Here is a 922,746-nt window from a genome sequence, read left to right as displayed (position 1 = left end):
GCTGGTCGATCCGATGTGTGGTTCCGGAACCCTGCCGCTGGAAGCAGGCCTTATGGCGACCGACAGCGCACCGGGGTTGCTGCGTGATTATTTCGGTTTTCTCGGTTGGTTGCAGTTTGATGCCGAACTCTGGCAGCGATTGCGTGAGGAAGCATTAGAGCGACAAAACGCCGGAATGCAGCGCAAGCTGGCGCCGATCGTCGGCTATGATGGCGATGGCCGGGCGGTCAAGGCGGCCTGGCAGCACGCACAAAATGCCGGGCTGGATAAAATCATCCATTTTGAAAAACGTACCCTGCGCGAGTTTACCGCCCCGCTCGGTTTTGCCCCCGGCTTGTTGGTGGCTAATCCGCCCTACGGTGAGCGGCTCGGCGAAGAGAGTCAATTGTCAGCCCTTTACAATCAACTCGGCGAGAAGATGGCCGTCGAATGCTCCGGCTGGAAAGCGGCGGTGATTACCTCTAATCCGCAACTGGGTCGTTCCATCGGTCTGCGCGCCGGGAAGATCAATACCCTGTACAACGGTGCCATCAAGTGTCAGCTGTTGCAGTTCGAGTTGGACAAGCAGAATCGCTGGCAGTCGTTGGCCGAAGGTGCGGGCAAGCCAGTTAAAAAAGAACTCTCCCCCGGGGCTGAGATGTTCGCCAACCGACTCCGTAAAAATCTGAAGAAATTTAAAAAATGGGCCAAAAAGCAAGAGGTCGATTGCTATCGGCTTTACGATGCCGATCTGCCGGAGTACGCGGTGGCGGTTGATATCTATGACGATGAAGTGCACCTGCAGGAATACCGGGCACCGAAGGACGTCGATCCGAAAAAGGCCGCCCAGCGGTTGCTGGAGATTCAGGAAGCTCTGCCGCAGGTGCTTGATATCGCGCCAACAAAGATTCATCTGAAGGTGCGTGAGCAACAAAAAGGCAAGCAGCAGTACGAGAAGCAGTCGCGCCGCGGTATTCTCAAGGAGGTTCAGGAGGGCAACTGCCGGTTTTTGGTCAACCTGACCGATTATCTCGATACCGGTCTGTTTCTCGATCATCGTCCGATCCGCCGCTTGATTCAGGACATGTCTCATGACGTCCGGTTTCTCAACCTGTTTGCCTATACCGGCGCGGCGACCGTGCATGCGCTGATGGGTGGGGCGAGAAAAACCACCACTGTCGATATGTCGCGCACCTATCTGGAGTGGGCGCAGAAGAATATTGCCCTGAACGATTTTGACCGTAAAGATGAAGAGTTGATCCAGGCCGATTGTATGAAGTGGCTCGATGACGCTCAGAGCGTCCGCGCCGCTAGCTACGATCTGATTTTCCTCGATCCGCCGACCTTTTCCAATTCCAAGTCGATGGAGACGACTTTCGATATTCAGCGCGATCACGTTGATCTGCTCGGCAAGGTGGCTAACCTCCTTGCGCCTGGAGGGACGCTGGTCTTTTCCAATAACCTGCGCAATTTCAAGTTGGATGTCGAGGCGTTGCCGAATCTGCAGATAGAGAATCTGGGCAATAAAATGATTCCCCTCGATTACGAGCGCAACCCACGCATTCACAATTGCTGGTTGATCCGCAACAACGATTAATTGCCCTGGATAGAGGGCGAACAACGACTGGAGCGCAGATGTTTGAACTTGATCCACGCCTGCAGGCCGATACCATCATGCTTGGCGATTTCCCCCTCTGCCGCCTGCTATTGATGAATGAGCAGACGTACCCCTGGTTCATTTTGGTGCCGCGGCGAGTGGGGATTCGCGAGATCCACCACTTGAGTGAAGCCGATCAGCAGTTGTTGTGGCAGGAGTCCGCGCAACTTGCGGCCTGGTTGGAATCATCCTTCAGTTTTGATAAACTGAATGTGGCGGCATTGGGGAATGTCGTCAGTCAGTTGCATCTGCACCATGTCGGCCGTAGTGTCGGCGATCCGACCTGGCCGGGACCGGTCTGGGGGCAACGGTCGCCGGTTCCTTATGCTGCGGCAGAGATTACAAAGATCAGGCAGAAAGTCAAAATTGGCCTGTCCGGTCTTAACGTCGGTTGAAATTTAGGGAGATAATGATGAAAATATCCGCTCAATGGTTGTGGCTGCCGATCCTTTTGCTGATCGCCGGTTGTGGTGTGATGACCCGTGAAATTGCTCCGGATGAGAAAGTGATCTACGACGAGGGCTATCACTTCTCCGATAAAAAAGCGATCGTTGCCGAGATGGTAACCTCTTTGACCCGCAAGCATCCGCTGGTGATGGCGACCGATCGCCCGGTGTTGATCGTCTACGGAGTTGCTAACCGCACCAGTGAACATATCAGTACCAGCGCCATCACCGATGATATCCGTCAGGCGTTGTTGGAGAGCGGGCGGGTGCGGTTTGTCAACGAAACCCAGCGGCAGAACATCGCCACTGAAACCAGTTACCAGTATGGCGGCAGTGTTGCCGCCGATACCCGGATTCTGAAAGCCCGACAGGTTGGCGCCAAATACATGTTGACCGGGACCCTGCGTTCGATGGAAAAGAAAGAGCCGCGGCAGATGCGTCTGACCAAACGGACTCTGATGTACTACAGCCTGAACATGGAACTGACCGATATCGAAACCGGCCTGATCGAGTGGGCCGACAGCACCGAAGTGATTCGCGAATCGACCAAACCGTTTATCGGCTGGTAGGCTGAGCCGGTCTCTGACAGTTATGATGAATCCCCTAAAAGCCGGGTTGGTGCGAGTCTGCCGGCCCGGCTTGCATATTTTTATGCTGCTGTTGCTGGCTGTTTTGGTCAGTGGCTGTGCCGGTCGTCTGAATAAAGCCGGCGGGCTGTTTTACGCCGATCAGCCGCAACAGGCTTTGGCAGAACTGGAAAAGGGCGATTGGTTCGGCCAGCGCAATGAGCTGCTGTTTTTGATGGAGCGCGGTTCGGTTCTGCATCAATTGGGGCGCTATCGGGAGAGTGCCGATGTTCTGCTTAGGGCGGCACAGCGGATCAACGAATTAGAGCTTCTCAGCGTCAGCGAACAGCTCGGGAGTCTGGTTACCACCGAGTGGCTGCTGCGCTATAAGGGCGAATACAGCGAGCGGCTCTGGGTGCACAGCTACCTGATGATGAATTTTCTGCTGCTCGGTGAGTACGACAGCGCTGTGGTTGAGGCGAAACAATCTCTGCAGCTGCTCGGTCGCTACCCTGAGGCGCTGCAAGCTGCTTACTTCAGCCGGGCGCTGATCGCGCTCAGCTTCAGCACGGTTGCTGAAGACAATGATGCCTACCTGGTTTACCGACGTTTAGCCGACGATCTTCCAAATCCTACTCCGGTGGCGGCCGATCTGGTACGGATCAGCGCTCGCCTCGGCCAGCTCGATGAGGTTGCTAAATTTCAGCCTTATTTGCCGGATCCGCTTCCCGCTGGCGCTGGCGAGTTGGTGTTGTTTATCGCCAATGGCAGGATTCCCAAAAAACTTCCCGGCAATGTGGTGCTGCCGCCATCGATCCGTTTTTCCTTCCCTTATTACGATTCTCCCCCGACACCTCTACTTCGGAACGAGGTGTTCCCTGCGTGGCCAATGTTACCAGTTCTTTCAACTGACCTTGCCGCAGTCGCCGAGCATTCGCTCAGTGAGCGCAAAGTGGCACTGATTATCAAAGAAACCGCTCGGGTCGCGGCAAAAGAGGCAATATCTCAGGCTGTTGGCAAAGAGCACGGTCAGACCGCGGAAGCCGTGGTGCGGATTTCTCTGTTGCTGCTCGAAGAACCGGATACCCGCTCATGGCAAACCTTGCCAGGGCGACTGACCCTGATTCGCATACCACTGCTCGCCGGGCAACATAGCCTGCGTGTCAGGTTGAGTGGTGGGCGTTATGGCACGCCGGAGATCGCCCTGCCGGAATTTCAACTGCGGCCGGGGCAGAGAATTTTTCATTCCTTACGCTTTTAAATAGGCCAAGCCGATTCGACCCAAATGGGTTGGTTCTCTTTTAGACATCTTCGCTAAATCAGCCGTTTGCACGAAGTTAGAGAAGTGGATTTCATTAATCTCTTTTGTTGCTGTGGATAGAGTTGTGTCCGGCGTTGATGAATGCTCGCTCAATGGGTTGAATTCTTCTTGCCGGTTGGTTTGTTTTGGGTTAGTTTGCGTTAACACGAAAAGGCAAAACCAGAGAAATCTGGTGACGCAAAGCCACGGGTCCTCAATTTAGGATAGCCGGGTTACCGAATGGGAGAATAAGTGCCAAGGTGTAAGTGTGGCTCCTGTCTCGGTTTTTGAGATGGGAGTTTTTTTATTGATGGGCTCTTGCATTAAAAGCCGTTCAAGTGCTTGAAAAATAGGAACTTATCCGTCATCGCGTCACCATAAATGTTAAACTTGAAAGTGTGGAATCGGCGATTTTGTCAGTCGTTACATTTTGGTAAGGTGGGGCTCGAATTATGCGGATTACAAGTATTGGTGTCGCTCTCGTTGTTTTGTTTGTCTCGTTGGCTCAGGCCGTCCCCAGTCAGCAGTTTCAGTTAGGGAAAAGTAGTTTGCAACTTCATCGCTGGGATGTTGAGAGAATAATTGCTTACCGGCAGGCGTCCGAACAACGCCATCAGCAATATCTTGCCAAAATAGAAGGCTTGAAGGAAAGTCTCCGAAACCGAATACCCGCTTATCCCTTTGGGTCGTTTTATGGTGCCTGTCCTGAAGATACCCTTTGGGCGATGGTGACGGTTCAGAATCCGCAGTTAATGGCCGATATCCGGGCGGAGAATCATACGCCCAATCAGGCGGTTGCAGAGTCCTCTCCGGAAGACTTTATTCTTGAGTCCGGTCAACTCGTTTTCGCCGAGGGGAGTTCTCTGGATGGCTATAAAGCTGATCCACGCCAGCCCTCGATTGTGCTGCTGGCCGCGACCAATGCAGGCCCACGAATTGCCGCGTCGACTGTCTTGACCGCTGAAGGGATGCAGCGACAATCGGTTAATGGTTGTAGTGGTTGTCATGTCCGTTAGAAATATTGTCGTTGGATAAAGTTGGCTTGCTAAATGCGGGTTCTCATGCCGGGAAAAATGATCATCAGCCTCTGCGTTGATTCTTCTTTAAGTGAGTATTTCGCCGCGGCGGGCCATGCAAGTGATGTCGACGCCAAAGATAGCCTTGTCGCCTTTATGGCTTCTTTTTTGAATGACACACGTTATCCCCTTGCCGCATGCCGGACTGGTGAGCGTGAAATTCTGCTGTCCTACCGACTGAAAGCATTTGCCGATCCAATTTTTTGATTTCAGTTTTTATCTTAACTGCAGATTTTCCAAGTTGAATAAGGCGACCCGCGAGGGTGGCAGCAGTGTTTTGCGTCGTGAAATACCTGAATCTGTTATTGCTCCTTGACATAAAAAGAGCGGCTGACGAGAATAAGTATTCATTAATGTTTCCCCGGTGCGCAAGGAGCACAATAATGATCGGTCGTGAGTCGTTGTCAATGTCACGCTTAGAGCGTGATCCGAACCTTCTGCAGCGAATGCTGGGAACGGTAGCCTTGGTTTCCATTCTGCTGATTCTGGCTCTGACCTCCTATGGAATCTATACCTCTTCGGTTGCCGACGTCCTTCAGGTTGCCGAAGATGATGCCCTGCGCATCGGCACGGTGATGGTCGATCAACAATATCCCTACCTGTTCGCCGCCGGCGAAGAGAGTATTTCCATTACGGCAGAAAATATCGATCGGTTCGACAGCTACGTCCGGGATTTTCTCCATCCTTTTGCCATCGTTAAAATTAAGGTTTTTTCCCGTACCGGCATTGTTGTCTACAGCACCGATAAAAATATTATTGGCATGCAGGTGGCAGATAATAATCGACTGATCCGCGCTTTGAGCGGCGTGGTCGATTCCCATCAGGAAACCAAAGAAGAAGTCATTGATCTCGCCGAAGAGCAATTGTTGGATGTGGATGTGGTAGAAACCTATCTGCCGGTCCGCAATCAGCTTGGAAATATTGCCGGCAGCTTCGAACTTTATGTTGATGTCACCCGCTATCGCGATGAAATCAATCAACGCGTGATTGCCTCCGCCAGTATCCTCGCGGTTATTTTAGTCGGAGTGTTCGCCCTGTCTTTTGCGTTTGTCAACCTAGGCGCCAGGCAGCTGAAGAATCTTCTCGGTCGCTTGCAACAGCAGGCGGTCACCGACCCTCTGACCGGGATTTTCAACCGTGGCGCCGTGCTTAATCGTGCCGCCGAAGAACTTTCGCGCATGGAACGACATAGGGAGTTAGAACCCGTTGCCAGCCTGGGCTTGATTATGGTCGATCTCGATCATTTCAAAAAGGTCAATGATACCTACGGTCATCTGGCTGGCGATGAAGTATTGCGCGTCATGTCGAAACGTGTGCAAAGTTGCCTGCGGGAATACGATATTTTTGGCCGTTACGGCGGCGAGGAGTTTCTGGTCATCGTCCCTGATTGTGATTTTCCCGGTTCGGTGGAGGCGGCTGAGCGGATCCGTCATGAACTGATCAAAGCTCCGGTTGTTGTCGGCGAGCAGAGTTTACCCATCACCGCCAGCTTTGGCGTAACCTGCTGTCTCGATCCTGCTGAAGGGGTCAATGCAGCGTTGCAACGGGCTGATGAGGCCTTGTATCAGGCGAAAGATGAAGGCCGCAATCGGGTAGTTGGGCTTAAGTAGTCCCAATTCTCGTTATGTCTCTTGCCCAGTGGTTAAAATGCCCGGTCCGATTGCGTCGATCGGGCATTTTTATTGCTCAGCAACACCAGTCGGGGATTTAAATCAATACTGCAAAACCGTAAGGATTCTTGTCACAACGCGTATTTATGGGTACTCTTTTAAATTAAAGTGCCCTCTGGGGAACGTGGCTATTTAGTGGGGTGCCACTCCGGGTTTAGTTGCCGTTGGGATTGCTATGATATTTTTTCAGGGGGGATTGTGCAATGTTGCTGCAGGCCTATGCTGCCTGTTCGTCTTGCTGTTGCCGGTTTCGTCGGCCCAGGTCGCTGAAGCGAATTCTACCGTTCCGCAAATAGATCTCACCTCCGCAGAGAAAACATTTCTTCAACAACATCCAGTTCTGAAAATCGGTGTCGATGCAGACTATGCCCCTTATAGCTTTGCGACTGACGATGGACGTTATCGGGGCGTTGCAATCGACTTCATCGAGCGAATCTCTGCGTTGCTCGGAGTCAACATTGCTATTGTTCCGCAGCTAAGTTGGCCAGAAATTCTGGCTGGGGCGAAGCAGAAATCGATTGATCTGATCGCGACTGCGGTCCGCACGGAAGAGCGCAAGGCGTTTCTCGATTTTAGTCAGATCTATATTCCGACTCCGCTGGTGGTGATGACTCGTGAGGACGATTTTCGCATTCAGCAACCGCAGGATATGGACCGCAAACGGGTTGCTCTGGTCAAAGGTTATTCCTCCTCGCAACGGGTTAGGCGCGACCATCCTTTGATCAAGCCGCTGCTGGTCGAGACGCCGCTTGCTGGTTTGAGGGCTTTGTCCAGTGGTCAGGTCGATGCCTATGTAGGCGTCGTTGGTATAAATTTTTACCTGATGAAACAGCACGGGATTGGCCATCTGAAGATGTCCTCCGCCTACGATTTGATCACCAATGGCCAGCGTTTTGCCGTGCGCAATGACTGGCCGCTGTTGGCGGGGATTCTGGATAAGGCTCTAGACGCCATTCCAGAGCGGGAAAAGCGCGAGATCATGCAACGCTGGGTTCCGCATTCGGCGCCTCGAACATTGGGCGATCGTGTCATTCTAACGTCCGAAGAGCGACAATGGTTGGATGATCATTCACCGATTCGTCTTGGGTTTGATCCTGAGTTTGCGCCGATCGAATTTGTTGCTGAAAATGGTGAACGTCAGGGAATTTCCGTTGATTACATTAAACTGCTCAACCGTCGCCTTGGCGCCAGTATGGAAATTGTCCCAGGCTTAAGTTGGAGCGAAGCGGTAGAGGGCGCCCGCAGCGGTGCTGTCGATGTGCTTCCCTGTGTTGGTTTGACCGCCGAACGGCAGCAATTTTTACGTTACAGCGAGCCCTACCTCGAGTATTACCGGGTGGCGATTGTGCGTAATGACCAGTCCTTTGTCAGTGGCCTGAATGATCTGCGTAATCGTCGGGTGGCGGTACAGGCAGATACCTCACACGCCGGCTATCTGCGCGAGAAGACCGATCTTCAGCCGATTGAATATCCGAGCTTGCAGGCTGCGCTCAAAGCGGTTTCCGCTGGCGAAGTCGATGCTTTTGTCGGCAATGTCGCCGCCTCCAGTTATTGGATTGGCAAACTCGGATTGAATAATTTGAAGGTTGCCGCCCCGGTTTCGCATGAAGCGCAGAAACTCTATTACGCGGTGCGCAAAGACTGGCCGATTCTGGTGCAAATTATCGACAAGGGACTGGCTTCCATCAGTGCCGAGGAAGCGGCCAATATCCAGCAGCGTTGGGTTGGTATCGAATATGATCCGGGCATCTCGCCGCGGCAGGTTGCCATCTACATTGCACAAACGGTGGTCGTGGCACTGTTGATCCTGCTCGGTACCCTGTTCTGGAACTACCGCCTCAAAAAAGAGGTTACACGTCGTGTTCAGGTAGAAAGTTCGCTGAAACAGCATAATGCCTTTGAGCATTTCATTGCCGAAACCTCGGCACACTTTATTGCTATTGATGCTGAAGAGATGGATGTTGGCATTTTTCGCACCCTGGAGAGGTTGGGGCGTTTTGTCGGCGTCGAATCAGCCTACGTTTTTCTTTTTTCAGATACGGGCGACGAGTTTTCTTGCTCGCACATCTGGAGTTCCGGTCAGTTTGAGACCCGCTTGGAAAAATTGCAGTGGCTCAAGGTGGAGCGGGTCCCTTGGTGGATGCAGCAGATTCAGGCGGGAAAAAATGTCGTGCTGTCGACATTGATCGATTTACCGCCCGAAGCCAGTAGCGAACGTGGTTTGCTACTGGCACAGGGGGTTGCCTCATTGGTCAATGTGCCGATGCTTTTTCGTGGCCGCCTGATCGGGTTGCTGGGGGTTAGCTCAGTGCAGGATCGTCGCAGTTGGCAGCCGGAAGAAATTGAACATCTCGAATTGGTTGGGCAGATTTTCACCAATGCCCTTCAGCGCCGTCGCATCGAGATGGAGCTGCAATTTGCCAAGGGAGAGGCAGAGTCGGCAAATCGTCTCAAGAGTACTTTCCTGTCGAGCATGTCGCACGAATTGCGTACGCCGCTCAATTCGATCATCGGGTTTCTCGGTCTGGTTGTCGCTGAACTGCCTGGTCCGCTGAACTTCGAGCAGAAAAAACAGCTGCGGATGGCCAGCGGCAGTGCCCGACATCTGCTGGCCCTGATAAACGATGTCCTTGATATCTCCAAAATTGAGGCGGGGGAATTAAAGGTAGAGTGTAACGCCTTTAATATGGCAGAGTTGATTGAACAGGCATGTAACTCTTTACAGCCTCTGGCAGAGGAAAAGAATCTGGCACTGCTGGTCGCCATTGATTCGTCTGTTGGTGAGCTGGTCAGCGACCAGCGAAGGGTCAGTCAGGTTTTGATCAACCTGCTCAATAACGCCATCAAATTTACCGAGGCGGGCACGGTCAAGGTTGATTGCCGGGTACTCGGCGACAAAGTGGTTACCGCCGTGAGTGACAGTGGGATCGGCATTCGCGAAGCAGATCTGGCGACCCTGTTTAGACCTTTTCAGCAGATCGATATTGGCACTACCCGGCAATATGAGGGGACCGGACTGGGGTTGTCGATCTGTCAAAAAATTCTTCAATTGCTGGATGGCACGATCAGCGTGGAAAGTCGCTTCGGTGAGGGGAGTTGTTTTTCCTTTAGCTTGCCGATCAGCAGTCGGGAGGAAGCATGAGTCAGACGATTCTGGTCATAGAGGATAACGAGCAAAATATGTATCTGACCACCTTCCTGCTGGAAAAAAACGGTTTTAACGTTCTGCAGGCGCGCGATGGTCTGCTGGGCGTTGAGATGGCGAAAAAACATCACCCGGAGCTGATTCTGCTCGATATCCAATTGCCGGGAATGGATGGCTATCAGGTTGCTCGCCTTCTCAAGCAGGATGACAGCGTCAAGGAGATCTCCATCGTTGCCGTCACCTCCTATGCCATGGCTGGTGATCGTGAAACGATTCTTGCCGCCGGTTGCAACGGTTACATTGAAAAGCCGATAGATCCACAGACCTTTATTGCTGAAATCAGTGAGTTTTTGCCAAAGTAGGGGGGAAGCATGCCAAAAGTCCTGGTCGTTGATGATGATCGTCATAATCAGCTGATACTTCAACAACTGCTTAACTCGGAGGGCTATCAGGTTGAGTTGGCGGACAATGGTCAGCAGGGGTTGGAGGTCGCGCGCCGTTGCCTGCCCGATCTGGTTATTTCCGATATCATGATGCCGGAGATGAACGGTTTCCGGTTTTGTCGTGAGTTGAAGCAAGACCCGCAATTGCGCCAGCAACCGTTTATTTTTTATACCGCTACCTTTGTTGAAAAAGAGGACGAAGAGCTGGCAATGAGCCTCGGTGCCAGCCGGTTTGTCATCAAGCCACAGGACAATCTGCAGTTTTTGCAGATCTTGGGCGAAGTCCTGGAAAACTATCAGCAGGGGCGGCTGGTGGTTCCGAGAGAGCCGCAGGCGAGCGACGAAAAGTTACTGACTTTGTATGAAAGCAGTATGGGGCGTAAGCTCGAAGAAGCGATCGACCGCCTGCAAAAAGAGCAACGCGCCCTGAAGCTGTCCGAACAGCGGCTAAAAGAGGCCCAGGAAATTGCCCATCTGGGGCATTGGCAGATGAGCTTGAAGGATCGTCAACTGAGCTGGTCTGACGAGATTTATCGGATTCTTGGCTTAAAGTTGCAACAACCCGCAGCCTCCTTTTCCCTCCTCCAGGAGGTCGTTGCCGTCGAGGACCGTCCACTGGTGGAAGAAACCATCGCTGCCGCATTAGAGCGGATGACATCATTTGATCTCGATTTTCGGCTGCAGTTGCAAACGGGAGAGATCCGCTATGTTCAGCTGCGCGGACAGGTTCAGTGCGATGATTTCGGCAACCCGAGCTATGCCATCGGGACGCTGCAGGATATCAGCGATCGCAAGTTAGCCAGCTTGGAAAAGGAACGTTTGCGGGACGAACTGTTTCAGGCGCAAAAGATGGAATCTCTTGGTCGTCTCGCCGGTGGGGTGGCGCACGATTTTAATAATATGCTCGCTGCCATTAGCGGCAACGCCCAATTGATGGCATTGCGTTTGCCGAACGACGATCCGATGCGACGTTACCTTGACGTCATCCAAGATGCCAGCCAGAAGGCCGCGGGATTGGTTCGTCAGCTCCTTGGATTCAGTAGCCGGCAGGTTAGTCCTTCGAAACAGGTCAATCTGAATTTGCTGATTCTCGATTTGACGCGGATGTTTGAACGGGTCATCGGTGAAAGGATCGCTGTTGACACTGATCTCGATCCCGAGCTCTGTGCCTTGGTGGCTGACCAGAGTCAGATCGAGCAGGTGATTATGAACCTGGCCATCAATGCGCGGGATTCCATGCCTGAAGGGGGCCGCCTGCGACTGGCAACGGCAAACCGCCGCTTAGCGGAAGAGGATCTCGCTGCCTATCCCGGGCTCTGCGCCGGGGACTATGTGCTTTTGAGCGTTGCGGACAGCGGCTGCGGAATCAGCGCTGAGCATCAGAAACTGATCTTCGATCCCTTCTTTACCACCAAATCCGAGGAAGACGGCACCGGGCTGGGGCTGGCCACCGTTTACACGGTCATTAAACAGCACGAGGGACATGTCTGGGTGGAAAGCAGCCTGCAAAAAGGGACAGCGTTCCATATCTTACTCCCCTGCAGTGGCTCCTTCTGCCCGGTGATAGATGAGCAACAGGTTGCTGCCAGCTATGAGCGTGGCAGTGAAACAGTTCTTTTGGTTGAGGATCAGGCTTTGGTCCGTGAAGTGATGCGAGCAGCGCTGGAAGAGTTGGGCTATCAGGTTCTGGATGCGGCCGATGGTCTTGAGGCCGAGTCGGTGTTCGCGGCCAACCCGCAGGTCGATCTGCTGCTGACCGATGTGGTTTTGCCGCGCAAAGGTGGGTGTGAACTTGCCGTGGCATTACAGAAAGAGAAACCGGAGCTTAAACTGATTTACATGTCAGGCCATACGTTAAAATCGCTGATGGAGCGGGAAGGTTTGAGCAAAGAAGCACATTTCATCAACAAGCCGGTCTCCATCGATGAGTTGGCGCAGACGGTGCGCCAGGCGTTGGACGAATGAATTTAAAAGGCCGATCCTTTGCGGGATCGGCCTTTTAAGTCTCTCTACTGTCGGGTCAGATCCCGATATTTGATCCGGTGCGGCTGATCGGCGTCGCGCCCCAAGCGGCGCTTGCGATCTTCTTCATATTCGGAATAATTCCCTTCGAACCAAACCACCTGTGAATCCCCTTCAAAGGCGAGAATGTGCGTCGCGATACGGTCGAGGAACCAGCGGTCGTGACTGATGACCACGGCGCAGCCGCCGAAGTTTTCCAGGCCCTCTTCCAGGGCTCGAAGGGTGTTGACATCCAGGTCGTTGGTCGGCTCATCGAGCAGCAGCACGTTGGCTTCTTCGCGCAGCATTTTCGCCAAATGGACGCGGTTGCGCTCGCCACCGGAGAGCACGCCGACCTTTTTTTGCTGGTCGCTGCCGGAGAAGTTGAAGCGAGCCACATAGGCACGAGAATTGACCGTTTGTCCCCCGAGTTGGAACATCTCGTGGCCGCCGGTGACCTCTTCGAAAATCGTTTTATCTTTATCCAGGCTACGATTTTGATCGACGTAGCCGAGCTTAACCGTTTCGCCGACTTTAAAACTACCGGAGTCTGCCGCTTCGTTGCCGGTGATCATGTTGAACAGGGTCGACTTACCGGCACCGTTCGGGCCGATGACGCCGACGATACCGCCTGGGGGAAGATTGAAACTGAGGTTGTCGATCAACAATCGCTCGTCGAAGGCCTTGCTGACTTCCTTGGTTTCGACGACCACACCGCCGAGGCGTGGGCCGGGTGGAATGTACAGCTCGAGGGTCTGCTCTTTTTGCATTCCTTCGTTACCGAGCAACTTCTCGTAAGAGCTGATCCGCGCCTGGCTTTTGGCGTGACGTCCTTTGGGTGACATGCGGATCCATTCCAGCTCGCGCTGCAGGGTCTGCTGACGCTTGCTTTCGGACTTCTCCTGCTTGCGGAGTCGCTCCTGCTTCTGCTCCAGCCAACTGGAGTAGTTGCCTTTCCAGGGGATGCCCTGGCCGCGATCGAGTTCGAGAATCCAGCCGGCGACGTTATCGAGAAAATAGCGGTCGTGAGTGACGGCGATAACGGTGCCGGGATAGCGTTGCAGATGTTGCTCCAGCCAGGCGACGGTTTCGGCGTCGAGATGGTTGGTCGGCTCATCGAGCAGCAGGATGTCCGGTTTGTTCAGCAGCAGCCGACACAGCGCCACGCGACGTTTTTCTCCACCGGAGAGTTGCTTGATCGGGGTGTCGGGGGCCGGGCAGCGCAGCGCTTCTTCGGCTAGTTCCAGCCGAGATTCGAGGTCCCAGGCATCGGCAGCGTCGAGCGCATCCTGTACTTTGGCCTGCCGCGCCAGCAGTTTATCCATATCGCAGTCGGGATCGGCGAAAGCGTTGTTGATTTCTTCGAATTCGGCGAGCAGGTCAACGACTTCCTGTACCCCTTCTTTAACCACTTCGCGGACGGTTTTGTTGTCATCCAGCTGTGGTTCCTGCTCCAGGTAGCCGACACTGTAGCCTTCGGAGAGAGCCGCCTCGCCGTTAAACTCTTTGTCGACCCCGGCCATGATCCGCAGCAGGGTCGATTTACCCGAACCGTTGAGGCCGAGCACACCGATTTTGGCGCCATAAAAGTAGGAGAGGGAGATGTCCTTGATGATCGGTTGCTTGTTGTAGCTTTTGCTGACGCGCATCATCGAGTAGATGATTTTCTTTGTATCTTCACTCATGGTGGAGTCCTTTTGTGCTGATTTAAACGGGGGCAGAATTGAATTCTGTCCCCTAGTCGTATGCAGGTAAGTTGCGACTGTATAGCATCTTGCCGGGGTCGGCTGCAAGATTTAGCCACGGAAGATTGTTCTAGCGGTGGGTTTGGGACTCTTTCTCGCGCTTGTAGAGAACCTGTAAAAAACTGTAGGTCAGTTGCGGGTGCAGCTTGGTGCCGGCCAGCTCAAACATGGTGTTGATGATTTTGTCGAGCTCCAGCGACTCTTCGTAGCTGCGATTGGTGCGCATGGCGTCGTAGGTATCGGAAATGGCGGTCATGTGCGAACAGAGATTCATCTGCCAGGGCCGTTTGGTCTTGGGGTAGCCCTGGCCATCGTAACGCATGTGATGTTCAAAGGCGTTGACCACTGCCAGACGCGGCACCCCGGGGGTATTGAGCAAGTATTCGGCTCCGAGTCGGGGGTGCTGCTGCATGATCCGCCATTCTTCTTCATCAAGCGCTTCAGTTTTGCCGAGGATATCTGGCGAAATAAACATCTTGCCGACATCGTGCAGCATGGCCGCAATGCCGATGTCGCTGAGTAACTGCCCTTCGATGCCGAGTTGCCGCGCTTGGGCCAGGTTGAGCAGGCAGATATTGGTCGAATGGGTGTAGGTGTACTCATCCATTGAGCGCAGCGGAGCAATGGCCAGGAACGAGTCACTGTGTTCGCTGAAGGTGTTGACAAAGTTATTGACGATCTCGGTAATTCCCGCCAGGTTGATTTTCTTTTTTGTCTGCACCGCCTGGTAAACATCCATGAAGCGGTCGGCTTCTTTGTTTTCGATGTCAGCCAGCGCCTGCTCGGTGGTGAGAACGGAGCTGCCTCCTTTTCGATAGCGAACTTCGATCTGACCGAAATGGATGTGTTCGCTTTCAGTCAGGTCGACTTGCTTCTCTGGACGTTTGCTCAGTGTGTTGATCAGTCCCAGAAGCTCTTCGCTGTAGATTCCCGGCTCGATTTGCAGGTGGCTGATGTCATGCACTTGCAAAGAGGACATCAGTCGTTGAATGGCCAGGTTCGGTTCGACCTGTCGGTTGTCGAAAATCAGCTGGTTTTCGATGATTTTCAGGGTGATATTACTGTGATTGAGGAACAGGCTGTTCAGCTCGTCAAGGGCTTGGCGGCAGAGTCGGGCAACCTGTAAGTGCTCAAGGTGGTAGAGGGCCGCGTTCGCCGAGGCGGTCGTCAGCAGCCGGATAAAACGATGCAGATGTTCGTGGGATGTCTGGCTCATAGTGACTCTCCCTTGAGTTGTAACAGTTCACTGGCCAGCTTGGCTTGCTGGCGGCGGCGGCTGGAGGCAAGCTCCTGAAGCAACTTATCGGCGATGTCGCGCGGGTAGAGGTTGATACTGTGGATGATATCCCGCTGGAATTGCTTCTGCCGGCGCGATTGCAAGAGCCCCTTTTTTTGCAGCAAAACACGCAGCAGGGAGAGGCTGTCGCGACTGCCGATCAGGGACAGGGTGGCGAGGATCTGTTGTTTGACTTCGAGGTCGAAATCACTGTTGATCTCGCCTTGCAGTTGCTGGTGAAGAACGCTGAGGACTTCGGTATCGTTGCTCAGATCGGCAATCTGAATGGCTGACAGCTGAGCCTCTGGATCATCACTATGTAATTCTTTTAGCAGCATCCGGTTGGCGGTTGCCGGGTTGCAGTGAAAAAGGACGCGCATCACTTCCTGACGAACCTTCGGGTGGGGATGATCCGCGAGCCGGTGGACCGCTTTGAGTGTCGCCGGTTCCAGGTTCTTTCCCAGCACGATCAGCAGGTTGCGGATCAGGTACCAGCGTTCATCGGCAAGCGCCTGAACCAGCAGTTGGTTGGCGTCGGCACCGATTGCGGCGAGTACCTCCATCCAGTAGCGCCGTTGTTTGAACTCTCGGGCCAGACCAAGCTGCTCGATGATCAGGTCGGTATAGGCTTCGCCGACGGTGGCGATGTATTGGTGAATCGCAGCGGCCTGCTCTTCTCCCCAGAGTTCGACGCCATCGAGGACTTCCAGCATGAAGGCTTGTTGGGTGTGGTTGGCCATGACCCGCTCATCGAAGATGCTGGCGTTGGACGTGCCGCTATATACGAAGGAAGACCAGTTGCTGTAGATTTCTCGCAGGGCGGTGAAGTTGCCGGTATCGAGAAAAAAGCGGGATAAATCAAGCAGATTGTGCTGGACGGCTTCTTCGTCCTCAAGGCCGAGGGAGTCGGAGAGCAGCTCAAAAATAACGGCACAACATTGCAACTCGACAGATTGCTTTTCGAAGCTCTCTTTTAGCTGTTCCTTTTCTTCTTCGGGAAGACTGCTGGCGATGTCGTCGTTGAGGATGTTTTTTAACGCCGCCTGGTAGTTGCCCGGCATGTAGAGATCATGATCTTCTTCGCTGAAGAGCACGTCGAGGCGGGCGCGGACCATATCCTTTGCCATTGGTCCCGAATCGCTTTTGACACTGCGTGCTAAGTCAGGGGTTGGGTTTGTCGCCAGCTGACCGACCAGCTCTACCAGCCGGGGCGAGATTTTCAGGGTTTGCTGAGCCCGAGGATCAAGGGCTTTTCGCAGCATATCAGGAGATAGTCTGCTGAGGATATTTGCTGCCTCGGCAGTGTTTTTATCGAGGGCCTGAAAAGTCCCGGCCAGAAACCTTTCCTGCAGCTTTGGTGACAGGTGGTTGAGTAGCTTTCCCAGATCAGCTGCAGAAGCCCCTTCGCTGCGCGATTGACCGCTGTCGAGAATTTTCTCGACGAAGTTGTTCACGGCGCCTTCCGGCAGGTCGGCAGGCGAATCGTCACGGACCATCTTTTCGTTCAGAATTTCGGCGATGGTCTTTGGGGCCAAGCGCAGTCCGCCGTCACCGAGATCGAGTAAATCATCCAGCAGGCCGTGGAGGAAGTCCTCCCAAATATCTGTATTTGCCGCCGACTGTGAGTCGTTCTGCTCCGCACTGGATTGGAACACGCCGTAATCAATCGGGATAATATTGATGTTGCTGATCTGTTGCTGTTGCATCAGCGCAGAAAAACCGCCATGCGTTTCTATCGTCTGTCGATCGCTGCGTAGCAGTTGGCAAAAGCGGATCAGTTCAGCCGCGGTTAAGCCCTGCATGAAATGAATGGAGGCGATACCGAAGGCGGAGAGAAAACCGGCGAAGGTCTTGAAGGTGGGGTTCTCTTTGTCGAGCCACTGATGTTCAAAAAAAAGTGCATCCGGCGCAACACCGAAGGTGATCCTGTCCCGGCTGGCAAATAACTTGTTCAGTTGTTTGAGTACGTTGCCGCTGGTTGTGGCGAGTTGCGGATGTTCCGGGGGGTACAGGGTCAGGTTACGGCGAGCGATATTCAGCTCGTGCAGAAAGGCCGCCAAAACCCTGTTGTCGTTGTCTGAGCTACTGTGTTGCGTTGCCTGTGGGTCCAAATTGCCCCCCCCCCCCGAACCTGACTTAGTCATTTGTTTAGTCTTCTCATTATAGCTAAGTATATACGACATTTGGCGGGTACTTAAAAGTCTCTTCTGTTGATTGGCCGTGATCTGGCGGCCTTATTTTTACTAGGTTGGTAACCCTCTCTACCGTTGGGAGGTGGGTTGACCTCTCCTTTGTCGCCGCATCTTGCAATCCGGGCTTTTTGGTGATACGTTTCTTGACGTGAAAATCTATTCTTTTAAGGCAATAAGCGTATATGAGTCCCCGCGAACGTTTTGACGTTGGCGATGCGGTTCTGGCTGCACAGTTGTTCGGCCAGCAGAACAAGCATCTTAAGCTGATCGAAAAGAAGCTTGGTGTTCGCATCGGCAGTAAGGGGTCTGTTCTCACTCTCTCGGGTGAGCAAGCACAGGTTCAGGTTGGCTATCGCCTACTGGAAGAGCTCTGTGCTTTGTTGCGTGATGGTATGCCGATCTACCCAACCGACATTGATTACGCCATCCGGATTCTCTCGACTGATTCCACGACAAATTTAAAAGATATCTTTTGTGATACGGTCTTTGTCTCGGCGCGCAAAAAAATCATCGCCCCCAAAAGCCTGGCGCAGAAAACCTACATCGACAATATTCGGCACAATCACGTGGTCTTTGGTATCGGTCCGGCCGGTACCGGAAAAACCTATTTGGCGATGGCGATGGGGGTGGCGGCGCTGATGCGGAAAGAGGTCAGCCGGATTATGTTGGTCCGGCCGGCGGTGGAAGCGGGTGAAAAACTTGGTTTTTTGCCGGGTGACCTGGCGGAAAAGGTTAATCCGTACCTGCGACCGCTCTACGATGCCCTGTACGATATGGTTGATCTGGAAAAAGCCAAAGAAATGGTTGAGACCGGCGTGGTTGAAGTGGCGCCGTTGGCCTTTATGCGCGGCCGGACGTTGAACGATGCTTTCGTCATTCTCGATGAGGCGCAGAATACCACCTCTGCTCAAATGAAAATGTTCCTTACGCGGCTTGGGTTTGGTAGTCGTGCCGTTATTACCGGCGACATTACCCAGGTTGACTTGCCACGTGATACGTACTCGGGTTTATTGCACGCCGTCGATGTTCTTGATGGCGTGCCGGGCATTGCGTTTAATCATTTCACTGATGTCGATGTGGTCCGCCATCCGATCGTGCAAGCGATTGTGCAGGCATACCAGGTGGCCGATCGCCGCGTGTTGCCGTCGAGGCGGCGCGAAAACGGATGATCTTGCCGCTTTTCGGCTAGAGGGATTATGACCAAAGAAGAACTGGAAAAAGTGCGCCAAAGTCGTGCCGCCATTTTCGGCGATGGGATGCAGGGATTGCGCAATCGGCGTAAACCCCGCTTCGGTATCTGGCTGTTGCTTGCCGTGGCCTTGCTGCTGACGCTGATTATCGTCCCCAAGGGCGGTTTTATCCCCGATTATCATTCTCCTGGCGATATCGCTTCGCGCGATATCAAGTCACCGCGCGAGCTGCTGGTTGAAGATGTCCCCTTGACCAAGTCCAAGCAGGACGAGGCCTGGGCTGCTGTGCCACCTGTTTATGATTATCAGACCACCGCCGGTCGGCAGGCGGTCGAACGGATTCGCAGTGGCTTGCAACTGCTGCTCGAATTGCAGAATGTCGAAAATCCGCCCAACCAGGAGGAGTTCCTGCCGCAACTGGAGTCCGATTTCGGGGTGCCGTTGACCCTGATCGAGTATCAGGCCTTAATCGATTTGCCGCTCGATCCGCAAATTCCACATCAGGCAGCTGAGCTGTTAAGTCAGGTTTTTGATCGCCCGATTGTGGCCAACCTGCAGGTCTTCAACGTCGATCGGGAAAAAATGATTCTGGTTCGCGACGTTGTCAGCAGCGAAGAATTGCCGCGCGGGGTGCTGGAGCGAACCTTCGGCCTGAATGAGGCGTTGGAGCAGGCTAAATTTCTGTTGAGTGAAATGCCCGGGTTGTCGCCGGTGCAGCATCAAACCTTATTGAAATTGGTGCAGCAGCAGCTACGCCCCAGCCTGTCTTTTAATCAGGAGGAAACCCAAAGTCGTCGCCAGCAGGCGCGGGCTGAGGTCAAGCCAGTCCTCTTTCAGGTGAAGAAGGGCGAGATGATCGTCCGCGAGGGCGCGCGCGTAACGGCCGATCAGATTCTTAAATTGCGGGCCATCCGTGAGTCGGGTCGTGATAACCGCAGCCTGCCGACGGCATTGGGATTGCTGCTCTGCATTCTATTACTGGTGTACACCGGCTATCACTATGCGCATAATAATATTCGTAAGTTCTGCCCCGATTCACGGGACCTGTTGTTTTTAGCGCTGGTGTTTCTGGCTCTGTTTGTCCTGATCAAAGTATCAATATTTATCTCCACCGCCTTGGGCAATACTTTTGCCTATATCGATTCCTCCGCCTATTTCTACGCTATCCCCTTTGCCCTTGGCGCCATGTTGGTGCGGATCGTACTCAATGCTGAAACCGCATTGCTGTTTTCCCTGTGCTGCTCGATTCTGGTCGGGGTCCTGTTCGGCAATAGCTTATTTATGGCCCTGTTCGTGCTCACCAGCAGTCTGGTTGGTGCTCATGGAGTGCGTCATTGCCAGGAACGGGCAAGTATTTATCGCGCTGGTATGTGGGTGGGGCTGGCCAATGCCGCCCTGTTGATCGGTATCCACTTCCTGGCCGGACGTGGTTTTGAGCTGCAGTTAGCCTGGAAAATCGGCTTCGGCCTGTTTGGCGGCCTGCTCAGTACGGTGTTCGTTACCGGCACCATTCCGCTGGTTGAGGCGATGTTCAAGTACACGACCGATATCAAGCTGCTGGAACTGGCCAATATGAACTCGCCGATTTTACGCCAGTTGATGGTTGTGGCGCCCGGAACCTATCATCACTCAATCCTGGTCGGGAACCTGGTTGAGGCCGCTGCCGAGGCGATTCATGCCAATCCGTTGTTGGCCCGCGTTGCCGCCTACTATCACGATATCGGCAAGGTCAAAAAACCGCTGTATTTTATCGAGAATTCCGGCGGTCAGCGCAACAAGCACGATAAGCTGGTGCCGTCGATGAGTGCGCTAGTTTTGACCTCGCATATCAAGGATGGTGTCGAACTGGCGCGTGAACATAAGTTGGGCCCTGAGTTGGCCGATATTATTCAGCAACACCACGGGACCTCGTTGATCAAGTTTTTTTACGATCGCGCCAAGGGTCAGGTGGAACCGGGGATGCCACAGGTCGATGAGCGGGATTACCGTTATCTTGGCCCTAAGCCGCAAACCCGTGAAGCAGCGCTGATTATGCTTGCCGATGCTATCGAAGCGGCCAGCCGGACCCTCATCGATCCGACCCCGGCGCGGACTCAGGGGATGGTGCAGAAGCTGATCAATAATATTTTTATCGATGGCCAGTTGGACGAATGTGATTTGACGTTGAAAGATTTGCACCTGATCGCCAAGAGCTTCAATCGGGTGCTGGCAGGTTCGTTCCACCATCGTGTTGATTATCCGGAGCCGGTCCATATCGTTCGAGAGAAGAACGAGAAAGAGGAGTGTGTTCCCGGGGTAGATAAAGTGAAGGATAAAAATGAGAATCCAGATAGAGAATCGGCAGCGGAAACAAAAGATCCTGAAGCGCCCGCTGCGCAAGATAGCGCGGAAGATCTTAAGCGTCTCGGGATTTCCTAAAGGCGAACTGTCGATCTTGATTCTCGATAATGCGGGGATTCAAGAGATTAATCGCGATTACCTGCAACGTGACCGCCCGACCAATGTCATCTCTTTTGCCATGCAGGAAGGTGAAGGCGCTGGTTTGCAGCCGTTACTGCTCGGTGACGTGGTGATTTCCGCTGAGCGGGCTGCCGAGGATGCGGCGGAGGCGGGCAGCCCCTTTGAGCATGAGCTGATTTTTTTGTTGCTGCACGGAATTTTACACCTGCTCGGCTACGATCACGAGCGGGGCACAGAAGAACAGGCGCTGCAGATGGAGGCCCGTGAGCGGGAGCTGTTTGCGTTGTTAGGGCCGGAATTTTTGACCGCGAGCGGTTATTTGCTGAAATAGCACAGGTGAGGGTGGCATAAGTGGACAGTGATAATGGGCAGGATGCTCCCGGTTGGCCGAGGCGTTTGCTGCGGGCTTTTCGTGGTCGTCCGGAAGCGAGTACGGAAGAGGAATTGCAGGATCTGATCGATGCCTCGGAGCTCAAGGGGATTATCGACGAAGATGAAGGGGATATGCTCCAGTCAATTCTGGAGTTGGATGAAACCATCCTGCGTGAAGTGATGGTGCCACGCACCGACATGGTCTGTGTCGATGGCGATGAGCCGCTCAGTACCATTTTGGCCGCCATTATCAAATCGGGACACTCTCGTATCCCGGTCTACAAAGAGAATAACGACAATATTATTGGCCTGGTTTATGCCAAGGATCTGCTGCGTTTCTGGGGGCAGCCGCTCGATGAAATTAAGCTCGAGGATGTGCTGCGTCCCCCCTATCTGGTTCCCGAATCGAAACTGGTCAGTGACCTTTTGCAGGAATTTCGCGAAACCCGGGTGCATATTGCCATCATTATCGATGAGTATGGCGGCACTTCCGGGTTGGTGACGATTGAAGACCTGATCGAAGAGATTGTCGGCGAAATTCGCGATGAATACGATCTGGAAGACGAATGGTTGATTGAGGAGCCGAACGGTACCGTGTTGATCGATGGGCGTCTGAATATTGAAGATTTCGAAGAGCATTTCGATATTGAGGTCGAGCGCGAAAAGTTCGACACCGTTGGTGGTTACGTCGTTGAACACCTCGGCCGGGTTCCCGCCGCCGGTGAGCGGGTCGAGATCGACTCCCTGGAGATTCTGGTGGTTGCTGGTGATCAGCGCGCCATTCGGCAATTGCGTATTTTTCCGCTGCCGACAGATGTGGCGACAGAACCGGGTTGATGCTGATGCCACAGCTTGATCGTACCCTGCTGTTCTCGGCTGTCTCCGGCTTGCTGTTGGCGGCGGCCTTTCCTCTGCCCAATCTTTACCCACTGGCCTGGATTGCCCTGACCCCCCTGCTGCTGGTGATGAAGCAGCGTCCCTTTGCTTCCGGGTTTGTCTGCGGCTGTTCTTTTTTCGGCGCGGTTCTTTATTGGGTGAATATTGTCATGACCACCTATGGTGGTTTGAATCTGCTATTTTCCCTACTCGCTTATCTGTTTTTGATCGTCTATCTGGCGCTCTATTTCGCCGCCGCCAGTTGGTTGGCGTGCCGTTTTGAAAGCCAATTTAAACTCCCGTACTTATTGACTCTGCCAGTGCTCTGGGTTGCTCTGGAGTACCTGCGCAGCTTGTTGCTGACCGGGTTCCCCTGGGCGCTGCTTGGTTATTCGCAGCAGGATTTTTCCTTGGCCATTCAGAGCGCCGATGTGACCGGTGTTTACGGCGTCAGTCTGTTGCTGGTTGCGGTCAATTGTGCGCTGGCTGGGATTATTTCTCAGCCGCGTAACCGTTTCGCCTGGTTGGGGGTGGCTGGAACGCTGCTGATGTCGGTTACTCATTTCGGTTACGGTTTCTGGCGCGAAAGCCAGCCGCTTGATCTGCGTGATGACCAACTGCAGGTGGCGCTGATTCAGGGCAATGTCGATCAAGCGGTGAAGTGGAATCCCGAGCACCGGCAAGCGACCATCGACAAATATCTGCAACTCTCCTCGCAGGCTGCTGCTGACAAACCCGAGCTGTTGATCTGGCCGGAGGCGGCAACACCGTTTTTTCTGCAAGAACAAACGCCACTGGCTGATCGGGTTCGGCAGGTTCCGGTAGAGAAAAACAGTTACTTGCTGGTTGGCAGCCCGGCCTATCAGTCGCAGGGCGACGGAGATTATCGCTATTTTAATAGCGCCTATCTTTTTTCTCCCGCAGGGGAAGAACTGGGTCGCTCAGACAAAATCCACCTGGTGCCGTTTGGTGAATATGTTCCCTTGGGGACGTTGCTCTCCTTCATCAATAAGATTGTCGTCGGGGTTGGCGATTTTTCTCCGGGGACGGTCAAACCCTTGCCGCTCAATGGTCATAACCTCGGGGTGCTGATCTGCTATGAGGTGATTTTCCCTGGGTTGGCCAGAGATTATGTCCGGCAGGGCAGCAGCTTGCTGGTTAATCTGACCAACGATGCCTGGTTCGGGCATTCCTCAGCCCCCTATCAACATCTGGCAATGGCCCGCTTTCGAGCCATTGAAAACCGTATCTGGCTGGCTCGGGCTGCCAATACCGGTGTTTCCGCACTGATCGCTCCCTCCGGAAAGGTGACCGCTGCCAGTCCCTTGTTTGAACCGCTGCAGCTTTCCGGCCGCGTCGGTCTCGGCAGTGAGGCCACCTTTTACACCCGCTTCGGTGACCTGATGGCACAGGCCTGTCTGTTGTGCAGTACTGCTGGGCTGGCATTACTTGTCTGGCGACAGAAACGTCAGCAGCGCAACTGATTCATGCCATTCTTTGATGGTTCTGTCCTCCTTATTGGTATACTCTAAAAAACATTCTCAGGTCGATGACAAGACAAGTTTGTGCGCAGCTTAAGGAGTCGGTTTATGTGGCGAGTCGCTTCCGACAAAATAGCTAGAGTTTTGCCGTCAAGCGTCTGTTTGGTCGTGTTGTTAAGCCTGCCGTTTATCGGATGGGCAGCCGAAAGTCTTTTTCCGCAGATGGCTTGGGGGCAGATGACCATGGGAGTCTTCGGTGGACTGGCCCTGTTTCTGCTCGGCATGGAGCAGATGGCCGCCGCCCTCAAGGCTGCAGCTGGTGCGCGCATGCAGACGATTCTTGCCCGACTTACCTCAAACCGCTTCAGTGGGGCCTTCGTCGGGGCGATGGTGACCGCAGTTATTCAATCGTCTTCGGTGACGACCGTTTTGGTGGTCGGCTTTGTCAGTGCTGGGTTGATGACCTTGAGTCAGTCGATCGGCGTTATTATGGGGGCCAATATTGGCACCACCATTACCGCGCAGATTGTCGCTTTTAAGGTGACCAAACTGGCCCTGGGTTTTATTGCTGTCGGCTTCGCTCTGCTGTTTCTCAGTCGGCAGGATAAGTTCAAGCAGTACGGTGGTATTTTGCTCGGTCTCGGGCTGGTGTTCTTCGGTATGAACGTGATGAGTGAGGCCATGCACCCGTTGCGCAGTTATCAACCGTTTCTCGAGTTGATGGTGCGGATGGAGAACCCGCTGCTGGGGATTATGGCTGGCGGACTGTTTACCGCGTTGGTACAGTCTTCGTCGGCAACCACCGGCATTGTTATTGTCATGGCCAGCCAGGGTTTTATCACCCTGCCGGCTGGAATTGCCCTCGCCTTGGGGGCGAATATCGGGACTTGTGTTACCGCCTTTCTGGCCTCGCTCGGGAAGGCGCGTCCGGCCGTTCGGGCGGCAGCGGTGCATGTCATCTTTAATGTTATGGGGGTGTTGGTCTGGATTGGTTTTACCGAAAATCTGGCCGAGTGGTCGAGGTTGTTGTCACCGGTTAAGGCCAACCTCTCCGGACTGGCGAGGCTGGCGGCGGAAACCCCGCGCCAGATTGCCAATGCCAACACTCTGTTTAACGTCGCCAACACCCTGCTGTTTATCGGTTTTACCCCACTGTTGGCGCAATTGGTCACCAGGCTGTTGCCGGATAAGGAAAGGGGCGGGGGGAAGGTCATTGTCGAGCCGAAATTCCTCGATGAGGATCTGCTCGATACCCCGTCGATGGCTTTGAATGTGGTGCGGATGGAGATCGGCCACCTTGGCAGTCATATCCAATTGATGCTGGCCCAGGCCCGCGTTGCCCTGGAGAACCGGGACGAGCAGCTTTTCTGCGAGGTTGAAAAGGCGGATGATGCGGCAGATATTCTGCACGCTGAAATCGTCACCTACTTAAGTCGGGTCGGCAAGCGTGAATTATCCAGAGAGCAGACCGATGAATTTTTTCAACTCAGCCAGGTGGCCGATAACCTGGAAGGGGTCGGCGATGTTCTGGAAACCGACCTGAGCGTTCTCGGCCGCAAAATGATAGAGCAGGATATGCAGCCGAGCGAAACGATGTTGCTAACGCTAACCACCCTTTATGATTGGATCTATCGCGCGCTGGAGTCGGCCGTTAAGGCGGTTCAGGATAAAGATCAGTTGGCCGCCCAGGAAGTTATCGCCATGCGCAGTGAAATCAATCGGTTGGTTGATCAGGCATTGCAGCGCCAGGTCAGCAGTTTGGCGACCAGCGGACAGGAGCGGCTGAGGACTCTGCAGATGGAATTCGAACTGATCGATAAGTTAAAGCGCATCTATACCCTGACCAAGCGGATTTCACGGCTTATGCTGCCGACTGAAGTCTAATCTTAACCCGGCCGGATTGCTGTTGACATGGCCGATTTTTCGCGCCAATATTTACCCGTTTTGTCGCATGGTTTCGTTGCTCGCACGAAGGATTTGAAAGATGAAAACGCCCCCAAAGGCAACCGCAATAATTCCCGCACGTTACGCATCGACCCGTTTTCCTGGTAAGCCCCTGGCTCTGATTAAGGGGCTGCCGATGATCCAGCACGTCTGTCATCAGGTTTCCAAGGCAAAAACGGTTGAGCGGGTGATTGTCGCGACTGACGATGAGCGGATCGCCACGGTGGTGAAAGGCTTTGGCGGAGAGGTCATGTTGACCCGTGCTGATCACCCGACCGGCACCGACCGCCTCGCCGAAGTTGCAGCGCGACTTGACGCCGAGTTGATCGTTAATGTGCAGGGCGATGAGCCGTTGATCAATCCGCGCATGATTGATCAGGCGGTTGCGCCGCTGGTCGAAAATTCGCAGCTGCAAATGGGAACCCTGGCCGGTCGGATCGATCAGATTGAGGACTTTTACAATCCTAATGTCGTCAAGGTGGTTAAGGACAGTGCCGGCCTGGCGCTCTATTTTTCTCGTGCGCCGATTCCCTGGCCCCGTGATCTGTCGCGCGAAGAGTTGGCACAGTCCCTCGACAGGGTCGCTCTTTATCGTCACATCGGGTTGTATGTGTATCGCCGCGAGCTGTTGCTGGGCTATCCGGCCATGTCGATAACGCCGCTCGAAGCGTTGGAAAATCTTGAGCAGTTGCGAGCTCTGGAGAGCGGGATCAAGCTCTATGTTGCTGAGACTGAGTTTTCTTGCCACGGCGTTGATACCCCCGAAGATCTGGAGCGGGTTTCGCGTTTGATGTCGGCAGAAAAAATATAACGATAACGTTGAATTGACCGCTATTGTGGAGATGGAGAGTTTTTTGCAGGATCGGGGGTTTCCTTCGGTCCTGTTTGTGTGTAGAATCAGCCTTTCGTCCTGTGCCAGCAGTTAGTTTTTTTGCTGCTATGTGACAGGTCATCACGTATTTTCTTCAAGGAGCAGGATTGACGATGAAGACGAAGTTTCTCTTTGTCACCGGTGGGGTAGTTTCTTCCCTCGGTAAAGGACTGGCCGCAGCATCGATTGGGGCGTTGATGGAGTCCCGTGGTTTGAAGGTGTCGATGCAGAAGATGGACCCCTATATTAATGTCGATCCTGGGACCATGAGCCCCTTTCAACACGGTGAAGTGTTTGTTACCGACGATGGTGCAGAAACGGATCTCGACCTTGGTCACTACGAACGCTACACTCGTGCCAAGTTGTCGAAAAAATCGAACTTCACCACTGGCCAGGTTTACGACACGGTTATTCGCAAGGAACGCCGTGGTGATTACCTCGGTGGCACCGTGCAGGTCATTCCGCATATTACCAACGAGATCAAGCAGAAGATTCTTGATAATGCCAAGGATGTCGACATCGCCATCGTTGAGGTTGGCGGCACGGTCGGCGATATCGAGTCGTTGCCCTTTCTTGAAGCGATCCGTCAGTTTCGCGCCGATCGCGGCCGTGAGAATGTCCTCTATATCCACCTGACCCTTGTGCCTTATATCCCCACGGCCGGTGAATTGAAGACCAAACCGACCCAGCACAGTGTCAAGGATTTGCGCCAAATTGGTATCCAGCCGGATATCCTGCTGTGTCGTTGCGATCGCGAAATTCCCCGCGACATGAAAGCCAAAATCGCTCTGTTTTGTAATGTTCCGGAGGATGCGGTCATTACCGCCCGTGACGTGCCGACCATTTATGAGGTGCCAACAGAATTTCATGCTGAAGGGCTTGATGAGCGGATTGTCGACTACCTGAATATCTGGACCAAGGCTCCCGATCTGGCCGATTGGAACCGGATCGTTGCACGGGTCAAGGAACCGGCCGGTGAGACGAACATTGCCATCGTCGGTAAGTATGTCGGTTTGACCGAAAGCTATAAGTCTTTGGCCGAAGCCCTGACCCACGGCGGTATTGCCAGCAACTGCCGGGTCAATTTGACTTATGTCGACTCTGAAGCCCTTGAGCGGCATGGCATTAATGGTGCTTTTGAGGGTATCGACGGCATCCTCGTGCCGGGTGGCTTTGGCGAGCGCGGCAGCGAAGGGAAGATTGCTGCAATCCGCTATGCCCGCGAAAATAAGCTGCCCTTCTTCGGCATCTGTCTCGGTATGCAGATGGCGGTTGTTGAATTCGCCCGCTATGTCTGCCAGATCGAAGATGCTCATTCCTCGGAGTTTCAGGAACAGGCGAAAAATCCGATCATCCATATTATGGAGGAACAGAAAAAGGTCAAAGGCAAGGGCGGCACCATGCGTCTTGGCGCCTATCCCTGTGATCTTTCCGAGGGGACTCTGGCGCGGCGGATTTATGGTATGGAGCACCTGACCGAGCGGCATCGTCATCGCTTTGAATTTAACAATTCCTACCGCAAAAAACTGCAGGAGTGCGGACTGGTTTTGTCCGGCATCAACCCTGAATCGGATCTGGTGGAAATCATCGAATTGGATGATCATCCATGGTTCCTCGGCTGCCAGTTTCACCCCGAGTTCAAATCCCGGCCGATGGAGCCGCATCCATTGTTTGAATCGTTTGTCGGTGCTTGTCTGAAGAAGCGCCAGGAGTAGGCTGATGAAAGAAGTAACAGTCGGTTCGGCCAAATTTGGCGGTCAGCATCCGCTGGTGTTGATTGCCGGACCCTGCGCAATTGAAAATGAATCTTTGACGTTGCGGATCGCCGAGCGACTCAAGACGATTACCGCAGAACTCGGATGTCAGCTGATCTTCAAGGCTTCTTATGACAAGGCCAACCGGACCTCGGTGACCTCTTTCCGCGGACCGGGAATGGATGAGGGCTTACGGATTCTCGAGCGGGTTAAGGCCGATTTCGAGCTGCCGGTTATCTCTGATGTCCATGATGTCAGTCAGGTCGCTGCCGCTGCCGAGGTCCTCGATATCCTGCAGATCCCAGCTTTTTTAAGTCGTCAGACCGATCTGTTGGTTGCTGTTGGCAAAACCGGCAAAGCGGTCAACCTGAAAAAAGGCCAGTTCTTGGCGCCGTGGGACGTTGAGCACGGTATCAAGAAGATCGAGTCGACCGGTAATCAGCAAATTCTGCTGACCGAGCGCGGTGCGTCTTTTGGTTACAATAATCTGGTGGTCGATATGCGTTCGCTGGTGATCATGCGCGACATGGGCTATCCGGTCGTTTTTGATGCCACCCATTCGGTGCAATTGCCCGGCGGCGCCGGTGGTTCTTCCTCCGGTCAGCGGCAGTTTGTCGGCGCACTGTCGCGCGCGGCGGTTGCGACCGGTATTGATGGTCTGTTCTGGGAGGTGCATGAAAATCCTGACCAGGCGCTGTGTGATGGGCCGAATTCCTTGCCGCTGGAGCAAGTTAAACCGATGTTACAGCAGGTTATGACCTTCGACGCTATTTTTAAGCAGAACGGTACAGGAGAAACAAGTTGTTGATTGAAACCGCAAAGCGAGTCTTGCAGATCGAAGCCGATGCCGTATTGGCGTTGCAGTCACGGATAAATGGTGACTTTACCCAGGCAATTGCAATGATCCTCGCCTGCCAGGGGAAAGTGGTCGTTACTGGGATGGGCAAGTCAGGACTGATCTGCCAGAAGATCGCTGCAACCATGGCCTCAACCGGCACGCCGACCTTTTTTCTCCATCCGGCCGAAGGTATCCACGGCGATCTCGGCATGCTGGCCAAAGGGGATGTGGTTATTGCCATCTCCAACTCCGGTGAAACCGAGGAAGTCTGCCGCATCTTACCGGTTATCAAGCGCATGGGTTTGCCGCTGGTCTCGATGTCGGGAAACCCGAAAAGCACATTGGCCATTGCCGGTGATTGCCATCTCGATATCAGTGTTGCCGAAGAGGCCTGTCCCCTTGGCCTGGCTCCGACCGCCAGTACCACCGCAACCCTGGCGATGGGGGATGCCTTGGCCGTTGCCCTGTTGGAGGAGCGCGGTTTTAAGGCAGAGGATTTTGCTCTGTTTCATCCCGGCGGTGCGCTCGGCAAGCGTTTGTTGCTGCGGGTTGAGGATCTGATGAATACCGGCAAGGACGTGCCTTTGGTGCTGCCGGAAGTGCTGTTACGTGATGCTTTGTTTGAAATTACCAGCAAGAAGTTGGGCATTACCGGGATCGTCGATTGTCAAGGCCAGTTGCTTGGCGTCTTTACTGATGGGGATCTGCGCCGGATAATGGAACAGGGGCTGGACAGCTTGCAGCAGCCGATATCTGAAGTGATGACCACCTCACCGAAGCGGATTTTGCGTCGCAATCTAGCAGCCAAGGCCTTGCAGATTATGGAGAGCTGCTCGATTACCTCGCTGTTTGTTTTTGATGACGACGAGGGCACGGTTCCGGTTGGTATCGTGCATTTGCATGATCTGCTCAAGTCGGGTGTTGTCTGATGGAGGCTAGGTTAGCCAAAATAAAACTGCTGCTGCTCGATGTTGATGGCATCATGACCGACGGGCGGATTATCTACGATAATCAGGGCAATGAACTAAAGGCCTTCGACGTCAAAGACGGGCACGGGTTGAAAATGCTGCAGCGCGCCGGGATCAAAATCGGTATCATCACCGGCCGTAAGTCGGAGGTGGTTGTCAAACGGGCCGCAGAGCTCGGCATCGATATCCTCTATCAAAAGGCCCTGAACAAGCTTGATCCCTACCAGGAGATTTTGACAGAGCAGGGCCTGAGCGATGAGCAAGTCGCTTATATGGGGGACGATGTGGTTGATCTGCCGGTTTTGCGCCGGGTTGGTTTCAGCGCCACGGTGGCTGATGCCGTCCCCGAGGTGTTGCCCCTAGTCGACTATGTTACCAGCCGCCCCGGTGGGCGAGGTGCGGTGCGTGAAGTCTGCGACATGCTAATAAAAGCCAGTGGCCAGTGGGATACTCTGACTAAACGTTACTTCACTTCTTAGAGGTAGTTATTCGGGTTTGTACTGTTCCCTGTTTGGGCGGGGTGTAGATCTGAAAAGTGAAAGGCCGACAATGTTAAAGCTGCGCCGCCTGCTGGCGGTTCTGATTTTGCTGGCAGTTCTGGCGTTGGGGGTTGTTATCTGGCGTCACCTGAAACAGCAAAGCCCGCTACAGATTCTTGAAGCGTTGCCGGAACAGGTCGATCTGGCCTTGGAGCAGTTGCATTATACGCAGAATGAAGATGGTAAGCGCAGTTGGACTCTTGATGCTGATAAGGCTGAATATCAGCGGGACAACAATCAGGCAATTCTCGATGCTTTGCATCTGACAATGTATGACGCGGGCCAGTTCGACGAGGTGACGTTATCGGCTGAGCATGGCCTGCTGGAGCAGGAAAAGCGCCAAGTTGAGGCGTGGGGAAATGTGGTTGTTGCGACCTCGACTGACGAGCACCTCTACACTGAACGATTGCATTATGATGATCAACAACGCCAGTTGCACAGCGCTGCTCCGATCAGGGTGGTCACTCCCCGAATGGAGTTGACCGGAATCGGCTTGCAGGTTGATCTGGCACGCGGCTACCTTTTGGTGGAAAAAGATGTTTGGATGTTGTTGTTGCCAGAAGAAAGGAAAAATCGGAGCGATGAATAGATCCGTACAGCTTTTGTTGCTCGGCTTGTTGCTCTTTATTTCGCCAGCGAATGCCCAGCAGGGGCAGGTTCCGAAGCCAGCGGCTTTGCCGATCGAGGTGACTGCGCAGCAATTAGAGGCACATCAGGAGCAACGCAAAGCAATCTTTTCCGGTGACGTTGTTGCTAAGCAGGGTGATATTACGCTCTATTGTGACAAGCTGATTGTCTATTCCTTGCCGGTGGAGGATCAGGTCGATCGACTTGAGGCTTTGGGCAGTGTTCGTGTTGTTCAGCTTGACCGCACCGCAACCGCCGACCGGGCTATTTATCGGCAGCTTCAGGGGACCCTGGTTTTGTATGGCAATGCTCAAGTGCATCAGGGGCAGAATCTGGTGACAGGGGAAGAAATCACCGTTTACTTGCAAGAGAACCGCAGTGTTGTCAAAGGTGGAGATAGTGGTCGTGTCAAGGCGGTTTTGTTTCCCAATCAGAAGCCGGGGCAGGAGTGAGTCGTACACTGCAAGCCAAGGGGTTATATAAATCCTATGTCGGTCGTGAAGTTGTCTCCGGGGTAGATCTGCAGGTCAGTTCGGGGCAGGTGATTGGTCTGCTTGGTCCCAACGGGGCCGGCAAAACCACCAGTTTTTATATGGTGGTTGGTTTGGCGACTCCAGATCAAGGGGCGGTTTATCTCGACGATCAGGAGTTGACCGGATTGCCGATGTATCGTCGCGCCCGGTCTGGTATCTCCTATCTGCCACAAGAGGCGTCTGTTTTTCGTAAACTAACCGTGGCTGAAAACCTGTTGGCGATTCTCGAAACACTCGACCTGTCGACGGCTCAGCAGCAGGAGCGGCTTGAGGAGTTGTTGGAGGATCTGCATATCGGTCATATCCGCAACTCCAAGGGGTATGCTCTTTCCGGTGGTGAGCGGCGGCGTGTTGAGATTGCACGTTCTCTGGTTTTGGAACCGGCCTTTTTGTTACTCGATGAACCCTTTGCCGGAATCGATCCGATTGCTGTCATCGACATCCAGAATATCGTTTTTCAGCTCAAAGAGCGTGGCATCGGTATTTTGATTTCGGATCACAACGTGCGCGAAACTCTCGGTGTTTGTGATCAGGCCTACATTCTCAATCAAGGCAAAGTGCTTGAATATGGAACGCCTGAGCAAATTGCCGCAAGTAGTACCGCTCGTGAAATCTATTTGGGCGATAAATTTAAACTTTGAGAGTCGTGATCAAAGAGAGACTTTTAACAGCGACAATGTTAGTGTTGAATAACATTGTCTGGGATTTTTCGATAGAAGGTACTGATGGCGCTTGATCTTCGTTTACAGGTAAAACTGAGTCAACAACTGGTGATGACGCCCCAGTTACAACAAGCAATCAAGTTGTTGCAGCTCTCGCGTATGGAGTTGGTTGATGTAGTGACTGAGGAGCTGGCGGAAAACCCGTTGCTCGAAGAAGGCCTTGATTCAAAGGATGAGCGTGAGGACGGCTTGCCTGATGCTGAGAAAGAGCCGACTTCCGACAGTGATGTGCCACCTGAACAGGAGGTTAAAGCCGACGCGGAGGGGATGGATGACATCGATTGGCAGACCTACCTCGAAGGCTATAGCCTAAATAGCAGCAGCTCGCGTGATAGTTACGAAGAGCACGAAGATCGTCCTTCGTATGAAAGTTTATTGACGAAAAAAGGGAGCTTGACGGATCATCTGATGTGGCAGCTGGGTTTTTCCACGGCCAGCGATGTTGAGCGTTTGGCGATGGCGGAGATTATCGGCAATCTTGATGATGTCGGCTATTTGCATGCCACCGTTGAGGAGTTGGCCGAGGTGTCCGGGCAGTCAACGGAGATAATTGAGCGGGCACTGGAGCGGGTACGGCAATATGATCCGGCCGGGGTCGCTTGTCGTAATTTGCAAGACTGTTTATTGTTGCAACTGGATCGATTGGGATTGTCCGACACCCTGGCCGCGACGATTCTACGCGATTTTATTAGTGAGTTAGAAGGGCGTAAATATCCGATTATTGCCAAAGCGCTGAAGGTTTCGCTCGATGAGGTTCTGGCTGCCGCAAAACTGGTATCCGAGCTTGACCCGCGTCCTGGGCTGCTTTATAGCGAAGAGGATATTCACTACATCGTCCCTGATATTTATGTGAACAAGGTTGGCGACGATTATGTCGTAACGCAAAATGATGAGGGTCTGCCCAATCTGCGGATCAATTCCCTCTACCGCAATGCCTTGACCAATAGTGACTCAGTGGACAAAAAGGCTAATGAGTACATTCAGGACAAGATGCGCAGTGCGGTCTGGTTGATCAAGAGTATCCATCAGCGGCAGCGGACCATTTATAAGGTCACCAAAAGTATTGTTAAATATCAGCGAGCCTTTTTTGATCATGGCATCGAGCATCTTAAGCCGCTGGTTTTGCGCGATGTGGCTGAAGATATCGAGATGCACGAATCAACCGTCAGCCGAGTGACCACCAATAAGTACGTGCAGACCCCGCAGGGATTGTTTGAATTAAAGTACTTTTTTAACAGTGGTATCAATACGGTTGATGGTGATGCGGTTGCTTCGGAGAGTGTCAAGAGCCGGATCAAGGAAATCGTCGCTACGGAGAATCCTAAAAAACCGTTTTCCGATCAGAAAATTGTTGCCCTGCTCAAAGAGCAGGATATTAATATCGCTCGCCGAACTGTGACCAAATATCGAGAAATGCTTGGTCTTGGTTCGTCGACCGAGCGTAAGAGATTGTTTTAACTTCTGGATTGTTCTGCTGTGATGATCGGGAATAACTGTTTCTCGATCAATTCTGCGCTATACTGAGATGACCTACACCGGACTCTTAGGGTCTGTTTATCGAAGGAGGAATATTTATGCAAATTGCCGTTACCTTCCGTCACATGGAAAGCAGCGAAGCCGTACGTAGCTATGTGGAAGAGAAACTGGCCAAGGTTAAGAAGTACATCGAGGAGCCTATCGATGCGCAAGTGGTTCTGTCGGTACAGAAAAAGATCAATCACCGGGCAGAAGTCACCATGGTCGCTAAAGGGCTGACCATGAAGAGTGTTGAAGAGAAAGAGGATATGTATGCCGCTGTTGACCTGATGGTTGACAAAATTGAGCGGCAACTGAAGCGTTATAAAGAAAAACTCAAGCGACACAAAGGGAGTACCGGGGCTCAACGGCTGGTAGATAAGTCTGTCCTGGCTGCTTCCAGTGTCGATGAAGGGCACGAGACCCCGGAAATCATCAAAAGTCATTCCTTTTCTGTTAAGCCGATGTCGGTTGAAGAGGCTGTCATGCAGATGGATCTGCTCGACAAGGATTTCCTCGTTTTTACCGACGATCGCTCCGAAGAAATGAACGTTGTTTACCGTCGTAAAGATGGTAATTATGGACTGATTGTTCCCCAGGGAAGCTGAATGGCCGCCGACGGGTAATTTCGTGTGAATCACTGAAATTACCCGTCTTTTTTACTGCTGACTAATAAAGATTATAAGTATGAAAATATCTGAGTTGCTAAATTCTCAGGCAATCGTTGCTGACTTGCAGGCACGTGATAAAAATCGCGCTCTTGCTGAATTGACCGATGCCCTGATTGCATGTGAGCCGTCGCTTAACCGTGATGAAGTGATAGAGGTTCTGCAGGAACGTGAAAAGCTTGGCAGTACCGGGATCGGGGATGGTGTGGCGATTCCTCACGGTAAATTAGCTGGCATCCCGGAATTAATGCTTGCTTTTGGCAGAAGTCGAGGTGGTGTTGACTTTGAATCGATGGATGGCCAGCCAGCTCATTTGTTTTTTCTGTTGATCGCCCCGGAAGAATCGATCGGTGTCCACCTGAAAACCTTGGCTCGGATTTCAAAATTGTTGAAAGATTCGACCGTGCGGCAGAAATTATTAGACGCGGAAGATCAGGATGCCATTTATCAGGTCATTCTTGACGAAGAGGACCAGGCCTGATAGGAAAAGAGTCCCGTTTTGGTCTGCAGTTGGTTGGTTTTAGGCTGTAGGCTCCTTTATCTTCTGGGCTTTGCCCCGCTAGTCGATTTGAATCAGACCTATGGCTGAACTGACTATCCAGGAAATTCTCGATGAAGAAGAAGCCGGCCTTGACCTGGAGCTTTTGGCCGGCGCTGGTGGCTTGGCGAACAAGGTCACTATTCCGCGCATCCAGAAGCCCGGCTTGGCCTTGGCTGGCTATAGCAGCAGTCTACATCGGGATAGGATTCAGGTTCTTGGTTCGACCGAACTGAGCTATCTAACGACGATGTCGCGTGAGAAAGCGACAGAACAACTCCAGCTGATTTTAGACCGTAACCTTTCTTGTTTGATTATCACCAAAGATCAGGAAGTTCCTGACTATCTCGTCCAGCAGGCTGAGTCCTGCGACACCCCTGTGCTGCGGACCAGGCACCTCAGTTCAAGTTTTATCTCCTTGATTACCAAATTTCTTGAAGAACGATTGCTGCCGACGTCAACGTTACATGGAGTATTGATCGATATTCTTGGTGTTGGTGTTCTGTTACAGGGGAAAAGTGGGGTTGGGAAAAGCGAATGTGCCCTCGAACTGATTTTGCGTGGTTATCGGTTGGTTGCTGATGATGTTATCAAGGTGCGTCTGAAGTTGCCCTCGGTTATCTTTGGCGAGGGGATGGACCTGCTGCACTACCACATGGAAATTCGTGGCCTGGGTATTCTCAATATCAAGCACTTGTTCGGCGTTGCGGCGATTCGTGAACGGAAAAAAATTGATATGGTCGTTGAACTTGTCCAGTGGGAAGAGGGCAAGGAATATGATCGACTCGGGTTGGAGGAGAAAACTTTAGAGATCCATGGCGTTGAGCTTCCGTTCATGCGTATCCCTGTTGGTCCTGGGCGTAACGCCGGCACTATTGTTGAGGTCGCGGCACGCAATCAGTTGTTAAAAGAGATGGGTTATCATAGCGCGCGCGAGTTTCAGGGGTTGCTCGAAGAACGGATGGCCGAGGCCGCCCGTCTGCATGCCCACACCATCATTGGGGATAATCTGGAATGAGTCGTCGGCTGCTGATCATAACCGGCTTGTCTGGCTCTGGTAAAAGTACCGCCGTTCGCGTGTTGGAAGATCAAGGCTTTTTTGTCGTTGATAATCTGCCGTTTGCTATGTTGCCGGATTTTATTCAGCGAGCCCAGGAAGGTTTGAAGGAGTCGACCGACGTCGCGGTTGTGATCGACGTGCGTAATCGCGGTTTTCTGGCTGATTACCGCGTGACTCTCGATCAACTGGAAGCCAGTGGTTGCGAAGTCGAAATACTTTTCTTCGAAGCCTCGGACGAGGTTCTCTTAAGGCGTTATTCCGAAACACGCCGCTCTCATCCGCTGGCTGCCGACGAAACGGTTCAGGCCGGAATTTCCCGTGAACGGCAGCTATTGCGCTCCCTACGTACAGAAGCCTCGCGGATTATTGACAGTAGTAATCTCAACTCGCGACAGATGCGTGATTTGCTCCTGAATTATCTTGGCGAAAAGGGCGAGTCACTGCTGATAGTCAGTCTTGAATCCTTCGGTTATCGTTATGGGTTACCTCCCGCTGCCGATCTGGTTTTTGATGTGCGTTTCCTGCCGAACCCATACTATATAGACAATTTACGACCATTGACCGGTTTGGATAAGACGTTGCGCGATTATGTGCTTGGCCAGCAGGCTTGCCGCGATTTTCGTCAGCACCTTGATCAGTTGCTCGCCTTTCTGATGCCGCATTATCGGGACGAGGGGAAGAGTTATCTGACGATTGCCATTGGCTGTACCGGCGGCCGACATCGCAGCGTTTCCATTGTCGAAGATCTGTCCGTCAGCTTCCCTGACAGCTCGGTCAATCTGCGCGTTAATCACCGCGATGTGGCTAAAGGCTGACCGATGATCGGCATTGTCATTGTGACCCATTCGAATTTAGGTCGTGAGTTTATTTGTGCCGCGGAAATGATTGTTGGTCCGGCAGCACGCTTGCAAGCGATCAGTATTGATCGATCTGTTGCGGTTGCGTCAGTTCAGCAGCAGTTACAGTTGGCGGTGCAGAGTGTTGGCCAAGACGGAGATGGGACCATTATCCTGACGGATATGTTCGGTGGTACACCGACCAATATCAGTGCCGAGTTTTTGCAAGATTCTCAGATTGAAATTGTCACTGGCATCAATTTGCCGATGCTGCTGAAATGTATCAGCGCCCGGCGGGACAAGTCGGTCGCTATCCTGGCCGAGTTCCTTAAAGATTATGCGCGTAAAGCTATCATGCTGCCATCTGAGCTGTTGAAATAATCGTTGTTGGAGACCGTGAATGAGTCTTGTCCTGACCCGTATTGATAATCGTTTGATTCATGGCCAGGTGTTGGAATCCTGGGTGCCTTACGTGCACGCCAACTGTCTGGTGGTGGCAAATGACAACGTTGCTGCGACTCCCCTTAAGCGGATGATGATGGAATCCTCTGTGCCCAGTCGGATGCGGGTAGAGATTGGCTCGATTGAGGAAATAACGGCACTTTTTGCTTCTGGTGATTTGGATGGTTGCAGGACTCTGTTATTGTTTGGCACGACCGCTGATGCATTGCGGGCTTATCGTTGTGGGCTTGTCTACCAGCAGTTGAATCTGGGTAACCTCCACGCCGGGGTCGGGAAAACCAGGCTGAGTTGTACTCTTTTTTTGGATCAGGACGATCTGGATACCTTGCAGGAATTAGAACATGCCGGTGTCGTTATTTCAGCGCGTTGTATTCCGGCCGATAGCGAACGCTCATGGAAAAAACTGTTTCCTAACCGGAGGAAAAAACCTTGAGTGTTTCTGAGCTGCTTATCGGTGCATTGGTCGCCCTTGTTTGCGGGCTGGATCGTACGGCGATTTTGCAGGTCATGATTTCCCGGCCGATCGTTGCCGCCCCGCTGGTTTCCTGGCTACTCGGGGAACCAGCGGTTGGGCTGCAGATCGGCTTGATGGTGGAGTTGCTCTGGTTGGCGCGTTTGCCGGTCGGCGCCGCCATCCCACCCGATGATACCCAGGTGGCGATTGCCAGTAGTGTCCTGACGATTACTCTTGGACGCTTGCTGGGGGCCCCCGGGACAGAGTTGATGTTACTCTGTTTGCTGATTGCCATCCCCCTGGGCAAGGTCGGACAGTTTTTTGACCGCTTTTCCCGGCAGTACAATATTCGCTTGCTGACGCAGGCAGAAAGTTGTCTGGATAAAGGTCATTTGAAATTGGCTGAATTGCAGCACCTGCGCGGCTTACTCAGTTTTTCGCTGGCGGCCGTGGGGACCTATGTTGTGATCATCTTCGGTGGCTTTTTTCTAGTGCCGATCCTCTGGCCGATCGTGAAACAGTCTTTATTGCATTCCAGCGGTTGGTTGCAACTTGCTTTGCCACTAGTGGGGGTTGCTGTCATCCTCGGGACGATCAATGTCAGCCGGGCCTTGACCCTGTTTTGTGCTTCTTTTGGCATGGCCTTTCTGCTGATGTGGTTGGTGTAGCCGATGGCGTTGTCGAGAAAAACCCGTATTCATGTCTGGTTGCGTTTGCTGTTATTGCAGGGCAGTTGGAATTTTGAACGGTTACAGGGCCTCGGCTTCTTCTATGCGCTGATGCCAGCATTAAGAAAGTTGTATTCGCCGGAGAAACTGCCGAAGGTTGCTCGTGAGCACCTCGCTTATTTCAATACCCATCCTTACCTGGCGCCGCTGGTTGCCGGTGCGGTACTGAAGCTGGAAGAAGAGCGTGCTGCAAAGCTCGATCAGCAGGTCGCTATCAGCGATTTTAAAGAGATGGTCGCGGCACCCTATGCCGCTATCGGCGACGCCCTGTTCTGGGGCGGTTTGCGACCATTGTCCGCCGGGGTTGCGCTGTTTTTTGCTGCCAAGGGGATACTCTGGGCTCCTGTGGTATTTCTCCTGCTTTACAATGTCGTGCCGCTGGCTTTTCGCTTGCTTGGGTTTGCTCGCGGCTACCAATACGGGATTCATTCGGTTGATTTTTTCCAGCGACGACGATTGCCGGACTGGGCGATTCATACCAAGGAAACGGCCATTGTTATTCTTGGCGGTTTCAGTGCTTTTCTGGTGTTTCAGCACTTACAGCGTCTGGAGCTGGTCAGCTGGCTCGGTCTCTTGACTCTGGTACCAATGATCCTGCTCGGCTTGCTGGCTCGGCGGGGGATTTCAACCTTATTGCTTACTTTGCTGAGCGCCATCATCATTATTCTGTTCAGCCTGTTCTGGACAGATGTAGCGCGTTTAATTGTGCTATAGGGGAACCATAAAATGTTAAGTCGAAAATTTATGATCAAAAATCGCTTGGGGTTGCATGCTCGAGCTGCTGCACAATTGGTGCAGACGGCTAATCAGTTTGCCTCTGAAGTTACGTTGTTTAAAGAAGATATGGAGGTAAACGGCAAAAGTATTATGGGGATACTCTTGCTGGCTGCGCCCAAGGGGACAGAAATTTCCGTAGATATCGATGGCTCAGACGAAGATCAAGCGATGACCGTGATTGCTGATTTGATCGAGGATGGTTTTGGGGAAGATTGAGGTCGCAAAAGATACTTATCTCGTTGGGATCGGGGCATCGCCGGGGATCAGCATCGGCGAGATCAATCTGCTCAACCAGCGTACCACTGTCGCCGACTGGCCGATTGCCGCCGCTGATGTCGATGCCGAGTTGGAGCGTTTTCACTGGGCCTTGGCGCAGTCACGTGAAGAGTTACTAGAAATCAAAGCGACGGTTTCCAGCAAGCCTCATCTGCGTGAACACATGTATATCCTCGATACCCATCTGTTGATCCTCGAAGACGAAATGTTGATTCAGGGGACCGAAGAGGTTATTCGCGAGCAGGTTAACTGTGAGGGTGCGTTAAAAAGAACGATCCTTAAATTGCGCCAGCTGTTTGAAAATATCGAAGACGAATATCTGCGCGAGCGGCGTTCCGATGTGGAAGCTGTCGGTGGCCGGTTGATGCGGATTTTGACTGGCGAGAATCAGCGTTCTATCGATGATATCGGGCACAAGGCGCTGGTCGTCGCGCATGACCTGTCTCCAGCCGATACCATGCAGATGGACCGCGATCGGGTGCTCGGGTTCGTAACCGATAAAGGCGGCAAGACGTCACATACCGCTATCCTGGCCCGCTCGTTGGAGATACCGGCGATCGTTGGTCTGGAGACAATCACCTCGTTGGTTTACGACCGGCTGCCGGCAATTATTGACGGCAGTAGTGGGATCGTGATCCTCAACCCTTCCGAGGAGACCTTCAAAGAGTATCTCAAGCGCAAACAATCGTACGAATATCTGGAAAAAGAGCTGCAAAGTTACCGGGACCTTCCAGCGATTACGACTGACAATGATCGGGTTGCACTGCGCGGTAATTTCGAGCTGTCCAGCGAGATTCCCGTTGCACGAAATCACGGTGCCGAAGGGGTCGGTCTGTATCGTACTGAGTTTCTTTACCTTGGTCGCCCTGAGCCTCCGAGTGAAGATGAGCAGTTTGATGCTTACCGCGAAATTCTTGAAGAGATGCAACCGAACCCGGTCACCATCCGCACGCTGGATATTGGCGGTGATAAGGTTGTTTCGCAATTGAATGTGACCGATGAGGCCAACCCGGCCATGGGTTTGCGGGCGATCCGCTTCTCTTTACGCGAGGGGCGGCTGTTCAAAATCCAGTTGCGGGCAATTTTGCGGGCTTCGGTTTATGGCAAGGCGCGGATCATGTTCCCGATGATCAGTGGGGTTGCCGAGATCCTCACCTGTAAGCGGATTTTACAGGAGGTCAAAGGTGGGCTTGATGCCGAAGGGATTGCCTACGATAGCGAAATCGATATCGGCATGATGATTGAGACTCCCTCGGCGGTGTTGTTGGCCTCTCAGTTTGCCGAAGAGGTCGATTTTTTCTCCATCGGCACCAATGACCTGATTCAGTATTGCCTCGCGGTTGATCGGGGCAACGAATATGTTGCTTATCTGTATGAACCGTTGCATCCGGCCATTCTGCGCGCCTTGAAAACGGTTTGCCAGGCAGCCAACGATGCCGGTATCGATGTCAGTTTATGTGGCGAGATGGCAGGCGAACCGCTGTATGCGCTGGCGCTGGTCGGGCTGGGTTTGCATGAATTGTCGATGAACCCGGCCAGTATACCCCGTGTTAAGCGGGTTATCCGTCAGGTATCCAGACAGGCCGGAGAACACTTGGTGGAAAAGTTGCTTTGTTTGAAAACCGGTAAAGAGGTTTCAGCCTGTCTCGACCTCGAGATGCGGAGACTACTGCCTGAAATCTTTGACCAAGCAATTATCTAAAGAAAATAGCGTTGACTCGAACAACTAAGCTACATAGAATATCCCGTTCATTTATACAAACTTAACAGTGGAGGAATACTGTACATGCCAATGACCGATTTTCTCTTTACTTCGGAGTCCGTAGGCGAAGGTCATCCGGATAAGGTTGCCGATCAGATTTCCGATGCAATTCTCGATGCGATTCTCGCACAGGATAAAAATGCCCGGGTTGCCTGTGAAACCATGGTCACCACCGGGATGGCGATGATTGCCGGAGAAATCACCACCAGTGCCTATGCCGATTTTCCGACCATCGTGCGTGAGACCATCAAAGAGATCGGTTATAACGACTCGGCCATGGGCTTCGACTACGAGACCTGTGCGGTTCTGACCTCGATTGATCAGCAGTCCGCCGATATCTCGCAAGGGGTAACCGCGGGAGAAGGCCTGTTCAAGGATCAGGGTGCTGGAGATCAGGGCTTGATGTTCGGTTTTGCCTGTAACGAAACGGCGGAGTTGATGCCGATGCCGATTACTTTTGCCCACAAGTTGACCAAGAAAATGGCTGATGTGCGCAAAAGCGGCCAGCTGAATTTCCTGCGTCCCGATAGTAAGTCTCAGGTTTCCGTTCAGTACATTGATGACAAGCCAACGCGGATTGATACCGTGGTTCTTTCTTCGCAGCATACTCCCGAGGTTAAGTATGAAGCCCTCCAGGAAGCGCTGATTGAAGAAGTCATCAAGGCAACCCTGCCAGCCGAACTGCTGGATGAAAAGACCCGCTTTCTGGTCAACCCGACCGGCCGTTTTGTTGTTGGCGGGCCAATGGGTGATTGCGGTCTGACCGGTCGCAAGATTATCGTCGATACCTACGGCGGCCAAGGCTCTCATGGTGGTGGCGCATTCAGCGGTAAGGATCCGTCCAAGGTTGATCGTAGCGCTTCCTACATGGCGCGTTACGTGGCCAAAAATATTGTTGCGGCCGGTTTGGCACGCAAGTGTGAAGTCCAGCTTGCCTACGCCATTGGCGTTGCGGAACCGGTTTCGGTGATGATCAATACCTTCGGTACCGGCAAAATCCCGTCGAACCAGATTTCCGAGATTGTCCGCGCCGAATTCGATATGCGCCCAGCAGGGATTATTGAGCAACTTGATCTGCTGCGGCCGATTTATCGTCAGACCGCTGCTTACGGTCACTTTGGTCGTGAACTGCCCGGCTTTACCTGGGAGATGACCGACCGCGTCGATTCGCTCAAGTCGCGCGCCGGTTTGTAAAAGTCTTTAGCGCACCAACAACAAAGGGCGAGCCATTATAGGCTCGCCCTTTGTTGTTCAATCAAGATAACGCTTCATCAGCCCCTGATAGGCGTCGATGCGACGATCACGCAAGAAGGGCCAGACCCGACGGACCTTTTCAGCGTGCTTTCGGTCAAGCTCCACCAGCAGCACCGCTTCTTCTGTTTCGCTCCCCTGAACCAGGATTTCACCCTGGCAGCCGGCGACAAAGCTGCTGCCCCAGAATTGCGCCCCGGATGTGGTTCCACTCGGGTCCGGCTCAAAGCCGACACGGTTGACAGCTATCAGCGGGGTCCCATTGGCAATGGCGTGGCCGCGCTGCACCGTGATCCAGGCCTCGCGTTGACGCTGCTGTTCTTCAGTGCTGTCAGCCGGGTCGTAACCGATTGCGGTTGGATAGATCAGTAGCTCGGCACCAGCCAGGGTCATCAGTCGCGCCGCCTCAGGGTACCATTGATCCCAGCAGACCAGTACGCCGAGTTTGCCGAGCGAGGTTTCTATCGGCGTAAAGCCGAGATCCCCGGGGGTGAAATAGAACTTTTCATAATAGCCGGGATCATCCGGAATATGCATTTTACGATAAGTGCCAGCGATGGAACCGTCTTTTTCGAAGACCACTGCGCTGTTGTGATAAAGCCCGGCAGCGCGCCGTTCGAACAGCGAAGTCACCAACACCACGGCGAGTTCTTTGGCCAGTCGAGCGAATAATTCCGTTGTCGGCCCTGGGATCGCTTCGGCCTGGTCAAAGGCCTCGGTGTCCTCGGTCTGGCAAAAATAGCGTCCGCTGTGGAGTTCTTGCAGGACGATCAGTTCCGCGCCCTGTGCTGCAGCTTGGCGGATTGCCGCAACGCTTTTTTCGATATTGTCAGTCCGGCTATCGCTGCAACGTTGTTGAACTAAAGCGATTTTTAAAAGGCTCATGGCAGAACTCCTTTCGGGATTTGCATGGTGAGGCAATGCAGGGATCCATGTTGCCAGATGACAGCTCGGCAATCGATACCGATGATCTTCCGCTCTGGATAGGCTGCGGCGATTGCTGCCAGCGCGACGGCATCTGCCGGGTCAGCATAGGTCGGGACCAGTACGGCACCGTTAATGACCAGATAGTTGGCGTAGGTGGCCGGCAGGCGTTGTCCTTCGTCGTCGTAACTGGCCTGTGGCCAGGGGAGTGGGATCAGCTTGAAGGGGCTGCCTTTTGAGGTGCGGAACAATTGGAGCTGCTTTTCCATTTTTTGTAGCTCGGCATAATGCTCATCCTGCGGATCGTCGCAACGGACATAAGCGATCGTATCGTTGGGACAGAGCCTGGCCAGGGTATCGATATGCGAGTCCGTGTCATCTCCGGCGAGGAAGCCGTGATCCAGCCAGAGGATGTTTTTGGCGCCGAGCTGATCCGTCAGTGTTTGTTCAAGCTGTTCTTTTTTGCAATCTGGATTGCGGTTGGGATTGAGCAGGCATTCGCTGGTGGTGAGAATGGATCCGTCGCCGTCACTTTCGATGCTGCCGCCCTCGAGAATCAGGCCGATCTCTTCCCGTTGGGTTGTGCCGAACGCGCCGGCAAGAGAGAGTCGCTGCGTGACTTGGTTGTCGCGGTCAGCGGCGAATTTGGCACCCCAGCCGTTGAAACCAAAATCGAGCAGAATCGGCTGTCCATTTCGCAGGATCGTGATTGGTCCGAAATCACGCGTCCAGGTGTCGTTGGTCGGAACTTTTTCTGTCTGGACGGCGGCTAGGTCGACCCCTGCATGGGTTAAGCATGCTGCGACCGAATCAGGCTCCGGGGTGACAATCAGCACCGTTTCGTATCGCACAATGGTTCGCGTCAGTTCAATAAAAACGGCGGTAATTTCATCCAGGATCGGCAACCAGTCCGAATTGGCATGCGGCCAGGCGAGCAGCACGCCGTCTTGCGGTTCCCATTCGGCGGGCAAGCGGCAGTGAGATAGAGCCTCTTCTGTCATAGCGATACGACCTCGGAGCAGCTGTTACAACGTATGTTCAATCAGGATCTTCAGCCCGATAGCAATCAGGATCAATCCGCCAAGGATTTCGACCCTCGAACCCCAGCGTCGACCGACCCGTCGGCCAAGCAGCATGCCGCAGATGGTGAGGACCCCGGCGGTTATTCCGATTACCAGTGCCGGAGTCCAGATGGTGACACCGAGAACGGCTAAACTCAAACCGACGGCTAGGGCATCGATGCTGGTGGCGATAGAGAGCATGATCAAAGACAGACCACGGGTCGGATCGTCCTCACGCTCTTTGCCGTCGTCCCCCTGCCAGGCCTCCCAGAGCATTTTACCACCGACCAGCGTCAGGAGTCCGAAAGCCAACCAGTGGTCGAAGGCCTCAATCTGCTGGCGCACACTGACTCCCGCCAGCCAACCGAGGATTGGCATCAATGCTTGAAAGAGTCCGAAATGAAAGCCAAGGCGAAACAGATGGCGTCCGGTTAGTTTGGGTAGAATGAGTCCGGCACTTAACGCGACAGCAAAGGCATCCATTGCCAAGGCTATCGCAATGCCCAAGAGGGTGATAATATCCATAGTTCCTAACCGATCACGGGTGAGCAGAGGGCTGTTTATAGCACAAGATGGATCGGGCAGACAATCAGATCAACTGGCTAAGGAGTCCCCATGATCCGTTTTTTTTCGGTTGTTGCGGATCGGTTAGAAAAAGAGTAGTTTTCACCGGTTGAGAGTTTTTTGCCCGTGGTTTTTGTATTGTCGTCAGGAGATTATTGGTGCTGAAAAGATTGTTTTCTTCTCCCTCGAGCGATGGTCTGGATGCTGGAGAGAAGGCTGGTGAATATTTTGACCATGGTTATAATTGCGCCCAATCGGTACTGCAGGCGATCACCGCCCGTAATGACTCTGAGTTGATGGAAATCGCGAAATCATTCGGCGCTGGGATTGCTGGGGCCAAGTGTCTGTGTGGTGCTATCAGTGGTGGCGTGATGGCGTTGAGCTTGAAAGGGAAGGGCAAGCAGAGTGATCGCTTGGTTGCGGCATTTCGCCAGCGGCATCGGACCAGTTGCTGTGTCGGATTGAGCAAGCCCTATAAATGGAACAGTCGTGAACATGTGCAGAATTGTCGCAAACTGACGGTCTCTGCAGCCGAAATTGCCGAGTCGATCCTGCTCGGCAAAGATCCTCGCTAAAACTTGATCCCGCCTTTTAAGCCCGGGGGAGAGACTGCAGTAATTGCCTCTCCCCCGGGTTGAATTATTCTTCGATGCTAACGCTTTCGATAATCACTGCTTCTTTCGGCACATCCTGATGACCACCACTGTTTCCAGTGCTGACCTTGGCGATGGTATCAACGATCTCCATCCCCTCGGTGACCTTGGCGAATACCGCATAGCCGTAACCGCTCGGGGTTTTTGACTGGTGATTGAGAAAGTCATTGTCAACCAGGTTGATAAAAAACTGACTGGAGGCGCTATCGACCACTTGAGTCCGAGCCATCGCCAGGGTGCCGCGGTCGTTTTTTAAGCCGTTGTCGGCCTCGTTCTTGATTTCTGCATTGCTTTTCTTTTGTTTCATGTCGACGGTGAATCCACCACCCTGAACCATGAAGTTGGGAATGACGCGGTGAAATATCGTCTGATCGTAGAATCCGTCGCGGATATAAACTAAAAAGTTTTCACTGCTGATTGGGGCGTTTTCGGTGTCGAGTTCAATGGTAATCTGTCCCATGCTGGTTTGCATACGAACGACAGGTTGTGCACTCATGAGATGCTCCTTGGTTGTTAGTCATGACGGAAAATGGCGAATCAGAAACGGCCGTAAAAAGTAATGCGCTATTGTTTGAATAACTCTTCAATTTTGTCAATCAGGCTTGTTAGGTCGGTGAGCGGTTTTAGCATGATCTGGTCAGATGTTAAGCCGATGGCCAGTAATTCGCTGGACAAACGATAATCTAACGATCCGGTATGGATGAGGTAACGTAAATTCGGTTGTACCAGGTGCGCTTGCAGGATCATCTGGTCGCCGCTCATTCCAGGAAGGCGTAAATCAGCGAGGAGAAGATCGTATTTTGTGCCTGTTGCCAGTAATCCCAGCGCCTCCTCGGCGTTTTCAGATGTCACGACCTCCATATTGAAATCGCGCAGAAACTCCGCCAGACTTTCTCTGATGGATGCTTCGTCATCAACTATCAATATGCGTCGTACGTTCATTGAATCTCCCTGTAGAGCTAAGTGATCCTATGTTATCGAGATTTTGTCTATTCTTAAAGTAAAATATATTGACTTCATTATCTTCTGGTTTTTGTGCAGAAAAACTCGGCTGGCTCCTGCAATGGGGATTGCAGGAGGGGAGGATCAGCTGAAAACTGTTCCAGATTTAAGTAGCTTGGTAAATTGGCCATCGGGAACCGGTCGACTGAAATGATAACCCTGGAATAATTTGCAGCCTTTCTTCGTGAGAAAGTCTAATTCCAGGGCGGTTTCAACCCCTTCTGCAATAACCTTTAATTCCAGGTGGTTGGCCATGGAGATAATCGTGTCGACAATGACGGCATCGTTGGCATCACTGGCAATATCGCGCACAAATGACTGATCGATTTTGAGGATGTCGAGAGGCATCTGTTGTAGATAGGCCAGCGAGGAGTAGCCAGTGCCGAAGTCATCAATCGATAGCTCGATGCCGAATTGCTTGAGAGCCTGCATTTTTTCGATGGTGTCAATGACATTGTCGATCACCATTCCTTCCGTCAATTCGAGACCGAGCAGGTTCGGGTTCGCGCCGGTTTCTTCCAGGATGCCAATGACCTGTCCGACGAAATCGGGCTGACGGAACTGGCGTGGACTGACATTGACCGCCAGGTGCTGAATTTGTAAACCAGCGTCCTCCCAGACTTTCATGTGTTCACAGGCGGTCCGCAGAACCCACTCGCCGATCGGTAGAATCAGGCCGGTTGCTTCGGCGACTGGAATAAAGGTGGCCGGTGAAATGAAGCCTTTTGTCGGATGATTCCAGCGGATCAGGGTTTCGGCGCCGACAATATTGCCGTGGGTGTCGACCTGTGGCTGGAAAAAAAGAGCGAGTTCCTTTTTTTCCATGGCGTAGCGCAGTTCTTTTTCGATGGCCAACCGCGCATCGGCCGCCGATTGCATACTTGGCAGGAAGAAACGGATGGTATCTCTGCCATCTTCCTTGGCACGATACATGGCTGTATCCGCGTAGCGTAGAATATCGTTGCCCGTTTCGTTATTGTCCTCGCTAGAGGGGAACATGGCGACACCGATACTGGGCGTAATATGCAAAACGTGCTCGTCTATCTGGTATTTCTGCGCCAAACGGGTTTGGATCGCTTCTGCTTTTTGTTGGGCAACCGCAGCGGCATTGACCGGATCCTTGCCGAGGTCGGACAGGAGCATGACAAATTCGTCTCCACCCAGGCGAGATACGGTATCCTCCGCTCGCAAGTCGACGGTCAAACGTTTGGAAACTTCTTTCAATAAGGAATCGCCAACCGGGTGCCCGAGGGAGTCGTTGATGTTTTTAAAACGGTCGAGATCGAGGAACAGCATCGCACCGTAATGAGCGTGACGCCGCGCCCGGGAAATATTTTGTTCCAATCGATCCAAAAGCAGGCGGCGGTTCGGTAGTTCGGTGAGAGCATCGAAATAGGCGAGGTATTCAATCCGTGCCTCAGCCTGTTTGCGCTCGGTAATATCACGCAGGGTGCCACAGATCTTGTCCGGGCTTTTGCCGCTGGTTTCCTGGTAGCGAGCATTGAGTGAGCAGGGGATCAGGGTCCCATCTTTGTCCTGCAAGTAGATTTCGTAATCGGTGACCTGCTCCTCACTGCGAAGCAGAGACATCAGCCGTTCACGGTTTTTTGTACTAGGGAAGATGGTGCCGATGATTTCGCCGAGGATTTCTTCACGCTGGTAAAGAGAGAAGTGAGAAATCGACGGGCTGATCTCGTAGATAGTGCCATCCTGTAGAATTTCGAAATAAACGTCCTGCAGATTCTCAAAAATAAGTCGGTACTTTTCTTCGTTATCTTTGAGCTTATGGTGCGATTGGTTCAGATCGCTCATCGCTTTTTGCAATGCTTCCGTGCGCCGACCGACTTCCTCTTCCAAGTGCTCCTGATAAGCGCGGTTTTCGATAATCAGTCGTGATCGCTCTAAGGCCTGACTGATCGCATGCAACAGCACTGACATGTCCTGAATCGGTTTTAGCAGGTAATTCCAGGCACCGCGGCGGATCGCTTCAACGGCGTCACCGATAACTCCGGTTCCGGAAACGACAATGATCGGGGTGTCCGCCGAGTTTTCTTTGATGAATTGCAGAACTTGCAGTCCGTCGACGTCCGGCATTCGCAGGTCGCACAGCACCAGATCGGGATTTTCCTTCTGGATCAGCTCGATACCTTCGCGACCGTTGGCCGCTTCGATGACATCGTACTCGAAATCCTCCAGGAACAGCCTGAAACTGTCGCGGATGTTTTCTTCATCGTCAATGGTCAGAATGAGAGGATTTTGTCGTTGTTCCATTCTGGAGCCTGCTCCGCAGAGTTAGGGGATACGATGATTTGTTACTGCGCCGTTATTGGCAGTGGTCATATATATAAATTACAGTAGTCTCCACACTTAAGTGAGTCTAACACAGGATGAATCTACTGTTTTTCTGAGAGAACAAATTAACTGACCTTTTTGGCCGCCAGAAGTAAGGAATTATGCTGTAAGCAGGGTTGTTAGTCAATGTTAATTTCGCTAGAAAGAGGCGGGTGTTGGTATTTGTCTGCCGGGATCAAAGGTCCCCGGTCAACTCCTGCAGGAGAAATAACTTGGGATTGACGCCTTTAACAGATCCAATGATCGCTTGCAGACGGGGGAAATCGACCGCTTCCTCGGTGTCACAGCCCTGGAAAAAGGGGTAGCCTTTGGGCAGTTCACAGTATTTTGCCTGTCGCAACAGGGAGACATCGACCAGATCGTTGATCCGGCCGCTGGCTTCCCACGGGTCACGATAATTATACTGCCGGGCGGTGATCTGCAATGCCAGGCCGTTGTCGAAGACCGCTTTGACCTCAAAAGAAAAATCCCGCGGTGATCCGTAGTGCTGATTGCGCCCGGAGCGACTCATGGTTTTTGCTCCGGCCTCTTCCAGGAGCATTTTCAAGCTCTCGTCGGTCATCGGTTGGCTGTTGTCGGTCATCGCTTCTCCTCGCATTGCTCAAGTCTTAATTCAAGTCCCCAGTCGACAGGTTTTTTACCATCGGGGGAGATGACCCACAGGGTTGGAATGTCTGATTGCTCGGGGGCTGGTCCGTAGCCGTCGGTCAGATAGATGATTGCGGCCGGTCGTGGCTGCATTTGCCTTGCATGATCGAAAACCGGTCGCAGGTCAGTGAAGCCACCACCACGGTAAATTTCGGCAATATGCGGACTTCCAGTAAAATGTTCAACCTTCTGGATGCGGCTTCCGGCGTAAATGACCGAGATGCGACTCTGGCGACCAGCCGCGATTTGCAGCAGTTCATGGGCAAAAGATTCGCGCAGTGCTTGCGTGTCGGTTGAATCACTGACATCGATGCCGATGACTAAGTTCAGCAGTTGTTGCTTGCGCAGGCCGGGGGTGGCGTGGCCAAAGCGGCGGTGACTCCGTTTCCAGGTGCCGGTGCGGCCGACCCGGCCGGCGCTGCCGACAAATTGCCGGAGAATCTGTTGCCAGGGAATGGTTGGTGGTGCTAGGTAGCTGCTGAGCAGTGCCTGTAAATCCCCGGGGATTTCGTTGTGACATTTCTTTGCTGCATTGCGAACCATCTGCCGAACGACCTGTTCCGAGAGTGACAGCGGCGTCCGGTCTGCTTCATGCCAATATTGATGATCATCGATGGTGGCGGCTTGCTGCAGGTCCGCTTGTGAACTGTCCGTGGCGGAAGATTTTTGTTCCGCGGTTGTCGGCTGGTCCTGATCTCCCGCGCCATCATCCTGCTGGTTGCCCAGTTGCGGCATCTGTTGCAGCCGCTGGTAATATTCTTCAGCAGCCAGGCCTTCAGCGAGGCGCAGGCGCTGTGGTTGGACCGCTTCAGGGGGCAGGTTTTCAATCGATGGGTTGATCGCCAGGTCGCAGGCCAGATCCCAGTGACGTTGGTTTCTCTCCCGCCGTCGGCAGGGATGCCGATGCAGCACATGTTTGAGCAAGTGCTCCAGCAGCGCTTCCTGTTCCGGGGGAGAAAACAGGGCAAAGCGTCGCGGATCGAAAAACAGCGTCGGCGCCGCATCGATCATGGTGGTGGCGACCGCTCGGGGGCCGGATTGTTGCCGGCGACGGAACTGCAGCAGGAACTGGCCATAAAAGGGCCGGCGCTTCAGCAGCCTGACGATGGCGTCCTGTAGTGGCCTGTCAGGCAACATCCTGGCTGATCCGCTCAATGGTTTCCAGAATGCTGGCGTCGTACTTGTCCTGGCAGAGGATTGCCGCGATCAACGGGTTGCGCAGCAGGGATTTAACCAAGCCGAAACGCATGTCGCGCGGCAGGATATCGATATAAGCAACCAAGGCGTCTTGTTGCGCTGTGGTTAAATCGGCATTGTTTTGCAGGCGGCTGACCAGATCACTGCTGCTGGCCGCCTGCACATCATCGCGCTGCTTCTGCGCGCGCTGCGCAACCTCTGGCCAACGATCAAGAATCTCATCGGCAGATAAAGGCCGCAGGCGCTGTTCGGCACACCACTGCAGAAAGCAGACAGCCGCTTCACGGCCAATCATGCCGCTGTAAACCTCCATCTCCAGTTCTTTCGGGAAACGACAGTGGCGGCGTAGTCGGCTGACCATCTCCCAGGCTCGTTCCGAAGGTTCGACCTGCATGTCAAAGCTCAGATTATTCGCCGAGAGCATCTGCTGGTTACCGGTTATGAACTGGCGAACATCAATGTCGTAGTCTTCCTGATGCGCGTGTCGTGCCCAGCATTCGGCATCAGTTTCCACTTGCAGCACGATCATTCGGTCAAGGAGTGCGCGATCGAGGGGGGTGACCTGATAGCTGCCATCGGGTGGATTGATCGCGACGACCACCCGATGCTGTGGGGCCAAGGTGTGGGTGTGTAATGCGCGCAACTGCCCTTCGCTGGGGGGTTCAACAAATTGAAAAATCGCCTGCAGGGTGTCTTCTTGCTGCGCTCGGTTGAGTTCATCGCAATGGACGATGGTTGGCTGCGCCTCTGCTGCCGGCCACCAACTTGGGCGCGACCAGTGCATCACCTTGTCTTCCCGGTAGGGGATGCCGACCAGATCGCCGACCTCCATCTGCCCGAGCCGTAGCGGGATGTAGCTGCGGCCGAGATCACGACACACCTGAATGATGCCGGCGGTCTTTCCCACTCCGCGGTGACCGACCACGCAGGGGGTCAGATCGGTCTTGGTGATGATCTCCTTGAGGACGATTTTCATCTGTTCAATATTCATAATACACTCACAGGCTATAGGCGACCTAAGTTGTCAGCTATAGATAGCATAGAGCCGGAAATCAAGGCAAGCGCGCAATCCCGTCAAAACCTATTTTACCTGGTGGAATCATCCGCGTCTTTTTTTGCTATGCTGTAAGGCAACGACTCAAACTACTTCTCTGTTGCCGGTGGTGGAAGAAGGCATGACGAATAGACCGTTATCCCGAGTTCGCTGGAATATGTGTGTCGTCCTGTTAGCTCTGCTGACACTGTCGTGGGGGTATTTTGTTTATACTTTTGCCCGGGATTACCGCAGCATTGAAAAGCAGTGCAGTGATAATGTCAGCAGCCTCGCTATCGGGCTTGAAACTCACACTCGGCAAGTGCTTAGGGGGATAAGTCTCCTGCTGCTCGATATTGAGCGGCACTTTACCAATCACCCGCCGCTTGAACTGCAATCGATGTTCAGCGCCTGGATTAAGCGGACTCCGGAACTTGCTGCCTTGGCGGTGATTGATTCCCGCTCTGGCGAGGTTCTCTTTTCCCACAACGGCTTTCCCTTTGCATCGTCACCTTTTGAGTCGACATTTGTTGCCCCGGCTGGCAAAGAACATTCGCTGCAGATTGCAGACGATTTGTATCGCGGACCTGACGGTCAAAACCTGGTAGCGCTGTTTCGTCAGGATCAAAGGGGTGAGCGGCCTCTTTTGGCGGTTGCCTTGTTGCAGGTTGATCATCTGCTTGGGTTTCATCCAGAGACCACCCCGGGTCCGAACGGCTCGGCAGCAATTTTTCATCACAGTGGGTTGTTGTTGGCCCGCCGTCCTCACGGGGAACAGTTGGTCGGTCGTTTTTTTTCCGCTGGTCCGTTGTTCAGCGAGATCTTGCCTGAATCGTCCGAGGGGGTCAACTTGGCCTCCAAATCAACCGATGGGGTCAGTCGGATTGTTGCCTATCGCAAATTGGCCGATTTCCCGCTGGTGGTGACCGTCGGCATTCCTATCGATCGGGCTTTAGCCGATTGGCAAAGTCGTTTGCTAAATTCCTTGATGATCCAGATTGCCGTCAGTCTTACCGTTGTCTTGTCTTTGGTGATGCTGGTCCGCACACTTTCACGGGTCGAAAAGGCCAAACTCGAACTGGAAGAGCGGGAGGAGCATTTTCGCTCGGTGGCAAACTCGTCCGTTGATGCCGTTATTTCTGTTAATCATGCCGAACGCATTCGCTTCTGGAGTTTGGGGGCCGAGCATATATTCAACTGTCCGTCCACTGAGGCCTATGGCATGCCGATCTCTTGTTTTCTGCATTTTGTAACTGATGGAAATCCCTTGACCTTGAATCAATTGCTAGAGAATGTCCTGCCTGGCGCATCACAACGGACCTTCGAAATACAGGGGCAACGTAAAAATGGTGAGGAGTTTCCGACCGAGCTGAGTATTTCGCGCGGTATAGCCGCAGGGCAGTCGCTTTTTACGTTGATTGTCCGGGATGTCACCGAGCGCAAGCAGATGGAGGAGCGGATCCGGCGGCTGGCGAGCCATGATAATCTGACTGGTCTGCCGAACCGCGGCTTGTTGATGGACCGCTTGGATGTGGCGATGGCGCAGGTGCGTCGTCAGGGCGGGCAGTTCGCATTGTTGTTTATCGATCTCGATAAATTCAAACCGGTCAACGATAACTACGGACACGATGCCGGAGACCGGTTGTTGAAACAGGCAACGCAGCGGATGCTGGATACCGTGCGGGCGTCGGATACCGTTGCCCGGGTTGGCGGGGATGAGTTTGCGGTGTTGTTGAGCAATGTTGAGGACGAGGTTTCGGTCAGCAGGGCTTGCGAAACGCTGCTTGCCGCATTGCGCCGCAAGTTCAGTGTCAGCGGCCATCAGGTGATGATCAGCTGTAGTATCGGCGTGGCCTTTTATCACGGTCAGGAACAGACGGCGGTTGAGTTGCTTGGTCGGGCGGATATTGCCATGTATGCCGCCAAGCGGGCCGGCAAGAATCGTTATGCTTTTGCCGACAGCTAGCTGGCATTCATGCGCCAAGCATTCTGCTTTATCGTGAGACCTTTAACAACGCTGGATGGGAGAGTCATGCCTGTCAATTACCGGTTATCCTTTTTTGCTTCTTTGTCGCTGGTGCTTCTTTTCGTTTCTCCTGTGGTCGCATTCGATTTGCGTGAGTTGGTTCGTACTGTCGAGGAGCAATACAGCGGTAAGTCTTCGGCCATCGAACTGGAGATGACGGTCAAGACCGGTCATTGGGAACGGCACCTGAGTATGGAATCCTGGTCTTTGGGGCGCGAGCGCTTTCTGGTGCGGATTCTTTCGCCTGCTAAAGAAAAGGGCGTGGCGACGCTGAAGGTGGAGCGCGAGGTCTGGAACTACCTGCCCAAGGTCGACCGGGTGATCCGCATTCCGCCGTCGATGATGGGTGGTGCCTGGATGGGCAGCCACATTACCAATGACGACCTGGTCAAGGCCAACCATATCGACGAGGATTATGATTTTACCCTGTTGGAAGAAGATGCGCAGCGCTGGACTATCGAGGGAATGCCGAAGCCCGAGGCGGCTGTAATCTGGGGCAAAATTGTTTACTTGCTGCAGAAAGAGCCTCTTGTCCCGCTTGAGGTTGATTATTTTGATGAGGAGGGCGTTCTGGTGCGCAGGATCGTTTTCAACGATGTGCAGATCGTCAGTGGCCGGACTATTCCGTTGCGGATGACCGTGCTGCCGGTGGAGAAACCACAGGAGCAGACGGTCATGCACTACCGCAAGGTGCAGTTCGATGTCGATCTGGGCGCCGATTATTTCTCGCTGCGGCAGTTGAAAGGGCGCCGTTGATGCTTTGGCATCTGGCTCTGCGCAATATCTGGCGTAACCGCCGCCGCACCTTACTGACCCTGTCGGCGATGGTTATTTCTTCGGCGCTGCTGATTCTCTGTCTGGGGATATTCTCCGGCATGCTTAAGGATATGCTCGCCTCTGCCACCGAGCAATACTTTGGTCATCTGGTGATCAGTGCGCAAGGCTATCAGGACGACCGCGACATGTTTACCACCTTCGGCAATGAGAACGATTTAGACTTTTTGCAGCAATCCCAGGTGGTCGGTTTTTCGCCCCGCATGCGCAGTTTCGGACTGCTCTCCTTTCAAAATAACAGTTCGCCGGTCGAGATGCTTGGCATGCGTCCCGAACAAGAACAGACCGTGACCAATCTTCAGGAACACTTGATGGCCGGGACTTATCTGGCCTCTGCCGATAGCAATGGTGCCGTTCTCGGCGCAGGGTTGGCGCGCCGTCTCGGGGTTGTGCCGGGGGACTCTTTGGTCTATGTCACCCAAGCCGCTGATGGCTCCATCGGTAACGACCTGCTCGAGGTGCGTGGGGTTTTTTCCACCGGCGATCAGGGGCACGATAATGCCCTGGTATTGGTGCCGCTGCTCTGGCTGCAGCAGCTGTTGGTTTTGCCCGGGCAGTTGCACGAAATTTCGGTTCGCGTCGACCAGCCGATGCAAGCCGCTGCTTTTGCCGGGCAGCTGCGCAAGCAATTGCCCGAAACGTTAGCAGTTCTTGATTGGGGGGAGATGTTACCGGAAATGCGTGAGGTGGTCGCCAGCTACGATGTTTCGCGGTTGATCATCGTCACGATTCTTTATATTGCCACCGGTCTCGGTATCCTCAATACCTTCTTTATGTCGGTGCTGGAACGGACGCGCGAGTTCGGCGTATTGATGGCGATTGGCATGCGCCCTAGTCAGATCCGCCTGATGGTGTTGCTTGAAACCCTCGCCATGGGGGTTTTGGCCCTGGTTTGCGGAGTCATCCTCGGACTTTTGCTGACCCTTTATATGGCCCGGGTCGGTGTTGATCTCTCCGACTCGCTGACGCCGATCACCTATGCCGGTGGCACCATCTTGCCGCGCCTGCACGCCGTACTGGAGCCGGGGAATATCCTGCTGCCGGCCATCATCTTGTTGCTGGTCTGTTTGCTGGCCGGCTTTCTTCCCGCCAACCGCGCTGCCCGCATGCAGCCGGTTGTCGCGATTCGCGAGGAATAAGCATGGAGCTGTTTATTCTCGCCTGGAAGAACCTCTGGCGCAGCCGTCGCCGGACCCTGATTACCCTGGCAGCGCTCAGCTTCAGTCTGATGTTGGTGCAAGGCTTTCACAATCTTTCTTATGGCGTCTATTCGGCGATGATCGACAGCGGTGTGCGGGCCGGCAGCGGACACTTGGTGGTCTACCATCAGGACTATGTCGATAGCCGCGACGAAAAGTTTTCCTTCGATCCACAGCAACTGGCTGCGCAAATCGAACAACTCGAAGGTGTCGAGGCGGTGCTGCCGCGTCTTTACCTGCCCGGGTTGGCGCAGTCGAGTCGCGAAAGTCGCGGGGTTTTGCTGACCGGGGTGGTGCCGCAGCTAGAGCAACGGATCAACCCTTTTTTGCGTGACCTGCCGGCCACGCAGCAGTTGCCGTCGCTGAGTGGTCGGCAGGCGATTCTCGGCAGTCGCTTGCTCAAAGAGTTGCAGTTGCGGCCGGGCAACAAGTTTGTCGTTACTCTGCAGCGCCGCAGTGGAGAGCTGGCCAGCGAGATGTTTCGCGTTCATGGTGTGGTGACCACCGGAATCAAGGCGATTGATAAATCTCTGTTGCTGGTTGGCCAGGAGCGGGCAGCCGCTTTTGCCGGAATCCCCGGGGAAATTCACGAACTCGCCGTGGTGCTTAAAAATCAACAGGCCGATCGCTCCGTTTACCCGGTTATGCAGCAACGCTTGGCTGGGCGTCCGCAGCTCAGGGCGTTGTCGTGGGATGAAGCGATGCCGAACCTGTCGAATGCTATCAAACTGGATTACGCCAGCCAGAAGTTCATTTTTATTATCATGCTGCTGATCGTGACGATCGGTGTCATCAATACCTTGCTGATGTCGGTCATGGAGAGGTTTCGCGAGTTCGGTGTGCTCCTCGCTATCGGTGCCAGCACCACCCGTCTGCGGCTGCTGGTATTTATCGAGGCGCTGTTGCTCGGCCTGGTATCGATGCTGATCGGCAGTCTTTTCGGTTCATTGCTGACCTGGTACCTGCAGGCGGTCGGTATCGATCTGCGTGACTTTATAGAAGAAAACCTCGAATTTGGCGGCGTGGTCTTCGATCCAATCATGCGCGCGGCATGGGATCTGCCCTACATGTTGCAGATTGCTGGATTTATGCTGCTGCTCTCGCTGTCGGCTGCGGTCTATCCAGCGGTTAAGGCGGGGCGTATTTTACCAGCAGAGGCCTTGCGTCACCACTGACTCAAGCAGTGATTACGGAGAAATTGACAGATGTCCTTGATTGAACTCGAATCGGTCTGCAAGAACTATCCACTTGGCAACCAGCAGGTGGTGGCTGTGGCGGATTTGTCGCTACAGATTGAAGCGGGAGAATTTACCGTTTTAGCCGGACCTTCCGGCAGCGGGAAAACCACGCTGTTGAATATGATCGGCTGCCTTGATCGTCCGACCAGCGGGCAGGTTTGGCTCAACGGGCAGGAGGTCGGACAGGCCACGGCGAAAGATTTGTCGCAACTGCGGCTGAACAAAATCGGTTTTATCTTCCAGTCTTACAATTTGATCCCGGTGTTGACTGCCGCGGAGAACGCTGAATTTACCCTGATGCTGATGGGGATTGATAAACGACAACGCCGTCAGCGAATCGTCTCTCTGTTTGACGATCTTGGCTTGCAGGGGTTGGAAAACCGCAAGCCGTCCGATCTCTCTGGGGGGCAGCAGCAACGGGTTGCCATCGCCCGGGCGATGGCCTCTGAACCGGCGGTGATTCTGGCCGATGAGCCGACCGCAAGCCTCGACACGCAGGCCAGCGAAGATCTGTTGGCGTTGATGAAACAGTTTAACGAGAACAAGGGGACAACCTTCATCTTCAGCTCCCACGATCCACTGGTTATTTCCCACGCCCGGCGGGTGGTCAGCCTGCGTGACGGTCGTCTGGAGTCGGATCGTTGAAACGGGTTGTCATCGCTTTGCTGCTGTTACTGTTGTTTCCGCTGTTGGCTTGTGCCGAACTGCTCAGCGAATCGACCGTCAGTGGCTATCTGAAGTCCTCCAATCTCTATCTTGACCGACTGCCGGCTGATAGTGCCGAAGGTCTTGTCTCATCGGCACGTTTCCGCCTCGATTTAACCAGCCGGTTGTTGGGTCGCGTTGATTTGCAGCTTTCCGTCGAGCAACAACTGCTCTGGACCGATCCGCCGGGGTTTCTTGGGTTGCCGCAGGATTCGGTCAACCGGGTCTTCGATGCGGAAAAAAGCTGGAACCGGCAGGGGCGGGCGGCATCTCAGTTACAGCTTGATCGCTTTAACCTGCAGGGAGAATTGGGAGCGTGGCACTGGACCTTTGGTCGCCAGGCGATCGGTTTCGGTAATATCAGCCTGTTCTCGCCGCTTGATGTGATTGCTCCCTTTGCGCCCGATGCCATCGATGTTGATGTGCGGCCCGGTGTCGATGCCCTGCGTCTCGGTCGATATTTCGGTATGGCCGGGCAGTTTTCGGCGCTTGCGGTCTTCGGTGACCGACCGGTGCATAATAGCTATCTGTTGACTTTTGGCGAGAACATCGGCCAGCTCGATCTGCTGCTGTTGGCCGGTTCGTTGCGAGATCGGCCGATGGTCGCTTTCGGCCTCGCCGGGGAACTCGGAGAATTGGGACTAAAAGGGGAACTCAGCTGGTATCGCGGGACACGGGTTGGGTTGCCCGACGGTGATCGTAACGGGGATTTTGCCATCGCTGCATTAGAAAGCTGGTATCGCTTTGACGGTGGTTTGGTGCTGATAGCTGAATACCTTTATAACGGTATCGGCAGTAACGACCCTGCTTTGTATCCACTGGTGGCGCAATCTGCGCCGATCCGTGAGGGGGTGAGCTTCCTGCTCGGACGCCACTATCTGCTGGTTGGTCCCTCTTACGAACTGCACCCGCTGGTGACTGGTAGTGGCTTGTTGATCTTTAATTTGCAGGATGAATCCAGCCTGCTGCGCCCGCAACTGTCTGTCTCGTTGGCGGATAACCTGCAACTTGACCTGTACTGGTCATTTGCCCTCGGCGATAAGCCGCAGTTTGATCCCCTTAGCGCAGGGCTGAAGATAAACAGTGAATTCGGATCGGTGGGGGACAGCGGCGGCGCTTTGCTGCGCTGGTATTTCTGAACCTTTTTTGCAGTGACCCGGCTTGACAATGCCCTCATTAAAGGTAGATTCGAAGTGATAGGGGGGCTTCACGATTCTCGTATGTGATGCCCTTTGGCTATGCTCTTGACAAGGGAGGTTGTAAATGGAGAGTAAGGAGCTAAAAAGAGTCCTGGCTAGCCTGAGTATTGCGACCCTGGTGTCTGCAGGTGGAATGATGGTTCCGCCACCGGCACAGGCTGGCAGTGGTTGAGGCGGCAAAGGCGACGGCGCGGTTCGCGCTGAAAAACAAGGAACAAGTGGTTGAGGTGGTCAAACTAAAGGTGCCGTGAGCACCGATGAAAAGAAAAAAGCTGCGGGAAGTGGCTGCAGCGGGACCAAAGATGGTGCCATGAGCACCGATGAAGAGGTAAAACCTGCGGAAAGTGGCGGTAGCGGGATCAAAGATGATGCCGTGAGCACAGATATAGAGAAAAAACCTGCGGGGAGTGGTTGAGGGGGTAGCAAATAATCAGTACCGTGAGTACTGAAACAGAAGTTTTAATATCGATGCAGGACTGTTGAAGCCGCGGATTGGTTTGCCCCCGGGGGGCCGCCAATCCGCTTTTCCATGGTGATCTATGGCAGCGTGTTTAGAGAAGATATTTCCGATCAGTTGGGGGTATTTGTCGCGGAGGGCACAGGTGCAACTGGCATCAACTTCCCCAGAAGAGTTGCCGGCGCAACTGCGAGCTTTCGCTGCGGATGGGATCTGTGTCACTTATCTTCCTGATTTGGCGAGAGTCGAGTTGGCGCGTTACCGGCTACAGAGTCTGTTGCCGATCGTGGTTACTCCTGCTAAACAGCTTCAGGTAAACCCTCACTTGGAACTGGTTGCGGTTGACTGGCATCCTCTGCTTCCTCTTTTAGAGGGAGGGCAGGTCACACCGCTGGCATCAAGTCGATACCTGCTGTTCTGGGTGCCCCCCCGGACCGGCACGATCTGTCAGGCCTTAGCCAGTGAGGCTGAACTGCTGGCACTCAAGATTGTCGTTGAAAATCTTGATCCGCTGGAAATCGCCAGTGACAGTGGTCGGCCCGTGGGCGAAATCGACCAAGCCCTGGAAAGGGCGGTCAACCGCGGACTATTGGTGGCGCTGCCGTCAAAATTGCAGCGTGATCAGAGCGGTTTTTCTGTTCCTCCAGCCACCCCGGAAAAATTTCGGCAGGCCGAGTCCTTTACCTTGCAGTGGCATATTACTCATCGTTGTGATCTTCATTGCCGTCATTGTTATGATCGCAGTCGGCGGGAGGATGTTGGTCTGTCCCAGGGGATTGATGTTCTAAATCAGATGCGGCAGTTTTGTCTCGACCACCATGTCTACGGTCAGGTCTCATTTTCGGGTGGTAACCCTTTCATGCACTCCGACTTTTTCCAACTTTATCAGGCTGCCCATGAGCGCAATCTGAATCTTGCTATTCTAGGCAACCCGGTTCCGGAAGCACAGTTGGATGAACTGCTAATGATTGCTAAACCGGTCTTTTATCAGGTGAGTCTGGAAGGATTGCGTGAGCACAATGATCTGATCCGCGGAACGGGCAACTTCGAGGCGGTTCTTGAGTTTCTCGATTTGTTACAGCGTAAAAATATCTATTCGATGGTGATGCTGACTCTGACGCAGGCCAATCTAGATCAGGTCCTTCCGTTAGCGGAGGTTCTGCGAGACCGAGTCGATCTGTTTACTTTCAACCGGCTAGCGATGGTTGGAGAAGGTGCAAACCTTGAGTCTCCCCGCCCGGAAGACTACCGTCTGTTTATCCCGGACTATCTGCAGGCTCAAGTTGAAAATCCAGCCATGGCGCTGAAAGACAGTCTGATTAATATTGAGCGCGAGAAACAGCAGTCCGGTTTGTTCGGCGGGTGTACTGGCTTTGGTTGCGGGGCCGCGTTTAACTTTTTTTCTCTGCTGCCGGATGGGCAGGTCCACGCCTGTCGTAAATTTCCATCGCCGATTGGCGATATCAATCGACAGAGTTTCTCGGAGATTTACTATTCCAGTCCGGCCAAGGCCTATCGGCGGGGTTGTCAGGAGTGTGAGGGGTGCAGGTTGCGGGCAAATTGCGGTGGTTGTTTGGCCGTAGCCCATGGCTTTGGTTTGGATCCCCTGGTGAAGAAGGATCCGGGTTGTTTTATTGATGAGGACAGCGGCGGCGCTTTGCTGGGTTAATGTTTTTAATCTGTCTGCACGGCAACGCCGGCCGGCAAAGGACGTTTTTTCGTTAGCAGGAGAGTCCTTTCATGATTGTTTCTGTTTCGACCTGCAAAATTTCCAGCCCTTCCTCTGTCAGGTAAAACTTGTTCCAGAGGTTCTGATTGATTTTCTGCTCGATCTTTTCATCGTTACAGCCATAACCGATTCGATAGGTGATCAGGTTGGCGAGGTGGACAGCGTCAACGATTTCCGGTTCAATCGGAGAGGATGCCGGATCGTGGTGCAGCTGGATAGCGCTGACGATAAAATGGGGCAGGGCCCACCATTCAGCGAGGAAGCTCCCAAGTTCGGCATGGGTGGTTCTTAATGTCTCGGTTTCGATCTCGTAGAGGGGGCAACCGCGTTGTTTGGACTCTTGGAGGGCGGTAGAAAACGATTGGCTGAAATGACTGGCCGCAACCAGTTTGCCGATGTCGTGGAGCAGTCCGGCGATAAAAACCCGATCCTGCAAGTCGCTATTTGAACTGTGCAGTGATTTTATCAACAGACGGGCGATGATTGCCGTGGCAATCGAGTGAGACTTGAAACGTTTGAGGTCAAAACCATCAATCTGCGGTGTTGCGCTGGCCATGCTCTGGCTGACGGATTCGGAGAGAATCAGGTTGATCACAATATCGGTGCCAAGAACGACAATCGCTTTTTTTATCGTGTCGACCCGAAAACGCTGACCAAACAGAGCAGAGTTGGCCCAATGTAGCAGGGTGCTCGACATGGCAACATCAAGTCCGATGATATCAGCCATCTTTTCGATATTGACATCATCATCCAGAATGCAATTCTGGACTTGAGAGTAGCTTTCCGGCAGGGCTGGTAGCAGTGGAATCGAATTGATAATGGTCTGGAATTTCTGGCTGTGCTTTTTTTGCTGGGCGCTTTGACGTAAGGCGCTGCGGATAATTTCCTTCAGCTCCTGGTCGATCCAGGGCTTGGGGATAATCTGCTGGGCGTAGCCTTCGGTCAGGGCTTTGGAGACCTTCTCTTTTTTTGCAAAGCCGGTCAGAAACAATCTGATCACGCTGGGGTGATTTTTTTTAACCTCGGCTAGCAGCTCACAGCCGTCCATTTCCGGCATCATCACATCGGAGACCAAGAGGTCAAACTTTTCTTTTGCCAGTAGTTCCAGTGCCTCTTTGGCCGAGAGCACAAAATGACAGTCCCATTTTTCATCAATCAAGAGACGTTTCAAGGCGCTGAGAATGCTTGCCTCGTCGTCCACAAAGAGTATTTTTTCAGCTTGTTCAGTCATCTGCTATGCCTGGTCTGTAGGATGTGGTGGAAGGCCAGTATTTTGGCTAAAAATGGCTCGACCCATCTAATGTTAGCGGAATCTTTCAACTTGCCAAGAGCTTAGCTCTTTTTTTACGTTAGAGCAAGCACACATTGTTTGCTGTGTGAGGTGTCTGTTGAGTGATTTCTTGATCTTGTCCGGGGGCAATTTAGATCACCAGTTTTGGCCCATCGGTCCGGAGTTTTAATAATTCACAGTTTTCATAGCAAATCTGCCTGAATTCTGCGGAAATTCGTTTGTCAACGGCAGCACTTTTCCAGAAGAATATTGCCGCATCCAAAGCGCTGGGCAGGTCTGCCGCCGCTTCATTACGAACCGGCGGTGGAGTGAACAGACGCAGTGGAATTTCACCTGCAACCGGCTCGTAGAGAGTTGGTCGGGTTCCGTAGGCAGGGGCCAGAATGTAGTTGTCTTTTTGGTGAGGGATCAGCGAAATATTGCCGAAATGTTGGTTGGTGTTGGCAATCAGGTCACTAAATAGGGATAGCCAACGCAGTTTGCGTGCATCCTCACTACTGATGACGCCGATGTTTTCGAGGCGGATTGCCGCATCGATCCAGTTGTCACAGGGGGCCTGCAGACGTGAGTGTAATGCTCGCAGGGAGAGCATCGGCAGCCGGCCGAGGGTTCCGCGCCGATCAAATCTTTTCAGGGCGAGAAAAGCCTGGTGCCCGGCAATGACCAAGCGTGATCGCGCGGCGGTAAAGCCGGCTATGCGGATTGCTTCCAGGGCCAGGTGCTCACAAATCAGCAGGTCGGCATAGCGGCGTGCTTCTTTGCTTTCGACTGCTGGAGAAAATTTGATCACCATGTGGCACGGAGTTCCCTGGTCATCGACGCAAACGGCAAACTTTGGCTGTTCTCCACCGATCTGGGCACTGTCCATCTCTCCTGCCAGGGTTTTTTGCGCCAGTTGTGGGTATTTCCAGTTGCGTGAGTCAAGGTCGGGTATCGGGGCCATCTCCCGCGCCAAGGTAAAGTAGCGCGCCAGGGACTCTTCGCCGATCAACAGGTTGCCGATGCGGTCTTCGCCACACTGACTGGTGGCATAGAGCATGTCATCCTCGCTCCAATCGGCAAGTTTGCGTGGCAGGGTCAGGAGTTCGCTTTGCCGGTAGGCAAAGGAACGGGCACCAAAGCCACTCAATTGCAGGTCGAGCAAGAACCAGGGTGGGCCGCTGAACAGTTCTCCCTCGTTGGCTGTGTCCTCCCACCAGTATTGGCCTCCCCGAAGGGCTGTCAGGTGGCCATGTAATTTGGCATCGCCGCGCGGGTCGATGATGTAAATTGGAAATCGGCTGATTTTATCGTGGATTTTACGTGGCAGGCCGTAGCAGGTGGCGCGGCCTTTGCCCATGACGACAATCTCGTTGTTCATACTGTTGATCAGGCGTGACAGGGTCGGTTGACTGACATTGAGCCCTTGCATCAGTTCACGCGAACCGAGGGCCCTGTCACCCAAGAGAAGGCGTAGCTCCTGCTGCTGCTTTTCACGCATGAAGATCTCCAGATGAATAGATGGTTGAATATAAAAATAACCGATAATCCCCCTAAAACAAGCGATCTAATATTAATTTTGAATTGAAGTGTGTTGGTTTTTTTAAGGAAGGGGAGGGTAACTTGCGGGAATTATAGTTGTGTTACTGCTGGCGATATCGGCGGGTTTCTAGTTTGCTCAATCTTGAGCGGTTGCTGGTGTCGGGGAGGGGACGGCCCTGCAGGAGGCTTTATTTGTGCCGCCCTGCTTTTGGGCGGGCACAAATAAAGCTAATTTCAAAATGATGCGGCGGGATTGATCCGTACTGCATGCTAGAAACTATTGTAGGAGCGCTTCTTTCGCGAAATCTTGCCGACCAGCCAACCGACCAGGAAAACACCACCCCCAGCCAGAAACCACTGAATCATATTCGAGCGATGGAAGCCCTTGTTCTCTTCCTGCAGCACTGTCAGTTCGGTAAGGAACTGGCTGTTTTCTTCGAGGAGATGATCGCGTTCATTGGTCAGGTTGATGACATTCCCCGCCTGCTTTTGTAGCTGCTCATACTCAGCACTGACTTTTTTAAACTGCTGTCTGGACTGTGTCAGATTCTCGGTGAGTTCCTTGATTTGAGATTGGCTGGAGGTTGCCTGCCCGGAGGTTTGTTGAAACTCCAGTAATTGTTGTTGAAGACGTTTTTCCAGGGTTTCCTTCTGCTTTTTTAAGCGGGAAATCTGGGTTGCTTTCGGAAGCTCTTTGCTGACGTATTGTTTGCTGACATAGCCTTCAACCCCCTTGCTGGTGCGAACCTTGACGAAGGTCGCATCCTCGTCGAGGATTTCCACCGGGCTTGCGGTCGGCAAACTGGCCAAGGTTGTATAGTTCTTGGTTTTGTTGCTGCGGACAGTGACGACCAGATAGTCTGAAACATAGCGGGTCTCGGCGTATGCAGCAGTCGTAAGAGCTAGCAGGAGAACGCTGGTTAGAAATGAAACAAAAGAGATTTTCATAGGGGCCCCCAGAAACTTGACCATTTAGGATTGACAACCACGCGATATTACAGTTCTGGTTGGATAATTTCAATAATTTCTTCTCGGTCGGGGCTGCTATTATTGGATTTGTTGTCAGCTCTGCCCGCTTTCGTAACCGATTTGCATATAGCTGTAAAGATAATCATGGCTAATGACGATACAATTCTGATAATTTTACTTTACTTCAAAGATGACAGTTGTGTCTTCTCTGCTTGGAATATGCTGAGTATCACTTTCTCTATGGCCAATACCCCGACGAGTCAGAAACTATGAATCTGCGTAAAACCAATTGGATCGCCATGTTCGAGCAGGCGGACGAAGCCATTTTTCTGACCGATAGCAGCGGGCGCATTCTGGATGTTAACCGTTTTACCAGCGACAGTCTGGGCTATCCCCGAGATGAGTTGCTGGAACTGTCGATGGCCGATATCGAGGTTCGGCTTGCCACGCTCGAGACTGGGGTGTTGGCTTCGGTGGAGCCGGGTCTGCATTTATGTCGCTATCTTTGCAAGGATGGTCGCAGTTTGGACGTCGAGGTACGGGTCAGCACGATCGACGATTCGCAACTGGGGTGTTGCCTGCTGTTGATCGCCCGAGATATCTCTGAGCGTCTGGCGTTCGAGACACAGCTGCAGGAACAGAACCGTCTGCTGAACAATATCCTCGCCAATATTCCTCATTCGATCTATTGGAAAGAGCGCAACCTGGAATTTGCCGGTTGTAACGACACGTTTGCCCGCAATGTCGGTTTGCAGAGCCCTTCACAGGTGGTTGGTAAAAGTGCTGCCGATCTGTATGGGAGCACCGAAGAGGGGATCCACTTTCAGCAGTGCGATGAAGAGGTCATGGCCAAGGATTTTCCGTTGCTCGGTTTCGAAGAGCAACGTCAGCGGCCCGACGGCACAACGTCGACCCTGTTGACCAACCGGGTTCCCTTGAAGAATGCAGCCGGTCAAGTGAACGGACTGCTCGGTATTTACACTGATATTACCGATCGCAGGTTGGCGGAGGAGGCATTAGCAAAAAGTGAAAGTCGGCATAAAAAGCTTTCTCAGGAATTTCAGACCCTGTTAAACGGTATCCCCGATTCGTTGATGCTGCTTTCTCCCGATCTGCAGGTGGTATGGGCCAATCAGGGCACGGCCAAACATCTGCAACAGGATATCGACAGCCTTCCGGGGACCTATTGCTACAACATCATGGACCAATCTTCTGAACCCTGTGCTGACTGCGTGGCTCTGGCCAGCTTCCGCAGTGGCGAATCCTGCGAAAATGTTATAGAGACTGCTGACGGGAGAGTTTGGGGAATCAAGGCGTTTCCGATCAAAAATAGTCGCGGCAAGGTGGTTAACGTCATCCATCTGGCGAGTGATATCACCGAAAAAAAGAAATTGCGTGAAGAGTCGGAGCGCAGCGGACGACTGGCCTCGTTGGGGGAGCTTTCTGCAGGGATCGCCCACGAAATCAATAATCCCAACGGTCTGGTGCTGTTAAATCTTCCTTTATTGCAAGATTCCTTTAACGATGCATTGCCGATCCTTGAGAATCATTTCCTCGAGCACGGCAATTATCAACTGGCCGGATTGCCATATGAAAAGATGCGTCATGAAATTCCACGCCTCTTCGATGAAGTGCGGGAGGGCTCGCAACGGATCAGGCAAATTGTTGATGATCTAAAAAATTTCGTTCGCGCTGAACCGAGCGAAAATCAGGAACCCTTCGATCTCAATCTTTCGTTGCAGAAGGTGGTCAGACTTGCGGCGAATAAACTGAATGAATCAACCGGGAATTTTTCCAGTCAATATGCCGAAGGGTTGCCGCTGGCGATAGGCAACTCGCAGCGAATTGAACAGGTGGTCCTCAATCTGCTGCTCAATGCATGTCAAGCGTTATCGGGAAGGGAGCGGGGCATTGAGCTCTGCTCTGCGGTTGACGACGTGGGAAAAAATCTTCTTGTTGAAATCACAGATCAGGGCTGTGGCATTGATGCTGCTGACCTGCCCAATATCACCGATCCATTCTTTACCACCCGCCGCGAGATGGGCGGGACCGGTCTGGGGTTATCCATTTCGGCAAGGATTGTCAAAGAGCACAAGGGGGATCTAAGGTTCGAATCGACCCCTGATGTCGGCACCAAGGTCACATTGAGCCTCCCGATCGGTAAAGGATGATCGCTATATGCGAGTGAAACGGAATACGGCATTGAGTATTTTGCTGGTCGATGATGAACCGTCGTGGTTGCACGGTATCACCCTTACCCTTGCTCGGGCAGGGTTGAGTCAGGTGACACAATGTTCTGACAGCCGCAAAGTGTTAGAGATTTTAGAGTCGGAAACCATCGATCTTATCTTGCTTGACCTGACAATGCCCTATCTCAGCGGTGAAGAGTTGTTGCCTTTGATTGCGCAGGATTATCCCGAGATTCCGGTTATTATCCTGACCGGTATGAATCAGATCGAAACCGCAGTTAATTGCATGCGCCTGGGAGCGTTCGACTTTTTCGTCAAGAGTGTCGAACCCGAGCGCCTTATCCTTGGCATCCAGCGGGCGTTACGGATGCTGGAAACCGAGCGAGAAAATCAACGTATCAAGTCGTCGCTCTTTGAGGCGGAACTGCGGCATCCCACTGCTTTTGCTGAAATTGTTACCCAGAATGAACAGATGCGCACCCGCTTTCAGTATGTCGAGGCGATTTCACGCGGGACGCAACCGATTTTGATTTGTGGTGAGAGCGGCGTCGGTAAGGAATTGATTGCCCGGGCAATCTTTAATCTCAGTGGCCCGGAGTTGCCCTTTGTTGCCGTCAATGTTGCTGGTCTGGATGATAATATGTTTTCCGACACCCTGTTCGGTCATTTAAAAGGGGCTTTTAGCGGGGCGGAGAAAAGTCGACCGGGGATGATCGAGCAGGCCGGTACGGGGATTTTGTTTCTCGATGAGATTGGTGATTTAGGCTCGGCCTCGCAGGTCAAACTACTGCGCTTACTGCAAGAAGGGGAATACTTTCCGCTTGGCAGTGATAGCGCAAAACACTGCCGGGCCAGGATTGTTGTGGCAACCAACCGGGATCTGGCGCAAATGCAGGCCACAGGCAGCTTCCGCAAGGATCTTTATTATCGGCTCAAGACGCATCAGGTCACTTTGCCGCCATTGCGTGAACGGCGCGATGACCTGCCACTGTTGCTGGAGCACTTTCTGCAACAGAGCGCCGCTGAACTGGGGATAAAGAAACCGACGTCGCCGCCGGAACTGGCGGTGTTGCTCGCGACCTATCATTTTCCCGGAAATATTCGGGAACTGGCCGGGATGGTTTATGACGCGGTCAGCAGACACCAGGGGGGCAAGCTTTCGCTGGAATCATTCAAACAGGCAATCGGAACTGATACCGCACCGATAACGCCAACCGATCAAGCGACAAGCGTCTGTTCCACGTCGCCGCTACTCTCTTTTCACGAGCGCCTGCCAACGCTCACGGCCGCAGCCGACCTGCTGGTTACCGAGGCTTTGCAGCGCTCGCAGGGCAATCAGACGATTGCTGCACAACTGCTCGGTATTTCCCGTCCTGCCCTGAGTAAACGGCTGAAAAAAAGCCGCGAAAATGCCGAAAAAACCCCGTAACTTTTTTCACTCTCTGTTGAGTGGTTACGCTGAAAATACCCATCTATAATCAGTAGCTTACCTTTAATTCTTCGCGTGCCTAGTAACTCTGGTTTCCTCCCCTTGAATATTGCCCATCTCGTTTGATTTGCTCTGTTTAATGATATGGTTCGCATGGTTAGCGAATTGTAATTCACTTGGCATCCTCCTTGCTCATTTCTGAGTCACTGATCCATCTATTAGCTTAAGAGGTTTCGTCGTGAATGATTTTTCGATACTTATCCTCGACCCCCTTTCTGAGCGGGGCCGTAATGCTGGTTTTTTGCTGCAATTAGCAAAGTACCGGGTATCGGTGGTTGAAAATGACGATGAGGCTTTCAACTGGATTGTTAGTCGGCGCGATTCTGCTGATTCACCTGCATTGCTGTTGGTTAACGATTGTTATGCAGAAATGCCGATTTTTACGCTGCTCGCTGAATTACGGCGGCAAGGGGTCTCCTTGCCGGTGTTGTTCGTCGAGCGGGGAGCCGACTCTGCTTGTTTGACCGCTCTTGGCGCATTGGAAGCGGTCTATTTTTGTCGTCCGGATACGATGCTCACTCGGATCAGGGCTTTGACGCAATAAATCATAATCCGTTGACTGGATAATGTGGTGAATCCAAATAGGGAGATATCTCAATTGTTAATCAATGAAAATAACAGTTATCGCCAGTTACTCAGTAGTACCCCTTATCGATGCTTGCTCGGCGGAATTCTACTGAGCGTCGTTGTTGCGATCATTTTGCTTTTCAGCCAAACGGGCGGGCTTGCCGTTGGCCTGTTGATCGGCGTTTCTTGCGCCTGGGGAATCCTCCTTTTTATCGCCATCAAGACCGCCGCCGGCAAATCCGAAACACGCTTGCAGGTGCTGGATCAGTCTTTGGGCGGTTTTGCCGATGAAACCAGTGGCTTGCTCGATTCCCTGGCAAAGGAACTGAGTAGTCAGTTTCAGGGGATTAACGGCGAAAATGACCAGATTCAAGAGATCCTTTCTGATGCGATCAATAATCTGGTCAACAGTTTCACCGGGCTCAACGAACAGGCCCTGCGGCAGAAAGATCTTGCCGTGTTGCTTACCGGGGCCAAAGACCAATCGGTCAGCGCCGGACAGCAATCTGCCTCCAACTCGATGAGTTTTGAAACCTTCCTTTATGAAATCGATCAGGTGCTCAGAACGTTTGTCGCCGCGGCAGGGCAGAATGGGCAACTGGCAGAGCAGTTGGTTGTGCAGATGAAGCAGACCACCAGCCAGTTCAACGCTGTGTCGAAGTTGCTGCGAGAGATAAAGAAAATTGCCGATCAGACCAACCTGTTAGCGATTAATGCCGCCGTTGAAGCGGCCCGAGCCGGGAGTTCAGGCAAGGGCTTTGCCGTGGTTGCCGGAGAGGTGCGGAACCTTTCCGAGCGTTCCAACCGTTTCAGTGAGGAGATCGGTGATTCAGTTAACGGCATCTCCGAAGCGTTGTTGTCTGTCGAGTCGTCAATTGATGAGATGGCAAAAAAGGAAATCCGTCTGGTGGCAGATGCGACCAGCAAGGTTGATGGATTGATCAGGCAGTCTCAGGATTTTAATCGCGAGGTTGCCGAATCCGCGCAAGAAATATCGAGTATTTCGGAAAAAGTTGGGGCCGAAGTTGGGGCGGCAATCACCTCGTTGCAGTTTCAGGATATGGCCTCGCAGTTGATTAATCATGTCAACGGCAGGCTACAGAGTATGGATCCGATTCTGGAAAGTTTGTCGACCTTTGCCGCTCAACAAGAGGTGGGTGGGTTAGAAACGCTTGAAGCCCGTTTGGAGTCGATGTTGTTGCAACTGCGCGAGATTTCGACCCGGGTTGACAATGTTGAGCACAATCCAGTTTCGCAGCAAAGCATGGACGAAGGCGAGATTGAACTGTTTTAGAAAAAGTTACATGACCAAAACAAGCTTCATAAGAGGAGGAAGATAGATGGCTAAAACAATCCTGGCAGCAGATGATTCACGGTCAATTCTGCAGATGGTTTCGATGACGCTCAGGGGCGCCGGTTATCAGGTCGTCGAGGCGGCCGATGGACAGGCTGCCTACGAGTTAGCCGCACGGCAGAGTTTTGCGTTGGTGATCACCGACCTGAACATGCCGAGGATGGACGGGATCACCTTGATCCAAAAATTGCGGGCAACGCCGTCCTACAAGTTTACGCCGATGCTGATGCTGACCACCGAAGCTGGCGCGGCGTTTAAGGCGAAGGGAAAAGCGGCCGGGGCAACTGGCTGGTTGGTAAAGCCTTTTGATCCACAAAAGTTAATTGCCACCGTTAAGAAGGTCATCGGCTAGCAGCTCATGCCGAGGCTATTTCCCGCTTATAAGCAATACGCTGCCTGGCCGGGGGCAAAATGACGCAGAGGATAAGATGATCAATCTGGATCTGAAGCAATACTTTGAAGAGAGTGAGGACGGCGCAGTGCTGCTGATTGAGGGCGATGCCACTCTGGAACATGCCGCCGAAATGAAGCAGGCCCTGCAGGCGCTTTTTGCGACCGCGGGACAATTGAGTATCGATTGCGAAAAAATCACCAGTGTCGATCTGTCTGGTCTGCAGTTGCTCTACAGCGTCCGCCAGACCGCCAGCGCTCAAAGTCGGCGCTTAAGCTTTGATGTGAGTTTACTGCCGGTTTTTCAGCAAGCCCGCCTAGATAGCGGATTTCCCCATGGCTGGATGGCGTCGGCAGGCGAGTTGCCGAACACTGTACCAGGTCAGGAGGCGGCGGAATGTTAGATGAACAGCAAGCCGCCTTCCGCGAAGAGGCCGCAGAATTGTTGGCAGATCTGGAAACCGCCCTGCTTGAGCTGGAGGAAAACCCCGCCGATCAGGAGATTGTTGCGCAGGTTTTCCGGGCCATGCACACCATCAAGGGCTCGGGGGCGATGTTCGGTTTCGACGCCATCTCCTCCTTTACTCACGAAGTGGAAACGGTTTACGACCTGGTGCGCAATGATGTCATCCCGGTGACCAAAGAATTGGTCGATCTCTCTCTTGCTGCCCGTGATCAGATCACCGCGATGCTTGAAGCGGAGACGGAAAGCAGCAGCGTTGATCAGACCCGAGTCGAGGAGTTGGTGATCGCTTTTCGTCGCTTGATTCCCGCTGAAGAAGCGACAACGCCGCCGCCAACAGCAGAGGTGTCCTTCTCCGCAGAGCTTGAGGTAGACGCCGCCGATCTGACTTATCGGGTGCGTTTTCAGCCGCCCAAGGATCTTTTTCTCAATGGCACCAACCCGGTGGCGTTGCTCGATGAACTTCGCGAACTGGGGACCTGTCAGGTGGTGGCGCAAGTCGATGAGATTCCCCTGTTAGAAGATTTCGATGCCGAAGCCTGCTACACCTACTGGGATATCATCCTCACCACCGGCCGTGGGATTGATGCGATTCGCGATGTCTTTATCTTTGTTGAAGATGACAGCGATATCAAAATCGAATCGATCGCGGCCGACGGTGCGGATAAACGGGTTGGCGACATTCTGGTGGAGCGGGGTGCTGTCACCCAGGAGACCATCGACAGCCTGCTTAGTGAACGTAAGCTGCTCGGTGAAATGCTGGTTGACGGTGGCGCCGTGTCCGATGGTCAGGTCCAGTTGGCCTTGGCGGAACAGCGGCAACTGAAAGAAGTCAGCAAGGTGCGGGAGAAAACCGAAGCTGTTCCCAGTATCCGGGTGCCGGCCGATAAGCTCGATCGCCTGGTCGATCTGGTCGGTGAAATGGTCACCATCCATTCCCGCCTCAACCAGACGGCGATTCAGCGCGAGGACCCCGACCTGATCAATATCGCTGAAGAGGTTGAACGCCTCACTGGTGAGCTACGTGACAATACCCTCAATATCCGTATGTTGCCGATCGGCACGACCTTCAGCAAATTCAAGCGCCTGGTGCGTGATCTTTCCAATGAGCTGGGCAAGCAGATCGATCTGGAAACCTCCGGTGCCGAAACCGAACTGGACAAGACGGTGATCGAGAAGCTCAACGATCCGCTGGTGCACTTGATCCGTAACTGTATCGATCACGGTGTCGAATTACCCGCAGAGCGTGTCGCTGCCGGCAAGCCAAGCCAGGGGATCGTACATTTGGCGGCGATCCATTCCGGTGACAGCGTCATTATCGAAATTACCGATGACGGCAAAGGGCTCGACAAGGAAGCCATCCATCGCAAGGGGCTTGATCGTGGCGTGATTGCCGAAGGGGAGGAACTGAGCGATCAGGAACTCTATCAGCTGATCTTTGCCGCTGGCTTCTCCACCGCCGCCAATGTCACCAACGTCTCCGGTCGTGGTGTCGGCATGGACGTGGTCAAGCGGGCCATCGAAGCGTTGCGCGGCAGTATCGAAATCGACAGCACGCTGGGTAGCGGCACCTGTATCAGGATCAAAATTCCCTTGACGCTGGCGATCATCGAGTCGTTGCTGGTCGAAATCGGCGGTGAGCGCTTCGTTTTACCGCTGGCGCAAGTGGAAGAATGTATCGAACTGAGCCGCGAGGATGTGGCCAAAGCGCATGGCCGCAATCTGGCCAATGTGCGCGGTCAGCTGATCCCTTACATTCCGCTGCGCAAGACCTTTGCCATTGATGGGCAACCGCCGGACATGGAACAGGTGGTTATTTCCAGTGTTGCCGGACAGCGGATCGGATTTGTTGTCGATCACGTCATTGGTGAGCATCAGACCGTTATCAAGAGTTTGGGACGGATGTATCGGGATGTGCATGGTGTCTCCGGGGCAACCATCTTAGGTGATGGTACGCTGGCTTTAATCCTCGATATTGCTCAATTAACCCACGAAGCAGACCGGCAGGAGCGAAGTTTTGTCACTTAGCGGGCCTTCGCTGTAAAGAGTGTCATGGCCGATCAAAATATCAGCACAACAGAGGAGGTTTTTTAGATGAGTGTGGAAACGATTAACGAGACCGGTCAGTACTTGACCTACAAATTGGGGGACGAAGTCTTCGCTCTCGACATCGGCAAGGTGCGCGAGGTGCTCGACTTTACCACCGTGACCAAAGTTCCGCAGACTCCGGAGTTTATGTGTGGCGTGATCAATCTGCGCGGCAGCGTTGTCCCGGTGATCGACATGCGCCTGAAGTTCGGGATGTCGAAAACCGAACAGACGGTCAACACCTGCATCATTATCACCGAAGTGACCATGGATGATGAAACCACGGTTCTGGGTGCGCTGGCGGACTCGGTTCAGGAGGTGCTTGATTTGGGGCCGGAGCAGATTGAGCCGGCGCCACGGATCGGCACCCGGCTGAAGACCGAATTTATCAAGGGCATGGGCAAGCAGGATGAACAGTTCATTATTATCCTCGATGTTGACAAGGTTTTCTCCGCCGACGAACTGGCTCTGGCCCAGGGGCTGGAAAGTTCGGAGCCGCCCACGGGCATTGCCGCCGAATAAGGAAGCTACCCCGGCGGACTGCGGTTTTGTCGGGTCACGAAAATTCTTTATAAAGGAAAGATCACCATGAAAAACCTGAAACTGGCTTATAAGATTTTTGCCTTGAGCATTGTCATCATCGTTGCTTTCACGCTCACTATTGGCTTTGTCTACCAGCAGGCAAAAAAGAATCTTTTTGCTGCTAAAAACACCGAAGTTCAGCATGTTGTAGAGTCGGCCTGGGGGGTTATTGCTCATTATGCCAAGCAGGAAGCTGATGGCATAATGAGCACCGAGGGCGCACAGCATGCCGCTAAGGAAGCGATCCGAGCGACCCGTTACGATGGCGATAACTATTTCTGGATCCAAGACCTTAATGCCGTGATGCTCATGCATCCGATCAAACCCGCGATGGAAGGTAAGAGTTTTCTCGCTGCCAAAGATCCGGCCGGCAAGCCATTTTTTGCCGAAATGACCAATATTGTCAAGCAGAAGGGAGAGGGGTTTGTCAACTACGTCTGGGATAAGCAGGGCTTCAATGAGCCGGTGGGGAAAATCTCTTTTGTCAAATTAGTCCCGGCCTGGAACTGGGTGGTCGGCAGTGGTGCCTACGTGGATGATATCGAGGCGGAACTGAACAAGATTTTCTATCAGGTGCTGATAGCGCTGGTGGTGGTGGTGATCATTGCCCTGCTGCTGGTCTTCTTCATCGCTCGCGGGATCTCCCGTCCGCTCGCCCAGGCGGTCGAGATGATCCAGCGGCTGGAAACCGGCGATCTGACCACGCAACTTGATTTTGAGCGCAAGGACGAAATCGGCCAGATGGCTAAGGCCCTTAATTCGATGTGCAGCAAGGTCAGTGAGGTGGTGAACAACGTCAAGGTGGCTTCGGATAATGTCGCGGCCGGCAGTCAGGAACTTTCGAGCAGTTCCGAGCAGATGTCCCAAGGGGCGACAGAACAAGCTGCCGCCGCCGAAGAAGCTTCTTCGAGCATGGAGCAGATGAGCGCCAATATCCGCCAGAACGCCGACAACGCCATGCAGACCGAAAAGATTGCTATCAAGAGTGCCGTCGTGGCCAAAGAAGGTGGCGAGGCAGTGACCGAGACGGTGGTGGCGATGAAGGAGATTGCCGGTAAGATCTCGATCATCGAAGAGATCGCCCGTCAGACCAACCTGCTGGCCCTTAACGCCGCGATCGAAGCGGCCCGCGCCGGCGAGCATGGCAAAGGTTTCGCCGTGGTCGCTTCCGAGGTGCGTAAGTTGGCCGAACGTAGCCAGAACGCCGCCGCCGAGATCAGCGAACTCTCCAGCAGCAGTGTCGACGTCGCGGAAAAGGCCGGCACCATGCTTGGCGAGATGCTGCCTGATATCCAGAAGACAGCTGAGCTGGTACAGGAAATTGCCGCGGCCAGTAAGGAACAGGACACCGGTGCTGATCAGATCAATAAAGCGATCCAGCAGCTCGACCAGGTGATTCAGCAGAACGCCTCCGCCTCCGAAGAGATGGCCTCGACCTCCGAGGAACTCTCCTCGCAGGCCGAGCAGTTGCAAGATAGCATCTCCTTCTTCAAGGTTGCCGGCAGTAGCGCTGGCAGTGGCGCGCATTTTAGTCGACCTGCCGGGCGGTCGACGGTTGCAAGCAAGCCGCAGGTTCAGCGGGCGCTTCCTCAGGCTGCCGCTCAGGCAAGCAGTTCCGGCGGGCTTAATCTCGACCTGGGACTCGATGCGGATGCCAGCGATCAGGATTTTGAACGCTATTAATTATTTTTGATCAGCAAGGCTCGGGGTGGGGAAACCTTCCCCGAGCCAGCATTTAAATTTATTTTATTTGGTTTTTCCATGGTGGACTTATGGCCTTAAGCAGCAAAGATTTCGAACGTTTGAGCAGCTTTATCTATGCCGAATTTGGTATCAAGATGCCTTCGGCCAAGACCACGATGCTGGAAGGTCGCTTGGCTCGCCGGTTGCGCTTACTTAAATTAAACACCTACACAGAATACTGTGATTTTCTGTTCAGCGAGGCAGGCAAGAAGACTGAACTGGTCCATTTGATCAATGCCGTAACGACCAATAAAACCGATTTTTTTCGTGAGCCGGCCCATTTCGAATATCTGACTCAAGCGGTTCTTCCCGATCTTGCTCAAACGCGGGGGGCGGGAGTCCGCAATCAATTGAAAATCTGGAGTGCCGGTTGTTCGACCGGGGAAGAGCCCTATACCCTGACGATGGTGTTGAGTGAATACCAACGCTCCCACCCTGAGTTTTGTGCCGGTTACAACCTTTTGGCAACAGACATTTCAACCCGGGTTTTGCAGCTGGCAAAAAATGCCGTTTATCATCACGATCGGATCGAACCGGTTGCCCAACCACTGCGTAAAAAGTACCTTCTTCGGAGCAAGGACCGATCAAATCAGGTCGTGCGTATTACTTCTGATCTTCGGGCAAAGGTGACCTTTGGGCACCTCAATTTCATGAATGAGGACTTCGGCTTACGGGAAAAGCTGGATATCATTTTCTGCCGCAACGTAATTATATATTTCGACAAAGAAACTCAGGAACGGTTGATGAACAAGTTCTGCCGTTATCTGGCTCCTGGCGGCTATCTGTTTCTCGGTCATTCTGAGTCGCTGCATGGCTATAATGTGCCTCTCGTTCAGGTGGCTCCGACCGTTTATCAGAGGCAATGATGAATTTTGCCGTCGATAACCAGACATCACTTTTTCTCAAACCGGGAGAACTTGCGGTCACTGAAGTCCCGACCCGGGTTTCCACGGTGCTTGGCTCTTGCGTTGCCGTGACGTTCTTTAATCGGCGTCTGCAGTACGGTGCCATCTGTCACGCCATGCTTCCGCACGGTCGTGGCGATATCAGCTTCAAGTATGTCGATGGTGCATTTGATTACATGTTGGGGCGTTTTGCCCTGGCGGGAATCGAGCGGCATGAGATCGAGGTTAAGCTGTTCGGTGGGGCCGATGTGCTACCGAAATCCGAATCACAGTATGCTCCACTGTCTGTCGGACGACAAAATATCGTTGCCGCCAAGGCATTGATAGAGCAAGAAGGTTTACAGTTACAGGCGTCAAACGTCGGGGGGCCGCTCGGGCGCAAAATCCATTTTTTTACCCATACGGGTGAAGTTTTGCTGAAGCGGGTTGGCGGGGATTCTTGAGGATAAGAGCAGAGAGATGATGAAACCCCCTAAACGATATTATTTTGCCTCCATTTTCTTGCTGGTCATGGTGCTGATTGCCGGCTCGGTGTTGACGTCATTATTAGTCGATTCTGCCGAACGGGAATATCATCATGATCTGCTCGATCATGCGCAGATCTCAGCAAACAGCTTCGATGCCGAATTGATCGCTGCTTTGGCTGGTGACGCGACGCAACGGGCCGCCAGCTGCAGTGAGACCTGGCAGCGATTGCGGAAGGTCCGGCAGGTGGTTCCTGACCTGCGTTATGTTTACCTGATGAACAACGTCGACGGGCAGGTCCGTTTTCTGGCCGATTCCGATGATGCTCCCTGTAGCGATTATTCTCTTGAAAGCGGGCTTTACGACGAAGCGTCTGTTGAACTTAAGCAAGTTTTTAATGATGGCCAGGCCTTTTTTGAGGGCCCTCTGACGGATCGCTGGGGGGAATGGATTTCCGGAATCGCACCGATCCATGATTTCGAAACTGGACAGGTGGTTGCTGTTCTCGGGCTCGATGTTGATGCTAAAGCCTACAGTGAAAAAGTTGCAATCTTTCAGGCCTTTGGCATCGCAATCAGTTTGTCGATTGGACTGTCTCTGGTGCTGTTACACCATGTTGTCTGGCGAACCAAGCTCAGTAGAGATAAGCTGTTCCAGTTGAACCAGGCGTTGACCCAGGAAATTGAAGAGCGCAAGCGGGTTGAAACCCGGCAAGCGGAACATCTGCTGTTTGCTCAGGTCTTGTTGGACGCTATCCCTTCACCTGTTTTCTACAAAGACGCCAACGGCGTCTATCTTGGCAGCAATCGTTCTTTCGCCGCATTTCTGGGGCGCCAGCAAGAGGAGATTCCCGGCAAAACGGTTTATGATTTTTTTCCTGCAGAACAAGCGGATTTATACACCCGAAAAAATCGCGAAATCTATGAACTTGGACCCCGTGGACAACAGGTTTACGAGACGACGGTGCTCGCTGTCGATGGCAAGGAGCATTCGTTTATCAGTTATATGGCCAATTTCCCCAACGCTGATGGGGCGCTGGGTGGCGTGATCGGCATCTCTCTGAATATCACCGAACGCAAAGAGATGGAAAAGGCCCTGCTGGAGAGCGAGACCCGTTTCCGGTCAATTTTTTACAGTGCCGCTGCCGGGGTCCTTGTTGTTGATCGCAAGGGGCATCTCAGGCAGGCCAATCCGGCTTTTTGTCGCTTTCTTGGCTATAGCGAAGCGGAAATGTTACAGATGGACCATACCATGGTCACCCATCCGGACGACCTGCCTGCTTCTTTGCAACGGTACAAAGAGGCAGAACTCAGCAAGCCAGCACATTTTGAACATCAGAAGCGCTATCAGCGTGAAGATGGTAGCGTTGTCTGGGGGCAGATCACCGGGTCCTGGGTTTACGACAGTGAAGGAAAACCCGACCACGCGATCGTGTTGGTTCTCGATATCACCGCAAGTAAACTGGCGCACGATGAACTGCAGGCGCAGAAGGAACTGCTGAATAATATCATCGATCATGTCCCGGCCTCGATTTTCTGGAAAAACCGCGATTTAACTTATGCCGGTTGCAATCAGGCACTGGCGGAACAGGCCGGATTCTCCAGCCCTGCCGAGGTGGTTGGTAAAACTGATTTCGACCTGCCGTGGAGAAAAGAGGAGGCCGATTTCTTCCGCGAGTGTGACCGCAAGGTCGTGGAGTCGGGCCAGCCTTTGTTAAATATTGAGGAGCCCCAGAAACAAGCCGATGGCAAAGATGCCACTTTGCTGACCAGCAAGGTGCCATTGACTGATGCCGCTGGTGAAGTCATCGGCTTGCTCGGCATATTCACCGATATCAGTGAACGTAAGGAGCTGGAAAAAACGCTGGAAAACGAGCGTCAGCGGCTGTTTGCTCTGCTCGATAGCTTGCCGGCGGTTGTTTGTCTGGTGGCTGCCGATCATTCTCTGCCGTTTGCCAATCAGGAGTTTCGCACTATCTTTGGCGACCCGGAAGGGCAGCGTTGCAATGACCTGCTGGGCGATTGTGAATTTACCTGTCAGGCTCTTGAAGGTGGCCAAGGCACAACCTTCAAAGCAATTCAGTCTGGCAACTCCGAGGCAGAGACCCGTACCTTTCCCAATCAACGCGACTACCAGATCTATAAATACCCTTATCTGGAAGCTGACGGGACCTTGTTTATTCTGGTTTTGGCGATTGATATTACCGAGCGTCAGCAGGCCGCGGCGGAAATACTGCGCGCCAAGGAACAGGCAGAGAATAATAGTCGCAGCAAAAGCGAATTCTTAGCCAACATGAGCCATGAGATTCGTACGCCGATGAATGGCATTATCGGCATGACGGAATTATTGCTCGACAGTCCGCTGGATAGAGAGCAGCGGGAATGCTTGCAGATGGCCAACCAGTCGGCTACGTCACTGCTGTCTCTGTTGAATGACCTGCTTGACTATTCCAAGGCGGAAGCCGGGAAAATGGAACTCGAGAAGATCGATTTCGACCTTGGTCTGTTGCTGCAGAGTGTTCTCAATCCGGCAAAGTTGGAGGCGCAACTCAAAGGGCTTGAAATCGGTTCGGAGTTTGACTCGAAGTTGGCGAAAATCTACCAGGGAGATCCGGTGCGCTTAAAGCAGGTGCTGGTCAATCTGGTTGGCAACGCCCTCAAATTTACCCACCACGGGGCGATTAACTTCCGGGTGGGGAAAATCCGCAACGATGGCGAAATCAGTATCGTTCAGTTTTCAATCTGTGATACCGGGATCGGTATTCCTGCGGACAAGCTGGAGTATATTTTTGACAGCTTTGCTCAAGCCGACGGATCTTCATCACGGGAGTTTGGCGGGTCCGGCCTGGGGCTGGCAATCTCCAAGGAACTGGTTGCTTTGATGGGCGGCAAAATCTGGGTTGAGAGTGTTGTCGGACTGGGCAGCAGCTTCCATGTTTCTTTGCCGATGAAGATTGGTGAAGCCGCCAATATTAAAACCATCAGGCCGGTGTCTCCCCGACTGCTTCAGCAAAAGTCGCAGCTGAAGGTCTTGTTGGCTGAAGATAACCCCGTCAATCAGCAACTGGTGTTGCGCATGTTGGAAAAATCGGGTCATCGGGTCACGGTTGCCAACGACGGACAAGAGGCGCTTACTGCGCTTAAAGGAGAACCTTTTGACCTGGTGCTGATGGACATTCAGATGCCGAACCTCGACGGCATTGAAACGGCCCGGCTGATTCGTGCCGGGGGCGAGGGGATCGATAATCCGCTGCTGCCGATCATTGCCCTGACGGCCCATGCGATGACGGGGGATCGCGAACGTTTCCTCGCTGCCGGTATGGATGATTACGTCAGTAAGCCGATTCATGCTGCTGAACTGTTTGCGACGATGGCTCGACTCTGTCCCGTCGAGGTCACCGAAGGATCCTCTGTCGAAGCTAAACTTCCGGCCAACGATGTGCTCGATTTTGAATCTGCTTTGGAACGACTCGACAACGATACCGAACTGTTGGAAGAAGCAGTCGAGGCTTTCCTTATCAGTATCCCGAGTTTACTGGCTAGATTGCAGACCGCCATGCATGCGACCGATTGCCAGTTGATTCAGCGCGAAGCCCATTCGTTGAAGGGGGCCGCGGCCGCCATTGGCGCCAAGCAGTTGCGGGAAACGTCTCTGCATCTGGAAATTGCCGCTGGCGATAAACAGGTTGATAAGTGTTTGCACATGGCTCCAAAACTGGAACGGGAACTGGCCGCGGTGTTCGAGATTCTGAATGCGGACTTTGTTGAGGGTGTGAGCTGATGAAGATCCGCACCAAAATAACCTGTATGGGCTTGCTGCTGGTTTTGTTGACCGCTGTTCCCATCGTCGGTATCGCTGTTTATGAGAAAATTCGCCTCAAGGAAGATATCGGCCAGGAAATGCGTGATCTGGCTGAGAGTGAGGCGAAAAAAGTGGTCCAGACCGTTTACCAGATGGCCAAAGTAATGCAGCAGTCGATCCATGAATCGATGGAGAATAACCTGCGGGTCGCCGAGGAGATCATGACCATTGCCGGAGAGGTCTCTCTGGGCGAAGAAACGGTCGCTTGGCGGGCAATTAATCAATATAGCAAGGAAACTACGTCCGTGAAGTTGCCACGACTGCAGGTTGGCGGTCAGTGGCTGGGACAGAATCGCGATCTGCTGCAGTTGACCATGGTTGTTGACAAGGTGACCGAGCTGGTTGGTGGAACCTGCACAATTTTTCAACGCATGAACGAGCGTGGCGACATGTTACGCGTCGCTACCAACGTAGAAAAACTCGACGGCAGCCGCGCCATCGGCACCTATATCCCGCATTTTAATCCTGATGGTCAGCCGAACTCGGTGGTCGATACCGTTCTTAAGGGAGAGACCTTCTACGGTCGGGCCTACGTTGTTAATGCCTGGTATGTGGCCGGCTACATGCCACTCTGGGATGATGCGCATGAGCAGGTGATCGGTATTCTTTACGTCGGTGAAAAAGAGAAGGACATCTCCAGCCTGCGCAAAGAGATAAACAACATCGTCATCGGTAAAACCGGTTACGTTTGCGTGGTTGGTGCCAAAGGAGAGCAGCGGGGGACCTATCGTATCTCCAGGAAAGGGCAGCGCGACGGCGAAAACCTCTGGGATTCGCAGGATTCTGCGGGGCGTTATTTTGTCCGCGAGATTGTTCATAATGCCTTGGCATTGCCGACGCAGGATGCTGACGGGTCGATCCCAGTTTTTCTTGAGCACTATCCCTGGCAGAATTCAGATGAGAGCGTCATTCGGCAGAAAACCGCTGCCATCAGTTATTTTGCTCCCTGGGACTGGATCATCATGGCCAGCCTTTATGAGGACGATATTGTTGATTCGCAGACCCGAATGGTTAGTGCCCTCGAGAACATGATCCACTACGTTGGCTTGGTCGCCTACATCGTGGTTGTTTTGGCCCTTTTTATTGGCTACCTGGTGGCTTCGGGAATCAGCAAGCCACTGGTTCAGGCGGTCAAGGTCTTCGGTGCTGTTGGCCAGGGCGATCTGGATCTACGCCTGACTCTGAACAGACGCGACGAAATTGGCCAGCTTTCGCGTGCTTTTAACCTGATGGTGCAAAATCTGAAGCAGTTGACTGCATCACGCAATGAGTTGAATCGGGAAGTCGCCGAGCGCCTAGTTGCAGAAAATGAATTGCGCCAATCGGAAAGCCGTTTTCGCACGGTTATTGCTGCCAGTAGTGATGCCATGATTGCTGCCAGTGAACGGGGGAAGATCACTCTGTTTAACCCGGCGGCAGAAGCTATGTTCGGTTACCGTCAAGAAGAAATGATCGGCCGCAGCATCGAAAGTCTGATGCCTGAAGCTTTCAGGATTAATCATCAGCACCATATGGCCAGCTATTTTTCCTGCGGGATGCCGAACCGCGCCATCAACAAGACCGTCGAACTGCCAGCGCAGCGCAGCGACGGCAGTCAGTTTCCGATCGAATTAACCCTGTCCCCCGGGGAATCGGGTGGTCAGCGCTTTATTCTGGCCAGTATCCGCAATATCAGTGAACGTAAGGCGGCAGATGAAATTTTACGCAAAGAGACCGATATTAAACAGGTGCTCTACTCGGTGTTGGAAACGGCGATGGCGGACATCCCCTTGGAGGAGAAATTACAACGTTCGCTGGAGCGGATTCTGACTGCTAAGAGTTTCACCTTTTTGAATAGCGGCTGTATTTTTCTTGCCGACGCGCAAGGGGAAACCTTAAGTATGACGGTGCAGCAGGGCTTGACGGCTGAAATGCAGGGCGATTGCAGCGTTGTCCCATTTGGAACCTGCCTTTGCGGACAGGTTGCCAAAAAGCGCAAGGTGGTTTTTGACGACTGTATTAATTCTCGGCACAACACGGCAGCCGAAATCGCACCGCATGGGCACTTCTGCGCCCCGATTCTTGCCGGAGAGAAGCTGCTCGGAGTACTCAACCTTTATGTCGATGCCGGCCACCAGCCGTGTGAGGATGAGCGGACCTTTCTCGACGCGATCCCACACAGCTTGGCCAGTATGATTGAACGACATTGGGCGGAGGAGCAGATTCATTTCGCTAAAGAAGAGGCCGAGGCAGCCAGCCGGGCGAAAAGCGATTTTCTTGCCAATATGAGTCACGAGATCCGTACCCCGATGAATGGGGTTATCGGCATGACCGACCTGCTGGTCGATAGCGAACTGGACAACGATCAGCGAGAATGCCTCGACATGGTCCGGCAGTCGGCGCAGTCATTGCTTCGAGTGCTCAATGACATCCTGGATTTTTCCAAGATAGAAGCGGGGAAATTATCCCTCGAAAATATCGATTTTAATTTGCAGCGAGCCCTGCAAGGTCCGCTGGCAACCTTTGCTTTGCAGGCTAAGCGCAAGGGGGTCGACTTCTCCTGTCGCGTGGCTCCGGAAATCGCTGCCGATCTGCGGGGCGATCCAGGTCGCTTGGGGCAGGTGTTGGTCAATTTGCTTGGTAACGCCATCAAATTTACCGAAGCCGGGTCGGTAACACTTGACGTTGATTATGTGGCAGGTTGCGGCAGGGACGAACAGCACTGTTTGCAGTTTTCTGTGCAGGATAGTGGTGTTGGGATTCCATCTGACCTTCTGGAACAGATCTTTGACAGTTTTTCCCAGGTGGATGGTTCCGTCACGCGTAAATTTGGTGGGACCGGTTTGGGCCTGACGATTTCACGGAAACTTGTTGCTATGATGGGCGGGCGTATCTGGGCCGAGAGTGTCGAAGGACAGGGGAGTTGTTTCCACTTTACGGTCTGCTTTGAAGCAGCTCAAGGAGCGCCGGTGACAGCTGATTTGGCACCGTCACAAGCACCGGTCAACATTCAGGGGCTGAAGATTCTGGTCGCTGAGGATAACCTGGTAAATCAACGCTTGATTCAGAAACTGCTGGAAAAGAATGGGCATCAGGTCACGCTGGTCGAAAATGGTGATGATGCCGTTAAGGCGTTTGCGCAGGAAGATTTTGCTCTGATCCTGATGGACGTGCAGATGCCAGGAATTGATGGTCTGGAGGCGACCCGATTGATTCGGGAACAGAGTGGTCGCAAGGTTCCGATCATCGCTCTGACAGCGCATGCCATGTCGGGGGATCGAGAACGTTTCCTGGCCGCTGGGATGGATGATTATATCGCCAAACCGATCGAAGCCCGACAGTTGCTGGATATTATTAAAAAGCATTCGCTATAGCGCTCTATCTTTGTAGGCGTTTGGAGAAAACAGGAGAGTAATAATGAAAATTCTGATTGTGGAAGATGACTTCGTCAGCCGTCGGCTACTGCAAAAGATGCTCGCACCTTATGGTGAGTGTGACATTGCCGTAGATGGTGAGGAAGCGGTTAATGCCTTTAATCTGGCAGCCAAGGAGGGGCAACGCTACGACCTGATCTGCCTCGACATCATGATGCCGAAGATGAATGGCCAGGAGGTGCTCAAGACGATCCGTCGGATCGAAAGAGATTTGGAACTTTCTGCGCAAAATGAAGCCAAAATCATAATGACCACTGCGCTTGATTCTCCGCAAAATGTTATCGAAGCCTACTACCAGGGCGGCTGCACCAGCTACCTGGTGAAGCCGATCGAAAAACTCAAGCTGATAAAAACCCTTAAGGAATACAATTTGATCGATTGACAGGGAAATCAAGGTTTTCTGACTAAAGGGCAGCGCCGTCTTTATCCGGCAATACGCAGAAAGTTTTTCTTATGGCAAAAAAAATCAAGGTGATGATCGTTGATGACTCGGCAGTGGTTCGTCAGACCCTGGCGGAGATCCTCTCCAGCGACCCTGAGATCGAAATCATGGCCACCGCCACCGACCCGATTGTTGCTGCCGAGCGTCTCAAAGAGGGGATTCCCGATGTCATCACTCTTGATGTTGAAATGCCGCGGATGGATGGACTGACTTTTCTGCAGAAACTGATGCGTCAGCACCCGATTCCCGTGGTGATGTGCTCCACGCTGACCGATAAAGGTTCGGAGACGGCACTGCGGGCGTTGGAGTACGGGGCGGTCGAGATTATTCAAAAGCCGAAGCTCGGCACCAAGCAATTTCTTCAAGAGTCGCAGGTGCGGATCTGTGATGCGGTCAAGGCCGCCGCTCAGGCCAGGGTTCAGCCGCTTGGCTCGTCAAGCCGTAAGGTCGGTGCCAAACTGACAGCCGATGCCATGTTGGCAAAAGCCTCACCGCGGGCAATGGTGCAGACCACCGAACAGGTGGTGGTGGTCGGTGCCTCTACCGGCGGGACCGAAGCGTTGCGCATTTTTCTCGAGGCACTCCCCGCCGATACGCCGGGAATTGTCATCGTGCAGCATATGCCGGAAAATTTTACCGCCGCCTTTGCCAGACGATTAGACGGACTCTGCCGGGTTAGCGTCAAGGAAGCGGAAGACGGCGACACGGTTTTTCGTGGCCGTGCCCTGATCGCGCCGGGGAATCGGCACGCCCTGCTCAAACGCAGCGGTGCGCGCTACTATATCGAAGTCAAGGATGGGCCGTTGGTCTCCCGGCATCGTCCCTCGGTCGATGTTTTGTTCCGTAGCGCCGCTCGTTATGCCGGGAAAAACTGTGTCGGCATTATAATGACCGGCATGGGCGATGATGGTGCGCGCGGCATGCTGGAAATGAAAGAAGCCGGCGCTTTCAACATCGCCCAGGACGAAGCCACCTCCGTTGTTTATGGCATGCCGAATGAAGCGGTCAAGCGAGGCGGAGTTGATAAATCGCTGCCGCTGCAGAATATCGCTGCAGAAATTTTGCATTTATGCTGATTGGATAATATCGGACTGTAACTTTCTGATTGTTTTCGGACGTGGGCCGAAGACCCCCGATACCGTCCGCGGCCCCCCATGAATAGAGCATCATCTCTTCCGTTGATCTCTTCCCTAGTCAGTCGCTACTGATCTTTGTATCACCGTTTATCTATGGGCTGTTTCTTGCTTCTTAGACCTGCCCCAAATTGCTTTTGAGCCTCCGTCTACTATAGTTATCAACAAGGAGTGTCTATGAGACGGGGACTGATTGTTTTTGCCATCTTGCTTGTCATGGCCAGTACCGGCCATGCTGAAGTGAAACAACTCCACATTGCTCTTGGCAGCGGGTATCCACCTTTTTACTCCTTTGATGAAAATAAGCAACCCAGCGGGATCTGCATCGATATCGTTAATCTGGTGGCGCAAGCGATGAATATCACAGTTCAATATGACAGCTATCCGTGGAAACGTATGCTCAGCTACGGAAAAGAAGGCAAGGTTGATGCTGTTATGCCGTTATTCAAAACTGCTGAACGGGAGCAGTTTCTTAGCTTTCCTGAGGTCGGCTTGGTTGATGAAGACAACAGTTTTTTTATCTCTCCTTCCAATCCGCTTAATTATTCTGGAAAGCTTGTCGAGGTGGCCAATCTTAAGGTTGGCGTCATGGACAATTACAGCTATGGCAAAGAATTTGACAGTATGGATTTTCCTAACAAAACGGTTGCCAAAAGTGCCGAGCAACTCATCATGCTGGTGCAGAACAAACGCATCGATTTAGGCATTGGCAACTCGAAAGTCATTACTTATTTCGCGAAAAAAATGTCAGCGACCGATAAAATCAGGTTTCTGTCTCCTCCGGTTACCGTTAACCCGCTGTTTATCGGTTTCTCTAAAAAAAGGGTCGATCAGGATTTCGTTGCTCGATTCAACAAGCAACTGCAGAAGCTCAAAGCGACCCAGACTTACGCTGAGATCACTCGAGATTACGGTCTCTGATTGGGATTGCCATAAAAAATCGTTCGGAAAAGAGAAGGTCAATCAATTGAGCTCACGACTGTTTCCGTAGACTATAGCCATGCAAAGTATTGCAAAAAAAATCTCAACCGGAATTGCCTTGTTGATTGTTGGTGCCTTTGCTGTCGCATTGACCGTCAATTACTGGACGGTTCTGATTCAAGCCCAATTGGCCCACCAGAAACAATTAACCCATCAGTTAACGTTGCTAAGCAACAGCCTTGATGCTCCGCTATGGTCTTTCGATGAAAACACGATTGTGTTGATTGGTGACGCCTATATGGCAAGTGCCGATGTCGTGAGTTTGAAGGTTTTCTCTTTGGGGACCGAAGAAGCAATTTTTCAGCGTGAGAAAGCCATTGATGAAAAAACCATCTATGGGCAGAGGCAGATCGCACATGATGGTGAAATTATCGGCCATATCGAAATTGGTCTAAGTGGGTCCGGTTATTCTGCCATGCTTTCCCGTCTGCTGACTTACAGCGTTATTGTTGCCCTTTTGATTGTCGCGTCTTTGTTTATTGTCATGCAAAAGCTAATTCGAGAGTATCTCATAAAGCCATTGAGAATCCTGGAAGTCTGGACGGAGCAACTGGCTAAGGGGAATTATGACAGTCCGCCACTCGATATTCCCGCGCGAGAACTGACCGCTGTTGTGCAGAAATTCTATAATATGGCTGAAGTAATTCAGCGGCGTGAATTGTCACTGCAGAATAGCGAAAGTCGATTTCGAGAATTGGCGAATTTATTGCCGGGGATAGTTTATGAAACCGATCTTGATGGCCGCATAACATACACCAATCAAACCAGCTTCGACATCACACTGTACAGCCCCGCAGACATTCATTCTGGTCTGTTGCTGACGGAACTGATCTGTGAAAGCGATGTTGCTCGCGCTCGTGAGAACGTCAAATCAATACTCTCCGGCCGGCAAAATGAAGAAGGCAGTGAGTATCTTGCGGTAAGGAAAGATGGTTCCACTTTTCCCATGCTTTCATTTTCAAGTCCCATTACAAAAGACGGTCAGGTTATGGGGCTGCGTGGAATCGGTATTGATGTTAGCAATTTAAAAAGACTTGAAGAGCAACTCTTACAAGCTCACAAAATGGAAGCCATCGGTACCATGGCCGGTGGTATTGCCCACGATTTTAATAATTTGCTGGCAATTATTGAGGGCAATATAGAGATCCTCCAACGGAAGCATAAGGCCGGAAATTCTTTCGATAAAAATATTGGTAACGTCAAAAGCGCCACCGGCCGCGCAATAAATCTTGTAAAGCAAATCCTTGCTTTCAGCCGTCAACACGAACAGGCCTTTGAGCCTGTTGACCTTAAACTTGTTGTTGGTGAATCCTTAAGACTCTTGCGCTCAACAATTCCCACTTCGGTTGAAATTGCATGCTCGATTGAGAATGTTTCTGTTTACGTGAATGCCAATGCAACTCAATTACAACAGGTTGTCTTCAATCTCTGCACAAATGCTGTTCATGCTATGCATGAAAAAGGACTGTTGACGGTTGCGCTGGAAGGGCTGGAACTGGCAAGTCAGGATATCCCCACCATATCCGGGGCGCAGATCGGCAGCTATGCCAAGCTCTCAATTAGAGATACTGGTAGTGGTATGGACAAGAAGACCATGGACCGAATATTTGATCCTTTTTTCACCACCAAGGAGGTCAATAAGGGAACCGGTATGGGACTGTCGGTTGTGCATGGTACAATCAAAAAACATGGTGGATTTATTACTGTTGACAGCAGCCTTGATCATGGAACGACATTTAACGTTTATCTTCCCACCATCGAAGAGGCAGTAACAACAGCGGTTGCAATTACACCGGAATCGTTATCGTTAGGTAGCGAGAAGATCCTTGTTGTTGATGATGAGGAAGGTATTGCCGCGATGTATGTTGAGCTGTTGGGTTCCCAAGGCTACCAGGTCACCAGCATGACCAGCAGTACCGAAGCGCTGGATCTTTTCAAGAAAAGCCCGGCTGATTTTGATTTGGTTCTTACCGACCTGACGATGCCTGGGTTGTCTGGAATCGAGTTGGCCAGTGAACTAATGATGATCAGGCAGGATATCCCCATTATCCTTTGTAGTGGCTTCAGTGCTAAAATATCTGAGGAAGATGTCAGGCAGATGGGTGTTCGCGAATTCTTACAAAAGCCTGTGGACAGGGCAAGGTTGACCTCTACTATCAGGAAGATTTTAGCCGATGCCGGTCACCATTCTTCTCCTCAAAGTGGTGATTCAGGGAGGCCGTGACCGACATGAAAACTGTGTTGAACAAAACGGTTGCTTGTTCTTTTATTCTGCTGGTTTTCTGTTTGTTTCTCCCAGGGGTAGCTTTTACCTTTGATAAAAATCGAGCATTAGAGGCAGCCACCCTGAATTATCCCCCCTACGAATATCAAGAAGCTGGAATGCCAACCGGTCTGGCGGTACGAATCATCCAGGCGGCGGCTAGACGAGCTGGCGTGAAACAGGTTAATTTCAATTTTTATCCGTGGAAGCGGGCGGTCATGCGCACGGAAATTGGTCAGGCCGATCTCCTATTCAATGCCGGTAAAAACGAAGGTCGGCAGCGGTGGGGGATTTACGCTGATAGCGTTTTGATTTTGCAAAAGTATTATCTCTTTAAAAGAAAGAACTCTGCTTTTGCCCTGGACAAAAATTATGCAGGCATGGAGACACTCAGAATCGGTGTCCGCAGAGGCTATCTTTATGGATCCGGGGGCTTTCGCAAGGCCCTGGATAATCACCGCTTCAAAAAAGTGATCCTGACCGACTCCACCGAACAGAGCGTCCGCATGTTATTAGCCAACCGGATCGATCTTTTTGTTGGAGATAATCTACCGGTCACCCACTTGCTGTCCGAGCAAGAACTTATGGGGCAAATAGATCGGGTTCAAGAGTCAAAAACAGGGAACGATGCCGTTGTTCTGACGTGGCCAACCTATCTGCTTTTTTCCAAGAAAACAGTCAGCCATGAATTTGTTCAAGAGATGTCTGAGGCGTTGGATGAGATGAAGCGGGATGGGAGTTTTGATCAGATTATTGATGAATTTACCCCCAAAATACCTTGAAGAAAAATCACACCAGCGGATTCCAATCGGAAGGATTGAGAAAAAAGTTGCTAAAGATGTGCGAATGCAGAGGGTTTTTCGATTGACGAGGGCAAGCCTTCTACATTAAAAAGAAAAAGAGGATTTCAGGCCCGCTACCCGCTTTGGGTGCGTTTGTTTTTATATTTGGATGGTTTGTTTCTTTCACGGGAGGACACTATGACGCAAAGCAATTCCGAAGACTATATCCAGGAAAAAAAAGATTATAAGAAATTTGCGCTTGGATTTATTGCTTGTGCAATCTTCTTTTTGGCATCCTTCGTGATCCTTCTTTACTACCATTTTTCGTCATAAGCAAAAAAAATGAGGCGGAGGGGGGTACAGTGGATATCAAGCAAATCATAGAGAACAACACCACTGTGCCCGGCTTGGTCTTTGATCTCGTCATCCAGGGACTAATCGTCCTCTCTCTTGTCGCGTTCTCTATCGATACACTCCCAACGCTGAGTGCGGAAACAAGGGATCTTCTGCGTGCCATAGAGGTGTCCACCGTCGCTGTCTTTACGCTGGAGTATCTTCTGCGGCTGCTTGTGGCGGACCGGAAGGTTCATTTTGTCTTCAGCTTTTATGCGGTCATTGACCTGCTGGCAATTCTGCCATTCTATCTTTCTACCGGTTTGGACCTGCGGTCGCTCAGAGCTTTCAGGCTGCTTAGATTGTTCAGAGCGTTCAAACTTTTAAGGTACAGCAAGGCGATCAGACGCTTTCGCAAAGCGTTCATCATGGTCAAAGAGGAGCTTGTCCTTTTTGCCGTTACCGCATCCATCGTCTTTTATCTGGCAGGCGCTGGTATTTACTTGTTCGAGAATGAGGCCCAACCTGAAGTGTTCACCTCGATATTCACCAGCCTATGGTGGTCTGTCTGTACCCTGACAACGGTAGGTTATGGTGACATTTGTCCGCTGACTGCTGGTGGTCGTGTTTTTACGTTCTTCGTGCTGATGATTGGACTTGGAGTCGTTGCCGTACCTACCGGTCTTGTCGCATCAGCGCTGTCCAAGGCCAGGGAAGACGAGCGGCCGTGACGTATCAATTGGCTTGACGATCCGACTGCTAGGATTGCCCTCTGAGCTCGTAATTGAATTTATCGGGTAGGTTGGAGGTCTGCCCGAAGGGAGATGACCTGTCTGGCTGAGCAAAAGGGCCCGCGGTTTTATCCGCAGGCCCACTATTGTTGATTTATCGTAGTCTCGACGTGATCTGACCGATACTACGTTTAGTGTCACTAAGAGGCTTTTTTCATCAGCATCGATTCTAGGGCCTGAGCTAACTGATCTGGGCAGCTTGTGTTGCCCCGGCACGAGATTCCTTTTAGCTGAGAAATGACCACATCTATGGTCAACCCCTTCAGTAGCACAGAAAGCCCCTGTGTATTTCCAGCACAGCCACCAATAAAGTTGACTCGTTCGATCTTTTCACCATCGATTTCGATATCTATAAATTTGGCACATGTCCCTTGGGTCGTATAGGTCGTTTTCATTACTGCTCCGGTGTCGTTCAGTTTGTTTTTGCGAAAGATTGGCCTATCAGGCCATTGTTTTTCGTACCTAGTTGAAATGATGCACAGCCCTGACAACATTTGTCGAATGGGTCGGGTGCGCATGAACGGTCTTGCCGATCTGTCCCAGGGTCAGTCGATTTTCGACCGCCAACGCCATTTCGTGAATCATTTCTGTTGCTGCTTCGCCGATGATGATCGCGCCGACAATAACGGTGCTCTCCTCGTCGATGAACAGCTTCACAAAGGCAGGGGCAACCTTGTCGACCACTGAACGGCCGTTCGGTACCTGCGGCATGGTGAAGCTTCTGATGCCGGTTTTGCTCTCACTAACCCCCACAGCAGCCACTTCTGGATGACTGAAGGCAACGCGCGGCACAGCCGATTCCTCAAGAGGAATCTTGGTTTCTTGCGCCATGTTCATAGCGAGCAGCTGCCCTTCTTTTTCTGCCGCGTGTGCCAGCATCAGACCGCCGATGACATCACCCAAAGCGTAGATATGGGGGACACTGGTCTGCATGAATTCATTGACGCTGATTGCTCCCCGTTCAGTTTTCACCTCGGCAACCTCCAGATTGAGCCCGGCAATGTTCGGCTTGCGGCCGACACCGACCAGCACTTTGTCGACGGTCTCGGTTGCGTCGTGGCCCTGATATTTAACTTTTACCTGTCCGTCTTGGACGGTTAGCTGCTCAATTGTCGTTCTGGTTTTTACGACGACACCCTGATTTTCAAAGGCTGCTTGCAACGCATTTCCTGCTTCTTGATCTTCGCGGGGCAACAGCGTATCCAGTGCTTCCACCAGAACAACTTGGCTGCCGAAAGAATGATACATCGTGGCGAATTCACAACCGATGGCGCCGCCGCCGATAATCAACAGTCTTTTCGGCCGTTCGGTGTTTTTCAGTATCTGGTCACTCGAAAGGATGTACCGGCCGTCAAAGGGCGCAAAAGGAAGTTCGACTGATTCCGAACCGGTCGCGATAATGATCTGTTCGCCGCGCAACAGTTCAGTACTGTCGTCTGCCTGCGTGACCAGAATTTCGTGATCAGACTGGAAGGAGCCTTTGCCGCGGAAAGTGGCAATCGGGGCTCCGCCCATCATCCCCTCAACCATCGCCCGTAAATTATCCAGATCGTTATTGGTGACTGCCAGCAGCCGATCCAAATCGACCGGTGCAGCAAGCAGATCCAGCCCATATTTTTCTGCCTGATTGGCATCGCGGTAAATCTTAGCCGCCTTGAGTAAGGATTTGGTCGGCATACAGCCACGGTTCAGGCAGACGCCGCCGAAGCTGTCCTGACTCTCTTGAATCAGCGCAACCGATTTGCCCATCTGGGCAAGCATCATCCCTGCCTGCATACCGCCAGGGCCACCACCGATGATTACAACATCAAACGTTTTCATTCTTGCTCCTGTATTTGGTTGGATTCGTCTGCTTGCGAATGTTCCAGCGCCTGCATGGCCAGATCGAGCAGCCGGTGGAAGGTTTCCAGCTCTTCCGGCAACATGTGGCGCGTCATCCGGGAAAGAACTACGTCCCGTTTCTTCTGTAATGTGTCAACCGTGGGGCGGGTCTGCTCGGTTAAAAATATCCGCGATTGGCGTTTGTCTTGTTCGCAGGCAGTCCGATAGATCAGGCCGTCTCGCTCCATGCGCCGAAGAGTGTTGGCCATCGTTGGTTGTTCCACCTGGATTTGGGCACAAAGCTCGGCCTGGGTTTGGCCTTCATCTTCACTCAGGCAGCAAAGCACCGGGAGTTGCCCCTGTGACACTCCATGCGATTTAATTTCATCATTTAACTGCAGCATCAGTACCCGGGTCAGATAGTGCAGCTTGTAGCACAGGTTCTCATTGACTGAAGGTTCCATAGTCTCCTCACGTTGAATAGCGTGCTATGGATATTAGATAGCACGCTATGTAGTTGTCAAGGATTTTTTCCTAGCCTTTCTGGCAGCCCCCTCTGTCCCACTTAGCGCTCTGGAAAAACCGGTCAGTCCTTAGCTCCGCTGGTTGACCAGCCGATTCCAGCGGTCGCCTTCTTTTGTCTTATTCTCTTGCCTTCTGGGCGCGAAATCGAATAAAACCTTCAGTCCCGTGTTCTCGTTGGAATGCGATAGGGAAGATAAATCACCCAGGTTTTCTGGCCTATTAAGGAGTATGCAATTGCAGATCGTATTCGGCATCGACTTTGGGACCACCAATTCGGCGCTTTCCGTCTATCGGAATGGCACGGTTGAAGTGGTTGCCGTTGATGATAATAGGCAGCTCAGCAGCTTGATGCGCTCGGTACTCTATTTCAGTGAGGACCAGGAGATCTTTACCGGCAATGAGGCCATCTGCCAATATGTCGCAGATGGGGCTGCCGGCCGTTTTATGCAGTCGATAAAGACCTTTCTGCCGAGCGCCAGTTTTCAAGGTACCGAGGTGTTTGGCAAGCGCTACGCTATCGACGATCTGGTGGCCATCATTCTCAAAAAACTCAAGGCCTGTGGCGAGGCGCATGTCGGCTGTGCCGTTGAGAGTGTCGTCTTGGGGCGTCCGGTGGTCTTTTCCCCCGATGCCCGCAAGGATGCTGCGGCCGAACAGCACCTCGAAAGGGCGGCCCGCAAGGCAGGCTTTAAGAATGTCTGGTTTCAGTACGAACCGGTTGCCGCAGCGCTCGCCTATGAAGAGACCTTGTCGGCGGGACAGGAGCGGGTTGTGTTTATCGGTGATTTTGGTGGCGGCACCTCGGATTTTTCGGTGATTCGGGTTAAGGGCGGCGCTTTTGAGCGCTCCGACCGACGCAGTGATGTGCTCTCCTTGGGCGGGGTTTATGTGGCTGGAGACAAGTTTGATTCGCAGGTCATGTGGGATAAGGTGGCAAAATATTTCGGCCGCCATGCGCGCTATAAATCGATGGGTAGCGAGCAGTGGAGCAATATCCCCGCCAGCCTCATCCACACCCTCTGCCAGTGGCATCGGATCCCGTTGTTGCGCGCCCGTAAAACCAGGGAGCTGATCAGCACGATCAAATGCAGCACCGATGATCGTCCGGCCATTGAGCATCTGGAGAACATTATTGAGGAAAATTTCGGCTTTGCTCTGTTTCAGGCCATTGAAAAGGCCAAGTGCGAGCTGTCCAGTGCTGATAGGGCGACGATCCGCTTTACGGAATGTGATCTGTGCCTCAACGAGGCGATTGACAAGGATGAGTTTGAGGCCATCAACGCGGTAAATTTCGGCAAGATCGAAAACTGTATCGATGAGGTTATTGCCCAGTCCGGATTGAGCGCGGCGCAGATTGATACCGTCTCCCTGACCGGCGGGACCTCAAAGATTCCCCATATCCAGCAGCTGTTTGCCGCGCGCTTCGGGCAGGGAACGGCGCAAACTCGGGATGCCTTCACCAGCGTCGTGCATGGCCTCGGCGCCAGCGTTCCGCTGTTTGTCTGAGCTGTTGCTTGCCGACGGCACGCCGCTTTGCTGTTGGTCCGTCATCGTTGGTCAAAGATGACTCCCCCCGCTCTTTTTTGTCTTTACTCGCGGCGCGGGCAGGCCTGGAGAATTTCCCTGGCTAGGCTCGCTACCGTGCGGCTTTGTGCGGCGACCAGAGCGGCGTAACTGGGTTCGCTTACCGGTTCGATAAAGTCACTCTGTCGCCTGGCGAGGGCAACCTCCTGGTGTTCACCCCTGATCATCCATTGGACTGAGAGTGTTGCGCTTTCTCCGCGCCTACCGTCGAAACGGCGGACATCGAGACTGAGCTGGTAGGTGGCGGTAGAACCTCCGGGCCAGGACTCTGGGATGACCTGGAGGTGGCGACAGCGCTGCTGCAGATTTGCCGCCAGAATTTGCTGGAAATCACTTTCCAGTGGCGCGGCCCAACGGTGGAATTCTGCGTATTCTATGCGGTTCGGCTGGGGGCGGGTGGCAATCTGTGGTTGTGCCAGCAGCTCGGGGAAATGCAGCAGGTCGATTTTAAGCTGCCACGCCTGGTCCGCGCTACAGAGCTGCTCTTGGGACTGTCCCGCGGCGAGGGTGTAGAAGTTGGCCTTCGGGCTGCTTGCGCAGGCCGTCAGGAGCTGGCAGGTCAGGATTAGCAGCGGCAGCAGCCAGCCCATGCCCTTATCTGCATTCTGTCGCCTCATTGGACCTCACCCTTTCCGCGCAGCAGCGCTTCCGGGTGGCGTTGCAGATAGTCACTCAGGACCCGGATTGAACGTGCAGCTTTGCCCAGCTCTTGCAGCGTTTTGCGCATCTCCCGGCCAGCACCGGACTCGGCGTTAAAGCTCTTTTCGAGGCTCCTTACGCTGGTCTGGAATTGCTGCATAGCGCCAATGGCTGCGGGTAAAATATCCTGGTTGATGTCGCCGAGCAGGGTTTTGCTCTGTTGCAGGGTTCCATCCATGGTCGCCAGCAATGATCGCAGCTCCGCGGCAATTTCTTCGGCCGGCAGTTTTTCCAGTTTTGCCAGCACTCTTTCCGTGCTCGCCAGAAGCTCGTCCAGCGGTAGCGACATCGGCACTGTCGGCACCACCGGGTAGGGTCCGGTGCGACCGATTTTCTCCGCCGGGGCGGTGGGCACAATCGTCATGTCGACCAGTAGCTGACCGGTCAGCAGGTTTCCGCTTTTCAGTTGCCCGCGCAAGCCATGCTCGATCAAGTACTCGATCAGGGGCTGATCCTCGGCCCTGCCGGGCTTCACCTCGACGATCCGCTGCGGTTCAAGTTCAATCAGTACTGGGCTGCTGAACTCCATGGCGGCGCCATCGAAGTTGAGGTCGACAGCCAGCACTTGGCCGACTGCAACGCCCTGAAATTCAACCGGGGCACCAACACTCAGGCCGTGGACCGGGTCTTTGAAGACGAGCAGGTACCTTTCTTTGATGCCGTAGTGGTGCTGGCTGATGCTCTCCCGGTCAGGATAGATTATAAAGTCGGCGCTGCCGGTGGGGGACTGATCCGCCAACAGCTTGGTCGGGGTTTCAAAGGCGATGCCGCCGAGCAGCAGCGCGGCCAGCGACTCGGTGGAGACCTTCAGCCCGCTGGCGTCAATCCCGACCTTAATCCCTGAGGCATGATAAAATCGGCTTCCTGGGGTCACCTTGTGGTGGAAGGGCGCTTTGATAAAGACCTGGATGTTCAGTCGGTCGCTGACGGCGTCCAGCTCGTAGCTGACGACCTGCCCGACCTTTATCTTGCGGTAATAAACCGGATAGCCGATGTTGATCGAACCAAGATCCTCGGCGTGCAGGATGAAATACTGTCCCGGCAAGGTCCCCGGCAACACCGGAGCGATTCCCAGGCCCGAGAATTCTGTGCGCGAATGGCCGGTCTTGCCCGGTTCCATGCCGATATATGCCCCGGAAAAAAGGGTGCCCAGATCGGAAATCTCATCTGCCGTCACCCGTGCCCTGACGATCCAGAAAAGCGTATCCTCCGTCAGGTAACTTTCGGCGGCCTTATCCATCTCCACCGTGACCAGCACGCGTGACAGGTCATCGCTTAACTTGATGGCCGCCACCTTGCCGATGTCCACCTCCTTGTATTTGACCCTGGTTTGATTTTTCTGCAGGCCTTCCGCGCTGGCGAAGCTGATGGTAATCGTGGGCCCCTGCTCAGACCAGGCTTGGTAGCCCATCCAGGCGCCGATCAGCAGGGCGACCAGCGGCACCACCCAGACAATCGAAACGCCGCGTTTGCTGTGGATTTCCGCCAGCGGTACCTGCCTGCTTAAGGGGCGCTGCTCATCGTTCATCGTTATCCTCCAGGGCATCCCAGATTAGGCGGGGATCAAAACTTTCTGCCGCCAGCATGGTTATTACGACCAGAGTGGCAAAGTAGCCGCTGGCCGGTCCGGCGTTAATGTTGGCTACCGCGCCCAGCTTAACCAGGGCAATAAGGATGGTTACGACGTATATATCGACCATCGACCAGCGGCCGACGGCCTCGGTCAGGCGGTAGAGTTGGGTGCGTTCCCGCGGTCGCCAGTTGGAACGCAACTGGACCGAAAGCAGGAGGAAAAACAAAATCAGCAGCTTCATCAAGGGTACGACGATGCTGGCGACAAAAATCACCAAGGCGACCACCCAGGAACCGTCACGCAGAAAATAGAGGACGCCGCTCATGATGGTATCGGTCTGCTGCTGGCCAAAAGTCGTTGTGATGGTCATCGGCAGGAGATTGGCCGGCAGATAGAGCAACAGTGCCACCAGCAGCAGTGCCCAGGTGCGGCCGATACTGTTCGGCGTCCGTTGATGCAACACCGCACCGCAGCGCGGGCAGGCTGCGTGCTGCTGGCCGGCCAGTTGCGGGCGCCGAGCCAGAAAGTGGCAGTCGTGGCAGCTGATCAGGCCCAGTTGTTTGGCAGTCAGGGCGCCGTTCTGCATCGTATCTCCATCAGTTTTCTCCACACCAGTTGCGGCTCGAGCACACTGAACATTGCCGCCAGCACGAAAATCAGCACGGCGAAAGCGATCAGGGCAATGCCGGGAATGATGGTCGCCATGGCGCTTAGTTTTACCAGGGCGACGACAATGCCCAGCATGAAAATCTCCATCATCCCCCAGGGCTGCAGGATACGGTGCCAGCGGAACACGTTGCTGGCAAAAGGCGCCGCCTGGTTGAATTTGAGCGGAGCCAGCACGTACAGCAAGGTCAGCATCTGTAGCAGGGGGATCAGCACGCAGGTCAACAGGACCAGGGTCGCTAGGCCGGGCATGCCCTGCTGGTAAAGGTTATTCACCCCGGTTACCAAGGCGGTTTCCTGCGTGCTGGTGCCACTGCGGATCGCCAGAAAGGGGAAGCTGCAGGCCAGGCTGAAGAGGATCAGTCCGGCCAACAGCAGTGCCAGAGTGCGGTCGATACTATTTGCTTTGGTCCGTAGCAGCAGGGCGCCGCAGCGCGTGCAGCGGGCCGTGGTCCTCTCCGGCAGCGGCGGAATGTGATGGATAAGATCACACTGGTGGCAGGCAATCATGCTCATGCTCGGGTCTCTGTCTTCAGTTAAGTTATGAAAAAAGTATAACGTCTTTTCAGGGATTTATTGCAAGACGCGCCGGTGGGTGTACCTTGCTGTCGTATTGGATCTTTACGCACGTCGCGTTGTTGGCTGGAGCCTGTCTGAACGGCCCGATGCTGAATTGCTTATTGCGGCCCTGGACTATCAGTTACGCGGGAAGCCACGTGGTGTGATGTTCCATTCGGACCAAGGCAGTCAATATGCCAGCAAATTGTTCCGTCAACGTCTCTGGCGTTACCACGTGAAGAAAAGCATGAGTCGTCGAGGGAATTGCTGGGATATTGCACCAATGGAACGTGTATTCCGTAGTTATGAAAGTGAATGGATGCCGTCAGGGGGGTACAAAACATTCGCTGCGGCAAAGAAAGATGTTGGCCATTATTTGATGGATTATTACAACTGCTACCGACCGCACCAGATCAATGGTGGATTTGCACCAAGTCATGGCAGAAGAAAAACCTAACCCGCTGTCCTGGAATAGTTGACCACTACAAATACCGAGAGGTCAACGAATTGCGGCCAGCTTATTTCACCTGCATCTGTTGATCATGTGCCCGCAAAACATACATGAATCAACTTTACTTATCATGGATGTCCCTAGTTTATTCGAATCCCCGCAATTACTGCGGGAGAAACCGGGATCAAGGCATATTGCCATGATCTTAAAAGTCGATACCTGGCCAATCTCGTTTTTTGCTCGATAATCTGCGCACGGACTTACTGGCAAAATAATCTCCATAGGCCTTGTTATCCATGAAAATTGTGTTATTAAAAACAGAGACACCTCAAATGAAATTCCAAATGTAAATTCATTAAAAAAGCTCATATTTGATTCATTTATAGCCTTTGTCGGTGGCTAGCACTGGCACCGATTCCAACCCCTTGGAGGGATTAAAATGTAAAGAATTGACGACGATTCCAGTGAAATTGAGGGGTTAACTATGTCAAGACTTGACGCAAGAGTGCAGGTTGAACTTATGGGGAAGGCCTGCTTGACGAGCACGTCACAGAATTATAACAAGAAGGTAATTGTCAAAGAACTCAGCCTGAGTGGTGCCCTCGTTCAAGGGCTGCCTGATTGCAGCGAATACGTCAAAATCATGCCCGAACTACTCAACGGGAAAAGGATCGAGCTTGAGGGAGAGATTGTCCGGGTAGATAAAGATGTCGCAGGTTTGGAGTTCTGTTGTTCGGACATCGGTGTCCTGGAAACCCTGTGGGAGAATATCCGTGGGGTCGTTTCCTGTCAGGGAGCCTGTCCGTACTGTGGATCGAAGCTGGCGACCCAGGCCGTTCGTTGCGGTGCCTGTCGCATGCCCCTTAATTTTGATGATGAAAATTATTTCAAAGAGCATTTCCGGTCCACGTTTTTGGCTCGGGTTAAAAACCGTGTTGATAAGCTGGAGATTGATCACCTCGAGAAGATCATCAAGGTTATAGACAGGGTAATTTTACGGGATAAGGGGGAGCCTGCAGAGGAGGAGTTTGTCGGGACTTCACCGGCGATGTTGAAAGTGTTTTCCATGATCCGGAAGGTTGCTCCTACCGACGTCAACGTTCTCATCCTGGGTGAAAGCGGAACCGGCAAAGAACTGACCGCCAACGCTATCCATGAACGCAGTCCGCGCAAAGACAAACCTTTTGTCGCCATCAATTCTGCGGCTATCCCGGAAAATTTATTAGAGGCAGAGCTCTTTGGTTTTGAAAAGGGGGCTTTTACCGGTGCCCATGCTGCAAGAAAGGGGAAGTTCGAGCAGGCTAATGGCGGGACTGTTTTTCTTGACGAGATTGGGGATCTGCCTCCAGCTCTTCAGGCCAAGCTGCTTCGTTTTCTCGAAGATCGAATCGTAGAAAGAATTGGTGGCAAATGCGGAAGGAAGGTTGATGTGCGGATCATTACAGCCACCAATTGCCAACTCAAAGACATGGCCCTTAATGGCTTGTTTCGAAATGACCTCTATTACCGACTGGATGGCTTTACTATCAACCTGCCTCCCCTAAGGTGTCGGGGTGAGGATAAGGTCATCCTCGCTCAATACATATTAAGAAAAATATCTCTGAACGAAAAAACTCCAGACAAAAACTTCTCTCCTGAGGCTGTTGGCATAATTCGCACTTACGATTGGCCAGGGAATGTTAGGGAGTTAATCAATAAGGTCAGAAGGGGCCAGCTGATGGCGGCGGGGGGCATCATTCAACCTGTGGATATGGATTTGCCGGTTGCAATTGTTGAGGAGGGACTGGGGACGATGAAAAAAGAAGTTGCGACGACCCAGAAAAAAATCATTGAAAAGGTTCTTCACGACCATAATTATGTCATTACACGCTCGGCAAAAGCCCTCGGTATCAGTCGTCCGAGCCTCTATGCCTTGATGAAGAAACATAATATCTCAAAAGCCAACGGTGGCGTCGATAGCTTTACTTGACGCTCATAATTATGCTGGACCCCGAAGCGGTGACTCAATCTGAGTCACCGCTTTTTTTTGTCCCAAAAGCGTCTCTGAAAGGCTATCCAAACACGGACGATATGTAAAATGTGTCAACCAGGTGTAAGGCGGTGTGACCGGTTTTTTTACACTCATGATTGACTTGAAAAGCATAGGTCTTTGAAATTAATGAGAATACTTGGTTGGCACAGCTGTTGCTAAGTATAGGTTACGGAAGTTCCTGAAGCATAAGTGTTTTTATTTATAAATTCAATTTATTGCGAGGAGTAAATGAATACATTGATATTGAAATCAATCCTTCCTGTCGGACTTTTTATTACGGTCTTTGTCTGCCCAGGGATTGCTTTAGGAAATGCTTCTGCCGGAGTCTCTGACGGTCCCTTTACCGTTATACAGCAGAGCCTCAATTCTATCAGCAGCTATGTCGGAAAAATCAATTTTGAACCGGCCGCCTTTCCTGCCAATAGCCAGATGGGTGAAGGTCTGAGTAACGAATATCTGGCGACCATAAGAGGAGAGGGGGGAGAGTTTACTACCGTCCCTGGCGGAATATCAATGGATCAAACAGACGTTATCCTTTGGGATGATCTGGATGATGACTATACCCATTCGGGGACTGGCACGATAACCGAGCAGCACATTTCTGGGCATTTATCACAAAGGAGGTAACCGACAGAAGAATATCATGGACTGGTCGTTCAAGGAGAGGATAGAAAACTCAATTTTCACAAAAGGAGAGTACACAATGAGAAATAAATTATTGAGCATTCTGGCGATTTTCCTACTTGTTTTTGTCTTTGGCAATCCCGGCTTTGCTGAAATTATCGACAATGACAACAATCAGATAGCGTCAGATAACGATCAGAATGATATCGCCTCCTATAACGATCTCGACAATGATGTTGCTGATCTTGACAATAATCAGATCGCTTCTGCCAATGACCTGTCCGACAATAGCGACGACGATTTGGCCGATCTGGACAACAACCAGATCGCCTCTGCGAACGATCTGTCCGACAACAGTGATGATGATCTCGCCGATCTGGACGGCAACACAATCGCCTCCAGTAACGACCTGTCCGATAACAGCGATGATGACACGGCCGATCTGGACAACGTTGCCAATGACATGAACAACTCTGACAACAGTGATGATGACCTGGCGGATCTGGATAATGTCGCCAACGACAATTCAGCAAATGATAATGATGTTGCTGATCTGGACAACAACCAGATCGCTTCTGCCAATGACTTGTCTGACAACAGCGATGATGACGTGGCTGATCTGGATAACAATCAGATTGCTTCTGCCAATGACCTGTCCGACAACAGTGACGATGACTTTGCCGATATCGACAACGTTGCCAATAATAACTCGACAACTGATGACAACAGCGACGATGACCTGGCCGATATCGACAACGTTGCCAATAATAATTCGACAACTGATGACAACAGCGATGATGACTTGGCAGATCTGGATAACGTCGCTAACGACATGAACAATTCTGACAACAGCGATGATGACGTGGCTGATCTGGACAATAATCAGATTGCTTCTGCCAATGACCTGTCTGACAACAGCGACGATGACTTTGCCGATATCGACAACGTTGCCAATAATAACTCGACAACTGATGATAACAGCGATGATGACTCGGCAGATCTCGATAACGTTGCCAACGACATGAACAACTCTGACAACAGCGATGATGATTTTGCCGATATTGACAACGTCGCGAATAACAACTCGACAACTGATGACAACAGCGATGATGACTTGGCAGATCTTGACAATGTTGCCAATGATATGAACAACTCGGACAACAGCGATGATGACTTCGCAGATCTCGACAACGTTGCCAATGACAACAGTGATGACGATGTCGCCGATCTCGATAACGTTGCCAATGATATGAACAACTCTGACAACAGCGATGACGATGTCGCCGATCTCGATAACGTTGCCAATGATATGAACAACTCTGACAACAGCGATGACGATGTTGCCGATCTCGATAATGTTGCCAATGATATGAACAACTCGGACAACAGCGATGACGATTTTGCCGACCTCGACAACGTCGCCAACGACAACTCCACAAATGACGACAACAGTGATGATGACTTTGCCGATCTGGACAACGTTGCCAACGACAACTCTACAACTGACGATAACAGCGATGACGACATGGTTGACCTCGACAACGTCGCCAACAACAATACGCTGAACTCCAATAACGACAATGATGGTTTTGACCTGGATGTCAGCATTAACGATATCAATGTTGCCGTCGCAAACAGCATCCTCGAGGGGACCGTGTCCGGGAATACCAACACCATTGGCAAATATGGTGACATCTCTTCCGGCTCTAACTGTATCTCCGAAGGCGCTCTGACATCTGCTGCGGGAATCACAATAGTCTCCCAGCAAACCGGAACTCAGTCTCTTGTACAGCAATCGGTAAATGTACAAGCTAACGTAAACGGCTCTACTTCGGCTCCGTAAAAGTCTAAAACACAACCTTCAGTGACGGCACCTCGTGTGCCGTCACTGAAGCTGTTTGTCGCAGCTGAATCCTTAGCCGGAAGGCTAGCGAGGTAGCAATATGAAAGACCAAGTTACATTCGGTAGGGCCTGCTTGGCCCTTTTGGTCCTTGGCCTGGCGGCGCAGTTAGCGCTGGCAGGTCCGGTGATAAGTAACGAAAGTGCAGCCGGATCCCATGAACTGCTTGATGGCATTGATCTTGGTGAGAGTGCTATCTCCACAGAGGAATTAGGTGCGGTCAGCGGCCGGCAGATTGTAGAGATTGATGAAATTGATATTCAGTTGAACAATATGCAGTTGGATGCAGATCTGAGCGAAAACGTTCTTTACACCAACAGAACCGGTTTGAATGTTATCACCAATGACGCTTTCACCGGTGCGCATGGGATTGCAACGGTCATTCAGAATTCAGGCAATCAGGTGATAATTAATAACGCCTTGATCCTGAATATGACAGTGGAGTGACCGCCTATGATGAAGAGCTTATTCAGCATAGGGTTCCTCTCGCTGCTGCTCGCAACAACGCCGGCTCTCGGAGGACTGATTTTGACGCCTGGTGGGTCTGGCGGCCTGTTTAATGTCAAGGTGACCAGTATGAAAGAGGCCCGCTTTCATACGACGATCAGCCAGCAGTATGACTTCAGTTGTGGTTCGGCTGCTCTGGCCACTCTCTTGACCTACCACTATGAAGATCCCATCAGCGAGAGCGAAGTTTTTAAAGCGATGTTCGATAATGGCGATCAGGCCAAGATTCGACAACTGGGGTTTTCTCTTTTAGACATAAAAGAATACCTGCAGGATCGTGGTTATGCTGCTGACGGATTCAGGACATCGTTAGATAAGCTTGCCGCCGTGGGCGTGCCGGCAATTGTGTTGATCAACCATAAAGGCTACCGCCACTTTGTTGTCGTCAAAGGGGTTTATGCCGATACTGTTTTGATCGGCGACCCGTCTCTGGGGATAAGGAAAATGCCTCGTTCGGAATTCGAGTCGATGTGGAATGGCCTGCTGTTTTTGATTCGGAGCAATAAATCGATCGCCAGCCAGCATTTCAACAAAAGAGTCGAATGGAGTTTCTTGGCCAAGGCGCCGCTTGGGTCCGCACTGGGAAGTAAGGTGCTGGCAAATGCGACTTGGCTGATGCGGCCGGCTAGCGATTTCTGAGGCCCTAAGTGGAGGACCATAATGGTAAGAATCTATTCAGCACGGTTTATATTAGCGGCGCTAATGATACCGATGTTGATTTTCCCCACCTATACACCAGTTTATGCATCTGTTGATCCGTTTCGCCTGTTTACGGCAGTCAGTGCTGAGGAACTTGCTTCTTTACGCGGAGGTTTCGTTGGTCGGAGTGGGTTGGAGATTTCTTTCGGCATCCAGCAAGTAACCATCATAGATGGCAACTTGTATACCACTACTGTATTGAATTACACACAAATAGGCGGTGTGCCGCCGGTCGTGACAGCCGTGCAGCCCGTCGTGACAGCCGTGCAGCCCGTCGTGACAGCCGTGCAGCCCGTCGTGACAGCCGTGCAGCCCGTTGTGACAGCCGTGCAGCCCGTCGTGACAGCCGTGCAGCCCGTTGTGACAGCCGTGCAGCCCGTTGTGACAGCCGTGCAGCCCGTCATGACTGCCGTGCAGCCCGTTGTGACAGCCGTGCAGCCCGTTGTGACAGCCGTGCAGCCCGTTGTGACAGCCGTACAGCCCGTCGTGACAGCCGTGCAGCCGGTCGTGACTGCCGTGCAGCCGGTCGTGACTGCCGTATCGCCGGTCGTGACAGCCGTGCAGCCGGTCGTGACAGCCGTGCAGCCGGTCGTGACTGCCGTGCAGCCGGTCGTGACTGCCGTGCAGCCGGTCGTGACAGCCGTGCAGCCGGTCGTGACTGCCGTGCAGCCGGTCGTGACTGCCGTGCAGCCGGTCGTGACTGCCGTGCAGCCGGTCGTGACAGCCGTGCAGCCGGTCGTGACAGCCGTGCAGCCGGTCGTGACTGCCGTACAGCCGGTCGTGACAGCCGTGCAGCCCGTTGTGACAGCCGTGCAGCCCGTTGTGACAGCCGTGCAGCCCGTTGTGACAGCCGTGCAGCCCGTTGTGACAGCCGTGCAGCCCGTTGTGACAGCCGTACAGCCCGTCGTGACAGCCGTGCAGCCGGTCGTGACTGCCGTGCAGCCGGTCGTGACTGCCGTATCGCCGGTCGTGACAGCCGTGCAGCCGGTCGTGACAGCCGTGCAGCCCGTTGTGACAGCCGTGCAGCCCGTCGTGACAGCCGTGCAGCCCGTTGTGACAGCCGTGCAGCCCGTTGTGACAGCCGTACAGCCCGTTGTGACAGCCGTACAGCCCGTCGTGACAGCCGTGCAGCCCGTCGTGACTGCCGTACAGCCCGTCGTGACAGCCGTGCAGCCCGTTCAGACGGCACCGAGCAGTATGGTCTACAGTTCAGCGGCTTTGGGGGCAATCCAGTCGCAGCTTTTCAACCTGATTCAAAACAACCAGAATGGGCAAGTCATTGACCACATGACCATAGTCAGTGTTTCTGTGAAGGGTATGGATTTCTCCCGAGCGTTGAACCTGTCGTCAATGCTTCAACAACAGTTAGGGACGGGCCTTTTGCGCTGACGTCGTAGCATCATCCGGCCGCCGAGAAGAAATGGTGGCATAAAATGTTAACAGGGCCATGACTGTCAAGTCATGGCCCTGTATTGTTTCAGCCGTGTATATAAGGACGATGTCCCTTTCGTGTTCAGTGGTTTTCCCTGGGGGCTAGTAGCTGACCGCAATACTGGTGGTAACTTGAACGTCTGGAGCAAATTCAGTAGCTCCCATGCCGACCGAAAGATTGAATGACGTGCTTTCGGTAAGCTTATGCGAACCTCCAACGAAAAAGCTGCCGACGTGCGTGGTAGAAACCCCTGGCTGAATTTTGCCGTCTAGACGGGCCCTGCCAACAACACTGTGATCATAGCCGAAACTGATCGACGCCTTGTCGTTGAGCGCTAGCCCCATCCCGACATTAAAACCGTAGATATCGCCTGGATTATATTTGCTATAGGTTCCACCGACGCTTTCCTCAATGGTCCACATGTAATCAATGCTGCCGTAAAAGACGGCCGGGTCGGAGGGATACATAACGGTGAGGCTCGGCTGAATCCCCCAGGCTCCGGACCCGGTCGGCAGCTCAGTACGCTCTTGTACGGATGCGGATTGTGCAATATCAAATGGGCCCTGTCCGGTGTCGCTTTTCACTCGAAGGCCAGCGACATAGTATGGCCCAGAGACGGGTTGGTTGAGTTGATAACGCAGCCCAAACTCGATATCACCAAGCCCGTGGTCATTTAGAGAAAAGACTTTATCGTCTTCCGCAAGGATGGCAAGCGGTCTTTCGGTAGAGCTATCCTGTCGGTAAATATAGGGGACTCTGAGTTCCGCTTCTAACCGGTCAGTCACCCCGTAACGGGTGGTGATTGCGGCAACAAAGGTATCGGAAGTAACGCTTCTGACATCAATGTCTCCAATGGCGATAGCTGGAATGATCGTTGCCGCAGCCAGGGCGACACGGGTGTTTGAAGAGTTCGAATATTGGAACGATGGCTCAACGACCCAGCTCCCTTTGGGCGTCAGTACCCCAGGTTGCGCAAAGAGTGAGGTTATCTCAGGAATGTTTTTCGGTTCGGCCTCTTGGGGGGGTTGTCCGACCGGTTTTGCCGCAGTCTTTGCAGTGGTTGGAGCCGTCTTTGGGGGAAGTGGTTTAGCTGGTTGTTGTCTGCCCGAGGCATTTTGCGCCCGGAGTTCTTCGATGTTTTTCTGCTGTGCTTTGATCTGTTTGCCCTGCTCCTCGACCATCTTGATCAGCTGGTTGACTTGTTCCTGGAGATTCTCTGGCTCGGCTGCTGCTTTTCCGGCAGAGAGCGGTAAAAGAAGCCCCACAGCCAGCAGCAGACTTAGAATTCCGGTAAGACACTTGCCCTTCATACTAATCCCTCCTTGTTGTTTGATTTACATAGCTAAATAACGGACAACATAAACCTGAATTATATGAAATCTGATAATAATAATCTTAAGCTGCAGACCCTTCATTAAATACGCTAGGTTGCAGGGACTTGTAAAGTATAAATGTGTTTCTGGTTATCCACTTCTCTCCAGTTGAAACATTAGCTGTCCCGGAGTGGGCATGAACTGGTCTCATTTCAAGTGAGGAGACCAGATATTACTGAAAATTTGCCACGGAAATGTCTCGAATGCCGGACGACTTATGAAGTGTTCTGGTCAGTGGCTCGTGGTGCACTTGCAAATTGAATTCACCGATAAGCTGAAATAGTTATTTTATTTTTTGGGTTATGTTATCCAGATAATTTCTAATTGCTTTGGTATTGTCCGCAATGTCCTTGTTTAGTTTTAGTATAACGCCGATTGCTAGATAGGCAGTAATTTCAAAATACAAAAGACTGAAACTAATAAGATTATGTAATTAACATCCGACTTGTTCAGGATTTGAAATTCTGAGTGCAGTTCTAAGTGTAGGGCCCACAAATTTATCATCTAAAGAACGATGTAAAATCTTAGCGGCAGAGAGACTTGAAGTCTTGAGTGCCTTCCTGACCTTCAGGAAGTGTGAAATGATGCAATAGGTCTTTGGGAATACGTAGCCGGAGGTAGTAAGCTCGGCCAAGTTTTATGAGGTGAAAAAGCAAAACCCAACCCCCATTGTGTACCAGCATGTGGCACAGTTTGAAGGTTGGGCTTTAAGTCTCTGAACTAACAGAGTTTTTAGCTAGTGGTACCGAAGGCCGGAATCGAACCGGCACGGCCAGAAGCCATCGGTGTTTGAGACCCTTAGGGACAAAAGGTCACAAAAGAAGACAATAGATAATCACTAGTAATATCAGTATTTTGACGTGTTTTATTGTTTTTAGAGTATTGTGGTTTTTTGCCAATTTTTGTGGGCAAGTGTACCAAGAGTGTACCAATAATTGAATGAATATTCTTGCCTAGTGTGTGATGTGTATACCCAAACGTATCCCTAAAAAACTTTGCTGAATTTAGTAATAGGTACTTTATGATGGCGGGAATCGAATCCAGCCTAGTTCGATTCCCAATGCAACCATCGAATCCAGTTTCATTCGAAGTTTTAAGAACTTACAAACCACCCTCTATTTGGCTTATGTTCGCAAGGTTCAATGTAGTACATCTCAAATCAACCGACTAAACGAAAGTTCTATGAAAGTTATAGAAAGCAACATATACAAACTTTTTTTTGCAAAAGCACCAACGGTTCAGCTAGCTTTATAGATCAATCGTGTAAAGGCTCTACCAACGCTAGATTGAACCTATTATGATCAGCTCTATAGCAAGTGATTTTAGCCCCTACCCAATCGCCTTCCTCGGCCACATTGAGAATATCGGAATACTGATCCGGAAATGCAGACTTATGAATCAGACCAGTACAACCCAAATCAAATTCCACAAAAAATCCATAATCCTGAAGTGATACGATTTGAGCCAACACCTCAGTCCCTGGCGGATAATCGTCCTCATAATTATTAATTTTTTGATACTGAGGATCAGTTTCTGCCTTATTGTCAATATGTGTTTTTATTTCTTTTAATCCAACAATATTTGCTGCTAGTTCACCTGAAAAAACAAGCTTACTAGCAGTAAAGTACTCGTCTAAATATGAGCACATATAATCAATCAATGCTTTACTGTTACTAATATGTGATTGCTTGCTTTCAGCCTTATGAGCCCCCTTGCCAGTAATATTATCAGCTATTATTTTTGCAACTTGATTTTCTCTAAACAAACAACTTTCAGAAACAGCCGACAAATAATTTATATTTTTAAGCAAATCCAAGTGAACAAATCCGGCAGGAGCTATAGAAATCAAATCGTCTTCACTAATATGGTCTATTCGCGATTCATTGATAACACAGTTTGCATCTGCTAGTTCTTTCAACTCAAACGAAACTCTCTTTTTTGAGTGACCAAGCTGCTGTAAAGTCTTCAGAAGAAGTCCAACTTTATGAAAACCTTTCGTTCTATTTGGACCATACTCTCGATGCATCAACCTAAGCCATTGCAATATTGATATTCTAACAAAAGGGTCAGGAAGTGAATCATCGCCTAAAGAATGAAAAAGGTTTTTTACATTAGATTCTTCATCATCATAATATTTTCTGTTTCCTTTAAACATTATTCTGGAAATCAAATATGAAGGAAGTGTGTAATCGCCCTTAGATTGTCTTATTTTAAATATTTCATCATCAGATATATGGCCACTTTTGCAAAAGTCCAAAAATATCTCCAAACCTTTTCGAATATTCCTACCTGCCAAACCAGTTATTATTCTACTAAAAAGCTTATCCTGAAACAATGAGGCCACTATACACCTGATATATTCCCCAACATCTTCCCTATTACATTTGACCTTAGCATTGTTTGGTAAAAAGTAATGAAAGCTATCATCAGAACAGGAAATTTCTCTCAACGCATAGTTTAGTCTTTTATAAATTACTCGTTCCAACAATGGAGGATCAATTCTAAATACTAAATCTTTAATAACTGTATCAAGAGGAGGCTCATTACAAAACTGATCATACGTGGTATCTCTTAATGGTAAAAATATCATGCACGGAAAGGAATCTTTTAACCAAGTAGCAACCTCAAACATCAATAGCTGATCTTCACGGCTCCTCTTGTCACAATTATCCAAAACAATAACCAATAGCTTATTTGGTCCAGAATAGACATAATCAATGATAGAATTTAAAGTAACATTGCCATCTTCTTGAAGCCTTTCAATTTCTTTATACAAAATATCTACATACTTATCAGAACCATTTTCGTAAAGAGACATTCTACCCTTCCGTAAAATGCTCAATTCGCGAAAATATATTTTCATAATTGTATCGATATGATCAAAATCTGTTTTTTTGTTTTTTGATTTTATAGATTTGATTATTTCAGAAACAACCCACTTATATATTTGCTCTCTTGTAAGAGGTGCTTTATTTAAGTTAATATTTATCCACTCGGTACTCATTACTAGAGAAGAAGGAAGTGCTACCTCTCTCAAGTAGTCTGTAAATGTAGATTTTCCTGATCCAACGTTGCCGATCAATAAACACATTTCGTTTTTAACTTTATTGATATCTTTTATTTCATCAATTATTTCAATCGGCCTTGATGTATCTTTTACCTCTTTTGCATTAACTATACTATTTGGTACAGACGCTCTAATCATTTTGTCAATTGGGGCTACATGGGAAAGCTTCCTTTTGGATTCAACATAAGCATTTCTTGCAATTTCCTCCCTATCCTTGATCGTATCTGGATTAAAAAGGTACTTATATTCGAGAGACACATTTGAACCAAAAGAATTTTGCCCAACAGTTTGATTCACTACAGATTTTCCACCCAGCATTTGGACCGGCTTAACATACGTAGCTGCCTTCTTGATCAGCTTAAACATATCTTCAGCTTGTATATTTATAGATTTTTTTGAAAAGTTAGATATGAAATTATCAAAATCAACGTTTGCTGGATTTATTTCTTCTACAGATATAGAAACAAATGGGGTATCGTTATCCCAATCATAACCATTTATAATAATCCCATCAGAAACAATAATTTTACTACATGGGTTCACATTTTTCTTATAGTTTGAATTTATTTCTGTTGCATATAATCTAGCTTCTCTTGATGCTTCATCTAAATTAGTACCAGGAGCCTTTGCTTCGATTACTAAACATGGCAAACCCTCAACAATAACAACATAATCGGGATAATATAGTTTCTTATTGCGGCCTTTATCAATTTCAATTTTGCGAATATCTGGCTTAGTCAATATGTCTGAATCATCATATTCAAGACCTAATGGATTTGTAGCAGTCAATAGTTTATAAAGTATTTTTTGCTCAACATCACTCTCAGTATATATATTAGTTATATCGTACATCAATTCCCCCTAACCTTAAATATGCCAAACTACAATAGACAAAACACTTTAGACTTCATTAAGCAAAACTACTTTATTTCTTATTTCTTATTTCTTATTTGTATTTCATTATTTATGATTTAGAGATTTACAACAGTATAAATTCACATGCTTTTTTGCAAGAATTCATTTCCTCTAGCCATTGCGCACGAAGTAAACGCCCGGTAGCACCAACAGGTTCCTGCGCACGAAACATTGTAGAACATCTTATTAGCCAGAATGTGACAACTTACACCTATTGATGACTGGGCCGGCGGTGCGGGCCGGCGACTGGGGACCCACGAGCGCTTTTGCGCTATGTGGGGATTGGAGCGCACCGGCCCACGGTAGCGCGTTAGCGCACCGATGCTCAGGTTTTGCGTTAGAAAAACCGCAGCCGGATCAAGTTCGCAGATAACTCAGATATTTTTCAGTGCTTTCGTGTAAATTCTAAAAAACAACCGCATGGAGGAAAGATGACAGCAATTGAAAAATGGATGGAAGGAAAACCGCCCACAATTGCCATAACTGCGCTGGGGATAGCATTAACAGCACCAGAGGTCAGCGAAGCACTAACTGAAATACGAGAGGAAGCCGACACCTATATTCCTCAACCTTCACTCAGCGTGTGGTTGAATTTCTATAAATCTCACCGTGTGGTTCTTGATGTTCTGCAAGATCTGTTTATCTCTGAAGGCATGGAAAAACTTATCAATGAATCTGTCTCAGGTAAAAAGGCAGACTTCTCTCCACAACAACGTAACCAGCTAGTTCAAGTCTACAAGCAACCAGCAACCCTCTTCTTTTTGAAAGTCTGGGGTCCTTGCGCTATTTATTACAGAACAACCCCAACACAGCTTTTTCGTCAAGCTCGACAGGGCAAAGTCAGCGCGTTTGAGAAACTGTTGAGGCTTGACAGCTCGGTGATCTTCGACAAAAAGCTCTCCGAGATATTCCACCAGATTAAAGGCAAAACCAACAAACAGGCATACCGAAAACTGCTCTTGGCGTTTCATAAGCCGGTTACTGGAAGATCTGACCCCAAACATATTAAGAGTCTTGCTGCTGCCATCATTTCTCTTATGTCAGCAGAAATAGGGAAAAGACTGACTGAACCAGAGATCCGACAACTCTTCGACGCAATCGCCAAAGATCGCAACCTTGGCCTTCAGGATGAAGAAATCCCTCCTACACCTGACAGCTTCGCCCAGGCAATCCGGAGAGAAACCCAAAAAGTTAAAAAGAAACCTTACAAAACATAATTTTCAAATGTCAGGGTACTTTATCTGACGCCATAGCACCCTTGGGACAACTTTAACTAACCCCAGGAGGTTTTATGGAAACGCAAAAAAAACAACCAATCAACGGCAAGACACCTGCTCCCAATGTTCCACATGGGGGGCAAGTGTCTATCAGCCCCCCTTCAAAGGTGAAAACCCTTTCTCAAGATTCAATTCAATCCCTCGCTTCTGGAATAGATTCTCTTGTCGTCGCCCTCGATGTTAAATGGATGACAAGCGACTTTTTCCGTTTTTTAAAGAACCGAAAAGATGAGGCTATTGCAGCAGAAGCCCCCGCTGTTGGTTTTCTTCGGATAGTCAATTTTGATGATGGGTGGCCATTTACTATCAGACCTTTTGGCGTGAAGGGCTATGAGTGGCTGGTCAATAGCAATGAATTTGATTTGAAAATCGGCAACTGGATGAACCCGATTTCCCGACCAAGTGTCATTGCTGAAATCCGTTCGGAAACACTTTGGCACCTTGGGCCAGAACAGGCATTTGGCAAAGTGCTCTCCCTTTTGAAAACCATGGGCGGGAAAGTCATATCAACAAAGCTGAGTCGCGTGGATTTATGCGTTGATTTCCTCTGTTGCGAACAATTTTGGCAGTTGGGATTGTTGGATAATATCGTTACCCGCGCCCAGGACATTAGGAACTATCTAAAGTATGGAAAATTCACCGGGGTAGGGATCGGAAGTGGCAAGCTTTCTGCCCGCCTTTATGACAAAGGGCTTGAAATTGAAACCAAGTCGAAAAAATTCTGGATGTTCGATATATGGGGGTTGGAAAATATACCTGAAGAACAAAAAGTCATCAGGGTCGAGTTCCAATTGCGTCGAGAGGCTATTAAGGAATTAGGCTTAGATAAAGTAGATGATGCTTTTCGGTATGGCGGGAACACTTGGGCCTATTGCACCACCGAATGGCTTAAATTCCAAGATCGACCGGGTAAGCATCATACGCAACGAAAATATCTTCCTTGGTGGCAATCCGTTCAAAATGCTTACAGCGGCGCACAAGGCGCTGAGCCGCTTGTTAGAAATAAAGCTCTAACTTCGAATAAACAGCAAATTATCCGTCAGGCTTACGGACTTCTTTCGTCTCTTACGGCAATTCAAAAGGAAGTACTTAACGAGGCTTCAGATTCATCATCCGATATGAATGACTGTCTAAACGCTATTTTTGAAAGTACGGGTTTGCTCAGCGGGGACAGTAAAGATTTCAGTCAGCGTGTGATTTCTAAACGAGCAAAATACAATCGTATGCGACAGAAAACTGAAGAGGCGCAAGTTAAAAGACGGGCCTTATTTTTTCCTGACAATGTAAAAGGAGGTGATTGCAATGCTTAAGAATGGCAATCCGTCAGCAACCGTGACTCGTAAGCTCATTCCCGTTACTAAGTGGAAAGACTATCACCCCTGGCCACCAATCGGCGGCCTGAGGCATTTAATCTTTTATGAAAACACCAACGGTTTCAGTCATTGTGTGGTGCGTTTGGGGCGAAGGGTGCTGATTGATGAAGAACGATTTTTTGAGTGGGCAGATACGCAAGGGTAATCGCCTTACTTCACCTTCAGGGCAATATGCGATAAATAGTTTCTGGTGGCTCTTGTGTTGTCGGCAATGTCTTTGCCTAAGCGCAAGAGTCCACCTATCGCTAGGTAGATTGCTATTTGTAGAGTGCCTAAAAATCCGACTGATAGAACGATTATCCATATGTCTGATTTGCTGAATATTTTGAGTGATGTGTTTAGCTCAACAAGAAGGCTCCAAACATACTTAATTTCAAAAACCGTAAAAAGCCCAAGGATACTAGCAAAGCATAGGAAGAATAGTGATAAATTTTCTATCAGGGGATATGATCTTGAATCCCGATCTAACTCAAAATCGATATAGTTTGGTGGCTCTTCGTCGCTGCTGGCGACTGCTCTTCTGAGGCTGTCATTAAGGGCGCGTTCTGCGTTGATGTGATGGACTTCCTCTTGTTGAGCTTTTTGAAATTTGGCATAGATGAGACCACATTTTGGACAATCTGTTGCTTGAGGCTTTTCATTTTTTAATCCACACTTTGGACAAAAGATCATTGTTCCCCTCCTGCAATGGTTAGTTAAATATCTTCTTGTTCATTCTTTCAACAACAGAACTCGTGTGTGCTTCTGACAAGTGAGCGTAGCGCTTAACCATTTGTAGCGTTTTGTGGCCTAGCACTTCGGCAATCTCAGCCAGGGTCGCTCCGTTCATAGCCAGGTAGGATGCTGCTGTGTGGCGTAAATCGTGGAATTTGAAATCATCTATCTTTGCATCCGACAACGCTGTGTCCCATGCTTTCCGTATGCAGGTCGGTTTGTTGGGATCGCTGCTTGGAAAAACCAACTGGCTGTCTATCTGCCTGACCTTGCTTTTGTCCGCTAGTATTTTGTGGGCTAAGCCAACAATCGGAATAGCACGGCGTTCATTGTTCTTGGTTTCGTGGAGTACGAGTCGGGAACGACTTAGGTCAATATCCTTCCATTTAATGTTGAGAATTTCCCCTTTACGCATTCCTGTAGATATCGCCAAAACGACGATGGGATAGAGGCTTTTGTGGCTGCTTGCAAGGCAGATATCAATAAGTCTCGTGCGCTCATCGTCGTCAAGAAACCTCACTCTTCCTCGTGGTTCGGTCGGCTTTTTTACTCTGCTGAACGGGTTGTTTTCAATCCATTCCCATTCACACAGGGCAAGATTCATCACATATGACATTGTGGTCATATATCGAGAGACGGTGCCAGGACTGCGCTTTTTCCCCTCTGTGATTTCCTCGGAGAGTAATTTGTCGCGGCACTGAGTAACCATGGCGGAGGAAATATCTGCCAGCATGTAATAGCCGATCTGTTCTTTCCACCAATGAAGATGAGTTCTTTGATTTTTTTCGTTCTTGGGTTTGTTGGGTAGGACTTGGGAGGAATAGCGCTCAATGAGTTCTGCTACTGTGTGCTTTTTTGCTTCAGCGGATTTGAAGTGGCGATTGTTGCGAATTGCTGACTCTGTGTCCTGGGCCCATTTTTTTGCGTCAGTCTTACGGTCAAAGGTCGCAGATTGGGGAGGGTGGCCCTTGAGTCGTACTAGGGCGCGATACTTTACTTTTCCGTCAGCAGACTTTCTTTCTTGGATAACGGCCATGTCCCCTCCGTTGTGATAAGTCGCTATTTTTCGTAGTAATTTGTTACGGAGTGTACCATGAGTGTACCAAAGAGAGAAGCGGACAAAACAAAAGGCCTAGCCATTTCTGGCTAAGCCTTTGTTTTTGCTGATGGTACCGAAGGCCGGAATCGAACCGGCACGGCCAGAAGCCATCGGTGTTTGAGACCGACGTGTCTACCAATTCCACCACTTCGGCACGAGCTAGACGATTATATTTATCCGCGGACGTTTGTCAAGTCTCTATCCGCATCCGCAGTGTTTTAATCAATAATTTCCAGTTTTTTGCCTGATTAAGTGGTTGGCCGTTGAGCGAAGCGACCGGCAGGATGTCGATCAGCGAGTTGCAAAGGAAGGTTTCTGTTGCCGTCGCTAACTCATCTTGATGCAGATTCCGCTCGTCCACTCTGATGCCCAGCTCTGTCGCGGCGGCGATAACCTGTCGGCGGATGATTCCGGATAGGATTGTCCGGCCCAGCGGGGGGGTGACCAGGCGGTGGTCGATCAGGGCAAACAGGTTGCTGGTGCTGCCTTCGAGAAGGTTTCCAGCGGGATCGGCAAAAAGTGCCTCGCGAGCCCCTTTTTGCTGGGCGTAGTTGGCCGCATAGAGACAGTCGGCATAGTTGCCGCGTTTCATCTGCGGGAGATGGCTGAGTGGGTTGACGCGCTGGTTGGGGGCGATGACGCAAGCGGCACCGGTCTCCCGTTCACTGGCGGTGGGTTCGTTTGTGGCGGTTGCCGTTAACAGGTACCAGCCGTTCTCTGTTGCTGGGAAATCCAACCCCTGACAGCGGCCACGGCTTAGAGTCAAGCGGATGCGGCTGGTCGGAGCTGTCAAGGCTTTTGCCAGTTGTTGCAGCGAGATCTCTATGCGGCTTCGGCCAATGGGGAAATCGAGCAGTTTGGCGGAATGTTCCAGCCGGTCGAGATGCTCGCTCTGCAACAGAATTTTCTGTCCGCGCGCTTTCAACGTTTCGAACAGGGTGTCGCCAAACAGAAAGCCGCCATCGTTGATCGGCAGTCGCGCATCTTCATGCGGAATAAAAGTTCCATCGACACAGACCAGCATATTCAATCCATCGCCTCCTGTAGAACTTTACGCAGTGCTTCCCCTTTGGCCAGACACTCAAGCCATTCTTTTTCGGCGATCGAATCGGCAACAATGCCGGCGCCCGTCTGGTAGCTGAAATGGTCACCGACCCGCTGGTAGCTGCGGATCAGAATGTTCAGATCCGTGCTGCCGCAGACGCTGATGAATCCAGCGCTGCCAGTGTAGCAGCCACGCCCGACCGGTTCCAGCTCGTCGATGATTTCCATGCAGCGTTTTTTTGGCACCCCGGTAATGGTGCCGCCGGGGAAGGTGGCGCGCAGCAGGTCGAAGGGGCCGCATTCCGGGCGCAGGCTGCCGCGTACATTGGAGACAATGTGGGTCACGTGGGAGTAGCGCTCCAGCACCATCAGTTCGTCAACTTTGACCGAACCGCCGGTGCAAACCTTGCCAAGATCGTTGCGCTCCAGGTCGAGCAGCATGATGTGCTCGGCCCGTTCTTTGGGGTGGGCGAGCAGTTCATCGCCCAGTTGCTGATCTTCCGGCGGTGTGTAGCCGCGTGGGCGGGTGCCGGCAATCGGGCGGGTTTCGGCCAGCCCGTTATCGAGTGACACCAGTCGTTCCGGGGAACTGGAGATGATATCGAGATCGGGTAAGTGCAGCAGGCAGGCGAAAGGGGACGGGTTGACAGCCCGCAAACGGCGATAGAGTTCTGTGGATGATCCCTTGATGCTGCCGTCAAAACGACAGGAAAGGTTGACCTGGTAAACATCTCCAGCGGCGATGTATTCTTTGCCGCGTTCGACCATCGATTCAAATTGTTGCTGCTCGATAACCGGTTTCGGTAGGTAGCTGATCTCGAGGGGGTGTTTTGTCAGCGGCCGTTGTGATTGCCGCACCTGTTGTTCCAGTCCCGGCAGGTCAAGGGCCGTATCGAGCGAGGCCAGGGTTAACACGCCGCGACTGTGATCGTAAACGGCGGTCAGGTCAACCCAGTAAAGATCGAGATCGGGGATGGGCAGGTCGCGTTTGGCGCGTTGCGGCAAATCTTCAATCTGGCCGGCAAGGTCGTAGCCGAAGTAACCGAAAAATCCCCCCGGAAATGGCGTCGCGGAAGAAATGGGTTGCGAGCGCTGCTTGAGAATATCCGCCAGCAGTTTCAGCGGTTCCCCTGGCAGCTGTGCCTCGCCGGAGTCATCACAGCGATACAGTTCTCCGGCGCGTAGTTGGTAGTGCTCTTGCCAACGTAGCGGCACGATGGAGTAACGGCCGGTTTTCGGCAACGGGTTTAGCGATTCGAGCAGACCGGGCCCATCTGGGCAAAGATTGAGATAGAGGGCGAGGGGGTCGAACTGCGGAAGTGCAAAACTGTGAGAAATAATCGCCATGGCTGCCATCGTTGAAAAACAAAAAAAGGGTTAGCCGAATTTATCAGCTAACCCTTGATTTTTTGGTGGAGCTACGCGGGATCGAACCGCGGACCTTTTGACTGCCAGTCAAACGCTCTCCCAACTGAGCTACAGCCCCATTAAAAGGTTGGCGATTTATAGCAAACTCGGCTTCCGGGTGTCAACAGGAAAAATAAATTCTCTACTGGAAGGTAAGGTTGGGCTAATGTTTTGTGCTGGACCGGTCGATAAGACCTTTGTCGCTTTTCCGTCGGAGTGTTGCTATGAAGACTGTCAGGATAGGATCTTGTGTTAGTTTGAACTTGAAAAACTCTCTGCGCAGCGGGCTCTATCATCTGTTTGTCGATGTGGTCCCGACTCTTTTGCTGCTGGCCGCCCTGGCCTATTCCATGGCATTTGTTTCTCACCTGCTGACTGACCCCCGCGCTATCGACCTTGAGGTTGTCTCCAAGCTCCTTTTCTGAAGATTAAAGTCCCCGCCATCCGTTTGACTATATGGTCATTTTCGCATCATCATGGTACAGTTCTGCGCTGAATTCACAGATAGTTAATTCTTTGTCGAAGAGGGTGTCCTATGAGCGGTCAGCAAGAGTTATTGCGGTCACTTCCGGCGGTTGATCGGGTCTTGCGCGAAGAGGCTTTGCAGGATCTGTTGACCTGCTTGCCGCATGATGTTTTGGCCGCTGCGGCCCAGCAGGCTGTTGCCGATTTGCGTTGCCAGTTGTTAGCGGGAAAAGCCGCCCAGACGGTTGAAGCATTACAGCCGGCACAGGTTGCAATCGCTGCAGCCCGACTTTGCCAACCCTTGTTACAACCTTCCTTGCGCAAGGTGATCAATGCAACTGGAACGTTGCTGCATACCAACCTGGGCCGTGCGCCGTTAGCCGAGGAAGCCCTGCAGGCGATTCAATCTGTCGCCGAAGGTTACTCGACTCTGGAAATGGATATGGACTCCGGTCAACGCGGTGAGCGTTACAGCCACGTTGAGCGTCTCTTGACTCAGCTGACCGGTGCCGAGGCGGCACTGGTGGTTAATAATAATGCCGGCGCCGTGTTGCTGGCTTTGACCGCGTTGGGCAAGGGCAGCGAGGCGATCGTTTCTCGTGGCGAACTGGTCGAAATTGGCGGTGCTTTTCGTATTCCCGAAGTGATGGAAGCTGGTGGGCTGATGCTGCGCGAGGTTGGGGCCTCAAATCGCACCCATCTGCGCGATTATCAGCAGGCTATCAGCGAACAGACCAAAATCCTGCTTAAGGTGCATACTAGTAACTACCGGATCGTCGGCTTTACCAGTGATGTTCCGGCCAGCGAGCTGGTGCCGCTGGCGCGGGAGAACGATCTGATTCTGATGGAAGATCTGGGCAGCGGCATGCTCTGCGATCTGACCCGCTTCGGTTTGCCTTACGAACCGACTGTGGCCGAAACGGTTAAAGCTGGTGTCGATGTCGTGACCTTCAGCGGGGATAAATTGCTGGGTGGACCGCAAGCTGGATTGATTGTTGGCCGCAAGGATCTGATTGAGAAGATCGGTCGGCATCCGTTGGCCCGCGCTCTGCGCATCGACAAGCTGACCTTGGCTGCCCTGGAGAGCACCTTGCGGCTATATTTGCAGCCGGATGTGGCGCTTGAGAAGTTACCGATTTTGCGCATGTTTAACGCCAAAGCCGAAGAACAACAGCAACGCTGTCAGCGGTTGCTTGAGAGGTTGCAGGCCGAGGATTTGCCGGTTGTTTTGTCCTTGGTCGCCGACTTTTCCCGGGTCGGTGGTGGCTCCATGCCGCTGGTCGAACTGCCCGATTGGGCGGTGGAGATAAAATCAGAGACGCTCTCGGTCGATACCCTGGCGCGGCGTTTGCGCAGTTATCAGCCCGCAGTGGTGGTCCGGGTGCAGAATGACAGCCTGCTGGTCAACCTGCGTGCGGTGAACGAAGCAGAGGATCGGTTGCTTGCACAATTGTTGCTGGCCGCCATCGGTGGAGAGAGTTAAAGCGTGACGCAACATGCCCATTATATTATTGGTACCGCCGGTCACGTCGACCACGGCAAGACGGCCCTGATCAGGGCACTTACCGGGATTGAAACCGACCGACTGGCGGAGGAGAAAAAACGCGGAATTTCCATCGAACTCGGCTTTGCCCGGCTGGATCTGGGGCAGGGGCAGGTGGCCGGGGTGGTCGATGTGCCGGGGCATGAAAAGTTCATACCGCAGATGCTCAGCGGTATCGCTGGAATCGATCTGGTGCTGCTGGTGGTCGACGCCAACGAAGGAGTCATGCCGCAGACCCGTGAGCATCTGCAGATCATGGAACTGCTGCAGGTCAAGCGCGGCATTCTTATTCTGTCTAAATGCGACTTGGTGGAACCGGACTGGCTCGATATCGTTGAAGAGGAAATCCGTGAACAAGTTTCCGGGACCTTTCTTGATACCGCCCCCTGCTGTCGTGTTTCATCGATCACCGGCGACGGCCTCGAAGATTTGCTGGTAACGATTCGCGAACAACTGCAGCGCGTTCCGCTGCGCGAAGTTGGTGGCGCGGTCCGTCTGCCGGTCGACCGCTGTTTCAGTATCAGCGGTTTTGGTACGGTGGTTACCGGAACCCTCAATAGTGGTCGCATCGCGGCGGGCGACAGTCTCGAATTACTTCCGGCCGGTGTTCAGGCGCGGGTGCGAGAGATTCAGGTGCACGGTAAACAGTCCACGCAAGCGCTGGCTGGACAGCGGGTGGCGTTGAATCTCTCCGGTATTTCCCGTGAGCAGGTGCCACACGGCTCGGTGGTCGGAACCGCCGGCCTGTTTCGCGCCAGTCAGCGGATCGATGTGCGCTTGCAACTGCTCAAAGAAGCACCCCGACCGATCAAGTTCCGTGATCCGCTGCATTTTCATCTTGGCACGGCCCGCACCGTCGCCCGGGCGGTTCTGCTTGACCGCGACGAGCTGGCTCCCGGTGAAGAAGCCTTTGTGCAACTGACGTTCGATCAACCGCTGCTGTCGCATCGTGGCGACCGCTTCATCATCCGCTCCTATTCGCCGATGCTGACTATTGGTGGCGGGATGGTGATAGATGTCGAACCGCAGAAGCACAGGCGTTTTCGTCCTGATGTTATCAAGCGTCTTACCGATCTTTCCTCGGGGAACCTTGGTTTCTGGTTACAAAAATTGGATCAGCTGGAAATTACCCGTTTGCGCGACCTGGAAAAACATACCGGCACCGGTCGCGAAGAGTTGCGGCTCGGGTTGGAAAAGCTGGCCGAGATGGGGCAGGCGGAAGTTCTAGCCGATCAGTGGGTGGTGAGCGAACGGGTTCGTAGTTGGCGGCAGCGGATGCCGCAGTTGGTTGCCGATTACCTGCAGCGAAATCGTCTCAGCCATGGTATCCCGCGGGCGACTTTGCAGGTTAAACTGGCGGAGAAGCTAGCGCCAAAAGGATTCGAGGTTTTACTGCAGCGAGTCGTTGAAACGGGTGAGATCGCCCTGAATGGTGATCTGGTGATGACGCCGGGCTGGCAACCGCAACCGACCGAAGATGAGCTGCGGATACTCAATAAGCTCGAACAGCACTACCGCAAGGAAGGGATGCAGGTCAAAAACCAGAATGAGGTGGTCAGTCAACTCGGTCTGGAGGGGATCGACATCGAACCCTATTTTGCCTACTTGATGTTAGAAAAATCATTAATTCGTTTAAATCAGGAGAGCTATTTGCATAATCATAGCTACCGTCAGGCCCTCCAGGTTTTACAGGAGCTGGTTAAGCAGCAGGATTCTTTTACGCTGGCGCAATTTCGTGATCGGCTTGACAGTAATCGCAAGCTGATACAGGCGTTGCTGGAGTATTTCGATAGCTGTAAGTATACGCGACGTACTGGAGAACAGCGCGTTGCCTGGAATCTGCCGGATGACGTTGCGTAGTTATTTGACCGCTTATCTTGGTTTGTTGACTTGGAATAAAAATTCATTATCCAAAAGGACACGTTAGTGACGGAAAAAAACATGCGTCTCACCGCCCTGTCACGCAGCTCAGGTTGAGCTGCCAAAATAGGTCCTGAGACCCTGGCCCAGGTACTGGGTCAGCTCCCACAAGTAAATCATCCTGCTCTTTTGTCGCAGGATATCCCGTTTGCCGATGCCGCTATCTATCGCTTGAGCGACTCGCAGGCCTTGGTCCAGTCGGTCGATTTCTTTACCCCGGTGGTGGATGATCCCTATCTCTACGGCCAGATTGCGGCGGCGAATTCCCTTTCCGACCTGTTCGCTGTCGGAGCAACGCCACTGACCGCGCTGAATTTAGTCGCTTTTCCCCTTTGCCAGCTCGGCCCGGATGTGCTGGTCAAAATTCTGCAGGGGGGCGCGGAACGGGTGCAAGAGGCTGGTGCTTTGATTGTCGGTGGACATTCTATTGAAGATGATGAGCCCAAGTATGGTTTGAGCGTGACGGGCATTGTTGATCCGGCAAAGATGGTGACCACCTGTGGTTGTCGCCCCGGTGATCAGTTGATCCTGACCAAACCGCTCGGAACAGGTTTGCTGGCCACGGCCCTCAAAGGCGAAGTCCTTACCGAAGCCGACATCAATGCGGCAATCGCTGGCATGGTGATGCTCAATAAGCAGGCGGCAGCGGTGATGCTGGAAGTTGGCGTTTCCGCCTGTACCGATATTACCGGTTTCGGCCTGGTCGGGCATGGGGCTGAGTTGGCCGAAGCGAGCGAGGTCGGATTGCGGCTCGATATGAAAAAATTACCAGCTTATCCGCAGGCCGCTGAAATGGCAGAGATCGGTCTGGTGCCGGAAGGTTCTTACCGAAATCGCGATTTCTATTTTTCACGGGTCGATGGACAGCAGCACTGCCAGCAGTTTTCGCTTGATCTGCTCAGTGACCCACAGACATCGGGGGGCTTGTTGATCGCCGTGTCTGCGGAAAAGGTTGAGTTGCTGATGCAGCGTTTAACCGCCGAGTTTGTTCCGGCTTATCTGATTGGTGAGGTGATCGCCGAGCCACGCGGTCGTTTGCAACTGATAGGCTGATGCCGGTCGTTGCAGGTATCGATTTTGTTTTGATTTGATGTTTTGTTTTTTATGCTTTTGGGGAGAGTAATCTATGACTTGAGGTCTGCATGCTGCAAAAACTGAATTTACTGCAAAAGTTCTCCCTTATCTGTCTGGTGGTTCTGGTTCTACTCGGGATTATGCTCAATCTGGCCATTAACCACTTGTTGGAGGAAAATCTGATCCGGCATGCCGAAGAGATGACCACCGCCGTGGTGACCCAGGAAGTCCTTCGTGAGCTGCAGGCCGAGGAACTTCTCGAGCCCAAACTGGGCAAATCTTACCTTCCCTTTTCTGCCAGAATTAAGCAGCTCAGTCTGGGGCCGAACCTCGTCCGGCTCAAGATATGGAATCGTGACAGAGTGGTGATCTGGGCCGATCTGCCTGAGATGGTTGGTCGTCGCTATGCCGATAACCACGGTGTCGCGGATGTTTTAGCCACCGGCGAAAAGGTCGTCGAACTCACCTGGAAGGGGCATGAAAGAGAGGAAAGTGAGCATGAGTTGGAGGATGAGAATAGTAAAAAGAAACTTCTCGAACTTTATGTGCCGATCACATTTCCCGGAAGTAACCAGATAGACGTTGTTTTTGAGGTTTATCGTAACCTTGATCCTCTCTATGTCGAGTTTGATCGCCAGCAGCGGATTGTCTGGTGCATTGTCATTAGCAGCTTTACCTTCCTGTTTTTAGCTCTTTTTACCCTCGTATGGCGTGCCGCGCGGAAAATTGAAAAGCAACACGAAGCCATTCTTGGTTCCGATGCCAAATTCCGTAACCTGATCCAGTCTGCTCAGGACGGTATTCTGGCGGTTGACCGAGAGGGGCAGATTGTTCTTTGCAACCGCTCGGTTGAACGTATCTTCGGCTACCCTGTCAGTGCGCTGGCCGGAAAACAATTGGTGCAACTGATGGCCGCTGAGAGCCATCAGCAATGTCAGGCTGTTATCAATGGTGCGTTTCAGGAGTGCAAGGCCAATGATGAGCGGGTTTATGCCTGGCAGGGACGGCGGGCCAATGGCGATCTTTTCCCGCTGGAATTGACGGTTGCTGCTTCTGGGAAAAATGGCTCGCAGATGGTCACCGCCATTTTGCGGGACGAGTCGGAGCGGCAGTTGATGCGGCGTAAGGCTCTGGATGCGGAAAAGCAGGCCGGTGTTACCCTCATCGCGAGCAGCATCGGTCATGAAATCAATAATGCCATTACCGGTCTGTTCGGCTATGGGCAGCTGCTCAAAGGTCGTGCCGCAGATGCGGCCTTTGTTGCTAAATGTGCGACCACCATGATCAGTCAGGCTGACCAGCTAAAGTTGCATGCCAATAACCTGTTGACCTTGGGTAAACCACAGCAGCCGAACATCGGCCCGCTTGACCTTAATCAATTACTTGAAGCCGTTACTGAGTTACTTTCCACCAGTGGTTTGCTTAAGCACGTTTCGATCAGCAAAGAGCTGGATTCTAGCCTGCCGTTAATCGCTGGTGACAGCCATCAACTCGAGCAGCTGATCCGTAATCTTGAAATCAATGCCGCTCACGCTTTGCAGGGCCGCGGTGAGCTGACTCTTCGCAGCGGCTATCTGGAAACGGAGCAGGTCTTTTTCGAAATTGAGGATAACGGCCCGGGGATCCCTGCCGAGCAACTGGAACAGGTTTTTGAACCTTTCTTTACCACCAAGGCGGAAGGGCAGGGGACTGGTCTCGGCCTTTATATTGTGCGTCAGGTTGTCGAGCAGCATGGAGGTCGTTTGTTGATTGACAGTGTCGTTGGGACTGGGACCAAATTTCGGATCTGTCTGCCGATTCCATTTCGGCAAAGTGGGCAGCTGTTAGGCTGATTTCTTTTACATCAGGCTATCGACTGTTGCGACATTGTTGTCTGGATTGTGTCGCCTGAAGAGATAAGCTGCTTGTGGCTATAGGGAATTTGCATATGGACAATGTGAGCGGAAAGGTGACCGGCGCCAAAGTAAAAAAGCATCAGTTGTTTTGTTGGATCGTTGCGATTTGCTGGACTTTTTTATTGTTGGCTTCCTTTTTCTGGATCAAGCAGATTTCTACCGAGCAGGTGATGAATCTGGTCCGGGTGCAGGCCAGAACCGCGTACGAAAAGGATGTTCTCTACCGTTTTTGGAATTCCACTCATGGGACGGTTTACGTCCCGGTTTCGGAGGAGACTCCCCCCAACCCCTACCTTGATGTTGCGGAACGGGATATTGTGACACCCGATGGGGTTGCGTTGACCCTGATGAATCCTGCTTACATGACCCGCCAAGCCAATGAACTCAGTTTCGACCGACTCGGCATTTATGGGCATCTCACCAGCCTCAAACCGCTACGCCCAGAAAATGAGCCAGATACTTGGGAACGCCAGGCGTTGCTTGAGTTTGAGACTGGCGTCGCAGAGGTCAGTTCGGTTGAAGCACTTGACGACAAACTTGTGTTGCGCCTGATGCGGCCACTGCTGGTCGAAGAGGCCTGCCTTCCCTGTCACGCTAAACAGAAGTACGAAGTTGGTCAGATTCGCGGTGGAATCAGTGTTTCGATAAATATGGTTCACAGTCTGGCCCTGCTAGAAAGCAGTCATACCCGTATGGCCATCGGTCATCTCCTGCTCTGGGTCACTGGTTTGGCAGGCTTGTTGGTTCGTGCAAAGATGCTGACTAAGCGTGATCATGAGAGGCTTGAGGCGGCTGAACGTCTGCAGGAAATCAACAGTCAGCTGGAACTGCGGGTTGTTGATCGGACGGCAGAGTTGAAGAAGTCGAATCGCCTGCTGAAAGAGGATATCCGGCAACGGATTGCTGCTGAGCGGGAAAAGGATCTTCTTGCGGCACAGTTACGGCAAGCGCAGAAAATGGAAGTTATCGGTCATCTCTCTGGTGGGATTGCGCATGATTTTAATAACCTGTTGACCCCGATTCTCGGTTATGCCGAGTTGGCGCAGCAGCGGCCTGATATTTCTCCGCTATTGAAAAAAGATATCGGTCGGATCTTTGGTGCCGCTGAGCGCGCTAAAGGGCTGGTGCGGCAGATTCTTGATTTTAGTCGTCAGTCGGATCAGACCTACCAGGTTGTTAGCATGCAGCAGATAGTTAGCGAGGTTCTCGAATTGCTGCAGCCTACTGTTCCGCAAAATATTACTATCGACGTGCAAGTTCCCAATGAAGATCTGATGGTGGAGGCCGATCCGATACAGATGCATCAGGTGGTCATGAATCTATGTACCAATGCCTGGCAGGCGATGCATGATACCGAAGGGGTTCTACGTTTGACCCTTGAGCGGGTTAAGGTTGCGCCTTCCGCCGGCAAGCCGTTTGGTGGTGTCACTGGAGACTATGTCTGTTTTAAGGTCTACGACAGTGGTTGCGGTATCGATAAGGCGGCTCAAGAGAAGATCTTTGAACCTTTCTTTACGACTAAAAAGAGTGGCACCGGAACGGGGCTTGGTCTGTCGGTGGTTCATGGAATTATTCATAGTCATGGCGGTTCTATTGACGTGGAAAGCTGTGTTGGTAAGGGGAGCTGTTTTCAGGTTTATCTGCCCCTTATTGATGCCGCGGTTGTCTCCTCTGGTTTGACGCCGACACCCCAAGGAAAGGGAGAGCGGATTCTTCTGGTTGATGATGAAGCCGATATTGTCGAGATGTTAATTGACGGTTTGGGCGGTCTCGGTTTCAAGGTGACCGGCAGTAGCAGCAGCAACGCAGCGCTCGAATTGTTTCGTCAGCAACCGGACAATTTTGATCTGCTGCTCTGTGATCGGAACATGCCGGAATTAAACGGTCAGCAGCTTGCAACGGCAATCCGCGCGCTTAATCCCGAGATCCCGGTTCTCTTTATGACTGGCTATGATGAAGGTAGTGGCTTGGTTGACCTGTGCACCGCTGATGATACCTGTTTGCTCAAGCCGATGACCGCCAGTTCGGTGGCCGAGCAGATAATCCGGCAATTGACAGGATCCTGAGTTTGCTGTAGGAATTGTGGTCAATTGTCACTGTAAATGCTTGTTAGTTTTAATAGTCCTTGGTTTTTTGTGATTAGCCGTAATTGGGGAGGCGGATAGATGCCAGCACGGAATTTGCTTTGTTTGCTTGTCGTTGCAATGACATTTGGTCTTTCCAGTTTTGCGGCTGCTGGGCCTTACACCGATTCTGCGCACGGTAATTCGACAACCGGTGTTGATCGTTCCAGTATCGATCTGAAGTATGATGTTTTTGCTAAGGGCAATTGTTCTCATTGTCACGAACAGCATTCCAGCCTCGGTGGCAATGAACCTTTGCCTGCCGGGTCGGCACAAAATCCTTCCTTACGCTTTGCTGCTGAAGAAAATCTCTGTGGGACCTGTCACGATGGTAGCCCGGCAACAAAAAATATTGCCATTGAGTTTTTAAAGCAGTATCGACATCCGGTCACTGATTATGCTGACCGTCACACCCTGTCGATTGACGAAAAAGGCCAGGATGGCCTTCCCTTTCGCGGCTTGAATCGGCACGCGGAGTGTTCCGACTGCCATGAACCACATACCGTTCAGGGGGACACCCATGAGACCTCTGTCGGTATTCCCCGGACCGCGACCAGCAATGCTGTTTCCGGTGTCCTGCTCGGCGCCTGGGGGGTTGAGCCGAACACGGACCCCGATTGGTTGCCGCCTTTGGGGTTTAGTGAAGTGTCCCCGGCGACCAAGGAATATCAGATCTGTTTTAAATGTCACTCTTACTACGCTCTGCAGGCGGCCACTGGCATCGCTAATTTTACCGGGCCTTCCGGTGTCTTGATCACCGATCAAGCGATGGAGTTCAGTAAGGCGAATGGTGCGGTGCACCCGGTTCGGATGACACTGAACGACCAGACCGGTTCTTCTTTCCCGCGGGCTCTTGAAAGCTCCAGAATGAAGGCTCCGTGGAACCTGAACATGGGGACCCAGACCATGTACTGCTCCGATTGTCATGGTAATAACAGTTCCAGTCCGGCGGGCCCACATGCATCCACCAATCAGTTTATGTTGGAAGGGAGCTGGACCTGGCCCTTTAAACCGGCGGGAGGAAAGTTGTGGACTCTGGCTGATATAAATAACAATCTCAACAGCTGGAGTACCAAGCTGCTTTGCGCCAAGTGCCACACCCTTAATAACTATGGTATGGGACATTCCCACCCACATCAAAAAATTGGCCATTCTAGCGGTTATAAAGCAGTAGTGGGCACGTTGCTGCCGTATTCCGATTATGACACCAGTTTTGCCTGTGTCGCCTGCCATACTCCGGTGCCGCATGGCAGTTCTTTTGGTCGTCTGATTGGTTCCGACAGTCTGCTGGAACCGTACACAATAACCGTTGCCCCAGGGATTACTTTTCCGGTCATCCGCGACTTTACAAAAGGGATGAATCAGAAAACCTCCTGCTTTATCCCGAACACCGCCTCTTGTCATACGGCTCATCTAAGGTGAGTATTTTAGTTTGTTTCTAAGTTGCTGACGATGTAGCAAAAATACGTACTGCACAAACAAAGCCCCCTGCTCCAAATTGGAACAGGGGGCTTTGTTTATTTAATCTTAATGCCATACCGATAGATTTCCGTGATCTTAGTAGCTGACCTTGGCAAACGGTGATTTTGCTGCTGCGGCCAAAGCGTCGGCCAGGGTGTGGATGCCGTTTGCTTGCAACAGCGGTAGCATCTTCAGCAGGACTTCGGCGGTGACAATGGCATCGCCAAGGGCTGTGTGTCGGCCGACGATGGTCACGTTCAGTCGTTCCGCCAGTCCTTCAAGTGAATGGCTGTCCTGATTTGGGTGGATAATGGACGACAGCAACAAGGTGTCGAGAACCGGGTTGTTGAATTTGATCCCGGTCTTTTCCTCTTGCAGCTGTAAAAAACGCATGTCGAAGGCGGCGTTGTGAGCGACCAGGACCGAGTTTTCGGCAAACTGATGAAAGTGCGGCAGCACCTTGTCGATGGTCGGTTGCCCTGGCAGTAGTTCCGGCTGAATGCCGTGGATGTCGACCGATGACTGTGGTACCGGGCGTTTTGGGTCGACCAGTTGATCGATCGCCTCGTGAAAGAGTAACTGGCCGTTGACGATGCGGATCGCCCCGAGCTGGATGATCTCATCCCCTTCCGAAGGGTTCAGACCGGTAGTTTCGGTGTCGAAAACCACATAGATAAGTTTATTCAACGGCATCTGCCCCAATTCTTGCCAATCTGCGCGATTGAACAGATCAAACTCATAGGAAACCGGTCGGTGTTCAAGCTCGACCTGCATCGACATGCGCAGTTCGTCTTTTTGTTGCGGGAACACAAACAACACACCATTACAGGCATCCTTGGTGTGAGCCAGCGAATGAATGGTGCCGTACATCTGTTTGATGATGTCGCTGAAGGTTAATAGATTGCCCTGGGCGTCGGTCGTGAAGGGGGTCTGCTTCCAGTCAATCAACAGCTGTGGGTCAACGAATGTTTCCGGCCAGGCAACGGCCAGTTCAACTTCCTCTGTCTCGTTCAGGGTCAGGGTCATCAGCAGTTCCGGTATTTCTGAACAGGCCAGCAGCATGCTGACCAGTTGCGAAATCGCTTGCATGATTGAGTAGCTGTCGAGCTGAAGCCAGATTGAATCTGCCGCTTGGGTGGTGACGCGCAAGAAAAAGCGGTCGGAAATATTTTTGCTGATAACTTCAAGCAGGCTACTGGCCAAGACATTCTCGGTTTTCTGCAGTGAGTGCAGATGGCTGACATAGTTGGAGCGCGCCTGGGAAATTTTTGTCTGCAACAGCTGAGAGGCCTGATCAATGGCTTGTCGGTAGCCGTGCAACTGCTCCGCATCAAGGTCAGGCTGGTTGAGGATGACTGTGATGGCGGCACGAATCTCTTGCAGCGCCCCTTGCTGATCGTCAGTAAGTGACTGAATCAACATGTCGCGGCGGATATCTGATTCGATCTGGCTGGTCATGTCCTCCAGGGTAAGGACAAAGCCGGAAATGATCATTTTTTCATCTTGTTCCAGCAGAACCGGTGCCATGTTGACCCGCAAACAAAGTCCATCGTGCAGGGTCATCATAAAGTTATTGACCTGTTTGCTGCGTCCGGATTGGTGGATTTTGTACAGCATCTCTAGAGCGTGAACGATTGGATCGCGATCAAGAATACTGAACACTGATCTTCCCAGTCCAAGGATTCCTTGCATCTTATTGCTGTCATCATGCTGCTGGTTGTTTTGGAAGAGTTGCTGGGCTTGTTGATTGTATAGCAGAACCTGACCGTCGGTGTTACAGACGAGAACTCCATGCGGCATCTCTGACATCAGGGCTGCTAGGCGAGTCCGTTCTTCAGCGAGTTTACTCTGCGCTTCGCTAATCTGTTCATCAACATCACGCTGCAACTTTGCAAACGCCACCGCTGATTGATTGATGATGTTGGTTAAATAATGGATTTCTTTAGCACCCTGCTTAATTTCAATCCGATGTTCGGGATTGACAGCTGAGATCAATTGGGTGCTTTCTGCAAGTTTTAAGATGGGAATGATGTAGTTGTGGAAGAGGAAACTGACCAGTAAGCTGAGAATGACACAGAGTATCAGCGAACCGATAAAGGGGAAGGGCAGGAGTTTGTCTGATAACTTGGCAATCGTTGCCTGTTCCGCTTCGTTGAGGCTGTACCAGGAGCCAGTGAAGCTGACGAAGATGACGCTGAAGACAGTAAAGGTCAAAGCGCTGAGAAATATCCAGTATTTAACGCTCGGTTTCATCCGGAAATTATCCTTTTGTCGACAGGTACAACTTATTTACTCTGCCAGCGGGAGCTGTTTGAGTTCTTCCCATAATCGGGTGATTCGGGCAACCAAGCCGTGACCGCGGGCATTATTGATCGCAAAAAATAAGGCTTGAAAAGCTTTCGGGTCATTACCGACAGCGGCCCATGCGCGGGCTGCATGGTAGTGAGCCCAGCCGGTCATTTCCTGTTCCTGGTTGCTGCTGACTATCTGTTCGGTTAAACGGATTGCTGCATCGTAATGGTTCTGCTGAATAGCTAACAGCGCCTGCAGGTTGAGATAATGGGCCGATTTGTCCGGCAATTGTTTGGCTTGTGTTGCAGCTTTTTCGAATTGGTCAAATTCAAGCGCCTCGAGTGTTGCAAGTAAAAAGCTGAGAGATAGTTTTAGCTCAGCATCGACCGCATATTCAAGACCTTTTTGGTAGTACTTTAGCGCTTGGCGATATTTTTCAAGGGTTTCCTGCAAATTGCCGAGCAGTAGATAGTCGCTTCCTCGAGGCTCAAGCTTGATAGCCTTGATGAGTAATTTAGTGCCGTCGGCAAAGCGATTTTCATGGATCGCTAACGACGCTTGTTGTCGATACTCAGCTGCTCCGACAGCAGGTGACGAAAATGTTTTACTTGTGGTGCAGGCCGTGAGTTGGCTTAGAATCGCCAAGCTGACCAGAAAGCACAGCAGCGATAGTTTTATCATGACTTGGCTGCTCAAGGACGGCCTCCGGAAATGTTACTTCAGATGGAAATAGTATTAACAGTTTGCCATATTAAATGGAGGGAAGCAAAGGGTAGGGTTAAAAAACACTGAGCCGCACGGTTGAATAAAAACAGTGCGGCTCAGTGTTTTGGATTTAAGCAGTCAGGCGTTGTAACGCTTCGAGATATTTTTCACCGGTCTTCCGGACGATTTCTTCCGGTAGTTTGGGAGCTGGCGCCTGTTTGTTCCAGTCGAGTGTTTCTAGATAGTCACGCAGGAACTGCTTGTCAAAGCTTGGCTGGGCCGCACCCGGACGGTAGAGGTCCTTTGGCCAGAAACGAGAAGAATCGGGGGTCATGGCTTCATCGATCCAGATCAGCTGACCATCGAACATACCGAATTCGAATTTTGTGTCGGCAATGATGATCCCTTTGGTCGCTGCCAGCTTTCTGGCCCGTTCGTAGATAGCGATGCTGATGTCACTTACTTGTTGGGCGACATCGCCACCACAGAGCTCCGCGGCTTGTGCAAAGGTGATGTTTTCGTCGTGCTCACCCAGTTCTGCTTTGGTTGATGGGGTGAAGATGGTGTTCGGCAATTTATCGCTTTGGGTGAGACCGGCCGGCAGCTGGATGCCGCAAAGGGAACCCGTTTGCTGATACTCTTTCCAGCCGCTCCCCGAGAGGTAGCCGCGAACGATGCACTCGATTGGCAGCGGTTGGGCCTTTTTCGTCAGCATGCTGCGTCCTTCGAGTTGGTCGCGATACTGATGAGTGATGGCCGGGAAGTCATCGACTTCGGTGGCGATCAGGTGATGCGGAATCAGGTCCGTCATCTGATCGAACCAGAATTTTGAGATTTCGGTTAGAACGTAGCCCTTTTGTGGGATACCTTCATCCATGATCACATCAAAGGCTGAAATCCGGTCGCTGGTGACGATCAGAAGGTGCTCGCCAAGGTCATAGATATCACGGACTTTACCGCGGTTAACCAGGTTCAGTTCAGGGCAGTTGGTCTGGGTGATAATCGGTGTCATTAGTTGGTACTCCCGGTTACAAAGATGTTGATGAGTTCTGGAACCAGTACTTCAACCTGGGATTGGTCGAGTAGCTCCTGTTGTTTATCGGTGATTGCCGCATCTTTTTTGCTAGTCAGCAGCTGCTCTTCAAGTTTGCTTCGTGCGGCAATATCAAGGCTGTCGAAATCGGCCTGTTTTGCTTCTTTGAGACTGGCGACCAGGTATTTGTTGTCGATGGTGTAAACTTGGGATCCGATCGGTGCGTCTTCGGTCAGGGTGAAGGCTTCATCCGCAAGTTCTTGGCTTGATCCGATTTTGGGGATAAATGCACCGTAGCTGCGAGTAAATTCGCCTGATTCCTCGACGCTCAGTTTAAGCTCAGCGGCTGCTTTACGCAGGCTCTTGAGCTGATTGGCCTTGACCAGCAGTTGATCTGCAAGTTCTTTGGCAAAGGTCTGTGCCTGACTGGCACGGAAAGCCGTTTCCACCATCGGCTTGACTTCGTCCAGTTCCGGCAGACGACTGACCTGGTGTTCTTTTAGGGCGAAGAGGAAAACACCTTGCGTGGTCTGGACTGGACGGGCCAGTTCACCGTCTTTCAAGCTGAAGGCTGACTGGATGATGGCTGGTGCTTTGCCGATACCGTCAATGGCGCCGTCGCGGCTGAAAAGGCCAGTTTCTTTGACGCCGAGATCATTGTTTTTGGCTGCTGACTCGAGATTTCCGGTTTTGCGATTGATGTTGTAAGCGTCCATCGACTTTTCATAGGCCAATTGACGTGATTTGTCGATCAGCAGACCGGCTTTAACATCATCGATAACATCGACTAGCGGTTTGACGCCCGCTTCGATTGCTTCCTCCTGCTTGATGATATGAAAGCCGAAAGGCGTTTCAACAATATTGCTGAGTTGTCCAGGTTTCAGGCTGAATGCACTGCTTTCAAAACTGCTGACCATGACGCCCCGGCCAAAATAGCCAAGATCGCCACCCGCCTCGGCAGTTCCTTTGTCATCCGAATGGGTGCGGGCCAGTTGGGCAAAGTCTGCGCCTTCTTGCAGCTGTTTCAGCAGGTCGCTGGCAAGGTCGCGGCGTTTCTGTTTGGTGTCTGCATCAGCCCCTTCTGCCACACGTAGCAGGATGTGGGCTGCTTTGACCTGCTCTTTGGTTTCGTACAGATCCAAATGGCGGCGGTAGTAGCGTTCGAGTTCTTCGTCGCTGTAATTGGAAATCTCTTTTTCATAGCGAGCTGGATCGAATTGCAGGTAGCGCAGAGAGACTTTCTCCTGCAGGCGGAACTGTTCCTTGTTCTGTTCAAAATATTCGAGCAGGCCCTCGTCAGTGACCTTGACCTTGGTCTCCACCAGGGCTGGCGTCAGCCAGCTGTAGTTGAGATTGATCTTGTCGTTTTCTTTATGAAAGGATTCTTTGAGTTCATCGTCAGCAACGCTGATGCCTTGTTGCAGTTGGTCTCGCACCTTCTGGGTGAGCAGTTGTCGCATCTGGGCGGCTTCAAATTGCTCGGGGGTCATCCGTTGGTAATTGAGGACCTGCAGATAACGAGCACGGTTGAAAGCCCCATTTTCCTGAAAAGATTCGTACTGGGCGATCGCCTGAATGAGCTCATCATTGTTGACTTCAAGCCCAAGTCGATCTGCCTCTTGAACGAGTAGTAATTCGTAGACCAGTTGCTGCATTGCTTGTTTTGGCAGATTAAGTTGTTTTTCTACTTCAGCGTTGAAATTCCCTTGGTAGATGCTTTGGTAGAGGTTGTACAGGTTGCTATAACTGCTTTGAAATGCTGCATAGCTGATGTCGTCGCCATTGACTCTGGCAGCAACATTGCTGCCTTGACTGACACCCGAATCGGTCGGTGCGGTCAGCATGGTGTAACCGATGATGAAACTCAGGATAATCAACCCGAAGGCGATTTTAATCAGGATTGATTTTTGCTTGGTTCTGACAAAGTCAAGCATTGCAGGGAACTCCTCGATTTTATTGATGTGAAAGGTTGTCAAACAGCACCGCATGTTAGACCAGCAATCTGCCGAAAAGCAATCATTTTTTCCGCTATAAGCCCTTGCTTAATGGGAGTCTGTTTGCTAGAGTGAGCGAGTTTTTCGAATGCCTATGAATAGCACAGTATTGCGCCGTTAGCGGCCTTAAGCGGGATAAATTATGTTCAATATTTTCAATGCGATATGGGGGATGTTTTCCAACGATCTGGCGATTGATTTGGGGACAGCAAATACACTCGTCTACATGAAGGGTAAAGGGATCGTTGTCAGTGAACCATCCGTGGTTGCGGTGAAAACCGGTCCAGCCGGGCAGCGTAAGGTTTTGGCTGTTGGCAAGGATGCCAAGGAGATGCTCGGTCGAACCCCGGGCAGCATCGTCGCTATCCGGCCGATGAAAGACGGTGTTATCGCTGACTTTGACTACACCGAAGAGATGTTGCGTTATTTTATCCGCAAGGTGCACAACCGTAAGAACCTGGTGCGGCCGCGGATTGTTATCTGTGTTCCTTCCGGGATTACCCAGGTAGAAAAACGGGCTGTGCGTGAGTCGGCTGAGTCGGCTGGCGCCCGCGAAGTCTATCTGATCGAAGAGCCGATGGCAGCGGCCATTGGTGCCGGCCTGCCGATTACTGAGGCCTCCGGTAATATGATCGTTGATATCGGTGGTGGTACTACCGAGGTTGCAGTCATCTCTCTGGCGGGAATCGTTTATTCGCAGAGCGTCAGGATTGGCGGCGATAAATTGGACGAAGCAATCGTTCAGTATATGAAGCGCAAATATAATTTGTTAATCGGTGAGCGTACGGCGGAGGCAGTCAAAATCGAGATTGGTAACGTCTATGCTGCTGATGATGAGGTTACGTATATGGAGGTCAAGGGGCGGGACCTTGTTAGTGGTATCCCCAAAACGATGGAGATCAACTCCGACGAAATCCGTGAAGCCATGTCTGAGCCGATCAACACCATTATCGAGGCGGTGCGGATCACCCTGGAAAGAACACCTCCGGAACTGGCTGCGGATATTATCGACAAGGGTATCGTGCTGGCGGGTGGTGGTGCGTATCTGAAAAACCTCGATATCCTGCTGCGCGAGGAAACCGGACTGCCGGTTGTCGCCGCTGAAGATCCACTGTCCTGCGTCGTGCTTGGCTCTGGTGCTATTCTCGATCAGCTTGATCTGTTGCGGCAAGTTGCTGTGTCGTCTTGATCGTTGGTGACAAGAACCATTTGTTTTCGTGATTGAAAATGGGGAGGATCCTGCGATTCTCCCTTTTTATTTTGTATTACGTCAATTCCGGTGCCAGCAGCTTTGGTGTCGTTGAGGCTTGGCATGCGTGACCTGGTTAAACGCTACCGCAATTTTCTCCTGGCAGTTGCCCTGCTGCTTTCCATATTACTCTTCTATTCATACAACCTGCGTCACAAAACATCGACCACGTTTATGGAGCGGGCGGTTCTGACCCTGGCTGCTCCGTTTCAGGCCAGTATTGACGGTGTTGCCGATAGCCTCTCCGGTCTATGGCAGGGCTATGTCTGGTTGATCGACACTGAGCAGCGTAACCTCGTACTGGAACAGGAAAACCAGAAGCTGTTATCTGCTCTGCAGCAGGTCGAAGAATTTCGTTTGCAGAATGAACGCCTGCGCAAACTCTTGGCCTTTGTCGATGACATTGATCGTCCGGCGCTCCCGGCGCAGGTCATCGGTGAGGATGCCAGCAGTTGGGCGCGGACGATCACGATTGACAAGGGGACTCGAGCCGGCTTGCGGGTCGGTCTGCCGGTTGTCGCGGCGCAGGGCGTTGTCGGCCGAATTATCAAGTCGGCGCCCAACAGTTCGCGGGTCTTGCTGGTGACAGATGCCTCTTCAGCCATTGCTGCATTAATTCAGAGAACGCGGACTCGTGGCGTCGCACGAGGTCACGGGATGGAAATGACCCTTGATTATGCTTTACGCAATGCCGATATCGAGCAGGGTGACCTGCTGGTGACGTCGGGGATGGGCGGGGTTTTCCCGAAAGGGCTGCCGCTCGGTTATGTTTCTGCCGTTATGCGCGACAAGTTTGGCCTGTTTCAAACGGTTGATATTGTCACTGCCGTGGATTTCTCCCATTTGGAAGAAGTTCTGGTGGTCGTTGGAGAAGACCGATGAGAGGCTTTGTTCTTTATCTTTTTATCGGCATGTTCGCCGTTCTTCTGCAGACCAGTGTTTTCCCGCTATTTTTACCTCCTAGTCTTTGCCCGGATCTGCTGCTGGGACTGATTATCTATCTGGGGTTGAGTGAAAACATGCTGCGGGCGGTGTTGTTAACCCTGCTGTTGGGTGGTATCCACGATAGTTTCAGTGGTACCAGCCTCGGTTTATATGTCTTTGTTTACCAGGCGATATTGCACCTGGTTCGATTGCTCTCGGATCACCTGAATGTTGAAAGTCCACCCCTGTTAATGTTGTTGATCACCATGGGGACCCTGTTTCAGAACCTGTTGATTATTGTCTGCCTGATTATTTTTGCTGACGCCGGCCCGGTGTTGCAGATTTTATTGCCTGCCCTCCCGCAACAGCTGCTTGTCAACTTACTCGCTTCGGCGGCAATGCTGTCCCTGGTTTTGCGCCTGCAACCCCTGTTTGGTAACCGCGCCGGTTTGGCCGGGTTGCTTTACCAGAGTAAACGTCATGGGACTTGATGCTAAATGGACGGAACTGCCGGTAGTTCAGCGTCGCTTCCTGTTTTTTTCTGCAGCCGCAGCCCTCGTTTTTCTGCTGTTGGCTTTCCGGCTCTGGTATCTGCAGATTATCAGCCATGATGATTATCAGGAACGCTCGGTGCGCAATCGGACCCGGGTTTTGCCTTTGGAAGCACCACGAGGCCCGGTTTATGATCGTAATGGACTGTTGCTGGTCGATAACCGTCCCTCCTTTCGCATTTCGGTCATGCGCCAGGATGTTGAGGATAAACAGGCTTTGCTCGAACGGTTGGCGCTGTTGTTGGAAGTCGATCTCGCGGTTCTCGAGAAACGCTGGCAGGAAGGCCGACGTTTTCCGATTTACCGGCCGGTGCCGTTGGCGGATGATGTCCGTAGGGAGTTGATGGAACGCATTCAGGAGCACAGCGTTGATTTGCCGGGGGTTTTAACCGAGGTGCGGCCGGTGCGTGATTATCTGGAAAAAGGTTCGGCTGCCCACTTGGTCGGTTACTTGGGGGAAATTACCGAAGAAGAACTGTCCAGCGAAAAGTTCAGCGGTTACCGTGCTGGTGATTACGTTGGTAAAATTGCTCTGGAAAAATCTTTTGAGGCTTATCTAAAAGGGGAAAAAGGTCAGCGGCTGCTTGAAGTTGATGTCAAAGGCAAGCTCCTGCGGCAGCTTCAGATGGAGGCTGCTCAGCCGGGAAACCGGATGTATCTGACGCTCGATCTGAAGCTGCAACGCGCGGCGGATGAAGCCTTTGGCGATCAGTCCGGTGCGGCTATTGCTCTCGATGTCAACAATGGTGATATCCTCGCCATGGTCAGCCGGCCAACCTTCGATCCGGCTCTGTTCGCCCGTGGGATCGCTAGCGATGAATGGCTGACGTTATTGAAAGACAAGCGCCATCCATTACAGAATAAGGTGATTGCCGGACAGTATCCGCCCGGTTCGACATTTAAGATGGTCGTCGCCCTGTCGGCAATGCGCGAAGGGATCGCCAGCAGCAATCGGGTGGTTGATTGTCAGGGTGATTATTTGCTTGGGGGGTCGCGTTTCCGTTGCTGGAAAAAAGCTGGACACGGGCGCACCAATTTGAAAAAAGCACTGCGTGAAAGTTGTGACGTCTGGTTTTATCAGGTTGGCCTGGAGTTAGGGATCGATAAACTCTCTGCGGCGGCTAAAGAACTTGGTTTGGGGGCACCCGTTGGTTATCCGTTGCCAGGCGAAAAAAAGGGCGTCATCCCTACCCAGGAATGGAAGCGCGCCCGATATAATAAACCCTGGTATGCTGGCGAAACCGTCATTGCCTCCATCGGTCAGGGCTTCGTTCTCAGCACGCCCATCCAGTTGGCGGTGATGACGGCGGCGCTCGCCAATGGTGGTAAGGTTTTGAAGCCGCAACTGATTGAGCGGATCGAGGATTGGCAGGGAAATCTGTTATTGCAACCGGAAACCGAGGTTATCCGTCAGGCCACTTATTCTCCGGCGGCCTGGAAAGCGATCAATAGCGGTTTAGTGGCGGCGGTTAACGAACCGCGCGGAACCGGTCGGGTGGCTATGCTTGATCAGGTTGTTGTCGCTGGTAAAACCGGGACATCTCAGGTGGTGCGACGCAAATCGGACGAGGAAGAAGAATTGGACGAAGGGGGCGATGTGCCCTATCGTTTTCGCTCGCATGCTCTGTTCGTGGCCTATGCCCCGGCAGAAGATCCGCAGATTGCCGTTGCGGTGGTGGTTGAGCACGGTCAGCATGGTGGTAGCGCTGCGGGTCCTGTGGCCAAGAGTATCATCGAGCGCTATTTTTCCCTGCAGCAAGACCGGCAGAGGCAAGGAGATTAGGCAATGTTTGATCGACGCTTGGCGGTCAATTTTGATTGGATTCTCCTGTTGGCGGTCTGTACGCTGGCCGGTGTTGGTATCCTTAATCTGTTCAGTGCTACCGCCAACTGGCAACTTAGTTCAACCCCCCTCTACATGAAGCAGATGATCTGGTTGGGTGGAGGGTTGGTGTTGGTGTTGCTGATCTGCTGTTTCGATTACCGACATCTCGAACATTTTGCTATCCACGGTTATATCCTCACCATCGGTATGTTGCTGTTTGTGCTGGTTTCGGGGAAGACCTCGATGGGGGCAACCCGCTGGATAAATCTTGGTTTTTTCAATCTTCAGCCGAGTGAGGTGATCAAAATCGTCATGATCCTGCTGCTGGCGAGGATCTTTGGTCGAACCGCGCAACCCGAGGGCTACAGTCTGTCCGAGTTGTGGTGCCCAGCGTTACTGTTGCTGCTGCCGGTGGTTTTGATTCTTAAACAACCCGACCTGGGGACCTCGCTGATGGTGGTGTTTATATCCGTCTCAATGTTGCTGTTCGCTGGGTTGCAGCGCTCGACTCTGCTTGGTCTCAGTCTGTTGGGGGTGGTGGGTGCGGTGCTCGGTTGGTTCGGCTTGCATGGTTATCAGAAGGCGCGGATTATGACCTTTCTTAATCCCGAAGCCGACCCGCTCGGCAGCGGCTACCATATCATCCAGTCGAAAATCGCCGTTGGCAGTGGCGGTTTTTTCGGTAAGGGATATCTTCAGGGGACTCAGTCGCAGTTGTCTTTTTTGCCGGAGCGACACACCGATTTCGCTTTTTCGGTATTTGCCGAAGAATGGGGTTTTTTGGGCTGCAGCCTGTTGTTGCTCGGTTACCTGTTTTTGGTCATCTGGGGGATCTATATCGCCCGGCGCACGGCGGATCGTTTCGGCATGTTTCTCGCCATCGGTGTGACGGCGATGATCTTCTGGCATATCGTCGTCAACCTCGGCATGGTCATCGGCCTGTTGCCGGTGGTCGGCGTGCCGCTGCCGCTGTTCTCTTATGGTGGTACCAGTATGGTGACGACGATGATCGGGATTGGCTTGTTGATGAGTGTCAGTATGCGGCGCTTTATTTTTTGAACACAGTAGAGAATTTTGGCAAAATAACGGCCGGGCAATGATTTGTCCGGCCGTTTTTTTACTTAAGTTGAAAGATGATTATTGCTGCGGGCCGATTTCAATGCTGGCTCCGATCTGCTCAAAACCCTCCGGAATCAGACCGTCGTTCGACCTGCTGATCAGGGCGACATCCGCCTGAGCGTTGCTCTGTTTGAGCCCTTTTTTACTGATGATGTGCGTCTTTCGTTTGCTTTGCTTCAGCCAGAAGTCGTTGTTTTCGAGTGGATCGTAAAAACGCACGAACCCCCATTTATCGATCGGCTGCTGTTGCTCATGTCGATCGCCTTCGTGATAGAGGCGATCGACGGTCAGAAAGGTGCCGAGCAGCGGGCCATGTTTGCGAAGTGCCTGAAGTGCGTACGACGAGCAGGTCGGGTACATTGGGCAGCGCGGGCCATCGACCGGAGAAATGTATTTCTGGAACAGGCGCACCGCCAGTTGCAGCGGGTCTTTACTCGTGGTGGTTTGCTGCGCTTGTTGTGACGGAACCTCCCACGGACCCCAGTCATCAGCCAGTAGGGTGCTGCAGAGGCAAGCACTGAAAAATAGGAGTAGCAGCAGAAGTTTCATCTTTTTTTTCAGTCGTTTAACGGATCTTCGCCGGTTTTCCAGCTTGGCAGCACGCGGTCACTTAACTGGAAGTCTGGGCCATCATGTTCTGTGTAGATCACATAAACATGTTCCTGGGGGATATCCCAGCGGCGGTTTAATTCTTCCATAATATTTAGGCTCAGCTGGCGTTTCTTTTCCGCGCTTCGGCCGCCGCGTATATCGGCGTTGAGGAAAGCAATGTTACCTGTGGTCCCGGCTCGTCCGAACACTAGATCTTCCTCTGCATAGCAACGGAAGGTGATCCCGATGTGGTCGGTGCCGGTGCTCATGACCTCGGCGAAGTGTTGTTTGGTGGCTTCGGCAAAGGAACGTTTTTCCGAAATCGCCGGAGTGAAGTTCAGTTCGAACTGCAGATGTGGCATCATCGCCCCCTGTTGTCTAGAGATCAGCAAAGTATAGCTGATTCTTCCTTATGGTGCGTTTAATCCTTATTGGAATCTTCTTCTTGGGCTGGAATCGCCGCGTTTTTTAATTCCTGCAGATGCTGCAGTCGGTCATTGATTATTTTTTCATAGCCCCGATCGGTCGGTCGGTAATATTTGCTTCCGGCCAGTTTGTCCGGCAGGTGGGTTTGATCGGCAACGGCCCCGTTAAAATTATGGGCATACTTGTAGCCTTTACCGTAGCCCTGCTCTTTCATCAATTTGGTTGGTGCGTTGCGGATATGCTTGGGCACCGGTAGCGCGCCTGATTTGCGCACTTCTGCCAGGGCTTCGTTGATACCGAGGTAACTGGCGTTGCTTTTCGGTGCCGTGGCTAGGTAGGTGACCCCTTGCGCCAGGTTGATGCGCGCTTCCGGCAGGCCGATAAAATGGACCGCCTGCTGGACTGCCAGGGCCATTTGCAGAGCACGCGGATCGGCGTTGCCGATATCTTCGGAGGCGAAGATCACCATTCGGCGCACGATGAACAGCGGGGCTTCGCCTGCTTCAAGCATCCGTGCCAGCCAGTACAGGGCACCATCGGCATCGCTACCGCGCATACTTTTTATGAAGGCGGAGATGACGTTGTAGTGTTCATCTGCCCCTTTATCATAGAGGAGTGCCTTTTTCTGCAGTGCTTCTTGGGTAATCGGCAGGTCAATGTGCTCATTCTGTGCTGCCGAGGCCGCCACTTCCAGCGCTCCGAGAGCGATGCGGGCGTCACCATCCGCTTGTTCGGCAAGAAAGTCGCTGGCCTCGTCATCCATTATAAGTTTTTTGCTCGGCAGTCCGCGTGGATCGGTCAGTGCGCGCTGCAGCAGAATCTTCAGGTCGGCGGCCGAGAGGGATTCCAGCACAAAAACCCGGGAGCGCGAGAGCAGCGCCGAGTTGACTTCGAAGCTGGGATTTTCGGTGGTGGCGCCGATCAGGGTGATTTCGCCTTTTTCCACCGAGGGCAAAAAGGCATCCTGCTGAGCCTTGTTGAAGCGGTGGATTTCATCGACAAAAAGCAAGGTTTTGTGGCCATGGTAGGTGCGCTGTTGTTTGGCTTCGGCGAGGATCTCGCGCACATCCTTGATGCTGCCGAGCACCGCCGAAAAGAAAACAAACCGGCTTTGGGTGCTGCCGGCGATCACTTGGCCCAGGGTGGTTTTGCCGGTTCCGGGTGGCCCCCAGAAAATAACCGAGGAGAGTTGGTCGGTTTCGATCAGCCGCCGCAGTAACTTGCCTTCGCCAAGGAGATGTTGCTGGCCGACCACCTCGTCGAGATTGCGTGGCCGCATCCGTTCGGCCAGTGGTGTGTTGCTGCTGTTTTGCGCTGATTGTTCGAAGAGATCCATTGCCAATTCCATTGTCTAAAGAAGCGCTCACTGTAGCATGCTGCGGTCAATCTTAACAACTCTCTAAGTCTTTGAAACCGATAGACTTAAGCTCTTGCTTGTGGTATCTCTCTGGAGTTTCGTGAGGTGACTTTTCCCGGGTGTGGCTTTGCCGCTGCGCGCATGAATTTATTACTTTTCAAGGTGGCTGCTGTGCTGAAAAAAGTTGGCGTTTACGCAAAAAAGAATCATCCCGATGCTGATCAACTTGCGCTCGATATCTGTACTCGTTTTAAGCGCGATAATATCGAGGTGTTGCTGGAGGATAGCCTGGCTGAGCAGATCGGTCAGGTTAACGGCCACGCCGGCGAAGATATCCCCAGTCTGGTTGACTTGATTATTGTGCTTGGTGGCGATGGCACGTTGATCTCTGTTGCCCGGCAGGTCGGTGAGTTGAATGTGCCGATCCTCGGCATCAACCTCGGTCGACTCGGGTTCCTTACCGAGGTCACCCGCGATGAACTGCCTGAGATGCTGGAGCTGCTGATTCGCAATGAATATCAGGTCTCCGACCGGATGATGCTCGATGCCTTTATTCATCGTGACGGCAAGGTGGTTGGCAAATACACGGTGCTTAACGATGTGGTTATCAATAAGGGCGCACTGGCCCGGATTATCGACATGGAAACCTACGTCGATGGCCGCCACTTAAGTACCTACAAGGCCGATGGTCTGATTGTCGCCACCCCGACCGGGTCTACCGGTTATAGTCTGGCTGCCGGGGGGCCGATTATTTTCCCTGAAATCAATAGTTTGCTGATCTCGCCGATCTGCCCACACATGTTGACCAACCGGCCGATTGTAGTTTGGAGCAAGTCGATCATTGAGATCAAGGTCAATTTTGAGGATGACGTGGTGTTCTTCACTGCCGACGGCCAGGTCGGTCGCAAATTGCTGCCGGGAGACACGGTTGAAGTCCGCCGCTCCGAAGCGCGGACCCGTTTGGTGACCAGTCCGAGCAAGGATTATTTCAAGATCTTACGCACCAAGCTGAGTTGGGGGGAACGCTAGGGAGCGCTGACAAAAACTGGAGAGCTGGTTTGTCGTCAGCCGCTTTTATGTTTTTTGATTTTCGATCCTCGGGTCTTACGCTATGATCACCGACCTTATAATAAAAAATTTCGCTATCATCGAGAACCTGCACGTCTCTTTTGGGGCCGGTTTTAATGTGTTGACTGGAGAAACTGGCGCGGGCAAGTCGATTATTATCGATGCCGTCAACCTGCTGCTCGGTGGTCGTGCGCGCGGTGAGGTGATTCGTACTGGAGCGGACGAGGCTTCGGTTGAAGCGATTTTTGATCTGCAGGGTGAAAGTGCGGTCCGCCGCGAACTTGTCGAGCAGGGGTTGGACTGCGAGGATGAGCTGCTGGTTCGCCGGATCGTTGCGCGGTCGGGAAAAAATCGGGTCTTTATTAACGGTTCGCCGGTACCTCTGGGACAGTTGCGTGGTTTGACCAGCCGGTTGGTTAATATCTATGGTCAACACGAACATCAGAACCTACAGCGCACCGAAACCCACCTTGAATTGCTCGACAACTTTGCCGGATTACAGAAGCCTCTGGGAGAATATCGGGACGCCTTTGAACAGTGCCAGCGGTTACAGCAGAAGCTGGGCAGTTTGGATCTGGCCGAACGGGAGCGACAACAGCGCCTCGATATGCTGCTTTTTCAGCAACAGGAACTTGCTGCGGCCAAATTGATCGCCGGCGAAGATGTTGAACTGGAGCTGGAACGTTCGTTGCTCTTGAATGCAGAGAAGCTGACCGCCGCAACCTCAGGTGGCTATGCCCTCCTCTATGGTAGCCAGCAGGCCATCTGTGGCCAGCTTGGTCCGCTCGCTGATCAGTTAGGAAATCTGCAACAGGTCGATCCGCAGTTGGCCACCCTGGCAGAAACGCTGCGCAGCAGTCTTTACAATCTGGAGGATGTCGCCAGCGAACTCCGTGCTTATGCAGACAAACTTGATTTTGAACCGCATCGCCAGCAGCAGGTTGAGGAACGACTGGCCCTGTTGATGACACTGAAACGCAAGTATGCGCCGTCGGTCGAAGAGCTGCTTGCTTACCAGATGCGCATCGAAGCAGAGTTGGCCGAATTGGTCGATCTTGACGGGCACCGTGCGGAATTGCAGCAGCATCTCGATGCCGCCCGGATAGCCGTTGCAACAGCCGGAGGCTTGTTGAGCAGACAGCGCAACGAGGCGGCCGCTATTCTGGCCAGCGCAGTCGAAAAAGAGTTGGCCGATCTGGCAATGCCGAAGGCCAGCTTCGAGATGCGCTTGTTGCTTTTGCCGGAACCGGCGCTGGACGGACTGGAGCGCGGGGAGTTTTATCTGGCGGCAAACCCGGGGGAAGAGGCGCAGCCGTTGGCCAAGATTGCCTCCGGTGGTGAACTGTCACGCATTATGCTCGCTTTGAAGCGCAGCGCCCCGGAGGGGGATGGGGTGCGAACCCTGATCTTTGACGAGGTGGATGCCGGGATTGGTGGTGAGGCAGCGACGGCGGTCGGTGAGAAAATCAGTCGTTTGGGACAAGCATTACAGGTGCTGTGTGTGACCCATTTACCGCAGGTTGCCGCTTTTGCCGATCTGCATTATCGTGTGACCAAGGATGAAGTGGGTGGTCGGACCAGTACCAGTTTGCGCTGCTTGGATGTTGAGGAACAGGTTGCGGAAATGGCGCGGATGCTCGGTGGTGCTCATGTTGGTGAGCGGACATTAGAGCACGCTCGTGAATTGATCAGTAGCTCTAAAGGTCGTGTTAGTGCCTAAACCTTATTTACGGGAGTCATTATGATCCGTCGTGCTCGAATTCCAGATGCCCGAGCAATCCATCAATTGTTGCTTGATTACGCTAAAGATGGTCAGTTGCTGGGCCGATCTCTGGCTGATATTTATGAGAATATCCGTGATTTTTACGTTTATGATGAAGCGGGGAAGATTCTTGGTGTCGGTGCTTTGGCGATTAGTTGGGAAGACTTGGCGGAGGTTCGCTCTTTAGCCGTCGCCCCCGGACAGCAGGGTAAGGGGATTGGACGTAAGATTGTTGAAATCTGTCTTGAAGAGGCCGCTGAGCTGGGTTTGAAAAAGGTCTTTGCCTTGACCTATCAACCTGATTTTTTCAAAAAACTTGGTTTTTGTGATATCGAAAAATCAGAATTGCCGCAGAAGATATGGGGCGATTGTCTTAAATGTGTTAAATTCCCCGATTGTGATGAGTTTGCTTTGTCGATTGACCTGCTGAACTGATTATTTAAGCTGCGAGTGTTCCTCAGCGACTTGACGGTCTATGAGGTTATTTCGCGGTTTTATTTGTATTTAATTTTATGTTTTTAGCCGTCCATATCTTTTAAACGAATCATTTGTCCTGAATTTTCATTAGTTTTCAGGTCGTGCACTGTTCACGCTGTTGCTCGGCCCGTTTTTTGCTCACTATTTTATCACTTTGCTCGAGAGTGGCTAACTTGTTGAAAAAGTTAGATTTTTATAATGTTTGGGGGGCGACTGTTGCGCACCGGAGAAACTATTTTAAGGCACTTCAGTATTCTTTTTATTGCTGTGTGTCTTATGTTGAATATGCTGAGCCTTGCTGCCAGCGCTGAGCAGAATATTCAGGCGCTGCGCTCCGTTAAGGTTATCAGTACCGACGAGGTTGGCGCACCGTTGCGCTTTCCGTCCGGCATAACCTACGATCGCGACGCTGATGAAATTTATGTCACCAGTCCACAGAGAAATAAGCTCGTGGTTATGACGCCGGACTATTTTCCTTACCTTTCGCTCGGTGCCGGGCGCGGCCTTAACAGTATCAGCAAGTCATTTATTAAAGATGGTTTGCTGTATGTCTGTCTTGGTGCCAGTGAGGTGGAGATGCGCCCGCATATTGCCGTACTCGATATGGCTTTTATGCCGGTGAAGCAGATTTTTTTCCCTGACTTTGAGTTCTTCTCCCCCCTCGGTGTGGCGGTTGGGCTTAATGGCAATATTTATGTTGTTGGAATGAACGGAACCGGGGTCATGGTGCTGAACAGTGCTGGTGATTTTTTGCGCTGGATAGAGCCGAAGGATGAGGTTCTCGAGGTTATGGAAAAAGCACCCATCCTTGGTCTTGATGTCGGTAGCGATGGCCGGCTCTATTTTCTTAGCGAGGCGATGGGGCGCGTTTTTGTCTACAGTTCGGACGAGAAGTTTCTCTACAAATTCGGAGAAAAGGGCGGCGAGCCTGGAAAGCTGTCCCGACCACGCGGGATCGCTGTTGATGATGTCAGGCAACAGGTCTACTTGGTTGATTATCAGCGACACACCATGTCGGTTTACGCGATGACCGGGGAATACCTGTTCGAAGTCGGCGGCATGGGTGGTGGACGTGGCTGGTTTTATTATCCGAGTGACCTGATTGTTGATGGCCAGGGACGGATCATTGTCGCTGATACCTTTAATCATCGTTTGCAGGTCTTTGAGTTTATCAGTGAACGTGGCTACGGCAGCAAGCGTCGCGCTGCTGGTCAAAAAAATGCTGACGCAGCAGAAAGCGCTGCTGATTCAACAATGGTCGATGAATCGCAAACGGTTGGTGAGGCGCAAGCTGTTGCTGCTCCCGGTATTGCCGAGGTCATCCGCATTCGCAGTCTGAAACAGCCAATCCAGATTGATCTTCCTGGGGACTTTCTGGTTGTGACCGGCTTGGCCAGGCAGCAAGCCGATGCCGCTGAGCAGCAATTACAGCTTTCCCGCAAGGGCTACCCGGCGCGTATTGCATCGTTGGATAAGGGCAAGAGTGGTCTCTGGTATCAGGTGTTTGTCGGCCCCTATGTTGATCCTCTCAAGGCACATGAAGTTGCCAAGCGGATCCGTGCCGAAGAGAAGCTTCCGGCCATACTGAAAACGCGTGGCAAGCCGTTGGAGCTTGAGTTGACGAAAGTTGAAACTCCGTTGCCAGAGCGCGAAACAGCAAAGCTGGGAGAGTCGGAAGAGTCGGAAGGGTCGGAAGAGGTAAACTTTGTCGAAGCGATAACTCTCCCTGAGTACCAGATTCCAACCATCGAAACGTTGGAGCAGCCGGCCGAAAAGATCTTCCCCGCGGTTGAGTTGTTTGACAGGATTAAGGTTCTGCCTAAGGATGACATCCATGCTCCTCTGGAGCAGATGATAAAGCCGATGCTGAAACCTGCAACGCCCGCACCGCAGGAAGCACCACCGCAGAGTAAGCACGAACCTTCCCCGGCGGCGCAGAAAAGCAGGGTTGTGGCAGCGAAACCAAAATTGAAGAAGAAGTTGGTTCCCACTGTCGCCCCCCTAGCAGTGGCCCAGGTTGCGGTCGATAAAAAAGTCAATTCCTGCATGGTTTGTCATGACAAGCAGCTCGCCATGTTCTGTCAACAATGTCACTCTGGTGAGCGGGATACGCGCGTGGCGGTAGGGTTGTGATGCATATGAAACGGGAAATGACGAGTGTTTTGTTGGTTGTTCCAGTTTTGTTCCTGCTGCTGATTCTGCCCGGCCGTAGTTTGGCGGTTGATGCTCCTGCGCTGCAGGCAGACGACTGCCAAAAATGTCACACCACAGTGTTGCAGGAAATTGCTGAGACCGGCGGCAAACACCGGGATGCTGTGACTTGCGTCGACTGTCACAAGGAGCATCCGCCGCGTGGAGTTAACCCGATTCCCGCTTGCGCTCAGTGTCACGATGCGCGGCAACGCGACCATTTTGCCGTTGCCGATTGCCTTGGTTGTCACCGTCCGCACAGCCCGCTGAACATCAGTTATCAAACGGTTGCCAGGGTGACTCCGGCTTGTCAGACCTGTCACTCCGCTCAAGCCACTGAATTGATGGAGTACCAGAGCAACCACTCGGTCCTCGACTGCAAGGCTTGTCATGACCGGCACGGTGAATATTTCGATTGTCTTGTTTGCCACGATCCGCACCTTGAGTCTCAGGACTACGCTGATTGTCGACGTTGTCATCAGCCGCATTCGCCGCTGCGGGTTGCCTATCTGAATAACCTGGGTTCCGAACAATGTACCGGTTGTCATGTGCGGGAAGGGCAGTTGCTGCAAAAGACAACCACCAAGCATCGCCTGTTGCTCTGTGTGTACTGCCACAAGAGCCTTCACAAGCGGGTTCCGAAGTGTGAAACTTGTCATTTTGAGCCGCATAATTCCGGGATGCATGACAAATTCCCAGACTGTGTGACCTGTCATGGCGGGCCGCATAATCTTGTGAATTGATTTTTTGACTGGATTCTATATTTGATGTTGTCGTCAGATCGCTCACATTTTTTTATGTTTTGTCTGCTTGCCGTCGTGCTGTGTGGCGCGTGGTTCTCTTCGGATACGTACGCTGGTGATCCCTTGGGTTTTTCCAGTAGTTGGAACTACCGGGAAAGCGGTGGGGAGGATGAGGGCAGCCGTCAGTTTACGGATAATTATAATTTGACGTACAGTAAGGAGCTGAGCGCGGCAATGACGTTTGCTGGCTCGGTCCGCTACAATAAAAGTCGTCCCTCCTCTGGGAATGACAGTTATTCCCTCAATCCAAACTTATCGTTTGATTTACGTAACGATCTGTTTTCGCTGAACCTGAATGCTTCGCAGTCAGAGAGCGGTCAAAAGGGAGCTGCGACTCGGACCACCGATTCCTGGGGTTTGAACCTGAACAGTCAAATTGAGGACTGGCCAAGTCTGCGTCTCTATTTTAATCAGAGTACCTCAACCGATGACAGTAACCCGGCGCAGGTCGATAACGACTCAAATACCGTCGGTGTCAGTATTGAACATTCCTTTGAGCTTATCGATCTGCTCTATGATGTCCGCGCGGCGAAATCTTCCGACAATATCAACAGCAGCGATAGCGAAACCTTCGATCAGACCGCTCAGATCAGCTACGCTCAGAGCTTTTTTGCGGGGCGGGTTTCGGTTTCTGCGTCACAACAGTTTCAAATAACGGAAAATTCTTCAACCCAAGTGGTTGGAACCGGCAACCTATTTTATCCTGAACTGAATATTCTTGGCCGCTTTTACGAAGAAGGCGGGGTGCCGACCACCGCCCCCCTCGGGACGGTCTCATTTCAGGGGGTTGATATCTTCAGTACCTCCGATGATCAAAATATGAGTATTCGGGTTGATAGCCAGCCGGTCAAGCGGTTGCAGGTCTGGTTTGATCGCGAACTCACAAACGCTCAGCTACTCGACATGGCAGGAGGCTCTGCTTGGACGGTTTACCGCAGCAACAATAGTTTGGGCACAAGTTGGACGCAGATTGCTGGTGTTGTCCGGTCCGATGCGGTCGTTTTTGATCCACTGGATAACACAGACAAGACCGTGGTTACCTTGCTGTTGCCTGCCGTCGAAAGCGTTGATTACATCAGGGTTGTTGCCGATACGCTGACCGATGCCCCAGGCTTGATTGAAGATATTATCCCCCAGGAAGAGCGGATCGCCGCTTCGGATGTCGTCAGCCTGTCGCGTGAAACCAAGAACATGCAGACCCAATTCAGTACCTCGGTACGAGTTACTGATAAGTGGAGTGTGTCTTATAGTCTGCGCCGCGCGCAAGATCAGCAGGATTCTGGTGATTCGGTCCAATTCAACCACTCGTTAAGCAGCAGCTATACCCTGAATGAAAAGGTCAGTTTTTCTGCCAGCGTCAGTGAAAATACTGATGAAGCAGATAACTCGGCCGGGCGGCAAAGCCGATCCTTTTCTCTGGCGATGTCGGCCCAGCCGTTGTCGACGTTAAATGTCTCGCTTGGCTATACCCGTTCAGAGAGTGAGTCGGATGATGGTCAGAATACGGTGAGTAACTCGATCAGCTCGTCACTGAACGCGACTATTTATCCAGACTTGACCGCCAGCATGACGGGCAATCTCTCGAAGAGTGAAAATATCGCTGAGGGCACCGAGAGCAGCAGCTTTGGTTTGACCTTAAATACCACCGCCTATTTTACTCCCAAGGTCGATATGAATACCAATCTCAGTTACACCGAGTCTGACTCCAGTGGCGGCGAGACAACCCAGGCGACCAGTTACGGCATGACGCTTGGATATCGTCCGTCGGATATGCTGCTGCTTAACTTCAGTTACGACGGTGATGTCGAAGAGGGAAGTTCTTCCTTTAGCGGAAACTCCAGTTGGCTGTGGAGTAAAAAATTGCAGTCCCAGTTTGGGCTCTCTTATGATTTTGGCGAGGAGGCCAGCCAGCAGTACAATGCTTTATTGAGCTGGTTGATCAATCGCAGTTTGTCTTTTCAGACTTCGGGTAATTACCAGATGGCTGAAGACAGTAATAGCTGGAATAGCAACGCGTCATTGAACATGATTTTCTGATAGCGAATAGTTGGTTTCTGGTCTGCTCAGGGACCATCCCGGATGATCGGGAAACATGAAGGAGAAGGTGTTTATCGTGCGTAAATATGGATGGATGATTTTAGTCTTCTGTATCGGATTCCTCAGTAGCTGTACATCGGTGCCTCGCCATTACGCTGCGGAGAGCCTCGGTCTCGGATATGTCAAACGGGTCGTTGTTTTGCCATTTGAAAACCACACCGAAACCAAGCATGCAGAGTTACGCTTCAGTGATGTCGTAACAACGGAAATTCTCAGTCGTGGACTTTTTGAAGTCGTCGAAAAAGGCGAGGCACAGCGGTTCTTGCGCGAAGAGTTGGTGCAAAAAGAGCAAGACACGCTTGATCAGGCGACTGGCATGCGACTCGGTCAGGAATTAAATGTTGAAGCTTATCTGGCCGGCGCGGTAGAGGATTTCAGCGAAGTTCAGAACGGCAGCTATTCCTATCCGGTCATCGCCGCGACCCTGCGCCTGGTTGATGTCAAAACCGGTCAGATCATCTGGCAAGCCAGTGGCAGTGAGAGTGGTTATCGAACCGTCGACCGACTCTTCGGCTTTGCCAGTGAGGATGTTAATCAGGTCGGCTTTCGTCTGGCCCAGAGATTGTTGTCAACCTTGTCGGGGGAGTAACCTTTGTCTTTGTTTCAACCGCCACATAAGTCAGTAACGATCATCGTTGCCGCTTTTATTTACCTGCTTTTAAGTGGTTTGCCGGTGTGCGCGCAGAAAATTGTCTTGATGCCGATGGCCGACATCAGCAAGGGGGGCAATGGGGTCAACTTTGGGTATACCAAGGCGGTAGAAACTGCCCTAAAGCAACATGGGATTGAGCTGGTTTCAAGAAGTGAGGTCATGTTGTTTATGGCCAAGAACAAGGTGCGTACCTATCAGTATCTTGACAGCTATATGGTTAAAAAACTGGGTGCCGAATTCGACTGCTCTTTGGTCCTGATCGGAACAATTACCGAAGCGGAAGGTGCTGAACCCTCGATCGGGATCACGTTTACTGCTCTGGATACGGCTGACGGGAACCCGGTCTGGTCAGCATCCGACGCAACCAGTGTCCGGGAGCAAGTCCGTGTCCTCGGCCTCGGTCAACCGGAAAGCTCTACCGAACTGGCTCGGCCGCTATTGAAAGAGATCCTGACACCACTGGCGAAGTTTGCCCGCGAATCGGAATTATCGGAAAGTCGCGATTTCCAGTTGCTCGGTATGTACCTATTCCCTGCCTACGTCCAGGGTGGGCAGGTGGTGGAAGCGAATCTGAAAATTCGTTTTCTTGGCAAGCGCCCGACCTTGATTGCCGCTGAAAGCGCAGCCGGGATCAGTTATTTGCAATATGACCGTCGCACCGATAGTTACCAAGGCAAATGGTTCGCTCCAAGTGCTGAAGATAATTACAAAGTTGGCCTGCGTATTGAGTGGGGACGTGAGCAAACGGTACAGAAGGTGCAAAAGGTTGCCAGCTATGATGTGATCAACTCTCCGCCAGGATTGTTACTGGAAATTAAAAAGGGCATTCAGGTTGGGCAGCGCTTGGCACTGAAAGACCACATTCTGATTTTACCGCGGATCGGGGATGCCCGTCTGCTGGCCGGTTGGGGCTTGGAAATCAAGACCGGTCGCGGTGATACCGTCGTCTACGAAGAGTATGAGGGGGAGGTCCCGGAGCGGATGGTCTGGGAGGGGCGCAGTTCGGACGGGTTCATGATGTCCAACGGAACCTACGTTATTACACTGCATATATGGGATTTGGCAGGAAATAAATCGAGTGATACCCGGACAGTCGTATTGCAGGCTTCGGCTCCGAACGTTCGGGCCAGGATCACTCACCTTGAAGGCAAGGCCTTTTTGGCCTTGTCGGTCGAAGGAGCGTTCGAGTTCCCGATTACCTCCTGGGAGGCCGTGCTGCAATCGCTTGGTGGCGAGACCCTGATCAGTGAGCAGGGGACGGAGCTTCCGGTATCTCTCGAGTTCAAACCTGTCGAGGGAGAGCAGTACGTGATCTTGACGGTCAACGGAAATGACCAGTTGGGCAACAGACTGCGGATTAAACGGCAGAAAATGCCGATTGTTGAGTTGGAAAAAGAGATTAAGGAACAGAAAGCTGAATCCTGGGTGCCGGACTTCTGATGACAGGCCAGACTGTACTGAAATATATCCTGCTTTGTGCGCTGTTTTCGTTAACTGCCTGTACCGGGCGTTCGCCACTGCAGACACGGGTGACCGCCGGTGCTGAGACCAATGTCTGCAATGTGGCCGTGTTGCCTTTTGAAAGTTGGACTCGTACGCCAGAGACCGGATTGATTGCATATCGACTGTTCAGTTCTGAACTGATCGGTAGCGAGCAGTTCAATGTCGTTGCCGAAGGGGATGTCGGCCTGTTTCGATTGCGGCAGCGGCTGTTGCCTGGAGCGACGTTACACAAGTCCATCTATAACGCTATGGCCGAACAGATGTCTGCCGATGTTGCGGTCGTCGGTCGGGTCGTCGAGGCAGGGATGGACAGCCGGCATGGTGCTGACAGGGTGCCGTTTGTCGCTTTGCAGGTCGACCTCTACGACCTGCGTACGGACCAGATGCTGTTGAGTACTGTGCATCAGCGTTGGGGGGATGAGTATCGTAAAATTATGCATTTCGGCCTCGTGACCACTACGAGCGGACTGTTGAAGATAATGTCACAAGAGATCATCAATGATTGGTTGTCTAAGGGAGTAAGATGTCGATGAGAAGAATTGGTATTCGCTTTGTCCTATTGTTTGTTTTGCTGGCTGTCTGTCTGCCGGTTCCTGTTGTTGAGGCTTTCTGGGGGGGCAGTGATTATTTAGTAGAAATCAACGATGTCAAATTTACAGAAGAGGATTATCGGCATTGGTGGAATGAGTGGCAGGATCCAGGAATGGCTGTTCATGAGTCACTGGACGAATACATCGATTTCATGTTGCTCGCTCAAGAAGCTGAGGACATGCAGCTGACTGAAAATCCAAGTTACAAGAAAAAACTCCTGGTTTTTCTTAAGGTTCGCGCGTTGATGCAGCTTAAGGGGGAGGAGATCGACGCAAAAAAACAGATCCCAGCCAAAGAGGAGCTTTGGGATGCTTACGTAAAAGAATACACGCCGAAGATGGATCTGCAGATGATCGCTGTTCAGGAAGAGGAACAGGCCGACGTTATAAAAGGATTTATGGATGCCGGAGTACCCTTCTCTGAGCTCACGTCTGCCGCTGGACTAAAAGAGATCGCCGAACAGGTTGATGCGACCGGGCCGATGCGTTACACGCGGATTCCGGAGCAGTTGCGTGACGCTGTTTTGACCTTGCAACAAGATCAGCATGCCGGGCCGGTGCTATTTGGTCACGCCTGGTATTTTGTCAAGGTGCTTGAGCGCCAGGAGGGCACCGAAGAGGATTTTGAAACGGTCAAGCAATCGTTGATCCGCAAGAGCCTCAAGCAGCAGGAGTATCAACTCACCCAGCAGTTGATGGAGCGATTGCTGGAGCAGGGCGAAGTGGTGATCGATCGCGACCTGATTGCCACCATCGGTCCTGACGGCCCGGCAGCCGAGGATGCCGACAAGATTGCCATCACCATCGGCAGCCTCAAGGTGCCGGCTTCCTTCCTTTATGCCTCGGTCCTGAAGACGCAGAAGACGCGTGGCATGGCCAAGCGTAATGCTGAAGACTTCGATGAATCGAAGAAGCGGATCGTTGATGATATCCTGGTTCAGACCTTAACCGAAAGGGAGGCGATGGCTCGTCACTACGAGCAGATTCCGCCGCTGAAGTATGTCTTTGATTTCTACTCTCGGTACCGCTTGATCAAGGAATTCGAGGAGTCAGTGGTGCGTCCGGAGGTGAAGGTGACCGATGAGGATATTGAGGCCTACTATAAAGAAAATCCAGGCCGGTTTTCCCAGGAGGGGATGATTGAGTATGCCATGGTGACCACCAATGAGAGCGAACTGGCCAGTAAAATAAGTCAGCAGCTCAAACAGGGGGAGGATTTCTTCACCATCATGGAACCGATCTCGCCGTCCGGGGTCAAGATTGAAAAGAAACCGTTGGCCCAGTTGCAGCCAGTTATTCAGGAGGCGATCACACCGCTCGCTTCGGGACAGATTGCGACGGTCGTCGAGGGCAAGAATACGCACTTCGTTAAAGTGGTGCGCAGTGCTGAAAAACAGGTCGTTGCCCTTGATATGGTTCGTGACATGATTACCGAAACCGTCAAGAAGGAGCGTTTTAAAGAGGTTCGCGATAGCTATCTCAAACGGTTACGCGAACATTCAGTTATCAAGCAAGACCAGGGTGCGTGGAAAACGTTGCGCAAGCAATTGCAGGAGGAGAATGCCACAAATGAATCCTAAACGTTCTTTGACTCTGATGGCACTGCTGCTCGGTGCATTGCTGGTCTGTTGTCTGCAGTCCTGTGCGCCCGGATCTGCACCGTCCAAGGGGGGCAAGTCTTGTCTTGATTGCCACGAAGAGTACCGCACCCTGTTTGCTGAAGGAGTGGTCCATCAGCCGGTTAAGTCCGGTGATTGTGCCGGTTGTCACCGTAAGCATGGTATCATCGGTGGGGCCTATCTGAAGGTTGAAGGAGCGACGCTCTGTTACACTTGCCATCAGCCGCTTGCTCTTGAGCTGGCCGCAAAAACACAACTGCACGGTCCCATCAAAGAGGGCAATTGTGCGGCTTGCCATCAGCATCATAATGCCCCTGAAGCGCAATTGTTAAATAAACCTGCCGGGCAACTCTGTTTCGATTGCCATGCTCAAGCGGACTTTCAACGTAAGTTTGTTCATCCGCCGCTGGCTGAAGGCTGCCAGACCTGTCACGAAACCCATGGGTCAACTGTTGAGCGCTTGTTGATTAAAGAAGAAGGGCAGCTCTGCAAGGATTGCCATAAGGTTGGCAGTGGCCCCTTTGTTGCCGCTCACGGCAATTACCCGGTGACCGGCAACTGCTCCAGCTGTCACAGCGTTCATTCGGCGGATAATGCTAAGCTGCTGAAAGTTTTCACCCACCAACCGGTTGCCGCCGGTGAATGCCAGGGTTGCCACGCTGCACCTGATGCCGCGCAGCCGTTTGCCATCGCCGATAAATCTGCGCAGCTCTGCTTTAGTTGTCATTCTGAACATCAGCAGCGTTTCACCGGGGCAAAGGTTCATGCCCCGGTCGCTGATGGTGACTGTTTTGCCTGTCACGATCCTCATTCCAGTGATTTTGTCGGTATTTCCAAGCAGAACCCGCAAACCCTCTGCTTTGAGTGTCACAGCTTTAAATTTTTCGGTAACGAACCAGAGCTGCAGCATCCCGGCAGTGTCCATACCCCTGCGGGGGCTGGCGATTGTCTCTCCTGTCACGGACCACATCTGCCTGCTGCCGGCGAGTCGGTGTTGCTGCGTAAATCAGCCAATAAACTGTGCCTCGACTGTCACGATGAGCAGGCTGAGCGTAAACGGGTCAATCATGATCCGGCCCAGGAAGGGCAGTGCTTAACCTGTCACCTGCCGCACGAAAGCAGCTATGACGGGGTGTTGGTTAAACCGCAGCGGGCACTCTGCGCCGAGTGTCATACGGTTGTAGGCGAAGATCTTGGCCAACCGAACCTGCACCGCCCCTTTGTTGCCGGGAACTGCGCTGCTTGTCATGCACCACACGGTGGCCAAAACAAGACCTTGCTGCTTGCGACAGGCGCTGAGTCCTGTGGTCAATGCCACGGGGTTATCGAAATTGAACGGGAGCAGTCGAATCGACATGAGCCCTTTACCGAGGGACGTTGCGAGTTGTGTCATCAATCGCATGGCAGTCGCTTGCCGTTCTTGTTGTCCCAGGACGCCAGTGTGCTCTGTGTAAGTTGTCATGCTGATCGCCAGCCGCCAGAAGGAACCCCTGGCGGGCACCAGAACTGTTCGGTCTGTCACCACGCGCATGGTAACGACGAAAGCAGCTTCTTGCTCAAGTCGCAGCCCGACCTCTGTCTGGGTTGTCATAATGTCGATCAGTACTGGAATAATGGTGTTGGTCACTCTCCAGCCGTTGATGGCGATTGCGCTGCTTGTCACAATATCCATGCTCCCCAGCTCAGTGTTGCAAAACGTGCCGATGCTTCGGTCTGTGCCGATTGCCATGAAGTCGATGGCAAAACGCTTGCGGGGACTCACAATGGTATCAGTCCCGGCGAGAAGAGTTGTATGGGTTGTCATGACCCGCACGGCGGACCAGATGCTTCTTTGACCCTGCCGGTCAAGCACGCACCCTTTGCGGAAGGCGACTGCGCTTCCTGCCACAAGGGAGATAGATAATGAATGTGATGAAGTCATTAACGATAATGTCCAGCCTGTTGTTGTTGCTGGTAGTGGCGCCCTCAAGTTACGCAGTTGACTGCTTTGAGTGTCATGACGCCGCGGATTTTAAAGGCCGGGTGGTGCACTCGCCGGTAGCTGACAAGGATTGTTTGAGTTGCCACGGACCGCATGTGTCTCGGCAGAAAAAACTGTTACTCGACGTCGAGAAAGACCTGTGCTTTAGCTGTCATGAGCAAGTCGCCGAGACGATCGGCAACAGCCGGGTGCTGCACGCTCCCATCCGCGAAGGGCAGTGTACCGGTTGCCACTCGCCGCATGCCGCCGCGCACGACAAATTGCTTAATCAGGCTGGCAGCGCACTCTGTTTCGAGTGTCATGAGGATCTGCAAAAAGATTATAAGGTCAGCCATCGGCCTTTCAGCCAGGGGAAGTGCAGCGTCTGTCATGAACCGCACGGTGGCAGTGATAATCGCCTGTTAAAGAAGGCTGGTAGTGATCTTTGCCTCGGCTGTCACAGTGCCAATAAGGCACTTCAGGGCAAGCACCTCAATATGGATTTGCGTCGGATTGATTGTCTCTCCTGTCACCATCCGCACGGTGGAGATAGCCGCATCCTGTTGCGCGCCGTCAGTCATCAGCCGTTTGCTGATCGTGATTGTCAGGTCTGCCACGGCGCAGAAATGACCGTCGAAACTTGCTTGCAGTGCCACGACGAGGTCCTTAATTCCTTTAACAAGGTGCATAATCACCTGGGGATTGCTGGCAACGGCAATCCTTGCGTAGCTTGCCACGATCCGCACACCGGGGATCTGCCTAATCTGCTGCCGACCAATATCGGTAACGTTTGCCGGGATTGTCACGCTGACACCTTCAGTCGTCGCGAGAAAAATCTGCACATGCACGCGGGCTGGAACCTCTGTTCCGATTGTCACCAACTGCACGGGACCGATGGCGTCGCGATGTTGAAAAATGACAATAACGTCTGCGCCGAGTGTCACGACCAGCACAAGGGCTTTACCCATCCGATCGGTGAAGATTCCATCGACCCGCGAAATAACCAGCCGATGGACTGTCTGACCTGCCATAATGCCAACGATGGCTCCAATTATCGCTACTTTTTGCGTGGTAGTGGTGAGCGCGGTCTCTGTGTCCAGTGTCACCAGAGCTACTGATGGGAGAACGACTGATGAACTATAAGAGAATTAGCCTCGCTGTCGCTGTCCTGCTGATCTGCCTGGGGAGCATCAGTGTTCAATCCGCCGTTGCTGCAGGCCCCTGGAGCTACCTTTTGCAGCTGCCCGCTGCCGATTCGGGAGTTAAAATCGGCTTGCCCAGCGCGCTGTCGGTTGATGCCAAAAGTGGTCGCTATTATGTGGTGGATGCAGCCGGTGGCCAGCTGGTTTCTTTTGACAAGGATGGTAAGTTTATTTCCGCCTTTAATGCTGGGGGAGAACTTAAAAAACCGGTTTCTTTAGCACGGACATCATCCGGTGTGCTTTGGGTGGTGAACCGTTCCAGCAACGATCTGCTCTATATTAATCCGCGTCAGCAGAAAGTGCAGCCCTATCAGCCAACCTATGCCGATGGCGCAAGAATTATTCCTGCCAAAGTCGCGGTTGATGAAAAAAACCGTTTGTTTGTTCTCGATCAGCGCCGTGGAGCCATTTTACAGCTTGATGATAGCTTGCAAGTGGTTCAGAATTACAGCGGTGATAAGGATTTTCGTGGCTTTGTTGATTTTAAGCTTAAGGGACGTGACCTCTGGGCCTTGGACGGTTTAGCGCGGAAAATTTATCGTTTTTCAGCCAACGGCGAAATCGCCCAGGTTGTTTCTTTGCAGGGCATGCAATTTCCGGTGGCTTTGGAAGTTGATACTGGCGGCCAGTTTTATGTCCTTGATCGCCATGCTGGCACCATCGAGGTGTTTGGTCCGCAGGGAGAAAAGCGTTTCGACTTTCTCGGCAAGGGCAAGCGTCATGGCCAGCTCTGGTATGCCAAGGATCTGTTGTTTGATTGGAAACAACGGCTGTGTATTGTTGACGAAGGTAACGCCCGGATCGATATTCTGACCCGATAACTACAACACTGCGGCGGGGCAATATGATTAATTCACCGAAGACAAGCAGGTTCGTGATGGTTGATCAAAAATCAGCTTTTACCGGACAGTTTACGCTTTTGACAGTGCTGCTTTGTCTGCTGTGTGTTACACCGGTATTCGCCCTTAAGGCGGGGCTTAATTGTTCTGACTGTCATACCATGCACCACAGTCAAGGCGGGCAAGCTCTCAGCAGTTGGGGCGATGCCGGTCCTTATAACGCTTTGCTGGTAACTGACTGTGCTGGCTGTCACTCGGGGGATAATGCTCCCGGGAGCATGCCTTATATCACCTCTTTTTCCGCGCCGATTTATGGAGCCAGTACCCTGGCTGGCGGTAGCTTTTACTGGGTTAGTCAACCGATGGGCGATAGTGCCGGACATAATGTCTTTGGTTTAACGGCCGTCGATGCGACTCTTGGCACCCCGCCCGGATTTAACGGTGCTTTTTCTGCCGCCGATGGGAGTGTCCCGGGGGCGGGCAGTTGGTCGACTGGACAACAGGTGACCTGCGCTGGAGTTTACGGTTGCCATGGTAGTCACACTAGCTCGGTGATGGAGACGGCAATATTTGGTGGTCACCACGATAATCTCAGCGGAGCGATCAGTTCTCCGGGAAGCAAAGCTGGCAACAGTTACCGAATGTTGGTTGGTGTGGCTGGGTATGAAGATCCTGCCTGGGAATTAACACCGACTGCGACGGCGCACAACCAATATAAGGGCCTCGATGGTGCAACGGATGACACGACGATCAGTTCATTGTGCATGCGCTGTCATGGTGAGTTTCACCAGCAGTCCGGCTTTGATGTCTGGACTCAGCATCCGGTTGAGTATGATCTGTCCAATACCGCAATGGGCTCTGAGTATCGGGACTTTGGTGGCCTCGGCCATGATTACCAAATCGATGTGCCGCTTGGCAGTACCTCGGTCTTAACGCCGCTGGGGAGTGTTTCTCTGTCCGGCGGAGAAGCGGTGATTACCTGTATTACCTGTCACCGTGCCCACGGTTCGCCCTATTATAAGATGCTGCGCTGGAATTACGCTGCGACTGCCGGTGAAGGCTGCGTGGTTTGTCATACGTCGAAAAGCTGATCCGTTCGGGTCTGTTTGCAATCAACCATCCGGGGAAGACGATGCTCTTTAAGCGATTCATTCTCATATTGATCCTGTTGTTATTGGCTGCTTGTGGCGGTACTCCGCAGTCCGTGGCGAAAAAATCTGTTAAGGCGCGCGCCGGACAGGCGTTGCTGACGGTTTATCTCGGCAGCTCCGGGACCGTTGAGGTCGCTGGCAATATTCAGCTTGAAGCTATCGCTGTTGAGGTTAATGACGTCTGGATCGGTCTTGGCTTGCAGTCGGGAGAGATTGATTATCAGCAACAAAAAGGCCAGCAAATGCTGCTTGGTGCAGTGGTCGCTCCGCTCGGCGAACACCAGCGGCTGCGTTTACGGGTTCGTGGCCTGCCTGGTAAAGATGAGGTTCAGCAGTTTGTCGTCACTTTGCCGGAGCCGTTGGAATTACGTTCTGGTGACAGCAAATGTCTGTTTATCGATTGGCAACTGATTGCCGAACAGCTTGGTAGTCAGCAGTTGGTGGCTCGGTTTACCGCTTGGGGGCAGGGCCAGACCCTTAGTGGCGAACTGCTTTATGTCGCTTGTCGTGAGATCGATACCGTTTATGTTGTGCGGATGGATATCAACGATGTCGTCGCCTCGTTTGGGGTGCCGGGCCCGCTCGCCGAAATTCGACTGCATCAACGGAAGTTGTATATTCTCAGCAGCGGCAAAAGATCCATCTTTGTCTACGATTGCCTTAATGGCCGGCTGATTGATCAAATCGCTCTGCCGGGTTCCGTTTCGCCGCAACACATGGCGCTTTCAACCGATGGGACCTTTGCCTTTGTGACCGATGCCGGCGCCGGTGAAGTCTTGAAGGTTGATCTGTTGGCAGGTACTTTGGTCAACCGGGTCTTGATTGGTCATAAGCCGCAGCGCATTATTGCTTTTAGCGATGGGCAAGAGCGTTTAGCACTTGTCGCGCCAAATTCACAGCAGGTTTTCATTCTTGATGCTGGTAACCTACAGACAATTCGCCGTATTCCAGTTGGCAGTCGCCCCGTCAGTTTGCTGTTTTTTAATCGGTCGCTTTATGTTGTCGAACAAGGCTCACAATCTGTGGCCGTATTTGATCACCGGTCCGGCAAGCAGCAGGCAAAGATACCGGTCGGTTTTAAGCCTGAGTATATTCAAGCCATCGACCGCAGTAACGCCTATGTCAGCAATTCGGGTGAGTCCAGCTTGAGTGTTCTGCATGCCGGACAGAATGTTGCTTTGCGTAAAATCTCTGTCGGCCAGGCACCGGGTGAGTGGAGTTATTCGGAGCGCAAGCGGTTGCTGTACGTCGCTAACGGTCCTCTTCAGCGGTTGACTGTTCTCAAGCGGGCATCAGGGACTTTGCTCAAAGAAATACCTCTTGGCGGGGAACCTACTTCGTTGTCTATTTTAGAATAGTTGCAACCCCTGATGACCCTTCCCGAAGATCATTATAGTCAGCTTTTTTATTAGCGGAAATTTAGCTCTTCTTGTGCTGTTTAGCGAGATGACGTTATTTAACGGTTTTTTGCTGCAAAAGACCGGCTAATGAGTATTTGTGGGCCATAATTAAAGTTCGGTAATGCCCTTAAATGACTGAAAAAACGTCGTAATTTGCTTGTTCATTAGTTGCGTGTTATGTGGAGATAGTTGGCCGATTTTGGTATGGAAGATGCATTTTCATTTTGTTGTAATCGAGCTTAATTGTGATGTTTGGTATTTTTATCATTAAGTAGTATTCAGCTTGGCTGATTTGTTGTTTAATGTGGATTTTGTTTGTTCCTTGTTTTCAATACGTTGACTATCTTGAGTTTTTTTCGGACATTTTTTAATGATCAGTAATGGAGTTTTGATGCGTTTTGTCAAAAAGCTAGTTTTGTTGCAGGCCGTCGTTGCCGTCACTTTTGCTCTCTCCGCAAGCCTGTCTATGGCGGCGGTTACTGGTGACTGTGTTAATTGCCACACCATGCACAACAGTCAGGATGGGAGTGCGGTCGCGAAGATATACGATGGGGCTACAGATTCGATGGTCGAGTCGACGGCTCAGGTTAATTTGCTTACTTCTGACTGTCTTGGTTGTCACACCAATGCCAGCGGCAATGCGACCATCGTTGCTATCGGTACTGGCAATAAGTCGCGGGTTCCAATTGTTTTGACCGGCAGTGCGCCGAACGATACTCCCGGTGTTAATGCAGGAGTGAGCAATGTTCTGGCGGGTGGAAACTTTTTTTGGGTTGCCAACGGTGATGATAATAAGGGTCACAATGTTTTCGGCCTGCGCGGTACCACCTTTGCCGTCAACAAGGACACAACATTGACCGAGGCACCCGGTAACTTTCAGGTCGTCGGGGATAGTAGTATTTGTAACGATTGCCACGGTACCCTGGCGACAGAGAACTCTGGCTGTCAAGGATGTCATTTTGCCGCTCACCATGTTGATGATGGAATTGATAATCCATTGGTCGCTGAGGGGGACGGTTGGTATCGTTTTCTCTCGGTCGCTACGATGGTCAGTGTGAAGAACCCCAGTACCAATACCCGTAATATTTTGTTAGCGGTCCCCGGTGTGGCCGGCGTTGAGGATTCCAATTGGGAGCAGAACCCCGCTTCGCACAATGTTTACAAGGGCGCGGAGGCCTTTTCTGTCGGTGGTTCCGGCGGCGTCAGCGGCAACAGTATCGGTATGTTCTGTACCGGTTGTCATTCCCGTTTTCACCATTCCGGTGGTGCTGATACCGATGGCATGATGAATGCCTCGGGGGCCTGGATCCGTCACCCTTCGGATGTTAAACTGGTTTCCGACCCCGGTGCCGGAACGGAGTACGAAGAATATACCTATACCTCGTTGGCACCGGTGGCCTATCAGGACATTAGCGCTGCAGGTGTCGGTACGACCGAGCTTGTCACGTGCATTTCCTGTCACCGGCCACATGGGTCGAGTTTTCCAGATATGCTGCGCTGGGATTATGGGAATGATTGTAAAACGGGTACTGCGAATGCCGCTTGTGGCTGTTTTGCCTGTCACACGGCCAAAGACGATATCTAAGTAACAAGGTTTTTTTCCAGGAGGTTGATCGAGTCACCAATGGTGGTGTACAAGATCAAGATTTAACCAATTGTTAAGAGGGAGGCGACAAAAAATGAAAACTAGTAAAATTCTTGTAGCTCTGATGAGCGCGGCCATGCTGCTCATCGCCGGTAATGGCTTTGCAGCTATCACGGGTGGTTGTGTGGACTGCCACACTATGCACAACAGCCAGGATGGTGCATCCATGCGTTACGATTCTGACGGAATGGCACCTGCTGAGTTGCTGTTGCGTGCTGGTAGTTGTCAAGGTTGTCATGCCGACACAACCAATAACGGTGGCGCAACAGGTAACACCCTTGACACCGCCCTGATTCCGCAGGTTGATGCAGCGACCATGGCTGCTGCCGGTTCCGGTGGTTCTTTTAATTGGGTTGCCACGGCCGATACTGTCGCTTCTAGTGCGACTGGCCATAACATTGCAATCTTGGCTGGTATCGACCGGTCGCTCACAAGTGTCCCTGGCTACACTGATCTCGCTGACGCCGGTCGTGGTGTCGACTCCTGGAATCCACAGAATCTCCAAGTTACTTGTGCTGGAGTTAACGGCTGCCACGGTACTAATGCTGTTAGTGAGTTTGACGCCGTTAAGACTGCTCACCACAATAATGATGGTAACGATGGGTCCGCTGTTCTGGCAGGTACTGCAGGGGATATCGGTTCCGGCTTCCGGTTCCTGGACGGCATCACCGGTATTGAGTCGAGTGAATTTGTTCCGACCGTTACCGACCACAACGTTTATGCTGGATCGACTGATGGCACAGCTACTGACACCATCAGCGCTCTTTGTGCCCGTTGCCACAATAAATTCCACCGTCGTGATCAAGCCGTCCTGACCGAAGGTATCGGCGGATCAGCCAGTCCTTGGCTGCGTCACCCGACCGATATCGATATGGAAGATGTGGGCTATGATGGCACCGAATATGCTGACTATACATTTGATATCATCGCTCCGGTTGCTGCTGTAAATTTGACCGGTATGACCTCCGCTGCTAGTACTGCTGACTACGCGAATAAGGTCGTTAACTGTCTGTCCTGCCACTATGCTCACGGTTCTGATGAGCCTGATCTGTTGCGTTGGACTTACTCTGGTATGGTTGCCGGTACTGCAAATACAACAGGCTGTTTTAACTGCCACACAGCTAAAGACGGAACAGCCGGTAACTAATTACGCTGTGTCTTCTGTTTTTTTTAAAGGTCGGCCTTCGGGCCGGCCTTTTTTTTGCTCTGCTGATCGGTTTTTGCGGTTGCCGAGCTACGGCGACTCTGTTAAATTATAGAATCTTTATGTTTGTTGCTCCTGCGCGCCAATTCCGTTGCAGATCGACACCTCGCAAGATGATGATCTGCGCGGCAATCGAGGGAGATCTTCCTTGAAAAATCTACACCTGATAGTCCTGTTTTGTTGCCTGTCGCTATTACTGGCCACTGTTCCCGCTGTCGCAAAGTCCTGTAATTCCTGCCATAAAAAGGTTGCCGCCAAGGGCCGTAGTGGTCGCTTTGTGCATCAGCCGTTTATGAAGGAAAAGTGTGAGCAGTGCCATATCGCCGGAAAGAGCGTCGCGAAGACGGTGAAGAAATCTCCGTTGGCGATTGAAAAAGCGCAGGTGGCAAAAATTCGCTGGTTCCAGACCGTCTCCGGCCGTCAGCAGGAGCATTGGTTGCGGTTGCCAGCAAGCAAACTATCGGGCCCTTTGTATGTCAAGGCAACCGATGGCCGGATGCGCAGCCCGGTGCGGCAAGTGGTGCTGCCAAAGAGTGGCTTAGCGCAGAAGAGCGATGATCATCAGCCACCCAAGCAGTCCAATCTGCTGGTCTCCGATGTGCGCCGCGGCATCAGCACCACCGCGACGCTGCAGTGGCAGACCGATGAGTTCAGCGATTCCATTGTCTATTATGGGGTCGATAACCTGCGCTCGGTGAAAACCGATAAGCAATTGCTGCGTCAACATACGCAAGTTCTGCTCGGTCTCGATGCGGACAAAACCTACCAGTATCAGATCGTCTCGCGAGATCTGTTCGGTAATGAAACAAAGTCCCCGGTTTCGACCTTTACCACCGATAAGTCTTTCTGGGATCAGTCTGCCAATTATCGGGCAGACAGTTCTTTGGCCAGTGACATCGAGTTGAACTGGCAGCTGTATCGGGTCAAGGATGATTTTCTGGTTGAGGTCAAAGCGGATCGTCCGGTGTCGGTCTCATTCGGCATGGAAAACAGTGTCGTGGCCCGCAATACCAAAGAGCGCGAGGTAGACACTGCCGGACAATTTTCGCACCCGATCCTGAAGAGTTCTCTCGATACCAATGTCAAGGTTTGCAAAGATTGCCACACCGGTGTCCGCGAAGAGTATTCGCACCCGATCAAGGTGCGGGCGCGCAAGGGGATGGTCATCCCTCCCGAGTATACGCTCTTGCCGGATGGTACAATGAGTTGTATGTCCTGTCATGACAATCATGCGTCTAATCATGAATACCGGCTACGGAAATCGAACAAGGCGGATTTGTGCCGCGGTTGTCATAGCGAATATTGATTGTATTTTTATTAACAACTTTTGTGACTAAGGGTGGAATCTATGCCGTCTTTTAAGGATCGTAAGAAGCTCAACCTGGCTGTAAAGCAGGAATTTCAGCGGTGGATGCTCAAGCAAGTCCTGCTGGCTGTCGTGGTGAGCGCGGTGGTCGCGGCGATCATCCTCTATTTTTATGCCCGTCAGGAAGTGGTCGGTTCCTTCTTCGATGCTCACGTTAAGATTCGTCGGGTCAGTGATCTGCTGTTGCCGGTGGTCATTGCTGGATCTGTCGCCAGTTTGGTCGTTGGCGTGGTGCTGTCTTTGTTTTTACCGCAGAAAATTGCTGGGCCTATCTATCGCATTGAGCAGGGTTTGCAGGCTATCGGTGAGGGTGACCTGACAACGGTCATCAAGTTGCGCGATGAAGATACCTTGCTTGATCTTGCTGATAACGTCAATCAGGCAACGGAATCTTTGCGGGCTCGAGTTCATGCGGCGAAAACCGGCTGCCTTGAGCTGGAGAAAGCTGTTTTGGCGGGCGAGGCTGAGAGATATCCTGAGCTTATCCGTCAGCAAAAAGAATTTATTGATAAGCTGATTACTTGATTTTTACCTCGGGGTGCATTTAATGACAACTGAGCCGTTTAAGCGCTGTGAATCTTGCGGCAAGGTCTGGTTGACTCGGGATGAGTTTATGGCTGATGGGGAGATCGTCCCGATTGGCTATCAGGCAAACTTTGTTGCCCTTGACAGGGGGCTGTTCCTTTTTAACCATAGTTGTCACGGAACCCTCTCGTTAGAAGTCCATATTTTTGCTGATCTATATGATGGGCCCATGTTTGAAGAGCGTCTGATTGGTTCCGATAGCTGTGCCGGTTATTGTTTGCACCGCAATGTTTTGCGCCCCTGTCCAGAAAAGTGTGAATGTGCTTATGTTCGTGAAATTTTGAATCGCTTGAAAGGCATCTCCGGGCAAGGGGCTTGACTTTTTCATTTGAAAATTCTAAATTATCCTGTGTTTAACTAACAGGAGAGCCTGTGTCCAAAAGTTTCACTGTCGTCATAATCCCGAAAGATGAAAAAAAGATCCGTCGACTTAAGGTTCGCCGTGGTGTTGTCAGATTTGCTGTCGCCAGTGCTCTGCTGTTTTGCGGCCTTTTCTCTGCTTTGCTTGTTTCGCACCTGGAAAACCAATTCGAGCAGTCGGAGTTGTCGCGCCTGCGCGTTGTCAACGCTCAGCAGCGGCATGATCTGCAGCGCTTGGCGACTGCCGTTGATGGGATGCGCGAAGAGTTGGCCGGTCTCGCTGAGACCGAAGCCCGAGTTCGTCAGTTGGCCGATTTCGATCACTCCCCTCAGGCGGTTCCTGTCGCTATCGGCGGTATCCCTGAAAGTGACAACGCCAATGTTGTTGATGAGATCCAGCAGCGCATTAATCAGTTGCAGCTGGCGATTGATCTGCGCCGTCAAAGTCAGGAAGACGTTCGTAGCCTGTTGAACGATCAGGTTTCGCTCAGTCGTGCGACGCCAAAGGGTTGGCCGACCAAGGGCTGGATTACCTCTTATTTTGGCATGCGCCAGATCCCCAACGGCACCAAGCGACGAATCCACGAAGGTCTTGATATTGCCGCAAATACCGGCACCCCTGTGTATGCCACTGCGGATGGGGTTGTTGTGCGGGTCGATTATTCTGCCAGTTACGGCAATGCTGTTGTGGTTGATCATGGCTACGGATATCGCACTCTGTATGGACATAATTCAAAGAATCTGGTTAAGCGTGGTGCTCGGATCAAGCGCGGTGACAAGATTGCTGAAGTGGGCAACACCGGTCGTTCCACCGGCCCTCACGTCCATTACGAAGTGCAGTTGAGTGGTGTTCCCATCGATCCTCGCAAAAGCCTCTGATCGGCTGATTTTACCGATTTGAATGATTTTGACCCTGCTTCCCAATTGATCAATTCCGTATATTTCTAAAGTTCCTCCAGTCAAATATTTATCTTGCCTGCAAGGCCCATAATCTCAGCCTTTTAGCCCGTGTTATTGCTTGTTCCTCTCACTTTTCATGTGCTACTATGCCGGCTATTGTTAGCGTCATTTGACGTTATTTCTGATCGTTCAATAATCGCTGCAGCTTGTCTGTGGATAGTGGAGTTTTATAAACGATGATTCGTGGTTTAGTTAAAAAGTTTGTTGGTAGCAGGAATGACCGGGAACTAAAAAAACTGCAGCCGCTGGTCGGCCAAATTAATGCTCTTGAGCCTGAATGGGAAAAGCTTTCAGACGATCAACTGCAGGGAAAAACGGTTGAATTTCGCCAACGTTTAAGCGACGGCGAAACACTTGATCAGTTGCTGGTCGAGGCCTTTGCGACCGTGCGTGAAGCGAGCCGTCGGGTTCTCGGCATGCGCCATTTTGATGTTCAGTTGATTGGCGGCATGGTTCTCGATTCCGGCAAAATTGCTGAGATGAAAACCGGTGAGGGGAAGACCCTGGTTGCGACCTTGGCTGCGTATCTGAATGCCTTGCCCGGCAAGGGTGTTCATGTTGTCACCGTCAATGATTACCTGGCGAGTCGTGACGCCGAATGGATGGGGCAGATCTATGAGTTTCTCGGTTTGAGCGTCAGTTGCATCGTTCATGGTTTGGATGATCGACAGCGTAAAACGGCCTACAATGCGGACATAACCTACGGCACGAATAACGAGTTCGGCTTTGATTATCTGCGCGATAATATGAAGTTTGATCTCGAAGAGTACGCCCAACGACCGTTGCATTACGCAATTGTTGATGAGGTCGATTCAATTCTTATCGATGAGGCCCGGACTCCACTGATTATTTCCGGTCCGAGCGAGTCGTCGAGTGAACTCTATTACAAGGTTGATCAGATCATCCCCCGGCTCAAGATGGGGGAAACCATCGAGGAACGCGATGGTAAAATCGGCCAGTCAACCAAGCGTCATACCGGTGAATACACCGTTGATGAAAAGGCCAAGTCGGCCTCACTGACTGAGGACGGGGTGTCGACGGTTGAAAAACTGTTGAATATCGATAATCTGTACGAGCCGCAGAACATAGAACTGTTGCATCATGTTAATCAGGCACTGAAGGCTCATGCCCTGTTTAAGCGCGATGTCGATTATGTGGTCAAGGATGGTGAGGTTCATATTGTCGATGAATTCACCGGTCGTCTGATGCCGGGGCGGCGCTGGAGCGATGGCTTGCATCAAGCAGTTGAAGCCAAGGAAAAGGTCAAGATTGCCAATGAAAACCAGACGTTGGCGAGCATCACCTTCCAGAACTATTTCCGCATGTATGAAAAACTGGCGGGAATGACCGGTACCGCGGATACCGAAGCTGTAGAATTTAACGAGATCTACAAGCTCGAAGTGGCGGTTATTCCGACCAACCAGCCGCTGCAGCGTCAGGATCGCTCAGATGTTATTTACAAAACGGAGAAGGAAAAGTATCTCGCTGCGATCGATGATATCGTTGAATGTCATAAGAAGGGGCAGCCGGTATTGGTTGGTACCATTACCATCGATACTTCGGAGGTGCTTGCCGCTTTATTGAAAAAACGCGGCATTCCGCACCATGTTCTCAACGCCAAGCAACATGAGCGTGAGGCCTATATCGTCGCTCAGGCGGGCCGTAAAGGCGCGATTACCATTGCAACTAATATGGCTGGTCGCGGAACCGATATCGTCCTTGGTGGTAATCCCGAGATGATGGCTCGCGCTGAAGCCGCCTCCGCAGATGATCCGGAAGCACGTTACCAGGAGATATTCGCCGGCTTTGAGGAGCGTTGTAAGCTTGAGAAGCAGGAGGTACTGGAGGCTGGCGGTCTTTATATCCTCGGGACCGAGCGACACGAATCGCGGCGCATTGACAACCAGTTGCGCGGTCGTTCCGGACGTCAGGGTGATCCTGGCAAGAGTCACTTCTACTTGAGTCTGGAAGATGACCTGTTGCGGATTTTCGGTTCGCAGCGCGTTGCCTTTGTTATGGAAAAGCTGAAAATCCCCGAAGGGGAGCCGATCGAACACGGCATTATCAGCAAAGCCATCGAGAACGCCCAGAAAAAGGTTGAGGCCCATAACTTCGATATCCGTAAGCATCTGTTAGAATATGATGATGTCATGAATCGCCAGCGCGAGGTTATCTATGCCCAGCGCCGCGAGGTTCTGGCTGGAGAGCAGCTTAAGGAAACTATACAGGGTATCAACGATGAGACGGTCGAAGATATGATCGCTTCATTCTGCCCGGAAAAAACGATGGCCCAGGAATGGGACTGGGAACGCTTACTGGAGGATTTCGGCAATCAGTTTGCCTTTCACCCTGATCTCAGCTTGATCGATCAGGAGACGGCCAGCCGGGAAGAGCTTGAACAGTTGCTTAAGGAACAGGTTGCTGGTCGCTTGGATCATCGGGAAGAAGAGTTCGGTTCGCAGCTGATGAAGCACCTGATGCGGGTGCTGCTGTTGCAGGCGATCGATTCGCAGTGGAAAGATCACCTGCTATCAGTCGATCACCTCAAGGAGGGCATCGGTCTGCGCAGCTATGGGCAGAAAAACCCGAAGGAAGAGTACAAGCGCGAAGCCTACAGCCTGTTTATGGAGATGATGGGGCGGATTCGCCAGGAAGTGCCGCAGAAATTATTCCGTATCCAGTTGGCTCGTGAAGAGGACGTTGAGCAAATGGAGGCCCAGCAGCGGCAACAGAAAATTGAGATGAACCGTATTGGTGGGGAGAACCAGGCGCGTAAACCTTCGACCCGCGATGAAGATAAAATTGGTCGTAATGACTCCTGTCCCTGTGGTAGCGGCAAAAAGTATAAGAAATGCTGCGGCAAATAGGGCTGCTTGACAGGTATGTAATCTTATGACGGAACAACAGCATCAACTAGAACCGGCTATTTTGCTGATAGATGATGTCCCGCTGATCCTTGATCTTCTGCAGGATATTTTGGAAAGCAAGAATTACCGTGTGATCCGCTCGGAAACCGGGAATAAAGTGACGGAGATTCTGGACCGTGAGCACATCGCGCTGGTTTTTTGCGATGTCTCGCTGCCCGATATCAATGGCGTCGAAGTCCTGCGCATGATCAAACAGCACACCCCGGAAGTGCAGGTTGTGATGATTTCCGGCCAGCAGGATTTTGATATCGCTCGGCAGGTGTTGCGCGACCGAGCTCTAGATTTTCTCGTTAAACCCTTCTCGCAAGATGAGGTTCTGGAGGCTGTTAATCAGGGGTTGAGCGCCTACCGTCATGCCGTCAATCAGAGCAAGGCGCGGATTGAGGCGCAAAGGCGCATGGCTGATCTGGTTTTGCTGAAAAAGATCGGCGAAACAGCCAGCTCTGGAAGTAATCTGCAGGAATTGTTCGACCTTATTCTTGATTCGATTGTCGATTCAGCCGATGTTGAAGTCGCATCACTGATGCTGGTCGAAGATGACGGCTTACTGCATATCGCTGCAGCACGGGGTCTGACTGAAGAAATTATCAGTTCGGTGCGGGTCGCATCTGGAGAGGGGATATCGGGACACGTCCTTGCGACGCGCGAGCCGGTTCTGATCTCGAACCTGGCCCATGATAGCCGTTTTAAAGGCATGGATGGCGGCAAGCGTTATAAGGATCAGTCGTTACTGTCAGTGCCGATTTCGGTCCGTGATGGGATCGTCGGGGTTATCAACGTCAACAACAAGCGTTCCGGTGAATCTTTCGCTTTAGAGGATCAGAACTTACTGGTGGCCATCGCCAATCAAGTTGCCTTGGCGATGGAAAACTTTGAGCTGGTCAATAGCTTGCGTGCTCAAGCCGCAACTCTGGAACGAACCAACGATGATCTTGTGCGAATGAATCGTGCCCGGACCCGTCTGGTCTGCAATTTGTCGCACGAATTGAAAACACCATTGACCTCAATTCTTGGCTATGTCGACCTGTCGCTGCACTTCTATGAAAAACTGTCAGATGACGATTTTAAAGAGCACTTGCGACTGGTTCGTGAAGAAGGAGAGCGTCTCGAAAAACTGATCACCGGAATGTTGCGACTTTTTTCTATCGAATCAGAAAGGGAAATCTGGCGCTGGAAATCATTTGGTGTGCCTTGGTCCATTGCCGATTCCTTTCAGTATTACAATAAGAAAATGGCGGCGCGCCAGTTGACTTCGGAAATCGACATCAGCGACGACCTGCCTGAGATCTACGGCGATCAGGAAAAGTTTGGTATGGCGTTCAACTGCCTGGTTGATAATGCGGTCAAGTTTAATTGCGATGGTGGTTTGGTGAAGGTTAAGGCGGAATCTCGATTGCATGATGGGTTGGAATATGTCTACCTGCAGATTTCCAATCAGGGGCTGACGGTTCCCTTGGAAGCACACAATACAATTTTTAATTCCTACACTCAGCTTGGTAATATCGACACTGAGAAACCGCATGGTGTTGGGATTGGTTTGGCGTTGGTCAAGGTTGTCGTTGATCGGATGATGGGAGATATTTTCCTCGAAGAAGTTGACGGGGAAGGGACCAGCTTCGGGATGCTGTTGCCGACCGAGAATACTTATAATCAGATAAAGGTTAACGGATGAATAATTTTGATCTTCCGGCAGGGTTTCGTTTTTCAGCAATGGCGAGCGGCATCAAGAAATCTGGGAAACTTGATCTTGCCTTGATCTGCTCAGATCAGCCAGCCAGTGTCGCCGGGGTTTTTACCCGCAATAAGGTGATTGCCGCTCCCTTACAATTGACCCAGCCGCGGATTGCTGCAGGTCAGTGTCAGGCTGTGTTGATTAATAGTGGCAACGCCAATGCCTGTACCGGAGAGCAGGGGATGCAGGTTGCGCGACAGACTTCCCGTCTGTTGGCGCAACAGCTGTCGATTGCCGAAGAGCTTATTGCCGTTGCTTCAACGGGGGTCATTGGCGCGCAAATGCCGGTTGCACCTTTTGAACAGGGGATTCCCACGCTGGTTGAGTCTCTTGCTGTTGATCAGGCCTCGGTTGTTGCTGAAGCGATAATGACAACGGATGCTTTTTCGAAGATCGCCGCCGCTCGGGTTGAAGGCCCAGACTCTTCGTACCATATCCTCGGGCTGGCGAAAGGGGCCGGGATGATCCACCCCAACATGGCGACCATGCTTGGCTTTGTGTTGACTGATGCCGCCGTAGCTCCCGAATTGTTGAAAAGCGCGTTGCCCCAAGCGGTGAAAAACAGCTTTAATTCGATTACCGTTGATGGCGACACCTCGACCAACGATATGGTTCTGTTGCTGGCCAACGGCGCCTGTGGGGCGGAGATGATTCAACCTGGTACTGCGGCCGCTGAGCAATTCTGTCAGCACCTTAGTCGGGTGTTGCTTGATCTGGCAAAGATGATTGTGCGTGACGGCGAAGGTGCAACCAAGGTGGCTGAAATTCGGGTGTCTGGAGCTGCGAGTGAAGAGGTGGCCAGGACTGCAGCAAAATCAGTCGCGATGTCCTCGTTGGTAAAGACTGCCTTTTTTGGTGAGGATGCCAATTGGGGACGGATTATTGCCGCCGTCGGCTACTCGGGAATTGAGGTGGATCAGAATCGGATCGATATCAGTTTTAATCGGATTCCGGTCACAAAGAATGGTTTGACAACCGGGCCTGAGTTGGAACTGCAAGCGACAGAGGTTCTCAAGCTTGACGAGTTTGTTGTGCAGATTGAGTTGAATCAGGGGGAGGCCAGTGCCAGTTATTACACCTCTGATCTCGGTTATGAATATATCAAAATCAATGCCGATTACCGTACCTGATTGATGCCTGATGGATAACCCCGCCCCGTTAATCGACCATACCTTGCTTAAGCCGGACACAACAGAAGCGCAAATTCTCTCTCTTTGTGAAGAGGCGGTTGAATATGGCTTCGCTTCAGTTTGTGTGCCGCCAGTTTTTGTACCAATTGCTGCCGACCGGCTATACGGTTCTGTGGTCAAGGTATGTACTGTCGTCGGTTTTCCCTGTGGCTATAACAGTTTACGGCAGAAGGTTGCAGAAGCTGCTGAATTGGTCGCTCTGGGTGCCGCAGAGATCGATATGGTTATCTCGGTCGGCCGGTTGCTGGAGCGGCGTTTTGAACTGGTGGAAGAAGAGATTGCACAAGTGGTTATCGCGGCCGAACAGGCCCCTGTGAAGGTGATCATCGAGTGTTGCTATCTTGATCGAGAGCTTATGCAGCGGGCAACGCAGCTGGTAGTGAATGCTGGTGCTGCCTATGTTAAAACTTCGACCGGTTTCGGATCTTCTGGCGCCCTTGAAGGGGACGTTAAACTGCTTGCTGCAACAGCCGGCGGACGCATTGGTGTTAAGGCCGCTGGTGGAATACGTGATTATGCAACATGCCAGCAGATGATTGTTGCCGGTGCCACCCGGATTGGTTCCAGTGCCGGGGTAAAGATTGTTACCGAGTGGTCAGAGCGTCAGGGTGCCGTTGACTGATATGTTTCAACGCGTCGTTTTGATTGTTCTTGATGGTGTTGGTGTTGGCGCCTTGCCTGACGCTGCCGCTTATGGTGATGAGCATGCGGCAACTTTACAGCATGTCATTGCTGCAGTTGGTGGCTTGCGGCTACCCCAGATGGGTCGACTTGGACTCGATCGTATTATTTCAACTCCTGATATTTCGGCCACCCCTGTCGCCGGTGCTTATTGGGGGGAAATGGCTGAAAAAAGTCCCGGCAAGGATTCTGTCACCGGCCACTGGGAGCTGTCCGGTGTCACCCTTGATTCTCCGTTTGCTACCTTTCCTGGTGGATTCCCGGCCGAAATTATTAATGCCTTTATTGCCGAAACAGGATTGACGCCACTGGGCAATATCGCTGCCAGTGGAACGGATATCTTACGCGCGTTAGGTGCTGAGCATCTGCTCACTGGCAGACCGATTGTTTATACCAGTAGTGATTCGGTTTTTCAGATTGCTGCGCACGAAGAAATTATCCCGCCGCAAAGGCTTTATGCTATCTGTCGGCTGGCAGAAAAAATTATCTATCCGTATAATGTTTGTCGCGTTATCGCTCGTCCATTTATCGGCTCCTGTGCCGATGATTTTCAGCGCACCTCCGGGCGTCATGACTATCCACGTCAGCCAACGTTGCCAACGCTGCTGGATAAAATGCTAAAGGCCGGGCTGGAGACCTGTGGTGTCGGGAAGATCAATGATCTTTTTGCCGGTCAGGGGCTTTCGTCTGTCATGCCAACAAAAAATAATACCGAGGGCATGGATACGACTATAGCCGCCCTTGAAAAAATAAATCATGGCCTGGTCATGACCAATCTGGTTGATTTTGATATGCTTTACGGACATCGACGTGATGCCATAGGGTTTGCTGCAGCCTTGAAGCAGTTTGATGATTGGTTGCCACACCTGTTTAATTGTTTGAAATGCAACGACCTGTTGATCATTACTGCCGATCATGGTTGTGATCCCACGACTGCTGGGACCGACCACAGCCGCGAATATGTGCCGTTGATGGTCTGGTCCTCCGGGCTGAGTCGCTCGGGGAGTTTAGGTGTTCGCCAGTCGTTTGCTGATGTCGGCGCCACTGTGGCGGAGAATTTTTCCCTCGACTTTCATGCCGGGATGAGCTTTCTTGAAGAACTTCGCTGATAGAGGGTTGTCATTTGTTTCTTTTTCGATGGGGGCTGAAAATGGTTAGATATTTTCTCTCATTATTAATGGTTTCCGGTCTTTTCGTCTGGACGGCTGAGGCATCCGCTGTTCGCGTCACGGATGCTGTGATAACCACCGCCATTGAAAATCAGATGCCGGTAGATCGTATCGACGTTTACCCTGCCGATTATGGGAAGTTATTTTGCTTTACTCGAATTGTCGGGGCTGAGAAAGATACTCAGGTAACGCACGTTTGGTATTATCAGGATGATGAACTTGCCCGGGTGGATTTGTCGGTCGGTTCAGCCGACTGGCGGACTTATTCCTCAAAACGTTTTCTTCCGCAGTGGGCTGGTGAGTGGCGGGTTGTTGTGCTCGATGTCAATGGGGATCAATTAACAACCGTTCCTTTTGTCCTTAAGTGATTTGTTGTAATAAAAAAGGCGGCCCTGCTGGGTCGCCTTTTTTATTACGATGGAGTGCGAACTTATTTTTTCTTTTTGCCACGAGCCGCACGAGCCTTGGCCAGATTGTCGGCCAAACCACGATCAATGGCCATCTGTCGTCGGCTTTCAGAGTAGTTTTTAGCCGCGAGGGATTGACTGCGCGGGATGTCAAACTGCTTACGATATCCTGAGGCGGTCATATCGTGAGAAGTTTTTAGATGCCGGGATAAGGTTTTAAAGCCTTTTCCGCAGATCATGCAATAAATTTTATCTTTACCGAAGGCTTTCTTCCGTGTTACTGCCGGAGCATCTACTGACGTTTCGGCCTGTTCCAATGATTCGCCTTTTTCAAGGGAGGTAAGGGCGCTATGAACTTCAGAGAGTTCTGCTATTAGCTCTTCTTTGGACATTGGAGTTGTCGATGCGTGTGCTGCGATAATTTCAGCAGCCATTTCCATGATTGTTGCCATTAAAACTCTCCTTCTTTACGATGGACGGTTAAGTATCTGATGATTTGTATGGCCCCCCACCTCTCTTATAGAGGTTAGTTTAAAGCCTGATTTGATATGAAAAGCAAGGGTAAAATTATTTTGAACTTTTTTGAATACTTAATTTAAATAGCAGATATGTTTTATTTATCAACTTAACTCAAAAATTAGTCCTTCATTTTCTTTGCTTTTCCCTGCTACGGGTAATTGTTTATGGACATAAGAGAATCTATTGAACAGCGTGAAGCTGAAACCCTCTCGCAACATTCCTGCCTCAGTATGAACTCGAAAGGAAGGGAGCGACCTAGTCCTTCTTGTTCTATTCGAACCGTTTTTCAACATGACCGCGATCGTATTTTACATAGTAAGTCATTCCGGAGATTGAAGTATAAAACTCAGGTTTTTATGTCCCCCGAGGGGGACCATTATCGGACGCGGTTGACCCACACTTTGGAAGTTTCTCAGGTCGCGAGGACTGTTGCCAGGGCATTACGATTAAACGAAGATCTTACCGAGGCGATTGCCTTGGGGCATGATCTTGGACATACTCCTTTCGGCCATGCTGGCGAACGCGTTCTTAATGACCTCGTGCCTGGTGGGTTTCATCATGTCAAGCAAAGCTTGCGTGTTGTTGATATCCTGGAAAAGGATGGCCAGGGCCTGAACCTCACCTTTGAAGTTCGTGATGGGATTCGTAAACACTCCAAAGGGCAGGGGGGCTTGTTGACACCCGGACCTGACTCATCGGCTTTTACCCTTGAAGGGCAAATTGTTCGCTTGGCTGATATTATTGCTTATGTCAGTCATGATCTCGATGATGCTATTCGGGGGGGGGTGATTGTGCCCGACGATGTGCCTAAGGAGATATCTCGAGTTGTCGGGCTTAAGCACTCACGGCGTATCGATTGTATGGTCCGCGATTTGATAGAGCAATCACTTGCTGGTGATGTCTTTGCGATCAGATTGTCGGATGAGATGGATGGGGCGATTCGCGCATTGCGTAGTTGGCTGTATGAGCATGTCTATCGTATCGATTGTGTCCATGAAGATTTTATCAAGGCTTCGCACCTGTTGCGTGAATTGTTTCTCTATTTTATTGATAATGAGGCGGTTTTTTTACAACACGGCGGTCGCAGGCTAGGTGGTGACGGTTTGGAAATTTCGGTGGCTGATTTTATCGCCGGAATGACAGATCGCTTTGCTCTGTCGCTGTATAGTCGCCTCTTTTTGCCACAGCCTTGGAGGGTTGTCTGATGTGCGGTAACTCCTTGAATTCCCCCGGGGAAAGGCTTGACAGTGGTTATTCGCTATGCTAGCGTTAAAACCGCTTTATGTGTAAAAGTCAACGAGTCGTATTTGGTTTGAGGTTTCATGGTCCATGCTGCTTCCAGAAAGCTGATTTTTCGTCTTGGCAAGACCGGTTTTCTGTTAGATCTGGACTGGGTTGTTGAGATTTGTGAACAGTTTGCAGGGCAATTTGATGCCAGTCGAACAGACCTGGATCAGGGGATAGTTGGCTCGTTTTATTTTCGTCAGACCAACATTCCTGTTGTTGACCCGTGTTTGCATCTTAACTCACAATCGGAGCTCGCAATAACTGAGAAAACCGCTTTGATCTTACGAGGGGGTGAGGGCAATTGGACGTTGTTGGTTGACCGAGTAGAAGAGATTTTACCGGCCACAATGTTTCAGTCTTGCGAGATTCCCCCCTTATTAAAAAAGTCCATTACTGGTTATTATTCAGAGATCAGCCTTCTGATGAATGAGCCTATGATTAATTTTGAGCCAGAACAATATTACGGGGCGGCACCGGTCTTCCGATGATCAGGTATGGCCTCTTCCGTATCGGCTCGGTTGGTTATGCTGTTCCTTTGCTGCAGTTGCGCAAAATTGTTCATCAGGCCATGGGGTACTCGTTGCCGTGTCTCCCCGCTATGGTTGCTGAAGTTCTTGTTAGTGAAGGGCGGTTGGTCCCCCTGTTGATGTTGCCTTTTTTTTCTGAAGGCGGATTGCTGGTATCGCGTAGCGCAGAGTATAAAATATTAACTGAGTCGGAAAGCGGTATGGTTGCTTTGCCGGCAGGAGAAACCTGCGGCATTGTTGCAGGGGATAAAGGGACTTTGATGGTTTTTGAGGGTAAGCATTCTTCTGGCATCGTTGGAACCTTTGAGTGTCAGGGTAGGGAATTTAAAATTCTGGATATCGATTTTTTGGCAATCTCATTGACCCAAGGGTCTGAAAATAAGCCTGATATCGATGGTGCGAGGAGGCATCAATGACAAAAAAGCTGCTGCTTGCTGATGACAGTATTACTATTCAAAAGGTCATCGGTATTATCTTCGCGACAGAAGACTACCAGTTACTGGTAAGTGATGACGGAAACGATGCATTCGATAAGGCACTCGAGGAATATCCCGATCTGGTGATTGCCGACATTTCTATGCCCGGGAAGGATGGCTTTGAGCTTTGTCAGGCGATTAAGAACGAGCCTCGCTTGGCCCATACTTCTGTTCTTCTGTTGCCTGGAACTTTCGATCATTTTGATGAGAGTCGTGCCCAGGATGTTGGTGCCGACGGCTGGTTGACCAAGCCGTTTGAATCTCAGGCTCTGCTCGATAAGGTCTCTCAGTTGATTGAGGCTGCACCGGTTCAATTGGCTGCCTCCGAGGAGCAGCTGCCTGTAGAGGATTTGGGGTTTGTTGCCGAAGATAGCCCAGAGCTAGTGATTGCAGAGGAATCTGTTGTCGATGACGTGGTTCTTGGTTTGGATGAAGTCGAGGACTTGGCTACTGTTGCCCCGGTTGAAGAGGAATCCCCTGATGATATCTGGGATGCGGTCTCCTTCGAGGAAGAAGACCTGCAGCAATCTGCAGATCTGTCTCCGACGGTTGATCTTGTTTCTGATTTTTCCGAGAGCCCCGCAACCGCAGTTGACGATGTATTTGTCAGCGAGGAGCCCATTGCTACGGATGAAGAGCTGCCCACAGATCGTTTCCAGTCTGATGAGGTTTTGGGGGGAGTTGCTGCTGAGTCGGTCGACTTTTCATCGCCTGAAGAGCCACGTACGGATGAAATTAGTGATTTTATCGCAGATGATTCCGTGCCCTTGGAGCTGAGTGACGAAGTTGTTGCCGAGCCCGCAGAAGGGGAGCCTCTTGGATTTGCGGCTGAGTCTGATCAGCTTTTAGAGCTCGACAGCGAGGTTGATGAGCCTCTTGAGCTCGATACCGAGGTTGGTGAGGCGCTTGAGCTCGATACCATGGTTGCTGAGCCGCTTGAGCTCGATACCGAGGTTGATGAGCCTCTTGAGCTCGATACCGAGGTTGATGAGCCTCTTGAGCTCGATACCGAGGTTGATGAGCCTCTTGAGCTCGACAGCGAGGTTGATGAGCCACTTGAGCTCGATACCGAGGTTGATGAGCCACTTGAGCTCGATACCGTGGTTGCTGAGCCGCTTGAGCTTGCAGGGGAATCCGTTTTGGCTGCCGAGGAAAGTGTTGTTGAGGATGAAGATCTTCCCCTCGTTGAGCCTTTGAGTGATGACTTGTTGGATGGGGATGATGAGATCCTTGACTTGGCAGAGGAGGATATCCTTGAGGATGAGCCATTAGAGGAACCTGTCGCTTTTGCTCCGTTTGCTGCTGAATCGATTGAGTCCCCGCTTGCAGAACTGCCGGTCGATGAAATCGCACCGGAAGAGGCGGTTTTTGTAGCTGAGGAAATTGAAGAACCTGTCGTTGAGACCGAAGAGGAGCTCGTGCTCGAAGAGGACGCAGCCACCGTTGATGAATTTGAAAATGTCGCTGAGGCGGCTCCGGAATCTTTCCTTGCTGAGCCGATTGATGAGCAGGTTTCGGACGTTGAGGTCGAATCCGATATCTCCGAAAATGAGGGTTTCTATTCCGATGCCTCCGAGTCGGAGGAGCAGCCCATTGTTGTGCCTGCTGCCGAGCTAGCAGCGGGTGTGGCGGGTGCCGCAACTGTGGTTGCAGTTGCTGCTACGGAAGGTGTCTCCAATGTCGAGCATGTCGAGCAACAGTTACGCGAACTTTCTGAGGATGAGTTAAAGGAGGTCGTTGCCAAAGTGGCCGGTTCGACGATCGAAACGCTTGCCAGGGAAATGCTTGAGCAGGTTGTTTGGGAGGTGGTTCCCGATCTCGCAGAATCGATGATTCGTGAAGAGATTCGAAAGATCAGGCAGGGCGCCGAATAGGCTCGCAATACATAGCTTTTCCTTCTGGGGGGGGAGGCAGGGAGGTCTTGACTTCCTTGCCTCCCCCCTTTATTGTCCCCCGCATATATTCCTGATCTCATTGGCTTCATAAATAAGGACACGCACAAGATGAAAACTGAATTGCCTAAAGGTTACGAGCCCGCTCAGGTAGAGCAGAAATGGTTTGATGTCTGGGAACAACGTGGTGATTTTCATGCCGATGAAACCTCCACTAAACCACCTTACTCGATCGTTATTCCGCCACCTAACGTCACCGGCGTCTTGCACATGGGGCATGCTCTCAACAATACCCTGCAGGATATGCTTTGTCGTTGGAAGCGGATGACCGGCCATGAAGTCCTTTGGATGCCGGGGACCGACCACGCTGGAATTGCCACGCAAAATGTCGTCGAAAAGCAGTTGGCGGCAGAGGGCAAGGATCGCCACGATCTTGGCCGGGATGAGTTTGTCGAGCGGGTCTGGAAATGGCGTGAGGAGTCGGGCGGGCAGATCATCAATCAGCTTAAGCGGCTCGGGGCTTCGTGTGACTGGCAACGTGAGCGCTTCACCATGGATGAAGGGCTTTCTACGGCGGTCCGTGAAGTGTTCGTTCGACTCTATGACGATGGTCTGATCTACCGGGCTAACCGCTTGATCAACTGGTGTCCGCGTTGCCATACGGCCCTGTCTGATCTCGAAGTTGAGCATGATGATAAAAAGGGCAACCTTTGGCATTTGCGCTATCCGGTGCAGGGCAGTGATCAGTGTTTGGTGGTGGCGACTACCCGTCCTGAGACGATGCTTGGCGATACCGCTGTGGCGGTTAACCCAGAAGATGAGCGCTATCAAGATCTGATCGGCAAGACCGTGTTGCTGCCATTGCTCAATCGCGAGATTCCGATTATCGCCGATGATTACGTCGACATGGAGTTTGGTTCCGGCGCGGTGAAGATCACCCCGGCGCATGATTTTAATGACTTCGAAATCGGTAAGCGACATGCTTTGGAAGTTATCAACGTCCTCGATGAGTCTGGTGTGATCAACGAAAATGGCGGAATCTACCAGGGGCAGGAGCGTGGCCAAGCGCGCAAGAGTATTGTTGCTGATCTTGAGGCCCAGGGCCTGATTGAGAAGATAGACGATTACTCCAATTCCGTCGGCGAGTGTTATCGTTGTCGGACTGTTATTGAACCCTACATGAGCAAGCAGTGGTATGTCGGTGTTGAGCCGCTGGCCAAAGAGGCCATCAGGGCGGTCGAGACTGGAGTGACCAAGATTATCCCAGCGCAGTGGGAAAAAACCTACTACGAGTGGATGTACAATATTCAGGATTGGTGTATCAGTCGCCAGATCTGGTGGGGGCATCGCATCCCGGCTTGGTTCTGTGACGATTGTGATGAAATCACCGTTGCGAAGGAAGATGCTAGTGTCTGTTCGCATTGCGGCAGCACTAATATCCGCCAGGAAACCGATGTCCTGGATACCTGGTTCTCTTCCGCTCTCTGGCCCTTTTCAACCATGGGTTGGCCTGAAAATGCCCAAGCTCTGCAAAAATTCTACCCGACCAGTTGTCTGGTGACCGGCTTCGACATCCTCTTCTTCTGGGTTGCCCGGATGATGATGATGGGGATCAAGTTTATGGATGAGGTTCCTTTTAAGGAAGTTTACATCCATGCCTTGGTACGTGATTCCCAGGGGCAGAAGATGAGTAAGAGTAAGGGCAACGTTATCGACCCCTTGACCATCGTTGATGAGTATGGTGCTGACGCATTCCGTTACACGCTCTGTGCTTTTGCCGCTATGGGGCGTGATATTAAGCTCTCTCCCGAGCGGATCGGTGGTTATCGGAATTTTGTCAACAAGCTTTGGAATGCCAGCCGCTTTGCGTTGATGAATCTGGGGGACTTTGATCCATCGCAGGCACGCTTGTCTGATTTTGAACTTTCGCAGGCCGATCAGTGGATTCTCGATCGTTTTGCCAAGGCAGCCGAAGGGGCAAATCGATCTCTGGCTGAATACAAGTTTAACGATGTCGCCAGCAGTCTCTACTCCTTTACTTGGCATGAATTCTGTGATTGGTACGTTGAGTTGAGTAAGGATGACCTCTATGGGGATGATCCTCAGGCGAAAAAACGTGCGCAAACAGTTCTCTATACCGTTTTGGAAGGAGTCTTGCGTCTGTTACATCCGCTGATGCCTTTCGTCACCGAGGAGATTTGGCAAGTGCTGCCTGGGGAGCGCCCCTGTGTGTCGATTATGCAGGCAGAGTACCCGGTTGGCGCTTTTTGCCCGGTTGATCCGTCTGCGGTGGAGCGGATGGAGCTGTTGATGGAGGTCATCCGGGCGATCCGCAATATCCGTGGCGAGTTGGATGTGCCGCCGGGGCGGCGGATTGCTGTGGCGCTGGATTGCAAATCGGAACAATCGGTTGCTGCTATCACCGCCGGTCAGGCCTATATCAAGTCGCTGGCCCGGGTCGAAGAGTTGCAGGTCGCCGTTGGCCTTGAGCATCCAAAACAGGTATCAACCCAGGTTGCTGGTGATGTTGAGGTGCTGATTCCTTTGGCTGGACTGATCGATGTCGAAGAGGAGGCAGCGCGACTGCAGAAAGAGATCGCCAAGGTGCAGAAGGATGTCGATTTCTTCTCCAAGAAACTCTCTAACGAAAAATTTGTGGCCAATGCACCGCCAAAGGTGTTGGAAAAGGATCGAGGCAAGTTGGCCGGGTCTGAAGAAAAGATTGCGATTTTGCAACAGAGTTTGGAGAAAATCCTCACTCTGAGGTAGATCAAAATAATGACCGGAAGGGGATGACCTTTCCGGTCGTTTTTGTTTGTAACCCGAAGATATCTTTACGGTGAAGCTGTTGAAGGCTCCCAGGATTAGAATTCGCCTACATTGGGCTTTTTTTGTTTAATTTTATAACAATGTTTAGTATACAGTATACGATTTGATTATAACAACCGATCGTGCTTGGCTGCATCGAACCAAAAGGTTTCGACAAGCTGCCGAAAGGATTAAATCAATGCAAAGGAGGAAGGTACGCTGGCGTGGACCGCCAGGGAGAGAGAAGGCTCAGTTTCAAAAGGAGCGACGTGCCGGGCCTTGAGCCGCCTTGGAAAGGCACTGGTGATTGAGTCAGGGAGGCATTCTTTGATGGGCAATCAATTCACATTCTCGAGGGATATGAAACTATGCATTTGTTAACAAGCACAGTGGGACGAAAGATCTTGATGGCAGTGACCGGCATGATGCTGGTCGGATTTATTACTGTCCACCTGCTCGGAAATATGTCGGTGTTTGCCGGCTCCGAAGCAATTAACATTTATGCCGAAAAGCTGCACAGCTTGGGCCCGATCGTCTGGATTTTCCGTCTGGCGATGTTGGGACTGTTTGCCGTGCATATCACTTTCGGCATTCAACTGACGATGGAGAACAGCTCTGCATCTCCTGAAGCCTACGCGATCAAAAAGCGGCTGAAGACCACCTTCTCTGCTGAATCGATGATCTACACCGGACTGATCCTCCTGGCTTTCCTGCTTTACCACTTGCTGCACTTTACCGTGCAGGTCGTTCACACAGACGCTGTCTCTACGTTGCTGCCTCTGGTCAACGATCGCCCTAACGTCTTTGCCATGGTCGGAAACAGCTTCAACAGCGTTTTCGTTTCCGTTGTCTATGTCATTGCAATGGCAGCCTTGTTCCTGCACTTGAGCCACGGTCTGCAAAGTTTTGTTCAGACCTTCGGCCTCAACAATGGACCGAGTCAGGACAAAGTTGCTGCTATCGGTAAACTGGTTGCCATTTTTTACGGTTTGGCGTACACCGCGATTCCGCTGGCTTTCCTCTTCCATATCGTAAAGATTTAGGGGGTTTATTGTGATTCTCGACGGAAAAGCACCTACAGGACCAATTGAAACATCTTGGGATAGACATCGCTTCGATATGAAGCTGGTCAATCCATCCAATAAGCGTAAGTTTAAGATTCTCGTTGTTGGTACCGGCCTCGCCGGTGGCGCTGGCGCAGCATCTCTTGGTGAGCTTGGCTACAATGTCGAAGCTTTCTGCTACCAGGATAGTGCCCGCCGCGCTCACTCCATCGCTGCCCAGGGTGGAATCAACGCTGCGAAAAACTATCCGAACGACGGTGACTCCATTTACCGTTTGTTCTACGACACTATCAAGGGCGGCGATTTCCGTGCCCGTGAAGCAGACGTTTGGCGTTTGTCTCAGGTGTCGAACAACATTATTGATCAGTGTGTTGCACAGGGCGTTCCTTTTGCTCGTGACTACGCTGGTTACCTCGATAACCGTTCCTTCGGTGGTGCCCAGGTCTCGCGGACTTTTTATGCCCGTGGTCAGACCGGACAGCAGCTGTTGCTCGGTGCTTACTCGGCACTCTCCCGTCAGGTTAAAGCCGGTACCGTAAAGCTTCATCAGCGGACTGAAATGGTTGACCTGGTTGTGGTTGACGGTGTTGCCAAGGGGATCACCGTTCGTAACCTGATCACCGGTAAGATCGAGTCCCATTGGGGCGATGCTGTTATCCTGGCTACTGGTGGTTACGTCAATGTTTTCTACCTGTCAACCAACGCCATGGGTTGTAGTGTTACCGCAGCTTGGAAAGCAGCCCAAAAGGGCGCTTACTTCGCAAACCCATGTTACACCCAGATCCACCCGACCTGTATTCCTCAGCATGGTGACAAGCAGTCGAAACTGACGCTGATGTCCGAGTCGTTGCGGAATGATGGCCGCTGTTGGGTACCGAAGAAAAAGGAAGACTGCGAGAAGCCTGCTCATACGATCGCTGAAGATGATCGTGATTACTACTTGGAGCGGAAGTATCCTTCCTTTGGTAACTTGGCTCCTCGGGATATTGCTTCCCGTGCAGCTAAAGAGCAGTGTGACGACGAACGTGGTGTTGGACCAGGTAAGCGTGGTGTCTACCTCGACTACGCAACCGCTATCGATCGTGTTGGTCAGCCGACCATCGCTGAGCGTTACGGCAACCTGTTCGAAATGTACGAAAAGATTACTGACGAAAACGCTTACACCCAGCCGATGCGTATCTACCCGGCCCCGCACTATTCCATGGGCGGTCTGTGGGTTGATTACAACTGCATGAGCAATATCCCCGGCTTGTTTGTCCTCGGTGAAGCCAACTTCTCGGTCCATGGTGCTAACCGTCTCGGTGCTTCGGCACTGATGCAGGGTCTGGCTGATGGTTACTTCGTCATTCCTTACACCATCGCTGGTTACTTGGCTGGTATTACTCCAGGAACCGTCAAGGACGATCATCCGGCATTTAAGCAGTCGGCTGATGAAGTTGAAGCTCAGAATACCAAACTGCTGAACATCAACGGCAAGAAGACTGTCAGTGAGCTGCACCGTGAGCTTGGCTCGGTCATGTGGGAAGATGTCGGCATGGCACGGAGCGATGCCAGTCTCAAGAAGGCCATCAAGCGTATTCCGGAGATTCGTGACGAATTCTGGAACAACGTTAACGTCACTGGCGAAGCCGGTGAGCTCAATCAGCAACTCGAAAACGCCGGTCGTTTGGCCGACTTCCTCGAGTTTGCCGAAGTCTTTGCCAAGGATGCCTTGCATCGCGAGGAATCCTGTGGTGGTCACTTCCGGACTGAGCATCAGACTGACGATGGTGAGGCGATGCGTGATGATGAAAACTACACTTACGCTGCTGCCTGGGAATTCAAGGGCGTCGACAAAGAGCCTGAGTTACACAAAGAGCCCTTGAAATTCGAAAATGTCAAACTTGCCGTGAGGAGTTACAAATAATGAACCTGACATTGCATGTATGGCGCCAGAAGGGGCCAGAGGCTAAAGGCAAGCTTGAGACTTATCAAGCTAAGAATGTCAGTGAAGATCAGTCTTTCCTTGAAATGCTCGATGATGTCAACGAGGACCTGATCAAAGCTGGTAAAGACCCGATTGCATTCGATCACGATTGCCGCGAAGGTATCTGCGGTATGTGCTCGCAGGTGATCAATGGTAAGCCACACGGCGGCCAAGAGCGGACCACCGTGTGTCAGCTGCATATGCGTTCTTTTAGTGACGGCGATGAAATCTTTATCGAGCCGTGGCGTGCCAAGGCGTTCCCGATTCACAAAGACTTAATTGTTGACCGGGATGCTCTGGAGAAGATTATGCAAGCTGGCGGTTACACCTCCTGTCATACCGGTGGTGTCGCTGACGGTAACGCACTGTTGATTCCTAAGCCGGAAGCGGATTATGCCATGGATGCTGCTGAGTGTATCGGTTGCGGTGCCTGTGTTGCTTCCTGTCCGAACAGCTCGGCTATGCTCTTTACCAGCGCCAAGGTTGCTCAGCTTGCGGCTCTGCCGCAGGGTAAAGGCGAAGCCAAGGCGCGGGTCAAGGAAATGACCGAAGCGTTGCTCGATGAAGGTTTCGGTAACTGCACGAATCACTATGAGTGTCAGGAAGCCTGTCCGAAAGGTATCAACGTTAAATTTATTGCCCGGCTCAACCGCGAGTATGTAAAGTCACTCGTTTAATATGAGTAACAGATAAAAAGAAAAAGGGCGGATCTTCGGATTCGCCCTTTTTTCGTCTGCTCAAACAGGGGAATATGTTAGGATGGCTTACTTTTAGTTAGGTGGTAATTGTTGATGGTTAGGACAGGTTTTTTGGATGAAAAACTGGTTGTCTCGGTGGATAAAAAACGCACATCAGTCTGAAGTTCATGCATTGAAAGAGGATCATTATGCTGAACTTCCTTTTGTCTGTGAACATAGCGGCGGCGTGGCAGTCCCTAATCGACAAAAAATTATTCGCCAACTGCATTTAAGTTGTCAACGTCAGTTGCAGATGTTGCAGCAGGTATTGCAGCTTAACTCTGCGGTGATTTTATGGTCCGGTCCAGCAGCGGGCCAACTCTCCTTGTACGCTTTTTCCAGCACGTCTGGTCAATTGCAGTCCGGTCCCTACCCCTGTGGGGTTGGTATTACCGGAGTGTTAAAAGAGCATGATGAATTATTGTTGGCACCGGTAAACGAATTCTCTCCATCAATTCCCTATTATACGACAAATAATCAGGTCGGCAGTTTCATGGCGATTAGGATGACGGTGTTGGCCTCTTCTGACCTCAAGCTGGATGGTCTTGGGCTGCTTTGCGTCGATCGACAAAGCAAAGATGCGTGGAGTGCTTCGGAACATGCTTTGGTTGCAAAGACCGCTGAGCAGTTAAAGGCTAATGTTGCTATGGCCAGACAGCTGTTTAGCTACGATCGCGAACGTCATGCCTACCGTCGAGCATTTGATGGCTTGCGTAAGTTAAATGCAGCGCTTGGTTTGGAATCGACATGTGCCGCCACGGCTGAAGCGATTAAAACTATCGTCCCGGCTGATTTTTTTTCGATCTGCCTTGTCGAAGATGAGCAGTATCGTATCCGTTGTGTGTATGGTGATAATGCGAAGAAATTAGCCGAGCAATCCTTTCCCGTCGAGCAGGGCTTGGTCGGGCAGGCCATGAAATATCGTTGTACGCTGCCTGATAATGCCGATTACTCCGGGACTTCTCCAGTGTTCAGTTCTGCGCACCTGTTTGCAGCTTATCGTTCATTGATGGTTGTGCCATTGCTACAGGAGGATGGCCCGGTGGTCGGGGCGATGATCGTCGCGGCAAAACAAGCCGACAGTTTTACCCGCACTTGTAGGGAAATGTTGGAGTTGGTGGCGACTCAGGTAGTGATTAAAATCGAGCTGGCGAATTCGCACGATCAGATCAATCGGATGGCGACGGTCGATGCATTGACTGGAATAGCCAACCGTCGTGCCTATCAATGTGGTTTCGAGGCGATGCTCGATCGCGCCCGCCGTCGCTCCGGTTCCCTCTATTTAATTCTCTGCGATATCGATCATTTTAAGCAGATCAATGATCGTTATGGACATCCCTTCGGCGATACCGTCCTGCAACAGGTGGCGAAACTCTTTGATCGCGTCGTCAGGTCGGTCGATTTGGCGGCCAGAACTGGTGGGGAGGAATTTGCCATCCTTCTTGAAGATACTGATCAGCACGGAGCGTGGAAGGTTGCCGAACGCTTAAGGCTGTTGGTGCACAATTTGGCCCTGCAATCAGAGACCACTCCCGTTTCGGTGGGGATCTCCCTTGGCATCGCGGCTTTTCCGCATGATGCCAATAGTATGGAGAAATTGGTCAGTTGCGCGGATCAAGCACTCTATCGAGCCAAGGCGGAAGGTCGTAACCGGACCGTTGTCTGGCAATCTCAGGAAACAAGTCAATCAGCCTGATTTTCTATCAGGATTTAACTAACAAAACCGTACTGAACTCTTCTAATATCCGGTTTTTAATCACTTCACAGCCAAGGCGCTGATATTTCTGACGGATATCAAAATTATATTCCCAGAGAATTCCGGATAGCAGTAGTTGGGCGCCCGGCTTTGCTTTCGCAATCAGGTCCGTTGCGACATCCAGCAGGATATCTCCGTAAATATTAGCTAGGATCAGGTCAAAATCCTCTTCTTGGGTTGCATCCAAAGTACCGAAAATGTGAGTCACTTTATCGTTTACCCCGTTTAACTGGCAATTTTGTTCACAGCTTGCCACCGCCGCTTCTTCTATGTCGACGCACCAGGCACTGCCGGCCCCGAGCAGGAGCGCGGCGATTGAGAGGATTCCGGTGCCGCTGCCGAGATCAAGAATTTTTTCGTTGCCGGTAAAGTTGAAACTCTCCAGCGCCTCCAGGCAGGTTCGCGTTGTTTCATGCTCACCTGAGCCAAAGGCACCTCGTTCCATGGTCAGATTGATCTGGTTGCCTGGCGGCGGTGTCAAATCAGGAGGCAGAATACAGAAACGTGAACCGAGGACAAAGGGTTGATAATCTTCCTTCAATGTCTATCTCCAATTTTATAAAATGCTGCTGCTCTCGCTTGGTAGGGAGCGCAGGGGGGCTAGAAAACCTAACGACATCATAGTCCGGCTGTTTTAAGCAGCATCAGCACGATGGTGTAGGTGAAGGCCGAGGCCAGGGTTGAGAGCATGACGATTGAGCCTGCCAGTTCCGCATCGCCCTTCATCTGGTGGGCCATGATGTAGGTTGCTGTGGCAGCCGGTGTCCCGGCCATCAAAATGCCAATACCGAAGTCAATGCCCGTAACATTCAGAGCTATCAAAAGTGGTGCTGCCAGCAGTGGTAACAGGGCCAGTTTGATGCTGCTGGCGAGACCCGCGACGCGTAAATCCCCTTTGAGCCGTTCAATGGAGAAGGAACCGCCGATAGCCAGCAGTGCCAATGGCAGGGTCAGGCCGGTGGTGATATTGAGGGCACGGTCGATAATCAGTGGAATCGGCAGCTGCCAATAGCTCCAGGTAATGCCGAGAAAAGAGGCGATGATAAGCGGATTTAGAGCAACTTGCGTAAGCCAGTTGGGCTTTTTTTCGTCTGTTTTCTGCTGGGGGAGGAGTAACGCAAGGATAGCGAACAAGTTCAGTACTGGGACTAGAAACCCCATCAGAATGCCGGCTCTTGTTAAGCCGTCATCTCCGTAGGCATTGAGGCAGATAGCCAGGCCGACATAAGCAAGATTGCCGCGAAAGGCTCCTTGGCAGAAACTGCCTCGCACTGGGGCGGGGTAATTCCTGAATCCGCTGTAAGCATAGGTGATAATAAAGCCTAAAACGATGACCAATGATGAAGCGATGACCAAAGAACCATTGAATGAAGTTGCAAAATCAGCTTTGCCGATCTTGTAAAACAGCAGCAATGGAAGAAAAACGACGTAGACCAAGCGGTTGGTTTGCTGTACGAAAAGGTCGTCAAATAAAGCCAACCGGCGTAGCAGGTGACCGAGGCCAATAACCAAGAAGACCGGCAGAACAATTGTGATGGTATTAAGTAAAAGCGACATGATATCTCCGAGACGCTGCAGCATAACTCAGAAATAGCAGACTGTCCATCTTGTCAATAAGGCAAAAGGGGCCTCGTTTGAGGTCCCTTTTGCCTTATTGGTAGCAGCGATTCGTGCTTGATAATTTAATTGTCGCCAGAGCTTATATCAGCCGATCAAGTGCAGGTTGGAAAAGTCGTAGACGATGTCATCATTTTTATCAACCGATCCATGGTTCGCGGCATCAAAGTTGTAGCCACGCAGTTCTTCTGTGTCACCCAGGGAGGAAACGCGCTGCTCATCAACATTGTATCCACGCAGTTCTTCTGTGTCATCCAGGGAGGAAACGCGCTGCTCATCAACATTGTATCCACGCAGTTCTTCTGTGTCATCCAGGGAGGAAACGCGCTGCTCATCAACATTGTAGCCACGCAGTTCTTCTGTGTCATCCAGGGAGGAAACGCGCTGCTCATCAACATTGTAGCCACGCAGTTCTTCTGTGTCACCTAGGAAGGAAACGCGCTGCTCATCAACGTTGTAGCCACGCAGTTCTTCTGTGTCACCGAGCGAGGAAACGCGCTGTTCGTCTACAAAATACCCTGATGGCGGGGAATTATCGATCATGTTGGCAGAAAGTAAAGTAGCGGCTGCGAAGATACTGGCGATTGCGATAGTGGTATTTTTTTTCATGATGTGCTCCTAAAGGCAACGAGTTGTTTTGTTTTCTGCGTTCTTGTTTATACTGTTATTCAATACCCGTGCCAAATATTAACCTACGTAAAAACAGGTAGTTATATTTAGTCCTGGACAGCCAGTGATTGCTTTTGTAGAATATTCAACAATGTGCTGATGGATAGTCAACGTAAGAAGACGGTTTAGGTGATAAATTAAACAACATGAAGTCACTATTGGAAATGTTCACAGATCGTCGCCAAGTTACCCGGCTAACATTGTTACTGCTGCTCGTTGCGGCAGTAACCTCGCTGCATTACTTAACCGGGACAGAGCACGCGCAAAATCACGGTATTTATCGGCGATTATATTATTTGCCGATTGTACTAGGTGGAATTTGGTTTTGCCTGCGCGGCGGGGTTGGAATTGCGTTACTGGTTTCGCTGCTCTACGCCCCTCACGTGCTCTTTCAATGGGGGCACCTGCCAGCTATTCATCTTGAGCAGTATTTAGAAATTCTGCTTTACAATACCATCGGTTTTCTCACCGGTTTTCTTTCCGATAAAGAGCGTTCACAACGGCAGCGTGCTGAGGCTCACGCCGAAAATCTGGAGGTAAGTTATGCCAAACTGCGTGCCCAGGCAGACATGATTCTGGAAATCGAGGATCAACTGCGACAAGCTGACCGCTTGACCGCACTGGGGGAACTGTCGGCTGGCATGGCCCATGAAATCCGCAATCCTTTAGGCTCAATTCGAGGCACGGCTGAAATTCTCCAGGATGCGTTCCCCGCCGATAATAAATATGCCGAGTTCACTCGGATACTGATCGCTGAGGTTGATCGCTTGAATCAGGTCCTTGAGGATTTTTTGAGTTTCACTCGCTCAGGCTCCAGTGAACAGAATGATTTTAAGCCGGATCTGGTGCTGCATGAAGTGATGCAGTTAAGTCAGCAACAAGCAGGTAAGGATCGTATTTCTGTAAATTGGGATGAGGCTCCGCTGCCGGCGGCGATTGGTGACGCTGGACAATTCAAACAAGTTTTTCTCAATCTGGTGTTGAATGCCTTTCAGGCGATGGGCCAGGGAGGTCAGCTTTGGATTGAAAGTGAAGTTACTGATAAGCGGATCCTGCTGCGTTTTCGCGATAGCGGACCGGGGATTCCTGAAGAGGATCTCGACCGTATTTTTAATCCATTTTTCACCACCAAAGATGAAGGGACTGGCTTAGGGCTGGCGATCACCTATCGGATCGTGCAGAACCATTGTGGGCAGATCAGTGTGCGCAATGCTCCCGAGGGTGGTGCCGAATTTACTTTGATTTTACAGCCTGTTGATCATCCCTGTACTAGCGAGGAAGCCGATGGCTAAACAAATATTATTGATTGATGATGACGTTTCTTTGCGGCGGGTGACCGAATTTAACCTGCAGGAAGCAGGCTATCAGGTGATTACCGCGGCCAACGGGACAGAAGGGGTGGCCCTGTTTCGAAGGCATCGGCCGGCTTTGGTGATTACCGATGTGCAAATGCCGGAAATGGACGGTTATGCGGTTTTAGAGGCTATTTTACAATTGGAACCGCAGACTTTGGTTATTATTGTCACTGCCTTTAGTTCGGTCGAAAATGCAGTCGGTGCAATGAAGTCCGGCGCCTATGATTACCTGACCAAGCCGTTCAGTCGTGAACAACTGAGCCTGACCGTCGCCAAGGCGTTTGAGTTCGGTAGTCTGCGGCAGGAAAATACGCGCCTTAAAGACGCCCTCTCCGCCACGCTTGACCGGGAGCAGATCATTGGGGAATCGAGAGGTATGCAGCTGCTATTGCAGCGCGTCGAAAAGGTTGCGGCCAGCCAAGCCTCCGTAATGATCAGTGGCGAGAGCGGCACCGGTAAAGAAGTGATAGCCAAGGCTCTGCACCGCGGATCAGAGCGCTGTGACGGTCCTTTTATTGCCGTTAACTGTGCGGCGATCCCTAAGGATCTGATTGAGAGTGAATTGTTTGGACATCTTAAGGGATCCTTCACTGGTGCCATCAAGGATCGTAAGGGCAAGTTCTCTCTCGCTGATGGCGGGACCTTGTTTCTGGATGAAATCGGCGACCTGCCCATCGACCTGCAGCCGAAACTGCTGCGTGCCCTGCAGGAGCAGTCGTTCGAACCGGTTGGTGGAACCACCGAGCGAGTTGATGTCCGGGTGGTTGCGGCGACTAATCGTGATCTTGAAGAGTCGATGCTAAACGGTGAGTTCCGTGAGGACCTTTATTACCGTCTGGCAGTCGTGCCGATGGAGCTGCCCCCCCTGCGTGAGCGCAAAGAGGATATCCCGCTCCTGCTTGATTTCTTTCTCTGCAAGCAGCAAGCTGGTGTGGGTGTGCGTTTTTCTTCGGAGGTGGTCGAGCATCTGCGCAGCTACAGTTGGCCGGGCAATGTTCGTGAACTGGAGAATGTTGTCGAGCAGATGTTGATCCTGCGTCAGGGAGATGTCCTGGAACTCTCCGACTTACCACAGCGAATTGGGCGCTCCGCCGTGCGCAGTGGCGGTGTCCTCAACTTGCCGGATGGGGGTTATTCACTCGAGGCCCTCGAGCAAGAGGCGGTGGAAGAGGCGCTGCGCCGCTGTGATGGCAATAAGACCAAAGCTGCGGCTTTTTTACGTATCCCCCGCCACACATTGCTTTATCGTTTGGAAAAATACAGCATTAAGACTGTTTAGGAGTTGTTTGATTTATGTTGATCCGTTCCCTTGTTTGCTCATTATTATTTGTTCTTATTGCGGTGACCGGGACCGTCGCTGCCGAACGGCGTAGTGCTGTTGTGGCAGCCGTAGCCAAAGCTCGGGATGCTGTTGTTAATATTCGTACCGAACAGATCGTGCGCCGTCGCAATAGTCCATTTTTTGGTTTCGGTGATTCAATCTTCGATCAATTTTTTAACGACATGCTGCCGCCACGGAGTTATAAAACCCAATCCCTCGGTTCCGGAGTGATTATCGACGGTCAGGGCTACATTCTCACTAACGCTCATGTGGTCGATAAAGCCTCGAAGATCTTTGTTGCCTTGCCGGAAACCAACAAAGAACTGGAAGCGACTCTGGTTGGCAAAGACAGCAGCATCGATTTGGCGGTGCTAAAGATTGCCGCAGAAGGGAGCTATCCGTTTTTGTTGCCGGCCCGTTCCGATGATCTGTTCCTTGGCGAAACGGTTATTGCTATCGGCAATCCCCTGGGGCTGGGACATTCGATCACCACTGGAATCATCAGTTCAAGCAAGCGACGCATTCAGGTCGATAAAAACTTCTCTTCGGTCTTTATTCAGACCGATGCGCTGATCAACCCGGGAAACTCAGGTGGCCCGCTGATCAATATCAATGGCGAACTGGTTGGCATTAACACCGCCATTGCCCGTCAGGCCCAGGGAATCGGCTTTTCTATTCCCATCGATACCGCCAAGCGGGTGATGGGCGATCTGATGGAGTATGGCCGGGTGCGTCGTGCCTTTCTGGGTGTTGTTCCGGTCGACGTTAGTCGATCTTTCACCCGTTCACATGGCGATGGTGGCGTGCTGGTCGAGGAATTGTTATCTGGGTCGCCGGCAGAAACAGCCGGTTTACAGGTGGCAGACGTGATTCTGGAAATTGATGATGTCCCGGTTGCCTCGATCGAAGAATACTACTCGCTGCTGCAGACCTACACTCCGGGAGACAAACTGCGTATTTCCCTGCTGCGCGGCTTACGGGAATTGGAAGAGAGAGTTTTATTAACCTCCTTGCCGGAGGGATATGAAATATCATATACTTTGCAGACTTTCGGCTTTCGTCTGCACGAGGAAGCTGGTGGTTTATTGGTCTCCGAAGTTGCCGCCGGCTCTCCAGCTGATAAAGTTGGGATCAAGCCGGGTGACCAGATTGCCAAGATTGACGGAATGGTGGTTGCCGGCCTGGCCGATTTCAAACAGGTGATGGCTGAGCGGATTGGACGCGTACCACTCGCTTTTTTGGTCGTTCGCAGTACCCGCGGCTACCTGGTTGAGTTGCCTTGAAGATTGAAGGGATAGACTGGATGCGTTTAGCGCTGCTCAAGGGTCTACTGCTGCTGTTCATTGTTTTACCTCTTTTCGCTTGCAGTGAAGAGCAGGGTGCGCAATTACCAGTATCTGCGGGGGCAAGTACTGGTCAGCTGGCTCCTGATTTTAGCCTGTTGGATATGCAGGGGCAGAAGGTTTCCCTGTCCGATTTTAAAGGGCAAGTCGTTCTGCTTAACTTCTGGGCGACCTGGTGTCCTCCCTGCCGCGAAGAGATGCCGTCGATGGAACTCCTGCATCGTAAGTTCAAGGATCAGGGGTTGGTGGTTTTAGCTGTCAACGTTGAAGAAAACGGTGCCGAACAGGTAAAACGTTTTTTACAGCGCACCCCGTACACTTTTTCGATTCTGTTGGATGATGCCGCCGAAGCGCAGAATCTCTATCGTGTTTACCAATTTCCGGAAACCTTCATCATTGACCGTAATGGCAATGTCGTCGAGACGGTCACTGGTGCGATAGACTGGACGTCCGGCCCTGCTTTTAAATTGGTCAATTTTCTCCTCAACGGTTGAGGACTTAAGGTTATAAGTTATGGACGCTGGTGCCGATATCACAATCTGGCTGGCTTTTTCTGCTGGGCTGCTTTCCTATTTTTCGCCCTGCGTTCTGCCGCTGATTCCGTCGTACCTGACTTACATTTCCGGGCTGTCTTTCGGTGAACTCAAGGATGCCCAGGCCAGCGCCAAGGTGCGGCTGACGGTCATCTTTCATTCACTGGCCTTTATCGCCGGATTCTCTGCTGTTTTCATCGCCCTGGGTGCTCTGGCGGGATTGTTCTCGTCCTCTTTTCAGACCCACCTGCGGGAAGGGTTGGAGATAATTCAGAAGGTCGGTGGTGTGCTGATCTTTCTGTTCGGAATTCACTTAAGTGGGCTGTTCCATTTTGGTGTACTACTTGGTGAAAAACGGATCCAGCTGCGCGACAAACCGGCTGGGTTTATCGGTACTTTTTTGGTTGGAGTGGCTTTTGCTGCCGGCTGGACACCCTGTATCGGTCCGATTCTTGGCGCGATTTTGGCGATTGCCGCAAGTAGTTCTGGCGGCGTTGGCCAGGGAGTGTTGCTACTCTCCTTCTATTCGGCTGGGTTGGGTGTGCCCTTTTTGATTTCCGGAATCCTCTTTCATGCCTTTCTCGGTTTTTTCGACCGCTTCAAAAAACATATCCGCATTGTCGAGCTTGTGACCGGTATTTTGTTGATGCTGGCCGGTGTTCTGCTTTTCTTTGACATGTTCGGACGTATTGCCGGATTCCTTTACGAAATCTTCCCCCCTTCGTTTGGATAGCTGTTGGTAATCAAGTTCTCATGTATTAAAGGCGTCCCTGTGGGGCGCTTTTTTTATATTGATAGCGTGCACAGCTAAGAGCGCAGTCTTTTATTTAATAAAATATTGCTGTCGATATTTGAAGTGGTTTGTTCCATAGGTGAAATTATCTTGACCTTTTCTCTGTGATAGCCTAGTTTCTGAAAATCATTTTCAATATCTTGCATGGAGGGTATGCCAATGGATCAGGTTCAGGTTTTTAACGACTATCTCGGTCGTAAGGGGTTGAAGACGACCAGTCAACGTATGATCATTCTGGAAACCTTTATTGCCTCAGATTCCCATTTTTCTACCGAAGATTTATATTTAAAGCTGCGCGAAGAATATCCGAAAATCGGTTATGCGACGGTACACCGCACCCTGAAGATATTTGCCGAATGTGGTATCGCTGCAGAGCGCAATTTTGGTGACGGACAGACCCGTTTTGAGCCGATTCATGGTGAAGAACACCATGATCATCTGGTTTGTACCGAATGTGGTTTGATTATCGAATTTGAAGAGCCACAGATTGAAGCGTTGCAGAAATCGGTCGCTGCTGAGCATCAATTTACGATTGAAAATCATCGTCTCGAACTCTACGGTCGTTGCGCGTCCTGTGTCGCCTCCGGCAACTGATTATTCCTTAAAATTCCATTTACTTGAAAGTCAGCAGATTTATGGAAGAGCAGCAACAGCCACAACCGAAAGTTGTTTTGGTCGGCAATCCGAATGTCGGCAAAAGTCTCCTGTTTAATGTTTTGACCGGTGCCTATACCACTGTTTCGAACTATCCCGGCACTTCTGTTGAAGTGTCGCGTGGGCATTGTGACATTGGTGGAAACCGCTACGAAATTCTCGACACCCCCGGCATGTATTCGATTATGCCGATCACCGAAGAGGAACGCGTTGCTCGGCAGATTTTGCTCGATGAAACCCCGCATGCGGTCCTGCACGTGATTGATGCGCGAAATATTGAGCGGATGTTGCCGATGACCCTGCAGTTGATAGAGGCCGGGTTGCCCGTTGTTTTGGTGGTAAATATTCTCGATGAAGCCAAACGTCTCGGTATGGATATCGATCTTAAGCTGTTGCAAAAGAACCTTGGCGTGCCGGTTGTCGGGACCGTCATGCGGCGGCGGCAGGGTCTGGTCGAAGTGCAACAGGCGATTGCCAGTTACAAATCAGTCCCGCATAAGACTTTCAGCTACGGTCATGATCTGGAACGGGATGTTGAAAAAATTATTACCGAAATAAAAGGGGAGTATCGCCTCAGCAAGCGCGCCACCAGTCTGCTGTTGATGCAGAAAGATAGTGACATTGAAGCATTGACCGAGACAATGGAAAGCTCCGCTAGTCTGTCCGGCTTGAATTCGGTGGTCAATTATATCGCTTTTGAACGGCGGGCCGATCTGCATTTGCAGATCAGTCTGGAACGAAAAAAAGTCTGTAAACAGATGCTCGAAGGGGTTGTTACCCAGGAAGAGCAAGTGAGAGAACCATTAGCGGAAAAGATATCCCGCTGGACGATGAATCCCATCGCCGGAGCGCCGATTTTGCTGCTGGTGGTCTACTTCGGTCTTTACCAGTTTGTCGGTGGCTTTGGTGCCGGTACTTTGGTTGATTTTCTCGAGGGCTACCTGTTTGAAGGCTATATAAATCCGGTGGTGGTTGATTTTGTCACCGAACATGTCAAGGCTGAATGGCTATTCGAATTGATAGCCGGTGAATACGGCCTCTGGACGCTTGGTATCCGTTATGCCGTTGCACTGGTTTTGCCGATTGTCGGTACTTTTTTTCTGGTTTTTTCCCTGCTCGAAGATACCGGTTATTTTCCGCGTTTGGCCATGTTGGTCGACCGGGTTTTCAAAATGATCGGATTGTCGGGGCGTGCGGTGATTCCGATGGTGCTCGGTTTTGGCTGTGACACCATGGCGACCATGGTGACCCGGACTCTGGAAACAACCCGCGAGCGGATAATTGCCACGGTACTGTTGGCTCTGGCCATCCCTTGTAGTGCCCAGCTTGGCGTTATCCTAGGACTTCTGTCGCCAGTCGCGGGAGCATTGAGCGTCTGGCTGATCTTTATGCTGCTGATCTTCCTGCTGGTCGGTTTTCTTTCCGCCAAAATTATGCCGGGTGAGCCGCCAGTATTTTACATGGAACTGCCGCCGATGCGACTGCCGCAATTGCGTAATGTGATGGTTAAAACCCTCACTCGGATGCAGTCCTATTTCATGGAGATCCTGCCGCTGTTTTTACTGGCCTCTTTCATCCTCTGGGGATTGAAAATGTTGGGCGCGCTGGAAAAGGTGATTGATCTTCTTTCGCCGGTCGTGCTTGCGATCGGACTCCCTGCCGAAGCGACTTCGGCGTTTGTCTTCGGCTTTTTCCGCCGTGATTTCGGTGCCGCTGGACTCTATGCCCTGCAAAGTAAAGGCTTGTTGACCGCAACCCAGTTGACGGTTGCTGCCGTGACTCTGACCTTGTTTGTCCCTTGCGTTGCGCAATTTTTGATGATGAAAAAGGAACGTGGTTTCAAGGTTTCTTTGCTGATTTTTGTCTTCGTTTCGGTTTGTGCATTTGCCAGCGGTTGGGCTCTCAATAAGTTTTTACTGGCGACCGGATTATTACTGTGATTTGCGGATTCTGCGGTAAAGAGATTTCTGAAGAACTTGGCCCCGGTGAGGAAAAAAACAGCTGCGGGAGTTGCCGCGGTGGCTGTCGCAAGATACATTGTCCTCATTGCGGTTACGCTAACCCCGCACCTGGAAAGTTGCTGCGCAGGTTTCTGCATAAATCTGCTGACAAGGATTAAACGATGAATAAAATAACGCCAAGTGCGGAAGAAATACTCGAGTCTTTGTGGATTGTCACTGTTGAAGGGGATGACGTTGGTTGTCTGCTGAGTGATTGCGGGCTGCCCGCAGAAGAGCTGCAGCTCGGCATCGTTGAATTAGTCAAACGGGCATACATCGAAGTTAAAGGTGATCGTCTTTACTTGCGTAAAGAAGGGCGTGCCGAGGCGCAGATGACAGTGCGCCGGCATCGATTGGCGGAACGTTTGATGATGGACATTCTCGATATCCAAGGCGACGAAGGAAACGAGCAGGCCTGTGCTTTTGAGCACCTGCTGCATCAGGGCGTCGATACCAAAATCTGTACCCTGCTCAATCATCCGACCACCTGCCCGCACGGCAAGCCGATTCCCCCCGGAACCTGTTGTGAAGAAGCGCGGCAAAAAGGCTCGCCGGGGATTGTTCCGTTGACCGAGCTGAAATCGGGTGAAGCGGGGGAGATTGCCTATCTGGCGGCCAGTGACGGCAAAAAGATGCAGAAACTTATGAGCATGGGGGTGTTGCCGGGCAGTGAGCTGAACTTGGTGCAGACCTTTCCCAGCTATATCTTCAAGGTCGGACATTCTCAGTTTGCGGTCGATGATAATCTGGCCCGCGAGATACATATCCGCCGGTCGGTAAAATGATTTCCCAATAAGGGCGATCCACTGGATCGCCCTTATTGGTTTATTTGAGATTAGCAGGGGCGATCTACGGGGTCGCCCCAACTGTTTGCAGGGCTGTATTTCTTCTGCTGTTTGCGCTATACTCCCCGGCCATTCATTATGAAATTAGGAGAAAACATTATGTTCCGTGAGCCAAAAGAGAGCGTTAAAGAATTACAGGAAAAACTCCAGGAATTATGGAGGTATCTTTGACGTCCCTGGCAAGAAGGAGCGGGTTTTAGAATTAGAGGCGGAAATTGCTCGGCCGGAATTCTGGAATCGTGGCGAGCAAGCACAGGATCTGCTCAAAGAGCGGACCTCGTTGCAGAAAATTGTTGAAAATTGCGATTCGGCCAACCAGCAGATTGAAGATATTTTACTGCTGATCGAGTTGGGTGAAGAGGGCGAAGACCAGGAAACCCTCGAAGAGGTCAACGCCATGTTACCTGACTTGTCGGCACAGATCGACAAGATGGAGTTCGCGCGGATGCTTTCCGGTGAGCATGATGCCAATAACGCCACCGTGAGTATCAACGCCGGAGCCGGTGGTACCGAAGCTCAGGATTGGGCTGATATGGTGCTGCGTATGTACCTGCGCTACTGCGAGCGCAAGGGGTTTAAGACCGAGTTGACCGAATATCTGCCTGCCGATGAAGCGGGTATCAAGAGCGCGACCTTTACCGTCGAGGGTGAATATGCCTACGGCTATCTGCGTGCCGAAAACGGTATCCACCGTCTGGTCCGGATTTCTCCTTACGACGCCAGTGCCCGGCGGCATACCTCTTTCTGCTCGGTGTTTGTCTTTCCAGAGCTGGATGACTCGATCGAGGTCGAGATCGAGGACAAGGATCTTAGGGTCGATACCTTCCGCGCCAGTGGTGCCGGTGGTCAGCATATCAACAAGACCGACTCGGCGATTCGGATCACACATATCCCGTCCGGGGTGGTTGTTTCCTGTCAGAATGAGCGGTCGCAGCATAAAAACCGGGCGACGGCGATGAAGCAGCTCAAGGCTCGCCTTTATGAGTTGGAAGTCCGCCAGAAAGAGGAAGAAGCAGCGGCTTTTTCCGAAGATAAAAAAGAGATCGGTTGGGGGAGCCAGATCCGTTCTTACGTCCTGCATCCGTACCGAATGGTCAAAGATCATCGCACCAGCCACGAAGTTGGCAATACCGATGCCGTTCTCGATGGCGATCTAGAAGGTTTTATAGAGGCCTACCTGCTACAAGGAAAGTAGATTTGTCCGAGTGGATTGCTTTAGAACGATGTCCCATTTTTACGACGTTTTTTATATGCATAGAAGCGCCGTAAATGCTTGACTCGCGAGGGTAATTCAGCTAATTTCACCGGTTAAAAATCCCCCGCACAAAAGGAGCTGATCGATGCAAGATTCCGAGATTCCCGTTGGCCTGACATTTGATGATGTCTTGCTGGTTCCTGCCCATTCGCAGGTCCTTCCCAAAGAGGTCGATCTGACCACCAAGTTGACCGCATCGATCACGCTGAATATTCCGCTGCTTTCGGCGGCGATGGATACGGTGACCGAATCTCGTACGGCGATCTGTATGGCCCGCGAAGGTGGACTGGGGATTCTCCACAAGAATATGTCTCCGACTGAGCAGGCGACCGAGGTCGACCAGGTGAAAAAATCGGAGAGCGGCATGATTGTCGACCCGATCACCATGGGCCCGGATCAGAAGATTTATGAAGCGCTGGCGGTGATGAAAAAATATCGCATCTCCGGTGTGCCGGTGACCAAAAACGGCCTGCTGGTTGGTATCATGACCAACCGCGATCTGCGTTTTGAAACCAATCTCGATCAACCGATCTCCAACGTCATGACCAAAGACAAGCTGGTCACCGTTCCTCCCGGAACGACCCTTGAAGAAGCCAAGTTTCACCTGCATAAGCATCGTATTGAAAAATTGCTGGTGGTTGATGACGACTTTGCCCTTAAGGGACTGATCACCATCAAGGATATTGAGAAGGTTCGCAAATATCCAAGTGCCTGCAAGGATGAGTTGGGTCGTTTGCGGGTCGGTGCTGCTGTGGGGGTTGGTGCTGATCTGGACGAACGGACTGCAGCTCTGGTCGCTGCCGGGGTTGACCTGTTGGTGGTCGATACCGCTCATGGCCATTCGCAGGGGGTTATCGATGCCATTGCCAAACTTCGTCAGCAATATCCAGCCTTGCAATTGATGGCTGGAAATATCGCCACCGGTGCCGCAGCCAAGGCTTTGATCGACGCTGGCGTGGATGCTGTTAAGGTTGGTATCGGTCCAGGATCAATTTGTACCACTCGCGTGGTTGCCGGGGTCGGCGTGCCGCAGATCACCGCTATTCAGAGTGTTGCCAAGGTCACCCACGCAGCCGGTATCCCGCTGATTGCCGATGGGGGTATCAAGTTCTCCGGCGACCTGCCGAAGGCGATCGCAGCTGGTGCCGACATCATCATGATCGGTTCGCTGTTCGCCGGCACCGAAGAGTCACCTGGCGAGACCATCCTTTATCAGGGGCGGACCTATAAGTCTTACCGTGGTATGGGTAGCCTTGGAGCTATGAAGCAGGGCAGTAAGGATCGCTACTTCCAGGCAGATGAAGCTGACGTCAAGCTGGTTCCCGAAGGGATTGAGGGACGCGTTCCTTTCCGTGGCCCACTGTCTGATAATATCCATCAATTGATGGGTGGCCTGCGCTCCGGCATGGGTTATACCGGTTGCCGGACGATCAAGGAATTGCAACAGGACAGCCAGTTCGTACGGATTACCAACGCCGGTTTACGCGAATCCCACGTGCATGATGTCACCATCACTCAGGAAGCTCCCAACTACCGCATGGAAAGAGGAAACTAGCCTGATGAGTGATCTTCACAATGAAAAAATTTTGATTCTCGATTTTGGTTCCCAGTACACACAATTGATCGCTCGTCGGGTACGCGAGTCGCATGTTTATTGCGAACTGCACCCCCATGATATGGGACTGGCTGAAATCAAGGCCTTCAATCCCAACGGGATTATCCTCTCCGGTGGACCAAAGTCGGTTTATGAAGAGGGTGCCCCGCAGATCGAAGAGGAGCTGTTTGAACTCGGTATTCCAGTGCTCGGTATCTGTTACGGGATGCAGCTGATGAGCCGCCACTTCGGTGGTGAGGTGATTGCTGCCGGCAAGCGAGAATACGGTCATGCCGAGCTGCTCGCGGTTGGCAACCCAGGTCCGCTGTTTAACGGTTTTTTCGTTGAAGGTAAAAGTCCGGTCTGGATGAGCCACGGCGACCATGTTGAAACCATGCCACAAGGTTTTGAGATGATTGCCAAAACCGCCAACGCTCCAGTCTGTGGTATTCAGAATGTTGCGCGCAACCTTTATGGCGTGCAGTTTCATCCCGAAGTCAATCACACCCCGCGTGGTGATGTGTTGCTGAATACCTTCGTGCGTGAAATCTGCAATTGTAACGGCAACTGGACTCCGGGCAAGATCATCGAAGATGCCGTCGCTCGAATCAAGCAGCAGGTTGGCAGCGATCAGGTGATTCTCGGTCTTTCCGGCGGCGTCGATTCTTCGGTGGCCGCAGCGCTGATCCACCGCGCAATCGGTGACCAGCTACACTGTGTCTTTGTCGATAACGGTCTATTGCGACTCAATGAGGGCGATCAGGTGATGGCTACTTTTGCCAGCAACATGGGGGTCAAGATTACTCGTGTTAATGCCCAGCAGCGGTTTTACGACGGACTGGCCGGTGAAGCCGATCCGGAAAAGAAACGCAAGATCATAGGTGGCCTGTTTGTCGATATTTTTGAGGAAGAATCAAACAAAATCGAAAATGCCAAGTGGCTGGCGCAGGGAACCATCTACCCGGATGTTATCGAGTCGGCCGGAGCGAAAACCGGCAAGGCACATAACATCAAGAGTCACCACAATGTCGGCGGTCTGCCTGACTACATGAAGCTGGAACTGCTTGAGCCGCTGCGTGAACTGTTTAAAGATGAAGTGCGCACCGTCGGCGAAGAACTCGGCCTGCCTCATCAGATGGTTTGGCGGCATCCGTTTCCCGGCCCCGGTTTGGGAGTGCGGATTCTCGGTGAGGTCAAGGAAGAGTACTGCGAAATCCTCCGCCGCGCCGATGCTATTTATATTGAAGAACTCTACGAGAGCGGGCACTACCACAAAATCAGTCAGGCCTTCGCCGTCTTTTTGCCGGTCAAGTCAGTCGGCGTTATGGGCGATGGTCGGACCTACGAATATGTCGTCGCCTTGCGTGCGGTTGAAACCAAGGATTTTATGACTGCTGGCTGGTACCCGATGCCTTACGAAGATCTGGCGCGGATTAGCGGTCGGATTATCAACGAGGTCAAAGGCATCAATCGCGTCACCTACGATATTTCCAGCAAACCGCCAGCGACTATCGAGTGGGAATAGGAAATAGGCGTAACCTATTGAAATAACATACATACTCAGTTACAAAGAACTTACAAAGGCCCTTGATTTTCAAGGGCTTTTTGTTTTATGGTTACAAAGAAATCTACAAAGTTACTGATATTATTGAAAACAATGAGAATGGAGTAGTTTTGTGAGTAGTTTCATTGAAGTAAGTCATTCAGTAATGGGTGGTAAAGGAACAATAATCAGAACCACACAATCAGGTGACGTGTGGCAAGTTAGAATATGGATACCTACAGAAAGAAAATACGTTCGTAAGAGTCTAAAAACAAAAGATTTAGATACAGCATTCAAGCGAGCTGAAGAAAAAATATTTGAAATCTATTCAGATATGAAGTCAGGAAGAAAGATATTTGGCATAATTTTAAATGAGTTAGTAAACGAATATGTTTTATATAGAAGTGAAGATGTTATAGACGATACTATAACAGCAGGTAGATTGACTACTATCAAATCTCAACTGAAACACTTCTTGAGATATAAGGGCGAGAACACAAAAGTATCAGAGCTTGACAATGAAAGTTGTTATGAGTATGCAAGGTGGTGTAGGTCACATAGAGAAGGTGTAAAGGATGTTACGATAAGAAATGAACAGGCAACACTAAACCATATGATAAAGTGGGCTTATCGTAAAGGGTTCTCACATTTCAACTTCTTTGAGTTCAGAGTATTGAGAGTTAGAAGCAATGAAGATAGTAGACGAGGTGTATTTACTCTTGAACAATATGACGAATTAGTAAGAAAAATGCGTTTATGGATTAGTAAAAAGAGTTGTAGCAATGATGAGGTATTGAGAAATGAACGTTTTATGATACGTGATTGCATTCTGATAGCCTCTAACTCAATGCTCAGGGTGGGGGAGTTGTGGCAATTGCGTTGGAAAGACGTTATCAAGTTTGAAGATATAGTAGATGATATCGGTTATAAACACAAATTAGTGACCGTCAAGGTTAGAGCAGAAACCTCTAAGGTAAGAAAAGAAAGAACTATAACGGTTAGAGGGGGTGAGTATGTAGAAAGATTGAAGAAACATTCTATCCATACTGAGCCTAATGATTATATTTTTTGTGGAGTAAGTGGTAGTGAACGTTTCCCAAAGAAAAAGTTTTATGGTTACTGGCACGAACTAATGGAAATGGTTCATATTAACTATAAGGAAGATAAAATATCTTGGTATTCACTAAGGCATTTCGGAATTACTTGCCGACTTTTGGCGGGGGCAACAGCAACTCAAGTTGGAATGTTGGCTGGAACTGGAACAACATTCATAGATAATCATTATGGTCACTTGAATGAAGAAATAGCGAAGTCTGTAGCAATGAAAAACTTCCACTTTGATAAAGATGGTATTAGGGAGCATTGATGATGTGTCTGGCTTGGTCTGTGGCAAACGTTCTTGCTATTTGACAGGGTAACTCCTATATCAGAACGTGTTTGTGTGATACGTGGGTTATTTATCCATTGATTGAATCCAACGAATAAGTTTATCAAAATGGGGTTTGTGGAAGACCTTACATCCTATCTGACTAACTTTTTTACAATCATTAGGTTCAATATTCCCCGAATAAATTGTTTTGTGGTCTGGTGGGATTTTACATTTCATTTCATCCAAGCGATTGAGAAAATCTACACCAGTCATTTCGGGCATTTCATTGTCAACGATTAGAATATCACAACAAGGTTTGTCTTCGGGGCATTGGTTTGTGTTTCTTATGTTCAAGAAACAAACTGGATTCTCAAATGTGTCAACCTCATATCCGTAATCAGGGAGGATTTCTTTGAGTGTTTGACGAACTGAACTATCATCATCAATCACAAGGGCTTTTTTGATGATCTGGTTCTGGTTTGTTATTTTCATTTGATACTCCTATGATACTCCTATGATACTCTTATGATACTCCCTCCCATATATCTATCTAATTAACACTTCTGTGTCAAACGTTATCGGTTGGGAGGGAAACCCCTGTATCAGAACAAGAAAACCCCTTGTAGGATTGATACAGGGGTTTTCTATTGGTTGTCTGTCTGTTGTCTGTTCAGGGGGTGAGATTAGATAAGTCATCACCACCCTTACATTCAAGAGTGATATCTTCAAAATCACTTGAGTTTTCTATTGCCTCATTCAAGAACAATTTGAATAATTTATGGAAGTTATAGTTCCTTCTCTTCAATTCGTTCACTAAATCTCTTTCTTGCTCGGTTATTGATATGGTCAGCTTGTTATACTTTGCCATTATCCTTCTTTTTCCTTGTAATATTTCTCAATACAGCCCCTAATATATTTCTGAATGTTTACATAATGTTTATTCTTCAATGTTTCAATCATTTCAATCTGTAAATCAGTAAACCGAATAACATATCTGTTGTTTACTTTTTCTTTCATTTCATGAGTTCCATCACACAAGAGTAATCGTTCATTACTACCACTCTATAGCCTTGAGCAAATCCTTCATTTAGAACTATGGCAATCTTGTCTACACTTGTTGGTAGTGATATTACCTTGTAATGTTCTTGTTCTGTATCAATGTTGTTTTGTTCCATTGTGCTTAGCTCCTTGTGTTGAAATATGAAAAAAGAATCGTCTGTATTTGAGTGTATTGGTTCATAGTCTTTGTGTAGCAATTCAAGTAATATCTCTGAAATTGTATGATAGTTTCCCGGCATTGGAACTACTTGATATGGCACATAAGGTTTTTGAATTCGTTTCTTGAATATATTCATTCTTTCCCCTTGTTGTTCGTTCTTCATTGTATTTATAAAAGAATGGTGGTCTTTGGTTGTCTATAGTTGAACAAAAAGAAACCACCCTGAAATTAATCAAGGTGGTTTAGGATTTGAGGCGTTGAATGGATGTATCAACAGAAGAGACAAGAGAAGTGATATCAAAAACAAAGACTAACTTATCAGGAGTTGATTAGAAAGGGATTTTGACCTCCCTTGTCTCTTCATATGTATTTATGAAATTAACACTCTGCCCAACTGATAATATTACTATCTTCAATCACAAAATCAATCACATCATTACTATCTTGAAAACCTCTTTCAGTCAGCATAGAAATGTATAATTCACAATCGTTTATCTTGCCAGTCAATTCCTGTTGATGGAAATAGTCAATGATATATACAAGGTTATCATTGTGTAGATTACAAGAATTACTTTTATACAATTGATAGAAACCATAAATCAATTTATTGTATGTCAACTTTTGTATGTCTGGTTTCTTGAAACTAATTCTTTTTCGCATTATTCCAATCGGTAAGAATAAACTTACCTTCCCTTATCTCATATTCTCTATTCTCATTGATGATTAGTTCAAGGAGTGGGTGAAAGGTTGTTATTCCAGTAATGAATAATCGTTTTGATACTTCTTGAAAAGGTTTATCCTCAAGTTGGGCAATATCTTCAAGTATTCTTATTTGTTTATCATCAAGATAGAAACTAACCTTCTTCAATCTTCACCTGCCCTTCAATGGTAAGGAACTCTACAAGGAAATAGTTGTTGAATATTTCACGAACCAACCTTGATTTAGAGATGTTCCTTTCATTGGCAAAATTATTCAATAGTTGATTTTGTTTGGCATCAATACTAATGGTTATTCTTTCCATTTCACTTGTCATCATTCAACCGTTTATATTTCAAATAATGTGATCTCTCTATAGATGGAACAATCAGGTCTATATTGGTTCTATTGTCTATACGAAAGTATGTTAGCTCACCGTAGTTCTTTTCAAGATATTCTCTTACCTCTTGTGGAGAAGTTGCAACTATCTGTGCTGACCATTCTTCACCGGTTGAACTTTCAAACATTTTATATATCGTCTTGAATAACATCATCACAGCCACCTAAACATTGACTTATCAATCTTCTTTACACTTTCAGTTAGTTCTTTGTCTTTCTCAAACGTAGGTTCTTCTAATGATAATTCCTTGAATACACGTTCAAGACCAAGAACATCATAAATCATTTTTAGATATTCAAGACCTTCTGCCGTCTCAAGTTCGCCTTTTACTTCCTTCAATTGGTTCAATCCTTCTACATCAATCTTCCATTCAAGTAGGGTTGAAACTATATGTGCTTGTTGTTTATTCAATTTAATATTACTCCATTATTATAATTTTGTTGGTCTTCCTTCTATATGGTGCAATTTACTACTAACTTGCAGTTGAAAATGCACAAGTATGTCTAATTCCATTTGTGTAGTTTCTGTTTTAGGGTCTTCAATTGCATCTGTAATCTTTGCATAAAGTTCATCAAGAGACCTGTATTGTTGGTCTTCTGTCTGTTGAGATTGAATGTTGTTCAATTTGTCTACGATTATTTGGGCGAACTCTTCACCCTCAAAACGTTCTGGAACCACGATTTTCAATGCTTCGGAAAGTTGTAATTCTTCATTCTTCATTCCAATTGTCATAATCATAAGGGCTTTGTTGTGATACAATTTCTTCAAAGATTTGTCTTTACTGGTAATAGATGCAATCACTAACAACTCTGCTGCCGATAATGAAAGGGTTTTTGAAATTTCTTTTGATGATAATTTCCTTTTTATTATCTTTGATAGTAATTTGATTGCGGATCTATCATCACCCTTTTGATTTTTTTTGTCATTACGAAATAGAGACAAAAACTTTCGTTCTAACAAAATTGACAAATCCATTCCTTTCAATAATGGTTGAACACCTTCATAAAGATAAATGAACTCTTCAAGCTTGTTTTCTATTGGCAGGTCTTTCCATTGTTCCTTTCGTTTCAACTCTGTAAATTGTTCCTTCAAGCTTTTCATGTTGCTATTACTCCAAGTCGTTTTTATTACGTTCAAAGAGTATTTATAAAAGTTCATAGCTTTATATGAACAAATTGATAATTAATTTGTTGTAGAAATAAAAAAATCACCTACCAAGCAAATTGATAAGTGATTTGGAAGTAAAGATGGTATGGTTTTTGTGCTTATATACTTATAATTTACCCCCGGCGGTTTATAAACCTTAGTCTATAGGGAGAAGGTTCTTATGTCAGCTTACCTCAAATTGTTATTTCAACTCGTTTGATAATGTTGGTGGTGTATGGATGGGTAATGGGGGGGGGGTGGTGTATGGATTGGTATTGGTGAAATGGAGAAAGTAACCACCCCCAGGCATCGTTTTATTCAAGTGGGTAATGGTAGGGTAGGGTTCAAGTGATCTGGTTGATTGTAGGGGGTATTCTTGACGGGTTGTTATTGAGTGTTGTGGAACTAATGAAGTAGAAATGACTTGGCAGGGAGTAAGTATCTGTAATCATTCGTGTCAAGCGCAATATTAGCGAGCTTGAATGAAAGTAAAGATTAGAACCGTAGGCAAAAAGAAAGGTAAGCACATGAAATCACTTACCTTTCCGGTGTTTGTGTGTTGGTTGTGTTATTCGATACCGTATTTCTTCTTTTCTTTCTTCATCACACTACGTAAATGTGTTTGTGTGGTCTTATTGAATATATCTTCTTCTATAAAATCGTTCCATTCTTTTGTATAGACAGTGAAGGTTTCTTTACGGTCGGCTTCGTAAGCAACATCTTTAACACTGTTTAGGTTTGCGAGGAAATCAATGACAAGTTGTGGTTCTTGCTTGAACAGTGCTGGCATACCAACAATGTAGATCAATAGCTCCCTTGATGCCTTACTTACATCAACCTTCACCATAAACTCTATACTATCCTTTAGTGAAGTCAGTAAGTATTCACCTAATATGCCACCAAAATGGTTTTCACTATAGTCTCTACCTAATTTGTAGAACTCACTGGCAGTTTTATAACTCTTCTTCTTCATAATTACCCCTCTATCAATGGTTTATGGATTGTTGGAAATCGTTAAAAATGAATATTAGCATTGTCTCACACGAAGTCAAAGTGAAATCTGGGTAGGTAAGGTGTGGGTAGTGGGGTTAGTGTCTCTTGCAGAGGGAACCAGACAGACAGAACCCCCTCTTCTGTATCAGGGTAAAGAGGGGGGGGATACAGAAGAGGGGGTAACCCGAAGGTTTCAAGTAATTTACACTTACATTGATTTCATTTCAACAGTTTATATTTTCAACCTTTTCAATAACTCGTTTGACGGTGTTAGGTTTCCATTCACCTTTTCTTGAGGTTCTATAACCTTCATCATTCAAGAATTGACAGATACCACGAAGTGAAAGACCTTCATCCCGTTTTACTTTGATGATGCCATACATAGTCAATGCAAAATCAGTAGATGTTTTTGAACGACTAATAGATGAAGATTTAGAACCATTCAATCTATCTTCCTGTGTCAAGTTATCATTACCAAGCTTTACACCTTTAGATTTCAATACTTTCAATGCTGCTTTTGTTCTAATTGATATCTGTTCTCTTTCCCATTCGGCCAGTGCGGCAATGATATGTATGGTTAATCTATTTGCATCTGGCATATCACAACAAACAAAGTCAATCTTACTTTCCATCAAGGAAGAAACAAAAGCGACATTTCTACTCAATCTATCTAATTTGGAAATAATAAGGGTAGAAGAGGTATTGCGACAGAAGTTAATAGCTTTCTGTAATTCCTTACGGTCGTTCTTCTTGCCACTCTCTACTTCTACAAACTCCTTCAAGATGTTCCAATCACCACCATTCAAGTAAGTTTCAATAGATTGCCTTTGCCCTTCAATGCCAAGACCATTCACACCTTGTTTTGTGGTGCTAACACGCAAATAAGATACAAAGTTTTTCATGGTGGTTACCCCTCTCAAATGGTTTGTTACGTTTTCAATTTGAACCTTTATGTAAATGTAACGCTCAGTAAGTAGTTATGCCAAGAAGTATAATTATAAAAATCACTCTTAGAGGTATAGGGCTGGCATGAACTTGCCAGACAATAACTATGCCAAGTTTTAAATCATACCAAGTTGCAATTCTGGCAGTAATTCTAATAAAAAAGAATGACTGAGTAAGAGGTGGTTATACAGAAGGTAATAATTGAAGGAGTCAGAAAAGATACTAAATATAGATTATAAGGGCCGACCTAACCAGAGAGAGGAACGATAATGGCAAGATACATTTTAGATGAATATAGAGACTTACGGAAGAAGAAACAAATCAAGGTGAACATTGATGAAGAAATGCTGTATTGGCTTCAACGACTATCGCAGATGAATGAAAAACAGGATCGCGACGATAATACATTACAAAGGGTCATTCGTGGAGCCCTGTTCATACATCTGAAACAAAAATTACCAAATCATTTCAAGATGGATAAGGAAACATTCTTGAGATGTAATGAAAGAACTGGAAAGTATACTGGTGGAAACGAAAGATGGTAGTAATAAGTATTGTTGGTCTAACTTCACCATTCTTTAAATTTATGCTTAGTTTGTTAATAATATTAATTTTGCCAGCTTGTTACTTTTCCATCCTCTGTGTATATATAAACATTATTGTGGTATACCCACTGCTTATGTGTGCCATATTTATTTGTAGTGGAATTTACTTTTTTAGGTTTGCCAAAAATACACTGCAGTGCCAGTTCTGATGTTCCAATATTAACCTTTCCTGAATCTACCTGTTTCCATTCCTTTACAGTCAAGGCGTATAACAGCTTAAGTCTAGCCCTTACAGTATTATCATTATTGATTGAGTATGTGTGGCATAATTGTTCTTTGTTCATACTGACAATTTGAGACCTTTTAAGGTCTGCACATCCTGATATGAAAATTAGAATAGTAGCAAGACAGATGATTGATGTTTTCACGATTCGCCCATTTTATCTATATATAAGCCTAGAACCTTTAATAAATTATGATACTCATCACTGTTTCTTATATTCAGGGTTGAACCGTTAATGTCGGCGTTCTGTATGTTTTCCTTTACTAGGTTTATAAAGTATCCATCAGAACTGTCAAAATTGTAGTTCAATACGAATGGAATGGAACCCTTCTCACCAATATTAGTTGTTAATTCAAGTTTAATATGCTTTAAGCTGTTTACAGATTCAATCTTCTTCCTTAGGCCGTCTGGTGAAAAAATTTTACCTTCATGAATTAGTGTCATTATTGTTTTTCTGTCTGTTTCGTTGGGTGTCATTATTCCCCTCCGTTTATTAAGTCTGAAAATTTTAAACCTTACCACCGTAAAGCGTTATGTCAATAAATTCACAACTACAATGGTTAGCTCCTTTTCATTTACATGTTATTTTAAATCTAACATAAATTATAATATTCAGGTTCAAGTTCAGGGGGCTATTCAGGGGGAGGGTGATTATCGACCTTGAATAGAGAACGTTAGTTCTCACGCCCCTATGGGTTCTTTCATATAAGTTCCTTCAATCAAGTTCATTCAAAACAAGTTCATTTATCTACTTGAGATTTATTGTCTGTATCCCTTGATATGAAATGGAAATACGTCAACATTTATACCATTGAAAGTTTCTCACAGGAAACCAGAAGGTTCTCACAGGAAACCAAACGTTTCCCACAGGAAACTTTAGGGTTCTCACAGGAAACCAAATTGACCACTTTATAGCCATTGTTCATAATCAGAGTTGAATGAATAACACTGCCGCAACTCACTACTACTATCAATAATGATGTTTCTTTTCAGTAGGCTGTGAATGACTTTATGAACCTGTGATTTAGATAAACCAGTTCTGTCTTGGATTGTCTTTCTCTTCACGTTGATAAAACTTCTCTTTTTGTCGGCGGTTATATTCCAAAGGATATAGTTTATTACTTGATGTTCACTTGATGTGAAACCACCTTGACAGAGCCTAAAGAGTATTTCAGGGTTTATCATTCTATATACACCCTGTTCTGATTTCCTGATATGGCTCCTAGCTGGTTCTTTTGTCTTTGCCCTTGTCTTGGTATGGGTTCTTACTGGTTGAGCTGGTGGCGGTGTTGTTTTAGCCAGGTATGATGTTGGGCTTCTTTCTGGTTGGTTTTTGATTGTTTCGTGTAATTCATTAAGTATAGTATCTTTTTTGTCTAACAATTTCCTTTCTCCAATTTAGGTTATTGGAGGCATTACAATATAAATACAAGTAGACTTTGCCTTGCATTTATTTGTGAGACTCCTTGAGGGGGTATTAGTCTATTGCTAATACCCTTTTTTTATTCTTCAATCACTATTGCCTTCAATCATACATATCAAATAGTAACATCTTGCTTGGTGGTATGCTGTTTCTCTTGCTACTCGATTGATATCTTGCTTCACCATTCTGATTTCGTCTGGCAGTGATGTAATTTCCTTTTCCATCGTCTTTACTTCTTCAATATTCATAGGTTGTAGTTCTCCTTATCTTTGATGGCTGTTCTAATAGTATGTATCTCACTTCTAATATAATTGAATAATAATTGAGCTTTCACATCTGGTTTGTGCCAGCGTCAAACTAAAGTTCTTATAAATAATTCTATAGTCATTGGTTTCACCTTCCTTTGATTATACTCATTGTTCGTTTTGTAGAGTCTGTTCTTGTCGGGCAGGCCCTAATTTTATCTTCCGTAATTAGTTCGTCTATCTTCTTTTAGTTCTGAAACATCGATACTTGAATGCTTTTCAACATATTCAACTAATGCAGATAGTAATAGGTCGGCTGTTGATTTGTGGTTTAGTAGCTTGCCTATGCTGATAATTTTTTCTCTCTCATTTGGTGTTGCTTTGAACTTCACATACGCACTGCGGTTCACTCTCATATACTTACCTCTCATATTTTATTAGGCGGCGTCTCGTTGTCTCTAACTTGCTCCGTCTAATATTATTTATAAGAAGTTCACGACCCCTTGACTTACTACTTGTAAAACCTTGATGCCAAAGGATTTACGGGAACGGGTAGTGGTGTGTTAGGCGTAAGTGAGCGCAATTATAGATAATGATTAGGGAAAAATAATAAATGAAAGGATATACAAAGTTTGTTACAATGGCGTCGTGTGTAGGTAATCAATTGGGTTTTATTGAATGCACATAAGTCGGTGTGTTACAAAGTAGTTACAAAGGCGAAAAGCGACACGATATAATGCTAATAAAAACAAGAGTATATAGGCTTTGGATTAGTCGTAGATTATTGAGTGGGAATAGGGCTTGTGGCCCTGTTGATATCGGATTGAAAGTAAAAAGCCGTCAGAGATCTCTGACGGCTTTTTTTGTCGACAGAAGAGGACCATCCGCAAAATATGCACACTGATTTGGCCGCTGAAATTGCCCTTAACCCGAAGCTCTGCCGTGAGTGTGGAGGGCGTTGCTGCAATGGGAGTCCGGGACTTTGGGTCGATCCGCGACGTTTTTTCAATATTTTTTTTGCCGGTCGAGCGCTATCTCTTGACGAGCTGAGGGAGAGGTTGCCACACCTCGGGCTGGTGTTGTGGGAAAAGAGAGGTGTGCCGATTCCGGCCCCGGCATCGGTTTTTGATGGCTGTTCTTTCCGGCTTCGGGACGGTTGTCGGCTGTCTGTACAAGAGCGCCCTTGTCAGTGTCTGACTTTGATTCCAAACGAAGAAACTCTTGCGCATGAGGGGTGTGTCTGCCGCTTGCCGGAAGACTTCAGCTTCGCACGGGCGAAATTGGCGTGGGCTGCTTATTGGCAGGAGCAACGTGATTGAAAAAAAGCCGTCGGAATTCACCAACGGCTTTTAATGGTATTACAGTCGCTATAATTGACTATAAAATCTCAACCAGTTCAAACTCGTAGGTCAGATCTTCCCCGGCCAGTGGGTGATTGGTGTCGAGGCTGACAGCCTCTTCGGTCACTTCAACGACAGTGACCATGTACTCGATATCATCTTCTCCCGCAACTTCCAGCCCTTGTCCTACTTCGGGATTGATGTCGTCGGGAAACTCGCTGCGCGGTACGCTGAAAACATTCTCCGGATCGTAGTCGCCGAAGGCATCGTCCGGGCTGATGGTCAAAGTTTTCTTCTCGCCAGGTGCCATGCCGACCAATGCTTCTTCGATCGGAATGAAAAAGTCTTCTTCGCCGAGAACTAACTCCATCGGGCCGTGCTCATGCTCACACTCGTCTCCGCTGCACTCGTGCCCTTCGGCATCGGGGTAAGTAGTGTCGATGATCGAACCGTCTTCGAGTTTGCCGGTAAAGTTGATGGTGACTTTGTCACCCTTTTTCGCTTGTGCCATCTTATTGTTCCTTCCGTGTTCGTTATAGCGATAGTGCATCTGTCCCGGTTCTAGCACAGGTGCAGAAACAAAAAAAGGCTCAATTGTCTTATCTGTCGACTGTGGCTTTTTTTTCGCCGCCGCAACGCCTATACTGTGCGCAATTATTCTTTTACCTGATGGAGAAATGCATGGCCGACGAGCAGGTAACTCTGCATGATTTGAAAGAACGGATGGCGACTTTTGTGCGTGAGCGGGATTGGGAACAGTTCCATAGCCCGAAAAATCTGTCGATGTCGATTTCTATTGAGGCCGCAGAATTGATGGAACACTTTCAATGGTTGAGTACCGAACAATCATCCCAGCTTGATGCCGAACCCCTGCAGGAGGTTGGTGAAGAGCTCGCCGATATCGTTCTCTATTGTTTGTCGATGGCCAACACTCTGCAAATTGATCTGGCGGACACGGTGCTGGCAAAAATGGCTAAAAACGAACGCAAATACCCGCAGGATCAGGTGCGTGGCAAGGCGCATAAATATACCTACTATCAAGCCAAGGACGGTGCCAAGTGAGCGAGCAACGCAAGCCGGGGCGAGCAGCCAAAAAATACAGTCAGGCGGCACGGTTGCACGATATGATCCGCATCCTCGAAGCGCGTTACGGGGCGACCGTCGAGGAGTTGGTTGATGAGTGCCAGGTGACGCGGCGTACCGTCTATCGTGACCTGCAGGCGATCACCGAGGCGGGATATCCGCTGATCAGTGAGCGGCAGGATGATGGTCAGGTCCTCTATAGCTTTATCACCGGGTACAGTAAAATTCCGCCGGTTACTTTTTCCCTTGAAGAGCTGATGACCCTCTATCTTTGTCGCGGTCAATTGGAATTTCTCAAAGGGACGCCATTTCAGGATGACTTGGCGGCGATCTTCGCCCGGATCCGCTCTAGTATGCCGCCGCGCAGTGTTGCCCATCTCGAACGTTTGGCCGAGGCGTCATCGCCACGCTTTCTTGGTTTTAAGGATTATTCGGGGCAGCATCAGTTGCTTAAGGATTTACGTCAGGCCCTGCTTAAGCAGCAGAGCTGTAATCTTCAGTATCGACCGGCCAAACGTCAGCGTGCTAGTTATCGTATTGATCCCTACACCCTGCTGTTCTTTAAAAATGCTCTCTATTTGGGCGGTTATGCGCATAATCGACAAGCGTTGCGGCTGTTTGCTATCGAGCGGATAGAAAGTCTGGAACTGTTGCCGGAGCGTTTTGAAGTGCCTGAGGATTACTCTGCCGCTGCTTTAACCGGTGCCGCTTTCGGTTTGATCGATGATGGAGCAACACAGCAGGTTGAGCTGTTGTTCGATAAAGAGATTGCCCATCTGATTAAAGAACGGGTCTGGCACCCGCAGCAGCAGCTTGAGAAGGTATCTGACGGATCTCTGCTGTTACGCTTTGATGCCGCCGGAGACAAGGAAATCCTCTCCTGGATTTATTCTTTTGTTCCGCATGTGCGGGTGTTGGGACCGGAATCGCTGCGGGATCAGTTTGTTGACGGTCTGACGGGCGGCTTGGCTTTTCAGGAGGGCTCATAAGTAGTGTGACATAAACTGACACTGAGATGGCTATGATGGAGCTAACAGGAAACTTACACAGGAGGATTCAATGATCTGGTTAGCTCCCATGTCTGGTACCGAAGAAGGTAGTATCTATTTTGATATCCGTGATATTGCTCTGCAACAGATCGGCAACGGGACTCACGGGGTGGTGAGTGGACTGCTTGGTGACGGGCAGTTGGAGCTCTGGGGTGAGGTTCACCTCGGTCGTTCTTCGTATGTACAGATTTTGCCGTTATGGACCGATGATGGTCAAGTCGAAAGCTTTGCCGTTACCGTTGACGAGGGTTTACTCAAAGAGCAGCTACTGGATGCTGTGGAGAAGGTTTTTGTTTCCGTTGCCGCTTTATCTCCGGCTGGATCAACACAGGCAAGTGAACCCAGTTTTTTAAACTTTAAAAGTAACAGCCCCTGCCGGTGGACTGAACGATTCTGACGCTTGGCAGCGGTTACAAATGATACAGGTGGATATGCGCGAAATTATCTTGGCCTCGACTAGTCCCTATCGGCAAAAATTGTTGCAGCAGTTGCAACTCCCCTTTGTCGCCGTCGCACCCGATTATGAAGAGATTATTGATCCGCAGGTTGCCCCCTCTTTGCTGGTTCGTCAGCTGGCCTTGGGGAAAGCTCAAAGTCTGGCCGATGTCTATACCGATGCCTTGATTATCGGTTCGGATCAGGTTTTTGTCGATCAACAAGGTATGGCAATTGGCAAGCCGGGAGATATGCAGACGGCATTCGATCAATTGCGCAAGATGAACGGTAAAAGCCACACCTTTTTTACCGGACTGGCGTTGCTCGATAGTTGTACAGGAGAAGCTCTGATTGATTCCGTTCCTTTTTCTGTAACCTTTCGGCAGCTCTCTGATCAACAGATTTGGAACTATCTAGAGCGGGAAAAACCGATGGATTGTGCTGGTTCATTTAAGATCGAAGGGTTAGGAATTGCACTGATGGAAAAAATGGCTGGTGAGGACTATAATTCTCTGATTGGGCTGCCATTAATTAGGTTGGTGGGGATGTTAGAGCAAAGCGGAGTCGGGATTTTTGAAGGGGTATAGGATTAATCGGAACTAATAGGCCTTGACTTTTGTTTTCGTCAGCGCTACTGTGGATAAATATAGTAGCTATATAGCTATCAACCGAAAGGGCAAAACCAGAGAAATCTGGTGACGCAAAGCCACGGGTCCTCAATTTTAGGGCAGCCGGGTTGCCGAAGTGGATGCAGTGCATTTCTTCCGACCTGACTGATCTGGTAGAAAAAGGCGCTCACCTCGGCAACGGGGTGAGCGCCTTTGTTGTTACTGTGGTATAATTACGAACGTTTTAAGGCAGTTTCTAGAGGGAACTTGTTAGCTATAAAATAGTGATAAGAAAAGTTATCTCCGAAACGGCAAAATCAGAGAAATCTGGTGACGCAAAGCCACGGGTCCTCAATTTTAGGACAGCCGGGTTGCCGAAGAGAATGCAGCGTATTTTTCCGAACCTTTGGATACAGATGCGCTCATCTTCGGCAACGGAAGATGAGCGCATTTTTTTAGCCCGCACTATAAAACTGTAAAGAAGGCGTCGGGGGCAATAATGAAAAGTAGACCGTTAATAAAGACGATAGTGTTGTTTTGTTTCTTTATGTTACTCGCCGGACCAGCGCTGGCAAAGAACGTCACACTCTCTTGGGATGCCAGCCCCAGCACTGTTTCTGGCTACAAAATTTACTATAAAAGTAATTCCAGTCAGCTGCCATTGGATGGCACTGGGGCGACTCAAGGCGCTTCTCCGATCGATGTCGGCAGTGTTTTGACTTCCACCATCACCGGGCTTGCCGATGGCGACGAGCATTATTTTGCTGTTACCGCTTATGATGCTGCTGGCTATGAAAGCAGCTACTCAAATCTGGTCTTCAGCGAAGCCGTTGTTGATGATGGTGGCGGAGGGACGAATAACCCACCCGTTCTCGGTTCGATCGGCGCAAAGTCCGTGACCGAGGGGGCGCAGCTGAGTTTTGCCGTCTCTGCAACCGATGGCGATGGCGATCAATTGACGTATTCCGCCACCGGTCTGCCGACCGGAGCGACGTTCAATGCTTCAACCCGAACCTTTGCCTGGACTCCAACTCAAGCCGGTAGCTACGATGTCACATTCAGCGTAGCAGACGCCAGTCTCAGTGATTCAGAAGTCGTGACAATCACCGTCGTCGCAGGTAATGGCGCACCTGTGCTTGGTGCTATCGGTGCAAAGTCCGTGACCGAGGGGGCACAGCTGAGTTTCAGCGTCTCTGCAACCGATGGCGATGGCGATCAATTGACGTATTCCGCCACCGGTCTGCCGACCGGAGCGACGTTCAATGCTTCAACCCGAACCTTTGCCTGGACTCCGGCCTCGGGGCAGGCTGGGAGTTATTCAGTTACCTTTTCTGTCTCTGACGGAAGCCTTTCCGATTCGGAAACAATCAGCGTTACAGCAATAGAAGTAGTCGCGGTAAATCAGGCACCGGTGCTAGCCTCAATAGGATCTAAAGGGGTTGCCGAAGGAGATACTCAGTATATTCCGATTAGTGGCACTGATCCAGATGGTGATAGTCTGACCTTTGGTGTTAGTGCTTTGCCTGATGGAGCCGTATTCAATTCAGCTAGTAATTTGTTTAGTTGGGCTCCTGATTATGATCAGGCTGGCAGCTACGATATTACATTCACCGCCAGCGATGGTAGCCTCAACGATTCCGAAATTGTGACGATTACAGTTGCAAATACCAACCGCTCGCCGTCATTGACAACCATCGGTAGCCAAACGGTTGGTGAGTTAGATACGCTTATGTTTTCCGTCAATGGTAGTGATCTGGATGCAGACACCCTGACGTTTAGTGCCGCAAACTTGCCAACTGGGGCTACTTTTAACAGCTCAACACGGGTGTTTAGTTGGATTCCCACCACAAATCAAGGAGGCAGCTATTCCGTAACCGTCAGTGTCACTGATGGCGACTTGAGCGCTTCAGAAGTCGTCACAATCACCGTCGTCGCTGGCAACGGTGCGCCTGTGCTTGGTTCCATCGGCAGCAAACTAGGGGCTGAAAACAGCAGCGTGAGTTTCACCGTGACGGCAACCGACCCGGATGGCGACAGTTTGACTTACAGTGCGAGCAACCTCCCTAATGGTGCGAGTTTTAACCCGGCGACCAGAGTCTTTAGTTGGATTCCTGATTATGCGCAGTCGGGCGTTTATTCGGTTACTTTCAGTGTCGCGGATGCCAACTTGGACGACTCTGAGGTTGTTTCGATAACCATCAGCGATGTTAACCGTCCGCCGCTGTTAGCCGGAATTGGTACCCAGAGTGTCGGTGAGGGGACTGCTCTCAGCTTTACGATCAGTGGTTTTGATCCCGACAATGATGGCTTGACCTACAGTGCCACCGATTTGCCGAGTGGTGCGACGTTTAACCCGGCAACCCGCTTGTTCAGTTGGACTTCGCCTTTTGAAACGACGGAAAATACTCGGATTTATCCGGTCACTTTCACTGTCAGTGACGGATCCTTAACTGATTCGGAAACCGTTACCATCAATGTGACGAATGTAAATCGAGCTCCGGTACTGGACGCTATCGGAAGTCAGAGCTTGACAGAAGGCGGTAGCCTCAACCTGGTTGCCAATGCGACTGATCCCGATGCAAATTCACTCACCTACAGTGTCAGTAACCTGCCCACCGGCGCAGTTTTTACTGTTTCGACCCGCTCCTTAAGCTGGATCCCGGCAAACGACCAGGCTGGCTCCTACGCAGTGACCTTCACTGTGACTGATGGCACCCTGAGTGATTCCGAGGTTGTCACCATTAGTGTCGCCAACCTCAATGAAGCTCCGGTGCTGGATGTGATTGGCAGCCAGAGTGTCAATGAGGGAGGGGACCTTGCCTTGGTGATCACTGCCAGTGACCCTGAGAATGCCGCTCTTACCTACAGCGCCTCCGGGTTGCCTGCCGGCGCCAGCTTTGACGCTGACCAGCAGCGCTTTAGTTGGACCCCGGACTATACCCAGGCCGGAAACTTTACGGTAACCTTTAATGTCACCGACGGTTCTCTAAGCGATTCTGAAACTGTCGCAATCGCTGTTGTTGACAGTAACCAATCGCCAATTATCGGTGGCACGCCAGCAGTGACGGTGATGGCGTCAACGGCTTACAGTTTCACCCCATCAGCCAGTGATCCAGATGACGACAGCTTGACCTTCAGCATCAGTAACAAGCCAGCATGGGCCAGCTTTGACACCACCACCGGTCAACTCAGCGGTACACCGAGTGAGTCGCAGATCGGAACAACGGCCGCCATTGCAATTGGTGCCAGCGATGGTAATGCCATCGTCTTTCTGCCGCTATTCTCTCTTGAAGTGCAGGCCTATGTTTCTTTGGACAGCGATGGTGATGGCGTCTTTGATCATTTGGATGCCTTTCCTTCCGATGGTAATGAGTGGCTTGATAGTGATGGCGACCAGATCGGCAACAACGCTGACACTGATGATGACAACGATGGTGTTTCCGATGTGCGTGACGGTGCCCCGCTGGATAGCAGTAAGTCGGGCTGGTTGATCAGTGCAACGACCGGCAGTGGTGGGTTTATTACCCCAGAAGGGCAAACGTCGGTCCTCTACGGCGGATCACAAAGCTATAGCCTGTCACCGATGGCTGGTTTCTATGTTAATGACTTGCTGGTGGATAACGTTTCCGTTGGTACTGTTGCCAGCTATCAGTTTGACAATATTTCAGATCATCACAGTATCGAGGCCGTTTTTTCGGCCATTCCGACGGGGCTCAGTCTCGATCCCACGGCTGAAGGATTAGCCGGAGTAGAGAGAGTTGATGGTGGCGATGACAGCAATAACCTTGTTGCCAGTAGTCCGAAACTCGACCTTGATTATCAGTTCCATATAACTGTTCGCGAAGCCGTCGCTGCCGATCAACGTCACGTATTCTTGATGCTGGATGGATATCGTTACCGGATGGAATTGGAAGATGGTGCTCTGACTACAGGGGCTCAATATCGCTATGTTACCCGTTTAGGACCAGCGAACGCTCATCAGTTCTACTTCATTGTCGAGAATACAACTGGCGGTCAACTGTGGCGCTATCCTCATTCGGGACTGCTATCCGGACCGACTGTTGAATTGTTGCAAGGGAAAAATGTCATCGGCACCCCAGGAAATATCGACAGTGCAGCTCTCGATAGTGTGACCGCCTTCAATGTTGTCCAGGCTTATCGTTGGCTTCCTGCGGATAGGCTCAAAGGCAGTTATCAAAAAGTAGATAGCGGGGGGCCTGTTAAAGCCGGAGAGGGATATGTCCTTAAGCGGACGGAGGAGGGTACTTTACCCGATTTGGACGCTTATGGTGAAATTACTACTGCGACCCACGAAATTGTGGTGCAGGCAGGTTGGAACCTGATAGCCAATCCCTACAAAGGCAATGTCGTTCTTGCCGATGTCCAGATTCAGGTTGGGAACAATTCTCCACAGTTATGGTTGGCCGCTGCTGCGGAGAACCTAGTGGTCGATGGTGTTTATTATTATCTCGGCGTTGATTGGGGAAACACCAACGCGTTTGAGAGTGCTGGCGGCACCAGAAGTGCAATTTTGACGCCCTGGATCGGTTACTGGATTTATGTCAACCCGACTGATCAGCCCGTCAAGCTGTTAATTGCCAAGCCGCGACAGTAACAGGAGAAAAGCCATGAAAAGATATCCTACGATATTAAGTCAGTTTTGTTGTGCGGTGGCGCTTCTGATGCTTAGTGCCTGTGGTGGTGGTGGTGGCGGTGATGCTCCCAGTGGGACCAAAACGGCAGATAGCGGTGGCGCTGCGGTGACAACCTTAAGTGGCGCAGTTGCCGATGGCTACTTGCGCGGGGCCAGGGTGTTTCTCGATCGCAACGCCAATCGTCTTTATGACAACGGCGAGCCGACCACGACTTCAACGGCTGGTGGTGCCTATTCGTTAGAGGTCAATCCTGGAGAAGGAGCACTTTATTCTGTGGTTGCCCAGATTGTCGCAGGGCAGACCATCGATGAGGACAACGGATTAACCGTCAGCGAGGACTACCTGCTTGAGGCTCCCAAAGGCCGCTGGTCATTTATCTCCCCGCTGACCCGAATGGTCAAAGTCGTCCAAGAGAAAAATCCCTCTTTTACTGAGTTACAGGCGGTTTTGCAGGTGCGCACCGAACTCGGTATTGATGATAACGTTTCATTGTTTGAGGATTATCTTTCTCGCGGGACCGGCGGGACAGAGGCCGGGGAACCCCTGCTAGCCACGGAGTACAGTCGGGCCCACAAAGCGGCACAGGTCGTTGCCGCATTGATGGGTGGTTTGCAAGCTGATATTGAACAGAATTTAGGAGGTCAGATTGCCGACAATGAGCAGGCGGTCGTTGCTTATATGGTCAGTGACAAGATTCAGGAACAGGCTCCGCTGATCAAACAGGCGCTCGACAATGAACGCAATATTGATCAACAGATCGATATTGCCGCTCTGGTTGTTTCAACTACCGCCGCCATCGATGCGGCAGCACTCAACACCGACCTCATGATCCAGTATGAACAACGGATAACGCAGGAGCTTCCAACCTGGGACATGCAAGCGCCGGGATTGCTCAGCAAAACGCCTCCGGCAAACGATACCGCATCTGTCGATGTGACGCTCGGAATTATCTTTGATGAGCCGCTTGACGAAACCTTGCTTGTTGATGGTTTGATTCTACTGACCGGCCCTGCAGGTTTGCAAGCAGGGACGATCAGTTATGATGCTGGTGAGAAAAAACTGACCTTTGTCCCGGATCAGTTGCTGCTGCCTTTCAGTGATTATCAGGTCACATTAAAAAAAGAGCTGGCCGATTCGCTCGGTAACTCACTGGGGCAGGATGTTGTCTGGTCTTTTTCAACCATTTTCAACCAGACTCCTCCACCGCTTCCAGATTTCTAGCTTACGCTTTCCGCAATAAAAAAGGCCGCACTCCAAAATGGGGGCGGCCTTTTTATTTTCGATTTATAGCTCTATGGAGCGTCTCTATTCTTCTCCCGATGGGGTTTTTATCAACCGGTGCTTGATGCGATGGGTCACATAGCCGATGGTCAACAGAACCAGCGGGATTGAACAGGCAAGCAGAACCTTTTTGCTCAGTCCCCAGTCTTCCAGGGGGAGACCGCTCAACAGGTAGCCGATCAGGCCGATGAGATAATAACTGATGGCGACAATTGACAGCCCCTCGACGGTTTCTTGCAGTCTGAATTGAAGCTGACTGCGACGATTCATGGCCGAGAGCAGTGAACGGTTCTGTTCCTGCAAGTTTAAATTGACCCTGGTGCGCAGCAGGTCACTGGCCCGTTCGATCCGTTTCGAGAGGTCCTCCATCCAGGCTTGCAATGCCTCGCAGGTCCGTAGGGCTGGATCGAGGCGCCGATTCATAAATTCCTGCAACGAAAGGTGCCCGTTAACAGCGGCCTCCTTCATCCCCTCCAGACGCGTATGAACCAGTTCGTGATAGGCGCGAGTGGCAGAAAATCGACGATTAGTCTCTGCCCGGTAGGTTTCCAATTGTGCTTCCAGTTGCGTCATTTTTTCCAGCAGTTGGCGTTCGCCTCGGGCGGAATCGATTTCATTGACCTGGGTCAGGATCTTTGCCAGACACTGATCCATATCGACTAACTGGGGAGCGATCCGTTTGGCGATCGGCAAAGAGATAAGCGCCAGCAGTCGATAGGTTTCCATTTCCATCAGTCGCCGGGAAAGTTGTCCGAGCTGCTCATCGTTAAGTGCATTATTGCGCACAATGAAGCGACCGTAGCCGTCACCATGCAGTTTGAAGGCGGTGAACAGTTGCGCTTTACCCTTTTTGGCATCGCTGACCATCACCTGATGACCTTCAAAGTAGCGACATAGAGCCGAGCACTGGTCATCCAGCTGTTGGTCATCCACGATAATGTGGAAGGCTGAAACCATTTCACCCGGCAGGGCTTTGAGCCAGTCGGCCGGTAGCAGGTTGATGACCGGATGCTGGAAGGGTTCACCGATTAACGCTGCCGCTTGCATGATGGTCAGGGAGTAGAACTCGACATGTCGTTCCCAGTGAATGGTGAAATCACCGAAATTCTGATAGAAGGACACGGCGCCAGCCGGTGGCTGATTCACTTCATAACGACGGCAGAGATCGCAAATCAGTTGATGGGAAATGGCCAGCTCCTCGCCTTGTGCACATGCGGCCAAATGGGAAATCTGTTGCGGACTGCTCAGGGGATGAAACGGGCGAATATGTAATTCGTTATAGAGCGCCTCTCGCTGGGGGTGGAGCTGGTATTCGGCTTCTCTGGCACCTGACATCTTTTCCCTTTCAACTTAATATCTGGCAAATTGCAATCAGATTTCATGAGATTCTAACGGAGCCAGAGCGTTACTGACAAGTGCAGCAAGAAAATCAGGTGAATTTTCTATTTTCCTGTTCCTGAACACGAATGAAGGTTGTCCGCTTGGTCAGCTCTTTTAAGGCGCCGGCACCAACGTAAGTGCAGGTCGATCGGACACCACCGAGGATATCCCGCACTGTTTCCGCGACCGGGCCCCGGTAGGGGACTTCGACGGTTTTTCCTTCCGATGCGCGGTATTCTGCGACCCCCCCGGCATGCTTGTCCATCGCGGTGGAAGAGCTCATGCCGTAAAAAAGTTTGAACTGCTGACCGTCACGCTGCACCAACTGGCCGCCACTTTCATCGTGGCCAGCCAGCATGCCGCCGAGCATGACAAAGTCAGCCCCACCACCGAAGGCTTTGGCGACATCGCCGGCGCAGGCGCAGCCGCCGTCGGAAATAATTCGCCCACCAAGACCGTGAGCAGCGTCGGCGCATTCGATCACGGCGGACAGCTGCGGGTAGCCGACCCCAGTTTTTACCCGGGTGGTGCAGACCGAACCGGGGCCGATGCCGACCTTGACAATATCTGACCCGGAGAGGAGCAGCTCTTCAACCATTTCGCCGGTGACCACATTGCCGGCAACAATGGTTTTGTTGGGGAATTTATCCCGCACCTGTTTAACGAAATCGACAAAGGATTCGGCATAGCCGTTGGCGACGTCGATGCAGATAAATTGCAGCTTTGGGTGCTGCTCAATGGTTTTCTGCATGTTGCTGAAGTCGGCCTTGGCGGTGCCCGTGCTGATCATGATTCGCTGGTAGATATCATCATTGCGGGATTTGAGGAAATTATCCCACTGCTGAAGCGAGTAATGCTTGTGGATGGCGGTCAACAAGCCATATTCAGCGAGAACATCGGCAATCTCGAAGGTGCCGACAGTATCCATATTCGCGGCGATAACCGGAGTGCCATGCCACTGATATTGGCTGTGGAGAAATCGGTATTCGCGTTCCAGATTGACCTGGGCACGGCTTTTCAGTGTCGAGCGTTTCGGGCGGATCAGGACATCTTTGAAGCCGAGTTTCAGGTCTGTTTCAATACGCATAGTTTCTCCTGCATTTCAGGGTCGCTGTCAGTGCCTTACTTAAATATAACCTTTGGGGAGGAAGGATTGTCACGCGGAATCTTCCAGGTTGTAATTGATCCGGTCGAGAAACAACTTCATCATGATCGGCGGCATGCTGGTGGTGACAAAGGCGATCAAGACCAGTATGGAAAATATTTCATCATTTATCAGTCCCAGTTGCAAGCCGATTGATGCAACAATCAGTTCCACCGCACCACGACCGTTCATGGCCAGTCCTATCAGGGTCGCTTTCTTGCGGTTCATCCCGCTTGCTAAGGCACCACCTCCGGCACCGAGCAATTTACCGACGATCGCTGCCAACAACAGGGCAACGGTCAGCACCAGATGGGTTTTGAAAATCGAGAAGGTCACGTGGAAGGAGAGGCTGACAAAGAAAATTGGCCCAAGAAAGCCATAGGTGATGGATACAAAGCGGTCCGAGATTTTTGTCAGCAGCTCTTGACTGACGACCCCTTCACGGACAAAGAGTCCGGCCATGTAAGCGCCGATGATGAGATGCAGGCCAGCAATCTCCGCCAACAGGCCGAATAGCAGTGCCATGATTAGTGCAAAGGTAAATCCTTTGGAGCTGCGGGAGGAAAAATGGTGGCCGATTTTCGGATAGAGCCAGATGCCGATGCCAACCGCCAAGCCAAAAAAGGCGATGACTTTGCTCATGGTAAAGGCGAAGGTCAGCCAGTTGACCGAGCCTTGATTTGTGCCGATATCAACGATAGCGGTGAAGAAGGATAATGCCAGGACATCATCAATAATCGAGGCGCCAATTATCACCGGCGATACCTGGTGGTTGGTGAGTTTCAGGTCATGCAGCACCCTGGCACTGACGGCAATGGCGGTAATCGACAGTCCGAGAGAGATAAACAGACTCTGGACAGTCGGCAGGTCGAACAGCATGCAGGTCAGGTAGGAAACGCCAAAAGGGATGACGAAACCTGAGATGCCGACCAGACAGGAATGGAGCCGATACTTATTTAGATCGAAAGGGTTTGTTTCCAGCCCGGCATAGAACATCAGGAAGAAAACCCCAAGTTCTGACAGCACGCTGAGCATTTCGTTGGGGGCAATTATGCCGAGGATGGCCGGGCCAAAAATAATCCCTGCCGTCAATTCACCCAGAATCGGCGGCTGATTGATGTATCGGCACATCACCCCGGTTGTCCAGACGATCACCATCAGCATCAGCAGGTTGAGGGTCGGGTTATGTTGGGTCATCTGCGAAATGGAGACGAGAATATTTTCCATGCTGCCCCACCGCTGTTAGAGAAATGCGTGTCCTGCTTTCTTACCTTAACCCGAAATGCTGGCTTACATTTTACCATATGCTCGGGTGATTCCTGTTGTTTGGTCAATCTTCATAGCTGAATTAATGCGACGGGTAAGATGCCTCTGTTTTGCGTGCTTTGATCGTTTTAATCGTTGATTAACCGCGATATTTTCACGTTGCTCAACGTGTGCTGCTTTGTTGACTTAAAGAGTTTGAAATTGCTGACCAGTTTATCGACGCAAATCCCCCGACAGATTGACTCGTGAATAGAAAATACAGTTTATCACCACTGCTGGTTTCAGTTGACCATTGTTGAGTAACGGTGGTAAATTCCCCTGACAAATTCACCGCCGATCAGAGCCCTTGGGTTGGTCGGTTTTTTATTTTTACGTCCTTCAGTCTCTCCTGGTATTTATGGAACACGCCAACTTTGTCCACTTACATTTGCATAGTCAATATAGCCTCCTCGATGGTGCCATCAAGCTTGATGAGCTGATCGATCGGGCCAAAGAATATAAAATGCCCGCGGTGGCTGTTACTGATCATGGCAACATGTTCGGTGCGGTCGAGTTTTACTGCAAGGCGAAGAAAAACGGCATCAAGCCGATCGTTGGTTGTGAGGTTTATGTCGCCCCCGGCTCCCGTTTCACCAAGGGCAATGCCCGCGGCTCTTCGGAGGCTTCCTACCATCTGGTCCTGCTGGCGATGAACCTGGCCGGCTACCAGAACCTCTGCCGCTTGATTTCCGCAGCCTACCGTGAAGGTTTCTACTATAAGCCGCGGATCGACTGGGAGCTGCTGGCAACCCATAACGAAGGGTTGATTGCCCTGTCCGCCTGCCTTGGTGGCGAACTGCCGACCCTGATCAATCTCAATCAGTACGACGAAGCGCTGGAACGGGCGCGGCAGATGTCGCAAATGTTTGACGACAACCGTTTTTATCTGGAGCTGCAGGAGAACTACATTCCAGAGCAGGCCAAGGCCAATGCCGGTCTGGTTAAAATCGCCGAGGAACTGAACCTGCCGTTGGTGGCGACCAATGATTGCCATTATCTGACCCGCGACGAAGCCTTCGCCCATGAGGTGCTTCTCTGTATCCAGACCGGCAAGACCATGGATGATCCGAAGCGGATGCGGTTCGCCAACGATGAGTTTTATGTCAAGACTCCCGATGAGATGATTGAGCTGTTCAAGGATTATCCCGGGGCGACCGATAATACGGTGAAGATAGCCGAGCGTTGCGATCTGGAACTCGACTTTGATACTTACCATTTTCCTCAGTTCGAACAGCCGCCCGGAAAAACACTCGATGATATGTTGCAAGAGCAGAGTGAGGCGGGGCTGCTGGAACGGTTCGACGAAATTCGCAAGCTGCGCGAACTGAGCGACGAGCAGATTCAGGTGTACCATGATCGTTTGGCCGAAGAGCTGGCCTGTGTCAAGAGCATGGGCTTTCCTGGCTACTTTCTGATCGTCGCCGATTTTATCAACTGGGGCAAGGATAACGATATCCCGGTCGGCCCGGGACGGGGGTCGGCGGCCGGCTCACTGGTCGCTTTTTCCATCCGCATTACCGATATCGATCCGATCCCCTACAATCTCCTTTTCGAACGGTTCCTCAACCCGGAACGGATCTCGATGCCGGATATCGACGTCGATTTCTGTATCTATGGCCGGGAAAAGGTTATCGAGTATACGCGGCAGAAATATGGCGCGGAGAATGTCGCCCAGATCATCACCTTTGGGACCATGCTGGCTAAGGGAGTGTTACGCGATGTCGGTCGGGCGCTGAATGTTCCTTACGGCGAAGTCGATAAGATCGCCAAACTGGTTCCCGGTGTTATAGGTATCACCCTGAAAGAGGCGATTGCGCAGGAACCGAAAATTCAGGAATTGATCGATAAAGACAAAAAGATCGCCGAACTGATCAAGATTGCCTTGGCCTTGGAAGGCCTGACCCGTCACGCTTCGACCCACGCGGCTGGCGTTGTGGTCACGCCGAAACCTCTCTCGGAATATCTGCCACTCTACATCGACCCTAAATCTGGCGGACAGGTCACCCAGTACCCGATGAAGTATGTCGAGGAGATCGGCCTGGTTAAGTTTGACTTCCTCGGTTTGAAAACCCTGACGGTCATCGAGGGCGCGGTCCAATTAATTCGCAAGAGCAAAAATCCCGATTTCGACCTTAAGCTGGTGCGTGACGACGATAAGGCCACCTACGATCTGCTCTCGCATGGTGAAACGACCGGTGTCTTTCAGCTCGAGTCCTCGGGGATGAAGGAATATCTGGTCAAGCTCAAGCCGAGCTGCTTCGAGGATTTGATCGCTATGGTCGCCCTTTATCGGCCCGGTCCCTTGGGCTCGGGGATGGTCGATTCCTTCATCAAGCGGAAGCACGGTCAGGAACAGTTCAAATACGATTTTCCACAGTTGGAACCGATCCTGGATGATACCTACGGGGTTATCGTTTATCAGGAACAGGTCATGCTGATCGCCCAGGTCCTCGGTGGCTACAGTCTCGGTGGCGCCGACTTGCTGCGCCGCGCGATGGGTAAGAAAAAGCCGGAAGAGATGGCCAAAGAGAAAGTTAAGTTTCTCGCCGGCGCTAAGGAAAACAAGCTTGATCTGAAGAAGGCCGAGGGTGTTTTCGATCTGATGGAAATGTTTGCAGCCTACGGTTTCAATAAGTCTCACTCGGCGGCCTACGCTTTGGTTGCCTATCATACCGCTTATCTAAAGGCTCATTACCCGGTTGAATTTATGGCCGCCCTGTTGACCGAGGATATGGAAAACACCGACAAGGTCATCAAGAATGTCAGTGAAGTGCGATCCATGGGTATTGAGGTCCATCCACCCGATATCAATGCTTCGGATCGTTCCTTTACCGTCGCCGAAGAGTCGATGCGTTTCGGTCTCGGTGCGGTCAAGGGGGTTGGTTCTGCGGCGCTCGATTCTATTCTGGATGTCAAGCGCAACAAGCCGTTCAGTTCGTTTCAGGATTTTTGTGAGCGGGTCGATCTGCGTAAGGTCAATAAAAAGGTTGTCGAGGCGCTGGTTAAGTGTGGGGCCTACGATTCCCTCGGCGGCAAACGTGCCCAGTTTATGTCGGCGATCGAAGAGGCGATGGAGATCGGTCAACGTTTGCAGCGTGAACGTGAGTCGGGGCAGGATTCGCTGTTCGGCAGTAACGAGTTGGTTTCGGTGGCTGGTAACGGTTACGGTATCCTGCCCGAGGTCGAAGAGTGGGACGAAAAAACTCTGCTCAGTAATGAAAAAGAAGCGCTTGGCTTTTATGTGACCGGCCATCCGCTGGATCGCTTCCGTGAGTCGATCAAACGTTTTACCACGTGCGAGACCTCCGGCTTGGTTGATCGAACCGATAAGGAACAGGTGCGGATTTGCGGGATTGTTTCCGGCATCAAGGAACTGATGACAAAAAAGGGTGATCGGATGGCTTTTGTCACCCTCGAAGATCTTAGCGGTTCGGTTGAAATTGTCGTATTTCCAGAGACCTATGCCGCTTCCATGGAATTGTTAAAAGGGGAAGATCCCATCTTGGTCAGTGGCGAGCTTGATGTTGGTGAAGAATCCTGTAAAATGCTCGCCAATGAAGTATCCTTGTTGCGGGATATCAAAGAGACGATGACCGAGCTGATTCATATCCGCTTGACGACACCTGGTCTGGATGAGATGCAGATGCGGCAATTGAAGGGGATCATTCAGCGCTATCGGGGCAACTGTCAGGTTGAGTTACATATCGTCATCCCTAACCGGAGCGAAACGACCATCAGGCTACCGGAAAATTTGAAGATGGCGGCCTCCGACGAAGCGATGGCCGATGCTGAAAAGTTATTCGGCTATAACGTTATGAATTTTGAATAGTTTTTTCAATATATCTGTAAATTTATGTCCACATGGTTAGGACAGGGAGTTAATAATGAATCATTATCTCGATTTTGAAAAACCGATCGCTGAACTAGAAACAAAAATCGGCGAACTGCGTGAGTATTCGACGGATAGTGTCGATTTTTCAAGCGATATAGCTAAATTGGAAAAGAAGGCCGACAAGTTAAAGACAGAGATCTACACCAACCTGAGTCGCTGGCAGCGCACCCAATTGGCACGTCATCCAAACCGTCCGCACACCTTCGATTATCTTGAGCATGTCTTTACCGATTTCTTCGAAGTTCACGGTGATCGTAACTTTCGTGATGATCCGGCGTTGGTCTGCGGTTTTGCCAAGATTGATGGCAAGCCCTGCTGTGTTATCGGTCATCAAAAGGGGCGAAACACCAAGGAGAAGGTGCACCGCAACTTTGGTATGCCGAATCCTGAGGGCTATCGTAAGGCATTGCGGGTCATGCAGATGGCTGATCAGTTTGGTCTGCCGATTTTTACTTTTGTCGACACCCCCGGCGCTTTCCCCGGAATTGGTGCCGAAGAACGGGGCCAGGCTGAAGCGATTGCCCGCAATTTGCGCGATATGGCGATGCTGAAAGTACCGGTTATTGTGACCGTGACCGGCGAAGGTGGCTCAGGGGGCGCGTTGGCGATTGCCGTTGGCAACCGGGTGATGATGCTCGAATATTCGGTTTATGCGGTTATCTCCCCGGAGGGTTGCGCCGCGATTCTTTGGAATGACGGGAGCAAGGGGCCACAGGCTGCCGAAGCTCTCAAGTTAACTGCGCAGGATGTTAATAGCCTCGGGACTGTCATTGACGATGTTATTCCCGAACCGCTCGGTGGGGCCCATCAGGATCATCAGCAGGCAGCGGCAACCTTAAAAGGTTATCTTCTCAAGCATCTGGCCGAATTGGAAGAGCTGTCAGGTGATGAATTGATCGAGCAACGCTATCAGCGTTTTCGGGCTATGTCAGAGTTTGAAGAAGCGAAGTAAGCAGTTTTTGATGTCGATATCCCGTTGGCAGGTTAGCCTATGTGTGCTGCTGCTTTTGTTGTTGGGCGGCTGCGGCGGTGGGCATACGACACGGGTGATTGATACCCCGGAAACCCGTGAACTGAAGGGCTGGCAAAAACCGTATGAGGTTGATGGCCAGCGTTACCAACCGCTGCGCGATCATCAGGGATTTACGCAGCGGGGTATTGCCAGTTGGTACGGGAAAAAATTTCACGGCCGAAAAACCAGTAATGGCGAAGTTTATGATATGTACGCCATGACCGCTGCGCACAAAACCTTGCCGCTTGGCGTTTTTGTCCGTGTTACCCATCAGCAAAATGGTCGTTCGGTGGTCGTGCGGGTCAATGATCGTGGCCCCTTTGTCGCGGGGCGGATTATTGACCTGTCTTATACCGCTGCCAATAAGTTGGGTATTGTTGATGCCGGAACCGGTCAGGTTCAAGTCCAGGCGCTTGGTTACCGGCAGACGGACCGTGGTCAAGTCAGTTACCGTTCACCAACCAGCTACGATGTTGGCAGCTTCTCGGTTCAGGTCGGCGCTTTTTCGGTTTCCGTTAATGCCTATCGATTGGCAACCCAACTGCGGAGTCGTTACGGCACGTCTGACGTTCAGATAGCCGAAGTCAATGGACAGCAGATGTATCGGGTCCGGGTCGGTGATTATCGTTCTTTGGAGCGAGCGGAACAGGCCGCGACGAAGTTCTCCGCCGGTGGTTATCCCGGAAGTTTTGTCGTCGCTTTTGATTGATTATTACAGGTTCTTGGGATGGATCATCGGTAAAATGAGGTGTTTTCTGCTAAAAAAGTGTCATAACTCTCATTTTGCAGCTGTAAGTATATGTAGTTATAAATGTAATATTGTTCTCGGTAAGATCTCGTTTTTTTCTATAATGACTTGATTTTGAGAAAAGACCATGCTAGCGTTTATTTGTCTGAGATCAAGTATGTGTAGATATTGTACTGTTAAGTCGAAAGTGAGACCGCACAGACCTTATGGACTGCGCGGTTTTTTAAAAGGATTGCAGAACAATCTGCATCACGACAACTCCCGCAGGGGACCAAGTAAGGAGAAAAGAAAATGGCAGAAGGTACAGTCAAGTGGTTTAACGATTCCAAGGGTTTTGGCTTCATCGAGCAGGACAATGGTCCTGATGTATTCGCTCACTTCTCAGCAATCAGCGGTGACGGCTTCAAATCTCTTGCCGAAGGCGAGCGTGTGAGCTTTGATGTTACTGAAGGCCAAAAAGGTCCTCAGGCAAGCAACATCACTAAGATCTAAGATCGCTTGACAGTTTGTAGCGATATAGGCCCTGCGGGATTTCCCGCAGGGCCTTTTTTCGTTCAAGAGGTAGGCTAATCGCACCACACTCAACTATACTGTTCAATAATTGCCTTAAGAGGGGATGTTATGGAACTCTATCAGCGCAAACAAATTCTCGATGTCATCGAGACCCTTTCCACCGATTACTTACAAGGGAAGGTCAGGGCGATCCGCTTGGCGGTAGTCAGCATGCTGGCGGGCGGCCATCTGTTGCTGGAGGATATTCCCGGTTTGGGGAAAACCAGCCTTGCTCTGGCACTGTCTGGTATTCTCGACCTTGATTTCGGCCGAATTCAGTGTACCAGCGACCTGCTCCCTTCTGATATCACCGGTCTATCTATCTTTGATCGGCAAAAAAACCAGTTTCATTTCGTTAAGGGACCGATATTTAACAACCTGGTTCTGGTTGATGAAATTAATCGCGCCATGCCGAAAACCCAAAGTGCCCTGCTTGAGGCGATGGAGGAGCGCCGGGTAACGATCGAGGGGACGACCTATGCATTGCCGGATCCTTTTCTGGTTATCGCGACCCAGAACCCGGCCGAGCAGGTCGGTACTTTCCCTCTTCCCGAGTCGCAGTTGGATCGATTTCTGATTACCACCGGTATCGGTTATCCGCCCCCGGAACTGGAGAAGAAGATCATTCAACGCGGCAGCGTGCGGGAGGAATTGGAGACGATCAAGCCGCTTCTGGAGCGGGACAAGATTATTGAGACCAGTCGTTATATCCGGGAAAAAATTAAGCTCGGTGAAAAAGTGACCGATTATATCTACGCCTTGATCGAACGCAGCCGCTCACATCCGCAAATATACTCCGGTATTTCTACCCGCGGTGGACTGAGCTTAGCCGCTGCCGCGCGAGCTGAAGCTTATCTTGAAGGACGTGATTACGTGGTCCCGGATGATGTGCAGCGGATTGCCATTCCGGTGGTCGCGCATCGTTTAATATTGCGCCCGGAACATCAAACCATGCGTAAAGAAGAGGTGTTCAGATCGCTACTCGCAGAAATCCCCGTTCCTATGGCTTAAAGCTGACCCGAGCCGGGATACTTTATATTGTTCTCACCCTGTTGCTCGGCTTTGCTGCAGTTAATACCGGCAATAATCTGCTCTATTTGCTGGTCTCGGCATTGCTCGGATTTATGGCCGTTTCCGGACTGCTTGGTCAGCAGAATCTGCTCCGTCTTGAGGTCTCTATCTTTCCCGTTGCAGATCTCTTTGCTGGCAATCCAACACCTGTGGCGGTTGAGTTGCACAATCGCCGCCGCTGGTTGCCGGCTTTTTTAATTCGCGTCGAACTGGCAGAGGGCGCGACCCTGTTTCCTCTGCTTGCTGCCGGTCGCAGTCAGCGACAAAATCTCACTCTGACTCTGTCGGAACGCGGTTATTTTGCGTTGCCACCAGTTCATATCGTCTCCTGTTTTCCGATCAATTTTTTTGTTCGTTCCCGGATACAAGAACAGGAGCAACAGCTGCTGGTCTTTCCGCAGCCTCTAGTTGTCCGTTTGCCTGCGGGGGCAGGGGATGGATGCCATGCGCGGCGCGAGGATCTGCCGCAGCCAGGAATCGATGGAGAATTGCGCAACATCGACAGTTATCGCGATTCGGATCCAATTAAATCGATTCACTGGAAATTGTCCGCCCGGCATGACGAGTACAAGGTGAAGCGCCAGCATCGGCTTGGAGCCCCCTCTTTATTGCTTGATCTCGATGAGTTCAGAGGTCCACTCGAAGAGCGGTTGAGCCATTGTGCTTTTCTGGTAGATCAGTACGGGCGGCAGCAGCGTTCTGTCGGTCTGCGTCTCGGCAAGCAGTTATTTGCTCCAGGCCACGGGACGGCACACCGCTATAAGCTTTTAACGGAATTGGCACTGTATGGTCGGCGTTGAGCGTGTTCTGCAAATAATGGCTTATTTTTCAGCCGTTGTCGGTGTCCTGCCGGTGTTGACGTTTCTTGATAGCTGGGTCCTCCTGACCCTGCTGGGCGCACTGCTGCTGGGGATTGCCGGCGATCGACGGGGGCGTTATCTGCTCAGCAAGGGGTTGGCAACCCTGCTTTCGATCGCGTTCTTTGGTTTGTTTTCCTTCCAGGTTTCACTGAACAACCTTGTTGAACCGCTGATCCAGTTGCTTTGTTTATTGTTGGCGGTCCGCTTGGCGAGCGACAAATCGCCCCGGCATCTGTTGCAGTTGTTTCTCCTTTCGACCATGGTGCTGGCGGCCTCATCGATGTTGACCCTCGATATGGCCTATCTTGTTTATTTGGTTCTGATTGTCTTGTTGGTGACCAGTGGGCTGGTTTTGCTCAGCTTTTACGCGACCGACCCGAGGATCAGATTTACTCGGCAGCAGTGGTTATTGCTGCTGAAGGTCATCGCCTGGCTACCGGTTGGTTCATTGCTGTTGATGTTGGTTTTATTTGTCATCCTGCCACGTACACAGATGCCGATGTGGGATTTTCTCAATCCGCATCCGGCTGCCAGTATCGGTATGAGCGATCAGGTCCATCCCGGTTCCGTTGCGGAGTTGGCGCAGAGTGCGCAAACCGCATTTCGTGCCGAAGCGAAGCGGTTGCCGGTTAATAGCCTTTATTGGCGCGGCATTGTCTTAAACCAGCTAAATGGCCAAACCTGGACACGCTCGGCAGGGCACGCAAAAGAAAAGCTTATCAGTGATTCCGAGTCGGAAATTTTACTGACCATCTATTCGGAGCCGAAAGCTGAGCGTTATCTGGTGACCCTTGATCATCCGCGTCAGGTGGCGCAGGTCAGGCATGATTTGGCTCCTGACGGGGTCGTGACGGGGCGCTGGAGAGAAGATCGCAGAATCCGTTATCAGGTTCGGGCGCAATATTCCGCCCACAGCCAGCAAATCGGCAGTGTCGATAGCTATCTGCAATTACCTGATAACCTCTCGCAACAGTTGCGAGCCATCGGTGTGCAAATCTCCGCGGGGAAAAACTATCAGGGAAAGGTCGATCTACTCGAAAAGTTTTTTTTGCAGCAGCAACTCAGCTATTCGATTACTCAGTTGCCGGCCACGGACAATCCGATTGATACCTTTTTGTTCGACAGTCGGCGCGGCTACTGTGAATACTTCGCTTCGTCCTTTGCCGTGTTGTTGCGCCTTGCTGGTGTGCCGACGCGGTTGGTAGGCGGCTATCTGGGAGGAGAGTTCAATCAGTTTGGCGGTTATTATCTGGTGGGCGAGGATTCTGCACATGTCTGGGTTGAAGCGTTGGACGATTCCGCAGTCTGGCAGCGGATCGATCCCAGTCGTCTGGCAATTAATGCCGATCAAGCCTTTTCGACAACAGGCCTACATGGTTTGGCGACCCTGCAAGCATTAACTGATGCCTTGCTGCACAACTGGAGCAGCTTGGTTCTAAACTACGATTTGCGCCAGCAGTTTGGCTTGTTCCGTCAAGCTGCCGAACAGGTTCGAGGGCTTAAGGATTTCGACAGTCGTATCCTCTGGAGGTTGTTTTGGTTGCTGCCGTTTTTGCTGCCGTTTGTTTTGTTGTCTTTAAAAAAACACCGCAGTGGACGTTCTGAGCGATTGTTGAAGGCTTATCGTCAGCAGGTAGCGAAATGCACGGGTCTCGATTCCCTTCCTGCCATGCTGGGGCTTTTCGAACTGGCCCGACTGTCTGCGGAACCGCTCTGTCGCGAATTTGCTGAAATTTACGGCGCTGCCATTTATCGGGATCAATCGTTGTCTGCAACGGAGCTTCTTCGTTTGAAGCAGATTATTTCTCAGTTAAGCAAGCGGCGATTCGCTATTGTGGTTGCAATGCCTCTGTCGCTTGAGGATAATACCACTACAGCTACACTTCACTGATTCGATTGCGGGAGGATTGATCATGCCTTATGTTCAAGTGAGTATTACCAAGGGTGCAACGAATGAGCAGAAAGCCCAGTTAGTAGAGGGAATTACTGATCTGTTGGTGAAAGTTCTCGATAAAAATCCGGCTTCGACCCAGGTGATGATCGAAGAGGTTGAAACAAGCAATTGGGGGATTGCCGGGCGTTCGGTGAAGCGGTTGCGTGCCGAAGGCAAGACCGCCAATATTTCGCCCAAATAGAGAAAGGTTCTGGATAGATGTCAAACCCGGGAGAGTTTTTGCAGGCCTGTGCCGATGGCAAGATTTGGCTGTACTGTAAGGGCTGTGATAAAGAAAAAAACTTCAATGATGTCGAACATGTCAACTGTATCGGCAATGAAACTTACTGGGGCGCTGAGCCCTGGTGGCATGATACGAGGATATTCAACTGCAAGGATTGTGGCTCAGAACAGAGCTCGAAAATTGAGTATGTCCCGTAACTAAGATTTAGCATAGAATAAACGATAAATTTGGGGCTGTAGCTCAGTTGGGAGAGCGTCGCGTTCGCAATGCGAAGGTCGTGAGTTCGATCCTCATCAGCTCCACCAATAAAAACAATGGCTTAGGCTTTTACGGTCTAGGCCATTGCCTTTTGGAAAGTGCATTAAAAGTGCATTTTGCCTTGAATGCTCACTCATCTCTGTGCTGCTGGGGCGTGGGAAGGTAGATGAGACATGTACACTGATGTGGATTTTTGCTATGCTCTTATTGAATTTCACAATTAACGGGCGAGGAAGTAAGCATGCTCAGTAAGAGACCCAAAAGATTAAAAAAAGAGCCGATTATTGACGCCATTTTTGAGGTGCGCTTTAGCGCAAAGGCTCCTGCCTCAAATATCCTCCCTGGAGTGCTCTATGAGCGGTTGGCGGGACGTAAGGAAATTGAAAAACTCTCGACTGCTGAAATTCCAGAGCAAATAAGAGCTTCAGACCCAAATCTTCAATTTTCTCCAGTTATTAGGGTCAAGTGGGAAACTTTTATTATTCTTATTAGTGATAGAAGCATTGCTATTGGCTGTGAATTGCCTTATCCGGGGTGGTCTTCATTTAAGGGTGCCATAAATCAAGTCCTTGATATATTAAGACATGCTGACATTGTTGAGCGTGTTCACAGGTGTTCTGTTAAGTATGTTGATATGATTGAGAGAAGTTCTATAGATGAGCAAATATCTGCTGTAAACTTTGATCTTTCCATAGGTAAAAACAAGATTGTAAGAGACAACCTCCAGCTTAGAGTAGAAACAAAAAACGAAAAATTGATACATGTGTTTAAAATATTAACTTCAGCAGCTCTAGAGGTGAAAGATGGATTGAAAAAATCAGGGATAGTTGTTGATATTGACACAATAATGGAGCTTGACCCTGTTGATATGGATACTTATTTGAAATCCCATGGTTCAAATATTGATTTAATGCATGATGAGAACATTAATCATTTTTTTGATTGTCTGACTGAGGAAACACTTGAATCTTTGGAGCCTGAATATGAATAAATATACGGCTAATCACTTTTCAAATACTGTAGGGACGGTTACGTTAATTGCTGTCGTATTGGCTGCTCAGGTTGCCCCTGTAGGCATTGAGGTTGAGGTTAAAAGTAAAATCCAAGAACAATTTGTTTCCAGCACGTTTGGCCAGTACAGCAACCCAATAACCGGAAACTTTGTTAATATTCAAAACCCTGTAGATTTTAATTTGGCTAAGGCATACGAAAATCTTTTAACAAAATCCATAGCTCCAGATAGTGAGATCGAGGCTGTTATTAGTAAAAACCTATGGTCATTGTATGAGGAGTAGTGTTGGCTTATGGATATTTCATCGGAAACCTTAACTGACTTAATTCCGCACTATCTGCCTCGGGCAAATAAAGAAACCCTAATAGAGGAAATTAAAAATTTTCCAGATTTGGGCAATTATGCTCTGGAGAAAAAAGCGCCAGATGTCCTTCAGGGAGATATATGGAAAGGTTTGACAGTTATAGATTTTTCCTCTGGTGATAGGCGGGATATAAAAGGAATTATTCTTTCAAATACATGTGATATTTCTTTCGATAATGAAAGAAAACTTCCAGTAAAGGTAACTTTTGCTCCAGTGATTAAGGTTTCTAGCCTTGTTAATCTTTTGAGAAGTGAAAAGATACCTGAAGAAAAAATTGATGGTTTTGTTAGTTCAATAAAGAAGCAAATAGTTTCAAATTACTTCTATATTCCTAGTAACAGTAAGATTGAAGATGAATATGTTGCTAACCTTGCCGACCTCCACTCTGTACCAATGGATTATTTCCTGAATTCAACAGGGAAAGAAAATATTTTATCCTTGAGCCAGTCAGCCTTCTATTTCTTTATCTTTAAGCTGTCGATTCATTTTTGTAGGTTTAATGAATCTGTTAATCGGTATCTATATGCCTGAATCCTGCCCATTCGTATTTTAAAAACAAGGTTAGGTCGTTTTGACCAGAGCTTCCCGGTGGCCAGCAACATTTTGCTCGCGGAGCAGTTCAGGTCTCGAACAACTATCCGTTTTCTTATGATTCACCATGTCCATGCCCCCCCCCCAAAAAAAAGCCTGCCTGATTCCTCAAGCAACACCTATAGATTATCAAAATAGTTACCATCTTCGACCTTGGCCATAACGGATGACTGTACGGGGCAAGGATATGTGCAAAATGAAACGAAATGGTCTAGAAATTTGTTTCACTAAATACTCCCCGAGCCTATCCTGACCCGTAACTAAGACCGTCCAGAAGGACCCGCTCCGTTTTCTCGCTGTGGCTTGACGTGTCGGTCCGAAGAAAGCTTTGGCATGTCAGCGGTTCGGGAGATGAAACCCCATCCGCAATATTCGCAATATCCTCTAAATTACCTTCGGGGTGAATTCTGCGGATATTGCGAATATTGCTCCGCGCTCTTTGGGTGGCGAATCGGCCCCCATCAGCTTCAGCCAGTTCATTGCCAGACTGTCGTTGCCTTCGGATTGACAATATAGGTTTCTCCCGGCCTTCCCGGGCCGGTGCGCTCTTCTTCGGTGCGGACGATATAGCCCCGCTCTTTTAAAACTTCCAGTGCGGGGCGCAAATTCGCCATCCGTGGATAGGTCCCCTTGAGGCTGTCGAACATCTCTTTGCCGCTAAAACGCTCCCGCCTATTCCTCTCTATCCATTGCCAAGCTTTACGAGCGCCATTCAGAGCAGGGTCGGACCCCATCAGGTCAAAGGCTTCAAGGGCATGGTCCGCAAGAATTCCCCCTAGAGAGATAGCCTGAGTAATGGTGTCACTCTCAATCGGCTTTCCCCACGGGTGCCCGGTCGCGTATTTAGCACAGTGCATCAGACCCGCGAAGCGGATGGTCAGTCCGGAAAGTTTCGCTGCCCAATCGGTGATATTCTCGAAGCGCCTCCCATCGCAAAGGTCGCCCTCGACCATGTTGGAAAAATCCCACCACTCATCGTAAGCTGCCCTGCTAAGGCTCAGGACAAAGGGGCGAACATTGCCCTCTTCCTTTGGGGGCTCTACCTCCATGAGGGCTCTGACTCCTTGTCGATATGCAGTCGCCACCTTCGCCGGGACCGGGGGGCCATCTAGAGTCCGGTGCCCCAAGGTTGATACGGGGAGAAAGTAACCGAAGCGCGCCAACAACCCACGACCTCGAAACCCGGGCTTATCCGCGAGGCTTCGCAGCACCTCCGGTTGAGGACTGAGACCAATGGTCAAGGCGGGTGTTTGCATCAGGACCGGGGGGCGACTTCCGCGGTCGACCAACGATGGGCTTCCGGAATGGGCTTGCAGGTAGGTGTCGAGGTTAGGGATTCCACCGGAATATCGGCCGCCCAATGTGTCGAAAAGACCGCCTTCGTCGCTGAGAAGGGTCAGCTTCTCTCCTTGTTCGGACATGACCGAGCCCGTCCTTTCCGGGGTGATGTCCTGACTCCATAGCCGCAGCATCTTTGGGGGCTCGGGAAGTTGTGCTTCGAGTTCGGCAATTTCCCTTTTGAGCCGGTCAAAGTCGTCCTCCTTGGCTTTTGCTGCCCGACCCCGAAGGTTCTGTATCCGAGCTTCCTGCGTCTTGCGTTCTGATTCCATACGGGCAATCTCTTGTCGGGATTCCTCAGCTCGTTCCGCTTCCCATTCTCGCAGCGGGGCTATCATGGCCCCCATGACGCCAGTTTTTCGATTGCCTGGTCCAAGCGCAGCGATAAGCCAGACGTTTAACGGTTCGCGGTACCCCGACTTAGGTTCGACCACAAAACGCTTTTGACAGCAGGTCGCGAGTACCGCCAGACCAAAGGTTACGGCCAGCTCCCGCGGAGTTTCGGTGAATGCGGCAACGGCGACAATCATGTTTTCCAGCCAGTCGGGGAAAAGCCCTCTGGGAAGAGGTGGCAACTGGCTGTTCCCCAATGGGATGGGAGCTTCCCATATCGGAGTGCTTTCAGTAGTGCCTGCGCGCAGATGATGTCGGTCGAAGATGCTCTTGACTGTCTGTTTTACTTCTGCCTCGGGGAGTGGTGGTTCGCACTTGCGGTTCCACTTCAAGCAGAATTCAATGGCATCATCCAGGCAATGTCCCTTGCCAATAACACTCCCGGCCACTTGCGCCAACGCCTGATTGCGGCCCCCTTGCTCAACACCGAGAAGAAGTTCTTCAAGAGAAGGACGCTCTTCAGGATTTCGGGCCAGTATCCATTCGGGGATTTCAGGGAGTTCCACGTCGTCGAGGCCACGCCCGTTGGGCCAGCGATATTGGTGTCCGCTTGGATGGATAGAGGGCGGTGCCACGACGTAACCACCTTCCCCCCTCAGGTCGATACCAGGCAGGTCGGAACGTTTCTGGAAATTCCGAATGCCGTCCTCATAGCGACAATAAGCATGGTACCCCTTGCCGGTTTTAACCAATGGTGCAGGTGGAAAGTCTTGCTTCTTTGCTCGTGCGATAGCTTCTTCGGTGTCGAAATCGACCACAACCAGACCGGATATTTCGCCGGTCACTATACCTATATTGAAGCTACTATCTCTGAACCATTTGTCGACTTCATCCTCTGTCGCCTGTCGAGTTTGGAACTCTTGCCAAAGTATCGCGGGTTTCTTGTCGCGCGCCTTCAAGGGGATGACGGAAAACCCCCGTTTGAGATAATCCAAAGCAGCTTTGAGCGTTTCCGGATTGTTTGATACGATGCCTGACATACAAAAAGACCTCCGTAGATTGTGTCAAGGTCGAGCCCTGAAGTGCTGCCCTTGTCGTCTCTATCTGCACTATCTAATTGTCGCTTTCCGTCAGCTCAATACGGTTTGCCAATAACCAGTTATCAAGGTCGGAAATCAGATAGCGGACTGACCTGCCAATCTTTATGTAGGAAGGTGCGGGGGTACGGTTTTGACGGTTGCCGTCAGTACGTGACTGGCGCAAAAACGGTATCGACATACTGATATATCTGGCCGCTTCTTTTTCCGTCAGAGTTTTGGGGTGGGGAAATTGTTCGCTCATTGCTATCTCCATAGGTCAAGGGGTTGGTTGGTGTGCCCGTTGTTATGGAGTGTATGAAAGGGTGAGTTGTTCGTATAATGGATTAAAAAGATAAAAAAAGGGTAGGAGTAGAAAAAAGTATAAGGTGTTAATTTTGCAGATAAAAAAGCTATTTATTCACCTTTTGGTGCCCGATTCTTTTTTATCCATAAGTCCAAATCCTTCAAGATACCCGTGGGTAATGGCTTTTCCGGGGCGATTTCCGAAAATATGATTTCAATCAATTGGACGAGCGGACCGGTCTCTTTATCCCCGTGAGCGTCATAGCTTCTTTTAGGCCACTTCCCGTGGGCAGCATTCCATATCTCTGCCAGTTCATAACAGAGATATTTTGTGGAGTAGTCTTTTTTTCTGCCCTTAGGGACTTTGAAGTTTTCGGAGGCTTTGTGCAGGTAGTTGATAGGTTCTTGATAGCCTTCAATGTTCAAAAAGGAGGCAGGTGTGTCCTCTGTATATTGAACCTTAAGGGCATAGTTCATATGAGAGATTTCACTATTGTCAAGCTCATCCAAACATTCTGAAAGGCATGAAGTATGATAAGCAATCTTCGAAATGCGTTCTTTCGCTTCCTTCTGGCGAGGTCTGGATTTGTCGTTCTTACTTTCGGCCAGATAATAAGCAACGGCCCTTTCAACGTCAGAAATCGCCTCGTCGGGCAGGTAATTGGCAATTCTTTTTCGGTTGTCTTCGCTGAATTTCCATTCAGATATCCAAAAAGAAGGATTCCATTCAGACATATTCTTGCCTCCTAAAAAACAATCGATGGTTTAATGGCCCTTACGCGCCTTGGCAGTAAGGCTCGCCAGAAATTATTCATTTGCCACAAGGCCCCGCAGCCTCTTTAGCTTTTTGCTACACCTGTTGATGCATTGAGTTTCTTGGGGGAAGGGTTACAAAACCAGTTTTGCAACGGCATCGGCTTTATGTTCCGGGGCAAGGTGAGCATACCGCAGGGTCATTTTTATATCGCTATGGCCTAATAGTTCCCTGACCGTATTCAGGTCCACCCCCGCCATGACCAGACGGCTTGCAAAATGATGACGCAGGTCGTGCCAGCGGAAATCTGTTATTTTAGCCCTTTTCAAGACGTTACCCCACGAGCGGTCGATATTGTCCAAGCGCGTCCCTTCCTTGCCGGGGAAAACAAAACCGCTCCCTGCCGATTGACTTTGCCACTTTTTCAGAACGTCCACGACTTCGGCGTTCAGAGGAATGTGTCGGGTCGAACCGCTTTTGGCCGTTTCGCCCTCGACGGTCAACATGCAGGGTTCTCTTTCAAAATTAATATCCTGCCATGTCAGGCTGAAGGTTTCCCCGCGCCGCAAACCCGTATTGATAGACAGCAGCGTCATCGGTTCCAGATAGTCCACATAGGCAATTGAGCGCAAGCAGAGGTAAGTTTTTCGTCCTCTTTCGCTTCTCCAGTTATTCGCCCGGTCCCTTTCAAGGCGCTTTTCTTCGGCCCTATCCGCCAAGGCCGCCCTCAGTCGCTTCTCTTCGTCCGGAGACAGGTAGCGGACCCGTTTCTTTTGGTCTGTCTTGATTGGTTTGACCTTGGCCAGTGGATGAATATCAATTATTCCCCATGTTTCGGCTTTGGATAATGCCGCTTTAAGGTCAGCAATGTCTCTGTTGACGGTAGTAGGCTTCTTCCCTGCCTTCAAGCGGGCGGCTTGCCACTTCTCAACCTGATAGGGGGTGATTTCATCAAGTCTCTGCTTCAGCAGGTCCGGGAAGCGGGACTTGATGCGCGCAATAGCCTTTTTGCCCCCCTTGTTTTTGATTCCGACCCATGGCCCATATTTCTTGTCAAGGTAGTCTTCCAAGGTGGCAGCTTCTGACTTCTTCTTCTCAGCCATGGGGTCAGCACCGTCCGCCACCTGCCCGAGAATCTTCTTGGCCTTGTCCCGGGCTTTAGCAGGAGCTAAAACTTCTGTGCTGCCAATAGTCATCCGCTTGCCGCGTCCGTATTCAACCACAAAGGAAGATTTGCCAGATTTATAAACCCGGATAAGGAAGCCCTTTAAGCGAGAGTCCCTTATGTCGTAATCCTTTTCCTTTATTTCAAGGTTTTTCAGGGTGCGATTACCAATCAAGATATTCATGGCGCAGACCTCAAAAGTGCGTGAAAAGTGCAGTTTGGAAGTGAATTGATGAATCACTACGTACCACGATACACTAAGGATAGCTTTCAATGCACTGAAAATAATGATATTTTGAGTTATTGCTGTTTATGGTGAGATATAGTGGAATATTTAAAAAACGCATTCGCAATGCGAAGGTCGTGAGTTCGATCCTCATCAGCTCCACCATATGCAAAGGGGTTAGCTGTGTTTGGCTAGCCCTTTGTTGTGTCTAGTGTCGGCCTAATGCAACATTAATGCGGACGGGCAGGAAGTCTGCAATATCTATTTTTTAGCGTGGATACATGTCAATATGGATCTCTTGCGGTGCCAGGGGGGCATGCTCTCTGGGGTTGGTCGCTTGCTGCGCTTGTTGATGCCCCCCGCGGGGGGGGCACCTACACCCTCTATCGAGAGGGGTGGTCTTTATATAATGGGTCCCATCCGACAGATATAATTCCCCGATTTTTCAAAACCGGGTTTCTCTCTATAGCCAATACAATATAAAAAGACCCGATGCAGCTCCGGGGGGGGATTTCTGGATCGGGTCTCAAATAGGGACATATGTCTTGCCCCTCCTGCTGTTCATTAGGCTCGGCGTTGGGTCTTCAGTCAAGTTCAATTACGACCTAAAAGGTAGGATCTCCATGATGACTAAATTGACAACTGGTCCCTGGCGATATTTAAAATTGTTGCGGCTGGAAGTGGCCTGCAGGGCGGCGGTGGCAACAAACAATTGGAGACCCTGTGCCTACTATGGCTCCTTGTGTTGACGGCTGGAATGTGGCTGTAGGGGAGTTGGCACGATTGCGTTTTCTGGATGATAGTAATTGTGCACTACAACCGTGGCAGCGGTTCATGATAACCGGCGGCGATGCCGATTCATTTTTATCACTGGGTTTGGTGGTTTGGGGATTTGCGTGTAGGGAGTGATCTCCGGCTAAAATCGGTTTTAACGGGAAGTTAAGCTGATCAAATATTCGATGAGTTCGTGAATATTAGTGGCTGGATTGACTGATTCGGTCTCCCTGTTATGTTCCTGTAATCGTTTAGCATGCTTGATGGCATCAGAGAGCTTGTCCTTTGTCAGCGAGAAAACGTTCTGAGCCCCTTTGTTATAGCCGGGAATTAGATTCCTCCTATTCAGCTCGTCAATAACCAGTTCACAATTCGAATCCATGCCCGGTGCGCAGAATTGACGGGTCGTATAGCCGAAATGAAGCAGTAACCAGAACTCGAAACAGGGCACAGACGTTATGGCCGTAAATGTGACGCCTTTGCCCAGTTTGGTCCGGTGTAGCTTGTCCATGGCGGCATCGAATGTAGTGTGTTTATCTCGATCGACCACGCAAAAGACACGATCATAATCCGAATCTTTTTTAAACGTTTTGATAGCATATTTGATAACGCTGAGTGGATCGGAGTCGCATTCTTTCCCGCATATGTCAATATTCGCGGTGCTTAAGCGGTAGGTAGCCCGTATCTCCTTGAAATAATTTGGCTCTGTCTTCGACCCCTCACAAACCACTAGCACCCGATCATAGACCGCTCGCCGAGCACTCTTTCGTTTTAGTGAGGAGGCACGTCGTTGCTTGCGTTTGTGGTGAAGATCGTCCGACCCCATCAGGAGCTCAATTCGCCGACATAGGGTAGGGCACCGTAGCGTCCGTTTAGGTAGCCCTTACCAAGGGCCTCCCCTTTGCGGGGGGTAAAATCGGTCAGCGGATACAGCCTGGTGGCATTGGTGTCATCCTTTTCCGTGAACCAAATTTGATCACGGCGGAAAAGGTTATTGTCGAGCACCGATGTATCGTGGGTCGAGAACACCAGTTGCGCATTATTTTTATTTACCCGTGGGTTGTTAATTAGGCCGATGAGAAAGTGGACCATTAGGGGGTGCATGCTATTGTTCAGTTCGTCCACGAACAGGATATAGCCATTTTTTAATACATCCAACCATGGGCCCGCAAAAGTAAATAGTTTTCGTGTTCCGGCGGATTCATCGCGCGAGTCGATAGCAACTAATTCATTCGTTCCTGCCACCGTGTGCAGGAACTTAATATCGTGGACCTCTTTACCATCCAGGCCTTTCAAGATGACATCCTTCAGGGGGGCAGGCATGTCGTCAGGTAGAACAGCAGAGTTAAATTTCTTCAACTCAACCTTGATATCCGTAATGCTTAAATCTGCAGCATTCAAAAATTCAAGAACCTTCTTCCTGCCAGCCTCCGTCCCACACTCGTCAGCCGTGAATGCTGGCGTGATTCCGTTCACATCGATAATCCGTAGCTTCTGCCTAAACCAGTTGTAGGCTGGCTTCAACTGCTCATTGTTGAGCTGTACAGCGGTTGACAAAAACAGAGCATTGCTGCGGGTCGATTCCTGCAAAACAGATTTGCGGCCTTTAAGCTTGCTGCCGAAATACCAAATGTCCTTGCTCGCAGTTTTGTCGAATTCCCTTTCGAACCAGCGTTGGGGGCGCCCATCAGGATAGGCGATCAGCCACTCATGGATAACACGGGTTTGGTTGACGGCAAAACCATACTGATAGCGGACACCTTCTTGAAGGAACAGCACTTCGAATTCGCTCGGCTCACTTCTGCTGACTGTGCTGAACAGAAAAGGTTCAGCCTTGATTGAATCCCCTTCCTGACCTTTTTGGGATGATTCTCTGACAAAACTTTCTACAAATTCGATAGCTAACATAAAGTTGCTTTTTCCTGAAGCATTTGGCCCGTAAATGGCGGCAGAGCGGAGCATGTCTGGCACGCCTCGTTCAGGAACAGTGAAGCAGTTTGACTCCCGTAATTCAGTGGCATTGCTAGCCGCTAAGCTAAGGGTTTGTGTTTCCTTAATTGATCTAAAATTGGTGACGCTGAACTCGATAAGCATGTCAGAACTTCCTTCCAGATAAAATCTAATTCTAAATATTGCATGTTTTCAGCAAATAGCAAGCATTGATTTGATTTTACATCACATTTAACGAAACGTCCCCCAAATCGCATTCATGTAGATCCAGGGAGTTTTGTTGGGTGGTTGGCTTCGTCAGGGGGGGGGACTTACAAAGTTTTAGACCTAAAAGGCGGAGTAATGATGGCCCCGCCTTTTAGGTTTTTTGTCGAAAAAGTTTACGCTTGCTTACGTTTCCGTCCCAGGCGAGACCAGAAAGTCCACTGCCGGCAGGAGCAGAGTGGAAGGCTCGGGGACAGGTACCGGACCAGTTGTACTTCCTACGATAGATTCCTGCCATTCGGAGAAACCACTATAATAAGGATCAAAGTTTAGGTTCAATAAAAGTCCTCCTGAAAGCGCAGAGGCAGCTGTATCCAACTTCAGGCTGATATATTGGGTCCAACTAGAGGTAGTTCCTGAATTGCACGCACACTGCCCCATAAAACTCCTTAGTCCCGATAACGAGTTTTATCAGCTCCACCATATGCAAAGGGACAAGTCATCCGACTTGCCCCTTTGTTGTTTTGCGTGGCTTATTTTTTTCGTGGGCCGCGAGACTTCTCGCCTGAATTATACTCTGCCAGAAATTCCTTTTTAAAGGCTGGGTAATCTCCTGCTTCAATGGCGGTACGCGCACCGGCGACCATGTTCAGGTAGAAACGCACATTGTGAATCGCTGCCAGCGTTGCTGAGAGGATCTCGTTGGCGTTGTACAGGTGGTGCAGATAAGCGCGGCTGAAGTTGCGGCAGCAGTAGCAGTCGCAGGACGCATCGACGGGAAAGAAGTCGCGGCGGAAGTTTTTGTTAGTAAGACGGATCTTGCCACGTTTGGTAAACAGGGTGGCGCTTCGTGCATAACGGGTTGGGATAACGCAGTCGAACATATCCATGCCGCGTTCGATCGATTCGAGAATATCTTCCGGCAGTCCGACGCCCATCAGGTAGCGGGGTTTGTTTTTCGGCATGAACGGCTCGGTGTAGTCAACGACCTTTTTTAGCAGCTCCAAGCCCTCGCCGACACTGACGCCGCCAATGGCGTAGCCGGGGAAATCCATCGCCGTCATCTCTTCAGCGCATTCGCGCCGCAGATCGTCGTAGACGCTGCCCTGGATAATGCCGAACAGCGCTTGATCTTCACGACTGTGATGTTTCAGGCAGTTTTCCGCCCAACGCAGGGTTTTTTTGATCGACTTGGCCGAGTACTCATGGGTTGCCGGGTAGGGGATACACTCGTCGAAGGCCATAATGATGTCAGCGCCGAGATCGTTTTCGATCTGCATCGCTTCTTTGGGGCCGAGGAAGATCTCTTCGCCGGTCAGTTCATGGCGAAAGTGTACGCCATCTTCACCAATCCGTTTTTTCGGTAGGGAAAAAACCTGAAAGCCGCCGCTATCAGTTAGAATCGGCTTGTTCCAGTTCATGAATTTATGCAGCCCGCCGGCTTTTTTTACCAAACCTTCACCCGGCTTCAGGTGCAAGTGATAGGTATTGGAAAGGATGATCTGCGCTTCGGTCTCTTCGACCTGGGCTGGCGTCATCGCTTTGAGTGCGCCATGGGTTCCGACCGGCATGAAAATCGGTGTTTCGATGGTACCGTGCGGAGTTTCCAGGCGGCCACGACGGGCACGGCTATGCGGGTCTTCGTTGAGCAGTGTGAACTGAAACATTCAGTTGTTCTCCCTTAAACGTTACTTTAGGATGCGGTGAAGGCATCACGGCGCTAACCTATAACAGAAACTTGATCGCGGCGCAATAACATCGGAGCAACAATGAGTTATCTTCCCCCGCTTCCGCCAGAGTTGCAACAGGTGGAATACGTACAATTATACTTTCATCTGGAAATCAGTGCAGCATTCGATCTTCCGCGTCTTGGACTGTTACAATTGCGGCGCGAATTACATCAGGCGCTGCGCACCCTCGAAGGCTGGGGCGAGTCGCGAGATACGGAACATCTAAGAGTGCTGTTGCAACCCCCTTTGTCGGTCGATCCGCTGATTCGTCGGCAGGCGCAAAAGCCGGCTCCGGCTTTTGTGTTGACTCCCGATCCGCAACTAAACGGTCTGATTAAAGCTCGGCAACGGATTGTGCTGCCGGTTCTGTTTGTCGGCCAGGGCCTAAGTGGCATGAATGCTTTTATCTCCCTGTTGCAACAGTTGGGGCAGCAGGGACTTTATCACGGTAGCGGTCAGTTCTTCCTGGAAGGGGTTGAGTCGGAGGATGCCAGTGGTGTGCGTGCCATGCTTTGGTCTAAAGGTAACTCTGGGGCGATTTCACCACCGGTTAGCGACCTGAATTGGCTATTGGAGCGACAGGATATGGCTGTCGATAGGGTGACCCTGGAAGTGCTAAGTCCACTGCGCTTATTACGGCAGAGCAAACCTTTGTTCAAGGCTGATTTCTGTGACCTGTTTCCCTTTATTTTGCGGCGCGTGTCAGCCATGCTCACTTGCCACGGCGCTGTTGAGGTGATCACGGATGCAAAATACCTGCTGGATGCGGCCCGCCGGGTCGAGGTTTGCGGAAATGATTTGCATTGGCAGGACTGGCGCAGTTTGGCAAAAGATAATCGCGATCAAGGGCTTGGAGGGCTGCTCGGATCCTTGCAGCTTCAGGGGGGCGGTTTGACCGACATCCTTTGGCTGTTGCAGCTTGGTAGTTTGTTCAATATCGGCAAAGGGGCTCCTTATGGGGCTGGCCAGTATGATTTGCGAGCTGATCCTTAGTGGATAGCTTTTTGTTCTGCCCTAGTTGCTCGGCTGACAGTCTTGGTTATAATTTGCTTATAGCCAACCCCGAACCAAGGAGGCTGTTATGGCAAACGCCTGGGATGAACGGAAAAAAGTGATGGAAAACGAATATTTCCACAAAAAAGAACATGAAATTTTAGAAAAAATGAAGCATGATGCTGATGAGGAACGGGCAAAAAGCTGTTGCCAGGGGCGTTGTCCTAAATGTGGAGAGATGATTGAGCCGATGACTTTCCGTGATGTGCCGCTCGATCGTTGTCCAGGTTGCGGGGGGATTTGGCTTGGCCCGAATGATTTGAAACTACTGGCAGAAAAGGACCACCGAACTTGGTTTGATCGCTGGTTCCATGCCGATAACGAGGAAACAACTAATCAGGAGGTATGAATGTTTTGGTTTATTGTATTGTTGTTGCTTGCCGGGGCGGGGTTCTATTTTTATCAGAAAATGGTGACGATAGAACGGGAAATACGTGCAGAACAGGGGGGAGAACGGGCGCCTGTTGTTGAACCTAAGGCACCTGACGATAAGCAGGAGGACGCTTCCGACAGCCCGATTGTGACGCCTGAAGTTGAAAAAATGACCGCCAAAGTTGAGCCGGTTGCAGACGAATCGCTCAGCCTTGCCGATGAAATTTTGGCCGCAGTAGGAAATCTTCCGGGGGTCAAACAGACCGAGTTGTACAGCAGTTTTTCTGATGTCGATAAAAAAGATTTGCAAAAGCTACTGAAAGAACTGGCCGATTCAGGACAGCTTAAGCGGGAAAAGAAGGGCAGCAGTTTTATTCTTTACCCTGCATGATTGTACCCTGAACATAGATTATAAAAGAGCCTGCGACTGAAAAGTCGCAGGCTCTTTTATTTCAGAACCGGGACAGGCACCGGTGGCGCCTGTCCCGATATATCGTTCAGTGTTTAACGCAGGTTGTAAAAGACTTCTTTACCGGCGAAGATCGCCGTGTCATCCAGCTCGTCTTCAATCCGCAGCAGTTGGTTGTATTTGCAAACCCGGTCGGTCCGGCACAGGGAGCCGGTTTTGATCTGACCGCAGTTGGTGGCAACCGCCAGGTCGGCGATGGTCGTGTCTTCTGTCTCGCCGGAGCGGTGTGAAACGACAGCGGTGTAGCCAGCGCGCTTGGCCATTTCGATCGCTTCGAGGGTCTCTGTTAGGGTGCCGATCTGGTTGACCTTGATCAGGATCGAGTTGGCGATCCCCTTGTCGATTCCTTCTTTGAGAATCTTGGTGTTGGTGACGAACAGGTCGTCGCCGACAATCTGGATCTTGTCGCCGAGTTTTTCGGTCATCAGCTTCCAGCCGTCCCAATCGTTTTCCGCCAAACCGTCTTCGATGGAGATGATCGGGTAGCGAGCGACCAGGTCGGCGTAGAAATCAACCAGTTCGGCAGCTGTTTTTTCCGGCTGTGGCTCATTGGCGAGGGTATACTTGCCATCTTTGTAAAGTTCCGAAGCCGCCACGTCGAGGGCCAACAGAACATCATCGCCCGGCTTGTAGCCGGCGGCTTTGATCGCTGCCATGATCACTTCGAGAGCTTCTTCGTTGCTCTTCAGGTCGGGAGCGAAACCACCCTCATCACCAACGGCCGTATTGTAGCCTTTGTCTTTGAGGACTTTTTTCAGCGCGTGGAAAATCTCGGCACCCATGCGCAGCGCTTCTTTAAAGCTCTCGGCGCCGGCAGGCATGATCATGAACTCTTGAATGTCGACGTTGTTGTCGGCATGCTCGCCGCCATTGATGATGTTCATCATCGGCAACGGCAGCTCTTTGGCGTTTGCGCCACCAATGTACTGATAGAGAGGCAGGCCGGCGTCTTCAGCCGCAGCCTTGGCGCAAGCCAAGGAAACACCGAGCAGGGCGTTAGCGCCGAGCTTGCTTTTGAAATCGGTGCCATCCAGGGCCAGCAGTTTGCGGTCGATACCGATCTGGTCGCTCGCTTCCCAGCCGATCAGTTCGGCGGCGATCACTTCGTTAACGTGCTCGACTGCTTTGAGGACACCTTTGCCGAGATAGCGGCTCATGTCGCCGTCACGTAGCTCCAGCGCTTCGCGTTCGCCGGTGGATGCGCCGCTCGGGACAGCAGCCCGGCCGATGACGCCAGTTTCCAAGGCAACTTCTACTTCAACCGTCGGATTACCGCGCGAATCGAGAATCTCACGGGCATAGATGTCAATAATTTCGCTCATGGTCCACCCCTTGATCTGTCATGGTTAACAGGTTATCGTCCTGACAACGAATTGGGTCAGAACTGGATACGTTAAAAACAGGGACTATTTATAGCACAGGCCTATGCGAAGTGAAGCCGTTTTTTCCCCTTACGAGCGAATACTGTCGATATGAATCAACCTGATCTAAGTATCATTATTCCGATTCTCAACGAAGCGGAGCAATTACCGGAGTTGTTGGCCGATCTGCAGCGTCAGCAGCAGGTTGTTTTCGAGGTGCTGATCGTCGATGGCGGCTCCGATGATGGTGGCCCCAAATGGTTGCAGCAGCAGTATCAGCAACAGCGTCTGTCGGGGGCTATGCTGGAGACGACAGCTGGGCGTGGCTTGCAGATGAATGTGGGTGGCAAGCAGGCACGATCCGCTTGGTTGTTGTTTTTGCATGTCGACAGTCGTTTCGATGATCCGCTGGCTTTGCGTAAAGGATTGGATGCTCTGCAACAGACCGGCAGTCAAAAATTAGCTGGCCATTTTAGTCTTAAGTTCAGACGAACGGATGTTACGCCATCGGTTGGCTATTACTATTATGAATGGAAGGCCCGCTTGGGTCGCCCGGAAACCATCCACGGGGATCAGGGCTTTCTGTTGCGCCGCGATTTTTATCAGCAACTCGGTGGATTCCGTGAAGACCTGCCGGTGATGGAAGATACCGATTTTGCCGAGCGCTTGCGCGAGCAGGGGAACTGGCAACTGTTGCCGATAGAAATCAGTACCTCGGCGCGACGCTTCGAACAGGAAGGGCTGTGGCAGCGGCAGCTACTTGGAGCATTGATTATGTGTTTCCGGAGCATCGGTTGGTTGCAGTTTTTTTCGGATGCGCCAGCGGTTTACCGGCAACAATCAAAAACCGACCAGCTTCAGGTTCGACCCTTCTTCCTGCTACTCCACAGCTTGTTTCTCAGGATGGATCGAAAGGCTGCCTGGCGGATTTGGCGGCAGAGTGGTGCCTACGTGAGAGGGCACGCCTGGCAGCTGCCCTTTGCCCTGGATGCTCGCCGAGCCTTTCATCGTGGGGTCCCGGTCGGGCAGGGGCGGATGATGTTTACGTCAGTTTTTGAACCCATATATGAGCTGCTGACCGATAATCCCTTGGGACGGTTTGTAGCAATAATTTTATTGCGCATCTGGTTTGTCTTAACTTCTCTGTGGCTGAAATCTAAAGAGCAGCGACCTCGCTGTTCGTAACTTGTTTCGATTCGCCTATCTGTGTTAAACAGATCACTCTGTAAAAACAGACTGAAACTTAATTGAAGGAGATAGTTTAGTGAACGATTTCAAGGTTAAAGATCTTTCCCTGGCTGACTGGGGTCGTAAAGAAATAATTCTGGCTCAAGTTGAGATGCCTGGACTGATGGCCCTGCGTGAAGAATACGCTGGACAGTTCCCACTTAAGGGGGCGCTGATTACCGGGTCTTTACATATGACCATTCAAACTGCCGTACTGATTGAGACCCTGGTTGAGCTGGGCGCCAAGGTACGTTGGTGTTCCTGTAATATCTTTTCCACTCAGGACCATGCCGCTGCGGCGATTGCTGTCGGTCCGAATGGTAGCGCAGATAATCCGCAAGGGATTCCGATTTATGCTTGGAAGGGCGAGACCCTTGCCGAGTACTGGTGGTGTACCGAGCAGGCGTTAACCTGGCCGGACGGCGAATTGCCGAACATGATTCTTGATGACGGCGGTGATGCCACCATGTTCGTGCTTAAGGGCAACGAGTGGTCGAAGGACGCAGTGCCGAACGTGACCGAGGATGATCCGGAAGACTGGCGTGAATTTGTCAACCAACTGGAGCAATCGATTATTGCCGATGCCCAGCTTTGGATTAAGACCGCCGCCTCGATTAAAGGCGTGACCGAGGAAACCACAACCGGAGTGCATCGTCTTTACCAGATGGAAGAAGATGGCAGCTTGCTGTTCCCGGCGATGAACGTCAATGACGCGGTCACCAAGTCGAAATTCGACAACGTCTACGGCTGCCGGCATTCGTTGGTTGACGGTATCATGCGCGCCACTGACGTGATGATTTCCGGCAAGGTGGCTGTGATCTGTGGTTATGGCGATGTCGGCAAGGGCTGTTGCCAGTCGCTGCGCGGACAGGGCGCTCGGGTTATCGTTACTGAAATTGATCCGATCTGTGCTCTGCAGGCGTTAATGGAAGGTTACGAGGTCAAACGGGTCGAGGATGTTCTCGACTACGCCGATATCTATGTCACCACCACCGGCAACAAGGATATCATCACCCTGGAGCACATGCGTCAGATGAAAAATAATGCCATCGTCGGCAATATCGGTCATTTCGATAACGAGATCGAAATGGCAGCCGTAGAGAAGGCAGGCGATGTGGTCCGGCAGAATATTAAGCCGCAAGTTGATCGCTGGGAGTTCGCGGACGGCCACGGCGTCATCGTGCTGGCCGAAGGTCGCTTGCTAAATCTGGGCTGTGCTACCGGTCATCCAAGCTTCGTTATGTCCAACTCTTTCACCAACCAGGTGATGGCGCAGATTGAGCTGTTTCAGCATGCGGAAAACTATGAAAATAAGGTCTATGTTTTGCCGAAGCAACTTGATGAGAAGGTTGCCCGACTGCATCTCGGCAAGCTGGGCGCCAAGTTAACGGTTTTGAGTGAAGATCAGTCCAAATATCTTGGGATTCCGGTCGCTGGCCCTTATAAGCCGGATAGCTATCGGTATTAAATCGCAAATCACCATTTAAATAAAAACGCCCGGTCGGGGATTCCTGACCGGGCGTTTTTATTTAAATTCTAGTTTTCTATTCTAGCTCTCTATTCCTTCACACTCAACAACATCCAGACCCCCAACATCAAAAAGAGAATATTGGTCGTCCAGGCTGTCAGTAGCGGTGGCAGGGCTCCGGAGTAGCCGAAGGCGGTCACCAGTGATTGCAGTATGAAATAGGCGACGCCAATGCCCAGGCTCAGGCCGATTCCGATGGCGATATTGCTGTTGCGTCCTCGCTGCAGGGCGAAGGGAACACCGAGAAATGCCATGATCAGGCAGGTGAAGGGGGCTGCCAAACGGTTGTGCATGTCAACCCGATGGCGGGTCGAATCGATCCCTTCCTGGTCCAGTTTGTTGACCATTGTCAGTAGTTGACGGAAGCTGAGCGCGCTGTTGCGATTTTCCTGTAGGGTGAAGTCAGTCGGCAGTCGATTGAGATCGAGTGGTCGGTTCTTGTTTGTGTCGATCTGCAGCAGGTCGCCGTCGGTGGCATCGAAACTGCGCTCTGTCGAGCTTGGGGCTACCCAGGCTCCGTCGACAAAACTAATTTCTGCCGCTTCGACGCGCTGCATGATTTTGGGCGATTCGTCGAGGCTGAAAATAGTGACCCCATGGAGTTTCTGTTGTTGCGGATCAGCAACGCGGATGTTGATAATACGCTCCTGGTCGCGATACCAGATTTCATTCCGCTTGAAACTTGATTCCTGCTTACCTTTTAGTTTGACCTCAAGCAGTTCATTGAGAGCCTTCGCATTGAGGGGGACGACAAACTCGTTAAGGGCTAACAGCAGCAGGGAGAGAGCGAAGGCCAAAAGCATAAAAGGCTGAACAATGCGCCAGAGGCTGACACCGCAGGCGCGCATCGCAGTGACTTCATTGGTTCTGCCAAGGGTTCCGAGTGTCAGGACCACGGTCATCAGTATCGCCAGTGGAAGAATCTGGGCAAAGATGAAGGGGATACTGTTGATCAGGTAGCTGAAATAATCGCCAGCGCTGGCATTGTGATCGATGAAATCGCTGATTTTCTCAAAAAAATCGATCAGCAGGTAAATGCCGACAAAGGCACCAACGCTAAGCAACAGAATGCGCAAAAAGTGTTTCAGCAGGAAACGGTTGAGCATTTTCATCGCTGTTCTCCGTTTCGCTGAAAAAATTTATACGCCCGGCTGATTATTTGTGCCGGCCAACTGAGTATTTTTACAGGTCTTTCAATTGCAGTGCGGTGCAGGAAATAACCGCCACCGATAATGAAACAGAAATTTGGTAGCCACAGGGCGATAGCTGCTGGAACCAGATCTTTACCGGCAAGGGTGCTGCCAATGCTGAGCAACAGGTAGTAGATAAGAGCGATGCCTAAGGCCAGTGCGAAACCAGCCCCTTTCCCTGAACGACTTGACTGCAGACCGAGTGGTACGCCGACCAAAGCGAAAACCAGTGGCGCAAAGGCGATGGCGATGCGTTTGTTTTTTTCAACAGAAAAGCGGGCCTTGCTTTGCTGGTCGGTTGCGGTTTCGTATGCAATATCTAATTCCGGCCAAGACAGTTCGCCACGGGAACGATTGCGGCTTTTGTTTGGTGCCAGTTGTTTGCCTATATCGAGATTGATGTCATAGTTGGTGAAACCGATAATCTGATAGGTGGTCTTCTTTTCATTGGCTGGACGTCGATGAATACTACCGTTGTTCAGTCTTAGGGTCAGACTGAAATTTTCCGGGTTAGGAATAAACCGGCCCTGACGGGCGACGATGGTCGCCGGGGTTTCTCCTTCGCGTTCATCGGAAATGAAAACACCATGCATGATCCCCTGGCGCTCGTCCATGGTGCGCGTATAAAGGACAAGCCCCTCAAAGTCATCATTGAAAATACCGGGGCGGATACCGACGCTCGCTCTGCTTGAAGCGATCTGAAACAGTTTGCTGCGAAACGCGGTCTTGCCGGCAGGTTCGACCGTGGTCGTTAACCATGCGGTCAGCAGGGAAAAGGCAACGGCTAGAACCAAGACGGGCCTTAACAGGGAGTAAAGACTTATGCCCGAGGCCTTGAGTGCAACAAATTCGCTGTCGGCCGACAATCGGCCGAAGGCCAGCAGTATCCCGAGTAGGAACGACAGGGGTACGGTAATGCTGAAAAAAGTCGGCAACAGGTAGCTGAATAGTTGCACAATCTCGCTGGCTGGAACCCCTTTACTGACCACCAGTTCGGTGAGTCGGGGGATTCGTCCCATCAGCAGGACAAAGGTGAAAATCAGCAGGCTCAAAATGACCGGAATGCTGATTTCTTTTATGATGTAACGGTGAATTCGTAATATCGACATGGTGGCGCATATTAGTACAGCTGCAGGCGTCTGTAAATACTGTAAACCCTTTAGTCTTCGGGAAAATGATCGACTTAGCCGGCTAGGCACGGAAGCTTTTATTTAGAAAATTTCACTTGATTGGCGGGCGGTTGAATGTTATAGACGTGCAGTTGTTCACAATACACACGCATCAGGATCTGATCAGGGTGGTTCTCGTAATATTTGAGGCCTGACAGGCAAGACTGTTGCGGAGGAATTAAACCAATCTTAAGGAGTACAGAAAATGGCACAGATCACCATGAAGCAACTGCTCGAAGCTGGCGTTCACTTTGGTCACCAGACCAAGCGTTGGAACCCGAAAATGAAGCCGTATATCTTCGGCGCCCGTAACGGAATCTACATCGTTGACTTGCAGAAGACCGTTCGCTATTTCAAGACGGCCTGTCAGTTCATTCAGGACACCGTTGCCAGTGGCGAGAAGGTTTTGTTTGTCGGCACCAAAAAACAAGCTCAAGACGCTATCGTCGAAGAGTCTCTACGTGCCGGACAGTACTATGTTAACAACCGTTGGCTCGGCGGCATGCTGACTAACTTCTCCACTATCAAAGCCAGTATCGATCGTCTGAAAAAGATCGAGGCGATGTCTGCTGACGGCACCATCGAACAATACACAAAAAAAGAAGCCCTGCAGCTTGAGCGTGAGCGCGAGAAGTTGGAGCGGAACCTTGGTGGTATCAAGAACATGACCAAGCTTCCCGGTGCTGTTTTTATTATCGATCCGAAAAAAGAAGCGATCGCGGTTAAGGAAGCTAACAAGCTTGGCATCCCCGTGGTTGCCGTAGTCGATACCAACTGCGACCCTGACAACATCGAATACATCATCCCGGGTAATGATGATGCTATCCGTGCTATCCGCTTGTTCGCCAGTAAAATGGCTGAATCCTGTCTCGAAGGTGGTCAGCGTCGCAAGGACCAGAAGCAGGCTGCAGCTGAAGGTAAGGATGAGCCGGTTGTTGCGGCTGCAAAAGCCAAGGCACCAGCCAAGGCTAAAGAAGCTCCTGCCAAGGTTGAGGAAGCTCCTGCCAAGGTTGAAGAAGCTCCTGCCAAGGTTGAAGAAGCTCCAGCTAAAGCCGAAGAAGCTCCAGCTAAAGCCGAAGAAGCTCCAGCTAAAGCCGAAGAAGCTCCAGCTAAAGCCGAAGAAGCTCCAGATAAAGCCGAGGAAGCTCCAGCTAAAGCTAAAGCCGAAGAAACCCCAGCTGCTGAGTAGTTTTTCGCGCTACAATTCAGTAAACGCAAAGGCCGCGGCCGGGCTTAGGTCCGGCCGTTGGTTTAGTAACTAAAAAGTAACGGGTTTAGACCTGACAAAAACTATGGAGGAACTAACGTGAGTATTACAGCTGCGATGGTATCGGAACTGCGCAAAAAGACTGGTGCTGGCATGATGGATTGCAAAAAGGCCTTGACCGAGACTGCTGGCAATATGGACGGTGCGGTCGACTTTCTGCGGAAGAAGGGTCTTTCTGCCGCAGCCAAGAAGTCGGGACGGGTTGCTGCCGAGGGGATGGTGGCCGCCATTTCAGAGGGCACCATCGGCGCTTTGGTCGAAGTAAATGCCGAGACCGATTTTGTTGCTAAAAATGAGGCCTTTTCCTCTTTTACTGCTGCCATCTGCAGTGTTGTGTTGGCAAATGATGTCGCTGACGTTGAGGCTCTCAAGTCTCTGGCTTACCCGGAGACCGGTCGGACCGTTGCTGAGGAACTGACTCACCAGATTGCCACCATCGGCGAAAATATGGATATCCGCCGTTTGGCGCGTGTCGATGCCGGTCAGGGTGTGGTTGCTTCATATGTTCACGGAACCGGAAAAATTGGTGTCCTGGTTGAGTTGCAGACCGCTTCGACCGATGAGCGGGTTGTCGAGCTTGGCAAGCAGATTGCTATGCACATTGCAGCCGCTGCTCCTCAGTACCTTGATCGTGACGTTGTTCCTTCTGTCGTGGTTGATAAAGAAAAAGAAATCATGCGCGTTAAGGCACTCGATAGCGGTAAGCCGGAAAATATCGTTGAGAAGATCATTGTTGGACAGATCAACAAGTATTTCGGTGAAGTCTGTCTGCTCGAACAAGCCTTTGTTATCGATCCCGACCAGAAGGTTGGCAAGCTTGTCGAGGCGTTGGCCAAGGAACTCGGTAGCGAAATTAAGTTGAACAGCTATGCTCGTTACCAGCTCGGCGAAGGCATTGAAAAGAAAGAGGATGATTTCGCTGCAGAAGTCGCCGCCCTGAGCAAGTAATTCTATCAAACGCAGGAGCTAACGTGGCAACCAAGTATCAACGAATTCTTCTGAAATTGAGTGGTGAGGCCTTAGCGGGCGATCAGGGTTATGGGATCGACCCAGAGGTTATTATCGGTATTGCTTCCGAAATCAAAGAGGTTGTTGCTCTTGGTGTGCAGGTGGCTCTGGTTATCGGTGGCGGAAATATCTTCCGTGGCCTAGCGGCTTCATCCAAGGGGATGGACCGAGCCAGTGCCGACTATATGGGTATGTTGGCTACGGTTATGAATAGTCTGGCCATGCAGGATGCTCTGGAAAATCAGGGCGTGGTCACGCGCGTGCAGTCGGCAATCGAAATGCAGCAGGTTGCTGAACCCTATATTCGTCGTCGTGCGGTGCGCCACCTGGAAAAAGGGCGGGTTGTCATCTTCAGCGCTGGAACCGGAAATCCATATTTTACTACCGACACCGCCGCCAGTTTGCGGGCGATGGAGATCAATGCCGAGGTTATCCTTAAGGCTACCAAGGTCGATGGAGTTTATACTTCGGACCCGATGAAGAACAGTGATGCGGTTAAATTGTCAACCCTGACGTATCTGGATGTCTTACAAAAGGGGCTGCAGGTGATGGATGCAACGGCAACGTCGCTTTGTATGGATAATAATCTGCCGATGATTATTTTTAATATGACCCAGCGTGGCAATATCAAGAAGGTTGTCGAGGGCGAGCAGATCGGTACCATTGTCAGGGGAGGTGACACGGATGATTGATGAAGTGATGGGCGAAGCCCGTGCAGCAATGGATAAATCGGTTAAAGCGCTGAGAAAAGAGATGACCAAGGTCCGTACGGGCAGGGCATCAACCGCTTTGCTCAATGATGTTCGGGTTGACTATTACGGGGTGCCGACACCCTTGAGTCAGGTTGCTACGCTTTCTGCACCGGAACCACGGCTGATTACTGTGCAACCATGGGAAAAGAATCTGATTTCGGAAATTGAAAAAGCATTGTTTAAGGCCGATCTCGGTCTGACCCCTTCTTCTGACGGCATCTTGATCCGGCTGCCGGTCCCGGCTTTGACCGAAGATCGACGCAAAGAGATGGTGAAAATCATCAAGCGGATGGCGGAGGAAGCTAAGGTTTCGGTTCGTAGTGCACGGCGTGACGCCAATGAAACCTTAAAGATGTTGGAAAAGGAAAAGGAGATCACCGAAGACGATCTCAAGCGGAGCGAAAAAGACGTCCAGCAGGTAACCGATGAGTTTGTCGCAATGATCGATTCTGTTGTGCAGAACAAAGAAGCTGAGGTTATGGAAGTCTGAGTATCGTGCCGCGATAAATATTATCAAAGGAGTAAAGAATGGCTTTGAAAATCAATGAAGAATGCATCGCGTGTGGGACCTGTGTTGATACCTGTCCTTTAGGCGCCATCGTCGAATCGGGTGATATCTACACGATTACTGACGAATGTACCGAGTGCCGCGCCTGCGTTGATAGTTGCCCGGTCCAAGCAATTGTCGACTGAGCGATAGGTTGATCGAATATTAAGGGGGGACACCTTTTGGGTGTCCCCCCTTTTTGTTTGCCATAACGATTTTTCCATTCTTGCTGTTGTGCCATTAATTATGCTAATTTTACGCCTTGTGCTTTTGATTCAAGGGGTAGGGTTTAGTAAATGACGGAACAGGGTCTTCAAGAGAATAAGCCACCATTACAGCATTTGGCCATTATCATGGACGGTAATGGCCGATGGGCAAAGAAACAGGGGTTGCCGCGTATCGCCGGTCATCATCAAGGGGTGCAAGCCGTCATCAAGGTGGTTGATGAATGTGTCAAGGTCGGTATCCGTTATCTGAGTCTGTTCGCCTTCAGTTCAGAAAACTGGGGACGGCCCAGACAGGAAGTTGATGCTTTAATGGAACTGCTACTGCAGTTTCTTTCCTCGCAACGGCAAAAAATGCTCAGTGGTGGTATTCGGTTGCGGGTTATTGGCGATCGATCACGTTTGACCGATTCCGTTCGTCAGGCATTGGTTAAGGCTGAAGCTGAAACGGCTCAAGGTGAAACGCTGACGATGGTCCTGGCTCTCTCCTATGGGGGCCGTGATGAAATTTTGCGGGCAGCGAAAAAGCTCGCTGAGCAAGCCGTGGAGGGGTCCGTTGCCCTCGCGTCTTTCGACAGTCGTAAATTTTCCCTTCTTCTTGATACCCAGGAGATCCCAGAGCCTGATCTGCTCATCCGTACTAGCGGGGAAAAGCGGATCAGCAATTTCCTGCTCTGGCAAACCGCATACTCCGAACTCTATTTTACCGATGTGCTCTGGCCTGATTTTGACCCCCAAGAGTTCTACAAGGCACTTGAGGATTACAGGCAGCGAAAACGGCGCTTCGGCTTGACTGATGATCAACTTGATCCCACTACGGCACCACTGCCTGAAGGAGAGGACCCATTAAACAGCGCATCCTGACAGCCATCATTGCTTTACCTCTGCTGATATTAATGATCGCCTTTGCCAATCCCGTTGTTTTTTCCTTGTTTATGGGAGTGGTCCTGTTTTTGGCACTCCTTGAGTTTAATCGCATGGGGTTGGCGACAGAACATTCTGCTGAACAGTGGCTGGTTGCCGTCTCGGGTGCCGTTATCGCTCCACTGCTTCATTTTCAGCAGACGACCCTCCTTGCACTTCTGCTGGTTGTCACTTTTTTATCGCTGGCGCTGATGTTCCTGTTTCGCTTCTCGGATATCTCAGTCGTCCATCATCGGCTCGGCTGGTTTTGTTTTGGCCTGTTCTATTTGCCGCTGCTTTTGGGCCACCTGGTGTTACTGCGTTCGCTTACTGATGGGCAGGCCTGGATTTTTATGACCTTATTCGTCATAATGACCTGTGACACGTTCGCTTATTTTGTCGGCAGTAATTTCGGGAGGCGGAAACTCTATCTAGCGGTCAGCCCGAACAAGAGTGTTGAAGGGGCGGTTGGTGGCCTGGTCGGTTCCGTACTGGCGGTATTACTTGCCAGTATCTCCTTTTTGCCGATGATCGGCTTGTTTGATGGTATCTTGATCGGGGTGTTGCTCGGAGTTGTCGGTCAATTAGGTGACCTGTTCGAGTCGTTGCTGAAACGGGCTTGCGGTGTCAAGGATTCGGGCAACCTGATTCCCGGTCACGGCGGGATACTGGACCGGCTCGATAGCCTGTTGTTTGCCTTTCCGGTTGTATTTTACCTCGCCAGATTTGGTTATGGCGGGTGAGTGACATAATGAAAAAACTGACTATTTTAGGCTCGACCGGTTCGATTGGGGTTAGCACTCTGCAGATCGTCGCTGCTTTTCCTGAACTTTACCGGGTCGTCGCGTTATCCGCGGGTAATAATATCGACTTGTTGCAGCAGCAGGTCGAAACCTTGCGCCCCAAAATAGTTGCCGTTGCAACTGAGCAGGGTGCGGAAACTCTCGCCTCCCGCCTTAAGGGGGAGGATGTCCAGATTGTTTATGGCGTCGAGGGGATGATTGCCTGTGCCACTTTTGATGAGAGCGACATGGTGGTGGCGGCAATTGTTGGGGCGGCCGGACTGGTACCGACTATGGCTGCCATCAAGGCCGGTAAAGATATCGCCCTGGCCAACAAGGAGACCCTGGTAACGGCCGGATCGCTGGTTATGGATGAGGTCGCCCGGCAGGGCAGCACCATGATTCCGGTCGACAGTGAGCATTCGGCGATTTTTCAATCATTGGCCGGTCAACGCCGCGAGGATATCCGTCGACTGATTTTGACCGCTTCCGGTGGCCCTTTTCGTCAGCATTCCCTCAGGCAACTGGAATCGGTGACGCCGGCAGATGCTCTGGCCCATCCCAACTGGGACATGGGAAAGAAAATATCGATTGATTCGGCTACCATGATGAACAAGGGTCTCGAAGTGATTGAGGCCCACTGGCTGTTTAAGGTTCCCGCCGAGCAGATCGCGGTCCATATCCATCCTGAAAGCATTATTCATTCAATGGTTGAGTATCGGGATGGCGCAGTCATGGCGCAACTCGGTATCCCGGATATGAAAACGCCGATCGCCTATGCGCTCTCCTGGCCGCAACGATTGCCTCTGCAGCAGGAGCCGCTGAATTTGATCCAGGCCGGTTCGTTGACCTTTGACGAGCCTGATTTATCCCGCTTTCCCTGTTTGCGTCTTGCCTACGATGCGCTTGAGGTTGGCGGCAGTTTGCCGGCAGTTATGAATGCTGCCAATGAAATAGCCGTAGAGGCATTTCTGCACAAGAGGATCAGTTTTCTCGCTATCGCGCGTTTGATTGAGGCTGTTATGAAGCGTCATCATTCGGAGGAACTGACCACAATCGACAAGGTGCTGCAGGCTGACCTGTGGGGCCGTCAGGAGGCACGAACCTTGATACACGGAGGTCTTAAATGACAACCATTATTGCCGGAATCCTGATGCTCGGGGTGCTGGTTTTTGTTCATGAACTTGGCCATTTCCTGGTCGCAAAGCGCTGCGGGGTAAAGGTTCTTAAGTTCTCCCTCGGCTTCGGTCCGAAAGTTGTCTCACGCCAATGGGGAGAGACGGAATATCTCATTTGTGCCATCCCGCTGGGCGGTTATGTCCAGATGCTTGGCGAGGGCGGTGGCGAGCAGGGGGAGAGTGCAGAACTCAGTGCTGAGGAGAAGAAGCGCTCTTTTGCCGGCAAGCCGGTTTCAAACCGCTTGGCGATTGTTATTGCCGGCCCGTTGATGAACCTGATTCTGCCGTTATTGATTCTGCCGATCTCTTTTATGGTCGGGGTGCAGATGCCCACCTATGTGGAACAGGAATCCTGTATCGGTTATGTTGCACCCGAATCGAATGCCGCCCAAGGCGGTTTTGTCGCCGGGGATTGTATTGTTTCGGTCAACCAACATCCGGTTCAGATCTGGAATGATGCCAATAAATCGTTTGTCTCCGCCGCTGGCGACCCACTGGTCTTTCAGGTAGAGCGTGACGGTGATCTTTTACAGCTGGAAATTCCGGCAGAAAACGAAAGCCTGCAGGGGATGCAGGGCCTTGGTTTGATGCCGAGACAGGAAGCTCGGGTTGGCGGTTTGGCCGATAATATGCCAGCTATGGTTGCCGGGATTGTCGAAGGGGACTTGATCCTCCAAATTGCCGATCGACAGGTCACTTCCTGGTATGACTTGCGGGAGATTATTCAGACCGTCAATGGGCAAGCAGTTAACGTCCTGCTGCAACGTGGTGACCAACAATTGAGTGTTGAACTGGTTCCTGAACAGCGTGGCGGTGAGGGCGACTATCTTATCGGCATTGCCCCGCTGCAGGCCTCCAAGGTAAAACGCTTTGGCTTTGTTGATGCCATCGGCGAAGGGGCCAGTCGGACCTGGGAGCTGATTGAATTAACGGTGATCTTTGTTCAGAAACTGTTCAGTGGCAGCGTTTCAGCGAAAAACATCGGCGGGCCAATTACTGTGGTGCAGGTTGCCGGCCAAGCTGCGCAAACGGATTTGTCGGCGATTCTTTCGGTGCTGGCTTTTATCTCAATCCAACTGGGAATTCTCAATCTGCTGCCGATTCCGATTCTCGATGGTGGTCATATCCTCTTTAACCTTGTCGAATTGATCACCCGCCGTCCGGTGTCAATCCGGGTCCGTGAGATGTCCCAGCAAATTGGCATGGCGATGTTACTGATGCTGATGGTGCTGGCTTTTTATAACGATATTGTCAGGCTTTGGGGCTAGTAGTGTCGATCGATAAGCTAAAGATCCTGGCTGTTGACAGTTCGTCCATGACTGGCAGCGTTGCCCTTTGTCAGGGAGAAACCCTGATCGCGGAATCGCTGCTGAATGTTCGCAGTACGCACAGCGATAAGCTGCTTAAGCAGATCGACCTGCTGTTGAGCGAAGCCAATTGGCAATTGGCGGACCTTGATGTTCTCGCTGTTGTCACCGGTCCAGGCTCTTTTACCGGGTTGCGAATTGGTGTCGCCACGGTCAAAGGTCTTGCTCAGGTGCTGTCTAAGCCGGTGGTTGGCATCACCTCGTTGCAGATGCTGGCCATGAATCTGCCGTTGTCGCCGGTACCGATTTGTGTCTTTATGGATGCCCGTAAAAAAGAGGTTTACAGCCAACTTTTTAATTGGTGTGCCGCTGGCCCTGTGCCGGTCAGTGAAGCGCGGGTGTTGCCACCGGGACAGGTGTTGAAAGAACTCACTGGCGAGGTTGCTATGGTTGGTGATGGCGTCCTGCTTTATCGGGATATGATCGACGAATACCTTGCCGGTAAGGCATTGTTGCCGCTGGCCCCGGCCCATCAGCCGCGGGCGTCACAGGTTGGTTGGCTGGCGGGTCAGGCTTATGGTCATGGGCAGCTGCTGACCGCCGCCCAATTGCTGCCGACCTATATTCGCCCATCGGACGCGGAGCTGAATAAGAACAAATAAGGAAAGCTTTTTTGAGCGTTGTTCGACTGTTGACATTTGGGCCCCATTTTGATTAGCTATAAACAGTTTTCGGTCCTAGCCCTGACACGCGGAGGTACCAATGGATATTGATCAGAATGTGCTGCAAACGCTCCTCGACAGCAACTCCCATTTCCGCATGCTCTACGAAGAGCATATCCTTTTTGAAAAACGATTATCTGAGTTCGATAGAAAATCCTTTTTATCCCCCCACGACGAACTGGAAAAAAATAAAGTGAAGAAAATGAAACTTGCTGGTAAGGATGCGATGGAGCAAATCCTTCATACTGTAAGCGCCTAAGCCCGGACAGTCACAGCGGGAAGAGTTTATACAGCAAAGGGTTTAAGCAACTGCTTAAACCCTTTGCTGTATTTTAGTTTAAAAATACTGGTGTTTGGTGAGATCAACATTTCAGTGTGGGCACGGCCCCACCGATAGGGTTTACAATCATGAGCGATAAGCGTAGCGATGCAATTACTAAAGGTTTTGAGCGAACTCCCCACCGTGCTTTGCTGAAAAGTACCGGTGTCCCTAGCGAGCAGATGGATAAACCGTTTATCGGTATTGCCTCTTCATTTACCGATCTGATTCCCGGCCACACTGGGATGCGTGACCTTGAGCGGTTCATCGAAAAGGGTGTTCACACCGGTGGTGGGTATTCCTTTATCTTTGGCATCCCCGGGGTTTGTGATGGGATCGCCATGGGCCACAAAGGGATGCATTATTCTCTGCCGACCCGCGAACTGATCGCCGACATGGTTGAGTCGATTGCCGAAGCCCATCGGCTTGACGGGCTGGTGCTGCTGACCAACTGCGACAAGATCACCCCGGGTATGCTGATGGCTGCTGCGCGGCTCGATATCCCCTGTATCGTTGTTACCGCCGGTCCTTCACAGACCGGAGCGGGGCGTGATGGCAAGCGTTTCTCTTTTGTGACCGACACCTTTGAGGCGATGGCGCAGTACAAGGCTGGAGTCATCGACGAAAAGCAGTTGATGATGTGCGAGGATAATGCCTGCCCGACCGCGGGTTCCTGCCAGGGGTTGTTTACCGCGAACACCATGGCGATCCTCACCGAAACTATGGGCATGAGCCTGCCGCGCTGTGCTACGGCCTCGGCCGTATCATCGCTGAAGCGGCGGATTGCTTTTGCTTCCGGGGAAAAAATCGTCGAGCTGGTTAATAATAACGTCACCCCACGACAGATCCTTACCCGTGAAGCGTTTGAAAATGCCATCCGCGTTGACCTGGCTCTTGGTGGCTCGAGCAACACGGTGCTGCATCTGTTGTCGATTGCTCACGAGGCAGGTGTCGATTTGCCGCTCGACGCTTTCGATGAATTGGGTCGCACGACTCCGCAGCTGGCTTCGATGAACCCAGGTGGTATCCATTTTATGGAAGATCTGGATGCCGCCGGTGGCGTGCCTGCGGTACTCTACCAGTTGCGCGATCGGATCAATGATAATCCAACCCTGCTCGGCCCGACCATTAAGCAGATTGTCGATTCTGTAGCCTCGGTTGACGAAGAGGTGATCCATCCTGTCTCTGATCCTGTTCGTCAGGAAGGTGGTCTCGCCATTCTCAAGGGCAATCTGGCTCCTGCAGGGGCGGTGGTTAAGCAGTCCGGTGTGTCGGAGAAGATGATGAACTTTACCGGCCAGGCGCGTTGCTACAACTCAGAAGAAGCGGCTATGGAAGCGTTGATGGGTGGCGAGGTCGTCGCTGGTGATGTGGTGGTGATCCGCTATGAAGGACCAAAGGGCGGGCCGGGGATGCGCGAAATGCTCGCTCCGACGGCTACGCTGATGGGCTTGGGGCTGGGCGACAGCGTTGCCCTGATCACCGATGGTCGTTTCTCCGGCGGTACTCGTGGCCCCTGTATCGGTCACATCTCACCTGAAGCAGCTCAGGGTGGACCTATTGCTCTGGTTGAAGATGGTGATTCGATTACCCTCGATATCCCCAACCGCACCCTGACGCTCGATTTGGCGGAAGATGTTTTGGCCGAACGACGCAGTAAATGGCAGGCGCCGGAGCCTAAGATCAACAGTGGTTGGCTGGCGCGCTACGCCAAGGTTGTCACCCACGCCGGGACAGGTGCCATTTGTAAGGCTGATTAACACTGTTCTATAAAAGTGGTCAGAATACGGAAAGTATATTGATTTTTATATCTTCGGGGCGTTAAACTCCCTTTTCTTATCGCCGACAGCGGATCATCGGGCTTTTCCGCTGTCGGTATTTTAATTATCGCAAAAAATTGAGAGCCAGTAGCTGCTCACCGGCTACAGAGGAGGTTCAGGTGGAATTAACCGGATCGCAGATTTTACTTGAGAGCTTGCAAAAAGAAGGAGTCGATACGGTTTTCGGTTACCCCGGTGGTGCCGTTATCAATATCTATGATGACCTGTTCGATTCGCCCCTTGAGCACATTTTGACCCGGCATGAACAGGCGGCTGTCCATGCTGCTGATGGTTATGCACGTTGTACCGGTAAGGTCGGTGTCGTTATCGCCACCAGTGGTCCGGGCGCGACCAATACCGTCACCGGTATTGCCACCGCTTATATGGATTCAATCCCGATGGTGATTATCACCGGTCAGGTGCCGACTCCGCTGATTGGCAACGATGCTTTTCAGGAAGCAGATATGTGCGGGATTACCCGCCCCTGTACCAAGCATAACTTTCTGATTCAGGATATCCGTGATCTGGCAAAAACGATCAAGGAAGCCTTTTATATTGCTAGGACGGGTCGTCCTGGGCCGGTATTGATCGATTTCCCGAAAGATATTCAAGTCGCTAAGCACAAATACAAGTATCCGGAAAAGGTCAGCCTGCGCGGCTATAAACCTACCTATGAAGGCAATAGTCGGCAGATTGAAAAGGCCGCGAAGCTGTTCTTTCAGGCCAAGCGACCAGTTCTCTATGTTGGCGGAGGGACTGATCTTTCTGGAGCGAACAGCCAGTTGCTTAAGTTGGCTGAATTGACCCAGACTCCGGTGACCACGACATTGATGGCGATGTCCGGATTTCCGCAGAATCATCCCTTGGCGTTGGGGATGCTCGGCATGCACGGGACCTTTTACGCCAATATGTCGGTGACCGAGTGTGATCTGTTGATTGCGGTCGGTGCTCGTTTCGACGACCGGGTGACTGGTCGGATTGATAGCTTTGCCAAAAAGGCCAAAGTTATCCATATCGATATCGACCCGACGACAATAAAGAAGAATGTTGCCGTCGATTTACCGATTGTCGGTGACTTGAAAGATGTGCTCGGTAAGCTTGTTGATATAATGGGCGAAAAGCAAGTGTCTCTGCAGAAGTTGATTGAGGCGACCGGCGACTGGCGCAGCACCATCAGCGAATGGAAGACCGCCCACCCGATGTCTTACCAGGCGTCCGACACGATCATCAAGCCACAGTTTGTCATCGAACAAATCCGTGAATTAACCGCAGACGATGCGATTATCACTACTGAGGTTGGCCAGCATCAGATGTGGACGGCGCAGTTTTTTCAGTTTCTACAGCCGCGTACCTTTTTGACTTCCGGCGGCCTCGGCACTATGGGCTATGGTTTGCCGGCAGCTCTTGGTGCCCAGGTGGCTTTTCCCGAGCGGCAGGTGATCGATATCTCCGGTGACGGTTCCTTTCAGATGAACTCGCAGGAACTGGCGACTCTGGTGCAGTATCGTTTGCCGGTAAAAATCGCTATCCTCAACAATAATTTCCTCGGCATGGTCCGCCAGTGGCAGCAGATGTTTTTCGATAAGCGCTACAGTCAGACCTGTATGGAACTGCCGATCGACTTCGTTAAGCTGGCAGAAGCTTATGGAGCGACCGGTCTGCAGGCGACTAAGCCTGGTGAAGTGGCATCGGTTATCAAAAAGGCCTTGGAGACACCGGGTCCGGTATTGATGGAATTTAAAGTGGCGCGCGAAGAAAATGTGCTGCCGATGGTTCCGGCCGGTAAGGGGATTCACGAAATGGTTCTGGCCTCTTAATTTTGAGCGCCGTTAGATTTTGATTTGGCCAGCTGTTGGCCGGGAGGATTAGCAAAGATGAAACATACAATTTCTGTTCTAGTTGAAAATGAATTCGGCGTGCTCGCGCGAATTTCCGGGCTGTTTTCCGGCCGTGGTTTCAATATCGAGAGTCTTTCCGTGGCACCGACTCTGGAACCGAATATTTCACGCATGACCCTGGTCACGCGTGGTGATGATCGGATTCTCGAACAGATCAACAAGCAGCTCAACAAGTTGATCTCGACGATCAAGGTCGTCGATTTTACCGGTGAAGAATATGTTGAGCGCGAGCTGGCACTGATCAAGGTCACCGCAGAAGCCGAGTCGCGTGCCGAAGCGCTGCGAATTGTCGATATCTTTCGAGCCAAGGTCATCGACGTGACTCCCAAGTCATACACCATTGAAATTACCGGTGCTCCGACCAAGATTGATGCCCTGTTAGAGTTGCTGCGGCCGATGGGAATCAAGGAAATCGTCCGTTCCGGCCCGGTGGTTATCGGCCGAGGTCACAAAGGGGTCGCCTGTTAAGTCTGGCGGATGTGACTGTCGGCAGCAACGACTCGATTGCTAGCATCGCTGCTTGTTTGGGTGAGGTTAAGTCAGTTGTTTTTGCGGCATGCCGTGGTTTAAAAAAGAAGATCGAGCAAAAGAAAAACGAACTATGAGCATGGTCTTCGCAGTTTATGAGTGAAATCCTGCTAAACAATTATATTTTTCTATGGTAAAAGGGGCAGTCAAATGATACTGCCCTTTTTTCTATTTTGGAGTAGAACCCATTATGCGTAATCAGAATCAGCCGCTCGCTAGCGAGGGATATCCCTTTATCGCCCTCTTTGCCTTTGTTACTTTGGTTTTTGCACTGCTCGGTTGGGGCTTTTTGACCTTTGTTTTGTTGCTGTTGACCCTGTTTACTGTTTACTTTTTCCGTAATCCGGAACGGATCATCCCCGAGGGTGATGATCTGGTTATCGCACCGGCCGATGGAAAAGTGATCTTCGTTGGTGATGTCGAGGAACCGCGTTACTTCCAGGAGCGGGTGACCAAGGTCAGCATTTTTATGAACGTCTTCAATGTTCATGTAAACCGCGCCCCCTGTACCGGCAAAGTTGTCGAAATGTATTATCAGAAGGGGCAGTTTTTGAATGCTTCTCTCGATAAGGCGGCAACCTGCAATGAGCAGGGTGGCATTTTACTTGAGGCCGAAAATGGCAAACGGATTCTGTTTGTGCAGATTGCCGGCCTTGTGGCGCGTAGAATTGTCACCTACCCGGTGGTTGGCGACCTGTTGCAACGGGGCATGCGCTACGGCTTGATCCGTTTCGGTTCTCGGGTCGATATCTACTTTCCGCAGGGTAGCGATGTCACCGTGACCCTGGGAGAGAAAACCGTTGCCGGTGAAACCGTCTTGGGGACTTTGTCTTGAGCGAGCAAGTGACTAAAAGTGATAAGCGCGAAAACCTGCGCAAGGGCGTTTATCTGCTGCCGAACCTGATTACCTCTGGCAGTATGTTTGCCGGTTTTTATGTCATCATCGCTTCGACTGATGGCAATTTTGTCCGTGCCGCCTGGTTTATCATGCTCTCAGCGATCCTTGATGGTCTGGACGGCAAGGTTGCTCGGATGACTGGGACGACCAGTAAGTTCGGCATGGAACTCGATTCGCTGGCGGACGTGATCGCCTTCGGCGTGGCCCCCGGAGTGCTGATGTATACTTGGGCGCTTAAGCCCTTCGGCAAACTCGGTTGGTTGGCTGCTTTTCTTTATGTCGTTTGTGGCGCTTTGCGTCTGGCGCGATTTAACGTTCAGTCATCAACCGTTGAATCGAAAAGTTTTGTCGGTATGCCGATACCAGCTGCTGCTTGTATTGTTGCGACCTGCGTTCTCCTGTTTTATGAGTTGGGTGGCACCGGGACGATCAAAATGGTTTCGGTTGTGCTGCTGGTATTTCTGCTTGCCTATTTGATGGTCAGCAATGTGAAGTATTTTTCTTTGAAAGATCCTGATCTGTTTAAGCGGCAACCGTTCATGATGCTGGTTGGTGCCATCATGGTTTTGATCGTGATTGTCGCTAAGCCGGAAATCATGTTGTTTGTCATTGGTATGACTTATATGGTTTCTGGACCGATCGGCCACCTGTTTAATCGTCGTCAAGATAAGCAGACCGATTCTCTATCGCCGCCGGAATCATAACCTTTTGTTGAGAAAGAATTCTGTTTCGGCGTATCGAAAAAAGCAACAGGGGGAGAACTGGTCATAAAATCAGCTTGACTTGTCCAGTCTTTTCCGGTTGAATCTCACCTTACAAGAAAAGCGTTGAAGAGGAGTAGTAAGCTTTCTACCCGTTTTAGAGAGTCGGCGGTCGCTGCAAGCCGATACGGGAAGTTGCTGAACTCGCCTTGGAGCTGCAGAGATGAAGCTGATCGTTAGTTTCTGTCGTGAGCCTGCGTTAAGGGACAATGAAGGATTTCGTTGCAGTTTAGCGAAATCGAATCAGGGTGGTACCGCGAAGCTTTAAGCTCTCGCCCCTGTTACAGGGCGGGAGCTTTTTCTATTTTGGCTCCCCGACATTCAACTATGAATGCTGAAAGGGGGTGGTTCTGTGTGGAATCTGACCTAGGTGACCTGCAACTGAGATCTGAAGTAGACGAGATTGACACAAAAACTGCCCCGGTTGAGACCGATGGGCCTTAAAGCAGATGAGGTACGAACCATGAGCCAAAAAGAGCAGATTATTATTTTTGACACCACGTTGCGTGATGGTGAACAATCCCCGGGCGCAAGCATGAATATCGAGGAAAAGGTCCGCATCGCCCACCAGTTGGAACGGCTGAATGTCGATGTTATGGAGGCTGGCTTTCCTATTGCGTCTGATGGTGATTTTGAGGCGGTCAAGAAAATCGCCCAGATCATCAAGGGACCGCAGATTGCCGGTCTGTCTCGGGCCAATAATATGGATATCGACCGGGCCTGGGAAGCATTGAAATACGCTGGTGAACGAGGACGTATCCATACCTTTATTGCGACCAGTGATATCCATATGGAGCACAAGCTGAAGATGAGCGAGCAGCAGGTGCTTGACGCCGCCATCGCTGCGGTTAAACGTGCTGCCGGTTATACCCCGAATGTTGAATTTTCGGCGGAGGATGCGGCACGCACCCGTTTGCCTTTTCTCGCTCAAATTATCAAAGCGGTTATCGAGGCTGGTGCGACCACGGTTAATATTCCTGATACCGTCGGCTACACCATCCCTTCGGAATATTACGACATCATCAGCTACTTAAAAGCCAATGTCAGTAATATCGATAAGGCGATCATTTCGGTCCACTGTCATAATGACCTTGGTCTTTCGGTCGCAAACTCCTTGGCGGCGGTTCAGGCCGGTGCGCGTCAGGTTGAGTGTACCATCAACGGTATCGGTGAGCGTGCCGGTAACTGTTCACTTGAAGAGGTCGTCATGGCTTTGCGGACTCGGCATGACATTCTTCCTTTCACCAACAATGTGGCTACGGAGCAGATTGTTCCGTCGAGCAAGTTGCTTACGACCATTACCGGAATACAGGTACAGCAGAATAAGGCGATCGTCGGTGCCAATGCCTTTGCTCACGAAGCGGGCATCCATCAACATGGCATGTTGATGAATGCGGAAACCTACGAGATTATGACTCCCGAGTCGGTCGGCTTGAACCAGAGCAAACTGGTCCTCGGCAAGCATTCCGGCCGTCACGCCTTTATTGATCGCCTTAAAGAGCTTGGTTATGATCTGAACAAAGAGGAAATTCAAAAGGCTTTCGTTCGCTTTAAGTCGTTGGCGGATATGAAAAAAGAGATCTTTGACGAAGATCTCGATGCCATTGTTGCTGATGAGGTCTTGCGGGTCACCGAGACTTACAAATTGTTGCAGATGAATGTCAGTTCCGGTTCTTTTGCTTCTCCGACGGCGACGGTCGAAATGGAAGTGGAAGGTGAAGTGAAAAAGACTGCAGTGATGGGTGATGGTCCTGTTGATGCGACCTTCAAGGCGATCAAAGAATTGACCGGCACGTCTTATCCGTTGTTAAACTTCTCGGTTGGTGCGATTACCGGTGGTACCGACGCTCAAGGGGAGACGTCTGTGCGTCTCAAAACGGACGAGCGCGAAGTTCTTGGGCAGGGTGCCCATCCCGATATTATCGTCGCCAGTGCTAAAGCTTATATCAACGCACTGAATAAAATTGTCAGCTTCGCCAAGCGTGTGCGTGGCGATATTTAATAATAACTGTACCTCTGTAATTAGGATAAATAACAGGAGAATTTCATGGGTAAGACGTTAGCAGAAAAGATATTTGATGCGCATCTCAGAGATGAACCGTTTCCCGGTGCAAAAGTACTCAGTCTCGATCGGGTGCTCTGTCATGAAATCACCACACCGGTGGCGATTGCTGATCTGGAGTGGCGCGGTAAGGACCGGGTTTTTGATCGCGACAAGATCAAGGTCGTTATCGATCACGTAACGCCATCCAAGGATACCAAGACCGCGACTCAGGCGAAGATCCTGCGCGACTGGGCGCGACGGCATGAGATTCCCGATTTCTTCGATGTCGGTCGCAATGGTGTCTGCCATGCTATTTTCCCGGAGAAAGGCTTCATCCGCCCCGGATTCACCGTCATCATGGGTGATAGTCACACCTGTACCCATGGTGCTTTTGGCGCCTTTGCTGCCGGTGTTGGTACCACTGACCTGGAAGTTGGCATCCTCAAAGGGGTTTGTGCTTTTCGTGAGCCGACGAGCATCCGGGTCAACCTGAACGGTGAACTGCCCAAGGGCGTCTATTCCAAGGATGTGATCCTCTACGTTATCGGTCAACTTGGCGTTAACGGCGCGACCGATCGGGTCATCGAGTTCCGTGGTCCGATCGTCGATCAGATGAGCATGGATGCACGCATGACTCTCTGTAATATGGCGATCGAAGCTGGTGGTACCTCCGGCGTTTGTATGCCGGATATGGTCACCGTTGACTACCTCTGGCCGTTCATTCAGGATGAATTCGCCAGCAAGGAAGCGGCGCTGGCTGACTATAGCAAGTGGGTTTCCGATGAGGATGCCAGTTATGATAAGGTCCTGGATATTGATGTTTCGGAGCTTGAGCCGCAGGTGACTTACGACTACAAGCCGGACTGCGTCAAACCGGTCAGTCAACTTGCCGGTGCTCGGGTCGATCAGGTCTACATCGGAACCTGCACCAATGGGCGGATTGAAGATTTGCGTCAGGCTGCTGAAGTTCTTAAGGGCAAGGTTGTTGCCGATTCGGTACGTGGCATTGTTTCACCGGCCACACCGAAGATTTTCAACGATGCCCTCGAAGAAGGCCTCATCAAGATATTTATGGATGCCGGTTTCTGTGTCACCAACCCAACCTGTGGCGCCTGTCTCGGTATGAGTAATGGCGTTCTGGCTGAAGGTGAAATTTGCGCTTCGACCAGTAATCGTAATTTCAATGGTCGGATGGGTAAAGGCGGCATGGTTCACTTGATGAGCCCTGCGACCGCTGCGGCGACCGCCCTTACCGGTGTTATCACCGACGCCAGATCCCTTTAAACGGAGCGAGGAGCTAAAAGAATGCAGAAAATATTTGGTGGATCGGCAATCTTTCTCGACCGGTCCGATATTAATACCGACGAAATTATCCCAGCCAAATACCTCACCGAGGTGACTAAAGAGGCTTTGACTCCGTACATTCTTGAAGATCTTAAGCTGGATGGTTTTGATCCCAATGGTGCCGCACTGAAAAACGCGACGGTGGTTATCTCGCGGGAGAACTTCGGTTGTGGTTCTTCACGCGAACATGCGCCCTGGGTCTTTGAAGTCAACGATGTACACACCATCATTGCAGAAAGCTACGCCAGGATTTTCCGTCAGAATATGTTCAATTGTGGGATGCTGGCAATTGAGCTGCCCAAGTCAGATATTGACCAGTTGATTGCTCTACAGCAAAGCGGTTCGGTAGAAATTGCCGTGGATCTCGACGCTCAACAGTTGACCGCTAAGGCAGGCAGTGAAGCGAAGCAGTTTTCTTTTGAGGTCAGTCAATTTGATAAGGCACTGGTTGAAGCTGGTGGTTGGGTTGAATTTGCCGATGCCCGATACTAAAGACCATTTCGAATAAGTAAAAAAGAGCCGGAAGCGAAAGCTTCCGGCTCTTTTTTGTTTGGATATTTGCTCTTGGTGAGATCGTCCATAGCGTACTTACTCTTTTGCCGCTTAACGAAAAAAGGCCTCTGCGAAAATAGTCGCAGAGGCCTTTTTTACTGTTGGGCAGAAGGGCTTAGAATTTAACCAGCATCTTCATACCAAAGCGGAACTCATCGTCAAGGTTGGCAATATCTTCGGCATCATTGCTAAGCGGAGTCGAGAACAGAATGTTTGGAGTGATCGACAACTGCTTGGTTGCTGCCCAGGTCAGGGATGCAACCGCTTCGGCGTTGTGAAAACCGCTGTAAGACTTAGCGTCACTGATCTTAACGGTGCTTTCGTCATTGTAGGAAGCGAGAGCGGAAAGACCGAGTTTCAGGCTTTTAGCAATTTTGAAGCCTTTGCTGATCTTGGCGGTCATGAACAGGCCGTTTCGGTCGGTATCGTAGTCGTAGTAAGCGGTGAAGGTCGGATTCAGTATGGTGTTGAATTTTGCGGAGATAAAGGCCTCATTGATGGTTTCTGCTGTTTCAGCGCTGAAAAGATAGGAAACGTTGCCGAGGGTCAGAGACAATTTTTTATTGAGCAGCGGCAGGGTGTAGGCGAGGGTGACATCGTTGCGCTTATTCTTCAGCCCCTTATCATCTTTAAAGTTATTGCCATATTTTCCCAGGATGCCGAGGGTGAAAACACCAGGACCAGCACCCTTCATGTTGATTCCAGCGATGGTTACACCCTGGAAATCGGTGGTTGGCATAGTGTCCATACCGCGGAAGCTGGCCATGTTGTTAATGGCGACACCAACATTACCTTTGAATTCGATCTCAGCAAAGGCAGATGCAGCACAAAATACGCTGATCATCAGGGTCATTACAGTAAGAATGGTAAACTTTTGGCAACTTTTTTTCATTTCAACCTCACAGACGTTTTAGGGCTAATTGCCCTGGGATAAAATACTACACGTGCACCAAATAAGCGCAGGTAGTCACACTATTAGGGGTGTCTAATAGCGAATTACGGCGGGAATATACAGTAGTAAGTTGGTGATATCAATACTTTTTGTGTGCCTTTGTGGTGGTTTTTGTACTTTTTTACTATGTTAATTATGGTGTCCTTGTGATTTTCAATAGATAGGGGGTGCTAATGAACGAGAAAAACTTTTAGTGTCATCAATGATAGGAGGATTGTTGACTAAGTATTCGGAAATTCTAAAGATATAGATTTCTGTCTATTTGGAAGCTGCGAATGAGCTGATGTTTACTCGCCTTTGTAGCCTCCTCCCACTCTTGCCCAGCCTTGAAACTTAAACAAAATGTTATAGTTATCCTTATCTCCAATTCGACACTTGCGGGAGCACGTTATGCCGACAAAAAAAGTTCAGTTTACGAATGCAGCGAATGAAGTACTGGCGGCCTTTCTGGAATTGCCAGTCGGGCAGGATCCTCAAGCGTATGCGATCTTTGCCCATTGCTTTACCTGCAGCAAAAGCATCAATGCGGCGGTACGGATTAGCCGAACACTGGCGCAACAGGGGATAGCGGTCTTGCGTTTTGATTTCACCGGTCTTGGCGCGAGTGAAGGTGAGTTTGCCAATACCAATTTCTCCTCCAATGTTGATGATCTGCTGCAGGCGGCTGAATTTCTCAAAGCCGAGTATGAGGCGCCCGCCTTGCTGATAGGTCATTCGCTTGGTGGTGCCGCAACACTAAAAGCTGCCGGGCAAATCGATTCTGTTCGCGCAGTTATTTCAATCGCTGCCCCGGCGGATCCGTCCCATGTTTTACATCATCTTGCCGAACAAAAAGAGGTCATCGAGCGTACTGGCGAAGCAGAGGTCAGTCTTGCTGGTCGTGTCTTTAAAATAACCAAGCAGTTTCTTGATGATCTGCAGGAACAACGATTAGAGGAGGTTGTTTCCCGACTGAAAAAACCGCTACTGGTGATGCATTCTCCATTGGATCAGACGGTTTCTATCGATCACGCAGCGCGCATTTTCAAGGCGGCAAAACATCCCAAAAGCTATATCTCCCTCGATACCGCAGACCATCTTCTTTCGAATGAGCAGGACGCACTCTATGCTGGGATGATGGCAGCAACCTGGGCCTGCAAGTTTCTTGGTACTGAGCGCGAAGATCCGCAGATTGTTCAGCCTGAAAATAAGGTCGTTGCTCGAATTGAGAAGGGGTTTCGCACTGAGATCGTCGCTAATGGACATCCTTTGACGGCTGACGAGCCGCTTGCTGTCGGGGGCACTAATGCGGGACCCTCTCCCTATGATTTAGTGGTCGCCGGGGTCGGAGCTTGCACCGCAATGACTCTGCGCATGTATGCAGATCACAAGAGCTTACCGCTGCAATCGGTTACGGTGACACTGACGCATAAGAAAATCCACGCCACAGATTGTCTCGAGTGTGAATCGCAAAGCGGTAAAATTGATCGGATTGAACGCGATATTTCCATCGTTGGTGATTTGAGCGATGAAGAACGTCAACGATTGCTGCAGATTGCCGACCGCTGCCCGGTTCACAAGACTTTGCATTCGGAGGTCAATATTGTCAGTCGTCTGGTTGACTGACCTCTGTCTGTCGGTCTGCACAGCCCAAATGTTACCGAAAATTCCCTTGCAACGCATCCCTGTTACGACTATAGTCGGCGTCTTTTGTGCCAAATCTCAGCTAGTTATAAAGGAGTCAAATGTTCGAGTTTATCGCCCGTAAATCGGCTAATTTCAAAGATGATCTACTGTCTGGCTTAACCGTTGCCCTGGCCCTGGTGCCGGAAGCGGTTGCTTTTTCGTTTGTCGCCGGGGTTGACCCGCTGGTCGGGCTCTACGCCGCGTTTATGGTTGGTTTGATTACCGCGGTCATCGGCGGTCGTCCGGGGATGATTTCCGGTGCCACCGGGGCACTGGCCGTGGTGATGGTCTCCCTGGTTGCCGATCATGGTGTCGAGTACCTGTTTGCTACGGTGGTACTGATGGGGATCATTCAGATCAGCGCCGGTGTGCTGCGTTTGGGTAAATTCGTGCGTCTGATTCCGCATTCAGTGATGCTCGGGTTTGTTAACGGCCTGGCTATCGTCATCTTTCTCGCTCAACTTGGGCAGTTCAAAATGGCCGATGACGCCGGTATCATGCAGTGGTTGCAGGGAACGCAGCTCTATTTGATGCTTGGTCTGGTGCTGTTGACCATGGGGATCATCCACTTTTTGCCGAAATTGACCCGCGCCGTGCCATCGTCTTTGGCGGCGATTTTAATCGTCACTGGACTCGCCCATGGCCTGAATCTCGACACGCGGATGGTCGGTGATCTTGCTTCGGTCGCTGGTGGCTTGCCGCAGTTCCATATTCCGATGGTTGATTTGACCCTCGATACTATAATGATCATTTTGCCTTATGCCGTTATTCTAGCTGCCATTGGCCTGATTGAATCGTTGATGACCATGACTCTGGTCGACGAACTGACCGAGACCCGTGGTCGTGGTAACAAGGAATGTATTGGTCAGGGTGTTGCCAATGTGGTCACCGGTTTCTTTGGTGGTATGGGCGGTTGTGCGATGATCGGTCAGAGTATGATTAATATCAGCTCCGGCGGACGTGGACGGCTCTCTGGCATTACCGCTGCTTTGAGCTTGCTGGCTTTTATCGTCTTGGCTTCCAGTCTGATTGAGATGATTCCTTTGGCCGCGCTGGTCGGGGTTATGTTTATGGTCGTCATTGGCACCTTTGCCTGGTCAAGTTTACGTATTCTCAATAAGATTCCGCGCAGTGACGCCTTGGTCCTGATCCTGGTTTCCGGGGTGACAGTGATTTCCGATCTGGCGATTGCCGTGGCAGTTGGCGTGGTGGTGTCGGCGTTGGTGTTTGCCTGGGAAAGTGCCAAGCGGGTCGATTCGCACAGCAGTCTCGACGAGCAGGGAGCAAAGATCTACCGTTTGAGCGGGCAGCTGTTTTTCGGTTCAATTCAAAGTTTCTACGATCAATTTACTCCGCAGGATGATCCGCAGCAGGTGGTGATCGATTTTAGCGGTTCACGGGTTTGCGACCATTCCGGCCTTGAGGCGATTAGTAGCTTGACCGAGCGCTATCTGAATCAGGGCAAAAAGCTGCGCCTGAAGGGGCTTAGCGAGGAGTGCCGTACCCTGCTCGATAATGCTGGTAGTATGATCGAAGTTAATCTGGAGGATCCACGCTACCGGGTGGCGACAGACAAACTGGCATAAAATTATTCGCTTATCAAAAATTAAAAGGGATTGCTCAGCTGAGTAATCCCTTTTTTCGTTTTTAAATAAGTACTAATGGTTGCTTTGCATCAGGCGTTCCATCAGTTACAATGGCCAGTGAACATTATCTGTTTTGGAGTGAAATAACAGTAACCGGGAGTTGAGATGAGCGAAAACTATGTGACGGTCAAGCAGTTGATTACCCGGATGCAAAAGGAAAAAAGTTTTCCGACGATTTCGCAACATATCACCGAGCTTAATTCGAAGGCGGCACCGAACAGCGAATCGTCAGCGAATGAGCTGGCCGCTCTTATTCTGCGGGATTACTCCCTGACCAGTCGTTTGCTGAAAGTCTCCAACTCGGCCATGTACGGTCAGTTTTCCGGCACCATTTCGACAATATCGCGGGCCGTCGTGGTGCTAGGCTTCGAGCAGGTCCAACTGACCGCTGCCGGGCTGATCTTTTTTGAGCATCTGCAGGATAAATCTAAATCTCACTACGTCAAGGAAGCCGTTCTTTCTGCGTTTTTAAGCGGTATCTTGGCCCGGGACCTGGCCAAGAACATGAGCCTTGAAGGTTGGGAAACCTTTTATATCGGAGCGATGTTTCACAACTTCGGTCGTCTTTTGACGATGAATTACTTTTCTGCAGAGTTTGCTGCCTACCAACAGCTGCAGGCGACAGAAAAGCTTGACGAGGAAACTGCCGGTCGCAGGGCTTTGGGGGTCTCCTTTACCGAGTTGGGGATTGGGGTCGCCAAGTCGTGGTGCCTGCCTGACCAGATTATTATCAGTATGAAACTTCCTCAGGAAGGTGAACTGAAGGAGGACATCAAAAAGGTAAACCACCAGCAGGTGCTTCCCCGGTTTGCCAATGAACTTTGTGATATCACTATGAATGTGCCGCCGGCCGAGCGGCGAAGTCATCTGGTCAAAGTGTTGAACAAGTACCGTAAAATTTACCCTGTGCGTGAACATGAAATTGTCGTCATGATGGACGATGCCATCAAGGAAATGCAGAAATTCACCGACGTGCTGAATTTTGACCGTAGCGACCTCAAGCGGCTGGACCAGCGTAGTTTCAATGCTACAGATGAGGCACTCGATACTGAAAATACGCCGGTTATTTCGGATCAGCAAGCGGCCGTGACCCTGCACAAGTTTGAGATTTCTGACCAAGATCAACAGTCGCATCGCGTCACCACTGCCGAAGAGCGAAAGCAACATTTGCAGGGCGGTATCCAGGAAGTTATGAATGTCATGCTGGATGATTTTACTCTCGATGATATTCTCGGAATGATATTGGAGACTATTTTTCGGGGGATCGGTTTTGACCGGGTGGCGATTTTTTTTAAAGACCCACGTTCCGAACAAATGCAGGCCCGCTACGGCTTGGGGCCAAACAGCGCTAAAATTATCAAGAATTTAAGTTTTCCGGTAAACTCTGAATCCAAAGACCTGTTCAATATGGCCCTGCACGACAATAAGGATTTATACATCGGCAACATTGCCGAAGTTGAGGTCCGCGATTATAGGCCGAACTGGTTTGAAGGGCCGATATTTTCACCCAGCTTTGCCATCTACCCGATTGTCATCAATAAAAAGGGGATCGGCCTGATCTACGGCGGTCATAATGAGGCTGGCGAACATCTTGACCGTGAGCAGCTCAACGCCATGAAAACCCTACGAAATCAGGCTGCGCTGGCTATTAAGCAATGCTTCGCTGGATCGTAAGGCGATTTCAAAGGTCTTTCTGCGATAAGTGCAGCCGCTGTCGTTAGTCGCTTTGGACTACGACAGCGGTTAGGCTACCCACCTTTTTGTTGTCATCAGTTTGAACCAAAAACCTTTTGCAGGATATCGGTGGTTCGCTTGAGCGGATCTTGCCGAATGGCCGCTTCCTCTTTGGCCAGATAAAAGAAGATGCCACTGATGCCCTTGTCGACAACATGGGTGGTCAGGTCGGCTTTTACATTTGGGACAAATGGAATTGAACTGTACTGCCCCATCACGGCATCATAGGCCTGTACCGCACCGACCTGAGCCATGCTGTCCGAAACTAACGGCTTCATCGCCTCTGCCAGTGGTTGTGACATTTTTCCCTGAAAATACTTTGTCGCAGCGTCTTCCGGTCCGTTATAGATATTCTTTACGTCATCGACACTCATCTCCTTGATCGAATTGAAGAACAGCTGTTTGGCTTGTGGGGTCGCTTGTTCAGCAGCTCGGTTTAATTTTAGCTCCAGATCGTCCAGCATCGCCGTCTGACCGATTGTTCCGAGGGCCGTGCGGACCTTCTGAAAGGTTGCCGGCAGCGGGATGTGGATGTTCGAGTCGGCGTTAAAGCCGTCCGCCTGGCCTAGCTGACTGACAACCCGTTCGGTACCAACCTTTAGTGCGTCCTTCAGTCCGGCGCCAATTTCACTATCGGTTAAGCTGGTCAGGATCGAATCCTGCTCGACGGTGTTTTTCTGCAATAAATCCTTGCCCGTCTTAAACCAGTCGAGTGCTGATGTATCTTGTGGGGCCAAGAGGATTAGGCCGACAAATATGTATGCAGCTATCGATCCAAGCGTTTTGACTATATTTAGTATTCTGATTCTTCCCATGAGTTGACTCCTCTGCTTTAGCCATCCACGGCATTGATTCAAAAAATCACCTACCCAAGTAAGTATAAACGGATAAGGAATGTTGAGAGGCAGTGTATTGAAAAAAAGATTTTTTATAACGTAGTCGTGACGTCGCCGATTCAATGATTCCAATTGGCAATCGGTTGGCGTCATGCCGCTTGTGTGCGAAAAAATAACATATGAGTGTTGCGACAACACCAAGCTATCGTAGAAATAACGTAAGTTTGCTTGATTAGCCACCTTGCATGGTGTATAAGTATCTTCAAATTATTAAGAGCTAATCCGGCGGGTTGGCGGTTGGTGATGGTCTTAATCTGAACTTTGTCAGGTAGGTAACGCTATAGAAGTCTTTTTCTTTCAATAATCGCAATAATCCGGGGGGATGAAAGTATTGTGATAAAGGAGATTGCATGTTCAAAAACTTAAGTCTTGGGGCAAAGCTGCTCATCTTTTTCCTGCTGGTAGGAATCCTTCCTTTTGCCACCTTGGGAATCATTTCCCTGAACAAGTTTGAAACATCGCTAACGGATCAGGTCAGCGCGAGTCTGGCGGGTTTCGCCGAGTATAAAACGCAAAGTTTGGAGGGCTGGCTTGAAGATCGGAAAAACGATATCCACAGTAAGCCGTTGATGCCGTTTTATGTCGATGCTGTGCGTATTTTGCAAGACAACGATCGCCAGGCGGCTGCGAAGATGAAAGAAAAGGTCCTACATGAGTTTGGTGTTAACTACAAGCTGCATGGTGACTTTAACGATATGAAAATCATCGATCTTGATGGCAATATTCTGGTCAGCCGTCTTGGTAATTATAACAACGTAAAAAACAGCAGCTGGTTTCAGGCTGCTCTGGTTAATGCCCGAAAGACGGTCAAGGGGAGCAAATGTCAGGATTTATATATCAGCCCCATTGAATTCTGTAAGGAACAAGGCCTGCCGAGCGTCCATTTTTCTCACATGATCCGTGATCGAAAAACGTTCAAGCCTTTGGCGGTGCTTGTTGCTGGAGCTAACGTTGAACACGTTATGACGATTGTTAAGAACAATGTCGGCATGGGGAAAACTGGAGAATCGTTTCTGGTCGGGCCGGATATGATCATGCGCAGTAACATGGCGCATGAAGCCACGCCGACCATTTTCGAGAAGCGCATAGATACCGAAGGGGTCAGGGAGATTTTTGCCCAGCGTGAGACACAGCGTGGTAAGGGGTACTGTAAAAACTGGATTTATGAGAATCACGAAGGCGAGAAGGTTTTGGCCCATAATCACTATTTTGCTGGCCTGGGTGTTGCGGTTATCAGCGAAATCGAGCTGGATGAGGCATTGGCTGCCGTCAGTGCCAGTCAATGGCTGATGGTGATTATCGGTGGTTTTGGGCTAGCGGCAATTATCGCTGTGGCTTTGCTGATTACCCGTTCGGTAACTGTCCCAATTAGTAAGACGGTAGGGATGATTGAAGCGCTTCAGTCCGGCAATCTGGATAACCGCCTGCATCTCGAGCGCAACGATGAATTGGGGCATTTGGGCAAGGCGATGGACAATTTTGCCGACAGCTTACAGCATGAGATCGTTGCCGCCTTTGACAAGTTGGCCGCAGGAGATTTCACTTTTGAGGCCGAGGGGCTTATCAAGGATCCTCTGGCCAGGGCTAACAGTAAACTCAATGAACTGATGACCCAGATCCGCTTGACCGGAGAGCAAGTTTCTTCTGGCACCACCGAGGTTTCCTCGGCGAGCCAAGCCCTTTCCGAAGGGGCTGCGTCGCAAGCCAGTTCTTTGGAGGAGATTGCTGCGTCGATGCAACAACTGGCTGCGCAAACCGGACAAAATGCGGAACACGCCAATCAGGCCAATGGTCTTTCCAATGAAGCGAAAGAGATCGCTGAAAAGGGGAGCGGACATATGTCAGAGATGATGGCCGCGATGAGTGAAATCAACGAATCGGGGCAGAGCATTTCCAAAATCATCAAGGTTATCGACGAGATCGCCTTTCAAACCAACCTGCTGGCGCTTAATGCAGCAGTCGAGGCAGCAAGGGCTGGTCAGCACGGCAAGGGATTTGCGGTGGTTGCAGAGGAGGTGCGTAACCTTGCCGCTCGCAGCGCCAAGGCTGCCAGGGAGACCTCGGAGCTGATTGAAAGTTCAGTCACCAAGGCGGACAATGGGGTGCGCATCGCCGCGTTGACTTCCGAGGCGCTCGGTGAAATTGTCACCGGCGTCACCAAGGTTACGGAGCTGGTTGCCGATATTGCCAGCTCTTCTAACGAACAGGCGCAGGGAATCTCTGAAGTCAACCAGGGGTTGGGGCAAATCGATCAAGTCACCCAGCAGAATACTGCTCAGGCAGAGGAAACGGCAGCGGCGGCGCTGGAACTTTCCACCCAGGCGAACCAGCAGAAGCAGCTACTTTCGCGCCTCAGCCTTAAAGATGGCAGACAGTCTCCGTCAGCGTCCGACATTAGGTTTGTTGATCCGGAAGCGCGACCAAATGAAGCACAGTACAACCAACTAAGCCTTTGATTTATCGGCCCCGCTCCAAGTTTTGGAGCGGGGCATTTTTCTTGCCGCCTCAATTCGGATCGTTTCTGTAGAAATGGTTTGACAAAAAACCACCCCCTTTTTATAGTCGAAGCCGTTTTGCAACCCCTGATTTCAGCGGGTTTTTCAATTAAATTAGAGGAGAGATTAAAATGGCATCGACATTTAAAGTTGCAGTACTCCCCGGTGACGGTATCGGGCCTGAAGTTATGGCTGAAGCATTGAAAGTGCTGGATGCTGTCGAAAATAAATATGATGTAACTTTCGAGCGTACCCTGGCCAACGTCGGCGGTGCTGGTATCGACAAAGAAGGCAAGGCGCTGCCTGATACGACGGTGGAAATCTGCAAGTCGTCCGATGCCATTTTGTTCGGTAGCGTCGGTGGGCCTAAGTGGGAAAGCCTGCCGCCGGATGAGCAACCAGAGCGCGGTGCTCTGCTGCCGCTGCGGAAGATCTTCGGCCTGTTCTGTAATCTGCGCCCGGCAATCATCTTTCCGGCTTTAACCGGAGCTTCGAGCCTGAAAGAGGAAGTCATCGCGGGTGGTTTCGATCTGCTGGTGGTGCGTGAGCTGACCGGTGGTATTTACTTTGCTTCGCCGAAGGGGATTGAAGGCGAAGGTCCGGAGCGCACCGGTTTTGATACCATGAAGTATTCTGATGCTGAAGTTGAGCGGATCAGCCATGTCGCTTTTGAAGCTGCTCGCAAGCGGGGCAAAAAAGTATGTTCCATCGACAAGGCCAATGTGCTGTCGACTTCAATTGTCTGGCGCGAAACAGTTGAGCGGGTTGCTAAGCAGTATCCCGATATTGAACTGTCACACATGTACGTTGATAATGCCGCCATGCAGTTGGTGAAGTGGCCGAAGCAGTTTGACGTTATGCTTTGCGGTAACATGTTCGGTGATATCATTTCCGACGAAGCCGCGATGTTGACCGGGTCGCTTGGCATGCTGCCCTCCGCATCTTTGGCGGAAGGCTCCTTCGGTATGTACGAGCCGTCCGGTGGTAGTGCCCCTGATATTGCTGGGCAAGGTATTGCCAATCCGATTGCACAGATCCTTTCGGCCTCAATGATGCTGCGTTACTCCTTCGCCATGATCGAGGCAGCCGATGCACTGGATGCGGCAGTAGAAAAAACCCTCAACGACGGTTATCGTACCGGTGATATCTCCCAGGGCGGCGCGGGCGAGAAAAAGGTCAATACTGTAGAAATTGGCGATGCGATCATCGCTCGTCTGTAATTTAGTTTGAATCTGGGGTTTTCGCACCTCATGGCAAAGCTGGAACAGGGCAGGGGGCGGTCATCGCCCCCTGTTGTCATTTATGCAGAGCGTAGATAGATTCAATCCAGGGGCTTTTCGCGCCGGCGATAGCTATTTGCATCTGCTCGATTCACGGTTGAAGCTGTTGCTACTGCTCGGTCTGATCGCCTGCCTGTTTTCAGCGACTTCGCCCTTGCGGCTGTTGCTGTTGTTTGCGCTCTGGTCGGCAGGGGCCATTTTTTGCGCTAATGCCTTGCGTGACAGTTGGCGCGTCGTTCGTTTGTTGCGCTGGTTGCTGCTGTTTACCCTGCTGCTGCATCTTTTCTTCACTCCCGGGCGCACTCTGCTTGGCACCAGCTGGTTGTCTTTAGATGGCTTGCTGCGTGGCTTGTTGGTCGATGCGCAAATGGTGCTGGCGGTATTTTTCTCTCTGCTGTTGGCCTGGACAACCAAACCGGAGCGGTTGGTCTGGGGTATGACGGGATTGCTTGCCCCTTTGCAGCGTTTCAGGCTGCCGGTTCGTGAGGCGGGTGGGTTGCTGTTGTTGGTATTGCAATTCTTTCCTCTGATTCGCGAAGAGGTGGCCCAACTGCAAGCCGAAAATTCTCTTGCCGATGAGCATTGGCTGGGGCGGATCAGGCAGAGGGCGGCGCTTGTTCGTCCGCTTTTATTGCGTCTGGTCGATCGCGCCGACCGGCTGGCGGTTGAGCTTGCTGCCGGCAAACAGTCGGACCTGAATGAGGAGCCTGCCGAAGATCGGCGCCTGAGTCGCTTCGATTGGTTTTTTTTCTATTGTGGTTTATTGATGCTCCTGTTGCTTTGGATGGTATAAGATGGCAAGGATTAAGCTGACCATCGAGTATGATGGTACGAGTTATGTTGGTTGGCAGGTGCAGCCCAATGGGGTTTCGGTGCAGCAACGTGTTGAACTGGCATTGGCGCAGTTGCTCGGTGAGCATGTGCGGGTTTATTCTTCCGGTCGCACTGACGCCGGGGTCCACGCGCTGGGGATGGTGTGCCATCTGACCACCAGTCGCGAACTGCCGATTAGCGCCTGGCGGGACGGCGTGAACCGATATCTGCCGGATAGCATTGTTGTGCGGTGCGCGGAAAAGGTTGGCGAAGATTTTCATGCGCGCTTTAATGCGAAGGGGAAACGCTATCGCTATACGATCCTGCAGGATGAGATCCGCTCACCGCTGCATCGGTTTACCAGTTGGCAGGTTCGGCAAGTTCTCGATCTTCAGGCGATGCAGAGTGCCGCGCAGCAATTTGTCGGCGAGCATGATTTTGCCGCTTTCCGAACCAGTGGTTGCGCCGCTGAGACGACTCGGCGGGAAATTTTTTCCGTAAATCTGCTCGAAGAAGGGCAGTTGTTGCATATCGATGTGTCAGGCAGTGGCTTTTTGAAGAATATGGTCCGGATGATGGTTGGCATTTTAATCGAAGTTGGCCGTGGGAGACGCCCAGTAGAGGATGTCTCAACGCTGTTGTCTAGTGGGCTCGATGTCGGTCCCGCATTGACAGCTCCGGCGCAGGGGTTATGTTTGATGGAGGTTTGGTATGGAGACTCATTGCAACGAGAAAAGTAATACAATTTTTGCGGAAGAATTACCTTGACACCCTAGGGTGATTCGGATAGTTTTACCGCTTTGTAAGCCCCACAACCCTAAGAGTTTTTAAGTCTGGAGAGGACGCGATGAGTACTCAGATCGCTAAAGAGCAAGATATCAACAGAGATTGGTTTGTATTCGATCTTGAGGACGTTGTCCTCGGTCGTGCTGCAACTGAAATTGCCCGTGTTTTGCGCGGTAAGCATAAGCCGATTTTTACCCCGAGCGTTGATACTGGTGATTTCGTTGTCGTGCTGAATGCCGATAAGGTCAAACTGACCGGCAACAAGTTGGCCGACAAGAAATACTATCATCACTCTGGGTACCCTGGTGGTATTCGTGAAATTACTGCCGAGAAGCTGCTAGTGAAGAAGCCTGAAATGGTTCTTCAGGCCGCTGTCAAAGGGATGCTGCCCAAGAATAAACTGGGTCGCAAGATGTTTAAGAAACTCAAGGTCTACGCCGGTGGTGAACATCCTCATGCCGCCCAGCAGCCTAAAGAACTGAAGATTTAGGAGATAGCTAGATGGCTGAGCAGAAGTACTACGCAACTGGTAAAAGAAAAACCTCGATTGCCCGCATTTGGGTGAAGCCCGGTACTGGTGAGATTACCATTAACAAGCGTACCCTCGATGAGTTCTTCGGTCGTGAGACCTCGAAGATGGTCGTGCGTCAACCGCTTGAATTGACTGACAATATGGGCAAATTTGACATTTCTGTCAATGTCTGTGGCGGCGGTGCCTCCGGTCAAGCTGGTGCTATCAAGCATGGTATAACCCGTGTGTTGCTGGACATTAATCCTGAACTACGTGCAGTGCTGAAGAAGTCGGGTTTTATCACCCGCGACAGCCGCATCAAGGAACGGAAAAAGTACGGCAAGCGTGGCGCTCGTCGGAGCTTCCAGTTCTCCAAGCGTTAAGCGCAGCGACTGTTTACAGTCATCCTGTTCGATCAAAGAGGGAAGCCCGGTTGGGTTTCCCTCTTTTTTTATCAATGGTCGACATTGTCATGTTCGAACGCTATTATGCGTACCCACAAATCAGGGTATAGTGCCCTTGCGTAGGGCGTGAAAAGTCGAGGTGAATTATGCTCAAGGTAGCTGTTGTCGGCGCTAGTGGTTACACCGGGGTCGAATTGCTCCGCTTGCTGGTTGGTCATCCGGAAATTGACATCTGTTGCGTGACGTCGCGACAACATGAAGGTCAGCCGATCAGTCAGGCTTTTCCGTCATTGACAGGTTTTTGTGATTTGGTTTGTGAGTCACTTGATGTCGCCGCTATCGCCGAACGGGCTGATCTGGTCTTTACTGCTTTGCCGCATAAGTCAGCCATGGAAGTTATCCCGGACTTTTTGTCCGCTGGCTGTAAGGTGGTTGATCTGTCGGCTGATTATCGGTTAACGGATCAGGCAGTTTATGAACAATGGTATCAGGAGCATTCCAGCCCTGAATTGTTGCAAGAGGCCGTTTACGGGCTCCCGGAACTGTTCCGCAGCGAGATTGGAGATGCCCGTTTGGTGGCAAATCCGGGCTGTTACCCTACCAGTGTTGCTCTGGGTTTAGCTCCATTGTTGAAAAATGATCTGATTGATCCGACCACGCTGATCGTGGATAGCAAATCCGGTGCCAGTGGTGCCGGGCGTAGCGCTAAGCAGGGGAGTCTCTATTGTGAAGTGAATGAGGGGTTCAAGGCCTACGGGGTTGCCAGTCATCGCCACACGCCGGAAATTGAACAGACTCTGTCGCGTTTGGCTGGGGCGGCTGTGCAGGTTAACTTTACTCCGCATTTGCTGCCGATTAATCGCGGTATCCTGTCGACCATGTATGCTTCTTTACGGACTTCGCAATCAACAACTGAATTGATTGAGCTCTATCGCCAGACTTATGCTGATGAATCCTTTGTGCGGGTGATGCCAGGTGGTGGCCTGCCGGATGTTGCCTTTGTCCGGGGGACAAACTTTTGTGATATCGGCCTGGTAAGTGACGAGCGGACCGGGCGGGTTATTGTTGTTTCGGCGATCGATAACCTAGTCAAGGGGGCGGCCGGGCAGGCAGTGCAAAACATGAATCTTCTCTGCGGCTTCAACGAGACGCTTGGGTTGGGGGTTGTGCCACTTTTCCCCTAGTTTTCAGTAATGAATAATCGTATCATGCACTGTTAATTTATTCTTATTCGTTACCGGAAAAACGAAGGAGATCTGTATGCTGCAAAGCGGCCACTCCATAGCGGACTACCAGATCGTCAAGCCGCTCGCCGAAAACCAACTCTATGAAACCTATCAGGTGACAGGACCTTCGGGAGACTCAGCCAAGCTGCTGTTGATTGCTGCGGGCCAGTTGGACGATAAAAAGACGCGGCAGGCATTTATTGATCAGTCGAAAATTCTTCTTGGTCAGTCTTTTCCAGGGCTTTGCCCTTTAATTGTTGTCGTTGCCAGTGATGAGGACTGCTATTGTCTTTATCCAATTCTCCCAGGCGTGTCACTGGCAGAGCAATTGCCTGCAGGTTTTCCTGTGCGTCGTTCGTTGGAAATTCTCAGGGATCTCGCTCAGCGTCTTAGTTTGCCGCATACTGCAGGCCTTTGGCACGGGGCTATTTCTCCCTCAACTATTTTACTCGATGCTGATGCTGTTTCTTTGGACGAGTTTGCACTGGCCAGCTTGTTGCGGCTTGATTTTAACTCCGGCATCGATCCCTGTTACAGCAGCCCTGAACTGGTCCGCGGTGAGCCTCTCAGCACGGCCTCTGATCTATATAGTCTCGGCATTGTGCTCTATCGACTTTTGACCGGAGCTGTTCCATTTAATCAGGCTGATCCTTTCGCCACTGCGATGCAGCATGTTCAGGACGAAGCCGCTCCGTTGCAGGAATCGTTGTCCCTGCTACAGCCTTTGATTGACGGTTTGCTTTGCGCGACTGCCAGCGAACGTTGGAGTGCCGAACAACTGGCAGCAGAGATTGATCTCTATCTGCTGTTGCCTGAAATTGACAGCTTAAGCACCATTGAAGAGGACTTGTCAGAAGAATCCGCAGTGTTGTTGGTTGAGCCTGAGGAACCTTCTTCGATCGAAAAATTGATGGCCTCTTCAACGATGTCAGCACGCATCGAGGAACGGCTCAAGGATCGGGCTGAAATTCTTCAGGACAGTAGTGATTTGACTGCGGATGCAAAACGGGCCAGCACGGCTCGTATGTCCGCAATCGGGCAGAAAAGTTATCGGAAGACTCAAGCTATGAATCAAAGTAAATATCAACAGAAAAGTGGCCCCGGCAGGTTCTTGTTGTTGGTCGCATTAGGGGTTGCTATCGGGGCTGTGCTCTATCTGCTTCTGTTCGGTCCGCAGTCAACTCCGCAGCAGGGTGCAGCAGTATTTCCTGAGCCCTTGCTGGCGGGGCTTGAAGTCGGCAGTCAACAGTTGGAGGAGGGTGATCTCGCCGCCGCCGAAAAGACCTTTCAGGGGTTGGCGGACAGCTATGCACTCCATCCGCAGCCATATAATAATCTTGCCGCTATCTACGCCCGGCAGGGAGATCTGGAACGCTCACGAAAATTATTGGAGCGGGCCATGGCAACCGATGATTCGTATGTGACCGTTTACCGCAATTTGGGGACCGTCTATTCGGAAATGGCGCGTGACTCTTATGGCCGTGCCTTACAGTTGGAAAAAGGGCAACAGGCCGTGACGTTACAGGTTTTCAGCAGGGATGAGCTACTGTCTGTCTCCACCGTCGCGACTGCGGCACTCGACAAGGGTGTGGAGCAACCGCCGCTGGTGGCTGTGGTGGAAAATGTTGCTGTAGCGCCCGCGACAGCAATGAATGTTGAGCCGGTGATAAAGGGTCCGGTGGCCGAGGCTGTGACTGCAGCCAAGCCAGCAGTTGTTGAAACGCCGATAGTTGCAGCGGTCGAACCGGTCACCGAAGTTACCATGTCTCCAGAACCGGAGTCGGCGGAGGTCTTCCTGCTTCGCTGGGCGGCTGCCTGGTCTGCACAGGACGTCGATAGCTACTTGAGTTTTTATGCGGCCGAGTTTACATCGGCTGACGGTGAAAAATTATCGGATTGGGCGAAGCGTCGTAGGGGGCGTTTGACCCGGCCAAAATCAATCGAAGTGACTCTCAGCGACTTTTCCATGGTTCGCCAGGCTGGGGATAAGATACAGATTGAAGTGACTCAGGGCTACAAGAGCGATCGTTATGCTGATCAAACCCGTAAACTGTTTGATCTTACCCATGATGGTAGCGATTGGCAGATAGTACAGGAACGCTCTTTGGGGAGAGTGCGTTAATGGCCAGACGTCTCACAGTCGCTGTTCTGCTGGTTTTACTGCTTGGATTTATGGTGGTTAAGGTCGGTGCCCTCTGGACAGGCAAACCACCAGTTCCGGATTCGATAGCCCCTCTTTCTCTGGATGTCGTCGACGAGTCGCTGTGGTTGAGTTCGCTGGATGCACAGCAGAGCGCTTTGTTGGGGCGCTTCAATGCTCGGTTGGAACTTAATGAACGCGATTACGAAGCCAGCCTGTTAAAAGCCCTATTTCTTTTTCAGGCTGGACGCCTTAATACTGCCGTTGCTGAACTGCGGGAATTGACGGCAAAAGCACCAAAGTTTCAGCTGGCCCATTTGATCCTTGGTGATTTACTCCTGGCTAGATTTGATCAGGTTGGGTCGATCGGCTCGAATATTCTCCTCGAAAATATTGGCATCGATAAGGAAAATCGTATCGAGCAGCTTCGTCTCGAGGCGAGAGCCCGTTTGAGGGGCTACCTTCTGTTGGCTAATGGGGTCGAGGTGCCGATGGCTTTGTTGTCCCTGAGCAGTCAAACAGAGCATGCGCTGGTTGTCGATAAGGGCAAGAACCGCCTTTACGTGTATCGTAATGTCGGCTCCGCTTTGCCGCCGGAACTGGTTGATGATTTCTATATCGTACTGGGCAAAAAGACCGGCGATAAATATAAAGAGGGTGATCTGCGCACTCCGAATGGAGTTTATTTCGTCACCAGTTACCTGCCTGATGAAAAGCTTCCACCGCTCTACGGAAGCGGTGCTTTTCCGGTTAATTATCCCAATGAATTTGATCGTCGCTTGAGTAAAACCGGCGATGGGATTTGGTTGCACGGCACCGATAAGTCTCTTTATAGTCGTCCCCCTTTGGATAGTGAGGGGTGTGTCGTGTTAACCAACGAGGAATTTACCCGGATCGGGAAGTACGTAAAAATAGGTCGAACACCGGTCATTATTAGTGAAGATGTTCAATGGGTTAGCAGTCGTGAATGGCTTGATCTGAACATTGAGATCCAGGCGACTTTGGAGCGTTGGCGACAAAGCTGGGAAAAGGCCGATATTGACTCGTATCTGACGATGTACGCTGGAGACTTCTGGGCCAAAGGGCATGAGCTTAACAGCTGGCAGCGTTATAAAAAACGGATTTTTGCCGGGAAATCGTATCAGAAAATAGATCTGACCGATATATCGCTATTGGGCTATCCGCAGGTTGCTGATACGCAGCCGATGGTTGTCGCCAACTTCAAGCAGAATTATAAATCGAATAACTACAATGGTGATATGCGCAAGCGTTTGTACATGATTAAGGAACAGGGCGATTGGAAGGTTCTTTATGAAGGGCGCCAATAATGGTTTGCCAGGGAGGATGTTGCTGAAAATGATTCGTTGTCTGATATTGATTTGTGGTTTGTTGTTTGTTTTGCCGACAGCAAATGGTTTTGCTGGAACCCTTGAGGTTCGTGGAGAGACGGTTCTCGATCAGGAAACCGGTTTGATTTGGCAGCAAGGAGATTCGGGGCGGATGCCTTGGTTGGAAGCTGTGCGCTACTGTAATCAGTTGACCCTTGCCAATTCACGTGGTTGGCGACTACCGTTTAAGGATGAATTGAAGACCCTGGTCAGCACGACCGGTTCCGCTACCATGATCGATGGTAACGCTTTTCCCGAAGCGCAAGCCGAGGTTTATTGGTCGCTCAGCCGCGAGGAACAGCAGCCGGACCAGGTTTGGGGCGTCAGTTTTGCCGATGGCAAAGAGTACATGTTTGATCGCAATAATTTTAATTTTCAGGCGCGCTGCATGATCGAAACGACTGAGGCGGTTTATCTCCCTTTGCTCAACAAGTGGAAGACTGCGTGGTCGGGCCAGGATGTCGATGCCTATATCGCCACTTACTCTCAGGATTTTATGCCGGAAAGTGGCCTGTCGCACGAAAAATGGGTCAAGCAACGTCAGGTTCGACTCAAACGTCCAAAGTTAATTTCGGTTACGATTTCTGATATCAAGGTCGTTTCAGAGGAGGGCAGCCGCGCAGAGGTTATGTTCCGTCAAGGCTATCGTTCCGATAATTATTCTGATCAGGTGATGAAGGTATTGACCTTGGGATTGGAGCGAGGGGCGTTGGTTATTGTCGGGGAGAGAACCATCTCGAAGATTGAATAGCCATTTAAGGGCATAAATATAGTGCAGTGAAAAGCCGTAACCTTCTGGGGTACGGCTTTTCTTTTTTTGCGGCGTACTGATCGATTAGTGTCCTTCGGGAACTTGGGTCGGGTTCCAGCCGATGCACTTATTGCGCCCCTGGTTTTTGGCTTGGTAAAGGGCCGTGTCGGCCAGATTCATCAGATCGTAGATGTCGCTGCTGTCGCTGGGAAAATGGGAAACTCCGATTGAGATGGTTAGGCGTTGGCCGGGTTGGCTGTTTTCGGCGCCGGAGAAGTATTCCTTCTCAATGCACATGCGCAACTTTTCTGCGACTGCCAGGCTGTTCAGCTTATCACTTTTGGGCAGCAGTAAGACAAATTCTTCGCCACCGAAACGGGCGACCAGGTCAACACCACGGGTGTTTTGCAGCAGCAGCGATGCGACTCTCTTGAGGACAATATCGCCCTTTAAGTGACCATGTGAATCGTTATAAAGTTTGAAATGGTCGATATCGATCATCAGAATGCTGAAGTTGTTGTGGTGCCGACGTGATTGGGCGAGTTCGCGCAGCAGGTATTCCTGAAATTGCCGCCGATTGGACAGACCGGTTAGCTCGTCGGTTGCTGACAGGGTTTTGGTCTTTTCGTACAGCCGGGCATTTTCAATCGCGATGGCTGCCTGATTGGCGATCGCCTGAGCAATTTTCTGCGCGGTACTACTAAATGAGTTCTTGTTGCTTTGATGGAGGTTGATGACCCCGATCAGGCGATTCTGGACCGTCATTGGTACGCAGAGAAGTGATCCTTCATCTATGGTTTCATTGCTGTAGCGTGGTTTCTCGTCGTAAGCCGTCAAGTCGGGAGCGTAGGTCATTTTCTGGTTTAGGGCGGCTTCTCCAGCCAGTCCTTTGCCAAGTTCGATGGTGATGTTTTTGAGATCAACGCCATAGAGGCCTTGCACTTTGACAGCGTCAAGCGTGTCAGATCCAGGGCTGAAAATATAGAGAACACAGACGTTGCAGTGCAGTGAGTCCTTTAGTGCCTGAATGATGCGCTCATAGAGGAGTCGTTGATCAAGCGAGGAGACCATGGTTTGGGTGATCTGGAACAGTGCAGAAAACTCCTGATTCTGCTCCTTTAGACTGATGGCGCGGTTTTCCAGTTCCAGATTCGTTTTGCGCAGATGCTGGTTGTGGGTCTTCAGGTCTGCCATTTTCTGCAGTTGGTCTGACAGCAGTTCTAGATGGTTGTCTTTTTCGTCTAACAAGTCGAGCAGTTGGTTGTAGGAGGACCCCAGGTTAGTCAGTTGTGAAGGGTTATTGTTTTCAACATCGACCCGCGCTGTGCGATCTCCAGAGGTTATTTTACTGCAGGTTGATATTAAGGAATTCAGTGGGCTTAGCAGGCTGGAGAGCAGTGAGCGAAACAGGGTAACGCAGATGAGCAGGCTCAGACCGGCAATGCCCATCAGGTAGAGGCGATGATTAAAAATCAGCTTTTCGATCCCTGCTAAAGGTTGAGCTGTCCCGAGCAGAAAAAATCCTTCATGTCCGAGGGGCAAAGGAGAGTAGATAATAAGTTGCGCCTTCTCCCCGCTGATAATGTTGGAAAAATGAGCACCAGACTGCAGTGTTGCTAGCTCTGCTTCACTTAACTCTGGAACGTATCCCTTGGCCGCATGATTACTGGTAATCAACTCTCCATGGCGATTTAACAGGTAGAAATCACTCTTGTAGCGTTCGGCCATTTTATCGAGATAAGGGCGATCTATTGGATGCCGTAAAAACAGGTAGCGGTTTGTCTCTAAAAGCAGGCAGGCAACCAGAGAATCCCCTTCCTGCTCATGGGTAAAGGCAATGTAGGTTGTTTTGTTTGCCAGCGCTTTCAGGAGCAGAGATTTAAGTTGCTTGGGAAGCTGTGGATCGTCCGATGAGCTGATGCTGGCAGTGATATGCTGATCATAAGCCGATAGGAAAGTTTGTATTTCATTGAGGGTTTTAGGCCCCATGTTTTTTACTTCTGTGGCCCGTTTGCTGAGAACTGTTTCCAGTGCTTTGAATTCACCGTAGATCTGTTTATGGTTGTGCTCGAGGTGCTCCTCGCTGGTTTTTATCAGTCGTGTCTTGAGCAGGACGCTGGAGCCGATCGAGGTGGCGATGGCCAAAACGAGCAAAAGTATGACGTAGGGTAGAAGAACCTTGTTAGACAGGGATAGATTTGCTAAACGGAATTTGTCTGCCATCAGTGACTTTCTTGGTTAGATCTGTCCGGTGTTGACTAGGTCGACAAAGGCATTGACGACCACTGGGTCGAACTGGCTTCCCGAATGCGCTTCAATTTCGCCCAAGGCAACCTCCGTGGGCATCGCGATGCGGTAGGGTCGATCCGAGGTCATGGCATCGTAGCTGTCAGCAACGGACAGTATCCGTGATTCGAGCAGCAGTTTATCACCACTGATGCCGAGTGGGTAGCCTGAACCATCAAAGCGTTCGTGGTGCTGGCCGATAATTTCACGCACCCGGGCCATGAAATGGATCGGTTCGAGAATCCGCATGCCGATTAACGGATGCTGGCGGAGTCGATCGATATCATCAAGGGACAGCGCATCAACTTTGTGCAGCAGGGAATCGTCAATTCCGATTTTACCGATATCGTGTAGGATTGCGGCCTGTTCCAGGTCCTTAAAGGTGTTCTCCGTCAAGTTGAGCTTGTGGGCCAGCGCGATGGAATATCGGGTTACCCGCTCGGAATGACCACGCGTGTAGGGATCGCTGGCTTCGATTGCCGAAACCAAGGCATGAACAGTACTCAGATAGGTGCTTTGCTGCTCTTCATAGAGGCTGGCATTGTTAATGGCAACACTGGCCTGGGCGGCAATGGTTGACAGAATCTCCAGATCTTCTTCGTAAAAGCGCGAACCGTCCTGCCGATTGGCGATGGTGATGGTGCCGATAACCTCGTCGTGAATATAGAGCGGCGCACAGATCACCGAATCTCGTGCGAAACCGAGGCGACTCATACGGGTGAATTCTCGCGCTTCTTCAATTTTCTTGATCAGTAATGGCTCACGGTTATTGATAACCCAATTGGAAACGCCCCCCTCGCTAAGAGGGATGTCAATATCCGGATCGTAGTACGAACTGGTTATGCCGATAACATCACCGATCTTCAGGCTATTGTCACTTTTGTTGTAGAGCAAGATGTAGCCGACATCGGCATTCAAGGATTCGAGTGCTTTACGTAGCAGCAGGTTGAACAGGCTTTTCAGTTCCATGGTCGAGTTGATGACCAGGCCCATCTCGTAAAGAGTGGAAAGGCGATTGACGGCTTTAGCCAGTGTGGTATTACGGTCTTCCAGATCCGCCGCAAGGTCGGAAATCCGAAAGTTGGCATCTTCGACTTCGTTGACCCGTTTTTCGAGCGTGATGTTCAACTGCTCAATCTCTTTAAGTCGATCCTCGAGGGTCATGTTCATGCTGTCAATCTTGTCCTTGTGGCGCATCATTTCCCTGTTGGTTGCCAGTTCCCGCTCAAAATGCACCGTTGAGTCGAGCAAGTGCTTAAGGCGCTCGACCATGCGGTTGAATTTGTTCGAGAGCAGCGACATTTCACGTGAACTGGTGATTTGCGTGCTGGCAGCGGAAAAATTACCCTGCTCGAGTTGGGTCATGGCAAAAATCAATTTCCGGATTGGATTGTCGACATAATAGAGGACGAAGATGACCAAGCTGATGATCATTATAAGGATGATCGATACTGCGGAGGCGATATTGGCTTGTTTGCCTTGCTGTTGTAAGGTGAGCAGAGAATCGAGCGACAGGTGAACACTGAAAATACCGAGAAGTTTTTTTTCCGGGTCGTGGCAACCGTGACAGTTTGGCGTGTTTTTAATCGGCAGTGTCGAGGTGTAGAGGGTGCCGTCCTCGCTCATAAGCGCGAAGTTTTCCGGGTTGTTACGAAAGGTCATCAAGTCAGCCGCAGGTACCGTCTGGCCGATTTCTGCCAAGTCGGCCGAAAGGAGAATGCGCCCGCTTTCGTCAAAAATTCGTGGCGAGATAATGGTCGATTCCCCAGCAATTTTATGTAGAGTATTGAGGACTTCGTGATTGCGTCCGGTTTGCATTGCCGTTGTGATGCTATTGTGGATAGTGCGGGCGAGGATCCTGCTATTTTGCGTGACCATTTGTTTGACCATCAGATTTTGCGTTTGCATGTTGTGCCAAGTGGCAACTGCAACTGCGGCCATGGTAATCAGGATAGTGATGCTGAGGATTTTGATTTTGAGGGAATTCATATTTACATCAGCCCGTCTGTGTGTCTAATCGCGAAATCTGGTTGTCAAATGACGAGAATTGAACTCAGCAAAAAATAATATTTAAATACGGTTGTTAGTGGTGGAAATGGTTTTTGCCGTCGTGTATCCATATGTTTCGGGCGGTTATTCTTCTGCCATTAAAATTAAGTGGTGTTTGTTGAATTTCAAAGTTGCAAGGCGTGGGCCATAAGGTTTTAAAATGATACGTTTTTTAGTTAATAAAAGCACTATTTTTAATGTGGGATTCCACCTCAACACCATAGGGTAAAAGCAATTGACTTTGGTGTTTTAATGTGATTTTCTTGTTCGCTGGTTTTGACTAGTTTGGAATGGTTTTGATGCAGCTAAATGATTTTGATTATTCGCTCCCCGAGGAGCTGATTGCCCAGCAGCCGGCAGAGCGTCGTGATGCGTCGCGATTGCTGTGTCTGGATCGCAAGACGGGACAGGTCGACTCTCGCTACTTTAGCGATTTGCCTGGCTTTTTCCGCCAAGGTGATGTGCTGGTATTAAATGATACCCAGGTTATTCCTGCACGTTTGCTTGGCCAGAAAACGACTGGCGGCAAGGTCGAGATTTTTCTGGTACGTCGTGATATGCAGGTTGAGCAGGCAGAAGAGTGGCTTTGTCTGACCAAAAGTTCCAGACCAATACGCTCGGGAACAATGGTTCAGCTGAGTGAAGAGTTGACTGCCGAGGTGCTTGATGAAGCTGAGCCGCCTTATCGCCGGGTGCGTTTTCATTGCAGCGGTGATTTTATGCAGTGCGTCGAAGCTATTGGACATTTACCGCTGCCGCCCTATATAAAACGTGAAGATAGTCGTGAAGATCATTCGCGTTATCAGACGGTTTTTGCTCGTGAAAAAGGCGCAGTTGCGGCACCGACCGCCGGGCTGCATTTTACCGAAGAGATATTACAACGCTTGCGCGACTCTGGGGTTGAAGTACTTTCTCTCACCTTGCATGTGGGCTTGGGGACTTTCTTGCCGGTCCGTGTTGATGATGTCGCTCAGCATAAAATGCATGCGGAACTTTTCAGTGTGCCGCAGCTAACTGCGGAGCGGGTCAATCTGGCGCGTTCAGAAGGGCGCCGGGTGTTCGCTTTGGGGACGACCAGCGCGCGGGCCCTGGAAACTGCTGCAACCGAAGATGGGCGGTTACAGGCAGGTTGTGGTGAAAGTGAAATCTTTATTTACCCCGGTTATCGTTTTAAGTTGCTTGATGCGTTAATCACTAATTTTCATCTTCCAAAATCGACCCTGTTGATGCTGGTCTCGGCTTTTGCCGGACGAGACTTGATTCTATCGGCCTATCAGCAGGCGGTTGAAGAGCGCTACCGTTTCTTCAGCTATGGCGATTGCATGCTCATTTATTAAGAACTGGGGAAAAATTGTCCCGATTCAGATACGATCTTTTACAGCAGGACGGGGTGACCCAGGCACGGCGCGGTCGGATGACGACGGCGCGCGGTGCTATTGAAACACCTGTTTTTATGCCCGTTGGTACGCAAGGTACGGTTAAGGGACTGCTGCCGGAAGCGCTCAAGGAGATCGGTGCGCAGATCATTCTGGCCAATACCTATCACCTCTACTTGCGGCCAGGGCATAATGTGGTGAAGCAACTTGGCGGCCTGCATAAGTTTATGAACTGGGACCGGCCGATTTTAACCGACAGCGGTGGTTTTCAGGTTTTCAGTCTTGGTGATTTGCGTAAGATTACTGAAGAAGGGGCGACTTTTCAGTCGCATCTTGACGGCAGTAAGCATATGTTGACACCGGAACTGTCGATCGAAATTCAGCAGGCGCTCGGCTCGGATATCATCATGGTCTTTGATGAGTGCATCCCGCATCCAGCCGAACGGGCCTATATCGTCGATTCGACCAACCGCTCGGCGCGCTGGGCAAAGCGTTGTCGCGAAGCGCTGCCGGCTGATTCATCCGATTCCGCCCTGTTCGGTATTGTTCAAGGTGGCATGGACCTTGAGCTGCGCAAGCAGAGTGCCGAACAACTGCAGGAGATCGGTTTTGAAGGTTATGCCCTTGGCGGCTTGTCGGTCGGTGAAGAAACCTCGCTGATGTACGACCTGATGGAGTACAGTCTGCCGCTGTTGCCGCAGGATCGACCGCGCTATGTGATGGGTGTCGGAACGCCGGAAAATTTAGTCGAGGGTGTCGCCCGTGGTTGTGATATGTTTGACTGCGTTATGCCGACCCGCAACGCTCGCAACGGGGTGTTGTTTACCACCTTTGGCAAGGTAAGCATTAAACAGGCCCGCTATCGTGACGATGCCTTGCCGATCGATCCCGACTGTGACTGTTATGTCTGTCACAATTATAGTCGGGCTTATTTACGCCATCTTTACATGAGCAACGAAATACTGGCGTCGGTACTTAATACGCATCACAATCTTTACTATTATCAGCATTTAATGGCCGATATCAGAGCGAACCTCGAAGTTGGCAGCTTTGCCGAATTCCGGTCCGCTTTTTATCAGAAAAGAAGTCAATAGTCGTTTTATATTATGCTCAAGTGCTTTTTTGGCACTGAACACAACCGGAGGATTCAATTCATGGCAACAGAAGCATTTGCAATGGCAGGAAACGCAGCAGGTCAAGGTGGTCAGCAGGGATATGAAGGCATCATCATGCTGGTGGCGATGTTCGCAATTTTTTACTTTTTGCTGATCCGCCCACAACAGAAGCGGGCCAAGCAGCACAAAGCACTGGTTGGTGGCCTTAAGGGCGGTGACCAGATTGTTACTGCTGGTGGTCTTCACGGTAAAATTACTTCGGTAGAAGAAACAACTTGTACTGTCGAGGTTGCCACCGGAGTGAAAGTGAAAATGAACCGTTCGGCAATTACCGAGGTCAAGCAGTAGTCTTTTGCCCGATAGGACAAAAATGCAGTGGTCTTTAGACCAGCTACTTGTCAGTTGATATCTAAAGGGAGATTCGACTCAGATGTCAAATAGTCTAAAATTCAGGGGTGCACTGGTACTGTGCTGCCTACTCCTGTCAGTTTTCGCCGTAGCTCCGACCGTTATGAAGGACAGTCTACCGCAGTGGTGGCTTAATGCCTTTGATCCGATCCATCGCGGTCTCGATTTGCAGGGCGGTATGCATCTGGTTTTGGGGGTTGATGTTGATAAGGCCGTCGAGAGCCGGATCGATACCATCATCGACCAGACCGAAAACCAATTACGCGAAAAAGATATCATCTTTAAGCGGGTCGAGCGGCGTCAGGGAGACCGACTGGTTGTTCTTGTTTATGATGACGAGGAGGGCACCAAGGTCGATACCCTGATGACCGAGGATTACCCCTCGTTAGAAGCTGAAACCTTTACCGGTGCCGGTGGTTACATCGAAAAGCACTTCCGTTTAGGTGACAGCGAGATTGCCAACGTCAAGGATTACGCCGTTCGGCAGGCCCTTGAGACGATGCGTAATCGGGTCGACCAGTTTGGCGTCAGTGAGCCGACCTTGCAGCGGCAAAGTGGCAACCGTATCCTTATTCAGCTGCCCGGTATCGATGATCCCGATCGAGCCATCTCCCTGCTCGGTAAAACTGCGCGGCTTGAATTCAAGATGGTGGCCGAGGATGCTAACGTGCAGGATGCGATTGCCGGTAAGTTGCCCGCCGGTACGCAACTGTTGTACGAGCGCAATACCAATCGTTCTAGCGGGGTTGTGACCGAAACTCCATTGGTGGTTATCGATAAAACGGTCTTGACCGGTGATTTGCTGTCCGATGCCAACGTCCGGATCGATACCCGTTTTAACGAGCCTTACGTCTCCATCGATTTTAACGCCGTCGGGGCTAAACGTTTTGATCAGATCACCGCCTCCAACGTCGGTAAGCGGATGGCGATCGTGTTGGATGATACCATCTATTCCGCACCCGTTATCCGTGAGCGGATTGCTGGTGGCAGTGCACAAATTTCCGGCTCTTTCACCTCACAAGAGGCGACCGACTTGGCCATCGTCCTGCGCGCCGGTTCACTGCCGGCACCGGTACAGATCCTCGAAAACCGGACCGTTGGACCGTCCCTTGGTCAGGATTCTATCGACAAGGGGATCAATTCGATCCTGATCGGCGGAATCCTGGTGGTCATTGCCATGGCGATTTACTATCAGCTCTCCGGTATGGTTGCTATTATTGCCTTGTCGCTGAACCTGATGTTTATTTCGGCCATGTTGTCGATGTTCGGCGCGACTCTGACCCTGCCGGGGCTGGCCGGGATCGTGTTGACGGTCGGTATGGCGGTTGATGCCAATGTGCTGATCTTTGAGCGGATCCGAGAAGAATTGCGACTCGGAAAAGCGCCTAAGCTTGCCATCGATGCTGGTTACGCTAAAGCATTTTTGACCATTATCGATGCCAACCTGACGACCTTGCTGGCGGCTCTGGTGCTCTTCCAGTTCGGTACCGGTCCGGTTCGCGGTTTTGCCGTGACCTTATCTATCGGTATCATCGCTTCGCTGTTTACCGCGATTTTTGTCTCGCGGGTTATTTTTGACTATTTCCTGCGGGGCCGCGAAGTCAAGCGGCTAAGTATATAAGGAGGCTTAACGGCATGCAGCTGATCAAGCCGGATACTAATATCGATTTTGTTGGCAAGCGCAAGATTGCGCTCATTGTCTCCATTGTTCTCATCCTCATCGGATTCTCTTCTCTGGTTATTAAAGGCGGTCCTGATTACGGGATCGATTTTGCCGGGGGGACCCTGGTTCAGGTTCGCTTCAACGCTGATACTGACGCTGGAACGATAAAGAAAGCTCTGACTGGTCTGGAACTAGGCAGTCCTGTCGTGCAGTCGTTTGGCGACAATCAGAATGAATTTCTGATTCGTGTCGAAAAAACCTCTGCAGAGCTGCAAGGTTTTTCGTCGCAGATTCGGGCCGCATTAGAAGTTACTTATCAAGAAGGTAATGTTGATATCCGTCGGGTCGAAATGGTTGGCCCGCAGGTTGGTAAAGACTTGCGCAGCAAGGGGCTCCAGGCGATTTTGTATGCCATGCTTGGTATTCTGGCTTATATCTCCTGGCGGTTTGAGTTCCGTTTTGCGGTCGGTGCTATTGTCGCGCTGTTGCACGACGTCGTGATTACCTTGGGTGCCTTTAGCGTTTTTGGAAAAGAGATCGATTTGCCAATCATTGCCGCGTTTCTGGCGATTATCGGTTACTCGCTCAACGACACGATTATTGTTTATGATCGGATCAGAGAAAACCTTGGCAAGCACAACAAGGAATCTTTTTCCTTCATTGTCAATCGTAGTGTCAATGAAACCCTGTCGCGCACCTTGCTGACATCTGGAACCACTCTGTTGGTTGTTATGGCTCTATTTGTGCTCGGTGGCGGGGTCATTCACAATTTTGCTTTTGCCATGCTGGTCGGCGTATTGGTCGGAACCTACTCGTCGATTTTTGTTGCCAGCCCGGTTCTTATTTTCTGGGATGAGCGTAAAAAAGCGTCCGCAAAATAAATGCAGCCAACGGATCAAGGAGCAACAATGAAAAAAGAGACTATTTTATTAGTCGTTATCTCTTTGATTGTCGGTGGTTTGATCGCCGTCATTTTTACCAATATGCAGAACCGATCTACGACAACGGCTGGATCCGGCAGCGCTCCGGCGGCGGCGCCAGCTGTTAACTATCTGCAGCAGATCACTATGCTTGAAGGGATCGTTGCCAAGGAACCGGAAAACCGTAATGCCTGGGCTCAACTGGGGCATAATTATTTCGATTCCGACCAGCCGATGAAAGCGGTAGAGGCCTACGACAAGGTTCTCGCACTGGATGGCAATGACCCTAATATTTTGACCGATCAGGGAGTTATGTACCGGCGTCTGGGTTGGTTTGACCGGGCGATCAAGAACTTTGAACAGGCTTATGCGCTCAACCAGAATCATCAGCAGAGCTTGTATAATCTGGGAATCGTTTATCGTTATGATCTGCAGGATTTTCCCAAAGCGGTTGAAGTCTGGGAAAAGTTTATTGCCATTAATCCTGGCGGTCCCGGAGCGGCTCAGGTTCGTTCTGAACTTGAATTTCTCAAGTCTCAGCCATCTCCTCAGCAGCCGCAATAATTTCTGATCAGGCCGGAGTTCGCTCCGGCCTGATTTGTTTGCTTATGTCGACTATCAAATCTATATTCTGCCTCCGATTATTCCTGCTTATTCTCATTCCCTTGTCCACGTCCGCTTGCCTGCCGCGGCCAGTTCTGCTGCAAGGCGAATTGCACGGTCAGTTGCATTGGCAGGGCGAGGTCCATCTGCAGGGCAATGTTATTCTTGCCAAGGATGCTGTGCTGACCATTGCGCCGGGGACTCGCGTGTTGTTCCTGCCGATGGATCTGGCCACCGATGAGCTTGCGGATCACCCGAACTTTCCCGGGAGTGAGCTGATAATACGCGGTCAAATTGTTGCCAAGGGCACGGCTAAAATGCCGATCAGCTTTCAGTTTGTTGATCCGCTTGCCAGCGCCGGTAGTTGGGGTGGGCTGAATATTGAGGAGTCGCCGCGGGCGATTTTCGACTACTGTTACTTCACCCAGGCGGATAGTGCTATTCATGCGCGGCAATCCTGGGTGGTGATTGAAAACTCGTTTTTCAGCAATAATTTGGTCGGCATTCGCTTTAATGACGCCAATATGTTGATTGAGAAAAATCTGCTGCAGCAAAACGGTGCGGCAATCCGCTTCCATTTTGGATCGCCAGTAATCTGTAAAAATGAGATCCGCGATAATCGCAAAGGCCTGTTTATTACCTCCGAACCGCGTGACTACACCATCGAAAATAACAGTTTCTACAATAACCGCCCTTACCAGGTTTCTTTGGGCGAAGGGGTCAGGGACGCAGTGGCGTTGGGGAATAATTATTGGGGAAGTGAAACCGCCGAGTCATTACCGGCGACTTTTTTTGATGGACGTTTGGATGACTGGCTGGGGACGATCAACTTTCTGCCATTGCGCAGTCAACCTGATATTGATGCGGGGATTCGATGGAAGAGGTAACTGAGAGAAACTGGCAGTTGCGCAACGAACAACCGAGTCGCGCGCAGATAGAACACTTGGCGGAGACCCTGGGGGTCTTGCCACTGACCGCACGCACCCTGTTGTTACGCAAGTTAGAAACCGCAGAACAAGGACGCGAGTTTTTACAAGCGCGTCTGGGAGCTTTGCCCGATCCCGATCTGCTGCCCGATATGGTCATCGCCTGCAGCCGTCTTGAGCAGGCATTGGTGCGCGGCGAGAAGATCTCCGTGCATGGTGATTACGATGTCGATGGCATTACCGGCTGCACATTACTGGTGGAAACCTTGCGCAGTTTTGGCGGCCTGGTCGAGTACCATATTCCCCTACGGCTGAAGGACGGTTACGGTCTCTCCATCGATGCTATCCGTCAAGCCCGCGATAACGGTTGTGAACTGATCGTTTCGGTTGATTGCGGGGTCGCTGCGATTGCCGAAGCAGATTTAGCCTCTGAGCTCGGAATCGACCTGATAATTACCGATCACCACCAGCCCCCAGCAGAACTTCCGATCTGTCTGGCTTTGGTCAATCCGCATCTGTCCGGCAATCGCTTTCCTTGGCCTGATCTTGCGGGTGTCGGGGTGGCTTTTTTTCTGTTGGTTGGTTTGCGGCGTCGTTTACGTGAGAATGGCTATTTTAGCGAGCGGCCCGAGCCTGACTTGCGTCAGGGACTCGACTTGGTGGCTCTGGGTACGATTGCCGATATTGTCCCGCTCTGTGGAGTTAACCGGATTCTGGTTCGCGCTGGATTGCAGTTGTTGGAGTTGGGTGCCCGGCCTGGTGTTGCTGCACTGAAGAAGGTGGCCGATGTAAAAAAGGTGAGTTGCGGTACAGTTGGTTTCCGTCTGGCGCCGCGCTTAAATGCCGCTGGACGTTTGGAAGATGCCGCCCTTGGGGTTCAGTTGCTGCTTGGCGCTGATCCGCAGGAGGCCCAGGCTCTGGCCGAATTGCTCGATGGTTTTAACCAGGAACGCCAGCAGATTGAGCAACAAACCCTGGAACAAGCAGTGGCTGCGGTTGAGGAACAAGGCTGCGCCGACGGTTATAGTATCGTTTTAGCCGATGACCGCTGGCATTCCGGAGTGATCGGCATTGTCGCCAGTCGCTTGGTTGAGCGCTATCATCGGCCTACCGTACTGATTGCCTTAAACGAAGGGCTGGGCAAGGGCTCGGCTCGTTCGATTCGAAACTTTCATCTCTATAAGGCGTTACAGCACTGCGCCGAACCTTTGGCTGGTTTTGGCGGCCATGCCATGGCTGCCGGGCTGTCGATTGCCCATGACAAGCTAGATAGTTTTATCGCCTGTTTCGAAAAAACGGCGCGTGCGGCGTTGAACCCTGAGGATCTGTTGCCGGTTCTATCTCATGACGGGGAATGCGCCCTTGACGAGTTGAGCCTGCAGCAAGTCAGCGAGCTGGAAACCTTGGATCCTTTCGGTATGGGAAATCCGCAACCTGCCTTTGTTAGCAGAAACTGTCGTGTCCTCGCCCCGCGTGTTCTCGGTGAAAAGCACCTCAAATTCGACCTAGAACAGGGCGGCTGTCGTGTCGCTTGCATCGCCTTCGGTATGGCGCAGCGTTTTGATCAGTTACATGGCTCGCTGGATCTGCTTTATCGACCCGGAATCAATAGCTGGAAAGGCAATAACTCGGTGCAACTGCAGATCGTTGATTATCGTCCCTCTGGCGTGGAGCATGTGTCGCTCTGAAATTTGCGACCTGTGACTCTGCACCGGCCGCAAATTTATGAAGATCAGAGTGTCGATTCCGTCTCGATGTCTTCTGCCAGAATCGCAAAGAGAGCGAGATCCTCGTACTTCCCCCATTTGTAAATCGATTGCCGCATTAATCCTTCTTGTTGGAGACCGAGTTTATTTAATAGCTGTGCCGATTTTTTTTCATGGGATAACTGATAACTATAGATGCGGTGCAATTTAAGTTGCTTAAAGCCAAAATCCAGGACTTCACGGACGGCTTCTGTGGCGAACCCCTGTCGCTGCCATTGCACGCCAATCCAGCATTCCAGCTCTGCATGTGAGTTGTTCATCTCAATATTTTTCAGGGCGAAGCAGCCGATCAGTTGTTTGCTTTCATTCAAACAGGCGGCAAAATGGACAGCCGATCCCGAACGGTAAAGATGGGGGATACCGGCGATCCAGGTTTTCGCCGCGGTTAAAGAGTAGGGGTGGGGAATACTGGTTGTCGCCGCGGCAATCTCGCGCGTGCCGGCCATGTTTGACACCGTTGTCGCATCATCAGCAACAAAGGGGCGCAGTCTGAGTCGTTCGGTATTGAGTGAGGGTTGATAGCGCATTGCAAATTTTCCTTTTCATTTGGGCGGGAATGTTTCCGTTGCTGTACTACAAAGTGACAAGTACCTGCAAGTCATTAATGAGGGAGTGCCTTTGTGGTTCTTCTTGGACTTGTCTGGAAACAGTTACTTGCTCCATTCTTAGTAACCTAAGTTCTTGTTTTTGTATGAAAATGATGAGTTGAGACCCGCAGCTTTTTAATTGTTGTTTTAAATGTTATTGTTGCAACACTGCTTGTTCTTAAAATTCGCTGTAAGGTTAGAGATATCAACTAAATGACCATTTTATCTGAAAAACAGTATTCGCATTTAGCTCCTCAGCTTGCATGGTTGGACGTTGGACGGGTTCGTGCCGACCAGCTCCTTTGCCGGCATAATAGTTGGCAAATTGGCGGACCAGCTGATCTGCTGGTTGAACCGGCTACTGCTGAGCAGGCTGTAACCATTGTCAAATTTGTTCGTCAACATAAAATTCCATTGGTGGTGATCGGGCAAGGGACCAACTTGCTGTTTGATGATGCCGGAGTCCGCGGACTGGTGGTGAAAATCGGCGAGCAGATGTCGACTATTCGGATTAGTGGTCAGCGGATAGTTGCTGGCGGTGGTGCCTGGGTGCCGCAGTTGGCTCGTTTGTCGATGCGTGCGGGGTTGACCGGCTTGGAGCACACCATCGGTATTCCCGGTACGGTTGGCGGCTTGGTGATGATGAACGGTGGCAGCCAGCGTAAAGGGATCGGTGAGAATGTCGTGCAGGTGACCATTGTCGATGCGACCGGCGAGGTCCGGCAGTTAAGTCGCAGCGACTGTGAATTTTCCTATCGCCACAGTGCCTTGCAGGGCAGCGGCTGTGTGGTGGTTGCGGCAGAACTTGAATGCCCCCAAGGTGAGCCGCAAGATGTCCGGCGTGAGATGGTCAGCGACCTGCGCACCCGCCGGCAGAAGTTTCCGCGTAAACAGCCCAATTGCGGTTCGGTTTTTTTAAGCAGTGCCGAGATGCACGCCAGCGTCGGACCGCCGGGAAAAATTATCGAAGATGCCGGGTTAAAGGGATTTCGCCTCGGTCAAGCGGAAGTATCGCACCAGCACGCCAATTTTATTGTCAATCTGGGTGGTGCAACATCAGCTGATGTTTTGGCGCTAATCAGGCATATTCGACAAACGATTCGCCAGCGGATCGGCTTCGAATTGAATTGTGAAGTGCGTTATGTCGATCCGAGTGGCGAGCTGCAGCCGGCACATATTCGGGCGGATCGCTAGTGTGATTATTTTTTTCTAACAATATGTTGGTTTTCTGGCATAATACAGAAGCTGCTAGCGATGGCTCGGTTCTGATCCGGCGAGGCAAGGGCCGGGGGAAGTCTTTAGCCGGTTGCTGCTGCATAGCAGGTCATCAGTTTTTGCCTTTCAATATTAGCCATGTTGCGGATTGAGGTTATAGTGGATATTGCTGAGAAAATCATCGATTCAACCATTGAGATTTTTGAAACCATGATCTTTATGGAAATTTCAACCGAAGGGTGTATGGCCGAGGGGAAAGAGTCTATCTTCAGTTATTTCTCGGCAATGATCGGGCTTTCTGGTGATTTGATGGCGATGGTGACGATTCACTGTTCGGCATATATCGCGATGGACATCGCAGGAGCCATGTTGGATACGGAATTTGATGAAATCGACGCAGATGTCAAAGACGCCTTAAGCGAAGTCGCCAACATGGTCGCTGGTGGTCTTAAATCGCGTTTTCTCGATGAAGGTGTTGAGACGTTTCTGGCCATTCCGACAACGATTATGGGTAAATCCTACAGCATCTCTTCGCCGAAAAAAAGTAACCGGGTTATCGTTCCCTTCGACCTTGTGCAGGGACCGTTTTATGTCGAGATTAAGTACAGTTTTAATGCCTAGCGTTAAATTTAAGCTGACTTTCAGTTCGATTTTATAGTGTTAAACGAAAGAAGCCGCCCGAGATTCGGACGGCTTCTTTCGTTTGGAAATCAATCGATTTCTACAGGCCAGCTTCTTTGGCCAGTGCTTCCCATAGCGGTAGGCTGCGCTCGATCATGTCATCATCCACACAGTAGGCGATGCGGAAGTAGCCGGGTGCGCCGAAACCAGAACCGGGCACCAGCAGGATGCGGTATTTCTGTGCCATGCGGATGAACTCCATTTCGTCAGGCAGCGGAGACTTTGGGAACAGGTAGAACCCGCCGCCCGGTTTGACCATTTCGATACCGAGTTCGGTCAACTTGTCGTAGAGCAGGTCGCGCTTGCGGCGATAGAGTTCGCTATCGACACTACTGTGTTGCAGGTTGGTGACCAGCCGTTGCATCAGCGCCGGGGCGTTGACGAAACCGAGCACCCGGTTGCAGAAGATGGTGCCTTGCATGAACCGGTCGACATCAGCCATGGCCGGGTTAGCGGCCAAATAGCCGATCCGTTCCCCCGGTAGGGCCAGATCTTTGGAGTGTGAAGTGACAATCACCGAGTTGGCGACGTTGTTGAAGATGCAGGGAACCTCTTCGCCGAAACTGATTTTGGCATAGGGTTCGTCGGAGATAACCGTGATCGCCGTTCCCAGTTCCTGTTCTTTGTCCTGCAGCAGCTCGCCGAGAGCCTTCAGGGTAGCTTCCGGATAGATGACTCCGGTCGGGTTGTTCGGGGAATTAATAATAATGGCCCGAGTACGATTGTTGATGGAGCTGGCAATTGCCGTCAGGTCCGGTTGGAAGTCATCCTGGGTGATGACGGTGACCGGGATCCCCTGGTGGTTGTCGATGTAGAATTTGTATTCGACAAAGAACGGAGTGAGGATAATCACCTCGTCGCCTGGGTTGAGGAGGGTTTTCAGTACCACGTTCAGAGCTGCGCCGGCACCACAGGTCATAACTACTTGTTGTCCGGTGACCGGCTGATCGCAGCGTTCGGCGATCACTGCAGCGACCGCAGCGCGGGTTTCATCATAACCGGCGTTGTTCATGTAGCGGTGCATGCCCGGAACCGGGTTGTTGGCAATCTTGATCAGTTCGGCCTGAAGTTCGGCCGGAGGTTCGATGGTTGGGTTGCCGAGGGTGAAATCGAAAACCTGATCAGCACCGAATTCTTGCCGCATTGCAGCCCCCTCTTCAAACATTTTACGAATCCAGGAGGCGCTCTCTATACACTCATTGACTTTTGTGGCGATGGTCATTCACTCTGTCCTTTCTGTCTCTGTCCGGAATGGACACGGAATTTAATCTGTCGCAGTTTAACTGTGCGTTTGTAACGGGTCAAGGAGGTTCAAGTCGCGACCATGACGAATCAGCGAAAATCACGCTTTGTCGGTTGTCTGCTCGGCTGTGCTTTCGGGGATGTTTTAGGGTCGGCCGTGGAAATGCAGTCGCGCAGTGCCATTCTGGCGCAGCATCCGCAGTTGTTGCGTGATTTTCAGGTGGCGCAGTGTGGCCCTGGTTTTGGTTGCTATACCGATGATACCGAAATGACCCTGGCCTTGGCGTGCTCGATTTTGCAAACGGGTGGTGTCAGCGGTGCTGATTGTGCCGCTGCTTACGCACAGGCGTTTACTCCGCAGCGTGGCTATGGGCGCAGCGCTGTGCAGGTTATGACGGCTTTACGGCAGGGGGCTAATTGGCAGCAGACGGGGACTATGTTGTTTAAGGACGGTTCTTTCGGTAACGGCGCTGCCATGCGGATTGCACCCGTTGGCTTGCTGTACGGGCATTTGGATTATGCCCTGCTCGATAAAAAAGTGAAGGCCGCTGTTCTGATGACCCATACGCACGCAGAGGCGGTTGAGGCTGCGTTGTTACAAGCACGGGCCATTGGCATGTTGCTGCAAGAAGATGCTCTGCCGGATGGAGAAAAGTTCCTTGAACGCCTGCGGAGCTATGCTCCTGAATCGATTCTGAATGGTAAGCTGAGGCTGCTCCAACAGTTGCTAGGTCAGCAAGCAAGCGCTGCTGACATCGTCTCTGCTTTCGGTTGTGGCGTGCGCAGCGCCGACTCCTGGCCGCCCGCTCTTTGGGCTGCGCTGCGCTATGGTGACGATCCGCAGGAGGCGATTATTCAGGCGGTCAATCTTGGCGGCGATACCGACACCATTGGTGCGATGACTGGCGCGCTGGTCGGTGCGCTACAGGGTAATCATTGGTTTCCTTCTCGCTGGTTTGAACGGCTCGAAAATCAGCAGGGTGGCAGGGATGAACTGATCGCAGTTGCTGAGGGGTTGGCAGCAATTTCCATCTGCTGAACCAAAGGTTTGTTGTCATGAAAGAGGTCTGGTTTTATTGCTTTTTATAACGCTTTAGGCTACATTCCAGCTTCAAATTCATCCCCTTAATAAGAGAAAAAACTTATGCCAAAAAACGACTTGAAAAAATTACGTGAGCAGATCGATTCGATTGATAGCCAGATCCTCGGACTGCTCAATCAGCGAGCCGAGGTGGTCATCGGTGTCGGCAAGGCGAAAGAAGGCACCGGTGGAACCTTTTATGTGCCGAGCCGTGAAAAAGAAATTTATCAACGTTTGACGGCACAGAACGCCGGCCCTTTTCCCAATGATGGGGTGACCAAGGTTTTTCGAGAAATCATTTCGGCTTCGCTGAATATGGAAAAGCCGATGCAGGTGGCTTTTTTCGGTCCACAGGCGACGTTCACCCATATGGCGGCGATGCAGCAGTTCGGTTTGTCCGCACAACTGGTACCGTTGAAGAGTATCCCTTCGGTGTTCGAAGAGGTCGAGCGGGGCCGCGCGAACTACGGGGTGGTGCCGGTCGAAAATTCCACCGAAGGGGTAGTTAATCATACCCTCGACATGTTTATCGGTTCAGAGCTGCAGGTGGTCGCCGAGATTATGTTGGAAATTTCGCACAATCTCCTGTCTAAGAGCGGCAATGTTGAGCAGATCCGCAAGATTGTTTCTCACCCGCAACCGTTGGCGCAGTGCCGCCACTGGTTGGAAGAAAATATGTCCGACGTGCCGTTGGTCGATGTCGCCAGTACTGCTGCCGCAGCGCAATTGGCGGCCGAGGACGAAACCGCTGCAGCTGTTGCCAGTCAGGCCGCTGCCGTGCAATACGGGCTGCAGGTGGTGAAGGCGAAAATAGAGGATAATCCGAATAATTTCACCCGTTTTTTGGTCATCGGCAAGAAGACCCCGGAAAAGAGCGCTCAGGACAAAACCTCGATCATGTTCAGCGTTAAAGACCAGCCGGGGATTCTGTACCGGATGCTCGAACCCTTTAGTAAGCGGCAGATCAACCTGTCAAAAATCGAAAGTCGACCGATGAAGCAAAAGGTCTGGGAGTATATCTTTTTCCTCGATCTGATCGGTCATGTTGATGACGAGCCGATTCATTCGGCAATTGAAGAGTTGCGCGGACATTGCAATTTTCTGAAGATTCTCGGCTCGTACCCGATTTATCGTCAGGAAAATGCGGCTGGGGAGAAATAATCATGGCTGATATCCTTATTCCCCGTTTGACCATTATCGGCGTTGGTCTGATCGGTGGCTCTCTGTCCCTGGCTTTGAAAGAAGCTGGTGTGGTCGGCGAAGTGATCGGCTGCGGTCGCGGCAAGCCGAATCTTGAGAAAGCGCTCGAACTTGGCATTATCGACAGCTACACCCGTGATCCGCTTGAAGCGGTCAAAGACGCGGATGTCGTTTTTCTGGCGACGCCGGTCAGTACTCTGGCTGCAGTCACCAAAGAGATGCTTCCCGCCTTAAAGCCCGGTGCCATCATCACCGATGGGGGTAGCGTTAAAGGGGAGGTCGCCAGGGCGATCGAACCGCTATTGCCGAAGGAGATCCACTTTGTCCCCGGTCACCCGATTGCCGGAACGGAGAAGAGTGGTGCCGAAGCTGCTTTTCCGACTCTTTATCGCGGCAAACGCTGTATTCTGACCCCCACCGAGAATACCGATGCGCAGGCTCTGGAGTTGGTCGCTAAAATGTGGCGGTTGGCGGGCAGTAATGTTGTGCAGATGCCGCTGGAAAAACATGACCGGATTCTTGCCGCCATCAGCCACCTGCCGCACATGGTCGCCTATTCGTTGGTTAACGCCGTCGGTTCCTACGATCACTACGAGGAGAACATTCTCGAGTACTCGGCTGGCGGATTCCGTGATTTTACCCGCATCGCCTCATCCGATCCGACCATGTGGCGTGATATCGCCGAAACCAATCGCGACGCGCTACTGGAGATGATGGAGCAGTTCGAAACTTTCTTTGCCGAGCTGAAGGCCGACGTGGCTGAGGGCAGTGGCGAGAAACTATTTGAGTTTTTCCAGCGTTCGAAGCAACTGCGTGATGCCATCCTGTAAATAATTTTGAGGTTAAATCCTGATGCATAAATTAGAAACCAGAACCATTGCCCCGGCAAAATCGTTGCGTGGTGAAATTGTTGTGCCTGGTGATAAATCAATTTCCCACCGCGCTATCATGTTTGCCTCTTTAGCCAAAGGGGAGAGCCGGGTGCGTGGACTGTTGCGTGGCGAGGACTGCCTGTCGACGCTGAAAGCTTTTCAGACGATGGGGGTCGAAGTTGTCGAAAAGGGCGACGATGAGTTAGTCATTCAAGGGCGCGGTCTTGATGGTCTGCAGGAGCCGTCCGACGTTGTCGACTGTGGGAATTCCGGCACCACCATGCGGCTGATGAGCGGGATTCTGGCGGCGCAACCGTTTTTTTCTGTTTTAACCGGCGATCAGTATTTGCGTAAACGGCCGATGGGCCGGATCATCAATCCGCTCGCTCAGATGGGAGCGAAGATCCTCGGACGTGATCAGCACAGCAAGGCACCACTGGCAATCGACGGTGGTGGGCTGACGCCTACTGAATACCATTCGCCGGTGGCGAGTGCGCAGGTAAAGTCAGCACTGCTGTTGGCCGGCATGCAGATTGAAGGGACGACGACGGTTTACGAGCCGCACTTGTCGCGCGATCATAGCGAACGGATGCTGCGCTATTTTGGTGCTGAAATTGAATCTTTCGCCGGCGGAGCACGGGTGACCGGACGGGTCACTTTAGCGGGGCGTGAGGTCGAAGTGCCTGGAGATATTTCTTCGGCGGCTTTTTTTCTGGTTGCCGGTCTGATTGTTCCCGACACGGAATTATTGTTGAAAAATGTCGGCGTCAATCCGACCCGCAGTGGCATCATCGATATTCTGCAACAGATGGGTGGTTCTATTGAACTGCTTAATCAGCGTGAACTTTCCGGAGAGCCGGTTGCTGATCTATTGGTTAAGTCGAGCGATCTCCAGGGAATTGAAATCGGCGGTGAACTGATCCCGCGAGCGATTGATGAGTTTCCGGTCGTCAGTGTCGCAGCAGCCTTTGCCGCTGGCGTGACGACCATCAGTGATGCCAAGGAATTGCGCGTCAAGGAGACAGATCGAATCGTCGCCATGTGCGATACCTTGGGTAAACTGGGTGGGCAGATCGAGCCGTTGGAAGATGGTCTGCGCATTACTGGCGGACAGCCGATTGTTGGCGGGACGGTCAGTTCCTTCGGCGACCATCGCATCGCGATGAGTATGGCGGTCGCGGCGTTGCGGGCGGAGAGTGAAATTCTGATTGAGGATACCGCCTGTACGGCAACCTCATTTCCGAATTTCTGGGAGTTGCTAAACAGTATTCGGGCTTGATTCCCGGTGCTGGATAGCTGTTATATCGTTTATTGATTTATCTTGACCGGCATGTGCTTCTACCGCTTTTGCCGGTTTTAACTTACGTAGACAGGACGGTTAAGTTGACGAAGAAATTGATTGTCGCCATTGATGGCCCGTCGGGCGCTGGCAAAAGCACTCTCAGCAAGGCCTTGGCCAAGCAGCTCGGCTATATCAATATCGATACCGGTGCCATGTACCGTTCGGTTGCCTTGCTGGTTGAGCGAGGGAATATTGACCTGAATTCCGAGCAAGCATTGCTGGGTTTGTGTCGCGATCTGTCGATCGAATTTGTCCACGAAGCGCAGCAGGAGCGGGTGATTGTTAATGATGAAGATGTCTCGCAGGCGATTCGAACTCCCAAAGTCAGCCTGCTGACAGCGAAGGTAGCAGCTTATCCGACGGTACGTGAGGCGATGGTTCGATTGCAGCGGCAGATGGGGCAGGGTGGTGGTGTTGTTTTGGAGGGGCGGGATATCGGCACCGTTGTTTTTCCGCAGGCTGAAGTGAAGTTTTTTCTTTCGGCGACGGCTCAGGAGCGTGGTCAGCGTCGTTATGATGAATTACGTGCCAAAGGGATTGATGTTGATCTGCAACAAACAATTTCAGAAGTTGAGCAGCGGGATGCGGCTGACAGTGATCGTGAGCACGCTCCTTTAAGGTGTGCCGAGGATGCTATCGAAATTGATTCGACCCGCCTGTCGATCGAAGCGGTATTGACAGAAATGTTGCGGGTAATTACCGCACGTCAGCAGGCATAGGTGGAGTTGCGTTGATGGAAATAGTTTTAGCTAAAAGTGCGGGGTTTTGTTTTGGCGTCAAGCGCGCCACACAGATGGCTTTCGATGCTTCAGCGCAGCACGAACAGATCCATTCCTTGGGACCGCTAATTCATTCACCGCAAGTTGTTGAACAGTTAGAGCGGCAGGGAGTGAAGGTCTGCAAGCAGGTGGCTGAAATTCCTGGCGGCACGGTTGTCGTGCGATCGCATGGTATTACCGCCGAAGAGCTGCAGGAAATCGAAGAACAGCAGTTGGAGATAATCGACGCGACCTGTCCATTTGTCAAGAAAGCTCAGGATTATGCCGCCCAGTTAAGTTCGGAGGGTTATTTGTTGGTACTGGTTGGTGAGGCTGATCATCCGGAGGTTCAGGGGATCTACTCCTATGCCCAGGGGGAAGTCGTGGTGATCACTAACGCACAGGAAGCACAATCGCTGCCGAATAATAAGAAAATCGGCATAATCGCACAAACGACCCAGTCTCTGGAAAATCTGCAGGAGATCGTTTCGGTTTGCTTGGCTCGGGCAAAGGAATTGCGTGTCTACAATACCATCTGTGATGCCACTACTTTGCGGCAGCGAGAAGCGCGACAGATTGCCGCTGAGGTAGGTCTGATGTTGGTCATCGGTGGGTTTAATAGCGCCAATACTACACGGCTTGCCCGTCTCTGTCAGGAGCAGCAGCCCTGCACTCATCATATTGAAACGGCTGACCACCTACAGGCGGAATGGTTTATTGATAAGAATAAGGTTGGGATAACGGCAGGTGCTTCTACCCCCGGTTGGATTATTGATGAAGTTCTGCAGCGATTGAAGAATTTTTCCTTGGATTAGATCTTTTTAGCTTGGCTGTGGTAACGATAAATTTGCTGCGCGGGTCTTTTTGAGTGTGACTAAAAAAGCGGATTAAAAAGAATAACTGCTTGATAAATATTGGTTTGTTTTTTTTTAGAGGCTGTGCTAACTTCCGCAGTCTCGAAAAGAGTCCGCCGCCGAAAGTCGTCGGGAAATTCGCAAGGGGGTAACATCTCCAATGGTAGAAGAAAAAGAACTGCAAGAAGAAAAAGAACTGCAAGACGAAATGGAAGCGCTGAACGCAATGGACGCGCAGGACGAAAAGGACGCGCAGGACGAAATGGACGGCGAGTTCAAAATGGATGGCGATTTCGAAGAAAGCTTCGAGGAGCTGCTCAAGGATTACGAGCAGGGTGGTTTCGAACTGAAGCGAAATGATGTCGTTGAGGGAACGATTGTTCAGGTCAATCCTGACTCGGTTGTTGTCGATGTTGGCTACAAGTCCGAAGGGGTTATTGCCCTTCGTGAGTTTGCCGACGAAAAAGGCGAGATCAATGTAAATGTTGGTGACGTTTATGATGTTCTGTTCGGTGGCGGCGAAAGTGACAGCGGCCTGATCGTTCTCTCGAAAGAGAAAGCTGATCGTCAGAAGATCTGGAATTCACTCGAAGAAGGCGCCGTGGTTGAAGGTAAAATCATCAGCCGCATCAAAGGTGGTCTGTCGGTTGATATCGGCGTTAATGCTTTCCTGCCTGGTTCTCAGGTCGATCTGCGTCCGGTACGTAATCTGGACAAGGTGATTGGTGAAAGCTTCGAGTTTAAGATTATCAAGCTGAATAAGCGTCGTGGAAATATCGTATTGTCCCGCCGTGTTCTGCTCGAAACCGAGCGTGAGTCACAGCGTGGTGAAACCCTCAAGACTCTTGAAGAAAATCAAGTGACTGAGGGTATTGTTAAGAACCTTACCGATTATGGTGCATTTATCGATCTCGGTGGCATCGATGGCCTGTTGCATATCACTGATATGTCATGGGGCCGGGTTAAGCATCCGTCCGATATCCTTGCTGTCGGTGACAAGATTGACGTCAAAGTTCTCAAGTTCGACCGTGAGAAAGAGCGCGTATCCTTGGGTCTCAAGCAGACTTCTCCTGATCCATGGCTGGACGTACAGGCTAAGTACCCGGTTGAGAATAAGGTCACCGGTAAAGTCGTTAGCCTGACCGATTACGGTGCATTCATTGAGCTTGAGGAAGGTGTTGAAGGTTTGATCCACGTTTCAGAGATGAGCTGGACCAAGCGTGTTAAGCACCCGAATAAAGTTCTGTCGATTGGTGATGATGTGGAGTCGATCGTTTTGGCTCTCGATACCGAAAATCGGCGCATCTCTCTCGGTCTCAAGCAAGTTGAGCCGAATCCATGGGATGTGATTGGTGAGAAGTTCCCGATCGGTACCATTATCGAAGGTCAAGTAAAGAATATTACAGACTTCGGTATCTTTGTCGGTGTTGACGAAGGTATTGATGGTTTGGTTCATATTTCGGACCTCTCCTGGACGAAGCGCATCAAGCATCCTTCTGAAGCATACAAAAAGGGTGACTTGGTCAAAGCGGTTGTGTTGAATATTGATCGTGAGAATGAGCGTTTCTCGCTCGGACTCAAGCAGCTTGCTTCTGATCCTTGGGAGACTGTTCCAACCCGCTATGCCCCTGGTACTATCGTCAACGGTAAAGTCACTTCCGTGACCGATTTTGGCGTCTTCCTGGAACTGGAAGAGGGGATCGAGGGTTTGGTTCATGTTTCTGAATTGAGCAAAGATAAAATCGACGCACCGAAGGAATTCGCTGCTGTCGGTGATCGCCTTGAAGCTGCTGTTCTGCAAGTCGATACCGTTGATCGCAAGATTGCTCTGTCGATTAAAAATATTGCTGTGCAGAAAGAAAAAGCTGAAGTCAACGAGTTTATGGGTGCGCAAAAAAGTGCTACCTCTAATCTTGGTGATCTTCTTCAGGGTGCCTTTGGTCGTAAGTCTGACGACTAGTCTATTGGTTGATACTGGGGGCTTCGGTGAGAGTCGAAGCCCCTTTTTTTTGTGTGAAGTTTGATGAAAAAACGTCCCTTTTTGATGGCCTCTATAACCATTGGTGCTGTCTTCTTTTTTTTCCTCTTGGTTGTATTTGCTGCGGGATTGCTGAGTGATTGCTCGGTCTTTGTCCCGGGTGGCGACAAGATCGGAATCTTGGAAGTTCGCGGTACCATTGTCGACGCGCAACAGATAGTCGCGAAGATTGCTGATTTTCGTGATAGTCGAAATATCAAAGCAGTTGTATTGCGGGTTGATTCGCCCGGAGGCGGGGTCGCTCCATCGCAGGAAATTCATGCTGAATTAAAACGTTTGGCGCAAGAAAAACCCCTGATTATTTCTATGGGATCGGTTGCCGCGTCAGGAGGCTATTATCTGGCGATAGCCGGTGAGCATTTGTTTGCGAATCCTGGAACTATTACAGGTAGTATCGGCGTGATCATGTCGTTTCCCGACTATCGAGATTTAATGGGCAAGATTGGCGTAAAAACTGAAGTTGTCAAGAGTGGTCAGTTTAAGGATATTGGTTCCTCATCTCGAGAGTTTTCCGCTGCAGATCGTGAATTGTTGCAGGGAATGATCGATGATGTTCATGCGCAGTTTGTTCAGGCCATCAGTGATGACCGTAACATTCCCCTTGATCGCTTACGTCCTTATGTCGATGGTCGAATTATTACTGGCAGGCAAGCTTTGTCGTTAGGTTTAATTGATGAGATCGGGACAATGACTGATGCGGTTCGCTATGCTGCTAAAGTTTCCGGTTTGGGTGATAGCCCTGCCTTGGTTTATCCAGAACCGGAGCAGGTAGATTTTCTTGAGAGATTGCTTCAGGGGGCTGTTAGTCGTTACTTGGGGGTGAGCTTACCTCGTAAGACGACAATTGGACCTCAGTACTTATGGAATGGATCTTAATCACTTATTTTTGACGCTTGGAAGGTGACAATGACCAAAAGTGAATTGATTGAACGACTTTCAGATGAGCATGACATGCTCAATAAGAAAGATGCGGAGGCTGTTATCAACCTGATCTTCGGTGGCATTGGTAATGCCCTTGCTGACGGTGATCGGGTTGAAATACGTGGTTTTGGTTCTTTTTCGGTGCGTGAGCGCGATGCGCGTGAGGCACGAAATCCCAAAAGTGGAGAACTGGTAAAGATTCCATCACGTAAGACACCATTTTTTAAGACGGGTAAAGAGTTACGTGAGCGGGTAGACGAGTAGTTCCTCCCCCTCCTTATTGCTTAAATAGGAAAAGCCCCGGAATTAAAATTCCAGGGCTTTTTTTAGGTTCGACAATTGACTTCGACTTTCATGTCTTAGCTGGCCAGCGTCCTACTCAGTCGATCCGGAACAGCCCAAGAAGGATGCGGCGTGATCGATGTTTCGGTTGCCAGTTTTGACAGCTTAGCTACCTTGGGTCGATGTCAATTGTCAAAGTTGTTCCGGGATGCCGGTATGGTTCAGGACGGATGACCTGAATACAAATCATGTCGTCGGGAGAAACTTAAGGCTTCCTGCTCAAGAGCAGGCTTGCTCACCATCGCTCCACGTATTGACAGGTCAAACTGAACGTTGGCCAAGGCGCCTTCACCGGCCCGCACACCCCAGAATCTAAGGAACACTTTTAACTTGTTTTGATCATAGCAAGCTTGTCTTTTTTGTCAAGAAAAAACATTAGATACTATAAATGATATATTGTAAAAAACATACTTTTACGTTAATTATTACGTTATGAAATGGACCATTCATCGCATCGTCGTTCCTTCCTCTGCTGTCGGGCAGAGACTGGATCTTTTTTTGGCCGAAGTTTCTGCTGATTTGTCTCGAACCCTGGCTAAGAAGCTAATAGATCTTGGTGGTGTTCATGTCAATGGCAGGCGAGTAAGAAGCTGCTCCCTCGCGGTGAAAAATAATGATCAGATAGAAATTTATGTTGATCATTTTCCTACCGATCCATATAGAATCACAGAAAACGATATTGTTTTTCGTGATCAATACTTGATTGTGTTAAACAAACCCGCCCTGATTGATACGCAACCAACACATGCTCGGTTCAAAGGGACTCTTTATGAAGCTTTACAATGGCATTTAAAGGATCCTTACCGGCCGCAGCAAAAGCCAGAGTTGGGGATGGTTCAGCGTCTTGATCGTGGCACTAGTGGTCTGATCGTATTTTCAATTCACCCCCGTGCACACAAAAAGATGACTGAGATTTTCGTGGAACACCGGGTTGAGAAACGTTATCTTGCTTTAGTGTGTGGGGTTCCTGATTCATCAAAAGCTGAGATTCGGTCTTTATTGGCCCGTTCGCGCAAGGAAAACAAAGTAAAATCGGTGGCAAAAGGCGGCAAGGAGGCGATAACCCGATATGAGTTAGTCGCCGACCTTAATGATTTTTCTCTGCTTGATATTGATCTTTTAACCGGTCGCTCGCATCAGATTCGTGCACATATGTCAGAACATGGTCATCCATTGTTAGGGGATCACCGCTATGGTGGACCCCGCAGTGTTTCAGGCTTGGACGTCGCGCGTCCATTATTGCATGCTTGCAAGCTCTCTTTTGAACACCCAGTGAATGGGAATTTACTTGATTTCTCTGTGCCACTGCCTGCCGATATGGACAGGGTACTCAACTTACTGAAGACGTAATAAATGACTTTTCCGCAAATTGATCCGATCATATTCAGTCTTGGACCCCTCGCTATTCGTTGGTACGGTATGATGTATCTTTTGGGTTTTGTCGGTGGATATTTTGTTATGTGTCATGTGGCTCGTTTGCGTCATTACCCCATAACCAAAGAACAAATTTCCGACTTACTCTTTTATGCTGTTATTGGAGTCGTTGCTGGTGGCCGTCTTGGCTACACTTTGTTTTATAATTCTAAATATTACCTGTCCCACCTCCATGAGATCTTTTATGTCTGGGAGGGGGGGATGAGTTTTCATGGTGGTTTGATCGGTGTCTTCAGTGTCTTGCTGATTTATTGTCGGTTGCGGAAGTTCCCTCTGTTGATGATTGCTGATTTATCGGTTGCCGCCGTTCCGGTTGGTCTCGGGTTCGGTCGGCTAGGAAATTTCATCAATGCGGAACTCTGGGGACGTGTAACAACTTCACCTTGGGGAGTCGTATTTCCTGGTGCCGGTCCACAACCTCGTCACCCAAGCCAACTGTATGAGGCTGCCCTGGAAGGGGTTTTGCTGTTCATTGTCATCTACGTTTTGCACCGCATGAAGGTTCGGTCTGGTGTGGCGGGGTTCAGCTTTTTATCTCTCTACGGCTTATTTCGATTTGTGGTTGAGTTTGTTCGCCAGCCTGACGGTCATCTTGGATTTCTCTGGGGAGGCGCAACGATGGGACAACTGTTGTCGTTGCCGATGATTGTAGTCGGTTTGGTGGGTCTGTTTTTTCTCTTAAGAAGGACCAGCAATGCGGAATATTAAAGGGATAATTTTCGACTGCGATGGGGTGTTGTTTGAAAGTCGTAATGCGAATTTGGCTTACTACAATCGGATTCTGGATAAATTCTCTTACCCTCCGGTGAGCGCAGACCAGCAGGAGCGTGCTCATCTCTGTCATACCGCCAGTTCCCCAGATGTTCTTGCTGTATTGATGGAGGAAGGGGATCTTAAGCCCGCCCTCGACTATTCCGCAACTCTTGACTATCGGGAATTTATCCCACAGATGCAACCGGAACCACATCTGGCTTTTGTGTTGGAACAGTTGTCGCTGAACTATCCTTTGGCTGTTGCGACAAACAGAGGGACCAGTGTCGAACCGATCCTGGAGCATTTCGGCTTCGAGAATTTCTTCAGTGTCATCATCACCAGTCGCGATGTTAAGCGACCTAAACCCGCCCCAGATATGCTGCTACTTGCTTCAGCGCGGCTCAGCGCAGCTCCGGAAAATTGTCTTTTTATCGGTGATTCTGAACTGGATCAGCAGGCTGCTGTCGGTGCCAGGGTTCGTTTTGCTGGCTATGGTGGACTTGATACCGGTGAGTTGTCACTCACTAACCATCTGCAGTTACTCGATCATTTCCCTGCAGTTAAATGCTAAAAACAGGGCGCCACAAGATACCCAGTTTTTAGCGGATCGTTCTTCAGTGAAGTTTCTTTTTCATCTCAAGAATATTGACAGTTCCTTTTTTCAGGTACTTAACCTGATCCATCAATTTGAAGATGATCTGGACTCCACGTCCACCTTCATCGGTCTCCTTGACTTTGACATTTGCTAAATGCTGGATGTCAAAGCCGTGTCCCTGGTCGAAGACTCTGATCGTTAAGTCTTTGTCTGACGCAGAAATTGAGACCCTGACTTCTTTTGTTGGATCGCAGGCGTTTGCATGACAGATGGCGTTAGCCAGGGCTTCGGTTAAAACCAGATTGAGATGGTAGGCGAGTTCTTCACGGTCCCCTTGATAATAGCCAAGGGTGTGCGCAAGGCTCTCCCCAATCTTGCCGATCATACCAAGATATTTTGTCTGATTCGGGACGGTGATGTCTACTTCAATCAGTTCCAATATCCACTCTTTTCATTTGTAAATAAGTAGATCCCGGAGGATTAAGAGCTTGCCAGTGCCTCTTCTGCCGAGGCATAAATCTCAAAGACCCGATGCAGTCGGGTGAGTTCAAACATTGAGCGCACTTGTGGTTGAAGGCTACATAACTTAAGGCTCCCTTCTCGAGCACTGGCATTTTTAAATCCAGAAACCAGCGCGCCAAGTCCCGAAGAGTCAACGAAACGGACTTCAGTAAGATCGATAATCAGATTACATTTGCCTTCATCAAATAATTGCAACATCTGTTCTTTTAAGTCGCCACTGTTATGAGCATCCATGCGCTCTTCTTGGATCTCAATTTTGACGATTTCGCCTTGTTCTATAATGTTCAATTGCATGAACTCCTCCTTGTTTTATGGGCGTATTTAATATCCTTGTTGGCAGACATTATACCCCATTTTAGATGCGCAGGGCACCTTGATGTTGTACCTGGTTATTTAAGAACCTTCACCACCACTAAAGTTATGTCGTCATTAAAGTGCCGCAACCCAGTAAAAATGCGGACTTGGTTCATGATTCGATCGATAAGCTCCTGTGGCGACAAGTCTCCGCATTCCTGCAATAGTTTGCCTAGCCGCTCTACTCCGAAAAAATCTCCGGTCAGATCTTCCGCCTCAACGATGCCATCCGTATAAAGTAACAGGATGTCGCCTGCGCTAAGAGTCGTTGTTTTTTGCTCAAAATCGACATTTGGTCTGATGCCGAAAATGAGTCCTTCCGCATCGAGAAAATCGATGGTATCGGTCTGCTTGCGCCAGAGTAACGGGTTATTGTGACCTGCGTTGCCGTAACTCAGCTGGTAGTTGTCCGCATCGTATTGGAGGTAGAACATAGTGACAAACAAGTCTGAGCAGTCCATGTTGCCGAAGAAAAACTTATTGAGTGCTTGAAGCATGTCGGCTGGCTTTTTGAGACTGTCGACACGTGCATGTATAAATGTGCGGGTCTCGGCCATTATCAGTGCCGAGCCGATATTGTGCCCGGAAACATCAGCGATAACCAGATCGATAGCTGAATCCTCTCGGGGGATGAAATCGTAATAGTCGCCGCCGATTTGATGAGCGGTGACACAAAGCCCCGCGATAGCAAGTTTATCCATCTCTGGATTGCTGGTTGGAAGCAAGCTTCTTTGGATGTTTTTAGCGATCTGCATTTCGCGCTCTTGTTCGCGAACCTCGAGTAGGCCTTGCAACTGTTTGTCATTGCGCCAGGCAATGGCAATCTGGCCAGCAATGTTCTCGAACAACGCAATAAATTCCTTGGTGAAAATCCCTTTGACAGACCGTGAAAAAGCAGAGAAAACCCCTACCGACTCGCCGTCGAGCACGATCGGCGTATGGGCAAAACAGGTAATGCCCTCGCGAAGGATGATCTGCGCCGATGTCGGTTTGTCGAGAAAATCGGTATCGTTGACTACGGCTGTGACATTGGAGAGGAACGCTTGGCCAATGTAGGTCTCCATGTTCAGATTACGTTCTGATTGTCCAAAATGGATTGAAGACATCCCTTTTTGACTTTTGACGACTAGGGTCATGGAGTCTTTTTCTAGAAAGCGGATGACGCATAGATCGAACTTGAACTGATCGGCGAGAAGCTCAAGGATATTGTCGAGAATATCCTGCAGGCTGTCCCCGCTGGCAACGACTTGTGCGGCATCGTAAAGGACGCTGAGCTGCTCGCGGCTGGATGCGTGACTTATGGTGACAGAACCGAAGATGTCGAAAACATCCTCCATTTTGCTACCCCGCGTCGAAAGGTAGTTTTCGAGGATAATCCGTGCTGGTGCCGCTCCTACGTAGCCAGAAAGGGTCCGTTCCGTAAAAGCCTTAAGATTCGGGATCTCGTGATCATTTAAGCCGCCACGGGCGTTGATTTCGCGGGTTTTCAAATATTCGGTAATTGCAATATTGGCGGGTTTGTCGCCAATGAACTTTGACATCAGTTCGACAAATTCCATGATCGTCGGTGCTTTGCTGATTCTTGTTAGCTGGGTCGGTGTGGTTGTCTTTCTTGTCAAAGCATCGACAAATTTGTCCGCCTGGATAGATTCCGAATCGCTTTGCTTGGCGAAGAAAGAGATCGTCAGGTAGGCGGCTATATTAAATAGCAGGCTCCAGAACAGAGAGTGGCTGTAGATGTCAAATCCACGCAGGCCGAACAGCTCTATCGGCTTCAGTAGTCTGATCCCGTAGAGACCGTTCTGTAAAATATCTGAATCCAGCCAGCCGGAACGCACGAACGAGGGGATTAATAGTGTGTAGAACCAGAGCACAAAACCGAATATCAGGCCGATCGTGGCCGCCTTGCGGTTAGCACGTTTCCAGTAAAGGCCGCCAATCACCGCAGGTGCAAACTGGGTTGCAGCCATAAAGGAAATCAAACCCATGTTTACCAGGGCGTAGGAATCGCCGATAATTTTAAAATAGAAGTAGCCGAGAAAAACGACGCCGATGATGCCGAGGCGTTTTAGGTTGATGAGGATTCCGGAGAAATCTTGAACTTGTACCTTCATTCTCAGGATGACCGGCATGATCAGGTGGTTAAGGATCATCGTGGAGATGGTCACCGAGGAGACCATAACCATCCCTGCCGACGCGGAAAGACCACCGATAAAAACCAACAGTGCCAGCCATGGATGGCCGGCTGATAGCGGGAGGGTGAGAACAAAGAAGTCGGCTTGTGAGGTGTCTCCGCCGTTGAGAATTAGCCCGCCAAGCGCGATCGGAATGACAAACAGGTTGATCAGGAAAGTGTAGGCTGGAAAGCGCCACATGGCTTTTTTGATGTGCTCTTCATCGGGGTTTTCGGTGACCATGATGTGGAACTGACGAGGCAAAAACATGATGGCCATCATCGAGAGCAAAATCAGCGTGAACCATTTCGTGTACGGGGTTTGTTCGGTGCCAAGGCTGAAAAGGTTTTGACGTTCCGGGAATTTTTCAAAAAATTGTTGGAAGATGTCAATGAAACCGTCGAATAAACCGTAGGTGACAAAGATGCCGACGGCCATAAAGGCGACTAACTTGATCAATGATTCGAGAGCGACAGCAACAACCAGACCCTCATGGCGCTCTGAAGAGTCTAGGTGACGTGCTCCGAACAATATGCCGAACAGGCCCAATACCAGGGCCACGATAAGTGCCGTGTCGATGTAGGGGGGTAACTGTGAGACCAAAGTATTAAGTCCCGTAGATGGCGTGGACAGAGGGGTTGAGAGGATATCCAGCGTGCGTGCGATCGCCTTTAATTGGAGGGCGATGTAGGGCATGATGCCGAAAATGGAAAACAGGGTGACGATAGCACCGAGAAGTGCAGAACGATCGTACCTGCTGGAGATGAAGTCGGCAATGCTGACAATGTTCTGTTGTTTGCTGATCCGCACCATTTTGCGCAGGACGAACCACCAGGTAAATGCCATTAATGTTGGACCGATATAAATTGGCAGAAATTCAAGACCGCTGGTGGCGGCTCGGCCGACGCTGCCATAATAGGTCCAGCTGGTACAATAGACGGCAATGGAAAAAGAATAGATGTAGGAGTTGGATAGCAGGCTTTTGCCCAACTGTCGTCGTTTGTCGGCATAGGAGGCTACTAGGAAAAGTAGCGCAAAATAGAGTAAAGATATGATCAGGACATATTGGGCGGAAATCATGGACAGCTACTTCTCCATCGTTTCATCATCAGAATCAAAGTTTTCTCTATCCATGCGCCTGACAAAAAGCCAAGTGACGCAGATTGATGCTGGCCAGCCAATAAAAAAATAGAGGACCAACGATGGGATGTTGAAAATCATCCGCTCGTTGTTAAAAATATGGATGAAGGGGAAATTGATAAAAATTATGCCGAGGATCAAGCAAATAAACCAAGCCTCCTTGGTTGAATCACCATTGCGGTCTTTCATTATTGACCCTCGGTGCTAAGGTGAAGAGAAATTACTTTGTTATCAGGTTTCTGCCGTGTTCTGTCAATACGTTTTAACGCTCGGCCGTAAGAACTTCAAAGCTGTTTTGTGCTTGGCTGTGTTTTTGAAATTTATCAGAGATTTCATGGCTGTAAAGTATATTACACCAGAACGGGAAAGGATTTGACGCTTTTTATTGGACTATGCTAGTTATCAATAAACCGAGCATTAACGGTCCGCCCTGTTGGCCCGCTGTCCGGATGTATTATCTGAATGGACCTTGCCCTTTGAGAAAAATACAAAATTCATTGTTGTTTAGCTTTTTACCGGCGTTGTCGATTGTTCTGCTGTTGCTGACCGGTTGTACTATTTCGCCCGTGCAGATTCCTCTGCCGCTGGAATCCCGTGCTTATCATTCTGATCTTGCCGAGCCGCAAGCCAAGGCTCTCTATGCTTATGTTGAGTTTCGCATGTTAGCAGCGGAAAACCGCTGGGATGATGCAATTGAGGCGTTACGGCGGGCGGTTGCTTTTGATCCTGAAACTGAATATTTAGGTATGGCCCTTGCCAAGGCGCTTTTACACAAGAATCAGGCTGAAGCATCAATCGAAATTCTTCAGCAGATCCTGACTCAGTCCCCTGATAATATCGAAGGGCACGAATTGTTGGGTGACTTGCTCAGTTACCAGGAAAGAGATGAAGAGGCTATTGAGCATTATCGGCACGCTTTGACTGGGACTCCCGGCAATGAGATGTTGCAGATGCGCCTGGCGATGGCCCTTGGTCGTCTCGAGCGCACTGACGAGGCGATCTTGTTGCTGGAGGGGTTGGTCGCTGAACAGCCTGAAGCCAAGTTGGCGCGTCTTGCCCTGGCGCGGTTTTATCAGGAACGTGGTCAGCTGGAAAAAGCCGAAGCGACCTACCAGGACTTGTTGCAACAGCACCCCAATCAACAGCAGGCCTTTCTTGAATATGGCAGAATGCTAGAAGCTCAAGGGCTTTTTGCCGAGGCTTTTGCGCTTTATCGCCAAGGGATTAAGCAGAATCCGCAAGCGGCAGCAATCCGTCAGCAATTGGCCATGCTCTATCTAAAACAGAGTCGGAACCCGGAGGCGCTTGAGCAGCTCCTGGCCGTTCGCCAGCTGCTGCCGGAGAATCTTCAGGTGGTCGGACAGATCGGGCTTTTGCATTTGAAGATGGAAGCCTGGTTGCAGGCCGAAGAGGATTTTCGTTCGTTGCTGCAGCACGGAGAAAATGCCGGTCGTAATCGTTACTATCTCGGGTTGGCGTTACTTGGGCAGGAAAAATATCAAGCTGCGATCGCAACCATGGCTCCGATTGATGAGTCGTCACCTATTTTTGCCGAAGCTGTTATGCAGCTGGCATATCTTTATCGGCAGGCGGGTCAGTTCGAGCCTGCGATAGCTTCACTTAAGAGAGTTTTGGCAGAGGATATCCAGCAGCCCGAAATTTATTATTATCTGATTTCATTTCTTGGTGACAGCGGTGATCAGGATCAGGCGGCAGAGGTGGTCGCCACGGGCCTGTCCCATTTTCCTGACAACGTCGAACTGTTATTTCAGTCGGCGCTGATCGCAGAAAAACAGGGTGACCGGGAAAAGGCATTAGCGCAGATGGAGAAAATTTTGTCTATCGATGCTAATTTCCCCGACGCCTTGAATTTTATCGCCTATCATTATGCTGAAAAAGGGACCGATCTCGACTTGGCCCTGATCCGCGCGCAAAAGGCATTAATGGTCAAGCCCAGTGGGTATATTATCGATACGCTTGGCTGGATTTATTTTAAAATGGGGCGCTACCCAGAAAGTCGCGAGCAGCTTGAAGAGGCCTCCAGTTTGTTGCCGGATGATCCCGTCATTCTTGAACATCTGGGCGATCTTTACCGCGCGTTGACACTCAATGAAAAGGCGGCCGACGCCTATCGTAAAGCTCTCGAACTTGATCCCTTGGCTGACGGGGTTGAGGACAAGTTACAGCGCTTGCCGTTGGAGATGCCCTAGTGATCCGTTACTTCTTTTTTCTGCTTCTTCTGCTGCTTTCGGCCTGTGCCAGGTCACCACAACCGGTCTGGACCGAATTGCCGCAGGCTGAAAGTTTACTGCAGCGGGTTTCTGCTACCACCGGGCAAGTCCGTTCTCTCGATGGTGCGGCATCCGTTGGTTTAACGCTCAAGGGAAAGTATTTTTCCAGCCAGCAGTTTTTGTTGGCAGAAAAGCCAGATCATTTACGCACTGATGTGCTGACCGGTTTTGGACAATTGGTACTTCAATTGACTTCCGATGGTGAGGATCTGGCGGTTTTTATGCATACCACTACGCCCGGTCGTTTTTTTCGTGGGCCGGCATCGGCGGAGAATCTGTCTCGCTTTACCCGCATTCCACTGCCTGCCAAGGATATGGTACGGTTACTACTGTACGATCCGCCGCTGATCGGTGCTGAACAGCGCGAAGTCCTGGTTGAAAAAGGAACGTTGCTGTTGCGTCTGTCAAATCTCGACATGCAGCAGGATCTGTTGTTTGATGAACAACTCAAGCTAACGGGCTGTCGCTACTTTTTGAATGATCAGCTTTGGATGGAAGTTCTATATCAAAAATTTACTGAGCAAAGCCGTTTTCCGCAGACGATTCGTATCAATTTGCCGGCAGAGGAGACTCAGGCAGTGATTAAGTTTTCTGAGTTGCAGACCAATCTAGAGATTCCAACTGAACGCTTTCGCTTAAAAAAACCGATTAAGATCCCGGTTGAAGCCTTACCTTAATCTGTCCGAATTGTCTGGAGGTCTGCTCATGCGTTCAATGTTATTAGGATCTGTGCTCCTGCTATCGCTGATAGCCTGTGACACTGTTGAGCGCTCCAGCCATCCGGGAGTCGATGAGGTCCTTATCCCCGAATATGGTGATACCTTTATTCAGGCCTCGATTGGTGACGCCAGTACTTTGTTGCCAGTGCTTGCGTCCGATAATGCGTCCAGCGAGATCAATGGTTATGTCTACAATGGCCTCGTTCGCTACGATAAAAACTTTAAGATTGAAGGGGAATTGGCAGAATCCTGGAAGATTTCTGACGATAACCTGACAATTACTTTCAAGTTGCGAAAAGACGTCAACTGGCATGACGGTACCCCCTTCACCGCGGCGGATGTCCTTTTTACTTATCAACTCTATGTTGATCCGGACACGCCGACCGCTTATGCCGAGTCATTTAAACAGGTAAAGGGTGTCGAAACGCCCGATCCGTACACCGTCGTCGTCCATTATGATAAGCCCTTTGCTCCTGCGTTGATGAGTTGGGGACAGTCGGTTCATCCTAAGCACCTACTTGAAGGGCAGGACCTTTCCAACAGTCCTTTAGCTCGTAATCCAGTCGGCACTGGACCATTTAAATTGGTAGAATGGCAGTCTGGAGAGAAAATTGTCCTTGAATCGAACCCTGGTTATTTTGAGGGGCAGACCTATCTCAAACGGGTTGTTTACCGAATTATCCCTGACATGTCGACTCAGTTCCTTGAGCTACAGACTGGTGGTCTCGACTTTATGGGCTTGCTGCCGTTACAGTTTGATCGGCAGACCAGCACCCCGGCATTTCGCCGTCTGTTTAACAAGTACCGTTATCTAAATTTTGGCTATACCTATCTCGGTTACAATTTAAACCGGCCGTTGTTTAAGGATAAGCGGGTCCGGCAGGCCTTGGCCTATGCCATCAATAAACAGGAGCTTATCGATGGTGTGCTGCTCGGTTACGGTGCTGCGGCGACCGGTCCTTATAAGCCCGATACCTGGGTTTATAATTCCCAAGTGCCGAGATACGACTACAACCCGGAAAAAGCTCGGGCTCTGCTTGCCGAGGTCGGCTGGCGGGATTCCAATGGTGATGGTGTGCTCGATAAGGATGGCAAGGATTTTTCCTTTACCATCGTCACCAATCAAGGTAATGATTTGCGCGCCAAGACCGGCGAGATTATTCAGCGTCGTTTTAAACAAGTTGGTATCGATGTGAAACTACGGATCATCGAGTGGGCGACCTTTCTCAAGGAATTTATCAATCCGGGGAATTTTGACGCGACGATTCTTGGCTGGACGGGTGGTCCGGAACCGGATCAGTATAATATCTGGCACTCGAGTAAAACCGGCCCGCGGGAGCTGAACTTTATCGGGTTTAAAAATGCCGAGGTTGATCAACTCCTCGAAGAAGGTCGTCGGGTGTTCGATCAATCGCTGCGCAAAGCTTATTACGATCGTTTTCAGCAGATTCTGGCCGAGGAACAACCGTACACATTCCTCTATGTTTCGGAAGCCTTGCCGGCGGTATCAAAGCGATTTCGTCGCGTGGAACCCGCTCCCGCCGGAATCAGGTATAATTTCAATCAGTGGTTTGTACCGGTTGCCGAGCAGAAATACTCCAAATAGCACTGGATTGTCTAAATGCTGCACTATCTCGCCAAACGTCTGATCTTGCTTGTGCCTTTGTTGCTTGGGATAACGCTGATTTCTTTCGTCGTTATTCATCTGGCACCCGGTGAACCGACCGATTTGCAGACGCAGATGAATCCACAGGCCAGCTCTGAACTACAGGACCGCCTGCGGGTGCAGTATGGCTTGGATAAGCCACTTTATGAGCAGTACGGCATCTGGTTGTCACGCTTGGTGCAGCTTGATTTTGGCGAATCTTTTGCTACCGATCGGCGCCCGGTGCTCGATAAGGTGCTTGAACGTTTGCCGGTTACGATTTTGCTGAACGTCCTCTCGATCCTGTTGATTCTTGGTATCTCCGTGCCACTCGGGATTGTCTCGGCAGTGCGGAGAAACTCTGGCTTCGATCGCGCCGCTACGCTGTTGGTGTTTGCCGGATTTGCCATGCCGTCCTTCTGGTTGGCGCTGTTGTTGATGGACTGGTTCGGAGTGCGGCTCGGGATGCTGCCGGTTTCTGGTCTGAAATCCCTCGGTTACGAATATTTAAGCTGGGGAGGTCAAATTCTTGATCGTATCGCTCATTTGATTTTGCCGGTGTTTATCTCTGCCATTGGTGGGCTGGCCGGATTTTCACGTTACATGCGTTCGAATATGCTCGAAGTTGTACGTCAGGATTACATCCTTACGGCACGTGCTAAGGGATTGTCGGAACGCACGGTGATTTACAAGCACGCGCTGCGCAATGCCCTGCTACCGGTGATTACCATTTTGGGTTTGTCCGTTCCCGGGTTGATCGGCGGGAGCGTCATTTTTGAAACTATTTTTGCCATCCCCGGTATGGGGAAGTTGTTTTATGACGGCGTCATGATGCGTGATTATCCCTTGATTATGGGTATTTTGGTGATGGGGGCGGTGTTGACTCTGCTGGGCAATCTGCTGGCCGATATTTCCTACGCCTTGGCTGATCCGCGGATTCGACACGGACAACAAGGGGAAGGCTAGTCAAAATGGAAATTTCGAAACATGATAAAGAGGGGGGAAGATGAAGTTAACAACCAACCGTCTGGGTGAAATGTTGCTCGAAGCTGGGCTGGTCGATCAATTTCAACTCGATTCTGCATTGTCGATGCAGCGGAATCTGGGCGGCCGGATCGGCAGTGCGCTGGTAAAACTCGGCTATCTGCCAGAAGAAACCATTCTGGAATTTTTGGAGTCGCAAGCAAGATTTTCCCGAGTTTCTCTGCAGGACTTAGAGATCCCGCCGGCCTTGATGACCCTGTTGCCAGCCGACAAATTAAAGCATTTGCTGGTGCTGCCGATCGAGTTACGGCAATCCGGTGCGGAAAAAACCTTACGCGTGGTAATGACCGATCCGACCAATCAAAAGTTGATTTCCGATTTACAGTTTGCAACAGGCTGTCGGGTACTACCGGTACTGGCGGCAGAGGATGAGATTCGCGAGGCTTTAAAGAAGAATTTACCGGATGCGCCGGTTAAAGCTGCGGAACCGTTGCAACAAGCATTTGCCGACCCCGATATGGTCGACTTTAGCGAGCTGCCGGGAAACGATCCGCGGCTAGATCGGTTGCTCGAGATGCTCAAGGCCAAGGGTATTTTAAGTGATTTTGATGTCAAACAGCTGAAGTCCGACGAGTTATGTTGACCGCGCGAAGAGCATTTATCCGCGACGTTGTTTGGCAACGTTTGCGCCATAACCGGATGGCTATGGCCGGTGGCCTGATCGTCCTCTGCATGTTTTTGATGGCGATGGTGGCCTCCCTGGTCAGTAGTGACCCATCGGCGATCGATGTCGGTCAGCGGTTGCTGTCGCCGAGTTGGGCACATCCCTTGGGGACCGATGATTTGGGCCGCGATGTCTTGGTGAGGATGCTGTATGGTGCCCGTATCTCATTGCTGGTCGGGTTTGTTGCGGTCGGCATCTCGACCCTGATCGGGATCTTTTTGGGTGCGCTGGCCGGTTACTATGGTGGCTGGATCGATGCTCTGATCATGCGCTTTGTCGATATTATGCTCTGTTTTCCGACCTTCTTTTTGATTTTGGCGGTCATTGCTTTTCTCGACCCATCGATCTGGAACATCATGATTGTCATCGGTCTGACCAGTTGGATGGGGGTGGCGCGTTTAATCCGCGCGGAATTTTTGAGTTTGCGGCAGCGTGATTTTGTGCTTGCCGCGCAGGCGTTGGGCGCATCCGATCAGCGTTTGATCTTCCGCCATATTTTACCGAATGCTATGTCGCCGGTGTTGGTTTCCGCAACCCTGGGGGTGGCCGGGGCGATCCTGACCGAAAGTGCGCTGTCGTTTCTCGGTATCGGTGTGCAACCACCAACCCCGTCGTGGGGAAATATGCTGATTATCGGCAAGCAGACCCTCGGCAGCGCCTGGTGGTTGTCGGTTTTTCCCGGTCTGGCAATTTTGATTACGGTCCTTGGCTACAACCTGCTTGGTGAAGGGGTCCGGGACGCGCTCGATCCGAGGTTACAGGAATGACAGCTGAAGATTGTCTGTTAAAGCGGTTTACCGCTCTTGCCGGCGGAGACTACGCCACGGTTTATGCGACCTACCATCAAGATTCTCCCTTTCTGCAGCATTTTGCAGATTGCGCCGCTTATGTAGCGTTTGCTCAGGATCAATTGAGCTCTATCGAAGTGATGGATTGGCGTTCCTTGCGGCAGCGGCAAATCGATGCGGATCAGCAGGAGCATCTGTTGGTTATTGAATTGTCGGTGGATAATTCTCGGCAATACTTTTATGAGCTGGCCTTGTTGATTCATTCTCCGGATGGCTGGCGCTACCACTCCGCGCAGAAATTAGGTGCCGAGGATTATTCCGGTCCACCAGCCCAAATCCAGTTCGATCATTTCGATCGCGTCGCACAGAAAATTCGTTATTAAGGCGACCGTGCCCTATGCCTGAACTGCCTGAAGTTGAAACCACGCGTTGCGGAATCGCTCCGCTAATTACCGATTGCACCATATCTGAACTGGTCCTGCGGACTGACAAGCTGCGTTGGCCGCTCGATCAGCAGCTTTGCTATTCCTTGCCGGGGCAGATCGTGCAGTCGGTTACTCGGCGCGCCAAGTACCTGCTGTTGACTTGCACCAAGGGAACATTGATTCTGCATTTGGGCATGTCGGGTAACTTGCGGGTGATTGAAGCTGGCAGCAGTGAAACGAAACACGATCATGTCGATCTGATATTCACCAACGGCACCTGCCTGCGTTTTAATGACCCACGTAAATTCGGTGCATTGCTGTGGACTGACAGCGATCCCTCGATTCATCCACTGCTCGTCAAACTTGGTCCGGAGCCACTGTCCGATAAGCTGAGCGGGGGTTATCTCTGGGAAGCCTCGCGCAAACGTAAAATCGCGGTAAAACAATTTATCATGGATCAAAAACTGGTCGTTGGGGTTGGCAATATCTACGCCAGTGAAGCTTTGTTTCGCGTTGGCATCCGTCCCGATCTGCCCGCCGGTAGGGTCAGTCGTGAGCGTTATCGGCGGCTGGCCGCAGCGATCAAGGTGATTCTTGCCCAAGCCATCGCCGCCGGTGGGACGACGATCGCCGACTTTCGCCAGTCGGACGGGCGCCCCGGATATTTTAAACAGCAGCTGCAGGTTTATGGTCGTGAAGGGGAGGGTTGCCCCAATTGTGGGCGACCGATCAGCTCTCTTCGGCTGGGGCAGCGTTCAACTTTTTATTGCCGTGATTGTCAGAGGTAGCTATGGATGGTTTTCCTTATGCTTTTCCGTACCAGGTGCGGGTCAGTGATGTGAATTACGGCGGCCATGTTGCCAATTCTGCCGTGTTGAATATTTTCCAGGATGCGCGGATTGCTCTGTTTGCCAGCTTGGGAGAATATACCGAGTTGGATCTGGGTGGTTGCGGTATCATCATGCCGGAGGCGCACGTTTATTTTCGGGCAGAAATGTTTTTGCGCGACCAGCTCCTGGTTGGGCTGCGCTGCGCCGAGCTGAAGCGCTCCAGCTTTGTCTTAGAGTATCGCATTGAGCGGGATGGAATGTTGACCGCGGAGGGCAACACTCCGATCGTTTGTTTCAATTATCAATTGCGTAAAGCTTGCCGTATTCCATCCCCGTTTCGTCAACAACTCGCCAATTTTTTTAATCATTAAAGACCATCTTTAACGGTTTCAAGCATTCTTTGTCGATGCCGACTTGCATCTTGTAGAAAGCCGGCTTTATCCTTGACGGAATGAGTCTGCAAAGGGTATTGTTCGCAGCAAAAAAAATGACGCTCAAGGATGGCTAAATATGGAAGAACTTAACGAATTACTGCAACAACGCCGGGCAAAAGTGGACATTTTTCGGGATGCCGGTGTCAGTCCCTTTGCCAATGATTTTAAAGTGACTCATACCACGGCACAGTTGGTTGAGGCTCACGCGGCTGATGATAAAGAGCAATTGGAAGGTTGTGAGCTGGAATACCGTATTGGTGGCCGGATTATGGCTCGACGTGATTTCGGTAAGGCTGCGTTTCTGCAATTGCAGGATGTCGGTGGTTTTTTTCAGATTTATGTCGCTAAAAATCAGGTCGGCGACGAGGCTTTCGAGCTGTTTAAAAAGTTCGACATTGGCGATATCGTCGGTGTTTGCGGTGTGCCGTTCCGCACCAAAACCGATGAATTATCGTTGCGTGCCAGCGAGATTCGTCTGCTGACGAAATCACTGTTGCCGTTACCGGAAAAGTGGCACGGGTTGACCGATGTTGAAACACGCTATCGGCAGCGCTATCTTGACCTGATGGTTAACCCGGAGGTGCGTGATACCTTCCGCAAGCGCAGCCAGATTGTCAGTCTGATCCGTGAGTTCATGCTTGACAACGAGTACCTCGAAGTCGAAACGCCGATGATGCACCCGGTCGCCGGTGGTGCGACGGCCAAACCGTTTGTCACCCACCACAATACCTTGAAGATGGATCTGTTTCTGCGCATTGCTCCAGAACTGTATCTCAAGCGTCTGGTTGTCGGTGGTTTCGATCGTGTTTTCGAAATTAATCGCAATTTCCGCAACGAGGGTATCTCCATCCAGCACAACCCTGAATTTACCATGATGGAGTTCTATCGGGCCTATGCTACCTATCATGATTTAATGGACTTTACCGAAGAGTTGATCTGTCATGTCGCGGATAAAGTCTGTGGTGGTCTGGTTATCCCGTACGGTGAGAAAGATGTTGATCTGACCCCGCCTTGGGATCGGTTGACTCTTAAGGAATCGATTGTCAAATATGGCCAGATCGAAATGGCGGTGCTGGATGACCGCGAGCAATCTTTTAATTATGCCAAGTCACTTGGTTTAGAACTGGACAGCCGGATCGGGCACGGTTATCTGCTGGCAGAGATTTTTGATGAAGTGGTTGAGCCGAACCTCTGGCAGCCAACCTTTATCACTGAATATCCGACTGAGATCTCTCCACTGTCACGCAAAAACGATGACAATCCCGATGTGGTTGATCGCTTCGAGCTGTTCATGGTTGGTCGTGAACTGGCGAACGCATTTTCCGAGTTGAATGACCCGATTGATCAAAAAGAACGCTTTTTGGGTCAAATGGAACAAAAAGCCGCCGGGGATGAAGAAGCGCATGAGATGGACGAAGATTACCTCCGCGCGCTTGAATACGGTTTGCCACCGACGGCTGGTGAAGGGATCGGTATCGATCGTCTGGTCATGCTGCTAACCAACTCTGCGTCGATTCGTGACGTAATTCTGTTCCCGCAAATGCGACCCGAAGTCGGCTGATTGCCGAGCGAAATGGACAACAATGGCATATGAGTGGTTTGTCAGCCTCCGCTACCTGAGGGCCAAACGGAAGCAGACCTTTATCTCGGTTATCTCTTTTATCTCGATCGTTGGGGTCACATTGGGCGTTGCCGCACTGATTCTGGTTCTGGCGGTGATGACCGGCTTTACCGACGGCGTCCGGCAACAGATTCTTGGCAATGTTCCCCATGTCCTGATGCAGAAATTCGGCGAAGGACTAGATAACCCTGACGAATTGGTTGCTGCAGCAACGCAAATTGAACATGTCGTTTCTGCCACACCTTTTATCTCCAAGGAAGCGATGCTGCTTTCTCAGGGCAATGTCGCTGCTGTCAGTGTCAAGGGGATTGGCAGCCAGCATAAGATATTCAGCCAGCAGCTACTTACGCTCGATCAACGGCCAATCAAAGAAGCTTTTTTTGATCAGGCTGCTGAGCGCCCAGGAATCGTCATCGGTATTGATACTGCGACCACGATCGGTGTCGCTGTCGGTGACTCGATCAATGTCATCCCGCCGATGTTTACCATTACTCCCTTCGGTATGATCCCCAAAATGAAGCCGTTTCGGGTGGTCGGTATTTTTGAAAAACAGAGCAGCCTGGTAGATAGCTTTTATGCCTATATCCCTTTAACTGTGGCGCAAAAGTTTTTTGATTCAGAAGGGGCTGTCACCGGTGTTGAGTTGGTCGTCGATCGTTTTGATCAGGCTCCTCAAGTTGCCGGTGAACTCAGCGAGCAGTTCAGCTTTCCTTATGTGATCCGCCCGTGGCAGAGCATCTATGGCTCGTTTCTTTCAGCTTTAAAGCTGGAAAAACTGGGTCTGTTTATCGTTTTGGGGATCATCGTTCTGGTCGCCGCATTTAATATTGCGACCACCTTGATTATGGTTGTTATGGAGAAAAGTCGCGACATTGCGATCCTTCGTGCCATGGGAGCCAATGCTCGCAGTATTATGAAAATCTTTGTTCTGGAAGGTTTCATCATCGGCACCGTCGGTACCGCGCTCGGCACAGCTTTCGGTGTGCTGCTGGCCCACTATGCCGATACGGTGATTAAATTCCTTGAGCGTACCTTCGGCATTCGCATTTTTGATCAAGCTGTTTACGGCATGGAGCGTTTTCCGTCCGATATCATCGTCTCGGATGTCGTCGCGGTTATGGTTATGGCTATGACGATTTCACTTTTGGCGACCGTTTATCCGGCTTGGCGCGCCTCGAAAATGGACCCTGCTGAGGCGCTGCGCTATGAGTGATCAGGCGATGATTGAGATCCGCGATTTGCAGAAGAGTTTTTCCTCTCCCGGTGGTGATATCACCGTTTTGCAGAATATCAATCTCAAAATCGTTTCCGGAGAACGGGTGGCCGTGGTTGGCACTTCGGGCGCTGGCAAGACAACCTTGATGCATATCCTCGGTGGACTGGATAAGCCGAGTGCTGGCGAGGTTCTTTTTGAGGGGGAGAGCCTCTTTGCCCTGCGTGGTTCGGCGCTGGATAGCTTTCGCAATCGTGCTGTCGGTTTTGTTTTCCAGTTTCATCAACTGTTGCCTGAATTTACCGCCCTTGAGAATGTCATGATGCCGTTATTGATCGGTGGCATTTCCCGTAACGAGGCGACGCAAAGTGCCTCTGAACTTCTTGAGGAGGTGGGTCTGGCTCATCGTCTGACCCATAAGCCGGGCGCGCTTTCTGGCGGTGAACAGCAACGGGTGGCTATTGCCCGGGCTTTGGTGCGTAGGCCACGTCTGTTGTTAGCCGATGAACCGACCGGCAATCTAGACAGTGGTACTTCTGACGAGATCATGGCGCTACTCAACCAGATGCACCAGACGCGTGGATTGACGATGATCATTGTTACGCATAATCGGAATTTGGCGGCCAGTCTTGACCGAATTTTACAGATAGAGGACGGCCTGTTGGCGGATGATATTTTAAATTGAACTCCTTAGGCCGATTTCATATACTCTTTTTTTTGTTTTTTTAATTCCTAGCTGAGGGATGCTGATGTTGAAAAGATTGTTGCTGACACTTTGTTTGCTGTTGTTCGCGGTTGTTGCCGGTGCTCAGGGGTTCAAGGTGTCTGATATCCAGATAGAGGGGAATGACCGAATTGAAACCTCGACTATTTTGGCGGCGACGCCGATTAAGCCGGGAGACAAGGTGACCCTTGAGGATGTGGATGAAGCGATGCGCAACATTTTCTCCCTCGGCCGTTTTGAGGAGATTTCGGCAGAGCTGACTGAGGTTCAGGGGGCTAAGGTCATTACCTTTGTCGTTGCGGAGTTGCCGTTGGTGCGTGATGTCCTGTTTGAAGGCAATGACGAACTTGGCGAAGATAAACTTAGGCCGTTGGTGAGTGTTAAAATCCCTGAGATTTTCAATCATGCAAAGGTCAAGCAGAGCATTTTTGAGATAGAAAATGCTTATGCTGAAGATGGTTACCACGCTGCCAGCATCGAACCGGCTGTTGAAATTGACGAGAAAAACGAAGCGGTACTGACCTTTAAAATCACTGAAGGTGAAAAAGTTCTGATCGACAAAATCCGCTTTACTGGAAATACCGCGATTGATGAAGATGATCTCGCAGATGCCATGCAAACCCAGGAGAGCTGGTGGTTGTCTTGGATGACCGGGCGCGGTGCTTATCAATCAGAGGTCATGGAGCTGGATGTCGAGCGGATCAAAGCCGCCTACAAAGACAAAGGCTACATGGATGTCAAGGTCAAGCAACCAGAGGTGACTCTGGTCAAGGATAATAAAGCCCTCGACATTTTGATCGAGGTTGATGAGGGCGCGCAATATATGGTCGGCACGCTTGATTTTAAAGGGGATTTGCTAAAGCCGAGCGAAGAGTTGTTACCTCTGGTGAGTTTGAAGCCGGGCGAGGTGTTTAACCGTTCACAACTGCACGACAGTATTGAACGTTTGACCGATCTCTACGCTGATGAAGGTTACGCTCATGTCAATGTTGCACCGTTAAGCAGTAAGGACGAGGAAAAATTGGCGATTGACCTGATATTCGATATTGAACAGGGGGCTAAGGTCTATATCGAACGCGTGCAGGTTAGTGGTAATTCCAGGACCCGTGATAAAGTTATTCGGCGAGAAGTTCCGATCGTTGAAGGCGACCAGTATAGTGCCAGTAAGATCAAGGCCGCTAATCGTAGTGTGCGTAACCTCGGTTATTTCGAAGAGGTGAACGTGACAACACGCCCTGGCTCAGCGGATGATCAGGCTGTTCTGAATATTGATGTTAAGGAGCAGGCGACCGGTACTTTCTCTGTCGGTGTCGGTTATTCCTCTGTCGATAGCGTTCTCGCGCAGGGTTCGGTTACACAGGACAACTTCCTGGGCTATGGCCTAAAACTAAAGCTTTCTGCTTCGTTGAGTGGGTCGAGCAGCACTTATTCGCTCGGTGTCACCGATCCCTATTTTCTCGACACCGACTGGACCCTGGGATTCGAAGTTTATAAGTCCGAGCGGGAATATGATGATTACGACGAGTATCGGACCGGTGGTGCGATCAAGGCTGGCCATAGGATTGCGAAGTACACCAAGGGTTTCCTGACCTATCGTTATGAACAGAGCGAAATCCTGAATATAGATGAAACTCTCGACCCGGAAAATACGCTTTGGGAGGAAGAGGGCGAATCAACACTCTCTTCGCTGACTACAGAAATCGTTCGCAATAGCACTGACTACCACCAAGATCCATCGACTGGTGGAATGTCTAAAATTACCCTGGAATATGCCGGTCTGGGTGGCACGGAAAATTACGCCAAGACAATCATTGAGCATCGCCACTTTTTTCCGTTATTCTGGGGGACCGTTTTCTCCATCCACGGTGAAACCGGTTACGTGGTTGCGACAGGTAATGACGATGTGTCGAGAAGTGAAAGGTTTTACCTCGGTGGGATTCGAAATCTGCGTGGCTTCAAGACCCGTGAAGTCGGCCCTAAAGACGAAGAAGATGTTTACCTTGGTGGCGAAACTATGGGCTACTTTAACTTCGAGTACTTGTTTCCAGTTGCTAAAAGCCTAGGCCTGAAGGGTTTGCTCTTTTATGATACTGGTAATGTCTGGGCGGATAGCGCTGACTACTTTTCCAAATTGCGTCACAGTGCTGGGGCGGGTATCCGTTGGAATAGTCCGCTTGGTCCGTTACGTTTCGAGTGGGGCTATAATTTAGCCCCCGAAGATGATGAAAAACAATCGGTTTTCGAATTTTCAATCGGTTCGGCTTTTTAAAAGTCGTTTAACAGGAGGAAAAAAATGAACAAAATTATTATTGCACTGATCGCGCTGCTGATGCTGGCCGCACCTGCGCTGGCTGAAACTAAAATTGCTTATGTTGATTTGCAGAAAGCTCTGAATCTCTCCAAGGCTGGGGTTGTCGCTAAAAATGAAATTGGCGCCCAAGTAAAAAAATACGAGGCGGAGTTTAAGGAAAAACAGGACGCACTGCAGAAATTAAAGACCGAACTTGAAAAGCAGGCAGTCCTTTTGTCCGATAGTGCCAAGGCTCAAAAAGAGCGAGATTTCCAGCAAAATGTTAAAGAATTACAACGCTTCCAGAAGGATGTTAAGGAAGAGTTGCAGCTGAAGGATACTGAGGCTACCAAGCGCATTCTAAACGAATTGTTCGAAATTCTGCAGAAGCTGGGTAAAGATGGCGGATATCATATGGTTATCGAAAAGAATGAGGGAGCAGTTATCTATGCTGACGAGAGTGTTGATCTGACCGATGAATTGATCAAAGCTTTTGATGCTTCGAAATAAATAATGTCTGCAACTTTACAACAGATAGCCGAAGTGGTTGGAGCAGAGCTTCGCGGTGATCCGGAGCTTATGATCAATCGGGTGTTCCCGATTGATCAGGCTCAAGAAGGTGATATTACCTTTGTTGCCAATCCGAAGTATTTGTCGAAACTGAAAGACTGTAAGGCCTCAGCCATTATCGTTGCCCCTGGTATCGATGTGCCGGGTGCAAATGTTTTGATAACGGCCAATCCCTATCTGGCTTTTGCGAAAATCTTGACTTTCTTGCAGGGCCCCGCCGAGAGTGGCAAGGGTGTGATGGCCGGTGCGCATGTCGCAGAATCCGCCGAGATTGCTGATTCTGCAACGATATACCCAGGCGCGGTTGTTGGTGACAAGGTTACGATTGGTCCAAGAACGATTCTTCATCCCGGAGTTGTCATTTACGCGGATGTCGTGATCGGTTCAGATTGTCTTCTGCATGCTGGTGCGGTGGTTCGCGAAGGGAGTCGTTTAGGTGATCGGGTGATTCTGCAACCCTCTGCCGTCATCGGCGGGGATGGCTTTGGTTTTGCCCCGGATGGAAGCAGTTATTTTAAGATCCCCCAAGTCGGGATCGTTGTGCTGGAAGATGATGTCGAAATTGGTGCCTGCAGCTGTGTTGATCGTGCTGCCCTCGGAGAAACCCGAATCCGGCGCGGTGTTAAACTCGATAATCTCGTACAGATCGGCCACAATGTAGAGGTCGGTGAGGACAGTATTGTCGTTTCTCAGGCGGGAATTGCCGGCAGCAGTAAAATTGGTCGGCATTGTACCTTCGGTGGCCAGTCTGCCGTTGCTGGCCATGTCACGGTGGGGGATAATGTGACCGTTGGGGCAAGGGGCGGCGCGTCCAGCAGTGTTGAGCCTAACCAGGTGTTGTCCGGTGTACCTTTGATGCCGCACAAACAATGGCTGAGAATGACAATGTCTTTGCCGAAGGTTCCGCAGATGCGCAAAGATTTGCAACAATTAAAGACGCGCCTTGCTGAGCTTGAAGCGCTGATTAGGGAGAAATAAAGTATGCTCAAGATGAATACCGTTGAAATTATGGGTGTTCTGCCACACCGTTATCCATTTTTGTTAGTCGACAGCCTCGAGGAAGTCGAGGAGGGAAAGAGAGTTTTTGGTTATAAGAATGTGACCATTAACGAGCCTTTTTTTCAGGGGCACTTTCCTGACCATCCGATCATGCCAGGTGTGTTGATCATTGAGGCGATGGCTCAGGTTGGCGGCGCATATACTTCTGTGGTTGACAATGTCGGCGATAATAAAGTGACTTATTTTGTTGGCATTGATAAGTGCCGTTTCCGTAAGCCGGTTCTGCCGGGTGATGTTCTGCGAATGGAACTGGAAATTCTGTCCAAACGGCGCGGTATTTATCAGTTCGAAGCCAAGGCATATGTCGGCGAAACTCTGGTTGCCCAGGCTGAACTAAAAGCCACATTTGCGGACAAATAAGATTGGAGAAGCAAATGATTCATCCGACAGCAATAATTGAACCAGGCGCCAAGCTCGATCCAACCGTTAAGGTTGGTCCCTATGCGGTGATTGGGGAACATGTCACCATTGGTGCTGGAACCACTGTCGGGCCACATACCGTCATTGAAGGACAGACCGAAATCGGTATGGAAAATCAGATTTTTCAATTTGCTTCGATTGGCGCGATTCCTCAAGATCTCAAGTTTCACGGGGAAAAATCTAGTTTGAAAATTGGCGACCGCAACAAAATTCGCGAATTTGTCACTATCCATCTCGGTACCGAGGATGGCGGCGGTGTGACTACCGTTGGCAGCGATAACCTGTTTATGGCCTATTCGCATGTTGCTCATGATTGCATTGTCAAGGATCATGTCATTCTTGCCAATGGTGCCACCCTGGCAGGTCATGTTGAAGTCGACGAATATGCAATCCTCGGCGGTTTGTCAGCTGTTCATCAGTTTGCCCGCATCGGCTGTCATGTTATGGCCAGCGGCGGTTCGATGATCGCTCAAGACGTTGCCCCGTATTCGATCGTGCAGGGTGATCGGGCCTCAACCGTTGGTATTAACCTCACCGGTTTGAAACGACGCGGCTATAGTGCTGAAGCGCTATCCAACGTCAAACAGATGTACAAGCTGGTCTTTCGTGCCAATTTGAAGCTTGATGAAGCGATCGCCAAAATTGAGGCGGACTTTCCAGTAGAGGCCGTAGAGGTTGCAACGTACCTTGATTTCTTAAAGAAAAGTGAGCGCGGCCTGGCCCGCTAATTTTCATTGTCCGTTTTTTAACAGAGGCTGCGAGACTCGAAAGGGTCTCGCCTTTTGTTTTTTAGGTCAGATGATTGATACCCGTAAAAAACAATAACCAGGATCGCAGGGTCATGATTGTCGCCGGAGAATCTTCCGGAGATCTGCATGGTAGTAACTTGCTGCTGGCTGCGGCGGAAAAATATCCGCAACTTCGGTTTTTTGGCGTCGGTGGCGAGCGGATGCGAGCGGCCGGTTGTCAGATTGTTTTTTCATCAGAAGAATTGTCTGTCATGGGGCTGGTCGAAGTTGTCGCCCAGTTACCTCGACTGATTGGCCGTTTTCGGCAGCTGAAGAGAATCCTGCAAGGGACTGAACGGCCAGATTTGTTGGTATTGATCGATTTCCCCGATTTTAATCTGCGCCTTGCGAAGGTTGCCAAGCAGCTCGGCATTCCAGTTCTTTATTATATCAGTCCCAAGGTCTGGGCATGGCGGAGCGGGCGAGCGAAAACCATTGCCGAACGGGTTGATCGCCTGGCGTTGATTTTCCCCTTTGAGCCACAGATATATCAACAATATGGCGTTGCTGCAGATTACGTAGGCAATCCGCTGCTTGATGAGTTTGCTGCCTGTCAGCCGGATGGATCGTTACGCGAACGCTTGAATATTTCAACCGAAGAACAGGTTGTGGGGATTTTCCCCGGTAGTCGTAACAGTGAACTGAAATATATTTTTCCGACCTTGTTACAGACCGCGCAGCAGTTAGCACAACATAAGCCCGCTTTGAAATTCTTGTTGCCGGTGGCGCCATCGTTGTCGCGAAAGTTTTTTGAGACAGAAATAAGCAAGAGTGGCTTGCCGGTCGAAATTGTTGACGAGAATATTTATGAGGTGGCCGCGGCCTGTGATGCTGTCTTGACAGTTTCTGGAACCGTCACCTTGCAGATCGCCTTAACCGCGACGCCAATGGCAATCCTCTACAAAGTCGCTCCGCTGAGCTATGAGATTGGGCGGCGGCTGATTAAAATTGAACACGCTGGTTTGACCAATATCGTTGCTGGCAAAGGGATTGTTCGTGAGTTTATACAAGATGCGGCAAATCCTGAGGCACTTTGTCAGGAAATGCTCCGTTTGCTGGATGACACAAACTATGTCGCAACGATGAAATCTGAGCTGGAGCGCGTACAGCATCTCCTGGGGCAGCCGGGGTGCTCGGAGCGGGTTGCGCAGATGGTTTTTGCCATGAGTTGCACGGCTGATAAGGAATAACCTGTTGTTATTAGAAGAAAAACAGAAGAACGTTTATAAGCGTTTGGCCAGTTACGCCGCGCCCTATAAAAAGCTGCTTGCTCTGGCAATGGTCGCTTCATTGGGCGTTGGCGGTTCGGATGCTGTGATCGCTTATCTGGTAAAGCCTTTTGTTGATGATTTGCTCATTGCCGGGGATGTTGAGTTAGCCAAATTGGTTCCTTATTTGGTGATCGGCCTTGCCGCGTTTAAAGGGTGTTCCCGCTACATTCAGCAGTACAATGTCCGGACGGCTGGCCAAGCCGCTGTCCAGGATATCAGGAATCAGCTTTACGGCCATTGCGTCAAAATGTCGATGCGCTTTTTCGTCAATAACTCATCCGGCAGCTTGATGTCACGTATCCTGAATGATGTCAACGTCATGCAGGCCGCACTTTCGGATGTTTTGGTTACGATCTTACGTGAAACAACCACCATGGTTGCCTTAATCGGCTACGCGTTTTACGCCGACTGGCGGATGGCGTTGATGGCCTTTGTGGTTATCCCGGCGGCGGCTTGGCCAGCTTCGGCGATCGGAAAAAAGATCAAGAAATTTTCTCGCCGTGGGCAGAACGCTATGGGGGATGTGACTTCGGTTGTTGAACAAAGTTTTTCTGGAATTAAAGTGATCAAGGCTTTTGGCACTGAAGAGCAGGAATGTCGGAAGTTTGAACGCGAAAATTTTGATTTCTTTACCCTGATCCGCAAAACCTTCCGCTATGACGCGGCATCTTCACCGGTGATTGAACTGTTGACCTCCTTTGGTGTGGCGGTCACTCTTTGGTACGGGCTCAATCGGGTGATGGCCGAAGAGATTACTAAGGGTGAAATGTTCTCCATTCTGGCGGCAATCGTGATGATGTATACACCGCTGAAGCGTCTTACTCGGGTCAATAATATCATCCAGCAAGCACTCGGAGCCGGGGAGCGGGTATTTGAAGTCTTGGATGAAAAATCTGAAATTGTCGATTCCCCCAATGCCGTTGTCTTGCCGCGTAGTGGTGGCCATGTTTCGTTTGAGAATGTCAGCTTTGCTTATGATGACGAGCCGATTCTGCATGATTTTTCCGTTTCGGCTAAGCCGGGTGAGGTTGTCGCCCTGGTTGGTCCGAGCGGCGCAGGCAAAACGACCATCATCGGTCTGTTGAACCGTTTCTACGATCCGCAAAATGGGCAGATTCTGATTGATGGACACAATATTTGCGACGTCACGCAGAAGAGCTTGCACGACAATCTGGCTCTGGTTGATCAGGAAACCTTTCTGTTTAACGACAGCATTCGCAATAATATTCGTTACGGTTGTCAGGATGCTGACGACATTTTGGTTGAACGGGCTGCCCAGCAGGCCTACGCAGATGAGTTTATCCGATTGTTGCCAGAAGGTTACGATACGGAGATTGGTGATCGCGGCTTGCGCCTGTCCGGTGGGCAGCGGCAACGCATTTGTATCGCTCGGGCGATTTTGCGCGATGCGCCTATCCTGATGCTTGATGAGGCGACCAGTGCTCTCGATACTGAAAGCGAGGCGATGGTGCAACATGCCCTGAGTAACTTGATGAGCAACCGTACTACCTTTGTCATTGCACATCGCTTATCGACAGTGATGCATGCTGATCGCATTCTGGTGCTTGAGGACGGCCGGATTAAGGAAGTTGGTAGTCACCAGCAGCTGCTCGAAGGAGGCGGTTTGTATAAACGTCTCTACGATATGCAATTCCGGGAGCAAGGTTGATGCGACTTAGCGACCGCTTGTTGGTGATGATTGGGCCGTTTCTCGCTTCGTATGCCATCCGTTTGCTCTACATGATGAACCGGATCGATTTTGTTGGTGAAGAGCAACCAAAGGCTATCTGGCAACGCGGCGAACAGCTGATTCTTTCTTTCTGGCACGATCAGTTACTGTTGATGGTCAAGGGCTACCGTGGGCCGCAAGCGAAAATTCTCATCAGTCCATCCAAGGATGGGGAGTTGATTGCGCGAACGATGCAATATTTTGGTCAGGATGCCGTGCGCGGTTCTTCGTCGCGTGGTGGGCGGGCAGCTTTTAAGGCTATGATCAAACTTGCTGAGGAGAAAGTGGATCTGGTTTTTACGCCAGATGGACCTAAGGGACCACGCCACGAACTGAAGGATGGTATTGTGCAATTGGCGCGGATGACCGGTCGTCCAGTAGTTCCAATGGCGTTCGTTTGCAGTCGCGGGCATCGGTTTAGTTCTTGGGATAAGTTTCTCCTGCCTTACCCCTTCGGTCGGGGGGTCTATTCTTTTGGTGAACCGATCAGTTTTGACCGGAAAGAAGGTGTCGAAGTCTTTCGTCAACGTCTTATTGAGGCAATGCGGCTGAATCAGCAACAAGCGCTAGCCCGTCTGGAGGAATACGGTGTATCTGCTGTATGATCTATTGCTGCTGATTGTCGCAGTATTCCTTATCCCTTATTATTTGTTGCGCGGTTACCGACATGGTAAGAGCCGCCGTGGTATCCGTGAACGCTTGGGCCATCTTTCGGATGAGCACTTACAGCGCTTGCAGGGCCGCCAAATCATCTGGGTGCACGCTGTTTCCGTAGGCGAGACCCGTGCTGCCAGCCCATTACTAAAAGAACTGCGAAAAAAAAATCCAGATCATTTGATTCTGCTGACCAATGTTACCGAAACCGGCCATGCCGTCGCCTTGAAAAATAAGGATATCGACTGTTGCCTGTTTTTTCCTTTCGATTTTTCCTGGGCTGTGCGGCGGATCCTGCAGATCGTCCAGCCGGAACTGATTGTTATTGTCGAAACTGAAATTTGGCCCAATTTTGTCAGACAGGCCAAGTTACTCGAAATTCCACTAGTTCTGGTCAATGGTCGTATTTCAGACCGTTCGTATCCTCGCTATCGTTTTTTCCGCCCATTATTGCGTCCGGTGTTGCAGTGTTTTTCCGCTTTCTGCATGCAGTCGCAGTTGGATGCCGAACGGATTGGTCAGCTCGGGGCAATCAGCACGCAGGTTGAAAATACTGGTAATTTGAAGTTTGATCACGCATTGAAAGATTTGCCCGATGAAGAAGTCGAGCAGCTAAAACAGACTTTTTGTTTGCCGACAGACTTGCCGATCTTTGTTGCTGGCAGCACTCATGCCGGGGAAGAGGAACAGATCGTCGCGATTTATCGATCTTTGCTGGCAGCAGATAGGCAACTCGCACTGGTGCTTATCCCGCGCCATCCGGAACGCTGTCGCGAAGTGCAGGACATGTTGACGAAACTTGGCGTTTCAAGCCAGTTGCGCAGCATGTTGCAGCCGGGGCAGCCATCACTTACAACGGGACAGGTATTAATCGTCGATACGCTTGGCGAGGTGCTTAATCTGTACGCTGTCTCTGATCTGGTCTTTGTCGGGGGGAGCCTGGTTCCGGTTGGTGGGCACAATTTACTGGAAGCTTGTTTGCTTGGTAAACCGGTTTTGTTCGGTCCGCATGTGCAGAACTTTCGTGAAATTTCGGCCAAGCTCATTCGGGCCGGTGCCGGAGTGCGGGTTCTTAACCAGCGGGAACTGGAAGAGCAGGCGACCTTGATGTTGGACGATCCAATCCGTTGTCGGGCCATGGGGCAGGCCGGTCGTTCTCTTATTGCCGAAAATGCTGGTGCAACAGAGCGAACGATGCGCCGGATCTCGCGGCATATCAAAAATTAATGGAGACCTTGCGCCAATTCCACCGTCGTGTTGCACTCTACGGAGCCAAGGGGCCGCGCGAGCACTTGTTTCTGTTTTTATTGTTGCCGTTAGCGTTTGTCTACGGTGGCATCGTCTGGTTGCGTAATAAATGTTATGACCGGGGTTTGTTTCCCAGCTACCGTGCGGAGGTCCCCGTTATTTCGGTCGGAAATCTGGCCGTCGGCGGGACGGGGAAAACACCAGTGGTTGACTGGTTGGTAAAAGAGTTTCTCCAGCAGGGCAAAAGAACAGCCGTTGTCAGCCGAGGGTACGGTGGTTCTTTTGTCGGCACGGTGGGGATTGTTTCAAAAGGAACCGGCCTGTTGAAGCAGGCTGCGGAAGCAGGCGATGAACCCTATTTGTTGGCCCGCCGAAACCCAGAGGCTTTGGTTCTTATTGCGCGAAAGCGTGCTGACGGGATAAAGGTCGCGGTTGATTCTTTGGCTGCGGATATTGTCATCCTTGATGATGGTTTTCAGCATCGTGCCGTGCAACGTGATCTCGATCTGGTTCTGCTTGATGCGAACCGGCCGCACGCCAACAACTGGCCGTTGCCCGCCGGACTGTTGCGCGAGTTCCCTGGGGCACTGAATCGGGCAGATCTGTTGTTATTAACGCGTACGACTGACAAGTCAGCGTACAGTTTGCCAGGTAAAACGGTCTTTAAAAGCTGCCATCAATTGGCTGATAATGCCATATCGCTGGACGGACAGCCGCTGGCATTTGTGCAACTGTCTCAGCTAAAGCTGTTTGCTTTTGCCGGGATCGCCGACCCGGACAGCTTTTTTGCCGGATTGGCTGCTGCTGGTTTACCGATTGGTGGCCAACTGTCCCTTAGTGATCATTGTCATTATGATGATCAGTTGTTGGCAGAAATCAGAGCTGCTGCCAAAGGGTTTGATGCATTGATTACTACCGAAAAAGATGCGGTAAAACTTGCCTCAGGGATGTTTGCTGTCCCTTGTTATCAGGTGCCAATGAGTCTCGAAATCGAGAATAATGATGCCTTCAAAGCTGAATTAATACAGCATTTATGGAGTGAATAGATGACAGTACGCGCAGAATTGATGGAAATCCTCGCCTGCCCAAAATGTAAGCAAGCAGTCGAATTGGCAGAAGACAATCAGACGATCGTTTGTTCGGCGTGCCGTTTGCGTTATCCGGTGCGTGATGATATTCCGGTGATGCTGATTGACGAAGCTGAGTCATTTTAAGGGCCAATCATTTGTCGCAATATCGCCTATTGATCCTCAGTGATGGTAAGCCGGGTCACCTGAATCAGTCGATTGCCTTCGCTAAACATCTCGGTTGCGAATTCGATATTTGTCCCGTTGCGTTTAACAGTCGCCTGGGGAAAGCTATTTCCTATTTGGCTGATCATTTGAGGTTGCATCTAGGTCGGTTGTTTCGCGTCGGCCCGCATTCTGATAACTATCGGGCCGTAGTCTCGGCTGGCTCGGAGACCTACTATGCCAATCGTGTCCTCGCAAAGCGGCTGGGAATTAGGTCGATCGCCATCATGCTGCCGCAGGGCTACCGCTATGATTTTGATCTGATTGTCGCTCAGCAGCACGATGATCCACCACGGCGGGACAACATTACTAGCATCCCGATCAATCTGACCTACGTCGAGCCGCAAGGATTGATCACGCCCGCTGCTGGTAGCCGTTATGTGTCGATCATCATCGGTGGCAACAGCAAGCATGTCCGACTTGAACCGAAATTACTCCATGAACAATTGGAGAAGATTTTCGCTTTGTTTCCGGGGCACAAGTTCTGGCTGACAACCTCGCGTCGGACACCTGCTGAAATTGAGGTTGTACTGAAAAAATTCAAGTTTGAGCGGGCCATTTATTATTCCGCAGAGCAGATCAATCCGATCCCTGATTTTTTACGCCATAGCGAGTATGTGTTTTTAACTGCTGATTCAACGTCGATGGTTAGTGAGGCGGTAAGTTTTGGTGCCGGCAGTATTGAGGTTTTCATGCTTAACCCTGATGACCGGAAAAGTAAATTACGGAGCTTTCTGCATGAACTTCAGTCTCAACAGTATTTGCATTACTTTGACGGTACCCTTGGCAATTGTAATAGAAAAATCGACTTTAAGGCTTTGACGTCAAAGTTAGATCTCGCAGAATGATCGCGATAAGCCGCTTACTGATTTGTGCAGAAGCTTTCTTGTGATTAATGCAGAGCTACTGTTTCTTTATTAGGATAAATCCATGCTTTTTAACTCCCCGGTGTTTATATTTCTTTTTCTGCCATTAGTCTTAGTCGTTTACTTTTCTTTAAACCGATATCGTCTGATTGTTGCAGGAACAACCTGGCTGGTTTTTTCTTCGTTGTTTTTTTATTCGTATTGGAATCCACTCTACCTCCCGCTTATTCTTGGTTCGATGCTGGTGAATTACGCCATAGGTTCAGCTTTGGGTAAGCAAGCGGAAGAGGTTCGAAGATATTCACGTAAAACCGCGCTGTTCGTCGGGATTGCTGCGAACCTGTCTTTGCTCGGATATTATAAATACGCAGATTTTTTTCTCGAGAATATTAATGATGTGGCCGGCGCCGATCTATCTCTACTGAACCTTGCCTTGCCTTTGGCCATCAGCTTTTTTACTTTTCAGCAGATCGCCTATCTGGTCGACAGTTACCAGGGGCAGACGCGAGAATATGATTTTCTCAATTACTGCCTGTTTGTCACTTTCTTCCCTCAGTTGATTGCTGGGCCGATTGTTCATCATGGCGAAATGATGCCGCAGTTCGCCAGAACCAGAACCAAGGTTCTCGATTATCGCAATCTCTCGACAGGTCTTTTCATCTTCGTTCTCGGCCTTTTCAAAAAAGTTGTTATTGCCGATACTTTTGCGGTCTGGGCGACCATCGGTTTTGATAAATCTCCGGAGCTGAGTTGTGTCGGAGCCTGGATTGTTTCTTTGAGTTATGCCCTGCAACTCTATTTTGATTTCAGTGGTTATACCGATATGGCAATTGGCTCAGCGCGGATGTTTAATATTCGGTTGCCGCTGAATTTTAATTCTCCCTATAAGGCTCTGAATATCCAAGATTTTTGGCGCCGCTGGCACATGACCCTGAGTCGTTGGTTACGAGACTATCTGTATATCCCCTTAGGGGGAAGCAAGGATGGCCCAGGCCGAACGTATATTAACCTGTTTTTGACCTTTTTACTCGGTGGGTTGTGGCATGGTGCCGGTTGGACCTTCATCCTCTGGGGAGCTATGCACGGGGCTGGAACGGCTGTTCATAAGTACTGGCAGCGGTTCAATATCTCTATGCCACGCTGGTCGGCCTGGTTATTGACCTTTCTTTTCGTCAATATTGCCTGGATTTTTTTTCGAGCCACCAGCTTTGAGGAAGCCGACAAGCTTCTTTCTGCTATGTTCAGTTTTCAGGGGTATCGACTGCCTCTCGGAATTAAGGATAAAGCTTTTGGGTGGGTTGCTGTTGGAATGCTTCTGGTCGTGTTTGCCCCGAATTCGATTGAACTCGCGCGTAAATTTAGGCCCGGCTGGAAACTTGTTGTTTTTACCCTTGCTTTGGCATTGACAGCTATTTTCAACTTAGAGCGGGTCAGTGAATTTCTTTATTTTCAATTTTAAGGGAGGGCGATAATGAGTAACAGATTTTATTTATGGATAGTCCTCACAGTAATTATGGGGGTTGTTGCATTTAATTTTTCGACCTGGTTTTTTGCCACACAAACAATATTGTCGGGAAATCCGCTTGTTGGCGATTTGGCGCGTATGGGGTATTTGCCTGAGATTGTAAATCTGGAAAAATCTTCTGGCAATCCAGGCGGCAAACATCTTAATTACTGGGAATATCAAAGCCAGAAAATCGAGCTTGTTACTATGGGGGACTCTTTTTCCCAGGGGGGAGGAAGTGGACACTATCAGGATTGGATTGCTTCTTCACTAAATGGAGAAGTTCTCAATCTGAATGAAATTTTCTGGTATCCAGATTTGCGTAATCGGTTAGATCCGATTGTTAATTTGTTGAATGATGGGTTCTTTGACCAGATCAAACCACGTTACCTGCTGGTGCAAAATGTGGAGCGACTCAGTGAAACCTTGAGTGTGCCACCTGATTGGATGGAGCGTGATCGGGCATCCGAATATCGAAAATTTCTCGAGGAACGCGTTACTAAAACCAGAGCAGACAGTCTTGATAAAAAAGGATTTTTCAATACTGCAGGGTTCAAATTTCTTGCAAACAAATTTACTTATGCTCTAAAAGGTTACGATTATAGCAAGACTGTTTATGTGGCCGATTTAGAGTCAAACCTGTTCTCCGGATCTGCTGCAAATAAAGTAGCTTATTTTTATCAAGATTTGGAGTGGGCCGAAAGGCAAACGCACGATATTGCGGTCAAAGTAAATGCTAACATGAATCATTTGGCAGATTTGTTGCGGGAAAAGGGGATTGAACTTATTTTTCTGCCAGCAGTAGACAAGTATGACCTGTACCGAAAATTCATGGTTGATAGTAGTTACCCTGAAATCGACTTTTTTTCGTCCTTGCGGCAATTGCCCAAAAGGTATCATTTTGTAGATAGTAAGAAGATTTTGAGCCAGATGTTGGTGCATGGTGAAAAAGATATTTACTGGCAAGATGATACCCACTGGAGCTGGAAAGCCTCGAAGGCCATTGCTGATAATTTGTCCACTATCATCAGTGCCAAGAAATGAGCAATACTGTCTGGTTATTGATTATCTCCTCTTGTGTTAATAAGGTCCGTTTGTGAGAGTTGTACAGTTATTACCTGAACTGAATGAAGGTGGCGTCGAAAGAGGGGTTGTTGAACTCAATCGTGAACTGGTCAAACTAGGTGTTGAAAGTATCGTCATCAGTGCGGGTGGGAAACTGGCCCGTCAGATCGATATTGATGGCGGGCAGCATGTTTCTTTTGACGTTGTTAGTAAAAATCCCCTGACGGCGCCAGCGAGAGTATTGCGGTTACGGAATATTCTTAAGGAGCTAAATCCTGACATTCTGCATGCCCGCAGTCGAGTGCCCGCTTGGTTGGCTTATCTGGCAAATAAAAAACTTAATATGCCTTTTGTGACAACGGTTCATGGCTTTAACAGCGTTAACGCATACAGTCGTGTAATGACTTTTGGTGACCGGGTGATCTGTGTTAGTAGTGCCGTCAAGAAGTACATCCAGGAGCATTATCAGGTTCCTGATGGGAAGATCGATGTGATTCCACGTGGAATTGATCTGGAGTTTTTTCATCCAGATCACCTTGATCAAGAATTTATTGATACTTTTAGAAGTAGTTATCAGTTGGAGGATAAATTTGTCGTTTCTTCAGTTGGCCGCATAACCCAACTGAAAGACTACGAGACATTTATTCGTGCGGTTTCTTTTGCCAGGAGTTCAAGGCCAGATATTGTCGGTTTGGTTGTCGGTGGTGTTCATCCGGACAGGGCCAACTACTTTAAGGATTTACAGCTGCTGGTAGAGGGACTTGGAGCAACAGAGTTCATAAAGTTTGTAGGTAGCCAGAAAAATATTGCAGAAATTTATTTCCTGAGTGATTTGGTTGTGTCCTGTTCAAAAAAGCCGGAAAGCTTTGGGCGCAGTGCTGCCGAAGCGATTGCCATGGGAACACCCGTTCTTGCAACCAATCATGGTGGCATTGTCGATGTGGTTAAGGAGGATGTCTGTGGGAGTTTGTTTGCGGTCGGTGATTCGGAAGTCCTTGCCGCCCATATGGTGATGCAAAAAGCTATGGATAAAGAAAATATGCGGGATTTCATTGCCCGTGAATTTTCTTTAGCGCAGATGGTCGAAAAAACCGTTTTGGTTTATGATTCATTTTAGTTTGTATCCTTACAGGTAAAGCAGAGGCTTATTAAATGTCATTTTTTAGTCATCACACCGCTCTGGTAGAAACGGATCAAATCGGTGAGGGGACCCGGATCTGGGCTTTTACCCATCTTCTTTCGGGGGCCATGGTGGGTTCACAGTGCAATATTTGCGACCATGTCTTTATTGAAAATGACGTCATTATCGGGGACCGTGTTACCATCAAATGCGGTGTGCAACTATGGGATGGTTTGCGCGTAGAGGATGATGTTTTTATCGGACCGAATGCAACCTTTACCAACGATCTTTTCCCGCGAAGTAAAACCGAGTTCAAATTGAAACAGACAATTATCAAGCAGGGAGCTTCCATTGGCGCCAATGCGACAATCCTGGCTGGTGTTTGTATTGGGGGAAATGCAATGGTTGGTGCTGGAGCTGTCGTTACGCGAGACGTCGTTGCCGGTTCGATTGTAGTTGGAAATCCAGCGCGTGAAATTGGCAACACTGAGGATGCATAATGGGAATCCATGATTGTAGCATTATTGAGCTTCCTAAGATCAGCGATCCGCGCGGCAACTTGACGTTTGTCGAAGGTGGTCGGCATCTGCCGTTCGATCTAAAGCGGGTTTACTACTTGTATGATGTCCCGGGGGGGGGGCAGAACGAGGCGGGCATGCCCATAAAGATCTGCATCAACTGATTATCGCCATGTCTGGGAGTTTTGACGTTTTGCTTGATGACGGCAAACAGAAGCGCCGGTTTCATCTGAATCGCTCCTATTATGGTCTTTATGTCTGCCCGATGATCTGGCGGGAATTGGATAATTTTTCATCAGGTTCAGTCTGCATGGTTCTGGCTTCAAATTACTATTCAGAAGATGATTACTATCGTGACTATACTGAATTCAAAACTCAAATAGGTTGAAAAAATTGCAGGTTCCTTTTCTCGATTTAAAACCCGCTTATCTTGAACTGCAGGATCAGTTTGATCAAGCCTACCAGCGTGTTATGGCCTCGGGGTGGTACTTGCAGGGCGAGGAGTTGGCCCTGTTCGAGCGGGAATTTGCTCAGTTCTGTGCCACCGACTACTGTGTTGGTACGGCTAATGGCCTCGATGCTCTCTACCTTATTTTGCTGGCGATGGACATTGGAGATGGCGATGAAGTGATCGTACCGGCTAACACCTTTATTGCAACCTGGCTCTCTGTTTCACGAGTTGGCGCGATCCCTGTTCCTGTCGATGCTGATCCTGCTACGTTCAATATTGATCCCGACCTGATTGAGGCGGCAATAACCACAAAAACCAAGGCCATCATTGCGGTTCACCTCTATGGACAGCCAGCGAATCTGGAAAAGATAACGGCTATTGCCAGAAGCTATCGAATCAAGGTCATTGAAGATGCTGCACAAGCCCATGGCGCTTTGTGTTTTGATAAAAAAGTTGGTAGTTTGTCTGACGCCGCAGCATTTAGCTTTTATCCAGGGAAAAACCTGGGTGCTTTTGGGGATGGTGGGGCGATTACCACTAACGATTCGGAGCTGGCGTCAACTGTTCGGATGCTTGGGAATTATGGGGCGAAGCAGAAATACCAGCATCTTGCCCAGGGAGTCAACTCACGGCTCGATGAGTTGCAGGCTGCTTTTTTGCGGGTAAAGCTTGCCGTTTTGCAGGAATGGAGTGAGCGGCGGAGAAAGATTGCAAATTGTTATCTGCAGCAGATCTCGACCGAGCGTCTTATTTTGCCGACGGTTCCGAATTGGGCGACGCCGGTTTGGCATCTATTTGTCGTTCAATCCGATGATCGCGACGGTCTTCGTAACTGGCTGAGTGATCAAGGGATTGAGACGTCGATCCATTATCCGCTCTGTCCGGATCGACAGCAGGCTTATGCTGGTTGTTTGCATCGGACCTACGATTTGCCGGTATCCAGGGAGTTAGAGGCGAAGGTGTTCAGTTTGCCTATCGGTCCACATCTGAGCGATTCGATGGTAGATTATGTCATCCGTTGCCTCTCAGATAATAAATAAATGCGCGAGAGTTGTATGTCAGGATTTCCTCTTCAATCAGTTTTGATTCCAGTCTATAACCATTCGAGTTATGTGCTCGAGTGTCTCGATTCTGTGGCAACGCAAACCTACACTAACCTTGAATTGATCATTATCGATGATGGCTCAACAGATGATTCTGCTGAAGTTGTTAAAGCCTTTCTCCATAATAATCAGCAGCGTTTTGCCCGGGTTGAGTTCAGGTCGCGACCAAACAAGGGAGTAAGTCCCACCTTGAACGAGGGGCTACAACTCTGTCGCGGCGACTGGGTCCATATTTTGGCCTCTGATGACAGTTGGATGCCTGACAAGGTTATGCAGCAATGGCGGGCCTATCTTTCCTGTCAGGAAGAATCGGTGGCACTAATCGTTGCCGACGTTGACTGTGTCGACGATTCAGGGCAGGTGATTGTCGCCGGACGAGAAAGTTGCCTTGCTCCGGGAGTGAACACCGAGGCATATAGAATTCTATTGCAGGCAAACGCAATCAATGCACCCACGGCTGTGATCCGTAGAACTGCCCTGTGTTCTATCGGCGGATTTGACGAAAGTCTGGCAATGGAGGACTGGGATTGTTGGCTGCGGATTTCTGCAGGTCATTCAATCCTCAGGGTTCCCAAGGCGTTGGCACGTTATCGCTATCATGGTCAGAATTCTCATAAGAAAAATGCAGTGATGTTGGAAGCTTTGTTACGCACCTTTGCCAAGTTTATGCGTGAAAATGGCAATCTGCTGACCCTGGCGGAACATAAAAAGTGCTGGAGGAAAAACCGTCAAAGAATCTATCGCTGGGCAAAGGGAGCAGATAAAGCTCTTTTGCTAAAGATCTTTATTGACTACGTGTCCTCTCCACTAAAAAAAACTGGGTGTGAGGATTATGAATTCTATGCCGATAAAATCAAGGCTCAGCTCTGAAAAATGGGGATAGGTGTCGGATGAAAGTTTTGCTGGTTGCAAAACCTTGGCGGGGTGGACTGGCCAACTATGTTTATGCTGCACTGAACACCCTTTTCCCTGGAAGGGTTGAGTGGGTTTCAACGAGGCCGATCTCTATTGCTGAAAAGGTCAGTTATCGCGCGAACAGAAAAAAATGGGAGAAGAGGCTTCTCGATCGAGTTGCGACAAAAGAGCGTGACCTTGCATTTTTTATCAACCATCTCCCAGGCTTTTCTGGATTGGAGTATCATGCCGGAAATGTGCTCTGGCTGACTGACGGTCCGAATCCTGCCCCGGGTGATTATGCTCCCTATGCAAAAGTCTATCTCTCCGATGCGGGCTATCTGCTGAATGTTGCCAAGGTTCTGCCTGATGAGTGTCTCGGCGGGGAGTTGGGCTTTGCGTTTAGCCCTGATATCCATCATTGGCATAAATCGAGAAGCGAACGGAAACAGTTATGTTTTATCGGCAACAAGGATCACAAGCGGGATCCTTATATGGAAGCCTTATTAAACACCGGTATCAGTTTCTCGGTGGTCGGAAATTATTTCCTTCGGCATCCTCTGTTTTGGCGTCATCCTGGAAAGTTTTCCCCTTCGGTCCGCAATGAAAAAATGGGTCAGATATATGCCGATCATCAACTGTCATTAAATCTACATGCTAAGGTTGTACGCCAAGGCACCAATATGCGAACCTTCGAATGTGCTGGCTACGGTATCCCACAACTGGTTGAGTATCGCCCGGGGATAGAAAAATATTTTGAGCCTGAAAGAGAGATTCTAACCTTTACTGAAACTGAAGAGATGTTGGAAAAAACAAAGATGTTGCTCGCTGACTCAGAACTTAGAAAAAAATTGGCAGCAAATGCCATGTCGCGGGTGGAAGCTGAGCATACCTATGTCCATAGAGTCCAAACTGTTCTCGATCAGTTGTTATAAGTTATATGATGAAATTTTCTGAAATGTTCAATCGTCCATACGGGAAAGCATTGCTTGTTAGTTTGTTGACGGCCTGCATCTGTGGTTACTACCTTCCGTGGAAGGGGACATCCTTGCTTCTGCTGCCCCTCTATCTTTTTGCTTGGGTTGAGAGGGGAAACTATCAGGTTGAAAAAAATCTGAAGATTGCTTTTTTCGTTTTCATGGGCTATGCGTTGTTTTTTTCTCTGACTTCATATGTACCGAAACACTCATTTAAGGGCCTCTACGATGTGCTACGTGGCCTTCTGCTCTTCCCCGTTGGCTTCGCTTTTGCGCGGTGGGTACAGGACAAAAAATCTTGGGCATTAGTCAACCTGATCAGCTTGTTGCTTGTTGTGGGAACTTTGTTTTTTCCGCAGCGTGGAGGTCTTTTTTATTCTTATTTTGAAAATCCAAACAATGCAGCTGTCTTGTTAATCATTTTCATCTGTTTGTTATTCCCTGCAGTCGATTCGTGGCGACCTAAATGGTTAAACTCTATTTCACTTCTTGGCTTGCCTATTGCCTTATATCTTCTCTTTTTGACAAATGGGCGTGGGGCTTGGCTCGGTATTGCCGTGGCCACGGTCGCTTTGCTGCTTTTTAAGAATAGTCTTCGCCGGAGATATTGGTTGGGGGCTTGTGCGGTTATCGTATCTGGTCTTTCACTATTGTTCTTTAAGTACAATTGGAAGGGGTTTAGCCTTAGCGAACGCGAGGGGCTTTGGACGGGATTGGTTACGGAGACGGTTGATAAAAATCTATTTTTCGGTTATGGATTCAATGGGACAAAAGATCTGATCGATCAGCTTGGACTCATATCTCGAACCGCACATAATGTTTTTCTGGAAATTTTTGTTACCAGCGGTCTGTGCGGTTTGTTTTTTATGATGATTTTTATTTTCTTTCTTTGGCGCATATTCACTCGCTACTCTTACCCCAATAACCACCTTGTTATTGCCGGGTGGATTGCGATTATTTCTTTTTTGGTCATGGGGCAGTTTGATCTTAAGTTTTCCAGTTTTCGGTTCGCGGGGACCCTTGCCTTTTTCCTCGGTCTGATTTATTCACAGCGGATTGAGAAACGGGATACTGATCATGAGTTTTGTAGTGACTAGGCAAGTTCTCTGGTGGGGACATTTCGATGCTGATTATTCGCGTAATCGTGTCCTCAGGGAGATATTCGGTCAACTTGGCTGGCAAGTCTTCGATTTTCAACCCAGGTTAAGTCGTTTTGGGGCTTGGGAAGCTGCCCTCAGTCGATTACCTGCTACCGATCTGATTTGGGTCCCTTGTTTTCGTCAGCGTGATCTGTCTGCTGCGGTGCGTTGGGGGCGAAAAAAGCAAATCCCGGTCGTTTTTGATCCGCTAATCAGCGCTTACGATAAACAGGTTTTTGAGCGACAAAAATTCCCCCCTCAAAGTCGTCAAGCGCAGAAGCTGTTGCGGTGGGAGCGGAAAATCTTCAGCAAGGCTGATTTGCTTATTGCCGACACTTGGGAGCATGGCAGGTTTTTTTCTGAAACGCTCGGAGCCGAGACTGAACGCATCGCAGTCGTCCCGGTTGGCGCTGAAGAGGATGTTTTTAGGCCGCACAGGAATTCAGCAATAGCTGAGACCGTACCGACAGTTTTGTTTTACGGTAGCTTTCTGAATTTGCAGGGCCCTCAGGTTATTGTCGAAGCGGCTCGGTTGTATAACGGTCCACCGGTTGTTTGGAAGATGGTTGGCCAGGGGCCGCTACTCGAAGAATGCCGTAGTAAGGCAATCGGATTGGCAAACGTTGAATTTGTCTCCTGGTTGCCTTATGAAGAGCTTCCCGATGTGATCAATCAAGCCGATATCTTATTGGGAGTCTTCGGTTCTTCAGCTAAAGCCGGCCGGGTGATCCCGAACAAGGTTTATCAATCCCTCGCCTGTGGCAAACCGCTGGTGACACGGACGGCACCCGCTTATCCCGATTCCTTTGATGATAACGATAACCTCGGCATCGGTTGGGTGCCTGCTGATAATCCGCAGCAGTTGGCTGATAAAATTGCTGAATTACTTGGCAAGCGTGCGGCGCTTGCCGAGATGGGGCGTTTGGCACGTCAAACCTACGAAAGTCACTTTTCCATGGCATCGATTTCCGCCAGTTTGGTTGCTGCCTTAAAACCCTTGCTTCCTGCCGACTGATAGGAGTGTTATGGATGCAGTTGTAGATAACTCATTTGCTGAGCATATTGCCTTGGCCGAATTGGTTCGTACCGAACTGGCAGGACAAATTTCAGTCTGTGCGCAGACGCTGACGAATTGCTTGAATAATGGCGGGAAAATTCTCGTCTGTGGCAATGGCGGTTCCGCTGCTGATGCCCAGCATTTTGCTGCCGAACTGGTCGGGCGTTTTGAAGTCGAGCGCTGCGGCCTGCCGGCTATCGCGCTGACGACCGATAGCTCCTGTTTAACCGCCATCGGCAACGATTACGGTTTTGAGCGAGTCTTTTCGCGGCAGGTCGAGGCCTTGGCTGGCGAAAAAGATTTGTTGATCGGGATTTCCACCAGTGGTAATTCGCAGAATGTCCTTGTCGCTTTACAGGCAGCGAAACAGATTGGTTGTGCGACTGTCGGCTTGACCGGTCATGATGGCGGCAGCATTGCTGCTATGGTTGATTGCTCTCTCGTTGTGCCAACGCAAAGAACGGCAAGAGTCCAGGAGATGCATCTGCTGATTATTCATATTCTTTGTGAATTGATCGATGCTGAGAGCCTGATTAAATAAATGGAAATCTGATGAAAAAATATACTCCGATATGTCTAGATAAAATTACCACCTATTCAATTAAGACCCGCAATAATAAAGTGAATGTTGCCGAGCATTTTGCCGCTGAGCCAACCGCTGATAGTACCTTCAGTGATTTTTTTGCCAGCTTGCCCAATCTGCTTGGTGCCGAATCTCTGCGTGGTGTCGTTGCTGCGGTTATCAATGCGCATCGAAATGGCCGACCGGTGGTGTTGGCGATGGGCGGGCACGTTATCAAGTGTGGTTTGCAACCGGTGCTGAAAAAGCTGATCGATGCTGGGATTATCACTGCCGTGGCGATGAATGGTTCGGCGGCGATCCATGATTACGAAGTTTCCCTGGTCGGCGCAACCTCCGAGGATGTCGGTGCGGTGCTGCAATCGGGGGATTTCGGTTTTTCGGAAGAGACTGGCGGCGGGATGAATACCGCTTTAAGGGTTGGACTGGAGCAGGGCTTCGGTTTCGGCGAAGCGATCGGTCGGGCGATTGTCGACAATGCTCATCAATATATGGAATCCAGCCTGCTGGCAAGCTGCGTAATAAATGAGATCCCGGCGACTGTTCACGTGGCCCTCGGCACCGACATCATCCACCAGCATCCTCAGGCGGACGGCGCGGTGATCGGCGAGTTATCGATGCACGATTTCCGTTTGCTGACCTCGGTTGTGGCCGACCTTGGCGATGGTGGTGTTTGGTTGAACGTCGGGTCGGCGGTGTTGTTGCCGGAAGTTTTTCTCAAGGCTCTTTCCATTGCGCAGAATCTTGGTCATCAGGTCGATAATTTCACTACGGCAAACTTTGACATGATCCAGCATTACCGACCGCTGCAGAATGTTGTCAAACGGCCGACCTCAGGGCAGGGGCGCGGCTACACCATTACCGGCCACCACGAGATAAATATTCCGCTGTTGGCCCACGCCATTCTTGATGGCCTGCGCAGGGAGTCTTGAGATGAATCGGCAACAGATGGAACAACTGTTGAATTCAATTGCCAACGTCAAGGTTTTGGTGGTCGGTGATCTGATGCTCGATAAATATATCTGGGGGAAGACCAGCCGGATTTCACCCGAGGCACCGGTGCAGGTGGTTGAGGTGGAACGGGATGAGTTGCGTCTCGGTGGCGCGGGAAATGTGGTTAATAACCTGCTCTCGCTCGGTTGTCAGGTTTCCGTCGCATCGGTGGTTGGTGCTGATGAGGATGGTCAAAAACTACTGAGATTGCTGTCGCAACGCGGTGTCGATAGCACCGGTGTTCAGCAGTCCCCACAACGGACCACCAGTCGCAAAAGTCGGGTGCTGGCCAGTCATCAGCAGATGCTGCGGATTGATCGGGAAAGCACTGGTGAGATATCAGTTGAAGAGCAAGAGTCTCTGCTTGAATATGTTCAGCAGCAGTTACCGGAGGTTGGTGCGGTGTTGCTGTCGGATTATCTGAAGGGGGTGCTCACTGCTGATTTGTTGCATCAAATTACCAAGCAGTGTCATCAAGCCAAGCTGCCGGTGATTGTCGATCCCAAGGGTGTCGATTTTAGTCGTTATCGCGGCGCAACACTGCTGACTCCGAATCGGCGCGAAGCTGAGGTTGCCACTGGGATTGTGATCAATGATGACGCCTCTTTGCTGAAAGCTGGTGCTGTTTTGCTAGACGATCAGCAGCTCGATGCATTGGTGCTGACCCGTAGTGAAGAGGGGATGAGCCTGTTTTCCGCCGACGGCCAGGTCGAACATCTGCCGACCGAAGCTCGGGAGGTGTTTGATGTCTCTGGTGCTGGGGATACGGTGATTGCCGTTATTGGCGCTGCTTTGGCGGTCGGTGCAGGTCTGAGTGATGCCGCACGGTTAGCAAATCTTGCCGCTGGGATCGTCGTCGGCAAGTTGGGTACATCGACGGTGACTGCTGCTGAAATTTTAAACGATTACACTCGCCGTAACCGTCAGACCGATACGAAAATCCTGCCCCGCGATGAGTTGGCTGATTTGCTCGATTCGCTCCGCGCCGCTGGCAAGAAAATCGTCTTTACCAACGGCTGTTTCGATTTGCTGCATGCCGGGCACGTCAAATATTTGCAGCAGGCCCGTAACCTCGGGGATTTGCTGGTTTTAGGTCTTAACTCCGATGATTCGATTCGCAGACTAAAAGGCCCGAAACGGCCGCTTCTGGATGAGACCGAGCGGGCGCAGATCCTTGCTGCGCTCGATTGTATCGATTATCTCGCCATCTTTGATGAGGATACTCCGCTCGAATTGTTACAGCAGGTTCGTCCGCAGATTCTGGTCAAGGGCGGTGATTATCTGCCAAACGAGGTAGTCGGCAAAGAACTGGTGGAAAGCTATGGTGGTCGGGTTGAGCTGATTCAGTTTGTCGATGGCAAGTCGACGACCAACATCATCGACAAAGTTTTAAGCATGTACCGGGATGAATAAGTTGAATAATCTGCCTTCTGATAAATCAATCAGCAAAATTCTGATCATTAAATGGAGTGCTATGGGAGATATTATTATCTCCACGGCACTGTTTGAAGATATCCGTCAGGCATTTCCCGCTGCCAGTATCGATCTGAATATCCTCCCTCCCTGGGATCGCCTGTTTCAACACGACCCCCGTTTTAACGAGATCATTACCGTTGATCTGCGAAAAACGGAGAAGGGGCCGAAGGGTTTCTGGCGTTGGGTGCGTGAGGTACGCCATCGCAATTACGATCTGATTGTAGATCTGCAGTCAAACGATCGCAGTCGTTGGCTGATGACCGCACTGCATTTGACCGGTGGCAAAGTTCCGCACCGTCTTGGGAACCACAAGCGATATCCCTACAACTTGGCACCTGAACCACCCAAAGTGCTGCCGATTCACCCTTTCACTGTCCAGCAGCGTGCTCTTGAATCTGCCGGGATACCGGCGCTTACTCCACGGCCAGTGTTGCATATCGATGCTGCAGCGCGACAGAGAACTGAAGCGCTGCAGAAGGAGCATGGTCTGTTGCCGGATCGCTACGCGGTTTTTTTGCCTGGTTGTCAGGCGGCTGGTTATCTGAAACGTTGGGGTGCGGATAACTATAGCGGCCTTGCGCATTTGTTGCATGCTCAAGGGCTAAAGGTGGCAATCGTCGGCGGGCCGGATGAAATGGACGAGTGTGAGAATATCAGGACTGCCGTCGGGCAGGAATGGATTGTCAACCTTTGTGGCAAAACCCAGATTGTTGATATTGTGCCGCTCGCTGCAGGGGCGCGACTGATCGTTGGGAACGATACCGGGACTGCCCATGTCGCTTCGGCAGCAGACCGACCGATGCTGGTGGTCTGTGGCCCGACCGATCCGCGTCGGGTTACGCCGATCGGTGATAATGTCCAGGCTCTTCAGACCACGGGTCTTGATTGTCTCAACTGTTACTGTAAGAAGCCCTGCGACCATCACAGTTGCATGAAACTGGTGACCCCGGAGCTGGTTATTGAGAAGTTATGTGAAATGGGAGCTCTTTGATTATTTCGGCCGGTTTTTCTGCTCCGGTTGTGGAGCACACGCCGGCAGAAGTGTGGTGCCATATTTTTGCTGTTGCTCATATTCGTATAATTTCGCGTACTTCATAAAGGCGTAAAAGGCCATGGTTACTGAGGCGATAAAGCCGGCCCAACCGTTTCGATAGTTACGCTTGAAAAGGAAAATCCGTAGGAAAAAGAACGGCGGATAGAAAAGCAGAATCCAAGGTGAGGCTTTCTTGCCTTTGGCGATTTTATCAGCAACCAGTCCAGTTGAGTAGTGATTGACCTTGTCGACCTTGGTGTGGATGTCGACTTCACCGAAATGGTAGAACGCGCCATTTAATCGTCCGATTTTACCAGCGACTTTTGGCGCAGCGTGGATTGGCATGTCGGAAACATGCGCCTTGGTTTTATCAAACAGACGTAGAAAGCCATTTAGTCGCGACTTGGTACTGGCCATTTGCCAGAACATCTGTTCCTGACGTGGCAGCTCGTAGCCAGCGCAGCTTGGACCTTGTTGTAGTAATTCTTTAACTTCCTGCTGCAGCTCCGGGGAGAGAGCCTCGTCGGCATCCAGCAGCAGAACCCAGCGGTGACTGGTTTTCTCCAGTGCCGATTGTTTCTGTGGGCCGTAACCAAGAAATTTGTGCTGGAAGGTTTTTGCGCCAAATTCTGCCGCAATCTGCATGGTTTCATCGGTGCTGAAGGAATCGAGCACGACAATTTCATCCGCCCACTTGACGCTTTCTAAGCAAATACGCAAGGTGTGAGCATTATTGAAGGTGGTCACAAATGCGGATAGTTTTTCCATGGTGGCGCTCCTTCTGCAGCACAGTGGTCATTGAGTTGGGGGATATTAGCTTTCCTGCTCTGTTTCTGCAACTGCTGATCAGAGATAAGGTCAACAATGAACCATACGAAATTACGTCCGGCAGTTTTTCTCGATCGTGATGGGACGATTAATGTCGAGAAGGACTACCTGATCGATCCGACTGAGTTTGAATTTATCCCCGGTGTGCCTGCTGCGTTGAAGAAACTCCAGGATGCTGGTTTTTTATTGGTTGTTGTGACCAATCAATCTGGGGTTGCGCGCGGTTATTTTTCCGAAGCCCAGGTCGCTCGCCTTCACCAGCATATGACCGATTTGCTTGCGGAGGTTGGTGTCAGTCTGGCAGGTATTTATATCTGCCCGCATCATCCAACCGCCGGCAGCGGAGACTATCTACAGGATTGTGACTGTCGAAAAGGGAAGCCAGGGATGTTGCAGCAGGCGGCACTCGAATTGGACATCGATCTGCGGCAATCCTTTATGGTCGGGGACAAGGAGGCCGATATCCTGGCGGGGACAGCGGCGGACTGTCAAACCTTTCTGGTTCGAACCGGTTATGGTGAAAACCATATAGACAGTGCTCGTAAGTATGGTGTACAGGTCGTCGCAGATCTTGCCGCGGCCGCCGCAGAAATCATGACTAGAAGCAGCTAATCGCTTGATCTTTTTGGCTCTTCCCAAGTACTGGTTGAGATGTTACTATTCATTTCTTTTTTAATGGACTAAAGTTTTTTATTACGGCGAAAAGGTCTCGTTGAGATCTTAAACCGCCCTAGGGGCGCCTGATAGAAGGTGGGAGGGATTATGAAAACTGTAGTGAGAAAAGTTGTCTGTGCATTGGTGTTGGGGGTCGTGTTGTCAGTCGGTAGTCTGCCGGCACTGGCTTTGGACAAGATTGATGTCAACACGGCGACCATGGAACAATTACTCGAGGTAAAAGGGGTTGGCGAGGTGCTAGCCCAGCGGATTATTGAGTACCGGCAGGTGCACAAGAGCTTCAAAACCCTGGATGAGTTAAATAATGTCAAAGGGGTAGGTGGTAAAAAGTTGGAGAAGATGCTTCCATATCTGACCCTGTCCAAGAAGTAATTCTTCGGATTAAGTAACTGATCCAGAGCCTTTTCGCATCGGTTGGGAGAGGGGGATTTCCCCTCTCCCAACCTTTTTACATTTTTAAATGACCAATTAACGCAAGGTTGAATGAAGATGGCTTTGTTCGTCGTGCTTGCCTAATGTTTCTTGGTTCCTTTTGGGGCAGAAGTAAATACGCGTGTTAAATCCCTTGGAGCTGCGTCGTTTAGCTGCTTTAGCCCCAAAACTCGTTAATTTTTTTTCTCGTGAGGTTGCAGGTGAAAATACTGGTTACAGGCGGAGCAGGCTTTATCGGTTCTGCTGTTATTCGCCACATTATTGATAATACTGAGGATGCGATTGTCAATCTGGATAAGCTGACCTATGCAGGGAATCTGGATTCCCTTGTGGATGTTGCATCCAGCAGTCGATATGCGTTTGAACAGGTCGATATTTGTGATCGGGCGGAAGTTGCACGGGTTTTTAGCCAACATCAACCGACGGTTGTAATGCATCTGGCTGCCGAGTCCCATGTCGATCGTTCCATTGATGGCCCTGCTGCCTTTATCGAAACCAATATTACCGGGACCTTTACCCTGCTCGATGTCACCCGCGCCTATTGGAGCAAGCTGTCACCGGCGGCGCAGGCTGATTTCCGTTTTCACCATATCTCGACCGATGAAGTTTATGGCGATCTTGAGGGGCCTGAAGATCTGTTTACCGAAGAAACTCCCTACGCACCCAGTTCTCCCTATTCGGCGAGCAAGGCCAGTTCCGATCATCTGGTCCGTGCCTGGCTGCGGACCTACGGACTGCCGACCCTGATTACCAACTGTTCTAATAATTACGGTCCTTTTCATTTCCCGGAAAAATTAATCCCCTTGATGATCCTCAATGCCCTAGAAGGGAAACCGCTCCCTGTCTATGGCAAAGGCAACCAGGTGCGTGATTGGTTGTATGTCGAGGATCATGCCCGCGCTCTGTATAAGGTGGTCACCGAAGGGAAAGTAGGCGAGACCTATAATGTTGGCGGGCATAATGAAATGCAGAACATTCAGGTTGTACATACCCTCTGTGCCATTCTGGAGGAGTTAGCGCCAGAAAAACCGTCAGGCGTTTCTCGCTATGAAGATCTGATCACTTATGTGCAGGACCGCCCTGGCCACGATCTGCGTTATGCCATAGATGCCAGCAAGATTCAGCGTGAACTGGGCTGGGAGCCGCAGGAAACCTTCGAGACTGGCATCAGAAAGACGGTCGAGTGGTATCTGGCCAATCAGGTCTGGTGCCAGCGGGTCCAGGATGGCTCTTATCAACGGGAACGTCTCGGGGTTGATAAGTGACTGGTGACGAGTATTATGAAAAGTCATAAGGATTTGTTGGCTTGGCAGAAAAGTGTGGACATGGTGACCCGTGTTTACTCCGAAACCAATGGTTGGCCAAAAGAAGAAATTTATGGGTTAACCTCGCAGATTAGAAGAGCTGCAGTTTCAATCCCGTCCAATATCGCTGAAGGGGCAGGCAGAGCTGGCAAGAAAGAATTCTCCCGTTTTCTTTCATCGCTAGGAGGGTGTCCGACTATACGGGCAGTAGCGAAAATTTGGTGGTTTGAGACCAGGTTTTGGCTCATTTGAGAGCGCATAGCCGTAGCTATGGTCTGAAAAGGAGCTGAAATATGGGCCAAACAGCCGAATTTGCAGTCTGCTCATGGATAGTCCGACAGGCTCCTAGGGGATCTTTGGCGGAAGTAGAAACCCAAGTGGTGATCGCACAAAGGCTTGGCTATATGATTGATGGTTCCGATCTAGACAAGGGACTTCAAGAAATACGTCGCATGATTATTGGTTTGAAAAAAAGTCTGGAGCCTAGTTTTGACTAGTCACTCGTCACCCGTCACTCGTCACAAAATAATAGCGCTTATCGGCGCCAACGGCATGCTGGCGACTGCGATCAAGAAACTGGTGCCGGCCGACTATGTAATTCAGTCGTTTGATCTGCCCGAGTTCGATCTAACTGATCGGGAGCATGTTTTAGCACTGCAAGAACAGAGTCCAGAGATCATCATCAATTGTGCTGCCTATACCAACGTTGATGGCTGCGAAGAACAACGCGACCTTGCGATGCAGGTCAATGGGGATGGACCCGGTTTGCTGGCGGAATTGGCGCTAAAGATAGGTGCGGTACTGGTTCATATCTCGACCGATTTTGTTTTTGACGGGATGAAAACCTCGCCCTATCTGGAGGATGACCAGACGCAACCGCTTTCGGTTTATGGAGAGAGTAAGCTCTCTGGCGAGCAACAGATTCAGCAGTCCGGTTTGGCAAAATATTTCATTGTTCGGACCAGTTGGCTGTATGGTGCTGGGGGCAACAACTTTGTCGAAACCATGATTCGGCTTGCCAGAGAAAGAACCGAGTTAAAAGTTGTTGCCGATCAGCGCGGAACACCGACCTGGACGGAAGATTTGGCTCGTGCTATTTATGCGCTGTTGCATTTGACTCTTCACCCGTCACCGGTCACCCGTCACCCGCTTTACGGTATTTATCATTACAGTAACCAAGGCGAGTGCAGTTGGTTTGAGTTTGCCCGTGAGATTATCAATCAGGTTCGAAATTTAGAAGACTTACAGGTGGAAGAAATCCTGCCGATTCCAACCGATGGTTATCCGCTACCTGCCGAAAGGCCGAAATATTCGGTGCTTTCGAAGGGGAAAATCAAGCAGGCGACGGGAATTTTAATTCCAGGCTGGCAACAGAGTTTGCATGATTATTTGAAAAACCGGGTATTGGACACGGATAAAATCTGAAAATGCTGATTATGAACGAATCAAGCACAGAGAGTTCTGGTTGGATTCGAGCTTTCGAACAGAATTTTAAAAGTCAGGGCGGCAAATCAGATTTTATCCAGAGTAATCCCGAGGCTAAAAACCGAGGTTTGTCCATATTGCTTGAAGATCAAGAGCTGTTTCAGCCTCAGGATACAATCTGATAAGGTCGGATAGGTCAAAACCAAAAGACTTTGAACTGGTTTGAAATCAGATTTGATCCATAGTAATTCCGAGGCTAAAAAAAGAGGTTTTGTCCATGTCGCTTTCTCACAGTAATATAACAGAACAAGTTATCGGCTGTGCCTACGAAGTGTACAATAATCTCGGTAGTGGATTTCTTGAAAAAGTATATGAGAATGCTCTCTGCATCGAATTGAAAAAACAAGGCCTCAGTGTAGATCCTCAAAAAGAGATTTCTGTCTCTTATAAAGGTACCCAAGTAGGGCATTACTTTGCTGATCTTGTTGTTGAAGGGCTTGTTGTTGTAGAATTGAAAGCGGTTGATAAAATTTCTGCCATCCACGAACTGCAACTTAAAAACTACCTTAAGGGGATTGATCTTGAAGTTGGTTTGTTGATTAATTTCGGCTCGAAAGTTGAGATAAGACGAAAGTATGTTGGTTCTTCATCTATATGATATGTTCTAATTTTAACATAAATCCAAGAGCTGTTTCAGCTTCAGGATAAAATCTGGTAAGGGCGGATAAAGCAAATGCCAGGGCTTTTGTCTTTGTTTGGAGTCAGATTTGATCCAGAGTAATCCCGAGGCTAAAAAAGGTTTGTGGTCTAAGGGGCAAAAGCCATTTCAGCCTCAGGATGCAATCTGATAGCATCGGATAAAGAGAATGCCAGCGATTTTGACTTTGCTTACAACCAGACCTGATCCAGAGTAATCCCGAGGCTAAGAAAGGTTTGTGGTCTAAAGGTCAAAAGCCATTTCCGCCTCAGGATACAATCTGATCATGAAGCGCAGCTACTCAATTATCTCAAAGCGACCGATTTTGAAGTTGGTCTTTTGCTCAACTTTGGGGCAAAGCCAGAAATAAGACGTAAGGTTTTTGATAATCACCTAAAAAGCTAGTTTGATATAAATCTGATTCGATCTGTGAAATCCGTGTCCAATTGTTCTAAGGAGTATTAAGTTGTCTGGAATTAAAAAAGGAATTGTTTTGGCGGGTGGTTCCGGTACCCGTCTCTATCCGCTGACCCTGGTGGCAAGCAAGCAGCTACAGGCGATCTACGACAAGCCGATGATCTACTATCCGCTGTCGATTTTGATGCGCGCCGGAGTGCAGGATATTCTGATTATCTCGACACCGCAGGATACCCCTCGCTTTGAAGCTCTGCTAGGTGATGGCAGTCGCTGGGGAATTAAGCTCAGCTATGTGGTGCAGCCAGAGCCGAAGGGGATCGCCCAGGCGTTTCTGGTCGGTGAAGAATTTATCGACAATCAGCCGGTCTCGTTAATTCTCGGGGACAATATCTTCTACGGAAAGATGGATTTGGATCGGATCTTCTCAGAATTTAAGAGCGGAGCCCGGGTGTTTGGCTATCCGGTTAACGATCCTGAGCGCTATGGTGTCGTTGAGTTTGACCGTAGCGGTCAGGCGATCGGTATCGAGGAAAAACCGGCACAACCGAAATCGCGTTATGCGGTTCCAGGACTTTATCTCTATGACGAGAAGGTCGTTGAATTGACCAAGCAACTGACCCCCTCTCCTCGAGGTGAGTTAGAAATAACCGACCTCAACCTGGCTTATCTGCAGCGTCAGGAATTGATGGTTGAAAAGTTGGAGCGTGGTATCGCTTGGCTTGATACCGGTACTCACATGAGCTTGCTTGAAGCGAGTCACTTTATTGGTACCCTTGAAGCGCGTCAGGGGGTTAAAATTGCCTGTCTGGAAGAAGTTGCCTACCGTAAGGGCTTTATCGATCGGGATGGATTTCAGCAGGTTATTGAAGATACTCCAAAATCGAGTTACCGTGAATATTTGGAGTCAGTGTTAAGTGATGAGTTTTGAAGCAGTTTTAGGTGTTAGGTGTTAGGTGTTAGGTGTTAGGTGGTGAATCATAAAGCATAAATCCTAAGCCTTAAAACATAAATCCTAAAACTTAAAACTTAAAACCTATCACCTTAAATCTGAAATGGTTTTAACGTTATGAGCTATTCGTCTTTTGAGGATCTCGATGTTTGGAAACGAGCTTCCCGGCTTGCGGTACATACATATGAAGTGTTAAGAGATTGTAGCGATTTCGGATTGAAGGACCAGATGTGCAGGGCTGCGGTCTCTATCGCATCGAACATCGCTGAAGGTGCCGAGCGTGATTCCAAAAAGGAATTTGTTCGTTTTTTGCACATCGCCAAGGGTTCTGCTGCTGAATTAAGGACCCAAGTGTATATAGCAGCGAAAATTGGTGTTGTTAGTAATGATGATCAGAAAGAAATGGTGGCAGAACTTGTGGATTTGTCAAAAATGCTCCATCAATTAACAAAATCAGTTAAGAGCCAAATGGCTTAAAACTTAACCCTTAAAACGATATCCATAATGAAAATTATTGCAACAGATATTCCTGACGTACTGATTGTCGAACCTACCGTTTTTGGCGACGAGCGCGGTTTTTTTCTGGAAAGTTTCAATCAACAACGCTGGGAAGAGTTGACCGGTCTGAAGACGACCTTTGTACAGGACAATCACTCGCGGTCAGAAAAGGGTGTGCTGCGTGGTCTTCATTACCAAACTCAGCAGACACAAGGCAAATTGGTGCGTGTTGTCCAAGGTGAGGTCTATGATGTCGCGGTTGATTTACGCAAATCCTCGGCAACCTTCGGTACATGGGTGGGGTGCCACCTTTCAGCTGAAAATAAACGGCAACTCTGGGTGCCAGAGGGGTTCGCACATGGTTTTCTTGTGTTGAGCGAAAACGCTGAATTTCTCTACAAGACTACTGACTACTACGCCCCCCAATTTGAACAGTGTATCCGTTGGGATGATGCCGATCTTGCCATCGATTGGCCTGCCGATATCACCCCGGTTCTGTCGGCAAGGGATGCCGAGGGGATGAGTTTCAAAGAGGCTGAGAAATTCAGTGCTGAATTTTAGTGATAAGTTTTAGATTTTAGGTGGTATGGTTTCCTTGAAATCTAACACTTAACCACTTAAAACCATGAGGAATTTATGAAAATTCTCGTTACAGGTGCCGCCGGTTTTATCGGTTTCCATCTCTCGCAATATCTATTATCCCGAGGCGATCAGGTTGTCGGTCTCGACAATATGAATGATTATTATGCTGTCAGCCTCAAAGAAGCCCGCCTGAGCCAACTTGTAGGCCACAAAAACTTCCGCTTTGTGCGTATGGACCTTGCCGACCAGAAGGGGATCGCACAGCTGTTCAAAGATGAGCGGTTCGAAAAGGTCGTCAATCTGGCTGCCCAGGCGGGGGTGCGTTATTCCTTAGAGAATCCCCACGCCTATATCGACGCCAACGTGGTTGGTTTTACGAATATTCTCGAGGGGTGCCGGCATAATGAGGTGAAACACTTAGTCTATGCTTCCTCTTCCTCGGTTTACGGCGCAAACACCACTATGCCGTTTTCCATTCACGACAATATCGATCATCCACTCTCTCTCTATGCAGCTACTAAAAAAGCTAATGAATTGATGGCCCACACCTATAGCCATCTCTATCGTTTGCCGACAACTGGTTTGCGCTTTTTCACTGTTTACGGTCCTTGGGGACGTCCGGATATGGCGATGTTTCTGTTCACTAAAGCCATGCTGGCGGGGGAGCCGATTAAGGTTTTTAACTATGGGAAAATGCTACGCGATTTTACCTATGTTGATGACATCGTTGAAGGAGTGGTGCGGACACTTGACAGGACCGCTGAGCCAAATGAAGACTGGAGTGGTGCTAGCCCCGATCCGGGGACGAGTGCTGCTCCCTATCGGATTTATAATATAGGCAACAATCAGCCGGTTGAATTGATGTACTTGATAGAGACGTTGGAAAAAGAGTTGGGGGTTGTTGCAGAAAAAGAGCTGATGCCAATTCAGCCGGGGGATGTGCCGCAAACCTATGCTAATGTTGATGACCTAATTGCAGATGTCGGCTTTAAGCCGGAGACCTCGATTGAAGATGGTGTGCGGCAGTTTGTTAGTTGGTATAAAGGATATTTCGTCAAATAATCAGATATTTTTCAGAAGTCGATGTTGTGCATCTTTTCCGACTGTTTATCCTCCAACTTTTTGAAGCTATTGTGAGAAGAATTGATTTATGGACCAGAATATAAATGAGCAAGAACCAGGTGTTTCCCCCCGCCAAGCCGTCGATGATGAAATTAATCTGGGCGATCTTTGTCTTATCCTGATCAAGCGTAAGTTCCTGGTTCTTGGTTTCTTCATAGTCAGTCTTTGTCTGGGTTCTATGATTGCGTTTCTTCCCCCAGCCAAGTATAGCTATTTGACAACCGTTGAGATTGGGTCTTTTCCAGTGGACAACAATGAGACTGGGGGAATTACTAGAGAGCTGATTGAATCACCTGAGATGGTACTGGCAAAGATTAAGCAAAGTCATATTCCTTTAGCGCAATACCAGATTTCGAGAGAGAATAATGGTCGTATATTGGGGGTTGCTGCATCAATTCCGAAAAGCAGTGATTTGATATCTCTCGTTTCTAAGGGAGAGGAAGTTAATATTGAACTGTACAAAGAACTGCATGCAAGTGTGGTTGCTTCTTTACTGGCAGGACATCAGAGCGATGTTGAAGTGTTGAGAACTGAACACCGTATTAAACTCGATTCTGCTACGAAAATGTTGAATAATCTTGAAGATCCAAGAGTTTATGCTATTGCAGAGAAGGCACTGAAACTGAAACTGAATGCCGCAAGAATGTCATTAGTCGAATACGATGACCAGGAGAAGCTTTATCTCTCAAAAAAGCTACAGCTTGCAGAAACACAGTTTTTGCTGAAGAAGCAGATTAAAAAAATTGAGGAAAGTCTGGATCTGGCTTACGCCAGCCAACCCAAAGCTTTATCTGAGGCAGCAGATGAGACAAGGGCGATGACTTTGTTACTGATCAATAACCAGATTCAACAAAGTGACAACCGGCTGGCTTCGTTGCAGGAACGTTTAACTGTTGGGGTCGAAAGCCAGAAGCAACAGGCAGAAAAAGACATTGCAGATAACAAGCGGGCAAAAGAGTTGAAGGTGGCTATGATTGATGAATTGCAGAGTCAACTTGTCAACCTTCGGGTCCAGCGTGAAAGTCAGCAAGCCGAGCAAAAAAACGTAATTGCTCTTTTGGAAAATAGCTTTAGTAAGATTCGCGAAACCAAGGTATTGGGTTTGGCAGTGAAATCCCTTAAGCCTGTTGGACCAGGTAGGTCAGTTCTTATGGCGTTGTCTGGATTTTTTGGAGTTTTGGGTGGTGTAATACTGGCTTTTTTTGTTGAATTCATTAGTAATGCACGCCGCCGAATGCAGTCAGAAGTGGCACCGACAGAATAGTGCAGTACGAAACCAAAAAGCGTTTAAGTAACTCAAAAAAATTATCGACAAAGGGATCCTTCTTGAACTCGAAGCACAGGTGTTGATAAAGTCGTTTGAGCAAGCCTATGAGCTGGCTGGAACAACCTTGAAAGATTACAAAGTAGTGGCAATGCAATGAATGAAAATGGTTATGGACAATACCTGTTGTCTCTTGCGAAAGATTTTACAGATTTTTAGTAAATAGGATTCTATTGTGTCTGAATATTTCAAACATCCGTCAGCTATTGTTGAAACTAAAAAAATAGGTGAGAAGACTCGTATCTGGGCTTTTACCCATGTCCTTTCTGATGCTCAGATCGGTACTGATTGCAATATTTGCGATCATGTTTTTATCGAAAATGACGTGATAATTGGTGACCGCGTGACTATCAAGTGTGGCGTGCAAGTTTGGGACGGTTTACGGGTCGAGGATGACGTTTTTATTGGACCTAATGCGACCTTCACAAACGATATATCTCCGCGAAGTAAGAAGGATTTTGTGCTCTTGGGTACACAGGTAAAAAAAGGAGCCACTATTGGCGCAAATGCGACCATATTACCTGGTTTGATTATTGGTGAGAAAGCAATGGTTGGTGCTGGGGCCGTGGTGACCAAGGATGTCCGCCCAGGTACGCTTGTAGTCGGTAATCCTGCTAGAATTGTAAAGACTCTCGAGGATTAATTATGCCACTTAGTGATTGTAGAATAATCGAACTTCCCAAGATTTCTGACCCTCGTGGGAATTTAACCTTTGTTGAAAGTGGAAACCAGATTCCATTCGATATCAGTCGTGTTTATTATCTTTATGATGTCCCTGGTGGGGCCGAGCGTGGTGGTCACGCCCATAAGGAATTGAGTCAGTTGATTATTGCTATGTCTGGAAGTTTTGATGTCGTTCTTGATGATGGTCGAGAAAAGAAAAGGTTTCACCTGAACCGTTCCTATCAGGGGCTCTATGTCTGTCCCATGATCTGGCGGGAACTTGATAATTTTTCTTCTGGATCCGTTTGTATGGTACTGGCATCAAATCTTTATGATGAGGCTGATTATTACCGTGATTACGATGAATATCTTTCTACATCGGCAGTTTTGAAATGAAAATTCCTTTCCTTGATTTAAAAGCCCCCTATCTCGAAATTAAAGATGAGCTAGATTCAGCCTACCGGCGCGTTATGGAGTCTGGCTGGTATGTTTTGGGGCAGGAGGTTGAAGCCTTTGAAGAGGAGTTTGCATCCTACTGTGAGGCGAAGCATTGTGTTGGTGTTGGCAACGGTCTTGACGCCTTACACCTGATTTTGCGTGCCATGGATATCGGCTCTGGTGACGAGGTCATCGTGCCGGCCAATACTTACATTGCGACCTGGTTGGCTGTTTCCTATGCCGGTGCTACGCCAGTACCCGTTGAACCGGATGAGAAAACTTACAACATCAATCCTGCATTAATTGAAGCAGCAATTACCAAAAGGACAAAAGCAATTCTACCCGTCCATCTCTACGGGCAGCCTGCTGACATGGATCCGATCAATGCGGTCGCACAGAAACATGGCCTGAAGGTCATCGAAGACGGTGCCCAAGCTCATGGCGTACATTACAAAGGTCGTCGCGCCGGTAGCTTGGGTGATGCTGCGGGGTTCAGCTTTTACCCAGGGAAAAATTTGGGGGCGTTGGGAGATGGTGGCGCCATCGTTACTGATGACGATGATTTGGCGGATAAAATTCGCGTATTGGGGAACTATGGTTCACAAGTAAAGTATCGCAACGATGTCAAGGGTTTTAATAGCCGCCTTGATGAATTACAAGCAGCTTTACTACGCGTTAAACTTACAAAACTCGATGAGTGGAACGCACGTCGCCAGCAGGTTTCAGAATTTTTTCAGGTAAACTTGAGTAAATCTTCCGGGTTGGTTCTTCCCCACATTTCAGCATGGTGTGAGTCGGTCTGGCACCTGTTTGTCGTTCGACACCCTCAGCGTGATGCACTTCAGCATCATTTGACTGCTGCGGGTGTCCAAACCTTGATCCACTACCCGATACCGCCCCACAAGCAGCAGGCCTATTCTGCCTATAACAACCAGACATTTCCATTGACCGAGCGTATCCATAAAGAAGTACTAAGCTTGCCAATTGGGCCGAACATGGCGATGGAGAAAGTGCAGCAAGTTGTAAAGGCATGCAATACATTCTCGGCCAGCAGTGCTATTTGAATCCATTAGATATTAGTAAGTCCTATTCTGAACTTTTACAAGAATCGATAATATGCAAGTGAATGGTTATCCAAAAGCCGAAAAATCATCTGGTGTTCAATTTTATATGTTGGGTGCGGGCCGTCCGCACCAAGGCGAGGAACACACTGCATTGCGCAATGCGTTAGGTCAGTCCAGGGTTTTGGACTGGTTGCTGCAATCAGTTGATTTTCTGACACCAGATGTTCATTTTGTTGGCGGTTATCAAGTTGAGGCTATTGCTCAACGGTATCCAGATTTTCAGTACATCGTCAACGATGAGTGGCAGTGCACGGGGGCTGCTTATTCCTTGATGCATAGCCCTCTTAGTGAAGAAAATGAGTGCCTAGTCTCTTATGTGGATATCCTTTTTCGGGAGAGTATGGTTCGCTCTTTATTTGAGGTTGATGCTGATATTGTGGTGGCGGTGGATAGTCATTGGCGTAAACGTTTTAGTGGTCGTACTGCGGCGGATCTTGACCGATCTGAAAAGCTGTTTTTGCACCAGGATCAAGTTACTCGGTTGGGTACAGATCTCGACACCGATCTTGCAAATGCCGAGTTTGTAGGCTGTGTACGTTTTGGTGTTTCAGCTCTGGCCGCCATGGCCATCGACAAAGAAGGCCTGCGTCAACGTCTGCATAAAGGGAATCTGTCAGATTTGGTGGAAGTCTTGCGCATGCAGGGGTTGAGTGTTAAGGCCGTGGATGTGTGTGGCGACTGGGCAGAGCTCAACGCACCACAAGATCTAGCTCACTTTGTGTTAGGTACCAAGGCTCAGACCTTGCGTCGACTTCGTGGGATGGTGACCCATAGTTGCATTGAAGATCAGGTCAGCTTTACCACCGCCGAGTGGCAGTCATCACCACAAGATGTAATGTTGTGTATCCAGAAGCGGTTTTTACAAAAAAAACTTGTGATTCGTAGTAGTGCCTTGTCTGAAGATGGTTTTTCTAATTCCAATGCCGGTGCATATACCAGTCTGTTGAATGTTGACGGCGCATGTCGCGATACGTTGAGTGCCGCTATTATGCAGGTGGTGTCCTCCTATCCGGATACTCATCCAGAAAATCAAGTGTTAGTTCAACCCATGCTACATAACGTACAGGTTAGCGGGGTGGTGTTTACCCGCACTTTAGCCTGTGGCGCACCCTATTATGTGGTCAACTATGACGATATGACGGGTAGCACCGAATCCATTACGAACGGTAGTAGCCAAGGGCATAAGACGCTAATACTTCGTCGTGATGCGAGCGAACACAGTCATAACATTCCTGAACATCTTAAGCTATTGCTGCCCGCTCTGCGTGAAGTTGAATCTTTACTGGGTTATGACTCTCTGGATATTGAATTTGCATTAACTGCTCCAGATAACTTGCATATATTGCAGGTGCGTCCGATTGCCGTCGATCATTCTGAGTGGGCGGTTCCTGATAGTGCCTTTCATGCGCTGCTGTCAGAAGGGGAACGACGTTTTGAGAGTCTTCAGCCTGCTTCACCATTTGTGGTTGGGACACGTACCATTTTCGGGGTGATGCCGGATTGGAATCCCGCAGAAATTATTGGTACAAAGCCTGGTCGTTTAGCGATGAGCTTGTACCGGTTTCTTATCATGGATGAGGTCTGGGCTACTCAGCGGGCTGAATATGGTTATCGCGATGTGCGACCACAGCCACTGCTTGTGGCATTCGCTGGTCATCCTTATGTGGATGTGCGGGCCAGTTTCAATTCCTTTGTGCCTGCAGTCCTTGATGATGCACTGGCGAGTAGACTAGTGGAATTTTACCTTGACTGGCTGGAGCAACACCCGCATTTGCATGACAAGGTAGAATTTGATGTGGTTCCCACCTGCTTTTCGCTGGATTTTTCCAGTTGGGAGAAGCGCTTAATGGAGCAGGGCGGCTTTTCGCTAGACGAAGTACAACTACTTCGGAATGCGCTTCGTGATATTACTTCTCAGGCTTTGCAGCGCAACGCTAAAGATCTTAGTCTGGTCAGTCGAATGGAGCAGCGTTTTGAGCAGATCAACGCAACCGATCTGTTCCCTCTGGAAAAGGCATATTTGCTTTTGCAAGACTGCCGTTCGCTGGGTGCTTTACCTTTTGCCCACTTGGCCCGCAGTGCTTTTGTCGCGGTGACTCTGCTTAGTTCTGCCGTTAGTGCAGAGGTTATTACACCGGCCGAACGCGACGATTTTCTAAATACTATCCGCACTATTAGCCATGACTTGACTCGCGACGCTGGATTCACTGCACAAGGACAAATGTCTTGGGACGATTTTGTGTCCAAATACGGACATTTACGGCCAGGGACTTATGATGTCACTTCCCTGAGTTATGTTGCCGATCCAGAACGTTACCTGCGGCCACTGGTTGAACGTGCTTGTATGCCCCAAGCAAAGACTACCGAAGTTTCTGGCAAACTTTGGGCGCGTGCGCGTGAACGCTTTACAGCAGCTTTAGCTGATCAGGGCCTAGCATGTGATCCTGATGCCTTGGAACGCTTCATGCGCGAAGCGATAGAGGGCCGTGAATACGCTAAGTTTGCTTTTACACGAAATCTCTCCCTTGCCTTGGATGAATTGGTGAAATGGGGTGGGTCGCAGGGAGTTTCTCGTGAAGCGCTTTTTCATCTGGCTATTGAGGATATCCTGGCATTGTGTACAGGCTGTGTTTCGGTTTCAGATATTTCCGGTTGGCTAAGTAGTCGTGCAAAGGAAGGGGCCGAATTACATCAGCGAGTTGCTGCAGTAGAGTTGCCGCCACTGATTTGTAGTCATTCTGATTTTTCGGTGTTCACTTATCCTTCCTCACAAGCTAACTATGTTGGATCTGCGAATGTAAGGGCGGCCTGCGTAGAACTCTCCTGTTCCGATGAAAATGTAGATCTGTCGGGTAAGATTGTTTTGATTCCTCAGGCCGATCCTGGCTATGACTGGCTGTTTGGTCGGGGTATTGCTGGCTTAATTACCATGTACGGTGGAGCCAACTCTCATATGGCGATTCGTGCTGCCGAATTTGGGCTACCTGCTGCAATTGGTGTAGGTGAAAGCCGATATCAAACTTTGACGCGCGCCACGGTACTTGAGTTGAATGCAGCAAATCGATTGATCCAGGTGGTCCAGTGAAACGCCTTGCGGTAACACAGCGTGTAGAAGTGATAGCAGGGTATGATGAACGTCGTGATTGTTTGGATCAGCAATGGACGCAGTTGTTGGACTTGTTGGGTTTTGATCTGTTGCCAGTGCCCAATGCTTTGCTTGATCCAGAAGGCTGGATCAAACAACAAGAGGTTGTTGGCCTTATTTTGACAGGTGGTAACGACCTTTCCCATTTGACGAATGCCTCACGTCCGGCTCCTGAGCGTGATGTTACTGAAATGGTTCTGTTGGGCTGGGCTGAAGAACAGGTATTACCTGTATTGGGCGTGTGTCGGGGGATGCAGATGATTAATCATTATTTGCGTGGAAGTATGGCCCCCATCAGTAGGCATGTAGCCTGTCAACATATTATTTATCCATGTTGTGATGTGCCTTTTTGGGCAGAATATCAGAAAGTCAATAGCTTTCATGATTGGGGGATCCCTGGAAACCACTTAGGGACAGATCTACAAGCCTTGGCTCGGTGCGAAGGCGGTTATGTAGAAGCCTTTCAGCATCGACATCTGCCATGGATGGGAATCATGTGGCATCCCGAACGTAACCATCCTGCATCTGCTCTGGATAAGCGACTTATCGAACAACATTTTTCAAACAATTAATAATTAATGAATAGGTGTTACATGCGAGCAATAATTTTAGCTGCTGGTCAAGGTAGTCGTTTATACCCTTATACGAAAGATCGTCCCAAGTGCATGGTTGAGTTGCTGGGGAAGCCTTTGTTGCACCGTCAGCTTGCAGTGCTTAAAGGCGCAGGGATTGACGACATATTGTTAGTGGGGGGCTACAAGGCCGACCGCCTTGTAGCTGAGGGGGTCGGGGTTGTGCTGAATCCACGCTATGCTGAAACAAATATGGTGACGACTCTGTTTTGCGCTGAGAGCTGGATGCAACCGGGTGAAGATTTAATTGTAGCTTATGGCGATATTGTATATGAGCCCGGCGTGCTTAAAAGTTTACTGAAAACAGACGCTCCTTTAGGTATTTCTGTAGATCGTGAATGGCGCCGATTGTGGGAACTTCGCATGGAGAACCCTTTGGTGGATGTCGAAACACTCAAACTTGATGAACAAGGGTGTATTGTGGAGCTGGGGAAAAAGCCGCTAAGCTATGATGACGTCCAAGGTCAATATATGGGCTTGATTAAGGTGCGTGGTGATCAGGTGAAAGCCTTTGGTCAAGCATGGCATGCGCTTGATAAAAGTGCATGCTTTGATGGCAAAGATTTTGACAATATGTACATGACAAGTTTTTTACAGCATTTAATCGACAGTGGTTGGAAGGCACAGGCTGCGTTTACAAGCAATGGCTGGCTGGAGGTTGATACTGTGGATGATCTCAGGTGCTATGAGGAAATAATTAGAAACAAAAAACATCCAGAGATGTTTGGAAGTGAAGTTTTCTATGAATAATAATTTACTACAAGATGACAAAGATAAATTGCCAGAACCCAAGGGGGGGGATGGTTTTTCTACTGAGAGTTTTTTGTATGGTTTGGACATCGTAAATATAACTGAAAATGATTTAAAAATAATTGAGATGCTCTGTAAGAAAGTAGAAGTGCCAAAAAGAATATGCTTGCTTTATAGTGAAGACTTAAAGAGGGCAGTAGACAAAAAACCAGTCAGTAGTCAATATGTAGTTTTTTTTACAACACTGTTGTTGAATTTATCAACTCGGGATAAAGATTATAAGTTCTTCAATTGTGCCATGAAAATATTTGACAATATACTTGTTGCACCAATCATAGAGTTTGAAATAGAACACAAGATGTTTTGCGATAAGGTTGCTAGCGAATTGTTGGGTGGGGTTTCTGTGAAATGAAAGATGTAAACCTTTTGGTTATGGTTGACAGGTCATCACCGGCTTCTCGTGCATATTTAACATATTTAAAAAGTGCTGGATTTAAGCCAGAAGCAATTTTAGTTTTAGATATCTTGCGACCTTCCTCGAAGACCAATTTGCTAAAGTCAATTTTGGGAGAGAAGCTAGTAGCTTATGTCTTGAGGATATATCGTTTTTTAATTTTCAAATACAGGCTCAAAGAGCAGGCTAAGCTTATTAAGATCATGGGCAATCACTTTGATATAAAAGTTAATTTCTTCGGATTGTTTAATTATGGACAATTTTCAGATCGTGTTGATAGGTTAATAGTTGAAGGACTTGAAGACCCTAAACTTCTTGATTATTTTTCGAATTCCGAAATAAAAACTATTCTTTTTACAGGTGGCGGAATATTGAAACCAGAATTATTGAATGTTGATGGAGTGAAATTTATCCATATCCACCCAGGAATAGTGCCAGATGTAAAAGGGTCAGATGGACCTTTATGGTCCATGTTGTTGAAAAGAAAACTCGGTTATAGTGGTTTCTATATGTCTGATGGCATTGATACAGGCGAGGTTTTTATTAGAAAAGAATATCGAATGCCAAAATTCAAAGTTTATGATCTTATCCCCGATGTGGATTTAGATACAGTTTACATGGCATTTCTTTCTTGTTTTGATGTTCATTTAAGAGCAATTACGTTGGTTAACTTGATTGAATTTGTTGAAGATAGTGGTTTTAGTTTAAATAAAATACCAGGTGAAGTTCAGGATGAATCGGAAGGTAGGACTTATTTTTTCATGCATAAGAATTTGCGTGACTTTGTATTGAGTAGGATCATTAATTGACAGTATGGTGCGTAATTGAAAAAAATTAAGAGTGCTATTCGTGGAGAAATGTTTAAAAAGTCGTCTATTTTACTTGCTTCTTCCTTGGTTTCCAATGTTGTAGGGTTGTTGGGATATTTTTTGCTTGTTAAAGTTTACCCTATTGATGTGATTGGCGAATACTTTGCTCTTTTCGCAGCATCAACGATATTGGGAACAATTATTCACTTTGGTTTTTCGCAGGCAATACCATTGATGGATAATCGTGAATTAAGATATGCAGTTACAATCCTGTCGAGCATAAGTCTATCGTTTATATTTATAGGAGGGGTTTTTCTTGTTTTCGGTTTGAGAGAGGCTTTGTTTCCATTGTTTGCAGGAGTCTTAAGTGCCTCAAGCTTATCTGAAATAGTTTTTGTTCGATCAGGCAGGGTTCGATATATTGCGGTGTTTAGAGTTTTACTCCCTCTCTCGTCTTTTTCAGTTTGTATAATTGCGAGTTTATTTTTTGTGAAAAGCTATCACTCAATGGCATTTTCATATCTATTCGGTTATTCCTTAATAGCTTGCTACGCTCTACGTTTCTCAGTAATTCCGAACTTGTCAAAAGTGACTATGCTTGATTTTTATTCATTGGTACGAAAATATTCAAAATTTATGAAATATATTGGGCCAGGTATGATCGTCCATACAGTCGCATATAATATGCCCAGCACTGTTGGTTTGAATTATTTTGGTCCAACTTCAATTGCTGCTTATAATCTTGCCTATAAGTTTGTTTTAGCACCAATGTCAATTGTAGGGCAAGCCGTAGGCCAGTCTTATGTCAGTAGGCTCTCAAGAGAATATAGGACTAAGACCGGTCTCAGACAAGATTATATGCTTGATGTGGTTTTATTTATTTTTTCAATGACGGCTTGTTTAGTGATATATTTCCTTTTTCCGGTAGTTGCTAGGTGGTTATTTCCGGACAACTCTCAAGAGATAATCAGGTTTTCTGTAGCACTTATACCTCTCGCATTTTCCATGCTTTATGTTGCACCGCTGAGTAATCTATTTCAGTTTACTAATAATCAAAAAAAAATCTTCTTTGCGCATTTGTTAACACTCCTTTGCGCAGGTGTAGCATTTACAATTGCTATTTATTTGGGAGATTTTTTGTTTGGTGTCAGACTGTTTTCTATATTGGTTTTTATTAGGTATTTTTGGCTGTATTTTGAAATCCTTAAAGTGAGAAAGCGACAATGCTGAATTTGATTTGGGGGGGGAGGATAATTAAGAGGTTTTTGACACAACCCTTTGAATCTTTTAAGGCGGGACTGGTCGTTCGTAGAATTAACCGGTTAGTGAAAGAGGGTAAGTTCAGGGTTGTTTTTTATGATCGTTTAGCAATGCATGACACTTTTTCGAATCCAGTCATCAGCGAATTGAACCTATTGGGTGAAAAGGTGATCCATTTGGTAGGTGATCCAACGCATCCTATGTTGTCAGGGGAGGGGAGCAGTTTCATATTTTATGTAAATAGCCATATGGAAATCTTCTTTAGTTTTTTTGATGTTCCCTTAATGGTTACTGCCGCTTCGCATATTTCTGTAGACTCAAAATCAAAAATTACAAAGTTCGCTCATATTTTTCATTCTCCAGTAAGTATGCATTATGTCTATGGTGATGATGCTTTTGATGCTTATGATATTTTTTTTGCAGTGGGACCTCATCATGTAGCCGAAATTCACCAGTTGTCTCAATTGAGAAACTGGTGTGGTAAGAAAGTTTATCAAGCCGGTTATCCTAAGATCGATAAAATGAAGGCAACTTATGACCGATCAATTAATGGAGTGGCGATCGAGGAGTACACTAACGATAAGAAAGTAGTTATGTTTGCGCCCTCTTGGGGGGAGGCTAATATTCTTAAACATTATGGTTTTTCTATAGTGAAGGAACTAATTGAAGGTGGTTTTCATGTGATCCTTAGACCTCATAATCTTTCTTTTGAGTATGATCTGGATGTGATTGATGAACTATTGTTGTACTTCGCAGGTTGTGACTTTGAGGTCGATGGTGCTATAGGTTCTGACAAAATGCTAAGCTCAGATTTGCTAATATCAGATTGGTCTGGGGTTGCATACGAATATGCATTTACTACCGAACGACCTGTCCTTTTTATTGACTGTGAAGGCGCCCAAAAAATCAACTCCAGATTGAATAAAGAAATATTGATTAAGCCTATGGAAGATACGTGTAGGTTTGGGGTGGGGGTTGTTTGCACACCCAGTGAATTTACTCATAAAATTGTCGATCGTTTGATTCAGGGTAGGGGGGGGTGGGCGATGACAATTTGTGAGACTCGAAAACAATATTTGTATAATTATCAAGCCTCTTCTAGATATATTTCAGCAAAAATTCGTGAATTATTGTGATTAACGAATTGATTTATTCATTTTGACATTGGGTGCCATGCTTTTATATAGTTTTCTATGGCTATCCTTTTTGGTGGCTAGTTGTCATAAAAATAGTTCATGGAAGTAGAGAGTGTTTAGAGTTCTAGTGATGATTCATAGTATTTCCCGTTTTAATGCATAGATGGAAAAAGTAATGACTGAAACGAATGAAAATATTTCGACCGCCAGAGATAGACCTCTGGTTACGTTGATACTGTTTGCTTATAATCAAGAAAATTATATCCGTGAGGCAGTCGAGAGTGCATTGGCTCAAACGTATTCACCCCTTGAAATTATTTTGTCAGACGACTGCTCCAGTGATAATACCTATGAAATCATTGAAGGACTGGTGTGCGAATATGATTGTAGCCATAAAGTTGTACTTAATAGGAATGAAAAAAATTTAGGCATTGGTGCTCATGTTAGTCGATTGATAGAAATTGCAGCTGGAGACTTTATTGTTATGGCTGCAGGGGACGATATCGCAACTTTAGACCGTGTGAGTACACTTTGTGATTCTTGGCTTAACTCTAAAAATAAAATCTCTGCGATCTTTTCGAATTTAGAAAAAATTGACAAAAATGGTCACACGTTGGGGGCAATGTTTTCAGCCCCTCCACTTTACGCAAAAACGGTATCAGATTTTAAGAAAAATATTGATTGTTGGGTGATAGGTGCATCTTTTGCCTTCGAGAAGAAGGTATATAGTAATTATGGAAGAATCGATCCTTCTATTCTTCAAGAGGACGGTTGTCTTTCCTTTAGAGCGTTATTGGAGGGGCAGATTGAGTATCTTGATCAGATATTAGTTAAGTATAGACATCATGGTGAAAACGCATCGCAAAGTAACGACCCTTCAAGGCGATTAGTGCTGCAGAGGAATGAGTATTATATGAAAAAGGGATGGCTGGACGATGCAGAACAGTGTGGTCATCGGGATTTGGAATTAATTAGTTTTCTAAGGTGGAAATGTAAAAAAGCTTATGCTTGTAAGATACTTTTCACATTGCCCTTTGTTGGTTACGTTTATAACTTTGTGCGCATAAAAACAAAAATGTTCTTAAGTTTAGTGAAATAGATCATTCGGGCTTGTTAGGGATTTTATGAAGAAGATATTGTTTGTAGCTTCAAAATATTCATCAATTGATGATAGTCCATATTTGACTAACGATTTGGCGCAGCAACTAACGAAGCAGGGTTGTGATGTCACCGTCGTTGCGTATAGTGATGAGAATACCTCTAGGCGCAAATATGACATAAGTGAGAATTTAATAAAAATAAGCTTCAAGATTAAAATATTGAAATATCTCTTGGTTTGGCCAAGACTTTTTTGGGTCATATCTAGGATTTTTTGGAGGCACCATGGGTTTGACCAAATCATCATGTTCGCCCCTCTCTCTGTTATGTGGCCAGCTGCTTTTTTATTGAAATATTTTAAATCGGACAAGAAAACAGCAATAATCTTTGACATCTTTCCTATTCATCAGATTAAAATTGGCGCATTGCCGTCAGCTATCAATGGTTTGCTTAAGTTCCTTGAAAAACGCCTGTTGGCTAATTTTTCTGAAATCACGGCAATGGGAGAGAGGAATAAGGCATATATAGAAAATTATTATTCGACGGTTGATCTTGTTTGTGCTGTTAAAGTAGTCAACCTGTGGGGGCGAGGTGCATTTGACGCTAAAAGTAGTAGGGTGGAGAGCGTCAGTGATGTTGTTCGGGTTGTGTTTGGTGGTCAGATAATAAAGGGGAGGCAAGTTGAATCCCTAATTGATTTTTTTGACAAATTAAGAGCTAGGGGTCTTCTGCTGACACTGGATATTTACTCGAAAGGTGCTGGTTTCGATGATTTGAAGAGATCCTACTCTTCTTACAGCTGGATTGATTTTAAGGATCAATTGCCTCGAGATCAATATTTTGCTGAATTATCTAGATACCATGTTGGGGCGATTGTTACTGATCAAAATTCTGATTTACCCACTTTTCCTTCGAAGATAATTGATTATGTAGAGGCTGGTTTGAAAGTCTACTGCTTGGTGGAAATGGAATCAGAGTTGCATTCTGTTGTTGGTGGATACCCTTCAGTATATTTAAACCCTTTTTGTTTTTCTGATGCTGAAGTTGAGCAGTCATTAGATTTCTTTATGGGGGCGATCAATACAGGTTTAGATTCAGGGGGTTCTGATTTAAGAAATATTTTCTCTGTCAGAACTGCAGCTTCGAGACTGCTTGGATGAACAAAGTTTCTGTTTCAGTTTTTTATTGGTACGCCTTTTTGACAGTACTAGCTGCCATCTCCTCGATTACCATTAACGTAAGAGACCTCGCCAGTGGTCTTGTAATGCTTTGGATTGTGTTTCTTTTCTTTTTTGTTGGATGTAATGTGAAGTTATATCCGTATAGATCTAAACCCTTGGTTAGTGAAAAAATAAGTGCTAAAGCAATTCCGTTGGTTTTTATTTCACTTGGCGCGTTGTTGGCTAGTTTTTATGCTGCTAAATTCTACACTGGGAAGAGTTTTTTTGATGTTCTATCCGCGTTGAGTTCTGGAAAATCCCTTTATAATGAATATCAATTATTTTTTAAATTACAAGGGCTTGCGGTTTTATCTGTAGTGAAAGTTCCAGCAATTCTTGCAATGTTATATTTGAAATTATCTGTTATTTACTGTTTTATTTACATCATAGCCTTAGGGAAAAGTTCAAATTTTAGGGGTTTGGTATGTATTTCTCTTGTTAGCTTTGCTCAATTATTCTTCTCTGTAGCTCGCGGAACCTCATTCGAAATATTTGAACTTATATTGCTTTTCTGGTTCTGTGTTTCAATGAGGAGTGTTATTTTTAGGAGTAGTAGATCTGTTGTAAACACTTACAGCGTTATACTTTTACTTTTCATTATTTTTTCTGTTTTACTTTATAGCTACAATATTTCCTCGAGATATTCATTTAAAGAGATCGCTAGCTGCTCAACTCAGGAGCTTTGCTTCAATACTGAGACGTTCCTTTATCAGGTATCAAAACCACTAGCATCATTAACGTATAAACTAAGTGGTTATTTTACGTTTGGAATTTTCTATACTTCAAAATTTATTGAAGAATTTTGCATTATTAACTCCTTTAATTTTACTTCTGTTTTCTTGCCATTCGCTGACATTCATCGACCAGATTTGAATTCAGATCTTATGTGTGGTGTAGCTCTCGATTGTGGAGCATCTTGGGTTCCAGATATTGTTACATACGTTCTTCGTGTTGGTATAATTTTTTTATTATTGTTAGCTTTTATGTTTGGTCTGTTTACGAGATATTTATTGAGGGTTATAGTTTATAAAAAGAGATCCATGGAGCTATTTTTATTGTATTTCGTTTTTTTAGGTCTAGTTTCTTTACCCGTAGGAAATTTTATAGTTGCGTCTAGCGCAAATACTTTATCTTTAATTGTTGTTATTTTAGCTTTTTTTTGTGAAACAATATTTAAAAAACTTTTCAGTAAGCGCTTACGGATGTTGTAATGACCCCTCATTTAGGGGTTAACTACAAATGCAATGGATTCATTTTTGATTGGTAAAGACCCTTTGAGCGTAATACTCGCTGAGATTTAAAAATGAGAAAACTCAATTGATGATCAGAAAATATATTGGCTTTAGGATTCCTCAAAATGTATCTTGGGTTTTGTTTATCCGTTTCACTTTTGAGTTGAATCCGCTATTAAAAGGAAATACTAAATGTTTTCGAAGAAAACTTTGTTAATTACAGGTGGTACTGGTTCTTTTGGTAATGCAGTATTGAGGAGGTTTCTTGACACGGATATAGAGGAGATTAGAGTTTTTAGCCGTGATGAAAAGAAGCAGGAGGATATGCGTGTCAACTTGGCAAGTTCTAAAGTTAAGTTCTATATTGGCAATGTAAGGGATCATGAAAGTCTTTTGCCTGCGATGGAAGGCGTAGATTATGTGTTTCAGGCTGCGGCTTTGAAGCAAGTTCCCTCTTGCGAGTTCTATCCCCTTGAAGCGGTTAAAACCAATGTGCTCGGTACAGAGAACGTACTTAATGCTGCTTTGACCTGCGGCGTGAAGAATGTAATTGCCTTAAGCACCGACAAGGCCGTTTATCCCATTAACGCCATGGGCATATCCAAGGCTTTGATGGAGAAAATTGTTGTTGCTAAATCACGCTTTGCTGACCCGGCGAAGACAACACTCAACTGTACGCGTTATGGTAATGTTATGGCCTCTCGTGGTTCGGTCATTCCCCTGTTCATCAAACTGATCAAGGAGGGCAAGCCTCTGACGGTCACCGATCCCAATATGACCCGTTTCTTGATGTCGTTGGATGATGCCGTCGATCTCGTTCTCTACGCCTTCGAGCACGGCCAGCAGGGCGATACATTTGTACAGAAAGCTCCGGCGTCGACCATTTCTGACTTAGCCCAAGCGCTGCTTGAGTTATTTAACGTTGACAACGAAATCAAGGTTATCGGCACTCGTCATGGTGAGAAACTCTATGAGTCGCTGATGACGCGCGAGGAGATGGCGCATGCAGAAGATTTGGGCAGGTACTACCGCATCCCTGCGGACAATCGTGACCTTAACTACAATAAATATTTCGTCGAAGGTGAACAGGACCTGTCGCAAACTGAGGACTACCACTCCCATAATACTCAGCGATTAAATATCGAACAAATAAAAGTGAAATTGCTGACCCTGCAATTAGTTCGAGATGAACTGGCTGCTTTGCAGGGGTGATATCTCATGTTTTTTAAACTGTGAACCGCACTAATGCAAATGGATAAGTGACGGGCTTTCCTGCCTTGTCCGTGGGTTTTAATCGTATCATTTGGCAGGAACTAAAAGGTTGTGATCATGAAGAATGTTGTGGTAACCGGCTCGGCTGGTTTTGTGGGGAAAAATCTGGTCGAGGCGTTGCGTCTGCGCGATGATGTTACACTGACAACCTTCGATATCGATGATGATTTCTCGGTTCTGAAAGCGTCCTTACTTGAGGCTAATTTTGTCTTTCATCTGGCCGGCGTCAACCGTCCAAAGAAAGAAGAAGAGTTCCGCATTGGCAATACCGGCCTGACCGAGGAGATTGTTGGTGCCCTGCAGACGCAGGGCAGAGCGGTCCCCGTGTTGTTATGTTCCTCCACTCAAGCTGCCCAGGATAACCCGTATGGGTTGAGCAAGCGCCATGCCGAAGGTGCTGTGTCCGCTTATGGTCGGGAGGTCGGAGTGCCGGTGTACGTATATCGCCTCCCCAACCTTTTTGGTAAGTGGTGTCGCCCCAACTACAATAGCGCTGTCGCTACCTTTTGCCACAATATTGCTAACGATCTTCCAATCCAACTCAATGACCCGAACCACACCATGACCTTGGCCTATATTGATGACGTGGTGGAGGCCTTTGTCGCTGCTTTCGACGGTCAGGCGGTGATCAATGACGGGTATGCTATGGTCGAGCCGGCGCATACTATCAAGTTGGGTGCAATTGTTGACCTGTTGCATGGTTTCAAGGCCAGCCGTAAAGATCTTGGAGTCCCCGATATGTCCGACCCACTGATAAAAAAACTCTACAGCACCTACTTAAGCTATTTGCCGACAGATAAATTCAGTTATCCGCTGAAAATGAATGTAGACGATCGTGGTTCTTTTACCGAGTTCATCAAGACTATTGACAGGGGGCAAGTTTCAGTAAATATCTCCAAGCCGGGTATTACCAAGGGTAATCACTGGCATCACACTAAAAACGAAAAGTTTCTGGTGGTTAGCGGCAGTGGCGTGATCCGCTTCCGTAAGATCGGCACTGACGAGATCATCGAGTACACTGTATCGGGTGCTAAGCTCGTAGTTGTCGATATTCCTACGGGCTATACCCATAATATCTCCAACACCGGAGTCACTGACATGGTCACTGTCATGTGGGTCAATGAGATCTTTGATCATGCAACTCCGGACACGTTTTTTGAACCGGTATGACCCTTGGCCATTATTTTCAGCGTATCCTTCGTAGCAATAAATTCTTTGTATTGAGAGTGGTATGAAAAAAATAAAAGTTATGACTGTCGTCGGTACTCGTCCGGAAATAATCCGACTGTCCCGAGTGCTGTCCGCTCTGGACAAATATGTTGATCATGTACTTGTTCATACCGGCCAGAACTATGATTTTGAGTTGAATGAGGTTTTTTTTCAGGACCTGGGAATCCGCAAGCCGGATTACTTTCTCAATGCGGCGGGGAAGAATGCCGCTGAGACTATCGGTAATACCATCATAAAGCTCGACCCAATCCTCGAAGAGGTTCAGCCAGAGGCGCTACTGATCCTTGGTGACACCAACAGTTGCCTCTCAGCTATTCCAGCCAAGCGGCGCAAAATCCCGATCTTCCATATGGAGGCGGGAAACCGTTGTTTCGATCAGCGGGTACCGGAAGAGACCAACCGTAAGATCGTTGATCATACAGCCGATATCAATTTGACCTACAGCGATATAGCCCGTGAGTACCTGCTGCGCGAAGGCCTGCCTCCTGACCGGGTGATCAAGACTGGTAGCCCGATGTGCGAGGTGCTGAATCATTATGGCCCTAAAATTGATGCCTCTGATATCCTAGGTCGCCTGAGCCTTGAGTCGCGCGATTATTTTGTAGTCAGTGCTCATCGGGAAGAAAATATTGAGTCAGATCAGAACTTCAATAAGTTGGTCGCTATCCTTAACGGGGTAGCCGAGACCTACGGTAAGCGGGTGATAGTTTCTACCCACCCCCGGACCCGCAACCGGGTGGATAAGATGGGGGTGACCTTTCACAATAAGGTTGAACTGCTCAAACCCCTCGGTTTCAGCGACTATGTTCATTTGCAGAAACATGCTTACGCAGTCCTGTCCGACAGTGGCACCATTAATGAGGAGTCATCTATCCTCAACTTCCCATCGTTGAACCTGCGCGAGGCCCACGAACGGCCAGAAGGAATGGAGGAGGCAGCGGTGATGATGACTGGTCTGGAGCTTGATCGGGTGCTGCAGGGGTTGGCAGTGCTGGAGGAACAACCGAGAGGTGATGAGCGCCTGTTGCGTAAGGTGGCCGATTACAGCATGCCGAACGTGGCAGAGAAGGTGGTGCGGATCATTATAAGTTATACCGATTATGTAAATCGGGTGGTGTGGAAGAAGTACTGAGTTTTGCTGCCAATTGCAAGAGTGGGCCCGGATGATGGTAACGCAGAGATGGTAATTTAGCCGGGCTGTAAGGTCTTAGTGGTGTTTTAATTTGTGAACAACCATGCCATTTGCAGCAGGATAGGGGGATTGACGGAAGTACATGCGTATTTTGATGCTGACACAGTGGTTCACTCCGGAACCGATGTTTAAAGGGTTACCGTTTGCAAAAAAACTCGTTGAGCGCGGCCACGAGGTTGAGGTCTTAACCGGTTTTCCGAATTACCCCGGCGGTAAAGTTTACGATGGATATCGCATTAAACCGTGGCAACGGGAGATCATGGACGGTATACGCATAAACCGTGTCCCTCTCTATCCTAGCCACAATGAATCAGGTCTTCGTAGAATCCTTAATTACCTAAGCTTTGGTTTCTGTGCTTGGTTCTTGGGCCCTTGGCTGGTCCGCAAGCCTGATGTGGTCTATGTCTATAATCTCATTACTCTGGCTTGGGCTGCTTGTTTTTTGCGCTTTATCTATGGCTGTCGGGTTGTTTATGACGTTCAGGATCTGTGGCCGGAATCCGTTGCTTCCTCCGGGATGATGCAGAATCGCTTTGTCCTGAGTCTTTTGAATCGTTGGTCTCTTTGGGCTTATCGTAAAGCCGATCGTATTGTTGTGTTATCTCCTGGCTTTAAAAAGAACCTTGAATCACGCGGTATTCCAGAAAGTAAAATACAGGTAGTCTATAACTGGTGCGAAGAACAGTCCGCTTTGCAAGAAACTGTTGATAGCAATTTAGCTGAAGATTTTGGTCTTGGTAATACTTTTAACGTTGTATTTGCGGGCACAATGGGCGTAATGCAGGGGCTTGATGTTGTTTTGGACGCTGCGCTGATTTGTGCAGATAGTGACCCCGATATTCGTTTTGTTTTAGTCGGCGATGGTGTTGAAAAAGCCAGACTGGTAGCACGTTCAAATGACCTAAAGTTGAATAATGTAGTATTTGTGCTACGTCAGCCAATGGCTGAAATGGGTAAGGTCTTTGCTCTTGCGGACGCTTTGCTGGTACATCTTAAAAAGGATGATTTATTTAAAATAACCATACCTTCGAAAACCCAAGCATATTTAGCAGCGGGTCGGCCGATAATAATGGCGATGGAAGGTGATGCGGCAGATTTAGTGGAGCAAGCAGGCGCTGGGGTTAAATGTAATTCCGAAGATCCTGGTGCTCTCGCTGTAACTGTATCCAAACTTAATATGATGAAAAGGGAAAAGCTTGAAGAGTTTGGGGAGAATGGCAAAGGGTTCTATCAGAAAAAATTGTCAATTAATTGCGGTGTTGATTCCTTTGAATCAATTTTCAACGATTTAGATCGCAGTTGTGGGGCAACAACATTTTCTAAATTCTTCAAGATATTAATAGATTACACATTAGTGGTGCCCGGTTCTTTTTTGATTCTTCCTGTAATGGTCGCTTTGGCGGTTACCGTTCGAAGGAAATTGGGATCCCCGGTGTTTTTTCGCCAAGTTCGGCCAGGTCTGCACGGTAAACCGTTCACCATGTTCAAGTTCCGCACCATGACTGACGAGCGTGATGAGGGAGGCCAGTTATTGGCCGACGAGCAAAGACTAACGCGCTTCGGCAAGTTTCTCCGTAGTACCAGTCTTGATGAGTTTCCTGCGCTGATTAATGTCATCAAGGGTGAGATGAGCTTGGTCGGACCGCGTCCGTTATTGATGGAATACCTTGACCGTTACACTCCTGAACAAGCCCGACGTCATGAAGTACGTCCGGGTATTACCGGTTGGGCTCAAGTGAATGGTCGGAATGCTATCAGTTGGGAAGACAAGTTCAAGTTGGATGTCTGGTACGTAGACCATCAATCCTTGTTGCTTGACATCAAAATCCTCTGGATGACAATTGCTAAAGTCTTCAAGAGGGAGGGTGTCACTGAAGACGGACAGGCGACAATGACCAAATTTATGGGATCTTGCCAGAATGACAAAGAATAAAGGGAAAATAGTGGTTTTCGGCGCAAGTGGGCACGCTAAGGTCGTAATCGATGTGCTAGAGCGACAAGGTGTTTATGAGGTTGTTTGCCTAGTTGATGATGACTTAGGGCTTAAGGGGGAAACTTTTTTTGGTTACGATGTCATCGGTGGTAAAGATGAACTTCTTGCAATGGTTGAACGACCATCTGGCATTATAGTTGCCATTGGTAGTAACCTCGCTAGGGTTAAGGTTGCAAGTTGGCTAAGTGAGAATGGCTTCGAACTGATTTCGTCAGTGCACCCGTCCGTTCAATTGGGGCGGGATGTTAGCATTGGTTCGGGTTCAGTGCTCATGGCCAATGTTGTTGTTAATTCTGCTGCAAAGATTGGGAACAATGTTATTGTCAACACCGGGGCCAGTATCGATCATGATTGTGTAATCGAGGATGGTGTGCATATCGCCCCTGGTGCAACTCTTTGTGGAACTGTCCGTGTCGGCAGAAATACATTTATTTGCTCAGGGACTACAGTGATCCCAAATCTTACCATCGGTAAAAACGTGACTATTGCTGCTGGAGCGACAGTAGTTAGAAATGTGCCCGATAATGTAACGGTCGCGGGTGTCCCCGCTCGTGAAATCATAAAAGGTCGAGATTGATTTATTATGCTTAATACTCCCTTTTCATCTTGGCCCTGTTTTACCCAGGAAGAAGCTGACGTTGTTCAAAATGTACTTCTGTCCAACAAGGTCAATTATTGGACCGGACAGGAGGGACGTGAATTCGAAAATGAATTTGCGAGCTTTGTTGGAACTGAGTATGCCATCGCTGTGGCGAATGGTACGGTAGCTCTTGATTTGGCGTTAAGAGCTTTGAGTGTTGGACCGGGTGACGAGGTTGTGGTCACCAGTCGTACTTTTCTTGCCTCCGTTTCATCTATTGTCACTGTGGGCGCATTCCCTGTTTTTGCCGATATTGATTGTGACAGTCAAAATCTTTCCGCTGAGTCGATTCGAGCGGTTTTGACGCCAAAAACAAAAGCGATTATTTGTGTTCATCTGGCTGGTTGGCCTTGTAACATGGATGCAATTATGGATTTGGCACAGGAGCGTGGTCTTTATGTGGTTGAGGACTGCGCACAAGCCCACGGTGCTCGATATAAGGGGCGCAGTGTCGGTTCAATTGGCCACATTGCGGCATGGTCATTCTGCCAGGATAAAATAATGACCACCGGTGGTGAAGGTGGCATGGTTACTACTAACGACAAAGATCTCTGGTCGAAGATGTGGTCATATAAGGATCACGGAAAATCCTGGGAAACGATTTACGAAAAGGAGCATCCGCCAGGGTTCCGCTGGCTGCATGAGTCATTCGGTACGAATTTCCGTATGACCGAGATGCAGGCGGCGATCGGTCGAATTCAGTTGCGACGCATGTTTGAATGGCATCTGGCCAGAAAAAAAAATGCTCAAAAGATTTTGTCTGTTGCTGAAAGCCTAGTTGGTCTGCGGGTGCCAGAAATACCGAATTCCATTGAACACGCTTGGTATAAGTGCTACCTGTTTGTTGAGCCAAATGCACTGAGTTCAGGTTGGGATCGAGATAGAATCATGAACGAGATTGTTGATCGTGGCGTTCCCTGTTTTTCTGGATCTTGTTCTGAGGTGTATTTGGAAAAGGCTTTTGATGAAACAGGGTGGCGACCGGCTGAGCGATTGCCAGTAGCAGGGGAATTGGGTGAAACCAGCCTGATGTTTTTAGTTCACCCGACTCTGACCGATATTGAAATTCTTAAAACTTGTGATGCCATAACAGAAGTGATGACGCTAGCGGCAGGTTAAGTTTTAATTTTAGGGGGATGCCTTGCTTCATTCGAAAAAACGCTTTTGTTTTATACTTACTGTTCAAGTTTTGGTCATTCTGGCGGCTTTGACTCTAGCCTATGCTGTTCGGTTTGACTTCTCTGTCAATAAAATCCACTGGAATCGTCTTGTTGAACTGATACCAGCTGTTCTGGCTGTCAAGTTAGCTGTTTTCTGGGGCTTTGGTTTATTCCGCGGTTGGTGGCGTTATGTCTCCATGGCAGATTTGGTGCAGATTGTTAAGGCGAATCTAGCTTCTACCTTAGCCTTTGTTCTTTATGCAGTTCTTGTTTATCGAATGGTGAATATTCCTCGTTCAGTACTGATTCTGGATGGGATTTTCTGTTTTTTGATGATGGGAGGTGTCCGGTTTACCACTCGGGCTTTTCGTGAAAATTATTTCCCCATGTTTAACGATGATAGTCAGCCTTCGACGCGGATTTTGATTGTCGGCGCTGGTGATGCCGGACAGATGATTGCTCGAGAGGTTCATAGTAATCGTCGATTGGAATACGAGTTGGTTGGTTATGTTGATGATGACCCGCAAAAGCGGAAAGCTTTTTTTCAGGGTGTCAAGGTTCTCGGGGTGATTAAGGATTTGGCCAAGATTGTCGCTCGTGAGAATGTCGCTGAAATTGTTATAGCGATCCCATCAGCAACGGGAGGGCAGATTCGCTCTATCGTCGAGCAGTGTCGGCAGGTCGAGGTGCAATTTAAAATATTGCCCGGTGTCGGTGATTTGATCGGCGGCAATGTGTCGGTTCAGCATCTTCGCGATGTTAATCTGGAAGACCTGCTCGGTCGGCAGCCCATTTCTTTAGATCAAGCGCAAATCAGTAATTACTTACAGGATAAGCGTGTTTTGGTTACTGGTGCAGGTGGTAGCATTGGCAGCGAAATCTGCCGGCAAGTAGCACGCTTTCAGCCGCGAAAACTTATACTTTTTGAAAATGCAGAGACCCCTTTGTTTTTGATCGAGAAGGAGTTGTCTGAAACCTATCCCGAGATTCATGTTGTGGCGATCATCGGTGATGTGCGTAATCGTTCGCGGGTCAATGTCATTTTTGATGAGCAACTACCCGAAGTTGTCTTTCACGCTGCAGCCTATAAGCACGTGCCGATGATGGAAGCTAACCCGGCTGAAGCGGTCAATAATAATGTCCAGGGGACACGTTTGGTTGCTGATGCGGCCCATGAGTTCGGGGTGCAAAACTTTGTCATGATATCGACTGATAAAGCAGTCAGACCGACCAATATCATGGGTGCCTCCAAGCGGGCCGCGGAATTGTATGTGCAGTCATTGTCACAGCAAAGCAAAACCCGTTTTGTGACCACCCGTTTTGGCAACGTTTTGGGTAGCAATGGCAGCGTTATCCCGACCTTCAAGGAGCAGATTAAGAACGGTGGTCCGGTGACGGTAACCCATCCCGAGGTGACCCGCTTTTTCATGACTATTCCAGAGGCGACCCAGTTGGTCTTGCAGGCCGGCAGCATGGGGCAGGGGGGGGAGATCTACCTGTTCGATATGGGGGAGCCGGTCAAGATAGTTACCCTGGCTGAAGAGTTGATCCGCCTTTCCGGCTTGCAGCCGCATGAAGATATCGATATTGTTTACACCGGTCTGCGACCTGGGGAGAAACTCTATGAGGAGCTGTTGCTTGCAGGGGAGGGGACGCTGCCGACGCATCATGAGAAAATTTGCATTGCCAAGTCGGCTCCGCTGTCTCGTAGTCTCCTGCTTGAGCAGTTAGATGAATTGTTTGCTGCGGCAAAGGCCTTGGACCTGGCCGCGGTCCGGGCGCAATTGCAGGTTATTGTGCCTGAATATCAGCCGGCAGAGCATAAACAAACAGCGAAAATTATCCCGCACCCGGCGACTGCCGTACATCAATAATCGTAAAGGGTTTTTATGATCAAAAGTATGACTGGTTATGGCCGTGGGCAGGCCCAGGTAGATGGATTGTCTTTTTCTGTAGAAATTCGGTCGGTTAACCATCGTTATGGGGATGTTAACGTTAAGGCGCCGCGTTTGTTGTTGCCGCTGGAATCGCAGATCAAGAAGCAGGTTTCTGCGGTCTTGAAGCGCGGCAAGGTGGATGTTTTTATTACTCAGGAAACGTCCGCGCAGGTGACCGCACTGCCGATTGTTAATCAACCGCTTGCTGATGCCTACATGCAGGTTTTTAAGCAGTTAAGTGATAGCTATGATTTGTCCGGTGGGATAGGTCTTAATCTGCTGCTGGCGCAAAGGGATGTCTTGACCCTGCAGGAAGTTGATATTGAAGAGCAGGACTTGTCGGTCTGCCTGGATTCCGCTCTCAAAATCGCATTGGAGTCCTTGATTGTGATGCGCAGCAAGGAGGGCGAAGCAACGGCGGTGGATATGTTGCAGCGCCTTGATCTGCTGACCGATTTGCTCGCTATGATTGTTGAGCGCGCCCCACAGGTGCCGATTGAATGGCAGCAGAAACTGAAAGACCGTCTTGATCGGCTAGGTGATAACGCCGGCGACCCGCAGCGGGTAGCGCAGGAGATTGCCATTTTTGCTGATCGTTGTGATATCAGTGAAGAGGTGACCCGCTTTAATAGCCATCTTGAGCAGTTTCGTGATTTGATGGAACAGGAAGAACCGGTTGGTCGGCAGATGGATTTCCTGGTGCAGGAGCTGAATCGCGAAGCCAATACCATGGGCTCCAAGTCTAACGATGCGGCATTGACGCGGCAGGTTGTGACCCTTAAGTCTGAACTCGAAAAGATCCGTGAGCAGGTGCAGAATATCGAATAGCGTTTCTGGCCGTTTCTGTTTGATTAGTTGTCAACCTAAAGCCCCTGTATCAGGGGCCTTTTCATTTTTACCTGTTTACAGCCGTTTCTCTATGTTTTATAAAAGTGGTGACAGATTTGGTGACAAAAGCGTCATGTCACCAATCCACGTTCCTAGATCTGTCACCATTTTTAGCGATAGGGGGCAGCATGGCTGTGAAAATCAACGACAAACAAGTGAAGTCTCTGCTACGCAAAGGCGAGCCGGGACGCTACGCCGCAGGTAGCGGGCTGTATCTTCGCGTTACTGCCGAGGGTAGCGGCTTCTGGACGGTGCGTTACAGTACGAAGACCGGACGACGCCGGGAAATCACACTCGGGAGTTATCCAGACTTGACGCTTGCGAAGGCGACTATCGAAGCGGTTCATATCAAGTCGGACGTTAAGAAGGGTATGGACCCGCTTGTCGAACGGAAGCGGGCAGACAGTGTGAAAATCAAGACCGTTGATGCACTGGCCGCCGATTGGTTGAAAGATTGCGATAAACGCTTAAAGCATCCCGAGCGACCTCGCCGCGCATACGAAAAAGACTTGCAGCCGCTTTTCGGCGAATTGCTGCTCGATCAAATCACCCCCCTAGACATACGTGACGCACTTGACCGGATAGTCGATAGCGGACGACCGACGATAGCTAATGATGCTTTGATGTACTGCAAGCAGATATTCCGCCACGGCATTCGCTTGGGCTTGATGAACTCGAACCCGGCGGACGCTTTCACAGTTCAACATGCGGGCGGTATCGAGAAGAGCCGCAGCCGTGCGCTTACCGTTGCCGAGTTAAAGAAAGTCTTTGCTGAGTTCCGAGAGCATATCGGGCACTTCAAGCGGGAAAACTATTTAGCCGCTGCTTTGTTGGTTGTCCTGGGGGTGCGTAAGGGCGAGTTGATCGCGGCGAAGTGGAGCGAGTTCGACGTGGACGCCGCACTCTGGAGTGTTCCGGCTGAGCGGAGCAAGACGGGCGTTGCTATCCATGTTCCGCTTCCCTCTATTGCTATCGTGTGGCTGCAAGAACTTCACATGCGGGCCTGTGGTTCCGAGTATGTTTTCCCGACTCGCCGTTCAAGCAAGAATTACGGCCATATAAGCCCCGATACTTTGAACGCTGCTGTCGCGAAACTCTTCGACGATAAAAAGCTTACCGTCGAGTATTTCACGGTTCATGATTTGCGCCGGACGTGCCGCAGCTTGCTTGCTAGTACAGGTGTTCCGACTCACATAGCCGAGCGGTGCTTAAATCACAAGCTAAAGGGTGTGGAGGGCATTTATGACCGTTACGACTATTTGGACGAGCGGCGCGAAGCGTTGCAGAAGATCGCCGACCAGTTGGAGCCGGTTATCAACCCAATGGAGAATGTTGTCAGCTTTAGGCGGAGGGCTTAGGTATGGCTACCACATTCAATGAAAATCAGGTGCAGCAGCTTAAACGAATTTGGAGCGAACTAAGAGGCCTTGACCGGTTGGCGGGTGGTTTTGTAATCGAGTTGCAGTGGTACGTTGAGAATTCCCCTAAGCTGATAACTGATAGTAATCAGGCGATAGAGCAAGAAGAACGAGAGACTTTTGGGGCCGTTGCTGAACAGTGTGTTGAATTGATTAAGACCCTCAAGAGGGCTCCGTCGATTGACCGTTTAAATATCCTCTCCCTACGCGAAGAGCGACCCGAATACGACGGTCGCAGTCTCCCTATATGCGACCCGTTGTTGTTTGTGGAAGAGATTCAGGAGCGTGCTGCAAGTTATGCTGAGGCGTTGAGGCATTTCAAAAAGCATGATCGGCAGCTGTATGGCCTTAAGAAATTCTTGAACCGATTCCCGCCTGCTCGGAACATATCAAAGAGACAGTTTTTAGACTTGGCAGGGGTCATATATCAAGACGAAAACGATACGAATGAATCTGTATCGAGTAGAATCTATGATGCTGTGAAAAGGTTAGGTTGCGAAAATCTGTAGTTATATGGGTTTAGGAAAAGTCCCCCCAAATAACTTCTAGTTATCCCATTATGCGGCTGAATCAAGTCCGCTACAGTCACTCCAAGGAAAACATCGAGCTATAAGGAGTGGCTATCATGGACAATCAACTACAAACACCCGCCGAGCGCATTATCTCCCGCGCACAGTTCCGCGAACTCACAGGAATAAGCCGTACCTACGAATGGCGACTAGGCCAAGACGGTAAGCTACCCGCAGTTGTGAAAATTGGCGGGCATATCCTTGGCTATAAAGAATCGGATTACCTCGACTGGCTCGCCCAGTATTCAGCGTAAGGGCAAGTTATGATGCCCTATTACGAGGCCATAAGAAGAGCAGTTAAGAGGCTTCCGCTAGGTTCAAAAAGACTGCGTGCCGGGTTAGTGCAAGCGATTGCTGCGAAATATGGAAAGACTGCGGAAGTTGTTCGCTTCGACGTGGAGGAATTGGCAAAGCGTCGGAGCAGGGGGGAGGGGCTATGATGGAAAATTCTACCCCTTTCGAAGCTATGAAAACACGCGATCAATTTATCCTCTGTAAATTCGTTCCGCGTGACAATGGCAAAACCGATAAGCTCCCGGTCGATCATAGAACCCTTAAGGTATTCACCCCCGGTGCCGGGTGGCAGCAAGACCCGACAGCATGGACTACTTTTGACAACGCTTCGTTTCTTGCCGCGCAGCTCGGGCCGGAGAGGAGAGAGGAGGAGACACCATTTAACCATCAAACTAAAGCGAACTATCAATCGGTGGCCGCCAACAGTAGTGAGCAGATTTTTGACGGCGCAAGAAAAATTCTGGGGTTGTAAGCCATGACTCCTGAACAGTTGCTCCGGGAAGCGCCCGAGCTTTACGCGTATCTACTTGAAGAGGGTATCAGGCTAGAGCGCGAACGGGCGCTTTCTCACCTTGATACGGCTGTTTGGTATAACTCGTTGCGTGAAGCTACCGAGGCAATCCGTAGCGGAATGGTCGTTGCTCCCGGTGATGGATTGCATGATTACTACGCAGATATTGAAGACGATCGGGACCGGCTTGAAGCCGAAGCGGAACGCCAGCTCGATCTTAAACACGCCCGCAGGTTAAAGAATCAGGTTTAACTGCCTGAAAACAAATAGGTACTGCGGAGGCGTACCCCCCTACTTGCCGTTTGGATTCGGCCGCGCGGACCTCGCGCAAACTCTGATTTTTGAGCAATGTTTAACTTGAGGCCGCTATTGGTTAATGGTTGCTTGACGTTTGGAAACGTGTAACATAACCTGCCCCCATTTTCTATAGCGTCAGTTTGAACTGCTGGGTGTTCAATTGTTGCATTTTAAGTTGGTACAAGGCGAGATTTGAAAGGTAGAACAACTGAAGATATTTCATGAAACCTACATAGTTTAAATGCCTCTTCTGTAGAGCGATGACTAGCGAGAGATTCCGGTCACTATAATAACTGAGGGAGGGGGGTGGATTGAATTTCCTTGGGTTTGTCCTTTACTATGATTGTATTGATATTATTAATTTCCATTATTGATGGAAAAGTTTGGAGCGTTCTTTGTTATTCAATAGCCATGAATATATCTTTTTATTCTTACCTCTAACTTTTTTTGTTTATTTTTATTTAAACAAAAAAAGATTAACTAATGTTGGTAATGGGGTCTTGGTATTCAGCAGTTTGTTTTTTTACAGCTGGTGGAACATCTCATACTTGCCTCTGATATTGTCTTCAATGCTTTTTAACTTTATGGTTGGTAGTACCCTTGCAAAAAATAAACAACGTAGCTTTTCCAATAAAGCAATATTAACCTTCGGTATAATTTCAAATATTGCTCTTTTGGGATACTTTAAATATTCAGATTTTTTTATAGAAAATTACAACCTTGTTATCGGATCAAACGTTAAACTTCTGCATCTAGCATTGCCTTTGGCGATTTCCTTTTTTACATTTCAGCAAATAGCATACTTAATTGATAGTTATAAGCTAAAAACAGACGAATATGATTTTTTGAATTATGCAGTATTTGTGACGTTTTTCCCCCAACTTATAGCTGGCCCAATTGTTCATCACAGCGAGATGATGCCGCAAGTTGCTGCGGTCAGAAATAAAATCATTAACTACAAAAATGTTTCATTTGGAATTTTCGTATTTTCAATTGGGCTATTTAAAAAAGTGGTTTTGGCAGATAGTTTTGCTGTGTGGGCAACCGCAGGATACGATACTAGTTTGACGCTAAGTTTTATTGAAGCATGGATTACATCACTTTCTTATACATTTCAATTGTACTTTGATTTTAGTGGGTATACGGATATGGCAGTTGGGTCAGCACTTCTGTTTAATATAAGGTTGCCGATTAATTTTAATAGTCCCTATAAGGCGACAAGCATACAGGACTTTTGGAGACGGTGGCATATTACATTAAGTAGATTTCTTAGAGATTATGTTTATATTCCGTTGGGAGGAAATAGGGTTGTCGGATTCAGGACTTACAATAATTTGGTAGTTACATTTATTATTGGAGGTGTGTGGCACGGTGCTGGCTGGACTTTCATATTTTGGGGCATGCTTCACGGTGTAGCGCTCTCGGTTAATAGGTTGTGGTCTAGGTTAGGGTTAAAGCTTTGGGGCTGGCTTGCTTGGTTGGTTACGTTTAACTTTGTGAATTTGACTTGGGTGTTTTTTAGGGCAGAAAATTGGGATGATGCTACTAAGGTATTGTATGGCATGTTTCGTATAGACAATTTTGTAATATCATGGAAGTTCTATTCAGGATCTATGAATACCGTAGTTAAATATTGGAATCAATTAGGTCTATTTGAGATGAAGTGGTCCTCGTGGATGCCCTCGGTTGGTATGCACACGTGTATATTGATACTGTTTGGGTTTATCTTGGTCTTGTTGATGAAAAACACAAGTGAATTAATAGATAGGTACAGAAATTCGTATAAAAAAGTTTGGGTTTCAATGTTTGCTGGTTTTTTAATTTTCATTTCAATTAAAATTATGGCTGTATCTGTTAATAGCGAGTTTCTATATTTCAATTTTTAAGGGATGACATGAGATCAGTTTGTAATATTTTTATTTTTAGCATATTTTTTAGTTTATTATGGATGTTGCTTGTATGTGCCCAGGTGGGGACGCCTACCAAAAGTTCGGCCAATGCTTTTGGATTGTATTCTCTTAAGGAAGCCCACGGGTTAGGTATTGATGATAAAAAGATAGTCGTTGTGTCGGGATCAAATTCCTATATTGGCATTGATTCAAAAATGATCAAGGATCGACTGGGCATAGATGTTGTTAATGATGCTACGCATGCGGGGTTAGGTATGCGTTATCTTTTATATAAGAGTCAACAAGTATTAAAAGCGGGAGATATTGCTATTCTCCCGTTAGAATACAATTTTTATTATATGGGTGGTAAACCATATACACAATATATGGATTACATCCTATCGCGAGATGCCGTACATTTCTTTAATTTGCCGATTAAAGAAATGTTGCAAGTTTTTTATTATGTTAAGTACTCAAGAATTTATGATGGTTTCGTTTCCTATTTTAGGGAAGATTCAGTCTATGAAAATAAGGGGAATGTACATGGTGATGCAAAAAAATTCGAAGGTGAATTGGCTGATTATCAAGTGAATCTAATAGCTACGCTGGCGTCAAGGCCAGACTCGATAGCATCAACAGATCTTAGTGCCGAATTTATTAAATGTATGGATAACTACATAGATTGGGCTAAAAAGAATAAGATAACCCTTGTTTATATGCCTCCAAATCATATGTACAATAGTTATTATGATTCTCCTAAATATATTTTGTTTTTAAATAATATACGGAGATATTATGAGGAGCGAAATGTGTTATTTGTTGGGGAGCCAAGAAACTATATGTATGATAGTTCTTATTATATTGATAGTACTTATCACTTAAATGGTCTTGGCGTTGAAAAGAGAACAGACCAATTAATTAATGATCTTAATGACTCTCTAGAGCTGCGAAATATTTTATAACAATTTCCGTCGTAAGAACGAGCGAACGATTCTAAGGTTTGGTGACAGATTTGGTGACAGCTGGCTGCTTTACGTGCCATTATTGTGTGTTTAAGTTATCGGAAATAAAGGAATAATATGTTAGTGATCAATGTGCAGGTGCAGAATATTGAATAGTGTTAGGTGTTAGGTGTTAGGTGTTAAACCTAAGACTTAAAACTTAAATCCTAAAACCTAATTAACTTAAAACAACCAAGAACAGGTTCTTAAATTGTCTACATCGAACATCGAACATCGAACATTGAACGCCCCGACCCAGAGGTTGGGGGCCCTGTTTGTTGTCTCTGCTCCTTCAGGGGCAGGGAAAACTTCCCTTTGTCGAGAATTGATTGACAGGTTCGCTGATTTGCGCCAATCTATATCGTTCACCACTCGTCAACCTCGTGTTGGCGAGACTGACGGTGTCGACTACCATTTTGTTGAACAAGCTGTTTTTCAACAGATGGTGGCGGACAATCAGTTGGCAGAGTGGGCGGAAGTTCATGGTAACTGTTATGGAACTTCGCTTCAAACGCTGATGAATTCCGCAGAACTGGGTATTGACCTGTTGCTTGACATCGATTTCCAGGGTGCTGCGCAGTTAAAAAAGAATTACCAGCATGGAGTTTTTGTTTTCATTCTTCCACCTGATTTTGTCGAGCTCGAAAGACGTCTTCGTGGGCGCGATACAGATACTGATGATGTCATACAGACGCGTCTAAATAATGCTGAACGGGAAATTTCCCAGGCCGGCTGGTATGATTATCTAATTGTTAATGATGATTTCCAGACTGCATTGGCTGAATTAAGCGCGGTTGTTACGGCAGAGCGTTGTCGGGCACAGCGTAATAAAGCAATTTTGGCAGAGTTAACCTTAGAAGGAGATAAATAGATGGCACGTGTTACCGTTGAAGATTGTTTGGATGTGATTCCTAACCGTTTTTTGTTGGCGATGGTTGCATCCAAGCGCGCAAAGCAGCTTTATAAGGGTGCGGAGCCGATGATTGAAAATAAATCAGGCAATAAGAAAATAGTCGTTGCTTTGCGTGAGATTGCCGCTAACAGCGTTGAGTTCGATATACCTGTCCGAAAACCCTGATCTACCTTTAGCCCCTCTCGTTCATAGCGAGAGGGGCCTCGCACAGTTCATCGACTGTGTCCTCCTGTCTGTTTTGTTTAACCGGGATGAAGGTCCTGGCCTATACCGTTTATGATCACATTCGAAGACATTATCCAGCAATTGAGCGCCGATCAACTTCAAGTTGATGAAGAACTTCTGCGGCGTGCTTACGATTTGTGCGCTCGCGCTCACCTTGGGCAGAAAAATCGCGACGGCAATGACTATTTGCAGCACCCTCTCGAAGTAGTTTCCATTCTGACACGGCTTAAGGTTGATGAAACCACACTCGTGGTCGGTCTTTTGCACGATGTGTTGGAGGCTGATCTGGTTTCCCCGCAAGATTTGGCTGCCGAGTTTGGTGATGAGGTTCTTTCGCTTATTGAAATCGGCAATAAGATTAGCAGTATCCCTTATCGGAAGAGCAATCAGCAGCAGGTCGAGAGTTTCCGTAAGATGTTTATCTCCATGGCGCGTGATCTGCGGGTGCTGCTGGTTTATCTTGCCGATCGGCTCAGCGATATGCGGACGCTTGAGTTTTGCGAAGATGCACATCAGCTGACCTATGCGCGCGAAACTCTCGAAATCTATGCTCCGCTGGCCAATCGTCTCGGCATCAGCTGGCTTAAAAGTGAACTTGAGGATCTCTCTTTGCGTTTTCTTGAGCCGGAGAAATATGCAAGCCTCTCTAGCCGTATTACTGCGCAAAAAGAGGAACGGACTCGTTATGTGACACAGGTGCGTGATCGGATCTGTCACTTGTTGCAGGAAAATGATTTGTCCGGCGATGTTACAGGTCGTTTTAAGCATTTTTACTCCGTTTATAAAAAAATGGAGCGAACCGGTGTTGATCTTGATGAGATTTATGACCTGACTGCTTTTCGGGTACTGGTCGATTCTGTGCGGACCTGCTACGAGGTTCTCGGTTTGATCCACGCAACCTGGAAGCCGATCACCGGTCGTTTTAAAGATTATATCGCCATGCCCAAGGCGAACATGTATCAGTCGCTGCACACAACAGTCATCGGTCCCTTCGGCGAGCGGATGGAGGTGCAGATACGTACGCATGAGATGCACCGCATTGCTGAAGAGGGTGTTGCCGCGCATTGGAAGTACAAAGAGGGTGGGGCGGTTTCCGCCAGTGGCCGCGATGATAAGCGCTTTAGTTGGTTGCGGCAGCTGCTCGAATGGCAGCAGGATGTCAGCTCTTCTCACGGGCTCGCAGAGCCGTCGATCAATCTGTTTCCGGAAGAGGTCTATGTCTTTACTCCCAACGGTGATGTAAAAGAACTTCCAACCGGTTCCAGTCCGATCGACTTCGCTTATGCTATCCATACGGATGTCGGCAGTCAGTGTGTCGGTGCGCGTATTAACGGCAAGCTGTGTCCGTTAAAAACCCAATTGCAAAATGGTGACAGTGTCGAGGTTATAACCGCAGCCAACCATACCCCGAGTAAAGACTGGCTGTCTTTTGTCAAGACCTCGAAGGCCCGCAATAAAATCCGTCAGTGGATTAAGACGGAGCAGCGTGAAAAGAGCATTGTCATCGGTCGGGAATTGCTGGAAAAGGAATTACGTAAGCATCAATATAGTTTGAAACGCGCTCAGTCCCTCGAATCATTCGATTTGGCGGTCACCGATTTTGGCTTTAAGCAGATCGATGATCTGTATGCTTCCGTCGGTTATGGCAAGTTGTCGCCCGGGCAGGTTGTTTCCCACATCTTGCCGCGTGATGCGATTAAGGCTCCAGCAAAACCGGGTGCCTTGGGGAAAGTGCTTGGTAAGTTTAGTCGGCGTAAGCCGAGCAGTGTCATCCGTATTGATGGTATCGATGATGTCATGGTCCGTTTTGCCAATTGTTGCAATCCTTTGCCTGGTGAGCCGGTCACCGGTTTTATCACCCGGGGGCGCGGATTGGCGGTTCATGCGGTCGACTGTTCGCAGGTTCTGGTCAGCGATCCTGACCGGCGCATCGATGTTGAATGGGACATGCAGCGCAAGAGTTCGCGCCCGGTTAAAATTCAAGTGTCGTGTCATGATCAGAAGGGGATGCTGGTCGGTATCTCAGGAGCCATTACCGATGCGGATGCCAATATCGTCAGTGCCAGTGTTTTCTCTCGGGGCGAAAAAAAGGGCAATAACCTGTTCGAAATCGATGTGCAGAATCTGGAACACTTAAATCGAGTGATTCGTGAAGTTAAAAAGGTCAAGGGTGTCTATCGGGTTGATCGCATCCGCAACTAAAACCAGTTCGAGGTTTTAAGTTTTAAGTTTTAAGTTTTAAGTTTTAAGTTTTAAGTTTTAAGTTTTAAGTTTTGGGTGCCTCAACCTCGAACCTCGAACATTCTTAAAGGGAGAGAGCTTATGCTGAAAAAAATTGAAACGGATAAATCTCCGGCAGCCATCGGCCCTTATTCCCAGGCGGTCCGTGCCGGTGATTACCTGTTCTGTTCAGGGCAGATTCCACTAGTGCCCAAATCTGGCGAAATGGTGGCCGGCGGTATCGTCGAGCAGACCCGACAGGTGCTCGATAACCTGGCCCAGGTGTTGGCTGCTGCTGAAACCGACTTCAGTGCCGTGGTGAAAACTACTATCTATCTGATTGATCTGACCGATTTTGCCGTTGTCAATGAAATCTACGCTGAGTATTGTGCGACTATCGCTCCGGCGCGGGCAACAGTTCAGGTTGCTGCTTTACCAAAAGGAGCCTTGGTTGAGATTGATGCTATTGCCGCTTTAGGTTGTTAAGGTTTCGGTGTTAAGTATTCGACCCAACGTTTAAAACCTAAATCTTAAAACTTAAAACAAGCAAAAAAGGGATGACCTGTGTGGGTCATCCCTTTTTTTATAACTTGTGCGCCGTCGGAAAAAATCAGACAGCTTTTTGGATTTTACCGGAACGGATGCAGCGGGTGCAAACTTTCACTTTTTTGACCGCGCCATTCTGGACGGCACGAACTTTCTGCAAGTTCGGATTCCAGACGGTACGGGTTTTGTTGTGAGCGTGACTGACGTTATTTCCGGTAACGGGCTTTTTTCCGCAGATTTCACATTGCTTAGACATCTTTTCAATCCTCCTGAAAGTTTCGAACGCGCATTATTAACACGTTTCCAATAGGGATGCAAATATTTTTCGGCACTATTTAGGGTCTAAATCTTCTTCGCTCAGTACCCTTATGCCTGCCTTTTTGAGCTTGGCAGCAGCAACGCCCATACCGGTAATTAGCTGGCCGTTTTGGTGGACCTGTCGGCTGCCGCAGGATGGGCTGCGCTGTTTTAAAATCGCCAGTTTGCTGTTTGTCAGTTCGGCGACTTTGCAACTTTCTACGGCTGCGTTGATAAAAAACTTAGTCATGTTGTTGTTGGCTTCGTCGCAGATTACGCCAGAGCCATCGAGGACGGTGCAACCGTCACCGGAGCTAAACCAGCATTTCGGCCGCGGTGTCGGTAGGCCGGCCAGTTGCTCTGGACAGATCGGAATCGGAGTGAGGTCCTGGCGTTTCAGGTAATCGATAACGTCTTGATTGTAGCTACCGGTCCCATCGTAGCGGGTTGATAATCCGAGCAGGCAGCTACTGACCAAGGCTGTTTTTGGCATTGGACGTCCTAGAGCGGCGGGTTAACAAGTGGCGTTGTGCACTTATCGATGCCGGCGATGTGGACCTTACGTCCGTCAATTCTGACACGACCTTCGGCGATCAATTGGATCGCTCGAGGGTAGACCTGGTGTTCCTGCTGCAGGATTCGTGCGGAAAGGGACTCCTCGCTGTCATCCTCCAGGATTGGAACGACTGCCTGGGTGATAATTGGTCCAGTATCAACACCGCCGTCAACAAAATGCACCGTACAGCCGGAGAAGCGGGCGCCGTATTCCAGGGCTTTTTTTTGCACATGCAGTCCGGGAAAGGCTGGAAGCAATGCCGGGTGGATATTGATGACTCGTTGTGGGAAGGCGGTCAGGAATTCTTCAGAGATAATACGCATAAAGCCGGCCAGAACAACCAGTTCGACGCCTGCTTCCTGTAATGCGCTAACAACAGCCCGATCAAAAGTTTGTCGATCGGGAAAATCGCGATGATTAATACAGGTATGTGGCAAATCGGCTTTGCTGGCGCGAATCAAGGCCCCGGCGTCCGGATTGTTGCAGAGGATAAGTACGATCTCTGCATCGATCTGTTGCTGCTGACATTGATCGATGATCGATTGCAGGTTAGTGCCACCGCCGGACGCAAGAACTCCTAATTTTAGTTTGGTCTTTGTTGACATGTTGAGATGTCCTGTCAGGAAAGGATGACAGAGGGCTCCTTAGCCTGAGAAATTTCGCCGATCAGGTAGGCTTTTTCATCAAGTCCGATCAAGCGATCAAGAATATCTTCAACTTCATTTGCCGGGACGATGAGAGCCATGCCGATACCATAGTTGAAGGTTCGGTACATTTCTTCTTCCGGGATGTTTCCGCCTTCGCGGAGCATTTCGAAAATTGCCGGTTTGTCCCAACTGTTGCGCTTGATGATAGCTTGGCATTTCTGCGGCAAAACCCGTGGCAAGTTTTCCAGCAGACCGCCACCGGTGATATGCGCGATGCCTTTGATATCGAAATCGCGTATCAGGTTGAGGACGCTTTTAACATAAATGCGGGTCGGGGTTAGCAGCTCTTCGCCCAGAGATTTGTCGAGATCGTTCGGTGTGGCGTTGAGGTCTAGTTTCATTGTGTCGAGGAAAACCTTGCGAGCTAAGGAGAACCCATTTGAATGAAGGCCACTTGATGCAATGCCGATAATCTGGTCGCCATTGGTGATCGATGATCCGTCAATGATTTCATCGTTGTCGACGACGCCAACGGTAAAGCCGGCCAAGTCGTATTCTTCACCAGTGTACATGCCGGGCATTTCAGCTGTTTCACCGCCAAGCAGCGCACAGTTGGATTGCTTGCAGCCCTCGACAATCCCTTTAACAACCTCTACGGCTTTTTCCGGGTCAAGTTTGGCTGTGGCCAGGTAGTCGAGAAAAAAGAGTGGCTCGGCCCCTTGGACAATGATGTCGTTGACGCACATAGCAACCAGGTCGATGCCGACCGTGTCATGTTTATCCATCATGAAGGCGAGCTTCAGCTTTGTGCCGACACCGTCGGTCGAAGAGACCAGGGTGGGGCGCTTGTACTTGCTGCTGTTTAGTGAAAACAGGCCGCCAAAACCACCGATATCGGTCAGGACCTCGGGACGCATGGTCTGTTTGACCAAGGGTTTGATCAGGTCGACAAAGCGGTTACCAGCGTCAATGTCAACACCAGCATCTTTATAGGTAATCGGTTTTTTGCTACTCAATTTATCTCGCTCCTTGGTATTCAAATGGCCGGACATTAAAACACCCGACAGCCTCTTTGTCAATCGTTGAACGGCCGTTTCTTCAGGACCGGCACGTTCTATTGTCTGTATCCTGTTTGAAAATTATGTTAGAACTCCCAAGATCCTCGTTCGGGCCCCTTGGGCGCGGGGAGCAGGACTTTTTGTCAGTAGATTTTACCACGGAAACTATGAACTTCAGCTGTGAAATTGATGTCAATCGATAATTTTAAAATTCGGTCACTGTGTGTCGATGACCTTGACGCAGTCCAGGCTATTGAGCAACAAAGTTACCCGCATCCTTGGACTGCTGCGCAGTTTGTTCAGGAAATAGAAAATCCGGTTTCCACCGTCAACCTTCTTTGGGTTGGTGAGCGGCTGGCCGGTTATATTTGTTATTGGCTCATTGCTGGCGAGTTGCAAGTTTTAAATGTCGCGACAGCCGGTGATTTTCGGCGTCAGGGCGTCGCTGGTTTGCTACTTGAAAATACCATCGATAATTGTTTAGGGCATGGCCTTGAGAAGGCTTGGTTGGAGGTGAGGGCCAGCAACTCCGGCGCTATTAATCTCTATCGCCAACACGGTTTTGTTGCCGATGTCATTCGGAGCCGTTATTATCGTGATGGTGAGGATGCTTTGATGATGGTCTGTGATTTTACCGACACGTTGCCTGCCGGAAAGACGCTATAGCATCAGCTTTATATGTAGGAGATGAGTTGGATGAAAAACTGTAAAACTATTATCTTGTCTAATCAGGAGATTTCGCCTGGTTATTATCGGATGCAGATACTGGCTCCGGACTATAATCAGACGGCCATGCCGGGTCAGTTTGTTATGTTTCGAGTCCAGCGTTCATTGCCGCCGTTATTGCGCCGTCCCTTCGGTATTTTTCGGACCGGTTACGCCGCTGCTGATTGTGACGGAATGCCGCCGAAAGAATTTATCGAGATCATCTACAAGGTTGTCGGCAGTGGTACGGAGATCATGCAGGAGCTGCATCAGGGCGACCGGGTCGAGTTGCTCGGTCCGCTTGGTCGAGGTTTTGATCTGGGTGATCCCGATGAAGAGAAGATCCTTGTCGGTGGCGGTATCGGTTTGGTCCCTCTTTACATGTTGGCGGAAAAGCTGGTGCCTAACTCGAAGGTTCGTCTGCTGATGGGCGGCAGAACTCGGGATGATATCATTACCGTTACCGAATTTGAGCGTCTTGGTGTTGAAACCTACGTTTCCACCGAAGATGGTAGCCTTGGTGAAGAAGGGCTGGTCACTCAGGTCTTGCAGCGCAAGCTGGATAAATACCCGAAAGCGTCCGTTTATGCCTGTGGCCCGATGCCGATGATCGATGCCGTACAAAAGATCTGCAGCAGTCGCGGAACCTCGTTGCAGGTTTCTCTTGAAGCGCTGATGGCTTGCGGTGTTGGGGCCTGTCTTGGTTGTGTCGTTAAGGGGGCCGGGCACTCCGATGAGAATCCACAGTACCTCTGTACCTGTAAGCAGGGGCCGGTATTTCATGCTGAACAATTGGACTGGAGCCGGTTGGAGAAACAGGATACGGATTGTGGAGGGTGTAAGTAATGGCTGAGCGAAATGCACAAACAACAAAAATAAAGCGTCCACAGATGGCCGTAGAGATTGCTGGATTGACCTTCAAAAATCCGGTCATGCCTGCCTCGGGAACTTTTGGTTATGGCGAGGAGTATGCTCCATATCTTAATCTGAATCGCCTCGGCGCGATTGTGACCAAAGGGCTTTCGCTGAACCCCAAAGCTGGCAACGACACACCGCGGATCTGTGAAACTGTCAGCGGCATGCTCAATGCTATTGGCCTGCAGAATGTCGGTATCGAAGCCTTTATTGCTCACAAAATGCCCTTTTTGCAGCAGTTTGACGCCCCGGTTATCGTTAACTTTTTCGGCAACACCCAGGAAGAGTACGCCGAAGTCGCGGCACGCCTGGATGATGTGCCAGGAGTCGCCGGTTTGGAAATGAACATTTCCTGTCCTAATGTCAAACATGGCGGGATTGTTTTCGGCACCGAAGCAACCGCTGCTCACGAAGTCGTCTCGCTGGTGCGTAAGCGGACCAGTAAGCCGTTGATCGTCAAGTTGACGCCGAACGTTACCAATATTCAGGTGACCGCCAAGGCGGTTGAAGACGCCGGTGCTGATGCTATCAGCTTGATTAATACCCTGACCGGTATGGCGGTAGATGTCAAAACCCGCAAGCCGCGCTTGGCCAATACGATTGGTGGCCTTTCCGGTCCGGCGATCCGTCCGATTGCCGTGCGCTTGGTACATCAGGTGGTGCAGGCGGTCAAGGTGCCGGTCATCGGTGTCGGTGGCATTTCCCGGGCGATGGATGCGTTGGAATTTCTCATTGTTGGCGCCAGGGCCGTTCAGGTCGGAACCGCCAATTTTGTCGATCCGAATGCCATGGCGACGATTATCGACGACTTGGAGGAGTTCTGTCGGAATGAAGGTGTCGAGGATATTAATGATTTGATCGGGACTCTGGAGGTTTAACGGACCGACCCTATGGATGTTATTGCTACCCACGTGAATGCCGATTTTGACTGCCTCGGATCGATGATTGCTGCTAAGCGATTGTATCCTGATGCGGTGCTGGTTTTTCCCGGTGGGCAGGAACGTGGGTTGCGTGATTTCCTGTTGCAGAGCACCCTTTACGCTTACGATATCAAACGAATCCGGGATATCGATCTCCAGCAGGTCAAACGTCTGATTCTGGTTGATGTTCGCAGTTCGGCCCGGATTGGGCAGTTCGCCGAAATCATCACCAAGCCCGGTTTGGAACTGCATGTCTACGATCATCATCCGGCTGATGATAAAACCGTTTCCGGGCAACTAGAGCATATTGAACAGGTCGGTGCCACGACCACTATCCTGACCCACCTGTTTTTAGAGCGGGGTATCGTGCCGACGCCGGATGAGGCGACGATGATGATGCTTGGCCTCTATGAGGATACCGGACATCTCTTGTTTAGCGGAACAACGCCGCGCGATTATCTGGCGGCCGCTTTTTTGCTCGAACATGGCGCAAATCTCAACACGGTTGCCGATTTCCTGATTCGGGAGATGACTCCGGAGCAGATTGCCCTGCTCAACGAGCTGATCAAATCCTGCCAGAAAAAAATCATCAACGGCGTTGAGGTCGCCATTGCCTACGCCTCAATCGATTATTATGTCGCAGACATTTCTTCTCTGGCCCACAAACTAAAAGATATCGAAAATCTCAATGTTTTGATTGTCGCGGTGCGGATGGAAGATCGCGTTTTTCTGGTCGGTCGTTCACGCGTGCCCGAGGTGCATGTCGGGGAGCTGCTCCAGGAATTCGGCGGTGGTGGCCATGCGTTTGCTTCTTCGGCCACGGTGCGGGATATTCCGCTGGTGCAACTGCTCGACCAGCTCGAAGAGTCTTTGCTGAAGTCGATCCGTTTGCGCTGTGACGCCCGACAGCTGATGTCCTCTCCGGTAAAAACCTTGCCGGCCTCGGTGAGTATTGCCGAAGCTCGCGCGCTGATGGCCCGTTTCAGCTTTAATGCCGTGCCGGTTATGGATGGTCCGTTGCTAGTCGGTATCATTACCCGGCAGGTGGTTGAAAAGGCCGCCCATCACAAGCTGCAGAGGATGTCTGTTGTCGAGGTGATGACGACTGATTTCGAAACCGTCTCTCCGGAAGCCTCGTTGGAGCAGTTGCAGCGGAACATTATCGAGCATAACCAGCGTTGTATTCCGGTTGTTGAGCAGGAACAACTGGTCGGTATTGTGACCCGGACCGACTTGCTCCGTTACTTGATCGGTGGTCTCCAGGACAGCGATGAAACTCTTCCGGTAGAGTCGGGGCGGGGCGGTTTACGCCTAAAGAGGAAGAATCTGGCGCGTCTTATTGATACCCAGTTGCCGAAAAATATCCGTGTTTTGTTGCGCAAATTGGGTGAGGTCGCTGATCAGCAAGGGGTGAAGGTTTACCTGGTTGGTGGCTTTGTGCGTGATCTGCTGCTGCGTCAGGAAAATCTCGATATCGATATTGTCGTCGAGGGGGATGGGATCGCATTTGCTGCGGCCTTTGCGAAAACGACCGAGTGTCGTATCCGTTCGCATGAAAAATTTGCCACGGCTGTGATTATTTTACCGGATGATTTTAAAATTGACGTTGCTTCGGCCCGACTGGAATATTATGAAAGCCCGGCCGCTTTGCCACGGGTGGAACATGCCTCGATCCGCCATGACCTCTATCGGCGTGATTTTACCATCAACACCCTGACCATCTCCTTGAATTGCGATAATTTTGGTCAAATGCTCGATTTTTTCGGTGGACAACGGGATCTCAAGGACCGGTCGGTTAGGGTGCTGCATAACCTGAGCCTGATAGAGGATCCGACGCGCTTGTTCAGGGCGGTTCGTTTTGAGCAGCGATTGGGATTTAAGATCGGCCGTCAAACCGAGCGTTTGATGCGCAGTGCTGTTCGGATGAATCTGGTGAAAAAGGTCGGCGGTCCGCGGCTGCTCAGTGAGTTGCGGCAAATCCTTGATGAGCCGCAGGTGATATCTGCACTTCGGCGCCTTGAAGAGTTTTCTCTGCTGAAGTTTATCGATCCGCACTTGCGCTTTGATCGCAAATCGGCCCAATCGATTGTTGCCGCAGAGAAATCGAGCAGCTGGTTCGATCTTCTCTACACCGGGGAAAAATATCACCGTTGGTTGTTGTATCTCTGTTGTTTGTTCCAGCCCTTGTCGGAAAAGGGATTGGTTCGCGTCTGCCGCTGGCTTGACCTGCAACCTAAATATCGAGACCTGCTGATGGTGCAGTTGCCGCAGGGAAAGTGGGCGCTGAAAACAGCTAACTCTTGCGTTGAAATGAGACAAACTCCAATGAACAGCGAGATCTATCATTGGTTTAATGGTTTGTCTTTGGAGTTGCTGCTCTTTTTGATGTCCTGGACGGAAAGCGATCAGGTGCGCAAATGGATATCACAGTACGTAACCGATTTCCGCAAGGTGCGTGTCTTGCTTGACGGCAACGGGTTGATCGATCTTGGTTTGCAGCCGGGACCACACTTCCATCAGGTTTTTCTGGCTTTACTCGATGCGCGCCTCAATGGGCAGATTCACTCGCTGGAAGACGAAATGACCCTGGTCCGAAAGAATTATCCTGCCGGTAAAATACTCTCTTAATTTTTAAGTGTTGAAAGATCTTCGCTTCTGCTAGACCCGATGATTGATATCGTCTATATATTGTATCTTGAATTTTAAATTTAGTATTCCGATGCAGCTAGAGGGGCAATGGAAGCAATCATCTCTAAAATATCGATCATGTTGGTACCGGCTCTGTTAGCGCTGACCATGCATGAAGTAGCCCATGGATACGTTGCTGAGCGTTTCGGCGATCCGACGGCGCGTCTTCTGGGACGTTTGAATCTGAATCCAATGCGGCACCTCGATCCGATCGGGACGGTGGCGATTTTTGTTTTCGGTTTCGGCTGGGCGCGACCAGTGCCCGTTAATGCTGGCAACTTGCGTCGACCGAAACGCGATATGATCTGGGTCGCTCTGGCGGGACCGATCACTAATCTGTTGCTGGCCCTTTCGTCGGCGCTGTTGCTGCGCGGGTTGGGCTGGTTGGAGATCACCTCTCTTGGCGAAATGGAACTCTTTATTCAGGCGGCCAAACCGTTACATATGATGATCAGTTTCAGCCTTTACATTAATGTGTTGCTCGGAATTTTTAATATCGTTCCTTTGCCACCACTTGATGGTGGACGGATTTTGACCGGGATTCTGCCGGAAAGCAAAGCCCTGATGATCAGCCGATTGGAGCCTTTCGGTTTTATTTTGATTTTATTTCTGGTTTTTTTTACCGATATCTGGTCGGTGATGCTCGAGCCGTTGGTCGATAGTCTGGTTGCCTTTCTGGCCGGTTCAGAAAATGTGGTCGTAGCGGCCAAGAAGTTTCTTTTGGGGCACTAGCTGTCGATGTCGATTCAGATTCAGTTAGAAAACTTTTCCGGCCCTCTCGATCTTCTGTTGCACCTGATTAAAACCAACGAGATGGATATTTACGATATCTCGATGGTGAAGATCACCGAGCAGTATCTGGGGATCATCGAGCAGATGAAGCAGCTCGACTTGGATATCGCCGGGGAGTTTCTGCTTATGGCGGCAACCCTTATTCATATCAAGTCGCGACTGTTGTTACCGCTCAGCGACGAGGTTGACGAGGATGAGGGCGAGGACCCACGCGCGGAACTGGTCCGTCGGCTTTTGGAGTACCAGCGTTATAAAGACGTGGCCGAATCATTTTCGCAAATGCCTCTGCTCAATCGCGATATCTTTGCCAGTCATTTTGTCTCGACGGAATTTGTTGATGTTGATGCCGAGGAAGAACATGTCGTTGGTGTTTATCAGCTGGCAGAAGCTTTTCACCGTCTGTTAAATAACGCTCCCGTTGAAACCTTTCACGAAGTGGTTCGCGAACAGCTTTCTGTTGCTGATCATGTCCAGATTGTTCTCGAGCGCTTGTCCGTCGATCAGCGACTGGCGTTTAAGGATATTTTCCCGCAGCGTCCAACCCGACTGGAAATGGTCGTGACTTTTCTGGCGACCCTGGAGCTGGTCAAGATGCGGATGGTGAAAATCGAGCAGGCTAACGAATTTGGTGAAATCTGGCTGTCGTTAGCGGTGGCAGAAAACGATCAGATAGCATCTATTTCTCAAGAAGCGGATACTTTTGGTTATGGCTGAACTGGTAAAGATTATTGAAGCCTATATCTTCGCCGCAGACAATCCTCTGTCGCTTGATCGAATCTGTACTTTGCTGGAGAAGCCGCGTGCTGAAGTGCGTACAGTTATAGACATGTTGTTGCAGGAGTATGCCCAGGGAGAGCGTGGTTTTTATTTAGCGGAGGTTGCTGGTGGTTATCAGTTTCGAACCGATGCTGAGTTTGCTCCCTGGCTGCGAAAGCTGAGCAAGGATCGCCCCTTTCGTTTTTCGTCGGCGGCTCTTGAAACTCTCGCAATTATTGCTTATCGGCAACCGGTCACTCGCGCTGAAATAGAATACCTTCGCGGTGTCGACTCCGGCGGAGTGATGAAAACCCTGCTGGAAAAAAATCTGCTGCGCATTCTGGGAAAAAAAGACGTTCCGGGCCGGCCTTTGATGTATGGCACCAGTCGTCATTTTCTCGAGCTGTTCGGCTTGAAGGCGTTACAGGATTTACCGACCTTAAAAGAGTTCAGCTCTTTTGACCCCGAACTCGCAGAAGCGATACCCCTTGAACCTGAAGCTGTAAAGGACTCCGATGGCTGAACGATTGCAGAAACTGATTGCACAGGCTGGTCTGGCCTCGAGAAGACAGGCAGAGGTCTGGATTGCCGATGGGCAGGTTCTGTTGAACGGCGTCATTGCCAAATTAGGCGATCGTGCTGATTTGTTGGTGGATCTGGTGACGGTCAATGGTCGTAAGTTGTCGCTAGCCGAGGAAAAAGTCAGTGTTATGCTGAATAAGCCGCGTGGTTGCATTTCGACTTTGAAGGACCCGCAGGGGCGGCCGTTGGTGACTGATCTGGTTGCGGATCTCCCGCAGCGACTGTTCCCGGTCGGAAGGCTTGATTTTAATACCGAAGGTTTGTTGCTGTTGACCAATGATGGCGAGTTGTCGCAACGTCTCAGCCATCCGCGTCACCACGTTGAGAAAACCTATCTGGTGAAAGTGCGCGGCCTAATTACTGAAAAAAAGCTCAATCTGTTGCGCCGTGGAGTTACCTTGGATGATGGCAAAACTCAGCCTGCTCAAGTTGCAAATGTCAGAAATGCCGGGGCTAACAGTTGGTTCGAACTGACAATAAAGGAAGGCCGAAATCGTCAAGTCAGGCGGATGTGTGAAGTGGTTGATCTGAGTGTGGTGCGTTTGAAAAGAATTCGTATTGCTTTTCTTGAATTAGAGGGTTTAGCGACGGGAAAATACCGGCTGTTGACGCCGCGGGAAATCGACCGGTTAAAATCGATAGGTTAAATCGTCACTTCCATGAATTGTTGTTTTATTAGGTACGCATTGGTTGGATGCACATATGTCACTGGTTTTCTTATGCCGTTACCGGCACCTCACTTGACACCTTGAGGTTTTGTCGCGTATTCTTTCATGATGGAAAAATTGTGAAACTTCGCATTTTAGGGGATTTTTTTTGGCTGCAAATAAAGATAAATTTTTGGAATCCGCACAGAAAAACCTGAGAAAAAAACAGGTTGTTCGGGCGATAAAAGATTATATCAAGGTCGTTGAGCTTGATCCGGGCGATGTGCGTTCTCGGCAGAAGTTAGCTGAGCTTTTAGTCCGGACCAATCGAGGTGCTGAAGCGTACGAGCATTACGAATCGGTCGCTAAGTATTTCTCCAGCAATGGTTTCTATCTCAAGGCCATCGCTATCTACAAGCAAATGCAACGTCTCGATGCTACCCAGGTATCGTTGTTCAGCAGGCTGGCTGAACTGAACGAAAAACAGGGTTTGATCGGCAACGCCATGGCGGAATATCGTAGTTTGGTCAGCTACTACGAACGTAATGGCATGGTTGCTGATGCAATCAAAACCCTGGAGAAGATGCGTGATCTTGATGCTGCCAACCTGAACGTTCGGGTAAAGCTTGCCGAAGTCTATGCGGGCAATGATCGACAAGAGGAAGCCCTTGCCGAATTTGAGGGTGTTCTCACGACCTTAAGTGAGAAAAATGATTTCGATAAGATTCTCAAGCTATATAAAATGTTCATGCCGCTCTATCCTGATAATCAAAAGCTTAAGATGGGTCTGGCTCTAACGTTATATGAAAAAGGTGAGCTGCAAAAAGGGGTTACGATTCTCACAACTCTGCTCCAGGATAAACCGCAGGACCCTGATTTACTCCGTTTGATTGCACGTGGCTATAACGATCTTATGGACTGGGAGCGCGCGAGCAAGACCTACCAACAACTCCTTGTTCTCGATCCGACCGATCTTGATACCCGCGGTTTATATATCAAATGTCAAATTGATAGTGGACAGGATGATCCGGCTCTTACGGAACTGGAGGAGTGGAAAGACAGCTTTTTTAAAGCTGATCGTCTTACACTGCTAAAAGAGTACTACGAAATTCTGAAAGAGCGGTTACCTGACAGTTCTGTTGTCTTGCAAACCCTTGACTCTATTTACGAGTTGACTGGCGACGGGGATAAGATACTCGATATTATCTCGGAAAAAGAAGACGAGCCGGACGAAGAAATTGTCAATGAAACCTTATCCGATTCCTTGCTCGGTTCAGCTGACAATGATATCGAACTGCCAACTTTTGACCTGGAAATCCCGCTTGAAGAAACTGACGATTTGCTGTCCGATGCTCCTGTAGAAGAGTTTGATCTGCAGCTTGAAGTGATGGAAGAGGTCGAATCGTTAACTGTGGACGTTGATGAAGATACAGCGGACAGTGTTATTGAACTTGATCTCAATGAGGATGATGAACTTGGATTTTCCTTCGATTTGGAGGGTGATGAAGAAGAACCTGTTGCGCCTCCTGTCGCAGCGCGGGATGTCAATTCTGACTTGGAAGAAGCCGAGTTCTATATTCAACAGGGCCTGTTTGCCGAAGCGGAAAAACTCTGTATCGATATTCTCGCTTATGCGCCTGAATCTGAATTGTGTCAGCAAAAACTTGCAGATATCCGCAGTCAGTTGCATGCTGAACCAGACGAAACCCCATCTGTCTTGGACTCTTCAACTATTGAGGGGATAAGCGAAAGTTTTACCGAAGCAGGTCAAGACGAAAGTTCATTTTCTGCTGTGTCGGGCGACACTCCTGGGCAAAAAATATTTAGGACCGATGTCGATGAGCAGATTGCTGCTGATGATATGGAATCTCACTATAATTTAGGGATTGCTTATCGGGAAATGGGATTATTGGATGATGCGATCAGCGAGTTTAGTAAAGCCGAGCGCGACCCTTCCCGTTATGTTGATTGTCAAACCTTAAAAGGCCTCTGTAGCTCAGAAAAAGGCGATTTTGCCAGTGCGGAAATCATGTTCCAGCAGGCTCTCGATTCTCAGCACCTCGAAGAGGAACAGCGTTTAAATCTTAGTTTTGAATTGGCTTCCCTCTATGAGTCGTCGGAGCGTTTTGAAGAAGCTTTAAGCAGTTACCGGGTTGTTTTGTCGGTTGATGAATCCTATCGTGATGTGAAAACGAAAATCAGCACCCTGCAGTCGAAACTCGGGATTGTTGTTGAAGAAGAAATTGTTGAAAAAAAAGAGCGAATTTCCTTCCTTTAGCTTTGTTCATACGGGCAGTGCTCTGACAATCACGGATTATATTTATGGGTTATACCGATTATTTCAATTTTGAGCGTGAGCCATTTTCCAACGCACCGAATGAAAAATTTTATTACGATGGTGAGCAACACACGCAAGCCTTGTTAAGGTTGAAGTATTCCGTCGATTCCAATAAAGGTCTGGCTGTTTTGGTAGGCAGTGCCGGGACTGGCAAGACCACCCTTGCGCGGCGGATGCTTGATGATCTGCCGATCGAGCAATATGAATCCTCTTTGTTGGTGATGATTCATTCCGGGATTACCCCTGAGTGGATTCTTTCGCGTATCTGTATGCAACTGGGCATCAAAAACCCGGAAGTCAGCCCGTTAAAAATGCTCAAGCAACTCTATGAGCGGTTGTTGCAGATAGAAAGAGAAGGTCGTAAGGCCGTTGTGCTGATTGATGAAGCGCAGATGTTGCAAACCCGTGAATTGATGGAAGAATTTCGCGGTTTGCTGAATTTGGAAATTCCTGATAAAAAACTTTTGAACATAATTTTCTTCGGTTTGCCGGAGCTAGATAAAATTTTACGGCTTGATGAGCCCCTCGCTCAACGTGTTGCTTTCAAGTACACCCTGAAACCATTATCCGCCGAAGCGAGTGAGGCTTATATCAACCATCGTCTGCAGGTGGCTGGATGTAAAAAAACGCCCTTTGACGCAGACGCTATTACCTGGGTGCATAAATTGGCCGGTGGGGTGCCACGGTTGATTAATACTATTTGTGATAATGCGTTGTTTGAAACCTATTTGCGGCGTGGTACCGAAGTTTCTGCACAGATCATCAAAAATGTTGCCGAAGATCTCGGTTTGGTCAATATGAAGAAAAGTTCAGCAACAGCAGATCTTTCATCTGATGAATTAGATGAAATCGAAATGATTTTTGATGATCTAGAAGAAAAATAAATACACGAATGAACTATTTTTTATGGCGGTCGGTGTTATTCGACCGCTATTTCTTTTTACGGAAAACGCAATGATTGCTCCTCAAAGCACAATTCATGTTCTTCCCGAAGATCTTTGTAATAAGATTGCTGCGGGCGAAGTCGTTGAACGTCCCTCTTCGGTCGTTAAGGAATTGCTGGAAAATTCACTCGATGCCGGGGCGACGGAAATTCTTATCGAGCTTCAGTCTGGTGGTAAAAAACTGATTAAAATTGCTGATAATGGTTGTGGCATGAACCGTCAGGATGCTTTTTTGTCGCTGGAGCGGCACGCAACCAGCAAGATCAGTTGCGATGCTGATCTCTTTGCTTTACAAACCCTGGGCTTTCGTGGTGAAGCGCTGGCCTCTATTGCGTCGGTTTCACGTTTTCTGCTGCAAAGCTGTGCTGACGATCAAGGGCTGGGACAGCAGATCTATGCCGAAGGTGGTGCGGTCAAGCGAGCAGAAGAGGTTGGCTTGCCGCAAGGGACGGTTATAGAGGTTCGAAATCTTTTTTTTAACCTGCCTGCGCGACGAAAGTTTCTCCGCAAAGAACAGACCGAGCTGAGTCACGCTGCTGACGTAGTTACTAAACAAGCGTTGGCTCATCCTGATGTCTGTTTTCGTTTAAAGCACAATGACCGGATGCTCCTTGACCTGCGCCGCGAGAAGGGGTTACTGGAACGCTTTGCCGCGCTTCTGGGAAGATCTCTGCTCAAAGACATGCTGCAAATTGATCAAAGGTCGGAACCTGATCTGTGCGTGAGCGGCCTGATTTCGCAGCCGCAATTAACCCGTTCTGCGGGGAGTCATATCTATACCTTTATCAACGGGCGCTATATTCGGGATCGTGTCGTGCAGCATGCAGTCATGGCCGGTTATCGTCATCTGTTGATGAAGGGGCGTTATCCTGTTGTCGCGTTGTTTCTGCAGATCGATCCGGCCCAGGTTGATGTCAATGTCCATCCGACCAAGCATGAGGTCCGTTTTCGCGAGCAGGGCTTGGTGCATGATTTCATCGTTCATAGCTTGCAGCAGGCCCTACGACCGGCTGATTGGCTCGGCGAGTCGGTTCCGGCAGCAGAACCGCAAGCAGCACCTGTTCCTGTGCCGGTTGCTTATCGCCCGGGTGCAGCAGTCATTCCGCCGATCGCCAATGAAACTTCGGCGGTTTATCAATCGATCGCGTCTCCTGCAGAATTAGTCCCTCTTCCGGCGCTGGGAGCAAGGACTGAAACTGCCGAGGACGAAATTAGACCTGCCGAGCAAATGGTTCTGCCGGAGAGTGAGGGGAGCAGATTTTTTTCTGGCCTGCGAATTTTAGGTCAATATCATCAGAGCTATTTGCTTTGTCAGGATGGAGATGATCTGGTCCTGGTCGATCAACATGCTGCACACGAGCGGATCGGCTTTGAAAAATTACGTCATTCTTATGCAAACGGAGCGGTTTCCAGTCAGTCATTACTGTTTCCCGACATGTTGGAACTCGATTTTCGCAGCGCATCAGCACTGGAAGATAATCGTTCTGAATTGGGGCGTCTCGGGTTTGAGATTGAACCTTTTGGCGGAAAATCCTTCGCCCTCAAAGCGATTCCCCAGGTGCTGCTCAATCAGGATGTCGGTCAATTGGTGGTTGATGTCGCCTTGGAGCTGGAGAAAGTTGGCCGTGCTGGCCAATTGCAGGATTCGATTGATGACATTCTTATTTTGATGGCTTGTCATGGTGTTATTCGTGCCAACCAGGCGTTATCGACCGAAGAGATGAAAGCGTTACTGCGTGAGTTGGACAACATTGATTTCAAGGCCAACTGCCCGCACGGTCGTCCCGTTATGCAGCGTTTGACGTTAACCGAAGTTGAGCGCCTTTTCCGGCGTCAATAGTCGTTTTATGTGTGAGCCTAAAATACCCGTTCTGGTTGTCTGCGGACCGACAGCCTCTGGTAAAACCGGATTGTCATTGTCGTTGGCGGAGCGCTTGCCTATCGAAATCATCTCTGCTGATTCACGCCAAGTTTATCGGCAGATGGATATCGGTACAGCGAAGGCAACCGCTGCAGAGCGGGCACTGGTTCCCCATCATATGATCGATCTGATCGACCCTGATGAAGAGTTTTCTGTCGCACAATTTGTTGATCGGGCTCGGCCGCTGATTAATGAGATTGCTGGGCGGGGAAAAATCCCTTGCCTGGTTGGTGGAACCGGGCTCTATATTCGTGCGTTGCTTGGGGGGTTAGCGGATTTGCCAACGGCAGATCAGGCGTTGCGGGATCGCTTGCATCAACGCGAAATAGAAGTCGGTGCGGGAACCTTACATGCCGAGCTGGAACGCATCGATCCGCTTGCGGCAGAGCGGATTCATTCGAACAATACTATTCGCCTGGTTCGGGCACTTGAAGTTTATCACCTCAGTGGTCGAACCCTGACGGAACTGCAGGCCGAGCATCAGTTTGCCGATCAGCCGTATCGGGTCATGAAGTTGGCTCCGACGCAGGAAAGGGCTGAACTTTATCGCCGCATCGATTTACGCGCCGCGCAGATGCTTGTAGAAGGGTTGGTCGAAGAAACTCGCGGCATAATTGAGCGCTATTCTGTCGAGCTAAAGGCATTGCAGACCCTTGGCTACCGTGAAGTTGTGCGTTATCTCGATGAGCCGAATAGTGATCAACAGATGTTAGAGGATATTCGCACCAGTACGCGACAGTATGCGAAACGACAGTTGACATGGTTCAGGAAAGAGCCTGAAATTATTTGGGTTGATTCCTCAACTGAGTCTGGTAGAGTGTTACGGTCTATTGAGGATTTTGTCAGTCAATAAAGGAGTGGATATGCCAAAGTCACCTTTTAATATTCAGGATCAGTATCTGAATCAGGCCCGTAAAGAGCGGGTCAAGGTCACTATTGTAATGATGTCAGGAGACAACCTGGAAGGGTTTATTAAATCTTTTGACAGTTTTTGTGTACTTGCTGAAAGTGATGGCGACATCCTGATTTACAAGCACGCGATCAGCTCAATTACGTCCTCGGATGGTTCCTTCCGACTGCATGGCGGACGTGATTAATCACTGATTTGACACAATTTACACAAAACAGGGGCAGCGCCGAAGCGTTGCCCCTGTTTTGTTTGTTTTGCGGATATCGTGTTTATCTTCAGGGGCGCAATGATATACTTAGGCAAAATTATTTCTTTTGGAGTTTGTGATGCTGCGCATTGAGTCCGTTGAACTAGGAAGTTACGCTGCTGAGCTGGGGCTTGACAGCGGAGACCAACTGCTGGCAATCAATCAGCAAATAATTGAAGATCTGGTTGATTACCATCGGGCCATTGAGTCGGATTGTCTGTTACTCGAAATTTTGCGTCACGACGATGAAGTGTGGGAATTGGAAATCGAAAAAGATTCACACGAGGATCTCGGACTGATTCTTGAACACCCGCAAACCAGACAATGCGACAACAAGTGTATTTTTTGCTTTGTTCATCAGCTGCCGAAGGGAATGCGCCGCTCCCTGTACATCAAGGATGAAGATTACCGTTTTTCCTACCTGTATGGTTCCTACATTACCCTGAGCAATCTCACAGATGCAGATTTTCAACGGATTATCGAACAGCAACTTTCACCGCTGTATATTTCGGTGCATGCCACTGATGATCAGTTACGACAGCAGCTTCTGGGGTGTGCCGCTCCGCCGATTTTGCCTTTGCTCAAACGTCTGACTGATGCCGGAATCAATTTGCAGTGTCAGATTGTCCTTTGTCCCGGCCTCAACGATGATGCCGCTTTGGAGAAATCGATAACCGATCTCGCTGCTTTCTACCCACTGATTGCTTCTTTAGCAGTGGTTCCGGTCGGCCTAACAAAACATCGTCAGCATCTTCCGCAGCTGGAAAAAATGACCGCAGCACAAGCCCGCAATGCGTTGGCTATCATCGACTCTTATCAGCAGAAATATCTTGCTGAAAAAGGCAGTCGCTTTGTTTTCGCTGCCGATGAGATCTATCTCCAGGCAGAGGTTGCGATCCCGGATCTGCTCTGTTATGAAGAGCTCGAGCAGATTGAAAATGGTGTTGGTCTGATTGCGCAATTCCGTCAGCAGGCCACCGAGGTTCTTTTGGAGGCGGAATCGCTTGATATCGACCGGGTGGGGCTAGTCACGGGACAATCTTTTGTCTCTGAACTGCAGCGATTTTCTGAGCGGTTGACGGTAAGGACCGGTGTAGAGCTGGCGGTACTTCCCGTTGTAAACGAGTTTTTTGGTGACGCTGTCACCGTAACCGGGTTATTGACCGGGAAAGACCTTATTGAGCAATTATCCAAGCAAGACTTGGGACAGGGCCTCTTATTGCCTGACGTCATGCTCAAAGAAGGTGAGCAGCGGTTGCTGGATGATTTGACGGTTGATGATTTAGCCGAAAAATTGCAAGTTCCTGTTGTCGTTGTCGAGAGTTCCCCCTGGGGGATACTCGAAGGGCTTGAACAGTTAGCCGATGGCCCGGTTGACATTATCCATTGTTGAAGATGATGTCCGATACTCAAATCATAATTCCGGTTTTTGGCATGAAATGCCAAAAGTGTGTTGCCAGGGTGACCGGTATTATCAACGAGTTTTCGGTTGTTGATCAGGTGGTCGTTTCGCTTGAAGAGCAGCAAGCCGTTATTTCCTGTCGCAACCCAGCCGATCAATGTATTGCTGAAATTCAAACCGCTCTGCTTGCCGCCGGATTTAAAACTGCAGGCACGGGAGAAATTGTAACGACCCCAATCCCTGAACCGCAGCCCCCTTCCATTGACGAGTCCTCTATAGAGTCTCTTCGTTTTGCCATCCGCGGGATGAGTTGTGCTTCCTGTGCGGCGACGATTGAAAAACGTCTGCACCAAGTGCCGGGTATCGATAATGTTTCGGTGAATCTGGCAGGTAATTTCGCTCAGGTTGATTATGCTCCGGGTGTTGTTACCGCCCCGCAAATCTATGCTGCCGTTGCTTCGGCCGGATTTGAGGCTTTGCCGCCCGGACAACAATCGGATCAAAGTGACGATACGCGCACAGAATTACGCAATGTCTTGATTGCCGCCGCTGGTGCCGTGCCGATTATGCTGCTGATGTTTTTCCCTGTATTCGGTTCGACGACGCTCATCGTCAATGCGCTGTTGGCGTCCATCGTACAGTTCACCGCTGGGCTCGGCTTTTATCGCAGTGCCTGGAAATCCTTAAAAAACCGAGCAGCCAATATGGATGTCTTGGTTACGCTTGGGATCACCGCCGCATACGGATATTCATTGTTGGCGGTTTTGGGTCTGCTCGGCGCGGAGGCGACGGTTTTTTTTGAGACCAGCGCCATGCTGATTCTGTTTATCCGCTTTGGTAAATGGTTAGAAGTGCGCGCCAAGGGGCGCGCCGGTGCCGCGTTGAAACAGTTGCTACATCTGCAGGCGGATCGTGCCGTTCTCCTTGATGGTGACCGGGAGCGGGAGGTTGCGGCCAGCGTCGTCCGACCGGGCGATCTCCTTCTGATCCGGCCGGGTGAAAAGATCCCTGTCGATGGCGAGGTTGTCGAAGGGGTTGCTGCGGTCGATGAAGCGATGATCAGCGGTGAATCATTGCCGGTGAATAAAGAGCCCGGCTCAGAGGTCACCGGCGCAACAATTAATCGTTCTGGCCGTTTGGTTATCCGTGCCACCCGCGTTGGTGAAGCGACGGTGCTGGCCCAGATTGTCCGTATGGTTGAAACTGCGCAGGGTGATAAGGCGCCGATTCAGCGGATTGCCGATCGGGTGTCGAGTATCTTTGTCCCCGCCGTTGTCAGCCTTTCATTGCTGACCTTTTGTTGTTGGTATCTGCTGCTTGACAGGCCATTTTTGTTTGCCTTTCAAATGGCGATCGCGGTTGTGGTTATTGCTTGCCCCTGCGCTCTGGGATTGGCAACTCCGACGGCGATTATGGTTGGTAGCTCGGTCGGCTTGGAGCGGGGTATCCTGTTTAAAAAATCGTCTGTTTTAGAGCAGATTTCGAAGTTGCAGCTGCTGCTGCTCGACAAAACCGGCACGTTGACCAGCGGCCAATTTAAGGTTGATGATGTCTATTCTCCTGCCGGTTATGACGAATCCGAACTGCTGCAACTTGCCGCCGCGCTGGAGCAAGGCAGTACTCACCCGCTGGCGACAAGTATTGTCAGTGAATGCCGGCAGCGAAATTTGCGCTGGTCGCCGGCTATGGTGCTGGAAGAGATCGGTGGGCAGGGTTTGCGTGCCGAGATCGATGGTCAGGTTGTCCTTTGTGGTCAGCAGCAACTGTTACACAACGATGGTGTTGACTTAAGCGCAGCAGCCGCCACAATAGAAATATTTGTTGCTGCGGGGAAATCGCTGGTTTTCCTTGCACGTGGTCAACAGTTGTTGGGAATTATCGCCTTAAGTGACAGCCTTAAGCCGAATGCTCAGCGGGTGATCTCGCGTCTGCAATCACTGGGGATTGTTTGCGTCCTCTTAAGCGGAGATCGTCGCTCTGCCGCTGAAGCTGTCGCACGGCAGATCGGCATTGAGCAGGTTGAGGCCGAAGTGCTGCCGGAGCAGAAGCTGCAAGTGGTGCAGAAGTATCAGCAGCAGGGGCTGTTGGTCGGTATGGTCGGCGATGGCATCAACGATGCGCCAGCCTTGGCTCAGGCCGATGTCGGTATTGCTATCGGCAGTGGGACCGATGTTGCCAAGGAAACCGGTGATCTCATTTTGGTCGGTGGCGATCTCTTCGATATCGAGCGTGGCATTCGTCTGGGGCGTCAGACCTTGCGCAAGATCAAACAAAATCTGTTTTGGGCGTTTTTTTACAATCTTCTCGGCGTTCCACTGGCGGCCGGGGTGTTTTATCCGCATTTTGGCCTATATCTTAAACCTGAATTTGCTGGTTTGGCGATGGCCTTCTCGAGTGTGTCCGTGGTGGCAAACAGCCTGCTGCTGCGCCGGATGAACAAACGTTTAGGGGGGCTGGATTGATGAGACAAAAGCGGATGATCGGCGTTATCGGCGCCGGCAAGGCCAGCCCTGCTGGTGTAAAGCTGGCTTGTCAGGTTGGTCGCTTGATTGCCGAGAATGATATTGTTCTGGTCTGTGGTGGTCTAGGTGGCGTGATGGAGGCTGCTTCAAAAGGGTGCTTCGAGGCTGGCGGTGATGTCATCGGTGTGCTGCCTGGTTCTTCCGCTAAGACGGCCAATCCATATATTACGCTGCCGATCGTCACCAATATGGGGCATGCGCGCAATGTCATTATTGCCCACACGGCCGACGTTTTGATCGCCATCGAGGGTGAGTTTGGCACCCTGTCCGAAATGGCGATCAGCCTGAAGTTGGAAAAAACTGTTATCCATTTAAATAGTTGGAAGGATTTAGCTGGCGTTCTGGCCGCCAGTACACCTGAAGAGGCGGTTGCCATGGCGATCAAGTCGATTGCCGGGGGGAAGTAAAAGATGTCCGAAACTGATTCACCTGCTGAGGCGGCAAGCTGTCCACTTTTTAGCGCTGACGGCGATTCCGTCGCTGAACTGATCGAGTGGATGCGTGGCCGCGGTCGGGTGTTGATTGTTACGCACGATAACCCCGACCCCGATTCTATCGCCGCCGCAGTTGCCCTGCGCCATCTTCTGCTGGTTAAAACCGGGCAGGATGCCGTGATCACCTATGGCGGAATTGTCGGTCGCGGTGAAAATCGCAGCATGGTTGAGCTGCTGGAAATCCCCTTGGTGCCGATCGCTGAACTGGACATTGATCAGTTTGCTGTTGTCTGTATGGTCGATACGCAGCCGAATACCGGTAATAATTCTTTTCCTGCCGACCGTCCTGTTCATCTGGTTATTGATCATCATCCGCCTAAAACCGACCTTTCGCTGGTCTGCTGGGTCGATATCCGCACTCATTACGGGGCCTCTGCAACGATGTTGTATGAGTACCTTTGTAAGCAGCAGGTTTCGATCAACACCAAACTCGCAACCAGTTTGTTTTACGCGATTAAATCAGAGACACAGGATCTTGGCCGCGAATGGTCAAAGGCCGATCGCGATGCCTATCTGAAGTTGCTGCCGTTATCGAATAATCGTATCCTGTTTGATATTATTCATCCGCAGGTGCCACGCGATTATTTTTCCACCTTTCGAACCGCAATCGAAAATGCACTGCTCTATGGGCCGGTACTGGTCTTTAATCTACGACAAATTTCTAACCCTGACCTGGTCGCTGAATTGGCGGATTTTTTGTTGCGCCAGCAAGGTGTGAAATATGTCCTTGGGATGGGCTGGTACGATGGCACGCAGATTTTGTCGATGCGCGCACTTGAGCATGACGCCAAACTGGGGCAAATCATTCAGCAGATGGTTGAGGGCGTGGGGACGGCCGGTGGACATGGTATGGTCGCTGGCGGTCAAATCCGCAGTATGGCCGAAGATGATGGTTCTCAGCAAGAACTGGAACGACTTCTGACCCGCCGTCTGTTCAAGGCACTTGCGCTCCCCTCGGTTCCGGGTGAGCCGTTGCTCGTAGAAAACAGCTGATCAAGGGCGCTTGCGTTGACAGAATGTTTGCCGCTGGGGTATAACCGAGCGGCTTTGATCGTGGAGTAACAATGCGCCTGATATTATCCATCCTACTACTTATTCTTGTTGCCACTCCTTTGTTGGCTGCGGTTGATATTGCACCGCGCGGAAAGAATCCTGTTCGTCTGGAGGATGTCTATCAGCAGGGGGGGGTGCCTTATGTTGCCATCGAAGATGCCCTGGATGCCGTCGGCCTGACCGGTCACTGGAACTCGATCAAGCATACCTTCCGCATCCGGACACAACGCGGCTGGGCGGAAATCTCTCCGGCGAGCGCTTCTCTTAAATTCGATGGCAATTATTTTCCCTTACAGGAAAAACCCCGTTTCATCGACGGCCGCTTGCGTGTGACCGAGAACTTTATTCTTAACCAGCTTTCGTTTTTAATAGGAAAGCCGATCTACTTTCGCAATCTTGATCCTGATGTTGATGTCGCGGTCAGCGAGGAAACCAGTAGTCTCGAACAGCTGTTTGCTTTTTTGCTGAATAAAAAAATCGAGCGGAGTGGGCCGGTGATCCGTGCCATCGCCATCGATCCGGGTCATGGCGGTCTCGACACCGGGGTGATCGCCGCTTCCGGGGTTAAAGAGAAAGAGATCAATTTCAAGGTTGCCGAGAAACTGACCAAGCAACTGAAAATGAAGCTTGGCGTTCCGATCTATTTAAGCCGTGATGGTGACTACGAATTGTCCCTTGAGCAGCGCTTGCAACCGGCGCTGAAAGATGATGTCGACCTTTGGTTGCTGCTTCACGCCCAGTCCTCACTGTCCGCTGAGCCGCATGGTGTTAATCTGTTTGTCCGTCCAGATGCCGTTGTTCAGACCGGGGATGACGCACAGTTGGTCGAGCCGAGTGTCAATGTCAGCCGGATGTTGGCCGATGATCTTGCTCTGGCGTTGCGTACTGCTGGAATTGAGGTGAACGGAATCTATCCCTCGTCATTATTGTCGTTGGGGCGCGGCAGTCTGCCGACGGTACAGGTTGAACTCGGTTATTTGAGTCATCCGGATGAATTGCACAATCTGCAGGATGGAGCTTATCAGGAACGACTGGCACAGGCGCTTTATCAAGGGATACGCAGTTACGCCAAGTCGAAGAAGGAGACAATGGAATGAGTTTGACCGAAGGACAACGTATTAACGATCGCCAGGCAGATCAACTGCGGCCGATCAGTTTTCAACGCCAGTTTACCCGCTATGCCGAAGGTTCGGTGCTGGTCTGTTGTGGCGAGACCAAGGTGCTTTGCAACGCCTCGGTCGAACAACGGGTACCGCCATTTATGCGCGGTGAAGGCCGCGGTTGGGTAACCGCCGAATACAGCATGCTGCCACGCGCCACCCACACCCGCTCGATGCGCGAAGCAGCCAAGGGCAAGATCTCTGGTCGAACTCAGGAAATCCAGCGTTTGATCGGACGTTCTTTGCGTGCGGTCACTGATCTTAAGGCGCTGGGCGAAATTACCGTGCAGATCGACTGTGATGTCTTGCAGGCCGATGGTGGGACCCGCACCGCATCGATTACCGGTGCCTACGTTGCCTTGTATGACGCGCTGTCCGGGTTGGTCGAAAAAGGGATTCTGTCTTCGATGCCGTTAAAAGACAGTGTTGCTGCGATCAGCGTCGGTATTGTCGATGGTAAACCGCTGCTCGATTTGAATTATGAAGAAGATTCCAACGCCGATGTCGATATGAATTTTGTCATCACCGGTTCCGGGAAGTTTGTCGAGGTCCAGGGGACCGCAGAAGAGGAACCCTTTTCTATGGATGAACTTGATGCGTTGCGCGACCTGGCACTAAAGGGCTGTGCTCAGTTGACCGAACTGCAGCAGCAGGCTCTGGAGATTTAAGTATGCAGTTACTGGTCGCAACCGGCAATCCGGGTAAACTCAAAGAGATTCGTCGCCTGCTGGAAGATACCGCTGTTGAAGTTGTCGGTCTCGATCAGCTGGAAAATCCTCCCGAGGTTGTCGAGGATGGCGAAACCTTCGACGCCAACGCGCGAAAAAAAGCGCAGCAGTTGGCGGCATTCAGTGGTTATCTGACCTTGGCCGATGACAGTGGTCTGGTGGTGGATGCCTTAAATGGAGCTCCCGGAGTTCATTCGGCCCGTTATGCCGGAGTGCAGGGCGATGATGCCGGCAACAACGCCAAATTGCTTGTGGAGTTAGATGCTATCGCCGATGAACAGCGGCAGGCCGCATTCCACTGCGTGATGGCGCTGTCCTGGCCCGACGGCAGCTGTCAAACTTACGCGGGGCAGGTTTCCGGTCTGATTATGCGCGCGCAACGTGGTGACGGCGGTTTTGGCTATGATCCGCTGTTTATCGTTCCCGAATATGGCAAAACCATGGCCGAGTTGCCGCTCGATATTAAAAATCGGATCAGCCATCGCGGTACGGCGTTACGTAAAGTGTTACCGGTGTTGCAGCAGCTAGCGCAGAACAGCTGAGGTTGTGTCCTTGACAGCGTTTAGCGGGGATGCTACAAAGCGCATCGCGATTTGAATTATTACAACTCAAAATATTGGAGAAATTTGTCATGGAAAAAACATTCGCTATTATCAAGCCCGACGCCTTTGCTGCCGGTTATGCCGGTAAAATTCTTGCTCGTATCTACGCAGAAGGTTTCAAAGTTATTGGTCTGAAAAAACTCTATCTGAGCAAAGTTGAAGCCGAGGGTTTCTACGCTGTTCACAGCGAACGTCCCTTTTTCGGCGAGCTCACCGACTTTATGAGCAGTGGTCCTTGTGTCGTTCTGGCTCTCGAAGCCGAAGGTGCAATCCTTAAATGGCGTGATCTGATGGGGGCAACCAACCCGGCTGATGCTGCCGAAGGCACTATGCGCAAGGAATTCGGTGCTTCCATCGGCGAGAATGCAACCCACGGTTCCGATGCGCCAGAGACGGCTGCATTTGAGCTCGGTTACTTCTTTAACGGGCTGGAACTGCTGTAACTAGCGACATAAACAGCTTGTCAGTAAGAAAGCCCTTCGGTTACAATCCGGAGGGCTTTTTTCGTAATGTTTTCAAGAACAAAGAGGCACCATTGGAACAGAATAAAGTCGATCTTAAGAGTTTGACCCTGGAACAGCTTGAGCAGTTTCTGGTTGATCTGGGGAAGCAAAAATATCGCGCCAAGCAGATTTTGCATTGGATCTACCAGCGTCAGGTCACCGACTTTGCCTTGATGACCGATATGGCCAAAGTATTTCGCGCTGAACTGGCGGAGCGGGCGTTCATCTCTGTCTGGCAGCCTGAGGCTGTTGAAGAGAGCCGCGATGGAACCAAGAAATATCTGTTACGACTAGACGATGGTGAATCGGTCGAAGCGGTACGCATTCCGATGGATGAAGGACGTGCAACACTCTGTATCTCAACCCAGGTCGGTTGTGCCATGCAGTGCCAGTTTTGCCTGACCGGAACCTTTGGCTTAACGCGCAATTTGACGGTCGCGGAAATTGTTAATCAGGTTTGCGCCGCACAGGCCGATGCGCCGATATCGAATATCGTTCTGATGGGGATGGGCGAACCGCTGCATAATCTTGATAACGTGGTGAACGCTTTGCAGATTATCTATCAGGATGATGGGCTTGGTTTCGGTTCCCGTCGCGTGACCTTATCGACCTCGGGGCTGGTTCCGCAGATCGCAGAATTGGCGGAGCGGATCAAGGTTCAATTGGCAGTTTCCTTAAATGCCAGTACCGACGAAGTCCGTGACCAATTGATGCCGATTAATAAAAAATATCCGCTGGCCGAGTTACTCAAGGCCTGTCGCGAATACACCAATAAGACCAGGCAGAAAATAACCTTTGAATATATTTTGATCCGCGATGTGAACGATTCAATTCCCGACGCCAAGCGGCTGGTCAAGCTGCTGCATGGATTGAGTTGTAAAATCAACCTGATCGCCTTTAACGAGCACGAGGGCAGCGAGTTCCAATGCCCTGACGAGTCGACAATTAACGCCTTTCAGGAATACCTGATGGATCGGCAGATCATCACCATGCGGCGTGCCAGTAAGGGGCAGGATATCTCGGCCGCCTGTGGTCAGTTAAAAGGCAAACTGGATAAAGAAGCGAATCTTTAAATAGTTTTGAACCGCTAAGGAGAGAACGATGAATCAACCGACTATCGGGGTTATTGGTGGCAGTGGTCTCTATGAAATTGAAGGCTTGACGGATATCCAGGAAGTAACCCTGGAGACGCCTTTTGGCGTACCATCGGATGCTTTTATTACCGGCACTCTAGGCGGCGCAAAAATGGTTTTCCTGCCGCGTCATGGTCGCGGTCATCGACTGCTTCCGTCTGAGGTGAATTATCGCGCCAATATCTACGGGATGAAAAAGCTCGGTGTCGAACAGATTATCTCTGTCTCCGCCGTCGGCAGTATGAAAGAAGAGATCGTCCCCGGGCACATCGTGATCCCTGACCAGTTTTTTGATCGCACCCAGGGGAAAAGAGCCTCGACCTTTTTTGGCAACGGGATTGTCGGTCATGTCCAGTTTGCCGATCCGATCTGTGCAGGGCTGGCTGATATCCTCGCCGAATCCGCTACCGCAGCCGGAGCAACGGTACACAAAGGTGGCACCTATATCTGTATCGAAGGTCCGAACTTTTCCACGCGCGGCGAATCGAACATCTTCCGCAGCTGGGGGGTCGATATTATCGGTATGACCAACCTGCCGGAATCCCGCCTGGCGCGCGAAGCGGAAATTTGCTACGGCACGGTTGCCTTGGCGACCGATTACGACTGCTGGCACGAAGAGCATGATGATGTTTCTGTCGAGTCGGTGATTGCTATCATCAAGCAGAACGTCGCGACCGCGCGGGAAATTATCAAAAAGTCTGTCGAGTCGATTGTGACTAAAAGGAACACGCGGGACTGCAATTGTGCAAAGGCACTTGAATTTGCCATCATGACTGATCCAAGTATGATCCCGGCAGAAACCAAGCAAGCTCTTGAGCCGATTATCGGCAAATATATCAACTAAAAAGGATTCAAAATGAGTATTCTGGTCGTTGGCAGTGTTGCCTTTGATTCCATCAAAACCCCCTTTGGCGAGGCCGACGAGGTTCTTGGCGGCTCAGCTTGTTATTTTTCTACCGCCGCAAGCTTTTTTACCGACGTTAACCTGGTGGCAGTGGTGGGGGATGATTTTCCCCAGGAGCATATCGACTTCCTGAAAAGTCGTAATATTGATCTGGCTGGCCTGCAAACCAGTCAAGGGAAGACCTTTCGCTGGAAAGGGCGCTATGAGTATGATTTGAACGAGGCGCACACCCTTGAAACCCATCTCAATGTTTTTGAATCCTTTCAGCCGCAACTGCCGGAAAACTACCGCGATGCCGAGTATGTTTTTCTGGCCAATATTGATCCTGAACTGCAACTTGAAGTTCTGCAACAGGTCAAAGCCCCGAAGTTGGTTGCCTGCGATACGATGAATTTCTGGATTGACGGCAAGAAGCAGGAGTTGATCAAGACCCTCTCTCGGGTCGATATCCTGGTGATTAACGAAGCCGAAGTACGCCAGTTGGCCGATGAGCCGAACCTGATCAAGGCGGCGGCGATTGTGCGTGGTTTCGGCCCGAAAACCCTCGTTGTTAAGCGTGGCGAGTATGGTGTGCTGATGTTTGGTGAGGGTTCGGTCTTCTCTGCTCCGGCTTATCCTCTGGAAGAAGTTTTCGATCCGACTGGCGCCGGGGACACATTTGCCGGTGGTTTTGTCGGTTATCTGGCCGCGACCCGCAACCTGGACGAACACAACCTGCGTAAGGCGATCGTCTTTGGTACTGTCATGGCTTCTTTCACGGTGGAAAAGTTCAGCCTTGAGAGACTCAAGGAAATCGACTTTGCACAGATCGAAAGCAGATATAAGCGGATAAAATTACTGACAGATTTTGCCGATATCGAGTAATTCCAGCTATACTGTCAGATGAGGAGGAGAGCCGATGTTTGTGCAACATAAACAATTAAAGGTATTAAATGTGCCGGCCTCCAAGGTCGCACGCTTAAATACCTCTGGTTGCAATGTGCAGATGGCGTTTCCAGGCTATCCTCCGCAACTGTGCGGATCCTATCTGGTCTCACTAACCAGTGGCAATAAGGTCTTGGTGTTGGTTGCTTTTTATCTTTCTGAGAGCAAGAAGTCGATTTTCTTTGTTCCCAAGTGCGGCGAGGTTTCGGTTGAGGAGGCGGAGGAAACTTTCGACGAAGGTTTTGTTTTTGCTGAATCTATGGGCTTTGTGCTTAATGAGACCGATTTCCACCTGCTTTCAACTGCTGATCAAAAAAAACTCTGGTCGTCAATGGCGATCTGTCAGTTGTCTGAATCCGCTCTTGGTGAGGAAAAATCCAAACCGCAAGCGGAACAACGTGGCTCTGCTCGGCGGGATAGCCTTGATGAATATCGTGAACGTAGTTTGAAAAGCCTGGGTCGTTTTCTTTCTTCAATGTAATCAGTTTTTTGGAGGGTGCAGATGTTTTGCGTACGTGTATTAGTCGTTATTCTGCTTGCCGGTTTGTTCGCTTGTGCGCCGGTTGTTTCGCAAAAGCAGCAGGAAGCTAAACAGCAAGCTGACATGCACTACCAGATGGGTGTGTCCCACTTGCAATCCAATAGTCCGACCATGGCTCTGAAGGAGTTGTTGCAGGCCTCCCAGAATGGGCGCGACGATAGTGAACTCCATGCTGCATTGGCCCAAGCCTATCAATTGAAAAAGGCTTATACCAAAGCAGAAACGCACTATTTGCGAGCGATAGCCCTGTCGGATAACAATCCACGCTATCACAACAATCTGGCATCTCTCTATCTGGTTATGCAGAAGTGGGATAAAGCCATCAACCATTTCGAAATCGCCGGCAGTAATCTGTTGTTTTTCAATTCTCATGTCGCCTTGACCGGCATCGGGTTCGCTTATTTAAAAAAACAGGATTATCCTGCTGCCCTGCAACAGTTTGAAGAGGTTATCGCTGTTACCCCCAGATACGCGCAGGTTTATTACCTGCAGAGTGAAACCTATGAGGCTATGGGGCAGAGTGAGAATGCACGTCGTTCCATGGAGAAAGCGATTGAAGTGGCTCCCGGTTTTGCTCAGGCCATTTATCAGCTTGGGGTAATGTTGCTAAAAGAGCAGCAAATCGCGGCTGCAACGGAAAAATTTGAACGGGTTGTAGATCTCGCTCCCACGTCGGAATGGGGGATGCAATCAGCTGAGATGCTCCGCCGCCTGTCCCGTGACGCTGCAGGTAAAAATTGATATAGTTGGCCGGTTGTTAAAAAGGGATTTAGTCATGATCATTCAGTGCCCGGAGTGTAAAGCACGATATCGAACCAAGGTTTTGCCCGAAAACCATTCTCCACTTTCGGTCAAGTGTCCTAAATGTGCACACCGATTCGTTGTCAGTAGCTGCAACACTGTGCCACCAGATGCTCTTGTGGAAGTGCCGACTATTTTGTTGGTTGACGATGCGCGTTTTTTTCGTGAGTTATTGGTTGATCTGCTCAAGGAGCGCAAGGCCAATCTGCTGACAGCAGACAGTGCCGCCGATGCTTGGCAAAAATTGCACAGTCATGAGGTGCAACTGTTGATTGTTGATATCAACTTGCCGGATAAAAATGGTCTCGATCTGATCCGGGAGATCCGTGAAGATGCTGCCCTGAGCAAAGTTTCAATCCTCTGCATCAGCGGCGTTTATCGCAAGGATGATGACGCTATGAAGGCTATTCGTGCTGGCGCCGACGATTTTATCAGCAAGTCATTTAAGCCGCATGAGTTAAATGAACGAATCGACAAGTTGCTCAACAAATGACCCTTCTGGATAATCTTTCTGCCGCGATTGATATGGCACACGGTTGGTTAGATGGCCGCAAACCGCAACTGGCCATTGTCCTTGGTTCCGGACTCTCGACCATTCTTGAACAGCTTGAAGAGCCGATGAGTCTTCCCTATTCTCAACTTCCAGGGTTTGCTCCCGCGGGTGTTGTCGGTCATGCTGGCTGTTTGCACTTCGGCCAGCTCTTTGGTCGATCGATTTTGATTTTTCAGGGGCGCTATCATTGTTACGAAGGTTATAGCGCCTGGCAGGTGACAGCACCGGTCCGTTTAGCCGCCGCACTCGATTGTGAGAAAATTTTACTGACTAACGCTGCTGGTGGCATCGATGCTGCCATGCAACCGGGTGATTTTATGCTCGTTACCGACCATTTGAATATGGTTGGAGAAAACCCCTTGCGTGGCCGGCCGGAACTGGACTTTATCGATTTGTCCACTCTTTATCGTCAGGATTTCTATTCTCAATTACAGCAACAGCTGCAGGCAAAGAACGTCAATTTACATGCCGGGGTGCTGGCTTGGATGATGGGCCCCTGCTATGAGACCCCGGCGGAAATCAGATTACTCCAGCTTGTTGGCGCCACTGCTGTCTCTATGTCGACAATTCCTGAAGCCATCGTGGCGCATCGATTTGGTCTGGAGGTGGTTGCGGTTTCCTACATATCTAACCTTGCCGCCGGCAAATCGGCTGGCATTCTCGATCATCAGGATGTCCTCGCCAGTGGCGAGCGGGCCGCATCCTTCTTTTCCAGTCTGCTGGAAGCTCTCTTTATGCAGTGGCTTGATTGATAGTTAAGTGAAATCAGTTGGTTATGGGGTAGTTCACTGGCTTGACAGAGCCCTGTCAGCTGTTAAGATTTAGAATAATTATTCGTATTGATGGGATATCTATGGAACGTGTACTTATTGTTGATGATGAAGAGAATGCTCGCATCGGCCTGAAGAAATTACTTGCCCGTGATGGTTTTCAGGTTGCTGCTGTCGCAAACGGTTTCGAGGCTTTGGAGCATCTTGATCGTCACTCGGTCGACTTGGTTATCACCGATATCAACATGCCGGAAATGAATGGTCTGGTATTTCTTCGTGAGCTGAATCGCAGCTATCCCTCGATTAATGTCATCATGGTAACGGCTTATGGCGGTGTAGAGTCTTATTTGGAAGCGATGAATCTGGGAGCTTTTGAGTATCTGAATAAACCGGTTAAACTAGAAGAATTAAAAGCTGTCATGGAGCGAATTTTCAATCGTAACATGAAGAAGGTTAATTGAACTGGGAGTTTCACACCGCACAAACTGGAGGTTGGTATGAATACTTTTTCGACCATTCTGGTGGCAGTAGATTTTTCCGATAGTTCTGACAATGCCTTTCAGTTGGCTCTTTCAATGGCGCAAAAATATTCTGCGCACCTGATTATACTCCACGTTATAAATGAGCCCATCGACCTCCGTGGATTCTACGTTCCGCACATCTCCTTCGAAAAGCTTGAAGAAGAAATCGAAGAAGGTGCACAAAAGATGATGGAGAGTTTTTGTCGCCGGCATGTAGGTGATTTTACCGATTTTGAAACATTGATTGTTCCTGGTATGCCTTATGACCAGATACTTGTTCAGGCTGAAGGCAAGGGCGCTGATTTGATTGTCCTCGGTACACATGGCCGGGCTGGACTTGATCATGTCTTGTTCGGGAGTACGGCGGAAAAGGTCGTCAGAAAATCAAAATTGCCGGTACTGACAGCCCGCCTTGATGATGCCGATTGAAGTTCGTTGTTAAATTTCCAGTAGCAAACTAAAAAACAGCCGATCAGGCTGTTTTTTAGTTTGCACCACCCTTGTCAAAGCAAGCAAGCGAGGGTATTCTGCCCTATCGTGGTAGTTTTAGCCCTCACTTGGAATAAAGACCATGCCTACGAATAATAGCCGTTTTGCCGGAGAGAAAATTCTGCTAGCCGATGATGAGGACATTATCCTCGAATTGACTGCACTTCTTCTGAAAAAGCGGGGTTTTGAAGTGTTTCTGGCACGTAATGGCGAAGAGTGTGTCCGGTCCGTGGCTGAGCACAGGCCGGCACTGGTTCTGCTCGATTTTATGATGCCGGTTATGAACGGGCTTGATGCTCTCAAACAAATCAAAATCAATTATCCGGATACCTATGTCATCATGTTCACCGGCAAAGGCAGTGAAGAACTTGCCGTTGATCTGATGAAAGCCGGTGCCAGTGACTATCTGCAAAAGCCATTTTCCAATAAAAACCTTCAAGATCGGATCGACTCGATCCTTTCTATTCGTAGGGTTGAACTTGAGAACCACGAGCTCTTAAAAGAACGAGAATTTTTGCAGCGTGAGATTGAAGAATGGAATAGAGAACTGGAGCAACGGGTGGTCAATAAGAGTCGTGAACTTGAATTGGCCCACAGAGAAATCATTCAATCGGAAAAGCTCGCAACACTCGGACATATATCCGCCGGCATGGCGCACGAAATCCGTAATCCCCTTAATTCCATTAATCTCTTTGCGCAGTTGTTGCAGTCCGCGCCAGAGTTGGATGTGGAAAATCGAGAATATGTGGAAAAGATAACCCAGGAGGTCGAGAGGATTGATAATATCCTGCTACAAATGCTGGCGGCCAGTAAGGGGGAAGGGAAAAATCGGGATCGTGTCGATTTGGCAAAAATAATTAACCGGGTTCTCAAAACCACCAAGGTGCTAATTGATGCGCAGCAGGTTGAGGTGGTTTGTCAATTGGATGAGAATGTCCCGACAATTAAAGCTGATCCGCTAGAAATTGAACAGATTTTTACCAATTTGATCGGCAACGCCCTGTTTGAAATGCCAGAAGGTGGACGGCTAAGTATCAGTTTGAAAAATAATGCCGAAAACCTTCAGATTCGTGTGTCCGATACCGGACACGGGATTCCGCCTGAGAATTTACCGCGGCTCTTCGATCCATTTTTTACCACCAAGGAAAAAGGCACCGGGTTTGGGTTGTCCGTTGTTTTACGCATCGTCAAAGGTTGCGGCGGTAGAATTAGTGCCGAAAGTCGCCCTGGAGAGGGAGCTAGATTCCTGGTTGAGATCCCCTTGCTGCCTGCTTCAGTCCACTGATGATTCTGCGCCTGCGTGAAATTCCATTGCAGCTCGGTGACGACGAGTCACTTCTGCCCGCTGCGATTGCCTCCATCTTAGGGATTCCTGTTGCTGCTGTCGGGACTTGGAAAATCGTTCGCAAGGGGATTGATGCCCGCCGTAAGCCGAAGGTGTTGCGGGTTTATACGGTCGATTTTGAGGTTGCCGAGGCAGCGGAGGTTTTAAATGAAAATCGCGCTAATACCTGCCTTATTGTTGCGCCTGAGCCCGTAGTCGAACCGCTGATCCGTTTAGCGCAATCACCACAAGTGTTGGTCGTCGGGATGGGGCCCGCAGGTCTGTTTTCTGCGTTGCAGTTAGCACAAACCGGTGCCCAGGTGACGCTGGTTGAGCGCGGTAAACCGGTTGCTGAACGGCTGCTGGATGTCCAGAATTTCTGGCATCAAAAGATCTTTAATGCGAACAGCAATATCCAGTTCGGTGAAGGGGGGGCTGGAACCTTTTCGGACGGCAAGCTGACCAGCCGTTTGAATCACCCGCTGATGCGTCAGGTTCTGGAAACGTTGGTCCGTTTTGGCGCCCCGGAGGAAATCCTCTGGCAGGCCAAGCCGCATGTCGGTTCGGATCGCTTGCGCGCTGTGTTGATAAATTTTCGTAAACATTTGCAGCAACTTGGAGTCGACATCCGCTTTTCGACTTGTCTGACCGATATTCGTTTTAAGGCGGGGCAGGTTTGTGCTGCGGAATTAAATGGCTCAGAGGAACTGCCAACCGAGCATCTCGTGCTGGCGTTAGGGCACAGCGCTCGTGATACCTATCAGATGCTGTTCGACTCTGGGGTAAAGTTGGAGTCAAAAGCCTTTGCTATTGGTTTACGGGTTGAGCATCCCCTGGAACTGATAAACAGTATTCAGTACGGTATGAACAGCCACCCGCAACTCCCTGCTGCAGAATACAGCCTTGCCTGGAATAACCGTCAGAGCAAGCGTGGCGTTTACTCCTTCTGTATGTGTCCGGGCGGAATGGTCGTCAATGCTGCCTCTGAAGAAGGCGGGATCGTTGTCAATGGCATGAGTGACTTTCAGCGCAACGCCGAATTGTCCAACAGTGCTCTGGTGGTGGCGGTACGGCCAAGCGATTTTTCATCTGCTGATCCTTTGGCGGGGGTCCGTTTCCAGCAGCACTGGGAGCGACAGGCCTTTGCCGCGGGAGGAAAATCCTGGAGTGCACCGGCGCAACCGCTAATGGAATTTTTAAGCGGACAGGGGGGGCGATTGCACTCATCCTGTCAGCCGCAAGTCGTCCATGCTGATCTTAGTACCTGTCTACCGACTTTTGTCGTCGATGAGCTGCGCCAGGCTTTACCGCAGTTCAACCGGCGGATGCGCGGTTTTATCAGCGACGAAGCAACCTTGATCGGAGTGGAAACAAGAACCTCCGCTCCGTTGAGGATCTTGCGCACGGTCGATTGTCAATCGGTCAGCCATCCCCGGCTCTATCCAGCGGGTGAGGGTGCAGGTTATGCTGGAGGAATTATGAGTGCTGCCGTTGATGGACTGAAGGTCGCGAATAGTATTTTGCAGCAATATTCAACTTGAAAAGAGGTTAAATTGAAACAGATATATGTAGAGCAGATCCGTGAACGGGATAAAGTCGAAGAGATCTTTCTGGTGCGCGACAAGATCATCGCAATGGCGAAGAACGGCAAGCCATACATGACCCTGAAATTGATGGATCGCACCGGTGAACTGGAGGCTCGTATCTGGGATCGGATCGATCAGCTGTCCAGCTATTTTGAAAAGAACGATTTTATTCAGGTGCAGGCAAAAGCGAGTGTCTATCTGGGAAAGATGCAGTTGATCGTTCAGGACTTGCGGAAAATGGAAGAAGCGCACGTGGACCTTGCTGATTTTCTGCCGGTTTCTAGCCGAGACCAGCAAGAGATGCGCGGCGAGTTGGATGAATTGTTGTCATCCCTTACTGATCCGCACATCAAGGCGCTGCTGCGTTCTTTTTTTGATGATCAACAATTTTATGCTCGCTACAGCATGGCACCTGCAGCCAAGGGCATGCATCATGTCTATCTTGGCGGATTGCTTGAACATTCGCTGGCCGTTGCGGCCCTGGCTTCGGATATGGCCAAACGCTATGCGCAAATTAACCGTGATCTGCTGCTGGCCGGTGCGCTGTTGCATGATGTCGGTAAGGTTGAAGAACTTTCCTACCAGCGTTCTTTCGATTATACCGACCAAGGCAAACTTCTTGGCCATATTATCATCGGCGTGCAGATGATTGAGGATCGGGTGCGTGAAATTGATGGTTTTCCGCAGCAGTTGTCAGTGCTGTTGAAGCACCTGCTGCTTTCTCATCATGGCCAATATGAATATGGTTCCCCGAAGCGTCCCAAGTTTATCGAGGCGGTGGTCCTGAGCTTTGTCGATGACATCGACTCGAAAATCAACGGGATTCAGACCCATATTGATAAAGAACCCAACCGCGAAGGGAACTGGACCAATTATCATCGGCTCTACGACCGCTACTTTTTTAAGGGTTCGCAAACAAACGATGCTAGTCAATTAGAGCCCCCAGCGCCGCAAATGCCGCAACCGATCCAGCAAGAAAGATCAACGGCAGCTTTTGCAGATAAAACCGGCAAGTCGGATAAAAAACGTTACGATAAGCCACTCGGTGCAACGTTGGGAGAACAGTTAAAAGAGAAGAATCTCGACCTGTTTGCCACATTTTCAGACAAAGGGACAAAGTCATGATTTTGGAAAGTCTGCCGACCGGGCCATTACAGGTTAACTGTTATATTATTGGTTGTGAAACAACCCGTCATGCAGCGGTCGTCGATCCGGGTGGCGATGCCGAGCAAATTCTCGCCTTACTGCAACAGCTGAATTTGAAACCGCAGATGATTATCAATACCCACGGACACTTTGATCATATCGGTGGCAACAGTCAGTTGCTCGATGCGACTGGTGTTGATTTGTTGTTGCATAAAGATGATAGCGAATTGCTCGCCAAGGCAGTCGAGCACGCCGCTGCCTATGGTTTGTCAGCCGTATCTTCTCCTGCTCCGCAGCGCTTGTTAAACGGTGGTGAAGAGTTAACGGTGGGGGAGTTGACCCTCAAGGTGTTACATACTCCCGGACATTCAGCTGGTGGTATCTGTCTTTATGTTGAGGACCAGGTGATCGTCGGCGACACGCTTTTTGCGGGATCTATCGGTCGTACGGATCTGCCGGGCGGTGATCATCAGCAATTGATTAACAGTATTCGTGAAAAGTTGTTGCCGTTGCCAGAGGAAACCGTTGCGCACCCAGGACATGGTCCGGAGACAACCATCGGGTGGGAAAAAATTCACAATCCGTTTTTGAATTAAAGGGGATCGTCATGCTGCAGGGGAAAAATATCGTACTCGGTGTTAGTGGTGGTATCGCTGTCTATAAGGCGGTCGAACTGTTACGCTTGTTGACCAAGGCCGGTGCTGAAGTGCACGTCGTGATGACAAAAAATGCCCAGGAATTTGTTACTCCGCTGACCTTTCAGACGCTTTCCGGTAACCCTGTTCATACCGATCTGTTCAATCTTTTTCAGGAGCAAGAGATCGGCCATATTTCACTAGCTGATCGTGCCGACCTGTTTATCCTCGCCCCAGCGACGGCCAATCTGGTGGGCAAAATTGCTCAAGGCCTGGCGGACGATCTGTTGACCACCAGTGTTATGGCAACCAAGGCACCCGTGTTGGTGGTCCCGGCAATGAACACCAATATGTATGAGAACCCTTTTTACCAGCGCAACGAGCGGTTGCTGATCGAGCAGGGCTACCATCTTGTCGAACCCGCAACTGGCGAACTCGCTTGTGGCTGGCAGGGCAAAGGAAAACTTCCCGATCCTGAAACCATTCTCGCTTTAGCGACATCCATTATGGTTCCCAAGGATCTGCTCGGTTGTCATCTGTTGGTGACCGCTGGACCGACCCGCGAAGAAGTTGATCCGGTGCGTTATTTGACCAATTATTCTTCCGGTAAGATGGGTTTTGCCGTTGCTGCCGTTGCCAGTCAACGTGGTGCTACTGTGACTCTGATTTCGGGCCCGTCCAATTTGACGGTTCCGGTTGGCGTCAAGTGTATCCCGGTGATTTCCGCAGAGCAGATGCGCACCGCCGTGTTGGACCATTTTGATGGAGCCGATGTTGTTATCAAGGCCGCTGCTGTGGCCGATTATCGACCGGCTGTTCGGGCTGGCAATAAAATCAAGAAAAGTGAAGATCAACTGACCCTGAAATTGGAAAAGAATCCTGACATCCTCGCTGAATTAGGCGCGATGAAAGAGGGGCGGGTGTTGATCGGATTTGCGGCGGAAACTGAACGTTTGCTGGTTCATGCTGCAGAAAAACTGAAAAAGAAAAATCTCGATATGATTGTTGCCAATGACGTGACAGCAGAAGGTGCAGGATTTGATGTCGATACTAATATTGTCCGCTTCCTGTTCGGCGACGGCCGGGTGAAAGAGTTCGATTTGATGTCGAAGGAGCAGGTTGCGACCCAGCTGCTCAATCATGTTCAGCTTCTCTGGCAGGCTAAACAACCGTAAATAAAGGCAGGATTTCATCCGGATCGGTGATCCCGAGTTTGAAGCGGTTACGCAATTCTTTGAGGATCAGTTCGGTATCTTCGGCTTTGAGCTTTCCGTCCAGCCAGAGCAGTTTCATGTTTTTACGGATCAGCTTGGCTGCTGTCAAAGCCCGGTCTCCGGTCGGATCGGCATTCCAGTAGGGGCTGTTCTCATCGCCGAGAATACCGTTGATTGCATCGACGCCAAGCAGGAGATATTCGCTGTGCTCGGTGTCGTCGAGCGTCCATTTTGAGCGGTTGGCGACCGTTTGCATCATCTTATGCCAACGTTGCAATCGACTGACCAGTAGCATCGAGTTGAACAGCTGTTTGTTGGTGCGAAAAGAAAAGACCGTTTTAGAGATAATCCGGCTGAGCATCTGATCCAAGTCGCGATTATCGCGTTTTTCCAGTTGCTGCGCTATGGGCCAGACATCATCAGACATACCGATGTCGGCGCGAATCTCCCAATAGGCATGGTTGTGCAGGATGGTATTGAAGGTCATTGCTAGCTTTAACGGCACATAGTAATTATGGGCGATCGTGTCCGCGGCGAGATGAGCCAGGTATCCATAGGCACAGGCTTCGGCGGCCGGACCCTCCTGGCGCGCCTGGTGCAGAATTTTACGCCCAACACTCCAGTTGTGGCAGTGTTCAAGATAATGGGTGAATTTTTTCCCCAAGGTCACATCCGCGGCAACGCAGCCATAGAGAAAGGCCAGTGGTTGGGATGCCAGCAACGCCTGCAGGGCCGCTGGGAGTTGATCCGGGGCCGTCAGAATGCAGGAACCGAGACTCAGGTGAACGCCCATACCCCAGGCGAACGCGTCCGCAGGGATGAGAATTAAGAGGGTCAGAATAACAGGAAGGCGCATAGTTGCCCTTGATAGTACGGTCATATGACCGCAGAATAATTGGATAATTGAATCATGCCCGACAAATTATATCACGAAAGCCTTGAACTAATCTCGCAGGGGCGTGCTCTTCTGGAAGATTTACAGGAATGGGGATTTGAGTCGTTGCCACTGGCTACTGAGACCGAGTTGCCGATCTGTCCTCTGCCCAGTGCGAACTCTGCCGATCAGCAAACTGGCTGTCGCCCTGAAACTCTTGAAGAGTTGGAAAACCGTTTACAGGGGTGTGAGCTTTGTCCTCTCTGTGAAAATCGACAGAACATTGTCTTTGGGGTCGGCAATCCCCAGGCAGACTTGGTGCTGGTTGGTGAGGCTCCTGGACGGGAAGAGGATGAAAAAGGCTTTCCTTTTGTTGGCGAGGCGGGTCGCTTACTCGATCGAATCCTTTTTGCCATGCGCTTAAGTCGAGAGGATGTCTATATCTGCAACGTCACCAAGTGTCGACCGCCGAGCAATAGAGACCCTCAACCCGATGAAATAGCTGCTTGTGAGCAGTTTCTCAAGCTGCAACTGGCCGCTATTCGTCCGCGCATTATACTTACCCTTGGGCGCTTCGCAACTCAGGCTTTGTTACAGAGCACAGATCCGATTGGCCGCTTGCGGGGGCATTGGCATGAATATCAGGGCATCCCGCTGCTGCCGACCTTTCATCCGGCCTACCTGTTACGGAACCCTGCGGGGAAAAGAGATGTTTGGGAAGATATGAAACAGGTGATGCATAAGCTCAAATAGTTTTGTCGCCGATTTATGATTTGTTCTCGAGAGCTCTGCTGTTTGCAGGGCTCTTTTTTTTTAGGCAAAAATATCGATGTAACTGCCGGCAGGCGGGGCATCGTATGATTTGAGTTGATATTTTGATAATGCTGGTGCTGTGGCTGAGAAACTATTATCCGTAGGTGGATTTAATTCTGAATTTTCCGGGGCCAATGTGTCGTCCAGGACATGCCGCTCTTGCGAGAAAAGCGTTGCACTTGGACTGTAGAATTCAACAAATTCAGCGTCGATGATAGGCGGAGATGAGGTCTCTGTATTCTTATTGTAGCTGTCTGTGGCTCCAGTAGTCTTGGCGGCTGGCAGCGGGTTGATCGAGGTCGGATGCTTACCACCCTGAACCGATATGTTGGCGGCTGAAATTCGCACAACAAAACCCCTTTAATCCTCGTCCTGTTAATAAATAGCTGTTTTTCACACACTTAGACTATAAATCCGTAAGTCGTTTTTTACAAGGTGCAAAAGGATTGATTGGAAAGGGGCAAGTGCACAGCATTACCCAGGTCGTTCAATTTAAATAGCCTGTAAAGAAGAATAATCTTCAAAACCTTCCTCTGTGATAAGTGTCTCATCTGCTTTCCCCTGCGGCAATTCAACGATAAATTTTACTCCTTTGCCCGGTTCAGATTCCAACCATAAATTCCCCTTATGCTTATCAACCACGATTGCGTGTGAAACAAATAGACCCAAACCTGTGCCCTCGCCAGCATCTTTAGTGGTAAAAAACGGATCGAATATTTGCGACTTAATCGATCCGTCAATACCTGGGCCGTTATCTTCCACTTCTATACGTACCCTGTTTTTAATCAATGAAGAGCTGAGAATTATGGTCGGATCAGGCACTTTGTGAGCGGTTAATGATTGAGCAGAGTTTTTAATCAGGTTGAGGATGACTTGTTTGATCTCAGTTGCAACGCAGGGGACATTACTTGTTTTATCATTGTAATTTCTAGTAATCTTTATATTTATAAAATTACTATGTTTTTTAAGGTCGTAATCGGAAGCGGCCAAGTTTAAAGTTGTTTCCAGTAAGTCGGCAACATTTGTATCATTGATGATCTCTTTTTGGTGAGGTCGACTGAATTCAAGAAGTGACTTTACAATCTCGGCTGCATTAATGGCTGATTGATTGCTGTTTTTGAACATCCGCTGGACCTTGCTTTGCTCAAGATAATTCTGCAATTTGGCAAGATCAATATCGTATTCAGCAGCTTTTGTCACACTGCGCGGGTTGTTTGGATCGAGCTTCATTTTAATCACTTGCTGTGACTGCAGGATAACGCTTAAGGGGGTGTTTATTTCGTGCGCGACTCCGGCAGCAAGCCCAGCAATCGTTGTCATTTTTTCGTTGAGAAACAGCCTTCTTTCAATTTTTTTCTTTTCGGTAATATCTGTGGCAACATGAACTATGTTTTGTAACTCACCATAGCTGTTTAAAACCGCAGAAGCGCTCACGGTGAAAGTTCGGCCTAATTTTTCATGGGTTATTTCTTTCGTATAGGTTTTAAATGTTTTTGTCGTTCCAATTAATGGGCAGCCAGGGCAAGGTTCATCGGTTCCATGAAACAACTCGTGACAACGTTGACCGTAAGCTTCCTGTTCACTGATTCCTAAAATATCGCGGCCTGCTTGGTTTATATTTACAATATTCATGTGAGAATCTTGCAGCGTAATGACATTATGTATTGAATTAAAGGTTTTTTCCCACTGTTCTTTGCTTTGTCGGAGCGAACCTTCAACCTTTTTGAACGCGGTGATGTCATGAATCATGCCGAGAGAGGTGGCTGTTTTGCCATTGGCATCCAAGGTGTTCTCCGACTGTTGTTGGATTATCCTTTCTTCGCCGTTTGGTCTGATAATTCTGTACGTGACATTGTATGCAGAGTTGTTTTTTATCGCACTCAAATAGGCCTTATCGACAATATGGCGATCTTCCGGGTGGACGACTTTAAGAAATGTTCTGTAGTTGGGTAAATCGTTGTGTGGGCAAAGACCAAGTATCTGAAAAGCTTCATCGGTCCAGAGCATTTTTTTGTGTTTGTAATCATATTTCCAGCTAGCGATATTTCCCATTTTTTGCGCATTGAGCAAAACCTTTCCATTTTCTCTTAATTTGTCATGATATTCCAAGCTTTTTTTTGTCATCTTGTTCAGGCAGATATACAGGGTAAGTAGGGGCAATGAGGTCACAAGAGCGATGATGCTGCATAAATTTAAGATTTGATGGTTGTTTTGTTTGACTAAGGCCGAAATGTTTTGCAGAACGACAATGCCACCAATTATGTCTCCCTGGAAATCTTTGAAAACTGGCCAACTATAGAAAATATAATGGTTACCTTCTAAACCAACGCGTTTGTTTTGACCCACTAAATTGAAGTCTGTGGGCAGTGACAGGAATAATTCGTTGTCGTGGCTATTTAGTACAAATTCATCGAAAGAACGGATTACGTCGGTTTTTTTTTCCAGGTTCGTTGCTTTGGCCCATTCGTCGCGCAAAAAATATGCGGCACTTTGACCGCCTAAATCTGATTCCGCCATTTTCAATAATTGATGAGCTTTAATGCCAAATTCTAAAGCGCCGATGTAGATATTTCCGGAAAATACAGGCTGAACGATTCTGTAAAAAGGGCCATGTCGACCGATTTCAAAACCTGATTTTTGGATATGATGTCGATGAACGGCATCGACAATGGAGCGAACCCCACGCAGACTGTCGCCGAAATAGGTTGGATTATGCATCCGCAGAAGAGTTGTCCCATCTGCTAGGTGAAAATGCATTACCTTAAAATATGGACTTTCAACTTTGAGGGTTTCGTATATAGGTTTAAATTTTTCGTAAAGACTGTTTCTCTTATTTTTAGAAAATAATTGTGATAATTCTTTATCGCTTAGAACTAAATGTTTTAATTTGTTTTTATAATAACTATATGAGCTGCTCTCTAGTTTATTGAAGTCATTTTCAATGCTTATGAATTTTAATTTTATTAAATTTTCAATAAGGTTTTGCTGGCTAATCATAATGTTGTAAATGATTGTAATGGAAAGAAACACTATTGAGGCAGAAACTAAAAGCATCACCCTTCTCTTGTTCATAATCGTCGGTTCAGGGGTATCTCTCGAGAAAAAACTCATGTTGCCACCATCCATTTCAAAACATTTTACTCATCTAACCCGGTGATTATCCGCCTGCTATTTTGCCCGTCTTCAGAGACGCATAGTTTTGTGTCTCTGAAGACGGCGCAGTTTATCGATAATGGTGAAGCGGACTTAGAATTTACCGAACTCCAGGTCATCAAGGTTTAATTGTGGTTGTGTGGAGTTTGCCGGCCAACCTGCTTTTGCCGCTGACGCTGGTTTTTGAGCAGCAACTGGCGCAGCCCAAGAGACCGGCGGATTTTTCTGTTCATTCATCAGAGTGAAGCGTGACAGAATATGTTTCATCGACTCTGCTTGGCCGGCTAATTCTTCAGCTGCAGCGGCACTTTCTTCGGCACTGGCGGTATTTTGCTGCGTGACTTGATCGATCTGGCTGACTCCTTGATTAATCTCATTGACTCCCTGGGCTTGTTCGGTACTGGCTGTAGCAATTTCAGCAACAAGATCAGAGGTTTTACTAATACCGTTAAAAATATTCTCTAACGCTTCCGCTGTCTGGTTGGCGATCTGGCTGCCATTTTCTGTTTTCTCTACCGACCCTTCAATTAATTCGGCCGTTTCTTCTGCCGCCTTGGCACTGCGAGCGGCAAGATTTCGAACTTCTTCAGCAACCACGGCAAATCCTTTACCATGCTGTCCGGCACGGGCCGCTTCGACTGCCGCATTTAAGGCTAGCAGGTTGGTCTGAAAGGCGATTTCGTCAATGGTTTTGATTATTTTCGAAATGTTCTGACCCGCTTCGTTGATCTCACCCATCGCTGACACCATCGATTGCATTCGCTCCCCACCCTGTTTGGAGGCCACTTGTGCTTCCGTTGCTAATTGATTTGCCTGGCGGGCGTTTTCGGCATTAAGCGTTGTTTTTGATGACAATTCATTTAACGATGCGGATATTTCTTCCAGGCTACTGGCCGATTCGGTTGCGCCTTGGGACAGGGCTTGGCTCGCGTCGGAGACTTGATTGCTGCCTGCTGCAATTTGTTCCCCCGACATTTTCATTTGTCCGAGAACACCATTTAGATCGGTACAGAGTTTTTTCATTGCTCCGCGAATCTGGTCACGATCATCGTAGGGAGTGATGGTACAGCTCATGTCCCCTTGGGCGAAGCGTTGCAAAGAGGCGATAATTTCATTCTGTAGACTGTCGGCAAATCTATCCATGCTCAGCGCCATCTGCCCAATTTCATCCTTGCTATCGATATTGAGACGCATGTCCAAATGACCTGAGCCCATTTCCCCGATCATCTCGCAACTCTTTCGCAGTGGGCCGATAATTCCCCGGGCGATGCAGAAGGCAATGAGAATGCCAATTGGTAAAGCGATGGCGGCCAAAGTTATGATCCCGGTGCGGGTGCTGCTCGCTGCAGAGAGCATTTCTTCATCGGTCATGACATACTGAGCGGTTGTTGAGATGACCTGACCAAGTAAATCCGAAACCTCATTTAGGGAGGGAATCGTTTCCGTTGCATAAATACTGTTGGCGGCATTCATTCCAGCAACCAGTTCGCTCGCCCGTTCCTTGAGGTTTTTTAGATGGTCCTGGGTTTCGGCCAGCGCGGCCAAAGTCTCCCTGGCAAAGATTTTGTACGCCGCTTCTTTATTCGCAGCGTTGGTCTGGATTTTCTCGGCAGATTTATGTAAGCGTAGATGTGGCTCTTTAATGGCCTCCAACAAACGACCTAACTCGGGGTCGCTGGCAGCGACTTGCTGTCCTTTATCACTGTAAAGAAACCTGCCTAAGGCACATTGATGGCCATTAGTTTCAACTTTCAGTTCGTCTTTATTCTGCGCAAAAAAGCTGAGAACCTGATTGATCCAGGCTAAATGTTCAGCTTCTTTCTCACTGAGAAACTGGCCCAAAGATAAATCGGCCTGATGAAAGTTCTTCCCTATAGCGGTTGCGGATTCGTGAAGATTTTTATGCGGAGCTTCAATTTTTGCCAGCAACGATGATAGTTGTGGAAGAAACTTTTCTGCTTGTGTGCGACCTGTGCCGTAATACCATTGCCCGAAGCCGCATTTGTGCGGGTCCGTTTCGACGTTAAGATGTGTTACGTTGTTATCGGTCAGAAGCGCGTTGACCTGATTGGCCCATTTCAGGTGGTCTACTTCTCTTTGGACCATTTCGCCACGTAATTTGTTGCCGTCTATGACTTCGTTTGCATTGCCAACAATGCCACTGACTCCCCAGATACTCCAGCCACCAACCAGCAGCAGCAAGCACAGGACAAATCCAAAACCGAGTGAAAATTTCATCGCCAAGCGTAAGTTCTTCCAACTCATAAGCTCTTCTCCGTTGTCTTGATTTGAATTAAACAGCATTGGTTCCATTCGTCTGGTCTTCGATCACTTTGTCCAATTGGAGCAATCTCTTGAAGTGTTCGCTGCGTAAATAGGGAAGCAAACTTTGCTTGTGTAAAACACGCACATGTTTGTTTAAATAGGTGGGCAATTCTGCTTCTGTTTTTTGTCGATAAATAATAAGTGGTGTCCTGCCTTGAGTAAATTCATCCATCAGCAGCATGCCGTCGCTATGGTTGATTGTTGAGTCGATTATTATCAGGTCAATAGTTTCAGCAGTGACCTTGGCAATGCCGATACAATTCAAAATTTCATCAACTGAATGTGCCAAAGTGCATTTGTAACCAGCTAGTTTCAGCAAGAAATGCAGCTGATCGGTGGAATCGATTAATGGGTCCAGTACGAGGATGTTGTACATTACGGGCCTTTTCTTGCGAGTGAGGTTTTATGGATATGTGATTAAGCACAAATAATGCCAGCAATGTGATGCTGGTAAGTGTTCGAAATTACATGTGAATAGATATCGTTGTTTATGGCGGCGGGAAAATCTTTTGCAATGAAAGTTGCTTTTCTGAACTGAGATTGTCGTCAACTAGCTTATTTTAAAGAATAAAAAGGGGGGTTCAACTAAGGTTGCCTTTGCAACTTTAGTTGAACCCCCTTTGGGAGGGAATGGGAGTGATCAGCTTTTGTTCTGTAATCTTTTACTCAGCGCCTGATGCGAAACCCCTAAAAGCCGGGCAGCGATAGTCTGCTTTCCCTTTGCTCGCTGCATGGCTTCAGTAACCAACAGATGACTGATTTCTTTTAGGGTTGGTAGCTCTTCGGTAAAGATCACTTTACGGTGACTCGCAATGGGGATATCGCCTGGATCATGAATTGGACTCTGGTTTTCGGCCAGAGCGTCCTTGAAACGTTTCATGGACAGGACACCAGTTTGATGAACACTAACGGCATCATAGACGAGGGATCTGAGTTCTCTGATGTTGCCGGGAAAGCTATAGGTTGCCAGCAGGGTTAGCAGCTCAGGTGGAATGGTCGGAAGTTTTTTGCCAAGGGACTGCGCGGCTTCTTCAAGGAAAAAACCGATTAAAAGGGAGAGGTCTTCTTTTCTGTCGCGCAGGGCGGGGACCTCGACTTTGTGCGCCCAAAGCCGATAGAGCAAATCGCGCCGGAACGTTCCCTGGGTTTCTTTGGCTTTTAAATCCTGATTTGTTGCGACTAAAATACGCGCTCTAATTTTACGCGGTTTGTCGCTTCCCAGTGGATAGTATTCTCCTTCTTGTAAAAGACGTAATAACTTTATCTGCGATGTTAACGACAGGTCCCCGATTTCGTCAAGAAACAGGATGCCGCTATCCGCTTCCTCTATGATGCCGCGTCGCTCCTGCTCTGCTCCGGTAAAGGCCCCCTTGATGTGGCCGAACAGCGTGTCACTGAAGACAATATCATCAAGTCCGGCGACATTGACCGCGACCCATGGACTTTGGGGACAACTCACGGAATGCAACGCTTTGGCTATCAGTTCTTTACCGACACCGCTTTCCCCTGTAATCATAACCGGTTCGGGACTGTTGCTGATTGCGCTAAGGTAGGTGAAAATCCTTTGCATTTTGGGGCTTGCAGTAATGATGTCGGCAAAAGCGGGATCATTCTCTGCTCCCTGCCGCAACATGCTCTCCGCCAGAATAAGATTCTCCTGCCTCAGTTGTCTTTGCTTTAATGTCCGGCGAATGCCAGCGACGACTCGTTGTCGTTCATCGGTTTTAACGTAAAAATCTGCCGCGCCGGATTTGATGCAATCAATGGCTGTTTCAATTTGATTCACGCCACTGATAATGATGACCGGAATGTCCGGGTAGTTTTCACCGATAAACTCGAGCACCAGTTTGCCGCTCAAGTATGGCATTGTTAAGTCGAGGAGGATGAGACTGACCGGTTCCGAGTCTAAAATCGACTCTACTTTACGGCTGTCAGTACATTGAATAGTATTGGTAATCCCGGCCGAGATTTTAAGTGACATTGTTATGCTGCGCATCCAAGTCTGTTCGTCATCTACGATGAGAATTGGTTGCTCAGGATAGAGGCTTTCTGCTTCCATTCAGCGGATCTCCTATCGGCGGTAATTTAAGTGTCGCGGTTGTGCCAAGGCCTTGGGTTGAGGTGTAGCCTAAATCTCCCCGGTGCTCTTTGACAATCCGTGCAGAAACAGACAGTCCTAGCCCTGTCCCTCCCTGATCACGTTTGGTGGTAAAAAAAGGTTCCATAATGTATTTAAGTTTATCGGCTTGAATTCCCCTGCCTTCATCCGTGACCTGGAGCCACACTTGTGCTGAGTCTGGTTTATTGATAGTCGAAACAGATATTTTCTGCGTGGGATTTTGCAGCGCTTGGCAGGCATTCAATAAAAGGTTGACCACCACCTGTTCCAGACGCGCGCTGACTCCTTGAATAAGCGGCAGTTCCGGGGCTAAGGCGAGAGAAAAATAGTCGGTCGATTTTTTGATCGTATTTCCGGCCAGACGGCTGGCGACCTCGACCACCTGATTCAGATCAACCGCTTGCGTACCTCCCGAACCGTCATAGCGGGAAAAATCCCGCAAATCGGAGACGATCCGCTTTATTCGCAATGCTGCGTCGCGTGTATCGTTTAGGAGCTCAGGGATGTCCTGCATGATCTCTGTAGAGGTTAAACCACTAAAGCGCTGCTGGTCATTTTCCGGCAGGCTTTTTTCAAGATAAGGGATGAAGTCTTGGAAAACGGTTTGGATCATTTCACTGTTATAGAGAATTGAGCCGTTCGGGTTGTTGATTTCATGCGCGACTCCAGCCGCTAGCTCTCCTAGCGATGCCAGGCGATGGGAGCGGTCTGTTTCGCCACGTAGCCGCTCCTGTTCTGTAATATCTCTGGCAACATGGATAAGGAACTTTTTCTTTTCGTCGTGAAGCAAAAGCGGTGACGAAGAAACCTGGAAAGTTTTATCCAGGGTATCATGGACCATAATCTCCGAATGGCTATTGGTATCTGCGAGCGTATTCAGCAGCGGGCATCCGGAGCAAGGCAGGTCTATCCCGCGGAAAATATGAAAACATTTCTTGCCGTTTAACTCACCAAAATCGGCAGAAAAAAATTGATAGGCAGCTTTATTGGCGCGCACAATATTGAAATCACTATCCTGGATAGTGACAATGTCAGCCATGGCATCAAAGGTGTTTTCCCACTCCTGTTTGCCTTTGATGATTTCGTTTTCAAATTTTATCCGTTCGGAAACATCATCAAAAATAGTAACAATCTGTCCTGAAGGCAGTTTGCAGACATAATTATCCAGAAAGAGGTGTTGTTTACCATCAGTCGGTTGCTGAACGGGAAGCGTCTCCGACTTGCCGGTTTTCCAGACACGCTGCATGACAGCAAGCAGGCCCAGCGATTTCGATTCTGGAAATATCTGGGTAATTTTCCTCCCCAGAATCTCTTGAAGATTTATCTGTTTAGATTTTAATGCCGAAGAGTTAAGGCTATCGATAGCGAAATCGAGTCCATTGTCTACGGAACTGTAAATGGCAACGCCGCTGCTCATGTTATTGAACAGTTCGCGATATTTCTGTTCACTATTTTCGAGATTTCGCAATGTCCGTTTTCTGTCTGTTATATCCAACGCGTTAAAGATGATGCCGGCGGATAGATTGTCTGGATCAAGCGGAGTTGAGCTAAGTTCGATATTGATGATTGAACCGCTTTTTGCCTGCAGTTTGGTCTCAACACTACCGGTCCCATGTTCTCTGATCTGGGCATGTTTTTCGCGGCCGACATATTCATATTCTTTATCGCTTGGGTACAGCAGGCGGACGTTCTGGCCGATTAATTCTTCGCTACTATAACCGGTCATTTCGCTCATCCGCTTATTGACCCATTCGATTTTACGATTAGCAACCAAACCGATTCCTGCGGGGACAACGGAAAGAATGCTGCTGAGTTGTTGTTCCTTTTCCATCACTGTTTTGTGGTGTTCAATATTGGTCAATCCGGCAGAGATAGAAAATTGAATCGTTTCAGCTAAAAAGAGCAACATAGCGGAAAACTTCGCTTTGCTGACAATAGGGACACAGGAAAGACTTTCTAAATATGCCTGTTCATCAAAACCATACTTTTGTGCTTGTTGTTTAAAGCGCTTGATATCGGGTGGGGAAAAGAGGACTTGCCCAGTCAGCAGGTTGGCGACGTGCTGGCCTTGAAAGATGATCGGCATGCAACCATCGACCAGCCCGTGGTTACAGTCGGCTATGCGGGTTTTTTCATCCCGCCCCAGTTCTGCCTGTAGTGCACGACCGCTTGCCAGGCAGCTCTCATCAGACGCTGGGCAGCTGCGGTGAAAATTCAGACAGATGTCGCGCCAACCAACCCTGAGTAGCATCTGTTGCGTTTCGACATCGACTAAGCCAACGGAGAATTCAGTCGCCAGAGAAAACTGCTCGAAAAGGGATCTCAATTCATCTAGGTTTACCAAATCTTGAAATTCGATTGGTTTAAGGTTCATTTAAATCTCCGTGAATTGAATCATGGCGATGACAATGAACTATAGTACGGCAAAAGTGTGTGAAATCTCTAGGATTAGTTTTTAACTAGATAGGATTGTGTGGCGGCAAGTCATGATATTTTTAAAAAAAGAATGTTTGTATGTCTGATATCAAGACTGGCAGAATGCTGTTATTTGGTTTCTTCTGTCCTTGATAACCCGCAGACATACTCACCGATGCCACGGAGTGAGTTGTCGAGAAAATGCTGCTCCCGCGCTCGGATATCCTCGTCTAGCTGCGAAATGTTCTGGAAGTTAAGGTCATGCTTTAATAGCCAGTTATATGTTTCTCTCTGGGCTTCTTTTGCCTCTAAATCAGTGAATTGCGTAGCACCCTTAACCCAGAGCTGCAACTGTTTGAGTCCTATTTGCAAGTAATCAACCGCCGGTTCGACCAACCCATAGTGGGCAATGACCAGATAACGTGGCTGCAGATCGATCATTGTTTGCAGTGATTCAACGGCAACTTCGAGGATAAAGCGCGGTGGTGTTGCTGGTCGCATATAGATACCATCTGCCACCGGTGAGTGAACACCAGCAACCTCGCCACCAAAAAGCAAATCATCAAACAGGTAGCAGCAGTGGTGTTGAGCATGGCCGGGAGTAAAAAAACTGCGGATGCCGGTGGTGCCGATTTCTTCTGCATAACTGATATTTTTCTCCGGCACCGGAATGATTTCACCATAGGCTACCGCCAGATTGCCGAGCACTTTCTGTGAACCCTGCCAGAGCTTTTCCGGATCGATCAGATGTTTAATGCCCTGCGGATGGCAGATCACTTTTGCTTGCGGATATTTTTTCAGCAGTTCACCGGTGCCACCGGCGTGGTCGATATGGATGTGGGTCAGCAGAATGTAATCGAGCTGTTTGACTTGTAGGTGCCGCAGTTGTTCAAGCAGAACTGGAATGGTTGACAGCGGTCCCGGATCGACGACAAAAGTGAATTTATCGCTTTGGTATAGCCAGCAGCTGATGAACTTACGAAAGCCTTCCAGGTCTGGTTGATCCAGATCAATACAGCTGAGGTTGGTCAGGTTCATTCTTCCTCATCCTGTGCCTGATCGTTATCTTCCTTATTTTGATCATCCTCTTTAGCCTGGCGAACGACATCTTTAAGCCAGGCAATTTCTTCCGGCTCAAACTGTTTTTGCTGCTCGGAGCCATAATTCAGCGCCCAGTGCAGATTGGGCAGAGACATTTCGGTGATGGCATGACCGGGAATCGGTGCATATTTGGCATCTTCATCGGCCCAATCGGTGAGTCGCTTGACGGTATCGAACATCATCAAGTAGCTATTGCCATCCGCTTCAACCAGTAACGGTATCGCTCCGTCTTCAGGATCTTTTTTCTTGCCCTCTTGTTCTTTCTCTTCAATCACCGGAATAAAAAACAGGGAGTTTAGAAAGAGATCGTAAAAAAGTGGTTGCGCCTTGGGATCTTGACGACTAAGAATTAGTGCTTCATCAATTTTTGTCATGAGTTGGGAGCCTTTTAGTTGATTAAAGATCGAAGGATAATAAGGCAGATGATAGTTTTCAGCAAGAGGGGGGTGGGAATTTAGATTACTTTGTCTGCTTTGGTGGATGGTTGACCTTAATTTTTTTCCAGCCTTTAGCTTTCATGCAGATGCGGAAGTATCTTTTGTGGTCCTCAAATTCTCTGCGCGACAGGTAATGATAATAGGATGAAAAATACAAACGATTATCACGGTAGTCGTGGCGACCGAAGTAGGGGGGAGGGTAAGGGTAAAAATAGTCGTGGCGATTGATTTCTCCGGCGGCGATCAATTCGCAGGCGCTGACCGCTTGCTGCCGTTCGAGTTCACCGAACCCTTGTGGGTGTTGCCAGCTCCAGTTGTTTTGCATGGCACAGCCGGACAGCAACAGGGCAGATGCCAACACGGAGACCATCATTCTGTTCGATCGTGACTTAAACTGTCTCATCTTCTTATTATAACGCAGAAGCAAACAGAGAGCAGCGCACCGATCAGAGTAATTTTCTTTGCTCTCGTCGATCGCAGTTGTTAGTTTGGCTACAACCACACCTCCAGTGATTCGAGACAATAGATGCGCTTTATACATACTTCTGATATCCACCTCGGTAAGACATACCGAAACTCTCCTGCTGAAACCGTTCGTTATGAAGATTTCTTCCACACCTTGGAGGAAATCATCAGCGTAGCAGTGAGCGAGTCGGTCGATTTTTTTCTCCTCGGTGGTGACCTGTTTCATGTTGGGCAGATATTGCCGAAGACCTTCGCCCGTACCATTGAAACCCTGCAACCGCTAAAAGATGCCGGAATTCCCTGCATAGCCATCGAAGGCAATCACGACTGGATCCATCGGCGTGACAACATTTCCTGGATGGAAGCGCTATCGCAGATGGGTTATCTCCGTTTGTTGCGACCACAACGCAGCGCAGAAGGTGGCTATTATTTTGCCCCTTTTGATCAGGACGAGGGGATGGGTGGGCATCTACAGATCGGCGAGGTGAACATCTATGGGCTCGGTTATATCGGTGCCCAGGCTGGCAACCATGTCGAGCGGATTTGCGAAGCGGTGACGACGGAGAATAATATTCTGCTGTTTCATGTCGGCATCTGGAGTTATTCGCCGGTTGAGATCGGCAATATGAAAATTGAAGAGGCACATCCGTTGGCGGAATCCTTTGATTATGTCGCCCTCGGTCACGGTCATAAACCTTACGTCATTGAAACCCCGGAAGGCAAACCCTACGCTTATAATCCCGGTTCGCCCGATCGGGTCAATTTTGGTGAGCAGAAATATGACAAAGGCTACTACTTGGTTACTATCGATCAAGGGGAGTATCTGGTTGATTTCAGGGCGACCGATCCGCGGCCGATGCTGGTCGCGAACATCGATCTCGAAGGGGCCGAGCACGCAGAAGCTGCCTTGGCCAGTTTCTGCGTGCAGGTTAAGGAACTGCTGCCGGAAAATGTTGATCTGCGTTTGCCGCTGCTGGAGCTAAAGTTGGTCGGCCGGGTCAAGTTTCATCCTTTTGAACTGGGCCGCGAACGCCTCAAACTGGCATTGGATGAGATTGCCCCGCCGCTGCATCTGGAAGTTAAAAACCAGTTGTCGTTGTTGTCTCGTGCCAGTGACGCCGGCGATGAGCAAAAGAGTTTGACCGAGATTGAGCGCGACGTGTTGCACGAGTTGATCGGTACCAATAGCGATTACCAAGGACGCGAGGCCGAATTGACCCGTCTGGCTCTTGCTTTGCGTGCCGCTGTACAGCGGGGCGATGTCGATGGTGACGAGCTGCTCAGCCTGCTCGACGGGGAGGTGTAAGCGATGCAGATCCTTTCCATCCACCTGCAGAACATCAAATCGCATCGCGACACAACTCTGACCTTCTCCGCGGGGATCAACGTCCTCTCCGGTCCCAACGGCATCGGCAAAAGCACCATCTTCGAAGCGATCGGTTATGCCCTGTTCGGTGTCGACGCACAGAGCTTTGTCGGCAATGTTGAGCGCTTTATTTCCATCGGTGCCAAGCGTGGGCTGATCGAGATCGAGTTTGTACTCAACGAAAATGAGAACTATCGTGTCACCCGCACCGTTGGTACGCCATCGAAGTGGTTGCTGGCTAAACAGATGGCCGGCGAATTCGAGGTCGAAGAACATAAAGATATTAAGGAGACCGAAGGGCGGATCAAGCAACTGCTCGGTCTTGATAACGGACGGGCGCTGGCCGAACAGTTTGAGCTGGTGATTGGTCCGTTTCAACATGAATTCCTCGGCCCCTTTGTCATCAAACAGGCAACAAAACGGCGCGACAAGTTTGACGAAATCCTCGGCATTGCCAGCTGGCGTAAAACCTTCAATGAAACCAAGCTGCTGACCAGTGCCATCAAGGGCAAGATCGATGTATTGCAGGCTGAAATCGGCGCGCGGCAGGAACAGGTTGAGGTGTTGCCGGTTAAACAACAGCAACTCAAAGATGCTGGGCAGCAACTGACTCAGGCGCAGCTGGATTTTGCTCAGCGACAAAAAGAGTTGAAACAGATAGAAGCGCAGTTGGTGGCGCTGGATCAGCGGGAACAGGCACTGCATAAGCTGCAGGCCGACATCGCAACCCATAAAGAGCGGATCACCAACGGGCAAGAGAAGATCGCCGCACAGAAGCTGTTGATTGACGCCGCGCATAAAGCGCAACAGGTTATCAGCGAAAACCAGGCCGGTCAGCAGGCCTTTGAAAAAGCGGTCAGTGATCTGTCTGCGTTGCAGGATCAGCTTAAACAGCAGCGGCAACTGGAGCAGCAGGTCGCGGCACTCGATAAGCAGGTCGCCGCTTTGGCTGAACGGCATGCTGCTGAGTCGCGATCGGTTGAACAGTTGCGTGGGCAGTTGCTGATAGAAGCGCAGGTGCTGACTGATAGCAGGAGCGCGTTGGTTGTCGATGAATCGGTGCGGGCTACGGCTGCGCGTCTAGCGGAAATACGCAGTGCTATCGAATCACTGCGCAAGCAGCAGGGACAGTTGGAAGGGCGTCGCGCTGGGCTCGAAGAGGGGAGTGAAAAACTCGCCAGCGGGATCTGCCCGTTTTTTCAGGAAGGTTGCCTGAATATCGCCGATAAGCCGCCGCAGGATGTCTTTACCGATAAGTTCGCCGATTTGGCCCAGCAGCATGTGCAGCGCGGCCAAGAGATCGATCTGTTGCTAGAGGAAGAAACCACCGCTAATCGGGCAGATGAGCAGCTTAAGGAAATTCAGGTCAAACTCGCGGCGCTGGAGCAGCAGGGTGCCAGTTTGAACCAGCGGCGGAAGGCCAACGAAGACCAGGCTGCGGGACTGGACGGTTTGCAGCAAGAGCAAAAAAGGGCGCAGCAACAGCTTGCCGCACAGCAGCAGGCACTGCAACTGTATGCGCATTTGCAGGCCGACCTGGAACGGGTCGAAACGCAAAAACGCCAGCATCAAGCGGCTCGTGATCTTTATGTCGCCAATCAGCAGCAGGCTGCAGAACTTGAGCCGCGGCAGAATCAACTGCAAAAGTTCGAACAGTTTCTCACCCGGCTGCAGGGTGAATTGAGTGAATTGGAGGCTGCGTCGCGACAGGCGAACGAGGACTATGCTGCGGAGGCCCATCAACAGTTGCGCCTCCAGAAGGATCAATTACGCGAAACGGTCGGTGTGCTGCGGCAGAAAGTCGTCGGCCTGGATGACGATCAAAAGCGGCTCAGCGGCGAAATCGATAAGCTGAAGATGATCGTAGCGCAGATCGAAGCGAATAAATCGCAAGTTAAGGTTTACGCTGAAAAGGACGAGTTGGTTAAATTTCTGCGCAACAAGGTCTTCCGCAATGTCTCCGGTTATCTTTCGGAGCGTTTTCGCGAAGAGATCAGCCTGCGCGCTGACCGCATCTACCGCACCATCGCCGAGGTCGATGAAGAGCTTTACTGGGGGGAAAATTATCAGATTGTTCTGCGCGATCTGGATGACGGCGAAATTCGCCAGCGGGTCGATGATCAGCTTTCCGGTGGCCAGATTATGAGTGCTGTGGTGGCGCTACGCCTGGCGTTGCTGCAGACCATCGGTGCGCGGATTGCCTTTTTTGATGAGCCGACCTCCAATCTGGACGCCGCCCGGCGAGAAAATCTGGCCCACGCTTTCAGGGCGATCGATGTCGGCCGTGAAGAGGTGACCGAGCACTGGTATGATCAGCTGTTTCTGATCAGTCACGATGTCGCCTTTACCGAGGTGACCGATCAGATTGTTTCTTTGGAGCCTCGCGCAGACTGATTTTGACAGTGTTTTCACGTTGCCGGTGTGTTGAGCAGGAGCAGGCATGTCAGTCTGCCAGTTGTACCCTTTTGACCGTTCCATCCAGATTCTGTTCGTTGATGTAGCTGATCGCTCTTGGGTTAGCGGCGACCTCTGATTTTATCATTTGATCATCCTGATATTGTTGTGGTGGCAGTCCGGTTCCCGAATAGAGTGCGCGACGCCAGTACATTTTAAATTGACGAGGTGATTTTCGTATGACCGAAAAAATGAACTTTTTGTGCAGATCGTTTTCTGTTTGTAAATAGACCTCGATGCGGTGATCGTTCTCCCAAAAGTTTTTTTTGCCAAGGAAAATCTTTTCAATTTCAGCCTTCTTCATGGTTTTAACTGGATTATCATTATGGACCACCACAGCGAAATCATCAGCTGCTGTTGCGCACAATGTTGTAATAATCAGAAGAAGAAGGACTAAGTGATATTTAAGCATTTTTGATCCCCCTTCCTAAAAGTTAAATGAGGTCTTCAGGACATAATAATTCCAGAACCTTTCGACCCCCGTTGGATTAAAAATCGGTAGTTGCAGCGTGGCGCCGTCAATATTATGGTACTCCGCCCTGACCATCCATTGGTCGGTGATGTCCCAGCGAATCCCCACTCCCATATCTTTTCTCCAGCCGAGATAGTCGGGCTGTCCCTGAGCGACATAGTTGCTGCCATCGCGATCATCTTTGTTGGCATAAAACTGATCGTAAAGGGCAGAGAGGGCAATCTTTTCATGTAGGTGGTAGCAAAATTGGATATAGCCGCCCTGGGAACGGCCATCGGGGATATCCGTCCCCAGGATTTTGCGATCGCTAGTGTACTCTGTATATTCGGTACTCAGGGTCCAGTTGTTGCCTGAATATTCAGCGGACAATACGATTAGATCGTTGTTCTTCCCCTGCGCAGTGCCGGGAAAACCACCAACGGTCGCATCGAAGTCGCTCTTGCCTGTGAAGTAGGAGGCTCCGAGACGTAAACCAGCTATTGGGGGTGAATAAACCAGAGACCCACCGTAGACATACTTATTTTCGGCATCAAAATCGGTAACAGGGCCCAATGATTTTTTAGCGGCGGTTTTCTTTATCAGTAATTCCATCCCACGGGCTTGCCCAGAATCGGTTCGAAAATCGACCTTTCCGTAATATGCTTGATATTCGAGATCACCTAATAGAGCTAAATCGAAATTTCCGTAGATGCTACCACCCCAGGCGCCAACCAGCAGGTTTCGTTTGTTTTCGTCATAAACGCTCTGCGGCAGAAAAGCCATCGGACGGAGAAAGTCAGAGTCACGTTGTTGGTTGTAGAGTCCAATGGGGAGTTTGACTTTACCAAGTCTTATCCCGAGCCAATCGCGTAAGTGATAGTCAGCCATCGCCCAGTCGATGAGAACCTCGTTATCCCCTTCGGTGCCCAGGTCGCGCGAGAGGAGTTGCAGGCTTAAACGGAGATTCTCGGTCGGTGTTGCATTGAGAGTCAGGCCGAATTCGTTGAGTTGAAATGAGCCTTCTTTGGAGTCTCCGAGGTAGTTATTACTGTCGCTGTTTATATAGCCCTGGGATAGAAATCCATTGATGGTCAGATATCCACCCAGGTCGTAGGCATGGCAGGCCGGGGCAGTCAGGAATAGGAGGCTGAAAAGCAGGAGAAAGGGCAGGGTGGTTGGCCTCGACATGGCATCTCCAAATAGAAATAGCACGATTGGATTATTTTAACACTGCGTCTTATGCTAGTAAATGCTCGAAGTAAAAGTCAAGAACAACGGCTATTAATAGGAAAATAACATTCCCGTTGGTGTGACAGGTCACTTTTCGTCCATACCTTTGTATATAGACTTCCGTCAGCAAATAAGAGCCTCTTGCTTAATTGCTATGGCGGGAAACAGCGCGACAATGAAAGGCAAGAGTACCCCTGCCCGTTCGGTGGTATCCGACGGTTCGATAACTCGAAAAGAAGGGGGCGAAGATGAAAAGGATCAGTGTCCAAATCAGAGGCTATTCAGTCGGTGTTAAAAATTGTTTCCGTTGGGTTTTTGCCGTTGGTCTTACCGTTTTGCTCGCTTTGTTTATGCCGCTGTCATTTGATGGTGAAAGTAGTGCCTGGGCGGATGGACATGGCGGAAAAACTGATGTCCATGGCAAAGGATCCGCTGGGCACGGAAAAAGCGGAAATACAGATTCCATGGCGGTGCCAAGGTTGGGAATTATTTCCCGCGACGCCAGTCTCGAAATGTTTCATAAGGCGATCAGGGTCGTCGATAACGGTGAAATTTGGATAGATCAACAGCACCTGAAGCTTCTTTTGCATCGCAATGGAGCTTTGACTGACAGTGGTGAAATTAAATGTCTGAGCGCCCAGGATAAAAAAAATATCCAGCTGATTACCGAGGGGTATAAAAATAGAGAAATCGGAGAGGTCCTCTGTTTAAGTGAACACACCATCAAGGCCCATGTCAGCCGTATTTTTAAACTACTGAACGTGCGTAATCGATCTCAACTTGTTAATTTTGCCAAAGAATACAACTCCGACTTACAGCAAATTTGAGTACTCGTTACGCGTAGGATTCAACTGCCTCACCGGTTTTATACCCGCTCGCGTAGCGGTTGGCCCGAGCGAAATACAATTTCCACCAATATCAGCAACACATCTTGCTCTGTCCTCAAACTCATAAGTCATATCTCTGTGATAAAATGACATTTCTAAGTGATCGTTTTTGCGCAGTTAAGTTGCTTTGTGTGCGAAATGGTAAAAAGTTTTATTAAGGATTTCTGTATACATCGCGCCAATGTTAGGTTGTGCCATTGCGTCTTCATTTTCGTATTTTAGATCGGTGCAAAGAACTATGGTCGTCCCCTTAATCGGACAGCTTGATCTTCAGCGTGCTCAAGCATTGATAGAGCAGCAAGGTCTGCGCTACGAAACAAATTTTGATACCCAGGTCGGAATTTTTGCCGGCAATCAACTCGTGGCTACCGCTGCGCGTGAACGTAACATTTTCAAAATGTTTGCCATTGCCCCAGACAGTCAGGGCAGCAGTCTGTTGGGGGAGCTGATCTCTGCATTGGTGCAGAGTGGTTTTCAGTCCGGCTACAAATCCTTTTTTGTTTATACCCCGCCGTTTTCAGCTGATTCATTTAAAGCCTGCAATTTCAGACTGTTGGTTAATCACCACAAAGCTTGCCTGCTCGAGTTCGGCAATGGGCTCAGGCGCTATCTTGCGGCGCAGCAAAATCTGGTCACGCCGGGAAATAATGGTGCCGTGGTGGTCAATTGCAATCCCTTCACTTTGGGCCATCAATATCTGATCGAAAGCGCCGCCAGTCAGGTTGATCGGCTCTATGTCTTTGTTGTTCGAGAAGACCTGTCACTCTTCCCGTTTGATGTGCGTTTGCAGCTGGTCCAACAAGGGCTGGCTCACCTAAACAACGTCACGATTCTGGATACTGGTGACTATGCGGTCAGCAGCGTCACTTTTCCCAGTTATTTTTTGAAAGCGGACGATGATCAGCAGTCGTTACAGATGACACTCGATCTCTTACTGTTTGCCAAGCATCTGGCCCCTTTTTTTAATATCAAAACGCGCTTTATCGGTACCGAGCCTTATTGCCGGACGACCCGCAGCTATAGTGAGCTTATGCAGAAGACCCTGCCAGCGTTTCGGATCGAGGCGGTGGAACTGGATCGTTGTCAGGTGGAAGATGAGGTGATCAGCGCATTTCGGGTACGTCAGGCGCTGCGCAAAGAAGCTTACGAAACGGTCCGGCGTTTGGTGCCGGCAACAACCTTGGACTATCTGTTGTCAGCGCAGGGACGGCAATTACAAGAAAAACTTGTCACTTATCAGAGGAGGCATTGATGGAAATCATTAAATCAGCCCAGTCCGGAACCATGCAATCGAGTGATCTGATGATCTTCCTCGAACCGGCTGCAGAGTTGAGCATAGAGATCGAATCAACGGTGAAGCAGCAGTTCGAGCATCTGATTCGTGCCCAGGTGGAGAAGGTTCTTGAGCAGCATCAGGTGACTGCCGGACAAATCAGGATTAATGATCGCGGCGCACTCGATTATGCAATCGTCGCCCGGTTGGAAGCAGGCTTAAATCGTGCCTGTGCGCAGCATAGTTAGGAGACAACTCTATGGATGGGGCCTGGTACAAAGAATGGCAGCAGGGGCGGCGCTTTATTATCAAGATCAAGCCGGGTGAGCAGATCCGCGAGCGGTTAAATGCCTTTGCCAGCGAAACCGGGATAAAAAATGCGGTCATCATTTCCGCTGTCGGTTCGGTGGTCAACATTCACTATCGCGGCATCAAAACCGGTGCCAAGCGGCCGATCACACCGCCGCGCATGCATCAGCATCAGGTTCAGGGTCCGCTGGAACTGCTCGGCCTGGAAGGTAACCTGATTTCCAATGAAGCAGGTGAAATCGACTGTCACCTGCACATCATGCTGGCGAAAAGTTCCGGTGAGGTGATCGGTGGCCATATGTTCGAGGCCGAAGTGTTTGCCAGTTGCGAATTGATTTTGACGGAAATTCTGGTCGAAGGCGTCGCGCGGCAGGCATCAAAAAGCGGCGGGATCGCAACTATCTATATTGACGAGGAGTAAGACTTATGTCCGGATTTCATTTGCGGCGCTCAATGCTCTACGTGCCGGGAAATATGCCCTCGATGTTGCAGAATATCCCGATATTTGAAAGCGACGGGGTAATGATCGACTTGGAAGATGCGGTGCCGCTCAGTGAAAAGGACGCCGCACGGATTCTGGTGCGTAAGTTCCTGGATAACTATCGCGATCACAATAAAGAAATTCTGGTGCGGATTAATGCCCTCGATACCAAGTGGGGTGAAGATGACTTGCGTGCTGTCCTTCCGGCACTGCCGGACGGTATCCGCCTGCCGAAGGCCGATACTCCAGAAATCGTTGAAACCCTCGACACCATGCTAACCGAGTTTGAAGAAGAGTTGGGTCTGCCGATCGGGCGATTTAAGGTTCTGCCCTCGATCGAAAGTGCCGAAGGGGTGATTAACTGTATCCGCACGGCGAAAAGTTCTCCGCGACTGATTGGTCTGGCGTTCGGTGCTGAGGATTATACCGCCAGCCTGGAAATCGAACGCACCAAGCGCGGCGAGGAACTATTTGCTGCCCGTACTCGGGTGGTTTGGGCCTGCAAGGCGGCCGGAATTCAGGCGATCGACACCATCTTCTCCGATGCCGGCGATATGGACGGGCTGCGCCGCGAGACGGAACTGATCAAGACCCTCGGTTTTTCCGGCAAGTCGTTGGTCAATCCGCGCCAGATCGATGTGATTCACGAGGTTTTCGCGCCCAAGCAAGCGGAGGTTGATTACGCCCTGCAGGTCGTTGAAGCGATTCAAAAGGCCCGTGAAATGGGCACCGGTGTTATTTCGCTGGGCGGAAAAATGATTGATGCACCGGTCGTAAAGCGGGCTGTCAGTACCCTGAAAACCGCGCAGGCGCACGGCTTGATCGATATCGAACTGGATGAAGAGGTTATTTATGGTCAGGAATAGTCTTGGGCGCAGTATCCCGGAAAGTTTTAATGGACAACGGTTGACCCCTTATCAGGATCCGTTCAGCCGGATGCCCCAGGGAGCCCATGCTACAAGGGCACTGCGGCGCTTCAATCCGGGTCAAGATAAGGTACTTAAATCGTTGCGGGCGGCGATCGAGGCGGCCGAGCTAAAGGATGGTATGTGCATCGCTACCCATCACCATCTGCGCAACGGTGATGCCCTGCTTGGCGCCGTGGTCCGTGAACTCGATGCCCTCGGTCTGCGTGATATCAGGATCGCCTCCAGTTCTATCCACCCGGTGCACGCCGAGCTGATTCCGTTTATCGAAAAAGGTGTCATCAGCGGTTTTGAGTGCGGTGTAAACGGTCTGATCGGCGAAAGTATCTCCCGCGGTGAGTTGACCTGCCCGGTGGTGGTCAGAACCCATGGCGGCAGGGCACGCTCAATTATCTCTGGTCAGGTGCAGATCGATGCCGCCTTTATCGCCGCGCCGACCTGCGACTGTTACGGCAATATGAACGGCTACTTCGGGCCCTCGGCCTGCGGCAGCCTCGGCTATGCACATACCGATGCCCTCTATGCGAAAAAGGTCATCGCCGTTACCGACAACCTGGTGCCCTATCCGGCGACGCCGATTTCCATTCCGCAGACCCTTGTTGATTTTGTCGTGCCGATCGACTCTTTGGGTGATCCGAGCAAAATCGTTTCCACCACCACCCGCATCACCCGCGACCCGGTTGGATTGCAGATCGCCAAATATGCAGCGCAGGTGATCGAAGTTTCAGGCTTGCTGCAGGATGGATTTTCCTTTCAGACCGGCAGCGGAGGAATCTCGCTGGCGGTTGCCGATCAGGTGCGCAAGAAGATGCAGCAGCAGAGCATTAAGGGCAGTTTCGGCTGCGGTGGCATCACCGGCTATTTTGTCGATATGCTCGAAGAGGGGCTTTTTAAGACGCTGTTCGACGTCCAGTGTTTCGATTTGAACGCCGTCGAATCAATCGGAAAAAATGCTGGGCATCTGGAAATAAGCGCCGACATGTATGCCAACCCCTTTAATGCCGGGGCGGTGGTCAATCAGCTCGATTGCGTCATCCTTGGCGCCACCGAGGTGGATGTCAATTTCAACGTTAACGTCAACACCGAGTCGAACGGCCTGCTGCTGCATAATACCGGCGGTCATAGCGATACTGCGGCCGGGGCCAAGCTGTCGATCATTACCGCGCCGTCGATTCGTGGTCGCCTGCCGATTGTCAGGGATGAGCTGACCACCGTCACGACTCCGGGGGAGACGATAGATGTCATCATTACCGAGCGGGGGATTGCGGTTAATGACCAACACGGTGATCTGAAACGGGAACTGCGGAAACGGAAACTTCCAGTCAAGGATATCCACCAATTGCAGGAAGAAATCTATCAGCTCACCGGCCGACCGCGGCCCTTGGAGTTTAGTGACGACGTGGTTGCGCTGATTGAGTACCGGGATGGGACCATTATTGATGCCGTACGAAAAGTTAAGAGCTGAACTACTAGAAGTCCGTGAGCAACGTGAACAACGGCGTTTACAGACCAGCCAGCGCATGCAGCAAACCCTGGTGCAGTTAACGCTCAATATCCCCGGTCCGGATAAGGTTCCGCCGGGAGCCAAGGAATTGTTCGGCTGGGGCTTGCGGCAACTGCTGGAAATGCTGTCACTGGTCGAGAGTTGCACGCACGGTCAGGATCTGCTTGGTCCCTGGCTGCTGCTCGGCAGCAGCAGTGATGCCACCCAATTGAAGCGGCAGGCGGTAGTTTTGGAACATTCTCAGCCGGGCGGACGCTTGCTCGATATCGATATCTACGACAGACAAGGTCGACAACTGGATCGGAAATTTATCGACCTGCCAGCGCGGTCCTGCCTGGTCTGCGATCAAGTGGCGATTGAGTGCATCCGCCAGCAAACACATAACATGACTGAATTGAAAGTGCGCATTGATGAGCTGCTTACCCCTTTCCGATCTTGAAGCATTTGCTTCCGCCCTGGTTGATGGCATTAAGGCCGAGCTGTTCCTGACACCAAAACCGGGACTGGTTGATTTAGCTGATGTCGGTTCACACCCCGATCTATCATTGGTGGCGATGGTGCGCTCTGTTGCACTGCTACGCGATTATCTGCGCCGTTTAGCGCTCGCCATTCATCAACAACGTCCTTTTAGTGAGTTGCAAACGATCGGTCAAACAGCAGAGCAGCGTATGCTGACAGAACTGGGAAGTAACAGCCACCGCGGTGGTATCTTTCTCAGCGGATTGCTGCTCTATGCCTACGCTGACTGTGGCAGCGAACGACCGGATCGTCTCTCACACACCGTTGCCTTGCATGCCGTGCGTTATTTCCAGCAAACCAGAAATTCGACCAGTAATGGACAACTGGCGCGCCAGCGTTACCAGACCGGCGGAATTATCTCCGAATGCCTTAACGGTCTGCCCGGAGTTTTCAAGGTCGCGCTGCCGGTGTTGCGAGCCAATGGAGGCGATTTTCAACGTGGCTGCTATCTGGCGATGGCCAGGTTAATGCAGTACTGTGACGATACGACCTGTCTGCATCGGGGCGGACAGACCGGGTTGGAACGGATGCGAAGAGCAGGGGCGGAGTTGGAGCAGAGCCTGCTGTCAGGTAGTGATCCACAGCCGCTATTAAGGCAGTTTAACGAGGATTTTCGCAGCAAAAATTTGACCATGGGAGGGGTGGCTGATCTGTTGGGACTGACCTTCGGCTATCTGAACTTCACCATGGCGCGTGGTACCCAAGCGGCGTTAGTTACTGCCGCAGCAATTTAAAGAGTCCGCGAACAACTTTTGTCTCGTCCGTCTTAAATGGTTGTCGATTCCGGTGTGGATTTCAGTATACTGATGACGAAATTTACCTCTGCCGCTGGACAATTATGAACCGACGCAGTCTCCTCCATCAAATCAAGCAACTTAAAACCTGCGATCTGCTGGTTATCGGCGGTGGTGCCACCGGCTGTGGCATTGCTTTCGATGCTGCCAGTCGCGGACTGTCGGTGGTGCTGGTCGAGCAGAATGATTTTGCCGAAGGGACCAGCGGCCGCAGCAGCAAGCTGGTGCACGGGGGGGTGCGTTACCTGGAAATGGCGGTCAAGCAGTTGGATCGCGATCAATATCATCTGGTCAAGGAAGGGCTGCACGAGCGTTATTACTTTCTGCGCAATGCCCCGCATCTCTGTCATGCCTTGCCGTTGATTTCCCCGCTTTACTCCTGGTGGCAACTGCCACAAATCTGGATCGGCCTTAAGTTGTATGATCTGCTGGCCGGGCAGCACAGCCTTGGGCCAAGCGGCTATGCCTCGCTTGAAACAACCGTTGCCGAGTTTCCGTTGTTACAACGCGCAGGCTTAAAAGGCGGTGTCCGCTATTACGATGGTCAGTTCAACGACAGTCGGATGGCGCTTTCGCTGGTCCTTTCTGCGGCCAAACAGGGTGCGTTGGTCGCGAACCATCTGGCGGTTGTCGATCTGTTGAAGACTTCCGATCAGATCAGCGGGGTGGTGCTGGAGGATCGCCTGAGCACAGAACGTTTTGAACTGTGCGCGAAAGCGGTCGTCAATGCGACCGGTCCTTTTGGCGATCAACTGCGCACGCTGGATCAACCGGGCGCGACGCCGATGCTGACGGTCAGTTCCGGTTGTCATATTGTGCTCGATGCCAGTTATCCACCACCGCAGGCCGGATTGCTGATTACTGAAACCGAAGATGATCGTGTCCTTTTCGTCCTTCCCTGGCAGGGGCGTTGTCTGGTCGGTACCACCGATCAGGTTGCGCAACTGGATGAACATCCGCAGGTGACAACGGAGGATATCGATTATCTGCTGCGGCATTTGACAAACGTCCTCAATCCGCCCCCGCAAAAAGAAAATATCACCGCCAGCTGGTCCGGACTGCGGCCGTTAGTGCATGATCCCAAAGCACACGACAGCGCACGGATTTTACGTGATTTTGTCATTGAGGAATCGTCCTCTGGTTTGTTCACGATTGTTGGTGGCAAGTGGACCAGTTACCGGCGGATGGCCGAAAAACTTGTCGATAGGGTTGTCGCCAGTCGACAATTTAGTGCGAAAGTTTGCCAGACAGAAACCCTGCCGGTGCATGGTGCAGATAATTGGCAGCCGAACGGCTGGCAATCGTTGGTCGATGATTATTCCATTTCCCAGGATACAGCCCGTTACCTGCATGAAAACTATGGTTGTCACGCCGTCGAGGTCGCGCAAATTGCTGAGCAGGGTTTTGCCGCTCAACTCTGCGCCGAGCTGCCCTGTATCGAAGCGGAGGTTCTCTATGCTTGTCGTTTTGAACTGGCCGAGCGGGCCATCGATCTGCTCGCTCGAAGGCTGCCGTTGGCGCTACTTGATACGCGGCTGGCAAAACAGGTTGCGCCGCGCTTGCTGGAATTGATGGGCAAGGAACACTGCTGGGATCCGCAGCGCCTCACGGCAGAAGAACAGCTTCTGGAAAATCGACTCTCCACTGCTTTGTGACTTATCCTGACCTGCTGATGCCTTATTGCTCTAAAGTAAATTGATCACCACAGGGGGTACGCCTTGTCCAAATATCAACAAATAATCTCTGCCGCACAGGCTGGTGCGCTGATCTTGACCGCCAATGAACGGTTGTTCCGCTATCTGCGTGGCCTCTATGATCAGGCGATGCAGAATGCGGGAGAAAAGGTCTGGGCTACGCCGCAGATCATCAGTTATCAGGGCTGGATGAGCCGCTGTCTGGATGAGTTGGGTGAAGGTTGGCGTCTGCTGGAGAAAAATCAAGCTCTGCGCTTATGGGAACAACTGATCGAGGATGCTTCGCGCGGAAGTGAACTTGAACTGCTGCAAGTCAGCAAAACGGCAGAAAAGGCCTACCAGGCTTTTCAGTCGCTAAAAGAAAATGCTCTCACTTTGGATGACTGTTTTCTGACCGATGATCAACAGGTCTTCCAACGATGGTTTTCACTGTTCAATGTTGAATGTCAGAAGCAGGAGTGGCTTGATCGAAGTGAGTTGGCCGAACGGATCTGTCAGGGGTTGCACACAAAACAGTTGCCGCTGCCGCAACAGATATTGCTGGTCGGTTTTGATCAACTGCCCCCGGGTGCAGAGTTGCTGCGGAAAACCTGTCAAACCTTGGGAGGAGACTGCCGCGAGTTTCAGCTACAGGCAGAAGTGACACCGCAATTGCGCCATTTTGCCGCTCAGGATGCTGATCAGGAGATTGAACATGCTGCCCGCTGGGCGCGCCGCTTGCTAGATCAGGGCGCGGAATCGATCGGTGTGGTGGTGTTTGATCTGCAGGCCCGGCGACGTAAAATTGAAAGAATCTTTCGCGATCAGATCGATCCCGCCGCGTCGCCAGAATTGCACGACGAAGAGGCCAACTTCAGCCTCTCGCTCGGTGGCCCCCTGTCCGAGCAGGGGGTGATTCATGCCGCCTGCGAAATTTTGGCGATCGGTCATCAACTCAGTATCGAACAAGCCTCATTTTTGCTGCGCACCCCTTATCTTGCTGGCAGTCAACAGGAAGCTGAAGCGCGGTCGCGGCTCGACCGGCACCTGCGATCTTTCCGCCAGCAGCAGATTGCTTTGAATCGTATTGGACAATTGGCGAGCGACGTCAAGCCGCTGGCTAACTTGGCTGCTGTTTGCGAACAGTTGAAAAAATCACAAGGTCAGAAACAGAGCAGTTTGCCGGGTGCCTGGGCGGAGCAATTCGCCGCCGAATTACAACAGCTCGGTTGGCCGGGTGAGCGTTCTCCCGCTAGTAGTGAGTATCAGGCGATCAAAGCTTGGCGGGAAAAACTGTTGCCGGTTCTGGCGGCTCTCGATCAGGTTTCACAACCGATCGCGCGTGGCCAGGCACTTTCGCTGCTGCGCCGCCTAGCCAATGACATCGACTTTCAGCTCGAATCGCCAACCGGATCTTTGCAGGTAGTTGGTCAGCTTGAATCGGCAGGACTCTGTTTCGATCATCTCTGGGTGATGGGGGTGGGGGAGCAGGTTTTGCCTGCCGCACCTCGGCCGAATCCATTTATCCCTTATGATCTGCAGCAACAGTACGCGATGCCGCACGCCAATGCCGAGCGCGAATTGGCCTTTGCCGAACAGGTTGTCGCTCGCTTGCAAACGGCCAGTCCCGATGTGATTTTTAGCTATCCGGACAAGGAGGGGGATTGCGATCTGCGCCCCAGCCCACTCTTGCCGAAGCCGAACTGCGATGACCAAATCGAACGGGCACAGCGTCAGGATTTGCTCAGCTTGATGCAGCAGAATCGACCGGCGCTGCAACAGCTGACCGATGACAAAGGACCACCGCTGGCGGACGGCAAGGGCAGCGGCGGCACCAGTTTGCTCAAGGATCAGGCGCATTGCCCTTTTCGGGCATTTGTCCACCACCGGTTGCGCGGCCGGGAAATCGACAAGGCAACCGTTGGACTGGATGCCATGACCCGTGGGGATCTGGTGCACTTGGTACTGGAACGGCTCTGGACTCGGCTACAGGATCAGCAGACGCTGTTGGCCTTAAGTGAAGAAGAACAGCATGGCTTGCTTGCCGAATTGGTAGCGCTGGCGATCGATGAATATTTTACCGATAAGACCCATCCATCCGAACAACTCTTGCAGTTGGAAAAGGAACGTATTGAGCTTCTGCTGCAGGACTGGATTATGAGCGTCGAACGCAAGCGTGATCCGTTTCGGGTCGCCGAAATGGAGCAGGAACATATCGAGCAACTTGGCCCCTTGCAGATTAAAACCAAGGTTGACCGGATCGATCTGCTGGCCGACGGCAGTCGCATCGTCATCGATTACAAAACCGGGGCTAGCAGCAAAGCCGACGATCTGCTCAGCGCGCCGCTGTTGGAACCGCAACTGCCGATCTACGCCGCTGCGGAAAAAGGCACCGAAGCCGATGGTGTTACTTTCGCCCAGGTGCGCCGCGGAGATTGTCGCCTGATTGGAGTTGTCCGCGAAAAAGGCTTGCTCGGCAGGGTCAAGGCGCTGGATGCCTTCCCGCAAGCCGAAGAGCGCGGTCTCACCGATTGGGAGCAACTGCAGGCCGATTGGCGCAGTCAGTTGGAAGGTCTGGCCGATGATTTTGTTGCCGGACAGGCACCGGTTCGCCCGTTCAATCTGCAGCGTAGTTGTCAGTATTGTGATCTGCCCGGTCTGTGCCGGATCAATGAAGCCGTTGCGCCAGAAGGGGATGAATGATGATTGCCGATGCTCTGCAGCGCAAAGCTGCCATCGATGTAAGTCAATCCTGTATTGTCCAGGCTCCGGCCGGGTCAGGAAAGACCGAACTGTTGATCCAGCGCATGCTGGCGTTATTGGCTGAGGTTGAACGACCAAGCCAGATTCTGGCGATCACCTTTACCCGTAAGGCGGCGGGCGAGATGCGTCAGCGGTTGCTCGAAGCCTTGGCGGCCGCACAGAACAGCCCTTGTCCAGAGCCAGCCCACGAGGCGAAAACCTGGCAGCTAGCCAGTCGTGCTTTGCAAAAGCAGGGCGCCGACCTGTTACGCAATCCATCGCAGTTGGCGATACAAACCATCGACAGCTTTAATGCCTCGCTGGTGCGAAAGATGCCCTGGCTGTCGCGTTTCGGCGCGTTGCCGGAACTGGCGGATGACCCCGAACAGCTCTATCTGAAGGCGGCAGAACAGTTATTGAAACGGCTCGATAGCAAGGGGGCCGGGAGCGAACAACTGCGTCTGCTGCTTGGCCATCTCGACAATCAGGTTGGTTATCTGCAGAAGATGCTGGTCGATATGCTGCAACGGCGTGACCAGTGGTTGCGACATCTGCTTAATCCCGGTGATGATCCGCGCGCTACGCTGGAAGCTGGCTTGCAACGATTGGTCGCCGACCAACTGGGCGGTTTGCGGCAACTGTTTCCGTCGTTACTTGCAGCGGACTTGCTGGCGTGCGCTCGGTTTGCTGCCGCCAACCGCGATGATCAGATTCTGCAGCCACTCGCTGCACTGGAGGAACTGCCTGGCGATGGGGTTGAATATTTGTGCGCGTGGCAGGCAATTGCCGATCTGCTGCTGACGGCCGAGGGCAAACTGCGTAAAACGGTTAACGTTAAAAACGGTTTTCCCGCCGGTAAGGCGAACGCCCTTGCCAAGCAGCAGATGCTCGATTTGTTGAAGGAACTTTGTTTGGTACCGGCATTTATCGAACGGCTCGTGCAGGTTCGGCATCTGCCGGGCGACGGCTATCGGGAAAGTCAGTGGCAAGTTCTGCACTGTCTGGTCGACCTGCTGCCGCTGCTGGTCGCTGAGCTGTGGTTGGTGTTTCGTGGTCAGGGCAAGACCGATTACGCGGCGATTGCCTTGCAGGCCAAACAGGCCCTCGGTGCGGCGGATAATCCGACGGAATTGCTGCTGCGCACCGATAGTGATCTGCGGCACATTCTGGTCGATGAGTTTCAGGATACGTCGTGGCTGCAGTACGAGCTGCTGACGGTCTTGACTTGCGGTTGGAGCGAAGGCGATGGGCGCAGTCTGTTTCTGGTTGGCGACCCGATGCAATCGATTTATCGTTTTCGCGAGGCCGAAGTCGGGCTGTTTCTGCGCACCTTTGTCGGTCAATTGGGAACCGAAGGGCCAAAGCTGAAACCGTTGCAGCTCAGATGTAATTTTCGCTCGCAAGAAGGCATCGTTCGCTGGGTCAATCAGTGCTTTGCGCAGATTTTCCCTGCCCAGGTTGACATCGCCGCGGGGGCGGTGTCGCTGGCCGTGGCTACGGCCGTCAAGGCCGAATTAAGCGGTACCGCCTGTGTCCTTCATCCGTATAACGGACGGGATGATCAGGCAGAAGCGCAGTTGGTCGTCCAGTTGGTGCGACAAGCGCAGCAGGAAAATCCCGAGCAACGTGTCGCGATTTTAGTGCGCGGGCGCAATCATCTGCAGGAGATTTTGCCGTTATTGCGGCAGCAACAGATAAAATATCAGGCTCAGGATATCGACCAGCTCGGTGCTCGTCCAGCGGCCCTGGATCTGCTCAACTTGTGCAAGGCGGTTCTGTATCGTGCTGATCGTCTGGCCTGGCTGACGGTGTTGCGCGCCCCTTGGTGCGGTTTGAGCCTTGCTGATCTCCACGCGTTGGTGGCCGATGCTCCAAAGGCGACATTGCCCCGCCTGCTTGCCGACCAGCAACGGCTGCACTCTCTCTCCGCTACCGGTCAGGCTGCCATCGGTCGCGTCTGGCCGATCCTGCAACGGGCAATCTCCCGGCGCGGAAGATTAACCCTGCGCGCTTTGCTGGAGGGTACCTGGTTGGCGTTAGCGGGTCCCGCCTGTTATGACGCCGAAGGGGTCGCGGATGCGCAACTGGTTTTTGACCTCATCGAGTCGCTCGAGCAGGGTGGTGATTTGCCCGATATCGAACTATTAGAGCAGGGACTGAAGAAGTTGTTCGCGGCTGCCGATGGTGAGGCCGACGACAAACTGCAGGTGATGACTATCCACAAGGCGAAGGGATTGCAGTTTGATACGGTGATTCTGCCCGGACTTGGCAAGTCGACGCGGAGCGCGGATAGCCCATTATTGCGTTGGCAGGAACACCCTGAGTACGGTCTGTTGCTGGCCCCGGTTGCGGCGCGCGGCAGCAGCGAGAAAGATGCCGTTTATCAATTGATCGGTAATCTGGAGAAAGAAAAGCAGGACTTGGAAGTGTCCCGGCTACTGTATGTTGCCACCACCCGGGCGATTTCCCGTTTGCATCTGATCGGGCATGCCAATCTCGATAAAGCCGAAAAACTGGCCCCGGCGAGCGGCTCGTTGCTGGAAAAACTGTGGCCTTCGATTGAAGGTGATTTTTGCGCGCGGGCAGTGAATTGTGAAACATATGAAAGAGAATTTGTCCCGCCGCAGTTGCGGCGCTTGGCGCAGGATTGGCAAAGACCGCAGGTAACAGCAGTCGATTTGCCGCAATCGGAGCAAGTAAAAACAGCGTCGGAAAAAGAGGATACCGAGGAGCGTGAACTGATCTTCAGCGGCTGGGAAAGTGAATCAAAACGGCACATCGGGACGCTTGTCCATCAATATCTCGATCAGTTTGCTCGCTTGGGGAGCGATAATTGGCGGAAACAAGATGAGGCGCAAAGACAGCGCATTTTAGGACGGCAGTTAAGTCGTCTTGGCGTTCCCGGCGCGGAACTTTCCGCAGCGGTTAACTGTGTCATTGAGGCCGTCGATAAAACAGAGCGAAGCGCTAAAGGGCGATGGCTGCTTGCTTCGTACTCACAACAGGCCTGTGAGCTGCCGTTGACTGGTGTGCTGGAAAGCAAGGTTGTGCATGCCGTCATTGACCGCACTTTTATTGCTGATGGAGTCCGTTGGATTGTCGATTACAAAACCAGTTCTCCTGCTGCTGACGAGTCGGAAGACGCTTTTATGGGCAGGCAACAACGTCAATATCTCCAGCAAATGTCGACGTATTCGCGCTTAATGTCGCTGCAAAATGACGCTTATCCCATTCGTGCGGCACTTTATTTTCCGCTGATCGACGGCTGGTGTGAAATGGACATAGCCGATGCAACTGGATGAGGTGGTTCCGTGGGGCCGTTCCTTCACCGAATATCGGCAGATGTTCAGCCTGACCGATGCCGACTTGGAGAAAGAGATTCTTGGTTGTGGTGATGGCCCGGCGAGTTTTAATGCCGAGTTAACGCAACGCGGCGGACGGGTCACATCGGTTGATCCCCTCTATCAGTTCAGTGCCGCTCAAATAGAGGAACGTATTGAAGAAACCTCCGCCCTGGTGTTGGAGCAGGTACGGCTGAACCGAGAGCAGTTTGTCTGGCGGCAGATTTCTTCTTTACAGCAGTTGGCACAAATACGACATTCTTCAATGCGTACATTTATAGAAGATTTTTCTGCAGGAATCGGTCAGGGTCGTTACCTTGCTGCGCAGTTGCCGATACTACCATTTGTTGCCCGTCGTTTCGAGTTGGCCCTTTGTTCTCACTTGCTGTTTCTCTATTCTGAGCAGCTTTCTTATGTTCTTCATTTGCAGGCAATCTGTGAACTTTGTCGAATTGCCGCAGAGGTGCGCATTTTCCCATTGGTTGATCTGGCTGGTAACGAGTCGATTCACTTGTCGCCTTTATTGCGCGAGCTTGAGAGGCTTGACTATCAATTTAAGATTGAACCGGTTGACTATGAATTTCAGCAGGGTGGCGATCGCATGTTAATTCTTAGCGAATCGGATTAGAACTATTCCTTGAAGTTGACACTTTTGCTATAGTTAACCGGTCGCGTTATATTTAGGGTTAAGTTGCGTGCCAATCTTCGACCTTGGGTGGCAACATGGTTTTAGAAGGTATATGGCAAAGCCTGAACTATTTTTATCGATAGCCTTTTTCCTGCTGGCGATGCTGATTTATTTTAAACAACGCCAGGCTGTACGATGTAGCAAGCATCGTAATATGGTTGGGAGGTTTGCCAATGTGTTGGCCATCCTCTGCATTGTAAGTGGAGGAATATTGTTGTTCATTTCTTTAACCTAGGTGATTTGGGAGTCATGTATGCAAAAGTCTGTTTTTCTGCTGGTTCTTTCGGCTTTTGTCAGCAGTGTTTTTCTGTTTTCGTTTTTACCTGCGACCGCCGCTGCCGAAAGCAAGGTCTATCATAAAAAACCGCAGCATCAGGTTGAACTCTACGTCACTAGTTGGTGACCCTATTGTACCCAGGCCAAAAGTTTTTTGGCTAGCAGGGGAATTGAGTATCGGGTTTATGATATTGAGAAAGATGCTGAAGCGGCAAAAAGAAAACAAAAATTAAATCCCGGCCGGGCCGTGCCTTTTGCCGTGATCAATGGCGTGAAGATTGTTGGTTGGTCACAACGAGCCTATGAAACGGCCCTGGATAATTGAAATAAAAAAAGCCGGCCCCGATAAAGGGTCGGCTTTTTTGCTTTATCTGTCCCGATTCTTTAAGCCCTGTTGTAGCTCGCCTCTTGCTTGAAATTAGCGAGTATTTGTCCTGTCAGGTAACTTTTCTGCGGATTGACGTTGACCAGGTTTTTGATGGTTTTGGGAGCCAGATGCAATCGGAAAAGCGTATCTTCATTTTTGACCAGAGTTAATTCGATGTTTTTTTTCAGCGAACCAATGCGCATTTCCGTTTCGATGACGTAACACCATTCCCGATTTCCATCCAGTGTGTTGACTAAGCGTCTGGTCTTGATCGGCATGACAGAATACACTTCAACTTCATCTGAATTCTGGATTGGATGAACACCAAAGCTGATCATCAGGTCTTCACCTTCTTTAAAGGTTGAATAGTCGAAAATATTCAGTATCGATTGGCGTGCATCGGCGACAACTTCGGCTTCAATCGCTGGAATCTTTAATGATGGAAAGGAAACCCATTCACACCATCCAATGTCGATAAGTAATGAGTTTTTGTTTTTCTTCATAGGAATAAATCCCCCGAAAATGTGGAATGTTTAATAGCGGTGATTTTAATGGCTGCTCCCTTTAAAGTAAATTATTCTAATATTAGAATTTAATTTCAGCAAAAGGGTGTCCGCAACGGTTGCTGATAGCTGATAACGTATGGATAAAGCGGAAATTTTTGATCAAAAAACGGGATTGTCTCCGCATGGAAATATTTGCCCAATTTAGGGACAGATTCGCAGATCTGCTGACTTCCGAACCGTGCGCCCGCAAATAGATGACGTTTGTTATTGAGGGCAGTCACGCTGCCCCAGGCTAACCTCAGGTAAAGCCCGATCCGGGTTTACAATGAGAGGCAGAACTGGAAAAAGCAGTCGTTTCCCCGGTAAATAGTGAGACGATTCTTTGCGCTTTAGCTTCGCAGTTGGGACAGTCGATCTCGTTATGCATGACAGTGCTGATCTTTTCAGTCACCTGTGCGCAATTTGAACATCGATATTCATAGATTGGCATTAATCGCTCCTTAATAATTATTAGATAGATATATGAATAGTCGGATGTTTGCAAGGGGAAAAGCGGAGCTTGGCAAAGCAAATTTATTCCTTTTCGCATGTCTGGGGTTAAATCGATTGATTTCGAAGGGTTACAGGTTGAAACATTAAGTGACTCTTTTTGTGGACAAGAACATTGAAGCGAAGTTAAAGCTCACGCTCTACAAAAAAAGAAAGAGAAGTTTTATTACACAAACGTTGGTAGAAATCCTAAATATGCTAGTATTACAAAGTAAATAGCTGCTTTTTTCTGGAGGAACAATGTCAAAACTGGCAAAAGTTGGGATAGCTCTGGGTGGTACCTTGGTTTTTCTGTTGGTCTCTCTTTCGATTCTTGTCAAAGTTATGATCACCCCGGAAAAGGTGCGGGAACATCTGCTGCCGTTGGTTTCGGAAACTTTGAACAGAAATATCGAGGTCAGCGAGATCGATATCGGGATATTCAGCGGAGTTTCCCTGGTTGGTTTGCAGGTTAAAAATATTGATGGAAATGATGATTTCATTTCGGTTCAATCGATGGGGTTGCACTATAAATTACTGGCGCTGTTGACCGGTGACCTGGTTATTGATCAGATTCTACTTGATCAACCCAGAATTGTTGTCAGTCGGAATGCCGATGGACAGTTCAACTTTGATGATCTGCTTGCAGCGGAAACTGAGAGTGCCGCAACCCAAGATACAACTAAGAATTCAGAAGAATCCCAAACCACCCCGTCTTCTCCTTTTAATCTTTTGGTTAACGAGGTTTCGATTACCGGGGGCGAGATCCTCTTTATTGACCGCGCGCAAAATTCTAAATCGCCGTATCGTTATACCCTTGATCAATTTAATTTTCAGGCCAGCAAGATAACTTTGGACCGCTCCTTTCCCATCAAGTTGGTGGCGGAATTAAATGGCAGTAAAGTCGAAGTTTCCGGCCACTACGATATTGCCAATCAAAGTGGCGATCTGGATCTGCAGCTTTCGTCACTCGATCTGCAACCCTTTGCTCCCTATTATCGTCAATCGATTCCAGGAAAACTCGGTTCGGCTGCTTTGACGATAAATTTGGAAGTCCAATTGCAACCTGAGGAGATTGAGAGTAAAGGGAAGGTGTTGCTCGAGGGGTTGGATCTGGTGCTGAATGATCTGCCTGAGGCCGAATTGAAAAATGCGAAAGTTGGCGTTGATTATGCGCTGAACTTTGATTTGTCCAAGCAGAAGTTGGATCTTTCGACCTTCATTCTCAATTTTAACGATACGATTCTTGGTGTGGAAGGGGCAGTCGAGTTAGGCGGAGCAGAACCAACACTGGCTTTGGCATTACTGTTTGACAAGCTCGATTTACGCGCTCTTCTTCAGGGTTTGCCTGCAGGGTTGACGCAAAGCGTGCAGGCTTACAGTTTGGCCGGGCAGGTCGATGGCCGAGTTGACTTCGCGGGTAAACCGAGTTCTGGTGCTAAACTGGTTAAGTCTGCCAAAATTGACCTGATCAATGTCCAGGCGACGGTCGATTCGCTTCGTGCTGGAGTCAACGGCAACATCACCTATGCCGATCAGCAGGTCGCTGCGGACAAATTGTTACTGAATTTTGCTGATCAACAAGCTGAGTTGAAGTTTAAGGCAGAGAATCTCCTCGGCAAGATCATCAAGGGGGAATTCCACGTCTCTGCGGCGACGCTCGACTTGAACAGTCTTCTGCCGGTGGAGGCAGAGACAAAAACAAAAACATCCGCAAAAAAAACCTCAGGGAGTCAATTGCCGCCGGCCGAACGCCAACCGACAGTTGCTGACGAAATCGGTCCCTTTGATCTACCGCTCGATATGACCGGGACTTTGAAGGTTGGAAAACTGATTTATAAGCAACTGAATCTGGATCAGGTCAGTGCCGATCTGGTTTTGAAGGATAATCATCTGAAGATAAATCAGTTACGTAGTGGGATTGCTGGTGGTGAATTTTTGGCCTCGACCGATGTCAATTTGGGGGTAAAGGGGCTTGCTTATCAAGGGCAGATGAAGCTCGATCAATCGCAGCTGGTTTCTTTGATCTCCGGCGTGTTGCCGCAGGCAAAACAAAGCGTCACCGGCTTATTGCAATGGCAGAATAATTTTTCCGGTCGAGGGACTCTCCCTGATAACCTGCTCAAGGCGTTGCAAATTAAAGGTGCCATGCAGTTGAATAAAGGAAAGATCACAGGTTCACCGCTGCTGGAACAGTTGTCTGTTTTTCTGAGTATTCCTGAGTTGAAAATCCTCAGTTTTGAAACACTGGAAAGTAACTACGATTTACGCGACGGAATGGCAAATCTTTCTGGTCAGTTGAATAGCTCTAAAGCAAAGTTGAAGCCGGAAGGCACAATTGGTGTCGATGGTTCTTTAAACATGAAATTGGACGCTCGTCTTGCTCCCGATTTGATGCGCAGCTTAGGTGCCAAAACCGGATTGCAGCAAACACTGAGCGATAAGGATGGCTGGGGCATCCTGCCCTTGACGATTAAGGGGAGCATAACCAGTCCGAAGATCGGTTTTGATGCCAAGGCGTTGCAGGCGCAAGCTACGGATAAATTTAAGGATGAGGCCGCCAGTCGGCTGCTCGAAAAAATCGCCCCAGGGGGAGGGGACAACACCCCGGTTAAACAATTACTCGATAATACCTTGAATAAGCTCTTCGGTAATTGAGGTTGGTCAAACCAATTATTGGGATAATGGTCTGGACATGGTGGATGCTAACGGGTACTTTTGCTCGCAAGTTTCAGCCCATACCCAGAGGAGTAAAAGATGTTTGCAACTGAGTATTTCAGCGGTTTTGAAGTAATTCGAGCGGCGATGGAAGTGGAAAAGAACGGTCATCGATTCTATTCGTCGATGGTTGAGAAGGCATATACCGATTTGGCAAAAGAGCTGTTTTCATTGCTGGCTCAGGACGAGGTGAGCCATCTGCAGACCCTTGAAAAGTTGGCAGAGACATATCTGGACGGTGAATTCTGGGACAATGAAGAAGATTACCTGCCGTATCTACAGCAGTTCAATGATAAGGATATTTTCCCGACAGCAGAACAGGTCGCCGCAGCTTTAGTCAGCGAAGCGGGGGATATCAGGGCTCTCGATCTGGCGATTGAGGCGGAGGAGAAGTTTGCCGGTTATTTTCACAAGGCAGCCGCGCATGCTCGCAGTGACGATGGCAAAAAGGCCTTTAGCTGGTTGGCTGGGGAAGAGGATCGGCACGCCGCAATACTTAAAGCGCGCAAAGCGAAAATTCAGGGCAGCTAGCTTCTGGTCAGCTTATTGATACAAAAAAACGGAGTCCAAATGGGCTCCGTTTTTTATTGTAAAGGAACAAGGTCAGCTGTCAATTCGACCGTTTTACGGTGCGGGTTTTACTGCGCATGGTGACAAATTCCTCGGCACTGGTCGGGTGGATGCCGATGGTTGTGTCGAATGTTGTCTTGGTGGCTCCTGCCTTTAAAGCGACCGCAATCCCCTGAATAGTTTCCCCCGCGCCTTCGCCAGCCATATGCGCTCCAACCACCTTGTCGGTCGTTGGATCGACCAGTAATTTCATCATAATGCGATCGCCGCTGCCACTTAACGCATGTTTCAGGGAGCGGAAATTTGTCGAATAGACGTCGATCTGTGGGTACCGTTCTAAGGCTTCTTCTTCGCTCAGGCCAACTGTGCCGATGTTTGGCTGACTGAAAACGGCCGTTGGGATCAGGTTGTAATCGAGCTTATCCGCACCGCCCTGGTAGAGGTGCTGCACCAGGGTCATCCCCTCCGCCAGAGCGACCGGGGTCAACTGAAAACGATCGATCAAATCTCCCAGAGCGTAAATCGAGGCAACGCTGGTCTGGTAAAAGTCATCGACGACAACGGCACCTTGATTGTTCCGCTCGACAGCAACATTTTCCAAACCTAAATCTTCGGTATTTGCTGTTCGTCCGGTAGCCGCGAGGATCACGTTGGTAGTGAAGCTCGAACCGTCCTGCAGGGTCACTTTGAAATCGTTTGCCGCAATTTTTTCCACCTGCTGTAGATCGGTGTTGAAGCGCAAGTCCATCCCTTTTTTGCGCATCTGCTTGGCGACGAATTGACGAATTTCCACATCAAAACCGCGCAGGAAAAGCTCGCTACGGTAAATCTGCGTCACCTCAACGCCCAAGCCATGAAAGATTCCGGCAAACTCTGTTGCTATGTAGCCACCACCAACAATCAGCATTTTTTTAGGTAAATGTTCTAAATCAAAGATCTGATCCGATGAGAGCAGGTGCTCACGCCCGGGGATCTCCGGCAGGAACGGGCGACTGCCCGTGGCAAGCAGAATGCGTTCGGCAGTGTAGTGCTTGCCGTTGACCTCGACACGATGGGCATCAACCAGGCGGGCGTGGCCTTTAATCAACTCGGCCCCGGAATTCGCCAACATCTCAGTGTAGAGACCGTTTAGCTTGCTGATTGTTTCCGTCTTGTTATCGCGCAGGGTCGGCCAGTCGAATAGCGGCACCTGACTTTGCCAGCCGAAACCGGGCGCTTGCAGAAAACTGGCCCCATATTCGGCGGCATGGACGTAGAGTTTTTTCGGCACGCAGCCAAGATTGACGCAGGTACCGCCGGGGGCACTCTGCTCGGCGATCGCTACCTTTACACCTTCAGCCGCAGCCATGCGCGCAGTTCGCACTCCACCGGAACCGGCACCGATAACAAACAGATCAAAATCGTAGTGAGCCATGGTTGTCTCTCCTGTTAGCCGACCTCATTATATTCACGGGCGCGAAACTTGACGCCCAAATCTTTTGCTACTTGTTGGCAGGCGTTGATGTCGATGCCCGGATAAGTGACCGCCGTTGCGGTGACATCGGGGATATAGTTGCTCGCCTGCTGCAGAAAATCTTTCACTGCCTGATAACTCTCATCACCGTAGCTTGATTGACAGAGACGTTGGTAGTCGTTCAGGTTCGATGCATTTAATGAAATCGAAATGGAATCGATCAGTCCCTGCAACTCCGGCAGAATGTTGCGACCGTGAACCAGGTTGGCTTGACCGTCACTGTTGATCCGGACTTTGATGCCTTGCGGTTGCAACCAACCGGCTATTTCCTTGATCAGGTCGAGGCGCAACAACGGCTCCCCGTAGCCGCAGAAAACCACTTCCGTATAGCGGCTTGGATCGCCAATAGCCCGTTTGATTTCATCGACGCTCGGTTCGTGATCAAGTTGAAGCTCGTGCCCCTTGACGACAAAATCATCGAATTTGGCGCAAAAAATACAGCTGTTGGTGCAGCGATTGGTGATATTCAGGTACAGCGAATCGCGGATTTGATAGGCGATCTTGGTGCTTTGATCGACGCTGCCGATTCCGAACAGGTCAAAACAGTTGCGGCTGGTGACGCGGGCGACATCTTCAATTGACAGCCCTTTGATTTCGGCGACCTTCTCTGCCGTGTAGCGCACGTAGGCCGGTTCATTGCGTTTGCCACGGAACTTTTGCGGCGACAGATAGGGGCAATCGGTTTCTACCAACATTCGGTCGACCGGGATCGCTTTGACCACCTCACGGGCAGCATCGTTTTTGGGATAGGTGATGGTACCGGGAAACGACAAATAAAAACCAAGCTCCAGGACTTTGCGGGCCATTGCTAAGTCACCGCTGAAACAGTGCAACACGCCACCGACTTCGGACGCATTTTCTTCCTGTAGAATCTGCAGTACTTCATCATGGGCATCGCGGTCATGGACGATGATCGGTTTGCCGACTTCTCTGGCCAAGCGAATCTGCTGGCGAAAGGCGTTACGCTGGATGTCGCGTGGTGATCTATCGCGGAAGAAATCGAGACCGATCTCGCCGAGGGCGACGACTTTCGGCCTGGCGAGCAGCTCTTTTAGTTGGGATAGGCTCTCTGCGTTGATTTCGGTCGCATCGTGCGGGTGAACGCCGACTGCGGCATAAATCTGTTCATGTTTTAAGGCCAGGGCAACGCTCGCGGCCGAACTTCCCAGATCGCAGCCGACGGTCAGGATATGGCTGATACCGTTGTCCAGGGCGCGTTGAATGGTTGCATCTCGGTCGTTAGAAAATTGGCTGCCATCGAGATGGGCATGGCTGTCGACCAAGAGCGGGAGTTGTTGTGACATTTATCATTTGCTCCAAAAGAAGCGGGGCGCCACAGGCGCCCCGTTTAGTGACATCTATTCAGTTTCGATTCTACTCGGTTTCGATGCGGGGGAAAAGAGGGCTGGCTTTCTCCACCTGTGTGCCAGGCACAAGTCCGCCCCACTGATCCTGACCATCAAGCGACAAATTGTCGCCATCGCAGCCGAGGATTTGTAGAATCTGTTTGCCGGTGTCCGGCATGAACGGAGCGACCATCAGCGCAGTGATGCGGATCGATTCGAGCAGGTTGTACATCACTGTGGCCAAGCGTTCCTGCTGCTCGGGATCTTTCGCCAGTGCCCAGGGCGCGGCATCATCGATATACTTGTTACCGGCCGAGATCAGTTCCCATATCGCCATCAATGTTTTGTTGAACGCCATTTCTTCGAGGAGATCATCGACCTTTTGCAGGGTGGTCGGAATTCGGTCGATCAGCGCCTGATCCATTTCGTTGGCTGGGCCGGGCTTTGGCAGCTCTCCCTTAAAGTATTTACTCAGCATCGCCGTGGAGCGACTGACCAGGTTACCGAGATCATTGGCCAGATCCGAATTGATGCGGGAAACCAGCGCTGAATGAGAGAAATCACCATCCAGGCCGAAGGGCACTTCACGCAGCAGGAAGTAGCGGATCGCATCGACGCCGTATTTGTCGACCAGCATGTTCGGTTCAACAACGTTGCGCAGGCTCTTGCTCATCTTCTTGCCTTCGACGGTCCACCAACCGTGGGCAAAAACCTTCTTTGGCATCGGTAGTCCGGCGGCCATCAAAAAGGTCGGCCAGTAGACAGCATGGAAACGCAGGATATCTTTACCGATGACATGTACCGCAGGCCAGTATTTGGCATAATCACCGTTTACATCTTCCGGGTAGCCAAGGGCGGAGATATAGTTGGTCAGAGCATCGAACCAGACGTACAGGACGTGCTTGTCGTTGCCTGGAACCGGGATTCCCCAAGAAAAAGAGGTCCGCGAAATCGACAGATCACGCAGGCCTTCTTTGACGAAGCTGAGGATCTCGTTACGGCGCGTTTTCGGCTGAATAAAATCGGGATTTTCGTCAATGTATTTAAGCAGTTGGTCCTGATATTTACTCATGCGGAAGAAATAGGATTCTTCCTTCAACTTGGTGGTTTCCCGGCCGCAGTCGGGGCAGGTGCCATCGATCAGTTGGGTTTCGGTCCAGAAGGTTTCGCAAGGCGTGCAGTACCAGTCTTCGTAGTAGCCAAGGTAAATATCGCCTGAGGCGAGAATCTTCTTGAACTGCTCGGAAACGGTATGCTTGTGGCGTTCCTGGGTGGTACGGATGAAGTCGGTATTGGAGCAGTTGAGCTTCTCCCACAGTGCGGCAAAGCGCTTGACCACCCGGTCAGCTAATTCCAGCGGGGTTTCACCGTTGGCTTTGGCGGCGGTTTCAACCTTTTGCCCATGTTCGTCGGTGCCGGTCAAAAAGGCCACATCGAACCCGCGTGAACGTTTGTAACGGGCCATAACGTCACAGGCCAGGGTGGTGTAGGCATGGCCGATGTGTGGGACATCATTGACGTAATAAATCGGTGTGGTGATGTAAAATGTTTTGCTCATGCAAAGCTCTCTTTCAAGGTACGGATTGCATAAAAATCAAGATTTGTTATCTGGCTGATTCGGTTTGTTGGTCCGCCGCCGGGGGCGTCTTCTCCGCCTTCGGGTTTGACTTTTGTCCTGCTCCGATGTGCTGGTGCGGGCCGTTTCTTTGGGCTTTTCTCCCTGCTGCTCAGCCTGTTGCGGAGCGTTTTTCTGTGGACGGGGGCGATTTCCCGGACGTCGATTACTGCGTCGCTCATCCTTTTTGCTCGCGTCTTCAGCAGGTTTTTGCGGCCCTTTTTTTGCTGTGGTGTCGGGTTTTACCTCTGCCGACTTTGCTTTGTCGGTGACAGGTTTGTCAAAACCTTTTTTCAGCTCATCAACATGGATCTGACAACGGTCGCCGTTAGCACAGCAAACGGTCATTTTTTGCGCCAGAACATCAAGCGCAATCACTTCCGCCTGACCCGATTCCAACTGGATTTTTTTTCCGCACTTGGGCAGGGTTTTGCGCATTTCGTTATAGGTTTCGTACTCGTAGGCCAGGCAACAAAGCAGCCGACCGCACTGGCCGGAAATTTTAGCCGGATTGAGGGCCAAGCCTTGAGCCTTGGCCATTTTTACCGAAACCGGGGCGAAATTACGCAAATGGCTGCTGCAACAGAGCTCCCGACCGCAGACCCCCAGTCCGCCGACCAGTTTTGCTTCATCGCGCACCCCGATCTGGCGCATTTCAATGCGGGTGCGAAAGTGCTGCGCCAGGTCGCGAACCAATTCGCGAAAATCAACCCGACCGTCGGCGGTGAAGTAGAAGATGATTTTCGAGCCGTCGAAGAGATATTCGGCGCGAACCAGCTTCATCTCCATTTTTCGTTCTTGAACTCTTTTTTGACAGAATTTTAAAGCTTCATTTTCTCGCTGGGCATTCCCCTCCGACATTTCCATGTCGGCTTCATTGGCGATCCGCACGACCCCTTTGAGTTTGGGAGGTGCCTGCTCGGGAGGTGTGTTGCGCGGTTCACGGACAACAATGCCGAGAGCCCGCCCCCGTTCGGTTTCAACGATGACCATATCGCCACGTTTGAGCTCGAAGTCTCGTGCTTCGAAATCGAAGACCTTGCCCGCGGTATGAAATGAGATGCTGACTAAGCGTAAAGTTTCCATTAGAAATTATTTAGTCCTTTTATGTGACAGCGCACGTCAGGCAGCGTTCATCCGCATCAGCATGATTTCCATTGCCAGTTGCCGGTTGACGTTGCGTTGCAGATAATAACGGCCAGCTTCTAAAGCCTTAAGTTTTTGCAGTAAAGCGGTTGTGGTTTGTTTGTCTAGCTGCCGGTACAGAGTTTCTTTCATATCCAGATTGACCAGCTCAGATTCTGGCCGGCCATGTTTTAACAGCAGCAGATCGCGGAAAAATGCTTGGAATATTTCCAGGATTTCGGTCAGATGATCCTTGTTCCCGGCCAACTCGTCAGCGAGTTTAAACAGGGGAATAACACTGCCGGAAGAGAGTGCCAGTAACGCACGTAACAGTTCGCGACGCTTTTCCAGATACAGCTCTTTGTTTTGCCCCAGAGCTTTTTTGAAACTGCCATCCGACAACGCGGCAAGGACTGCAGCTTCGGTCTCTTGTAGGTCCAGGCGGTTCGCCAGGATCTCGGTCAGGCGTTGTTTCGGTAGCCGCTGAAATGGAAGTCGTTGACAACGGGATTTGATTGTTGTCAGCAGCGCATCCGGACGGCTGCAGAGCAAAATAATGACGGTGTTCGGCTGCGGTTCTTCCAAGGTTTTCAACAGGGCGTTGGCCGCTGCCGGGTTGAATTGTTCTGCGCCGTCAATCAGGCAGATCTTGTATTGACCCTCGAGCGGCTTTAAAGATAACTCTTTTTGCAGCGCTCGAACCTGATCGATCTTAATGGTCGCACCATCGGCATCAAGCAGGTGAATGTCCGGGTGGTTGTTGTGATCGACCTTGCGACAGGGATGACAATCACCGCAACCCTGACCCGATTCACAGAGCAGCGCCCGCGCCAAGGCTAAAGCAACCAGGCGTTTGCCGATACCATCCGGACCTTCAAACAGGTAGGCGTGGGCTACGCGTTGATTTTCCAGGGCCCGCCGGAGAATGCTTTTTTGCCGGTCATGGCCGATAATTGAATCGAAGGTCATAGCGTACCGGTTTTCAATTGGAGAAAGTCAGCAATAATTTGAGTGATCTGCTGGCTGAGCTGCTGTGCACTAAGAGTAGCATCGATAATTTTAAAACGTTGCGGTTCTGCAGCCGCCAAGCTCAGATATCCGTCTCTGATGCGTTGATGAAATTCGTGCTGCTCTCGTTCGAAGCGTCCTTCAGAGCTGTCTTGTAAGTCGGTTTCACGTTGTCTGGCGCGGCCGAGACCGATTTCTACCGGCAGGTCGAATAATAGCGTCAGGTCCGGACAGCAATCGCCCGCCGCCAGATGGTTCAGTTGGATGATCAAGTCGCGATCAAGACCGCGGCCATCGCCCTGATAAGCCAAGGTGGCATCGGTGAATCGGTCGCAAAGGACAACTTTTCCGGCTGTTAATGCCGGGCGCACAATCTCTTCAATATGTTGCGCACGGGCTGCAGCATAGAGCAGTAATTCCGTACGTGATACCATCGTTGCATTATCGGGATGTAATAAAATGCCGCGAATCTGATCGGCAATCGGACAGCCGCCCGGTTCACGAGTCTGTATAACCTCGGTATTATATTGCTGCAACCATTGTGTGAGTAAGCGGATCTGGGTGGTTTTTCCTGAGCCTTCGATCCCTTCGAAGGTAATGAATGGTGCCATTTAATATATAATATCCGAGTAAAAGGGCTCTAGGTTGCCACAACTGGGGATGATAAATTCATCCTGTTTAATCTGGCCGCCTCAAAATAGTCCATTATAGAGAAAGCGCTGTAGATGAATCAAGTTTAAACATTTTGTTTAGACACGCCACTCATTATACGATAACCCGGTAAACAGTTTGTACTGTCAGGGCCTTTTGGCTATACTCCGCGGCAAACATCTCGTTAGCTGGAGAAATATGTGTCGCCATATATCGAAAAACTAGAATTAAAACTTGGTTATCAGTTTGAAAACAAGCAGTTATTGCTCCAAGCACTCACCCATAAGTCCTTCAGTAATGAGCAGTCCGAAGCGGCAAAGCACAACGAGCGTTTGGAGTTTTTAGGTGATGCGGTTCTGGAATTGGCGATTAGCGAGTGGGTCTATCTTCACTATCCGGACATTCCCGAGGGTGGATTAACGCGCATCCGTTCTGAGGTGGTGTGTGAAGTCGGTTTGGACGCTATCGCCCGAAAGTTAAAACTTGGTGAGGGGTTACGCCTCGGTAAAGGGGAGGAAAAGAGCGGCGGCCGCGACAAGTCGAGTCTGTTGTCGGATGCGCTTGAAGCCTTACTGGGCGCTGTTCATTGTGACGGTGGCTTTGCGGCCGCAAGTCGCGTTGTTGAAAAGGTTTTTGTCGAAGCGATTGAAACCACAGCCCGCTCGCGTTACGGTACAGATTACAAAACCTGTCTGCAGGAACGTTTGCAGGCGGCCTATGGACGACTTCCCGAATACCTGTTGACGCAGGTGTCTGGCCCTGATCACGATCGGACTTTCTCAATGGAAGTTCGTTTTGATGGTAAACTCCTCGGTAGCGGTTGTGGCCCCAGTAAAAAACGGGCTGAGCAGCAGGCAGCAGCGGCGGCCTTGGACCATTCCTTAGTGCGAAAGTGTGAGAACAGTTAATGACGGAAAATTTTAAATCTGGATTTGTAGCAATTGTCGGACGGCCCAATGTCGGCAAATCGACTTTGCTAAACCGGATACTCGGGCAGAAGATCGCGATTACCTCGAACAAACCACAAACAACCCGCAATCGAATTCTTGGTATTCATAATTTCTCTGGGGGGCAGGCTCTGTTTGTCGATACCCCCGGTATTCACAAACCAAAAGGCAAGCTGAATCGCTATATGGTTGATCAGGCAATTAAGGCCTGCAGCGATGTTGATCTGGTTCTGTTTCTGGTTGAGGCAGATGATAAGCCCGGCGGTGGTGATGAATATATCCTCAAACTGCTGGAAAGAGCCAAGGCTCCGGTTTGCCTGGTCATCAATAAAATCGACAAGGTTGCCCCAACCAGCTTGTTGGCGTTGATTGATGCCTATGCACAACGTTTCGAGTTTAAAGAGGTGGTGCCGATTTCTGCGGAAAAGGGTGATGGCGTCCCGCAGTTGTTGCAGGCGATCGAACCCTACCTTCCAGAAGGGCCACAGTTTTATCCCGAGGATATGCTCACCGATCAGCCCGAACGCTTCATTGTCGCTGAAATGGTCCGTGAAAAGGTGATGCGCCGCACCAACGAAGAAATTCCCTACGGCGTTGCGGTCAAGGTGGAAACCTTTGAAGAAAAACCGGAAAAAAATCTGGTCGTGATTCAAGCGACAATTCATGTTGAACGGGATAGCCATAAAAAAATCATCGTCGGTAAGGGGGGGCAGATGATCCGTACTCTGGGGCAGGATGCCCGTCGGGAAATCGAGCGCTTTTTGGGAACCCGGGTTTTTTTGGAACTTTTTGTCCGGGTTGATAAAGACTGGAGCCAAAGTGAGCGGATGTTGCGTGAGCTCGGCTATGAATAATAAAGAAAGAATTAAAAACTGATGTTACCTGTTGTTGCAATCGTTGGCCGTCCGAATGTCGGCAAATCGACCCTGTTTAATCGTCTACTGGGAAAGCGCAAGGCGATTGTCGAAGATTTCCCCGGGGTCACGCGTGATCGTCATTATGCTGAAGTGACCCGTTTTGACCGACCATTTTTGCTGATTGATACCGGTGGCTTTGAGCCTGTCAGTGACGATCGTTTGCTGATTCAGATGCGTGAGCAGTCGCAGGTGGCGGTTGAAGAAGCGGATATCATTTTCTTTCTTATGGATGTCAAGGATGGCCTGACCGCTTCTGATATAGAGGTGGCGAATATGCTGCGCTGTGTTGATAAACCGGTTTTTTACCTGATCAACAAGGTTGATGGTGAAAAGCAGGAGATGGCGACTAACGAGTTTTATGCCCTCGGTATTGAAAAGTTGTACTCGCTTTCTGCAGAGCATGGTCGTGGAATTGGCGAACTGCTGGATGATCTGGAAGAACTCCTTCCGCCAGCAGAAGATAAGTCCGAGCAGGAGGATGAAGTCAGGCTGGCCGTCATCGGCCGGCCGAACGTCGGCAAGTCTTCGCTGGTCAATCGACTGCTCGGTTATGAGCGGGTGGTGGCAAACCCGACCTCCGGGACGACGCGCGACAGTATCGATACGCCGTTTATGCACGCTGATAAACGGTACGTACTGATCGATACGGCCGGAATCCGGCGCAAGGGGAAGATCAGCCAAACGCTTGAGAAGTACAGTGCGGTCAACGCGTTAAAGGCGATGGATCGTGCTCATGTGGTGCTGATGGTCATCGATGCGGAAGAAGGGGTGACCGATCAGGATTTGGCTGTCGCGGGCTATGCTTTTGAAAAGGGGCGGGCTCTGGTTCTGGTGGTCAACAAATGGGACCTGCCGGAAAAAGATGAAAAAACCATGGGTAATTTTCTTGCCGAGGTCCGTCGCCGTTACAAGTATCTGCCCTTTGCTCCGGTGGCCTTTGTGTCTGCTTTAACGAGTCAGCGGGTGGCTAAAATTATGCCGCTGGTGGCGGAAGTTTTTGCAGAATTCAATACCCGGATTACCACCGGCCAGTTAAACAAAGGGCTTGAAGCGATTGTCCAGAAAAACCCACCGTCGATGGTGCGTGGTCAACGGATTAAGTTTTATTACGCGGCCCAAAGCGCCGTTCGGCCGCCATCCTTTGTCCTGTTTACCAACCGTCCGGATGATGTTCATTTTTCCTATCAGCGTTATTTAACTAACTCTTTTCGGGAAACGTTTGGTTTTGACCGGGTCCCGATCCGGATCCAATTTAAAGGGCGTGGAAAGAGCGCCTGATTTAGAACAAAATCTTTACTCATGGAGATTTCTCCGTTATCTTAGGCTGTTCTTATAAATAAGTACTTTGTGGGAGATCGTTCAGAAAGCTAACCGGGATACTTACCGTTAACCGTTCGGGATTTTTCCATTATGGGCCTTGAAGGCTACCTTGAGGATCTGGGGATCAGCGATATCCTGCAGATTATCAGCCTGAGTAAAAAGTCCGGGACTCTCTCTCTATCACAGGAGAGAGAGTCTGGGACGATTACTTTCCTCGATGGTCAGGTCGTGCGTGCGACATCCTCGCTGTCCACTGAGACCCTCGGTCAGTTGCTCGTTCTACACAAAATTGTTACCACTCAACAGGTCAATGCTGCCTTGGCGCGGCAAAAAACACTCAAAGATCATCAGCCCCTCGGGGCGATATTAAGTTCTGTCTGCCAAATTCAACCAGACATTATCGAATCCATTGTTAAACAGCAGATTGAAAAAATTGTCTTCAGCTTTTTTACCTGGTCTAAAGGGAAATTTATCTTTCGCCTGGGTGAGCCACAAACCTTTGGTAGTACCACCGTTAACCCTTTTGATTTCATGTTGGGGAAAGGTGTCTCTTCACAGCGTCTGGTGGTGAAGGGGCAGCGCTTTGCTGGACAGCTGGATACTGATGACAGTGCTGATGATGACGTCGTTGAGAAAGAAATTGAGACTCTTGAAAGACGGCAGGATGACCATGACCTGACGTTGTTGCGCGGCATGTTGGCTGAGTTGCAAAATCCTTCCATGGGGGGAGGGATAATTCTGCTGATTCTGCGCTATGCCAGTGAGATTATGAACCGGGCGATTATCTTTGATGTGCGCGGCCGGCAGTTGGTCGGTTTGGGGCAGTTTGGTCTTACTAGTTTGTCCTCCGCGGCTGACGAAATTGTTCGCAAGTTACGGCTTAATATTGAACCGGGATCAATCTTTGCTCGCGTATTACAGGAACAAAATGCCGTCTGTTCGACCCTGAGTCAAACCTTTACCGAGAGAACCCTGATGGAACTTATGGGGGGCACCCCTGGTGAGGTTTTCCTTGGGCCGTTGGTGAGTGATGGTAAGGTTGTCGCTATACTTTATGGTGATAACTATCCAGACAACGGTCCGATTGAATCTGCCAAGGCCTTTGGCGTTTTTTTGTCACAGGCTGGCCTTGCAATGGAACAGGCACTGCAGAAGTGATCGTATTAATTTGTAATTTTATTTGCCGAGCAGGGCCATGGATGCTTTAGAGTAAGTTGAGGAGTTGTTTTGAAGAAAATTCTAATTGCTGACGATTCGCCGACGATGCGATCTTTGATCGTATCCACCCTCGACGCGATGGATGACTTTGAATTGATAGAGGCAGCAAACGGCTTTGAGGCATTACGCGTGTTGCCTCGAGAAAAGGTCGATCTGGTGCTGACCGACATTAATATGCCGGATATCAATGGCTTGGAACTCGTCAGTTTTGTGCGGAGTAATCCGCTTTATAAAGATACCCCGCTGATTATTATCAGCACTGAAGGGAGCCAGAGAGACAGAGATAAAGGACTGGCACTCGGCGCAAATGCTTATCTAGTTAAACCGTTTAACCCCGAAGAGTTACAGCAGTTAGTCGCAGAACTGCTGAAATAAAAGGACCGATTTAATGTCTAATCAGGCAATTGATGATTTTCTTGCTGAATCCGAGGAACTGCTGGAGAAACTGAATCAGGATCTCGCAGAACTCGGTGATAATTCGGCAAGCGGGCAGGGGAACCCAGACCTGCTCAACGGAATATTTCGCGATGCCCATTCCATCAAAGGGCTGGCCGGAATGTTCGGTTTTGACGATGTTGCCGAGCTGGCCCATCACCTGGAAAATCTGTTAGATAACCTGCGCATGGGGAAAGTTTCTTTGAGTGAAACTCTCCTCGACTGTCTCTTCGATACCTTGGAAGGGGTTTCTGGGCTGATCCGTGGAAAAGCCGAAAATCCTGATTTCACCCAGGATATTTCTTCCTATTTATCACGGATAGAACATCTCCTCACTGGTCCTGTCGAGGATGAGTCCGATCTTTTTGCCGGGTTGAATCTCGAACAGGCGTTACTCGATGTCTTAACCGAATACGAAGAGCATCGACTGCAGGAAAATCTCAAACAGGGCAAATCCCTCTTTCTGATAAAAGTTGCTTTCTCTTTAATGACCTTCGATACGGAGTTGGCGGCACTTACCGACAAAATAAAGGAAAACGGCGAGGTTATCAGTACGCTGCCTGGCTCTGAAAATGATAATCCAGAATTGCTGGCATTTCGAATTCTCTGTGGAACGGATGTCGCGCTAGCGGCACTAAAAGAACAGCTCGAATTTGCCGGTCTTGAGATCGAGATGGTGACCGGGTCAGTGGTGGAGAATTCCGCGCCCCCAGTTCCTCCAGAGGTGCACGCAGCTGAAGTTGTCACGCCGCCCAAAAGAGATGTTTCTCCCTCACCGTTGGGCGAGATTCCGCAGTCTTGCGCAGAAACGGTATCGGCCGGTACTGCTGATACTGCCGCGAAGAGTAATGACGCAGGCTCGGCGCGTTCTTTTACCAGTACCGTGCGGGTTGATATTGTCAAGCTTGACTATTTGATGACCATTGTTGGTGAACTGGCTCTGGCAAAGGGGGCAATCGCGCAACTTTGTGCTGATATGCAAACGGCCGGTCAACCGGTGCGAGATCTGGAAAAGGCAGTCCATGCGTTGGAGCGTCGCTTAAATGAGCTGCAAAATGGTGTCATGGACGTGCGCATGGTTCCGGTACGGCAATTGTTTGACAAAATGAATCGCATTATCCGGCGCATGGCTCAGGAGCTGGGGAAAAAGGTGCAGCTGGACATTCGTGGTGGGGACACGGAACTGGACAAGCTGATTGTCGAGGATTTGGCTGATCCGTTAATGCATATTATCCGTAATTCACTTGATCATGGCATTGAACCCGCGCAACGCCGGCTCGCCGTCGGCAAGCCCGAGTGTGGAACCATTTCACTGGTAGCGGCTCAAAAAGGGAATCATGTCGTGATTGAAGTGCATGATGACGGCCGTGGTATCGATCCGGTGATGTTGCGTGCTAAAGGGATTGAGAAGGGACTGCTCTCCGCAGATGCCAATCAAAGTAAGCAGGAGCTGTTTGGTTTGCTGTTTCATCCCGGATTTTCGACCCGTGAAGAGGTCAGTGAGTTTTCCGGTCGTGGGGTCGGGATGGATGTGGTGAAGAACAATATATCCTCTTTGTCCGGGATGATTGATTTAACCAGTGAAGTTGGCAAGGGGACAGTGATGAGTTTGACCCTGCCGATCACATTGGCGATTATTAAGGCCTTAGTCGTCCGCGTCAAAGGGATTGATTATGCGCTGCCGCTTAATTCGGTGCTGGAAACGCTGATGCTGGAAACGGGAATGGTCCAGACGATCGAGGGGCGTGAGGTGATGGAATTGCGGCAGCAGACCCTGTCGCTGTTGCGAATTGATGAACTGTTCAATCTTACTGGCGATGCCGGGACCGGCAATCAATTTGTCGTCGTGGTTGGTTTCGCTGATAAACGGATGGGATTTGTTGTTGACGAATTACGCGGTCAGCAGGATGTGGTTATCAAGTCGCTCGGCAAGGCCCTCGCTTTTGTCAAAGGGGTTGCTGGTGCGGCCGATCTGGGTAATCAGAAAACCATTCTGGTGCTTGATGTTAGCGGCTTGATTGGAGAAACTTTGCAGCGTGAGGTAGCCCTCGGTGTATAGGGATTTTTACGGGTTTAAATCCCGACCGTTCACTAAAACTCCTGACCCGCAATTTTTTTACCAGTCGCGCAATCACCGTGAAGCTTTTGCGCGTCTATTACATGCGGTGGAAGAGCGTGATATTATCCTCCTCACTGGCGGAATTGGATGCGGTAAGACAACCCTTTCCAGAGCCCTGATGGATGAGCTGAATGACGGTTATCGGATTGTATTGATCACCAATCCGCGGTTGTCGCCTTTGGAATTTCTTCATGCCTTGGCGATCCGCCTTGGTGTCGATGCGCCGGCTTTCAATAAATCTGAATTGCTCGAACAGGTCGGTGGCCAGCTCTATTCACTCTATCAACAGCAGGTTCATCCTGTGTTGATCGTCGATGAGGCGCAACTGATTCCGCATAAGGATGTGTTTGATGAAATCAGGTTATTAACCAATTATCAACTTGACGATGTTAACTTGATCAGTGTCGTTTTGATGGGGCAGCCCGAGTTGGTTAAACGTTTGTCTCATCCGGTGTATGAGCCGTTACGGCAACGTATCGGTATTCAATTCAATCTCAAACCACTCTTGGGGGAAGAGGTTGGTGCCTATATTGCTCACCGACTCAGTAGCGCAGGAGGACAAAAAAATCTTTTTACTTTGGATGCCGTTGAGCTGGTGGCCCGATACTCCAAGGGGATTCCGCGGCGGATCAATCAACTGGCCTCGTTGGCATTGCTGGAAGGTTTTGGTCGTGGTGTGCCGCAAATCGATGCGGATGTAATCAATGGCGTCGCTGACGAGCTTGATGGCCTTTAAATGGTAGTTTTGTTTCGTCATTATGAATTTTGGTTAGCTTTTTTGCTATAGTTTGATCCGATTCTTTGAATGGAATAGTCGATGGATTTGGCGGAAATCAGAAAGAAAGCACAACAACAGGCTGTTGCACCGCAAAGCAAAGAGCTGTGCGAACCTGTGATTGAGGCAGAACCTCTTGGGGACGAGCTGACGGAACCGGAGTTTTCGCTCTCCGCGGCAGAGGCTGTCGCTGCTGAAGAAACCACCGGTTTGCAGCAGTTTTTTCCGGAGCTGAATTTTGCTTCCGAAGAAGATTATATCCAAGGGATTTCCGGCAGAGACAAGACTCAGGATATCGAGACCGTTCAGTGGCTGACTTTCTTGCTCGGTGAAGAGGAGTATGCTTTAAATTTAGATGTTGTCATGGAGCTGCTCAAGCCCCGAACCTATACCGACCTCCCGGATGTTCCTGCCTATGTTCGTGGTATTTTGTCGCTCCGAGGTGTTGTCGTTCCGGTCATCGATCTACGCACCCGCTTGGGCCTTGGCCCGGGGCAGGATGGCAGCTATCAGCGGATTATAATTTGTGAGGGAGAACTCCAATCGATCGGTTTACTGGTAGATCGCATCACTCAGGTGGTTCGGTTGCCTAAGGAGTCGATTGAACAGGCGCCGCTGATTCTTAAGGACGGTGAGAAAAATTATGTTTCCGGGGTTGGGCGATACCAAAATCGGATGCTGATATTATTGAATCCCGATGAGGTTTTGAAGATCTGATGAGTAAACTATTGGCCCGAGGGGGCTGTTGATACTCAATTCGCCGCAAGGTGTCGGCATTTTAGGGAGTAGTATTATGCAGAAAAAGATTCTCATTGTTGAGGATGAAGAGAGCTTGCTCAAATTGGAAAGTATTCTATTAACCACCAAGGGATATTTGGTTCAGGGGGTCACCTCTGGACTAGCGGCTTTGGAGGCCGTTGATGATGAGATGCCTGATTTGGTTTTACTCGATGTAATGCTGCCGAAGATGGATGGTTTTGAGGTCTGTTCGCGGATTAAACAAAATCCGGCAACCAAGCACATTCCGGTTATTTTGCTTACCGCTAAAAAGACTCCGGAGGATATCAGCCGGGGGCATGAAGTTGGCGCGGATCAATATATTACCAAGCCGTTTAAATCTGCGATGGTTATGGATACTATCGCCATGTTGCTTAAAGGCGATAGCTGATACTAATGAATCAGGATCCTTTGACAGAATCAACACCATTGGCATCTCAACATCAACTTAAGGTCGCCTGTTTGCGGGTCGGTCTGCAGTTTTATGCTCTTGATATCATGTGTATTAAAGAGATTATTCGGGTGCTTCCGATTGTCGCAGTGCCGAAGGCCCCCGCGTACGTTGATGGCGTGATCAATTTGCGTAAGGCTGTTATTCCTGTTGTCGATCTTCGCCGTCGATTCGGTTTGGATTCAGCTATGGAAGAAGGAAAGGGACGTCGGATTGTCATTTGTGCGATCGACGGCCGGATCGTCGGCCTGTTGGCCGATGAAGTGACCGAGGTGATTTCGTGTTCCCCTGCTGACGTTCGTCCGACACCCTATTACTTATCTGGTGCGGAAGCCGATTTTTTCCCTGGAGTTTGCCGTAAAGGTGAACAGCTGATGATGTTGTTAGACCCGCGAAAACTACTGGCGAGTGAGGCGCGTGTTGATATGAGTCAGCTAGGGACTGCCGCTTTGTCTGGGGAAAGCTAAGCGGAGATGTTAATTGAATGCCCTCATTGCCATGTCCGTTTGCGTTTTAAGAAGACTGCATATGTCAGTCGCTCAATAGTTGTCCGTTGCCCCGGTTGCCAGTCAAAGTTCAAGGTAGCTATTAACGCCCCAGCGTTCTCCGCTCTCCTTGCCCACGAAGATAGTGCGATCTGCCGACAATTGCAGGAACGACTCGCATTTCTCGGCGGCATGGTGACGGTATGTCGTGATGAAGAGGACATATTCAGGCATTTGCAGCAGGATCTTTCCTCTGTTTTGCTGCTGGATGTCGCCTTTGCCGGCGGCTTTCCGTTTCAGCTGCTGGAGAAAATAAAAGCCGCTGGCAATGATCTGCATAAGATTGTTCTGTTGTCTTCGGTTTACAACCGTACGGCTTACAAGAAGCAGCCGGATTCACTGTATGGTGCAGATGCCTACCTGGAATTACATCATATCGGCGATCGACTGTTGCCATTATTAGGGGAGCTTTTCCCCGGGTTGTTTGAGCGGCTGGCGCGGATTTCTCCCGCTTGCCATGCTGGTAGCGAGAGAGCACTGCAGCAAGAGGATCTTGTCGCACAGGCTGGCAGGCTCGCTAAGTTGCTGGTTGCGGACATTGTTCTTTACCACCGCGAACGTTTGGAACAGGGGCTAGAGTCCGATCAATTGGTGGATATCTTCTCCGAACAGTTAGCGGAAGGCCGGCGTTTATTGTTTTCCCGATTGCCGGCTGCTGTTGATTTGCCGGTTGATTTTGTGCAGCAGGCCTTTGTTGCTGTATGTCAGTCTTATTCCCACAGCTAGCTGCTGTGGTGCGCAGATGGAGCCGTTTGTGGAGCAGGCCGAACTAAAAGCTTTAATGCTGGATGAACTGGTAGAGAAACGTTTGCTCGCCACGCGTAATCTGTCCCAATTGGACAGTGTTACCAAAGAGTTGTTCCTTTTGGCTCTCGGCGATGAAGACTGGCGGGTACGTAAGGAAGCCACCAGTTTTTTTATGCAACAGCCCGACACCGGTCAGTGGATAGGTTTTATTGTAGATCTGCTCGCTCACCCCGATAACGCGGGGTTGCGAAATGCGGCTATAGAAATTCTTATCGGGCTGGGGTCGCAGGTTGTCGGCTTCTTACTGAATCGCCTCTCTGTCAGTGATGCCGAAGTACGCAAGTTTATCGTCGATATTCTTGGCGAAATTGGTCATCAGGAGTGCGCTGCTGAACTTTTGCCTTATCTGCACGATGATGATGAAAATGTGCGTTATTCGGTGGTGGAAACTATCGGCAAGGTTCGCTCGGTCTCTGCTGTCGGTGCTCTGCTCGATCTCTTGGAAACATCCGATGCCGGACTGCAATTTACCGTATTCGAGGCCTTGTCATCTATATGTGAAGGTGTTCCCGTTGCCAGAATTCTTCCTTATGCGCAAAATGCGCTGTTGCGCAAATCTGTCTTTAATTGTCTTGGGCAACTCGGGAGTGCTGAAGCTATTCCTGAGTTGTTGAAGGGACTTTCCGATCCGCTGCGCAAAACCCGCGAAGTTGCGCTGCTCTCTTTTGGTCAATTAGTCAAGTCTTTGCCGGTAAAGGATTGTCCTGAGGTTGATCAGCAGTCCGGTCAGGTTGTCGAGGGGTTAATCAATTACCTGCATCACGATCGTCTGGATTATCGACGCGCTGCCTGCTATGTCTTGAGCCTGTTCCCCAATACCAGGGTTGTTGGCGAGATGTTGCCGCTATTGGCCGATGAGGACTTACGTAGCGATGTTGTTGCCGCTGCTAAACTGATTCCACAGGTGATTTTGTCAGCATTGGTTAAGACGGTTAGTCTGGATGATGAAAATGCACTTTACCTCATCTTCCTGATGGGTGAGTTGGGTTATGCCGAAATTGGCAAGCTTGCTATTGAGGCTGTTCAGTCGGATGATCCGCAATTTCGTTACGCTGCCGCGATGACTTTGGGGAATATCGCTGTCGTTGAAGCGACTGCTTTGCTTAGCGATGCGTTAGCGGATGACGTTCCGGAAATTCGAGAAGCCGCGTCTGAAGCGCTCTGTCAGATCGGCCGCCGCGAACCGACAATGATTATTAAAACAGTCGCCCCTTATCTGGAAGCATCAGATGTCTCATTGCGTTTACTCGCCGTTCGGACACTTGGCGCCCTTCCGACCGAATCGGTTGAAAATTTCCTGCTGTTGGCATTAAAAGATGTCACGCCAGAAATTCGTTGCGAAGCCTTACGTGGTCTGGCAGGGTTCCGGTCGCCGCGTTTGTTATCCGGTCTTTCTCTGGCTTTGACCGATGAGGTTGCAGATGTTCGTCGGCTGGCAGCCGTTGCCATCGGTGCTTTTCCGGCGCAACGCTCGACTTTGATATTGGATCACGCTTTAGATGATTCTGATCCTTGGGTTCGAATGGCAGCGATTAAATCTCTCACTGAGGGCGATGAGCAAGCCCTGCTACTGATTTTGGAACGAGGACTTTCTGATCCTGTGGGTTTAGTCGTCATTGCCGCACTGGAGACAACCCAACGATTGTTACCTAGTGAGGTCGGACGTTTTTTGCAGACAGCTCTAAATCATGAAGATGAAGAGGTTGTTTCTACCGCCGTGCGCTTGTTATTGGCCTCTGCGGTTGATACCCCGTTGCTTGTTCATGATCGCCCGATCGTTAGACTGCTTACCATCAATCAATTGAAACGGTCGACTGATCCACGGCGGTTTCAGCTTTTAGAGGAACGTTTAGAGTGTGAGCAAGATCCGCAGGTTCGTCTAGCGCTCGAAGAGGCTTCGAGAAATCGCAAGGTAGGGGGCTGAGCGGATATGTTTGTTTTTAAACCAGATGTGAAGATGTCGGAGGATGAGTTTCAACAGATTCGCGATTTTATTTATGATTATTGTGGTCTGTATTTTGATCTTGAATCGAAGTATATGCTCGAAAAGAGGCTGAATAGACGGCTGGCTCAGCTTCACTTCAGCAGTTTTAAAGACTATTATTACCAGCTTCGGTACAGTCGTGACCGAGATGAAGAGTTATCGACAGTCATTGATCTGTTGACGACCAACGAAACATATTTTTTTCGGGAAGATTTTCAACTGAAGACCTTTACCGAGGAAATATTGCCCGAGATCATGAAGAAAAAGCGTGGCACGGGTGATCGTAGCATAAGGATCTGGAGCGCCGGATGTTCGTCTGGAGAGGAACCTTATACGATCGCGATGTTGATGTTGCAGAACCCGGAATTGCGACGCTGGAATGTTGAAATTATCGGCACTGACATCAGTAAACAAGTGCTTGCCATAGCTCGAGAGGGTATTTACGGCAAGACTTCTTTCCGCAGTACCGATGATTTTTATATCCAGAGGTATTTTAACGAATCTGAAGATAAACTGCGGATTTCAGACCATGTCAAGCGCTTGGTAACGATAAGTCACCTCAACCTCCTGGACCAGAAAAGAGTCTCTTTTCTCGGTCAGATGGATGCAATTTTTTGCCGTAACGTCATTATATATTTTGATCTTGAAGCGAAGAAAAAAGTCATATCACGACTCCATGGACAGTTGCACGAAGAAGGCTTTCTCCTGCTTGGACACTCTGAATCACTGATGAATATCAGTACCGATTTTGATCTGCGCCATTTTACTCACGATATGGTGTATCAGCGCCCGAAAGTTTTGCCAGGGGAAGTGCGATGATTCGGGTCCTGGTGGTTGATGATTCGGCTTTTAGCCGGGTGTCGATCGGTAAAATGCTGCAAACGGATCCAAGAATAAGGGTTGTTGGCTATGCCGTTAATGGTGAAGAAGGGCTGAAAAAACTTCTTGATTTGAAACCGGATGTTGTCTCTTTGGATTTGGAAATGCCGCGTATGGGTGGTTTTGGTTTGCTGCGATTAATCATGCAGAACAGCCCTGTACCGGTTATCGTTGTGTCTTCCCAGAGTGAGCGACACGATGTTTTTAAGGCACTCGATCTGGGCGCCGTTGATTTTATTGCTAAGCCGGCTCGGGCCAGAAGCTCCGATCTTTACGCAATTCAGCAGGATCTCATCAATAAGATTGTTCAATCGGCGCAACTGAGTGGCGAAAAAATCAAACGCCGGATGATTGAGAGCGGCACCGCGAGTACGGACCTTAGTTCATCTCTCTATGCCGCTGGAAAAAAATCATCAATCTTGCTTCTTGGCAGTTCGACCGGTGGACCGCCAGCTCTGCATCATCTGTTTTCATCTCTAAAAGAGAAATTACCTATCCCCGTTGCTGTTGCTCAACATATGCCGGAGGGATTTACAAAATCCTTTGCCCAACGGTTGAATGATCATTCGGTGATGGATGTTAAGGAAGCTGAGGATGGCGATCATATGTTACCGGGGCGAGTTCTGATCTGTCCTGGGAGTAAAAATATGGTCATGCAACATTTTGCCGGTGTCGTTCGGGTTAAACTGGTTGTTCCCTCGCCAGAGCAGATTTATACACCCTCGGTAAATGTTCTGTTTCGAACCGGAGCAGTTGTCTATGGGTCAAAGGTGCTGGCGGTAGTTTTAACCGGCATGGGAAATGATGGTTCATCCGGTGTGCAGGAAGTCGTCAGGTTAGGGGGGCGGGTGCTGGCCGAAGCCGAGGAGTCCTGCGTTGTCTATGGTATGCCAAAGGAGGCTGTTCAGACCGGCATGGTGGAGAAAATTGTTCCATTAGATGGGATGTTGAAAGAAATCGAACAACGTTGTCGGCCGACTTCACAGGGGCGGTGATGTTCGTATCGCTGGTATTTAATCGTGTAAACTGTTAGTGTGACTTGTTTTTTGAAGTGTCAGTTAGGTTGGGAATGAGGGGTAGCAACAGTATGCAGACAGTTAGAGTCTTGGTGGTCGATGACTCACCAACCATGCGCCAACTGATTGTTTTTGCTTTACGAAGAATTGCTGGCTTGCAGATTGACGAAGCAGGGGATGGCGTTGCCGCATTGAAAAAGCTTTCCACTGAATGTTATGATCTTCTTTTGACTGATATCAATATGCCTATCATGGACGGTTTGAAGTTGATCAGTTTGCTGCGTAACGATGCGCAATATAATGCGCTGCCTATCGTTGTCATTACGACTGAGGGTGCATCTCTTGATCGTGAAAGAGCGACAGCACTTGGCGCGAATGAATATATTGCCAAGCCGATACAGACGGCACGTATGATCGAGGTCGTCCGGCAGTTGCTCGCTCTCGAAACGTGATATCGGCGCTCTGTTGTTCCGAGCTTGACAGTCGGCTGTGAACATGTAATAAGACGCCATTCTAGATAAAACAGGAAAGACAGATTCAATCAGGAGGATCTTTTGTCTAAAGAAGAAGCGATCGAAGTTGAAGGAACAGTTGTTGAACCATTGCCGAACGCAATGTTCAGGGTGAAACTTGACAACGATCATGTTGTCCTTGCTCATATTTCCGGGAAGATGCGCAAGTATTATATACGCATTCTGCCTGGAGACCGTGTGACGGTTGAGCTTTCCCCTTATGATTTGACGCGCGGTAGAATCACATATCGAGCCAAATGATATTTAGACCCCTCTGTTTTATGTTCCGCTGAGACAGAGAAGGTAAATTACGCAGATCGGTTATCATGCCGATCGTGAAGTATTCAACTCGATACCGGCCTTTGCCGGTTTTCGTGTATATATATCCAGTGTGATCTGTCATAAGTGACGACCAGCATAGTCGTTACGGAGGTAGTATGGAAAAGCAGTACGTTCCCCAAGATATCGAACTGAAATGGCAACAAGCCTGGCAGCAGAATCAGGCTTTTCGGGTTGATGAAAAATCAGATAAGCCCAAATATTATCTGCTGGAAATGTTTCCATATCCGTCCGGGCGAATCCATATGGGACATGTCCGTAACTATGCCATCGGTGATGTTGTTGCACGTTTCAAGCGGATGCAAGGATATAACGTACTGCACCCGATGGGCTGGGACGCGTTCGGCATGCCGGCGGAGAATGCTGCGATCGAACACGGAACCCATCCTGCTAAGTGGACTTATGAAAATATCGCTAGCATGCGCCAGCAGTTGCAGCGTATCGGTCTGTCTTACGACTGGCAACGCGAGTTCGCTACCTGTAACGCCGATTATTATCGCTGGGAGCAATTGATCTTCCTGAAAATGTATCAGCGTGGTCTGGCCTATAAAAAAGGTTCTTCGGTTAACTGGTGTCCGGATTGCCAGACTGTTCTTGCCAATGAGCAGGTTGAGGACGACTGTTGCTGGCGCTGTCACACTCTGGTCGAGCAGAAGGAGCTCGAGCAGTGGTTCTTCAAGATAACCGACTATGCTGATGAGCTGCTTGACTGGACGGATAAATTATCTGGTTGGCCGGAGCGAGTCCTGGCGATGCAGCGCAACTGGATCGGAAAAAGCTACGGTTGTGAAATCGAGTTTCCGGTGAACGACAGTGACCTGACGGTTAAGGTATTCACCACCCGGCCGGACACCCTCTTCGGGGCGACCTTTATGAGTCTGGCGCCAGAGCATCCGATGGTTAAAAATCTGGTAACGGCAGAGCAAAAAGCTGCTGTTGATCAGTTTGTCACCAAGGTTGAGCGACAGGATAAAGTTGCACGGACCAGTGGTGAGCTTGAAAAGCTCGGTGTTTTTACCGGATCGTACTGCACCAATCCGTTAACCGGAAATATGGTTCCTGTCTATCTCGCCAATTTTGTGTTGATGGATTATGGCACCGGCGCCGTTATGGCGGTCCCGGCACACGATCAGCGCGACTTCGAGTTTGCCCGTAAGTACGATCTGCCGATTCAGGTGGTGATTCAGCCGGAAGGTGAGAAGTTGTCACCTGAGCAGATGGAAGAGGCTTATGTCGGGCCAGGACTGCTGGTTAATTCTGGGCAGTTCGATACGGTCGATAATGAAAGTGCCAAAGAAAAAATTGCCGCTTATCTGGATGGACGACAGGAAGGGCGTAAGACGGTCAATTTCCGGCTGCGCGACTGGGGTGTCTCCAGGCAGCGTTACTGGGGAACTCCCATTCCGATCATCTACTGCGACTCCTGTGGTGCGGTTCCGGTCCCTGAGCAGGACCTGCCGGTGACCCTGCCGACCGATGTAGAGCTAACCGGGGAGGGTGGTTCGCCTTTGGCTCGTCATCAGGGATTTCTCAATGTCGACTGCCCGACCTGCGGCAAGCCGGCCCGGCGGGAAAGTGATACCTTTGATACTTTCGTTGAAAGTTCCTGGTATTTCGCTCGTTACGCCTGTCCTGATTATACCGATGGTCCGCTCGATAAGGATGCTGCTAACTACTGGCTGCCGGTTGATCAGTACATCGGTGGTATCGAGCATGCGGTCATGCATCTTCTTTATGCGCGCTTTTTCACTAAAGTATTGCGTGATCTCGGCATGGTTGATGTCGATGAACCTTTTGCCAACCTACTCACTCAGGGCATGGTCACCATGGAAACCCAACGCTGCTCTGAGCACGGCTGGCTTTATCCGGAGCAGATTGTCGACGGCAAATGCACTGTCTGTGGTCAGGTTGCTGAATTCGGCCGGACCGAAAAGATGAGCAAGTCGAAGAAGAACGTTGTCGATCCCAATAAACTGATTGAACAGTACGGTGCCGATACTGCTCGTCTGTTTTCGCTGTTTGCTGCACCGCCAGAAAAAGATTTGGAGTGGAATGAGCAAGGTGTTGATGGTTGTTCGCGCTTCCTTGGTCGTGTCTGGCGTGCAGTGACCGATAATCTGGAATTGATCGGTTCAGCGGAAATCCCTGCCGAGGTCTCCGGCTCGGCTGCTGATTTGCGCCGTAAAACGCATCAGACCATCAAAAAGGTGACTGAAGATGTTGATGGCCGTTTCCATTTCAATACGGCGATTGCTGCAGTGATGGAGCTGGTTAACAGCATTTACGCCTTTAAGGATGGAGAGCAGAATCCCGGCGTAATGCGTGAAGCTTTAGAGACAGTGGTTCTGCTGCTCAACCCATTTGTCCCCCACGTCTGCGAAGAGCTTTGGGAAATTCTTGGGCATAGTGAAAGTGTTGAAACCGTCGGTTGGCCAAAATGGGACGAGAAAGCACTGATTTCTGCCGAAATCACCCTGGTCGTACAGGTCAACGGTAAGGTACGCAGTAAGCTTTCTGTTGCTGTTGACGCGGATAAGGCAGCGATTGAAGCGGCTGCTTTGGCCGAGGAGAATGTGCAGCGTTTTGTTGAGGGCAAGCAGGTTCGTAAGGTCATCGTTGTTCCCGGTCGCTTGATTAACATAGTGGTATCATAATGAGAGCTCTCGCGGTAGTTGTTCTGTTTTTCTGTCTCGCTGGTTGTGGTTATAATTTTCCGGGCAAGGGGGGGGCTCTTCCTGGTGAAGTGCAGAAAATTTATCTGCCATTATTTGTCAACCGCACCGCCGAACCACAACTGGAGAGCCTGCTCAGTAACAATGTCAGCGAGGTGTTTGCTCGCAATGGCAATATCTCTCAGGTTGAAAGCCAACAACAGGCTGAGGCTGTTTTGGAGGGAACCATAACCTCCTATTCAACTCGCGCCCTGTCTTACGATAAAAATGATGACATCAGTGAGTATCGTGCCACGATGGTGGTCGACGCCAAGCTCCGTCAGTTAACCGATGGTCGGCTTCTTTGGCAGGGGACTGTCTCCTGGGATGATGAATACCAGGCCGCAAATGATAAAACCGTTCAGGAAGACTACGAGCGCGATGCCGTTGAAGAAATCAGCCTACGTATATCTGAAGAGCTATTATCCCGCTTGCTGGCTGATTTCTGAGCGGAGCAGTGATGACTGCTAACGAGCTTTTTCGTGACCTGAGAGCGGGAAAAGTCCCGTCTTTGCTATTTCTTTATGGCAAGGAGGGTTTTCTGGTCCAACGGGCTGGTCGGTTGGTTCGCCAGGCCGTCTTGGCAACCGACAATGATGATTTTAATGACAGCCGCTTTTACGGTAAGGATGCGTCCGCTTCGGCAATTATTGAAGCGGCGCTGACGCTGCCGGTCTTTGCCTCCAGGCGTCTGGTAACGGTGCGTGATGCGCACCTGTTGCCGGCTGCCGAATTAGATGATCTCCTTTCCTATCTTAAAAATCCTGTTCCTGAAACCTGTTTGTTGTTTATTGCGGATAAGATTGATAGTCGCCGTAAGTTTTTTCAGCAGTTTAAAAAAAGTGGTCAGATGGTTGAGTTTAAGCCGCTTGCTGAAAGAGAATTGCCAGGCTATGTGCGTTCATTCCTCAATGATTGCGATTATCGGATCTCCGCTGATGCGTTAGATCTTTTTTGTAGTATGGTTGGCGGTGGTCTGCATGAGGTGCACGGTGAATTGGAAAAGCTGCAGACCTACCTCGGAGATCGAAACCTGGTTGACGTCACAGATGTTCAGGCCGTTGTTTCGAGGGGGCGGGCAGAAAATATTTTTGAACTGGGCAATGCTGTAGGTCGGGGTGATGTCACCAAGGCTTTAAGCCTGACGAAGCAATTGACTGATGCTGGAGAGGCGCCCCTGAAGATCCTGTCGTTATTGGTCCGCCACTTTCGGCAGTTGTGGAAGGTGCGTGAACTGCAGGTGCAGGATTTCAGTCCTAGAGATATAGCCAGTGGCGCCGGGGTTCCATTTTTTGTTGTCGATCCTCTGATTTCACAAGCGAAGCGATTTTCGCGTAAAGATTTTCAGCGAGCCTATGAACTTTTCTTGCAAACCGATCTGGCAATGAAATCCAGCGGGGCCGATGCCGAAGCGTTACTTGATTGTCTGCTGTTGGATTTAATTCAGAAGAAATGAAAATAAAAAAAGGGGCTTCAAGAGCCCCTTTTTACTGATATGTTTAGCGTTGTTCAGCCGAGGCCATGAACCAGTTTGGTCAGGCGGGAGATCTTACGGCTGGCAGTTGCTTTGTGGATAACGCCTTTGGTTGATGTCTTGTCAATGTAGGGGATTGCTTTATTCAGTGCAGCAGCGGCTGCGTCTTTGTCTCCGGCAGCAGCGGCGTCCCGAACTTGTTTGACGAGGTTGCGCATGCTGGTTCGGATATGGGTATTGCGGGCGTTACGAACCGCATTTTGCTTATTACGTTTAATTGCCGATTTATGATTAGCCACGTATTTTCTCCTTAATATGTTTGTTGATCAGTCTTACAAAGTGACGGGATAATAGTCGTGCTGTCGTTGTCTGTCAAGTTAGAAATTGATAATAAAATAGAAATATTTACGTAGCTTCAGATGGTTACCGATTTTAATCCTGGGATTAATTTATTTAAATGTCTACTAAGAAGAAAATTGCCGCGGCAACTTTGGTCATGGCGATAGCCACGTCGCTTAGTCGGGTTGCCGGTTTGATTAGGGATATGGTCGTGGCCCGCTATTTTGGTGCCGGTTTTGCGACCGATGCTTTTTTTATGGCCTTTACTATTCCAAACCTGTTGCGGCGGTTTTTTGGCGAAGGTTCTTTGACCGCCGCTTTTGTGCCGACCTTTTCTGAAATATTTCACCAGCGTGGCGAAGAGGAAGCTCAGCAACTGGCGAATCGTTGCGTCACGCTTTTATTGTTAGCGATGCTGGTGATTGTAACGCTGGGGATTGTCTGTTCCCCATGGATCGTTCAGGGTATCGGTTACGGTTTTGGTCAAGTCGAAGGCAAGCTCTTGCTGACCGACCAATTGAATCGCCTGATGTTCCCATATATTGGGCTGGTTTCCATTCTGGCGCTGGTGACTGGAATTCTCAATGTTCGGGGACATTTTTTTCTGCCATCGCTGTCGCCGCTGTTTCTCAACTTGGCGATGATTGTAAGTGCTCTGACGATGGGTGCGCTTTTCCAGCAACCGATATTCGCTTTAGCTGTCGGTGTTGTCATTGGCGGCGTGCTGCAGTTGTTGCTGCAATTCCCGGCATTGCTTAAGTATCGTATCCGGCTCCGTTTAGATTTTCGCTTCCTGCACGACCTGCAACTGCGTCGCATAGTCTCCTTGATGCTGCCTGGTATCGCCGGTGTCGCCATTTATCAGATCAATGTTATCGTTATCCGTCTTCTGGCCTCTTTTCTTCCTGAGGGCAGTGTTTCTTATCTTTACTACGGACAGCGTCTGTTTGAGTTTCCGCAGGGCATATTTATAGTTTCTCTCGCTCAGGCTGCTTTGCCGCTGATGAGCAAACAGGTCGCGGAGAAGGATCATCAGGGGATGCGCGAGTCTTTGCACTTTGCGCTGTCGCTGATCACCTTATTTACCTTGCCGGCCATTGTCGGTCTCATCCTTTGCGCGACCCCTGTCTACTCGCTCTTTTTTCTCGGTGGGGAATTTGACCCGGAGGCGATGAGAAATACCGCGTCGACACTGATTTGCTATGCGCCGGGGCTGCTTTTTGTTGGCTACAGCCGGATTGCTGCGCAAACTTTCTACGCCATGAAGGATACCCGCACTCCGGTGATGGTTTCTTTTTGGACCTTGTTGATTAATCTGTTTTGTGGGTTGGTTCTTATGCAGTACTTCTTGCATTTGGGGCTGGCAATTGCGCTTACCGTTTCAACATTGTTTAACGCCGGATTGCTGCTGTGGTTATTGCGGAAAAAGGTTGGGCCAGTATTCCGGAGGTCGTTTATTGCCCCTCTTCTGAAGATGCTGATCGCCTGTTTGTTGATGGGGGGGGTTGTCAGTTTGATTTTGCCGCTGGCAGACTGGCAGCAGACCGGCAATGTCCTGTTTCGCGGCGGAGTGCTCGCTGCTGCCGTCGGCGCTGGACTTCTGACCTATCTGGGATGTTGCCTGTTGTTCCGGGTTGATGAGTTGCAACAGACATGGCAACTTGTTAAGCGGCGCAGATCTGCAGCGAAAAATTGACCCGATTATCATCATCGGCCGATGTGAATTTCTCCCCGTTGGACCTTTTTTTCCATCCATTGTTGCAGCCAGACCTTAAATATCGACCTGGTAGCAGGAGTCAATAAGCAGAAGCCGAACAGGTCGGTGCAGAAACCGGGGGTCAGTAGCAGTAGCCCGCCGGATAGGATCATGGCTCCATCAATCATCTCGCCTGCAGGGACGCGTCCTTCATTTAGGTCACGTTGCATTTTATTGATGAGGTTGAAGCCTTGGCTTCTGGCAAGGTAGGCACCAGCAATCCCAGTAAAAAATATCATTGCGATGGTTGGTATGGTTCCCAGTTGACGACCGGCTTCAATGAGGACATAAATTTCTACAATCGGGACTAAAGTGAAGAGAAATAGCAGTTTTATAAACATCGTTTGTGCCTTTCATAAGATTATTTAAATTAAATAGGTTCGTTATCTGGTAATATTGGGCACGGCCGACCATCCATGTCTAACTTGCTGAAAATACAGGCAAAATAAAATGACTAAAAAATAGGCAAGTCGCATCGGGGGGCAGGAATTCCTGCCCTGTCGTTTATTTCAACAGGCTTTTCCACAGCTTTTCCACAGAAATTGTTGACGACAGCTAAAATCTTATGTTTTTCGCTGACTTTAGAAATTATGACCCTAGTACACGTCAATTTGAGAGTCAATTTCCGTAACCAGCTGCGTGGTTTTTTTTCGCAGAATATCTTCCAGGTCGCAATCCGTTGTGGCCGAAAATTTGCAGAGATTGAACAGTAAGTTACCGAGTTGCTCTTCAAGGTCAGACCGCATGTAGTTGTGGTTGAAAAGGGTCTGCTTGATTTCTGCCAGTTCAAGCTCGATTTTTTGAATTGAATGGTGTGGCTCATCGACGGGACATTTCTTTGCCACCTTGGTGGCTCGCTTTAGAGCGGGGAGTGTTTTGGGGATGCGGTGTTCCAGGGTGTTTTTCTGGCCGCGATCAGAGCGCTCTTGGCGCTTTATTTCTTCCCAGCGCTGTTCGTGTCCTTCGTGGCTTGCGTCGGCGAAAATATGTGGGTGTCGGCGTTTAAGTTTGTTGCTGATTGATTGCGCGACTTCTGACAGTGTGAAATGTCCGAGCTCCGAGAAGATCTGGGCTTGGAAGACGACCTGTAATAGGAGGTCTCCCAGTTCGTCGCAGATTTCTTCTGTGCTGCCTTGGTCGATGGCCTCAAGTAGCTCATAGGCTTCTTCGAGGATGTGCTTTTTAAGGGTTTGCGCTGTCTGTTGTTTGTCCCATTGGCAACCGTTGGGGGACCGCAGTAGTGACATGATCTCAATCAGTTCCTGAAGGCTTTGTAGAGTTTTGTTTTCGGGCAAAATTTAGATCCATTTCATAAATTATGGGGAGATGTAGGCTTTCCGTAGTTCGCGACGTTTGGTACCGGCTGTTCGCCCCATAATTAGCATTTTCCGGATTAAAAAAAACCTTGCAAATTGCTTTCTGATGGGCTAAGAAACTCGCCATTCTCAATCGCTGCTGAGAGAGCATTTTCCCTTGACATGGTTGAGGCTCTCTTTATAATGTTCACCTTTGCTCTGGAGCTGTGTTTATGCACCTCGAGTTAAAAGACATAACGGATGGTTGCCTGGAAAGGGAACTGACCTGTGCTGCTTCAGATTTTCCAATTTTGCTGGAAATGGGGCAGCGTGATGAGGCCCACTTCAATAAGCCAATACGGTTTATCTTGCGCTTGCAGAAGACGGGTCAGTTGGTCGAGGTCGATGGTCAGTTGACGGCCGATGTCGTTTTGTGTTGTGGACATTGTTTGCAAACTTTTGAGAAACAGCTTGCCGCTGATTTTGCTTTTACCTTTACTCCTTACGTTGCTGATGATCAAGCCACGCCAGAGGATGATATTGAGATCGAGCTTGATACCGATGAATTGGGTCTGGTTTTCTATAAAGATGAGAGCTTGGATTTGCTTCAGCCGTTACAGGATCAACTAATGATGACTTTGCCGATTAGCCCGACGTGCAAAGATGATTGTCGGGGGCTGTGCAGGGAATGTGGTTGTAACCTGAATGAAGTTAGCTGTAATTGTACAAAAAAGTTGTTTATTAATAATTTTTCGTCTTTAGCGGGTCTAAAGCTTGGCTCGTCCGACGAATAAGACAGAACAGGCAATTGCCTGAACTATAAATATAGCCGAACCATAATGTTTGGCTGCAAGGAGATTTACGAGATGGCTGTACCTAAAAAGAAAACTTCCAAGTCGAAAAAAAATATGCGCCGTTCCCATCATTCTGTTTCTGCGCCTGGTATCTCGACCTGCCCACAATGCCAAGAAATAAAGCAACCGCACCGTGTTTGCGCAAGTTGCGGGACATATAAAGGTAAAGAAATTATCAGTAGCGACGAAATCTGAGTTAATTTTACTCGATCATGTCGTTTAAAATTGCCATTGATGTCATGGGGGGGGATTCTGCACCTGCCGCCGAAGTTGCTGGTGCTGTTGCTGCTGCTCGTCAGTGGGGTTGTGAAGCGATTCTTGTCGGTGATACCGATAAGATTCAACTCGAACTCTCAAAGCATCAAATCCAGGGACTATCCCTCGAGATCCATCATGCCAGTGAAGTTGTCGGTATGCAGGATTCCGCGTCAGATGCTGTGCGCAAGAAGAAGGACTCTTCTATTCGCGTTGCCTTTGAGCTCGTCAAGCAGGGCAAGGCTGTTGCCGTCGTCAGTACCGGTAACTCCGGCGCTACTATGGCTGCGGGCATGTCTGTTCTGCGCCGTGTCAAGGGGATTGATCGTCCCGCCATCGGCACCTTGGTGCCATCTTTAGATGGCCAGACGATGGTTCTTGATATGGGAGCCAATGTTGAGTGTAAACCGATCAACCTTTTCCAATTTGCCTTTATGGGCAGTATCTATGTTGAGCAAGTGCTCGGCAAGGTTCGCCCGCGAGTTGGTCTTCTCTCTAATGGGGCAGAGGAAAAAAAAGGCAATGATTTAACTCGCGAAACCCATCAACTCCTCAAAGATGCCGATTTGAACTATGTCGGTTATGTTGAGGGTGGTGACATCTATAATGGTTCGGTTGATGTCGTCGTTTGTGATGGCTTTGTCGGCAATGTTGTCTTGAAGGTGTCAGAAGGTCTGGCGGTTGCTATAGGGACAATGTTAAAGCGCGAGATTGAAGGCCGTTTCTGGGCTCGGGTCGGTTATCTGCTGAGCCGTTCGGCTTTTCAGGCCTTCAAGAAGAGAATTAATCCCGCTGAGTATGGTGGTGCGCCCCTGCTGGGTATTGCCGGGACCGGGATTATTTGTCACGGCAGTTCAGATCAGGTTGCAATCAGTATCGCGATTCGCCAGGCAACCGAGTTCGCCAAAATTCGTATAGAAGAACGTCTGGCTGATCTGTCTTGATTTACAGTTTATTGTGAATTGTGATTGAATGAAATATCAGACAAGGGAGAACCAGTTATGAAATCGCGTATCATTGGAACGGGTTCCTATGTTCCAGAAAAAGTTCTGACCAACTTCGATCTCGAAAAGATTGTTGATACGAATAATGACTGGATCATTGCCCGGACTGGAATCGAAGAACGTCATATTGCCGCTGAGGATGAAGTCACCTCTGATTTGGCAGCAAATGCTGCTCAGCGTGCTCTTGAATCTGCCGGCGTGTCGGCTGACGATATTGATCTGATTATTGTTGGAACCATTACCGGAGATTATCCATGGCCAGCAACCGCCTGTCTCGTGCAGGCCAAAATTGGCGCAAAGAAGGCTTTTGCCTACGATGTCTCAGCTGCCTGTAGTGGTTTTCTCTATGCACTCTCCTGTGCCGACGATTTTCTGACTGCAGGCCGCGGGAAAAGAGCTCTGGTTATTGGCGCGGAGACTTTCAGTCGTGCACTTGACTGGACCGATCGCAATACCTGTGTCCTTTTCGGTGATGGTGCCGGAGCGGTTGTCATTGAGGCTCAAGATGGTGACGCTGGGATCCTGTCATCGCACCTGCATTCGGATGGCAATCACGTTGAACTGCTCTATCAGCCCGGTTTCGGCGCGCAAAACCCCGCTTCTGTTGAAGGTATAGAGGCAAGACTCCCTTTTTTGAAAATGCAGGGTAACGAAGTCTATAAATTTGCCGTGCGCATGATGACAGCAGTTTCCAAGGAAGCCCTTGCGGCTAACGGTTACGGTAGTACCGATGTTGACTTGTTTATTCCGCATCAAGCGAACCTGCGTATCCTCGAAGCGACCGCCAAACGGTTGAAGCTTACCGACGAGCAATGTTTTATCAACGTCCATAAGTATGGCAACACCTCTGCTGCAACCATCCCAATCGCGATGGATGAGGCAAATCGAGCTGGTTTACTTAAAGAGGGAAGTTTGCTGTTGATGACTGCTTTTGGTGGCGGGTTTACCTGGGCCGGGTCGTTGGTTCGCTGGTAAGTGTTCAATTAATAATTCACCTTACGGAATAACCGATATGAATGCATTCTTGTTTCCAGGTCAGGGTTCCCAGTTTTCAGGTATGGGCAAGGATCTGGTTGATAATTTTGATGTTGCTAAGCTGACTTTTGAGGAAGCCTGTGACGCTTTGGGTTTTGACATCGCTGCCATGTGCTTTTCCGGCAGTGAAGATGAGCTGAAGTTGACGGCGAACACCCAGCCGGCAATTTTGACCACCAGTATCGCCGCATTGCGTGTGTTGGAACAGGAGACAGATCTCAAACCGTCTTATGCCGCAGGTCATTCGCTTGGTGAATATTCTGCGTTGGTCTGTGCCGGGGCTTTGACCCTTGCTGATGCTGTTCGCATTGTACGCCAGCGTGGCACCTTCATGCAGGATGCTGTGCCGGTTGGTGTTGGCTCTATGGCAGCCATTATGGGGCTGGATCGTCCCGAGCTGGAGCAACTGTGTCGCGATGCTGCCGAAGGTGAAGTTGTTGCACCGGCGAATTTTAATAGCCCGGGGCAGATTGTTATTGCCGGTCACGCGACCGCCGTTGCCAGGGCGATGGCTCTGGCGAAAGAGCGAGGAGCCAAGCGAGCTTTGCCTCTGCCTGTTAGTGCACCGTTCCACTCATCTTTGATGGAACCGGCTGCAAAGCGACTTGCCGAAACTCTAGAAGATATTGCCATTGGTAATTTTGCCTGCCCTGTGGTCGGCAATGTTGAGGCTGCGCCCTATCAGGAGCAGGAACAGGTTAAGCCGTTACTGGTAACGCAGGTTTGCGCCCCGGTTCGCTGGGATGAATCTGTTTGGAAGATGCAGGAACTTGGTGTTTCCTGTTATGTTGAAATTGGCCCGGGAAAGGTACTTTCCGGTCTGGCTAAGCGGATAGCTAAAGGTTCTACTGTGCAGAATGTGTGTGATGTAGCCAGCCTGAAGAAGCTCTAAGGCCACCAAGCAAAACTGTTTTATCTATTGTTTGACAGATATCGTTTTTAAATATAGAAGGAGAAAATCATGGTTCAGGGTAAAGTCGCTCTTGTAACTGGCGCATCGCGGGGGATCGGTCGGAGTATTTCTCTGGCTTTGGCGGCACAAGGTGCCAAAATTGTCGCTGTTGATATTGATCTGGCTGCAACGGATGCATTTGTTGCCGAGCTGAAAGAACAGGGCGCCGAAGCTGTTGCCGTACAGGGTAACGTGACTGTTACTGCCGATGTTGAAAACATGTTCAAGGTTGCTAAAGAGACCTTTGAGAGGGTCGATATTCTGGTCAATAATGCCGGTATTACTCGTGATGCGTTGTTGTTGCGGATGAAAGATGAAGATTGGGATGCCGTGCTTACGGTCAATCTCAAGGGGGCTTTCTTGTGCTCCCGTGCGGCAGCGAAAATTATGTCCAAGCAGCGCTACGGTCGTATCATCAATATTGCTTCGGTCGTTGGTCAGATGGGCAATGCCGGTCAAGCGAACTACTGTGCCAGCAAGGCTGGATTGATGGGCTTGACCCGTTCCAATGCCCGTGAACTGGCAAAGCGTAACATTACGGTTAATGCGGTTGCACCCGGCTTTATCGCTACCGACATGACTGAGGCATTGCCAGAAGCAAAGCGTCAGGAATTGGCGGCCCAGATACCTCTGGAGCGGCTTGGTTCGGCAGATGATATTGCTAATGCAGTACTCTTCTTGGCGGCGGATAACTCCGGTTACATTACTGGGCAGGTTCTCGGCGTCAATGGCGGAATGTACATGTAAACAAAATGGCTAGGTTTATAGCCGAAAACACACAGGAGGAAAGCAAATGGCTTCTATTGAAGAACGTGTAAAGCAAATTGTTGCAGAGCAACTTGGTGTTGATGAAGATCAAGTCACCAATGCTGCTGCATTTATGGATGACCTGGGTGCCGATTCTCTCGACACAGTAGAGCTGGTCATGGCTCTTGAAGAAGAATTCGACGTTGAAATTTCTGACGAAGATGCAGAGAAAATCCAGAAAGTTCAGGATGCCGTTGATTACATCACCAACGCTTCCTAAGTAATTACGGTGGTGATGGAACTTGTTCCGTCACCACCGTTCTGCGTTCTGCTGTAATGCTAAGTTGAGCATAGGTTTTTTCTCCCGGCTGGTCGGGGGATACTTACTGAAAGAGAAGAGATATGCGTAGAGTTGTGGTCACCGGTGTCGGTATCGTGTCTCCACTTGGGACCGGTGTTGAGAAAAACTGGACAGCCATTACTTCCGGGCAGTCGGGATTGGGCAAAATCACCCGTTTCGATGCTTCAGATCTGCCGACCCAGATTGCCGGTGAAGTCAAGGATTTTAATGCTGAGGATTTTATTGAGAAAAAAGAGATTAAGAAAATGGATCTCTTTATTCAGTATGGTCTGGCAGCAGCCGAAATGGCTCTGAATGATTCTGGTCTGGAAATTACTGATGAGAACGCTGAGCGAGTCGGTGTGCTGGTTGGTTCCGGACTAGGTGGTCTGCCTGCTATCGAGAAATATCACGAAGCGTTGCAGCAACGCGGATACAAGAAGATTTCCCCTTTCTTCATTCCGATGTTGATTATCAATCTTGCTCCTGGACATATCTCAATCAAATTTGGCGCCAAGGGCCCGAACCTGTCTTCAGTCTCCGCTTGTGCAACCGGCACCCATTCGATCGGTGATGCCTACCACATGATCGCCCGTGGTGATGCCGATGCGATGTTTGCTGGTGGTACTGAGTCGACAATTACGCCGTTGGCGATCGGTGGTTTTAACGTCATGAAGGCGTTATCGACCCGTAATGACGATCCGCAAGGAGCCAGCCGTCCTTTCGAGAAAAACCGTGATGGTTTTGTCATGGCAGAAGGTGCTGGCATCGTCATTTTGGAAGAGTACGAAGCAGCCAAAGCGCGCGGCGCTAAGATCTATTGTGAGGTCGCCGGTTACGGCATGAGCGGTGATGCCTATCACCTGACTCAACCAGCCGCCGGTGGTGAAGGTGCGGCCCGCTGCATGAAGATGGCGCTGAATAACGCTGGCATCAATCCCGAAGAAGTTGACTATATCAACGCCCACGGGACCTCAACCCACTTCAATGATCTCTATGAGACGATGGCGATCAAATCGGTCCTTGGTGATCACGCCAAAAAGGTGATGATCAGTTCAACCAAGAGTATGACCGGTCACGGACTCGGTGCTGCCGGTGGTATCGAAGCGGCCTATCTGGCGATGACTTTGGACCGGGGTGTGATTCCGCCGACCATCAACTACAATGAGCCTGATGACGACTGCGATCTCGACTACGTGCCGAATCAAGCGCGGCAGGTCGATTGCAAGGTCGCGATTTCGAACTCTTTCGGCTTCGGCGGCACTAACGCCACTTTGGCATTCCGCAAGATCTGAGGTGAATGATGATTGCTGTTGGCAGTGACCATGGTGGATTAGAGTTAAAACAGGCTGTTTGCGAGGTGCTACAACAGCGCGGATTGGGGTTCTCTGATTTCGGTACCAATGGTAGCGATTCGGTCGATTACCCCGACTTTGGTGCCAAGGTCGCTCGGGCAGTATCCAAAGGCGCGGTTGACACTGGAATTCTGATTTGTGGTACCGGCATCGGCATGTCAATTATTGCCAATAAATTTGCCGGTATTCGTGCCGCGCTGGTGCATGATGAATTTACCGCTCAGATGGCCAAAGAGCACAATAATGCCAATATTCTGGTGATGGGTGGTCGAATCCTGACCATTGAACAGGGTGTAAGGCTGGTTGAGGTCTGGCTCGATACCGAGTTTGAAGGTGGTCGACACCAGAATCGCCTGTTGAAGATTGCTGCTGCTGAGCAGTCTGAATAAAATAATACTCAAGCGGGGCAGCCGGACTGTCCCGCTTTTTTCTGTAGCACTGGAGAAGATAATGTCAGAAAAGAATTTAGCCGCATTTGACCCTGAAATTGCCAAGACCCTGCGCGAAGAGACCGAGCGTCAGGAATATAACCTGGAGTTCATCGCCTCGGAAAACTTCGTCAGCGAAGCTGTCCTTGAGGCACAGGGTTCTGTTCTGACCAATAAGTATGCCGAAGGTTATCCTGGTAAGCGCTATTATGGCGGTTGTGAAGTGGTTGATGTTGCTGAGCAGATCGCCATCGATCGGGCTAAAGAACTGTTCGGTGCCGAGCACGCCAATGTTCAGCCCCATTCTGGTTCACAGGCCAATATGGCGGTTTATATGGCCGTTTGTAAGCCTGGCGACACGGTTCTCGGCATGAACCTGGCCCACGGTGGCCACCTGACCCATGGTTCTTCGGTCAACTTTTCCGGTAAATTGTACAATATTGTTCCTTACGGTGTGAAACCGGAAACCGGCACCATTGATTATGAAGAAGTCGAACGGTTGGCCAAAGAGCACAAGCCGAAGCTGATTGTGGTTGGTGCCAGCGCCTATGCTCGTGAACTTGATTTCCCGGCGTTTCGTCGCATCGCCGATGAAGTCGGTGCCGTGGTGATGGTCGATATGGCTCACATTGCTGGACTGGTTGCAGCTGGTGTCCACCCCAACCCGGTTCCTTATGCCGAGTTTGTTACCACGACCACCCACAAAACTCTGCGTGGTCCACGTGGCGGTATGATTCTCTGCACCGAAGAATGGGCGAAGAAGATCAACAGCAATATCTTCCCCGGTATTCAAGGTGGCCCGCTGATGCATGTCATCGCGGCAAAAGCAGTCGCCTTTAAGGAAGCCCTTTCTCCCGAGTTTAAAGAGTACGCCCAGCAGGTGGTCAAAAATGCCCAGACCCTGGCTGCGGAGCTGGTCAGCAAAGGCTACAAGCTGGTTTCCGGTGGCACCGATAATCACTTGATGCTGGTCGATTTTTCCGGCACCGAACTGACCGGCAAGGTTGCCGAGGCGGCCCTGGAAAAAGCTGGCATCACCGTTAATAAGAATGCGGTCCCATTTGATACCCGTTCACCGTTTGTTACCAGTGGCGTGCGTATCGGCACTCCGGCAACCACCACTCGCGGCCTTAAAGAGCCAGAAATGGTCAAGGTCGCTGCTTGGATCGATCGGGCATTGAACAACATCGAAAATGATGCGGAACTGGCTAAGATTCGTGCCGAGATCAAAGAACTCTGCCTGAATTTCCCACTTTACGCCCATCGTTTGAAGTAAGGATTAGGCCATGCAGCGACCGAGTTGGGACGAATATTTCATGCAGATCACCGAGCTGGTTGCCAGTCGCTCGACCTGTATGCGTCGTCAGGTCGGGGCCCTGCTGGTGAAAGAGAAAAATATCCTGGCAACTGGTTATAATGGCGTGCCGAGTGGCATCACTCACTGTGATGTCACCGGCTGCCTGCGTGAACAGCTCAATGTTCCTTCCGGGGAACGGCACGAACTCTGTCGTGGTCTGCATGCCGAACAGAATGCGATTATTCAGGCAGCCCGCCATGGGATAAATATTGATGGTGCAATCCTTTATTGCACCGATTCACCCTGCATTATCTGCAGCAAGATGTTGATCAATGCCGGGGTCGAGGGGATTGTTTTTAAACGCGGTTACCCTGACCAGCTTTCCCTGCAAATGCTCGAAGAGGCGGGGATCGGATATCAGCAGTATCCGCAAAGTGAGGAAGCATGAATTGTCCCTTCTGCAGCCACGGTGATACCCGTGTCGTCGATTCCAGGCTTGGCAAAGATGGCAACAACGTTCGGCGACGGCGCGAGTGCCCGGCCTGTGAGCGGCGCTTTACCACCTACGAGCGGGTTGAAGAGATTCTCCCTTGGGTGATAAAAAAAGATGGCCGGCGTGAAGCCTTTGATCGCGCGAAGATCATCTCCGGAATGCAGCGTGCCTGTGAGAAACGCCCGGTCTCGGTTGAGCAGATTGAAGATATGGTCGATCAGTTAGAGCGGACCTTTCAGGAACGCGGTGGTAAAGAGATTGACGCCAGTTTGATCGGCGAGGCGATCATGGATACCCTGCAGGCGGTTGACGAAGTGGCATATGTGCGTTTCGCTTCTGTCTATCGACAGTTTAAGGATATTAACGAGTTTATGACCGAATTGACCGATTTGCTGAAAAACTCGAAATAAGCATTGTTGACACAAGTTTTTTTAGCAGCCGGGATATCGTCACTATTCCGGCTGTTGTTCTTTTAGGCGGTTACTTCGCGGGAGTTGCTGTGGCCGAAAGTATCCATCAACAGTTCATGCAAAAAGCGCTGCAACTCGCACGTCGCGGTGAAGGCCGAACGGCACCGAATCCGCCGGTCGGTGCGGTGATCGTTCACTCTGCTGCGATTGTTGGCGAGGGCTATCATCCCAAAGCCGGTGAACCACACGCGGAAGTGTTTGCCTTGCGTCAAGCCGCAGGACAGGCCCGCGGCGCGGATGCTTACGTCACCCTCGAACCCTGTTCCCATCAAGGTCGAACCGGTCCTTGTGCCGATGCCCTGATTGCTGCCGGGGTCAAAAGAGTGTTCGTCGGTGTCGAGGATCCCAATCCGCAAGTTGCTGGACGCGGTATTGAACGACTGCGAGACGCTGGCATTGAGGTGACAGTCGGAATTGAGGAACAGCAGTGTCGCCGTTTGATTGCACCCTTTGCCCGTTTTATCACTTCTGCAATGCCTTTTACCATTTATAAAACAGCCATGACCCTGGATGGGAAAACCGCAACTGCAAGCGGTGATTCGCAGTGGATTTCTGGCCCGGAAAGTCGCATGCGTGTGCATCGGCTCCGTGACCGGGTTGAAGCAATTATGGTCGGTATTGGCACGGTGTTGGCTGATGATCCACTGCTGAATACCCGTTTGCCGGAAGGTTCTGGCCGTGACCCACTGCGGGTCGTCGTGGACAGTACTCTGCGTATGCCTGCCACTGCGCGCATGTTGCAGCAGGTCTCAGCGGCCGCAACCCTGATAGCGACCACCTCCATCGATATGGGGAAAATCGAAATTTTGCAGCGCGCAGGTGCTGAAGTCCTGGTTTGTCCTGCAACCTCCGGGCAAGTGTGTCTTTCTTTTTTGTGGCAAGAGTTGGGGGCAAGGAACATCCAGCGCCTTTTGCTCGAAGGTGGGCCTGGCCTGGCCAACTCAGCCTTAGGGGCGGGGTTGATTGATCAATTGATGGTATTTATCGCCCCCAAATTGATTGGCGGCCATGCCGATTTCGGCATCTTTTCCGGTGAGGGTTGCCAGAAATTGGCAGACGCGGTACCTCTTACAGGTCTTTGCTATGAACAGGTCGGTGCAGATATCCTGCTGACAGGAGATGTTAAACGATGTTTACCGGATTGATTCAGGCGCTTGGTAAGGTTCGCTGCTTAAATCGGCAGGGCAACTCTGCCTCGCTGCAGATTTCAAGCGACTTAGTGAAAGACGACCTGCAGTTGGGTGAAAGTATTGCAGTAAATGGCGTTTGCCTGACGGTGACTGCTTGGGATAGCGACTGCTTTAGCGCCGATGTTTCTCCGGAAACCCTCGAGTGCTCGACCCTTGGTGCGCTGCGACCCAACGCACAAGTCAATCTGGAGCGGGCGTTGCGTCTTTGCGATCGCCTCGGTGGGCACTTGGTCAGCGGTCATATCGATTGTGTGGCAACGGTCAGCCGGCGCTATCAGGATCAGAATGCGATCCGTTTTGACTTCAGCGTCCCACCAGAAGCGCTACGTTATCTGGTGGCGAAGGGCTCTGTTGCCATCGATGGTATTAGTCTGACGGTCAACAGTGTTGCCGCTAATGGTTTCTCGGTTGCCGTTATCCCGCACTCGCTGGAGAAAACCACCCTGCAATCCTGTCGTCAGGGTTCCCAGGTTAATATTGAAACCGACCTGATCGGTCGCTATGTTGAACGCTTGTTGCCGACCGGCAAAGAGGCGACTCAGGGCAAGGGGCTCAGTCTTGAGTTTCTTGCCAAGAGCGGATTTATGTGAGATATTTCCCGGCTAACATATTTAAATATAAAGGACTGAAATAATGCCGATTGCAAAGATAGAGGCCGCTCTGGAAGATATTCGTCAGGGGAAAATGGTTATTCTGGTCGATGATGAAGATCGGGAAAATGAGGGTGATCTGGTTATTGCCGCCGAACTGGTAACGCCCAAGATCATCAACTTTATGGCCAAGGAGGGGCGGGGGTTGATCTGCCTGTCTTTGACCGAAGCACGTGCCGATGAACTCGACCTGCCGTTGATGGTCACTGATAACAGCTCCTCTTTTGGCACCGCGTTTACCGTTTCGATCGAGGCGCGCCGCGGTGTAACGACCGGAATCTCCGCCGCCGACCGGTCGCAAACGATTCAGGTTGCTGTCGCTGAAGAGACCGTTGCCCGTGATCTGGCACGTCCGGGGCATGTTTTTCCGCTGCGGGCGAAAAAAGGTGGCGTCATGGTCCGGGCCGGACAGACCGAAGGTTCGGTTGATCTGGCGCGTTTGGCTGGCTTGAAACCGGCCGGGGTCATCTGCGAAATCATGAACGAAGATGGCACCATGTCGCGCATGCCGCAGTTAAAGAAATTCGCCAAAAAACACGACATGAAAATTGTTACCATCGCCGATCTGGTGGCTTATCGGATGCGCAAGGAACTGCTTGTTCGGCGCGCGGCGGAAACCGTTTTGCCGACCCCCTTTGGCGGTGATTTCAAGGCGATTGTTTATGATAACGATGTTGATCATGCACATCACATGGCTTTAGTTAAAGGTGATTTGAAGCTGGATCAGCCGGTTCTGGTCCGGGTCCACTCCGAATGTTTGACTGGTGATGTCTTCGGCTCGCAGCGCTGTGATTGCGGAGAGCAACTCCATGCTGCCATGGCCCAGATTGAAGAAGAGGGTGCCGGAGTTATTCTCTACATGCGTCAGGAGGGCCGAGGTATCGGCTTGGTCAACAAGATCAAGGCCTACACCCTGCAGGATCAGGGTCACGACACTGTCGAAGCAAATGAAGTGCTCGGTTTTAATGCTGATTTGCGTGATTATGGCATCGGTGCGCAAATGTTGTCAGAGCTCGGAATCAGCAAACTTCGCCTGATGACCAATAATCCGAAAAAAATAATTGGCCTGGAAGGCTACGGTCTGGAAATCGTCGAGCGTGTGCCGATCGAGATTGAGGCTCAGGGTCGTAACATCAAATATCTGACCACTAAACGCGAGAAAATGGGCCATCTGCTAGAAAATCTCTAGCCACTGCCTATCTTTTACAGGAGGAAAGCATGCCTGAATTTATTGAAGGAAAACTGGACGCCAAAGGCTTCCGTTTCGGACTGATTGTCAGCCGTTTCAACAGCTTTATCTGTGATCGGCTGCTGGAGGGTGCGATCGATACCCTGGTAAGACATGGTGCTGAAGAGCAGCAACTGGTAGTAGTGCGGGTGCCGGGCGCTTTTGAAATCCCCCTGCTGGCGCAAAAAATGGCGGCATCAGGCAAGTATGACGCCATTGTTTGTCTTGGCGCGGTTATTCGCGGTGGTACCCCGCACTTTGATTACGTTTGTTCCGAAGTGACTAAGGGGGTAGCGTCAGTTTCTCTGGCTAGCGGTCTGCCGGTCGCCTTTGGTGTTTTAACCACCGATTCGGTAGAGCAGGCGATTGAACGTGCAGGCACCAAGGCTGGCAATAAGGGTTCTGAAGCTGCAATGAGTGCCATTGAGATGGTCAACCTGATGGGAGCAGTCTGAACTGATGTCGAGTAATAATCGCCGTGTTGGGCGTGAATGCGCGCTGAAAATTCTTTTTGCCTTGCGGTTGGATGATCAGGCCGACGCAACACGCCTGTTGAGTGATTTCTGGTACAACTTCAGCTTTGCCGATGATGCCCTCGGGGAGCCTCTTGAGACAACGGAATCACCGTTGCCTGTTGCCGCGCGGAGCTTTGCCGAAACGCTGGTAAAAGGGGTTGTCGAATATCGCGCGGTTATCGATCGTGAAATTCGCGAAGTTGCCACCAATTGGTCTCTGGAGAGGATGGCGACCGTCGATTTGTCAATCCTGCGGGTCTGTGCCTACGAGTTGCTTTATGAGCCGGGCATTCCGGTCCGGGTTGCTATCAATGAAGCCATTGAGATTGCCAAGCGCTACGGGACCAAGGACTCTCCCTCATTTGTCAATGGACTGCTTGATAAGATTGCCCAGAAGGCACGAAAATCTAACGATTAATTATTTCTGAACATCAATTTGTTTGTGAGGAATTATGGATTCGATCAAGGTAGGCCTGATCGGTTTCGGTACCATCGGTACCGGAGTTGTCAGGGTGATGCAAAAAAATGCCGACTTGTTGCAGAAACGTCTCGGTAAATCACTGGAACTGGCTAAAATTGCTGATCTGGATATAACGACCGACCGTGGCGTGCAGTTGGCTCCCGGTATCTTGAGCAGTGATGTCGAAGAGGTTGTCAGCAATCCGGAGATCGATGTTGTCATCGAGTTGATCGGCGGGTACGAGCCGGCAAAGACCTTCATCCTGAAAGCCATAGCTAACGGTAAACATATCGTTACGGCCAATAAGGCACTGATGGCTGTGCATGGTCAGGAAATCCTCGCGGCGGCCGACAAGCAGGGTGTGGATGTGCTGTTTGAGGCTTCCGTTGGGGGCGGTATTCCGGTCATATCTGCCATCAAGGAAAATCTCTGCGCCAATGATTTCAGCAATGTCCTCGGTATCCTTAACGGTACTTGTAATTATATTTTGACCAAGATGACCGACGAGGGGAGTGATTTTGCTCCGGTGCTCAAGGAAGCTCAGGATCTAGGTTATGCTGAAGCCGACCCGACCTTCGATATCGAAGGTGTTGATACGGCGCATAAAATTGCTCTGTTGGCAGCGATCTGCTTCGGCACAAAAGTTGATTTCGAGAAGGTCTACACCGAAGGTATTACCAATGTTGCTGCCATCGATATTCAGTTCGCCACGCAGATGGGCTATAAGATCAAGTTGCTTGCTATCGGCAAGAATTTAGGTGAGCAGATCGAGGTGCGGGTCCATCCGACCATGATTCCTAAGACCTATCAGCTTTCCGAGGTCGATGGCGTTTTTAATGCTGTCCGTTTGTCGGGTGACTTTCTCGGGCCAGCGTTGCTGTACGGCAGTGGTGCCGGGATGGATGCCACGGCAAGTGCTGTTATGGGCGATGTGATGGCTATTGCTCGGGATATTCAGTCTGGGGCCAAGCGGCGCACGCCGATCATGGGCTATCGCGCTGACCAGATTGCAGATCTGCCGGTTAAGGCGATGAGTGACATCGACAGCCATTATTATCTCCGCTTCACGACGGTTGATGCTCCGGGTGTGCTGGCGCAAATTTCCGGAATACTCGGCAAATACGATATCAGTATTCAGTCGATGATTCAGCCGGAACGTCACACTGCCGATGCGGTGCCGATTGTCATCATGACGCATGGTGCCAGAGAGTCGAATGTCAATAAAGCGTTGGCTGAGATTGATCTGCTGGAAATCGTCCAGCAACCGACCCGGTTGATCCGCGTCGAGAACAACCTCGGTTGAGGCTCATCTCAGAATAAACGATGACGGGATTGAATTTTGTCGCCGCTGTTAAGTAAGGGGGCATCCGCTGAGGATGGCCCCTTTTTCTGTTTAATCGGTTGATATCTCCGGCTCAACCACGTAACGCTTGATCTTTCTGGTGGTTGTCTTGGGGAATTCATCTTCGCGCAGGTTGAACTTTTTGACCCGTTTGTAATCAGCCAGATCTTTGCCGTAGCTGAGGACTTCGCTGCGGATCAGGGCTTCGATGGCGCTGTCCGCCAGTGGTCCGTTGTCCTGGTCCTTTTCGTAGCTGAACAGGTGTTCTTTGTCGGGGAAGATAACGGCGTAGACGTCTTCGGCTGTCGGGCTGATTTTGTGCCCGTAGATCATGATTTCGGCAATAAATGGACTCTTTAACAGTTGGTTTTCTACCTCTTCCGGGTAGACGTTCTTGCCATTTGGAGTGACGATCAGGTTTTTCACCCGCCCACAAATCTGCAACATGCCATCGGTATCGAAACGGCCCAGGTCGCCGGTATGATACCAGCCGTTCTTCAGCACTTCTGCTGTTGCCTCATCGTTACGGTAGTAACCGAGCATGACGTTGGGCCCCTTGGCGAGGATTTCCCCTTCGCCATCAGTGTTTGGTTGGTTGATCATTATCTCAACGCCATCGAGCGCTTCGCCAACGGTTCCCGGTTTGCTCTTGAAAGGGCTTTCTGCAGAAATGACCGGGGACGTTTCAGTTATGCCGTACCCTTGCAGCAGGGTCAACCCGAGGGATTTGAAGCCGGCTGCGATTGATGGATCCAGGGCTGCGCCGCCGCTGATAAAGGTCGTGTTTTTTCCCACCGTTTGTTGCACTTTGGCGGCAACGATCTTTCTTGTTACGGGGAATTTGTAGAGCAGGCGTGACGCCGTCTTGGAGTCGATATTCTTCATGATGCGGTCGTACAGTAATCGGTAAACTGCCGGAACTCCCAGCAAAAAGGTCGGCTTGATCTCGTTGAGATTGTCGCCGAGCTTTTTGATTGATTCGGCAAAGCTGACCTTGCCGCCGAGGGACAGGGGGAGCAGCACACCGCAAACCTGTTCAAAAACGTGATTGATCGGTAGGAAGGAGAGGGTTTCGATCGAGCTGTCCAGCTGAAAGCGCGTGCTAGCCGCCTGAATATTGCTGACGATGTTCTGGTGGCTGAGGATGGCACCCTTAGAGCGACCTGTCGTTCCTGAGGTGTAAAGAATGACTGCTCTGTCGCTGGGCTGATTTCTGGCTTCTTCAATAGGGGTGTCATGGAAAATACTTTTGTAGGCGTAGAGGCGATTTTCCTTCAGTAACTTATTGCGTGAAGTTGCTGAGCGTGACAGGAAATTGCTGTTTTTTTTATCTCCTTCTGGCTCTTCCGTGCTGGTCAGGAGGGAGTGGGCCTCCACGGCAACCGTTTCGATTGGCAGGCGTTTTTCAGCCGGGATGCTTAGGTCGCTCACCAGGTCCTGCCAAAGAGTCGAGAGTTTTTCCAGTACACCAGCAATGTCACCGCGATCTGTAACCTCGGAGAGGGGGATGTCGATCAGGATGATTCTCTTGAGTTTGGGCAGGTCATCGATAATATCCAGCAGGATCTCGAATTGCGGTTGGCCGACAAAAACGGCTTCGGCGTCGGAATCATCCAGAATCTGGCGCAGTTCGGTGGACTTAAGTTCTTTGTCGATCGGCACCGCAACACAACCGGCGCGTAAGATTGAGAGGTAGGCAGCAACCCAGCGAGGTGACGAGGGACCGAGAAGAGCGATGTGTGTCTGTTGCTTAATCCCGAGGTGGTGCAGGCCCGCAGCCAGTTTTTCCACTGTGTCCCAGAGTTTTGTATAGGAGAGGCTCTTCCACTGTCCTCGATTCTTGCTTTGCATGGCAACGCTGCTGGAGTGCGTTAGGCAGCTGCTTTGAATCAACTGGTCGATAGTCTGCACGTAGATACCTCATCAATAAATAAAAGTTACTGCAATAGCTATTGCTATTAGTGTAAGCGCTGGTTTAATCTAACCCTCTTAATTTTAACAGGCAAGGTTGAAAACGCCAAACAGCTCTCAGCGCGCACTGTTAAGAAAAAAACTGAATAAAACAAACAAAATGGCTTGACAGTGTTGATGGCGATTTGATACAAAACGCCTCGGTTGGTTGCAGGCACGTAGCTCAGTGGGAGAGCACTTCCCTGACACGGAAGGGGTCGGCGGTTCAATCCCGCCCGTGCCTACCATAAAAGCAACCCAAAATAACCGAACTGCATTACGAGGCATCTTATAGATGCCTCTTTTTGTTTCAGGAGACGATTTTATGGCAATGTTACAGATTGAACTACCTGATGGGTCAGTCAAAGAGGTTGAGTCGGGTGCGACTCCCTACGATGTTGCTTTGACTATCGGTGAAGGGCTTGCCCGTCAGGCCGTTGCCGCCCGGTTTGATGGTGAGCTGATAGATATTAATCTGCCGTTGCCGTCAGCAGGGAAAATTGAGCTGATCACGCAGAACTCTCCCGAAGCTCTGGGAATAATTCGTCACTCCTGTGCCCACCTGATGGCGCAGGCGGTTAAGGCTCTGCATGGTGATGAGGTTCAGGTCACTATCGGGCCTGCCATAAAAGACGGCTTCTATTACGATTTCTTCAGTGACACGAAGAAGTTTGTCCCGGAAGATTTTGAAATCATCGAAACAAAAATGGCGGAACTGGCCAAGGCCGATCTGCCGATTGTCCGTGAGGTGCTTTCGCGGGAAGATGCGATTGAGCTATTCCGTGGCATGGGTGAGGCATATAAGGTTGAGTTGATCGAAGACCTCGACGCTGAGACCGTCTCGCTTTATCGTCAGGGCGACTTTATTGATCTCTGTCGTGGTCCGCATATCCCCCGGACCGGCATGATCAAGGCGTATAAGCTGACCAGCTTGGCCGGTGCCTATTGGCGTGGTGATGAGAAGAACGCCATGCTGCAGCGGATCTATGCGACCGCCTTTCAAAACAAGAAAGATCTCAAGGCCCACCTTAATCGCCTCGAAGAGGCACGCAAGCGCGATCATCGCAAGCTCGGCCGTGAGCTGGATCTATTCTCTTTTAGTGAGGAGGCTGGCGCCGGTCTGGTGCTCTGGCATCCCAAGGGGGCGATGCTGCGGACGATTATTGAGGATTTCGAGCGCAAAGAGCACTTGAAGCGTGGTTATGATATCGTTATGGGCCCGCAGATTCTTAAGACCGAGCTCTGGCAGACCTCCGGGCACTACGAGAACTACCGCGAGAATATGTATTTCACAGAGATTGACGAGCAGGGCTATGGTATCAAGCCGATGAACTGCTTGGCGCATATGTTGATCTACAAATCCAAGCCACGATCTTACCGCAATCTGCCATTACGCTATTTTGAGCTCGGCACTGTTCACCGTCATGAGAAGTCCGGTGTGCTGCATGGCTTGCTGCGGGTACGAGGGTTTACTCAGGATGATGCGCACATCATTTGCCGTCCTGATCAGATTGATGCCGAGGTCAAAGGTGTCATGAAATTCGTTCAGGATGTTGCCGGTATTTTCGGGTTCGATTATACGATGGAGCTTTCAACCCGTCCGGAAAAATCAATCGGCAGCGATGCCGATTGGGGTCAGGCGACGGCGGCGCTGCAGAGTGCTTTGGAGGACAGTGGCCAGGAGTTTGAGGTCAACGAAGGGGATGGAGCATTCTACGGTCCGAAGATCGATGTTAAGCTGAAGGACGCGCTTGACAGGGAGTGGCAGTGTGCTACAATCCAGTGCGATTTTACCTTGCCTGAACGCTTTGACCTGAACTACATCGGAGCTGATGGAGAGAAGCATCGCCCGGTTATGTTGCATCGAGTTATTCTTGGCTCGATTGAACGGTTTATTGGTGTTCTGATAGAGCACTACGCAGGAAGCTTCCCGCTCTGGCTGTCGCCGGTTCAGGCGATAGTATTGAATGTGACCGACAATCAAGCTGAGTATGCTGAGGACGTATGTAAGCAGCTACGTGCCGCTGGTATCAGGGTTGAGCTTGATTTACGTAATGAAAAGCTCGGGTTTAAAATTCGTGAAGCGCAGATCGCCAAGACCCCCTATATGCTGGTGATAGGCGATCGGGAAATGGAAGAACAAACGGTAGCACCGCGCTTCCGCAACGGTAAGAATCTCGCTCCGATGAGCGTTGCTGACTTTGTTGGCTTTATAGATCAGGAATCAGCAGAACACCGCTAGTTCAGAAGGGACCCGTCGAGGGTCTTTTCGCCGTTGGAATGCGTGTTTTATTGCTGCAGAAATCTGCATAATAGAGAAGAGGAGATAGGCTCATAGCTAAGGAAGCGAATATCAACGATGCCATCAAAGCCCGCGAAGTTCGGGTTATTGATGATGAGGGTGGTCAGCTCGGTATTCTTGACACCAGGGAAGCATTGCGGGTGGCAGGAGAGCAGGGACTCGATCTGGTCGAGGTGTCGCCACAAGCTGAGCCGCCGGTCTGCCGTATCATGGATTACGGCAAGTATAAATACCAGCTGGCGAAGCGTGCTTCCGAGGCCAAGAAAAAGCAGGTCAAGGTCGAAATCAAAGAAGTCAAGATGCGACCTAAGACCGATGACCATGATTTTCAGTTTAAGATCAAGCATGCCCGTCGCTTTCTTGAGGAAGGCAACAAGGTCAAGATGACCATCATGTTCCGTGGTCGTGAAAACGCTCACCCGGATCAGGGTATGAAGCAGCTGGAAAAAGCGGTCATAGCGCTTAAGGATATCGGAGTTGTCGAGTCCAGGCCGAGCAAAATGGGTCGTTTTATGACCATGATGATGGGCCCAATAAAGAAGTGAACCGGGACACCGGAATAAATAAAGGTAACAGGAGAGTAAAATGCCAAAAATTAAGACTAATCGTGGTGCTGCCAAGCGATTTCGCAAGACCGGCACCGGAAAAATCCGTCGGAACAAGGCTTTCACCAGCCACATTCTGACCAAGAAGTCAACCAAGCGGAAGCGTGACCTGCGTCAATCTTGTCTCGTGCACAAATCTGATGAGCGCAACATTTCTCAGTTGATTCCGTACCTGTAACGATTTGCCTGCCCCTGACATGGGGTGCAGGTTGGCTGTGAACTGTGGGGACTATCTCCCCCTACCGATCCGGCCGCGGCATATGCCGAAACCAACTAAGTTGAAGGAGAAGTGAGATGCCAAGAGTAAAAAGAGGCTTTAAAGCCAGACGTCGTCGGAACAAAGTTCTTAAACTTGCTAAAGGTTATCGTGGCGCCCGTAGTAAGTTGTTCCGCTCAGCAACTGAAGCTGTCGATCGTGCCCTTTGTTATGCTTATCGTGACCGTCGTGTCAAGAAGCGTGACTTTCGGGCTCTGTGGATTGCTCGTATTAATGCCGCGTCCCGTGAAAACGGACTCTCCTATAGCCGCCTGATTCATGGTCTGAAGCAGGCAGAGGTGGCTCTTGATCGCAAGATTATGGCAGATCTGGCCGTCAACGACCCCGCAGGTTTCGCTGTTATTGCCGAAGCCGCTAAGGCTCGACTACAGTAAACCGTTCTCAGTCGTTCCAGGGAGATGGAGCGATGGCTCCATCTCCCTTTTTTGTCCCCGGTTCACTCCTTTTTTTTAAGCTGACCTTTACTTGTCCGTCAGTCCCTTTTGAGTGCTAGCGAGATAGACCAGTCCTGCCTTGGATTGGTTCAGACGTGGATTCGTAGATGAAAGAGAAAATATTACAGTTACAGCAAGAGGCCCAGGCGGCTCTGCAGCAGGCCAGCGATTTAAAGGCCTTGCAGGATGTTCGTGTGCAAGTTCTCGGTAAAAAGGGAGCGCTGACCGAAATCATGAAGGGGATGCGCGTTCTTTCTGCAGAAGAGCGTCCCGTGGTCGGCAGTCTGGTTAATACCCTTAAGGATCAGTTTGAGGCTGGTTTCAGCGAGCGACAGGGCGAGCTGCAACAGCAAGCCATTGCCGCAAAGCTGGGCAGTGAAAAGATTGATGTGACCTTGCCGGGTCGTCGTAGTGTGACCGGTAGCAAACATCCGGTCACCTTAGTCTGTGAGGAAATAGTTGATCTCTTTTCGAGGCTTGGCTTTGTCGTTGCCGAGGGACCGGAAATTGAGCAGGACTTCTATAATTTTGAAGCACTGAACATTCCCAAAGATCACCCTGCGCGAGATATGCAGGATACCTTTTATATTACTGACGATCAGGTCTTGCGCACCCATACTTCGCCGGTTCAAATCCGCACGATGCTTAAAACTAAGCCGCCGATACGAGTGATCGCGCCGGGGACGGTCTATCGTCGCGATTCTGATCTGACACACAGTCCGATGTTTCATCAGATTGAGGGCTTTCTCGTGGATGAAAAGGTGACCTTTGGGGATTTAAAGGGTATTTTGACCCATTTTCTCAATGAGTTCTTCGGCGAGAATTTAGACGTACGTTTCCGCCCCTCGTTTTTTCCTTTTACCGAGCCGAGTGCCGAGGTTGATATTGCCTGTGTCATTTGTGCCGGCAAGGGATGTCGTGTTTGCAGCGGTACGGGCTGGTTGGAAATCCTCGGTTGCGGCATGATCGATCCCGCTGTATTTGACTCGGTCAATTATGATAGCGAAAACTTTAGTGGTTTTGCTTTCGGTATGGGCTTAGAGCGGATTGCCATGCTTAAATATGGCGTCAATGATCTGCGCTTGTTCTTCGAAAATGACCTGCGTTTCCTCAAACAGTTTTGATGTTGGGGAAAGGATAGCGATAAATGATAGTTACTTATAATTGGTTAAAAGAATTCGTCGATTTTGACTATGCACCGCAAGAGCTTTGCGATCGCCTGACTATGGCTGGTCTTGAGGTCGATTCCCTTGAGGAGATCGGTGGTGGCTTCGACTCGGTCATCGTTGCCAGGCTTGAAGCTGTTGAGCGTCATCCTGATGCTGATCGACTGACCGTTTGTCAGGTCAATAACGGTACGGAAATCGTTCAAGTCGTTTGTGGGGCAACCAATCATAAGACCGGTGACCTGATCGCACTTGCTCAGCCAGGTTCCGTATTGCCCGGTGATTTTAAAATCAAGAAATCGAAAATCCGTGGTCAGGTGTCGATGGGGATGCTCTGTTCGGAAAAAGAGCTTGCTCTGGCTGATGAGGCGGAGGGGATTTTGATCCTCTCGCCAGATCTTCCGCTTGGTCAACCGGTTTTCGATGCACTCAAACTGAAAGATTTTCAAATCGAAATCGGTTTGACCCCGAATCGTCCTGATTGTTTGAGCGTGGTCGGTGTGGCGCGTGAAGTTGCTGCTGCCTGTGGCAATAAACTTAAGTTGCCTGCGCCGCAAATCAGCGAGTCTGCCGACTGTATCGACCAGCAGACCTCGGTCACCATTGAGGATGCCGAATATTGTCCGCGTTACGCAGCGCGGATGATTAAGGGGGTCAAGATCGGTCCATCTCCGGAGTGGATGGTCCGTCGTCTCGAAGCGGTCGGCATGCGCTCGATTAATAATGTTGTCGATGTCACCAACTACGTGATGATGGAACTTGGTCATCCGATGCACGCCTTTGATTTTAAACTGCTGGACGAAGGGCGCATCGTTGTAAAGCGCGCGCAAGAGGGGGAGAAATTTACCTCCCTTGATGATCAGGAGCATACCCTGATAGCGGATGATCTGATGATCTGTGACGGTCAGCGTGCTGTGGCCATGGCCGGGGTGATGGGTGGTCTGAATTCAGAAGTCCAGGACGATACAGAAACTATCTTGCTTGAAGCCGCTTATTTTAAGCCGACGGCAATTCGACGCACCAGTAAGCGGCACGGACTGCACACGGAGTCTTCGCACCGTTTCGAGCGTGGGGCCGATATCGACATGCTCCCCGTGGCTCTTGACCGAGCTGCCAGCCTGATTGCCGAGCTGGGGCAGGGGAGTGTGCTCTCCGGGGTTATTGATAATTATCCGCAACAACTGCAGACCCCGGTTCTTGCTCTTGATGTTGCAAAAGTAAAAGCGCTGCTCGATATTCCAATCGATTTTGAAACCACCCAAGTTCTGCTTGAATCGATCGGCTTGCAGGTAGAGCCTGGTGACAGTACGACGCAAATGCAGGTGACTGTGCCGAGCTTCCGTCCAGATCTGGAGCGCGAAATTGATCTGATCGAAGAAGTTGCGCGGCTGTACGGCTATGATCGTATTCCTGTCACCATGCCGGTTGGAACCGTTGAAGCTCCGTTGCCGCCGTTGCGACAGCGTGTGCAGAGTGCTTTGCGTAATAGTTTGGTTGCCAGTGGCTTCTCTGAAGCGATGAATTATTCGTTTTATGCTGCAGATGCCGTTGCTAAACTGCGCTTGGCCGATGAGGATCCGCGTCGTGAGCAGGTTGAGATTCTTAATCCCCTCTCTGCAGACCAGGCCGTTATGCGGACCAGTCTGGTCCCCAGTTTACTGGAGACCGTCGCACGGAATTTGGCTTATCGCAGTAACGACCTGCAGTTTTTTGAGTTACGCCCGGTGTTTTTGCCGCAACGCAACGAGTCCGTCTGTCAGGAGCGACTGACGCTAACGGCACTTATCTGCGGTCGTCGCCAACCCGAGGGCTGGGCTCAATCTGGTGAAGCTGTCGATTTCTACGATTTGAAAGGTGTTGCCGAAGCGCTGCTCGATGAAATCAATATTAAGCAAGTTGAATTTTCTGCTGAGCAACCTGAGCCGTACCTGCATCCTGGTAAGTCGTGTCGAGTGATTTGTGCTGGAAAACGTCTCGGCAGCTTGGGCGAAGTTCATCCGCAGGTGCTGACATCCTTTGACATTGACCAGCCTGTCTATCTGCTTGAGCTGGATGTCGAGAATCTCATTGCGGTGGCGGGTGAATATGGCAAGTTCAAGCCATTATCCCGTTTCCCGGACGTTATGCGCGACACTGCATTGCTGTTGGATGATTCTGTGTCCGCCGCTCAGGTGATGGACATTATCGGCAAAACCAAGGTCAAGTACATAGAGAATGCCGTTTTGTTTGACCTCTATACTGGCAAGGGGATTCCCGAGGGGAAAAAGAGCTTGGCGGTACGGGTTCGTTATCGTGATTTAGAAAAAACCCTAACTGAGGAAGAGGTTGCTAAGGCCCATAGCAAGCTGATTAAATCAATTTGCCATCAGTTGGGGGCAGAAATTCGTTGATAGCGGTTGCGCACAGGGTTTTCCTGTGTTATAAGTCCTTAAAAATCAAATAGATAGTAGATTTCTATATAAACCTGCTACGGATGTGCGGGAGGGATTATGACCAAAGCTGATCTGATTGAAAGTATTTACCTGACGACCGGTTTCTCCAAAAAAGAATCGGCCGCGATTGTTGAGATGGTTTTCGATTTGATGAAGACCACGCTCGAAGCTGGAGAGAAAATCAAGATTGCTGGATTCGGTAATTTTGTTGTTAAAGAGAAGGCTTCACGACGTGGACGTAATCCACAAACTGGAGACGAAATCGAGATTTCTTCGCGGAAGATTTTGACCTTTAAGCCGAGTCAGGTTCTGAAGGCTGCGATTAACGACGAAGATTCTTGATGTGTGTATTGAGCTAAATGGCGGTCGAGATACCTGAAAAGCTCTATTTTAAAATCGGCGAAGTTGCTGATCTGTTGAAGCTGAAAACGCATGTTCTCCGTTATTGGGAGACTGAGTTTTCTGCCCTGCAGCCAGTTAAAAGCCGCGCCAATCAGCGTCTCTATCGTCGAACCGATGTCGAAACAGCCCTGTTGATAAAGGATCTGCTTTATCGGCAGGGCTTTACTATTGCCGGTGCACGAAAGAAACTCAATAAAGACCTGCGCTCGCAGGACCTACCAAACAGTGCCGGAGAATCCCCGGCAGAGATACTAGCGCAGATCAAGAGTGATTTATTACGCATTCGCCACCGTTTAGGTGGTGACTCTCATGATGAATAAAGGGCTCCTGTGTTAATTTTGGTAACCAATGATGACGGGGTACGTTCACCTGGTATCCGAGCCTTAGCCGCAGCGTTAAAGGATCTTGGCCGGGTTGTTGTTGTCGCCCCGGACCGCAATCGCAGTGCTGTCGGCCATGCTTTGACTCTGGAGCGACCGTTACGGGCTGAAGAAATCAAACCGGACGTCTTTGCTGTCGATGGGACACCAACCGACTGTATCAACCTCGGTATCCATGGTTTGTTACAGCAGGCTCCCGATTTAGTCGTCTCAGGGATTAATAGTGGGAGTAATGTCGGTGACGATATTACTTATTCTGGGACCGTCTGCGCGGCCATGGAAGCCTCTTTGATGGGGCTGCCAGCATTTGCGGTGTCCCTTGACTGTCGCAAGTTTGTGCCGACAGATTTGACCCTAGCGGCGAATTTTTCTCGACAAATCGCTGATCATATTATCCGTGACGGTCTGCCTCCCGATACCTTTCTTAATGTCAATGTCCCCGCCGGAGGTTACCGCGGGGTTCAGTTGACACGCCAGGGGAAGCGTCGCTATGGTGACGCCGTGACTGTTAAGCAAGATCCTCGTGGGCGTCAATATTACTGGATTGGCGGCGGTGATGTCGGTTTTGAGAATATCCCGGGGAGTGATTGCAATGCTCTGCATGAAAAACTGATTTCAGTAACTCCGCTACACACCAACCTGACCAATGATGCTTCCTTTTCGGCATTAGAAAGTTGGTCGTTAGATTCTACTTTGGATTCCAATTGATAGACTTTTCTGTTGCCCGCCGCCGCATGGTTGAACAGCAAATCATCGCCCGTGGTGTTGATGATCCGCGGGTTATCGATGCCATGTTGCAGGTTCCCCGTCATTTGTTTGTTGAACCCGGTTTGCAGAGTCACGCCTATAGCGACGCCTCGTTGCCGATCGGCGAAAAGCAGACCATCTCTCAACCGTATATGGTTGCCGCCATGTCTGCTGCTCTCGATTTAAAGGGGCACGAACGGATTCTGGAAATAGGCACCGGTTCGGGGTATCAGAGTGCGGTTTTGTCGATGCTGGTTAAACGGGTTTATTCCATTGAGCGGATCTCGTTGCTGGCTGGCAGGGCGCGCAAAGTCCTGGATCAATTGTGTCTGAGCAATGTCAACATTAAGGTCGCTGACGGCACCATCGGTTGGCGTGATCAGGCACCGTTTGACGGAATCCTGGTGGCTGCCGGAGCTCCGGATATCCCGTCAGAATATCTTGACCAACTTGAGGTAGGCGGAAAACTGGTCCTGCCGGTTGGTGATCGTTTGCAGCAGATCCTGATGCGGATAACGCGGCAGGAAAATGGTTCCTTTAAACGGGAGCAATTGATGGGCTGCCGCTTTGTACCATTGATCGGCAAGCAGGGTTGGCAGACAGATTCGACCGATTGAATCTGCGGGATGATAGTCATTCTATGAAAATTGTACGTCGAATATATGATTGGGTCCTTTCCTGGGCCAATACTCCCTATGGGGTTCCAGCACTTGGATTGCTGGCATTTGCCGAGGCCAGTTTCTTCCCTGTGCCGCCTGATGTTTTGTTGATCGCACTCTGTCTGGCAATTCCAATAAAAGCTTATCGTTTCGCCCTGGTGGCAACCATTGGTTCAGTTCTGGGTGGACTTTTAGGCTATTTGATCGGCTGGGGTGTCTGGGATGGCATCAGTCCATTTTTCTTCCACTATGTCCCTGGATTTTCTCCAGAAGGCTTTGCCCAGGTCAAGTCACTTTTTGACCAGTATGATTTCTGGACTGTTTTTGCTGCTGGTTTCACTCCCATCCCGTATAAAGTTTTTACCATTGCGTCGGGTGCATTTGAGATAAATTTCGCCGTGTTCGCCGGGGCATCATTGGTGAGTCGTGGTTTGCGTTTTTTTCTCGTCGCGGCACTGTTCTATTATTTGGGCCGACCTGCCAGGGTGCTGATCGAAAAATATTTCAATTTATTGACCATCTTGTTTGTGGTTTTGCTGATAGGGATTTTGTTGCTGGTAAAATTCTTTCACTGATGATCGGTCTTACAGGTGTTGTTGGATGTTCAGTTGCTGGACGACATATGCGCGACGAGAAGGCTGTTTGTTCATGAACGGTCGCTGGTGTCTGCTTGTCCTCTTGCTCGTTAGCCTGACCGCCTGTGGCGGCGGTATTTACCATACCGTCAAACCGGGGCAAACCCTTTATCGCATCAGTCGTACCTATGGCGTTAGCGAAGCATCCCTCGCCAAGGCGAACCGTATTTCCGATCCTACCCGGCTGCGGTCCGGAACCCGTCTCTTTATTCCCGAAGCCGACCGCGTCCGTTCCGTTTCTGTGGTGAAGCAAAAAAAAGTAAGCAAAAAAGTCGTTACGAAGAAGTCGTCAGCGAATAAGAAGGCAACGCCATCGACTGTCAGTAAGTCAGGCGGCAAAAAGAGCACGCCTAAGATTACTCCGCAGCAGCGTTCCTCCAAGTCGACCGAAGTTAAAAAATTACAGTGGCCGCTCCGTGGGAAGATTGTCCGTTCTTTCAGCACGACAGCCAAGGCAGGCGGTGGTAAGGGGATTGAGATTGGCGTCAGCTCGGGGAGTTCTGTCCTGGCTGCGGAAGCGGGAAAGGTCATCTATAGCGGCGATGGCGTGCAGGGCTATGGTCATTTGATTATTCTGCAGCATGAAAATGATTTGTTTACCGTTTACGGCTTTAATCAACGGAACTATGCTCGGCAGGGTGATTTTGTCAGCAAGGGAGAAAAGATTGCCCTTTCTGGAGTGCCACCAGCCGGAGGTTCGGCGAGAATGCATTTTGAAGTGCGTAAAGGCAAGCGTGCGGTTAATCCGATTTTATACTTGCCTTAAGCTTTCAACGTCTCATAGACTGCGTTTTAACGTTCCGATGTTGTTTTGTTTTTTTGGGAGGGCTCGATGGATGATCTGATTTCTGAGTTTGGTCGTGGCGCAAATGATAATAAAGAGATGGACGGTTTTACTGAGGTTGATCCGTCAGATACCCCCAAGGTGCCTGCTGCCGAGGAATCTCCCGCTGAGGAGAAGGTTGTTCGCGAAGAGGAATACGTTGCAGCTGACGCCATCAAGCTGTACTTGAAGGAAATCCAGAAAAGCAACCTGCTGACAGCTGAAGATGAACGTGAGCTTGCTGGCCTGATCGCACAAGGGGATGAGGCTGCTCGCGCCCGGATGATCGAGTCGAACTTGCGCTTGGTGGTAAAGATTGCCAAACGTTATATGAATCGGGGTTTGCCCTTTCTTGACCTGATCGAAGAAGGGAACATGGGCCTGATCAAGGCGGTGGAAAAGTTCAAGGTCAGCAAGGGCTGCCGTTTTTCAACCTATGCCACCTGGTGGGTTCGACAATCGATAGAGCGTGCGCTGGTTAACCAGAGTCGTACCATCCGTTTACCCGTTCATGTTGCCGATGACATCAACCGCCTGGTTAAAGTCAGTCGTGAACTGGTACAGCGAAAGAAACGTGATCCGAGTCTCGAAGAAGTCGCCGAGGCGATGGGGGCCGATGTCGCCTATGTGCGGCGAATGATGATCCTGTTGAAAAAAACCTACTCCATCGAGCATCCGATGGGGGACAATAACGACTACAGCCTGATCGATACCATAGAAGATAAAAACCTTGTTGATCCCGGCAGCATGATTGAAGATCTGGATCGCTTCGCTCACGTTCTTGAATGGATGGATGATCTGACGGAGAACGAACGCGAGATCCTCGCGCTCCGTTTTGGGCTGGATGATCGTGAACCACAGACCCTGGATACGATTGGGCAGAAATTTGGCGTCACCAGGGAAAGAATCAGGCAGATCGAAGCAAAAAGCCTGGCAAAGTTAAGGAAAACCTTAGCAGAACGTGTTTTAGATGTGGATATGGACGAGTCATCGCTCTAGGAGTAGTCATGGATCAGTTGAAGGATATTATCCGGGATATTCCCGATTTCCCTAAAAAAGGGATTGTTTTTAAAGATATTACTACCTTACTCGCTGATGCTAAAAGTTTCCATCGGATGGTGGATTTGCTGGCGCATCGTTATATTGGCGAAAAAATCGATCAGATTGTCGGTATCGAAGCACGTGGTTTTATCCTCGGTTCGGCTCTTGCCTATAAACTTGGTACCGGCATTACTCTGGTGCGTAAACCGGGTAAATTGCCCTACAAGACCCGCAGTATCAGTTATGACCTGGAGTATGGCAGTGATACCCTGGAAGTCCATGAAGACGCTTTTAAGCCTGGTGACCGGGTGATTATCGCTGACGACCTTCTGGCAACCGGTGGAACGATGACGGCTGTCGTCGATTTAGTCAGTCAGTTCGGAGCTGAAATCCATGAATGTGCGTTTATGGCCGAGCTTGAGTTTCTCAATGGCCGCAGTAAATTGCCGGAAGGAAAAGTTTTCAGCTTGTTGAAATTTTAACTTTTGATGTTTAGCAGCATTGGCTTGAAAAATCATTTTTGCTGCGGTATAAGCTTGCGCACGGCCCCGTAGCTCAGCTGGATAGAGCGGCACCCTCCTAAGGTGATTGTCGGTGGTTCGAATCCACCCGGGGTCGCCAATAATTAAGCAATATGGGTTACGAATTAGTAACCCATTTTTGTTTCTAAAATTATCTCACGATTTGGAGAATTTGATGAACCTGACTATCGTTGGAACCGGGTATGTGGGTCTGGTCAGCGGGACTTGTTTTGCCGAAATGGGGAATCGTGTTTATTGCGTCGATGTTGATGAAAAGAAGATTGCAGGTTTAAAACAAGGACAGTTGCCGATCTATGAGCCCGGGCTTGAAGCAATGGTGCTGCGGAATTATGCCGAGGAGCGCTTGCTTTTCTCCACCAGTTTGTCTGAGGCGATGGAGAGCTCCCATGCTTATTTTATCGCTGTTGGTACTCCGCCAGGTGAAGATGGTTCCGCCGATCTGAAATATGTGCAGGCCGTCGCCCGGGAGATCGGTCGGTTGATGACCGAGTATTGTGTCATTGTCAATAAATCAACAGTTCCGGTCGGCACTGCTGATCTGGTTCGTAAGACTGTTGCCGATGAACTGGAAAAGCGTGGCCTGCAGATCCCCTTTGATGTTGTCAGTAATCCGGAATTCCTCAAGGAAGGTGCGGCGATTGATGATTTCATGAAACCTGATCGGATTATTATCGGCAGTGACAGCGACAAGGCCTGCGAGATAATGCGGCAACTCTATGCGCCCTTTAACCGCAACCATGAGCGAACGATGTTCATGGGAATTCGTGATGCCGAGATGACCAAGTACGCAGCCAACTCGATGCTGGCGACCAAAATTTCCTTTATCAACGAAATTGCCAACCTTTGTGAACTGTTAGGGGTGGATGTCGAGAATGTTCGTCGCGGGATCGGGTCTGATTCACGGATCGGGTTCTCCTTTATCTATCCTGGTTGTGGTTACGGCGGATCCTGTTTTCCGAAGGATGTTCAGGCGTTGATCCGCATGGCGCAGGACGTTGGTTTTGAGCCCGAGTTATTGCTCTCTGTTGAAGAGCGCAATCAGCAGCAGAAAAAATGGTTCAGTCGTCAGTTGAACAGCCGTTTCGGTGCCGATCTTAGCGGGATGGTTTTCGGCGTATGGGGCCTTTCTTTTAAGCCCGGTACCGATGATATGCGCGAGGCTCCAGCCAAAACTCTGATCGCCGATCTGATTGCTGCCGGGGCCAGGGTGTTGGCTTACGATCCGGTGGCAATGGAAATCGCAGAGCAGGAATTGCCGCAGCAGTGGTTTGACTCTGGTGCATTGCAATTGGTGTCCAATCAGTACGAAGCGCTGCAGGCGGTTGATGCCATGCTGTTGGTGACCGAGTGGAAACCGTTCCGTAATCCGGATCTTGCGGCCATGCGCCGCTCTATGAAACAGACGATCATCTTTGATGGCCGGAATCAGTACGATCCGGAATATATCCGCAGTGAAGGGTTTGAGTATGTCGGAGTCGGTCGTTTGTCATATGAATAAAAAGCCAGAGATGAAAGTCGCTGATGATTCCTCGTGCTTTGTTTGTGGTGCGGAAAATCCCATCGGATTAAAAGCTGAATTTAGCACCGATGTTGAAGGGTGCAGCAGTCACGCAACCTTACAGCTGCCGGCCGAATTTCAGGGCTGGCAGGATGTCATCCATGGCGGTATTCTTGCCTCGCTGCTCGATGAAGCATGCATTTATGCCTGTCGTGCAAAAGCCGATCAGTGTGTTACCGCCGAGCTTCAAATCCGTTTCCGTAAACCGGTTCCGGTTGGGGCTATGGTCGTGGTTTCCGGTCAGTTGACAGATAGTAGCCGAAAAATCTGGCAGGCAAGTGCACAGCTGAAGATCGACGATACCCTTTATGCTGAAGCCGCGGCGAAAGTATTTATTCTCGATCGCTAACAAGGAGGTTGGGATGTCGGATTTAGAAAAGCCCGCATTGGCTGATTTGACGACCCACGATCGACTTTTTCTTGAGCAGGTCCGTCAACTGATGGAGTCATATTTTGCGACCGATGTGCGTCGCATTGCGCATGCGCACGATGTGACCGAGCACGCGGTTAGTTTGCTCAGTTATGTTGACGCTGATCCGGTAGTGACTCTTTGCGCCGCTTACCTGCACGATATTGGTATCCCCGAGGCAGAGCGTAAGTACGATCGTTGCGACGCTAAACTTCAAGAACAGGAGGGTCCGCCAATTGCCAGAGTGTTATTGGCTGATATCGGTGCAGATGACGATCTCATCAACCAGGTGTGTGGATTAGTCGGCAATCACCATACTCCGCAGGGAGTTGATTCTCCCGAATTTAGAGTCTTGTGGGATGCTGATGCGCTGGTAAATTTAGCTGAGGTCGTTGACGGTAAAAATTCCCACGCGATCGAATCCATCCTCTTAAAGGCCCTGGTGACTGAGGCAGGTTACCGGGCAGCCAAAGCGCTCTATCTGCCTGACCATAGTGGGCCAGCGTACTGACTGATAGAAGCGTCGAACCGCTGATTCTCGTATTGACAGTTAGAATCGATATTGTTATAAAGTCAGACCGATCAGGGCGGTTAGCTCAGCGGGAGAGCGTTCGCCTCACACGCGAAGGGTCACTGGTTCAATCCCAGTACCGCCCACCAAATAATTACAGGGAGTTGCGCTGCGGTGCGACTCCCTGTTTTGTTTTCCAGGGGAGAATCCGTGATGCCGGTTACGCTGCCGTTGACACCTTTAAAGGTGGAAGATTGGGGTCTGCTTGGCTATGAAGAAGCTTTCGTACGCCAAGAACGGATGGTACAGGCGCTTTTGGCGGGGCAGGGTGTTGATAGCCTGGTGCTGGTAGAGCATCCGGCGGTTGTTACTCTGGGGCGGCGCGGGTCTGACGCCGATCTGTTATTGACCGAAGAAGAGTTTAGTTCGTCCGGCGTCGGCTTGCAGTACATCAACCGTGGCGGACTGGCAACGGCTCATGAACCGGGTCAGTTGGTTGCCTACCCGATCGTCGCCTTGAAGCACAAAGATTTACGTTGGTTTTCCGCTGCATTTCTTAAGACTGTCATTACGGTGCTTGCGGACTATGGTCTGCGAGGTGAGCTTAAGGCAGGAGAGCCCGGTGTCTGGGTCAATGGCCGCAAAATCTGCAGCTTCGGCATCGCTGTTAAGAAATGGATATCTTCCCATGGTATCGCCTTAAATGTTAATAATGATCTGAAAACCTTCACTATGATTGTTCCCTGTGGGCGTCCGCAAGAGAAAGTGACCTCGGTTGCCTTCGAGCTTGGCTACGAGCCTGATTTGGTCATTTTTAAGCAAAAATTTATTAAATATTTTCTCAACAGCTTCGCTTATGAACTGAAACCCTGATAGTATAAGTCATGTTTTTAGCGTGACTGTTTTCGATGGAGGATGAAGATGAAATGTCATCAGGTCGATTATAAAATCATCGGTGATGATATGCAGATGGTTGAAGTTGAATTGGACCCGAACGAAACAGTCGTTGCCGAAGCTGGTGCCATGACCTATATGGAAGAAGGGATCAGCTTTGAAGCGCGGATGGGGGATGGTTCTGAGCCGGAACAGGGCTTGTTCGGCAAGTTGCTGGGCGCTGGAAAACGGGCTCTCACCGGTGAATCGATCTTTATGACCCATTTCACCAACAGCGGGTCCGGTAAGCAACATGTTGCGTTTGCCGCCCCTTATCCCGGTAAAATCATCCCTCTCGATCTGGCAACCATTTCTGGCAATCAAATCCTTTGCCAGAAAGACGCCTTCCTTTGTGCTGCATCTGGAACTCAGGTCGGTATTGCCTTTCAGCGTCGGCTGGGAACCGGTTTTTTTGGTGGTGAGGGTTTTATTCTACAGCAGTTACGCGGTGACGGCATGGCGTTTATGCATGCCAGCGGCACCATTATCGAAAAAAATCTACATGGTGAAACTTTGCGGGTTGATACCGGTTGTATTGTCGCCTTTGAGTCGACTATCGATTACAGCATTGAACGTGCCGGCAGTTTGAAGAGTATGTTTTTTGGTGGTGAAGGACTGTTTCTGGCAACGCTCCGTGGTAGCGGACGGGTTTGGTTGCAGAGTTTGCCTTTCAGTCGCTTGGCCGACCGAATCCTTGCCCATGCTCCAGCGGCCGGTGGCAAGCAGCAGGGCGAAGGGTCGTTGTTGGGTGGACTTGGGCGAATGATGGATGGTGATTGAGTTTTTCTGCCCGTGTTGGAAACGAATTCTGTTATGATTAAGTCATTGCCATAATTAATCGTCAGGGAGAAATTGTAAATGTCATCCGCTTTCCAAAATGTCGTCCGTTCAATCAGCGATTTACCGCCAATGCCAGCTGTGGCGACGAAAGTTCTAGAGCTGCTCGGTGATCCGAATGTCAACTACAGTAAGCTAGGAGATGCTGTATCCAGTGACCCTGCTGTTTCTGCTCGCCTGCTTAAGGTGGCTAACTCAGCTTTTTATAGCATGTCGCGGCAAATCAAAACCCTTGACCATGCGATTGCTGTGGTTGGCGAACGAACCTTGCGCAGTCTGATTCTGGCGGCAAGCCTTGAAGGGATGAACAAATCTTACGGCTTGCTGGAAAAATTGCTTTGGGAAGATTCCATCGGTTGTGCAATCGGAGGCCGGATCTTGGCAAGAAAGTTTTCCAGTGCCGATCCGGAAGAGGCTTTTTTGGCCGGATTGTTTCGTCATCTCGGCAAAGTTGTCATGAATTACAGCGACGCAGAAGCCTATCAATCCTTGGCTGAAGCTGTTTATTCGGGCGAGGGGAGTGACTCGGCCTTAGAGGGTAATTACTTCCCTTATGCGCACGCGGTTGTCGGTGCTGCAGTCCTTGATAAATGGAACTTCAATCGCTCGCTGGTGATGACGACCCTGCATCACGACGATTTGAAAATCCCAGTCGAGGAGGAAGTCGCTGAAGAAAGCCGGGAGCTTTATCGTTTGACGGCGACAGTTAATTTGTCGGATACGGTTTGTAGGCGTTTGGGCATTGGTCAGCGCGAACCAGATGAAACGGTTGATGTTGCCAATTGCCTCGGAGCCAAAGCCCTCGAGCTAGAGGAAGCTGAAGTCGAGGAAGCTATCTGCGAAGTAGAACTGGTCTTTGCCGAAAATAGAGAGTTTTTTGTTGGTTAAATTTACACTATTGGGAAATGTTAAAGGGGGAGGCCGAGTGCCTCCCTTTTTTTATTTTTTGCTTTGCTGTGCCTGTTGCTTAACAGGATAACTTTATTTATGCTAACCAATTGAAAAGATTGATTTGAGTAAAGGGTGAGAATGAAAGAGCGGTTGGATAAATTGTTGGTCGACCTCGGGTTGGCTGCTTCGCGCGAACGGGCCAGGGCGTTGATTCTGGCGGGGAAGGTTGTTGTTGACGATCATCGCATGGACAAGGCCGGGGTACGGGTTGATGTCGATGTGCAGATACGGCTTAAGGGGGAGGACCTTGCTTATGTCTCGCGCGGTGGGTTGAAGCTGGAAAAAGCCCTCCAGAGTTTTCCGCTGCACCTGCCGGGACGGGTTGCTATCGATGTGGGCGCTTCGACCGGTGGCTTTACCGATTGTTTGTTGCAGAACGGTGTCGCTAAGGTCTACGCAATTGATGTCGGTTATGGTCAGTTGGCCTGGAAACTGCGCGATGATCGACGGGTGGTGAATATGGAGCGCTGTAATATCCGCTCCCTGACGGCAGATAAATTATCGGAGTTACCCTCTTTGGCGGTGATAGATGCTTCTTTTATCTCTTTGGCCAAAGTTCTCCCCAGTACGCTCGCTTTGCTAACGGAAGATGCCGAGATTATTGCCCTGATCAAACCACAGTTCGAGGTTGGCAAGGGGAAGGTCGGTAAAGGCGGAGTGGTTAAAGATCCCGCACAGCATCAGCAGGTGGTTGATAGTGTAAAACAACTTGCAGTCGATCTTGGCTGTGGTGTCCTCGGTGTTGAAGAGAGTCCGATCCTCGGCCCGAAAGGCAATCGTGAGTTTCTGATTTATCTGCGAAAAGGGGGCACAGCATGACCCAGGTGTATTTTATCGGCGCTGGCCCCGGGGATCCGCAACTGCTGACTTTGCAAGGTGCAGAGGCGTTGCAGGGTGCGGATATCGTTTATCTGCACTTGCCCTATGACGAAACCTTTGCTTCCCGCCTGCAGGGGAAGCAGATTTTGATTCCCTTTGACTATGACTATGCTGAGTTAATCACCCTCATCGAGCAGCAGTTAGAAACAACAACGGTCGCTTTTTTGATTCCAGGTGATCTGACTTTTTATTCCCCTTTTCAGGGCTTGATCGATCATTTTGCTGAACGAGCCGAGGTTATTGCCGGAGTTGGCGTTGCCAATGCGGCATCCGCGCGCTTAAAAAAGACCCTCGATCTCCCCTCGGTTTGCAATCGGACGGTGATTGTTTCGCCGAAAACTCTGGGGGACAAAGCAGGCAGCCCTACGCTGGAAGATCTGGCTGCACCGGGGGTGACCCTGTTGATTTACATGAATAATATGCCGTTGCAAGAATTGGTCGATAGGTTGCGGCAGGGCTATGGAAGCAACGTGCCTATCGCCTTGTTGCATCGGCTCGGGTTATCCGAGGAAAAGATCATTGAGGCGACCTTGGATACCATTGTTGATGCCTGTCAGGGGCATGATTATTTTTATCTCGATGACCCGACAAAAAGACCGGCTTTAACCCTGGTGGTGGTCGGCGATACCTTGCAGGCGAAGGTTGATGGGACGTGGTGGGATTACCGGCGTAGTACGATGTGGAAACAGCGTAAGGAGGCCGAAGGCCGATGAGGCTGATTTCGCCGATAGATCATGCTGGCGAGGCCGAGCCGCTACTCCAGGCAGGCGCCGATGAGCTGTACGGTGGCTACGTTCCGCAAAAATGGCAGCAGCGCTTCGGCTTGTTGGCCTCAATCAATCAGCGCACTTTTGCCGGCGCGCAGATTGATTCTTTGGCTGATTTAAAACAGATTGTCGACTGCTGTCAGCAACAGGGAGCCGAATTTGCCCTGACCTTGAATTCCCCCTTTTATTCCGAACAGCAAATACCGCTGCTTCTCGATTATGTTGGCGAGGCGGCTTCTGCCGGTGTCAGCAGTGTCATTTTAGCTGATCTGGCGCTGTTGCGGTTATTGAAACAAGAGTTCCCCGACCTGCTTTATCATGCCAGCACACTTGCCCATTTAGCAAATTCAGCGGCAATCCGTTTTTATCAGCAGCAGGGGATTGGACGCGTTATTCTGCCGCGCCATTTGACGGTCTCCGAGATGGGGAGTATTTGTGCAAACGTCCCCGAATTGGATTGCGATGCTTTTCTACTGGTCGGCAAGTGTCCAAATACCGAAGGACTCTGTACCTTTCATCATTCCAGTGCCGATAAAATCTGGCCATGTGAAATCTCTTACCAGCTGGAGCCTGTCGGCAAGGAGAGCATCTCAGTTCAGCAGGCGATGACTAAGCAGCAGAGCTGGGAGCAGACTGACCGGCGACACGGTTGTGGGCTTTGCGCGCTCCCTGGTTTGCTTAATGCTGGAATCAAAGGATTGAAACTTGTCGGGCGCGGCGCACCGATGTTGCGGAAAATTAAGAATATGCAGCTGGCAAAAAACTTTCTTGAATTGGCTCAGTTAAAATTGCCGTTATCCCGGTATCGACAAAAGGCCTTGCAGGCCCATCGTGAGCATTTTGGCATAGGCTGTAGCGAAAATGTTTGTTACTATCCCGAACTCTACTCAAAGGGATGAATTGATATCAGAAAGGAGAACAACCATGGTTTCCGACTGTCTTTTCTGTAAAATCTCAGCGGGAGAAATCCCAGCTACCATCCGTTACGAAGATGAGGATCTGATTGCTTTTGAGGATATTACTCCGCAGGCTCCTCATCATTTACTGATTGTGCCGCGCAAGCATATCCGGACCACCCTCGATTTAACCACGGCGGACAATAACTTGATCGGGCATATTTATCAGGTTGCTGGCAAGCTGGCCAACGATCTTGGTTTTGCCGAGGATGGCTTTAGAGTGGTGAATAATTGCAATGAGGCAGCTGGCCAATCTGTTTGGCATCTCCATTTTCACTTGCTCGGTGGCCGCGATTTGAGCTGGCCTCCCGGTTGATACCGTTGATTGAGTTTGAAATATTCTGATGAGTAAGTTTAACGCCAAAACAGAACAACGCATGATCAACGAAATCATGGAACTGCTGGTGACCCATTACGGTGCCAGCCTTTCTGAGGAAGAACTTGATCATGAGCTGCAGCGGGTCGAACAGGCATTGACCGATGCCCGGACTTCGCATCAGGGGCAGGTGCGCAAGTCGGGTGAACCCTATATTTTTCACCCCTTACGGGTTACGCATCTGGCTGCTCGACACTGGATGGATTTTTCCTCGGTGATTGCCGCACTGCTGCATGACGTTGTTGAAGATACCCCCGTAACCCTGGAGGATGTAGAAGCAAAGTATGGCAGTGAGGTCGCGCATTTGGTCGATGGCTTGACCAAGGTCACCTCGGAAGCGAAGACTCGCGATGAGCTAAAGAAGGAAACCTATCGTAAAACAGTTCTGGTTGCGATTGATGATATCCGCGTTCTCTGCCTTAAGTTCTGGGACCGGATGGACAACATGTTGACCATCGACGCCCTGCCACCGCAAAAACAGAGCTTGATCGCCGAGGAAACTCGCAGTGTCTATGTGCCTTTGGCGCAGCACCTGGGGATGGGCTATGTTGCGACCGAGTTGGAGTCCCTGTCGTTTAACCTGCTGTATCCCGCACGCGGTAAAAAATATAATCAGAAAATCGACTTGCTGAAAAAAGGCAACACCGACTACCTGCGTAAAACCCGGGCTAAAATCATGGGAGCCTGTGAACAACATAAATTTTCGGTCGTTTTGAAAGATCGTTGGCGTCCTTTCTCTATTGCCGCCACCCAAGCCATGCAACGCGGCTTTGCGACCCTCTATACGATGGAAGTGCAGGTTGATCGGATGATGGATGCCTACACCTTCCTCGGTCTGTTACATGGCTTGTTTCCGCCGATTCCCGGTAAACTTCGCGATCATCTCAACCTCACCTCCAAGCATGGCTATCAGGCATTAAAGACTACGGTACAGGTTGGGGAGCAGCGGATGCGGGTTGAGATTACTACCCGCAAACTGGCCCGTTTTAACCACTCCGGTGTGTTGGCGCCCGGTTTCAAGTTTCGTCACGATAATTTCCGCTCGCTGATGAAGTCATTGCTCGATGGTGAGTCCGCGTTTGATACCGAATCGCTCAAGCTTGCCTCTGCAACCATCCAGGTTTATACCCCACGTGGTGAAAGTCGCACCCTCCCTGAAGGGAGCAGCGTCCTCGATTTTGCTTTCGATATCCATGAATCACTCGGTTTGCACGCCCGCCGTGGTTTGATTAATGGTCGCACACGGCAATTGAAGACCCGTTTGCTGGATGGTGATCAGGTTGCCATCGAAACCTCGGAAAAACCAGAAGTGCTGCCGAAGTGGTTAGAGTGGGCAATCACCCCCAAAGGTCGTAACACCATCCGTCGTTACCTGCGTAACAAAGTTAGATCCTCCCGAAACTGATTGGTTTATTTATGTTCAAAACTGTCGTCGCATTGCTGTTGGCCGTGCTGTCCTTTGGACCGGTGGCTCAGGCGACTTCTGCCGGGCAGGTCAATGCTTTTATCTATCATCGCTTCGATGAAAGTCGTTATCCCTCGACGAATATTTCGGCGCAGATATTTTCTCAACAGTTAGCTTATCTCAAAGAGAATAACTATCAGGTTTTATCTTTGGGGGAGGTCGTCAGGCGCCTAATTGCTGGTGAACCGTTGCCGGAAAAAGGGGCGGCTCTTTGTATTGATGATGCCTTTACCTCTTTTGCCGAGGTGGGCATGCCGCTGCTGCGCGAATACGGCTATCCGGTTTCTCTGTTTATTAACACTGACGCTGTCGGCACGCATGGTTACCTGGATTGGGATGAAATCAAGGCTCTGGCTGACGAGGGTGTGGAGATCGGCAACCATACGGCAAGCCATGCCTATCTGGTTGAAAAGGAGGAGGGCGAATCTTTTTCTGCCTGGCGTGAGCGAATCCGCAGCGATATCAATAAGTCGCAGCAGCAATTTGAACAGCATCTTGGAATGGTTCCGCAGCTCTTTGTCTATCCCTACGGGGAATATTCCACAGCAGTGGTTAAGCTGATAAAAGAGCTCGGTTTCACTGCTGGCTACGCTCAGCAGTCGGGTGTCATCCATTCCGCTCATGACCTGTTTACTTTGCCGCGCTTCCCGATGGGCGGGCCTTATGCGACCTTGCAAGGGTTTAAAAATAAGCTGGCGATGAAGTCGCTGGTTGTCGCGCAGCAGGAACCGTTTAGCCCGGTGGTCATCAATACACCACCGGAGTTATTGCTGCAGATCGAAACGGATGAAGTTGATATGCGGCGGGTTAACTGCTTTGTCCAAGGGGAGAACAGTTGTCGCGTTGAAGCTGTGGACGGCCGGCAGGGTTGGTATCGCGTTGTCGCTGAGCAACCGTTGAGCAGTCGGCGCAACAAATACACCCTGACGGTCCCGGGTAAAAAAGGGGGATGGCACTGGTTCAGCCAGCTCTGGGTGAATGCTAAATTGCCAGCGTTGGAAATGCCGCAAGGGAGTGATTCAGCCGCGCACCCTGAGGTTGACAGCAGCGAACCGATTGAGGCGATTGATACGGATAAGTGATTGTAAATCTTTGACATAATCCTGACCGCGGATTGAATAGCGGAACAGGCCCTCTGCCAGCAGAGAACCATCCAGTGGCAGATTTTCGGCCCTGGCAGCGGCGCGCAATTGACGTAACTCTTGATAGGCAAAATGCGTATTCAGGTTGCGCAGGTAAGAGCGAACCGATTCATAGACGTTTTGAAAACGACGAACTTCGTAGGTCGCACCTTCGGGGCGGCCCTCTGGGACAATGCCTGTGCCTGGCTGGAACGTCCATTCGCCGAACAGGTTATTGGCCAGCTGTGAAAAGCGTGAGGTTCCCCAGGCGGATTCGTTCGCGGCCTGTGCCATCGCGAGTTCCGCCGGAATGGTGTCAACGCGGATCAGTAGTTCTGTGAATGCCTGTTTTGAGGTGATTGTGGCGCTTTTGATTTTGTACTGTTTTGCCAGTGAGGTGAGGCTGTGCAGCTGACTTTCAGTTAATGATAAACCTTGCTCAACCATACGCTGGAATTTTAAGATTTGCTCACGTTCTTGTCGAATTTCGTTGTTGGCCAACAAAATCATCGGTAACAGGGATTTGAAAAACAGCTGTTTTTTTCGGTGGTTCGATGTAATTTCGGATAAATCTTTGGGCATGGCTTGCAGGATCAGCGGGGGTACGCCCTGATCAAGATTATCGAGATTGTAGCTGTAACTCTGGAATATTTCTTCCAGATCCTTTGTCAGGTCGGTTTTTAGGACCTTGACATCTGATCCCTGGTAAGTTGGTGCAGCGCTGTCAGAGCAACTGGCCAACAGCAGAGTAAGCATACCGCAGAGGAGTAGAATAATTTTTATGGGAGAAGTTTTTATCATCATATGTATTGTGGCCCCGTTAAGTCATTGTTCTCTCTGCAGGGCAGCCTGACTTTATATAGAGATTCTACTTTCGAGTCAATGGTTTTCAGCGCTTGGGTCCTGGGTCGTAAATTGATTGATTTGCAACTATCTATAATTGAATAAGAATCGAGAATCTTAAAAAGGTCTATACTTCGATGAAAACATACCGCAAAGAACTTTGCTTCGATATCCCCACCCGACGTGAATTCCGCAATATCACACCGCAGGTAGATGCATGCCTTAAGGAAAGTGGTGTTCGGGAGGGGCTTCTCCTGTGTAATGCTATGCACATCACCGCCTCTGTGTTTATAAACGATGATGAGCATGGTTTGCATTGTGATTTTGAGCGCTGGCTGGAAGAACTTGCTCCGCACGCGCCAATCAGTCACTATCAGCACAATAATACCGGCGAAGATAACGGTGATGCACATTTAAAACGAACCGTTATGGGACGCGAAGTTGTTGTCGCGGTGACCGATGGGCGGCTCGATTTTGGCCCCTGGGAACAAATATTTTACGGTGAATTTGACGGTCAGCGGCGCAAGCGGGTTCTGGTTAAGATCATTGGGGAGTGACTTTGTATACATCTATATGGTATTATTTCACTTTATTTGATCGACCTGTGAGGTGACGGATGGAAACCATTAAAACCGCGAGTTACGAGTACTTGATTGGTTTGTCGGAAGAGAAGCCCGAAGGGGGCTATACCTTTGTGCTTGATGGGAGCAACTACGAGATTGATGACGTGTTGGAAATTTCGAAGATTGCTGAAAAGCATGGTTATATCGTAATTTATTGAACATTTTGATGAATGGGAGAAACGAGATGAGTTTAGAAGAAGGCGTCTGTTATACCTATGATGCAGCCCTGGAAAAAGCGATCGTAATGGAAGAAGAGGGTTTTCGTAATTACCTCTATGCCATCAAAATTGTGAAAGATCGTCAGGCAAAGGCTATTTTACGCGATGCTGCTGCCGATGAGCTCGAACATAAGCAGAAGTTGGAGTTGGCTTTGCTTGAAGGGCACAATGCCAATAGTGCTGATATGGCCAAACCGGTGCCTTCCATGAACCTGGATTATATGTTCGAGCAAAAAGAAATTACCCCTGATGCCGATGCACGTCAGTCCCTGGCTTACGCAATTCATTTGGAAAAGGGTGCTGTAGACTTTTATAAACGTTTGATGAGTGGCTGTGAAGGTGCTCCGATGGCTCCTTTGTTTCAGCGTTTGCTGGCTGATGAAACGCGCCATTTGAAGACTCTAGAAGATTTTTATGAAAGATATTTTTTGACTGAAAACTAGTAAGTTTGGTTTTTCAGTTGTTGCATTAAAAAAGGGATTCCATACATTGGGATCCCTTTTTTACTTAAAGGGTAAAATATAACAAATAGTCGAAAAAACACCAGGTTGCAAAGCAATATTTGATCTGCTAGAGTTGCTATAACAACGTTTTGCCGGAGGTTGCTATGGAACTGGATATTGTTAAAGCGCTCTTTGGATTTTATATTGTCGCGGTCTCCCTGTTACGCTTATTGGCGGAAAAGGAATACTTCCGTTTAACCTTGATGAAAAAAGTTTGGGGACGCAGTCAGGGACTATTGTTTCATTTCTTGACCAATGTCATTATGCCGATGTTGTTTGCCATTTATTTCTTCTGTCGGGGGATAGCGGCGATCCCCGGTTTGTAAGTTTTCGACATATGAACTCAAAGACCCATATCGAAAGATTTGATATGGGTCTTTTTTGTGCCCTTGACAAAACCTGCCATGGTACTTATCTTTCTGTGCGTTAATCAATAAACTGGAGGTATAGACATGTCAGATAAGCTACAGAATGAAGAAGGTTCAATCTCGATCCATACGGAAAATATCTTTCCGATTATCAAGAAGTGGTTGTACAGCGAAAAAGATATTTTTCTGCGCGAATTGATATCGAACGGCGTCGACGCGATTCATAAATTGCAGAATATTAACCTGATTGATGGTCTTAAATTGGCCGATGAATATAAGGTTGATATCCGTATCGATAAAGAAGCCGGAACCTTGACTGTCGTCGATAACGGTCTCGGCATGACAGCAGATGAAGTGCGTAAGTATATCAACCAGGTCGCTTTTTCTTCGGCAGAGGACTTTATTGAAAAATTCAAAAGTCTCGAAGATAAGAATGAGATCATCGGCCATTTTGGCCTCGGTTTTTATTCCAGCTTTATGGTTGCTGAAAATGTTGAGATCCGCACACTTTCTTATCAGCCGGATGCTGAGGCGGTTCACTGGGAGTGTTCTGGAACCACCAGCTATAAATTGTCCGCTGCCGATAAGTCTGAGCGTGGTACCGAGGTCATCCTGCATCTGAATGACGACGAAAAAGAGTTTCTCGATGCTGATCGTACCCGCGAAGTGTTGAAGAAGTTCTGTAACTTCCTGCCGGTGTCGATCTGCCTGGAGGGCGAAGAGGTCAACGATAAAAACCCACTCTGGACCCGCTCAGCCAATGAGATATCTGATGATGAGTACAAAGAGTTTTACCATAAGCTCTATCCCATGTCGGAAGACCCGCTGTTCTGGATTCATTTGAATTTCGATTTCCCCTTCAATTTGAAAGGGATCGTTTATTTCCCCCGCTTGACCAACGAATTCGATGTCACCAAAAGTCACATCAAACTGTTCTGCAACCAGGTGTTTGTCTCCGACAGTACGCCGGAGTTGATCCCGGAATTCCTCACCCCGCTGCAGGGCTGTCTCGATGCTCCTGATTTGCCGCTCAATGTTTCCCGTAGCTATCTGCAGAATGAGCCGCAGGTGCGCAAGATTCGCGAGGTCATCAGCGGACGGGTTGCCGCCAAGGTGGTCGAGCTGGCGAAGAAGGACCGCGAGATTTTCGAGCCGATCTGGGAAGACATCCACACCTTTGTCAAATACGGCATGATGCGTGAGGATAAGTTCTACGAGAAGGTCAAGGATCAGGTGATCTACCGCTCGACCGGCGAAGATAAATACAGCACTCTACCTGCCTATCTGGAACGGGCCAAAGAATCGCATGAAAATAAGGTTTATTACGCCAACGACGAGGGTATTCAGGCGACCTACCTGAAAATGTTCAAGGCACAAGGGATGGAGGCGTTGGTCCTTGATGCCATGATCGACAATCACTTCATCCAGTTCCTCGAATCAAAAAACAGCGATATTAAGTTTGAGCGGGTCGACTCGGATGTGACCGAAAATCTGATTGAACAGGATGTCAGTGAAAAGGTTGTTGACGCCGACAATAAAAGTCGTGATGAGCGGATTGAGGAGATCTTCAAGGCGGAGCTCGATATCAAGGGCTTGCACATCCGCATCGAGACGCTCAAGGATGATTCGGTTTCAGGGATCATCCTGCTCAACGAGCAGCAGCGGCGTTTCAAAGAGATGACCAGCATGATGGGGAAGGGCGAGATGCCGGACATGTTTGCCGATCACACCTTGATGGTCAATGCCGCCAGCCCGGCGATCGAAAAGGTTCTTGATTTGCAAGAGGCGGATAAAGAAACGGCAGGATTGCTGATCGAGCAGATTTATGACTTGGCGATGCTTTCGCATCAGGCAATTGATAAAGACCGCATGGCAGCGTTCCTTGAGCGCAGCAGTAAATTGCTCGGGATGATTTAAGCGTCGTCCGGAATGGCGCTAGTTTTAGCAGTTTTGTAGTAAACTTGGGACTGTCCCCAGCACCATCGGGGGCTGTCCCAAGAGTTTACGGGCCTTGAAACTGTGGCGGTTCGCACCGCAAAAGCCTGGGACAGCCCCCATGCGGGGACAGTCCCGGATTCGCTGCCATCTACCTTTAAATTAGCGCCATTCAGTGTCGTCCGCAAATTTAGTGCAGGGGGGGGGGGCAACCCACGGGTTGCCCGCAACAGCAGAATAACAAAAGGCCGAGTCTGATTGGCTCGGCCTTTTGTTTTAGAGTGATGGCTGTTTAATCCAGCAGGTCGTTCTGCCGTAGTGCCTCAAACAACAGGATCGCCGCCGAATTTGCGAGGTTGAGGCTACGGACTGCGGGAGAAAAGATCGGGATGCGCAGGGCGTGGTCGCTTTGCTCTTCAAGCAGATCCTCCGGCAGCCCCAATGTCTCTTTGCCAAAAACCAGAAAATCGCCCGGTTTGAAGGCCGCTTTGGTGTAGCTTTTGGTCGCCTTTTTTGAGGTGAACCAGTAGCTGCCCTGCGGGTATTCCAGCTGCAACTGTTCCAGCGAATCCCAGCGGTGCAATTTAACCTCCGGCCAGTAATCGAGTCCGGCACGGCGCAGATGTTTGTCATCAAGGGAGAAGCCCAGCTTGCCAACCAGATGCAGGTGGGTTCCGGTCGCAGCGCAGAGCCGGCCGATGTTTCCCGTGTTCGGTGGGATCTCCGGCTCGATCAGGACAATATTGAAGTGTTCGTTAGTTTGCATGGCGCGGGACGTTAGCATATCGGACGTCTGATGGCAAAAATAAACCTTCATGATTTAGGGCGACAGGCAGATCTTAGCCGCAGATGAACGCGGATGAACGCAGATGTGATCTTTTTTTAATCCCGTAGACTTTAAATGCAAATTCTATCTCACGCAGAGCTCGCGGTGTTCGCAGAGAAAAGCATAAGTCTTTGGCTTTATAATTTAAAAAAACATGGGGTTAGGGGTTAATCCTGCCCTTGTCTGCGAAAATCAGCGTACATCTGCGGCAAATTCCTTTGCTTAGAATTTGTCTCATAACTGCTCTGCGCCCTCTGCTTCTCTAGTGAGCGAGAGCGAACGGGCGAGAATGATTATGACTTTACGGCACAAAAACTCTTGATGTCCCATTTTTATATCCTGCCCTTATCTGCGAAAATCAGCGTACATCTGCGGTTAAAAGCCTTTGGTTTCCCTTCTATAAGCAAAAAAAACGGCGGACATATGAGTGCCCGCCGCCATTGAGTTGCATCATGGTTGGATATGTCAGACAGTCGCCTGCAGTGCCTGGTCGAGATCGGCAATAATGTCGGCAACATCCTCAATACCAACGGAAACGCGGATCATGCCCGGCGTTACCCCCGCGGCCTGCTGCTGCTCGGCGGTCAACTGCTGGTGGGTGGTCGAGGCTGGATGAATAACCAGGGTTTTGGCATCACCGATATTGGCCAGGTGGCTGGCGAGTTTAACGCTGTCGATAAACTTTTTCCCCGCCTCAAGTCCCGCCTTGATTTCAAAACCGAGAATCGCCCCTTGTCCCTTGGGCAGATACTGCTGCGCTCTATCGTAATCGCGGTGGCTTTCCAGTCCTGGATAATTGACCCAGTTGACTAGCTCGTGTTGCTCAAGATGTTGGGCAACCTTGAGGGCATTTTCACAGTGCCGTGGCATCCGCACGTGCAGGGTTTCCAGGCCTTGCAGGAATTGGAAGGCATTAAATGGCGACAGACAGGGGCCCATGTCGCGCAGCAGGGTAATGCGCATTTTCAGGATATAGGCGAGATTGCCGAGCGCCTCGTGGTAGACCAGTCCGTGGTAGCTCGGATCGGGGCGGGTGTATTCCGGAAAGCGACCACACGACCAGTCGAAATTGCCGCTGTCGACCACCGCACCACCGATGCTGGTGCCATGTCCGCCGATGAACTTGGTCAGCGAATAACAGACGATATCGGCGCCGTGCTCGATCGGTTTGAACAGCACCGGCGTAGTGACGGTATTGTCGACGATCAATGGCAAGCCGCGGTCGTGGGCAACCTTGGCGATCGCTTTGAAATCGTCGACATTGTTCTGTGGATTGCCGATCGATTCAACAAAGATGGCCTTGGTATTCTCGTCGATGGCAGCGGCAAAGTTGGCCGGGTCGCTGCTGTCGACAAATTTAGCCGTAATGCCCATCCGCTTGAAGGTGTGGTTGAAGAGGTTGTAGGTGCCACCGTACAGAGAACTGCTGGTAACAATATTGTCACCGCACTGGGCAATATTCAGGATCGCTAGGGTGATCGCGGCTGAACCTGAGGCGAGGGCCAGCGCTGCGACTCCGCCGTCTAGTTCCGCCAAACGTTTTTCCAGCACGTCGGTGGTCGGATTCATCAGCCGGGTGTAGATATTGCCCATCTCTTTTAAGGCAAACAGGTTTGCCGCATGGTCAGCCGAGTCAAAGGTGTAGGATGAGGTCTGATAGATAGGCACGGCACGGGAATTGGTGGTCGGATCGGGGATTTGTCCGGCGTGCAGGGCCAGGGTGCCATCTTGATACTTAATGTTATCGTCCATATGAAAACCTCAATCACTAGTGTGCAATAAATGTCATCGGCGAAAGTGAAATGGTAAAGAAAGCCATGCTATAGCAGGGAATAAAAAAGGGCAAGCCAAAATGGCTTGCCCTTCAATGATACCAGAGACCGCGTGCTTGTGCGGTTAGTCGTTACTGCTGGCCAGCGCCTGATCAACATCTGCGATGATATCGTCGATGTGCTCAATGCCGATGGAAATTCGAATCAGGTCGGGGGCAACCCCTGAGGCTTTCTGCTCTGCCGCGGAGAGTTGCCGGTGGGTGGTGCTGGCCGGATGCAGGACGCAGGAGCGGGCGTCGCCAACATGGACAACCATGGCGATCAGTTTGCACGCTTCCATGAATTTGATCCCGGCAGGCTGGCCACCTTTGATGCCGAAGGTTAAAACGCCACTGGCTCCCTTGGGCAGATACTTCTGCGTGCTGCTGAAGCTGGGGTGGCTTTCCAGGCCCGGATAGTTGACCCAGGAGACCTTGGCGTGTTTCTGCAGATGCTTGGCCAAGGCAAGCGCGTTATAACTGTGCCGTTCCATCCGCAGTGGCAGGGTCGTCAGACCATGATTGAAGAGAAAGCTGTTTTGCGGTGCCGGTGTCACTCCCAGGTCGCGCATGTATTGCGCTCTGGCTTTAACGATGTAGGCTAGCGTGCCGAATTTTTCGGTGTAGCGGAGCCCGTGGTAGGAACTGTCCGGCTCGCTGATTTCTGGGTATTTACCAGAAGTCCAGTCAAAGTTGCCGCTGTCGACGATCACGCCGCCGACGCTGGTGCCGTGCCCGTCAATGTATTTAGTCGCCGAATGGACAACGATATCGGCACCCAAGCTCAGCGGTTTACACAGAAACGGCGAGGCGAGGGTGTTGTCAACAATCAACGGGACACCCATCGCTTTGCTCAAAGCGCTGAACTTTTCGAAATCGAGGATATTGAGCCCGGGATTGCCAATGGTTTCAGCAAACAGGCAGCGGGTTTCCGGGCGGAAGGCCTTTTTCATTTCTTCGAGGGAGGCTTCTGGATCGACAAAGCTGGCCTCTATACCCATTTTCGGCAGCGTGTTGGAAAACAGCGAGTAGGTGCCGCCGTAAAGAGTGCTGGCTGATACCACATGTTGGCCGGTTTTACAGATGTTGAGGATCGAAACCGCACAAGCTGCCTGGCCGGATGAGGTCGCCAGTGCGGCAACGCCACCTTCCATTAAAGCTATTTTTTCTTCGAAAACGCTGGTCGTTGGGTTGCCCAACCGGGTATAAAAGGGGTCAGCACAATCAAGATCAAAAAGCTGGGCCATGTGTTCGGCACTGTCGTACTTAAAGGTTGTGCTCTGGCAGATCGGTGCCGTGCGCGGCTCAGCAGCTTTGGGAGCGTAATTCCCTTGAACTGCTTGTGTTTCAATTTTCCAGTTTTGATTCATGATCGACTCCTCCAGATAAACATTTGACAAAGAATAGCTGGGGATTTTAACAGATGTTTTTGCAATGGGGTAATAAAATGATGGCGATTACACTATACATGTTGGAATTGAGTCGATGCACATAGGTTTACTACGCAGCGTCGTTACTGAACTTGCCGAGAGGATAGCTGGTGCCAGGGTGGCGAAGATCCATCAGCCCGCTGCCGACTTGTTTATCTTGCGCCTTTGGACCGGACGGCAGAATCTGAGTTTATTGATCTCTGCCGCGCCGCGAGAAAGTCGTATTCATCTCACTGAAAAGTCGTTTCCCAATCCCTTTACGCCGCCGCGCTTCTGTCAGTTGCTCAGATCGCGGGTTTCCCGGATTGCCAAAGTCCAGTTGGCCAATGATGATCGCATTGTGGTGCTCGACTGTCTCGGTCCCAAAGGGGAGTGCCAACTGGTAGTCGAACTGACCGGAAAGAGCAGCAACCTGATTCTGGTCAATAGCGATGGCTTGATCATCGATTCCTTGAAGCGTCAGGCTGATGACTTAGAGCGTTGCCTGTCGGCCGGGCAGACCTATTCGTATCCCGTTAAGAGGTCACCAGCCACGCAGAATCGTCCAACCGTCGATGAAAATGTTCCTGGTCCTGAAGGTTTCAGTATGTTTGTCGAAAAACTTTACAGTGATGGTCGGAGCTCCGGAAGTACGACCGATTTAAGATCGCGGCTGGTAAAGATTCTCGACAAAGAACAGAAAAGGATGGCGCGCAGGCTTAAAAATATTGAGCAGGAAGCGAGCCGGCAGCAAGATTTTGAGCATTATCGGCAGTTGGGTGACCTGCTGCTGGCCAATATGCATCTCCTTAAAAGGGGGATGGCGGAAGTTTCGCTGGTTAATTATTATCTGCAGCCTCCGGATGAAGTGTCCGTTCCGCTCAATACCTTGCTTAGCCCGCAACAGAATGCCGAAAAGTATTTTCAGAAATATAAAAAGGCTCGGCGGGGAGTGGAGCATAGTGTCCGCCGTAAAGCAGAAACAGACCGGGAACTGGAGTGGCTGGCGCAACTTGACTATCAACTTAAATCAGCGCAGCAGCCGGCAGATATTGCCCTGGTGGCGGATGAGTTAAAGAGGGCCGGTGTGCTGAAAGAAGCAGTCAGTAAATTGCCACGAACGATGTCTGTTAAGAAAGCCGACTTTCACGAAACACACAGCCCAGGCGGCTTTCGGATCCTTTGGGGCACCAATAGCCGGCAGAATGATGCCCTCTCGACCAGGGAATTGAAAAAGGGTGATCTGTGGTTTCATGCCCATCGCTGTCCCGGTTCGCATGTTGTTTTAAAGAGTGATAGCGGGAAAGGTCCGTTCGAGGAGGCAGACATCGTTTGCGCGGCATCAATCGCTGCGGCACATTCCAAGGCCAAAGAAGAGCAAAAGGTCGAAGTGATGGTCGTGGCAGCCAAGGAGGTAAAAAAGCCCCCCGGCGCCAAGCCGGGAATGGTGACAGTACAACAATATAAAACCCTTATGGTTAAGCCCTATAGCGATAATCCAGACGTTTTTTGAAAAAGCAGCCGATTTTTTGTTGCAATCAAAAAATCCATTTGTTATAAACAGCCTCGCTTGAGCCGAAGTGGTGGAATTGGTAGACACGCATGTTTCAGGGACATGTGTTCGTATGAACGTGGGAGTTCGAGTCTCCCCTTCGGCACCAAATAAAAAAAATACCCGTTACCGAAAGGTGACGGGTTTTTTTGTTTATGGTTTTAGGGAGACTCGAAGCGCAGTGGGCGAGTCTCCCCATATCCCTCATTTACCCAACAAACAAATAAGCTCGCTTTAGTAAACTCGGGACTGTCCCCAGCACCATCGGGGGCTGTCCCAGGATGTTTACGAGCCATGCAACTGTGGCGGTTCGCACCGCAAAAGCCTGGGACAGCCCCATACGGGGACAGTCCCGGATTTGCTGCCATCTATCCCATTAAACTAGAGCCATTCAGGATACTCCCCACATTTTCCGTGGAAGGCCAGGTTTTCCAACAACCAAATAAGCTCGCTTTAGTAAACTCGGGACTGTCCCCAGCACCATCGGGGGCTGTCCCAGGATGTTTACGAGCCATGAAACTGTGGCGGTTCGCACCGCAAAAGCCTAGAACAGCCCCATAAATTAATAGTTATGCCCGGTCACGAGAGTGGTCGGGCATTTTTACGCTAGGGTTCTAGTTCGTTTTTAGTTTGGGGTGTTCCGTGGCCGCCCCGGTTTTTTCGGCCGCAGTGACTGATTCAGCTGCACCTCCAGATTGTCGATAAACACTTCCGATCCGAAGGGACGCCCGGTTCTGGTCGCTTTGCGGATCGCATTGTTCGATTCTTCGTCACATTCGCGCAGGAAAGCCCCATAGGCTTCACGCTCGAGCGGATCAAGCCACGTATCCCCTGATAACAGTTGGTCGGCTGCACCGGCAAGATGGGCCGCGGCGCTCGACCAGAGATACTCCTCCGCTTTGTTCGTCAGGCCGACCTTTATCGGGTTTAGTTCAATGTAGCGGGCCACCGCCCATAAATACTGATCGCTTTCGACGACGCAGGAAAAGAAGCGATTCTGCCAAATGCGCCCGGATTGGTTTCTTTTGCGATTGAGGTATTGGGTGTAGACCTGATTCGTAAGGCCGATACCGCGAGCCAGGGAGTCCTCGTTCTGCGGGACGACCAACAGGTGGATGTGGTTATCCATCAGGCAGTACGCCCATATCTGCAGTGAATATTTTAGTGCATAGCCTGAAAGTAGTTTCAGGTAGGTCTGCCGGTCTTCATCGTCGAAGAAGACTGGAGCACGGTTATTGCCCCTCTGTGTGACGTGGTGAGGGTAGTCGGTAGCGATTATGCGTGCGATTCTTGGCATGGGTGGATGATATGGGATGAAGTGGACCTTGCGCAAGGAAAGAATAGGGGGAGTGTCCCTAGTTTTTTCCTAATGGAATTAACGCTTCTAATTCTGCTGGGGGGGTGGGTAAGTCCCTTGACGGTAAACTTTACAGGAGCGTTATTGTTTTTTTTTATCCATTGTAACTATCTAGAAATAAACCTGTATTTATGTTGGCACGCAGTTTGTACTGACAATTAGTTGAGTTTGATTTTGATCTTAGTTTTTAACTTTTAACCTACTTTTGATGAGGGAGTCAAAAATGAAAAAAATGATTTTTTTAGTAATTCTTCTTTTTGTTGCTAATAGTGCATATGCCAACCCAATTGGTAATGGTCCCACTACGATAGATCTAGGTTCGTCTTATGATCTGCAAACTGTTGTGAATACCGTTTATGGTGCAGGTGAAATTGATGTACAGAATGATCAAACGGGTGTCGGTGGTTGGACTCAATCAGAAAATGATTCTTCAGCCTTTCGAGTTATAAGTCAGTTTCCGAACTATCCGGTTAGTGCTGTCGTTGGCGTTTATGATCTTTCTTCTGGGAAGGAAAAGGATCTGTTTGATCTTTCGACTTCAAACGGCCAAAGCTTCTCCTTCTTTAATGGTAGTCTTTACTTCGGACAGACTGAAGTGGATGCCGGTGGTTGGTCAGGTGCCTTTGGTTTTTATTCAGTATATGGTACCAATGATAAGCGTTACACCGAAGATAGTAAAAATAATAACGTGAACTTCGCTGCAACATATTCTTTGGCAGACGGCCTGGATTGGGATACCTCAGCATATGCGGCAAGTGGAATCACTTCAGGCACTATGGTGGGCGGCGATGATTGGTTGGTCGCGATGGAGTCTGATGGTAGTTTTCTCGATTTCCAAGATGTTGTTTTCATGGTTGAGGATATGTCTGCTGTTCCAGAGCCAGGCACCCTGCTGCTCCTCGGTTCCGGTCTGATCGGCCTCGCTTACCTGAAGCGTCGCAAGTCTTAATCTGGAATTCGTAAATAGCTAAACAGAAAGAGGGTGGTGCGAAAGCATCACCCTCTTTCTGTTTGTCAACGACTTTAACTCTGCTCTACCGCTTGCAATCTCACCGCTTATCGTCAATAATCACTTTTCTGATTACATTGATCAATATTGGAAACCTTTTGTCTTGGTTTCTGTCTTCTCGAAATTAGCTCTAAAAATAAATGGTGGGGACCTATGCAACGTTTTCTGATTCTATTCATCTGTCTGTTTTTGTTCGCTTGTAGTGGTCAGTCGAAAGAAGAAATGCTGCAGGAGGGGAACACCCTTCGAGATCAGGGAAACTTTCGGGGGGCGATCGTCCTCTATAGAAGTGCCTTGGAAAAGGATGCGAACTTTCTTGAGGTCCGGACTGCGCTGGCAGAGGCTTACTTATCTACCGGGAGTTTTGCTAAGGCCGAAAATGAATTTCGAAAAGTCCTGCATCAGAATCCTTCAGACAGCAATATTCTGCTGAAACTGGCCACCGTTTATCTCCAGCAGAATAAACCGGAAGCGGCGCTGCTCGAGCTCGATAATTTCCATTCATCCAACGCCGAAACCTCTGAGTCTTTGACCCTCTATGGTAAAGCACACGGTGCTTCTGGTGATCTTGGGTCTGCGGAAAATCTATTCAAAAAAGCCCTGCAGCTGGAGCCGACTGCAACGCAGCCGCGTTTCAATCTGGCCAAGGTTTATCTGCAGCGCAAGAATATTGAACGGGCCAGGGAGCTGCTCAAAGAAACCATCGAACTGGACAAGAAATTCACCCAGGCTTATTACCTGTTGGCGAACCTTGAAACCCGCTCCGGGGATCAGGAAGCGGCGCTTAAGGTTTATCAGTCTTTGATTGACGTTGAGCCAAAGGCACTGCAGGCGCTGTATATGATCGGCCTGCTGCAGATGGAAAAGGGGCAGCTGGACGAGTCGAAAAAAACCATCGATAAAATTCTGTCGACATTTAAGGACCGTCCTGAAGGGACACGCTTGAATGGTTTGCTGCTTTATCGCCAGGGTAAATATGAAGAAGCAATTGTCGCCTTCGACATCTCACTGAAAGCTCAACAACATCCGTTGGCTTATCTGTTTCTTGGCTTGAGCTATTACAGCCTGGATAAGTTGGAACTTGCGCTTAATCAATTCCAAAAGACCCTCGATATCAATCCAAACTTCGAGCGCGCCCGGATTCTGGTGTCGATGACACTTTTGAAGCAGAAGCGGATCGATGATGCGATCATCGAAATTCAAAAGGTTTTGCGCGCCAACCCGGAAAACGCCTATGCCAGAAACATCCTTGGTAGCGCCTACCTGGCTCAAGGTGATTATGATAAAGGGATGGCAGAACTTGAAAGGGCGACCGAACTTGATCCGACCTTGGCCGACGCCCACCTGAAGCGGGGCATATTCCATCTGGCCAAAGGTGATGGCGCGCAAGGCGAGGCCGATCTTGTCAAGGCTGTAGATGCCGCTCCTGAGGTTTTAAACAGTCGTTTGATGCTGGTGACCCATTACCTGCGACAGAAAAATTATTCTGCGGCGATTGATAAACTCAAAGAAGGTATGGACGGTTCTGCGACGGATGCCTTGTTGAATAACTATTTAGCTGCGGCTTATTTCTCGCAGAAAGATACAGTGCAGGCGGTTGCTGCCCTTAATCAGGCGAAAGAGGCTGATCCAGGCTATTTGACACCTTACTTCAATCTCGCCTCCTATTTTGCCTCGGAATCAGAGTACGAAAAGGCGATTGCCGAATATCAAGCGGTCATTGCTCGGGATGGTAAGAATATCAAGGCACTTTTGGGTATGGCCGCCGTCTATGGTGTGCAGGGCCAAGATGCCAAGGTCGCCGAGACCTATAAGCAACTGGAAGCAATTGGGACTGAGGATGGCTTTACCGCCTCGGCCGTTTATCGGCTTAAGCTCAAGCAACCTAAAGAGGCTCTAGCCATTGTCGAACGTGGCCTGGTGAACTTTCCCGTATCTGTTGGTTTGCTGGAAATTAAAGGCGGCTTGCAGCGCCAGGCAGGGCAGGTTGCCGAGGCCGAAACGACCTATATCCAGCTCTCCGGGATCGACGCCGAACGTGCCAGCCGTTTGCTGGTTCCGTTGTATCTGCAGACAAAACAAGTAGAAAAGGCCGAAAAGTTGATTGCCGAGGCACTAAAAGCTGAACCGCAGAAGGAATATCCCTATCTTCTTTCGGCCGGGTTGCTGATGGTCCAAAAACAAGGCGACGCTGCTTTACAGGTTTTACAAAAGGGGATCACAGCGGTTAAAAATCCTCTACGATTACAAATGCAGTTAGCAGCAGCCTATGAGGCATCAGGTAGCTCAATTCAGGCCGAGAGTCTCTACCAGCGGATTCTTGGAAAGGCGCCGCGCTTTGCACCGGCGTCGACCGCTTTGGGCTTTCTCAAAGAACGCGCCGGCGATAAAGGGCAGGCTCTTGATCTCTATCGCAATGCCATCAAGTATGATCCGAAAAATGTTGCCGCGCTCAATAATGCCGCCTACTTACTGGTCGATAACTTTGGTCAGGCCAAAGAAGCCCTCGAACATGCGATGGCTGCCTACCGTTTGAAGCCCGCAGACCCGCGCATCATGGATACCCTTGGTTACGTTCTGCTGAACAATAACCGCCCTGCAGATGCCGTTAATCTGCTCGCAAAGGCTGCAGAGCTGCTTCCGGAAACCGCAGCAATCAAGCTTCATCTGGCGATGGCCCAAAAAGAGCTCGGCAAAAAGAACGAAGCCAGGGAGCTGTTAAAGCAGGTGGTTGCTTCCGGGGACCAACAGGAAGTGGCACAGGCTGAAAAAATATTGAAGACGTTGTAGGTAGCTCAGTCGATGATTAGACCAAAATTTTATCTTATTCTTGCCGACCTGCTGTTTGCTTACAGCAGCTTGCTGCTGGCGTGTGTCATCCGTTTTCCGCAGTTTGATGTCACACAAATGCTGACCTCGGTTGGCCTTGCGCGCGCGTCCTGCTATTTACTGGTAACGATATTTTCATCCTACCTGTTAGAACTTTATGAATTCAGGAAATTCGTCAGCCGTAAATTCATTTTCCAAACGACGTTTTTTTCTGTCCATCTGTCCTTTTTTGTTTTATCGGCGCTCTTTTACCTGTTGCCGGTCACCCAATCCGGACGTGGGATATTACTGATTGCCCTGCTCCTCTTCGCTTCAATGCAGATCGGTTTGCGTTTACTGCAACGTAAATTTGCTCGGGCCTCAAGGTTTGCCAACCGGATCTTAATTGTCGGGGTCGGCGAGTTGGCCAACAAAATCAGCCAAATCATCCCCGACGATTTTAACCCGCATAGTTATGTTTGTTTTGTGTCGTGTAACCATGAAACTGTGGCTGTTGAGCCAGGTAGAATCGTCGGTGATATAAAAGATTTAAGAGACCTGCTGTTTGATTACCGCCCGCACAAAATCATTGTTGCCCTCACCGAACGACGCGGTGCACTGCCGCTCAAAGATATTATGCATAGTAAGTTGCGCGGGGTAGAGGTTTTTGACGCACCGACCTTTTACGAGCAACAAACAGGCTGCCTGTTGGTTGAGGATATTCAGCCCAGTGCGTTTATCTATACGCAAGGCTTTCGGATGACCGACTTTATGCGTAGCTACAAGCGCATCTTTGATCTGCTATTTTCCTCCTTTGGATTGTTGCTGGCTGGTCCTTTTTTGCCGATAATTGCTTTGGTAATAAAATTGGATTCGCCTGGGCCGATTATTTACAAACAGCTGCGGGTTGGTGAGCGAGAGATCGAGTATTTTGTCTTTAAGTTTCGCTCCATGCGGCAGGACGCAGAAGGTGCCACCGGGGCCGTGTGGGCGCAGAAGGAAGACCCACGGGTGACTAAGGTGGGACAGTTTTTACGTAAAACGCGGATTGATGAGATCCCGCAACTATTCAATGTGCTGAAAGGGGATATGAGTTTTATCGGTCCACGTCCGGAGCGGTTGGCTTTTGTCGATCGTTTGAAAGAGACCATCCCATATTACTCGACCCGGCATTTCATCAAGCCGGGTGTCACCGGGTGGGCTCAGGTCCGTTATCCTTATGGTGCATCGGATGAAGATGCGCTGGAGAAATTACGTTACGACCTGTTCTATATTAAGAATTACTCAATTTTCCTTGATTTTAAAATTATATTAGATACTGTTAAGGTCGTTACCTCTGGATTTGGTGGGAGATAGAAATGAAGTTTTTGTTGTTCTTCATGCTGTTTAATCTTTTTTTCACCCTCCCTGTCGCTGCTCAGGATTACCTGATCGGCAAGGGGGATGTTCTTGAAGTTGCTGTCTGGGGGGTTCCGGAGATGAGCCGCTCAGTGGTGGTTCGTCCCGATGGCAAGATAACCCTGCCAGCAGTGGGCGATGTCCTGGCTGACCGGGTCACCCCGGTAGACTTGAGTAAGCAGATTTCAGAAGCGATGCTGCTGTATGTAAAACAGCCGATTGTTACTGTCTCGGTGGAGCAGGTAAATAATAACCGGGTCTATATCTCTGGCGGCGGCATTTCGCGCGTCTTTGATATGAGCAAAGAAACCACGTTGCTGAAATTGATGAGTGAGTTGGGCGATCTGTCTGCCGTTGATCTGCGCCAGGCCTATTTGTCCCGCAAAGGAGAAAATCTCTCGACCGATTTTTTCGCTCTGTACTACAAGGGAGATCTTTCGCAGGATATTTTACTTCAGGCCGAAGACATCATTTTTATGCCGAGCAACGTACTTAATCTGGTCTATGTGCTCGGCGCCGTGACCGCCCCGCAGAAATTACAGTATTTCGAGGGGATGAAGGTTCTCGATGCAATCCTTGCGGCGGGAGGTTTTAACGAGTTTGCCAAAGATAGCTCGGTTTATCTTATCAACAAGGATCAACAGAAGAAGCGTCTTAATCTCGAAAAAGTCAGGCGTGGCAAGGACTTGAGCGATAATGTTCTGCTCAGACCTGGTGATTATGTTGTCGTAGAAGAGAGTATCTTTTAAGGATTCAGTAATAATGGCACAGAACTTTACCGAAGTATTTCGCTACCTTCAGGCAGTATATCGTCACAAATACTTGTTTGTAGTTATTTCTCTATTAGTCGCCACGGGTGTGACTGTTTATAGCTTCACCCTGCCCCAAAAATATCAAGTTGATACGACGGTATTCATTGAGAAGAACGTCATTGATAGCTTGGTTAAGGGCATCGCAATATCTCCTGATATTGAAGATCGAGTACGTGTCCTTAAGTATGCCTTACTCAGCCGAGATCTTCTGACGAAAACACTGGAAGAGATAGATTCTGATATTTTTACAAAACCGGAACAAGAGCAGCAGCTTTTTATCGCTGAACTGAAACAGAGAATCAATCTTAGGATCAAGGATAAAGAGGGATTGTTTATTGTGTCCTTGACTGATAGTAGTCCTGTTTTTGCGCAAAAATTCGTTAACACCTTGGTCGGTATTTATGTTGAGGATAATGTCTCTTCGAAACGCGAAGAAACCTACGGTGCAAACCGTTTTTTGCAGGAACAGATCGATATCTTCAAGATTAAACTGGAAGCGGCAGAAGATGGAATTATTGATTTTCGCAAAAAACAAGGCATCTTTTTTTCCGTTGACGAAAAGGAAAACCTGCAGTCCATCAAGGGCTTTTTGACTGAGATTGAAGGCCTCGATTTATCTATCGGCACCCTGCAGGCAAAAAAAGATCGTCTGAAGGAGCAGCTTGGCTCGCTTGATCGGACCGTTGATAGTATTGTCAGCGGTTCTGCAGAAGGGACGCAACTTGCGGCGATGGAGAAGCAGCTGGAGACATTGCGGTTGCGCTATACCGATAACTATCCCGGTATCGTCCGTTTAAAAGCTGAAATTAATGGTTTCCATGAGCGGCTTACTGAGACCAATGAACAGCCAACGGGGACGGAAACAGAAACAACGACCTCGTCCAATCCGCTCTATCAGGATGTGCAGGAGAAGTTATTTGAGGTTGATGCCGAAGTTAGCTCCCTGCAGGCGAAAAAGAACAGTCTGGAAAAACTGGTCGCCAAACGTCAGCAGGAACTGCGCGAAGTGCCGACCAATAAGAAAGAACTGGGAATCCTGATCCAGGAGCGTGATTCCTATCGGAAAATATATCAGGATCTTCTCGCGCGGATGGGGCAATCAGAGGTCTCTAAACAGATGGAGATTAGCGACAAGGCGGCGACCTTTCGTATCGTCGATCCGGCAATCTTGCCTCAAGTCCCGGTTTCTCCAAACATGTTGAAAATGTTGCTGCTGGCGATAGCCGGCGGCTTTGGTTGCGGGTTTGGGATGGTGTTCTTGCTCGAAAATCTGGATGGTCGGGTCCGCGATGCATCCTTTATCAAGGAACTCGGAGTTGACTTGCTGGCTGTTGTGCCGAATATTGCTGATCCCAAGGAAATTAAGCGCAGGCGGCGGCATGATTTTTTGTTGGTCAGTGTTTCCAGCCTCTATACGCTCTGCCTGGTTGGTGTGTTTGCGTATGATTTGCTGCTGAGTCGTTAAGTTGGGACGTTTATATGAGTCGAATTGAAGATGCGCTGAAGAAGATTGCTGCCCAGCGCAGTGAAGAAACAATAACGGCACCGCTTCGCGACGTCGATCGTGAGTTGTCTGCACAACGCGAAGAGTCCGTTTCGGTTAAGAAGAAATTGTCGGCGCTGCTCGATGTTGTGCCGATGAAGATAGACAACTTAATGCTGGCAACGGTCAGGGATGATAAGACCTCCGTTGTTGAGGAATTCAATAAGCTCCGTTCAGCCATTATTGCTTTAACCACAGGGGATACAATGAGGAACACCCTGCTGGTGACCAGCACCGTCAGTGAGGAAGGGAAATCGATGGCGGCCCTGAACCTGGCCATCTCGCTGGCAAAAGAACATGACCATACGGTGTTGCTGGTTGATACCGATTTACGTCGTCCTTCGGTGCATAAATATCTGGGAATTGAGCCGGAGTATGGTTTGGTTCATTGTCTGCGCGACAATCTACCGCTTGAGAAAGCTCTTATAAAAACCGGGCTGGGGAAACTTGTGGTCCTGCCGGCGGGAGAGGCGATTAAGGATCCGGTTGATCTGCTCTCCTCGCGGCGGATGAAAGAGATCATTAGCGAGCTCAAGAACCGTTATCCGGAGCGCTATGTTATTTTTGATACCCCGCCAGCTCTTCCTTTTGCCGATGCCGGAATTCTAGCCGGTGTGGTCGATTCGACCCTTTTTGTCGTCAGGGAAGGTCGGGCCAATCGGGAGGATGTCGAAAAAACACTTGCACAGTTTAAGGCACATCATCTGCTCGGCGTGGTTTACAATGATGCGCGTAGTTTTATGAATAAACAGAATTATTATTATTATTGATTATATGGTTACATCACCTTAGTTCAACGGTTCAGTTTCTCCTTATGCCATGCGGGCGAGGTATACCTCGCCCCTACGAGGAACTTTTTTTGTTTTTGTAGGGGCGACCCATGGGTCGCCCGGCAGCTGTTAGGTTGGAAATGCACTGACTGTTCCGAGAGGAACAGTCAGTGCTTTCAGTGAATAATATTTTTCAACCATGCTTTGACGTTAAATCATTCAAGGTTGAGTCAAGTGGATAACCAGTTTACTGATTTAATATGAATTGAATGCAGGGGAATAAAAAATGAAAAAAAATATCGCTCGTTTAATTCTCGCTTTTGGAGTCTGTTTGCTGTCTGTCAGCTCAGCGATCGCTCAGTTTGAAATACATCCGCGCCTATCCTTGACCGAAGAGTACACGGACAATCTGTTTCTTAACAACAGCAATGAGCAAGAAGATTGGATCACCACTATCGCGCCCGGAATAGCTCTGACCTATTCTGCACGTTCCGTAGAGTTAACAGTCGATTATTCTTTAAGTTATAAAAGCTATCAGGAGAACAGCAGCAGCAATTCGGATGAGTTTGACGATATTCAACGGGCGAATGCGACCGCACTTTTTTTTAATGGTCGTCCCTTTACCCTCTCGTTGAGCGAGACAATCTCTCGTGAAACCCTCGATGAGAGTGACAATAGTGCTGAATATAATGAGCTGGTTAACAAGTCAACGGTTTACAAATTTGTTGCAGCTCCAGAGTATCGATTAGAGCTGACACCTTCTTTTTCGCTGGTCTTCGGATATACCTATGGTCGTACCGACTATGTTGAAGCTGCCGGAAACGATTCAGAAGAGCATGGCGGAACCTTTTCGCTGGTTAAAGAACTGTCATCCAACACAACTGTTTCTATTGACTACTCCTACAAGGCTCATCAGTCTGATACCGATGCTGATTTTGATCAGCAGGATTATACCCTTAATCTTAAGCATCAGGTTGGTCCACGTTTGAACGTTACTGCAGGGGCAGGTTTTTCTACAGTTGAGTACGATGATGGTGGTGATTCTGAGGATACCAATTGGTTGCTGGGTGTTGATTATAAGCTCTCCGAGGCTTTGGCGCTGAATGCCAATATTAATCAGAGTTTTTCAACTTCGGCGACAGATGGTTTAACAAAATCTCGTTCAGCAGTTTTAGGCATAGCTTATGCGAAAAGTCAGCTGATGGCATCTGCTGAGCTTTATTACGACCAGTCCGATTATGTTTTGACCTCGCGTGAGGATCAATCGTTCGGTTCACGCTTTGATATCACTATCCCTTTGACCAAGGCGTTCAGTACCTCCTTTGATGCAGAATACGAGAAAGTTAGCTTTGATTCCGTTTCGGCGCCAGATGAAGATGCTGATCGCTACTCTTTAGGGTGTTCCCTCGGTTACAATTATCGTCGTTTTGATGCTTCGCTCGGCTATAAATATCGTCTCAATGAATCTGATATCTCTGACAATGACTATACGAACAATGTTGTTACTCTTAGCGCAGCGGTTCGGTTTTAATCTATGTATACAGAATTTTTCGGTTTAAGTGCCAAACCTTTTGAGTTGTTACCAAACCCCAAATTTCTCTATTTGAGTAAAGGGCATCGTAAAGCCCTTAGCTATCTTCAGTATGGGGTGCAAGAACACGCTGGTTTTACCCTGCTGACCGGTGAGGTTGGTTCCGGCAAGACGACCCTTGTCCGCGATATTATCAATAAAATAAGTTCTGACACTACGCTGTCCATGATCTTCAATACCCGCGTTGATGCCCATCAGTTGATCGGCATGATTAACGATGATTTCGGCCTGGACGTCGCAGGCAAAGAAAAAGTTATTCTGCTGCGCGAACTGAACGATTTCCTGCTTGAAGAGTGCAGCTGCGGTCGTCAGCCGATTATCATCATCGACGAAGCACAGAATCTTTCCGCCGATGCCCTTGAAGAAATCCGTATGCTTTCCAACCTTGAGTCCGATAGCTTTAAGCTGGTGCAGATCATTTTGGTCGGCCAACCGGAATTGAAACAGATTATCGCCAAGCCTTCCTTGCGCCAGTTGCGCCAGCGGATCAGCATCAGTTGCCACCTCAACCCTCTCAATCGTGAAGAAACCGAGGAGTACATCTTCCACCGATTGGCGACGGTCGGCAGTCGTGACTGTGTCTCTTTTAAAGAGGGTGTTTTCGACATGATATTCCGCTTCAGCGGCGGAATCCCACGTCTGATTAATCTCATTTGCGATTTCCTACTGCTTTCCGCATTTGTCGAAGAAACCCGTGATATTGATATCGAACTGGTCAAAGACGCGGTCAACGAACTGTCTTTTGAAGAGGTGCAGGTTCCGGTCAATACCGCTGACTCTGATCGTGTGTCTTCGCCCAGCGGGATGGTCTCCGCGTCCCTGGATGATCGTCTGGCGCTGATCGAAGAGAATTACGCCAAGCTAAATGCAAGTCGTTCCGAAAAAGAAGCGATTCTCGAACGGCTCTCCAGCCAGGGAAGTATTCTCGAGTATTTGATCAATCAACAGCAGGGCCAATTCAATCAATTTGAAGAGCAGCTGAAAAAAATCTCTTCGCAAATTGATCGCTTACGGCAGATGATTCTGGTTGATGGGAAACGATCGGAACATCAGGAAACCCTGCTGCTTGATTCTCCATCTAAAGATGGTCGCTTTTAGGTTTATATTTGCAAAAGCATAATTCTTAGCCGCAGATGAACGCAGATTGACGCTGATAAGGACTTAAGACCTACAATCTTTGACAGGATTAACAGGATAGAATCGGATTTAAAACATTAAGACAGGATCTTTGTTTTTGGGGTTAAACATCAGACCTTATTTACTTTTATTACGTTAGAAGGATAGGCTTTGACAGGATTTACAGGATTAAATTCGGATTAAAACAAAAAGCTAGGTTCTTTGTTTTGGGTTAAACATCAGATTTTATCCGCGTTGATCCTGTCAGAAGAATAGGCATTGACAGGATTTACAGGATTGACAGGATTTACAGGATTTACAGGATTTACAGGATTTACAGGATTTACAGGATTAAAACAAAAAGCTAGGTTCTTTGCTTTGGGTTAAACATCAGATCTTTATCCGTGTTGATCCTGTCAAAAGAAGAAGATTTTGACTGGAACTTGAATTGTCAGCGATTATCCGCGTAAATCTGCGGCAAAAAGACTATACGTATTTAGTATTTAAATTACACAACAGGAGATTAAATCTTGGTTACGATAGAACAAATCATCAATAAACAAGCACGCATCGCCGTTGTTGGCTTGGGTTACGTTGGACTACCTCTGGCCGCGGCCTTCGGCCGAAAGGTTGATGTTATCGGTTTTGAAATCCATGCCGAAAAGGTTAAGCAACTCAAAGCAGGCTACGATGCCACCGGCGAGCTGACCGCCGAAGATCTTGCCAACACCAATATAGCCTACACCACAGATCCTGCTGAGCTCAAATCAGCGGACTTTATCATCGTTACCGTGCCGACGCCGATTGACGAAAATAATAACCCCGATCTGACGCCAATGGAGAAAGCTTCACAAACCATCGGTCAGAACCTGAAAAAGGGTGCCATCGTCGTTTATGAATCGACCGTCTATCCCGGTGTTACCGAAGATATCTGCGTACCGATTTTGGAGCGGGAGTCCGGTCTGCAGTGCGGCCGTGATTTCAAGGTTGGTTATTCGCCGGAGCGGATCAACCCGGGTGATAAGGTGCATACCGTCGATAAGATCATCAAGGTGGTCTCCGGTCAGGATGATGAAACCCTGGAAACGGTGGCCAAGGTCTACGAGCTGGTGGTGACCGCCGGGGTGCACCGTGCTTCGAGCATCAAGGTTGCCGAAGCGGCCAAGGTTATCGAGAACACCCAGCGCGACCTGAATATTGCCCTGATCAACGAATTGGCGCTTATCTTCAATAAGCTGGATATTCCGACCATGGATGTCCTCGCTGCCGCCGGCACCAAGTGGAATTTCCTCAAGTTTACCCCTGGTTTGGTCGGTGGGCACTGCATCGGTGTCGATCCCTACTACCTGACCCACAAGGCCGAGCAGATCGGCTACCTGCCGCAGGTGATCCTCGCTGGACGACGCATCAACGACGGTATGGGTAAGTATGTTGCCGAAAATACCGTCAAGCAGATGATACGCGCCGGTAAGGTGGTCAAGGATTCCAGGGTATTGATTCTGGGTCTGACCTTTAAAGAGGACGTCCCCGATATTCGTAACACCAAGGTGGTCGATATCGTTTCGGAACTGAAAGATTACGGCATTGAGGTGCTGATTCACGACCCACTCGCCAACCCGGAAGAAACCGCCCACGAATATGGTTTGCAGCTCACCGATCTGGATGCTGTCGGCAAGGTGGATGCGGTTATCTATGCCGTTAGTCATGCTGCCTTTAAGGAGATCAATCCCGCACGCTTGGTCGAATTCTGTTCCAATGGTAACGGCAATGGGGTGGTGGTGGATGTTAAATGTCTGCTGAAACGTGTTGAGGTCGAAGAGGTTGGGTTGGCTTATTGGTCTTTGTAATAGTTGAACGCTGATTAGAGAGAAACAAAAAGCATCATCGCACAGAGTCACGAAGACACAGAGAAATACTTAAAAACAGATTATAGGTTTTCTCCGTGACTTTGTGGCTTGAGTGAGCGCAGCGAACGGGTGCGAGGCCGATTTTAAGTCATAGACAGTCTCGCACAGAGGCACGGAGGCACAGAGAAAGACTTAAAAACGGATTATTGGTTTTCTCCGTGACTTTGTGGCTTGAGTGAGCGCAGCGAACGGGTGCGAAGACGGTTTTAAGTCATAGACAGTCTCGCACAGAGGCACGAAGACACAGTGGGAAGGCTAAAAACAAAAGAACAGAGGTTAGACTCTGTGACTCTGTGGCTTGAGCGAGTGTAACGAACGAGTGCGAGGCTGGTTTTATGACTTGAGCATCTTCATAGTGATGTACGGAGAAAGACTAGAAACAGAATAAAAGTTATCGAGTAGGGGGGGGCGATGACGGAAAATGAAATCGGCACTGCTGTCGTCGACAGTGCAATTCAGCTGCATAAAGAGACTGGTCCAGGCCTTTTGGAAAGCGTATATGAAGTTCTACTTGCTTATGAACTAGAATCGAGAGGACTTAAGGTACGTCGACAGGTGCCGATTCCGTTAAACTACAAAGGTATCCGTTTTGATGAAGGGTTTCGAGCAGATATTGTCATAGAGGATAAGGTTGTTCTGGAGCTTAAATCTGTTGATTCACTTTCAAGAGCACACAAAAAACAGGTTTTGACATATTTGAAGCTGACGGGGTTGAAGCTTGGTTATCTATTGAATTTCGGTGAAGAAAGAATGGTTGATGGCATTTCTCGATTGTTGAATGGGTATATCGATTGAGTTCTGATTTGTGAGAGAACTGAATGGGGGCGAGACCGGTTATAAATCATAGACAGTCTCGCACAGAGGCACGAAGACACAGTGAGAAGGATAAAAGCAAAAGAATAGATTTTTTACTCTGTGACTCCGTGGCTTGAGTGAGCGCAGCGAACGTGTGCAAGACCGATTTTAAGTCATAGGCAGTCTCGCATAGAGGCACGAAGACACAGTGAGAAGGTTAAAGAGCAAAAGAATAGAGGTTTTACTCTGTGACTCCGTGGCTTGAGTGAGCGCAGCGAACGGGTGCGAGGCCGATTTTAAGTCATAGACAGTCGTTTGATTGTTAGGCAGTTTGGAGATTTGTTTTATCTGCGGTCATCAGCGTCTATCTGCGGCAAAAAGGTTTATATGACCATCTCTCTCCCCTAACAGCGGGAAGGAAGTAATACGACGTGCCCATCACCAATTACCTCACAATTGACGTAGAAGATTATTACCACGTCTCTGCGTTCGAGAAGCTCTCCCCGCCATCGACTTGGGCGGGTCGGGAAAGCCGGGTGGAACGTAATACCGATAAGGTGTTGTCGATTCTCGCTGAGCACGATGTCAAGGCGACCTTTTTCGTGCTCGGTTGGGTTGCGGAGCGCTTTCCACAACTGACCAGACGGATCGCCGCACAGGGGCACGAGGTTGCCAGTCATGGTTATCTGCATCAGCGGGTGGCGCTGCAGGATAGAGAAACGTACCGCGACGATATTCGTCGCAGTAAGGCGATCCTTGAGGAGCAAACTGGGGTCGAAGTCAAAGGTTACCGGGCACCGAGTTATTCCATCACCCGCCAGACCGACTGGGCGTTTGATGAACTGGTTGACGCGGGCTATCAATACGATTCCAGTATTTTCCCGATGCAGCATGATTTTTACGGGATTCCCGATTGGCCAAGGTTCAGCGGTTATGCCGTGAAACAGGGCGAGTGTTGGGTTGCTCAGCAGTCCCACAACTCGACTGAGAAGGCCATCCGGGAATTTCCGATTACCACCCTGCGATTGGTGCAAAAAAACCTGCCGATCGCGGGTGGCGGCTATTTTCGTCTTTTGCCCTATGCTTTAACCCGTTGGGGGTTAACCCGCATCAACCAGAACGAGCAGCAGCCCTTTGTGTTTTATCTGCATCCCTGGGAGTTTGATCCTGAGCAGCCCCGGATGGCGGGTGCTTGTGCAAAAAGCAAGTTTCGACATTATCTGAATCTGCGTAAAACGGAAAAGCGGTTTCGGCGATTATTGGATGATTTTTATTTTAAGCCGATTTCGCCGTCAGTTGATGTTAAATCCAACGCTCTTCTAGGGGCTGATTCAATTAGTCACGGAACTTTTCAGAAAGACACCGGCTATTGAAAATATATGGTTTTACAAAAAGTAAAACTGAGAGTTTAGGTTCTGGTAAAAAGGAAAAGCTGATTATATTATTTCTTCGCGTTCTTGGCTTCTTAATTGAGTGTAGCGTATGGAGGAAGTTGAAGATGTTTCCTGGTAACAGGATTGGTGGTAGGGGATGCCGTTGTCAGTATTCCTGATTCATTGTTGGGCAATATGCTTGCTGCCGCACTGGTTCCGATTGAGCTGAATCTGAAAAGGAGGATGTACTTGTCATATGTCGGCAGAAACAGCAGAATAAAAAAGGTTCCACAGGTTATTCGGCAGGTCAGTGTTCTGACCAAGAATTCCAGTAGTAAGGTGGATCGGAAACAGTGTGAAGAAAACTTTCAAGAGTCCAGCCAGCCTACTTAGGTCAAAGTCAGTTGATGCGTAAAGTATAAGTCTACTTTATTTTTTTTGTGAGGTTAGCATTGTGATTGAAGTCATGCAGACTATAGCTTCTTTTTTCGTTTTAGGTGGAGTTGCCGCCCTTACGCCTTTGATTCTGTATCTCTGGTTTTTTGCAGTTGCCTATTTTGTTAATAGCAACCGTTCAAACCAAGAAACAGCCCAACCACTGACTCGCTTCGCTTTCATTGTTCCAGCTCATAACGAAGAAGCTGGCATTACCACAACCGTTAATAATCTGCTGGCGGTCAATTACCCAAAAGAGCTGCTTGATGTAGTCGTTATTGCTGATAATTGCAGCGATAGCACCGCAGCTAAAGCTCTTTCTGCAGGGGCCAAGTGCCTGGAGCGGACAGATCCGGATCTGCGTGGTAAGGGGTACGCCCTTCGCCTGGCGTTTACAAAACTGTTGTCGGATAATTACGACGCATTTATTGTCATTGATGCTGATAGCGTTGTGTCCAATGATTTTCTTTCCCGCATGGATACCCGTCTGCAACGGGGGGAACAGGTGGTTCAGGCTTACTATGGACTTTCCAATCCCGATGCAAGTATTTTGACCTATCTGTTTCAGGTTGGCAGCCTCATCGAAAACAAGCTGTTCTGGGAGAGCAAGCAGATCTTCGGATTGCCCATCATGCTGCGGGGTAACGGCATGTGTTTCACCAGGCAGATTGTTGAACAATACCCCTGGGATGCTTTTTCTATTGTTGAGGATACAGAGTACGGCATAAAACTAGTGGATCAAGGTGTTCACATTTGTTTTGCCACGGAAACAGGTGTTTATGCTCGGCAGCCCGAAACGCTGGATCAGGCTTTTGCTCAGCGGGTGCGCTGGGCATCGGGTAATTCCAGTCTAACGAAAGGGCGTGCCATTGACCTTATTGCTAAGGGTGTCAGCGGGAAAAAAGCAAACCAGGCAGATCTGGGTATAAGTTTGCTGGTTGGTAGCAAGCCGCTACTTCTGGTAGTCACTTTAGTTTTACTTCTGTTGGCATGGTTTGCTCACATGCCGGTGTTGGCTTGGTGGGCCTCTCTTCTGATGCTGGCGCAGTTGCTCTATATCGGTATCGGGATTGTGCTGCAGGGGATCACCCTACAGAATATGTACCGATTACTCGTTTCTCCCTTTTATATGGCCTGGCTCTGTATGGTATCGATTTTGGGTCTGATGGGTTTCCGAAAAAATCAGTGGGTCAGGACAAGCCGTCAATGAAGTCACCAATCGTCGTTGCCCATTTGATTGCTACCAATTTCTATGGGGGTCCGGAAAGGCAGATTTTATCGCATGCGCTGCAGTTAGACGCAGAGCACTTCCGTTTTATTTTGATCTCATTTGTAGAACGAGGTGTCCGCAACGAACTGGTGGATATGGCCCGTGAGAAAGGCGTGACAGTTGCCGAAATACCAGTTGGCAACCCTTTTGATCCGCGTTTGATAAAAAATTTGTCAGACATTCTGTCCTTACACAAAGTTGAGTTGCTTTGTGCGCATGGCTACAAGGCTAATGTTGTCGGGCGGTTGGCCAGTTGGTTGCGTCTTATACCGCTGGTTGCAGTATCGCGAGGGTGGACAGCCGAAAACCGCAGAATTCGTTTTTACGAAAAGCTTGATCGAGTATTCCTACGGTTCAGTCAACAAATTGTAGCGGTATCAACCGGTCAGGAAAAAAAAATTGTCGCGCATGGTATTTCATCACGCAATCTGTGTGTTATCCGCAATGCTATTAACCTGACGCAAACGCCTTTGGTCAATGCTGTATCACTTCGGAAACAGCTCGGACTCTCTGAACAGAGTATTTTGGTTGCCTCTGCCGGTCGTCTTTCTCCGGAGAAAAACTATGCCACCATGATAACCGTTTCAAAGAAAATTATTCAGGCTAATGACAAGGTGGTTTTTATAATTTTCGGGGAAGGTTTTCTGCGCTCCAAATTGGAGCAGCAGATTGCCACAGAAGGGCTTGGTGGTAAGTTTCTGCTCCCTGGTTTTCGCCGTGATTTGCCAACCCTGATACCTCAGATTGATATCTTTATGCTTCCCTCCTTCACTGAAGGATTGCCCAACGTTGTGCTTGAAGCCTTTGCCAGCAAAAAACCGGTCGTCGCTACTGCCGTCGGCGGGACCCCTGAAGTTGTGCAGGATGGCATCTCTGGATTTCTCACCACCCCTGATAACATCCGCGCCATGGTACAGTCTGTAGAAAAACTTGTGGATAGCCCCGGGCTGCGCCAGCAGATGGGTCATGCCGGGTATTCTTACATTGCAGAGCATTTTGGTTTTGAGGCGCAGACACACAAATATACCGAATTGTATAAGGCAAGCGTCGGTGGAGGCAGGTGACCAGAAACAAGGCTGAGGTTCAATGCCTTAAATATACAGTCTATGGTTGATACCGGGAGGAGGGGATTGTGAGTCGAGACTACAGTGAGATTTATAATCTGAACTCTCTAAAATCAGGTGTGATAAACAACAGCTCTTCTGTAAGGACTGTTCTTGACAGTTAAATAAAAGGCCTAACTTATGGTTACAAATCAACAGGTTCATGACTCTGTGTCTGAGGTTCCATTTCTCACCATAGTTATGCCTGTTCGTAATGAGCAGCGTTTTATTGCGGATACTCTGGAGCAACTGCTCAGGCAGGATTATCCGGGTGACAAATTTGAAATTATTGTGGCTGATGGCATGTCGGACGATGCCACTCGGCAAATTGTCACCAATATACATAAAGATCATCCCCAGGTGCGTATGCACGATAATCCCGTTCGTCGATCCAGCGCCGGTCGTAATATTGGGTTTGAAAAGGGCCGGGGAGATATATTTCTGGTGATTGACGGTCATTGTTATATTCCCGGTGATCAACTGTTCCGCAATACGGCACAATTAATGGTTAGTAATAATGTCGATTGTTTGGGTCGACCTCAACCACTGGATCCGCCCGGGTTAAGTGATTTTCAACGAGCTGTTGCACTGGCCCGTTCTTCAAGGCTCGGGCATGGTGGCGATTCGCTGATTTTTGGTGAATACGAGGGTTATGCTAGTCCTGTCAGCAACGGTGCTGCTTATACTCGTCAGGTTTTTGAAAAAGTCGGTTATTTAGATGAACAATTTGATGCTGCAGAAGATGTTGAATTCAACTACCGGGTAGAACAGGCCGGTCTCAAATGTTACACAAGCCCGAAGCTGACCATCCGCTATTACCCGCGGGAAAATCTAACCGCCTTGTTCCGCCAGATGACCCGCTATGGCATGGGACGCCGCAATTTCACCAAAAAGCACCCCCAAGCACTCAGTTTCAATCAGCTAGTCCCGGCCGGGTTCGTTCTTGGCCTGATATCGTTTATCTTCTTAGGTATTTGGTCTTCGATCTCTGGTCTGGTCTATCCAGACTCTGGATTAGGGTCAAAGGTGCTTGGTTTCTTATCTGCGATCTATGGTCTTTATGTTGTTATTGTCCTGATTGAATCATTGCGAATTGCTGGAAAAAAAGGCTGGCAAGATTTCCGGTATTTGCCTTTGATTTTTTTATCGATACATATAGGTTTGGGATGGGGATTTTTAAAGCAGTCTATTCATCTAAACCCTTTGATAAGTGTCTTAGGGCTTAATACCTCCAATCTTAGGTAACGAAGAAATGATTAAAATAGCTTTTGTTATTGATACGATCGAATCACCCACGGCTGGCACTGAAAAACAGCTGTTAATGTTGATAAAACACCTTGATCGTACTCGCTTTCAACCTTTTCTTTGTGTATTAAGAGGCTCGGATTGGCTTGATCAGCAGTTTGATCTGTGTCCACTTTTTGTTGCAGAACTTTTTTCGTTTAAAGGCGTCAGCGGGATTAGGGGTATAAGAGATCTATCTAACTATTTTATTAAAGAAGCTATCAGTATTGTTCAGGTTCACTTCAGAGATTCTAGTGTTGCCGGGATCTTAGCCGCAAAAATGGCAAAAGTTAAGACTATAGTAGCAACTCGCAGAAATCAGGGGTACTGGTACACTCCACTTGAATTGAAATTACAGAAATTTTTAAACCGTTGGGTAACTATATTTATTGCTAATTCAGAAAGCACCAAGCAATGGACTATACAGACTGAAGGTCTCAATCCTGAAAAAGTCATAGTTATTTATAACGGTTTAGACTTAGATGAATTTTATTGCGGGACAAATGACCAGCGTAGTGCTTTTAGGGATTTGCTTGGTTTCCCGAAGGAGTCTATAATCATAGGCATTATTGCAAATTTGAGACCTGTCAAATCTGTCGATGTTTTTCTTACTGTTGTGCAAATTGTATTGCGAGAGATTTCTACGGCACGTTTTGTAGTTATAGGGGATGGGCCAGAAAGAGACAGTTTAGAAAAACTTGCCGATGATCTTGAGATAAAAGGTTCAGGACTCTTTTTGGGCTCCAGGGTGGATGTTCCTGATATACTTGCTTGTATTGATATCGGTGTTCTTTCTTCGAAATCTGAAAGTTTTTCCAATGCAATTATTGAATATATGGCTTCTGGAGTTCCTGTGTTTTCGATGGATGTCGGCGGCGCAAGGGAGGCTCTTGGTGATCAGGCAGGCGTTATATTTGAACAAGGGGACTTTATCGGAATGGGTAAGAGGATAGTTGAATATGTAAGCAGCGAACCTTTAACAACGTTCGGATGTGTTGGCTTTGATCGAAGTCGTGACCTGTTTTCAAGGGGTATGATGATTTGTAAGTATGAGAAGTTATGCATTGGCTTAAGTGAATAGGGCTTTAGAATATTATGCTTAATAGAATATCTCTTAAAAGTGTTGCCTTGAATTGGCAAATATTGGATTGTGATAAATTCCCTGAAATAAATAATATAAAACTAGTCTCACATGAAAAATTTTTAGATATTCCTGGCCTAGATATTGTGCACATTGAGCCTGGAAAGATTCTTAGTTTATTGATTTATTCTAAGCTATTGTTTAGCTTTATGTATTCTTTCAAGGTATTACTGAAAGCAAATGATAAAACAGTTGTTTTGGTAAATGGTGGTTCAAAATATTTGTGGTTATTTTTTGGAATAATAAATAGTTTTCCGATGATTGGAAAAAAAAAATTAATCTGTTGGGATTTATTCGTTGAATGTCAGGGAAATAAGTATGGAATAATATGTTTAATTAAAAATAGAATTACTCGTTTTATTATTCAACAATATTCTTTAAATGTTCTTTGGTCTCGGAAGCAAATAAAAACTCATTCTTTACAATTTAATTTACCTGAAGACCATTTCATTTTTATCCCTTATAAAGCTAATCATTCAAAATATGAAACTTATAGCATTCCGATAGATAATTTTATATTTTCAGGTGGTAACGGTAAGCGTGATTACAAAACCCTAATAGAGGCCGTTCGTGGTACAAACATACCATTGGTTATTAGCAGTACTGATCCTGATGTACGCAAGAAAATAGAATATTACCCAAATGTTATTGTTGTTAGTGCTCCTGAACCTGCCTTTGCTCAGCTCCAGGCGGCCTGCAGGTTTGTTGTGATACCGATGGTTTATTCGGGTCTTAAAGGTGGAGGAGAGGCCAATTTTTGTAATGCCATGTGGCACCGTAAACCCGTGATAGCAGTTGATTCTATGTCAGCAAGTGACTATATCATAGAAGGTAAAACTGGCTATATTGTTGACTCTGGTGATATTGAAGTGTTGAGAAAACGTATTGTTGAATTATGGGGTAACGTCAACCTTTGCCGACAAATGGGTCTCAAGGGCCGTGAGCATGTTGAAGAAAACTTTACCCATAATAAATTTATTCGTCGTTTACTTAGATTGGCACTATTGTGTGGTCATGAAAAATAATCATCATGGTATCAAACATTTCTCTCATTGAAAGCCCTGATAGGTCCTATCCTCTCCCCTTCGTTATGCTCTGTACTTACGTTTCGTTAGTGATTTGGCGCCCATGGGAATCTATAAGTTATCTGAGTGGGATTCCTGTAGAGCGTTCATTTGCGGTGTTAATGATTCTAGTTTGTTTAAGTTCTGGAAAGTTCGTTATCGTTTCCTCACCATTGAATAAATACGTTTATGGTTTATTGATCTTACATTTTTTATTAATTCCTTTTTCTTTTAATGGTGATGCTACTTGGTATGAGAGTATTGAATACCTGAAAGTTATTATCGTCTACCTCTTGATCCTTTCTGTAATTGAGGGGAAGGATAATTTAAGGGTATTTGTTCAGGTCTTAGTCCTCGCCACTCTATTGTATTCTATTCATTCTTTGTGGGAGTTTAATAATGGTAAGTATGTCTGGCGCATGGGTATAAAACGCATGGTTGGCGCCTCCGATACATATGGAGGTCCTAATGCTTTTGGCGGGACCCTTGTTCTTGGCATGCCGTTTGCCTATGCTCTTTTGCGTACAGAAATTAGTTCAAGCTTTAGAAAATTGTATTATTTATACTATGCCGTTGCGGTGGTCTGTATTGTGTTGACAGGTTCACGTTCTGCCATGATTGCATTTGTGTTTTTGATTGGGTTGTGGGTATTTTCTCAATCTGGTTGGAAGAAAATACTTTACTTTCTGTTTGCTATTTTAATGCTTGTAACAACTTGGCATTTAATGCCAGCTGAAAAGCAGGAGCGTATACAAACGTTATGGGACGAAGATGCTGGGCCTGCAAATGCTCACGCATCAACTGATGGTAGGAGACTTGGCTGGTTGGCTAGTTGGGAGATGTTTAAGAAGTCACCTTTAACAGGCGTAGGGCCGGGGGGGGGGAACTTCGCTGAATATAGAGAAACTTATTTAGATGGCATCTACGAACAAGCGCATAATTTATTAGGACAGGTTCTTGCTGGCCTAGGAATTGGTGGTTTCTTTTTATTTTTAGGGTTAATTGTGTCTTTATGGCGCACTACTTCAAAGGCAAAAAAGCTTATAGTTTTAATGGAAAGAGAAAAATTATCTTCGAACTTTCTCTTGTCTCTTTCGCAGTCAATATTTGCCTGTTTACTATTGTTGTTGCTATTAGGGTTGGCTGGTCATAACTTTTATCGACCGCATTGGTTATGGCTTGCAGGCTTGTCGGGCTTACTTCTTCAATATGTAACGTCATCGCAAAAACAATATGAAGGTTGAGTGTGTCAAGAAAATTAACTCTTAATTCCCTATCTGGGACTTTTCTGTATTTCGCAAATATCGTTGTCGCCTTTATCATGAGTCCGGTGTTGATTCGTGCATTAGGTAACCGTGACTATGGTCTCTGGGAGCTTGTGCTAAGCCTTATGGGCTATATGGGTTTACTTGATCTCGGGATTGGTGCTGCACTTGTTCGCTTTGTCTCTGTCGAAGATGGGAAGCAAGATGGGGATGGATTGCAGGAAACGATAAGTACATCATTTTTTTTCTTTATTGCTGTCGGGTTGGTAGCAGCTCTTATTTTATCACTACTTAGTTTGAAACCTGAAATTGTTGGAGGTGGTGAAATAGGTGATGTGGCGAATTTACAGATTGTTTTTCTGCTTCTTGCTTTTAACGCCCTTATGCTTTTTCCGCTTCAGGTGTTTACTGCTACCCTAATGGGGGTCCAACGCCATTATCTCATCAACAATGTTCGGGTTGTTCTTGTTATTGTGCAGGCCTGCTCAACATATCTGTTGTTGCAGAAATTTGATAGTCACGGGCTGATCATTCTTGCTTTTGTGACACCGGTGTTTTCAGCGCTTCAGTTGTTTTTTCTTTCTTATGCAGTTGTTTCTTCTCCACAACTTCCTAAAATCAGTTTTGCAGCAGTCTCATTTGTCAAGGTTAGGGAGATGGCAGTTTTTGCAGTGAAAAGTGCATTAATGTTGATTGCCTCTCGCCTGCAATCACAAAGTGTTCCAATAATTATCAGCCATGTAGTAGGTCTTAGCTCTGTTGTTTATTTTGTCTTGCCAAATCAACTCATGCGATATGCCAGGGGGTTGTCACTTGCTATTGCGTTTCCTCTGGCGCCATATTTTGGAGCAGCCGTCGGTAGGGGGGATCATCTGCAATTAGTGAAGTCTTGGTTAATGTCCACGCAAGCGCTTCAAATTGTATCTTTAGCAATGCCTATATTTCTCTTTTTTTTTGGTGAGCCCTTTTTAGAATTGTGGCTTGGGCTAGAGTATGCTCGAGCCGGCCATTATGTTCTTTATATCCTTATAGTTGGTCTAGTCGCAGATTCTTTAGCCATTAATGCGTACAACATTTTAACGGCTCATAACGCTCATGGTAGATGCGCTTTCGGTTGGTTGATATTGTCCGCTATTAGTATACCGTGTGGAATCGCTGGCGCTTATCTCTGGGGCGTTGAGGGGGTGACTGCAGCAGCTGTCATGGTGACAGTTTTTGGTAATTTAATGACTCTTGGAATCGCTTGCCGATTAATGTCTGTTTCTCCAGTTGTATATATACGATGTACCATTGGTAAGCTTTTAATTCCTCTTACAATTCTTATTGTATTGCTATATTTATTACATATAACTCAGCCAATTTCGAGTTATTTAATTATGGTATTACATATTATATTAGGGGGCTTTTCATATTTAATATCCGTGGTCCTACTTGTTGTCGACACACAGAATAGAAAAAAAATATGGGCTAAAGTTGGGGGAATTTTAGCCAGACAGGGTAAATGAAACTATGCACTTATTTAGTGTACATCTCATAGTTTTTTTCTGTAGCGATAGATGTTTAGAGTATTAAACTTGATACTTTGCAAACTGATATTTCCCGGATTTCCCCCTGCTTATTTTATCAACAATTTCAAAGGAAATGTTCATGTTGTTACCGAATAGTCTCTTGACTGTTTGGCGTTGGTAGTTTTTAATCTGATCGGTGGGGGAAGGCTCAGGGGTCATTCTGATTAATAAGTGGTCGGTTTTGTCTTGAATAATTTGTACTTGTCCTAAGGGCCCTGGTGCCTCATCAACCAAATACAAGACCAATGAACCGGCAGTGATTAGCTTTCCGTCAATTGTCCTTAGGTTGTCTGCTGATCTCCCACTTATTTGATCTAGTATTGGAAGTCCTCGTCCACAGGCACATTGACGACTAGAAAGTTTGCCCATGTCACCCATTTTATACCGAATGAATGGCATCCCAAAATTCAGTAAGTCAGTGACGACAATTTCACCAATCCCATCTTCATAATATCCCCCTTGTTCCGGCTCAACAACCTCGACTAAAAGGCATTCAGAATTTATATGAAGTCCATTCTGCATTTCACATTCTTGTGCTATAGGCCCGACCTCTCTACAGCGATATGAGTCAAATACTTTGCAACGAAAAGCCTTTTCGATTAGTTTTCGTTGGTGCCTATAAAGTGGCTCCCCGGTTGAGACAATTCCTTTTATTGAAGGGAACTGGAGGTTTTGTTTTAGTGCAACTTGAGCGACTTCAAACATTGGGCTGCTAAATGCCCTGATAATGGTAGGCTTCTTTTGCGTTAATAGACGTAAGTATTTATTTATTATGTCATCATCAAGAATAACGGCAGGAAGAACTACCTGCCTCTCATATAGCTCGTTTTTTATTCTAGCCTTAGTCGAGCTGTGTCCAACGTAATCCTGTTGCGCTGTCCATACCAATCCGGTTCTTTGACCAAAATCCCATCCTGCCCATTTCTCAAATCTATATCTAGCAGCTTCTTTTGGTGAAAGGCATGAGTTGTTTCTCCAGAATTTCATTTTCACACCTGTCGTTCCACCTGTTTCTGAACTATGGCATTGATCAGAAGGAAAGTCGGATGAGAGTAGGGGGTGGCAGTTCTCTCTGATGATGTTTTTTGTTAAGAAGGGAATTCTCTTGATTTCATCTAGCGTTGTTAGTTTTTCTGGTACAAATTCAATGTCATCAAATAATCTTTTATAGTATGTTGTCGTAGTATATGCATGACTCAATAGGGCTTTGAGTCTTTCCACTTGCAGTTCTTCAATTTTATGTTTGGGTAGGAATTGAGATTTTTCCAAGTCTTTAGTATGTCCATATAGTCCGGATAGTGAAGAACGACGAGCCAAAAGAGGAAAGGTTAATTCCTTAACTAATTTACTGATAATGTCTTTCACTCCGCACCTTTACTTGGGGTCATTTATGCATAATGCTACTATTTCTCAGAATAAGTGATTTATATTTATATAGCTTTTGAATGAAAGATTAAAGCTTTTATTGCTGTTGAGGGATATTGGAGTATCAATCTGATAGCCTGCATGGTTCATGGTGGTGTCAATTGGCGCGATTAGCGAGATTAGCGAGATTAGCGAGATTAGCGAGATTAGGTTGCACCATGGAATTTAAGGGGGACGCTGTTAGCCTAGTTATCGATGGTGAGTTAAATGTTGCCAATGTTATGCGGCACCCAAGTATCTCTTGTCAGGCGCTGTAAAATTGAATCACAAAAAACATCGCACTGCAGTTGGCAGAAAGTTAATGGCCAGCATTCGGTAACGGAACTAGACCTGACGTTTCAAACCTACGCTATCCTTCTTCGAAGACGATCGCCTTAGGCCGCAAATAGAGCCACGCATGAACGAAGTCAGGGCATTTACATGCCTGAGAATATCCAGGATAAAGTAGCCAGTCGGAAAGGCCTAGGTTGACATTGACGGTTAAGATATTGCGGCGAGAGATGGAAATCCGCTGCAAGCAAGTAGAAAATACAAGGGGTGGCAGATCCGAGCCTCAGGTTGCCGGTTGCTCTCAGCCTGCTGAATCATGACTTAGCAGTATCTGGTCCGAACCTGGTGTGGGTGGCCGATATAGCTTACGTCGCCACCGAAGAGGGTTGGCTCTACCTAGCGGCGATCTAGCCTGTGGAGACGGTGGATATTCATCGCGCCCGACAAGAATCCATGGCAGCGATAAGCGAGTACATCGAGGGATTCTTAAACCGACAGCGACTGCATGCTAGCTTGGACAACCTCTCCCCAGCGGCATACTGGAAGAAATTCGTCAGGTGACAGGGGGCAATATATTGTACTTTCTTGTGGACAGACCTTATTATTTTGCTCACGTATAATTGGGGCAGTATTGACGTAGAAAAATCTGCCTTTCGTTGCATTGTTGGTATCTGTAAATGGGAAATGTTTAAACTTTCGGTCCTATCCACCAGGCAATGGTGAATGTGACATAGTTTGACATTATTGTAATGGAACATAGCTCCACAAGGAGGTATGCCCATGACTCTAAATCAGTTTCGCAACATGTTTCCAGATGAAGATGCTTGTCGAAAATATCTGGAAAAGGTGATTTGGCCCTCGGGTCGGGTTTGTCCGCACTGTGGTTGCTTGAAATCCTGGCGGTCGATGTTGATTCGGCCCGACCTTGCATTTACGAGTGTAGTGGTTGCGCAGGGCAGTTCACTTTAACGACAAAAACGCCCTTGCACAGCACCAAACTGCCGCTTCAAACCTGGCTGCTGGCGATGTATTTCATCATCAACGGCGCTCGGGAATGAGTTTTCCGGTCATGAAAGCGTCAATCCTGGCACCAGGGAATATGCTCGCGGAGAAGCTCATGTCAACACGCCGGAATCCTTCAATGCGATTCTGGAAAGAGCTAAGCAAGGCGTCTTTCATTATGTCAGTCGCCAACACATACCGCGCTATCTCAGCGAAGTCTCCTTCCGCTGGAACAATCGGGTTCCCGTGGAAAAGAAGCGAAATGGATTGTCAAAGATCGTGATGCAAACAAAGCCGGTACTGGAACAGTTTGAAGCCCTTCTTGAGCATGCTGTAGGCACTCAGCTATGAAGAACCATTTGGGGCGGCGTTACTCAGCCGCAGCCTTTGTATTGTGGATAGAACCGTAAATTTTAACCCTGAAATAACTTTTATGGATTATATTTGCATGAAATAAACTTTCTTGAATAAAGCGTTGTTTCATTTCTTTTCACGGCACACGTTTTTAAGGACAGGTAATGATCAAGCATTTTAGAAGGAAAAATTCTCGTGAAGTGGGTAACTCTTTGGAGTTTTTGTTGACATCGCAGTATTGGGATCAAACTGATATAGAAAATTATCAGTTGTTACAGTTTAAAAAGTTAATCAAATTCTCATATGATAACGTCCCATATTACCGTAATTATATGATTACCGCGGGGCTCGTCCCCGAAGATTTTGAAAGTTTAGATAGTGTTACCTTGTTGCCAGTGTTGGAGAAACAGAATATTCAACAATCTTTTGACCTGATGATTGCTACTACAAGGGACATCCGTAGCGCTACTCTTAACTCCACGGGAGGGTCTACGGGGGTGCCCCTTAATTTTTATCACGATGCAAATTATAAAAAATGGTCAGATGCTGCCAGAATTCGAGCGTGGAAGTATATGCTTGATCTTTCTTCGGCAGATATTGAGGCAGTTTTTTGGGGGGCAATAAGGGATGTGGGTAAGGGGTTGAGTCTTTACAGGTTGCTTCGTGAGCTATTACGTGATGGTTGCTTATCATTGAATACTTTTGATATGGATGAGGATACCCTCACGAAATACCTTAGGTACTATAATTTTGTCAAACCACCGTTGATTAGAGGTTATGCTTCTTCTTTGTATTATATTGCTCGTTTTGTTGACTCTAATTCAATTAAAATCCACTACCCTAAGGCTATAATTTCAACTACAGAGGTTTTGCATTCTCGCATGCGGGAGACTATTGAGAATGTATTTAAGTGTAAGGTCTTTGATTCATACGGTTGTCGTGAGGTCAGTCAAATCGGTACGGAATGCGAATGTCACGATGGTTTGCATATCGTTTTTGAAAATCAATATGTTGAGCTTGAAGGCAATGATATACTGGTTACCAATTTTAATAATTATATTATGCCTTTTATCCGCTATCGTGTTGGTGACCTTGCCAGCTCAATCAATTGGGAGCCATGTTTATGCGGACGAAACTCGCCTAGAATAGTTAATTTGATAGGTAGGGACAATGACAATATTGAACTTCCAAGTGGCAAGGTTATCAATGGGGAGTTTTTTGAATTCCTTTTTTTTGGAATTAAAACGGTCATTCAGTATCAGGTAATACACCATAAAAAAATAGATTTAATTGAGGTTAAATTGCATATGTCCAATAATTCTGTTGATGTTGGCGAAATTGTTAAAAGAACAATGATTGAAAAATTTGATTATAATAAAATTAAAATTATCTACACTGATAACTTTGACAAGTCTCCCACTGGCAAGCTACGGTTTGTGTACGCAATTGATTAGTGTGCCTATTGATTTCTTGCTTTTAATGTGGGTGGGTGCTAATGTTGAGCCGTGTTAATGTTGATGGTAGGTAGAAGGCTAGGTAGGAATAATTAAATGTGAAGTGGTTGGAGTGAATCATGAGTAAAAAACTATGTATGGGTTTGACGCTTTTTTTGTCCGTTTTGTTTCCTGTTGGTGCTTTTTCCTCTGGTGGTAACGGATCAGCATGCAGCCCCACTGCCATAGACTGGGGGAGTTGCACTCTGGCGCCTGTGCCTTTTCAATCCTTTGTGACGAATACTATTAATATTCCTGCTGGTAATTATTCCAGTGCATATATTGCTGGTCAAAATAACACCGAATACATCTTGGAAGGTAATATATCGGCCAACGGAACAGCGATTAGCATTACTGGGAATTATGTCATTATTAATCTTAATGGCTATACAATTACTTACAATCAAGTAAATCCCGGTGAAGGGGTTTCGGTCGGAGGGTGGAATAAAAACCATATCTCTGTTCGCAATGGCTCAATTATCCAGGGGGCAGCATCTTCTAGTGGAGACGTGTCGGGTGGCGGGAATAACCCTGTTGGTACCTATAGTACTCTTGCTGGTGGTAGCAGGCCAGCAAACAATTTCCATGTTGCGAACCTCTATACTTACTCACATGGTCACGATGTAGGTGGAATATGGCTTACGAGTAATATCGCACTTGTTGAGCAAAGCATTATAGAAGATGATTATCCAATTGGGAGTACAACAAATAGACATCAAGGAATAGATGCAATTGCCCTCAATAAAGGATCAGTAGTTACGGGTGGTATCGTTAGGAATAATACAATTATTAATGCACGACACAGAGCTATACAGCCTGGATATGGCAGTGAGGTTTACGGGAATAAGATTTCTGTGAGAGGGGTTGATTCGAACTCCTATGGTGTCTTTGGGTGGCAAGCGGAGGATGTGTCAGTTCATGATAATTCTATATCAATGACAGGTGTTTCTCCTGTTGGTGTCGGCTTTACCGCGGACATTGGAACCCCCAAAAATGTAACTATCTACAGAAATAACATTTCTGCAAAAACCACAGCACTCAATGAGGAGTATAGCGGTTCCCCCGATTGTTTTACTGAAACGCATAGCTGCGGGTTAACAGCTATTGGTATCCGAGTGCATGGATATGGAGCTGCAAGAGTAGGAATGGAAAACCTTAATATTTATGATAATACGATTCTCATTGAGACAGATTCTAAATACGCAGGAACGTATGCACCGACAGGAGAGCCTGTTTGGGTTGATGGTAAAGGGAAGGGAATGTCAATCGGTGTCAAAGGAGATGAAGTCGCTCACGTTTATAGAAACAACATTACCGTTCTGGATAAAGATGGAACAGGAGAGGCTTATGGTGTTTCCTTTACGGTGAATGAATCTGATAGCATGTTTTTCTATGAAAATACAGTCAAGTCCAACGTCACCAATATCGTCTTTGGAGATTCCTACTCGTATTCGCGTGGTTATCCGTTGGTGTATAAAAATACATTGATAAAGCAGGATAATTTTTCGACCTACGCTACTTTTGCAAACAAAGCGTCAAACTGGCATGATAGTACGGGAAGAGTTGTTGAGAATACCTACAGTGGTGGGGCTTCTGTTGATTCTGCTTCCCTTGCTGCTTCAGGGCCGGGGATTGTAGATATTTATTTTGATTCTGTGGTTGATGGCGAATATTATTTTACCCGCCGACTTCATGACAACGGTGGTGTAGCCTCCACGTTGTTGGTTGAAGACTATGCTCCTGCGATATCTCTTAATTATTCTGTGCCCAGTGACGTTGTGCCAAGCGTACCGGTAATTTTGCCACCTTCCACGCTGGTTATTGTGGGCCAATAAATTGGTGGTGGAGTTAGTGAAAGAAAATGGGGTCAGATCTTCACAATTGACACTTAAGTCAGATGTGAAGATCTTAGAAAAACTAGGGACAGGTGAATTCAAATTGCAAAGAAACAATTTTGCGTGAAGCTTTTAAGATCTTGAATGGCGACGTACAGAAAGGGAGCGTGCCAGATAAATGGGACGGAACGTCCGCTGAGCGTATTGTTGAGATTTTGTTGAAGAATTTATGAAATATTGCGTGCGTATATGGTTAAAAAACGTAATAAAAGTAGCAGCCAAGTGCTAACCTACATGCAGAATATGGGGTCAGATCTTCACAATTGACACTTATGTCAGATGTGAAGGTCTGACCCCATATGAAAATCTAAGGACATCCCCCCTATTTTATTCGGTCCTATCCACCAAACAAAGGTGGATGTGACATAGGTTGACATTATTGTGATGGAACATAGCTCCACAAGGAGGTATGCCCATGACACTTAATCAGTTTCGCAACATGTTTCCAGATGAAGGTGCTTGTCGAAAATATCTGGAAAAGGTGATTTGGCCCGCGGGTCGGGTTTGTCCGCACTGTGGATGCTTGAAATCTTGGCTGCTCAAAAGTGACTCGGCCCGCCCAGGCCTTTACGAGTGCAGCGGGTGCGCAGGGCAGTTCACTGTAACGACAAAGACGCCCTTGCGCAGCACCAAACTACCGCTTCAAACCTGGCTGCTGGCGATGTATTTCATCATCAACTCCAGTAAAGGAATTTCATCGGTCTTTTTAGGCAAGTGGCTCGGCGTCAATCAGAAAACCGCATGGAAGGTCGGTCATGCGATTCGAACCATGATGGCTGTCCATGCTGACGCCATCGGGTTGTTGTCCGGCATCGTAGAGTTGGACGAAAAGTATCTTGGCGGCAAGCCGAGATTTCGACACGGCGTGAAACACCCCAGGGGCAAAGGAACCAAGAAAACCTGTGTTCATGTGGCGGTCAGCCGAAAAGGCCCGGTTCGAGTCGGGGTGATCCATGGCGATAGCTACGCGGCTCTGGCACCACACGTCAAGCAGGTCGTTTCACCTGCTGCGCGGGTCATGACGGACCAATTGCATGCCTACATGGTGCTCGGGAAGGAGTTTTCCGATCATGAAAGCGTCAATCATGGCATCAGGAAATACGCTCGCGGAGAAGCTCATGTCAACACGGCAGAATCCTTCAATGCGATTCTGGAAAGAGCGAAGCAAGGCGTCTTTCATTATGTCAGTCGCCAGCACATACCGCGCTATCTCAGCGAAGTCGCCTTCCGCTGGAACAATCGGGTTCCCGTGGAAAAGAAGCGAAACGGATTGTCAAAGATCGTGATGCAAACAAAACCGGTGCTGGAGCAGTTTGAAGCCCTTCTTGAGCATGCTGTCGGCACCCAGCTACGAAGAACCATTTGGGGCGGCGTTACTCAGCCACAGCCTTTGTATTGTGGATAGAACCGATTTTATTAAACCATCCGCCATTGAAACAGCAAAAGTCTTGGGACAGCCCCCGGTGAGGCTGGGGACAGTCCCGATTTTGCTTTCACCGGGTAGGAGTGGGGGCTCCCGACGGTTCGCTGGCCGCAAGCAAAGGTTTTGTGAAGATTTGAGAAGCAATTTCAACCTTGTCTATTAATCTGTGACTGACCCCGTTCAACATTTTAGATTCGCTGGCAATTATCGGTTATATTTACAACCTGTATTACGTTTCGGTAAGGCAGCCCTGTGATCATTGTCGATAAATTTAAAATGTACACTTCAAAAGCTCTCGCTCTCTCGGGAACTTTTGATTTACATCAATTATTTGGTGAGCAGGAATTTTTGATCTTGACCTATCATATGGTCATCGATAGTGTTGCTGCTAAGATTAGTAGAAGAAGGGGGCTGGTCATTGAAAAGAACAGCTTCGATGATCAAATGTCCTTCCTGAGCAAGCATGCAAATGTTATATCCTTACGCGAGGTTCTCCGCAAAATTGATGCAAATGAAAAATTTGATAAGAATACAGTCGTTATCACTTTCGATGACGGCTACAAAAATAACTATAAATCAGCATATCCCATTCTGAAGAAATATAATTTTCCTGCAACAATCTTTCTAGTAACGGGTCCCATAGATCACAGAGGTTATCTTTGGTGGGATCGGGTAGACAATATAATCACAAGCATCTGGGATTTAGATGATTTCAGTGAAGTTATTTTAAGATCCCCCCTAGCTGCGTTTTCTGTCAATAGAGGCAACAATTGTCTCAATAGCTATACGAACATTATTGTAGATTCAATAAAGAAAATGCCTCATAGCCAAAGAAATTCTATTCTTGAGGATTTGTTTGTATGGTCTTGTGCTCAAGGAATTGCTGAACTTGAATCACCGATGTTGACCTGGGCGATGATTAAGGAGATGTCGGAAAACAATTTTTCATTTGAATGCCACACTGTGAACCATGCATTTTTAGACGAGCTATCACTGGAAGAAATATTGCGAGAGACCGTGCCTGCAAGGGATCGTATCAGGGAAATGACGGGGCAACCTGGCAATATCCTTTCTTGCCCGAACGGTAATATACCGAACGATAAGCTTGATGCTCTTAAAGAAGAATTTATTGCGAATTGCTCAACCTGTATTGGTATTAACAAGGCTGGTGATGATGTATACAGACTCAAGAGGAAGGATGCCAACTATTTTTTACTGAACGATAAGCATTTTGATGATTATTTTGCGTTGGAAATGTTTGGAGTGTTGGATCGTCCACGACGTTTCAAGTGGAAAATAAAACAACAGCTTGACTGGTTCTTGTCAAAAAAGCATCTGTTATGAGTTGTCAGATTGCCGAGCTTAATTCTCCCGAAGACTTTAATGGCTTAAGGGATGAATGGAACGCATTACTAGCTCGGTCTGATAACGATATCCCTTTTTTGCGGCATGAATGGTTGACGTCCTGGTGGGCCCACTTCGGCGATGAACATACTCTTGCTATCATCCTGATTAAAAAAGGCGATCATCTGATTGTGGCAGCCCCACTAATGGAGAAAAGAAGTTATTTTTTTGGGTATCCTGTTGTCACCTTAAGTTCCTTAACGAATCACCACTCTAACCTCTTTACTCTCATCGTTGAGCGCGGCCAGGAACAAACTGTGGGTTTATTGTGGGATTATTTGAAAGACAGAACAAGAAAGTGGGATATCCTGCAACTAGAAGAAATCCCATCACAATTCAATTGTTGTGAAGCTCTATTGGGTGTGGCAAAGAAGGATAGCTGCTTAGCTGAAATTTGGCACAGGGGGCCCTCTGCTTATATTGCGATAGAGGATGGTTGGAGTAGTTACTGGCAATCTCTTAAGTCAAAGTTTCGTTCAAATATCAAGAATAGGTCAAAGCGGCTTGCTAAACTTGGCGATGTCCAGTATGAAGTTATTACGGAATCAGAGAAACTCGTTCCTGCCCTTAATTGTGGCTTTGAGATAGAGCAAAAAAGCTGGAAAGGTGCCAATAAAAGTGCCATAGCTTGCAGCCCTGTGTTGACGAGTTTTTATACCGAAATTGCCAAGGTTGCATTTGATAAAAACTGGTTACAACTCTCTTTTCTTAAAGTTGGCGAAGCTTACGCAGCATTTGATTACAGTCTTGTTTACAATAACAAGCTGTATTGCTTGAAGATAGGCTATGATCCTGAATTTAAGCCATACTCTGTTGGTCAACTTCTGTGCAAAGCGATCCTTGAGGATTGTTTTGAAAAAAAACGTGTGGAATATGATTTTCTTGGCGAGGTGACGACACAGAAGCGGGACTGGACCGAGAGTTCACATGGAATCGTATGGTTATTTATCTACAATAAGACTCTCCTTGGGAGACTCTCCTACCTGTATAAATTTATTTTAGTGAAGCAATTGAAACGGCTGAGGGCGAAAATCAATGCAAGAACTTAAGTACCGGATTCCTCAATTTCAGCCCCTGCCGCCGTCGGTGTTCTTTAGAAAAAGCAACAGTCACGGTTGCTTTCCATTTTCTGCAGTGAACAGTTGCTATTACTACCTCGCTCGTAATGCTATCTGGCACAGTATTGATGTCCTTGGTCTGATCCCTGGGGATGCTGTTCTCATGCCTTCCTACCATCATGGTATCGAGGTCGAGACGCTGCTGAAAAAAGGTCTTAAACTCGACTACTACCGTATCGATGAACAGCTCAAGATCGATTTCAACCATTTAGAGAGTAGCTTATCCCCTGCGACAAAGGTTCTTTACGTCATCCATTATTTTGGTTTCCCGCAACCAATGAAGAAGTTGAAGGCTTTTGCCCAACGTCACAATTTGAAGTTGATAGAAGACTGTGCTTTGTCATTGTTCAGTTGCTCGAATAACCAACAGCTTGGTACCTTTGGTGATGTCGGCATATTCTGCCTATATAAAACGCTGCCAGTTCCACATGGGGGGATGTTGGTGCTGAATGACAGCTCGTTATCCTTGCCTGCCCAGGCGCGACGGCCGGATATGCTGTCTACAGCGGCATATCTTGGTAACCGGCTACTGGATAATCTGGATATAAATTTTGCCGGGGTCGGATTCAGGATCAATAAGTCGATAAAGTCAGCGGCAAGAGTCTTCAAGCGCAGGCTGCCGAGCGAGCAGGTGCCGGTGGATACCGAACAGCTGGTTGCAGAACATCTCGGCCTTGGTGTGTCGCCAATAACCCATTATTTGATCGAGCGACTGGATGCTGAGCATATCGTCAAGCAGCGGCGCAGCAACTATGTCTTGTTGGCAAGTTTGCTTAAGGGGGAAGTGGAACTCCCTTTCCCTGAACTGCCTGATGGCGTCTGTCCATTATTTTTCCCGATCATTGCGAAAAATAAATTGGCTTTGCATACAAAACTCGTTGAGCGTGGTATTGAGGCTGTCTATTTTTGGTCACGAAATCACCCCGATGTTCCCGTTGGTAAGTTTCCCGAGGTTGATTATTTGCGCCAGCACCTGCTTGAAATCCCTATCCATCAGGGGTTGAAAAGTAAGCATATTGAGTACATTGCAACGATATTGAAGGAGCTCGTCTAGCTTTGGCCAGGCTGGATACGCAGATTGTTACGGAGCTCCAGCCTTTTGCAGCCCTGCGAGATGAGTGGAATGAGTTGTTGGACAGGAGCCAATCCGGGTCGGTTTTTCTTGCCTGGGATTGGCTGTTTACCTGGTGGGAGGAGTTTGGCACCGGCTATAAGCTTCAACTGTTGACGGTGCGGGATCAGGGTGGCTGTCTCATCGGCATTGCACCCTTATGTCTGACAACCAGCAGGGGTGTCTATCCAAAGAACTCCTTGGTTTTTCTCGGCACGACAGCGGTCAGTTCTGAATACCTGGACATTATCTGTGCTGCTGACTCTGAACATGAGGTTGTCACTGCAATTTTCGAGCGTCTTTGCGCGCCGGATCGCGCTTGGGATTGTATCTATCTGACGGATCTGTTGGACACCTCCCTTGTCTATAGTCTCTTTCGCAAGATTGCCCAGAACAATAATTTCCTGGTAAAACAGAACCTGTCCCAAGAATGTCCTTATCTGGAGCTTCCTGATTCGTTAGAGGAGGCTATGGGGGGATTGAGTCCACAACTAAGATCTACGGTAAGACGAAAATCAAAAAAGCTGGATAAGCTTGGATTTGAATTACTGGTTACCCATGACGCGGTTTCGCTGGATGACTCGCTGACGAATTTGTTCAACTTGCATCAGAAGTGTTGGAATGCGAAGGGGATACAGGGGAATTTCAGGAAAAAAACTATCCGGGCATTCCATACGGAAGTAGCAAAATCTTTTCTTGAACGCAATATGCTGCGCCTGTACTGCCTTAAGGTAGAGGACACTATCATTGCTGCCCTTTATGCATTCTGTTTTAAGGGGAAAATCTTCTATTATCAATCTGGCTACGACCCCGATTGGTCAGCTTGCAGCCCAGGTACAGTATTGATGTGGCAAAGCGTCGCTGATGCGATTTCGCACAATTTGGATGAGTTTGATTATCTGCGTGGTGACGAATATTACAAATCATTATGGTCAGACCAGTGTAGGTATACCTATTCACTGATATTCCTCCCGCCTGGCAGCATGAAGTTGAAAATATATTTTATGCTGAAAGATGTAAAGAAAGTCTCAAAGGCTTTGGTTAAAGGGTGCCTGGTCAAGTTGGGGATAATGCGCAGCTAGGCAGTTTTGATCGTCAGGTTATGTGAATTCATTTTTTTGGGGATCCTCCTTGTTTTGCTGCGAGGTGATTTTTCGGAGAAAGCATATGGGGTCAGCAAGAATAAACTAGGGACACTTCCCATATTTAATTCCACCATCCTCCATGGAAACCGCAAAAGTCTTGGGACAGCCCCCGGTGAGGCTGGGGACAGTCCCGATTTTGCTTTCACCAGGTAGGAGTGGGGGCTATCATCGAATTTTGTAGATTGCGGGGCAGGAATGAAATTAGGGACACTCCCCATATTTCTTGTGCTTTAGGGGTGCTTTTTTCGGGACCGTGCATCAGCTTTACTGTATTTTATCCCTCGGAAACTAGGGACACTCTCCCCATTTCCCATTCTGTTAAAGCTCTTCGACGGGGCAGGGAGCCAGTTTTGCAAAAAATTCACCTTTACTCCCGAGTATCCCTAACTCGCAGCTGGTACTGACCCTCATCTTCGACAATGCTGCCAGGAGCGGTGGCAGCATTGACAGATCGCTGACAGTGTTATACATTGTAATACGCGGTTTGTGGAGGTACTTATGTTAGCTATTCGTTTAGAAAAAGAACTCGAGTTGGAACTTGATCTGTTGGCCAAGGCAAGGGGGAGTAATCGTAGCGCGGTGGTACGCGAAGCGATTGTCCGCTATTTGGAAGACAACGAAGATTTGGAATTGGCACGGCAGGTACTTGCTGATATGGGTGGATCTAAATCCCTTAAGGATTTGAGGAAAGATCTTGGCCTGGACAATTGAAGTCAGTGATATTGCAGAGAAGCAGTTGTGCAAGCTCGATCGTCCCATTCAGAAACGGCTCATTGATTGGCTTGATGACCGCATCAATGGGTGCAAGAATCCCAGACATTTCGGTGAACCATTGCGCGGAGGTATGGCTGGTTTATGGCGCTACCGCGTGGGTGACTATCGAATTATTTGTGAAATTCAGGATCAACGACTGGTTGTCCTAGCCTTGGCTATTGGGCATCGCCGAGAGGTGTATCTGCGCCATAAATAAAAACTTATTTGAACGAAAACTATGGGCACTCCCAAGTGGCGCTAGTTTAGGGGTAGGTGCAGCAAATCCGGGACTGTCCCCGCATGGGGGCTGACCCCAGGCTTTTGCGGTGCGAACCGCCACAGTTTCATGGAATAAACTAGGGACACTTCCCATATTTAATTCCACCATCCTCCATGGAAACCGCAAAAGTCTTGGGACAGCCCCCGGTGAGGCTGGGGACAGTCCCGATTTTGCTTTCACCGGGTAGGAGTGGGGGCTATCATCGAATTTTGTAGATTGCGGGGCAGGGAGTCTGTTTTGCAAGAAATTTCCCTTTACTCCCGAGCATCCCTAACGCGTAGACTGTACTGACCAATGGCATCGTCTGCAGTTATAAGGATAAGGCCTTCGGCTTGTGCCTGCGCAATCAGCATGCGGTCAAAGGGATCGCGATGCAGCGTTGGCAGTTTGCCTGCTAGCTGCCCGTGATAAAGGCTGATGGGGAGTTTATCGAAGCCCTCATCTTCGACAATGCTGTCCATATCTTCGGGGGCGTTCAGCTTACCAAGTGCAGATTTTATCGACATTTCCCAGGTTGTTGCCGCACTGACAAATATCTGATTGCGACCGTCGCCAATTAATTCTTTGCAGCGAGGCCCCAGTTTTGGATCATCAGAAAGCCACCAGAGCAGGACGTGTGTGTCGAGTAGAAAGCGCTGCATCAGTTTTCTCCCATAAACGCATCAATTAATTCATCCGGGGTTTGATCGAAATCAACAGACATTTGGATCTGGCCTTTGAAGCGACCAGGCTTTCGCTGAATAGGTGTTTCTTTGTGTGGAAGAAGGTCCAAGTAGGGGGTACCTGCTCTTGCAATGACAACTTTTTCTCCCTTCCAGGCTTTTTCACCTAGTGCTGAGAGTTTGCTCTTGGCTTCGTGCATATTGATTTGCATAAATAGCTCCCTTCGGTACGGGTTTAGCTAAGCTTAGCTCTTTATGGTTAGCAGGTCAATATTCACCCGATCGGCGCGAGAGAAACTGGGTGCACTCCCCATATTTCACCTGTCAACTAAGCTTCTTTTGCGAAGCATCTCTCCGACTCTCATTGCTTTCACTTTCTTTCTGTATTATTATCGTACTATTAATAGTGCGATAAGGAGTGTTCCTATGGGTACGATTACAGCAAATGATTTAAAAACACGGGGAGTGGCGTCAATTGATGCAGCTCTTAAGGAGCAGGGAGAGGCGACTATTTCTGTTCGCGGCAGAGATCGTTACGTGGTGATGGATATGGCTACGTTTAATCATCTAAGGGTTTGTGAGCTGGAAGCTGCGTTGTATCAGTCACGTCGTGAAGTTGCTGAGGGGGAGGGGATTGTGGAGAGCGTTGAAGATCATCTTTCGCGGTTACGTAGCCTTGATCAATGACTTATCGCATCATATATACCCCGAGCTATAATAAACGGGCCGCGCGGTTTCTAAAGAAATACCCAGAACTTTGTCCTCAATATGAAAAAGCACTCAAGCTTCTTGAACTGGACCCACAGCATCCTTCGTTGCGCTTACATAAGCTGAAAGGCTCATTAAGCGAACTCCACTCTGTGTCGATCAATATCAGTTATCGTATTACCCTAGATCTATTTTTTCAGGACAATGCCCTTGTTCTTGTTGATATCGGTAGTCATGGGGAGGTTTATCGGTGAAGGGCGAGAGACTGGTTTCGTGCGGAGCACGCGGAGTGCGCAGAGAAAGGCGTGCAAAGATTTAGTTCTTTGACAGGATTAACAGGATAGGGGCGGATTGAAATCTTATAATCAAGATCTTGTTTTTGGTTTTAACATCATAGCTTTTTGGTGTTTATCCTGTTGGACGATTTGTTTGTCTTGGTCTATACTCTGAGATCTCTGCGACTTGAGTGAATGCAAAGAACGGGCGAGATAGTGTCTTTGTCCACAGTATTGACTCGGATAGGGCTTTTAAACTTTAATCTTTGACAGGATTAACAGGATTAACAGGATTAACAGGATTAACAGGATTAACAGGATTAACAGGATAAGGCGGATTAACTCTTAGAATCAAGATCTAGCTCTTGGTTTTAACATCAGCTTTTATCCGCGTTAATCCTGTCAGAAAATATTTTAAACTGGTTTGTCTTCCTGGGGGGGAGTTTATGTTGGCCTATCCACAAATCCATTTCCATGGCGCAACCTCCGGTGTGACCGGTTCCTGTCATGAACTTCGTGTTGCGGAGGATGCCGGGATTCTCATCGACTGTGGGCTGTTTCAAGGTGATGATGAAGCGCAGAACCTGGAGATCGATTTCGCTATCGACCATATCAAGGCGCTGGTCGTTACCCATGTCCATATCGATCATGTCGGTCGTATCCCTTATCTCCTGGCAGCTGGTTTTGCTGGTCCTATCTATTGCACTGAGGCCTCTGCAAAATTGTTACCGCTGGTGCTTGAGGATGCGGTCAAAATCGGTTTTACTCGTAATCGCCAATTGATCGACCGTTTTCTGAAAAAGATCGGCAAGCAGATTGTTCCTGTTGCTTATGGGCAATGGCAAACTGTCGAAACCGGTTCTCAGGCGTTGCAGATAAAATTGAAACCGGCCGGGCATATTTTGGGTTCGACTTACGTTGAGTGCAAAACGCTGGGACGACGGATTGTTTTTTCCGGTGACCTTGGTGCGCCCTATGCGCCGTTGTTGCCAGCGCCATCTTCCCCTTATCGTGTTGACACGCTGATTCTGGAAAGCACCTATGGTGATCGCCTGCATGCCGGTCGACGTCAACGCCGCAAGCAGCTGCAGCAGGTGATCGAGAACGCTTTGACCAATCGTGGCGTTATTCTTATCCCCGCTTTCAGCATTGGTCGGACCCAGGAGCTGCTGTATGAACTGGAAGATTTGATTCATCGGCTGCGAAATCGTGAGGTTGCTTCGAAACTACCCTGGGATGATCTGGAGGTGATCATCGACTCACCCCTAGCGAACAAATTTACCAAGGTCTATCGAAAACTGAAACCGCTCTGGGATGCTGAGGCGCGGCGACGGGTTGCAAGTGGTCGGCATCCGCTTTCGTTCGAACAGCTTACTACCATCGACAGCCATCAGGATCATTTACAGGCGGTCGATTATTTACAGCGTAAAGCCCGACCCTGCATCGTGATTGCCGGTAGCGGTATGTGCACCGGTGGCCGGATTCAGAATTACCTGAAAGCCCTGCTCGGCAATCAGCGCACCGATATCCTGTTTGTTGGTTATCAGGCGCAAGGAACCCCTGGACGAACTATTCAGCAGTATGGGCCGCGCAACGGTTATGTCGACCTGGATGGTCAGCGCTACCAGATTGATGCCCGGGTACATACGATCAGTGGTTATTCTGCCCATGCAGATCAAAAGAATCTGGTTGATTTCGTCAAGCGGATGCGGCATTTGCCATCCGAGGTCTATCTGGTGCATGGCGATGAGACAGCTAAAGTTGAGTTGCAGGAGCAGTTGCAGGAGTTGTCTTCTGCTATAGATGTGTCTATTCCGTAGATGATTACAGGACTTTTTTGACAGGATTAACAGGATAGAAGCGGATTAGGGTCAGAAAAGCAGGATCTTTGTTTTTGGTTTAACAATCAGACCTTATCCGCGTCGATCCTGTCAAATTAGACTGGTCTTGACCGCAGATAGTGCTTTTAAGGCTAAAGCCTCTGACAGGATAGGTGCGGATTTAAAACTAAAAAAATCAGGATCTTTGTTTGGGTTTAAACATCAGATTGTATCCGCGTTGATCCCGTCAATGATTATATTTTTCAATCTTTGGTCTTCGACAGGATTAACAGGATAGATTCGGATTAAAGTCTAAAAACAAGGATCTTTTTTGGGGGTTAGAATCAGACTTTATCCTGTTGATCCTGTCCAGTTATCGATTTGTTGGTTTATCTTTTCTGTACTTTCAAGGTTCTGGTTATGTTAGGTTTAGTGTATCGTCCTTAATGTCATATTTGGTAACTGTATTTAGCCAGTTAAGAGGGAGATTGATTTCTTGATGTTCCGCCAGTTTACCGCCTACCAGCTTAGTCTTTTGGTCTTTCTGCTGCTCGGTCTTTCGGCTATCTACGCCGGGATCTTTCATAGCTTGTCGCTTGATTGGCTCAACGACGAGAACTATTCCCACGGCTTTCTGGTCCCGCTTATCTCCGGTTATTTTATCTGGCAGCAGCGGGATGAACTGCAACAGATCCCTGTTCGTCCAGCCAGCGGTGGTTTGCCGCTGATCTTCTTCGGTTTTTTTGTTCTGTTTGTCGGTGTTGCGGCGCAGGAGTTTTACTCGATGCGCGCTTCCTTCATCTTCCTGTTGGCGGGGATGGTGGTTTTTCTGCTCGGCTGGCAGTGGTTGAAGTCGCTGCTACTGCCGATCGGCTTCCTGTTTTTTATGATCCCGCTGCCGTACATCATTTATGATGCGCTGGCTTTTCCCTTAAAGCTGTTTGTCGCCAAGTTCTCGGTTATTGTCCTCAAGTTGATGGGCGTGGTGGTACTGCGGGAAGGCAATATCATCATGTTTCCGCATACGGTGCTGGAAGTTGCCGATGCCTGTAGTGGATTGCGCTCACTGATGTCGTTATTGGCGTTGGGCGTTGCGCTATCGGTCTTTTCACAGAATAAGATCTCGCGGCGGGTATTGCTTGTTGCCTTGACGGTGCCGATCGCGGTGGCGACGAATATGCTTCGGGTGATCGGGACGGGATTTCTGGCACAACATTATGGCGCTGCGGCGGCGGAGGGATTTTTTCACGAATTTGCCGGCATGGCGGTGTTTGTGTTGGCGATGGTTTTGTTGTTTGCGGCTAGTGGGGTGTTACGGAAGGTCTGGCCTTGAAGTTCTTTTTTTGACAGGATTTACAGGATAAGATCGGATTAAAGCAGGATCTAAAGGTTCGACCCTTAGGGTTTGGTAGGGTTGAAATTATCCCGTCGAGATTTATTTCTAAAGCTTAGGTTTGCAATGGAATCTGCTGAACTGACAGAAAAAATTATTGGTTGTTCATACCGAGTTTACAATACGTTAGGTAGCGGTTTTCTTGAGAGTGTTTACGAGAAAAGTCTTATTCTTGAGGCTGAAAAGTCTGGATTGACAGTTGAATCTCAAAAGGCTGTTAATGTGTATTATGATGAGCAGATAGTTGGTAGTTTTATCATTGATCTGTTCGTTAATGGAAAAGTCGTTGTTGAATTGAAAGCGGTGAAGAGTCTTTCTGTCGCCCATGAAGTGCAGTTAGTCAACTATTTAGCAGCAACAAAGATACCTGTCGGGTTGTTGATCAATTTTAGTGAATCAAAGGTAGAGGTTAAGCGGAAGGTTTTGACGTTTGCATCGCAGAGATAAGCCTGTGGCAAGTGAAACTTTCGGCACTCATAGATCCTTTTTTGACAGGATCAACAGGATAGGGCGGATTAAATTCTGTGGGACAAAACTTACGGTTATTGGTTGCGGAATTTAACAATCAGATTTTATCCTGTTGATCCCGTCAAATGTCTTTTTCTTTAGGTTATTGTCTCAAGCGAGAATCATACTATGCAAGCAATCAAACCCTGGCGGTTTTACCTCCTCTTTATTCTCCTTGGTTTAGCCGCGGTCTATGTGCATACCCGCTCGGAAGCGGCGGTGCCGATTAATACGCCGTTGGAGCTGTTTCCGCAGCGCGCTGGGGAGTGGCGGATGATCGGGCAGGCGCGCTTTGATGAGCGGGTACTGGCGGTGCTGAAGCCTTCCGATTACCTGTCGCGGACTTACGAGAACAAAGGCGGGCAGCGTCTTTCTTTGTATATCGGTTTTCATAATGGCGGACCGCAGAGTGGCCCGATCCATTCGCCGAAGCAGTGTCTGCCGGGCAGTGGCTGGAATTATCTAAGCAACGAGGTTCATACTGTGACAGCGGGGGATCTAGAGGTCCCTTATGTCGGCGCCATCTATCAGAAGGATATTCAGAAGCAGCTGTTTCTCTATTGGTTCCAGGTGCGCGATGATATTCTGACCAACGAATATGCCTTGAAGCTGGCGATGGTGAAAAATTCGGTGCTGGCCAATCGACGGGATTCCGCTTTTATTCGCCTGTCGATCATGGTGGATGGCGATGAAAGTAAGGCGGTGGCGATCGGTGAGCAATTTATCCGTGACTTCTTTCCGGCGATTAACGCCTCGCTGCCCCATTAGCATTTGATGACGATGTCTTTTCTTTCCATAACTGCGCTGGTTTGCACGCTGCTGTTCAGCTTGTTTTTGCTGCTGAAGTTTCGTTCGAAAGACATTGTGCCGCCAGCGCTGCTGCTGATTCTGGCGGTGGTGCTTCATGCCCTGGAAGCTTATCTTCTGGCCAATCCCGAACAGTTTTTTCTCAAACAATATATCCTCTTCCTGGAAGGTTGCTTGCCGCTGTCCGCCATTGGCTATTCGGTCTATTTCTGCCGCGCAATCGAGTTTCGGCGGCTGTCACTCGCTTCACGGCTGCTGCTGCCTTTGGCGCTGCTTTATGCGCTCGGGTCTTTTTTCCTCAGTCCTGAACAACTCTATTTTTCGCCTGACTTTGGTGAAGAAAAGATTCTCTTTCTGACCAACAGTGGTTTTCTGTTTTACCTGATATTGATGATCTTTATGGTGCTTTCGATGATCCAGCTGGAGCGGACCATGTCGGCTCTCAGCCAGCATGAACGCTGGCGGGTCAAGTTTGAGATCATCGCTTTTTGTGTGCTTCTCGGTACCTATGTGGTTTATTTCAGCCAGAGTCTGCTCTATCGTTCGCTCGATATGGGCCTATTGGATGCGCGTTCTTTTGCCCTGCTGCTGACTTCGGGACTGCTCTGTTATTCCCGGGTTTATCGCAGTCGTGGTGAGCAGATTCATGTCTCCCGCGGTGCCGCCTATCGCTCGATGATCCTGTTTGCCGTCGGCGCTTATCTGATTGGGCTGGGTCTGCTCGGCGAAGGGATGAAATATCTCGATTTCCCCGCGCAACGGACTTTTCTGCTGGCCTTAGCGATGGTCAGTGCGGTTATCGTTTCGGCGCTGTTTCTGTCGGAAAATCTGCGTCGCCGGGTAAAGGTTTATCTGCATAAGAACTTCCGCCAGACCAAGTATGACTATCGGCAACACTGGCAGGTTTTTACTGAGCGGATTTCCACCGCCGCATCGCTGGCCGATTTGCAGCAGGAAATCCTGGTTTTTTTCTGCGAGACCTTTGCTTGTAAAGGTGCGGCGCTCTATCAGCTCGACCCCGAGGAGAACTGCTTCACCAATAGCGCGTACTTTGAATTTCGTCGCGACTGGCGCAGCTTTACGCATGATGATCCCTTGATCGGCCTCTTCGCCGAGCGGGACTGGATTGTTAATTTGCAGGAGGACAATCCGGCTCTTGCCGATTCCTTGAGTGAGTCTCTGGCCGAAGCGGAGGCCTCCTTTATCATCCCGTTGTTGTTCGATAATGAGCTTAAGGGGTTTGTGGTGCTGGCCGGACAGATCAATAGTAATGAAGTGCTGACCTATGAGGATTTTGACCTGATGCGGATGCTGGCCAGGCAATCGATCGCCACCCTGCAGGGCATCAGTTTGGCCGAGCAGTTGGCAACCAGCCGCGAGCTGGCTGCAATTGGCAAGGTTTCGACCTTTGTTCTGCATGATTTGAAAAATCAGGTGTCCGGTTTGTCGTTGATGCTGGATAATGCCTGTGACTATATTGATGATCCTGAGTTTCAGCAAGATATGCTGGAAACGGTTGGCAATACCGTCAGCAACATGAAGGGTTTGATCGGCCGCTTGAAGAATCTCAAAGAAAAACCGCAATTGATTACAGCCCCGGTCGATTTAAGCAAAGTTGTCATGGATGCCTTTGAGACATCTGGCGGTAATGTGCAGATTTCAGGCGAGACGACCCGTATCGATGCCGACGAGGAGGAGATTTACAAGGTTGTCTTGAATTTGCTGCTCAATGCCCGCGAAGCAACGCGTGAGAACCTTCCGGTTTCTATCGACTACGGTTACGATCAAGAGTCAGCGTTTATCCGGGTGGTCGATCAGGGTTGCGGGATGAGTGGCGAGTTTATTGCTCAGCGTTTGTTTAAACCGTTCGAAACCACCAAGAAGCATGGCTTTGGGATCGGACTCTATCAATGTAAGCAGATTGTTGAATCGCACCATGGGACTATCACGGTGGAAAGCCGTGAGGGGGAGGGGACAACCTTTAGCCTGTTGTTGCCTCTGGCGCCTGATATGGTTTCTGAGTGAGAGTGGGGATGGGCTGATTTTTCGTTTTAAGTATTAATCTTCATGCAGTGGTGCAGAGCTTTAGCCGCAGATGGACGCGGATTGGCGCAGATAGGGTTTGAAACTAAAAGTTCAGGGTTTGTTTTACGGTCCTATAACCCAAACAAAGGTTATTTGCTACCAAGACACCAAGAGAACCAAGAAACCTAATTACAAGAGTTTGAATCTGGAGCCTTGGTGGCTAACCGTATGGTTTACTGGTGTTTGTTCTGGTGCCTTCTTTTTGGTTTTAAGTCAAAAGTGTTTCTCGCAGAGACCGCAGAGAAGGTCAGGTTAAAAGCTGGGTTCTGGGTTTAAGCAAAAAACTGATGGTCGATTTTCTCTGCGCACTTTGCGTCTTGAGTGAGAGCAGCGAACGGGCGAGAGATTGATTCTAGGAATATTAATATTCACCGGAGGGTGTTTTGGAAAAACTGCTGATTGTCGATGACAGCACAGAAATTCGTAAGCAACTGAAATGGGGGTTGGGGAAAGATTACCGGGTTATTCTGGCCGAAAGCGTTGACGAAGCGCTCAAGCAGTTTGATCTCCATACTCCCAAGGTGGTCACCCTCGATCTCGGTCTGCCGCCGGATATTGATGGCGCCAGCGAAGGACTGCGCTGTCTGCAGGCCATCCTGTCAAAACAACCCTCCTGCAAAGTCATCGTTCTTTCCGGTAACGAGGACCACGCCAATGCTCTGGCTGCGGTCGATATGGGCGCTTATGATTTTTATCATAAGCCGATCGACTTGGCTGAGTTGAAAATCATTCTTTCACGCGCTTATCACGTTGCTAGCCTTGAGGATGAAAATCGCCGTCTGCAGTCAGCAACTTCGTCGGGGGGAGAGGGCTATAGCGGTATTTTTGGTAATAGTCCGCAGATGCAGAAGGTGTTTTCTATCATTAAAAAGGTGGCTTCCATCGATGTGCCGATCTTGATTTTGGGGGAGAGTGGCACCGGTAAGGAGATGGTTGCTCAAGCGATCCATCAGCGCGGGGTTCGCAAGGACGGCAATTTTATCGCCATCAACTGCGGCGCGATTCCTGAGAACCTGCTCGAGTCCGAACTGTTCGGCCATGAAAAGGGCGCTTTTACCGGAGCTCAATCGCGGGTGCAGGGCAAGGTTGAATTTGCCGATCAGGGGACGCTGTTTCTCGATGAGATTGGTGAGATGCCGCCGCTGCTGCAGGTCAAAATGTTACGCTTTCTGCAGGATAAACTCGTACAGCGCGTCGGTGGGCGGGACGATATCCCCGTTGATACGCGGATTATTGCTGCGACCAATATAGATATTAACCAGGCAATGCAAAAGGGGACTTTTCGCGAGGACCTCTATTATCGGCTTGGTGTGATCACTGTCGAGTTGCCGCCGCTACGCGAGCGTGGCGACGATCTGCCCTTACTGGCGAACGTCTTTTTGCGCCGTTTCAGCCAGGAATTTAATATTAAGGCGCGTGGTTTTAGTGCCGCATCCCTTAAGTGGATTAACGAGTATCCCTGGCCAGGGAATGTGCGAGAACTGGAAAATAAAATCAAGCGGGCGATTGTAATGGCCGAAACGCCGATCATCGAACCTTGGGATCTTGGTTTTGAAGAAAAGGCTCCGACAAGTGCTGACGATGTGCCGACCGATGAGATACCGTCTGGCAAAGGTTTCGATCTAGAGGGACTGACGTTAAAGGATGCTCGTCATCGGGTTGAGCATGAACTGATCCAGCAGGTGATGGAGAAGTGCCAGGGGAATGTACAGAAGGCCGCAGAGCAATTGGCTGTCAGTCGACCGACATTTTATGACCTGTTAAAAAAGCACGGTTTGCACAGTTGATCACTTAGTTGGCCGGGTTTTGGTTTCCAGGGGAAAACAATTTTGCCGCAGATCCACGCCGATGTTCGCAGATAATTCAAACCTGTTTTAAATCTTTATTTTGACAGGATAAGAGCGGATAAGGTCTGATAGTTGAAATCAAAAGCCAAAATCAATCTTTTCAGATTTAATCCGCCTACTTTCCAGTAGACCTTGTCAAAGAGCCTAGCCTTAAAGGCCCTATCCGCGCCAATCAGCGTCCATCTGCGGCTAATTATTTTCCTCTCTACTGAACCATTTTGACCTGAAACTAAAATTTAAAAAGCAGCCCCCCAAGCCCGTCCTCAAACGTATCACCGGAAACAAATAGCTAGAAGCTTTCAGTCGTAAAGCTGGCAACCGTGCTTGTATAGACCTGTGACGCATCGGCGGCATCGACGCCAACGGTCTTCCAGTAATAGGTTGTTGCCGGTTCTAGATCGTAGGCCTGATAGTAGTCGCTGCTTCCCGTATCGACACTATAGATAGCTGCGGCACTGGGGGCGACGGTCGATTCGGTTGATGATTTGGTGCTGCCGGTATCGCCACCGCCTCCACCACCGCCACAGGCGGTCAATGCCAGGGTTAAGGCGAGCGACGCTGTCGCCAATTGGAATCTTCTGCGTGGCAGTGATCGGCAGATAAGGGCCAGAATAGTCGCAAGAAGCAACAAAAGCAGCCCGGTTCTTGAAACCGGCGGCGACTCAATCGGCGCAGTAATGCCTGCTGCACTGGTGACCTGGTCTCGGTCCGTTCCATAGTAAAGTGTGTAGTTCAGCGTGGCAGTTGAACTGAAGTCCCACTGAAAGGTCACCGGGCTCGGCTCGTCCACAGCCCCTTCCAGCGGTCTGCTCAGGGTCACCATCTCCTGGTTGCTGATGATGTTGGAGTAGGAACTTTCGTAGCCGGCGGCATCGTAGGCGGTGACAGTGAAATAATAGATGCTGTTATCGATCAGACCAGTCAGTGTTGACGACAGCGTATCGCCGACGTCGACCGGGGAGGGTCCTTCAATTGCACCGATGCCATCAAAGGGCAGTTCGGTGCTGTTAAGTTTATAGTAGATTTTATAGCCAACAACCTCGGGGGTTGGACTGGCGTCCCAGTTGAGGGTGACATCTTCAGCACAAACATTCGACAGTGGTAACAAGATCAACAAGAATAGGTATATATACTTTATCATTTGGTCCTCCTTTTCATTAGATTGGGCATCTTAGCAAAAAATATCAGCAAAAAACCAATCATTTTTCATCTATTGCTTTACGCTTTCTCTGCTTTTTTGTTAGATTAATTTTATGGAAATTCATCAAATAATCAAAAAATGTCACTTGTTCTCAGGCGTTACAGAGAATGATCTCGAACTTCTCTCTAGCGTTTGTCGTTTACGAAATTATTCGCGCGGAGAAATTCTTTTTGAGCAGGGCGAAGCCGCGGTCGGATTTTATGTTGTCGCTTCCGGTAAGGTCAAGCTCTACAAGCTTTCTCCTGAGGGGAAAGAGCGGATTCTGCATATCGTACAGCCGGTCAGGACTTTCGCTGAAGCTGCGATCTTTGCCGATGGTTGCTATCCCGCCTTTGCCGAAACATTGGAGGCTACGAGCTTACTGTTCTTTCCGAAAAACGAATTCTTGAATCTGCTGCATCAGCATTCGCAAATTTCGATTAACATGATCGGTGGGTTGGCGATGTTTTTGCGTCAGTTCACCACCCAGATTGAAGATCTGACTTTTCGCGATGTGCCGGCGCGGCTGGCACGTTATCTGGCGGAAATCGGTGGCGAAGAGCAGGCCAGTGTGACTCTGCCGTTTTCTAAAACCCAGCTGGCTTCCAACCTTGGCACTGTCAGTGAAACATTATCACGCACCTTCAGAAAGTTGTCGGACGAGGAAATTATCCGTGTTCAGGGAAAGACCATCGAAATTTTGGACGTCGATCGTTTGCTCGACCTTGCCGACAGCTACAAGGAAATCTGATGAATAGAATCTACCGCCTGCTGGTTTTCTGTCTGCTGTTCTGTTCTGGTTGTTCGCTTCCTTCTTCCTTTGTCGAAACACTTCCAGATACCCACCTGTTGGTCGAATTGAACGATGCCGAATTGTTTGCTGTTCGGCCAGATGGTGAAATGATCGCTTATGTTGACGAAGGGCTAAATATCCTACGTCTAGCCGATCGGTATCAGCAACGCCTTACTTATGACAATCCTGAAGCATTGATCTGGGCGCCGGATGGACTGACCTTGGTTGCCGCCTTTCGCGAAGTGGAGAAAACCCGTCTGGTGCGTTTAACCGCGAATTCAGATGATCGGCCGCAGATTTTAGTCGATGAACGGATCACCGATTTTGCCTGGCTGACAGACGGTCGCTTATTGGCGATGGCACAAACGAATGAAGACTCTTCATCCGGATCGGGGACTCAGGTCGGTCTGTTGATCTGGGATGGGCAGTGGGATGTCGAGAGAATCCCACTCTACAAAATGAACTTTTATTCTCCTTCCTCTGCTACTGATTTCGATCTGTTGCATTATTTTGATGTGTCGCCCTTGAAAGATGAGCTGATTTACAGCCGTTTTCTCGACCCCCCAGTTCTTAATGGACGGGTTGAACTTGTCCTGCATAACTTATTGACCGGTAAAGAAAAGGTGTTGATTGAAACAGATAATCGTCAAGCCGAGGCGTTTTGCGCTGCTGATGCAGAGAGGGTTTTGCTCCCTGATGGACGCGGCCAGGTTCTGTTTACCAACCCCTGGAATAAAAAGGTGACTTATCGTTGGCAATCACCGGGGGAATCCTTGCAGATTGCGCCGCAGAGGGAATTGTTTTATCTCGATGGTAACCTCTATGCGCAGGATCGCTTGCAACTGAAGCTGCCAGCGCGGGCCAAGGTTCGTTTCAGTGACGATGCTGAGCGTCTGTTTGTCGCCTGGCAACGAAAATTGTATCTCTATTCAGGCTATCAGGTTCCGGAAAAGATCGAATTCACTGGTGTAGAGAAGGTGAAGCTGCAACGTATTCGTCAACAGCGCAGTCGGGGAGAAATCAATCTTCGCGATTATTATCAGGCGCGAAATAATATTCTCAATCCCTGACGGGCCAATTTGACCTGCATCAATGTGCTTAGCGACGACTTCTCTTAAACTGTCTGTATGGACAATAAATTACCAAACCACCCCGTATTAACGCGCAAAGAGCGTAAGGATATGAAAATCCTTGCACTCTTTACCTCGGTTTACTGCGCCGCTCATCATGGTGAACAGCGTTCTTCGGTCGGTTCACTTCCTGCCGGGTTGGAACACTTAAGCCGTTATCAGTGTTGTCCCGATTGTCATGAATTCCTGCTCTATGCCATCGAGCGACGCCTCAACTGTCCCCTCGTGGAAAAGCCTTCCTGCAAGCACTGTCATGTTCACTGTTATCGCTCCGGACACCGCGAGAAGGTCCGGCAGATTATGCGTTTCTCCGGGCAGGCACTTATCCGTAAGGGACGCCTGGATCTACTCTGGCACTACCTTTTTTGAGAAAATACGTTTCTTGATCAGCGTCAAGGTTGTGTCTGGCTAAGCTGTATATACTCTGTTTATCAATTCGGAAAAAAACGAACTTAATTTATAAAGGAGAACAAAGATGGCTCAACGTGAGATGGTTAAAATCGATGAGGATAAATGTGATGGATGTGGTCTTTGTGTTCCTTCCTGTGCTGAAGGAGCAATTCAGATCATTGACGGGAAAGCAAAATTGGTCGCCGATAACCTCTGTGACGGATTAGGTGCTTGCCTCGGAGATTGTCCTAAAGATGCGATCACCATCGAACTTCGCGACGCCGATGAATATGACGAGGAAGCGGTTGATGATCGCCTGAAAGAGATCGGCCGTGAACCGATTGCACACAGCCATCTGGTTCCTTCGGCAGGTGGTTGTCCGTCTGCACAGGTGAAAAATTTCGCACCGCCGGCGCAGCATGCCGGTTGTCCTTCGTCGAAGGTGATGAATTTCAAGGCGACTGAAGAAGATTCTGATAATGATCAGTCGGGGCAGCGTCCTTCGGAATTACGTCAGTGGCCGGTGCTGCTCAATCTGGTTCCACCGACCGCCCCCTTTCTGGAGGGGAAAGAAGTGTTGTTGTCGGCCGATTGCGCTCCCTTTGCTTATGCTGATTTCCATAAAGATATTCTGAAGAATCGGTCAGTTGTCGTTGGTTGTCCCAAATTTGATAACGCTCAGCTGTATATCGAAAAGTTGACGGCGATGATCAAGGACGGGGGGATTACCAAACTGGTGGTCGCGCATATGGAAGTGCCATGCTGCTCGGGACTGATCGCCATTGCCAAGCAGGCAATCGATGCCAGCGGAGTCGATATGCCACTGGAAACGATCAAGATCGGCGTGCAGGGTGATTTGAAGTAAGAAAACTTAAAAACTTTCTCGCACCCGTTCGCTTTGCTCACTCAAGCCACCAAGCCACAGAGGGGTGCACAGTCAAAATCAGATTTTTGGGTTTGAAACAAAATAATGGTTTTCTTTGTGCCTCCGTGGCTTTGTGCGAGAAAGATTTTATCTGGCTAGATATTATCAGTTACAGTAGGGCTCTGGATTTCCAGGGCCCTTTTTTCTTGCAGCGTTGCCGGTCTTTTGTATTGATGTCGTCACATCAAATTAAATATACTGACTATCCACTGAAAGCACAGAACTCACGGAAAAATCTTATTGTTACTAAATTCAGTGGCTTCCGTGTTTTCCGTGGACAAAAACTGAAGAATTAACGCAACACTGATTTTTGGTGGAGCGAAGTAGATAACCATATTAAATATTTACTCACTATTAGTGTTGTGGCGAGGGATAAAATGCTTTTACCTGTTATTTTGTCGGGTGGTGCCGGAACTCGGTTGTGGCCGCTGTCCTGTGAATCCTATCCAAAGCAGCTCTTGCCATTGACCAGCGACAAGACCATGTTGCAGGAAACTGTATTGCGCTTATCAGGCATAGCAGATATCGCTCAGCCGATGGTGGTTTGTAACGAGAGTCATCGCTTTATGGTCGCAGAACAGATGCGGCAACTAGACATTGAATCGAACTCAATTATTTTGGAGCCCTGCGGGCGTAACACGGCTCCGGCCGTTGCGATCGCGGCGTTACAAGCTCGGGCTGCTGGCGACGATCCAATCTTGTTGATTCTGCCAGCAGATCATTTGATTCAGGACGTCGAGCTGTTTCAAAAAACGGTCATAGCGGGGGCAAAATTGGCTGCGGAGGGTTCTCTGGTGACCTTCGGTATTGTCCCCGATGCTCCGGAAACCGGTTATGGCTACATAAAAGCTGTTTCTCAACCGTTAGCAGGGCATAACGCTTTTAGGGTCGCGGATTTCGTCGAGAAGCCCGACCTGCCGACAGCGCAGCAGTATGTTGCTTCCGGTCAGTATTATTGGAACAGTGGCATGTTTATGTTCAAGGCCAGCCGTTATCTTGAAGAATTGGAAAAATATCGTCCGGATATCCTCGCTGCCTGTCAACTCTCCTACCAGACAATAACCAGTGATCTTGATTTTCAACGCTTGGATGAAGCTGCTTTTGCCGCCTGTCCATCCGAATCGATCGATTATGCGGTGATGGAGAAAACAGAAGCTGCCGTTGTTCTGCCGCTGGACGCAGGCTGGAACGACGTCGGTGCCTGGTCGGCGCTTTGGGATGTGCAGCAGAAGGATCCTGCAGGTAATGTTCTGATCGGCGATGTCCTCACCGAAGGTGCCGAAAATTGTTATCTGCACGCGACCAATCGCATGATTGCGGTGGTCGGGGTTGAGGATCTGGTGGTGGTGGAAACGGCTGACGCGGTCTTGGTCGCGCACCGGGACAAGGTGCAGAACGTCAAAGGGATCGTCCAGCAGCTCAAAGAGCAAAAGCGCAGCGAAGCCTTGTTGCATCGGCGGGTCAATCGTCCCTGGGGAGCTTACGAAGGGATTGATGTTGGCGAGCGCTTTCAGGTTAAGCGGATTACTGTTACCCCCGGTGCCAGCCTGTCATTGCAAAAGCACCATCACCGCGCCGAACACTGGGTTGTCGTCAGTGGCACCGCCAATGTGACCTGTGGAGATAAGGTCCTGCTGCTTACCGAAAACCAATCGACCTACATTCCATTGGGGGAGGTGCACCGCTTGGAGAATCCGGGGCAGATTCCGCTGGAAATGATCGAGGTTCAGTCCGGCAGTTATCTGGGGGAGGACGATATTGTTCGTTTTGAGGATGTCTACGGCCGCCAAGCTGATCAGGAGTCGGGCAAATGAATATCACCTGTTTTAAGGCCTATGATATTCGCGGGCGACTGCCGGATCAATTGAATGAAGACGTCGCCTGGCGGATCGGGCGTGCCTATGCGGAATTTTTACAGCCGAAAAACGTGGTCGTCGGTCGGGATGTGCGCTTGTCGAGTGCATCCCTGACGCAGGCGCTGGCCGATGGTTTATGTCAGGGCGGTGTCGATGTTCTTGATATCGGCCTGTGTGGCACGGAAGAGATCTATCATGCGACCTTCAGCCAGAAAACCGATGGCGGGATCATGGTCACCGCCAGCCACAATCCGATCGATTACAATGGCATGAAGCTGGTGCGGGAGGATTCCAAACCGATCAGTGGAGATACCGGCTTGGACAAAATTCGGCAACTGGCGGAAAGGGGTGATTTTTCTCCGTCTGAGCGGATCGGAAATAAAATCTCGGTCTCTTTTAAAAGTCAGTACATCGAACACCTGCTTTCTTATCTCGATCTTTCTGCTATTAAGCCGCTGAAGGTGGTCTTTAATGCCGGCAACGGCTGTGCCGGTCCGATTGTTGATCTGTTGGAAAAGCATTTGCCGCTGCAGGTGGTTAAGGTCTGTCACGAGCCTGACGGAACCTTCCCGAATGGAATACCCAATCCGCTGTTGCCGGAAAATCGTTCCATGACCCGTGATGCTGTGCTTGAGCAACAGGCGGATCTTGGCATTGCCTGGGATGGTGATTTTGATCGCTGTTTTTTCTTTGATGAAAAAGGCGATTTTATCGAGGGCTATTACATCGTCGGTTTATTGAGTGAAGCCCTGCTTAGCAGTCATCCGGGGCAAAAAATCATTCATGATCCGCGCTTGACCTGGAATACTATCGATATCGTCAAGCGGGCAGGAGGGCAAGCGGTACAGAGCAAGACCGGTCATGCCTTTATCAAAGAGCGGATGCGGCTGGAAAATGCCCTCTATGGCGGGGAGATGAGCGCCCATCATTATTTCCGCGACTTTGCTTATTGTGACAGCGGCATGATTCCCTGGTTGATGGTGATTGCGTTGCTCAGCCAAACCGGCAAGTCGATGTCGTCACTGGTGGCCGATTGTGTGGCCCGGTTTCCAGCCAGTGGGGAAATTAATCGCCGGGTTGAAGATTCGACGACGGTTATCAGTGCCATTCGCAGCCATTATGAAACGGATGCTGACAGCATTGATTTTACTGATGGCCTGAGCCTCGATATGGGGACGTGGCGCTTCAATTTGCGTGAGTCGAATACCGAACCGGTCATTCGTTTAAATGTCGAGTCGAGAGGGGATGCGGCGTTGATGCAGGAAAAAACCGAAGAATTGTTGCTGTTGATCGGCGGCGAGAGTTCCTGATGTAGGAAATAAAGGTTCAGGGCGACCCATGGGTCGCCCCTACCTATACATATCGAGATAACTAGGTAGGGGCGAGGCATGCCTCGCCCGCTAGCTTTTAGCCTTTTTCAAATCTGACCAGCCGAATAAAATCTTCCGCTTTCAAACTGGCGCCGCCGACCAGGGCACCATCGATATCGTCCATCGCCATCAGCCCATCGACGTTGGTTGGTTTGACACTGCCGCCGTAGAGGATGCGCGTCTGCATGGCGACGTCCTGGGTAAATAGTCCCTGCAGCATGCCGCGAATAAACGAGTGGGCTTCCTGGGCTTGCTCGTCAGTGGCGGTTTTGCCAGTGCCAATCGCCCAGACCGGTTCGTAAGCAATGACGACATCTGCCATTTGGGTCGCTGAGAGGTTAGCCAGCCCGCCTTTAATTTGCGCGGTCAAAACCTCCAGCATCTGATCCGACTCGCGTTCCTGCAGGGTTTCGCCAACGCAGAGGATCGGTTTTAGGCCTGTTTCCAGGGTCTTGATCATTTTCTGATTGATGAAGGTATCGGACTCTTCCAGCAGCTGGCGTCGCTCCGAGTGACCGATGATGATATAGTCGCAACCAGCGTCTTTGAGCATCAGTGGTGAGACCTCGCCGGTAAAAGCGCCGGTCTCTTGCGGATAGCAATTCTGGGCCGCCAGTTTGATCGGTGTGTTTTTAATCGTCTCAGCAACCGCGGTTAAAGAGGTGTAAACCGGGGCGATAACGATGTCAACGTCCTCAAAATTGGCTAAGCACTTCGCCAGAGAACTACTTAGTTCGCAAGCTTCGGCGATGGTTTTGTGTAGCTTCCAGTTTCCGGCGATCATTGGTTTGCGCATTTGAATCCCTCCGCTTTTCTATTTGTCAGTTAAGGCCACAACGCCGGGTAAAGCCTTGCCTTCGAGAAACTCCAAAGAGGCTCCGCCGCCGGTTGAGATGTGGGTCATTTTGTTCTGCAGATTCGATTTGTTGACCGCAGCAACAGAATCGCCACCACCGATAATCGACAGGCAGTCTGACTCCGCCAGGGTTTCGGCGATGGCGAAAGTCCCCTTGGCATAGGCGTCAAACTCGAACACTCCCATCGGCCCGTTCCAGACGACCGTTTGTGCTGCGGCAACTTTTTTGGCGTAAACCTTGATTGACTCCGGACCGATATCGAGGCCCATCTTATCGGCCGGGAAATTCTCGTTGGTGCAGATTTCAGCGGGACTGTCTGCCGCGAACTTTGCGGCGACCAAATGGTCACTTGGCAGCAAAAAGTCAACGCCGCTCGCTTTGGCTTTTTCCAGCAGCTCTCTGGCCAGATCGAGGCGATCTTCTTCGACCAGGGAGGTGCCAATCTCGTAACCTTGCGCTTTTAAAAAGGTGTAGGCCATGCCGCCGCCAATCAGGATAGCGTCGACCTTGTTGAGCAGATTTTCGATAACAGTAATCTTGTCACTGACTTTTGCGCCACCCAAAATGGCAACGAAGGGACGCTGCGGCGCGGCCAGTGCGCCACCGAGATATTTCAGCTCCTTCTCCATCAGGTAGCCGGAGACCGCCGGTTGCAATAGCTTGGCAACCCCTTCGGTTGAAGCGTGGGCGCGGTGGGCGGTGCCGAAGGCGTCGTTGACATAGACTTCAGCCAGTTTGGCCAGTTGCGCTGCGAATTGTGGATCGTTATCGGTTTCGCCAGCGTGAAAACGAACGTTTTCCAGCAGCATAACGCTGCCATTGCTTAACTGGTTGGCAATGAATTCAATATTTTCACCGATGCAATCGGGAGCCATGATCACTTGCTGGTTGAGCAACTTGCCGAGATAGCTCGCCACCGGGCAGAGACTGAATTTTGGAGCAGGTTTGCCTTTGGGGCGTCCCAAATGTGATGCCAGAATCAACCGTGCACCTTTGTCGAGCAACGCCCGTATCGTTGGCAATGCGGCAACGATACGGGTATCGTCGGCTATCTCACCCTTTTCATTGATAGGAACATTGAAATCGACTCGGCAGAAAACCCGCTTGCCTGCGACATCAATGTCATCAATTGATAGTTTGTTAAACATCTTTTCTCCTTAACCTGTATATGTGGATATTCTGCTGGCGAATAGCACAATTCATTGAATCGCCTGCGCACTCCAAAAATCACCGCTGAACTACTTTAGTGCAGCTCAGATTTTAGAAGCACTCATTCGATCCAAGCATTTGCACTCTTCATCCACCGCATCCCCACATATACAGGTTGAACAAAACAACGCCGGTTCTTTGCAGAACCGGCGTTGTTATCAAACGTTACTTGTTGGCGATGTAGCGGACCAGATCGAAAACCCGGCTTGAGTAGCCCCACTCGTTATCGTACCAGCTGAGGACCTTGACCATGGTACCGCCAATGACGTTGGTGCTCAGCGAATCGAATGTGGATGAGGCCGGTGAACCATTAAAATCGACCGAAACCAGTGGCAGATCGCAGTAATCGAGAATGCCCTTCATTTCACCGTCGGCCGCAGCTTTCATGGCCGCGTTAATTTCTTCGATACTGGTCACTTTTTCCGTTTCCACAACCAGGTCGACCACCGAGACGTTCGGGGTCGGGACGCGTACGGCCATGCCGTCAAGTTTGCCTTTGAGTTCAGGCAGCACCAGCGAAACCGCTTTGGCGGCACCGGTGGTGGTGGGGATCATCGAAACAGCGGCAGCGCGAGCGCGGCGCAGATCCTTGTGTGGTAGATCGAGAATGCTCTGGTCATTGGTGTAGGCATGGATGGTCGTCATCATGCCGCGCACAATGCCAAAGTTCTGCAACAAGACCTTGGCCACCGGAGCCAGGCAGTTGGTGGTGCAGGAGGCATTGGAAATGATCTGGTGGCTTGATGGGTCGAACTTATCTTCGTTAATCCCCATACAGACGGTGATGTCAGCATCTTTGCCCGGCGCACTGATGACCACGCGTTTTGCTCCAGCGTCAAGGTGCATGGCTGCTTTCGCGCGATCGGTAAAAATGCCGGTCGACTCGATGACGATATCGACGTCGAGCTCTTTCCAGGGAAGTTGGGCCGGATCACGTTGGGCGAGAATCTTAATTGACTTGCCATTGATGACCAGGTTGTCGCCTTCGACACTGACGTCGCCCTGAAAGGTGCCGTGGATCGAGTCATATTTAAACAGGTGGGCCAATGTTGCGGCATCGGTCAGGTCGTTGATGGCGACAACGTCCATCGCTTGTGATCCACTGGCAATACGTAAGACATTTCTGCCGATACGTCCGAACCCATTGATTGCTACTTTTACAGACATGAAGCCTCCTCGATAAAGATGTGATGCGGTTAGTTGTTGCAAAGTAATTTTTGATTAGGAAAAACACGGCAACTATGCGGTTTTTCACGTAGATTATTTGTGCCTAAGCCTACATTAAAACTCCAACTTTGCAAATCACTTTAACGGAAAAAAATCCTTTAAAATCACAATTGTTTTTCTGCTTGCAGCTAGCGTTGATTTTCGGTATAAGGGCAACGCTTTCAGGGGAAGAAGGGATAGTCGTGTGCGAGTATGTTTGTTGGCCAGTGGCAGCCGTGGAAACAGTGCCTTAATCGAAGCTGACGGTTGCCGAATCCTGGTTGACGCCGGTCTGTCGGGCCGTGAAATCGAAAGACGTTTGGCAACCCTCGAACTGACAGGTGAAGACCTGCATGCGATTTTGATCAGTCATGAACATCATGATCATGTCGGTGCCGTCGGTCCACTGGCAAGGCGTTATGACCTGCCGGTTTATGTTGATCACCAAACGCATGCCGCTTTACCGAAGCTTGGAAAGATTGATCAGCTGCAACTTTTCACCGCCGGTGAAAAATTCCTTTGTCACGATTTGACCATCAGCACTTTTTCGACCACTCACGATGCGGTCAATCCGGTTGGTTTTGTCGTTGATTCTAGTGAAGGCAGGGTCGGTTTTGCAACCGATCTGGGGATGCCGACCCGTTTGGTGAGCGAGCACTTAAAGGAATGCCGCGTGCTTGTTCTGGAAGCCAATCATGATGAACAGATGTTGCTTGATGGCCCTTATCCTTGGCCGCTGAAGCAGAGAATCCGTAGCCGTCATGGGCACCTTTCTAATCTTGAAAGCGAAGGCTTGTTGCGCGATATCAATTGGCCTGGCTTGGAAGCCCTTTTTCTTGCACACCTCAGTGAGGAAAATAATTGCCCCGACTTGGTCGAACAGACGTTTTTGCAGGCGATGCTGCAGCATGGGCATAATCCGCAAATAATTGTCGGTCGACAGCATCAAGCGAGTTCCTGTTTTGTCGGAGCTCTGTTATAGTCAGCAGTTCAAATAAATAAATTACCGGAGCAGGAATGAATTTTCCTGCTTTGCTTGTTTCATGGGACTAAGAACAACGCGGAGAATTGAATGGCCTGGAGAATAGTTGTCGGACTGAAAAGTGGCGTTAAGGATGCTCGTGGTGAGCGGGTGCGTCGCGAAATCAAGGATCATCTCGGCTACCAGTTGGACTCAGTCCAAACACTGGATGTCTATACCGTTGATGCCGAGTTGAGTGATGCCGAAATTGAACTGGCTGCCGCCGGTCCCTTTTCCGACCCTGTCATTCAGGATGTCGCAATCAATCGACCGCTGGCAAGCGGTTTTGATATTTTGATTGAGGTTGGTTTACGTCCCGGAGTGACAGATAACACCGGTCGGACCGCCAAAGAGGCTATCCAGTATATTACCGGTCGTCCGTTTAAGGCTGAAGAGGGCGTTTATACCTCCACTCAGTACCTGCTGACTGGGCTGAAGGATATCGCTGTTGCGGAAAAGATTGCCAAGGATTTTCTTGCCAATGGTTTGATTCAGCGTTGGACCATTCTTGCCGCTGATGAGTTGGATGCGAAGACCGGCGTTCCAGTGACCGTTCCGAAGGTCGTCAGCGGTAGCTCCCCGACCGTACAGAATATTAATCTCAAGGTCAGTGACGATCAGTTGCTCGAGATCAGCCGCCAGGGAATGTTGGCGCTTAATCTCGAAGAGATGCTGAAGATCAAGCAACACATTGAAGATCCGCAGATTATTGCCATCCGTGAAACGGTCGGTCTTGGTGCGGAATTGACCGATGTCGAGCTTGAGGCATTGGCGCAGACCTGGAGTGAGCACTGTAAACACAAAATCTTTTCCGCCAAGATTGAATACGAAGACGAGAATGGCAATCAAGAGATCATCGATTCGCTGTTCAAGACTTATATTGTCGGCGCAACCCGCGATATTCGTAAAGCGATGGGCGATGATGATTTCTGCCTGTCGGTTTTCAAAGACAATGCCGGGGTTATCGAGTTCAACGCTGACTGGAGCATTGTCTTCAAGGTCGAAACGCACAACTCACCAAGCGCTTTGGATCCCTACGGCGGCGCGTTGACCGGTATTGTCGGTTGTAACCGCGATGGTGTCGGCACCGGTATGGGCGCGCGGTTGATCTTTAATACTGATGTCTTCTGTTTCGCCTCACCTTTTTTTGAAAAAGAGCTGCCACCGCGTTTGCTGCATCCACGGCGGATTTTTGAAGGGGTGGTCGAGGGTGTCGAGCACGGTGGCAACAAAAGCGGCATTCCGACCATTAACGGTTCGCTGGTTTTCGATGAGCGTTTTGCCGGCAAGCCTTTGGTCTATTGCGGAACCGCCTCGATTATGCCGCGCAACCTCAACGGTCAGCCTTGCCACGAAAAACAGGTTCTGATCGGCGATCATATCGTTATGACCGGTGGCCGCATCGGCAAGGATGGAATACACGGCGCGACCTTTTCTTCCGAGGAGTTGCACGAGGGTTCGCCGGTGACCGCAGTGCAGATCGGTGATCCGATCACGCAGCGGAAGATGTTCGACTTTTTGCTGATTGCCCGTGATCGTGGCCTTTATAATTCCTTTACCGATAACGGTGCCGGTGGCCTGTCTTCTTCGGTGGGAGAGATGGGCGAAGATACCGGTGGTTTCGAAATGCACCTCGATCGCGCACCACTCAAATATGCTGGCCTGCAGCCGTGGGAAATTTTAATTTCCGAGGCGCAGGAGCGGATGACTTTGGCGGTGCCATCCGACAAGCTGGATGATTTTATCACTCTGGCTAAAGAGATGGATGTCGAAGCGACCGATCTCGGTAACTTTACTGACTCTGGATATTTCCACTGCCTCTACGAAGGCAAGACGGTTTGTTATCTGTCGATGGAATTTGTGCACGAAGGTGTGCCGCAGATGGTTATCCCGGCCAAGTGGCAGCCGAAGACTCTGAGTGAACCGGATTTCCCTGAGCCGCAAAATCTGAATATTGAACTGCAGAAATTGCTGGCGCGACTCAATATCTGTTCCAAGGAATCGGTTGTTCGCCGCTATGATCACGAAGTGCAGGCAGGAACAGTTATCAAGCCGCTGGTTGGCGTTGCTAATGATGGTCCTTCCGATGCAGCAGTCTTCCGGCCGATCCTCGATTCCTTTGAAGGTGTGGTGGTCTCCCACGGGATCTGCCCCAATTACAGCGATATTGACACCTATCACATGATGGCTTGCGCTATCGACGAAGGTTTGCGTAATTATGTCGCCGTCGGTGGCAACATCGACCATGTTGCCGGCCTGGACAACTTCTGCTGGTGTGATCCGGTTAAAAGCGACAAGACACCGGATGGTGAATATAAGGCTGCCCAGCTGGTTCGGGCCAATAAGGCGCTGTACGAATATTGCGTTGCCTTCGGTGTGCCGCTGATCTCTGGCAAAGATTCGATGAAGAATGACTACCAGATCGGCGACACCAAGATTTCCATTCCGCCGACAGTGCTCTTTTCGGTGATCGGCAAGATTGCCGATGCGCGCAAATCGGTGTCGATGGATGTTAAGCGTCCCGACGACCTGGTTTATCTGCTCGGTGATACCTTTGACGAATTGGGCGGCTCAGAGTATTACGCGGAGCTGGGAGAGTTGGGCAGTAATGTGCCGAAGGTCGATTCCACTACTGCGCTGGCGCGCTATCGCACCCTGAATCAGGCGCAACGGCAAGGCTTGATAGTCTCCTGCCATGATCTCTCGGATGGTGGCCTGGGTGTTTCACTGGCGGAAAAAGCTTTTGCTGGCGGTTACGGTATCAAGGCTTCTCTGGAAAAGGTGGCAGCAAGCAGCGGTATGCGGGCGGATAAAATCCTCTTTTCGGAATCTCAAAGCCGCCTGCTGGTGACGATCAGACCTGAACAGCAGGGTGCCTTTGAAGGCCTGTTCACAGGGCAAAGCTGCCAACTGATTGGCCAGGTGACTAATCAGCCTGAACTGTTGGTGACCGGGGAAAATGGGGCGGTACTGATCAGTACGCCAATCGATTTATTGAAAGAGGCGTGGCAAGCGCCTTTGCGGGAGATGTAAGATGCCCAAAAGTGTTAAAGCGATTGTCATTGCCGGAAATGGCACCAATTGTGAGCGCGAGGTCGCCTTTGCCTGTAAACTGGCTGGCGCCGATGTTGCCGATATTGTTCATATTGCAGAGCTCTTGGCCGGGCGCGTCAAGCTGGAAGATTATCACTTTCTGAATCTGGCCGGTGGTTTTCTCGATGGTGATGACTTGGGTAGTGCCAAGGCGGGAGCCAACCGCCTGTTGTACGCCAAGGTTGCTGGTAGCGAGCAGACGATTGCCGACCAGATTCGCCAGTTTGTCGCCGCTGGAAAACTGGTGATGGGCGTCTGCAACGGCTTTCAGTTGATGGTGAAAATGGGCCTGTTACCGGCGCTTACCGTCGAGAATAAGCAAAGCTGTTCCTTGACCTTCAATGATGGCGGGCGTTTTGAGGATCGCTGGACCTGGCTTAAGGTTGATAGTGAATCGCCTTGCGTGTTTACTCGCGGTCTTGAGGGCGTTTATTTGCCGGTACGGCACGGTGAAGGGAAATTTGTCACCGACAATAAAGGGACATTGCAACAACTTGAGCAGCAGCATCTGGCGGTGGTGAAATACGCCGATAGTGATTTGCAGCCAACGCAGCAGTATCCGGATAATCCAAATGGCAGTCAGTCCGCCATTGCCGGTATTTGCGACCCGACCGGGCGTCTGTTTGGGCTGATGCCACACCCCGAAGCCTACATTCACCGCACTCATCACCCACGCTGGACCCGGGAGGAACTTCCGGAAGAGGGCATGGGTTTGTGGCTGTATCAGAACGCAATCCGCTTTATTCGCGACGAACTACTGAAGTAGTACCGCTTGAGGAGTCATCGATACTGATGTTTGATAAATTACACGAAGAATGCGGTGTGTTCGGAATTTTCGGCCATCCGGAAGCCGCCAACCTGACCTATCTCGGCCTCTATGCCTTGCAGCATCGCGGTCAGGAGAGTTGCGGTATTGTCGCTTCGGACGGCACACATCTCAACTCGCATCTGGGGATGGGGCTGGTCTCTGATGTCTTCAAGCGTAACGAAATTTTCGACACCCTGCCGGGCAGTTCCTCTATTGGCCATGTGCGTTATTCGACTTCCGGTGGCAATGACCTCAAGAATTGTCAACCGATCATGGTCGACTATTCGCGCGGCAGCATTGCTGTTGCCCACAACGGCAATCTGGTCAACGCCCAGGAATTGCGCAACCAGCTGGAAAAGAGCGGCTCGATCTTTTCCACCACGGCCGACACCGAAACCATTATTCATCTGATTGCCCGCGCGCAGTCTGATTCGCTGGTTGAGCGTCTTAGTGAGGCTTTGCTCCAGGTTAAGGGTGCATACAGTTTGGCTTTTTTGACCGAAACGCGGATGATTGCGGTGCGTGATCCAAATGGTTTCCGTCCCTTGGCTCTCGGAAAACTGGACGGCGCATATGTGGTCGCCTCCGAATCCTGTGCTTTCGATTTGATTGAAGCTGAATATATCCGTGAACTTGAGCCGGGCGAATTGATCGTTATCGACAAGGATGGGATGGAATCATTTTTTCCATTCAAGGAGACGCATAATACTCCCTGTATCTTCGAGTACGTCTACTTTGCTCGGCCCGACAGCCGGATCTACAATCGCAACGTTTATATGGTGCGTAAGGAATTTGGTCGGCAATTGGCGCGGGAGTTCCCGGTGGATGCCGATCTGGTTATTGCCGTGCCCGATTCCGGTGTCCCCGCCGCGATGGGCTACGCCGAAGAGGCTGGCTTGCCGATTGAGCTCGGTCTGATCCGTAATCATTATGTTGGACGGACCTTTATTGAGCCACAACAGTCGATCCGCCACTTCGGAGTCAAGTTGAAATTGAACCCGGTGCGTGAAGTTATCGAAGGCAAGAAGGTTGTCGTTATAGATGATTCAATTGTGCGCGGGACCACTTCACGGAAAATTGTTAAGATGATCCGCAATGCCGGGGCCAAGGAGATTCATGTTCGCATCTCCTGTCCGCCAACCAGTTTTCCTTGCTTCTACGGCATCGATACCCCATCGCGCAAAGAGTTGATTGCGGCGTCACATACCATTGATGAAATCTCTCGTTATATCACGGCTGATTCTCTCGGTTATCTTTCGCGTGACGGCATGCTCTCGTCGGTGCAGAAGTTTGGTGAGGGGGATTTTAAATTTTGTGATGCCTGTTTTAGTGGTGAGTATCCGGTAAAGTTCCCGCGTATGAAATCTGACGAGCAACTTGGTTTGTTCTGATATTTCAGGTTGTTATCGCCCGATAGTTAAGGCTGGATCAAGGAGAGTACGATGAGTGTTAAAGATCAATTGAAACCGATTCTTGTAGAAATGTCATATGAGCAGCGAGAGGTCACCCTCGCTTCCGGTCGCAAAAGTAACTTCTACTTCGACGGCAAGCAAACGACCCTGCATGCCACAGGTGGTTTGCTGGTCGGCAAGGCTTTCTGGGAAGAAGTTAAGCAGTTCGAAGGACCAATTGATGGCGTTGGCGGTTTGACTCTCGGTGCCGATCCGATTGCAACGGCCACCTCGATTGCCGCACACCTTGATGGGGCTGATGTGCATGCCTTTATCATCCGCAAGGAGCCTAAAGGTCACGGCACCGGTCAGTGGCTCGAAGGACGTAAAAATCTACCACCGGGTTCGCGGGTGGTGATTGTTGAAGATGTGACCACCACCGGTGGCTCTTCACTCAAAGCTGTTGAACGCGCAGAAGAGGAGGGCTTGGTCGTCCTCGGGATCGTCACGCTGGTTGATCGTGAAGAGGGTGCGCGTGAGGCGATTGAAGGCGCTGGGCAGCAATTGCGGACCGTCTTTACCCGCACGGAAGTTGTTGGTTAAATAAAAACGTAGGGGCGAGCTATAGCTCGCCCGGATCAATATGGCGGGCGACCCATGGGTCGCCCCTACGGATAGAGAAAAGCGGGACCCTGATTCGATTCAGGGTCCCGCTTTTTTATTCTTCGCTCGGAATGCAGTAAACGTCAAGCACTCCCGGTTGGTGGCCGAGATCGTCCCGATCGATACGGCTGGTGTTGCCGACAACACCGAGAATGATCCGGTCAGCTCCGGTTGATTGGTGGAAGTCACAATCCTGCTCCACCAGAAACTGTTTCGTCTGTTCAATGTCTGCTTCGGTGGCGGTTTTCTTCATGATAACCAGCATGGCAATTATTCCCCTTTTGAGCGTGCGCGCTCGAGGCTGCGGCTTTCGTCAATGACCCGTTCAAAAAAACGGGTTATCGCATCATCGTCGAGTGGTCCGGGATTGATCTCTTTCATTCGCTCAAAGATCAGTTTTTCCCGTTTTGGATCATAGATCGGCAGGTCGAGTTTTTTCTTGATCTGCCCGATCTCTAGGGCCATGGCTGCGCGTTCGTTAAAGATGCGCAACAACTCGTTATCAAGTTGATTGATTTTTTTTCTGATTGTGTCGATATCCAAAGCAAAATCCCTTAGGTCGATTGGTCTTGGTCATCGTGATACTGGCAGCCGCTGATGACCGTGTCGTGGAGTGAGTTTTCATCATCTGTCTGTGGGTAGTCGATGGTGTAATGCAGGCCACGGCTTTCCTGGCGCATTAAGGCACTTTGTACGATCAATTCGGCGACAGTGGTGATATTGCGCAACTCAATCAGGTCGGAGGTAATATAGAAGTTCCAGTAGTACTCAATAATTTCTTCCTGAATCATCTTTATCCGACTCATGGCGCGGTGCAGGCGCTTGTTTGAGCGGACAATCCCGACATAGTTCCACATGCAGCGCCGGATTTCGTCCCAGTTATGCGCGACCACAACCTCTTCATCGCTGTCGGTCGCCGAGCCGCAGTCCCAGGGTTCAAAAAGAGGGACGGGAGGATAGCTCTCACTCAGGCGTTGTATTGAGGATTCGGCCGCAAGTTTGGCAAAAACGACCCCTTCTAGCAGGCTGTTGCTGGCCAGTCGATTGGCACCGTGCAGGCCGGTGCAGGCAACTTCGCCGATTGCATAGAGATTGCGGATGCAGGTTTCGCCGCTGCTGTCTGTTTGCAGTCCGCCGCACAGATAGTGTGCCGCTGGCACGACCGGGATCGGTTCCTTGGTCATGTCGATGCCATAATCAAGGCAGGTCTGGTAAATGGTCGGAAAGCGGTCGCGGATATAATCTTCGCCTTTGTGCGTGATGTCGAGAAAAACGCAGTCGTCACCATGTTTCTTCATCTCGTTGTCGATGGCTCGGGCAACGATGTCACGTGGGGCGAGATCTTTGAGTTGATGATAGCCGGGCATGAATGCGCAGCCATCACTACGGCGCAAAATCGCCCCTTCACCACGCACCGCTTCGGAAATCAAAAAGGATTTAGCGTTCGGGTGATAGAGGGTGGTCGGGTGGAATTGCATGAATTCCATATTGGCGACAGCCGCGCCAGCGCGCCAGCCGATCGCGACCCCATCGCCGGTCGCTACGTCCGGGTTGCAGGTGTAGAGATAGACTTTTCCGGTCCCACCCGTCGCCAGGACGGTAATTCTGGCGGCAAAGGTAATGACCTCTTCATTGTTAATGTCGAGGATGTGGGCACCGAGGCAGCGATTTGTTTCCAAATCCTTTTTAAGTAGTTTTCCTTCGGTAATTAAATCGACGGCAATATGGTGCTGATAGAGGTTGATGTTGGGGTGTTTGAGCACCGCTTCGACCAGGGCGCGTTCAATCTCACGGCCGGTGGCATCCTTGGCGTGGAGAATTCTGCGGTGGCTGTGACCGCCCTCGCGGGTCAGGTCGTATTGGTCTTCTTGATTGCGACTGAATTTGACACCCCAGTCGATCAAGTCGGCCACCGCTTTTGGGCCGGAAGTTACTACCAGGTCGACGATATCAGGGTGGGGCAGGTTCACGCCCGCAACCATCGTGTCTTGGGCGTGAGAGGTGAAGCTATCTTCGGCAGATGAGACCGCTGCTATCCCTCCTTGCGCTAATTGCGTTGCTGTTACGTCGATATCTCTTTTAGTGACCAGCGAGACGGTTCCGCGATCGGCCACTTTAAGGGCGTAGGAAAGACCGGCGATACCTGTGCCGATAACAAGGAAATCAGATGTAATCTTCATGGCTTACAAGTCCTGACTGGCAATGTGTCAGAAGACAATAACAGGCAAAAATTTCATGAGCGGCATTATCGGGCGCAGCGTTGAGGATGTCAAGAAATTCACGGTTTTACACGGTTGAATTATCTTCTTGATTCGTCTAAGGTTACAAGATGCTCATAAAGAATCCACGTTTACCCCTTTTGCTCTTTCTTATAACGGCGCTGTTGCTGCCGAATTTGGTTGATGCCGCCATCTATCGCTATGTTGATGCGAGTGGGCGGATGCATTTTACCAATGTTCCGACCAGCAGCCAGTACCGCTTATATAGTGGCGATGGTGAAGGTTATCGTCTGGAGGCATTGATTCAGCATTTCGCCCAAAAATTTAGTCTCGATGCAGCGTTAATCAAAGCGGTTATCAGGGTTGAGAGTAATTTTGATCCATCGGTGGTTTCCAATAAGGGGGCCCAGGGATTAATGCAGTTGATGCCAGAAACGGCAATCGAAGTCGGTGTCAACGATCCTTTTGACCCTTCACAGGCGATCTATGGCGGCTCATTATACTTGCGTAAAATGCTTGATTCTTTTGATCGGAACCTTGATTATGCCTTGGCGGCCTATAACGCCGGTCCAACGACTGTCCGTAGATATGGCGGTATTCCACCCTATAAAGAAACCCAGAATTACGTTAAGCGGGTTAAGTATTATTTTGATTATTATCGCCGTGTAAAGGGCACTTATTGATGGAACAAGAAGTCAAGTTGATGAACCTGCCGAACATGCTTACCCTGGGCAGAATTGCTGCAGTGCCGGTGGTGGTTGTTTTGTTGATGTTCGAATCGCGAGAGAACAGTTTTTGGGCCGCGCTCATTTTCTCTTTAGCTGCAATCACTGATTGGTTGGATGGATACCTGGCGCGGAAGTGGCAAATTGTCACTGTCTTGGGGAAATTTCTTGATCCTCTGGCGGACAAGCTTGTTGTCATGGGGGCGTTGATTATGCTGATTCCGCTCGATCGTGTGCCGGCTTGGGCTGTCTTTGTTATTCTGGCCAGGGAGATGCTTGTTACCGGTCTGCGTTCCATTGCTTCTGCGGAAGGGATCGTGATTTCTGCTAGTGATTTGGGGAAATATAAAACCATTTTTCAGATGGTCGCCATTATTGGACTCTTGTTGCATTACCAGTATTACTGGTTTTTTGGCATCGAAGTGAACTTTCTTTATCCCTCTTTTCATAATGTCGGGATTTTCTTCTTTTACATTTCATTCCTGTTGACCCTCTGGTCAGGAGCAGATTATCTGATAAGGTTTTTTCGCGTTTTTGCCAGGTGATTTAAATTGTTGAAATATAAGTAATATGGCCGTGTTGGGAAAAACTTTTATTTTATATTGACACTCTGCAAATCGTTTTGCTATAACTGCATCCGCTCGTCACGACGAGCATAAATCTGAGCGGGAATAACTCAGTGGTAGAGTGCAACCTTGCCAAGGTTGACGTCGCGAGTTCGAATCTCGTTTCCCGCTCCATAAAATAAACTGCTTTGGCAGTTCGCAAACATAAAGTTTGCGGGAATAACTCAGTGGTAGAGTGCAACCTTGCCAAGGTTGACGTCGCGAGTTCGAATCTCGTTTCCCGCTCCATAAGAAATCAAGCGATCAGGTCTTTGACCTGGTCGCTTTTTTTTGTAATTAGCCTAAATTGTAACGCTCAGTTATTTCGTCTCCGCTGATTTAAACCAGATTTTTTCCCGATGGCCGTCGCCTGTTTGCTGACTGCTACCTTTGGCTTAATCTTTTTTGGGCTGTTCGGGATGGGTCCAGGTTGGCAGCATCATTTTTCTGGCTTGTCGGCTTTGTTGGAATAAGGCTTTCCGAGGACTAGACGCATTTGGCCGGTGGGTTGTCTTGCTTTTAATGTTGCAACATATAGGTATTTGAAGTGCTCTTTGTGTTGTGAGGATGTGATCGTGCGCGGTCTGGTTTGGTCCGCAGTAGAAAAAAAGCCGGGACTGCGTCCCGGCCGACTATGGGGACCTTTGTCACGAAGGGCTAATAGCTTTTAGCTTTCGGGGTTTGTGGTGAGTCAATCGCCTCTTTGCCCATTTCTCCGAACTCCGGTGAAAGCCCAAAGAATTCTTGTTGATCACTGCCGGGTGCGAGGGCCCTCAGGGTCTCCTGGTTTGGCGTTCCGGTGACAGCCAGCCCTTCGGACTCCTGAAATTGACGGATTCCATCCATGGTTTCTTGATTGATAGTGCCATCGACGTTGCCCACCTGGTAGCCTTGCTCATTCAGAAGGCGTTGCATCTCCTTGGTCTGTTTTTGGTTGAGCTGTTGCGATGCTATTTGCTGGCTGTTTTGGATTGATTCACTTTGTGAGCTACTCAGTGGTTGAAGCTGCTTGCTCGCAAGTGATTGGCTGGAAATCAGCAGGCCAATAGTGCAAGCCAGGGTTAGAATTAGAACTCCACGTTTCATTTGGTTTCTCCTTTCCGATCGCGTCCATGAGATTGCCCATAGCCACTCCGGCACGTCAGTCCTCAAATCAGGTCCGACACATCAGCAAAATATGTCATCAAGGGCATGGTTTCTTCGCCCTGACGTTCCTTTTATCAGCTGCGAAAAGATTGTCAATACAGAAAAGAACTATAAATCGGTTGTTTAGGTTGGGTTGATGGGAACAGTGGAGTGATTACCGAGGTTTATTCAACTTCGAAAATGGTGTTTTCGTCAGCGGCTCTAGGCGTAGTTTAAGGAAATATTTCTTTTTGAGAACTGTCGTTCAGGTTAGGTCCGGCGCTTCAAGTTCTGTCGATGGTCAATCAGCGCTCGGGGAACGATCACTGTGACGCTGATTTTGTTCTTTAGTAGTTCCAGTTTTGCTGCTAGGGCGGGAAAGTCCCTTGTATTTGTTTGCAGGGCAGCAATGTTGATCTCTCCAGCTTCGAGAAACGTAAGGATGTCATCCAGATGCCCCAGGCCAATCGTCAGCATGGCATGGGGGGCTGAAATTCTACCCTGATGATAGGCGTTTTCGATGGCACCAGGAGTGCCTTGCAGGATGGCGGCGGTTCTAAGCTTCTGTAAATAAGCAAACTCGCTGTTGAACGCAGCAGAGTGTCGGTCACCGGTATTCAGGCTGGCGCGGAGTCGTTCGCGCGTACGGCTGTAGAGCGTTCGATCTTCAATCTGATTGAGACTGATGCCATAGTTTTTATGGAGAAGCAGCTCGGCATTGACGAATAGTGATGTGTCAGTCAGGGTTTCGCGCAATGCTTTGTTGTCGAGAAGGCGGTTGTTTTCAGTACCTGTATCGGTTTCATTTATCTGACCGAAAAATCCTTCGGGGAGGAGGAGCTCAATCTGATTCTGTTGGATCAACCACTCCCCGATCCGAAAGGTTTCAACTTGGGCTTGTACGGTTTTGACGGCGTTCGCTCCAGTGATGGCGCTGCGATGGCCATTGGCGATAATGTAGATTTTCGAGGGTGCCGAGGTGTTCGAATGGTAGACAACTTGACCGAGCATTTCAGGCAGATTGATTTCGGTAGTGGATTCTGACGTGGCCGAGTAGGTGGTACTTCCGAACAGCAGGAAGATGATTCCGAGTGAGAACGACAGGCAATACCGATAGCATGCAAAGATTCTGAATCTGGGATATTTCATTCTGGTAACTTTCGTCAATGCGTGCCTAGAACGCCCATTGTGCAGGTATTACCAAAGATACGATGGGGGGGGCATCTGGTAGTTCCGCCGTCGTGGCGACTTATTCACTTTGGACCGCTGATATCACTATTCGTAGCTTGCGATGGATTGTTTTTTGTCGGGTTGATTTACAGTTTTTTATGAGATTTGCTTATTTTAATTATAGGCCAAGAAAAGGGCTGAGGTCAATTGGTAAAAAATAAAGATTCTATTTATTAGTATCTTAAGCTAGTTACTGTGTTTTCTTCATGCGAGGCTGTAATCGCGCTTTGTCGCTGTAGATAGGAGCTGTTAGATGTATTTTTTTTCCGTGTCAGATCATGTGAATAGCCGTCAGTTCTATGCCGCAAATATCCGGTACTTGCTTGAATTGTTGATTTTTCCTTGTTGATTTATTTATGGGAATAGCAGTTGTTTATCAATGGCCTAGGCTTATTGTCTGTCTTGATGCAAGGAAAATGCTAGGGTGGTTGGGCTTTCTTAATTAGAAATAAAAATTTCGATACCTCTTGATTTCTTACAAATTCGAGATAAACATATTTATAAGTTTATTAGAGAATGAATTCAATTGTAAATGCCTGAGGGATGACAGGATAGCGAGACGCAGCCATTTGTGTCGCCCTGAAATCCTACTACTAAGATTCTACGATCCAGGGCTTGTCTCCCGGTAAACACCACTCTCTTCCTGAGGTGGGTATACACCAATCCTGTAAAATGAATGAAAAAATGAAATGTCATTTTTTTAGCTTCCGATTGATTGCCAGTGTTGCTTGCAATTTAATTGGGGCTGAATAAGTCATAACTCAAAAGGAGGGTGTAATGTTGATCGTTAGATTAATCATCGTAACGTGTATCTTGTCTTTAGCTGCCTGCGCTCCGACCCCTAAAATCTCCGCTACTGCTTTAAATTCCCAGAAAGCTATGGTCCCAACGCTGACTACGACCGTGCTTGGTCCTGGTGATGTTATTGATGTCAAGTTCAGGCTCTGGCCTGAATTGGATTATCAACAAAGCATCCGGCCTGATGGGAAAATATCCTTGCAGTTAGTTGATGAAGTAACCGCTGCCGGCCTCACCCCTGCTGGCTTGGATACGCACCTTACGGAACTTTATTCCACAAAACTTAAATCTCCGGAAATCACCGTTGTTGTCGTTTCCCTTGCTGATCAGAACATTTACGTGGGTGGCGAGGTTGAAAACCCTGGCGTCTTAACTTTGACGGGGAATATGTCCGCCCTGCAGGCGGTTATCAACTCTGGTGGATTTAAAGAAACTGCTGAGCCAGAGAGTGCCATCATTATTCGAAAAGGGGCAGATAATAAGCCTGTTCCTATTTTTGTGAATTTACATAAGGTTCTTTATGGGAGTGACCCTAATGTCGATGTGCTGTTGAAGCCTGCAGATATTGTTTATGTTCCAAAATCTGCAATAGCCAAAGTAAATAAATTTGTTAAACAGTATGTTCAAGATTTACTGCTTTACCGAGGTGTCGGTATTGGTATGAGCTATGACTTAAATCCAGATGATAATAACTGATAATCATTTTTTGTTAAGTGTCTGTTTGATAGGTTAAATGGTGGCATTGTTCTCTGAATAGAGTTATTTGAGAGGATATGGTTATGGAAAATAAAAGCAATCTTCCAGCCAATACCGAAATATACCAGGCAATAACTGTAGCTACTGGAGATGATAATTCACTTCGTCATCTCCTTGGCATACTTTTTCGTCATAAGTTCTATATCTTTTCTTTTTTTATTGTAACGGTTGTCACTGTTACAGTCCTAACATTTGTTTCTTCTGCCACCTACCAGTCGGATGCCAAACTTTTTATCAAGCTGGGCCGAGAAAGCATGTCTGTTGATCCCTCCGTGATTGGTCCTACGAATTCAGTACGGTCTGATCGAGAAAGTGAGTTGAACTCTGAGGTTTCCACCCTTACCAGTAGGATCCTGGCCGAACTGACGGTGGCGGAAATGGGTCCGAATGTCATTTTGGAAATGAATGAAGGTGAGTCGGCACAAAATACTGGTTTTAGTTTAATGGGTTTTGCAAGGATCCTGTTGATTAAGCTTGGTTTGAAGGATCCACTGCCACTGAGTGAAATAGCTGTTGCTAAGCTAATGGAAAGTTTGACCGTAGGGGCCGAAAAACAAAGTCATATCATTGGTCTTGCCTTCCAGTCAGGAAATCCAGAATTGGCTCGAGATATATTGAATGTGTTGATAGACCAGTATCTTGACCGACATATAGAAATGCATCAAGCACAAGCACCGCTTCAATTTATAGAGGAAAGGGCAGAGAGTTTTAGGGCGATCTTAGAGCATAAAGAAAATCTACTAAAAAACTTTCAAGAACAGAACTCAATGTCCTCAATGGATGGGCAAAAGGTGAAAGTTTTGGAGCAGGTCAGTATGTTGCAGACGGAAGCTGATCAGGTTGTCAGCTTGATCGGTGCTTCTAGTGCCAAAATTGAATCTATCAAAAGCAGTCTTCAAGGACGGTCACCGAGTCGAGAACTGAACCGTGTTACTGGGCGGCCAAACAGGGCTGTGGAGGCTATAAAAGATCGACTTTTTGAGCTTCGCTCTGAGGAGTCAGACCTGTCCGCACGTTACCCTGATACTGACAGGGCTCTTATCGACCTGCGCGACAAGATTCGTCTGGTTGAAAATCAATTAAGCCAGGAAAGTGTAACACTCACCGAGATTACGCAAGGGGTTGATACCAACTACCAGTCATTGCAATTAAGTCTTGCAAATGAATTGGCCCAACTGCAGGCACTTAATGCTCGTCAGACAATCCTCGTGCAGCAACTTGAAGCGCGCAAGGCGGTCCTGATCGAGATGTCGGGCCACGAAATAAATTTGAAGAGTCTCCATCGTGACATAGATATCGCAGACAGTGAGTATCTGCAATATCGAGAGAATCTGCAGCGGGCAAAAATTTCGGCAGATTTGGATTCTGGTCGCATTTCCAATGTCAGTATTGTTCAGCCGCCAACCTTATCTCTCGTGCCGATAAAACCACGCAAAGCTTTGAATCTAATGCTTGGCGTGCTGTTCGGCTTGACTGGCGGCTTGGGCGTGGCTTTTTTACGCGAGTATTTTGATAGCACGATTAAGGTTCCTGAGGATGTTGAGGAGAAATTGGGGTTGCCTGTGTTGGCCAGTATTTCTCAAAAGGAATTTGAAGCATGTATTTGAACTTTTATCAGTTGAATAAAAAACCCTTCAGTCTGGCTCCAGACCCAGAGTTTCTGTATTTGAGTCCGCAGCACAAAGACGCTCTAGGGGCGATTATTTACGGCATACGGGAACGCGAAGGGTTTGTTTCGGTTGTAGGTGAAGTCGGTACCGGGAAAACGACCATTATAAGATCATATCTGCAGAAAATTGATCTTCGTGCGATTTTGCCAATATTTATTTTCAATTCAAGAATAACTTTTACCGAGTTACTGGAAACTTTTCTGCATGAAATAGGAGTTTCCTCTGAGGCGATCGAAAAAAATCACCAAGTGAACGACATGGTGAGGTTGGCTTATGAAGTGATGCTCGAAAAAATGAGTAAAGGGAGGAATCTCGTCTTGATCATTGATGAGGCGCAGAATATGCCAGTTGAAACTCTTGGAAATCTCTGCATCCTGTCAAATTTTGAAACGTCAAAAGCCAAGCTCATTCAGATCGTTCTTGTCGGTCAGCCGGAATTGCAAAATAAGCTTGATCTTTACGAGTTGAGACAACTCCGTCAACGCATTGCATATAAAGCTTTAATTACGCCCTTGTCCATGCCGGAGAGTTTTAACTATTTTCACCACAGACTGACATTGTCCTCTCGAGGGCATGATCCTATTTTTACGAAACACGCTATTAAGCTGATTGTCAAGCATTCGAAAGGGGTTCCAAGGATCATTAATGTTCTGAGCGAAAATTCTCTGGTTGCGGGTTATGGTCTGCAGAAAAAACCGCTATCTGCGAAACTCGTCAAGCAGGTTATCGCTGATTATGAAGGGAGCTGTTTCTCCACTCAGCACCAGCGCAAGGGGGCTGCGGTCAGTATGCTGATTCTTATACCAAGTGCCTTGTTGGCTGCTTCTTATCTCTATTCTTTCCCCCACGCGGTTAGTGAAGCGATGGAAAAACTGATTGGCGCCAAAACCATTCAAGAGTCTTACGGACAATCGGTCAGGTATGATGTCAGGACGATTTCTGCAAATAAAAAGCTCACCGCACCGGTTAAGGACAAGGTTCTGATTACTGTTAACAACCCGCAGCTTATCGCAACCGTCGACGACTCAAAAATAAGCAACTTGGTCAGGTATGATGTCAGGCCGATTTCTGCAAATAAAAAGCTCACAGCACCGGTTAAGGACAAGGCTCCGATTACTGCTAACAAACCGCAGCTTATCGCAACCGTCGACGACTCAAAAATAAGCAACTTGCCAGTTGAAACTTCTTCTCCTCTCCCCACCGAGCCACCAGTTTCAACAGCCTCGCCAGACGTATTAGAAGAGCAATCAACAACGGATGTTGCAGCAGAAAAGAGTTTGTGGCCAAAGGCTGAATCAAAATTTTCCTTATTCGCAGAGGGTTACAAAAACTCTGCCCAGCCTTCTCCAATAGTGAAGATAATCAAAAAAGGCGACACCGTATCTAAGCTTTGTCTCGATACCTATGGCATTTATAACACGCGAATTCATATGTGGATCAAAAGGCACAATCCACATATTGCAAATATGGATGAAATACAAATCGGCGGGGTAATTTTTTTCCCTGAAATGGATCCATTGCTCTTATGGCATAGGCAGCAGCGTGTTAATGGCCGATTGAGAGCCACAAGGGAGGAGGTTGTATTGAAATGAGTAAAATATACGAAGCTCTTCAGCAGTTTGAACTTGAGAAGTCGGGAATATCAGAGCGTTCGCTGCCGATTCCGCAAGTGAGTGACATCAATAATACTGTCTCTCCAGAGTTGACTGAAACCCTGGTTGGTTTATATCGGACGATATTTACTGTTGTGCATGGCTCCGGTGGTCGAATTGTTCAGTTTGTTGATACCCGTAAAGGGGCCGGCTGTACACCGATAATTCGCACCTTTGCCAAGGTATCATCCAGTGTGCTGAAGAAGTCGGTACTTTTGTTGGATTCTGATCCGCAGCAGACGAGCGATTTTAATTTTTTTGATCAGCACTCAAGGCTCAGTTGGATGAGGGGTTTGCAAAAAGATTTTGGTGTCACCGAGTCTAAGGGTTTAGCGGGCAAAAATATGTTGTTTGTAAGTCGTCTCTCGATGGAGTCCGGTTTGTTGCCGGTTGATTCTGATTTTAAGCAGACCGAAAGCTTCATGGAGAAGTTGAAGAAAACCTTCGATCTTGTCTTGGTTGATTCCTGGTCCGTTGCCAAACCACCCAGGCCGACTCTGTTTTCGCCCCACGTTGACGGTATCGTTCTGGTTGTTGATGCGGGGAAAACCCGATGGCAGATCGCTGAAAAACAAAAGAGAGAGATTGCGGCTCAGGGGGGGAACGTTTTGGGCGTCATCCTTACGAACCGGACGTATCCAATCCCCGAAAGTATTTATAGGCGACTATAAGGGGCAGTGGAGGTGTTGAGATGGCTATTACAGAAAAAATCAAACACCTGATGAAGAACTCATTAGTGTTAACAGCCGTTGAGATCGAATTATTTCTCTCCAGAGAAGTCTTCCGCAGAATCATTGATCGGGAGCGGGATCGCGCTAATCGGACCGGCGATGTTTTTTCCCTGGTGGTCTTTACGCTGTCTGACAAAAAACAAAACCATGATGTCCTCACTCTTCTCGCTGAGACGCTTTGCCCGCGAATGCGCTCTATCGATGCTGTCGGCTGGCTCGATTCTGACCATGTCGGTATTTTATTGCCAGAAACGAACTCTTCCGGTGCCTATAAGTTTGCCAATAAGATTTACCAGGAAATCCTGCTTATACGCCTCCCTCCGAAATACGAAATTGTTACCTATCCTTCCGACAAGTTGGTCGATCCGGAAAAGGTCGCAATCTACGTCTTCGCTGAGAAATACAAAAATAAAACAAAGTCGGCAATTCGGCGCGGTGGTTGGCGTTTTGCGAAGTCGCAGAGAAATGTCGATTACGCATATTGCCTGACAAAGCGGGTTCTTAAGCGTGGTTTCGATTTTGTGGGTGCTGCTGTTTGTTTATTGGTTTTTTCTCCTGTCTTTTTAGTGGTCTCGATCATCATCAAGAGTGTCTCCCCTGGGCCGGTTTTTTATAAGCAACAGCGGATTGGTTATGCAGGGCAGCCGTTTACTTTTTTGAAGTTCCGCACCATGAGTCCGGGCGCAGAGACTCAAAAACATCAAGGCTACCTGGCCCAACTTATTAAGGCTGAGGCCGTGAATAATACTGCTGAAGTACCAATGGCGAAGCTTGATCACGATCCGCAAATCATTTCTTTTGGAACGATGCTGCGCAAATCATGTCTCGATGAACTTCCACAGTTGATTAATGTTTTGCGTGGAGAAATGAGTCTGGTTGGGCCTCGTCCGCCTATCCCTTACGAAGTGAAAGAATATCTCTCCTGGCACAGGGGGCGTTTTGATGCCATCCCGGGCATGACCGGTCTGTGGCAGGTCAGTGGCAAAAATAAACTTTCATTTCGGGAAATGGTGAGGTTGGACATCCGCTACGCCAGAGAGCGTTCATTGTGGGGAGATATCAAGATTCTGTTTAGGACTCCAATCGTTATCGTGGAGCAAGTTCGGGACAGCCTGAAAAAAAAGGATACGACTTTCAACGAAGGAGCATAAAAATGTTGAATGTAGCTGTTATTGGATGCGGTTATTGGGGACCGAATTTAATCCGTAATTTCAACTCGCTCCCTGAGTGTGATGTTACGACGGTCTGTGATGCTAGCAAAGATCGGTTGGCACATATGAAACAGTTGTATCCACACATAACAACGACAACCGAGGTTGATGACGTTTTTAACGATAGCAATATTGATGCTGTCGCCATCGCGACACCCGTTAACTGCCACCATGTCCTGGCAAAAAAGAGCTTGCAGGCTGGGAAACATACCTTTATCGAAAAGCCCATGGCCTCATCGGTCGCCGAGTGTCGAGAGTTGCTTGATCTTGCGCTCGATCAGGGTTTGACCCTTATGGTCGGTCATACCTTTATTTATTCCCCACCGGTCAGGAAAATAAAAGAACTTGTCGATTCTGGCGACCTCGGGGAAATCCAATACGTCAGTTCGCGGCGATTGAATCTTGGCCTGTTCCAAAAAGACATCAATGTGACGTGGGATCTTGCCCCGCATGACATCTCCATCATTCTTTATGTCTTGAACGATACTCCCGTATCTGTCAACTGCCAGGGGAAATCGCATGTCGCCAAGGGCGTTGAGGATGTCTGCAATATGACGATTAATTTTGCCAACGGGGGGTTCTGCACAATTCAGAGCAGTTGGCTTGATCCTAATAAAATTCGTGAAATGACCTTTGTCGGTGAAAAAAGGATGCTTGTCTATAATGATTTAGAGCCGATTGAAAAGATTAAAATATACGACAAACGGGTAGAAAAACCTCCGCACTACGACACCTTTGCAGAATTTCATTACTCTTATCATTATGGCGATATGTACGCGCCATATCTTAAGCAATTCGAACCATTAAAAGAAGAGTGCCAACATTTTATTGATTGCATAAAGACTCAGTGTAAATCAATTTCTAGCGGCCTAGAAGGGTTGAAGGTTGTTCAAATACTTTCTGCAGCGTCAGAATCACTGAAGCAAAACGGATCAGCTGTTTCTTTGGGTGATTTAGGTTGACTATATGGAGGGGGTACCGATGAAAGCGATTTCTTCTGATGTTCAAATTGGGATCGATGTGAAGATTTACGATTTCGTAAATCTTTATGGCTGTAAAATTGGTGATTATACAAAAATCGGAACGTTTGTGGAGATACAAAAAGGAGCAGATATTGGCAGGAACTGTAAGGTGTCCAGTCATACATTTATCTGTGAAGGGGTAACGATAGAAGATGGTGTCTTCATTGGCCATAACGTTACATTTATTAACGACAGGTACCCACGATCTACTGCAGAATCGGGTGAATTACAGACTGAGGACGATTGGGTCTGTGTGCCGACGCTGATAAAGAAAGGCGCATCTATTGGTTCTAGCGCGACATTATTGTGTGGAGTGACGGTCGGGGAAAACGCAATTGTTGGAGCAGGGAGCGTTGTCACAAAGGATGTTCCAGACAATACCGTTGTCGCCGGAAACCCCGCCAGGATAATGAAAAAATAGAGGAGAGAAGACTATGAAAGTTCCGTTTATGGATCTCAAAGCGCTGCATGACTCAATAAATGACGAATTACACGCTGCGATGAAAGAGGTTGTCGAGTGTTGCGCTTTTGCCGGAGGTCCGTTTGTCGAAACTTTTGAGCAACAATTCGCAGCCTTTTGTCAGTGCGATTATGCCATCGGCGTGGGCAGCGGTACCGAGGCCTTATGGATGGCGTTGCTGGCACTTGGTATCGGTGAAGGAGACGAGGTTATTACTGTTCCTAATACCTTTATTGCAACCGCAGAGGCCATCAGTTTTTGTGGAGCAAAACCTGTGTTTGTCGATATCGACGAGCACAGCTACACGATTAACCCTGGTTTGATTGAAGGTGCCATCACGCCGCGCACGAAGGCGATTATCCCTGTGCATATATTTGGGCAGATGGCAGATATGGACGCGATTCTGGCCATCGCTAAAAGACACGGACTTTTCGTTGTTGAGGACGCTTGTCAAGCTCATGGCGCGGAATATAAACAACGCTCTGCCGGTTCAATGGGAGATGTCGGCTGTTTCAGCTTTTATCCAGGGAAAAATTTGGGGGCATTTGGTGAGGCAGGGGCGGTGACAACCAATAATCTAGACCTTGCTGAGAAGATTCGTGCCCTGCGGGATCATGGTCAGCAGAAAAAGAATGATCACGGTGTCATCGGTTGGAATGGACGTATGGATGGTATTCAGGGGGCTGTTTTGAGCGTCAAGCTGAAGCACTTGAATCGCTGGAATCAGGGCCGCAGGCAAAATGCCATCCTTTACAACGATTTACTGTCGTCGGTAAAAGAGGTCAAACTCCCGAGGGCGAAGGCCTACAACCAACACGTTTATCACATTTATTGCGTTCGGGTGCCTAACCGATCGGATTTCATGGCGACCTTGGAGCGGGGAGGTATTGCTTGTGGAATCCATTATCCTTTCCCGGTTCACACGCAAAAAGCCTATGCCTCGCTAGGAAAAGTTGCAGGGAGTTTTCCGGTTGCGGAAAAATGTGCAAAGGAATTCGTTTCTCTGCCGATGTGTCCAAAATTGAGTGCCGAGCAAGTTCAATACGTGTCGCTGCAGGTTAGGGAAGCTTTTTGATTGGAATGAGGAGTGCCAATGAGTACGAGTTGCAAGGTTCTTAACCCGCTACATGTCGAAAAATGGGATGAACTATTGTTGCATTATCCAGGCGCAACATTTTTTCATACCCAGTGCTGGGCAAATGTGCTCAGCGAAACCTATGGTTATGAGCCGGTATATTTTTCAAATCTGACCAATGAGAATCTGCTTTCCTTGGTTCCAATGATGGAAATAAGGAGCATTTTAACTGGCCGACGTGGCGTGTCGTTGCCCTTTACTGATTACCTGCCGTCTCTCGTGACAAATCGCGAGGAAGCACGAGAGCTTTGGAAGGAGTTGGTTGCTTTTGGAAAAAAATCAAAATGGCAATACATCGATTTGCACGGAGATATCGGTGTGCAGGCAAAGGCAAGAATTTACGATAGCTTCTATCAGCATGATCTCCGGTTAGGAGATGGTACTGAACAAATACTTTCTCGTTTCAGTAGCAATAATAGAAGAAATATAAAAAAGGCGGTTCGTGAAGGTGTCGAAATTGAAATCCGTCAAGACATTCAATCTATCGTAGACTTTTACCATTTAAATTCTATGACCAGAAAGAGACATGGTCTTCCCTCCCAGCCGTATAGATTTTTTGAAAATATTTATAACTATGTCATTAGTGTTGGTAAGGGAATTGTAGTCATTGCTAAGAAAAATAGAGAAGTTGTTGCTGGCTCAATTTATTTACTCTCCGGTGATAGTGCAATTTATAAATATGGAGCGTCTAAAATAGAAGGGAGATATTTAAGAGCTAACAACCTAGTAATGTGGGAAGCAATAAAATGGTTGTCAGGTAGGAAGTATAAGAATCTTAGTTTGGGACGAACGGAGAAAACTAATGATGGATTAGTGAGATATAAAGATGGCTGGTCAGCAGAAAAAAAATCAATCAATTATTATCGTTTTAGTCTCAAAGATAATAAATATGTCACAAAGAAGAAGAGTTCGGATTCCCTCGGCACACGTTTTTTTAGAGTTGCCCCGGTAACAGTATCAAGCTTTTTAGGTGAGGTTTTCTACAAACATGTTGGCTAATAGAATTTATTATTATATGAAACCGTCCATTCCAAGGTCAGTACAGGTTGCAATCAGGCAATATGTTGTCGATCTGCAACTAAAGAGAGTCTTGGATGTCTGGCCGATAGATCCAGCTGCGGGAAAGAAGCCGGAAGGCTGGCCCGGCTGGCCTGAAGGAAAGAAGTTTGCTCTGGTTTTGACCCACGATGTAGATACTGCAGCAGGGCAGGCGAATTGTGTCAAACTGAAAAACCTTGAGGAGCAGTATGGACTAAAATCTTGTTTCAATTTTGTCCCGGAGCGCTATCCGGTGGATCACGAAATTTTAGAAAGCCTTAGGGCTGACGGGTTTGAGATAGGTGTTCACGGCTTAAACCATGACGGCAAGCTATACAATTCAAAACAGATTTTTTCCAGCAGAGCTGCAAAGATAAACTCTTACTTGAATGAGTGGGGGGCAGTAGGATTTCGCTCGCCTGCGATGCACCATAACCTGGAATGGATACACGACCTGAACATTGAATACGATTCTTCAACCTTCGATACCGACCCCTTTGAGCCACAGGCAGATGGTGTTCAAACCATCTTCCCATTTTATGTAAAAAGCCAAAATAACGGCAGTGGGTACTATGAGTTACCCTATACCTTGCCGCAGGACTTTACCCTTTTCATTTTGATGAAAAACAAAACTAGCAAAATTTGGCAGCAGAAACTGGACTGGATTGTTGAGTCAGGTGGGATGGCGATGCTCAATTCGCACCCGGATTACATGGCCTTTTCGGATTCTCAAGGTGGTATCGAAAAGTACTCACATAAAAGGTATGCGGAGTTTCTTAGCTATGTAACAGAGAAATATTGTGGTGAATACTGGAATGCTCTCCCCTCTGAGTTGGTTTCGTATTTAAAAAGTCAGGACTATGCATGGAACGAACGGGGAGATAGGGCCCATTGAGGTGACGATGGCGCACATTGTTTAGGGCGAGAGGAGTCGTTCGCTATGCTCGAAATGATTAGAAGCCGCTTGTTTGCAAAACTGGCCTTGGTCGCTCCTGGTGGTTATACCCTCAGGCCTTGGCTCCACAAAAAAAGAGGCGTGACGATCGGTAAAAATGTCTGGATAAGCCAATTTGTCTATATCGATGAAGTTCATCCGGAAAACATTGAGATTAAAGACAATGTCACCATTGGTCTGCGTAGCACTATTTTTGCTCATTTTTACTCCGGTAACTATGCGCCGGGGAAAAAAGTCGGGAAGGTCTGCATTGAAAAAAATGTCTACATCGGACCCCATTGCGTGATCTTTCATGATGTCACCATTGGTGAAGGTGCGGTCATCGCTGCAGGAAGTATTGTCTCCAAAAACGTACCGGCAAGTGTGCTGTTTGGACCTCCATCGGCGAAACCACTATTTAAAGTAACGCGACCGCTTATAAAGGGGGAAAGTATGAACTACGAGAATTTTCTTCTTGGCCTGCGGAAGATTAAATAAGGAAATCGTTATTTGGTGAACTAAGAAGGGAGGATTGAGATGCTAGTAAGAGAGAAAATCCGTCAATTCATAATTTCTGAGTTTATCTCTGACGATGCTGCGGTCGTATTGACTGACACTGCACCGCTTGTCGACTCAGGGATCATTGATTCCTTCGGAATTATAGCGCTTTTGGGCTATTTGGAAGAAAGCTTCTCCATACAACTTTCTGGAGAAGATTTGGTTCCGGAAAACTTTTCCACGATCGCGACGATCAGCGAGTTTATCGCTCAAAAAAATGGCTGTCAGGTGGGGGGGGAATGTGGACTTTGAATTAACCGACGAGCAAAAAATCTGGAGGGAGACAGTCATCAAGTTCTCTCAACAGGAACTTGCCTATGATATCTCAGCCCACGAGAAAAGCGGTGAGTTTCCTTGGAGTGCATGGCGAAAATGCGCAGAGATGCAAATCATGGCGCTGCCTTTTCCTGAGGAATATGGCGGCTGTGGTACGGACTTTTTAACGACAGTTCTTACGATGGATGCTCTTGGCTATGCGTGCAAAGACGCCGGCCTCGTCCACGCTATCGCAACACAAATCCTCTGTGGTTTGCAGATCCTTCTCTTTGGCAACGAAGAAATAAAGAAAGAATATTTACCTGTCCTCTGTCGCGGAGAAAAAGTTTTTGCCCAAGCGATAACCGAATCAGGGTCCGGATCCGATGCCTTGTCGATGCGCACCAGTGCCAAAAAAAACGGTGATGACTTTATTCTCAACGGGAGTAAAAATTTCATTACCAACGGACCGATGGCCGACGTTGTTATCGTCTTTTCGGTAACCGATCCTGAAAAGACGGCCCTAGGAGGGATTTCCTGCTTGCTTGTCGAAGATGGCTGCAATGGGTTTGAAAAAAGTAAACCACTGGAAAAAATGGGGTTGCGCACCCTGCAAAATGGCGAACTCTTTTTTGATGATTGCAGAGTTTCGAGTGACAAACTTCTGGGTAAGGTCGGGCAGGGGGCGATCATTTTCAATGAGTCGATGGAGTTGGAGAGAAGCCTCCTTCCAGCCGTACATCTGGGAACCATGAAGAGGATCTTTGATATTTCCGTCAAATATGCGAAAGAACGCAGCGCATTCGGTAAATCAATAGGTAGTTATCAGGCCGTCGCCAATAAAATATCTACCATGAAAATGAATATAGAACTCGGCAAAGGAATTCTATATAGGTGTGCGGTATTAAAAGATAAGAAAAAGAGAGCACCTGTCGAAGCTTCCATCTGCAAGCTCTTTATAAGTGAGAGCTTGAAACAGGCGTGTCTTGATTCCGTTCAGATACACGGCGGTTATGGCTATATGTGTGAGTATGAAATAGAGCGGGATTTACGCGACAGTGTCGCTTCAACCATATATTCAGGAACATCGGAGCTTCAATATAATATTATATCCAAACTGATAGGACTATAAGCTTGAGCCACTTACTTGTTCATCAATATCTGGATCATATTATCAGCAACCAACCATCGAAAATTGCTGTAACCGATGGTGAAAATTCTCTGAGTTATAACGACCTGGAGGTTTTTTCGAACCGCCTCGCCCAGTCTCTGATTTCTCACGGAGTCAAAAGACAGGATCGTGTGGTTTTTTGTATGCAGCGATCCGCAGAGGTCCTGATTGTTATACTGGGGATACTTAAGGCTGACGCTATTTATGTGCCGATCGACTGCAAAACCCCACCGGATCGCTGGCAGAGTATTCTTGACGATTGTTCCCCGGCGGTAATCGTATGTGACCGGCACAACAAAAACAATGTTATGCATTTGGTGGGTGAATGTGAAGAACGGATGCCGGTCCTGGAGCTCTCTTCCGAAAATAGTTTCGGTGATTTTCGGTTCGCAGGAGTGCCTCTCAACAGGCAGGCGACCTGCCGGCCGAATTATCAGAATTGCGGCGCAGATATTGCCTACATTCTTTACACCTCTGGATCAACCGGAAGCCCAAAAGGCGTACTGATTTCGCATTCTAATATCCATAGTTACATCGATTGGGCGGTTAATTATTTTCAAATCGAAAGCAACGACAGAATCTTAGGGACTGCGCCCTTTCATTTTGACATGTCAACTTTTGATATTTACTGTTCCCTCAAAACGGGCTGTACCTTTTGCATTGCGAATGAGCAAGCAACATTATTTCCCAATCTGTTAGTAAACTTTATTGAACAGGAAGAAATCACTCTCTGGAAGGGAATTTCTTCCTTGCTTATGTATATGGTCATGACGAATTCAGTCGAAAGAAATCGTATGGCTAGTTTGAAGCAAATAATATTTTCTGGCGAGACACTTCCGACTAAATACCTGTCTAAGTGGATGACCACATATCCAAATAAATATTTTTACAACGCCTATGGACCTACAGAAGCAACCGGCATTTCTTTGTGTTTTCGCGTTGAGCAAGCGCCGGTGGATTTCCAAGAAAAAATCCCCATCGGCACTCCATGTGACGGCACCTATGTCTGTCTGTGGAAGGAGGACGGCTCAATGGCTCAGCGAGGGGAAATTGGTGAGTTGTGCCTCGGTGGGTCCGGCCTGGCGCAGGGATACTTAAACAATCCCCAAAAAACCTCTGAAGCGTTTGTCGAAATTGACCTGGGAGTCTCTAGGGATATAATCTACAGAACAGGTGACATAGCCACTTTGCTGCCATGCGGTAATTATCAATATGTCGGCAGAAAAGACCGCCAGTTGAAGTATATGGGCTATCGAATCGAAGCAGGAGAAATCGAGCATGCTCTTTTGTCCTTGTGTGGAGTTAATGACGCTGCCGTCGTCCTGCAAGAATCAGAAAAAAATGCCGGGATAATGGAGTTGGTTGCCTTCATCGAATCAGCCGGTGGTGACAATAGTGTGGTGAGGAAAACACAATTGAAAAAGCATTTACCCCCCTACATGATTCCAAAACGTTTTGTTCAGATAGATAAAATGCCACGTTGTCGCCGCGGAAAAATTAGTTATGAGAAGTTAAAGAGCATTGAGCCCGTAGGTGGTTGTTATGGATAAAAAAATGCTTGAATACACGTTGGAAGCGATCGGGGACATAAAGGGTGAAAACACTTTTTATGATATCCACGCACACCCGTTTGAAGTTATGGATAGTCCGATAACATATGTGAAATCGACCTCTTTGCCAGGATTATATAGCGCAGGGGCGGCAGAATATAAAGCTTATGAAATTGCTGATATTTCTCTGACAAAGCACAAGAAGTCTGTTGGCAGCAAGTACGACAGTAAAATTTTCAACAAGGTCAAGCAACTGAACAGAAGGCGTATATACTCACATACCGGGCCTAGAGTGTTTTCCGATTTAATGAAATTAGCAAAAATCGATAAGGTCATCCTTCTGCCGGTTTTGGCCAAAGATGAATTTGGCGATCATCAGGTGCAGATGCTGTCTGATATTTTTAGTGACAACGATCGTTTTTTGCTTGGCTACTGTGTGCCAAATGATATTCCCGTCAATAATATTGTTGAGAAGGTAACGTCTATTGCTCAGAAATACAATATTAGGATCCTGAAAATCCACCCTAGCCTGCAGGGCATCGATCTTTCTCAAAGCGCTGGCCAGGAAAGGGTAGAGGCGATCTTGGTCGCCTCAAAAGAGGCGAACCTGAAAGTTCTTATTCATGGTGGATTGAGCCCGGAATGTAATAACCCTGATGCCATCGCATATGGTTCAGTTAATAAACTGCAACAGATTGATTGGGCCATAACTCCTGAGACTGTTGTCATTGCTCATGCTGCCTCTTTTGGATATGTCCCCGAGTCATTTAGTCGAGATGTTCTTCCCTCACTGGATAGGATGTTGTCCCGATACGCCAATCTTGTCGTTGACACTGCGGCAATCGAGATCGATATGCTTTCGCTTGTCTTTGAAAATATCGAAATGGACAGAATCTATTTTGGGTCTGACTCCCTCTATGAAAAACAGTGGGTGGCAATGGTGAAGGTATGGCATGCCTTGCAACGGTCAGTACGCAAGCCAGAGGACTCGTTGATGCAGATCGCAAGTGCAAACCCCCTCAAACTTTTTTCTGGTGGGAATGCAGTGATAAAGTAAAAACATCAAACGAAAGAGTGGCGAAAAGCTAGTAACTTGATGTTGATAGTATTGTGCTGTACATATTTATCGGCTGTATGATTAGACAAAGTATATAGCTGATAGTTACACAAAGTTTAAAGTAGTTATATTGATTTATAATAAGAATGGAGGGGTTGTTTATGTACAAAAATAAAGTTTGGATTGATCTTGATAATTCTCCTCATGTTTTGTTTTTTAGCCCAATTATAAAAAAATTAGATAGCAATGGTTTTGAGGTTGTTGTTACTGCTCGTGATTATGCCCAGGTATTAGACCTTGCTGAATTGTTTGGAATTGAATATAAAAAGGTTGGAAGTCACTATGGCAAGAATAAGTTGTTTAAAGTAATTGGTATGTTTATTCGCTCTTTTCAATTGTTACCTTTTATTTTAAAAGAAAAACCCTGTTTGGCTTTATCGCATGGTTCTCGCTCTCAGATATTTATTGCGAAGCTTGCTGGTATTTTTTCAGTTATGGCCACTGACTATGAACACACTCAAGTGATTCCTTTTTTTGCACCTGATCTGAGGCTTATTCCTGAGGTTGTTTCAAAGTCAAGTCCCGCCAAAGGCGCAGGGGATGTCGCAACGTATCCGGGAATCAAGGAGGACGTATATGTGCAAGACTTCCGCCCTGATTCTACTCTTTTTGATCAGCTAGGAATAGATGAGGATAAAATTGTAGTTACTATCCGACCACCTGCCACGATGGCTCACTATCATGCTGAAAAGAGCGATAAATTATTTGATTCTGTCATCGCTTATTTAGGAAGAAATGATTCGATTCAGATGATTGTTGTCCCACGAACGAAAGACCAGGAGCTTCAAATTGTGAAGCTTTGGCCTGATTTAATTAAAAAAAGAGCACTTATTATTCCTGGGTACGTCATAAATGGTCTAGACCTGGTTTGGTACTCAGATTTAGTAATTAGTGCTGGTGGAACAATGATCAGGGAAGCGGCAGCTCTTGGTGTTCCTGCTTATAGTATCTTTGGTGGAAAAATTGGAGCTGTTGATAGATACCTCTCTGATACTGGAAAGCTAAAATTAATAAATAATGAAAGTGAGATTAGGAGTAAAATTTCATTAAATAAAAGAGAAAAAAACAATGGGACAATCAAGAGCAATCCTCATGTTTTAAACACTATAGTTTCAACTATTGAAGCATGTTGTAAGTGACGGACTTTGATCAGAGATAGCGATTCTACAGCATGTTAAGCATTGGTTAGTATTGAACTTATTTACTTCCCTATGGTATGCGCAAGGAGGCTGTTTTGGTATCCTTAGAAAGTTTAATGTTAAGACAGTCCAAGATCGCTATGGTCGGCTTGGGTTATGTAGGCCTTCCTCTAGCGGTCTCATTCGATAAAGTGGTCGATGTGATCGGTTATGATATCAGCAGTAAGAAGATCAGCGAACTTGAGCGAGGTTTTGATTCAACCGGGGAAATTACGAGTAAAGCTCTTGCTTCCACTAAAATAGAATTCACCACAGACCCTAGCAGGCTCAAAGAGGCTGCATTCATAATTGTCACAGTTCCGACCCCCATCCACAAGTCAAAAAGGCCCGATCTCGGACCCGTAAAATCAGCTTCGCGGATCATTGGACAAAATCTCGCTGAAAATTCCATTATTGTCTTTGAATCAACCTTCTACCCCGGGGTGACCGAAGAGATCTGTGTTCCTCTTCTGGAGGCGGAATCGAGCCTTACCTGTGGGGTGGATTTTAAGGTCGGTTATTCCCCCGAGCGCATCAATCCTGGTGACAAAACATACACCGTTGAAAATATAGTCAAAGTCGTTTCAGGGCAAGATGCGGAAACTTTAGAAGTTGTAGCCTCAATCTATGAAGCGGTTATTGCCGCTGGGGTGTTTCGGGCATCTTCAATTCGTGTCGCTGAGGCTGCAAAAGTTATAGAAAATACGCAACGTGACTTGAATATCGCCCTAATGAACGAGCTATCTATTATCTTCAATAAGATGGGTATCTCGACTAGGGACGTGCTCAAGGCAGCAGGTACCAAGTGGAATTTTCTCCCATTCGAGCCAGGCCTGGTGGGTGGGCACTGTATAGGTGTCGATCCCTATTATCTTACTCACAAGGCTGAAGCCATTGGTTACAACCCACAAGTTATTCTTGCGGGACGGCGCATCAATGACGGTATGGGGAAATACGTGGCGGAAATGACCGTCAAAAAGCTAATCGGAGCCCGAAAAGCTGTTAATGGGTGCCGGGTTCTTGTGTTGGGTTTGACCTTCAAGGAAAACGTACCCGACATCAGAAATACCAAGGTTGTCGATATTCTTCAAAACTTAATAGAGCTCGGGGTGACTCCTCTGGTACACGATCCAATGGTCAATATCGACGAAGCACGGGATGAGTACGCTATTGAGTTGGTATCGCTGGGAGAGGTCGGCAAGGTTGATGGGGTTGTCTGGGCTGTTGATCATGACGCTTTCAAGCATCTTACCCCCAGGCACCTAAAAGAATTGTGCGGCAATGGAAATGGTCGAGGTGTTGTCGTTGATGTTAAATCGATTTTAGATAAAGAAGAGGTTGAGGCAGAGGGACTTAGCTACTGGTCTTTGTGAATTCATCTTGAGTGATAGAACACTCCTTAGTGGAGGGTCGTATGAGAATTGTACATGTTGCAGGAGCAAGGCCGAATTTCATGAAGGTCGCCCCGGTAATGGACGCACTGGGAAGAAGGGCGGGAGTGAGTCAGTTTCTGATTCATACCGGCCAACATTATGACGCAAATATGTCTGAAATTTTTTTCACGCAGTTAGGGTTGCCGGCCCCGGATATAAACCTTGGGGTAGGGTCAGGAAGTCATGCAGCTCAAACCGCTCAAATTATGACTAAGATTGAAGCGGTCTTGATAGAGAATAAGCCGGACATGGTTATGGTTTACGGTGATATTAATTCGACAGTCGCTGCAGCCTTAGTCTGCGCGAAGCTTTTAATCCCAGTAGCGCATGTTGAAGCAGGCCTTCGCTCATTCGATAGGACGATGCCAGAGGAAATAAATCGTATTGTCACCGATCAGTTGGCTGACCTGTTATTTACGCCTTCGATTGATGGTGATGAGAACTTACTACACGAAGGAAAGCCGAGAGAACAAATTCGTCTCGTCGGTAATGTGATGATCGATACCCTCGTCCGCTTAAAGGAGAGGGCCACTGCCATGCATAGCCCTCAGCAGGTCGCTGGTAAATACAATATTTCCCCAGGCACAATTGCGAATGGTTATGGATTGGTGACCTTGCATCGTCCTTCCAATGTTGACGATCCAGTCATGTTGAATAAAATCATTAAGACCTTATCGGAGTTAAGTCGCGATCTTCCAATGGTTTTCCCGATCCACCCAAGGACATATCGGCGACTTAAGAGTTTGGGGCTTAGGGTTGACGATAGAGATGTTTTTCTGATTGAACCCGTCGGTTATCTTGAGTTTCTGGCTCTGCAGCAGGGCGCAACTGTGGTTATTACTGATTCTGGTGGAATACAGGAAGAAACAACATATCTGGGAATCCCTTGTTTAACCATCAGGGGAAATACTGAACGTCCTGTAACCGTGACAGTTGGGACCAATACTTTGGTGGGGACAAATATGGATCGGATGAAAGCAGAACTATTTAACATCCTTAATGGTGATGCTAGGAAGGGCGCAATCCCACCTTTGTGGGACGGAAAGACGAGTGAACGTATAGCTAATATTGTCTGCTAGCAAATTGAATGTGATTTGGCAAAGCCTATTTTTCCAAGGTGAGGATTATAGCTATGGTTCAAGAATCTTTTGAGAATTTAAAAACATATTGTGAACAGGAAGGGTATGCCGGTTGGGATAACTTCGATGGTTTGAATTCGAAAGTATTCAGAAATAGCCCTTTGTACAATTCACGATTTTTGAGACTAGCCTGGATTCAGTTTTTTAAGCGTTCCCCTATTAACTTTCGAAAGTTAACCTTAGTGCCTAAGGGAATAAATCCGAAGGGGTTAGCTCTGTTTGTTTCAGGCTTGGTATTTTCCGGCGACTATGAACAAGCAAAATCACTATTAGGACAATTGGAATCATTGACATGTGATGGTTATTCAGAAGCCTGCTGGGGATATAACTTCGATTGGCAGTCTCGTGGCCACATGACCTCTCTTGGAACTCCCAATATTGTCACTACTGTATTTGTTGCAAATGCATGCCTCGACTACTTCGAGCAAACGAACGATGAAAAATATTTAGAAATAGCAGAGAGCAGTTGTCGTTTTTTTTTAAACAATTTAATTCTTCATGAGGATAAAACCGATCTTTGTTTTGGCTACATGCCAGGCGCAAATACCCGTGTGCATAACGTTAATATGTTGGCCGCTGCACTGTTGGCAAGGATCTATTCAATAACTGATGACAAGGAAAAGTTGAATATATCAAGAAAAGCCATGCTTTATTCTGTTAAAGCGATGAATTCTGATTATTCATGGAATTATGGAGAAAGCAATTATCAACAGTTTATTGATAGTTTCCATACCGGATTCAATCTTGTCTCTTTAAGCGACTGGATGAAATTTTCAGCGGAGCCTGTTTGGGAAGAGGAACTTGGGATGGCATATGATTACTATATAAACAATTTCTGGTTAGAAAATGGATGCCCGAAATATTATAATAATTCATTGTTTCCAATTGATATTCACTGCTCTGCGCAAGGTATAGTAACTATTTTAAAGTTAAATAGTAGTAGTAATAAATCAATTGAGTTGCTAAGTAAAATATCAAAATGGGTAATTGAGAATATGCAGGATGAAAGTGGATATTTCTATTATCAAAAGCACAAAATTTTTATTAATAAATTAAGTTATATACGATGGTCTCAGGCTTGGATGTATTATTCGTTGAGTTTGTTATTGTCAAGTACATGTTTGAAGAGAAACTAGAAAAACTATCTAACAAATGATTCTATAAGTAGAATTAATTTAAGTAGGACATATCTATATTGCTTAGGGTTGAATAGGAAAGGAATCAGTTTTAATGTTTAAGTCTGTAAGAAGTGAAATTGCTGTTTATGCACTTTATTTTTTATCTATCGTGTGCTTTGCCGTGGCAATTAAGATGTCAATATATCTTCTTGCGATCTTTGTAACTGCTCTACTGGTCTTTGTCTCAGTGGCAAACCAACCGTTGAGGATTTTGTATGTAATGATCTGTTTTGTTCCATTTAGCTCGACTCCCCTGTTTAATGACCCATTGTTCTTGATTACTGGGGCCAAGTATTTATCGAATGATCCAAACTTGACTATATTGAAGCCATTTAATGTTCTTGCCGCAATATTTATGGCATTCGGAGTGTTCCAATATGGAAAGTCTAACAAGATTCCTAAGTTGGAGCTGTGGTTTGCGTTGATATATATATCCATATTCTGCATATCGGTTTTCAGAACTATTCCAAACTTAGCAACTGTTGTCTCAATGGGTTTAGTTGATGGTGGGGGTGGTTTGTCTATTAGCGGTTACTTGTTTTCATTTCTTATTAAGCCTTTAATATATTTTATTCCTTTTGTTTATATTATTAAGTACTGCAAGGATCTGGATGACATAGAAAGAGTGATACGTGTACTTGTGTATTCTGGAACCGCTATTTCTGTAATGGTCATAACTTTGTACTTACTAGATTTTTATACCGTCGAGGCTATCTCTGAGGTTTATCATACGTATTTCGGGATGCATAGAAATCGTATTGCAACATTTTTGATAGTATTATATCCATTTGTTTTTGCCAGAGCTTTAAGCAATAAGAAATTGGTCGACGTGCTTATTTTAGCCGTATCTGCTTTAGCCATAGCAGTTCTGTTTTCAAGGACTGCATATCTAGCAATTGTTATTTCAATGATTATTTATCTTTGCTTGATCGGAAAAAAATTAGTAATCCCTATCCTTTCAATATTGGTTGCTTCTGTTTTCGTTTTTGGTTCTGTTGAGGTCAGGGAAAGGGCCATGACGGGCCTTGATTCGCGGGACACAGAAGTAATCTCTGCGGGGCGTATAGATCATTTATGGATTCCCCTTTTAAGTGAAGTTCTTGGAAATCCCAAAACTCTTATGTTTGGTCGTGGGCGTTATGGGATGTTGAGTTCACGTGCTGCAAAAAGCGGAGCCTTGAGTATATATAATCACCCACATAATATGTACCTTGAGTTACTCGTCGATACTGGGTTGTTCGGCCTGCTATTGATATCGTTCATGTTTTACAGAATGGTTCAAAGGGTACATATATTAATTGTTAAAACTCACGATGCGAGAATTAAAAAAATATATTATCCAGTTTTAGTTTCCATTATTTCTTTTTTGATTTCAGGAATAACAGGAAGGTCTTTCTTTCCGACAATTGATAACTCATATTTCTGGATTGTTATCGGGCTGTTTATCTGTCTGGGTGTTCAGGCTAAAAACAATGGGGAAACGTATGAGCAAGGCCAGGATTTGTTTTGTAAATCATAATATTATTTCTCTACTTAGGGACGGACGCAGTTCCCAGTTTATGGGTGGGAGTGAGTTGCAGCAGTTGCTTTTAGGAGAGCAGTTTGTAGGTAACGGGTATGTAGTCTCGTTTGTAACAAAGAATGTCGAACGGGAAGACTCGAAAAGTTTAGGCCCATTTCATGTGTATCCTACCTTTAACGATAAAGAAGGATTGCCCTTTATAAGATTTATTTATCCCAGACTTTATAAAATAATGATGGCTCTTATTAAAGCGGATGCTGATATCTACTACGTTAGAGGGGCTGGTTTTGTCATAGCGGCAGTCGTCATTGTCGCAAAAATTAAAAAGAAAAAAGTTATATTTTGTGGTGCAGATGATCCTGACTTCGATAAGAGTGGAGTCAGATTGAAACATAAAAGGGATAGACTTTTGTATTTTTGGGGATTGAAAAGGTGCGATCTCATTGTTTCTCAAAACAAAAAACAACAAAAACAATTATTAGTTGATTTTGATAGAAAATCGTACGTTATCCATAATGGTTTTAGCAAATCTAAAAATGAATTTGTACCCGGTGAAACTATACTTTGGGTCGCTAATTTCAGGTGCCCTAAGAGGCCCGGAATGGTTCTTGAGCTGGCGAGGAAGTTGCCTGAGCAGAAATTTGTGATGATAGGGGGCAGTGCGGGGAGTGATTCCGCTGAGCAAGATCTTTATTTCCAGTTACTGGAGGAGTCTAGAAGCATAAGCAATCTAGAGTTAAGGGGATTTCAGGAAATAGGTGAAGTTGAAAAGTGTATTTTGAACTGCCGGGTTCTAATAAATACCTCCCTACATGAAGGTTTTCCAAATACATTCCTCCATGCATGGTCGGTAGGTGTTCCAGTTTTATCTTTTTGTGACCCGGATGATTTGATTGAATCACATAGCTTGGGCCTAGTTGCAACAACGTTAGATGATATGGCTGAAAAATTAAAATTTATATGCGAAGGACATTTAAATATATCTCCTGAAAGAATAAAAAAATATTTCGAAAAAAACCTATCAATTGAAAAGGTGAGTAAGGTGTATATGGAACTATTCGAAGATTTGTTGAAGTGTGACGGTTCAAAGATTAGTTTATAGTATAAAGGTACTTAAATGAATGAGCTAAGGATTTTGTATATTATTGATACATTGGGTGCCGGTGGTAAAGAGAGACAACTTCTCGAACTCATAAAAGGCATTATAATGTTCACTGATATTGATATGCAATTAGTCATTCTTTCTAAAGTTGTACATTATCCTGCTCTTGATGAGCTAGATATTAAAAAACACTATTTAACTAGGAGCGGTAAGTACGACTTGTCTCCAATTCGTGAGTTGTATAAAATATGCCAAGATTTTAGGCCAAATATACTACATTCCTGCGAATCATTATGTTCGATGTATCTAATACCCATAGCTAAGACGTTAAAAATTAAACTCATAAGTAGTGTGATTAGGAATGCTCCTGATAAAATAAACAACAAATCCAGAATTAGAAACTTACTTATATTCCCTTTTTCAAATAAAATTATAGCCAATTCATACGCCGGATTGAAGGCATACAACGCACCAAAACATAAAAGCCTATGTATTTACAACGCGTTTGATCAATCCAGGCTAAGTAGTCTCTCTGACCCTGCAGTCATAAAAAAGAAATTTCATATACAGGCAGATCATGTCGTCGGGATGGTTGGCCGATTCGCGCCACGCAAAGACTATGAAACTTTTATCGGTTCGGCTATGGACGTTCTGGAAAGCAGAAACGACGTAGAGTTTGTCGCTGTAGGTGCTGGTGAAAACTTAAACCATTGTAAGCAGTTGGTGAAAGATAAATATCGTTTAAAATTCAAGTTTCTTGGTGACCAGGAAGATGTTGAATCTATTGTAAATATATTCACTATTGGAGTTCTTACGACAAATCAAAGGGTTCATGGCGAGGGGATCTCTAACTCAATAGTCGAGTATATGGCTTTGGGAAAGCCTGTTGTTGCAACAAGGGGTGGGGGGACTGTCGAGATACTGGAAGACAATGTTACCGGCTTTCTGGTTGATCCGTACGATGTCAAATCTGTAACAGAGAAAATAAATTTAATACTCGATAGCAGCTCAATTTATGAAAAAGTTGGGACGGCAGGAAGGGATTTTGTTTTAAGGGAACTAACATTGGAGGGTCTGGTCCGGCGTCATCTCGATTGCTATCAAAAGTGTTTATTTTGTTGATCTGGACCGTACGTACCGTTGTACCTGCTGTTATGGAAATAACCGATGCTGAAGAGGGGCTTCTATGTGCGGAATATTTGGTTCTGTTGGATTTGAAAGCTCTTCCCGAGATTCGCTCCAAAAAATCAAGCACAGGGGACCAAATGATTGGGGTGAATATGTTGATAAAGATGCAAGTATTTATCTGGGGCACCAGCGCCTTTCAGTCATAGATTTATCCAGTGCAGGCAGGCAACCTATGGGGTTGGCTGACGGTAATTACTATATTACCTACAACGGGGAAGTTTATAATTTTCTCGAATTAAGGAAGGAATACCTTCGTTCTGAAAAGTTTCATTCAAATACAGATACTGAAGTAATTCTTAGAATGTTTAATCTTTTTGGATTGAAAACTCCTCAATTTTTAAGAGGAATGTTTGCTTTTAGTGTGTATGACAAGTTTAAAAATGAAATAATGCTTTGCAGGGATCGTATTGGGATAAAGCCTCTATATTATTACTGTAAAGACGGTAAATTTGCGTTTGCTTCAGAATTGTCCGCTTTGAAAAGCATTAAAGGAATAGATCTGGAAATCAACCACCTTGGTCTGGATTACTATTTCAGGTTCGGTTATATTCCCGCCCCATTTTCTGCATATAAATACATCAAAAAATTAAAGCCCGGCAATACCATAATTTATGATCTCAACAGGAAGGAGATGAGGAGTGAGGAACCTTTCTGGGAGCTGAAAAAGTCGGTAAAGAGCCATAGTGGATTGTCAGAAAGTGATTGGCTTGAAAGGATTAGTAGTAAGATTGAGGAGTCCGTCAAGCTACGACTTGTTAGCGATGTCCCACTGGGGGCATTCCTGAGCGGTGGTCTCGATTCCAGCCTGATTGTCATGACAATGGCCAAGATTATTAAAGAGAGCCTTAAGACCTTTACTATCGGGTTCGATTATCACGCATATGATGAGCGTATGTATGCTGAGTTAATTGCAGAGCAATTTAAAACTGACCATCATGTTGAAGTTGTTAAGCCGAATGCGATGGGAATCGTTCCTTTATTGGTTGATAGTTTTGGAGAGCCTTTTGCTGATAGTTCTGCCATCCCGACCTACTACGTCGCCAAAATGGCAAAAAAGCATGTGACGGTTGCATTGTCAGGTGACGGAGGGGATGAGATCTTTGCCGGGTATCAGCGTTACTCCAGGGTCCACAACTACGGTTGTCTCAGGTATGTTCCATTGAAAATAAGAAAGCTTATAGGTTCTTTAGGCCGGGTGTTACCGCAGGAAATGAGTGGGCATGGCTTCCTTCGCAGGCAGGCCTTTTGTGATAATACCGATCTGTATCAAACGATGAATACCAGTTTTTACTCTTCTGGATCGGCCGGAATTTATAATCGAGAATTTATAAATAACCTTGAACATGAAGGAAATCATTTTTTTCAATCAATTCTGGATAAACACTCTGGCCCTGATAAAAAGCTAATAACTCAATTGCAATTAATCGATCTGTTTAGTTATTTGCCCGATGATGTTTTAACCAAGGTTGATAGGACCTCTATGGCAAATTCTCTTGAAGTCAGGGTTCCTCTTCTTGATCACGAACTTGTTGAAATGGCTTTTTCCTGTCCTGCCGATATCCGGTTCAAGCTTAAACGATTGAAAAATATTGTAAAAACATTATTAGCGGACAACGTTTCTGCTGATGTCTTGCAGCATAAAAAACAGGGGTTTGGTGTGCCGGTCGGGCAGTGGTTCAGGAATGAGTGGAAGCCCTTGATGTATGAAATGATTGAAAATACAAAAAATGACCCGGTTGTAGACAATAATGTTTTAAAAAATATTTTTCAGTGCCACCTGACAGGTAAAAGGGATTTTGGCCGAGAACTCTATACTGTGTTTTTTTATAAATACTGGCTATTGAGAAATAATGTCAGTTGTTAATTGTATTAAGGTTTGAACATTTTATTGTCAAGAGAGGCAAGAAGATGAAAGAATCAAATGTGATATTAATGATAGGCCCTGACCCTGAAAGATTTGGTGGAATTTCAAGGGTAGTAAAGATTTGGTTAGAGAATAATTTTCTTAATAATTATGATGTTAAATATATATCCACTGTTTCAGGTAAGGGAATCGGTAAAGTGTTACGTCTCTTACATGCAATAGGTAAGCTTTTAAGAACCATAAACTCAAAATGCAGATTCATATATATACACACATCTTCTTCGAATGGCTTTTATCGAAAATCAATATTTATTATTATCGGGATATTGTTTCGAAAAAAAATCATACTTCACTTACATCCGACGCATTTCTGTGATTTTTTCTCAAATACAATTGGACTGCGAAAGAAATATATTGTTTCAGTTCTCAAACATATTGATGCTTTTGTTGTGCTGTCTGAAGAATCCAGAAATTTCTTCTCCGCCTACTATCCTGATACGCCCATCTATGTTGTTGAAAATCCGATAAATATTTCAGAAATGTCAAACCGGTCTGGAGTGGCGCGGGAAGAATGCAACTTGCTTTACCTTGGTTGTCTCATCAGGCCCAAAGGGGTTTATGATTTGGTTGATGCGATCGAATTGGTCGTTTTGCATTATCCGGAAATTCATCTCGACTTTTATGGGGACAGGGAAGTCGATGAGCTTAGACGATATGTTGAAGATAAGAAATTATCAAAAAATATTAGCGTAAACGGCTGGATAATGTTTGAGGAGAAAATTGAAGCATTATATCGCCACACATTATTGATTCTTCCTTCCTATTCAGAGGGCATTCCTAACGTTATCTTAGAAGCAATGGCGACTAAGCTTCCTATTATCTCGACCGCGGTAGGAGGATTACGGGAAATTCTGATTGATGGTGAAAATTGTGTCGTTACTGACGCAGGAAGCCCAGAAGATCTGAGTGAAAAAATCCTGATGTGTTTACGGGACGAGCACTTGAGGGAGAGAATTTCTCATAGTGCCTACCTGGAAGTTGAGCGAAAATACGATGTTAAAACAATAAAGCCCAAAGTTTGTGAGGTGTTGGACGCAATGAGTCGGTCCGGTGCCTGATAGTTGCTTTTCTGTGAGGCACATATCGTCTTTCTTGAGACACTTTATGCTATGTGTTGCTGCCTGCGAACGTATTTGCGAAGTAATGATAACGCATTCTACGTGCAAAGGTAGATTGATTTAATGCCGTTATGATGCAATCGGGAAGAGGGTCTATATGAGTTCTCGTACTTTAAAACGCGATGTTTTGAGTATCAGTACTGCCCATTCGATAGAATATGCCCTGCAGTTTTTGCTGCCAGTGGTTGTCGCACGGACGCTCTCTCCTGATGATTTTGCCGGTTATCGGATGGTGTGGTTGGTTGTGGGGACCCTGATGGCGTTTGCAACGCTTCAGGTTCCGCAAAGCCTTTCATATTTTTTACCGCGCATGCAAAAAGAGGGACGTGCCACATTCATCGTTAGTGCAGTCTACATATTATCTGTACTGGCGGCTGTTTCATCAGCAGCAGTCAATCCGTGGTTTCCGTTATTGCCGTTAGAGTGGATAGAAATCAGCGGCCCTGCCTGGTTTTACTCGGTGTTTGCGTTTTTGTGGATCATTGGCTCTTTGATCGATTGGTTACCGGTTGGTGACGGGCGGGCTGGCTGGCAGGCGGGTCTGATAATTGCGCTATCAATCACCCGTGTGTTTTCTGTTTCAATTGTGGCCTGGCTGGCCGGTTCTTTGGAAGCGGTACTTCAGGTGTTGATTCTGTTTTCTCTATTCAAGGTTGCCCTGCTCGCGTTCTATATCCTGAAATTTCATGGATGGCCACGAGTATTGTCATACGCATCTGTTAGGGAACAGCTTGCCTATACTTGGTCTTTTGGAGTCGCATGTGGTCTCTATAGTATGCGCCGGCAGGCTGAACTCTGGTTGATTGCTGCACTATTTACCGCAAAGGAATTTGTTTCATTTTCTTTGGGGGCCGTTGCGTCGCCACTATTCGGACTGATTAGAAGGTCAGTAAATAATGTAGCTTTTCCCAGCCTGAGCGCATTGAATGCAAACGAAGATAAAGAGGGATTTGCCAATTTAAATCGCAAAGCGACTTCTACCGTTGCCTTTGTACTTGTACCGGTTGCCATTTTCCTGTGGGTGCTTGCAGATGAAGTTATTGCACTTGTCTATACAAGGAAATATGTAGATGCCGCAGATATCATGCGCATATATTTGTTTGGTGTTATTCCCCAGGTCTTTGAGAGTAGTACTCTGTTAAGAGTGACCGGGCAGGGCAGGGTGGCGCTGGGAATTGACTTGATGATGCTTCCGCTCGTCGTTTCCATAAGTTACGCGGGGATTTTAATTGCTGGTTTGCCGGGTGGGGCATTTGGTAGCGTTGCAGCACTATTTATTGGCCATTTCATGGCTGTATGGAAGGGTGCATGTAAATTAGGGATACCTATTGTCGATTTATATGATTTTGAACAACTTGGCTGGATATTCGGAGTCGGGATATTGTCGGGTTTGATAGGGTACGCATCGGTGTCAGTGACAGGACTATCTAAGGACATATACCGGATTCTTTTGGGTAGTGGCTTGATGGTTTTCAGTTTTGTTTTTTTTATGAGTATATTGCGTCGAGTACCTAAGCAATTGGTAAGTATGTTCAGAAGGTAAGTAAGTTGTGAATTGCCTCCAAAATTCCAGAGGCAATTCACAACCAATAATATAGGATACTTAGTAAGTCCTTATACTATGGACCCGCCACCTCCACCCTCCGTCGTCTCGAAAGTCCGTATCAAAAATGGCATTTCTGCTAACCTGCTGAAATTTCATCAAGGAGAAAGAGCCGATTTTACAGTTTTAAAATGGAGGGGTGAGATTTAAGTCACTACATTCGTGATTCAGATACAAAGAAGCCCCGGATCAGGCCGAGGCTTCTTTTTGTTACTACTTTTGCACATGGGGCCTTACCACTAAGTCGTCCGTTCCAAAAAGTAAAAACCTGATATTTGATATGCCGAATCTGTGCGAGTTAGATAGATAGATAGACTATCCACCCTGTACCCAGCCAATATTTGACATCGAGTTAGACGTATCATGGCTTGTCGAAAACTGAACCTGCTGATCATTCCTCAAGGTAAAGCGCTGAACCAGTTGTTGAAGTTTTCGGGCTTGGCCCGATAGTTCCTCTGCCGCTGCGGCACTCTCTTCCGCATTTGCGGTATTTTGTTGCGTTACGGAATCGATTTGCGTCAAACCTTGATTGATTTGATTGATCCCTTGGGCCTGTTCGTTGCTGGACGCAGTAATTTCAGCGACTAGTCCTGTTACATTGCTGACCCCCTCGACTATTCCCTGCAGAGATTCAGCAGTCTGCCTGGCAATAACGCTGCCATTTTCTGTTTTGGCAACAGATCCTTCGATTAAGCCGGCCGTCTCTTCTGCCGCTTTGGCACTGCGCGCCGCAAGGTTCCTGACTTCTTCTGCAACCACAGCAAAGCCCTTGCCATGTTGTCCGGCCCGGGCCGCCTCCACGGCAGCATTGAGAGCCAGTAGATTCGTTTGAAAGGCGATTTCGTCGATGGTCTTAATGATCTTGGAGATATTCTGGCCAGCTTCGTTGATTTCGACCATGGCTGAAACCATGGTCTGCATCTGGATGCTTCCATTTTGTGCAGCTTGCTGAACCTCAACCGATTGCTGATTGGCCCGATTGGCATTTTCGGCATTCAAACTCGTTTGTGAAGACATTTCACTCAACGATGCAGTAATCTCTTCCAGACTGCTGGCCTGATGGGTGGCTCCTTGCGACAACGACTGGCTCGTTTGGGACACTTGAGCCGAACCACTGACGATTTCAGCAGAGCCCTTCTGGGTTTCCCCCAGCAGGTCACTTAGGTTGGTAACCATTTTCTGTAAAGATCTGCCAAACTGATCTTCGGCGGAAGTAAGTGTTATCTCCGAGGTCAAATCCCCATCGGCAATAATCTCGGTCATGCGAACCTTTTCTGCCAGCTCATCCGCCATATGGTTGAGCGCTTGGGCAAGCTGTCCAAGCTCGTCCTGCGAATTGATGGTGAGACGCTTGGAAAGATTACCGCTTTCAATCGCTTCGGCCAGCGCGATCCCATCCTTCAGCGGCTTGACAATCATGCGGGAAAAAAGGGTAAAAATAACCAAGCAAAGGGCAATTAAGCCGACGCTTGAATATAGTGCTATCTGCTTCGTTATACTGTGAGTTGCCTGTGCTTTGGCACTCTCGGTGGAATGGGACATCTCCTCAATACGGGCAGCAAGAGCCATGATAGCTTCATCCACAGAACTGAAACTGAGCTCCAGCTCTACGGATCCTAAAACTTCGCCGGAAAGAGCGATGTCCTTTTTGATTATATGGGCATTTCGATGCGCTTCGACTTTTGTTGTCAGTGGATTTCCTGAGCTATCAAAAAAGGTCAGGGAGAGGATGTCTTGGTCTTTTTCCAGGCTGTGGGCCAGTGGCACCAACAACTCATGTTCATAATTCAGGATCATTTCCCTGGCGGAGTCAGCCATCAACTCGGCCAACAATTCGCCTTTGGCCAGCAGCTGGTTGCGTAGCAGCTTTTCTTCGTTGCCTTGCTCGGTCTTTAATCGCTCGACAGCGCTTTGGACTTGTCGTTCAAGAACATTTCCGGTCAGAGAAATGGTGCCAACGGCGATAGCCGCCAGAATAATGATTGTGATAAGGGATATGACCGAAATGAACTTACCCGAAATGCCCATTTTTTTAGAAAGCATGCTTTTGCCCCCAAGCAATTGAATCAAGTTAAGAGCACTGGTTTCCGGTGCAGTGTTCGGTTTGCCCCGGAAACCAGCTGGATTAATTTAACGTGCAAAAGTCGGTGCGCGTTGGCGCAGTGCACAGCAATGGCTATTTGGCGGCCAGTAATCCGGACTGAACAGCCAGCTGTTTCCACTGCCCGCTATCGGCATAGGTCTTGGCCGCTTCGACAACCGGATGGCCTTGATTATTAAGACCGTAAACCAGGCCAAGGCTGACCCCCGCAGAAAAACCATCCACAGCAACCATGTTCACCTCACCGAAATTTGGTTTGGCGCCAAAAGCGATGGCGTTTGCACCTTGTGGCGATTTCAGGAAATTCACTACTTGATGATCTTTTTTAAATATTTGGGCAAAACTGACATTTTCAAAGAAGGTTTGGTCTTCTCTTAAGACCGAAAAGAGCGCCTCAGTTTTTTCGCGGCCGACGAGAACAATAGCCGCATCAGAGCCGCCGACTTCTTTCCAGTTATTAATCTGTCCAGTAAAGATCTTTTCCAGCTGAAGCAATGAAAGCTTGGATACGCCCGCAGCAGACCCCGTAGCAAAGGCAATAGGAACCCTGGCTAGAAAGATTTCGGCTTTATCCATCGCCTTTTCTTTTGCGTTCAGGGGGCGCCCGGTACGACCGAATATGAAATTGCTTGAGTTCTTGATCCCTCCCGCATGTTTGGCGGACCGGGGAGGCACTTTAAAGGCATAGTTTTGCGCGGCTGGGTTCTGGGCGAAATTATCAAAAAAGAGTTGAACTATTTTTGTCGACGGTCCAGCCCCCGCAACTGATTGTAATTCGGCAGCCCCCGCCGTCACGGCAAGACTCAGAAATAACGAACAAAACACAAGCAGGACGACAATCTTTTTCATTGTAAGCTCCTCTTTTTATTAGTTAGGTGAAGGGTAATGGCTAGTCTTTGACAACAAATAAACAAACTAATAATCTTTGGGCATAAACCTTATTTGAGGGGTAGGGAAAGTATTTTCTTCATTAAATACAATTTGTTTTATGGTGAAATGACAAGTCTACCGTTCCCCTGTTAAACCCTGATGTTGTATTCTTATCTTTCCACTTGTTTTCCCGTTACCTGCGGAGGATTACATTTCTCTAAACATGTGTCAAGGCTAATTATGGTAGCCCAACGAACTGTATGTATTCGTAAATACGCTATATTTAGATACATGGGAGGGCGGACCTAGCTGAGTGGCATGAAAGGTAGAGAGATCATCACGTAGTGGTGACTGGCGACCGGCATGACCAAGAAGTCCCTACGGGGCGTTTCGCAAATATCAGGTCAAAAAGGGGTTGTCATATGTCCGTAGGAATTTTGACGTGTGACCTAGCTGTCCTATAAGTCACTATTCGCAATATAAAAACGGCCCAACCCGATTTCAAATGGTTGGACCGTCTCACATGTTGTGCTGAATCGGGGGTCCTGCTTAACTAAGGAATTAAAACACACCCTTCAGCAGGAACTTTGTTTTGAATATAGTAACTTTTCAAAACCAACTCAATTGACAATTAGAGTCTTTTTGTTTGTCCGCGGTTGTTGGTGTGGCCGTATTTGTTATCCTTCTTGGTACGGGGGATAAATCCTATGAGACGAAAATATGCGTGGCTTGCTGCACTGCTGCCGTTTCTTTTTTTACCACTTTCTCTTGTTGCCACTGAATCCCCACCGGCCTTCGATGTATGGCTTCAGCACCTTAACACTCAAGCTCAGTCCGAAGGGATTTCCGGACCAACGGTCAACGCCGCCTTGCATGATGTTCGGTTTCTCCCCTGGGTGATTGAGGCGGATCGACGTCAGCCGGAATTTAAAAAAACACTGGCCGAATATCTGGCCGGAGCTCTGTCAAAGCAGCGGATCAAACAGGGCCGCCGTATGTTGAGGGAGAATCGCGATCTGCTGCAACAAATTTCCCACAAGTATCGCGTTCAGCCGCACTATCTGGTTGCGCTTTGGGGGATTGAAAGCAATTACGGGCGTAACACCGGCAAGGTCCCGATCCTTTCAGCTTTGGCAACGCTCGCCTTTGATGCTCGGCGCAGCGATTATTTTCGCCGCGAACTGCTCAACGCGCTGCGTATTCTGGATTCCGGCAAGCTGACTAAAGATCAGCTTCTCGGCTCCTGGGCCGGGGCCATGGGGCAGCTGCAGTTTATGCCCTCGACCTTTTTAGCTAACGCCGTTGATGGCAACGCTGATGGTCGTATCGACCTTTGGCAGACGCGGGAAGATTATCTCGCTTCCGCTGCTAATTATTTGCACAACGCCGGCTGGCAGTGGAATTACCGCTGGGGCCGCAAAGTCAAACTTCCCGCAACGTTTGATAATAACTTGGTGGGTTTGGAGCATCGACTTTCTCTTCGCAAATGGCAGCAGCTTGGCGTCCGACTCAGTTCCGGGCAAAATTTACCGCAGGACGATATCTCCGCAGCAATCGTTATGCCGGACGTAAAGACAGGACAGGCATTTTTGGTCTATCAGAATTATTGGGTGCTGATGCGTTGGAACAAGGCGCATAGCTTTGCGTTGGCCGTGGGGGAACTGGCCGATCGGGTTGCTGCCGGTGGGCAGTGAGTTTGCAAGTTACTTGACAGCTCCGACTGGGCCATTACTCTTAGAGTTAAATTTAAACGCGACGAAACCTACATCCGGAGGCAGTGATGAACATATTTGATTTCGCCTTGAAGATGGAAGAGGACGGTAAGACATACTACGAAAGGCTGGCTAACGAAGCACTGCTACCAGGTTTGATGACGATTTTTTCACGACTGGCTGAAGATGAACAGAAGCATTACGATATTTTCCAAAAGTTGAAAAACGGCGCAACTATTTCGTCACTGCAGGACAGTACCATGATTGCTGAAGTGAAAAATGTTTTTGCCGACTTGCTGCAGGACATGGACACCGATAGGGGAGGGGCAGAAAGTCTGGCGGCTTATCAGCACGCCATGCAACTTGAGGCCGAGAGCTACCGCCTTTACGAACATGCCGCCAGTAAAGAGGGCAATCAGGAAATCAAAGCGCTGTTGTTGAAAATTGCTGCCGAGGAACGCAAGCACTTTACCGTTCTGGAAAATATTTATCACTTTGTTAACGTTCCCAACCAATATATGGCCTGGTCCGAATTCAGTAATCTCGACGAGGTCAGACAGTTCGGTCGGGATACGGATGATTGAAATCCTGCTGAAAAGTTTAGCCCTGTAAGAAAAGCTTTCCCCATTCGCCCATTTGCTCGAGGATGGGGAAGATGCTTTTGCCTTTTTCCGTCAAGGAATATTCCACCTTGGGTGGTACTTGCGGGTAGACCTCGCGGTGCACCAGCCCATCAGCTTCAAGTTCTCGTAGTTGCTGGGTCAGCATCTTGCGGGTGGTGCTGCAAAATTGTCGCTGCAACTCGGAAAAGCGCATGGTTTTTTGCGCCAGGTGCCAGAGGATTGAGGCCTTCCACTTGCCTCCAACCACCGCCAGGGTCACGTCGATTGAGCACTTATACTGTTTATCCCGGAAAATCATAGATTTCTCTGCTGGCTGACTCGCTGACATCTTAATGCTCCTGATATTTATGGGTACCTAAAAAGGTACTACGTAACAAAAAAGTACGTAATTGACGATAATGTACTTATGCTTGAATATAGCTCACCGGCTCTGGAATGAAAAGAGAGCAATCTGTTTTGAATCGACGATAGGAGGAAATCGCTATGAAGATACTGGCCTTTAACGGCAGTCCCAAAAAAGAGGGCAATACCTTTCATGCCATAAAAATGGTAACCGTTGAATTGGAAAAAGAAGGTTTTGAAACGGAAATTATTCATGTTGGCAATAAGGTGATCAGGGGCTGTACTGCCTGCGGTCAGTGCGCAAAAAATCGCAATGAACAATGTGTGCTGCCGGGTGATGAGGTCAATGAGTGGATTCAAAAGATGAAACAGGCCGATGGCATCATCCTTGGATCGCCGGTGCATTTTGCTGGGATGGCAGGAACGATGAAATCATTTCTTGACCGGGCTTTTTATGTCGCTGGTGTTAATGACGGTTTGTTTCGTCATAAGGTTGGAGCGGCAGTGGTGGCTGTGCGGCGTTCTGGCGGATTGCCGACCTTTGACCAACTAAACAACTTTTTGTGCTACGGCGAAATGTTGCTGCCGACCTCCAACTACTGGAACGTGATCCATGGCACCCAGCCAGGAGAAGCGGTTCAAGATGAAGAGGGGGTACAGATCATGCGCGTGCTGGGTAAGAATATGGCCTGGCTGCTGAAGTTGGTCGCAAACGGCAAAGGCGTGGTTGAACCGCCGCCAAGAGAAGCCAAAACCTACATGCACTTTGTGCGCTGACCTTCAGTGAAGCCTCATTGGTTGCTGGTCAAAAGCGGTGATAACGGCTGATAGGCATAGGTGGCCAAACGCTCACTGGCTCTGGTGATTGCTACGTAGAGGAGATTCTTATTGACCGTTGTCATTGGATAGTTGTTGACCGATGGGTTCCAGAGGATGACGCCGGAGAACTCCAGGCCTTTGACCTGATGGGCGTTGGTGATAATAACCCCCGGCTTGAAGTTGAAGGTTTTGGTTTCCAGACGCACCCCGGCGATGGATTTCAGTTTGTCGTATAGCTCCTGGGCTTCGTTTTTATAGCGACAAATAATTGCGGTTAAACTTTTCGGCTCCGACATCAGCAACGCCCTGGTGGCGCGATACAGAGCAGTTTCGGCTTCGTCTTTACTGGTGAAATGATGCTGGCGTGGTTCTGGGCCTTCTTTGGTCACTTTCGTGGCGGGCCGACCGGAAACCCGAGACGCCAGGGCCATGATTTGCGCGGTACTGCGATAACTGATGGTCAGTTCGGTGCTGTCCAGGCCAATCTTGGTCAGGTCGGCCTGAAAGGAAGGGAAGCCGCCGTCATCGAGAAAATCAAGAATACGCTGGTTGGTGTCGGCGCAAACGGTCAGGCTTTTTTTGTCGGTGCTGGCAGCGGCCAGGGTGTCGAGTTCGACGCGACTCAGATCCTGGGCTTCATCGATGATGATGTGATCAAACCAGTTCAGCGCGGAGGCGATGGTCTGGCCGATATTTCGCAGTTGAATCAGGCGCAGCAAAATGCCTTTATCGGCAAAATCGAGGGTAAGTTCGTTACGTTCAAGGCTGTTTTGATAGTGGGTGCAAAAGGCTCGGACCGGCGCTGTATCTCCTAAATATCTCTTGGTCAGCAGCGGATGGCTATAGGCTTGATAGAGGTCAAGCATGGCGTTTTCCGGCTGCTCGCTCTGCTGCACATAGTTCTCAAACAGATCACGCATCTTGCAGGATTTTTTGATATCGGTGAACTGCTGCTTGCGTGCTGCCAGCCCACGAAAATTTCCGATTCGCGCCAGGGCCTCATCAACCCAGGAATGGAAGGTTTTGACCGCTGTTTTGGCGTCAATCAGCTCTTTGGAGGTCTCCAGCACGTAACCTTGCAGGGCGCGATTGAACATCACCACCATGCAGCGTTCCGGGCGGAAGGTTGCTGGATGATTGAAAACCAGATAGGACAGGCGGTGCAGGGCGACGGTGGTTTTACCGCTACCGGCGCCACCGGTCAAATAGGTACAGCCGAGGTGGTTTTTGGTGATCAGCCGAAACTGTTCCGCTGAAATCAGCGAGATGATATCGACAATCCGGTAGTCGCCTTTATTCTCCTTGATCTGCTGGGTGGTCAACGAGCGGCCATTAAAGCTCCACTCGCCGTCGATTTTTTCATAGATCAGTTCTGCCGACTCAATGCGCTGCAGCTGTCCTCTGGCAATAGCGTATTTAAATTTCTGCTCAATGCTGCCTTCGCGGATGCGGCCGACAATCTCTTCTTCGTACTCTTCGCCGACTTCGTACTCGTAATAGAGTTGCGAAAGTTCGGCTTTGCGCCAGTCGATCACCAGGGGCTTGGTGCCGACCAGCAGGCCCTGCTTGCCGATCAGATAGGTTTTTCTGCCGATGCGCGGGTCATTGTCATTGATGGAAAGGGCCGCGAAGTAGGGTTCGATCTGGGAGTTATGGGCGCGTTTATATTTTGCCGGGTCGAAACTGCTCAGGCGACGGATTTCAGCCGTACATTTATCTATTTCGCGCGGGTTGGCCGAAGCGTAGCGCTGTTTTTCCAACTCGCGCACCACGGCATCATGATCACGGATTCTGTCTTTGCGATCCTGTTCGTTGATGACGATTGCCGACTGGACATCTTGCAGGCGCTGTTCTTCGCTGCGGATAAACTCTTGCTGCTGGTCACTCATCTTTTGCTCCTGAACCGCTGAGCTGACAACTTCAACCTTTGTCCGGTTCTGCGCTTGTAGCGGACTTTAACTTTTAACCGGTCGTTATGAACTGAAAAGGGCCGCAAACGCGGCCCTTTTCAGAATTATCTTAGTGTTCGCAACGATCAGTCGAGTAAGTCAACAATTTGGGGTGCCATGCCGATGTAACTGGCCGGGCTCATGTCGAGTAAGCGCTGCTTATCTTCTGCTGCCAACTCCAGACCTTCAACAAAGGTGCGGATCGTTTCACGGTTGATTTTCTGACCACGAGTCAATTCTTTCAATTTCTCGTACGGCTTTTCGATACCGGCCTTGCGCATCACCGTCTGGATCGGCTCGGCCATCACTTCCCAGGCATTATCGAGATCGTCGGCCAGATTCTGCTCGTTGAGTTTCAGCTTGCTGAGACCTTTAAGGGTCGATGCGTAAGCGATCATGCTGTAACCGAAACCGACGCCCATGTTGCGCAGCACCGTCGAATCGGTCAGGTCACGTTGCAGGCGAGAGATCGGCAACTTGCTCGACATATGCTGGAAGATGGCATTGGCCAGCCCGCAGTTGCCTTCCGAGTTTTCAAAGTCGATCGGGTTGACTTTGTGCGGCATGGTCGACGAGCCGATTTCACCCGCCACCGTCTTCTGACCGAAATAAGCCATTGAGATGTAGGTCCAGAGGTCGCGGTTTAGGTCGTTGAGGACGGTATTCCAGCGGCCCATGGCATCGAACAGTTCGGCCATGTAGTCGTGTGGCTCGATCTGGGTGGTAAAGAGGTTCTGCTTGATGCCCAGTTCATCTTCGATGACTGCTTTGGTCAGTGCCACCCAGTCAATCTGCGGGTAGGCGGAGAGGTGAGCGTTGAAGTGGCCGACAGCGCCGTTTAGCTTGCCGAGCAGTTCTACCGCGGCAATCTTTTCACTCTGCTTTTGCAGGCGCGCGGCAAATACCGCCAGTTCCTTGCCGATGGTGGTCGGCGAGGCGGTCTGGCCGTGGGTGCGGGCCAGCATCGGCACATTTTTGAATTCATCGGCCAACTTGCTGATAACAGCAATAATCTCCTGCTGCTGAGGGGTCAGGGCGGTCAGACCGTCCTTGAGCATCAATGCGTGGGAGAGGTTGTTGATGTCTTCCGAGGTGCAGGCAAAGTGGATGAACTCAGACAGATCAGCCAGGCTGGTGCCATCAATCTGCTCTTTCAAATAGTATTCAACCGCCTTGACATCGTGGTTGGTGACCGCTTCGATCTTTTTGATCTTCTCCGCTTCTTCCGGAGTAAAATCAATAACGATTTGGCGCAAGGTTTGCTCTTCGTCGTCGGTTAAGGCCCGACACTCGGCAATTCCGGCTTCAGCGCAGAGGGCGATCAGCCACATGACTTCGACCTTGACCCGGTTTTTCAGCAGGGCGTACTCGGAAAAACACTCGGTCAGCGGGGTGACTTTAGATGCGTAACGCCCGTCAATCGGGCTGATGGCGGTAATCATATATATATCTCCTCAAGATTGGAATTTCGACGGCACTATAAAGCAGGCTGGGTTTGGCTGCAACCCCTTCGATGCGTAAACAGTTTAGAATGGTGCGTCCTGATTGAAAACCATCTTTTTTTTCGTTGCCGGATGGGTAATCTCCAGAGAATATGCGTGTAGCAGCAAACGGTCTGCTTTCTTCAGGGTGGCTTCGTCCGCGTAGAGATCATCCCCCAGAATCGGGTGTCCCAGTGCCAGCATGTGCACCCTCAACTGATGGGTTCGGCCGGTAATTGGCTTCAGCTCAATCCTGGTTGTATCGCTAGCCGAATCGTATGTTAGAACCCGGAAATATGTTTGTGCAGCTTTGCCAGCGGCATGATCAACCCTCTGCTTGGGCCGGTTCGGCCAGTCGCGACTCAGCGGCAGATCAATCCGTCCGGTAAGTGGCTGTACCCGTCCACTGGCTACTGCTAAGTAGCTCTTCTGCACCAGTCTCTGCTCGAACTGGCGACTCAGTTCGCGGTGCGTTGCGCTGTTTCTGGCCAGAATCATTACTCCTGAAGTCGACATATCGAGGCGATGGACGATCAGCGCTTCAGGATAGCTCTGCTGAACACGCGAAATTAAGCAGTCCTGATGCTCCGGCCTGCGACCTGGTACCGACAGGAGTTCGGCCGGTTTAGAGACGATCAGGATGTCACTATCAGCGTAGATGATTTCCGGTTCTGTTTTTGGCGGTCGATAATTGATCAATTCATTGTTTCCGAAATTTAAGGTTTTTTTAAGTCTGCGATACTAGCGGGATGTGTTTGGCGATGAAAGTAAAAAGAAAAAAGGGGGGCGATCTCGTTATGAGTTTCGCCCCCCTTTTTTATTCATTGATAAGCAAAGATCTAACTAGAGGCTGACCTTGGTTTGTGCTGATGCCATTTCAACACTCTCTACAGGAGGCAGCGTTTTTCCGGTCCGCTTGAAAACCTCATCCAGAGACTCTTGAGTAAAGGAGCGGTACATCAGTCGCGTGGTCACCTGATATTCGCCCTTGCCGGGTAACGGAATACGATAGGTTTCGCTGTCCATCCCTTTTGCGGGGATGCGCCGGTCGTAACCAATGCCGTGGGCGCGCCAGCTTTTTCCGGTTAGATTACCCTCGGCATCGCGGAACAAGACCCGGAAGAAGACCGCATCAGGATCGACATGGTTTTTCTCATCGATCTGACCGGAACTGTAAACCAACTGACCTGCGTTGTCGGCAACTTCAACCTGTAACCACATGATACGAATATAGGTGGTGCCGGTGGGGATCTTGTGCCCGGCACCGACATTGTGCACCTCGACCTTCAATTCAAGCGTTCCGTCGTCGGTGATCTGCTCTGCCAGCTTGACCTCGGCCGCTGATCGCAGGTATTCGCGCGACATCTCTGCCTGTTCGGGGTGTCCTACGGCATCCTGTAGATAAGAGCTGCCACCGATAAAGCCGTGAAATGCAATGTTTTCCCGCTGCTTGCCCATCAAGGAAGAACGGCCGGGAGCCTTACTGATGCCGGAAGTCGGTGTCATGTGACAATTCTGGCAAGTGATGCCTTGTTTGCCGTATTCGTTATTTTTCCAGTCATCCCAGGTGTCGATGATGTGGACACCGGTGGCGGGATGGATGACCATATGGCAGGCGCCGCAAAAATCGGATTTCGCGTGCAGTCCGGTGTTTTTCACCTCGTGATAGAGCGATCTGCCGTCATCGCGCGGACCGACCTTGGTATCGCCCGGCTCCGAAATATGCCCCATGTTGTACATCTGTTTAACACCCGTTACCGTGTGGCAGAAATCACAGGAAATGCCGCGCCGCGATGTTGCATCGAACTTGCTTCCATCTGCAGGTGGAAGCAACCCTGTACGCGCGGCAATCGGCGCATGACAGGCGCCGCACAGCAAGTCGGTTCCGCCATCGGTTTCTTCATGGGCGAGCATATAGTCAGGTCGATACCACTTGTCCTCCCAGGCCTGAGCGTGCATCGATTTAGACCAATCATTATAAATATCGCGATGACAATTCTGGCATTTATTGGGAGTATCAAACTCTCCAGGTTCGAACATCTGCGTTTTTTCTGCCGATGTTTTGGCAACGACTTCTGCTGTCTCGGCGACTGTTTCTTCTGCCATAGTAACGGCTACCGCTCCCGCTACAGCAGCCTTTTCCGAATTCGTTGTGGAAGATTCGCTTGTTGCGTTGAAATGGCTGCAGCCGATGAAAAACAGGCAGGGGAGAGTCAGCAGGATAAAAAGGCGTGAAGATTTCATGTTGCCTCCTTTGAAGATAGAATTTAATGAAAAATAGAAACACCTTAATGTACATGCGTCATACGTATTGTCAATATGACAGGTACGTTTTTAGCAAAACTAGTAACAGCTCTTTCACCTAGGTGGGTGCGTATACGGCATTGCCCGAAGCGGGCTGAAAATGCCACAATGATTTTCGCCAACAAGGAGGCTTTGTGACAGAGATAATAGCGAAACAAATCAGGATTGAGGGGATTGTTCAGGGGGTCGGGTTCCGTCCGTTTATTTATCGGATCGCGACAGAGCGAAATCTCCGCGGCACGGTTTTGAACGATAGCCAGGGGGTGCTGATCGATATTGAGGGGGAAGCGTCGCTTGTTGCTGGATTTCTCGCTGCGATAGAAGCGGAGCTGCCACCGCTGGCTTCAATCAGTTGCATGAATGTTGCCGAGGTTCCCGCAAGGGGACATTCTTCCTTCTCTATCGTCCAAAGCCAGGCAAGTAGCAAACGCGCTGCGCAAATCGCACCAGATTCCCATGTCTGCGCTGATTGTTTACAAGAACTCTTCGCGCCGAACGATCGCCGTTATCGATATCCATTTATCAACTGCACCAATTGTGGCCCACGCTATAGTATCGTCACCGATATTCCTTACGATCGCCCCTTGACCACCATGGTTGATTTTCCCATGTGTCCTGTTTGTCTCGCCGAGTACCAAGATCCCGCATCGCGTCGTTTTCACGCCCAACCGAACGCCTGTGCCGATTGCGGCCCACAACTCTCGTTTGCCGATCAAGACGGTCTGCCGGTTGCAGTTCCCGATCCATTGGCCGAGGCCGTTAAACGCTTAAAGGCTGGTGAGATTGTCGCGATTAAGGGGTTGGGCGGCTATCACTTGGCGGTTGATGCGGAGAATGACGCTGCGGTCAGACGCCTGCGCCTGCGCAAGCAGCGTGATGAAAAACCATTTGCGTTGATGAGCTTCGATCTTGAGCGGATTAAACGCTTTGCGCAACTGAGTGAGCAGGAAGAGCGCTTGCTGACCGGTGTCGAACGACCGATTGTGCTGCTGCCGCAACGCGCTGGACATTGCTTGTCTGGACAGATCGCACCAAAAAATAAATTCTACGCAATAATGCTTCCTTACACGCCAATACATTATCTATTACTTGAACAGTTTTCTGCGTTGGTGATGACCAGTGGCAATCAAAATGATGAACCGATTTCCTTTGAAAATGACGATGCTCTGGGGCGTTTGCAGGGGATTGCTGATTGTTATTTGCAGCACAACCGGCGTATCAATATTCGCACCGATGATTCCATTGTTCGTCTGCTCGATGGTCAACCGGTGCTCTATCGCCGCTCGCGCGGATACGTGCCGCGTGGGGTAAAGCTGACGGCTGCACAGCCAACGGTTCTGGCGGTCGGTGCTGAGCTGAAAAATACCATCTGTTTGACTCGTGGCGATCGGGCCTATTTGAGCCATCATATCGGCGATCTGAAGAATCAGTCGGTGGTTGATTCGATGAACCAGGCGATTACGCATTTCCAGAACCTGCTTGAAGTGCAGCCGCAGTTGATCGCTCACGATCTGCATCCCGATTATCTCTCTACCCACGTTGCCGAAAATCTGGCCGGTGAGTTGCCGTTGGTTGGCGTCCAGCATCATCACGCTCATCTCGCCAGTTGTCTGGTTGATAACGGCCACACTGGCCCGGCGATCGGGGTGATTTTCGATGGCATCGGTTATGGCAGCGACGGGCATATCTGGGGCGGTGAATTTTTGCTCGGCGATCTGCGCAATTTCCGCCGGGTGGCTCATCTGGATTATCATCCCTTGCCGGGTGGCGATGCCGCGACCAAGGAACCTTGGCGGATGGCGGTTAGTTATCTGCACGCCGCTTTTGGTACGGATCTGCCTCGTCTGAAATTTCTTCAAACCATCGATCCGCCGGGGGTTAAACTGCTGCTGCAGATGATAGAAAAACGACTCAATTCCCCGTTGACCAGTAGTGTCGGCCGACTGTTTGATGCCGTGGCGGCTATGGTTGGACTGCGCAATAAGGTCAGTTACGAAGGGCAGGCGGCCCTGGAACTGGAGATGTTGATCGATTGCGACGGACCAACGGAGTCAGCTTATCCCTTCGCTTTGCTTGAAACTGATGGTTTGATAAACCTTGATCCGACGCCGATGATCAAGCAACTGGTGGATGATTTGAGCGTTGCTGCGACTGGCCAGCAGATCAGTGCTCGCTTTCATAACGGCCTTGCGCTGTCGATTGTCACTGTCTGCCAAAGACTTGTGCAAGCGCACGGTCAATTTCCGGTGGCACTTTCCGGCGGCGTTTTTCAGAATCGTTACCTGACTGAACGCACGGTCAAGCTATTGCGTGGGGCCGGTTTCGAGGTTCTGTTGCATCGTCAGGTGCCGCCAAATGATGGTGGGCTGGCTTTGGGGCAGGCAGCGATAGCAGGTTGTTTAGAATAGCGAACGTCCATAGCGAAAAAGAGGCGCATAATTTAATTTTTAGCCCCGCTTCGTGATGTTAAATTCCTACCTGAATATTTATTTCCTTTCGGCGAAATTAATCACCTTTTGACCTAGAGTGTAATCACGAGCAAAAAAAACTGAGGAAGTTGACGTCGGCTTATTGCGATAATTCGATTTGCTGGTAAAACTTCTATAATAACGGGGGGATTGGCCGAGTCATTTTATTTAGTTGTGACTAATGTTTTGGAACGCCACTTTTGAGGATCGTTTGTGCATTATACGTTTTCAGAGATTGTCGATATCCCGGCAATTCAAGAATTGATGGAGGGTTTGTGGAAGTCCTCCGGTATTCCGGTCGGTATTGTCGATATTGAAGGAACGGTGCTGGTTGCCACGGGCTGGCAGGATATCTGTACTCAGTTTCATCGGAGCTCCTCTGAATCCGAAGCTCTCTGCCGCGAGAGTGACGCTTACCTGCAGGAACATTTAGCTGCCAATCGAATTCTTCCAGAGTCCGGTTACTATGAATATCATTGTAAGAATGGGATGATAGACATAGCTGTTCCGATCGTGATTGAAGGACAGCACTTGGCGACTCTGTTTCTGGGGCAGTTTTTTTATGAACCACCGGAGGAAAATTTTTTTCTTCAACAAGCGCAGCGTTACGGCTTCGATAAAGAACGTTATCTGGTTGCCCTGAAAAAGGTTCCCATCTTCGATCGTCAGAAGGTGAAGGACATTCTCGATTATCATACCCGTTTTGTAAATCTTATGACCCAGATGGGTGTGCAGAAGTTGAGAAGTATTGAAGATCGGAAAGCTCTGAGTGAAAGTGAAGAGCGCTTTCGGACAATATTTGAATCCGCTGCAGCCCCCATGGGGATTATTTCTACTGCTGGCCATATGTTGCAAGTCAATCCAGCTGCTTGTCATCTCATTGGTTATAGCGAGACCGAACTTCTTGGATTTAATATCGAAGATTTTGTCCATCCCGAAGATCGAGAGGACCCTCGGACGCTTTACCAGGACCTTTTGAGCGGGAAGAGCGAGGCGATCAGTTATAAGAAGCGATACCAGCGGAAGGATGGTTCTACTGTCTGGGGGCACGCTACCATCGCTCCAGTGCGCGATGCTGAGGGGGCGCCGCTTTACTTGGTCATCTTGATGCAAGATGTGACCGATAGTAAGGAAAAGGAGCTTGAACTTATCTATCGGGAAGCATTTGAAACCCTGGTGACAGGGATTTCAACGCGGTTTGTTGAACTGCCGACATTTGCAACTGACCGTGGAATTGATCTTGCGCTTGAGGATCTCGGCAAGTTTGTCGGTGTCGATCGTAGTTACGTTTTTCTGTTTTCTGCTGATGGCGAGCATATGGACAATACGCACGAGTGGTGTGCGAAGAAGATTGTCTCAAAAAAGGAAAAACTTCAATCAATTGCCAGGGGCAACCTGTCCTGGGCGTTAGAGAGAACGTTGAGTCGGCAGGTTTTGCATGTTCCATCTGTCGTGGAGCTGCCCTTGGTCGCGCAAGCGGAAAAAGATCATTGGCAAGAGCAGGATATTAAGTCGCTGATTACCATGCCGATTCTCGCAGCTGGGAAGGTTATCGGTTTCCTCGGTTTTGACGGCGTTGGAGAGGAACAACAATGGGGTGAAAAGGATATTGCCCTTCTGCAGACGGTCGGTAATCTTTTTGGTAGTGCCATCCAGCGGCAACGGGTTGTGGCAGCACAACAGGAAAGTGAAAGAAGGATTTCGACCTTGTTGGATAATTTGCCCGGAATGGCTTATCGATGTCGCAATGATCGTGATTGGACCATGGAATTTGTTAGTGACGGTTGTCGTGCTTTGACTGGCTATTTTCCAGAAGACTTAGTTGGCAATAAGGCTATTTCCTATGCGGAGGTTATTCATCCGGAAGACCGTGAGCACGTATGGCAACAGGTCCAGGATGGGTTAGTGAGCAAGGGACCATTTGAGCTCGAATACCGTATCCGCACCGTCTATGGAAGTGAACGTTGGGTCTGGGAGCAGGGGCGTGGGATTTTTGATAAAGATGGAAAGCTCCTGGCTATGGAGGGCTTCATCTCAGATATCACTGAAAGACGGCTGGCTGTGGAAACTTTACGTCAAAGTGATCTGATGAAGACTGAGTTTGTCAAGACCGTTGCTCACGAATTAAGAACGCCCTTAACAGCGATCCAGGGTTTTTCAGAGTTGTTAATAAATCAGGCCCAAATTACGCCGGAGGAGCAGGCGGAGTCACTTCGTTACATTTACGAACGCTCTTTCCGTTTGTCTGAACTGGTCGATGAAATGTTGAATATTGCGCGTATCGAATCCGGGGCAGCAATTTCTTTGAAAATGACCCCTTGTTCGGTCGCAGAGATTTATCGTTTGTTTGAACCGTTTTTGAAAGTCCAACTCGGCTTACACCCACTTGAAGTCAACTTGGAAAATGAGTCCTCAACTTTGTATTTAGATAAGGGCAAGATTGTCCAGGTTTTTGAGAACCTATTGAGCAATGCGATTAAATTCTCCGACAGCGAAAGCTCAATACAGATTATGGGGTGTACCGTCGGGGATGACTATCAGGTCTCTGTTGTCGACAAGGGCATTGGAATGACCCCTGATCAGGCAGAGAAGGTATTTGAAAAATTTTACCGGGTCGATGCTTCTGATACCGCAGTTGACGGGGTCGGCTTGGGTATGAATATTGTTAAACATATTGTGGAGGCTCATGGCGGCAGGATATGGGTTGAAAGCAATTTGAGCCGGGGTACGATTGTTCGGTTTACGCTCCCTCTCTATTTCGAAACTGGTGAAAATTAGTCAAAGGAGAGCTTGCGATGTATAAAATTTTGATTGTTGAGGATCAAGCGGACGTTTTGAAATTGTTGGGTATGGTTCTTCGGGCCGAAAACCGTCAGATGTTTTTGGCCAAAAGCGGTGAGGAAGCTCTTGAAATTGCTCAATCGGTTATCCCGGATGTCATTCTTCTGGATATTATGTTGCCTGGTGGTATTGATGGTTACAGCGTTGCGCGTATTTTGAAAAACAATCCGACAACCGCTGTCTGCGCCATTATTGTGATGACTGCAAAGGTTCAGGAACAAGACAAAACAGAAGCATTGGAGGCTGGGGCCGACGACTTTATCGGCAAGCCTTATAATTTGGAGGATCTTAAAAACAAGGTTGCTCGGTTTTTAGATTAAGAGCTAAAAAACTTAGCAAGATCTCCGAACCTCGAAGGCTCAGTTGTGCCTTCGAGGTTTATCTTTAGCTTACAGTCCGGCGTACTCGAGGAAAGTCACCGGTGGTCGATAGATTTCCTGCTCTGCCAGTAGGGCGTTGATGTCCTGTGGACCGTAATATTTTGCCTCTAATGCGCGTCCCTGTTCCATCCAGAAACCAAACTGGGGAATAAAGCTGTTATGGCGGATATTGTGGTCGATTGTGAGCCCGGATAAAACGAATATATTGCGATCACTGCCGTCAAATGCATCAGTGATAAAAGATGCGCTGCGATGAAATTGCCGCCAAGTGTTGATGTTGCAAAGTCGTCTGTGTGGCTGAGTGTTGGCGACAACTTCCGGTAAAAAATCAAACAGCTCTGCCTCCAGCATGTTCTTTGGTTCCAGACTTTCGTGGTCGAGCCGTTTTTTAAAGGAAAAGGCCGTTGGCTGCAGCAGGTCGCCGATCGGTTGAGGGAGTGTTTGCAGGTCATCACTTAGTTGTAGGTTTACGGCCAGGAATTGGCGATTTAAGCGATAGATTTTACCGAGAGAACCTTCCCCAAGGGCATCACCTTCGACCAGGTTGGCGAGGTTGATGCGGATACGAACTGTATCGCCAGACGGTTTTTTAAACAGGTACTTGTAAGGAACTTCAATTTTACAAATGCCCCTATCTTTCGAGAGCTTGATCAGTTGGGTTGCGCGGCGGTAGGCCTGAAGATAGTCATCAAGAACCCGATGCAACATTCCGCAACAGGGATCAATGCGATCGTGAACCCTTTCGATATAACCGCAACCTTCCTGTTCCAGGGCACCGATATGGCTGCCACCGAAGATGACGAGGTCTTTGCCATGCTGCGCTGCGATCATCATCCGCTTTGGATCGAGCAACGAACCGACCAGTCCCAGATTGAAAGGCGGGTAATTGTAAACGTAGCCGAACAGGGCTTTTTTGATTGCCTGACTTTCATCGGAACATTGCCATATCGCCGGCAGCGTGCCATTGAACCCGGCCTTGTCAGTCAGGTTGCGCATCCGGCCGAAAATTTCCATCAAGCCGATTGCTGGCAGCTCCATTAAGGTTTGGGCGGGGGGGGCAATCGGCATCTTCTCCTCCAGATAGAAAACAGTCGTCTCGGCACCTAATTGAACTAAGAATTCTGCCAACTTATTGAGAAACTACTTAGACTGATAGGCGCTTCGCCAACCAGGGGAGCATTGGGTCGATGGGACGACTCTCGGTTCTTACCACCGTTTCGAGATCGGTTAGTTTTATCTCTGCCGCTTGCAGACCGACCATTTTACCGTGGTTGCCCTTCAGCATGTTTTCGACGGCAGCTTGACCGAAGCGAGCCCCTAAGAGGCGGTCGAAGACTGTCGGCGAACCGCCACGTTGATAATGGCCAAGAACGATGACGCGGGTTTCGAAGCCGATCCGATCCTTGATCTGATCGGCAATGTCCTGGGCTTTGCCGGCTCCTTCGGCCACCAGGATGATCGAGTTGCTGCGTCCCTCCCGGTAACGGCGGCGGAGATCGGTGCAGATCTGTTCCAGATCGTATTCTTCTTCCGGGATAAGGCTGTATTCAGCCCCGGAGGCGATAGTCGCGACCACCGCCAGGTAACCGCAGCCGCGTCCCATGGTTTCGACAACAAAGGCGCGATCATGTGATGAGGCGGTATCCTTTAAATTGTCCACGGCGGAGACGATGTTGTTAAGGGCGGTATCCACCCCGAGTGCCATATCGGTGAAAGGGATGTCGTTATCGATTGACGCGGGAATACCAATCACAGGAACCCCCTGCTGATGGATGGCGTAACCACCCTTAAGAGAACCATCACCACCGATGACAATCAGCCCCTCGACCCCCAACCCCTTAAGGTTTTCGCTTGCTAGCCTTAAGCCTGCCTCAGTGCGCATTTCCGCGCAGCGGGCACTTTGCAAAAAGGTGCCGCCACGTTGCAACACGTTGCTGACCGACCGAGTGCCCATGGTTTCATAGAGCCGGTCAATCAGTCCCTGAAAGCCTTTATAAATACCGATGACATCGACCTGTGCGGCTAATCCGGCCCGAACGACCGCACGGACCGTTGCATTCATCCCTGAGCAATCACCGCCACTGGTTAATACTGCAATCCGTTTCATAGGGAGATACCTTATCTGATGTATGGTTTGTAGATTTTAGGCGAAATCTATTTTTCTATATGACATCAAGAAGTTAAACAGTCGCGATCGTATTTGTCAAAAATTATTCACTTATCTTGACGGGTCATGAATAAGTGTTAGCTTATATGGTAAGTAACTGATATGACAATGTGTTACTCTGCTAACGTCAGTCGCGTAAAGGTTCAGTATGACGCCTTTCGAGGGGATAAATTTATGCCTAGTAGTGTACCAATCCCGAGTGTCCTGCCAATCTATCCGGTTAAAGATCAAATAGTCTTTCCTTATATGGTGTTGCCGGTTTTTTTTTCCAAGGCAACAGCCCCGATAATTGAAGAGGCGATGCGCGGTGATCAATTGCTGGGCATGGTTTATTGTCCTGGCAATAAGGGCATCTGTAATTATGATGAGCATCCGCGGATCGGGACGGTTTGCAAAATCAACCAGTTGATTAAGTTTCCCAAAGGTGGTGGGAAAGCTACTATTGAGGGGATCAGCCGATTTACAATGGATGCGCTGGTGAGCCAGGAGCCGTGTTTGATTGTCTCGATCAAACCGATCTCGGAGCAGGATTCCAAGGGGTCGGTGAGTGAAGCACTGGTGCAGAGTGTTAATGCTCTTTTGAAAATTGCTCTGGCCTATGGTCAACCGCTGCCCGATGACGTCATGAGTATGATCGATCGGATCGAGCACCCTGGTCGACTGGCGGATATGATAGCGGTCTATATCGGGCTCTCAATCGAGACCCAGCAACAGCTCTTGACGACTATCGATCCCGTCGAGCGTCTGAAGTCGGTTTTTATGCATCTGACCAATGAAGTGCAGAAGATGCAGGTTAAGGGTGAAATACGAACCGAGGTCACCAAGCAGATCGGCAAGAATCAGAAGGATCATATCCTGCGTGAGCAGATGAAGCAGATTCAGCAGGAACTCGGCGAACAGGATCCGCGCCAGGCAGAGATCAACGAGTTACGCACACGAATTCGGCAGGCGAAAATGCCGGATGAAGTGTTGACCGTGGCGGAAAAAGAGCTGCGTCGACTTGAGCAGATCAATCCGGCATCCCCGGAGTACACCGTCTCGCGCAGCTATCTGGATTACCTCTGTACCGCTCCCTGGCAGCAGGGGACCGAAGACAACCTGGATGTCAACAAGGCTGAAGAGGTGCTGGATGAGGATCATTATAATCTTAAAGAAGTAAAGCAGCGCATCCTTGAGTACCTGGCCGTCCGTTCCTTGCGCGCTACCACCAAGGGACCGATTCTTTGTTTTGTTGGCCCACCGGGCGTCGGTAAGACCTCGTTGGGTCGTTCTATCGCGCGGGCCATGGGGAGAAAATTTATCCGTTTTTCACTCGGCGGGATGAAGGATGAGGCTGAAGTTCGTGGCCATCGACGCACCTATATCGGCGCGCTGCCGGGACGGGTGATTCAGGAACTCTGTCGGGTGGAATCGAACAACCCTGTGTTCATGCTCGATGAGGTTGATAAAATCGGCCAGGACTTCCGTGGTGACCCATCCTCGGCTTTGTTGGAAGTGCTCGATCCTGAGCAGAATGATACCTTCAAGGATCATTATCTGGATGTGCCGTTTGACTTGTCGAAGGTGATGTTCATCACCACCGCCAACCTGCTCGATCCGATCCCGCACGCGCTTAAAGACCGGATGGAGGTTATCCGTTTAAGTGGCTACAGTGATGAGGATAAACAACAGATTGCCTATAAGTATCTTATTCCGAAAGAGATCGAAGAGAATGGGCTGACCGATTATCCGCTGGATTTTGATGAGGCCGCTGTCGGCAAGATTATCCATGATTATACGCGCGAGGCCGGGGTGCGCAATCTGGAGCGCAAGATAGCGGCGATTTGTCGCAAGGTCGCCAGGGAAATTACCCAAGGGGATAAACCACGTAAAGAGATCCATGCCGCGGATGTCGAGGAATTGCTCGGTCCCTGCGCTTTTTTTGCCGATGTCGCCAGTGAAGAAGATCGCATCGGTGTGGTCACCGGCCTGGCCTGGACCGAATCGGGTGGTGACATCCTTTTTATTGAAGCAGCCAAAATGCCTGGTCGCAAGGATCTGACCTTGACCGGTAGCCTCGGCGATGTGATGCAGGAATCAGCGCGGGCAGCTTTGACCTATGTGCGCAGCCGCGCTGCGGATTTTGGCATCGATCCTGATTTTTTCGAAAAGCATGATTTGCATATCCATGTTCCTTCTGGAGCTATCCCCAAAGATGGACCATCGGCCGGTGTGACGATCGCAACGGCGATTATTTCGCTCATGTCGGGTCGTCCGGCGCGCCGCGATATTGCGATGACTGGTGAACTGACCCTGTCAGGCCGTATTTTGCCGATCGGCGGAGTTAAGGAAAAGGTGCTGGCTGCCAGGCGAGCCGGAGTTAAAATAGTTTTGCTGCCAGCCCGCAATAAAGAGCATCTGGTTGAACTCGAAGAAGCGAACCTTGATGGCATCTCTGTCGAGTTGGTGGATACCATAGATCAAATTGTCGAAAAAATTCTTTTACCCGCCTGATTTTATTCGGCACTGTCCTGCAACGCAGGACAGTGCCTCGCCAAAAAGTTACCACACCGGTAGTCATTCCCTGATCTATGAGTTACTATGAAGATCACATATTCGCTAATTCATATAGTGTAGAGGTCTGTCATGTTTAAGTTACCAATATTTATACTCGTTTTATTGCTGCTGTTGCCGGTTACGGGCAGCGCTCAGACTCTGGCAGAGAAAGTCCAGGAGCACCATCTTGACAACGGTTTGACCCTGCTGTTGGTTGAACGTCACGCGTCGCCGACGGTCGCTGCATATATCAGTTTTCGGGTTGGTTCGGTTGATGAGAACAGTGAGCAGCGTGGTGTTGCTCATCTGTTGGAGCATATGTTGTTCAAGGGCACAAAAACCTTGGGCACAAAGGACTATCAACTGGAAAAAGATTCGCTGCAGAAGATTGAAGATCTGGGCCAGCGCATCGATGTTTTAAAGAATCAGCCCAAAGGTGATCAGCAGCAACTTGAGCAATTAAAGGCCCAACTGGAGCAGCTACAGCAGGAACATCACCAGTTGTTGATTAAGGACGAATTTGCCAAAATTTATTCGGAAAATGGTGGTGTCGGCTACAACGCATTTACCAGCAAGGATCAGACCACCTATCTGATTAATCTGCCAGCCAATAAGTTGGAACTCTGGGCGGCAATCGAATCGGACCGTTTACAAAACGCAGTGCTGCGTGAATTTTATACGGAACGGGAAGTTGTTCGGGAAGAGCGCCGTCGTTCCTATGAGAGCAATCCGGGCGGGAAGCTTTACGAAACCCTGCTGTCGACCGCTTACAAGGTCCATCCTTATCGCGATCCGATTATTGGTTGGGATTCAGATATAGACAATCTGACTCTCAAGGAAACGCGTGATTTTTTAGGTAAGTATTATTCGCCGGTCAACATGATCATTACCCTGGTCGGGGATTTTGACAGCGCCGAAACGCTTGAATTGGTCACCCGTTATTTCGGCTCATTGCCGCCGGGAGTTGTTGTGCCGCCGGTGGTGGAGCAGGAACCTCCACAAAAAGGTGAGCGCCGTGCCCATGTGATTTACGATACCGAACCGCAGCTGATGATTGCCTATCACAAACCGACCATGCCGCATCGGGAGGATTACGCCTTCGATATCCTCATGCAGGTGCTTGGTGAAGGACGGACTTCACGGCTTTATCAAGCGTTGGTCATTGATCAGCAGCTGGTGACCGGCCTCTCTGTTTTTGGTGCGCCAGGGTCACGATATGACAACTTGCTGACGATATCACTGACACCGCGGCAGTCATGCAGTTGTACTGACATCGAAGATGCAGTGCAACTCGAATTAGAGGAGTTACAGCGCGAACCGATAGCTGCCGAGGAAATCAAGAAAGCCCGTAAGCAGATTTTGACCTCGATCCTGCGAGGGATGAAGGGGAACAGCGGTCTGGCACGCATGCTCTCCTCATACCAAGTGTTGGGGAGTTGGCAATATCTGGTTGCTTACGAGGAACAATTGAACTCGATCACCGCTGAAGAGGTTATGGCTGCGGCCAAAAAGTATTTGCAGCCAGGTAATCGCACCGTGGTCAGCATTGGTCGGGAGGGGCTGGAATAATGCGCATCATTGTTATTTGTCTGTTCGCCTGGATGTTGGTCGGTTGCAGCCCGTCTGTTCCGCCACAGGCCGTACGTCCAGATCAACTCAGTTTTCCCGAACTTCAGTTCAGCTTTCCGGCCGTGGAACAACAGCAGTTAGCCAACGGTTTGCAACTTTATGTGAAGGAAGATCATGAATTGCCGTTGGTCGATATGACTTTGATGATCGGCGGTGGCAGTATTTTCGACCCGCTTGATAAGACCGGCTTGTCAGACCTGTTTGCGGCAACCTTGGAAACCGGCGGAGCTGGTGAGTTAACCCCGCTGCAGTTGGAATCTGAATTGGAAGCGATGGCCGCCGAGCTTTCGGTTTCAAGTTCGACCTATAGCTATTCGATCCGTTTATCGCTTCATCAGCGCGATTTGCAGCGCGGCATCGAAATTCTCACAGATCTATTACGTCGCCCTCGTTTTGCTGCCGATCGTCTGGAACTGGCGCGGAAAAATTTACTCGAATCAATCTGGCGGAAAAATGATGATCCCGGGTCCATCGCCGCTCGGCTTCTGGCTGAGGCGATCTATCCGCAGCATCCGTTTGGCAGCACACCGCAGGCAAATGTGGTTGGCGCGATAAGCCGGGAAGATTTACTACAGTTGCAGCAGCGTTACCTGCAACCGAACAATATCTGGATTGCCGCTTCCGGTTCCTTTGAGCAGCAAGAGCTGGTGGCCTTACTGGAGAAAAATCTGGCTGATTGGCAGACCTTTGCCCTCGGCCAGCAAGTGCTACCGCCGCTACCGCCGCTACCGCCGGCACCGGCTGGACGTATCCTGATGGTTAATAAGGATATTCCCCAGACCAGCATTTTGCTCGGTCATCCTGGGATAAATAAAGATAACCCCGACCTGTTTGCTTTGCGGGTGGCGAATTTTATTCTCGGTGGCGGTGGTTTTAATTCACGGATGATGCGCGAAATTCGATCTAATCGGGGCTTGGCTTATTCTGTTTATTCATATTTTCAGGTTGGTCGACGTTTGCCGGAACTTTTTATTGCCAGCAGTGAAACCAAGTGTGAAACGACGGCTGAGGTGGTGACACTGATGCGTCAGTTGATACAGCAGCTAAGGGATGAACCGGTGGCTACAGAAGAACTTGAGCTGGCAAAGCAGAGCCTGGTCAATTCTTTTGTTTTTGCTTTTAACGACACTCACTCTGTTGTCAGCCGTCAGGTGCGGCTTAACTTTTTTGACTATCCGCCAGGATTTCTGGAAACATATCAGCAGAACATAGCAGCAGTTACGGTTGCCGATGTGCAACGTGTAGCCCGTCAGTACCTGCAGCCTGATCAGTTACAGATGGTGCTGGTCGGAGATACCAGTAAGTTTTCTGCGGCTATCACCGCTTTCGGTTTGCCGGTCGAGAAGGTAGAATTGTAATTATATTGATGTGGTTTGTTAGCAAGGAGTGACAATGTTCAAGTCTGCCCAGTCGCGGATGCCCCTGCGCCAGAAAATCAAGTCTCTGCTCTGGGAGCAGAATCCCAACGATATGTCTTGGTTGCAGCGGGTCTTGTTGCGTCAGGTGCAGACGGTGGTGTTGGTCTTTCGTGATTTTGGCATCAATCAGAGTCTGCTGCGGGCTTCCGCACTGACCTATTACACGATGCTTTCTATCGTGCCGCTGCTAGCACTGATTTTTGCCCTATTAAAAGCCTTCGGGGTGCAGAATCTGCTGGAACCGCTGATCATGGAGAGGCTCAATGTTGGTAACGGCGAGGCGGTTCAGGCAATCCTTGGTTACATCAATAATACCCAGGTCGGCAAAATGGGGACTGTCGGTTTTGGTTTCCTGCTGGTTGCGGTAACTTCACTGCTTACGAATATCGAAAAATCATTCAATCACGTCTGGGGTGTCCCCGAGATCCGTCCGTTAATGCGTCGTTTTTCCGATTATCTGTCGGTCATTCTGGTTGGCCCGGTGTTAATTATTGCAGCCATCTCCATGACCTCCAGTCTTGCCAGTCATAACCTGGTGCAGAAATTGATTGAAATGCAGCTGGTCGGCAGCATGATCCTGCTGCTGTTCAAGGTGGTCCCCTTTATCTTCATGTGGCTGGCTTTTACTGTGCTCTACGTCTTTATGTCGAATATAAAGGTGGAGTGGCGGGCGGCGTTTATCGGCGGTGTTGTCGGCGGTACCCTGTGGCAATTTGCCCAGTGGGCCTATGTGAATTTTCAGGTCGGCGTTGCCAAGTATAATGCCATTTACGGGACGATGGCAGCGTTGCCGATTTTTATGGTCTGGCTTTACCTTTCCTGGGTGATTGTGCTGTTCGGGCTTGGGGTGACTTATGCCAAACAGAACCTGCGTACCAGCGGGCGAGATCTGCGAGGTTCTGAGGTCAGTCGCAATTGCTATGAGCAGGTTGCGCTAGTTTTGTTGGTTACGCTGGCTGATCGTTTTTCTCATGGTGGAAAAGCGATGAGCCAGGAACAGTTGGCCAAGTTGTTGTTTCTTCCCTCACGTCTTTGCCGTAACATTCTGCGGTTACTGGTCGAGATTGGTTACGTTTCGGAGCTTTGCAGTCGGCTCGGGCGCAGCAGTTATCAGCTCGGACGGGCGGCCGAAAATTTACCGCTAGCGGATATATTGCAAACTTTGCGCGATAAAGGGGAGGAGGTTTTGCACCTAAATCCGCATCCACAAACCCTGGTTGCCCTTGAAGCCTGTGAGAAAGTGGAGCGCTTGGTCGAGGAAGGCTTGCAAGGGATGACATTGCGCGATATGGTGCTCAGCTGCCAACAGCGTGAGGCCGGTTTGACGGACGAGGGCTCTGGGCCGAAAATGGTTCAGGCGGAGTAGGTTTTTAGCTCAATTTGACCATCGCGCATCTCTGCATACGAGAACTGCTGTATCCAATCGCCGACAGCAATAATTTGTTTGTTCTCTAACTGTTTCGCCGTCGGTTGATGGAAATGGCCGCACAGCACGGCGTCTGCACCGGCAGCGAACTCTTGTTCGGCAAAAGGGAGCAGCAGGGGGGATGGGTCCCAGCTATGGCTTTTCGGGTTTTTCTTCTTACTCAGACTACTCAACCAGATGCCGAAGGTCCAGACCGGGTCAGGGTGGATGATTCTCGCCAGGAAACGCACCAGGCTACTGCGCCAGAAGGAGCGCAGGCGCTTATAGTTGGGATTGGGGTTGAGCAGGTCGCCGTGGCAGAGCAGCAGTTTTTTGCCATCCCATTCGACCAACTGTTGATCGGTGATTACTGTACATCCAAGCTGTTCAGTGAAGTAGGGATCGATATGGAAATCATGATTCCCTTCAACAAAATAAAGTTTGGTACCGGTTGTCGCTAATTGGCGTAATTTTTCCAGTAAGGGGATGTACGCGGTAAAAGCGACATGCTTGTAGCCGAGCCAGAACTCGAAAATATCGCCGAGCAGAAACAGCCCATCGAGATCCTGCTGCTGGTCAAGAAACTCAAGCAGTCGCTGGTAATTATGATCCTGCGGCTGGCGCAGGTGGGCATCGGCAAGAAAAATAGCTCTCATGGTCGGCCACTATAAAGAGCTGATTAAACAAAGTCAATTGCGCTCAATTCTCTTCGGTAGGAGGTGTAGTAATGGAATACCCGATGATTCATATCTGTTATCGCGTCATGGATCTGGACGCCAGTGAGAATTTTTATCGTCAAGCCTTTGGTTTTGCAGTGTCACGTAAAAAGGATTTTCCTGAAGGCCGCTTTACCCTCAGCTACATGACGTCGGCAGAGTTGCCTTTTGAGCTTGAGCTGACCTACAACTACGATCAGCAGGAACCGTACGTCATCGGCAACGGCTATTCCCATTTGGCAGTGGCCGTGACCGATCTGGAAGCATCCCACAAGAAACATAGCGATATGGGCTTGGAGGTCACTCAGCTAAAAGGGTTGAGTGCCGGTCAGCCGATGTTTTATTTTGTCACCGATCCGGACGGATTTCGTGTTGAAGTCGTCCGGCGCAAAAATCTCTAGGAGGAAATTAGATGTCATTTGATGATCTGCTTGATAAGGCCCAACGTGCTCTTGAGGAGGACGATAGCTGCACTGCTCTGCCGCTGTTGCAGGAGGCGCTCAAGCTTCAGCAAACCCCAGAAGCTTGGCTGTTGCTGGCAGAAGCGCAGCTGGATGAAAATCAGCTCGCGCAAGCGAAGAAAAGTTTGACCGCCGGACTCAAACTGAATAGTGAACATATCGATCTGCTTTATTTCTCTGCCGATCTGAGCCTGGAGGAAGAAAAGGTCAACGCCGCGTTGCAAACCTACGCACGGATTATTGAACTTGATTCCCAGCAGACTGACGCCCGGGTCTATAAGGCCCTGCTGGAGATGGATGAAGACCGGCTGGATGCAGCGGAGAAAACCTGCCGTACCGCGTTGGAAAAGGAGCCTGATTCGGTTCTGGCTCTCAATGCTCTGGGTGATATCTGTTGCGCCAGCGGGCAGAATCAGCAGGCGCTGGAGAGTTATCTGCTGGCTGTCGGAATCGATCCCGAAGAACCACAGACCCATCTGAATCTTGCCGATCTTTATTACGAGATGGAAAAACTGCCGGAAGCCGAAGAAGCCTGTTGTAAAGCATTGCAACTGGATGCTGGTTTGGCGCTAGCTTACTTGACGCTGGGTTATATTTACATGGACCTGGATCGTGCCGAGGATGCCATTGAGAATTTCCAGCAATTTTTAAAGCTGGAGAATAGTTCATCAGCCAAACAGATTCGTGATGAAGTGAAAGCTGCCATTGAAGGTTTGAAATAGTACATATTTTATTGCTTTTGGGAGGTTTGTCATGTTGCAGGGGATGGTACTGCTGCTGGTCTTCCAGTTGGTCGGTGAGGGCGTTGCCGTCCTGTTTGCGCTGCCGATCCCTGGCAATGTCATCGGTATGGCGCTCATGCTGCTGGCACTGTCGGTTGGTTGGGTCAAGCTTGATTGGTTGCAGGATGCGGCTGATTTGCTGCTTTCCTACATGGCGATGTTCTTTGTCCCGGCAGGCGTCGGTGTGATGCTCTATTTCGACTTGATCGGTCGGGAGTGGTTGCCGATTGTCGCCGGGACGGTCATCAGTACCTTTGTCGTCATGGCGGTCACCGGTTGGGCAGAGAAGCTCCTCGACAAGCACGAGGAATCCCAGACATGACAGAGCTGCTTGCTTCCCCTTTGTTCGGTATTGCCCTGACGCTGCTGGTCTACCGCTTGGCCGAGCTGCTTTATCAGCGGACCCGTTTCATTCTTTTTAATCCGGTTGCCGTGGCCATCGTCAGTATTATCCTGCTGCTTAAGCTCTGTAATATTCCCTATCAGGATTACAACAATGGCGGCAAGATGATTCTTTTTCTGCTTGGGCCCGCAGTGGTTGCACTGGCAGTGCCCCTATATCAGCGCCGGGCAGAAATCCTCAAACGGAAATTACCCATACTCATCGGGATTGTTGCCGGGGCGCTTTCATCAATCGTCTCTGCCGCCGGTATCACCTGGTTGCTCGGCGGCAGTCACGAGGTGGTGCTCTCTCTGGTGGCTAAATCGGTCACCACGCCGATTGCCATCGGTATTACCGAAAAGATCGGCGGCATCGTGCCGCTGACGGCTGCGCTGGTGGTGCTGACGGGTTGCCTCGGGGCGATTTGTGGTCCGGAATTTTGTCGTCTGATCGGGATTCGTTCCAAGGTGGCGATGGGGTTGGCCGTTGGCACCGCGTCACATGGCATCGGCACCGCCCGCCTGTTGGGTGAGGATCGTTTTGCCGGGGCAATATCTGGTCTGGCCATCGGGTTGAACGGTTTGGCGACCGCGCTCCTGGTCCCCTTGTTATGGTTGCTGTTTGGATAAGGTTCGATGACTGACAAGCCTAAAAAACATCTCGCAGAACTGAAAAATAGCATCTTTATTGTGATTGGCTCGATGTTTCTGGCCGCTGGCGTTGTTCTTTTCCTGGCGCCGAATCAGATTGCCACCGGTGGTACGCCGGGCATGGCGATTCTGCTTAATTACCTGATCGACCAGCCGATCGGTACGCTGATGATTGCCATCAATGTACCGCTGTTGTTAGCCGGTGCAAAACTGCTGGGACGGGCTTTTGCTGTTCGTACCTTGATCGCAATTGTACTTTCCGGTCTGTTTATTGATCTGCTGGCAGAAGTTTTCGTGCTTTCTGCCGTCAGTAATAATACGTTGCTTGCGGCTCTGTATGGCGGTATTGCTGTTGGTTGCGGCGTCGGCTTGATTTTGCGCGGCAATGCCTCGGCCGGAGGCTCAACCGTTATTGCCAAGATTGTTTCGGCGCGTAGCCACATCAAGCCGGGACAGGTGATCTTTACCATTGATGTCTTGATTATCGTTGCCTCGGGTTTTGTTTTTAACGACATCGAACGGGCTCTGTGGAGTCTGATCAGTATTTATGCTACGGCAAAATGTATCGACATGATCCTGACCGGAGCGCCCTCAGAAAAGGTGGTGCATATCGCTTCGGATCGAGTCGATTTGCTCAGTCAGAAAATTTGTGAATCGCTTGGCAAGCAGGGGACGATCATCACTGGAACCGATCTGGTTCAAGGCCAAGAAAAACATCTGATCTTTGTTACTGTTGAAGCGCGGCGAATTATGCTGCTGCGCGATATTATCCGGCAACATGATCCTGATGCGTTCATGGTGGTGATGGAAGCTTCAGAGATGCTCGGGCGCGGTCATGGAATTTAGTTTTTCGAAAGATGGAAGAGAATAATGGGAATTGCCGCTGATATTGTCATCATCGTTGTTGCTGCGCTAGTTGGTGGACTGATTGCACAGAGACTGCGTCAGCCGTTAATTCTCGGCTATATTCTGGCCGGGGTGGCGATCGGTCCCTTTACCGGCGGCGTGACTGTTTCCGGTGTTCACGACATTGAAAAACTTGCTGAAATCGGCGTCGCCCTGTTGCTGTTCGCCTTGGGGCTTGAGTTTTCCCTGAAAGAACTCAAACCGGTTAAATATGTCGCTCTGCTCGGCGGTTCGCTGCAGATATTGTTGACCATCGGTTACGGCTTCCTGATTGGTCGCTGGTTAGGCTGGGATTCAGGACCTTCGCTGTGGTTGGGTGGCATCGCATCCCTGTCGAGTACCATGGTGATCCTCAAGACCCTGATGAACCAAGGCATGATGGGGACACTCTCCAGTCGGGTCATGGTCGGGATTCTGATTGTCCAGGATCTGGCGGTCGTGCCACTGCTGATTCTTTTACCGCAACTCTCCGACCCGACCAGCGGTCTGCCTATTCTCGGTATCGCGGCGATCAAGTCGGTTGTTTTTCTGCTGCTGATGTTTTTTATCGGCACGCGCCTGCTGCCCTGGTTGCTGGCGATTGTTGCGCGCTGGAATTCGCGAGAACTGTTTGTCCTGACGATCACCGCTATTGGTCTGGGAATTGGTTACTCCACCTACCTGGTTGGGCTGTCGTTCGCCTTTGGGGCGTTTGTGGCCGGGATGGTGCTCAGCGAATCGGACTATGGGCATCAGGCCCTCAGCGATATTATCCCGTTACGTGACCTGTTCGGCTTGCTGTTTTTTACCTCGGTCGGCATGCTGCTCGATCCTAATTTTCTGCTGGAGAATTACGCTGGGGTCTTGCAGTTATTGCTGTTGATTGCCATCGGTAAAGGTTTGCTGATGGCCGGGATCGTTCGTAGCTTCGGTTATGGCAATGTTGTACCGTTAGCGGTTGGTTTGGGGATGTTTCAGATCGGAGAATTTTCTTTTGTTTTGGGGCAGATCGGTTTTGCCGGTGGATTTCTGAATGGTGAACAACATTCTTATATTCTCTCAGCAACCATTCTCAGTATGTTGATCACACCGCTGGCTTCCGGATTGACCGCACCCCTTTACGGGTTAAAGCGGCGGATGCTAAAAACCGACACGCTGGAAACGGTCAACCTGCCGCAGGAAGGCCTGCATGACCACATCGTCATTGCTGGCGGTGGACGGGTTGGGCAACATGTCGCTCAGGTGTTAATGCAGCTCGAAGTGCAATTTGTCATTATTGAGTTGAGTCATCGTCTCATCGAAGATTGTAAAACTTGCGGTTACCCGGCTATTTATGGCGATGCCAGTCACGACGTTATCCTTGAAGCCGCCAGTCTCGATGAAGCGAAACAATTATTGATTACTATCCCGCACATTGCGACCACTGAAAGCATCGTCCGTTACGCGCATCGTCATCACCCCGATCTGAATATCGTTGTTCGCGCTGAAGGGGCAGAGCAGATGAAAGCGCTTTATGAGGATGGCGTCTATATGGTTATCCTTCCAGAACTCGAGGCCGGCCTCGAGATCGCACGGCAGGCGCTGCTCCATCTGAAAATTCCGATTAACATCATTCAACGCTTCACCGATTCGGTTCGACGTGACCATTATCATTCCGATGTGGAAAATGAAAATGGTACCCGTGAATTGCGGTTGTTGAAGAGTGCCCACGAATTACTCGAGCTGACATGGGAGAGGGTGGGGCAGGAAAGTTTATTGGTCGGCTCAAGCATCCGTGATTTAGATATCCGTAGCCGTGCAGGAGTCTCAATCGTCGGTGTTTTGCGGAATGGAGATTTTACCACCAACCCTTCGGCCGATTTTGTTTTCCAGGTTGATGATTTGATCGCGGTTATTGGAAATTTGGCGCAGAGAACTGCGATGGAGGCATTGAGTGTTTCATTAAAGTGATTGTTGTTGCACAAAAAAAGGTCACCGGAAACCGATGACCTTTTTTTCTTGAGCTTTTTGACTGACTGATTACCGACCAGCAGCAGCCCGCTTGGCAGCTTTAAGCGGATTGACGCGAACGTCAGCAACCGTGAGGTCAACTTTTTTGTGTGTTGCGAAGTTACACAAACCACTCAACCATTTGCTGGTAGGGTTCGGGTAAGAGGTGCAGACGTCGCCGATGCTACCCTTGGCGATACGTTCGCAGCCTTGACATTCTTCAACAACAATTTGGCAGCTGCCACCTTCGGCAACACAACCAGCTTTTTTCCAAAAGGTACACTCGGTACCGGGAAGTACGGTTTGGCACTGCATAAATTCTATTCCTCCTAGCTTTATGCTTTGATTCAGATTCAGAACGCCTACTAATAGCGAATTTCATTTCTTGAGTCAACGATTTTTCTTTATTTTTTATCGATTTCGACGATTGACCTCTCGAGGATGAAACGGTTAATCTGCGGGCATGAGCGAAGAAAGAAAAAAAGTCGAGCCAGGGACCGCACAATGGGAAGCTCTTTGCCAGCAATGCGGCCGCTGCTGTTATGAAAAACTTGATTATCGTGGAAGGATTTTTTATACCCAAAAGCCTTGCCCACACCTTGATACGATTATTAATCGCTGCCGCATTTACGGGCAACGTTCGGAATTGCATCCTGATTGCGTTCATTTAACACCTGAGCTGCTCAAAGCTGGGTTTTTACCGGAAGATTGTCCTTACGTCAAAGGGATCCGTGACTACCAGGCTCCCTGTCTGGAAGAAGATGAACATTGATTTATCAGGTGGTGTTTCAGGGGTTAGCTCCTTTGCCCCGTTCTCCTTTTCATATGTTATATTTTTAATTCTCTTTCAAAATTTCTCTTATCCAGATTTTAATCACTATCGGAGGGTTTTCGATGTCCCATATTAAATTCGGTACTTCAGGTTGGCGTGGCATTTTATGCGAAGATTTTACGCTGGACAATGTTCGGGTTGTGACCCAGGCAATTGCCGATCATCTGCATGCCGAAGGCATTGCTGAGCAGGGTATTGTCATCGGTTACGACGCCCGTTTTATGGGTGCTGATTTTGGTCGCGAGACAGCTCGTGTTCTAGCCGGTGCTGGAATTAAGAGTTTTTTCTGTTGCCGAGACACCCCGACCCCGGTGATAGCCCACGAACTGCTCAGACGTAAGGCTGCCGGTGCGATCAATTTTACCGCCAGTCACAATCCTTACAATTACAACGGGATAAAGTTTTCTCCGGCCTGGGGTGGCCCCGCACTCCCCGAAACAACAGGTGATATTGAAAAACGCGCCAATGAAATGATCGGTGAGATTGTCTTTAAGGATATGCCGCTAGGTAGGGCAGCAGAAAAAGGTTTATTTGAGGAAATAGATCCGCGCGCGGCCTATTTTGACACCTTGCGCAAACTGGTCGATTTTGCAGCCATTGCTGCTTCCGGGATGAAGATTGCTGTTAATCCGCTCTACGGTTCCGGCCGTGATTATCTGGATACTATCCTCGAGCAGGCCGGGGTGTCGATCGTCAAGATCAACGACCATCTCGATCCTTACTTCGGCGGTGAACCACCGGAACCCGCTGAAGCGCATATTCAAGACTTTATTGCACTGATCAAAGCAGATGATTCCATCGCTCTGGGTATTGCCACCGATGGCGATGCGGACCGTTTCGGCATTGTTGATGGCGACGGTCGATATATTGAACCGAATTACATTCTGGCGCTGCTGTTCGACTACATGATACGTCGCAAGGGGTTAAAGGGCAATGCCGCGCGTAGCGTTGCAACCTCGCACCTGATCGACGCCGTGGCTAAACATCATGGGGTTGAGGTTCTGGAAACGCCGGTCGGCTTCAAATATATCGGCGAGTACATCAGTGAGGGTAAGATTCTGATCGGTGGCGAAGAGAGCGCCGGTTTGAGTATTTGCGGACATGTTCCGGAAAAAGACGGTATTCTTGCCTGCCTGCTGGTCGCAGAGATGGTTGCGGTTGAAAGACGGAGCTTGCGTGAATTGCTCGCGGATCTGTATAGCCGAGTCGGAGAAATTTATACTAAGCGCATCAATATTCAGTTGTCAGCAGCGCTGGAAGAGACTCTGCCGGAAAAATTGCAATACCCACCGGAGCAGATTGGCGGCCGTAAAATTACTGAGATTATTCGTATCGATGGTAACAAGTTTCTGTTCGCCGATGGCAGCTGGATGTTGTTCCGTAAGTCGGGGACTGAGCCGGTGGTCCGTTTGTATGCCGAAGCTGCCACCAGTGCGGCGCTGGAAGAATTGATTGTACAGGGCGAAAAGTTTATCCTCGGATAATATCTGTCGTCAGCTTTAGTTTGTTTGCTGCCGCTTAATACTTAGAAAGGGAGCCGTAATTGCGGCTCCTTTTTTTTTGCCCTGGCTTCAAAGTGTGTCGTTACGGCCAGGGCGATGTCGCTACTGAGCTTGGCGAGAGCTTTGTTGAGTCCCTCAACCAGCGCTTGATAGCTGTCGCTGATGGGGGTTTTGGCAATGAAATGTTTCCGTTGTAACTCCGTGGAGCCATCAGTGCCGAACAATGTCCAGCGGATATCAACTTCGGTCTGTTGACCGATGATACCGTCAAAACGATTTAGCGTTACTTTGAGCGACAGGTTTTTGCTGTTAGTCGCAGTCCAGGGGGCAGAGTTTATCCGCCCACCGTTGATTGCCTTGGTTAAGTTTTCCTGTAGGGTGCGGGTGAAGTTTTCCGGTAAAGGCTCTGCCCAACGGTCATGGTCCGCAATGGCGATGGCGTTGCTGTGATCACGTGTGACAATTTGTGGACGATCAAGATAGGTTGGGAATTCGATCGGGCCTAAATCCAGCTGAATAGTCTGCGCAGAATGATCAGCAGAGGGCTCAGCGGTCGCTTCTAACAGGTAGAAACGGGTTGGCTGCGGTTCTCCACCCAGTTGAATGCAGGAGCTGCAGAGCAGCAGGAAAAATAGAAGGAGAAAGCGGTTCATTGTTGACCTCCAACACTGCGGCCGCGCAGCAAAATCTGTGGATTGCGTTCGATCTCTGAGGTGAGGTAGCGCACCGAACGCGAAGCTCGGTTGAGTTCTTGAAGCGTTTGCGATAGTTGCTGTTGCAGGCGTGAATCGTTATCCGTCATTTCATGTAAACGTTGCATCGAATCTTCAGTTTTCTGCGACGCCGCAGTGAATGCCAACAGGGCTTGAGACAAGTCCTTACTGACCGGATCGATTTTCCTGTCGAAGTGGTCGATGGTCTTTTCTGTGGCCTCAAGCGTGGCGTGTAATTTATTCGACAGCGGCAGCAGCTGCTGATTCAGGGACATTAACAATGCGTTTAACTGGGTTGCTGTTTGATCGAACTTGGCCAGCCCATTATGTAGACTTGGTGAGGTGACCAGCTTTTCGAAACCCTCGGCGGAATTAATCAGTTTTAGCGCCAACTCCCGTAATGGCAGATCTTCAATTGTTTTGGTGAGTTCACCGAGGCTGGAACTGATGGTCGGTAATGCCGGGTGCTCGGTTGAATACTCGGTCAAATAGATCGGTTCATCAGGATGCATATCAAAGTTAACGTACAAGCGTCCCGTGACCAGGCTGTCAAGTTGCAGTTGTGCCCGCAAGCCTTTCGCGACCAAACGTTCTATCGGGTTGGCGCCCTTGACCGATGTTTTTAATGCTTCAAAAATGCCTTTGTCTGAACCCTCGGCTTCGATCCGTGAAGGTTCTATTTCGATAAGAACCGGAATGTGAAACGCAAAATCCGTCGGTCTGACCCGGACGTTAATATCCTTTACCTGACCGATCTTAACGCCGCGAAAGCGGACCGGCGAGCCGACCGTGAGGCCCTTGACCGAGCTGTCAAAATGTAAAACGTACAGCTTGGTTTCGGATATCAATCCACCCGGACCAAAAAAGACCAGGCCAGCGACGCTGAGCAGAATGGCGCCAACGACAAAGCTACCGATGACCCGTGGATCTATTCTTTTACGTCGGTACATATCAACCTCATTTACATTCCATTTGTTTTGCTATCAGTTTGCCCGGGTTAAAAACTTTATAATTCGTTCATCTGTGGATGTTTCTAGCAACTGCTTGGGGGCACCGCTGGCAATAATCGTCTTACTGTCGGGATCGAGGAAGATCGCGTTGTCTCCAACGGCAAAAATACTCGCCAACTCATGACTGACGATAACAATTGTGGCCCCGAGGCTGTCGCGCAACTGCAGAATTAAATCGTCGAGCAAGCGAGAACTGACCGGGTCGAGGCCTGCGGATGGTTCATCGAAAAACAGAATCTCCGGGTCGAGCGCCATTGCCCGTGCCAGACCAGCCCGTTTTTGCATGCCACCGCTGATTTCGGAGGGGTAATAATCTTCAAATCCGGCCAACCCGACCAGTGAGAGTTTGTAGGAAATTACTTCACGGATCTGCCGTGCAGACAGCTTGGTGTACTCTTTCAACGGGACTTCAAGGTTTTCAGCCAGAGTCATGGAACTCCAGAGTGCGCCCCCTTGGTAGAGAACACCACAATGGCTGATGATCTGGTTGCGTTCTTCGTTTGACGTTTGCCACAGATCGACGCCATTGATAAAAATTTGCCCTTGGTAAGGGAACATCAACCCAACTAAGTGGCGCAGCAGGGTGCTTTTTCCGCAACCGCTTCCTCCCATGATAACGAAGATCTCTCCCCGCGAGATAGTGAAGCTGAGATTTTCCTGAATGATTGTTTCGCCATAGGCCATGGTCAGATTGCGGATATCGAGGTGGTTGTCAGGAATCATCTCAATACCCCAGAAGTTGGCAGATGATGGTGACGATGGCATCAGCGACGACAATCAGTACGATTGAGGTGACCACTGCGTTGGTGGCGGCAAAACCGACCGCTGATGCGCTGCGACCGCACTGCATGCCCCGAAAGCATCCGGCGGTGGCTACCAGTACGCCGAAAATCCCGGCCTTGATGATGCCGATGAGGAAATGTTTCAGTGGAACGGCTGATTGAACCTGCTGGTAGTATTCGAACATGGAGATGTCGAGCATGGCGGCGCTGACGATGGCACCACCGAGAATCCCCATGAAGTCCGCATAGATACAGAGCAGTGGCATCATCAGGCAAAGAGCCAGGAGGCGCGGCAGGACCAAAAATTCAATCGGTGAGATGCCCATGGTTTTAAGGGCATCAATTTCTTCATTGACCTGCATGGTCCCCAGTTGCGCGGCGTAGGCGGCGCCGGTACGACCGGCCATGATAATCGCTGTCATCATGGCGCCCATCTCACGGGCCATGCCGAGGCCGACCAAATCGGCGACGAATATCTGGGCGCCAAATAGGCGCAACTGAACAGCGCCAACAAACGCCAGGATCAGGCCGACCAGCATGCTGATCAGGGTGATGATTGGCAGGGCCGAAGGGCCGGCCCCTTCAATCTGGTAAAAAAGATCGGAAGCGCGGAAGCGGGCCCGGCCGCGAAACAGCTTGATAACGGCGTAAGATGTTTCACCGATAAAATCTAGCAGGTCTGTCCAGTTGCGGTGCATTTCGATGGTGACATTGCCGATACGAGTGAGAACCGGTTGTCCGAGGAAGGCACGGCGTGCGCCCTTTCTTTCCGGAACTGTGGCAGCAAGCTTCAGAAGCTTTTGTACCCCCATGGGCAGTCCGCTGTTGTCAATGTTGATCGGTTGCGGACATTTGCCGAGCAGGCTGATCAGGAAGGTCATCAGACCGGTATCCCAGTTGCCCAGTTGGGCACTGTCAAAGGTCAATAAGCGAAAGTCTGCAGAAGACCGGATCTGCTCAATCAGGGGGGCGACTTCGGGGATACCATCCACAAAGCGCCAGTCACCAGAAAAGCGCAAACAGATTTCGCTGCCAGATCTAGTGAGGGTATATTTGTCGTTCGTGGCAATTGGCATAATCAGTCGCTAGAAAGTATTTATTCTCTCAATGATATTCTATGAACAAAAATATCATGTGATTGGCTGAGTATCCAGTTGTCGCGGGAAAAGAGTTGCCGCAGTGTCGATTTCTGTGAGTTCTGCTAGAATTGGATGATCTTGTTTCAAGGAGTGCCATTATGTCTGTTGTAGAGGAAGTATTGCGCTATTGGTTTGGCGACAGTGGCGACGATTTGCAGATTCTAAAACAGTACGGCAAACTTTGGTTTGGAAAGGATGAACAGGTTGACAGGGATATTGATTCCCGTTTTTCCGCCGCGGTGGACGCTGCGGTTGAGTGGGGCCTGATCGACAGCGACGAATCTGTCGCGCAGAGATATCTGGTGACGATCTTGTTGCTTGATCAATTTACCCGTAATATCTATCGCGGTAAAGCCCGAGCTTTTGCTTATGATTCTGTCGCTTTGGATTTAGCCCTTAAGGCATTAATTGCAGGCCATGATCAACAGCTTCGGCCGATTGAGAGAGTTTTTCTTTATCTGCCGCTGGAACACAGTGAAAACCTGGAGCATCAAGATCGTAGCGTCGCGTTGTTCACACAACTGCAAAATTCCGTGGCAAAGCCGTTGCAATCTGCTTACGCTGGTTTTTTAGACTATGCCATCCGCCATCAACAGATTATTGCACGTTTCGGGCGTTTTCCGCACCGCAATCAGATTTTGGCTCGACCATCGAGTGCCGAAGAGCAAGAATTTCTATTACAGCCGAATTCTTCATTCTGAGTTTATTCACTGTGCCATTGAAGAAGGGTTGATTTATCAAGGTTTTTCCAGGGCATCAATAATGTTGACCCGGTTGCGCCCGGCATTCTTCGATTTATAGAGGCCACGATCGGCGGCATCAATCATCATTTGTTTGGTGATTTGTGGTCTGTCGGAAGAAAAAGTTGTGCCGCCTGCGCTGATCGTGACCTGTATCTGCTGACCATCAGCAATTGTCGCAATGCCCTCGACACTTCTTCTGAGGCGTTCGGCGAAAACCCTCATTCCCGACTCATTTGTCTCTGGCAGGATAACGGCGAATTCCTCTCCTCCGTAGCGGGCAACGATATCGCTAGGTCGCACAGCTCCCTCGATAACCCGGGCAATGTTCATCAAGACCAGATCGCCGGTGGGGTGGCCATAATTGTCGTTAACCTTCTTAAAGAAATCAATATCAAACATAATCAGGGAGACGGACCCCTGATAGCGCTTCGCTCGCGATAGTTCCTTGCTGAGAATTTCCTGAAAATAACGGTGGTTGTATAACCCGGTTAAGCCGTCGCGTGAGACCAACTCTTTTAAGCGTGAATTGGCGCCACGCAGTTCATTGGCCAGGCGCTCGGCCTTTTCCTTGGCCTCTTTGAGCTCCATGACCAGGTGCTCGTAAGACATGTTGAGGCGTCCGAGTTCGGCGTTGGCTTCTTGCAGCATCTGCGAATATGGTCTGAGATCACCTGGATCGAGTTCAAATGTCTTGAGAATGTCGATGCTTTTATTCGCGACATCATCGAGTAATATACGAACTTGATCGGGATCGAGATCGAAAAGTTCGACCATCTCTTCCTGTAGCAGGCGGACCTTTTCTGCCGTTTCCGTTTCGCTGTAAATCGCTGATAGGAGGTCTGCAATCCAGAGAATTTCGGTTGTCCGACGATGTTCTTCGGGAGCGCTGGTTGTTGAGTGATGATAATGTATCGGCATCGATATTGAGTCAGGTAAGCCCCAGTCCGAAACCAGAGTGAAGCCGAGTTGCTGGTGATCGAAGCCAAATTTGCTCTGCTCTAGTTCTGAGAGAGAAACACCGGTGTTTCTTCTCTCGCGAAGCAGTGCGGCATAGTCATCTCCCTTGCTCAGGTACATGATCAGCACGCCTATATCGTGGAGCAGTCCAGTGACAAAAATATCTTCATTTTTAACATTGAGAAGAGTGGTTAACAGTTCCGCGGCAACCGCTGACGTGACCGAGCGGCGCCAGAAATAGTCAAAGTTAAAGGTAGATTGTTTGTCTCCTCGCAGGTCCGCGGCAATGACAAAAGAGAGAGCGATGTTCTTTATGACGTTGGTGCCGAGAACGGATAGCGCACGTTCAACGCTGGTGACTTCGTTCGGTAAAGAATAAAAACCAGAATTGGCAACCTTCAGCATTTTTCCCGTTAAGGCCGGATCAGCTGAAATGATGCGTGCCAGCTCCTGTATAGAGGAGTCCTCATTCTGCACAGCGTTAAGAATCTGCACAGCAATTGCCGGAGGAGAGGGCAGGTTGATTTGCTCTTCAATTAATTTATGGATTTTTGAATTTTTTTGTTTTGGCATTTAAAGCACTCACATTACTAAAATTACAGGAAATTAATTATATCCATTGTCGTGAGAAATAATAGTAAAAAAATCCAACCTTGTCTTTATATTAAACCACGTCTGCGGCTTTCGTTTGCGATAAACCCTTTAATTCTGGGATTTAATTTGTGGTTTAAGTGGAGTTGTTTAATCTGAGGCAACGGGATTTTAGGCAGCCAAAGAGAAAACCAAATATCCGGAGTGCGATTATTTTTAAGGATGGCCATGCGAAGATTTGCCCGTTGTTGCCAGCGGCTGTGTCGGCCAATAATAGATATGGTTTCCGCCGAGGCATGTGGTCCATTAAGAAGCTGAAAAATTGAAGCTTCTTTGAGGTGGGGATTGTTCAGACAGACCTCGGTCAGTGCCGGGTTTCCATCTTTGATCAGTTCCGCAACAATATTCGCGGTTGCTCGCCGAGCCAAGGTCAGTTTATTGCCAAGTGGGATGGTTGGTAGCCGTTGCAGGATGACCCGTTCTGCAGCCAGCTTTTGGTCGACCGTCGCTCCGGCAAGTGAGCAGATATCAACCAGCTCAAACAGGTGCAATTGCGGCAGCAGGGTCCGAATGATGCGGCCTGGTGAAGAGGGATTCTTAACCAAGGCGAGAATCAGCTTATGATTTAATGGTTCTCCGGCTCGACGATGAATTTTATCGATGATTTCTTCGTTAAGGTTACGCCTTTTCAGCAGGGCGAGTAAGTGGTCAGGCTGGAGTTGGCGATTTTTAAGCGCTGCAATTATGACTTCCGGCTGTGGATCCAGAATGTGTTGATATAAAGATTCACTGCTCGCCGTAAGGGCCTGTTTGAGTCGTTCGACAAGTTGCTTCTCGAGTAGTGAGTTCTGACTCTTCATCGATTGCTAAGTGGTTAGAATCTTATTTTTAAGGATTAACAAGGTGAACGCCATTTCTGCTTTTCTGGCGATACTCTGAAGTTCGGCAAAGTGTTGTTCAAGAACCTGCAGACTGTCCTGTACGTAGAGAATACTGACCAGTCGATCGCGAACCAGCAAGGGGATGATCAGGGCCGTTTGTGGCGGTTTGGAATTGAAGAATTTAAGCAGATTACAGTTTTGCGGTGTGTCAGCGACGGTACCCAAGAAGTGGGATTTGCTCTTGACCACCAAGTTGAAAATTGAATGATCCTGAAGGGGGATGCTGAACTGATCGAACCCGGTCGGCTCGACACTGCCACAGGAGGACAGCCAGCCAGTTACGGTGGTAGAGCGGACCATTAGCAAACCGCTGGCGGAGTATTCCTGCCCAAGGAAATTTATCAGGGCTCTGGCGATATCGTTGCGGTCCGTTGCTGCTGCAAGTTGCTGATTCAGACTTGTTTGGGATGTTTCTAGCGTTGATGTGCCTAAATCGAAATATGCATCATCGGTTGGTTCTTCGCCGCCGTACTCTTCGTCGCCAAGTAGCGGCCAAGCGGCATCTTCTGGCTCTGCCTGAACGTCCTTTTTCTTTGCCGTATTTTTTTTTGCTGCCTTGGCGCGAAATTTAATCTGTGCTTCAAGGTTTTCAAAGCGAGGCGTTAGGTCCAACCCGTAATGTTTCTTCAGGGCTAACATCAGTCTGACTTCTGGAATGGCCAAGGGCACAATGATGTGATTGAGTTGAAAAGAAAGTTCATCGATATCGGCGAGATTTGAAGCATCGTTCATCGCCAGGAAAAGCTTACCTTTGTCTTTGTGATAGGGGACGATCCGGTATTTCAGGGCCAGTTTTTTCGGCACCAGATTGAGAATTGGATTAGGGACATTCATCAAAAGATCTGGTTTGATATAATGCAACTTCAGCTGTTTGCTGAGGACTTGGGCGAGATGCTCTTCGTTGATAAGTCCGAGCTCAATCAGGCTTGTTCCCAACCTGCCACCATAGATACATTGATATTCGATTGCTTCGTCAAGCTGGTCGGGAGAAATTTGTCCATCAGCAATCAGAAAGTCACCAAGGCGCCGCTGCAGGGCGGTGCTTTTTAATTGATACTCAGGTAGGTCCACGTTACACCTCTTTTTTTGATGAATAAGTGAGTATCCTAACAAAAAGTAGTCAGTTTGTAACGCCCATTGACAGATTATTATTATATCTGGCGGTTTCCTTCGATCTGGACTCATCGGGCTGAACTGCGTAAGTTGTTCAGCTCGCATAAATCTTTTCATATGTTTTTTTGAGGATGACATGTCATTTAGATGGTTGTTCGGTATCCTTTATGGAAAAAGTGGCCAATGAATTAGACGCTGAAAAAGAATGACAGACGAGGTTTATCCATACATATGAGTATCTCAGATCATGACCTGTTGATTTTTGACGGCGCTTGCGGCACCAGTTTGCAGCAGATGGAAATCCCCGGCGAGGCTTGGGGCGGTTGCGATGGCTGTAACGAGATTCTAAATTTAAGAGCTCCTGAATTTATCGTTGAGATGCACAAAAGCATGTATGAGGCCGGAGCGATGGTGGTTGAGACCGATACCTTCGGCGCTTCCAGTGTGGTGCTGGCCGAATACGGTTTGCAGGATCAAGTCAAGCAGATCAACCGCAGGGCGGTTGAAAATGCTCGAACGGCAGCGGCAGGAAAGGCAGGCCGTTATGTAGCTGGATCGATCGGGCCGGGAACCAAGCTGCCGTCTCTTGGTCACATCGAGGTCGCTGAACTGGCAGCCTCCACCCGCGAACAGATCGAAGCATTGCTCGAAGCCGGAGTCGATTGTCTGATTGTCGAAACCTGTCAGGACCTGCTGCAGACTAAAACGGCATTGGTTGCTGCCTTCGAGGTCCTTAACTCGGCCAAGCTGGAACTGCCGGTGCTGGCGTCTGTAACCATTGAGCAGCAGGGTACCATGCTGGTCGGCTCCGATATCGCTGCCGTTGTCGCCACGCTTGAACCTTATCCGCTTTATTCGTTGGGACTCAACTGTGCCACCGGTCCACGGGATATGGCTTCGCATATTAACTACCTCAGCCAGCACTGGTCGCAGCGTATTTCCTGTATCCCCAATCAGGGCTTGCCGGAAGTGGTCAATGATCAGACGGTTTATCCTTTAACTCCAGCAGAGTTCGCCGAGCAGATGCATCAGTTCGTCGTCGAACAGGGCGTGAGTGTCGTGGGTGGTTGTTGTGGTACCAGTCCAGAGCATATTGCCGCGTTGGTGGATAGGTTAAGCGGTCTCAAGCCGAAACAGCGGGAGATGAGCAAATGAAACCTTCAGTTGCCTCTCTTTATCAGGCTGTTGAGTTAAACCAGGAGATCCCGCCGCTGTTGATCGGTGAACGCTGCAATCCCAACGGTTCGAAGGCTTTTCGCGAAGCGCTGTTGGCTGAGGACTGGGACGCTTGTCTGAAGCTGGCTCTCGATCAGGAAGCTCGTGGTGCACAGGTGCTCGATATCTGCGTCGCTTACGCCGGACGCGATGAATTGGTCGATATGCGTCAGTTGGTCAAACTGTTTGCCGGCTCTTGCAAGGCACCATTGATGCTCGATTCAACCAGTCCTGAAACTCTGGAGGCGATCCTGCCGCTCTATCCCGGCCGGGCGATCATCAATTCGATCAATTTGGAAGATGGCGGCGCTAATCTGAACCAGATCTGCCAGTTGGCAAAAAAATATGGTGCTGCGGTTGTCGCGTTGACCATCACTGAAGAGGGGATGGCCTTAACCTGCGAGAAGAAGGTCGCCACCGCTAAACAAATCTACGCTCTGGCGGTCAATAAGCATGGGCTGCGCGCGCAGGATATTTTGTTTGATCTGTTGACCTTTACCGTCGGCTCCGGTGACGAGACCATGCGTGACGCGGCGATTGAGACCCTGGCGGCGATCAAACAGGTCAAGCAGGAGTTGCCCGGCGTCGGTTTTACCCTTGGGATCAGCAATATCAGTTTTGGCCTGCGACCGGTGGCGCGCAAGGTGCTGAACTCGGTGTTTCTGCACGAAGCGGTGGCGGTTGGTCTGAATACGGCGATTGTCGATGCGGCCAAGGTGCTGCCCTTTGCTGCGATCAGTGCTGAAGATCGTCAGCTCTGCCTTGATCTGCTGTTAAATCGCCATGAGTCAGCGCTGATGGATTTTATCGACCATTTTGAACAGGCGGTCGACGAGGTCGAAGAGGATGACGCCGATACGCTGTTGGAAGAGCAGTTGCGGCACAAGGTCCTCAACGGAGATAAGGACGGGCTGGAGGATCTGCTGGTCGAACTGCGTGGTCGCTGGCGTCCGCTCGACATCATCAACGGTCTGCTGGTGCCGGCGATGCGCGAAGTCGGCGAGCTGTTCGGCCGCGGTGACCTGCTGCTGCCTTTCGTCTTGCAATCCGCCGAAGTGATGAAGCAATCCGTCGGCCAACTGGAACCCTTTATGGATAAGTTGGAGGATGGCAGCCAGACCAGTATCCTGCTGGCCACCGTCGCCGGCGATGTCCACGATATCGGCAAAAATCTGGTCGATATCATCCTCTCCAATAACGGCTACAAAGTTTACAACATCGGCATCAAGGTGCCGGCGGAAACGATTATTGCCACGGCCAAGGAGTATGCCGTCGATGTTATCGGCCTCTCCGGCCTGCTGGTCAAATCAGCGCTACTGATGAAAGAAAATCTCAAACAGTTTCAAAATGTTGATTTGACGCAGCCGGTGCTGCTCGGCGGTGCTGCCTTGACCAGCCGTTTTGTTGCCGAGGACTGTGTGCCGCATTATCAGCAGCCGGTCATCTACTGTGCCGATGCTTTTGCCGGGCTCAAAGCGATTCGCGAATTCGAAGCTGGACAGCTTGTCTCGACCATCTGGGAAGCGACCGGCGTGGTACCGAATCGACCGGGGCCGCAGATTGAGGTGCTGGACCGTTCCTGTGCGGTGCCAGAAGTGCCGTTTGTCGGCCGGCGGGTGGTAGAGGATGTCGATAGCGAAAAACTTTTCGCTCTGCTCAATGAGGCGGCTTTGTTCCGTGGTCGTTGGGGCTATCGGCGTGGCAAAATGTCAAAAGCTGAATATACCGAACTGACCGAAAAAACCGTTCGGCCGCTGTTTCAACGTTTAAAAGATGAATCGCAAAGCGAAGGCTGGCTGCAGCCGAAGGTCGCTTACGGCTATTTTGATTGCGTTAGCGTCGGTGAGCAGTTGCTGGTGGAATCTGCAGCCGGACAAAAGGTTTTCAGTTTCCCACGTCAAGCCGCAGCGCCGGGTCTTTGCATCGCCGATTATTTCCGGCCGCAAGCAGAGGGCGGTGATAAGGTCGGGTTCTTTGTTGTCAGTATCGGTGATCGCTTGGCGGCTCGCACCCAGGAGCTGTACGCGGCAGACAGTTACCACGATTACCTGATGCTGCACGGACTGGGGGTGGAGTTGACCGATGCCCTGGCCGAGTACTGGCATGAGAAGATGCGCATCGAAATGGGTATTCAGCAACAAGCAGGCGACCCGGCAGCCTACGTTGCCCAGGGTTATCAGGGCTCGCGATATGGTTTCGGATACCCTTCCTGTCCCGATTTGAGCGCACACCGGCCGCTGTTTGAACTGCTGAAGGCCGAAGAGATCGGTGTCCGCTTGACCGAGTCATTTGAGATGGTGCCGGAAATGAGCACTTCGGCAATCGTTGTGCATCATCCGCAGGCGAAATATTTTGCTGTGTAAAACAGAGGGGGAACTTCATGCGCTATATCTGTACCTGTTGCGGTTACGTCTATGATCAGGAAAAAGGCGATGAGTTGAATAATATTGCGCCCGGAGTCGCATTTGAGGATCTTCCCGAGGCCTGGGTTTGCCCGTTGTGCTATGCGACGGTGGACAATTTTGATCCGCTTGATTGATATGGGTTAGTTTTCAGCCGTCGTGAGGTTTTTCTAAGGCGGTTGATTTACGTCAATGTTTTTGTCGGTTGACCTGTTACTGTCGGAGGTAATTAAACCTCAACGATAGCGAAGGTGGCCTGTGCGAAGATTATCTGTTTTAGCCCTGTTTTTATTCGTCTGTGGATTTCTGCCGGTAACCGTACTTGCTGAATCGACCATCAATTGTCATTGCTTTAAAGACCGTAGTTTCGATCAGCAAAATCCCGAAAAGGTTATCCCTTATCTGCTGGCGACAACGCAGAATTCTTTTCTCGCCGTGGCTTTTAAAACAGAGAAATTCCAGCTGGTCAAAGCGTTGATGAGTGGTGTTCCGTCAGGGCGTCTATGGACAGCACACTACCTGGCGAGCAAATACGGCGTGACCAGTAAATCGTTGCTGTTTGCCCGCAGTGAACAGGATAGCTGGAGTGCTGTATTGACCTCTGCAGACCTTTCGCAGGATCAACTTGATTCTCAAGTGATAGCGGCGTTGACAGCCAAAGCTGATGATGCGCGGCTTGCGGCGGCGGTGGTCGACGCAACCCTGCTTGCGCGACTCGCTGCCGATTCCGCTCAACTCCGTCAAATACGGGTCGCAGGTGCGGATAATCGTGAGACCATTTTAGCTTTTTTTCTTGCCCGGCGGACTGGGCAGCAGGCGACGGCTATTTACCAGTCCGTGCAGCAAGGAACGACCAATTGGGGGACTCTGGCTTTCGTTAATAATATGCAGATCGGCAAGATGGAAAAAGAGTTTGCTGCTTTGCTGAAATAGCCCCTGTTTCTTATTTTATCTTGGGTATTTGTGGCAGATTATTGAGGGCGGCAACATATCGATCAATATCAAAAGGTTCTCCCTCACGCATGACATCAAATACTTCTGCGACGACAACATTGCCGATCAGGTCTTTGGCATCGTCGCTGGCAAAACCCTCGGCTATGAGGCGCAGCAGGGTCTGTTTAGTTTCTGGTGGATCATTGCTGTCTACTTGAGTATCGACAACTTGGATTATTGCTTGTTTCAACCGGTCTTGCTTCGTCATCTGTTTTTCCTTTATTCGTGTTTGTTAAAAGAGCCGCCCCCGAAACAGAGATCGGGCGCGGCTTTGATGGGTCAAATTATAGGTCGTATGTTTAGAGAATACCGTCCAGATAAGCCGCGATATTGGTCCTGATCGGCATAAAATAAATATTGCCACCGTTATCGTTGGCAAACTGTAGCGCTTTTTTGGCGAAGTCGCGATTCCATTCCAGGGTTGGTTCAAAGTCAGGCGGGAAGATGGCGTTGTTCTTGTTTTCCCAGTAGTTTTGACTGTTCTCAGTCAACACCGGAGAAATGCCCCAGAAAACCGTACAATCCTGCATGAACCCCTGGTAAATTTCCATCAATCGTAAATCAAAAAATGGCTGGGTGAAAAAGGCCTCGGCGCCGGCATCCTGCTTGGCACGAACGTAGTCGATCTCTTCCTTAATGCCGTTTCGATAAGGGTCCATCCCGGCGTAAACCTTAAGGTGCGGCAGTTCCCGTTTGAGGCGGCGGATCATTTCCAGGCAGCTGGTGCGGTAGCACTTGTGGGCCATGTCCTGAGGCGGATCACCGGTAATAACCAAAACTGCTTCGATTTCAGGACTGCAGAGTTCGGCGTCGATATGGATCGGCTTGTTCGGGTCAAAATCGATGGCTCGCAGATGCGGAATGGTTTTGGGAAAGATTTTACCGGCAAGCGCACAACCATCCCAGCTGCGCAGGTCAAAGCGGAGAATGTCCGGAATATTGATTCGGTCGATATTGGGGAAATGCTCGTGGACCAGCTGCAGTTCTTTTAATAGTGATTCTTCGTTGCGCGGGACAAGTTCTATCGATACTTCGGTCATTAACCAGCCTTATGCGGTTGATTGCGTATGTTCGGATTCTTTTATGATCTGGGCACTGAAGATGTAAATGTCGGTATCAGCATCCTGCCAGTCGTTAGCGCGCAGACCGGCCTTTAAACAGGTTTGTTGGAGAAACGTCTGCAAATCCCAGTTTTGCTCAGTGGCGACTTGTGGTAGTAAGACGCCCCGGCTGAAGTTTTTTTCCAGATATATACCGTGGGTGCCGACCTCTATCAAGTCTATATCATCAATTTTTTCCAGTGGCGAGAGAACAGAGATCTCAAGGGAGAAATTGTCCAATTCATGTTCTTCCAGGGGGTGGAAGCGCGGATCTTTGCTGGCTGAAGCGACAGCTATCTCCGCAACTTCGAGAAACAATGGCCGCTCACTCTGGAAATTGCCGATACAACCGCGTAGTTGACCATCCTGTTTTATTGTGACGAAACAACCAGAACGTTCGTTGAGGTTTTTTTCTTCCCTGGGTAGTGGATGGTACTCTTGCCCATTGACGAGGTTGGTGATGGCTTCGCGGGCGATATTGAGCAGGACTGATGCATCTTTATCTGCTAGCATCCATACACTCCATATATTAATTGAGAAAAGTAGTCACGCTGTGGATTTGTTCATTTATAGTGTCTACAATAGATGTTCGCAACCTATTTATCTCATTTTACCTCTGATAATATGTATATAAATAACTTGGTCACTGCTTTATTTTATCCTTGATCATGAGTTGGAGATCTGCATTGAAAACATTCATTCAGCTTATCGTTTTACTGCTTTTCCTCGCAGTTGTGTCTGGTTGTGCGGTTAATCCGGTGACTGGGCGCAATGAATTGGCGTTGATGAGTGTTTCGCCGCAACAGGAAGCTGCCATGGGGAAGAAATCGTTCGCCCAGGCTCTGCAGAAAATGGGCGGAAGCTACCCGGATGCGGCTCTCAATTCTTTTGTCGACCAAGTCGGACAGCGGGTTGCCAGACGCAGCCATCGGCCAGAAATAAAATATTCCTTTGCCGTGGTCAACGATTCGGCGCCCAACGCTTTTGCACTGCCGGGCGGGTTCATTGCGATATCGCGTGGATTGTTGCTCAACCTGGAAAATGAAGCGCAGTTGGCAGCGGTGCTCGGCCATGAAATTGGACACGTCACCGCTCGGCACAGTGTTCAGGGGATGCAGCGCTCAACTTTGCTCGGCGCGACAGTCAGTATCCTTGGGGCCGTTGCCGGGGACTACGGGCAAATGGTTTCGCAAATCGGTGGTGTGACTGCAAATTTAGTAGATAAAAGATACAGCCGCGAGCAGGAAAGCGAATCTGACCAGCTCGGCATCGATTATATGGTGCAGTCTGGCTATGCTCCGCAAGGGGCCGTTGAACTGCAGGAGATCTTTTACCGCAAGATTGAAGGGGGCGGCGACTCTGGTTGGGTTGGAGGTTTGTTCCGCAGTCACCCTTTTTCAAAGGATCGACTCGACGCCAACCGTACCTATGTAAGCACGAGATACGCATCCAGCCGTTCTGCTTATGGTCTTGATCGTAGCAGTTATCGGCAGGCAATTGCGCCATTGCTTGAGAGCGAAAAGGCCTATGCTCTCTATGATCAAGCGCGAAAACTGGAAATAAAAGGTCAGGTCGATGCGGCGATCGAAAGCTATCATAAGGCCATGCAGCAGGCTCCTGAGCATGGTTTGCTGCTCAGTGCGCTGGGGATGGCTTACCTGCGTAAAGAGGATGTTATCCCGGCGCGACGTTACCTGCTGAAGGCGATTAATGCCGATGGCAGTTACTACCAGTCCCGGATGGGGCTCGGTTACGTTTATCTGATAAATAAGCAAGCGGCGCAGGCCTCTGCCCAGCTCAAAAAATCCCTCGAATTAATGCCGACCGTTCAGGCGGCCTACCTGCTGGGGGACGCTGAGCACGCACAGGGCCATCTTGTGCAAGCGCGTGAGTTATTCCAAGCGGTCGCCCGGGCGGATGCCGGTGGCAAGCTCGGGCAGGCGGCGCTGGCAAAACTTGAAAGGCTCGGACAATGAGTGGTCTTGATTGGCAGTGGCCATTAACCGCTGATGAAACACTTCTCTGGCAGGGGCGACCAGCCCCGCGATGTTACACCTTTCGCAATTGGAAACGCTGCGCGTTTGGGACTTTTATGTTTCTGGCCAGCAGCTTCTGGTTGATGCTCGCCTATGAACTGGTCAAAGCGGACGGTTACCCCTGGTGGTTGCTGCTGTTCCCAGCCCCCTTGGTGGTCGTATCCCTGTTGTTTGGCCCGGTCCCCTTGTTGTTGGCTCGGATTCGCTGGGAAAACGTCTTTTATGCTTTAACCGATGTGCGCTTGCTGGTGAGAGACGGTCATTTCTCCGCCCAGATCGATTCTTATTCCTTGAGCGAGGTCATCGATTGGCAGCAGAAACCTTTTAGTGAGCATCTGATTAGTTTGCGCCTAATGCTAAGGGGCCGCCCGTCTATCCTTCTGCACTGCCTGGAGCAACCGCAAAATCTGCTCGAACACCTCGAACGCGAAGTGAAAAAGCCCGTCAAAGAAGAGGATTCCGTTGACTTGCCCGGAAATGAGCCGTTATGATGCGCCGAATTTTGCTCTGTCGGGTTGATAGGAATTATGGATAAAGCTTTTTATTTAGAGACATTCGGCTGCCAGATGAACGTGGTCGATTCGGAACGGATTGTCGATCTGCTCGAAGGAATCGGCTATGCGCAGGTTGATTCGCCGGAACAGGCCGATCTGGTGTTGCTTAATACCTGTTCGGTGCGTGATAAAGCCGAGCGCAAGGTTTACGGCCATCTTGGACGTTTTAAGCCGATCAAAGACAAACGGCCTGATCTGATTATCGGGGTCGGAGGTTGTGTCGCCCAGCAGGAAGGGGAAACGATGCTGCAGACCGTCCCCTACCTTGATCTGGTCTTCGGCACGCACAATGTCCACCGTTTGCCGGAATTGGTGCAGCAGGTCGAGCAGAAACGGCAGCGCGGCAGCGCCACCGAATTTCTCGATCGTGAAACTCGTCTCAATCTGTTCCCGCAGCGCAGCGTACGCGATAATGTCACCCGCTTTGTCACCGTTATGCAGGGCTGCGATAACTTCTGCTCCTATTGTATCGTCCCCTATGTTCGAGGCCGGGAAGTGAGCCGGCCAAGCGCTGAAATCGTCGCTGAAATCGAAAGTCTGGTGACGCAAGGGGTCCGCGAAGTGACCCTGCTGGGGCAAAATGTCAATTCCTACGGGATCAAAGAAGAGGGTGAAATCTCTTTTTCTGAACTGTTGCATAAGATTAATGCGGTTGACGGGCTAGCGCGGATCCGTTTTGCCACCTCGCATCCAAAAGATATGACCGAAGAACTGATCGATTGTTTTGGGGCGCTGGATAAGCTCTGCAAGCATATCCACCTGCCGGTGCAGAGCGGTTGTGATCGAATCCTCAAGCTGATGAACCGCGGTTACACGATTGAGGATTATCTGCACAAGGTTGCACGCTTGAAGCAGGTCTGCCCGGAGATCCGCTTGACGACCGATATTATTGTTGGTTTCCCTGGAGAAGGGGAAGCCGATTTTCAGGCGACGCTCGATCTGGTCGAACAAGTGCGCTATGCTGACGCCTTCACCTTTCTCTATTCGCCGCGCAGCGGAACCGCTGCCTTTGAACTCAGCGATGATCAGTCGAGTGTGCAGAAAAAGCAGCGGTTCCAACGATTGCTCGATCTGCAGAATCGGATCGGTGAAGAAACCTGGCAGAGCGATCTGCAGCAGGTTTTGCAAGTGTTGGTCGAAGGGGAGAGCAAGCAGGGCGATGGTCAGGTCTTCGGTCGCACCACCTGGAACCGCATCGTTAATTTTGCTGGCAGTACCGACCTGATTGGTCAGGTTGTTTCGGTGAAGATAACCAAGGTTTTTCGAAATTCGAACTTAGGTGAGTTGCTTACTGACGTTTGACATCAAATGAGGGAGCGAAACATGATCGATCTGCATACCCATACTTTTTTTAGTGATGGTGGACTGGGACCGGCTGAGTTGGTGCGACGTGCTGCGGTTGCTGGCTATCGGGCGCTGGCTATCACCGATCACGCCGATCAGAGTAACACCAAGTGGTTGCTGTCGCAGTTGGTCGGTGTCGTTGATGAAATTGGGGCGGCCAATGGTATGCAGGTTTTAGCCGGGGTCGAGCTGACCCATGTACCGCCGCAGATGATCGCCGCTGCTGCGCAACTGGCCCGAGATAATGGTGCGGAACTGATTGTCGTGCATGGTGAAACCATTGTCGAGCCGGTTATGGAAGGCACCAACCGGGCGGCGATCGAAGCCGGAGTCGATATTCTTTCCCATCCTGGTCTGATCAGTGCTGAAGACGCGCAACTGGCCGCGGCAAAAGGGGTCTGCTTGGAAATCACCACGCGCAAGGGGCATTCTTTGACCAACGGTCATGTCGCCAAACTGGCCTTGCAGTATGGGGCCAAGCTGGTGATAGACAACGATGCGCATGGACCGGAGGATTTGGTTTCTCGGGAGATGTCACATAAGGTTGCTCTTGGGGCCGGTTTGACCAAGGAGCAGATACAGCAAGCGCGGCAGAACTCAGCAGACTTGGTGAAAAAAGCCAAGGGTTAGTCCGCGACTGGCGTTAAAATATCCGGGGACAGAATTCAATTCTGTCCCTTTTCCTTTTCTGGTGAGGACATGATGAACGATAACGATTTCGCTTTTCTTAAAGAACTGGTGGAAACTCCAAGCCCTTCCGGTTATGAGCAACCGGCGCAGCGGGTGATTCGGGCGCAACTCGAGGACGTTGCCGATGAGCTGACGACCGATGTCATGGGCAACTTGATTGCCCGTCTCGCCGGGGCAGGGGGGCCCAAAGTGATGATTGCCGGTCACTGTGACGAAATCGGTTTTATGGTCCAGTACGTCGATGATGAGGGTTTTATCTATTTTGGCGCCATCGGCGGAGTTGATCCACATTTGTCGCCTGGGCAGCGAATCCGTATCCATACGCAACATGGTGAAGTCAATGGCGTCATTGGTAAAAAAGCGATCCATCTGATAGAAGCGAAAGATCGTGATACGGTGATCAAATTGAAGGATCAGTACATCGATGTCGGCTGTTCATCGCGGGGAGAAGTTGAAAAGCTCATTCAGATTGGCGATCCGGTCACCTTTGCGGTCGGGGTTGAACGTCTGCAGGGGGATCGTCTTACCTCACGGGCTTTTGATGACAAAATGGGCGCTTTTATTGTGACCGAAGTATTCAAACGGGTTAAAGCTCAAGGGGGGGCAGCGGGGGATCTTTATTCTGTTTCCACCGTACAGGAAGAGATCGGTCTGCGCGGTGCTGCGACCAGCAGCTATGGTGTCAATCCGGATGTCGGTATTGTGGTCGAAGTGACACATGCCACCGATACCCCAGGCGTTGAGAACATCGGTATTGGCCAGGTTGACGTTGGTAAGGGGCCGGTGCTTGCTCGTGGTGCCAATATCAATCCGGTGCTGTTTGATTTACTGTTGAAGACTGCCCAACAGGAGAAGATCCCTGTGCAGGTCATTGGTGTGCCTCGGGCCACTGGAACCGACGCCAATGTCATGCAATTATCGCGCGGAGGTATTGCTACGGCTTTGCTTGGCGTGCCACTGCGTTACATGCACACGCCAGTCGAGGTGTTGGCACAATCCGATCTGGAAAACAGTATCAAGTTGCTGACCGCACTGGTACTGCGACTGGATAAGGATCAGTCGTTTATTCCGCAATAGACCTGCTAATTATATAAATAAAAAAAGCCCCGGCCGGTTGGCTGGGGCTTTTTCTTTTCTATTTAGGTTTTGGTCCGCCTCTTTTGCCGAAGGGGGCCTTTTTAACACCCGGCTTGAAGCCGCGACTTTCACCAGGCTTGCCTTTGCCGAAGGTGCGCCGTTTTGTTGGACGTTCCGTCGGTGCGCTGCGGCTGCCCTTGTCGGGGCTGATCTGCAATTGCTCATCACAGATCCAGACCGTTTTCAGCTTATGCAGGACCTCCGGTGACAGGCTTTTCGGCAGGTCAACCAAGCTGAAGCTGTCAAACAGCTTGATTTTGCCGATGTCACGGCTGTTGAGATTACCTTCATTGCTGATGGCTCCGACGATATTGCCAGGTTCGACGCCATGCATCCGCCCGACTTCAATGCGATAGGTCAACATGTTGTTTTCGACCGGTCTCGAGCTCCGTTCAGGCCGTGACGATTGAGGTCGTTCATCGCGGAACTCTTCCACTTTAGTCTCTTCCGGTTGCAGAGGACGTTCTTTCTGCAGCAGGTAGGCGAGGGTCGCAGCAATCTTGCGATGGCCGATATCGTATTCGGTCTGGTACTGGTCGATCAGTTCTTCGAAAAATTCCAGATCCTGAGATTCCATTGTTTCGGCGATCTGTTCTTTAAATAGATCAATGCGGCGGTTAGTGATGTCTTTGCGACTCGGCAGCGCCATCGGTTTGATTGTCTGGCGAGTGGCCCGCTCGATAGCACTGAGCATGCGTCTTTCGCGCGGTGCGATAAACAGGATCGCTTTTCCCTCACGCCCGGCGCGACCGGTGCGGCCGATACGATGGATATAGGATTCAGTATCGTGCGGGATGTCGTAGTTGACGACGTGGCTGATCCGTTTGACATCCAGTCCGCGCGCGGCGACGTCGGTGGCGACAACAATATCGAGGCTGCCGTCTTTGAGTCGTTCGACGGTTTTCTCGCGCAGCATCTGGGTCATGTCACCGTTGAGTGCCGCACTGGAAAACCCTCTTGCTTCGAGTTTTTCCGCCAGCTCTACTGTGGCGATTTTAGTGCGGACGAAGATGATCATACCATCAATCTCTTCCGCTTCCAGAATCCGCGTCAAGGCATCCAGTTTGTGCATCCCTTTGACTTGCCAGTAATGCTGCGAGATGGTTTCCACGGTTGAGGTTTTGGTTTTGATGCGGATTTCAACCGGATCCTGCAGGTGCTTGCGGGCGACGCGCAGAACTTCATTCGGCATGGTTGCCGAGAAGAGGGCGGTCTGGCGTTTTTCAGGGGCAAATGCAAGGATTGCTTCGACATCATCGATAAAGCCCATCTTCAGCATTTCATCGGCTTCATCGATAACAACGCAGGTGATTTTGTCCAGCTTTAGAGTGCCGCGATTGAGGTGATCCTGTATCCGGCCTGGTGTGCCGACGATTGCCTGGACGCCGCGTTGCAGTTGACGTAATTGCTGGGTATAGTTCTGCCCACCGTAAACCGGCAGGACTTGAAAGCCTTTTAAGTGTCGTGCGTAGGTTTGCATCGCTTCGGCGACCTGCAGAGCCAGTTCGCGGGTGGGAGTCAGAACCAGTATTTGTGGTGCTTTCAACTTAGGGTCGAGACGACTGAGCAGCGGCAAGGAAAAAGCAGCTGTTTTACCCGTTCCGGTTTGCGCCTGTCCTAACAGGTCACGTCCCTCCAGGAGCGGGGGGATGCTCTGTGCTTGAATCGGTGATGGTGTTTCATAACCGACTTCTTTGATGACACTGTAGACGTTTGGGGCAAGGGAGAGTTCTTCAAAGGATGGAACAGTTTCTTCAGTCATAGTCTAACCTGTTGACAGTGCGTTATTTTAGTTTAGCGGCAAAAGATTCGCACCTTACCGTATTATTAGATCAAGTGCCAGCTTTTTCTATTACGTATAAAATATCAAGTAGTAAGCATAATGGAACCCTCAATCTTATTGCCAAGCTCGAATAATCAGTTATATTGTATGCGTAAGCAATAGTATTGTCTAATGAAAGGATTACTAATGGCCGATCAACAAAAACAAGAGATTTTGCTCGAGAGTGGTACTAACGAAATGGAGATCATTGAGTTCTATGTTGGTGCGCAGCCGCTTGGAATCAATGTGCAGAAGCTTAAGGAAATCATTAGCTACGACGAATCCGCTTTAACGGTTCTCCCCGAAAGCCCTCCGGCTATGCTCGGTGTTTTATTGATGCGTGGTGATATTATTCCTTTAATTGATCTCAGGGAGCACCTTCAGCAGCGTGATAAAGATAGCCAGGCTGATGACGGCAAGCCGGTGGTCCTTGTTTGCGAGTTTAATCATCGCACCAATGGTTTTAAGATAGACGGAGTAAATCAGATTCACCGGATTTCCTGGAGCGACGTGAAACCACTCGCTCAATTTATCGATCAATTCAGACCGCGCTTCACTGGCAGTATCAATATTGAAGGGCGGGAGATTTTGATTCTCGACTTGGAATATATCGTTGGTGAATTTGACCCCGAATCGGTTCTCGGTGTACACAGTGAGAATACTGATGATGACGGTCAGACTTCGCTGGTGCAGCAGCGTCAGCTAAAGAAGGTTTTGATGGCTGAAGATTCCTCGATTATTCGTACGAATTTACAAAAGGTGTTGTGCGAAACCGGTTTCACTGATTTAGAGGTGTTTTCCGATGGAGAGGCTTGTTATCAGCGTATTTTGCAGCTTAAACAACAGGCAGCAGAAGCAGATGAGGATATCAGTGAGCATTTGAATCTATTGATCAGTGACATTGAAATGCCGAAAATGGACGGTCTGACTCTATGTCGAAAAGTGAAGGAAGAGTTAGGCTACAAACATATCCCGGTTCTACTGTTCTCTTCTTTGATTAATCCTCCGATGGAAGTTAAATGTGATTCTGTTGGTGCCGATGGTTATGCATCCAAGCCAGAGATTGCCAAACTTATCAAGATGATGGACCATTTTTTAGGAATTGAGAATTAGAGTTTTCACCCATCTCCTAAAGTTCTGAACGCCAGATTACGGTATCGCCCTGTCTGGCGTTTTCAGTTGGGCTGGTAAAAGAAGAGTATTAACGGTAACCTAGTAAAATCATTTGTCGATTTCTTTCTTTAAAAGAACGAAGGGTTTTATGAAGACAATTTCGGCGGAAATTGCCTATTTTTTACGAGGCCGGGCCAAGCAAAATCTTAAGTTCCTGGTCTATTACAGCCTCTTTCTATTAGTCATGATCCTCACTTATGCCGTCCTGTTCCGCTACTTGATGTTGCACCTCGAGGGGCGCGAATTTTCGTTTATCGCCGGGATCTACTGGGCGATTACGGTTATGACGACTCTTGGCTTCGGCGATATCACCTTTCATACTGATCTAGGTTACGCGTTTGCTGCATTGGTTACAGTTTCCGGGGTGGTGTTTTTATTGATCATCCTGCCATTTGCGCTTATCAGTCTGTTTTTAGCGCCTTGGATCGAGCAACGGTTACGCTATCGACCGAGTTTTTCACTGCCCCCGGAAACCGGGGGACATGTCTTGGTTTTTGGTGTTAATCCGACCGCCAAAGTATTACTGCGTAACTTGTCTAGTCGCAACATTCCATTTGTCGTGATCACTGAAGATTATGAAGAGTCCTTGCGACTGGAAGAGGAAGAGGGCGTCCGCGTAGTTTGTGGCTCGCCGACCGATGATAAACTGCTCGCTAAGGTCCGGGTCGACTCAGCTCGCTATATTTTTGCCAATCTCAGCGACACGCAAAACACCAATCTTTGTTTGACCATTCGTTCGCTCTGCGACACACCGATTGCCGCAGTCGTAGAAGATCCGGAACACATCGATTTGTTGCGTCTGGCAGGTGCTGACAAGGCAGTGCCCTTGCAACGGATTATCGGCCGCTATCTTGGTACTCGTTCAACAACCTGTGGTGCGTTGGCCCATGTTATCGATTCTTTTGGCCCGTTGCAGATTGCTGAAATCCCGGTCTATGGAACACCTTTTGTTGGCTTGACTTTGGAGCAGGCGCAGATTCGGCAGCAGACCGGCATGACGGTGATTGGTGTTTGGGAGCGCGGCACCTTTACTGTCCCGGAAAAAGAAACCTTTCTTTCTCCTGCTTCTTTGGTGGTGTTAGCTGGTACTCGAGAACAATTGCGCCGGATTGAAGAGTTGACCGGCGAACAAGCCGAAGATGACCTGGTATTCATTCTTGGTCATGGGCGGATCGGTTGTGCGGCGGCAAACTTTCTGGATAGAAAGCCAGTTCCATACATTCTAATCGATGAAATAGAAAATCAGAATTGTCTCAAACATATCTCCGTTATAGGTGATGCAACCAATCGCCACCTGCTGCGCAAATCAGGGATCGAACAGGCCAAGGGCCTTATTGTCACGACCAACGATGACAGTACCAATATCTTTCTGACCTTAAGCAGTCGTAATAGTAATCCGCATATGCGGATCGTTGCGCGCGCCAATACCGAAGAGAATGTTGCACAGCTTTACGCGGCCGGTGCCGATTTTGTTGTTTCCAATGCGTCGGTCGGGGCGAGTATTCTGATGAATATTCTCGAAGCGAAAGAGTCGATTTTCCTCACTGAGGGGGTTACCATTTTCCGCCGAGCTGTCCCCGATGCGCTGGTTGGCAAAACGATTGAGGAATCGAAGTTGCGCCCACGAACCGGTTGCTCGATTGTTGCGCTGGAAAAGGACAGCGGAGAACTGCTGTTGGCACCGCCTCCCGAGACCCGCTTGTCTGTCGACAGTAGTCTGGTGCTTATCGGCAGTCCTGCCCAGGAAGACAAGTATGGCGAGTTGTTTGGTGGCGCTATTAATCTTGGGTTGTAGTACGCTTTTCTGGTTGAATTACTCTTTCTGCTTAAAACGATCACTGAGTCCGGCAAATGGTGAATGCGCCAGCGTTGGACCGGACTCTTCACGCTCAACTTCCGTTCGATCTTCCTGCACACCCTTGGTATGCTCATGTTCGTGGCAATAGGTGCACAATAGCTCCCAATTGCTGCCGTCAGCGGGATTATAATCGTGATTATGATCTCGATGGTGAACGGTAAGTTCCGGCAGCTTTTTGTCGGAAAGTTCACGTGTGCAGCGGCCACAGACGTGCGGGAACAATTTTAACGCCTGCTCTCGGTAGCCCGCTTGGCGCTGCTGCTCTTCCTTGCGCATATCTGCGACCAGCTGATCGCGTTGTTTGTTGTCCATACTAATATCCGTTATTGCAATAAATAGGTTTAAGGGTGCTTGTTTAGTTTGCCGCTGGTCTGAATTTGAGCAGCAGTAAGGCCAATAGCGTCAGGTTGGCAAACATGGCAACCAGCATGGCCAGACCGGTAAACAGACCAAAGTAGATGGTCGGGATAAAACTTGACAGGCCCAAAATCGAAAAGCCGATGATGATGGTGATCGAGGTGTAGTACATCGCCCGGCCAACGCTGTCGTGGCAGCGTTTCATCGCCGCCAGGTAATCGCCATCGACCTCGATCTCTTCGGTAAAACGATGCACGTAATGAATGGTGTCATCAACCGCTATGCCGATGGTGATGGCGGCAATGGTAATGGTCATAATATCGAGGGGAATATTAAGCAGTCCCATCAGGCCAAGCACCATGCCGGCTGAAATAAGATTCGGGATGATGGCAATGATGGCCAGTCGTAAAGAGCGGAATTGCACGACGAACATGCCCATGATGACCAGAAAAACCACGCCGATGGTCATGATCTGCGAACTGAACAAGCTCTGCAGGACATTATTGTAGAGCACGAACATGCCGGTGAGATGAATCTGCTCATCTTTGATGTTGAGCTTCTCGGTCAGGTGTCCGCGGATGGTTTTGAGCAGCTCATTCCGTTGCAGGTTGGGGTCGGAATCGATAACCCGTAAAGAAAAACGCACCTGGTTGCCATCCTCCGACATGTAGGGTTTGAACAGTGCAGAGGAGATGGCCTCTGGAAGTTTTTTGTGGATAACGGCCAGCGAGATGTTGTCAAGCGGCAGGTCTTCGTTGACCTGCTGCATCAGGCTCATGGTGGTCGCCATCGACAGGACCTTGCCGCTTTCCGGGAGGCCATCAAGGTAATTATGGATATTGTGCAGGGTTTCGATCTGGTAGCTGTTGTACCAGTAACTACTGCCGGAGAGCCCGACATCAGCTTCTTCTTCGTCGAAAAAATCGTCCGCGAAGGGGTCATCTTCCTCAAAGGCCTGCTCAGCCACCTTGGCGGTGAAGAAGTCTGGATCGGCGTCAATGATAACATCCAGCGGCGTTGTCCCACCGAGTTGCTGGTCGATTAGTTCCATCCCCTGGTAGATTTCCGTTGTCGGTTTGAAATAGTCAATAAAACGATTTTCCACCGTTAACCGGGAAATGCCGATAGCGCTGAGGATTGCCACACCGAGGAAAATTGACAGCGTTAATTTGCTGCGGTGCTCGACCCAATGCGCACAACCACGGGTGATAATGCCGGTGATATCGAAATGCGGCTCAAATTTGACCGGGGTCTTAAATAGCATCAGTCCGGCAGGGAAAAGGGCGAAGGAGAGGATCAGCGCAAAGCTGATACCGATGGCCATCATCCAGCCGAAGTCGATAACCGGGCGGATGTCACTGGTTAGCAGGGAGGCGAAGGCGACGATGGTGGTTAAGGCGGTGTAGATACTGGGGACCGCTTTGGTGCGCACCATTTCACGAACCATGGTTAATTGATCGGCACCGGGGATTTCGTCAAATAATTCATTGTAGCGGACGATCAAATGGACACAGAGGGAGAGGGTGATGATCAGGAGCAGCGAGGTGAAGTTTGAAGAGACAACGGTCACTTTCCACTCGATCCAGCCAAGAAAGCCGAACATGAACAGCACCGAGGCAGAGCAGCAGAGCATCGGCAGCAAGACCCAACGCAATTTGCGGAAGATCAGAATCAGCATCGAGACCAGAAAAACCAGCACCCCGAGGCCGAAGGAGGTCAGGTCGTGGCGGATAAAGTCGATCATGTCGGCAACGATCATCGGCACGCCGCCGAGGAATAGCTCGGCGTTTTCACGGTGGTTGTCCATGATTGAGCGGACCCGGGCAATATCAACCGCTTCCTGCTCGGCATATTGGGCACTGTAGTCGTCAAACGCCTTGACGGCAGTTTTCAGTTCCCGCGTCTGTGCTGCCGTTGGGGGCTTGACGAGCGCCTTTTCACGAAGATCATTTCTTTGTTTCAGCAGTGAGTGATAATTCTCGTCCCGCTTAAAAATGACCTGCAGGGCCGTGGTTTTTGCCTCCGGGCTGACCAGTAAGCTGCTGTAGAGTGGACTACTTTCAAATTCCGCCCGCACCAGTTCCGTGTTGATGCCTGGTGTCTCCAGGGTTCGGATACCATTGTTGAGATCGCCAAGGGTTAAGCGCGGACTATCAATCAATGGTACGTCGAGAATGCTGACCACCGTCTTGACCCGCTCGATCTGCTGCAGGCTGTCACGTAACGTGCGAAGATCGTTGAGTGTTCCCTGGGCATAGAGATCCTGCTTCGGGGAGTAGGTGATGATCAGAAAGTCATCAGAACCGTACCTGGCGCTGATAGAGCGATAGTATTTGAGGTCTTGGTCGTTTTCCAGCAGTAACGAATCCGCAGAGGCATCGAGACGGAAATCCTTGGCGTAAAAGCCGACAGCGGTAACCATCAGAAGCATAGCCAGGATTGTCATGATGGGGTGTTTCAGGACGACTCGTTCATAGATTCTGAGAATTGCTTTGGACATGGTTTTCCTTTAAGTTGACGATATTGCAGAGCGAAGATGTGATTATAGCTTTGATGGATACATATGGGAATGGATGTTTTTAGTTCCCTCTGTCTTAACCGCAATAATTTGTAACAACATTTGCATTTATGATTTTGCTGGAGTAAATTACCGAAGAATTATTTATTTGGCAAGGAGGGGATGATGAGTTATTGGAGGGGTTTTTTTGTCAGCTGCTTGACCTATATAGCGGTCGGTGGTTTTTTTTGTTTTTACGACGAGTCCTGCCGATAGGAATCTCTGCCTCTCATTTGGTTTTTCGTTAGTTAACTATTATGATTGTTCGTAGTCGGAGGGGAAACGCATGCGAGTATGGTTTTTACTGATTTTTCTAACAGTTCCTGTGGTTGCTATGGCAGAAGCTAATCAAAATGGCCCTATCGAAAATGCAAATATTGAATTTCAAGGCGTTTATTTCGGCGATTTTCCAATTGAAGAGATGATCTGTATCAAGGGCGCATGTCCTGACGGTGAGATTGGCGAGGGCGTTTTGCCGAAAGATAGCCTTTTGTCGACTTATATGCGCTCAACGGATATTACCCACCTGGAGCGCGTACGTATTTCAGCGCCGGAATATGACTATTATCAGGATCATTTTTTGCGCGTTCGGTTTGATGTGCTTTGTGACGTGTCTACGATGTCTTTTTGTTTGGACTCTGTCGTGGAAGCCCTCGATCAGAAATATGGTTTAAGCGAAATTTCACATCGCCAAACGGCCTCTTCAGCTGAACAGCTTGTTGAGAGTGATGTGTATCGGACTGATGGCGGGGCGATGGTTATAATTGCCAATTCGCATGATGCGGGGGGGCTGATGTCCACATCTGTGAGGGTTTATGATAAAGATCTTATGGACGAGTTACGTTCTCTGACAAATCCAGATTACGTTCCGATTGCGCTCGGTAATTAGTAATAAGTTGAAATATGACAAATTTCAACATTCAAGGTCGTTTTTTTATTTTTAAGATGGGATGCCGCGACAGGTAAGATTTCTATTTTTAGTCCATTTTCCCCTGGCGATCTTTTTTAGCAGCTGGTCTTCATCCGGGAACTGGCCGGTCGCTTTTTTTGAATAAAATAGTTGTCCATCGATAACGACCTCAAATACTCCCCCAGAAGAGCCGATCAAATGGCATTCCGCCGAAAAGCTGTCTGTTAGTTTCTCTGCCAGACCGGCAGCACGATCACGGTAGTTTCATTCCGTACAATATTCGATAGTGATTTTCATACTGCCCTCCTGTTGATCGTCGTTGCTAACTCTTGACGCTTCTCAGGTGATAATACCAACTCAACGCACTATTTACAAAAAAAAGCCCCAACCAGTGGTCGGGGCTTTTTTGCTGCACTCCTTATGATTCTCTTACAGGCCGAGCTTCTTGAAGAAGTCGTTCCCTTTATCATCAACCAGAATAAATGCCGGGAAATCCTCAACTTCGATTTTCCAGACAGCTTCCATTCCCAACTCAGGGAAGTCGATGCATTCGACCTTCTTGATGTTTTCTTCTGCTAATACTGCCGCTGGTCCACCGATGGAGCCGAGGTAGAAACCACGGTGCTCTTTACAGGCATCAGTGACCTGTTGGCTGCGGTTACCTTTGGCGATCATAACCATCGATCCACCATTGCTCTGCAGCAGGTTGACGTAGGAGTCCATTCGTCCGGCGGTTGTCGGACCGAAAGAACCGGAGGCTTTGCCTTCGGGAGTCTTTGCTGGGCCAGCATAGTAAATCGGGTGATTTTTCAGATAATCAGGCAACGGTTTGCCGCTATCAAGGATCTCTTTGAATTTGGAGTGAGCGATGTCACGGCCGACAACGATGGTTCCTTTGAGCAGCAGCGGGGCGCCGACTTCGAGCTTAGTCAGCTGCGCAAGGATTTCGCTCATCGGTTGATTCAGGTCAATCTGGGTACCGGTGCTGTGCTTGCCGGTGCGATATTTTTCTGGAATGAAACGGCCAGGATTACGGTCCATCTCTTCGACGAACAAGCCATCGCGGGTGATCTTGGCTTTGATGTTGCGGTCTGCCGAACAGGAAACAGCCATGCCGACCGGGCAGGATGCGCCGTGACGGGGCAGGCGGATAACACGAACATCGTGAGCGAAGTATTTGCCGCCGAACTGAGCGCCGATACCGAGATCTTGTGCTGCTTTCAGCAGTTTTGCTTCGAGCTCCAGATCGCGGAATGCCTGGCCGTGCTCGTTGCCTTCTGATGGCAGGCCGTCTAATTCTTTTGCGGTCGCCAGTTTGACGGTCTTCATGCAGGCATCAGCGGAGGTGCCACCAATGACAAAAGCCATGTGGTAGGGAGGGCAGGCTGCTGTGCCGAGGGTTTTCATCTTGGCGACAAGAAATTTTTCCAAGGTATCTGGATTGAGCAGTGCCTTGGTTTCCTGGAAGAGCATGGATTTATTGGCGCTACCACCGCCTTTGGCGATGAACAGAAACTTGTATGCAGCGCCTTCGGTGGCCATGATATCAATTTGAGCTGGCAGGTTGGTGCCAGTGTTTTTTTCGTTGTACATATCGAGTGCGACGGTCTGACTGTAGCGCAGGTTTTCTTCGGTATAGGTTCGGTAAACACCTTCCGAGAGACGCTCAGCATCATTGGTGTCGGTCCAGACCTGCTGGCCTTTTTTGGCCACGATGGTCGCAGTCCCGGTATCCTGGCAGAGAGGCAGTTCGAAATTGGCAGAGATTTCAGCATTGCGCAGGAAGGCCATGGCAACGCCACGGTCATTCTGTGAGGCTTCTGGATCGGTGAGGATCTTAGCGACCTGCTCATTGTGCTCTGGACGCAACATAAAGGATACATCGCGCATGGCGTTGTTGGCGAGTACGGTCAACGCCTGTGGCTCAACCTTGAGGACCTCTTTGCCTTCAAAGTTGACAACGCTGACAAGCTCTTCAGAGCCTTCGATTTTGTAGTACTTGGTAGTGTCCGCGCTTAGCGGCATCGGGTCCTGGTACTTGAAGTCGGGCATGTTCTCACTCCTTGTGCATAGGGATGGGAAATCAGGCCAAATCGGCCAGAATTTAAACGCACTCATTGTAAGTGAATTGTATACAGTTGTCGACCGCTATCGCGCTATATCTTTCATAAGTTATTTATATCTAGAAATATGCATATAGGCATTAGTTATCTGGTATATATTTTGATTTTTCGTCAAGCCTAACAATGTGTCGGTTAAAAAGCTGACAGCTATAGTCTATTCGCCATATTTTCCACAGTTCTTCAGTGTTTTTGTTTGTATGTTGCGGTGAAATGTCGATTGATTGTGGCGGGTTTGTTGGCTTTGCGGTTTTATCGCTTATTGACTGGTGCTTGGTATGCTCTCTGCAGATTAAATTTTACTTCTTAATGCTCGTTATCTACGCGTAAATACTTGCTGATTTACTTTTAGGAATTTCAATGACCGCGTCTGTGCTTATTGTGCATGATAATTCTGCTTCCGCAGAACAATTCAAAGTTGTCATTGAAGACGCTGGGTTGAAAGCTTTTGTTGAGAATGGTCCCGAGCCCGCCTGCCAGTCGATCCGTATCAGTCGCCCCGATTTGATTTTGCTTGATGGTCGTATGGTGCTGGAAAATCTCTCCTTGTGCCGTAAAATTCGTCTTGCTTGTCCGGAAAAACGGTTACCAATTATTTTGCTCCTTCCTCGGGGACCTGGTGATATCAGTCGGTACCTTTGCGGGTCCGAGGCTGATGATTATATTTGCCAACCTTATTCCATTGACGAATTTCAAGCACGCTTGATGCTTCGCTTGTCGGCGACAGAGAGAAATTCGCCGCAGCCGATGCCCTCTGTTGATTTTGCTTTTTTAGGGCGTCTGTCAAACTTGGCCGTTTCAGAATTAAGCAGTACCGAGATTCTGCAACGGGTTGTCTGCTCTATTTCCGAAGTGATTGACGTTCTGCGTTGTTCGGTGACTGTCGTTCGTAAGGAGAAGGGGTCGGGGTATGTACTGGCTTCGAGTGATGACCTTGGGGTCAATGGTTTACGGATTGACCTCGAGCGTTACCCTGAGATACAGGAGACGGTCAAAACCGGTCAGCCCTTGCTGATTGATGATGTTCTCACTCATCCGTTGATGGAAAGTGTGCGGCCGTATCTGGAAAACCTTGGTTGTAGTTCACTTCTGGTTCTACCGATGGTGGACCGGCAGCAAACTATTGGCGTTTTGGTTTTGCGTACTGCCCGGTCGATTTCAGGCTTTACCGAAGAAGAGATCTCCTTTTGCCAACTGGTGGTCAATGTGGCAACGAGTGCACTACGCTTGGCCGAAGTTAGAGAAGCCGAGAATTTTATCAAGGATCGTTCTGTTTCTTTTAAAAGGCGTGTACAGGACAATAAGGGTGCTCAGGAACGCTCTTCTTTGCTCGATATGGCCGCCCATGATTTGCGTGTTCTGGTTTCGGTTATTGATGGCTACTGTTTGCTTCTCAACGAGACCGGCAATGGCAATCTTTCCTCGGAGCAGAACGAAATCATCGACGGATTGATGGCCGGTAACCGCCGCCTCGTCGATATGGCCAGTGATTTGCTCGATTTTTCGCAACTCAATGCCGGGCGGTTTGAATTGAATCTGGCAAGGCAGGATATTTGTCTGATTATGGGTACGGTTTATTGTGATCTGTTGCCGTTGATGCAGCGGCGTAAAATTAGCTTTCAGGCTGACTGCCTGCAACGCCAGGCCATGGTCGTCTGTGATGAGCATGGCATCCGCCGTGTATTTTACAATATTGTCAGTAATGCCCTGAAATTCACCCCAGACGGTGGGCTTATTCGCCTGGAGTTGTCTGCCGCAGATGGTGAAACCCGAATTAGCGTAGAAGATAATGGCCCCGGTATTGAGCCGGAACAGGTCTCGACTTTGTTCAATGAGTTTGTGACCGCCTCTGTCTCCGATCCCCGAAATGGCAACGGCCTCGGCCTGTCAATCTGCAAGAAAATCGTCGAAGCTCATCAGGGGCGTATCTGGGCAGAAAGCAGCTTGGGGCAGGGGAGTCGCTTCACCGTCTGCCTGCCTCAATAACCCCCTTTTTCAAGCATACAATACTCCTTACTGTCCCCCTCAGAATACCTGACTAAAATGCTTACTTAAATAATTGACAGAAAAGATAAGGTATGATAATTCTATGAGAGAAGTTGCCAAGAAAAAAGAGGAATTACCGTTGCTTGGGTAGCTTTTTTGTTTATGTACGATAGGTATTTTTTCAGTGAATGCGGAGGTATGACAATATGTTCTCACATCTCAAAGATGACCTGAGGGCTGTATTTGATCGTGATCCGGCGGTACGCAGTGTGTTTGAAATTTTCTTCTGCTATCCTGGTTTTCACGCCATGTTGTTTTACCGCGTATCCCATTGGTTATGGACCCATAAAGTTTATTTTCTCGGCCGCTTCGTTTCGCATCTCGGTCGATTCATGACCGGAATAGAGATCCATCCTGGTGCCCGGATCGGACGCGGTTTTTTTATCGATCACGGCATGGGAGTGGTTATCGGTGAAACCGCTGAAATAGGCGAAAATTGCACTCTTTATCACGGTGTGACCCTGGGTGGTACCTCCTGGGCCAAGGAAAAAAGACATCCGACCCTGGGTGACAACGTCGTTGTTGGTTCCGGTGCAAAAATACTGGGCCCTTTTACTGTCGGCGATGGCAGTAAGGTCGGCTCCAATTCAGTCGTTGTCAAAGAAGTCCCCGAAAATGCCACAGTAGTTGGCATTCCTGGCCGGGTTGTCATGTCCGGGCAGAAGAAAACTGGTGTCGATCTTGAGCATGCTGATCTCCCCGATCCGGTGGCCAAAGCGGTCAGTTGCATGCTGGATCAAATTAATCGGCTTGAAGACCAGGTGCAGACGCTGAAAAAGGATCAAGAAATATTGAAGCAGGAATTAGCCCAGCGAACTGAGTTCGTTAAAGAAAGTGAAACCGTCTGATGCGGATGTCTACGAAAGCTCAGTATGCAGTGCGAGCTCTGGTCAGTCTTAATCTCACCAGTGGTGGTAAGCCGGTTTCGATCAAAGATATTTCCGCGCGGGAAAATATTTCACTAAATTATTTAGAGCAACTGTTTGTTAAATTGCGGCGCGGAGAGATTGTCCGCAGTGTTCGCGGCCCTGGCGGAGGTTATCTGCTCGCCCGATCAGCTGCTGACATCCGTGTTGATCAGATTATCGATACTGTGGAAGAAACCCTGGTGCCGGTGTCCTGCATGGAGGCTGATGGCAGTTGCAAGTGCACCTCGGAGTGCGCAACGCAGTCGGTCTGGCTAGGGCTTGGCAATCAGATCCGCAGTTTTCTGGCATCAATGACACTTGAAGATTTGACCAACGAAGGTCGACAGCGTTTTGACAGTTAAGGTGGATGAAGGCCTGTTTTTTTTTGATTTTTTGGATGGGATATTTTCGTAGCTTGGAGGAATAGCGTGAAACACATTTACATGGACAACAACGCAACGACGCCGGTTAAGCCTGAAGTACTTGAGGCGATGTTGCCATTTTTCCGCGAACAGTTCGGCAATCCGTCGAGTGTCCACTGGGCTGGCCGTTCGGTCAGCGGAGCGGTAGAAAAAGCGCGTGAGCAGGTTGCTGATTTACTCAACTGTTCGCCGGCCGAAATTGTTTTTATTTCCTGCGGGAGTGAAGGCGATAATTTCGCCATCAAGGGAACCGCCGACGCACTTAAGGAAAAAGGGAATCACATTATTACCACCGCGGTTGAACATCCGGCGGTACTGGAAACCTGTGAATATCTGGAAAAGAATGGCTATGACGTTACCTATCTCAAGGTTGATCGTGACGGCATGCTCGACCTCGCAGAATTGGAAGCGGCCATCACCGACAAGACGATTCTCTTGTCAGTGATGTGGGCCAACAATGAAACCGGCAATATTTTTCCGATGGAAGCGATCGGCAAGATCGCCAAGAAGTACAAGGTACGTTTTCATTCCGATGCGGTACAATCAGTCGGTAAAATTCCCGTTGATGTGCAAAAGGCCAACCTCGATCTTGCCGTGCTGTCCGGGCACAAGATCGGCGCCCCGAAAGGGGTCGGTGCTATTTATATCCGTCGCGGTACCCGTATGACCCGCTTCATGCACGGTGGTCATCAGGAACGTAATCGCCGGGCTGGAACCCACAACGTTGCCGGAATTGTCGGAATGGGCGTGGCCTGTGAGCTGGCCAAGCAGAATATGGAACGAGAGTACGCGTACGTACGTAATTTGCGGGATAAGTTGGAAAATGGTATCAAGGATCTGGTCCCGGAGATCAAGCTAAACGGTCATCCCGACGCCGATCTGCGCTTGCCGAATACCTTGAACGTCAGTTTTGCCTATATCGAAGGGGAGTCTTTGTTGCTCAACTTTGATATGAAGGGCATTGCCGCTTCATCCGGGTCGGCCTGCACCTCGGGGTCGCTGGAACCATCCCACGTCATGGGCGCCATGTGTGTTGACGTGGTATTGGCACATTCCAGTACGCGTTTCAGCCTCGGGGCTGATAACACTGAGGAGGACATTGATTTTGTTTTGCATGAGCTGCCGCCGATGGTGCAGCGGTTGCGCGAAATGAGCCCACTATATAACCGTGATCAGCCACTGACTTGCGACGAATGTCGCGTAGTCCGCCGTGTCTAACCGGAATTTCCAGGCTTCATCCGAACGTTAAAAAGGTAAGGAGATACCTTATGTATACTGAGAAAGTAATGGATCATTTTTCTAATCCGCGGAATGTCGGTGAAATTGAAGATGCCAATGGTGTTGGCGAGGTTGGTAACGCTTCCTGCGGCGATATCATGAAGATTTTCCTCAAGGTTGAGGATAATGTCATTCAAGATGTTAAATTCAAAACCTTCGGTTGTGGCGCCGCGATAGCAACCTCATCGATGGTGACGGAAATGGCGATCGGCAAGACCATCGACGAAGCACTGGTTTTGACCAACCAGGCCGTAGCTGAAGCACTGGACGGTTTGCCGCCGGCCAAAATGCACTGCTCAAACCTGGCTGCTGATGCCTTGCATGAGGCAATTAAAAACTATAAAGAACAAAATAGTTAAGTCTTTCTTCTTGAAGTAGAAGGTTAACTTATGGGAGGGCGCCGCACAGTTGCGGTGGCCCTCCTTTGTCTGTTTAGAGGATACTGTGAAAAAACAACGGGTGGTGGTCGCCATGAGCGGCGGGGTCGATTCTTCAGTGACCGCAGCGTTGCTCAAAGAGCAGGGCTATGAAGTGATCGGCATGACCATGCAGATCTGGGATTATTCCAATTACACTGCGGAACATGGCGAGAGCTTCGGTTCCTGTTGTTCGTTGGACGATGTCTACGATGCGCGCCGGGTTGCCGAACAGCTCGATATTCCGTTTTATGTCATCAACTTTGAAGATGATTTCCAACGTGAAGTCATCGACCGCTTTTGCGATGAGTATTTCGCCGGTCGTACGCCGAATCCCTGTGTGCTCTGCAATCAGATCCTCAAATTTGAACTGCTGCTGCGCAAGGCCCGTGAACTGGAGGCCGACTTTATGGCCACCGGTCATTACGCCAGTATCGTGCAGGAAGGTGAGCGTTACTTTTTGCGTAAGGGCCTCGATCAAGCCAAGGATCAGAGTTATTTCCTCTTCACCCTGACCCAGGAGCAGATGGCGCATACCCTGTTTCCTTTGGGGCAGATGACCAAGGATGAGGTCCGCGAGCATGCTGCGCGTTTTAATCTACGAGTCGCGGAAAAGGCCGAGAGTCAGGATATCTGCTTTGTGCCGGATGGTGACTACGTCCGTTTTCTCGAAGAAGAGCGCGGCGCCGGTCAACTCGATGGCGATATCGTCCATGTCTCCGGTCAGGTCTTAGGCCAGCATCAGGGTGTTTATCGCTACACCGTTGGTCAGCGCAAAGGTTTGGGTATCGGCTGGACCTCGCCGTTGTTTGTCGTCGGTATTGATGTCGAGAAAAAGCAGGTGATTGTCGGTGAAAAAAAACATTTGAGCCGTAAGGAATTGGCGATCGATGGTTGTAACTGGAGTATCGACCAGCCAAGTGAACCCTTGTCGACTCATTGCCGCATCCGTTATCGCCATCAGGAAGTAGCGGCTACGGTCGAACCTTTACCGGACAACCAGGCGCGGATAACGTTTAACGATGCGCAAAAAGGGATTACGCCGGGACAGGCGGCGGTCTTTTACGCGGGTGACAAGGTGATCGGTGGGGGCTGGATTAAATGAGCGGCAGCGTTTCGGTCGTGACCCTCGGCTGCAAGACCAATCAGTTCGAATCGGCGGCGATGAGCGAACAGTTGACCAACGCTGGATACCGGCAGGTTGACTTTGAGGCTGGAGCCGAGCTGGTGATCGTCAATACCTGTACCGTAACTGCCGCCACAGATTCACAGTCACGCAATCTGATCCGCCGGGCGCGGCGCATGAATCCGCAGGCCCGGGTGGTGGTGACCGGTTGTTACGCCCAGGTCGATCCGCAGGCGCTGGCCGACCTGCCGGGTGTGGCGTTGGTCATTGGCAATGAAGAGAAAAAGGATTTTCTTGCTCGGTTGACCGACCTGGATGTCGATTGCACCCAAGTTGCCGTTGCGGATATCCGCAACGTTGATGAAGCCCAACCGTTGCCGCTCAGTAGCTTTGAGCAACGCAGTCGCGCTTTTGTGCAGATTCAAAATGGTTGCGATGCCTTCTGTTCCTATTGCATCATCCCTTATGCCCGTGGGCGCAGTCGTTCCGTAGCTGCGGCCGATGTCGTCCAGCAGGTGGAAAACCTCTCAGCAGCCGGCTATCCTGAAATCGTTCTGACCGGCATTCACATCGGGAATTATGGCAAGGATTTGCATCCCCAGCTTGAGCTGCTCGACTTATTGCGGCAGATCGAGGGTTCGGTATTTAGCGGTCGTTTGCGGCTCGGGTCTATCGAACCGACCGAACTTCCCGCTGAATTGCTTGATTATATTACTGCGGCAGAATGGATCTGCCCCCATTATCATATCCCGCTGCAAGCCGGTGATGACGACGTTCTCCAGAAGATGAACCGACATTACACGACCGGTTTCTTCCGTCAATTATTAACAGATATCCGCACGCGTCAACCCCACGCCGCCATCGGTCTGGACATCATTACCGGTTTCCCCGGTGAGACTGAGCAGCAATTCGGCACCACCTGCGAGCTCTTAACAGAGCTTCCTTTTACCCATCTGCATGTCTTCCCCTTCAGCCGCCGACCCGGGACCCCGGCCGCCGAAATGAAACAACAACTGCCGGGAAATGTTATCAAACAGCGAGCTGCGGTTTTGCGTGCGATTGGTGATCAGAAACTGGCGGAATACTCACAGATGTTTGTCGGTCGTCAACTGGAAATTATTATTGAAGGCGGGGAGGTCGATGGTCGAAAAAAGGGGCTGTCGCCGAATTACCTGTCGGTCTGGGTACCAGCCGCCGAGATTGAACAGGGGCAGTGTCGGCTGGTGTCGATTGTTGCTTGCCGCGCCGATGGCCTCTACGGCAAGCTCTGTTAGTGAGCTTAGTTGATGTTTGCATCAAGAGGGCAATGATTGCGTTTATCTAAAGTTGCTTTTTTTGCGGCTTGGGCGGTTAGTTCCAATTCATTTGCAAAAATAAAATCCTGATTTTTTGATTTGCCGATTCTGTGCGATTGCTCCTAAGCTGAAACAAGACTGCAATTCTGCACAACAAGTGAGACGGCCCAACCATTTGAAACCTGGTCGGGTCGTTTTAGCTTATGGGTGGTTAAATACGCGTCTAATTCTTACAACTTCGTTTAATGTTTAAAAGAACTACGATAAATCGTATGATTTGTGCCCTAGACTGCAGCTGTTGTCTGCGGGTCTATTCCGGCAGCCAACCGACTGGGGACCCTTTTCTGGAGAATACGCGCATGTTGCATGCTGGTTTCGCGTCAAGAGTTGTGGCATTGACGGTTTTGGTGTTTTCTCTTACGGCACTGGGCTGTGAGCAAAAATGGCCCGAAAAAGCTCGTAACATCACCGAAATAACGCCTGTATCGAAGCCGATTCCTTCTCCTGAAATGAATCTGCATCCCTGGCATAACTCCGATATCGACTGGCGGCAGGCCGCAGGGGCGAACCTCTCCATTTTGGCCACCGCCCACGCGGGTTTCCCGGCCCTAGAGCCTCTGCTGCCGACCTTTGAGGCCTTGACCGGCATCCGGGTTGGCTATCTGATGGCCGAAGAGACCGATATGCGCACCAAGAGGCGTATCGACCTCTCCTCCGGGGCGGGGGTCTATGACGTGGTCACCATCGGGGTGACCTACCTCGGCGAGGCCCATGCCGGCGGATGGCTCGAAGATCTCTCCGGATATATGGAGGACCCCTCCCTGACCGATGCCGCATGGTATGACGTTGCAGACATCGGACTGTCGCTCAGAGAGCTGCATATCAAAGACGGTCGCCTGCTGGCCATGCCTTACTCTAGCGCCTCTCCGGTTTTCTGGTACAGGAAAGATCTCTTTGCAAAGCACGGCATCCGGGTGCCGGACAGCTATAAAGAGATTGTCGCGATGAAGACAAAGCTTCAGACGGCTTTGGAAAAGGACGGGCTGACCGACACCTATGCCTTTGCCGCAAGAGCTAAAATAGGAGCAGGCCGAAATACCTGGATGGTCATTCCCTGCATCAGGGCCTATGGGGGGGCGATGCTCGATGATAAATGGCGGGCCGCTTTCAACTCGCCTGAGGCGATCAGGGCCCTGGAAGCCTATCGGGACATGATTGTCGGCGCAGGGACGCCCCCGGACAGTGAGTCCATGGATCTATATCAAATGCGCAAGCTGTTTGCTCAAGGCAAGCTCGCCTCCCTGATCGTTGCCTCAGACTTCTTCAATGACATCAATAGCCCTGAAAAATCCCCGGTTTGGGATCAATGGGATGCCGCTGTCACGCCGCGAGGCCCCGCGACTCGGGAAACCTCACCCTGGGCCTGGGCGTGGGCTATCAACAGCTCCTCCAAACAAAAACGAGCTGCCTGGCTCTTTGTGCAGTGGGCCACCAGTGAAGCGACGATAAAAATGCTGGGTACGGGGATCACCCCGGCCCGCTTGTCGGCATGGGACGCGAAAGCGTTTCAAGAACTGGGTGCCCCAGGGCTGAGTGTGGCCGCTCGCTGGGCGTTGACCAATGCAACCCCCTCGAAGTTGCAGACGGGGATACCTGAATTCCCCGAGGCAGGCAAGGTGGCATCCATAGCCTTCAGCGAAATCTTCTTTGGGGCGCCGGTAAAAGAAACCCTTGATGCGGCTGTTAAAGCGGTCGATGGGATCATGGAGCAGGGGGCGACGAAACGGGAAATTGTTGGCAATGGGCACTAAAAGGCCGGGCCAGCAACCGCACGTTCTATTGCAAATTCTCTGTCAGGGAAAATTGAAAAGATGACATTGTCGTTGCGCACGAAAATTCTTCTCTCGGTCGGCTGTATCATCTTCGTTGTCTTGGGAACCAGCACCCTAGTCCAGATTCAGGAGATACGCCGAGGTTATCTGGAGGCTATCGGCTTTCGCTCCGAAGCCATGGCCCTCGACATCGTTAACGATCTCACGACCCTGCAAAAAGCCAGCGACAACTTCCCCTGGATGCTGCGAATCCAGTCCATAAAGTGCCTGCAGCTCTTTGAAGCGAACCAGGATAAGGAGGTCGTGCATTTTGCCGTCCTTGACGAGGCTGGAACCTTTGTCGCTCACAGCGATCTGGCATTGAGGGGCACGCGGCCCGGCGGGGCCAATTTGAAAGAGGCCATTTCGCGTCGTCAGGGGACCACGGTTCTTGACGACGGGCACTATCACACCCTGGTGCCGGTCTTCGGGACTAATCACACTTATATCGGCACGATTGACATTGGTGTATCAAATAGTGTCGTCGACCAGAAGGTGCAGCAGTTGCTTCTCAATTCGGCGAGGATGTTCGGCGTTTTCCTCATCGTCGGTCTCTTCGCCGTTTCCGTGTTGGCGCATCTGTTCTTTCTGCGTCCCATCGCCAGCATAACCGCAGCCTCCTCTGCGATTGCCGGAGGCGACCTGGACCGGGAGATTAACACCAGCCGTTCCGATGAACTTGGAGTGCTGGCAAAAAGCTTCGCCAGCATGCGTGATGCCATCAAGGAGAAGATCGCCGCCCTCTATGCCGAGAACAAGGAGCGCAAACACGCTGAAAACGAGGTCAGAAAGCTCAATGAGGAATTGGAACAAAGGGTTTACGAGCGCACGACGGAACTGGTCACTGCCAATGAGGAACTGACCAACGCCAAAGAGAGAGCCGAAGCCGCCAACCGGGCCAAGAGCGAGTTTCTGGCCAATATGAGCCACGAACTGCGCACGCCGATGAATGCGATTCTCGGTTATTCGCAACTGATGCAGCGGGATCAGTCGCTGCTTGCCGAACAACGGGACACCCTGGATACCATCAATCGCAGTGGAGAGCACCTTCTGGCCCTGATCAACGAAGTCCTCGAAATTTCCAGGATTGAGGCAAGAAGGGTCACCTTGAAACCTGTTACTTTCGATCCCAAATCCCTATTTCGCGACATTGAGACTATGTTCCGTGCCCAGACGGAGGCCAAAGGGGTAGAACTCAGCATCAGGTATGTTCACGAACTTCCCCGCTATGCGGTTGCGGATGCAAGCAAACTGCGTCAAGTCTTGATCAACATTCTTGGCAACGCGGTGAAATTCACCGAGAAGGGCAGTATTGCCTTACGAGTTGCTATCAACGACGATGCTCCGCCTGCCATGCGCCTGCCATGCGCCTGACGGTAGAAGTGGAAGATACCGGCGCCGGTATTGCCGTGGAGGAGCAGGACAAGGCTTTCGAGTACTTTGAACAGACCGCCAGCGGCAGGCAGGCCGGGTGCGGGACTGGCATCGGGCTGGCCATCAGCCGGGATTACGTACGGCTGATGGGGGGCGACATCACCGTTGCCAGTCGGCCGGGTGAGGGGAGCACCTTTCGTTTTGATCTCTGCATCGAAGCAGGCGAAGGGGCTGCCCCTGAAGAAAAGCTTGCCACACCTACGGTTATCGGTCTGGAGGCGGATCAGGGCATCCCCCGAATTCTGGTGGCGGAAGATAACGCAGACAACCGCCGGCTGTTGGTGAAACTCCTGCAGGCGGTGGGGATGGAGGTCAATGAGGCCTGCAATGGCAAGGAGGCGGTTGAGCTCTTTGACCGCTGGCGTCCGCACTTCATCTGGATGGACATTCGCATGCCGGTGATGGACGGTCAGCAGGCGGCGCAACAGATAAAGGCCAAAGGGGCTGGCAAGTCGACGACCATTGCTGCTCTTACCGCTCATGCCTTGGAGGAGGAAAGGGAAGCGATCCTCGCTGCGGGGTTCGATGATTTTGTGCGCAAGCCTTTTCGGGAGCAGGAAATTTTCGATGCCATGGCCAGTCACCTCGGTCTGAGGTATAGGTATGCAGAGGCATCCGTGGAGGGGGAAATGCAGGATCTGAGTCCGGATCGACTAAAAGACCTGCCTGACGAATTGCGCCGTGACCTGCATGAAGTCGCCATAGAGCTGAATATGGAAAAAGCCCTGGCAGTGATCGAGAAAATTTCTGCCCAAGATGCCACCCTCGGCGCCGGCCTGAAGGAGCTTACTAAAAACCTCGATTTCGACCGCCTGTTAGAGCTGCTGGAGAGTGAGAGTGATGACTGATCATGAAGAGCTGAAGACCGGTCGTGAAGAAATTCTGATCGTCGATGATACACCGGCCAATCTCCAGTTGCTCACGGAAATTCTCGTAGAGCAGGGATATGTGGTCCGTGCCGCATTGAGCGGTCGCCTGGCATTGCGGTCCGTTGCGGCCAAGGCGCCCCATCTGATCGTGCTCGATGTCAAGATGCCACAGATGGACGGCTACGAGGTCTGCCGTCGCCTCAAGGCCGATGAGCACAGCTGCGAGATCCCGGTGATCTTCATCAGCGCTCTTGACGAAACGGCTGACAAGGTCAAAGGCTTTGATGTCGGTGGCGTCGACTACATCAGCAAGCCGTTTCAGCCGGAAGAGGTTTTGGCCAGAATCGGTGTCCAGTTGCGCATCCGCAGCCTCGCTGACCAGCTTATAGAGGCCAATGAGACCCTCGAAGCCCGGGTTGAGAAGCGCACGGCGGAGCTGGCAAAGGCCAATGCCGAACTGGAGGCAGAAAATTCCCAGCGGTTGAAAGCTCAGGAAGCCCTGCGGGAGAGCGAGAAGCGCTTCCGGTCTTTTTTTCAAGGCTCGGCCGCCGGTATGGGCATCATAGCACCAGACGGGGCAACGTTGGAGGTCAATCCGGCCCTCTGCGAATTCATCGGTGTCCCAGCTGAACAGATTTTGGGTAAGATGGTTGAGGATTTCACCCACCCAGAGGATCGCAACAGAACCAAGCAGGTTTATCGGGAGGGCAAGGAGGGCAAGCGTCTCCATTTTGACTACGAGAAGCGTTACATGAAGGGGGACGGCTCCATAATCTGGGGGCACTCCTCCGGGGCCCCGATTTTCGATGAGAACGGTAAGTTGAGCTTTTTCGTTTCCTTGGTTCAAGACATTACCGCGCGCAAGCAGGCCGAAGAGTCCTTGCGCGCCGCCCATCGGCAGTTGGAGGATATTATCGATTTTCTCCCGGATGCGACTTTCGTCATTGACCAGGAAAAAAAGGTGGTGGCCTGGAACCGAGCGATGGAGACGATGACCGGGGTGGCCAAGGCGGAGATCGTCGGCCAGGGCGACTATGCCTACGCCTTGCCGTTCTGGGGTGATCGCAGGCCGATCCTGATCGATCTCCTTGCGCGGCCCGAGGCAGCGACCGTCAGTCAGTACGAAACACACGTCCGGCAGGGCAGCGGCCTGCGCGCAGAGGGTTTCATCCCTTCTACCTACGCTGGCCAGGGTGCCTATCTCTCAGGGGTCGCGGCGCCCCTGTACGATCACGCCGGTAACCTGGCCGGGGCGATCGAGTCGATCCGGGATATCTCCGAACACAAGCAGGCGGAGGGGGAACTGCGGGAGTCTGAGGCGAAATGGCGCTCGTTGGTGGAGAATGCCCCTGACACCATTGTCCTGCTCGACCTGAAGGGACAAATTACCTTTGTCAATCGTCTCATGCCGGGCCTGACCATGGAGGCCGTGATCGGCAGCAGTGGTTTCGACTATATCCCGCAGGATCAACAGCACCTCTTGCGCCAGGCGATGGAAGCCGTCCTGCTGAGTGGAGAATCTCAGGGCTACGAAAGTTTCATCATTGCCGATGATGGGGCGAAAACTTGGTGGGCCCACCGTCTTGGAGCGATACGTGATGCCGGAGAGGTGGTCGGTTTCATTTCTATAAGTCTTGATCATACCGAACGCAAACAGGCCGATGTCGCGCTGCGCGAGAGTGAAGAGCGCTTTAAGGGCCTTTCGCAGGAATTTAGAACCCTGCTCGATGCTATCCCCGATGTGATTGTGCTGCTTTCTCCTGAGATGAAGGTTGTCTGGGCCAATAAGGCGGCCGCCGATGCTCAGCAAAAAGAGATTGGCCAGATCTGCGGGAAGAGTTGCTACGCTGCTTGGCATAAGCGCTCTGAGCCTTGCGGCAACTGCCCCATTGTCCGCGCCTTCGCCAGCGGGAATGAGGAGGAGGAGGTCGTAAACCACTACGACATCATCTGGAACCTCAAGGCCATCCCCCTGAAAGACCCAGCAGGGAAGGTCATCAATGTGATTGAGGTCGCCAGCGATATCACCGAAAAGACCCGCTTGCGCCATGATGCGGAACGCTCCAGCCGTCTGGCCTCACTGGGTGAACTCTCGGCCGGGGTCGCCCACGAGATCAACAACCCCAATGCTCAGATCTTGTTGAATGCTTCTATGTTATCCATGATGATGCCCCATGCGCAGAAGATCCTGGATGACCACTACCGTGACAACGGCGACTTTTCGCTGGGACGTCTCAATTACTCTGATCTGCAAGATAAAATCCCGCAGTTATTTATCGGAATTTCAGAGAGTGCCAAGCGGATCCGGCGGATCGTCGAAGATCTGAAAGGTTTTGCCTCGCCGGCCGACTGCAGGGCCATGGAACCTCTGATCCTGAATGATGCCGTGCAGGCCACGCTCCGCCTGACCGCTAACAACCTCAAAAAGGCGACCAATAATTTCCAGGTGACCTACGGCGCGGGGTTGCCGCGGGTCATGGGCAACCGTCAGGGAATCGAGCAGGTCATGGTAAACCTGCTCATCAATGCCTGCCAGGCCTTGCCGCAGAGGGACAGGGGGATCTGCGTCGCAACCCGTCGGGATGAAACCACTAAAACGGTTCTGGTCGAGGTTCGCGATGAGGGGGTGGGGGTCCTGGCGGAACATCTGGCCCATATTACCGACCCCTTCTTTACCACCAGACGGGATGTTGGCGGCACCGGCCTCGGCCTTTCGGTATCGGCCCGTATTATGAAAGAGATGGGCGGCGGCCTCGAGTTTTCTTCGACCCCGGGTGAAGGGATGCTCGTTACTTTGAATTTGCCTGCTTATGAGGAGGATGGCGCAGAATAAATCAAAGCGGCAACGAAAAAAGGGAAAATGCTAGAAACCAGCATCACTGGTCGCCAGCCATAGGATGTGACGAGCAGTCGCAGTGGAGTCCCAGCAAAAACGGCCCCGAGAATTCCAAGGAAGAGTGCCATCCCGGATGCAAGGGAAAAGTGCTTTAGAGCCATCCAGTGGCTGGAAAGTTTCATCATAGCAACGAAAGCAACGGCCACCGACCCGCCGATTAATAACCGCCCTGCGCAAGCCCAGAACATTCCATCCGCAAAGGCAAAGCAAAGGCTGCCGAGGCCCGCCACCAATGCGCCGGTTGTCAACAAGCGGCGAGGGCCCCAACTATCAGCCAGAAGTCCGGTGGGAATCTGCATTGCAACATAACTATAGAAGTAGAAAGCTGAAAGATTACCTAACTCTGCACCTGTGAGATTGAAATCAGAAATCAACTCGGTCGTCATGACCCCAGGGGCGACCCGCTGGAAAAACCCGAAAATATAGAGTGCAGCGCCTAGGCCCCAGACAGCCCAGGCGAGTCTCAATGGGGGAAGTGACTCTGAATGCATAAATTTTAGATCCTGTAAGGGTTTATAGACTCTAAACGAGGGTATTGAATTAGACAGGGGCTGTCAAACATTCAACGAAATGATCAATGGAAGCAATTTAACCCACACATGGGGCTTTTGATCTTCTGAAAATAGAAAAATCACTTTTGAGAATTGTCCTCTCTGGACTGCTTATGTGGGAAGTTTGGAATTGTGTGAGGTCATTTGAATAGAAATTCATGGGCTGATTGGCTTACTAAAAGGCAGAAAAGAATTTTTGAATCGAAAGAATTTGAGGATGCTCTACTTCTGCTGAGTTTTGACAACCTCGGGTGTATCCTGGAAACTTGGTTCGTTCAATTCTGCCCGGGGACTTTAGGGCGCCGGGTTGAGCCTACTGATGAAGACTAAAGTTTTCTGGCCGGTTAGGTACTAAAGGATAATGAAATGGATGGGCTAACACAGCTTGTAAAGAACTTTGCGATTGAAGCGGGAGGCTCATTGGTGAGGATCGCCACCCGGGGGCGGTTGGCCGATGCGCCTCCTTCGGGCGACCCCACTTATCTGTTGCCCTCGGCGCGGTCTATTGTCTCTTTTGCTGTAGCGCTCGACACAAAGGCAGCAAGCGATTTTCTCTCTAAGGAGGATTGGCTTTCTCACTGCGCAGACCGGAAGATGACTGCTGCAACGCTTTATTCCATCGGCGAGGGGTTGGTGGAATTGCTTGAGGATAAGGGGTTTGAGGCGATCAACGTAGACGTCAACAACAACTATCGACCAGAAGAGGGTGCTACCGATGTGGCAGAGTTGACCGAATTTCATCCTGAATTTTCTCATCGGTATGCTGCTGTGGCAGCCGGGTTAGGGAGACTGGGTTGGAGCGGCAACCTCATGACCCACGAGTTCGGGGCGTTAGTGGAGTTGGGGAGCGTTATTACCTCTGCAGAATTAGCGAGCGATCCTCTCATTGAGGAAAGTCCTTGTGACAAATGTAAGGTGTGCGCGATGGTCTGCCCGGTGGAGATGATAAGCCCCAAGGAAGCGTTGACGGTAACCATCGCCGGTATCGTAGAAGAAATTGCGCAAAAGCGCCCAAACACCTGCTGTTGGATTGGTTGTACTGGTTACGAGGGGATGGCCCCAAATGGCAAGTGGTCGAATTGGAGCCCCTACCGACTCGACGCACCCCTACCAGAGGAAAAGGACGCACTCGACGCACTCTGTATAAGCCTACAAAAAGCTGATCCCCAAATGAACCTTGAGAAAAATACCTTCTCCGACTATCGGGGTTTCGTATTGTCGCCGGACTCCTTCTACTACACGGTCTGCGGCTTCTGTCGAAACGTCTGCCGCGCAAAGCGGGAAGAGCGGTTGGACAAGCTAAAGGTCATTCAGAAATCCGGCACTGCGGCCCTCGGGTTGGATGGCATACACGTGGTCGCCAGTGAGGAAATAGAAGAGATCGCGACACCCTACGGAGTAAAGATTACGGTTAACAAGATTGATATGGATCTGCTGCGTGAAGGGACGTTAAAGGTCGCAGCAACGCCTCTTCGTAATTCGATGGATGATGAAGTCATCGCATTGCTAAAGAAAAAAGCTGAACCACGATAGTGATCCCCATGAGGTAGGCTGGGAACGGCGATTAGGCAGGAGGGTACAGATCGCAACAAAATCAATAATGAAGAACAGTTTAACCGCAACATTATTTTGTTGTGCTATCTGTTGCTTCTGATTGTGGGAGCGGCTGATTACGGTAAAAGCGGATCAATTATCTTCTGCCGCCAGTTCTCGTCCGCGTGTCACATTTACTAACAACAGTAGTATCCCGCCAACAATAAAGAAACTTCCCAGCGCTAAAATCGAATTACGTGAACTGCCAGTCTGGTCGGCGATCACAGCAAACAGGAGGGGGCCGAAGATCGAAGCAAATCGGGAGCTGATGGTGAAGAAACCGAAAAACTCGGCACTCTTTTGTTTTGGTACCATGCTAGAGAATAGTGACCGACTAAGAGCTTGACTGCCGCCGAGAATAATAGCGATTACGGCACCGAGTAGCCAGAATTCCAATGCCCCGGTCATGCGGAAGGCGAAGACACAGACCAGGGTAAAAATAAACAGGCTGAGCATGATAGCGCGAGCTGTGCCGATTTTTTCTCCCAGGCGTCCAAACAGCAGGGCGCCCGGCATGGCCAGAAACTGGATCATCAGAAAACAACCGATGATGGTTGTTTGTCCGAGCTGTAACTCTTCGCGGGCAAAAATGGCCGATACGCTGATTACCGTTTGAATGCCGTCGTTGTAGCAAAGAAAAGCCAGCAAAAACAGGGACAGATCGCGATAGCGCAACAGTTGCCGAAGTTGGGAAAAGTAGCTTCTAAGACTGAAAATCTGCGACTTGGCAGGGCTTTTATTGGTTTTTGGTAGATAGCGGAAGGTCGGCAGGGCAAACAGCAGCCACCAGGCAGCAGTCAGCAGAAAACCAAAGCGGGTCGCACTGCCGGCGCTGGCGAAGCCAAACATTTGATGTTGTAATATCAGCAGAAATACCAGCGCCAATAGCAGGCCACCGCCAATATAGCCGTAGGCAAAGCCGCGTGCCGAGAGGCGGTCTGCTTCTGCTGGTGTCGCCAGTAAAGGTAAGTAGGAGTTGTAGAAAATATTACCGCCGGCAAAACCGATGTTGCCGAGGACAAAAAGGGCTGCTGCCCCTAGGTAGTCACCGGCGCTGGTCAGGCTCAGCAGTGCGGTTGCCAGGCAGCCGAAAATGCAGAACTGGATGAGTAAACGTTTGTGCCAGCCCTTGCGGTCTGCTAAAGCCCCAAGCCCTGGCGCAATGACGGCGATGACCAACATAGAGAACGAGACACTGTATCCCCACAGACTGCTGGCGCTGAAACTATGGTTGCTGATAAAGGGAAGAGAAGCGCCCCCCTCTGGGACCAGAGAGACAAAGTAAACCGGCAAAACTGCTGCGAGTACCACGGTTGCAAAGGCTGAGTTGCCCCAATCGTAAAGGCACCAGCCGAATTTTGCTTTCTTCAGTTGTGCGTCCATTCAATTTCTCTCCGCATAAAATTAGCCTCCGACAGATTAGCGGATTTAATTCCCTGTGCAAATCAATAATCAGCGGGTGTTGTGTAAATGCCCATAATTTTGTGTTGAACTGTTGCAATGGTCGCCGGGTTTCTGCGATATTACTTTATGTGAAGTTCAGGTTATTGAAATTCCATATTCTTTTGTTATGATCTTCACCCCGTATACAATTAATGATATTCTCAAGAAATTATTTTTTTGAATGAAGTGTGCCGAGACTGTTTGGTCCCGGTTTGATCTGTTTGTTCTGGTAGCTTCCCGCCTATTAAGCTGCCGCATCTGAGAGGGCCCAGAATGAAAATTTCTTTACTGGTACGAATGACAGTGTTGTGCCTGTTGTTGTTGGCTTGGGGGAATACGACAGTATTCGCGAGTGACCTTAGCCATTTGATCGATCGCAACTGCTACAGCTGCCATGCCAAAGTTATCAAGAAATTTAAAGCAGTAAACAGTGCACATGCGACCGAAATTGAGTGTAAGGATTGTCACCTCCACCACCCTCAGCGCAACGAAGCCTATCAGATCGATTGTGCCAGTTGTCACGATCCGCAGCAGAATGAGCATTATAAGATTGCCAGTTGCGGCGATTGTCACCACGGCCATTGGCCGCTGCAGATCGACTTCAGCAAGATAGAGCGGCCGCTCAAGCCGGTTTGTTCCAGTTGTCACGATAGTTCTTTCGCACCTGGCCCCTCGGTACATACGGATAATTTAAGTTGTCTCCAGTGCCACCCCAGCCACGCGGATATTCCTAAATGTCTGGATTGTCATGAAGGACACAGTAAAGGGAAGGCGAAGGAGCCTTGCCTCAGTTGTCATGCCGCGCATAATCCGACCCCGGCAATTCAGGCAGAGGGGCCTGCGATTCAGGACTGTTCCGTTTGCCATTCTTCAACTAGCACCGTTATGGCCGCCGACGATGGAGCCCATGCGCAGATTGCCTGTAATATCTGCCATGCACGGCACGGTTACAAGCCAGAGTGTTTGCATTGTCATGCAGGTCACAGCGAGGATATGCTCGCCGCTGACTGCCAATCCTGTCATGATCCGCATCGGCCTTTGCCACCGGCGTTTACGGGAGAGATTCGTACGACCTTCTGTGCTGGCTGCCATGATGAGGTTGCCGATACCTTTGCCAGCTCCGGCGGTAGCCATCAACAGAACCTGACCTGCAGTGAGTGTCATCAGACTCATCCGCCTGCAGAAGTGAAAAATAATCCCTGTTCCAACTGTCACGAAGTCGCTGATAGCGCCCACTTTGCACTGTCTGAGTGTAGCGCTTGTCACAACCCGCATAGCCCGCAGGTCAACGGTTTTAGCGCGTTACAGGATGTTCGCGCGGCTTGTGTGAGTTGCCACGCCACCGTTGCTGCCGAGATGGAAAAAGGGGCGACGGCGCACAGCGAAGCCTTGGATTGTAATGAATGTCATCAAACCCACGGTGATTCACCTGATTGCCTGAACTGTCATCAGGGCCACGATGAGCAGATGCGGTCCGGGGATTGTGCCAAGTGCCACAGCCCACACAGTCCTTTGCCGGTAACCTTTAGCGATGGAGCGGTTGCCGGTCAGTGCCGAAGCTGTCATGAACAGGCTGTCAGTGATATCAATAATTCCGGCAGGGCGCATAAATCAGAGATCGGCTGCATCGACTGCCATCAAGAGCATCCACCCGCCGAGAATGACATTCCCGAATGTGCAAACTGTCATGATAGTGACGATAACCCCCACTTCGCTGTAGAGAATTGCGCTGGCTGTCACAATCCGCATAAACCGGCAGTCAATGAAATTTCTGCTTTGCATGATTCACGTCCGGTCTGTGTCAGCTGTCATCAGCAGGTTGAGGACCAATTGGTTGCCAACCCCAGTGCTCATGATCGAGCCTGTGTCGCATGCCACCGGGAACATCGCGGGTCACCGTCCTGTCTGGGATGTCATAATGGTCATGGCGATGCGATGACCAGAGCTGACTGCTCGGCTTGTCATCAGCCACATGCGCCGTTACAAATTACTTTTACTAACCAACCGGCCTCAGGGCTTTGCGCTGACTGTCATGCAGAATTGACGGCTGCGGTTGAGGCGGCAGGTGGTGCGCACCGTGATCAGATCAGTTGTTCTTCCTGTCATCAAGAACATCCCGCTGGATCCTGTGCCAGTTGTCACAGTGAGCATCCGCAAAAAGGGCAGGGGCTGCCCGAGTCCTGTTATAGCTGCCATGCTTTGAGCAGCCATCCGCATTTCACTGTTGGTGACTGTCAGGGGTGTCATTCTCCACATCAACCGCTGGAACTCAACCTGCAGACCAATCAGCCTTTGGAGCCTGTTTGTGTCAGCTGCCACCAGCAGGTTGCCGAACAATTTGCTGCAATGCCGAGTGGGCACAGTGCTCAGGATTGTGCCGAATGTCACACGCAACACAAAACCAATCGTAAGTGCCTTGATTGCCATGAAGCGCATGAGCAGACGATGCTTCAGGAGGATTGTCTGCGGTGTCATTCGCCTCATCAGCCGCAGGATATTCAACTGCGCCAGAGTGAAGACCTGCCGAGCGTGTTCTGCGCAGCCTGTCATGAAGAGCAAGCTGCAGTTTTTGCCGACAAAGGTGCCGCGCACCAGCGAGAGTTTGCCAGCTGTGCCAGTTGTCATCCCGAGCACGGGCCTAACGGTGTCGTGACTGCTGTTGAGTGCAATGATTGTCATTCCCGTGCCCGGCGGCGGCACTTTACCCTGGACGACTGTGCTGGCTGTCATGATCCGCATCAACCGTTGACTTTGGATCTTTCCAAGTTGGCAGAAGTGCGGCCGGTCTGCATTTCCTGTCATAATAATCAGGAGCGTCTCTACAAACAGAATCCGAATAAGCACACTGCTTTTGATTGCCGCAAGTGCCACGCGGGCGAGCACGGCAGCAGTCTGGAGTGCCAGGATTGTCATCAACCGCATATCCCGAATCTGAAGCAGCTTGATTGTCTTAAGTGTCATTCACCGCATCTGCCGCAGATGATTAAAGATCGGCCGAGTCAAGCAGGCGACGTTTGTGCTGCCTGTCACCGGGAACCTGTTGCGAAAATGCAGGAACTTGGTTCCGCTCACATCAAACAGCCCTGCATTACCTGTCATCAATCACATCCACCTTCTGACGAAAAGGTGATTGCAGCGTGCAGTGTGTGTCACGATGGTGACGACAATCAGCATTTTACCGTTGAAAACTGTCAGCAGTGTCACCTTGGTCATCAACCGCTCGGACATGATTTGGCCAAGGCCGAGAACTCCCGTGCTGCTTGTCAGGCCTGTCACGAGGACGTAATTGAGGTCTTTACTGCAATCCCTAGTGCGCATGCCGAGCAGGACTGTACCGCGTGTCATCAACGGCATGCCGAAGCTCAGCAATGTTCCGACTGTCACGAAGCGCACAGTCCTGGGATGAGTTATGCCGATTGCCTGAACTGTCACAACACTCCGCATGCGCCGAATCAAGTTGCTTTTGCCGGTAAAATGCCGAAAGCATTCTGCCAGTCTTGCCATGAGACTCAAGTTGACGCACTGGCGGCCAGCAAAGCCTTGCATAGTACGTTGAGTTGTCTTGATTGTCATGAAGGGGACCACGGCAGCACATTGGATTGTGCCGGCTGTCATGAACCGCCGCATGATGAAGGTTTGCACCGCAAATTCCCAGATTGCCTCAAGTGCCACATCGATCCACATGATCTGGCTGACTGGCGTGGTGGGCCGCAGGTCGCACTGGTTGTCCCTGGAAACGTGACGATAGAAACTGAGGATAAGATTGCGGCACCTGCCGCCAGCAGCGAGGATATGAAATGATGAACTTGAAATGGACTGATGGTTGGCAACGCCGCTTTTCGGCACTGATTTTGGTCGCCTCGTTATTGCTGCTTACGGCTGGAAGCGTCGTAGCAAAAGATGATCTCGATATCTACCAACAGGCGGTTCCTGAGATGACCACCCTGGAGTGCGCTAAATGTCACCTGCAGGTTTTCGAATCGCTGCGTGACGCTGGTGGCCTGCACCAGCAGCAGTGTCGGGACTGTCATGACAAGTTTCATACCTTGACGCCCGGTACGCCATGGGAGCAGCGGGTTCCGTCCTGTAGCAGTTGTCACGACTTTCCGCATGGCGAGGCGATTAATACTTGTCTCAAATGCCATCAGAAGGCACATGCTCCGCTCGAAAGTTTGATTGCCAATGACAAGATGGCGGATCTGTGCATCCAGTGTCATCAGACGCAAGTCGCTGAATTAAGTCAGGCAGAAAGTGCTCACAGTGGCCAAGCTTGTGCTGATTGCCATCAGGGCACGCAGCATGGTGAAATGCCGCTGTGTAGCCTGTGTCATGACGACGCTCATACCGAATACGTTGATAATGCCGGTTGTGTTAGTTGTCACCCTGCTCATACGCCAACATCCATCAAATATGATAACAAGGTGCCAAATGCTCTCTGTGCCGGTTGTCATGCCGATCAGCAGCAATTGCAACAGTCTTCGGAAAAGAAACACAAATCTTTAACCTGTGTTCTTTGTCATGTTGAAGACCACGGGCAGATCCCCGAATGTCAGCGTTGTCACGGTAATGGTCCACACAACCAGACCTTGCTGGAAAATTTCCAGAGCTGCGGTGAATGTCATGGAGATGCACATCAATTGACATTGTAGCCGTGTCCGCGGCGAGATGACAGTAAGGACTCAGTTCGATGGGTTCCGGCCAGCGATGGTCGGAGCCCGTTTTTATTTGTCGTTGATTGAATCTGTAGAGGTGTTTTTCGTGTTCACTATTTGGTTACAGGATTCTGGATATTTTAAATTTATGAAGGGGGCTCAGTAGATAAAAAAATGCCCCGGATCAGGAGGGGGGGGAGATCCGAGGCGAATTAGCAATATGGGTTTTTATACAGCACGACAGACACCAATGTCTATGTATTTAATGCGAAAAATGCAATATATTGAAAACACTAGGTAAAGGCGAGTTTGCCCTTATTGCTACGTGGGAATAGGTAAGGGTTTGGTTGGGCGAACCGTCGCCTGAAGTGGCTAGAACTGGCCATTTGTGGGGGGTGTGGACTATGGTTGATTGCGATAGGCGCAATTTTTTGGTAGCCAGTCGAGGTCGGGAAGGATCTCAGGGGTGAGTTTGATGCAGTCTTCTTCAGCTTGCAAACGCTGATGATAGATACGGCAATTGCGGCTATGAATATCAAGAAAACGGCAAGGGACCGCCGTGGTGATGACAGTCCCTTTACGGCCGAGTTTTTTTTCGAAACAGCATTCTCCGCAGCGGTGACAGAGGTCTTCCCATTGCAGCGAGTGCGTGTCCCGATCTGCTGTCATGATTTCTTCACAAACTCCGATTTTAATTTCATCGGGCCAATTCCGTCGATCTTGCAATCGATATTGTGGTCGCTGTCGACCAGGCGAATATTTCTGACCTTGGTGCCGACCTTCACCACTGAGGACGAGCCCTTGATTTTCAGGTCTTTGATTACGGTAACGCTATCGCCATCAACCAGTACGTTTCCATTGGCGTCGCGATAAACCGGTTCTGCGTCGTTGCTTTCGGTCGTGGCGTCAGCCGTCCACTCATGGGCGCATTCCGGGCAGACGAACAGTTCTCGATCTTCGTAGGTATATTCTGAGCCACATTCCGGGCAGTTTGGCAAATCACTCATGTTGTTGCTTCCTTTAGTTGTGTTAGACGAAAAGTACAAGGGACAGGCTATTTCTAGCAGCTGTCCCTTGTACTTTCAATCGTTCTGGCAATATTTTGTTAATTCAGGTTATGCACACTCTGAATAGCCGCAAGAGTGACAGACACAGCAGCCGCCTTCGTGCTCAACCGGACCGCCGCATTCGGGGCAGGCACCACCATTGCTGACATGCTGGGTGCGGGTTTCATCTTCATTGAGCATGTGCAGTTCGATCGCTTTGGCGACCGCGTCGGCACAAGAAGTGATGCGGTTTTCACCGAACCCGGCTGGTTTATGGCAGGTGATGCCGATCATCTGCTTAACCGCTTGACGGGCCTGTACGCCGCTGCGCCAGGCGAGAGAGACCAAACGACCGATCGCCTCACACTGAGAGGCCGCACAACCACCGGCTTTACCCATGGTGGTAAAGAGTTCGAAAAGACCATTCTCGTCCTGATTGACGGTAATGTACAGCGGACCACAGCCGGTTTCCATTTGATAGGTCGAACCGGTCAGGGCGCGTGGCCGTTCCCGCTTGCGCGATGCTTTTTTACTCTCCATCGGCACTGCGGCTTCGGGCTTAACTTCCTCTTCCTTTTTCGCTACCGAAAGCACCTGCATGTCGCGCGAGCCATCGCGGTAGATGGTCACCCCTTTGCAACCCTGCTGGTAGGCGAGGCGATAAACGGTTGAGACATCGTCGCGGGTGGCATTATTGCAGAAATTGACGGTTTTGGAGACTGCGTTGTCCGTGTGGCGCTGGATCGCAGCCTGCATCATGACATGGTCTTCCGGAGTGATGTCGTGCGAGGTAACGAAAACCCTGCGGACGTCTTCCGGAATGGCATCGATCCCTTGAACGGTGCCTTTCTCAGCAATTTCCTGCATCAGTGCTGCGGTATAGAAACCACGCTCTTTGGCGATTTTCTCGAAAATCGGATGGACTTCGATCAACCTGTTGTTGTCGAGGACCTGACGCACGTAAGAAACGGCAAACAGCGGCTCAACGCCACTTGAGCTGTTGGCGATAATCGAAATAGTGCCGGTCGGAGCGATTGTGGTACAGGTCGCGTTACGGATCGGTTCCAAGCCCGGCTTATCGTAGGTGCTGCCTTTGAAGTTAGGGAAAGCACCTCGTTCAGTTGCTAGTAGGATTGAAGTTTCGTGTGACTTGTCGTTGATGAACTTCATCACTTTTTCGCCGAGTTCAATCGCATCCTTGCTGTTGTAAGGGATGCCGAGCAGGATCAGCATATCGGCCCAACCCATGACGCCGAGACCGATCTTGCGATTGGCGCGGGTCATGTCATCGATTTCCTGCAATGGGTACTTGTTGGCCTCGATGACATTATCGAGAAAACGGATCGAAAGTTTGACCGTTTCGTCCAACTTTGCCCAGTTGACCTCACCACCTTTGACCATGTTGGTCAGGTTGATCGAGCCTAGGTTGCAGGATTCGTAGGGCAACAGCGGTTGCTCACCGCAAGGATTGGTGCTTTCGATTTCGCCGATATGCGGAGTCGGATTGTCGCGATTGAGGCGATCGAGGAAGACGATTCCCGGCTCACCGTTGCTCCAGGCCATGTCGACAATCTGATTAAAGACCTTGGTGGCGTTGAGCTGCTTGGAAACATTGCCGGTCCGTGGATTGATGATGTCATAGTCTTCGCCCTTTTCGACAGCTTCCATAAAGGCTTCGGTGATGCCAACCGAGATGTTGAAGTTGGTCAGTACGGTTTGATCCCGTTTGGCCATGATGAAATCCATGATATCGGGATGGTCAACGCGCAGAATCCCCATGTTGGCACCGCGCCTAGTTCCACCTTGTTTGATGGTTTCGGTGGCGGCATCGAAGACCGACATGAAGGAGAGGGGGCCTGAGGAGACGCCGCTGGTCGAGCGTACTTCATCATTGGCTGGTCGAATGCGGGAGAAAGAGAAACCGGTTCCACCACCACTTTTGTGGATCAACGCGGTGTTTTTAATCGCTTCAAAGATGCTTTCCATCGAATCACCGACAGGCAGCACGAAGCAGGCGGATAGCTGACCAAGTTCACGCCCGGCATTCATCAGGGTTGGTGAGTTGGGCAGAAAATCGAGCTCGGTCATCATCTGGTAGTATTTGTCTTCGTAGCTGACCTTTTTACCTTTGATCTTTGGTTCGACGGCGTCAATAGTTTTAGCGACCCGGCGAAACATATCGACCGGCGTCTCAAGTGGATTGCCATCTAGATCACGTCTGAGGTAACGCTTGGTCAATACGGTCATGGCATTCTTAGACAGTTTGAGCAGCTCGGTATCCTGCGCTTTACTCATTTAAAAAACCCTTTCTTTTTCAACAATTCCAGAGATTATATTTATAACCAATGAGGTTACGGTTTGGCACAACATTTTGTAGTGACAGAATATAGACCACTAGATATGGTGCCTGTCAAGGGGCAAAAAATAAATTAGACGCATTTTTAGGGCTTGCATAGACCTTGTGTTGATTGTCCGTAAAATTACGCTGGATAGGTGGTTTTGTTGTTGTTTACCATAGGGGGCAATAGTCGTCTTGTAAGTGCTTATGATTTCGTTCGGTTAGGCTTGTGGTTGCTGTTGTTTTTGGTTATTCTGCCGCCGAGACTACTCTAAAACCGATCAGCCTGCTAAACTTTAGGTGAATATAAATAACACTCCCGAGGATTCAATTCTTATGGCCGGTGAAAAAATATTGATTGTCGATGACGAGGCAGGGATGCAGCGACTGCTTTCACGTGTTCTCGAGCGTGAGGGTTATGTAGCGACTCCGGTCGGCTCTGCTAAAGAGGCTATTGAGCTGATCTCTGCCGATAGTTTCGATATGGTTGTGACTGACATTCAGATGCCGGAGATGAACGGTCTTGAGCTGTTGCGAGAAATCAAGGAGTTTGACCCTTCGTTGCCGATTGTCGTGATGACTGCCTATGGGACGGTAGAAAGCGCGGTGGAGGCTTTGCGTAATGGTGCTTATGATTATCTCACCAAGCCTTTTGAAACCGATGAGATCCGTTTGGCGGTGGCCAAGACCTTAGAACACAAACGCTTGCTTGCAGAAAATCATTATCTACATCAGGAATTGGATGAGCATTATCGTTTCAGCGGCATTGTTGGTAATTCTGCGTTGATGGATGATATTTATGAAATGGCAGCTTCGGTGGCGGTCAGTAATGCCAGTGTGCTGGTGACCGGAGAAAGTGGTACCGGTAAAGAGCTGGTGGCACGGTCGATCCACTACAATTCCCCACGCAAGGAAAAGCCGTTTGTCGTGCTTAACTGTGCGGTTTATTCGGAAGGGGTTTTGGAGAGCGAACTGTTCGGTCATGAAAAGGGAGCATTTACCGGCGCGGTTACCATGAAAAAGGGTCGCTTCGAGCTTGCCGATCAAGGAACCTTGTTTATCGACGAAGTCGCGGAAATGACCGCTGCGGCTCAGGTCAAGTTACTGCGGGTATTGCAGGAACAGGAGTTCGAACGGGTCGGCGGTATGCGGACGATTAAAACGGACGTGCGTATTGTCGCGGCAACCAACAAGGATCTTTCCGGACAGGTTCGGAAGGGCGAGTTCCGTGAGGATCTCTATTATCGCCTTAATGTCATTCATATCGAAATGCCGCCGTTGCGTGACCGACGCGAAGATATTGAACCGCTGGCTCATTATTTTCTGGAAAAATATGTTCGCGAAACGGGTAAGAAAATTACCCAGATTGCTCCCAAGGCGCTGGCCAGTCTAGTCGGTTATGATTGGCCCGGCAATGTTCGCGAGCTGCAAAATGCCATCGAGCGCGGGGTGGTGCTCTGTCGTGGTGACGTAATAACGCCGCGCGAATTACCGCGCGATGTCGTCGGCGGCAGTGAAATTTGTCTCAATTTGCCGCAACAGGGGGGTAATTTGACCGAAATTCTTGAAGATCTCGAGCGGCAATTGATCATTCAGACCCTTCGTCAAGAAGGTGCCTCGCAAACTAGAACCGCAGATATTCTCGGCATTGCCCGCACAACTCTGCGCTATAAAATGGAGAAATACGGCCTGATTGATCATCAGGAGTGACAGATATCTGTCATCTAGGGTTTGGATCGTCGCTATTCATTTTAAATATCCCATGAAATCAGTTAGATAGTATGTTTTTTCTCTTCTTATGGTTCGGTATGTTCTTTGCTCTTCATTGTTTGAATTAAAGTTTCCTTTCCTCGTTACAGAGGCACTACTAAATATGCTCAAATTGATAAAGTTGCTGCTTTTATTCACGCTGACTTGGTCGCTCTCTCTGCCGGTGAATGCCTGCTTCGGTCCTAAGTTGTACCTTGGGACCCCGGCGGGAGAGGACGGTGAGCTGTTGTTTCACTTGGCTGCCATTTATGTGCAGGAAAAAACTGGCGTTGAATCGATTCGGTTTGAATTTAGCGATGGGCAGGGCGCTGAAGATCTGTTGCGGCAAGAAAAAGTCGACCTGGCTTTTCATCCTTCTGCAAGTGAAAGCTGGAAGACTCTGTTGCAGGTGGGCAATGAACTGTTTTTGCTGAGTGGTCCGCGGCCAACAGACAACTTGCAATTTACCACTGTTCCTCGATCCTTGGCTAAACTTCAAACTCTGCTCACCCTGCAAGAGCTGACGGCTCTGCGCCGCCAGATCGCTGCAGGGGTCTTGCCGGCGACTGCGGTTCGTCAACTCTACATGCTGCGGGGATGGCTATGAAATATCTGCTGATTGTGCTGATGTCGTTGTTGTTCGGCTGCGTTGCACCGCAACCTGCTCGTCTGGTTGCTGATCCTTCATTGTTGCCGGAGATCGGTGGCACCCTTGCTGCTGATACGGTTCTGGCTGGCAATTACCAACTGGTGGCCGATTTGCAGGTTCCTGCAGGTGTTACCCTGACGATAAAACCGGGAACCACCATCTATATTCAGCCTTCGGACAGTACGAAAATTGATCCTGAGTTTCTTTCCCGCGAAGTTGAAATCCTCGTGCGTGGCAGCTTGATTGCGATCGGTTCCGAAGTTCAACCGATTGTTTTCAAGCCGGTAACGAACGATCCAGAGGCGATTGTCTGGTCTGGCTTGCTGCTGGTCGAGAGCGAACGGGTACAGTTGGAGCATTTGCTGATTGAACAGGCCGAGGTTGGTGTGCATTGCATTGCTGCGTCGCCGCGGATTCATTCTCTGCATATCCAGCGCTGCCGCTATGGGATACTATTGCAACAACAGAGCGCTCCGCAGATTAAGGATAGTTTGTTGACGGCAGGTGAGGCGGGTTTGTTCTGTTGGGACCAGAGTGCCCCGGTGGTCACCAATAGCTGGTTTACGCGCCATCAGGAAGAGGGACTTTATCTCGGTCGCGATTGCCGGGGGACTTTTTCCGGCAACCTGATTAAAGGGAACGATCGCGGGGTCGTGCTGCCGGTCGGTGCTGCTGTGGACGCTTCAAACCGTGTCAGTAGCAATCGTCAGGATTTTCTGCATTATCTCCAGGAGAACAATTGATGCTGCGACTATTGTTGTTCCTGCTGCTTTTACCGCTGCCGGCCGAGGCTCTGCTGCATTATCAAGGGGAGACCTCGCTCTTTCAGGATACTGTCTGGGAAGGGGAGGTGTTGGTAGACGGAATCCTGACGGTGGCGATGGGGGCGACGCTTGAAATCCGCCCTGGAACGACCGTTCGCTTTACCCGTTTCGATAGTAATTCCGATCAGATTGGTGAACACGAACTGTTTATTCAGGGACGCTTGCTCGCTCGTGGGACTGCTTCTGCGCCGATAATCTTCACCTCTGCCGAAAAAAAACCCCGGCCCGGCGATTGGGGGGCACTCAACATGATGATGAGCGAAGAAAGCCCGAATCTGCTTGAGCATTGTCGGGTCGAATACGCCTACCGCGGTTTTCATGCGCACTTCTCCAACGCCGAATTGCGTCACAGTCTGTTTCGTCACAATCAGCGCGCTGCACAGTTTCAAGAGTCGACGGTATTAATCGATGATTGTGAATTCTCTAGCAACTTCAATGGGCTACAGTTTAGAGATTCTACCGTCACGCTGCAGCGTAGTAAGATTTTAGACAATAATTGGGGGGTCCGAGCGGTTTATGTCAAATTGCACCTTGAGGATTGTCAGATAGCTGGTAATCGGATCAATGGTGTCAGTTTGCGCGATTCTGAGTTTGTTTTACTCGGTAATCAAGTCAACGGCAATCGGCGCGGCCTCTATCTGCAGCGCAGTCGTGGTGAGGCTCGTGGCAATCAGATTGGCAGCAACCTGGAACATGGCATCTATCTTGAAGATAGCCAGGTAGATTTGTCCTACAACCGGATCACTGATAATGGTCGTTCGGGGATGAAGGTTCAACAGGCCGGTGGTGAAATCATCAATAATCAGATTTACGCCAATCATCAGTCAACCTTGGTCAACGATGGCGGTGATGATTTCAATGTCGCTGCGAACTGGTACGGGAAAGCACCGCAGATTATCGATCGTAACTCACGCCCGGCTGTTGGTCGGATAATTGTTGCTCCACCGCTGACAACACCTGCAGTGACACCGCAGTAAATACATTTATGAAGTTTATGAGGTTTGATTTGTTTTCTCGTTTGATTATATCGCTGCTGAGTCTGTTGCTGATTTTATCGCTGACTGCCTGCCAGAATGCCGGTGAGCGTCCGGTGATGAAGATCGGTTATATGAATTGCAACAGTGAAGAAGAAACCCTCAACCGGTTTCGTCCGCTGACCAAATACTTGTCCGCCCAACTGAACATCGATTTTCAGGCGATCCCCGTCGATACTCAAGATTTCCCCGAGCGTTTCGCTGCCGGTGAGTTTGATTTTACTCATACAAATTCGCTGGTTTACGTCATTATGCGCGAGGAACAACAAGCTGAATTGGTGGCAACGGAAATGCGCGGTAATTACGGTTCACGTACCGCTGGTTCGATCATTGCCAAAAAGGGCAGTGGCATCGAAACCCTTGAAGATATTAAGGGCAAACGGATGATCTTTGGCCCGCAGTTGGCGCCAAGTGGTTTTCTTGCCCAGTATGACCTGATGCTGCGCAACGGCATCGATCCCGAATTGGATATCGCTTATTACGCCATTCCGTCCGGGTCTTTCAAACATGAAAAGGTCGTTTATGCGGTCTATTTTGGTGAGTATGATGTCGCCTCTGCGCCTTCGCTTGATCTGGAATTAATGACTCGCGACGGGAAGATCACCGCCGATGATTTCGTCATTCTCGGTCAGAGCCCGACCTTTCCCTATTGCACCTTCGGTGCGCGTAAGGATGTCGATCCACAACTGGTGCAAAAGTTCCGACAGGCGTTGGTCGATTTGACTACAGAGGATACGGTTGCCTACCAGGGCGAGCAGTTAAAGGTTCTCGCCTCTGCCTGGATCGACGGTTTTGAAGCCTTGCAGGATAGTGATTATGATCTGCTGCGGGAGATGGCCAAGCGGGCCAATATGCCTCCCTATCAGGAGTTTTAGACCTTGTTGAAAGATCGCTTCGATATTCTGCTGGCCGTTTTGCTGTTTGTCTGTGTGGCGGTGATCGGCAGCTTGCTGCTTGGAGGAGGCTCGCAGGCCTCGCAGCGAAATCTGGCAGTCGATAAAGCTATCGAACGGGACATGGCTTACCAGGCCAAGGTCAGTTTTATTGAGCGCATTTATGCTCCGGTCAGCACATTGCAAACGGCCGGGAAGTATGAATCTGCCCTGTTGAAGTTAGATGAGCTATCACGCCGGTACCCAGAAGAAGCGCATGGTGAGCTGTTACGTGGCGAGATCCTCCTCAAATTGGAGGTGCTACCGAAAGCGGTTGAGCATTTGGCGCGTGCGGTGCGGATGAACGGTGACTATGTTGATCAGCTCAGCCCTTTTTCGCGCCGTACGTTGATTGCTCAGTTGCTGGAAAAACAATTGCCAGTGTTAAAAGCAAAAGCGCAACAGCGCACATCTGCGGCAGCGCAAACGGCTTTGAAAAATCTCTTTTATCTGCAGGGGCGGATGGCTGGCGGGTGTGAATGATGCGTCAAGCACTCCGTGATCCACATACCTGGTTGGTGATGCTGGCCGGCGGCTTGCTCGGACTTTCCGGCGTGCTCCTGGCTATGTTAGGGAATCCACAAAATTCCGGTATCTGCGTTTCCTGTTTTTTAGAAAATAGCGCCGGTGCTCTCGGCTTGCATGACAATTCGCGCATGCAGTACCTGCGACCCGAGTTAATCGGGTTTGTTCTCGGCTCGACCCTGTCGGCAATCGGCTTTCGCGAGTTTTCTTCCAAAGGGGGCAGTGCTCCTTTACCACGATTGTTTTCGGGAGTCTTTCTGATCGTCGGCTGCTCGGTGTTTATTGGCTGTCCGATTAAATTGTTTCTGCGCTTAAGCGCCGGCGATTGGACCAGTTTGCCGGGGTTGTTCGGTTTGTTCGTTGGTGTCTGGCTCGGCTTAAAAGCCCTGGAAGTTGGTGTGCACCTGGGCAATGCTAAAAAAGAACGCGGTGGTTCCGGTTTTTTGATCCCGTTAGTTTTTTTGCTATTGCTCGGTTTTTTGCTGCTACGTCCCGGTTTTGTTCTGTTTTCCAGTCGTGGTAGCGCTGCCGAAGCCGCACCAATGTTGCTTGCTCTCGGGATCAGTCTGGTTTTGGGTGCTGTCGCGCAGCGCACCCGCTTTTGCATCACCGGCGGTTTGCGTGATTTGCTGGTCATGGGCCTGCGAGCGCCGCTCTTCTGGGGATTTTTGTTCTTTGTTTTGCTGGCCACTACCGGTTCTGTGTTGAGCGGTCAATTTAATCCTGGATTTTACGGCCAGCCGGGTGCGCATCAGGACATGCTTTGGAGTTTTCTCGGCATGTTGCTGGTCGGGTCGGTTTCTGTTCTGATTGGTGGTTGTCCGTTCCGCCAGCTGGTAAAAGCTGGAGAAGGGGACGCCGATGCGGGTCTGGTTGTGGTTGGTATGTTGCTTGGCGCTGGTTTGGTCCAATCCTGGCAACTGGCTGGAACGGCGGCTGGAGTTCCCTTGTATGGCAAAGTCGCGGTTATCGCCGGGTTGGCTTTTTTCTTGTTGAATCTGTTGTTGTTTCGCGAACGGACAACCGCTTAGTTTTTGAAAGGGTGCATTTTGGCTGTATTGCAACGAAATCCGCAGATTGTCTGGCGGCATGAGAAAAGACGCGAAGAGCAGGTGTTAAAAGAATTGGCAGAGGGAGGCGATGTTGAAGAGCGGGGCACGGTGATTCTGCTGCTTTCCGGAATGATGCATCAACTAAACCTGCTTGGCGGTATGATCTGGAACCTTTGTGACGGCACCCGGAGTGAAGAGCAGATTGTCGATGCGCTACTCGAAGAGTTTGATGTCGAGCGGGCAGAACTCGCTGTTGATGTGAATGATTTTATTCAAGACTTGTTGAAACGAGAGTGGCTGATTTATGGCTGATGCAATTACCGAACAGTTTTCTGCGCCCTTAACCATCAACTGGACACTGTCCTACAAGTGCAATTTTACCTGTAGCCATTGCTACAGTCGCGATGAAATATCTGAAGAGCTGCCGACGCAGCAGCTAAAGCAGATCGTCGATGTCCTGGTTGAGCGGCAAGTGCCATTTGTTAACTTCGGTGGTGGTGAGCCGTTGATCCGTGATGACCTGTTGGAAGTGACCCGCTATGCGACCAGTAAGGGCCTGAACGTTTCGATGAATTCCAACGGCTGGTTGCTCGATCATGTTTCTGCGCAGCAGCTCAAGGATGCTGGTTTTAAAAGCGTCGGCATCAGTATCGATAGTGCCAGTGGGGCCTCCCATGACGACTTTCGTAATAAGAATGGATCATTTGGGCGGGCAACGGCAGCCCTTGATGCTTTGCATGCGGTTGGCGTCAAGACCACCATGAGTTCAGTGATCTCACGAATTAATTTCAAGGAATTCAATTCTTTGCTCGATCTGGCCCGTAAGCATAAGGTTTCGCAAGTCTTCTTGCATAACTTCAAGTGTAGCGGTCGGGGCTTTAAGAATCGTGATGATCTTGATCTTACCCCGGAAGAATGGAAGGATTTTTACGTTGAAGCGTTGCGGGTTAAAAATGAGACCAAGGACCTGCTGATTTCTTTTGATGATCCGGTCATTGCATCACTGCCGGGCTACGAGGATAATTCCTTGGTGAAGGGAAGTAGCTGCGGCAAGTTATCGTTGCACATGCGACCCAATGGCGATTTAACCCCCTGTGGTTTCATTCCATTGGTAATTGGTAATATTTTAACGGATGATTTTGAGGATTTGTGGTACAATTCACCTGTTTTAAGCCATATGCGTAACAAAGAGGCCAAGGGTAAGTGTCAGGGATGTGGTGCTTATCAGGATTGTCTCGGCGGTTGCACGGCACGCGCTTTTGCTACAACTGGTGATTTCAGTGAACCTGATCCTCATTGTTGGAAATAGATTGATCAAGAAGCGTCTTATTAACCTGCACAGAACCTAGAAGGAGGTCCGATATGAAGAAGTACATCAAGCCCCGTGTGGTTGGTTCCTCAAACGTACACCCGTGTTAAGATCCTGGGGGAGGCCTTGTGCCCCCCCCAATTTCTTTGTCGTAGGAGAAAAATGGCTGTAGATTTACTTGATGCACCGTTACGTGTCAGTTGGGACCTCTGTGGTCAGGAAAATTCCCTGAACGAAGAGCAGATACTTTTGCTCGCTCAGCGGTTGATTGATGCCGGTGTTTTTTATGTCAGCTTGGAAAGTGAACCATTAAAGCACCCCTCAATTGTCCCCTTGCTGGAGAATTTGCTTGCCGGTGGCTGCCAGACAACGTTAGTGCTCACCGGGGATGCTTCGGAACTGCCCCTGCTTGAGTTGCTCCCTGCTGCGGTGACCCTGTCTGTTGATTGCGCCCCTTTTATCCGCGCGGGGAAAATTAATCTCGAAGCCTTGCAGCAAAGATTAAACTCACTTCGTGATGCTCAAAGAGAGCCCTCCTTGCTTTGGCTTCCTCGGCGAGGTGAGCTGCCGATATTGCTAGATTTACTGCATTTTTGTGCAGCCGATTCGATCGGTAGTTTTAAGTTGCCAAACCAGAAAATCAGTGCTAGTTCTGACCTGTCTCCGTCATCTTTTCTGCCTGATTGCAACGATCTTGAGCAGTTGGCGGGGCTGATTGCGTCCTCAGGACTCCCGAAAATCCCTAATCTTCATCTTGAAGTCCATGATTTGTTTCTCTGGGAACTGCTGCAACCTTTAAGCGGTGGGCAGAGAAGTGAGTACGGCGGTTGTCAGGCTGCTAACAGCTTGGGCCATATTGATGCTGTCGGATCTCTGTTGCCTTGCGCTTCATGGCCGGAGCATTTGGGGAGCCTCTTGGATGATGATTTGTGCAATCTCTGGCAATCGGCGCAGCGGTTAGGTGTTTGTGAGCAGATCAAGCAAGTTCCTGTCGGCTGTGAAAATTGTCGGGATTACCAGATTTGTTTTGGCGGTTGTCGTGGCTTGGCCAATTTTTGTCGTGATGATGGGGTAAAGAGAGATTTACTCTGTCCTGCACGACGCTAATGTTGAAAGTTAGGGTTGGATGAAAAAGTTGCTTTATCTCGATAATGCTGCCACCAGCCATCCCAAGCCGGAAACTGTTTATCGGGCGACCGATAGCGCTTTGCGGATGGGGGCCAGTGCTGGCCGTGGAGGACATCAACAGGCTCTTTCTGCCGAACGTCTGGTCTTTGAAACCCGCGAATTGCTGGCTGAACTTTTTAACGCAGAAGATTCAGAGCGTTTCGTTTTTACCGTTAACGCGACAACGGCGATTAATCAGGCCCTGTTCGGTTTGCTGGTTGCCGGCGACCGGGTCGTAACGACCTCGGTTGAACATAACGCCGTGACCCGCCCGCTACGTGCCTTGCAGGAGCAGGGTGTCGAGGTTGTTAAGGTTACTGCCGATCATGATTCGGGGATTGTTTCTGCCGAAGCGCTGAAGAGCGCTTGTTTAGCTGCCAAAACCCGCCTGCTGCTGGTCAATCACTGTTCCAATGTTTTCGGCTCGTTACAACCGATTGAAGGTCTGGGCGCGTGGTGTCATCAGCACGATATTCTGTTTATGGTAGATGGTTCGCAGTCCGCAGGATGCATCCCGATCGATTTTATGGCTTTGGCCGTTGACCTGTTTGTTGCTCCGGGGCACAAGGGGCTGCTCGGACCGCAGGGCACTGGATTCCTCTATGTTGATAAAAAGCTGCAGTTGACCCCAATCGTTTATGGTGGCACCGGGGGGAATTCGCACTCTGATCTGCCGCCCGAGCAATTACCGGAGCGGCTTGAGTGTGGTACTTTAAATCTTCCGGGATTGGCTGGTTTGAAAGCGGCTATCGAGTTTGTTATGCAGGTCGGAGTGGAGCAGATTCGTCAGCATGAACTGCAATTGCTCGAAGTCCTGCTGCAGGGGTTGCGGCAAATAGAAGGGGTGACTCTTTACGGTCCGGCGAAGATGGAGTTGCGAGGTGCTGCCGTTTCCTTTAGTATCCAGCATTATGATCCGGCTGAGATCGGCTTTATTCTCGATCAAGAGGAGAATATTTGCGTCAGGGTTGGCCTGCATTGCGCGCCAGATGCACATCAATCAATCGGTACATATCCGCAGGGAACTGTCAGAGTCAGCCCTGGGTATTTTACGACCAAGAGCGATATAGAGCGTTTTCTGCAGGCCATAGCTTGTATTTGCCAGCGCCGTCCTTGAGGGCTTTACTGGTTAAGGAGTAGACTGAATGGTAACGATGCTAAAATTACTTACCAGCGTATTGTTATTAACTTTTTTGTTCGCCTGCTCCTTGCCACCGGAGACACCGGTGACACGAAAGCAGTTGCTGGTGACCGGCGTTTACCGCGCTTATACGATTGAAGAATCTCCGGAAGAAATTCTTAACGCTCTCAATATGGAAGGGGAAGTTGTTGTCAGGGCGATGGAGGGGAAATATCCTGTCTACGTCAAGATTATGGCTACGGCGGAAGGGTTGATAATTAGTTCCTATGGGCGCTAACTCTGCATCTAAACTCTTTTTAGAAAGTTGAAATGCTATGAAAACTTATGTGTTAGACACCAATGTCCTGCTGCATGATCCTCAGGCGATCTATAAGTTTCAGGATAACATGGTGGTTGTGCCACTGACTGTTTTTGAAGAGATCGATCGTTTCAAAAAAGAGCAAAGCGAAACCGGTCGTAATGCTCGACAGATTTCACGTGTGATTGATGGCTTTCGAAATGAGTCCAGTCTGGTAGACGGCGTGCCGTTGGAAAATGGTGGTATCTTCAAGGTTGCGATCTACCGCGAGGAATTTCTTCAAAAATTACCACCTGAACTACAGAATGATCAGGGTGATAACCGGATTCTGGCTGTCGCCCGTGACTTGCAGGAAACCTCGCCAGAAGGTTCGGTTATTTTCATCACCAAGGATATCAATCTACGGATCAAGGCCGATACCATCGGCATGATCGCCGAAGATTATCAGAACGACAAGATTTCAGTTGATGAACTCTATACCGGCACCTCAGAATTGCTGGTCAGTCGCGAGCAGGTTGATCAGTTCTACGAGCTCGGAACGCTAGACCTGGAGGGGGAGTTTCAAGCCAATCAGGGACTGACTCTGATTGATGAGACCAATCCTTCACATTCGGCTATTGGCCGCTACGATGCCATGAATCAACAGGTTAGAACTCTGTTGCGTGTTCCTAAGGATGGTGTCTGGGGAATTCACCCGCGCAATCGCGAACAACAGTTCGCCTTTGACCTGCTGCTCAATGATGATATCCAGTTGGTTTCGTTGGTCGGTAAGGCTGGAACCGGTAAAACATTGTTGGCGATTGCCGCCGGTTTGCTGAAGACCGCAGATGAGAGTGTTTACAGTCGATTGCTTGTTTCCCGTCCGGTGTTCCCGATGGGACGTGACCTGGGGTTTCTGCCGGGAGATGTTGAAGAAAAACTGGCCCCTTGGATGCAGCCGATCTTCGACAATGTCGAGCTTTTGCTCTCGAGTATTGACGAAGGGGGCAAGCGCAAACGTGGCCATCGTGAATTGATTGACCTCGGTCTGATGGAAATTGAGCCGCTGACCTATATTCGTGGGCGGTCTATTCCGCGTCAGTACATGATTGTCGATGAAGCCCAGAATCTGACGCCACACGAAATCAAGACGATCATTACCCGTGCTGGTGAAGGAACGAAAATTGTCCTGACTGGCGACCCGTACCAGATCGATAATCCTTATGTAGATTCCTCCAGTAATGGCTTAACCTACGCGGTTGAGCGGCTCAAGGGGCAAGAGATTGCCGGGCACATGACTTTGAGTAAAGGGGAGCGCTCCCCGCTGGCAGAATTCGCGGCGAATTTACTCTAACAAAATCAGAAAAAACAAAGATGTTATTACTTGCGTTAGAAAGTTCCTGTGATGAAACAGCAGCGGCAGTGGTGCGTGATGGAAGAGAAATCCTCTCTAACCTGATTGCTTCGCAGGTCGATGTGCATGCTGTTTATGGCGGCGTCGTTCCAGAGCTTGCATCACGTCGTCACCTTGAGGTGATAAATCCTCTGGTGGAAGAAGCATTGCAGCAAGCCGGGGTCGCCAAAGAGCAGCTCGATGGTGTGGTTGTTACCCGTGGTCCAGGTTTGGTTGGGGCTTTGTTGGTTGGTGTCTCGTTTGCCAAGGCATTTGCCTATGCCAGCAAAATTCCAGTGCTCGGTGTGCATCATATCGAGGGGCACATCATGGCGATACAACTTGAGAAACAGATTGAATACCCGTTTCTTGCCGCGGCGGTTTCTGGTGGGCATACCCATCTGTTTCGCGTTGATGGTATCGGCCAATATCGCCTGCTCGGCAGAACTGTCGACGATGCAGCCGGTGAAGCTTTCGATAAGGTTGCCAAGATGCTTGGCTTGCCCTATCCTGGCGGGCCGGTGATCGACAAACTGGCACAGTCCGGTGATGATGGCGGCATTGTTTTTCCTCGACCGCTGTTGAAGAAAGATAACTGTGACTTCAGCTTTTCGGGGTTGAAAACCTCGGTATTGAATTATCTGCAGCGGCTTGACGGTCCGCCGGATGAAACGCTGCTGGCGCAGATTGCCTGCGCTTTTCAAACTGCCGCCGTTGATGTGCTGACGCAGAAATCCCTGCGCGCAGCCAAGGCGGAAGGTCTGACGCGGATTGTTGTCGCCGGAGGAGTGGCCTGTAATAGTGGTTTGCGCCAGCGATTTGCCGAACTGGCGACAGACAATGCCTTGGAAGTGCACTTTCCGTCACCGATTCTGTGTGCCGATAATGCTGCAATGTTGGCTGTTGCCGGAGATCACTACCTGACTCAAGGCTACAGCTCTGATTTGGATCTAAATGCTGTTTCCAGTTGGCCACTGGAGCAGGCAGGTGTTTTTTAGCGGGAAACGATCATGATGTGGCGGCGCCTCGGTTTTTTTCGACAGTTCAAGCTTAACCTGATCCGGTTGGTACGATTACGTGCCGAACCTGATGCTGTCGCGCGTGGCATGGCCCTCGGTCTGTTTATCGGTATGACCCCGACCTTCGGCATTCAGATGCTGCTGGCGCTGTTGTTTGCTTTTATTTTGCGACAGAACAAGATTGCCGCGCTTATTGGGGTCTGGAGTACCAATCCGCTGACCGCCCCTTTTATTTATGGTGCTGAGTATGAAGTCGGGCGCGTTTTGCTCGGCTTACCCCATCCCGAGACGGCACTGCAGTTTAATTATGCAACCATGCAGGAAATTGGTGGATTGGTCGCTTCACCGCTCTGTTTGGGGAGTATCGTTATCTCTATTCCGATTTCATTGATCGGTTATGCTCTGACGCTGCATTTTATCCCGGTGCTTCGGCAGTGGAAAATACAACGTTGGCCCCGTTCACAACAGAGTGAGAAGTCTTCTGAATGAGTTCTAGTGATTACCGTACAAAAAAACGCTTTGGGCAGCACTTTTTACATGATCGTTCCGTGATCGACAAAATTATCTCTGCAGCCAAACTTGATCCGCAGGAGGAGGTTGTTGAAATTGGGCCCGGCCTCGGGGTGCTGACTGATCAGCTGTTACCTGCCGCAGAGCATGTGCATGTCATGGAAATCGACCGCGACCTGATCGAACGGCTCGAGGCTCGTCAGGATCAGCGTTTGACGGTTCATGCCGGAGACGTCCTCAAACTGCCTTGGTCAGACCTTCTGCCGCGGCCACCATACACCCTTGTTGCCAATCTGCCGTACAATATATCCAGTCAGATCGTCTTCCGTTTTCTGGATCATCGCCAGTTGTTTCAGCGGATGGTATTGATGTTTCAACGGGAAGTCGGCGAACGGCTGGTGGCTGAACCGGGTGGCAAAGACTATGGCATTCTCTCGGTATTGTGTCAGCTCTGGTACGATATCGATATTGTCACTCTGGTTAAACCAGGTGCTTTTACGCCACCACCTAAGGTCGATTCAATCGTTCTGCATTTTCGCCCCCTGCAGCAACCACGTGTCGATCCGGTCAATGAAGAGTTTTTTCGCCGGGTTGTAAAGGCAGCCTTTACCCAGCGCCGCAAGACGTTACGCAACAGTTTGCTGGCTAGTGGCTTCAGCGTGGCAGAGATCGATCCTGCCTTAACTGCGGCCGAAATATCTCCGTCTCGTCGTGGTGAAACCCTATGCCTCGAAGACTTTTCACGCTTGACCCGCCAACTGTTTCGACCGGTTGATTAAAGTTCTCTTAATCTTTTCTTGATAACCTCCTTTTCATCGTTTATTATTTCAAAATATTAACTGCAGACAATGCTGTCAGCAGTTACAATATATTGATCTCATTTTGGAAATCCTCTTAAGGGAGCATCCTATGAAAGTGACCGTGACTCGAGGTGGCCGGCAGACGGGAGAGCAGGATCCCGCTCTGCAAAAGCAGGCCATTGAAAAGGAGCTGCTTCGTTTGGGGCAATCTGAATCGTTAACTGTATTTAGTGCCTTGGGGGAAATCCTTCGCCAGCAAATCCCGGCAAACTTTTTAGCAGCGATCAGCATCAAACAGATCGCCAGTGACTTGTGTCAGGCCGGTCATTTTCTTTTGCAGCGCGACTCTAAAATCAAGGTCGCTCTGCAGCCTCAGGATAAACCCGGGCATTATTATCTCTTTAGTAACTCGCCTGATGCGAATCATATCTTCTCCTCCATTCAGGAGTTTCTGCATCGCAGATCACTGCATTTTCGTGTCATCTGCCACCCGATTATCTCTACCAAACGGATCGATGGCGTTCTGCAGCATGTAGAAGAGGGTAACCAGGATCTCAATCAGGAGTCTTTTCTCTGGCTCGAACTTGAGCAATTTCCGAAGCGACTTATTGACGAGATGTTACACGGTGTCGAGAAGATTATTGACGCTGCTTTAACGGTCAGCCAATATCGGCGCAGAACGATTCAGAAAATCAACCAACTTGCCCAGATTCCCAATCTGCACAAATTTGCCGATTTGTTCTTTTGGTTGCAGGAAGATAATTTTATTCCGGTCGCCAGTCGCTGTTATCTTTATAGCAAAATCGGTAGTGAGCACGAGGTTGTCGAGCTTAAAGAAGAATCTCTCGGCTTACAAGAAGTCTACGATCATCCCTTTGATGTCCATATGCAGCCGGTTGATCTGGTGGTCCCGTCTGTGACCAACATGCATGGCCATGGTAGCGATGTCGCGCTGGAAAAAACCGAACTGCGCTGCCCGTTGCATCGTTTTGAGCGATTATCCTATCTCGGATTTCGTCAACCGCTGGAAAATGGTGATTATTACGAACATGCATTTTGGGGGTTTTATACTCAGCAAAGTGTGGATGTGAGCACTTCGTCTATCCCGGCGCTTCGAGAGCGGATCGAGACCGCGCAGAAGCAACTTAATATCCCGCACGACAGTCATAATTATCGAAAAACCATTCAGATTATTAATACCTTTCCTAAAATCGAACTGTTTCTGATGGCGGATAGCGAGCTGCGGCGGATGATCCGTTCTTTTACCCAGATGCATCGACAGGCTGGGGTTAAGGTGGTGGTTGCGCCAAGTCTTTCGGAATCGGGTTTAACTCTGTTGCTGACGATGCCGAAAGAGTTTTACGCGGCAGAGAAAATCAGCCGAATGGAAAACTACATCAAGCGCTATTTCAGGGCTTGTGCTGTTGAATCACGTCTGATTCACTTGTCGTCTGATTATCTGAGTCTGCACGTCAATCTACGCATCCAGCGTAAGAAAGTCGTTATTGACCTGCTTCAGTTGGAACAGGGGCTGACCCGCTTAACTCTGCCCTGGACCCTGAAATTCAGGGATTTGCTGGAAAAAAACTATGCGGCCGATTCCTTCGATATCTGGGAACGCTATATAAAGACATTCAGCAAGGATTATCGCTCGCGGACCCATCCGCGTTTTGCTGTGCGGGATGTGCGGAATGTTGAACAGTTACTGCGTGAAGAGCAGGATTCTTTCGATATCTGGGGACCTTTCCATGAGCAGGACGATTTTTATCGACTGCAGTATTACAGTCTGCAGGAAAGCTATCTGAATGATTTGATGCCGTTTTTAGAGAACCTCGATCTGTGTGTTATCGAAGAGGTCGATTTTTCTCTCAACGTCAGTGATGAACGTGTCTTTATTAAGAGCTTTGCCATCCGCCCCAATACTGTCGGATCGATTCCCTTTAGCGAGTTAAAGGAGCTGTTGGTCGAAGCCTTGTTGGTGATGCAGTCCCAGGGGGTAGAAAATGACTACCTGCACCGACTCTTGCCGATAACCGGTTTGTCCTGGAAGGAAATCGACGTTTTTCGCGGCTACCGTAATTATTATTTCCAGCTCGGCTGTCCCTTTACCAAGCGGCGGGTCGCCTTTGCGCTGATCAATAATGCCAACGTCGCCTTATTGCTTTATCGCTATTTTGAAGGACGCTTCAAGCCGAACGATGCCTGGTCGGATCAGATGACCCGCGAAATAGATGTCCTCTCCCCGATCCGTCAGGATTTAGCCGCTGCGCTCGAAGAGGTCGCCGATCCCAACGAGGATCGAATTTTACGTACCCTGTTTAACCTGATGGATTCGACTGTCCGGACCAATTTTTACTTACGTTATCAGCAGGAAGATTATTTTTTCTCCTTTAAAATCAGCTCGCTAGGTGTGCTTGAGATGCCATCGCCGCGGCCGTTGTATGAAGTTTATGTGCACTCCGCAACCATGGAAGGGGTTCATTTGCGTGGCGGCAAGGTCGCTCGCGGCGGTATCCGTTGGTCGGACCGTCCCGATGATTTCCGTACCGAGGTGCTCGGCCTGGTCAAGGCACAGATGACGAAGAATGCCGTCATCGTTCCGGTTGGTTCCAAGGGGGGCTTTGTTACCAAGAGGAAGAGTTCCGATCGTGAGATCATGGGCGATATTGTCAAAGATGCCTATCAAACCCTGATGCGTGGTTTGCTTGATCTGACCGATACCCGCACCAGTGAAGGGGTCGTGCAGCCGCAAGGGGTGATTGCTTATGACGATCAGGACCCCTATTTGGTGGTTGCGGCCGATAAGGGCACGGCGCATCTCTCTGATACCGCCAATGCGGTGAGCGAATCGTACAACTACTGGTTGGGCGATGCCTTCGCCAGTGGCGGTTCGCATGGCTACGATCACAAGGAACTTGGGATTACCGCCCGCGGTGCCTGGGAGAGCGTTAAGCGCTTATTCCGCGAGATGGATCACAATATCCAGGAGCAACCCTTTACCGTTGTTGGTATCGGCGATATGAGCGGAGACGTCTTCGGTAACGGGATGCTGTTATCGCGAAAAATCAAACTTCTCGCTGCCTTTGATCATCGCCACATCTTTCTCGATCCTGACCCCGACACCGAAGGTTCATTTCAAGAGCGTGAAAGATTGTTCAATTTGCCGCGTTCCAACTGGGAAGATTATAACCCTGAATTGATTTCGGTCGGTGGCGGGATTTATTCACGCCAGCTCAAAGAAATCCCTCTGTCGCCACAGGTAGCGAAGTGGCTCGGCGTCAAGAATAAGACCATCGATGTTCCTGGCCTGATCAAGCTGTTGCTTAAAGCGCAGGCTGATCTGCTGTGGAATGGCGGCATCGGCACCTACGTGAAGGCGACCACTGAATCGAACGAAGAGGCCGGTGACCGTGCTAACGATACCGTACGTATCGATGCCACGGAGTTGCAGGCCAAGGTCATCGGGGAGGGTGGCAACCTGGGGATGACCCAGCTTGCGCGGATTGAGTACGCTAAAAACGGAGGCCGTCTGAATACCGATGCCATCGACAATTCAGCCGGTGTTGATAGTTCTGACCATGAGGTTAATCTGAAAATTCTGCTGCAGGTGCTACGTCAAGAGGGGCTGGTCAAGGATCTCGAGCAGGGGTATCAATTACTCGACGAAATGGAGGGAACCGTCTGTCAGGACGTGCTACGCAACAACTATACGCAGACCCTGTCGATCTCTCTCGATGAAGTCCGCTGCCAAACCGATGTTGAGCCTTACCTGGAATTGATTGATCGCTTGGGACGATCCGGTTTGCTCGATCGCCGCGATGAGTACCTGCCTGCCCGTAAAGAGGTTTCTGCACGGCAGCCGAACAGCCTCTTGCGGCCGGAACTCTCTGTGCTGTTGGCATATAGTAAAATGTTCCTTTATCGGGCGTTGCTCGATACCGAACTGGCGGATAATAAGATTGTCAATGATCTGCTGCTCGATTATTTCCCGCAGCAGGTTATCGATCGCTACCCTGATTCTTTGCAGCGCCACCCGTTGGCCAAAGAGATCACTGCGACCATGTTGACCAACCGTGTTGTCGATCAGGCCGGGAGTACTTTTTGCCAAACCATGAGCCGGTTGACCGGACGCAGCCAGGTGACGGTTGCCAATTTTTATCTGGTTTTCGATTCAATCCTCGGGGGGCATGATCTCCGGCAGTCGGTGTTTGCTCAGGATTGCAAGATGCCGACGGTGATTCAGTATGGGCTGTTGCTGAAGCTTGAGGAAGTGCTCGCTTCCTTCTGTGCTTACGCTCTTAATAATGGCATGGAACTCCCTGCCGGCGAAGCCGATTTGCAGCGGGTAAAGGATCAGCTGCTGCAATATTCTCAGCTCTTGCCTGCGGTGCTCCCAGCAGCTACCTGGCAGCTCTGCCAGGATAAAAGAGATCAACTGATGGCTGATGGTTTGTCGGCAGAGATGGCGTTGAAGTTTGCCGAGCTAAATTTTCTTGCGGACTTTTTGCCTTTGATTCTCATCGCGCAGGTTTCAAATCAAAACCTCGAAGATTTGGCGCGGATGCGGGTCTTGGTCGAAGAGAAAATTTCTGGAGAGGAAATCATGCAGATGCTAGAGCATGTTCCGGTGCGTGATCGTTGGGACCGCCAAGCCAAGGAATCTTTACTCGGTTCATTGCATGCTGTTATGGTTCGTATCGTTCAGCAGGTTGCCGTTGATAATGCTACAGATCCGCGGCGCTTTTTCGCTCAGCGGCGTCAAAAGTTAAGGACTTTCGAAGGTCTACGGCAGTCTCTGGCTGGGGAGATGCCGCGTAATTTCCACCCCTTTACCGTCTTGTTGCGTTCACTGGAGAATTTCCTCGCCGGTTAGTCTTTCGTCGGTAAAACAGCTAAGCATAAATTGCGGGGTAGGCGAGAAGGTCGTCTGCCCCGTCACTATTTGGGAGGTGTTAGCCATGCAAAAAAGACAACTTGGTCCCTGCGTTACCTTTTTCCCGCAACCGACAACCATCATCACCTCAATTGATGACAACAACTCAACCAATCTGATGACGGCATCCTGGGTCGGGATTGTCAGTAAAACGCCACCGACGATCGCGGTCTCGTTGAACAAAGGCCGACAGACCTACGAGAATATTTGTCAAAATCGAGAGTTTGTCGTCAACATGGTGCCCGCCTCTTTGGCGGTAGAAGCTGATTACTGCGGTATTCGCAGCGGTCGCAATGAGAATAAGCTGGATACTTCCGGTTTAACCCTTGAACCAGCACAAATGGTTAAGGTTCCGCTGCTGGCTGAATCACCATTGAATGTCGAATGTCGTCTGGTGCAAGAGATTGAGTTGGGCGACTACCGTCTGCTGCTGGGAGAAATTGTGCAAATTCATGCGGCAGAAACGGCATTTGATGAGGCTGGCGAAATGGATGCCCGGCGCTTTGATCCGCTCGTCTACCTTGGTGGCGTCCGGCAGTACTGGGATCTAGGAAATCTACGTGCTCTGGCTTATAGTGACGGCAAGCGGCTCCTGTCTGATAGCTAACTTTCAGCTTTCATGAGAAAATGTTCTGCAGTGTTGAAAAGGAGCTAGACAAGTAAAACTCTGCAATGATATACAGTAAACGCTTTATTACAGGTGGCCCGGGACATGTACCGGAGCCGTTTAGCCTGTATGCTCTTTATACATACCGCCTGGATCTGCATAGACCGGGACGGAAGGTGCTAGTTTCCACTCAAGAGGCTTTGTGCTTCTGTTTTATAAATGCCTTTCGTTCGCTGCGAAGGGCTTTTTTTGTTTAAAAGCTGAGGGACTACTGGTGAACAAGCGAAAAACAATACTTGATATCAGCGCCATGAAGCACCAACAGGAAAAAATTTCGGTGCTGACGGCCTATGATTATCCTTTTGCAAAATTGATGGATAGCGCCGGAATTGACATCATACTGGTCGGTGATTCGGTCGGTTCGGTTTTTTCCGGATACGACAACACCTTGCCGGTGACTATGGATGAGATGGTCTATCATACCCGGGCTGTGGTACGCGGGAGTGAACAGGCGGTTATCGTCACAGATATGCCGTTTATGTCCTATCAGGTCAGTGTTACCGATGCACGTCTGAATGCCGGTCGCTTGATCAAGGACGCCGGTGCGCATGCGGTCAAACTCGAAGGTGGCGAACATATGGCCGAAACTATCCGCGCGATTGTCGATATCGACATTCCGGTGATGGGACATATCGGTCTGACGCCGCAGTCGATCCATCGTATGGGTGGCTTTAAGGTGCAGGGGCGCCAAGATGAACAGGCCCGCAAAATTATTGCTGACGCCAAGGCGGTTGAACAGGCCGGGGCGTTTGCTATTGTCCTGGAGGGGATCCCGCGCGACCTGGCTAAAGAGGTGACGGCTGCGGTTGATATTCCGACCATCGGTATCGGTGCCGGAGTTGATTGTGACGGCCAGGTGTTGGTGATTCACGATATCCTTGGCCTCTGTGATAAGTACTCGCCGAAATTCGTCAAGCGCTTCGCCGACGTTTCGGGGGCAATTTCGCAGGGTATCAGTGACTACATTTCAGAGGTCAAAGGCGGAGATTTTCCGACCATTGACCATTCCTTTAAATAGCACTATGCAAACCATAACTTCAGTTGGCGAGATGCAGCAACGCTCCCTGACCGCCCGTGCGGCAGGGCAGCGGATATCTTTTGTTCCTACGATGGGCTTTCTTCATCAGGGCCATCTGTCGCTGCTCGAAGAGGGCCGCAAACGCGGCGACCTGCTGGTGCTGTCGATCTTTGTTAATCCGACCCAGTTCGGGCAGGGCGAGGACTTTGAGGATTACCCCCGTGATCTGCAGCTTGACAGTCAACTCGCCGAAAAAGCCGGGGTTGATATCATTTTTGCTCCGACCGCCAGCGACATGTACCCGCGTGGCTATGCCACCTATGTCGATGTTGAGGGCATCACCGAGGTCCTTTGTGGCGCCAGTCGACCAGGACATTTTCGTGGTGTGACGACGGTGGTGACAAAACTGTTCAATATCGTCCAACCGCATGTCGCGCTGTTTGGCAACAAGGATTTCCAACAGTTGGCGGTGATCCGGCGCATGACCCTCGATCAGAATATGCCGGTCGAAATTGTCGGTCTGCCGATTTATCGTGAAGACGATGGCCTGGCGATGAGCTCGCGCAATGTCTTTCTCAGCGAAGACCACCGTCAGCAGGCCCTGAGCCTGTCCCGCTCGCTTGCAGAAGCAAAGCGGCTTGCCGCTGCGGGAGTTGTTGCTAGCGCTAAAATTATGACTGCGGTCAAACAAGAAGTTTCTGCACAGCCAGACGCCAGAATTGATTACCTGAAAATTTGCCACCAGTTAACATTGACGGAACAGGCCAAGGTTGATGCCGATTCGGTTCTGTTGCTGGCGGTTTTTTTCGACAAGACCCGCTTGATCGACAACAGCTTTTTGCTGGATTGATTTTTTAAGTGTTGTAAACGGTGACTCTTTCACGCCTACGGTGACCCTATGACGAAGAAAGAAATGGCCCAGGCCAACCTTGAGAACCTCTATCGCATCTTTACCGTTCCGGAAGCTCCCGATTCGACCCTGGGGTCGATCGATCAAGCTATCTCCGATAACGTAACCGGTTTTTTGCAGGAGCATGTTGTTGCTCTTGAACGTGAATTGGAGGAAATCGAAAAGGATTTCGCCGATCCGCGGATTCCCGAAGAGCCGACCTTCGTCTCCGAATATACCGAATTCGTTAAACAGAAACTGGTTGCCCAGTCGGTTCACACCGCCGCACCGACCTTTATCGGCCATATGACCTCGGCGCTGCCATATTTTATGCTGCCTCTGTCGCGAATTATGACCGCCCTGAATCAGAATCTGGTCAAGGTGGAAACATCCAAAGCCTTTACGCCGCTGGAACGACAGGTGCTGGCGATGCTGCATCGCCTGGTTTACAACCAGAGCGATGATTTCTACCCGCAATGGATTCACAAAAGCCAATATGCCTTGGGCGCCTTCTGCTCCGGTGGCACCATCGCCAATATCACCGCCTTGTGGGTCGCGCGCAACCGTCTCTGTGCCCCCCAGGGTAATTTCAAGGGGATTGCCCAGGAAGGGCTACTGAAGGCTCTGCAGCATCTGGACTGCAACGGTCTTGCCGTGCTGGTGTCACGGCGTGGCCATTATTCCCTTGGTAAAGCGGCAGATCTGCTCGGCATTGGTCGGGATAATCTGGTTCTGGTTGATACCGACGCGCACAATCGCATCGATATGGCGCACTTGAAACAAGAGTATGCCCGTCTGCAAGAAGAGGGCATCCGGCCGCTGGCGCTCGTCGGAATCGCCGGCACCACCGAAACCGGTAATATCGATCCGCTCGACGAGATGGCTGATTTTGCCGCTGAAGTCGGCTGCCATTTCCACGTCGATGCCGCCTGGGGCGGACCGACGCTGTTTTCCGAGACGCACCGCCCGCTGCTGCGCGGCATCGAACGGGCCGACTCCGTGACTATCGATGCGCACAAACAACTCTACGTACCGATGGGGGCCGGGATGGTGGTCTTCAAAGATCCGACAGCCCTCTCCTCTATCGAACATCATGCCGCTTATATCCTGCGCCACGGCTCCAAGGACTTGGGGAGTCACACCCTGGAAGGCTCACGCCCCGGTAAGGCGCTGCTGGTGCATGCCGGCCTTTCGATCATCGGTCGCAAAGGTTACGAGTTGCTGATCGATATGGGAATTGAGCGGGCCAGGCAGTTTGCCGAAAAGGTCCGCCAACACCCCGACTTTGAGTTGATGACCGAACCGGAGCTGAATATCATGACCTATCGCTATAATCCTGCCTGGTTGCAGGACGCGATGGCGCATGGCACTGCCGAGCAGGTCGAACAGGCCAATATTCTGCTTGATCAGGTGACTCGGCTGGTGCAGAAATCGCAGCGTGAAGCCGGGCAAACATTTGTTTCGCGCACCCGCTTGCGGGCAATCCATTACAATACTCAAACACTGACGGTGTTTCGGGTCGTATTGGCGAATCCTCTGACCACCGAGGATATTTTGACTGCGGTCCTGGAAGAGCAATGTGCTATTATCCAGCAGGTTGATATTCTGGTCCTGATGGCGGCGCTCAAGCTGATTTTTAGTGAGATCGACGATTGTAGCTGCCTGGCGTGTTAGTTTTTAACAGGTAATAGATTTGGTCCGTATTTATAGCGCAAAGTATTTATTTTTAGGTGACGCCCCGCCCATTATTGGTGGGGCGTTGCTCGCTGTGGATGGAAATATCTCCGCAATTGGAACTCTGGCTGAACTCAAGCGCTCCAATCCCGCCGTTGATATCGTTACTTTCCCCGATGCCATTTTGACGCCATTGCTGGTCAACGCCCATACCCATCTGGAGTTAACTGATTTTCCGCAGTGGGCAGCGGATGCCGGGGAGTTGGCGGATCCGGATAGTTTTGTTGATTGGATTTTGCGCCTGATCCGGGTTAAACGATCGCTACATGCAAAACAGTACAGCCTTTCTGTGGCCAACGGAATAGAGCGATCGATCGCCGCCGGAACTGGTGCTGTTGGCGACATCCTTTCGCAGTACCCCAGCCGCAAGGCCTATTGTGGCACGACCATCCAGGGGGTCCTGTTTCTGGAAAGTCTTGGCCAGGATCCGGCGATCATCCATAAAATTAAACGAGAATTGCGAACGGTTCTGGCGGAAGGGCAGGTCGGACAGGTCCGTTTGGGGCTGTCGCCGCATTCGCCGTACAGTATCAGCGCAGCCTACCTGAGTGATATCTATCTGAAATGTCAGCAGGAAAAGCTGCCGTGCACGACACACTTGGCTGAATCGCCATCCGAGGTGGAATTTGTCGCCCACAGCAGCGGAGAGTTGGCGACCAGTTTTTATCCACGGGTCGGCTGGAAATATCTGCTACCGCAAGCCTCCGGATGCCAGCCGGCAGAGTATCTGCGAAAGCATAATGGCCTGTTCCCCGGCAACTTGCTGGTTCACGGTGTGCAGTTAACTGCGTCTGAGATCGATCTGCTTGCCGCTGCGCAGATGCATCTGGTGCTCTGTCCCCGCTCCAATGCCCGCCTCAAGGTCGGCAAGGCGCCGATTGCAGAACTGCTCGCCGCCGGGGTCAAGCTCGCCATCGGCACCGACAGCCTCGCCAGCAATGACAGCCTGTCGGTCTGGGATGAGCTGGCCTTTGCCCACCAATGGTTTGCCGGCCTGCTGGATGCGCCGACCCTGTTACGGATGGCCATCCAGGGGGGAGCAGATGCCCTGGGCGTTGCTGATCGGTTGGGGAACTTAGCGGTGGGCAAGTCGGCCAGCTTTCAGCTATTGCAGCCGGCCGCCGCTGTTGCGGAAAGCGAACTTTTTGATTATCTGGTTGCCTCCGGCTGTACAGAAGATATCGTTCAGGTTTATCATCAGGGCAGTGCCCAGTTGTCTGGACTTCACTGACAATTTTAACTGAGACACTGTGGCTGACAGGCCGAGGGACGGAATGATCGAAGAATACGGGACAGTTGTTGAGCTTAAAGGCCGAGAGATCGCAGTTGTGATCTGTAAACGCAACAGCGCTTGCGATCATTGCCCGTCCAGCGGTTCCTGTAATGTTGGCGATGACAGCGAGTCGATGCTGGTCGACTCATTTAATGCCATCGGCGCCAACGTCGGCGACCGGGTTAAGGTTGCGACCAGCACCAAACATTTCCTCCAGTCCTCGTTTATGCTTTACATTGTGCCTATAATCGGGTTATTGATCGGGGCCTTGATCGGCCAAACGATCGGGGAAAATAGCGAGTTTGGAATCGATCCTTCATTATTGTCGGCCCTTATGGCGGTCGTTTTTTTGATCGGAACTTTTCTCAGTATTAAAATCGGAACGCGCACTATAAAGCGCGAAGTCTTCATGCCGCGGATCATAGCAATCCAGTCGCGGCCGGACACGCAAGCGGACGCACTGCAACATGGTCATTAAAATCGTCGCCACCAACAAGAAGGCCTATCATGAGTACTATATCGATGATACCTTCGAGGCCGGTATCGTACTCACCGGAACCGAAGTTAAATCGATTCGTTCCGGCCATGTGACCCTGAAGGAGGCGTTCTGCCGCATCAGGGGTGGTGAACTGTTTATCAATAACATGAACATCAGCCCCTACGATTTTGGTAATCGCGAGAACCACGAACCAACCCGCGAGCGCAAGTTGCTATTACATCATACCGAGATTGATAAGCTGATCCGCCTGACCGAGCAAAAAGGGATGACGATGGTCCCGACCAAGATCTATTTTAAGAAGAACTACGTCAAGCTTGAGATCGGAGTCGGACGGGGTAAGAATCTGCACGACAAACGTCATACGTTAAAGAATAAAGAGGCCGATCGTGAAATGGCCCAGGCGTTGAAAAACTCATTCCGATAGCTTGGCAAGGCTGTGTGAATGTGAGACAATGGTTCAGGAAGTAATTCCTAAATAGTTGATAACCAGCAACTTTAAAGAATTGGGGGTGTCAAGGTTTCGACGGGGGACGGAAACGAAGTGCCGCATGCCGGAGTGGGCTGGCTCCGTAACAAGCCCAACTTAACTAAACGCAGACACTGACGTTAGTTACGCACTAGCAGCTTAACGCTGTTACGTCTTGCCATTCATCGCCTGTGTGGGTGGAGAGACGTTAATTTAGCAGGCTAGTTTCAGAGAGTGTCTGTGGCTCTGTTGCGAAACTTAAGCAGACTCGCCTGATAAAGATCCTGTCTATGGGAGCTTGATTCGGTTAATTTAAATCATAGACTACGCATGTAGAAGCCTTACGTGGAAAGCTTTCGGACGCGGGTTCGATTCCCGCCACCTCCACCATCAAAACCCCAGCAATAACAACTACTTAGCTGTTATTGCTGGGTCTCTTTCGCTGTGGCTTTCGCTAAGATATTTTTAATAATATCTTAGCGAAAGTTGTTTTTAAGCCAGAAAGTCCTTCCCAAAATAGGCAAGAATCTTCTTTTTGTCCTGCTCAAGCCCATCCCTGTATTGACCATAAACTTCGTAGACCATCTTTCTTGATCCATGTCCCATTAGTGAGACTACGCGATCAATGTTCATACCGATTGTTAGTGCCCATGCCGCGAAAGTATGACGTGTCGAATATGGGGTCTTGTAATCAACCCCGGCTTTCTTTAAAGCTGGTATCCAGTAATTTTTTCTGAATGTACCTTCCTTAAATTCTATGCCTGTTTTGGTTCTGAACGGGTAGCTCCCAGCTGATAGCAGTTTCGCTGCATTGATACGTGTTCGTATCGCATTAGTAAGTGGGAGCCTACGGTAGCGATACTTATTTTTCAGGCTGTTTTTTTCGCGCCCTTTCGAAATAGAGTTACGAACCAATAGATGTTCGTTCTTGATATCAATAGTGCGAAGCCCAGCTACTTCAGATGCTATCGTTCCAGTCATAATCATGTACTCCGCTGTGGGCTGATAGTGAGGGTCCATATTTTTGATAACTTCAATCCACTCATCAAATCGAAATACCTTGATCATCTCATCAAATTCATCGAGAGCTGGCTCTGGGTCTTGTGGCATGAATTCGTCTAAATTTCGAAAGGGGTTTCGAGGTTCCCATTGATACTCATCACAAGCGGATTCCCATATGTTGCTAAGAGGCGTCAGGATATTTCGAATAGTTTTTTTAGTGAGCGATGTCACGATGTTAGGCCCATTTTCATGATTTAATTGGCGGATAAACTTTCCAATCTCATTGCGGTTGATTTCCTTAAATGTCTTGTTTCCGAAATAAGGAAGAATTTTTCCATTCACCCTGCCGCTGTGATCTTCTTGTTTCCCTTCAGAAGTTGCGTTTACGAGAATGTTTTCCAACCAGTATCTTGCATAGTCGCCAAAGATGACATTCTGAGGTTCAGAATTGTATATCTGACCTTCTAGGTTTGTGAATTTTTCCTTCTCTTTTTCAGTTGCTCCGGGAAACGCTACCGCAAACTCAAAAATACCGTCTTCAATTTTTTGGATGAACCGATCTAGTTGCAAGCGGCCTCTACGTCGATTGGCTGGAGTGTCAGGAAGTCGGGTTGATTTTTCGATCCGATGTCCATTGTAGTAGAAGTCGAAGTAAAGATTTTTTGAGTTCTTCTTCTTGGTTATGCTTCCTGATTCTTTTGGTTCATCGTAATTTACAATTTTTCCTTTTTTCATACACTTATCCTCTTCTTTTCATGGATTACCTCCCTTCTGTTCGTGTTCTATCCGTAACAGAAGGGTAGGTTAGGTCTCAGGGAAAATCAATAGTCCCAGTTGATTGCGGATTGATTGTTTTGCTGTTTTTTGATTAATTTTGGTGTTACAGGCTTGTGTTGCTTTGGTTCTGGTAGTGGGGGAGGTGTCTCATCAATGTTATCTTCGAGTAACTGTTCAACTGCTCTTTTCCAATTGATTCTAAGTACTCTGTTGATTTTGATGTAATGCTTGCCCTGTATCAGCTTCTTGTTTTTTATCCATGTAAAAGTAGTTGTTCTACTGATACCCATTCTTTTTGAAAATTCTTCAATTGTTAACATTTCTTCTGTCTTTTCTTTTTCCATCTTCTAACTCCTTTTTATGTTTAGGAGTTTGTTGACGGTGATGTAGAAAAAGGACATTTCTGCCAGTTTTCTCCCAAGAGTTCGCCTCAGCGAACTTTTAACTACTTGAAAATAGGTAAATGTTGTGGTTAATTTATTTATCTGGAGGGTTAATCTATTGAGAAAAGGAAAACACATTGGCGACTATCACAGAATTAGCAGCGGAGATCGTAGCTTCACATGCATCTTCAACATCAATGTCAAAAGAGGAGCTTATTGCTGAGCTTCAAGAGGTGCACGCAGCATTGGCTGCTATGGAAAAAGGGGAGGCTGTCCCTACTGCTGAAGATGCTGTTGTGGTTGCAGATGCTCCAGCTATTTCAATGCGTAAGGCTTTTGGTAAAAAACAGATTTTCTGCATGGTCTGTGGCAAACCGTTTACAACTCTGAAGCGTCACTTGAAAGCAGCACATGAAATGACCCCAAAAGAGTATTGTATAAAGTTTGGTATTAAAGCAGGTACTAAGCTGGCTTCTAAGGATTATTCTGAATCGCGTAGGAAGATGGCTATAGAGAAAGATCTTGGTGCTGGCTTAGCTAAAGCAAGAGCTGCTCGCGGCCAGAAAAAGTAATACTTGATCGATAATGGATAATTTAAGGCTCTTGGCTTCGCGCTGAGGGCCTTTTTTTTAGGTTCTTCGGGATTCGTGTGGAAAGCTGATTAGATGCGAGGGCGCGACACTACTTTAAAAAATTAAACATACTGTTGGAATCTGTCATGTTGATTTCAATTATATCCTATGGATAATTGAGACCCATTAAGGCACAACTTGTGAGAAGCATGAAGTTCAGCTTTGCTGGCCTAATGACAATCGTCAAAACTTCATAGTTTTGAGATAGCGTGACGCTGCGATCAAATTCTTGACTTAATGAGCATATTTGACCACTCTTGACTGATGAATTGATATCGTGCTGAAGGGGTGGATAGCGTGAGTAAAGTTCAGTAATAAACCAAAGTCATTTTTCCAACTTAATTTGGGAAATAGCTTTTTCTGTTTTGGTTCAGAAGTGTCTAGAAAAAGAGTGGAGATTCAAACTGACCTATTGGGTGTGAAGTTTTCTGAAAGAGGGGTTCTATGGCCGAAGAAGAAACAGCGTGCAACGATAAACCACACGATCAGGGCTCCAGGATAAGCAAAACAGCTTTAGCTATTATTAGTGCAATTATAATTGCCGCGTGTTCAGGGATCATCGGTTACTACCAGGGGGTTTCTACTCAAATCAGCATAGATGATCATCGAAACAAGCAAATGGTCTATAGCAAGTTAATGGGCCATAAAATGATAATCAATCAATTTTATGATTCCCTCATGCTTGCCAACCTGCATATTGATTACCACCTCTACTTATGGCGGCTAAATGGCAGCCAGGAGGGGACAATAAATCAAAAAGAACTTGTCCGGTATATGAACCAGGCCGCAGAATTATCCATTCACCTGGCTAGAGAAAAGCAGTTGTTGTTTGAAACGATCGGGATGGTTAATACTATATTTAAACGAACGGAAAAATTATCTGAGTTGTCACGATATATTTACGATATGAGGTCCATTGAGACCCCGTACTTCAAGGAGGGTATTACCAAGGAAGAACTCAAAAACAGGCTATGGGAAAAGTATAATAAAGCAAAAATTTTCTCAGCATCGTATGTTAAAAAATTGATTGATCCAATGGCTAATTATATTGAAACACAGCTTGAATAATTCCTGGCTTTGGCCGGGGCTTCTTCCTTTTTGCGTCTCGTAGTCGTAACAAAATGAAGCCCCGGTCATAGCTGGGGCTTCTTCGTCTTTGGTGTCTCGTATGTAGTGACTTAAATCTCACTCCTCCATTTTGAAACAGTAGGATTGGCCCTTTCGCCCTGTTGTAATTTCAGCAGCTTAGCGGAAGGGCCTTTTTGATACGGACTTACGAGACAGTCTGGTTGAAAATAGCCGTGTTATTCAAATTTGATAGGAGGTTGGACGGACAGATCTGGTGATGATTTTGATCTGGCTAGCTTCCAAATTGGCCAATCTAGACGATCGGCCGTCGATCATCTCCATACTTATGAGACACCAATCCCCAAGGCCTTGAAAGGGTCACCACATTTCCGGCAAAGCTTGATCGTATCTGCTTAATCCGGTAATCTACGTTGAATTAATGGATTGGCCGGAGGGGGCACGTCTGTTTCTCTCGAACATCCCCCTAAATATCGTTAGTACACCACTTTCCGCAGGCGTTCTGCGGCTATTACACTTTTGCTTGGAGGGTTCCATGAAGAAGATTCTTGTTCTGTTTGTACTGCTGGCGCTGATTTGCGCTCCTGCGTTCGCGCAAGACCCGGCTGTGTCTGCCATTAACGGCAAGGTCGAAGCATTGGGCGGAAGCTTTGACGGTGAAGAAGGCAAGGCTGCTGCGGGTAGCTTGACGATTCCGTTGGGTGAGCGATTCGGCGTTCAGTTTGATGGAGCCTTTGGCGAGATTGACGATGATGAGGTCAAGGGTGGCGGCATTCACCTGTTTACTCGTGACCCTGAACTCTACCTGCTGGGCCTGACCGGTGTTTATGCCGAGCTGGAAAACGTGCAGCTTGAGCGTTACGGCATTGAAGCTGAAGCCTACATGGATCAGTTCACTCTCGCTGTCAACGGTGGTCTTCAGGACGGTGATGTTGATGACTCGGTTTTCGGCAGTCTCGATCTGCGCTACTACCCGATGGACAACTTGATGGTTGAAGCTGGCGGTAGCATTGCCGACACCGATGATGGCAAAGTCCACCTCGGCGCTGAATATCAGGTGATGGCCGGTCTGGCTGTATTTGCCGATCTGGCGACCGGTGAGAATGATTATGAACACGCCATGGGCGGTATCCGCTATTACATCGGTGGTGAGAAATCACTGGTCAAACGGCATCGGGAAGACGATCCGGTTAATTCGGTGATTGGTAGTGTGATTGGCGGCGGTGGTGCCGGTTTCTAACGGCGGCGCAGGCGGCGATCAAGGCAATGATTAACGGTCCCCTCCTATAGAGCGGATTGGATTGACAAATATAGCCCTGCAGCGTTGCTGCGGGGCTTATTCGTTTCTGGTATCTCAAATATTGTGACTTAATCTCATGGCCCCCGACTTTTGGAACGTCAAATTGGCCCTTTCGCTTTGCTGCATTTTCAGCAGTTTAGCGGAGGGGCCATTTAGCAACGGACTTTCGAGACAATCTGGATGGGAATAGCTGATTGTTTTCGGCAGGGTAGGCTTATACCGGTGTCGCTCCAGAAGAGATTTTGCACTATCTGGCTCCCAAATCAACAGATCCACTCGGTCTGCTGTCGATCAATTCCATACATTTGAGACGGCTGTTACTGGAAGTGGCGATATTCAGAACATGCTCACCTGGCCGACATTCTGACCGTCAAAACAATACTGAACAACTTACAGAACACTTTCGTCGGGGCGAGGTTTTCGGGCAGAAATCGGCCTGTTCGATGTCTGATAAGTCGACACTAGCAGGAATCAGGGATGGCGGTTGTCGGTCAAAACTTACTAGTTCTGAAAAGCGGCCCTATTCAGACAAAAATCTTTTTCAAAAGTGATTGGTGCAGTCAGGGACCACAGTCAAGTTGCGTTTGAACCAGATTTGCCCATTCACCCATGGATGCATCATAGAGTCGATGGTGCGTAAAACCGAGCAACTCCAGCACAAAGTTACAAAAGGCCGCCCGGTTGCCAGATTGGCAATAGGTTATGATTGTCTTGTCGCGTCTTAACCCCAATTTGGCCAGTAACTGTTCCAATTCGGTCAGAGGTTTGAGGAAACGCGGATCGCCTTCGTGCGCCGGTTCGGTCAACAGATCAGTCCATACGAGATTAAGCGCACCAGGAACATGGCCCTGTCGCAGGTTATCTGTTTGCTCATCACCGTTATATTCTCCCTCGCGGCGAGTGTCCCAAATCTGAACTCCGGGGTTGCCATATATGTGCACTAATTCTTCCAAACCAATAAAATGTGTCGAATGAGGTTCGACAACGATGTCGCTGCCAACAACAGGAATGTCCAATCGACTTGAGACTGGCCGTCCCTGTGCCAACCAGCCACGCCAACTGCCATCCAGAATGCTGATATTATTCAGCCCAAAGTACCGGCAAACGCACCAAAAACGTGCCGAGAAAAGTCCATAATAGTCATCGTAGATAACATAATGATTATCACTTTGCAGACCTAGGCGGTGACATAGTTCTGAAAACGCAACAGGGTCCATGACATGTTGTGAACGCTCGCCATCAGCAGAATCTTTTTTCAGGTAGGGGTGGCAAGTGACGCAGAAGGCCCCGCTGATGTGGGCTTTGGAGTAAGCATCAGCAACCCAGGCATTCTCGATGACCTCAATCTCCGGGGAGGCGAGATTATCGTCAAGCCATTGCGGGCCAACCAATAGAGGATATTTCATATCAGCCCTGAAAAAATATGCAGAGTTCTTTTTAGCTGCCCATAACAATCGAACGTCTTGAAAAATCCAATATTTGATCTACTCAGGCAACTCTTCACCAGAGCCGCCAGCTTCAGCAGGTAAATCTTTAAATTTTGGCAAACCATCTTTCATCATTTGAACTGCTTCTTGATAATGTACGTGGAAACTAGGGGTAAAAGAAAAATCCCTGATAAGCGCCGCCGGTACGTCGACAACCCCCATGGTTGGATGCTCGATAAAGACATGACCGCCGCAGGTCTTGCACCACTTGCGCACACTCGTTCCAGCTTCGTTATTTGCCGCTGCAAACTTATCAAAGGAGCCGATACTATCTGCACCTTTGGTGAGCTTGAAACTCTCTGGTTGCCATAAAGTGAAAGCGTTGACCAAACCGGCAGACCAGTGTCGACAGGAATCGCAGTGACAATAGCCCATCACCTCGGGATCGCCACTTACGGCGAACTCAACGGCTCCGCAAAAACAACTGCCACTGTAACTTGCTACTTGAGTCATGATGATCTCCTGATACCGAAAAGATTCTATGAAATAGGCTTATCTGTAAATCTCACTGGTGATTGAGGACTGTTATTGACGTGTAACGTAAAAATGTCGGGACGCGAATAATGTCCGGCAATGTCCAGCGCCCGTTTTGCACTTGCGGCTTTTTCCAGATTGATCTCACTGTGCAAAATACCAGTTTCTTTGTTCAACGGTCCGGCGACGATCTCCCCACCGGGAGCAATAACGACTGAGTCACCGGGATTTACCCATTCTTCAGCGTCAGGGTAGAGGCGGGATTTTTCAGGGAAATCATCTGGTAAATCTTTGCCTTGCAGAAGGTTCCCACAACCAATGACCCAACAGCGCCCTTCGCGGGCAATATGTTGCAAGCTGCCAATCCAGCCGTCACCACTGTCATAAGTCGGTGCGATGTAGATCTCCACACCCTGTGAATACAAGGCATATCTGGCCAGCGGCATGTAATTCTCCCAGCACAGCAAGGTGCCAATTCGGCCGGCCGGTGTTTCGACCACTTTTAGTCCGGTAGCATCACCGAACCCCCAGACCATCCTCTCCGGATTGGTTGGCATCAACTTGCGATGCTTGTTTAATAACTGCCCATTCGGACCGATGATAATGACGCTATTGTAAAGTGTCGCTCGACTCAGTTGGCTGTCCCTTTCCTCTATGCCACAAACAACTGTGACCTTGTGCTTTCGTGCTGCCTCGTAAAGGGGAGTCAGGTCCTCTGAGTCAGTACGAACCGCGTTGTTTAGCAGGCGTTCGTGTAATTCCTCCGAAAGACCCCAGTCACCACCTGGTTTCAATCGCCATATCCAGGTGGGATAGCCCGGAACGAAGGCTTCCGTAAAAATGATCAGATCGGCCTCACCGATAACCGCCTCTTCAATCAGATCGACAGCCAAAGCAATCGTCTTATGCTTGTCGAGGAATACCGGCGGACTTTGTATGACAGCAAGTTTTGTCATTTGCGTCTCCAGAACTTTAATCAGTGAGCCTTAAACAAAAAAACCGAACTCACCGTAGAATTTAATATCCTTCGGCAGCTCGGCTATCTTGCAGGTTAAGGGGAAAGATCCGTAGCTTTCAGTCCCTGTTTCTCAACAGGTTTAGCTTTTCGTGGACTCTTCAAGGTAATGCTATCAGCAATAGGTGGTCGGTCAAGTCATCAATCATTGATATGTGTTTTCCCCTAAGCCTAATCTTCAGGAAACAGACTATATCGTTTAGATTTGGGTTAACTAGTAATGTCAGATAGGTTTCGACATTACGGGGAAAAGATGGCCAATGGATTTCATCAAATCTGCAATAAAGGACACCCTTAATGCTGATTCGCAAAATTTAGCGGTTGTGACTGGCAACCGGAGTAACCGGTAAAGATTTTTGCTTCGTTTTCAAATATCAGGTCAAAATGGATTTCCATATATCTAAAGGACTTTTGCCGGGGCGCTGACTGTCCGATAAGTCACCCTCTATAGAACGCGAAAAGCCCACAATTACCATTTCGTGGGCTTTTCTTGGAATAGGGTATTAATCGAACACTTTTTACTGGAAGTGGCCACTCCCAGTAAAATCTAACTGATCAATGCCACATTCAAGCACGCGGGGAGTATCCGACCCTGAATCCGTTTGATAAATTGCACAATAAATGAATCGCCACGGAAAGTTTCGATGCAATGTTGTTAGGTGCGTGTCAGAGGAAAGTACCTCTCTCAGGGGCTAACTGTGCGACTTTCAACCTTGTGGATAATCAGACGATCGCCTGGATGTAGAGGGCTGTTGAGGTCGATGCGGTTCCATATCAGGATCGCGGCCAAAGGTACCCGAAATTGTTCGGCAATGGTCGAGAGGTTATCGCCAGGTTGAACGATGTAGATCCGCTCCTGCCTCTGTTGACTCCATTCGTGGTGCCCCTGTTTGAAACGCTTTTGAAATCCCAGGGGCGTGTTTTCGGGGACGGCTAATGTGTAGGTTCCCGCCGCCAGATAATGACCGCGCAATTCAGGGTTCAAATCCTTGATCCGCTTATAATCGGTTTTCGCTGCCTGCGCCACCACTGTCAGACTGGTCTCCTCATAGCAGGTCAATTCGACGGTGGTAAACCTGATGGGAGGATAATAATCATTGTCCTGCAAGTGAAAGCCGTAACGCTCTGGCTGAGTCAGGATCAGTTTGGCCGAAAGAACTCGAAATAGGTAACGCTGGGTTTCCAACGGTAAGTAAAGACGATAAAAGTTGCTGACACCCTGAGCCAGGATTTCCGCCTGCAGACCCTCCTCCCCCATGTTGTATGCCGCTGCCGCTAGACTCCAGGACCCAAATTTTCCGAAAAGCTCTGAAAAATAAGTCAGTGCAGCCTTAGTAGAAGCAGTCAGGTTTCTTCGATGATCGATGGACTCGTCGACGATCAAGCCGTAACGACGCCCGGTTTCAGGTAAAAACTGCCAGAAGCCGATAGCGCCCTTGGGTGAACCGACATGTGGACGCAAGGCACTTTCAGCCAGTGCGATATACTTCAGGTCATCGGGCAGCCCAGCCTGGGAAAGCATCGCTTCGATAACAGGTAAATAGCGGGTGGAGCGCTTCAGCCACAAAACCGCCTGATCCCGATCCCAGAGAGATATCAGGAGTTCCTTCTCCATACGTTCCCGCACGTCGGGATCTTCCAGCGGGATAGCCTCGCCGCAAAATGTCAGTGATTGCTTCAGGCGGAGGCTTTCTATTAATGGCGGGATTGCCTCGTCCCTGTCTGCGGCGAGTGTCGGCCCGCTGAAAAACAGACCGGCCATCAGCCACCCTATGACCCATAAACGACAGAACATGGTTCTCCTTAAATCAAGCTGCTCAGAAAGAAAACTATAGTATAGACTTTTTAGGAAGACATTACAGAGGAAGGCCCGCAAGAGGGGGCTTAAATAAATGTTCAAATTTTATAAGTATTGACCGGCAACAGTCTGATTCCTACAAGTGTCGACCTGTGTCGGGCAGAGAACGAAGCTCATTTCAGCCCGAAAACTCCGACGGTTACTGGAAATCGCGATTTACAGTAACCCTCGATCTGTCCAACATCCTGACCCATAAAACAACGGTTCTATCCACCAAACAAAGGTTGTAACTAAAGAGTTCTCAGCAAAGCGCCGTTACAAGCGGATTCCTGGGTAGCGCAATTTGCTGACCATCATTTTCGATTGAAAAGTGGCTTTCTCTTAGATTTCGGGGCATTGAAGCTGAATCACCTTTTTTTCGTGGATAGGTCCGTAAAACAATACAGGGCAACTTCCAGGACAAATTCGTCAGGTCGAAGTTGTCGAGCTGAAATGAGGCTCGTTCACTGCCCAACAAGTCGACACTTGCAGGACCTTGCCCGTCGAAACTTACCAGTTGTGAAACACAGAAAAAGCATGATGATTTTCATATTGAGTTGTATGTCTTCTTGATTTAGGTTAGTACTTACTAACACGAAAAGGCAAAATCAGAGAAATCTGGTGACGCAAAGCCACGGGTCCTCAATCTAGGATAGCCGGGTTACCGAATGGCGGAAAGAGCAATTAGTCTGTAGGCTCCCGTCTCGGTTGAGAGGGGGGTCTTTTTTATTGCTCCCTGTTGAGGGCAATACCCCAATCCTCATTTGAACAGGGACGATAATCGAATCAAGCAATCAGCTAAATATAGCAACTTAATGACATTCGGGGAAAATTATATGCAATTGACTGAATTCATCAAAGACTTGGAACAACTGGCTTCTTTGCCAGAAATCGTCGTACGCGCCAACGAATTGCTAAATTCACCAACCGCCGGAGTTAAAGAAATAGGCGAAGTTCTTTCCCATGATCCAGTCCTTGCTGCTCGTATTTTGAAATTGGTCAATAGCGCCTTCTATAATTTCCCCTCCCAGATCGATACCATCTCCAGGGCCATTACCATGATTGGAACTATCGAGTTGCGCAACATGATCCTGGCGTCAACAGTCACAAAGAGTTTCAACAAAGTTCCATCTGATTTAATCGATATGGACAGTTTCTGGCGTCACAGCGTTTTCTGTGGACTGACCGCTAAGAAGCTGTCTGAATTCTGCCAGACAGGCAAGGCTGAAACCCTCTTTCTTACCGGGCTTCTACATGATATTGGGAGCCTCATTCTGCTCTTATACTTACCGGAACAAGCACGGAAAATTCTTGAGCGCGTCAAAAAAAGTAAACAGAGTCTCAGCGAAATCGAATGTCAGGTGCTTGGTTTCAGCACAGCGGAACTGGGCTCGGCACTATTGCAAGACTGGCAACTGCCAAAAAATCTCTGGCACCCAATTCGCTTTCAATATTCTCCTGAGGCAGCCCAAGATTACGCCGATGAGGCCCGTGTTTTGAGCCTGGCCCTAATGATTACCGACATTGTCGCGCCTGGCACAAAAACAGACCACTCCTCCAATTTTGATACGTTGGCAGGAACCCGCCTGAAAGGACAAGATTTGAGTATCGAATACCTCAAAATGTTGGCGGAAGTTATTGACCTTGAGTGTTCAGAAGTCTTAGCAATTATTCTTTCGGATTAACTGCCACTCTGCCGTTTTAACTAAACCTCTAAATGAGTGGGACGGCTTTGTCTAGGTGCCTGTCTCATTTATCTACACGCCCGTCTAGACGACCTCGCTTTGATACCTCGGGCCTCTTGCCGCACGTCATCGTAGAAAGCGCTAGTGAAAGCAGATCTGTCCCCAGCAAGTAAAAAATCACCCTCCGTAGAACGTGAACAGCCCATGATTAACAGATCATGGGCTGTTCTTTGAATAGGGTACTTATCAAACATTAACTTACTGGAAGTGGCGATATTCAGAACATGCTCGGTCTGGCCACGGTTAAACCCATATTTCAATATAGAGCAACTTCCGAGACATTTTTTAGCCTGGTCGGCAATTTGGCCAAAAATAGCCTTCAATCTGCGTCCGATAAGTCGATACCTGTAGGAGTCGAGAACTTAGCCGGTCAAAACTTACAGATTTCATGATTGCTCGTATTTATACCCAACCCCATAAATCGAATGAATCAACTCCAGTTCAGGTGCAACGACGGAGATCTTTTTGCGTAGTTTTTTTATGTGGCTGTCGATGGTTCGATCACAGACTATTCGCTGATCGCTGTAGAGTTTGTCCATGAGTTTATCTCGCGAATATATTCGACCTGGCTTGAGTGCCAGGATGCTCAAAAGCTTAAATTCGACTGCAGTCAGATCAAGTTTTTGCCCTTGCAGGGTCGCCTGATAACTTTCTTCGTCAAGGGTTAGGAGTTGTTGAGCCCCCCCTTTGGCTTGCGGCGAGCTGCGCCGTAAAACGGTTTTAACCCGTGCGACCACTTCGCGGGGGCTAAACGGTTTGCAGATATAATCGTCAGCACCCAGTTCCAATCCGAGCAAACGGTCAATTTCTTCAACGCGGGCGGTGACCATGATGATCGGGACATTGGAGAAGCTGCGAATTTCTTTACAGATTTCCAAGCCGTCTTTTCCGGGCAGCATCAGGTCAAGAAGAATCAGCGCAGGCGAGTTATCTTTGACCCAAGGGACAACCTTTAATCCATTTGCCAACCACTCTGTCTGATACCCGGATTGCTGCAAATAGTCGCGATGTAGTTCGGCCAGCCTTTGTTCATCTTCAACGATCAGTATTTTGGTTTTCATCTCGGTGTCCTCAACTCTGCAGTGGAAATTTAATGGTAATTGCCAGTCCGCCATGAGCAGAAGCGCTTGCGCTAATCTCTCCCTGGTGGGCCTCCACAATATTACTGCAAATTGCCAACCCCAATCCGGCTCCACCTGTGTCGCGATTTCGCGATACTTCACCCCGGTAGAGGCGCTCGAACAATTTGGAAATCTGCTCTTCTGGAACACCCGGCAGTGAATCTTCGAAAGAGAATAAGAGGAAGTTTTTATCTGTCTTCATGCTGATGCTCAACTGCCCCGGTGAATCGGTGTAGCGCAAACTGTTTTCCAACACATTGCTGAACAATTGTTGCAACCTGTCTGGGTCGGCCAGAAATGAAAAATTGACATCGATTGGCAATTCGCTACGAAGTCGCAACTTTTTTTCCGCAAAGCGCGGCTCAAACAACTCGACAGTTCCTTTTAGAATCCCAACCGGGTCGGTATTGATTTTTTTGTAGCTAAGGGCGCCGATATCGGACATGGAGAGTTCGTAGAGATCGTTGACCAGACGTCCCAGATGCATGACTTCACTGTGGAGCACATCGAAGGTTTGAGCCCCTGGTTGACGAATTCCATCCTGTAGCGCTTCAATATCTCCCCGCAGTACTGCCAGTGGGGTGCGTAGCTCGTGGGAAATGTCGGCGACCCACTGTTGTCGGGCCTGCTCGTTCTTTTCTAATGTCATTGCCAAACTGTTGAAATCTGCGGAGAGCTGACCCAGTTCATCCTTGCTCATCACCGGGATACGGGTTTTGAAGCGACCGGCGATCAGCTTGCGGGTGCCCCCGGTCAGTTCTTTGATCGGGCGGAGCAGGTGGACTGTCAGCGGATAAGCGAGCAGCAACGAGAGCAGTGCCATCGCCAGAGCAACCAGAGCAAAAGACTCGGTCTGTTGTTCGACAAAAAGCAGGTCACCAGCATCGGAAATTTCTTTGACTGGAACCAGCGCCAGATAGCCGATGGTTTTCCCCTGAAAGACGAGAGGGGTCAGTTGGAGATGTTCAGTCCCCCTCGGTGGGGCAAAAATTTGTTTTTTATCGGCTGAAAACAGGGCAAATCCGGGTGTGAATTTACGCGGGGGAGGCGGCGGCCGAAGGGCAGGTTGCTCCGCGCCTGGACGGGATCGCTCAATTTCTCTGTCAGTGGCTCTGATCAATTGATGCCAGAGCTGCTCATTTCCTTGAAGAAACTGCCATTGCCCATGCCTGCTGTATTGATCGATGAGGCTTGCTGACAGTCGATTGAGTCCTTCAACCTTCTGACTGTTAACGTAGTTGAGAAAACCGCGATCGAAGCTCCACTGCATGAACAGAAACATCCCGCTTGAGACCACTATGCTGGTCAGCAACAGAGTGAAAAAAAGCTTGTACTTAATCTGAAAAGTCATAGGAACCTCTTTGTTTCTTTTTAATTGCAGCGATATACAGAACTAGCTAATCATTTTTTGACTCTTCTGGCGACCATTAAGGCAGAAACAGCATAAGCCTTGAATGTGGAAGAAATATGGAGTGAGCGTAAAAATAATTACCCACCTGAGTAGCAAAATCCTTTTTTCTTCCTTATTTGCTCCTCATTCCAACTCTAGAATGCCTCTATCAAGGAAAGACTTGCCGATTTGTCGATCTGTGATCGGGATTCGCATAACGAGTTCAACGTACGGCATTTGTCACAATTTCAAAAACGGATAAGAGTAATGAATCAAACTACAGTACTTTTGATTTCACATCGCTCAGATATTATTGAAGACGTTAAGTTACGGTTGGAAGAGGACGATATCCGCACCTGTCAGGCCGACTGCTGGGAACGGGCCCAGGCAGTGATTTCTGCCGATTTACCGCAACTGGTTGTCATCGACTCTCCGGGGCCTAGTGTGGTTGGGATTGCCGTCTGTCGCGAAATTCGCTCGTGCTACAAAGGGCTGCTAGTGGTGCTGAGCGATGATGCCGACGAACGAACCCACACCCTCTGCATGAGCATGGGGGCTGACTTGTCTTTCTCCAGCAACCTCAGTTCTCCGCTGCTCACCGCACATATCAAAGCTTTACTGCGGCGTTTCGCACCACCCGAACCGCTAGCGGTGCAAACCTTTGGTCATTTGACGGTTGATGCCAATAAGCGGGATGTGTTTGTCGCCGAGCAACCGGCGCAGCTTTCGACCATCGAGTTCAATCTGTTCTGGGCACTGGTGAAGAAGGCTGGCTGTGTCGTCAGTCGCGATGACATTCATCAATATCTCTACAACTCCTCCTATAACGGCTACGACCGGGGAATAGATAATTACATTTCAAGGATTCGGCACAAAATAGGTGACGATCCGATTATGCCCCGCTACCTGAAAACAGTCCGGGGCGCAGGCTATAAGTTTGTGGCGGCTTTCGAGTGAGTAACAAAACTCCTACCGGAAAGTTACAAACTGTTACATCCGGGTGACAAGATTGCTACAAAATTGTCTGAGCCGCAGGTCGACAATAAATATACAGGAAGACTGTCTGCGACCGGACGTCATGAAGTAACCCAATTTGGGAGGTCAAGATGATCAACAGCGTAAGCATGAGCAGCATGTCGATGATGGGCACCAGCGGTGCGCAGCGACAATCGCCGTCAAGCGACAAAACTGTCTTCGATGTGGCGGATACCAACATGGATGGAATCGTTTCATCCAGTGAGTTGGATGCGCTGACCGCAGGCATCGAGGAAATCACCGGAAACAGTCTTGATGTCGAAGCAGCGCTTTCGACGTACGATGCCGATGGGGATGGCGGCTTAAGTGGCGAAGAACTTTTCGGCCTAATATCCAGCCAGGGCTTCAACCCATCAGGAATGGTTGGTAGCGAAGAGGGTGAATCCGGCATGATGCCGCCACCTCCACCACCGCCCAAACAAGTGAGTTCGGCTTATCAGGCGAACAGTGACGACGACAGCATCAGTCAATTGATTGAGCTGTTAAATGGCAGCAGTGAGAGTGAAGAGGACTATTCTGCGCTGAAGCTGACTGCCTAACAAATCAACATGTATCCGCAACATATTTCAGAAACAGTCTGACGATCTTATTGTCAGTCGATCTTCCTCAACCTGGATCCGGTTACCCGGATTCAGGTTTTTATCTTCAGACCATTAACTCACCCACCTGACTTTTTCATCTCCCAGCTTTTTCCCCATTTCTTCCCTATTTGCTCCTTATTCCATGGCTATTGTGTTGACAAGCAAATCGATAGCGTACGGCACCCAAAAGGAGTTTCAAGATGAAGAAACAGGTATTGAGCACAGCGGTTTTACTTTTGACACTGACTATTTTGCTACCATCCGCCAGCTTTGCCAGTGGTCAAGTCCGCGGCCCCAAAGGGCCACCTTCCGAAGCGATAGAAGCCTGCGAAGGTAAGAGCGCCGGAGACAATGTCGAATTTACCGGCCGTAGAGGTGAAACTCTCGAAGCGACATGCCAAGAGAAAGACGGTCAACTGGCTGCTGTTCCCGACAATAAACCAGAAGGTAGCGATCGCCGCCCACAGGGGCCGCCGCCCGAAGCGATAGAGGCATGTGAAGACAAGAGTGCTGGTGACAGTATCGAATTTATTGACCGTAGAGGTGAAACGCAAGAGGCAACGTGCGAGGAGAAAGACGGTCAACTTGCCGCCGTACCGGTGGGAGGTCGCCGGGGAAAGTAGGCAATCAAGAAAATCCATTCCCAGATGAGTCCCGGGAGAATTTGTTCCTGGGACTCATTTGGAGAACGAAAAGTAGAAGGTCATGGTTATGAATAAACTTTTGCTGTTAAGTCTAGTTGGTTTCATGTTCGTCATCCACATCGGTAATGCGGAGGCTGGAACCACCTCTTCTAACTGCCTGAACAAGACCAGCAACGAAAGTCAATGTAAGGACTGTTGCGACTGTCGTGAGGTCGATGCTGCAACACGGCGGAGTTGCCGGGACGCCTGTGCTGTTCATGAATTCAACCTAAATGCTGATTTCATCAGCGTGGATGCCCAATCAAAGCTCGGACCAGATGGCGACTACTCCGCTGCACTCGAGGCTGGAAATGAGCAGGCATGCAAGGAATATTGTGACGGTTCGGACGATTTGGCCTGTGGAGATCGACACTATTGTCGTGATGCCTGCAACGCAGAACGTTTCACGAATTCAGCTCCAAACAAAACCCGAAAGTCTGACAATAGAGGTCTGCCGCCGGAGATCGTTGCGGCCTGCCAGGGCAAAAATGAACAGGTCACCTGCCAAGTTGGTGAAACATTTACCGGGACCTGTCAACCGCTTCGAAATCAGCTTGCCTGCGTATTGAGTCAGAAAGATGCCCCTACCAATTTGAAGCCGCACTGGGATCGTCTGGATCGGAACCGTGACGGATTTTTGGATGTGAATGAGATCAGAGGCGATAACGAGCCTAAAAACCAGCAAAAACCTGAAGCCTGATATCCTCAGTCAATCTTCCTCGGCTTGAACCCGTCCACCCAATTGGCCCCTTAGTGGCAGATTCAGGTTCTTTGCCGTTTAACGGCAAGGTCATGAATAAGAAAGATAGGACACGAACAATGCGTTTTCGAATTTGGCCCGCAGCTCTCATTATTATCATTGTTTTGGCCTTGCCCTGCCGTGGGAACTGTGAGGTTCAAACAGAGCAGGTTCTTTCGCTCGAACAGGCAGTGCTGATCGCATTAAAAAACAATCCCGGCTTCAGCCTGCAAGTCAATGCACTGGAAACTGCAGAAATTTCTGTCTCCCAGCAACGAGCAGATTTTTACCCGGACTTGAATGTCTCTGTAGCCGGGCAGGATTCTTCTCAAGCTGACTGGTCTCTCTCTACGGAGTTGTCCTCGATGCTGAATCTGTTCAACGGCTTTGCCGACAGTGCCGCGCTGAAAAACGCTGAACTGGAGTTGGATGCTGTGCAGGAAACCCTGACTCGCGAGCAGCAGACCCTGGTCTTTGAGACCTTTTCCAACTTTGTTCAGGTTCTCACCAATCAGGCTTTGATCCTGGTTAAAGATGAAAATCTGCAGGAGAACCGCAAGCTGTTGGAGCAGATCGAAACCTTTCAACAAGCCGGACGGCTTGCGTTAAGCGACCTCTATCAGCAGCAGGTAGAAACTAAACAGGCGCAGCAGGACCTGCTTGAGGCACAGCAGAACCTCAACGACAATAAGTTGCTGCTGATGCAGACCATGGGGCTGGCCCCGATGATCGATTATCGGGCCGCTGCCCCGGATTTTGACAGTCTGTCAACGGTGCTGACAGATGCCGAACTCGAAAGGCTGATGGCCACAGCATTTAATAACCGGGCGGATATCAAGGCCCAACAGCACCAAATTGAAGCCGCCGGGCAGCAGGTTCGTCAGGCCAGGGCCGGACAGTTACCCAAGCTTGATCTCTTTACCAAATTGGCCTCCGGGTATCGCAGTTCGGGAGATGAAGACTTCTCAGAGCAACTGCTGGATGACAGCCTCGATGCAACCGTTGGTATCTCACTGACGATCCCGATCTTTGACCGTCATCTGACGCGCAACGAAATTGCCAAAGCCAAAATAGTGCAGCGTAATGAACAGTTGGCACTTAAGGAGAAACAACTGCAAGTCGGTCTCGAAATAGAACAGGCGATCCAGGCCCGTCGAACAACGCAGCAGCAGATTGAGGTTGTCGACAGCAAGTTAACTTCAGCTCGTCAATCTCTGCAATCCTACGAGGAACGCTATCGGGTCGGGGCCTCGACCCTGGTCGAACTCAGCCAGGCCCGGACCGCTTATGTAACTGCAGCATTTGAGCAGATAGAAGCCAACTACAACCTGGTCAATCAGGAGATAGCGCTCGCTTACTACATTGGTGATATGGAACCGCTTTTTGCAGCATTAAGTCTGGAGAAAAATTGATATGGCAGCACAAGTAAAAAAACTAGGATTCCTCAAAAAAGGGGCGCTGTTGATCGCGATTTCAGCACTGATTGTTATCGCCTGGTTGACTCTGTTTCAGCAGCAATTAACGGCATCGATGCCCCGCTTCAAGTTTACTCAGGTCGAACGAGGCAACTTTGAGATCACGATTTCCAGTACCGGAACCCTGGCTGCAGTGGAGACGGTGGAGATCGGCACCCAGGTTTCCGGAACCATTGAGCAGGTGAAGGTCGATTACAACGATCAGGTCAAAGAAGGGGAGATCTTGGCTGTCCTCGATCAGGACATGTACAATGCCGCACTCAATAACGCCAAAGCAATCGTCCTCAAAGCCGAGGCCGAGTTCAAACAGGCCGAGTCCGAATTCAACAGGAATCAACCCCTGTACGAGAAGGGCTTTATTTCAGAGCAGGAATTCCTGCCCCTGAATACGGCCATGGCTACGGCAAAAGCATCATTGCAGTCTGCCGAAGCCGGTCTACTACAGGCTCGAATCAACCTTGAACATACGGTAATCCGCTCACCGATTAACGGAACGGTTATCGATTGCAGTGTCGATGCCGGACAGACCGTGGCAGCAAGCCTCAGTACCCCGACCCTATTTCTGGTCGCAGAAGATCTGGCGCAGATGCAGATCGAAACCCAGGTCGATGAAACCGATATCGGCCAGATCCGCCAAAAGCAACAGGTGCGTTTCGAGGTGCAAAGCTATCCAGATTTGATTTTCACCGGCACTGTCCGTCAGATCCGCCTGCAGCCGTCAACTGTCGACAACGTTGTCACCTACACGGTGATCGTCGCTGCGAGTAATGAATCGGGGAAGCTGATGCCGGGCATGACGGCAACCGTCGACTTTATCGTCCATCAGGCTGAAAATACCCTGCTGGTGCCGGTTGCCGCACTCAAATTCACACCCGACGCGAATCGCGGGAGCAACGACGGCAGCCAGATTTTCAGCCGGCAGGCCGATGGCCGCTTACGGGCGGTCCAGATCACTGCGGGAGAGAGCGACGGACTGTTGACCGAGGTTGCTGGCGACGAGCTGGCTGCCGGGATGCAGGTTGCCATCGGCATGAAACAGGAGGGGGAAGATGCTGAAGAAGAGGCTTTCTCACTGTTCGGTTTTATGAACCAGGGGCAAAGAGGACCGATGGGTGGCGGGGGCGGCCCGGGGCAGAGGTCCGGAGGCGGTGGAGGGGCGCGACCATGAGCGAAGCACAGATCAATCTCAGCCATATCTGTAAGGTTTTCTCCTTGGGGGATGTCGAGGTCAGGGCTCTGGATGACCTCTCTCTGGAGATAGGCCGGGGCGAGTTTGTCGCCATCATGGGCAGTTCGGGTAGCGGCAAATCGACGCTGATGAACATCCTCGGCTGCCTCGACACCCCGACCAGCGGCAGCTATCGCTTCGAAGGCCTGCCGGTCGACTCCCTGAATCGGCAGCAGCTCGCTGATCTGCGCAATACCAAGATCGGCTTCGTCTTTCAAGGCTTCAACCTGCTGCCACGGACCAGCGCGCTGGAAAATGTCGAGCTGCCGCTGCTCTACGATCGGCATCGTATGGTCGCCAATCCTCAAGCGCGCGCCATTGAAGCGTTGCAGCACGTTGGCCTGGGAGATCGCCTCGACCATGAGCCGAACCAGCTCTCTGGCGGGCAGCAGCAGCGCGTGGCTATCGCTCGTGCGCTGGTTACCGATCCGCCGATTATTTTCGCCGATGAACCGACTGGCAATCTCGACAGTCGCACCACCCTCGATATTCTGGCCTTGTTCCAGAAGCTGAATCGCGACGGTCTGACACTGGTTGTGGTCACCCATGAAACAGAGGTCGCTGAATATGCCGGGCGCCTGATAGAGCTGCGTGACGGTGTGCTGTTGCGCGATGAGATCAATAGGCAGCCACGCGATGCGCGGGCCGATCTGCTAACGCTGGCCGAGGAGGTGTCTGATGAGGTGGCATAAGTTGATCCTGGTCGCCCTGAAGAGTATTGCCCGCAACAAGATGCGCAGCCTGTTGACCATGCTCGGAATTATCATCGGTGTTGCCTCGGTGATCACCATGGTTGCTCTGGGGGAAGGCTCGCAGAAGGATATCGAAGGGGAGGTTGCCTCCTTAGGAACCAATCTGTTGATGGTGCGGCCGGGCAGCATAGATACGGGCGGCGTGCGCGGTGGCGCCGGTTCGCGGGCGAGCTTGACGATGAAGGATGTCGCCCGGTTAGAGAAAAACGCGACGCAGTTGCGCTGGGTCTCTGCCGAGGTTCGCGCCAGCGGGCAGGTGATCGCCGGAAACAACAATTGGAACACGACGATCACCGGTGTTTCGCCTGATTATCTGGCGATCCGCAATTACGAGATTGAAAGCGGAACCTTCTTCACGGCCCGGGATAGTAAGACGCGGGCCAAGGTCGCGGTGCTGGGCAAGACGGTCGCCGATGAACTTTTTCCCGATAGCGATCCCATCGGTGAGCGGTTGCGCATTCGTAATGTGCCCTTTAAGGTGATCGGCGTGATGGCCGAAAAGGGGCAATCATCCATGGGCAACGATCAGGACGATATTATCTTTGCTCCCGACAACACGGTGCTGTACCGTCTGGGTGACGGCAAGACGATTCGTGATATATCCGCAAGTGCCATCAGCTCCGAAGCGATGGACGCGGCCAAGGAGGAGTTGACGACCCTGCTGCGCTCTGAACACCGACTGGCCGCCGATGCTGAGGATGATTTCATCATCCGCGATCAGACCGAGATTGTCGAAATCGCCACCCGGGTCACCGGCACCTTGACCCTGCTGCTCAGTTCCATCGCCGGGGTTTCCCTGCTGGTCGGCGGTATCGGGATCATGAATATCATGCTGGTTTCGGTGACCGAACGCACCCGTGAGATCGGGATTCGCCTTGCCATCGGTGCGCGGCCCTTCGATATCCTCGCACAGTTTCTCACCGAGGCAGCTATCCTCAGCCTGATCGGCGGGCTCCTTGGGATCCTCGGTGGGCTGAGTGCCGCCTGGGCGGTTGGGACAGTACTCGGTGTCAGTGCAACCATCAATCCTGCCGTTGTCCTGGTAACTGTGTTTTTTACCGGCGCAGTTGGGATCTTCTTCGGTTATTATCCGGCGCGCAAAGCAGCTAACCTCAATCCGATCGACGCATTGCGCTATGAATAAAAGCGACCAAGGAGGAAGGCAGTTGACATTCAGATCGTTGACCTTGGTGTCTTTTAACTTTTTGGTAAAAGCTATCTGCATACCAAGGGCAAGTAGCTGATCCCCCTCTGCAGCAGAGCCGATTTTAGAGTTATAAGGGGCATTTAGTAGAAGACCTCAGGGAATCCATCTACACTTTTGAAAAGTGTAGAATACGAAGCGCTCGACACCCAATATCCTCTATTTAGAAAGGAAAAAAACTTTCCTATAATTTACCCCTTAAAACACGCGAATCGCCCACGGATACCATATTGTGGGCGATTCTTGCTTTGCTGCACATATCAGACACCGGAATCAAACCGGTCAAAACTTACCAGTTGTGAAAAATCCGCCTAGCCATGGATATAAAAAAAACAAGCCCCGCCAGAAATGGACGGGGCTTGTCAACGATCTGCTGAAAAAATCAGTAACTACTAACGGCTGAAGCTGTGGCAATCTGCGCAGGTGGCCCCTTTTTCATTCACATGTTTGTCGTGATGAGCAGTGAATTCCTCCCAGTCTCCGTACGCCCATTCATTTGCCTTTGAACTTTCGTGACAGGCGGTCGCGCAGGTCGATTTTGGCCGCACCGGGGCATATCCAAGTGAGCCTTGCAGGTCAATCCGGGTGGTCTTCAGGTGACAATCGGCACACTGCAACGCTTGCCCTTTGGGGCTGACCTGATGGTTCAACAGCTGATAGGTATCAGTCAGCACCCACTCGTAGGCGTCGTCGGCACTGTAGCCCATGTTCACGAGTCCCGATTTTGCTGCCGCATCGCCATCAGCGGTGGCAAAAAAGACACTGGTATCCAGGGCGATAAGTTCCTGACTGTTAGAACGCAGCGGATAGTCAGAGGTTTTGTACTTGAACGGATAGAGCTTTCCGTCATTGACGTTTCCCTGCGGGCGGGAGGTCGCGTAGGCACCGGTTTCAGGGTCAACTTTGGCCACGTCACCCAGCAGGTAGTTGGTGCTGAAGCGGTTCCAGAACTTGTATTTCGGTATGACATTGTTGGCCTTGGTCAGCACCGGATGCAAGGGGGGCGCTGTGTGCTCTGTGCCTGCTTGCCAGCTGCGGTTCAACTCGGTGGCTTCATCCGCTTCGGTGTCGTTGGCATTTTTCGCATAGACCGGGATATGGCAGGTCTGGCAGGCCACAGTCGCCGTATGCTGGTTGATATCGGAGTTGGAATGCGGCTTGCTGCCGTGGCAATTGGAACAGTCTACCTGAACATCTAAATCAGTCGGCCTCAGATCGGAGCCCTTGCCGGCGACGTGATGATTCTCGGTCACATGGCAGTTCTGGCAAGCCAGGTTGGCACCGGTGGTTGCCATATGGACATCATAATTGCGATCGGTCGTATTGACGGTCGCCAGGGCCAAGTCGCCGCGTTTGACGGCATCTCCGCCGCCAGCCTTGGCATGGCAGCCGAGACAGTTGGCCCGTTCCGGTAGGTGCACGGTCTGCACCGCACGATCCATGCTGATCGCCATTTTAGCCGTATCGGGGACCATGACGCCGGCCACTTTGATGCGCTTATACTCTTTCTGGTGGCAGAGCAGGCAATCAATATTTTCAAGTTGGCTTTCCGACAAAGTCTCTTCGGGGAGCAGGCCGCGGCCGACATGACAGGATGAGCAGCCGTTCCAGTTGCCGCTGACATTGCCGCAATAGGTGTTAACCGCGCCTGAGATCTTGCCTTGCGTTGGCTGGTCTTGATTGGTCATGTAAAGCGGATCACCCTGCCATTGATAGTGGGTCGAAGCGAACATGTCGCTGGCCTCAACGCGATGGCAGCTGACGCACATTTCCGGGCCCATATAGGTCAATCCTTCGTGGCCGCCGGTTGGTGGGGCTGACGAGCAACCGTCATCCACGACCCCATCGCAGTTTTGATCTATTCCATCGCCACAGATCTCGACAGCACCTGGATAGACACTGGCATCCCGATCGTTACAATCCTGTCGACTGTTGGAGCCGTCATGATCCCTGTCTCGGGCTGCCGCAACGGGGAGGACGCCGACACAACAGACAACAAACAACACGGTTAAGCTGAAGGCAATACTTTTCATTTTTTGTTGCTCCTTTCCTTGGTCCATAGGGTAGCGAATTGCCACCCTCGTTAAAGTTGAAAACTCTCAAGTGGTCTTAAATTGGAAAACTTTGGTAACGGCAGAAAAGTCCTGAATTACGGACAAAAAAAACCAGGTTGCCGTATATCAAAAAGATATTTCGGCAACCTGGCTGTCTGCGTGAGACCCTGTAGGTTTTCCGCCCCACCCTCGCGAGTGGTTAAGTATTGTCGGTTATCCTATTATTTAAAATTCAAATTACTATATAGGCTGAAAAGTGCATAGAAGACAAATGTTTTAATATTTATGCCAACCGAGTATCCCTATGTGCCAGGACTTCCTGGGGTTGACCTGACTGGTATCATAGTCTGACTGGTTGAGAAGTTGTGTTGCAGGTATGGGTGAGGCCGTCAGATGGGTTCTTAAGGGCATAAATGGTTAACCTTCATACGCCTTCCCTTTGAAATTTTGTAAATCAGTAAACAACAAAACAGCCTCTTCAGAAATGGCAGGTCCGTATCTGCAGACTTTGTCGTCAGCATGCGGCACAATAGCGGCCACTCCAACCATTCCCGCAGTCCTACACAACATATGTGGCGTACACAATCATCAACTCTTAGCAGTTGCGGAAGAGACCAGAGTTATCGGCGAGTCCTTTCAATTTATTTCACAAATATCCTGTTAAAAATGGATTCCCTATATATATGCGGTCTGTATGTCTGCGAAGTCACCTGTTTAAATACGCAAAACACCCACGACTACCTTATCGTGGGCGTTTCTTTGAATAGGGTACTTATCAAACACTAACTTACTGGAAGTGGCGATATTTACGACAAGGCCGATCTGGCCAGTTCCGACCCCAAGATTCAATGCGGAGCAACTTCTGAAACGTTTTCGGATGGTCGGTAAATTGGGACAAGAATAACCTTCAATCTACGTTCGATAAGTCGACACTTATCGGACTTGACCGGCCCAAACTTACTAATTTTGCAAGCGGAACGGGGGCGCTTAAATTTTCTTGTCAAAAGAAAAGTCTGATTTATGACAAACCAAATCGGCGTGATTTATCCAAGGTTGAGTTAATGTTTTGCAGCCTGCTGTGGGGAAATTGATTGCTCTTGCGTAAGCACTTTATTCTTACAATGTTGGTTGAGACTAAATAGATGCACTAAAATATTTCCTCTGTAGCCAGAAAGACACATTGACCAGCCCGATCAAGGCCGGCACTTCGACCAATGGACCGATAACGGCGGTGAAAGCAACTGCGGAATCGAGCCCGAAAACTGCAACGGAAACGGCAATCGCCAACTCGAAATTGTTCCCGGAAGCGGTGAAGGCAACGGTGGCGGTTTGGGAGTAATCGGCACCGACCTTGACTCCCATCCAGAAACTGACCAGGAACATCACGACAAAGTAAATAAGTAGTGGGATGGCAATCCGCACCACGTCCATCGGAATCGAAACGATCAGTTCCCCTTTGAGGCTGAACATGACAACGATAGTAAAGAGCAACGAGATCAGGGTAATTGGACTGATTTTTGGAATAAAGACCTGCTCGTACCAGTCGCGCCCCTTCGCCTTCAGCAGCACGAAGCGGGTCAGCATTCCGGCAACAAATGGGAGACCCAGATAGATGGCGACACTCTCGGCGATCTGGCCGATGCTGACCTCAACTACCGCTCCCTGCAAGCCGAACAACGGCGGCAGTACAGTAACGAATAGCCAGGCGTAGACCGAGTAGAAGAACACCTGAAAGACCGAGTTAAAAGCGACCAGCCCGGCGCAGTATTCGTTGTTCCCTTTGGCCAGTTCGTTCCAGACGATAACCATAGCAATACAGCGGGCCAGGCCGATCATGATCAGGCCGACCATGTATTCGGGGTAGTTGCCGAGAAAGACAATGGCGAGGATGAACATTAATACCGGGCCGATGACCCAGTTCTGCAGTAACGAGATACCGAGGATTTTTTTTATTCTGAAAAACTTCACCTAATTCTTCGTAGCGGACCTTGGCCAGCGGTGGGTACATCATCAGAATCAGGCCGATGGCAATAGGAATGTTGGTGGTACCGACAGAAAAGGCATTGACCACATCCTTAACCGCTGGAAAGAGCCAGCCGGTCCCAACGCCGATGAACATGGCGAGAAAGATCCACAGGGTCAGGTAACGGTCGAGAAACGAGAGTTTTTTCGTCAGTCCATGCTTCACTTGTCATCCTCCTTGGTTTATCGGTAAATCAACATCTCGCCTGCTGGCCACGGGGCAGCAATAAGGAAATTCCACCAGCGATCAGAACAAAAGCCGCCGACACCCAGAGGCAACCGGCCAATCCGGCGAACTGGAAGACGATTCCCGACAGCAGAGTGCCGACCAGCCGCCCGGCGGCGTTGGCCATGTAGTAGAAGCCGACGTTGAGCGCGACATCATCTTGCTCGGTGTAGGCGAGGATCAGGTAGGAGTGCACCGAGGAGTTGACGGCGAAGATCAGCCCGAACAGCGCCAGTCCGGCAACGACTGTCACCCAGGGAGAAAGTTCGAGTACTACACCGATGGCGATGAGTGCCGTTAATCCGGCTAGTGCAAAGGCACCGGCGCTGGCGGTGCCGCCACGCGGGGTGCCATCACCGAGGACGCTTTTCAGCAACTTGGGGGCCAGGGCCTGTACGCCGCCATAGCCGATCACCCAGAGAGCGAGAAAGCCGCCGACCTGGGTATGGTTCCAGCCGAGGCTTGCAGAGAGGAACACTGGCAGCCCAACCACGAACCAGATATCCCGCGAGCCGAACAGGAACAGCCGTGCAGCTGAAAGCAGGTTGATATCGCGACTCTTCGAAAGAATGGCGCTGAACTTGGTTTTCTTTTTCGCCATGCCGATTTCATGCGGCAACGAGATCAGTGTTGCCAGCAGTACCAGCGCCAACCCTGCGGCCAACAACCAAAGAGCATAGCGGAAACCGATTGTCGCCAGCAGTAGGCCGCCGAGGAAGAAACCAATCCCCTTAAGGGCGTTCTTCGAGCCGGTCAGCACCGCCACCCACTTGAACAGGGCGCTGTCGGCCCCGTCAGGCACCAATACCTTGATGGCACTTTTGCTGCTCATCTTGGTCAGATCCTTGGCGATCCCCGAAAGAGCCTGCAGGCCCATCACATAGCAGACCGAAAGCAGCATCGGCCAGCCAGAATCAAGCATTCCCAACGCACCTAGTGCGACCACCTGCAACGTCAACCCGGCGAACAGGGTGACCTTCAGTCCCAGCTGAGAACCGATCCAGCCACCAATCAGGTTAGTCACCACACCGAAGAATTCGTAGAGCAGAAACAGAAAGGCAATTTGTACTGCGCTGTAGCCCAAGTCGTGAAAGTGCAGGAGCACCAGCATGCGCAGAGCGCCATCGGTGAGGGTGAAGCCCCAGTAAGCACCGGTGACCAGTGCATAGTTGCGCAGATCGGTCATGCCAGGCTCAGTGCTACCTTCTTGCAAAGCTCCATCATCCGGTTGGCGTAGCCCATTTCGTTGTCATACCAGATAAATACTTTGAGCTGCTTGCCGTCGACCACCATGGTACTGGGTGCGTCGACGATCGCCGAGCGGGGGTCACTTTTGAAGTCGATGGAGACCAGCGGGCGCTCTTCGATGCCAAGTATGCCCTGCAGGTAGGAATCAGCAGCTTCGTGAAACAGTTGATTTACTTCCTGTACAGTCACCTCGCGCTGCATTTCGAACACGGCGTCGGTGAGTGAGCCGGTCAGCAGCGGTACGCGGATAGCATGACCATTCAGCTTGCCCTTCAGCTCAGGGTAAATAAGGGTAATGGCCGTAGCGCTACCGGTTGTCGTTGGAATCAGTGACATACTCGCCGCCCGTGCCCGGCGCAGATCCTTGTGCGGAGCGTCGATCACCACTTGCGTGTTAGTGGCATCGTGGATAGTCGTGATCACACCATGTTCGATACCGATCTTTTCGTGCAGCACCTTTACCACTGGAGCCAGGCAGTTGGTGGTGCAGCTGGCAGCAGTCAGCAGGTGGTGTTCAGTCGGATCGTAGAGGTGATCGTTGACTCCCATGACGATATTCAAGGCTCCCTCTTTGACCGGAGCGGCAACGATTACCTTCTTTACTCCACAGTCATAGTAGGGCTGCAACAGTTTGGTTGTGCGGAACTTCCCCGATGATTCGATGACGATGTCAACTCCCAGTTCATTCCAAGGAACATCGCCAGGATTCTTGTACTCACTGAAGCTGATACTCTTGCCATCGATTGATAGCGATCGATCATAGAATTGGATCTGACGATCCCAGCGACCATGCACCGAATCAAATTCAAGTAGATGAGCAGCGCACTCGATGCCTCCATTGATTTCGTTGATATGAACAATTTCTAACTCCGGCCAATCCCAGGCAGCGCGTAGTGCCAGACGTCCCATGCGACCGAAGCCGTTGATGCCAACTTTTATACTCATCATTAATTGTCCTTTTCGACAAAGAGGTCTTTCATCTTTTAAAGAGAAGATTAAAACCTTCTCTTCTTTATGCCTTTAAACTATGGTATCCGCATAAGCGGATTAAAGTTGAACAAAAAAAATCAGCAGCAGCGTGATTCTTCTTTTTCGGTTAGGTACTGACTCAATTCGGTTAAATCGCTTTCCGCCTGCTGTTGCCTTAATAACTGCGCGAGTAGATTTTGCCAGGATTTCTGCTGCAGAATCGGAAGTTGCCCTTCCAGGCGGTAATACATCCAGACCCCTTCCCGTCGGCCAATTAACAGACCGGCGTTACGCAAGTAGGCAAGATGGCGAGATACTGTGGATTGTGGCAATTGTAAAACTGCCATCAGGTCGCAGACACACAACTCTCCATGTGTCAGCAGAGCCAAGATCCGCAGGCGGGTTTCGTCAGACAGAGCCTTGAATGTTTGAGCAAGTTTCTTCATACCTGCCACCATATCCGCATAGGCGGATTAAAGTCAAGATAGGATCATATCCTTATGAGCTACATACGTGCTGTCCTTCAATTGTTGTTATTCATAGTTTTTTCCTACACCTTGACTCCCTTTGTTTTTGCTGAAGAAAAAGCGATTATTCATTTCGGGATCATTCCCCGTTACAATCCGATGATCATGTATCAGAATTATCAACCGATCATGGATTATCTGACACAAACAACCCCCTATCGTTTCGAGCTCAAACTAGCCAGTAGCTACCCCAAGTTGTAGAACATCTGCGGACAGGAGTGACACAGGTTGCCTCTTTGGGTGATGTCAATTTTACATCTCTTTAACAGTTCCTTCATAACTGTGAAACATCCCTTTTGTATTGTTCCTCCAAAATCAATCAACTACGGAGGAAACATCATGAAAAAATCATTACTCGCTCTGGCAGTTTTATTGCTGCTGCCCTTCTCATCTATTGCAGGGTCAACCGTCAATGGTGCTGGGGCCTCATTCCCCTATCCGGTCTATTCGAGTTGGGCTTTTCAGTATCAGAAGGATACCGGAACAAAAATCAATTATCAGTCGATCGGTTCTGGTGGTGGCGTTCGCCAGATCAGCAATCGGACCGTCGATTTCGGCGCATCGGATGCCCCGGTCAAACCTGATGATTTAAAGGAAAAAGGGCTGCTGCAATTCCCGGCAATCATTGGTGGCGTGGTACCCATCGTTAATATTAAAGGGATCGGTAGTGCGCAACTTAAGTTAACCGGTGACCTTCTGGCTCGCATTTTTCTCGGCAAAATCAACAAGTGGAACGATCCGGAAATTATTGAATTGAATCCGGAGTTGAATCTCCCTGATGAGACGATTACCGTTGTGCAACGCTCTGATGGTTCAGGAACGACCGCGATCTTCACCAGCTACCTGGCAGAAACCAGCAAAAGCTGGAAAGAAATAGTCGGTGCTGGAAAATCGGTGAAGTGGCCAGTAGGCATTGGCGGTAAGGGGAATGAAGGGGTCAGCAACTATGTCAAGCGGGTTAAGAACTCCATCGGCTATGTTGAGTTCGCTTACGCCAAGCAGAACAAGATGGCCGATGTCGTCATGCAAAACCGGGATGGTGATTACGTAAACGCCTCCTTCGACAGTTTTAAAGCTGCGGCCGCTGGTGCCAAATGGGAACAAGACAAGGGCTACTACCTGTGGCTGGTCAACGCACCAGGCAAAGCCTCCTGGCCGATTGCCGGGGCCTCCTTCGTCCTGCTGGCTCAAGACAAGCCTGATTCAAACCGTGAAGCGATAAAATTCTACAACTGGGCTTTCGATAATGGTGACGAGATGGCGGTCAAGCTGGTCTATGTACCGCTGCCACAGAATCTGAAAGAGGATATCCGCCGTTACTGGAAGTCTAACGGGTTGTAGAAACCTCCATCCCAACCATTGACACCGAGGGGCGATTGAGAAATCGCCCCCTTTTTTTAATCTGATGTAGATTTTACATTTCTTTAACAGCTTCCTGACAGTTCTCCTACATCGCTCCGCTAGATTTATCCCACACCACTTAGGACGGATAATTCATGGCAAGCACAATTAAACGCGAACAGACCCTCGACAAACTTTTCTCCGGCATTACTTTTTTGGCAGCGTTTCTGGTGCTGGCGATTATCGTTAGTATCTTTATCTCCCTGTTCCGTGAATCCCTGACTGCCATTGATGCCTTCGGGTTCTTCGGCTTTATCAGCAGTACCGCCTGGGATCCGGTCCGTGAGAACTTCGGTGCGGCAACGACCCTGTATGGCACCCTGATCACCACCCTGCTGGCACTGCTGATGGCTGTACCGGTGGCGTTGGGGATTGCTATTTTCATCACCGAACTCTGCCCTAAATTCTTAAAACCGATCTTCGGCACCGCCATCGAACTACTGGCGGCGATCCCCAGTATTATCTACGGCATGTGGGGCCTGTTCACTTTTGCGCCGCTGATGAGTGAGTACGTTGAGCCGCTACTGCAAAGCATCTTTGAGCCTATCCCGATAATCGGCCAACTCTTCACCGGCGTCCCGTTGGGAATCGATATCCTGACCACCAGCATCATCCTCAGCATCATGATCACCCCGTTTATTTCCAGCATCGTGCGCGATACCTTTGCCCTGACCCCGGTGCAATTGAAGGAGTCGGCCTACGGCATCGGCGCAACCCGTTGGGAAGTGATCAAGGATGTGATTATCCCTCACGCTAAAACTGGCATCTTCGGCAGTATTATTATCGCCATGGGCCGGGCTCTGGGAGAAACGATGGCGGTCGCCTTTGTGCTGGGGAACAAGCACGCGATTGCGACCTCGCTGTTCGACGCTTCGGCAACCATTACCGTTACTCTGGCAAATGAGTTTACTGAAGCCGACACCGACCTCTATCTGTCGTCACTCTTTTATCTGGCACTAATTCTCCTCGGGATGAACTTCCTGCTGCTGGCGATCGCCAAAACCTTTCTGGCGCGTAAGGCAAAGGCGTAAGAGCTATGACTGAAATTGGTAAGCGTAAAATCATCAATCTTGTGGCGCTGAGTCTTTCCTGCGCTGCTGCGGCCCTCGGTTTGTTCTGGCTGATCTTCATTCTGGCCGATGTTTTACGTCATGGAATTGCCTACATCACACCAGAACTGTTCCTGAACGAAGCGACCCCTCCGGGGATGGGGGGAGGTGGTTTGAAGCACGCCTTTATCGGCCAACTGCTGGTGACCTTCTTCGCCGTATTGATCGGTGTGCCGCTGGGGATTCTCGGTGGCACCTACTTGGCCGAATATGGCCGGCATCAGCGTATCGGCCGCTTTATCAGCACCCTTTCCGACATCATGATCAGCGTGCCATCGATTGTTATCGGCACCTTTGTCTACGCCATCTTTGTTAAACCGCTTGGACATTTCAGCGGCTTTGCCGGGTCTCTGGCGCTGGCGATTATTATGATTCCGGTGGTCTTACGCACCACTGAAGAGATGATTTCCCTGGTTCCCTGGGAAATCCGCGAGGCCGCCTTTGCCCTTGGGGCCCCCTACTACAAGGTCATTCTACAGATCGTCTATCGTGGTGCTGCGACCGGGATCTTTACCGGTGTTTTGTTGGCGATTGCGCGGATTGCCGGAGAAACAGCACCGCTGCTCTTCACCTCATTCAACAACATGTTTTTGACCACCAACATGAACGAACCGATGCCGTCGCTGACCGTGACGATTTATCAATACGCGATGGGGCCTTATGACGACTGGCACGAAATGGCCTGGGCCGCATCTTTTGTCATCACCATGTTCATCCTGGGGCTGACAATCCTGGGACGACTGATCATCCGCTGGAAATATAGGGGTTAAATATGTCCGAGCAAATTATGTCCGTTAAAAATCTGAATTTTTACTACCAGGGTGATGTTCATGCAGTTAAAAACATGTCGCTGGAGATTAAGAAAAATCAGGTCACCGCGCTAATCGGCCCCTCCGGATGTGGCAAGACCACTTTTTTGCGCTGTTTTAACCGGATGCACGATCTCTACCCCGGTCACCGTCATGAAGGAGAGATCCTTTTCGAGGGGGGCAACCTGCTGGAACGCAAAGATATCACCGAACTGCGCAGCCGCATCGGCATGGTCTTTCAGAAGCCGACCCCCTTCCCGATGAGTATTTTTGATAACATCGCTTATGGCTTGAAATTAAAGGGGATAAAAAACCGGGCAGAACTGGCCGACCGGGTTGAGCAGGCGCTGAAGCAGGCAGCTCTTTGGGATGAAGCCAAGGATCGCCTTAAGCAATCTGCCAACGGGCTATCCGGTGGGCAACAACAACGGCTGGTCATCGCCCGCGCACTGGCCGTAGAGCCGGACGTCCTGCTCTTTGATGAACCGACCAGTGCTCTCGATCCGATCTCGACCAGCAAGATCGAAGAGTTGATGGTGAAATTAAAGCAGGAAGTCAGTATCCTCATCGTCACCCACAACATGCAACAGGCGGCCAGGATTTCAGACCAGACAGCCTTTATGTATATGGGCGAACTGATCGAGGTCGACCAGACCGAGACGATGTTCACCAACCCGAAAGAAAAATTGACCGAAGAATATATTACCGGGCGCTTCGGCTGAGACAGGAAGAGTGATGAAAAAAGTAGAGCAGGAGTACATCCAGTTAAAAACCATGTTGGCCAGTATGTGCCAAATCACGACCTCAATGTTGCAGGATGCCACCAAGTCACTGATGACGCGTGACTCTGAGTTGGCCGACAGCGTAATCCGCCGCGACGATGAAGTTGATGCCTTCGACACAAACATTGATGAGCATTGCCTGAAAATGCTCGCCCTGTATGAGCCGAAGGCGGTCGACTTGCGCTTTGTTGTCACCGCATTGAGGATTATCGTTGACCTGGAGCGGGTTGGTGACCATTGCACCAGTATTGCCAAAGAGGTCAAAAAACTGAATCAGTCACCGCCGGTTAAGCCTTACATTGATCTGCCTAAAATGGCGGATGCAGCGATCCTGATGATTCAGGATGCCATCACTGCCTACTTCAACAAAGACGTAGATGCCGCTTTGGAAATTATCCGGCGGGACGATGTCGTTGACAGGTTGGATGACAAGATTACCGAAGACCTGCTCGGCTATATGAACGGGGACCTTAACAACACGCGCAACATTATTTCGCTGATGTTTATTACCCGCAGCATTGAACGGATTGCCGATTACGCAACAAATATTGCTGAAATGATATATTTTATGAAGACAGGTGAAATCATCAAACACTGCTCAGCGGACAAGGTTATCGATGGCTAAAATACTGTTGGTCGAAGATGAAGCCGATTTGCGGGAGATTGTTACCTTCAACCTGCAGAATGCTGGGCATACTATTGTTGGAAGCGACAACGCCAACGATGCCCTGATGTTGCTGGAAGACTTCCTGCCCGATCTGATCCTGCTCGATATCATGCTGCCCGGGTTAAAGGGCGATCAGTTTCTCAAGCTGATTCGCAGCGATGACAAGTTTGCGCAGCTCCCGGTGATCATCATCTCGGCCAAAAGCAGCGAGGATGATATTGTTCGCCTGCTTGAAGGCGGCGCAGATGACTACCTGACTAAGCCATTCAGCATGAAAGTTCTGCTGGCGAAAATCCCGGTCATGCTGAAACGCACTGCTAGCGATGAATCAGGACTACTGACTAATTACGCCGGTATTTCCATCGATGAGACCAACTACAAAGCTTTTGTCGGCGGAGCAGAATTGACGCTGACCCATAAAGAGTTCGAACTGCTGACGCTGTTTGTCAAGCATCCGCGCCGGGTTTTCACCCGCAACCAACTGCTCACCACCATCTGGGGTTACGACGCCGACGTCTTTACCCGAACCGTCGACTCGCATATCTCTACCCTGCGTAAAAAACTGGGTGCAGCAGGGCAGATCATCAAGTCGATTCCAAAAATCGGCTACAAGGCTGAATAAATGCGTTCTTTTGCCAAAGTCTTTCTGGTGCTGTTCATCCCGCTCTTCGCGGCCCTAGTTCTGACCTTTTACTTTACTCACGGTATGATGATGAGTAACGCCCGTCAGGAACTGCTTCAGGAGATGAAAAACAAGTGGGTTATTCTCGCACAGCAGAGTAACGACCTTCACTTAGCAACGCCTGAGAGCCATAAACGTTTAGCCGAATTGACCCTTCAGACGTCACTTCGCATGACCCTTGTCGATCGCGGTGGACAGGTTTTGCTCGACTCGCTAGTTTCGTTTGAGCGCATTGCCAAGATGGAAAACCATAAAGGCCGTCCCGAAATCAAGGATGCCATCTATTCTGGTGACGGTTTTGCGACCCGCTTCAGCAGCACCACCAACATGCAGATGTTCTATTTTGCCAGAAAACTCTCGAATGAACGGGTGTTACGTTTGGCCTATCCGGCGACCTACGTCCAATCCTTACAGCAGAAGTTCACCGAACAATCAATCTGGGCATTTTTCTGTTTGAGTCTGGTGATTTTGTTGCTCGCCCTCTACTTTGCCCGCAAGGTTTCTCTGCCTATCCAGAAGCTGAATTACATCGCCGATAATATCGAGTCGGGCCGCAGCAACGTCCATTTTCCACGCTTTAAAGATCCTTCGATGGCCAAAATTGCCGGGTTGATTTATCGAATTTACTCCAGCATGCAGAAGAAGAATCTAGAATTGGCCCGCGACCAGCAGAAGCTTGAGCATATCTTCAGCAGCATGGATCAGGGGGTTTTACTGCTCGGCAAAGAAAATGCCATCCTGCACGCCAACCCCTGGATGGAGAAACAGTTCGGCGTAGATTTCATCCCCGGCAGCAGTCTCTTTCAGGCAACCAATGATATTCATTTGATCAATTTTTTCAGCGGGATTCTGGAGCAGACCACTGAAACCTTCAGGGCTTCTCTGCATGAAGAGGTTTTTGATATCAGCCTGAAGCAGGTTGCGGAGCAAAAGCTGCTGCTGATCCGTAATCTTACCAAGCAGATCGAATATGAATTATTCAAGACAGAGCTGACGGGGAATATTTCGCATGAATTAAAAACCCCGCTGGCGATGATCATGGGTTATGCCGAAACCCTGCGCGATACCCCTGAGATTGAAGAAGCAACCAGGCAGCGCTTTTTGGATAATATCTACAGTTCATCTGTGCGACTGAACAATCTGATCAACGATATTATCGAACTGCACAAGCTGGAATCGGTTGGTGGTGAGTTCAGGATTGACGAAACAACTTCACTTGCCGAGGTCGCAGGGGATATCAGAGCATTTTATGCGGAGACCAGCGATAAAACGCTAGCATTGGAAGCCGATCCCGTCGAGGTCCGCATCCGGCCAGAACACCTGCAAAGCATCCTGACCAACCTGATCGACAACGCGTTCAAGTATTCTGAGGGGAGCGCTGTCACCGCCACCATACGTCGAAGCGATGCTGGCCTGATGGTCAGTGTCGACGACCAAGGACCACTGATCGCCGAAGGTGATCGGGAGCGAATCTTTGAACGTTTTTATACCTGTTCACAGTCCCGCAACAAGCAACATTCAGGTACCGGTTTGGGGCTTTCCATCATCAAGCATATCGCAAACCTCTATCAGGGAACGGTGCGAGTAGAGACTAGCGGTGAGGGCGGAAATCGCTTTTTGGTGTTGTTGCAGGAAAAATCTATTTTGCCTGGAAGTGAATGAATTAATTTATCAGGCGGGCGGCGGCGTCCAATAAGTCACCCTCTATAGAACGCAAAACGCCCACGATTACCTGATCGTGGGCGTTTCTTGGAATAGGGCATTAATCGAACACTTTTTACTGGAAGTGGCGATATTCAACACATGACCGATCAGGCTAGTTTCTGACCCATAATTCAACCTGATTAGTGTCGAGCTTCAGCCAGTGAGTGACATAGCCTGACAGGCTAACTGTGTATCATCACATGGACAACACGCAAAGGAGGCGTCCATGAAGATGAATCGTATTCAGTTTCAAGCTGGCCTGAGCCTTAACCAGTTTCTAAGTCGTTACAGAACCGACGAGCAATGTGAGGCTGCGCTTGAAAAAGCTCGCTGGCCACAAGGCTTTACTTGTCCATGCTGCCAAAGCAGCAGCCATTGCAACGTCTGGCATGGCCGGGTCAAAACCTTTCAATGTAACCGCTGTCATAAGCAGGTGACCTTGACCAGCGGAACGATTTTTCACGCGACTAAGCTGCCGCTGTCCATCTGGTTTCAGGCGCTGTTCTTTTTGACGCAGACCAAAACCAGTATCTCGACACTGGAGCTTATGCGGCGGATCGGCGTCAGTTACCGCACAGCCTGGCGCCTGAAGCACAAGCTAATGCAAGTTATGCATGAGCGCGAAGACACAACAGTGCTTGCAGATCGCGTTGAAATTGACGATGCCTACCTGGGTGGTGAACGCACTGGAGGCAAGGTCGGGCGGGGTTCAGAAAACAAGTTCCCCTTTATAGCGGCTATAGAGACGAACTCCCAAGGTCACCCTAAACGAGCCGTCTTTACCCCCGTTAAAGCATTCAGTAGCGCTGAAGTAAAAGCATGGGCTCAGCAGTTTTTAAAAGCGTCCGCAACAGTCGTTTCAGATGGTCTGGCTTGTTTTCGAGCCGTTGAGGCGGCTGGTTGCACACATCAACGTGAAGTCGTCGGCACCCAGCGAAAAAGCATCGACATGGGCTGCTTTCATTGGGTCAATACGATCTTGGGCAATATCAAGACTTCTATTGATGGTAATTACCACGGTTTCAAATTCGACAAGTATGCCCATCGGTACTTGTCCGAAGTTCAGTATCGATTCAACCGGCGCTTTGATTTAGCCAGTATTCTACCGCGCCTTCTCTTTGCTGGCTGCCAGACTAGCCCAAGGACAGAGACTTGGTTGCGACTGGCTGAAGATTAGCGCTAATCAGGTAATTCAATATGGAGCAACTTCCGAGACGTTTTAGACTGACCTGGCCATTCGAGCTTAAATCGCCATTGAAATACGTCCGTTAAGTCGACACTTGCAGGAAATAGACAGTCAAAACTTACAAGATTATGAGACTCGCTTTTCTAAAAAAAAGAGCCCTAACCTAGAAAATTCCAAGATGGGCTTTTGTGTGTTGGGAAGGGTGACTTACAGGAATCTATCCCCCGGCAGCCCCACCCAGCACTCTTCTACCCAATGATCCGGCAGGTAAATGGTGCGCCCCAATTCTCAACGGCCCAGTTTAAAACCGATAGGCGGCAGAGAACCAGATCCGGGGATCGCGTTGCTTATCATCCGACTTCGCATCGCCGCCGGCGGTTTTCCATGCCGAGACCGCATCCAGGCTCCAGTTGGCATAGCGGTAGCGCAGGCCGATTCCGGCCCCGGCAATGCTGCGCCGGTTGTCCTCGGCATCCCGGCTAATATGGCCGGCGTCATAGAACAGGTAGGGGGCTACTTTGCTGATGGCGTAACGCAGTTCGACCTGTCCAAGCACGCCTTTGCTCCCCGCACCCTCCCCCTGAGGATAGGCCCTGATGCCGTTGGCACCGCCCAAGCTAAAGCTTTCCGAAGAGTCCAGTTCGTTGTCTGCCCATTGCCCGGAGACGCAGGTAAATAACGAAAAGGCGGCTGGCAGATTCTGGATTCGGGCCAACCGGATATTCGCTTTGGTGAATGCCCTCTGGGTGGCCTTGCTGTTGTCGGAATTCAGCCGTCCCGGGGTGATGCTCAGATCGCCATAGCTGATACCGCCACCGGCCAGGGCGTCGCGCTGATCAAACTGCAGCCCCAGCGGCCAACTGTGGCTGTTTTTTTGTTCGTAACTCGCCCCCAGCAGTTTGTCGTCCAGCTCCTTGTACTGGTAGCTGACTCCGGCCATCAGATTGCTGTTGCGGCTACGGATCAGCGGATAGCTCAAATCGGCCGTACTGATTTTAGCCGTGCCGGTATAGCCTTCATAGGGATCGCGCAGATCGTAGGCGGTGTGGGCGTAACTGACCCGCCCCCGCAAGCCAGAGCGGCCAAGCGGCAGCGCGTAAGCCAGTTGCCCCAACCAAAGATCCTCGCTGCTGTACAGCCCTTGGACCGAGATTTCGTCACCGAAGCTGATAACGCGGTTCAACTGCAGTTCGGCCTGTGCGCGATATCCCCCTGAGTAGCGGTTGCCATGATTGTCGGTGCTCAGCTGCCCGGTGACACGCGGTGCTTTGCTGACCTGCACCTCCAGGTCGCCGCTGCCGGTTGCAGCTCCGGGGCGCATGACCGGGATGATGTTGATCCCCGGCTGATCGCCTAAAATCAACATGGCACGTTCCAGGCGGCCAGCTTCAATGACACTGTCCGCTTCAAGGCCGGACACAAACCCCTGCGCTGCTGCGGCAAGCGCGCCCTCGCCCGTAGCTTGCACCGTGCCATAACGACCTTCAAGCACCGCAATAGTCAAGACGCCATCGGCCATGGTTTGTTGTGGAAGATAGGCCCGCGCAAAAGGATAGCCGTTAGCGTGATAATAGCGGCTGATACGGGTGCTGAGTTGCCGCAGCCCCGCTAAATCAAAGGATCGTCCAAGCTCTCTGTCGACCAGGGTCAGCAGGATTCCATCGGAGTAGACGCTGTTGCCGGTCAAGGTGATTTTTTTCAGTTCGACTGCAGAGCCGCCGCGCTGGGTATCAGCAAGCAACTCACCCTGGGGAGCAAAATCAACAGACGGCTCGACCGGCTGCAACGACGCGGGGAAGTTATCCTGTAAAACGCGACCGGCATCAGGCAGTTCTTGAGCCATAGCACCACAGGGCAGCAGCCCGACCGCCAGCAGCAGCAGCAGGCTGCGGCTCAGGAGCCGGTTAAGGTTTTGCCGCGCAAGGGCGGTATAAATAATCATCGGCTATATCCATTGTAAGGTTGTGAGCGAGCCAATTCGGGCAGGTTGATGCTGCCATTGACCATAAATAACGACATAAAACCGGCGGCAGCCAGCTCGGCCTGTGCCATGGCATTCAGCTGACCGTCGCTGGCCTCGACAAGAACCAGTTTTTCGTAGAGGGGATCATTGTCGTTCTCTGGCTTCAGCCATGCGGGGTTAGCTGGCTGGAGGGCACCGCTGCGAGCAGCAGAATTGAGTGCCGGTGTAAGGTTCTGAGCTGATTTAATGCCCGTCTGTAATGGTTCTTGATTGACGATAATGGACAAGACGCCATCATTAAAGCTGAGGGTGTAGTTAGTCGCCGTGCCGTCTGCGGCGCTGATGCTGTAGGCGCCGACCACAGAAGTGCTGGTTGCGCTCGTGTTCAGGGTTAAGCCGCTGACCACCGCTGCGGTGTCGCTCCCCTGGAGTCCGCTGTAAGTGGCGGTCAGCACCGGGTTCGCATCGCCATAGGCTTTGTTTTTATCATCTGCGGTCACGGTCAACGGAGCCGGGGTGATGATCAATGCACCGTTGGTGTAGCTGAGAGTGTAGTTAGTCGCCGTGCCGTCTGCGGCGCTGATGCTGTAGGCGCCGACCACAGAAGTGCTGGTTGCGCTCGTGTTCAGGGTTAAGCCGCTGACCACCGCTGCGGTGTCGCTCCCCTGGAGTCCGCTGTAAGTGGCGGTCAGCACCGGGTTCGCATCGCCATAGGCTTTGTTTTTATCATCTGCGGTCACGGTCAACGGAGCCGGGGTGATGATCAATGCACCGTTGGTGTAGCTGAGAGTGTAGTTAGTCGCCGTGCCGTCTGCCGCGTTGATGCTGTAGGCGCCGACATCAGAACCGCTGGTTGCGCTCGTGTTCAGGGTTAGGTTGCTGACCACCGCTGAAGTGTCGGCTCCCTTGAGTCCGCTGTAACTGGCAGTCAGTACCGGAATGCTAGCGCCATAGACTTTGTTTTTATCATCTGCGGTCACGGTCAACGGCGCCGGGGCGATGGCCAATGCACCGTTAGTGTAGCTGAGGATGTAATTAGTTGTCGTACCGCCTGCGGCGCTGATGCTGTAGGCGCCGACCACAGAAGTGCTGGTTGCGCTCGTGTTCAGGGTTAAGCCGCTGACCACCGCTGCGGTGTCGCTCCCCTGGAGTCCGCTGTAAGTGGCGGTCAGCACCGGGTTCGCATCGCCATAGGCTTTGTTTTTATCATCTGCGGTCACGGTCAACGGAGCCGGGGTGATGATCAATGCACCGTTGGTGTAGCTGAGAGTGTAGTTAGTCGCCGTGCCGTCTGCCGCGTTGATGCTGTAGGCGCCGACATCAGAACCGCTGGTTGCGCTCGTGTTCAGGGTTAGGTCGCTGACCACCGCTGAAGTGTCGGCTCCCTTGAGTCCGCTGTAACTGGCAGTCAGCACCGGAATGCTAGCGCCATAGACTTTGTTTTTATCATCTGCGGTCACGGTCAACGGCGCCGGGGTGATGGCCAATGCACCGTTAGTGTAGCTGAGAGTGTAGTTAGTCGCCGTGCCGTCTGCCGCGTTGATGCTGTAGGCGCCGACATCAGAACCGCTGGTTGCGCTCGTGTTCAGGGTTAGGTTGCTGACCACCGCTGAAGTGTCGGCTCCCTTGAGTCCGCTGTAACTGGCAGTCAGCACCGGAATGCTAGCGCCATAGACTTTGTTTTTATCATCTGCGGTCACGGTCAACGGCGCCGGGGCGATGGCCAATGCACCGTTAGTGTAGCTGAGGATGTAATTAGTTGTCGTACCGCCTGCGGCACTGATGCTGTAGGCGCCGACATCAGAACCGCTGGTTGCGCCCGTGCTCAGGGTTAGGCCGCTGACCACCGCTGCGGTGTCAGCCCCCTTGAGTCCGCTGTAACTGGCGGTCAGCACCGGAATGCTAGCGCCATAGACTTTACTTTTATCATCTGCGGTCACGGTCAACGGCGCCGGGGTGATGGTCAATGCACCGTTGGTGTAGCTGAGGATGTAATTAGTTGTCGTACCGCCTGCGGCGTTGATGCTGTAGGCGCCGACATCAGAACCGCTGGTTGCGCTCGTGTTCAGGGTTAAGCCGCTGACCACTGCTGCGGTGTCGCTCCCCTTGAGTCCGCTGTAAGTGGCGGTCAGCACCGGGTTCGCATCGCCATAGACTTTGCTTTTATCATCCGCGGTCACCGTCAACGGCGCTGGGGTGATGTCGGCGGTGCCCCCGACGAATACCAGATCATAACCCATCTGGTTTGAATAGAGCCCTTGTAGAAAAACGTTGCGGCTACCAACGGCGCTGCTATCTGCGTGGTAGGTTGCTGCGCTATCTTCAATGAGGCGGCTATCAAAGCCAGCTTCGAGGCTGTAGAGCCCACTGCTTAACGTTGTGGTGGCATCATATATTTTACCGTCAGCGGTAACTGTGAGCGTTGGGCTGGCAGTGAAAAAGGAGCGCAGCAGCGGCGCTGTTGTCCCCTCATAGATGCGCCAGCTGGTCTGTTCACCGCCCTGGCCAGAAATGTCCCAGCCGGTAAACGTGCTTGCGGTTTTCATCGCGGCGGTGGTTTTACCAGCGCTGGCATCACTGCCCCAGCTGCTCGACTGGCCGCTGGTTTGCCTGTTCCAGTAGGCGTTGCTGACGCTGCCGGCGTTGTTACCCCCCATCAGCCCGCCGCTAAAGTAGCCACCACTGACGCTGCCGCTGACGCTGCCGGTGGCATAGGCGTTGCTGACGCTGCTGCCCCGGTTATACCCCACCAGCCCGCCGATATACATGCCACCATTGACGCTGCCGCTGGCGTAAGCGTTGTTGACAATACTGGCATCGTGACTATACCCCACCAGCCCGCCGATATAGTCGCCACCACTGACGCTGACGCTGGTGAAGGCGTTGCTGACGCTGCTGCCCCAGCTATGCCCCACCAGCCCGCCGATATATCTACTGCCACTGACGCTGCCGGTGGCGTAGGAGTTGCTGACACTGCTGTAGTAGTTATACCCCACCAGCCCGCCGACATTTTGGTCACCACTGACGCTGCCGCTGGCGTAGGAGTTGCTGACACTGCTGCCCCAGTTATTTCCCACCAGCCCGCCGACAAGGCTGAAACCACTGACACTGCCGGTGGCGTAGGAGTTGCTGACACTACTGCCATCGGAATTATTCCCCACCAGCCCGCCGACAGAGCCGTGCCCACTGACGCTGCTACCCACCAGCCCCAGATTGCTGATAGACGCGCCGCGGGTGTAGCCGAAGAGACCGCCGACAGAGCTTTCAGCGGGACGATTGACGGTTAGGGCGGTGATGGTGTGACCCAGGCCGTCGAAGCTACCGCTGAAGCTATTATAGGTATCGCCCACCGGCATGAAACCAGCTTCGCCGTTCCAGCCTGCAGTCGTGCTGGCATCAATATCAGCCCCAAGGACATAGCGGCCCCAAAGATTACCGTTCATCCCCTGCAGATCGGCAGCGGTGCTGGAGCCCGCCGCGCCGAGGTCGGTGATAATAGTATAGCTAACCGCTATACCGTCCGAACCTAGTTTGGTTGCAAAGCTGCCCGTGGAATCGAGGTTGATAGGAGCCTTGATGCGGTAGCTGCTGGCGTTGCCGCTGGCCAGCGCGCCCTGACCGTATTCAAGCGTCAGACCGGCTGTCGACGAGGCGTTAAGGGGGCTGTTGATCTCAATATTGCGGTAGGCCGAAAGGGTGAGGAGGTTATTTACCCAGTTGACGCTATCGTTGACAAAGATGTCGCCGTTGCCGCCGCTAGCGCCGCTGCCACAGGCGGCACCGCTGCAATTGACGCTAGCCGCCAAGGTTTGAATGGTCACAGCATTACTACCTAGAGCTGTGGACAGGGCTGACCCGGTGATGTCGCCACCGCTTGCGGCGATGGTGAAGTCGTAGGGATCGATCAGCCAGAGACCGTTGCTGCCGCCGGGCGCTTTGGTGGTGACGCTGAATTGATCAGCAAAGCTAACCCGGGCCGCGCTGGTTTCAATAAAACCGCCGTCGCCGCCGGCAGGTGCCGAGGCATCGAGAGTGCCGCCGACCGCGATGCGGTCGTTGTGCATATCACCGAGCAGATATATTTCGCCGCGCTCGCCGCTGCTTAGCGTTCTGGCCTCAAGAATGCCCGTTTGGTTAATCACGGTGGCCGCCAGATCGCCCGCCGCTTTAGCGCTCAGGTAGATCAAGCCGCCGTCGGCCTGGATGGCGCCGCCTTGCTCGATCAGGGCGTTGACTGCCGCTTCTTCGACCTCCAGCTTGACCGGGCCGCCCTGATCGAGGGTGACGCGGCTACCGGCCCCCAACAGTACACTCCCTTTATCGGCACTCAGACGGCCGCTGTTTTCGATGCTGGCAGCGATCAGGGCGATATGAGCTCCAGCGCCGGCAGCGTTAATCTCCCCTTGATTGACGACCCTGCCGAGGCTGTCGCCCCTGAAGTCGAACCGGTCATTGAGAAAATCATCGTTACTCAGCCCCAGGGTGGAAGCGACCAGGCCACCGATGTTAACCTGAGAGCCCTTGCTGAAAATGATCCCGTTGGGGTTGAGCAGAAAGACGCGGCCGTTGGCGTTTAACGCACCCTGAATCTGCGACACTTGGCTGCCAAGTACCCGGTTCAGAGCAATGGCGCTGGCCGATGGCTGGTTGAAGGTGACGCTGTTGTTTTGCCCGATAGAGAAACTCTGCCAATCAACAGCCAGCCGGTCGGTCGCCTGATTGACAACCATCTGGCCACCGGATTGGCCGATGCTGCCGCTACCGGCGGTGACCGATTCACCTGTGGGTAGGATATCGGGCAGGCCCTGGGCCAGAGCACTACTACTGTAAAACAAAAACAGCAGGCTGCTTACCGCAACCAGCCGGTAACCGCTCCCAGCAATTTCGGTAGCCACTTTCCATACTTGCAAAGAAACGTTCCAGGCCTTAGGGAAAGCGCGATTCGATGAACCTTGCCGTTGCATACGAGTCTCCCGATTTTAATAACAGATAGCGGTTTGGAGAAAAGGCTGATGATCACCAGCCATGCGCCAAGGCATGGCCGTCTCTCCTCCCGGCGCAGAAAGAATGAAAATGTCCAATGCAGCTCAGCATTAGCCGACCATGACTACTATGCTATGGCCAGGGTCATGTCAACCCAAAACCACACTTGCTAAGCTTCTTAACTACCTAAAATCATAAAAATTTCAGCGATTTCCCACTGAGTGCCCTCGACCCATCCATAGGCAGCTTCTGATGGTTTTCGCCTAAGATGTGCAACGCAGACAGCGAGCAAAATGCCCGGAGTTAACAGATAGGATGAGCCGCACAGGTGACTAGACTCTCCCTATTTTCATGGAAGGTTTAATCAAACCGGGAGTCCTGCAAATTCGGTTTCAGATTAAGTGCGGAGGCAATTGCTTAGGCCAGGAATGATGCGTTGCTGGAATTCCTGCGATTCGGAGAGGGGATAGCTGGTCTTACAAGCAGACAGATTCTACCTTTTGAAACATCCAAAATGTTATGTCACCACTTTTCTACGTCCTCAGCGAAGTAAAGTATTCATGTGCTACGGAGCCCGCAATCCAACACCCTCGGGGACAGGTGATTGTCAAAACTTAGAAATTTCGTCAGATGGATTGTTTGTCTGATAAGTCACCAGTTTAAGCATGCAAAAAGCCCATGATTACCAGATCTTGGGCTTTTCCTATATGGGGTACATATCGAACACTGATTTCCTGGAAGTGGCCACTTACAGTAACGCCCGATCTAACCACCCTTCAGACCCATAATTAGATATGGAGCAACTTCCGAGACGCTTTGCTCCGGCCAGCACTTTCAGGCTGAATTCACTCTCGCTCTTATGTCCAATAAGTCGACACTTATCGGACTCGGTCGGTCAAAACTTACTACTTTTGAAAATCGAATCTGATCGCGACTAGCCAGTGTCGGTTTCAAAAAGGGACATCCTGACTTATGACAAACCGAATCGGTGCAATTATCCCTTAAATAAAGCAGGACCACATTATTGACCAACCTACAAAACAGGTCTCAGCCCGCATAAACAGGCTTAGACATATTTTGTTCTAGAATGGGTGAATTCCGAAACACAAAAATAGGGGCAAGCCGAAGCCAACCCCTATTTATGAATGAAATCTCCCGATCGGATCTTATTTAAGTGTGACGCTAGTAGTCACACTGCCCTCAGGGCCTGAAACGGTAATAGTTCCCGGGTTACTTGAAACCCCGGAGAAAACTTTTGACCAATCACTATTTTTTGAATCCCAATCCAACGCCCCAAAGCCATCAACACTTAAGTTTGCTGCAACTCCAAGGTCACTTGTCGCATCAACAGTCAAGGTACCCTTAAGAACCCAGTACAATGCTTTTTGAACGGCAATTGAACTGCTTTGAACCAAGTTATAAGTAATAGAGGTCTGCTCAAAAACGGATTGAGTTCCATTGTCTACCGTCACCGTAATATTATTTGCCCCTTCTGCTAGGCTGGAAAGTGTGCATTCCCAGCTTGTCAGGGTCGGATAGGTGACCTGACTAACAACGGAAGAGGTATCGACAGAGACAGAAACAGTTGCTCCTTCGGACATGGTTCCAGTCAGGATCTGAGTATCTGTTTCTGTGGGGGTAACGACTGCATCAATCGTCAATTCCAGTGGCGGAAGCTGTGCGACAAAGTCTATCGTTTCAGGCTGAACATTTGAGTTTTGTTCAGTAGCAGGTAGAAACCCTTGCGCTTCAGTTGCTGCCCGGACATGCCAAGAGCCACCAAATGTCGCAAAGTGATAGCTTCCATCTTCTGCTGTCAACATATCCAACTGATAGAGATTGTCATCAGAACGCAAATAAACAGGGAGACCCGCGACAGGCGCACTTTGTTCGTCAACTACAGATCCAGCAATCCAGCTATCAGTTGCGTGAATTGCCAAACCCTGACCGGTCAGATCCGAAGAGAGCGTTGCAACAACAATCTGCGGGCTGACATAGCCAAGGGTTTGCGTTGCTAGTGGATCAAGGGTGACAGCGTAACTATCGTTACTACTTGCTGGCAGGTGATAACTTCCATCAGAGGCAGAAACCGAAGTTGCAACAATTTCTCCTGCATTACTTGCAACAGCATACATACCAGTAACCGGTATTGCGCTCTCGTCAACAATGTCACCGCTGATCGTTACCGTGGCAGTCGGCAAGACAAAATCAATACCAACAAGATGACCACCGACACTTAAGGTAATATCTGTAGCGGGATCTGCAAGAACATCGTGTTCTGACAACCCGGCATAGGGTCCAGCCGGGACAGTTATGGTGTAATCACCTATAGGTAGTCCAAGTTGATAGCTACCATCAACAGCCGTCAAGGCACTGGCTCGGTAAGTGGTCCCACTTGACCCACTGGCGACAACCAGAACCCCAGCCAGGTCATTCAGCCCAGCCATAACCTGCCCCGAAACATCATAACTACCGACGCTCAGCACCACATCAGCGGCGGCTGTGGCACTGCTAGCGGGAACAGTGGTCAGGAGTTCAAGGCTAGCGTCAAAAGCATAACCAGCCTTCTGTGGCTTGAGCCGGTAGTCGCCCGGTTGCACAATATTAAACAGATAGTCGCCGTTCAAATCGGTAATGGCCCAAGCGACTGGTCTCTGCCATTTGTCAACCAATTCTAGCTGAACTCCCGCAACACCGACAACACCATCCGTCACACGTCCCTGTAGTGTTTGGGGCTGACTGACCGGGTCAACGGTAAATGGTGAACTCAATTCGTTGCCGTCACTCGTTACCCGGATCAGATAGCTACCCGGCGCATGGTCGACAGCAAAGGTGTTGAGCATGCCAATAGTGCTACTGATAACACCATCAGCGTCTCCGTCACTAAGTACCATTCGACGAATTTCGGGCTCGCCAGCATCAATAGCGCCATCACCATCAAGATCAGCAATCTGCTCCAAGGACACATTCCCACCAACCGGAATCAGGTTATCAATGGAGACAAGTACCTCCGCAGACTGGTTGGCCAAAATACTTGAATGGTCTAGGGTGATTGCTGCAGCAGTCATTGGATAGTGGTCAAACCCATCAAGTATAGTGTCTGAATCGCTGTCGCTGTTCGTGGGATCGGTTCCGGCAAGATACTCATCCAAGCTGCTCAAACTATCGCTGTCTGTATCAACGATTGCATCTAAGGCGTCAAATGGATTAAGTCCGTAGCTAGTTTCCCAACTGTCGGGCATGCCATCATTGTCATCGTCGCTGTCGCAAACGTCACCTAAACTATCATTATCAAAATTCAGCTGATCGGCATTTGCATTTGAGGGACAATTGTCCAACGCATCGAAAAAACCGTCATTATCACTATCTACGGCCTCTACGAAATTCGTGCTGTCCGAATAAACTGAAGATTCCAGGCCCATCGTACTTTGATATTTGACGAAAACATTTTTCGGCCCATAGCCACTGGACAATGTCCATTGCTTAGTTGATGCAAAGGGCTCCCAAGAACTCCAATTTATCCCGTCATTACTGAAGTTCATTTCAGCGCACGCATTGCCATCATCGATGCAACTCAACGACAAATTGACATTTGGGTCGTTGTAAATGGTGTCATCACCATCGATATTGATAGTCCCGACCAAGCCAGCTATGATGCGAACAAGCCTCTGATTCCTTGGATAGCCATCACCGCCAATAGCTATTATCTTTCCGTCAGGCAGAACCTTCACATCGTCGATGTATTTAAATAACTCAGCCTGGAAGTTAACTACCCCATCTCCACCACCAAAAGTTAGATCTAAATTCCCATCAGTTTCGTATCTAACGACACTAGAAACAGCTTGAGTAAAAATATAAGAGCGACAGCCAACAACTATTTTTCCATCATCCTGTACATCGATAGCCGAAGCAAAGTTTCCCATAGACTGTAGGTCAGTCACAATCACACCTGAGCTTCCGAAATACTCATCAAGTGTGCCGTTAAAATTATAACGAATAATGGTGATATTTTCCATTCTTCCGTCATAGGTCGTCCCAAGAACAAGGATTTTCCCATCTTCTTGAACAGCCGAATCTACTTGGTACAAGCCTGAAATCCAACCTGGAAATTGATTTACGGCTAAACCATCGGTCCCAAATAATGAGTCATTAGTTCCATCTTGGTTTAGTTTGAAAATTTTAAATTCATAGTATGGGTCATTGGTATCAACTGTGCCCTCAAGCACTATCAACACTTTTCCATTTTCCCCCAGCAACAATTTATATTCTGATGAAACATAGCTTAATGGGCCGATATTTATGTAGCCATTGCCAGTCCCAAAAGAAGTATCAACAGAACCATCTACATTGAATTTCGAGACAGAAAGTCCAGACTGACTCGATTTAGACAGGACTAGTATTTTCCCGTCTTCCTGAATTTGCACATCAGTATTTCCAAAACCATACCCACTAACAGTTACAGTCCCCACTCCATTGAAGGAACTATCGATACTTCCATCAGGGTTATAGCGTTCCAAATTCAAAGATCCATCGTTCAAGGAACGAGTTGCGACTATTTTCCCATCACCCTGTATTGCCAGGCCAGAAAAAGAACCTGAACCTCCCATAGACAATACATAGCCGTTGCCACCGCCAAAAGAACTATCAAGTACTCCAGTTTGGAGAAATCTGGCGATGACGGGAACAAAGCTTCCATAGCCGTACGTTCCTCCGACAAGAATTTTCCCATCAGGCTGCACCACAATTTCGTTGTTTTGGAAATAGCTGATGATTGGTGTTTCTATAAATCCAGCCCCACCAGAAAAGTCAGGATCTAGTTCTCCTGGTGACAACCCCCTAACATCAAGGTCGAATGGAGACAGCAACGTCGAATCAACGACATCGCCAACTGTAATTTTAATATCAGAATAATAAGCAACATCTGCAACCTGTGGTGTGCCTGACAGTTGGCCCGTTGCAGTGTCAAACGTTGCCCATGCGGGCTTATTTTCAATAGAAAAAGTAAGCAAATCTCCGTCAATATCACTTACAGTCGGAGTGAATGAATAGTAAGCACCAGGAAATATTCTTGTCTCTGAAACGCCACCAATTGAGGGTGCATCATTGATTGGAGAAACAGTAATTTGCAGATCAAAAACATCACTGGAGGCCAAGTCGTCACTCACGCCAACAGGAACGGACAATGTTCCGTTGAAGTTGGCAACGGGAACAACACTAATCCCTGTTGTTTCACTAAAAGTGAGACTGTAATTAGCTCCATCGCTAACACTGAAGCTCAAGTCGTCTGGCACGACCCTTCCTGGGGCAGAAACAACAAGGTCAGCCAAAGAAATCACCAATGATGAATCTTCAGGAACAACCAGAGGGTTTTGCCCGGTAATTATCGGTGCCGCATAGGCCCCGTAGAAAATCTCATCCTTGTATACGCTTGAATAATTATCGAATTCGTCTCGATACTGAACATAGATCGAACTTAAAGTCCCTTGCGCATCTGGCAGGTTTTCAGCCCTATTAGACGCATAAACTTCCCAGTCCGACCAACTGATACCGTCATAACCAATGCGCATTTCAGTACAGGGGGCGCCATCATTCAAGCATGGTAAATCAAGGGAAACATCAGAGGTCGACGTTTCCTTTGCGTCACCATTTATAGTCACTTCACCTACAATGCCCGCATTGAAACGTTTTAAATGCGGGCCTTCTGCGTCGTATCCACGCGCAATAATCTGCCCATCACTCTGAATCCAGATCCCGTTAAATGCACCATCATTCGGCAATTGCGCCAACCCATCTCCGCCACCAAATCCCGTGTCGAGGCTGCCATCCACATTGTAGCGAGCAATAGTGGCAAGAAGTGGGGTCCCATCAGCTTCTTGACGATAACCGGCAATAAACAACTTGCCATCGGCCTGTTGGTTCAGTGTCCATACATGACCACTACCATCGAGACTTGACCGCATCTGGCCATCGACACTGAATGTGATGTCACGTGATCCGTCGTAGTTATACCTGGCGAGGGCAAAATCTCCTTCTTCCAGGACCGGCGTATAATCTCCGAAGGCAACAATTTTCCCGTCAGCTTGTTGAATTATTCCGTCACTGTTCCCAGTAGGGATAAAATCGTTAAATACATATCCGGTTCCCTGGCCATAAGTCAGGTCGAGACTGCCATCAGAATCGTAACGTGCAAAGGCAACTCTATCTCCGGTTGTTCGACCAACAACAAACAATCTTCCGTCGGACTCTACTGACACAACTTCTGCATTAACAGCTTCACCAGCAAGCAAATTGGCGACATAGCCAGAGCCACCACCGAACAGAGTGTCCGCAGAGCCGTCTGGATTTATTCGGAAGATATTCGAAGAGATATCCGTAATAATAATTTTTGCATCGGCCTGGAGAGCTGAGGCATAAGCACTCCCAATGGGAAGGCCAAGGTCAGTCGAGAGAAGAACCATTCCATCCCCGCCACCAAACGAAAAGTCTGGTGTGCCATCAGCATTATAGCGCGCAAAAATGGTATCACTTCCGGTACCAAACGTGTACGTGGAGCCAATAACTAGAATTCTCCCGTCATCTAGTAAAAACACTTTACTGTATACATCAGAGTCCCGAAGAGAACTGACCAGATAACCCGCTCCCGAGGCGAAACTTGGATCCAGACTACCAGCAGCGTCATAACGAGCAATGAAGAAATCTGTATCATCGCTACTTGTTGCGGCGCCGACAACGACAAATTTGCCATCAGGCTGTTGAGTTATTTTAGAGATAGATTCGGCAAGAGAGTAAACATTCTCCAAATCGGTCCCGGCAAAGAACGGGTCCAGTTCACCAGCCCGCGCCAGTGGGATCAACGGATAAGGATCAGCACCGTCCAGAATCCCATCATTGTCATCATCGATGTCGGCATTATTTCCAATACCATCACCATCGCTGTCGACCGATTCAGTACGATCAAGCGGGAAAGCATCGTCGTTATCCAGGACTCCGTCGTTATCGTCATCATTATCGGCATTATTCCCGACACCGTCTCCGTCGGTATCGACTGATTCGCCCGCATCTAACGGGAAGGCATCATCGACGTCCGAGACGCCATCATCATCATCGTCGGTATCAGCATTATCTCCGGTACCATCAAGGTCAAAGTCTGCCCATTCACTTGGATCGTAGGGGAAATAATCCAAGGTATCGATGACGCCATCGTTGTCACTGTCGTCATCGCAGGCATCACCAAAGCCATCACCGTCAACATCAGCTTGATCGGCATTGGCTACTGCAGGACAATTATCATCAACGGCACTGATACCGTCCCCATCGGTATTTTCAGAATAGGCATAAGAAGTGGAGGTTATATTTGGCACTGGAACAGGGAGGTACAGCCATTTTTTGCCACTGTAAAACCCACTGCCATTATCTTCACTGGCAAAGGGTGAAATGTCTTTATAGTTGAGCTGGATTGTGCCATCGGGATAGAGAACTGCTGAGAAGTTGTTGGTACGCCCATAACCGGCATCAGCGGCTATATCCGTTTGCCAGTGCACAACCACACGGTCAGGGGAGTTTCGATGCTGAATGAACAGACCGCCGCTGTAATAAGAATCAAAATCGGCATTCCATACGGCAATACGAGGGCTGCTGCCAACGGCGCCAAACCAGATGTTGCCATCGGTATCGGCGGTGATCTGAGTATAAAAAATATCGTAGTAGGGAAAAGACCAGGGCAAGTTAAAGACGACGGTCTCTGTATCACCATACTGGAACTGATACCCTCCGGCAACCTCTGGTTGGAAACGATCAGCAGCACTGCTGTCCCAAACCGGTGTGGGGTACTCATCCAGAGTATATCTGGCAAAAGAAACGCCAGCGGTAAGCACCAGCATGACAACAATCAGCAATTGCACTATTACGAACTGGAGAGATCGCATTCCCCAACCTCCTGTGAATACAAAAAATGAATACTTCATCCCATCGACCGCAAATGGTCCAAACTAAATAGTGTACCAATACAACGACAATGGATCATTTCCGTTGCTGCCCGCAGCAGATATCACTGGCACTCCCATTTTTGGTTATACGCCCAACAAGTTGACACGCTTCCATCACTACACGTCAAAGTTTCTGTCCCAGCCCAGGCCGGTAGCTTACAAACAGAATATCTTGATGTTAAACCGGTGTAGTAATAATCAGGCGAGTCATATCTATCCATTGTACTCGTACAATAGCATTGTGAAATATCACAAAAAGCATTCGGGTATGTTCCCGTTTCAACGTATTGATTACCGCAAGTTTCACTTCCTGGAACACAGGCTCTTCCTGTGCTTACCCATGCGCCCCCCGACAAGAGAACTTCAATGCTGGCGGTACGACATCCACTATCAGTTGCCGTAACCGTTGCTGAACGAACCTCACCCGGTGCGGTACAGGCACTGATGTTCGAGACCATGCCATTTTCATCGATTGAGCCGCCAGAGAAACTCCAAACATAAGGTGCTATTCCACCTGACACCGAATACTGACTGCCCTCTCCAGGCATCTCCGGGCCATCGAGCGTCAAACCGGACAGTGCCTGAATCTGGACTGATGATGTAGCCGGTACACCACAGTTATCGATAACTGTGAGCGTAGCGGAGGTTTGATTCGTGGGCGTTTCAGTAACGGTTCCAGTGTCTTGATCAACGGACCCACCGGCAAGATCATAGGTATATGGGGCTCTTCCTCCGCTGACAGATAAGGAAGATCCTGCACAAACATCTTGCCCCTCTGTTATCTGAATTGGATCGGCAGAAGAACAATTACATGCACCAATTCCATCAGGGCAGTCAGAAATCATACAGTCAATATCAACTGCGAAGGCTGGTGCGCCCCCCGCGACAAAACAAAACAAAACAACAACGAAAATCGATCTCAATGTCATAATTCCCTCACTTAGTATATTTTCAGCACTAGCAATAAATTTGCTCAATTATCCACATTCAACCATTGCCCCAATCGGCAAACTTGATTGTCCGGATTCGGCAACGTCTCTCCGAAGGAGCTGAGAGCTCGCCACTTCGTCAGAGACAGCGTTGAAGTAACCGGTCAGCTCGATCTCTTCGCAGGCATCCCCCTTCGGTATTGATACGAAAGTCGCCTTTGTCGGGACTTTCCTGCGCCAGCAGCAGCTACAGGCAGCGGATGGCCAAGCTTTTACCGAAGTTGTTCTGACCGATAAGAAAGGTCGAGTTGGCAAGCTGGATGTCGGCTTGCTCGATCCTGCGGAAGTTTTTGATCTCGATTCTGGATAAACGCAACGCTCCCCTCCCAGGGACAGGCACCATTTCGCTTCATCGAATGGTGCCTGTCCCGCTCACAACGAAACGAACAATCAAAGAAACAACGTCAATAAAATAGCCTGTCCCCTTTTATGGTTCTCAAGGCAGAGAGTATTTGACCCCCAAGGCGAAAAACACTATCGCTGAAAAAAAAGTGGCCACTTGCATAAAAAGATATTGAGAAGGGTTTTCGCTCTTCACAATAACCAGTCCTCTTACATAAAATTCCTTTTCCTTCGAAGAGAGAAAGAAGTATACAAACAAGAATAAGGAGCAACAAAAGGTCAATGCTATTTTTATAGCTTCCGCTGTTGCCTCGTCAGCCTTCCTAGAATATATAGCTAAAGAAACCCCAACCACTATAAATATATATCCTAAAATATTTAACTTTAAATACTTGTTAGCCATCACTCATACCTTCCAATTAGAAACCTGCTCCAGACAAAACGGCATCTCCAGTAGTAACAATGACTGATGGGATAGGAGGAAGGATAGCCCCCCCAATAGTTGTAGCTGTTGATGGCTTGAAAAAATCACTGCCACAAACGGCCATATCAAGAGCCGCATTACCGACAGATATTGCTGTAGCTGGAACAACAACTTCTGGCTGAACCGAAACTGTACCAATAACAGAAGCGGCATCTGCACATACAGCAACAACTTTCGAGCCACCATTACAATAAATTGTCTTGGGAAAATTTCTTACAGCATCTACTGTTGCATCCGATGCCTCATTGTTTGTTGTTTTGGTCACACCGTTTTGATTATAAGTGTAATTGTCAGCACTAGGAAACGCGGTATGCCAATCTTCCCCCCCCAATCCTCTGGGATCGCGCCAAAAAACTGGGTTATTCCAAACATACCCATACAAATTCACATCACTCCCAGCAAACCCGATCGGATCCTTACTAATAAACCGTCCCTCCATCGGATCATAATACCGCGCCCGGTAATAATAGAGTCCCAACTCCCGATCCCACTCACGGGCCGTATAGGTATAAGCATTCCCAAACTCGCTATCCAAAACACTGGTCAGCATCCCAAAGGTATCGTAGGTGTGCCGCTGAACAATCCCCTTAGCGCTATCAGTCAACGCCAGAACACTCCCCAACCCATCAGCATGGTAGAAATAGCTCTGCCCACCCACAACCTGCGCCAACGGTTCATCAATCCCCGGCCCATGCAGGTACTGGCGAGTACTGACAGTCGCCCCATCATCGACCAGCTGCAGGACGATATCCTCACCGTCATAAACAAAGGTGGTTGTGGTGGTAGCAAGGGTATCGACCACCTGCTTTTCGATCCGCCGGCCGAAAGCGTCGTACTTAAAGTTCAGGGTGCGCAGGGTCTGGCTGTCCTTGATCAGCTGCGCCTGCTGCAGCTGGTTCTCGGCCGTCCAGCTGTACTGCCAATACTTGGTCTTGGCGGCGTTCAGGTAGCGGTGGCTCTGGTTCCCGAGGTCGTCATAGTCGTAGGTGTATTTACGCCCTTTTTCCATCTGGTTGGCGGCGTTGTGCTCAAAAGAGACAGCCGGGGTGTCCTTGACCGTGGGGCCGGACTCGCGGTTGCCGACCAGATCGTAAGTAAAGTCCTCTTCGCTAGGACCGGTCTTTGCCTGGGTGACGCGGTAGAGGCTATCGTACTGGTAATCAGTGGCGATGCCGTCTTCAACCCGCTGCTTGCGGTTACCGACCTTGTCGTGCAGCGGGTAGCCAACCTTGAGGATATCAGGACCGGCTGCGCCGTCGGTGTAGTCGATGCCGGTGAGCCAATCCATCTGGTTGACATCGTCGTAGCTGTAGCTGCCGACCACGCCGTTGGGGAAGTCAAGACTGCTACGACGACCGAAGGCATCGTAACCGAAGGTAAAGGTGCCGGCCTGGTCGGAAACGATATCCTTGAGCTCCTTGGTGATGGCATCGTAGACATAATCGATACTCTGCAGAGTAGTTAAACCCTGCTTGACCTCAACCAGTTCACGGCGCCCGAGGGCATCGTACTGGTACTCGATGATATAGCTGCCGTTATCAACGCTCTTCAACCAGCCATTATCGTAGTAGGTTAGGCTGTGGCTGCTGTCCGGCGTGGCTGCGGTCTGCAAGCGGCCATCAGCATAATAGCTGTAACTGGCCAGAGTGTTGTTCGCCGCATCCTTCTTGAACTCCAGTTTGCCGTCAGTGGTGTACTCGTAGGTCAGCAGCAGCGTGCCGGTGCCCGGCTCACCCAAGAACTTCTGCTTGGGGCGACCATCGGTGTAATAGGTGTAGCCGATCACCTTACTGAGCGGATCGGTTTCCTGCTCCAGCCGCCCGAGGGCATCGTAACCGAACAGGGTGGTCTGGTTCTTGGCATCGGTGAGGCCCTTGAGTTTATCCCCAGCTCCGCCGCAGCTGGGACATCCGGCGCCCTGGTAATCGAGAATGGTATCGAGAATCTGCTCTTCGGCAGTCCCCGGATTAAGGGTGTTGCTGATCTTGGTGACCTGCCTCTTGGAGTTGTGCTCGAAGCTGGTTTCGTTCTGCTCGGCATCGAACACATAGTTGCGGTTGCCAACACCATCGTAATCAAACTCGGTGATAAGCGGGGTAGCGGCCCCCTGAGTGATCTGAACCAGCTGCGCTAGGGCATCGTACCGCAGAGAGGTATCACGGGTGCTGGTGCCGTCGGTGCCAGTGAGAGTGACGGTCTGCGCCAGACCGAGAGCGTCGAAGTTGCTGAAGCTACTGACGATGCTGTTCGGATCGATGATTGATGTAAGCTGGCCGGTGGCGGCGTACTGGTAGTCGACAACTCTTTGTAGCGGATCAGTAATCGTGTCGAGCTGCCCATCAGCACGGTAGATCATGACCGTCTGGGGACCGCTGGCGTCGGCCGCGCTGATCTTCGGTGCGGTCAAGGTAACAACTTCGGTCCCGTCGCCCGGCTCTGTGTAGTCGATGGTTGTGGTGATTCCAGCGATAACATCGGTGATGCTGGTCGGACGGTTGTAAGTGCCGTAGGTGTAAGCCAGGTGGCGGTGGACCGGTTCATCGACGGTAGCAATTGGAGCACCGGCTGCATCGTAGGTAATGGTGCGTACCTGAGTAGTGATATCGAGCGGATTGCCATCGGCATCGTAACTGTTGTAGCGAATCATCCGATAGTTTACCTGAGTGCCAACTGCTTCCATCGGAGTAAGAGAGTATTCTCTGCGACCACGACGGCCAGAATCGGCATCGCTTGAGAGGTAATAGCTGTAGTGCTTAACATTGCCAAGAGGATCTTGTTTACCAACCAGTCGCCCCTCATAGGTGTCGTAGTAATTGATCCACTGCCCGCCATCTTTTTCAGTGACGACAGTTTGTGGAGTGGCAGCAGTAATGGTTGCCGAATACTTGCTGGGCAATACGTTACTGTCATATTGGTAGCTTTTGCTGTAATCGGCAGCATCAGCGGTTTCAGCACCGTCCACATCAATCACTCCTTCTGGAGCGACAGTACGCACTACTTTCCCTTGATCGTAGACATACTTGCTGATCTGTAGGTTCGGATCGGTAATATATTCGAGCAAGCCCTCAGCAGTATAATTAAAGATCCACACAGGCCGTCCTGATCCCGGCTGTGGTTCAGGACAACTGACGGTTTCCAGTTGACCGTTGCCGTTGTAGATGAAATCAAACTGTGAGCTTGCCGGATCTTGAATATAATCAACCCGGCCGTTGACATCGAAATGGATCGAGGCGCTACGCCCGGTTGGGTCGGTGACGGTGAGTTGGTCGGCGATGCTGTTATCGAAGCTGAGGGTATTCCCGTGACGATCGGTGATGCTGGCAAGTTTTTTATCGCTGCCGAACTGATAAACGCTGCCGGAAGGAAAGTTGATGGTATAACTACCGTCGCCATTGGCGGTGAGGGCCGATTTATCGGTAACGCGAGCTTCGTAAAGCCCGGTCTGACTATTTAAAAAGTAAAACCGCTTGCCGACCCCGCCGGTCAGTACCAGGGTGCCATCGCTATTTTCATGCAGATAGATCTCGTAACTGTGACTCCAGCCCTTGCCAACCTGACCGGCGATCCGGTCGAAACTGTTGTATTTAAGTACCATACGCAACGGTAGCGGCCCGCCTTGAGAAGAAAACAGCTCTTGTCGGTGGGACAGGTTTCCAGAAAATGCGTTGACTGATGCGAATGCCGGAACAGAGATAAGCAACAACAGAATCAGCAGAACAAATCTTTTCATGATTTCCCTCGCGTTTATAAAATCAAAACAATAAATGCTTAAAATTAAAAGGAATTAGCGTTAAACCAAGGGAGTCTCAAAACGCAAAAAGCCCGCATCCGGTTCAGGTAAATACCTGACCAAACACGAGCCTTAGAAATCTGGCACCCCTCCAGTACATTCCCAACCCCTCACAGCGCAATAAATCAATTCATTAAATGAAAAACAATCGTAAATCTCTGGGGTTTGCATGTCAATTGGTATTTGATTATATCTTTATGATTATCGGGAAGTAAAATTTCGCGATGTTTTCGGATAAGGGAACAACTTATTGAGGTTGTGGTCTTGGCCTTACATCCCGTTTAAATGGATCTGAATCACCCAACTCCTATCCCCCATTGCAAAGACCACTCTTTAGGGGATAGTTACACCATCGCCAGAATCTCAGACGGTGATTTTCAAAATTTAGAAATTGCTACTGGTGGCCGGAGTGTCCGGTAAGTCCCTTCTGCTCGTTTTTCAAATAACAGGTCAAAAGGGGTTTTCATGTACCTAAAGGACTTTTGACGGGGGCACGGACATTCCGATAAGTCACTGCTTTAAACACACGAAAGCCCCACGAATACCAGATCGTGGGGCTTTCCTGCTTTGGTGCATTTATCAGACAGATTTTACTGGAAGTGGCGACTTACGGTAACGCTCGATCGGCACAAGTTCCAGACCTACAATTCAATGTGGAGCAACTTCCGAGACGTTTCGACTGAATGGAGTTCTCCGCCTGAAACCACCCTCTCTTTATGCCCAATAAGTCGACACTTGTCGGAATCCAGGGGGAATTACTACTTTTATTCGCCACCTTGTTTGGTCGGTGGGGAATGATCAATATCGATCTCGGCATCCAAGCGATGCAGCGCGTGTAAAACTTCGTCCAGAATCCCAGGTGGGCCGCCGCCCATATTTTCTTCTTCGGCAACTTCTAACTCGCGGGCATCGTACTCCCAGCGACGTAAGATTTTGATTTTTTGCTCCCGGGCCAGAGACTGTTCGCTCAACACGTCGTCTGGAGAAGCAAAGATGCTTACGGGATCAAGCATTGCCTTGTCTATATCCACCATGTGCCTCCTAAACTCTTCACCATTCCAGACGCCAGAGGGGGTAATGGTGATGTTACGGTGAGAAAACTTTTAGGCGGACGTTACCCACCTGATAACATCCACCGGGCAGACACTATCGCAGGACCCGCAATCAATACAGACCTCCTTGTCAATGATATGAACATCCCCTTGCTCGCTGATGGCATCAACTGGACAAACCTGCGCACAGGCGGCACAATTAATACATCCATCTTCGATCCAGTGAGTTCCCATCTTAAATCTCCTTTCTCTCTATTAATTATTCCAGAACGGTAACAGGGATATTTGATTATGCAATCCCCCATGAAATTGTCTTCAGTTTGCTGACAAGAACAACTATCCGAGGTGTTGATCATTCATCATCCGTCCGTAATGTTCTGTGACCCGAGACAGCCACTCCTAAGAGCATGTAATGTCAAAACTTAGCAATTGCGGCAGATGACCTGCAAGTCCCTTCATTTCACCAGTATCCTGTCGACTGCATTGGATTGTCATATATCCAAAGGAATTTTGATAGGGGTGTCCGGAGGCCCCACACGTCACCTCTTTAAATACGAGAAAGCCCCACGATTATCACATCGTGGGGCTTTCTCGCTTTGCGGTATTAATCGAACACTTTTTACTGGAAGTGGCGATATTTAGAACATGCTCGATCTGGCCGACTATCAGACACATAATAAGATATGGAGCAACTTCCGAGACGCTTGCCCAAAGTTGACGCTTTTTGAGCTGAAGTAACCCCTGCTAAATGTTCCACAAGTCGATACTTGTCGGAACTCGGTCGGTCAAATCTTACTACTTTTACTATTGTAACGAACCGCTCAGTAATTCGTTTTTAAATGTGAACTTCTTATTTTGGATTGCTGAATCAACCCAGTTAATCCATAGAAAATATCGTAATCTAAGTATGGACGCACCAGGGACTTCTACAGGTGTCGAATAGAAAGAGGGCGAGGTTTTAATCTCGCCCAAGAAACGACAAATCAAAACCTCATGCGATAGGAGACTGCCCCTGAGACATCAGGGTCCTGTCCTTGGGTTGCACCATTCAAGCTCAAGGCAACCATCGAACTGTCGTTGATGGTGTAATCGACCTCAGCCCCCACACGAACCCAAGTGCGCTGGATCTTGTCGCCGGGGATATCAAAGGCGATATTGAAGCCACCCACATCTTGGCCGGACAATGCAGGTCCATTGTTGTCAAAACGATAGACCCCTTCGAGGGTCAAGCGCAGTTGAGTTGACGATGAGGGCGACATGACACTAGCAACCCCAGCCCGCAATTCCTGCGCATTCTGTTTTTGTGTATCGAACTGTGCCGGTACGCTGCCGTTTGCTTCGGTATAACTATCGACGCGGGTTTGAGAGAATGTCAGTCCTGCGTAGGGGTCGAAGCGCACGGGGCCGATCTGTCCAGCATCCTGCCAATCAAGCTTCATGCGGATGGCCGCGCTTTGAACGTTGGTATCGCCGGTCGAACGGTCCTCATCCGAGCCATTGAGATAGCCACGAGTCACTTCAGCGTCCCATAGACCGTAGGTTGCGGTTACAGAGGCAATCAGCCTGTCAGCTGGACCAACACGCCAGTTGATCTCGCCGACTAGGTAACCACCGTCAAGATCGGTTGAGCCAGAAAACGGCAGATCCTGTCGTTGCCCGGAATAACCGAAACCAAGTCCAGCACGCAGTCGGCCATCAGCATAGTCGTTATACATCCCGATTTCAGCGGAATCAGAAACGATGTCGAGGTCCTCGGTAAAAATACCCAGATCACCTGTTGCCCAGAAGCCCAGACCTTTTCCCGTTTGGTCATAGCTCATCAGCGGCCGGTGATGTGCTCCGGTCAGAGAGAGGGAACTTAACTGAGCCCCAGTGTGGAAAACCTGACGGGCACCCGAAACCGTGCTCATCCATTGCACCGGATCGATCAGCACTCCCTTACGTGCCATCCAACTGGCATAATCTCCATCAGGGTTGTAGCCGTCACCGATAAGAACGGAACCATCGGCCGACACATCCTTGACATTCCTAAGGTCCCAACCTGCGAGGGTGACATCTTCATCTTCAAGCCATTCTGTCACCGAAATAGTGCCTGTTGTTTCGTCCCAACGAAAAGCACTTTGACCAACCAACGTATCAGCCTTCCCAACGACGACCGATCCATCCGCTGACATTGCGTAGACCTCACTGTTGTCGCCCCCAAGAGCGCCAAGATCAGTCATGGTATTATCGACCCATCGAAACGCATGACGAGAACTGTTTCCGGAGAGAAAGGCATCCCCAACGACGACCGATCCATCCGCAGAAACCGCAACGGCAGCGCTGTAAGTGCCGCCGAGGGTCTCGAGATCGGTCATGGTATTATTGACCCAGCGAAAGGCATGGCCGTTCTCGTCAGCGTTGAAGGCCGTCCCAACGACGACCGATCCATCCGCAGAAACCGCAACGGCAGCGCTGTAAGTGCCGCCGAGGGTCTCGAGATCGGTCATGGTATTATTGACCCAGCGAAACGCATGATTGGGACCGTTGTCGGTTGTCTGAGCCTCCCCAACGACGACCGATCCATCCGCTGACACCGCAACGGCCTCACTGTAGCCGCCCCCAAGAGTGCCAAGATCAGTCATGTTATTATCGACCCAACGAAACGCATGGTAGTAAAGGTTATTGTCGACGTTGGCACCCCCAACAACGACAGATCCATCCGCTGATATTGCGTAGGCATCACTATATGTGCCCCCGAGGGTGCCCAGGTCAGTCATAGTCCCATTGCTCCAGCGAAAAGCATGATACCCACTACCCACGGGATCAGCCCGACCAACGACGGCAGACCCATCTGCAGATACCGCCGCAGGATAGATATATTTGCCCCCAAAAGAGCCCAAGTCAGTTGTTACTCCGTCTTGCAGTTTAAACATATGGGAATCAATCACACCAAACACGACAGAGCCATCTTGAGAAAGCAGCCGGTACGGGCCTTCTAACTTGCCAGCATGACAGGTCCCCGCAAGCACGAGCAATACAACAATCACAAGTAGGGGGCTAAACGCCCCAAGTATCTGTTTAGATTTCATCTTTTATCCCCTCCTGGAATAATTGGACGTAATAATGGTTTAGTAAAAAACAAGCGTTCATCGGTAGGGAGACACGGATAGCTGGTTAAGCGTTTCCACATTTGACAATGTGAATTAGCCCAATCTTAATGTCAACGAAAAATGGGCTCAAGCAAAGAATCTCTGCCGGCAAAACTATTGGAAATGTTAGGCTAATTTGACGGACGCAGCCGTTGCCGGTTGAGACCCCTTCAAGTTTGGTTGGTGGGTTTTTAAAACTTAGACATTGTGACGGGCTACCGACATAACCGGAAAGCCTTCGTTAGCTCGTTTCGCAAATATCCTGCCGAAATTGATTTCCATATATCCATAGGAGTTTTGATGGGGACCGGATGTCTGATAAGTCACCTTCTATAGAACGCAAAACGCCCACGATTACCTGATCGTGGGCATTTCTTTGAATAGGGTACTTATCAAACACTGCGTTACTGGAAGTGGCGATATTCAAGCCATGACAGACCTGGGCAGTTTCCGACCCCACAATTCAATGTGGAGCAACTTCTGAGACGTTTTCGGCCGGGCGCCAGTTTTCAGCAAAATCAATCGCAATCGACGTTCGATAAGTCGGCACTTGTTGGAATCAGATCCTCTCCCGGTCAAAACTTACTACTTATGAAAAACGGCCTGCTCGCCCCTTGTCTCTCTGCCAAAAGTGAAAATCCGATTTTGGTCAGCCATAACCGATTCAATGAGTCGAGGCTTGTTAGTTAAGGCTATTTCGCGGTTTGGATTGTGAGATTGTTTGTTTCTACAAACTCAGGCACTGCTCAAGTCAACACGCACAGGGGGCAAGATGAATCAAATATCAATCTTACCCCTTAACCGGGGCCACCCTGCGGCCCCGGTTAAACCTCGGCGGTCAGGGGATTGGACTGAACAATCTCCTGGTTGTCATCTCACAGCAGTTTCTGGAGATAAGAAACCAGGGCATCGATCGTCGAACAGATTGTCTTTTGGGTCCCCTCATCGATTATCCAATCGGTTATGAGGCCGTCTGCCTTGGCGCGGATGTCGGAATTAAGCTTGTCCATGGCGTCCAGGTATTCCCCATCATTGATCAGCCCGATCAATTCGTCGAATTTTTCCGAAAGAGCGTTTTTCATTTGCTCCGGGTTTCTTAGGAAAACTCCATCCGGGCAATCCTGGATAAAGTCGTTGATGGTCTGTGCGGCCTCTTGTGCAGTGAGAACCCTGATCGGCATCTCACCGGTCCCAGGTCCCCCATCATCGTCAGTAACCGTCAAAGCTACCTTATAGTCACCAGGAGCCGCATATACGTGTTCGGCTGTGACTGCTCCTGTTGAGTCCGGCGCATCGTTTTCTTCATCTACAACCCCTTCAATGCCAGTGTTATCACCGAAGTCCCACAAACCAGTGTGGGTGTCAGGCCAGCCAGGATCGGTGAAATTTCCAGTGAAATTTGTGTTGGCCAACGGGAGCAGGAACGGGATATTCTCCTGGGTGACCGCGTCAACAGTCACGGTCGGATCAACGTTGTTCACTGTCAGTGTCGGTGAAGCGGCGGTACCGCTACCGGTATCGTCGTCCGCAATCGTGATCTCCACCGTGAAGTCATCCGCCACCGTACCGGTAGCAGGGTGATCGTCCGGAAATCCACGGGTGGTCTCAAAGGATTTTTCTGTGATCGTGAGCGAGGTCGTCTCCCCATCGCTCCACACTGCGGTGCCGGTAAAGCTCTCAGTGGACTTTCCATAGGCTGGGTCGCTAAACGTGCCCGATACGACAACGGCAGGATCTGCTTCGTTAATGGATGTGGCACTCAGGCTGATGGAGTCGATCTCGGGATCAAGGTTGCTAACCAGGATCTCCGGTGATGTACCAGAATCACCATATCCGGTTGCATCCCAAATTTTTATTTCCACATGGAAAAGATCCTCTGCAGTATCACTTGTAGGGTGATCATCTGGAAATATGTATGAATTAGTAAGCGTGGCGGTGGTGTCCGTATCATCCTCATGTAACGAAAAAGCCTGCGAAAACGTGTAAACAATTTCACCTGTATCAATATGTTTCCAATCAAAGCTATAGCCGTACCAAGTACCAGGGACCAGTTCGTTGAAGGTTACTGATACACTCACCTCTGTTCCTTCATCGATTTGAGTTTCCACCTCAATTGTATCATCATCAATTTCTGGACCACCAACTTTGTTCCATATTACGGACCCCAACGCATCATTGAATAAATGAAGACCATCTGGTCTTAGTAAGACGTCCAACCACAGGTCGTCATACTCACCTTCCGTTAGGCCGGTTGACGCAACACTGAAGAACAGGATCTCATCTTCTTCCACCTCATAGTTAAAAAAACCATCGTAGAGATCGGTGACTGGATGAGCTTCTGTAGAACTTGCGTCCCATTTATATCTTTTGAATGAGTGCGTATGACCAGCGAACACTGCTTTGATTTTTGTTCGATGTTTAGAAAGTACATCTATGTAATCATCAAGTTCACCTGGTTGGCGAACATTACATAGATCTTCGTTGACTCCATCCAGTTCTTTCCTTGGGTCTTGGTGCCAAAACAACAATGCCGTTTTCGTATAAAAATCCCCAAGTTGTTCATCAAGCCAGTCCAATTGTTCCTGACTAAGCTTAACGCAGCTGCCTTTAGCTGCAGTATCTGCTGCTGCGGTACTGTTTAAAAAGAAAAATCTCCAGCCATTATCGTGGTACAGCGCTTTATCCTCTATAAATTGGAAGTTATAATTGCCATTATTGTTGTTGTATTTCGTCTCGTAGAAACGAAATTGTTCTTTGGCGTATTCCCGCATAACTGTATCTGAATAGCTTCTGACGTCATGGTTACCAAGGACCATAATATGGCGCATGTCCTTATCGAAATATTCATTTACTAGAAAAAAGTAATCATCGATGGGGCTGAAGGGCCAGAGATAATATAAATCTTCAATATGATCCCCAAGGGAAACAACGAACTCCGATCCAGCAAATATACCACTACCTGCATTTGCTAGCCCTGCGCGACGGTCATCATGTTTATTTTGTGTATTACAATGATCACCAAAAAAATTACCGGCCGCACAGATATGAGAATCAGAAATCATTGAAAAGCGAACGTAGCCGACTCTACTGAAGTTCGCCTCATAAGTCGAATACTCCGATTCCCCCTCAAAATAGACGTTGGCCGTTACGGTGTGAACAAACCCATTTATATTTAATAAAGAGAAATCGAACACATCGTCGTTGAAGATGTATATGGTAGTACCATCATCAAGGGTCGTTCCATAAGCTGTATAATAATATAGGTCGTTTAAGTTAAACTCCACTTTCTCGACATTTTCTGATTCGCTTGGCTTGTAGACGATATAGTACTTAAGTTCGGCATTAACTAGTACTTCTCCGACTATTGCACCATCAAGCAGGTCGAGGGTATCGTCAATCTCCTTTCCATAGTAAATCTCACCTGCTACAGAGGGGCCAATGAAAAGTAGCAGTTGAATGGCCATTAACGCTGCAATTAGAACTTTTCTTCGCATGATTTGCCTCCCTTTCCTTATGATTTACTGCTCCTGTAAGGCGGCCGTTTGTTGTCACACAACCACCTGGACATAGTGGCTCACTGTGAAATGAAGAACCACGCCTTCTGAGTTACGCCTATCCGGGAGACCCGATCTCGGTTTTCACGTTTCATTCCTGGTTCAGTAGCTCGGGACTGCGCTCGGGTCGGTTCCCACCGTTGGCCTATCCTCCGCCCAGGCCATCCAGCAGTGTACCAGCGCTGTTCCCGCCGCCACCTCCCAATTCAATGACAATCAAAAGGCCAATAAAAAGCCGAGCCTGCGGAAGGGTTCATCTCCTTCGACAGTTCGGCCATCTTCAGTTTCGAAGACCCGAGACTTTCCGTCCCCATCTCGCGATAGGTTTGGCTTTGTCGGGTTTGGACAACAAGCCTGATCTCTTATTTGTGATTAGCTTGATTCATTGTAGGTGGGGTTCAGAGGATATCAATCGTCCATCTATACGAATATTTTTCGTATTTTTTCACCAAGCGGGTCATGCCAAAAGACTAGGCATCTACGAATGCCAAAGGGGGAACCTAGGCTTTTTGTCGTACCTTACAGATTCTTTTCGGCCCACAAAACGGCCTGCGACCTGTTGCTGACCTTGATTTTCTTATAGATATGGTAAAGGTGGGTCCGGACGGTATGGACACTGATGCACAACTCGGCAGCGATGGTCTTGTTGGTGGCGCCGGTATCCAGGACGGTAAGGACTTCCTTTTCACGCGGGGACAAGGTTGCCGGGTTTTGTTCAGGCTGGGCCTGTGACTGGACGGTGGGAGGGCCAGATCTTAATAATATTTCGGACATGACTTTTCTAGGGAGCCATACTTCACCTTTTAAAATGGTCTGTGCTCCCCGACAAAAATCGACCAGGGTGCTGTCGGGGTAAAAGACCCCCCGGATGCCATAGCTCAAGGCGGGTTGTTCAAACCCGGTGTTTACTGGAAGGTTAAACAGAGCCAACAGATTGTCTGGGGGGATCATCTGACCGGCGTATCTCAACATGGCTTGCAGTTCATTGCAGGTCTTGTCGTAGCAGTCGAGATAAACCAGAGACTTCGCTTCAAAGCCTTTCCAGTGCACTGAAGGAACATCACTCAAACTCGTGGCCAAGACAAACGTGCATTGGCAGCCCTGGATTTTTTTCAGGTTGGCGACAAACAGCTCATTCTGAAACCGGTTTGCGCCAACCATGCAGATGTAAACATCCTGGCAATGTTTCTTTTCCTGCATAGGCTTTTTCAAGGGATTCCCCCCCCATGCCGAAACGCCTGAAGGTTCAATAGTAACTGTAGAATAATAACAGATATTCTCGATAAATCTTTGCCTGTCAATGACACTGAACCTGTGTCTTTTTGATATCTATCCTTGAATTTCCCTTAACACCATAGCAGACCTGAACTGCACAGCATGCCGGTTATAGTGCCTGCATTCCATATCAGTGATGTCTTAAATATCACCCCTTTAAACACGCGAATCGCCCATGATTACCAGGTCATGGGCGATTCTTGCTTTGGTGCATTTATCGGACACTTTTTACTGCAATGCGCCACTTCCAGTAAATCGGTACCCCCCCCTTGCTGAAAGTTGGCAGTAGAAGAATCTGTTTTGTCGCAGGCGGACAAAAACAAAACAAACAGCACGAATACAGCTGAGTTTTAATAATTTACCGATTTCCATGACCGAACCTCCTTTGAAAGTTAGAAGCGGCATTAAAGCGAACTATTCTATATTTGATTGAGCAGATCCCTTACCTTGTCTGCCTCTTCACCTGACGGTGACAGTTCAAGATATTTGGTCCAGACTTCCTTCGCCTTATCTGACTCCACGGTATCGTAGTGATATACAATCCCGAGATTGAAGAGCGATTGCATGTGGCGTGGATTCAGCTCGTTGGCTTTGCTGAAATTGGCAATGGCTTTGTCGAACCAACCGACACGACGATACATAACGCCTTGGTCAGTCAGAACATTTGAATCATTGCCCTCCAACTCTAAGGCTTTATCGTAAGCTTTAATCGCCTGCATTGGCTGATCAGAATCAAAATAATTACCTGATTAGCGCTAATCTTCAGCCAGTCGCAACCAAGTCTCTGTCCTTGGGCTAGTCTGGCAGCCAGCAAAGAGAAGGCGCGGTAGAATACTGGCTAAATCAAAGCGCCGGTTGAATCGATACTGAACTTCGGACAAGTACCGATGGGCATACTTGTCGAATTTGAAACCGTGGTAATTACCATCAATAGAAGTCTTGATATTGCCCAAGATCGTATTGACCCAATGAAAGCAGCCCATGTCGATGCTTTTTCGCTGGGTGCCGACGACTTCACGTTGATGTGTGCAACCAGCCGCCTCAACGGCTCGAAAACAAGCCAGACCATCTGAAACGACTGTTGCGGACGCTTTTAAAAACTGCTGAGCCCATGCTTTTACTTCAGCGCTACTGAATGCTTTAACGGGGGTAAAGACGGCTCGTTTAGGGTGACCTTGGGAGTTCGTCTCTATAGCCGCTATAAAGGGGAACTTGTTTTCTGAACCCCGCCCGACCTTGCCTCCAGTGCGTTCACCACCCAGGTAGGCATCGTCAATTTCAACGCGATCTGCAAGCACTGTTGTGTCTTCGCGCTCATGCATAACTTGCATTAGCTTGTGCTTCAGGCGCCAGGCTGTGCGGTAACTGACGCCGATCCGCCGCATAAGCTCCAGTGTCGAGATACTGGTTTTGGTCTGCGTCAAAAAGAACAGCGCCTGAAACCAGATGGACAGCGGCAGCTTAGTCGCGTGAAAAATCGTTCCGCTGGTCAAGGTCACCTGCTTATGACAGCGGTTACATTGAAAGGTTTTGACCCGGCCATGCCAGACGTTGCAATGGCTGCTGCTTTGGCAGCATGGACAAGTAAAGCCTTGTGGCCAGCGAGCTTTTTCAAGCGCAGCCTCACATTGCTCGTCGGTTCTGTAACGACTTAGAAACTGGTTAAGGCTCAGGCCAGCTTGAAACTGAATACGATTCATCTTCATGGACGCCTCCTTTGCGTGTTGTCCATGTGATGATACACAGTTAGCCTGTCAGGCTATGTCACTCACTGGCTGAAGCTCGACACTAATCAGGAATAATTATGGCCCAATTGCACCCAGGCACCCCGATTTTTAGGTTCTTTTTTTACAACTCCTTCCAGCATCTGAATCTTCTGTTGATATTCACCCGAAGGGACTGCAGCCACAGACGGATTGCCCGGAGCTAAATCTGTTTTCGCATTTGTAATGATGACGCCGACTAAACCTCCCACCACCAGAGCGATAAGAAGTAAGACAATGGTTTCTTTTTTCATGATGTATCCTTTTGCATATTCAATTTGCTCAGTTGGATTGCTCCAAAACAATAATTTTTCACTGGCCTTGTAGCTTGAACCTCTGACTAGTTTAAATTCCAACCATGCCATATTGGCAGACTTAGCACCGTCCCTCACAAGGAATGAAAAAGACGGTGCGCTATGGTTCTTCTGCTGGCTATTTTTCGAGTGCTTTCATGAATTTCATCGCTTTGTCTCCCCGCAGGTTCTCTGACAAGCCGATTAGTCCATCGGTCAGGTAACGAGCCGAAATACCCTTGGAACGTAGATAAGTCATAGCGATTGCCGCCCGGTCCTTGTGAGGACAAGCGGTGACAATAATCTTGTCTTTCGGTAATTCGTTCAATCGAGCAGGCAATTCATTGAGTGGAATCTTCAACCCGAAACTCGGCCCCCAGGCCTGCTGCTCTTCCTTGAACCGAATATCGACCAAAACGGCCTTGCCCTCTTTCAGCATGTCTATTAACTGTTTGCTGTTGGCTTTCATTTCGATACGTGAATCATAGGTAAAACCTGAAATATACTGTTCAAGTGTGTTGTCAGAAGCAAACCCCAGTACAGGGAACAGGAAAATCGTTGTTACCAGAACTATTTGCTTGAGCATTGTTTTATCCTTAAATGATTTGTTTTTTCGCCTTGTCCAAACGGTTCGATCTACCGGCATAACCTCGGCATGAAACAAACCACGGATCTTTCTTTACGTAGCAACACCGAGCAGACTCCAACGTGAAGCCTGCTCGGTGAGATTGTCAGCTGAATTTAAATTCCATGTCCACTCGCGTGCATTCCGTTCCCATGATGGCCGCGAGAGTTCCAAACCAGATCGGCTTTTCCCCGCTGTTCCTCGGTAAGGATTGCTGACATATCTTTCTGTAATTTCTGCTGTTTGATGATTTGATCAGCGCGCAACTCAGCACGCTTGACCATCACCTTGCGAAGCGTCGCAGGGTCCTGGTCAGCGCTATGCATCAGGCCATGACGGGAATCATGTTCACCGGTCGCAGCCTGATCGAGCGGCCAATACGCATTGAGCAATTCCCCTAACTGCAATTTCTGGTGTTCATCCAGTTCGAGAAAGGTATCCATCTGTGCGATACGAGTCTCAACATTCTGCTGAAGTTGCTGATCATCCGCCATGTCATGATTTATCGTATGCTGATCACCGCTATGGTGATTTCCGAGACCGAAGCTGTTTGGATTCGCCAGTGCCATGCTTCCGAGCATTAAACCGCCAATCAGTAACCCTGGAATAAGGATACGTTTTTTCATGTTTTCTCCCTTTAAACTGAGGACGTACGCCCCCACTGATTGTTTTACAATTTCGTATATCATCCGCTCTTCCCCGGTTTCGGGTGGAGAGGGACTATCTGTTGGATGTCGGGAAAATCACAGAAGTGGCTTAATGCAGAAGAACAACTGTACGCAGGGCCGTTAGAGCCTGAGGAGGGGGGAGTTTGGATGCAAATGTCAGGTTGCCCCGACCTGCAAGGCTTAAACTTTTTACAGGAATGATCGGTCTATGGGTTTGGTCAAGATCAATTACAGCAATGTTGCTTTGCAGATCAGGCTGAGTTGAGGAAGTAAGAAACGATGAATATGCAGGAGAGTCGAAACAGTCATCCTCAAGATCTGACAGAGTCAAGTCATTGTCTGTTGTGCCTCTATTGCGCTGATGATTTTCAGTTTCCGAGTGGCAAGCCGACTGGCATTCGCCGATTGAATTCAATTCCAGGTGAGAATTGCCTTTTTGCCCAGTACACCAGAACGCATTCCCTACGCTGGTGCTGAACAGCAGGATGATCAGAACAAAAAACCGTGCAAACCATCTTTTATGGAGTTCGATATTCAACATAAATCCATGGAAAGTTTAAAAGGAATGACACCTGAAATCACTACTTCTATTCTCGCAATCGGGGTGAAGACACATTACCGTCAAACCCTAGCAACTTATACCCTCCGTATTAAGAGTAGTTTGCCCAGTCTGCTACTGCTTATTAGCACAGATCCTTCAACATCAGTGAAACCTTTACAGATCTTTACAAATACAGGCCGTATATCTTCCTCCGTAACCGGTACAGGTATGCGAACCCGAACTTCTTTCAGGCTAAGAGGTCTATTGAGAAAAGGATATCTATGCACTTGGCACGACTCCACGCTCCTATAATCCTTCCTGCTTCATTTCTGTTTGGGCAACAGTTTCATAAAATAGAGTGCGGCATCGCCACGCAGATTCTCCGACAAGCCAGTCAGCCCATCAGTCAGATAACGTGCGGGAATCCCCTTGGAGCGTAAATAGGTCATAGCAATGATAGCCCGATCTTTGTGGGGGCAAGCCGTGACGATGATTTTGTCTTTGGGCAATTCATCAAGTCGTGCAGGAAGCTCGTTAAGAGGAATTTTAAGAGCAAAGCTTGGCCCCCACGCCTGCTGTTCTTCTTTGAAACGAATATCCACCAGAACTGCCTTACCGTCTTCGAGCATGTCGATCAGCTTCTTACTGCTGACTTTCATCTCCAGACGGGCATCGTAATTGTAGTTTTTGACATAATCTTCCAGCATATTGTCGCTGGCAAAAGAAGGGTTGCTCAACATGAACATTGTCAGCAGGGCAAAAGTAAATCTTTTCATATTCGGATCCCATTAATAGTGAAAGTCCGCTGGACCATTCAGTGAGTACTACAAAGCTGTTATCGACGACTGATCAATTCCTGTTTTTGGAATCCCGTTCCAAAGCTTGCACAACGAATCTAGATAGGGTCGATTTGAACTTTTGATAATCATTTACCAACTGCCAAGTATCCGACACCTTGATAAATGCCGATTGGTCCTGTTTTATACAAACGACCAATTCGTTTGCAGTCAAAGCATATTCGTCAATGAAGTGCTTGTTTTCAGTGAAGTTAATATTGATCGGTTGCAAGATCAAAAGTCCTGTTTTCATTTCATCTGCAAACTCTTGTTGCAAAATATTTTCAGCGAATTGTTCAATCATCAAGCAAGTTTCACAGCGAACCGTTCCGTGAAAATAATTGACGATAACGGTAGCAGAAGAAGTGCTACTTAAGCAGAGCAACACCAGGAGAGCTTGTGCTAATCTAATAAAGGCAGCAAACATGACAAGTCCTATATCAGTGATTCGATAAAAACACCCATAGCATTAACAGCCTAATCGGAATTTTCATCATGGAGCCGTATAGATCAACCAGACACCGCCAGCGATAACCAGCAATCCGCACAACCGCTTGATCCAAAGAGTGCCCTTAGAGCGCTCGTTCCAGTTAAGGTAGTGTTGAACCGATTCGGAAAAGGTCCCAGCAAAGACAATCACCGCACAGTGCCCAACCCCATAGGCGAGCAGCAACAAAGCTGCGTAGGTCAGACTTTCACTCGCTTCGGTCAAAGCCACACCTATGACCGGCCCCATAAAAGCAAAAGTACAGGGGCCGAGAGCAACTCCAAAAATCAGTCCAAGAAGCAATGCCGCCAACAGGCCCTTGCGCTGCATACCGATCTGGCCCGGTCCAGACCAGGGCATCGGTATCAGTCCCCAGAGATGCAAACCGAAAAGAAAAAAAATACCGGCGACCATCCAGTTCCCCCAAGGGCCGAGATCACCGAGCATCCTGCCGGCCAATGCAGTCAACAGACCGATCAGAGCGATAGAAACCAGAATGCCGACGGCAAACAGGTTGGAAATAAAAAACGCCCGGCGGGTACTCATCGTCCCCTGATTATCGATGAAACCAACAATCAACGGAATGCTGGCCAAGTGGCAGGGAGAGAGCAGGATACTCAGAACACCCCAACCGGCAGCAGCTGACAAAGCAATCAGCGGTGCACCACTGACAGCTTGGCTTAAACTTCCCATCATCTGTTCGATCATTAGCCGTTACCCCTAAAATTGGTAGCCGAGTTCTTGCCATTTGCCGAGGATTTCTTCACGGCTGTAAAAACCTGTATGTCGATAGAGTTCTTTGCCATCTACAGCGTAGAATATCTGGGTCGGTATCATCTGGACACCATACTCAGCTGCCTCTTGCCTGTTTTTCCAGGCATCGACAAATTTAACGTCCATCTTGCCAGTAAAGTCTTCTCTCAGCTTTTCGAGGATCGGTGCCATCTTGATGCAAGGGATGCATTTGTCGGCACCAACATCGACCAGCTTGGGCAAACTTTCTGCCCATGCTGATGCAGTCAGCAAGAAACTCAGCAGAATCAACAATGATATTTTTTTCATCATCGACCTCACCCGAGCAGTTTTTCGAGGTCAGCTTGACTCGGAACCTTGCCGGTGACCAGCACCTTGCCGTCGACGGCAAGCGCTGGCGTGGTCATTACGCCGAAGCTCATGATTTGGTTAAGTTCGGTCACTTTTTCCATCTCGTAATCGAGGCCGAGGTTATCTGCCGCCTGCTTAGTGGTTTCTGCAAGCTTCTGACATTTGGCACAACCAGTGCCGAGAATTTGGATCTTTTTCATTATCTGTCTCCTTGAATTTAGAAAAATGCTCCGTAAAACAACCCGCTCATGGTTGCCATCAACATAACCAGTACTACAAACACAGCCGTCTTTTTTGTTCCCATCACGCTCCGGATAACCAGCATATTCGGTAATGAGAGCGCCGGGCCGGCTAGCAACAGAGCCAGTGCTGGTCCTTTACCCATGCCAGCGCCCATCAAACCCTGTAATATTGGTACTTCCGTGAGGGTTGCAAAATACATAAAAGCACCGAAAACCGAGGCAAACAAGTTCGCCCCGAGCGAATTACCGCCAACCAGCGATGCAACCCACTCGGATGGAATCAATCCTTCCTGCCCCGGCCGTCCAAGCAGAACTCCAGCGATCAGCACACCGATCAACAACAGCGGCAGAATCTTTTTGGCAAAATCCCAGCTCTCCTCGAACCACTGCCCCATTTCGCCATCACGATTACTTTTCAGGTTGCTGAGCACCGACAGGCCGATCACTCCGAAGGTAAAAGCAAGCTCAGGGTGCTGCGGTGTAATGATCGCCATCACAAGCGCAGGAATACTTGCCAGCAGAATGCGGACAAAACCTATATTGAACCAAGTTGCCAGCATAACCGCCAAAGCGACGGAGAAGCCGCTGGTGACCCACCACTTGGCAACGTAAATCTCATGCCAGAGCCCAGTAGGCTGATCAGTTTTCCCCCAGTTAGCAAACACCAGAATCCCGACCATGGAGGCAAAGTAGAGAGCGGTTTGCCACAGCGGGCGGCCGCCATCCTCGTCCCCCATGACTGGAGCGGCGGCCGCTTTTTCAGCTTCTTCATGCCGGAAGAAAAAGTGCATCAATAGACCGATAACGACGGAAAAAACAATAGCGCCAACCGCACGAGCAATACCCATTTCCGGGCCAAGGATGCGAGCGGTGAGGACGATTGCCAGAATATTGATCGCCGGACCAGAATAAAGGAAGGCACATGCCGGACCGAGCCCTGCTCCCATCCGATAGATTCCAGCAAAGAGTGGCAAAATGGTGCAGGAGCAAACAGCGAGAATCGTCCCAGAAACTGAAGCAACGCCATAGGCGAGGACCTTTTTCGCGTTCGGTCCCAGGTATTTCATTACTGCCGCTTGACTGATAAAAACAGCAACCGCACCGGCGATAAAGAAAGCCGGGATTAAACAAAGCAGGACATGTTCTCTGGCATACCATTTAACCAGATACAGTGATTCCATGATCGCACCCTGAACCCTTGGGATTTCAATAGGGAGAAAAAAACACCCACTGAAAATCACAATGATCCAGAACAAAGGTTTCCATTCAGTTTTCCAATTCATAATGATGTTTCCTTATTGGCTAAATTGCCAAATAGATGGGCAAAAAAATAGCGACGAACTATTTACTTCCCCACCACAGCAAGCGTAGCAGCGTGATCATCTGCCTGTAATTCCAAAACAGATTCAATACAACCAAAAAAGTTCAAAATACATGGCACTCGTAATTGATAAAAAACCTGATTCCCTCGTTTATCGTCAATAACAATGCCAGCCTGCTTAAGAACCGATAGATGCTTAGAAACAGTCGAGATATCTGCTCCGATCATTTCGGTCAGATCACAAACACAGCGCTCGCCTTTTTCTAGCTCTTCGATCATAAACAATCGGCTTGGATGGGCCATCGCCTTCAAAACCTTTGCTCGTACTTCAAAATGTTTTTTTCGTTGTTGGTACATTGCGTTTCTCCATTTCTGCTTGGCAATTTAGCCAAATAGCAAAGGAATGTCAAGCGGTAAAATATCTTCCGTTAACGGGGTTAGCTGGCGATCAACAATAAAAGAGAAATATCGCTCTCAGATAGAGCAGCCGCAAATACCTGATGCGAGTTTCTCCATTACTCAGAAGATGTGGTCATGCGGGTCCGCGTTATCCGGCAAACTAAAGAGCTGGGTTGTCATATATCCATAGGAACCTTGAGAAGACGGCGGATGTCTGATAAATCACCATTTCCAGTAAATATTAGCCCCTCCCTGGCTTTCAGGGCAGGGGCTTTCTTATATGTCATTACTGCAACTCGTTCTTACATCACCTAGGGATATTTAAGACACGGATTTCCGCCCTGGCAGTGAATGACAGCGGCTTTCTTTTCAGGATGGTTTAAACGAGTCCTTTGTCGGCTAAAGAAACATATCGGTCTTCGCCGATGATGATGTGGTCCAGCACCCGAAGGCCCAGCAGGTCTCCAGCCTGCTTGAGTCGGGTCGTCAGTTCCAGGTCTTCTCTGCTGGGCTCAGCATTTCCGCTGGGGTGGTTGTGAATAAACAGAATCGCTGCAGCACTGCTGAGAAGAGCCGTCTTGAAGACCTCTCGAGGATGAACAATCGAGGCATTTAGGGAACCTGACGACACCTTGTCCAGGCAGAGAATCCGGTTCTTGCTGTCCAGGTGCAGCGCAAGAAAATGCTCCTTTGTCTCGTACTTCAGAAAGTTGAAAAGCGCGAAAACTTCGTGGGAAGATGTAAATCTAGCGCGCCCATCGAGGTAGCCTGAAGCAACTTCATTGATCGTCAGCGTCTCCCAGACTGGCCGAATCACCTTCATCCGAATGCTGCGGATCTGCTTGCCATCGTTCTCACAGAATAATGTTTGTATGGTCATGGCTGGTTTCCTTTAAAGCGAAAAGGGGCTCAGCCTGATGGCCTGCCCCTTTCTCGCGGAATGATGTTTGTTGAGTTTTTGGTTCTGCTGATCGTCGACTTGCGCAACCTTGAATAATGTGTTCCAGGGCTCTGTCAGGCATCAACACAAAGCAGCCCTGGCTTACCCCCTTAGATTGGATGGAAGCTTCCTCCTGTAGCGCCTCTACGGGAGGTGCAGGAGCATGCAAGCGACATTCTTTGAATGTTTGCTAAGTCTAGTTCTGCTGATCGTCGGTACTCTGGATATCCAGAATGAAGTCGGCAGCTCGCTGTGCCTGTCCTGCAGCGACGATGGCAAGCTTCTTGTCGCCCTTCAGCGCCTTCAGCCAGCCTTGGATATATGCAGCGCTGTTCTCAAGTGTCTGCTGCTCGATACCGGCAAAGCCGCAGAGCATGGATGAACCAAACTCAGCAACAAGTTCCTCCTGGCTGTAATCGTGGCTGCCGAAGTAGCTGGGTTCAAGTATGCCTTTACGGCCCAGGCGTGAGGAATGGCCAGAGGAATGACCAAGCTCATGGAAGGCAGTGCTGTAGAATTCTTCCGGCGATTTGAATGCTTCACGGTTGGGTAGCTTCACGTTGTCGAGCGTGGGGCTGTAACAGGCTCGATCGCTACCGTACAGGATGATCGGCCTGTACGGCATGTTTCTGATGACCAGTTCCGCCTGCTCTATGGGTGAGAAGGGATTGACGGGCTGCACCTCTACTGGGGTTGTAATGCCGTCGATCTGCTCCAGATTGAATACGTTGTAGTATCGCAGCAGAGGAACCTTCCCTGTGGCTTCATTGTCCTCTTCACCCGGAGGCACTTTGCAATCAAGCCATTTCCAGAACACAATGGCTGTCGACTTTTCACCCTGGCGGACGTGACCACCTTTCTCCGTAGCCTGACGATAGGTGAGCCAGTACGGGCTGGCATAGGGTGAACAGTTCAGTAAGAACTGATTGATACCTCGGTAAGGCTTCTTGCTTATGAGGTTCCTTGCCCCCTTACTGGAGCTCCAAGGTTTCTTCCAGGGAACGGTTCCAGTCTCTAAGATTTCCATAATTCTAGCGGTGACTTGTTCGTATATGTTCATAGCTAACCCTCCTTTGACAACCCACAGTCGTGACTGATGAGTTGCGGTTATGTGGGTATTATTTCCCGATATATAAAAGGGGTTATGACTTTATGTAGAAGATCGCAGGAGGCTATGTAATTACTGATTTAATCAGATGTTTTGCAATGGTGGAGGGTAGTGTGGGTTGTCGTGTGTTTGCTCGTGCCGCTGATATTCTGGTTGCTTGATCCATGCTTTGTGGATTGGGCTTTGAAGCACATATCCTCACAACGGAAAGAGCCCAGACGATATTCGAGAATTCGCGGGGAATAATAGAATCAATAAAAGCGCAGGAAGGTGAGTCAGAGAAAGAGGCGACGTGAAATAGTTAAGGTCGATGGAGAAACAGGGAATCCACCTGATTAAAACAATGCTGTTGCAGTACGTTATGCAGTAAAGCTCTTATTGTCAGTCTCCCTTACGTTAGTAATGTTAGATACTTAACTTGTTTTATGTGATGGACGCCACCTCCACCAAAACATTAAAAAAACCGGCTACTTACGAGTGCCGGTTTTTTTAATGTGGACACTTTTTTTTATGTGAATATGTAAGCAGCTGAAATTGCAGGGGTTGGTGTGGGGTCGATTCCCGCCACCATATGGCCCAGAATGGGCCATATGGCTTTCCCGAAATTTAAAGTATTTGTCTAACTTTTTGTAAACCGGCGCTGTGATCAGCAAAACTTATCGAATAAACGCCTAACCCCACCTTTTTTAATCAATGAATTTTCTATGTCTAATAGCAGGTTTGCTATGATTCTGGACTTACCCCACTTCACGAGACACCAGTCGTCTGCCTATCTGTTTGATGTTAATCGGTGTCTCATCTTGACAGTTGGTCAGTTTTTAGTAGCATTTTCAATATGTACATAGTTTTAATTAGATTTAGAGTTGCCTAATTTTGAGCATGATGATCGTTGAAATTACGTTGATATTTGAATGAGCTTGTAATTGTTCTTACTCATTTTCACTTAAAGATTAAACGCAGCAATGCTTTGTTCGTGACTCTTATGCTGCTTGCACCCTGAAAATATCTTCCTTCAAGAGATATGTGAGGATATTGCGTGGAAAATAACGGCTCTCCCCAATCTCTACTCCCTTGGCTCAACAGAGAGAATAATGCCGTTCTTTTAAATTTATATATCCACCCTTTAGATTCAAACTCAAAGTCTATAAACCAGGCCACACTTCAGATAATTTCAAACTCTAATCCCTTTACTCGGATGCTTCGAGGCCAGTTGGTTACAGAAACTGGCTCAAAAGTAAAAGATATCTTTCTGTTGCAGCAGAAAGATTCCTATTGTTATGCCGGGAATATTCTTGAACAAGTTTCTAATTATTCTATCGACGCAAATTGGCAAAACAATTATTCAGTTTATTCAAATGATGTACGTCAAACTGCATTTATCGATATGTCATGTCAAAATATGAGCGATGGTTCTCTTGTTCCTTTCCGCTCCCTTTTCTATTGTCAGCTTAAACAGAAATTTTTTCATCCTCCTTGCCCTGATTGTGGAATCCTCCTCGAACAATGTTCACAGGATGATTATCTCTCTGATTCGGGTCTGCAGCCCTATTCAAAATCATTGAAACGTTATCTGCATTGTCCAAAGTGCACAGATAATAAATTTTATACTTATCAACGAGAAGATACCGACCCGGTCTCTGTTTTTGATCGTTTTCAGCTGATTCGATGGTTTGGTGAGTTGTTGAAAGATAATTCTTCCGCGAATTTTTTACCGTGCGCCAGTTGCGATAAGGTTGAAGAATGTTTCGGTCGTGATGCTTATGCTTTGCAAAGGATTGTTCCGTTTTCTTTTTATAATTTCTACATGTTTGCATTTGATGCCATGTCTCTTAATGGCTTAGATTTTCTGAGATTGGTTTCAGGTGCTCAGATTTCTGAACTTAAGAAAATTATCGATCCAACTCTCGAACCTGGACGCTTCAACTGTCTCGAAGTAATAGAGCAACGTGAGATTGGTAAAAGCAACTTTCTCTTTTTTAATAGTGATAAATGGTTTCTCGAAGTCCTTTTTTTGAAGTTGAACTACTTGCATCAATTGGCTCTTTTCGCATTATCGGAAGACGTTTTACAAAAGCATTCAGATTTAGAAATTTCACTGGATCAGTTTTGGGTTGATTTCTTTGCCAGTCATAATCTCTTGCCCAGTCTGTGGAATTTTTCAGTCAAACCGCTTGGCGGCAGCCTTGGTGTCATGTCTGAACCTTCTTCTTTTTTACCTCTTTCTCTTCGCCTCCATTCCTTTGTCTTGATCTGGTTTTCTGCACTGCTGATGAATCAACAACAATCAATGGACGATATTCGAAGCTTTCTGTCCTCAGTAGTCAAACAACCACTTACCGAAGAGTTTCCTTCTGGATTCAGTAAAAATTTATTGGCAGCAGAGAACATTTTCTGGAATCCGTTGGGACAGCAGGTCTGTAGTCAATGGCAATTGTTCTGGGACCGTGCATTACAGCTTGGCTGGGATGTAATAAAAGCTTGTCAGAATCAACAGTCAGGATGGCATGCAGGACAGCTTATGGATGAGTTGCAGAGTCTTATTGCAGAGGTGAAAAACGGCCTGTTCCTGTTGCCGTCAGTGGCGTCTTCTGCTGAACCGCGGGTTAAAAATACAATGATTAGCGAGTTGTTATTTGGCATTAGGGATAAATGGCTTACGACGGATACTGGTGATATTGAGTCCGCGGCAGAGAAATTCGAAATTGAATCAGAGCCGGTTCAAAAGGATGAGCCAAAGGTTATATCAGCTCAGGGGAGTGAAGACGAGATTGATAAGACTGTAATTCTACAGGTTGAAAATGAGGTCTTAGAGACCCAGGTTGTAACTGTTCAGCCCACTAACGACAAAAATACCGACCCGCAAAATAAAGTTGAAAAGCAAGACGAAGCGGACGAAACCGTTATCCTGAATCCTGAAGAATTAGCTAATAGGTTAAAGAGGAGACATTGATTAGTCACGTAGATGACAAAACAATAGAGGCTAAAATTACTCAACTCTATCGCTCAGATCCCCGGAATGCTGCAGCAGCAATCGAGGATTATCTGCAGAACTGCTTTGTTGATGAAACAGTTGAAACGAAGGTTGCGTTGGTTGAGAAAATAGCCCAGAAGTTCCAAGCAGAGACGGCCTCATCCGAAGTGCCTGTTGCTCCGCTTGATACTCATGCACTTTCGAAGCTGGTGCCGCTTTTACTAGGGAAAAATAGTTCAGAGATTGATTGTACTGCGGAAGAGTTAATAGAACGTTTGGCGGAATCTTTAAACACAGTGTTCGACACTCTCAACGAGCTTATTCTCGGGATCAATGCGACTTTTATGGGGCATATCTCGGACACCGAAACCATCCGGTTGGTTATCAGGTCCAACGTCGATGATTCAGCCGAATCGATCTCTCTGCATAACTACCTGGCTCAGATCAAGGAGGCTTTTTCGATCATGCATGAGGCATTCAAGGATGCGGCGATGATCAAAATGACGGAAATGCTCACAGAACTCGATCCGCGTAAGATTGAAGAATCTTTAACTGGTGGCTTGAAGATCGGGCCATTTCAAAAGGCCGAGATGTTCAAGATATACGAGGAAAAGCATCGAACCCTGGAAAACTGGTTGAAAACTGGCCTGATCACGGAAGCCTTATTGAGGGAGTTTGAAAAAAACTGTCAGAAAATCTATGCAAAAAAATGAGGTTATTATGAAGAATATCGCCAAATCGATCTGCTTATTCGGCTTTTTAGCCTGTCTTTCAGCTTGCGCAGGATCTCCTGGGGCACCCATGGTCGCCGCAACTTTTTGCGAAGAGTGTATACGCGTCGACGTTGCCGCCGATCAACAATTGAATTGGCACCAGAATGTTTCTCATACCTTGAAGCTCTGTCTTTATCAGCTGAGTGATCCGAACAGTTTTAAACAACTGACCAACGATATGAATGGTCTTTATGATTTGCTGGAATGTAAGCGCTTCGATCCGGCGGTTAAAGTGTCGCAACAAGAATTCATCCATCCCGGAGAAAATCGGACCCTATTGGTCGACAGGGCAGAGGGGACCAAGTTTGTCGGTATCGTTGCCGGTTACTACAGTTTGCACAAAGAGGGCATCATCGAGTTGCATGAAGTTCCGGTGAAGAGGAGCTTCTTTTCTAAAATTCACGATCTTGATCGTCTCAATCTGCGCCTGCAGCTAGGTCCGCAGCAAATAGATCATTAGCGTTTGAGTATCCGAAATTATAATTGACCGCTTAGGGGGAACCAGAATGGGCATTGAAAGACCGATTTTCTGGCACCAGGGACTTTTTCTCCAACCTCAGCATCTGCAACTGACGGACTTCTACCATCAGTCTCTGCTGACGCCGCTTTACAAATTTCTCGGCCCGTACTTCTGGGGTGTGATCAAACTGGAGATCTCAGGAACTGCATTGAACAATCTCTGCTTTGATGTGCAACAGGGTGAATTCCTCTTTCCCGATTGCAGCTATGCTGTTTTTCCTGGCAATGCGGTCCTTGAAAACCGTTCTTTCGAAGAAAACTGGAAAGATAAAGACCAGCCTCTCATGGTGTTTCTGGGTCTGCGAAAAGTTGATCATGAAGGCGGTAATGTCAGCGAGTTTTCCAAGCCGGAAGAGCTCTTCGAACTCTCGTCGAGGTTCGTCGCTGCCAGTGAACCAGAGGAAATCGCAGATCTCTACCAGACCGGACCGAGTGGACAGATAAAAAAGCTCAATTTTCAGTTGAAGGTTTTTTTTGCGAACGAGAAAGAGCAGGCGGCGAACTTTTCTCTTTTGCCGCTAGCCCAATTGGAAATGCAGGGGGATGAAATCATCCTCTCTCCAGATTTTATCCCACCGGCAGTTACAATCCAAAGCTCTACACCACTGGTGAAAATCGTAAAGGAAATCAGCGATCAGATCGCCAGTCGTGGTCGGCAGCTGGAGGACTATAAACAGCAAAGAGGAATACATACTGCAGAGTTCGGGGCCAGGGATATGGTTTACTTGTTGGCACTGCGGACTCTCAATCGTTATATCCCCCAGTTGAACTCCATGCTCAGTGCTCAGCAGACCCATCCCTGGCCGGTCTATGGCGTCATCCGCCAACTGATCGGAGAACTCTCTACCTTTTCCAGCAGCGTCAATGTCATGGGAAAAACAACCGACGGTGAGTCGCTGCTTGAAAATTATGATCACCGTAATCTCTCCAAATGCTTTCGAGATGTTCAGTCCACCGTAACCCGGTTGCTCGACGAGATCACCGCCGGCCCAGAATATGTCATCAATCTGAGCTATGACGGCACCTATTATGCCGCAGAACTCCAGCCAGCGATTTTTGACGGGCGTAATCGTTTCTATCTGGTCGTTGAGAGTGAAGAAGACCCCAAGCAGACAATCGATATTTTACAAGGGATCGCCAAGCTGGCTTCGCGTGAAACCTTGCCACTGATGATTGCCCGCGCACTTCCCGGTATCGGCCTGGAACATTTACCGGTCGCCCCGCAAGAATTGCCACGACGGGTCAATTGCCTCTATTTTAAAATTGATCACCACAGCGATCCTTGGGCCAACGTTCAGCAGGCCAAAAACCTTGCTCTTTACTGGGATTCAGCGCCTGAAGATTTGAAGGTCGAGCTGATGGTTGTCGGGAGGAATTAGCTATGCGAATGACCGATTGCTTCTCTGAGACAGTCGCTTATGTCAGTTATTTTCTGGCTTCCGATGCCAACAACCAGGTCTCTTTCGATCAGTTGATGGCAGACGTCCGTCGTCTGCTCAATGAAAGCGAAACCTATGTCAAGAAAGAGCTCGTCAGCCAGGAGGATTATGATCAGGCCCGGTTTGCCATTTGCGCCTGGATCGATGAAGCCGTGCTCAGCTCAAATTGGCACGATAAGGGGCGCTGGCAGTTGAAACCACTGCAACGAGAGTATTACCAAACGGCTGCTGCCGGGGAAGAATTCTATCAGCGTCTGAACAATCTCGGTCTACAGCAGGGGGATGTACGCGAAGTTTATTATCTCTGCCTCGCGATCGGCTTCAAGGGGCGCTACTGCCAGGAGGGGGATGAGTTTCTGCTCAACCAGTTGAAGTCCTCCAACCTGAAGTTGTTGACCGGCAGTTCGGTCGGTATCCCCTCGCTGGAAAGGTCCGATCTCTTTCCGCAGGCCTATTCGGCTGAAGCCGAATCGATCCCACTGAAGAGTGAAAAATGGCGTTTTTCACCATCAACACTCGGCTTTCTGGGCGGGCCGGTCCTGTTGTTTGTGCTGCTGTTTTTGATTTTTACTCTGATTCTGAAAATGAAGGTTGCAAGTTTCTGATTCAGGGATAAATGGGGGAGTGACAAATGCTTGGAAAGATCATCAAGGTTATTCTCATTGCCACAGGGGTGGCCTTAGTACTTCTGCTGTTCGCCATGCTGATTATTACCCTGGGATGGTACGGGTTCTTTATTGTTCTGGGGATTATTGGCCTGACTGTGGCCGGCTTGTATTTCCGTAAAATCTGGCTCAGACGTCGGGAACAGAGGTTTGTAAATCAGATCGTCGAGCAGGATGAAAACCTGCAAAAAGGACAGAGCGATAAAGAACGGGAACAACGTAGAGAACTTCAGGATCGCTGGAAAGATGCAATGGGGACTCTGAAACGCTCCCACTTGCGAAAGCTGGGCAATCCCCTCTACGTCCTCCCCTGGTATATGGTGATCGGGGAAAGTGGTTCCGGAAAAACAACTGCGATCAAGAGCGCCAAACTCTCTTCCCCCTTTGCAGAAGCTCCTCGGGTATCAGGACTCTCAGGAACCAAAAATTGTGATTGGTGGTTTTTTGATCACTCCATCATCATCGACACCGCCGGCAGGTACGCGATACCGGTTGACGAAGGACGAGATAAAGACGAATGGCAGAAATTCCTCAACTTGCTGGTAAAATACCGCAGGAAAGAGCCATTAAACGGCCTGATCGTCACCCTTGCGGCCGACAAACTACTTACCGCTGATGCGACTGAAATAGAGGCCGATGCCCGCAGTATCCGCATGAGAGTGCAGGAACTGATGTTGGCACTCGGTGTCAAGTTTCCTATTTACCTGCTGATAACCAAATGCGACTTGGTTCAGGGAATGACCGATTTTTGTGAGCAGCTTCCGGAAGAAGCTCACAAACAGGCCATGGGCTTTTTGAATCAGGGCAAGATGGAAGAGGCTGGTGAGCTGACCCAACTATCGATCAACTCAATTGTCGATCGGCTAAGAAACCTGCGCCTGCTATTGCTGCATGAAATCAAAACGAGCAAGATCGACCCGGCCTTGCTGCTCTTTCCTGATGAATTTGCCAAGCTCCAGTCGGGCCTGGAAACATTTATCCAGGTGGCGTTTCAGGAAACTCCCTATCAGGAAGTCCCGATCCTGCGTGGACTCTATTTCAGCAGTGGTTGTCAGGAAGGAACCCCATACTCACATTTCTTAAAAACTCTTGGGCTGATCGGTGAACAGGATGTCTTGCCAGGGAGTAGCAAGGGACTTTTTCTGCATGATTTCTTTGCTCGTATTCTACCTGCCGATCGAACCGTCTTCGCTCCGACGGGTCGGGCTCTGGAGTGGAATCGCCTGACCAGGAACTACGGGTTTGCTGCTTGGGTTATCCTGGTTACGGCCCTGTGCGGTGTGCTGGCGTTTTCCTTCATCAACAACATGACAGCCTTGCAGTCTGTTTCAAACGACTACATCAAGGGTCCGGACTTCAAGGACGATCTGCTGCTGGATGTGGATTCCCTCGACGGGTTTCGCCAGGAAATCATAACCATCGAAGAGAAAAACCGGGATTGGTGGGTTCCCCGCCTGGGTTTGGATCATAGCCTGCAAGCTGAGAGCAAACTGAAGAAAAGGTATAGTGAAAAATTCACACGCTATCTATTACAACCATTCACTCAAGGGTTACGTGCTGAGATCGCTGATATTTCAGATGTCACTCCAGCCGAAGATATCGGTACCTATGTGATCCACATTCTGAAGCGTATCGCGCTGCTGAAAAATCGTCTGGAGAATCGTTCGACCGTCCCCGAGGATCTGGACGCCATCCCTAAAAAGGCCTTTCTTCTCTCAAATCGTTCCGCTTTTCCACCACAGGTCAGCGAAACGTTGCCACAACTCTACAGAGACTATCTGCGCTGGACGTCAGATGCAGAAACCCTGGAAGAGGAAAAAGAGCAGTTGAATGAATTCCTGCAGTCCATCCTCTGGCGTAAAGGGGGCGATCTTAATTGGCTAGTGGCTTGGGCCAATAGTCTGGAAGATCTGCCCGGGGTGACTTTGGCTGACTTCTGGAACGGGGAGGGGACTCAGGACTCGGCAGCATATTTTGTCGGCGCAGCATTTACCCGAAAGGGCAAGCAGCGGATCGATGACTTCATCGAGGAGATGAAGATCGACCTGAAGACAGACAAGATTGCAGATTTCAACCAGAAAATTGCAGCCTTTGAGCCCTGGTACCAAGCCACCTACCTGGCTGTCTGGGATCGGTTTGCAGCAAGTTTTTCTGCAGGACAGGATATGTTGCGCGGCGGTGATGATTGGCGCTTGATGGCACAAAAAATCGCTGACAACCAGGGACCTTACTTCGCCCTGTTAGATCGGATGGCCGAAGAGTTAGTGCCCTTTGTCGCTCAGGAGAAATTACCGCATTGGGTCCAGCAGGTTTTTCGTTATAAGGAACTGAGTGCCCTGGCACCGAAAACCAGTGAAGAAGAAAAAAACCTCTTCAGCGCAGCCTTTGACAAGGGTAAGACACTCATCGCAAAAGGCCGTCAGGTGGTCGACAAAGCCCAAGGGGATTCCTGGAATCGTGTCAACTCAATCAAGGCTTACCACGCCATGCGTCAATCCTTAAAGTCGATCGCCAAGAAGACCGCCTCGAGCAAAGCGGTCTACGATGCAAGCTACAAGGTATATGAAGAAGATTCGGTGACCGGTGAGTCGCCTTTCTACACAGCTTACCGCTCTTTTGTACGGTTGCGGGACAATATGCTCTTCGACCCGAAAGGGGAGGAAAACTTCTGGAAGCTGGTAAATGGCCCTCTCGATTTCTTGTGGAGCTATTTTCAGACCGAGTCCTCCTGCTATCTGCAGGATATCTGGGATGCGGAGGTGCTCAACAAGGTAAAAAGGGTGACCGCTCAGCGGCAGAAATGGGAAATGCTCTTCCAGAATCCAGGACACGCTTTGAGCTTTATTGATGGCCCGGCTAAGCCCTTTTATCAGCAAGGGCAACAAAAGCGGCAAAACTACTTCTACGAAAACTCATTCCCCTTTGAAGAAGCCCTGTTCTCTATGATGGACAGGGGGCAAGTGTCACCTCCGGTCGCCCAATCCAGTTATCTTATATTCATCAAAGGCGTCCCCACCGATCTGAACCCCGAGGCACGACTTAACCTTCATGCCACTCATCTGGTTATCCCATGCGCAAACGAAAACCTGATGCTCGATACCGAAAGTTTCCCGACCCGGGTGACTCCGTTTTCCTGGTTTCCGGAAACCTGTGGTGAGGCGAACCTGCGGATTGAATTTGAAAACAATCTGATACTGGAAAAAGGTTTCTCCTTACCTGATTTCATCAGGGTTTTCGAGAATGGTCAGGAGGTTTTTACTCCACAGGACTTCCCGGGACAGCGGCAATTACTTGAACGCTCGGGAATTCGCAAGATCAAGGTCAAATATCAACTGAGCGGAAAAAACCTGAGGACAGTTAAAGCCTTAAATCAATGGTCTCTCGGATCAATACCGCAGAAAATTGGCAAATGCTGGGATTAACTAAAGCGACGTCACCCTGGGGATGGGTAGCCCACGGAAAACACCCAATGGCCAGTGATTTCTTCACTCTGGGAGCGGAAGATTCCACGACAAAGGCGATTTGCGAATGGATCGATCGCGGCTACCAACCCCTTTCCACTCAGGAACAGAGGTCTGCCGATTGCCGCTCCTGGCGCTTCTGGTTGAAGTCGCCGAATAAGGATGTCTTAGCCTTCGGTATTCTAAAAAACAGCTGTGATCAAGCCGGCCGTCCATACCCGCTGCTGCTGATGGGAAACGGCACCTTGAACGGCTGGGGAAAGCATCTGCATTTGCTGCCCACTGCCCTAGAAAAGGGCTGGGGGCAAATGGAATATCTCACTGTTAAGCGCTATGAAAACTTGAAACAGTTCAAGGCAGATGTCAGCCAGCTACCTGTCCCAAGTAGTGATTGGAGAGCACTGGCAGAGATCTGCCCTGTTGCCACAAACTGCTTCTCTTCACAGTTGCAGACCGTTGATGGCGCTCAGGATTCCGGCTTTGCTGCGCTTGTTCAGAACAACGAGATGCTGCTGCAATTGCCGTCCACGTCCAGTGAGGAACTGCTCCAGCAGATCATCCACTGGCATATGCAGTTTACATCCAGGCTCAAACAACTTCCAAATGCAGTTTTTATCGGGGGAGATGTCGCCAGAACCTATCTGGCGGTGTTTTCACGATCTCTGGTTTCTGCTGACTTGGAAAAACTCTGGAAGATATGAATCACGGAGAAAAAAAGAGTAATCTCAGTAGGATGGAAAACTCTAAGCCGCAACCGGTCTATTTACACTAAGTGTTTGAAATATAGAAATTAATACACGTAAAGGGTTTTTGTTGTTGGATAGGATGAAGCCTCAGAAGTTCCTGTTAAAATGGAGAAAAGCTTACAATATTAATTAAAAAGGGGGCATGGCTGTGGAAGCGAAAGAACTGCTTAGAGCAGGACAACTTTCCAAGGCCCGTGAACAACTCGTTGCCGAAGTTAAATCAGCACCAGCTGATCATTCGGTGCGTACACTTTTGTTCCAGACCCTGGTTATTTGTGGCGATTGGGATAAGGCAGAGCATCACCTCGATACCATTGTGCTTCAGGATCCTAAGACTGAAACGGGTGTTCAGGTCTATAAGAATCTCCTCCACGCAGAAAAAGAACGACTCGAAGTTTTCAATCAGGGTCGACGCCCCTCGTTCATGCCAGAGACGCCAGCTTATCTAGAATCCTACCTGAGCGCCTGGCAAAAGCTATTAGACAACCAGCCAGAATCCGCTAAAGAGATATTCGATCAAATCGATCAGCAGCTTCCTCAGCCAATCGGTACGGTCAATGGCAAGAGCTTCTGCGGTATTGCCGATACCGATCAGTTCCTGTCACGCTTCCTGGAAACCTTCACCTATGAGCATTACGTGCTGATTCCGTTTGCATCGATTCGAGAACTGACTATTGCTGCTCCCAAGACCCTCTTTGATCTGATTTGGACCGGTGCACAGGTGACGACTTGGGAGGGATTGAATATCCATTGCTACCTCCCAGTTCTCTATCCTGAGTCATATCGGCATCAGGATGATCGGGTGAAACTTGGCAGAATGACCGATTGGCAGTCTCTGGGAGGAGGATATTCGAAGGGGAGCGGGCAGCATGTCTATCAGGTTGGAACTGAAGAGATAAGCATTTTAGAGATACGTGAAATTGTCTTTTCAGCTACTTAGTGTCAATCCGGAAACGCTGTAAAGGTAACTGTTATGAACTTAAACATCGATGTTGCCGAAATTCTTACACCAATCCCAGGAGAGAATCCTGCCGGAATTGATCTGAAATATGATGCCATCTATGACGAAATCAAGAATGCCAGAAAAGCCGATGATCAACTTGACAGAGGTGACTGGCAACGGGATTTAAAGACTGCAGATTGGCAAACAGTGACCCAGGTGTCGCTCGATGCGCTGACACAGAAGACGAAAGATTTGCAGGTCGCAGTCTGGTTAACAGAAGGCCTGATTAAAACGACTGGTTTTTCCGGCCTGTCAGCTGGGCTTAAGGTGATCAATGGATTTCTGGTGGAGTTCTGGAGTTCCTTCTATCCGGAAATTGACGATGGAGACCTTGAATACCGGGCTGGCCCGCTGGAATTTTTAAACGATAAACTCTGGTTGGCGATTAAGCAGATTCCGCTTACCGATAAAAGTAAAGCTGCCGAGTACTCCTGGGTCGACTGGCAGGAATCACGGCAGGTTGGCTATGAAAAAGACGCAATATCTCCGGATGGCGATGTTGATGAAAAAAAACAGGCCCGGAGAAATGAAGCGCTTGCCGAAGGCAAACTTGCGCCCGAGGATTTCGATAAAGCCATCGCACTCACTCCAGAGGATTTCTATCGTACTCAGGTGAGCTTTTTGAAGGAATGCCAGGAAGAATTCACCCGCTTGGATAAGCTAATCGATGAGAAGTTTGGCAATGAAGGTCCTTCATTGGTTGAACTGGATAAAACCCTTAGCGATTGTGGTCAGTTTTTTAAACGACTCTTTAAAGGCAAAGGTTGGGATGAAGTGATTGAAGAGATCGAAGAGGAGACGACGACAGAACAAGACACGGGAACCGTCGACACAGCCAATGATGAAGAGACTGAGTTGCAGGAGACAGAAAAAGCCGTTGTGACTGGAGAAGTGAAAGTAATACCACAAGAGACGACATTGACTGCTTCAGACAGTCAGGAAATCGGTGTCTGGGACAGCGCCGTGGCCCTGCTGAAGAGTAACGACATCGATGCGGCACTGGCATTACTTTTTGCTGCCTCATGCAGCGCTCTGTCGGTCCGGCAGAAGAATCGCTATCGCCTCTATATGGCCAAGTTGTGCCTCAAGGCAAGCAGGGTCGACCTAGCCAAACCGATTTTAGAGGAATTGAACACACTGATTGAGGAATTACAGCTAGAACGCTGGGAATCTCCAACCTGGGTTGGTGAAGTTCTGGAAGCCCTGTATCAGTGTCTGACTTCTGCAGATGAACGTTTCCAGGATCCGGATCGCGCTTCCGAACTGTTAAAGAAACTCTGCACCACTGATGTGACCAAGGCGATGAATTACAAAGCCTGATTTGAGGAATTTCGCAGTGTGTAAGGAAAGCCACAACAGAAATATTGGATATTAAATGACTGGAAAGGAGGTCAGCTATGGCTAAAGAAAGTCTACAGCACAAAATCGACAGGGTCCGAGCTCCGCGGGTACAGATCACCTATGATGTTGAAATCGGTGATGCGATCGAGATGAAGGAAATTCCTTTCGTTGTCGGGGTATTGGGCGATTTTTCCGGCAAACCAGAAGAACCCCTGCCAAAACTCAAAGATCGTAAGCTTGTTGAAATTGACCGGGATAATTTCAACAATGTTCTCGCCGGGATAAATCCCAGAGTTGCCTTTCGGGTCGATAACAAACTGACTGATGACGATACCCAGATCCCGGTTGAACTCCGCTTTAAGTCGATGGATGATTTCCATCCTGAGCAAGTGGCGAACCAGGTGGAACCGATCCGCAAGCTGGTTGAAGCCAGAACCAAATTGTTCGAACTCCTCAGTAAGCTGGATGGGAACGACAAACTTGACGAGCTTCTCCAGGACATCATCCACAACAGTGAAGCGCTGAAAAAACTGGGTGATGAAGTCGGGGGGAAATCTGGAGATGAGCCGAAAGCAGACTAGGAGGATGTCATGGCCGAAAAAGAAGCTGTAGCCCCAGAAATTACCGCAACGGCTGAGGGCGCTGAAGAAAAAAGCCTGCTCGATCAGATTCTGGAAGATGGTCGATTGGCGCGTGAAAAAGAGCAAAAAGGCTGGGCGACAGATGTCATCAGTGAATTTGTCGGTCAGGTTATGGATGAGACCATCACGGTTTCGACCGACACAGAAACGATGATCAACACCAGAATCAGTCAGATTGACAAGTTGATCTCAGACCAGCTCAATGAAGTTATGCATCACCCCGATTTCCAAAAGCTGGAAGGCTCCTGGCGCGGCTTGAACTATCTGGTTCAGCAGTCAGAGACAGGAGAAAAGCTAAAAATCCGGGTGATGAATGTTTCGAAGAAGGATCTTCTTAAGGATCTTGAGAAAGCCAGTGAATTCGACCAGTCTGCGCTGTTCAAAAAAATCTACGAAGATGAGTTCGGCACCTTCGGCGGTTCTGCATTCGGCGCGATGATCGGAGACTACGAGTTCAGCACCCATCCCCAGGACATGGCGCTGCTTGAGAAAATCTCCGAAGTGGCTGCCGCTGCTCATGCGCCCTTTATTTCGGCCGCAGCGCCGCAGTTGTTCAACTGGGAGAGCTTTACCGAGTTGGGCGGGCCGAGGGATCTGGCCAAGTTGTTCCAGACGGTCGAATACGCCAAATGGAAGTCGTTCCGCGAATCGGAAGATTCTCGCTACACTGCCCTGGCGCTGCCGCATATCTTGATGCGTCTGCCCTATGGTCAGGATAACGTGCCGGTCGAGACGTTCTGTTATGAAGAACAGGTCGATGGCACCGACCACGATAAATATCTGTGGGGCAATGCCGCCTATGCCATGGGCACCCGGTTGACCGATGCCTTCGCCAAGTACCACTGGTGTGCCGCGATCCGCGGAGTCGAAGGGGGCGGACTGGTTGAGGGTTTACCAACCCATACCTTTAATACCGATGAAGGTGAGGTGGCACTGAAATGTCCCACCGAAATCGCCATTACCGACCGGCGGGAAAAAGAATTTGCCGATCTCGGCTTTATCCCCCTGGTGCACTGCAAGGACACCGACTACGCGGCCTTCTTCAGCACCCAGTCGAACAACAAGCCGAAGGTCTATGATACTGACAGCGCCACGGCCAACGCCCGCCTCTCGTCGCAGCTGCAATATATCCTGGCCGTGTCGAGATTCGCCCATTATCTGAAGTCGATGATGCGCGATAAAATCGGCAGCTTCATGACCCGGGAGAATGCTCAGACTTTTCTCAATCGCTGGATCAGTAATTACACGCTGGGCGACGATAATGCCAGCCAGGACATGAAAGCCAAGTATCCGCTGCGTGAGGCCCGGGTCGATGTTACAGAGGTTCCAGGAAAGCCTGGTGTTTATAAGGCCGTAGCGTTTCTGAAGCCGCACTACCAACTGGATGAATTGACCGTTTCGTTGCGTTTGGTTGCGGAACTTCCGCCGCCGGCGGGAGGATAACTGAAGAGGTGAAAGGAAGGAACAGTATGCATAAATAGAGCTTTTTTTCAATGGAGACCTAAGGCATTTTTTCCTGTCTTAGGGTGGCCGTAACCGGCATTTCAGAAAAAGGAGAATTGAAAATGGCTGTTGATATGTTTCTAAAGATCGAAGGGATCAACGGAGAGGCTCAGGATGCCAAGCACAAAAAAGAAATTGATGTGCTGGCCTGGAGTTGGGGGGCTTCACAATCCGGAACCACTCATATGGGCGGTGGCGGTGGCTCGGGGAAGGCAAGTTTTCAGGACATCAGTGTCACCAAATGGGTTGATTCTGCCTCATTTGAATTATTAAGACATCTTGCCAAGGGAAAACATGTCAAAGAGGCACTGTTGACGGTGCGCAAGGCCGGCGACAATCCACTAGAATACATCAAGCTGACCATGAAGGATTGCCTGATCTCGTCTGTATCAACCGGTGGCTCTGGTGGCGAGGATCAGCTGACGGAAAATATAAGCATCAATTTTGGCCAATTTGTGTACGAGTACACGTCACAGAAACCTGATGGTTCAAAAGGCGATACTCTTCCATTCAAATTTGATATCGCAGCGAATGAAGAAAAATGATCGCTCAACAGCTAAATGTGCAGGCATCGATTCTGGACCGGTTGATCGACCTGGAACCGCGTGTTTCAAGTGAACCGGTTCAGAAACGCCTGCAGGGGGTTGAGCCGATCAAGAGGTCGGTGGTCGGGCATCTGGAAAACCTGCTGAACACCCGGCGGCATATCGAGACCCCGCCCGCAAAAATGCGCGAGATCAACAGGTCTCTGTTGGTCTATGGGCTAAAGGATTTTACCGGGGAAAATCCGAACAGCATCATGATCAGACAGCAACTGCGGCAGGATATGGAAAAAACGATTTTAAAGTTTGAACCCCGGTTAAAAAACGTCAGGGTACAACTGGATGGGGATGGGAAGAACAAGCGGAACCTGAGGTTCCGTATCACCGGGGTACTGCATGTTGAGCCGATATCGGAACCAGTCGCTTTTGATACTTTTTTCGACATGAATCGGAGCCTGTGTACCATTTCAGGCTGAGGGGGAATTTAAAGGGCAGTCATGGATGATAAACTTCTCAGTTATTATGAACGGGAACTGACCTTTATCCGTGAAATGGGGGCCGAGTTTGCCGGTAAGTATCCCAAGATTGCCGGTCGCCTGCTGCTCGAAGCGGACAAGTGCGAAGATCCGTTTACTGAGCGGTTGATCGAAGCCTTTGCCTTTATCAGTGGCCGGATCCATAAAAAGATCGATGACGATTTTCCTGAAATCACCGAATCGCTGCTCACTATCCTCTATCCCCACTATGTTAATCCGATCCCCTCCATGTCGGTGGTCAGCTTTGAGCCGGTCAAGCAGAACATTCCCGAGACCGGCTACCTGATAGAACAAGGCACGAAAATCTATTCCAAGCCGGTGGCCGGCACGCCCTGCGAGTTTTCCACCTGCTACCCGGTCACCCTCTGGCCGGTCGAGGTCGTTTCGGCTACTTTAACGGAACCGAAACTGGCCGTGGCTGATGCTCAGCAGGTAATTACTCTACAGCTGAAAACCCTCAACGACCTGAGTCTCTCAGAGGTCAGTTGGCAGTCTTTACGCTTTTTCCTCAATGGTCCTTCGCAGCATATCTTTCATCTTTACGAACTGCTGTTCAATAACGTCTGCCATTTAGAATTGTCAGCGAATACAGTTGACGGGAGCAACAAGACCATTTCTCTTCGGCCCGATCAGTTTAAACCGGTCGGTTTTGGAGCGGACGAAAGTATGCTGCCCTATTCAAAACGGTCGTTTCCCGGCTATCTGTTGCTGTTTGAATATTTCGTCTTCGCAGAAAAGTTTCTCTTCTTCGATCTGAATGGGCTCGGGCGATTGCCACAGGAAAAGCTGGGCAACAATCTTGAGATCAGAATCTACCTGGATCGGGTGGCGAAATCGAGTCTGGTTATCAATCAGGAGACTTTCAGGCTGAATGCCGCACCAGTGGTCAACCTGTTCAAGCGCATCGCCGAGCCGATCCGCCTGGAACATCGCCAGCCCGAATATCGGGTGATCGCCGATGTCCGCCGGCAGGAGGCGACCGAGATTTATTCTGTTGATCAGGTCAGCGCGGCGCGGGGGGCTGCCGGCATGAAAGTTACTGAGTACAACCCCTTTTATTCATTACGTCATCATCTTGAGGATGGCAGCAGTTCCAAAAGCAACGCTTTCTGGCACAGTCAGCGCCGCGCATCCGGGAAAAAGGGTGACAACGGCACTGAAGTTTATCTGTCTTTCTCCAACCAGGATTTCAAACCGGCGGAACCCGAGGTAGAAATTCTGACCCTGAAAGTCACCTGTACCAACAGAGACCTACCGGCACGACTGCCTTTTGGTGATGTGCGGGGTGATTTCGATATGGAATCTGCCGCGCCAGTTGCGCGGATCAACAGCTTGATCAAGCCGACCCCGGCCTGCCGACCTGCCTTGGGCGGGGCCCTGCAGTGGCGGCTGATTTCCCATCTGTCATTGAACTATCTGTCAATCGTTCAGGATGGCGAAGACGGTCTGAAAGAGCTGCTGAAGCTGTACGATTTTGAAAATTCTCCCAGCACCCAACAACAGATCGCCGGGATTGTTTCACTTGAATCACAGTTTGTCACCCGCAGGGTGGGGCAGGCATTCTGCCGCGGTGTGCAGACGACGATCACCCTTGATGAAGACAAATACGTCGGCACCGGTTTGATGCTGTTCGCCTGCGTTCTGGAAAGATTTTTGGGGCAGTATGTTTCGGTGAACTCCTTTTCCCAGCTGGTGGTGAAAACCCTCCAGAGAAAAGAGGTTTTAAAACAGTGGCCAGCAAGAAACGGCAATCAGATTCTTCTGTAACCCAGCTGCTGCGCGAAGAATATTACAGTTTTTCGTTCTTCAAAGCGGTTGAGCTGCTGGAGGACCGCATACCGGAGAAAAAACGTCTGGGACAGGCCTTGGTGCCCGCCGAAGAAGCGGTGCGCTTTAGCGTGCCAGCACATCTGAAATTTCCTGCCAGTGATATTTCCGCTCTGACAGAGAGCACAGATGATCATCCAACCGACCTGGAAGTGACCTTCCTCGGCCTGATTGGCCCCTCAGGGGTGTTGCCGTACTGGTTCACCGAACTGGCCCAACAAAGAATCTATAAAAAAGACAAAACCCTCAAGGCGTTTTTCGACCTGTTCCATCACCGGCTGATCAGCCTGTTTTACCTAGCCTGGAAAAAGCACCGCTTCACCGCCAACTATCAGTCCGGAGCAAAAGATCGCCTCTCACAGCAACTGCTTAGCCTGACCGGACTCGGGACGGCCGGGTTGTCCGAACGGATAGGTTTGCCCGAGGAATCCCTCAATTTTTACAGCGGCCATTTTTCTCGACAGTGCGCATCGGCAACGGCGATCCAAGCCTCGGTAGAGCATTTTTCCGGCGTCAAGGCTCAGGTCCATCAGTTCATCAATCGTCTGCTGCCGCTGGAAAAGGAAGATCTGTCGCAGCTTGGCGGGGCCAACGGGCAACTCGGGGTGAATACTGTGGTCGGTTGCCAGGTCTGGGAGTGCCAGACCAAGTTTCGTGTTGAACTGGGTCCCTTAACCTTCAGGGAATTTCACCGCTTTTTACCCGCCGGCAAAATGCTGCGGCCGATCTTCGCGCTGGTCAAGTACATGGTCGGGATCGAGTTCGAGTTCGATGTGCGTCTGGTTTTGAAAAAAGCTGAGATTAAGCCCTGCGAACTCGGCAAAACCGGCACGGATGCGCCGCAACTCGGCTGGACCAGCTGGCTGCAGAGTCCGCAGTTCGATAACCGGCAGAATCCGAGTTTGACCTTTGCGGAAAAGGATTTGCGGGCTGTGCTTTAGGTTCCGGGCGACCCATGGGTCGCCCCTACATAAGACCTATGAAGAACCTGTAGGGGCAAAATATGTCTCGCCCGCGTTGAATGATTTGCCGCTGAACGTTTTGAACTGCTGTGTTGCAACGACAATCAAGGAGGCCGCCCATGGCTAAGCTCGATCTGAAATCGCTGATCGGCAAGCTCAACAATACCTGCCGCAAGGCCCTCGAATCTGCTGCCGGGATCTGCCTGTCGCATACCCACTATGAGGTCGACCTAGAGCACTTTCTGCTTAAGTTGCTGGAGGTGCCCGATACCGATCTGCAGAAGATCTTGCGCTATTTTGAGGTCAACGAGGGACACCTGATCGGCGACCTGACCCGGGCCATCGAGGAATTCAAGACCGGCAACGCTAGAACCCCGGCGCTTTCTCCCAGCATTCCCAAAATGGTCGAACAGGCCTGGCTGCTCGCCTCGGTCGATTATCAGTCCAGTGCGGCGCGTTCCGGACATGTGTTGCTGGCGTTGCTGAGCGATGCCGAGTCAGCGCGCACCCTGACCGCCAGTTCCGATCAATTCAGGAAGATCAAGCTTGAGACCTTGAAGGAGAACCTGGCCGATCTGACCGCTGGATCGCAGGAAGAGCGCGAAGCGGCTGTGTCTCCAGGTGCTTCAGCCGCTCCGGGGCGACCGGCACCGGCGGGAGGTGCCAAGGCCCTCGACCAGTTCACCATCAACCTGACAGAACGCGCTCGGAAAGGGGAGGTCGATCCGGTTCTGGGCCGCGACTTCGAGATCCGCCAGATGGTCGATATTTTGATCCGCCGGCGGCAGAACAACCCGATCCTCACCGGCGAAGCCGGGGTCGGCAAGACCGCTGTGGTTGAAGGTTTCGCCCTGCGGATTGTCGAGGGGGATGTGCCGCCGCCGCTACAGGGCGTGGCGATCCACACCCTCGACTTGGGGTTGCTGCAGGCCGGGGCTGGGATCAAGGGGGAATTCGAGGAGCGGCTCAAGTCGGTGATCGAGGAGGTCAAGGCCTCGCCGGTACCGATCATTCTGTTTATCGATGAGGCGCACACCATGATCGGCGCAGGTGGCGCGGCCGGTTCGGGTGATGCTGCCAACCTGCTCAAACCGGCGCTGGCGCGGGGCGAACTGCGCACTATAGCCGCAACCACTTGGTCGGAATACAAGAAGTACTTCGAAAAGGATGCCGCGTTGGCGCGTCGTTTCCAGGTGGTCAAGGTCGAGGAACCGGACGAGCCGACCGCCGTGATGATGATGCGGGCGATCGCGCCGTTTCTGGAAAAACACCATGGGGTGATGATGACCGACGAGGCATTGATCGACTCGGTGCGTCTCTCCCATCGTTATCTGCCGGGACGGCAACTGCCAGATAAGTCGGTCAGTGTGCTCGATACCGCCTGTGCCCGGATCGCTATCGGTCAGAACACCATCCCGCCACCGGTTGAGGCGGCCACTCGGCAGCTGGCAGCCTTTGATCGTGAGGTCAAGATCCTCAAGCGCGAAGAGCTGATGGGGCGCGATCATGTGGAAAGATTACAAGAACTGGACGGGCTGAAAAATGAAACAGCAGCTCACCTGGATATGCTTAATGGCAAATGGCAGCAGGAGGTCGAGTTTGCCGGGCGTATCCAGGAGCTGCGCAAGACTCTTCAGGAGACTGCGGAAAAGAAACCGGCTGAGGTCGATGATCTGGCCCAACAGCGCGCGGATCTGCAGGAACTGGAACGGGAACTGATTGAAGTACAGGGTGGTGACCCCATGGTGCAGCTCGAGGTCGATCCCGAGACCATCTCCGAGGTGATCTCCGGTTGGACCGGCATTCCCACCGGCCGTATGCTGGTCGATGAAATTGACACCGTGCTCAAACTCGACCAGCTACTCGGCGAACGGCTCATTGGTCAGGACCACGCCCTGACCGCCATCGCCCAGGTGATCCAGACCGCCCATGCCGGAATAGAAGACCCCTCCAAGCCGAGCGGCGTGTTCCTGTTTGCCGGGCCGAGCGGCGTCGGCAAGACCGAAACCGCCCTGGCGCTCTCCGAACTGCTCTATGGCGGCGAGGAGAACGTCATCACCATCAATATGTCCGAATACCAGGAGGCCCACACCGTCTCCGGCCTCAAAGGTTCGCCGCCCGGCTATGTCGGCTACGGCGAAGGGGGCGTGCTGACAGAGGCGGTGCGTAAGCGACCCTACAGCGTGGTGCTGCTCGACGAGGTGGAAAAGGCCCACCCCGATGTGATGGAGCTGTTCTACCAGGTCTTCGACAAGGGGATGCTCGAAGACGGGGAGGGGCGGCGCATCGATTTCAAGAACACCCTGATCATCCTCACCTCGAACCTCGGCACCGACACCATCATGACCGTCTGTGCCGACGAGGAGACCAAGCCGGATGCGGCCGGGCTGACCGATGTGCTGCGGCCAGAACTGCTCAAGCATTTCAAGCCGGCCTTTCTCGGGCGGCTGAAGGTGGTGCCTTACTTCCCGCTGACCGACGAGGTGATCCGCAATATCGTGCGCCTAAAGCTGGGGCGGATTGCCAAGCGGATGTTGGAGAACCGCAAGGTGGTGTTCAGTTACGACGAGAGCTTGATCGAGACGATCGCCAGCCGCTGTACCGAGGTGGAGAGCGGGGCGCGGAATATTGATCATATTTTGAGCAATAGTTTGTTGCCGGATTTGTCGCGGGAGTTATTGGCGCGAATGGCTGGCGGGGAACAGATCAAGGAGGTGGTGGTGCGTTTGAGTGGGGATGGGTTTGGGTTTGAGGTTAGGTGATTAATATAGGTAGGGGTGTCAATAGTGAAATAGAAAAGAACGTCCCCACCCGCAAATTAACTATTCGGAAGCAAGGGAGGCGAGATGAGTATCACTGCTAATTTGAAATGGGGCTTCATCGCTCTCAATCCAAACCCGAAAGGGGAAGTGATAAAAATTTTGGAGGGCTGGGAGGAAGTTTGGCAGCAGAAGATCGTCTTGGAAGATTATCAGAATAGAGTGAGGGCTGTTGAGAAAGTTTGCTTAATGTCTGGCGATCGAGATGCTTATACATCTGAAGAAAAAAGATTGATCCACATCAGGTATCCGGGGGGGGGGAACCTCAAGGCGCGAGAACACATTGATGACGAGATCATCGGCAAGAAGATGGGAGATCATGGCAAGATGGGAGCTGCCTATGATATCGCCGATGCTATAGTTTTTGAAGCTGGAAATTGCCACCGCGCCCAGGACTATATAGACAACAAGAAAGCCTTCATCGATGGCTTGAAGCCGCTGAAGCTTGCAGGCATGGCCAAGGCCAAAATCGAAGGCGAAGTAATGGTGGGTTACCTGAAACTCATGGAGGCGATATCTGAGGCGAACGACCGTGCCTATCAGTCCAATCGGAATATCTGTGCTTTCAGCAATTGCAACACCAACGAGATAAAAGTCGCACATTTCTGCTACACCCCGCATAACGTCGATATGAAGAATGCAACTGCGGGATACTCTAAAACATGGCTGATGTATGCTCACGAAATGGTGAAGTCTGCAAAGAAAACCGAGATCGAGGAACTCGCCTGCAATCTTGGAAATGGGATGCTCTTGTATTATACGCCTGATGGCAAGTCGAACTGGAGGACGTGCGTTGCAGGTATATCCAAAGATCTGGGTGTGAAGGACGCTGAGAATTGCGATCTCCTCTACGATGTTGTGACGCACTTGCTTAACAGAATAATATCGCAAGGGCATGGCCGCAAAAACAGGCTTTTGAGCGGAGATAACTGGCTTCTCGACTACGAGATCAGGATAAACAAGCTGAAGAACGAGGGGCAGATAATAGCTAGCAAGCTGCCCTTGCCGAAGTTCTAAGTAGACTAGGGGGACGTTTTTTTTTATTTCACTATTGGCGGAGCGCGATCCGGTTCCACACCCCTGCGTCACAACTGAATGCAGAAAATTACCTGGGTAAACGGCTACTTCCACCAGGTACTTTCCAACCAGAAAGCAAGGTCCCCGAATTGTCCATGCTTCTGAGGTTCAGTGATGAACCCGTTTTCTTTATCGCCGTCGTCGTTCAGGCTGAAAATTTTGAAATGCATTTTGGCCCTTGCACTCTCCGGCAATAACCGGATCGCTCTTTCCATGTTCTCCCACCTGCCGGACCTTTTATCCATGACAGTTTCCGGTGTGGTGAACATACTGTCTATCCAGACCAAAAGACTTCCGCTAGGAGTCAGCCCCCCGGCGCTCCTCTCTCGGTCCTCATTTTCCGGATGAAGGCTCAAGCTATAAAAGTTAACAGGGTCATCAGTCTTAGCCTGAGCTGAAAGATAGGGCACCACCTGTTCAAAGAGATTGTTGATTGAATCTGCCGAGGCCATATGCACGATATTTTCGTAGGGTAGGTCAATCTCCTGGTTGATAATCTTGTTGACGATGATCGCTCCCATGCTATGGCCGACCAAGGTGATTTTAACCGGCGGTTTATTTTTCTTTGTGTCTTCTTTTATTGCGTCGGCAAGCTGGCGTAGGAATATTCCCAGGGCGCCTGTTCCTGGCTTAATGACTTCATCCACTTTGTGGTCGACATTTGCCAGGTCCGCCGGGGTGTAAAAGGGCGTATTGGTCCTTCGGAGCATAATGTCCCATGCTGGCTTCGCCATAGTGTAAGTAAATGGCGTGGTGACCACTTTCGCCGGACTGGTGATCAGCCACCATAGACTTCTGCCCCATCTAGCGTATTCGCCTGTGTTGTTGGTGAAGTACACCAAATTGTTTCCTTTGGGGTATTCCTCTAGATACTTGTCATCTCTCGAGTAACTTGCCCGCCATGAATGCTCTCCCGTTATCAACCAGGCTTTTGGAGCGTTGATTAGGGAGTTTCCGACATCGGTTGACAGATAGACTGGTGAAGTCAGTGGTGCCGTGGAAGAGATTTCCCCCTGTCTGATTCTCCACAAATGGGACCCATAGGTTGTTAGCGGGCCGGATCTCCAGTTGACAAATATCGGGTATTTCTTTTCGTTTTTGGAATCTCTGATTAACTTATATTTTTCTTGGACCCTTTTTAACGATGTTCCCTTGGTATTTAAACCGCCGTGAACATAAATGAGCACCTCAATATCACCATCCCCATTCGGGGAGAACGCCCGTATACCGTCGATGATTTTCTCGAAATGTTTCTCATAGTTTTTGTCACCATTGTCGCTTAGAACCGGGGCTATTTTTTCTCCTGGCTTAATACTCTCGAGTATTCCATCTTCATCTAGTGAAATGACGTGGCCGATTGCTTCTTCATCTATGGGTGAGATCGGTGAGCAACCTGAAAACAGGAGCGCAAATAAGAACCAAGCAAACCAGTATTTAATCTTCATAGACCCCTCCCTTTATCCACTTTCACCTGTTCTTTCATTAAGTGGTTTCTATGGATTTTAACCAATCAACACCCCATGTCAAACAGAGGAGGGCAGGGGACGTTCTAGTGCATGAGTAGATAGAAAAATAGAAAAGAACGTCCCCTTCTGGTTGTGTTGACAATGTTCAGCCTGCTGTTATTAATGAAGGTAGTGCTTTTTTGTGATGTTGGGTTACTTGAAAGGGGGGGCAGAACCGATGACTGTGGATGAAGCTTTACGATCATCCGATCCGGATTCCTTAACCGACGGTACGGTCTGTCTGACGGTCGAGGAGGCGCTGAAACTTGCACTTAACCTGCATCAGGCTGGCTCTCTGCCGGAGGCCGAAACCCTTTACCAACGCACAATTCAATCCGCCCCCGACAACCTGAACGCTCTGCATTACTACGGCCTGCTCTGCCATCAACAGAACCGCCACAAACAAGCCGCCGAACTGATCCAACAGATCATCAAGTTCGACCCGCAAAACGCCGATGCCCACAACAACCTGGGTAATGTGCTGGAGGGGCTGGGCCGAATTACCGAGGCGGAAAGCTGCTACCGCAAGGCGATCGAACTGCTGCCTGAACACGCCCCGGCGCATAACAACCTGGGTGTGATTCTGATGGCGCAGCAGCAGCCGGCACAGGCGGTGGAGGCTTACTGCCACGCCACGGCGCTGGCTCCGGAATCTGCCGACTTCCGCTACAACCTTGGCAATGCGCTGCGCCGTTCAGGGGACTACGTCCAGGCGGCCGAGGTTTACAGCGATGCGGTGCGCTTGAACCCCGAGCATGCCGGGGCCTGGCAGGGGCAGGCGCAAGCCTTGCTGCAGGCTGGTCGCAGGGATGAGGTGGAGCGGATGTTTGCGGACTGGCTGAAACAAGACCCGGGCAATCCGATTGTCCTTTACCTGAAGGCAGCTTGTCTGGGCGACCAGGCTCCTGAGCGGGCACCTGATGCCTATGTTGAGCAGATCTTCAACGAAATGGCCGATCGCTTCGATGCGCATTTGACCGAGAACCTCGGTTACCGGGCACCACAACTGCTGGCCGAGTCACTTGCCGAGATCCTGCCGGAGCCATCCGCAGCGCTGGCGATCCTCGATGCTGGTTGCGGCACCGGGCTCTGTGGCGACTTTTTGCGCCCTTATGCCGAGCAGATGAGCGGCGTAGATCTCTCCGCTGGGATGTTGACCAAGGCGAGTGGCCGCAAGCTTTATGATGAGCTGATTAAAGCCGAACTGACTCAGTTTATGGAGCAGCAATCCGCTGCTTACAATCTGATCGTCTCGGCGGACACTCTCTGTTACTTCGGCGACCTGGAAGCGGTTTTTCTTGCGGCAGTTAAGGCGTTGAAACCGGCCGGCCTGCTGGCTTTTACCCTGGAGGATGCAGGAACAGGGCAGGGCGCGGTGCTGGGCCAGACCGGGCGTTATGCACACAACAAGGATTATGTACAAGAGTCACTGAGCGCTGCTGGATTGCAGGTGCAGCGTTTTGAATCGGTTGTTCTGCGCAGTGAGGGGAAAGAGCCGGTGACCGGTCATCTGGTGGTGGCTGGGAGGTAAGTGCTGGGCGACCCATGGGTCGCCCCTACAAAAGATTGAAGAGGCAGCTGTAGGGGCGAGGCGGTGCCTGCCCGATTTTACCGCGTTACATGCACAGAGAAAAGGAGCTCCATTGTCTTCATTTCTCTTGATACTCGCTTCGGGCGAGCAGAAGCAGATTGCCGATTCGCAAAGCAGGCTAAGAATCGGCCGACTTCCCGAGTGCGAGGTGTTTATTAATGAGCCGATCGTCTCCCGGCGGCACGCTGAAGTATATTGTGAAAACGACTGCTATTTTGTTCAGGATAGCGGCAGCGCCAACGGCACAGCTGTCAACAATCGACCCATTACCCAGCCGACCGAACTTCACCCTGGTGACACCATCTCAGTAGGCTCGGCGAAAATCATCTATCAGCAAGCAGAGACAACTCCGGTTTTCACCGAACAGGACGATGCTGAAAAAACCAGGATTCTGCGCCTGCCCGTAGAGCCACCTTCAAAAGATATACTGGCCCCCTTTGGGTTACTGGAGACCGTTGCCGAGATCGCCAGGCAGATTGTGAAGGATCGCCCCCTGGCAGATTTTATGCAGATTATCCTGCGCTTGTGCGTCGAAAAGACCAACGCCGAACGGGCCGCCCTGCTGTTGCTGGATGATGCCGGAAAGTTGCTTCCACGTGGGTATTTCTCCAGCACCACAGCCACCGATGTCTTTACCATCAGTCAGTCGATCGCCCAGAAAGCCCTGGACGAAAAACAGGCGATTCTAGTCGAGGACGCCATCGCCCCCGGCAACCATGATATGGGCGAAAGCGTTTTCAATCTGCAAATCCGCTCGGCGATCTGCACCCCCTTATGGAAAGAGGATAAAACCGTTGGCGTACTCTATGTCGATACCAACCTGCCGGATCGACTGTTCGGTGAGATTGACCTGCTGTTTTTCTCCAGCTTGTCAGGAATGCTGGCGGAAAAGATCGAGATCAGCATTTTGGAGGAGATAGCCAAAGACAAGCAACGGCTTGATGCTGAGGTCAAGATTGCCAGCGAAATCCAGTCACGGCTCTTTCCGCGTGAGATCCCGCAGATTGATGGCTACCAGCTGGCGGCGGTGAATATCCCCTGTACTGAGGTTGGCGGGGATTATTATGACATTGTGTCCACCGACGACAGCTATGGCATTGCCATTGCCGATGTGACCGGTAAGGGGGTCGGCGCGGCGATGCTGATGTCGAACCTGCAGGCCTTGTTACGCTCGCGGGCGAGCGAATTCAGCGATCCCTCAGGACTGATGGTGCGGATGAACAATGACATGTTCGAGCGGGTCGGCAGTGATAAATTTGTGACCTTTTTTTACCTGATTTTCAATCCCCTAAATGGCACGGTCAACTATGCTAATGCGGGGCATAACCGTCCCCTCTGGCGGCGACAGTCGGGGCAGGTGGTCAATCTGGATGTCAGTGGCCTGCCGTTGGGGATTATCGAACAGAGCGACTACACTCCCTATCAGCTACAGCTTGCGCCGGGCGAATCAATTCTGCTGTACAGTGACGGTATCACCGAATGTCAAAACAGCGCCGGTGAACTGTTTGGTGAAGCACGGCTGGAAGAGGTTGTCGCCCACTCTGCCGAATTGAGTGCACAGAAGACGATTGAGCGTGTGGTCTCTACCGTGGATGCTTTCCGGAAAGCTGAGTCATATTCGGATGATATTACGCTGGTGGTGTTGAAACGACTTTAAATCTGGACCAGGATCGGTGGCTCAACACCTTGACAATGGCTTGTCTACTGCTATTAATGAGAATAGCTCTTTTGTGTAATGCTATCAGTTTCTTAAGCGTCAAAACGGACGCTGCTCTTTATGTTGCATCATAGTTCTGCTTTGCTGTTTGAGCCGAGGGTGGGGGTCTATGATTACCCAAGAAAACCGGTTTATCACCATAGAGACGCCGCTTGGTAAGGATAAGCTGCTGCTGACCGGTTTTCACGGCAAGGAAGAGTTGTCACGCCCGTTCCACTTTGATCTCAGTTTTCTCTCCGAAGATCACAGCATCGCCTTCGATAAAATAATCGGCCAGAATGTCTCCCTCTCGATTTACACCCCAGATGGAGAAAAGCGGCATTTCCACGGTTTGATCTCCCGTTTCTCGCAAGGCCGTGGGGGCGGCGAGGGGGAAGGGGACAGTCGCTTTTCCCACTATTCTGCCACCATGGTCCCTTGGTTGTGGCTACTGACCCGCACCGCCGATTCGCGCATTTTTCAAGAAAAATCGGTTCCCGATATCATCAAGTCGATTTTTGAGGATCAGGGTTTTCAGGATTTCAGTTTTCGCCTCAATGCCAGTTATGAGCCGCGAAACTACTGTGTGCAATATCGCGAGACCGATTTTTCTTTCATCAGTCGACTGCTGGAAGAGGAAGGGATCTATTACTTTTTTGAGCATGCAAAAAAGGCGCATACCCTGGTGATTGCCGATGCTTCCGGTGAGCATCCCCCCTGCCCGAAGCAGGAGGAAGCCAGCTGTCAGGTTGCCGCCGGCGGCTGGCTGGAAGAAGATGTCATTACCAGTATTGAGATTGAGCAGCAGATCCGCCCCGGCAAGTTCACCCTGAACGATTTCAACTTTGAGATGCCTACCACCAACCTGAAGGTGACGGCCATGGCCAAGGCGGAGCAGAACTTGGGACCGGGCGAACGGGAGATCTATGATCATCCCGGAGAATATGATGTTAAGGCTGGCGGGCAGAAACTGGTTGATATCCGGATGGAGGAAGAAGAAGCCCAGTTCGCCATGATCAGCGGCAGTAGTGTCTGTCGCGCCTTTACCAGCGGTTACCGTTTCAAATTGACCAACCATTACCGCAGCGACTTGAATGATCAGGAATATGTGCTGACGGCGATTGAACATGACGCAACCCAGGGCGGTTATGTGTCGGGCGATAACGACGCAAGCTACAGCAACAGCTTTCAATGTATGCCTTTCAAGGTGCCTTTCCGTCCCGTCAGGAGTACCCCCAGGCCGGTTGTCGAAGGGGTGCAGACGGCGATCGTGGTCGGCCCGGCGGGCGAGGAGATCCACACCGACGAGCATGGCCGGGTCAAGGTGCAATTCCACTGGGATCGCGAAGGCAAGAAGGATGATAAAAGTTCCTGCTGGATCCGCGTCAGTCAGCTTTGGGCTGGCGCCAAGTGGGGCGCCATGTATGTCCCGCGGATCGGCCACGAGGTGATCGTCGATTTTATCGAGGGGGATCCCGATCGCCCGATCATTGTAGGTCGCGTCTATCACGGTAATAATAAACCACCCTACGACCTGCCGGCGGAAAAGACCAAAAGCACCCTGAAGTCCGATTCCTCACCCGGGGGAGGCGGGTTTAACGAGATCCGCTTTGAGGATAAGAAGGGCGAGGAGCAGGTTTTTATTCATGCCGAAAAAGATCAGCATATCCGGATAAAAAACGAGCGTCGCCAGTGGGTCGGGAATGACAACCACCTGATTGTAAAAAAAGACTTATTGGAACAGGTGGAGGGTGAAAATAACCTGACCGTCAAGGGTGATCATAACGAGAAGGTCGAAGGGACGATCTCCCGTGAAGCAATGATGGACCTGCAGGAGAAGGCAGGTTCAAAACATGCCCTCGAGGCAGGGACGGAGATTCACCTGAAAGCGGGGATGAACATTGTCATTGAAGCTGGTGTCAGTATTACCCTGTCGGCCGGGGGGAGCTTCGCAACCCTTGGCCCTGAGGGGGTATCAATCTCGGGAGTAATGGTAAATATCAACAGTGGTGGGTCGGCCGGGTCAGGATCGGGGGCGTCACTGAAGGCTCCGAAACTGCCAAAAGAGGCCGATGATAAGGGTTGAAACGGACTTTTGTCAAAACACGGTGATGTCCTTTTGCCCCTGGGAACTGTCAGATTTAACGCGACATGTGACAACGCATTGATACCGGAGTATCTCACTATGGCAAAACAGGTCGTCTTGGGGGCAATGATGCAGTGCAGCTTCGGGGCCAGCCCTTCGGCCCTGGTGGTGCTGCCGACCAACCGACTGCTGGTGGAGCACCGACTGGCGGCGAATATCATGGACCATGTACCGGTCGTCAATATCCCTACCTTCGGGATGTGCACTTCTCAGGCGAATCCGGCTGTGGCGTCGGCCACAGCCGCGGCCACGACTGCAGCTGCGGGTGTTTTTACGCCGACCCCAGCGCCGTGCGTTCCGGCAACGGCTGCCCCCTGGACTCCCGGTTCACCTACGGTGCTGATCGGCAATATGCCAGCCCTCAACGACACCAGCAAGTGCGTGTGCAGCTGGGGAGGCGTGATTACGATCAACAACCCGGGCGCGGTGACCACCGCTATCCCTTGAAAATAGCGATAGATTTCAGATGGACACTAATCCCCCATAAATTCAAAACTTCGGTGGCACCAATTCTATATCGTTATCTTCTTCTGCTGGCTCAGGTGGTGGAGGGCTGATCGGTGTCGGGGGGGGGCTGGTGCTGATCTTTCTCTTTTTCTGCGTAAAGGAATCGACAAAGCTTTTAGATATAGAATCTCTTCTGATCATTAAATCTTCAGGGATGAGGATCTCATCGCCGAGTTCGATACGATTCGGGTTCAGGTTGGGGTTTGCTTCGGCCAGGATCTTCCAGTTTTTCAGATCACCGGTATACCATTTGGCAATAATGGAGACACTTTCTCCTTGGAGTGTGACTCGATGCGAATAATAGTTTCTTCCTGTTGGTTGAATTGGCAATGGTTTTGAGCTGCCCTGTTTACTTTTATCAGAAAATTTCGGCATTGGCTCTCTGTTGGTGATTATGCTTTGTGGTATCAGCACCTTGTCTCCAGCAGAGAGGCCGTAGGGGGAGATATTCGGGTTGGCCTCACGTACTTCGCTGTACTTATCCAGACTGCCGGTATGCCAAACAGTAATGTTGTAAAGGTTCTCCTCAGACCATTTGACGGTATGTTCAAAGAAAACAGCCTTCTTGGATCCAAGCATGCTCACCGAACCACAACTAGAACAAATCAGTAATAAAGCAAGCCAAACCAGACATGTTCGGACAGGTCGTCTAGAATCTATATTCAAATCACCCTCCTAGTTGTTACTTTAGTTTTTCCAATAACTTCAGTGCCGGTGCATTCTCCGGATTGATGGAGATTGCTCGTCCCAGGTTTTTGATGCAGTCTTCTTTTTTTCCCAGTCGATGCTGCATGGCTGCCAGGTTGAACAGGGCATCGTCCAGATAATCGGGCTGAAGTTCTACCACTTGGCCATACATCTCCTCTGCCTTTTTGTACTCTTTGTTAATTCCGTAGATATAACCCATGGCAAAATAGGGGCCTGCTCGTTCGGGATCCAGCTCAGTCACCCGGTTGTAGGAGACCACGGCCATCGGATGATCGTCCATTGCCATGTAGAGCCGGCCAAGCTGCTCAAATGCGTCGGCATTGCTCGGGTTGATCTCAGTCGCCAGGTTGAAGTTCTCTTCGGCTGCCAGCGGCTTTGTATCAACAAGCCCCTTGCCCTGTTCTGTCAATGCCTGGGAATAGGTCGCTGAGATATCGGTCGCGAGTTGCGGCTCTTTTTCCCAGATTTCTGCAAACAGAGGGATGGCCTGGTCGTAGTCCTGTTCATTTAGTGCGAGTAATGCTTTGTCTAATATGGTGGTTTCAGGTTCGACCTCTGTAATAATTTGAGCAGCAGGTTCTGTGGTTGGTGAAGCTTCTGTTTCTGGAACCGCCGGTTCTTCACGAGTTGGGGCAGGGGGGCTGGCTGCAGGCACTTGTGCAACTTCAACTTCTGTCTTCTGGTCTTCGCCGGTAAAGAGTGCAATCAATCCGATCAGAACCACGACGACAAGCCCGATGCCACCATACAGGAACAATGGTTTTTTCGTAGCTTGTTGCTTCTTCAAGGTTTCAACTTGTTTTTTGCTCGATTCTGTAAGGGTATCGTAGGACTGTTTGAACTTATCCTGCCACTTACGGTCTTTCTTTGTGTCAACTGGTTCTGCAGCATTGACTGCCGCTCCAAGTTCGGTCAGCTCTTTGATGATGGTTTCCTCGGAGGATATCTCATCAGCAAAGAGTTTTTTAAGATAATCAGCTAGCCCGTGGGCTGTTGGCCGCATGGAATTGGCGTACATGCATTCTTCCAGGTCGGCTTCCATTTCTGCGCAGGATTTGTAACGATCTTCTGGGTTTTTGGCCAGGGCGCGATGCAGAATTTGAACAAGTTGCTCCGGCAGTTGATCATTGATGTTTTCCGCTGAGACAAAGACACAATCGCGGACATGGGAGAGGATATGCAGGGTTTCCCCTTCGAACATTCTTTGACCGGTGACCAGCTCATACAGAATGATGCCACAGGAAAAGATATCGGAGCGCTGGTCGATGATCTTGCCAGCTGCCTGTTCCGGTGACATGTAGGCAACCTTGCCTTTGACCATTCCCATCTGGGTCATGGTGGTCTGGTTGGCCGCCTTGGCAATGCCGAAGTCAACAACTTTGACGTTTCCTTCGTAGGTCACCAGGATATTGGGCGGGCTGATATCGCGGTGAATAATCTGTAACGATTTGCCCTGAAAGTCTTTCAGTGTGTGGGCATAGTCGAGGCCACTACAGATGCGGGAGACAATGAACAGTGCGTCGGCCAGACGAAGCGGCAGGTTCTTCTCGACTGCTTGTTTGCTGATGAAACGAAGGTTCTTGCCGAACAGGTACTCCATGGCGATGAAATAAGAATTGTCCAGACTACCGAAATCGTAGATCTGGACAATATTCTGATGATGCAACAAGGCCGCCAGTTTGGCTTCATCGATAAAGGCGGTGATCAGTTCTTCTTCAGCGGCTAAATGGGGGAGGATTTTTTTGATAGCGATCAGTTTTTCGAAGCCCTGAACACCCGTGATCATAGCGCGGTAGAGTTCAGCCATGCCACCGACGGCCATTTGGTCAAGAAGGATATATTTGCCAAAACGTTTCGGCTGATTGGTAGTCATGATCTACCCCCACCACGGCCAAGAAATTAAAATAGATATTTTTAGTATATAGCCAGATGACGACCTATCAAGCTTGTGTTTGAACTTAATGAGTAGATAAATGCATTCGATATAGACCTTAGTTGAATTTAAGCATATTTAGCTTTTGGAAGAATTGCCAGTGATCGTTTTTTAGGTAATCTTTTTGTACGGTTGAATAAATGGAAGTGTGCGCCTGACAGAATATGTTTTGTATGAATAGTTTATGGTTTGATAGTCATTCATCAAGGCGGGAAAATGAATCTCTTCGAGAGCCTGTTTCCTAGAAAAAATGATTCAGGGATACGTCGGCGCATTCCGCTTTTTGTCAGAATCTTTGTTACGCTTCTGTCTATTCTTGTGCTTCTTGTCTTTGCCCTTGGGGGAGCCTTTTACGATCGTTACAACGATACGCTTAATCAATCAGTGATTAATAAGGGGAAGTTGACCCTCGCTCACCTGAGCCTAACTTCCAAAATGATTCTGTTGGAAGGTGATCTTTCAAGGTTAATCCTTCTGGCGAGTGACTATGCGCGTGATGAGGCTGTTTCATTTATATCTGTAGTCGATCACAATCAAATCATTCTGGCACATACAGATCCAAGCAGAGTCGGTGAAAATTATAATGAAACAGCCGCCGACACAAAGCAGCATGAGGGAACTGTTTATGAACTGAGTCAACCGCTGAGTTTACAGAATAAAATTTTGGGAACTGCTTATGTGGGGCTGTCTCAACAGTATATTAGTGATTTTGTTGATGTTGAATCTTCAGCATTGTTGAAATCCTTTTTTTTACCTTTACTCATCCTTTTGCTGCTCGTCTTCAGTCTGGCTATTTTTTTAACAGCCTGGATTAAGTTCCCTCTCTATAAAATTATGACGGCAATTCAGGGAATCCGCCGGGGTGACTTAAACTTTCAGTTGGACTTGTCGGATAATAATGAATTTGGCGATCTGGCTTCTGAGGTCAGACAATTATCCAACAACCTTCGTGTGAAAGAACAGACGAAAAGCGACGTTGCCGATTATCTCAATTGCACGAGCCTTGAACGGATTTTAGAAACATCACAATCGAACGGTTCCAGTTATGCATCTAGAAGACAGGTCACAATCCTCTATGCCGGAATTGTCGGCTTTGGTGAGTACGCCAGCCATACCAAGGCAGAAGAGGTTGTGGAGGCGCTGAATGAATACATTGGGATCGCCACGAATACCATTCTGGCCCAAGGGGGCTATGTCGACAAGTTTATGGGGGATGCGGTTGTCGGGATTTTTGGTGTTTCGGTTTACCGTGAGGATCACACCAAAAGAGCAGTCAGGGCGGCCTGGGAGCTGCAGAAAGTACTACGTGAACATGATGTCGGCAGAAATCAACTTTTGGGTAAGATTCGGATTGGTATGAGTTCCGGGGTAGTGCTTTCCGGGAATATCGGTTCAGCTTCTCGGGTTGAATACAGTTCGATAGGAGAAAGTATTAAAGAAGCTTTTTGGCTCAATGGCCAAGCTGAAGCCAAGGAGATCATTATCAGCAAAAGCATTTATCAATTAATAAAGGATATTGCCTGTGTTGAGCCATTAACGCCGCAAAAGTTAATTGGTCACGAAGGTGTTTTGGAAAGTTATCGATTGCGAAGCTTAAATGATTCGTCGCAGGCTGATATGCAGGTGGCAACATGAGGATCTGCTGCTTTTATCGTTTCATGCGTTTGTTGCTGGTCTGCTTGTTGTTCAATGCCTTCTTCTTATCCGGTTGTGCGCTTGTCGATTTGCAACCGGTCCCCCCCGGTGGTGATCTTGTCCGCTCTGAGCACTTTCCTGATTACCTCGTCGTAACATCCCAGGCTGGCGATAGTGTTACCTCGCTGGCAGAAAAATACCTGAAAGACGCATCCATGGGGTGGCTGATTGCTGAATTTAACGAACTCAAAGAATTGGTGCCGGGCGAGGAAATTATTATTCCTTTAGAGCCCTATCTCCTTGGTGGGCTTTCGATTGATGGTTATCAGGAAGTACCGATTTTGACCTATCATAATTTTTCGACCAGAGCTACGAATAAGATGACTGTGACGGCAAGTGAGTTCGAGGCGCAGATGCGTTACCTCAAAGACCATGACTATCATGTCATCAGTATGAAGTCTTTTTTTGAGTTCCTTGATTTTAAACGCCAAATCCCAAAAAAATCGGTGCTCATTGCTATCGACGATGGATGGCGGTCTTTTTATACTCTCGCTTACCCGATTCTGAAGAAATACGGCTATCCGGCCACTTTATTTATCTACACCGGTTTGATCGACGGAGAAAAGAATCACTTGAATTGGGCTGAGATTAAGGAAATGTCAAAACACCAGATTGAGATGCAGTGCCACACCCGCTCTCATCGCTATTTGACAAAAAGGAAATCGGGCGAGTCTTACCTCATGTATGTTAACGAGATCGAAAATGAACTGAATCATTCGGCAAGCATCATCGAAGCAAAGATCAACAAAAAAGTTGATCTGCTCGCTTACCCATATGGGGAAACGAACCATCTGGTGTCAGCGTACACCTTTAAAAACGGATTTCGTGGAGCTTTTACCGTCAATCCAAAGCCCAATCCGTTTTTTGTGCCACGCTACAGAATCAATCGCATCATGATTTTTGGTGGATATGACATTAACAAATTCAAAGCAAGTCTCAAGACTTTTAAAAAGTTGACTCTGCAATAGGGGGATCAATGACCATCCGTGATGATGAAAGGCGACTGGCATGACCTGCTTGCAGCGCTCCAGAACAACTGAGGCTATCAAGCGTTGGTGCCCGGTGGCTCTTCGTCATTTGTATCATTGCTTATCCCTCTGCGTAGTGATGATGGTGCTGTGCAGCTGTTCAAGCTCTCCCATACAAAAACAAATGCCATCAGTTCAGAAACCTGATTTCCCTGCGCTGCAGGAAAGGTATCAAGCGAAAGCTGAATCTGCTGAGAGAAGGGGAGATTTATATCGGGCCTCCTTCTATTGGTGGATTCTGGCCAATCTCAAACCTGATAATCTTCTTGAGCAAGAGCGTGCTCAATCTCTGCTGGCAACCGCACAACAGAAAGCTGACCAGCATTTTCAAAACGGCCTGGCTCAGCTGGACAATAACAACCGTAGCAGAGCCCAGCGGGAGTTCCTGATCGCCTTGAATTATAACCCGCGACATACAACCGCATTGAACAATTTGAAAAACAACCTAGGTCGACCGGATTTCAGGGTTTACAAGACAGAAAGTGGTGAGAATTTGCGTAGTATTGCTATGCGCGAATACCGCAACGCAGAAATGCTAAATGTCATCGCTCACTATAATGACTTGAAAAGCACTCATGGATTTAAAGAGGGATCAGCCATCAAACTTATTACCTCTGAAGGTCCCTATCGAGTGGCAAAACAGGCTGTTAAAGAAGATATTGTTAATAGTTATCAAGAGGTGGATTCGTCATTTACACGTGATGTCCTGCAACGAGCCAATAGCAGCTATCAGTCCAAAAACTATAACAATGCGATGTCGTTGGCCAAGATGGTCTTGAAAGGCAACCCTGAGCACTCGAAAGCGAGAGAAATATTTAATCAGTCGGGATATCAACTGGCAAAGATCCATATCGCCAATGGTAATGACCTGGATGCGTTACGTCTGCTGAAAAACGTTGATAGTCATTATAGGGATGTCTCTGCTATTAAGGCTGAGGTGCAGAATAATGTCATTCAGAAAGCTGAATCACATTATCGCAAAGGGGTAAAATATTTTCTGGCTGAAGAGTTTGCCGCTGCCGCAAGTGAATGGGAAACCACTCTTCATTTGAACCCTGACCACAATAAAGCGCTAAAAGGGCTGAAGAATGTACGCAAGCTGCTCAAAAGGTAGATTAATACGTCATTTTTCAAGCTCAGCCAAACGACCGTTCCCCAGGTAGCGGAAAAATGGTCCACTCGGGCTGAGGCTTATTTCGTCATTTGTATTGAGTTGCATGCCATTCTCGACCGGTTGGTCACTAACGCAGACCAATTTGAGGCCGGTAAGATCTTTAATCCAATACTGATTGTTTGAGTAAAACAACTGCACATGTAGATCTTTTATTTCAGGATGATCGATAATAAATGCGCAGTTAGCAGCTTTGCCGAGATCGATAGGAAGTTGATCGAAAGATTCGAGTTTCGGGCCGTACTGAATGATCAGTGGGGTTTTTGTCGACACGACCGGCTGAGATTGCTGGGGCTGCTCGCTCGATTTCGTAACTGGTGGTGGCACCTGAGGTGCTGGTAGAGGTGGGGCGGGATCGGCTGTCGGAACGACGACATCCGGGGCAACCAGTGAGTCTTCAATCTTGGTCAAAAAGCTCACTTTCGGACCATTCGGCGCAATGGTTATGACATCGCCATCTTTCAAGTGAATCTGATCGATCTTTTTCCCGTTAACAAAGGTTCCGTTAGCACTGATGTCGCTCAAACGAAATTGATTCCATTCTCTGAGCAGCTTGGCATGCTTTCGTGAGATTGTTCCACATTCAGCGGGAAATCTAACATCGCAGGAAGGATGGCGACCAATCGAGATTTCCGGTTTAGAAAATTCCTGTATCTGCCCCTTTAAGGGGCCTTCAATATGGATGATTTGCACTGTGATTACTGGTGGCGCAGGCATGTTTCAATCCTTTTAACTTGTATAAGCTGGGCACAAAGGTTTATTGAATTGATACCAGTAAAATAGTGATATTGTCCCGACCGCCGGCATCGTTGCTTCTCTGAATAAGTTTTTCGCCACTGAGAGTAAGGTCTTTTCCTGTTTCAAGAATATCTGCTATTTCCTCATCTTCCAGCATTGAGGTTAACCCGTCAGAACAAAATAACAGCAAACTTCCTTTATCAAGTCTTAAAGACTGTGAAGTTACCTCAATGTCAGCACTTGTCCCTATTGCGCGGGTAATGATGTTGCGCTGTGAATGGGTTCGCATTCCCTGTTTGGATATTTGCCCCTGCAGATAAAGATCATAGACCAAAGAATGATCCTCGGTCAGTTGTCTTAATCGGCCATTATTGTACAGGTAGATACGGCTGTCACCGGCATGGGCGAGTTTTAGTTCATTGTCTAAAAATTGCCCAGCAATAATGGTAGAACCCATCATTCTCCCCGCAGCTTCATTGTTTACCATGGTATTAGCGTATTGTATTGAACCTTCTAGAGCAGAAGAGGAGAAGAGGGTTCTAGGGTTCACAAGCGGAAGAGCGACATCAGTATCCGGATTGATCGAGTCCATATAGTTGGCAATACTCTCAAGCGTTAAGCGGCTGGCAATGTCTCCTGCATCGTGGCCGCCCATGCCATCAGCAACACAAAATAGGCGGTATTCAGGCATTATAAGAAAATCATCTTCGTTGGTTTTGCGTACTTGCCCCACATGTGAGATGCCAAAGTAGGCCAGTTGCAGGTCGTTCCATGGTATGGAACCGGACATTTTTTTCATCCCACATCTCCAGTAATAACTTCCTGTTGAATTAATAAACACTGGTCTTTTGTTTTAATTATAAAGGCATTTGTTAATTGTGTTTGATTGCAGCAGAAAAATATTGAGTTGTTATGAATTCAGTTAGAGGTGACAACTATGCTGATAATCATATCCTGCTTCACTTAAGGGCTTATAGGGAAGGGGAGAAGAACATCTGTAAGGCGTTGGATGGTTATTATTTGTGGCCTAGGTTCTCTATTGACCCTTTTATACCCTCCACTCTCCAATCAGTTGGTCTTGACGTGAGTTTTACTGATTTTGGAAAAAATCCGGTTTTTACTTCTTGGCAGCAAGTGGTTTTTGAATGTTTTTGAAACCGGAATGAATGGTGTTATAGGTGGGTCTGCTTCAGGGATGCTGACAATTGCAGAGAGTCTGTTGTTATTCATTATTTCCTACCATTTCAGTGTGGGAACTTTCGCCAAACTTTCGCCATTCATGCCGGTATGACATGTTTTATACGGTATTATATGGACAAACCCAGACGGACGAAAAGTGGTTAAGTTGTTGAAAGGTTAGTAATAATAGCTGTTTGTCGCGGCTAGATTAAATTGGTAAGATGGGGTTCGATTCCCGCCACCTCCACCAATTAAAATAGTGTAAAATCAGTAGCTTACGTGCGATGGGCTGCCGGCTTTCGCTAAGACGTTCGCCATCCTAAACTACTTAGTTTAGGATGGCGTTTGTTTTTGTGACCCTTTGTGCTCAGAAGTAATTCTGGATTTTGCTTACATCGTTCACGAGACCATCCGTATGTTTTCCATAAACATTGTAGACCATTTGTCTTGAAGCATGCCCCATCAAAGAAGCTAGCTGATTGGGGTTCATTCCTAAGGCTAACGACCACGCGGCATAGCTATGCCGCATAGCATATGGCACCTTATATGGTACCCCTGCTTTTTTGAATGCGCGTGGTCGCCACTGACCTAAAAGCGATTTACTCAGCGACAACTGTCGAAAAGGCCAGTTTAACTTGGAGCAGTTCGAGGACAAGTGGAACGCCAGTCACCCGACAAATTGCTAAATCCTGGCGGCGCAACGGGGAACGGATTACGCCACTGTTCTCTTATCCTTCCGACATACGCAGAGCGATCTACACGAGCAACGCCATTGAATCGGTGAATATGTCACTGTGGAAGGTCACGAAGAACCGGGGATCGTTCCCCAATGACGAATCAATGATCAAGCTGCTCTACTTGGCGTTACAGAATATTTCAAAAAAATGGACAATGCCGATCCACAACTGGCGATCGGCACTGAATCAATTTTCGATTATATTTGAAGGGCGGATGCCGCTACTCTGACCGACGGGCCATTTACACAATCAGCGTTACAGGCCCACGGACTCAACTCTTGTTAATGATTTCTACGTTTGGTGGCGGCTCAATCGTCTTTTCAGCAGGGATAGATGTTCCGGGCATTAAGCCATTAATATATTCTTCTATATTCGTGTAGCCGTCGGAATCTCGATCTCTATTCCCATCCGAAGAATCTTGAGGGTTAAGGTTTTTCGAAACCTCCCAGTTGTCTGGCATACCATCGTGGTCAGAATCGGCAGGCGGCGTGCCGGATGACAGATATGGCCATCCGCCTACTTCGCTTTCTGAACTAATCCATGTTCCTGAGTTGTTTGCAAAGGTTTGCATTGCTCGTAAATCGACTGAATCTCTATGGGGCGCAACAGCACCTGCACCTGTTTCGGAAAAAATGATATCCGTTATTTGGGATACATCATCAACGGTAATGCGGGAGATCCCTAATGGAGGTGTGTTGACCCTGTATGCGGTACTGCCATCAACGGCAAGCCAGTCGTCCCCAGTATTTGTCAGTCTGCCTGGGCCGATATTGTTTTTAACGTAAAATCTGGAACCACTTATACCGGCGACCGTTATGCCTAATTTGCTACTGCTCGTCTGGGGGCCCGGTTTGTAGTGATTCCCCTCGACTTGCACTGTAGATGCTATATCGGTGCCTGAATCGACGACGTCTTTCAGTCTCATTCCGAATGAGCCCCAATTGTACACGACATTATTTATAACTTCGCCAGTGGTATCTCCTTTAAATAGCGGGTTGCGATCATTGTTGTGGGCAAAGTAATTGTGGTGAATTGAAATATTTTTTGCGTGTTCACCTATCAGCATGCCATAGCTTACATTGCTGTGCAGCAGGCCTTCTGTGGATAAAGACCACTGGATAGTGATGTCGTGGATATCTGCCCATGTGGAAAAGTTTTCATCTCCTGCCCAACTGACCGAGCAGTGATCCAGGATGACATTGTAGGGCGCGACAGTGGGGTGTCCAATCATGATGGCGTCATTACCGGCAGCAACGCCAGGACGGACGCGAATATTTCTGATAATCACGTCATGAGTCGCGACTTGTAGTTTTGACCCGCGGATGGCAATCCCATCTCCAGGAGCTGTTTGTCCCGCAATCGTTATGTAGGGATTGCGGATAATAATGTCTCCAGAACTGTCAATGGTTCCACCGGTACGAAAGACAACAATGCGAGCCCCTGAGGCTTCAACGGCTTCCCGAAAGCTGCCGGAACCACTATTGTTAAGGTTGGTTACCTCAATTATTTTTCCGCCACGACCCCCTATTGTACCCGATCCGAACCCTTCCGCACCTGGGAACGCTGGTAGGGCATATGACAGTCCTGCCATTAATGCGAGCATAGTCATTATGAGTGCGATAGTGCTAAGGGTGCGTTTCATGTTGTTGAATAGGGGGCTTACTCCTTTTGAAGTAATTGTTTTAATACTCATTTCTTTTCTCCTGAATGTTCCAATTAATTGTTTCTCTACTCGTGCACTCTGTGTGTCACTGGCTAAACAATTTGGTTCTGTTGTCAAATGGGCATAATAATCGGGAAGATTATGTGTTCCATTTCTACTCAAAAGAAGTCTAACCCCCTGGGCAGTGTCTGTATCGTATATATTTTTCATTTTGTATTGATCCTCTAGAGTATAAAAAAACGGGTCGCCAGAAGTAATGCCTCCGGCGACCCGACTGACGTTGGAATGTGATGGATTTAAAGCATCACACCCCTTTAGTCTCGTGGTTCTGCGTCCCATGGTTTCCCATGGTTTGCTCTGAACAAAGGAAAAGCGTTTTAATTGACTTTATGTTTAGCTTTTACTGCTTGACTGTGTGTCATTTCTAGTGTGTTTGATAAAACTTCTCGATCTCATTTTTATCCAGTTGCTTACCTGAGTCAAGAAGATTGTCGGCTTTTGCCAAAAAAAGAGACCATAAATTGGATGCTTAGCGAGCTATTGCCCGTTGCAATCGCCTGCGGTAATAGCTCGCTAAGTTGCGCTCCACTGTCTATTCTTTTACAAATTCAAGGTAATCCAGCCTGGTGCCACTTTCTCTGCATCTCAGGGTGATGGTGTGGCTACCACTGTTCAGGTCGATGATATAGGGATCGAATTGGGGGGCGTTATAGGTTCCGGTCCCGCGGTTTGTAACATCATCCTTTCGCCAGAGATTGAATTCGCTTGCTGCTTCAGTGGGGTTCAGATCCCAGATCACCTCACCCTTGTTGTCAATATTGACATAAAAAGAGTCAGTAGCTTTGTCGGCAGCGAATACTTGAGCAACGATTTTGTATGATCCCGCGACATCAATGTCAAAAGCGTAGCTTGCGGTACCTGCATTATTTGATGTTGAACTGATATAGGATCCACCCGAAACGGCCAAGTCCTGTACTGCTTGCATTGGTGAAGAGAGGGTTCCCGACTCGGCTTCGATTCTAACTGGGCCCGAAGGGAGTTCCGCCACTTTTATCAAGCGGATGTAATCGATCTTGGCATTAGCTTCACGGCCCCTGATGGTTATCGAATGGCTGCCTGCGGTCAGTCCTGCAGTATAGATTCCCTCGGCCTTGTTGGTAATTTCATTCTCGTTCCAAGTGTTGTAGATGTTGGTGGTCAGATACCAGGTAAATTCTCCCTGGCCATCAATATCGACATAGAAAGAGTCGGCACTGGAACTGGGCATAAGGCTTCTGGCTACAAACTTGTACACCCCGGGAGTGGTGACGTTGAAGCTGTAGGTTGCCAAGCCGGATAGGTTAGCTGTCGTTTGGATGTAGTAACCGCCAGAGGCTGCACTATCGGGGACTTTTTGCATCGGAGCTGTCAGGTTGCCATTTTCTGCTTCAATAGCTCCTGAAGGCGCAATGACCATGGCGTCATCGCCCATACCGTTGCAGTTCTCGTCAATCGCGTTGTAAGGGATTTCGTTTGCTGCAGGATTGATTGTCTGATCGTTGTCGTTACAATCGTCGGCAGTTGCGAAGCCATCCTGATCGAGATCATCGTCATCGCCCATACCGTTGCAGTTCTCGTCAATCGCGTTGTAAGGGATTTCGTTTGCTGCAGGATTGATTGTCTGATCGTTGTCGTTACAATCGTCGGCAGTTGCGAAGCCATCCTGATCGAGATCATCGTCATCGCCCATACCGTTGCAGTTCTCGTCAATCGCGTTGTAAGGGATTTCGTTTGCTGCAGGATTGATTGTCTGATCGTTGTCGTTACAATCGTCGGCAGTTGCGAAGCCATCCTGATCGAGATCATCGTCATCGCCCATACCGTTGCAGTTCTCGTCAATCGCGTTGTAAGGGATTTCGTTTGCTGCAGGATTGATTGTCTGATCGTTGTCGTTACAATCGTCGGCAGTTGCGAAGCCATCCTGATCGAGATCATCGTCATCAGTCATGTTGTTGCAGTTTTCGTCAATCCCGTTATAAGGAATTTCGTTTGCCGCCGGGTTGATTGCTGGATCGTTGTCGTTGCAGTCACTGTTGACGTCGTAGCCGTCATTGTCAACGTCCAGGGATGCAATCTCGCCAACCTTTACCGAGTAGAGATAGTCGATTTTTGCATTAGCTTCACGGCCCCTGACGGTGATCGAATGGTTACCTGCGGTCAGTTCTGCGGTATAGATTCCCTCGGCCATGTTGGTGATCTCGTTCTCGTGCCAAGCGTTATAGATATTTGTGGTTAGGTACCAGGTAAATTCTCCCTGGCCATCAATATCGACATAGAAAGAGTCGGCACTGCCATCGGGCATGAAACTTCTAGCGACGAACTTGTACACACCGGAAGTGGTAACGTTGAAGTTGTAGGTTGCTAAGCCGGATTGGTTGACTGTCGTTTGAATATAGTAGCCGCCGGAGGCTGCGCTATCGGCGATTTTTCCCATCGGAGCCGTCAGGTTGCCGTTTTCCGCTTCGATGGCTCCTGCTGGGGCAACGATCAGGACATCATCATCCATACCGTTGCAGTTCTCGTCAATCGCGTTGTAAGGGATTTCGTTTGCTGCAGGATTGATTGTCTGATCGTTGTCGTTACAATCGTCGGCAGTTGCGAAGCCATCCTGATCGAGATCATCGTCATCAGTCATGTTGTTGCAGTTTTCGTCAATCCCGTTATAAGGAATTTCGTTTGCCGCCGGGTTGATTGCTGGATCGTTGTCGTTGCAGTCACTGTTGACGTCGTAGCCGTCATTGTCAACGTCCAGGGATGCAATCTCGCCAACCTTTACCGAGTAGAGATAGTCGATTTTTGCATTAGCTTCACGGCCCCTGACGGTGATCGAATGGTTACCTGCGGTCAGTTCTGCGGTATAGATTCCCTCGGCCATGTTGGTGATCTCGTTCTCGTGCCAAGCGTTATAGATATTTGTGGTTAGGTACCAGGTAAATTCTCCCTGGCCATCAATATCGACATAGAAAGAGTCGGCACTGCCATCGGGCATGAAACTTCTAGCGACGAACTTGTACACACCGGAAGTGGTAACGTTGAAGTTGTAGGTTGCTAAGCCGGATTGGTTGACTGTCGTTTGAATATAGTAGCCGCCGGAGGCTGCGCTATCGGCGATTTTTCCCATCGGAGCCGTCAGGTTGCCGTTTTCCGCTTCGATGGCTCCTGCTGGGGCAACGATCAGGACATCATCATCCATACCGTTGCAGTTCTCGTCGATGTCGTTGTTGTGGATTTCAGTAGCGCCGGGGTTGATCTTGGCGTCGTAGTCGTCGCAGTCAACGGTTTGGTCATAGCCATCGGCGTCGTAATCCTCGTATGACCAGACTGGAGAGAGAACTTCATTGGAGTGGACACTCTCTTCCCCAGAATAATTATAGGCAGTAACAGCAAAATAATGGTTCTCGGAATTGTCCAGCCCGACAAAATCTAAAGTCGTAGAGGTCCCGATATCGATCGGGGAGAGACCTTCGACTGCTGCGGACCCATCGTACGTTCCTGGATTGGTTCCGTAGTAGACTTTATAGCCGGCCAGATCTTCTGACGGGCTTGGGTCCCAGGTAATCACGATGTCTTTGGCCGATGCCAGTCCTGCGCAAAGGCAGATGAGTGTGAGTGCTGTGAAAAGTGTTTTTGTGAGTCTGTGCATTTCTGTGTTCTCCTGTCATTTGTTCCGACAGGGCTATACGCCCATACGTTTAACCGAACGAGCACCACAGAATGCGGGAGGGGGATGGAGGGCAAAAAGTGTAATCACTCTCTTCGGCAACTCGGCTATCCACCAATGTTACAAATCAGTGGACCCGTGGCTTTGCGTCACCAGATTTCTCTGGTTTTGCCCTTATCGGAGGTTTGGTTGGTTTTTGTTTTTAACCGTTTCGGTTGTTCTTTTCCTTTGCTTTAGAAATAATTTGAGCAATAAAAAACTCACCATTCGTAACCGAAGGTGAGTGCTGTGCTTAAAATATGGACGAATCCGCAGGAAAGCACACTCTTCGGTGGCCCGGCTATCCATTTTTCAGGACCCGTGGCTTTGCGTCACCAGATCACTCTGGCTTTGCCCTTATCGGAGGTTTGGTTGGTTTTTGTTTTTAACCGTTTCGGTTGTTCTTTTCCTTTGCTTTAGAAATAATTTGAGCAATAAAAAACTCACCATTCGTAACCGAAGGTGAGTGCTGTGCTTAAAATATGGACGAATCCGCAGGAAAGCACACTCTTCGGTGGCCCGGCTATCCATTTTTCAGGACCCGTGGCTTTGCGTCACCAGATCACTCTAGCTTTGCCCTTGTCGGAGATTCATTAATTTCTATGGATGATAGGGGGCTTCAGAAAAGCAGTCAAGCAAAAAAATGAAAATTAAATTTAACAACCTAAGTCCCCAATTCTTAGAAGTTAAATTGTCTAATAAAGTTAGATTGTTGTGTCGCCCTACGTAGCCAGCCAAGATAGAATTGACAGGGGGGATTGGTGTTTTATTCTATAACATGTCCTGCAACCATGGGTTTGGTTATGGCTTAGTATTTTTACATTCTGGAAATAATTCATGATTTTTGAATCTCAAATCGCCACTAAAATACTGATCTCTTTGAGTGTCCTGTTTTGGGCTGCTGTTTGGGGGTACGGGATAGGGCTGCTCCTTGCTTGGGTCTTGCGCTGGTGGACTGGAGACCAGTTTATGCCTGTGCGCATGTTCAACTACTTGATGCCATGGTGTTTCTTGGGCCTTTTGGCAGGAATTGCACTCGCTTTAATGTCGAATCGTAATTTATTGGCACTGGTCTTGGTTGTTCCATCGTTTTTGATTTTAGCTGCTTACGCACCACTCCTCCTGTCAGGACAGGAGAAGCCTGCCGCTGGATTCCCTTTGAAAGTGATGACCTATAATGTCTGGCGAGAAAATTCAAACGTAATTGAAATGGCCAAGGTCATTAGAAATCAAAACCCGGATTTGATTCTTCTGCAGGAAATTCATCAAGACAAATTAAGGGCCTTGATCGCTGAACTTGATGATTTATATCTCAATGAACCCAATGTGACCTTTGAAAAAGGAAAGCTTCAGGCCGTTATCAGTCATTTTCCAGTGAGGCAAATAAATACGGGAAATGGTAAGGGGAGGGCACAGAAAGTTATTATCTCGACACCAAGTGGCCCTATCACGGTACTTAATATTCATCCATCACGTGGAAGGTGGCAGCGAAAACATAGGGAAATGTCTCGCTTAATTGCGGAAGAAATTGTTGGGGAGGTTAATCCTTTGATTTTGGGTGGCGATTTTAACACAACCGACCAGTCGCAAACTTATCGACTATTTGAGCCGATGCTGAAAAATGCACATTGGCAAGCAGGGTGGGGGTTTGGATTTACTTATCCGTCTTCTAACGTCAAGTTTCTCGGCAAATTGTCTGTTCCGCCCCTGGTGCGTATTGATCACATATTCTATAGCCACCATTTTGTTGCCGGGAGTGCGTCAACCCTGTCTGATTCCGGTGGTTCTGATCATTACCCCGCTATCGCTGAGTTGACACTCACTATGGAATAATGAATTCTGGTTATCTGCTTGGCTACACCAAAAATCGGTGTTGCGTTAATTTATCTAACATTGTCCACTGAAAGCACGGAAGACACTGAATTTCTGAATTGATACTCAACTGTGAATGAATGTTATTGGAAACATCTTCCGCTGCCTAACGTTTCCTTCTGTTCTTCGCTCCAATGGCATAAGGTTTTTTTATTGGACATCATTGGCTTTTGGTTTGGGGAAGAACCTGTTAATAAGGGCTTTTTGTAGCAGGTACTCTTTTTTATTGTAATCCCCGCCAACCCAACGAGCATCCATGGCTCTTTTGAAAAACGGCTTCAAGTCCTTTAGGTCAAATACAGCGAAAGACCTCTTTCCAAAATACGGAGTCATGAGTTTTTTAAATTGAAAATTGCCCTTATTTTGGGGCTTAAATTGCTCGTAGATGTCTCTGAATTCGTCAATCCAAAAGACGCCCTCCCGCCATTCGGGGATAGGATCTATTTTCCCGAGCACAAAATACTGATATTCAAGCCAGGGGAAATTGATCCCGCATTTGTTAGACAAAAGGATTGACCGGTTGTATCTCCCGTTCACCTCCATCAGTTTGTATTTTCCGTTCCTAGAATCCTCTTTGAACTCAATGCAGGAATATCCGTGAAAGCCCAAGGCCCTGAGAAGTTCTCGGCCTGGTTGGCTGATTTCCTCTATGTGTTTGCTGGAGACGACACAGGGGACTCCGAACCCTTTTGGGGAAAGCCTGACTTTTTGAGCGGTTATTTCGGCTACCGGTTGGCCTTCGAGGAAATATGAGTTGTAGTTCGCTCCATTGGAGTCTTCTCCTGGAATATACTCCTGGATCATGACCTCGATCCCTGCTTTCTTAGCGGTTTTGTACTCGTGGAGAGCCTCACCAAGCGTGTTGACTTTGGTCAGTTTTTTTCTGAATAATTCAAAATACCTGTGGCTGTAGCAGGGTTTAACTAAGCAGGGGAATCCGATAAGGTCGCAGAATTCTTTTACTTCCTCGCTTGACTTGGGGGTCCTTGTTTGTGGGATTTCCACTCCAACGGCCTCCGCAACAGCGTATGTGTGCTTTTTGTCTAGGACTTTATGGGTAACCTCCCATCCACAACAAGCAACCAGATGGTTTTTTTCAAGAAGACTTTTGTATTTTGAAACCACCCATAATGTTGCATCGTCTGCCGGTATTATAAGGCATTTACCGTAGCGTATATGGCAGGAGGTTAGTAATTTGATAAACTCAAGGGGATGTTTTTCGGGGTGCGGTGCATAAATAGATTCCTTCACGTACTTTGATAAATACCCCATGTCATTGGGGGTATAAACAATGGCGATGATCGGCACGCCCTTTTCTCCAAGGGACCTGATGACTCCAAGCCCCATGTTATGGGTCGAAAGAACAATTGCGGGGATCATATTCACGCCTCAATCTGAAGGAATTTAACAAGGTTGCGAATAGTGGTCTCTGGAAACTGTTTGGTTAGGCTTTACGAAGCATTGCTGAGCGCTGAAAGTTACCCACCCATGTGGTCGGCGACTTTATGGGGGAACAATCTGGAATTCGACAAACAAATGGATCAGCAGACGGCTCTTGAACAGTCAGTCAGCCTCTCCGCAAAGGAAGCTGACGAGTTGGGGTAACTTTTAAGTGCTCGCATCGATGAGAATCTCCTTGTCGTTTCTTAGGAACAGGTTCGATTTGTTGCTCCCATTAAATTTAGCCGAATAGGCCAGAAAGTCAAAAAGGAGAATGTAGAATAAATTTCATAGTTCTACCGTAACTGTAGGGTGATGTTTCCCTTCGTGATCCCAAGTATAGAGAGTGGTTTTGCAGCAGGCTGGAATTGAAATTCGAGCCTGCTGAGTTAGTGGTGTATAAAATTCCCCATCCAAGGCTCTCCGGTACTGGGCTGGATGATGGGCGGTTCACAGCAATTTTCACGATTCTGTCGGTTAGTAATCAAGAAGAACGATTCTTTGACGACCTTTATTTGTGGGGAGAGCCTAATCTAGGCCATCTCAGGTCAGTCTCAAGTGGGCCGCTACGGTGAAAATACTTGTTGTTAAAGGCCCATATCTGCAAAACGATATGCAGAATGATTTTTCCGCTGGTAGATGGCAGCCTCAAAAATTACTTGTTGCAGATTGATCGCAATTACCGTGCAGAAGCTGCTTAAAATCCTTGATTTCTTGGTCTGCATAATGACATTATTGCTGTTTTGCTAATAGATACTGTTGAAGCGTTCTGGGTAGGCATGAGGAGATTTTTTTGAACATTATCAACCTGAATAAAACCAGCAATTCAAAGGGTTTTTCTGGCTCACCGCAAACCATTACCGAACCGGTCCGTTGCCGTCTTGATTCTTTGAGAAAGGTTGACGCGGCGCTGCATATAGTTGAACAGCAAGGTAAGACCGTTATTCTGCCTGCTGATCAGTTGGATGCAGCAACCCGTGCCACGACCAAGGGGCTGGTTGCTGCTTATGCCCTGGAATCACTCGGTGACCGATCTTTCTGCTCTGATCACGGTATCCGCTTCCCCTACGTTGGCGGTTCTATGGCCAAGGGAATCAGTTCCGTTGCCATGGTCAAAGCTTTTGGCAGGGCTGGCATGCTCGGTTTTTTCGGTGCGGCGGGGCTGGCTCTCGAGCAGGTTGAGGACGCGATTGATCAATTACAGGCCGAGGGGGTCGATTTTCCCTTTGGCGTTAATCTTATTCACAGTCCGAATGAGCCAGAGCTGGAAAAATCTTTAATTGATCTATATCTGCACAAACAAGTTCGGCTGGTTGAAGCCTCAGCCTTTTTGGCTTTAACCTTACCGATTGTGCGTTATCGGACGCACGGTATCTATCGTGATTCTGCAGGGCAAATCATCACGCCAAATCGGGTGATCGCGAAAATCTCCCGGGAAGAAGTCGCTGCCCGTTTTTTAGCGCCACCGAGCGATAAATTTCTCCAGCAACTGGTTGAAGCAGGTGATCTGTCCCAGGAGCAGGCAGAGTTGGCCCGGCAGATCCCGATGGCGCAGGACCTGACCGTTGAGGCCGATTCCGGTGGGCATACAGATAATCGTCCAGCCCTATCGCTCTTTCCGACTATTCTTGCGCAGAAAGAAACCTTTCAGCAGCAATATAAGTTTCAGCAACAAATCCGGATTGGCTTGGGCGGCGGAATTGCCACGCCGGCCTCAGCGGTCGCTGCCTTGTCTATGGGGGCTGCTTATCTGGTCACAGGAACCATCAATCAGGCCTGTGTTGAATCCGGGACCTGTGATGTCGTTCGCCAGATGTTGGCTGAAACCCGCCAAGCTGATATCACCATGGCCCCGTCTGGCGATATGTTCGAGATGGGCGTTAAGGTTCAGGTTGTCAAGCGCGGTACCATGTTTTCGATCCGCGCAGCTAAACTTTACGAGCTTTATCGCGCTTGTAACAGCATGGAGGAAATCCCGACTGATGAGCGTGAAAAACTGGAAAAAACCTTCTTCCGGGCGCCTCTGACGACCATCTGGGAGCAGACGCGCAGCTACTTTGCGCTGCGTGACCCGCGCCAGGTGGAAAAAGCAGAAGCCGATTCGAAATATAAAATGGCATTGGTTTTTCGTTGGTATCTTGGTCAGTCGCCGGTGTGGGCTAATCAGGGTGATGCAACGCGCAAAATTGATTATCAGATCTGGTGCGGACCGGCCATGGGTGCGTTCAATGAGTGGGTGAGAGGCTCCTACATGGAATCTCCTGAAAAGCGGCGGGTGGTTGACGTCGCATATAATATTCTTTTCGGTGCTGCTGTTATGCTGCGGGCCAATCAATTAAAACAACAGGGGGGGGCAATTGAAGAAACTTCTTTTGTCGCTCCATTGGAAATCGACCGAATCAAGGAGTTTCTCAGTTGAAGAAGAACAGCGGAGAACAGATCAGCCAGCCAGCTCTAAATACGACCCCACTTGCGATTGTCGGTATCGGCAGCCTTTTTCCCCAGGCCGATAATGTCGGGACCTTTTGGAGCAATATCAAGTCCGGCGTTGATACCATCACTGAGGTGCCAGAAACCCATTGGCGGTCGGATGATTATTTCAATGCCGATGCCAAGGCGCCCGATCAGGTTTACGCCAAGCATGGCGGCTTCCTTTCGCCGGTCGATTTCAACCCGATGGAATATGGAATTCTGCCGAATGCGATGGAGGCGATCGACACCTCGCAGTTGCTTGGTCTCGTGGTCGTTGAGCAGGCCCTGCAAGATGCCGGTTATCCTGCTGATAAAGAATTTGACCGCGACAAGGTCAGCGTGATTATCGGTGTTACCGGTACCTTGGAACTGGTTATCCCGCTGGGCGCACGGCTCGGTCATCCGCGCTGGCGCGAGGCATTGAAAGATGCTGGCGTCGCCGATGCTATTGCCGAAGATGCCATGGCGCGGATTGCCGATACCTACGTTCCCTGGCAGGAGAATTCCTTTCCGGGACTGCTCGGCAATGTGGTTGCCGGCCGGATCAGCAAGCATTTTGATTTCGGCGGTACCAACTGTGTCGTTGATGCTGCTTGCGGCAGCTCCTTGAGCGCTATCAACTTGGCGGCCCTGGAACTGGCGGCCGGTAAATCCGATATGGTTATCACCGGCGGGATCGATACCTTCAACGATATCTTCATGTACACCTGCTTCAGCAAGACCCCGGCACTATCTCCTTCAGGTCACGCGCGGCCATTCGATGCTGATGCTGATGGTACGACCCTCGGCGAAGGTCTGGGGATTGTGGTTCTCAAGCGGTTGGCCGACGCCGAACGTGACGGTGACCGGATTTATGCGGTCATAAAAGGGGTCGGCTCATCGAGTGATGGCCGTGGTTCGGCGATCTACGAGCCGAATGCTGCCGGTCAGCAAAAGGCACTGCAGCGTGCCTACGAGCAGGGTGGTGTCTCTCCGGATACCATTGAGCTGATCGAAGCCCACGGTACCGGTACCAAGGTTGGCGATGCCGTCGAGGTGACCGCTCTGCGCGAAGTGTTTGGTGCGGCAACCACCCCCTGGTGCGCCATCGGCTCGATCAAATCGCAAATCGGTCACACCAAGGCGGCAGCCGGTTCTGCTGGTATCATCAAGGCGGCCTTGTCCCTCTATCACAAAGTCCTGCCGCCGACCATTAAGGTGAAGAACCCCCAGGAAGCTCTTTCTGCAGAAAATAGCCCTTTTTACGTCAATACTGAACTTCGCCCCTGGATTCCACGGGCTGATCATCCACGGCGGGCCGGTGTCAGCGCCCTTGGCTTTGGCGGCAGTAATTTTCATTGTTTGCTGGAGGAATATCAGGCCCAGAAACCGGTTGTTGATTGGGCCGGAGACGTGCAGATTGCAGCCTTCAGTGCCGCCGATCGGCACAGTCTGACAACGGCTGTGCAGGGTTTCCCCGCTGAGGGGACCTGGAATGAACTGCGCCTGGCGGCAGCCGACAGTCGTGCACAGTTTGATGCCAGTTTGCCGGTACGACTGACCCTGGTGATCGATAAGGAAAAGACCAATCGCGGCGCACAAATCAAAACTGCGCTGACGATGCTTGAGAATAAGACCGACGAAGCGATCTGGAGTACTCCTGATGGCAGCTACTTTTCAGCGGTCGATGCTTCCGGCAATCTGGCGATGCTGTTCCCTGGTCAAGGGGCGCAGTACACCGGCATGCTCAAGGATTTACTGCTGCAGTTCCCCTCCGCCTTGGATGCCCTCGGCGTGGCTGATCGGACCTATGTCGATTGTACTGCCGGGCAGCAGGGGCGTCTGGTCGATAAAGTGTATCCCCGACCGAGCTTCGATACGGCAACCGCAGCGCAGCATGATGCTGCACTGCAATCCACCGAAAACGCGCAGCCGGCACTGGGCGCAGTCAGCCTGGCAGCCAAGTCGGTTCTGGCTCATTTCGGTGTCACTGCCGAAGCCTATGCAGGGCACAGCTACGGTGAATTGACGGCGCTCTGTGCTGGTGGTGTGCTCGATCAGGATTCCTTGCATCGGTTGTCCCGCTTGCGTGGTGAGTTGATGGCTACAGGGGAGGGCGATCGCGGTTCGATGTTGGCTGTTTCGGCACCGATTACCCGGGTCGAACAATTCCTTGCTGAGCACAAGTTGAAGTTGGTCCTGGCCAACCGCAATACTCCCGAACAGGGGGTGCTTTCCGGTGCCAGCGCGGAAATTGACAAGGCCGCCGAACTGCTTGAACATCAGGGTCTGCGGTTTAAAAAACTGGCGGTGGCTGCTGCCTTCCATAGCGAACTGGTGGCTGCTGCCAGTGGTCCCTTTGCCGAGCGTTTGCAACAGGTCAGTTTTGGCAAGGCGAGGGCCAGTGTTTATGCCAACAGCACCGGTAAGATTTATCCGGCGACCGCTGCCAAGGCCAAGCAACTGCTTGCCGGGCAGTTGGCCAAGCCGGTCGACTTTATCTCTGAAATAGAGAATATGTACAAGGCTGGCATCCGCACCTTTGTTGAGGTCGGTCCCGGTGCGCGTTTGACCGGCATGGTCAAGGCGATTCTCGGTGAGCGTGAGCATCAAGCGGTTGCGGTCGATTCCTCCAACGGTAAGCGCTCAGGAATTGTTGATCTGGCTCGGGTTTTGGCCCAATTGACCAGTCTTGGTTACAGCATCAATCTTCCCCTCTGGGATGACGGTTTTGCCCCAACTGAGCGGCAGAAGCCAGCGGCTAAAAAAGGTCTGATGGTGCCGTTGTGCGGCGCGAATCATTTTAAGCCACCAGCCAAGCGACCACCGGTGTCTCCGGTAGAAGTTATGTCTGCCCCGGTTGCGGCGGCGCCTGTACCGCCGGCAGTTAATCATGCCGTGCCCGTTTCGGCAGCGGTTGCGACTGGAACAGTTGACCCGTCGGCTCTGCAGCAAGCCTTGCAGATGACGCAGCAGAGCATGCAGGCGTTACAGTCGCTGCAAGAGCAGACTTCACGTCTCCATCAGCAATTTCTCGAGGGCCAGGAGTCGGCAACCCGCTCATTCCTCAACCTGGTCGAACAGCAGCGCAGCCTGATTCAAGGGGTGCCGCTCACCGCGCAACCAGTAGCAGCTATGCAACGTCCAGTTCAGGCGCAACCCGTTGCACCGATCGCTGCTGCGCCGGTTATCCCGCCGGCACCCGTTGCACCTGCTGCCGTTGATAGCGGCAAGGTGGCTGCGGTTCTGCTCGGCGTGATTGCGGAAAAAACCGGTTACCCGGTTGAGATGTTGGAAATGGAGATGAGTCTCGATTCCGATCTCGGGATTGATTCGATCAAGCGGGTCGAAATACTCTCTGCGTTACAGGAACAGCTTCCACAGGCTCCGGCTGTTAAACCGGAAGATCTCGGTACCTTGCAGACTCTCGGTCAGATTGTCGCCCATCTCAACGCGGGAATGCCGCATGCGACCGCAGTGCCAGCTGCGGTCGGCTCGGCACCGGTCGGAACTACGGTTGATTCAGGCAAAGTGTCTACTGTCTTGTTGAGTGTGATTGCCGAGAAAACCGGTTATCCGGTTGAGATGCTGGAAATGGGGATGGCGCTGGATACCGATCTCGGTATCGATTCGATCAAACGGGTGGAGATACTCTCCGCCTTGCAGGAGCAGTTGCCAGAAGCCCCGGCGGTCAAACCGGAAGACCTTGGCGTGCTGCAGACCCTTGGCCAGATCGTCGAACATTTAAGCGCCAGCATGCCGACAGCCTCAACAAAGGCGCAGGCCTCTTCCATAAACAGTGATGAGGTGGCAGCAACGCTGCTGGCAGTGATTGCCGAAAAGACTGGTTATCCGGTAGAGATGTTGGAAATGGAGATGGCCCTCGATACCGATCTCGGTATCGATTCGATCAAACGGGTGGAAATTCTCTCTGCTTTGCAGGAACGTCTGCCTGAGGCGCCCGCGGTCAAGCCGGAGGATCTCGGCGTGCTGCA

Annotated in this window: 806 protein-coding genes, 9 tRNA genes, 2 other RNA genes, 10 pseudogenes, 11 riboswitches and 1 other annotated feature (2 of these 839 only partly in view); of the genes and pseudogenes, 625 read left to right on the top strand and 202 right to left on the bottom strand. The window is 49.7% G+C overall.

Annotated elements, in window-relative coordinates:
* The 10 genes from rlmKL to ACZ5PT_RS19580 all read left to right on the top strand — a co-directional run.
* Window positions 1–1,576 carry the 3' portion of a bifunctional 23S rRNA (guanine(2069)-N(7))-methyltransferase RlmK/23S rRNA (guanine(2445)-N(2))-methyltransferase RlmL gene (gene rlmKL / locus ACZ5PT_RS19625; protein ID WP_464264705.1) on the top strand. The gene continues 596 nt to the left of window position 1, outside the view, so the window shows 1,576 of its 2,172 coding nt (coding positions 597–2,172); the start codon falls outside the window, past its left edge; it ends in the stop codon at window positions 1,574–1,576.
* Window positions 1,577–1,614: 38 nt separating this feature from the next.
* Window positions 1,615–2,031 carry an HIT domain-containing protein gene (locus ACZ5PT_RS19620; RefSeq protein WP_464264704.1) on the top strand — a complete coding sequence of 139 codons (417 nt, stop codon included), beginning with the start codon at window positions 1,615–1,617 and terminating at the stop codon, window positions 2,029–2,031.
* A 17-nt stretch (window positions 2,032–2,048) separates the two neighbouring features.
* The gene (locus ACZ5PT_RS19615) at window positions 2,049–2,651 is read left to right on the top strand and encodes a penicillin-binding protein activator LpoB (protein ID WP_464264703.1); all 603 of its coding nucleotides are present in this window, start codon (window positions 2,049–2,051) and stop codon (window positions 2,649–2,651) included.
* A 22-nt stretch (window positions 2,652–2,673) separates the two neighbouring features.
* Window positions 2,674–3,909, top strand: a complete 1,236-nt coding sequence (locus ACZ5PT_RS19610; RefSeq protein ID WP_464264702.1) for a COG3014 family protein — start codon at window positions 2,674–2,676, stop codon at window positions 3,907–3,909.
* Between the two features lie 202 nt (window positions 3,910–4,111).
* Window positions 4,112–4,189, top strand: a riboswitch (cyclic di-GMP riboswitch).
* A gap of 211 nt (window positions 4,190–4,400) precedes the next feature.
* Window positions 4,401–4,964 carry a hypothetical protein gene (locus ACZ5PT_RS19605; RefSeq protein WP_464264701.1) on the top strand — a complete coding sequence of 188 codons (564 nt, stop codon included), beginning with the start codon at window positions 4,401–4,403 and terminating at the stop codon, window positions 4,962–4,964.
* A gap of 45 nt (window positions 4,965–5,009) precedes the next feature.
* A complete protein-coding gene (locus ACZ5PT_RS19600) occupies window positions 5,010–5,231 on the top strand; it encodes a hypothetical protein (protein WP_464264700.1) in 222 nt (73 codons plus the stop codon).
* A 176-nt stretch (window positions 5,232–5,407) separates the two neighbouring features.
* On the top strand, window positions 5,408–6,634 hold the full coding sequence (locus ACZ5PT_RS19595) for a GGDEF domain-containing protein (protein ID WP_464264699.1): 1,227 nt from the start codon (window positions 5,408–5,410) through the stop codon (window positions 6,632–6,634).
* A 235-nt stretch (window positions 6,635–6,869) separates the two neighbouring features.
* Window positions 6,870–9,836 (top strand): transporter substrate-binding domain-containing protein, encoded by a 2,967-nt coding sequence (locus ACZ5PT_RS19590; RefSeq protein ID WP_464264698.1) that lies wholly within the window; start codon window positions 6,870–6,872, stop codon window positions 9,834–9,836.
* Window positions 9,833–10,201: a response regulator gene (locus ACZ5PT_RS19585; protein ID WP_464264697.1), complete on the top strand. Its 369-nt coding sequence runs from the start codon at window positions 9,833–9,835 to the stop codon at window positions 10,199–10,201. The genes ACZ5PT_RS19590 and ACZ5PT_RS19585 overlap by 4 nt, the downstream gene beginning before the upstream one ends.
* Before the next feature lie 9 nt (window positions 10,202–10,210).
* Window positions 10,211–12,247, top strand: coding sequence for a hybrid sensor histidine kinase/response regulator (locus tag ACZ5PT_RS19580; protein ID WP_464264696.1), 2,037 nt, complete (start codon window positions 10,211–10,213; stop codon window positions 12,245–12,247).
* 44 nt (window positions 12,248–12,291) lie between these two features.
* Here ACZ5PT_RS19580 and ettA read toward each other — a convergent pair whose 3' ends face one another.
* The 3 genes from ettA to ACZ5PT_RS19565 form a co-directional block, all read right to left on the bottom strand.
* Window positions 12,292–13,968 (bottom strand): energy-dependent translational throttle protein EttA, encoded by a 1,677-nt coding sequence (gene ettA, locus ACZ5PT_RS19575; protein WP_464264695.1) that lies wholly within the window; start codon window positions 13,966–13,968, stop codon window positions 12,292–12,294.
* Window positions 13,969–14,098: 130 nt separating this feature from the next.
* A complete protein-coding gene (locus ACZ5PT_RS19570; RefSeq protein ID WP_464264694.1) occupies window positions 14,099–15,244 on the bottom strand; it encodes an HD-GYP domain-containing protein in 1,146 nt (381 codons plus the stop codon).
* Complete coding sequence (locus ACZ5PT_RS19565; protein WP_464264693.1) at window positions 15,241–17,448, bottom strand: HEAT repeat domain-containing protein; 2,208 nt, start codon at window positions 17,446–17,448, stop codon at window positions 15,241–15,243. The genes ACZ5PT_RS19570 and ACZ5PT_RS19565 overlap by 4 nt, the downstream gene beginning before the upstream one ends.
* Before the next feature lie 230 nt (window positions 17,449–17,678).
* Between ACZ5PT_RS19565 and ACZ5PT_RS19560 the strand changes: the two genes are divergently transcribed.
* From ACZ5PT_RS19560 to metK, 26 genes are all read left to right on the top strand, one after another.
* Window positions 17,679–18,665 (top strand): PhoH family protein, encoded by a 987-nt coding sequence (locus tag ACZ5PT_RS19560; protein ID WP_464264692.1) that lies wholly within the window; start codon window positions 17,679–17,681, stop codon window positions 18,663–18,665.
* Window positions 18,666–18,692: 27 nt separating this feature from the next.
* Window positions 18,693–21,104: an HD family phosphohydrolase gene (locus tag ACZ5PT_RS19555; RefSeq protein ID WP_464264691.1), complete on the top strand. Its 2,412-nt coding sequence runs from the start codon at window positions 18,693–18,695 to the stop codon at window positions 21,102–21,104.
* A complete protein-coding gene (ybeY, locus tag ACZ5PT_RS19550) occupies window positions 21,004–21,477 on the top strand; it encodes an rRNA maturation RNase YbeY (protein ID WP_464264690.1) in 474 nt (157 codons plus the stop codon). Before ACZ5PT_RS19555 ends, ybeY begins: the two co-directional genes overlap by 101 nt.
* Before the next feature lie 20 nt (window positions 21,478–21,497).
* Window positions 21,498–22,355, top strand: coding sequence for a hemolysin family protein (locus ACZ5PT_RS19545; RefSeq protein ID WP_464264689.1), 858 nt, complete (start codon window positions 21,498–21,500; stop codon window positions 22,353–22,355).
* 5 nt (window positions 22,356–22,360) lie between these two features.
* On the top strand, window positions 22,361–23,878 hold the full coding sequence (gene lnt / locus ACZ5PT_RS19540) for an apolipoprotein N-acyltransferase (protein WP_464264688.1): 1,518 nt from the start codon (window positions 22,361–22,363) through the stop codon (window positions 23,876–23,878).
* Between the two features lie 105 nt (window positions 23,879–23,983).
* A complete protein-coding gene (locus ACZ5PT_RS19535; RefSeq protein ID WP_464264687.1) occupies window positions 23,984–25,759 on the top strand; it encodes a Na/Pi cotransporter family protein in 1,776 nt (591 codons plus the stop codon).
* Window positions 25,760–25,859: 100 nt separating this feature from the next.
* Window positions 25,860–26,630 carry a 3-deoxy-manno-octulosonate cytidylyltransferase gene (gene kdsB, locus ACZ5PT_RS19530; protein ID WP_464264686.1) on the top strand — a complete coding sequence of 257 codons (771 nt, stop codon included), beginning with the start codon at window positions 25,860–25,862 and terminating at the stop codon, window positions 26,628–26,630.
* A 173-nt stretch (window positions 26,631–26,803) separates the two neighbouring features.
* A complete protein-coding gene (locus tag ACZ5PT_RS19525; protein WP_464264685.1) occupies window positions 26,804–28,405 on the top strand; it encodes a CTP synthase in 1,602 nt (533 codons plus the stop codon).
* Window position 28,406: 1 nt separating this feature from the next.
* On the top strand, window positions 28,407–29,252 hold the full coding sequence (kdsA, locus tag ACZ5PT_RS19520) for a 3-deoxy-8-phosphooctulonate synthase (protein ID WP_464266773.1): 846 nt from the start codon (window positions 28,407–28,409) through the stop codon (window positions 29,250–29,252).
* The gene (locus ACZ5PT_RS19515) at window positions 29,246–30,211 is read left to right on the top strand and encodes a KpsF/GutQ family sugar-phosphate isomerase (RefSeq protein ID WP_464264684.1); all 966 of its coding nucleotides are present in this window, start codon (window positions 29,246–29,248) and stop codon (window positions 30,209–30,211) included. The genes kdsA and ACZ5PT_RS19515 overlap by 7 nt, the downstream gene beginning before the upstream one ends.
* Window positions 30,211–30,729 carry a KdsC family phosphatase gene (locus ACZ5PT_RS19510; RefSeq protein ID WP_464264683.1) on the top strand — a complete coding sequence of 173 codons (519 nt, stop codon included), beginning with the start codon at window positions 30,211–30,213 and terminating at the stop codon, window positions 30,727–30,729. Before ACZ5PT_RS19515 ends, ACZ5PT_RS19510 begins: the two co-directional genes overlap by 1 nt.
* 70 nt (window positions 30,730–30,799) lie before the next feature.
* Window positions 30,800–31,378, top strand: a complete 579-nt coding sequence (gene lptC, locus ACZ5PT_RS19505) for an LPS export ABC transporter periplasmic protein LptC (protein WP_464264682.1) — start codon at window positions 30,800–30,802, stop codon at window positions 31,376–31,378.
* Window positions 31,371–31,868 (top strand): lipopolysaccharide transport periplasmic protein LptA, encoded by a 498-nt coding sequence (gene lptA, locus ACZ5PT_RS19500; RefSeq protein WP_464264681.1) that lies wholly within the window; start codon window positions 31,371–31,373, stop codon window positions 31,866–31,868. The genes lptC and lptA overlap by 8 nt, the downstream gene beginning before the upstream one ends.
* Window positions 31,865–32,590, top strand: coding sequence for an LPS export ABC transporter ATP-binding protein (gene lptB / locus ACZ5PT_RS19495; RefSeq protein ID WP_464264680.1), 726 nt, complete (start codon window positions 31,865–31,867; stop codon window positions 32,588–32,590). The genes lptA and lptB overlap by 4 nt, the downstream gene beginning before the upstream one ends.
* A gap of 84 nt (window positions 32,591–32,674) precedes the next feature.
* Complete coding sequence (rpoN, locus tag ACZ5PT_RS19490) at window positions 32,675–34,129, top strand: RNA polymerase factor sigma-54 (protein WP_464264679.1); 1,455 nt, start codon at window positions 32,675–32,677, stop codon at window positions 34,127–34,129.
* Between the two features lie 116 nt (window positions 34,130–34,245).
* Window positions 34,246–34,794: a ribosome hibernation-promoting factor, HPF/YfiA family gene (hpf, locus tag ACZ5PT_RS19485; protein WP_464264678.1), complete on the top strand. Its 549-nt coding sequence runs from the start codon at window positions 34,246–34,248 to the stop codon at window positions 34,792–34,794.
* A gap of 79 nt (window positions 34,795–34,873) precedes the next feature.
* Window positions 34,874–35,335 carry a PTS sugar transporter subunit IIA gene (locus ACZ5PT_RS19480; protein WP_464264677.1) on the top strand — a complete coding sequence of 154 codons (462 nt, stop codon included), beginning with the start codon at window positions 34,874–34,876 and terminating at the stop codon, window positions 35,333–35,335.
* Window positions 35,336–35,435: 100 nt separating this feature from the next.
* On the top strand, window positions 35,436–36,410 hold the full coding sequence (hprK, locus tag ACZ5PT_RS19475; RefSeq protein WP_464264676.1) for an HPr(Ser) kinase/phosphatase: 975 nt from the start codon (window positions 35,436–35,438) through the stop codon (window positions 36,408–36,410).
* Entirely contained in the window at window positions 36,407–37,267 is an 861-nt protein-coding gene (gene rapZ / locus ACZ5PT_RS19470; protein WP_464264675.1) for an RNase adapter RapZ, read from the top strand. The genes hprK and rapZ overlap by 4 nt, the downstream gene beginning before the upstream one ends.
* A 3-nt stretch (window positions 37,268–37,270) precedes the next feature.
* Window positions 37,271–37,669 carry a PTS sugar transporter subunit IIA gene (locus ACZ5PT_RS19465; protein ID WP_464264674.1) on the top strand — a complete coding sequence of 133 codons (399 nt, stop codon included), beginning with the start codon at window positions 37,271–37,273 and terminating at the stop codon, window positions 37,667–37,669.
* Between the two features lie 19 nt (window positions 37,670–37,688).
* Window positions 37,689–38,183 (top strand): PTS sugar transporter subunit IIB, encoded by a 495-nt coding sequence (locus ACZ5PT_RS19460; RefSeq protein WP_464264673.1) that lies wholly within the window; start codon window positions 37,689–37,691, stop codon window positions 38,181–38,183.
* Entirely contained in the window at window positions 38,180–38,872 is a 693-nt protein-coding gene (locus tag ACZ5PT_RS19455) for a PTS sugar transporter subunit IIC (protein ID WP_464264672.1), read from the top strand. Before ACZ5PT_RS19460 ends, ACZ5PT_RS19455 begins: the two co-directional genes overlap by 4 nt.
* Before the next feature lie 3 nt (window positions 38,873–38,875).
* Entirely contained in the window at window positions 38,876–39,646 is a 771-nt protein-coding gene (locus tag ACZ5PT_RS19450; RefSeq protein WP_464264671.1) for a PTS system mannose/fructose/sorbose family transporter subunit IID, read from the top strand.
* Window positions 39,647–39,658: 12 nt separating this feature from the next.
* Window positions 39,659–39,925 (top strand): HPr family phosphocarrier protein, encoded by a 267-nt coding sequence (locus ACZ5PT_RS19445; protein ID WP_464264670.1) that lies wholly within the window; start codon window positions 39,659–39,661, stop codon window positions 39,923–39,925.
* Entirely contained in the window at window positions 39,906–41,687 is a 1,782-nt protein-coding gene (gene ptsP / locus ACZ5PT_RS19440; protein WP_464264669.1) for a phosphoenolpyruvate--protein phosphotransferase, read from the top strand. Before ACZ5PT_RS19445 ends, ptsP begins: the two co-directional genes overlap by 20 nt.
* Before the next feature lie 84 nt (window positions 41,688–41,771).
* Window positions 41,772–42,941, top strand: a complete 1,170-nt coding sequence (metK, locus tag ACZ5PT_RS19435; protein ID WP_464264668.1) for a methionine adenosyltransferase — start codon at window positions 41,772–41,774, stop codon at window positions 42,939–42,941.
* A gap of 57 nt (window positions 42,942–42,998) precedes the next feature.
* Here metK and ACZ5PT_RS19430 read toward each other — a convergent pair whose 3' ends face one another.
* From ACZ5PT_RS19430 to ACZ5PT_RS19420, 3 genes are read right to left on the bottom strand one after another with little or no spacing between them, the layout of a single operon-like run.
* Window positions 42,999–43,883 carry a carbon-nitrogen hydrolase gene (locus ACZ5PT_RS19430; RefSeq protein WP_464264667.1) on the bottom strand — a complete coding sequence of 295 codons (885 nt, stop codon included), beginning with the start codon at window positions 43,881–43,883 and terminating at the stop codon, window positions 42,999–43,001.
* Entirely contained in the window at window positions 43,880–44,923 is a 1,044-nt protein-coding gene (locus ACZ5PT_RS19425) for an agmatine deiminase family protein (RefSeq protein WP_464264666.1), read from the bottom strand. The genes ACZ5PT_RS19430 and ACZ5PT_RS19425 overlap by 4 nt, the downstream gene beginning before the upstream one ends.
* Before the next feature lie 24 nt (window positions 44,924–44,947).
* Entirely contained in the window at window positions 44,948–45,508 is a 561-nt protein-coding gene (locus ACZ5PT_RS19420; RefSeq protein ID WP_464264665.1) for a manganese efflux pump MntP, read from the bottom strand.
* Window positions 45,509–45,705: 197 nt separating this feature from the next.
* On the opposite strand from ACZ5PT_RS19420, the gene ACZ5PT_RS19415 reads away from it, so the two are divergent.
* Window positions 45,706–46,122 carry a C-GCAxxG-C-C family protein gene (locus ACZ5PT_RS19415; RefSeq protein ID WP_464264664.1) on the top strand — a complete coding sequence of 139 codons (417 nt, stop codon included), beginning with the start codon at window positions 45,706–45,708 and terminating at the stop codon, window positions 46,120–46,122.
* A 64-nt stretch (window positions 46,123–46,186) separates the two neighbouring features.
* Here ACZ5PT_RS19415 and ACZ5PT_RS19410 read toward each other — a convergent pair whose 3' ends face one another.
* From ACZ5PT_RS19410 to ACZ5PT_RS19385, 6 genes are all read right to left on the bottom strand, one after another.
* Entirely contained in the window at window positions 46,187–46,696 is a 510-nt protein-coding gene (locus ACZ5PT_RS19410) for a peptidylprolyl isomerase (protein ID WP_464264663.1), read from the bottom strand.
* Window positions 46,697–46,764: 68 nt separating this feature from the next.
* The gene (locus ACZ5PT_RS19405) at window positions 46,765–47,142 is read right to left on the bottom strand and encodes a response regulator (protein WP_464264662.1); all 378 of its coding nucleotides are present in this window, start codon (window positions 47,140–47,142) and stop codon (window positions 46,765–46,767) included.
* Window positions 47,143–47,286: 144 nt separating this feature from the next.
* Window positions 47,287–49,473, bottom strand: a complete 2,187-nt coding sequence (locus ACZ5PT_RS19400; protein WP_464264661.1) for an EAL domain-containing protein — start codon at window positions 49,471–49,473, stop codon at window positions 47,287–47,289.
* A 256-nt stretch (window positions 49,474–49,729) separates the two neighbouring features.
* The gene (locus tag ACZ5PT_RS19395; RefSeq protein ID WP_464264660.1) at window positions 49,730–50,137 is read right to left on the bottom strand and encodes a hypothetical protein; all 408 of its coding nucleotides are present in this window, start codon (window positions 50,135–50,137) and stop codon (window positions 49,730–49,732) included.
* Window positions 50,134–51,339, bottom strand: a complete 1,206-nt coding sequence (locus ACZ5PT_RS19390; protein ID WP_464264659.1) for a vWA domain-containing protein — start codon at window positions 51,337–51,339, stop codon at window positions 50,134–50,136. The genes ACZ5PT_RS19395 and ACZ5PT_RS19390 overlap by 4 nt, the downstream gene beginning before the upstream one ends.
* Window positions 51,329–52,390: an AAA family ATPase gene (locus tag ACZ5PT_RS19385; protein WP_464264658.1), complete on the bottom strand. Its 1,062-nt coding sequence runs from the start codon at window positions 52,388–52,390 to the stop codon at window positions 51,329–51,331. Before ACZ5PT_RS19385 ends, ACZ5PT_RS19390 begins: the two co-directional genes overlap by 11 nt.
* A 184-nt stretch (window positions 52,391–52,574) precedes the next feature.
* On the opposite strand from ACZ5PT_RS19385, the gene ACZ5PT_RS19380 reads away from it, so the two are divergent.
* From ACZ5PT_RS19380 to sbtM, 9 genes and pseudogenes are all read left to right on the top strand, one after another.
* The gene (locus tag ACZ5PT_RS19380) at window positions 52,575–54,398 is read left to right on the top strand and encodes a diguanylate cyclase domain-containing protein (RefSeq protein ID WP_464264657.1); all 1,824 of its coding nucleotides are present in this window, start codon (window positions 52,575–52,577) and stop codon (window positions 54,396–54,398) included.
* Window positions 54,399–54,464: 66 nt separating this feature from the next.
* A complete protein-coding gene (locus ACZ5PT_RS19375) occupies window positions 54,465–55,214 on the top strand; it encodes an outer membrane lipoprotein-sorting protein (RefSeq protein WP_464264656.1) in 750 nt (249 codons plus the stop codon).
* The gene (locus ACZ5PT_RS19370; protein ID WP_464264655.1) at window positions 55,214–56,431 is read left to right on the top strand and encodes an ABC transporter permease; all 1,218 of its coding nucleotides are present in this window, start codon (window positions 55,214–55,216) and stop codon (window positions 56,429–56,431) included. Before ACZ5PT_RS19375 ends, ACZ5PT_RS19370 begins: the two co-directional genes overlap by 1 nt.
* A gap of 2 nt (window positions 56,432–56,433) precedes the next feature.
* Window positions 56,434–57,666 (top strand): ABC transporter permease, encoded by a 1,233-nt coding sequence (locus ACZ5PT_RS19365; protein WP_464264654.1) that lies wholly within the window; start codon window positions 56,434–56,436, stop codon window positions 57,664–57,666.
* 30 nt (window positions 57,667–57,696) lie between these two features.
* Window positions 57,697–58,374, top strand: coding sequence for an ABC transporter ATP-binding protein (locus ACZ5PT_RS19360; protein WP_464264653.1), 678 nt, complete (start codon window positions 57,697–57,699; stop codon window positions 58,372–58,374).
* Window positions 58,371–59,573 (top strand): hypothetical protein, encoded by a 1,203-nt coding sequence (locus ACZ5PT_RS19355; protein WP_464264652.1) that lies wholly within the window; start codon window positions 58,371–58,373, stop codon window positions 59,571–59,573. The genes ACZ5PT_RS19360 and ACZ5PT_RS19355 overlap by 4 nt, the downstream gene beginning before the upstream one ends.
* A 124-nt stretch (window positions 59,574–59,697) precedes the next feature.
* Window positions 59,698–59,802, top strand: a pseudogene (gene sbtA / locus ACZ5PT_RS19350) (SbtA family thio(seleno)oxazole RiPP natural product precursor); the annotation flags it as partial.
* Between the two features lie 78 nt (window positions 59,803–59,880).
* Entirely contained in the window at window positions 59,881–60,048 is a 168-nt protein-coding gene (locus ACZ5PT_RS19345; RefSeq protein ID WP_464264651.1) for a hypothetical protein, read from the top strand.
* 124 nt (window positions 60,049–60,172) lie between these two features.
* On the top strand, window positions 60,173–61,759 hold the full coding sequence (sbtM, locus tag ACZ5PT_RS19340) for a thio(seleno)oxazole modification radical SAM maturase SbtM (protein WP_464264650.1): 1,587 nt from the start codon (window positions 60,173–60,175) through the stop codon (window positions 61,757–61,759).
* 52 nt (window positions 61,760–61,811) lie between these two features.
* Here sbtM and ACZ5PT_RS19335 read toward each other — a convergent pair whose 3' ends face one another.
* The 3 genes from ACZ5PT_RS19335 to ACZ5PT_RS19325 form a co-directional block, all read right to left on the bottom strand.
* Window positions 61,812–63,050 carry an HDOD domain-containing protein gene (locus ACZ5PT_RS19335; protein WP_464264649.1) on the bottom strand — a complete coding sequence of 413 codons (1,239 nt, stop codon included), beginning with the start codon at window positions 63,048–63,050 and terminating at the stop codon, window positions 61,812–61,814.
* A gap of 190 nt (window positions 63,051–63,240) precedes the next feature.
* Window positions 63,241–64,590, bottom strand: a complete 1,350-nt coding sequence (locus ACZ5PT_RS19330) for a HipA domain-containing protein (RefSeq protein ID WP_464264648.1) — start codon at window positions 64,588–64,590, stop codon at window positions 63,241–63,243.
* A gap of 311 nt (window positions 64,591–64,901) precedes the next feature.
* On the bottom strand, window positions 64,902–65,579 hold the full coding sequence (locus ACZ5PT_RS19325; protein ID WP_464264647.1) for a TIGR04211 family SH3 domain-containing protein: 678 nt from the start codon (window positions 65,577–65,579) through the stop codon (window positions 64,902–64,904).
* A gap of 290 nt (window positions 65,580–65,869) precedes the next feature.
* On the opposite strand from ACZ5PT_RS19325, the gene ACZ5PT_RS19320 reads away from it, so the two are divergent.
* From ACZ5PT_RS19320 to ACZ5PT_RS19230, 19 genes are all read left to right on the top strand, one after another.
* Window positions 65,870–67,771, top strand: coding sequence for a PAS domain S-box protein (locus ACZ5PT_RS19320; RefSeq protein ID WP_464264646.1), 1,902 nt, complete (start codon window positions 65,870–65,872; stop codon window positions 67,769–67,771).
* Between the two features lie 7 nt (window positions 67,772–67,778).
* Window positions 67,779–69,218, top strand: coding sequence for a sigma-54-dependent transcriptional regulator (locus tag ACZ5PT_RS19315; RefSeq protein WP_464264645.1), 1,440 nt, complete (start codon window positions 67,779–67,781; stop codon window positions 69,216–69,218).
* A 238-nt stretch (window positions 69,219–69,456) separates the two neighbouring features.
* Entirely contained in the window at window positions 69,457–69,822 is a 366-nt protein-coding gene (locus ACZ5PT_RS19310) for a response regulator transcription factor (protein WP_464264644.1), read from the top strand.
* Between the two features lie 54 nt (window positions 69,823–69,876).
* Window positions 69,877–71,139 carry a methyl-accepting chemotaxis protein gene (locus ACZ5PT_RS19305; RefSeq protein ID WP_464264643.1) on the top strand — a complete coding sequence of 421 codons (1,263 nt, stop codon included), beginning with the start codon at window positions 69,877–69,879 and terminating at the stop codon, window positions 71,137–71,139.
* A 46-nt stretch (window positions 71,140–71,185) separates the two neighbouring features.
* Window positions 71,186–71,551: a response regulator gene (locus ACZ5PT_RS19300; protein WP_464264642.1), complete on the top strand. Its 366-nt coding sequence runs from the start codon at window positions 71,186–71,188 to the stop codon at window positions 71,549–71,551.
* A 76-nt stretch (window positions 71,552–71,627) separates the two neighbouring features.
* On the top strand, window positions 71,628–71,993 hold the full coding sequence (locus ACZ5PT_RS19295) for an STAS domain-containing protein (protein WP_464264641.1): 366 nt from the start codon (window positions 71,628–71,630) through the stop codon (window positions 71,991–71,993).
* Complete coding sequence (locus ACZ5PT_RS19290) at window positions 71,987–74,080, top strand: chemotaxis protein CheA (RefSeq protein ID WP_464264640.1); 2,094 nt, start codon at window positions 71,987–71,989, stop codon at window positions 74,078–74,080. The genes ACZ5PT_RS19295 and ACZ5PT_RS19290 overlap by 7 nt, the downstream gene beginning before the upstream one ends.
* A 66-nt stretch (window positions 74,081–74,146) precedes the next feature.
* Window positions 74,147–74,662, top strand: coding sequence for a chemotaxis protein CheW (locus tag ACZ5PT_RS19285; protein ID WP_464264639.1), 516 nt, complete (start codon window positions 74,147–74,149; stop codon window positions 74,660–74,662).
* A gap of 66 nt (window positions 74,663–74,728) precedes the next feature.
* Complete coding sequence (locus ACZ5PT_RS19280; RefSeq protein ID WP_464264638.1) at window positions 74,729–76,405, top strand: methyl-accepting chemotaxis protein; 1,677 nt, start codon at window positions 74,729–74,731, stop codon at window positions 76,403–76,405.
* Between the two features lie 89 nt (window positions 76,406–76,494).
* Window positions 76,495–77,331 carry a CheR family methyltransferase gene (locus ACZ5PT_RS19275; RefSeq protein WP_464264637.1) on the top strand — a complete coding sequence of 279 codons (837 nt, stop codon included), beginning with the start codon at window positions 76,495–76,497 and terminating at the stop codon, window positions 77,329–77,331.
* Window positions 77,331–77,813 carry a chemotaxis protein CheD gene (locus tag ACZ5PT_RS19270; RefSeq protein ID WP_464264636.1) on the top strand — a complete coding sequence of 161 codons (483 nt, stop codon included), beginning with the start codon at window positions 77,331–77,333 and terminating at the stop codon, window positions 77,811–77,813. The genes ACZ5PT_RS19275 and ACZ5PT_RS19270 overlap by 1 nt, the downstream gene beginning before the upstream one ends.
* Before the next feature lie 16 nt (window positions 77,814–77,829).
* Window positions 77,830–81,615, top strand: coding sequence for a PAS domain-containing hybrid sensor histidine kinase/response regulator (locus ACZ5PT_RS19265; protein WP_464264635.1), 3,786 nt, complete (start codon window positions 77,830–77,832; stop codon window positions 81,613–81,615).
* Complete coding sequence (locus ACZ5PT_RS19260) at window positions 81,615–85,049, top strand: Cache 3/Cache 2 fusion domain-containing protein (RefSeq protein WP_464264634.1); 3,435 nt, start codon at window positions 81,615–81,617, stop codon at window positions 85,047–85,049. Before ACZ5PT_RS19265 ends, ACZ5PT_RS19260 begins: the two co-directional genes overlap by 1 nt.
* 43 nt (window positions 85,050–85,092) lie before the next feature.
* Complete coding sequence (locus ACZ5PT_RS19255; RefSeq protein WP_464264633.1) at window positions 85,093–85,491, top strand: response regulator; 399 nt, start codon at window positions 85,093–85,095, stop codon at window positions 85,489–85,491.
* A gap of 71 nt (window positions 85,492–85,562) precedes the next feature.
* Window positions 85,563–86,627: a protein-glutamate methylesterase/protein-glutamine glutaminase gene (locus tag ACZ5PT_RS19250; protein WP_464264632.1), complete on the top strand. Its 1,065-nt coding sequence runs from the start codon at window positions 85,563–85,565 to the stop codon at window positions 86,625–86,627.
* 234 nt (window positions 86,628–86,861) lie between these two features.
* Window positions 86,862–87,605: a substrate-binding periplasmic protein gene (locus ACZ5PT_RS19245; protein WP_464264631.1), complete on the top strand. Its 744-nt coding sequence runs from the start codon at window positions 86,862–86,864 to the stop codon at window positions 87,603–87,605.
* A gap of 79 nt (window positions 87,606–87,684) precedes the next feature.
* Entirely contained in the window at window positions 87,685–89,889 is a 2,205-nt protein-coding gene (locus tag ACZ5PT_RS19240) for a hybrid sensor histidine kinase/response regulator (RefSeq protein ID WP_464264630.1), read from the top strand.
* Between the two features lie 5 nt (window positions 89,890–89,894).
* A complete protein-coding gene (locus ACZ5PT_RS19235; protein ID WP_464266772.1) occupies window positions 89,895–90,710 on the top strand; it encodes a substrate-binding periplasmic protein in 816 nt (271 codons plus the stop codon).
* Window positions 90,711–91,072: 362 nt separating this feature from the next.
* Window positions 91,073–91,774, top strand: coding sequence for an ion transporter (locus ACZ5PT_RS19230; RefSeq protein ID WP_464264629.1), 702 nt, complete (start codon window positions 91,073–91,075; stop codon window positions 91,772–91,774).
* 200 nt (window positions 91,775–91,974) lie between these two features.
* On the opposite strand, the gene ACZ5PT_RS19225 is transcribed toward ACZ5PT_RS19230, so the two are convergent.
* The 3 genes from ACZ5PT_RS19225 to ACZ5PT_RS19215 form a co-directional block, all read right to left on the bottom strand.
* Complete coding sequence (locus ACZ5PT_RS19225) at window positions 91,975–92,229, bottom strand: TIGR03905 family TSCPD domain-containing protein (RefSeq protein WP_464264628.1); 255 nt, start codon at window positions 92,227–92,229, stop codon at window positions 91,975–91,977.
* Between the two features lie 67 nt (window positions 92,230–92,296).
* Window positions 92,297–93,655 carry a dihydrolipoyl dehydrogenase gene (gene lpdA / locus ACZ5PT_RS19220; protein ID WP_464264627.1) on the bottom strand — a complete coding sequence of 453 codons (1,359 nt, stop codon included), beginning with the start codon at window positions 93,653–93,655 and terminating at the stop codon, window positions 92,297–92,299.
* On the bottom strand, window positions 93,652–94,119 hold the full coding sequence (locus ACZ5PT_RS19215; RefSeq protein WP_464264626.1) for a MarR family winged helix-turn-helix transcriptional regulator: 468 nt from the start codon (window positions 94,117–94,119) through the stop codon (window positions 93,652–93,654). Before ACZ5PT_RS19215 ends, lpdA begins: the two co-directional genes overlap by 4 nt.
* 289 nt (window positions 94,120–94,408) lie before the next feature.
* Here ACZ5PT_RS19215 and ACZ5PT_RS19210 point away from each other — a divergent pair, with 289 nt between their 5' ends.
* Entirely contained in the window at window positions 94,409–95,686 is a 1,278-nt protein-coding gene (locus ACZ5PT_RS19210; RefSeq protein ID WP_464264625.1) for an Hsp70 family protein, read from the top strand.
* Window positions 95,687–95,769: 83 nt separating this feature from the next.
* Here the strand turns inward: ACZ5PT_RS19210 and ACZ5PT_RS19205 are convergent, their stop codons facing one another.
* From ACZ5PT_RS19205 to ACZ5PT_RS19190, 4 genes are read right to left on the bottom strand one after another with little or no spacing between them, the layout of a single operon-like run.
* On the bottom strand, window positions 95,770–96,381 hold the full coding sequence (locus ACZ5PT_RS19205; protein ID WP_464264624.1) for a PqiC family protein: 612 nt from the start codon (window positions 96,379–96,381) through the stop codon (window positions 95,770–95,772).
* Window positions 96,378–97,991 (bottom strand): PqiB family protein, encoded by a 1,614-nt coding sequence (locus ACZ5PT_RS19200; RefSeq protein WP_464264623.1) that lies wholly within the window; start codon window positions 97,989–97,991, stop codon window positions 96,378–96,380. The genes ACZ5PT_RS19205 and ACZ5PT_RS19200 overlap by 4 nt, the downstream gene beginning before the upstream one ends.
* Complete coding sequence (locus ACZ5PT_RS19195; RefSeq protein ID WP_464264622.1) at window positions 97,981–98,622, bottom strand: paraquat-inducible protein A; 642 nt, start codon at window positions 98,620–98,622, stop codon at window positions 97,981–97,983. The genes ACZ5PT_RS19200 and ACZ5PT_RS19195 overlap by 11 nt, the downstream gene beginning before the upstream one ends.
* Complete coding sequence (locus tag ACZ5PT_RS19190) at window positions 98,604–99,218, bottom strand: paraquat-inducible protein A (protein WP_464264621.1); 615 nt, start codon at window positions 99,216–99,218, stop codon at window positions 98,604–98,606. Before ACZ5PT_RS19190 ends, ACZ5PT_RS19195 begins: the two co-directional genes overlap by 19 nt.
* Before the next feature lie 73 nt (window positions 99,219–99,291).
* On the opposite strand from ACZ5PT_RS19190, the pseudogene ACZ5PT_RS19185 reads away from it, so the two are divergent.
* The 7 genes and pseudogenes from ACZ5PT_RS19185 to ACZ5PT_RS19155 form a co-directional block, all read left to right on the top strand.
* Window positions 99,292–99,739, top strand: a pseudogene (locus tag ACZ5PT_RS19185) (DDE-type integrase/transposase/recombinase); the annotation flags it as partial.
* Window positions 99,740–100,195: 456 nt separating this feature from the next.
* Window positions 100,196–101,680: a sigma-54 interaction domain-containing protein gene (locus ACZ5PT_RS19180; RefSeq protein WP_464264620.1), complete on the top strand. Its 1,485-nt coding sequence runs from the start codon at window positions 100,196–100,198 to the stop codon at window positions 101,678–101,680.
* Window positions 101,681–101,971: 291 nt separating this feature from the next.
* Window positions 101,972–102,370, top strand: a complete 399-nt coding sequence (locus tag ACZ5PT_RS19175) for a hypothetical protein (protein WP_464264619.1) — start codon at window positions 101,972–101,974, stop codon at window positions 102,368–102,370.
* Window positions 102,371–102,446: 76 nt separating this feature from the next.
* Window positions 102,447–104,210 (top strand): hypothetical protein, encoded by a 1,764-nt coding sequence (locus ACZ5PT_RS19170; protein WP_464264618.1) that lies wholly within the window; start codon window positions 102,447–102,449, stop codon window positions 104,208–104,210.
* Between the two features lie 100 nt (window positions 104,211–104,310).
* The gene (locus tag ACZ5PT_RS19165; protein WP_464264617.1) at window positions 104,311–104,715 is read left to right on the top strand and encodes a hypothetical protein; all 405 of its coding nucleotides are present in this window, start codon (window positions 104,311–104,313) and stop codon (window positions 104,713–104,715) included.
* A 9-nt stretch (window positions 104,716–104,724) separates the two neighbouring features.
* Window positions 104,725–105,414 (top strand): C39 family peptidase, encoded by a 690-nt coding sequence (locus ACZ5PT_RS19160; RefSeq protein WP_464266771.1) that lies wholly within the window; start codon window positions 104,725–104,727, stop codon window positions 105,412–105,414.
* A gap of 72 nt (window positions 105,415–105,486) precedes the next feature.
* Window positions 105,487–106,863: a hypothetical protein gene (locus ACZ5PT_RS19155; protein WP_464264616.1), complete on the top strand. Its 1,377-nt coding sequence runs from the start codon at window positions 105,487–105,489 to the stop codon at window positions 106,861–106,863.
* A 144-nt stretch (window positions 106,864–107,007) separates the two neighbouring features.
* Here ACZ5PT_RS19155 and ACZ5PT_RS19150 read toward each other — a convergent pair whose 3' ends face one another.
* Entirely contained in the window at window positions 107,008–108,216 is a 1,209-nt protein-coding gene (locus ACZ5PT_RS19150; RefSeq protein ID WP_464264615.1) for a transporter, read from the bottom strand.
* Window positions 108,217–109,534: 1,318 nt separating this feature from the next.
* Window positions 109,535–112,198: a type I restriction endonuclease gene (locus ACZ5PT_RS19145; protein ID WP_464264614.1), complete on the bottom strand. Its 2,664-nt coding sequence runs from the start codon at window positions 112,196–112,198 to the stop codon at window positions 109,535–109,537.
* A 494-nt stretch (window positions 112,199–112,692) separates the two neighbouring features.
* Here ACZ5PT_RS19145 and ACZ5PT_RS19140 point away from each other — a divergent pair, with 494 nt between their 5' ends.
* The 3 genes from ACZ5PT_RS19140 to ACZ5PT_RS19130 all read left to right on the top strand — a co-directional run bounded on the left by ACZ5PT_RS19140 (window position 112,693) and on the right by ACZ5PT_RS19130 (window position 115,056).
* Complete coding sequence (locus ACZ5PT_RS19140; protein WP_464264613.1) at window positions 112,693–113,478, top strand: hypothetical protein; 786 nt, start codon at window positions 112,693–112,695, stop codon at window positions 113,476–113,478.
* A 74-nt stretch (window positions 113,479–113,552) separates the two neighbouring features.
* Window positions 113,553–114,848, top strand: coding sequence for a hypothetical protein (locus tag ACZ5PT_RS19135; protein ID WP_464264612.1), 1,296 nt, complete (start codon window positions 113,553–113,555; stop codon window positions 114,846–114,848).
* Window positions 114,841–115,056, top strand: coding sequence for a hypothetical protein (locus ACZ5PT_RS19130; protein WP_464264611.1), 216 nt, complete (start codon window positions 114,841–114,843; stop codon window positions 115,054–115,056). Before ACZ5PT_RS19135 ends, ACZ5PT_RS19130 begins: the two co-directional genes overlap by 8 nt.
* A gap of 5 nt (window positions 115,057–115,061) precedes the next feature.
* Here the strand turns inward: ACZ5PT_RS19130 and ACZ5PT_RS19125 are convergent, their stop codons facing one another.
* The 6 genes from ACZ5PT_RS19125 to ACZ5PT_RS19100 form a co-directional block, all read right to left on the bottom strand.
* Window positions 115,062–115,583, bottom strand: coding sequence for a zinc ribbon domain-containing protein (locus ACZ5PT_RS19125; protein WP_464264610.1), 522 nt, complete (start codon window positions 115,581–115,583; stop codon window positions 115,062–115,064).
* A gap of 19 nt (window positions 115,584–115,602) precedes the next feature.
* Window positions 115,603–116,661: a tyrosine-type recombinase/integrase gene (locus tag ACZ5PT_RS19120; RefSeq protein ID WP_464264609.1), complete on the bottom strand. Its 1,059-nt coding sequence runs from the start codon at window positions 116,659–116,661 to the stop codon at window positions 115,603–115,605.
* Between the two features lie 131 nt (window positions 116,662–116,792).
* Window positions 116,793–116,878, bottom strand: a tRNA-Leu gene (locus tag ACZ5PT_RS19115).
* 36 nt (window positions 116,879–116,914) lie between these two features.
* Window positions 116,915–117,748 carry an aminotransferase class IV gene (locus ACZ5PT_RS19110; RefSeq protein ID WP_464266770.1) on the bottom strand — a complete coding sequence of 278 codons (834 nt, stop codon included), beginning with the start codon at window positions 117,746–117,748 and terminating at the stop codon, window positions 116,915–116,917.
* 2 nt (window positions 117,749–117,750) lie between these two features.
* Window positions 117,751–119,115 (bottom strand): anthranilate synthase component I family protein, encoded by a 1,365-nt coding sequence (locus tag ACZ5PT_RS19105; protein ID WP_464264608.1) that lies wholly within the window; start codon window positions 119,113–119,115, stop codon window positions 117,751–117,753.
* Between the two features lie 63 nt (window positions 119,116–119,178).
* Window positions 119,179–119,254 (bottom strand) — tRNA-Ala (locus tag ACZ5PT_RS19100).
* Window positions 119,255–119,399: 145 nt separating this feature from the next.
* Here ACZ5PT_RS19100 and ACZ5PT_RS19095 point away from each other — a divergent pair.
* The 7 genes from ACZ5PT_RS19095 (at window position 119,400) to ACZ5PT_RS19065 (ending at window position 129,617) form a co-directional block, all read left to right on the top strand.
* Window positions 119,400–119,600, top strand: a complete 201-nt coding sequence (locus ACZ5PT_RS19095; RefSeq protein WP_464264607.1) for a hypothetical protein — start codon at window positions 119,400–119,402, stop codon at window positions 119,598–119,600.
* Window positions 119,601–119,710: 110 nt separating this feature from the next.
* On the top strand, window positions 119,711–121,123 hold the full coding sequence (gene selA, locus ACZ5PT_RS19090; protein WP_464264606.1) for an L-seryl-tRNA(Sec) selenium transferase: 1,413 nt from the start codon (window positions 119,711–119,713) through the stop codon (window positions 121,121–121,123).
* Window positions 121,124–121,126: 3 nt separating this feature from the next.
* Window positions 121,127–123,043 (top strand): selenocysteine-specific translation elongation factor, encoded by a 1,917-nt coding sequence (gene selB, locus ACZ5PT_RS19085; protein WP_464264605.1) that lies wholly within the window; start codon window positions 121,127–121,129, stop codon window positions 123,041–123,043.
* Window positions 123,044–123,124: 81 nt separating this feature from the next.
* Window positions 123,125–124,156 carry a selenide, water dikinase SelD gene (selD, locus tag ACZ5PT_RS19080; protein WP_464266769.1) on the top strand — a complete coding sequence of 344 codons (1,032 nt, stop codon included), beginning with the start codon at window positions 123,125–123,127 and terminating at the stop codon, window positions 124,154–124,156.
* Window positions 124,157–124,245: 89 nt separating this feature from the next.
* Window positions 124,246–126,009 carry a two-component system sensor histidine kinase NtrB gene (locus ACZ5PT_RS19075; protein ID WP_464264604.1) on the top strand — a complete coding sequence of 588 codons (1,764 nt, stop codon included), beginning with the start codon at window positions 124,246–124,248 and terminating at the stop codon, window positions 126,007–126,009.
* Window positions 126,010–126,104: 95 nt separating this feature from the next.
* Window positions 126,105–128,138 (top strand): ATP-binding protein, encoded by a 2,034-nt coding sequence (locus tag ACZ5PT_RS19070; protein ID WP_464264603.1) that lies wholly within the window; start codon window positions 126,105–126,107, stop codon window positions 128,136–128,138.
* Between the two features lie 99 nt (window positions 128,139–128,237).
* A complete protein-coding gene (locus ACZ5PT_RS19065; protein WP_464264602.1) occupies window positions 128,238–129,617 on the top strand; it encodes a hypothetical protein in 1,380 nt (459 codons plus the stop codon).
* 135 nt (window positions 129,618–129,752) lie between these two features.
* Here ACZ5PT_RS19065 and ACZ5PT_RS19060 read toward each other — a convergent pair whose 3' ends face one another.
* From ACZ5PT_RS19060 to ACZ5PT_RS19045, 4 genes are all read right to left on the bottom strand, one after another.
* Window positions 129,753–131,909, bottom strand: a complete 2,157-nt coding sequence (locus tag ACZ5PT_RS19060) for a 3'-5' exonuclease (protein WP_464264601.1) — start codon at window positions 131,907–131,909, stop codon at window positions 129,753–129,755.
* Between the two features lie 36 nt (window positions 131,910–131,945).
* Window positions 131,946–132,593, bottom strand: a complete 648-nt coding sequence (locus tag ACZ5PT_RS19055; RefSeq protein ID WP_464264600.1) for a hypothetical protein — start codon at window positions 132,591–132,593, stop codon at window positions 131,946–131,948.
* A gap of 190 nt (window positions 132,594–132,783) precedes the next feature.
* Window positions 132,784–133,665 carry a phosphoribosylaminoimidazolesuccinocarboxamide synthase gene (locus ACZ5PT_RS19050; protein WP_464264599.1) on the bottom strand — a complete coding sequence of 294 codons (882 nt, stop codon included), beginning with the start codon at window positions 133,663–133,665 and terminating at the stop codon, window positions 132,784–132,786.
* Window positions 133,665–135,620, bottom strand: a complete 1,956-nt coding sequence (locus ACZ5PT_RS19045; protein ID WP_464264598.1) for a SurA N-terminal domain-containing protein — start codon at window positions 135,618–135,620, stop codon at window positions 133,665–133,667. The genes ACZ5PT_RS19050 and ACZ5PT_RS19045 overlap by 1 nt, the downstream gene beginning before the upstream one ends.
* A gap of 202 nt (window positions 135,621–135,822) precedes the next feature.
* Here ACZ5PT_RS19045 and ACZ5PT_RS19040 point away from each other — a divergent pair, with 202 nt between their 5' ends.
* The 5 genes from ACZ5PT_RS19040 to rodA all read left to right on the top strand — a co-directional run bounded on the left by ACZ5PT_RS19040 (window position 135,823) and on the right by rodA (window position 141,288).
* A complete protein-coding gene (locus ACZ5PT_RS19040; RefSeq protein ID WP_464264597.1) occupies window positions 135,823–136,869 on the top strand; it encodes a rod shape-determining protein in 1,047 nt (348 codons plus the stop codon).
* Between the two features lie 123 nt (window positions 136,870–136,992).
* Window positions 136,993–137,811, top strand: coding sequence for a rod shape-determining protein MreC (gene mreC, locus ACZ5PT_RS19035; RefSeq protein ID WP_464264596.1), 819 nt, complete (start codon window positions 136,993–136,995; stop codon window positions 137,809–137,811).
* A complete protein-coding gene (gene mreD, locus ACZ5PT_RS19030; protein WP_464264595.1) occupies window positions 137,808–138,344 on the top strand; it encodes a rod shape-determining protein MreD in 537 nt (178 codons plus the stop codon). The genes mreC and mreD overlap by 4 nt, the downstream gene beginning before the upstream one ends.
* A complete protein-coding gene (gene mrdA, locus ACZ5PT_RS19025; protein ID WP_464264594.1) occupies window positions 138,334–140,187 on the top strand; it encodes a penicillin-binding protein 2 in 1,854 nt (617 codons plus the stop codon). Before mreD ends, mrdA begins: the two co-directional genes overlap by 11 nt.
* Before the next feature lie 3 nt (window positions 140,188–140,190).
* Window positions 140,191–141,288: a rod shape-determining protein RodA gene (gene rodA, locus ACZ5PT_RS19020; protein ID WP_464264593.1), complete on the top strand. Its 1,098-nt coding sequence runs from the start codon at window positions 140,191–140,193 to the stop codon at window positions 141,286–141,288.
* Between the two features lie 78 nt (window positions 141,289–141,366).
* Here the strand turns inward: rodA and yidD are convergent, their stop codons facing one another.
* From yidD to ACZ5PT_RS19005, 3 genes are read right to left on the bottom strand one after another with little or no spacing between them, the layout of a single operon-like run.
* On the bottom strand, window positions 141,367–141,897 hold the full coding sequence (yidD, locus tag ACZ5PT_RS19015) for a membrane protein insertion efficiency factor YidD (RefSeq protein WP_464264592.1): 531 nt from the start codon (window positions 141,895–141,897) through the stop codon (window positions 141,367–141,369).
* 8 nt (window positions 141,898–141,905) lie between these two features.
* Entirely contained in the window at window positions 141,906–142,301 is a 396-nt protein-coding gene (locus ACZ5PT_RS19010) for a tautomerase family protein (RefSeq protein ID WP_464264591.1), read from the bottom strand.
* A gap of 59 nt (window positions 142,302–142,360) precedes the next feature.
* On the bottom strand, window positions 142,361–143,701 hold the full coding sequence (locus tag ACZ5PT_RS19005; protein WP_464264590.1) for a replication-associated recombination protein A: 1,341 nt from the start codon (window positions 143,699–143,701) through the stop codon (window positions 142,361–142,363).
* A gap of 195 nt (window positions 143,702–143,896) precedes the next feature.
* Here ACZ5PT_RS19005 and ACZ5PT_RS19000 point away from each other — a divergent pair, with 195 nt between their 5' ends.
* From ACZ5PT_RS19000 to ACZ5PT_RS18870, 27 genes are all read left to right on the top strand, one after another.
* The gene (locus ACZ5PT_RS19000) at window positions 143,897–144,751 is read left to right on the top strand and encodes an NAD(+)/NADH kinase (protein WP_464266768.1); all 855 of its coding nucleotides are present in this window, start codon (window positions 143,897–143,899) and stop codon (window positions 144,749–144,751) included.
* A gap of 82 nt (window positions 144,752–144,833) precedes the next feature.
* Complete coding sequence (recN, locus tag ACZ5PT_RS18995; protein ID WP_464264589.1) at window positions 144,834–146,510, top strand: DNA repair protein RecN; 1,677 nt, start codon at window positions 144,834–144,836, stop codon at window positions 146,508–146,510.
* Between the two features lie 21 nt (window positions 146,511–146,531).
* Window positions 146,532–146,987 carry an N-acetyltransferase gene (locus ACZ5PT_RS18990; protein ID WP_464264588.1) on the top strand — a complete coding sequence of 152 codons (456 nt, stop codon included), beginning with the start codon at window positions 146,532–146,534 and terminating at the stop codon, window positions 146,985–146,987.
* A 318-nt stretch (window positions 146,988–147,305) separates the two neighbouring features.
* Window positions 147,306–149,162, top strand: coding sequence for an SPOR domain-containing protein (locus ACZ5PT_RS18985; RefSeq protein WP_464264587.1), 1,857 nt, complete (start codon window positions 147,306–147,308; stop codon window positions 149,160–149,162).
* Window positions 149,163–149,179: 17 nt separating this feature from the next.
* Window positions 149,180–149,962 carry a cytochrome c3 family protein gene (locus ACZ5PT_RS18980; protein ID WP_464264586.1) on the top strand — a complete coding sequence of 261 codons (783 nt, stop codon included), beginning with the start codon at window positions 149,180–149,182 and terminating at the stop codon, window positions 149,960–149,962.
* Window positions 149,963–149,986: 24 nt separating this feature from the next.
* Window positions 149,987–152,059 (top strand): TonB-dependent receptor, encoded by a 2,073-nt coding sequence (locus ACZ5PT_RS18975; RefSeq protein ID WP_464264585.1) that lies wholly within the window; start codon window positions 149,987–149,989, stop codon window positions 152,057–152,059.
* Between the two features lie 55 nt (window positions 152,060–152,114).
* Complete coding sequence (locus tag ACZ5PT_RS18970; protein WP_464264584.1) at window positions 152,115–152,708, top strand: hypothetical protein; 594 nt, start codon at window positions 152,115–152,117, stop codon at window positions 152,706–152,708.
* Between the two features lie 3 nt (window positions 152,709–152,711).
* Window positions 152,712–154,211, top strand: a complete 1,500-nt coding sequence (locus ACZ5PT_RS18965; protein WP_464264583.1) for a hypothetical protein — start codon at window positions 152,712–152,714, stop codon at window positions 154,209–154,211.
* Complete coding sequence (locus tag ACZ5PT_RS18960; protein ID WP_464264582.1) at window positions 154,211–154,807, top strand: hypothetical protein; 597 nt, start codon at window positions 154,211–154,213, stop codon at window positions 154,805–154,807. The genes ACZ5PT_RS18965 and ACZ5PT_RS18960 overlap by 1 nt, the downstream gene beginning before the upstream one ends.
* Window positions 154,804–156,444 (top strand): peptidylprolyl isomerase, encoded by a 1,641-nt coding sequence (locus ACZ5PT_RS18955; protein ID WP_464264581.1) that lies wholly within the window; start codon window positions 154,804–154,806, stop codon window positions 156,442–156,444. The genes ACZ5PT_RS18960 and ACZ5PT_RS18955 overlap by 4 nt, the downstream gene beginning before the upstream one ends.
* Window positions 156,434–158,386, top strand: coding sequence for a cytochrome c3 family protein (locus ACZ5PT_RS18950; protein WP_464264580.1), 1,953 nt, complete (start codon window positions 156,434–156,436; stop codon window positions 158,384–158,386). Before ACZ5PT_RS18955 ends, ACZ5PT_RS18950 begins: the two co-directional genes overlap by 11 nt.
* Window positions 158,386–159,561 (top strand): cytochrome c3 family protein, encoded by a 1,176-nt coding sequence (locus tag ACZ5PT_RS18945; RefSeq protein ID WP_464264579.1) that lies wholly within the window; start codon window positions 158,386–158,388, stop codon window positions 159,559–159,561. The genes ACZ5PT_RS18950 and ACZ5PT_RS18945 overlap by 1 nt, the downstream gene beginning before the upstream one ends.
* 14 nt (window positions 159,562–159,575) lie before the next feature.
* A complete protein-coding gene (locus ACZ5PT_RS18940) occupies window positions 159,576–160,466 on the top strand; it encodes an NHL repeat-containing protein (RefSeq protein WP_464264578.1) in 891 nt (296 codons plus the stop codon).
* Between the two features lie 56 nt (window positions 160,467–160,522).
* Complete coding sequence (locus ACZ5PT_RS18935; RefSeq protein WP_464264577.1) at window positions 160,523–161,575, top strand: cytochrome c3 family protein; 1,053 nt, start codon at window positions 160,523–160,525, stop codon at window positions 161,573–161,575.
* On the top strand, window positions 161,554–162,993 hold the full coding sequence (locus ACZ5PT_RS18930; RefSeq protein WP_464264576.1) for a YncE family protein: 1,440 nt from the start codon (window positions 161,554–161,556) through the stop codon (window positions 162,991–162,993). Before ACZ5PT_RS18935 ends, ACZ5PT_RS18930 begins: the two co-directional genes overlap by 22 nt.
* A 433-nt stretch (window positions 162,994–163,426) precedes the next feature.
* Window positions 163,427–164,620, top strand: a complete 1,194-nt coding sequence (locus ACZ5PT_RS18925; protein WP_464264575.1) for a cytochrome c3 family protein — start codon at window positions 163,427–163,429, stop codon at window positions 164,618–164,620.
* A 94-nt stretch (window positions 164,621–164,714) separates the two neighbouring features.
* Entirely contained in the window at window positions 164,715–165,827 is a 1,113-nt protein-coding gene (locus ACZ5PT_RS18920) for a cytochrome c3 family protein (protein WP_464264574.1), read from the top strand.
* 205 nt (window positions 165,828–166,032) lie between these two features.
* On the top strand, window positions 166,033–167,190 hold the full coding sequence (locus ACZ5PT_RS18915) for a cytochrome c3 family protein (RefSeq protein WP_464264573.1): 1,158 nt from the start codon (window positions 166,033–166,035) through the stop codon (window positions 167,188–167,190).
* Between the two features lie 42 nt (window positions 167,191–167,232).
* Window positions 167,233–167,775: a HAMP domain-containing protein gene (locus tag ACZ5PT_RS18910; protein ID WP_464264572.1), complete on the top strand. Its 543-nt coding sequence runs from the start codon at window positions 167,233–167,235 to the stop codon at window positions 167,773–167,775.
* A 22-nt stretch (window positions 167,776–167,797) separates the two neighbouring features.
* Entirely contained in the window at window positions 167,798–168,154 is a 357-nt protein-coding gene (locus tag ACZ5PT_RS18905; protein ID WP_464264571.1) for a hypothetical protein, read from the top strand.
* A 53-nt stretch (window positions 168,155–168,207) separates the two neighbouring features.
* Window positions 168,208–169,074 (top strand): M23 family metallopeptidase, encoded by an 867-nt coding sequence (locus ACZ5PT_RS18900; RefSeq protein WP_464264570.1) that lies wholly within the window; start codon window positions 168,208–168,210, stop codon window positions 169,072–169,074.
* A gap of 257 nt (window positions 169,075–169,331) precedes the next feature.
* The gene (gene secA / locus ACZ5PT_RS18895) at window positions 169,332–172,022 is read left to right on the top strand and encodes a preprotein translocase subunit SecA (protein ID WP_464264569.1); all 2,691 of its coding nucleotides are present in this window, start codon (window positions 169,332–169,334) and stop codon (window positions 172,020–172,022) included.
* 25 nt (window positions 172,023–172,047) lie between these two features.
* The gene (locus tag ACZ5PT_RS18890) at window positions 172,048–173,754 is read left to right on the top strand and encodes a GAF domain-containing sensor histidine kinase (RefSeq protein ID WP_464264568.1); all 1,707 of its coding nucleotides are present in this window, start codon (window positions 172,048–172,050) and stop codon (window positions 173,752–173,754) included.
* Window positions 173,751–174,944 (top strand): bifunctional glutamate N-acetyltransferase/amino-acid acetyltransferase ArgJ, encoded by a 1,194-nt coding sequence (gene argJ / locus ACZ5PT_RS18885; RefSeq protein ID WP_464264567.1) that lies wholly within the window; start codon window positions 173,751–173,753, stop codon window positions 174,942–174,944. Before ACZ5PT_RS18890 ends, argJ begins: the two co-directional genes overlap by 4 nt.
* 10 nt (window positions 174,945–174,954) lie before the next feature.
* Window positions 174,955–175,626, top strand: coding sequence for a deoxyribose-phosphate aldolase (gene deoC / locus ACZ5PT_RS18880; protein WP_464264566.1), 672 nt, complete (start codon window positions 174,955–174,957; stop codon window positions 175,624–175,626).
* A 1-nt stretch (window position 175,627) separates the two neighbouring features.
* Window positions 175,628–176,794: a phosphopentomutase gene (locus ACZ5PT_RS18875; protein ID WP_464266767.1), complete on the top strand. Its 1,167-nt coding sequence runs from the start codon at window positions 175,628–175,630 to the stop codon at window positions 176,792–176,794.
* A gap of 41 nt (window positions 176,795–176,835) precedes the next feature.
* Entirely contained in the window at window positions 176,836–177,222 is a 387-nt protein-coding gene (locus ACZ5PT_RS18870) for a DUF2914 domain-containing protein (RefSeq protein WP_464264565.1), read from the top strand.
* Window positions 177,223–177,284: 62 nt separating this feature from the next.
* Here the strand turns inward: ACZ5PT_RS18870 and ACZ5PT_RS18865 are convergent, their stop codons facing one another.
* Window positions 177,285–177,713, bottom strand: a complete 429-nt coding sequence (locus ACZ5PT_RS18865) for a Ros/MucR family transcriptional regulator (RefSeq protein WP_464264564.1) — start codon at window positions 177,711–177,713, stop codon at window positions 177,285–177,287.
* Window positions 177,714–177,944: 231 nt separating this feature from the next.
* Between ACZ5PT_RS18865 and ACZ5PT_RS18860 the strand changes: the two genes are divergently transcribed.
* The 9 genes from ACZ5PT_RS18860 to ACZ5PT_RS18820 all read left to right on the top strand — a co-directional run bounded on the left by ACZ5PT_RS18860 (window position 177,945) and on the right by ACZ5PT_RS18820 (window position 190,233).
* On the top strand, window positions 177,945–178,985 hold the full coding sequence (locus ACZ5PT_RS18860; protein ID WP_464264563.1) for a deoxyguanosinetriphosphate triphosphohydrolase: 1,041 nt from the start codon (window positions 177,945–177,947) through the stop codon (window positions 178,983–178,985).
* A 117-nt stretch (window positions 178,986–179,102) separates the two neighbouring features.
* Window positions 179,103–179,555, top strand: a complete 453-nt coding sequence (locus ACZ5PT_RS18855; protein ID WP_464264562.1) for a chemotaxis protein CheW — start codon at window positions 179,103–179,105, stop codon at window positions 179,553–179,555.
* The gene (locus ACZ5PT_RS18850; RefSeq protein ID WP_464264561.1) at window positions 179,552–180,010 is read left to right on the top strand and encodes a chemotaxis protein CheW; all 459 of its coding nucleotides are present in this window, start codon (window positions 179,552–179,554) and stop codon (window positions 180,008–180,010) included. Before ACZ5PT_RS18855 ends, ACZ5PT_RS18850 begins: the two co-directional genes overlap by 4 nt.
* Window positions 180,007–181,944 (top strand): response regulator, encoded by a 1,938-nt coding sequence (locus tag ACZ5PT_RS18845; RefSeq protein WP_464264560.1) that lies wholly within the window; start codon window positions 180,007–180,009, stop codon window positions 181,942–181,944. The genes ACZ5PT_RS18850 and ACZ5PT_RS18845 overlap by 4 nt, the downstream gene beginning before the upstream one ends.
* A gap of 129 nt (window positions 181,945–182,073) precedes the next feature.
* Complete coding sequence (locus ACZ5PT_RS18840; RefSeq protein WP_464264559.1) at window positions 182,074–184,731, top strand: valine--tRNA ligase; 2,658 nt, start codon at window positions 182,074–182,076, stop codon at window positions 184,729–184,731.
* A 407-nt stretch (window positions 184,732–185,138) separates the two neighbouring features.
* Window positions 185,139–185,813 (top strand): succinate dehydrogenase cytochrome b subunit, encoded by a 675-nt coding sequence (locus ACZ5PT_RS18835; protein ID WP_464264558.1) that lies wholly within the window; start codon window positions 185,139–185,141, stop codon window positions 185,811–185,813.
* Between the two features lie 10 nt (window positions 185,814–185,823).
* Complete coding sequence (locus ACZ5PT_RS18830; protein ID WP_464264557.1) at window positions 185,824–187,740, top strand: fumarate reductase/succinate dehydrogenase flavoprotein subunit; 1,917 nt, start codon at window positions 185,824–185,826, stop codon at window positions 187,738–187,740.
* On the top strand, window positions 187,740–188,477 hold the full coding sequence (locus ACZ5PT_RS18825; protein WP_464264556.1) for a succinate dehydrogenase/fumarate reductase iron-sulfur subunit: 738 nt from the start codon (window positions 187,740–187,742) through the stop codon (window positions 188,475–188,477). Before ACZ5PT_RS18830 ends, ACZ5PT_RS18825 begins: the two co-directional genes overlap by 1 nt.
* A 136-nt stretch (window positions 188,478–188,613) precedes the next feature.
* Complete coding sequence (locus tag ACZ5PT_RS18820) at window positions 188,614–190,233, top strand: sensor domain-containing diguanylate cyclase (protein WP_464264555.1); 1,620 nt, start codon at window positions 188,614–188,616, stop codon at window positions 190,231–190,233.
* A gap of 7 nt (window positions 190,234–190,240) precedes the next feature.
* Here ACZ5PT_RS18820 and ACZ5PT_RS18815 read toward each other — a convergent pair whose 3' ends face one another.
* The 3 genes from ACZ5PT_RS18815 to ACZ5PT_RS18805 form a co-directional block, all read right to left on the bottom strand.
* On the bottom strand, window positions 190,241–190,834 hold the full coding sequence (locus ACZ5PT_RS18815) for a 50S ribosomal protein L11 methyltransferase (protein ID WP_464264554.1): 594 nt from the start codon (window positions 190,832–190,834) through the stop codon (window positions 190,241–190,243).
* Window positions 190,835–190,911: 77 nt separating this feature from the next.
* The gene (locus ACZ5PT_RS18810; RefSeq protein ID WP_464264553.1) at window positions 190,912–191,850 is read right to left on the bottom strand and encodes an AEC family transporter; all 939 of its coding nucleotides are present in this window, start codon (window positions 191,848–191,850) and stop codon (window positions 190,912–190,914) included.
* Window positions 191,851–191,997: 147 nt separating this feature from the next.
* A complete protein-coding gene (locus ACZ5PT_RS18805; RefSeq protein WP_464264552.1) occupies window positions 191,998–192,519 on the bottom strand; it encodes a hypothetical protein in 522 nt (173 codons plus the stop codon).
* A gap of 206 nt (window positions 192,520–192,725) precedes the next feature.
* Here ACZ5PT_RS18805 and ACZ5PT_RS18800 point away from each other — a divergent pair, with 206 nt between their 5' ends.
* The 12 genes from ACZ5PT_RS18800 (at window position 192,726) to ACZ5PT_RS18745 (ending at window position 207,181) form a co-directional block, all read left to right on the top strand.
* Window positions 192,726–193,871, top strand: a complete 1,146-nt coding sequence (locus ACZ5PT_RS18800) for a two-component system sensor histidine kinase NtrB (RefSeq protein ID WP_464264551.1) — start codon at window positions 192,726–192,728, stop codon at window positions 193,869–193,871.
* Entirely contained in the window at window positions 193,864–195,213 is a 1,350-nt protein-coding gene (locus ACZ5PT_RS18795) for a sigma-54-dependent transcriptional regulator (RefSeq protein ID WP_464264550.1), read from the top strand. The genes ACZ5PT_RS18800 and ACZ5PT_RS18795 overlap by 8 nt, the downstream gene beginning before the upstream one ends.
* A gap of 14 nt (window positions 195,214–195,227) precedes the next feature.
* Complete coding sequence (locus ACZ5PT_RS18790; protein ID WP_464264549.1) at window positions 195,228–196,538, top strand: trypsin-like peptidase domain-containing protein; 1,311 nt, start codon at window positions 195,228–195,230, stop codon at window positions 196,536–196,538.
* A gap of 20 nt (window positions 196,539–196,558) precedes the next feature.
* The gene (locus ACZ5PT_RS18785) at window positions 196,559–197,092 is read left to right on the top strand and encodes a TlpA disulfide reductase family protein (RefSeq protein ID WP_464264548.1); all 534 of its coding nucleotides are present in this window, start codon (window positions 196,559–196,561) and stop codon (window positions 197,090–197,092) included.
* A gap of 19 nt (window positions 197,093–197,111) precedes the next feature.
* Entirely contained in the window at window positions 197,112–197,864 is a 753-nt protein-coding gene (locus tag ACZ5PT_RS18780; protein ID WP_464264547.1) for a cytochrome c biogenesis CcdA family protein, read from the top strand.
* 213 nt (window positions 197,865–198,077) lie between these two features.
* Window positions 198,078–198,518 carry a Fur family transcriptional regulator gene (locus tag ACZ5PT_RS18775; protein ID WP_464264546.1) on the top strand — a complete coding sequence of 147 codons (441 nt, stop codon included), beginning with the start codon at window positions 198,078–198,080 and terminating at the stop codon, window positions 198,516–198,518.
* A gap of 41 nt (window positions 198,519–198,559) precedes the next feature.
* On the top strand, window positions 198,560–200,518 hold the full coding sequence (feoB, locus tag ACZ5PT_RS18770) for a ferrous iron transport protein B (protein ID WP_464264545.1): 1,959 nt from the start codon (window positions 198,560–198,562) through the stop codon (window positions 200,516–200,518).
* 182 nt (window positions 200,519–200,700) lie between these two features.
* Window positions 200,701–201,363: a metal-dependent transcriptional regulator gene (locus ACZ5PT_RS18765; RefSeq protein ID WP_464264544.1), complete on the top strand. Its 663-nt coding sequence runs from the start codon at window positions 200,701–200,703 to the stop codon at window positions 201,361–201,363.
* Between the two features lie 159 nt (window positions 201,364–201,522).
* Window positions 201,523–202,618 (top strand): peptide chain release factor 2 gene (prfB, locus tag ACZ5PT_RS18760; RefSeq protein ID WP_464264543.1). Its coding sequence is split into 2 segments (ribosomal slippage): window positions 201,523–201,591 and window positions 201,593–202,618, totalling 1,095 coding nucleotides; the frame shifts between segments, so codons are not numbered across the junction.
* Window positions 202,619–202,763: 145 nt separating this feature from the next.
* A complete protein-coding gene (gene guaB, locus ACZ5PT_RS18755; protein WP_464264542.1) occupies window positions 202,764–204,233 on the top strand; it encodes an IMP dehydrogenase in 1,470 nt (489 codons plus the stop codon).
* Window positions 204,234–204,237: 4 nt separating this feature from the next.
* The gene (gene guaA, locus ACZ5PT_RS18750) at window positions 204,238–205,797 is read left to right on the top strand and encodes a glutamine-hydrolyzing GMP synthase (protein WP_464264541.1); all 1,560 of its coding nucleotides are present in this window, start codon (window positions 204,238–204,240) and stop codon (window positions 205,795–205,797) included.
* 151 nt (window positions 205,798–205,948) lie between these two features.
* Entirely contained in the window at window positions 205,949–207,181 is a 1,233-nt protein-coding gene (locus ACZ5PT_RS18745; protein ID WP_464264540.1) for a tyrosine-type recombinase/integrase, read from the top strand.
* Window positions 207,182–207,268: 87 nt separating this feature from the next.
* On the opposite strand, the gene ACZ5PT_RS18740 is transcribed toward ACZ5PT_RS18745, so the two are convergent.
* From ACZ5PT_RS18740 to ACZ5PT_RS18710, 7 genes are all read right to left on the bottom strand, one after another.
* Window positions 207,269–207,676, bottom strand: a complete 408-nt coding sequence (locus tag ACZ5PT_RS18740) for a response regulator (RefSeq protein WP_464264539.1) — start codon at window positions 207,674–207,676, stop codon at window positions 207,269–207,271.
* A gap of 521 nt (window positions 207,677–208,197) precedes the next feature.
* A complete protein-coding gene (locus ACZ5PT_RS18735; protein ID WP_464264538.1) occupies window positions 208,198–208,539 on the bottom strand; it encodes a hypothetical protein in 342 nt (113 codons plus the stop codon).
* A gap of 507 nt (window positions 208,540–209,046) precedes the next feature.
* Complete coding sequence (locus ACZ5PT_RS18730) at window positions 209,047–209,271, bottom strand: hypothetical protein (protein WP_464264537.1); 225 nt, start codon at window positions 209,269–209,271, stop codon at window positions 209,047–209,049.
* 382 nt (window positions 209,272–209,653) lie between these two features.
* On the bottom strand, window positions 209,654–209,911 hold the full coding sequence (locus tag ACZ5PT_RS18725; protein ID WP_464264536.1) for a hypothetical protein: 258 nt from the start codon (window positions 209,909–209,911) through the stop codon (window positions 209,654–209,656).
* A gap of 18 nt (window positions 209,912–209,929) precedes the next feature.
* On the bottom strand, window positions 209,930–210,601 hold the full coding sequence (locus tag ACZ5PT_RS18720) for a hypothetical protein (RefSeq protein WP_464264535.1): 672 nt from the start codon (window positions 210,599–210,601) through the stop codon (window positions 209,930–209,932).
* A 613-nt stretch (window positions 210,602–211,214) separates the two neighbouring features.
* A complete protein-coding gene (locus ACZ5PT_RS18715; RefSeq protein WP_464264534.1) occupies window positions 211,215–211,619 on the bottom strand; it encodes a hypothetical protein in 405 nt (134 codons plus the stop codon).
* A gap of 244 nt (window positions 211,620–211,863) precedes the next feature.
* Window positions 211,864–212,541: a recombinase family protein gene (locus tag ACZ5PT_RS18710; protein WP_464264533.1), complete on the bottom strand. Its 678-nt coding sequence runs from the start codon at window positions 212,539–212,541 to the stop codon at window positions 211,864–211,866.
* A 312-nt stretch (window positions 212,542–212,853) separates the two neighbouring features.
* Between ACZ5PT_RS18710 and ACZ5PT_RS18705 the strand changes: the two genes are divergently transcribed.
* Window positions 212,854–213,129 (top strand): hypothetical protein, encoded by a 276-nt coding sequence (locus ACZ5PT_RS18705; protein ID WP_464264532.1) that lies wholly within the window; start codon window positions 212,854–212,856, stop codon window positions 213,127–213,129.
* Between the two features lie 62 nt (window positions 213,130–213,191).
* On the opposite strand, the gene ACZ5PT_RS18700 is transcribed toward ACZ5PT_RS18705, so the two are convergent.
* The 4 genes from ACZ5PT_RS18700 to ACZ5PT_RS18685 all read right to left on the bottom strand — a co-directional run bounded on the left by ACZ5PT_RS18700 (window position 213,192) and on the right by ACZ5PT_RS18685 (window position 215,083).
* The gene (locus tag ACZ5PT_RS18700; protein WP_464264531.1) at window positions 213,192–213,557 is read right to left on the bottom strand and encodes a hypothetical protein; all 366 of its coding nucleotides are present in this window, start codon (window positions 213,555–213,557) and stop codon (window positions 213,192–213,194) included.
* Entirely contained in the window at window positions 213,554–213,889 is a 336-nt protein-coding gene (locus ACZ5PT_RS18695) for a hypothetical protein (RefSeq protein ID WP_464264530.1), read from the bottom strand. The genes ACZ5PT_RS18700 and ACZ5PT_RS18695 overlap by 4 nt, the downstream gene beginning before the upstream one ends.
* 432 nt (window positions 213,890–214,321) lie before the next feature.
* The gene (locus tag ACZ5PT_RS18690) at window positions 214,322–214,795 is read right to left on the bottom strand and encodes a hypothetical protein (RefSeq protein ID WP_464264529.1); all 474 of its coding nucleotides are present in this window, start codon (window positions 214,793–214,795) and stop codon (window positions 214,322–214,324) included.
* Window positions 214,796–214,921: 126 nt separating this feature from the next.
* A complete protein-coding gene (locus ACZ5PT_RS18685; protein ID WP_464264528.1) occupies window positions 214,922–215,083 on the bottom strand; it encodes a hypothetical protein in 162 nt (53 codons plus the stop codon).
* An 890-nt stretch (window positions 215,084–215,973) separates the two neighbouring features.
* Between ACZ5PT_RS18685 and ACZ5PT_RS18680 the strand changes: the two genes are divergently transcribed.
* A complete protein-coding gene (locus tag ACZ5PT_RS18680; protein WP_464264527.1) occupies window positions 215,974–216,399 on the top strand; it encodes a hypothetical protein in 426 nt (141 codons plus the stop codon).
* 58 nt (window positions 216,400–216,457) lie between these two features.
* Here ACZ5PT_RS18680 and ACZ5PT_RS18675 read toward each other — a convergent pair whose 3' ends face one another.
* A complete protein-coding gene (locus ACZ5PT_RS18675) occupies window positions 216,458–216,931 on the bottom strand; it encodes an FKBP-type peptidyl-prolyl cis-trans isomerase (protein WP_464264526.1) in 474 nt (157 codons plus the stop codon).
* 170 nt (window positions 216,932–217,101) lie between these two features.
* Here ACZ5PT_RS18675 and ACZ5PT_RS18670 point away from each other — a divergent pair, with 170 nt between their 5' ends.
* The 6 genes from ACZ5PT_RS18670 (at window position 217,102) to ACZ5PT_RS18645 (ending at window position 225,471) form a co-directional block, all read left to right on the top strand.
* A complete protein-coding gene (locus tag ACZ5PT_RS18670; RefSeq protein WP_464264525.1) occupies window positions 217,102–217,482 on the top strand; it encodes a nucleotide pyrophosphohydrolase in 381 nt (126 codons plus the stop codon).
* Window positions 217,479–218,492 carry a helix-turn-helix transcriptional regulator gene (locus tag ACZ5PT_RS18665; protein ID WP_464264524.1) on the top strand — a complete coding sequence of 338 codons (1,014 nt, stop codon included), beginning with the start codon at window positions 217,479–217,481 and terminating at the stop codon, window positions 218,490–218,492. The genes ACZ5PT_RS18670 and ACZ5PT_RS18665 overlap by 4 nt, the downstream gene beginning before the upstream one ends.
* 70 nt (window positions 218,493–218,562) lie before the next feature.
* The gene (locus ACZ5PT_RS18660) at window positions 218,563–218,949 is read left to right on the top strand and encodes a hypothetical protein (RefSeq protein ID WP_464264523.1); all 387 of its coding nucleotides are present in this window, start codon (window positions 218,563–218,565) and stop codon (window positions 218,947–218,949) included.
* Window positions 218,950–218,983: 34 nt separating this feature from the next.
* Window positions 218,984–219,574 carry a Maf family protein gene (locus tag ACZ5PT_RS18655; protein ID WP_464264522.1) on the top strand — a complete coding sequence of 197 codons (591 nt, stop codon included), beginning with the start codon at window positions 218,984–218,986 and terminating at the stop codon, window positions 219,572–219,574.
* Window positions 219,575–219,652: 78 nt separating this feature from the next.
* Window positions 219,653–219,731: riboswitch (cyclic di-GMP riboswitch) on the top strand.
* A gap of 164 nt (window positions 219,732–219,895) precedes the next feature.
* Window positions 219,896–219,974: riboswitch (cyclic di-GMP riboswitch) on the top strand.
* Between the two features lie 120 nt (window positions 219,975–220,094).
* Window positions 220,095–224,210 carry a putative Ig domain-containing protein gene (locus tag ACZ5PT_RS18650; protein ID WP_464264521.1) on the top strand — a complete coding sequence of 1,372 codons (4,116 nt, stop codon included), beginning with the start codon at window positions 220,095–220,097 and terminating at the stop codon, window positions 224,208–224,210.
* A 13-nt stretch (window positions 224,211–224,223) separates the two neighbouring features.
* Entirely contained in the window at window positions 224,224–225,471 is a 1,248-nt protein-coding gene (locus ACZ5PT_RS18645) for an Ig-like domain-containing domain (protein ID WP_464264520.1), read from the top strand.
* Window positions 225,472–225,555: 84 nt separating this feature from the next.
* On the opposite strand, the gene ACZ5PT_RS18640 is transcribed toward ACZ5PT_RS18645, so the two are convergent.
* The 3 genes from ACZ5PT_RS18640 to ACZ5PT_RS18630 all read right to left on the bottom strand — a co-directional run bounded on the left by ACZ5PT_RS18640 (window position 225,556) and on the right by ACZ5PT_RS18630 (window position 229,282).
* Window positions 225,556–226,866: a DUF3422 family protein gene (locus ACZ5PT_RS18640; RefSeq protein ID WP_464264519.1), complete on the bottom strand. Its 1,311-nt coding sequence runs from the start codon at window positions 226,864–226,866 to the stop codon at window positions 225,556–225,558.
* A gap of 94 nt (window positions 226,867–226,960) precedes the next feature.
* Window positions 226,961–227,998 (bottom strand): GMP reductase, encoded by a 1,038-nt coding sequence (locus tag ACZ5PT_RS18635; RefSeq protein ID WP_464264518.1) that lies wholly within the window; start codon window positions 227,996–227,998, stop codon window positions 226,961–226,963.
* A gap of 69 nt (window positions 227,999–228,067) precedes the next feature.
* On the bottom strand, window positions 228,068–229,282 hold the full coding sequence (locus tag ACZ5PT_RS18630) for a cation:proton antiporter (RefSeq protein ID WP_464264517.1): 1,215 nt from the start codon (window positions 229,280–229,282) through the stop codon (window positions 228,068–228,070).
* 436 nt (window positions 229,283–229,718) lie between these two features.
* On the opposite strand from ACZ5PT_RS18630, the gene dnaE reads away from it, so the two are divergent.
* The 13 genes from dnaE (at window position 229,719) to ACZ5PT_RS18565 (ending at window position 241,837) form a co-directional block, all read left to right on the top strand.
* Entirely contained in the window at window positions 229,719–233,189 is a 3,471-nt protein-coding gene (dnaE, locus tag ACZ5PT_RS18625) for a DNA polymerase III subunit alpha (protein WP_464264516.1), read from the top strand.
* A 55-nt stretch (window positions 233,190–233,244) separates the two neighbouring features.
* Entirely contained in the window at window positions 233,245–234,204 is a 960-nt protein-coding gene (locus tag ACZ5PT_RS18620) for an acetyl-CoA carboxylase carboxyltransferase subunit alpha (RefSeq protein WP_464264515.1), read from the top strand.
* 10 nt (window positions 234,205–234,214) lie between these two features.
* Entirely contained in the window at window positions 234,215–234,973 is a 759-nt protein-coding gene (locus tag ACZ5PT_RS18615; RefSeq protein ID WP_464264514.1) for a septal ring lytic transglycosylase RlpA family protein, read from the top strand.
* A 330-nt stretch (window positions 234,974–235,303) separates the two neighbouring features.
* On the top strand, window positions 235,304–235,504 hold the full coding sequence (locus ACZ5PT_RS18610) for a cold-shock protein (protein ID WP_464264513.1): 201 nt from the start codon (window positions 235,304–235,306) through the stop codon (window positions 235,502–235,504).
* Between the two features lie 129 nt (window positions 235,505–235,633).
* Complete coding sequence (locus ACZ5PT_RS18605) at window positions 235,634–236,575, top strand: AAA family ATPase (RefSeq protein WP_464264512.1); 942 nt, start codon at window positions 235,634–235,636, stop codon at window positions 236,573–236,575.
* A 41-nt stretch (window positions 236,576–236,616) separates the two neighbouring features.
* Window positions 236,617–237,435, top strand: a complete 819-nt coding sequence (locus tag ACZ5PT_RS18600) for a DUF58 domain-containing protein (RefSeq protein ID WP_464264511.1) — start codon at window positions 236,617–236,619, stop codon at window positions 237,433–237,435.
* Complete coding sequence (locus ACZ5PT_RS18595) at window positions 237,422–239,386, top strand: transglutaminase TgpA family protein (RefSeq protein ID WP_464264510.1); 1,965 nt, start codon at window positions 237,422–237,424, stop codon at window positions 239,384–239,386. The genes ACZ5PT_RS18600 and ACZ5PT_RS18595 overlap by 14 nt, the downstream gene beginning before the upstream one ends.
* A 22-nt stretch (window positions 239,387–239,408) precedes the next feature.
* Entirely contained in the window at window positions 239,409–239,630 is a 222-nt protein-coding gene (locus ACZ5PT_RS18590; RefSeq protein ID WP_464264509.1) for a tautomerase family protein, read from the top strand.
* A 17-nt stretch (window positions 239,631–239,647) separates the two neighbouring features.
* Entirely contained in the window at window positions 239,648–239,869 is a 222-nt protein-coding gene (locus tag ACZ5PT_RS18585) for a hypothetical protein (protein ID WP_464264508.1), read from the top strand.
* A gap of 32 nt (window positions 239,870–239,901) precedes the next feature.
* Window positions 239,902–239,977, top strand: a tRNA-Ala gene (locus ACZ5PT_RS18580).
* Window positions 239,978–240,171: 194 nt separating this feature from the next.
* Complete coding sequence (locus ACZ5PT_RS18575) at window positions 240,172–240,921, top strand: TIGR04255 family protein (RefSeq protein WP_464264507.1); 750 nt, start codon at window positions 240,172–240,174, stop codon at window positions 240,919–240,921.
* Entirely contained in the window at window positions 240,914–241,225 is a 312-nt protein-coding gene (locus ACZ5PT_RS18570) for a hypothetical protein (protein ID WP_464264506.1), read from the top strand. The genes ACZ5PT_RS18575 and ACZ5PT_RS18570 overlap by 8 nt, the downstream gene beginning before the upstream one ends.
* Window positions 241,226–241,234: 9 nt before the next feature.
* Window positions 241,235–241,837, top strand: a complete 603-nt coding sequence (locus ACZ5PT_RS18565; protein WP_464264505.1) for a hypothetical protein — start codon at window positions 241,235–241,237, stop codon at window positions 241,835–241,837.
* A gap of 536 nt (window positions 241,838–242,373) precedes the next feature.
* Here ACZ5PT_RS18565 and ACZ5PT_RS18560 read toward each other — a convergent pair.
* The 7 genes from ACZ5PT_RS18560 to tgt (ACZ5PT_RS18530) all read right to left on the bottom strand — a co-directional run bounded on the left by ACZ5PT_RS18560 (window position 242,374) and on the right by tgt (ACZ5PT_RS18530) (window position 251,690).
* Complete coding sequence (locus tag ACZ5PT_RS18560; protein ID WP_464264504.1) at window positions 242,374–244,608, bottom strand: DUF3987 domain-containing protein; 2,235 nt, start codon at window positions 244,606–244,608, stop codon at window positions 242,374–242,376.
* A gap of 73 nt (window positions 244,609–244,681) precedes the next feature.
* Window positions 244,682–244,909: a helix-turn-helix transcriptional regulator gene (locus ACZ5PT_RS18555; RefSeq protein ID WP_464264503.1), complete on the bottom strand. Its 228-nt coding sequence runs from the start codon at window positions 244,907–244,909 to the stop codon at window positions 244,682–244,684.
* A 152-nt stretch (window positions 244,910–245,061) separates the two neighbouring features.
* A complete protein-coding gene (locus ACZ5PT_RS18550) occupies window positions 245,062–245,685 on the bottom strand; it encodes a hypothetical protein (RefSeq protein ID WP_464264502.1) in 624 nt (207 codons plus the stop codon).
* Window positions 245,686–245,838: 153 nt separating this feature from the next.
* Window positions 245,839–247,053, bottom strand: a complete 1,215-nt coding sequence (locus ACZ5PT_RS18545) for a tyrosine-type recombinase/integrase (RefSeq protein ID WP_464264501.1) — start codon at window positions 247,051–247,053, stop codon at window positions 245,839–245,841.
* 970 nt (window positions 247,054–248,023) lie between these two features.
* On the bottom strand, window positions 248,024–248,695 hold the full coding sequence (locus tag ACZ5PT_RS18540; RefSeq protein ID WP_464264500.1) for an RloB family protein: 672 nt from the start codon (window positions 248,693–248,695) through the stop codon (window positions 248,024–248,026).
* Window positions 248,695–249,963 (bottom strand): AAA family ATPase, encoded by a 1,269-nt coding sequence (locus tag ACZ5PT_RS18535; protein ID WP_464264499.1) that lies wholly within the window; start codon window positions 249,961–249,963, stop codon window positions 248,695–248,697. Before ACZ5PT_RS18535 ends, ACZ5PT_RS18540 begins: the two co-directional genes overlap by 1 nt.
* Before the next feature lie 593 nt (window positions 249,964–250,556).
* Window positions 250,557–251,690, bottom strand: a complete 1,134-nt coding sequence (tgt, locus tag ACZ5PT_RS18530) for a tRNA guanosine(34) transglycosylase Tgt (protein ID WP_464264498.1) — start codon at window positions 251,688–251,690, stop codon at window positions 250,557–250,559.
* Window positions 251,691–251,792: 102 nt separating this feature from the next.
* Here tgt (ACZ5PT_RS18530) and cas6 point away from each other — a divergent pair, with 102 nt between their 5' ends.
* The 3 genes from cas6 (at window position 251,793) to ACZ5PT_RS18515 (ending at window position 253,569) form a co-directional block, all read left to right on the top strand.
* Window positions 251,793–252,746, top strand: a complete 954-nt coding sequence (gene cas6 / locus ACZ5PT_RS18525) for a CRISPR system precrRNA processing endoribonuclease RAMP protein Cas6 (protein WP_464264497.1) — start codon at window positions 251,793–251,795, stop codon at window positions 252,744–252,746.
* An 88-nt stretch (window positions 252,747–252,834) separates the two neighbouring features.
* Window positions 252,835–253,155, top strand: a complete 321-nt coding sequence (locus tag ACZ5PT_RS18520; protein WP_464264496.1) for a TFIIB-type zinc ribbon-containing protein — start codon at window positions 252,835–252,837, stop codon at window positions 253,153–253,155.
* Window positions 253,156–253,569 carry a hypothetical protein gene (locus ACZ5PT_RS18515; protein WP_464264495.1) on the top strand — a complete coding sequence of 138 codons (414 nt, stop codon included), beginning with the start codon at window positions 253,156–253,158 and terminating at the stop codon, window positions 253,567–253,569.
* A gap of 113 nt (window positions 253,570–253,682) precedes the next feature.
* Here the strand turns inward: ACZ5PT_RS18515 and eno are convergent, their stop codons facing one another.
* Window positions 253,683–254,969: a phosphopyruvate hydratase gene (gene eno, locus ACZ5PT_RS18510; RefSeq protein ID WP_464264494.1), complete on the bottom strand. Its 1,287-nt coding sequence runs from the start codon at window positions 254,967–254,969 to the stop codon at window positions 253,683–253,685.
* Between the two features lie 150 nt (window positions 254,970–255,119).
* Here eno and ACZ5PT_RS18505 point away from each other — a divergent pair, with 150 nt between their 5' ends.
* Both ACZ5PT_RS18505 and ahcY read left to right on the top strand, forming a co-directional pair.
* Window positions 255,120–256,193, top strand: coding sequence for a TIGR04283 family arsenosugar biosynthesis glycosyltransferase (locus ACZ5PT_RS18505; protein ID WP_464264493.1), 1,074 nt, complete (start codon window positions 255,120–255,122; stop codon window positions 256,191–256,193).
* A 79-nt stretch (window positions 256,194–256,272) separates the two neighbouring features.
* Complete coding sequence (gene ahcY, locus ACZ5PT_RS18500; RefSeq protein WP_464264492.1) at window positions 256,273–257,703, top strand: adenosylhomocysteinase; 1,431 nt, start codon at window positions 256,273–256,275, stop codon at window positions 257,701–257,703.
* 89 nt (window positions 257,704–257,792) lie between these two features.
* Here the strand turns inward: ahcY and lptG are convergent, their stop codons facing one another.
* Complete coding sequence (gene lptG, locus ACZ5PT_RS18495) at window positions 257,793–258,875, bottom strand: LPS export ABC transporter permease LptG (RefSeq protein WP_464264491.1); 1,083 nt, start codon at window positions 258,873–258,875, stop codon at window positions 257,793–257,795.
* Window positions 258,872–260,062, bottom strand: a complete 1,191-nt coding sequence (lptF, locus tag ACZ5PT_RS18490) for an LPS export ABC transporter permease LptF (RefSeq protein ID WP_464264490.1) — start codon at window positions 260,060–260,062, stop codon at window positions 258,872–258,874. Before lptF ends, lptG begins: the two co-directional genes overlap by 4 nt.
* A gap of 265 nt (window positions 260,063–260,327) precedes the next feature.
* Here lptF and rpsB point away from each other — a divergent pair, with 265 nt between their 5' ends.
* From rpsB to leuD, 19 genes are all read left to right on the top strand, one after another.
* Window positions 260,328–261,311 (top strand): 30S ribosomal protein S2, encoded by a 984-nt coding sequence (gene rpsB / locus ACZ5PT_RS18485; RefSeq protein ID WP_464264489.1) that lies wholly within the window; start codon window positions 260,328–260,330, stop codon window positions 261,309–261,311.
* 117 nt (window positions 261,312–261,428) lie between these two features.
* Window positions 261,429–262,337, top strand: coding sequence for a translation elongation factor Ts (gene tsf, locus ACZ5PT_RS18480; protein ID WP_464264488.1), 909 nt, complete (start codon window positions 261,429–261,431; stop codon window positions 262,335–262,337).
* A 23-nt stretch (window positions 262,338–262,360) separates the two neighbouring features.
* Window positions 262,361–263,089, top strand: coding sequence for a UMP kinase (pyrH, locus tag ACZ5PT_RS18475; RefSeq protein WP_464264487.1), 729 nt, complete (start codon window positions 262,361–262,363; stop codon window positions 263,087–263,089).
* A complete protein-coding gene (gene frr, locus ACZ5PT_RS18470) occupies window positions 263,082–263,639 on the top strand; it encodes a ribosome recycling factor (RefSeq protein WP_464264486.1) in 558 nt (185 codons plus the stop codon). Before pyrH ends, frr begins: the two co-directional genes overlap by 8 nt.
* A gap of 38 nt (window positions 263,640–263,677) precedes the next feature.
* Window positions 263,678–263,842 (top strand): DUF362 domain-containing protein, encoded by a 165-nt coding sequence (locus tag ACZ5PT_RS18465; RefSeq protein ID WP_464264485.1) that lies wholly within the window; start codon window positions 263,678–263,680, stop codon window positions 263,840–263,842.
* 150 nt (window positions 263,843–263,992) lie between these two features.
* Complete coding sequence (locus tag ACZ5PT_RS18460; RefSeq protein WP_464264484.1) at window positions 263,993–264,784, top strand: isoprenyl transferase; 792 nt, start codon at window positions 263,993–263,995, stop codon at window positions 264,782–264,784.
* Window positions 264,785–264,816: 32 nt separating this feature from the next.
* Window positions 264,817–265,566 (top strand): phosphatidate cytidylyltransferase, encoded by a 750-nt coding sequence (locus ACZ5PT_RS18455; RefSeq protein WP_464264483.1) that lies wholly within the window; start codon window positions 264,817–264,819, stop codon window positions 265,564–265,566.
* Between the two features lie 8 nt (window positions 265,567–265,574).
* A complete protein-coding gene (locus ACZ5PT_RS18450; RefSeq protein WP_464264482.1) occupies window positions 265,575–266,735 on the top strand; it encodes a 1-deoxy-D-xylulose-5-phosphate reductoisomerase in 1,161 nt (386 codons plus the stop codon).
* Window positions 266,732–268,051 carry an RIP metalloprotease RseP gene (gene rseP, locus ACZ5PT_RS18445; RefSeq protein WP_464264481.1) on the top strand — a complete coding sequence of 440 codons (1,320 nt, stop codon included), beginning with the start codon at window positions 266,732–266,734 and terminating at the stop codon, window positions 268,049–268,051. Before ACZ5PT_RS18450 ends, rseP begins: the two co-directional genes overlap by 4 nt.
* A gap of 2 nt (window positions 268,052–268,053) precedes the next feature.
* Window positions 268,054–268,752, top strand: a complete 699-nt coding sequence (tsaB, locus tag ACZ5PT_RS18440; RefSeq protein ID WP_464264480.1) for a tRNA (adenosine(37)-N6)-threonylcarbamoyltransferase complex dimerization subunit type 1 TsaB — start codon at window positions 268,054–268,056, stop codon at window positions 268,750–268,752.
* Window positions 268,753–268,852: 100 nt separating this feature from the next.
* On the top strand, window positions 268,853–269,071 hold the full coding sequence (locus tag ACZ5PT_RS18435; RefSeq protein WP_464264479.1) for a DUF465 domain-containing protein: 219 nt from the start codon (window positions 268,853–268,855) through the stop codon (window positions 269,069–269,071).
* 149 nt (window positions 269,072–269,220) lie between these two features.
* On the top strand, window positions 269,221–270,891 hold the full coding sequence (gene ilvD / locus ACZ5PT_RS18430) for a dihydroxy-acid dehydratase (RefSeq protein WP_464264478.1): 1,671 nt from the start codon (window positions 269,221–269,223) through the stop codon (window positions 270,889–270,891).
* Window positions 270,892–271,070: 179 nt separating this feature from the next.
* Complete coding sequence (gene ilvB, locus ACZ5PT_RS18425; protein WP_464264477.1) at window positions 271,071–272,768, top strand: biosynthetic-type acetolactate synthase large subunit; 1,698 nt, start codon at window positions 271,071–271,073, stop codon at window positions 272,766–272,768.
* Between the two features lie 57 nt (window positions 272,769–272,825).
* Complete coding sequence (gene ilvN, locus ACZ5PT_RS18420; protein WP_464264476.1) at window positions 272,826–273,317, top strand: acetolactate synthase small subunit; 492 nt, start codon at window positions 272,826–272,828, stop codon at window positions 273,315–273,317.
* A 250-nt stretch (window positions 273,318–273,567) separates the two neighbouring features.
* Window positions 273,568–274,212: a phosphatidylserine decarboxylase family protein gene (locus ACZ5PT_RS18415; RefSeq protein ID WP_464264475.1), complete on the top strand. Its 645-nt coding sequence runs from the start codon at window positions 273,568–273,570 to the stop codon at window positions 274,210–274,212.
* Window positions 274,213–274,220: 8 nt separating this feature from the next.
* Entirely contained in the window at window positions 274,221–274,979 is a 759-nt protein-coding gene (gene pssA / locus ACZ5PT_RS18410) for a CDP-diacylglycerol--serine O-phosphatidyltransferase (protein WP_464264474.1), read from the top strand.
* Window positions 274,980–275,093: 114 nt separating this feature from the next.
* Window positions 275,094–275,319: a binding site (T-box leader), on the top strand.
* 180 nt (window positions 275,320–275,499) lie between these two features.
* Window positions 275,500–277,038 (top strand): 2-isopropylmalate synthase, encoded by a 1,539-nt coding sequence (locus tag ACZ5PT_RS18405; RefSeq protein ID WP_464266766.1) that lies wholly within the window; start codon window positions 275,500–275,502, stop codon window positions 277,036–277,038.
* A gap of 45 nt (window positions 277,039–277,083) precedes the next feature.
* Window positions 277,084–278,364, top strand: a complete 1,281-nt coding sequence (locus ACZ5PT_RS18400) for a 3-isopropylmalate dehydratase large subunit (RefSeq protein WP_464264473.1) — start codon at window positions 277,084–277,086, stop codon at window positions 278,362–278,364.
* Between the two features lie 21 nt (window positions 278,365–278,385).
* The gene (gene leuD / locus ACZ5PT_RS18395; protein ID WP_464264472.1) at window positions 278,386–278,916 is read left to right on the top strand and encodes a 3-isopropylmalate dehydratase small subunit; all 531 of its coding nucleotides are present in this window, start codon (window positions 278,386–278,388) and stop codon (window positions 278,914–278,916) included.
* A 175-nt stretch (window positions 278,917–279,091) separates the two neighbouring features.
* Here the strand turns inward: leuD and ACZ5PT_RS18390 are convergent, their stop codons facing one another.
* Complete coding sequence (locus tag ACZ5PT_RS18390) at window positions 279,092–279,868, bottom strand: hypothetical protein (protein ID WP_464264471.1); 777 nt, start codon at window positions 279,866–279,868, stop codon at window positions 279,092–279,094.
* 450 nt (window positions 279,869–280,318) lie between these two features.
* Here ACZ5PT_RS18390 and ACZ5PT_RS18385 point away from each other — a divergent pair, with 450 nt between their 5' ends.
* The 3 genes from ACZ5PT_RS18385 to ACZ5PT_RS18375 all read left to right on the top strand — a co-directional run bounded on the left by ACZ5PT_RS18385 (window position 280,319) and on the right by ACZ5PT_RS18375 (window position 284,913).
* Window positions 280,319–281,533: a bifunctional alpha/beta hydrolase/OsmC family protein gene (locus ACZ5PT_RS18385; protein ID WP_464264470.1), complete on the top strand. Its 1,215-nt coding sequence runs from the start codon at window positions 280,319–280,321 to the stop codon at window positions 281,531–281,533.
* 119 nt (window positions 281,534–281,652) lie between these two features.
* On the top strand, window positions 281,653–283,179 hold the full coding sequence (locus tag ACZ5PT_RS18380; protein WP_464264469.1) for a SulP family inorganic anion transporter: 1,527 nt from the start codon (window positions 281,653–281,655) through the stop codon (window positions 283,177–283,179).
* A gap of 165 nt (window positions 283,180–283,344) precedes the next feature.
* Window positions 283,345–284,913 carry an HDOD domain-containing protein gene (locus ACZ5PT_RS18375; protein ID WP_464264468.1) on the top strand — a complete coding sequence of 523 codons (1,569 nt, stop codon included), beginning with the start codon at window positions 283,345–283,347 and terminating at the stop codon, window positions 284,911–284,913.
* A gap of 95 nt (window positions 284,914–285,008) precedes the next feature.
* On the opposite strand, the gene ACZ5PT_RS18370 is transcribed toward ACZ5PT_RS18375, so the two are convergent.
* A complete protein-coding gene (locus ACZ5PT_RS18370) occupies window positions 285,009–285,788 on the bottom strand; it encodes a DUF4197 domain-containing protein (RefSeq protein WP_464264467.1) in 780 nt (259 codons plus the stop codon).
* A gap of 431 nt (window positions 285,789–286,219) precedes the next feature.
* On the opposite strand from ACZ5PT_RS18370, the gene ACZ5PT_RS18365 reads away from it, so the two are divergent.
* From ACZ5PT_RS18365 to ACZ5PT_RS18320, 10 genes are all read left to right on the top strand, one after another.
* Window positions 286,220–288,325: a methyl-accepting chemotaxis protein gene (locus ACZ5PT_RS18365; RefSeq protein ID WP_464264466.1), complete on the top strand. Its 2,106-nt coding sequence runs from the start codon at window positions 286,220–286,222 to the stop codon at window positions 288,323–288,325.
* 170 nt (window positions 288,326–288,495) lie between these two features.
* Window positions 288,496–289,584, top strand: a complete 1,089-nt coding sequence (gene leuB / locus ACZ5PT_RS18360; protein ID WP_464264465.1) for a 3-isopropylmalate dehydrogenase — start codon at window positions 288,496–288,498, stop codon at window positions 289,582–289,584.
* A gap of 82 nt (window positions 289,585–289,666) precedes the next feature.
* On the top strand, window positions 289,667–290,437 hold the full coding sequence (locus tag ACZ5PT_RS18355; protein ID WP_464264464.1) for an energy-coupling factor transporter transmembrane component T: 771 nt from the start codon (window positions 289,667–289,669) through the stop codon (window positions 290,435–290,437).
* A 1-nt stretch (window position 290,438) separates the two neighbouring features.
* The gene (gene truA, locus ACZ5PT_RS18350) at window positions 290,439–291,197 is read left to right on the top strand and encodes a tRNA pseudouridine(38-40) synthase TruA (protein ID WP_464264463.1); all 759 of its coding nucleotides are present in this window, start codon (window positions 290,439–290,441) and stop codon (window positions 291,195–291,197) included.
* A gap of 107 nt (window positions 291,198–291,304) precedes the next feature.
* Complete coding sequence (rplM, locus tag ACZ5PT_RS18345; protein ID WP_464264462.1) at window positions 291,305–291,733, top strand: 50S ribosomal protein L13; 429 nt, start codon at window positions 291,305–291,307, stop codon at window positions 291,731–291,733.
* Window positions 291,734–291,744: 11 nt separating this feature from the next.
* Window positions 291,745–292,137: a 30S ribosomal protein S9 gene (rpsI, locus tag ACZ5PT_RS18340; protein WP_464264461.1), complete on the top strand. Its 393-nt coding sequence runs from the start codon at window positions 291,745–291,747 to the stop codon at window positions 292,135–292,137.
* A gap of 167 nt (window positions 292,138–292,304) precedes the next feature.
* A complete protein-coding gene (argC, locus tag ACZ5PT_RS18335) occupies window positions 292,305–293,342 on the top strand; it encodes an N-acetyl-gamma-glutamyl-phosphate reductase (RefSeq protein ID WP_464264460.1) in 1,038 nt (345 codons plus the stop codon).
* 76 nt (window positions 293,343–293,418) lie between these two features.
* Window positions 293,419–295,506 (top strand): L,D-transpeptidase Cds6 family protein, encoded by a 2,088-nt coding sequence (locus ACZ5PT_RS18330; protein WP_464264459.1) that lies wholly within the window; start codon window positions 293,419–293,421, stop codon window positions 295,504–295,506.
* Entirely contained in the window at window positions 295,506–296,852 is a 1,347-nt protein-coding gene (locus tag ACZ5PT_RS18325; protein WP_464264458.1) for a L,D-transpeptidase Cds6 family protein, read from the top strand. The genes ACZ5PT_RS18330 and ACZ5PT_RS18325 overlap by 1 nt, the downstream gene beginning before the upstream one ends.
* Window positions 296,853–296,880: 28 nt before the next feature.
* Window positions 296,881–297,663, top strand: a complete 783-nt coding sequence (locus ACZ5PT_RS18320) for an Lcl C-terminal domain-containing protein (RefSeq protein WP_464264457.1) — start codon at window positions 296,881–296,883, stop codon at window positions 297,661–297,663.
* An 84-nt stretch (window positions 297,664–297,747) separates the two neighbouring features.
* Here ACZ5PT_RS18320 and ACZ5PT_RS18315 read toward each other — a convergent pair whose 3' ends face one another.
* Both ACZ5PT_RS18315 and ACZ5PT_RS18310 read right to left on the bottom strand, forming a co-directional pair.
* Window positions 297,748–299,886: a diguanylate cyclase gene (locus tag ACZ5PT_RS18315; protein ID WP_464264456.1), complete on the bottom strand. Its 2,139-nt coding sequence runs from the start codon at window positions 299,884–299,886 to the stop codon at window positions 297,748–297,750.
* A gap of 15 nt (window positions 299,887–299,901) precedes the next feature.
* Window positions 299,902–301,938, bottom strand: a complete 2,037-nt coding sequence (locus tag ACZ5PT_RS18310; RefSeq protein ID WP_464264455.1) for an HD domain-containing phosphohydrolase — start codon at window positions 301,936–301,938, stop codon at window positions 299,902–299,904.
* 359 nt (window positions 301,939–302,297) lie between these two features.
* On the opposite strand from ACZ5PT_RS18310, the gene queA reads away from it, so the two are divergent.
* From queA to recJ, 8 genes are all read left to right on the top strand, one after another.
* Entirely contained in the window at window positions 302,298–303,335 is a 1,038-nt protein-coding gene (gene queA / locus ACZ5PT_RS18305) for a tRNA preQ1(34) S-adenosylmethionine ribosyltransferase-isomerase QueA (protein ID WP_464264454.1), read from the top strand.
* Window positions 303,336–303,349: 14 nt separating this feature from the next.
* A complete protein-coding gene (gene tgt / locus ACZ5PT_RS18300; RefSeq protein WP_464264453.1) occupies window positions 303,350–304,468 on the top strand; it encodes a tRNA guanosine(34) transglycosylase Tgt in 1,119 nt (372 codons plus the stop codon).
* Between the two features lie 60 nt (window positions 304,469–304,528).
* Window positions 304,529–304,837 carry a preprotein translocase subunit YajC gene (yajC, locus tag ACZ5PT_RS18295; RefSeq protein WP_464264452.1) on the top strand — a complete coding sequence of 103 codons (309 nt, stop codon included), beginning with the start codon at window positions 304,529–304,531 and terminating at the stop codon, window positions 304,835–304,837.
* A gap of 82 nt (window positions 304,838–304,919) precedes the next feature.
* Window positions 304,920–306,518, top strand: coding sequence for a protein translocase subunit SecD (secD, locus tag ACZ5PT_RS18290; RefSeq protein WP_464264451.1), 1,599 nt, complete (start codon window positions 304,920–304,922; stop codon window positions 306,516–306,518).
* Window positions 306,519–306,532: 14 nt separating this feature from the next.
* Window positions 306,533–307,441 carry a protein translocase subunit SecF gene (gene secF, locus ACZ5PT_RS18285; RefSeq protein WP_464264450.1) on the top strand — a complete coding sequence of 303 codons (909 nt, stop codon included), beginning with the start codon at window positions 306,533–306,535 and terminating at the stop codon, window positions 307,439–307,441.
* A 27-nt stretch (window positions 307,442–307,468) separates the two neighbouring features.
* The gene (locus tag ACZ5PT_RS18280; RefSeq protein ID WP_464264449.1) at window positions 307,469–308,044 is read left to right on the top strand and encodes a tetratricopeptide repeat protein; all 576 of its coding nucleotides are present in this window, start codon (window positions 307,469–307,471) and stop codon (window positions 308,042–308,044) included.
* A 149-nt stretch (window positions 308,045–308,193) separates the two neighbouring features.
* Complete coding sequence (locus ACZ5PT_RS18275) at window positions 308,194–308,970, top strand: right-handed parallel beta-helix repeat-containing protein (RefSeq protein WP_464264448.1); 777 nt, start codon at window positions 308,194–308,196, stop codon at window positions 308,968–308,970.
* The gene (gene recJ / locus ACZ5PT_RS18270) at window positions 308,958–310,697 is read left to right on the top strand and encodes a single-stranded-DNA-specific exonuclease RecJ (RefSeq protein WP_464264447.1); all 1,740 of its coding nucleotides are present in this window, start codon (window positions 308,958–308,960) and stop codon (window positions 310,695–310,697) included. Before ACZ5PT_RS18275 ends, recJ begins: the two co-directional genes overlap by 13 nt.
* Before the next feature lie 44 nt (window positions 310,698–310,741).
* Here the strand turns inward: recJ and ACZ5PT_RS18265 are convergent, their stop codons facing one another.
* Window positions 310,742–311,302 (bottom strand): GNAT family N-acetyltransferase, encoded by a 561-nt coding sequence (locus ACZ5PT_RS18265; protein WP_464264446.1) that lies wholly within the window; start codon window positions 311,300–311,302, stop codon window positions 310,742–310,744.
* A 273-nt stretch (window positions 311,303–311,575) separates the two neighbouring features.
* On the opposite strand from ACZ5PT_RS18265, the gene murB reads away from it, so the two are divergent.
* On the top strand, window positions 311,576–312,556 hold the full coding sequence (murB, locus tag ACZ5PT_RS18260; RefSeq protein ID WP_464264445.1) for a UDP-N-acetylmuramate dehydrogenase: 981 nt from the start codon (window positions 311,576–311,578) through the stop codon (window positions 312,554–312,556).
* Between the two features lie 180 nt (window positions 312,557–312,736).
* The gene (locus ACZ5PT_RS18255; protein ID WP_464264444.1) at window positions 312,737–313,198 is read left to right on the top strand and encodes a chemotaxis protein CheX; all 462 of its coding nucleotides are present in this window, start codon (window positions 312,737–312,739) and stop codon (window positions 313,196–313,198) included.
* Window positions 313,199–313,298: 100 nt separating this feature from the next.
* Here ACZ5PT_RS18255 and ACZ5PT_RS18250 read toward each other — a convergent pair whose 3' ends face one another.
* Window positions 313,299–314,480 (bottom strand): pyridoxal phosphate-dependent aminotransferase, encoded by a 1,182-nt coding sequence (locus tag ACZ5PT_RS18250; RefSeq protein WP_464264443.1) that lies wholly within the window; start codon window positions 314,478–314,480, stop codon window positions 313,299–313,301.
* Window positions 314,481–314,582: 102 nt separating this feature from the next.
* On the opposite strand from ACZ5PT_RS18250, the gene ACZ5PT_RS18245 reads away from it, so the two are divergent.
* The 9 genes from ACZ5PT_RS18245 to ACZ5PT_RS18205 all read left to right on the top strand — a co-directional run bounded on the left by ACZ5PT_RS18245 (window position 314,583) and on the right by ACZ5PT_RS18205 (window position 323,830).
* Complete coding sequence (locus ACZ5PT_RS18245) at window positions 314,583–315,539, top strand: ADP-ribosylglycohydrolase family protein (RefSeq protein ID WP_464264442.1); 957 nt, start codon at window positions 314,583–314,585, stop codon at window positions 315,537–315,539.
* Window positions 315,540–315,644: 105 nt separating this feature from the next.
* Window positions 315,645–316,742 carry a prephenate dehydratase gene (gene pheA, locus ACZ5PT_RS18240; RefSeq protein WP_464264441.1) on the top strand — a complete coding sequence of 366 codons (1,098 nt, stop codon included), beginning with the start codon at window positions 315,645–315,647 and terminating at the stop codon, window positions 316,740–316,742.
* Window positions 316,743–316,744: 2 nt separating this feature from the next.
* Entirely contained in the window at window positions 316,745–317,611 is an 867-nt protein-coding gene (locus ACZ5PT_RS18235) for a prephenate dehydrogenase (RefSeq protein ID WP_464264440.1), read from the top strand.
* 22 nt (window positions 317,612–317,633) lie between these two features.
* Window positions 317,634–318,932: a 3-phosphoshikimate 1-carboxyvinyltransferase gene (aroA, locus tag ACZ5PT_RS18230; RefSeq protein WP_464264439.1), complete on the top strand. Its 1,299-nt coding sequence runs from the start codon at window positions 317,634–317,636 to the stop codon at window positions 318,930–318,932.
* Between the two features lie 104 nt (window positions 318,933–319,036).
* Window positions 319,037–319,714: a (d)CMP kinase gene (cmk, locus tag ACZ5PT_RS18225; RefSeq protein WP_464264438.1), complete on the top strand. Its 678-nt coding sequence runs from the start codon at window positions 319,037–319,039 to the stop codon at window positions 319,712–319,714.
* A 14-nt stretch (window positions 319,715–319,728) separates the two neighbouring features.
* Entirely contained in the window at window positions 319,729–320,568 is an 840-nt protein-coding gene (gene ispH, locus ACZ5PT_RS18220; RefSeq protein ID WP_464264437.1) for a 4-hydroxy-3-methylbut-2-enyl diphosphate reductase, read from the top strand.
* Between the two features lie 265 nt (window positions 320,569–320,833).
* Window positions 320,834–322,567: a 30S ribosomal protein S1 gene (locus ACZ5PT_RS18215; protein WP_464266765.1), complete on the top strand. Its 1,734-nt coding sequence runs from the start codon at window positions 320,834–320,836 to the stop codon at window positions 322,565–322,567.
* Window positions 322,568–322,630: 63 nt separating this feature from the next.
* Window positions 322,631–323,521, top strand: coding sequence for a signal peptide peptidase SppA (sppA, locus tag ACZ5PT_RS18210; RefSeq protein WP_464264436.1), 891 nt, complete (start codon window positions 322,631–322,633; stop codon window positions 323,519–323,521).
* Window positions 323,522–323,551: 30 nt separating this feature from the next.
* Window positions 323,552–323,830 carry an integration host factor subunit beta gene (locus ACZ5PT_RS18205; RefSeq protein ID WP_464264435.1) on the top strand — a complete coding sequence of 93 codons (279 nt, stop codon included), beginning with the start codon at window positions 323,552–323,554 and terminating at the stop codon, window positions 323,828–323,830.
* Between the two features lie 214 nt (window positions 323,831–324,044).
* Here ACZ5PT_RS18205 and ssrS read toward each other — a convergent pair.
* Window positions 324,045–324,223: non-coding RNA, 6S RNA (gene ssrS / locus ACZ5PT_RS18200), on the bottom strand.
* Window positions 324,224–324,340: 117 nt separating this feature from the next.
* Here ssrS and ACZ5PT_RS18195 point away from each other — a divergent pair.
* The 3 genes from ACZ5PT_RS18195 to ACZ5PT_RS18185 are packed head-to-tail and all read left to right on the top strand — an operon-like array spanning window position 324,341 to window position 326,666.
* Complete coding sequence (locus ACZ5PT_RS18195) at window positions 324,341–325,258, top strand: RluA family pseudouridine synthase (protein ID WP_464264434.1); 918 nt, start codon at window positions 324,341–324,343, stop codon at window positions 325,256–325,258.
* A 3-nt stretch (window positions 325,259–325,261) separates the two neighbouring features.
* Window positions 325,262–326,050, top strand: coding sequence for a prolipoprotein diacylglyceryl transferase (lgt, locus tag ACZ5PT_RS18190; protein WP_464264433.1), 789 nt, complete (start codon window positions 325,262–325,264; stop codon window positions 326,048–326,050).
* Window positions 326,037–326,666, top strand: coding sequence for an HAD family hydrolase (locus ACZ5PT_RS18185; RefSeq protein WP_464264432.1), 630 nt, complete (start codon window positions 326,037–326,039; stop codon window positions 326,664–326,666). Before lgt ends, ACZ5PT_RS18185 begins: the two co-directional genes overlap by 14 nt.
* 43 nt (window positions 326,667–326,709) lie before the next feature.
* On the opposite strand, the gene ACZ5PT_RS18180 is transcribed toward ACZ5PT_RS18185, so the two are convergent.
* The 4 genes from ACZ5PT_RS18180 to ACZ5PT_RS18165 all read right to left on the bottom strand — a co-directional run bounded on the left by ACZ5PT_RS18180 (window position 326,710) and on the right by ACZ5PT_RS18165 (window position 331,069).
* A complete protein-coding gene (locus ACZ5PT_RS18180) occupies window positions 326,710–327,132 on the bottom strand; it encodes an ATP-binding protein (protein ID WP_464266764.1) in 423 nt (140 codons plus the stop codon).
* A gap of 38 nt (window positions 327,133–327,170) precedes the next feature.
* Window positions 327,171–327,506, bottom strand: coding sequence for an STAS domain-containing protein (locus tag ACZ5PT_RS18175; RefSeq protein WP_464264431.1), 336 nt, complete (start codon window positions 327,504–327,506; stop codon window positions 327,171–327,173).
* A gap of 95 nt (window positions 327,507–327,601) precedes the next feature.
* A complete protein-coding gene (locus ACZ5PT_RS18170; protein WP_464264430.1) occupies window positions 327,602–330,820 on the bottom strand; it encodes a SpoIIE family protein phosphatase in 3,219 nt (1,072 codons plus the stop codon).
* A 6-nt stretch (window positions 330,821–330,826) separates the two neighbouring features.
* Entirely contained in the window at window positions 330,827–331,069 is a 243-nt protein-coding gene (locus ACZ5PT_RS18165; RefSeq protein WP_464264429.1) for a hypothetical protein, read from the bottom strand.
* A gap of 287 nt (window positions 331,070–331,356) precedes the next feature.
* On the opposite strand from ACZ5PT_RS18165, the gene ACZ5PT_RS18160 reads away from it, so the two are divergent.
* The 38 genes and pseudogenes from ACZ5PT_RS18160 to waaF all read left to right on the top strand — a co-directional run bounded on the left by ACZ5PT_RS18160 (window position 331,357) and on the right by waaF (window position 369,333).
* Complete coding sequence (locus tag ACZ5PT_RS18160; RefSeq protein WP_464264428.1) at window positions 331,357–333,090, top strand: tetratricopeptide repeat protein; 1,734 nt, start codon at window positions 331,357–331,359, stop codon at window positions 333,088–333,090.
* The gene (locus tag ACZ5PT_RS18155) at window positions 333,090–333,848 is read left to right on the top strand and encodes a hypothetical protein (RefSeq protein WP_464264427.1); all 759 of its coding nucleotides are present in this window, start codon (window positions 333,090–333,092) and stop codon (window positions 333,846–333,848) included. Before ACZ5PT_RS18160 ends, ACZ5PT_RS18155 begins: the two co-directional genes overlap by 1 nt.
* 28 nt (window positions 333,849–333,876) lie before the next feature.
* Window positions 333,877–335,496, top strand: a complete 1,620-nt coding sequence (locus tag ACZ5PT_RS18150; RefSeq protein WP_464264426.1) for a peptide-binding protein — start codon at window positions 333,877–333,879, stop codon at window positions 335,494–335,496.
* A 15-nt stretch (window positions 335,497–335,511) separates the two neighbouring features.
* Window positions 335,512–336,501: an ABC transporter permease gene (locus tag ACZ5PT_RS18145; RefSeq protein ID WP_464264425.1), complete on the top strand. Its 990-nt coding sequence runs from the start codon at window positions 335,512–335,514 to the stop codon at window positions 336,499–336,501.
* 40 nt (window positions 336,502–336,541) lie between these two features.
* Window positions 336,542–337,162, top strand: a complete 621-nt coding sequence (locus ACZ5PT_RS18140) for a GspE/PulE/PilB domain-containing protein (RefSeq protein ID WP_464264424.1) — start codon at window positions 336,542–336,544, stop codon at window positions 337,160–337,162.
* Window positions 337,156–338,010, top strand: coding sequence for an ABC transporter permease (locus ACZ5PT_RS18135; RefSeq protein WP_464264423.1), 855 nt, complete (start codon window positions 337,156–337,158; stop codon window positions 338,008–338,010). Before ACZ5PT_RS18140 ends, ACZ5PT_RS18135 begins: the two co-directional genes overlap by 7 nt.
* On the top strand, window positions 338,007–338,414 hold the full coding sequence (locus ACZ5PT_RS18130) for a hypothetical protein (RefSeq protein ID WP_464264422.1): 408 nt from the start codon (window positions 338,007–338,009) through the stop codon (window positions 338,412–338,414). Before ACZ5PT_RS18135 ends, ACZ5PT_RS18130 begins: the two co-directional genes overlap by 4 nt.
* 14 nt (window positions 338,415–338,428) lie before the next feature.
* On the top strand, window positions 338,429–339,244 hold the full coding sequence (gene mutM / locus ACZ5PT_RS18125) for a bifunctional DNA-formamidopyrimidine glycosylase/DNA-(apurinic or apyrimidinic site) lyase (RefSeq protein ID WP_464264421.1): 816 nt from the start codon (window positions 338,429–338,431) through the stop codon (window positions 339,242–339,244).
* Between the two features lie 2 nt (window positions 339,245–339,246).
* On the top strand, window positions 339,247–339,657 hold the full coding sequence (locus ACZ5PT_RS18120) for an acyl-CoA thioesterase (RefSeq protein WP_464264420.1): 411 nt from the start codon (window positions 339,247–339,249) through the stop codon (window positions 339,655–339,657).
* 139 nt (window positions 339,658–339,796) lie between these two features.
* On the top strand, window positions 339,797–341,281 hold the full coding sequence (gene lysS, locus ACZ5PT_RS18115; RefSeq protein ID WP_464264419.1) for a lysine--tRNA ligase: 1,485 nt from the start codon (window positions 339,797–339,799) through the stop codon (window positions 341,279–341,281).
* Window positions 341,282–341,303: 22 nt separating this feature from the next.
* Window positions 341,304–342,554, top strand: a complete 1,251-nt coding sequence (locus ACZ5PT_RS18110; protein ID WP_464264418.1) for a lipoprotein-releasing ABC transporter permease subunit — start codon at window positions 341,304–341,306, stop codon at window positions 342,552–342,554.
* On the top strand, window positions 342,547–343,239 hold the full coding sequence (locus tag ACZ5PT_RS18105) for an ABC transporter ATP-binding protein (protein ID WP_464264417.1): 693 nt from the start codon (window positions 342,547–342,549) through the stop codon (window positions 343,237–343,239). Before ACZ5PT_RS18110 ends, ACZ5PT_RS18105 begins: the two co-directional genes overlap by 8 nt.
* Before the next feature lie 64 nt (window positions 343,240–343,303).
* Window positions 343,304–345,547: an outer membrane protein assembly factor BamA gene (gene bamA / locus ACZ5PT_RS18100; protein ID WP_464264416.1), complete on the top strand. Its 2,244-nt coding sequence runs from the start codon at window positions 343,304–343,306 to the stop codon at window positions 345,545–345,547.
* A gap of 24 nt (window positions 345,548–345,571) precedes the next feature.
* Window positions 345,572–346,078: an OmpH/Skp family outer membrane protein gene (locus ACZ5PT_RS18095; RefSeq protein ID WP_464264415.1), complete on the top strand. Its 507-nt coding sequence runs from the start codon at window positions 345,572–345,574 to the stop codon at window positions 346,076–346,078.
* Window positions 346,079–346,081: 3 nt separating this feature from the next.
* Window positions 346,082–347,116 carry a UDP-3-O-(3-hydroxymyristoyl)glucosamine N-acyltransferase gene (lpxD, locus tag ACZ5PT_RS18090; RefSeq protein WP_464264414.1) on the top strand — a complete coding sequence of 345 codons (1,035 nt, stop codon included), beginning with the start codon at window positions 346,082–346,084 and terminating at the stop codon, window positions 347,114–347,116.
* A 3-nt stretch (window positions 347,117–347,119) separates the two neighbouring features.
* A complete protein-coding gene (gene fabZ / locus ACZ5PT_RS18085) occupies window positions 347,120–347,557 on the top strand; it encodes a 3-hydroxyacyl-ACP dehydratase FabZ (protein WP_464264413.1) in 438 nt (145 codons plus the stop codon).
* A gap of 14 nt (window positions 347,558–347,571) precedes the next feature.
* The gene (gene lpxA / locus ACZ5PT_RS18080; protein WP_464264412.1) at window positions 347,572–348,345 is read left to right on the top strand and encodes an acyl-ACP--UDP-N-acetylglucosamine O-acyltransferase; all 774 of its coding nucleotides are present in this window, start codon (window positions 347,572–347,574) and stop codon (window positions 348,343–348,345) included.
* A gap of 113 nt (window positions 348,346–348,458) precedes the next feature.
* Complete coding sequence (gene lpxB / locus ACZ5PT_RS18075; protein WP_464264411.1) at window positions 348,459–349,595, top strand: lipid-A-disaccharide synthase; 1,137 nt, start codon at window positions 348,459–348,461, stop codon at window positions 349,593–349,595.
* 4 nt (window positions 349,596–349,599) lie between these two features.
* A complete protein-coding gene (msbA, locus tag ACZ5PT_RS18070) occupies window positions 349,600–351,345 on the top strand; it encodes a lipid A export permease/ATP-binding protein MsbA (RefSeq protein ID WP_464264410.1) in 1,746 nt (581 codons plus the stop codon).
* Complete coding sequence (locus ACZ5PT_RS18065; protein WP_464264409.1) at window positions 351,345–352,010, top strand: lysophospholipid acyltransferase family protein; 666 nt, start codon at window positions 351,345–351,347, stop codon at window positions 352,008–352,010. Before msbA ends, ACZ5PT_RS18065 begins: the two co-directional genes overlap by 1 nt.
* The gene (locus tag ACZ5PT_RS18060) at window positions 351,994–353,286 is read left to right on the top strand and encodes a 3-deoxy-D-manno-octulosonic acid transferase (RefSeq protein ID WP_464264408.1); all 1,293 of its coding nucleotides are present in this window, start codon (window positions 351,994–351,996) and stop codon (window positions 353,284–353,286) included. Before ACZ5PT_RS18065 ends, ACZ5PT_RS18060 begins: the two co-directional genes overlap by 17 nt.
* 8 nt (window positions 353,287–353,294) lie before the next feature.
* Window positions 353,295–354,353 carry a tetraacyldisaccharide 4'-kinase gene (gene lpxK, locus ACZ5PT_RS18055; RefSeq protein ID WP_464264407.1) on the top strand — a complete coding sequence of 353 codons (1,059 nt, stop codon included), beginning with the start codon at window positions 353,295–353,297 and terminating at the stop codon, window positions 354,351–354,353.
* Window positions 354,354–354,521: a Trm112 family protein gene (locus tag ACZ5PT_RS18050; protein ID WP_464264406.1), complete on the top strand. Its 168-nt coding sequence runs from the start codon at window positions 354,354–354,356 to the stop codon at window positions 354,519–354,521. It begins immediately after the preceding gene.
* Window positions 354,522–354,532: 11 nt separating this feature from the next.
* Window positions 354,533–355,447, top strand: a complete 915-nt coding sequence (locus ACZ5PT_RS18045) for an ELM1/GtrOC1 family putative glycosyltransferase (protein WP_464264405.1) — start codon at window positions 354,533–354,535, stop codon at window positions 355,445–355,447.
* 82 nt (window positions 355,448–355,529) lie between these two features.
* A complete protein-coding gene (locus ACZ5PT_RS18040; protein ID WP_464264404.1) occupies window positions 355,530–356,924 on the top strand; it encodes an MBOAT family O-acyltransferase in 1,395 nt (464 codons plus the stop codon).
* 12 nt (window positions 356,925–356,936) lie between these two features.
* Window positions 356,937–358,013 (top strand): alginate O-acetyltransferase AlgX-related protein, encoded by a 1,077-nt coding sequence (locus ACZ5PT_RS18035; RefSeq protein WP_464264403.1) that lies wholly within the window; start codon window positions 356,937–356,939, stop codon window positions 358,011–358,013.
* Between the two features lie 52 nt (window positions 358,014–358,065).
* Window positions 358,066–359,151, top strand: a complete 1,086-nt coding sequence (locus ACZ5PT_RS18030; RefSeq protein ID WP_464264402.1) for a glycosyltransferase family 4 protein — start codon at window positions 358,066–358,068, stop codon at window positions 359,149–359,151.
* Window positions 359,152–359,186: 35 nt separating this feature from the next.
* Complete coding sequence (locus ACZ5PT_RS18025; protein WP_464264401.1) at window positions 359,187–359,654, top strand: acyltransferase; 468 nt, start codon at window positions 359,187–359,189, stop codon at window positions 359,652–359,654.
* A pseudogene (locus ACZ5PT_RS18020) lies at window positions 359,654–360,060 on the top strand (sugar 3,4-ketoisomerase). Before ACZ5PT_RS18025 ends, ACZ5PT_RS18020 begins: the two are co-directional and overlap by 1 nt.
* A 5-nt stretch (window positions 360,061–360,065) precedes the next feature.
* A complete protein-coding gene (locus ACZ5PT_RS18015; protein ID WP_464264400.1) occupies window positions 360,066–361,163 on the top strand; it encodes a DegT/DnrJ/EryC1/StrS family aminotransferase in 1,098 nt (365 codons plus the stop codon).
* A gap of 15 nt (window positions 361,164–361,178) precedes the next feature.
* Entirely contained in the window at window positions 361,179–362,096 is a 918-nt protein-coding gene (locus tag ACZ5PT_RS18010; protein ID WP_464264399.1) for a glycosyltransferase family 2 protein, read from the top strand.
* A gap of 20 nt (window positions 362,097–362,116) precedes the next feature.
* Window positions 362,117–363,055 (top strand): CgeB family protein, encoded by a 939-nt coding sequence (locus ACZ5PT_RS18005; RefSeq protein WP_464264398.1) that lies wholly within the window; start codon window positions 362,117–362,119, stop codon window positions 363,053–363,055.
* Window positions 363,056–363,063: 8 nt separating this feature from the next.
* Window positions 363,064–364,194: an O-antigen ligase family protein gene (locus ACZ5PT_RS18000; RefSeq protein WP_464264397.1), complete on the top strand. Its 1,131-nt coding sequence runs from the start codon at window positions 363,064–363,066 to the stop codon at window positions 364,192–364,194.
* A complete protein-coding gene (locus ACZ5PT_RS17995; protein WP_464264396.1) occupies window positions 364,175–365,251 on the top strand; it encodes a glycosyltransferase in 1,077 nt (358 codons plus the stop codon). Before ACZ5PT_RS18000 ends, ACZ5PT_RS17995 begins: the two co-directional genes overlap by 20 nt.
* Before the next feature lie 10 nt (window positions 365,252–365,261).
* Window positions 365,262–365,834, top strand: a complete 573-nt coding sequence (gene gmhA / locus ACZ5PT_RS17990) for a D-sedoheptulose 7-phosphate isomerase (protein ID WP_464264395.1) — start codon at window positions 365,262–365,264, stop codon at window positions 365,832–365,834.
* Between the two features lie 11 nt (window positions 365,835–365,845).
* A complete protein-coding gene (locus ACZ5PT_RS17985; RefSeq protein ID WP_464264394.1) occupies window positions 365,846–366,805 on the top strand; it encodes a GSU2086 family protein in 960 nt (319 codons plus the stop codon).
* 1 nt (window position 366,806) lies between these two features.
* Entirely contained in the window at window positions 366,807–368,279 is a 1,473-nt protein-coding gene (hldE, locus tag ACZ5PT_RS17980; protein WP_464264393.1) for a bifunctional D-glycero-beta-D-manno-heptose-7-phosphate kinase/D-glycero-beta-D-manno-heptose 1-phosphate adenylyltransferase HldE, read from the top strand.
* Window positions 368,272–369,333 (top strand): lipopolysaccharide heptosyltransferase II, encoded by a 1,062-nt coding sequence (waaF, locus tag ACZ5PT_RS17975; protein ID WP_464264392.1) that lies wholly within the window; start codon window positions 368,272–368,274, stop codon window positions 369,331–369,333. Before hldE ends, waaF begins: the two co-directional genes overlap by 8 nt.
* Here the strand turns inward: waaF and ACZ5PT_RS17970 are convergent, their stop codons facing one another.
* A complete protein-coding gene (locus ACZ5PT_RS17970; RefSeq protein WP_464264391.1) occupies window positions 369,334–370,143 on the bottom strand; it encodes a glycosyltransferase family 2 protein in 810 nt (269 codons plus the stop codon).
* Window positions 370,144–370,239: 96 nt separating this feature from the next.
* Here ACZ5PT_RS17970 and gmhB point away from each other — a divergent pair, with 96 nt between their 5' ends.
* From gmhB to ACZ5PT_RS17740, 46 genes and pseudogenes are all read left to right on the top strand, one after another.
* Complete coding sequence (gmhB, locus tag ACZ5PT_RS17965) at window positions 370,240–370,815, top strand: D-glycero-beta-D-manno-heptose 1,7-bisphosphate 7-phosphatase (RefSeq protein WP_464264390.1); 576 nt, start codon at window positions 370,240–370,242, stop codon at window positions 370,813–370,815.
* Window positions 370,816–370,965: 150 nt separating this feature from the next.
* On the top strand, window positions 370,966–371,250 hold the full coding sequence (locus ACZ5PT_RS17960; protein WP_464264389.1) for a ComEA family DNA-binding protein: 285 nt from the start codon (window positions 370,966–370,968) through the stop codon (window positions 371,248–371,250).
* Between the two features lie 260 nt (window positions 371,251–371,510).
* Window positions 371,511–372,575, top strand: coding sequence for a dTDP-glucose 4,6-dehydratase (rfbB, locus tag ACZ5PT_RS17955; RefSeq protein WP_464264388.1), 1,065 nt, complete (start codon window positions 371,511–371,513; stop codon window positions 372,573–372,575).
* Between the two features lie 15 nt (window positions 372,576–372,590).
* Window positions 372,591–372,866: a four helix bundle protein gene (locus tag ACZ5PT_RS17950; protein ID WP_464264387.1), complete on the top strand. Its 276-nt coding sequence runs from the start codon at window positions 372,591–372,593 to the stop codon at window positions 372,864–372,866.
* A 41-nt stretch (window positions 372,867–372,907) separates the two neighbouring features.
* Window positions 372,908–373,111, top strand: a complete 204-nt coding sequence (locus ACZ5PT_RS17945; RefSeq protein WP_464264386.1) for a four helix bundle protein — start codon at window positions 372,908–372,910, stop codon at window positions 373,109–373,111.
* Window positions 373,104–374,039, top strand: a complete 936-nt coding sequence (gene rfbD, locus ACZ5PT_RS17940; RefSeq protein ID WP_464264385.1) for a dTDP-4-dehydrorhamnose reductase — start codon at window positions 373,104–373,106, stop codon at window positions 374,037–374,039. The genes ACZ5PT_RS17945 and rfbD overlap by 8 nt, the downstream gene beginning before the upstream one ends.
* Window positions 374,040–374,316: 277 nt before the next feature.
* A complete protein-coding gene (locus tag ACZ5PT_RS17935) occupies window positions 374,317–374,697 on the top strand; it encodes a GxxExxY protein (RefSeq protein ID WP_464264384.1) in 381 nt (126 codons plus the stop codon).
* 255 nt (window positions 374,698–374,952) lie between these two features.
* Entirely contained in the window at window positions 374,953–375,141 is a 189-nt protein-coding gene (locus ACZ5PT_RS17930) for a GxxExxY protein (RefSeq protein WP_464266763.1), read from the top strand.
* A 61-nt stretch (window positions 375,142–375,202) separates the two neighbouring features.
* Window positions 375,203–376,081 (top strand): glucose-1-phosphate thymidylyltransferase RfbA, encoded by an 879-nt coding sequence (rfbA, locus tag ACZ5PT_RS17925; RefSeq protein ID WP_464264383.1) that lies wholly within the window; start codon window positions 375,203–375,205, stop codon window positions 376,079–376,081.
* A 138-nt stretch (window positions 376,082–376,219) separates the two neighbouring features.
* Window positions 376,220–376,579, top strand: a complete 360-nt coding sequence (locus tag ACZ5PT_RS17920; protein ID WP_464264382.1) for a four helix bundle protein — start codon at window positions 376,220–376,222, stop codon at window positions 376,577–376,579.
* Window positions 376,580–376,606: 27 nt separating this feature from the next.
* Window positions 376,607–377,161, top strand: a complete 555-nt coding sequence (gene rfbC, locus ACZ5PT_RS17915; RefSeq protein ID WP_464264381.1) for a dTDP-4-dehydrorhamnose 3,5-epimerase — start codon at window positions 376,607–376,609, stop codon at window positions 377,159–377,161.
* A gap of 75 nt (window positions 377,162–377,236) precedes the next feature.
* Window positions 377,237–378,244 (top strand): NAD-dependent epimerase, encoded by a 1,008-nt coding sequence (locus tag ACZ5PT_RS17910; protein WP_464264380.1) that lies wholly within the window; start codon window positions 377,237–377,239, stop codon window positions 378,242–378,244.
* Between the two features lie 88 nt (window positions 378,245–378,332).
* The gene (locus tag ACZ5PT_RS17905; protein ID WP_464264379.1) at window positions 378,333–379,568 is read left to right on the top strand and encodes a Wzz/FepE/Etk N-terminal domain-containing protein; all 1,236 of its coding nucleotides are present in this window, start codon (window positions 378,333–378,335) and stop codon (window positions 379,566–379,568) included.
* A 235-nt stretch (window positions 379,569–379,803) separates the two neighbouring features.
* Complete coding sequence (locus tag ACZ5PT_RS17900) at window positions 379,804–380,271, top strand: acyltransferase (RefSeq protein ID WP_464264378.1); 468 nt, start codon at window positions 379,804–379,806, stop codon at window positions 380,269–380,271.
* Window positions 380,272–380,273: 2 nt separating this feature from the next.
* Window positions 380,274–380,687 (top strand): sugar 3,4-ketoisomerase, encoded by a 414-nt coding sequence (locus ACZ5PT_RS17895; protein WP_464264377.1) that lies wholly within the window; start codon window positions 380,274–380,276, stop codon window positions 380,685–380,687.
* Entirely contained in the window at window positions 380,684–381,793 is a 1,110-nt protein-coding gene (locus ACZ5PT_RS17890) for a DegT/DnrJ/EryC1/StrS family aminotransferase (protein ID WP_464264376.1), read from the top strand. The genes ACZ5PT_RS17895 and ACZ5PT_RS17890 overlap by 4 nt, the downstream gene beginning before the upstream one ends.
* Before the next feature lie 52 nt (window positions 381,794–381,845).
* Window positions 381,846–384,938 carry a PEP-utilizing enzyme gene (locus ACZ5PT_RS17885; RefSeq protein ID WP_464264375.1) on the top strand — a complete coding sequence of 1,031 codons (3,093 nt, stop codon included), beginning with the start codon at window positions 381,846–381,848 and terminating at the stop codon, window positions 384,936–384,938.
* Window positions 384,935–385,570, top strand: a complete 636-nt coding sequence (locus tag ACZ5PT_RS17880) for a gamma-glutamyl-gamma-aminobutyrate hydrolase family protein (protein WP_464264374.1) — start codon at window positions 384,935–384,937, stop codon at window positions 385,568–385,570. Before ACZ5PT_RS17885 ends, ACZ5PT_RS17880 begins: the two co-directional genes overlap by 4 nt.
* 21 nt (window positions 385,571–385,591) lie before the next feature.
* Window positions 385,592–386,380, top strand: a complete 789-nt coding sequence (locus ACZ5PT_RS17875) for a phosphocholine cytidylyltransferase family protein (RefSeq protein ID WP_464264373.1) — start codon at window positions 385,592–385,594, stop codon at window positions 386,378–386,380.
* Entirely contained in the window at window positions 386,373–386,792 is a 420-nt protein-coding gene (locus ACZ5PT_RS17870; RefSeq protein WP_464264372.1) for a hypothetical protein, read from the top strand. The genes ACZ5PT_RS17875 and ACZ5PT_RS17870 overlap by 8 nt, the downstream gene beginning before the upstream one ends.
* Window positions 386,789–387,643, top strand: coding sequence for a formyl transferase (locus ACZ5PT_RS17865; protein ID WP_464264371.1), 855 nt, complete (start codon window positions 386,789–386,791; stop codon window positions 387,641–387,643). Before ACZ5PT_RS17870 ends, ACZ5PT_RS17865 begins: the two co-directional genes overlap by 4 nt.
* A 15-nt stretch (window positions 387,644–387,658) precedes the next feature.
* Window positions 387,659–388,873: an MATE family efflux transporter gene (locus ACZ5PT_RS17860; RefSeq protein WP_464264370.1), complete on the top strand. Its 1,215-nt coding sequence runs from the start codon at window positions 387,659–387,661 to the stop codon at window positions 388,871–388,873.
* Window positions 388,867–390,039, top strand: coding sequence for a CDP-glycerol glycerophosphotransferase family protein (locus tag ACZ5PT_RS17855; RefSeq protein ID WP_464264369.1), 1,173 nt, complete (start codon window positions 388,867–388,869; stop codon window positions 390,037–390,039). Before ACZ5PT_RS17860 ends, ACZ5PT_RS17855 begins: the two co-directional genes overlap by 7 nt.
* Before the next feature lie 175 nt (window positions 390,040–390,214).
* Window positions 390,215–391,138, top strand: coding sequence for a glycosyltransferase (locus ACZ5PT_RS17850; RefSeq protein ID WP_464264368.1), 924 nt, complete (start codon window positions 390,215–390,217; stop codon window positions 391,136–391,138).
* 25 nt (window positions 391,139–391,163) lie between these two features.
* Entirely contained in the window at window positions 391,164–392,297 is a 1,134-nt protein-coding gene (locus ACZ5PT_RS17845) for a glycosyltransferase family protein (RefSeq protein WP_464264367.1), read from the top strand.
* Window positions 392,294–393,568, top strand: coding sequence for a hypothetical protein (locus ACZ5PT_RS17840; RefSeq protein WP_464264366.1), 1,275 nt, complete (start codon window positions 392,294–392,296; stop codon window positions 393,566–393,568). Before ACZ5PT_RS17845 ends, ACZ5PT_RS17840 begins: the two co-directional genes overlap by 4 nt.
* 213 nt (window positions 393,569–393,781) lie before the next feature.
* Window positions 393,782–394,801 (top strand): polysaccharide biosynthesis protein, encoded by a 1,020-nt coding sequence (locus tag ACZ5PT_RS17835; RefSeq protein ID WP_464264365.1) that lies wholly within the window; start codon window positions 393,782–393,784, stop codon window positions 394,799–394,801.
* 117 nt (window positions 394,802–394,918) lie between these two features.
* Complete coding sequence (locus tag ACZ5PT_RS17830) at window positions 394,919–396,031, top strand: polysaccharide biosynthesis C-terminal domain-containing protein (RefSeq protein ID WP_464264364.1); 1,113 nt, start codon at window positions 394,919–394,921, stop codon at window positions 396,029–396,031.
* A 61-nt stretch (window positions 396,032–396,092) separates the two neighbouring features.
* Window positions 396,093–397,223, top strand: a complete 1,131-nt coding sequence (wecB, locus tag ACZ5PT_RS17825; RefSeq protein ID WP_464264363.1) for a non-hydrolyzing UDP-N-acetylglucosamine 2-epimerase — start codon at window positions 396,093–396,095, stop codon at window positions 397,221–397,223.
* A 142-nt stretch (window positions 397,224–397,365) separates the two neighbouring features.
* Window positions 397,366–398,493: pseudogene (locus ACZ5PT_RS17820) on the top strand (glycosyltransferase family 4 protein); the annotation flags it as partial.
* 129 nt (window positions 398,494–398,622) lie between these two features.
* A complete protein-coding gene (locus tag ACZ5PT_RS17815) occupies window positions 398,623–399,216 on the top strand; it encodes a sugar transferase (protein WP_464266762.1) in 594 nt (197 codons plus the stop codon).
* Complete coding sequence (locus ACZ5PT_RS17810) at window positions 399,203–399,853, top strand: acetyltransferase (protein ID WP_464264362.1); 651 nt, start codon at window positions 399,203–399,205, stop codon at window positions 399,851–399,853. Before ACZ5PT_RS17815 ends, ACZ5PT_RS17810 begins: the two co-directional genes overlap by 14 nt.
* A 6-nt stretch (window positions 399,854–399,859) precedes the next feature.
* On the top strand, window positions 399,860–401,035 hold the full coding sequence (locus ACZ5PT_RS17805) for a DegT/DnrJ/EryC1/StrS family aminotransferase (RefSeq protein WP_464264361.1): 1,176 nt from the start codon (window positions 399,860–399,862) through the stop codon (window positions 401,033–401,035).
* Between the two features lie 22 nt (window positions 401,036–401,057).
* Complete coding sequence (locus ACZ5PT_RS17800; RefSeq protein WP_464264360.1) at window positions 401,058–402,950, top strand: polysaccharide biosynthesis protein; 1,893 nt, start codon at window positions 401,058–401,060, stop codon at window positions 402,948–402,950.
* Window positions 402,951–402,965: 15 nt separating this feature from the next.
* Window positions 402,966–403,841 carry a YicC/YloC family endoribonuclease gene (locus ACZ5PT_RS17795; RefSeq protein ID WP_464264359.1) on the top strand — a complete coding sequence of 292 codons (876 nt, stop codon included), beginning with the start codon at window positions 402,966–402,968 and terminating at the stop codon, window positions 403,839–403,841.
* A 188-nt stretch (window positions 403,842–404,029) separates the two neighbouring features.
* Complete coding sequence (locus ACZ5PT_RS17790; protein ID WP_464264358.1) at window positions 404,030–405,259, top strand: tyrosine-type recombinase/integrase; 1,230 nt, start codon at window positions 404,030–404,032, stop codon at window positions 405,257–405,259.
* Window positions 405,260–405,261: 2 nt separating this feature from the next.
* Window positions 405,262–405,828 carry a hypothetical protein gene (locus ACZ5PT_RS17785; protein WP_464264357.1) on the top strand — a complete coding sequence of 189 codons (567 nt, stop codon included), beginning with the start codon at window positions 405,262–405,264 and terminating at the stop codon, window positions 405,826–405,828.
* Window positions 405,829–405,944: 116 nt separating this feature from the next.
* Window positions 405,945–406,142: a helix-turn-helix transcriptional regulator gene (locus ACZ5PT_RS17780; protein WP_464264356.1), complete on the top strand. Its 198-nt coding sequence runs from the start codon at window positions 405,945–405,947 to the stop codon at window positions 406,140–406,142.
* A 182-nt stretch (window positions 406,143–406,324) separates the two neighbouring features.
* Window positions 406,325–406,654: a hypothetical protein gene (locus ACZ5PT_RS17775; protein ID WP_464264355.1), complete on the top strand. Its 330-nt coding sequence runs from the start codon at window positions 406,325–406,327 to the stop codon at window positions 406,652–406,654.
* Window positions 406,655–406,657: 3 nt separating this feature from the next.
* Complete coding sequence (locus ACZ5PT_RS17770) at window positions 406,658–406,945, top strand: hypothetical protein (RefSeq protein WP_464264354.1); 288 nt, start codon at window positions 406,658–406,660, stop codon at window positions 406,943–406,945.
* Window positions 406,946–407,385: 440 nt separating this feature from the next.
* Window positions 407,386–408,876 (top strand): MBOAT family O-acyltransferase, encoded by a 1,491-nt coding sequence (locus tag ACZ5PT_RS17765; RefSeq protein WP_464264353.1) that lies wholly within the window; start codon window positions 407,386–407,388, stop codon window positions 408,874–408,876.
* An 8-nt stretch (window positions 408,877–408,884) separates the two neighbouring features.
* Window positions 408,885–409,841 carry a hypothetical protein gene (locus ACZ5PT_RS17760; protein ID WP_464264352.1) on the top strand — a complete coding sequence of 319 codons (957 nt, stop codon included), beginning with the start codon at window positions 408,885–408,887 and terminating at the stop codon, window positions 409,839–409,841.
* A gap of 280 nt (window positions 409,842–410,121) precedes the next feature.
* Window positions 410,122–410,751: a guanylate kinase gene (gene gmk / locus ACZ5PT_RS17755; protein WP_464266761.1), complete on the top strand. Its 630-nt coding sequence runs from the start codon at window positions 410,122–410,124 to the stop codon at window positions 410,749–410,751.
* Window positions 410,752–410,958, top strand: coding sequence for a DNA-directed RNA polymerase subunit omega (gene rpoZ, locus ACZ5PT_RS17750; RefSeq protein WP_464264351.1), 207 nt, complete (start codon window positions 410,752–410,754; stop codon window positions 410,956–410,958).
* A 111-nt stretch (window positions 410,959–411,069) separates the two neighbouring features.
* Window positions 411,070–413,220, top strand: coding sequence for a RelA/SpoT family protein (locus ACZ5PT_RS17745; RefSeq protein WP_464264350.1), 2,151 nt, complete (start codon window positions 411,070–411,072; stop codon window positions 413,218–413,220).
* Window positions 413,221–413,340: 120 nt separating this feature from the next.
* Window positions 413,341–413,724 (top strand): RidA family protein, encoded by a 384-nt coding sequence (locus tag ACZ5PT_RS17740; RefSeq protein WP_464264349.1) that lies wholly within the window; start codon window positions 413,341–413,343, stop codon window positions 413,722–413,724.
* Between the two features lie 124 nt (window positions 413,725–413,848).
* On the opposite strand, the gene rpmB is transcribed toward ACZ5PT_RS17740, so the two are convergent.
* From rpmB to purM, 4 genes are all read right to left on the bottom strand, one after another.
* Window positions 413,849–414,040: a 50S ribosomal protein L28 gene (gene rpmB, locus ACZ5PT_RS17735; protein ID WP_464264348.1), complete on the bottom strand. Its 192-nt coding sequence runs from the start codon at window positions 414,038–414,040 to the stop codon at window positions 413,849–413,851.
* Window positions 414,041–414,115: 75 nt separating this feature from the next.
* The gene (locus ACZ5PT_RS17730) at window positions 414,116–414,574 is read right to left on the bottom strand and encodes a 2-thiouracil desulfurase family protein (protein ID WP_464264347.1); all 459 of its coding nucleotides are present in this window, start codon (window positions 414,572–414,574) and stop codon (window positions 414,116–414,118) included.
* Between the two features lie 8 nt (window positions 414,575–414,582).
* Window positions 414,583–415,242, bottom strand: a complete 660-nt coding sequence (purN, locus tag ACZ5PT_RS17725) for a phosphoribosylglycinamide formyltransferase (protein WP_464264346.1) — start codon at window positions 415,240–415,242, stop codon at window positions 414,583–414,585.
* 14 nt (window positions 415,243–415,256) lie between these two features.
* The gene (gene purM, locus ACZ5PT_RS17720) at window positions 415,257–416,336 is read right to left on the bottom strand and encodes a phosphoribosylformylglycinamidine cyclo-ligase (protein ID WP_464264345.1); all 1,080 of its coding nucleotides are present in this window, start codon (window positions 416,334–416,336) and stop codon (window positions 415,257–415,259) included.
* A 195-nt stretch (window positions 416,337–416,531) separates the two neighbouring features.
* Between purM and rimI the strand changes: the two genes are divergently transcribed.
* The 35 genes from rimI to coaBC all read left to right on the top strand — a co-directional run bounded on the left by rimI (window position 416,532) and on the right by coaBC (window position 451,673).
* On the top strand, window positions 416,532–417,008 hold the full coding sequence (gene rimI / locus ACZ5PT_RS17715; RefSeq protein ID WP_464264344.1) for a ribosomal protein S18-alanine N-acetyltransferase: 477 nt from the start codon (window positions 416,532–416,534) through the stop codon (window positions 417,006–417,008).
* A gap of 30 nt (window positions 417,009–417,038) precedes the next feature.
* The gene (locus tag ACZ5PT_RS17710) at window positions 417,039–417,893 is read left to right on the top strand and encodes a dihydroorotate dehydrogenase electron transfer subunit (RefSeq protein WP_464264343.1); all 855 of its coding nucleotides are present in this window, start codon (window positions 417,039–417,041) and stop codon (window positions 417,891–417,893) included.
* A gap of 29 nt (window positions 417,894–417,922) precedes the next feature.
* Window positions 417,923–418,840 (top strand): dihydroorotate dehydrogenase, encoded by a 918-nt coding sequence (locus tag ACZ5PT_RS17705; RefSeq protein ID WP_464266760.1) that lies wholly within the window; start codon window positions 417,923–417,925, stop codon window positions 418,838–418,840.
* 12 nt (window positions 418,841–418,852) lie between these two features.
* Window positions 418,853–421,510 carry a CBS domain-containing protein gene (locus ACZ5PT_RS17700; protein ID WP_464264342.1) on the top strand — a complete coding sequence of 886 codons (2,658 nt, stop codon included), beginning with the start codon at window positions 418,853–418,855 and terminating at the stop codon, window positions 421,508–421,510.
* A gap of 108 nt (window positions 421,511–421,618) precedes the next feature.
* Window positions 421,619–422,302, top strand: a complete 684-nt coding sequence (locus ACZ5PT_RS17695) for a site-2 protease family protein (RefSeq protein ID WP_464264341.1) — start codon at window positions 421,619–421,621, stop codon at window positions 422,300–422,302.
* A 6-nt stretch (window positions 422,303–422,308) separates the two neighbouring features.
* Window positions 422,309–423,076, top strand: coding sequence for a segregation and condensation protein A (locus ACZ5PT_RS17690; RefSeq protein ID WP_464264340.1), 768 nt, complete (start codon window positions 422,309–422,311; stop codon window positions 423,074–423,076).
* Window positions 423,069–423,641 carry an SMC-Scp complex subunit ScpB gene (scpB, locus tag ACZ5PT_RS17685; RefSeq protein WP_464264339.1) on the top strand — a complete coding sequence of 191 codons (573 nt, stop codon included), beginning with the start codon at window positions 423,069–423,071 and terminating at the stop codon, window positions 423,639–423,641. The genes ACZ5PT_RS17690 and scpB overlap by 8 nt, the downstream gene beginning before the upstream one ends.
* Complete coding sequence (locus ACZ5PT_RS17680) at window positions 423,634–424,347, top strand: pseudouridine synthase (RefSeq protein WP_464264338.1); 714 nt, start codon at window positions 423,634–423,636, stop codon at window positions 424,345–424,347. Before scpB ends, ACZ5PT_RS17680 begins: the two co-directional genes overlap by 8 nt.
* 169 nt (window positions 424,348–424,516) lie before the next feature.
* Window positions 424,517–426,625, top strand: a complete 2,109-nt coding sequence (locus ACZ5PT_RS17675) for a tetratricopeptide repeat protein (protein ID WP_464264337.1) — start codon at window positions 424,517–424,519, stop codon at window positions 426,623–426,625.
* A gap of 44 nt (window positions 426,626–426,669) precedes the next feature.
* Window positions 426,670–427,569: an ExeA family protein gene (locus tag ACZ5PT_RS17670; protein ID WP_464264336.1), complete on the top strand. Its 900-nt coding sequence runs from the start codon at window positions 426,670–426,672 to the stop codon at window positions 427,567–427,569.
* A 70-nt stretch (window positions 427,570–427,639) separates the two neighbouring features.
* Entirely contained in the window at window positions 427,640–429,469 is a 1,830-nt protein-coding gene (mutL, locus tag ACZ5PT_RS17665; RefSeq protein WP_464264335.1) for a DNA mismatch repair endonuclease MutL, read from the top strand.
* 7 nt (window positions 429,470–429,476) lie between these two features.
* Window positions 429,477–430,403: a tRNA (adenosine(37)-N6)-dimethylallyltransferase MiaA gene (miaA, locus tag ACZ5PT_RS17660; protein ID WP_464264334.1), complete on the top strand. Its 927-nt coding sequence runs from the start codon at window positions 429,477–429,479 to the stop codon at window positions 430,401–430,403.
* Between the two features lie 10 nt (window positions 430,404–430,413).
* On the top strand, window positions 430,414–430,647 hold the full coding sequence (hfq, locus tag ACZ5PT_RS17655) for an RNA chaperone Hfq (protein ID WP_464264333.1): 234 nt from the start codon (window positions 430,414–430,416) through the stop codon (window positions 430,645–430,647).
* A gap of 139 nt (window positions 430,648–430,786) precedes the next feature.
* Window positions 430,787–432,100, top strand: a complete 1,314-nt coding sequence (locus tag ACZ5PT_RS17650; protein WP_464264332.1) for a DUF512 domain-containing protein — start codon at window positions 430,787–430,789, stop codon at window positions 432,098–432,100.
* 41 nt (window positions 432,101–432,141) lie between these two features.
* Window positions 432,142–434,571 carry a heavy metal translocating P-type ATPase gene (locus tag ACZ5PT_RS17645; protein ID WP_464264331.1) on the top strand — a complete coding sequence of 810 codons (2,430 nt, stop codon included), beginning with the start codon at window positions 432,142–432,144 and terminating at the stop codon, window positions 434,569–434,571.
* Window positions 434,571–435,038 carry a TIGR00725 family protein gene (locus ACZ5PT_RS17640; protein ID WP_464266759.1) on the top strand — a complete coding sequence of 156 codons (468 nt, stop codon included), beginning with the start codon at window positions 434,571–434,573 and terminating at the stop codon, window positions 435,036–435,038. Before ACZ5PT_RS17645 ends, ACZ5PT_RS17640 begins: the two co-directional genes overlap by 1 nt.
* 3 nt (window positions 435,039–435,041) lie before the next feature.
* Window positions 435,042–436,118 carry a DHH family phosphoesterase gene (locus tag ACZ5PT_RS17635; RefSeq protein ID WP_464264330.1) on the top strand — a complete coding sequence of 359 codons (1,077 nt, stop codon included), beginning with the start codon at window positions 435,042–435,044 and terminating at the stop codon, window positions 436,116–436,118.
* 71 nt (window positions 436,119–436,189) lie between these two features.
* Complete coding sequence (locus ACZ5PT_RS17630) at window positions 436,190–437,275, top strand: N-acetylmuramoyl-L-alanine amidase family protein (protein WP_464264329.1); 1,086 nt, start codon at window positions 436,190–436,192, stop codon at window positions 437,273–437,275.
* Complete coding sequence (gene rph, locus ACZ5PT_RS17625) at window positions 437,272–438,006, top strand: ribonuclease PH (RefSeq protein WP_464264328.1); 735 nt, start codon at window positions 437,272–437,274, stop codon at window positions 438,004–438,006. The genes ACZ5PT_RS17630 and rph overlap by 4 nt, the downstream gene beginning before the upstream one ends.
* A 2-nt stretch (window positions 438,007–438,008) precedes the next feature.
* A complete protein-coding gene (locus tag ACZ5PT_RS17620) occupies window positions 438,009–438,608 on the top strand; it encodes an XTP/dITP diphosphatase (RefSeq protein WP_464264327.1) in 600 nt (199 codons plus the stop codon).
* Window positions 438,609–438,697: 89 nt separating this feature from the next.
* A complete protein-coding gene (gene ndk, locus ACZ5PT_RS17615; RefSeq protein ID WP_464264326.1) occupies window positions 438,698–439,111 on the top strand; it encodes a nucleoside-diphosphate kinase in 414 nt (137 codons plus the stop codon).
* Window positions 439,112–439,203: 92 nt separating this feature from the next.
* Complete coding sequence (gene rlmN / locus ACZ5PT_RS17610) at window positions 439,204–440,244, top strand: dual-specificity RNA methyltransferase RlmN (RefSeq protein WP_464264325.1); 1,041 nt, start codon at window positions 439,204–439,206, stop codon at window positions 440,242–440,244.
* Window positions 440,245–440,272: 28 nt separating this feature from the next.
* The gene (mtnP, locus tag ACZ5PT_RS17605; protein WP_464264324.1) at window positions 440,273–441,148 is read left to right on the top strand and encodes an S-methyl-5'-thioadenosine phosphorylase; all 876 of its coding nucleotides are present in this window, start codon (window positions 440,273–440,275) and stop codon (window positions 441,146–441,148) included.
* Window positions 441,149–441,160: 12 nt separating this feature from the next.
* Window positions 441,161–442,072, top strand: a complete 912-nt coding sequence (locus ACZ5PT_RS17600) for a PfkB family carbohydrate kinase (RefSeq protein WP_464264323.1) — start codon at window positions 441,161–441,163, stop codon at window positions 442,070–442,072.
* Window positions 442,073–442,106: 34 nt separating this feature from the next.
* The gene (locus ACZ5PT_RS17595; protein WP_464264322.1) at window positions 442,107–442,613 is read left to right on the top strand and encodes a hypothetical protein; all 507 of its coding nucleotides are present in this window, start codon (window positions 442,107–442,109) and stop codon (window positions 442,611–442,613) included.
* A gap of 21 nt (window positions 442,614–442,634) precedes the next feature.
* On the top strand, window positions 442,635–443,414 hold the full coding sequence (locus ACZ5PT_RS17590; RefSeq protein WP_464264321.1) for a tetratricopeptide repeat protein: 780 nt from the start codon (window positions 442,635–442,637) through the stop codon (window positions 443,412–443,414).
* Window positions 443,415–443,448: 34 nt separating this feature from the next.
* Window positions 443,449–443,967: a response regulator gene (locus tag ACZ5PT_RS17585; protein ID WP_464264320.1), complete on the top strand. Its 519-nt coding sequence runs from the start codon at window positions 443,449–443,451 to the stop codon at window positions 443,965–443,967.
* On the top strand, window positions 443,964–444,779 hold the full coding sequence (locus ACZ5PT_RS17580; protein ID WP_464264319.1) for a purine-nucleoside phosphorylase: 816 nt from the start codon (window positions 443,964–443,966) through the stop codon (window positions 444,777–444,779). The genes ACZ5PT_RS17585 and ACZ5PT_RS17580 overlap by 4 nt, the downstream gene beginning before the upstream one ends.
* Before the next feature lie 101 nt (window positions 444,780–444,880).
* Complete coding sequence (locus ACZ5PT_RS17575) at window positions 444,881–445,258, top strand: response regulator (protein ID WP_464264318.1); 378 nt, start codon at window positions 444,881–444,883, stop codon at window positions 445,256–445,258.
* Between the two features lie 36 nt (window positions 445,259–445,294).
* On the top strand, window positions 445,295–445,747 hold the full coding sequence (locus tag ACZ5PT_RS17570) for a universal stress protein (RefSeq protein ID WP_464264317.1): 453 nt from the start codon (window positions 445,295–445,297) through the stop codon (window positions 445,745–445,747).
* A gap of 142 nt (window positions 445,748–445,889) precedes the next feature.
* A complete protein-coding gene (locus ACZ5PT_RS17565; protein WP_464264316.1) occupies window positions 445,890–447,092 on the top strand; it encodes a sensor histidine kinase in 1,203 nt (400 codons plus the stop codon).
* A complete protein-coding gene (locus ACZ5PT_RS17560; protein ID WP_464264315.1) occupies window positions 447,092–448,672 on the top strand; it encodes an NAD(P)/FAD-dependent oxidoreductase in 1,581 nt (526 codons plus the stop codon). The genes ACZ5PT_RS17565 and ACZ5PT_RS17560 overlap by 1 nt, the downstream gene beginning before the upstream one ends.
* Window positions 448,673–448,684: 12 nt before the next feature.
* A complete protein-coding gene (locus ACZ5PT_RS17555; RefSeq protein ID WP_464264314.1) occupies window positions 448,685–449,842 on the top strand; it encodes a 3'-5' exoribonuclease YhaM family protein in 1,158 nt (385 codons plus the stop codon).
* Entirely contained in the window at window positions 449,839–450,459 is a 621-nt protein-coding gene (locus ACZ5PT_RS17550) for an MBL fold metallo-hydrolase (RefSeq protein ID WP_464264313.1), read from the top strand. The genes ACZ5PT_RS17555 and ACZ5PT_RS17550 overlap by 4 nt, the downstream gene beginning before the upstream one ends.
* Window positions 450,460–450,470: 11 nt before the next feature.
* Complete coding sequence (gene coaBC, locus ACZ5PT_RS17545; RefSeq protein ID WP_464266758.1) at window positions 450,471–451,673, top strand: bifunctional phosphopantothenoylcysteine decarboxylase/phosphopantothenate--cysteine ligase CoaBC; 1,203 nt, start codon at window positions 450,471–450,473, stop codon at window positions 451,671–451,673.
* Here the strand turns inward: coaBC and ACZ5PT_RS17540 are convergent.
* Window positions 451,660–452,568, bottom strand: a complete 909-nt coding sequence (locus tag ACZ5PT_RS17540) for a zinc dependent phospholipase C family protein (protein ID WP_464264312.1) — start codon at window positions 452,566–452,568, stop codon at window positions 451,660–451,662. The two genes, coaBC and ACZ5PT_RS17540, sit on opposite strands and share 14 nt — an antisense overlap.
* A 54-nt stretch (window positions 452,569–452,622) precedes the next feature.
* On the opposite strand from ACZ5PT_RS17540, the gene ACZ5PT_RS17535 reads away from it, so the two are divergent.
* A complete protein-coding gene (locus ACZ5PT_RS17535; protein ID WP_464264311.1) occupies window positions 452,623–453,339 on the top strand; it encodes a uracil-DNA glycosylase in 717 nt (238 codons plus the stop codon).
* A gap of 60 nt (window positions 453,340–453,399) precedes the next feature.
* Here the strand turns inward: ACZ5PT_RS17535 and ACZ5PT_RS17530 are convergent, their stop codons facing one another.
* The 9 genes from ACZ5PT_RS17530 to ACZ5PT_RS17490 all read right to left on the bottom strand — a co-directional run bounded on the left by ACZ5PT_RS17530 (window position 453,400) and on the right by ACZ5PT_RS17490 (window position 465,310).
* A complete protein-coding gene (locus tag ACZ5PT_RS17530) occupies window positions 453,400–453,747 on the bottom strand; it encodes a hypothetical protein (protein WP_464264310.1) in 348 nt (115 codons plus the stop codon).
* Between the two features lie 144 nt (window positions 453,748–453,891).
* Window positions 453,892–456,510: an ATP-binding protein gene (locus ACZ5PT_RS17525; protein ID WP_464264309.1), complete on the bottom strand. Its 2,619-nt coding sequence runs from the start codon at window positions 456,508–456,510 to the stop codon at window positions 453,892–453,894.
* 135 nt (window positions 456,511–456,645) lie between these two features.
* On the bottom strand, window positions 456,646–458,817 hold the full coding sequence (locus ACZ5PT_RS17520) for a methyl-accepting chemotaxis protein (protein WP_464264308.1): 2,172 nt from the start codon (window positions 458,815–458,817) through the stop codon (window positions 456,646–456,648).
* A gap of 28 nt (window positions 458,818–458,845) precedes the next feature.
* Window positions 458,846–459,253, bottom strand: a complete 408-nt coding sequence (locus tag ACZ5PT_RS17515; RefSeq protein ID WP_464264307.1) for a hypothetical protein — start codon at window positions 459,251–459,253, stop codon at window positions 458,846–458,848.
* Window positions 459,254–459,517: 264 nt separating this feature from the next.
* Complete coding sequence (locus ACZ5PT_RS17510) at window positions 459,518–460,936, bottom strand: sigma-54-dependent transcriptional regulator (RefSeq protein ID WP_464264306.1); 1,419 nt, start codon at window positions 460,934–460,936, stop codon at window positions 459,518–459,520.
* Entirely contained in the window at window positions 460,911–463,370 is a 2,460-nt protein-coding gene (locus ACZ5PT_RS17505; protein WP_464264305.1) for a PocR ligand-binding domain-containing protein, read from the bottom strand. The genes ACZ5PT_RS17510 and ACZ5PT_RS17505 overlap by 26 nt, the downstream gene beginning before the upstream one ends.
* Window positions 463,371–463,540: 170 nt before the next feature.
* Window positions 463,541–464,449: an MBL fold metallo-hydrolase gene (locus ACZ5PT_RS17500; protein ID WP_464264304.1), complete on the bottom strand. Its 909-nt coding sequence runs from the start codon at window positions 464,447–464,449 to the stop codon at window positions 463,541–463,543.
* Window positions 464,446–464,886: an SseB family protein gene (locus ACZ5PT_RS17495; RefSeq protein WP_464264303.1), complete on the bottom strand. Its 441-nt coding sequence runs from the start codon at window positions 464,884–464,886 to the stop codon at window positions 464,446–464,448. The genes ACZ5PT_RS17500 and ACZ5PT_RS17495 overlap by 4 nt, the downstream gene beginning before the upstream one ends.
* Window positions 464,887–464,971: 85 nt before the next feature.
* Window positions 464,972–465,310: a hypothetical protein gene (locus ACZ5PT_RS17490; protein ID WP_464264302.1), complete on the bottom strand. Its 339-nt coding sequence runs from the start codon at window positions 465,308–465,310 to the stop codon at window positions 464,972–464,974.
* A 165-nt stretch (window positions 465,311–465,475) separates the two neighbouring features.
* Between ACZ5PT_RS17490 and ACZ5PT_RS17485 the strand changes: the two genes are divergently transcribed.
* Both ACZ5PT_RS17485 and ACZ5PT_RS17480 read left to right on the top strand, forming a co-directional pair.
* On the top strand, window positions 465,476–466,720 hold the full coding sequence (locus ACZ5PT_RS17485) for a metallophosphoesterase family protein (protein ID WP_464264301.1): 1,245 nt from the start codon (window positions 465,476–465,478) through the stop codon (window positions 466,718–466,720).
* Between the two features lie 3 nt (window positions 466,721–466,723).
* Window positions 466,724–469,174, top strand: a complete 2,451-nt coding sequence (locus tag ACZ5PT_RS17480) for an AAA family ATPase (RefSeq protein WP_464264300.1) — start codon at window positions 466,724–466,726, stop codon at window positions 469,172–469,174.
* 49 nt (window positions 469,175–469,223) lie between these two features.
* On the opposite strand, the gene ACZ5PT_RS17475 is transcribed toward ACZ5PT_RS17480, so the two are convergent.
* A complete protein-coding gene (locus ACZ5PT_RS17475; RefSeq protein ID WP_464264299.1) occupies window positions 469,224–469,646 on the bottom strand; it encodes a hypothetical protein in 423 nt (140 codons plus the stop codon).
* 15 nt (window positions 469,647–469,661) lie between these two features.
* Complete coding sequence (locus ACZ5PT_RS17470; RefSeq protein ID WP_464264298.1) at window positions 469,662–470,873, bottom strand: hypothetical protein; 1,212 nt, start codon at window positions 470,871–470,873, stop codon at window positions 469,662–469,664.
* Window positions 470,874–471,163: 290 nt separating this feature from the next.
* On the opposite strand from ACZ5PT_RS17470, the gene ACZ5PT_RS17465 reads away from it, so the two are divergent.
* The 14 genes and pseudogenes from ACZ5PT_RS17465 to ACZ5PT_RS17400 all read left to right on the top strand — a co-directional run.
* Entirely contained in the window at window positions 471,164–471,742 is a 579-nt protein-coding gene (locus ACZ5PT_RS17465) for a helix-turn-helix transcriptional regulator (RefSeq protein ID WP_464264297.1), read from the top strand.
* A gap of 298 nt (window positions 471,743–472,040) precedes the next feature.
* On the top strand, window positions 472,041–473,054 hold the full coding sequence (locus tag ACZ5PT_RS17460; protein WP_464264296.1) for a [citrate (pro-3S)-lyase] ligase: 1,014 nt from the start codon (window positions 472,041–472,043) through the stop codon (window positions 473,052–473,054).
* Window positions 473,054–473,323 (top strand): citrate lyase acyl carrier protein, encoded by a 270-nt coding sequence (citD, locus tag ACZ5PT_RS17455; protein ID WP_464264295.1) that lies wholly within the window; start codon window positions 473,054–473,056, stop codon window positions 473,321–473,323. Before ACZ5PT_RS17460 ends, citD begins: the two co-directional genes overlap by 1 nt.
* An 11-nt stretch (window positions 473,324–473,334) precedes the next feature.
* Complete coding sequence (locus ACZ5PT_RS17450; RefSeq protein WP_464264294.1) at window positions 473,335–473,805, top strand: PPC domain-containing DNA-binding protein; 471 nt, start codon at window positions 473,335–473,337, stop codon at window positions 473,803–473,805.
* Between the two features lie 5 nt (window positions 473,806–473,810).
* Window positions 473,811–474,731 carry an HpcH/HpaI aldolase/citrate lyase family protein gene (locus ACZ5PT_RS17445; RefSeq protein WP_464264293.1) on the top strand — a complete coding sequence of 307 codons (921 nt, stop codon included), beginning with the start codon at window positions 473,811–473,813 and terminating at the stop codon, window positions 474,729–474,731.
* On the top strand, window positions 474,718–476,256 hold the full coding sequence (gene citF / locus ACZ5PT_RS17440) for a citrate lyase subunit alpha (RefSeq protein ID WP_464264292.1): 1,539 nt from the start codon (window positions 474,718–474,720) through the stop codon (window positions 476,254–476,256). Before ACZ5PT_RS17445 ends, citF begins: the two co-directional genes overlap by 14 nt.
* On the top strand, window positions 476,231–476,734 hold the full coding sequence (gene citX, locus ACZ5PT_RS17435) for a citrate lyase holo-[acyl-carrier protein] synthase (protein ID WP_464264291.1): 504 nt from the start codon (window positions 476,231–476,233) through the stop codon (window positions 476,732–476,734). Before citF ends, citX begins: the two co-directional genes overlap by 26 nt.
* Window positions 476,706–477,548 carry a triphosphoribosyl-dephospho-CoA synthase gene (locus ACZ5PT_RS17430; protein WP_464264290.1) on the top strand — a complete coding sequence of 281 codons (843 nt, stop codon included), beginning with the start codon at window positions 476,706–476,708 and terminating at the stop codon, window positions 477,546–477,548. The genes citX and ACZ5PT_RS17430 overlap by 29 nt, the downstream gene beginning before the upstream one ends.
* Before the next feature lie 104 nt (window positions 477,549–477,652).
* Window positions 477,653–479,263, top strand: coding sequence for an FAD-dependent oxidoreductase (locus tag ACZ5PT_RS17425; protein WP_464264289.1), 1,611 nt, complete (start codon window positions 477,653–477,655; stop codon window positions 479,261–479,263).
* Between the two features lie 63 nt (window positions 479,264–479,326).
* The gene (locus ACZ5PT_RS17420; protein WP_464264288.1) at window positions 479,327–481,984 is read left to right on the top strand and encodes a PD-(D/E)XK nuclease family protein; all 2,658 of its coding nucleotides are present in this window, start codon (window positions 479,327–479,329) and stop codon (window positions 481,982–481,984) included.
* Window positions 481,981–485,325: a UvrD-helicase domain-containing protein gene (locus tag ACZ5PT_RS17415; protein WP_464264287.1), complete on the top strand. Its 3,345-nt coding sequence runs from the start codon at window positions 481,981–481,983 to the stop codon at window positions 485,323–485,325. Before ACZ5PT_RS17420 ends, ACZ5PT_RS17415 begins: the two co-directional genes overlap by 4 nt.
* A complete protein-coding gene (locus ACZ5PT_RS17410; RefSeq protein WP_464264286.1) occupies window positions 485,312–485,992 on the top strand; it encodes an SAM-dependent methyltransferase in 681 nt (226 codons plus the stop codon). Before ACZ5PT_RS17415 ends, ACZ5PT_RS17410 begins: the two co-directional genes overlap by 14 nt.
* A 313-nt stretch (window positions 485,993–486,305) precedes the next feature.
* The gene (locus tag ACZ5PT_RS17405; protein ID WP_464264285.1) at window positions 486,306–486,455 is read left to right on the top strand and encodes a hypothetical protein; all 150 of its coding nucleotides are present in this window, start codon (window positions 486,306–486,308) and stop codon (window positions 486,453–486,455) included.
* 12 nt (window positions 486,456–486,467) lie between these two features.
* A pseudogene (locus ACZ5PT_RS17400) lies at window positions 486,468–486,653 on the top strand (glutaredoxin family protein); the annotation flags it as partial.
* Between the two features lie 59 nt (window positions 486,654–486,712).
* Here ACZ5PT_RS17400 and ACZ5PT_RS17395 read toward each other — a convergent pair.
* Together ACZ5PT_RS17395 and ACZ5PT_RS17390 are read right to left on the bottom strand one after the other, a co-directional pair.
* Entirely contained in the window at window positions 486,713–487,198 is a 486-nt protein-coding gene (locus ACZ5PT_RS17395; protein WP_464264284.1) for a putative ATP-dependent zinc protease, read from the bottom strand.
* A 301-nt stretch (window positions 487,199–487,499) separates the two neighbouring features.
* The gene (locus ACZ5PT_RS17390; protein ID WP_464264283.1) at window positions 487,500–487,691 is read right to left on the bottom strand and encodes a zinc ribbon domain-containing protein; all 192 of its coding nucleotides are present in this window, start codon (window positions 487,689–487,691) and stop codon (window positions 487,500–487,502) included.
* Window positions 487,692–487,990: 299 nt separating this feature from the next.
* Between ACZ5PT_RS17390 and ACZ5PT_RS17385 the strand changes: the two genes are divergently transcribed.
* Complete coding sequence (locus ACZ5PT_RS17385) at window positions 487,991–490,387, top strand: AsmA family protein (RefSeq protein ID WP_464264282.1); 2,397 nt, start codon at window positions 487,991–487,993, stop codon at window positions 490,385–490,387.
* Between the two features lie 99 nt (window positions 490,388–490,486).
* Window positions 490,487–490,978: a ferritin-like domain-containing protein gene (locus tag ACZ5PT_RS17380; RefSeq protein WP_464264281.1), complete on the top strand. Its 492-nt coding sequence runs from the start codon at window positions 490,487–490,489 to the stop codon at window positions 490,976–490,978.
* 79 nt (window positions 490,979–491,057) lie between these two features.
* On the opposite strand, the gene gorA is transcribed toward ACZ5PT_RS17380, so the two are convergent.
* From gorA to tmk, 6 genes are all read right to left on the bottom strand, one after another.
* Window positions 491,058–492,431 carry a glutathione-disulfide reductase gene (gorA, locus tag ACZ5PT_RS17375; protein ID WP_464264280.1) on the bottom strand — a complete coding sequence of 458 codons (1,374 nt, stop codon included), beginning with the start codon at window positions 492,429–492,431 and terminating at the stop codon, window positions 491,058–491,060.
* A 14-nt stretch (window positions 492,432–492,445) separates the two neighbouring features.
* A complete protein-coding gene (locus ACZ5PT_RS17370) occupies window positions 492,446–493,834 on the bottom strand; it encodes a TatD family hydrolase (RefSeq protein ID WP_464264279.1) in 1,389 nt (462 codons plus the stop codon).
* 70 nt (window positions 493,835–493,904) lie between these two features.
* Window positions 493,905–495,434, bottom strand: coding sequence for a methionine--tRNA ligase (gene metG, locus ACZ5PT_RS17365; protein ID WP_464264278.1), 1,530 nt, complete (start codon window positions 495,432–495,434; stop codon window positions 493,905–493,907).
* 36 nt (window positions 495,435–495,470) lie between these two features.
* Window positions 495,471–496,577: a PSP1 domain-containing protein gene (locus tag ACZ5PT_RS17360; RefSeq protein WP_464264277.1), complete on the bottom strand. Its 1,107-nt coding sequence runs from the start codon at window positions 496,575–496,577 to the stop codon at window positions 495,471–495,473.
* Window positions 496,578–496,613: 36 nt separating this feature from the next.
* Window positions 496,614–497,585: a DNA polymerase III subunit delta' gene (gene holB, locus ACZ5PT_RS17355; RefSeq protein ID WP_464264276.1), complete on the bottom strand. Its 972-nt coding sequence runs from the start codon at window positions 497,583–497,585 to the stop codon at window positions 496,614–496,616.
* Window positions 497,582–498,235 (bottom strand): dTMP kinase, encoded by a 654-nt coding sequence (gene tmk / locus ACZ5PT_RS17350; RefSeq protein WP_464264275.1) that lies wholly within the window; start codon window positions 498,233–498,235, stop codon window positions 497,582–497,584. Before tmk ends, holB begins: the two co-directional genes overlap by 4 nt.
* A gap of 240 nt (window positions 498,236–498,475) precedes the next feature.
* Between tmk and rnc the strand changes: the two genes are divergently transcribed.
* The 19 genes from rnc (at window position 498,476) to holA (ending at window position 517,483) form a co-directional block, all read left to right on the top strand.
* Window positions 498,476–499,183 (top strand): ribonuclease III, encoded by a 708-nt coding sequence (rnc, locus tag ACZ5PT_RS17345; RefSeq protein ID WP_464264274.1) that lies wholly within the window; start codon window positions 498,476–498,478, stop codon window positions 499,181–499,183.
* The gene (era, locus tag ACZ5PT_RS17340; RefSeq protein WP_464264273.1) at window positions 499,183–500,076 is read left to right on the top strand and encodes a GTPase Era; all 894 of its coding nucleotides are present in this window, start codon (window positions 499,183–499,185) and stop codon (window positions 500,074–500,076) included. Before rnc ends, era begins: the two co-directional genes overlap by 1 nt.
* A gap of 21 nt (window positions 500,077–500,097) precedes the next feature.
* Window positions 500,098–501,417: a ribosome biogenesis GTPase Der gene (gene der / locus ACZ5PT_RS17335; RefSeq protein ID WP_464264272.1), complete on the top strand. Its 1,320-nt coding sequence runs from the start codon at window positions 500,098–500,100 to the stop codon at window positions 501,415–501,417.
* A 132-nt stretch (window positions 501,418–501,549) separates the two neighbouring features.
* Window positions 501,550–502,617 (top strand): DUF4388 domain-containing protein, encoded by a 1,068-nt coding sequence (locus ACZ5PT_RS17330; RefSeq protein WP_464264271.1) that lies wholly within the window; start codon window positions 501,550–501,552, stop codon window positions 502,615–502,617.
* A 69-nt stretch (window positions 502,618–502,686) separates the two neighbouring features.
* Entirely contained in the window at window positions 502,687–503,052 is a 366-nt protein-coding gene (locus tag ACZ5PT_RS17325) for a response regulator (RefSeq protein ID WP_464264270.1), read from the top strand.
* A gap of 13 nt (window positions 503,053–503,065) precedes the next feature.
* Complete coding sequence (locus ACZ5PT_RS17320) at window positions 503,066–505,171, top strand: chemotaxis protein CheA (protein ID WP_464264269.1); 2,106 nt, start codon at window positions 503,066–503,068, stop codon at window positions 505,169–505,171.
* Window positions 505,164–505,967 carry an ExeA family protein gene (locus ACZ5PT_RS17315; protein ID WP_464264268.1) on the top strand — a complete coding sequence of 268 codons (804 nt, stop codon included), beginning with the start codon at window positions 505,164–505,166 and terminating at the stop codon, window positions 505,965–505,967. Before ACZ5PT_RS17320 ends, ACZ5PT_RS17315 begins: the two co-directional genes overlap by 8 nt.
* 81 nt (window positions 505,968–506,048) lie before the next feature.
* The gene (locus ACZ5PT_RS17310) at window positions 506,049–506,723 is read left to right on the top strand and encodes a chemotaxis protein CheW (RefSeq protein ID WP_464264267.1); all 675 of its coding nucleotides are present in this window, start codon (window positions 506,049–506,051) and stop codon (window positions 506,721–506,723) included.
* Window positions 506,724–506,799: 76 nt separating this feature from the next.
* A complete protein-coding gene (locus ACZ5PT_RS17305) occupies window positions 506,800–507,174 on the top strand; it encodes a response regulator transcription factor (RefSeq protein ID WP_464264266.1) in 375 nt (124 codons plus the stop codon).
* 5 nt (window positions 507,175–507,179) lie between these two features.
* The gene (locus ACZ5PT_RS17300) at window positions 507,180–507,701 is read left to right on the top strand and encodes a chemotaxis protein CheW (protein ID WP_464264265.1); all 522 of its coding nucleotides are present in this window, start codon (window positions 507,180–507,182) and stop codon (window positions 507,699–507,701) included.
* A gap of 6 nt (window positions 507,702–507,707) precedes the next feature.
* The gene (locus ACZ5PT_RS17295) at window positions 507,708–508,505 is read left to right on the top strand and encodes a zinc ribbon domain-containing protein (protein ID WP_464264264.1); all 798 of its coding nucleotides are present in this window, start codon (window positions 507,708–507,710) and stop codon (window positions 508,503–508,505) included.
* Window positions 508,506–508,521: 16 nt separating this feature from the next.
* Window positions 508,522–510,510, top strand: coding sequence for a HEAT repeat domain-containing protein (locus ACZ5PT_RS17290; RefSeq protein ID WP_464264263.1), 1,989 nt, complete (start codon window positions 508,522–508,524; stop codon window positions 510,508–510,510).
* 6 nt (window positions 510,511–510,516) lie between these two features.
* Window positions 510,517–511,389 carry a CheR family methyltransferase gene (locus ACZ5PT_RS17285; protein WP_464264262.1) on the top strand — a complete coding sequence of 291 codons (873 nt, stop codon included), beginning with the start codon at window positions 510,517–510,519 and terminating at the stop codon, window positions 511,387–511,389.
* The gene (cheB, locus tag ACZ5PT_RS17280; RefSeq protein WP_464264261.1) at window positions 511,386–512,444 is read left to right on the top strand and encodes a chemotaxis-specific protein-glutamate methyltransferase CheB; all 1,059 of its coding nucleotides are present in this window, start codon (window positions 511,386–511,388) and stop codon (window positions 512,442–512,444) included. Before ACZ5PT_RS17285 ends, cheB begins: the two co-directional genes overlap by 4 nt.
* A 92-nt stretch (window positions 512,445–512,536) precedes the next feature.
* On the top strand, window positions 512,537–512,917 hold the full coding sequence (locus tag ACZ5PT_RS17275; protein WP_464264260.1) for a response regulator: 381 nt from the start codon (window positions 512,537–512,539) through the stop codon (window positions 512,915–512,917).
* Between the two features lie 102 nt (window positions 512,918–513,019).
* On the top strand, window positions 513,020–513,238 hold the full coding sequence (infA, locus tag ACZ5PT_RS17270; protein WP_072905543.1) for a translation initiation factor IF-1: 219 nt from the start codon (window positions 513,020–513,022) through the stop codon (window positions 513,236–513,238).
* A gap of 176 nt (window positions 513,239–513,414) precedes the next feature.
* On the top strand, window positions 513,415–515,970 hold the full coding sequence (gene leuS, locus ACZ5PT_RS17265; protein ID WP_464264259.1) for a leucine--tRNA ligase: 2,556 nt from the start codon (window positions 513,415–513,417) through the stop codon (window positions 515,968–515,970).
* Window positions 515,970–516,476, top strand: coding sequence for an LPS assembly lipoprotein LptE (lptE, locus tag ACZ5PT_RS17260; RefSeq protein WP_464264258.1), 507 nt, complete (start codon window positions 515,970–515,972; stop codon window positions 516,474–516,476). Before leuS ends, lptE begins: the two co-directional genes overlap by 1 nt.
* A gap of 11 nt (window positions 516,477–516,487) precedes the next feature.
* Window positions 516,488–517,483 carry a DNA polymerase III subunit delta gene (gene holA / locus ACZ5PT_RS17255; protein ID WP_464264257.1) on the top strand — a complete coding sequence of 332 codons (996 nt, stop codon included), beginning with the start codon at window positions 516,488–516,490 and terminating at the stop codon, window positions 517,481–517,483.
* Window positions 517,484–517,536: 53 nt separating this feature from the next.
* Here the strand turns inward: holA and rpsT are convergent, their stop codons facing one another.
* On the bottom strand, window positions 517,537–517,800 hold the full coding sequence (gene rpsT / locus ACZ5PT_RS17250) for a 30S ribosomal protein S20 (protein WP_464264256.1): 264 nt from the start codon (window positions 517,798–517,800) through the stop codon (window positions 517,537–517,539).
* Window positions 517,801–517,958: 158 nt separating this feature from the next.
* Here rpsT and murJ point away from each other — a divergent pair, with 158 nt between their 5' ends.
* On the top strand, window positions 517,959–519,536 hold the full coding sequence (gene murJ / locus ACZ5PT_RS17245; protein WP_464264255.1) for a murein biosynthesis integral membrane protein MurJ: 1,578 nt from the start codon (window positions 517,959–517,961) through the stop codon (window positions 519,534–519,536).
* 11 nt (window positions 519,537–519,547) lie between these two features.
* On the opposite strand, the gene ACZ5PT_RS17240 is transcribed toward murJ, so the two are convergent.
* A complete protein-coding gene (locus tag ACZ5PT_RS17240) occupies window positions 519,548–519,937 on the bottom strand; it encodes an FxsA family protein (protein ID WP_464264254.1) in 390 nt (129 codons plus the stop codon).
* 255 nt (window positions 519,938–520,192) lie between these two features.
* On the bottom strand, window positions 520,193–520,843 hold the full coding sequence (locus ACZ5PT_RS17235) for a MazG family protein (protein WP_464264253.1): 651 nt from the start codon (window positions 520,841–520,843) through the stop codon (window positions 520,193–520,195).
* A gap of 281 nt (window positions 520,844–521,124) precedes the next feature.
* On the opposite strand from ACZ5PT_RS17235, the gene ACZ5PT_RS17230 reads away from it, so the two are divergent.
* The 18 genes from ACZ5PT_RS17230 to ACZ5PT_RS17145 all read left to right on the top strand — a co-directional run bounded on the left by ACZ5PT_RS17230 (window position 521,125) and on the right by ACZ5PT_RS17145 (window position 535,467).
* Window positions 521,125–521,685, top strand: coding sequence for a YceD family protein (locus ACZ5PT_RS17230; RefSeq protein WP_464264252.1), 561 nt, complete (start codon window positions 521,125–521,127; stop codon window positions 521,683–521,685).
* A 72-nt stretch (window positions 521,686–521,757) separates the two neighbouring features.
* On the top strand, window positions 521,758–521,940 hold the full coding sequence (gene rpmF / locus ACZ5PT_RS17225) for a 50S ribosomal protein L32 (RefSeq protein ID WP_464264251.1): 183 nt from the start codon (window positions 521,758–521,760) through the stop codon (window positions 521,938–521,940).
* A 17-nt stretch (window positions 521,941–521,957) separates the two neighbouring features.
* On the top strand, window positions 521,958–522,944 hold the full coding sequence (gene plsX, locus ACZ5PT_RS17220; protein WP_464264250.1) for a phosphate acyltransferase PlsX: 987 nt from the start codon (window positions 521,958–521,960) through the stop codon (window positions 522,942–522,944).
* Window positions 522,945–523,001: 57 nt separating this feature from the next.
* Window positions 523,002–523,979 (top strand): beta-ketoacyl-ACP synthase III, encoded by a 978-nt coding sequence (locus tag ACZ5PT_RS17215; RefSeq protein WP_464264249.1) that lies wholly within the window; start codon window positions 523,002–523,004, stop codon window positions 523,977–523,979.
* 37 nt (window positions 523,980–524,016) lie between these two features.
* Window positions 524,017–524,931: an ACP S-malonyltransferase gene (fabD, locus tag ACZ5PT_RS17210; RefSeq protein ID WP_464264248.1), complete on the top strand. Its 915-nt coding sequence runs from the start codon at window positions 524,017–524,019 to the stop codon at window positions 524,929–524,931.
* A 69-nt stretch (window positions 524,932–525,000) separates the two neighbouring features.
* Window positions 525,001–525,738, top strand: coding sequence for a 3-oxoacyl-[acyl-carrier-protein] reductase (gene fabG / locus ACZ5PT_RS17205; RefSeq protein ID WP_464264247.1), 738 nt, complete (start codon window positions 525,001–525,003; stop codon window positions 525,736–525,738).
* Between the two features lie 46 nt (window positions 525,739–525,784).
* The gene (gene acpP, locus ACZ5PT_RS17200) at window positions 525,785–526,018 is read left to right on the top strand and encodes an acyl carrier protein (RefSeq protein ID WP_464264246.1); all 234 of its coding nucleotides are present in this window, start codon (window positions 525,785–525,787) and stop codon (window positions 526,016–526,018) included.
* Between the two features lie 122 nt (window positions 526,019–526,140).
* Window positions 526,141–527,373 carry a beta-ketoacyl-ACP synthase II gene (gene fabF, locus ACZ5PT_RS17195; protein ID WP_464264245.1) on the top strand — a complete coding sequence of 411 codons (1,233 nt, stop codon included), beginning with the start codon at window positions 526,141–526,143 and terminating at the stop codon, window positions 527,371–527,373.
* 8 nt (window positions 527,374–527,381) lie between these two features.
* Complete coding sequence (gene rpiB / locus ACZ5PT_RS17190; RefSeq protein WP_464266757.1) at window positions 527,382–527,822, top strand: ribose 5-phosphate isomerase B; 441 nt, start codon at window positions 527,382–527,384, stop codon at window positions 527,820–527,822.
* A gap of 61 nt (window positions 527,823–527,883) precedes the next feature.
* Window positions 527,884–529,137, top strand: a complete 1,254-nt coding sequence (gene glyA, locus ACZ5PT_RS17185) for a serine hydroxymethyltransferase (RefSeq protein ID WP_464264244.1) — start codon at window positions 527,884–527,886, stop codon at window positions 529,135–529,137.
* Window positions 529,138–529,147: 10 nt separating this feature from the next.
* Window positions 529,148–529,606, top strand: a complete 459-nt coding sequence (locus ACZ5PT_RS17180) for a deoxycytidylate deaminase (protein WP_464264243.1) — start codon at window positions 529,148–529,150, stop codon at window positions 529,604–529,606.
* Window positions 529,603–530,061, top strand: coding sequence for a transcriptional regulator NrdR (nrdR, locus tag ACZ5PT_RS17175; protein ID WP_464264242.1), 459 nt, complete (start codon window positions 529,603–529,605; stop codon window positions 530,059–530,061). The genes ACZ5PT_RS17180 and nrdR overlap by 4 nt, the downstream gene beginning before the upstream one ends.
* Window positions 530,062–530,150: 89 nt before the next feature.
* Entirely contained in the window at window positions 530,151–531,266 is a 1,116-nt protein-coding gene (ribD, locus tag ACZ5PT_RS17170; protein WP_464264241.1) for a bifunctional diaminohydroxyphosphoribosylaminopyrimidine deaminase/5-amino-6-(5-phosphoribosylamino)uracil reductase RibD, read from the top strand.
* Window positions 531,251–531,901 (top strand): riboflavin synthase, encoded by a 651-nt coding sequence (locus ACZ5PT_RS17165; protein ID WP_464264240.1) that lies wholly within the window; start codon window positions 531,251–531,253, stop codon window positions 531,899–531,901. Before ribD ends, ACZ5PT_RS17165 begins: the two co-directional genes overlap by 16 nt.
* A gap of 43 nt (window positions 531,902–531,944) precedes the next feature.
* On the top strand, window positions 531,945–533,150 hold the full coding sequence (locus tag ACZ5PT_RS17160; protein WP_464264239.1) for a bifunctional 3,4-dihydroxy-2-butanone-4-phosphate synthase/GTP cyclohydrolase II: 1,206 nt from the start codon (window positions 531,945–531,947) through the stop codon (window positions 533,148–533,150).
* A 29-nt stretch (window positions 533,151–533,179) separates the two neighbouring features.
* The gene (gene ribH / locus ACZ5PT_RS17155; protein ID WP_464264238.1) at window positions 533,180–533,644 is read left to right on the top strand and encodes a 6,7-dimethyl-8-ribityllumazine synthase; all 465 of its coding nucleotides are present in this window, start codon (window positions 533,180–533,182) and stop codon (window positions 533,642–533,644) included.
* 4 nt (window positions 533,645–533,648) lie between these two features.
* Window positions 533,649–534,122: a transcription antitermination factor NusB gene (gene nusB, locus ACZ5PT_RS17150; RefSeq protein WP_464264237.1), complete on the top strand. Its 474-nt coding sequence runs from the start codon at window positions 533,649–533,651 to the stop codon at window positions 534,120–534,122.
* Between the two features lie 34 nt (window positions 534,123–534,156).
* Entirely contained in the window at window positions 534,157–535,467 is a 1,311-nt protein-coding gene (locus ACZ5PT_RS17145) for a homoserine dehydrogenase (protein ID WP_464264236.1), read from the top strand.
* A 90-nt stretch (window positions 535,468–535,557) separates the two neighbouring features.
* On the opposite strand, the gene ACZ5PT_RS17140 is transcribed toward ACZ5PT_RS17145, so the two are convergent.
* Entirely contained in the window at window positions 535,558–537,417 is a 1,860-nt protein-coding gene (locus ACZ5PT_RS17140) for an AMP-dependent synthetase/ligase (protein WP_464264235.1), read from the bottom strand.
* Between the two features lie 212 nt (window positions 537,418–537,629).
* On the opposite strand from ACZ5PT_RS17140, the gene ACZ5PT_RS17135 reads away from it, so the two are divergent.
* The 29 genes from ACZ5PT_RS17135 to ACZ5PT_RS16995 all read left to right on the top strand — a co-directional run bounded on the left by ACZ5PT_RS17135 (window position 537,630) and on the right by ACZ5PT_RS16995 (window position 560,625).
* Window positions 537,630–537,704 (top strand) — tRNA-Val (locus ACZ5PT_RS17135).
* Between the two features lie 77 nt (window positions 537,705–537,781).
* Entirely contained in the window at window positions 537,782–539,698 is a 1,917-nt protein-coding gene (thrS, locus tag ACZ5PT_RS17130) for a threonine--tRNA ligase (protein ID WP_464264234.1), read from the top strand.
* Window positions 539,699–539,790: 92 nt separating this feature from the next.
* On the top strand, window positions 539,791–540,303 hold the full coding sequence (gene infC, locus ACZ5PT_RS17125; protein ID WP_464266756.1) for a translation initiation factor IF-3: 513 nt from the start codon (window positions 539,791–539,793) through the stop codon (window positions 540,301–540,303).
* Window positions 540,304–540,343: 40 nt separating this feature from the next.
* The gene (gene rpmI / locus ACZ5PT_RS17120; protein ID WP_464264233.1) at window positions 540,344–540,541 is read left to right on the top strand and encodes a 50S ribosomal protein L35; all 198 of its coding nucleotides are present in this window, start codon (window positions 540,344–540,346) and stop codon (window positions 540,539–540,541) included.
* Window positions 540,542–540,657: 116 nt separating this feature from the next.
* Complete coding sequence (gene rplT, locus ACZ5PT_RS17115) at window positions 540,658–541,014, top strand: 50S ribosomal protein L20 (RefSeq protein ID WP_464264232.1); 357 nt, start codon at window positions 540,658–540,660, stop codon at window positions 541,012–541,014.
* Between the two features lie 167 nt (window positions 541,015–541,181).
* The gene (pheS, locus tag ACZ5PT_RS17110; RefSeq protein WP_464264231.1) at window positions 541,182–542,198 is read left to right on the top strand and encodes a phenylalanine--tRNA ligase subunit alpha; all 1,017 of its coding nucleotides are present in this window, start codon (window positions 541,182–541,184) and stop codon (window positions 542,196–542,198) included.
* 23 nt (window positions 542,199–542,221) lie between these two features.
* Window positions 542,222–544,630 (top strand): phenylalanine--tRNA ligase subunit beta, encoded by a 2,409-nt coding sequence (gene pheT, locus ACZ5PT_RS17105; protein ID WP_464264230.1) that lies wholly within the window; start codon window positions 542,222–542,224, stop codon window positions 544,628–544,630.
* Window positions 544,631–544,729: 99 nt separating this feature from the next.
* Window positions 544,730–545,014, top strand: coding sequence for an integration host factor subunit alpha (locus ACZ5PT_RS17100; protein WP_464264229.1), 285 nt, complete (start codon window positions 544,730–544,732; stop codon window positions 545,012–545,014).
* Window positions 545,015–545,031: 17 nt separating this feature from the next.
* Window positions 545,032–545,394 carry a MerR family transcriptional regulator gene (locus ACZ5PT_RS17095; protein ID WP_464264228.1) on the top strand — a complete coding sequence of 121 codons (363 nt, stop codon included), beginning with the start codon at window positions 545,032–545,034 and terminating at the stop codon, window positions 545,392–545,394.
* A gap of 9 nt (window positions 545,395–545,403) precedes the next feature.
* Window positions 545,404–546,162, top strand: coding sequence for a 5'/3'-nucleotidase SurE (surE, locus tag ACZ5PT_RS17090; RefSeq protein WP_464264227.1), 759 nt, complete (start codon window positions 545,404–545,406; stop codon window positions 546,160–546,162).
* Window positions 546,162–546,818, top strand: coding sequence for a protein-L-isoaspartate(D-aspartate) O-methyltransferase (locus tag ACZ5PT_RS17085; protein ID WP_464266755.1), 657 nt, complete (start codon window positions 546,162–546,164; stop codon window positions 546,816–546,818). Before surE ends, ACZ5PT_RS17085 begins: the two co-directional genes overlap by 1 nt.
* Window positions 546,815–547,435 (top strand): YqaA family protein, encoded by a 621-nt coding sequence (locus tag ACZ5PT_RS17080; RefSeq protein ID WP_464264226.1) that lies wholly within the window; start codon window positions 546,815–546,817, stop codon window positions 547,433–547,435. Before ACZ5PT_RS17085 ends, ACZ5PT_RS17080 begins: the two co-directional genes overlap by 4 nt.
* Window positions 547,436–547,508: 73 nt before the next feature.
* Window positions 547,509–548,261 carry a peptidoglycan DD-metalloendopeptidase family protein gene (locus ACZ5PT_RS17075; protein WP_464264225.1) on the top strand — a complete coding sequence of 251 codons (753 nt, stop codon included), beginning with the start codon at window positions 547,509–547,511 and terminating at the stop codon, window positions 548,259–548,261.
* A gap of 66 nt (window positions 548,262–548,327) precedes the next feature.
* Window positions 548,328–549,317, top strand: coding sequence for a sigma-70 family RNA polymerase sigma factor (locus tag ACZ5PT_RS17070; RefSeq protein ID WP_464264224.1), 990 nt, complete (start codon window positions 548,328–548,330; stop codon window positions 549,315–549,317).
* An 8-nt stretch (window positions 549,318–549,325) separates the two neighbouring features.
* The gene (locus tag ACZ5PT_RS17065) at window positions 549,326–549,841 is read left to right on the top strand and encodes an adenine phosphoribosyltransferase (protein ID WP_464264223.1); all 516 of its coding nucleotides are present in this window, start codon (window positions 549,326–549,328) and stop codon (window positions 549,839–549,841) included.
* Between the two features lie 62 nt (window positions 549,842–549,903).
* A tRNA-Arg gene (locus ACZ5PT_RS17060) sits at window positions 549,904–549,980 on the top strand.
* A 75-nt stretch (window positions 549,981–550,055) separates the two neighbouring features.
* The gene (locus ACZ5PT_RS17055; protein WP_464264222.1) at window positions 550,056–551,399 is read left to right on the top strand and encodes a UDP-glucose dehydrogenase family protein; all 1,344 of its coding nucleotides are present in this window, start codon (window positions 550,056–550,058) and stop codon (window positions 551,397–551,399) included.
* Window positions 551,392–551,808: a PaaI family thioesterase gene (locus tag ACZ5PT_RS17050; RefSeq protein WP_464264221.1), complete on the top strand. Its 417-nt coding sequence runs from the start codon at window positions 551,392–551,394 to the stop codon at window positions 551,806–551,808. The genes ACZ5PT_RS17055 and ACZ5PT_RS17050 overlap by 8 nt, the downstream gene beginning before the upstream one ends.
* Window positions 551,809–551,821: 13 nt before the next feature.
* Window positions 551,822–552,379: an HD domain-containing protein gene (locus tag ACZ5PT_RS17045; RefSeq protein ID WP_464264220.1), complete on the top strand. Its 558-nt coding sequence runs from the start codon at window positions 551,822–551,824 to the stop codon at window positions 552,377–552,379.
* Between the two features lie 74 nt (window positions 552,380–552,453).
* Window positions 552,454–552,528: transfer RNA gene (locus ACZ5PT_RS17040), tRNA-Val, on the top strand.
* Window positions 552,529–552,592: 64 nt separating this feature from the next.
* Complete coding sequence (lipB, locus tag ACZ5PT_RS17035; protein WP_464264219.1) at window positions 552,593–553,252, top strand: lipoyl(octanoyl) transferase LipB; 660 nt, start codon at window positions 552,593–552,595, stop codon at window positions 553,250–553,252.
* Between the two features lie 42 nt (window positions 553,253–553,294).
* Window positions 553,295–554,092, top strand: coding sequence for a TIGR00266 family protein (locus ACZ5PT_RS17030; RefSeq protein WP_464264218.1), 798 nt, complete (start codon window positions 553,295–553,297; stop codon window positions 554,090–554,092).
* A 78-nt stretch (window positions 554,093–554,170) separates the two neighbouring features.
* The gene (locus ACZ5PT_RS17025; RefSeq protein WP_464264217.1) at window positions 554,171–555,037 is read left to right on the top strand and encodes an HDOD domain-containing protein; all 867 of its coding nucleotides are present in this window, start codon (window positions 554,171–554,173) and stop codon (window positions 555,035–555,037) included.
* A 141-nt stretch (window positions 555,038–555,178) separates the two neighbouring features.
* Window positions 555,179–555,919 (top strand): TlyA family RNA methyltransferase, encoded by a 741-nt coding sequence (locus ACZ5PT_RS17020; RefSeq protein WP_464264216.1) that lies wholly within the window; start codon window positions 555,179–555,181, stop codon window positions 555,917–555,919.
* Window positions 555,916–556,692 (top strand): SAM-dependent methyltransferase, encoded by a 777-nt coding sequence (locus ACZ5PT_RS17015; RefSeq protein WP_464264215.1) that lies wholly within the window; start codon window positions 555,916–555,918, stop codon window positions 556,690–556,692. The genes ACZ5PT_RS17020 and ACZ5PT_RS17015 overlap by 4 nt, the downstream gene beginning before the upstream one ends.
* Entirely contained in the window at window positions 556,689–557,645 is a 957-nt protein-coding gene (locus ACZ5PT_RS17010; protein WP_464264214.1) for a peptidase U32 family protein, read from the top strand. Before ACZ5PT_RS17015 ends, ACZ5PT_RS17010 begins: the two co-directional genes overlap by 4 nt.
* A 25-nt stretch (window positions 557,646–557,670) precedes the next feature.
* Window positions 557,671–558,018: a histidine triad nucleotide-binding protein gene (locus tag ACZ5PT_RS17005; protein WP_464264213.1), complete on the top strand. Its 348-nt coding sequence runs from the start codon at window positions 557,671–557,673 to the stop codon at window positions 558,016–558,018.
* 28 nt (window positions 558,019–558,046) lie between these two features.
* A complete protein-coding gene (locus ACZ5PT_RS17000; RefSeq protein ID WP_464264212.1) occupies window positions 558,047–559,483 on the top strand; it encodes an HD domain-containing protein in 1,437 nt (478 codons plus the stop codon).
* An 11-nt stretch (window positions 559,484–559,494) separates the two neighbouring features.
* Window positions 559,495–560,625, top strand: a complete 1,131-nt coding sequence (locus ACZ5PT_RS16995) for a polysaccharide deacetylase family protein (RefSeq protein ID WP_464264211.1) — start codon at window positions 559,495–559,497, stop codon at window positions 560,623–560,625.
* On the opposite strand, the gene ACZ5PT_RS16990 is transcribed toward ACZ5PT_RS16995, so the two are convergent.
* Complete coding sequence (locus ACZ5PT_RS16990) at window positions 560,563–561,468, bottom strand: glucosaminidase domain-containing protein (protein WP_464264210.1); 906 nt, start codon at window positions 561,466–561,468, stop codon at window positions 560,563–560,565. The two genes, ACZ5PT_RS16995 and ACZ5PT_RS16990, sit on opposite strands and share 63 nt — an antisense overlap.
* Before the next feature lie 176 nt (window positions 561,469–561,644).
* On the opposite strand from ACZ5PT_RS16990, the gene ACZ5PT_RS16985 reads away from it, so the two are divergent.
* The 5 genes from ACZ5PT_RS16985 to htpG all read left to right on the top strand — a co-directional run bounded on the left by ACZ5PT_RS16985 (window position 561,645) and on the right by htpG (window position 565,136).
* On the top strand, window positions 561,645–562,064 hold the full coding sequence (locus tag ACZ5PT_RS16985; RefSeq protein WP_464264209.1) for a secondary thiamine-phosphate synthase enzyme YjbQ: 420 nt from the start codon (window positions 561,645–561,647) through the stop codon (window positions 562,062–562,064).
* A gap of 59 nt (window positions 562,065–562,123) precedes the next feature.
* A complete protein-coding gene (locus ACZ5PT_RS16980; protein WP_464264208.1) occupies window positions 562,124–562,288 on the top strand; it encodes a hypothetical protein in 165 nt (54 codons plus the stop codon).
* Between the two features lie 26 nt (window positions 562,289–562,314).
* Window positions 562,315–562,791 (top strand): ferritin family protein, encoded by a 477-nt coding sequence (locus tag ACZ5PT_RS16975; RefSeq protein ID WP_464264207.1) that lies wholly within the window; start codon window positions 562,315–562,317, stop codon window positions 562,789–562,791.
* A 164-nt stretch (window positions 562,792–562,955) separates the two neighbouring features.
* Window positions 562,956–563,177 (top strand): hypothetical protein, encoded by a 222-nt coding sequence (locus ACZ5PT_RS16970; protein ID WP_464264206.1) that lies wholly within the window; start codon window positions 562,956–562,958, stop codon window positions 563,175–563,177.
* A gap of 126 nt (window positions 563,178–563,303) precedes the next feature.
* Complete coding sequence (htpG, locus tag ACZ5PT_RS16965; RefSeq protein ID WP_464264205.1) at window positions 563,304–565,136, top strand: molecular chaperone HtpG; 1,833 nt, start codon at window positions 563,304–563,306, stop codon at window positions 565,134–565,136.
* Window positions 565,137–565,446: 310 nt separating this feature from the next.
* On the opposite strand, the gene ACZ5PT_RS16960 is transcribed toward htpG, so the two are convergent.
* From ACZ5PT_RS16960 to ACZ5PT_RS16950, 3 genes are all read right to left on the bottom strand, one after another.
* Window positions 565,447–565,920: a tRNA (cytidine(34)-2'-O)-methyltransferase gene (locus ACZ5PT_RS16960; protein WP_464266754.1), complete on the bottom strand. Its 474-nt coding sequence runs from the start codon at window positions 565,918–565,920 to the stop codon at window positions 565,447–565,449.
* 525 nt (window positions 565,921–566,445) lie between these two features.
* Window positions 566,446–567,732: a homocysteine synthase gene (locus ACZ5PT_RS16955; RefSeq protein WP_464264204.1), complete on the bottom strand. Its 1,287-nt coding sequence runs from the start codon at window positions 567,730–567,732 to the stop codon at window positions 566,446–566,448.
* Window positions 567,733–567,876: 144 nt separating this feature from the next.
* Window positions 567,877–569,160 (bottom strand): O-acetylhomoserine aminocarboxypropyltransferase/cysteine synthase family protein, encoded by a 1,284-nt coding sequence (locus ACZ5PT_RS16950; protein ID WP_464264203.1) that lies wholly within the window; start codon window positions 569,158–569,160, stop codon window positions 567,877–567,879.
* Between the two features lie 115 nt (window positions 569,161–569,275).
* Here ACZ5PT_RS16950 and ACZ5PT_RS16945 point away from each other — a divergent pair, with 115 nt between their 5' ends.
* Both ACZ5PT_RS16945 and ACZ5PT_RS16940 read left to right on the top strand, forming a co-directional pair.
* Window positions 569,276–570,712 (top strand): Rqc2 family fibronectin-binding protein, encoded by a 1,437-nt coding sequence (locus tag ACZ5PT_RS16945; protein ID WP_464264202.1) that lies wholly within the window; start codon window positions 569,276–569,278, stop codon window positions 570,710–570,712.
* 61 nt (window positions 570,713–570,773) lie between these two features.
* A tRNA-Leu gene (locus ACZ5PT_RS16940) sits at window positions 570,774–570,860 on the top strand.
* A 516-nt stretch (window positions 570,861–571,376) separates the two neighbouring features.
* Here the strand turns inward: ACZ5PT_RS16940 and ACZ5PT_RS16935 are convergent.
* Complete coding sequence (locus ACZ5PT_RS16935; RefSeq protein WP_464264201.1) at window positions 571,377–572,048, bottom strand: transposase; 672 nt, start codon at window positions 572,046–572,048, stop codon at window positions 571,377–571,379.
* Window positions 572,049–572,331: 283 nt separating this feature from the next.
* Between ACZ5PT_RS16935 and ACZ5PT_RS16930 the strand changes: the two genes are divergently transcribed.
* From ACZ5PT_RS16930 to ACZ5PT_RS16845, 18 genes are all read left to right on the top strand, one after another.
* Window positions 572,332–573,057 (top strand): PEP-CTERM sorting domain-containing protein, encoded by a 726-nt coding sequence (locus ACZ5PT_RS16930; RefSeq protein WP_464264200.1) that lies wholly within the window; start codon window positions 572,332–572,334, stop codon window positions 573,055–573,057.
* A gap of 213 nt (window positions 573,058–573,270) precedes the next feature.
* Window positions 573,271–575,907, top strand: a complete 2,637-nt coding sequence (gene prsT, locus ACZ5PT_RS16925) for an XrtA/PEP-CTERM system TPR-repeat protein PrsT (RefSeq protein ID WP_464264199.1) — start codon at window positions 573,271–573,273, stop codon at window positions 575,905–575,907.
* Between the two features lie 12 nt (window positions 575,908–575,919).
* Window positions 575,920–577,281 carry a TIGR03013 family XrtA/PEP-CTERM system glycosyltransferase gene (locus ACZ5PT_RS16920; protein WP_464264198.1) on the top strand — a complete coding sequence of 454 codons (1,362 nt, stop codon included), beginning with the start codon at window positions 575,920–575,922 and terminating at the stop codon, window positions 577,279–577,281.
* A gap of 2 nt (window positions 577,282–577,283) precedes the next feature.
* Window positions 577,284–578,072, top strand: a complete 789-nt coding sequence (locus tag ACZ5PT_RS16915; protein ID WP_464264197.1) for an XrtA/PEP-CTERM system exopolysaccharide export protein — start codon at window positions 577,284–577,286, stop codon at window positions 578,070–578,072.
* Between the two features lie 13 nt (window positions 578,073–578,085).
* Complete coding sequence (locus ACZ5PT_RS16910) at window positions 578,086–579,600, top strand: XrtA system polysaccharide chain length determinant (protein ID WP_464264196.1); 1,515 nt, start codon at window positions 578,086–578,088, stop codon at window positions 579,598–579,600.
* A gap of 14 nt (window positions 579,601–579,614) precedes the next feature.
* Window positions 579,615–580,448: an XrtA-associated tyrosine autokinase gene (locus ACZ5PT_RS16905; RefSeq protein ID WP_464264195.1), complete on the top strand. Its 834-nt coding sequence runs from the start codon at window positions 579,615–579,617 to the stop codon at window positions 580,446–580,448.
* 286 nt (window positions 580,449–580,734) lie between these two features.
* Window positions 580,735–581,979, top strand: coding sequence for a TIGR03016 family PEP-CTERM system-associated outer membrane protein (locus ACZ5PT_RS16900; RefSeq protein WP_464264194.1), 1,245 nt, complete (start codon window positions 580,735–580,737; stop codon window positions 581,977–581,979).
* Between the two features lie 3 nt (window positions 581,980–581,982).
* Window positions 581,983–583,137, top strand: a complete 1,155-nt coding sequence (locus tag ACZ5PT_RS16895; protein ID WP_464264193.1) for an XrtA/PEP-CTERM system-associated ATPase — start codon at window positions 581,983–581,985, stop codon at window positions 583,135–583,137.
* 548 nt (window positions 583,138–583,685) lie between these two features.
* Window positions 583,686–585,002, top strand: coding sequence for a nucleotide sugar dehydrogenase (locus tag ACZ5PT_RS16890; RefSeq protein WP_464264192.1), 1,317 nt, complete (start codon window positions 583,686–583,688; stop codon window positions 585,000–585,002).
* Window positions 585,003–585,473: 471 nt separating this feature from the next.
* Window positions 585,474–585,857 (top strand): GxxExxY protein, encoded by a 384-nt coding sequence (locus ACZ5PT_RS16885; RefSeq protein ID WP_464264191.1) that lies wholly within the window; start codon window positions 585,474–585,476, stop codon window positions 585,855–585,857.
* Window positions 585,858–586,288: 431 nt separating this feature from the next.
* Window positions 586,289–587,230: an XrtA system polysaccharide deacetylase gene (locus ACZ5PT_RS16880; protein ID WP_464264190.1), complete on the top strand. Its 942-nt coding sequence runs from the start codon at window positions 586,289–586,291 to the stop codon at window positions 587,228–587,230.
* Between the two features lie 454 nt (window positions 587,231–587,684).
* Window positions 587,685–588,875, top strand: coding sequence for a glycosyltransferase family 2 protein (locus ACZ5PT_RS16875; RefSeq protein ID WP_464264189.1), 1,191 nt, complete (start codon window positions 587,685–587,687; stop codon window positions 588,873–588,875).
* Window positions 588,872–589,999, top strand: coding sequence for a glycosyltransferase (locus ACZ5PT_RS16870; protein ID WP_464264188.1), 1,128 nt, complete (start codon window positions 588,872–588,874; stop codon window positions 589,997–589,999). The genes ACZ5PT_RS16875 and ACZ5PT_RS16870 overlap by 4 nt, the downstream gene beginning before the upstream one ends.
* 210 nt (window positions 590,000–590,209) lie before the next feature.
* Window positions 590,210–591,283, top strand: a complete 1,074-nt coding sequence (locus ACZ5PT_RS16865) for a glycosyltransferase family 2 protein (RefSeq protein ID WP_464264187.1) — start codon at window positions 590,210–590,212, stop codon at window positions 591,281–591,283.
* 7 nt (window positions 591,284–591,290) lie between these two features.
* A complete protein-coding gene (locus ACZ5PT_RS16860) occupies window positions 591,291–592,403 on the top strand; it encodes a glycosyltransferase (protein WP_464264186.1) in 1,113 nt (370 codons plus the stop codon).
* Window positions 592,404–592,417: 14 nt separating this feature from the next.
* The gene (locus ACZ5PT_RS16855) at window positions 592,418–593,488 is read left to right on the top strand and encodes a glycosyltransferase (RefSeq protein WP_464264185.1); all 1,071 of its coding nucleotides are present in this window, start codon (window positions 592,418–592,420) and stop codon (window positions 593,486–593,488) included.
* A 161-nt stretch (window positions 593,489–593,649) separates the two neighbouring features.
* Window positions 593,650–594,771, top strand: a complete 1,122-nt coding sequence (locus ACZ5PT_RS16850) for an O-antigen ligase family protein (protein WP_464266753.1) — start codon at window positions 593,650–593,652, stop codon at window positions 594,769–594,771.
* 2 nt (window positions 594,772–594,773) lie between these two features.
* Window positions 594,774–596,297 carry a lipopolysaccharide biosynthesis protein gene (locus tag ACZ5PT_RS16845; protein WP_464264184.1) on the top strand — a complete coding sequence of 508 codons (1,524 nt, stop codon included), beginning with the start codon at window positions 594,774–594,776 and terminating at the stop codon, window positions 596,295–596,297.
* 63 nt (window positions 596,298–596,360) lie between these two features.
* Here ACZ5PT_RS16845 and ACZ5PT_RS16840 read toward each other — a convergent pair whose 3' ends face one another.
* Complete coding sequence (locus tag ACZ5PT_RS16840; protein WP_464264183.1) at window positions 596,361–597,725, bottom strand: phenylacetate--CoA ligase family protein; 1,365 nt, start codon at window positions 597,723–597,725, stop codon at window positions 596,361–596,363.
* A gap of 618 nt (window positions 597,726–598,343) precedes the next feature.
* Between ACZ5PT_RS16840 and ACZ5PT_RS16835 the strand changes: the two are divergent.
* The 12 genes and pseudogenes from ACZ5PT_RS16835 to ACZ5PT_RS16780 form a co-directional block, all read left to right on the top strand.
* Window positions 598,344–598,463 (top strand): annotated as a pseudogene (locus tag ACZ5PT_RS16835) (IS3 family transposase); the annotation flags it as partial.
* A 6-nt stretch (window positions 598,464–598,469) separates the two neighbouring features.
* Complete coding sequence (locus ACZ5PT_RS16830; protein ID WP_464264182.1) at window positions 598,470–598,616, top strand: IS3 family transposase; 147 nt, start codon at window positions 598,470–598,472, stop codon at window positions 598,614–598,616.
* 219 nt (window positions 598,617–598,835) lie between these two features.
* A pseudogene (locus tag ACZ5PT_RS16825) lies at window positions 598,836–599,408 on the top strand (transposase).
* Window positions 599,409–599,575: 167 nt separating this feature from the next.
* Window positions 599,576–600,865 (top strand): phenylacetate--CoA ligase family protein, encoded by a 1,290-nt coding sequence (locus ACZ5PT_RS16820; RefSeq protein ID WP_464264181.1) that lies wholly within the window; start codon window positions 599,576–599,578, stop codon window positions 600,863–600,865.
* Between the two features lie 119 nt (window positions 600,866–600,984).
* Window positions 600,985–602,739, top strand: a complete 1,755-nt coding sequence (locus tag ACZ5PT_RS16815; RefSeq protein WP_464264180.1) for a hypothetical protein — start codon at window positions 600,985–600,987, stop codon at window positions 602,737–602,739.
* 475 nt (window positions 602,740–603,214) lie between these two features.
* Window positions 603,215–604,204 (top strand): IS1595 family transposase, encoded by a 990-nt coding sequence (locus tag ACZ5PT_RS16810; RefSeq protein WP_464264179.1) that lies wholly within the window; start codon window positions 603,215–603,217, stop codon window positions 604,202–604,204.
* 270 nt (window positions 604,205–604,474) lie between these two features.
* The gene (locus ACZ5PT_RS16805) at window positions 604,475–605,566 is read left to right on the top strand and encodes a polysaccharide deacetylase family protein (protein WP_464264178.1); all 1,092 of its coding nucleotides are present in this window, start codon (window positions 604,475–604,477) and stop codon (window positions 605,564–605,566) included.
* Window positions 605,563–606,675, top strand: coding sequence for a GNAT family N-acetyltransferase (locus ACZ5PT_RS16800; protein ID WP_464264177.1), 1,113 nt, complete (start codon window positions 605,563–605,565; stop codon window positions 606,673–606,675). Before ACZ5PT_RS16805 ends, ACZ5PT_RS16800 begins: the two co-directional genes overlap by 4 nt.
* Window positions 606,662–607,798: a DegT/DnrJ/EryC1/StrS family aminotransferase gene (locus ACZ5PT_RS16795; protein ID WP_464264176.1), complete on the top strand. Its 1,137-nt coding sequence runs from the start codon at window positions 606,662–606,664 to the stop codon at window positions 607,796–607,798. The genes ACZ5PT_RS16800 and ACZ5PT_RS16795 overlap by 14 nt, the downstream gene beginning before the upstream one ends.
* Window positions 607,799–607,974: 176 nt before the next feature.
* A complete protein-coding gene (locus tag ACZ5PT_RS16790) occupies window positions 607,975–608,937 on the top strand; it encodes a GNAT family N-acetyltransferase (protein WP_464266752.1) in 963 nt (320 codons plus the stop codon).
* 561 nt (window positions 608,938–609,498) lie between these two features.
* The gene (gene relB, locus ACZ5PT_RS16785) at window positions 609,499–609,711 is read left to right on the top strand and encodes a type II toxin-antitoxin system RelB family antitoxin (RefSeq protein ID WP_464264175.1); all 213 of its coding nucleotides are present in this window, start codon (window positions 609,499–609,501) and stop codon (window positions 609,709–609,711) included.
* Entirely contained in the window at window positions 609,695–609,970 is a 276-nt protein-coding gene (locus ACZ5PT_RS16780) for a type II toxin-antitoxin system RelE family toxin (RefSeq protein ID WP_464264174.1), read from the top strand. Before relB ends, ACZ5PT_RS16780 begins: the two co-directional genes overlap by 17 nt.
* A gap of 317 nt (window positions 609,971–610,287) precedes the next feature.
* On the opposite strand, the gene ACZ5PT_RS16775 is transcribed toward ACZ5PT_RS16780, so the two are convergent.
* Window positions 610,288–610,674 carry a type II toxin-antitoxin system VapC family toxin gene (locus tag ACZ5PT_RS16775; protein WP_464264173.1) on the bottom strand — a complete coding sequence of 129 codons (387 nt, stop codon included), beginning with the start codon at window positions 610,672–610,674 and terminating at the stop codon, window positions 610,288–610,290.
* Complete coding sequence (locus ACZ5PT_RS16770; RefSeq protein WP_464264172.1) at window positions 610,674–610,907, bottom strand: type II toxin-antitoxin system Phd/YefM family antitoxin; 234 nt, start codon at window positions 610,905–610,907, stop codon at window positions 610,674–610,676. Before ACZ5PT_RS16770 ends, ACZ5PT_RS16775 begins: the two co-directional genes overlap by 1 nt.
* A 214-nt stretch (window positions 610,908–611,121) precedes the next feature.
* Between ACZ5PT_RS16770 and ACZ5PT_RS16765 the strand changes: the two genes are divergently transcribed.
* The 7 genes from ACZ5PT_RS16765 (at window position 611,122) to prsR (ending at window position 620,077) form a co-directional block, all read left to right on the top strand.
* Window positions 611,122–611,382, top strand: a complete 261-nt coding sequence (locus ACZ5PT_RS16765) for a type II toxin-antitoxin system Phd/YefM family antitoxin (RefSeq protein ID WP_464264171.1) — start codon at window positions 611,122–611,124, stop codon at window positions 611,380–611,382.
* Between the two features lie 742 nt (window positions 611,383–612,124).
* Window positions 612,125–613,498, top strand: coding sequence for an MBL fold metallo-hydrolase (locus tag ACZ5PT_RS16760; protein WP_464264170.1), 1,374 nt, complete (start codon window positions 612,125–612,127; stop codon window positions 613,496–613,498).
* Between the two features lie 499 nt (window positions 613,499–613,997).
* Window positions 613,998–614,831: an exosortase A gene (gene xrtA, locus ACZ5PT_RS16755; protein ID WP_464264169.1), complete on the top strand. Its 834-nt coding sequence runs from the start codon at window positions 613,998–614,000 to the stop codon at window positions 614,829–614,831.
* 126 nt (window positions 614,832–614,957) lie between these two features.
* Window positions 614,958–615,338, top strand: coding sequence for a GxxExxY protein (locus ACZ5PT_RS16750; protein ID WP_464264168.1), 381 nt, complete (start codon window positions 614,958–614,960; stop codon window positions 615,336–615,338).
* 189 nt (window positions 615,339–615,527) lie between these two features.
* Complete coding sequence (locus ACZ5PT_RS16745; RefSeq protein WP_464264167.1) at window positions 615,528–616,166, top strand: exosortase C-terminal domain/associated protein EpsI; 639 nt, start codon at window positions 615,528–615,530, stop codon at window positions 616,164–616,166.
* A gap of 12 nt (window positions 616,167–616,178) precedes the next feature.
* On the top strand, window positions 616,179–618,230 hold the full coding sequence (prsK, locus tag ACZ5PT_RS16740; protein WP_464264166.1) for an XrtA/PEP-CTERM system histidine kinase PrsK: 2,052 nt from the start codon (window positions 616,179–616,181) through the stop codon (window positions 618,228–618,230).
* A gap of 443 nt (window positions 618,231–618,673) precedes the next feature.
* Window positions 618,674–620,077: a PEP-CTERM-box response regulator transcription factor gene (gene prsR, locus ACZ5PT_RS16735; protein ID WP_464264165.1), complete on the top strand. Its 1,404-nt coding sequence runs from the start codon at window positions 618,674–618,676 to the stop codon at window positions 620,075–620,077.
* 349 nt (window positions 620,078–620,426) lie between these two features.
* On the opposite strand, the gene ACZ5PT_RS16730 is transcribed toward prsR, so the two are convergent.
* Entirely contained in the window at window positions 620,427–621,278 is an 852-nt protein-coding gene (locus ACZ5PT_RS16730; protein WP_464264164.1) for a fibronectin type III domain-containing protein, read from the bottom strand.
* Window positions 621,279–621,390: 112 nt separating this feature from the next.
* Here ACZ5PT_RS16730 and ACZ5PT_RS16725 point away from each other — a divergent pair, with 112 nt between their 5' ends.
* From ACZ5PT_RS16725 to ACZ5PT_RS16700, 6 genes are all read left to right on the top strand, one after another.
* Entirely contained in the window at window positions 621,391–622,068 is a 678-nt protein-coding gene (locus tag ACZ5PT_RS16725; RefSeq protein WP_464264163.1) for a Crp/Fnr family transcriptional regulator, read from the top strand.
* A complete protein-coding gene (locus ACZ5PT_RS16720; protein WP_464264162.1) occupies window positions 622,068–623,180 on the top strand; it encodes a hypothetical protein in 1,113 nt (370 codons plus the stop codon). Before ACZ5PT_RS16725 ends, ACZ5PT_RS16720 begins: the two co-directional genes overlap by 1 nt.
* A gap of 57 nt (window positions 623,181–623,237) precedes the next feature.
* Window positions 623,238–623,609 carry a nitrous oxide-stimulated promoter family protein gene (locus tag ACZ5PT_RS16715; protein ID WP_464264161.1) on the top strand — a complete coding sequence of 124 codons (372 nt, stop codon included), beginning with the start codon at window positions 623,238–623,240 and terminating at the stop codon, window positions 623,607–623,609.
* 106 nt (window positions 623,610–623,715) lie between these two features.
* The gene (locus ACZ5PT_RS16710; RefSeq protein WP_464264160.1) at window positions 623,716–624,495 is read left to right on the top strand and encodes an ATP-binding protein; all 780 of its coding nucleotides are present in this window, start codon (window positions 623,716–623,718) and stop codon (window positions 624,493–624,495) included.
* 437 nt (window positions 624,496–624,932) lie between these two features.
* Window positions 624,933–626,369 (top strand): mannose-1-phosphate guanylyltransferase/mannose-6-phosphate isomerase, encoded by a 1,437-nt coding sequence (locus ACZ5PT_RS16705; protein WP_464264159.1) that lies wholly within the window; start codon window positions 624,933–624,935, stop codon window positions 626,367–626,369.
* A complete protein-coding gene (locus tag ACZ5PT_RS16700) occupies window positions 626,366–627,721 on the top strand; it encodes a phosphohexomutase domain-containing protein (RefSeq protein WP_464264158.1) in 1,356 nt (451 codons plus the stop codon). Before ACZ5PT_RS16705 ends, ACZ5PT_RS16700 begins: the two co-directional genes overlap by 4 nt.
* Before the next feature lie 97 nt (window positions 627,722–627,818).
* Here ACZ5PT_RS16700 and tpiA read toward each other — a convergent pair whose 3' ends face one another.
* The 3 genes from tpiA to gap all read right to left on the bottom strand — a co-directional run bounded on the left by tpiA (window position 627,819) and on the right by gap (window position 631,014).
* On the bottom strand, window positions 627,819–628,577 hold the full coding sequence (gene tpiA / locus ACZ5PT_RS16695; RefSeq protein WP_464264157.1) for a triose-phosphate isomerase: 759 nt from the start codon (window positions 628,575–628,577) through the stop codon (window positions 627,819–627,821).
* An 18-nt stretch (window positions 628,578–628,595) separates the two neighbouring features.
* On the bottom strand, window positions 628,596–629,786 hold the full coding sequence (locus ACZ5PT_RS16690) for a phosphoglycerate kinase (RefSeq protein ID WP_464264156.1): 1,191 nt from the start codon (window positions 629,784–629,786) through the stop codon (window positions 628,596–628,598).
* A 226-nt stretch (window positions 629,787–630,012) separates the two neighbouring features.
* A complete protein-coding gene (gene gap / locus ACZ5PT_RS16685; RefSeq protein ID WP_464264155.1) occupies window positions 630,013–631,014 on the bottom strand; it encodes a type I glyceraldehyde-3-phosphate dehydrogenase in 1,002 nt (333 codons plus the stop codon).
* A gap of 244 nt (window positions 631,015–631,258) precedes the next feature.
* On the opposite strand from gap, the gene ACZ5PT_RS16680 reads away from it, so the two are divergent.
* From ACZ5PT_RS16680 to pyrE, 5 genes are all read left to right on the top strand, one after another.
* Window positions 631,259–632,035 carry an MBL fold metallo-hydrolase gene (locus tag ACZ5PT_RS16680; RefSeq protein WP_464264154.1) on the top strand — a complete coding sequence of 259 codons (777 nt, stop codon included), beginning with the start codon at window positions 631,259–631,261 and terminating at the stop codon, window positions 632,033–632,035.
* Window positions 632,036–632,125: 90 nt separating this feature from the next.
* Window positions 632,126–635,107 carry a phosphoribosylformylglycinamidine synthase subunit PurS gene (locus ACZ5PT_RS16675; protein WP_464264153.1) on the top strand — a complete coding sequence of 994 codons (2,982 nt, stop codon included), beginning with the start codon at window positions 632,126–632,128 and terminating at the stop codon, window positions 635,105–635,107.
* Between the two features lies 1 nt (window position 635,108).
* Complete coding sequence (locus tag ACZ5PT_RS16670; RefSeq protein WP_464264152.1) at window positions 635,109–635,933, top strand: phosphoribosylformylglycinamidine synthase subunit PurQ; 825 nt, start codon at window positions 635,109–635,111, stop codon at window positions 635,931–635,933.
* A 26-nt stretch (window positions 635,934–635,959) separates the two neighbouring features.
* Window positions 635,960–637,366, top strand: a complete 1,407-nt coding sequence (gene purF, locus ACZ5PT_RS16665; protein ID WP_464264151.1) for an amidophosphoribosyltransferase — start codon at window positions 635,960–635,962, stop codon at window positions 637,364–637,366.
* A 51-nt stretch (window positions 637,367–637,417) separates the two neighbouring features.
* A complete protein-coding gene (gene pyrE / locus ACZ5PT_RS16660; RefSeq protein ID WP_464264150.1) occupies window positions 637,418–637,969 on the top strand; it encodes an orotate phosphoribosyltransferase in 552 nt (183 codons plus the stop codon).
* A gap of 115 nt (window positions 637,970–638,084) precedes the next feature.
* Here the strand turns inward: pyrE and ACZ5PT_RS16655 are convergent, their stop codons facing one another.
* Genes ACZ5PT_RS16655 through nadB form a run of 3 tightly spaced genes read right to left on the bottom strand, consistent with a single transcriptional unit; the run spans window position 638,085 to window position 640,209 of the window.
* On the bottom strand, window positions 638,085–638,294 hold the full coding sequence (locus ACZ5PT_RS16655; RefSeq protein WP_464264149.1) for a hypothetical protein: 210 nt from the start codon (window positions 638,292–638,294) through the stop codon (window positions 638,085–638,087).
* Between the two features lie 5 nt (window positions 638,295–638,299).
* On the bottom strand, window positions 638,300–638,572 hold the full coding sequence (locus ACZ5PT_RS16650) for a chorismate mutase (RefSeq protein WP_464264148.1): 273 nt from the start codon (window positions 638,570–638,572) through the stop codon (window positions 638,300–638,302).
* Window positions 638,573–638,583: 11 nt separating this feature from the next.
* Window positions 638,584–640,209 carry an L-aspartate oxidase gene (nadB, locus tag ACZ5PT_RS16645; RefSeq protein WP_464264147.1) on the bottom strand — a complete coding sequence of 542 codons (1,626 nt, stop codon included), beginning with the start codon at window positions 640,207–640,209 and terminating at the stop codon, window positions 638,584–638,586.
* A 149-nt stretch (window positions 640,210–640,358) separates the two neighbouring features.
* On the opposite strand from nadB, the gene ACZ5PT_RS16640 reads away from it, so the two are divergent.
* The 4 genes from ACZ5PT_RS16640 (at window position 640,359) to ACZ5PT_RS16625 (ending at window position 641,827) form a co-directional block, all read left to right on the top strand.
* Window positions 640,359–640,931, top strand: a complete 573-nt coding sequence (locus ACZ5PT_RS16640; protein ID WP_464264146.1) for a transglycosylase SLT domain-containing protein — start codon at window positions 640,359–640,361, stop codon at window positions 640,929–640,931.
* Window positions 640,931–641,518, top strand: a complete 588-nt coding sequence (gene pgsA, locus ACZ5PT_RS16635) for a CDP-diacylglycerol--glycerol-3-phosphate 3-phosphatidyltransferase (protein WP_464264145.1) — start codon at window positions 640,931–640,933, stop codon at window positions 641,516–641,518. The genes ACZ5PT_RS16640 and pgsA overlap by 1 nt, the downstream gene beginning before the upstream one ends.
* A 120-nt stretch (window positions 641,519–641,638) precedes the next feature.
* Window positions 641,639–641,713, top strand: a tRNA-Gly gene (locus tag ACZ5PT_RS16630).
* Between the two features lie 39 nt (window positions 641,714–641,752).
* Window positions 641,753–641,827: transfer RNA gene (locus tag ACZ5PT_RS16625), tRNA-Gly, on the top strand.
* A gap of 408 nt (window positions 641,828–642,235) precedes the next feature.
* On the opposite strand, the gene ACZ5PT_RS16620 is transcribed toward ACZ5PT_RS16625, so the two are convergent.
* Both ACZ5PT_RS16620 and ACZ5PT_RS16615 read right to left on the bottom strand, forming a co-directional pair.
* Window positions 642,236–642,664 carry a peptidoglycan-binding domain-containing protein gene (locus tag ACZ5PT_RS16620; RefSeq protein ID WP_464264144.1) on the bottom strand — a complete coding sequence of 143 codons (429 nt, stop codon included), beginning with the start codon at window positions 642,662–642,664 and terminating at the stop codon, window positions 642,236–642,238.
* Between the two features lie 309 nt (window positions 642,665–642,973).
* Entirely contained in the window at window positions 642,974–643,852 is an 879-nt protein-coding gene (locus tag ACZ5PT_RS16615; RefSeq protein WP_464264143.1) for a hypothetical protein, read from the bottom strand.
* Between the two features lie 858 nt (window positions 643,853–644,710).
* On the opposite strand from ACZ5PT_RS16615, the gene ACZ5PT_RS16610 reads away from it, so the two are divergent.
* The 25 genes from ACZ5PT_RS16610 (at window position 644,711) to ACZ5PT_RS16490 (ending at window position 673,316) form a co-directional block, all read left to right on the top strand.
* Window positions 644,711–645,427, top strand: a complete 717-nt coding sequence (locus ACZ5PT_RS16610) for a polysaccharide biosynthesis/export family protein (RefSeq protein WP_464264142.1) — start codon at window positions 644,711–644,713, stop codon at window positions 645,425–645,427.
* Between the two features lie 83 nt (window positions 645,428–645,510).
* On the top strand, window positions 645,511–647,094 hold the full coding sequence (locus tag ACZ5PT_RS16605) for a GumC family protein (RefSeq protein WP_464264141.1): 1,584 nt from the start codon (window positions 645,511–645,513) through the stop codon (window positions 647,092–647,094).
* The gene (locus ACZ5PT_RS16600; protein ID WP_464264140.1) at window positions 647,085–648,749 is read left to right on the top strand and encodes an ExeA family protein; all 1,665 of its coding nucleotides are present in this window, start codon (window positions 647,085–647,087) and stop codon (window positions 648,747–648,749) included. Before ACZ5PT_RS16605 ends, ACZ5PT_RS16600 begins: the two co-directional genes overlap by 10 nt.
* A complete protein-coding gene (locus tag ACZ5PT_RS16595) occupies window positions 648,746–649,480 on the top strand; it encodes a P-loop NTPase family protein (RefSeq protein WP_464264139.1) in 735 nt (244 codons plus the stop codon). The genes ACZ5PT_RS16600 and ACZ5PT_RS16595 overlap by 4 nt, the downstream gene beginning before the upstream one ends.
* A 20-nt stretch (window positions 649,481–649,500) precedes the next feature.
* A complete protein-coding gene (locus tag ACZ5PT_RS16590) occupies window positions 649,501–650,691 on the top strand; it encodes a sugar transferase (RefSeq protein ID WP_464264138.1) in 1,191 nt (396 codons plus the stop codon).
* A 2-nt stretch (window positions 650,692–650,693) separates the two neighbouring features.
* Window positions 650,694–651,713, top strand: a complete 1,020-nt coding sequence (locus ACZ5PT_RS16585; RefSeq protein ID WP_464264137.1) for a Gfo/Idh/MocA family protein — start codon at window positions 650,694–650,696, stop codon at window positions 651,711–651,713.
* Window positions 651,714–651,732: 19 nt separating this feature from the next.
* Window positions 651,733–652,194, top strand: a complete 462-nt coding sequence (locus ACZ5PT_RS16580; RefSeq protein ID WP_464264136.1) for an acyltransferase — start codon at window positions 651,733–651,735, stop codon at window positions 652,192–652,194.
* A 13-nt stretch (window positions 652,195–652,207) separates the two neighbouring features.
* Complete coding sequence (locus ACZ5PT_RS16575) at window positions 652,208–653,308, top strand: DegT/DnrJ/EryC1/StrS family aminotransferase (RefSeq protein WP_464264135.1); 1,101 nt, start codon at window positions 652,208–652,210, stop codon at window positions 653,306–653,308.
* A gap of 18 nt (window positions 653,309–653,326) precedes the next feature.
* Window positions 653,327–654,367 (top strand): lipid II:glycine glycyltransferase FemX, encoded by a 1,041-nt coding sequence (locus tag ACZ5PT_RS16570; protein WP_464264134.1) that lies wholly within the window; start codon window positions 653,327–653,329, stop codon window positions 654,365–654,367.
* Window positions 654,357–655,301 (top strand): polysaccharide deacetylase family protein, encoded by a 945-nt coding sequence (locus ACZ5PT_RS16565; RefSeq protein WP_464264133.1) that lies wholly within the window; start codon window positions 654,357–654,359, stop codon window positions 655,299–655,301. Before ACZ5PT_RS16570 ends, ACZ5PT_RS16565 begins: the two co-directional genes overlap by 11 nt.
* Before the next feature lie 45 nt (window positions 655,302–655,346).
* Window positions 655,347–655,838, top strand: a complete 492-nt coding sequence (locus tag ACZ5PT_RS16560) for an acyltransferase (protein ID WP_464264132.1) — start codon at window positions 655,347–655,349, stop codon at window positions 655,836–655,838.
* 39 nt (window positions 655,839–655,877) lie between these two features.
* A complete protein-coding gene (locus ACZ5PT_RS16555) occupies window positions 655,878–656,150 on the top strand; it encodes an acyl carrier protein (protein ID WP_464264131.1) in 273 nt (90 codons plus the stop codon).
* Window positions 656,140–657,285, top strand: a complete 1,146-nt coding sequence (locus ACZ5PT_RS16550) for an acyl-CoA dehydrogenase family protein (protein ID WP_464264130.1) — start codon at window positions 656,140–656,142, stop codon at window positions 657,283–657,285. The genes ACZ5PT_RS16555 and ACZ5PT_RS16550 overlap by 11 nt, the downstream gene beginning before the upstream one ends.
* A gap of 2 nt (window positions 657,286–657,287) precedes the next feature.
* The gene (locus ACZ5PT_RS16545; protein ID WP_464264129.1) at window positions 657,288–658,874 is read left to right on the top strand and encodes an amino acid adenylation domain-containing protein; all 1,587 of its coding nucleotides are present in this window, start codon (window positions 657,288–657,290) and stop codon (window positions 658,872–658,874) included.
* Complete coding sequence (locus tag ACZ5PT_RS16540) at window positions 658,867–659,931, top strand: amidohydrolase family protein (RefSeq protein ID WP_464264128.1); 1,065 nt, start codon at window positions 658,867–658,869, stop codon at window positions 659,929–659,931. The genes ACZ5PT_RS16545 and ACZ5PT_RS16540 overlap by 8 nt, the downstream gene beginning before the upstream one ends.
* Window positions 659,932–660,092: 161 nt before the next feature.
* A complete protein-coding gene (locus ACZ5PT_RS16535) occupies window positions 660,093–661,130 on the top strand; it encodes a DUF354 domain-containing protein (RefSeq protein ID WP_464264127.1) in 1,038 nt (345 codons plus the stop codon).
* Between the two features lie 95 nt (window positions 661,131–661,225).
* Window positions 661,226–662,542 (top strand): nucleotide sugar dehydrogenase, encoded by a 1,317-nt coding sequence (locus ACZ5PT_RS16530; RefSeq protein ID WP_464264126.1) that lies wholly within the window; start codon window positions 661,226–661,228, stop codon window positions 662,540–662,542.
* Window positions 662,543–662,583: 41 nt separating this feature from the next.
* Window positions 662,584–663,681, top strand: a complete 1,098-nt coding sequence (gene wecB, locus ACZ5PT_RS16525; protein ID WP_464264125.1) for a non-hydrolyzing UDP-N-acetylglucosamine 2-epimerase — start codon at window positions 662,584–662,586, stop codon at window positions 663,679–663,681.
* A gap of 53 nt (window positions 663,682–663,734) precedes the next feature.
* Entirely contained in the window at window positions 663,735–664,877 is a 1,143-nt protein-coding gene (locus tag ACZ5PT_RS16520) for a hypothetical protein (RefSeq protein WP_464264124.1), read from the top strand.
* A 94-nt stretch (window positions 664,878–664,971) separates the two neighbouring features.
* Entirely contained in the window at window positions 664,972–666,438 is a 1,467-nt protein-coding gene (locus ACZ5PT_RS16515) for an O-antigen ligase family protein (RefSeq protein ID WP_464264123.1), read from the top strand.
* On the top strand, window positions 666,404–667,543 hold the full coding sequence (locus tag ACZ5PT_RS16510) for a glycosyltransferase family 4 protein (protein WP_464264122.1): 1,140 nt from the start codon (window positions 666,404–666,406) through the stop codon (window positions 667,541–667,543). The genes ACZ5PT_RS16515 and ACZ5PT_RS16510 overlap by 35 nt, the downstream gene beginning before the upstream one ends.
* 15 nt (window positions 667,544–667,558) lie before the next feature.
* Entirely contained in the window at window positions 667,559–668,665 is a 1,107-nt protein-coding gene (locus tag ACZ5PT_RS16505) for a glycosyltransferase (RefSeq protein ID WP_464264121.1), read from the top strand.
* Between the two features lie 64 nt (window positions 668,666–668,729).
* A complete protein-coding gene (asnB, locus tag ACZ5PT_RS16500; protein ID WP_464264120.1) occupies window positions 668,730–670,595 on the top strand; it encodes an asparagine synthase (glutamine-hydrolyzing) in 1,866 nt (621 codons plus the stop codon).
* 44 nt (window positions 670,596–670,639) lie between these two features.
* A complete protein-coding gene (locus ACZ5PT_RS16495) occupies window positions 670,640–671,713 on the top strand; it encodes a glycosyltransferase family 4 protein (RefSeq protein ID WP_464264119.1) in 1,074 nt (357 codons plus the stop codon).
* A gap of 157 nt (window positions 671,714–671,870) precedes the next feature.
* Entirely contained in the window at window positions 671,871–673,316 is a 1,446-nt protein-coding gene (locus ACZ5PT_RS16490; protein ID WP_464264118.1) for a lipopolysaccharide biosynthesis protein, read from the top strand.
* Between the two features lie 375 nt (window positions 673,317–673,691).
* Here the strand turns inward: ACZ5PT_RS16490 and ACZ5PT_RS16485 are convergent, their stop codons facing one another.
* Window positions 673,692–675,419, bottom strand: a complete 1,728-nt coding sequence (locus tag ACZ5PT_RS16485) for a methyl-accepting chemotaxis protein (RefSeq protein ID WP_464264117.1) — start codon at window positions 675,417–675,419, stop codon at window positions 673,692–673,694.
* Window positions 675,420–675,552: 133 nt separating this feature from the next.
* A complete protein-coding gene (locus ACZ5PT_RS16480) occupies window positions 675,553–676,326 on the bottom strand; it encodes a substrate-binding domain-containing protein (RefSeq protein ID WP_464264116.1) in 774 nt (257 codons plus the stop codon).
* A gap of 728 nt (window positions 676,327–677,054) precedes the next feature.
* Here ACZ5PT_RS16480 and ACZ5PT_RS16475 point away from each other — a divergent pair.
* Together ACZ5PT_RS16475 and ACZ5PT_RS16470 are read left to right on the top strand one after the other, a co-directional pair.
* Window positions 677,055–678,041, top strand: a complete 987-nt coding sequence (locus tag ACZ5PT_RS16475; protein WP_464264115.1) for a lytic murein transglycosylase — start codon at window positions 677,055–677,057, stop codon at window positions 678,039–678,041.
* Between the two features lie 86 nt (window positions 678,042–678,127).
* Window positions 678,128–678,643 carry a ferritin-like domain-containing protein gene (locus tag ACZ5PT_RS16470; RefSeq protein WP_464264114.1) on the top strand — a complete coding sequence of 172 codons (516 nt, stop codon included), beginning with the start codon at window positions 678,128–678,130 and terminating at the stop codon, window positions 678,641–678,643.
* Between the two features lie 16 nt (window positions 678,644–678,659).
* Here ACZ5PT_RS16470 and ACZ5PT_RS16465 read toward each other — a convergent pair whose 3' ends face one another.
* The gene (locus ACZ5PT_RS16465) at window positions 678,660–679,010 is read right to left on the bottom strand and encodes a winged helix-turn-helix transcriptional regulator (RefSeq protein ID WP_464264113.1); all 351 of its coding nucleotides are present in this window, start codon (window positions 679,008–679,010) and stop codon (window positions 678,660–678,662) included.
* 155 nt (window positions 679,011–679,165) lie between these two features.
* Between ACZ5PT_RS16465 and ACZ5PT_RS16460 the strand changes: the two genes are divergently transcribed.
* The gene (locus ACZ5PT_RS16460) at window positions 679,166–679,801 is read left to right on the top strand and encodes a flavodoxin family protein (protein WP_464264112.1); all 636 of its coding nucleotides are present in this window, start codon (window positions 679,166–679,168) and stop codon (window positions 679,799–679,801) included.
* 14 nt (window positions 679,802–679,815) lie between these two features.
* On the opposite strand, the gene ACZ5PT_RS16455 is transcribed toward ACZ5PT_RS16460, so the two are convergent.
* The 4 genes from ACZ5PT_RS16455 to ACZ5PT_RS16440 all read right to left on the bottom strand — a co-directional run bounded on the left by ACZ5PT_RS16455 (window position 679,816) and on the right by ACZ5PT_RS16440 (window position 685,517).
* A complete protein-coding gene (locus tag ACZ5PT_RS16455; RefSeq protein ID WP_464264111.1) occupies window positions 679,816–681,732 on the bottom strand; it encodes a UvrD-helicase domain-containing protein in 1,917 nt (638 codons plus the stop codon).
* 146 nt (window positions 681,733–681,878) lie between these two features.
* The gene (purB, locus tag ACZ5PT_RS16450; RefSeq protein ID WP_464264110.1) at window positions 681,879–683,234 is read right to left on the bottom strand and encodes an adenylosuccinate lyase; all 1,356 of its coding nucleotides are present in this window, start codon (window positions 683,232–683,234) and stop codon (window positions 681,879–681,881) included.
* Between the two features lie 84 nt (window positions 683,235–683,318).
* Entirely contained in the window at window positions 683,319–683,972 is a 654-nt protein-coding gene (locus ACZ5PT_RS16445) for an RluA family pseudouridine synthase (protein ID WP_464264109.1), read from the bottom strand.
* 144 nt (window positions 683,973–684,116) lie between these two features.
* Entirely contained in the window at window positions 684,117–685,517 is a 1,401-nt protein-coding gene (locus tag ACZ5PT_RS16440; RefSeq protein WP_464264108.1) for a multiheme c-type cytochrome, read from the bottom strand.
* Between the two features lie 194 nt (window positions 685,518–685,711).
* Between ACZ5PT_RS16440 and hypF the strand changes: the two genes are divergently transcribed.
* The 4 genes and pseudogenes from hypF to ACZ5PT_RS16420 all read left to right on the top strand — a co-directional run bounded on the left by hypF (window position 685,712) and on the right by ACZ5PT_RS16420 (window position 691,206).
* A complete protein-coding gene (gene hypF, locus ACZ5PT_RS16435) occupies window positions 685,712–687,985 on the top strand; it encodes a carbamoyltransferase HypF (RefSeq protein ID WP_464264107.1) in 2,274 nt (757 codons plus the stop codon).
* 324 nt (window positions 687,986–688,309) lie between these two features.
* Window positions 688,310–688,714 (top strand): annotated as a pseudogene (locus tag ACZ5PT_RS16430) (PocR ligand-binding domain-containing protein); the annotation flags it as partial.
* 3 nt (window positions 688,715–688,717) lie between these two features.
* On the top strand, window positions 688,718–690,823 hold the full coding sequence (locus ACZ5PT_RS16425) for a sensor histidine kinase (RefSeq protein ID WP_464266751.1): 2,106 nt from the start codon (window positions 688,718–688,720) through the stop codon (window positions 690,821–690,823).
* A 17-nt stretch (window positions 690,824–690,840) separates the two neighbouring features.
* Entirely contained in the window at window positions 690,841–691,206 is a 366-nt protein-coding gene (locus tag ACZ5PT_RS16420; RefSeq protein WP_464264106.1) for a response regulator transcription factor, read from the top strand.
* Window positions 691,207–691,275: 69 nt separating this feature from the next.
* Here ACZ5PT_RS16420 and ACZ5PT_RS16415 read toward each other — a convergent pair whose 3' ends face one another.
* Window positions 691,276–692,334: a hypothetical protein gene (locus tag ACZ5PT_RS16415; protein WP_464264105.1), complete on the bottom strand. Its 1,059-nt coding sequence runs from the start codon at window positions 692,332–692,334 to the stop codon at window positions 691,276–691,278.
* A 76-nt stretch (window positions 692,335–692,410) separates the two neighbouring features.
* On the bottom strand, window positions 692,411–693,373 hold the full coding sequence (pfkA, locus tag ACZ5PT_RS16410; protein WP_464264104.1) for a 6-phosphofructokinase: 963 nt from the start codon (window positions 693,371–693,373) through the stop codon (window positions 692,411–692,413).
* A gap of 234 nt (window positions 693,374–693,607) precedes the next feature.
* On the opposite strand from pfkA, the gene lon reads away from it, so the two are divergent.
* The 4 genes from lon (at window position 693,608) to ACZ5PT_RS16390 (ending at window position 700,381) form a co-directional block, all read left to right on the top strand.
* The gene (gene lon, locus ACZ5PT_RS16405; RefSeq protein ID WP_464264103.1) at window positions 693,608–695,926 is read left to right on the top strand and encodes an endopeptidase La; all 2,319 of its coding nucleotides are present in this window, start codon (window positions 693,608–693,610) and stop codon (window positions 695,924–695,926) included.
* A 132-nt stretch (window positions 695,927–696,058) separates the two neighbouring features.
* Window positions 696,059–697,537 carry a M16 family metallopeptidase gene (locus ACZ5PT_RS16400; protein ID WP_464264102.1) on the top strand — a complete coding sequence of 493 codons (1,479 nt, stop codon included), beginning with the start codon at window positions 696,059–696,061 and terminating at the stop codon, window positions 697,535–697,537.
* Window positions 697,537–698,955, top strand: coding sequence for a M16 family metallopeptidase (locus tag ACZ5PT_RS16395; protein WP_464264101.1), 1,419 nt, complete (start codon window positions 697,537–697,539; stop codon window positions 698,953–698,955). Before ACZ5PT_RS16400 ends, ACZ5PT_RS16395 begins: the two co-directional genes overlap by 1 nt.
* A gap of 34 nt (window positions 698,956–698,989) precedes the next feature.
* Window positions 698,990–700,381 carry a YhjD/YihY/BrkB family envelope integrity protein gene (locus ACZ5PT_RS16390; protein WP_464264100.1) on the top strand — a complete coding sequence of 464 codons (1,392 nt, stop codon included), beginning with the start codon at window positions 698,990–698,992 and terminating at the stop codon, window positions 700,379–700,381.
* On the opposite strand, the gene ACZ5PT_RS16385 is transcribed toward ACZ5PT_RS16390, so the two are convergent.
* Entirely contained in the window at window positions 700,369–701,076 is a 708-nt protein-coding gene (locus ACZ5PT_RS16385) for a UDP-2,3-diacylglucosamine diphosphatase (RefSeq protein WP_464264099.1), read from the bottom strand. The two genes, ACZ5PT_RS16390 and ACZ5PT_RS16385, sit on opposite strands and share 13 nt — an antisense overlap.
* Before the next feature lie 71 nt (window positions 701,077–701,147).
* On the opposite strand from ACZ5PT_RS16385, the gene gloA reads away from it, so the two are divergent.
* The 6 genes from gloA to ACZ5PT_RS16355 are packed head-to-tail and all read left to right on the top strand — an operon-like array spanning window position 701,148 to window position 706,246.
* Entirely contained in the window at window positions 701,148–701,537 is a 390-nt protein-coding gene (gloA, locus tag ACZ5PT_RS16380; RefSeq protein WP_464264098.1) for a lactoylglutathione lyase, read from the top strand.
* Between the two features lie 11 nt (window positions 701,538–701,548).
* Complete coding sequence (locus ACZ5PT_RS16375; protein WP_464264097.1) at window positions 701,549–702,319, top strand: tetratricopeptide repeat protein; 771 nt, start codon at window positions 701,549–701,551, stop codon at window positions 702,317–702,319.
* Between the two features lie 31 nt (window positions 702,320–702,350).
* Window positions 702,351–702,701: a CidA/LrgA family protein gene (locus ACZ5PT_RS16370; RefSeq protein WP_464264096.1), complete on the top strand. Its 351-nt coding sequence runs from the start codon at window positions 702,351–702,353 to the stop codon at window positions 702,699–702,701.
* Window positions 702,698–703,390: an LrgB family protein gene (locus ACZ5PT_RS16365; protein WP_464264095.1), complete on the top strand. Its 693-nt coding sequence runs from the start codon at window positions 702,698–702,700 to the stop codon at window positions 703,388–703,390. Before ACZ5PT_RS16370 ends, ACZ5PT_RS16365 begins: the two co-directional genes overlap by 4 nt.
* A gap of 6 nt (window positions 703,391–703,396) precedes the next feature.
* The gene (locus ACZ5PT_RS16360) at window positions 703,397–704,257 is read left to right on the top strand and encodes a YitT family protein (protein ID WP_464264094.1); all 861 of its coding nucleotides are present in this window, start codon (window positions 703,397–703,399) and stop codon (window positions 704,255–704,257) included.
* Window positions 704,258–704,281: 24 nt separating this feature from the next.
* A complete protein-coding gene (locus ACZ5PT_RS16355) occupies window positions 704,282–706,246 on the top strand; it encodes a monovalent cation:proton antiporter family protein (RefSeq protein WP_464264093.1) in 1,965 nt (654 codons plus the stop codon).
* Window positions 706,247–706,315: 69 nt separating this feature from the next.
* On the opposite strand, the gene ACZ5PT_RS16350 is transcribed toward ACZ5PT_RS16355, so the two are convergent.
* On the bottom strand, window positions 706,316–706,600 hold the full coding sequence (locus ACZ5PT_RS16350) for a PxxKW family cysteine-rich protein (RefSeq protein ID WP_464264092.1): 285 nt from the start codon (window positions 706,598–706,600) through the stop codon (window positions 706,316–706,318).
* Between the two features lie 148 nt (window positions 706,601–706,748).
* On the opposite strand from ACZ5PT_RS16350, the gene ACZ5PT_RS16345 reads away from it, so the two are divergent.
* Window positions 706,749–707,057, top strand: coding sequence for a CxxCxxCC domain-containing protein (locus ACZ5PT_RS16345; RefSeq protein WP_464264091.1), 309 nt, complete (start codon window positions 706,749–706,751; stop codon window positions 707,055–707,057).
* A 122-nt stretch (window positions 707,058–707,179) separates the two neighbouring features.
* Window positions 707,180–708,601, top strand: a complete 1,422-nt coding sequence (locus ACZ5PT_RS16340) for a phosphoglucomutase/phosphomannomutase family protein (protein ID WP_464264090.1) — start codon at window positions 707,180–707,182, stop codon at window positions 708,599–708,601.
* Between the two features lie 41 nt (window positions 708,602–708,642).
* On the opposite strand, the gene ACZ5PT_RS16335 is transcribed toward ACZ5PT_RS16340, so the two are convergent.
* From ACZ5PT_RS16335 to ACZ5PT_RS16320, 4 genes are read right to left on the bottom strand one after another with little or no spacing between them, the layout of a single operon-like run.
* On the bottom strand, window positions 708,643–709,272 hold the full coding sequence (locus tag ACZ5PT_RS16335; protein WP_464264089.1) for a PqiC family protein: 630 nt from the start codon (window positions 709,270–709,272) through the stop codon (window positions 708,643–708,645).
* Complete coding sequence (locus ACZ5PT_RS16330) at window positions 709,269–710,282, bottom strand: MlaD family protein (protein WP_464264088.1); 1,014 nt, start codon at window positions 710,280–710,282, stop codon at window positions 709,269–709,271. The genes ACZ5PT_RS16335 and ACZ5PT_RS16330 overlap by 4 nt, the downstream gene beginning before the upstream one ends.
* A gap of 33 nt (window positions 710,283–710,315) precedes the next feature.
* Window positions 710,316–711,065, bottom strand: coding sequence for an ABC transporter ATP-binding protein (locus ACZ5PT_RS16325; RefSeq protein WP_464264087.1), 750 nt, complete (start codon window positions 711,063–711,065; stop codon window positions 710,316–710,318).
* Window position 711,066: 1 nt separating this feature from the next.
* Window positions 711,067–712,200, bottom strand: coding sequence for an MlaE family ABC transporter permease (locus ACZ5PT_RS16320; RefSeq protein ID WP_464264086.1), 1,134 nt, complete (start codon window positions 712,198–712,200; stop codon window positions 711,067–711,069).
* Window positions 712,201–712,361: 161 nt separating this feature from the next.
* Here ACZ5PT_RS16320 and ACZ5PT_RS16315 point away from each other — a divergent pair, with 161 nt between their 5' ends.
* Entirely contained in the window at window positions 712,362–712,964 is a 603-nt protein-coding gene (locus ACZ5PT_RS16315) for a DUF924 family protein (protein ID WP_464264085.1), read from the top strand.
* Window positions 712,965–713,000: 36 nt separating this feature from the next.
* Here the strand turns inward: ACZ5PT_RS16315 and ACZ5PT_RS16310 are convergent, their stop codons facing one another.
* From ACZ5PT_RS16310 to ACZ5PT_RS16300, 3 genes are all read right to left on the bottom strand, one after another.
* Window positions 713,001–714,536, bottom strand: a complete 1,536-nt coding sequence (locus tag ACZ5PT_RS16310) for a sensor domain-containing diguanylate cyclase (protein ID WP_464264084.1) — start codon at window positions 714,534–714,536, stop codon at window positions 713,001–713,003.
* Window positions 714,537–714,622: 86 nt separating this feature from the next.
* The gene (locus ACZ5PT_RS16305; RefSeq protein ID WP_464264083.1) at window positions 714,623–715,414 is read right to left on the bottom strand and encodes a hypothetical protein; all 792 of its coding nucleotides are present in this window, start codon (window positions 715,412–715,414) and stop codon (window positions 714,623–714,625) included.
* A 6-nt stretch (window positions 715,415–715,420) separates the two neighbouring features.
* Window positions 715,421–716,566 (bottom strand): GspE/PulE/PilB domain-containing protein, encoded by a 1,146-nt coding sequence (locus tag ACZ5PT_RS16300; RefSeq protein ID WP_464264082.1) that lies wholly within the window; start codon window positions 716,564–716,566, stop codon window positions 715,421–715,423.
* 273 nt (window positions 716,567–716,839) lie between these two features.
* On the opposite strand from ACZ5PT_RS16300, the gene ACZ5PT_RS16295 reads away from it, so the two are divergent.
* From ACZ5PT_RS16295 to ACZ5PT_RS16280, 4 genes are all read left to right on the top strand, one after another.
* Window positions 716,840–717,763, top strand: a complete 924-nt coding sequence (locus tag ACZ5PT_RS16295; protein ID WP_464264081.1) for a homocysteine S-methyltransferase family protein — start codon at window positions 716,840–716,842, stop codon at window positions 717,761–717,763.
* Window positions 717,760–720,186, top strand: a complete 2,427-nt coding sequence (locus ACZ5PT_RS16290; RefSeq protein WP_464264080.1) for a methionine synthase — start codon at window positions 717,760–717,762, stop codon at window positions 720,184–720,186. The genes ACZ5PT_RS16295 and ACZ5PT_RS16290 overlap by 4 nt, the downstream gene beginning before the upstream one ends.
* Before the next feature lie 17 nt (window positions 720,187–720,203).
* The gene (locus ACZ5PT_RS16285) at window positions 720,204–720,362 is read left to right on the top strand and encodes a rubredoxin (RefSeq protein ID WP_464264079.1); all 159 of its coding nucleotides are present in this window, start codon (window positions 720,204–720,206) and stop codon (window positions 720,360–720,362) included.
* Between the two features lie 121 nt (window positions 720,363–720,483).
* Window positions 720,484–721,158 (top strand): hypothetical protein, encoded by a 675-nt coding sequence (locus ACZ5PT_RS16280; RefSeq protein ID WP_464264078.1) that lies wholly within the window; start codon window positions 720,484–720,486, stop codon window positions 721,156–721,158.
* A 10-nt stretch (window positions 721,159–721,168) separates the two neighbouring features.
* On the opposite strand, the gene ACZ5PT_RS16275 is transcribed toward ACZ5PT_RS16280, so the two are convergent.
* The 3 genes from ACZ5PT_RS16275 to amrA form a co-directional block, all read right to left on the bottom strand.
* Window positions 721,169–721,426, bottom strand: a complete 258-nt coding sequence (locus ACZ5PT_RS16275; protein WP_464264077.1) for a hypothetical protein — start codon at window positions 721,424–721,426, stop codon at window positions 721,169–721,171.
* A 91-nt stretch (window positions 721,427–721,517) separates the two neighbouring features.
* Window positions 721,518–722,258 (bottom strand): methylenetetrahydrofolate reductase, encoded by a 741-nt coding sequence (locus ACZ5PT_RS16270; RefSeq protein ID WP_464264076.1) that lies wholly within the window; start codon window positions 722,256–722,258, stop codon window positions 721,518–721,520.
* 9 nt (window positions 722,259–722,267) lie between these two features.
* Window positions 722,268–722,831, bottom strand: a complete 564-nt coding sequence (amrA, locus tag ACZ5PT_RS16265) for an AmmeMemoRadiSam system protein A (RefSeq protein WP_464264075.1) — start codon at window positions 722,829–722,831, stop codon at window positions 722,268–722,270.
* Between the two features lie 173 nt (window positions 722,832–723,004).
* Between amrA and ACZ5PT_RS16260 the strand changes: the two genes are divergently transcribed.
* The 5 genes from ACZ5PT_RS16260 (at window position 723,005) to ACZ5PT_RS16240 (ending at window position 728,019) form a co-directional block, all read left to right on the top strand.
* A complete protein-coding gene (locus ACZ5PT_RS16260; RefSeq protein WP_464264074.1) occupies window positions 723,005–724,294 on the top strand; it encodes a M48 family metalloprotease in 1,290 nt (429 codons plus the stop codon).
* The gene (locus tag ACZ5PT_RS16255) at window positions 724,291–724,845 is read left to right on the top strand and encodes a hypothetical protein (protein WP_464264073.1); all 555 of its coding nucleotides are present in this window, start codon (window positions 724,291–724,293) and stop codon (window positions 724,843–724,845) included. Before ACZ5PT_RS16260 ends, ACZ5PT_RS16255 begins: the two co-directional genes overlap by 4 nt.
* Before the next feature lie 36 nt (window positions 724,846–724,881).
* Window positions 724,882–726,210 carry a tRNA (N6-isopentenyl adenosine(37)-C2)-methylthiotransferase MiaB gene (gene miaB, locus ACZ5PT_RS16250; protein ID WP_464264072.1) on the top strand — a complete coding sequence of 443 codons (1,329 nt, stop codon included), beginning with the start codon at window positions 724,882–724,884 and terminating at the stop codon, window positions 726,208–726,210.
* A 21-nt stretch (window positions 726,211–726,231) separates the two neighbouring features.
* On the top strand, window positions 726,232–726,882 hold the full coding sequence (locus ACZ5PT_RS16245; protein WP_464264071.1) for a histidinol phosphate phosphatase domain-containing protein: 651 nt from the start codon (window positions 726,232–726,234) through the stop codon (window positions 726,880–726,882).
* A 72-nt stretch (window positions 726,883–726,954) separates the two neighbouring features.
* Window positions 726,955–728,019 (top strand): M42 family metallopeptidase, encoded by a 1,065-nt coding sequence (locus ACZ5PT_RS16240; RefSeq protein WP_464264070.1) that lies wholly within the window; start codon window positions 726,955–726,957, stop codon window positions 728,017–728,019.
* Between the two features lie 58 nt (window positions 728,020–728,077).
* Here ACZ5PT_RS16240 and ACZ5PT_RS16235 read toward each other — a convergent pair whose 3' ends face one another.
* Window positions 728,078–729,841, bottom strand: a complete 1,764-nt coding sequence (locus ACZ5PT_RS16235; protein WP_464264069.1) for a DEAD/DEAH box helicase — start codon at window positions 729,839–729,841, stop codon at window positions 728,078–728,080.
* A 207-nt stretch (window positions 729,842–730,048) separates the two neighbouring features.
* Between ACZ5PT_RS16235 and ACZ5PT_RS16230 the strand changes: the two genes are divergently transcribed.
* Complete coding sequence (locus ACZ5PT_RS16230) at window positions 730,049–731,014, top strand: chemotaxis protein (protein WP_464264068.1); 966 nt, start codon at window positions 730,049–730,051, stop codon at window positions 731,012–731,014.
* A 148-nt stretch (window positions 731,015–731,162) separates the two neighbouring features.
* Window positions 731,163–732,869 carry a potassium channel family protein gene (locus tag ACZ5PT_RS16225; RefSeq protein WP_464264067.1) on the top strand — a complete coding sequence of 569 codons (1,707 nt, stop codon included), beginning with the start codon at window positions 731,163–731,165 and terminating at the stop codon, window positions 732,867–732,869.
* A gap of 18 nt (window positions 732,870–732,887) precedes the next feature.
* Here the strand turns inward: ACZ5PT_RS16225 and ACZ5PT_RS16220 are convergent, their stop codons facing one another.
* Together ACZ5PT_RS16220 and ACZ5PT_RS16215 are read right to left on the bottom strand one after the other, a co-directional pair.
* Window positions 732,888–733,244: a YajD family HNH nuclease gene (locus ACZ5PT_RS16220; protein WP_464264066.1), complete on the bottom strand. Its 357-nt coding sequence runs from the start codon at window positions 733,242–733,244 to the stop codon at window positions 732,888–732,890.
* Between the two features lie 43 nt (window positions 733,245–733,287).
* Complete coding sequence (locus ACZ5PT_RS16215; protein ID WP_464264065.1) at window positions 733,288–735,789, bottom strand: efflux RND transporter permease subunit; 2,502 nt, start codon at window positions 735,787–735,789, stop codon at window positions 733,288–733,290.
* 343 nt (window positions 735,790–736,132) lie between these two features.
* On the opposite strand from ACZ5PT_RS16215, the gene ACZ5PT_RS16210 reads away from it, so the two are divergent.
* A complete protein-coding gene (locus ACZ5PT_RS16210; protein WP_464264064.1) occupies window positions 736,133–736,735 on the top strand; it encodes a hypothetical protein in 603 nt (200 codons plus the stop codon).
* A 51-nt stretch (window positions 736,736–736,786) separates the two neighbouring features.
* On the opposite strand, the pseudogene ACZ5PT_RS16205 reads toward ACZ5PT_RS16210, so the two are convergent.
* Window positions 736,787–737,008 (bottom strand): annotated as a pseudogene (locus tag ACZ5PT_RS16205) (SelT/SelW/SelH family protein); the annotation flags it as partial.
* Between the two features lie 177 nt (window positions 737,009–737,185).
* Entirely contained in the window at window positions 737,186–738,808 is a 1,623-nt protein-coding gene (locus ACZ5PT_RS16200) for a fumarate hydratase (protein WP_464264063.1), read from the bottom strand.
* A 428-nt stretch (window positions 738,809–739,236) separates the two neighbouring features.
* On the opposite strand from ACZ5PT_RS16200, the gene ACZ5PT_RS16195 reads away from it, so the two are divergent.
* From ACZ5PT_RS16195 to ACZ5PT_RS16145, 11 genes are all read left to right on the top strand, one after another.
* Window positions 739,237–740,862, top strand: a complete 1,626-nt coding sequence (locus tag ACZ5PT_RS16195; RefSeq protein WP_464264062.1) for an ATP-binding protein — start codon at window positions 739,237–739,239, stop codon at window positions 740,860–740,862.
* A 206-nt stretch (window positions 740,863–741,068) separates the two neighbouring features.
* Window positions 741,069–741,770, top strand: a complete 702-nt coding sequence (cysE, locus tag ACZ5PT_RS16190; RefSeq protein ID WP_464264061.1) for a serine O-acetyltransferase — start codon at window positions 741,069–741,071, stop codon at window positions 741,768–741,770.
* 5 nt (window positions 741,771–741,775) lie between these two features.
* Window positions 741,776–742,192 carry an RrF2 family transcriptional regulator gene (locus ACZ5PT_RS16185; RefSeq protein WP_464264060.1) on the top strand — a complete coding sequence of 139 codons (417 nt, stop codon included), beginning with the start codon at window positions 741,776–741,778 and terminating at the stop codon, window positions 742,190–742,192.
* A gap of 66 nt (window positions 742,193–742,258) precedes the next feature.
* Window positions 742,259–743,470: a cysteine desulfurase NifS gene (nifS, locus tag ACZ5PT_RS16180; protein ID WP_464264059.1), complete on the top strand. Its 1,212-nt coding sequence runs from the start codon at window positions 742,259–742,261 to the stop codon at window positions 743,468–743,470.
* Window positions 743,471–743,520: 50 nt separating this feature from the next.
* The gene (nifU, locus tag ACZ5PT_RS16175; protein WP_464264058.1) at window positions 743,521–743,889 is read left to right on the top strand and encodes a Fe-S cluster assembly scaffold protein NifU; all 369 of its coding nucleotides are present in this window, start codon (window positions 743,521–743,523) and stop codon (window positions 743,887–743,889) included.
* A gap of 112 nt (window positions 743,890–744,001) precedes the next feature.
* A complete protein-coding gene (mnmA, locus tag ACZ5PT_RS16170; RefSeq protein ID WP_464266750.1) occupies window positions 744,002–745,051 on the top strand; it encodes a tRNA 2-thiouridine(34) synthase MnmA in 1,050 nt (349 codons plus the stop codon).
* Window positions 745,048–746,346, top strand: a complete 1,299-nt coding sequence (gene mtaB, locus ACZ5PT_RS16165) for a tRNA (N(6)-L-threonylcarbamoyladenosine(37)-C(2))-methylthiotransferase MtaB (protein ID WP_464264057.1) — start codon at window positions 745,048–745,050, stop codon at window positions 746,344–746,346. Before mnmA ends, mtaB begins: the two co-directional genes overlap by 4 nt.
* 380 nt (window positions 746,347–746,726) lie before the next feature.
* The gene (locus ACZ5PT_RS16160; protein WP_464264056.1) at window positions 746,727–748,178 is read left to right on the top strand and encodes an ABC transporter substrate-binding protein; all 1,452 of its coding nucleotides are present in this window, start codon (window positions 746,727–746,729) and stop codon (window positions 748,176–748,178) included.
* Window positions 748,179–748,238: 60 nt separating this feature from the next.
* Window positions 748,239–749,612 carry a histidine kinase dimerization/phospho-acceptor domain-containing protein gene (locus ACZ5PT_RS16155; RefSeq protein ID WP_464264055.1) on the top strand — a complete coding sequence of 458 codons (1,374 nt, stop codon included), beginning with the start codon at window positions 748,239–748,241 and terminating at the stop codon, window positions 749,610–749,612.
* Window positions 749,603–750,520 (top strand): response regulator, encoded by a 918-nt coding sequence (locus ACZ5PT_RS16150; protein WP_464264054.1) that lies wholly within the window; start codon window positions 749,603–749,605, stop codon window positions 750,518–750,520. Before ACZ5PT_RS16155 ends, ACZ5PT_RS16150 begins: the two co-directional genes overlap by 10 nt.
* The gene (locus tag ACZ5PT_RS16145) at window positions 750,513–753,374 is read left to right on the top strand and encodes a PAS domain S-box protein (protein ID WP_464266749.1); all 2,862 of its coding nucleotides are present in this window, start codon (window positions 750,513–750,515) and stop codon (window positions 753,372–753,374) included. Before ACZ5PT_RS16150 ends, ACZ5PT_RS16145 begins: the two co-directional genes overlap by 8 nt.
* On the opposite strand, the gene ACZ5PT_RS16140 is transcribed toward ACZ5PT_RS16145, so the two are convergent.
* A complete protein-coding gene (locus tag ACZ5PT_RS16140; RefSeq protein ID WP_464264053.1) occupies window positions 753,350–753,928 on the bottom strand; it encodes an MFS transporter in 579 nt (192 codons plus the stop codon). The two genes, ACZ5PT_RS16145 and ACZ5PT_RS16140, sit on opposite strands and share 25 nt — an antisense overlap.
* A gap of 426 nt (window positions 753,929–754,354) precedes the next feature.
* Here ACZ5PT_RS16140 and ACZ5PT_RS16135 point away from each other — a divergent pair, with 426 nt between their 5' ends.
* Complete coding sequence (locus tag ACZ5PT_RS16135; RefSeq protein ID WP_464264052.1) at window positions 754,355–755,521, top strand: 4Fe-4S binding protein; 1,167 nt, start codon at window positions 754,355–754,357, stop codon at window positions 755,519–755,521.
* Between the two features lie 153 nt (window positions 755,522–755,674).
* Here ACZ5PT_RS16135 and ACZ5PT_RS16130 read toward each other — a convergent pair whose 3' ends face one another.
* Window positions 755,675–756,964 (bottom strand): MFS transporter, encoded by a 1,290-nt coding sequence (locus ACZ5PT_RS16130; RefSeq protein WP_464264051.1) that lies wholly within the window; start codon window positions 756,962–756,964, stop codon window positions 755,675–755,677.
* A 333-nt stretch (window positions 756,965–757,297) separates the two neighbouring features.
* Between ACZ5PT_RS16130 and ACZ5PT_RS16125 the strand changes: the two genes are divergently transcribed.
* Both ACZ5PT_RS16125 and ACZ5PT_RS16120 read left to right on the top strand, forming a co-directional pair.
* Window positions 757,298–760,825 (top strand): cytochrome c3 family protein, encoded by a 3,528-nt coding sequence (locus ACZ5PT_RS16125; RefSeq protein WP_464264050.1) that lies wholly within the window; start codon window positions 757,298–757,300, stop codon window positions 760,823–760,825.
* On the top strand, window positions 760,822–761,673 hold the full coding sequence (locus tag ACZ5PT_RS16120) for a cytochrome c3 family protein (protein ID WP_464264049.1): 852 nt from the start codon (window positions 760,822–760,824) through the stop codon (window positions 761,671–761,673). The genes ACZ5PT_RS16125 and ACZ5PT_RS16120 overlap by 4 nt, the downstream gene beginning before the upstream one ends.
* A gap of 405 nt (window positions 761,674–762,078) precedes the next feature.
* On the opposite strand, the gene ACZ5PT_RS16115 is transcribed toward ACZ5PT_RS16120, so the two are convergent.
* The 3 genes from ACZ5PT_RS16115 to ACZ5PT_RS16105 form a co-directional block, all read right to left on the bottom strand.
* Complete coding sequence (locus ACZ5PT_RS16115; RefSeq protein WP_464264048.1) at window positions 762,079–762,345, bottom strand: YkgJ family cysteine cluster protein; 267 nt, start codon at window positions 762,343–762,345, stop codon at window positions 762,079–762,081.
* Entirely contained in the window at window positions 762,342–762,683 is a 342-nt protein-coding gene (locus ACZ5PT_RS16110) for a zinc ribbon domain-containing protein YjdM (RefSeq protein WP_464264047.1), read from the bottom strand. The genes ACZ5PT_RS16115 and ACZ5PT_RS16110 overlap by 4 nt, the downstream gene beginning before the upstream one ends.
* 108 nt (window positions 762,684–762,791) lie before the next feature.
* Complete coding sequence (locus ACZ5PT_RS16105; RefSeq protein WP_464264046.1) at window positions 762,792–765,017, bottom strand: vitamin B12-dependent ribonucleotide reductase; 2,226 nt, start codon at window positions 765,015–765,017, stop codon at window positions 762,792–762,794.
* A 379-nt stretch (window positions 765,018–765,396) separates the two neighbouring features.
* On the opposite strand from ACZ5PT_RS16105, the gene ACZ5PT_RS16100 reads away from it, so the two are divergent.
* The 25 genes from ACZ5PT_RS16100 to ssrA all read left to right on the top strand — a co-directional run bounded on the left by ACZ5PT_RS16100 (window position 765,397) and on the right by ssrA (window position 791,310).
* The gene (locus ACZ5PT_RS16100) at window positions 765,397–766,770 is read left to right on the top strand and encodes a sigma-54-dependent transcriptional regulator (RefSeq protein WP_464264045.1); all 1,374 of its coding nucleotides are present in this window, start codon (window positions 765,397–765,399) and stop codon (window positions 766,768–766,770) included.
* Between the two features lie 163 nt (window positions 766,771–766,933).
* On the top strand, window positions 766,934–767,416 hold the full coding sequence (locus ACZ5PT_RS16095) for a hypothetical protein (RefSeq protein WP_464264044.1): 483 nt from the start codon (window positions 766,934–766,936) through the stop codon (window positions 767,414–767,416).
* Entirely contained in the window at window positions 767,413–768,201 is a 789-nt protein-coding gene (locus ACZ5PT_RS16090) for a right-handed parallel beta-helix repeat-containing protein (RefSeq protein ID WP_464264043.1), read from the top strand. Before ACZ5PT_RS16095 ends, ACZ5PT_RS16090 begins: the two co-directional genes overlap by 4 nt.
* Entirely contained in the window at window positions 768,201–769,259 is a 1,059-nt protein-coding gene (locus tag ACZ5PT_RS16085; RefSeq protein WP_464264042.1) for a right-handed parallel beta-helix repeat-containing protein, read from the top strand. The genes ACZ5PT_RS16090 and ACZ5PT_RS16085 overlap by 1 nt, the downstream gene beginning before the upstream one ends.
* 29 nt (window positions 769,260–769,288) lie before the next feature.
* Window positions 769,289–770,191: a phosphate/phosphite/phosphonate ABC transporter substrate-binding protein gene (locus ACZ5PT_RS16080; protein WP_464264041.1), complete on the top strand. Its 903-nt coding sequence runs from the start codon at window positions 769,289–769,291 to the stop codon at window positions 770,189–770,191.
* Window positions 770,192–770,194: 3 nt separating this feature from the next.
* On the top strand, window positions 770,195–770,731 hold the full coding sequence (locus ACZ5PT_RS16075) for a hypothetical protein (RefSeq protein WP_464264040.1): 537 nt from the start codon (window positions 770,195–770,197) through the stop codon (window positions 770,729–770,731).
* Window positions 770,728–771,804: a YedE family putative selenium transporter gene (gene yedE, locus ACZ5PT_RS16070; RefSeq protein ID WP_464264039.1), complete on the top strand. Its 1,077-nt coding sequence runs from the start codon at window positions 770,728–770,730 to the stop codon at window positions 771,802–771,804. The genes ACZ5PT_RS16075 and yedE overlap by 4 nt, the downstream gene beginning before the upstream one ends.
* 18 nt (window positions 771,805–771,822) lie before the next feature.
* Complete coding sequence (pqqD, locus tag ACZ5PT_RS16065) at window positions 771,823–772,137, top strand: pyrroloquinoline quinone biosynthesis peptide chaperone PqqD (protein WP_464264038.1); 315 nt, start codon at window positions 771,823–771,825, stop codon at window positions 772,135–772,137.
* Window positions 772,130–773,134, top strand: coding sequence for a GeoRSP system radical SAM/SPASM protein (locus tag ACZ5PT_RS16060; RefSeq protein WP_464264037.1), 1,005 nt, complete (start codon window positions 772,130–772,132; stop codon window positions 773,132–773,134). The genes pqqD and ACZ5PT_RS16060 overlap by 8 nt, the downstream gene beginning before the upstream one ends.
* A 162-nt stretch (window positions 773,135–773,296) precedes the next feature.
* Window positions 773,297–774,241 (top strand): SPASM domain-containing protein, encoded by a 945-nt coding sequence (locus ACZ5PT_RS16055; protein WP_464264036.1) that lies wholly within the window; start codon window positions 773,297–773,299, stop codon window positions 774,239–774,241.
* A 19-nt stretch (window positions 774,242–774,260) separates the two neighbouring features.
* Complete coding sequence (locus ACZ5PT_RS16050; protein WP_464264035.1) at window positions 774,261–775,418, top strand: aminotransferase class V-fold PLP-dependent enzyme; 1,158 nt, start codon at window positions 774,261–774,263, stop codon at window positions 775,416–775,418.
* Between the two features lie 28 nt (window positions 775,419–775,446).
* The gene (locus ACZ5PT_RS16045; protein WP_464264034.1) at window positions 775,447–775,719 is read left to right on the top strand and encodes a hypothetical protein; all 273 of its coding nucleotides are present in this window, start codon (window positions 775,447–775,449) and stop codon (window positions 775,717–775,719) included.
* A gap of 37 nt (window positions 775,720–775,756) precedes the next feature.
* Window positions 775,757–777,073, top strand: coding sequence for a PhoH family protein (locus ACZ5PT_RS16040; protein ID WP_464264033.1), 1,317 nt, complete (start codon window positions 775,757–775,759; stop codon window positions 777,071–777,073).
* A gap of 20 nt (window positions 777,074–777,093) precedes the next feature.
* Complete coding sequence (gene tsaD / locus ACZ5PT_RS16035) at window positions 777,094–778,110, top strand: tRNA (adenosine(37)-N6)-threonylcarbamoyltransferase complex transferase subunit TsaD (RefSeq protein WP_464264032.1); 1,017 nt, start codon at window positions 777,094–777,096, stop codon at window positions 778,108–778,110.
* Window positions 778,111–778,122: 12 nt separating this feature from the next.
* Window positions 778,123–778,620 (top strand): DUF2062 domain-containing protein, encoded by a 498-nt coding sequence (locus tag ACZ5PT_RS16030; RefSeq protein WP_464264031.1) that lies wholly within the window; start codon window positions 778,123–778,125, stop codon window positions 778,618–778,620.
* The gene (gene rsmA / locus ACZ5PT_RS16025) at window positions 778,617–779,420 is read left to right on the top strand and encodes a 16S rRNA (adenine(1518)-N(6)/adenine(1519)-N(6))-dimethyltransferase RsmA (RefSeq protein ID WP_464264030.1); all 804 of its coding nucleotides are present in this window, start codon (window positions 778,617–778,619) and stop codon (window positions 779,418–779,420) included. The genes ACZ5PT_RS16030 and rsmA overlap by 4 nt, the downstream gene beginning before the upstream one ends.
* A 130-nt stretch (window positions 779,421–779,550) precedes the next feature.
* The gene (locus tag ACZ5PT_RS16020) at window positions 779,551–784,314 is read left to right on the top strand and encodes an NAD-glutamate dehydrogenase domain-containing protein (RefSeq protein ID WP_464264029.1); all 4,764 of its coding nucleotides are present in this window, start codon (window positions 779,551–779,553) and stop codon (window positions 784,312–784,314) included.
* A gap of 85 nt (window positions 784,315–784,399) precedes the next feature.
* The gene (locus ACZ5PT_RS16015) at window positions 784,400–784,981 is read left to right on the top strand and encodes a flavin reductase family protein (RefSeq protein WP_464264028.1); all 582 of its coding nucleotides are present in this window, start codon (window positions 784,400–784,402) and stop codon (window positions 784,979–784,981) included.
* A gap of 274 nt (window positions 784,982–785,255) precedes the next feature.
* Window positions 785,256–786,059: a 3-methyl-2-oxobutanoate hydroxymethyltransferase gene (gene panB, locus ACZ5PT_RS16010; protein WP_464264027.1), complete on the top strand. Its 804-nt coding sequence runs from the start codon at window positions 785,256–785,258 to the stop codon at window positions 786,057–786,059.
* A 4-nt stretch (window positions 786,060–786,063) separates the two neighbouring features.
* Window positions 786,064–786,909, top strand: coding sequence for a pantoate--beta-alanine ligase (panC, locus tag ACZ5PT_RS16005; RefSeq protein WP_464264026.1), 846 nt, complete (start codon window positions 786,064–786,066; stop codon window positions 786,907–786,909).
* Window positions 786,910–786,957: 48 nt separating this feature from the next.
* Window positions 786,958–788,622, top strand: coding sequence for a pyridoxal-dependent aspartate 1-decarboxylase PanP (panP, locus tag ACZ5PT_RS16000; RefSeq protein WP_464264025.1), 1,665 nt, complete (start codon window positions 786,958–786,960; stop codon window positions 788,620–788,622).
* A gap of 19 nt (window positions 788,623–788,641) precedes the next feature.
* Window positions 788,642–789,913, top strand: a complete 1,272-nt coding sequence (locus ACZ5PT_RS15995) for an amidohydrolase family protein (RefSeq protein WP_464264024.1) — start codon at window positions 788,642–788,644, stop codon at window positions 789,911–789,913.
* A gap of 43 nt (window positions 789,914–789,956) precedes the next feature.
* Complete coding sequence (locus tag ACZ5PT_RS15990) at window positions 789,957–790,433, top strand: SoxR reducing system RseC family protein (protein WP_464264023.1); 477 nt, start codon at window positions 789,957–789,959, stop codon at window positions 790,431–790,433.
* Complete coding sequence (gene smpB, locus ACZ5PT_RS15985; RefSeq protein WP_464264022.1) at window positions 790,423–790,878, top strand: SsrA-binding protein SmpB; 456 nt, start codon at window positions 790,423–790,425, stop codon at window positions 790,876–790,878. The genes ACZ5PT_RS15990 and smpB overlap by 11 nt, the downstream gene beginning before the upstream one ends.
* Before the next feature lie 81 nt (window positions 790,879–790,959).
* Window positions 790,960–791,310: a transfer-messenger RNA gene (ssrA, locus tag ACZ5PT_RS15980) on the top strand.
* A gap of 102 nt (window positions 791,311–791,412) precedes the next feature.
* Here ssrA and ACZ5PT_RS15975 read toward each other — a convergent pair.
* Together ACZ5PT_RS15975 and ACZ5PT_RS15970 are read right to left on the bottom strand one after the other, a co-directional pair.
* Window positions 791,413–792,657, bottom strand: coding sequence for an Arm DNA-binding domain-containing protein (locus tag ACZ5PT_RS15975; RefSeq protein WP_464264021.1), 1,245 nt, complete (start codon window positions 792,655–792,657; stop codon window positions 791,413–791,415).
* Between the two features lie 86 nt (window positions 792,658–792,743).
* Window positions 792,744–793,043: a helix-turn-helix domain-containing protein gene (locus tag ACZ5PT_RS15970; protein WP_464264020.1), complete on the bottom strand. Its 300-nt coding sequence runs from the start codon at window positions 793,041–793,043 to the stop codon at window positions 792,744–792,746.
* 176 nt (window positions 793,044–793,219) lie between these two features.
* Here ACZ5PT_RS15970 and ACZ5PT_RS15965 point away from each other — a divergent pair, with 176 nt between their 5' ends.
* The 3 genes from ACZ5PT_RS15965 to ACZ5PT_RS15955 all read left to right on the top strand — a co-directional run bounded on the left by ACZ5PT_RS15965 (window position 793,220) and on the right by ACZ5PT_RS15955 (window position 796,040).
* Entirely contained in the window at window positions 793,220–793,654 is a 435-nt protein-coding gene (locus tag ACZ5PT_RS15965) for a Ros/MucR family transcriptional regulator (protein ID WP_464264019.1), read from the top strand.
* 504 nt (window positions 793,655–794,158) lie between these two features.
* Entirely contained in the window at window positions 794,159–794,782 is a 624-nt protein-coding gene (locus tag ACZ5PT_RS15960; protein ID WP_464264018.1) for a hypothetical protein, read from the top strand.
* Between the two features lie 553 nt (window positions 794,783–795,335).
* Window positions 795,336–796,040 carry a hypothetical protein gene (locus ACZ5PT_RS15955; protein ID WP_464264017.1) on the top strand — a complete coding sequence of 235 codons (705 nt, stop codon included), beginning with the start codon at window positions 795,336–795,338 and terminating at the stop codon, window positions 796,038–796,040.
* Window positions 796,041–796,660: 620 nt separating this feature from the next.
* On the opposite strand, the gene ACZ5PT_RS15950 is transcribed toward ACZ5PT_RS15955, so the two are convergent.
* From ACZ5PT_RS15950 to ACZ5PT_RS15935, 4 genes are all read right to left on the bottom strand, one after another.
* Window positions 796,661–797,506: a sulfurtransferase gene (locus ACZ5PT_RS15950; RefSeq protein WP_464264016.1), complete on the bottom strand. Its 846-nt coding sequence runs from the start codon at window positions 797,504–797,506 to the stop codon at window positions 796,661–796,663.
* 78 nt (window positions 797,507–797,584) lie between these two features.
* Window positions 797,585–798,040, bottom strand: coding sequence for a GFA family protein (locus ACZ5PT_RS15945; RefSeq protein ID WP_464264015.1), 456 nt, complete (start codon window positions 798,038–798,040; stop codon window positions 797,585–797,587).
* Window positions 798,041–798,066: 26 nt separating this feature from the next.
* Window positions 798,067–799,017: a carbon-nitrogen hydrolase family protein gene (locus ACZ5PT_RS15940; RefSeq protein WP_464264014.1), complete on the bottom strand. Its 951-nt coding sequence runs from the start codon at window positions 799,015–799,017 to the stop codon at window positions 798,067–798,069.
* A gap of 70 nt (window positions 799,018–799,087) precedes the next feature.
* Window positions 799,088–799,173, bottom strand: a riboswitch (cyclic di-GMP riboswitch).
* A gap of 588 nt (window positions 799,174–799,761) precedes the next feature.
* Complete coding sequence (locus ACZ5PT_RS15935; RefSeq protein ID WP_464264013.1) at window positions 799,762–800,838, bottom strand: lytic transglycosylase domain-containing protein; 1,077 nt, start codon at window positions 800,836–800,838, stop codon at window positions 799,762–799,764.
* A gap of 666 nt (window positions 800,839–801,504) precedes the next feature.
* Window positions 801,505–801,582: riboswitch (cyclic di-GMP riboswitch) on the top strand.
* 167 nt (window positions 801,583–801,749) lie between these two features.
* Between ACZ5PT_RS15935 and ACZ5PT_RS15930 the strand changes: the two genes are divergently transcribed.
* Entirely contained in the window at window positions 801,750–802,598 is an 849-nt protein-coding gene (locus tag ACZ5PT_RS15930; protein ID WP_464264012.1) for an HDOD domain-containing protein, read from the top strand.
* A gap of 446 nt (window positions 802,599–803,044) precedes the next feature.
* Here the strand turns inward: ACZ5PT_RS15930 and ACZ5PT_RS15925 are convergent, their stop codons facing one another.
* Window positions 803,045–803,719 (bottom strand): response regulator, encoded by a 675-nt coding sequence (locus ACZ5PT_RS15925; protein ID WP_464264011.1) that lies wholly within the window; start codon window positions 803,717–803,719, stop codon window positions 803,045–803,047.
* Window positions 803,720–803,729: 10 nt separating this feature from the next.
* Entirely contained in the window at window positions 803,730–805,130 is a 1,401-nt protein-coding gene (locus tag ACZ5PT_RS15920; protein WP_464264010.1) for an ATP-binding protein, read from the bottom strand.
* A gap of 306 nt (window positions 805,131–805,436) precedes the next feature.
* Between ACZ5PT_RS15920 and ACZ5PT_RS15915 the strand changes: the two genes are divergently transcribed.
* The 8 genes from ACZ5PT_RS15915 to ACZ5PT_RS15880 all read left to right on the top strand — a co-directional run bounded on the left by ACZ5PT_RS15915 (window position 805,437) and on the right by ACZ5PT_RS15880 (window position 812,806).
* Window positions 805,437–806,126, top strand: coding sequence for a winged helix-turn-helix domain-containing protein (locus tag ACZ5PT_RS15915; protein ID WP_464264009.1), 690 nt, complete (start codon window positions 805,437–805,439; stop codon window positions 806,124–806,126).
* A 149-nt stretch (window positions 806,127–806,275) separates the two neighbouring features.
* Window positions 806,276–806,743, top strand: coding sequence for an EF-hand domain-containing protein (locus tag ACZ5PT_RS15910; RefSeq protein ID WP_464264008.1), 468 nt, complete (start codon window positions 806,276–806,278; stop codon window positions 806,741–806,743).
* Between the two features lie 242 nt (window positions 806,744–806,985).
* Window positions 806,986–807,408, top strand: a complete 423-nt coding sequence (locus ACZ5PT_RS15905; protein ID WP_464264007.1) for a hypothetical protein — start codon at window positions 806,986–806,988, stop codon at window positions 807,406–807,408.
* Between the two features lie 88 nt (window positions 807,409–807,496).
* Complete coding sequence (locus ACZ5PT_RS15900; protein WP_464264006.1) at window positions 807,497–808,168, top strand: hypothetical protein; 672 nt, start codon at window positions 807,497–807,499, stop codon at window positions 808,166–808,168.
* A 119-nt stretch (window positions 808,169–808,287) separates the two neighbouring features.
* Window positions 808,288–809,619 carry a TolC family protein gene (locus ACZ5PT_RS15895; protein WP_464264005.1) on the top strand — a complete coding sequence of 444 codons (1,332 nt, stop codon included), beginning with the start codon at window positions 808,288–808,290 and terminating at the stop codon, window positions 809,617–809,619.
* A gap of 1 nt (window position 809,620) precedes the next feature.
* Window positions 809,621–810,850, top strand: coding sequence for an efflux RND transporter periplasmic adaptor subunit (locus tag ACZ5PT_RS15890; RefSeq protein ID WP_464264004.1), 1,230 nt, complete (start codon window positions 809,621–809,623; stop codon window positions 810,848–810,850).
* Window positions 810,847–811,602, top strand: coding sequence for an ABC transporter ATP-binding protein (locus ACZ5PT_RS15885; RefSeq protein WP_464264003.1), 756 nt, complete (start codon window positions 810,847–810,849; stop codon window positions 811,600–811,602). Before ACZ5PT_RS15890 ends, ACZ5PT_RS15885 begins: the two co-directional genes overlap by 4 nt.
* Complete coding sequence (locus ACZ5PT_RS15880; protein ID WP_464264002.1) at window positions 811,589–812,806, top strand: ABC transporter permease; 1,218 nt, start codon at window positions 811,589–811,591, stop codon at window positions 812,804–812,806. The genes ACZ5PT_RS15885 and ACZ5PT_RS15880 overlap by 14 nt, the downstream gene beginning before the upstream one ends.
* A gap of 452 nt (window positions 812,807–813,258) precedes the next feature.
* On the opposite strand, the gene ACZ5PT_RS15875 is transcribed toward ACZ5PT_RS15880, so the two are convergent.
* The 5 genes and pseudogenes from ACZ5PT_RS15875 to ACZ5PT_RS15855 all read right to left on the bottom strand — a co-directional run bounded on the left by ACZ5PT_RS15875 (window position 813,259) and on the right by ACZ5PT_RS15855 (window position 819,831).
* On the bottom strand, window positions 813,259–814,899 hold the full coding sequence (locus ACZ5PT_RS15875) for a MopE-related protein (RefSeq protein WP_464264001.1): 1,641 nt from the start codon (window positions 814,897–814,899) through the stop codon (window positions 813,259–813,261).
* Window positions 814,900–815,058: 159 nt separating this feature from the next.
* Window positions 815,059–815,135: riboswitch (cyclic di-GMP riboswitch) on the bottom strand.
* A 919-nt stretch (window positions 815,136–816,054) separates the two neighbouring features.
* Window positions 816,055–817,108, bottom strand: a pseudogene (arsB, locus tag ACZ5PT_RS15870) (ACR3 family arsenite efflux transporter).
* 28 nt (window positions 817,109–817,136) lie between these two features.
* A complete protein-coding gene (arsJ, locus tag ACZ5PT_RS15865) occupies window positions 817,137–818,354 on the bottom strand; it encodes an organoarsenical effux MFS transporter ArsJ (RefSeq protein WP_464264000.1) in 1,218 nt (405 codons plus the stop codon).
* On the bottom strand, window positions 818,351–819,361 hold the full coding sequence (locus ACZ5PT_RS15860; RefSeq protein ID WP_464263999.1) for an ArsJ-associated glyceraldehyde-3-phosphate dehydrogenase: 1,011 nt from the start codon (window positions 819,359–819,361) through the stop codon (window positions 818,351–818,353). Before ACZ5PT_RS15860 ends, arsJ begins: the two co-directional genes overlap by 4 nt.
* 122 nt (window positions 819,362–819,483) lie before the next feature.
* Complete coding sequence (locus ACZ5PT_RS15855; protein ID WP_464263998.1) at window positions 819,484–819,831, bottom strand: ArsR/SmtB family transcription factor; 348 nt, start codon at window positions 819,829–819,831, stop codon at window positions 819,484–819,486.
* 54 nt (window positions 819,832–819,885) lie between these two features.
* Between ACZ5PT_RS15855 and ACZ5PT_RS15850 the strand changes: the two genes are divergently transcribed.
* The 9 genes from ACZ5PT_RS15850 to ACZ5PT_RS15810 all read left to right on the top strand — a co-directional run bounded on the left by ACZ5PT_RS15850 (window position 819,886) and on the right by ACZ5PT_RS15810 (window position 828,243).
* Window positions 819,886–820,113, top strand: coding sequence for a PhnD/SsuA/transferrin family substrate-binding protein (locus ACZ5PT_RS15850; protein WP_464263997.1), 228 nt, complete (start codon window positions 819,886–819,888; stop codon window positions 820,111–820,113).
* Window positions 820,114–820,251: 138 nt separating this feature from the next.
* Window positions 820,252–821,253, top strand: a complete 1,002-nt coding sequence (gene pstS / locus ACZ5PT_RS15845; RefSeq protein ID WP_464263996.1) for a phosphate ABC transporter substrate-binding protein PstS — start codon at window positions 820,252–820,254, stop codon at window positions 821,251–821,253.
* A 155-nt stretch (window positions 821,254–821,408) separates the two neighbouring features.
* The gene (pstC, locus tag ACZ5PT_RS15840) at window positions 821,409–822,344 is read left to right on the top strand and encodes a phosphate ABC transporter permease subunit PstC (protein ID WP_464263995.1); all 936 of its coding nucleotides are present in this window, start codon (window positions 821,409–821,411) and stop codon (window positions 822,342–822,344) included.
* Window positions 822,345–822,349: 5 nt separating this feature from the next.
* Window positions 822,350–823,192 (top strand): phosphate ABC transporter permease PstA, encoded by an 843-nt coding sequence (gene pstA / locus ACZ5PT_RS15835; RefSeq protein WP_464263994.1) that lies wholly within the window; start codon window positions 822,350–822,352, stop codon window positions 823,190–823,192.
* A 2-nt stretch (window positions 823,193–823,194) separates the two neighbouring features.
* Window positions 823,195–823,953 carry a phosphate ABC transporter ATP-binding protein PstB gene (gene pstB / locus ACZ5PT_RS15830; RefSeq protein ID WP_464263993.1) on the top strand — a complete coding sequence of 253 codons (759 nt, stop codon included), beginning with the start codon at window positions 823,195–823,197 and terminating at the stop codon, window positions 823,951–823,953.
* Between the two features lie 13 nt (window positions 823,954–823,966).
* Window positions 823,967–824,638 carry a phosphate signaling complex protein PhoU gene (gene phoU / locus ACZ5PT_RS15825; protein ID WP_464263992.1) on the top strand — a complete coding sequence of 224 codons (672 nt, stop codon included), beginning with the start codon at window positions 823,967–823,969 and terminating at the stop codon, window positions 824,636–824,638.
* The gene (locus tag ACZ5PT_RS15820) at window positions 824,631–825,302 is read left to right on the top strand and encodes a response regulator (protein WP_464263991.1); all 672 of its coding nucleotides are present in this window, start codon (window positions 824,631–824,633) and stop codon (window positions 825,300–825,302) included. The genes phoU and ACZ5PT_RS15820 overlap by 8 nt, the downstream gene beginning before the upstream one ends.
* Entirely contained in the window at window positions 825,303–827,024 is a 1,722-nt protein-coding gene (locus ACZ5PT_RS15815) for a sensor histidine kinase (RefSeq protein WP_464263990.1), read from the top strand. It abuts the gene before it with no gap.
* Between the two features lie 268 nt (window positions 827,025–827,292).
* The gene (locus ACZ5PT_RS15810) at window positions 827,293–828,243 is read left to right on the top strand and encodes an IS1595 family transposase (protein ID WP_464263457.1); all 951 of its coding nucleotides are present in this window, start codon (window positions 827,293–827,295) and stop codon (window positions 828,241–828,243) included.
* A 310-nt stretch (window positions 828,244–828,553) separates the two neighbouring features.
* Here the strand turns inward: ACZ5PT_RS15810 and ACZ5PT_RS15805 are convergent, their stop codons facing one another.
* From ACZ5PT_RS15805 to ACZ5PT_RS15675, 27 genes are all read right to left on the bottom strand, one after another.
* Window positions 828,554–830,194 (bottom strand): ShlB/FhaC/HecB family hemolysin secretion/activation protein, encoded by a 1,641-nt coding sequence (locus ACZ5PT_RS15805; protein WP_464263989.1) that lies wholly within the window; start codon window positions 830,192–830,194, stop codon window positions 828,554–828,556.
* A complete protein-coding gene (locus ACZ5PT_RS15800; RefSeq protein WP_464263988.1) occupies window positions 830,191–835,179 on the bottom strand; it encodes an MBG domain-containing protein in 4,989 nt (1,662 codons plus the stop codon). The genes ACZ5PT_RS15805 and ACZ5PT_RS15800 overlap by 4 nt, the downstream gene beginning before the upstream one ends.
* A gap of 1,185 nt (window positions 835,180–836,364) precedes the next feature.
* Window positions 836,365–843,123, bottom strand: coding sequence for a thrombospondin type 3 repeat-containing protein (locus ACZ5PT_RS15795; protein WP_464263987.1), 6,759 nt, complete (start codon window positions 843,121–843,123; stop codon window positions 836,365–836,367).
* Between the two features lie 122 nt (window positions 843,124–843,245).
* Window positions 843,246–844,160: a hypothetical protein gene (locus tag ACZ5PT_RS15790; protein WP_464263986.1), complete on the bottom strand. Its 915-nt coding sequence runs from the start codon at window positions 844,158–844,160 to the stop codon at window positions 843,246–843,248.
* A gap of 199 nt (window positions 844,161–844,359) precedes the next feature.
* The gene (locus ACZ5PT_RS15785; protein WP_464263985.1) at window positions 844,360–844,488 is read right to left on the bottom strand and encodes an AAA family ATPase; all 129 of its coding nucleotides are present in this window, start codon (window positions 844,486–844,488) and stop codon (window positions 844,360–844,362) included.
* A 445-nt stretch (window positions 844,489–844,933) separates the two neighbouring features.
* Window positions 844,934–848,728 carry an RHS repeat-associated core domain-containing protein gene (locus ACZ5PT_RS15780; RefSeq protein ID WP_464263984.1) on the bottom strand — a complete coding sequence of 1,265 codons (3,795 nt, stop codon included), beginning with the start codon at window positions 848,726–848,728 and terminating at the stop codon, window positions 844,934–844,936.
* Window positions 848,729–849,552: 824 nt separating this feature from the next.
* A complete protein-coding gene (locus ACZ5PT_RS15775) occupies window positions 849,553–849,822 on the bottom strand; it encodes a hypothetical protein (RefSeq protein ID WP_464263983.1) in 270 nt (89 codons plus the stop codon).
* Between the two features lie 69 nt (window positions 849,823–849,891).
* Window positions 849,892–850,074 (bottom strand): DUF362 domain-containing protein, encoded by a 183-nt coding sequence (locus tag ACZ5PT_RS15770; RefSeq protein ID WP_464263982.1) that lies wholly within the window; start codon window positions 850,072–850,074, stop codon window positions 849,892–849,894.
* 749 nt (window positions 850,075–850,823) lie between these two features.
* Window positions 850,824–852,911, bottom strand: a complete 2,088-nt coding sequence (locus tag ACZ5PT_RS15765; protein ID WP_464263981.1) for an autotransporter domain-containing protein — start codon at window positions 852,909–852,911, stop codon at window positions 850,824–850,826.
* 935 nt (window positions 852,912–853,846) lie between these two features.
* Window positions 853,847–856,465 (bottom strand): PKD domain-containing protein, encoded by a 2,619-nt coding sequence (locus ACZ5PT_RS15760; RefSeq protein WP_464263980.1) that lies wholly within the window; start codon window positions 856,463–856,465, stop codon window positions 853,847–853,849.
* Window positions 856,466–856,786: 321 nt separating this feature from the next.
* Window positions 856,787–856,866, bottom strand: a riboswitch (cyclic di-GMP riboswitch).
* 178 nt (window positions 856,867–857,044) lie between these two features.
* Entirely contained in the window at window positions 857,045–857,737 is a 693-nt protein-coding gene (locus ACZ5PT_RS15755) for a LuxR C-terminal-related transcriptional regulator (protein WP_464263979.1), read from the bottom strand.
* Between the two features lie 291 nt (window positions 857,738–858,028).
* Complete coding sequence (locus ACZ5PT_RS15750) at window positions 858,029–858,172, bottom strand: hypothetical protein (RefSeq protein WP_464263978.1); 144 nt, start codon at window positions 858,170–858,172, stop codon at window positions 858,029–858,031.
* A gap of 47 nt (window positions 858,173–858,219) precedes the next feature.
* Window positions 858,220–858,519 carry a tetratricopeptide repeat protein gene (locus ACZ5PT_RS15745; RefSeq protein ID WP_464263977.1) on the bottom strand — a complete coding sequence of 100 codons (300 nt, stop codon included), beginning with the start codon at window positions 858,517–858,519 and terminating at the stop codon, window positions 858,220–858,222.
* 36 nt (window positions 858,520–858,555) lie between these two features.
* A complete protein-coding gene (locus ACZ5PT_RS15740) occupies window positions 858,556–859,506 on the bottom strand; it encodes an IS1595 family transposase (protein ID WP_464263457.1) in 951 nt (316 codons plus the stop codon).
* An 86-nt stretch (window positions 859,507–859,592) separates the two neighbouring features.
* Entirely contained in the window at window positions 859,593–859,928 is a 336-nt protein-coding gene (locus ACZ5PT_RS15735) for a hypothetical protein (protein ID WP_464263976.1), read from the bottom strand.
* A gap of 67 nt (window positions 859,929–859,995) precedes the next feature.
* Complete coding sequence (locus tag ACZ5PT_RS15730) at window positions 859,996–860,442, bottom strand: rhodanese-like domain-containing protein (RefSeq protein WP_464263975.1); 447 nt, start codon at window positions 860,440–860,442, stop codon at window positions 859,996–859,998.
* A 155-nt stretch (window positions 860,443–860,597) separates the two neighbouring features.
* On the bottom strand, window positions 860,598–861,107 hold the full coding sequence (locus ACZ5PT_RS15725) for a Spy/CpxP family protein refolding chaperone (protein WP_464263974.1): 510 nt from the start codon (window positions 861,105–861,107) through the stop codon (window positions 860,598–860,600).
* A 130-nt stretch (window positions 861,108–861,237) separates the two neighbouring features.
* The gene (locus ACZ5PT_RS15720; protein ID WP_464263973.1) at window positions 861,238–861,687 is read right to left on the bottom strand and encodes a hypothetical protein; all 450 of its coding nucleotides are present in this window, start codon (window positions 861,685–861,687) and stop codon (window positions 861,238–861,240) included.
* Between the two features lie 326 nt (window positions 861,688–862,013).
* Complete coding sequence (locus ACZ5PT_RS15715) at window positions 862,014–862,466, bottom strand: rhodanese-like domain-containing protein (RefSeq protein WP_464263972.1); 453 nt, start codon at window positions 862,464–862,466, stop codon at window positions 862,014–862,016.
* Between the two features lie 73 nt (window positions 862,467–862,539).
* Window positions 862,540–862,953 carry a nitrophenyl compound nitroreductase subunit ArsF family protein gene (locus ACZ5PT_RS15710; protein WP_464263971.1) on the bottom strand — a complete coding sequence of 138 codons (414 nt, stop codon included), beginning with the start codon at window positions 862,951–862,953 and terminating at the stop codon, window positions 862,540–862,542.
* Window positions 862,954–863,019: 66 nt separating this feature from the next.
* Window positions 863,020–863,721, bottom strand: a complete 702-nt coding sequence (locus ACZ5PT_RS15705; RefSeq protein WP_464263970.1) for a cytochrome c biogenesis CcdA family protein — start codon at window positions 863,719–863,721, stop codon at window positions 863,020–863,022.
* 12 nt (window positions 863,722–863,733) lie between these two features.
* Complete coding sequence (locus tag ACZ5PT_RS15700; protein ID WP_464263969.1) at window positions 863,734–864,078, bottom strand: thioredoxin family protein; 345 nt, start codon at window positions 864,076–864,078, stop codon at window positions 863,734–863,736.
* 5 nt (window positions 864,079–864,083) lie between these two features.
* Window positions 864,084–864,317, bottom strand: a complete 234-nt coding sequence (locus tag ACZ5PT_RS15695) for a thioredoxin family protein (RefSeq protein ID WP_464263968.1) — start codon at window positions 864,315–864,317, stop codon at window positions 864,084–864,086.
* A 17-nt stretch (window positions 864,318–864,334) separates the two neighbouring features.
* A complete protein-coding gene (locus ACZ5PT_RS15690; protein ID WP_464263967.1) occupies window positions 864,335–865,642 on the bottom strand; it encodes a permease in 1,308 nt (435 codons plus the stop codon).
* Between the two features lie 62 nt (window positions 865,643–865,704).
* Window positions 865,705–866,037 carry an ArsR/SmtB family transcription factor gene (locus tag ACZ5PT_RS15685; RefSeq protein ID WP_464263966.1) on the bottom strand — a complete coding sequence of 111 codons (333 nt, stop codon included), beginning with the start codon at window positions 866,035–866,037 and terminating at the stop codon, window positions 865,705–865,707.
* Window positions 866,038–866,458: 421 nt separating this feature from the next.
* Window positions 866,459–866,959: a JAB domain-containing protein gene (locus ACZ5PT_RS15680; protein WP_464263965.1), complete on the bottom strand. Its 501-nt coding sequence runs from the start codon at window positions 866,957–866,959 to the stop codon at window positions 866,459–866,461.
* Window positions 866,960–867,215: 256 nt separating this feature from the next.
* The gene (locus ACZ5PT_RS15675) at window positions 867,216–868,079 is read right to left on the bottom strand and encodes an ArdC family protein (RefSeq protein WP_464263964.1); all 864 of its coding nucleotides are present in this window, start codon (window positions 868,077–868,079) and stop codon (window positions 867,216–867,218) included.
* A gap of 1,084 nt (window positions 868,080–869,163) precedes the next feature.
* Between ACZ5PT_RS15675 and ACZ5PT_RS15670 the strand changes: the two genes are divergently transcribed.
* The 17 genes from ACZ5PT_RS15670 (at window position 869,164) to ACZ5PT_RS15590 (ending at window position 890,892) form a co-directional block, all read left to right on the top strand.
* Window positions 869,164–871,077 carry a hypothetical protein gene (locus ACZ5PT_RS15670; protein WP_464263963.1) on the top strand — a complete coding sequence of 638 codons (1,914 nt, stop codon included), beginning with the start codon at window positions 869,164–869,166 and terminating at the stop codon, window positions 871,075–871,077.
* Window positions 871,074–871,811, top strand: coding sequence for a hypothetical protein (locus ACZ5PT_RS15665; RefSeq protein ID WP_464263962.1), 738 nt, complete (start codon window positions 871,074–871,076; stop codon window positions 871,809–871,811). Before ACZ5PT_RS15670 ends, ACZ5PT_RS15665 begins: the two co-directional genes overlap by 4 nt.
* Window positions 871,812–871,818: 7 nt before the next feature.
* A complete protein-coding gene (locus ACZ5PT_RS15660; protein ID WP_464263961.1) occupies window positions 871,819–872,331 on the top strand; it encodes a type VI secretion lipoprotein TssJ in 513 nt (170 codons plus the stop codon).
* 46 nt (window positions 872,332–872,377) lie between these two features.
* Complete coding sequence (gene tssK / locus ACZ5PT_RS15655; RefSeq protein ID WP_464263960.1) at window positions 872,378–873,769, top strand: type VI secretion system baseplate subunit TssK; 1,392 nt, start codon at window positions 872,378–872,380, stop codon at window positions 873,767–873,769.
* 2 nt (window positions 873,770–873,771) lie between these two features.
* Window positions 873,772–874,434: a DotU family type IV/VI secretion system protein gene (locus ACZ5PT_RS15650; protein ID WP_464263959.1), complete on the top strand. Its 663-nt coding sequence runs from the start codon at window positions 873,772–873,774 to the stop codon at window positions 874,432–874,434.
* A gap of 26 nt (window positions 874,435–874,460) precedes the next feature.
* Window positions 874,461–877,916, top strand: coding sequence for a type VI secretion protein IcmF/TssM N-terminal domain-containing protein (locus ACZ5PT_RS15645; RefSeq protein ID WP_464263958.1), 3,456 nt, complete (start codon window positions 874,461–874,463; stop codon window positions 877,914–877,916).
* Window positions 877,868–878,656, top strand: coding sequence for a TagF domain-containing protein (locus ACZ5PT_RS15640; RefSeq protein ID WP_464263957.1), 789 nt, complete (start codon window positions 877,868–877,870; stop codon window positions 878,654–878,656). The genes ACZ5PT_RS15645 and ACZ5PT_RS15640 overlap by 49 nt, the downstream gene beginning before the upstream one ends.
* A gap of 193 nt (window positions 878,657–878,849) precedes the next feature.
* The gene (locus ACZ5PT_RS15635) at window positions 878,850–879,641 is read left to right on the top strand and encodes a type VI secretion system accessory protein TagJ (protein WP_464263956.1); all 792 of its coding nucleotides are present in this window, start codon (window positions 878,850–878,852) and stop codon (window positions 879,639–879,641) included.
* A 33-nt stretch (window positions 879,642–879,674) separates the two neighbouring features.
* Window positions 879,675–881,024 (top strand): type VI secretion system protein TssA, encoded by a 1,350-nt coding sequence (gene tssA / locus ACZ5PT_RS15630; RefSeq protein ID WP_464263955.1) that lies wholly within the window; start codon window positions 879,675–879,677, stop codon window positions 881,022–881,024.
* Between the two features lie 77 nt (window positions 881,025–881,101).
* Window positions 881,102–881,626, top strand: a complete 525-nt coding sequence (gene tssB / locus ACZ5PT_RS15625) for a type VI secretion system contractile sheath small subunit (protein WP_464263954.1) — start codon at window positions 881,102–881,104, stop codon at window positions 881,624–881,626.
* A gap of 9 nt (window positions 881,627–881,635) precedes the next feature.
* Window positions 881,636–883,129: a type VI secretion system contractile sheath large subunit gene (gene tssC / locus ACZ5PT_RS15620; protein ID WP_464263953.1), complete on the top strand. Its 1,494-nt coding sequence runs from the start codon at window positions 881,636–881,638 to the stop codon at window positions 883,127–883,129.
* Between the two features lie 122 nt (window positions 883,130–883,251).
* On the top strand, window positions 883,252–883,734 hold the full coding sequence (locus tag ACZ5PT_RS15615) for an Hcp family type VI secretion system effector (protein WP_464263952.1): 483 nt from the start codon (window positions 883,252–883,254) through the stop codon (window positions 883,732–883,734).
* Entirely contained in the window at window positions 883,731–884,207 is a 477-nt protein-coding gene (gene tssE / locus ACZ5PT_RS15610; RefSeq protein WP_464263951.1) for a type VI secretion system baseplate subunit TssE, read from the top strand. Before ACZ5PT_RS15615 ends, tssE begins: the two co-directional genes overlap by 4 nt.
* Before the next feature lie 21 nt (window positions 884,208–884,228).
* Window positions 884,229–886,034: a type VI secretion system baseplate subunit TssF gene (gene tssF / locus ACZ5PT_RS15605; RefSeq protein WP_464263950.1), complete on the top strand. Its 1,806-nt coding sequence runs from the start codon at window positions 884,229–884,231 to the stop codon at window positions 886,032–886,034.
* Complete coding sequence (tssG, locus tag ACZ5PT_RS15600) at window positions 885,998–887,035, top strand: type VI secretion system baseplate subunit TssG (RefSeq protein WP_464263949.1); 1,038 nt, start codon at window positions 885,998–886,000, stop codon at window positions 887,033–887,035. Before tssF ends, tssG begins: the two co-directional genes overlap by 37 nt.
* Window positions 887,036–887,175: 140 nt before the next feature.
* Window positions 887,176–889,818 carry a type VI secretion system ATPase TssH gene (tssH, locus tag ACZ5PT_RS15595; RefSeq protein ID WP_464263948.1) on the top strand — a complete coding sequence of 881 codons (2,643 nt, stop codon included), beginning with the start codon at window positions 887,176–887,178 and terminating at the stop codon, window positions 889,816–889,818.
* Window positions 889,819–889,902: 84 nt separating this feature from the next.
* Entirely contained in the window at window positions 889,903–890,892 is a 990-nt protein-coding gene (locus ACZ5PT_RS15590) for a hypothetical protein (RefSeq protein WP_464263947.1), read from the top strand.
* Window positions 890,893–890,996: 104 nt separating this feature from the next.
* Here ACZ5PT_RS15590 and ACZ5PT_RS15585 read toward each other — a convergent pair whose 3' ends face one another.
* Window positions 890,997–892,397 (bottom strand): hypothetical protein, encoded by a 1,401-nt coding sequence (locus ACZ5PT_RS15585; protein ID WP_464263946.1) that lies wholly within the window; start codon window positions 892,395–892,397, stop codon window positions 890,997–890,999.
* A 238-nt stretch (window positions 892,398–892,635) separates the two neighbouring features.
* On the opposite strand from ACZ5PT_RS15585, the gene ACZ5PT_RS15580 reads away from it, so the two are divergent.
* The 4 genes from ACZ5PT_RS15580 to ACZ5PT_RS15565 all read left to right on the top strand — a co-directional run bounded on the left by ACZ5PT_RS15580 (window position 892,636) and on the right by ACZ5PT_RS15565 (window position 898,337).
* Entirely contained in the window at window positions 892,636–893,988 is a 1,353-nt protein-coding gene (locus ACZ5PT_RS15580; protein WP_464263945.1) for a class I SAM-dependent DNA methyltransferase, read from the top strand.
* Between the two features lie 112 nt (window positions 893,989–894,100).
* Entirely contained in the window at window positions 894,101–895,705 is a 1,605-nt protein-coding gene (locus ACZ5PT_RS15575; RefSeq protein WP_464263944.1) for a SpoIIE family protein phosphatase, read from the top strand.
* 169 nt (window positions 895,706–895,874) lie between these two features.
* Window positions 895,875–897,830, top strand: coding sequence for a type VI secretion system Vgr family protein (locus ACZ5PT_RS15570; RefSeq protein WP_464263943.1), 1,956 nt, complete (start codon window positions 895,875–895,877; stop codon window positions 897,828–897,830).
* A 99-nt stretch (window positions 897,831–897,929) separates the two neighbouring features.
* Window positions 897,930–898,337, top strand: a complete 408-nt coding sequence (locus tag ACZ5PT_RS15565) for a DUF4280 domain-containing protein (protein WP_464266748.1) — start codon at window positions 897,930–897,932, stop codon at window positions 898,335–898,337.
* A 42-nt stretch (window positions 898,338–898,379) separates the two neighbouring features.
* Here ACZ5PT_RS15565 and ACZ5PT_RS15560 read toward each other — a convergent pair whose 3' ends face one another.
* Window positions 898,380–899,063 (bottom strand): LysM peptidoglycan-binding domain-containing protein, encoded by a 684-nt coding sequence (locus ACZ5PT_RS15560; protein ID WP_464263942.1) that lies wholly within the window; start codon window positions 899,061–899,063, stop codon window positions 898,380–898,382.
* A gap of 16 nt (window positions 899,064–899,079) precedes the next feature.
* On the bottom strand, window positions 899,080–900,978 hold the full coding sequence (locus ACZ5PT_RS15555) for a protein kinase domain-containing protein (protein WP_464263941.1): 1,899 nt from the start codon (window positions 900,976–900,978) through the stop codon (window positions 899,080–899,082).
* 276 nt (window positions 900,979–901,254) lie between these two features.
* Here ACZ5PT_RS15555 and ACZ5PT_RS15550 point away from each other — a divergent pair, with 276 nt between their 5' ends.
* Genes ACZ5PT_RS15550 through ACZ5PT_RS15540 form a run of 3 tightly spaced genes read left to right on the top strand, consistent with a single transcriptional unit; the run spans window position 901,255 to window position 904,875 of the window.
* Window positions 901,255–902,673 (top strand): adenylate/guanylate cyclase domain-containing protein, encoded by a 1,419-nt coding sequence (locus ACZ5PT_RS15550; RefSeq protein ID WP_464263940.1) that lies wholly within the window; start codon window positions 901,255–901,257, stop codon window positions 902,671–902,673.
* Between the two features lie 23 nt (window positions 902,674–902,696).
* A complete protein-coding gene (locus tag ACZ5PT_RS15545; RefSeq protein WP_464263939.1) occupies window positions 902,697–903,701 on the top strand; it encodes a polysaccharide deacetylase family protein in 1,005 nt (334 codons plus the stop codon).
* Window positions 903,702–903,741: 40 nt separating this feature from the next.
* Window positions 903,742–904,875: a tetratricopeptide repeat protein gene (locus ACZ5PT_RS15540; protein WP_464263938.1), complete on the top strand. Its 1,134-nt coding sequence runs from the start codon at window positions 903,742–903,744 to the stop codon at window positions 904,873–904,875.
* Between the two features lie 9 nt (window positions 904,876–904,884).
* Here ACZ5PT_RS15540 and ACZ5PT_RS15535 read toward each other — a convergent pair whose 3' ends face one another.
* A complete protein-coding gene (locus ACZ5PT_RS15535) occupies window positions 904,885–905,649 on the bottom strand; it encodes an FHA domain-containing protein (protein ID WP_464263937.1) in 765 nt (254 codons plus the stop codon).
* A 40-nt stretch (window positions 905,650–905,689) separates the two neighbouring features.
* On the bottom strand, window positions 905,690–906,469 hold the full coding sequence (locus tag ACZ5PT_RS15530; RefSeq protein WP_464263936.1) for a Stp1/IreP family PP2C-type Ser/Thr phosphatase: 780 nt from the start codon (window positions 906,467–906,469) through the stop codon (window positions 905,690–905,692).
* A gap of 947 nt (window positions 906,470–907,416) precedes the next feature.
* Here ACZ5PT_RS15530 and ACZ5PT_RS15525 point away from each other — a divergent pair.
* Window positions 907,417–907,815 (top strand): transposase, encoded by a 399-nt coding sequence (locus ACZ5PT_RS15525; RefSeq protein WP_464263935.1) that lies wholly within the window; start codon window positions 907,417–907,419, stop codon window positions 907,813–907,815.
* A gap of 42 nt (window positions 907,816–907,857) precedes the next feature.
* On the opposite strand, the gene ACZ5PT_RS15520 is transcribed toward ACZ5PT_RS15525, so the two are convergent.
* Window positions 907,858–909,279 carry a pectate lyase family protein gene (locus tag ACZ5PT_RS15520; RefSeq protein WP_464263934.1) on the bottom strand — a complete coding sequence of 474 codons (1,422 nt, stop codon included), beginning with the start codon at window positions 909,277–909,279 and terminating at the stop codon, window positions 907,858–907,860.
* Window positions 909,280–909,510: 231 nt separating this feature from the next.
* Window positions 909,511–909,616, bottom strand: a riboswitch (cyclic di-GMP riboswitch).
* 225 nt (window positions 909,617–909,841) lie between these two features.
* Window positions 909,842–912,931 carry a MopE-related protein gene (locus ACZ5PT_RS15515; RefSeq protein ID WP_464263933.1) on the bottom strand — a complete coding sequence of 1,030 codons (3,090 nt, stop codon included), beginning with the start codon at window positions 912,929–912,931 and terminating at the stop codon, window positions 909,842–909,844.
* Window positions 912,932–913,043: 112 nt separating this feature from the next.
* A riboswitch (cyclic di-GMP riboswitch) is annotated at window positions 913,044–913,132 on the bottom strand.
* A 144-nt stretch (window positions 913,133–913,276) separates the two neighbouring features.
* A riboswitch (cyclic di-GMP riboswitch) is annotated at window positions 913,277–913,354 on the bottom strand.
* Window positions 913,355–913,498: 144 nt separating this feature from the next.
* A riboswitch (cyclic di-GMP riboswitch) is annotated at window positions 913,499–913,576 on the bottom strand.
* 249 nt (window positions 913,577–913,825) lie between these two features.
* Between ACZ5PT_RS15515 and ACZ5PT_RS15510 the strand changes: the two genes are divergently transcribed.
* Window positions 913,826–914,821 (top strand): endonuclease/exonuclease/phosphatase family protein, encoded by a 996-nt coding sequence (locus ACZ5PT_RS15510; protein WP_464263932.1) that lies wholly within the window; start codon window positions 913,826–913,828, stop codon window positions 914,819–914,821.
* A 189-nt stretch (window positions 914,822–915,010) separates the two neighbouring features.
* Here the strand turns inward: ACZ5PT_RS15510 and ACZ5PT_RS15505 are convergent, their stop codons facing one another.
* Complete coding sequence (locus ACZ5PT_RS15505) at window positions 915,011–916,240, bottom strand: carboxylate--amine ligase (protein WP_464263931.1); 1,230 nt, start codon at window positions 916,238–916,240, stop codon at window positions 915,011–915,013.
* An 853-nt stretch (window positions 916,241–917,093) separates the two neighbouring features.
* Between ACZ5PT_RS15505 and ACZ5PT_RS15500 the strand changes: the two genes are divergently transcribed.
* Both ACZ5PT_RS15500 and ACZ5PT_RS15495 read left to right on the top strand, forming a co-directional pair.
* Window positions 917,094–918,719: a PfaD family polyunsaturated fatty acid/polyketide biosynthesis protein gene (locus ACZ5PT_RS15500; protein ID WP_464263930.1), complete on the top strand. Its 1,626-nt coding sequence runs from the start codon at window positions 917,094–917,096 to the stop codon at window positions 918,717–918,719.
* A protein-coding gene (locus ACZ5PT_RS15495; protein ID WP_464263929.1) for an SDR family NAD(P)-dependent oxidoreductase crosses the window boundary here: on the top strand, window positions 918,716–922,746 show its 5' portion. The gene runs 2,758 nt beyond the window's last position; the window shows 4,031 of its 6,789 coding nt (coding positions 1–4,031); its start codon is at window positions 918,716–918,718; its stop codon lies off the right edge, out of view. Before ACZ5PT_RS15500 ends, ACZ5PT_RS15495 begins: the two co-directional genes overlap by 4 nt.

The organism is Desulfuromusa ferrireducens (assembly GCF_055389805.1).
The sequence above is the reverse complement of the archived record's forward strand: the minus strand, read 5'-3'. Positions and strand labels throughout refer to the sequence as shown.

Excerpts from the sequence above, each read along its gene's own strand:
- ACZ5PT_RS19620 (WP_464264704.1), top strand. The coding sequence starts at position 1,615 with ATGTTTGAACTTGATCCACGCCTGCAGGCCGATACCATCATGCTTGGC.
- ACZ5PT_RS19615 (WP_464264703.1), top strand. The coding sequence starts at position 2,049 with ATGAAAATATCCGCTCAATGGTTGTGGCTGCCGATCCTTTTGCTGATC.
- ACZ5PT_RS19610 (WP_464264702.1), top strand. The coding sequence starts at position 2,674 with ATGATGAATCCCCTAAAAGCCGGGTTGGTGCGAGTCTGCCGGCCCGGC.
- ACZ5PT_RS19605 (WP_464264701.1), top strand. The coding sequence starts at position 4,401 with ATGCGGATTACAAGTATTGGTGTCGCTCTCGTTGTTTTGTTTGTCTCG.
- ACZ5PT_RS19600 (WP_464264700.1), top strand. The coding sequence starts at position 5,010 with ATGCCGGGAAAAATGATCATCAGCCTCTGCGTTGATTCTTCTTTAAGT.
- ACZ5PT_RS19595 (WP_464264699.1), top strand. The coding sequence starts at position 5,408 with ATGATCGGTCGTGAGTCGTTGTCAATGTCACGCTTAGAGCGTGATCCG.
- ACZ5PT_RS19590 (WP_464264698.1), top strand. The coding sequence starts at position 6,870 with ATGATATTTTTTCAGGGGGGATTGTGCAATGTTGCTGCAGGCCTATGC.
- ACZ5PT_RS19585 (WP_464264697.1), top strand. The coding sequence starts at position 9,833 with ATGAGTCAGACGATTCTGGTCATAGAGGATAACGAGCAAAATATGTAT.
- ACZ5PT_RS19580 (WP_464264696.1), top strand. The coding sequence starts at position 10,211 with ATGCCAAAAGTCCTGGTCGTTGATGATGATCGTCATAATCAGCTGATA.
- ettA (WP_464264695.1), bottom strand. The coding sequence starts at position 13,968 with ATGAGTGAAGATACAAAGAAAATCATCTACTCGATGATGCGCGTCAGC.
- ACZ5PT_RS19570 (WP_464264694.1), bottom strand. The coding sequence starts at position 15,244 with ATGAGCCAGACATCCCACGAACATCTGCATCGTTTTATCCGGCTGCTG.
- ACZ5PT_RS19565 (WP_464264693.1), bottom strand. The coding sequence starts at position 17,448 with ATGACTAAGTCAGGTTCGGGGGGGGGGGGCAATTTGGACCCACAGGCA.
- ACZ5PT_RS19560 (WP_464264692.1), top strand. The coding sequence starts at position 17,679 with ATGAGTCCCCGCGAACGTTTTGACGTTGGCGATGCGGTTCTGGCTGCA.
- ACZ5PT_RS19555 (WP_464264691.1), top strand. The coding sequence starts at position 18,693 with ATGACCAAAGAAGAACTGGAAAAAGTGCGCCAAAGTCGTGCCGCCATT.
- ybeY (WP_464264690.1), top strand. The coding sequence starts at position 21,004 with ATGAGAATCCAGATAGAGAATCGGCAGCGGAAACAAAAGATCCTGAAG.
- lnt (WP_464264688.1), top strand. The coding sequence starts at position 22,361 with ATGCCACAGCTTGATCGTACCCTGCTGTTCTCGGCTGTCTCCGGCTTG.
- ACZ5PT_RS19535 (WP_464264687.1), top strand. The coding sequence starts at position 23,984 with ATGTGGCGAGTCGCTTCCGACAAAATAGCTAGAGTTTTGCCGTCAAGC.
- kdsB (WP_464264686.1), top strand. The coding sequence starts at position 25,860 with ATGAAAACGCCCCCAAAGGCAACCGCAATAATTCCCGCACGTTACGCA.
- ACZ5PT_RS19525 (WP_464264685.1), top strand. The coding sequence starts at position 26,804 with ATGAAGACGAAGTTTCTCTTTGTCACCGGTGGGGTAGTTTCTTCCCTC.
- ACZ5PT_RS19510 (WP_464264683.1), top strand. The coding sequence starts at position 30,211 with ATGGAGGCTAGGTTAGCCAAAATAAAACTGCTGCTGCTCGATGTTGAT.
- lptC (WP_464264682.1), top strand. The coding sequence starts at position 30,800 with ATGTTAAAGCTGCGCCGCCTGCTGGCGGTTCTGATTTTGCTGGCAGTT.
- lptA (WP_464264681.1), top strand. The coding sequence starts at position 31,371 with ATGAATAGATCCGTACAGCTTTTGTTGCTCGGCTTGTTGCTCTTTATT.
- rpoN (WP_464264679.1), top strand. The coding sequence starts at position 32,675 with ATGGCGCTTGATCTTCGTTTACAGGTAAAACTGAGTCAACAACTGGTG.
- hpf (WP_464264678.1), top strand. The coding sequence starts at position 34,246 with ATGCAAATTGCCGTTACCTTCCGTCACATGGAAAGCAGCGAAGCCGTA.
- ACZ5PT_RS19480 (WP_464264677.1), top strand. The coding sequence starts at position 34,874 with ATGAAAATATCTGAGTTGCTAAATTCTCAGGCAATCGTTGCTGACTTG.
- hprK (WP_464264676.1), top strand. The coding sequence starts at position 35,436 with ATGGCTGAACTGACTATCCAGGAAATTCTCGATGAAGAAGAAGCCGGC.
- rapZ (WP_464264675.1), top strand. The coding sequence starts at position 36,407 with ATGAGTCGTCGGCTGCTGATCATAACCGGCTTGTCTGGCTCTGGTAAA.
- ACZ5PT_RS19465 (WP_464264674.1), top strand. The coding sequence starts at position 37,271 with ATGATCGGCATTGTCATTGTGACCCATTCGAATTTAGGTCGTGAGTTT.
- ACZ5PT_RS19460 (WP_464264673.1), top strand. The coding sequence starts at position 37,689 with ATGAGTCTTGTCCTGACCCGTATTGATAATCGTTTGATTCATGGCCAG.
- ACZ5PT_RS19450 (WP_464264671.1), top strand. The coding sequence starts at position 38,876 with ATGGCGTTGTCGAGAAAAACCCGTATTCATGTCTGGTTGCGTTTGCTG.
- ACZ5PT_RS19445 (WP_464264670.1), top strand. The coding sequence starts at position 39,659 with ATGTTAAGTCGAAAATTTATGATCAAAAATCGCTTGGGGTTGCATGCT.
- ptsP (WP_464264669.1), top strand. The coding sequence starts at position 39,906 with ATGGTTTTGGGGAAGATTGAGGTCGCAAAAGATACTTATCTCGTTGGG.
- metK (WP_464264668.1), top strand. The coding sequence starts at position 41,772 with ATGCCAATGACCGATTTTCTCTTTACTTCGGAGTCCGTAGGCGAAGGT.
- ACZ5PT_RS19430 (WP_464264667.1), bottom strand. The coding sequence starts at position 43,883 with ATGAGCCTTTTAAAAATCGCTTTAGTTCAACAACGTTGCAGCGATAGC.
- ACZ5PT_RS19425 (WP_464264666.1), bottom strand. The coding sequence starts at position 44,923 with ATGACAGAAGAGGCTCTATCTCACTGCCGCTTGCCCGCCGAATGGGAA.
- ACZ5PT_RS19420 (WP_464264665.1), bottom strand. The coding sequence starts at position 45,508 with ATGGATATTATCACCCTCTTGGGCATTGCGATAGCCTTGGCAATGGAT.
- ACZ5PT_RS19410 (WP_464264663.1), bottom strand. The coding sequence starts at position 46,696 with ATGAGTGCACAACCTGTCGTTCGTATGCAAACCAGCATGGGACAGATT.
- ACZ5PT_RS19405 (WP_464264662.1), bottom strand. The coding sequence starts at position 47,142 with ATGAACGTACGACGCATATTGATAGTTGATGACGAAGCATCCATCAGA.
- ACZ5PT_RS19400 (WP_464264661.1), bottom strand. The coding sequence starts at position 49,473 with ATGGAACAACGACAAAATCCTCTCATTCTGACCATTGACGATGAAGAA.
- ACZ5PT_RS19395 (WP_464264660.1), bottom strand. The coding sequence starts at position 50,137 with ATGACCGACAACAGCCAACCGATGACCGACGAGAGCTTGAAAATGCTC.
- ACZ5PT_RS19390 (WP_464264659.1), bottom strand. The coding sequence starts at position 51,339 with ATGTTGCCTGACAGGCCACTACAGGACGCCATCGTCAGGCTGCTGAAG.
- ACZ5PT_RS19385 (WP_464264658.1), bottom strand. The coding sequence starts at position 52,390 with ATGAATATTGAACAGATGAAAATCGTCCTCAAGGAGATCATCACCAAG.
- ACZ5PT_RS19380 (WP_464264657.1), top strand. The coding sequence starts at position 52,575 with ATGACGAATAGACCGTTATCCCGAGTTCGCTGGAATATGTGTGTCGTC.
- ACZ5PT_RS19375 (WP_464264656.1), top strand. The coding sequence starts at position 54,465 with ATGCCTGTCAATTACCGGTTATCCTTTTTTGCTTCTTTGTCGCTGGTG.
- ACZ5PT_RS19370 (WP_464264655.1), top strand. The coding sequence starts at position 55,214 with ATGCTTTGGCATCTGGCTCTGCGCAATATCTGGCGTAACCGCCGCCGC.
- ACZ5PT_RS19365 (WP_464264654.1), top strand. The coding sequence starts at position 56,434 with ATGGAGCTGTTTATTCTCGCCTGGAAGAACCTCTGGCGCAGCCGTCGC.
- ACZ5PT_RS19360 (WP_464264653.1), top strand. The coding sequence starts at position 57,697 with ATGTCCTTGATTGAACTCGAATCGGTCTGCAAGAACTATCCACTTGGC.
- sbtM (WP_464264650.1), top strand. The coding sequence starts at position 60,173 with ATGGCAGCGTGTTTAGAGAAGATATTTCCGATCAGTTGGGGGTATTTG.
- ACZ5PT_RS19335 (WP_464264649.1), bottom strand. The coding sequence starts at position 63,050 with ATGACTGAACAAGCTGAAAAAATACTCTTTGTGGACGACGAGGCAAGC.
- ACZ5PT_RS19330 (WP_464264648.1), bottom strand. The coding sequence starts at position 64,590 with ATGCGTGAAAAGCAGCAGCAGGAGCTACGCCTTCTCTTGGGTGACAGG.
- ACZ5PT_RS19325 (WP_464264647.1), bottom strand. The coding sequence starts at position 65,579 with ATGAAAATCTCTTTTGTTTCATTTCTAACCAGCGTTCTCCTGCTAGCT.
- ACZ5PT_RS19320 (WP_464264646.1), top strand. The coding sequence starts at position 65,870 with ATGAATCTGCGTAAAACCAATTGGATCGCCATGTTCGAGCAGGCGGAC.
- ACZ5PT_RS19315 (WP_464264645.1), top strand. The coding sequence starts at position 67,779 with ATGCGAGTGAAACGGAATACGGCATTGAGTATTTTGCTGGTCGATGAT.
- ACZ5PT_RS19300 (WP_464264642.1), top strand. The coding sequence starts at position 71,186 with ATGGCTAAAACAATCCTGGCAGCAGATGATTCACGGTCAATTCTGCAG.
- ACZ5PT_RS19295 (WP_464264641.1), top strand. The coding sequence starts at position 71,628 with ATGATCAATCTGGATCTGAAGCAATACTTTGAAGAGAGTGAGGACGGC.
- ACZ5PT_RS19290 (WP_464264640.1), top strand. The coding sequence starts at position 71,987 with ATGTTAGATGAACAGCAAGCCGCCTTCCGCGAAGAGGCCGCAGAATTG.
- ACZ5PT_RS19285 (WP_464264639.1), top strand. The coding sequence starts at position 74,147 with ATGAGTGTGGAAACGATTAACGAGACCGGTCAGTACTTGACCTACAAA.
- ACZ5PT_RS19280 (WP_464264638.1), top strand. The coding sequence starts at position 74,729 with ATGAAAAACCTGAAACTGGCTTATAAGATTTTTGCCTTGAGCATTGTC.
- ACZ5PT_RS19275 (WP_464264637.1), top strand. The coding sequence starts at position 76,495 with ATGGCCTTAAGCAGCAAAGATTTCGAACGTTTGAGCAGCTTTATCTAT.
- ACZ5PT_RS19270 (WP_464264636.1), top strand. The coding sequence starts at position 77,331 with ATGAATTTTGCCGTCGATAACCAGACATCACTTTTTCTCAAACCGGGA.
- ACZ5PT_RS19265 (WP_464264635.1), top strand. The coding sequence starts at position 77,830 with ATGATGAAACCCCCTAAACGATATTATTTTGCCTCCATTTTCTTGCTG.
- ACZ5PT_RS19260 (WP_464264634.1), top strand. The coding sequence starts at position 81,615 with ATGAAGATCCGCACCAAAATAACCTGTATGGGCTTGCTGCTGGTTTTG.
- ACZ5PT_RS19255 (WP_464264633.1), top strand. The coding sequence starts at position 85,093 with ATGAAAATTCTGATTGTGGAAGATGACTTCGTCAGCCGTCGGCTACTG.
- ACZ5PT_RS19250 (WP_464264632.1), top strand. The coding sequence starts at position 85,563 with ATGGCAAAAAAAATCAAGGTGATGATCGTTGATGACTCGGCAGTGGTT.
- ACZ5PT_RS19245 (WP_464264631.1), top strand. The coding sequence starts at position 86,862 with ATGAGACGGGGACTGATTGTTTTTGCCATCTTGCTTGTCATGGCCAGT.
- ACZ5PT_RS19240 (WP_464264630.1), top strand. The coding sequence starts at position 87,685 with ATGCAAAGTATTGCAAAAAAAATCTCAACCGGAATTGCCTTGTTGATT.
- ACZ5PT_RS19235 (WP_464266772.1), top strand. The coding sequence starts at position 89,895 with ATGAAAACTGTGTTGAACAAAACGGTTGCTTGTTCTTTTATTCTGCTG.
- ACZ5PT_RS19225 (WP_464264628.1), bottom strand. The coding sequence starts at position 92,229 with ATGAAAACGACCTATACGACCCAAGGGACATGTGCCAAATTTATAGAT.
- lpdA (WP_464264627.1), bottom strand. The coding sequence starts at position 93,655 with ATGAAAACGTTTGATGTTGTAATCATCGGTGGTGGCCCTGGCGGTATG.
- ACZ5PT_RS19215 (WP_464264626.1), bottom strand. The coding sequence starts at position 94,119 with ATGGAACCTTCAGTCAATGAGAACCTGTGCTACAAGCTGCACTATCTG.
- ACZ5PT_RS19210 (WP_464264625.1), top strand. The coding sequence starts at position 94,409 with ATGCAATTGCAGATCGTATTCGGCATCGACTTTGGGACCACCAATTCG.
- ACZ5PT_RS19205 (WP_464264624.1), bottom strand. The coding sequence starts at position 96,381 with ATGAGGCGACAGAATGCAGATAAGGGCATGGGCTGGCTGCTGCCGCTG.
- ACZ5PT_RS19200 (WP_464264623.1), bottom strand. The coding sequence starts at position 97,991 with ATGAACGATGAGCAGCGCCCCTTAAGCAGGCAGGTACCGCTGGCGGAA.
- ACZ5PT_RS19195 (WP_464264622.1), bottom strand. The coding sequence starts at position 98,622 with ATGCAGAACGGCGCCCTGACTGCCAAACAACTGGGCCTGATCAGCTGC.
- ACZ5PT_RS19190 (WP_464264621.1), bottom strand. The coding sequence starts at position 99,218 with ATGAGCATGATTGCCTGCCACCAGTGTGATCTTATCCATCACATTCCG.
- ACZ5PT_RS19180 (WP_464264620.1), top strand. The coding sequence starts at position 100,196 with ATGTCAAGACTTGACGCAAGAGTGCAGGTTGAACTTATGGGGAAGGCC.
- ACZ5PT_RS19175 (WP_464264619.1), top strand. The coding sequence starts at position 101,972 with ATGAATACATTGATATTGAAATCAATCCTTCCTGTCGGACTTTTTATT.
- ACZ5PT_RS19170 (WP_464264618.1), top strand. The coding sequence starts at position 102,447 with ATGAGAAATAAATTATTGAGCATTCTGGCGATTTTCCTACTTGTTTTT.
- ACZ5PT_RS19165 (WP_464264617.1), top strand. The coding sequence starts at position 104,311 with ATGAAAGACCAAGTTACATTCGGTAGGGCCTGCTTGGCCCTTTTGGTC.
- ACZ5PT_RS19160 (WP_464266771.1), top strand. The coding sequence starts at position 104,725 with ATGAAGAGCTTATTCAGCATAGGGTTCCTCTCGCTGCTGCTCGCAACA.
- ACZ5PT_RS19155 (WP_464264616.1), top strand. The coding sequence starts at position 105,487 with ATGTTGATTTTCCCCACCTATACACCAGTTTATGCATCTGTTGATCCG.
- ACZ5PT_RS19150 (WP_464264615.1), bottom strand. The coding sequence starts at position 108,216 with ATGAAGGGCAAGTGTCTTACCGGAATTCTAAGTCTGCTGCTGGCTGTG.
- ACZ5PT_RS19145 (WP_464264614.1), bottom strand. The coding sequence starts at position 112,198 with ATGTACGATATAACTAATATATATACTGAGAGTGATGTTGAGCAAAAA.
- ACZ5PT_RS19140 (WP_464264613.1), top strand. The coding sequence starts at position 112,693 with ATGACAGCAATTGAAAAATGGATGGAAGGAAAACCGCCCACAATTGCC.
- ACZ5PT_RS19135 (WP_464264612.1), top strand. The coding sequence starts at position 113,553 with ATGGAAACGCAAAAAAAACAACCAATCAACGGCAAGACACCTGCTCCC.
- ACZ5PT_RS19130 (WP_464264611.1), top strand. The coding sequence starts at position 114,841 with ATGCTTAAGAATGGCAATCCGTCAGCAACCGTGACTCGTAAGCTCATT.
- ACZ5PT_RS19125 (WP_464264610.1), bottom strand. The coding sequence starts at position 115,583 with ATGATCTTTTGTCCAAAGTGTGGATTAAAAAATGAAAAGCCTCAAGCA.
- ACZ5PT_RS19120 (WP_464264609.1), bottom strand. The coding sequence starts at position 116,661 with ATGGCCGTTATCCAAGAAAGAAAGTCTGCTGACGGAAAAGTAAAGTAT.
- ACZ5PT_RS19110 (WP_464266770.1), bottom strand. The coding sequence starts at position 117,748 with ATGCTGGTCTGTGTCGATGGAACTTTTATTCCGCATGAAGATGCGCGA.
- ACZ5PT_RS19105 (WP_464264608.1), bottom strand. The coding sequence starts at position 119,115 with ATGGCGATTATTTCTCACAGTTTTGCACTTCCGCAGTTCGACCCCCTC.
- ACZ5PT_RS19095 (WP_464264607.1), top strand. The coding sequence starts at position 119,400 with ATGAAGACTGTCAGGATAGGATCTTGTGTTAGTTTGAACTTGAAAAAC.
- selA (WP_464264606.1), top strand. The coding sequence starts at position 119,711 with ATGAGCGGTCAGCAAGAGTTATTGCGGTCACTTCCGGCGGTTGATCGG.
- ACZ5PT_RS19075 (WP_464264604.1), top strand. The coding sequence starts at position 124,246 with ATGCTGCAAAAACTGAATTTACTGCAAAAGTTCTCCCTTATCTGTCTG.
- ACZ5PT_RS19070 (WP_464264603.1), top strand. The coding sequence starts at position 126,105 with ATGGACAATGTGAGCGGAAAGGTGACCGGCGCCAAAGTAAAAAAGCAT.
- ACZ5PT_RS19065 (WP_464264602.1), top strand. The coding sequence starts at position 128,238 with ATGCCAGCACGGAATTTGCTTTGTTTGCTTGTCGTTGCAATGACATTT.
- ACZ5PT_RS19060 (WP_464264601.1), bottom strand. The coding sequence starts at position 131,909 with ATGAAACCGAGCGTTAAATACTGGATATTTCTCAGCGCTTTGACCTTT.
- ACZ5PT_RS19050 (WP_464264599.1), bottom strand. The coding sequence starts at position 133,665 with ATGACACCGATTATCACCCAGACCAACTGCCCTGAACTGAACCTGGTT.
- ACZ5PT_RS19045 (WP_464264598.1), bottom strand. The coding sequence starts at position 135,620 with ATGCTTGACTTTGTCAGAACCAAGCAAAAATCAATCCTGATTAAAATC.
- ACZ5PT_RS19040 (WP_464264597.1), top strand. The coding sequence starts at position 135,823 with ATGTTCAATATTTTCAATGCGATATGGGGGATGTTTTCCAACGATCTG.
- mreC (WP_464264596.1), top strand. The coding sequence starts at position 136,993 with ATGCGTGACCTGGTTAAACGCTACCGCAATTTTCTCCTGGCAGTTGCC.
- mreD (WP_464264595.1), top strand. The coding sequence starts at position 137,808 with ATGAGAGGCTTTGTTCTTTATCTTTTTATCGGCATGTTCGCCGTTCTT.
- mrdA (WP_464264594.1), top strand. The coding sequence starts at position 138,334 with ATGGGACTTGATGCTAAATGGACGGAACTGCCGGTAGTTCAGCGTCGC.
- rodA (WP_464264593.1), top strand. The coding sequence starts at position 140,191 with ATGTTTGATCGACGCTTGGCGGTCAATTTTGATTGGATTCTCCTGTTG.
- yidD (WP_464264592.1), bottom strand. The coding sequence starts at position 141,897 with ATGAAACTTCTGCTGCTACTCCTATTTTTCAGTGCTTGCCTCTGCAGC.
- ACZ5PT_RS19010 (WP_464264591.1), bottom strand. The coding sequence starts at position 142,301 with ATGCCACATCTGCAGTTCGAACTGAACTTCACTCCGGCGATTTCGGAA.
- ACZ5PT_RS19005 (WP_464264590.1), bottom strand. The coding sequence starts at position 143,701 with ATGGATCTCTTCGAACAATCAGCGCAAAACAGCAGCAACACACCACTG.
- recN (WP_464264589.1), top strand. The coding sequence starts at position 144,834 with ATGATCACCGACCTTATAATAAAAAATTTCGCTATCATCGAGAACCTG.
- ACZ5PT_RS18990 (WP_464264588.1), top strand. The coding sequence starts at position 146,532 with ATGATCCGTCGTGCTCGAATTCCAGATGCCCGAGCAATCCATCAATTG.
- ACZ5PT_RS18985 (WP_464264587.1), top strand. The coding sequence starts at position 147,306 with ATGTTGAATATGCTGAGCCTTGCTGCCAGCGCTGAGCAGAATATTCAG.
- ACZ5PT_RS18980 (WP_464264586.1), top strand. The coding sequence starts at position 149,180 with ATGACGAGTGTTTTGTTGGTTGTTCCAGTTTTGTTCCTGCTGCTGATT.
- ACZ5PT_RS18975 (WP_464264585.1), top strand. The coding sequence starts at position 149,987 with ATGTTGTCGTCAGATCGCTCACATTTTTTTATGTTTTGTCTGCTTGCC.
- ACZ5PT_RS18970 (WP_464264584.1), top strand. The coding sequence starts at position 152,115 with ATGAAGGAGAAGGTGTTTATCGTGCGTAAATATGGATGGATGATTTTA.
- ACZ5PT_RS18960 (WP_464264582.1), top strand. The coding sequence starts at position 154,211 with ATGACAGGCCAGACTGTACTGAAATATATCCTGCTTTGTGCGCTGTTT.
- ACZ5PT_RS18955 (WP_464264581.1), top strand. The coding sequence starts at position 154,804 with ATGAGAAGAATTGGTATTCGCTTTGTCCTATTGTTTGTTTTGCTGGCT.
- ACZ5PT_RS18950 (WP_464264580.1), top strand. The coding sequence starts at position 156,434 with ATGAATCCTAAACGTTCTTTGACTCTGATGGCACTGCTGCTCGGTGCA.
- ACZ5PT_RS18945 (WP_464264579.1), top strand. The coding sequence starts at position 158,386 with ATGAATGTGATGAAGTCATTAACGATAATGTCCAGCCTGTTGTTGTTG.
- ACZ5PT_RS18940 (WP_464264578.1), top strand. The coding sequence starts at position 159,576 with ATGAACTATAAGAGAATTAGCCTCGCTGTCGCTGTCCTGCTGATCTGC.
- ACZ5PT_RS18935 (WP_464264577.1), top strand. The coding sequence starts at position 160,523 with ATGGTTGATCAAAAATCAGCTTTTACCGGACAGTTTACGCTTTTGACA.
- ACZ5PT_RS18925 (WP_464264575.1), top strand. The coding sequence starts at position 163,427 with ATGCGTTTTGTCAAAAAGCTAGTTTTGTTGCAGGCCGTCGTTGCCGTC.
- ACZ5PT_RS18920 (WP_464264574.1), top strand. The coding sequence starts at position 164,715 with ATGAAAACTAGTAAAATTCTTGTAGCTCTGATGAGCGCGGCCATGCTG.
- ACZ5PT_RS18910 (WP_464264572.1), top strand. The coding sequence starts at position 167,233 with ATGCCGTCTTTTAAGGATCGTAAGAAGCTCAACCTGGCTGTAAAGCAG.
- ACZ5PT_RS18905 (WP_464264571.1), top strand. The coding sequence starts at position 167,798 with ATGACAACTGAGCCGTTTAAGCGCTGTGAATCTTGCGGCAAGGTCTGG.
- secA (WP_464264569.1), top strand. The coding sequence starts at position 169,332 with ATGATTCGTGGTTTAGTTAAAAAGTTTGTTGGTAGCAGGAATGACCGG.
- ACZ5PT_RS18890 (WP_464264568.1), top strand. The coding sequence starts at position 172,048 with ATGACGGAACAACAGCATCAACTAGAACCGGCTATTTTGCTGATAGAT.
- argJ (WP_464264567.1), top strand. The coding sequence starts at position 173,751 with ATGAATAATTTTGATCTTCCGGCAGGGTTTCGTTTTTCAGCAATGGCG.
- deoC (WP_464264566.1), top strand. The coding sequence starts at position 174,955 with ATGGATAACCCCGCCCCGTTAATCGACCATACCTTGCTTAAGCCGGAC.
- ACZ5PT_RS18875 (WP_464266767.1), top strand. The coding sequence starts at position 175,628 with ATGTTTCAACGCGTCGTTTTGATTGTTCTTGATGGTGTTGGTGTTGGC.
- ACZ5PT_RS18870 (WP_464264565.1), top strand. The coding sequence starts at position 176,836 with ATGGTTAGATATTTTCTCTCATTATTAATGGTTTCCGGTCTTTTCGTC.
- ACZ5PT_RS18865 (WP_464264564.1), bottom strand. The coding sequence starts at position 177,713 with ATGGCAACAATCATGGAAATGGCTGCTGAAATTATCGCAGCACACGCA.
- ACZ5PT_RS18860 (WP_464264563.1), top strand. The coding sequence starts at position 177,945 with ATGGACATAAGAGAATCTATTGAACAGCGTGAAGCTGAAACCCTCTCG.
- ACZ5PT_RS18855 (WP_464264562.1), top strand. The coding sequence starts at position 179,103 with ATGGTCCATGCTGCTTCCAGAAAGCTGATTTTTCGTCTTGGCAAGACC.
- ACZ5PT_RS18850 (WP_464264561.1), top strand. The coding sequence starts at position 179,552 with ATGATCAGGTATGGCCTCTTCCGTATCGGCTCGGTTGGTTATGCTGTT.
- ACZ5PT_RS18845 (WP_464264560.1), top strand. The coding sequence starts at position 180,007 with ATGACAAAAAAGCTGCTGCTTGCTGATGACAGTATTACTATTCAAAAG.
- ACZ5PT_RS18840 (WP_464264559.1), top strand. The coding sequence starts at position 182,074 with ATGAAAACTGAATTGCCTAAAGGTTACGAGCCCGCTCAGGTAGAGCAG.
- ACZ5PT_RS18835 (WP_464264558.1), top strand. The coding sequence starts at position 185,139 with ATGCATTTGTTAACAAGCACAGTGGGACGAAAGATCTTGATGGCAGTG.
- ACZ5PT_RS18825 (WP_464264556.1), top strand. The coding sequence starts at position 187,740 with ATGAACCTGACATTGCATGTATGGCGCCAGAAGGGGCCAGAGGCTAAA.
- ACZ5PT_RS18820 (WP_464264555.1), top strand. The coding sequence starts at position 188,614 with ATGAAAAACTGGTTGTCTCGGTGGATAAAAAACGCACATCAGTCTGAA.
- ACZ5PT_RS18810 (WP_464264553.1), bottom strand. The coding sequence starts at position 191,850 with ATGTCGCTTTTACTTAATACCATCACAATTGTTCTGCCGGTCTTCTTG.
- ACZ5PT_RS18805 (WP_464264552.1), bottom strand. The coding sequence starts at position 192,519 with ATGAAAAAAAATACCACTATCGCAATCGCCAGTATCTTCGCAGCCGCT.
- ACZ5PT_RS18800 (WP_464264551.1), top strand. The coding sequence starts at position 192,726 with ATGAAGTCACTATTGGAAATGTTCACAGATCGTCGCCAAGTTACCCGG.
- ACZ5PT_RS18795 (WP_464264550.1), top strand. The coding sequence starts at position 193,864 with ATGGCTAAACAAATATTATTGATTGATGATGACGTTTCTTTGCGGCGG.
- ACZ5PT_RS18790 (WP_464264549.1), top strand. The coding sequence starts at position 195,228 with ATGTTGATCCGTTCCCTTGTTTGCTCATTATTATTTGTTCTTATTGCG.
- ACZ5PT_RS18785 (WP_464264548.1), top strand. The coding sequence starts at position 196,559 with ATGCGTTTAGCGCTGCTCAAGGGTCTACTGCTGCTGTTCATTGTTTTA.
- ACZ5PT_RS18780 (WP_464264547.1), top strand. The coding sequence starts at position 197,112 with ATGGACGCTGGTGCCGATATCACAATCTGGCTGGCTTTTTCTGCTGGG.
- ACZ5PT_RS18775 (WP_464264546.1), top strand. The coding sequence starts at position 198,078 with ATGCCAATGGATCAGGTTCAGGTTTTTAACGACTATCTCGGTCGTAAG.
- feoB (WP_464264545.1), top strand. The coding sequence starts at position 198,560 with ATGGAAGAGCAGCAACAGCCACAACCGAAAGTTGTTTTGGTCGGCAAT.
- ACZ5PT_RS18765 (WP_464264544.1), top strand. The coding sequence starts at position 200,701 with ATGAATAAAATAACGCCAAGTGCGGAAGAAATACTCGAGTCTTTGTGG.
- guaB (WP_464264542.1), top strand. The coding sequence starts at position 202,764 with ATGCAAGATTCCGAGATTCCCGTTGGCCTGACATTTGATGATGTCTTG.
- guaA (WP_464264541.1), top strand. The coding sequence starts at position 204,238 with ATGAGTGATCTTCACAATGAAAAAATTTTGATTCTCGATTTTGGTTCC.
- ACZ5PT_RS18740 (WP_464264539.1), bottom strand. The coding sequence starts at position 207,676 with ATGAAAATAACAAACCAGAACCAGATCATCAAAAAAGCCCTTGTGATT.
- ACZ5PT_RS18735 (WP_464264538.1), bottom strand. The coding sequence starts at position 208,539 with ATGAATATATTCAAGAAACGAATTCAAAAACCTTATGTGCCATATCAA.
- ACZ5PT_RS18720 (WP_464264535.1), bottom strand. The coding sequence starts at position 210,601 with ATGAAAAGCTTGAAGGAACAATTTACAGAGTTGAAACGAAAGGAACAA.
- ACZ5PT_RS18715 (WP_464264534.1), bottom strand. The coding sequence starts at position 211,619 with ATGAAGAAGAAGAGTTATAAAACTGCCAGTGAGTTCTACAAATTAGGT.
- ACZ5PT_RS18710 (WP_464264533.1), bottom strand. The coding sequence starts at position 212,541 with ATGAAAAACTTTGTATCTTATTTGCGTGTTAGCACCACAAAACAAGGT.
- ACZ5PT_RS18705 (WP_464264532.1), top strand. The coding sequence starts at position 212,854 with ATGGCAAGATACATTTTAGATGAATATAGAGACTTACGGAAGAAGAAA.
- ACZ5PT_RS18695 (WP_464264530.1), bottom strand. The coding sequence starts at position 213,889 with ATGACACCCAACGAAACAGACAGAAAAACAATAATGACACTAATTCAT.
- ACZ5PT_RS18685 (WP_464264528.1), bottom strand. The coding sequence starts at position 215,083 with ATGAATATTGAAGAAGTAAAGACGATGGAAAAGGAAATTACATCACTG.
- ACZ5PT_RS18680 (WP_464264527.1), top strand. The coding sequence starts at position 215,974 with ATGCACACTGATTTGGCCGCTGAAATTGCCCTTAACCCGAAGCTCTGC.
- ACZ5PT_RS18675 (WP_464264526.1), bottom strand. The coding sequence starts at position 216,931 with ATGGCACAAGCGAAAAAGGGTGACAAAGTCACCATCAACTTTACCGGC.
- ACZ5PT_RS18670 (WP_464264525.1), top strand. The coding sequence starts at position 217,102 with ATGGCCGACGAGCAGGTAACTCTGCATGATTTGAAAGAACGGATGGCG.
- ACZ5PT_RS18660 (WP_464264523.1), top strand. The coding sequence starts at position 218,563 with ATGATCTGGTTAGCTCCCATGTCTGGTACCGAAGAAGGTAGTATCTAT.
- ACZ5PT_RS18655 (WP_464264522.1), top strand. The coding sequence starts at position 218,984 with ATGCGCGAAATTATCTTGGCCTCGACTAGTCCCTATCGGCAAAAATTG.
- ACZ5PT_RS18650 (WP_464264521.1), top strand. The coding sequence starts at position 220,095 with ATGAAAAGTAGACCGTTAATAAAGACGATAGTGTTGTTTTGTTTCTTT.
- ACZ5PT_RS18645 (WP_464264520.1), top strand. The coding sequence starts at position 224,224 with ATGAAAAGATATCCTACGATATTAAGTCAGTTTTGTTGTGCGGTGGCG.
- ACZ5PT_RS18640 (WP_464264519.1), bottom strand. The coding sequence starts at position 226,866 with ATGTCAGGTGCCAGAGAAGCCGAATACCAGCTCCACCCCCAGCGAGAG.
- ACZ5PT_RS18635 (WP_464264518.1), bottom strand. The coding sequence starts at position 227,998 with ATGCGTATTGAAACAGACCTGAAACTCGGCTTCAAAGATGTCCTGATC.
- ACZ5PT_RS18630 (WP_464264517.1), bottom strand. The coding sequence starts at position 229,282 with ATGGAAAATATTCTCGTCTCCATTTCGCAGATGACCCAACATAACCCG.
- dnaE (WP_464264516.1), top strand. The coding sequence starts at position 229,719 with ATGGAACACGCCAACTTTGTCCACTTACATTTGCATAGTCAATATAGC.
- ACZ5PT_RS18620 (WP_464264515.1), top strand. The coding sequence starts at position 233,245 with ATGAATCATTATCTCGATTTTGAAAAACCGATCGCTGAACTAGAAACA.
- ACZ5PT_RS18615 (WP_464264514.1), top strand. The coding sequence starts at position 234,215 with ATGTCGATATCCCGTTGGCAGGTTAGCCTATGTGTGCTGCTGCTTTTG.
- ACZ5PT_RS18610 (WP_464264513.1), top strand. The coding sequence starts at position 235,304 with ATGGCAGAAGGTACAGTCAAGTGGTTTAACGATTCCAAGGGTTTTGGC.
- ACZ5PT_RS18605 (WP_464264512.1), top strand. The coding sequence starts at position 235,634 with ATGGAACTCTATCAGCGCAAACAAATTCTCGATGTCATCGAGACCCTT.
- ACZ5PT_RS18595 (WP_464264510.1), top strand. The coding sequence starts at position 237,422 with ATGGTCGGCGTTGAGCGTGTTCTGCAAATAATGGCTTATTTTTCAGCC.
- ACZ5PT_RS18590 (WP_464264509.1), top strand. The coding sequence starts at position 239,409 with ATGCCTTATGTTCAAGTGAGTATTACCAAGGGTGCAACGAATGAGCAG.
- ACZ5PT_RS18585 (WP_464264508.1), top strand. The coding sequence starts at position 239,648 with ATGTCAAACCCGGGAGAGTTTTTGCAGGCCTGTGCCGATGGCAAGATT.
- ACZ5PT_RS18575 (WP_464264507.1), top strand. The coding sequence starts at position 240,172 with ATGCTCAGTAAGAGACCCAAAAGATTAAAAAAAGAGCCGATTATTGAC.
- ACZ5PT_RS18570 (WP_464264506.1), top strand. The coding sequence starts at position 240,914 with ATGAATAAATATACGGCTAATCACTTTTCAAATACTGTAGGGACGGTT.
- ACZ5PT_RS18565 (WP_464264505.1), top strand. The coding sequence starts at position 241,235 with ATGGATATTTCATCGGAAACCTTAACTGACTTAATTCCGCACTATCTG.
- ACZ5PT_RS18560 (WP_464264504.1), bottom strand. The coding sequence starts at position 244,608 with ATGTCAGGCATCGTATCAAACAATCCGGAAACGCTCAAAGCTGCTTTG.
- ACZ5PT_RS18555 (WP_464264503.1), bottom strand. The coding sequence starts at position 244,909 with ATGAGCGAACAATTTCCCCACCCCAAAACTCTGACGGAAAAAGAAGCG.
- ACZ5PT_RS18550 (WP_464264502.1), bottom strand. The coding sequence starts at position 245,685 with ATGTCTGAATGGAATCCTTCTTTTTGGATATCTGAATGGAAATTCAGC.
- ACZ5PT_RS18545 (WP_464264501.1), bottom strand. The coding sequence starts at position 247,053 with ATGAATATCTTGATTGGTAATCGCACCCTGAAAAACCTTGAAATAAAG.
- ACZ5PT_RS18540 (WP_464264500.1), bottom strand. The coding sequence starts at position 248,695 with ATGGGGTCGGACGATCTTCACCACAAACGCAAGCAACGACGTGCCTCC.
- ACZ5PT_RS18535 (WP_464264499.1), bottom strand. The coding sequence starts at position 249,963 with ATGCTTATCGAGTTCAGCGTCACCAATTTTAGATCAATTAAGGAAACA.
- tgt (WP_464264498.1), bottom strand. The coding sequence starts at position 251,690 with ATGTTTCAGTTCACACTGCTCAACGAAGACCCGCATAGCCGTGCCCGT.
- cas6 (WP_464264497.1), top strand. The coding sequence starts at position 251,793 with ATGAGTTATCTTCCCCCGCTTCCGCCAGAGTTGCAACAGGTGGAATAC.
- ACZ5PT_RS18520 (WP_464264496.1), top strand. The coding sequence starts at position 252,835 with ATGGCAAACGCCTGGGATGAACGGAAAAAAGTGATGGAAAACGAATAT.
- ACZ5PT_RS18515 (WP_464264495.1), top strand. The coding sequence starts at position 253,156 with ATGTTTTGGTTTATTGTATTGTTGTTGCTTGCCGGGGCGGGGTTCTAT.
- eno (WP_464264494.1), bottom strand. The coding sequence starts at position 254,969 with ATGAGCGAAATTATTGACATCTATGCCCGTGAGATTCTCGATTCGCGC.
- ACZ5PT_RS18505 (WP_464264493.1), top strand. The coding sequence starts at position 255,120 with ATGAATCAACCTGATCTAAGTATCATTATTCCGATTCTCAACGAAGCG.
- lptG (WP_464264491.1), bottom strand. The coding sequence starts at position 258,875 with ATGAAAATGCTCAACCGTTTCCTGCTGAAACACTTTTTGCGCATTCTG.
- lptF (WP_464264490.1), bottom strand. The coding sequence starts at position 260,062 with ATGTCGATATTACGAATTCACCGTTACATCATAAAAGAAATCAGCATT.
- rpsB (WP_464264489.1), top strand. The coding sequence starts at position 260,328 with ATGGCACAGATCACCATGAAGCAACTGCTCGAAGCTGGCGTTCACTTT.
- frr (WP_464264486.1), top strand. The coding sequence starts at position 263,082 with ATGATTGATGAAGTGATGGGCGAAGCCCGTGCAGCAATGGATAAATCG.
- ACZ5PT_RS18465 (WP_464264485.1), top strand. The coding sequence starts at position 263,678 with ATGGCTTTGAAAATCAATGAAGAATGCATCGCGTGTGGGACCTGTGTT.
- ACZ5PT_RS18460 (WP_464264484.1), top strand. The coding sequence starts at position 263,993 with ATGACGGAACAGGGTCTTCAAGAGAATAAGCCACCATTACAGCATTTG.
- ACZ5PT_RS18455 (WP_464264483.1), top strand. The coding sequence starts at position 264,817 with ATGATCGCCTTTGCCAATCCCGTTGTTTTTTCCTTGTTTATGGGAGTG.
- ACZ5PT_RS18450 (WP_464264482.1), top strand. The coding sequence starts at position 265,575 with ATGAAAAAACTGACTATTTTAGGCTCGACCGGTTCGATTGGGGTTAGC.
- rseP (WP_464264481.1), top strand. The coding sequence starts at position 266,732 with ATGACAACCATTATTGCCGGAATCCTGATGCTCGGGGTGCTGGTTTTT.
- ACZ5PT_RS18435 (WP_464264479.1), top strand. The coding sequence starts at position 268,853 with ATGGATATTGATCAGAATGTGCTGCAAACGCTCCTCGACAGCAACTCC.
- ilvD (WP_464264478.1), top strand. The coding sequence starts at position 269,221 with ATGAGCGATAAGCGTAGCGATGCAATTACTAAAGGTTTTGAGCGAACT.
- ilvN (WP_464264476.1), top strand. The coding sequence starts at position 272,826 with ATGAAACATACAATTTCTGTTCTAGTTGAAAATGAATTCGGCGTGCTC.
- ACZ5PT_RS18415 (WP_464264475.1), top strand. The coding sequence starts at position 273,568 with ATGCGTAATCAGAATCAGCCGCTCGCTAGCGAGGGATATCCCTTTATC.
- ACZ5PT_RS18405 (WP_464266766.1), top strand. The coding sequence starts at position 275,500 with ATGAGCCAAAAAGAGCAGATTATTATTTTTGACACCACGTTGCGTGAT.
- ACZ5PT_RS18400 (WP_464264473.1), top strand. The coding sequence starts at position 277,084 with ATGGGTAAGACGTTAGCAGAAAAGATATTTGATGCGCATCTCAGAGAT.
- leuD (WP_464264472.1), top strand. The coding sequence starts at position 278,386 with ATGCAGAAAATATTTGGTGGATCGGCAATCTTTCTCGACCGGTCCGAT.
- ACZ5PT_RS18390 (WP_464264471.1), bottom strand. The coding sequence starts at position 279,868 with ATGAAAAAAAGTTGCCAAAAGTTTACCATTCTTACTGTAATGACCCTG.
- ACZ5PT_RS18385 (WP_464264470.1), top strand. The coding sequence starts at position 280,319 with ATGCCGACAAAAAAAGTTCAGTTTACGAATGCAGCGAATGAAGTACTG.
- ACZ5PT_RS18380 (WP_464264469.1), top strand. The coding sequence starts at position 281,653 with ATGTTCGAGTTTATCGCCCGTAAATCGGCTAATTTCAAAGATGATCTA.
- ACZ5PT_RS18375 (WP_464264468.1), top strand. The coding sequence starts at position 283,345 with ATGAGCGAAAACTATGTGACGGTCAAGCAGTTGATTACCCGGATGCAA.
- ACZ5PT_RS18370 (WP_464264467.1), bottom strand. The coding sequence starts at position 285,788 with ATGGGAAGAATCAGAATACTAAATATAGTCAAAACGCTTGGATCGATA.
- ACZ5PT_RS18365 (WP_464264466.1), top strand. The coding sequence starts at position 286,220 with ATGTTCAAAAACTTAAGTCTTGGGGCAAAGCTGCTCATCTTTTTCCTG.
- leuB (WP_464264465.1), top strand. The coding sequence starts at position 288,496 with ATGGCATCGACATTTAAAGTTGCAGTACTCCCCGGTGACGGTATCGGG.
- ACZ5PT_RS18355 (WP_464264464.1), top strand. The coding sequence starts at position 289,667 with ATGCAGAGCGTAGATAGATTCAATCCAGGGGCTTTTCGCGCCGGCGAT.
- truA (WP_464264463.1), top strand. The coding sequence starts at position 290,439 with ATGGCAAGGATTAAGCTGACCATCGAGTATGATGGTACGAGTTATGTT.
- rplM (WP_464264462.1), top strand. The coding sequence starts at position 291,305 with ATGAGTACTCAGATCGCTAAAGAGCAAGATATCAACAGAGATTGGTTT.
- rpsI (WP_464264461.1), top strand. The coding sequence starts at position 291,745 with ATGGCTGAGCAGAAGTACTACGCAACTGGTAAAAGAAAAACCTCGATT.
- argC (WP_464264460.1), top strand. The coding sequence starts at position 292,305 with ATGCTCAAGGTAGCTGTTGTCGGCGCTAGTGGTTACACCGGGGTCGAA.
- ACZ5PT_RS18330 (WP_464264459.1), top strand. The coding sequence starts at position 293,419 with ATGCTGCAAAGCGGCCACTCCATAGCGGACTACCAGATCGTCAAGCCG.
- ACZ5PT_RS18325 (WP_464264458.1), top strand. The coding sequence starts at position 295,506 with ATGGCCAGACGTCTCACAGTCGCTGTTCTGCTGGTTTTACTGCTTGGA.
- ACZ5PT_RS18320 (WP_464264457.1), top strand. The coding sequence starts at position 296,881 with ATGATTCGTTGTCTGATATTGATTTGTGGTTTGTTGTTTGTTTTGCCG.
- ACZ5PT_RS18315 (WP_464264456.1), bottom strand. The coding sequence starts at position 299,886 with ATGGCAGACAAATTCCGTTTAGCAAATCTATCCCTGTCTAACAAGGTT.
- ACZ5PT_RS18310 (WP_464264455.1), bottom strand. The coding sequence starts at position 301,938 with ATGAATTCCCTCAAAATCAAAATCCTCAGCATCACTATCCTGATTACC.
- queA (WP_464264454.1), top strand. The coding sequence starts at position 302,298 with ATGCAGCTAAATGATTTTGATTATTCGCTCCCCGAGGAGCTGATTGCC.
- yajC (WP_464264452.1), top strand. The coding sequence starts at position 304,529 with ATGGCAACAGAAGCATTTGCAATGGCAGGAAACGCAGCAGGTCAAGGT.
- secD (WP_464264451.1), top strand. The coding sequence starts at position 304,920 with ATGTCAAATAGTCTAAAATTCAGGGGTGCACTGGTACTGTGCTGCCTA.
- secF (WP_464264450.1), top strand. The coding sequence starts at position 306,533 with ATGCAGCTGATCAAGCCGGATACTAATATCGATTTTGTTGGCAAGCGC.
- ACZ5PT_RS18280 (WP_464264449.1), top strand. The coding sequence starts at position 307,469 with ATGAAAAAAGAGACTATTTTATTAGTCGTTATCTCTTTGATTGTCGGT.
- recJ (WP_464264447.1), top strand. The coding sequence starts at position 308,958 with ATGGAAGAGGTAACTGAGAGAAACTGGCAGTTGCGCAACGAACAACCG.
- ACZ5PT_RS18265 (WP_464264446.1), bottom strand. The coding sequence starts at position 311,302 with ATGCGCTATCAACCCTCACTCAATACCGAACGACTCAGACTGCGCCCC.
- murB (WP_464264445.1), top strand. The coding sequence starts at position 311,576 with ATGACCATTTTATCTGAAAAACAGTATTCGCATTTAGCTCCTCAGCTT.
- ACZ5PT_RS18250 (WP_464264443.1), bottom strand. The coding sequence starts at position 314,480 with ATGACCATCGCCACAAAAGTCAATGAGTGTATAGAGAGCGCCTCCTGG.
- ACZ5PT_RS18245 (WP_464264442.1), top strand. The coding sequence starts at position 314,583 with ATGACGAATCAGCGAAAATCACGCTTTGTCGGTTGTCTGCTCGGCTGT.
- pheA (WP_464264441.1), top strand. The coding sequence starts at position 315,645 with ATGCCAAAAAACGACTTGAAAAAATTACGTGAGCAGATCGATTCGATT.
- ACZ5PT_RS18235 (WP_464264440.1), top strand. The coding sequence starts at position 316,745 with ATGGCTGATATCCTTATTCCCCGTTTGACCATTATCGGCGTTGGTCTG.
- aroA (WP_464264439.1), top strand. The coding sequence starts at position 317,634 with ATGCATAAATTAGAAACCAGAACCATTGCCCCGGCAAAATCGTTGCGT.
- ispH (WP_464264437.1), top strand. The coding sequence starts at position 319,729 with ATGGAAATAGTTTTAGCTAAAAGTGCGGGGTTTTGTTTTGGCGTCAAG.
- ACZ5PT_RS18215 (WP_464266765.1), top strand. The coding sequence starts at position 320,834 with ATGGACGCGCAGGACGAAAAGGACGCGCAGGACGAAATGGACGGCGAG.
- sppA (WP_464264436.1), top strand. The coding sequence starts at position 322,631 with ATGAAAAAACGTCCCTTTTTGATGGCCTCTATAACCATTGGTGCTGTC.
- ACZ5PT_RS18205 (WP_464264435.1), top strand. The coding sequence starts at position 323,552 with ATGACCAAAAGTGAATTGATTGAACGACTTTCAGATGAGCATGACATG.
- ACZ5PT_RS18195 (WP_464264434.1), top strand. The coding sequence starts at position 324,341 with ATGAAATGGACCATTCATCGCATCGTCGTTCCTTCCTCTGCTGTCGGG.
- lgt (WP_464264433.1), top strand. The coding sequence starts at position 325,262 with ATGACTTTTCCGCAAATTGATCCGATCATATTCAGTCTTGGACCCCTC.
- ACZ5PT_RS18185 (WP_464264432.1), top strand. The coding sequence starts at position 326,037 with ATGCGGAATATTAAAGGGATAATTTTCGACTGCGATGGGGTGTTGTTT.
- ACZ5PT_RS18175 (WP_464264431.1), bottom strand. The coding sequence starts at position 327,506 with ATGCAATTGAACATTATAGAACAAGGCGAAATCGTCAAAATTGAGATC.
- ACZ5PT_RS18170 (WP_464264430.1), bottom strand. The coding sequence starts at position 330,820 with ATGATTTCCGCCCAATATGTCCTGATCATATCTTTACTCTATTTTGCG.
- ACZ5PT_RS18165 (WP_464264429.1), bottom strand. The coding sequence starts at position 331,069 with ATGAAAGACCGCAATGGTGATTCAACCAAGGAGGCTTGGTTTATTTGC.
- ACZ5PT_RS18150 (WP_464264426.1), top strand. The coding sequence starts at position 333,877 with ATGCGTTCAATGTTATTAGGATCTGTGCTCCTGCTATCGCTGATAGCC.
- ACZ5PT_RS18145 (WP_464264425.1), top strand. The coding sequence starts at position 335,512 with ATGCTGCACTATCTCGCCAAACGTCTGATCTTGCTTGTGCCTTTGTTG.
- ACZ5PT_RS18140 (WP_464264424.1), top strand. The coding sequence starts at position 336,542 with ATGAAGTTAACAACCAACCGTCTGGGTGAAATGTTGCTCGAAGCTGGG.
- ACZ5PT_RS18135 (WP_464264423.1), top strand. The coding sequence starts at position 337,156 with ATGTTGACCGCGCGAAGAGCATTTATCCGCGACGTTGTTTGGCAACGT.
- ACZ5PT_RS18130 (WP_464264422.1), top strand. The coding sequence starts at position 338,007 with ATGACAGCTGAAGATTGTCTGTTAAAGCGGTTTACCGCTCTTGCCGGC.
- mutM (WP_464264421.1), top strand. The coding sequence starts at position 338,429 with ATGCCTGAACTGCCTGAAGTTGAAACCACGCGTTGCGGAATCGCTCCG.
- ACZ5PT_RS18120 (WP_464264420.1), top strand. The coding sequence starts at position 339,247 with ATGGATGGTTTTCCTTATGCTTTTCCGTACCAGGTGCGGGTCAGTGAT.
- lysS (WP_464264419.1), top strand. The coding sequence starts at position 339,797 with ATGGAAGAACTTAACGAATTACTGCAACAACGCCGGGCAAAAGTGGAC.
- ACZ5PT_RS18110 (WP_464264418.1), top strand. The coding sequence starts at position 341,304 with ATGGCATATGAGTGGTTTGTCAGCCTCCGCTACCTGAGGGCCAAACGG.
- ACZ5PT_RS18105 (WP_464264417.1), top strand. The coding sequence starts at position 342,547 with ATGAGTGATCAGGCGATGATTGAGATCCGCGATTTGCAGAAGAGTTTT.
- bamA (WP_464264416.1), top strand. The coding sequence starts at position 343,304 with ATGTTGAAAAGATTGTTGCTGACACTTTGTTTGCTGTTGTTCGCGGTT.
- ACZ5PT_RS18095 (WP_464264415.1), top strand. The coding sequence starts at position 345,572 with ATGAACAAAATTATTATTGCACTGATCGCGCTGCTGATGCTGGCCGCA.
- lpxD (WP_464264414.1), top strand. The coding sequence starts at position 346,082 with ATGTCTGCAACTTTACAACAGATAGCCGAAGTGGTTGGAGCAGAGCTT.
- fabZ (WP_464264413.1), top strand. The coding sequence starts at position 347,120 with ATGCTCAAGATGAATACCGTTGAAATTATGGGTGTTCTGCCACACCGT.
- lpxA (WP_464264412.1), top strand. The coding sequence starts at position 347,572 with ATGATTCATCCGACAGCAATAATTGAACCAGGCGCCAAGCTCGATCCA.
- lpxB (WP_464264411.1), top strand. The coding sequence starts at position 348,459 with ATGATTGTCGCCGGAGAATCTTCCGGAGATCTGCATGGTAGTAACTTG.
- ACZ5PT_RS18065 (WP_464264409.1), top strand. The coding sequence starts at position 351,345 with ATGCGACTTAGCGACCGCTTGTTGGTGATGATTGGGCCGTTTCTCGCT.
- ACZ5PT_RS18050 (WP_464264406.1), top strand. The coding sequence starts at position 354,354 with ATGACAGTACGCGCAGAATTGATGGAAATCCTCGCCTGCCCAAAATGT.
- ACZ5PT_RS18040 (WP_464264404.1), top strand. The coding sequence starts at position 355,530 with ATGCTTTTTAACTCCCCGGTGTTTATATTTCTTTTTCTGCCATTAGTC.
- ACZ5PT_RS18035 (WP_464264403.1), top strand. The coding sequence starts at position 356,937 with ATGAGTAACAGATTTTATTTATGGATAGTCCTCACAGTAATTATGGGG.
- ACZ5PT_RS18025 (WP_464264401.1), top strand. The coding sequence starts at position 359,187 with ATGTCATTTTTTAGTCATCACACCGCTCTGGTAGAAACGGATCAAATC.
- ACZ5PT_RS18010 (WP_464264399.1), top strand. The coding sequence starts at position 361,179 with ATGTCAGGATTTCCTCTTCAATCAGTTTTGATTCCAGTCTATAACCAT.
- ACZ5PT_RS18005 (WP_464264398.1), top strand. The coding sequence starts at position 362,117 with ATGAAAGTTTTGCTGGTTGCAAAACCTTGGCGGGGTGGACTGGCCAAC.
- ACZ5PT_RS18000 (WP_464264397.1), top strand. The coding sequence starts at position 363,064 with ATGAAATTTTCTGAAATGTTCAATCGTCCATACGGGAAAGCATTGCTT.
- ACZ5PT_RS17995 (WP_464264396.1), top strand. The coding sequence starts at position 364,175 with ATGAGTTTTGTAGTGACTAGGCAAGTTCTCTGGTGGGGACATTTCGAT.
- gmhA (WP_464264395.1), top strand. The coding sequence starts at position 365,262 with ATGGATGCAGTTGTAGATAACTCATTTGCTGAGCATATTGCCTTGGCC.
- ACZ5PT_RS17985 (WP_464264394.1), top strand. The coding sequence starts at position 365,846 with ATGAAAAAATATACTCCGATATGTCTAGATAAAATTACCACCTATTCA.
- hldE (WP_464264393.1), top strand. The coding sequence starts at position 366,807 with ATGAATCGGCAACAGATGGAACAACTGTTGAATTCAATTGCCAACGTC.
- waaF (WP_464264392.1), top strand. The coding sequence starts at position 368,272 with ATGAATAAGTTGAATAATCTGCCTTCTGATAAATCAATCAGCAAAATT.
- ACZ5PT_RS17970 (WP_464264391.1), bottom strand. The coding sequence starts at position 370,143 with ATGGAAAAACTATCCGCATTTGTGACCACCTTCAATAATGCTCACACC.
- gmhB (WP_464264390.1), top strand. The coding sequence starts at position 370,240 with ATGAACCATACGAAATTACGTCCGGCAGTTTTTCTCGATCGTGATGGG.
- ACZ5PT_RS17960 (WP_464264389.1), top strand. The coding sequence starts at position 370,966 with ATGAAAACTGTAGTGAGAAAAGTTGTCTGTGCATTGGTGTTGGGGGTC.
- ACZ5PT_RS17950 (WP_464264387.1), top strand. The coding sequence starts at position 372,591 with ATGAAAAGTCATAAGGATTTGTTGGCTTGGCAGAAAAGTGTGGACATG.
- ACZ5PT_RS17945 (WP_464264386.1), top strand. The coding sequence starts at position 372,908 with ATGGGCCAAACAGCCGAATTTGCAGTCTGCTCATGGATAGTCCGACAG.
- ACZ5PT_RS17935 (WP_464264384.1), top strand. The coding sequence starts at position 374,317 with ATGTCGCTTTCTCACAGTAATATAACAGAACAAGTTATCGGCTGTGCC.
- ACZ5PT_RS17920 (WP_464264382.1), top strand. The coding sequence starts at position 376,220 with ATGAGCTATTCGTCTTTTGAGGATCTCGATGTTTGGAAACGAGCTTCC.
- rfbC (WP_464264381.1), top strand. The coding sequence starts at position 376,607 with ATGAAAATTATTGCAACAGATATTCCTGACGTACTGATTGTCGAACCT.
- ACZ5PT_RS17910 (WP_464264380.1), top strand. The coding sequence starts at position 377,237 with ATGAAAATTCTCGTTACAGGTGCCGCCGGTTTTATCGGTTTCCATCTC.
- ACZ5PT_RS17905 (WP_464264379.1), top strand. The coding sequence starts at position 378,333 with ATGGACCAGAATATAAATGAGCAAGAACCAGGTGTTTCCCCCCGCCAA.
- ACZ5PT_RS17895 (WP_464264377.1), top strand. The coding sequence starts at position 380,274 with ATGCCACTTAGTGATTGTAGAATAATCGAACTTCCCAAGATTTCTGAC.
- ACZ5PT_RS17890 (WP_464264376.1), top strand. The coding sequence starts at position 380,684 with ATGAAAATTCCTTTCCTTGATTTAAAAGCCCCCTATCTCGAAATTAAA.
- ACZ5PT_RS17885 (WP_464264375.1), top strand. The coding sequence starts at position 381,846 with ATGCAAGTGAATGGTTATCCAAAAGCCGAAAAATCATCTGGTGTTCAA.
- ACZ5PT_RS17875 (WP_464264373.1), top strand. The coding sequence starts at position 385,592 with ATGCGAGCAATAATTTTAGCTGCTGGTCAAGGTAGTCGTTTATACCCT.
- ACZ5PT_RS17870 (WP_464264372.1), top strand. The coding sequence starts at position 386,373 with ATGAATAATAATTTACTACAAGATGACAAAGATAAATTGCCAGAACCC.
- ACZ5PT_RS17865 (WP_464264371.1), top strand. The coding sequence starts at position 386,789 with ATGAAAGATGTAAACCTTTTGGTTATGGTTGACAGGTCATCACCGGCT.
- ACZ5PT_RS17855 (WP_464264369.1), top strand. The coding sequence starts at position 388,867 with ATGCTGAATTTGATTTGGGGGGGGAGGATAATTAAGAGGTTTTTGACA.
- ACZ5PT_RS17850 (WP_464264368.1), top strand. The coding sequence starts at position 390,215 with ATGACTGAAACGAATGAAAATATTTCGACCGCCAGAGATAGACCTCTG.
- ACZ5PT_RS17845 (WP_464264367.1), top strand. The coding sequence starts at position 391,164 with ATGAAGAAGATATTGTTTGTAGCTTCAAAATATTCATCAATTGATGAT.
- ACZ5PT_RS17840 (WP_464264366.1), top strand. The coding sequence starts at position 392,294 with ATGAACAAAGTTTCTGTTTCAGTTTTTTATTGGTACGCCTTTTTGACA.
- ACZ5PT_RS17835 (WP_464264365.1), top strand. The coding sequence starts at position 393,782 with ATGTTTTCGAAGAAAACTTTGTTAATTACAGGTGGTACTGGTTCTTTT.
- ACZ5PT_RS17830 (WP_464264364.1), top strand. The coding sequence starts at position 394,919 with ATGAAGAATGTTGTGGTAACCGGCTCGGCTGGTTTTGTGGGGAAAAAT.
- wecB (WP_464264363.1), top strand. The coding sequence starts at position 396,093 with ATGAAAAAAATAAAAGTTATGACTGTCGTCGGTACTCGTCCGGAAATA.
- ACZ5PT_RS17810 (WP_464264362.1), top strand. The coding sequence starts at position 399,203 with ATGACAAAGAATAAAGGGAAAATAGTGGTTTTCGGCGCAAGTGGGCAC.
- ACZ5PT_RS17805 (WP_464264361.1), top strand. The coding sequence starts at position 399,860 with ATGCTTAATACTCCCTTTTCATCTTGGCCCTGTTTTACCCAGGAAGAA.
- ACZ5PT_RS17795 (WP_464264359.1), top strand. The coding sequence starts at position 402,966 with ATGATCAAAAGTATGACTGGTTATGGCCGTGGGCAGGCCCAGGTAGAT.
- ACZ5PT_RS17790 (WP_464264358.1), top strand. The coding sequence starts at position 404,030 with ATGGCTGTGAAAATCAACGACAAACAAGTGAAGTCTCTGCTACGCAAA.
- ACZ5PT_RS17785 (WP_464264357.1), top strand. The coding sequence starts at position 405,262 with ATGGCTACCACATTCAATGAAAATCAGGTGCAGCAGCTTAAACGAATT.
- ACZ5PT_RS17780 (WP_464264356.1), top strand. The coding sequence starts at position 405,945 with ATGGACAATCAACTACAAACACCCGCCGAGCGCATTATCTCCCGCGCA.
- ACZ5PT_RS17775 (WP_464264355.1), top strand. The coding sequence starts at position 406,325 with ATGATGGAAAATTCTACCCCTTTCGAAGCTATGAAAACACGCGATCAA.
- ACZ5PT_RS17770 (WP_464264354.1), top strand. The coding sequence starts at position 406,658 with ATGACTCCTGAACAGTTGCTCCGGGAAGCGCCCGAGCTTTACGCGTAT.
- ACZ5PT_RS17760 (WP_464264352.1), top strand. The coding sequence starts at position 408,885 with ATGAGATCAGTTTGTAATATTTTTATTTTTAGCATATTTTTTAGTTTA.
- rpoZ (WP_464264351.1), top strand. The coding sequence starts at position 410,752 with ATGGCACGTGTTACCGTTGAAGATTGTTTGGATGTGATTCCTAACCGT.
- ACZ5PT_RS17745 (WP_464264350.1), top strand. The coding sequence starts at position 411,070 with ATGATCACATTCGAAGACATTATCCAGCAATTGAGCGCCGATCAACTT.
- ACZ5PT_RS17740 (WP_464264349.1), top strand. The coding sequence starts at position 413,341 with ATGCTGAAAAAAATTGAAACGGATAAATCTCCGGCAGCCATCGGCCCT.
- rpmB (WP_464264348.1), bottom strand. The coding sequence starts at position 414,040 with ATGTCTAAGCAATGTGAAATCTGCGGAAAAAAGCCCGTTACCGGAAAT.
- ACZ5PT_RS17730 (WP_464264347.1), bottom strand. The coding sequence starts at position 414,574 with ATGCCAAAAACAGCCTTGGTCAGTAGCTGCCTGCTCGGATTATCAACC.
- purN (WP_464264346.1), bottom strand. The coding sequence starts at position 415,242 with ATGTCAACAAAGACCAAACTAAAATTAGGAGTTCTTGCGTCCGGCGGT.
- purM (WP_464264345.1), bottom strand. The coding sequence starts at position 416,336 with ATGTCCGGCCATTTGAATACCAAGGAGCGAGATAAATTGAGTAGCAAA.
- rimI (WP_464264344.1), top strand. The coding sequence starts at position 416,532 with ATGTCAATCGATAATTTTAAAATTCGGTCACTGTGTGTCGATGACCTT.
- ACZ5PT_RS17710 (WP_464264343.1), top strand. The coding sequence starts at position 417,039 with ATGAAAAACTGTAAAACTATTATCTTGTCTAATCAGGAGATTTCGCCT.
- ACZ5PT_RS17700 (WP_464264342.1), top strand. The coding sequence starts at position 418,853 with ATGGATGTTATTGCTACCCACGTGAATGCCGATTTTGACTGCCTCGGA.
- ACZ5PT_RS17695 (WP_464264341.1), top strand. The coding sequence starts at position 421,619 with ATGGAAGCAATCATCTCTAAAATATCGATCATGTTGGTACCGGCTCTG.
- ACZ5PT_RS17690 (WP_464264340.1), top strand. The coding sequence starts at position 422,309 with ATGTCGATTCAGATTCAGTTAGAAAACTTTTCCGGCCCTCTCGATCTT.
- scpB (WP_464264339.1), top strand. The coding sequence starts at position 423,069 with ATGGCTGAACTGGTAAAGATTATTGAAGCCTATATCTTCGCCGCAGAC.
- ACZ5PT_RS17680 (WP_464264338.1), top strand. The coding sequence starts at position 423,634 with ATGGCTGAACGATTGCAGAAACTGATTGCACAGGCTGGTCTGGCCTCG.
- ACZ5PT_RS17670 (WP_464264336.1), top strand. The coding sequence starts at position 426,670 with ATGGGTTATACCGATTATTTCAATTTTGAGCGTGAGCCATTTTCCAAC.
- mutL (WP_464264335.1), top strand. The coding sequence starts at position 427,640 with ATGATTGCTCCTCAAAGCACAATTCATGTTCTTCCCGAAGATCTTTGT.
- miaA (WP_464264334.1), top strand. The coding sequence starts at position 429,477 with ATGTGTGAGCCTAAAATACCCGTTCTGGTTGTCTGCGGACCGACAGCC.
- hfq (WP_464264333.1), top strand. The coding sequence starts at position 430,414 with ATGCCAAAGTCACCTTTTAATATTCAGGATCAGTATCTGAATCAGGCC.
- ACZ5PT_RS17650 (WP_464264332.1), top strand. The coding sequence starts at position 430,787 with ATGCTGCGCATTGAGTCCGTTGAACTAGGAAGTTACGCTGCTGAGCTG.
- ACZ5PT_RS17645 (WP_464264331.1), top strand. The coding sequence starts at position 432,142 with ATGAAATGCCAAAAGTGTGTTGCCAGGGTGACCGGTATTATCAACGAG.
- ACZ5PT_RS17640 (WP_464266759.1), top strand. The coding sequence starts at position 434,571 with ATGAGACAAAAGCGGATGATCGGCGTTATCGGCGCCGGCAAGGCCAGC.
- ACZ5PT_RS17635 (WP_464264330.1), top strand. The coding sequence starts at position 435,042 with ATGTCCGAAACTGATTCACCTGCTGAGGCGGCAAGCTGTCCACTTTTT.
- ACZ5PT_RS17630 (WP_464264329.1), top strand. The coding sequence starts at position 436,190 with ATGCGCCTGATATTATCCATCCTACTACTTATTCTTGTTGCCACTCCT.
- rph (WP_464264328.1), top strand. The coding sequence starts at position 437,272 with ATGAGTTTGACCGAAGGACAACGTATTAACGATCGCCAGGCAGATCAA.
- ACZ5PT_RS17620 (WP_464264327.1), top strand. The coding sequence starts at position 438,009 with ATGCAGTTACTGGTCGCAACCGGCAATCCGGGTAAACTCAAAGAGATT.
- ndk (WP_464264326.1), top strand. The coding sequence starts at position 438,698 with ATGGAAAAAACATTCGCTATTATCAAGCCCGACGCCTTTGCTGCCGGT.
- mtnP (WP_464264324.1), top strand. The coding sequence starts at position 440,273 with ATGAATCAACCGACTATCGGGGTTATTGGTGGCAGTGGTCTCTATGAA.
- ACZ5PT_RS17600 (WP_464264323.1), top strand. The coding sequence starts at position 441,161 with ATGAGTATTCTGGTCGTTGGCAGTGTTGCCTTTGATTCCATCAAAACC.
- ACZ5PT_RS17595 (WP_464264322.1), top strand. The coding sequence starts at position 442,107 with ATGTTTGTGCAACATAAACAATTAAAGGTATTAAATGTGCCGGCCTCC.
- ACZ5PT_RS17590 (WP_464264321.1), top strand. The coding sequence starts at position 442,635 with ATGTTTTGCGTACGTGTATTAGTCGTTATTCTGCTTGCCGGTTTGTTC.
- ACZ5PT_RS17585 (WP_464264320.1), top strand. The coding sequence starts at position 443,449 with ATGATCATTCAGTGCCCGGAGTGTAAAGCACGATATCGAACCAAGGTT.
- ACZ5PT_RS17580 (WP_464264319.1), top strand. The coding sequence starts at position 443,964 with ATGACCCTTCTGGATAATCTTTCTGCCGCGATTGATATGGCACACGGT.
- ACZ5PT_RS17575 (WP_464264318.1), top strand. The coding sequence starts at position 444,881 with ATGGAACGTGTACTTATTGTTGATGATGAAGAGAATGCTCGCATCGGC.
- ACZ5PT_RS17570 (WP_464264317.1), top strand. The coding sequence starts at position 445,295 with ATGAATACTTTTTCGACCATTCTGGTGGCAGTAGATTTTTCCGATAGT.
- ACZ5PT_RS17565 (WP_464264316.1), top strand. The coding sequence starts at position 445,890 with ATGCCTACGAATAATAGCCGTTTTGCCGGAGAGAAAATTCTGCTAGCC.
- ACZ5PT_RS17560 (WP_464264315.1), top strand. The coding sequence starts at position 447,092 with ATGATTCTGCGCCTGCGTGAAATTCCATTGCAGCTCGGTGACGACGAG.
- ACZ5PT_RS17550 (WP_464264313.1), top strand. The coding sequence starts at position 449,839 with ATGATTTTGGAAAGTCTGCCGACCGGGCCATTACAGGTTAACTGTTAT.
- coaBC (WP_464266758.1), top strand. The coding sequence starts at position 450,471 with ATGCTGCAGGGGAAAAATATCGTACTCGGTGTTAGTGGTGGTATCGCT.
- ACZ5PT_RS17540 (WP_464264312.1), bottom strand. The coding sequence starts at position 452,568 with ATGCGCCTTCCTGTTATTCTGACCCTCTTAATTCTCATCCCTGCGGAC.
- ACZ5PT_RS17535 (WP_464264311.1), top strand. The coding sequence starts at position 452,623 with ATGCCCGACAAATTATATCACGAAAGCCTTGAACTAATCTCGCAGGGG.
- ACZ5PT_RS17525 (WP_464264309.1), bottom strand. The coding sequence starts at position 456,510 with ATGAGTTTTTTCTCGAGAGATACCCCTGAACCGACGATTATGAACAAG.
- ACZ5PT_RS17520 (WP_464264308.1), bottom strand. The coding sequence starts at position 458,817 with ATGAGTTGGAAGAACTTACGCTTGGCGATGAAATTTTCACTCGGTTTT.
- ACZ5PT_RS17515 (WP_464264307.1), bottom strand. The coding sequence starts at position 459,253 with ATGTACAACATCCTCGTACTGGACCCATTAATCGATTCCACCGATCAG.
- ACZ5PT_RS17510 (WP_464264306.1), bottom strand. The coding sequence starts at position 460,936 with ATGGAAGCAGAAAGCCTCTATCCTGAGCAACCAATTCTCATCGTAGAT.
- ACZ5PT_RS17505 (WP_464264305.1), bottom strand. The coding sequence starts at position 463,370 with ATGAACCTTAAACCAATCGAATTTCAAGATTTGGTAAACCTAGATGAA.
- ACZ5PT_RS17500 (WP_464264304.1), bottom strand. The coding sequence starts at position 464,449 with ATGAACCTGACCAACCTCAGCTGTATTGATCTGGATCAACCAGACCTG.
- ACZ5PT_RS17495 (WP_464264303.1), bottom strand. The coding sequence starts at position 464,886 with ATGACAAAAATTGATGAAGCACTAATTCTTAGTCGTCAAGATCCCAAG.
- ACZ5PT_RS17485 (WP_464264301.1), top strand. The coding sequence starts at position 465,476 with ATGCGCTTTATACATACTTCTGATATCCACCTCGGTAAGACATACCGA.
- ACZ5PT_RS17480 (WP_464264300.1), top strand. The coding sequence starts at position 466,724 with ATGCAGATCCTTTCCATCCACCTGCAGAACATCAAATCGCATCGCGAC.
- ACZ5PT_RS17475 (WP_464264299.1), bottom strand. The coding sequence starts at position 469,646 with ATGCTTAAATATCACTTAGTCCTTCTTCTTCTGATTATTACAACATTG.
- ACZ5PT_RS17470 (WP_464264298.1), bottom strand. The coding sequence starts at position 470,873 with ATGTCGAGGCCAACCACCCTGCCCTTTCTCCTGCTTTTCAGCCTCCTA.
- ACZ5PT_RS17465 (WP_464264297.1), top strand. The coding sequence starts at position 471,164 with ATGAAAAGGATCAGTGTCCAAATCAGAGGCTATTCAGTCGGTGTTAAA.
- ACZ5PT_RS17460 (WP_464264296.1), top strand. The coding sequence starts at position 472,041 with ATGGTCGTCCCCTTAATCGGACAGCTTGATCTTCAGCGTGCTCAAGCA.
- citD (WP_464264295.1), top strand. The coding sequence starts at position 473,054 with ATGGAAATCATTAAATCAGCCCAGTCCGGAACCATGCAATCGAGTGAT.
- ACZ5PT_RS17450 (WP_464264294.1), top strand. The coding sequence starts at position 473,335 with ATGGATGGGGCCTGGTACAAAGAATGGCAGCAGGGGCGGCGCTTTATT.
- ACZ5PT_RS17445 (WP_464264293.1), top strand. The coding sequence starts at position 473,811 with ATGTCCGGATTTCATTTGCGGCGCTCAATGCTCTACGTGCCGGGAAAT.
- citF (WP_464264292.1), top strand. The coding sequence starts at position 474,718 with ATGGTCAGGAATAGTCTTGGGCGCAGTATCCCGGAAAGTTTTAATGGA.
- citX (WP_464264291.1), top strand. The coding sequence starts at position 476,231 with ATGCCGTACGAAAAGTTAAGAGCTGAACTACTAGAAGTCCGTGAGCAA.
- ACZ5PT_RS17430 (WP_464264290.1), top strand. The coding sequence starts at position 476,706 with ATGAGCTGCTTACCCCTTTCCGATCTTGAAGCATTTGCTTCCGCCCTG.
- ACZ5PT_RS17425 (WP_464264289.1), top strand. The coding sequence starts at position 477,653 with ATGAACCGACGCAGTCTCCTCCATCAAATCAAGCAACTTAAAACCTGC.
- ACZ5PT_RS17415 (WP_464264287.1), top strand. The coding sequence starts at position 481,981 with ATGATGATTGCCGATGCTCTGCAGCGCAAAGCTGCCATCGATGTAAGT.
- ACZ5PT_RS17410 (WP_464264286.1), top strand. The coding sequence starts at position 485,312 with ATGCAACTGGATGAGGTGGTTCCGTGGGGCCGTTCCTTCACCGAATAT.
- ACZ5PT_RS17405 (WP_464264285.1), top strand. The coding sequence starts at position 486,306 with ATGCAAAAGTCTGTTTTTCTGCTGGTTCTTTCGGCTTTTGTCAGCAGT.
- ACZ5PT_RS17395 (WP_464264284.1), bottom strand. The coding sequence starts at position 487,198 with ATGAAGAAAAACAAAAACTCATTACTTATCGACATTGGATGGTGTGAA.
- ACZ5PT_RS17390 (WP_464264283.1), bottom strand. The coding sequence starts at position 487,691 with ATGCCAATCTATGAATATCGATGTTCAAATTGCGCACAGGTGACTGAA.
- ACZ5PT_RS17385 (WP_464264282.1), top strand. The coding sequence starts at position 487,991 with ATGTCAAAACTGGCAAAAGTTGGGATAGCTCTGGGTGGTACCTTGGTT.
- ACZ5PT_RS17380 (WP_464264281.1), top strand. The coding sequence starts at position 490,487 with ATGTTTGCAACTGAGTATTTCAGCGGTTTTGAAGTAATTCGAGCGGCG.
- gorA (WP_464264280.1), bottom strand. The coding sequence starts at position 492,431 with ATGGCTCACTACGATTTTGATCTGTTTGTTATCGGTGCCGGTTCCGGT.
- ACZ5PT_RS17370 (WP_464264279.1), bottom strand. The coding sequence starts at position 493,834 with ATGTCACAACAACTCCCGCTCTTGGTCGACAGCCATGCCCATCTCGAT.
- metG (WP_464264278.1), bottom strand. The coding sequence starts at position 495,434 with ATGAGCAAAACATTTTACATCACCACACCGATTTATTACGTCAATGAT.
- ACZ5PT_RS17360 (WP_464264277.1), bottom strand. The coding sequence starts at position 496,577 with ATGGAAACTTTACGCTTAGTCAGCATCTCATTTCATACCGCGGGCAAG.
- holB (WP_464264276.1), bottom strand. The coding sequence starts at position 497,585 with ATGACCTTCGATTCAATTATCGGCCATGACCGGCAAAAAAGCATTCTC.
- tmk (WP_464264275.1), bottom strand. The coding sequence starts at position 498,235 with ATGGCACCATTCATTACCTTCGAAGGGATCGAAGGCTCAGGAAAAACC.
- era (WP_464264273.1), top strand. The coding sequence starts at position 499,183 with ATGACGGAAAATTTTAAATCTGGATTTGTAGCAATTGTCGGACGGCCC.
- der (WP_464264272.1), top strand. The coding sequence starts at position 500,098 with ATGTTACCTGTTGTTGCAATCGTTGGCCGTCCGAATGTCGGCAAATCG.
- ACZ5PT_RS17330 (WP_464264271.1), top strand. The coding sequence starts at position 501,550 with ATGGGCCTTGAAGGCTACCTTGAGGATCTGGGGATCAGCGATATCCTG.
- ACZ5PT_RS17320 (WP_464264269.1), top strand. The coding sequence starts at position 503,066 with ATGTCTAATCAGGCAATTGATGATTTTCTTGCTGAATCCGAGGAACTG.
- ACZ5PT_RS17310 (WP_464264267.1), top strand. The coding sequence starts at position 506,049 with ATGGATTTGGCGGAAATCAGAAAGAAAGCACAACAACAGGCTGTTGCA.
- ACZ5PT_RS17305 (WP_464264266.1), top strand. The coding sequence starts at position 506,800 with ATGCAGAAAAAGATTCTCATTGTTGAGGATGAAGAGAGCTTGCTCAAA.
- ACZ5PT_RS17300 (WP_464264265.1), top strand. The coding sequence starts at position 507,180 with ATGAATCAGGATCCTTTGACAGAATCAACACCATTGGCATCTCAACAT.
- ACZ5PT_RS17295 (WP_464264264.1), top strand. The coding sequence starts at position 507,708 with ATGTTAATTGAATGCCCTCATTGCCATGTCCGTTTGCGTTTTAAGAAG.
- ACZ5PT_RS17290 (WP_464264263.1), top strand. The coding sequence starts at position 508,522 with ATGGAGCCGTTTGTGGAGCAGGCCGAACTAAAAGCTTTAATGCTGGAT.
- ACZ5PT_RS17285 (WP_464264262.1), top strand. The coding sequence starts at position 510,517 with ATGTTTGTTTTTAAACCAGATGTGAAGATGTCGGAGGATGAGTTTCAA.
- cheB (WP_464264261.1), top strand. The coding sequence starts at position 511,386 with ATGATTCGGGTCCTGGTGGTTGATGATTCGGCTTTTAGCCGGGTGTCG.
- ACZ5PT_RS17275 (WP_464264260.1), top strand. The coding sequence starts at position 512,537 with ATGCAGACAGTTAGAGTCTTGGTGGTCGATGACTCACCAACCATGCGC.
- leuS (WP_464264259.1), top strand. The coding sequence starts at position 513,415 with ATGGAAAAGCAGTACGTTCCCCAAGATATCGAACTGAAATGGCAACAA.
- lptE (WP_464264258.1), top strand. The coding sequence starts at position 515,970 with ATGAGAGCTCTCGCGGTAGTTGTTCTGTTTTTCTGTCTCGCTGGTTGT.
- holA (WP_464264257.1), top strand. The coding sequence starts at position 516,488 with ATGACTGCTAACGAGCTTTTTCGTGACCTGAGAGCGGGAAAAGTCCCG.
- murJ (WP_464264255.1), top strand. The coding sequence starts at position 517,959 with ATGTCTACTAAGAAGAAAATTGCCGCGGCAACTTTGGTCATGGCGATA.
- ACZ5PT_RS17240 (WP_464264254.1), bottom strand. The coding sequence starts at position 519,937 with ATGTTTATAAAACTGCTATTTCTCTTCACTTTAGTCCCGATTGTAGAA.
- ACZ5PT_RS17235 (WP_464264253.1), bottom strand. The coding sequence starts at position 520,843 with ATGTCACTACTGCGGTCCCCCAACGGTTGCCAATGGGACAAACAACAG.
- ACZ5PT_RS17230 (WP_464264252.1), top strand. The coding sequence starts at position 521,125 with ATGCACCTCGAGTTAAAAGACATAACGGATGGTTGCCTGGAAAGGGAA.
- rpmF (WP_464264251.1), top strand. The coding sequence starts at position 521,758 with ATGGCTGTACCTAAAAAGAAAACTTCCAAGTCGAAAAAAAATATGCGC.
- plsX (WP_464264250.1), top strand. The coding sequence starts at position 521,958 with ATGTCGTTTAAAATTGCCATTGATGTCATGGGGGGGGATTCTGCACCT.
- ACZ5PT_RS17215 (WP_464264249.1), top strand. The coding sequence starts at position 523,002 with ATGAAATCGCGTATCATTGGAACGGGTTCCTATGTTCCAGAAAAAGTT.
- fabD (WP_464264248.1), top strand. The coding sequence starts at position 524,017 with ATGAATGCATTCTTGTTTCCAGGTCAGGGTTCCCAGTTTTCAGGTATG.
- fabG (WP_464264247.1), top strand. The coding sequence starts at position 525,001 with ATGGTTCAGGGTAAAGTCGCTCTTGTAACTGGCGCATCGCGGGGGATC.
- acpP (WP_464264246.1), top strand. The coding sequence starts at position 525,785 with ATGGCTTCTATTGAAGAACGTGTAAAGCAAATTGTTGCAGAGCAACTT.
- fabF (WP_464264245.1), top strand. The coding sequence starts at position 526,141 with ATGCGTAGAGTTGTGGTCACCGGTGTCGGTATCGTGTCTCCACTTGGG.
- rpiB (WP_464266757.1), top strand. The coding sequence starts at position 527,382 with ATGATTGCTGTTGGCAGTGACCATGGTGGATTAGAGTTAAAACAGGCT.
- glyA (WP_464264244.1), top strand. The coding sequence starts at position 527,884 with ATGTCAGAAAAGAATTTAGCCGCATTTGACCCTGAAATTGCCAAGACC.
- ACZ5PT_RS17180 (WP_464264243.1), top strand. The coding sequence starts at position 529,148 with ATGCAGCGACCGAGTTGGGACGAATATTTCATGCAGATCACCGAGCTG.
- nrdR (WP_464264242.1), top strand. The coding sequence starts at position 529,603 with ATGAATTGTCCCTTCTGCAGCCACGGTGATACCCGTGTCGTCGATTCC.
- ACZ5PT_RS17165 (WP_464264240.1), top strand. The coding sequence starts at position 531,251 with ATGTTTACCGGATTGATTCAGGCGCTTGGTAAGGTTCGCTGCTTAAAT.
- ACZ5PT_RS17160 (WP_464264239.1), top strand. The coding sequence starts at position 531,945 with ATGCCGATTGCAAAGATAGAGGCCGCTCTGGAAGATATTCGTCAGGGG.
- ribH (WP_464264238.1), top strand. The coding sequence starts at position 533,180 with ATGCCTGAATTTATTGAAGGAAAACTGGACGCCAAAGGCTTCCGTTTC.
- nusB (WP_464264237.1), top strand. The coding sequence starts at position 533,649 with ATGTCGAGTAATAATCGCCGTGTTGGGCGTGAATGCGCGCTGAAAATT.
- ACZ5PT_RS17145 (WP_464264236.1), top strand. The coding sequence starts at position 534,157 with ATGGATTCGATCAAGGTAGGCCTGATCGGTTTCGGTACCATCGGTACC.
- thrS (WP_464264234.1), top strand. The coding sequence starts at position 537,782 with ATGGCAATGTTACAGATTGAACTACCTGATGGGTCAGTCAAAGAGGTT.
- rpmI (WP_464264233.1), top strand. The coding sequence starts at position 540,344 with ATGCCAAAAATTAAGACTAATCGTGGTGCTGCCAAGCGATTTCGCAAG.
- rplT (WP_464264232.1), top strand. The coding sequence starts at position 540,658 with ATGCCAAGAGTAAAAAGAGGCTTTAAAGCCAGACGTCGTCGGAACAAA.
- pheS (WP_464264231.1), top strand. The coding sequence starts at position 541,182 with ATGAAAGAGAAAATATTACAGTTACAGCAAGAGGCCCAGGCGGCTCTG.
- pheT (WP_464264230.1), top strand. The coding sequence starts at position 542,222 with ATGATAGTTACTTATAATTGGTTAAAAGAATTCGTCGATTTTGACTAT.
- ACZ5PT_RS17100 (WP_464264229.1), top strand. The coding sequence starts at position 544,730 with ATGACCAAAGCTGATCTGATTGAAAGTATTTACCTGACGACCGGTTTC.
- ACZ5PT_RS17095 (WP_464264228.1), top strand. The coding sequence starts at position 545,032 with ATGGCGGTCGAGATACCTGAAAAGCTCTATTTTAAAATCGGCGAAGTT.
- ACZ5PT_RS17075 (WP_464264225.1), top strand. The coding sequence starts at position 547,509 with ATGAACGGTCGCTGGTGTCTGCTTGTCCTCTTGCTCGTTAGCCTGACC.
- ACZ5PT_RS17070 (WP_464264224.1), top strand. The coding sequence starts at position 548,328 with ATGGATGATCTGATTTCTGAGTTTGGTCGTGGCGCAAATGATAATAAA.
- ACZ5PT_RS17065 (WP_464264223.1), top strand. The coding sequence starts at position 549,326 with ATGGATCAGTTGAAGGATATTATCCGGGATATTCCCGATTTCCCTAAA.
- ACZ5PT_RS17055 (WP_464264222.1), top strand. The coding sequence starts at position 550,056 with ATGAACCTGACTATCGTTGGAACCGGGTATGTGGGTCTGGTCAGCGGG.
- ACZ5PT_RS17050 (WP_464264221.1), top strand. The coding sequence starts at position 551,392 with ATGAATAAAAAGCCAGAGATGAAAGTCGCTGATGATTCCTCGTGCTTT.
- ACZ5PT_RS17045 (WP_464264220.1), top strand. The coding sequence starts at position 551,822 with ATGTCGGATTTAGAAAAGCCCGCATTGGCTGATTTGACGACCCACGAT.
- lipB (WP_464264219.1), top strand. The coding sequence starts at position 552,593 with ATGCCGGTTACGCTGCCGTTGACACCTTTAAAGGTGGAAGATTGGGGT.
- ACZ5PT_RS17030 (WP_464264218.1), top strand. The coding sequence starts at position 553,295 with ATGAAGATGAAATGTCATCAGGTCGATTATAAAATCATCGGTGATGAT.
- ACZ5PT_RS17025 (WP_464264217.1), top strand. The coding sequence starts at position 554,171 with ATGTCATCCGCTTTCCAAAATGTCGTCCGTTCAATCAGCGATTTACCG.
- ACZ5PT_RS17020 (WP_464264216.1), top strand. The coding sequence starts at position 555,179 with ATGAAAGAGCGGTTGGATAAATTGTTGGTCGACCTCGGGTTGGCTGCT.
- ACZ5PT_RS17015 (WP_464264215.1), top strand. The coding sequence starts at position 555,916 with ATGACCCAGGTGTATTTTATCGGCGCTGGCCCCGGGGATCCGCAACTG.
- ACZ5PT_RS17010 (WP_464264214.1), top strand. The coding sequence starts at position 556,689 with ATGAGGCTGATTTCGCCGATAGATCATGCTGGCGAGGCCGAGCCGCTA.
- ACZ5PT_RS17005 (WP_464264213.1), top strand. The coding sequence starts at position 557,671 with ATGGTTTCCGACTGTCTTTTCTGTAAAATCTCAGCGGGAGAAATCCCA.
- ACZ5PT_RS17000 (WP_464264212.1), top strand. The coding sequence starts at position 558,047 with ATGAGTAAGTTTAACGCCAAAACAGAACAACGCATGATCAACGAAATC.
- ACZ5PT_RS16995 (WP_464264211.1), top strand. The coding sequence starts at position 559,495 with ATGTTCAAAACTGTCGTCGCATTGCTGTTGGCCGTGCTGTCCTTTGGA.
- ACZ5PT_RS16990 (WP_464264210.1), bottom strand. The coding sequence starts at position 561,468 with ATGATGATAAAAACTTCTCCCATAAAAATTATTCTACTCCTCTGCGGT.
- ACZ5PT_RS16985 (WP_464264209.1), top strand. The coding sequence starts at position 561,645 with ATGAAAACATACCGCAAAGAACTTTGCTTCGATATCCCCACCCGACGT.
- ACZ5PT_RS16980 (WP_464264208.1), top strand. The coding sequence starts at position 562,124 with ATGGAAACCATTAAAACCGCGAGTTACGAGTACTTGATTGGTTTGTCG.
- ACZ5PT_RS16975 (WP_464264207.1), top strand. The coding sequence starts at position 562,315 with ATGAGTTTAGAAGAAGGCGTCTGTTATACCTATGATGCAGCCCTGGAA.
- ACZ5PT_RS16970 (WP_464264206.1), top strand. The coding sequence starts at position 562,956 with ATGGAACTGGATATTGTTAAAGCGCTCTTTGGATTTTATATTGTCGCG.
- htpG (WP_464264205.1), top strand. The coding sequence starts at position 563,304 with ATGTCAGATAAGCTACAGAATGAAGAAGGTTCAATCTCGATCCATACG.
- ACZ5PT_RS16960 (WP_464266754.1), bottom strand. The coding sequence starts at position 565,920 with ATGCAAACTAACGAACACTTCAATATTGTCCTGATCGAGCCGGAGATC.
- ACZ5PT_RS16955 (WP_464264204.1), bottom strand. The coding sequence starts at position 567,732 with ATGGACGATAACATTAAGTATCAAGATGGCACCCTGGCCCTGCACGCC.
- ACZ5PT_RS16950 (WP_464264203.1), bottom strand. The coding sequence starts at position 569,160 with ATGAATCAAAACTGGAAAATTGAAACACAAGCAGTTCAAGGGAATTAC.
- ACZ5PT_RS16945 (WP_464264202.1), top strand. The coding sequence starts at position 569,276 with ATGCACATAGGTTTACTACGCAGCGTCGTTACTGAACTTGCCGAGAGG.
- ACZ5PT_RS16935 (WP_464264201.1), bottom strand. The coding sequence starts at position 572,048 with ATGCCAAGAATCGCACGCATAATCGCTACCGACTACCCTCACCACGTC.
- ACZ5PT_RS16930 (WP_464264200.1), top strand. The coding sequence starts at position 572,332 with ATGAAAAAAATGATTTTTTTAGTAATTCTTCTTTTTGTTGCTAATAGT.
- prsT (WP_464264199.1), top strand. The coding sequence starts at position 573,271 with ATGCAACGTTTTCTGATTCTATTCATCTGTCTGTTTTTGTTCGCTTGT.
- ACZ5PT_RS16920 (WP_464264198.1), top strand. The coding sequence starts at position 575,920 with ATGATTAGACCAAAATTTTATCTTATTCTTGCCGACCTGCTGTTTGCT.
- ACZ5PT_RS16915 (WP_464264197.1), top strand. The coding sequence starts at position 577,284 with ATGAAGTTTTTGTTGTTCTTCATGCTGTTTAATCTTTTTTTCACCCTC.
- ACZ5PT_RS16910 (WP_464264196.1), top strand. The coding sequence starts at position 578,086 with ATGGCACAGAACTTTACCGAAGTATTTCGCTACCTTCAGGCAGTATAT.
- ACZ5PT_RS16905 (WP_464264195.1), top strand. The coding sequence starts at position 579,615 with ATGAGTCGAATTGAAGATGCGCTGAAGAAGATTGCTGCCCAGCGCAGT.
- ACZ5PT_RS16900 (WP_464264194.1), top strand. The coding sequence starts at position 580,735 with ATGAAAAAAAATATCGCTCGTTTAATTCTCGCTTTTGGAGTCTGTTTG.
- ACZ5PT_RS16895 (WP_464264193.1), top strand. The coding sequence starts at position 581,983 with ATGTATACAGAATTTTTCGGTTTAAGTGCCAAACCTTTTGAGTTGTTA.
- ACZ5PT_RS16885 (WP_464264191.1), top strand. The coding sequence starts at position 585,474 with ATGACGGAAAATGAAATCGGCACTGCTGTCGTCGACAGTGCAATTCAG.
- ACZ5PT_RS16870 (WP_464264188.1), top strand. The coding sequence starts at position 588,872 with ATGAAGTCACCAATCGTCGTTGCCCATTTGATTGCTACCAATTTCTAT.
- ACZ5PT_RS16860 (WP_464264186.1), top strand. The coding sequence starts at position 591,291 with ATGATTAAAATAGCTTTTGTTATTGATACGATCGAATCACCCACGGCT.
- ACZ5PT_RS16855 (WP_464264185.1), top strand. The coding sequence starts at position 592,418 with ATGCTTAATAGAATATCTCTTAAAAGTGTTGCCTTGAATTGGCAAATA.
- ACZ5PT_RS16850 (WP_464266753.1), top strand. The coding sequence starts at position 593,650 with ATGATTCTAGTTTGTTTAAGTTCTGGAAAGTTCGTTATCGTTTCCTCA.
- ACZ5PT_RS16820 (WP_464264181.1), top strand. The coding sequence starts at position 599,576 with ATGATCAAGCATTTTAGAAGGAAAAATTCTCGTGAAGTGGGTAACTCT.
- ACZ5PT_RS16815 (WP_464264180.1), top strand. The coding sequence starts at position 600,985 with ATGAGTAAAAAACTATGTATGGGTTTGACGCTTTTTTTGTCCGTTTTG.
- ACZ5PT_RS16810 (WP_464264179.1), top strand. The coding sequence starts at position 603,215 with ATGACACTTAATCAGTTTCGCAACATGTTTCCAGATGAAGGTGCTTGT.
- ACZ5PT_RS16800 (WP_464264177.1), top strand. The coding sequence starts at position 605,563 with ATGAGTTGTCAGATTGCCGAGCTTAATTCTCCCGAAGACTTTAATGGC.
- ACZ5PT_RS16795 (WP_464264176.1), top strand. The coding sequence starts at position 606,662 with ATGCAAGAACTTAAGTACCGGATTCCTCAATTTCAGCCCCTGCCGCCG.
- relB (WP_464264175.1), top strand. The coding sequence starts at position 609,499 with ATGTTAGCTATTCGTTTAGAAAAAGAACTCGAGTTGGAACTTGATCTG.
- ACZ5PT_RS16775 (WP_464264173.1), bottom strand. The coding sequence starts at position 610,674 with ATGCAGCGCTTTCTACTCGACACACACGTCCTGCTCTGGTGGCTTTCT.
- ACZ5PT_RS16770 (WP_464264172.1), bottom strand. The coding sequence starts at position 610,907 with ATGCAAATCAATATGCACGAAGCCAAGAGCAAACTCTCAGCACTAGGT.
- ACZ5PT_RS16765 (WP_464264171.1), top strand. The coding sequence starts at position 611,122 with ATGGGTACGATTACAGCAAATGATTTAAAAACACGGGGAGTGGCGTCA.
- ACZ5PT_RS16760 (WP_464264170.1), top strand. The coding sequence starts at position 612,125 with ATGTTGGCCTATCCACAAATCCATTTCCATGGCGCAACCTCCGGTGTG.
- xrtA (WP_464264169.1), top strand. The coding sequence starts at position 613,998 with ATGTTCCGCCAGTTTACCGCCTACCAGCTTAGTCTTTTGGTCTTTCTG.
- ACZ5PT_RS16750 (WP_464264168.1), top strand. The coding sequence starts at position 614,958 with ATGGAATCTGCTGAACTGACAGAAAAAATTATTGGTTGTTCATACCGA.
- ACZ5PT_RS16745 (WP_464264167.1), top strand. The coding sequence starts at position 615,528 with ATGCAAGCAATCAAACCCTGGCGGTTTTACCTCCTCTTTATTCTCCTT.
- prsK (WP_464264166.1), top strand. The coding sequence starts at position 616,179 with ATGTCTTTTCTTTCCATAACTGCGCTGGTTTGCACGCTGCTGTTCAGC.
- ACZ5PT_RS16730 (WP_464264164.1), bottom strand. The coding sequence starts at position 621,278 with ATGATAAAGTATATATACCTATTCTTGTTGATCTTGTTACCACTGTCG.
- ACZ5PT_RS16725 (WP_464264163.1), top strand. The coding sequence starts at position 621,391 with ATGGAAATTCATCAAATAATCAAAAAATGTCACTTGTTCTCAGGCGTT.
- ACZ5PT_RS16720 (WP_464264162.1), top strand. The coding sequence starts at position 622,068 with ATGAATAGAATCTACCGCCTGCTGGTTTTCTGTCTGCTGTTCTGTTCT.
- ACZ5PT_RS16715 (WP_464264161.1), top strand. The coding sequence starts at position 623,238 with ATGGACAATAAATTACCAAACCACCCCGTATTAACGCGCAAAGAGCGT.
- ACZ5PT_RS16710 (WP_464264160.1), top strand. The coding sequence starts at position 623,716 with ATGGCTCAACGTGAGATGGTTAAAATCGATGAGGATAAATGTGATGGA.
- ACZ5PT_RS16705 (WP_464264159.1), top strand. The coding sequence starts at position 624,933 with ATGCTTTTACCTGTTATTTTGTCGGGTGGTGCCGGAACTCGGTTGTGG.
- ACZ5PT_RS16700 (WP_464264158.1), top strand. The coding sequence starts at position 626,366 with ATGAATATCACCTGTTTTAAGGCCTATGATATTCGCGGGCGACTGCCG.
- tpiA (WP_464264157.1), bottom strand. The coding sequence starts at position 628,577 with ATGCGCAAACCAATGATCGCCGGAAACTGGAAGCTACACAAAACCATC.
- ACZ5PT_RS16690 (WP_464264156.1), bottom strand. The coding sequence starts at position 629,786 with ATGTTTAACAAACTATCAATTGATGACATTGATGTCGCAGGCAAGCGG.
- gap (WP_464264155.1), bottom strand. The coding sequence starts at position 631,014 with ATGTCTGTAAAAGTAGCAATCAATGGGTTCGGACGTATCGGCAGAAAT.
- ACZ5PT_RS16675 (WP_464264153.1), top strand. The coding sequence starts at position 632,126 with ATGGCCTGGAGAATAGTTGTCGGACTGAAAAGTGGCGTTAAGGATGCT.
- ACZ5PT_RS16670 (WP_464264152.1), top strand. The coding sequence starts at position 635,109 with ATGCCCAAAAGTGTTAAAGCGATTGTCATTGCCGGAAATGGCACCAAT.
- purF (WP_464264151.1), top strand. The coding sequence starts at position 635,960 with ATGTTTGATAAATTACACGAAGAATGCGGTGTGTTCGGAATTTTCGGC.
- pyrE (WP_464264150.1), top strand. The coding sequence starts at position 637,418 with ATGAGTGTTAAAGATCAATTGAAACCGATTCTTGTAGAAATGTCATAT.
- ACZ5PT_RS16655 (WP_464264149.1), bottom strand. The coding sequence starts at position 638,294 with ATGCTGGTTATCATGAAGAAAACCGCCACCGAAGCAGACATTGAACAG.
- nadB (WP_464264147.1), bottom strand. The coding sequence starts at position 640,209 with ATGAAGATTACATCTGATTTCCTTGTTATCGGCACAGGTATCGCCGGT.
- ACZ5PT_RS16640 (WP_464264146.1), top strand. The coding sequence starts at position 640,359 with ATGCTCATAAAGAATCCACGTTTACCCCTTTTGCTCTTTCTTATAACG.
- pgsA (WP_464264145.1), top strand. The coding sequence starts at position 640,931 with ATGGAACAAGAAGTCAAGTTGATGAACCTGCCGAACATGCTTACCCTG.
- ACZ5PT_RS16620 (WP_464264144.1), bottom strand. The coding sequence starts at position 642,664 with ATGAAACGTGGAGTTCTAATTCTAACCCTGGCTTGCACTATTGGCCTG.
- ACZ5PT_RS16615 (WP_464264143.1), bottom strand. The coding sequence starts at position 643,852 with ATGAAATATCCCAGATTCAGAATCTTTGCATGCTATCGGTATTGCCTG.
- ACZ5PT_RS16610 (WP_464264142.1), top strand. The coding sequence starts at position 644,711 with ATGTTGATCGTTAGATTAATCATCGTAACGTGTATCTTGTCTTTAGCT.
- ACZ5PT_RS16605 (WP_464264141.1), top strand. The coding sequence starts at position 645,511 with ATGGAAAATAAAAGCAATCTTCCAGCCAATACCGAAATATACCAGGCA.
- ACZ5PT_RS16600 (WP_464264140.1), top strand. The coding sequence starts at position 647,085 with ATGTATTTGAACTTTTATCAGTTGAATAAAAAACCCTTCAGTCTGGCT.
- ACZ5PT_RS16595 (WP_464264139.1), top strand. The coding sequence starts at position 648,746 with ATGAGTAAAATATACGAAGCTCTTCAGCAGTTTGAACTTGAGAAGTCG.
- ACZ5PT_RS16590 (WP_464264138.1), top strand. The coding sequence starts at position 649,501 with ATGGCTATTACAGAAAAAATCAAACACCTGATGAAGAACTCATTAGTG.
- ACZ5PT_RS16585 (WP_464264137.1), top strand. The coding sequence starts at position 650,694 with ATGTTGAATGTAGCTGTTATTGGATGCGGTTATTGGGGACCGAATTTA.
- ACZ5PT_RS16580 (WP_464264136.1), top strand. The coding sequence starts at position 651,733 with ATGAAAGCGATTTCTTCTGATGTTCAAATTGGGATCGATGTGAAGATT.
- ACZ5PT_RS16575 (WP_464264135.1), top strand. The coding sequence starts at position 652,208 with ATGAAAGTTCCGTTTATGGATCTCAAAGCGCTGCATGACTCAATAAAT.
- ACZ5PT_RS16570 (WP_464264134.1), top strand. The coding sequence starts at position 653,327 with ATGAGTACGAGTTGCAAGGTTCTTAACCCGCTACATGTCGAAAAATGG.
- ACZ5PT_RS16565 (WP_464264133.1), top strand. The coding sequence starts at position 654,357 with ATGTTGGCTAATAGAATTTATTATTATATGAAACCGTCCATTCCAAGG.
- ACZ5PT_RS16560 (WP_464264132.1), top strand. The coding sequence starts at position 655,347 with ATGCTCGAAATGATTAGAAGCCGCTTGTTTGCAAAACTGGCCTTGGTC.
- ACZ5PT_RS16555 (WP_464264131.1), top strand. The coding sequence starts at position 655,878 with ATGCTAGTAAGAGAGAAAATCCGTCAATTCATAATTTCTGAGTTTATC.
- ACZ5PT_RS16540 (WP_464264128.1), top strand. The coding sequence starts at position 658,867 with ATGGATAAAAAAATGCTTGAATACACGTTGGAAGCGATCGGGGACATA.
- ACZ5PT_RS16535 (WP_464264127.1), top strand. The coding sequence starts at position 660,093 with ATGTACAAAAATAAAGTTTGGATTGATCTTGATAATTCTCCTCATGTT.
- wecB (WP_464264125.1), top strand. The coding sequence starts at position 662,584 with ATGAGAATTGTACATGTTGCAGGAGCAAGGCCGAATTTCATGAAGGTC.
- ACZ5PT_RS16520 (WP_464264124.1), top strand. The coding sequence starts at position 663,735 with ATGGTTCAAGAATCTTTTGAGAATTTAAAAACATATTGTGAACAGGAA.
- ACZ5PT_RS16515 (WP_464264123.1), top strand. The coding sequence starts at position 664,972 with ATGTTTAAGTCTGTAAGAAGTGAAATTGCTGTTTATGCACTTTATTTT.
- ACZ5PT_RS16510 (WP_464264122.1), top strand. The coding sequence starts at position 666,404 with ATGAGCAAGGCCAGGATTTGTTTTGTAAATCATAATATTATTTCTCTA.
- ACZ5PT_RS16505 (WP_464264121.1), top strand. The coding sequence starts at position 667,559 with ATGAATGAGCTAAGGATTTTGTATATTATTGATACATTGGGTGCCGGT.
- asnB (WP_464264120.1), top strand. The coding sequence starts at position 668,730 with ATGTGCGGAATATTTGGTTCTGTTGGATTTGAAAGCTCTTCCCGAGAT.
- ACZ5PT_RS16495 (WP_464264119.1), top strand. The coding sequence starts at position 670,640 with ATGAAAGAATCAAATGTGATATTAATGATAGGCCCTGACCCTGAAAGA.
- ACZ5PT_RS16490 (WP_464264118.1), top strand. The coding sequence starts at position 671,871 with ATGAGTTCTCGTACTTTAAAACGCGATGTTTTGAGTATCAGTACTGCC.
- ACZ5PT_RS16485 (WP_464264117.1), bottom strand. The coding sequence starts at position 675,419 with ATGCTTTCTAAAAAAATGGGCATTTCGGGTAAGTTCATTTCGGTCATA.
- ACZ5PT_RS16480 (WP_464264116.1), bottom strand. The coding sequence starts at position 676,326 with ATGAAAAAGATTGTCGTCCTGCTTGTGTTTTGTTCGTTATTTCTGAGT.
- ACZ5PT_RS16475 (WP_464264115.1), top strand. The coding sequence starts at position 677,055 with ATGAGACGAAAATATGCGTGGCTTGCTGCACTGCTGCCGTTTCTTTTT.
- ACZ5PT_RS16470 (WP_464264114.1), top strand. The coding sequence starts at position 678,128 with ATGAACATATTTGATTTCGCCTTGAAGATGGAAGAGGACGGTAAGACA.
- ACZ5PT_RS16465 (WP_464264113.1), bottom strand. The coding sequence starts at position 679,010 with ATGTCAGCGAGTCAGCCAGCAGAGAAATCTATGATTTTCCGGGATAAA.
- ACZ5PT_RS16460 (WP_464264112.1), top strand. The coding sequence starts at position 679,166 with ATGAAGATACTGGCCTTTAACGGCAGTCCCAAAAAAGAGGGCAATACC.
- ACZ5PT_RS16455 (WP_464264111.1), bottom strand. The coding sequence starts at position 681,732 with ATGAGTGACCAGCAGCAAGAGTTTATCCGCAGCGAAGAACAGCGCCTG.
- purB (WP_464264110.1), bottom strand. The coding sequence starts at position 683,234 with ATGATTACCGCCATCAGCCCGATTGACGGGCGTTACGCATCTAAAGTC.
- ACZ5PT_RS16440 (WP_464264108.1), bottom strand. The coding sequence starts at position 685,517 with ATGAAATCTTCACGCCTTTTTATCCTGCTGACTCTCCCCTGCCTGTTT.
- ACZ5PT_RS16420 (WP_464264106.1), top strand. The coding sequence starts at position 690,841 with ATGTATAAAATTTTGATTGTTGAGGATCAAGCGGACGTTTTGAAATTG.
- ACZ5PT_RS16415 (WP_464264105.1), bottom strand. The coding sequence starts at position 692,334 with ATGCCGATTGCCCCCCCCGCCCAAACCTTAATGGAGCTGCCAGCAATC.
- pfkA (WP_464264104.1), bottom strand. The coding sequence starts at position 693,373 with ATGAAACGGATTGCAGTATTAACCAGTGGCGGTGATTGCTCAGGGATG.
- lon (WP_464264103.1), top strand. The coding sequence starts at position 693,608 with ATGCCTAGTAGTGTACCAATCCCGAGTGTCCTGCCAATCTATCCGGTT.
- ACZ5PT_RS16400 (WP_464264102.1), top strand. The coding sequence starts at position 696,059 with ATGTTTAAGTTACCAATATTTATACTCGTTTTATTGCTGCTGTTGCCG.
- ACZ5PT_RS16395 (WP_464264101.1), top strand. The coding sequence starts at position 697,537 with ATGCGCATCATTGTTATTTGTCTGTTCGCCTGGATGTTGGTCGGTTGC.
- ACZ5PT_RS16390 (WP_464264100.1), top strand. The coding sequence starts at position 698,990 with ATGTTCAAGTCTGCCCAGTCGCGGATGCCCCTGCGCCAGAAAATCAAG.
- ACZ5PT_RS16385 (WP_464264099.1), bottom strand. The coding sequence starts at position 701,076 with ATGAGAGCTATTTTTCTTGCCGATGCCCACCTGCGCCAGCCGCAGGAT.
- gloA (WP_464264098.1), top strand. The coding sequence starts at position 701,148 with ATGGAATACCCGATGATTCATATCTGTTATCGCGTCATGGATCTGGAC.
- ACZ5PT_RS16375 (WP_464264097.1), top strand. The coding sequence starts at position 701,549 with ATGTCATTTGATGATCTGCTTGATAAGGCCCAACGTGCTCTTGAGGAG.
- ACZ5PT_RS16370 (WP_464264096.1), top strand. The coding sequence starts at position 702,351 with ATGTTGCAGGGGATGGTACTGCTGCTGGTCTTCCAGTTGGTCGGTGAG.
- ACZ5PT_RS16365 (WP_464264095.1), top strand. The coding sequence starts at position 702,698 with ATGACAGAGCTGCTTGCTTCCCCTTTGTTCGGTATTGCCCTGACGCTG.
- ACZ5PT_RS16360 (WP_464264094.1), top strand. The coding sequence starts at position 703,397 with ATGACTGACAAGCCTAAAAAACATCTCGCAGAACTGAAAAATAGCATC.
- ACZ5PT_RS16355 (WP_464264093.1), top strand. The coding sequence starts at position 704,282 with ATGGGAATTGCCGCTGATATTGTCATCATCGTTGTTGCTGCGCTAGTT.
- ACZ5PT_RS16350 (WP_464264092.1), bottom strand. The coding sequence starts at position 706,600 with ATGCAGTGCCAAACCGTACTTCCCGGTACCGAGTGTACCTTTTGGAAA.
- ACZ5PT_RS16345 (WP_464264091.1), top strand. The coding sequence starts at position 706,749 with ATGAGCGAAGAAAGAAAAAAAGTCGAGCCAGGGACCGCACAATGGGAA.
- ACZ5PT_RS16340 (WP_464264090.1), top strand. The coding sequence starts at position 707,180 with ATGTCCCATATTAAATTCGGTACTTCAGGTTGGCGTGGCATTTTATGC.
- ACZ5PT_RS16335 (WP_464264089.1), bottom strand. The coding sequence starts at position 709,272 with ATGAACCGCTTTCTCCTTCTATTTTTCCTGCTGCTCTGCAGCTCCTGC.
- ACZ5PT_RS16330 (WP_464264088.1), bottom strand. The coding sequence starts at position 710,282 with ATGTACCGACGTAAAAGAATAGATCCACGGGTCATCGGTAGCTTTGTC.
- ACZ5PT_RS16325 (WP_464264087.1), bottom strand. The coding sequence starts at position 711,065 with ATGATTCCTGACAACCACCTCGATATCCGCAATCTGACCATGGCCTAT.
- ACZ5PT_RS16320 (WP_464264086.1), bottom strand. The coding sequence starts at position 712,200 with ATGCCAATTGCCACGAACGACAAATATACCCTCACTAGATCTGGCAGC.
- ACZ5PT_RS16315 (WP_464264085.1), top strand. The coding sequence starts at position 712,362 with ATGTCTGTTGTAGAGGAAGTATTGCGCTATTGGTTTGGCGACAGTGGC.
- ACZ5PT_RS16310 (WP_464264084.1), bottom strand. The coding sequence starts at position 714,536 with ATGCCAAAACAAAAAAATTCAAAAATCCATAAATTAATTGAAGAGCAA.
- ACZ5PT_RS16305 (WP_464264083.1), bottom strand. The coding sequence starts at position 715,414 with ATGAAGAGTCAGAACTCACTACTCGAGAAGCAACTTGTCGAACGACTC.
- ACZ5PT_RS16295 (WP_464264081.1), top strand. The coding sequence starts at position 716,840 with ATGAGTATCTCAGATCATGACCTGTTGATTTTTGACGGCGCTTGCGGC.
- ACZ5PT_RS16290 (WP_464264080.1), top strand. The coding sequence starts at position 717,760 with ATGAAACCTTCAGTTGCCTCTCTTTATCAGGCTGTTGAGTTAAACCAG.
- ACZ5PT_RS16285 (WP_464264079.1), top strand. The coding sequence starts at position 720,204 with ATGCGCTATATCTGTACCTGTTGCGGTTACGTCTATGATCAGGAAAAA.
- ACZ5PT_RS16275 (WP_464264077.1), bottom strand. The coding sequence starts at position 721,426 with ATGACGAAGCAAGACCGGTTGAAACAAGCAATAATCCAAGTTGTCGAT.
- ACZ5PT_RS16270 (WP_464264076.1), bottom strand. The coding sequence starts at position 722,258 with ATGACCGAAGTATCGATAGAACTTGTCCCGCGCAACGAAGAATCACTA.
- amrA (WP_464264075.1), bottom strand. The coding sequence starts at position 722,831 with ATGCTAGCAGATAAAGATGCATCAGTCCTGCTCAATATCGCCCGCGAA.
- ACZ5PT_RS16255 (WP_464264073.1), top strand. The coding sequence starts at position 724,291 with ATGAGTGGTCTTGATTGGCAGTGGCCATTAACCGCTGATGAAACACTT.
- miaB (WP_464264072.1), top strand. The coding sequence starts at position 724,882 with ATGGATAAAGCTTTTTATTTAGAGACATTCGGCTGCCAGATGAACGTG.
- ACZ5PT_RS16245 (WP_464264071.1), top strand. The coding sequence starts at position 726,232 with ATGATCGATCTGCATACCCATACTTTTTTTAGTGATGGTGGACTGGGA.
- ACZ5PT_RS16240 (WP_464264070.1), top strand. The coding sequence starts at position 726,955 with ATGAACGATAACGATTTCGCTTTTCTTAAAGAACTGGTGGAAACTCCA.
- ACZ5PT_RS16235 (WP_464264069.1), bottom strand. The coding sequence starts at position 729,841 with ATGACTGAAGAAACTGTTCCATCCTTTGAAGAACTCTCCCTTGCCCCA.
- ACZ5PT_RS16230 (WP_464264068.1), top strand. The coding sequence starts at position 730,049 with ATGGCCGATCAACAAAAACAAGAGATTTTGCTCGAGAGTGGTACTAAC.
- ACZ5PT_RS16225 (WP_464264067.1), top strand. The coding sequence starts at position 731,163 with ATGAAGACAATTTCGGCGGAAATTGCCTATTTTTTACGAGGCCGGGCC.
- ACZ5PT_RS16220 (WP_464264066.1), bottom strand. The coding sequence starts at position 733,244 with ATGGACAACAAACAACGCGATCAGCTGGTCGCAGATATGCGCAAGGAA.
- ACZ5PT_RS16215 (WP_464264065.1), bottom strand. The coding sequence starts at position 735,789 with ATGTCCAAAGCAATTCTCAGAATCTATGAACGAGTCGTCCTGAAACAC.
- ACZ5PT_RS16210 (WP_464264064.1), top strand. The coding sequence starts at position 736,133 with ATGCGAGTATGGTTTTTACTGATTTTTCTAACAGTTCCTGTGGTTGCT.
- ACZ5PT_RS16200 (WP_464264063.1), bottom strand. The coding sequence starts at position 738,808 with ATGCCCGACTTCAAGTACCAGGACCCGATGCCGCTAAGCGCGGACACT.
- ACZ5PT_RS16195 (WP_464264062.1), top strand. The coding sequence starts at position 739,237 with ATGACCGCGTCTGTGCTTATTGTGCATGATAATTCTGCTTCCGCAGAA.
- cysE (WP_464264061.1), top strand. The coding sequence starts at position 741,069 with ATGTTCTCACATCTCAAAGATGACCTGAGGGCTGTATTTGATCGTGAT.
- ACZ5PT_RS16185 (WP_464264060.1), top strand. The coding sequence starts at position 741,776 with ATGTCTACGAAAGCTCAGTATGCAGTGCGAGCTCTGGTCAGTCTTAAT.
- nifU (WP_464264058.1), top strand. The coding sequence starts at position 743,521 with ATGTATACTGAGAAAGTAATGGATCATTTTTCTAATCCGCGGAATGTC.
- mnmA (WP_464266750.1), top strand. The coding sequence starts at position 744,002 with ATGAGCGGCGGGGTCGATTCTTCAGTGACCGCAGCGTTGCTCAAAGAG.
- mtaB (WP_464264057.1), top strand. The coding sequence starts at position 745,048 with ATGAGCGGCAGCGTTTCGGTCGTGACCCTCGGCTGCAAGACCAATCAG.
- ACZ5PT_RS16160 (WP_464264056.1), top strand. The coding sequence starts at position 746,727 with ATGTTGCATGCTGGTTTCGCGTCAAGAGTTGTGGCATTGACGGTTTTG.
- ACZ5PT_RS16155 (WP_464264055.1), top strand. The coding sequence starts at position 748,239 with ATGACATTGTCGTTGCGCACGAAAATTCTTCTCTCGGTCGGCTGTATC.
- ACZ5PT_RS16150 (WP_464264054.1), top strand. The coding sequence starts at position 749,603 with ATGCGCCTGACGGTAGAAGTGGAAGATACCGGCGCCGGTATTGCCGTG.
- ACZ5PT_RS16145 (WP_464266749.1), top strand. The coding sequence starts at position 750,513 with ATGACTGATCATGAAGAGCTGAAGACCGGTCGTGAAGAAATTCTGATC.
- ACZ5PT_RS16140 (WP_464264053.1), bottom strand. The coding sequence starts at position 753,928 with ATGCATTCAGAGTCACTTCCCCCATTGAGACTCGCCTGGGCTGTCTGG.
- ACZ5PT_RS16135 (WP_464264052.1), top strand. The coding sequence starts at position 754,355 with ATGGATGGGCTAACACAGCTTGTAAAGAACTTTGCGATTGAAGCGGGA.
- ACZ5PT_RS16130 (WP_464264051.1), bottom strand. The coding sequence starts at position 756,964 with ATGGACGCACAACTGAAGAAAGCAAAATTCGGCTGGTGCCTTTACGAT.
- ACZ5PT_RS16125 (WP_464264050.1), top strand. The coding sequence starts at position 757,298 with ATGAAAATTTCTTTACTGGTACGAATGACAGTGTTGTGCCTGTTGTTG.
- ACZ5PT_RS16120 (WP_464264049.1), top strand. The coding sequence starts at position 760,822 with ATGATGAACTTGAAATGGACTGATGGTTGGCAACGCCGCTTTTCGGCA.
- ACZ5PT_RS16115 (WP_464264048.1), bottom strand. The coding sequence starts at position 762,345 with ATGACAGCAGATCGGGACACGCACTCGCTGCAATGGGAAGACCTCTGT.
- ACZ5PT_RS16110 (WP_464264047.1), bottom strand. The coding sequence starts at position 762,683 with ATGAGTGATTTGCCAAACTGCCCGGAATGTGGCTCAGAATATACCTAC.
- ACZ5PT_RS16105 (WP_464264046.1), bottom strand. The coding sequence starts at position 765,017 with ATGAGTAAAGCGCAGGATACCGAGCTGCTCAAACTGTCTAAGAATGCC.
- ACZ5PT_RS16100 (WP_464264045.1), top strand. The coding sequence starts at position 765,397 with ATGGCCGGTGAAAAAATATTGATTGTCGATGACGAGGCAGGGATGCAG.
- ACZ5PT_RS16095 (WP_464264044.1), top strand. The coding sequence starts at position 766,934 with ATGCTCAAATTGATAAAGTTGCTGCTTTTATTCACGCTGACTTGGTCG.
- ACZ5PT_RS16090 (WP_464264043.1), top strand. The coding sequence starts at position 767,413 with ATGAAATATCTGCTGATTGTGCTGATGTCGTTGTTGTTCGGCTGCGTT.
- ACZ5PT_RS16085 (WP_464264042.1), top strand. The coding sequence starts at position 768,201 with ATGCTGCGACTATTGTTGTTCCTGCTGCTTTTACCGCTGCCGGCCGAG.
- yedE (WP_464264039.1), top strand. The coding sequence starts at position 770,728 with ATGATGCGTCAAGCACTCCGTGATCCACATACCTGGTTGGTGATGCTG.
- ACZ5PT_RS16060 (WP_464264037.1), top strand. The coding sequence starts at position 772,130 with ATGGCTGATGCAATTACCGAACAGTTTTCTGCGCCCTTAACCATCAAC.
- ACZ5PT_RS16055 (WP_464264036.1), top strand. The coding sequence starts at position 773,297 with ATGGCTGTAGATTTACTTGATGCACCGTTACGTGTCAGTTGGGACCTC.
- ACZ5PT_RS16050 (WP_464264035.1), top strand. The coding sequence starts at position 774,261 with ATGAAAAAGTTGCTTTATCTCGATAATGCTGCCACCAGCCATCCCAAG.
- ACZ5PT_RS16045 (WP_464264034.1), top strand. The coding sequence starts at position 775,447 with ATGGTAACGATGCTAAAATTACTTACCAGCGTATTGTTATTAACTTTT.
- ACZ5PT_RS16040 (WP_464264033.1), top strand. The coding sequence starts at position 775,757 with ATGAAAACTTATGTGTTAGACACCAATGTCCTGCTGCATGATCCTCAG.
- tsaD (WP_464264032.1), top strand. The coding sequence starts at position 777,094 with ATGTTATTACTTGCGTTAGAAAGTTCCTGTGATGAAACAGCAGCGGCA.
- ACZ5PT_RS16030 (WP_464264031.1), top strand. The coding sequence starts at position 778,123 with ATGATGTGGCGGCGCCTCGGTTTTTTTCGACAGTTCAAGCTTAACCTG.
- rsmA (WP_464264030.1), top strand. The coding sequence starts at position 778,617 with ATGAGTTCTAGTGATTACCGTACAAAAAAACGCTTTGGGCAGCACTTT.
- ACZ5PT_RS16020 (WP_464264029.1), top strand. The coding sequence starts at position 779,551 with ATGAAAGTGACCGTGACTCGAGGTGGCCGGCAGACGGGAGAGCAGGAT.
- ACZ5PT_RS16015 (WP_464264028.1), top strand. The coding sequence starts at position 784,400 with ATGCAAAAAAGACAACTTGGTCCCTGCGTTACCTTTTTCCCGCAACCG.
- panC (WP_464264026.1), top strand. The coding sequence starts at position 786,064 with ATGCAAACCATAACTTCAGTTGGCGAGATGCAGCAACGCTCCCTGACC.
- panP (WP_464264025.1), top strand. The coding sequence starts at position 786,958 with ATGACGAAGAAAGAAATGGCCCAGGCCAACCTTGAGAACCTCTATCGC.
- ACZ5PT_RS15990 (WP_464264023.1), top strand. The coding sequence starts at position 789,957 with ATGATCGAAGAATACGGGACAGTTGTTGAGCTTAAAGGCCGAGAGATC.
- smpB (WP_464264022.1), top strand. The coding sequence starts at position 790,423 with ATGGTCATTAAAATCGTCGCCACCAACAAGAAGGCCTATCATGAGTAC.
- ACZ5PT_RS15975 (WP_464264021.1), bottom strand. The coding sequence starts at position 792,657 with ATGAAAAAAGGAAAAATTGTAAATTACGATGAACCAAAAGAATCAGGA.
- ACZ5PT_RS15970 (WP_464264020.1), bottom strand. The coding sequence starts at position 793,043 with ATGGAAAAAGAAAAGACAGAAGAAATGTTAACAATTGAAGAATTTTCA.
- ACZ5PT_RS15960 (WP_464264018.1), top strand. The coding sequence starts at position 794,159 with ATGGCCGAAGAAGAAACAGCGTGCAACGATAAACCACACGATCAGGGC.
- ACZ5PT_RS15955 (WP_464264017.1), top strand. The coding sequence starts at position 795,336 with ATGAAGAAGATTCTTGTTCTGTTTGTACTGCTGGCGCTGATTTGCGCT.
- ACZ5PT_RS15950 (WP_464264016.1), bottom strand. The coding sequence starts at position 797,506 with ATGAAATATCCTCTATTGGTTGGCCCGCAATGGCTTGACGATAATCTC.
- ACZ5PT_RS15945 (WP_464264015.1), bottom strand. The coding sequence starts at position 798,040 with ATGACTCAAGTAGCAAGTTACAGTGGCAGTTGTTTTTGCGGAGCCGTT.
- ACZ5PT_RS15940 (WP_464264014.1), bottom strand. The coding sequence starts at position 799,017 with ATGACAAAACTTGCTGTCATACAAAGTCCGCCGGTATTCCTCGACAAG.
- ACZ5PT_RS15935 (WP_464264013.1), bottom strand. The coding sequence starts at position 800,838 with ATGGCCGGTCTGTTTTTCAGCGGGCCGACACTCGCCGCAGACAGGGAC.
- ACZ5PT_RS15930 (WP_464264012.1), top strand. The coding sequence starts at position 801,750 with ATGCAATTGACTGAATTCATCAAAGACTTGGAACAACTGGCTTCTTTG.
- ACZ5PT_RS15925 (WP_464264011.1), bottom strand. The coding sequence starts at position 803,719 with ATGAAAACCAAAATACTGATCGTTGAAGATGAACAAAGGCTGGCCGAA.
- ACZ5PT_RS15920 (WP_464264010.1), bottom strand. The coding sequence starts at position 805,130 with ATGACTTTTCAGATTAAGTACAAGCTTTTTTTCACTCTGTTGCTGACC.
- ACZ5PT_RS15915 (WP_464264009.1), top strand. The coding sequence starts at position 805,437 with ATGAATCAAACTACAGTACTTTTGATTTCACATCGCTCAGATATTATT.
- ACZ5PT_RS15910 (WP_464264008.1), top strand. The coding sequence starts at position 806,276 with ATGATCAACAGCGTAAGCATGAGCAGCATGTCGATGATGGGCACCAGC.
- ACZ5PT_RS15905 (WP_464264007.1), top strand. The coding sequence starts at position 806,986 with ATGAAGAAACAGGTATTGAGCACAGCGGTTTTACTTTTGACACTGACT.
- ACZ5PT_RS15900 (WP_464264006.1), top strand. The coding sequence starts at position 807,497 with ATGAATAAACTTTTGCTGTTAAGTCTAGTTGGTTTCATGTTCGTCATC.
- ACZ5PT_RS15895 (WP_464264005.1), top strand. The coding sequence starts at position 808,288 with ATGCGTTTTCGAATTTGGCCCGCAGCTCTCATTATTATCATTGTTTTG.
- ACZ5PT_RS15890 (WP_464264004.1), top strand. The coding sequence starts at position 809,621 with ATGGCAGCACAAGTAAAAAAACTAGGATTCCTCAAAAAAGGGGCGCTG.
- ACZ5PT_RS15885 (WP_464264003.1), top strand. The coding sequence starts at position 810,847 with ATGAGCGAAGCACAGATCAATCTCAGCCATATCTGTAAGGTTTTCTCC.
- ACZ5PT_RS15880 (WP_464264002.1), top strand. The coding sequence starts at position 811,589 with ATGAGGTGGCATAAGTTGATCCTGGTCGCCCTGAAGAGTATTGCCCGC.
- ACZ5PT_RS15875 (WP_464264001.1), bottom strand. The coding sequence starts at position 814,899 with ATGAAAAGTATTGCCTTCAGCTTAACCGTGTTGTTTGTTGTCTGTTGT.
- arsJ (WP_464264000.1), bottom strand. The coding sequence starts at position 818,354 with ATGACCGATCTGCGCAACTATGCACTGGTCACCGGTGCTTACTGGGGC.
- ACZ5PT_RS15860 (WP_464263999.1), bottom strand. The coding sequence starts at position 819,361 with ATGAGTATAAAAGTTGGCATCAACGGCTTCGGTCGCATGGGACGTCTG.
- ACZ5PT_RS15855 (WP_464263998.1), bottom strand. The coding sequence starts at position 819,831 with ATGAAGAAACTTGCTCAAACATTCAAGGCTCTGTCTGACGAAACCCGC.
- ACZ5PT_RS15850 (WP_464263997.1), top strand. The coding sequence starts at position 819,886 with ATGAGCTACATACGTGCTGTCCTTCAATTGTTGTTATTCATAGTTTTT.
- pstS (WP_464263996.1), top strand. The coding sequence starts at position 820,252 with ATGAAAAAATCATTACTCGCTCTGGCAGTTTTATTGCTGCTGCCCTTC.
- pstC (WP_464263995.1), top strand. The coding sequence starts at position 821,409 with ATGGCAAGCACAATTAAACGCGAACAGACCCTCGACAAACTTTTCTCC.
- pstA (WP_464263994.1), top strand. The coding sequence starts at position 822,350 with ATGACTGAAATTGGTAAGCGTAAAATCATCAATCTTGTGGCGCTGAGT.
- pstB (WP_464263993.1), top strand. The coding sequence starts at position 823,195 with ATGTCCGAGCAAATTATGTCCGTTAAAAATCTGAATTTTTACTACCAG.
- phoU (WP_464263992.1), top strand. The coding sequence starts at position 823,967 with ATGAAAAAAGTAGAGCAGGAGTACATCCAGTTAAAAACCATGTTGGCC.
- ACZ5PT_RS15820 (WP_464263991.1), top strand. The coding sequence starts at position 824,631 with ATGGCTAAAATACTGTTGGTCGAAGATGAAGCCGATTTGCGGGAGATT.
- ACZ5PT_RS15815 (WP_464263990.1), top strand. The coding sequence starts at position 825,303 with ATGCGTTCTTTTGCCAAAGTCTTTCTGGTGCTGTTCATCCCGCTCTTC.
- ACZ5PT_RS15810 (WP_464263457.1), top strand. The coding sequence starts at position 827,293 with ATGAAGATGAATCGTATTCAGTTTCAAGCTGGCCTGAGCCTTAACCAG.
- ACZ5PT_RS15805 (WP_464263989.1), bottom strand. The coding sequence starts at position 830,194 with ATGATTATTTATACCGCCCTTGCGCGGCAAAACCTTAACCGGCTCCTG.
- ACZ5PT_RS15800 (WP_464263988.1), bottom strand. The coding sequence starts at position 835,179 with ATGCAACGGCAAGGTTCATCGAATCGCGCTTTCCCTAAGGCCTGGAAC.
- ACZ5PT_RS15795 (WP_464263987.1), bottom strand. The coding sequence starts at position 843,123 with ATGCGATCTCTCCAGTTCGTAATAGTGCAATTGCTGATTGTTGTCATG.
- ACZ5PT_RS15780 (WP_464263984.1), bottom strand. The coding sequence starts at position 848,728 with ATGAAAAGATTTGTTCTGCTGATTCTGTTGTTGCTTATCTCTGTTCCG.
- ACZ5PT_RS15775 (WP_464263983.1), bottom strand. The coding sequence starts at position 849,822 with ATGGTGGATATAGACAAGGCAATGCTTGATCCCGTAAGCATCTTTGCT.
- ACZ5PT_RS15770 (WP_464263982.1), bottom strand. The coding sequence starts at position 850,074 with ATGGGAACTCACTGGATCGAAGATGGATGTATTAATTGTGCCGCCTGT.
- ACZ5PT_RS15765 (WP_464263981.1), bottom strand. The coding sequence starts at position 852,911 with ATGAAATCTAAACAGATACTTGGGGCGTTTAGCCCCCTACTTGTGATT.
- ACZ5PT_RS15760 (WP_464263980.1), bottom strand. The coding sequence starts at position 856,465 with ATGCGAAGAAAAGTTCTAATTGCAGCGTTAATGGCCATTCAACTGCTA.
- ACZ5PT_RS15750 (WP_464263978.1), bottom strand. The coding sequence starts at position 858,172 with ATGGAAATCGGTAAATTATTAAAACTCAGCTGTATTCGTGCTGTTTGT.
- ACZ5PT_RS15745 (WP_464263977.1), bottom strand. The coding sequence starts at position 858,519 with ATGCAGGCGATTAAAGCTTACGATAAAGCCTTAGAGTTGGAGGGCAAT.
- ACZ5PT_RS15740 (WP_464263457.1), bottom strand. The coding sequence starts at position 859,506 with ATGAAGATGAATCGTATTCAGTTTCAAGCTGGCCTGAGCCTTAACCAG.
- ACZ5PT_RS15735 (WP_464263976.1), bottom strand. The coding sequence starts at position 859,928 with ATGGCATGGTTGGAATTTAAACTAGTCAGAGGTTCAAGCTACAAGGCC.
- ACZ5PT_RS15730 (WP_464263975.1), bottom strand. The coding sequence starts at position 860,442 with ATGCTCAAGCAAATAGTTCTGGTAACAACGATTTTCCTGTTCCCTGTA.
- ACZ5PT_RS15725 (WP_464263974.1), bottom strand. The coding sequence starts at position 861,107 with ATGAAAAAACGTATCCTTATTCCAGGGTTACTGATTGGCGGTTTAATG.
- ACZ5PT_RS15715 (WP_464263972.1), bottom strand. The coding sequence starts at position 862,466 with ATGAAAAGATTTACTTTTGCCCTGCTGACAATGTTCATGTTGAGCAAC.
- ACZ5PT_RS15710 (WP_464263971.1), bottom strand. The coding sequence starts at position 862,953 with ATGTTTGCTGCCTTTATTAGATTAGCACAAGCTCTCCTGGTGTTGCTC.
- ACZ5PT_RS15705 (WP_464263970.1), bottom strand. The coding sequence starts at position 863,721 with ATGATCGAACAGATGATGGGAAGTTTAAGCCAAGCTGTCAGTGGTGCA.
- ACZ5PT_RS15700 (WP_464263969.1), bottom strand. The coding sequence starts at position 864,078 with ATGATGAAAAAAATATCATTGTTGATTCTGCTGAGTTTCTTGCTGACT.
- ACZ5PT_RS15695 (WP_464263968.1), bottom strand. The coding sequence starts at position 864,317 with ATGAAAAAGATCCAAATTCTCGGCACTGGTTGTGCCAAATGTCAGAAG.
- ACZ5PT_RS15690 (WP_464263967.1), bottom strand. The coding sequence starts at position 865,642 with ATGAATTGGAAAACTGAATGGAAACCTTTGTTCTGGATCATTGTGATT.
- ACZ5PT_RS15685 (WP_464263966.1), bottom strand. The coding sequence starts at position 866,037 with ATGTACCAACAACGAAAAAAACATTTTGAAGTACGAGCAAAGGTTTTG.
- ACZ5PT_RS15680 (WP_464263965.1), bottom strand. The coding sequence starts at position 866,959 with ATGACCATACAAACATTATTCTGTGAGAACGATGGCAAGCAGATCCGC.
- ACZ5PT_RS15675 (WP_464263964.1), bottom strand. The coding sequence starts at position 868,079 with ATGAACATATACGAACAAGTCACCGCTAGAATTATGGAAATCTTAGAG.
- ACZ5PT_RS15660 (WP_464263961.1), top strand. The coding sequence starts at position 871,819 with ATGAAGAATATCGCCAAATCGATCTGCTTATTCGGCTTTTTAGCCTGT.
- tssK (WP_464263960.1), top strand. The coding sequence starts at position 872,378 with ATGGGCATTGAAAGACCGATTTTCTGGCACCAGGGACTTTTTCTCCAA.
- ACZ5PT_RS15650 (WP_464263959.1), top strand. The coding sequence starts at position 873,772 with ATGCGAATGACCGATTGCTTCTCTGAGACAGTCGCTTATGTCAGTTAT.
- ACZ5PT_RS15645 (WP_464263958.1), top strand. The coding sequence starts at position 874,461 with ATGCTTGGAAAGATCATCAAGGTTATTCTCATTGCCACAGGGGTGGCC.
- ACZ5PT_RS15640 (WP_464263957.1), top strand. The coding sequence starts at position 877,868 with ATGGTCTCTCGGATCAATACCGCAGAAAATTGGCAAATGCTGGGATTA.
- tssA (WP_464263955.1), top strand. The coding sequence starts at position 879,675 with ATGAACTTAAACATCGATGTTGCCGAAATTCTTACACCAATCCCAGGA.
- tssB (WP_464263954.1), top strand. The coding sequence starts at position 881,102 with ATGGCTAAAGAAAGTCTACAGCACAAAATCGACAGGGTCCGAGCTCCG.
- tssC (WP_464263953.1), top strand. The coding sequence starts at position 881,636 with ATGGCCGAAAAAGAAGCTGTAGCCCCAGAAATTACCGCAACGGCTGAG.
- ACZ5PT_RS15615 (WP_464263952.1), top strand. The coding sequence starts at position 883,252 with ATGGCTGTTGATATGTTTCTAAAGATCGAAGGGATCAACGGAGAGGCT.
- tssE (WP_464263951.1), top strand. The coding sequence starts at position 883,731 with ATGATCGCTCAACAGCTAAATGTGCAGGCATCGATTCTGGACCGGTTG.
- tssF (WP_464263950.1), top strand. The coding sequence starts at position 884,229 with ATGGATGATAAACTTCTCAGTTATTATGAACGGGAACTGACCTTTATC.
- tssH (WP_464263948.1), top strand. The coding sequence starts at position 887,176 with ATGGCTAAGCTCGATCTGAAATCGCTGATCGGCAAGCTCAACAATACC.
- ACZ5PT_RS15590 (WP_464263947.1), top strand. The coding sequence starts at position 889,903 with ATGAGTATCACTGCTAATTTGAAATGGGGCTTCATCGCTCTCAATCCA.
- ACZ5PT_RS15585 (WP_464263946.1), bottom strand. The coding sequence starts at position 892,397 with ATGAAGATTAAATACTGGTTTGCTTGGTTCTTATTTGCGCTCCTGTTT.
- ACZ5PT_RS15580 (WP_464263945.1), top strand. The coding sequence starts at position 892,636 with ATGACTGTGGATGAAGCTTTACGATCATCCGATCCGGATTCCTTAACC.
- ACZ5PT_RS15570 (WP_464263943.1), top strand. The coding sequence starts at position 895,875 with ATGATTACCCAAGAAAACCGGTTTATCACCATAGAGACGCCGCTTGGT.
- ACZ5PT_RS15565 (WP_464266748.1), top strand. The coding sequence starts at position 897,930 with ATGGCAAAACAGGTCGTCTTGGGGGCAATGATGCAGTGCAGCTTCGGG.
- ACZ5PT_RS15555 (WP_464263941.1), bottom strand. The coding sequence starts at position 900,978 with ATGACTACCAATCAGCCGAAACGTTTTGGCAAATATATCCTTCTTGAC.
- ACZ5PT_RS15550 (WP_464263940.1), top strand. The coding sequence starts at position 901,255 with ATGAATCTCTTCGAGAGCCTGTTTCCTAGAAAAAATGATTCAGGGATA.
- ACZ5PT_RS15545 (WP_464263939.1), top strand. The coding sequence starts at position 902,697 with ATGCGTTTGTTGCTGGTCTGCTTGTTGTTCAATGCCTTCTTCTTATCC.
- ACZ5PT_RS15540 (WP_464263938.1), top strand. The coding sequence starts at position 903,742 with ATGACCTGCTTGCAGCGCTCCAGAACAACTGAGGCTATCAAGCGTTGG.
- ACZ5PT_RS15535 (WP_464263937.1), bottom strand. The coding sequence starts at position 905,649 with ATGCCTGCGCCACCAGTAATCACAGTGCAAATCATCCATATTGAAGGC.
- ACZ5PT_RS15530 (WP_464263936.1), bottom strand. The coding sequence starts at position 906,469 with ATGAAAAAAATGTCCGGTTCCATACCATGGAACGACCTGCAACTGGCC.
- ACZ5PT_RS15525 (WP_464263935.1), top strand. The coding sequence starts at position 907,417 with ATGCGCGTGGTCGCCACTGACCTAAAAGCGATTTACTCAGCGACAACT.
- ACZ5PT_RS15520 (WP_464263934.1), bottom strand. The coding sequence starts at position 909,279 with ATGAGTATTAAAACAATTACTTCAAAAGGAGTAAGCCCCCTATTCAAC.
- ACZ5PT_RS15515 (WP_464263933.1), bottom strand. The coding sequence starts at position 912,931 with ATGCACAGACTCACAAAAACACTTTTCACAGCACTCACACTCATCTGC.
- ACZ5PT_RS15510 (WP_464263932.1), top strand. The coding sequence starts at position 913,826 with ATGATTTTTGAATCTCAAATCGCCACTAAAATACTGATCTCTTTGAGT.
- ACZ5PT_RS15505 (WP_464263931.1), bottom strand. The coding sequence starts at position 916,240 with ATGATCCCCGCAATTGTTCTTTCGACCCATAACATGGGGCTTGGAGTC.